Here is a 920,419-nt window from a genome sequence, read left to right as displayed (position 1 = left end):
GCGACTCCTCGAGCGTCAGGTGCTTCGGCGGAGTGAGGTTCTCGAACGTGTCGCTGGACGCGGCACGCATGTTCGTGAGCTTCTTCTCCTTGGTGATGTTCACGTCCATGTCGTCGGCACGAGAGTTCTCGCCGACGATCATGCCCTCGTAGACCTCCTGGGTGGGGTCCACGAAGAAGGAGCCACGCTCCTGCAGGTTGATCATCGCGAACGGCGTCACGACGCCCGCGCGGTCGGCGACGAGCGAACCCTGGACGCGCGTCTCGATCGGGCCGGCCCACGGCTCGTACCCGTCGGCGTACGACGAGGCGATACCGGTGCCGCGCGTGTCCGTCATGAACTGCGTGCGGAAGCCGATCAGCCCGCGAGCCGGGACCAGGAACTCCATGCGGACCCATCCGGTGCCGTGGTTGCTCATCCCCTCCATGCGGCCCTTGCGCTGCGCGAGGAGCTGCGTGACGGCGCCGAGGTACTCCTCAGGGACGTCGATGGTCATGCGCTCCATCGGCTCGTGCACCTTGCCGTCGACCTGCTTGGTGACGACCTGCGGCTTGCCGACGGTGAGCTCGAAGCCCTCACGACGCATCTGCTCGACGAGGATCGCGAGCGCGAGCTCTCCACGGCCCTGAACCTCCCAGGCGTCCGGGCGCTCGGTCGGGAGCACGCGGAGCGAGACGTTGCCGATGAGTTCCTTGTCGAGGCGGTCCTTGACCTGGCGGGCCGTGACCTTGTGACCCTTGCCGCCCTTGCCGGCGAGGGGCGAGGTGTTGATACCGATGGTCATCGAGATCGCGGGGTCGTCGACCGTGATCAGCGGCAGCGGCCGCGGGTCGTCGGGGTCCGTGAGGGTCTCGCCGATCGTGATGTCCTCGATGCCGGCGACGGCGACGATGTCACCGGGGCCCGCCGAGTCCGTCGAGACGCGGTCGAGCGCCTTCGTCTCGAGGAGCTCGGTGATCCGCACGTTCTGCATCGTCCCGTCGGCCCGCGCCCACGCGACGGTCTGGCCCTTGGTGAGGGTGCCGTTGAAGATGCGCAGCAGGGCGAGACGACCCAGGAACGGCGACGCGTCGAGGTTCGTCACGTGCGCCTGCAGCGGCGCACCCTCGTCGTAGCCGGGCGCCGGGATCTTCTCGAGGATGGTCTTGAAGAGCGGCTCGAGGTCCTCGGAGGCCGGAAGCTGACCGTTCTCGGGCTGCTCGAGCGACGCCTTGCCGGCCTTCGCGGAGGCGTAGACGACGGGGACGTCGAGGATCGCGTCGAGGTCCAGGTCGGGGACGTCGTCCGCGAGGTCTCCGGCGAGGCCGAGCAGGAGGTCGGTCGCCTCGGCGACGACCTCGTCGATCCGACCGTCGGGGCGGTCGACCTTGTTCACGACCAGGATGACGGGAAGCTTCGCGACGAGCGCCTTGCGGAGGACGAACCGCGTCTGGGGCAGCGGCCCCTCGGACGCGTCGACGAGGAGGACGACACCGTCCACCATCGACAGGCCGCGCTCCACCTCGCCACCGAAGTCGGCGTGGCCCGGGGTGTCGATCACGTTGATGGTGATGCCCTCGGGCTCCCCCACCTCCGCGGCCGCAGGACCCGCGTACCGGATCGCCGTGTTCTTCGCGAGGATGGTGATGCCCTTCTCGCGCTCCAGCTCCCCGGAGTCCATCGCACGCTCGTCGACGTGCTGGTGGCTCGTGAAGGAGCCAGCCTGGTGGAGCATCGCGTCGACGAGGGTCGTCTTGCCGTGGTCGACGTGGGCGACGATAGCGACGTTGCGCAGGTCAGAGCGCAGCAAGCGCGCGGCGGAGGGCACGGTCATGGAAGGAAATCTCATCTCAGGGTGGGGAGGCGCGCGGTATGGCGCACCGTCATCCTACCTGTTGAGGCAACCCGTCTGTCCCCGGACGCACGACGGCGCCCCTCACCGCGAGGGTGAGGGGCGCCGTCGTGCGCGGACCGGCCGTGATCAGGAAGCCATTCCCCCACCGATGGAGAGAGAAGCCCCGGGGATCGCGGCGAGCAGCTCGCGCGTGTACGCCTGCTTCGGGTTGTCGAACACCTCGTCGGTGGCCGCAGCCTCGACGATCTTCCCGTTCTGCATCACGCAGACGCTGTCTGCGATCTGCCGCACGACCGCAAGGTCATGGGTGATGAACAGGTAGCTGAGGCCGAACTCGGCCTGCAGGTCGTTGAGCAGGGTCAGGATCTGTGCCTGCACGAGCACGTCGAGAGCCGAGACCGCCTCGTCACAGACGATGACCTCGGGCTTGAGCGCGAGCGCACGGGCGATCGCCACGCGCTGGCGCTGACCGCCCGAGAGCTCGTTCGGGAACCGACGCATCATCGACTGCGGGAGCGAGACGAGGTCGAGAAGCTCCCGAACCCGTGCCTCGCGCGACTTGGCGTCGCCGACCTTGTGGACCCGCAGCGGCTCCTCGATGGACCGATAGATCGAGAACATCGGGTCCAACGAGCCGTACGGGTTCTGGAAGATCGGCTGCACACGGCGACGGAACTTGAAGAGCTCCTTCTTGCCGAGCGTGCTGACGTCCACTCCGTCGAACGTGATCGAGCCGGAGGTCGGCTCGAGCAGGTTCAGCGCCATGTTCGCCGCCGTCGACTTCCCCGAGCCCGACTCGCCCACGAGCGCGAGCGTCTTCCCACGCTCGAGCTCGAAGCTGATGCTGTCGACCGCGGTGAAGTTCGTGTGGCTGCCAGGACGCTTCCCCGGCAGGCGGAAGACCTTCGTCAGGTCCTTCGCCACGATGATGTTGTCGGCCGGAGCCGACGACGAGTCGCCCGTCTCCGTGCCCGAGGCGACAGCCGCGGCATGCTCGCTCTGGATCCGTCGCGATGCGAGGGACGGCGCCGAGGAGACGAGACGCTGCGTGTACGGGTGCTTCGGTGCGTCGAGGATCTGCCGGGCAGGGCCCGACTCGACGACGTTGCCCCGGTACATGACGATCAGGTGCTCGGCACGCTCGGCGGCCAGACCTAGGTCGTGCGTGATGAACAGCACGGCGGTGCCGAGCTCGCTCGTCAGCCCGGCCAGGTGGTCCAGGATCGTGCGCTGAACCGTGACGTCGAGCGCCGACGTGGGCTCGTCCGCGATCAGCAGCTGGGGACGAGCCGCCAGACCGATCGCGATCAGTGCACGCTGACGCATGCCGCCGGAGAACTCGTGCGGGTACTGCCGGGCGCGACGTTCCGCGTCCTTGAGTCCCGCCTCGGCGAGCAGACCGGCGACACGGTCGTCGATCGACCCACCGGTGACCAGGGAGTTCACCCTGTTCTCGGCATCGGGCAGCCCGAGCTCGGCCATGATCACGCGCACCTCGGCGCGCGTGCTCGAGCCGACCGCGAGCCGCTCGTCGGCGTCCGCGAGCTTCCCCTCTGCGTCCGGGGACTGCCCCAGAGCCGTCGTCAGCTCGGCGATGAGGGTCTTCTTCGCGTCGCTGCCGAGATAGAGGTCGTCGTCCTTGTGGTCCGTCAGCTCCTCCGACACGAGCGCGCCGGAAAGCTGCTGACGGCCCGCACGGGAGGTCTTGACGTTGTTCGCCTTCAGCGACTCCTTGACCTGGTACCCGATCCGCCAGACCGGGTTCAGGTTGGACATCGGGTCCTGGGGGACCAGGCCGATCTCGGATCCGCGGAGTGCCTCGGCCTCCTTGGGCTTGAGGTGCGTGATGTCGCGGCCGGCGAACTTGATGGTTCCACCGGTGACGCTGCCGTTCTCCGGGAGCAGGCCGATGACGGCATGCGCCGACGTCGACTTCCCCGATCCCGACTCCCCGACGATCGCGACGGTCTGCCCGGGGTAGACCGTGAGGTCCGCCCCCTTGACCGCCTTGACCTCACCGCTCGACGTCGAGAACGACACCTCGAGGTCGCGGACCTCGAGAAGCGGCTGGTCTGCGTCGGACGCCACAAACTGCGAGCTGGACTCTGTACTCATCGCGTCCTCGCCTTCGGGTCGAGCGCGTCGCGCACCACGTCACCCATCATCATGAAGCTCAGCACCGTCAGACCCAGCGCACCGGCCGGGTAGAAGAGGACCTGAGCGTTGGTGCGGATCGCCGCCTGCGCGTTGGAGATGTCGCCACCCCAGGACACGACGGTCGGCGGCAGGCCGATACCGAGGTACGACAGCGTCGCCTCGGCAACGATGAACGTACCGAGCGAGACCGTGGCGATCACGATGATCGGGGCCAGTGCGTTCGGCATGACGTGCTTGGCAAGAATTGCCGGTTTGGACAGCCCGAGCGCCTGCGACGCCGTGACGAACTCGGAGTTCTTCACGGAGAGCACCGCACCTCGGGTGATACGGGCGATCTGCGGCCAGCCGAAGACCGTCAGCACGAGTGCGACCGTCCAGACGTTCCGGTCGATGACCTGCATCGTGACGATCGCCGCGAGCAGCAGCGGGATCGCGAAGAACACGTCGCCGATGCGGGAGAGGATCGAGTCCACCCACTTGCCGTAGAAGCCGGCGATGCCGCCGATGATCGAACCGATCAGCGTGACACCGATCGTCGTGAGCGTGCCGACGATCACGGACGCACGCGCGCCGTAGATCGTCCGCGCGTAGATGTCACAGCCCTGCCGGTCGAAGCCGAACGGGTGCCCGGCCTCGGGACCGCCGTAGCTGTTCGCGAGGTCGCACTGGCGCGGCTCGGTGTTAGTGAACCAGTACGGGAAGATCGCCACCAGGATGACGAGGACGATCATCACCGCCGAGATCCAGAAGAGCGGGCGGACCTTGACCTGGTTCCACGCGTCCTTCCAGAGGCTCGTGGGGGCGCTGGTCTCGTCGGGGACGTCGACCTCGAGGAGGGCGACCCGATCCTCGTCGGCGAAGAAGTGGACTTGGTCGTGACGCGGCTGGTCGCCGTGCGACATGGTCGACGGGCCGGTCGGTGGGGTCTCAGGCATATCGAATCCTCGGGTCGAGTACCGCGTAGAGCAGGTCCACGAGCAGGTTGGCGATCAGGAAGACGATGACGAGCACCGTCACGATCGAGACAACCGCGGGAGAGTCCTGCGCCTTGATCGCGGTGTACAGCGCGTTGCCGATGCCGGGGACGTTGAAGATCCCCTCGGTCACGACCGCGCCACCCATCAGGGCACCGAGGTCGACACCCAGGAACGTCACGACCGGGATCATCGAGTTGCGGAGGACGTGCACCGAGACGACCCGACGACGACTCAGGCCCTTGGCCGTCGCCGTACGGACGTAGTCAGCGCCAAGGTTCTCGGCGACCGTCGTCCGGGTCAGTCGCATGACGTACGCGAACGACACCGAACCCAGGACGATCGCAGGGAGCATCAACGTGTAGAAGCTGACGTCCGACCCCACCGTCGGCGGGAACCAGCCGAGCTGCACTCCGAACAGGAACTGGAACACGAAGCCGATCACGAAGATCGGCACGGCGATCACCAGGAGCGAGACGATCAGGAACGTCGCGTCGAAGATGCCGCCCTTGCGCAGACCCGCGATCAGACCGACGCCGACACCGAGCACGGTCTCGATGACGAGAGCCATGATCGCGAGCTGGAACGTCGTCGGGAACGCGGACGCAATGATCTCGGAGATCTCGCGGCCGGAGAACGACACGCCGAGATCGAAGGAGAAGAGCCCCTGCAGGTACAGCAGGTACTGCACGATGAAGGGCTTATCGAGGTTGTACTGAGCCCTCAGCTGATCAGCGACAGCCGGGGGAACTCCGCGCTCGCCACCGAGCGCTTGGATCGGGTCCCCGGGGAGCAGGAACACCAGCGAATAGATGAGCAGCGTCGCCCCGAGAAAAACGGGGATGAGCTGCATGACCCGTCGGGCCACGTACCACGCCATCAGGTTGCCTTTCGTCCAGTCACCGCCGATGCGAACACACGATCGTGGTGCCGAGGCACCTTATCCCTTGCCGCGATCGACAGCGAACCGCCACGTCGGGGCGGAACCCTCGAAAGAGAGTCCCACCCCGACGTGACGGCTACGCGTGGTCAGTTCTTCGTGACCTCGTACAGGAGCGGCACGCTGTTCCAGCCGAACTCCACGCCCTCGACCGTGTCGGCGGATCCGCCGGTCACGTTCGAGTACCACAGCGGGATCGCGGGGAGGTCCTGGAAGAGGATCTCCTGCGCCTGCTGGTAGAGGGCGTTCGAGTCCTCGACCGACGGAGCCGAGGCGGCCTCGTCGAGGAGAGCGTCGAAGTCGGCGTTCGAGTAGTCACCGTCGTTCGAGCCGGCACCGGTCTTGTAGATCGGGCCGAGGAAGTTACCCAGAGCCGGGTAGTCCGCCTGCCAGCCGGTGCGGAAGGCACCGTCGATCGAGCGGTTGGTGATGTCCTCGCGGAACTCGGCGAACGCCGGGTAGGCGTTGCCCTCGGCCTGGATGCCGAGCACGTTCTTGATCGAGTTCGTGGTCGCGTCGACCCAGGCCTGGTGCCCACCGTCGGCGTTGTAGCCGATCGTGAACGTGCGGTCCTCGGGCCACTCGGCGATCTCGTTGGCCTGTGCCCACAGGTCCTGAGCCTCGGCCTCGTCGTACTGCGTGACCTCGGCGCCCGGAACGGAGTCGCTCCAGCCGTCGATGACCGGCGAGGTGAAGTCGCTGGCCGGGGTACGCGTGCCCGAGAAGATCGCGTCCGTGATCGTGTCGCGGTCGATAGCCTTCGAGATGGCGGCACGACGCAGGTCGCCCTCCTCACCCGTGAAGCCCTCGAGCTCCTCCGGGATGGTGAAGGACTGGAAGATCGCGGCGGGCTGGTTGACAGCACGGTCGCCCAGGTCGCTCTCGTAGGTCTCGAACGCGCTGTCCGGGACCGCCGTGATGATGTCCAGCTGGCCGGCAAGCAGGTCGTTGTAGGCCGCTTCCTGGGTCTGGTAGAACTTCACGTTCACGCCACCGTTCTGGGCGGTGCGCTCGCCGGCGTACTCCTCGTTCGGGGAGAACGTCGCCTCGGCGTCGTGCGTCCACTCGTCGAGGACGTACGGGCCGTTGCCGACCGGTGCCTCGCCGAACGCCTCGGGGTCGTCGAAGAACGACTCCGGCAGCGGGTAGAACGCCGAGTAGCCCAGGCGCAGCGGGAAGTCAGCCTCGGGCTGCTTCAGCTTGACCGTGAAGGTCTGGTCGTCGACGACCTCGAGACCCTGGCCCTTGAGCTCGGACTCCTCGTCGTAGCTGAAGCCCTCGATGGGCTCGAAGAAGTAGCTGGAGAGGGTGGCGTTGCTGAGCAGCGCGCCCCAGTTCCAGGCCTCGACGAAGCTGGACGCGGTGACGGGCGAGCCGTCCGAGAACGTCCACCCCTCCTTGAGCGTGATCGTCCAGTTCTGCTGGTCGTCGGACTCGATCGACTCGGCGACTTCGTTGTGCGCCGCGCCGTCCGCGTCGTAGTAGACGAGACCCGAGAACAGCTGGTCGAGCAGAAGCCCGCCGCCGGTCTCGTTGGTGTTTGCAGGGACGAGAGGGTTCTGGGGCTCCGAGCCGTTCACGGAGACGATGCCGGTGCTCGCACCGGTCGACTCCTCAGTGGTGGCCTCGTCATCCGACGAGCTGGAGCATGCGGTGAGCGTGAGCGCACCGACGGCGATAGCCGCGGTGAGCCCCGTAAATCGCTTGATCTTCACTGTTCCTCCTCCGAGGACGGCGGCAGGTTCTGCCACCGACGACGCCTTGGCCGCGGACGCGCCCCCGGGGTCGGGTGCTGTTGTCATCACACGGTCCATCGTTCGGACCGGGTGAGCGTACGTCGCCCCGGGGACCTTATGTCGCGTTTTCTGTCATTTGCCTGCCCGACGTTATCGGTTCGGTACTGGGGAGTAACCTCCGTTATCGGCTCGTTATCTCCCCGTGACCAGACCGTAATCTGTGACGTCCGGCACGTACGTTCTACCCCCTGCCCCCTTTCATGCCTTGCGTCGGCGGAAGAGTCTGCGAGCAGTCCCCCGCACGGTGACCCGCGGCTGCGAGTCGAAGTAGTCGTCGAGCTGCTCCGAGACGTGCTCGGTCACCTGCTCCGTCACGTGCTCGGTGAGCAGGCGCCTGTTGCGCTTGCGCTCGGCACGGAGGATCGCGTTGTGCTCCTCCCGGAACGCCTTGATCAGGGCGAAGAGCATCCCGATCATGACGAACGAGAACGGGAGCGCGATCAGGATGGCTGCCGTCTGCAGCGCACCGAGACCGCCCGATCCGGCAAGAAGGAGCGACGCCGCGACCAGGCCCTCCGTGATCGCCCAGAAGATCCGGCTCCAGATCGGCGGGTTCGGGTCGCCGCCGGACGCCAGCATGTCGACGACGAACGATCCAGAGTCCGAGGAGGTCACGAAGAACAGCGCGATCAAGATGATCGCGAGGCCCACCCAGACCGGACCGCCCGGAAGATCGCCGATCAGCTGGAACAGGGCCGTGTCGGTGTTGACCGACTCCCCCTCGGCGACGAGCGGGTTGTCGGTGAACATCTGGCGGTACAGCGCGCTCCCACCCATGATCGAGAACCAGAGGAACGTGACCGCCGTCGGCACGAGCAGCGTGCCGCCGACGAACTCGCGGACCGTCCGACCCTTGGAGATCCGCGCGATGAACACGCCGACGAAGGGCGCCCACGAGATCCACCAACCCCAGTAGAACGTCGTCCACGACGCCTGCCACTCCTGCCCGGCCTCACCCTGGTACGCGGTGTTGTCGAACGTCATCTGGAGCACGTTTGCGAGGTAGTAGCCGATCGACTGGACGAAGTCCTGCAGCAGGAACAGCGTCGGCCCGAGGACGAGCACGACGACGAGCAGGAAGGCTGCGGCGACCATGTTGCCGTTGGAGAGCCACTTGATGCCCTTGCCGACGCCCGAGACGACCGAGAGCGTCGCGACCGCCGTGATGCCGGCGATCAGACCGATCTGCAGCGCGGTCCCGGGGGTCGCCAGGCCCACGAAGCCCAGTCCTGCGCTGATCTGGATCACGCCGAACCCGAGCGACGTCGCGACGCCGAACACCGTGCCGATGATGGCGATGACGTCGATCGCGTCGCCGAGCCGTCCCTTGACCCGGTCTCCGAACAACGGCTCGAGAGCCCACCGGATGGACACCGGGCGGCCCTTGCGATGGATCGCGTAGGCGAGAGCGAGGCCGATGATCACGTAGATGGCCCAGGCGTGCACGCCCCAGTGCAGATAGCTCTGTGCCATCGCCTGCTGGGCCAGCTCGGCCTGGCTCCCCTCGACGCCCGGCTTCGGGGAGATGTAGTGGCTGAGCGGCTCGGCGACGCCCCAGTAGACGAGGCCGATGCCCATCCCGGTGGCGAACAGCATCGCGAACCACGCCGGCATGGAGAAGTCGGGCTTCTCGTCCCCGTCCTTGGCGAGCACGATGTCGCCGAAGCGGCTGACCCCCATCCAGATCGCCACGGCGACGAAGACCGCCACGAGAAGGATGTAGTACCAGCCGAACGCCCCGACCACGTCGGCCTGGAGCGTGGCCATCACCGACTCCATCGTGTCGGTGAAGATCATCGTCACCAGGACGAAGACGAGGATCAGGCCCGCAGCAGGGTAGAAGACGCGCGGCGCGACCGAGTGGATCCCCTTGCGGGATCCCACGGGTTCGCCGGGCAGTACCGCGGTGTCAGCCGCGTGGGCCGGGTGCTCGGAGAGATGCTCCGGGTGGACGACGGTGGTGCCCTCGGCATCCGTCGATTCTGCTGCGGCTGCTCCGACGGTTGCCGGCGTTCCGGCCTCCTCGGGCATGGCCTCCTGGGTACTCTCGCCGTCGTCCGGCGTGCTGTTGGGGTCGCTCACGGCCGTCCTCCCGTCTGTGCGATCCGTTGCTCGGACGATTGCCCGAGTTGTCTGGAACCACAGTGACGGAGGGTGCCCGTCTCCACAACCGGAGCACGGGAACTGCACAACTTGTTCGCGGTTCGAGGAACCGTCCCCGGACGACGAGGCAGTCGTACTACGGGTGGCCGACCCGCGCGTAGTGCGTCGCAACGACACCGTTGCTCATGGGCTTCGCCGAGACCAGGTCGAGTCGACGCGCGTCGGGCAGGCCTCGCTCGTAGAGCGTGGGACCGTGCCCGGCGATCACGGGGTGGACGAGAAACCGGTACTCGTCGATCAGACCGAGCCGGTCGAGCTCCGTCGCCAGCCTGCCGCTGCCGAGCAGGACGCCGTCCGGGACGTCGTCCTTGAGCCGCTCGACGGCCGTCGCGAGGTCACCCACCAGACGTCGGGTGTTCGTCCACGGAAAGTCGTCCCGGGTGGACGAGACGACGTACTTGGGCTTGGTCTCGAGCGTGGTCGCCCACTCGACCAGCGCGGCCGGCGCGTCCACGGCGCCGCTCGCCACCGCCGGCCAGTAGGACTCCATCATCTCGTAGGTGGTGCGCCCCCAGAGCATCGCTCCGCTCTCCCGGAGCAGGCGGGTGAAGTAGGCGTGGGTCTCGTCGTCGACGATCCCCTCCTGGTGGTCGACACAGCCGTCGAGGGTGACGTTGATGCTGAAGGTCAAGAGCCCCATAGAAGGAGACTAGGCCGCCCAGTCGAAGTTCGACAGGCAGGGGAAGGCCAGGTTCCCGCGGGGCGACGACGCCCGAGCGGGCCGAAGGCTCGAAATCGCCTCCTCCTGCCGCGACGTCGGGCTGGATCCAGCGGCGCCCCATGCGGGTGTGTCCTCGGCAACCGCCTCGCGACCGGGTCGTGCGTCGGGCAGGGCTTCAGCCCGTCTTCGCGGACGAGATCGGCGCCGCCATCGTCCGGGTGTGCCAGAGCGCTGCGACCACCCCGACCACCAGGATCGTCACTGCGGCCAGCCAGCCGAACTCACCCATGAGCTCGTCGCTGCCGGCGAACGCCGGGATGCTCTCGTCACCCTCGGTGACGGCGAAGCTGGTGGCGACCAGCCCGTTCCACGCCCCGTGCGCGACGACGCTGGGCCACAGCGAGCGCGACCGGTCGGTGATGACGCCGATGAACAGCGTGATCCCGACGATGGCGACGGTGAAGGCTGGGAGGTGGCCCGCATCGCCGTACCAGCCCAAGAGGATCAGGGGCACGTGGTACGCCCACCAGATCACCATCGTGATCAGGCTCGCGACCCAGAAGCCTGATCTGCCGCGAAGCAGCGGCCACAGGAAGCCACGCCAGCCGATCTCCTCACCGACCGCGGTCAGCGCGGCGGAGAAGATCGCGACGGGAGCGGCTGTCAGCGCGGCGCGCAGGAGGCTCGGGTCCTCCACGTCCCATCCGAGGGTCGAGCCGAGCAGGTAGACGCCGAGGACAGCCAGCGTCGGGATCAGCCCGGCGAGAAGCCACAGGTTCGGACGCCCCCACTGGATCCGCGCGCCCGCGCACAACCAGGCCAGGACCGCACCGACGGTCGGCGCGAACATCAGCACCACGAAGATCGCCTCGTTCGGCTGCTCGCCGGAGGGCGGCCAGAAGATGACCAGACCCGCCACGTACGTCGCGAGCAAGCCGCCGAAATACCAGACCAGCTGGCGCACGATCCGAGTTCCGGCCGCCCGCTCGACGCTCGTGCCCATCAGAGTCCTTTCGGTCCAAGCCTGGAGTTCTTGGACTGTAGACCAGGACCACACCGCATCGCTCGGGAAGGCAGAGGCGCGGTCGGTCGCGAAGGCGGACCTTGCGTCGCCCGCATATCTGACGTCGGCTCTCAGGCGCCGGAACTCAAGGCGCCAGGATCGTGCGAGAGTGTCGGACGTGAACGGTGCCTACAGGTTGTCGCGGAACTCCACCGCACCCCGTAGGCGACGAACCTCTGCTGCAAGGTCTGCGCGCAACCGATCGTGGGCCGGGCTCAGTCTGTACCGCTCGTCGGTCCAGCGATCCGGCGAGTACAGCCACACCGGCTTCGTGACGCGCTCGGGCGGCTCCCAGCCGTAGCGCGGCCAGACGTGGGCGTGCAGGAAGGCGTCGGTATTGCCCAGGATCTCGACGTTCACGCGCCGAAACGACTCATCATGTCGAGAGCACACGCTCTCGACGGCGGCTGCGAGGAGATCCACGTCGGCCAGGTAGCGAACGCGTTCCGCGCGCGAGAGATCGGTGAGCCGATCCACCCCGGGAACCTTCGTGAGCGCCAGCGAATAGCCCGGCAACCACTGAACGTCCCCGATGACCGCGAACGAATGGTCAAGCTCCGAAAGCACGGTCGGGTTCTCTCCCGCGAGCGCGGACCTCACGCGATCCGAGCGCCAGTCGCTCACGCGACCGCGAGGGGTGTGATCGCCGCGACCTTCTCGCGCAGAACGCGCCGCTCGAGCCGTAGCTCATAGTTCGACTGCAGGTTCATCCAGAGCTCCTCGGACGTCCCGAAGTACCGTGCCAGGCGGATCGCCGTGTCGGCAGTAATGCCGCGCTTGCCGTGCACGATCTCGTTGATCCGACGCGGCGGCACACCGATCGAGACCGCGAGCTTGTTCTGCGTGATCCCGAACCCCTCGATGAAGTCCTCCATCAGGATCTCTCCGGGGTGGATCGGCTCGATCAGATCGGCCTCAGTGGTAGTCGACGAGTTCAACATCGTCCGCGCCTCCCTCTCTCCAGACGAAGCAGAGACGCCATCGCGCGTTCACTCGGATGCTGTGCTGCCCACGGCGATCCCCGACGAGAAGTTCCAGACGGTTCCCCGGTGGGATCCGCAGGTCCTCGACGTCCTGAGCGGCGTGGATCAGCTCGAGCTTCCGCAAAGTCGCTCTCTGCACGGTCCGATCGACGTGCTTGACGTACTGCTCGTGCCAGATCCGGTCGGTGCTCTTGCTGCCGAAGGATCTGATCACGAGTCCAGGATATAACGAAGCCCGTCATTAACGCTAGACGTTAAATCTGAACTCCACGACGTCGCCGTCCTGCATCACGTAGTCCTTGCCCTCGACACGGGCCTTGCCGGCCGACCGCGCCGACTGCACCGACCCGGCCTCGACGAGGTCGTCGAAAGAGATGACCTCGGCCTTGATGAAGCCTCGTTCGAAGTCGGTGTGGATGACACCAGCGGCCTGCGGTGCCGTCCACCCTCGGTGGATGGTCCAGGCTCGTGACTCCTTGGGTCCCGCGGTCAGGTACGTCTGCAGACCGAGCGTCTCGAACCCCACGCGTGCCAGCTGGTCGAGACCCGCCTCGGTCTGGCCCGTCTCGGCGAGCATCTCGGCGGCCTCGTCGGGCTCGAGCTCGACGAGCTCCGCCTCGAACTTCGCATCGAGGAAGATGGCGTGGGCGGGCGCGACGAGCTCGCGCAGCTTCTCCTGGCGGGCGGTGTCGGCCAGCCCTTCGTCGTCGGTGTTGAACACGTAGATGAACGGCTTCGCGGTCAGGAGCTGGAAGCTGGCGACGTCCTCGAGGTCCAGGCCGGCCGCTGCCGCGCCCTGATAGAGGGTCGTCCCCGTCTCGAGGATCGCCTGAGCCTTGTGCGCGGCGTCGACCAGCGCGGGGTCTCCCCGCTTGATCTTGACCTCCTTCTCGAGACGCGGGAGCGTCTTCTCGAGGGTCTGGAGGTCCGCGAGCACGAGCTCGGTGCTGATGGTCTCGATGTCGCCGGCGGAGTCGACGGATCCGTCGACGCGCACGACGTCGGGGTCGTCGAACGCGCGGGTGACCTGGCAGATCGCCTCGGCCTCACGGATGTTCGCGAGGAACTTGTTGCCGAGCCCCTCCCCCTCGCTGGCGCCCTTGACGATCCCCGCGATGTCGACGAACGACACGGTCGCGGGAAGCGTCCGCTCGCTGCTGAAGATCTCCGCGAGCTTGTCCAGTCGCGGGTCAGGGAGCGGGACGACGCCGACGTTCGGCTCGATCGTGGCGAACGGGTAGTTCGCCGCGAGAACCTGGTTGCGCGTCAGCGCGTTGAAGAGGGTGGACTTGCCGACGTTGGGCAGGCCGACGATGCCGATAGTAAGAGCCACGTGACAAGAGTCTACGACCCTCACCCGACTATCGGTAGGACAGCACCTGCTGGAGCAGCTCCGGAGCCCGACGGTCGTAGACCCGCCCTCCGAACCTCACGCCCACGACGAGAGCGAACGCGCCCAGGACGGCACCGGCGACCGCCGTCACGACACCGAGTGCGGGCAGGTCGAGGAACAGGGTCAGCCCCGCGAGGACGAGGACCGGCAGCGACGCGACACCCGCGGCGGCGATCGCGCCGAACTGACCAACGAGCGGGGCGAGCGACGCGCTCTGCGCGCTCTTGAAGGGACTCTCGCCGGGTTCAGGCACCGGGTAGAGATAGAGCGCCGACGCCACCGAGGACGTGCCGAGCGTCCCGAGGAACGTCATCACGGCGACCCCGAGCGTCACCGCCAGGAGATCCCACCGGCCGCTCGCCGCCGCCGTGGTGACCACGGACAGCACGACGACGGGCAGCCCGACGAGCAGGACGGGCAGCACACGGCCCCAACGGTCGGCACGGCCTGAGACACCCGTGGTCACGTGCAGCGCGAACGCACTGTTGTCGTATGCAATGTCGGACGAGATCCCGAAGCCCAGGAGGAAGGCGATGATCGGCCCGGTGAGCATGAGGGCCGACGTCGTCAGATCGCCGCCACTGATGACGATAATCACGACGGGCACGATCGGGACGAACGCCAGCGAGGTCGAATACCGCGGATCCCGGCGCCAGTAGGTCGCCGCGCGCGCGGCCACGGCACCCGTGGGCGTCGACGCGACGCGTCCGAACCATCCGAGCCCGTCCACGCTGACAGAGCGCTCCTGACGTGCTCCCCCGGTCAGCTCGCGCGCGAGCGCCCAGGACCACCCGCGCCACGCGAGCAGCAGTGTGGCGGCCACGATCGCGACCCGCGCGGCGAGGGCGAGCCAGGCGCCGTCCACGACGTCACCGGCGAGCGCCCACGCTGCACCGAGCGGCGTCCAGGCGAGAACGCTGCCGAGGGACCCCAGGAGCGCGTCGAAGGACTCGGGGCTGATCACGAAGGTCAGATCTTGGCTGGTCCCGACGAACACGAGCCAGGCACCGATGCCGAGGAGGGCTATCACGAGCCCGCTCAGCTCGCGGGCACGACGTGACTCCATCACCGGCGCGAGGATCGCCGACAGTGCGCTGGAGCCGACGACGCACGTCGCGACCCCGCAGACGGCACCGACGAGCGCGACCGGCATCACGGCGACGTGTGCGGACCACGCCGCGACCGTCGCCAGCGCCACGATCACGAGCGCGAGCCCGCCGACACCGATCAGCGTTGCGACCGCGAGCCCGATGACGAGCTGTCGACGTGGGATCCCGAAAGGTGCGAGGCGCCGCGGGTCGAGAGCGTTGTTCATCCCCGACGTCAGCAGCGGGCCGATCCACCACCCGGCGACGAGCAAGGCCCCGAGGAGTACGACCGCGTCGCGCGCGACACCAGGATCGACCACTCCCGTGACGACGACTACACCGGCGACGAACATGGCGAGAGCCAGCGCGTAGAGCGTGCCGAGCACGAATCCGATCGTGAGCCAGATGCTCCGCCGGAACCCATTGACGAGCAGCCGGAGCTTGAGCCGGGCTAGCTCCGCAACCACTGCAGCCCCTCGGACACCTGGCGGCCGCCCACGAGCTCGACGAAACGGTCCTCCAGACTGCTCCCGGCCCGGACGTCGTCGACGGTGCCCTGCGCGAGCACGAGCCCGTTCGCCACGACCGCCACGTGGTCGCACATCCGCTGGACCAGGTCCATGACGTGCGACGAGACGACGACGGTTCCGCCCGAGGCAACGAAGTTCCGCAGGATGTCGCGGATGTTCGCGGCAGAGACCGGGTCGACGGCCTCGAAGGGCTCGTCGAGGACGAGGACACGGGGGGCGTGGATCAGCGCCGACGCGAGCGCGATCTTCTTGGTCATCCCGGCGGAGTAGTCGACGACGAGCTTGCCCGCGTCGCCGGTCAGGTCGAACGCCTCGAGCAGCTCGTCCGTACGCTCGACGACGGTGGCACGGTCCATGCCCCGCAGCAGGCCCGCGTACGTGACGAGCTCTCGCCCCGTGAGCCGGTCGAAGATCCGGACCCCGTCCGGGAGCACACCGAGCCGTCGCTTGACCGCGTCCGGCGCCGCCCAGAGGTCCTCGCCGAGGACGTGCACGGACCCGTGGTCCGGGCGGAGCAGGCCCGTGGCCATGGAAAGAGTGGTCGTCTTGCCGGCGCCGTTGGGGCCCACCAGGCCGTAGAACGATCCGGCCGGTACGTCGAGGCTCGCGCCCTGGACCGCCACCGTGTCGCCGAACCGCTTCCACAACCCGCGCACGGACAGCGCCGCGCCGAGGTCGGGCGGTGCGACCGTCGGTGATCCTTCGGGCGTCGTGCTGACCGCACGCGCGCCGTCGTCCTGTGCCTCGTGCATCTCCACGATCCCCCCACGTCGTCCTCGGTGCCAGCAACCTAACGCATCCGAGGACGTCGGGGCCAAGGCCCTGTGGACGGCCGGGCGGCGACCGGCGCACGCTCGGCCGCTCCGTGTCGGTGGGCCGTGCCAAGGTTCACACATGGAGATTTCGGTCGTTTTCGTCCTGGTCGTCGGCGCCGTCCTGCTCGGTGTGGCCATCGGCTACCTCTGGCGCATCGTCCGCGACGGGCAGGGTCGGCGTGAGGCGGACCACGAGCTCGCGCGACTGCGTGCCGAGCTGCAGAGCACCCGGCGGGAGACCGAGCTGCAGGTCCGCGCGGCACGCGAGGAGCAGGAGGCGGCCGCGCACCGGTTCAGCGTCCTCGCCGGGGACGCGCTCGCCAAGAACAACGAGCAGTTCCTCTCGCTCGCCGAGCAGCGGCTCAGCCGGACCACCGCCCGCAACGACGACGCCCTCGCCCAGCGGGAGCAGGCGTTCCGCACGCTCCTCGACCCCATCGGCAAGAGCCTCGAGCAGGTGCGCGCCGAGGTCGCCGAGCAGGAGAAGCAGCGCATCGAGTTCGACTCCCGTCTCGGCGAGAAGATGCGCGGTCTGGCGGACGCCTCGCGCGAGCTCAGCAAGGGCACGAGCGACCTGGTCACAGCCCTCCGTTCCTCCCAGCAGCGCGGCGCGTGGGGCGAGCTCCAGCTGCAGCGGGTCGTCGAGGCCGCGGGCATGATGGAGCAGGTGGACTTCGACGTCCAGGTGCAGGCGACGACGTCCGACGGAGAGGCACTGCGTCCGGACATGGTCGTCCACCTCGCGGGCGGCAAGACGATCGTCGTCGACTCCAAGGTCGCGTTCCTCGGGTACCTCGAGGCGCAGCAGAGCGACGACCCCGCTCGACGTGAGGAGCGGATGGAGGCGCACGTCCGCCACGTGCGCAAGCACGTCGACGACCTGGCCTCGAAGCGGTACTGGGACCTCTTCGACAACGCCCCCGAGTTCGTCGTGATGTTCGTCCCCGCTGAGGCGTTCCTCTCCGCGGCCCTCGACCGCGACCCCTCGCTGATGGAGGAGGCCGCGCGCAAGAACGTGATCCTCGCGAGCCCGACGACGTTGCTCGCCCTGCTGCGCACCGTCGCCTACTCCTGGCGTCAGCAGGCCCTCGCCGACAACGCCCAGCAGGTGCTCCGCGTGGGCAAGGAGCTGCACTCACGCCTCGTGACGATGACGGGGCACGTGACGAAGATGGGCCGGGCGCTGGAGTCGTCGACCAAGGCCTACAACTCGATGATCGGGTCGCTCGAGCGCAACGTCCTCACCTCGGCACGACGGATGGTCGAGCTGCAGGTCGTCGATCCCAAGGAGGCGATCGAGGAGCTCGAGGGGATCGACGAGACCCCTCGACCGATCACCAAGCCCGAGCTGATCGCGGCGGAGGAGGGCGGCGTGGTCGCGATCGATGACCAGGAGCGCGACGCCGGCGACGCCACCGGCACCCGCTCGGCGGCCAACGACCGATGACGCGCCTCACGCCCGGCGGAGTCGGAGCGCGGCCCCACCGCCGGGCGCGGTCCGCCTAGATCGGGTCGACCGACAGCGAGCGCCGGCCGCCCTGCTGCGGGGCGGTTCCGGCGGCCTTCAGGTCGGTGCGCAGCTCGCGAGGAAGCGAGAACATCAGGTCCTCCGTCGCCGTCCGGACCTCCTCGACCGTGTCGTACCCGCGGTCCGCGAGGTAGCGGAGCACGTCGTCGACGAGGATCTCGGGAACCGACGCCCCCGACGTGACGCCGACCGTCCGCACGCCGTCGAACCAGGCCTCGTCGATCTCGGCAGCACGGTCGATCCGGTAGGACGTCCTGGCGCCGGCCTCGAGGGCCACCTCGACGAGGCGGACGGAGTTCGAGGAGTTGGCCGAGCCCACGACGATCACGAGGTCGCAGTCCGGAGCCAGCTTCTTCACCGCGACCTGCCGGTTCTGCGTGGCGTAGCAGATGTCGTCACTCGGCGGGTCCTGCAGCGTCGGGAACTTCTCGCGCAGGCGACGGACCGTCTCCATGGTCTCGTCGACCGAGAGCGTGGTCTGCGAGATCCAGACGACCTTCTCGGGGTCGCGCACCACGACGTCGTCGACCGCGTCCGGCGAGTTGACGACCTGCACGTGGTCCGGGGCCTCGCCGGCGGTGCCCTCGACCTCCTCGTGGCCCTCGTGCCCGATCAGCAGGATGTCGAAGTCGTCGCGAGCGAACCGGACGGCCTCCTTGTGCACCTTGGTCACGAGCGGGCAGGTCGCGTCGATCGTGTCGAGGTTGCGCTCGGCGGCCGAGGCTTTCACCGCCGGCGAGACCCCGTGGGCGGAGAACACGACCCGTGCACCCTCCGGCACCTGGTCCGTCTCGTCGACGAAGACGGCGCCGCGCTCCGAGAGCGTCGCCACCACGTGCTTGTTGTGCACGATCTCCTTGCGCACGTAGACGGGCGCTCCATAGTGCTCCAGGGCCTTCTCGACGGCCACGACGGCGCGGTCCACGCCGGCGCAGTACCCACGTGGCGCGGCCAGGAGCACACGCTTCGTGTCGGTCACGGTCGGAGACACAGTCGAAGAAGTCACCGCCCCAGTCTAGGAGGTCGCACGCCCACCGTGGGGCACCGCGGCCCGGATGCCCGATGTCGGTGCCATGGGGCAGGGTGGACCCCGTGACCGATGACTCCGCCGCACGCCGGGTGCCCGAGAAGGCCCTGGACACGACCCCCGACTCTCCGTGGCCGGTGCGGCTGATCGCCGAGAAGATCCGTGCGTACATCGACCGCATGCCGCCGGTCTGGGTCGAGGGGCAGGTCGTCCAGCTCAACCGGCGCAGCACCCGCGCCTACCTGACGCTGCGCGACGCCGACCTCGACATCTCCGTCTCCGTCAACGCCTCCACCCGCACGGTCGACGCCACCACCGCCCCGATGTCAGAGGGGTCCACCGTGGTGGCGCACGTCAAGCCGGAGTACTGGCTCAAGCGCGGTTCCCTCCAGATGGCGGCGAAGGAGTTCCGCACGGTCGGCATCGGCGAGCTCCTGGCCCGGATCGAGGAGCTGCGTCGGGTGCTGACCGCCGAGGGCGTCTTCGACCGGGAGCGCAAGAAGCCGCTGCCATTCCTGCCGGCCGTGGTGGGCCTCATCTGCGGGCGTGACTCGAAGGCTGAGCACGACGTCGTCGTGAACGCCCGCGAGCGCTGGCCGCACGTCCGGTTCGAGATCCGTGAGGTCGCGGTCCAGGGCGCCGACGCCGTCCCCCAGGTCAGTGCCGCGCTCGCCGAGCTCGACGGCAGGCCCGAGGTCGAGGTGATCGTGATCGCGCGCGGTGGCGGGGCCGTCGAGGACCTCCTGCCGTTCAGCAACGAAAAGCTGGTCCGTGCCGTCGCGTCCGCAAGCACGCCGGTCGTGAGCGCGATCGGTCACGAGACGGACGCGCCGCTGCTGGACCTCGTGGCCGACTACCGCGCGTCGACTCCCACCGACGCCGCCAAGACGATCGTCCCCGACGTCGCCGCCGAACGTGCCGGGATCGCCCAGAGCCGCGAACGCATGGCGCGTGCGCTGGAGCGCCTCGTCGACCGCGAGCAGCACGGACTCACCGCCACCCGCTCGCGTCCCGTCCTCGCCCGGCCGGCGACGATGGTCGAGGACCGCGAGACGCGCGTGCACGCAGACATCGAGCGGGCACGCCACGCCGTCCGCCGCCGCGTGCTCGGCGCCGAGGCCGAGATCGGCCGTCTCGAGGGGCAGGTGCGAGCGTTGTCCCCGCACCGGGTCCTCTCGCGCGGCTACGCACTGGTGCAGACCTCCGCGGGCTCGCTCGTCCGCTCCGTCGGGGACGTCACCGCGGGTGACAGCCTGCACGTCCGGCTTGCGGACGGTCAGGTGGACGCCACGGCGACTTCGACGACGTCCGGCCCGGCCGTCCCCACGACCCGGGGCGCCCCCGCACACCCCACCGCCTCAACCACTGGACAGGAAATCTCGTGAGCACTGAACCGACCACTCCCGATGCCGGAACCGCCGACGTCGCACAGCTCGGGTACGAGGAGGCGCGCGACGAGCTGGTCAGCATCGTGGCCCGCCTCGAGTCCGGAGGAGAACCGCTCGAGGCGTCGCTCGCGCTGTGGGAGCGCGGCGAGGCGCTGGCGAACCGGTGCCAGACCTGGCTGGACGGGGCGAGGGAACGGATCGACGCCGCCCAGGCGGGCAGTTCCTCGACGGCGAAGGACGGCCCGGAGGCCGACGGCCGATGAGCACCCGCGCGGCCCTGGTCGTCGGTGAGGTTCTGGTCGACATCGTGCGACGCCCGGACGGCACCGTCTCGGAGCACCCGGGCGGGAGTCCGGCGAACGTCGCGATCGCCCTCGGGCGCCTGGGCCGCCCGGTCGACCTGGCGACGTGGATGGGGCACGGGGCGTACGGCGACCTGGTGAGCAGGTGGCTCGCGAAGTGCGGCGTGGGGCTCGTGGACGGTAGCGACGGGGCGCTCGAGACCTCGGTCGCCACGGCGATCCTGGACGACGACGGCGAGGCGACCTACCGGTTCGACGTCGCGTTCTCCGTCCCGCGGGGTGCTCACGAAGCGCTGAGCGCGGCGACGCCGTGCGTCCATGCCGGGTCGATCGCGGCGCTCGACGCCCGCGCGCACGGCGACGTGGTCTCCCTCCTGACCGAAGCCCGGCCGAACTCGACGGTGTCGTTCGACCCGAACGTCCGGCCCGCGCTCATGGGTGACCCGGCCGACGCGGCCCGACGGGCGGACTCGATCGTCGACGTCGCGGACGTCGTCAAGGCCAGCGACAGCGATCTGGCCTGGCTCTTCCCCGGCACGGACCCGATCGACGCGGCGCGCCGCTGGGTGGGCCGCGGCCCGTCGCTGGTCGTCCTGACGCTCGGCGACGAGGGCGCCGTCGCCCTCACGCCCGAGCACACCGTCCGCGTCGCCGGGGTTCCCGTGGACGTCGTCGACACGGTCGGTGCGGGTGACGCGTTCATGGGCGCGCTCATCGACGGACTGTGGGAGCGCGACCTCCTCGGTGCCGGGCACCGGCAGGCGTTGCGCCGTGCAGACGCCGAGGTGATCGAGGGCGTCCTGACGCACTGCACACGGGCCGCGGCCCTCACGGTCACGCGGCGTGGCGCACAGCCGCCGACGCGGGCCGAGCTTGAGAACTGGTAGCAGTCACGCCCGCGGATGAGTGAAAATGCAGGCATGACGATGACACCCCAGCAGGCATGGACGGCACTCCAGGAGGGCAACCAGCGGTTCGTCGCCGGAACGCCCGACCACCCCTCGCAGGACGCGGCGCGGCGCGCCGAGGTCAGCGCGCAGCAGCACCCCTTCGCGGTCATGTTCGGCTGTTCCGACTCGAGGGTCGCCGCCGAGATCATCTTCGACCGCGGGCTCGGCGACCTGTTCGTGGTCCGCACGGCGGGGCACGTCGTCGACACGTCCGTGCTCGGGTCGATCGAGTACGGTGTCGCGCTGCTCGAGACCCCCCTGATCGTCGTGCTCGGCCACGACTCGTGCGGGGCGGTCGCCGCGGCGGCGCACACGCTGGAGACCGGCGAGACGGCTCCCGGGTTCGTGCGCAGCGTGGTGGACAAGGTGATCCCGTCGATCGTCAATCTCACCTCGGCCGGCAAGACGGTCCGGGACAGCGAGAGCGGCGTCGTCGACCCCCAGATGCTGCTCCACGAGCACGTCCGCAGCACGGTCTCGCTCCTGTACGGCACCTCCGCGTCGATCACCAAGGCCGTCGACGAGGGCCGGTGCGCGATCGTCGGGCTCGAGTACGAGCTCACCGAGGGCCGCGTCCGCCTCGTCGAGTCGATCGGCGACATCGGCGAGTAGCCTGCGCACGAGCCGCGGTGCGGAACTCCTCCTCGGAGTGCGGCAACATAGGGGCATGACTGCTTCTCATGACGCCCCCGAGGGCGAGTTCCGCATCGAGCACGACACGATGGGTGAGGTGCGCGTCCCGGCGGACGCCCTCTACCGGGCGCAGACCCAGCGCGCGGTCGAGAACTTCCCGATCTCCGGCACCCCGCTCGAGCGAGGCCACATCGAGGCACTGGCCCGCGTGAAGAAGGCTGCCGCCCGCGCGAACGCCGAGCTCGGGGTCCTGGACCAGAGCATCGCCGACGCGATCGTCGCCGCCGCCGACGAGGTCGCCGCCGGCGGCCTGGACGACCACTTCCCGGTCGACGTCTTCCAGACCGGGTCGGGGACGTCGTCGAACATGAACACCAACGAGGTGCTCGCCACCCTCGCGACGCGATCGCTCGGCGAGGGCGTCCACCCGAACGACCACGTCAACGCCTCGCAGTCGTCCAACGACGTCTTCCCGACGTCCGTGCACGTCGCCGCGACGGCCGGAGTCGTCCGGGATCTCGTGCCCGCGCTGGAGCACCTGGCGACGTCGCTCGAGGCCAAGTCGGCGGAGTTCGCGCACGTCGTGAAGTCCGGCCGCACGCACCTGATGGACGCCACGCCGGTCACGCTGGGCCAGGAGTTCGCCGGGTACGCCGCCGCCGTCCGCTACGGCATCGAGCGGCTCGATGCCGTGCTCCCCCGCGTCGCCGAGGTGCCGCTGGGCGGGACCGCCGTCGGCACCGGCATCAACACCCCGGCAGGGTTCCCCCAGCGCGTCATCGAGCTGCTCCGCGAGGACACCGGGCTGCCCCTGACAGAGGCACGCGACCACTTCGAGGCCCAGAGCGCCCGCGACGGGCTCGTCGAGCTCTCCGGTGCGCTGCGCACGATCGCGGTCTCGCTGACCAAGATCTGCAACGACCTGCGCTGGATGGGCTCCGGCCCGAACACCGGGTTGGGCGAGATCGCCATCCCCGACCTGCAGCCGGGCAGCTCGATCATGCCGGGCAAGGTCAACCCCGTCATCCCCGAGGCCGTGCTCATGGTCGCCGCCCGCGTCGTCGGCAACGACGCCACGGTTGCGTGGGCGGGTGCGAGCGGCGCCTTCGAGCTCAACGTGCAGATCCCGGTGATGGCGCTCGGCACCCTCGAGTCGATCCGACTGCTCTCGAACGCCTCGCGCGTCCTGGCGGACAAGACCGTGGACGGTCTCGTCGCCAACGAGGAGAAGGCTCGGGCGCTCGCCGAGTCCTCGCCGTCGATCGTCACGCCGCTCAACCGCGTGATCGGCTACGAGGCCGCGGCGAAGATCGCGAAGTACTCGGTGGCCGAGAAGGTCACGGTCCGCGAGGCCGTCGTCGCGCTCGGCTACGTCGAGCGCGGTGAGGTCACCGAGGAGCAGCTCGACACCGCACTCGACGTCATGTCGATGACGCGCCCCCCGCAGGCCTGAGCACCGGCCCGCAGCACCGCGGCCGCCCGACCAGAGACTCTGGTCGGGCGGCCGCGGTGCGTGTCATGCGGTGAGGGGTGTCAGCCCCTCGCGATGGATCAGGTCCACTGCGTGAGCTTCAGGCCCTGCTTGTCGCGGAACGAGCCGATGAGCAGCATGATGAAGTCGACCAGCACCCAGACGCCAAGCCCACCGAGGGTGACGATCATCAGCACCCCGGTGCCGATCTTGCCGACGTAGAAGCGGTGGATGCCCAGCGTCCCGAGGAAGAAGCAGAGCAGGACGGCCGGAAGCAGCAGCTTCGGGCTCGACGGCTCGACGGGGGCCTGCGGGGCGTGCGGGGAGGCAGCGGTTGCCATGTTCGATCTCCAGTTTTTAGGGCACCTCGAAATGGTGCGGAGATCAGGCTAGCGACAGTCGGCATGGTGCGAAAGATCCCGTTACCTGAATCTTCGGGTGAAATTTCGGATCTCGTCCGAACCCTCAGATGTCGAGCGACTCCATCATCTCGGTCACGAGCGCGGCGACCGGCGACCGCTCCGACCGCGTCAGCGTGACGTGGGCGAACAACGGGTGCCCCTTCAGCGCCTCGATCACCGCGGCGACACCGTCGTGCCGGCCGACACGCAGGTTGTCCCGCTGCGCGACGTCGTGCGTCAGGACGACCCGCGAGGACTGCCCGATGCGGGACAGCACGGTCAGGAGGACGTTCCGCTCCAACGACTGGGCCTCGTCCACGATCACGAACGAGTCGTGCAACGAGCGCCCCCGGATGTGCGTCAGCGGAAGGACCTCGAGCAGTCCACGGTCGATGACCTCCTCGACCACCTCGGACGAGACCAGCGCGCCGAGCGTGTCGAAGACGGCCTGCGCCCACGGCCCCATCTTCTCGCCCTCGGTCCCCGGCAGGTACCCGAGCTCCTGGCCGCCGACGGCATAGAGGGGCCGGAAGACGACGACCTTGCGGTGCTGGTTGTGCTCGAGCACGGCCTCCAGCCCGGCGCAGAGCGCGAGAGCCGACTTTCCCGTCCCGGCACGGCCGCCGAGCGAGACGATACCGACGGACTCGTCGAGCAGGAGGTCGATGGCCACCCGCTGCTCGGCGGAACGCCCGTGGACCCCGAAGACGTCCTGGTCACCCCGGACGAGCTGGACGTGCTTGTCGGCCGTGACCCGACCGAGCGCAGACCCTCCCGGCGAGTGGACGACGAGGCCGGTGTGGCAGAGCAGTGGTCCGGCGTTCTCGAGCACCATCGGGTCGAGCGAGGCCAGCTCGAGCGACTCGTGCTCCCAGAGCGCGCTCATCTGCTCACCCGCGATGTCGATCTCGCTCATCCCCGTCCAGCCCGAGTCGACCGCGAGCTCGGCCCGGTACTCCTCGGCCGCGAGCCCGACGGCCGAGGCCTTGACCCGCATCGGGAGGTCCTTGGAGACCACCGTGACGTGGGCGCCCTCCGCGGCGAGGTTCGCGGCGACCGCGAGGATGCGCGTGTCGTTGTCACCGAGGCGGAACCCGGCGGGCAGCGTGCTCGGGTCGGTGTGGTTCAGCTCGACCCGCAGGCTTCCTCCCGCGGTCCCGATCGGGAGCGGCGCGTCGAGACCGCCGTGCTGGACCCGCAGGTCGTCGAGCGCACGCAGGGCGCTGCGCGCGAAGTACCCGAGCTCCGCGTGGTGCCGCTTCGCCTCGAGCTCCGTGATCACGACGACCGGCAGCACCACGTGATGCTCGGCGAACCGGAAGATCGCCCGGGGGTCGGAGAGGAGGACGGACGTGTCGATGACGTAGGTGCGTCGTCCCGACGGCGGTGGCCCCGTCGTCTCGGGCGCCGGAGCACCTGTGCCGGTCGAGGTGGGGGACGACGTCGTACGAGACTCTTCGATCTGGTCCACGGCAGGCTCCCTCATGACGCGTCAGCGTCGTCGTACCCGTGCCACGGTCTCCGGCCGGGCGGGTGTTGCACCCGGACCGACCGCGTCGCGCGCCACGGACTCTCGTGTGGGGCGGTCGGCCGGCCCGTGCGTTCGGGCCGGGGTGACCGGCCCTCCTGCGCGCAGATGTTCCTGCATGGGCTTGCCTCCCGAGAGACGACGTGTGTCGTCTGTCACACAAAAACTACGCCCATGTCATTCGGATCGCGCGGCCAACACGACGACAGAACGTGATCGTCATCTGCTGTTCACCGGACCGTGCGAGCGGCGGCAGACTGCGGGCCTGGCCACCCGCCGAGCACGCCCGCCGACACCCGGACGACGAACCCGACGACGACCACCCAGCTCGCCCGCGGAGGCGACGGCGAGAGCCCGGAGCGCTTTGCCAGTTCCGAAGAAGTGTGGCTATGGTCACACACCATCACGGCGGATCCACGCCGTGATCACACGATCCACGCACTCCATCGACCTACGAGGAGCATCATGCAGCAGACCACCATCAGGACCTCGGCGCGTCGCCGGACCCTCGGTGCCGTCATCGCCGTCGCCGCCATCGGTCTCACCGGTGCCTGCGCCAGCGACGACGACTCCGCCGAGGGATCGACGACCGCCGACGGGATCGAGCTGGTCGAGGCAGGGACGCTCACCGCCTGCACCCACCTCCCCTACAAGCCCTTCGAGTACACCGAAAACGGCGAGGTCGTCGGGTTCGACGCCGACCTCGCCCAGCTGGTGGCCGACGACCTCGGGGTCGAGCTCGACGTCGTCTCCACCGGCTGGGAGCAGATCACCGGCGGTGCGGCGTTCGCCGCCGGCCAGTGCGACCTCGGCATGGGCGCGGCGACGATCACGCCCGAGCGCGAGGAGTCCGTGGCGTTCTCCGACCCGTACTTCAACGCGACGCAGGCGCTGCTCGTCGCGGCCGACTCGGGCTACGAGAGCCTCGAGGACCTGGACGGGAAGCAGCTCGGCGTCCAGACCGGGACGACGGGCGAGATCTACGCGAACGACAACGCCGAGGAGTACGGCTACGAGACGGTCGTCTTCGAGGACTCCCTCTCGCAGGCGAACGCCGTCAAGACCGGCAAGGTCGACGCCGCGATCAACGACAACGGCACGGTGCTGTTCTTCGCCTCGGAGAACACGGACACGACCGTCACGGAGGAGTTCGACACCGGCGAGAGCTACGGCTTCATGGCCGCGAAGGACTCCGAGAACGCCGACGCGCTCCTCGAGCGGTTCAACGAGGTGCTCGCCGCCGCCCAGGACGACGGCACCTACGACGAGATCTTCGCCACCTACTTCGGCGCCGTTCCTGGCGAGCTGAACAGCTGACCGTGACATCCACCGACGCGGCGCCGCGGGCTCGGGTGAGCCCGCGCAAGCGCCGTCAAAGGATCCGTGTCCTGCAGTACGGCGTCCTGGTCGCCGCGATCGTCGCGGCCGCGGCGATCGCGGACTGGGGGCAGATCGTCGACGTCTTCTTCAACGTCGACGCCGCCCGGCAGACGGTGGCGGACGGACTGGGCTCGGCACTGCTGCACACGGTCACGTACTCCCTCGGCGGGTTCGTCCTCGCCTTCATCTTCGGCACGATCCTCGGGCTGATGCGACTGTCCGAGGTGGGCCCGTACCGCTGGATCGCGCGGGCCTACGTGGAGTTCTTCCGCGGGCTCCCGACGTTGATCGTGTTCATCGCGCTGTCGCTGATGCCCCTGGCGTTCCCGGGCATGTCGATCCCGTTCGACCCGTACGGCACCGTCTGGCTCGCCCTCGGGATCGTCGGGGCGGCCTACGTGGCCGAGACGGTGCGTGCGGGCGTCCAGGCGGTACCCCGCGGGCAGGTCGAGGCCGCTCGGTCCCTGGGCATGAGCTCGGCCGCAGCCACCCGCAAGGTGGTTCTCCCGCAGGCGTTCCGCATCATGATCCCGCCGCTGACCAACGAGCTGATCATCCTGGTGAAGGACTCGTCGCTGGTCTTCGCCATCGGTCTGGCGCTGAGCGACTTCGAGCTGACGACCTTCGGCAAGAGCGAGGCGAACGCGCTCGCCAACGTCACGCCGCTGGTCGTGGCCGGGCTCGCCTACCTCGTGATCACGCTGCCGCTGTCGATCCTGGTGCAGCGCATGGAAGCTTCGACGGCAAAGGGCCGGTGACTGGTATGACGTCCAACGAACAGACCCCCGAGAGCAGCTCCCCGCTCGTCGACATCCGGAACCTCCACAAGTCGTTCGGCGACAACCACGTGCTGCGGGGCATCGACTTCTCCGTCGCCCCCGGCGAGGTCGTCTGCGTGATCGGGCCCTCGGGCTCGGGCAAGTCGACCCTCCTGCGCTGCATCAACATGCTCGAGGAGCCGCAGGTGGGCGACGTCGTGGTCCGGGGCGAGGACCTGACCGACCCGGACTGCGACATCGACGCGGCCCGACGGCACATCGGCATGGTGTTCCAGCAGTTCAACCTGTTCCCGCACCAGACGGCCCTGAGCAACTGCACCCTCGCTCAGCGGACGGTTCTCGGGCGCCCGGCCGCCGAGGCGACGCGGGTCGCACGCATGAACCTCGAGCGGGTCGGCCTGGCCGACAAGGAGGACGCCCTGCCGGCGCAGCTCTCCGGTGGCCAGCAGCAGCGCGTGGCGATCGCCCGCGCGCTGTCGATGGCGCCGCTCCTGATGCTCTTCGACGAGCCGACCTCGGCTCTCGACCCCGAGCTGGTCGGCGAGGTGCTGACCGTCATGCGCGGTCTCGCCGACGAGGGGATGACGATGATCGTGGTCACCCACGAGATGGCGTTCGCCCGCGAGGTCGCCGACCGCGTCGTCTTCATGGACGGCGGGGTCATCGTGGAGGAGGGGACGCCCGCCGAGGTGATCGGCGACCCCCAGGAGGAACGCACCCAGGAGTTCCTGCGCCGGGTGCTCGACCCGACCAACGCGGGCGCCCTCTGACGGCGCTCGTGGGTGGGCGGCTCTAGGGTCGAGAGATGACGCAGAGCCACCCACCCGCACTCGACGCCGTCGCGCTGGCGGCTGCCCTCCGCGACGGAGAGTTCTCCGCCACCGAGATCCTGCACGCGACGCGCCGGGCGATCGACGACGTCGGCGCACGCGTGGGCGCGTTCGTCACCGGCGCGCAAGATGCCTCCGACGCGATGGCCGCGGAGCAGGCCGCGGAGGCGGACCGTCGTCTGGCGGCCGCACGCCGGGACGGCACGACGGCGGACCTCCCGCCGTTCCTCGGTGTCCCCGTCCCGGTCAAGGACCTGACGATGGTGGCGGGCGTCCCGTTCCGCGCGGGATCCGCCGCTCTGCCCGGCGACCCCGCTCCGGTCGACGCCGGTGTCGTCCGCCTCCTGCGCGAGGCCGGCACCGTGATGGCCGGGAAGACCACGACGCCCGAGCTCGGCCTGCCGCCGTACACCGAGCCGGACACCGGGCCGCCGGCGCGGACGCCGTGGGACCTGTCGCGGTCCGCGGGCGGCTCCAGCGGCGGAGCAGGAGCGGCGGTCGGGTCGCACGTGGTGCCCGTCGCCCAGGGCAGCGACGGCGGGGGCTCGATCCGCATCCCCGCGAGCGCGTGCGGCCTCGTAGGACTCAAGCCGTCGCGCGGGCGGGTCTCCCCCGGCCCGGACGGGGTCGACGGCGCGGGGCTCGCGGTGAACGGGGTGCTGACCCGCACCGTCCGTGACACCGCGGCCTTCCTCGACGTCCTCGCGCGCCCGTGGCCGGGCGAGACGTTCACGTTGCCTCGGCCCGCGGACCTAAGGCCTGGCGCGACGTTCCTCGACGCCTGCGCCACGCGGCCCGGGCGCCTGCGCGTCGGCGTCCTCACGGACCCGGTGATCTCGCCCGACGCGCCTGTCGACCCGCAGGTTCTCGAGGCGACCCGCCAGACCGCGGAGCTCCTCGCCGAGCTCGGGCACGACGTCTCCCCCGCGCCGCTGCCGTTCCCGGCCGAGCGCTGGGACGCCTTCGCCGTCCTCTGGTCGACGATGGCGCTCTCGGCCCCGATCCCCCCGGAGGTCGAGCACCTCCTGACACCGCTGACCCGGGCGCAGCGCGACGCGGGGCGCGGTGTGGACGGCCTGTCGGTCGCGCGCGCGTTCGAGGCCGTCCAGCTCATCACGCGGGAGGTGGCCCGGTCGTGGGAGTCGTTCGACGTCGTCCTCACCCCGACCCTGGCGCAGCCGCCCGCGCCGCTCGGGTCGATCCGCGACGACGCCGACCCCGCGGCGGACTTCGCCGCGCAGATGGCCTACACGCCGTGGACGAGCGTCGCGAACCTCACCGGCCGCCCCTCGGTCAGCCTGCCGCTTCATCGCGCCGCGTACGACGGCGTCGAGCTGCCGCTCGGGAGCATGCTCACCGGCCGTCTCGGCGACGACGCGCTCCTGCTCTCCCTCGCCGCCCAGCTCGAGACCGCGCGGCCCTGGGCGACGCACGTCCCGCCGGTGCACGCATGAGGTGGGTCGTCCTCCTGCGCGCCGTGAACGTCGGCGGGACGAAGAAGGTCCCGTCCGCCGCGCTTCGGGCCGCAGCCGTCGCCCGAGGATTCACCGACCCGACGACGTACCTCGCCTCGGGCAACCTCGTCGTCTCCCCGGGAACGTCGGGAGCGACGACGCCCGAGGAGGTCGGCGTGCTGATCACGGGCGAGCTGGCGACGACGCTCGGGGTCGAGACGGACGCCGTCGTGCTCGACGCCGCCGGGCTCCGTCAGGTGCTCACCGAGAACCCGTTCCCCGACCAGGCCCGCGACGACCCGTCACACCTCCTCGTCGCGTTCCACCCCGGAGCGACGGGGCGCAGCGGACGGATCGACGTCAGCTCGACCGGCCCCGAACAGGTCGTCGCCGCCGGTGCCGTCACCTATCTCTGGTACCCGGACGGCAGCGGCCGCTCGAAGCTCACCGGCCCGCGCCTGGAACGGCTGCTCGGCACGTGGTCGACCACGCGCAACTGGCGGACGGTTCTCCACCTGGCGGAGACCGCGGCCCAGGAGTCGGGCGACTCCACCGGCAGCCGGTCGAAAGACTAGAATGGCCGCCCCGACGGTTGTAGACCGTCGTCAGCATCCCGTCGCCGAAGTATCTGGAGCCTTGTGAGCACTGAGCCCGACAGCAACCCCGAGACGGACCACGACGACCCGTACCCGCTCCCGAGCGGCACCGGGATCGGACCGTCGACGAAACGCGCGCGGAACAAGGCCCGGTCCTGGGTCACTCGCGAGACGACGGGCGGCGCGCTCCTCATCGGAGCGGCGGCGATCGCCCTGATCTGGGCGAACTCCCCCTGGCGTGAGGCGTACTTCTCGCTGGCTGAGACCACCTTCGGCCCCGAGGCCTGGCACCTGAACCTCTCGTTGACGACGTGGGCGGCCGACGGCCTGCTGGCGATCTTCTTCTTCGTCGTCGGGCTCGAGCTCAAGCAGGAGTTCGTCGCCGGGAGTCTGCGGAACCCCAAGGAGGCGGGCGTCCCGATGCTCGCCGCGGTCGGCGGCATGGCCGTGCCCGCGATCATCTTCGCCGTGATCGTCGCGATCTCCGGAGACTCGGCCGCCGCGGACGGGTGGGCGATTCCCACCGCGACCGACATCGCGTTCGCTCTCGCCGTGCTTGCCGTCTTCGGCAAGGGGCTGCCGACGGCGGTCAGGACGTTCCTGCTCACGCTCGCGGTCGTCGACGACCTGCTCGCGATCACCATCATCGCAATCTTCTACACCGACGAGCTGCACTTCGGCATGCTCGGACTCTCGCTGGTCGCGATCGCCGCGTTCGCGTTCTTCGTCCGCCGCAAGAAGATGCACTGGTGGATCCTCGTCCCCCTCGCGTTCGCGGCCTGGACCCTCATGCACGCGTCCGGCATCCACGCGACCATCGCCGGTGTGCTGCTCGGCTTCACCGTCCCCGCGATCGCGAAGTTCGGCGAGCGCCACCCGCGCACGGCGAGCCTGGAGCACACGTGGCGCCCGATCTCGGCAGGCATCGCCCTGCCGATCTTCGCCTTCTTCGCCGCCGGCATCTCGGTGGTCGACGCGGGCGGCCTGGGAGAGCTCCTGGCGGAGCCCGTGGCCATCGCCATCATCACCGGACTGATCCTCGGCAAGATCATCGGTGTGCTCGGCGTGACGTGGATCGTCACCCGGATCACGCCGCTGCGCCTCGCACCGGGCATCGGCGTCAGGGACCTGCTGCCCGTCGGCTTCCTCGCCGGCATCGGGTTCACCGTCTCCCTGCTGATCTCCGAGCTGTCGTTCCCCGGCGACCACGAGCACACCGACGCCGCCAAGGTCGCGATCCTCGTCGCCTCGATCGCCGCCGCGATCATGGCCGCCGTCTCGCTGCGCTGGGACACGCGCAACGCGCGGACCGACGACATGAACCTCGACGGCAAGCCCGACAACGTCGAGCACTACATCGGCGACCCCGAGGTCTGGGAGAAGTAGTCTCTCGACCGCCCACGCGTCAGGCCGGCGCGTGGGCGTCGAGGAACTGGTACACCTCTGTCTGGTCCACCCCGGGGAACGCCCCGGTCGGCATCGCCGCGAGCATGCTGGCGTGCGGCCGTGCGCTGGGCCAGGCCTGGTCCTGCCAGCGTGCGGCGAGGGCCGACGGCGGGCGACGGCAGCAGTCCTCGTCCGGGCAGCGCGAGGTGTCGCGCTCGGTGGTCTCGCGCCCCGCGAACCACTTCACGTGCGCGAACGGCACGCCGACGCTGACGGAGAACTCGCCGTCGGGCGTGTCCTGGACCCGTGAGGTGCACCAGTAGGTCCCCGACGGCGTGTCGGTGTACTGGTAGTAGGGGCTCAGCCGGTCCTCGATCCCGAACACCACGCGCGCCGTCCAGTTGCGGCACACGTACTGACCCTCGATCGCGCCGATCGGGTCCGCGGGGAACCGGACGCCGTCGTTCTCGTACGCCTTGTGGATCACCCCCGACTCGTGGATCTTCATGAAGTGCACGGGGATCCCGAGGTGCCGGGTGGCGAGGTTGGTGAACCGGTGCGCGGCGGTCTCGTAGCCGACCGCGAACTGGTCCCGCAGGTCCTCGATCGAGATCGCGCGGGCGTCCTTCGCCTCCCGCAGGTGCTTGACGGCGTCGCGCTCGGGCAGCAGGAGCGCCGCCGAGAGGTAGTTCGCCTCGACCCGTTGGCGCAGGAACTCCGCGTAGTCCGTGGGCTCGTGGTGCCCCAGCACGTGGCTCGCGAGCGCCTGGAGCAGTGCGGAGCGCGGGTCAGACGTCGAGCGCACCCCGGTGCTGGGCAGGTACACCCGGTGGTGGCGCTGGTCGATCACGGAGCGGGTGGAGTGCGGCAGGTCGCTGACGTAGTGCAGCGTGAACCCGAGATGGGCGGCGAGGTCGGCGGCGACGCGCTGGGACAGCGTCCCGCGGGTGTGCCCCACGCCGTCCAGGAGCTCACGCGCGGCGTCCTCGAGCTCCGGGAAGTAGTTGTCCTGGTCACGCATGAGGCGTCGCAGCTCCGCGTTCGCCCGTCGCGCCTCCTCCGGGGTCGCCGCACGCTCGGTGTGCAGGCGCTCGATCTCCCGCTGGAGGGCGATGATGGTCGACAGGGCGTCGTCCGGAAGGCTCTTGCCGACACGGACGCCGGGGATGTTGAGCGAGGAGAACAGCGGACCCCGCTGGGCGCGCTCGAGCTCGACCTCCAGGGCGTCGCGTCGCGACGGCGCCGCCGGCGCGAGGAGGTCCTCCACGCTCGCGTCGAGGGCGCGGGCGATCTGGTGCAGCTGGCTGAACTTGGGCTCCCGCTTGCCGTTCTCCAGCGTCGAGACCTGTGACGGCGCGCGGTCGATCGCTGCGGCGAGCTCCGCCAGCGTCATGCCCTGCCGCGTCCGCAGGTGCCGGATGCGGCGCCCGATCACGAGGGCGTCGGGCTCGTCGTCGAGCGCGATTTCGGGAACGTTCGGGGTTCTGCGCGGACCCGCACCGGAGATAGCCATGAGCGATGGTGACACACACCACAATGTTCAATCAACAGAAACTGTCGATTTCTTCTACCCGGGTCACAGTTGTTGAGGGGTTGCACGGTTAAGGACTCTCGTTGTGCAGCACTTTCCGCCGCATCGTCGCTCAGGAGGCCCATCGTGAACACCCCGAAGATCGTCACCCGTCGCTCCGACAACGAGTACCGCCGCGTCGCGGCCGCCACCGCGACGACCGCGGACGTCGAGGTCACCGAGCGGATCCCCGAGCCCAGCACGGCCACGCGCCCCGGGGACCAGACGCAGACCGCCGAGGAGCTCGAGCGCGAGTGGATCACCAACCCGCGCTGGTCCGGTGTCCGCCGCGACTACACCGCGCAGGACGTGATCGACATCCGCGGCTCGGTCCGCGAGGAGCGCACGCTCGCCCGTCGCGGCGCCGAGAAGCTCTGGGAGCTCATCAACCGCGGTGCCGACGAGCAGGGCGAGCCGCAGTGGTCGGCCGCGCTCGGGGCGCTCTCGGGCAACCAGGCCGTCCAGCAGGTCCGTGCCGGACTCGAGGCCATCTACCTGTCCGGGTGGCAGGTCGCCGCCGACGCGAACCTCTCCGGCCAGACCTACCCCGACCAGTCGCTCTACCCCGCCAACTCCGTCCCCGCCGTCGTGCGCCGCATCAACAACGCGCTGCTCCGTGCCGGCCAGGTCGAGTTCGAGGAGGCCGGCGCCGAGAGCTCGACCGAACCGCGCGACTGGATGGCTCCCATCGTCGCCGACGCGGAGGCCGGGTTCGGCGGTCCGCTCAACGCCTACGAGCTCATGCAGCAGATGATCGAGGCCGGCGCGGCAGGCGTCCACTGGGAGGACCAGCTCGCCTCGGAGAAGAAGTGCGGTCACCTCGGCGGCAAGGTCCTGGTCCCCACGGCCCAGCACATCCGCACCCTGAACGCGGCCCGTCTGGCCGCCGACGTCTCGGGCGTCCCGTCCATCATCATCGCCCGCACGGACTCCCTCGCCGCCGACCTCATCACGAGCGACGTCGACGAGCGCGACCAGCCGTTCCTCACCGGTGACCGCACGAGCGAGGGCTTCTACCGCACGACGCCGGGCGAGGACGTCGTCGTCGCCCGCGCCCTGGCCTACGCCGAGTACGCGGACATGATCTGGGTCGAGACGTCGGAGCCCGACCTCGAGCTCGCGCGTCGCGTCGCGGAGGCCGTCCACGCGAAGTTCCCGGACAAGAAGCTCGCGTACAACTGCTCGCCGTCCTTCAACTGGAAGAAGCACCTCGATGACGAGACGATCGCCCGCTTCCAGCGCGACCTCGCCTCGTACGGGTACACGTTCCAGTTCATCACCCTCGCGGGCTTCCACGCGCTGAACCACGCGATGTTCGAGCTCGCCCGCGGGTACAACGAGCGCGCCATGAGCGCGTACGTCGAGCTGCAGGAGGCCGAGTTCGCCTCCGAGCAGCACGGCTACACGGCCACCCGCCACCAGCGGGAGGTCGGTACCGGGTACTTCGACCGGGTCTCGACCGCCCTGAACCCGGCGAGCGCCACCCTCGCCCTCGCCGGGTCCACCGAGACCGCACAGTTCTGACCAGGCAGGAGACGATCATGACCACGCTCACCGAGCACCCGACCGACACGTCCCCGACCAGACGCGTGACCATTCCCGGCACGATGCGCGTCAAGGCCCGCTCCGGCACCCGCTACGACGAGATCCTCTCGACCGAGGCGCTGACGTTCCTCGCCGAGCTCCACGAGGAGTTCGGGGGCCGCCGGCACGCCATCCTGCACGCCCGCGAGCGCCGCTGCGAAGAGGTCGCCAACGGGATCGACCCGGACTTCCGGGCGAGCACGCGGCCGGTCCGGGACAACGCGGCCTGGCAGGTCGCCGGTGCCGGCCCGGGTCTGGAGGACCGCCGCGTCGAGATCACGGGTCCCACGGACCCGAAGATGACGGTCAACGCGCTGAACTCGGACGCGAAGGTGTGGCTCGCCGACGCCGAGGACGCGTCGTCCCCGACGTGGCGCAACGTCGTCGAGGGCCAGCTCGCGCTGCACGACGCGATCCGCGGAACGCTCGCGTTCACCGCGGAGAACGGCAAGGAGTACGCGCTGCGCTCGGCGGAACTGACGGACATGCCGACGATCGTCTTCCGCCCCCGCGGGTGGCACCTCGACGAGAAGCACCTGCGGCACACCGACCTGTGCGGGACGACGCACGACGCCTCGGGCAGCCTCGTGGACTTCGGCCTGTACCTGTTCCACAACGCCGAGGAGCTGATCGCCCGGGGCCGTGGACCGTACTTCTACCTCCCGAAGCTCGAGGGGTACCGCGAGGCACGGCTGTGGAACGACGTCTTCTGCTGGGCGCAGACCCGGCTGGGCATCCCCCGCGGGACGATCCGGGCGACCGTCCTGATCGAGACGCTGCCGGCCGCGTTCGAGATGGACGAGATCCTGTTCGAGCTGCGCGAGCACTGCGCGGGGCTGAACGCGGGCCGGTGGGACTACCTGTTCTCGATCATCAAGTCCTTCCGCACCCGGGGGGACGCGTACGTCCTGCCGGACCGCGCCCAGGTCGGGATGACCGTCCCGTTCATGCGCGCCTACACCGAGCTGCTGGTGCAGACCTGCCACAAGCGGGGAGCGCACGCGATCGGCGGGATGAGCGCGTTCATCCCGGACCGCCGTCGTCCGGACGTCACGGAGCGGGCGTTCGCCCAGGTCCGCGCGGACAAGAAGCGCGAGGCCACCGACGGGTTCGACGGCACCTGGGTGGCGCACCCCGACCTCATCCCGTCGGCCCGTGGTGAGTTCGACGCCGTGCTCGGCGACCGCCCGCACCAGATCGACCGCAAGCGTGAGGACGTGCGGGTGGGGCAGCACGAGCTGCTCGACGTCCGCTCGGCACGACGCGGGGGTGCGACGATCACCGACGAGGGCCTGCGCGCCAACATCTCCGTGGGTGTGCGCTACGTCGACTCGTGGCTGCGGGGCGTCGGCGCCGCGGCGATCGACCACCTGATGGAGGATGCCGCCACGGCCGAGATCTCGCGGTCGCAGATCTGGCAGTGGATCGCCTCGGGGACGCGGACGGAGGACGGCCGGCCGATCACGCAGGAGCGGGTCGAGGAGCTGCTCGCCGAGATCGTCGAGGAGCTGCCGCGCACCGAGGAGGACCGGATCGACGAGGCGGCGGAGATCTTCCGCCAGGTCGCTCTCGCCGAGGAGTACCCGGCCTTCCTGACGAACGACGCGTACGCGCGCTACCTCGTCGGATCGAGCGTGGACGAGCGGCGCTGAGCCGCTCTGCCACGTCCCCGCTTCGCTCACAGCGCGGCACTCGTGGTCCGGGCGGGTGGACGGGCGGGCTTCAGGTAGTCCTGACGCCCGCCCGTCCACCCGCCCGCCTGCTGCCCCCAGGTCAGGATGGACCGCCGGCTACGCCGGCGCCGTCCGCGCCAGCCGCTGCGCGATCATCGCGCAGACGATCAGCTGGAGCTGGTGGAACACGATCAGGGGCACCGCCACGGTTCCCGCGACGGCCACGGGGAAGAGGACCGACGCCATCGGCAGGCCGGTGGCGAGGGACTTCTTCGAGCCGCACATGAGCAGCGCGACACGGTCGGCGCGGTCGAGGCCGAGGGCCCGTCCTCCGAACCAGGTGACGGCGAGCATGATCGCGAGCATCGCGGCCGAGACCAGGAGCAGGCCCGCGAGCGCCCAGGCCGAGACGGCGCCGAACGCCCCCTCGGACGCCGCGCCCGAAACGGACGAGAAGACGATCAGCACGATCGCACCCCGGTCGACGTAGACCGAGATCCACCGTCGTGCTCGGATCCAGGCACCGATCAGCGGCTGCACGAGCTGTCCGAGCACGAAGGGCAGCAGCAGGTGCAGCAGGACGTCGCCGATCCCGGACATGCCGAGACCGGCCGTCTCGGCGCCCATGAGCCACAGCACCAGCAGCGGCGTGAGCACCATCCCGAGGAGGTTGGAGACCGTCGCGCCGCACACCGCACCGGCGACGTTGCCGTGGGCCATGGAGGTGAAGGCGACGGAGGCCTGGACGGTGGAGGGCAGGAGCGAGACGTAGAGGATCCCCCCGGCAAGGCCTGCCCCGAGCGCGGGCCCGACGAGCCACGCGGTGACCAGCCCGAGGACGGGAAAGACGAGCCACGTCGAGGCGAGGATCCCGCCCTGCAGGCGCCAGTTGCGGAGCCCGTCCCACACCTCACGGCTCGGGAGTCTCGCGCCGTAGACGAAGAAGAGGAGCGCGACGGCGGCCGTCGACACCCCGTCGACGACACCACGTGCCGTGTCGGGGACGGGGAGCAGCAGCCCGAGGGCGAGCGAGGTCAGGATGGCGGCGACAAAGGGGTCGACCCGTCGCCAGACGTTCTGCACGGGTGCGCGTCACCCCTGCCGGGTCAACGTCGGGAGTCCGTCGCGTCGAGCGCGGCGAGCGCGTCCGCCAGCGGGCGCAGGGCATCGGCGGTGTCGAGGAACCGGGCCGCGGCCGCGTCGTCGTGCATCTCGAAGGCCACCTGGGCACGCAGCAGCAGCGCACGACGTCGCATCGGCTCGGACCCGCGTGCCTCGACGGCGAAGGCGTCGTCCAGAAGGCGCGCGGTCCCGGCCAGGTCGCCGGCACCGCGGAGTATCCGCGCGTGCTCGACGACCTGACCGAGGCTCGGGGGCGTGGGCGGCGTCCGCCGGGGCAGGATCTCCACGGTGGACACCTCCTCGCACTGACCTTCTGTCGACCAGAAGCCTAGCCGGTACGCACCGGGCTCAGCGCTGCACGCGCGCCGAACCGCCACCGGCGAGCTTGGCCACCTCGGCGAGGGTCGCCGTCGAGGTGTCGCCCGGCGTCGTCATGGCGAGAGCACCGTGGGCGGCGCCGTACTCGACCGCCTCGCCGATGGAGACCAGCTCCATCAGGCCGTACGCGAGCCCGGACGCGAAGGAGTCCCCGCCGCCGACCCGGTCGAGGATCTCGAGGCGCGGGCGGTGCGTCGCCTCCGCGAACCCCTGCGTCCGCGACCACGCGATGGCACCCCAGTCGTTGACCGTCGCGGTGTGCACGCCGCGCAGGGTGGTGGCGATCACCTGGAAGTTCGGGAACGCCTCGGCAGCACGACCGATCATCGATCGGAAGGCACCCGTGTCCAGGTCGGTGAGGCTCTCGTCGACACCCTCGACCTCGAACCCGAGGCTCGCCGTGAAGTCCTCCTCGTTGCCGATCATGACGTCGACGTACTGGGCGAGCCGTCGGTTGACGTCCTGGGCACGCTCGACGCCTCCGATCCCCTGCCACAGGGACGGACGGTAGTTGAGGTCGTAGGAGACGATCGTCCCGTGCTTGCGCGCCGCGCTCATCGCGGCCTCGGCGACGTCGGCGGCGTTCTCCGAGAGCGCCGCGAAGATCCCGCCGGTGTGGAACCAGCGCACGCCACGCGCGAACAGCGCGTCCCAGTCGACGTCGTCGGGCCGCATCTGCGCGACGGCGGTGTTGCCCCGGTCCGAGACGCCGACCGCACCGCGGACACCGAACCCGCGCTCGGTGAAGTTGAGGCCGTTGCGGACCTCGCGCCCGATGCCGTCGTACGGCACCCACCGGACGTGGGAGGTGTCGAGCCCGCCGGTGAGCATGAAGTCCTCGACGAGGCGGCCGATCTCGTTGTCCGCGAGGGCCGTGACGACGGCGCCGCGGAGCCCGAAGCATCGTCGCAGCCCGCGGGCGACGTTGTACTCGCCGCCACCCTCCCACGCGGAGAAGGTGCGGGCCGTGCGGATGCGCCGCTCACCGGGGTCGAGACGGAGCATCACCTCGCCGAGCGCGACGACGTCGTAGTCGCACTCCTCGGCGGGACGGACGGTCAGTGCGGGGGACGACGTGCTCAACGCTCTTCTCCTTCGACGGCGGTACCCAGGGAGTCGGCGGGGTGCAGGTCCGCCGGGTGCGGCAACGGCCGGGACGCCACGACCTGCTCGGCCAGCTCGACGGCGTCGCGGCTGAGCTCGGTGACCCGCTCCCAGTCCTCACCCTGGACGAGCGCACGGTCGACCATCCAGGAGCCGCCGACGGCGAGCACCTGCGGCAGCATCAGGTAGTCGCCCATGTTGTGCGCGGAAATCCCCCCGGTGGGGACGAAGCGCAGGCCGGGGAACGGGGCCGCGAAGGCCTTGACGGCGGCGGGGCCGCCGAGGGTGCCCGCGGGGAACAACTTGACGGTGTCGAGACCGAGCTCGACCGCACGCATGATGTCCGACGGCGTCGCGACCCCCGGGATGATCGGGATCTCGTGCTCACGCGCACGCGCGACCACGGCCTCGGAGATGCCGGGCGAGACGAGGAAGCGGGCTCCGGCATCGACGGCGGCGTCGACCTGGTCGGGACGGATGACAGTCCCGGCGCCGACGAGCATCTCCGGGTAGTCCTCCGAGATCGCACGGATGGCCGCGGCAGCGCCGGCGACCCGGAAGGTGATCTCCGCGATGGGCAGGTGGCCGCGGCGCAGGGCGTCGGCGACGTTGAGCCCCTCGGCCTCGCCGTCGGCGACGACGACGGGGACCACACGCGCGGACGCGAGCTCCGACCAGGTTTCCGTGTAGGTAGTCATTGACCTTCCGTTTCGCTATAGTGAACGGTGATTCCGTGCTGATGAACAGGAGCGTACATGACCAACCCGCTCGGAAGCGTCGACAAGGCGCTTCTCGCACTCGAGGTCCTCGCGCCGCTCGGACCCGACGGCCTCTCCCTCGGAGAGATCGCGCGTCGGCTCGACGTCGCCAAGCCGACGGTCCACCGGACGCTCGCCTCGCTCGCGCACCGCGGGTACGTCCAGAACGACGAGGGTCGGTACCGGCTCGGGCCCGCCGCGATCGCGCTCTCGACCGCGTACTACGCCGAGGAGAACCTGCCGACCCTGATGCGCCCTGCGCTCGAGGCCGCCCGCGACGAGCTGCACGAGCTCGTCCACCTCGGAGCCCCGGCAGGAGCCGACGAGGTGATCTACCTCGACAAGGTCGAGCCGTCGCGCCCGCTCCGGGTCTGGTCCGCCGTCGGTCGGCGCATCCCGGCGCAGACCTCGGCGCTCGGGCGTGCGCTCAGGACGGGCCGCAGCGCCGAAGAGGTCGAGGAGAACGAACCGGGCATCGCGTGCGTCGCGCTCCCCCTGCTCCGCAACGGCAACGCCTTCGCCGCCGTGAGCGTGACCGCGCCCAGCGAGCGCCTCGACGTCGACGACCGCCCCCGCGTGCTGAACGTGCTGGCGACGACCCTGCGCGCCCACCTCCCCCCGACGATCACCGTCCCGGATCCGCGTGCCGACGCTCCTCACCATGACCGCCTGTGAGAGAGTGGAATCGGCCCAGATGAACGAGACCGTGAGGAGACGGCCATGACCGTCCTGGTGGCGTACAACGACTCTCCCCAAGGCGAGGCCGCACTACGCCGCGCCCATGCGGAGGCTGCGCGGCGCGAGACGACGCTCGAGATCCTCGTCCTCACACCGCAGGCCCCCGAGGCGACGACGCCCGCTGCGCTGGCACACGTGCTGGACACCCTCGGCGCCGACCCCACGATCACGTACCGGAGCTCCGACGAGGAACCCTCGGACGCGATCCTGGACGCCTCCGAGGACGATCACGTCGACCTCGTCGTCATCGGGTCGCGCAAGCGGTCCGCCGTCTCGAAGTTCCTGCTCGGCAGCACCACCACTCGGGTGCTTCTCGACGCCGCGGCCCCGGTCCTCGTCGTCAAGGGCTCGGCGTAGCCTCGACCCAGCGGCCAGGCCGACCGACCACCGTCCGGGCGATGAGGAGCTGAACCATGCCGGCCGTCTCTCTCGGCACCCCCCACGTCCGCACGGCGGTCTCCCCCGACGGACGCCCGGACACGGACCTGCTGGTCGACCGGTTCGGCCGCGTCGCCCGCGACCTCCGGATCTCCGTCACCGAGAAGTGCTCCCTGCGCTGCACCTACTGCATGCCAGCGGAGGGCCTTCCCGCGATCGCCGCCGACCAGCTGCTCACCCCGGACGAGATCGGCCGCCTGGTCGGCATCGCCACCGCGCGGTTCGGGGTGCACGACATCCGGCTCACCGGGGGCGAACCGCTCGTCCGTCGAGAGATCGTCGAGGTCGTCTCCCGAGTGCGCGCAGCGGCACCCGACGCGTCGGTGTCGATGACGACCAACGCCATCGGTCTGGACAAGCGCGTCCACGCCCTCGTCGAGGCCGGCCTCGACCGCGTGAACATCTCGCTCGACAGCGTCGACCGCCAGCACTTCGCCGAGCTCACGCGCCGCGACCGGCTCCCCGCCGTCCTCGCCGGGATCCGCGGGGCGATCGACGCCGGCCTCTCCCCCGTCAAGCTCAACGCCGTGCTGATGCCCGAGACCCTGCGCGGGGCTCGCGACCTGCTCGCCTTCGCCGTGGAGCACGACTGTCGGCTGCGCTTCATCGAGCAGATGCCGCTCGACGCCGACCACCAGTGGGCGCGCGAGCACATGGTCACCGCCGAGACCCTGCTCGCCGAGCTCGGTCGACAGTTCACGCTCGAGCCCCTCGGACGCGACGACCCGTCCGCCCCCGCCGAGGAGTGGCGCGTCGACGGCGGGAGCGCGACCGTCGGCATCATCGCCTCGGTGACCCGCTCGTTCTGCGGGGACTGCGACCGCACGCGCCTCACCGCCGAGGGCACGGTCCGCTCGTGCCTGTTCGGCGACGCCGAGACCGACCTGCGCGGGCTGCTGCGTGGCGGCGGCTCGGACGACGACGTCGCCGCGGCGTGGCAGGGTGCGATGTGGGCCAAGCCGTGGTCGCACGGCTTCGACACGGGCGCCCCGGACCCGGAGACCTTCGCCCCGACCACGCGCTCGATGGGGGCGATCGGCGGCTGACGCGCACTGCTTGCGCTATTCTTCACAAGTGACGCCTCGAACGGACGGACCACCGAAGATGACGCACTCACCGACGACGCTCGACGAACGACCGACCGGGTTCTTCCACTCACGCCAGTGGCTCTTCGGCGAGATGCTCGTGGGCGCCCTCATCTCGCTCGTCGCCGCATTCGTCCTCTCGATCGACGCCGTCGAGCTCGCCGCGAACCCGGACGCCGTCCTCGCGTGCGACATCAACAGCGTGATCTCCTGCGGAGCGGTCGGCGTCGCGTGGCAGTCGTCGCTCTTCGGCTTCCCCAACTCGTTCCTCGGGCTGATCGCGGAACCCGTCGTCATCACCATCGCGGTCGCCGGCATCGCCGGGGTGAAGTTCCCGCGCTGGTTCATGACGGCCGCGCAGACCGTCTACCTGCTGGGCCTGATCTTCGCGTACTGGCTCTTCTACCAGTCGATGTTCGTCATCGGCGCCCTCTGCCCCTGGTGCCTGACGGTCACGGCCTCGACGACGCTCGTCTTCGTCTCGATGCTCCACTGGAACATCCTCGAGAACAACCTGTACTGGCCCGCGAAGCTCCAGACGTGGGCGATGGGCCTCGTGCGGTCCGGGGCGTTCGGCATCCTCACCGCACTCTGGTTCGTGCTGCTCGCGGCGGCGATCCTGGCGAAGTACGGCACGGCCATCTTCGGCTAGGGGTCTCGACAGGCTCGACCACCGTCCGCACGAGGCGCCGCCCGTCGAGCCCCGTCGAGACGCCGCCCGTCGAGCCCCGTCGAGACGGCGTCCGTCGAGCCCGTCGAGACGCCGCACGTCGAGCCCGTCGAGACGCCGCACGTCGAGCCCGTCGAGAGGCGGCGCTACAGGCCGACCCACTCCGAGCTGCCCTCGGCAAAGTGCTGCCTCTTCCAGATCGGGGTCTGCGCCTTGATCCGTTCGACCAGCAACGTGCAGGCGTCGAAGGCCTCTCGCCGGTGTCCCGCCGAGGCGCTCGCCACCAGCGCGACGTCGCCGACGGCGAGCTCTCCGTACCGGTGCACCGCGGCGACCCGGAGGCCGGTCTCCGCGGCGACGCCCGCGACGCACTCGCGCAGCACGGCCGTCGCGTCCGGGTGCGCCTCGTAGTCCAGGCCAGACACACCGCGTCCGTCGTCGACGTCGCGCACCACGCCGCGGAACGTCACCACCGCACCGCACTCCGGCGCGGAGACCGCGTCCTCGACCTCCTGGACCACACCGGCGTCCAGGACGCCCGTCGTCACCCGGCTCACGTCGCTCACAGCGGCCATACCTCCACCTCGTCACCAGCTTGCAGCTCTGTCACGTCCTCGGGGACGTCGATCAGGACGTCTGCGCGTGCCATCGTGGCCACCAGGTGGGACCCGGGACCGCCAACGACGCGGACGGCGTCCCCGTCGCGGACTCCACGAAGAAACTGGCGCCTCCCGGCCGGTGAGGTCGTCGCGCCCGCGAGCGGCAGGCGGACCGTCCCCCGACCGGGGAGGCCCGCCGTGCGCAGCAGCTCGTCGCGCAGAAGGACCACGAACGACACCTGGGCGCTGACCGGGTTCCCCGGGAACGTGAGGATCGGGGTCCCGCGGTACGTCCCCCATCCCTGCGGCCCACCGGGCTGCATCGCGACGCTCCGGAACTCCACCTCCCCGGCCGACCTGAGCAGGTCCTTGACCACCTCGTACGCGCCCTGGCTCACCCCGCCCGACGTGAGGATCAGGTCGACCCGGGCTGCGACGTCGTCGAGCAGGTCGCCGAGGGCCTGGGGTGCGTCGGCGACCCGGAACGGCCCGACCACCTCGGCACCCGCGGCACGGACCGCTGCCGCCAGGGCCGGTCCGTTCGCGTCGAAGACCTGCCCCGCACCGAGCTCGGCTGCGGGAGAGACCACCTCCGAGCCGGTCGAGATCACGGCGACACGGGGCTGTCGCAAGACCACGGCGCGCGCACCGCACGCTGCGATGGCGGCGACGTGCGCGGGGCCCACGAGAGTTCCGGCCGGCACGATCACCTCTCCTTCCGCGACGTCGCTCCCGGCCTCGCGCACGAACAGCCCCGGGTCGACCGGCTCGCGGAGGCCGACGACGGCGGGGATCTCCCCGGGGCAGAACCGGCGGACGTCAGTGTCCTCGACCGGAACCACCGCATCGGCACCGTCGGGCACGGGCGCACCCGTCATGATCCGCGCCGCGGTGCCGGGAACCAGGGGTTCCGGGGAGGCCCCGGCGGCGATCTCGCCGCTGACCGGCAACCGCACGGGCCGTGTCACGTCGACCGACCGCACGGCGAACCCGTCCATCTGCGAGTTGCGGAAGGCCGGCACGGCCACACGCGCGACCACGTCGGCGGCGAGCACCCGGCCGAAAGCCTCCTCGACGGGGACCGTGACCACCCCCCGGTCTCCGAGGGCGAGGCGCGGGCGCAGCAGCTGCGCGACGTCGGCCCGGTGCTGCTCCACGCTCGTCCGCCCGCCGGCGACGGGTGGGGGGTCCTGGCTGCGGGCGACGTCCACGCACCCACCGTAGTGCCCCGCGACGACCGTCAGCATTCCGTCAGCCGTGCGAACGGGCACAACGACCCGGGGGCGAGGCATGGTGGAGGTATCCCACGCCGGCGATCCACGCCGCACGACCGAAGGAATCACCGTGACCGCCACCCGAGCACGCTCGGCCATCGGGGCAGCCGCAGGCCTCGCCCTCCTCCTGGCCGGATGCGCCAGCAGCACCGAACCCGCCGCCGAGGAGACGGAGAGCTCCGCACCGGCGGCCGAGACCAGCACGGAGGCGTCCGACGACGAGTCGCAGGCCGGCACGACAGAGGACGCCGCCGACGACGCATCAGCCGACGAGGGCACCGACGTCGCCGTGCCCGCGGCGATGGACTTCACCGCACCCACCGTCTCCGGCGGGGAGATCGACGCCGCGGCACTCGCCGGCGAGCCGACCGTGTTCTGGTTCTGGGCCCCGTGGTGCACGGTCTGCCGTGGCGAGGCCCCCTCGGTCGCCCAGGTGGCCGAGGACCTCGACGGTGAGGTGACCTTCGTGGGCGTGGCAGGCCTCGGGGAGACGGACGCGATGGTCGAGTTCGTCGACAGCACCGGCGTGACCGGGTTCGAGCACGTCGTCGACGCCGACGGATCGATCTGGACCGGGTTCGGCGTCGTCTCTCAGCCCTCCTTCGTCTTCGTCGACGCCGACGGCGAGATGGAGACGGTCGTCGGCGCGATGGGCCTCGAGTCGCTTGAGTCCACCTCGCGCGACCTCGTCGACGGCTGATCCGTGGATCCTGTCCTGCTGGGCCTGGCCCTCGTCGCCGGGGCGGTGGCCGCGTTCAACCCCTGCGGCTTCGCTCTGCTCCCGGCCTATCTGACCCTTCTGGTCGCACAACCCCCCGAGGGTGGCGACGAGTCCCAGGCCGGGGCGATCCGCCGGGCTGCGCGCTTCACCGCCGGGATGACCGTCGGGTTCGTCCTCGTCTTCGGCGCGTTCGGCATCCTGCTCGCGTCCGTCACCGGGGCGATCGAGCGGTGGCTCCCGGTGGTGACGATCGTCGTCGGCGTCGCGCTCGTCGGGACCGGGGTCTGGCTGCTGTCGGGCCGCAGCCTCGGCATCGGCGTGCTGTCCCGCTACGGACGCGCCCCGCGACGGTCGTGGTGGTCGCAGGTGGGGTACGGCGCGACCTTCGCCCTCGCGTCCCTCAGCTGCACCATCGCGCCGTTCCTCGCCGTGACGGCCGGCGCTGTCCGGTCCGGCGGCGTCCTCGGCGTCACGCTCACCTACGTCGTCTACGGGGTCGGGATGGGAGCCGTCGTCGGGCTGCTCGCGATCGCCGCGGCCACCGCGTCGACCGGGATCGTGAGCCGGATGCGCCGCGCCGCACCGGTGATCAGCCGCCTCAGCGGTGCGCTGCTGGTCCTCGCCGGCGCCTACGTCGCCTGGTACGGCTGGTACGAGCTGCGGGTGTTCGCCGGGACCGCGACGGGCGACCCGATCGTCGACGCCGCGGTGCAGGTCCAGTCGCAGATCACGAGCTTCGTCGCCGCGACCGGAGTCACGTCCCTGCTGGTGGTCGCCGCGATGGTGCTGCTCGTCGTCGTCGCCGCCCTCGTGGTCCGTCGACGCGGTACCCGCACCTCCGACGGCGCGGAGCCGACACCCTAGGAGGCGTGCCGCCGCACAGCTCGCCGAGGTCGGGCGTGCGGCGGCACGCCCGAGGGAACGACGAAGGCCCGGACCGTATGGTCCGGGCCTTCGTGCTACTTCACAAGTAGCGGGGGCAGGATTTGAACCTGCGACCTCTGGGTTATGAGCCCAGCGAGCTACCGAGCTGCTCCACCCCGCGTCGGTAAACACCACTCTACGTGCCGTGGGTGCCAGAGCCAAATCCGATCAGGCAGATCCGGCTGTGACGCCGGACACGGGGCGAGATCGACCGATCCCGCCCCGCGCCCGGGTCACGCTCCGGTCAGGAACCGCTGAGCTGGCTCTCCGCGTCGATCGCGGTCTGCAGAGCCTCGTCGAGGGCGTCCTGCGCGTCGCCGTAGGCGGCCCAGTCACCGGACGAGAGCGCCTCGTCGGCATCCTGCATCGCCTGCGCCGCCTCGGTCAGCGCCTGGTCGAGCGCCGCCTGCGGGTCGTCGAACGTCCCCGGCGTGGACGGCTCCGGGCTCGGCTCCTCCGTGGCTGTCGACGTCTCGGTCGGCTCCGCGGTCGGCTCCTCCGTCTCGGTCCCGGTGCCCGTCCCGGTGTCCGTGTCGGTGCCGTCGAGCGGTGCGTCGTCGACCTCCGACTCCGTCTCGCCGCCGGCGTCCCCGGCGTCTGCACCGGAGTCGCCGCCGAAGACCTGGTTCAGCGCCTCGTCGAGGGTGTCGGCGAACCCGACCTCGTCACCGAAGGAGACCAGCACCTTGCGCAGCAGCGGGTACTGGGTGCCCTGCGACGACTGGACGTAGACCGGCTGGACGTACAGCAGCCCGCCGCCGACGGGGAGCGTCAGCAGGTTTCCGTGGATGACCTCGGAGTTGCCTCGGCTCAGGATGTTGAGCTCGCTGGCGATCGTCGAGTTCGAGTCGAAGTTGTTCTGCACCTGACCCGGACCCGGGACCGTCGCGTTTCTCGGGAGCTCGAGAAGCCTGAGCTTGCCGTAGTCCTCGGACCGCTTGCCGTCCTCGCTGCCCGCCTCAGCGTCGACCGCCAGGAAGCCCGTGAGGATCTCTCGGTCGGTGTTGCCACCGGGGATGAAGCTCGATGTGAGCGAGAAGGTCGGCTCGGTCTGGTCGGGCATCTGCAGCGTCAGGTAGTACGGAGGCTGCAGAGCGCCCGAGCCGGACGTGTCGGTCGGGTCCTCGGGGTTCTGCCAGAAGTCCTGCCCGGAGAAGAAGTCCGACGCGTCGGTGACGTGGTAGGCCGTCAGGAGCGAGCGCTGCACCTTGAAGAGGTCCTCGGGGTAGCGCAGGTGATCCATCAGGTCGCCGGAGATCTCCGACATCGGCTTGACGGCCTCGGGGAAGACACCCTGCCACGCCTGGAGCATCGGGTCCTCGGGCTCCCAGGCGTACAGGTCGACCGAGCCGTCGTAGGCGTCGACGGTGGCCTTCACCGAGTTGCGGATGTAGTTGATCTCCTCGGGGGCGATCGCCTGGATCGAGGCCGAGCCGGAGGAGGTCAGCGAGTCGGCGACCGCCTCGTCGAGCGCGCGCTGGGCCGAGTACGGGTACTGGTCCGTGGTCGTGTAGCCCTCGACCACGTACTTGATCCGGCCGTCCACGACGGCGGGGTACACCCGCTGGTCGAGCGTCAGGTACGGCGCGATCTTCTGCACGCGGCTGCGAGGATCACGGTCGTAGATGATCTGCGACTCCTCGGTGACACGGTCGGAGAAGAGGATGTCGCCGCTGCCGAACTTCAGCGCGTAGAGCAGCTTGCTGCCGAACGATCCGATGTCGGGGCCGGCGACGGCACCGTCCTCGGCACCGAACGTCGAGTTGACCTGGCCACCGGCCTCGTCGTCCGGGAAGTCGAGCTCCCACGGGTTCGACTCGTCCGGCGCACCGACGATCGAGTACTCCGGCGCCTGCGGGCTGAAGTAGACGCGAGGCTCGTAGCCCTCGCCCATGTCCGTCAGGGCGCCCTCGGCGGGGATGTCTCCCTCGAAGAAGGCCGGGCGGCCGTCGGGGCCGGTCTGGTTGCCGTACGCGGCGACCATCCCGAAGCCGTGCGTGAACACCGTGTGGTCGTTGACCCAGTTGCGCTGGTCGTCGCCGAGTCCGGCGAGGTTGAGCTCACGCACGGCCACGACCGAGTCCTGCTTCTCACCGTCGATCTGGTAGCGGTCGACCGCGAGCGTCTCGTCGAAGTTGTAGTACTGCTTGTTCTGCTGCAGCTGGCGGAACGTCGGGCTGACGATCTGCGGGTCGAGCAGACGGATCTGCGCCGTGGTCTCGGCGTCCTCGCGCAGCGCGCCCGCCTCGGCCTCGGTGGCCGCGTCGTACTGCTGGGTCTCGACCTTGTCGAGACCGAACGCGAGCGTCGTGGAGTCGATGTTGCGCTGGATGTACTCGGACTCGAGCTCCTGCGCGTTCGGGTCCACCTGGAAGCGCTGCACGATGGCCGGGTAGATGCCGCCGATCACGATCGCCGAGACCACCATCAGCCCGACGCCGATCGCCGGGAGGCGCCACGTGCCGCGGACGGCGGCGACGACGAAGAGGACGGCGACGACGAGGGCGACGACGGCGAGGATCGCCTTGGCCGGCATGACGGCGTTGACGTCCGTGTACGAGGCGCCGTCGAACTTGGTCCCCTGCGCGGTGAGCAGCGAGTACCGGTCGAGCCAGTAGTTGAGGGCGATGCCGACGAGGAGCAGCGCGCCGAGGACGGCGAGCTGGACCCGCGCGGCCTTGGTGGTGCGGGGTCCGGCGTCGTTGGAGCCGCCGATGCGCAGGCCCCCGTAGAGGTAGTGGGTCGCCAGCGCGCCGATTCCCGCGACGATCACGATCGCCATGAAGAACCCGACGGAGAACCGCAGGATCGGCAGGGTGAAGACGAAGAAGGACAGGTCCATCCCGAAGATCGGGTCGTTCTGGTCGAACGAGACCTGGTTCACCGCGAGCAGGACGTTCTGCCACTGCCCGGACGCCGCGGTTCCGGCGAAGAAGCCGATGACGACGGGCGCACCCCAGGTCACGACCTTGCGCAGGGGCTCCACCGCCTCGCGGTACTGGTCGAGCGTGGCCTGCTCCGGCGTCGACGGCGCGTAGATGGGCCGCGACCGGTAGGCGATGGAGAGCGAGGCGAAGATCGCCGCCCCCATGATGAGGAAGCCTGCGACGAACAGACCGGCGCGCACCCCCCACTCGGTCCAGAGGACCTCCTGGTACCCGAGCTGGGTGAACCAGAGCACCTCGGTCCAGAACTCGGCGAGAAGAAAGAGCGCGACGACGATCGCTGCCAGCACGATGAGCGTGATGACGAGCGGGCTGCGGCGTCGCTGGGCCGGCGGGCCCTCAGGGGCACGGCGGGGTCCTGCGGCGAATGTCACAGTGAACTACCTCTTCGTTGCAGTACGGGTGAGGCCTCCGTGCCGACTGATCGTCGAAGGGCGACCTACGGTGACATCAAGGTTCCCACATATCACCCTCACCCGTGGGCACGACACCGACACGATCCGGCCACAACGTCCCGAGATCACACCGCGGAGCGGGCCGATCCGTGGCGTCGGCGGTGCCCGTTGTGGGAACCTCGCACCATGGCCACGGAAAACACCCCACCGTCCGACGACGCGGCACCCACCTTCTCGGGGACCCAGCTGGCGCTGGCCGACGCCGTCCGCGAGATCGAGCAGCACGTCTCCGCCGGCGGCTGGGACGGCCCGGTCCGCCTGTTCGCGCTCATCGAGACCGCCGTCGCGCTCGAGGCGGACCCCTCGCTCGCGCGGCGGCTGCCCGCCGAGGTGGTCGAGGCGGCGCGCGTCGACCCGCACCACCTGACGTCCATCGAGCAGGACGGCGTCGGCGAGGCCGACGACCTCGAGGGCCTGCTCGCCCGCGTCGCGTGGCCGCCCACGGTCGCCGGCGCCGCGCTCGTCGTCGAGCGGATCGTGCTCCCGCCCGAGGCCGAGCAGGACGTTCCCGAGGATCCCGAGGCCGCACTGGCCTACCTGCGCGACCACCCGGCCCGGGAGGACGTACGCATCGGCGCCGGGGCGCTGCGTGACGGGTCGACGTGGTGCGCCCTGCGCTCACGGGCGAACGACGACGACGCACAGGTCTCGTTCGGGCCGACCCTCGTCCCGGGCCTCGTCGAGGCCCTGGCGAGCACGCTCGAGAACTAGGCGCCGACGCCGTCGGTCACGACTGCAGGTCCTCGAGGGCGTCGGCGCACGTCGGAAGATCCTCCGTCGTGCCGGACCCGATGGCCGTCACCGCGTCGAGCGCCTGCTCGAGCGTCCCGACCGCCGTGACCTGCAGACCGTCGGGGACGTTGCCGACGACCTCGTCGCAGTTCGTCTCCGGGGCCAGGAACCACGTCGCGCCGTCACGCTGGGCGCCGTAGAGCTTCTGCTGGATGCCGCCGATCGGCCCGACGAGCCCGTCGACGCTCATGGTGCCCGTCCCGGCGATGACCTTCCCGCCGGCCTCGTCCTCGGGCGTGAGCACGTCGATGATCCCCAGCGCGAACATCGTCCCCGCGCTCGGCCCGCCGATGTCGTCGATCTGGATCGACACGTCGACAGGCATGTCGAAGACCGGGTCGAGGTAGACACCGAGGATCGTGCGACCGTCCACGTCCGTCGTGGGCACCGTGACGTCGAGCGGCTCGCCGTCGCGCTCGACACCGAGCACCACCTCCGTCCCGGCCTCGGTCCCCTCGATGCCCTCGATCAGCTCCTGGTACGTCTCGAGCTCGGTCCCCTCGAAGGACACGAGGACGTCGTCCGGCTCCAGGACGCCGTCGGCCCCCGTGCCCGGGATCGCGTCGACGACCGTCATGGTCGCCGGCACGGTGTACCCGACCTCGGTCAGCGCGGCCACCGTCGCGTTCTCCTGCGACGAGACCATGTCGGCCGTGTTCTGCTCCTCGACCTCCTCGGCGGTCTGGTCCTCGGGGAAGATCGCCTCCACGGGGTAGACCGAGCGCTTCGGGTCGATCCAGCCGCCCAGCACCTGCAGCGCGTCCGCGGGGTATCCCGGACCGCCCGACACCGAGACGGTGGTCAGCCGCAGCTCGCCCGACGCCGGGTACCTCTGCGCACCGGAGACCTCGATCAGGGGAACGCCGCCCTCCTCACCCAGGGTGTCCTCCGTCGGCCCCGGGGACCGGACGACGTACGGCGCGGGGATGAAGACGATGCCGACGAGCAGCGCGACGGTGACCAGAAGACTGATCCCGAGGGTCGTCGACCGCGCGGTCGCCTCCTCGACGTACTCCTCGTCGAGCTCGTCGAGATGCCCGTCCGCCGCCCACGGCTCCGGCTTGTCGGTCGGTTGCTGAGGTGTTCTCACGGACCCATCATGACGGAACGTGGCCCCGGCCCGCTGCTGCGCCCTCAGCGAACCGGCCGCGCGGCGCTGCTCCGACCTCGGTGTGCCGGGCCGATTGTGGTTACGGTTGACGCACGCGACCTGAAGGAGAGCGCATGAGCAGCCAGCCGACCGGCGGCGACGACGGAACGTCCGACTCACAGTGGGAGGCGATGTTCCGCTCGATGTTCGGTGCGGACGCCGACGAGGCGCTCCGCCAGATGCGGGAGCAGGGACTCGACCCGCAGGCGCTCGCGCGCAGCGCGGGGCTCGGTGACGACCCGCGCGCGCTCAACGGGATCCTCGCGCAGGTGCAGCGCATGCTCGCGGCGTCCGGCGACGACCCGGTGAACTCCGACGTCGCGCACGACGTCGCCCGGCAGGTCGCGGCCGCCGAGGGCGACCCCACGGTCAGCGGCGCGCAGGCCGCCGCGGTCCGCGACGCCCTGTCCGTCGCCGACCTGTGGCTCGACGCCGCCACGGACATGCCGCCCGCCGGCGGGCCACGGCAGGCGTGGAGCCGGTCGGAGTGGGTGGAGGCCACCCTCTCGAGCTGGGGCGACCTCGCCGAGCCGATCGCCGCGTCGGTCACCGACGCGCTCGCCACGGTCCTGGGCGACCAGATGCCGTCCACCGACGACCTCTCGCTCCCCGGCCTCCCCGTCGGCGCCCTCAACGGCTCGTTCGGGGACCCCCAGCAGATGATGCGACGGATGGGCTCCGCCGTCTTCGGCATGCAGGTGGGGCAGGCGTCCGGGACGCTCTCCCGCGAGGTCTTCGGCGCCACGGACGTCGGTCTCCCGCTCCTCGACCACGCCGCGACGGTGCTGCTGCCCACCAACGTCGAGGCCTTCGCCGAGGGGCTCGACGCACCGCTCGACGAGGTCCGGATGTTCCTCGCGGTGCGCGAGTGCGCGCACGCGCGCCTCTTCACGCACGTTCCGTGGCTCCGCGCGCACCTTCTCGCGCTCGTCGACGAGTACGCACGCGGCATCACGATCGACCTGGGCGCGCTCGAGGAGCGGGTCCGCGACATCGACCTCTCGGACACCGGCGCCCTGCAGAACGCGATGAGCGGTCACATCTTCCGCAGCGACGCCACCGACGCGCAGAAGGCCACGCTGCTCCGCCTCGAGACCACGCTCGCGCTCGTGGAGGGGTGGGTGGACGAGGTCAGTGCGACGGCCACCCTGCCCCACCTGCCGCACGCCGTCCCCCTCCGGGAGATGCTCCGACGTCGTCGGGCCGCCGGAGGACCGGCCGAGCAGACCTTCGCGTCGCTCGTCGGTCTCGAGCTCCGGCCCCGGCGTTCCCGGGACGCCGCCACCCTCTGGCAGCGGATCACGGCCGAGGGCGGCACCGACGCCCGTGACGCGGTCTGGGGACACCCGGACCTGCTCCCGGACACCCAGGACCTGGACGACCCGGCCGGATACCGCGAGCGCCAGGCGGCGACCCGCGCCGAGGAGGCGGACCTCGACGCCGCGCTGGCCGAGATCCTGAACGGGGCGACGTCCGGGGACGACGACGGGGGCACACCGACCCCTTCGGAGGACGACGAGCCGGGTTCGACCCGGTCGTGAGCGTCAGGCGGCGCCGTCGCTGACGGCGCCGCTCCGCGGCGAGAGCTCGTCGAGGAGATCCTCGTCCTGCTCGTCGTCGCCGGGATCGCCGTGGTCGCCGGTGCCCCGCTCGAAAGAGACACCGTCGAGGAACCCTCGTGCGCGCTCGAGCCGGGGGTAGGTCGAGAGCAGGTTCCAGAACGTCGGCCCGTGGTTGGCGTGCAGCAGGTGCGCGAGCTCGTGAAGGACGACGTAGTCCAGGACCCAGCCGGGCATGCCCTGCACGCGGGTCGAGATGCGGATCGACCCGTCGATGAGCGTGCAGGAGCCCCACCGCTTGCCCTGCCGGTCGGACCACCGGACGCTCGAGGGCTGTGCACGGCCGTCCAGGTAACGCTCGGAGAGTCGTCGCGCACGCTCGAGGAGCTCGTCGTCGGAGGGCCGACGACGTTGCTCCTTCGCGGCAAGCCTGTCGAGCATGCGCTGCACCCACTCGCGCTCCTGCGCGCGTGAGAACCGCGCGGGGATGGCGACGATCGTGCGGTCCCCGTCCCGGTACGCGCTCACGGTGCGCTTGCGACGCCGGCTGCGGCGCACCTCCACGGCTGGCGTGTCGTGCGTCACGTCCCGAACGGTACCGTCTCGGCCGTCCGAGCGCACCCATCACACGCCCACGTCGGCCTGTGGACGACGCTCGCACCGCGCCCTCCGCGTGCCACGGTGAGGACATGGCGAAAGAAGCGGAGCCGCAGCGCCTGGCGGTCGACCACACCTCTGCCCGGAGACGACACCTGCGCGGCGGCACGCTCGTCGTGCGCTGCTCCCCCACCGACGTGCAGCTGGGCACCGACGCGCGCTGGGCGGTCAGGCTCTCCGACGTCACGGAGAACGAGATCGCCTGGCTGCGGGCGCTCGCCGCGGGCAGCAGGTACTCCGCGGCGCTGCACCGGACCCACCGGGTCGACGAGCTCCGGGCGCGGCAGCTCTGGCAGGCGCTCGACGCCGCGGGCTACACGGTTCCGGCCCCGCCGGCGGACGGGAGCTGGCCGCTGAACGACGAGTTCGCCCACAGCCATCTCCGCGAGGACGGTCGCGGAGACCTGACGCTCGCGGACCGGCGGCAGCGCTGCGTCGCGATCCACGGCCTCGGACGGCTGGGGCTGGCGACCGGACGCATCCTGCACACGGCGGGCGTGGGGACGTTGCTGCTCGACGACGCCCGCCCGGTCACCCGCCTGGACCTCGCCCCCGACGCGTACTCGCCCGAGCACCTCGGTCGCCCCCGGGACCAGGTGGCCCGTCACCTGCTCGGCCTCGGGGCCGGAAGCCGCCCGTCGGGTCGTTCCGCTCGCGTCCCGGCCCCCGACGTCGTCGTGGTCGTCGAGGCCTGGGCCCACGACGCCCGACGCTTCGCACGGCTGTGCGCCGAGGGTGTCCCGCACCTGGCCGTGCAGGTGCACGAGGCGAGCACGACGATCGGCCCGTTCGTCGTCCCGGGCCGCACCCCCTGCCTCCGCTGCCTCGACCTCGCCCGCCTGGCCGCCGACCCGCGATGGCGCGACGTCGCGGCGCACCTGCACGCTCTGCCGCCGGGTCGCACGGGTGAGGAGACCACGATCACGGCGACGGCCGCTGCGCTCGCGGCGGCCCAGGTGATCAGTGCGCTCGACGGAGGCCGCCCCCGCACCGCGGACACGGTCCTCGAGACCGGGCTGCCCGACGTCGTCCCCCGCGTCCGCCCCACGTCCCCGCACCCGGGCTGCGGTTGCGGGGCCGACGGCGCGACGCCGGGGCTCGACGACGCGAAGGGCGACGTCGCGGTGCCCGGCCCTATGCCGCTTCACGCGGCGTCGTGACGCCCGGGGACTGCTCGGACTTCGGCGGACGCCCACGGCCGCGCTTGCGGGCGACGACGACGCCGTCGACGAAGATCTCACCGCCCCACACGCCCCACGGCTCCCGGCGCTCGCGGGCCCCCGCCAGACAGCCCGCGACGAGCGGGCACGCGCGGCAGAGCTCCTTGGCCCGTTCGACGTCGGCGGCCCGCTCGGCGAACCAGAGCTCGGGGTCGTTCGACCGGCACGGGATGGTCTGTGCGACCAGGCGACGGAAGCCCTCGTCCGTCACCCACGACGGGTCCTGGTCGGTGCTCGCGGCCGCATCGCCGCGAGATGTCGGTGGTGACGGGGTCCACGGTCCCGCGCCACCGCTGGTCATGGTGTCGAGCATCGTGCTCAACCGCACGGTGTCCTCCAGAGGTGCTGTCTCGAATACGTCGATAGGACGACGCGCCCTCGGAGAAAGACGAAGGCCGCGGGTCCTGATGGACTCCGCGGCCTGGTGCGACTGATCTAGGAGATCGGCCTCGACCGGGGGGCGGAGTCGGGCGCTGCAAACGCTGCTGCGTGCGCGCGGAGACGCGCCGCATGGGGCATCGCGATGGCGGATGCCGGTGCGTTCGTGATGATGTCCATCAGACAGCCCTCCTCTCCTCTACGGTCGGTCGCCGTCAGGCGGCCGACGCTCGGTCATGACGTACGAACAGTATGCACCCGTCGCGGGGACCGCAACGTATTTAATCTCGCCTAGTTCTGCACGTGCCGGGGGGTCTCGCCCTGGGCAAGCTTCAACCGGGTCCAGACGTTCATGTTGAGCACCACGGCGGCGATCTCGGCGATCGACTCGGGGCCGAGGTGCTCGGCGAGCGCGTCGTGCGCCGGCGGCAGATCGGTGGCCGACCCGGCGGTCAGTGCCTCGCAGTACGCGAGCGCGGCGCGCTCCGGTGCGGAGTAGAGCTCGCTCTCGCGCCAGCTCAGGAGGCCGTCGACGCGGGGGTCGCTGATGATCTCGCGCGCGGCCCGGGTGTGGAGGATCAGGCAGTACGAGCACGGCACGAGCTGCGCGACCCGGAGCCGGAGGAGCTGGGCGAGCTGCGCGTCGACGCCGAGCGTCGCCGTGTAGCCGAACTCCGCGGCCATGACCTTCGCCGCGGCGAGGAACGACGTGCTCTCGGGGTCGAAGCGCGTGTTGATGAACTCGATGTCAGACATGGTCCGCTCCTCGCGTCGGCGCGGCCTGCCAGGGGGCCTGCCGGGGGTCGCCGCACTTCACGCTATCCGCTCAGCCTCCGGCGCGCTCGACGATCGCGATCACGCTCGCCCCGTACTTCTCGATCTTCGCCGGGCCGATCCCGTTGATCCTCGCGAGCGCCGCGTTCGACGTCGGTCGAGTCTCGGCGATGGCCGCGAGCGCCGCGTCGACGAGGACGGTGAACGCCGGCTTGTCGGTCTCCGCGGCCACGGTCCGCCGCCACTCGCGCAGCTCGTCGAAGAGGGCCTGGTCGTACTCGCCGGTCAGCTGCTCCCGGGCGGCACCCGCCCGTGGCCGACGCCGCTGCACCGGCTCCTCGTGGGGCCAGAGCCCGTCGAGGAACCGGGTCCGACGGCGGGACGCACGCCCTCCGGGATTGCGGGCCCTGGCGTACGAGAGCTGGAGGAACTCGCGCGCACGGGTGATCCCGACGTAGAGAAGACGGCGCTCCTCCTCGACCGACTCGTCGGTCTCCGCGAACGAGATGGGCATGAGCCCTTCACTCACTCCGGCGAGGAAGACCGCGTCCCACTCCAGCCCCTTCGCGGCGTGGAGCGACGCGAGCGTGACTCCCTCGACGGTCGGTGCGTGCTGGGCCGCGGACCGCTCGTCGAGCTCGAGGACGAGGTCCGAGACCGTGGCGTTCTCGGTGCGTGCGGCGACCTCGTCCGCGAGCGTCACGAGGGCCTGCATCGAGTCCCAGCGCTCGCGCGCGGCTCCGCGGGGTCCCGGTGCCTCCTCGGCCCAGCCCGTGGTGACGAGCACGTCCCGGACCGTCTCGGGCATCGGGACCTCGGGGTCGGCCGAGCGGGCCGCCCCGCGCAGGAGGACGAGCGCGTCACGGACCTCCTTGCGCTGGAAGAACCGGTCGCCACCCTTGACGAGGTATCCGATGCCGGCGTCGGCGAGCGCCTGCTCGAACGCCTCGGACTGCGAGTTGGTGCGGTAGAGGATCGCAATCTCGCTCACCGGCGTGCCCGTGGTCGTCAGGTGCCGGATCTCGCGCGCGATCCCCTTCGCCTCCGACTCGTCGTCGTCGTAGGCCTCGAAGCGGACGGGTGGACCGGCCGGGCGCTGCGCGACGAGCTCGAGCGGCGCGGCCGTGCCCCGGGCCCTTCCTCGCTGCGCGAGGAGCTTGTTCGCCAGCGTCACGACCTGGGGCGTCGACCGGTAGTCACGGACGAGCCGGACGACCTGGGCGTCGGGGTAGCGCGTGCGGAACGTCAGCAGGTGGTGCGGGGACGCCCCGGTGAACGAGTAGATGGTCTGGCTGGGGTCGCCGACGACGCACAGCTCGTTGCGACCGCCGAGCCACTGGTCGAGCAGGAACTGCTGCAGTGGAGAGACGTCCTGGTACTCGTCGACGACGAAGTGCCGGTACTGGCTGCGGACCTGGTCGGCGATCTCGGGGTGGGAGGCGAGCATGTCCGCGAGCATCAGCAGGACGTCCTCGAAGTCGATCGTCGACCGCTCGGTCTTGACCTCCTCGTAGGCCGTGATCAGACGCGCGACCGTGCGGTGGTCGTACCCCGCGACCTGTGGCCGTGCGATCGCCGCGCACGCCTTCTCGTAGTCCTCGGCGGTGACGAGGGAGACCTTCGACCACTCGACCTCGGAGGCGAGGTCGCGGACGGCGACCCGGTCCACGGAGATCCCGATGCGGCGCGAGGCCTCGGCGATGACGGGCGCCTTGTGGTCGAGGATCCGGGGCGGTGCACCGCCCACGACCTTCGGCCAGAAGTAGCCCATCTGCCGCAGGGCGGCCGCGTGGAACGTCCGGGCCTGCACTCCGGAGACGCCGAGCTCGCGCAGGCGCGTGCGCATCTCTCCCGCCGCGCGCGCGGTGAACGTCACCGCGAGCACCGTCGTCGGTGAGTACGCACCGGTGCGCACGCCGTAGGCGATGCGGTGCGTGACCGCACGCGTCTTGCCGGTGCCCGCCCCGGCGAGCACGCAGACGGGACCGGTCAGTGCGGTCGCGACGTCGCGCTGGTCCGGGTCGAGAGCGTCGAGGATCAGGTGCGCGGGGCCCTGGGCGAGCGGGGCAGTCTGGGAAGCCATCACAGACATCTTCCCAGCCGCCGCCGACACGGGAACACCTGGGCGCCCCGAGGAGTTAGGACTGGCGAACGTGGCGTGCCCCGCACGCCTCAGCACCTCGACCCGCAGGAGATCGTCATGACCTCGACGCCCACCGCCCCCGCCGCCGGCACCGTCACCATGTTCTCGACCACGTGGTGCGGCTACTGCCGCCGTCTGAAGTCCCAGATGGACCAGGCCGGCATCGGCTACACCGAGGTCAACATCGAGGAGAGCCCGGAGTCCGCCGCCTACGTCGAAGAGGTCAACGGCGGAAACCAGACGGTGCCCACCCTCGTCTTCCCTGACGGCTCCGCGGCGACGAACCCGTCGCTCGCCGACGTCAAGGCGCGACTGGGCCTCTGAGGGCGGCCGGCGCGGTCCTCATCGTCCCGGGAGGGCCGCGCCGAACCACTCCTCGATCAACGCCCTCGCGATCGACGAGCGTGTCGGGAGCGTCACGTCTCCCGACTCGACCGACGCGAGCAGCTCCGGCCTCGTGAACCACCGCGCCTCGGTGATCTCGACCCGGTCGGGTCGCAGTGCGCTCGTCGTCGCGCGGGCGAAGAACCCCAGCATCAGGGACGCCGGGAAGGGCCACGGCTGGCTCCCGCGGTAGACGACGTCTCCGACGACGACGCCCACCTCCTCGAGCACCTCGCGCCGCACAGCGTTCTCCAGGGACTCACCGGGCTCGACGTATCCGGCGAGCGTGGAGAACCTCCCCGGCGGCCACCGGACCGCGTGCCCGAGCAACAACCTGTCCTCGGCGTCGAGCACGGCCATGATCACCGCGGGGTCCGTGCGCGGGTAGTGGTCCGACCCGTCCTGCACGCACCGGCGCACCCATCCGGCGTGGGTCACCGTGGTCGGGGTACCGCACCGGGGGCAGCGCCCGTGCGTCGCGTGCCAGTTGTCCAGCGCGACGGCGGTCAGCACCACCTCCGCGTCACCACCGGCGAGGGAGGGCACGAGACCGCGGACCGTGGCCCAGTTCTCCGCGTCCGCCTCGACGGGTGCGTGCTCCTCGCCGTCGGGATTCGTCCGGTAGGCGAGCAGGGGTGTGCCGTCGTCGACGCGCAGGCCGAGGAAGACCCACCGTTCCGCGTCGTCGGGCAGGTCACGCAGCTCCGATGCGACGTGCAGGACCCCGCCGTCGTCGTCGACCAGCACGGCGCCGGACCGTACGACGACCACTCGCGTCCTACCGTCCTCACGGCAGCGCGCGACGAGACCGGGCTCCTCGCGCCGCTCACCGGCGCGGTCGATCGTGGACGGGAGGTCCCGTGCCGGGGTCGAGGGCAGAGAGGACTCCATCCCCCGCACGCTACGCCCCGCAGCGGCCGCGCACGTCGCCCCGGCCGAGAGACGGACCCGGTCGCGGACCGTTCCGCGTGGCCGCGACGTCCTGCTACGCCGGACCGACTACCGTGGGCACGTGCCCCGCTCTGCTCTGACGCTCGCCGCCCTGGCCACCGCAGCCGTTCCCGGGCTGGTGGCTGTCTCGGCCCGGTCGATCGAGGCCGCGGGCGACGTCGACGCCGCGGCGGTCGTCGACTCGGAGTCGCGCCACTGGGTGGTCCGTGCTCCCACCAACGCCTCCGCGGGCGCCGGGCTCGAGGCCGAGGTCGGGCTGCTGGGCGCGCTCGACCACTACGTCACCTCCGGTGTCCTCCCCTTCGCGGTTCCGCGCGTCTCCGGGTCCGCGACCCTCCCCGAGGGCGGTCGCGCGATCGTGCACCGCGCGCTGTCCGGCGTCCCGCTGGACGTCGACGTCCTCGAACCGGGGCCGGGACTCGCCGCCGATCTCGGCCGTGCCGTCGCCGCCGTGCACGAGCTGCCCCACGCCGTCGTCGACAACGCCGCGCTGCCGATCTACACCAGCGACGAGTACCGCGAGCGTCGGCTCGTCGAGGTCGACCATGCCGCAGCCACCGGCAAGGTTCCACCGACGCTGCTCGCGCGCTGGGAGGCCGCCCTGGAGGACGTGTCGCTCTGGCGGTTCCAGCCCGTCGTCTCCCACGGCGACCTCGGACCCGACCAGGTGCTCGTCCGGGGCAACCGCGTCGCGGCGATCACGGACTGGTCGGACGCACGCGTCGCCGACCCGGCCGACGACCTCGCGTGGCTCCTGGTCTCGGCGCCCGCGTCGGCGGTCGACTCGATCGTCGAGGCGTACCAGCTGCGCCGCACCGAGCTGACGGACCCGCACCTCACCGACCGCGCACTGCTCGTCGGCGAGCTCGCGCTCGCGCGGTGGCTCCTGCACGGGGTCCGCAACCACCTGGACGACGTGGTCGCGGACGCGGTCGACATGCTGATCGACCTCGACGAGCAGACGCGCGACCCGGAGTAGCACGAACCCTCGTCGGCAGGACGTCGGCCGCGGTCAGCCGGTACCGGTGACCAGCGCCTCGAGCTCCGCGGCGTCGAGAAGCCGCTCGGGACGTACCGTCTCCCCCGATCCCACGTAGAAGAAGGCTGCGTCGACCGCATCGAGCGGTACGCCCTTCCACCGGGACCAGGCCAGCCGGTAGACGGCCAGCTGCACCTCGCGGGCGTTCCGCGCCGCGGCGTCCGAGGGGGGCCGACCCGTCTTCCAGTCGACGACGACGACCGCTCCCGGCAGGTCGTGCGCACGGTCCGGGTCGGGGAAGACGGCGTCGATGCGCGAGCGAGACATCACGCCGCCGATCGGGGTCTCGATGTCGACCTCGATCGCCACCGGGGTGCGCCGCGCCCACTCGGACCGGAGAAACGTCTCGCGGAGCGACTCGATGTCGACGGCGGTGTCCTCCGCATCGCCGTCCGACTCGTCGAACGGGTCCAGGAGGGTCGCCGACGTGAAGTACTGCTCCGCCCAGAGGTGGAAGGCTGTCCCGCGCCGGGCGTGCCGCGTCGGCTGCTGCGGGACCGGCCGTCGCAGCTGGGTCGTGAACGCGTCCCGGTCGGCCGCGAGCCGGACCATCGCGGACGCGGACAGGTGCGCGGGCATCGTCACCCGCGGCGTGCGGTACCGGGCGTCGCGCTCGGCGAGGAGCAGGTCGGCGAGCACCCGCAGATCGGTCCCGGCTCCGTCGGTCAGCGTCCGGTCGTCGTCGCCGCCGTCCTCGCCCCGTTCGACGCCGTCGCCGTCACGGTTCCCGGCCGCTCGTCGTTCGACGACCAAGCTCGCCCCGGTTCGCAGCGTGCGCACCGATGCGCTCACGTCCTGCTCGTCGGACGGCCACACGGGAGGCTCGGCGTCGAGCTCGCGCGGGTTGTCACCCTCCGGGGTCTCCGTCCAGCCCGACGCGTCGACCAGGCCGGCCTCGACGAGCTCCACGAGAAAGAGGGACGGAGGTGTCGGCTTCGCGCCGTCGCGCCACCAGCTGCCGGACAGCAGGAGATCTGCGCGTGCGCGGGTGAACGCGACGTACGCGAGGCGCCGCTCCTCGGCCACCTGGTGCTCGCCCGCCGCGTGGGTCAGACCGGTCAGCGCGTCCTTGAGCTGCTTGTCGTCCGACAGCCCGTCGAGGTCGAGCTGCGGGAGGTCGGCCTCGTCCCCCCGCAGCGGGTACGGGAGCGTGCCGAGACCCTTGAGCCACGCCGAATCCGTCGGGCCCTTCGACGTCGTCGTCCTCGTGGTCGGGAACTTTCCGTCGACGAGTCCGGGGACGGCGACGACGTCCCACTCCAGCCCCTTTGCCGCGTGCACCGTGATGACCTGGACGGCCGCGGGGTCAGGGGCTCGCAGCGGAAGGTCGAGCCCCCGCTCCTTGGAGCTCGCGGCACCGAGCCAGGCCAGGAACGCGCCGAGCGTCGGTTCCTCAGACTGCTGCGAGAACGTGCCGGCGACGTCGCGGAACGCGTCCAGGTGGGCCCGTCCCCGGTCCCCCGACCCGATCCGCCGGTCCGAGGCCGCGGTGAGTGCCGCCGCGACGTCCACCTCGATGTCGAGCCCCAGGGCACGCTCCGCCTCGACCACGAGCTCGGGCAGCGAGAGATACGTCGAGGACCGGAGCGCGCGCAGCGTCGAGGCCAGGGCGGAGAGACGCCGGTGCGCCTGGGGCGTCAGCTCACGTCCGTCCCGCATCGGCCGGCCCGGTGCGGGCAGGTCGTCGAGCGCGTCCACGATCGACCGGTGGTCGGCGACGTCCCCTTCGACGACAGCAGGCTCCGCGGCTTCCGTGTCCACGGTCTCGGCGTCCGCCGTCGACGCGCCCGTAGCCGACCGGGGGGCGTCGTCACGCGCCAGGTCTGCCGCGCGGCTTGCGAGCGCGTGCAGGTCGGCGACCCCGAGTCCGATCCGCGGGCCGGTGAGGATGCGCACCAACGAGTCGCCGCGCGACGGGTCGTGCGCGGCCTCGAGCAGCGCGACGACGTCGACCACCTCCGGCGTCGACAGCAGACCGCCGAGACCGACGACCTCGACGGGCAGGCCCCGCGCGCGCAGGGCCGCCTCGACCGGAATGAACTGGGACCGGGCGCGGCAGAGCACGGCCGCGGTGACGGATTCTCCCCGGGCTGCCGCGTCGGCACGTCGCTCGACGACGAAGTCGGCGACCGCCGCCATCTCCTCCTCGACGGTCGCCGGGTACACCGCACGGACGGCGCCCACCCCCGCGCCGGGCCTCGCGTCGAGCGCCGGCACGTCCACGAGCGACTCGGCCCGCAGCGGTGCCGCCGTCGTGTTGGCGACGGCGAGGATCATCTGGTCGTTGCGCCACGACGTCGAGAGTGCGCGCTGCGCGGCGCGCCGTCCGTCAGGACCGGCGAACCGGGTCGGGAACCGCCCCAGACCGGCGGCGCTCGCACCGCGCCAGCCGTAGATCGACTGGTGCGGGTCGCCGACGGCGGTGACGGGATGCCCGTCGCCGTAGAGGGCCGCCAGGAGCTCGGTCTGCGCGTAGGACGTGTCCTGGTACTCGTCGAGCAGCACGACACGGTGACGCTCGCGCTCGGCCGCCCCGACGGCAGGAACCTCCTGGGCGAGCCGGGCCGCGACGGCGATCTGGTCGCCGAAGTCGAGAGCGTCGTTCTTCCGCTTGACCTCCTGGTACTCGGCGACGAGCTCGAGGACGGCCCGACGGTCCTCCAGACTGGCGCACAGGTCACGGACCTCGGCATAGGGGCCGGTGCGACCCTTGATACCGGCAGCCATCGGGATCGCCTGCATCCGCTCGACGAGCTCGCCGATGCGGTCGCGCGCCTCCGCGGTCTGGAGCAGGTGCTCGCTGAGCGCGCCGGAGAGACTGAGAACAGCGTCCACGACGGTCGAGAAGGCAGGATCCGTCCTGAAGTCCCCCGACCAGCCCTCCACGACCTTCGCGGCGTACTGCCACTGGGTCGCCTCGCTCAGGAGGCGCGCGCCCGGCTCGAGCCCGAGCCGCAACGCATGGTCGGCGACCAACGAGCCCGCGTACGCGTTGTAGGTCGCGATCGTCGGACGTTCGAGCATCGCGGCGTCCGACTCCCGGTTCTGCACCCGGTCGAGCTGGGCGAGCCGCAGCCGCACGCGCTCCGAGAGCTCGCCGGCCGCCTTGCGCGTGAACGTCAGGCCGAGCACCTCCTCGGGCAGCACCAAGGCGTTCGCGATCAGCCAGACGACACGAGAGGCCATCGTCTCGGTCTTGCCGGATCCGGCGCCCGCCACCACGAGCACGGGTTCGAGGGGTGCCTCGATCACCTCGACCTGCTCGGGCGTCGGCGGGTGCTGGTGCAGCGCCCGCGCGATGTCGTGCGCGCTCCACTCGTACGTGCTCACTCGATCACCTGCTGTCCGTCGGGTTGCGCCGGGCACGCGCGCCGGACCGGGCACACCCGGCACATGGAGTTCGTCCGGGCCGTGAAGGCGCTGGCGGCCATCGTGTCCGCGACCCCCTCGACGACGGTCCGCGCCCACGACCCGCCGTCGGAGTCCGGCCGCAGGGCCGGTTGAGAGCGCAGGGTGACCTTCCGGCCCGCGGCGAGGTACGCGAGCTGAGCGCCCGCGCTCGTCGTGCCCTCGGGGAGGTCGAACGCCCCCGCCTCGACGGCCAGCTGATAGGTGCCGAGCTGGGGGTTCTCCACGGCCTCGGCCCTGGACTGGATCATCTTCCCGGTCTTCAGGTCCGCGACGAGGACCGCGGACGGGCCGGCGTCGTCGGCGTCTGCGGCCGTGTCGGGGTCGGGACGGCCGACCTTCTCGATACGGTCGGCCACGCCTCGCAGGACTGCCCGCCCGACGTCGACCTGGAACTCTGCCTCGAGCAGGATCGGCTCGCCGGAGGCGGCCACGTAGCCGGCGAGCGACTCGATCATTCCGTCCGCGTGCCGGCGCGCCTGCGTCGCCGGCCAGCCCTCCGGCAGCGCCAGCTCGGGCCACCGGCGGTCGAGCTCCGCCGCGAGCTCGTGGTGCGCTCCCTTCGGCAGGTCGTGCGAGATCGAGTGCACGAGCGTCCCGAGAGACTGTGCCGTCGCGTCTGGAGCGGTGCCGCCGCCGGCCTCGAGGGCCCATCGCAGCGCGCACCGGTTCACGGACTCGACCTTCGACGGCGAGACCCGCACCTTGTCCTCCGGCCCCCAGAGCGGCTCGTCGGACGACGTCGGGTGCACGCCGTACCACTGGTCCGGGTCGGCGTGCCCGACCCCGGCGTCGGCGAGATCGGCGAGCAGACCCGCCGCCTCGTCCCGACGGGGGTCGTCCGAGACGAGCACCGAGCGGGCTCTCGCGACCACCCCGCGCAGGTCCAGCGGCACCGCCGGAGCGACGGACCGCTGGTCGGCGTCTTCCTCGTCGTCGGGCGCAGGGCCGCCGTCGACGAGGTCGCAGAACATCGACGGGGAGTCGTCGGCGTCCTCGACCGCCGTCACGACGAGTCGGCGACGGGCTCGCGAGACGGCGAGGGCGAACGACCGCAGCTCGTCGTCGAGCACCGCACGGCGCGCCTCACGGCCGTGCCCGCGTGCATCCCCGCTCCGGCCCGCCAGTAGGTCGGCCAGCGCCTGCGACCCCAGGAGCGAGTCACGCAGCCGGAGGTCCGGCCACGTGCCGTCCTGCACACCGGTCACGACGACGACGTCCCACTCGCTCCCTGCGGCGCCCGCCGGGGTCAGCGCCGCCACGGCCGAGCCGTCGGCCGCGGACGCCGCGAGCGAGTCTGCGGGAATGTCCTGCGACCGGAGGTACGTGACGAACGCCTCCGGCCGAGAACCCGGCATCCGGTCGACGAACGACTCGGCCGCCCGGAAGACACCGAGGACGGCGTCGAGGTCGCGGTCCGCACGAGCCCCGCCCGGCCCGCCAGCGAGAGCCGTGGCCCGCCAGCGCTCGGCGAGGCCCGCGGCGTCCCACGCCGCCCAGAGGACGGACTGCGCGTCGGCGTCCGGGTCCTCCGCAGCGGCGCGGGTCGCCGCGAGCGCGTGCGCGACGGCCGCGGCCGGGCGGCGTACAGACGACGGCAGGGTCGCCGCGCGGGCCGGGTCGTGCAGCACCTCGACCAGGAGCGCGTCGGACGTCCGCCCGCCGCCGCCGGCGAGCTCCTCGGCGCGCAAGGCCCGCCGGAGCCGACGGAGCGCGACGACGTCACTCCCTCCGAGCGGGGAGACGAGGAGCGACGCCGCCGTCTCGGCGTCGAGCACGGCGTCCTCGGGGTCCGCGGCGAGCGCGCACGCGACGCGGACCAGCTCGAGCAGGGGTGCGACCGCGGGCTCGTCGTGCAGCGGGACGTCGGTCCCGACCGTCGCGACCGGCACGGACGCGGCGATCAGCCCTCGGCGCACGGCGGCGAGCTGTGCGCCCGACGGTGAGACGACGGCCATCCGGTCCCACGGGGTCCCGTGGAGCAGGTGCTCGGCGCGCAGCACCCGCGCGACGTGCGCGATCTCGTCGGCGGCGCTCGGCAGCACCGCCACGCGGGCACCCGACGGCGCCGAACCCGGTGCGGGTGCCGGTGCGGGTGCCGGTGCGGCAGCACGGTGCTGTGCCCCACCCACCACGCCGACCCTCTGGGTGACGGCCCGCGTGACCGCCCGGAGCGGCTCCGGCTGGCGCCAGGCCGTGGACAGCGTCAGGGTGCGTGCACCCAGCTCACCGCCGAACGGCCGGCCGGCCGGCGCAGGTGGCGCACCCGCACGTCCGACGAGCGAGGGCACGGCGCCGCGGAACGTCTGGACCGCGATGTCGGGGTCGGCGAGGAGCAGGAGGCGGGCTCCGTCGTCGTGGAGCTCGCGGAGGAACCGCGCGGTGGCCGCCGTGGACTCCTGGTAGTCGTCGACCACGATCAGCCGCCAGCTCGGCCGGGCCACCCGCAGCGCGTTCTCGTCCCAGTCCTCGAGGGCCTCCGTGGCCTCCTCGACGACGCGCGCCGGGTCGTAGCGCGGCCCCGAGTCCAATGTGAGCGCCCGCAGCGCGCTCACGTCGAGGTACTCCTGGTAGAGCTGCGCCGCGAGCCGCCACTCCTCACGCCCGTGCTCGCGCCCCAGTTCGTCGAGCCGCACCGCGTCGACGCCCCGCTCCGCCGCACGCATCAGGAGGTCACGCAGCTCCTGGCGGAACCCGCGCAGCACCAGCGTCTCGGCCGGAAGCCCACCGGGCAGCTCGTCACGCCGGCCCGCCTGAACGTCCTCGAGGTACCCCGCGAGCAGCTCCGTCAGGAGGAGGTCCTGCTCGGGCCCCGTGATCAGGGTCGGTGCCGGGTCGCCGAGAGCGGCGGCCCGGGTGCCAAGGATCGCGAAGGCCGCGGCGGCCGCGGTCCTGACCATCGGGACGCTCGTCGTGCGCCCGGCACGCGCCCCGATCACGTCGCGCAGCCGTCCCGCGCTGCGGCGCGAGGCCGAGATCACCAGGATGTCCGACGGTTCCGTCCCCGCCTCGATCGCCGCCAGGACCGCGTGGACCGCAACCGTCGTCCGGCCCGAGCCGGGCGCACCGACGGCCATGACGACGGGGTGCTCTCCGAGAGCCTCGATCACCCCGGCCTGGGAGTCGTCCAGGACGACGGCGTCCGGAAGCTCCTCCGGCGGTCGTAGCTCGATCACGCGACGATCGAATCACGGCCCACCGACACCAGGCGCTCAGTCACGGGTCGCCGTGGGCCACCCGTTGACGTCGCACCCCTGGGCACTGATCGTCTGCTGGACCATCACGTCGGCGAGGTCGCCGTCCCCGGTGCACTGCACGTGACCGTGCCCCAGGAGGTGACCCACCTCGTGGTTGACGAGGTAGTGCCGGTACGTGTCGAGGTCGCTGCCGAAGTCCTCGGCGCCGTCGACCCAGCGGTCGAAGTTCAGCGCCGCACGGTTCCCGCTGCCGCACGAGAGCCACCCGTCGGTGTTCAGCGGTGCACAGAGCTCGTCGGTCGTGGCGGGGCTGGCCAGCGTCACGACGTAGTCGGCGTCGTCGTCGACGCGGGCGAACGCGACCCCGTCGAGACTGCTCCACCCGCGGTCGTCGTCCAGCGTCGACATCACCGCCTCGGCGAAGACGTCCACGTCGACCGGTAGACCCTTCTCGACCTCGACCCGCACCGTCCGGAGGCTCCCGTCCCGGGTCGGCGCACGTTCGCCCGACGCGGCGACGAGGGTTCCGTCGAGCCCGTCCGGGACCTTGCTGCCCAGCAGGCCCGAGCCGGCCTCGGGCGTGGGTTCGGGCTCCGGTTCGGGCTCGGGCTCTGGCTCTGGCTCTGGCTCTGGCTCCGGTGTGGGGGTCGGCGTCGGTTCCCGCTGGGCGGCCGATCGCGCGGCGGCGTCCGCGAGCTCCGCGGCGTCGACGGTCCCGGCGTTCTCCTCGACCGGGGTCAGCCACCGCCCGACCGTGATCCCGTGGGCGACGCCCAGGGCGCCGACCACGACGACGACACCGAGGCCTCCGGCGAGGATCGAACGGCGACGACGGGCGGGGCGCGGTGCGTCTCCTCGTCGAAGCTGCCGTTCCTCATCGGTGCGAGCCATGCGACCAATGATCGCATCATGGACCGCCCCTTCCCTCATCCACGCCCGGGCCCTAGCGTGATCGGACATGACGACGCCGCGAAGCCGCCGCCCCGCACGGACCGGGCGCGCCGAGCGACGGGAACAGCTCCTCCGGGCGGCGAGAGACCTCTTCGCGGCCGAGGGGTACCACCACGTCGCGGTCACCGACGTCTGCGGCCGGGTGGGCGTCGCCAAGCCCATCGCCTACCGCCACTTCCGGTCGAAGCTCGACCTCTACCTCGCCGTCGTCGACGCCGAGGGCGTCTCGCTGGTCGACGAGGTCCGGGGCGCGCTGGCACCGCTCGCGGACGGGGCACCCGGGTCCGCGACCCACACGCGCGCGCTCGCCGCGCTGAACGCGGTGGTCGGCGCGTACCACCGATACACGGTGAAGGCCGGACCTGCCGCGTCCCTCCTCTTCGAGTCGGACGTGATGCGGGACTCCGCGGTCCGCGCCCGCGTCCTCGCCCCGAACGAGCGTGCTGCCCAGGAGCTGGCGCACACGCTTGAGGGGATCACCGGGCTTCCCCCGGAGTCGACGCTGGTGATCGCCCGGACTTGCACCGCCCTCGCGCGGTCGGCGGCCGGCGAGAGGCACGCGCCCGGGACCAGCCACGACGACGCGCTGCTCGTCCCCCGGATCGCGTGGGGCGGTCTGCAGTCGATGCTCGTCGGCCCTGCCGCTCCTGCGGCCGCGGCCGCGCTCTGACCGATAGGGTTGACCCAAGGGCTGACCGTCCGGTCAGCGCGTCGTCATCCGTGAGGAGTGTGCCGTGGAAGTCACCATCGGTGTTCAGAACCTGGGCCGCGAGATTGCCATCGAGACAGATCTGGGTGCGGACGAGGTCGCCTCGGCCGTCGAGGCCGCCGTCACCGACGGAACGGTCCTGAGCCTGACGGACTCCAAGGGCCGACGCGTCCTGGTCCCCGCCTCCGTGCTCGGCTACGTCGAGATCGGCACGGAGACGCAGCGCAAGGTCGGCTTCGGCTCGCTGTGACCTGCGGGCTCGGCCCGTCGCTCAGGCGGCGAGGCCGAGCCGGTCCATGCGGCGCGTGTGCTCTGCCGTCAGGCGGGCGATCAGCCACGCCTGCGGGTCCGTGCCCGCGGCCCCGCCCTCACCGTCCTGCTCCGCGCCCGCCACGATCATGCGTGCGAGCCACGGGCGCGTCGACATCAACGTCTGTACCACCCCGAGCGCCTCACCCACCAGCCGGCGGCCCCACAGCGCGAGCCGCGACGCGAGGATCGGGTCCTGCGCCGCAGCGGTCACGATCTCCTCGTCGGCGAGGAGCGCCGCGTCCCCGTCGAGGATGACGGCCTCGAGCGCCGACCGGCTCTCCGGGTCCAGCGCGCGGACCGCCAGGTGGCAGAGGTCGTCCATCACCCCGTCGCCGACGTACCCCTTGAGCAGCCGCTCGTACCACCCGCTCGGCTCCGTACGCCGCCTGTACTCGTCGAAGAGGCCCTCGAACGCCCCGAGCGCCGCCGTCGGGTCCCCGCCCAGGTCAGCGACACGGTCCAGGAGCCACGCGTGCCGGCGCACCGCGTCCGACGCGAACCGTGCGGCCCGCGAGCGCTGCGGCAGGACGGGCGCGTGCGACGAGGTCAGGGCGAGACGGTCGAACGCCATGAGCTCGGTGTAGGCCAGGAGCCCGAGCAGCTCCCGCACGTCGCCGTCCGGCAAGGTCTGGCCGCCGCGCAGCGGCGACGCGGGCTCGACGAGGCTCTCGTAATTCATCACGGTGCAGACTATCGCCCGTCGAACCGGTGCGCCGAGACGGTCGTCCGATACCATGGAGAAGTACAACGGTTGCCCGGTCGTCCTATGAACGCACGACCCGCCGGTCTCGACCGGCCCCGCCCGGCTCGCCGGCGCGGAGAGAAGCACACGATCGGCTGCCGGCCACAGGGCGCGCGCTTGCTCCTGCCGGACGACATCGACCGCACCACGTGGTGCGACTCCGGCCCCTCGCGTGCCCACCGAGACGAACGAGGCACCAGTGACCACCATCCTTCCCGACGAGGACGCTCCGACGTCGTCGTCACTCCAGGCTGCGGACGTGACGTTCGCAGACTTCAACGTCCGCCCCGAGATCGTCGAGGCGCTCGCCGAGTCCGGGATCACGACGCCGTTCCCGATCCAGGCGATGACGCTCCCCGTCGCGCTCTCCGGCCACGACATCATCGGCCAGGCCAAGACCGGTACGGGCAAGACCCTCGGCTTCGGCGTCCCGCTGCTCCACCGGGTCGTCGCGCCGGGCGAGCCCGAGTTCGACGCGCTGCCCGCCCCGGGCAAGCCGCAGGCGCTCGTGATCGCCCCGACCCGCGAGCTCGCGAGCCAGGTCGCACGCGACCTGGAGACGGCGTCGCGCAAGCGTGACGTGCGCATCCTGCAGGTCTACGGCGGCCGCGCGTACGAGCCGCAGATCGAGGCGCTCGAGAAGGGCGTCGAGGTCGTCGTCGGGACCCCGGGCCGCATGCTCGACCTGCTCAACCAGGGCCACCTCAACCTGACGCGCGCCGCCACGGTCGTCCTCGACGAGGCCGACGAGATGCTCGACCTCGGGTTCCTGCCCGACGTCGAGAAGATCCTGTCGAAGACTCCCGCCAAGCGTCACACGATGCTCTTCTCGGCGACCATGCCCGGCGCCGTCGTCTCCATGGCTCGCCGCTACATGAGCCAGCCCACGCACATCCGGGCCAACGACCCGGACGACGCGGGCCAGACGGTCAAGAACATCAAGCAGGTCGTCTACCGCGCGCACGCGCTCGACAAGGTCGAGGTGCTGGCTCGCATCCTGCAGTCGGAGGGTCGTGGCCGCACGATCGTCTTCGCGCGCACCAAGCGCACCGCGGCCAAGGTCTCGGACGAGCTGCGTGACCGCGGCTTCGCCGCCGGCGCCATCCACGGCGACCTCGGGCAGGGCGCCCGTGAGCAGGCCCTGCGCGCCTTCCGCAACAGCAAGATCGACGTCCTCGTGGCCACCGACGTCGCAGCCCGCGGGATCGACGTCGACGACGTCACGCACGTCGTCAACTACCAGTGCCCCGACGACGAGCGCACCTACCTGCACCGCACGGGCCGCACCGGTCGTGCCGGGAACAAGGGCACCGCGGTCACGTTCGTCGACTGGGACGACACGCCCAAGTGGGGCCTGATCGACAAGGCGCTGGACCTCGGGATCCCCGAGCCCCAGGAGACCTACTCCACCTCGCCCCACCTCTACACCGACCTCAACATCCCCGAGGGCACCAAGGGTCGCCTGCCGCGTGGCAAGCGGACCCTCGAGGGCCTGGAGGGCGAGGAGCTGGAGGATCTCGGCGAGACCGGGAAGCGCGGTGGCTCCCCGGCGCCGCGCTCCGGCGAGTCCCGTGGCGGCGGTCGCGGTGGGAGCCGCGGCGGCAACCGCGACGGAGGCCGTTCCGGCCAGGGCGGACGCGGCGGCCAGTCGCGTCCTGGTTCGGACGCCGCACCCGCGGCGGCCGAGGGCGCACCGCGCACCGAGGGTACGCCGCGTCGTCGTCGCCGTCGTCGCACGCACGGCGGGCAGAGCGGCCAGGGCGGGCAGTCGACGTCGTCGCCGTCCCCCGCCACGAACGACTGATCGTTCTCAGCGCACGACCGGCGTGCTCCCGCGTTCCTCGATCGCGGCGAGCGCGCCGGTCGTCGTCGTCCTGGCGCCGAGCCGGTTGACCTTGCCGGTGCCGTGGTAGTCGCTGGCCCCGGTCGCGACGAGCCCGAGGTCGGCCGCGAGCGCCTGCAGGTGTGCCGTCGCCTCGGGCGTGTGGTCGAGGTGCTCGGTCTCCAGTCCCACGAGTCCCGCCTCGGCGAGCTCCGCGACGACGTCGTCACCGATCGTCAGACCGCGGGACGCGGCGCCGGGGTGCGCGAGGACCGGCACCCCGCCCGCCTCGAGCACCAGGCCGATCGCAGCGGTCGTCGCCGGCGCGTAGTGCGGGACGTAGTAGGGACTCCGTGGGGTGAGGATCTCGGCGAAGGCCTCGTCCCTGCTCGCCACGACCCCGGCCGCCACGAGGGCGTCGGCGACGTGGGGTCGCCCGACCGTGGCGCCGTCGCCCGTCTGCCGGACGACGTCGTCCCACGTCAGCGCGTAGTCCGCAGCGATCAGGTCGACCATCCGGCGCGCACGCGTGAGCCGGGCGTCGCGGATCGTGGCAAACTCCTCGACGAGTCCGGGATGCGTCGGGTCCTGGAGATAGCAGAGCAGGTGCACGCTCCGTCCGGCGGCGTGCGTGGAGATCTCGGTCCCCCGGACGAGTTGGACGCCGGTGTGTGTCGCGGCCCGTGCAGCCTCCGCCCATCCGGCGGTGCTGTCGTGGTCGGTGATCGCGACGACGTCGAGTCCCGCCACCCGTGCGGCCTCGACCAGCCCCGCGGGCGTGTCCGTCCCGTCCGAGCAGGTCGAATGGGCGTGGAGGTCGATGCGCACAGCCTCAGCCTACGCAGTGCCCGCCACACCGGCCGGGCACGCGCCCGGAAGATGGTGCGAGACTGGAACCATGACCGATGCAACGACCCCGGGCGAGGACCTCGCCGAGAACCAGGACATCACCGAGCGCGGGAGCAACCGATCCCAGCGCCCTGACTCCGACGCCTTCAAGACCTTCATCATGAGCAACTGGGAGGACCGCAAGGACCTCGGCGTGACGCGTGGAGAGTTCGCAGACTTCACCGCGACCCGGCGCGCCGCCCTGTCCTCCCGCTTCCCCGGCGCACGGCTCGTCGCCCCCGCCGGGACGCTCAAGGTGCGCTCGAACGACTGCGACTACCGGTTCCGGCCGCACTCCGCGTTCGCCCACCTGACGGGCTTCGGCACCGACCAGGAGCCGGACGCCGTGCTCGTCCTCCACCCGGTCGAGGCCGGCACCGGCGACGACGGCAGCGACCACCACGCCGTCCTGTACGTGCGCCCGCTCGCCCCGCGCGACACCGACGAGTTCTACGCAGACGCCCGGTACGGAGAGTTCTGGGTCGGCGCCCGCCCCACGCTCGACGACGTCACCGAGCTCACCGGGATCGAGGCCCGCCACGTCGACGAGTTGCGCGACGCTCTCGCGAAGGACGTCGGCGACGGCGTCCGGCTGCTCGTCGTCGAGGGTTCCGACGACGGCATCGAGGCCCTGGTCGAGGCCATCCGCGCCGAGTCGGGCGCCGCCGAGGCGACGGCCGAGGTCGCGGCCGACGACGAGCTGACGGCTGCGACGTCCGAGCTCCGCCTCGTCAAGGACGCCTACGAGATCAAGCAGATGCGCCAGGCCGTCGACGCCACCATCGACGGGTTCGCCGAGGTCGTCCGCGGTCTCCCGAAGGCCACGGCGCACCGACGCGGCGAGCGCGTCATCGAGACGACGTTCGACGCCCACGCACGGCTCGAGGGCAACGCCGTCGGCTACGAGACGATCGCCGCCGCCGGCGAGCACGCGACGACGTTGCACTACGTCACCAACGACGGCGCCGTCCGCTCGGGCGAGATGGTGCTGCTCGACGCCGGGGTCGAGGTCGACTCGCTCTACACCGCCGACGTGACCCGGACGCTCCCGGTCGACGGCGAGTACACGGAGATCCAGCGCAAGATCTACAAAGCCGTGCTCGACGCCGCCGACGCGAGCTTCGCCGTCGCGAAGCCCGGGTCGAAGTTCCGCGACCTGCACGCGGCGGCGATGGAGGTGCTGGCCGCACGTCTCGAGGAGTGGGGCATCCTGCCCGTCTCCGCCGAGGAGTCCCTCTCCCCCGAGGGCCAGCAGCACCGCCGGTGGATGGTGCACGGCACGAGCCACCACCTCGGCATCGACGTCCACGACTGCGCCCAGGCCCGCCGCGAGCTCTACCTCGACGGCGTGCTCGAGCCCGGCATGGTGTTCACCATCGAGCCCGGCCTGTACTTCAAGGCCGACGACCTCGCCGTCCCCGAGGAGTACCGCGGGATCGGCATCCGGATCGAGGACGACGTGCTCGTGACCGAGGACGGGTGCGAGAACCTCTCGGGCGCGCTCCCCCGCGTCCCCGAGGAGCTCGAGGCCTGGATGGCGTCAGTGCGCGGCTGAGTCGTCCTTGCGAGCGTTCTCGTCGCCCGGCGTCCCCTCGGGGGCGTCGGGCGACGTCGTCTCCGCGGGCGTGGTCTCGACAGGCTCGACCGACGAGGCGGGCGTGGCAGGCGTGGTCTCGACAGGCTCGACCGACGAGGCGGGCGTGGTCTCGACAGGCTCGACCGACGAGGCGGGCGTGGCAGGCGTGGTCTCGACAGGCTCGACCGACGGTTCCGGCGTGGCGGGCGTGGTCTCGACAGGCTCGACCGACGAGGCGGGCTTCGTCGAGTAGTCCGAGAGCATTGCGCCGTAGCGAGGCGCACCCGAGGACGTGACGAACCGCGGGTCGGGCTTGCGCTCGGGGGCCGGGGCGGCCTCTGTCTGCTCCGTGGACGAGGGCGCGGCGTCCGGGCTCGGCCACGACGGCGCCGCGTGGGTCTGAGAAGGCTGAGGCTGGGCCGGCGGCGCCTGCTGTGCGGGCGGCTGCGCATGCGGCGGGGTGTCCGACGGCGGGGCGAACGGCTGGTCGGGGTTGCGGGCCTGCCGCGGCGCGGCCGGCGGCTGCTGGCTGTCGGCGCCGTGCTGCGTACCCTGTCCGGCGCCGTGCCCGCTCCCCTGGCCGTTGGCCGGCGCGCCCTGGTTCATCCGGTGCAGGACGAGGCGGGCCTCGTCCGACCGCTCCGGCGCGCACAGGATGGAGTACTCCGAGGCCACGATCTGGCTCGACGAGCTGAAGTCCCGCTTGCGGCCCGAGAGCGCGAAGGTCAGGACGGAGAAGAGCATGCCGAACCCGGCGCCGAGCGCGACGGCGGTCAGGACGATGCCACCGGCCGCGGCACCGCCGCCCGTGCTGCCGAACAGCATCAGGAGCAGCCCGACGAAGAGACCGAACCAGGCGCCCGACGCCAGACCGGCGAGTGCGACGCGCCCATAGGTGAGGCGTCCGATCACACGCTCGACCATCTTGAGGTCGGATCCGAGGATCGTCACGTACTCGACGGCGAACCGGCTGTCGGAGAGGTAGTCGACGGCCTTCTGCGCCTCGAGGTACGTCGGGTACGTGGCGATGACGTCACCGCGCGGAAGGGTGGGGATGCGGGGGACCGTGTTGGGGCGAGTCATGCTCATAGGGGCATTGTCTCGCACTGTGACGCCGCGCGCGAGACCCTTCCTCCCTGCGGGACCGCGCGCGTTGCGTAGGCTGACGGCGTGAGTGCTGCTACCCGCGTCTATGTGGCGCGCCTCGCCGGCGTCGCAGTCTTCGACCCACTGGGCGACCAGGTCGGCAAGGTGCGCGACGTCGTCGTGCTCGTCCGCCCCAAGGGGCCCCCGCGCGCAGTGGGCCTCGTGGTCGAGGTGCCCGGACGCCGACGGGTGTTCGCGCCGCTGACACGGGTCACGTCGATGGACTCGAGCCAGGTCATCATCACGGGACTGCTGAACCTGCGCCGGTTCGAGCAGCGCGCCCTGGAGACACTGGCGGTGAGCGAGCTCCTGGAGCGCCGCGTGGCCCTGGCGGACGGCTCGGGCGCGGTGACGGTCGTCGACCTCGGGATCTCGCAGCAGCGGTCCGGCGACTGGCTGGTGGACAAGGTCTTCGTCCGCCGCGACTCCTCCTCGAAGGGTCCGCTCGGTTTCCGACGACGCGGGGAGACCCGCACTCTCGACGTCTCCGAGGTCACGGGGCTGGCGACGGTCCCCGGCGACCAGGGCGCCACCCTGCTGCTGGCGGCCTACGAGGACATGAAGGCCGCCGACCTCGCCGACGTGCTCCACGACCTCGGGGACACCCGCCGTCTCGAGGTGGCCGCAGCCCTCGACGACGAGCGACTCGCGGACGTGCTCGAGGAGCTTCCCGGGGACGACCAGGTCGCGATCGTCTCGGGCCTGGACATGGACCGGGCCGCCGACGTCCTCGAGGCGATGCAGCCCGACGACGCCGCCGACCTCCTCAACGAGCTGCCCGACGCCCAGGCCGCGTACCTGCTCGAGCGCATGGAGCCCGAGGACGCGCGCGACGTCCGGCGACTCCTGGCGTACGACGAGCACACCGCGGGCGGCCTGATGACGACAGATCCGGTGATCCTCTCGCCGGAGACGTCGATCGCCATGGCGCTCGCCCACATCCGCCGCAAGGACCTGCCGGCTGCCCTCGCGACGATGGTCTTCGTCGCCCGGCCACCGCTGGAGACCCCGACCGGACGGTTCCTCGGCGTCGTGCACTTCCAGCGACTCCTGCGCGAGCCGCCGCACGAGCCCGTCGGGTCGGTCATCGACACCGACGTCGAGGGCGTGCCCGAGTCGGCCTCGCTGGAACAGGTCACGCGCGAGCTGGCGACCTACGACATGCTCTCGGTGCCGGTGCTCGACGCCGAGCGCAGGCTCGTCGGCGCGATCAGCGTCGACGACGTCCTCGACCACCTGCTCCCCGACGACTGGCGCGAGACGGACCCCGACGAGTCCCCGATGACGACGGGAGGCGCGACGGATGGCTGACCGCATCGACCAGCCCAAGGAGCCCCGGCGCTCGTTCGTCCCCCGTGTGAGCCTCGGCGGCGAGGACGGGTTCGGCAAGATCTCCGAGTCCATCGCCCGCTTCATGGGCACGCCGCGGTTCATCCTCTACCTCACGCTGTTCTGCATCGCGTGGCTCGCGTGGAACATCTGGGCACCGCCGGACCTGCGCTTCGACAGCGCGACGAACGGGTTCACGGCTCTGACCCTGATGCTGTCCCTGCAGGCGTCCTACGCGGCCCCGCTGATCCTGCTCGCGCAGAACCGGCAGACGGACCGCGACCGTGTCCAGGCGGAGCAGGACCGCCAGCGGGCCGAGCGCAACCTGGCGGACACCGAGTACCTGGCCCGCGAGATGGCCTCGTTGCGCATGGCGATGAGCGAGGTCGCGACGCGCGACTTCGTCCGCTCGGAGCTGCGGAACCTCCTCGAGGAGATCCTGGAGCAGGAGGACGAGAAGCGCCGGGCCACCGGCGACGACGGCGAGGCGGGCACCGGGGCGCCGCGCCCCTGACGACGCACGCCTGACGAGGCACGGCGGCTCTCCCCGGTGCCACCGGACGCGGCCGTACGATGGACGCATGCCGATCGACCTTGATGCCCTCACCGCTCAGGTCCGCGACGCGCTGACGCGTGTCATCGACCCGGAGATCCGCCGCCCGATCACCGAGCTCGGCATGGTCCGGGACGTCGGGCTCGAGACGATGGAGTCGGACCCCTCGCTGGCCCGGGCCGTGGTCGGCCTCGACCTGACGGTCGCCGGCTGTCCGATGAAGCAGACGCTGACGCGCGACGTGACCGCGGCGGCCTCCTCCGTCGAGGGCGTCGCCGACGTCCAGGTGGAGCTCGGCGTGATGAGCGCCGAGCAGCGCAGCGAGCTCCGGACGAAGCTGCGCGGCGGCACCGGCGAGCCCGTGATCCCGTTCGCCCAGCCGGACTCGCTGACCAAGGTGTACGCGATCGCGTCGGGCAAGGGCGGCGTCGGCAAGTCGACGGTCACGGCGAACCTCGCGGCGGCGATGGCGTCGGACGGCCTGAAGGTGGGCGTCGTCGACGCCGACATCTACGGCTTCTCGATCCCGCGGATGCTGGGCGTGGACCGCCAGCCGACGCGCGTCGACGACATGCTGCTGCCGCCGATCGCGCACGGCGTGAAGGTCGTCTCGATCGGCATGTTCGTGCCCCCGGGGCAGCCCGTGGTCTGGCGTGGTCCGATGCTGCACCGTGCGCTCCAGCAGTTCCTCGCCGACGTCTTCTGGGGCGACCTCGACGTCCTGCTCCTGGACCTGCCGCCCGGCACCGGCGACATCGCGATCTCGGTGGCCCAGCTGCTGCCGGGCAGCGAGATCCTGGTCGTCACGACGCCGCAGCTCGCGGCCGCCGAGGTCGCGGAGCGAGCGGGGTCGATCGCCACCCAGACCCAGCAGGGCGTCGCCGGGGTCGTCGAGAACATGTCGTGGCTCGAGCAGCCCGACGGTTCCCGGCTCGAGCTGTTCGGCTCGGGCGGCGGGGCCCGAGTGGCCGAGAACCTCGCGAAGCTGACGGGGACGGACGTTCCGCTGGTGGGCCAGCTCCCGCTCGACGTCGCGCTGCGCGAGTCCGGCGACGAGGGCACACCCGTGGTGCTGCGGGACCCCGCCTCGCCCGCGGCCGAGGCGCTGCGCGACGTCGCCCGGTCGCTCGGACAGCGCTCGCGCGGGCTCGCAGGGCGTGCGTTGGGGGTCTCGCCGGTCTAGACCTCACCCCGGTTCGCCGGACATGATGTTGCTTTCTGTTCACTTGTGTTGAACACTGTCTTCATGCTCGCTCCCCAGCGTCACGAACGCCTGCTGACCATGCTTCGCGCCGACGGCGCCGTACGGATCACCGACGCCGCGCTCGCTCTCGACGTCTCCGACATGACGGTGCGCCGAGACCTCGCCGAGATGGCCGAGCAGGGACTCGTGCGCAAGGTCCACGGCGGTGCCGTGCTCCCCCACGCGACGACGCACGAGCCCGGGTTCGAGGCCAAGCGCACCCACTCCGTCGGCGAGAAGGAGGCCATCGCACGCGCGGCGCTCCCCCTCGTCGCACCGGACTCCGCGATCGCGCTCTCGGCCGGGACGACGACGTCGATCCTCGCCGGCCTCGTCGCCGCCGACGCCTCCCTGCGTCCGCTGACCGTCGTCACCAACTCGCTGCCCGTGGCGGAGATCCTGCACGCGACGGGCGACGGGCAGATCGAGACGATCCTGACCGGGGGCACCCGGACGCCGTCGGACGCGCTCGTCGGGCCCGTGGCGGAACGCACGCTCGCCACCCTCCACGTCGACGTCGCGTTCGTCGGTGCCCACGGCGTCGGTGCGGACGCCGGGCTGACCACGCCGAACATCGTGGAAGGAGCGACCAACGCCGCGCTGATCGCGGGCGCAGGCCGCACCGTCGCACTGGCCGACCACACCAAGTGGGAGGAGACAGGGCTGAGCAGGTTCGCCGACCTCCGCGACGTCGACGTGCTGGTCACCGACGACGGCCTCGAGCCCGAGGCGCAGGCCGCCGCGCGCGACCTCGTCGGCGAGCTCGTCGTGGCCGCCGTCGCCCCGTCGACGACCGAGACCGAGACCGAGACCGGAGAGTCCGCATGAGCACCGCACGACGTCGTACCGCCACCCGTCTGGCCGACGGCCGCGAGCTCATCTACTTCGACGACAGCCCGGAGTTCCTCTCCGGCGAGCGCGAGCACCGTCTCGACGACCCGCGCCCCCTCGCCGACCGGTTCTCCCCCGTTCCCGACGCCGACGGCGTCCCGCAGCCGTTCACCGGCCCGCAGATGCGCCGCGACCCGCTGACGGGCGACTGGATCCCGCTCGCCTCGCACCGCATGAACCGCACGTTCCTGCCGGCGGCAGACTCCTGCCCCCTGTGCCCCGCGCGCCCGGACGCCGAGTACGCCGACGGGGAGATCCCCGACACGCACTACGACGTGGCCGTGTTCGAGAACCGGTTCCCCTCGCTCATGCGCGTGCCGGGCCAGGACGCCGACGGCCAGGGGGTCGCCGCGCCGGCCGACACGGTCCCCGACGACCCGCGCGACCTGCTCGAGGTCGCCGCACCGGCTGCCGGGCGCTGCGAGGTGATCTGCTTCTCCTCGGACCACCGCACCTCCGTCGTCGACCTGCCGGTCTCCCGCATCCGCACCATCGTCGACGCCTGGGCCGACCGGACCACCGCGCTCGGCGCAGAGGCAGGCATCCAGCAGGTCTTCTGCTTCGAGAACCGGGGGCGCGACATCGGGGTTACCCTCCCCCACCCGCACGGCCAGATCTACGGCTACCCGTACCTGACCCCGCGCACGGAACGGCTCCTCGACCAGGCCCGCGTCTACCGCGAGCGCACCGGCGGCAACCTCCTGCGCGACATCCTGCACGCCGAGCAGGCGTCGGGCGAGCGCGTCGTGCTCCGCAGCGAGCACTGGACCGCCTACGTCCCGTACGCCGCCCGATGGCCCGTCGAGGTCCACCTCGCCCCGCACCGCGACGTCGGGACGATCCCCGAGCTGACGGACTCCGAGCGTGACGACCTCGCCGTGATCTACCGCGAGCTGCTCCGCCGGGCCGACGCCTTCTTCGTCGAGTCCGACGGAACCCCGATCGAGCTGCCGTACATCGCCGCGTGGCACCAGATGCCGAGCTCTCGTGCCGGACGCACGACGACCGACGACGGCGCCCCGCTGGCCCGGCTCCACCTCGAGCTCTTCTCGATCCTGCGCGCACCGGGGAAGCTGAAGTACCTCGCCGGCTCCGAGTCCGGGATGGGAGCCTGGATCAGCGACACGACGCCCGAGCGGATCGCCGCGCGCTTCCACCAGCTCGGCCCCGTGGATCTGAGCGCGAGCCCGGCGTCCGCCACCACCGCGAACGGAGCACACGCATGAGCGGCGTCCTGCCCGCCTGGACCACGGACGAGGGCACCGCCCGCGCCACGACGCTCTTCGAGCAGACGTTCGGCGCGGCGCCCCTCGGGGTCTGGGCAGCACCCGGTCGGGTGAACCTGATCGGCGAGCACACCGACTACAACGCCGGGCTCTGCCTGCCGATCGCGCTCGAGCACCGGACGTTCGTCGCCGTCAGCCCACGCGCCGACCGGCTCGTTCGGCTCGTCTCCGCCCAGGAGCAGAGCACCGTGCGCGAGGTCCGGCTCGGCGACGTCGCGCCCGGGACGGTGGAGGGGTGGCCCGCGTACGTCGTCGGCGTCGCCTGGGCGCTGGAGCAGGCGGGACACTCCGTCGTCGGCTTCGACGTCGCGGTCGACTCGTGCGTCCCCTACGGCGCCGGACTCTCGTCGTCGGCAGCCCTGGAGAGCGCCGTCGCCGTGGCGCTCGACGACCTCGCGGGGCTCGGCCTCGGTGGCGACGACGCGGGCCGGGCGGCGCTCGCCGCCGCGTGCGTCCGCGCGGAGAACGAGATCGCCGGTGCGCCGACCGGCGGGATGGACCAGTCGACGTCGCTGCGCGCGACCACCGGCAACGCGGTCCTGCTCGACTTCACGCCCGGCCTCGACCCCGTCGACAGCGCGCGGCACGTCCCCTTCGACCTCGCCGACGCCGGCCTGGCGCTGCTCGTCGTCGACACCCGGGCCCCGCACGCCCTCGTGGACGGCCAGTACGCGGCGCGCCGGGACGCGTGCGAGCGAGCCGCGCGGACGCTCGGTGTGACGAGCCTGCGAGAGATCGCCGACATGCTCGGCCGCTCGGAGTCCCCCGCGGACGAGCTGCCCGCCGTCCTGGCCGCGCTCGACGACGACGTCCGGCCCCGAGCCCGCCACGTCGTCACCGAGATCGGGCGGGTCGGGACGTTCGTCGGCCTCCTGGACGCCGGCGACGTCACCGAGGTCGGCCCCGTGATGGACGCCTCCCACGCGTCCCTGCGCGAGGACTACGAGGTCTCGTGCCCCGAGCTCGACCTGGCGGTCACTGCCGCGCGCGAGGCCGGGGCCCTGGGTGCCCGGATGACGGGCGGAGGGTTCGGCGGGTCCGCGATCGCCCTCGTCCGGGCGACGGACATCGCAGCGGTGCAGGACGCCGTGCTCGCTGCGTTCGCCGACGCCGGGTACACGCCACCGGACCTGCTCGTCGCCGTCCCGGCCGCACCGGCCGGCCGGGCCGGCTGACCGCTAGAGGTCGTAGACGGCCACCACGGGGGCGTGGTCGCTGAACCGGGTGTCGTAGGACGTCGCGCGATCGACCTCGACGGAAATCGCGGCCTCGGCCAGCGCCGGGGTCGCGAGCTGGTAGTCGATCCGCCAGCCGGCGTCGTTGTCGAACGCCTGACCGCGGAAGGACCACCAGCTGTACGGCCCCGGGCCGTCCCCGCCGAACCGCCGGCCGAGGTCGGCGTACCCGAGCTCGTCGATCCAGGTGTCGAGGTACGCGCGCTCGGCGGGCAGGAACCCCGCGGAGCTCTTGTTGCCCTTCCAGTTCTTGATGTCGACCTCGTGGTGGGCGATGTTCACGTCGCCACCGACGACGGCGCGGCGGCCGTCCGCGGCGAGCTCGCGCATCCGTGCCGTCACCCGGTCGAGGTGCGCGTACTTCGCGTCCATCGTCTCGGGCTTCGTCGCGGTGCCGGAGTGCAGGTACGCCGAGATCACGGTGACCGTCCCGCCGTCGGGCAGTGCGACGTCGGCCTCGACCCAGCGGCCGGTGTCCACGGGAGGCTCCCCGTCGTCCCCGAACGCCACCAGGTCTCCGAGGTCCCGGCGCGCGGCGGCGATCGGGAGCCGGGAGGCGACGGCCACCCCGGCCCGGCCCTTGATCTCGCACGGCACGTGCACGACGTGCCAGCCGTCGAGGAGGTCCTGCACGATCTCCTCCGGCGCACGGACCTCCTGGAGCAGGACGACGTCGGGGTTGCGGGTGGCGAGCCAGCCGGCCATGTCGCGCTTGAAGGCTGCGCGGATGCCGTTGACGTTGACGGTGGCGATGGTGATCACGGGACTATCCGATCACACGCCGCCGACAGTGGTTGCCGCGGCCGCGGCGCGCTCGGCGGTGTCGACGACGTTGGCCAGCAGCATCGCGCGCGTCATCGGCCCGACACCGCCCGGGTTCGGCGAGATCCAGCTCGCCACGTCGGCGACCGCGGGGTCGACGTCCCCGCGCAGGCGCGCCCTGCCGGTCTCCGGGTCCAGGACCCGCGAGACGCCCACGTCGAGGACCACGGCGCCCGGCTTGACGTGCTCCGGCGTGACGAACCCGGGGACCCCGGCGGCCGCGACGACGACGTCGGCGTTCCGCAGGTGCGCGGCGACGTCGCGGGTACCGGTGTGCGTGAGCGTCACCGTGGCGTTGATGTCCTTGCGGGTCAGGAGCAGCCCGATCGACCGGCCCACCGTGGTGCCGCGGCCGAGCACGACGACGTCCTTGCCGGCGAGGTCGATCCCGTGCCGCTGCACCAGCTCCACGATGCCGGCCGGGGTGCAGGGCAGCGGCGAGGTGATCTCCTCGGAGACCCGCAGGACCAGGCGCCCAAGATTGGTCGGGTGCAGCCCGTCCGCGTCCTTGGCGGGGTCGATGCGCTCGAGGACCGCGTTGGTGTCGATCCCCTTCGGCAGCGGCAGCTGGACGATGTACCCGGTGCAGGCGGGGTCGGCGTTGAGCCGGTCCACGGCCGCCTCGACGTCCGCCTGGGATGCGGTCTCGGGCAGGTCCTCGCGGATCGAGGCGATCCCGACCTCGGCGCAGTCGCGGTGCTTGCCGCCGACGTACGAGACCGAGCCAGGGTCCTGACCGACGAGCACGGTCCCGAGTCCGGGCGTCACGCCCTGGGCGGTGAGTGCGCTCACGCGCTCGGCGAGCTCGGACTTGATCGCGGCGGCGGTCGCCTTGCCGTCGAGGATCTGTGCGGTCATGGGGGCTCCCAGGGTCTGCGGGGTCGGCGTCTGTGCGGGGTGCGTCCGGTCGGGCGGTGCGACGCCGGTCGAGCGCCGTCCGGCCGTGGCCGACCACGGGGTCGCGCGAGCCAGCGCCAGGGCTGGGGTGCGCGACCGCGTGGTCGACGAGGTCGTGCTGCCGGTCAGTACTGCTGCAGACCCGGGTAGAGCGGGAACTGCTCGGTGAGCCGCTCCACGCGGGCACGCAGCGCGTCGACGTCGGCCGCCGCACCGGCCTTGAGGGCCGTCGCGATGATGTCCGCGACCTCGGAGAACTCGGCGTCGCCGAAGCCGCGGGTGGCGAGAGCCGGCGTCCCGATGCGCAGACCCGAGGTGACGCGCGGCGGGCGGGGGTCGAACGGCACGGCGTTGCGGTTCACGGTGATGCCGACGGAGTGCAGGAGATCCTCGGCCTGCTGGCCGTCGAGCTCGCTGTGGCGCAGGTCCACGAGGACGAGGTGCACGTCGGTGCCGCCCGTGAGGACGGAGACCCCCTGCTCGGTCACGTCCGCGGCCGTCAGGCGCTCCGCGATGATGCGGGCGCCGTCGATCGTGCGCTGCTGACGAGCCTTGAAGTCGTCCGAGGAGGCCACCTTGAAGGAGACCGCCTTCGCGGCGATCACGTGCATCAGAGGCCCGCCCTGCTGCCCCGGGAAGACGGCCGAGTCGATCTTCTTGGCGTACTCCTCCTTGGAGAGGATGAAGCCCGACCGGGGGCCGCCGATCGTCTTGTGCACGGTGGAGGAGACGACGTCCGCGAAGGGCACCGGGGAGGGGTGCAGCCCGGCGGCGACGAGGCCTGCGAAGTGAGCCATGTCGACCCAGAGCTTGGCGCCGACCTCGTCGGCGATCGAGCGGAAGGCCGCGAAGTCGAGCTGACGCGGGTAGGCGGACCAGCCACCGATGATGACGTCGGGGCGCTCGGCGAGCGCCGTCTCGCGGACCTTGTCCATGTCCACGAGGTGCGTCTGCGGGTCCACCCCGTACGCCGCGACGTCGTAGAGCTTGCCGGAGAAGTTGATCTTCATCCCGTGCGTCAGGTGGCCGCCGTGCGCGAGCTCGAGCCCGAGGATCTTGTCGCCCTTGTTGATCAGCGCGTGCAGGACGGCGGCGTTGGCGGTGGCGCCCGAGTGGGGCTGGACGTTGGCGTGCTCGGCACCGAAGAGCGCCTTGGCGCGGGCGATCGCGAGGTTCTCCGCGACGTCGACCTGCTCGCAGCCACCGTAGTAGCGGCGACCGGAGTAGCCCTCGGCGTACTTGTTGGTCAGCACGGATCCCTGGGCCTGCAGGACCGCGCGGGGCACGAAGTTCTCGGAGGCGATCATCTCGAGGGTGTCGCGCTGGCGAGCCAGCTCCCCGTCGAGGACTGCCGCGATCTCCGGGTCGAGCTCGGAGATGTTCTGGTTCATGACGTCAGGCTGCTCGCTCATCGTTCTCCTTGGACTGTTGTCAGCAGGCACGGTCTGGTCGATCAGTCCTGGAGCGCACGGGCCCGCCGGTCCACGCCGGGCACGCACCGTCCAGGTGGTGACCGGGGCCCAGGCGAACGACCCGAAGTCTGCACTGCACGCCGCTCCCCGGTGGTTGTTTCCACCCGCCCGGCGCGCTCGGTGAGGAGCATCGTCAGGACCGCCAGTCGCGACGCGATCATCGTAACGGACGACGGACGCGCGTGGGCCGCCCGGATCGTATCCGGACGGCCCACGGGCGGACCAGGCCGCGACGTCGTGGCTCAGGCGAGGCGTGAGCGACGCTTGCCGACCAGGTCGAACGCGACCGCGAGCAGCAGCACGAGGCCCTTGATGGCCTGCTGCCAGGCTGCGTCGACCGCCATGATCGACAGACCCATGTTGAGCACGCCCATGATCAGCGCGCCGATCATGGCGCCGGAGATCCGCCCGACGCCGCCGGTGACCGCGGTGCCGCCGATGAAGCAGGCGGCGATCGCGTCGAGCTCGTAGTTCACCCCGGCCGACGCCACGCCGGCGCCGGCGCGCGACGTGGTGACGATGGCCGCGACGGCCGCCAGGACGCCCATGTTGACGAAGATCCCGAAGTCGACGCGACGCGAGTTGACCCCGGAGAGCACCGCGGCGTGGCGGTTGCCGCCGACGGCGTAGATGTGCCGGCCGAAGACGGTGCGGTTCAGGACGAACGTGTACCCGATGATCAGCGCCCCGACGATGAGCAGGACGATCGGCGTACCGCCGGCGGACAGCGACAGCCAGTAGGTGACGACGGCGATGAGCACCGAGGCGACGACGAGCTTGATCACGAAGGCCGACATCGGCTCTACCGCCAGCTCGTGCCTGCGTGCGGCGGCCCGGGACCGCCACTGGGTGACCGCGAACGCGACGATGCCGACGGCACCGATGCAGAGCGTGACCACGTCGGCGTCACCGATGAAGCCCAGCCAGTTGGGCAGCGACCCGTTGCTGATCGCGTTGAAGCTGCTGGGCAGTCCCGCCACGGTGGTCCCGACCAGGACGATCGCGAGCCCGCGGAAGATCAGCATGCCCGCGAGGGTCACGATGAAGGCAGGAATGCCGACGTAGGCGATCCAGAACCCCTGCCACATCCCGACCAGGGCACCGATGCCGAGAGAGAGGACGACCGCGAGGATCCACGGCAGCTCCCAGTCGGTGAGCATGATCGCGCACAGGCCGCCGACGAACGCGACGACCGACCCGACCGAGAGGTCGATGTGACCGGCGACGATCACCATCACCATGCCGATCGCCAGGATCATCACGTAGGCGTTCTGCTGGATCAGGCTGGCGATGTTGTTGGGGTAGAGCAGGCGCCCGTCCGTCAGCACCTGGAAGAGCAGCACGATGACGATCAGCGCGCCGACGATCCCGTACTGGCGGACGTTGCGGCCGAGGTACTCGCTGACGGCGGTCATCGGACGACCTCTCCCTTGTCCATGGTCATGTAGTGCATGAGGTTCTCCTGGGTGGCGTCGGCACGGGCGACCTCGCCCGTGATCCGACCTTCGTTCATGGCGTAGATGCGGTCGCAGACCCCGATCAGCTCGGGGAGCTCGGAGGAGATCACGATGACGGCCTTGCCCGCGTCGGCGAGTGCGTTGATGATCCCGTAGATCTCGAACTTGGCGCCGACGTCGATCCCGCGGGTGGGCTCGTCGAGGATCAGCACGTCCGGGTCGGAGTAGACCCACTTGCTCAGGACGACCTTCTGCTGGTTTCCCCCGGAGAGCTTGCCGACGACGGACTCGACGCTCGGGGCCTTGATCCGGAAGTCGTGCCGGTACTTCTCCGCGACGACGACCTCCTGCTCGGTCTCGACGACGCCCCACCGCGAAAGCTTGCCCAGCGCCGAGGCGGAGACGTTCTCACGGATGGTCTGGATCAGGTTGAGACCGTAGCGCTTGCGGTCCTCGGTGGCGTAGGCGATCCCGTGCGAGATCGCCTCGGCGACGTTCCGCGTACGGATCTTGGACCCGTTCTTGTACACGCTGCCGCTGATGCCCGTGCCGTAGCTCTGGCCGAACACGCTCATCGCGAGCTCGGTCCGGCCGGCACCCATCAGCCCCGCGAGCCCGACGATCTCGCCGGCACGCACGTGCAGGTTGGCGTGGTCGACCACGACGCGCTCGGGGTTGACCGGGTGGTGCACGGTCCAGTCCTCGATCCGCAGCACCTCCTCGCCAATGGTCGGCTCGTGCGTCGGGAACCTGCTGTCGAGCTCGCGCCCGACCATGCCGCGGATGATCCGGTCCTCCGAGACCGGCTCGTCGCCGTGCAGGTCGAGCGTCTCGATGGTCTGCCCGTCCCGGATGATCGTGACCGAGTCCGCGACGGCCGCGATCTCGTTGAGCTTGTGGCTGATGATGATGCAGGTGATGCCTGCGGCGCGGAACTGGTCGATCAGTCCGAGCAGGTGCGCGCTGTCCTCGTCGTTGAGCGCTGCCGTCGGCTCGTCGAGGATCAACAGCTCGACGTCCTTGGAGAGCGCCTTGGCGATCTCGACGAGCTGCTGCTTGCCGACGCCCAGGTCCGCGGCCTGCGTCGCCGGGTCGTCGTGCAGCCCGACCCGCTCGAGGAGCTCCTTGGCGTCACGCGACGTGCGGTTCCAGTCGACGACGCCGGCCCGCGACTTCTCGTTGCCGAGGAAGATGTTCTCGGCGAGGGAGAGGTAGGGGACGAGTGCGAGCTCCTGGTGGATGATGACCACCCCGCGCGCCTCGCTCTCCTTGATTCCCCGGAACTCGCACGGCGCCCCGCCCAGCAGGATCTCACCGTCGTACGTCCCGTGGGGGTAGACGCCGGACAGGACCTTCATCAGGGTCGACTTGCCCGCGCCGTTCTCGCCGCAGATCGCGTGCACCTCACCGCGGCGCACCTGCAGCGTGACGTCCTGCAGCGCCTTGACGCCAGGGAACTCCTTCGTGATCGACCGCATCTCGAGGTGGCTCTCGCCGGTCATCCGTGACTCCTCACTCGTGCTGGGGTGCCACGCCGCGCCCGGGATCGCTCCCGGGCGCGGCGGACTGTACGGATCAGAGACCGAGCTGGTCTGCCGTGTAGAAGCCGGAGTCCACCAGTGCGGACTCGACCTCGTCGGGGACGACGACCTGCGGCGGCAGCAGGTAGGACGGGACGACCTTCACTCCGTTGTCGTAGGTCTCGGTGTCGTTGACCTCGACCTCCTCGCCGCTGACGATCTCCTCGACCATCGTGGCGACCTGGTCACCGAGGGTGCGGGTGTCCTTCCAGACCGTCATCGCCTGCATGCCCGCGAGCATGTTCTTCACGTTCGCCTCGTCGGCGTCCTGACCGGTCACGAGCGGCCAGTCGCCGTCGGCGGAGTAGCCGGCACCGTCGAGCGCCTGCTCGATGCCGAGCGCGAGCGAGTCGTTCGGCGAGAGGACGACGTCGACCTTCTTGTCCGTGTAGAACGAGTTGAGTCGGTTCTCCATCTCGGACTGCGCCTTGGCGGACTCCCAGCCCTGGATGCCGATGGTGGTCCACTCGTCGACCGTGGCCGGCGCCTTGCCGGACGGCACGACGAGTTGCCCGTTGTCGACGTACTCGGTCAGCACGTCCCACGCGCCCTTGAAGAAGAACTTGGCGTTGTTGTCGTCGGGCGACCCGGCGAACGGCTCGAGGTTGTACGGGCCTTCGCCGTCCGCGAGGCCCAGCTGGTCGACGATGAACTCGCCCTGGAGCGTGCCCACGAGCTCGTTGTCGAACGTGGCGTAGTAGTCCACGTTCTCCGTGTCGTTGATCAGACGGTCGTAGGCGATGACCGGGATCTCCTGGTCGGCGGCGTCCTGGAGGACCGGACCGAGCGCCGTGCCGTCGATCGAGGCGACGACGAGCACGTCCGCGCCGTCGTTGATCATGTTCTGGATCTGCGTGATCTGCTGGTCGACCTTGTTGTCGGCGTACTGCAGCGAGGTCTCGTAGCCGGTCTCCTGGAGGAGCTCCTCCAGGTGGGCACCGTCGTTGTTCCAGCGCTGGAGGCTCTTGGTGGGCATCGCGATACCGACCAGCGTGTCCTCGGCGGAAGCGCTCTCACCGGCATCGGCGGAGTCGCTCGCGCGCTCGGAGCTGCAGGCGGTCAGAGACCCGAACAGGAGTGTGGCGCCGGCGATCACGGCGGCTGTCTTGCGAAGAGACGTCATCGTCTTCCCTCTCGTCGTCGAACCAGGGATGCGCACCGATCGTGCGCAACACGCCCTCGAGCGACGCTCCTTCGAGCAGCCGCACCGCTGGGGCATGTCGAGAAACCTAGGTGTGGCTTCGTTCGAGGGTCAAGCCCAGAATCTACTTCGTTACCATTCTGTGTTCGACTCTCTAATCCAAGACGCGTGTACCGATCCTCTGAGTCTCCGATTCGCCCCTGTAGTCTCGGGGAGTGCTCACCGACCGGCCCACGCCCGGTTCGCAGACCTCGCTGAGGGAGGCGAACCGGACCCGCATCGTGAACGCGGTCAAGCAGTTCGGGGGCCTCACCCAGATCGAGCTCGCCGGGGCGACGGGCCTGTCGACGGCGACGGTCTCGACCATCGTCAAGGAGCTCGCCGCCGCCGGTGTCGTGGACACGCAGACCACCTCACGCTCCGGTCGCCGGGCTCTCAAGGTCACCCTGGCCCGGCGGCTCGGGCTCGTCGCCGGCGTCCAGTTCGGTCACCGCCACCTCACCGTCGCCCTCGGAGACCTCACCCGCGAGATCGTCGCGACGCAGTCCATGCCGCTGCCCCCGGACCACCGCGTCGACACCAGCCTCGACCGCGCCGCCCTGCTCGTCGTGGACCACCTGGAGCGGCTCGGCTCGGGTCTCGAGGAGCTCCTGGGTGTCGGGCTCGCCCTCCCCGCACCGGTGGACGAGGCGACCGGGATGATCGCGGTGCGCGGACTGCTGCGCGGCTGGGACGACCTCCACGTCGGCCAGGTCCTCAGCAAGCGCCTCGCACGCCCCGTCCACGTCGACAACGACGCGAACCTGGGTGCGATCGCCGAGCACGACTTCGGCGCCGCGGCCGACGTGCAGGACTCCATCTTCGTTCGAGCCTCGTACGGTGTCGGCGCGGGGATCATGATCAACGGCCGCCTGCACCGGGGATTCGCCGGCACGGCAGGCGAGATCGGGCACGTCCAGGTCGACGCGGCCGGAGCGATCTGCCGCTGCGGCAACCGCGGCTGCCTCGACACGGTCGTCGGCAGCGCGGCGCTGCTCGAGATGCTCCGCGCCAGCCACGGACCCCTCACCCTGCGCGACGTGATCACCCGCGCCGAGGAGGGCGACCCCGGGTGCCGCCGCGTGATCGCGGACGCGGGCGAGAAGGTCGGGAGCGTCGTCGCGTCGCTCGCGAGCACCGTCAACCCCCAACGGGTGGTCGTGGGCGGCGAGCTCGCCGAGACCGGGGAGACGTTCCTCGCCCCGCTCCGCGACGCCGTCCTGCGCCACGTCGTCCCCAACGCCATCTCCCCCGTCGAGGTCGTGCCCGCGGCACTCGGCGACCGGGCGGAGATCATGGGGGCACTCGCCGTCGCGCTGCGCGGCGTCGACGTCGAGACATCACCGGAACTGACATCATCACCCCGAGCGACGACGCTCGACCCGGAAGAGAGGTGACCTGAGGTGCGACCTTCCCCCACGCTCGCGCTCCGCGGGATCGACAAGCGGTTCGGCCACGTCCAGGCGCTCTCCGAGGTCGACCTCGACCTGTACCCGCGGGAGGTCGTCGCCCTCGTCGGGGACAACGCGGCGGGAAAGTCCACGCTGGCCAAGGTGATCGCCGGGGTTCTCTCCCCCGACGCGGGGCTCATCGAGATGGACGGCGCACCCGTCACGATCTCCTCGCCGTCGGCCGCGCGAGCCCTCGGTATCGCCACCGTCTTCCAGGACCTCGCGCTGTGCGAGAACCTCGACGTCGTCTCGAACCTCTACCTCGGGCAGGAACGTCGGATCGGTCGCCGGCTCGACGAGGAAGGGATGGAGGAGGAGGCGCGCAGCATCCTGCACTCGCTCACGTCCCGGATCCCGTCGGTACGCACACCGGTGGCAGGCCTGTCCGCGGGCCAGCGCCAGTCCGTCGCCATCGCGCGCACCCTGCTCGGATCCCCGCGCGTCGTCATCCTCGACGAGCCGACCGCGTCCCTCTCCGTGTCGCAGACGGCGGAGGTGCTCACGCACATCCAGAGCTTGCGCGACCTCGGCCACGCCGTCGTGCTAATCAGCCACAACATGACCGACGTCCACGCCGTGGCCGACCGGATCGAGGTGCTCCGGCACGGGCGCAACAACGGCTCGTTCGTCGGCGCGGACGCCAGCTACGAGGAGATCATCGCCGCCGTCACCGGTGCCTCACCGCTCGTCCCGCCCGACCACCGGGCACGACGCACGGCATGACGACGGCGCCGGGTGCTGCGTTCAGCACCCGGCGCCGTCGATCAGCGGGTCAGACGCGTGCGAACTCGCGTGCCTCGTCCGTGGTGCTCGACTGAGCCCCGTGGCGTCGCACGACGCGGCTCACGGTCGAGCGCGACGCGTCCACCTCCCGGGCGATGTCCTTGTGCGCGACACCGTCACCCGCGAGCGCCAGGATCCGCTGGTCCCGCGCGGACAGGGTCGACACGTCGGCGGACGACTCGTCGGGCGTGGCGGTACCTGCCGTCGAGCCCTCCGCGGACCCTGCGGCACGCCGTGCCCACTCGGGCCGGTTCACGAGGTCGAAGATCTCGACGCGACGGGTGTGTCCCGTCTCGGGCAGTCGCTCGTCGTAGGGCACGGGAGCCGTCGACTCGTCCGGCGTCACGGGCGTGGGCGCGGGCGCAGCGTGCTGCACGGGGTCCGTCGCCCGCTCCGAGCGCTCGTCCGCCTTTGCGTCGGCCAGCAGCGCCGTGATCGACACGTCGGCATAGCGCTCGGTCGACGTCGTCTCGGTGGAGTCCTCGACGGCGTCACGCTCCGCCCGCGTCTCAGGCTCCTCGTGGGTGGCTGTGGGGCGGGTCAGCTCCGGCTCCGGCTGCGCCTGGGGGCGGGCGACCTCCGCGACGCCGGGCGTCATGCCGCGCTTGACCGAGCTGGCCCCGATCAGGTCGAGGCGACTCCCGTGCCGCTCGGCGGCCTCGAGGCGCTGGACCCACACCTGCATGCGTCGCTCGAAGTCCTCGACGGTGAGCAGCTTGAGCGCGCCGTCGCGTGCCGAGCGCTGCGCCTGGTGCGCCGTCCGGACCTTGCGGGTGCTCTTGCGGTCGCCCGTGCTGTCGAGCCGCGCGTCGCGCCACTTCTCGAGAGCGGTCACGTAGGCGTGGACCCGGCGCTCGCGCCGACGCTCGTCCAGGGTGTCCCCCGTGACCAGATGCCGTTCACCGACGAGCGCGAGGTGCCACATCAGCGCGGCGACGAGCGGGGGGATGAACCGGAAGACGACCATGTACGGCGTCGTCGCGCTGGGGACAGCGACCTCGTGCAGGGCGGCGAAGAGGCCCGAGGTTCCCGACAGGACCCAGGTGAGCGTGAGCAGGACTCCGTACGGGCGTGCCTCGAGAGCGGCGTTGCGAGCCATCAGGGCGACGGCGACGAGGCTGACCTCGAGGAAGCCGGCCAGCGCGTAGGCCTCCATCGGGGCCATGCCCGCGACCTCGAGCCCGAAGAGGACCATGCCGCTGTAGGCCAGGGCGGTGGCGATGAACGCCGCGATGACGACCGCCACCATGGGCAGGTGCCGTCCGCGGTATTTTGCGGGTCGTGCGGTACCCGCCGGTTGCGCGGACGTGTCGTGCTGGGTCACTGCTGCCTCCGAATATTGACGATCCGGGCATATACCAGCATTTGGACAACCGGAAAGTCAATGGTCGACATGAAACTGTGACCCGGCCGACGGCCGGAGAAGAACTGTTAGCGAGCCTCTGCGTCGTTGCGCGCGTCGACCTCGCCGAGGATTCGACGCAGGTAGGTGTAGGTCAGGTCACCCGCGGTCTTGTCGAACTGCTCCTCGTACCCCTGCTGCTGGTACATCGCGAGGTTCTGCGCCGAGTCCTTGCCCGTGAAGACCCAGACCTCCGTGGTCTCCTCCGGCAGGTACGGCAGGACGGCGAACATCAGCTGCGTGCCGATGCCGCGTCCCTGCTGGTCCGGCGCCACCGCCAGTCGCCCGAGCGTCGCCTTGGTCCCCTCGAACTCGATGCGGACGGAGCCGACGAGCCGGTGCCCGTCCCAGGCCCCGATCGTGACGACGTTCTCCTCCTTGAGGTCGTCGCGCAGCTCGTGCAACGTCTGCGTCAACGGCGGGATGTTCGGGTCGTCGTGGATCTGCGCTTCCGTGACGAAGGCCGCGCGACGCAGGGTCAGGAGCTCCCCCGCGCTCTCGTCGGGAACCAGGTCGATCGTCAGGTCGTCCGTCATGGACCCATCGTCCCAGATTCGTCGCGATGTGCCCGCGACCCGCCACGGAGCGGACGCCCGTCCCCGGCTACGCTGGGCCGGTGAGCTCCTCCCCGACCGCGCTGCCGCTGAACACCGACGCCCTGCCGACGCACTGGGTCCTGACCCTCTCGTGCCCCGACCGGCCCGGGATCGTCCACGGCGTCACCGGGACGCTCGCCGAGCACGGCGGGAACATCACCGAGTCCCAGCAGTTCGGGGACCCCGACACGGGACTCTTCTTCATGCGGGTCCAGGTGGTCTCGCGGTCAGACCGCGCGACCCTCGAGGACGCGCTGGCGCCGGTGGCCGCCGCCTTCGACATGACGTGGCACCTCGACGTCGTCGGACGCCGCGTGCGCACCCTGCTGATGGTCTCCAAGGCTCCCCACTGCCTCACCGACCTGCTGTACCGCGAGCGCCACCAGGCGCTGCCCGTCGACGTCGTCGGCGTCGTCGGGAACCACCCCGACCTGGCCGAGATCGCGCAGTTCTACGGCAAGCCGTTCCACCACGTGCCGGTCACCCGGGAGACGAAGGTCGACGCCGAGGCACGCCTGCGCCAGATCGTCGACGAGCTCGACGTCGAGCTCGTCGTCCTCGCGCGGTACATGCAGATCCTGTCCGACGAGCTCTGCCGCGACCTGGCCGGACAGGTGATCAACATCCACCACTCGTTCCTGCCGAGCTTCAAGGGCGCCCGCCCGTACGCGCAGGCGCACGCCCGCGGCGTGAAGCTGATCGGCGCGACGTCGCACTACGTCACCGGCGACCTCGACGAGGGGCCGATCATCGAGCAGGACGTCGAGCGCGTCGACCACTCGCACGCCGAGAAGGACCTCGTCGCGCTGGGCGAGGACGTCGAGCGCCGCACCCTGGCCCGTGCCGTGCGCTGGCACGCCGAGCACCGGGTGCTGCTCGACGGCTCACGCACGGTCGTCTTCCGGTAGCGATTCCGCGCCGGAGGGCTCCCGGGGACGCCGCCCCGGGAGCCCTCCGACCGACGCTCAGCCGAGGAGGTCGCGTGAGCCCAGGCTCGCGCCCCAGCTCCAGCCGCCGTCGCACCACGGCAACCAGGGCAGCCAGGTGCAGAGCCGCTCGTTGAGGTGGTGCCACCACCCGCCACCGGCCCCGCCGGAGGTCGACTGCTCGTCGACGAGCACCGCGACCGTGCGCGCCGGCACGGTCACGGTCCCGGCGTCCTCGTCCCAGGTCGTCCCGCGCACGACCGGGTCGCTCCCGTCGGCCTGGATCTCCGAGAGGCTGTACTCGCGCCCGGCCAGGTCGGCGAGCGGGATCGTCACCTCGTCCGGTGAGGCGTTGAACGCGACGAGCAGCCGGTCGAGGGCGGGATCGACGTCCTCGCCGACGGTGTCGTCCACGCTCATCACGAGCGTTCCGGCGGGCGCGTCGGGCCCGGATCCCGGGAACGTCACCTTCTGCTCGATCCTCTCGGCGCTGCCGAGGCGGAACAGGTCGCTCGAGTACCGCAGACGCAGCAGGTCCTGCGCCTGGGCGGTCGCCGAGCCGATTTCGTCGGCGGTCGGTGCCAGCGTCTCGTCGGCGAGCAGCGGTGCCATGACCGGCCACTTCTCCTCGTTGTCGGCCGCGAGCGGCAGGCCCCGGCCGAACCCGTTGTCCGTGCCGGTCCAGTCGATCGCGTTGAACCAGTCCCCCGAGTCGTAGCTGTTGCGGTCGAGGGACTTCGAGCGCAGCAGATCCGTCCCGGCATGCCAGAACGACGGGGTCTGTGCGAGGGCCGTCGTCGCCAGCGAGAGCGTGTTCATCCGCACCCGGTCGTCCATCGACGTCTCCTGCGGAAGCTTGAGGGCCAGCAGGTCGAACAGGGTCTCGTTGTCGTGGGCGTCGACGTAGGTCACGACCTCGCCGGGCTGCTCCGCGTACCCGGCCGGGGATCCGCGGTAGTCGATCTCGTCGCCACGCTGCTCGGTCCCCGCCGACGTCGTGAACGTGAAGTCGGCGAGGTTCCCCGCCAGGCCGAGCCGCACGAGGTCGGTCTGGTGCGCGAGGTCGGCGAGCTCGTCCGCCGAGCCGTCGTTGACGGTCGAGGAGTCACCCGCCCGTGCCGGCCGGCCGTTCGGGTCCGTGCCGAGCCCTGTGCCGAATCCCTGCGTGAACGTCGACGCGCCGTCGACGGGCGAGCCTCCGTGGACGGCGTCGCGGAGCCGGTCGGAGAACGTCCCGATCCCGGTGCCTCCCAGGTTGCCCTGACGGGCCTGGGTGAACAGCGCGTCGTCGGCGACCTCCCCGAAGTTCCACCCCTCGCCGTACAGGTACACGGCCGACCCGTCGACACCGTCCTTGCGCAGCGTCAGTGCGTCGAGCGCGTCGCGGACGGCCTGCATGTTCTCCACGGAGTGGTGTCCCATGAGGTCGAACCGGAAACCGTCGACGCGGTAGTCCCGGGCCCAGGTCACGACGGAGTCGACCATGAGCTTCTCGGTCATGCGGTGCTCGGTCGCGAGGTTCTGGCAGCAGGTGCTCGTCTCGACGTCTCCCTCCCCGTCCAGACGGTGGTAGTACCCGGGAACGACCTTGTCGAGGACGCTCTTCGCGTCCTGGCCGCTCGCCGCCGTGTGGTTGAAGACCTGGTCGAGCACCACCTGGTAGCCGGCACCGTGCAGCGCGCCGACCATCGTGCGGAACTCGGCGACCCGCGCCCCACCGTCGGGCTCGGTCGCGTACGACCCCTCCGGCGTCGAGAAGTGGTACGGGTCGTAGCCCCAGTTGAACCCGTCTTCCCCTTGGACGGCTGCCACCGCCGCCTGCTGCTCCGCGGAGTCCGGGGCAAACCCGCTCAGGTCCCCCGGGTCGGCCTGGGCCGAGCGGTCCTCCTCGATCGTCGCGATGTCGAACGTCGGCAGCAGGTGGACGGTGTTCATCCCCGCGTCGGCGAGCTCACGCAGGTGCGTCATCCCGTCCGAGCCCGACTCGGCGAAGGCGAGGTACGTACCCCGGCGGTCGGCCGGCACGGTCTCGTCGTCGATCGAGAAGTCGCGCACGTGCAGCTCGTAGATGCTGCGGTCGACCGGGCGCTCGACCACCGGTGCAGCCGTCGTGCGCCAGGCCTTCGGCGCCAGCGACGAGGCCGTCAGGTCCACGGCGACCGACCGTTCCGAGTTGAGCGTGAGGCCCACCGAGTACGGGTCGGTGACGACGTTCGTCTCCACCGCACCCGTGCCCGGCACGTACACCTCGACCTCGTAGAGGTACTGCGCCCCGCTCCATCGGAACTTCTTGTCCACGGCCTTGCCGTCGACGACCCACGTGCCGTCGCCCGACCGGACCGCCTCGACGCGGCGCGCGTCACCGGCGCCGTCGGACCCGCCGGGCCACACGAGCAGCGTGACGGACCGGGCGGTCGGTGCCCAGAGCCGGAACGAGGCCCACTTCCCGTTCGGAGCAAACTCCACACCGAGGTCCTGGTCTCCCGCCGCGTCGGCGTAGAGCGCGTCGAGCACACCAGGGAGCTGCACGCCGGTGAACGCCGTGAGCTCGTCGCCGTGGTGCTGAGCCACCTGGACCTGCCCCCGGAGGACGGACTCCACGGCGGTCCGCGCCGGGGCGTCGCCGTTCTCGTCCCGCAGCCTCAGCGCGACGGCGTCGGTGAGCGCCGGGAACGTCTCCGCCACCTCCGCAGGGATCCCGTCGGGGTCGACGGCGAGGTTCAGGCTCCCCGCGCCGTCAGGTTCGACGACGACGCCGTCCTCGACGCGGATCCCGCCGTCGGGGGCGTGGTGCAGTGTCCACGTCAGGTCCTCCGTGTCGGAGTCGCCGAGCAGGTCACGGGGCCAGGCGAGCAGGTCCGCGTCGAGCCAGTGCGCACGCTCCTCTCCGAGTCCGGCGAGCACCGGGGTCTGCGTCTCGATGCTCAGCTCGTGGCTCGCGACGTCGTAGCTGAACAGGGTCGACTCGCCCTCGGTCGCGGAGAACGAGTAGTTGGCGCCGTCGGGCGCTCCCCCGACCCCGTAGTTCTCGGCCCAGGACAGTCCGTGGGCGACCTTGGCCTCGTACGCCCCGGAGGGCAGCGACGACGTCGAGTACGTGTACACGCCGTCTCCGTCGGTGTCGCGCATCCACGTCGCCAGGCAGTCCGGGGACCAGTCGCCCGCGCAGCCGAGCTCGTCCTGCAGCGATCCAGGCAGGGTCACGATCGGCCCCTGGGCCGTGCTCGAGAACTCGTGGGAGACAGGGTCCCAGTAGAACGTGACGGGTCCGCCCTCGGTGGTGTACTCGGCGTTCGGCCCGTCGAGCGTGCCGTCGGCGCCGTAGTTGATCGCCCACGACCCGTCGACGGCGACCTTGTACTCGTAGGTCCCCGCCGGCAGGTCGAACGTCCCGGCCCAGACGCCGTCGGGACGCAGCGTGAGCTCGGCGGCTCCGCAGTCCGGGGTCCAGTCGCCGACGCACCCCATCTCGTCGTTGTGGCTGCCGGGGACGGTGACCGTCGAGATCTCCTCGCCGGAGCCTCCGTCCCCGTCGCCCGCGTCGCCGTCGACGGCGTTGCCGACGCTGGCGTAGGTCGACGCGGCGGCACGGTCTCCGTCCGCGTCGACGGTCACCGCGCGGTACTCGACGAGCGTGCCCGGGGCGAGGCCGTCGACGTCGTGGAACACCCGGGGCGTGGTGTCCTCGGCGGTTCCGAGCACGGTCCAGTCGTCCGACCCGACGGTGCGCCAGGCGAACGACGTCTCGGACCATGCTGCGGCGTCCACGGTTGCCGAGACCGGGGCGAGCCCGCTGACGCCGGCGCCGGCGTCAGGAACCTGGAGCGTGATCTCGCCGGAGGAGTCCGCACCGACGGTGCGGTCCGCACGGAGGACGACCGCACTCGTGGGCGGCACCGTCACGTCGACGAGTCCGTCATCGTCGGACTCGAGAGCCTCGACGTCGCCGCGGAGGACCTCGAAGGACGCGCCCGGGGTCAGGGTGGGCACCGCCACCGTCCGGGCCCGCGACCCGTTGTTCAGTGCCACGAGGTACTCGACCTTCTCCTCCCGGTCGACACGGCTGAACGCGTAGACGCCCGCGCCGTCGTTGTCGTCCGAGCCGACGAACCGCTCGATCTGCGCGCCCGTCGCGAGCGCGGGGTGCGCGTCACGCAGCGCGGCGAGCGAGGCGACGTGCTCGTACAGCGGCGAGTCGGTGTCGAACCGGTCCTGGGAACCGAGGGTCTCGCCGGTCACGAGCGCCTGGTCCGCGTACTCCTCGACCTGGGTGGCGAAGAGGCTCTGCCGTGCGTCCTTGTCGCCGCCGGTCCCGGCGAAGCCCTGCTCGTCGCCGTAGTAGACGACGGGCTGGCCGCGCGTGAGGTACATCAGGTCGTGGGCAAGCTCGTCGCGCGCCAGCGGGTCGTCCGTCCCGGCGAGCATGTGGCCGACCCTGCCCATGTCGTGGTTCCCGAGGAAGGTGGGCAGGGCTGCGGCCGACGTCTCGTCCGTGGTGTACATGTCGTCGCTGGCGTAGAGACGCTGGAGTCCCCGCGCGTCGTTGCCGCCGGCGTAACTCGTGGCGGCCGCCTGGAAGGAGAAGTCGAGGACCGAGCTCATCTCGGTGTCCCGGACGTAGGGCGAGGTCTTCGCCGCGTCGGCGTCGTAGACCTCGCCGAACATGAAGAAGTCGTCCTTGCCCGCCGCGCGCGCGTAGTCCATGACCTCGGCGCTCCAGGCCTCCCAGAACTCGGGGTTGACGTGCTTGACGGTGTCGATGCGGAAGCCGTCGATGCCGAGGTCGACCCAGTCCTGGTAGACCTCGACGAAGCCGTCGACGACGGTCGGGTGCTCGGTCATGAGGTCGTCGAGACCGACGAAGTCGCCGTACGTCACGGACTCGCCGGACCACGTCGAGTCACCGCGGTTGTGGTACAGCGTCGGGTCGTTGAGCCAGGCCGGAACCTTGAGGTCCTGCTTCTCGGGAGCGATCTGCGGCGTGTAGGGGAACGACGTCGCGGGGTCCAGCTCCGGGAACTCGTCCGTCCCGGCGTAGTCCGCCGGGTCGAAGGGCGTCCCGTCCGCCGTCCGGTACGGCGACGTCGCCTGGTCGACGTAGGAGTACTCGTCCTCGGCGTAGGAGATCGCGTCCGAGGTGTGGTTGGTGATGATGTCGAAGTAGACCTTGATCCCGCGGTCGTGCGCGTCGGCGATCAGCGCCTCGAGCTCCTCGTTCGTGCCCAGGTGCGGGTCGATACGCGTGAAGTCGGTGATCCAGTAGCCGTGGTACCCGGCCGAGGCGTCGGCGCCGGTCCCCTGGACGGGTTCGTTCTTGAACGACGGCGTGAGCCAGATCGCGGTGGTCCCGAGGCCCTCGACGTAGTCGAGGTTCTGCCGGATCCCGGCGATGTCCCCACCCTGGTAGAACCCCTTGTCGGTGGGGTCGAACCCGGAGACGAGGCGGTCGTCACCGAGCCCTGCGGTGTCGTTGGTGGGGTCGCCGTTCGCGAACCGGTCGGTCATGACGAAGTAGAACCGCTCGTCGGACCCGGGCTGCCGCACGGGCGGGTGGACGACGTCCGCGTCGGTCGCGGCGTCGTATCCCCCGGTCAGGTCGACGGGCGAGACGGCGATTCGCTCCGTGGACTCGTCGAACGTGAACCGGAGGGTCGACTCGCCGCCGAGGACGAGCGGAACGTTGTCGGCGCCGCCGTCGAGCCCGAAGGCGACGTCCCAGGCGTCGTCGAGCGCGACCTTGTACTCGTACGTGCCCGCAGGGAGGGTGAAGTCGGCACTCCACGTGCCGTCGCCCGCCGGCGCCAGCTCGGACTCGGCACAGTCCGGCGCCCAGTCTGCGGCACAGCCGATCTCGTCCTGCAGGTCGCCGACGAGCGCCACGCCGCCGGGGGTCGAGACGGCGCTGGCCGTGGGGGCGGCCGTCAACGCCGTGGTCGCGGTCGTCGCGCAGAGCGCGAGCGCGAGGGCGCCGGCCAGTCCGCGGCGCACTGCTGGTGGTCGGGCGTGCTCGATCGTCATGGGGACCCCTTCGTCTCCGTGTCGTTCGCCGACGCCCGGCGGTCGCGGACGTCGTCCCGGCGACAGTGCTCGGGACTCCACGACTGTATGGCTTGCAGCAACGTTGCTGCAAGCGTTTGCAGAGATGTGTGTCACAAAAAGACGGCGCGACCCCCGGTCGGGGCCGCGCCGTCGTCATGCGTCTGTGTACGGTCAGATCAGGCCGAGGGCCCGCACCGCCTCACGCTCGTCGGCGAGCTCGGCCATCGAGGCGTCGATCCGTTCCCGCGACACGTCGTCGATCTCGAGACCCTGGACGACGCTCCACTCCTGACCGTCGGAGATGACCGGGAACGAGGCCATGATCCCCTCGGGCGCCCCGTAGGACCCGTCCGACCAGATCCCGGCACTCGTCCAGTCCCCGTCTGGGGTGCCGAGCACCCAGTCGTGGACGTGGTCGACCGCCGCGTTCGCCGCCGACGCCGCCGAGGACGAACCTCGGGCGTCGATGATGGCGGCACCACGCTTGGCGACGGTCGGGACGAACTCGTCGAGAAGCCACGCCCGGTCCTCGGCGAGCTCCGCACCGGGACGGCCTGCGACGTCGGCGTGGAAGACGTCCGGGTACTGGCTCGCCGAGTGGTTGCCCCAGATCGAGACGCGGCGCACGTCCGCGACGGAGACGCCGGCACGCCGCGCCACCTGCGCGAGCGCCCGGTTGTGGTCCAGCCGCGTCATCGCCGTGAACCGGCTCTTCGGGACGTCGGGCGCGTTCGACGCCGCGATCAGCGCGTTGGTGTTGGCGGGGTTGCCCACCACGAGCACCCGGACGTCGTCCGCCGCACCGGCGTTAATGGCCTCGCCCTGCGGCTTGAAGATCCCACCGTTCGCCTCGAGCAGGTCGGCCCGCTCCATCCCCGGCCCGCGCGGTCGTGCACCGACCAGGAGCGCGACGTTGGCACCGTCGAAGGCGGCGCGCGCGTCGTCGTAGACGTCGATCCCCGTGAGCAGCGGGAACGCGCAGTCGTCGAGCTCCATCGCGGTGCCCTCGGCGGCGGCCACACCCTGCGGGATCTCCAGGAGGTTGAGGCGCACCGGTGTGTCGGCTCCGAGCATCTGCCCCGAAGCGATGCGGAAGAGGAGCGCGTAGCCGATCTGGCCCGCAGCACCCGTGACGGTCACTGTGACTGGAGACTTCCCTGGCGTCCGTGTGGTCATGAATCCACTCTGACACAGGGCACGCATTCCCGACATCGCATCGCGCACGACCCGCCGGACGACGCCGGTCGCGTCATGGTGTCAGAATGGTCCCGCGGGAGATCCCCAGAATCTTCACAGATTCCCCCGCCACACTGTCCGCCAGCACCGGATCGACACGCGTCGGCACGACGTCGTCGGCTCTCGACCTCGAGCGGCCGGCGGTCCGCCGCACGAACCATCAGAACAGGAGCACGATGTCTGCGCAGAGCACCGCCCCCGAGGCGCCACGTGAGGAGGTCGTCGTCGAGGACACGACGGCCACCGTCGAGTCCCCCAGCCTCCTGGCGCGGCTCGGCGCCGAGGCCTTCGGCACCTTCCTCCTCGTTCTCGCGATCTGCGGCGTGGCACTGTACGCCCGCTTCACCAACGCGGGCCTGACGCTGTCGGTCGCCCTCGCCGGCGGGCTCGCGCTCGTCGCGGGCATCGCCGCCGTGGGTCACATCTCCGGCGGCCACTTCAACCCGGCCGTGACGTTCGGCGCCGCGATCGCCGGCCGCACGAGCTGGGCCGACCTCCTGCCGTACTGGGCCGCGCAACTCGTCGGCGGCACTCTCGCCACCCTCGTGCTCTTCGCGACGATCCCGAGCTCCGGGCTCGCCATCCTCCAGCAGGGCGGTGTGATCGCCGAGGAGAGCAAGGCTGCACTCTTCCAGGGAGTCGCCAACGGCTACGGCGTGCACTCTCCGCTCGCGAGCGCCACGCAGGGCGCCTTCTCCTTCGAGCTCCTCGCCGCTCTCCTGATCGAGATCGTCGTCACGGCGATCCTCGTCGGCGTGATCCTCGCGGTCACCCGCCGGAGCGACTCCGCGAGCTTCGCCCCGATGGCCATCGGCTTCACCCTCGCCGTGATGATCCTCATCGCCGCGCCGGTCACCAACGCCTCGGTCAACCCGGCACGCTCGTTCGCCGCGGCCGTCTTCGCCGGCGACTGGGCCTGGACCCAGCTCTGGGTCTTCATCGTCGCTCCGCTCGCCGGTGGTGCGATCGCCGCGCTCTTCTACCGCGCCTTCACCGCCGTGCCGGTCGTCCAGGACGACCTGCTGCGTGAGGACCAGGTCGAGTTCGAGACCGTCACCTCCGAGGGTGCCCGTGCCGACGGTGCCGACGTCACGGTCGCCGAGAGCGACGCCCCCGACTGGACGCCGGACGAGAAGGGCACCGAGGGCAAGCCCCAGGCCTGACTCTCCTGCACCGCACGAAGGCCCTCTCCGGATCGTCCCGGGGAGGGCCTTCGTCGTCGGTCCGGGAGCCTGCCGCTACACGCCCGGTGCGATCACGCCGAACACGGCGAGGACCACGGCGAACAGGGAGTACGTCGCGATGTCGAAGGTCCGCCCACGGATCATGATGCCGACCGGCTCGGCGTAGCGCGCCCGGATCACCGCGCCGAGGCCGGCGGTCGCGGCCAGGACGAACACTCCGAGACGACCGTCGACGACGACCGCCACCAGCGTTGCGACGACGACGCCCGCGACCATCACCCACATCGCCGTGGGGGTCGCACTGCGGGGGGCATGACCAGGACTGCTGTGCACAGGATGAGACTAGCCCCTCGGCCCCTGCGCACGGGGGTACGGTCGGTGCCGTGAGCCCCTCAGCCCCCGAGACCCTGCCCCCGCACCGGCTCGACTCGCTGCTCGTCGTCGGCGCCGGGCTTGCCGGCGCACAGACCGTCGCAGCGCTGCGCGGCCGCGGCTTCACGGGCGAGATCACCCTGATCGGCGCCGAGGAGGTCGAGCCGTACGACCGACCGCCGCTCTCGAAGGAGCTCCTGTCGCGGCCCGAGCCCGCGTGGTTGCAGGACGAGCTCGGGGTGGACGTCCACGGCGGGGCGACGGTCCACCTCGGCGAGACGGTCGAGGCGCTGACGCTCTCGGACGACGACGTGCGCGTGTCCACCTCGGCGGGCAGGTCCGTGGCGGCCGACGCCGTCGTGCTCGCGGTCGGCTCGCGCCCGCTCAGGCCCTCCCACTGGGAGTCCGCCTCGCTCCTCCACACCGCCGACGACGCGGCAGCGCTGCGAGAACGGCTCACGCCAGGTCATCGGCTCGTCGTCGTCGGCGCCGGGTGGATCGGTGCCGAGGTCGCCGGGGTCGCGGCCGGCGCGGGCGTGCAGGTGACGGTCGTCGAGGCTGCCGAGACGCCGCTGTCGCGCCAGCTCGGCGACGTCGGCCGCCGCACCGTGCCGTGGTACGAGGAGGCCGGGGTCACCCTCCTCACGGGGGTCGGGGTCGACGCCGTCTCGGAGCGCGCCGTCCATCTGGTCGACGGGCGGGTCCTCGACGCCGACACCGTGCTGGCTGCGGTCGGGGCACGCCCCGCGACCGGCTGGCTGGTCGGCACCGTCCCGGTCGACGACCGCGGCGCGATCGCGACCGACGACGTCGGACGTGCCCGGTTCCGGGGCCCGGGGGCCGGACGTGTCTGGGCCGTCGGCGACTGCGCGACGCGGCGCGACGACGTCCGCGGCGACGTCGCGGGCGGACACTGGTCGGCCGCGCTCCTGGATCCGGATCGCACGGCCGCCGCGCTGCTGGGCCAGGAGGTGCCCGCGACGGCCGCCCCGTACGTCTTCTCCCGGCAGCTCGGCCACGACGTCGCGGTGTTCGGCGAGCCCGACGCCCACGACGACGTGGTCTTCCGCGAGGGCGAGCACGGGTGGGCGGCTCTGTACCTCGACCCGACCGACGACGGACGCACCGACGACGAGGGAAACCCTGTGCACGCCCTGCGCGCCGTCGTGCTCGCCGACGTGCCCCGGGAGATCAGCGGCGTGCGCAAGATCCTCGGCGCGGCCGCCACGCCCGACGTCGTCGTGTCCCGGGCGACGGACCCTTCCGTGCGATGGCGCGACGCCGTGGCACGCTGACGCTGCGCGCCCGCATCCCCGCGCCGTACGCCGCCAGGAGGTCAGAATCGGCGTCGTGGTGCTACGTCCGCGGGACGTCCCGTCGACGGAAGCCGACAAGGCCCGCCACGAAGAGCACGACGGCGATCGCGGCGAGCCAGGTCTCGGCCCACCCCGACACCGGGTCGCTCGGGACGCGTCCGACGGCGTGGACCGGGGACAGTGCGCGCGCCCAGTCGGGCAGGTCGAGCGTGTCACCGAGCAGATCGACGACCACGACGTAGGCGAGCCCGAGCCAGACGAACCAGGTCAGGCGCGGCGCCACCCCGACGACGCACACCCCGAGGCCCACGAGCACGAGCACGGCCGGGACGTAGGCCCCGGCCGCGGCGAGCAGGTCGCCCGCCGTCGCACCGCCGTCGACCGTCCCCGTCAGCGAGACTCCGACCCCGCCGGCGAGCATCGTCGCCGCGGCTCCGGCGGCGACGACCGCGCCGCGGGTCGCCAACCAGCCGACCCGTGACACGGACCGGGCGAGGACGGGTTCGATCCGTCCGGTCGTCTCCTCGGCCCGGATCTGCCCGACGCCCTGCCCGGCGAGTCCCAACGACATCAGCGCGACGAGCAGCAGGAGCATCGTCGAGTACTGGTCCGCGGCCTCGCCCTCGCCCAGGAACGCGCCGAGCTCCGGGTTCGCCGCGACCATCTCCGTGACGTCGTCGCCGAAGGTCCCGAAGACCGCGCCGACCCCGAAGGCCCCGACCGCCCACGCGACCGCAGCGGGCAGGTGCGCGCGGACCGCCAGCCCGAGGGACGAGCGCCCCCAGCGGGACGCGCGGGCCGGGCCAGGGCGCCCACCGAAGAACGCGGCGCCGAGGTCGCGGTTGCCGACCAGGACGAGGCCGGCCGTCGCGAGCGCCGCGGCGACCCCGAGCGCCAGCAGCAGCGGCCACCAGCGCGGGTCGGTGTCGAAGGGGCGGGTCTCCTGCTGCCACGCGAGCGGCGAGAGCCACTTCCAGGCGTTCTCGTCGACGTTGCCGACGCCGCGGGCGACGAAGGCGATCCCGAGGAACGCCACGCCCACCGACGTGACGCGCGCACCGCGCCGGACGAACTGTCCGACGAAGGTCGCGAGGGCCGCGAAGACCATGCCGAGAGCGGTCAGGGACAGGGCGTACAGACCGACGGCCCCGGCGTCGACGCCACCCGCGAGCGCCGTCGCGACGATCCCGAGCCCTACGACGACGAACGCCGCCGTCGCGACGAGGAACGCGGCGACCCACGGTGCTCGCGCGCCGATCCCGCGCGAGCGCAACAGCTCGAGCAGTCCGGACTCCTCCTGCGCGCGGGTCTGTCCCACGACGAGCGACAGTGCCATCAGCGGCAGGGCGATCGCCGCGATGAAGCCGAACTCGTTGGCGGTGACTCCCCCGAGGTTCGTGGCGCCGTAGGGGATGCCGTTGATCGCGGCGATCGTCGGGTCGCCGTCGAGCGTCGCACCGTAGGTCTCGAGGGCCTCGGCCGTCGGGTAGAGGCCGTCGATCGCGCCGAGGGTCGCGGCATAGACGCCCACGATCCCGACGATCCACAGGACGAGCCGCAACCAGCTCGTCCGGAGCTGAAGGGCGAGGACCGTGCCCAGGCCGCCGCGCCGACCGCTCACGCGTCCGCCTCGCTGTACTCGCTGAGGAACAGCTCGTCGAGGCTCGGGGGCCGCACGGTCAGCGAGACGAGTCCTGCGGCGACGACCGGGGCCATCACGTCGTCGAGGTGTGCGGGGTCGACCGTGAACTCGATCTCGTGCCCGGCGTCGACCGTCTCGCCGCGCCGGTCGGCCGCGCCGGGGAGGTCGGGGACCGCGGACCGGGTGACGGCGTGGACCGTCGTCCGGGCCAGGGTCCTGAGCTCGGTCACGGTGCCGGCGCGGACGGTCGCACCCTTGCGGATGATCGACACGGTCGAGCACAGCGCCTCGACCTCGCTGAGGATGTGGCTGGAGAGCAGGACGCTCGTCCCCTGCGCGGCCCGTTCGGCGACGCACTCGCGGAAGACCTCCTCCATCAGGGGGTCGAGGCCCGAGGTGGGCTCGTCGAGCACGAGAAGGTCGGCCTCGGCGGCGAAGGCCGCGACGAGGGCGACCTTCTGCCGGTTGCCCTTGGAGTAGTCGCGCGACTTCTTGGTCGGGTCGAGGTCGAACCGCTCGATCAGCTCGTCGCGTCGCGCTGTGTCGACCGCGGGACCCGACGCCCCGAGCACGTCGATGCACTGCCCACCGGTCAGGCTCGGCCACACGACGACGTCCCCGGGGACGTAGGCGAGCCGGCGGTGCAGCGCGACGGCGTCCGCCCACGGGTCCTGCCCGAAGAGCCTCGCCGTCCCGCCGGTCGCGCGCATGAGACCGAGGAGGATCCGGATCGTCGTGGACTTGCCGGCCCCGTTCGGCCCGAGGAAGCCCCGCACCTCACCGGGTTCGAGACACAGGTCCAGCCCGTCGAGCGCACGGAAGGACCCGAAGGTCTTCACCAGCCCCTGGATGTCGATGACCGGTGCGTCCGCCACGTCGTCCTCCGTCCGCCCGACGGGCCGTCCGCCGGGTCGGCCTCACCCTAGCGAGGACGGCCGCACCGCACACGGGACGGCGCACGGCACGGTGGACCGTGCGCCGTCCCGTGGCGTCGTGGACCCGCGTCAGTGCGCGAAGTGCCGCGTCCCGGTGAGGTAGAGCGAGACGCCCGCCGCCTCGGCGGCCTCGACCACCTCGGCGTCACGGACGGACCCTCCCGGCTGGACGACGGCCCTCACGCCCGCGTCGAGCAGCACCTGGAGCCCGTCGGCGAACGGGAAGAAGGCGTCCGACGACGCGACCGCACCCCGGGCACGCTCGACGCCGTCGGCCAGGGCGTTGGCGCGCTCCACGGCAAGTCGGCAGGAGTCGACCCGGTTGACCTGGCCCATCCCGACACCGACCGATGCCCCGTCGGCCGCGAGGAGGATCGCGTTCGACTTCGCGGCCCGCACGGCGCGCCAGGCGAACTGCAGGTCGGCGAGCGTCTCGGCGTCGGCCGCCGGGCCGGCGGCGAGCGTCCACGTCTGCGGGTCGTCCCCCGCGGCGTCGACGCGGTCGACGGTCTGCACCAGCAGGCCTCCGCTGACCGGACGCGTCTCGACGGCGGCGTCGGGCCGGCCCTCCACCACGAGCAGGCGGATGTTCTTCTTCGCCGTGAGGATCTCGATCGCCTCGGGCTCGAAGCCGGGGGCGACGACGACCTCGGTGAAGACCCCGGCGATCTGCTCCGCCGCGGCCCGGGTCACCACGTCGTTCGCGGCGATGACCCCGCCGAACGCAGAGACCGGGTCGCAGGCGTGCGCGCGAGCGTGGGCCTGCGCGACGTCAGCGCCGACCGCGATGCCGCACGGGTTCGCGTGCTTGATGATCGCGACGGCCGGGCCCTCGTGGTCGTACGCGGCGCGCCATGCGGCGTCGGCGTCGACGTAGTTGTTGTAGCTCATCGCCTTGCCGTGCAGCTGGGTGGCCTGCGCGAGCCCGGTCGAGCCGTCGGTCGCGCGGTAGAGCGCGGCCTGCTGGTGGGGGTTCTCCCCGTAGCGCAGGACGTCGGCCCGCTCCCAGGTGGCACCGAGCCACGCGGGAGTCTCGGCGGCGGGCGCGGGCTCGTCGGTGGCGGCCTCGGGTGCGACGACGCGTCCCATCCAGGACGCGACCGCGACGTCGTACTCCGCCGTGTGGACGAAGGCCTGGGCCGCGAGCGCCTTGCGCTCGGCGTAGGTGAAGCCCCCGGCCGTGGCGGCACGGGCGACGTCGTCGTACCGGGCCGGGTCCACGACGATCGCGACGCTCGGGTGGTTCTTGGCGGCGGCACGCACCATCGAAGGGCCCCCGATGTCGATCTGCTCGACGCACTCGTCCGGGCCGGCGCCGCTGGCGACCGTCGCGGTGAACGGGTACAGGTTCACGACGACGAGGTCGAAGGGCTCGATGTCGAGCTCGGCGAGCTGGGCGAGGTGGTCGGGCTTGCGCGAGTCCGCGAGGATCCCTGCGTGCACACGCGGGTGCAGGGTCTTGACGCGACCCTCCAGGCACTCGGGGAATCCCGTGAGGTCCTCGACCCGGGTGACGGGGACGCCGGCGTCGGCGATACGGCCGGCGGTCGACCCGGTCGAGACCAGCTCGACGCCCGCGGCGTGCAGGGCGGCGGCGAGCTCGGGCAGCCCGGTCTTGTCGTAGACGGAGAGCAGTGCGCGCCGGACCGGACGCCGGGCGTCGTCGGCGATCTGCTCGGTCGGGAGGCTGGGCGTGGCGGACATGGGAGGGGCTCCTCTGGGTCGCGGTCGGGTCTGTCGACGGTCACGTCGACATGTCGGACCTTGGCGCCCAGGCGGACGACGCACCAGCAGGTCGATCGACCGCTCCCCGGTGGTCGATCCCACCTTCGCCAGTCGCGGTCGGCAGCAGTCTACCCGGCGCGTGGGACGACGACGCGACCGGCGGCGGCCGGACTAGCCGATCCGCGCGCGACCGTCCTCGACCGCCAGCCCCTCACGGGCCGCGCGGCCGACGGTCTCGACGAGGAGGGAGCGCTCCGCCACCTTGATCCGCTCGTGCAGCGTGGACTCGTCGTCGTCGTCGAGGACCGGGACGGCGGCCTGGGCGAGGATCGGCCCCGTGTCGACGCCGGCGTCGACCACGTGGACCGTGCACCCCGTGACCTTCACGCCGTAGGCGAGCGCGTCGCGGACCCCGTGCGCCCCGGGGAACGACGGCAGCAGCGCGGGATGGGTGTTGACGATCGAGAACCTGTCGACGACGACGGGCGAGAGGATTCGCATGAACCCGGCGAGCACCACGAGGTCCGGGCTGAACACGGCGATCGCCTCGGCGACGCCCCGGTTCCACGCAGGACGGTCCTCGAAGTCGCCGGGGACGACGACGGCGGTCGGCACCCCGGCCTCCTGCGCGAGGTCGAGGGCGCCCGCGTCCGGCCGGTCGGTGACGACGCCGACGACGCGCGCCCCGTAGGCAGGGTCGTCGTGCCGTGCCAGCAGTGCGGCGAGGTTGCTGCCGCCCCCGGAGACGAGGACGACGAGTCGGGTCGTGGCTGCGGCGTCGACGGTGTGGCCTGAAGGAGTGTGCACGGGGTCAGGATTCCATATCGGTGCGGCGCTCCCACCAGGCACGGGCCGCGACGGTCAGCGCGGCCCCGATCAGGATCTCGGCGGCGACGAAGCCGGCGACGAGCAGCCCGTCGGCGCCGACCTCCGCCATCGACCCCGGGCCGACGGCCCCGGAGGCGAGGAGGACGAGCACGCCGACGATCAGCCCGCCGGTGACCGCCGTCGAGGCCACCGCGACGACCATCGTGGTGATCGACGGGACGATGCCGTCGAAGAGACGCCGCCAGACGGCCAGGCCTGCCGGCACGCCGCACGCGACCACGAGGAGCGGGGCCCACGCCGCCACCGGCGACGCGGCGAACGAGCCGGGAAGCCCTCCGAGGAGCGGGACGGCCGGCAACGGGCCGAGCTGCTCCGACCCGGGCGCGAACGTCGCCGAGCCGATCGAGAACCCGGGACCCGCGAGCCAGGCCGAGGCGTAGAGGACGAGGTTCGGGACGACGGCGAGCTGGGAGAACGCGAGGATGATGCCGCCGACCGTGCCGGGTGCGAGACCGGCGATGATGTCCGAGCTGTCCGCCCTCCCGGCGACGGCCCAGCCGACGACGAGGATGCCCGAGAGTCCGAGGAGCATCCCGGTGGCGACGACGCCGCCGGTCAGGCCGTGCTGCACACCGCGCGGCAGGCGTCCGAGCCACGGGCGGACGAGCCCGCGGACCCCCGGGGCGTCAGGACGGGCCAGGATCCCGAGCCCCGCCCCGACTCCGCCGACCAGCAGCCCGCCCGCGAGGACGACGAAGACCCCCCATCCGGCCGAGGTCCGGGCCAGCAGGGCGATCGCGAACGTCCCGGCGGTGTAGGTCAGCGTCGCGAACACCCAGGCGGTCACGCTCGTGTGCGCGGAGCGACGGGCCGAGACATAGCAGCAGAACAGGGCGAGCGCGGTCACGCCGAGCGGCACCAGCGTCAGCGTCGCCCCGGCCGTCCCGATCGGCATCCCGTGACCCAGCAGCCATGCGGCGACCCCCACGGTGAACGCCGTGGAGGTCGAACCGACCGCGGTCTCCCCCGCCGCCATGTAGGCCACGACGGCGGGGAGGACGACGACGGTCAGGGAGAGGACGAGCGCCTGGAGCGACGCGACGACCCCGGACACCGCGTAGCGGACGGTCGGACTCCCCGCTGCCGTCGCGTCGCCGCTGACGGTGCGTGTTCCTGCTCTACCTGTGCTCCGTGCCTGACTCACACCCCCATCGTCGCCGACAGGAGACCAGCACCTCGACCGGCGCGCCGAGACCTATCCCTTCACGGCCCCGTTCGTGAGTCCCGCCGCCATCTTGGTCTGCACGGTCATGAACAGGATGATCACCGGCAGCGCGATCAGCAGCGAGCCGGCCATGATCCCGCCCCAGTTGGTCGCCTGGTTGGCGCCGCTGAAGTACTGCAGCCACAGCGGGAGCGTCTGGTTGCCGTCGCTCATGACGACGAGCGCCAGGGTGTACTCGTTCCACGCCGTGATGGTGGCGAAGATCGCGCCCGTCACGAGACCCGGACCGAGCAGGGGCAGGGTGATCCGGAAGAAGGCTGCGAACCGGGTGCAGCCGTCGATCATCGCCGCCTGCTCGAGCTCCTCGGGGACGCCGTCGACGAAACCCTTCAGGATCCAGATGTTGAACGGCACGATGATCCCGATGTAGAGGATCGAGAGTCCGACGACGCTGTTGAGCAGGTTCCAGCCGTCGAGCATCTTGTACTGGGAGATGAACAGGGCCTCGGCGGGGATCATCTGGATCACCAGGATGCAGGCGATGATCGCCTTGCGCCCCCGGAAGCGGAAGCGCGAGATCGCCACCGCGGAGAGGAACGCCAACGACACCGCCACGATCACGGCGATGACCGTGACCTGCATCGACACCGTCATCGCCGACCAGAACCGGTCGTCCTGCAGCACCCCGGTGAAGTGCTCGAACGTCGGGCTCGTGTTGACGAAGGTCGGGGTCGAGGACCGGAACTCCGAGTTCGGCAGCAGTGCCGAGCTGATCATCCAGTAGATCGGGAAGAACCAGAAGAGCCCGACGACGACCGCGAACACGTCGGCCGCGTTGCGCGCGCGGCGGCCGCGCGGGCGCCGGTGTCGTTGATGCGCCCCCGGGGTGATGTGCTCCTGCGCGGTGTCGGACTTCCCGGCGGGCACGTGCGTCGTCGTGGTCATGCCGACATCTCCTTGTCGCTCTTGAACAGCTGGTGCACGTACGGGAGGGTCACGAGCACGGTGAGCACGAGCACGATCATCGCGGTCGCCGACGCCATGCCGAACTCGCCCTGCCCGATCCCGAGCCGGAAGATGTACGTGCCGAGCACGTCCGTCTCGTCCAGCGGTGCGCCGGCGTCCTGCAGGATCTTGATCTGGGTGAACACGCGCAGGTCCCAGATGATCTGCAGCAGGCCGATGAGGAACAGCACCGGGGCGATCATCGGGACGGTGATCCGGAAGAAGCGGGTCCAGATGCCCGCACCGTCGAGCTCGGCGGCCTCCTGCACCTCCTCGGGGACCTGGCTCAGTCCGGAGTACGCCATGAACGCGACGAGGGGCACCGACATCCAGATGATGATGATCGAGGCGATCGTGAGCATGCCGGTCGCCTGACCGAGCCAGTTGTAGTCGTCCGGCCAGGGCGGCAGGATGCGCTCGAGCGTCCAGTTGACGACACCGAACCGGGTGTCGAAGAGCAGCTGCCAGACGGTCAGCGACGAGACGATGGGGATCGACCAGACCAGGAGCAGGATCGTCTGGATGAAGATCCTGGCCCAGGTGGACATCCTCATCATCACGACGGCGAAGAACACCCCGATGACGATCGTGACGCCGGCCGTGACCAGGCAGAACACGATCGACCGCGCGAAGACCTCCCACGTGTAGGGGTCGCTGAGCACGGTCGCGAAGTTCTCGAAGCCGATGAACTCGGCCGGGGCGCCGAACTGCTGCTCGAGCCCGTAGTCCTGGAACGCGAGGACGACCTGGCGGACGAGCGGGTAGCCGAGAGCGAGAAGGACCGCGACCGCTGCACCGAGCAGGAGCAGGTACGGCAACGGTGACGTGGACCGCTGCCGCCGGGGCTCGGGCGGGGCGGACCGCTTCTCGGTGGCGGGGTCGGTGACGGGAGCTGCCACGGGTACCTCCAGTACGAGGCGGCAGGCGGGGGCTCTCGCCCCCGCCTGCCGGTGCGGGACTACTTGTTCAGCAGCTCTTCCATGCGGGCGTCCGTGCTCTCGACGACCTCAGCGGGGTCGTCGCCCCGCGCGATTGCCTTCCAGAAGTCCTTGTCGAGGTTCTCGCCCTCGACCAGGGCCCAGTACTGGGCCGGCGGGGTCAGCTGCGAGTTGGCGGCGACCTCGGCCAGCAGGGCTGCGTTGTCGGCCGTGCCCTGGGCGTCGGCGAACGTCGTGTTGCCCGGGACCCAGCCGTTCTGGGCCATCATGATCTGGAAGTCGTCGGAGTACAGCAGGTCCATGACGCTCGCGGCGAGGTCCTTGTTCTGGCTCTTGGCGGCGATTCCGAGGTTCGACCCGCCGGCGAAGGTCTTGCCGAGCGAGCCGTCCTCGAGGCCCGGGACGGCGAAGACGCCGACCTTGTCGTTCTCACGCAGGTCCTCGGCGATGTTCGGGAACGACCAGGTCAGGCCCGAGAACATCGCGACACGACCCTCGTTGAAGTCGTTCCACGGCTCCTGGGCGGCGTCGACGGAGTCCTCGGCACCGAGCACACCGGCCTCGTAGAGCTCGGCGACCTGGTCGATCGCCTCCATGGACTCGGCGCTCGAGAGGTTGCCGACCCACTGGTCGCCCTCCTGGACCGCGTACTGCCCGCCGTGGGTGTAGAGCCATGCCTCGAGGGTGTGCTGGTCGACACCGGCGATGTACGCGCCCTTGAAGTCCTCGACGTCGTCCGGGTTCGCCTCGGTGAGCGTCGAGACGACCTCGGTGAAGTCGTCGAGCGACGTCGGCGGCTCCACGCCGGCCTTCTCGAACGTCTCCGTGTTGTAGTAGAAGATCCGCGACCCGGCGTAGAACGGGACGGTGTAGACCTTGTCGTCGACGGAGCCGACGTCGATGAAGGACTGGATCAGGTCGTCACCACCCCACGCGTCGACCTTGTCCGTGACGTCGGTGAACGCGCCGACCGCGGTGTAGGTGGGCGACTGCGTGTTGCCGACCTCGACGATGTCCGGGGTCTGCGACTCCGAGGCCATCGCGGTCTGGATCTTCTCCACGATGCCGTCCCACTGCTGGATCTCGATCGTCAGGGTCGAGCCCTCGTTCTGTGCCTCGAACTCGTCGACGAGCCAATCCTGCGCCTCGTCCGGCACCGAGCCGTCCATGAACCAGACCTTGAGGTCTCCGGTCTCGCCACCGCCGTCGGCGGCGGCGTCACCGTCGTCGCTGCTGCTGCATGCGGTGAGGACCAGGGCGGCCGACGCGGCCAGTGCGCCCAGGCGGGCGGTACGGGTGAGCTTCACGTTGTTCCCCTTCAAGCACAGTGGCGTCCGGGCGAGGACCGGACGGCGCGCCTGACGACGCGACCTCGCCGACAGAACGTGGTGCAGATCACTGTCGGCGCGTACCCAGAGTGCCATAGGTAGGACTGTTTGCTAAAGACTCCTGCGAAACGTTACCTGACCGCAACCTCAGTGAAACAGGACACATGCCGACCGGTAGCCTCAGCGCGGGATCCTGGCGCAGACGCACGACGGCGCCCGCCCCCTATACGGGGGACGGGCGCCGTCGTGAGTCCGGCTACGCCGGTCAGTGTTGCGTCAGGAGAGGATCTCGCGCATGAGCTCGGCCGTCGCGGACGGCGTCTTGCCGACCTTGACCCCGGCGGCCTCGAGGGCCTCCTTCTTAGCCTGCGCCGTACCCGAGGAGCCGGAGACGATCGCGCCGGCGTGGCCCATCGTCTTGCCCTCGGGGGCGGTGAACCCGGCGACGTAGCCGACGACCGGCTTCGTCACGTTCTCCTTGATGTAGGCCGCGGCGCGCTCCTCGGCGTCGCCGCCGATCTCGCCGATCATGACGATCGCCTCGGTGTCGGGGTCGGCCTCGAACGCTGCGAGCGCGTCGATGTGCGTCGTCCCGATGACGGGGTCGCCACCGATACCGACGGCGGTCGAGAAGCCGAAGTCCTTCAGCTCGTACATCATCTGGTAGGTCAGCGTCCCGGACTTCGAGACGAGCCCGATCTTCCCGGGGCCGGTGATGTCGGCCGGGATGATGCCGACGTTCGACTTCCCGGGGCTGATGATGCCCGGGCAGTTCGGCCCGACCAGGCGCACGCCCTTGGCCTGGGCCAGGGCGAAGAACTCCGCGGAGTCCGCGACCGGGACACCCTCGGTGATGATGACGACCAGCGGCATGCCGGCCTCGATCGCCTCGACGACCGCGGCCTTGGTGAAGGCCGGCGGCACGAAGATCACGGACACGTTGGCGCCCGTCGTGGCGATGGCGTCGGCCACCGACCCGAACACCGGGACGTCACCCTGCTCGAACGTCACCGACGTGCCGGCCTTGCGCGGGTTCACGCCGCCGACCACGTTCGTGCCCGAGGCCAGCATCCGCGTGGTGTGCTTCTGCCCCTCGGACCCGGTCATGCCCTGAACGATGACCTTGGAGTCCTCGTTGATGAAGATTGCCATGTCTCTTAGTTCTCTCTCGTCTCGGGCCGGTCTCAGGCGTTCGCGGCGGCGGCAGCGGCGTCGGCGCCACCGTCCATGGTCTCGGCGAGCGTGACGAGGGGGTGGTTCGCCTCCGCGAGGATGCGGCGACCCTCCTCGACGTTGTTGCCGTCGAGGCGCACGACGAGCGGCTTGTTGGCCTCGTCGCCGAGGATCTCGAGCGCCTGCACGATGCCGTTCGCCACGGCGTCGCACGCGGTGATCCCGCCGAAGACGTTGACGAACACGCTCTTGACCTGCTCGTCGCCGAGGATGACGTCGAGACCTGCGGCCATCACCGCGGCCGAGGCGCCACCGCCGATGTCGAGGAAGTTCGCCGGCTTCACGCCGCCGTGGGCCTCGCCCGCGTAGGCGACGACGTCGAGGGTGCTCATGACGAGACCCGCGCCGTTGCCGATGATGCCGACCTCACCGTCGAGCTTGACGTAGTTGAGGTCGTTCTCCTTGGCCTTCGCCTCGAGCGGGTCGGTCGCCGAGGCGTCCTCCAGCTCGGCGTGCTCGGCGTGGCGGAAGCCCGCGTTCTCGTCGAGCGTGACCTTGCCGTCGAGCGCGACGATCCGGCCGTCCTCCGTCTTGACCAGCGGGTTGACCTCGACGAGGGTCGCGTCCTCCTCCGAGTACACGGTCCAGAGCTTCTGGATCGTCTCGGCGACCTGGTCCTTGACGTCCGCCGCGAACCCGGCGGCCTCGACGATCTCCGTGGCCTTCGCCGCGTCGATACCGACGATCGGGTCGACGGCGACGCGTGCGAGTGCCTCGGGGCGCTCGACCGCCAGCTGCTCGATCTCGACACCGCCCTCGACGCTCGCCATCGCGAGGTAGGTGCGGTTCGCCCGGTCGAGGAGGACCGAGAAGTAGTACTCCTCGGCGATCTTCGCGCCCTGGGCGATCATCACCCGGTGGACCGTGTGGCCCTTGATGTCCATCCCGAGGATCTCCGACGCCTTCTCCTGCGCCTCGTCCACGGAGTGGGCGAGCTTCACGCCGCCCGCCTTGCCACGCCCGCCGACCTTGACCTGGGCCTTGACGACCACGGTCCCGCCGCCGAGCTTCTCTGCGCCTGCACGAGCTTCCTCGGGGGTGGTCGCAACCACGCCCCCCAGCACGGGCACGCCGTGCTTCTCGAAGATGTCGCGCGCCTGGTATTCGAACAGGTCCACCCTGCTGCGTCCTTCCGGTTGACTAGCCCTTGCCGGCTTCATAATGTCTCTCGACGTCGAGAGACCTTCGTACAGGGTATCCCGCAGACCGGCCCGGCCGAACCCCGGGAGGACGGTTGCCGTGTTCTGTCGGCCACAGTTGGGCGCCACAGAGGGCCCGGGCCGACGCGCCGCCGGTGTACCGACGTGCTTCACTCGTGCCCGTGAGCACCTCTGACGGACGACGCCAAGGCCCTGCAGACCCCTCCGCCCCTCCGGCGGTGCGGGCCCGCGAGACATGGGTGGTCCTCGGCCTGGCGGCGCTCGTCGGAGCCCTCTCGGCGGTCGGCGCGACGGTGTACTCCTCTCTCGTGCACGAGACGGAGGCGCTGCTCTGGGACACGCTCCCCTCGTCCTGGGGCGCCGACGTGGTCCCGGCCTGGTGGGTCTTTCTCGTCCTGGGCACCGGCGCGGTCGCGGTATGGGGCGCCAAGCACCTGCACGGGCACGGCGGGCACCACCCGCTCGGCGGGCTCGCGTTCGACATCACGCCGCGCCAGCTCCCGTCCACGCTCCTCGCCGCCTTCGCGACGCTCGTGTGCGGCGCCGTCGTCGGGCCGGAGGCCCCGCTGCTGGCGATCGGCACGAGCATCGGGTTCGTCGCCGTGGCACGTGCGCGGTCCGACCGCGCGAAGATCCTCGTGATCGCGGGTGCCGCCGCCGCGCTCGGGGTCGTCATGGGCAACCCGCTGGTGACCGTCTTCCTGATCCTCGAGGCCGCCCTGCTGATGCCCGGCAGCAAGTCTCCGCAGCCGCTGACCCAGCTGCTCCCGGTCCTGGTCGCGCTCGGCACCGGATACCTGGTGCACGTGGGGATCGCGGACTGGCCCGGGATGAGCTCGCACCCCCTGGACGCCGGCGACCTCGGCACGTACGGCACCGTCGATCCGACCGACCTGGCCGTCGGCGCCGTGGTCGCGCTGGCCGCAGGCGCACTCGTGATCGTCGCGACGCGCTCGGCAGAGAGCCTCCGCCCGCTGGCCGACCGTCACCCCCTGCCCGTGATCCTGGGCGGCGGCCTCCTGATCGCCGCGATCGCCGTCGTCGCTCGCGCGATCTCGGGCGAGGACGTCGACACCGTCCTGTTCTCGGGTCAGAGCACGATGGCCGCACTGACGGACGCGAGTGCGCTCGCCCTCGTGGTGATCGCGGTCGCCAAGGCCGCGGGCTACGCGATCAGCCTCGGGACGGGGTTCCGGGGCGGGTCGATCTTTCCTGCGGTCTACCTCGGCATGGCCGTCGGCGCCCTCGGGTCCTTCGTCCCCGGCGCGACCCTGCCCGGCCTGGTGGCCTGCGGGATCGCGGCCGGAGCGGCGGCGACGCTCGGCATGCCGCTGACGTCGACGATGCTGGCCGTGCTCCTGACGGCGAGCGCCGGGCCCGCCGTCACCGTGACCGCGATTCTCGGCGCGGTGATCGGGGTGATGCTCAAGGTGTGGCTGGACCGTCGTCGGGCCGGCGTGCGTCCCGACCTCCCGGGCGTCGACGACGACCCGTCGCTCCGACGGACGGGCACGCGCGAGAGCTGAGCGCGCAGGCCTGCCGCAGACCTGGTCAGCCGTCGCTCGCGAGCCCGCGGATCGCGTCGTCGAGCACGTCTGCGTAGACGTCGATCCCCTCCAGGTTCGGGTGCGTCCTGTCTGCGTGCAGCAGCCCTGGCTCGGCACGCACCGCAGCGTTCCAGTCGGCCACCACCACGTTGGGGCGTGACTCGGCCAGGGCGGCGAGCGCGTCGTTGGCCTCGGGGACCCAGTAGCTCACCCCGACGGAGTTGACCAGGACGACCGTCCGGTCCGGTCCGATCGTCGCCAGGGACTCGTCGAGCGCCTCCGTCGACCCGTCGAACTGGAACCCTCCGTTGGTCCCGAAGTTGAGCACGACGACGTCCCGGAGCTCGCCGGCGTCGGCCGCCTCGCGGAGGAGCGCCGGAGCGTCGAGCCACTTGCGGATCGGTTCGGCGTCGATCGCGATCCCGGGGAAGCGCTCGAGGACGGCCGGGGCCGCCCCGGAGAGCACGGAGTCGCCGAACGCGGAGACCTGGGTGCCGTCGACGACACCGTCGACGAGGAGCTCGTCCGACACCGGCGGGTCGGCCTCGACGTCGGCGGCCGCGGCCACGGCCGCCGCACCGCGCTCGACCGCGAGCTGCGCCTCGGAGACGGCCGGCGCCGTCGCGATCACGACGCCCGACGCGACCAGCAACGTGGCGGCGACACCCGCCGTCGTCCGCCGGGCGAGCAGCGCAGGGGTGACGGAGTCGCCGCGACGTCCGAGGCTGCCGCGCAGGCGCAGCCAGGTCGCACGGAACCCGTCGCGACGCACCGGGGTCTCGACCCACCGGTAGGACGCGGCCGCGAGCGCCACCGTGAGTCCCAGCGCGACTGCCGTGCCCCGCCACCAGACGACGGTCCCCGGCTGGGCACCGACGAGGTCGTCCACGAGCAGGATCACGGGCCAGTGCCAGAGGTAGAGCCCGTACGACCGCTCACCCACCCACCGCAGCCCGCGGGCGTCGAGCAGGCGGACGAACGGGGTCTCGCCGGCAGCGGTCGCGTCCGCGCAGGCGGCGACGAGCACCACCGCGCAGAGGGACCCGAGGACGATGCCGCCCCGGTAGGTGAACGTCGCGCCGCTGTGCAGGGTCAGGACGAGGACCGCGAGCCCGAGGGCCGCGACGACGGGCGCCCACGTCCGCAGGTGCCGCCCCACGGTCCCGGGCAGACCGCCGCCGTCGAGGAGTCGCGGGTGCGTGACCCACCAGAACGCCGCCGCGCAGCCGAGGAGCAGGCCGAAGACGTGCGTGTCGGTGCCGTAGTAGACGCGGGTCGGGTCGCCGCCGGGGACCACCAGCGCGGCCATCAGCAGGGCCGAGAGCGCGGCCCCGACGAGGGCGACCGCGGCCCGCGCGCGCATGGTCGGCACGAGCGCCACCAGGGCGGCCAGCACGACGGGCCAGAGGAGATAGAACTGCTCCTCGATCGCGAGCGACCAGAAGGTCTGGAAGAGGACGGGGGCGCTCTGGTCGAAGTAGCTAGACCCCGCGGCGATCTCCACCCAGTTGCTCGTGAACGTCGCCGCGCCGAAGACCTGACGGCGGATCCCGACGAGGAAGTCCGGCTCGACGACGCGGGCCGCGAGCACGGACACGACGACGACGAGCGTGAGGGCCGGCAGCAGGCGGCGGGCGCGGCGACGCCAGAAGCGGAGGAGGTCCAGACGCCCGTCCCGCCGCAGGTCCCGCAGGAGCAGCGCGGTGATGAGGAATCCGCTGACCACGAAGAACATGTCGACGCCGAGGAACCCGCCCGGAAGGGCCGCGGGCGTGACGTGATAGCCGACGACGGCCACGACGGCGAAGGCGCGCAGGCCGTCGAGTCCGCGGATCCGCCCCCGGGCAGGCCCGTCGCGACGCGGGCCGTCGGCGCGCACGCCGGAGGTCGGGCGGGCTTGCGTCGGTGCGGACACTGCACACCTCCGGTGCGCTCGTCGGACCCGGACTCCCGGACTCCCGGACTCCCCAGGTTCAGACCTCACGCTAGGGCGTGGACCGCGGGCACCGGCGACGACACGACGACGCCCGTGCGGCTTTCGTCGAAACCTGACCCCGGCGACGCTAGAGCAGCGTCACCGGCGAGTAGCGCAGCAGGAGCCGCTTGGTGCCGTCGGCGCCGAAGTCGATCTTGGCGACCGCGTTCGCCCCAGACCCCTCGACGCCGACCACCGTGCCGAGCCCGTAGGCGTCGTGCGTGACCCGGTCGCCGATCGAGAGCGACGGGATCGCACCGTCGGCGTGCGGCTCCTTGCGCGGCCCCGCCTGGGCGGCGCGCTGCCGCGCGATCTGGTCGATCTCCGACTGCGAGTACCCGCTCGAGCCCGACGAGCGCTGCCCGGATCCTGCACCCCGCGACCCCGCTCCCCAGCCACCACGTCCGCCACCGACGAACCCCCCGGCACCCCGCAAGGTCTGCGTCGCCGACTCGGCACGCCGCCAGTCCCAGAGCTCGTCGGGGATGTCGTCGAGGAACCGGCTCGGCGGGAACTCGTTGGGGGTGCCCCACGCGGACCGCACGGCCGCGCGGGAGATGTACAGACGCTCGCGGGCCCGGGTGAGGCCGACGTAGGCGAGCCGACGCTCCTCGCTGAGCTCGGCGTCGTCGTGCAACGAGCGCATGTGCGGGAACCCGCCGTCCTCCATGCCGGTGAGGAACACGACCGGGAACTCCAGGCCCTTGGCCGTGTGCAGGGTCATCAGGGTCACGACGCCGGGGTCGACCGTCGGCGTACCCTCGTGCCCCGCGTCGTCCGCGGACGGGATCTGGTCGGCGTCGGCGACGAGCGAGACGCGCTCCAGGAAGTCTGCGAGGTCCCCCTCGGGGTCGGCCTCGGAGAACTCGGTGGCCACGGCGTGCAGCTCGGCGAGGTTCTCCACGCGGCTGCCGTCCTGGGGATCCTCCGACCCCCGCAGCTGGGCGAGGTAGCCCGTCCGGTCGAGCACGTCCCCGAGGATCTCTGCGGGGGTGGCACCGGACTCCGCGAGCCGGGCGAACTCTCGCATCAGGTCGCGGAACTTCCGCAGGGGGTTGAGGGTGCGGGCCGTGATCCCGGGGATCTCCTCGCAGCGCTCGACCGCCGCCCCGAAGGAGATGCGCTCGGCGTCGGCGAACGCCGCGACGGTCGCCTCCGCCCGGTCGCCCAGTCCGCGCTTGGGCACGTTGACGACGCGACGGACGTTCACGTCGTCGTCCGGGTTGGCGATCGCGCGCAGGTACGCGACCGCGTCCTTGATCTCGCGCCGCTCGTAGAACCGGGTGCCACCGACGACCTTGTACGGGAGGCCGACCCGGATCAGGACCTCCTCGAGCGCCCGGGACTGGGCGTTGGTGCGGTAGAAGATCGCGACGTCGCCGGGTCGCACCCCGTGGTCGTCGCCCAGCGTGTCGATCTCCTGGGCGACGAAGCGCGCCTCGTGATGCTCGTCGTCCGCGACGTAGCCCGTGATCTTGGCGCCGTCCCCCGCGTCGGTCCACAGCTTCTTGGGGCGACGGTCGGGGTTGCGCGAGATGACGGCGTTCGCCGCGCTGAGGATCGTCTGCGTGGAGCGGTAGTTCTGCTCCAGCAGGATCGTGCGTGCGTTCGGGTAGTCCTCCTCGAACTCGAGGATGTTGCGGATGGTCGCGCCGCGGAACGCGTAGATCGACTGGTCGGCGTCCCCGACGACGGTGAGCTCGGCCGGCTCGAGCGCGACGGGCTCCCCCGGCGCCGGCGCACGGCCGGTCAGCTCCCGGACCAGGATGTACTGCGCGTGGTTCGTGTCCTGGTACTCGTCGACGAGGATGTGCCGGAACCGGCGCCGGTAGTGCTCGGCGACCGCCGGATGCTCCTGCAGGAGCCGCACGGTCGACATGATGATGTCGTCGAAGTCGACCGCGTGCGCCTGGACCAGACGCTCCTGGTACCGCGTGTAGACGTCGCGCAGCACCGGGTCCGCGTCCTCGCGGCCCGCGTACTCGGCCGGTCCCACGAGCTCGTTCTTGAGGTCCGAGATGCGGTTCGAGAGGGACCGGGCCGGGAACTTCTTGACGTCCAGGTCCTGCTCGCGGGAGACGAGGGTGATGAGCCGCTGGGCGTCTGCGGCGTCGTAGATCGAGAAGCTCGGACGCAGCCCGACCGTCTTCGCCTCCTTGCGCAGGATCCGGACGCACGCGGAGTGGAACGTCGAGACCCACATGTTCTTCGCGGCCGGGCCGACGAGGTCGCCGACCCGCTCGCGCATCTCCGCCGCGGCCTTGTTCGTGAACGTGATCGCGAGGATCTCCCCGACCCGCGCGCGCCGCGTCGCCAGGAGGTACGCGATCCGGTGGGTCAGCACCCGGGTCTTGCCCGACCCGGCGCCCGCGACGATCAGCAACGGGCTCCCGCCGTGCTCGACAGCCTCCCGCTGCTGCGGGTTGAGGCCGTCCACGAGCGCCTCGGGGTCGAGGTGGTCGAAGGGTCCGCGGTACGGGCCGCCCTGGTCGGCACCCGCGTAGGCCTCGTCGTACCCGTCGGGCACCTCCGCGTCCGGGACGTCGTCGCGCTGGAGCGCAGGCAGGCGTGCCAGGTCGTCGAGGCCGGGGAGCGGAAGGTTCTCGAAGAGCGATGTCATAGCCCTCCCAGGGTAGGTGAATCCACCGACGTCGCCGCCCCTCTCCGGGCGCGGCACACCCCGCGACGGTAGATTTCCGAGCACCCGGTCGCCGCACGGACCGGCAGCAACGGCGAGGAGGCACGGTTGAGGACCCACGAACGCGTCGTCGGCCTCGTCGACGGCGTGCGCGAGCGGTTCGACCCGGTCACGATCAAGGGCGCGGCGATGATCGCCGTCGGACTCGTCGTCGTGCTCCTGCCGTCGATCAGCGTCAGCGTCATCTCGGCCCTCGTCGGCGTGGCGATCGCGGCCTCCGGCTGCCTCGACCTCTGGGCGTCCGTCGCCCGCACCAAGGGCCGCAGGATCCGGCGGAGCATTCCGCGCCGGGTCCTGCTCGGACTGCGCGGCGTGGGATCGCTCGTCGTCTCCCTCTTCTTCCTCGTCAGCACCCAGGGCGCGCTGAACCTCGTCGTGACCGGGTTCGGCGTCTACCTGTTCTTCCACGGGGTCATCGGCCTCGTGTCCGGGCTGGGCAGTCCGCGCGAACGAGTGGGCCAGCTCGCCGGCGGGGCGATGTCGACGGCTTTCGGCACCATCTTCGTGGTCAACCCGTCGATCGCGTCCGAGGGCCTGATCCTCGCCGGAGCCACGGCGACCGCCCTGATCGGTGTCGTGGTGCTGGCCTACGGCATCCGCCACCGGGCCGGCTCCGGGTTCGCCCCGCTCGCCAACCCGAGCCCCACCGAGATCCTCTGGGCCTGGGTCAAGGAGGTCGAGGTCGGCGAGGACCGGCGAGCAGAGCTCGTCGAGTCGCTCTACGCCGAACCGCCGGACCGGACGGCCAAGGTCGTGGGCTGGTGGGTGATGCTGATCCTCAGCGTCTGCATCGCGACGTTCGCGGTGCTGCAGGACTCGACCGCCGTCGTGATCGGCGCGATGCTCGTCGCCCCGCTGATGGTGCCGATCCTCGGTCTCGCGGGCGCCCTCGTCAACGGGTGGGCCCGCCGCGCCGTCAGCTCGACGCTCTTCATCGTCGGGGGTGCGGCCGCCGCGATCGCGACGAGCGCGGCGATCTCCGCCTGGGCCCCCGCCGTGGCCGCGTTCGACACGAACTCGCAGATCACCTCACGCGTCAACCCGACCCTGCTCGACCTCCTGATCGCGCTCGCCGCGGGTGCCGCCGGCGCCTACGCGACCCTCGATCGGCGCGTCGGCTCCTCGATCGGCGGGGTCGCGATCGCCGTCGCGCTGGTCCCCCCGCTGGCCGTGGTCGGGATCACGGCCCAGGCCGGGCTGATGGACGAGGCCTGGGGGGCGTTCCTGCTCTTCCTGACCAACTTCGTCGCGATCGTGCTGGCGGCCTCGCTCGTCTTCGCGTTCGGCGGCTTCGCCAGCTTCAGGCCCGATCGCAAGCACGTCCAGAAGATCGCGCTGACCCTCGCACCGTTCGTCACCCTGGCGCTCGTCGTGTTCGTCCCCCTGCTCCTGACCACCGAGGGCCTGATCGCCCAGTCGGCGGACCAGAGCAGGTCGGAGGACGTGGTGGACGACTGGCTCGACGACGCCGACACGGACCTGGCGCTCGTCGACGTCTCTGTCGCGGACGACGTCGTCGAGGTCGACCTCGTCGGGTCCGACGACGCCCCGGACCCCGACGACCTGCAGAGCTCGTTGACCACTTCCCTCGGACGTTCCGTCGGCGTGACGATCTCGGTGACACCGACGGTGGTCACGCACGTCGACGCGGGATAGCGCGGCCGACGCCGGGCGTCACGTCTGGACGAGGCCCACGATCCACGCCGTGGTCGCGATCAGACCGGCGGCGAGCTCGACGAGGATCGAGATCCCGGTCGCCTTGAGCGCGACGACCGTGGCCTCCCAGGCCGCCCGGCCGTCCTTGCGCCGTACCAGCTCGGCCACCCACACCCCGGCGACGAACCCGATGAGCAGACCGACCACGGGGATCACGAAGAATCCCACGACGCCGGCCGCTCCTCCCCACCACATCGTCGAGGACGGGATGTCCTTGCTCACCATGTACTTGCCGGCGACCACGAACTTCACGACGGCGGCGATCAGGACGACGACGGCCGAGATCGCGAAGACCGTCCAGGCGACCTGCCCGCCGGTGACGATCGCCCAGACCAGGACCGCGCCGAGGACCAGGAACGACCCCGGGATGATCTGGATGATCGTGCCGACGAGGCCGGCGAGGATCACGAGGCCGACGAGGACCTCGCCCCACGGGCTCACGCCGCCGACCCCCGCCGGGTGCTCGGCATCAGACGAAGACGGCGACGACGATGTTGACGAGGACCAGCGCGCCGATCGAGTGCTTCAGCGCCGGGGCGATCTTGTCGCCCTGTCGCTTGCCGACGAACGCCAGGACCGCGATCACGAGGGCGATGCCCAGCTTGATGCCGATCTTCGTCATGTTCAGGTCGTACGAGAGGAAGTCGCCCATCTCGGCGAGGCCGACCATGACGATGCCCGCGACCAGAGCCGTCGCCGCACCGTGGAAGACACCCTTGTACAGGCCAGGGGTGCGCAGGCTCGCGACGTAGCCGCCGAGGACGAGCGCCCACCCGACGAAGTGCAGGACGGTGAACACGTTGTAGAGGAATTCCATGGCCCGATCCTAGTTTGCTGACGCCGGTGTCGTCTCCGGGGCGGGGCGAGGGCTATGTCACTCAGCCGCGTCCCGGGCGTCCTTCGCGACAATGTCCCACGATCCGGACCCCCTGTTTCCGCGGCGCCGATCCGTCAGTAGTGTCATGAAACATGACCACGGCCCGGACGATCGACCCCGCAGCGCACCTCGACGCGCGCTCGATGTCGGCGTGCCCGGACAACAGCTGTCGCTGTTGTTGATTCGCGCCTGACTCCGCGAGGCCCGCCCGGGCCCGCATCCCACCGAGCAGGCACGCGACGCCGGCCGCTCGGCCCCAAACTCTGAGCCTTCCTGCGTCCAGCGCGTGCCCCCGAATCTCCTCGAGGAGCCCGATGACGCCGCCCGCAGCACCCAGCACGACCGACGACGCACCCGCGCGCCCGGCACGCCCTGCCCGCGCGCCCAGGCCGAACGGTCAGTGGAAGATCGACGGCACGACGCCGCTCAACCACAACGAAGAGTTCAAGGCCGAAGACCCCGGGTTCGGCGTCCGCCAGAGGATCGTCGACGTCTACTCCAAGGAGGGGTTCGGCTCGATCCCGGACGACGACCTGCACGGCCGGTTCCGCTGGTGGGGCATCTACACCCAGCGCAAGCCCGGTATCGACGGCGGCCGCACCGCCAGCCTGGAGCCGCACGAGCTCGAGGACGAGTTCTTCATGATGCGTGTGCGCATCGACGGCGGGGCCCTGACCACCGACCAGCTCCGGGTGCTCGCCGGCATCTCGGAGGAGTTCGGCCGGGACACCGCCGACATCAGCGACCGGCAGAACATCCAGTTCCACTGGATCGAGGTCGAGAACATCCCCGAGATCTGGGCACGCCTGGAGGCCGTCGGCCTGCAGACCACCGAGGCGTGCGGCGACGTGCCCCGCGTCGTGCTCGGCAGCCCTGTGGCCGGGATCGCCGAGGACGAGCTGATCGACCCCGCACCCGCGATCGCCGAGATCACCCAGAAGTACATCGGCATCCCGGAGCTCGCGAACCTTCCGCGCAAGTTCAAGACCGCGATCACAGGGCACCCGAGCCAGGACGTCGTCCACGAGATCAACGACGTCGCGTTCGTGGCGCACGTCCACCCGGAGCTCGGCATCGGCTACGACCTCTGGGTCGGTGGCGGACTCTCCGCGAACCCGCGCCTGGGTGAGCGCCTGGGTGTCTTCGTGACCGAGGACCGCGTGGGCGACGTCTGGTACGGCGTCGCCCAGATCTTCCGCGACTACGGGTACCGGCGGCTGCGGAACAAGGCACGCCTGAAGTTCCTGCTCAAGGACTGGGGCCCGGCGAAGTTCCGTCAGGTCCTGCAGGACGAGTACCTCGGCTACGAGCTGCCCGACGGTCCGCCCGCACCGCAGCCCGACCAGCCGGGCGACCACATCGGTGTGCACCGCCAGAAGGACGGTCGCTTCTACATCGGCGCCGCGCCGTACGTCGGTCGCGCCTCGGGCCCCACGCTCCGCAAGGTCGCCGACCTCGCCGACTCCGTCGGGTCGTCGCGCGTCCGCCTGACCCCGCACCAGAAGCTGCTCGTCCTCGACGTGCCGGAGGAGCAGGTCGAGCACGTCGTCGGCGAGCTCAAGGGCCTCGGCCTGGACGCCGACCCGAGCCCGTGGCGTCGCTCGACGATCGCGTGCACCGGCATCGAGTTCTGCAAGCTCGCCATCGTGGACACCAAGGACACGGCCACCGCCGCGATCGACGACCTGGAGAAGCGGCTGGGCGACCTCTCCGAGATGAAGCCGCTCTCGCTCAACATCAACGGCTGCCCCAACTCGTGCGCCCGCATCCAGACGGCTGACATCGGACTCAAGGGCCAGCTGGTGATGGGCGACGACGGCGAGCAGGTCCCCGGGTTCCAGGTTCACCTCGGTGGCGGGCTCGCGTCCCAGGACCGGGAGGAGGCCGGGCTGGGGCGCACGGTCCGCGGCCTCAAGGTCACCGCGGACGACCTCAGCGAGTACGTCGAGCGCGTCGTCCGTCGGTACGAGGCCGACCACGAGGGCACCGAGACGTTCGCCGAGTGGAGCCATCGCGCCGACGAGGAGGCCCTCAGATGACGGGCGACCCTCTGTCCGCCCTGCGCTCGGCCGCGGCCGAGCGTGCCGCGCTGCGTGCGCAGGAGCGGGCGGAGCACCACGCCCTGCGAGCCGCCCGCGCCCGCCCGCGGCGCAGCACCGACGAGCTCCGTGAGATCGCCCGACGGGGCCAGGCCGAGCTCGGCGGCTCCGGGATCGGGTCCGACGACGAGGCCTCGGCCGAGGAGGTCGTCGCCTGGGCGGTCCGCGAGTTCGGGGACTCGATCGCCGTCGCGTCCTCGATGTCCGACGCCGTCCTGGCGCACCTGGTCTCGCAACAGTCCCGGTGGGTCGACGTGCTCTTCCTCGACACCGGCTACCACTTCGCCGAGACGATCGGCACCCGCGACGCGGTCGAGCAGACGGTCGACGTGACCATCGTGGACGTCCGGCCGGAGCTGACGGTCGCCGGGCAGGACTCCGCCTACGGCAAGAACCTCTTCGCCCGTGACGCGGAGGCCTGCTGCCGGATGCGCAAGGTCGAGCCGCTGCGCCGCGCGCTCGGCGGGTACGAGGTCTGGGCAGCCGGGGTCCGCCGCGACGACTCGCCGACGCGCGCCGAGACGCCGGTGGTGACCTTCGACGAGAAGAACGGCCTCGTGAAGATCAACCCGATCGCCGCGTGGACGTACGACGACGCCGTGGAGTACGCGGCGCAGCACCAGGTGATCTCGAACCCGCTCCTGGACGACGGCTACCCGTCGATCGGCTGCGCCCCCTGCACCCGCCGGGTCGCGCCCGGGGACGACCCCCGCGCAGGCCGCTGGGCGGGCCAGGACAAGACCGAGTGCGGGCTGCACGTATGAGCGCGGACATCTACCCCCTCGGGCTGCGGATCACCGGACGTCCGGTGGTCGTGGTCGGCGGCGGCCCGGTCGCCGCCCGGCGCGCCGCGGCACTCGTCGAGGCCGGTGCACACGTCACGGTCGTCGCACCGTGGGTCTGTGAGGACGTCGCGGACGCGGTCGACGCAGGCGACGTCCGCTGGGTCCGCCGCGACTACCTCAGTGGCGACCTCGACGGCGCCTGGCTCGTCCACGTCGCCACGGGTGACCCGTCGGTCGACGCCGAGGTGGCGCGCGACGCCGAGCAGGATCGCGTCTTCTGCGTCACCGCGGGCGACGCCGATCTGGCCACGGCGCACGTCCCGGCGGTCGCGAGGACGGCGCTCGACGGTGGTGGGCAGGCCACGATCTCGGTGCACGCGCACCGGGACCCGCGGCGTGCCGTCCGGATCCGGGACGCCGTCGCCGGGGCGCTCCAGTCCGGAGCACTCCCCCTGCGTCGGGTGCGCGCCCGCGACGAGACACGCGCCGGGCGGGTTGCACTCGTGGGCGGAGGCCCCGGAGCGACCGGCCTGATCACCGCACGCGGTCGGACGTTGCTCGCGCAGGCCGACGTCGTCGTGGTCGACCGCCTCGCCCCGCGGGCGCTCCTCGAGGAGCTCGCGGACGACGTCGTCGTGGTCGACGTCGGCAAGACGCCCGGCAACCACCCGGTGCCCCAGGCGGAGATCAACGCGCTGATCGTGCAGCACGCGCTGGCGGGCCACGACGTCGTCCGCCTCAAGGGCGGCGACCCCTACGTGTTCGGGCGGGGTGGCGAGGAGCGGGAGGCGTGCGAGGAGCACGGGCTCGACGTCGAGGTGGTGCCGGGCGTGACCTCCGCCGTCTCGGTCCCGGCCGCCGCCGGAATCCCCGTCACGCACCGCGGCCTGGCCCGCGGCTTCACCGTGCTCACCGGCCACGAGGACATCGCCGTGGTGCCCGCCCGGAGCGACCACACCGTGGTGCTCCTCATGGGCGTCTCCCGCCTGCGCGAGTCGGCCGGCCGTCTCGTCGACGCGGGCCGGGACGCGTCCACCCCGGTGGCGATCGTCGAGGACGGCTACGGTGCGCGCCAGCGGGTCACGGTCGGGACCCTCGCCACGATCGCCGACCGGGCCGCCGCGGTGGGGGTACGGTCGCCGGCGGTCACCGTCGTCGGTGACGTCGTCCGTCTCGCGCCGGCATGGACCATGGCAGGCGACGGCGCAACGGTGTCCGAGCCCGTCGGGTAGAGAAGCGCAGACAGACACGACGACGCCCCGCTCGCTGGAGCGGGGCGTCGTCGTGCTGTGTGCGAGGGTCAGGCGTTGAGCGCCGCCTTGTCGCCCGTGGCAGCGGCCGGCGCGGCGCCGAGCTGCTTCTCGATCTTGCCGAGGGCCAGGCCACCCAGCGTGAAGAGGAGGCCGAGGCCCATCACCAGTGCGGCGACGCCGTAGGCGACGACCGAGGTGAAGAGCGAGGCCCGCAGGAACGAGGCGGTCATCATGGTGGTCCGGACCGGGTCGTCCTGGTCGAGCTCGGCGTAGGTCTTGCCGTCCGACCCGGCCAGTGCGTGCTCGTTGATGATCTCGGCCTGAGCGTAGGCGGAGAACGGACCGTTGACGTCGTCCCCGGGAAGGAAGCTCGCGTCCTCCGAGACGGTGATGTTCTCGTCCGCGAGCTGGGTCGTGACCGCGCCCCAGGTGACGGCGCCGGCGACGATCATGACGATGCCTGCGACGAGCGAGATGATGCCGGTCCAGCGGACGAGCGGCTGGCGGGTGGTGGTGGCGCTCATGGTGTGACTCCCCTTCGAACTTGTGAATGTCTTCACAAGTAAAAGTACTCGGAATTCATGACCAAGGCGATACCTCGACATGGTTTCGATACGGTGCATCTCACCCAGTGGTCGTGATGCCCGTCACGTACCGGGATCGCGACCCATCGACGCAGGTCAGAGGAGTTTTCTCTGCGCGGCCCAGCGCGTCAGCTCGTGGCGCGACGAGAGCTGCAGCTTCCGCAGCACCGCCGAGACGTGGGTCTCGACCGTCTTGACCGAGATGAAGAGCTCTCCCGCAACCTCACGGTAGGCATATCCGCGGGCGATCAGCCGCATCACCTCCTGCTCCCGCGCCGAGAGCCGGTCGAGCTCGTCGTCGCGCTCGGCCACGTCCGCCGGCGCCGTGCCGAAGGCGTCGAGGACGAAGCCCGCAAGCCGTGGGGAGAACGCCGCGTCGCCCTGCGCCACCCGCACGACGGCGTCGCTCAGGTCGGCCCCCGTGATCGCCTTGGTCACATACCCGCGGGCACCCGCACGGATCACCGCCACGACGTCATCAGCCGCATCAGAGACCGACAGGGCGAGAAATCGCGTCCCCGGCGTCAGGTCCGCGCACTCCCGTGCCACCTCCGCACCACCGCCGCCCCTTCCGCCGGGCAAGTGAACGTCAAGAAGCACCACGTCGGGACGATGCTCCCTGATCGCCGCGATCGCGGACCCGACGTCCTCGGCCTCCCCCACGACGTCGATCCGCCCGTCCAGGCTCGCCCTCACCCCGGCGCGGAACATCAGGTGGTCGTCGACCACCACCACCCGGACCTGCTCGGTCGTCATGCATCCTCCTTCAGCGCCGCTGCGCGCGGCATGCTCAGTCGAACCTCGGTCCCCCACTGCGGTCGGCTCACGACCTCGGCGGTGCCACCGCGGCGGCGGACGCGCCCGAGGATGGACTCCCGCACCCCGAACCGGTCGGGCTCGATCTCGCGGACGTCGAACCCGTCGCCGCGGTCGCGGACGAACGCCTGGACCGACTCCTCCCCCACCTCGAGGTACACCGAGACCGGCGGGACTCCGTGCGCGCAGGCGTTGACCAGTGCCTCACGGACGGCCTGCAGGAGCGCCGCCGACTGCTCGTCCGGCACCGCGTCGCCGACCACGACCGTCTCGATGGTCGCCGGCTGTGCCCCGTCCGCGGTCCGCTCGACCTGCGTGTCCTCGACCTGTGCGACGACACGACGCAGCTCCGCGGCCACGGACGTGCCTTCGGCGGGCCGGTCGGCGTACAGCCACTCGCGCAGCTCGCGCTCCTGCGAGCGCGCGGCCCGGGCGACGTACACGGCGTCGTCGGCGTGCAGGCGCACCAGGGCGAGGGTCTGCAGCACGGAGTCGTGCAGGTGGGCGGCGATGTCGGCCCGCTCCGCCTCGCGGGCGCGGGCGGTCCGCTCGTCCCCGAGCTCGCGCACGAGCCGCCACCACCAGGGGGCAAGCACCACGGCGACCCCCGCGAGCACCGCGACGGCAGCCATCGCGGCCCGGACCATCGTGCCGGCGCCGGCCTCCTGGCCGGCGAAGAGCAGGGCACCGACGAGCACCAGGACGAGCCCGGCGGAGACCAGGAGGACGGCGGAGGGACTGCGCCCGTCGGCCCGCCGCGCCCCCGGGCGACGCTGCGTGTCGAGCTGGCTCCACGCGAGCCCGACGCCGACGACAGCGATCACGGCGGGCAGCACCCACCCGCCGGAGAGCGCGACGCCGGTCCGTACCGCGACGAGCACCGCGGCCCCCAGGAGCAGACCGAGCGCGATCAGGACGTTGCGTCGTGCCGCGGACTGCTGCACGCCACGCAGCCGTGGCGCGAGCCGGGAGAGTGCCGCCGGACGTGCCTCGGCGGCGGCGTCACGGGGGTCTCCCGGCGGGATCGTGAGCCACCAGAAGCCGTAGAGCAGGACCCCGGCGCCGCCGGCGGCCCCGAGGAGTACGGCCATCGCCCGCACTCCGGCGACCGGGAAGCCCAGGTGCAGGGCGAGCCCCGTGCACACCCCGGCGACCCACCGACCCTCACGGGGGCGGCGCAACGGCAGTCGCTCGGTCGTCATGGGTCGATCGTGGCACGTCGCCCGGCCCCATGACGCCGGACGGCCGGGAATCAGGGTCGACGCCGTCAGATCTCAGGGTCGGTTCAGGGTGACCCCCGATGGTCAACGGTGCGTGCGCGGTCCGACGATGGATCCATGGAGAACGAGACCGCCCCACCACCCCCGCCCACCCCGACGCCGCCGAGCGCGTCGTCGCCCTTCTTCGACTCGATCCGTCGCCTCGACGTCAGCCGCACGGACGACCGGTGGGTGGGTGGTGTCGCCGCCGGGATCGCCCACCGGTTCGGGATCGACCCGCTGATCGTGCGCGGGCTCCTGGTCGTCAGCGTCCTTCTCTCGGGCGCCGGGCTCGCCCTGTACGGCCTCGCCTGGGCCTTCCTGCCCGAGAAGAGCGACGGACGCATCCACGTCGAGCAGGCGTTCCGGGGCGACTTCGACGTCGCCCTCGTGGGTGCCGGCGCCGTCACGATCGCCGGGTTCGCCCGCGGCGACGGAGCCTGGTGGCTGTTCGGCGCAGACCTCGGGTGGCTCAACGGCCTCCTCTGGCTCGCTGCCGTCGCGCTCGTGGTCTACCTCGCCGTCCGTGCCGGGTCCGAGGCCCGCGGCGCGGGGACGACCACCTGGCAGGGGACCTCCGAGTTCACGGACGGCGCGACGCCGTACGGCCCGCAGACCTCCGCGCAGGCCGCTGCCGCGGCAGACGCCGAGAGCGCCGCCTCCACGGCAGAGGCGCGCGCCCGGGCCCGCGCCGAGGCGGAGCAGGCTCGTGCCGCCGCGCAGGCCCAGCGCGCCCAGCTCGCCGCCGAGCGCACCGCCGCTCGTCGTGCGGCGCGGGAGGCCGCCGAGGCCGGGTACCCGCCACCGGCGGGGCCGACGGTCGTCGGTGCCACCATGGGGGTGATCCTGCTCCTCGGGGCCGCGCTGATCGCCGCGGACCGGGCGGGGGCCGTCGACGTCCCGCTGATGCTGACGTGGGTGGCGACCGGGGCGGCACTCACCGGGCTCGCGACGATCGCCGTCGGGATCGCGGGCCGCCGCAGCGGAGGGCTCATGGGCCTCGCCCTCGTCCTCCTCCTGGCCGTCCCCGTGGCGGCCGTCGCCGACGCCGTCCGCCTGCCGTCCGAGGCGGGCGTCCGCAGCACCATCGCCGAGGGGACGTACACGTTCGACTCGGTCGACGACGCCGAGGCGGGCGCCGCGTTCACGGCCGGCGCCGTCACCATCGACCTCCGTGACCTCGAGACGCGCGGCGAGTCGGTCACGATCCCGCTCGCCCTCGCCCTCGGGGACATCGACGTCCTGCTCCCGGCCGACACCCCGGCCGCGGCCGAGGTCGAGCTCTGGGCCGGACAGGTGAACTGGATCGACGACGACGGACTGGTCACCTCACGCTCCACGGTCGGGCCCGAGCCCGTCCGGTTCGACACCGGCGACCCCGGTACCCCAGAGATCACGCTCGACATCACGGGCCTTGCCGGCACCGTCGACATCGTGGAGGCATCATGACCGAGACCGCACCGACCACTCCCGAGGCACCCCGCCGTCGGCAGGGCATGTCGACCGCGACCGTGGTGTGGGGCGTCGTCGTGACGCTCGTCGCCGTCGGAGCGATCTCTCTCGCGCTCGGAGCGTCGTTCGACCTGGGGCTCGCCCTCATCGTGGCGCTCACCGCGGGTGGCGTAGCGCTCCTCGTCGGCGCCGTCGCCGGCGCGGCCGGGCGCCGTCGCTCCCGCACCAAAACGGACTGAGCCGTCCCGACCCCGGACAGCACGATGCCGGTTCCACCGCGGTGGCACCGGCATCGTGCTGTTGACGGGTAGGGCGCGGGTCAGTGGCGCGGCCCCGCGTCACGGGTCGGGGTGTCGTCTCCCGGGACGTCCTCGGGGCCGGGCGAGGTCACGGGCCGCGGCTCGGCCGCAGGCGCCGCGGGAGCCGTGGATGCAGCAGGAGCAGCCGGAGCAGCAGTCGCAGCGGGGGTGCCCGGCGAGGTCGTCGCGGGACCAGCCGCATGGGCTGCTGCGGGCGCCGTCGCGGCGGGAGCAGGCTCACGCGCCGACGAGGTGTCGACGCTGACCTCGGACCCACCCGCGAGCCGTCGGAGCGCGACGCCGAGCAGGATGAACATGATGCCCAGGCCGATCACCAGTGCGGCGACACCGAACGCGACGACCGACGTGAAGAGCGAGGCGCGCAGGAACGACGCCGTCATCACGGTGGTGCGTGTCGGGTCGTCCTGCTCCAGCTCGGCGTACGTCTTGCCGCCGGAGGACTCGAGCGCGTGGTGGTTGATGATGTCGGCCTGCGCGTAGGCCGAGAACGGGCCGTCGACGTCGTCACCCGGGAGGAAGTCCGCGTCGTCCGACACCGTGATGTTCTCGGCGGCGAGCTGGTCGTGGACGGCGTACCAGGTGACTCCGCCGGCGAGGATCATGATGATCCCCGCGATGATCGTCAGCATGCCGATGGCGCGTACGCCGCCGGTCGGTTTCACGGTGACAGTGCTGGACATGACAACTCCCCTAGTCGATGATGTGCTACACCTCACATGCCACGCTAGACCAGATCGGTGGGTTCGACCGGTTGATCCGCCTGGGACGGCCCCGGCGTGTCCGGTGTCGCGTCAGCCCCTCGCGCGTGTGTACGCAGCCGTCGCGGCGGCCAGAGTCGCGTCCCAGCCGTGCGCAGGCGGGTTCGCCACGTTGTGCTCCACGATCCGATCGCGCAGCGGCCGGTCCCGGACCAGGCGCACCATCGCCTCTGCGAACCCGGCGTCGTCGTCGACCAGGAGCCCGTCCTCCTCGTGCCGGACAAAGCCCTCGATCCCGGTGCCACGTCGGGCCAGCACGCCGAGTCCGGCGGCACGCGCCTCGAGCGCCGCGATGCCGAAGGCCTCGAGATCCGCGGGGGCGCAGAAGAAGTCCGCGTGCCGGTAGAGAACAGGGATCTCCTCACGCGGCAGCCTGCCCGCGAACAGCACGGAGTCGCCGAGGCCCAGCTTCTCGACGCGCGCCCGGAGCGCGGCCTCCTGCGGACCGTCGCCGACCAGGGTCAGGTGCAGGGCGCCGTCGGGGACGACGCGCGTCGCGTCGGCCATCGCGTCGATCAGCGCCCGCCCACGCTTGCGCGGGGCGAGCCGTTGCGTGGCGACCAGCCGCACCGTCGACGACGGCTCGCGCCCCGCCGCCCCTCGAGACCACGCCCCGACGTCGATCGCGTTGGGCACGACCCCGACCTCGTCGGGATCGACCCCCAGCATCCGCGCCACGCGCTTCCCCGCCGCCGGGCTCACCGCCGTGGGCACGAACCGCGCGTCGCGCCAGCCCGAGAGCCTCGCTCCCAGCGCGAGCGCCGTCGTCGCGCCGTCGAGCATGCAGTGCCACGTCACGACCATCGGCAGCCCGCGCTCGCGGGCAATGCGCGCGCCGTCGTACGCGAACGGGGAGATCATCCCGGCATGGACGTGCACGACGTCCGGGCGCAGCTCGTCGAGCGCCGCGCGGATGAGCCGAGGACCGGTCACGGGGTTGATCGGGGCGTCGCCCGGGATCTGGGCGCCCAACCGGTGCACGACGACGTCACCCGCGCTCTCGACGACCCCACCGCGTTCTCCCCCGGCCCCGGGGGTCGCCGTCAGGACGTGGACGTCGTCGCCCGCGGCTGCCTGGGCGGCGGCAAGGTCACCGACCTGCGACTCGATGCCGCCCGTGCGCGGGGCGAGACAGTCGGAGACGTGGACGATGCGCATGGGTCGAGACTATCGGGGCAGACGTCGGACGCCCGCCCGACGCCTCACTCCCACTCGATGGTGCCCGGCGGCTTGCTCGTCACGTCGAGGACCACGCGGTTGACCTCGCTCACCTCGTTGGTGATGCGAGTCGAGATCACGGAGAGGACGTCGTACGGCAGGCGGGTCCAGTCCGCGGTCATCGCATCCTCCGAGGAGACCGGACGCAGCACGATCGGGTGGCCGTAGGTGCGGCCGTCACCCTGGACGCCCACCGAGCGCACGTCGGCGAGCAGCACCACCGGGCACTGCCAGATGTCGCGGTCGAGCCCCGCCCTGGTGAGCTCCTCGCGGGCGATCTTGTCGGCCGCGCGCAGCACCTCCAGGCGCTCGGCGGTGACCTCGCCGATGATCCGGATGCCGAGGCCCGGCCCGGGGAACGGCTGGCGCCAGACGATCTCCTCGGGCACCTCGAGCTCGAGGCCGACGGCGCGGACCTCGTCCTTGAACAGCGTGCGCAGGGGCTCGATCAGGGAGAACTGCAGGTCGTCCGGCAGACCGCCCACGTTGTGGTGGCTCTTGATGTTGGCCGCACCCTCGCCGCCGCCGGACTCGACGACGTCGGGGTAGAGCGTCCCCTGGACGAGGAACTCGACCTCTTCACCGTGCGCACCGGCGTCCGCGACGACGTCGCGTGCGGCATCCTCGAAGACGCGGATGAACTCGCGGCCGATGATCTTGCGCTTGGTCTCCGGGTCGGTCTGGCCGGCGAGCGCGTCGAGGAAGCGCTGCTTGGCGTCGACCACCATGAGCTTGACGCCCGTGGCGGCGACGAAGTCGCGCTCGACCTGCTCGGCCTCGTCGGCGCGCAGCAAACCGTGGTCCACGAAGACGCAGGTGAGCTGGTCGCCCACCGCCTTCTGCACCAGCGCCGCGGCGACGGAGGAGTCGACACCGCCGGAGAGGCCGCAGATCACGCGCTTGGTGCCGACCTGCGCGCGGATCGCCTCGACCTGGTCGGCCACGACGTTGCCGGGCGTCCAGTCGGGAGCCAGCCCTGCGCCGTCGTACAGGAAGTGCTCCAGCACGGTCTGGCCGTGCGCGGAGTGCTTGACCTCGGGGTGCCACTGCACACCGTAGAGACGACGCTCCGTGTCCTCGAACGCCGCGACCGGGGAGCCGGCCGACGTCGCGAGCACCTGGAAACCCTCGGGGGCCGCGTGTACGGAGTCGCCGTGGCTCATCCACGTCGTTTGGTTGGCGGGCGTGTCAGCAAGCAGCGCACCTGCCTCGCACACCTCGACCTCGGTGCCGCCGTACTCACGCTGACCGGTCTGGGCGACGTCACCGCCGAGCGCCGCAGCCATCGCCTGGAACCCGTAGCAGATGCCGAGGACGGGGACGCCTGCCTCGAAGAGCTTCGGGTCCACGAACGGCGCACCGTCGGCGTACACGGACGACGGACCACCCGAGAGGATGATCGCGGCCGGGTCCTTGGCCAGCATCTTCTCGACCGAGAAGGTGTGGGGCACGATCTCCGAGTACACGCTCGCCTCGCGCACGCGACGCGCGATGAGCTGGGCGTACTGCGCGCCGAAGTCGACGACGAGAACGGGCCTCGGGGTGGTCACGGGGACGTCAGGCGTGGCTGTCACGCACCCAGGATAGTTGCAGCACCAGCGTGCCGCGGACACGTCCGGATTCAGGCCGGCAGACGCTCCCGCAGAGCGCGGGCCGCCGCCTCGGGGTCGGCGGCCTCGGTGACGGCGCGTACGACGACGATCCGCTCGGCCCCGGCGTCGAGCACCTCGTCGAGGCGCTCGCCGTCGATCCCGCCGATGGCGAACCAGGGGGTCGACGGCCGGGAAGCCGCGACCTCCCGGAGCAGATCCAGTCCGACGGCGGGGCGACCCGGCTTGGTCGGCGTCGCCCACAGCGGGCCGACGCAGAAGTAGTCGACGTCGGGGTCGGCCTCCGCGGCTGCCGCCTCGGCGGCCGCGTGCGTCGACCGCCCGAGCAGGACGTCCCCGCCGAGCAGGGCGCGCGACCCGGAGACAGGAAGGTCGTCCTGGCCCGAATGGAACACCGGCGCACCGACGAGGCTCGCGACGTCGGCACGGTCGTTCACGCACCACAGCGCACCGTGCTCCGTCGCGACCGCTGCGACGATCTCCTGCAGCTCCAGCTCGCGCCGCACGTCGAGCGTCTTGTCCCGGAGCTGGACGACGTCCACGCCTCCCCGCAGAGCCGCGTGGAGGAACTCCTCGAGGTCGCCGCGCTCCTCGCGTGCGTCGGTGCACAGGTAGAGGCGTGCAGCGGCGAGTCGGGCGCGAGCGTCTTCGGAGGTCATGGCCGCGAGCCTATCGACCAACATTCCCGTGGTCGCGGTGCGAGTCGAGTCACGCCTGCACCGCGCCACCTGGTCCGTCGCTCATCGCGCTACGCTGACCCCTGCACGGGAGCCTCGACCAGAGGCTGAGAGGGCGATCTGCCGACCGTCGAACCTGATCCGGGTCATGCCGGCGATAGGGAGCAACGATGAGCAAGCACAGCGACGTCCTCGTGATCGGGGCCGGGATCATCGGCCTGACCGCTGCCTGGCGGGCGGCACTCCGCGGCCTGAGCGTCACGGTCCTCGACCCCACCCCTCGCGACGGTGCCAGCATGGCGGCGGCAGGGATGCTCGCAGCGGTCTGCGAGGCCGACTTCGGAGAGCCCGAGCTGGCGGCGATGAACGTCGACTCGGCCGCCCGGTGGCCGGGATTCGCGGCCCAGCTCGAGTCGGCCTCGGGGGTGGACGTCGGCCTCCGCCGCACCGGGACCCTGACGCTCGCGTTCGACCCGGACGACCTCGCCGAGACGCGGCGGCTGATCGACCTCCAGCACCGCTGGGGGCTGGTGTCGGAGGAGATCTCGACGGCGCAGGCGCGCCGCATCTCCCCGCTCGTCGGCCGCGTCGCCGGCGGAGCGTGGATGCCGGACGACCACCAGGTCGACCCGCGGGCCACCACCCGCGCGCTCGACGCGGCCGCCCGAGCGGCGGGCGCAGTTGTCGTCGAGCGCCGAGCCGTCCGGCTGACGTCTGCGTCGGGCCGGGTGGTCGGTGCGGTCGACGCGGCGGGCGTCGAGCAAACCGCCGACCTCGTCGTCGTCGCGGCAGGGGTCTCGTCCACGGGCCTGCTGGCGACCGCAGGGATCCACGCGCCGCTGCGCCCCGTCAAGGGCATCACGCTCCGACTGGCCGCGGAGCCCTGGTTCGACGTCGAGCCGGTGGTGCGCGCACGCGTCCAGGGACGGGCGGTGTATGCCGTGACACGGGTCGCCGACGAGTCAGGGTTCCGCGAGGTCGTGATCGGGGCGTCGAGCGACGAGAAGCCCGACGATCGGCGGGTCGAGGCGGGATCGGTCTTCGCCCTGCTCCGCGACGCCCGCGCCGTCCTGCCGGGCATCGACGAGCTCGACCTGCGCGAGGCGAGCCCGCGTGTCCGCCCCAGCGCCCCGGACAACCTTCCCTACCTCGACGCGAGCGTCGACGGCCTGCTCGTCGCCACCGGTCACGGACGCAACGGCATCCTGCTCACCCCGCTGACCGGCGCCGTCGTCGACGCCACGCTCGACGAGACCGACCTGCCCGACGTCGTCGCGCCTGCCATGACGAACCGCCACACCCGCACCCTGACCGAGGAGGTCTCGTGAGCACCGACGTACCGACCGCCGTCGTGAACGGGGAGCCGTACCCGCTGGCGGAACCGACCGACGTCGCGACGCTGGTGCGTGGCATGCTGCCGAACTTCGTCGCCAACGGCGAGCCTCGAGGCGTGGCGGTCGCGATCGACGACGCCGTGCTCCCCCGCTCCGCATGGAGCACCACGCATCTCGCCCCCGGAGACCGGGTCGAGGTCGTCACCGCAGTCCAGGGAGGCTGACATGGATTCACTGACCATCGCCGGGCAGGAGCTCGGCTCACGTCTCGTCATGGGGACGGGCGGCGCCTCCAACCTCCTCGCGCTGGAGGAGGCGCTCGTCGCGTCCGGGACGGAGCTGACGACCGTCGCGATGCGCCGGGTCGCCGCCCCCACGGCCGGCGAGGACGCCGGGATCTGGGGTCTGCTCGAACGCCTCGGCATCCGCGCCCTGCCCAACACCGCAGGCTGCTTCTCGGTCAAGGAGGCCGTGCTCACCGCCCGGCTCGCCCGTGAGGCGTGCGGCACCGACTGGATCAAGCTCGAGGTGATCGCCGACGACATCACGCTGCTCCCCGACCCTCTGGGTCTCGTCGAGGCGGCCGAGACACTGGTCCGTGACGGGTTCACCGTCCTGCCGTACACGAACGACGACCCGATCGTGGCCCGCCACCTGCAGGACGTCGGATGCGCCGCCGTCATGCCGCTCGGCGCACCCATCGGGTCGGGTCTGGGCATCGTCAACCCCCGCAACATCGAGGCGATATGCGCCGAGGCCCGCGTCCCGGTGATCCTCGACGCCGGGATCGGGACCGCGTCCGACGCCGCCCAGGCCATGGAGCTCGGGTGCGACGGCGTCCTCCTCGCCACCGCGGTAACCCGCGCGGAGCACCCCGCGCGGATGGCACGTGCCATGCGGCTCGGCGTCGAGGCCGGGTGGGAGGCCGCGCACGCAGGTCGCATCCCGCGCCGGGAGAGCGCGCTCGCGTCCTCGCCGGTCAGCGGGATGGTCGGCCGCAACAACCTCGACCTCGCGATGTAGCGCGGTGGTGCGGTGCCCCCGACACCGCACCGCCGCGCCACGCAGCCGTCGTCCACAGCCTCGGAACGAGGCGCTTTACGCACTGCTAGGTTCGCGTAGGTGAACCACGTCACTGCTGGCCCTTCGACATCAGGAAGCATCAGCACGCGCCGGGTGCTCTCGACACGTTGGCACCGAGTCCGCGAGCCACTACTTTGGGCAGGACTCGGACTACTCGCGGGCGCCTCTGCCACCGGTGTCGCCGTCGTCTCGATCAACTGGCGCCACGCGGCGCCCATCATCGGAGACCTTGCCCCCGCAGCCACCGCGCTAGCTGGTGTCGCCGCATTCATCATCGGGATGGGCACACTTCTGCATCGCGCGAAGTCCGAGGCTCGCTCGCAGTGGTGGGAACGGATGCAGTGGGCGACTGATCACCGCCTCGACACCACGAGCGGGGAGAAGCACGAGGTCGGCTCCGAGGTGCTGTACGCGCTCATCGACTCACCGCTCGCCGACGAGGACGAACTCAGGGTGATCGACGCCGTACTGGCCGTGGCGCTCGATCGGAGGAGCGAGGATACTGATACAGACGAGACCAGCAGCGCGGACGGAGGTCGAGAAGATGGCTGATCATGCTCGGAACAGCGACTCCACGAAGTCACCGCGAGCAGCGCGGACTTCGGGTCGATACGTCCCGACGAGAGCTCAGATCGTCGACGCACGCACGCGGCTGGTCATTGATCGGCGCCTGGGTCGCACGCCTGACCCGACGATCCAACAGTGGGCGGCAATGCCGAAGAGCTCCGGGCGCTGAACCTCCAGACCCACCGCGAGCCTCAGTACATCTGCTCGTGCGGGGCGACCTCACTGATCCAGGCGAGGATCCCGCCCGGGACGTTGCGGGCGTCGACGCCTGCCTCCCGCGCGGCCTGTGCCACGAGGTCCGAGCGCGCACCCACTTTGCAGAGCACGACGACGGGGCGGTCCGTCGGCAGGTCCGCGAGCGCCGCGTAGGCCCCCGCCGAGGTGCCGAGGAAATGGCCGCTGGGGACGAGGTGCGCGCCGGGGATCGCGACGATGTCGTGCTCCCACTGTTCGCGGACGTCGAGGAGATAGGCGCCGTCGTCGAGGAGGGCGGCGATCTCTGTCGCGGCGACGGTGGTCTCGACAGGCTCGACCGACGAAACCGTGGTCTCGACAGGCTCGACCGACGAGGCCCTGGTCTCGACAGGCTCGACCGACGAAACGGTGGTCTCGACAGGCTCGACCGACGAAACCCCGCAGAAGGCGGCATAGGCGTCGGGTCCCTCGAGCAGCGCGGCGACGGGTTCGCGGGTCGGGTCGGCCCGGACGGTCAGCTCTCGCCAGGTCGCCTTCAGCGCGTCGTGCACGGCGAGGCGCCCGAGCAGGGTCCGACCGGTCCCGGTGACGAGCTTGACGGTCTCGACCGCCATCGCGGTCCCGATCGACCCGCACATCGCGCCGAGCACTCCCCCGGTGGCGCAGTCGGGGACGGTCCCGGGCGGCGGTGGTTCCGGGAAGACGTCGCGGTACGTCACACCGTTCTCGGGGGCAGCCCCCCAGAAGACGCTGACCTGCCCGGAGTGCTGGAAGATCGACCCCCAGACGACGGGGAGGCCGAGCACCTCGGCCGCGTCCGAGACGAGGTAGCGGGTGGCGAAGTTGTCGGCGCCGTCCAGGACGACGTCGTACCTCCCCATCACGTCGACCGCGTTCAGCGGTGTCAGACGCTCGCGGTGGGCGACGAACCGGACGTGCGGGTTGATCTCCGCCACGGAGTCGCGCGCGGACTCGACCTTGGGGCGTCCGACGTCGCCGTCGCCGTGCAGGACCTGCCGCTGCAGGTTGGAGGCGTCCACGTCGTCGTCGTCGACGACACCGATCGTCCCGACCCCGGCAGCCGCGAGGTAGAGGATCGCAGGGCTACCCAGTCCCCCAGCCCCGACCAGAAGGACCCGTGCGGCGGCCAGTCGCCGCTGCCCGTCCACCCCGATGCCCGGCAGCGACAGGTGACGGGCGTAGCGGGCGAGCTCCGGCGGGCTGAGCGCCGGACCGGGTTCGACGAGGGGCGGCAGCGGGGCACCGGTCATGCGACGCGGGCCTCCAGCGCGTCGAGGCGTGCCTGGGTGTCGCGGTGCACGTTCTTCTCGAGGACGAACGACATGACGGGGACGACGCCCGCGAGGACCATCGTGACGAGCCGACCGAACGACCAGCGCATCTTGGCCCACAGGTCCAGCACCGTGACGAGGTAGAGGACGTAGATCCACCCGTGGGCAAACGGGATCCACTCGATGTACGGCAGCGCGGCGTCGGACATGCCGAGGACGCCGATCAACAGGTACTTGTAGATCATCTCGGCGCAGAGGACGAGAAGCATGACTCCGGTGATCAGTGCCATGAACCGGTAGCGGGCGAGCGCGCCGCGCGCCTTGGCGATGGCGGTCTGCACCTCGGCGTCGCTCGGCCCGGCGGTGGTCGTCGCGGCGTCGGCCGCCGGCGTGGTGGTCTGCGCAGCGGCTTCGCGGTCCGGGGTACTCATGGGTGTTCGTTTCCTCACGCCGGTGAAAATGGGTAGGTAGTCAAGCCTGCATGGTTCATGCTAGTTGCCGTGCGAGCCCTCCCCCTCCCCGACCCCGGCACACCGCCGCTGACCGGACCGATCCGGCTGCTGTGGTGGCAGGCCCTGCGCCAGAAGTGGATCCTCCTGACCGCGATCGCCCTCGGGATCGTGGTGTTCGTCTGCCAGGCGGTGCAGCCGTACCTGCTGGGTCGCGCGATCGACGAGGGCCTGGCCGACGGGTTCGGCTCGGCGCTGTGGGGGTGGGCGGCTCTTCTGCTCGCCGTCGGGGCGCTGCTGATAACCGCGTCCGCGATCGGGCACCGGTTCGACGTCCAGTGCTGGATGCGGGGCGCGTTCGGGATGTCGCAGCTCGTGGGCCGCACGGTCTCCGAGTCGGGCGACGCGATCACCGAGGAGCTCCCCACCGGCGAGGTGGTCTCCGCCGTCGCGAACGACTCGCTCCGCCTGGCCGAGATCTACGCGATCGCGGCGCAGTTCATCGGCAGCCTGTCGGCCTATCTCGTCGTGGCCGCGATCATGCTCAACCAGTCGGTCGAGCTCGGGCTGATCGTCGTGCTCGGGCTGCCCGCCGTCGCCCTGGTCCTCAGCTTTCTGATCAAGCCGCTCCAGCAGCGCCAGAGCGCCCAGCGCGAGGCGGCGGGCCGTCTGACGACGCTCGGCGCGGACACCGTCTCGGGTCTGCGGATCCTGCGCGGGATCGGCGGCGAGCAGGTCTTCACCGACCGCTACCGGGTCAAGTCCCAGGAGGTGCGCCAGGCCGGCGTCCGCGTGGCGGGCGTGCAGTCGCTGCTCGACTCGCTGCAGGTGCTGCTGCCCGGCATCTTCGTGGCGTTCGTCGTCTACATCGGTGCGATGAAGGCGATCGCCGGCGAGATCACCCCCGGCGAGCTCGTCGCCTTCTACGGGTACTCGGCGTTCCTCGGCTGGCCGCTGCAGATCGCGACGCAGACGCTGCAGGTGGCGACGCGGGCGCACGTCGCCGCCAAGAAGCTCATCACGGTGCTCCGGGTGGAGCCCGCCGCGGGCGCGACGCCCGGGACGGCACCGCTCCCCCCGGCAGGGGCGCCCCTCGTGGACGAGACCAGCGGGCTCCGGCTCGAGCCGGGCCGCGTGGTCGCGCTCGTGTGCGAGGACCCGGACGCCTCGGCCGCCGTCGCCACCCGTCTGGGCAGGTTCGACGACGCGGCAGAGCTCGCGACGCCCGTCCGCCTCGGCGGGACCCTCCTCGCCGACCTCGACCACGCAGAGCTGCGCGGTCGGGTCGTGGTCGCCGAGGCGACGCCGCAGCTGTTCTCCGGCACGCTCTCGGACGAGCTCGACGTACACGGCACCGCGACACGGGAGGACCTGCTCGCGGCCATCACCGTGGCCGACGCTCACGACGTCCTCTCGTCCGTGCCGGACGGTCTCGACGGTGTGCTCCCGGAGAAGGGTCGCTCGCTCTCGGGCGGGCAGCGACAGCGCGTCGCCCTGGCGCGCGCGATCCTGACCTCCCCCGAGATCCTGGTCCTCGTCGAGCCGACCTCGGCGGTCGACGCCCACACCGAGGCCCGGATCGCCGTCCGGCTCGCCGAGGCACGCGCCGGCAGGACGACCCTGATCGTGACGGCGAGCCCGCTGGTCCTCGGCGAGGTCGACGAGGTCGCCTTCCTGGACGACGGCGTCGTCGCCACCCGCGGCACCCACCGCGAGCTGCTCGACCGCCCCCTGGACGCCCCGGGCGGCGAGTCCGCCGCCCGCTACCGCGCCGTCGTCGGACGCAACCTCGACGCCGACGCGGCGCCCGAGACCAGCGACACCCACCCCGGAGTCACGGAAGGAGCCCGCTGATGAAGCTGCCCGTCGCCGACCTCCGCGAGGTGCGCCGGCACACGTCCGGCCTGATGCGGTCCTATCGCGGCCCGCTCACGACCGTCGCCGTCCTGCACACCCTCGCGGCGCTCGGAGGGCTCGCCGGCCCCCTGATCCTGGGCAACCTCGTCGACGCGGTCGTCGCCGGCACCACCGAGTCGTACGTGATCCGCGTGGTCTCGATCGGTGTCGCCGCGATCGTCGCCCAGGCGGTCCTGATCAAGATCGCCCAGCGCAAGGCGATGGTGCTCGGCGAGAGCGTCTTCGCGGCCCTGCGCGAGCGATTCGTCGAGACCGTCACGTCGCTGCCCCTGTCGACGGTGGAGCAGGCCGGCACCGGTGACCTCGTCGCACGGACCACCAACGACGTCGACCGGATCCAGCACGCCGTGCGCTTCGGCGTGCCGCGGCTGATCGTGGCCGTCGTGACGATCCTGCTCACCGTCGTCGCGTCGTTCATCATCGCCCCGCAGGTCGCGATCGCGATGTTCGTGGGGCTCCCGGTGATGATCGTCGTGACCCGGTGGTACCTGCGCCGCGCCTCGCCCGCCTACCAGCGCGAGGCGGCCGCCTACGCCGCCCTCAACGGCACGATCACCGAGACCGTCGAGGGCGCCCGGACCGTCGACGCGCTGCGGCTGGCGCGACGTCGTCGCGGACGGGTGGACGACGACCTCCGCGAGGCCTTCGACGCCGAGCGGGCCACACTGCGGCTTCGCACCGTGCTCTTCCCGGGCATCGACTTCACGTTCGTCGTCGCACCCGTCGCGATCCTCGTCTGGGGCGGCTACCTGATCTCGACCGGGAACGTCACGCTGGGCGCCGTCACCACGATCACGATGTACACGTTCCAGCTCGCGGGCCCCGTGTGGGAGCTGATCTTCTGGCTCGACGAGATCCAGGTGGCGGCCACGTCGCTCGCCCGGATCATCGGCGTCGAGCTGGTCGAGACCGACCGCACCCCCTCTGGCGAGGAGCCCGACGACGAGCACGTCGTGGCGCGCGACGTGCGGTACGCGTACCGCGAGGGCCAGGACGTGCTGCACGGCATCGACCTCGACCTGGCGGTCGGCGAGCGACTCGCCGTCGTGGGCCCCTCCGGCGCCGGCAAGTCGACCCTCGGGCGGATGCTCGCGGGCGTCCACCCGCCCACGGGCGGTTCGGTCACGGTCGGCGGGGTCAACCTCGTGGACCTGCCGCTGGAGGACTTGCGGGGGCACGTCGCTCTCGTGACCCAGGAGCACCACGTCTTCGTCGGCACCCTGGCCGAGAACCTCCGGCTCGCGGACGTGGACGCCGACGACGAGGCCCTGCGCAGCGCGCTCGGGTCGGTCGACGCCCTCACCTGGGCCGAGGCGCTGCCCGACGGTCTCGCGACGACGGTCGGGTCCGGCGGGCACGTCCTCACGCCGGCGCAGGCGCAGCAGGTCGCGCTCGCGCGCCTGGTGCTCCTCGACCCGCACACGCTCGTGCTGGACGAGGCGACGTCGCTCCTGGACCCGCGCGCCGCCCGGCACCTGGAGTCGTCGCTCGACGCCGTGCTGACCGGGCGGACCGTCGTCGCGATCGCCCACCGCCTGCACACCGCGCACGACGCCGACCGCGTCGCCGTGGTCGACGGCGGGCGCATCGCGGAGATCGGCCCGCACGACGAGCTGGTGGCGGCGGGCGGCGACTACGCCCGCCTGTGGGAGTCCTGGCAGCAGGAGTGACGCGCGCCGTCAGTCCGTCGCCCGCCCCGGCACGGCTCGGGCCGTGGCGGGGCTGTCGGCGAACGTCGCCGCATAGCCGCTGACCGGGTCGGCCTCGCTCGCGGGGAAGTCGGTCGACAGAATGTTCGCGCCCGAGGCCAACGCCGCCGCGAGGTCGTCGCCGCCCACGTCGAGGTCGGCGTCGGTCCGTGTGCGGACGACGATCCCGGCCGCCGCCGCGTCGGCGATCGCGGCGTCGTGGGGGTCGTCGTGCACGGCGAAGACTGCGTCCGACCCACCCGTCCGCGACGACGTGAACATCGCCCGGCCGCGGAGGTTCTCGTGTCCGGCGAGGTACTGCTCGCGCACTTCCTCGTCGTCCCACGCGAACACGAGGATCCGCCCGCGCAGCTCTCCGACGGTCGGCCAGCCGGTCGTCTCGACCGCGTCCCGCGGTGACGGCGCGGAGCCCCGCAGGTCGTCGGGCGTGAAGAGCGCCTCACCGAGCGACTCCTCGAGGAGCGCGTCCCACCGGTCGTAGGAGTCGGCGTCGAACGCCTGCAGGCTCGGGTCGAGGAACGCGTAGTCCTTCTTGAACTCGACCATCAGACTGACCGGCAGGTGGTCCGGGTGCGAGGACGACCAGAGCCCGAGCTCCTCGAGCGCGAGCTCGAGGTCCGGCGAGGTCCCGCGGTTCGCGACCAGTGGGACGTGCGCCATCGAGAACCGGTCACCGTGGTCGCGCACGTCCCACTCGATGCTGCGCACGCCGTCCTCCAGCTGGTCCCAGAGCGGGTCGTGCCCGTAGCGCAGCGTGCTCTTCGACGCGGGCTCGACGAGTCCGATCAGCTGGAGCTGGAGCCACGTCGGCTCCTCCACGTAGGAGTTGTGCGTCCCGATCACCTGGAGGTCGTCGTACGCCAGGTGATCGCTCACGGTGGCGTCCCCCGCCGGGTCGGTCCAGGCGGCGACCTCACCGTCCGCGAGCCCCGCCACCTCGGCCCTCGCGTCGTCGAGGCGCTGCGTCTGGGCGGAGGCGCTCGTCCATCCCTGGGCGAGCAGATAGAGGACGAGGGCACCGGTCAGCATGACCGCCGCGCCGAGGACACCGGCCACAGCGATCAGTACCCGGCGCGACGCACGCGTACGGGTGTCGCGCGGCTTCGCGAGCGAGCTCGGAGCCGTCTCGACGGACGGAGGCTGAGTCATGGGCGCATGTCTAGCGCATCACCGAGGTGCGATCCAAGTCACACCACCGCGCCGGTCCGGCGCGCGTCCGACGGTCAGTCGATCGGGAGTTGCGCGAGCCCGCGCCGACCGGACGCCTCGTCCCGCACGAGCCGCACCCACAGGAGCACGGCGAACCCGCCGAAGACGAACCACTGCAGCGCGTAGAAGGCGTTGCGGAGGTCGAACCCCTCGCCGCCGGAGATCGTCGGACGCGGCAACGGCTCGGGACCGCCGTCGTCCGGGCTGACCTGCTCGGGCTCGGAGGACCGCTCGACGAGGTACCCGCTGTAGATCGGTGACCCCCAGACGTTGGCGAGCTCGGCGGTCGAGACGGCGCCGACCTGCCCCTCGGGGAGGGTCGTGTCATCGGCCGAGGCCTCGCCCGCCTGCAGGTAGCCGGTGAGCCGGACGACGCCGTCGGGCGTCTCGAGCGCAGGATCGTCGATCTCGGTCCCGGCGGGGACCCAGCCCCGCACGACCGCGAGCACGGGCGGACCGGAGAGGTCGGCCCAGGACTCGCCGTCGGTCCCGTCGTCGGTGACCCGGAGCGGGCTGAGGACGAGCATCCCGTCCTCGCCGTCGAGGACGCGGTCCGGGACGAGGAACTGCTCGTCCTCGTACGTCCCCTCGACCCAGGCCGTCCGACCGACGAGGCTGCCGGCGATCGTCGTCTGCGGCGGCAGCAGCACGCCAAGTCCTTCCGGACCCTCTTCCGCCGCCTCGAGGGCGGCCTGCTTCTCGGCGAGCTCGCCCTTGGCCTGGGCCCGGTCGATCTGCCAGATCCCCAGGCGCGCGCACGCGCCGGCTGCGACGAGAAAGACAAGGAGGAGCGCGATCATCCGGGGGCGACGCGCCACCTGCCAGAAGGACACGCGCGGTTCGGTCGAGGACACGCCACTACGGTAACCGCGCGTCGGCCGCACCTCCGCATCGCCCGGAGTGACGTCGGACATCACACTTGCGAAGATGTTCACAAGCGCGCGTGACTCGCCGACCTGAGGTTGGATGGAGGTACCAGCAGTCCCCTGCGAAATGGAGTGCGTGATGAGCCTGACCACCCCCCGCCCCGCCACGGACGCATGGGCCGCCGGGCACGGCGACGTGTCCGCGGAGACGCTCGAGCGGATCGACCGGTGGTGGCGGGCCGCCAACTACCTGTCCGTCGGCCAGATCTACCTCCTCGCGAACCCCCTCCTGACCACGCCGCTCGACGTCGACGACGTCAAGCCACGTCTTCTCGGTCACTGGGGCACCACGCCCGGCCTGAACTTCCTCTACGCGCACCTGAACCGCGCGATCGCCGAGCGGCAGCAGTCCACGATCTTCATCACGGGCCCCGGCCACGGTGGTCCCGGCCTGGTCGCCTCCGCCTACCTCGACGGCACCTACTCCGAGATCTACCCCGCGATCACCGAGGACACGGAGGGCCTGCGTCGGCTCTTCCGCCAGTTCTCGTTCCCGGGCGGGATCCCGTCGCACGTCGCACCCGAGACGCCCGGGTCGATCCACGAGGGCGGCGAGCTCGGCTACGCGCTCTCGCACGCCTACGGTGCCGCGTTCGACAACCCGGACCTGCTGGTCGCCGCGGTCGTGGGCGACGGCGAGGCCGAGACCGGGCCGCTCGCGACCTCCTGGCACTCGAACAAGTTCGTCCACCCGGCCCAGGACGGGGTCGTGCTGCCGATCCTGCACCTGAACGGGTACAAGATCGCCAACCCGACCGTGCTGGCACGCATCGACGACGACGAGCTCGTCGCCCTGATGCGGGGCTACGGCCACGAGCCGCACGTGTTCGTCGCCGGATTCGACGACGAGTCGCACACCGAGGTCCACCGACGCTTCGCCACGATGGTCGACACGGTCCTCGACGAGATCGCCGAGATCAAGGCCCGGGCCGCCTCCGGGGACGTGGACCGCCCGCGCTGGCCGATGATCGTCTTCCGGACCCCGAAGGGCTGGACCGGGCCCGACTACATCGACGGCAAGAAGACGACGGGATCCTGGCGCGCGCACCAGGTCCCGCTGGCCAACGCACGGGACACCCCCGAGCACCTCGAGGTGCTGGACCAGTGGCTGCGCTCGTACCGCCCGGACGAGCTCTTCGACGACGAGGGTCGCGTCGCCGCGGACATCCGCGAGCTCGCACCGACCGGTGAGCTCCGGATGAGCGCGAACCCGCACGCCAACGGCGGCCAGCTCCTCAAGGACCTGCGGCTGCCCGACTTCCGCGAGTACGGCGTCGACGTCCCGGTCCCCGGCAGCGGCATGACCGAAGCACCGAAGGTGCTTGGCCAGTGGCTCACCGACGTGATCCGCCAGAACCCGGACAACTTCCGCATCTTCGGACCGGACGAGACCGCGTCGAACCGCCTGCAGGCCGTCTACGACGCCACGGACAAGCAGTGGAACGCCGAGTTCGAGGGCCCCGAGGTCGACGACCACCTCGCCCGCGCCGGCCGCGTCATGGAGATGCTCTCGGAGCACCAGTGCCAGGGGTGGCTCGAGGGCTACCTCCTCACGGGCCGCCACGGCCTGTTCAACTGCTACGAGGCGTTCATCCACATCGTCGACTCCATGTTCAACCAGCACGCCAAGTGGCTGAAGGTGACGGACGAGATCCCGTGGCGTCGACCGATCGCCAGCCTGAACTACCTGCTCTCCAGCCACGTGTGGCGCCAGGACCACAACGGCTTCAGCCACCAGGACCCGGGCTTCATCGACCACGTCGTGAACAAGAAGGCCGAGATCGTCCGCGTCTACCTGCCGCCGGACACCAACACGCTGCTGTCGACGTACGACCACTGCCTGCGGTCCAAGCAGTACGTGAACGTCGTCGTCGCGGGCAAGCAGCCTGCGCCCGACTTCCTGACCATGGACCAGGCCGTCGCCCACTGCACCCGCGGGCTCGGCATCTGGGACTGGGCCGGCACCGAGACCGAGGGCGAGGAGCCCGACGTCGTCCTCGGGTGCGCCGGGGACGTCCCCACGCTGGAGGTTCTCGCGGCGGCAGACATCCTGCGCCGCGAGATCCCGGAGCTCAAGGTCCGCGTGGTCAACGTCGTCGACCTGATGCGGATGCAGGACGCCAAGGAGCACCCGCACGGACTCAGCGACTCCGACTTCGACACCATCTTCACGCCCGACAAGCCGGTCATCTTCGCCTACCACGGCTACCCGTGGCTGATCCACCGCCTGACCTACCGCCGCACCGGGCACTCGAACATCCACGTGCGCGGGTACAAGGAGGAGGGCACCACCACAACTCCGTTCGACATGGTGATGCTCAACGACCTCGACCGCTACCACCTGGTGATCGACGTGATCGACCGCGTCCCGGGCCTCCGGACCAGCCGGGCGAGCCTGCGTCAGCGGATGGTGGACTCACGGCTCGGCGCGCGGCAGTACACCCGGCTGCACGGGGAGGACATCCCCGAGGTCCGCGACTGGGTCTGGCCCGAGGCCGCGGCCGCCGGGCTCGGCCAGGACGTCGACGCGAATGCCGCCACGGGGGGCGACAACGAATAAACGGTAGCCGGGGTGCGGCGAGCGCATCAGCGCTCCGCCGCACCCCGGCTCGCCCCGCACCAAGAGATCGCCACGCCCAGGCATCGTGTCGGTCAGCGCGGCCTTCACCACCAGAGACCGGCTCCAGCAACTCCGGGGAGCGCACCGCACGACCGTCGAACCGCCCCCAGCCGCGCGTTTCCCGACCGTCCTCGGCGAACTGAGACCGAGACCACGGCTCTCGCGGGCCGGAACCCCGTGCACTCACCGGTGCAATGCGATGGAATGGGTACCACCATCGTCGAGCGAGAGCCGAGCCGTGAACACACGCAGCGTCTACATCACCAGCCCCGAGGGCGATACCGGAAAGTCGACGGTCGCTCTGGGGGTCCTGGACCAGCTCGTCCGGCGCGCGACCCGCGTCGGGGTGTTCCGACCGGTCGCGCGGAACACCGCACGCGGCGACGCCGCCGAGGACCGCGACTACGTCCTCGAGCTCCTCCTCGCGCACGACGGCGTCGACCTGGCCTACGAGGACGCGATCGGCGTGACCTACGAGGACGTCCACGCCGACCCGGACGCCGCGCTGAGCCGGATCCTGTCCCGCTACCACGCGGTGGCGGCCGTGTGCGACGTCGTCGTGGTGATCGGCACGGACTACACCGACATCGCCGGCCCGACCGAGCTCGCCTTCAACGCCCGCGTCGCCGCGAACCTCGGCTCCCCCGTCCTCCTGGTCGTCTCGGGCAGGAACCGCGATGCCGGGGGCATCCGCCAGCTCGCCGAGGTGTCCGTGGGCGAGCTGCAGGCCAACCACGCACAGCCGGTCGGCGTGATCGCCAACCGCTGCACCCCCACGGACCTCGAGACCGTCCGGTCCGAGCTCGACGCCCTCGACCTGCCGTCCTGGGCGATCCCGGACGAGCCGTTCCTGACCGCACCGACCGTCCAGGCGATGATGGAGGCCGTCGACGGCCGGCTCGTCTTCGGCGACCGCGAGCTGCTGGGCCGCGAGGTCCTCGACGTCCTCGTCGGCGCGATGAGCCTCGAGCACCTCCTCGAGCGCATCACGGACGGCGCCCTGATCATCACCCCCGGCGACCGCGCCGAGCTCCTCATCGGCCTGATCGCGGCGCACTCCGCCCCGGGCTTCCCGTCGATCGCCGGCATCGTGCTCAACGGCGGCTTCTACCCGCCGCCCACGAGCGCCGACCTGATCGCCGACCTCGACCCGCGCCTTCCCGTCATCCGCACGGAGATGGGTACGTTCCGGACCGCGAGCGCCGCGTCCCGCGTCCGGGGCCGGGTGACCAAGGACTCGCAGCGCAAGATCGACACGGCCCTGGCCCTGTTCGAGCAGAACGTCGACGGCGCCACGCTCCTGCAGCACCTCGACGTCCCCCGCCCGGACACGGTCACGCCGCTGATGTTCGAGTACGAGCTCTTGTCGCGGGCGCGGGCGGACCGCAAGCGGATCGTGCTCCCCGAGGGTTCTGACGACCGGATCCTGCGGGCGGCCTCGACGCTCCTCGGCCGGCAGGTCGCCGACCTCGTGATCCTCGGCGAGGAGCCGGAGGTCCGCTCGCGCGCGATCGAGCTGGGCCTCAACATCGAGGCGGCGCGCATCCTGTCGCCGCACGACCCGGCGTACGTCGACCGGTTCGCCGCGGAGTACACACGGTTGCGGGCGCACAAGGGCATGACCGTCGAGCGGGCTCGGGAGATCGTCACCGACGTCTCCTACTTCGGCACCATGATGGTGCACATGGGCGACGCGGACGGGATGGTCTCCGGTGCCGCGCACACCACGGCCCACACGATCCGGCCGTCGTTCGAGATCATCAAGACCGTTCCCGGCGTCTCGGTCGTCTCGTCCGTCTTCCTGATGTGCCTGGAGGACCGCGTGCTCGTCTACGGGGACTGCGCCGTGAACCCCGACCCGTCCGCGACCGAGCTCGCAGACATCGCCATCTCGTCGGCCGCGACCGCCGCGCAGTTCGGTGTGAACCCGAAGGTCGCGATGCTGTCCTACTCGACGGGCGCGTCCGGCTCGGGTGCCGACGTCGAGAAGGTCCGGGACGCGACCGCCCTGGTGCGGGAGCGCTCGACGGACCTCTTCGTCGAGGGCCCGATCCAGTACGACGCGGCCGTCGACGCCAGCGTCGCCGCGTCGAAGATGCCCGGGTCCGACGTCGCGGGCAAGGCAACCGTGTTCATCTTCCCGGACCTGAACACGGGCAACAACACCTACAAGGCCGTCCAGCGCTCAGCCGGCGCCGTGGCCGTGGGCCCGGTCCTGCAGGGCCTGAACAAGCCCGTCAACGACCTCTCGCGCGGCGCGCTGGTCCAGGACATCGTCAACACCGTCGCCATCACCGCCATCCAGGCGCAGGCCGGAACTTCTCAGGGAGACCCCGCATGAGCACACTTCCCGCCGGCGACGGCGTCACCACCGCACGAGGCGCCCACGGGTCGGTCCTCGTCCTCAACTCCGGCTCGTCGTCCCTGAAGTACCAGCTCGTCAACCCGGTGGGCGGTGAGGCGATCGCCACGGGCCTGGTCGAGCGGATCGGCGAGGACGGCCCCGGGCTCCTCAAGCACAAGTTCGCCGGCAACGCGACGGTGCGCGAGCAGCCGATCGCCGACCACGGTGACGCCCTGCGGCTCGCGCTCGGCATCTTCGAGGAGGTCGGCCCGTCGATCGAGGACGCTCACGTCCGCGCGGTCGGGCACCGTGTCGTCCACGGCGGGGCGATCTTCTCCGAGCCGACCCTGATCGACGACGACGTGCTCCGGCAGATCCGCGACCTGATCCCGCTCGCCCCGCTGCACAACCCGGCGAACGCGACGGGGATCGAGGTGGCCCGCGAGCTCCTGCCTGACGTCCCGCACGTCGCGGTCTTCGACACCGCCTTCTTCGCGACGTTGCCCGAGGCTGCCGCGACGTACGCCCTGAACAAGGACGTCGCCGAGGAGCACGGCATCCGCCGGTACGGCTTCCACGGCACGTCGCACAACTACGTCTCCGGGAAGGCCGCACGAGTCCTGGGTCGGCGCCTCGAGGACCTGAACCAGATCGTCCTGCACCTCGGCAACGGGGCCTCCGCGTCCGCGGTGCGCGGCGGGGCGGCGGTCGAGACCTCGATGGGCCTGACGCCCCTCGAGGGCCTCGTCATGGGCACCCGGACGGGCGACATCGACCCCGCCGTCGTCTTCCACCTGATGCGCAACGCGGGGATGGACGTCGACGAGGTCGACACGCTGTTCAACAAGCAGTCGGGGCTCAAGGGGCTGAGCGGCGAGAACGACTTCCGTGCGCTGCACGAGCTCATCGCCGAGGGAGACGAGGACGCGGAGCTCGCGCTCGACGTCTACCTGCACCGGCTCCGCAAGTACATCGGCGCCTACGCCGCGGTCCTCGGCCGCGTCGACGTCATCGTCTTCACGGCCGGGGCCGGCGAGAACGACGACGTCGTCCGCTCCCGCGTGATGGAGGGGCTCGAGGGATTCGGCTTTGCCGTCGACCCGGAGCGCAACGCCGGGCGGATCAGCGAGCCGCGCGTGATCTCTCCCGAGTGGGCGCGGACCACCGTCATGGTGATCCCCACCAACGAGGAGCTGGCGATCGCCCGCCAGTGCCTGGAGGCCACCGGCGCCTGACGGGCGAGAGCCCCTACGGCAGGCGGAGCCTGTTCATCAGCCGCAGCGCGCCGGTGAGCAGGCCCGTCGCCCGGGCTGCGCCCGTGTCGTAGAGCGTGTCCAGGCTCAGTCCGCGCATCACGCCGCGCTGGACGACGATGCTCCGCGACTCGGTCATCGCCTCGATCGCCTCCCGGCCGTGGCGCCGCCCGAGGCCCGACGACTTGTGGCCGCCCTGGGGTGCGCCCACCGAGCCCCACGCCGACGTGAACCCGTCGTTGACGCCGACGGTGCCCGCGTCGATCCGGGCCGCGATGCGACGGCCACGGCGCGTGTCGCCGGTCCACACGCTCGCGTTGAGCCCGAACTGCGTCGCGTTCATGCGTTCGACGGCCTCGTCGTCCGAGCCCACGACCGTGATCGCGACCACCGGCCCGAACGTCTCCTCCGTCGTGCACACCGCGTCGTCGGGAACGTCGCTGAGCACGGTGGGCGCATAGCTGTACGGCCCGACGTCGGTGCGGTGCACCCCGCCGGCGAGCACCCGCGCACCGCGGGCGACCGCGTCCTCGACGTGCCCCTGCACGCGGTCGAGCTGGGCCTGCGACGTCAGGGACCCGATGTCGTAGCCGTAGTCGAGCCCCGTCCCGAGGCGCAGGTCGCGCACGAGCGGGACGAACACCTCGAGGAACTCGTCGAGGACGTCCCCGTGGACGTAGAGCCGCTCGATCGAGACGCAGAGCTGGCCGGTGTTCGCGAAGCACGCACGCGCCACCCCGGACGCGGCGAGCACCGGGTCGACGTCGTCGGCCACGTAGAGGGGATTCTTCCCGCCCAGCTCGAGGGTTGCGCCGATGAGGCGCTCCCCGGCCCGGCGACCGACGACCCGGCCCGTCGGGGTGGACCCCGTGAAGGCGATGTGGTCGGCCCGGTCCACGACGGCCGCCCCGATCTCGCCGCCACCGGCGACCACCTGGACCACGCCGTCGGGCAGCCCTGCCTCGGCGAGGAGCTCGACGGCCCAGAGCGCGGTCAGCGTCGTCTGGGGATCCGGCCGCAGCACGGCGGCGTTGCCCGCGACCAGCGCGGGGAGGAGCTCGGACACCGAGAGCGTCAGCGGGTAGTTCCACGGGGACACGACGCCGACGACGCCGACCGGGCGACGGTCGACCGTCACCGAGGTGAGGACCGGGAACATGCCCGGCTCGCGCCGGTCCGCGAGATATCGACCTGCACGCACGGAGAAGTGCCGGGCCGCCACCGAGCAGTACGCGACCTCGTCGAACGCGCTCGTCCTCGACTTGCCGGTCTCCATCTGGACGATGTCCAGCACCTCGGTCTGACGCTCGAGCACCAGGTCGGCGAACCGTCGCAGCACGGCGGTACGCTCCCGCAGTGCCGTGGCCGCCCACGACGGCTGTGCGGCGCGTGCCCGGGAGAACGCCAGCTCGACGTCGTCGTCCGACGAGGTCGGGAACGTCACCAGCGGCGCGCCCGTGAACGGGAGCTCGGAGGTGTGCGTCCCGCTGGTCTGCGAGGTGACGATGCGCGCGATCAGCGGCGTCGCGACGTCGGGCTCCAGGGCGTACGACGACGCGGGGTGCTCCGGGTCCAGCGGGCCGGCGGAGGCGGAGAGCGCGGAAGGGTTGTCCATGCCCCCAGGTTATCCGGCGGGTACGACCCCGACGGTCAGCGCGGCTGGTACGGCGAGACGACGACCTCGACGCGCTGGAACTCCTTGAGGTCCGAGTATCCCGTGGTCGCCATCGCCCGGCGCAGCGCACCGACGATGTTCGTGGTGCCGTCGGCCTGACGTCCGGGACCGAAGAGGATCTCGTCGAGCGGGCCGTGGTTGCCGACCTCGACGCGCTCGCCGCGCGGCAGCTGCGAGTGGTGCGCCTCGGGGCCCCAGTGCCAGCCGCGACCGGGCGCCTCGTCGGCCCGGGCCAGCGCTGCGCCGAGCATGACGGCGTCGGCACCGCAGGCCACGGCCTTGACCATGTCCCCGGAGTGCCCGACCCCGCCGTCGGCGATGACGTGGACGTAGCGTCCGCCCGACTCGTCGAGGTAGTCGCGCCGCGCCGCCGCGACGTCGGCCACCGCGGTCGCCATCGGGGCGTGGATGCCGAGCGAGACGCGCGTGGTGTGCGCGGCGCCGCCGCCGAACCCGACGAGCACGCCCGCGGCACCGGTCCGCATGAGGTGCAGCGCGGCCGTGTAGGTGGAGGCTCCGCCGACGATCACGGGGACGTCGAGCTCGTAGATGAAGCGCTTGAGGTTGAGCGGCTCGGCATTGCCCGAGACGTGCTCCGCCGAGACCGTGGTGCCGCGGATGACGAAGAGATCGACACCGGCGTCGACGACGGTCTGGTAGTGCTCCTGGGTGCGCTGCGGGGAGAGCGCACCGGCGACGGTGACGCCCGCGTCACGGATCTCCTTGAGCCGCTGCGTGATCAGCTCGGCCTTGATCGGCTCCGCGTAGAGCTCCTGCATGCGCCGGGTCGCGTCGGCGGGTGCGAGCGAGGCGATCTCGGCGAGGTACGGCTCCGGGGTCTCGTACCGGGTCCACAGGCCCTCGAGGTCGAGGACGCCGAGGCCACCGAGCTTGCCGAGCTGGACGGCCGTGGCCGGGCTCATCACCGAGTCCATCGGCGCCGCGACGATCGGCAGGTCGAAGTGGTAGGCGTCGATCTGCCACCCGACGGACACGTCCTTCGGGTCGCGCGTGCGCCGCGAGGGCACCACCGCGATGTCGTCGAAGGAGAATGCGCGGCGACCACGCTTTCCACGGCCGATCTCGATCTCGTTGCTCACCCGGACAGCCTACCGGCCAGCCGCGCCCCCGCCCGGCCCGCGTCCGGCGCGTCACAGTCCGAGGATGTCGCAGACGGCGTCCGAGAACTCCTCGAGGTCCTCGGGGCTGCGGGCCGTGACGAGGGTCCAGCCCCGCCGGGTGCAGATCACGGGCGCCCGGTCGTGCCACGTCCCCCCGGCGTTCACGACGTCGGTGCGCAGGCTCGGGAACGAGGTCAGATCCTTGCCCCGGACCAGGTTCGCCTCGACGAGGAGCCACGGCCCGTGGCAGATCGCGGCGACCGGCCGGCCCGCCTCGGCGAACGCCCGGACGAGGGCGACCGCGCCGTCCTCCGTCCGCAGCCGGTCCGCGTTGACCGTCCCGCCGGGCACGAGCAGCAGCTCGTGCTCCGCGACGAGGTCCGGCACGTCGGCGTCGCCCAGCAGCACGTCGGCCGTCCGGGTCCCGGACGCGTCGAGGTCCGCGTCCACGAGCCCGACTTCGCGGCCCGTGGCCACGTGCGTCAACGTCGCCCCGCGGCCCTCGAGCTCTCGCCACGGCTCGGTGAGCTCGACCCGTTCCACGCCGCCGTCCGACGTGAGCACCAACACCCTGGACTCCATCGACCCTCCACTGTCCGTCTGGGTCAACTCTCGTCCGTCCGTGCGGAGATCGCACGCCGGGCCGTGCGGACGACTGTCGGAGGCTCGTGGTTGCCTCGGAGTCGTCGGGGACACCCGGCGACGACGACGAAGGGCGTGGACATGACCTGGAGCACCGGGCCTCTGCTGGGTTTCGACACCGAGACGACAGGGGTGGGCGTCGCGACCGACCGGATCGTCACGGCGGCGCTGGTCCTGCGCGAGGGTGACACCACCTCGGTGCGCACGTGGCTGATCGACCCGGGTGTCGAGATCCCGACCGAGGCGGCGGCCATCCACGGGATCAGCACCGAGCACGCCCGCGAGCACGGCCGGCCGCCGGCCGAGGCGCTCGAGGAGATCGCCCGGGCCATCGCCGCGGAGCTGGATCGTGGCGTCCCGGTCGTCGCCTACAACGCGTCGTTCGACCTCTCGATCCTCGACGCGGAGCTCGGCCGCCACGACCTGCCGACGATCTCCGACCGGATCGGCCGGCCGGTCAGCCCCGTGATCGACCCGCTGGTGCTCGACCGCGGCCTCGACCGCTACCGTCGCGGCAAGCGACGGCTCGGGAACCTCTGCGACGAGTACGGCGTCGTCGCCGGTGCAGCCGGCCTGCACTCGGCCGACGTCGACGTCATCGCCACCCTGGACGTGCTCGCGGCGATCGTCGCCCGGCACCCGGACGTCACCACGAAGGCGCTGCCGGAGCTGCACGAGTTCCAGGTCGCCGCGCACCGCGAGTGGGCGACGAACTTCAACGAGTGGCGTCGACGGCAGGGGTTCGAGGGCGAGGGAGCCTCGGTCGCCTGGCCGTGTAGCGCATAGGCCGCCAACTCACCATTCGAATGCCGGGCTGTGCACATCTCGTGAAGAACCCTCGAAGACGCGGTTCGATGCCCCTCGGCATCTCATCTGTGAGTTAACGTCGCCGCATGACCACTCTTGAGGAGACCCCCGCACACCTGGTCCAGGTCGGCACGCTCATCCGCGGCGCGCGCCAGCACCGTGGATTCACCCAGGCCCAGCTGGCCGAGCGCCTCGGCACCAGCCAGAGCGCCGTCCACCGGGTGGAGCAGGGCGCACAGAACATCAGCCTGGACATGATCACGCGGATCTCCGAGGCGCTCTCGACCGAGCTCGTCACCCTGGGCGGACCCAAGCACTCCCACCTGCGCGTGACCGGCGGTCAGCAGCTCAGCGGCAGCATCCGCGTGAACTCCTCGAAGAACGCCGCGGTCGCGCTGCTGTGCGCCTCGCTCCTCAACCGCGGCCGGACGACGCTGCGCGACGTCGCACGGATCGTGGAGGTCGACCGCATCCTCGACGTCCTGACGAGCGTCGGCGTCCGGGCGACGTGGTCGGCGAACGGTCGCGACCTGGAGCTGGTCCGCCCCGACCACCTCGACCTCACCAACATCGACACCGAGGCGGCACGGCGCACGCGCTCGATCATCATGTTCCTCGGCCCTCTGCTGGGTCTGGAGGACGAGTTCAGGCTCCCGTACGCCGGGGGCTGCGACCTCGGCACCCGCACCGTCGAGCCGCACATGATCGCGCTGCGGCCGTTCGGCCTCGCCGTGACCGCCACGGACGGCTTCTACGAGGCCGCGGTCACGCCCCGGACCGGGGACGTCACCGTGGTGCTGACCGAGCGCGGCGACACCGTCACGGAGAACGCGATCATGGCGGCAGCGTGCCACGACGGCGTGACCACCATCCGCAACGCCTCACCCAACTACATGGTCCAGGACCTCTGCTTCTACCTCGACCTGCTGGGGATCCGGATCGAGGGCATCGGCACGACGACGCTCCGCGTGCACGGCGTCACGGACGTGAACGTCGACGTGGAGTACGCCGTCTCCGAGGACCCGGTCGAGGCAATGAGCCTCCTGACCGCAGGGATCGTCACGCACTCGGAGATCACCGTCCAGCGCGTCCCGATCGAGTTCATGGAGATCGAGCTCGCGATGCTCGCCGAGATGGGACTCCGCTACGAGGAGTCCCCGGAGTACCTCGCCCGCAACGGGCGCACCCGCCTTGTCGACATCACCGTCTACCCGAGCGACCTCGTCGCCTCGCAGGGCACGATCCACCCGATGCCGTTCCCGGGACTCAACATCGACAACCTGCCGTTCTTCGTCGTCATCGCCGCCTGCGCGGACGGCAGCACGCTGGTCCACGACTGGGTCTACGACGGCCGCGCGATCCACCTGACCGACCTCACGCGCCTCGGCGCGAACGTCCGGCTCCTCGACGCCCACCGGCTCGACGTCACGGGCCCCACCCGCTGGTCGGGCGCCGAGGTGAGCTGCCCGCCCGCGCTGCGGCCCGCCGTCGTGATCCTGCTGGCGATGCTCGCGGCCAAGGGCGAGTCGGAGCTGCGCAACGTCGACATCATCGCCCGCGGGTACGAGCAGCTCGCCGACCGGCTGCGCGAGCTCGGGGCGCAGATCGAGACGTTCCGCGACTGAGCCACCCCGCACGCCGTACGACGACGGCCGGTCACCCTGTCGGTGACCGGCCGTCGTCGTACGGTTCCGGGAGGCAGGCCCCGGGCCCTGCCTACCGTCCGGCGTAGTTCGGTGCCTCGACCGTCATCTGGACGTCGTGCGGGTGGCTCTCCTGCAGGGAGGCCGCGGTGATCCGGATGAAGCGCCCCTTCTCCTGCAGCTCGGGGACCGTCCGGGCACCGACGTAGAACATCGTCTGGTGCAGACCGCCGACGAGCTGGTGGGCCACCGCGGTGAGCGTGCCCTTGTAGGGCACCTGCCCCTCGATGCCCTCGGGGACGATCATGTCGTCGCTTGCGACCTCGGCCTGGAAGTAGCGGTCCTTGGAGTACGACTTCTTGCCGCGCGAGGACATGGCACCCATCGAGCCCATGCCGCGGTAGGCCTTGTACTGCTTGCCGTTGACGAGGATCGTGTCGCCGGGCGACTCCTCCGTGCCAGCGAGCATCGACCCGAGCATGACGGCGTTGGCGCCGGCCACGAGGGCCTTGCCGATCTCCCCGGAGTGCCGCATGCCGCCGTCGGCGATGACCGGCACGCCGGCCGGACGTGCGGCCTTCGACGCCTCGTAGACGGCCGTCACCTGAGGCACCCCCACCCCGGTGACGATCCGCGTGGTGCAGATCGAGCCGGGGCCCACGCCGACCTTCACGGCGTCGGCACCCGCGTCGACGAAGGCCTGCGCGCCCTGCTGCGTCGCGACGTTGCCGCCGATCACCTGGACGTGGCGGGTGGCCGGGTCGGTCTTCAGACGGCGCACCATGTCGATGAGCATGCGGACGTTGCCGTGCGCGGTGTCGGCCACGAGCACGTCGGCACCGGCCTCGACGAGCGTCGTCGCACGCTCCCACGCGTCCCCGAAGTAGCCGATCGCCGCACCCACGAGCAGCCGACCCTGGCCGTCCTTGGACGCGTTCGGGAACTGCTCGGACTTCACGAAGTCCTTGACGGTGATGAGCCCCGCGAGCCGTCCCGCGTCGTCGATCAGCGGCAGGCGCTCGAGCTTGTGCCGGCGCAGCAGCATCGTCGCGTCGTCGCGCGAGATCCCGACCGGCCCGGTGATCAGGGGCATGTGCGTCATCACGTCGGCGACCGTGGTGGTCGCCCACTCCGCGACGGGGGTGAACCGCAGGTCGCGGTTGGTGACGATGCCGATCAGGACGTCGTCCTTGCCGACGACGGGGAAGCCGGAGATCCGGTACTCCCCGGCCCGCTGGTCCAGCTGCTCGAGGGTCGCGTCCGCGTTGATCGTGACCGGGTTCGAGATGATCCCGGTCTGCGTCCGCTTCACCAGGTCGACCTGGTACGCCTGGTCCTCGATGGAGAGGTTGCGGTGCAGCACACCGATGCCTCCCTGGCGTGCCATGGCGATGGCCATCCGCGACTCGGTCACGGTGTCCATGGCGGCGGAGATCAGCGGCACGCGGATGGAGATCTCGCGCGTCAGCCGCGTCGTCGTGTCGATGTCCGTCGGCGCCAGGTCTGAGTATCCGGGCTGCAGCAGCACGTCGTCATACGTCAGGCCCGTGAAGCCGAACGGGTCGTGGTCCAGGGGGCGGGAGTCAGCGATCGGGTCCGTCACGCCTCAATCCTACGGCCGACGGCGTGACCGACGGTCACGGGTTCTCACCGGACGAGCGCGAGCACCTCGTGCAGGAGCCCGGTGAACGACCGCACGCGCAGCACCGTGGACGCGAGAGGCAGGTCACGTGCGGCGCTGTCCGCGCTCGCCCCGACGAAGATGGGCAGGTCGGGGTTGGCCTCGTGGACGGCGCTGACGATGTCGAGCTCGGGGCGCGGGAGCGACGTCACGGTCACCATCGCCGCGGGCCGGACCATCGTCACGAGCTCGCACGAGCGGTGCGCGTTGGTCGGGCCGGTGACGATCCGCGTCGCCGCACCCTGCGCGTTGAGCGCCGCGGCGAGCGCGTGGGCCGCCATCGGCAACCGCTCCTCCGGCGCGACGAAGATCAGGACGAGCTTGCGCATCCGGCTGGGGTGGTTGGCCGGGGGCCCGCCGGCGGAGACGATGGCCTCCTCGCGCGCACGGCTGTAGCGCCGCAGGGCGTCGAGCGTCGCGTTGGCGAGCCCGACCACGGGGTCCTCGCCGGCGCCCGCCAGGACGGTGCGCTCGTACAGCCTCCGGAACGCGGGCTCGACCAGCCCGGTCCACCACGTCCCGGGGTCGCCCTCGACGCCGATCTCCAGGAGCGTGGCACAGGCGGCCTCGTCGTAGGCGGTGGCCGCGTCGACGATGTCCGAGACGTCCGCGCGTGCCGTCGTCCCGCCCGCCCCGCTCGCTCCACCGGGCGACTGCCGCGGCGGCCTCGAACCCCCCGGCTCGTCCGACGAGCCGGGCGCGTCGGGAACCGCCCGGAGGAATCCACGAGCGGCAGGCTTCTCGTCACCCTCCGGCCCTGCGCTCTCCCCCGGCTCCGACCCACCGGCGAGAGCGGTGGCCGCGTCGTCGGTCGCCGCGGCGGTGACGCGAGCCAGGTCCTCCGACGGGTCGACGTTGCTGAGGTCCGCCTCGAGCGCCGCCTGCGCCGCGTCGACCGGTGCGACACCCTCGAGCGTGAGTCCACGCATGACGAGCAGTCGCGCGACGTCCTCCGCCGTGTACCGCCGGTGCGAGCCCGCGGTCCGGCCGGAGGGACCCAGGCCGTAGCGCCGGTCCCAGGTCCGCAGGGTCGCCGGCGCGACGCCGAGCCGACGGGCGACGGCGGCGACGGTCAGCGCTGGTCCACGGGTTCCCGATGCACTGGAATCTCCGTCGTCGGACGGGGGCCGGGTTTGCGTCATGCCTCGATTGTGCAGAGCAAAAGTGCCACCGGCTAGCGCGCCTCGCCGGGGAATCGCAGACGGCGCGACTATGGCGCGGTTTGCCCCCGATCGGGGTTGACGAGAAGTTCGTCACCCGCAGCCCCTTGAACAACTTCTGCAACGCTTGTATGTTGATCCGCATGACGGAGATTTCGAGGTTGCCAGGTCCGGTCATGGAACTCTGGGAGTGGCAGTACCAGGGCGCATGCCGAGACGTCGACGACACGCTGTTCTTCCACCCCGAGGGCGAGCGTGGCTCGACCCGCCGGCGCCGTGCCGACGCGGCCAAGGCCATCTGCCACAGCTGCCCCGTGATGATGGAGTGCCGCGAGCAGTCGCTCCGCGTGCGCGAGCCCTACGGCGTCTGGGGCGGGCTCTCGGAGGACGAGCGCAGCGCGATCCTCGCCGAGCGCGCCGGCAAGGCCGTCTGACCGGATTCGGTCCGCGTGCCGACGCACCACCTCGCCACCCGTCGCCAGCTCTCACAGTGACGCGACCCTGAACAACTCACCGAGCATCCTCGACACAGCACATTCTTGACGCAGCACGACGAAGGCCCCGCGACCAATGAGGATCGCGGGGCCTTCGACGTGGTGCGGTGCGTCAGCGGACGACGACCGCCAGCACGTCGCGAGCCGACAGGACGAGGTAGTCGTCGCCGTCGTAGCGCACCTCGGTGCCGCCGTACTTGCTGTAGATGACCTTGTCGCCGACGGCGACGTCGACGGGGACTCGGTTGCCCTTGTCGTCGATGCGGCCCGGGCCGACCGCCAGGACCTCGCCCTCCTGGGGCTTCTCCTTGGCGGTGTCGGGGATGACGAGACCGGAAGCGGTCGTGGTCTCGGCCTCGAGGGCCTTCACGACGATCCGGTCCTCGAGCGGCTTGATGGAGACCGACACGTCGGACCTCCCTTTCGCAGTGAGAACTTCAACGGATGGAAGTGCACTCCTGGACCGGGCGTCGTCGCGGGTGCCGACCGGACTGGTGTGTGCGTGGATCGTCGCGACGCGATCGCCGACGATGATCCACTGACAAATCTATGCCCCGCTTAGCACTCGGTCAACACGAGTGCCAGAACTCGGTCCGGGCGCCCCCGCGCGTGAAAGACTCACGGCATGGATGCCGCCTCGCTGACGCCGCTGCTCACGCCCGAGGGCTGGTCGCTCCTGAACGCCCTGCCGCCGTACGACGAGTCCGAGGCGATGGTCCTCCTCGAGGGCCTGCGGGCCAAGGGCGTGGACCCGGCGCTCGCCGCGGCGGCGATGACGCAGTCCCGTCTCCGTGCCGACGGCCGCGCCAAGTTCGGCGACCTCGCCGAGGGCATGCTGTTCACGCAGGCGGGGCTCGAGCAGGCCACCCGGCTCGTCGTCGCCGCACGCCACGCGCGCCGGTTCCACGACGCCGGTGCGTCGCACGTCGCCGACCTCACCTGCGGGATCGGCGCCGACGCCATGACGTTCGCCGGGGCCGGGCTCCGGGTGCTGGCCACCGACATCGACGAGGCGACGGCGGCGATCGCGACGGTCAACCTCCGCCACTTCCCCACCGCCGTGGTGCGCCACGCCGACGGTCTGGGTCTCGACCTCGCGGCCGAGGGCGTGGACGCCGTCTTCGCCGACCCGGCGCGCCGGACCCGGCGCGGGGCGCGCATCGTCGACCCGAAGGCTTACGCCCCGCCGCTCGACGACGTGTGGGGACTGCGCGACGTCGTCCCTGCCGTCGGGATCAAGGTCGGTCCCGGGATCGCGCACGCCGGCCTGCCCCAGGACGCCGAGACGCAGTGGGTCTCGGTCGACGGCGACGTCGTGGAGGCCGGGATCTGGTTCGGGCCGCTGGCTCCGGACGGGCCCGGTCACAGCGCGCTCGTGCTCGCCACCGTCCACGGGGACGACGGGCCGACGACCGTCGCCGAGACGGTGCGGGGCGACCTCGACCTCGCCCCGGAGGTCGGCGGGCTCGGGGCGCACCTCTACGAGCCGGACGGAGCGGTGATCCGCGCGGGGCTCGTCGCGCACGCCGCGGAGCGCCTCGGCGGACGCCTGGTCGACCGGACGATCGCCTACGTCACCACCGACGAGGTGGTCCCGCCCGCCGCGAACGGGCTCGCCGCGGGCCTCGCGACCGGATACCGCGTGCTCGACACGTTCCCGTTCGGCCTCAAGCGGCTCAAGGCCTACCTCCGCGAGCGGGACGTCGGGCGACTGACCATCAAGAAGCGCGGCACCGCCGTCGTCCCCGAGCAGCTGCGCCGCCAGCTCGATCTGCGAGGATCCGCGGAAGCGACGATCATCCTCACGAGGGTGGCCGGTGCCCAGACGGTGCTGGTCGTCGAGCCCCACGCCCACGCGCACCGGAAGGACGGCCGTCGATGACGCTGGAGTTCACCCCCTCGGAGCGGTCCACGATCGGGATCGAGTGGGAGCTCGCACTCGTGGACGCGGACTCCGGCGACCTCCGGCAGGTGGCAGCGACCGTGCTCGACGCCATGACGGACGAGCAGGGCGACCTCGACGCCAACCTGCGGCAGGAACTGCTGCTCAACACCGTGGAGGTCGTCAGCGAGCCCCGCCGCACGGTCCGCGAGGCGGCCGACGACCTGGAGCGTGCGATCACCCGCATCCGCTCGGTGACCGACCCCCTGCGCGTCGAGCTGATGTGCGCGGGCACGCACCCGTTCGCCCGGTGGGACCACCAGAAGGTCACCGACAAGAAGCGGTACCAGACCCTGATCGACCGCACGCAGTGGTGGGGCCGGCAGATGCTGATCTACGGCGTGCACGTCCACGTCGGCATCGAGGACCGTGACAAGGTCCTGCCGATCCAGCGCGCGATGCACTGCTTCTTCTCGCACCTGCAGTCGCTCTCCGCGTCGTCGCCGTTCTGGGGCGGCAAGGACACCGGCTACGCCTCGAACCGCGCGCTGATGTTCCAGCAGCTCCCGACGGCGGGCCTCGGCTTCCAGTTCAACGACTGGGACGAGCTCGAGCACTACGTCGACGACATGCTGCACACCGGGGTCATCGACTCCTGGGACGAGGTCCGGTGGGACATCCGCCCCGCCCCCCACTTCGGCACCCTGGAGATGCGGGTCTGCGACGGCATCACGAACATCACCGAGCTGCGCGCGATCGCGGCACTCACCCACTGCCTCGTCGAGCACTTCTCCACGATGATCGACGAGGGCAGGGAGCTCCCGTCCCTGCCGCCGTGGTTCCTGCAGGAGAACAAGTGGCGGTCCGCCCGCTACGGCATGGACGCGATCATCATCACCAACGCCGCGGGCGACGAGCGCCTCGTGACCGACGCGATCGACGACCTCGTGACCGACCTGGCGCCCGTCGCCGCGCGCCTGGGGTGCGCCGACGAGCTCGCCGACCTCAAGGTCACGTTGCGCCGCGGTGCGTCGTACCAGCGCCAGCGCGCGGTGGCCCGACGCAACGCCGGGGCGTTCGACGCCGTCGTCGGGTCCCTCGTCAAGGAGATGCGGGCCGGGCGCCCGCTGTAGCTCAGACCGAGACGGTGGTCAGCGGCATCGAGGAGTCCACCCCGATGTCCAGGGACGACGGCGCGACGCCTGCCCGCACGACGGCGGACCCGAGGGCCGCGATCATGGCCCCGTTGTCGGTGCAGAACCTGATCGGCGGGATCCGCACGTCGATGCCCGCCTCGGCGCACCGTGCCCGCGCCATGTCCCGCAGCTGCGAGTTGGCGGAGAACCCGCCGCCGATCACGAGGGTGTCGACACCGTGGCGCTCGCACGCGGCGATCGTCTTGGCCGTCAGGACGTCCGCCACCGACTCCGCGAACGACGCGGCGACGTCCTCGAGCGAGAACGCCTCCCCCGCGTCCTGGCGCGTCTCGACCCAACGGGCCACGGCCGTCTTCAGGCCGGAGAACGAGAAGTCGTACGCGTGCTTCTCCTGGTCCTTGCGCGCCGTGAGCCCTCGCGGGAACCGGATCGCGGTCGGGTCACCCTCCCGCGCGAGACGGTCGATGTGGGGTCCGCCGGGGTACGGCAGGCCCAGCAGGCGACCGACCTTGTCGAACGCCTCCCCCGCCGCGTCGTCGAGCGTGGAACCGAGCTCGGTGACGGACGTCGCGATGTCGTCGACCAGCAGGAGCGAGGAGTGCCCCCCGGAGACGACGAGCGCCATCACGCGGTCGGGGAACGGCCCGTCGACGAGCTGGTCGACGGCGGCGTGCCCGACGACGTGGTTGACCCCGTAGAGCGGCTTGCCGAGGGCCACGGCGAGAGACTTGGCCGCAGCGGCCCCGATCGTCAACGGACCGACCAGGCCCGGACCGGCGGTGACCGCGATCGCGTCGACCTCGCTCAGGTCGACGTCCGCCTGGCCGACCGCACGCTGGATCGTGGGGACCATCGCCTCCAGGTGCGCACGCGACGCGACCTCGGGGATGATGCCGCCGTAGCGGGCGTGCTCGTCCATGGACGACGCCACCGCGTCGACGAGCAGCTCGTCGCCACGGACGAGCGCGACGCCCGTCTCGTCGCAGGACGTCTCGATACCGAGGACCAGGGGGTCACCAGAAGCCATGCTCCGAGGATAGTCGGGTCCGGACGGCCCCCGTGCGATGTCGTGCACGTCACGCCCGATCCGGGACTCTCAGACGCGGCCGCCCGGTTCACCCAGGTATGAGCATCGACACCCTCACCCACGACCTGGCCATCGACGACGCGACCGCGGACCTCCTCTTCCGCGAGGCGCGCACGATCCGCGAGTACTCGGACGCCGAGGTCACGGACGCACAGATCGCCGCCGTCTACGACCTGGTCAAGATGGCCCCCACGGCCATGAACACGCAGCCGCTGCGGCTGCTCTCGGTCCGTAGCCCCGAGGCGCGCGAGCGCCTCGTCCCGCACATGGCCGAGGGGAACCAGGCCCGGGTCTCGGCCGCTCCGCTCTCGCTCGTCGTCGCCTACGACCCCGCGTTCCACCGGCACATGGACACCCTGTTCCCGCAGGTCCCGGGCATGGGCGACAAGTTCGCGGAGATGCCCGAGGTCCGGGAGGAGATGGCACGGACCAACGCGCTGCTCCAGGCGGGCTACCTCATCCTCGCGCTGCGCGCGGCCGGCCTCTCGACGGGCCCGATGAACGGCATGGACTTCGCCGGGGTCGACGCCGAGTTCTTCTCCGAGAACGGCTGGCGCTCGCTGCTCGTGGTCAACGTCGCCGTCGCCGACGGTCCGGGCACGCCGCACCCGCGCACGCCCCGCCTGGACGCCGCCCAGGCGATCAGCACGATCTAGCTACTCGCCCGTGGCCACCGGCCGTGCGTCGTCGTGGGACCACTGCGACCACGAGCCGGGGTACAGGGCCGCGTCGATGCCCACGGCCGCGAGCGCCGCGACCTGGTGCGCGGCGGTGACGCCGGATCCGCAGTACACGCCGACGTCGACCCCCGGGAGCACCCCGACGGCCGCAAACCGCTCCCGGAGCCGCTCGTCGGCCAGGAAGGAGCCCGCGTCGTCGAGGTTCTCGTGGGTCGGCGCGCTCCGTGCCCCGGGGACGTGACCGGCCCGGGGGTCGATCGGCTCGACCTCGCCGCGGAACCGCTCGGCGGCCCGCGCGTCGAGCAGCACCCCGGAGCGGGTCAGGAGCGCCGCGTCGCTCGCGGTGAGGACCGGCATCCCCCCGGGGCGCACGACGACGTCCCCGCGCTCGGCGAGCACCTCGCCGGACTCGGTGGGAAGGTCGGCTCGCACCCAGGCGGGCAGCCCACCGTCGAGGATCCGGACGGCGGTGTGCCCGGCCCATCGCAGGAGCCACCAGGCACGGGAGGCGGCCGTCCCGCCCGTGGCGTCGTAGACGACGACCGGTGCGCCCTCACGCACGCCCCAGCTCCGCGCCGCCTGCTCGAAGACCTCGGGGGCCGGGAGCGGGTGGCGGCCGGCCGCGGGGGACGCGGGGCCGGCGAGCTCGAGCTCCATGTCGACGAAGACCGCCCCGGGCAGGTGCCCCTCGAGGTACCGCTCGTGCCCGTCGTCCTGCCCGAGCGCCCACCGGACGTCGAGGAGGACGGGCGGCTCGACGTCGTCGAACGCCCCGGAGTCGTGCGGGTGCTCACCGAAGCCGAGCTCCCACGCGAGGCGCTCGGGGCTGACCAGGACGTCTTCGCGTGTCATTCGACGGCCTCCGCACCGACGGGTCCGGGAGTCTCGCGCAGCTCGAGGCGCATCGTGTACGCGTCGACGTTCCCGGGTTGGTAGTAGCGCCGACGCAGGCCCATCTGCTCGAAGCCGTGCTTGGCGTACATCGCGAGGGCCGCGTCGTTGGTGACCGCGACCTCCAGCAGCACGGCCGAGGCCCGCAGGACGCGGGAGCGCTCGACGAGGGCGTCGAGCAGGAGCGTCCCGACGCCCTGGTGCTGTGCCGCGGGGTCGACCCCGATCGTCATGATCTGGGTGACGTCGCCGTCGAACCAGAGTCCGGCGTAGCCGACGATCTCCTGCGGCCCTGCGGCGTCGAGCGGCTCGGGCTCGGCCGCCACGTACCAGCGGCCGGGGCCGCCGAGCTCCTCGGCGAGCATGCCGTACGTCCAGGCGCCCCGGCCGAAGAGCCGCTGCTCGAGCACGACGACGCGGCGCAGGTCGGGGGCCTCGAGGGCCCGCAGCCGGATGGTGCCGCCGCGGGGCCCGGCGATGCGTCGCTCGGGCACGGGGTCGAGGACCGTCATGCGTTCTCCACCGGTACGGCCCGCTTGCGCGGTGCGGGCACCTGCACGTCGGGCCGGCGCAGGTACAGCGGCTCGGTCGGCTGCTCGACGCCGGCGGCGCGGCGGGCCAGCGCGATCCGGGCCAGGAGAACGGGGTCGGGAGTCTGCGGGGCGTCCTCGGGTGCGAGGAGGGCGTCGGGGTACAGGGCGGCACCCTGACCGACCACCGTCGCGCCGTCGGTACGGAGGTCCGCGGCAGCGGCGACGTCGAACCCGTCCGTGCGGCGCAGGTCCGGTACGCCGTACGTCGCGGCCGTCGAGAGCACGGAGTAGCGCGCCCAGTACACCTGCCGACGCCGGGCGTCGGTGGCGACCAGGACCTCGGCGTCGGGCAGCAGACCCAGGTCGGCCACCGCCTGCACGGCGACCGCGTCGAGGCTCGGTACGCCCAGCACGGGGATCCCGAGGGCGAGCGCCGTCGTCCGGGCGGTCACGAGGCCGACGCGCAGACCGGTGAACGGCGCCGGGCCGGTCCCGCCGACGACGGCCGTCAGGTCGGCGGGCGTGATCGACGCCTCCAGCAGGAGGTCGGCGACCATCGGTGCGAGCAGCTCCGCGTGCCGGCGCTGCTCGGGGACGACGGCGGACGCGAGGCGCGCGCCGTCCTCGCGGACGACGGCGGCGGCGACCGCGGCGGACGTGTCGATGCTCAGAACTGCCACGGCTCTAGCCTACGGCTGCCGCGAGCGCGGCGAGGTCGGTGTCGGCCCAGCGCGGCCCGACGGCGCGGATCGTCACGCGCCGGACCCCGGCCTCGGGGTCGTGGTCGCCGAGCACGCCGTCGTGCTCCGCCTCGCCCGGGAGGTCGACGAGACCGCCGCGGGGCCGCTCGATGCTGATCTCGAGCCGGTCCTCGGCGAGGGCCTCGGCGAGTCCGCCTCCCCACTCGACGACCGTCACGGACTCCTCGAGCGACGAGTCGAGGTCCAGGGCGTCGAGCTCGTCGAGCCCTCCGAGCCGGTACGCGTCCACGTGCACGAGCGCGGGCCCGTCACCGAGCGACGGATGCTCGCGCGCCACGATGAACGTGGGCGACGCGACCTGCCCGCGGACGCCGAGGCCCGCACCGAGACCCTGCGTGAGCGTCGTCTTGCCCGCGCCCAGGTCACCGGTGAGCACGACGAGGTCACCCGCGCGCACGATCGTGGCGAGCGCCTGACCGAGCGCCCGGGTGCTGGCCGCGTCGGGAAGTTGTAGAACGGTCACGCCTGCTTCTCCTTGCTCTCTGACTCTGCTGCTGCCGCGCCCTGCGCCGACGGCCCGGCGGTCGCCTCGCCGCCGACGTAGACCCGGGGGACGCGGGCGCCGATCCGCGTGACGATCTCGTAGGAGATCGTGCCCGCGGCCTCCGCCCAGTCCTGGGCGGTCGGGAGCCCGTCCGTGTCCGCCCCGGTGCCGGGTCCGAACAGCCGCACGACGTCGCCCGCCTGCTCGGTGGCGTCGGGACCGAGGTCGAGCACGAACTGGTCCATGCACACCCGTCCTGCCACCCGGAGCAGACGCCCTCCGCCGTCCGCCGTGCGGCCGACGAGCAACGGGCCGCCCGGCTGCGCCGGCAGGTCTCCCGACGCGTGCCGCGGGACGCCGTCCGAGTACCCCAGCGGGACGACGCCGAGGACCGTGTCCCGGGTGGTCCGGTACCGGTGGCCGTAGGAGACCCCGTGGCCGGCGGTGACGCGCTTGACGTTGGCGAGCTCCGCCTCGACGGTCATGGCGGGGGTGAGGCCGTGGTCGGCCGCCGGACCGAGCTGCGGGACGGGCGTCAGACCGTAGACCGCCAGTCCGGGACGGACCAGGTCGTAGTGCATGCGCGGGGCCGTGAGCGTCGCGGCGGAGTTCGCCAGGTGCCGCACCTCGAGGTGCGCGCCGGCGGCCTCCACGCGGCCCACGACCTCGTCGAAGACCTCGGCCTGCGCCAGCACGGTCGGGTGGTCGGGCTCGTCGGCGAACGCAAAGTGCGACCAGACGCCCACCAGCTCGACCGCACCCTCGCTCTGGGCCCGCAGTGCGTCGGGGAGCAACGCCTCGAGGTCGGCCGGCGTCAGTCCGTTGCGCCCCAGGCCGGTGTCGACCTTGAGGTGCACACGCGCGACCCGGCCGGTCTGCCGCGCCGCGGCGACGACCTCGGCGAGCGCCCAGCCGGCGTGCACGGCGAGGTCCACGTCCGCCTCGAGCGCTGCGGCCAGCGGCGCACCGGGCGCGTACAGCCACGTCAGGACCCGTGCTGCGGAGGCAGGAACCGCGGCACGCAGCGCGATCGCCTCCGGCACCTGCGCGACGCCGAGCCACCGCGCCCCCCCGGCGATCGCGGCCTGGGCGCTCGGGACGAGCCCGTGGCCGTAGGCGTCCGCCTTCACGACGGCCATCACCTGTGCCGTCGGCGCGTGGTCGGCCAGGGCGCGCACATTCCCCGCGATGGCATCGAGGTCGACGACGGCACGTGCCGGAAAGGTGCTCACCCGGCTGATTCTGCCACCGGCCAGCGCTCGAGGACGCGACGCGAGACGAAACGTCGCTCGACGCCGGTGAACGGGTCGGTGAAGCGCAGCTCCCGGGCGAGCAGCTGCAACGGGTCGCGGAAGTCGTCGGGGGCCCGGTGCCGCAGGTCCGGGTAGAAGTCGTCGCCCACGATCGGCACGCCGATCCGCTGCATGTGCAGCCGCAGCTGGTGCGTCTTGCCCGTGTGCGGCTCGAGCCGGTAGAGCCCCAGACCTCGCTCGTGGTCGGCAGCCGTCAGCGAGATCCGCGACTCGGCGTTGGGTTCACCCTCGACCTCGTACGCACGCGGTACCCCCCGCTCCTTGAGGATCCGGCTGCGCACCGTCACCGGCAGGTCGACGCCCGCGAGCGGGGCGACCGCCTCGTAGGTCTTGGTCACCTCCCGGCGCGCGAAGAGCGTCTGGTACGCGCCGCGCACCTCGGGGTCGACCGTGAGCACGAGGACGCCGGCGGTGGGCCGGTCGAGCCGGTGGGCGGGGACCAGCGTGGGCAGGTCGAGGTCCCGGCGCAGGCGCACGAGCACGGACTGCGTGACCCAGGCGCCCCGCGGGATGGTCGACAAGAAGTGCGGCTTGTCGACGACGAGCAGGGCGTCGTCACGATGGAGCACGTCGATCTCGAACGGCACGTGCGGCTCGTCCGTCGGCGGGTCGCGGTAGACCCAGACGACGGCGCCCGGGGTCGCCGGGGCGTCGGGCGCGACGGGGTGCAGCGCGGCGTCGAGCACCTCTCCCGCCGCGACCTTCTCGACGAGGCGTACCGCGTCGTCGGGAAACCGTCGGGCGAGGTGGGCGGCGACGGTCGGCTCGTCGTCCGACGGCGCGAGCAGCACCCGGGTGGGGTTCAGCCCCTCCTTGAGGGGCGGGACGGCGGCACGACGGCGACCGGTACGGCGGGCCACTAGCCGTCCAGGCGAACGACGAGGCTCGCCCGCTCGCGGGTCGTCTCGACGAGCCGGGCGTTCTGCTCGTCCGGTCCGAGCGCCTTGGCGGCGGCCGCGACGGGAGCCAGTCCGTATGCCGCGTGCCGGGCGACGAGCCGGGCGCGGCGCACGTCGTCGGGGACCTCGACGAACCACGACTCGGTGAGCTGGAGCCGAGCCGTCGACCAGCGTCCGGCCACCTCCCCCGGGCCGTCGTCGGAGTCGAGGAGCAGATAGTTGCCCTCGGTCACGACGACGCGCGTCTCCTCCGTGACGGCGATCGCGCCGGCGACGGGCTCCTCGATCTCGCGCCGGAACTCGGGCGCGTAGACCGGTGCCCCGCCCGGCCCGACGGCGCGCGCACGGAGCAGCAGCATGCCGAAGCCCTCGGCGTCGAAGGTGTCGGGCGCCCCCTTGCGGTCACGCCGTCCGAGCCGTTCGAGCTCGGCGTCGGCGAGGTGGAAACCGTCCATCGGGACGACGACGGCGGGGCACCGCTCGCCGCCGTCCACCCCGGCCTCGAGGTGCTCGACGACCTTCTCGGCGAGGGTCGACTTGCCCGACCCCGGCGCGCCGACGATCCCGATCACGATCCGTACCGGGTCCGTGTCGCCGTCGTCGCGGGCCTGCGCCGACGCGGCCTCCCACAGCATGACGGCCCGGGCCGCGAGCGCCGTCGCGGCGTCCTGCCCGCTCATGCGTCGTTCTCCAGGAGGATCTCGGCGATCACCGAGGAGACGGCGTCGGCCACGTCGAGCGCCGCGACCGGTCCGCCGGGGTTGGCCCGGTCGGCGCAGTGGCCGTGCACGAACGCCCCGGCCGCCGCGAGCCTCGAGGTGAGGCCGGGCGTCGCGACCGCCTCGGCCGATCGCGCTGCGAGCAGGGTCCCCAGGATCCCGGTCAGCACGTCGCCCGCGCCGGCGGTCGCCAGCCACGTCGGTGCCTCGGCCTGGGAGAAGACCGCGTCCGGTCCGACGACGATCGTCACCGAGCCCTTGACGAGCACCGTCGCCCCGGTGAGCTCGTGCGCACGGCGTGCGTGGGCGAGCGGGGCGGCCTCGACGTCCTCGCGGGACGTCCGCTCCCCCAGCGCACGCAGCAGCCGGGCGAGCTCGCCGGCGTGGGGCGTCAGCAGCACGTGCGGGGCGAGCCGGTGCCCGTCCTGCACCACGGTGGCCACGACGTCGAGAGCGCCCGCGTCCGCGACCACCGGCACGGGGTCGGTCTCGGTGCCGTCGGGCCCGATGCCGCGCGACTGCTCGAGCGCCTCGCGCACGCGGGCGTGCTGCGCCGCCCCGTCGGTCCCGGCCGCGGGCGCCCCGCCGCCGTCGGCGCCGATTCCCGGCAGGCCCGGTCCGACCGCCCACGACTGGACGCGGCCGGCGGCCGGCACCACCTCGGGGCGCGCCGAGACCACCGTCGAGGCCACGGCCTCCGGGCCGAGGTACCGCACCATCCCGGCGCCCGAGCGGACGGCGGCCGTCGCCGCGAGCACGGCGGCTCCGGGGAAGTGCGAGGTGCCGGCGACGAGACCGACGACGCCCCGGGTGTACTTGTGGTCCCGCACGCCGGGGACGGGCCAGAGCTCCGCGACGTCGGCGGCCCCCATCCGCATCACCGCAGGCACGAGACCCTGGTCCACGATCGGCTGGCTGAGCCCGATGTCGACGAAGTGCACGTCGCCCACCAGGTGCGCCGCCGGCGGCAGCAGCAGCCCGGGCTTGGTCGCCCCGAAGGTCATGGTCACGTCCGCCGGCATCACGGGACCCGCGACCGTCCCGTCGTCGACGCCGATCCCGCTCGGCAGGTCGACGGCGACCACCCGCGGCCTGCGCCGCCCGGGGCGCGGCCCGAGGATCTGCTCGACCGACGCACCCTGGATCACGAACCCGGGCCCGGAGTTCGGGCGCTGCGCGGTCAGCTCCTGCGTCAGCTCGCCGGCCGCCGACAGGGCGCGGACGAACTCGGCCGCGATCCCCCGCAGCGGCCCGACACCGCCGATACCGACGAGGCCGTCCAGGACGAGGTCCGCGGCGAGCACGTCCGCGACGGCCCCCGACCACGCGGGGTCGGTAGGGCCTCCGCAGACGTCGACGACCCGCCCTCCGGCCTCGCGCAGGGCGGCGAGCCCGGCCTCGTGCACCTGGGGGCTCGTGCACACCGCGACGACCTCCGAGGGCGGGAGGTCGGTCTGGCCGACGATCTCGGCGAGGAACGCGCCGTCGTCGCCCGCACGCCCGGCGAGGATCGCCCCGGCGAACAGCGCGTCACCTCCGTTGGCGCCGGACCCTACGAGCAGCGCGACGCGCGGTGCCGGCTGGTCCGGCTCCTCGTCCCCGGAGAAGAGCACCGGCATCGACGTCGTCGCGAGCGCGATGGCCGCCAGCTCCATCAGGTCGTAGCCCGCGTCGAGCAGGGGCACCTCCGCGGCACGGACGTCGGCGGCGGTCCAGGATTCGATCATGCGGTCCATCCTGCCTGCCCGACGGCCCGACTGCCCAAAGCGCGGTCGCCCCGGGGCGGCGAGGTGCGACGTCGGACGGCCGGAGTAGGTTGGACGCATGCGATTCGGACTCTTCATTCCACAGGGCTGGCGGATGGACCTCGTCGGCATCGAACCGGCCGACCACTGGGAGACGATGCGGTCTCTCGCCCGCTACGCCGACACCGCGCTCGCCGGCAGCGGTCTGCCCGGCGACCTCCCGGCCTTTGAGTCGGTCTGGGTGTACGACCACTTCCACACCGTCCCCGAGCCCTCCGAGGAGGCCACGCACGAGGCCTGGACGCTGATGTCCGCGTTCGCCGCCTCGACGGAGCGCGTGCGCCTCGGGCAGATGTGCACGTGCATGGCCTACCGCAACCCGGCCTACCTCGCGAAGGTCGCCTCCACGGTCGACGCGATCTCCGGCGGTCGCACCGAGATGGGGATCGGCGCCGGGTGGTACGAGCACGAGTGGAAGGCGTACGGCTACGGGTTCCCGAACGCCGGGGACCGGCTCAAGGCGCTCGACGAGGGCGTGCAGATCATGTCGCAGATGTGGTCCGAGGGGTCCGCCACGCTGCACGGCTCCTACTACACGGCCGACGGCGCGCTCTGCCACCCGCAGCCGTTGCAGCGGGACGAGTCCGGCCGGCCGACCATCCCGCTCTGGATCGCGGGGGGCGGCGAGAAGCGCACCCTGCGCACCGCCGCGCAGTACGCGCAGTACACCAACTTCTCCGGCATGCCCGAGGAGTTCGCGCACAAGTCCAAGGTGCTGCGCAGTCACTGCGAGGACCTGGGCACCGACTTCGCCGCCATCACCCGGTCGGCGAACTTCAACGTCGTCATCGGCGAGACCGAGGAGGTCGTCGCCGAGAAGCTGCGATGGATCGAGGACCACTACCGCCGGGTCTCCCCCGACGCGGCCGACGGCCAGATCGAGTCGTGGCGCAACGGCCCTCTCGTGGGCACGCCGGAGCAGGTCGTCACGGCGCTGCGCGAGCTCGAGGAGCTCGGCATGACGTACGCGATCACGTACTTCCTCGACGCCGCCTACGACCGCTCGTCGATCGAGCTCTTCGCCCGCGAGGTCGTGCCCCACTTCCAGCACTGACCCACGACGTACGAGGGCGGGGCATCCGAACGACGTGATGCCCCGCCCTCGGTGCGTCGGGCGACGGTCAGCCCTCGGCGACGACCATGGCGGACGCGATCCCGGCGTCGTGCGAGATCGACAGGTGGAACTTCTGGATCCCGAGCTCCTGCGCCCGCGCGGCGACGGTGCCGGAGATCTCCACCTCGGGGGCCCCGCCCGGCACCCGGTGCACGGTCGCGTCCTGCCAGCTCATCCCGCCGGGGGCACCGAGCGCCTTCGCGATCGCCTCCTTGGCGGCGAAGCGCGCTGCGATCGACGCCGGTGGGAGGTCCCGCTCGGCGGGGGTGAACAGCTTCTCGCGCAGGCGTGGCGTGCGGTCGAGCGTCTCCATGAACCGGTCCACGTCGACGACGTCCACTCCTACCCCGATGATCACGGGCTCAGCCTAGGCGACCCCCGGTCGGACTACTCGACGGTGACCGACTTGGCGAGGTTGCGCGGCTGGTCGACGTCGAGGCCCTTGGCGGTCGCGAGCGCCATCGCGAAGATCTGCAGCGGGACGGTCGCGAGCAGCGGCTGCATCAGGGTGGGCACCTGCGGGATCCAGAAGATCTCGTCGGCGAACGCCTTGACGGAGTCGTCGCCGTCCTCGGCGATCACGAGCGTGCGGGCGCCACGGGCGCGGATCTCCTGGATGTTGGAGACCACCTTCGAGTGCAGCGAGTCCCGCCCCCGGGGCGAGGGCACGACGACGAACACGGGCTGGCCCTCGTCGATCAGCGCGATCGGGCCGTGCTTGAGCTCGCCGGCCGCGAAGCCCTCGGCGTGGATGTACGCGAGCTCCTTGAGCTTGAGCGCGCCCTCCATCGCGACGGGGAAGCCGACGTGGCGACCGAGGAAGAGCACCGAGGAGGCGTCCTTCATCGAACGCGCCGTCGAGCGCACGTACTCGCCGCGCTCGATCACCGTCTGGATCTTGCGCGGCATGTCGCGCAGCTCGTCCATCAGCAGCGCGATCTCGTCCGGGAACTTGTTGCCGCGCAGCTGGGCGAGGTAGAGCCCGAGGACGTAGGCCGCGGTGATCTGCGAGAGGAACGCCTTGGTGGAGGCGACCGCGATCTCGGGGCCCGCGTGCGTGTAGAGCACGGCGTCGGACTCGCGAGGGATCGTCGACCCGTTGGTGTTGACGATCGAGATCACCTTGGCGCCCTGCTCGCGGGCGTGCCGCACGGCCATCAGGGTGTCCATGGTCTCGCCGGACTGGGTGATCGCGACGACCAGCGTCTTCTCGTTGACGACCGGGTCGCGGTAGCGGAACTCGTGCGCGAGCTCGACCTCCACGGGGATCCGGCACCAGTGCTCGATCGCGTACTTGGCGACGTGGCCCGCGTAGGCGGCCGTGCCGCAGGCGATGACGACGATCTTGTCGACCGAGCGCAGCACCGCCTCGTCGATCTTGAGGTCGTCGAGGATGAGACGACCGTCCACGTCCGTGCGGCCGAGCAGCGTGTCGCCGACGGCCTGCGGCTGGTCGTGGATCTCCTTGTCCATGAAGGACTCGAAGCCACCCTTCTCGGCGGCCGCGGCGTCCCAGTCGACGGAGAAGCGCTTCGCCTGGGCGGGCTCGCCGTCGAAGTCCACGACGTCGACCGAGGTCGCCGTGATGGTGACCACCTGGTCCTGGCCGAGCTCCAGGGCCTCGGTGGTGTGCGAGACGAACGCGGCGACGTCGGACCCGAGGAAGTTCTCCCCGTCGCCGAGGCCGACGACCAGCGGCGAGTCGTGGCGGGCGCCGACCACCGTGGCGGGATCGTCGGCGTGCACGGCGAGGAGCGTGAACGTGCCCTCGAGCCGGCGCGCGACGACGGTCATCGCGACGGTCAGGTCACCCACCTCGCGGAAGGTGCGGGCCAGGAGGTGTGCCGCGACCTCGGTGTCCGTCTGCGAGAGGAACGTGACGCCCTCGGCGGCGAGCTCCTCCTTCAGCGCGGCGAAGTTCTCGACGATGCCGTTGTGGATGACGGCGAGACGCCCGCCGTCGACGACGTGCGGGTGCGCGTTGACGTCCGTCGGCCCCCCGTGGGTGGCCCAGCGGGTGTGCCCGATCCCGGCGACGGCCTCGGGCAGCGGGTGTGCTGCGAGCTCGTCGACGAGGTTCACGAGCTTGCCGGACTTCTTGGCCGACGAGACAACCGTCTGGCCGGGCACGGTCAGTGCCACACCCGCGGAGTCGTACCCGCGGTACTCGAGCCGACGGAGGCCTTCAAGGACGACGTCGAGGGGTCGCCCCGACGGCTGGACAGGGCCTGCATACCCCACGATTCCACACATGATTCGAGAGTCTAGCCATCGAAAGCACCTGCTGCGCGCGGCGCAGTTCTGCGGTTTTTTGCGACCTTTCCTGACGAACGCGGGGACGCGGGTGCTCGCAGATCGGGCACAATCGTTGCGTGACCGAAGATCAGCTACCGCGCGTGGACCCGGCACTGACCGGTGAGTCGACGTCGCCGTACGTGGACCTCGACCGCGCCGCATGGAGCCGGCTCTCCTCCTCGACGCCGCTGCCGCTGACGGCCGACGAGGTCGAACGGCTGCGCGGCCTCGGAGATCCCATCGACCTCGCCGAGGCGGACGCCGTCTACCGGCCGCTGTCGCGGCTGCTGAACCTGTACGTGCAGGCGTCGGCGGGACTGCACGACGTGACGTCGACGTTCCTGCACGAGCGCCCCGTGCGTACGCCGTACGTGATCGGTGTCGCCGGCTCCGTCGCCGTGGGCAAGTCCACGACGGCTCGGCTGCTGCGCGAGCTCATGGCCCGCTGGCCCGGGACACCGCGCGTCGAGCTGATCACCACGGACGGGTTCCTCTACCCGAACGCCGAGCTGGAGCGCCGCGGCCTCCTCGGGCGCAAGGGCTTCCCCGAGGCCTACGACCGCCGCGCCCTGATCCGGTTCCTCTCCCGGGTGAAGGCCGGCCAGACCGAGGTGAAGGCACCGGTCTACGATCACCTCACCTACGACATCGTGCCGGGCGAGAGGGCGGTGGTGCACCGCCCCGACGTCCTGATCGTCGAGGGCCTGAACGTCCTGCAGCCGGCGCGCCCGAGCCCGGACGGGACGACCGTGGCGGTCTCGGACTTCTTCGACTTCTCGATCTACGTCGACGCCCGGACCCGGAACATCCGCCAGTGGTACGTCGACCGCTTCCTGTCACTGCGCAAGACCGCCTTCGCCCAGCCGGAGAGCTACTTCCACCGGTACGCCACGCTGAGCGACGCCGAGGCGGAGGAGACGGCGCGCCGGATCTGGGACACGATCAATGCACCCAACCTCGAGCAGAACGTGCTGCCCACCCGCGGGCGGGCGACTCTGCTGCTGACCAAGGGCCACGACCACAAGGTCCAGCGCATCCGCCTGCGAAAGCTCTAGCCCGCGGCGTCGTAGAGGTGCTCGTCCTCCTGCGCCGCGGCGATCTCGGTCGGCAGCGGCTCGAACGGCTCGAGCGCGTGCCCGCGCCCGGACCACCAGACGACGAGACGGTCGACGACGAACCCCATCAGGAGCCCGACACCGACACCGACCACCATCGCGAGCAGGGTGTTGTGCCCGAGCCACTGGCCGGCGAGCGTGCCGATGCCGACGGAGAACGACGCCCAGACGATCGCCGCGATGCCGGAGAACGCCATGAAACGGCGCTGCGGAAAGCCGACGGCACCGGCGGACATGTTCACCGCGACGCGGCCGACGGGCACGTAGCGCGCCGCCAGGATGAAGGAGGCCCCGCGCGTGGCCAGGGCGTTCCGCGCCCAGGTGATCGCCTTGAGGCCGCGACCGCTGCGCAGGAACGGGATTCTCTCGGTACCGATGACCCTGCCGATGAGGTAGGCGATCTGGTCGCCCACCCAAGCCCCGAGCGCCGCGACGACGAAGATGATCCAGAGCACCGGACCCGTACCCGCCGCGGCGGCCACGGAGAGCGTGATGACGACCGACTCGCTCGGCACCGGCGGGAAGAACCCGTCGATCACCGTGAACGTGAAGAGCGTCGGGTAGACCCACAGCGAGGCCGCGATGCCCTGCACCCACACCTCAAGATCCGCCAAGAAGACGTTCAGTGGATCTAGCACGGGCCTCGGCTCCTAGCGCGACGTCAGTGTGCGGACTGCACAAGCCTACGTGCGATCCGCCACAGTGGGCGGTCCGGCGCCTGGTCTTCCTGAGTGGATTCGGTGAAGGTCGAAGCCGAGCATCTTTGCCGCGGGTGCCGGGTCCGGGGACGTGCCCCACCAGCGCCCCATCGCCTCGTCGTCCGCCAGGGAGCGCAACTCTGCACGGTCGATGTACAGCTCCCCGTTGAGGTGGTCGGTCTCGTGCTGGACGATCCGCGCCGACCACCCGGACAGCTCCTCGTCGAGCTTCGTGCCGGTCTCGTCGTGACCGGTCAGCCGGATCGACCGGTGCCGGGCGCGCACCGCACTCCAGCCCCGCACGCTCAGGCAGCCCTCGTAGAACGCGACGTGCTCGTCCGAGATCGGCTCGTACGCAGGGTTCACGAGCACGCGGTACGGCAGCGCCGACCGCTCCCGCGGGTCGGACTCGTCCGCGCCCGCGTCCTCCACGACGGCGAGGGCCAGCGAGATGCCGATCTGCGGAGCGGCGAGCCCCACGCCGGGCGCGGCCCGCATGGTCTCGCGCATGACGACGAGCAGGTCCGGGAGGAGGTCGTCGATCTGTCCGTCGTACGGCATGGCGGGGTGCCGCAGGACCGGGTGGCCCGCCTGGACGATCGGCAGGATCCCGTCGGGCGCTGCCTCCAGCCGGGTCTCGACGTCCTCACGGAGCCGGTCGAGCAGGGTCACAGCGCCAGGCGCGAGCGGACGACGCCCGCGAGCTCGTCGGCGACCGCGTCCGCCTGCTTCTGCGTGGCGGCCTCGACCATCACGCGCACGACGGGTTCGGTCCCCGAGGAGCGCAGAAGCACTCGCCCGGTGTCGCCGAGCTGGTTCTCCGCCTCGGCGACGGCGGCGAGCACGCCGGCGTCCTGGCTGACGGCGTGCTTGTCGACGTCCTTGACGTTGACGAGGGTCTGCGGCAGGTGCCCGATCTGCGCGGCGAGGTCGGCCACCCGCCGCCCCGATGCCTTGACGCGGGCTGCCAGGTGCAGCGCCGTGAGGACGCCGTCACCGGTGGTCCCGTGCTCGGACATGATGATGTGCCCGGACTGCTCGCCGCCGAGCGAGTAGCCCGAGGCGCGCATCTCCTCCAGCACGTACCGATCACCGACACCGGTCTGTACAGTGCCGATTCCGGCGTCCCGCATCGCCAGCACGAGCCCGAGGTTGCTCATCACCGTCACCACGAGCGTGTCGTGGGCCAGGCGCCCCTCGTCCTTCAGCCCCATCGCGAGGATGCCCATGAGCTGGTCCCCGTCGACGAGCACGCCCCCGTGGTCGACCGCGAGGCAGCGGTCCGCGTCGCCGTCGAAGGCCACGCCGAAGTCCGCCTCCGACGCGACGACGACGGCCTGGAGCTGCTCGGGGTGCGTCGAGCCGCACTTCTCGTTGATGTTGAGCCCGTCCGGGCTCGCGTTGATCACGACGACGTCCGCACCGGCTGCTCGCAACGCCGCGGGTCCGATGTCGCTCGCCGCACCGTTCGCGCAGTCGACCGCGATCCGCAGGCCGTGCAGCGGCTTGGTGTACTGGTCGGCGCCGATCGTCGAGATCAGGTGCTCGACGTAGGCCTCGCCGGCGCGCCCGGCGTCGACGGTGATCCGGCCGACCTCCTCGCCCGTCGGGCGCTCCCACTCCTCGTCGAGGCGAGCGGCGATCTGGTCCTCGACGTCGTCGGCGAGCTTGACGCCCCCGCGGGCGAAGAACTTGATGCCGTTGTCGTGCATCGGGTTGTGCGACGCGGAGATCATGACGCCGAGGTCGATACCGGCGTTCGTGGCGCTGACGTATGCGACACCCGGGGTCGGGAGCACGCCGACGTCGATCACGTCGACGCCCGCGCTCGCCAGGCCCGAGCACACCGCCGCGGAGAGCAGCTCGCCCGAGGCCCGGGGGTCGCGGCCGACGACGGCGCGGGGCCGGTGCGTGCCGAACTCACCACGCGCTCCGAGGACGTGCGCGGCGGCCGCCCCGAGGTCGAGGGCGAGCTCCGCGGTCACGTCCTTGTTCGCGAGTCCACGCACCCCGTCGGTGCCGAATAGGCGAGCCATCAGTCATGCCTCCGTCCGCCGGAACTCTTCCCGGCCTGCTGCGAGAGTAACCGCGCGATCAGATGAGGGCGCGTTCCGGCGTCGTGCCGGAAATGTATGCAACGCGTGCAAAAGCACGTCGAAACGCCGACGGCCCCGACGGACAGTGTCCGTCGGGGCCGTCGGGCCGTAGCGCGTGGATCAGCGCTTCGAGTACTGCGGAGCCTTGCGGGCCTTCTTGAGCCCGGCCTTCTTGCGCTCGACGACGCGTGCGTCACGAGTGAGGAAGCCGGCCTTCTTGAGGGCGGCACGGTTCGACTCTTCGTCGACCTCGTTCAGCGCACGGGCGATGGCGAGACGCAGGGCGCCTGCCTGGCCGGAGATGCCGCCGCCGCTGATGCGGGCGACGACGTCAAACCGGTCCTCGACGCCGACCAGCGTGAAGGGGTCGTTGACGAGCTGCTGGTGCAGCTTGTTGGGGAAGTAGTCCTCGAGCGTGCGCCCGTTGATCTTCCACTGGCCCGTGCCGGGGACGATGCGCACACGGGCGATCGCCTCCTTGCGACGTCCGAGGGCCTGCGCCGGAGCGGTGATGCTCTGGCCCTGGCCCGCGGGGGCAGTGGTCTCGGAGGTGTAGTTGCTGGGTGTCTCGTCCAGCGGAGTCTCGACGGTGGTCTCGGCCACGGTTGTGTCCTCGCGTCCTAGGGAGTCTGGGGTGGTCGTTACTGCGCGACCTGGGTGATCTCAAACGGCTTCGGCTGCTGCGCCGCGTGCGGGTGCTCAGTGCCTGCGTAGACCTTGAGCTTTCCGTACTGGGCGTTGCCGAGACGCGTCTTGGGCAGCATTCCCTTGACGGCACGCTCGACAGCGCGCTCCGGGTGCTTCTCGAGCAGCTCTCCGTAAGGAACCGCCTTCAGACCACCGGGGTAGCCCGAGTGGTCGTAGGCAAGCTTCTGCTCGCGCTTGTTGCCGCTGAGGGCGACCTTGTCAGCGTTGATGACGATGACGAAGTCACCACCGTCGACGTGGGGCGCAAACGTCGCCTTGTGCTTGCCGCGCAGGAGCGTGGCAACGTGGCTGGCGAGGCGTCCCAGGACGACGTCGGTCGCGTCGACGATGTACCAGTCTCGCTGGATGTCGCCGGGCTTCGGGGTAAACGTACGCACGGTCGTAGCCTTCGTTTCGTGTCTCGATGTCTTCTTCGGCGCAGAGGACTGCAGCCGACGAGGTCGTTGTCGATGCTCGAACTAACCCGGGCTTCGTCTGCTGGCGAGTGGGGGACGCGCAGTTTGACATCGGTTTCCGAGCGGGAAGCACAACGACTCAACAGAATACCGGGCCGGCGGCCCGGCGGTCAAAAGGTGTTCCGTCACACCGTGGCGTGCAGTGCACCCTCGACCCGCTGCTCCCGGCCTCTCGTCTCGCGGACCGTGCCGCCCGGACGCTCGGTGATGCATGCGTCACACCGTCCCTCACGGTGCGTCGCGGCGCAGTCGTCGCAGCACAGGGTGAGCGTCGAGCAGGACGGGTCGCCGCAGTTCTCGTAGAGCGCCGTGACCGCCTGGCACGCCGCGCAGCGTCCGAGCGGGACCGTCGCCGGCCCGAACTCCACGTGCCGCCGGTCGTCGAAGACGTAGAGCGAGCCGTCCCACAGCCCGTCGTCGCCGAACGCCTCCCCGTACCGGACGATCCCGCCGTCGAGCTGGTAGACCTCGGAGAAGCCACGGTCGACCATCAGCTTGGAGAGCACCTCGCAGCGCACGCCGCCGGTGCAGTACGCGACCACGGGCCTGTCCTTGAGCTCGTCGTAGGCCCCGGAGTCGAGCGCGTCGACGAAGTCGCGCGTCGTCGCCACGTCCGGGACGACGGCGTCGCGGAACCGGCCGATCTCTGCCTCGAACGCGTTGCGCCCGTCGAACATCACGACGTCGTCCCCGCGCCGTGCGACGAGGTCGTTCAGCTCCTGGGGGGACAACCTGGCCCCGCCGCCCTGGACACCGTCGGGGCCTACCTGCAGCGCCTCGGGCGCCCCGAAGGCGACGAGCTCGGGGCGAACCTTCACGGACAGCCGGGGGAAGTCGGCACCCGAGCCGTCGGACCACTTGACGTCGATGTTCTCGAAGCCCGGGTAAGTCCGCGTGGTCTTCACGTACTGCTTGAGGTTCTCGACGGTCCCCTCGAGCGTGGCGTTGATGCCGTGCTCCGCGACGATCACGCGGCCGCGCAGGTCCCAACGCTCCGCCAGGGCTCGCTGCCAGAGCTGGACGGCGCGCGGGTCTGCCAGGGGTGCAAACCCGTAAAAGAGCACGATCTTGTGGACTGCCATGGATCAATCGTAGGCGCACCGAAGCCGGCCCCTCACGGTCGAGAGGCCGGCTCCGGCGGGTGATACGCGCTGCGGGTGCTACGCGCGACGGCGACGCGCGATCAGCACGGCTGCCGTGCCTCCACCGATCAGGCCGAGGGCGACCAGCGCCCACACGAGCGCGTCAGCACCCGTCTCGGCGAGCCCGCCCTCGGGCGGCACCGAGGCACCGAGAACCTCGGTGTCGTCCGCGTCGTCCGTCGGCTCGACGGTCGCCGGGGCGCTCGTCGTCGGCTCGGCGGTCTCCGGCGTAGTGGTCGGCTCGGTGGTCGGTTCAACGACGGTCGGCTCCGCCGCGCACTCCGGGGTGGCCTCCGGGTAGCTGACGTCGACGGTGAGGGACGGGTTGACGTCGATGGTCACGTGCGTGAGGTCACGCGCCCAGGCGTAGTTGCCCGTCGTCTCGGCCCACGTGCCGTCGGCGTCCTGCTCCCAGCCCGGCCAGCCGTTGGCGTTACCGTCGGAGTCCACGCTGGCGCCGGGCCACAGCACGGAGCCCGACGCGGAGAGGTTGTCGTCCAGCTGGATGGTCTCGACGACGTTCTCTTCGCCCTCCGGCGCGACGAACGTGATGGTCCCGGTCCTGTCGCCCGTGTACTGCTTGTCGGGGTCGTCCACGACGACGGTGTACTCGAGCCACGGTGCGTCGGCGACGCAGGTGCCGGTGGCGACGGTCCCAGCGAGTGTCGGCTCGGCCGGGCACACCAGGTCGAGGTTCGGCACACCGTCGACGGTCTGCGTGAGCACACCCTCGATGTCGGTGGCCTCCCAGCCGTTGCCGGCGACCGCCTTGAAGGAGTCCTGGACGGTCGCCGTCGCGACACGGGTGTCGGTGTCGAACGTGTAGACGAAGGCGTCGGTGTCCGGCAGGACGACGCCGGGCATCTCGGCGGCGCAGTCGGCGATCTGCGGGGCCACGGGCGTGGCCTCGGTCCGCGTGTCGCACTCGACCGAGGAGGGCTCCGTGAGCGTCAGCGTGAGGTCGCCCAGGTCGTGGTCGTTCTTGTCGCCCGCACGGTCGTACCAGAGGACCTCCAGCGTCAGCTCTCCGTAGGCCGGAGCCAGGTCGAACTCTGCGAGCGCCTGCTCGTAGTTGAACGTCCCGTCCGGGATGTCCTCCGCGCGGATCCGCAGGTCCCCGAGGACCAGGCGCGTGTCCGTCGCCAGGTCGGTGAACGTCACCTCGTTCGAGAGCGACTCACAGCTCGGAGGCGCGACCGACACGGTCGGCGCCGCCGGCAGCTCCGAGCCGCACTCGGGAACCTCGACGAGCGCCTCAAGGTCCGTGTGCTTGGCCTTGATGATCGGCGGCCACCCGATGTTGTCCGTCGGGAACGTGATGTTGGCGGGGAAACTGAAGTCCTCGTCGTCGGCCTTCCGCAGGTCGACGGTGTCCTGCTGGACACCCCACCCGGCTCCGCAGATCTCTCCGACTCCTTCGACGTCGTCGAGCAGCGCGGCGTCGAGCGTCGTCGCGAAGTCCTTGCCCTCCCACGTCGTCACGAGGTACTGCTTACCCGAGTTCTTCCAGGCGGCCCGCTTGCCCTCGTCGATCTTCTTGTAGAAGTAGAGCGCGGTCTCGAAGTTCTCGGCGGACGCCGTCGTCGCGAGATGTCCGACCGAGACGGTGGCGGCGGGCACGGGCGGGGCGGCAGACTCGACGACGGCGGCGGACGCAGGCCCGCCCAGCGTGAGCGCCGTCGCGACGGCAAGTGCGGTGGGCAGGACGAGTCGGCGCAGGCTGCGCACGGCGGCTCCTTGGTCTGGGTGCCGGGGTCCCCGGCGCGGGTCGCGCACCGGTCCCCCGTGCTAGCCCTCCCTCGGACCCCCGACGCGCACCGCTGACGCTAACAACGCAATCGCCCCAGATGAAGACCTCTCGGGTGAAATCACCCGCCAGTTGCCGATTCGTGACATTCAGCCGATGACATAGCCCTCCGAGACGAGCACCTGATAGTGCGAGACGTCCTTGCCGCTCGAGTGCGTGATCGTGAGCGAGTCGACCCCGTCGTCGAGGTAGCTGACCTCCTGCCCCCCGCCGGACTTACCCTTGCTCGACCCAGCCTTCACGCAGTACCCGACGATCACGAGGCCGTCCGGCGCGTCGACCTGCACGCCCTGGTGGTTGCCGCTGACGTCGACCTTCTCCATCCAACCCTCACCGTCGTACCGACAGATGTCCGGGTTGCCCTTTGCGGTCGCGGCACCCGCGCCCGCGGCGACCAGTGCGAGCGCTGCCACTCCTGCAGAGATGCTTCGTACGATGCGCATGGGAATGCTCCTTCGTCGACAGGCCGGTTCGACGTCGAGCCGGCGCCTCCGTGACGTCTCTCGCCACAGCGCCCCCGCATCACCAGCCTATGCGTCTGTGACCTGCACCACAGTTCGGGAGCGGGTGAAATCATGGCCCGGGGACCTTCACCGACCGATCGCTCCTCCGCGCGCGAGCGCGAGTGCGAGGTGCGACCGTAGTTCCATGAGCAACGACACCCCCGGCACCAGCCCAGGCCCCGAGACAGTCGGCGAGGGCGACGAGAACCAGCTGACCCAGGAGGACACACTCCTGGACCGCGGCGTCGACGACCTTCTCGACGAGGGCTACTCCCCGCCCGAGCGCGACCGTTCCAACCACTACGGCGAGACCGCGTGGGAGGAGGCGACCGGCGAGGGTCTCGACCGTCGTCTCGCCGAAGAGGTGCCCGACGACGTCGACACCCCCGTCGACACCACCCGGTCCGGCCGCCTGGTCGAGCACGACGACGGCGACCGCGGCACGGATCTCTACGCCACCGACGCCGGCATCGACGGTGCGGGCGCCAGCGCCGAGGAGGCGTCCGTCCACATCGTCGACGAGATCTGAGTCGAGCTACCGCTCGACCTCCTCGTCCATCCGGCGCGCGCGCACCCGCTCCGCCCGCGCCGCCAGCTCGTCGTCGGCCGGGTACGACACCGACTCGAGCACGAGCGCGTGGCCCGGGACGACGGCCGCCGCGTTGGTCCGCGAGCGCTCCGCCAGCAGGCGCTCGGGAAACTCCACCGGACGCCGCCCCTCCCCCACCGCGAGCGACGCGCCGACCAGAGCCCTGACCATGTTGTGGCAGAACGCGTCGGCACGGACGTGCGCCACGACGAGCCCTCGGTCAGGCCCGTCGGCCGGACGCTCCCACGCCATCTGCGCGAGCTCACGGATCGTCGTCGCCCCCGGCCGTGGCTTGCAGTACGACGCGAAGTCGTGCAGCCCCCGCAGCGGCTGCATCGCGGCGTGCATCGCCGTGACGTCGAGAGGCTTGCGGTTCCACAGCACCCAGCCGCGACGGAGCGGGTCGCGCAGCGCGGGGTCGTCCGCGATCCGATAGGTGTAGCTGCGGCTCAGTGCGGAGAATCGGGCGTCGAACCCCGCCGGGGCCCGGCCCGCACGGAGGACGACGACGTCGCTCGCCAGGACACCGCCCAGACGCGCCACGAGCGCCGGGCCCGGCGCACGGTCCGAGCGGCCGGGAAGCGCCTCCCACTGCGCGGTCGTGAGGTCGACATGAACGACCTGCCCGCGGGCGTGGACCCCCGCGTCCGTGCGCCCGGCCACGGTCACGCGCACCTCGTCGGCCCGCAGGATCGTCGCGAGCCCACGCTCGAGCTCCCCCTGCACGGTCCGCAGATCGGGCTGCGTGGCCCACCCGGAGAACCCCCCGCCGTCGTACGCCACGTCGAGCCGCACCCGCACCTTGTCGTCGTTCACAGGCCCACGGTAGCCCGCGCCGTCGCGCTCCCGTGGATAGGCTGCCCGCATGGGTGGACCACGCACGCTCTCCGTCGACTGCGGCGGTGGCGGCATCAAGGCCAACGTCCTCGACGCGGCCGGGACGGCCCACGCCCGCGCGGTCCGCGTGCCCACGCCGTACCCGCTCCCGCCGGAGCTCTTCGTCGAGACGATCGCCGAGATCGCCGACGGGCTCCCGCCCGCCGACCGCGCGACGGTGGGCATGCCGGGGATGCTGCGCCACGGCGTCGTCGTCCACACCCCGCACTACGTGACACGCAGCGGGCCGCGGAGCCGCGTCGACCCCGATCTGGTCGCCTCGTGGACGAATCTCAACATGCGTGAGGCGCTGAGCTCGCGCCTGAAGGTGCCGACCGTCGTCGTCAACGACGCCGAGCTGCACGGCGCCGGGGTGGTCGCCGGCAGCGGCGTCGAGCTCGTCCTGACACTCGGCACGGGACTCGGCTCCGCCCTGTTCGACGGCGGCCGGCTCGCCCCGCACCTCGAGTGGTCACGTGCGCCGATCCGCCGCGGGACCACCTATGACGAGTACATCGGCGAGCCCGAGCGACGACGGCTCGGCAACGCGCTGTGGTCGCGGCGCGTGGTATCCGTCGTCGACGGTCTGCGGCCCGTCTTCCACTGGGACCGGCTCTACCTGGGCGGCGGGAACTCGCGTGCCGTCTCGGCGAGCGCGGTGGACCGACTCGGCGACGACGTCGTCGTCGTACCCAACTCCGCGGCCCTGATCGGCGGGGCACGGGTCTGGGACCTGCCCGACGCGGGGTGAGACCATGCTGCCAGCCTCCTACGGAGTGGCGACGGCGTCGCTCCAGGCCTCCAGCAGAACGCGGTTGAACGCGACCGGACGGTCCAGGTTTACCAGGTGCTTCGCCTCGCGCACGTGCACGAGCCGCACATGAGCCCCGGAGGCCCGGGCTGCCCGCAGGTACGCGCGTTCACCTGTGCGGAAGTGGTCCCAGGTCCCGTTCACGATCCAGACGGGAGACGTCGCGGCATCGAGCGAGTCCAGCGGCCGCACCCGGGCCATCTCCTCGACGATCTGACTCATCACGCGCAGCGCGAAGCCGTCCCCCTCGAGATGCGGGAGCCCGTCCGCGGGGACGGTCGCCCGGACCACCGCCGAGTTCAGGGCCGCACCCGAGTCGGGCCAGGACTCGATCCACCGGGCGAGGACCTCCCACCCGGCGCGCAGGGGCGTCCGCGGGTCGGTGCTGCAGCTCACCGCCATGAGTCCGGCCGACTGCTCCGGGTGGCGCGCCCGGTGCTCGATGCCCACGTACCCACCCACCGAGAGGCCGACGACGAGCGCCCGGCCGCCGACGTCGTCCACGGCCGCCCGGACCGTCTCGACCGCGCCGTCGAGGGTGAAGGGCTCGTCCTCACGCACCCCGTGTCCCGGGAGCGTCGGGACGGCCACCCTGGCACCCAGGCGCTCGAGCGCGTCGACCTGCGTGCGCCACATGCTCGGCGACGTTCGCGACGCATGGACGAGAACCACGGGGACGGGTGCGGCGTTCACCCCGTCACCGTATCGCCGGACCGCCCGCGAGGAGAGGCGAGGAGACGCAAACGAGGGCCCGGCCGAGAGGTCGTCTCGGCCAGGCCCTCGTACGATCAACCCCCGGGGGTACCGGGGAGGTGATCAGTCCTCCTTGGCGGAGGAGTCCTTCTCGGCGGGAGCCTCGGCGGCGTCCTCGGCCGGAGCCTCGGTGGTCTCCTCGACAGGAGCCTCCTCAGCCTTCTTCGACTTCTTCTTGGCGTCCTTCTCGGCGGCCTTCTCGGCCTCCTTCACGACTGCCTGCTTCGGGCTCACGGGCTCGGTCACGAGCTCGATGACCGCCATGGGCGCGTTGTCGCCCTTGCGGTTGCCGACCTTCGTGATGCGCGTGTAGCCGCCCTGACGCTCGGCCATCGTCGGCGCGATCTCGGTGAAGAGGGTGTGCACGACACCCTTGTCACGGATGACCGTCATGACGCGACGACGCGCGTGCAGGTCGCCACGCTTCGCGAAGGTGATCAGACGCTCGGCCAGCGGACGGAGGCGCTTGGCCTTCGTCACGGTGGTCGTGATGCGGCCGTGCTCGAACAGCTGCGTGGCCAGGTTCGCGAGGATCAGACGCTCGTGAGCCGGACCGCCGCCGAGCCGGGGACCCTTGGTGGGTGTAGGCATGGTGGTTCTCCTTGAGGTGCGGGGTCACGGGGTCCCGGGAGACCGGACCCCGCAGTTCGTCAGTAGTTCTGCTCGACCGTGCCGTCGTCGTCCGACTCGTAGTAGTCGGCCGTCGAGGGGTCGAAGTCGAGCGGCGAATCCTTGAGAGCAAGGCCAAGCTCCTGGAGCTTCTCCTTGACCTCGGTGATCGACTTCGCACCGAAGTTGCGGATGTCCAGCAGGTCGGCCTCGCTGCGAGCAACAAGCTCGCCGACCTGGTGGATACCCTCACGCTTGAGGCAGTTGTACGAGCGGATTGTGAGGTTGAGCTCCTCGATCGGCAGCGCCAGGTCCGCAGCAAGCGCTGCGTCCGTCGGCGACGGGCCGATCTCGATACCCTCGGCCTCGACGTTCAGCTCGCGGGCCAGCCCGAAGAGCTCGACCAGCGTCTTGCCCGCGGACGCGAGAGCGTCGCGGGGCGAGATCGCCGACTTCGTCTCGACGTCGACGACCAGCTTGTCGAAGTCGGTCCGCTGCTCGACACGCGTGGCCTCGACCTTGTACGTGACCTTCAGGACCGGCGAGTAGATCGAGTCGACCGGAACCCGGCCGATCTCCGCGTCGTACATCTTGTTCTGGTTCGCGGAGACGTAGCCACGGCCACGCTCGACGGTCAGCTCGACCTCAAGCTTGCCCTTGTCGTTCAGCGTGGCGATCTCGAGCTCGGGGTTGTGGACCTCGACGCCTGCCGGCGGGACGATGTCAGCGGCCGTAGCCACACCCGGGCCCTGCTTGCGCAGGTACATCACGACGGGCTCGTCGTTCTCCGAGGAGACGACGAGGTTCTTGATGTTGAGGATGATCTCGGTGACGTCTTCCTTGACACCCTGAACGGTGGTGAACTCGTGGAGAACACCGTCGATCCGGATCGAGGTCACCGCTGCGCCCGGGATGGACGACAGCAGCGTGCGACGCAGCGAGTTGCCAAGCGTGTACCCGAAGCCCGGCTCAAGCGGCTCGATGGAGAAGCGTGAGCGGTCCTCCGAGATGACCTCTTCGGTCAACGTGGGGCGCTGTGCGATCAGCAAGGTTTCGTTCCTCTCAGTGTGCGTCCGCTATTTGACGCATCACGGGTGACGCGGGTCGCCCGGGGGTCTCGGTCCACCCGTCGGGCGTGGGCCGCCGTCGCCCGCCCCGTCAGGGGCGGACGACGGCGAACGCGTCGTCAGACGCGGCGACGCTTGGGCGGACGGCAGCCGTTGTGGGCCTGCGGCGTCACGTCCTGGATCGAACCGACCTCGAGGCCGGCACCCTGCAGGGAGCGGATCGCGGTCTCGCGGCCCGAGCCCGGGCCCTTCACGAAGACGTCGACCTTCTTGACGCCGTGGTCGGCAGCCTTGCGGGCGACGGCCTCGGCGGCCATGCCGGCAGCGTAGGGCGTCGACTTGCGGGAGCCCTTGAAGCCGACGTCGCCGCCGGAAGCCCACGCGATGACCGCGCCGGTCGGGTCCGTGATCGAGATGATCGTGTTGTTGAAGGTGCTCTTGATGTGCGCCTGGCCGAGCGGGACGTTCTTCTTGTCCTTACGACGCGGCTTGCGGCCTGCGGCCGCGCGAGTCTTGGGAGGCATAACTGTAAGTTCTCCTGGTGTGAGGTCGTCGGACCGGGGCGGACCTCAAGGGTCCGCGCCACGGGCTGCTTAGCGGGCCTTCTTCTTACCGGCCACGGTGCGCTTGGGGCCCTTGCGGGTACGCGCGTTGGTCTTGGTGCGCTGACCGCGCACCGGGAGGCCGCGGCGGTGACGCAGACCCTCGTACGACCCGATCTCCACCTTGCGGCGGATGTCGGCAGCGACCTCACGGCGGAGGTCACCCTCGAGCTGGTAGTTGCCCTCGAGGTGGTCGCGGAGCGCGACGAGCTCGGTGTCACCGAGGTCCTTCACGCGGACGTTGGGGTCGATACCCGTGGCTGCCAGCGTCTGCTGGGCGCGGGTACGGCCGACGCCGTAGATGTAGGTGAGCGCGATCTCGAGCCGCTTTTCGCGGGGGAGATCGACGCCGACAAGACGTGCCATGCCTTCCGGCTCCTGTACTTCGTTCGGAGGTCTACCGCATCATCCTCCCGCTGCTTGCGGGCCCCGGCCTCCGAGCCGAGGGTTCCCCGCCGCCCGAGGGCGGTGGTTCGTGACGATGCGCTGATGACGGCCGGAGCCGTCAGATGCCTGGGCCGAGGCCCGACATCACGCGCCGGGACTTCAGCCCTGGCGCTGCTTGTGCCGCAGGTTGTCGCAGATGACCATGACGACACCGTGGCGACGAATCACCTTGCAGTTGTCGCAGATCTTCTTGACGCTCGGCTTGACCTTCATGATGTTCCTCCGCCGCCGTGGTCACCCCGGTCCCCCAGGGTTGAGACGGCGCTCGATCGAGTGGTGGTTACTTGTAGCGGTAGACGATCCGGCCGCGGGACAGGTCGTAGGGAGTCAGCTCCACCACGACCCGGTCCTCGGGAAGGATCCGGATGTAGTGCTGCCGCATCTTCCCCGAGATGTGTGCAAGAACCTTGTGACCGTTGGCCAGCTCCACGCGGAACATCGCGTTCGGCAGGGCCTCGATCACGCTGCCCTCGATCTCGATGACACCGTCCTTCTTTGCCATGTCCTCCGCTAACTCTCGTCTGCTCGGTCCCCACGCCGAGGAACCCGACTCGGCGGGAACGTTGGCGTGGATGTTGTGCGCGTAGTCCGCAAGGCCCGATCGACAGCCTGCAAGAGGTCTCGATAGTGGAACTCAAAGAACGGACTACACCCGACGGACCATCGTACTCTATTCAGCCACGACGCGAAACCGCCGCCCGGAACGGCTCCGGGCGGCGGCCTCACCTCAGGTCGTCTACGTCGGCATCAGCTCCTGCGGTGCCGGCGAGCGCCGACCACGAGAGCCGAGCCGAGAAGCAGGAGAGCGGCCATGGCTGCGAGGATTCCCGCAGCGTCCGAACCGGTCTTCGGCAGCGTCGGCGTGAGCGGCGGCTTCGGCGGAACCGGGGTCGTCGTCCCGCTCACCACGACCGTGACGTCGTCGGTGGTGCAGGACTCTCCGTCGTCGGGCTTGTCGGAGTCGGTCCAGCACACCTGGCCGGTGTTGTGGATGGCGTCCCCGAGCTCGGCGTCCTCCGTGGTGGTCACCTCGAGCACCACCGGCGGAGCGGTCGCCGCACGTCCCAGCAGACCGTTCAGGTGGCATTCGAGCGTACCGCCGTAGCCGTCGGAGTCCGTGCCCGTGACCTCACAGTCGGTCCAGCGCGGGAACGCCTCCGTGTCCGTCACGATCTCGTCCACCCTGAGGTGTCCGGGGATCTCGTCCGTCAACGTGACGTCGTCCGCCGCACCGAGGTCGTTGTTGACGACCTCGAGCGTGTACTCGAACGAGTCACCGGCCTCGATCTCCGAGACGTTCGCGGACTTCTGGATCGAGAGGTCCGGGTCACGGACGACCGCACACTCCGGCGTCGCCGGCGGGTACTTGACCGTGAGGGTCGACGTCGGGTTCACGGAGAACTCGACGGTCAGCTCCTCGCGGTAGTCGCTGTGCGAGAGATCCGGGTCGAAGACCATGTTCTCCCACTCGGGCGTCTCACCCTCGCGCGCCTCACGCCATCCGGGCCAGCCGATCGAGATGCCGTCCTCGTTGACCACGCCGCCGGGCCACAGGAGGCGCCCGGTGAGCTGGTCGAGCGGGATCTCGTCGACCTGGACGACGTCGCCGTCCGCGTCACGCCAGGTGGCCGTGATCGGGCCCTCCGGGTTCTCGACGTTGAACAGCTCGATGTCGTACTCGACGTACGGGATGTCCTGGAGGCAGATCATCTCCGCGTTCGGCACGATCGCGCGGACCGGTGTCTCCACCGTGCTCTCCGCACAACCACCCGCGTCACCGTCGTCGGCACCGACCGGCTCGCGCTCGGGCCAGCACACCTCGCCCGTGTTGACGATGCGATCCGTCGTGAGGTTCTCCATCACCTCGACGTCGAGCGTGACGACCGGAGCCGAGACCGGCTCCCCGTCGTCGGACGCCGCCAGCGGACCGAACAGGTCACAGGTGAAGACCCCTCCGTAGCCGTTCGAGTCGGTCCCCGTGAGCTCACAGTCGAACCAGCGCGGGAACGCCGTCTCGTCGGTGGTCCAGTCGGTCACCTTGAGGTCCTGCGGGATCTCGTCCGTGAGGACCGCGTCCCACACGGCACCGAGGCCGGAGTTCGTGACCTCGAGGTCGTAGGAGAAGGTGTCGCCACCCTCGACGATCTCGACGTCGGTGGTCTTCTCGATCGCCACCTCCGGGTCACGGGCCACTGCACACTCCGGGTCGGCCGGCGGGTAGTAGACCTCGACCGTCGCGGAGGGGTTGACCGAGAACTCGACGGTCAGCGGCTCGTCTCCCGCCGACTCGCTCGGACGCCAATCCGCGCTCTCGAGGCTCGGGTGGAAGATAACGTCCTCCCAGAAGAGAGCATCGGGGTCGGCGATCTGCCCGTTCTCGTCGAGATCGCTCTCGACGATCGGCCGCCAACCGGGCCAACCGATCGACACACCGTCCGAGTTGACCTCACCGGCAGGCCAGATCTTCCGGCCCTCGAGCTCGGTGCCCGGGATCTCGTCGACCCGGATCACCTCGCCCTCGGCATCCCGCCAGGTCATGGTGATCGTCTCGTCCTCGATGTTCGCGACGTTGATCGTCTCGATGTCGTAGGCCAGGTACGGGATGTCCAGCGAGCAGACGACCTCGGCGTTCGGGATGATCCGCTTGACCGTCGTCGTCACGTCGTCACAGTTGTTCGACCCGTCGAGCTCAGTCTCGTCGGACTCCACGCAAGCCGTGTTGACGAAGTCGCCCAGGGGCTCTTCGTCGACCGTCACCGGGAAGACCAGTGTGGCCTCCGCGCCCAGCTCGAAGACACCGTCGTAGGTGAAGGTCACCGTGCTGCCGTCCTCGGCAACCACCGCGGTCCAGCCCTCCGGCAGGCCCTCGATCTGGACTCCGTCGGTCTCGGCGTCCGCGTCGACCACGGTGAGCCCAGCAGGCATCGTGTCAGTCACGACGACGCCCGTTGCATCATTCAGGCTCTTCTCGCCGTGCGACACGGTGAGCGAGTAGTTGAACTCGTCGCCAGCATCGACCGGCTCGCCGGCTTCAGGCAGGTCGCTGACGGACTTCGCGATCGTCAGGTCGACCCCCTTCGGCGTGGAGCACGCCGTGTCCGTCACGGACTCCCCGGCCGCCGTGGCTGTCGCCGAGTTCAAGAACCCGGTCCCGTCCTCGCCCGCGACGAGCTCGCAGTCGCGAGACTCGACGGTGGACTCGGTCGTCACCACCGATGTGATCGTCACGGTCCAAGTCTCCGTCGCACCCGCAGCCAGCTGGCGGTCCGTGGCAAGCACGGCCGTCAGAGGATCACCGGTGAACTCGCCGGAGGACTCGTTCGGGCCCGTCCACGTCGCCGACGTGATGTCGATGCCGTCCCCGTACATCGGGGAGTCGGTGAGCGAGTAGGTCGTGGGAAGCTCGTCGCTGGAGTTTGTGACCTCGACCGTGTACTCCACGGTCCAGTCGTTGTCCTCCGACGGCTCCGTACCGACATCCTCGCCCTCGCCCTGAACGACCGTCTTGACGACGTCGACCTCAGGGAGATCGGGGATCTCGTCACACACCCGGTCGGTGTCCGTCCCGGCAGGTCCGGTGGTCACGGTGCCGGCGTTGCGAAGGTTCAGGTTGTCGAACTCGCAGGCAACGATGCTTCCTGTCGATCCCGACGCCCTGACCTCGGTCACCACGGTGTAGACGTGCGTACCGTCGGCGTCGATCTCGACGTCGGAGGCGATTCGCGTCTCGCCGGTACCGTCGAACGACTCCTCCGCTGTCACGCCGTCCGGCGTACCGGTGACCTCGGCGCTCAGGAGCTCGACGCCGTCGGCCAGCTCGACGGCATCGTCGATGTCGTAGCGCGTCGCCACCGGGTTCGGGTTCGTGACGGTCAGCGTGTACTCGACCGTCCACTCGCCCGGCGTCCCGGTCGACTCGACACCCGCGGAGGTCTTCTCGATCTCCACCGGGTCGACGAGCACGTTCGTGACCCAGCACGTCGTGTCGCCGTCGACGGTCACGGATCCCGGCGTGGTCGGGAGCATCAGCGCGAAGAGTTGCGGCTGCTCCGTTCCCTCCGACTCACAGACCCACTCGCCGTCCTGGTAGTAGTAGCCCTCGAACGTCTCGTCCGTCAGCTCTTCGTCCAGCACGTAGGTCGAACCGTTGACGGCCCGGCCCGACACCTCGCCGGTGTCGGCGTCGGCGACACCGCTCACCGTCGTGGCCCCGTCACCCGTGAGGGTGAAAGCACCCGGACCTGCGACGCCCTCGGTGAGGTCGCCGTTGTCGACCGTCTTAACCAGGGTCAGGGTCGGCAGCTCCGGGATCCCGGTGCAGTCGTCGTCGGAGGTCGTGTAACCGCCCGACGTCACCACACCGTCGTTCCAGAGCCCGGACTCTCCACCGTCGTCGCACGAGACGGGCAGGTCGACGTCGATCGCCGTCCGGACCGTCAGCGTGACGGAGTAGAAGTGGATCTCCTCGCTGCCGAGCGTCTGCGGAGCGTCGCCCGGCACGATGTCGAACGATCCCGTGCCGTCCCAGACGACGTCCTCCGCAAGCGTGGAGCCCGACGCGGTCCCGCCGACGATCTCACCGACGCTCGGGGTGAAGACATCCTCGAGACCGTAGACCAGCTCCTTGTCCCCGGTGTTGCTGACGCGGATCTGGTAGTTCACCTCCCAGAGTCCGTTCCAGACACCCTCCTCGAGCACCGGCGAGGCGTCCGAGAAGGCGATCTTCTGCACGTCGGGCACGGCCGGCGTGTCACAGGCCGTGTCGGACGTCGTCAGCTCGCCCGCGACGGTCACGCGCGCCGAGTTCAGGAACCCGGTGCCGTCCTCGCCCTCGACCAGCTCACAGTCGCGGGACGTCGTCGTCGACTCCGTCGTGACATCGGCGACCACCGTGACGGTGTACTCGTCGACACCACCGGCGACGAGGTCACGACCGTCGGCCAGGTCGGCCGTCCAGGTCGAGCCGTCGAACGCCGTCGGGTCGCCGCCGTCCGGGCCGACCCAGTCGGCCGAGACGATCGTCATGCCCTCACCGAACTGCAGGGTGTCGGCCGCGTCGTAAGTCGTCGGGTACTCGTCCGACGAGTTCGTCGCCGTGACCAGGTACTCGACGGTCCAGGTCCCGTCCTCGTTCTGGACGGTCGAGGAAACGCCCTTCTCGACGTTCACCGCCGGGAGGCTCGGGACCTCGTCGCAGACGTCCGAGCGGTCCTCGCCGGCCGGGCCGGTCGTGACGACCGCCTCGTTGTTGAGGTTCCCGACCTCGCACTGCTCGATCGTGCTCGTGGCACCCGCCGTGGTGAGCGTGGCCACCACCGTGTAGGTGTGCATCCCGTCCGGGTCCCCGACACCGATCTCGACGCCCGAGGCGATGAGGTCGTTGGCGGCGGTCCCGTCAAAGCTCGCGTCCGGGCTGACACCGTCAGGCGTTCCCGTGACCTCGACCCCCGAGAGCGTCACGTACTCGCTCAGCTCCACGACGTCCGTCAGGTCGTAGACCGTCGCCACCGGGTTCGGGTTCGTGACGTCGAGCGTGTACTCGACCGTCCACTCGCCCGGCGTCCCGGTCGACTCGACACCCGCGGAGGTCTTCACGATCTCCACCGGGTCGACGAGCACGTTCGTGACCTCGCAGGTCCAGTCGGCGGTCGAACCGTCGAGGATCGGCAAGAGATAGTCCCCACCGACCACAGAGGCTTCCGCGGCCAGCTCGAGCGGCGGCTCCTGGTCACCCTCCTGCTCGCAGACCCACGCACCGTCCTGGTAGTAGTAGTCCGCGAATGCCGGGTCGGTCAGCGACTCGGAGAGGTTGTACTCGCCCGGCAGGACGTACGAGCTGACGCCCGTTTCCCCGTCGAAGCCGAAGTCCTCGCTCGATGCGCTGAGGTTCCAGTCGTCAGCTCCCGCGACGCCCTCGGTCTGCTCACCGTTCTCGACGTTCTTGAGCAGGGTGAGTGTCGGCAGCTCCGGCACCTCGCCACAGTCGCTCGACGTCGACGTGGTGCTGCCCGACGTGACCGTGGCCGAGTTGACCAGGCCGTCGTCGCCGTCGTCGCTGCACAGGAGCGGCAGCTCGGTGTCGAGCGGCACCGTCACGAGGAGGGTCACCGTGTACGTGTGCTGCGCTCCCGCGGTGATCGTCGCCGGAGCGTCGGCCGGAACGATGTCGACCTCGCCGGCATCCGTCCACGTGACGTCCTCGTCGAGCTGCTCACTCGTGGCCGTGCCGGAGATGAGCGTCGCCCCACCGCTCAGCTGCGGCTCGTCCGTCAGGGAGTAGGTCGCGGTCGGGGCACCATCAGCAGCCGGAGCAGAGACCACGACGTCGTACGTCACGGTCCACTGGCCGTTCCACTGCTCGCCCTCCGGCACGTAGGGAACAGGCTCCGAGGTCACCGACTTCTCGATGGTCGGGACCGTCGGCTCGGCACACGCGGAGTCGGAGTTCGTGAGCTCACCCGTGGTGACCGTGACCCCGTTGTAGAAGCCGGAGCCCGGCTCGCCGGTGCAGACGACCGTCTCGTCGGCCTCGGCCCCGGTGAAGTCGACGATCATCGTCACCGTGTAGGTGTGCGTCGCACCGCCACCGGCGATGAACTTTCCGGACGCCAACGTGGCCTCGGCCGGAACGCCGTCCGTGACCGTGAAGTCGCCCGACGTCTCGCCGGACCAGCTCGCAGACTCCACCGACATCGTGCTCGGAAGCCCCGGCAGGTCGGTGAGGTCGTACCGCGTGAAGGCCTCGCCGTCGTTGCGGACGGTGACGTCGTAGGTGACCGTCCACAGACCGTCGTCGCCCTGGACCGCGGAGGTGACGTCCTTCTGGACGACCGGCACCGAGATCTCGTCCAGCGGCCCGCAGGCGCTCGCCGAGTCGGTGTACCCGCCACTGGCGACGGTGGCCGTGTTGTCGACGGCCCCCTCCCCGACGGTGCACTCGCTCGTCGGCACCTCGGCGTCGTCGTCCGCGGTCACGTTCACCACGACCGTGTAGACGTCCGTGGAGCTCGCCGGAAGCACGCGTGCGTCCTCGATTACGGCAGTCTCACCGTCGCCGTCCCAGAGCGGGTTCACCGTGATGTCGGCTCCCTCGCCGTCGACCCCGCTGATCGTGGCCGAGTTGAGCGTGACGCCGGCGGGGAGCGCCGGGGCGTCGTCGAGCGTGTAGTAGATGTCCGTGAGCGGGTGGGTGTTCGAGACCGCGACCTCGTAGGTCACGTCCCAGCTCCCGTCCCAGGCCCCGTCCACGATGTGCTGGGCGGTCGACGAGAACTGCTTGTCGATCGAGGGCAGCACCGGTGTGGCACACGCGCTGACTGTCGTCGAGTCGCCGGAGGCGGTGACGGTGGCCGAGTTCCAGAACCCGGTCCCGGACTCGCCGTCACCCAGGCTGCAGTCGCGGCTCGTCGCTGTCGAGGAGTCCGTGACCGTTCCCGTCGCCGTGACCGTGTAGGTGTGCGTTCCGCCACCGGCGAGCGGCCGCGGGCCGTCCGGCGTGAGGTCGGCAGAGCCGTCGACGAAGGTTCCGTCGTCAGCAGGGTCGGCCAGCGACCAGGTCGCGTCGCCCACCGTGATGCCGTCGCCGAACCGGAGGTCGTCGGTCAGCGTGTACTCCGTGGCCTGGTCGTCCTCGGAGTTCGTGACGACCACGTCGTACGTGATCGTCCAGCTGCCGTCCTCGTTCTGCACGGGCACGACGTCGGTGGAGACGTCCTTGGTGATCGTGACGCCCGGCAGCTCGCCGGTGGTGTCACAGACCGTCGAGCCGATCGGGTCGAACGGCGCCATCGTGACGGTGCCGGTGTTCTGCACCGTGCCGTCGTTGCCGCAGACCGGTTCGGTCACCGTCCCCGGCACGGTGACCGTCGCGGTCACGGTGTAGACGTGGGTGTTCTCGTCACCCGTGCCGATCGTCACGTCCTCGGCGATCACCGGGTCGGAGACGCCGAAGGAAGATCCGCTGACGTCGACGTCGTCCGAGTCGACCGAGATCGACTCGAGCGTGGCGCCCGGGACGAGCTGCGTCGTGTCGCTGATGTCGTAGGTCGCGTCGACGTCGTTCGGGTTGGTGACGGTGAGCGTGTAGACCAGCGTCCACTCCCCCGGCGTCGTCGCGGACGGCGTCACCGACGCCGTCGCCTTCTGGATCGTGACCGGGTGGATCAGCGTGTTCGTGATCGTGCAGACCACGTCCTCACCGTTCGCGAGCGTCACGGCGTCGGGTGAGGCGAAGCCGCTGAACGGCTGTCCGTCGATCGTGCATGCCCACGCCGAGGCGGTGTACAGACCCGCGAAGGAGTCGTCGATCAATGTCTCGCTGAGCCCGTACGTGCCGGGCAGCACCGTCGACGTGTGCTCCGAGAGACCGCCGGTGTCGAACGGCGTGTCGTCGTCACCGTTGGCGGTGAGGCGCCAGTCCTGGTCGTCCGCGACGCCCTCGGTGAGGTTGCCGTTCTCGACCTCCTTGACCAGCGTCAGGCTGGGCAGGTCCGGGAGCTCGCCACAGGCGTCGTCGGCGACCGTGAAGTCGCCCGAGACCGCGATCGCTGTGTTGACGAGGCCCGAGCCGTCGTCGTCGCAGACCACGGGTAGCTCGGCCGCCAGGGGGATCTGCACGCTCATCGTGATCGTGTAGGTGTCGGACTCACCTGCCGCGAGCGCCGTCGGCGAGTCGGCCGGAACGATGACGAACGGCCCGTCCGTCAACTGCCAGGAGAGCGTCGCGGCACCCGTCACCTCGGCACTGACGGCCGTGCCGACCGACGGGGTCGGCACGTCGGTGAGCGAGTACTGGAGTCCTGTCTCGTCGGACGGGTTGGTGACCGTGACGTCGTAGGTGATCGTCCACAGGCCGGCCCAGGGGTCGACGCTCGTGTCCGGCGTCGCGTCCGACGTGACGGTCTTCGTGACCGTCGGGACGACAGGTGACGAGCAGTCGCTGTCGCTCACCGGGTCCTGGCCGTCGACCGTGATGGTCGCGGTGTTGAGGAAGCCTGTTCCGTCCTCACCGTCACCCAGCTCGCAGTCGCGCGCCTCGGGCGTCGAGTCGCCCGCGACCTCCGCGACGATGGTGATCGTGTAGGTCTCGAACAGACTCGGGGCGAGGGTCCGGTCGGTCGCGAGCTGTGCCGTCAGCGGGTCACCCGTGAAGGAACCCGACGTCGGACCGGTCCAGGACGCCGACGAGATCGAGATCCCGTCGCCGAACTCCGGCGTGTCGACCGCGTCGTACGCGGCGGAGAGCTCGTCGGACGTGTTCGTGGCGACCACGTCGTACGTGATGGTCCAGGAGCCGTCCGGGTTCTGCGTCGTCGACGTCTCGGTCTTGTCGACCGTCACCGCCGGGTCCTCCGGGATCGTGACGCACGCGTCGTCCGACTCCGGCGGGAGGTTGAACGTCGTGACCGTCGCGTCGTTGCCGATCACGTGACCCTCACCCGGGTCGCACTGCCCGGTCGGCTCACCTGCCGCGGCCGTCGTCCGGTAGACGACCCGCACCGTGTACACGTGGTTGACGGGGCTCGGGTCGCCGGCCCCGATCGCCACATCCTCGGCGATGAGCGTGTCACTCTGTCCGTCGAACGCGGGGTTCAGAGTCACGCCCGCCGGAGATCCGACGACAGAGATCTGGTCGACCGACGCTGCCGCCGGGACGTCGATCGAGTCCGTGATCGTGTACTCGACGCCCACCGGGTTCGAGTTGGTCGCGGTCAGCGTGTAGTCGACCGTCCAGAGGTTGGCGTCCGTGGCGTCCTGGGTCGCCGTGCCGGCGTCCTTGACGATGGTGACGGGCTCGACCGGGACGTTCGTGACCGTACAGGTCACGTCCTGGCCGAGAGCGAGGGTGACGGTGCCGTCAGCTCCGTCCTCGTCCGTGCAGGACCACTCACCCTCCTGGTAGTACCCCTGTCCGTCGCCGTCCGGGTCGATCAGCGTCTCGCCCAGGGTGTAGGCAACTCCCGCCTCGACGTCCTCGCTGACTCCGCTGGTGCCGCTCACGACCGTCGAGTCGCCGTCCGTCGCCGTCAGGGTCCACGCGTCGACCAGGGACTGGTCGCCGTCGCCGCCGATCTCCTTGACCAGGGTCAGCGTGGGTGCGATGTCGTCGTTGATGAACGTGCACGAGTACTGCTCCCCCGCGGGGACGGTGATCGTGTCTCCGTCGCCGAGGTCGATCGGCACGTCGCTGTCGTCGACACACGTGAGGGACGAGAGCTCGTACCCGCTCAGGTCCGACTCCGTGAGCGCGTACGGCGTACCGGGTCGCACCAGGAAGGTGTTCGCGTCCGCCGGATCAGCGGCGCCCTCGACCGTCACCGGTGCGAGGCCCGCAGGGACGTCGTCACCCGTCGGCGTCGCGGTCAGGTCGAAGTCCGACGACTCTGCTTCACCGCCGGAGACGTTGGAGACCTCCTTGAGAAGCGTCAGCTCGGCGGTCACGTTCACCGCCGTACACTCGGCCCACTGGCCGCGTGGCACCGTGACCCCGCCGTTCAGACCGTCGTACTGCGAGCCGGGGATCAGTTCGCCGTTCTCGTCCAGCTTGCTGCACTGCCACGACCCGGTCGCGGGAGGCGTGGGAGACGCGTTGGGAGCGATCGTCTGGGCGTACCGCGGGTCGCCGCTCTCCGTCAGGATGTAGCGCGTGGCCGGGCTGACCTCACCGGTCACGCCGGTGGTGCCCGTCGGCCCCTCGATCGCCCCGTCCGGCGTCACCGCGGTGAGCGTCCAGGTGGCAGGGTCGGCCGGTCCGCCCTGTACCTCCTTCACGAGCGTGACGCGCGACTCGCAGTCCTGCGTGTTGCGCAGACCGACGGTGTTGGTGCCGGCCTCCAGGTCGAAGTCGTACGTGGCGTCTCCGGTCAGCGGGATCGGGTTGTCGAGAGCGACCCCGTTGATCGAGACGAGCTCTTCGACGACGGCCTCACAGAGCGGCTGGTCGTTCGGAACAGTGGTCGACTCGCCGACGGTGACGCTGTCGCCCGCCTCGAAACCTGCGCGCTCGCTGCCGATGCCGACGTTCTCGCCGTTGACCGAACCGTTCGCGTTGTACCCGGTCGGACGAGACGAGTGCGCGTACGTCGTGCCGTCGATCTCCCATGTCTTCTCGAAGACGACGGAGGCCGGTTCCGCCGACTGGTTGGTGATCGTACAGCTGGCGGTGGTCTGGGTCGACGGGATCGCGACCGTGAAACTACCGGTCACCGGATTCAGGTCGGCGACAGTCAGCGCGTTGCCCGTGGTGGTGTCGGTGCACTCCACACCCGAGAACTCGAAGTTCGGCTGGCTTGTGAGGTCCTCCGCGACGGTGACCACGCCCGACCCCCCACCGGGGATGGTCAGGTCGAAGTTGACACCACCGGTCTCCGGCGCCGTCTCCTTGGTGACGGACCCGCCGTCGACGATCGGCCCGCTCGCCGTGATGTCCCACCCACCCGCGACGTTCGGGTTCTCCCCGTTGGCGTCGACGGTCTGCTTGATGACCGACAGCCGGTTCTGGCAGGCACCGAGAGCAAGGTTCCGCACGACCTCGGCGGCGTCGTCGTAGCTTTCAGACTGGTAGTACGCACCGTCACCCGAGACTGCGCGGAGGTTGAGCGAGGCGGCGGTGCCGAGACCGTCACCGACACCGAGCGTGATGATGCGTGCGCCCTCCGCCTTGAGTGCGTTCGCAGAGAAGATCGAGTTCTCCACCTCACGGAATCGCGTATAGCTGCCTGGCCCCTCCGCGCTCGGACCGTAGAACGTCGGGTTGCCGTCCGTGATCACGATGACGACGTCGAGGGTGTCGGCGATCCCGACCAGCCCCCAGAGACCCTGGTCCCAGTTGGTGCCCGAGTTGGCGCTCAGCCCGTTGATGTCGTTCTTGATGGCTTGGGCGTCGCCCGAGGTCGAGACGTTCCGCAGCGGCGCGTTCACACCACCCGTGGCCGACGACGGCGACTGGTTGTTGAACGTGTGAAGGGCAAGCTGCGACGGCGTCCCGACGAGCGCGTCCACCATCGAGCTCGCCGCGGTCTTCAGTTGGGGCAGGTCGCCGGAGACCGAGCCGGACACGTCGAGCAGGAGTGCCGCGTCAAGACCGCACTGCTGCGTCGCCGGCGGGTTGTTCACGGACTGCTGCCAGATCCCGGACGAGGCGTCGGCGTTGGTGTTTCCCGTCGCATACATGAAGCCGTCCGACGTCGACGTCGACGTGTAGACGGTGTCCGCCTCGAGCTCGGGGGTCTCGAAGACGTAAGAGGTTGAGCTGCCGGCGCCGGCGCCGCCCGTCCGCAGCGCAGGGTTGGTGAAGTACCCGGTCGGGGCGGAGATCTGCTTGACCCAATAGCTCGGGCCGTCCGCCTGTCCTGGCGGGTTGAACCACGGGACCTCGAACGAACAGTCTCCGTCGACGTCCGCGGTACACACGGCCCACGTGTTGTTGACCGGGCTCGCGGCGCCCGCCGTCGCGTACAGACCGAGCACCACGCCCGGGAGCGCCGCGACGCTCGAGTCGCCCGTCCTGATGCCACCGGTTCGGACCGTCACGACGGCCGTGTCGTCATCCGGGAGCGGGACGGACAGCGGCGCGATGCCCGCCGGTGCCTCGTCGCTCTCGGATTCGTCGGGCTTCCCCGAATCGCCCGTCTCCTCGGAGCCGCTCTCGGCGCCATCGCTCTTCTCAGACGCCGGATCCTCGTCAGGCACCCCGTCAGAAGTCGGGTCGTCGGCCGGCGCCTCGGACGTCGGGTCCTCGGACGGCTCAGACGTCTCCGTCGGCTCAGCCTTCTTCTCGTCCTTCTCCGACTTCGCCTTCGTCTTCGTCTTGGCGGTCGACTTCTCGGTCGGCGCGTCGGTGGCGTCGTCCTCCACGACCTCTTGGACAGACTCCTCCTGCTGGAGGGAGTTCTCGTCGGCAGCGAGTGCCAGCGGAGCAGAAAGGCCGAGAATCAGCGCCGTCGCGGAGGCAACAGCAGCCGTTCGGGTACGGGAAAGAAGGCGACTCACGTGCATGGCGGGATCCAGACGTCGAGAGCGTGAACATGCGTACGCGATCGACTGTAATGAGATTCACACCACACGGCGCGGCGGGAGAGGGTGAAAACCCGCAGTTCGTGATAACGAAACTATTTCGTCATCAACCTTCGCATGGCAAAAACTAGATCGTCACCGGAACGACGCCATAGTTCGCCAACCGTTCGGCGCCGGCGTCGGGCGCGGTGAGCACGCTGATGCCCTGCTCCGTCACGGCCACGCTGTGCTCCCAGTGCGCGGCACGGGAGCCGTCGCCGGTCACGACGGTCCAGTCGTCGGCCAGCGTGACGGTCTCGCCGCTCCCCCGGGTCATCATCGGCTCGATCGCCAGACACATCCCCGGCTTCACCCGTGGTCCTCGGTGGCTGCTGCGGAAGTTGAGCACCTCCGGCGGCTGATGCATCGCGGTTCCGATACCGTGCCCGGTGAACTCGGTCACGATGCCGAGCTCTACGCCGTCACGAGCTGCGGCGGCGATCACGTCGTCGATGGCATCACCGATCTCACCGACCCGGGACGCGGTCGCCAGTGCTGCGATCCCGGCCCACATCGACTCCTCGGTGATGCGGACCAGGTCCGCGTCGGCGGAGTCGCGGATCGCAGGATCGTCGATGTCCAGGGCGCCCGCGGGGCCGAGGATGAACGACAACGCCGAGTCGCCGTGCCAACCGTCGACGACGGCACCGCAGTCGACAGAGACCACGTCGCCGACCTCGAGGACGCGAGACCCAGGGATTCCGTGCACGATCTCCTCGTTCACCGACGCGCAGACCGTCGCCGGGAACCCGTGATATCCGAGGAAGTTGGAGGTGGCACCGGCGTCGTGGATCGTCGCCGCGGCGACCTGGTCCAGGTCCGCCGTCGTCATGCCGGGGCGCGCACTCTTGCGCACCGCCGCGAGGGCCTGCGCGACGACGAGGCCCGCACGACGCATCGTGCGGACCTCGTCGAGCGACTTGTACTCGATCTTCTCGCGACCGAACACGGAGATCGTCAGACCCCGAGTCGCGGGTTCAGCTCGGCCACCAGGCGTCCGGTGATCTCCTCGACCTCGCCGATACCGTCGACCTGGATGAGCAGGTCACGGGCTGCGTAGGCGTCGGCCAGCGGCGCGGTCTGCTCCGCGTAGATGTCCAGACGGCGGGCGATCGCCTCGTCCGTGTCGTCCTCACGCCCCTCGATCTCCGCACGCTTGCGCATGCGCTCCAGGAGCTCGGCACGGTCAGCCGTGAGCTCGAGGACTCCGTCGAGCGCGACACCGAGATCGGCGAGGATCCCGTCGAGCTCGACGACCTGGGCCGCGTTGCGCGGGTAGCCGTCGAGGATGAACCCGGAGGCGACGTCGTCCTGGGCGAGACGGTCACGGACCATCGCGTTGGTGACCTCGTCCGGGACGAGGTCACCCTTGGCGGTGTACTCCTGAACGAGGCGCCCGAGCTCCGTCCCGCCCTTGATGTTGGCGCGGAAGATGTCGCCGGTGGAGATCGCCGGGATGTCGTACGTCTCGGCAAGACGGGCGGCCTGCGTGCCCTTGCCGGCACCCTGCGGGCCCATGATCACGAGACGGGCGGACGGAGTGGAGCTGCTCAACGGAGGAACCCTTCGTAGTGACGCTGCTGCAGCTGCGAGTTGATCTGCTTGACGGTCTCGAGGCCGACACCCACGACGATGATGATCGAGCTACCACCGAACGGGATGTTGGTCTCGACGTCCAGCGCGATCAGCACGAGCGTCGGGATGAGCGCGACGACGGCGAGGTAGATCGAGCCCGCCGTGGTGATGCGCGAGATGACGTAGTCGAGATACTCGGCGGTCGGACGTCCCGCACGGATGCCGGGGATGAACCCGCCGTACTTCTTCATGTTGTCCGCAACCTCGTCGGGGTTGAACGTGATCGCGGTGTAGAAGAAGGCGAAGAAGATGATCATCAGCACGTAGAGCGCGATGTGCAGCCCTGCGTCCTGCGGAGCGAGGTAGCGGGAGACCCACACCACCCATTCGGAGGTCTCGTCGCCGAACTGCGCCAGCAGACCTGGGATCGCCAGGATCGACGACGCGAAGATGACCGGGATGACACCGGACATGTTGATCTTGATCGGGATGTACGTCGACGAGCCGCCGTACATCTTGCGGCCGACCATCCGCTTGGCGTACTGCACGGGGATGCGCCGCTGCGACTGCTCGACGAAGACGACCAGCAGGATCACCAGCAGGATCACGCCGATGACGAGGGCGAACTTCACGAAGCCGTTCTCGCCACCCGCGATCGACCACAGGGCCGTGGGGAAGCTGGCCGCGATCGACGTGAAGATCAGGAGCGACATGCCGTTGCCGATACCGCGCTCGGAGATCAGCTCACCGAGCCACATGATGAGTCCGGTACCCGCGGTCATGGTGATCACCATGATCGAGAGAGTGACGAACGAGTCGTCCGGGATCACGGGGACGGAGCAGCCCTGGAAGAGGAATCCGTTGCGCGCGGTCGTGATGACCGTCGTCGACTGGAGGATGGCGAGGGCGATCGTCAGGTAGCGGGTGTACTGCGTGAGCTTCGCCTGCCCGGACTGCCCCTCCTTGTGGAGAGCCTCGAAGTGAGGGATCACGACGCGGAGCAGCTGCACGATGATGCTCGCGGTGATGTACGGCATGATCCCGAGCGCGAAGATCGAGAGCTGGAGCAACGCCCCGCCGCTGAAGAGGTTGATCAGACCGAGGAGATCGTTCGAACCGGCCGTCTCCGCGATGCACTGCTGGACGTTCGGGTAATCGACGCCCGGTGTCGGGATGAAGGACCCGACACGGTACAGAACGATGATTCCGATCGTGAACAACAGTTTGCGACGCAGGTCGGGCGTCCGGAAAGCCCTGCCGAATGCGCTGAGCACCTATCCTCCTGGCCCGCGGTGCGGGTGTATCGTGCGCCGGTCAACCGGCGTGGACCGACGCCCCCGCGCAGGCGACCATGCGGCGCCTACGCCGTTGCGCCGCTGTCGTACGGCAAGTCGTTCGTGACGACCGGTTCGTGATTCTACGTTGTCTGTGCGCGAACGAGAACCATCATGCCCGGTCAAAGCTCCCCAGGTACAGCAACGGGGCCGACGGCATGTGCCGTCGGCCCCGTTCTGAGGTCAGTTCTCGGAGACCGAGCCACCGGCCGCGAGGATCTTCTCCTTCGCGGAGCCGGAGTACGCGTCGACCGCGACGTCCAGCTTGACCGACAGCTCACCCGAACCGAGCACCTTCACGGGCTGGCCCTTGCGGACCGCACCCTTGGCGACCAGGTCCTCGACGGTGACGGAGCCACCCTCGGGGTAGAGCGAGGAGAGCTTGTCCAGGTTCACGACCTGGAACTCCACGCGGAACGGGTTCGTGAACCCGCGCAGCTTCGGGAGCCGCATGTGGAGGGGCATCTGCCCACCCTCGAAGCGCTCCGGAACCTGGTAACGGGCCTTCGTGCCCTTGGTACCGCGACCGGCGGTCTTACCCTTCGATGCCTCACCACGACCCACACGGGTCTTGGCGGTCTTGGCACCGGGAGCAGGACGCAGGTGGTGCACCTTGAGGGTGCTCACCTCGGTCGTCTCCTTCTTGGCGTTCTCAGCCATTACTCAACCTCCTCGACTGCGACGAGGTGTGCCACCTTGGCAACCATGCCGCGAATCTCCGGGCGGTCCTCCTTCACGGCGATGTCGCCGATCCGCTTGAGGCCCAGAGTCCGCAGCGTGTTGCGCTGAGGCTGGCTCCCGCCGATGGCGGACTTCTTCTGCGTGACCTTCAGACGTGCCATCACGCACCTGCCTTCGCTGCGGCCTTGGCCTGTCCGGCCGCCTGTGCGCGGAGCATCGCCGCCGGGGCGACGTGCTCGAGCGGGAGGCCACGACGTGCGGCGACCGCCTCAGGCTGCTCGAGACCCTGCAGGGCCGCAACAGCAGCGCGGACGATGTTGATCTGGTTCGTCGAACCGAGCGACTTGCTCAGCACGTCGTGGATGCCCGCGCACTCCAGCACGGCGCGCACCGGACCACCGGCGATCACACCGGTACCCGGAGCAGCCGGACGCAGGAAGACGACGCCGGCGGCGTCCTCGCCCTGGATGGGGTGAGGGATCGTGCCCTGGATACGAGGAACCTTGAAGAAGTTCTTCTTGGCCTCCTCGACGCCCTTGGCGATCGCCGCGGGCACCTCCTTGGCCTTCCCGTAGCCGACACCGACGGTGCCGTCGCCGTCGCCCACGACGACGAGCGCCGTGAAGCTGAAGCGGCGGCCGCCCTTGACGACCTTGGAGACGCGGTTGATCGCTACGACTCGCTCGACAAAGGCGTTCTTGTCGGCTGCGTCGCCGCGACGGTTGTCACGACGGTTGTCGCGACCTCCACGGCCTCCCTGCCCGCCCTGGCCGGACTGGCCACCGCGGGTGTTCGACTCGTTGGCGGCACCCTGAGGGGCGCCGGTGTTGCTGCGCTGCCCAGCAGCCATCAGAGAATCCTTTGCTTCCGTGCGGAAATGGTCGTCGTCGTCACAGTGCCAGACCGCCCTCGCGCGCACCTTCGGCCACCGCGGCCACACGGCCGTGGTACTTGTTGCCACCGCGGTCGAAGACGACCGACTCGATGCCGGCCTCCTTCGCACGGGCTGCAACGAGCTCGCCGATCTGGCGCGCCTTGGCCGTCTTGTCGCCGTCCGACGCGCGCAGGTCTGCCTCGAGCGTCGAGGCGGAGACCACGGTGCGTCCGACGGTGTCGTCGACAACCTGAGCGGTGAGGTGACGGGACGAACGGGTCACCACGAGACGCGGACGGACCGCCGTTCCCGTGATCTTCTTCCGCAGGCGGACGTGGCGACGACGGCGCGAAACCGACTTGCCCTTGCCCAAAACCTTGAGAGCCATCACTTACCAGCCTTTCCGACCTTGCGGCGGACCTGCTCGCCGGCGTATCGCACGCCCTTGCCCTTGTAGGGCTCGGGCTTGCGGATCTTGCGGATGTTCGCAGCGACTTCGCCGACCTGCTGCTTGTCGATGCCGCTCACCGAGAACTTGGTCGGGCTCTCCACCGCGAACGTGACGCCCTCGGGGGCGCTGATGATCACCGGGTGGCTGAAGCCGAGGGCGAACTCGAGGTCCGAGCCCTTCGCGGCGACACGGTAACCGGTGCCGACGATCTCGAGCTTCTTCTCGTATCCGTCGGTGACCCCGGTGATGAGGTTCGACAGGAGCGTGCGGGTGAGGCCGTGCAGCGCGCGAGACTCGCGCTCGTCGTTCGGACGCTTCACCGCGAGGGTGCCGTCCTCCTGCTCGACCGTAATAGGGGTGGGCACCGTGTGCTCAAGGGTTCCCTTGGGGCCCTTGACCGTCACGAGTGCACCGCTGACTGTCACGTCCACGCCGGCCGGGACCGGAACGGGGATCTTGCCGATTCGAGACATTGGCTTATCTCTCCTTCCGAGTTCCGTTACCAGACGTAGGCGAGGACTTCGCCGCCCACGCCCTTCTCCGTTGCCTGCTGATCGGTCAGCAGTCCGGAGGACGTGGACAGGATGGCCACGCCGAGGCCGCCACGAACCGTGGGCAGCTTGGTGGACTTCGCGTACACGCGAAGACCGGGCTTCGAGACACGGCGCACACCCACGAGCGCACGCTCGCGGTTGGGGCCGAACTTCAGCTCGAGCGTCAGGCTCTTGCCCACACGGGCGTCCTCGACGTTCCAGCCGGCGATGTATCCCTCCGCCTGGAGGATCTCTGCAATGTGCGACTTCAGCTTCGAGAACGGCATGGTGACCGTGTCGTGGCCCGCTGAATTCGCGTTACGCAGACGCGTCAACATGTCTGCGATCGGGTCGGTCATCGTCATTGGGCTTCAGCCCTTCCTCGCCGGGGTATCCGGTTCGCTTGCGCTCGCCGGACCTGCGACGTAGTTGTTACCAGCTGCTCTTGGTGACGCCGGGGAGCTCACCACGGTGTGCCATCTCGCGAAGGCAGATGCGGCAGAGGCCGAACTTGCGGTACACGGAGTGCGGGCGACCGCACTTCTGGCACCGGGTGTAGGCACGAACCGCGAACTTGGGCTTCGCGGCAGCCTTGTTGATCAGGGCCTTCTTCGCCATGTCAGTTCTCCTTGAAGGGGAAGCCGAGGCGGCGCAGCAGGGAGCGGCCCTCGTCGTCCGTCGTCGCGGTCGTCACAACCGTGATGTCCATACCACGGACACGGTCGATCTTGTCCTGGTCGATCTCGTGGAACATCGACTGCTCGGTGAGACCGAAGGTGTAGTTGCCGTTCCCGTCGAACTGCTTCGGGGACAGTCCGCGGAAGTCGCGGATGCGCGGGAGCGCGGTCGCCGTGAGGCGGTCCAGGAACTCCCACATGCGGTCGCCACGCAGCGTGACGTGCGCACCGATCGGCATGCCCTCACGCAGCTTGAACTGTGCGATGGACTTGCGCGCCTTGGTGACCTGCGGCTTCTGACCCGTGATCGCGGTCAGGTCGCGGATAGCACCCTCGATGAGCTTGGAGTCCTTGGCCGCGTCACCGACACCCATGTTGACGACGACCTTGGTGAGGCCGGCAACCTGGTTGACGTTGGCGTGGCTGAACTCCTCGCGAAGACCATCGATGATCTCGTCGCGGTACTTCTGCTTCAGGCGAGGGGTCGCCGGAGCCTCGAGCGTCTCGCTCATCAGATGTCCTTCCCGGAGCGCTTGGCGACGCGAACACGCGTCGTCCGCGTACGGCCATCGCGCTCGACCTCTTCGGTGCGGTACCCGACGCGGGTGCCCTTCTTGGTCTCCGGGTCAACCACCATCACGTTGCTCAGGTGGATGGGTGCCTCGACCGTCTCGATGCCGCCGGTGCGGGTGCCGCGCTGCGACTGCCCCTCCTTGACGTGCTTCGTGACACGCTGGACGCCCTCGACGACCAGACGGTCGCGGTCCTTCAGGACCTCGAGGACACGCCCCTGCTTGCCGCGGTCCTTGCCAGAGATGACGACGACGAGGTCGCCCTTCTTGATCTTGGCCATAGTCAGAGCACCTCCGGAGCCAGCGAGATGATCTTCATGAACTTCTTGTCACGAAGCTCACGACCGACGGGGCCGAAGATGCGCGTACCGCGCGGCTCCCCCTCGTTCTTGAGGATCACGGCGGCGTTCTCATCGAACTTGATGTAGGAACCGTCGGGACGACGGCGCTCCTTGACGGTACGGACGATGACGGCCTTGACCACGTCGCCCTTCTTGACGTTTCCGCCCGGGATCGCGTCCTTGACGGTTGCGACGATGGTGTCGCCGATTCCGGCGTAGCGACGGCCCGAACCACCGAGAACGCGGATGCAGAGGATTTCCTTCGCACCCGTGTTGTCGGCGACCCGAAGTCGCGACTCCTGCTGGATCATGTAGTGAACTCCTGTCGTCGAGCTGGTTCTCGCACTCAGCGAGCCTTGCCGAACGGATATCTGTCAGTGTCGGCCGCCGCCTGGCGACGGCCGGGTCAGTCACTGTGCAGTCGCGGCGGGCCTCTCGGCCCACCGCGACTAGCGTGCTACTTGGCCTTCTCGTGGATCTCGACCAGGCGCCACCGCTTCGAGGCGGACAGCGGGCGAGTCTCCATGATCTCGACCAGGTCGCCCACGCCGGCAGTGTTCTGCTCGTCGTGCGCCTTGACCTTGGTCGTCCGTCGGATGACCTTGCCGTAGAGCGGGTGCTTGACCCGGTCCTCGACCTCCACCACGACGGTCTTGTCCATCTTGTCGCTCACCACGTATCCGCGCCGCGTCTTCCGGTGCGAACGGGTGGGCGTTGCGGCCTCGGCCGCGTTTGCCTTCTCGCTCATTCCAGCCTCACTCACTCGGCGCTCGGGGCGGTCCGGATGCCGAGCTCGCGCTCGCGGATCACCGTGTAGATACGTGCAATGTCACGACGCACTGCCTTCAGTCGGCCGTGGCTCTCCAGCTGGCCGGTGGCCGCCTGGAAGCGGAGGTTGAACATCTCCTCCTTGGCCTTCTTCAGCTCGGCGACGAGACGCTCGTCGTCAAACGCGTCGAGCTCCGTCGTCGCGAGTTCCTTGGTACCGACAGCCATCAGTTGCCACCACCTTCACGCACCACGAAGCGGCACTTCATCGGGAGCTTGTGCATCGCACGGCGCATGGCCTCACGAGCGAGCTCCTCATCGACGCCGGCCAGCTCAAACATGATCCGGCCCGGCTTGACGTTGGCGACCCACCACTCGGGCGAACCCTTACCGGAACCCATGCGGGTCTCGGCAGGCTTCTTCGTGAGCGGACGGTCCGGGTAGATGTTGATCCAGACCTTACCGCCACGCTTGATGTGGCGAGTCATCGCGATACGAGCCGCCTCGATCTGGCGGTTCGTGACGTAGGCCGGGTCGATCGCCTGGATTCCGTAGTCACCAAAAGCAATCGTCGTCCCGCCCTTGGCCGCACCGGAGCGCGACGGGTGGTGCTGCTTGCGGTGCTTGACCCTGCGAGGGATCAGCATGGTCAGGCCTCCGTTCCGGTCTCGGTCGCCGGCTTCTCCGCAGAAGCTGCGGGTGCCTCAGCGGCAGCCGGAGCCTCGGACTGCGGAGCCCGCTCGGCGGGACGCTCGCCACCACGACGCGGGCCACGTGCGCCACCGCCGCGAGGGCCGCCACGGCCCTGGCGAGGAGCGGCGCTCGCCTGCTGTGCGGCGAACTCCTTCTCGGTCATGTCGCCCTTGTAGACCCAGACCTTCACGCCGATGCGGCCGAAGGTCGTGCGGGCCTCGAAGAAGCCGTAGTCGATGTACGCGCGGAGCGTGTGCAGGGGCACGCGGCCCTCGCGGTAGAACTCCGAACGGCTCATCTCGGCGCCGCCGAGACGGCCGGCGACCTGCACGCGGATACCCTTGGCGCCGGCACGCTGTGCCGACTGCATACCCTTGCGCATCGCGCGTCGGAACGACACGCGGCTCGCGAGCTGCTCGGCGATGCCCTGGGCGACCAGCTGAGCGTCGATCTCGGGGTTCTTGACCTCGAGGATGTTCAGCTGAACCTGCTTGCCCGTGAGCTTCTCGAGCTCGCCGCGGATGCGGTCGGCCTCGGCGCCACGGCGACCGATGACGATGCCCGGACGTGCGGTGTGGATGTCGACACGAACGCGGTCACGCGTGCGCTCGATCTCCACCTTGGAGATACCGGCACGCTCGAGCCCCGTGCCCATGACCTTGCGGATCTCGACGTCCTCGCGGACGTAGTCGCGGTACCGCTGGCCGGGCTTGGTGCTGTCGGCGAACCACCGCGAGCGGTGGTCGGTCGAGATGCCGAGACGGTACCCGTGCGGGTGAACCTTCTGTCCCACTATCGGGCCCTTCCCTTCGTGTCTTCACGCGGAGCGACGACCACGGTGATGTGGCTCGTCCGCTTGAGGATTTGGCTCGCCCGACCCTGTGCCCGTGGCCGGAAACGCTTGAGCGTGGGGCCCTCGTCCACGAACGCCTCGGTGACGACGAGCTCCTGCTCGTCGAACCGCTCGCTCGCGTTGTCGGCCTTCACTCGCGCGTTGGCGATCGCGCTCTCCACGACCTTCCGGATCGGCTCGCTCGCTGACTGCGGTGCGAACTTCAGCACCGCGACTGCCTCAGCGGCCTGCTTGCCACGGATGAGGTCCACGACGCGCCGGGCCTTCTGGGGCGTGACACGGACGAACCGCGCCTGCGCCTTGGCTTCCATTGCTGTCCTGCCTTCTGTCTCTAGTGACCGTCGGAGACGTCACGCTGTCGCTGTGCCCGAGGGCACGGCGTCAGCGGCGACGCCCCTTCTTGTCGTCCTTCACGTGGCCGCGGAAGGTCCGCGTGGGAGCGAACTCGCCGAGCTTGTGCCCGACCATCGACTCGGTGACGAACACGGGAGTGTGCTTGCGACCGTCGTGCACGGCAAAAGTGTGTCCGAGGAAGTCGGGCGTGACGACCGACCGACGGGACCACGTCTTGATGACGTTCTTGGTCCCCTTCTCGTTCTGACCATCCACCTTCTTCTGCAGGTGGTCGTCGACGAAGGGGCCCTTCTTCAGGCTACGAGGCATGTCTCCAGGCTCCTATCAGCGCTTCTTGCCGGTACGGCGACGCCGCACGATCAGCTTGTCACTCGGCTTGTTCGGGTGGCGGGTGCGCCCCTCCGGCTTGCCCCAGGGGCTCACCGGGTGACGTCCACCGGAGGTCTTGCCTTCACCACCACCGTGGGGGTGGTCAACCGGGTTCATGACGACACCACGCACGGTCGGGCGGATGCCCTTCCAGCGGTTACGGCCGGCCTTGCCCCAGTTGATGTTCGACTGCTCGGCGTTGCCCACCTCGCCGACCGTGGCGCGGCAGCGCAGGTCGACGTTGCGGATCTCGCCGGACGGCATACGCAGCTGGGCGTAGGGGCCGTCCTTGGCGACGAGCTGCACGGAGGCACCAGCCGAACGGGCGATCTTCGCACCGCCACCGGGCCGAAGCTCGATCGCGTGGATGACCGTACCGGTCGGGATGTTGCGCAACGGCAGGTTGTTACCAGGCTTGATGTCCGCTCCGGCGCCGTTCTCGATCATGTCGCCCTGCTTCAACTTGTTCGGCGCGATGATGTACCGCTTCTCGCCGTCCAGGTAGTGCAGGAGCGCGATGCGCGCCGTGCGGTTCGGGTCATACTCGATGTGCGCGACCTTCGCCGGCACGCCGTCCTTGTCGTGACGACGGAAGTCGATCACGCGGTAGGCGCGCTTGTGGCCACCGCCCTTGTGCCGGGTCGTGATGCGGCCCGAGTTGTTGCGACCGCCCGTCTTCGACAGGGGACGGACCAGCGACTTCTCCGGCTGCGAGCGCGTGACCTCGACGAAGTCGGCAACGCTCGAGCCGCGGCGGCCAGGCGTCGTCGGCTTGTGCTTACGGATTCCCATGGGGATCTGTCCTCAATCTGCTCTCGTCGGCTCAGCCGAAGATGTCGATCGTGCCCTCACGGAGGGTGACGATCGCACGCTTGGTGTCCTTGCGCTTACCCAGACCGAACCGCGTACGACGGGACTTGCCCTTGCGGTTGATCGTGTTGACCGAGGAGACCTTGACGTCGAAGACCTGCTCGACAGCAATCTTGATCTCAGTCTTGTTCGCGCCCGGGTCCACGATGAAGGTGTACTTACCCTCATCGAGCAGCGCGTAGCTCTTCTCGGAGACGACCGGCGCGATCAGGATCTCGCGCGGGTCCTTCTGAATGGTGCTCACTTGGCGGCCTCCTCGGCGTCAGACGCCTCGGCCGAGGTCGCGACAGCCTTCGCGCCGCGGCCGGTGGCCGGGCCCGCGAGGAACGCGGAGAGCGCACCCTCGGTGAAGACGACGTCGTCCGAGACGAGCACGTCGTAGGTGTTCAGCTGGTCAGCAACCAGAAGGTGCACCTGCTCGACGTTCCGCAGCGACTTGATCGTGATCTCGTCGTTGCGCTCGGTCACCACGAGGACGTGCTTGCGCGGTGACAGCGAGGCGATCGTCGACAGGGCCGTCTTGGTGGACGGCACGCCGTCCACGCCGAAGCCGGAGACGACGTGCACGCGGCCTGCGCGAGCCCGGTCGGAGAGGGCACCGCGGAGGGCGGCGACCTTCATCTTCTTGGGGGTCCGCTGGTCGTAGCTGCGCGGCTGCGGGCCGTGGACGGTGCCACCGCCGGCGAACTGCGGAGCACGCGTCGAGCCCTGGCGTGCGCGGCCAGTGCCCTTCTGCTTGTAAGGCTTGCGTCCACCACCGCGGACCTCGCCGCGGGTCTTGGTCGAGGCCGTGCCCTGACGTGCAGCAGCACGCTGGGCGACGACGACCTGGTGGATCAGGGGGACGTTCGTCTGCACGTCGAAGATGTCGGCAGGAAGCTCGGCCTTGCCGGCCTTCTTGCCCTTCGCGTCCAGGACGTCAACAGTCTGAGCAGCCATGGGTATCAGGCTCCCTTCACTGCGCTACGCACGAGAACGACGCCGCCCTTAGGGCCGGGAACTGCGCCCTTGACGAGCAGCAGACCCTTCTCTGCGTCGACCGCGTGGACGGTCAGGTTCATGGTGGTCTGACGGTCGTGACCCATACGCCCGGCCATCCGCATGCCCTTGAAGACTCGCGACGGGGTCGAGGCCCCACCGATCGAACCGGGCTTGCGGTGGTTGCGGTGCGAACCGTGGGAGGCGCCGACACCGTGGAAGCCGTGACGCTTCATCACACCGGCCGTGCCCTTGCCCTTGGTGGTCCCGACGACGTCGACCTTGGCGCCGGCCGTGAAGGCCTCCGCCGTGATCTCCTGGCCGAGCTCGTACGACGCAGCGTCCGCGGTGCGGACCTCTGCGACGTGACGGCGCGGCGTGACGCCGGCCTTCTCGAAGTGACCCTTCAGCGGGTTCGTGACCTTGCGCGGGTCGATCTGCCCGGCTGCCAGCTGAATCGCGTGGTAGCCGTCCGTCTCGTCCGAGCGGACCTGCGTGACCACGTTGGGAGCGACCGCGACGACGGTCACAGGGACCAGCCGTCCGTTGTCGTCCCACACCTGGGTCATGCCGAGCTTCGTCCCGAGCGCAGCCGTCACGGCGCGTTCGTTCTGCTGGGGGGTAGTCATAATGTCCTCCAGCCTCAGAGCTTGATCTCGATGTTCACGTCCGCGGGGAGGTCGAGTCGCATGAGCGAGTCGACCGCCTTCGGCGTGGGATCGATGATGTCGATCAACCGCTTGTGCGTACGCATCTCGAAGTGCTCACGGCTGTCCTTGTACTTGTGAGGCGATCGGATGACGCAGAACACGTTCTTCTCCGTCGGCAGCGGCACCGGGCCCACGACCGTCGCACCAGCGCGGCTCACCGTGTCGACGATCTTGCGCGCCGAACTGTCGATGACCTCGTGGTCGTAGGACTTGAGCCGGATGCGGATCTTCTGTCCCGCCATGGCGTCGTCTGACTCTCTCTCTCGAACCGCTAGCTGTCCGACCCCCGCGCTCGGGCGTGTCGCTTACTCTGACTCGCCGCGACGCGCACACCGGTTCGGTGTGGGGCCGTTGGATATGCGTTCCGCCGGCGACCTGACCCGAGGGCCAGACCATCAGCGACGAAGCGCAACGTTTTCCCGCCTGCGTCAGAACGTGTGTTCCGCGGGGTGCTCGATCTCATCGACGACAGCAAGCTCAACCCGCGGCATGGCCGCTTGCCCCGAATCCTCGAGGCCGGTTCAACACACTGTTCGAAACTTGAAAGAGCGCGCCCGTAGCAGGCAACTTGACTATCCTCGCACACGAAGGTGCGATCAGCCAAGTCCGTGGGGCAGCCGGGAGCTGTGACGTCGACGACGCCCTCCCGAGAACCCCACCCGCCGGTCGGGCGGGAAGCAGCACGAAGGCTCTGACGCATGAAAGCGCCAGAGCCTTCGTGGGGGCTGCTACCGGCCCGGGAGGGGCCGGCAGCAGCGGTAGATCACTTGATGATCTTCGTCACGCGGCCGGAGCCGACGGTACGGCCACCCTCACGGATGGCGAAGCCGAGGCCCTCTTCCATGGCGATCGGCTGGATGAGCTCGACCGACATCTCGGTGTTGTCGCCGGGCATGACCATCTCGGTGCCCTCGGGCAGCGTGATGACGCCGGTGACGTCCGTGGTGCGGAAGTAGAACTGCGGACGGTAGTTCGAGTAGAACGGGTTGTGACGCCCGCCCTCGTCCTTGCCGAGGATGTAGACCTGGGCCTCGAAGTCCGTGTGCGGGGTGATCGAACCCGGCTTCACGACGACCTGGCCACGCTCGACCTCTTCGCGCTTCAGACCGCGGAGGAGGAGACCGGTGTTGTCGCCGGCCTGCGCCTGGTCCATCTGCTTGTGGAAGGTCTCGATACCGGTGACCGTGGTCTTCTGCGGCTGGCGGATGCCGACGATCTCGACGTCCGAGTTGACGTCCAGGACGCCACGCTCGACCTTGCCGGTGACGACGGTTCCACGACCGGTGATCGTGAAGACGTCCTCGACGGGCATGAGGAACGGCTTGTCCAGCTCACGCTCGGGCTCGGGGACGAACTCGTCGACAGCGTTCATGAGCTCGACGATCTTCTCGGTCCACTCGGGGTCGCCCTCGAGAGCCTTCAGACCGGAGACGCGCACGACGGGAGCGTTGTCGCCGTCGAACTCCTGCGAGGAGAGGAGCTCACGGACCTCCATCTCGACGAGCTCGAGGATCTCCTCGTCGTCGACCATGTCGGACTTGTTGAGCGCCACGAGCAGGTAGGGAACGCCGACCTGACGAGCGAGCAGGACGTGCTCACGCGTCTGGGCCATCGGACCGTCGGTCGCGGCGACCACCAGGATCGCGCCGTCCATCTGGGCGGCACCGGTGATCATGTTTTTGATGTAGTCGGCGTGCCCGGGAGCGTCGACGTGCGCGTAGTGACGCGCAGGGGTCTCGTACTCGATGTGCGCGATGTTGATCGTGATACCGCGCTGCTTCTCCTCGGGAGCCGCATCGATCTCGTCGAAGTTGCGCAGCGTGTTCGCCGGCAGGTCCGGGTACTTCTCTGCGAGCGTCTTCGAGATCGCTGCCGTCAGCGTCGTCTTACCGTGGTCAACGTGACCGATGGTGCCGACGTTGACGTGCGGCTTGTTCCGCTCGAACTTGGCCTTCGCCACTGGGGTCCTCCTGGGACTTGGGTAGTTGTGCCGAACGATGCAGATGCGAGATGCATCTGCGGGGCGTGCGGGTCGCTACAGGTTGATGGGTGGTGCAGGGGTCGACCTGTGGGGACTCACTCGCCCCGGGTCTTCTTGATGATCTCTTCGGCAACTGCTCGAGGAACCTCGGAGTAGCTGTCGAACTGCATCGAGTAAACAGCGCGGCCCTGCGTCTTGGAACGCAGGTCCCCGATGTACCCGAACATCTCTGACAACGGTACCTGGGCGCGTACGACCTTGACACCCGTCGCGTCCTCCATGGACTGGATCATTCCACGACGTGAGTTGATGTCGCCGATCACGTCGCCCATGTACTCCTCGGGCGTACGCACCTCGACCGCCATGACCGGCTCCAGAAGAACCGGGTCTGCTCGCTTGATGCCTTCCTTGAAGACCATCGAGCCAGCAAGCTTGAACGCCATCTCCGAGGAGTCGACGTCGTGGTATGCGCCGTCGAGCAGCGTCGCCTTCACGCCCACCATCGGGAACCCGGCGAGAACGCCGAGCTGCATGGCGGACTGGATTCCGGCGTCGACGCTCGGGATGTACTCGCGCGGGATGCGCCCACCGGTGACGGCGTTCTCGAACTCGTACAGGTCGCCCTCGGCGGTGTCGAGCGGCTCGAAGGTCACCTGGACCTTGGCGAACTGCCCGGAACCACCGGTCTGCTTCTTGTGCGTGTAGTCGATCTTCTCCGCCTTGCGACGGATCGTCTCGCGGTAGGCGACCTGGGGCTTGCCCACGTTCGCCTCGACCTTGAACTCGCGACGCATGCGGTCGACGAGGATGTCGAGGTGGAGCTCACCCATACCGCCGATGACGGTCTGGCCGGTCTCCTCGTCGAGCTTGACGCGGAAGGTCGGGTCCTCCTCGGCCAGCTTCTGGATGGCCGTGGAGAGCTTCTCCTGGTCAGCCTTCGTCTTGGGCTCGATGGCCACGTCGATGACCGGCTCGGGGAACGTCATCGACTCGAGGACGACCTGGTTCTGCGGGTCGCAGAGCGTGTCGCCCGTCGTGACGTCCTTCAGACCGATGAACGCGTAGATGTGACCGGCCTGAGCCTCAGGAACCGGGTTCTCCTTATTGGAGTGCATCTGGAAGAGCTTCCCGACACGCTCCTTCTTGCCCTTGGTCGCGTTGTAGATCTGCGCGCCCTGCTCGACCTTGCCCGAGTAGACCCGGACGTAGGTGAGCTTGCCGAAGAACGGGTGCGAGGCCACCTTGAACGCGAGGGCCGAGAACGGCTCGCTGGCGTCGGGACGACGCTCGATGACCTTCTCCTCGTCCTTGACGTCGTGGCCCTCCATCGGAGGGACGTCGAGGGGCGACGGCAGGTACGCGATCACCGCGTCAAGCATGGGCTGGACGCCCTTGTTCTTGAACGCCGAGCCGCAGAGCACGGGGAACGCCTCGCCGGCGATCGTCAGCTGACGGATCGCGGCGTTGATCTCGTCGTTGCTGATCTCCTCGCCGCCGAGGTACTTCTCGAGAAGCTCCTCGTCGGCCTCGGCGACAGCCTCGATGAGGTCGGCGCGGTACTGCTCCGCCTTCTCGACGAGGTCGGCCGGGATGTCCTCGACCTCGTAGGACTCGCCGAGCTGGGTCTCCCCGTGCCAGACGAGCGCCTTCATCTCGAGCAGGTCGACGACGCCGGTGAAGTCGTTCTCCGCGCCGATCGGCAGCTGGATGACGAGCGGCTTCGCCTTGAGGCGGTTGACGATCGTGTCGACCGTGAAGTAGAAGTCTGCGCCCAGCTTGTCCATCTTGTTGACGAAGCAGATGCGCGGGACGTTGTACTTGTCGGCCTGGCGCCAGACGGTCTCCGACTGGGGCTCGACGCCCTCCTTGCCGTCGAACACGGCGACGGCACCGTCGAGGACGCGGAGCGAACGCTCCACCTCGACCGTGAAGTCCACGTGCCCGGGGGTGTCGATGATGTTGATCTGGTTGTTCTTCCAGTAGCAGGTCGTCGCGGCGGACGTGATCGTGATGCCGCGCTCCTGCTCCTGCTCCATCCAGTCCATCGTCGACGCGCCGTCGTGCGTCTCACCGATCTTGTAGTTGACCCCGGTGTAGAACAGGATCCGCTCGGTGGTCGTCGTCTTGCCGGCGTCGATGTGGGCCATGATGCCGATGTTGCGGACCTTGTTCAGGTCGGTCAGCACGTCAAGTGCCACGGTGTGTTTCCCCTTGGGTCGTGGGTTGGGACGAGGCGGGCCGTACGGCCCCTCGGACGACGACACAGGGTCTGCGTCGTCGTCCGGACCGGATCACCAGCGGTAGTGCGCGAAGGCCTTGTTGGACTCGGCCATCTTGTGCATGTCCTCGCGGCGCTTCACAGCGGCACCGAGGCCGTTGCTCGCGTCCAGGATCTCGTTCATCAGACGCTCGGTCATCGTCTTCTCGCGACGAGCGCGCGAGTAGTCGGTGAGCCAGCGCAGAGCGAGCGTCGTGGAGCGCACGGGGCGAACCTCGACCGGCACCTGGTACGTGGCGCCACCGACACGGCGGCTACGGACCTCGAGTGCGGGACGGATGTTGTCGAGCGCACGCTTGAGAACGACGACGGGGTCACCGTCGACCTTGTCGCGGACACCCTCGAGGGCGCCGTAGACGATGGCCTCTGCCGTGGACTTCTTGCCGTCCATGAGGACCTTGTTCACGAGCTGCGTGACGACGGGCGACCCGTAGACCGGGTCGACTGCGAGCGGCCGCTTCGGGGCCGGACCCTTACGGGGCATTAGCTCTTCTCCTTCTTGGCGCCATAGAGGCTGCGGGCCTGCTTGCGACCCTTGACACCCTGGGTGTCGAGGGCGCCGCGCACGATCTTGTAGCGCACACCGGGGAGGTCCTTCACACGACCACCGCGCACGAGCACGATGGAGTGCTCCTGCAGGTTGTGGCCGACGCCCGGGATGTACGCCGTGACCTCGACGCCGGAGGAGAGCTTGACACGCGCGACCTTGCGGAGCGCGGAGTTCGGCTTCTTCGGGGTGGTCGTGTACACGCGGGTGCACACGCCGCGCCGCTGAGGGGAGCCCTTGAGGGCGGGAGTCTTCGACTTCCCGACCTTCGAGGTCCGCCCCTTGCGGACGAGCTGCTGGATCGTAGGCACTACGTCTCCGTGTCTTCTCGAACTGCTCGAGACCCTGAAGGCCTCGACGGTGGTCTGGCGGCGCCGATCGCACGTGGCGCCGCGCAGCGAAGAACGCTGCGTAGCCACCTACCACCGGCTCGATGGTCCGTCGCCGCCCTCGAGCGGTTCGGGATTACCCGCGCACACTTGCCGGCCCGGCCTGACCGCTGCGCTGCTCACTCCCCCGTCACCGAGGGGCGGTGCGCGTCCGACGTCGGATCGGCGAGGCCGATCCGCATCTCACGAACAGAACAAAGGGCCCGACAACGCGGGCACGGCTCACAACGTTACTCCCACTACCACGTGCGAGTCAACATCGGAAGGACGGCTCCTCGCGCGGCACCGTCCCGGGCGGACCTGAGCACCGCCGTCGTCCGGGGAACGACGACGGCGCGGCACCCACCGGGGTGGGTACCGCGCCGCCTGAGTCCCTCAGGTCCTGTCTACCGACAGGTCAGCGGTAGTCGCCGAAGTCGAGGTCCTCGAGCGGGATCGCCTCGCCGGAGCCCATACCGAGCGCCGGGAAGTCGATCTCGTCGTACCCGAACGTCGGGTAGAGCTCGGTCTTGGCCTCCTCGGTCGGCTCGACGTCCACGTTGCCGTAGCGCGTCAGGCCGGTACCGGCCGGGATGAGCTTACCGATGATGACGTTCTCCTTGAGGCCCAGCAGCGGGTCGCGGCGACCGCTCATGGCGGCCTCCGTGAGCACGCGCGTGGTCTCCTGGAACGACGCGGCCGAGAGCCACGAGTCCGTCGCGAGCGACGCCTTCGTGATACCCATCAGCTCCGGACGGCCGGCAGCCGGACGGCCACCCTCCGCCACGGCCTGCCGGTTCGCGTCCTCGAAGCGCACACGCTCCGCGAGCTCACCGGGCAGCAGCTTGGCGTTGCCCGAGTCGAGCACGGTCACGCGACGCAGCATCTGCCGCACGATGACCTCGATGTGCTTGTCGTGGATGTCCACACCCTGGGAGTTGTAGACCTCCTGGACCTCGTCCACCAGGTGCTTCTGCGTGGCGCGCGGGCCGAGGATGCGCAGGACCTTCTTCGGGTCCACCGCACCCTGCACAAGCTGGGTCCCGACCTCGACGTGGTCGCCGTCGTTGACCAGCAGACGAGCACGCTTGGTGACCGGGTACTCGATCTCCTCCGACCCGTCGTCTGGCGTGAGCACGAGACGGCGCGAACGCTCCGAGTCGTCGATCGCGAGGCGACCGGAGAACTCCGCGATCGGCGCCTCACCCTTCGGGGTACGCGCCTCGAAGAGCTCGGTGACACGCGGCAGACCCTGCGTGATGTCGTCCGCCGAGGCCACACCACCGGTGTGGAACGTACGCATCGTCAGCTGGGTACCGGGCTCACCGATCGACTGGGCCGCGATGATGCCGACCGCCTCGCCGATGTCCACGAGCTTGCCGGTCGCGAGCGAGCGGCCGTAGCACTTGGCGCACGTACCGACGCGCGACTCGCACGTCAGGACCGACCGGACCTTGACCTCGGCGACCCCGGCGGCGAGCACCTTGCGGATGACGTCGTCACCCGCGTCGTCACCCGCGTGGGCGACGACGTTGCCGTCGGCGTCCTCGACGTCGGAGGCCAGGGTCCGCGAGTAGATGCTCGTCTCGACCTTCGGGTGCTCGACGAGCACGCCAGCGACGTCCTCACCCACGGGGAGCTTCAGACCACGCTCGGTGCCGCAGTCCTCCTCACGGATGATGACGTCCTGCGAGACGTCCACGAGACGACGGGTGAGGTACCCGGAGTCCGCGGTACGCAGAGCCGTGTCGGCGAGACCCTTACGGGCACCGTGCGTCGCGATGAAGTACTCGAGGACCGAGAGGCCCTCGCGGTAGTTCGACTTGATCGGACGCGGGATGATCTCACCACGCGGGTTCGCCACGAGACCACGCATACCGGCGATCTGACGGACCTGCATCCAGTTACCACGAGCACCCGAGCCCACCATGCGGAGCACGGTGTTGCGCTCGTCGGCCTCGAGGTTGGCACGCATCGTCTGCGCGACCTTGTCGGTGGCCTGGGTCCAGATCTCGATGAGCTCCTGACGGCGCTCGTCGTCCGTGATCAGACCACGGTCGTACTCCTGCTGGACCTTGAGTGCCTTGGCCTCGTGCTCCTCCAGGATCGCGGCCTTGTCCGACGGCGTGGCGACGTCCGAGATCGCGATGGTGACGCCCGAGCGGGTCGCCCAACGGAAGCCGGCGGCCTTCAGAGCGTCGAGCGACGCAGCCACCTCGACCTTCGGGTACTGCTCGGCGAGCGCGTTCACGATCACCGAGAGGCGCTTCTTGTCGACGATCCCGTTCTCGTACGGGTAGTCGACGGGGAGCGTCTCGTTGAAGAGCGCACGGCCCAGCGTCGTCTCGAAGACGAACGGCTCGCCGGGCACGAAGCCCTCGGGTGCCTTGCCGTCCTCGAAGACGAGCCCGTCGAGACGGATCTCGACCTGCGCGTTGATGTCCAGCGTGCCCTGGTCGAACGCCATGATGGCCTCGGCGACCGAGCCGAACGCACGCCCCTCGCCCTCGGCACCCGCACGGTCGCTCGTGAGGTGGTGCAGACCGATGATCATGTCCTGCGAGGGCATGGTGACCGGACGGCCGTCCGACGGCTTCAGGATGTTGTTGCTCGAGAGCATGAGGATGCGGGCCTCGGCCTGCGCCTCGGCGCTCAGCGGCAGGTGGACCGCCATCTGGTCACCGTCGAAGTCGGCGTTGAACGCGCCGCAGACGAGCGGGTGCAGGTGGATGGCCTTGCCCTCGACGAGCTGCGGCTCGAACGCCTGGATACCCAGACGGTGCAGCGTCGGCGCACGGTTCAGCAGCACCGGGTGCTCGGTGATGACCTCTTCGAGGACGTCCCAGACGACCGGGCGCGCACGCTCGACCATCCGCTTCGCCGACTTGATGTTCTGCGCGTGGTTCAGGTCGACCAGGCGCTTCATCACGAACGGCTTGAACAGCTCGAGAGCCATCTGCTTGGGCAGACCGCACTGGTGGAGCTTCAGCTGCGGGCCGACGACGATGACCGAACGGCCCGAGTAGTCGACGCGCTTTCCGAGCAGGTTCTGACGGAAACGACCCTGCTTGCCCTTGAGCATGTCCGAGATCGACTTGAGCGGACGGTTGCCCGGTCCGGTCACCGGACGGCCACGACGGCCGTTGTCGAACAGCGAGTCGACGGCCTCCTGGAGCATCCGCTTCTCGTTGTTGACGATGATCTCCGGCGCACCGAGGTCGAGCAGACGCTTCAGACGGTTGTTCCGGTTGATCACACGGCGGTACAGGTCGTTGAGGTCCGACGTCGCGAACCGGCCACCGTCGAGCTGCACCATCGGGCGCAGGTCCGGCGGGATCACCGGGACGGCGTCGAGCACCATGCCGGTCGGCGAGTTCGTCGTCGTCAGGAACGCGTTGACGACCTTGAGGCGCTTCAGCGCACGGGTCTTCTTCTGACCCTTGCCCGTCGAGATGATCTCGTGGAGAAGCTCTGCCTCGGCCTCGAGGTCGAAGTTCTGCAGACGCTTCTGGATCGCGTCGGCACCCATCGAACCCTCGAAGTAGGGGCCGTAGCGGTCGAGCAGCTGACGGTAGAGCATCTCGTCGCCCTCGAGGTCCGCGACCTTGAGGTTCTTGAACCGGTCCCAGACCTGCTCGAGGCGATCGAGCTCGGCGTCCGAGCGCTTGCGCAGCTGCGCCATCTCGCGCTCGGCCGAGTCACGCACCTTGCGGCGCGCGTCGGCCTTGGCACCCTCGGCCTCGAGCTCGGCCAGGTCGGCCTCGAGACGCTGGGCGCGCAGGTTGATGTCGTTGTCGCGGCGGTCCGCGATCTCCTTCTTCTCCAGGTCGATCTCGTTCTGGAGGTTCGGGAGGTCCTCCTGACGCCCCTCCTCGTCGACCCACGTGATCATGTAGGCCGCGAAGTAGATGACCTTCTCCAGGTCCTTCGGCGCGAGGTCGAGCAGGTAGCCCAGTCGCGACGGAACACCCTTGAAGAACCAGATGTGCGTGACGGGGGCGGCGAGCTCGATGTGCCCCATGCGCTCACGACGCACCTTCGAACGGGTCACCTCGACGCCGCAGCGCTCACAGATGATGCCCTTGAAACGGACGCGCTTGTACTTGCCGCAGTAGCACTCCCAGTCCCGGGTCGGACCGAAGATCTTCTCGCAGAAGAGTCCGTCCTTCTCAGGCTTCAGGGTGCGGTAGTTGATGGTTTCCGGCTTCTTGACCTCACCGTGGGACCAGCCACGGATGTCGTCGGCCGTGGCCAGGCCGATACGCAGCTCGTCGAAGACATTGACGTCGAGCAATGTGTCCTACTTCCTTCGTCTGCCGGCGGCTGGGAGAGCCGCCCGCACAATGGAGAAATATGTTGAGGTGACGGCGGCGGCGAGAACCAGGGGCGCTCGCCGCCGTCGTGCTCGATCTATCAGATCTCGTCGACGCTCGCTGCGGCGTTCGGACGGCGCGACAGGTCGATGCCGAGCTCCTCCGCCGCGCGGTAGACCTCGTCGTCGGACTCGCGCATCTCGATCTGGACGCCGTCGCTCGAGAGCACCTCGACGTTCAGGCACAGGGACTGCATCTCCTTGAGGAGAACCTTGAACGACTCCGGGATGCCCGAGTCGGGGATGTTCTCGCCCTTGACGATGGCCTCGTAGACCTTCACGCGACCCGGGACGTCGTCCGACTTGATGGTCAGGAGCTCCTGCAGCGTGTAGGCGGCGCCGTACGCCTCGAGGGCCCAGACCTCCATCTCGCCGAACCGCTGGCCACCGAACTGCGCCTTACCACCCAGCGGCTGCTGCGTGATCATCGAGTACGGACCCGTCGAGCGCGCGTGGATCTTGTCGTCGACCAGGTGGTGCAGCTTCAGGATGTACATGTAGCCGACGGACACCGGGTCCGGGAACGGCTCGCCGGAGCGGCCGTCGAACAGACGCGCCTTCCCGTCGCCCTGGACCATGCGCTCGCCGTCGCGGTTCGGAAGCGTCGCGGTGAACAGACCACGCAGCGCATCCTCCTGCAGGCCGTCGAACACCGGGGTCGCCACCGGGCGGCCCGGCTCCGACGTCGCGGCGATCGCGGGGACGTTCTCCTTCCAGGAGAGGTCCTCCCCGTTCTCGCCACCCGCGAGCGAGATGTCCCAGCCCTGCTTGGCGATCCACCCGAGGTGGGTCTCCAGCACCTGACCGACGTTCATTCGACCCGGAACACCCAGCGGGTTCAGGACGATGTCGACCGGGGTGCCGTCCGGCAGGAACGGCATGTCCTCGACCGGCAGGATCTTGGAGATGACGCCCTTGTTGCCGTGGCGTCCGGCGAGCTTGTCGCCGTCCGTGATCTTGCGACGGTTCGCGATGTAGACGCGCACCAGCTGGTTCACACCGGCGGGCAGCTCGTCGCCGTCCTCGCGGTTGAACTCGCGCACGCCGATGACCGTTCCCGACTCACCGTGGGGAACCTTCAGGGACGTGTCGCGGACCTCGCGGGCCTTCTCGCCGAAGATCGCGCGCAGCAGGCGCTCCTCGGGGGTCAGCTCGGTCTCACCCTTGGGGGTGACCTTGCCGACCAGCACGTCGCCGGCGCCGACCTCGGCACCGATGCGGATCACGCCACGCTCGTCGAGGTCTGCGAGGACCTCCTCGGAGACGTTCGGGATGTCCCGCGTGATCTCCTCCGGGCCGAGCTTGGTGTCGCGAGCGTCGACCTCGTGCTCCTCGATGTGGATCGACGAGAGCACGTCGTCCTGCACGAGGCGCTGGCTGAGGATGATCGCGTCCTCGTAGTTGTGGCCCTCCCACGACATGAACGCCACGAGGAGGTTCTTGCCGAGCGCGAGCTCCCCCTCGTCCGTCGCGGGACCGTCGGCCAGCACGGAGCCGACCTCGACACGAGCACCCTCGTCGACCAGGACGCGCTGGTTGTAGCTCGTCCCGTGGTTCGAGCGGACGAACTTCTTGGCCCGGTACGTCGACGTGGTCGCGTCGTCGTTCGCGACGGTGATCAGGTCCGCCGACACCTCGGTGACGACGCCGGCCTTCGAGGCGACGATCACGTCACCGGCGTCGACCGCCGCGTGACGCTCCATGCCGGTGCCCACGAGCGGGGCCTCCGAACGGAGCAGCGGCACGGCCTGTCGCTGCATGTTGGCACCCATGAGTGCACGGTTCGCGTCGTCGTGCTCCAGGAACGGGATCAGCGCGGTCGCGACCGACACCATCTGGCGCGGGGAGACGTCCATGTAGTCCACGGCCTCGCCGGGGATGATGTCGACCTCGCCACCCTTGGTGCGGACGAGCACGCGCTCCTCGACGAACGAACCGTCGTCGTTGAGGATCTGGTTCGCCTGCGCGATGACGAAGGTGTCCTCGTCGTCCGCGGTCAGGTAGACGACCTCGTCGGTCACCTTGCCGGCCGTGACCTTGCGGTACGGCGTCTCGACGAAGCCGAACGGGTTGATCCGTCCGTAGGAGGCGAGCGAGCCGATCAGACCGATGTTCGGGCCCTCAGGCGTCTCGATCGGGCACATGCGCCCGTAGTGCGACGGGTGGACGTCACGGACCTCCATGCCGGCGCGGTCACGGGACAGACCACCCGGGCCCAGCGCGGACAGACGACGCTTGTGCGTCAGACCGGCGAGCGGGTTGTTCTGGTCCATGAACTGCGACAGCTGCGACGTCCCGAAGAACTCCTTGATCGACGCCACGACCGGGCGGATGTTGATCAGGGTCTGCGGGGTGATCGCCTCGACGTCCTGGGTCGTCATCCGCTCGCGGACGACACGCTCCATCCGGGACAGGCCGGTGCGGACCTGGTTCTGGATGAGCTCACCCACGGCGCGGATACGACGGTTGCCGAAGTGGTCGATGTCGTCGGTCTCGACGCGCACGTCGATGTCCTCGCCGTTGCGGCGACCCGACATCGTGGCCTTGTCGGCGTGCAGCGACGCGAGGTACTTGATCGTCGCGACGACGTCGGTCACCGACAGCGTCGAGTCGTTCAGCGCCGCCTCGACGCCGAGCTTCTTGTTCGCCTTGTAGCGACCGACCTTCGCGAGGTCGTAGCGCTTGGGGTTGAAGTAGAAGTTCTCGAGCAGCGAGCGACCGGCCTCGACCGTGGGCGGCTCGCCCGGACGAATCTTGCGGTAGAGGTCGACCAGCGCCTCTTCCTCGGTGTGGACGTGGTCCTTCTCGAGCGTGTCCAGGATGGCCGGGAAGTCTGCGAACTCCTCGCGGATCTCCGACTCGCTCAGCCCGAGAGCCTTCAGCAGGACGGTGACCGGCTGCTTACGCTTGCGGTCGACACGGACGCCCACTGCGTCGCGCTTGTCGATCTCGAACTCGAGCCACGCACCCCGCGACGGGATGATCTTCGCCGAGTAGATGTCCTTGTCGCTCGTCTTGTCGGGCGTGCGCTCGAAGTAGACGCCGGGCGAACGGACGAGCTGCGAGACGACGACACGCTCGGTGCCGTTGATGATGAACGTCCCACGCTCGGTCATCAGCGGGAAGTCGCCCATGAAGACCGTCTGGCTCTTGATCTCGCCGGTCGTGTAGTTGACGAACTCCGCGGTCACGTAGAGCGGTGCGGCGAAGGTGAAGTCCTTCTCCTTGCACTCGTCACCCGTGTACTTGGGAGCCTCGAAGCGGTGGTCCGAGAAGGACAGCGACATCGTCGAGCCGAAGTCCTCGATGGGCGAGATCTCGGAGAAGATCTCCTCGAGACCCGACGTCGTCGGGACGTCCTGACGGCCGTCGGCCGTGGCGGCGGCGACTCGCGCCTGCCACTTTTCGTTTCCGAGCAGCCAGTCGAAGCTGTCGGTCTGGAGCCCGAGGAGGTCCGGGACTCCCAGGGGTTCATGGATCTTGGCGAACGAGAGTCGACGCGACGCGGTCCGGTTCGCGATTGCGTCGGCGGACGGAGCAGAAGGGGTGCGCGAGGCAGCCAAGGGGGGTCCTTCCCTGCAGTTTGAGAACACGCTGCAACCGCCCGGCGGAGCACGATCCCCGTCCTCGTCCCCGTCCTCTCGACGCGCACGTACGTCGGGAGTTCAGAGTGGGATATTTGAAATCGTGGGCACAGGGCAGCGCAAAGCGACAGCCTACCCCACCATGGCACATCCGTCTACCCCCGACGGAGAGAACCTCCGACGGAGTGACCTGGCGCCCTCGCCATCCGTGTCGTCCCCCGGCACGATCCCGGGACCCGAGCGACGCTGCTCGATCTGTGACGACGCGCATATCCTGACACACCCGGTGCCGCGAACGCCACGAGGCCCCCGCCCGCAGAGCGGACGGGGGCCTCGTGGAGGTACTGGCGCGGCTCAGTACGAGCCGCTCAGATCACTTGAGGGTGATCGTGGCGCCAGCGCCCTCGAGAGCAGCCTTGGCCTTCTCGGCAGCGTCCTTGTCGACACCCTCGAGAACCGGCTTCGGGGCACCGTCGACGAGGTCCTTGGCCTCCTTCAGGCCGAGGCTCGTGAGGGCGCGCACCTCCTTGATGACCTGGATCTTCTTGTCGCCGGCCGACTCGAGGACGACGTCGAACTCCGACTGCTCCTCAGCAGCCTCGGCGGGGGCGCCACCGGCAGCAGCCGGGGCAGCAGCGGCCACGGGGGCGGCAGCGGTGACGTCGAAGGTCTCCTCGAAGGCCTTCACGAAGTCGGAGAGCTCGATGAGGGTGAGCTCCTTGAAAGCGTCGAGCAGCTCGTCGTTGCTGAGCTTCGCCATGATGGCGGTCCTTTCGGTTGGTGCTGGTCGTCGACCCGCGTGCGGGCCTGCACGAAGCAGGGGTGATGATGTGGGAAAAGCAGTGAGCGTCGCACGAACCCCGGAGGGTCAGGCTGCAGCGCTCTCCGATTCCTGCTTCTGACGCAGGGCATCGATCGCGCGCGCGGCCTGGGCCGTGGGCGCCGTGAACAGGTAGGCAGCCTGGTAGAGCTTGCCCTTCATCGCGCCGGCCAGCTTGGCCAGCAGCACCTCGCGGGACTCGAGGTCCGCGAGCTTGTTGATCTCCGTGCTGGTCATGACGCGTCCGTCGAGGACACCGCCCTTGACGACCAGTGCGGGATTCGCCTTGGCGAAGTCGCGCAGACCCTTTGCCACCGCGACCGGGTCACCGGTCGAGAAGGCAATGGCGGTCGGGCCCTGAAGGTCGACGTCGATACCCTCGACGCCCACCTCCTTCGCCGCGATCGAGGTCAGCGTGTTCTTCACCACGGCGTAGGTTGCGTTGCCGCTGAGCGACCGACGCAGCTCCTTGAGCTGCGCGACGGTGAGCCCGCGGTACTCGGTCAGCACGGCAGCGTTCGACTCGCGGAACTGGTCCACGATCTCTGCGACTGCGGCTGCCTTCTCCGGCCTCGCCATGGCAATCCTTCCAGTGGTGGTGCCACCGGTCACCAGGGCGGGAGGCTCTGGCGACCCGAGGTCCTGACAATGAAAAAGAGCCCCGCGCAGGCGGAGCTCTCCAGGACTGTCGACAGAGGACGACAACAACGAGATTCTCACCTGCGCTGGCCTCCACCTCATCGGCGGGACTTCGGTTTCCGACCTGCCCTGAGGCAGAAGGGAACGACCGGCGGTCTTCGGTACCGGTCCACCATACGCGACAACCGCCCGGACTCCTAATCCGGATCCATACCAGCGACAGCCGGCCGCCGCGCGTCGAGGAGATACGTACAACCACGTAGATGCTGCGCAGAGAGGCGGGAATCCCCTCATTCCGCGCACCGACCAGGCTCCGTAGCGTCGACAGGTCCCTGCACCTCCGTTCCAAGGAGCACTCGTGCGAACCTCACTCGTCCCCCGACGCGCCGTACGCGCCGTCGCCGTCGCAGCCGCACTGGCTGTCTCGGGCCTCGGCGCGATCACCGCCGCGAACGCTGCGGCCCCTGCTGCGGCACCCGCCGCCACGTCCGCGAACGACGCCCAATGGCTCACGGGCTACTGGCACAACTTCGACAACGGATCCGTCGTGATGCCGCTGAGCGAGATCCCCGAGGCCTACAACCTCGTCGCCGTCGCGTTCGCCGAGAACCACCCGACGCGTTCCGGCGGTATCGACTTCACCCTCGAGACCGAGGAGCTCGGCGGCTACACCGACGCCGAGTTCCGTGCAGACATCGCCGACATCCAGGCCCAGGGCCGCAAGGTGATCCTCTCCGTCGGAGGCGAGAAGGGCAACGTCGTCGTCTCGAACGCCACGCAGGCCAAGAACTTCGCCGACACCGCCTACGACCTCATGCAGGACTACGGCTTCGACGGCGTGGACATCGACCTCGAGCACGGCATCCACGCCGACGCCATGTCCGACGCGCTGCACCAGCTCTCCGCGAAGGCCGGCAGCGACCTCATCATCGCGATGGCACCGCAGACGATCGACTACCAGGCCACCTCGATGGGCTACTACCAGCTGACCCTGGCCATCAAGGACATCCTGACGATCGTCAACACCCAGTACTACAACTCGGGTTCGATGATGGGCTGCAACCAGCAGGTCTACGCGCAGGGCTCCGTCGACTTCCTGACGTCGCTCGCCTGCATCCAGCTCGAGATGGGGCTCACGCCCGACCAGGTCGGAATCGGCGTCCCGGCCGTCCCGTCCGCCGCCGGAGGTGGCTACCAGTCGCTCGCCAACGTCGAGAAGGCCGTCGACTGCCTCGAGACGGGCACGAACTGTGGCACCTTCACGCCCGGTACGCCGTACGGGAAGATCGGCGGCGTCATGACCTGGTCGATCAACTGGGACGCGACGAACAACTACGAGCTCGCGAACCGCTTCGGTCAGCGACTCGGCACCGGGAGCGGTGCTCCGACCACGGACCCCACGACGGACCCGACCACGGACCCGACGCCCGACCCCACGACCGACCCCACGTCCGACCCGACCACGGACCCGACCACGGACCCGACGACCGACCCGACCACGGACCCGACGACGAACCCGACCGACTCGCCCAACCCGTGCGAGGCCTCGGCGTGGAACGCCGGCCAGGTCTACGTCGGGGGCGACCAGGTCGTGCACGACGGCCAGGCGTGGCAGGCCAAGTGGTGGACGCTCAACGACGCCCCGGCGCCGAGCGACTGGGGAGTCTGGAAGAACCTCGGCTCCTGCTGACCCGATAGCCACACCAACTGCCGAGGGGCGGTGACCTCACGGGGACGTGAGGCCACCGCCCCTCGGCCTGTCAGCAGGGCTTTCACACCCGGCGTGTGTGCAGGGCTTTCACACCCGGCGGGCGTCGCCCGCCTGGGGAACGCCGAAGGCCTGGAACCACGGGGGTGGTTCCAGGCCTTCGATCTGCCGTCGACGACGGCGTCAGAACGCGATCAGGCGTCGTCGCCCTCGAGGAGCTTCGTCGTCTTGTTCTGGTCGAGCGGGATGCCCGGGCCCATCGTCGTCGTCATCGTGGCCTTCGTGATGTACCGGCCCTTCGAGGAGGACGGCTTCAGACGAAGGATCTCGTCGAGCGCCGCGGCGTAGTTCTCCACCAGCTGCTCCTCGGAGAAGGAGACCTTGCCGATGATGAAGTGCAGGTTCGAGTGCTTGTCGATGCGGAACTCGATACGGCCGCCCTTGATGTCGTTGACAGCCTTCGTCACGTCCATCGTCACGGTGCCGGTCTTCGGGTTCGGCATCAGGCCGCGGGGGCCGAGGACCTTACCGAGGCGCCCGACCTTGCCCATGAGGTCCGGCGTCGCCACGGCGGCGTCGAAGTCGGTGTACCCGGCGGCGACCTTCGCGATGAGGTCGTCACCGCCGACCTCATCGGCGCCGGCAGCGAGTGCCTGCTCCGCCTTGTCGCCGTTCGCGAAGACGATCACGCGGGCCGTCTTGCCGGTGCCGTGGGGCAGGTTGACCGTGCCACGGACCATCTGGTCGGCCTTGCGGGGGTCGACGCCGAGACGGAACGCGACCTCGACGGTCGCGTCGTACTTGACAGTCGCGGTCTCCTTCGCGAGACGCACGGCGTCCAGCGGGGCGTAGACCTCGTCGCGGTCGATCTTCTCTGCGGCGGCCCGGTAGGCCTTGCTGCGCGTTGCCATCTGCTTCTCCTTTGTCTGAGCAGTCGTGGTGAGCGGGTCCGCGCGGACCCTTCCACTGATCGTCCGACGAGCGTCGGACGATCGATCGGGTGAGGAAATCAGCCCTCGACCGTGATGCCCATCGAACGGGCGGTGCCCGCGATGATCTTCGACGCGGCGTCGAGGTCGTTGGCGTTCAGGTCCTCGAGCTTGGTCGTGGCGATCTCACGCACCTGGTCGGCCGTGATCTTGGCGACCTTGACGGTGTGCGGGGTGGCCGAACCCTTGTCGACGCCGGCTGCCTTCTTGATGAGCTCGGCTGCCGGCGGGGTCTTGGTGATGAACGTGAACGAGCGGTCCTCGTAGACCGTGATCTCGACCGGCACGACGTTTCCGCGCTGCGACTCGGTCGCGGCGTTGTACGCCTTGCAGAACTCCATGATGTTGACGCCGTGCTGACCGAGCGCGGGGCCGATCGGCGGGGCCGGGTTGGCGGCGCCTGCCTGGATCTGGAGCTTGATGAGGCCAGAGACCTTCTTCTTGGGAGGCATGCGAGTTCCCTAACTTTCTGTTGATGGACCGACGCCGTGGGCGATGACCCGGTTGCAGGTGGTGCCGACGAGGATCAGATCTTGGCGACCTGGTCGAACGACAGCTCGACCGGGGTCTCCCGGCCGAAGATTGAGACGAGCACCTTGAGCTTCTGCGTGTCCGCGTTGATCTCGGAGATCGTCGCGTCCAGCGTCTCGAAGGGGCCGTCGGTGACCGTGACGGACTCGCCGACCTCGAAGTCGACCTCCATCGGGGCCTTGCCGGACGTCGCGGGCTGGCCCTCGACCGCGGGAGCCTCCTCGACGAACGTCGGCGCCAGCATCGAGAAGACCTCGTCGATCGTCAGCGGCACGGGCTGGTGCGTGTGGCCCACGAAGCCGGTGACGCCGGGCGTGTGGCGCACCGCACCCCACGACTCGTCGGTGAGGTCCATGCGGACGAGCACGTAGCCGGGGATCCGGACGCGGCGCACGATCTTCTTCTGCGCGTTCTTGAACTCCGCGACCTCTTCCATCGGCACCTCGACCTGGAAGATGTACTCCTCCATGTTGAGGCTCTGGGTGCGGTTCTCCAGGTTGACCTTGACGCGGTTCTCGTAGCCTGCGTACGAGTGGATGACGTACCACTCGCCGAGCTGGCCACGCAGCTCGCGACGGAACTCCTCTGCGGGGTCCACCACGGGTGCATCCTCAGCAGGCTGTTCCTCGCCGTCCACGGGTGCAGCCGTCTCAGCCTCGGCGCGCTCGGCGTCGGGCTCGGTGTTCTCCGGCTTGTCCAGCGAATCCTCGGACACGAAGGAACCTGCTTTCTCGGTCGGTACGTGGGGAAGGACTGATCCTTCGGTGGGCTCTCGGGGTCGGAGCCGAGACGGGGCTGCTAGCCGAAGAGGGCGAGCGTCCCGATGCCGATCAGGTAGTCGATCAGGGTGATGAAGCCCATCATGACGACCAGGAAGACGATCACCACGACGAAGTACGTTCCCAGCTCGGAACGGGTCGGGGTGACCACCTTGCCGAGCTCCGCGATGACCTGGCGGACGAAGATCGCGATGCGCGCGAAGATGTTCGGGCGCTTCCCGTCAGCGCGACGGTCTCCGGCTCCGGCCTCGACCGCACCGGACGGTGATTCACTCACTGTTCTTCCCCACTCGGTGGACGGACAGACCTGGCGGCGGAGTCAACCTGATCGCACTGACCCGCATGGCACCCGCGACGTGTCCAGGACACGGCACAGGAGCCGAGCAGGGTAGACAGGGCTCGAACCTGCAACCTGCGGTTTTGGAGACCGCTGCGCTACCAATTGCGCCACTACCCTTCGGCACCTCAGCCCCTCTGACTCGTCATGCAGGGCATGACTCATCATGGCGAGCGTCAATCACCAAGGGACCACTGTACGCGAACCGACGGCCTGGGTCGAACTCGTCCCAGGAGCCGCTGCGTGATCACGACATACGCACCATACTCAACGCCATGACGACGCACGGCACCGCGCCCACGACACCCCTCGGTGCCGACCGGGACCTCGTCGTCAGCGTCCGCGGGCTGCGCAAGGAGTACGGCGCCACGACGGCGGTCGACGGGCTCGACCTCGACGTCGGCCGAGGTGAGATCTTCGCGATGCTCGGACCGAACGGCGCGGGCAAGACCACGACGACCGAGATCCTCGCCGGCCACCGCCGCGCCACCACCGGCGACGTCTCGGTCCTGGGCCTCGACCCGGCCCGCGCGAGCAGGGCCTGGCGCTCCCGGGTCGGCGTCGTGCTCCAGTCGACCAACGACCTCGCCGAGCTCAGCATCCGCGAGCTCGTGCACCAGTTCGCCCGGTACTACCCGGATCCGCGCGACCCGGACGACGTCGTCGAGATGGTCGGCCTCGGGGAGCAGAGCGGGTCTCGTGCACGATCGCTCTCCGGCGGTCAGCGCCGCCGCCTCGACGTCGCGCTCGGCGTCGTCGGACGGCCAGAGCTGCTGTTCCTGGACGAACCGACGACCGGCTTCGACCCCCAGGCCCGGCGTTCCTTCTGGGAGCTGCTCCGCGAGCTGCGGGCGACCGGGACCACCATCTGGTTGACGACCCACTATCTCGACGAGGCGGACGCCCTCGCCGATCGTGTCGCGGTGATGCGGGCGGGCAGCATCGTCGCGCTCGACTCCCCTGCCGGCCTCCGGGCCCGGACCCACGGCCGCGCCGTCGTGCGCTGGGACGGCGGCGAGGCCACGACCGCGTCCCCGACGACCCTCGTCCAGGACCTCGCCGCGCGGTACCAGGGGGAGGTACCTGCCCTCGAGGTCCGGCGTCCGTCGCTCGAAGACGTCTATCTGGAGCTGATCGGGCAGACGCCCGACGCCGTGCCGGAGAGCACCACGGCGGCACAGGCGTGAGCACACCCCGGACCTCTTCGATCTCGCCGGACGTCCGGCTGCCCGGGACTGCGCGGCTCGGCCTCGCCCGGACCTCCCTGGAGCTGCTCACCTTCGTCCGCGAGCGCGACGCGATGATCTTCATCTTCGCGTACCCGCTGATCATGATGGCGATCTTCGCGACGGTGTTCGACGGCCAGGTGGCGGGCCCGCCGGACTCCGGCGTCTCGTTCGCCCAGTACTTCGTCGCGGGGATCGCGGCGACCGGCATCATGCTGACGAGCTTTCAGACGCTCGCCACGAGCATCGCCGTGGAGCGCGACGACGGAACGCTGCGGCGCCTGCGCACCACTCCGTTGCCGCCGACGGCGTACTTTCTCGGCAAGGTGGGCCAGGTCATGGTCGTGACGGTCGTCCAGATGGCCGCGCTGATCGCCCTGGCGACGACCGCGTTCGACGTCCCGCTGCCGAACGAGCCCGGCGACTGGCTGACGTTCGGGTGGGTGCTGGTTCTCGGCACGGCCACCGGGACGGTCCTCGGGGTGGCGTTCTCGTCGGTCCCGCGGTCGGGCAGGTCCGCGACGGCGGTCGTCGCCCCGCTGGTCCTCGCCCTGCAGTTCATCTCCGGTGTGTTCTTTCCGTTCTACCAGCTGCCGGGATGGATGCAGGACGTCGCCTCGATCTTTCCGCTGAAGTGGATGGCGCAGGGCCTGCGGTCGGTGTTCCTCCCGGACGAGGCCGCCGCCCTGGAGGTGGGCGGCACCTGGGACAACGGGGTGACGGCGGCCGTGCTCGGGGCGTGGCTGGTGGTGGGTCTTCTCGTCGGGGTCCGCACGTTCCGATGGAGGCGACGCGATGACGGGTGACCTGACCACGCTGCCCAAGGCGCACCTGCACCTGCACTTCACGGGTTCGATGCGTCTCTCGACGCTCCAGGAGCTCGCCGCGGGGTACGGCGTACGGCTCCCGGCAGCCCTGATCGACGGAGATCCGCTGCGCCTTCCGGCGACGGAACGCGGCTGGTTCCGGTTCCAGCGCCTGTACGACGCGGCCCGCGCGTGCGTCCGCTCGGAGGCCGACATGCGGCGCATCGTCGACGAGGCCGCGGCGGACGACGCCGCGGAGGGGTCCGGCCGGCTGGAGATCCAGGTGGACCCGACGTCGTACGCCCCGTTCATGGGTGGGATCACGCCTGCGGTCGAGGCGGTCCTCGACGCGGCGAGCACGGCCAGCCGAGACCACGGCCTCGAGGTCGCCGTGATCGTCGCGGCCTCGCGGACACGGCACCCGCTCGACGCACGGACGCTCGCGCGGCTCGCGGCTCAGTACGCGGGCGAGGGTGCCGGCGAGGTGGTCGGGTTCGGTCTGAGCAACGACGAACGTCGGGGCGACACCGCGGAGTTCGCGCACGCCTTCTCGATCGCGCGACGGGCGGGCCTGGCGTCCGTGCCCCACGGCGGAGAGCTGCTCGGCCCCTCGCACCTGCACGACGTCGTGGCGCACCTCTCCCCCGACCGGATCGGGCACGGGGTCCGTGCGGGTGAGGATCCGCGGATGCTCGACCGGCTGGTCACGGCGGGCACGACGCTCGAGGTCTGCCCCGCGTCGAACGTCTCCCTCGGCGTGTACCGCGAGGACGCCGACGTCCCGCTGCGCCGGCTGGTGGACGCGGGGGCCCGGGTCGCCCTCGGTGCCGACGACCCCCTCTTGTTCGGCTCTCGCCTCGTCGCGCAGTACGAGACGGCGCGGTCGGTCCACGGGTTCTCCGACGCCGAGCTCGCCGACCTCGCCCGGGCGTCGGTCCGCGGGAGCCGGGCCGGCCCGACGACGCGCGCACGACTCCTCGCCGAAATCGACGCGTGGGCGCGTCAGGCCGAACATCGCCCGTAGCCAGCCCCTGTAAGGCATCCTGGAGCGAGGGAGGTGGACCCATGCGTGCACGGCGGCGGAGATCGTCCGGCGTCGCCCTCGTGCTGTGCGCCGGTCTCCTGGTCGGCGGGTGCGGTGCGGTGGACGCCGTGTCGGGTCTGGCCGACAACGCCGTCGGGGACACCGGAGCCCCCTCCCCGACGGACGGCGAGGAAGCGGCCGATCCGCCGGCGACACCCACGCAGTCCGCGACAGCGACGTCCACGCCGAGCCCCGCACCGGACGTGGAACCCGCGGAGGCGGCGCCTCCACCAGCGGTCGAGCCCGAGCCGGCACCGAGCACCAGCACACCGACACCGGAGCCGGAGCCGGAGCCGGAGCCGGACGAGGATCCGACGCCGACGGCAGAGCCTGAGCCCGACCCGGAACCGGAAGACCTCGCGATGGGTGCCTCCGGCGCGCGCGTCACGGCGGTGCAGCAACGGCTCGTCGACCTCGGGTACTGGGGGACCGCCGTCGACGGGAGCTTCGGTGCCGGGACCCGCCAGGCCGTCTGGGCTCTGCAGAAGGCCGCCGGTCTGAGCCGCGACGGTGTCGTCGGGCCCCGCACGCAGCAGGCGCTGGACGACGGCGTCCGCCCGGGTGCGCGGTCCTCCTCGGGTCACGTGATCGAGATCGACCTGAACCGCCAGCTCGTGCTCCTGGTCGACGACGGCGTCGTGGGTCGGGTACTCAACGCCTCGTCGGGGAACGGGGAGACCTACGACGCCGGCGGCAGGACCTACCGGGCGACGACGAGCGGCGGGAGCTTCGCCGTCGGACGACAGGTCGACGCGCTCCACGAGTCGAGCCTCGAGCTCGGAGACATGTGGCGACCGAAGTTCTTCAACGGCGCGATCGCCCTGCACGGAGCCGACTCGGTGCCTGCCTGGCCCGCGTCGCACGGTTGCGTCCGGGTGTCGAACGGCGCGATGAACTACGTCTGGGACACCTGGCAGGCCCCTCCGGGCACACCCGTCCTGGTCTACTGAGCGGCGGAGTCGCTAGAGAGCCACGCCCACGAGCACCGGCTCGGGGACGAGCTCGATCCCGTACGCGTCCAGCACGCCGTCGCGGACGGTCCGGGCGAGCGTCAGCAGATCGCTCGCACTCGCGCCGCCGCGGTTCGTCAGTGCGAGAGTGTGCTTGGTGGAGAGCCGCGCGAGGCTCGCGTCGCCGTAGACGCCGTAGCCCTTGGAGAAGCCGGCATGGTCGATCAGCCACGCTGCCGAGGTCTTGACGACCTCGGGGTCGACCTCGCCGAGGGACGGCCCCGTCGTCGCAGCGGGCCGCGACGTCCGGACGGGGAACTGCGGCGCGTCGGCCGGCAGCCGGCTCGCGTCCGAGGCCCGCACGATCGGGTTGGTGAAGAACGACCCGGCACTCCACCGGTCGTGATCGGGCTGGGCAGGGTCGTCGAGCAGCATGCCCTTGCCGCCGCGTAGCGCGAGGACGGCCTCGCGCACGTCGACGGAGGGTGCCCGCTCCCCTACCGTGACCCCGAGCGTCCGAGCGAGCTCGGGGTAGGCGACGGGGGCGGAGAGAGAACCCAGGCGCATCTGCAGGGAGACCTCCAGGACCACGAACCGCGGCGTCGGGTACCAGGGACCGTCGTCGGCGGCGTCGTACATCGAGTCCTTGAGCCGAGAGCTGCGGTACCCGAACCCGAGCTCACCGGCCGCGAGCATGCGGGCCCGCTTCTCGTGGCGGTCCCAGACGCGCACGGACGAGACCACCCCGGCGATCTCCTGGCCGTAGGCGCCGATGTTCTGAACGGGCGCAGCACCGAGCGTGCCGGGGATCCCGGAGAGCGCCTCGATCCCCACCCAGTCGGACTCCACGGCCTGCTGCACCAGCGCGTCCCAGCCGTGGCCAGCCGGTGCCGTGACACTCGCACCGCCGCACGAGTCCTCGGACTCGACCCGGGCCCCGCGACGCGTGTCACGGACGACGACGCCGGCGAAGCCCTCGTCGGCGACCAGGAGGTTCGACCCCCCGCCGACGACGAGGACGGGCTCGCCGACCTCGTCGGCGGAGCGGACCGCGTCGACCAGCTCGGCCTCGGTCGCGGTCTCGACGTACCTGTCGGGGCTCCCGCCCACGCGCAGGGTGGTCAGGTCGGCAAGGCTGGGGGCGTCGAAGGTCACCCGGCCAGCCTAGTTCGTCGCGGCGTCCCCGGGGCGGGACCCCGGCGTGCTCTCGGCGGGCTCGTCGTCGGCTGCCGGGAGCGGGCGCGCGGCCGAGACCACGAACAGCCCGATCACGAGCGGCACCGCGATGACGAGCAGCGCCTCGCGGTACCCCACGAGGTGCGCGAGAAAGCCGATCAGCGGCGGGCCGATGAAGAATGCCGAGTAGCCGATCGTCGCGACCACGCTCACCCGGACGGCGGCGTGCTCGGGGTCGTCCGAGGCCGCACTCATACCGACGGGGAAGCCGAGCGCGGCGCCCGCACCCCACAGGACGATGCCGACCATCGCGACCGCGAGGTTGTCCACCGTGGCGAAGACACCGAGACCGACCAGGGCAAGACCTGCCGACAGTCGCAGGACGGCGACGCGGCCGAACCGGTCGAGCAGACCGGTGCCGAGCAGCCGCATGCCGGTCATCGCGCTGAGGAACAGCGCGAGGCCCAGGGCCCCCATGCCGTCCGCCACGCCGAACCCGTCGACGACGGCGAGCGAGACCCAGTCGTTCGCTGCACCCTCGGTCAGGGCCGCGGCGAGCACCACGATCCCGATCAGGAGGGTGCGACGCTCGGTCCAGGCGGCGAGCTGGTTCCGGCCCGCCGACGGCGCGGCGACGGGGTCGACCTGCAGGTCGTCGGCCGACGGTGCCACGCGTTCCGGGGCCTCGACGGGCAGGAAGTACCGCACGGCGAGGAGGACCGTGACGACCACGACGACCATCGCGGCGACCTCGTGCACGGTGTAGGAGACCTGTAGGAACGCTGCGAGCGCACCGACCCCCGCGCCCGCCACCGTGCCCAGCGAGAACGCCGCGTGCAGCCGGGGCATCAGGGAACGACCGAGCTTGCGCTCGACGGCGGCGCCCTCGATGTTCATCGCCGCGTCCCACACCCCGTTGCCGATCCCGGCGACGACGAGACCTGCACGAACCGCCCAGACGACGCCGAGGTCCACGGCGACGACGGTGACCGCGAACCCGACGGCGGTGACGACGGCGAAGATCACCACCGTCCGCACCGCGCCAAGGCGGTTGACCACCAGCCCGGACAGAGGCAGCGCGCAGATCGACCCGACCGCCGCCGAGAGCAGGAGGAGGCCCATCTGCGCCTCTCCGAAGCCCAGCGCGTCGCGGACGGCCGGTAGGCGTGAGGCCCAGCTCGCGAAGGCGAACCCGGAGGCGAAGAACACGGTGGCGACAGCCCAGGCTGCTCGCTGGGGCGTCAGGGTGGTGGGCATCGCGGCGTACTCCTGGCCGGACGGGTCCGTCAGCAGGAGCGAACGGAGTGCGGATCGGTGCGGGCTCGGATCGAAACGATTCGATCCGCATAGTTTGCTAGTAGGCTGGCTGTCGCGTCAACCGTTGGAGGAGATCCGTTGTCTGCATCCGCACGCCCCACGCTCGCCCTCGTCGCCGAGCGCGCCGGCGTCGCCATCTCCACCGCCTCGTTGGCCTTCACCGCCAACGGGCCGATCAGCGAGGCGAGCCGCAACCGGGTCCTCGCGGCCGCCCGCGAGCTCGACTACGCGGGACCGAACCCCCTCGGTCGACAGCTCCGCTCCGGACGCTCCGGCATCGTCGGCGTGGTCATCGGCGACCAGCTCAAGCGCAGCTTCCGCGACCCGGTCGCCGTGCAGGTGCTCGACGGTCTCGTCTCGACCCTCGGTGCCGCCGGCCTCGGAGTGCTCCTGATCCCGGGCATCCCCGGCGTCGACGCCGACTCCCGCGCCGTCGACCCGCTGATCGAGTCGGCCGCCATGGACGTCGGTGTCCTCGTCTGGGGCGTGCGCACCGACGACCCGACGCTCGCCGCCTTCGAGCGGCGCGGCGTCCCCGTCGTCGTCGGCGAGGGCCGGGAGGTGCCCGGTGCTCCCATCGTCTCGATCGCCGACCGACGTGGGACTGCCGACGTCGTCCGGCACCTCACCTCGCTCGGGCACTCCGCGATCGCCGAGATCGCGCTCCCCCTCGACCACACGCGCCGCTCGGGCCCCGTCGACGCCGCGCGGCTCGCACAGTCGGACCGCACGCCGACGAGCAACCGACTGGCCGGCGTCCGGGACGTCGTCGAACCCGTCATCACCTGGGAACCCGCGGGGCCGCTGGTCGAGCACGGCAAGGAGGCGGCGATCACGATCCTCTCGGGCGACGACCGCCCGACGGCCATCGTCGCCCACTCGGACCTGCTCGCCGCCGGCGCGCTGCTCGCCGCCCAGGAGCTCGGGCTCAAGGTCCCGGAGGACGTCTCGATCGCGGGGTTCGACGGGCTGGACCTGCCCTGGCTCGCACCGGCCGTGCTCACGACCGTCCGGCAGCCGCTCGCCGAGAAGGGCGCGAAGATCGGCGAGGCCGTCGTGAACCTGCTGGCGGGGAACGCCCCGGAGTCGGTCGAGCTCGACGTCGAGCTCGTGGTCGGGACGACGACGGGTCCGCCGCGCGAGGCCGTGTGACTCGTTCTCGCGCCCGAGGCGCAGGGCGACGCTCAGCGCGTCGCTGACCGTGCTGCTGCCGACGACCTCCGGCGAGGCCGTTCAGAGTCGGACGACGGCCTGCGTCTTCATGAGCACGCGTGCGCCCTCGAACGTGACGGCGAGGTCGATGCGTGCGGTGGAGGCATCGGCGTCCAGAGCACCGACGACGCCCACCACCTCGACGACCGCGACGCCCTGGTCGGGGACCGGCACGGGGCGGGAGAAGCGCGTCTGGTAGTCGACGACGGCCGCCGGGTCACCGGCCCACTCCTCGACGAGCGCGACGGCGGCACCCATCGTGAACATGCCGTGCGCGATCACGCCGGGTAGTCCGACCTCGGTCGCGAAGCGCTCGTTCCAGTGGATCGGGTTGAAGTCGCCGCTCGCGCCCGCGTACCGGACGAGTCGAGCCCGGTCGATCTCGACCGTCCGGGTACCGATCTCGTCCCCGACGGACAGGTCGGAGAACTCGGGGCGGGTCATGCGTCGTCTCCACGGACGGCGAGCGTCGACGTGACGGTCGCGACGGGCTGCGGCTCGCCGTCGGCGGTCCGCGCGGCGATCTCGCACCGGGTCGTCACCATCGACAGCCCGCGTCGCTCGACGATCGAGTCGACATGCAGGACGGTCACGAGCTCGTCGCCGGCGACGATCGCGCGATGGTGGGTGAAGCGCTCGTCGGCGTGCACGACGCGGCTGAAGTCGACCCCGGCGTCGGGGTCCTGGATGTACTGGGCCTCGGCCCGCTGCGCGACGACGACCGCGAAGGTCGGGGGCGCGACAAGGTCCGGATAGCCCGCACCCCGCGCGGCCACGAGATCGTGGTGCACGGGGTGGAGGGAACCGACGGCCGACGAGAACTCACGGAGCTTCTCGCGCCCGACGACGTACGCATCCGTCACCGGATAGGTGCGGCCCGCGTAGTCGGCGTTGATCGGCATCGATCGAGAAGTCTTGAATCAGCGGGTTTCGCGGTGCGCGGTGTGCTTTCCACAGCGCGGGCAGAACTTCGCCATCTCGAGGCGGTCCGGGTTGTTCCGGCGGTTCTTCTTCGTGATGTAGTTGCGCTCCTTGCAGTCCACGCACGCGAGCGTGATCTTGGGGCGAACGTCTGAGCTCTTTGCCACGGTAGTGCCACCTCTCGCGCCTCCGGAGGGCGCTACGTCCTATCAGGCCGTGCGACGCCGGCCGTCGCACGGTTGGGGGTGATGAGTGGTAGCGGGAGCGGGACTCGAACCCGCGACACCACGATTATGAGCCGTGTGCTCTAACCACCTGAGCTACCCCGCCACGTGGGGAGATCAAGCGGTTGGGACCGCCCGAAGGCGGTCCCAACCTCTCAATCACCACAGAGCCCCGAAAGGGAATCGAACCCTTGACCTTCTCCTTACCATGGAGACGCTCTGCCGTCTGAGCTATCGGGGCAGCGCAGGAAACTCTACACGGCCTGCGGCGTGTAACGAAATCTGCGACCGCTGTGCCATCCACCACAGGAACGGGCCCTGATGACGGCTGACGAACGGGGCGACACCCAAGGCGTCGCCCCGTTCACGGGTGGCAGGTGAGGGATTCGAACCCACGAAGTCGATGACGGCTGATTTACAGTCAGCTCCCTTTGGCCGCTCGGGCAACCTGCCAGTGTGAAGTTGTGCTCGCCCACGCTCGAAGAGCGCTGCGGGAGCGACGTAAGACTACAACCAGTCCGCGTGTGAATCCAAAACGGTGGGTGCTGCGGCCCCGGGACGCCTACGGTGTGCGGGTGACGTCCACCCCGCAGGATCCGCCGCGCGAACCCGCGGCCCCCACCCTCGCTCCCACCGCGCCCCTCGACCGCACGGGCCTGCTCCTGGGCGTCGGCGCGTACGTGATCTGGGGTGGCATGCCGCTCTTCTTCCCGCTCCTGGCACCCGCCGGCGCGCTCGAGATCATCGCGCACCGGATCGTGTGGAGCCTCGTCTTCTGCGTCGTCCTGCTCGCCGCCACCGGCTCTCTGCGCACCGTGGGCACCGTCGTCCGCGACAGGCGCACGCTCGGGCTCCTCGCCCTCGGCGGCGCCCTGGTCGCCGTCAACTGGACGACCTACGTCTACGGCGTGCTCACCGACCGGGTGCTCGACGCCGCGCTCGGATACTTCATCAACCCGATCCTGACGATCCTGCTCGCGGTGGTCGTCCTGCGCGAGAAGCTTCGCCCGCTGCAGTGGGCTGCGGTCGGGCTCGGGGTGCTCTCCGTCGTCGTGATCTCGACCGGCGTGGGCGGGATCCCCTGGATCGCGCTGACCGTGGCGCTCTCCTTCGCGCTCTACGGCCTGGTGAAGAACCGCACCGGGCGCAGCGTGGGCGCGCTGCCCGGCCTGGCCGTGGAGACCGCCGTGCTCACCCCGGCCGCGCTGGTCTACCTCGGCGTGCTGTTCGCCCAGGGCACCGGGACGTTCAGCACCGAGGGTGCCGGACACGCGCTGCTCCTGATGAGCTGCGGGGTTATCACCGGGCTGCCACTGCTCCTGTTCGGCGCCTCCGCGCGCCGGATCCCTCTCAGCGTCGTCGGCATGCTGCAGTACCTCGGGCCGCTTCTGCAGTTCGTGGTCGGCGCGTTCGTCTTCGACGAGCCCATGCCGGGCGCCCGCTGGGCCGGGTTCGTCCTCGTGTGGTGCGCGCTGATCCTCCTGACCGCCGACGCCCTGCGCGCGGCCCGCGCCACGAGACTCGCCGCGCGCACTACCGTGGGACCAGCTGACCCCGAACCCGCAGAAGGAGAAACCCATGGCTGACTCGTCGTTCGACATCGTGAGCAAGGTCGACCGCCAGGAGGTGGACAACGCCCTGAACCAGGCGGCGAAGGAGATCGCGCAGCGCTACGACTTCAAGGGAGTCGGCGCCTCGATCGCGTGGAGCGGCGACGACGCGATCGTCATCACCGCCAACTCCTCCGAGCGCGTGCTGGCCGCCCTCGACGTCTTCCAGTCCAAGCTCATCAAGCGCGGCGTCTCGCTCAAGGCCTTCGACACCGGCGAGAACGAGCCCCAGGCCTCGGGCAAGGAGTACCGACTGGCAGGGTCCCTGAAGGAAGGACTCGCCGGCGAGAACGCCAAGAAGGTGACGAAGCTCATCCGCGAGGAAGGCCCCAAGGGCGTCAAGACGCAGATCACGGGCGACGAGGTGCGTGCCACCTCCAAGTCCCGCGACGACCTGCAGGCCGTCCAGGCGCTCCTCAAGGGCGCCGACCTCGACGTCGCGCTCCAGTTCGTCAACTACCGCTGACCCGACGTCGCCCCGCCCTCGTCCGCGGGCGGGGCGCCGCCGGCAGCGGTGAGCTCGGCCCGTAGAGAGCGGATCTCGTCCCGGAGCTCGCGCACCTCGGCCCGGGTCGCCGCGCCGTCCTCCTCCCCCATCTCGGCCACCTGGTCGGTCAGCCACGACGCCAACGTCGCCGTCACGACACCGAGCAGCGTGATCCCCATCGCCATCAGGACGACCGCGACGCACCGACCCGTCGCCGTCACCGGGTACTCGTCCCCGTAGCCCACGGTCGTCATCGTGACCACGGCCCACCAGATGCCGTCACCGACGTGCTCGATCGTGGAACCGTCGACGCCTCGCTCGGTGTCGGTGATGGCGAGCCCGCCGACCAGGATCAGCAACGACGTCGCCCCCACGGCATACGTCACCACCCGCCCGCGCAGGCCGTCCGCCGTCGTCCGGTCCAGGACCCGCAGCAGCGTCAGGAGGCGCAGGAGGCGCAACGGCCGGAGCATCGGGAGTACCAGGATCGCCAGGTCGAAGAGGTTGTGGCGAACGAATCCCCGGCGGTCGGCGCTGAGAAGGAGTCGACCCACGTAGTCGACGCCGAAGAGCACCCACGTCGTCGTGATCAGCACCTCGCACAGCACGGCGGTCTGGGGCGAGACGTCCGGCCAGACGATCGGCACGGCGTACGCCACGAGAAACACCACGGCGAGGCCGATCAAGGGCCACTCGGCCTTCTTCTCCCACATCTGCACGCGATCCATGGGCGACCATGGTGCCAGGTCGTCCCCAGCCCACGGACCGCGGACGCCGTCGCGCTCCGGACGAGGCACGATGGAGGCGTGAGCCGAAGCCGTCCGCCCGCCGCCCGAGCCCTGACCGTCGCGGCCCTCGTCGCGTGCCTCCCGACCGCCTGCTCCGCGCCGACGTCCACGGAACCGGACCGGGCGCCGACCGGACCGACCGTGTCGACGGTGGCCTACGGGAACGACTCGCACCAGGTAGCGGACCTCTACGTGCCCGACGAACGCTCGGACCACCCGACCCCCGTCGTGGTCCTGATCCACGGCGGCTACTGGCGCAGCGGCTACGAACGGTCGCTCGAGACCGCGCTCGCCGACGACCTCGTGAGCGACGGGTACGTCGTCTGGAACGTCGAGTACAGGGCCGCAGACGACCCGGGCGGCGGCTGGCCGGGCACGTACGACGACGTCGCGGCCGCGGTCGACATCCTTCCGTCGGCCCTGGAGACCGCGGGCGTCGACGCCGGGCCGGTCGCCGTCGTCGGGCACTCGGCCGGGGGGACGCTCGCGCTGTGGCTCGGGGCACGGGGCGGTCTCGCAGACGGGGCAGTCGGCTCCGACCCGCGACTCGTTCCCGACGCCGTGGTCTCCCAGGCCGGCGTCAACGACCTCGAGCGGGCCAGCGCGACCGGTGCCGGGGGCGGGGCCATCGACGCGCTGCTCGGTGGCCGTCCCGACGAGGTGCCCGAGCGCTACGCGGTCGCCTCGCCGGTCCGGCGGGTGCCGCTGGGGGTCGACACGCTCGTGCTCACCGGAGCGCTCGACGCGACGGTCCCGGTGGAACAGACGACCCTCTACGGCGACGCGGCCGAGGCCGCCGGGGACACCGTGACGACGCTGACGGTCGACGGCGAGGACCACTTCGCACACCTCGATCCCACGTCCGACTCGTGGGCGGCGGTCCGCACGTACCTCGAGTCAACCGTCGGGCCGGCACGGGCGGACGACGTCAGTAGCGGATGATCCCGTCCTGGGTCCCGGCCTGACGCTGCAGGCGTTCGATCCTGTCCTTCATCGGCGGGTGCGTCGCGAACATCTTCGCCATGCCCCCGCCCGAGAACGGGTTCGCGATCATCATGTGCGCGGCGTCGACCGTGTCACGGGTCTGCGGGAGCGGAGCGCGCTGCGTGCCGCTCTCGAGCTTCGCCAGCGCCGACGCCAGCGCCAGCGGGTCGCCGGTCAGCGTCGCGCCGTCCTCGTCCGCGTCGTACTCACGTGTCCGGCTGATGGCCAGCTTGATCAGCATGGCGGCGAACGGCGCGAGGATCGCCATCGCGATCGCCGCGAGCGGGTTGCCGCCGCGGTCCCGGCCCCCGCCGAAGATGAGGAGGAACTGCGCGAGAGAGGTCACCAGGCCGGCGATCGCGCCGGCCACCGAGGACGTGAGGATGTCCCGGTTGTAGACGTGCATCAGCTCGTGGCCCAGCACGCCCCGCAGCTCGCGCTCGTCGAGCAGCGTCAGGATGCCCTCCGTGCAGCACACCGCCGCGTTCTTGGGGTTGCGCCCCGTGGCGAACGCGTTCGGCGCCGCCGTGGACGAGACGTACAGGCGCGGCATCGGCTGGTCGGCCTTCGCCGAGAGCTCGCGGACGATCCGGTACATCGCAGGCTGTTCGGCCTCCGTCACCGGCCGGGCGTGCATCGCCCGGATCGCCAGCTTGTCCGAGTTCCAGTACCCGTACGCCGTACTGCCGACTCCGAGGAGTGCGAAGATCCAGAGCGTCCCCGGGTCCTGCCCGAACAGCGCCCAGATGCCCAGGAGGACCGCCCAGAGCGCCCCGAACAGCGCCGCGGTCTTGAGTCCGTTGAAATGATGGTGACGAGGCACGCGCTTCCCTTCTCGACCGTGAGTGACCAGGATATCTGTGTGCGCTGGGAAGGAACTGGGCGCCCGCTGCATCGTCGGGCCGACGACTCCGGGAACGCCGAAGGCCGCGGGCCCGGGGCACGCTCGCCCCTGGACCCGCGGCCTTCGACCGGAGGACTAGTTCGTCGCGGACTGTCCGCGCACGATGGAGAGCATCTCCTCGCGCGGGACGACCTTGATGCGCTCGCGTCCGTGAGGCTCCCCGAGCGAGCGCTCGTGCGCGTCGAGGAGCTGCCAGCCGGACCACTCCACGTACTCGACGCCGCGCTCGGCGAGGAACTCGAGGATCGCGTCGGGCTCGCCGTGCTCGGCGGTCCGTCCCTCGGCGGGAGCCTCGGTGATGTCCTCCACCAGGTGCCGGATCGTCTCCGACGCGTCCGACTTGGTCGACCCGATCAGACCGATCGGACCACGCTTGATCCATCCGGTCGCGTAGACCCCGGGGACCTGCTCGCCGTCGATGTCGATGACGCGGCCCTCACGGTTGGAGATCACGCCCTTGAGATCGTCGAACGGGATCTCGGGCAGCGGCGATCCGAAGTAGCCCACCGCGCGGTACACCGACTGAACCGGCCAGTCGTGGAACTCGCCCGTTCCCTTGACCGTGCCGTCACCCTGGAGCTCCGTGCGCTCGGTCCGGACGCCGACGACCTTCCCGTCCTCACCGAGGATCTCGTGCGGGGCGTGCAGGAAGTGCAGGTGCAGGCGGCGCGAGGCGGTGAACTCTTCGGGGTCCTTCAGCGTCCAGTCGGTCAGGGTCTTGACGACCTGCTTGGTCTGGTTCGACGACCCGATGGCGGCCATGGAGCCCTCGTCAAACTCGAAGTCCTCCGGGTAGACGATGACGTCGACGTCCGGGACGTGCCCGAGCTCACGGAGCTCGAGCGGAGAGAACTTGACCTGAGCGGGCCCGCGGCGCGCGAACAGGTGCACGTCCGTGACGGTCGACGACTTCAGCGTCTCGTACACGTTGGCGGGGATCTCGGTCGGCAGCAGGTCGTCCGCGTGCTTGGCGAGGACGCGCGCGACGTCGAGCGCCACGTTCCCGGCACCGATCACCGCGACCTGCTCGCCCTGCAGCGGCCACTCGCGCGAGACGTCCGGGTGCCCGTCGTACCAGGACACGAAGTCGGCCGCGCCGTGCGAGCCCTCGAGGTCGATGCCCGGGATCGTCAGGTCCGCGTCGCGGATCGCACCCGTGGAGAAGATCACCGCGTCGTAGTACTGGCGCAGGTCGTCCAGCTTCACGTCGACTCCGTAGTCGACGTTGGCGATGAGGCGCACGTCGCCGCGGTCGAGGACCCGGTGCAGCGCCGTGATGATCTGCTTGATGCGCGGGTGGTCAGGCGCCACGCCGTAACGGACCAGGCCGAACGGCGCCGGGAGGCGCTCGAAGAGGTCGATGCTCACGTCGACGTCGGTCTTCGACAGGATGTCCGAGGCATAGATGCCTGCGGGGCCCGCGCCGACGACGGCGACGCGAAGAGGACGGTTACTACTCACGGTGACGTGCACCTTCCGGATCGAGTACTCACGAGGTGGGGCAGGCGGTGCTCACCGCGCCGGCCCGTCGATGCCCCCGCTCACCGCGCTGGTCGCACGGGCACGGCGGGGCTCGACCTCGATCGTACAACTGACGTTAGCCAAGCCTCACTCTTCCAGCGTACCCGCGCACCGTCGAGGCCTGTTCGTCCGATGGGCGAATGTAACGCGGTGTCCTCAGTCCGCGGCCAGGAGGACCACCGAGTCCTGCATCGCCCGGATCTCCGGGGCGACCAGGGTCGCCTGCGCGGCCGTGCACGACCCCATCAGCTGCACCAGGTCTCGCACACCGGCCCGCTGCTGCACGAGCGCGTAGCGGATCAGCTGCAGGAACGCTCCTCCTCCGGCGGGGTTGCGCACCTGCGCCTCGAGGCGGAAGCCGTCGAATCCCGACACAGGGTCGGCGTCGCGCACCAGCTCGCGGTAGCCCGGCAGCTTTTCGAGAGCTCCCGCGATCTTCATGGCTGCCTCGTCCAAAGTCTCCCAGTCGCGCAGACGCGTGACAACCACTTCGAGCTTGGCGCCCCCGTCGTCCGATCGCTCCATCGTCATGGCCGGACCGAGGCCGTGGCTTGGCTGCCACCCGTCCTCGGCCGTGAGCTCGACGGACGGGGGCCCCGGGAAGTCCGGGCCGGGGTACGTGTAGGTCGTCATCCCTCCATGATGCCTGCCGTCACGGTGTTCTCCCGCACGACCGAGTGCTCGCACGGTGGCGAGAGCAGGGGGACCTGCACGGTGGTCACCCGCCGACGCTCGACCCAGGCCCCCCGACCCGGCGGCAGCGGAGTCCGCGGCCCCCTGGGCAGCGAGGTACGCAGGATCGTGTCCCCGTCGGCAGGATCGGGCTGAAGAAGCAGTCCACGACGTGCGCGCCGGACCTGGGCGATCAGGGGCCAGGACGCCGCCCACGCACTCGTGTCGGCCTCGGCGACCACAAGATGCCGTCCGCGCCGCAGCGCTGCGACGGCCTGCACCAGGGCTGCGTCCGCGGGAGTCTGCAGGTACTCGTCGATCCCCTCGACGACCAGGGCGACAGGCCCCTCGGAGGCGCGTGCGACCAGGTCCCGCACCGCGGGGAGCACCTCGGACGGGTCGGCGACCTCGACGTCCCACCGCGCAGCACCCGCCACGACCGAGCCCGTCGGACCGACGCGCACGGTGTGGACGTCCGCCCCGATCTGCCCTGCGATCCACCCGACCGCGTTGGAGCGACCACCGCCGGGCGGGCCCGCGACCACCACCGTCCCGACGAGCTCGACGGGGACGGGTTCGAGGTCGACCCCGAGCCCCCACCACCCCGACGTGCCGGATGCCGGTGGCACGGTCGACGGTTCGACGACCGCGGGCAGAACCCGCAGAGCCGGTGCCGTGGTCGACGACCCCGCTGCGGCGACGCTCGCGACCTCGGCAGCAGCACCGGCGACGCCGCCAGCCACGGCAACCTGCAGCGTGACGCCCTCGAGCACGCCACGCCCTGCGGGTGCCCCGGCCTCGGGAACGTCCGCGGAGGCCAGCAGCCCTTCCTCGGCCGACCGCAGCCGCAGCACACGAGGAACCAGCGACCGCGCCCACGTGGGGATCGCCGCCAACCGGTCCGCCGACAGCACGACGTGCAGCCCGACCGCGCGTCCCTCCGCGAGCAGGTCGCGCAGCACGTCGAGCCATCGGCTCCTCCCCGACGCCTCAGCCTCCTCGCGGAAGGTCCCGAAGCCGTCGACGAGGACGAGAACCCGGGGGCCGGGCACCGGCCGACCCTCGGCGCGGGCCTCCGACCGGACGGCGAGCTCCCGCGAGAGCGTCCTCCACAGCGCCTCGACCCGGTCGACGTCGTCGTCCGGGACGACAGCCGCGACGTGGTCGAGACGCTCGAGCGGCCGAAGGTCCCCGGCCGCGGCATCGAGCACGTAGACGTGCGTCTCCGGTCCCGAGGCGGCGGACGCCGCCACAGTCCTCAGCACCGTCGACCGACCGGATCCGCCGGTGCCGAGCACCACGAGGTGGCCGTCGACCGCCGGCAGGAAGAGGGCCGGCTCCTGCACCTGCCGGTCCGGGTGGTCGGCCAGGCCCACGACGAGCGCGTCCCGCGACGCGGGCCCCAGGTCCGCGAGCGCCACGACGTCCGGCAGCTCGGCGACCCACGGGCGTCGAGGCACGGCGCGCCCGGTCCGGTCGAACGCCGTCCGGGCGACGGCGACGAGGCGCTGCAGATCGGTGTCGCCGGGGTCCGCGTCGGGGATCGCGACGTGCGGGCGTTCCCAGGGCACGGGTGTGCCCAACCGTCGGGTGGCGACCTCGACACCGTCTCGCTCGGGGGTTCGTCGGGTCCACCCGCCGGCGTAGGCGGCCTGGAAGCCACGGGTGCGGCCGGGGCCGGTCGAGAGCACGGCCCGCCCCGGCGTCGCGGGATCGAGATGGGCCGCGTCGGGGACGCCGACGACGTCGGTGGAGTCTGCCGGATCGGCCATCCGCAGGGCGACGCGCAGTGCCGTGTTCGCACGGAGGTTGTCCCGCACGACACCGGCAGGTCGCTGCGTGGCGAGGATGAGGTGGATGCCGAGGGATCGTCCGCGCTGGGCGATGTCCACCATGCCGTCGACGAACTCGGGGACCTCGCCGACGAGCGCGGCGAACTCGTCGACGACGATGACCAGTGCCGGAGGAGCGGTGCCGTCGCCCCGACGTTCGAGCTCGACGAGATCCTTGGCCCCGGCGCGGTGGAGGAGCTGCTCACGGTGGACGATCTCGGCACGCAGGCTGGTCAGCGCCCGTTGGACGAGCCGCGGGGTGAGGTCGGTGACGAGACCGACGCAGTGCGGCAGCCGGGTGCACTCGGCGAAGGCAGACCCGCCCTTGTAGTCGACGAAGAGGAACGTCACGTCGTCCGGGCCGACCGCGGTCGCGAGCCCGAGGACCCACGCCTGGAGGAACTCGGACTTGCCCGCCCCGGACGTGCCGCCGACGAGTGCGTGCGGCCCGTCCGCGCGCAGGTCCAGCACGGCGGGCTCCCGTCCGGCCGACCCGACGACGGCCGTGAGCCGTCGCGCTCTCCCGAGCCCGGGTCGGTTCTCGTCCCATCGACCGGAGATCACGGTCGGGTCCTCGGCGGTCTCGGGACCCAGGAGGTCGAGAAGGGAGACGGAGCGCGGGAGGTCGGTCGCGTCCTCGACGACGCAGCCGGCGTCCTCCACGGGGGCCATGCGGCGCGCGTACTCGACGGCCTCGGCCGGGCCTGTGCGCTCAGGGACGAGATCGTCCACCCGGACCCCGGAGCGGACGAGTCCCGCCCGCGGTCGGTCACCGCACTCGACGTACGTCCGGCAGGCCGCAGGCAGGGCCTCGACCGTCGGTGCCACCCAGAGCACGAACACCCCGGCGTCGGGCCCCCGCTCGGCGATCTGGACCAGCCGCGCCCGGTCGGTGGGAGCCCCCTCGGTGACGACCAGGACCACAGCAGGGAGGCAGACCTGGTCGCGCCGGCTGCCGGACGACGTCCCGACGTCCCCGCCCCGGTCGAGCGCGGTGTCGTCCACGCCGAGCTCGCCCCGACGACGCGGCCCGCCGCTCGGCATCCGCTGGGCGATGAGCCGCTCGAGGTCGTCGACGAGCGCGTCCGCGCTGCGTGGCTCGTCAGCGAGCTGCGGCACGGTGAGGGGTCCGTGCGGCCCGCCGGTGTGCGGCAGCCACGTCAGCCACTGCAGGTCCGCGGCACGCTCGGGCGCCACGAGTGCGGCCACGGCCACCTCGGCGGGCGAGTGCAGAGCCGTCAGCTGGACCACGAGCGCGTCGAGGGTCGGACCGACCGCACGGTCGTCCCCGGCCACGCCGATCGCACCCGCGTCGGGCAGCGACTCGACGACGGGGACGGCCGTGAGCGTTCGGTGGGGTTCGAGCACCTCGGCGACCGCGTCCGCGAAGACCTTCTCGTCGATCGTGGAGGGCTCGTCCACGGTGCAGCGCGACGGCATGGTTCCCGTGCCGAGGCGCACGAGGAGGAAGTTCCAGTGTTCCGGGCGACGAGACCACAGGCCCGGCCCGCGCTCCAGGGCCTGACCACGGACCTGGTCCGTCGGCGGAGCCTCGAGCCCGCGGACCCGGCGCTCACCCTGCTGCTCCTCGACGAGGCGCGCGGCCAGTCCGTCGAGGCGCTCGGTGAACCGCGCGACGTCGCGAGCCCTGCGGCGGCGACGACGACGGCGTTGCGTGACGTAGTTGCCGACGATCATCACGGGGGTGAGCAGGACGATGAGCAACGACAGCGGCGAACCCGTGATCGAGTACATCGCGCTCCCCATGAGGATCGGCGCGATCAACGCGATCACCGGGAAGTCCGGGGGGTCCTGCTCGACGGGAACCGTCGGGACGTCGAGTGTGATCCCGGCATAGCGGTCCTGGACGCGCGGCGACCGGTTGAAGGGCACCGGCCCGAATCGGCCCGCGCCGTGCTCGGGGTAGGTCGTGCCGTCGGTCGGAACCGGCGTCGGGGCGACGACGGCACCGGACCCGATCCACCCGTCGCCGAGCACGGCCTGCGGGTCGAGGACGGCAGGGTCGGGTACGCCCGGACGATCGACCTTGACGGTCCACCGGCTGCGCGGCGGGAGCGCATCGACGCCCGCAAGCGCCTCGGCCAGCTCTCCCACGGAGGTCGCGGCGTCGGCCGTGACTGTCACGTCCTCGCGCGTCGTGTCGGGACGAACCAGGGTCAGCTTGATCCTCACCGTGCCTCACCCTCGGCGGCACGGTCAGTCCTCGGACGACCGGACGTCGTCATGCGCTTCCCCCTCCACGGCACCCCGTGCGGGTCCGTGCCCTCGACGCTAGCGAGCCGAGCGTGGCCGGCGCGACCGACGGTCGGGAACCTGTGGACAGCCGGCGGACCGCCGCGGACGGAGGCCGTCTGGTCACCAGCAGGGCCGGGGCGCACCGCCCCGGCCCTGCTCGTCGTCGTGCGCTCTCGTCAGTTGCGGAGCCCGCTGGCCAGCTGCGTGTCGACGTCCTCGAGGGTCTGAGCGGCCTGGTCGAGGAACTGGGCCATGCCCTCGATACCGTTCACGGCCTGCTGGGTTCCCGAGGTGAACTCCTCGTAGGAGGTCTGAAAGGCACCCGAGGCCTGGTCGGTCACGAAGCCGCTGGCGACGAGATTGCCCACCTGGGTCTGCAGCGAGGTCAGGGTGTCGAGCAGCTCCTGCTGCCCGGTCCGCAGCTGCGTCGCCTGGGTGCGCATCTCCTCGTACGTCACGTTCATGTTGGCCATGCGGTGCACTCCTCTGCGTCTTGGCCGGCCCCCTCGGCCGAACCCGTTGCTTCCAGAGTAGTGATCAACAGGCACACATCCTGCCCGTTCGGCGGCCCTGTGGACAACGTCGTCCCGACGGCAGCCGGGGCTTCGTGCGGAGTGCGTCGGTGAGACGGCGCTCAGGCGGCGCGGTCCGCGAGCGCGGACGCGAAGGCCTCCATCGCGGCCTTGACGCGGCCGTCGGGCAGCGGGGCGAGCTCGCGCACGGCATCCTGCGCCCAGCCGACGGCCAGGGTGCGCGTCCGGGCGAGAACCTCGTGGGCGCGGAGACGCTCGACCACGTCCGCGAGCGTTTCGTCGCTGCTCAGGTCCCCGTCCAGGGCCGCGAGCAGCGCGACGTCGTCGGGTCCGCCCTGGCCCTCGGCCACCAGGCGACGCAGGAGCAGGACCGGCATCGTGGGGACGTGCTCGCGCAGGTCCGTGCCCTGGGTCTTGCCGGACTCCTCGCCCGAGGAGGTCAGGTCGAGGACGTCGTCGGCGAGCTGGAAGGCGACGCCGAGACGTTCGCCGTAGGCCGCCACGCACTCCACGGTCTCGTCGGCACATCCGGCGAACATCGCGCCCAGACGGGCCGAGGTCGCCAGGAGCGACGCGGTCTTGTCCGCGAGCACCTGGATGTAGTGCTCGACGGCGTCGTCGCCCTCCCCCGGGCCCACCGTCTCGTGGAGCTGTCCGAGGCAGAGTCGCTCGAACGTGGCGGACTGGATGAGCACCGCCTCCGGTCCCAGCCCGGCGATCGTGCGCGAGGCCCGGGCGAAGAGCAGGTCCCCCACGAGGATTGCGACGCTGTTGCCCCAGACCTCGTGCGCCGACGGCGCCCCGCGGCGCACGGGCGCGGAGTCCATCACGTCGTCGTGGTACAGGGTCGCGAGGTGTGTGAGCTCGACGCCGACCGCGGCGTCGAGGACCTCGTCCGGCGAGGAGTCCCCCAGCTCGGCGGCGAGCAGCGCGAGCATCGGCCGGAGCCGCTTGCCCCCGGCGTCGACGAGATGGCGTGAGGCGGTATCGGCGAGCCGGTCGGTCTGCGTGACCGAGTCGCGCAGGCGTTCCTCGACGGACTCCATGCGCGCGCCGATGCGACCGGCGAGCTCGGAGTCGGCGAGCGGGAACGCCCCGGTCGTGGGAGGAGGTACAGACGTCACGGGACGAACTTAGCCGCCTGAGCCACCAGATCGAGAACCGGCGACGGAAACACGCCCAGGAAGATCACGGCCGCAGCACAGACGACGACGGTCACGCCCGCCGGTCCGCCCATCCCGAGCACCTTCACGGGCGCGTGGTCCGTGGACTCCTCGTCCGGCGTCGTGAAGTAGAACAGCACGATGATGCGCACGTAGAAGAAGACGGCGACGACCGAGGTCAGGACACCGATCACGGCGAGCCAGGTGGCCCCCGACGCGATGCCCGCCTGGAAGGACGTGTACTTGGCGATGAAGCCACCCGTGAGCGGGATCCCCGCCAGGGACAGCAGGAACAGCGAGTACGCGGCGGCGAGCCACGGGCTGCGGCGACCGAGGCCGGCCCACTGCGCCATGTGCGTCGCCTCGCCGAGGATCGGCGTGGACTCGCGCACGTCCTCCTTGCGCTCCTCCCCGCCGAGCTCTGCCGTACCGCCCTCGGCGCCCGCGCCGGCGGTCGTCGTGAGCACGGGTGCGGCGGTCGTCTCGCGGACGAGCGTGATCGCCGCGAAGGCACCGAGCGTCGCGACGCCGTAGGCCAGCAGGTAGAAGAGGGTCGAGCGGACCCCGAGACCGGAGAACCCGCGGATGTCCGCGGAGAGGAAGAGCCCGACGACCCCGACGAGGATGAAGCCCGTGTGGGCGATCGCGGAGTACCCCAGCATGCGCTTCATGTCCGTCTGGGGGATGGCCACCAGCGTGCCGACCAGCATGGACAGGATCGCCACGATCCACAGCGCGACCTCGAAGCCCTGCGCCAACGCCGCGGACTGGATGCCGAGCGTGGGGGCGACGACCACGACGATGCGGACGAGCGCTCCGAACGCGGCCGCCTTGGTGCAGGCGGCCATGAAGGCGCTCACCGGCGTCGGTGCACCCTGGTAGACGTCCGGCACCCACACGTGGAACGGGGCCGCGCCGACCTTGAAGAGGATCCCGACGATCACCATGATCAGACCGACCATCAGGAGTCCGCCCACGGCGGTCTCGTCCCCGCGGGCGATCGACATGCGGATCTCCGCCAGGTCGACCGACGCCGTGGCGCCGTACATCAGCGCCACGCCGAACAGGAAGATGGCCGACGCGAACGCGCCGAGCAGGAAGTACTTGAACCCGGCCTCCTGGCTCAGCAGGCGTCGACGACGCGCGAGCGCCGACAGGACGTAGAGCGGGAGCGAGAGCACCTCGAGGGCGACGAACATCATCAGCAGGTTGCTCGTCGACGCGAAGATCATCATCCCGCCGAGGGAGAACAGCAGGAGCGGGAAGGCCTCCGTCTGCCGGACGCCCTGGGCCCGTGCGAGGTCCTCGTAGGCGGAGCCCGGGACGGCGGCCGCGGCCGGGGCGAACGCGTCGTCGCCCGACGAGCGGTCGGCGAAGAGCAGGAGGGAGAAGATCCCGAGAACGAGGAGGATCGCCTGCACGGCCAGGGCGAACGGGTCGACGAGCACCGTGCCGCCCACGATCCGCACCCCGCCCGACTCCTGGACCCCGGGCCACAGCACGACGACGGCGGTGAGCGCGGCCGCGATCCCGAGCGCCGTCACGACGAGCTGGACGACGCGTCGGCTCCGCGCGGGGACGAACGCCTCGACGAGCACGCCCAGGACACCGGCGCCGAGCACCGCGATGATCGGGGCGAGGTGGGCCCAGTCGATCGTCGGCTCGATGAAGTCCGTGGTCATGAGTCGCTCCCCTCGCCGGCCGTAGCCAGATCGTCAGCTGGTGCGGCGTCGACGACGCCGATCGCGGTCATCGTCGTCTGCGCCGGCTCGCGCACCATGTCGAGCGCCGGCGCCGGGTAGACGCCGAGGATGACCAGCCCGGCGAGCAACGGCGCGACCACCCAGCGCTCGCGCCCCGACAGGTCGGGCGTCGCCGCCAGCTCGTCGGGGACCTTGCCGGTGAACACGCGCTGGTAGGTCATCAGGACGTAGAGCGCGGCGAGAACCACCGCGACGACCGCGAACAACGCGGCGGACCTGCTGGTGGCGAAGGTGCCGAGCAGGACCATGATCTCGCTGACGAAGGTCGAGAGGCCGGGCAGCGACAGCGCCGAGAGACCCGCGACGAGGAACGTCCCCGCGAGGACCGGTGCCACCTTCTGCAGTCCGCCGTAGTCCGCGATCCGCTGCGACCGCTCCGGGTGCCGCGCGATCAGGAAGCCCGCGAGCAGGAAGAGCGCACCCGTCGAGATCCCGTGGTTGAGCATGTAGAGGGACGAGCCTGAGATGCTCAGGGACGTGAACGAGAAGATCCCGAGCACGATGAACCCGAAGTGCGAGACCGACGTGTAGGCGATCAGACGCATGAGGTCGGACTGCCCGATCGCGAGCAGCGCGCCGTAGATGATCGAGACGACCGCGAGAACCACGATGACCGGTGCCGCCCAGACGCTCGCCGTCGGGAAGAGCGGCAGGCACAGCGCGAGCATGCCGAACGTGCCGACCTTGTCGAGCACCCCGACCAGGAGGGCCGACGTCCCCGCAGGTGCCGCCTGCGCGGCGTCGGGGAGCCAGGTGTGGACGGGGACGATCGGCGCCTTGATCGCGAAGGCGATGAAGAAGCCGAGGAAGATCAGTCGCTCGGTGCTCGTCCCCATCGGGTTCTGGGCGAGGTAGCCGGTCAGCTCGTCGATGAGGAACCCGCGCTCACCGCCGGGCCCGTTGACGTACAGCGCGATGACCGCGGCCAGCATGATCAGACCGCCGGCGAGGGAGAAGATGAGGAACTTGACCGCGGCGAACCGCCGCTGCGCCCCCGTGCCGAATCCACCGATCATGAAGTAGACGGGGATGAGCATCGCCTCGAAGACGACGTAGAACAGGAAGACGTCGCGGGCGACGAAGACCGTGACCATGAAGGCCTCGAGCAGCAGGATCAGCACCAGGTACGTCCCGGTGTGCCCGAGACCCTTCGAGCCGTCCGTGGGCAGGTTCTCGCGCCAGGCGGCGCCGATGACGAGCGGGACGAGCCCGACGGCGAGCGCGACGAGCAGCATCGAGACACCGTCGGCGCCGAGCGCCCAGCTGGTCCCGAGCTGCGGGATCCACGCGTGGGTCTCTGCGAGCTGGTGCACCTGCGACTGTCCGGTGTCGAACTGGGTCAGTGCGCCGAAGAGCACCCCGACCTCCACCAGGGAGATCGCGAGCGCCATCTCGCGGACGCGCGACCGTGCCGCGGTGCGCCCCAGCGCGAGGACGACGAGGGCGCCCACCGCCGGGACGAGGACAAGGGTTGTCAGCCAGGGAAAGTCGGTCATCACGGTTACCTCAGCTCGCCAGCGCCAGGACGACGGCGACGATCACGATCAGGCCACCGAGGATGGTGGCGGCGTACGAGCGGACGAAACCGTTCTGGGCCTTGCGCCACACACGACCGACGGTGCCGAGCAGTGCGGCACCGCCCATCCACGTGCCGTCGACGACCTCCTTGTCGGAGTAGACGAGCGTGCGGGTGAGGTACTGCCCCGGCCGCATGAAGACCGTCTCGTTGACTGCGTCCTGGTAGAGGTCGACCCGGGCGGCGCGGGTGAGCGCGGAGGCCGGGGGCGCCGTGACGGGCACGTCCGCCACGGCGTACTGGCGCCAGGCGAGAATCACACCACCGACGACGAGCAGCAGGGTGAGGGTGATGAGCGACCAGACCGGCAGCACCGGTTCGGCATGCTCGGCGTGGCCGGTGACGGGCTCCAGCCAGGTGACGAACGAGTCGCCCCAGGCGAGCAACCCGCCGAGGAACACGGAGCCGAAGGCGAGGACGACCATGGGCAGCGTCATGAGCAGCGGCGACTCGTGCGGGTGCTGGACCGGTCCCTGCTGCGGGCCGGTGCCGTCGACGTCCCCCGAGCCGTCGTTCCAGCGCCGCTTGCCACCGAACGTCATGAAGAAGAGGCGGGACATGTAGAAGGCGGTGATGCCGGCGCCGATCAGCGCCGTGAACCCGAAGACCCAGGCCTGCCACTCGGACCCCTCGACGGGAACGAACGCGGCCTCGATGATCTTGTCCTTGCTCCAGAACCCGGAGAACGGCGGGATGCCGAGGATTGCGAGCCACCCGAGACCGAAGGTCACGAACGTGACCTTCATGTACCTCGAGAGTCCGCCGAACCGCCGCATGTCGACCTGATCACCCATGCCGTGCATGACCGAGCCGGCTCCGAGGAAGAGGCCCGCCTTGAAGAAGCCGTGGGTCACGAGGTGGAAGATCGCGAACGCGTAGCCGATCGGCCCGAGGCCCGCCGCGAGGATCATGTAGCCGATCTGCGACATCGTCGACGCCGCCAGCGCCTTCTTGATGTCGTCCTTCGCGCAGCCGATGATCGCACCGAAGACCAGGGTCACGGCACCGATGATCGCGACGACCAGGCGCGCGTCGGGCGACACGTCGAAGATCGGCGCCGACCGGACCACGAGGTAGACCCCCGCGGTGACCATCGTCGCCGCGTGGATCAGCGCCGAGACGGGCGTCGGGCCGGCCATGGCGTCGCCCAACCACGCCTGCAGGGGGAACTGCGCCGACTTGCCGCAGGCCGCCAGGAGAAGCATGAGGCCGATCGCGGTGACGATCCCGAGCGAGGCAGCCGGTGCCTGCTCGTGCACGACGGCGAAGTCGAGGCTGCCGAACGTGGCCAGCATCAGCATCATCGCGACGATCAGACCGATGTCACCGACACGGTTCATGACGAAGGCCTTCTTGGCCGCGACCGCGTTCTTGCGCTCGCGGTACCAGAACCCGATCAGCAGGTACGACGCGAGCCCCACGCCCTCCCAGCCGACGAACAGGAGCAGGTACGAGTTCGCCAGCACCAGGACGAGCATCGCGGCGACGAAGAGGTTCAGGTAGGCGAAGAACCGACGGCGGTCGTCGTCGTGCTCCATGTACGCCACCGAGTAGAGGTGGATGAGCGACCCGACGAAGGTCACGAGCAGGACGAACGTCACCGACAGGGGGTCGATCCGCAGCCCGACGCCGACGTCGAGCGTCCCGCCCGGGAGCCAGTCGTAGAGCGCCATGTCGTAGACACGTTCGCCCGCGTCGAGCCCGAGGAGCCCCACCAGCAGGACCAGACCGACCACGAACGACCCGATCGCCGTCGCGAGGCCGAGCCAGTGTCCCCACCTGTCGCTGCGACGGCCCGCGAGCAGGAGCACTGCGGCACCCACCAGCGGCAGCAGGATGACGTATGGCGCCAGCTCGAGCGACGCCGGCACCTCGTTCGAGACTGCGGACGAGGCCGCGACGGAGGCGGCTACGGATGTCACCGTTGGCATCAGGTTCTGCCCTTCAGCTCTTCAACAGGTCGACGTCGTCGACGGACACGGACCGGCGGGCACGGAAGATCGCGATGATGATGGCGAGGCCGACCACCACCTCGGCGGCGGCGACGACCATGACGAAGAACGCGATGACCTGTCCGCTGAGGTCGCCGTGCATGCGTCCGAACGTGACGAACGCCAGGTTCGTCGCGTTGAGCATGAGCTCGACCCCCATGAACACGATGATCGCGTTGCGCCGCAGGAGCACGGTCGCCGCACCGACGGAGAACAGGATGCAGGAGAGCACCACGTAGTGCGTGAGTTCCATCAGCGTTCCTCCTCGTCAGGTGCGGAGCCCTCGGGCTCCGCGACCGTGGACGTCCGCTCGACGAGGCCGTGCTCCCCGAGCAGGACGTCGGTGGCCTCCCGCTGCTGCCCGCGGATCCGCAGCACCCGTGACACGGACTCGGCGATCGGCCGGCCCTGCGGGTCGAGCGCCGGTGTGTCCATCGCGTTGTTCTGCGCGTAGACGCCCGGCGCCGCCAGCGGCGTGAGCCGACCACCCTGCGGCAGCGCGGCGACCTTGGCGTCCGCGATCTCCTTCTGCCCGCGTGCCGGGGTCAGGCGCCGCTTGTGCGTGAGCACGAGGGCCGAGACCGCCGCGGTGATCAGGACGATGCCGACGACCTCCATCGCGAGCACGTAGTCGGACATCAGGACCCGGGCGAGACCGACAGGGTTCGTGACCGAGTTCGCCTCGGCGAGGCCGACGGCCGGCGGGAAGACTGTCTGGACGACGACGCCGGACAGGATGACGCCGAGGCCGAGCGCGAGGATCACGCCGATCCAACGCTGTCCACGGATCGTCTCGACGAGCGAGCTCGAGGCGTCGACACCGACGAGCATCAGCACGAAGAGGAAGAGCATCATGACGGCGCCGGTGTAGACCACGATCTGGACGACGCCGAGGAACGGTGCCTCGAGGGCGATGTACAGGACGGCGAAGCCGATCATCACGAAGACCATGCAGATGGCCACGTGCACGGCCTTGCGAGCCACCAGCAGGCCGAACGAGACGAGCACCATCAGCGGTGCCAGGACCCAGAACAGCACGTCCTCACCGGGGCTCATGACGCGTCCTCCTTCGGCTCCGTGTGCTCGGCGACCCAGTCCTTCTGCCTCTGTGTCGGCCCGGTGATCTCACCGCGGTAGTACTGGTCGTCCTCCGTGCCCTCCACCATCGGGTGGGGTGCGGGGAGCATCCCCTCGCGCAGCGGGGCGAGGAGGTCCTCCTTCTCCCAGATCATCCCTTCGCGAGTGTGACCGGCGAGCTCGTACTCGTTTGTCATCGTCAGTGCCCGGGTGGGGCACGCCTCGATGCACAGTGCGCAGAAGATGCAGCGCAGATAGTTGATCTGGTAGACGCGGCCGTACCGCTCACCGGGCGACATGTGCCCGCCGTCGGGGAGGTCGGCGTTCGACGCCCCCTCGACGTAGATCGCGTCTGCCGGGCAGGCCCAGGCGCACAGCTCGCACCCGATGCACTTCTCGAGGCCGTCGGCGTACCGGTTGAGCTGGTGGCGGCCGTGGTAGCGGCGCTGCGTGGGCACCTTCTCCTTGGGGTACTGCTCGGTGACGATCGGCTTGAACATCGACGAGAACGTCACGCCGAAACCCGCGACGGGCGCGAACAGCTCCTTGATCCCCTTCGGTTGGGGACGCAGTGGTTGGTACGACCGGTCGTCAGCCACGGTTCTCCTCCTCGGTGTCGACGGCGTGTGCCGCACCGCTCTCTGCGGCGACGACTCGGCGACGACGCGCCGAGGGCGGAAGCTTCTGGCCCGGCAGGGGCGGCACGGGGAACCCGTCCGCGAACGCGTCGAACTCCTCGGGCTCGTCGTCCCCGGTCTCCGGCTCGGGCTTCTTCGAGGCGTCCGGCCAGAACCAGATCACCGCGACCAGGACGATCGCCACGACGCCCGAGACCACGAGGAACGTCTGGGTGTCGACGTCGGCGAACTGGCGCAGCCCCTGGGCGACGGCCACGAGGACGAGCCATCCGAGCGCGACGGGGATGAGGATCTTCCACCCCAGCTTCATGAACTGGTCGTAGCGCATGCGGAGCAGGGTCCCGCGCACCCAGACGAACATGAAGAGGAGCGCCCACATCTTGACGAGGAACCAGAGGATCGGCCACCAGCCCTCGTTGAACATCCCGTCGTTGATCGCGGACAGCGGCCACGGGGCGCGCCAGCCACCGAGGAACAACGTCGTCGCGACCGCTGAGACGTTGATCATGTTGATGTACTCGGCGAGGAAGAACCACGCGAACTTCATGGACGAGTACTCGGTCATGAAGCCCGAGACCAGCTCGCCCTCGGCCTCAGGAAGGTCGAACGGCAGCCGGTTGGTCTCGCCGATCATGGAGATGACGTAGACGACGAACGCGGGCAGCAGCGGGAGGAACCACCACAGGCTCTGCTGCGAGTCGACGATCTGCGACGTGGACATCGAGCCCGCCATGATGAACACCGTCACCAGGGAGAGCCCCATCGCGAGCTCGTAGCTGATCACCTGTGCCGTCGACCGCACGGAGCCGAGCAGCGGGTACGTCGACCCGGAGGACCAGCCGCCGAGCACGATCCCGTACACGCCGAGCGAGGCGCACGCGAGGATGTAGAGCACGGCGACGGGGAAGTCGGTGAGCTGCGCCGGCGTCGAGTAGTCCGTGAAGGGGATCGTCACCTCGGGACCGAACGGGATGACGGCGAACGTCAGGAGCGCGCAGAAGACGGCGATCATCGGCGCGAGCAGGTAGACGAACTTGTCCGCCGCCTTGACGGTGATGTCCTCCTTGAGCAGGAGCTTCATCGCGTCCGCCAGCGACTGCAGCAGGCCGAGCGGCCCGTGCACGTTGGGGCCGGGACGCAGCTGCATGCGGGCGACGACCCGTCGCTCGAACCAGATCGCGATCAGGACGGAGGTCAGCAGGAACACGATGATCAGGACGGCCTTGACGAGGTACGTCCACCCGTTGTCCTGCGAGAAGTCCGCGGCGATCCCGGGCACGCCCGGCGTCTCGGTGAAGATGCTCATCAGGCTTCTCCCTCCCCCGCGGCCGCGGCGACGCGGACCACTGCGCCCGGGGCCACCCCGAGCGTCTCGTGCACCTGACTGCCGGGCGACCGGAGCGGCACCCAGACGACGTGGTCGACCATTGCGGTCACCGCCACGGGGAGGGTGAGCGACCCGCGGTCCGTGGAGACCGTGACCTGCTCGCCGTCGGCGACACCGACCGCGACCGCCGTCACCGGGGAGATTCGCGCGACCGGCCGCTTCGCCGTGCCGGCGAGGAACCGTTCACCGTCCTGGAGCCGGGCGACGTCGAGCTGGAGCCGCCAGGACGCCAGGACCGCAGTTCCGGGCTCGACCGGCTCGGGCTCCGAGGGAGCCACCGTCGGCGCGGCGACGCGCTCACCCGCCCAGGGCGTGAGTCGACCGAGCTCCTCGCGGACGTCGAGAAGGCTCGCCGTCCCCAGCTCGACGTCGAGCTCGTCGGCGAGGGCGTCGAGAACACGGTGGTCGGGCATGGCGTCGGACGGGAGCGAGGCCCCGAAAGTCCGCACCCGGCCCTCCCAGTTCCAGTACGACCCGTCCTTCTCCGCCGGCGGAGCCACCGGGAGCACGACGTCGGCACGTTCCGTGACCTCGGACGAGCGGACGTCGAGCGCGACGACGAAGCCCGCCTGCTCCAACGCCCGGCGGGCGTGGGCGGGGTCCGGGAGGTCCTCCGGCTCGAAGCCGCCGGCGAGAACCCCGCCGAGCTGCCCGACCCAGAGCGCGTCCAGGATCTCGCCGGTCGAGCGGCCCGCGTCCGCCGGGAGCTCGTCGCCGCCCCAGAGGGCCGCGACCTCCGCGCGCGCCGCAGGGTCGACGACCGGGCGCCCTCCGGGCAGGAGGTTCGGCAGGGTGCCCGTCTCGACACCGGCACGCTCGCCGATGCGCCGCGGAATCCAGGCCAGCCGTGCCCCGGTCCGCTCGACGAGCCGGAGCACGGCGCTGTACGCACCGGGGACGGCGGCGAGCCGTTCGCCGACTAGCACGACGGAACCGGCTCCGCGCAGGGCCTCGGACACGTCCGCGAGCTCCGCAGGGTCGGTGCCGCCGGCCGCGATCTGGTCGAGCCACTCGGGCTCGGTCCCCGGAGCGGCCGCGAGCAGCGTGCCGTTCATCCGGTCGAGCCCGCTGCTCCGGTGCGAGGCGATCGAGAAGACCCGGACGTCGTTCTTGGTCGCGCCCTTGCGCAGTCGCAGGAACGTGACGCCGCCCTCCTCCTCGGCCTCGAGGCCGACGAGGAGCACGCTCGGTGCGGCCTCGAGATCGCTGAAGGTGACGTCGATCCCTCGCCCTGCGACGGCGTGGGCCAGGAAGTCGGCCTCCTCGGCGCTGTGGGAGCGGGCCCGGTGGTCGACGTCGTTCGTCCCGAGCGCGACGCGCGCGAACTTGGCGTAGGCGAACGAGTCCTCGATGGTCAGTCGACCGCCGGGGAGCACACCCACCCCGCCGGCCTGGCGGGCACGGGCAAGGCCCTCCGCCGCCGCCTCGAGCGCCTCGCTCCAGCTTGCAGGCCGCAGCTCACCCCGGCTTCCGTCCTCGCCCCGGTCCCGCACGAGCGGGGTCGTGAGCCGGTCCGGCGCCGTCTGCCACGTGAACGCGAAGCGGTCCTTGTCGGTGATCCACTCCTCGTTCACCACGGGGTCGTCGCCGGCGAGCCGGCGCATGACAGTGTCGCGGCGGTGGTCCACGCGGATCGCGGAGCCGCAGGAGTCGTGCTCCGCGACCGCCGGCGTCGAGACGAGGTCGAACGGCCTCGACCGGAACCGGTACGCCGCGCTGGTCAGGGCGCCGACCGGGCAGATCTGCACGGTGTTGCCCGAGTAGTACGACGCGAACGGTGCACCGGAGACGTCCGTGTGCGCTGCACCGACCGGCTGGTCCCCGCTGCTCGTCCCCGGGCGCTCGAAGTCCAGGACGTCCTCGTCGAACCGGCCGATCTGCTGCCGTGCCCCGCGCTTCTGCAGGTCGATGAACGGGTTGCCCGCGATCTCGTCGGAGAACCGCGTACAGCGCTGGCAGAGCACGCAGCGCTCGCGGTCGAGCAGGATCTGCGTCGAGACGGCGATGGGCTTGGGGAAGGTCCGCTTGACGTCGAGGTAGCGGCTCGTGGCGGCACCGTTGGCCATCGACTGGTTCTGCAGGGGGCACTCGCCGCCCTTGTCGCACACCGGGCAGTCGAGGGGGTGGTTGATCAGCAGCAGCTCGAGCATGCCGCGCTGGGCCTTCTCCGCCACCGGCGACGTGCGTTGCGTGCTGACCTGCATGCCGTCGGTGGCGACGAGGGTGCACGAGGGCTGCGGCTTCGGCATCGGCCGTACGGCCCCCGAGCGGTCGGGGGCCGAGACCTCGACGAGGCACTGGCGGCACGCGCCGACGGGCTCGAGGAGCGGGTGGTCGCAGAATCGCGGGATCGCGATCCCGATCTCCTCGGCCGCCCGGATGACGAGGGTGCCCTTCGGCACCGACGTCTCGATGCCGTCGATCTGGAACGTCACCTGGGGGACGACGGCGGCCTCCTCGCCGCCTCCGCCGGTGCCCTTGTTCGTCGTGTCGGTCATCCCTCTACCTCCGAGCCGGCCACTGCCGGTCGCTTGCGCTCGAACAGCTCGGCCGCCGCCCGGTCGAACGGGCAGCCGCCACCGGTGATGTGGGCCTCGTACTCCTCGCGGAAGAGCTGGACGCTGCTGGTGATGGGCGACGTCGCACCGTCGCCGAGCGCGCAGAACGCCCGGCCGAGGATGTTCTCGCAGACGTCGAGGAGCACGTCGAGGTCCTCGGGGACCCCGGTGCCGTTCTCGATGCGGGCGAGCACCTGCTCGAGCCAGAAGGTGCCCTCGCGGCAGGGCGTGCACTTGCCGCAGGACTCGTGCGCGTAGAACTCCGTCCACCGGGCGACCGCGCGGACGACGCAGACCGAGTCGTCGAAGATCTGCAGGGCGCGGGTGCCGAGCATGGACCCGGCGGCGCCCACGGACTCGTAGTCGAGCGGGACGTCGAGGTGCTCGGCGGTGAACAACGGCGTCGAGGACCCGCCCGGTGTCCAGAACTTCAGCTCGTGCCCGGGGCGGACGCCCCCGGCCATGTCGAGCAGCTCGCGCAGCGTGATGCCGAGCGGGGCCTCGTACTGGCCCGGCCGCACCACGTGCCCGGAGAGGGAGAACAGCCCGAACCCGGCGGACTTCTCGGTGCCCATCGAGGTGAACCAGTCGGCCCCGCGCTCGACGATGGCCGGGACGCTCGCGATCGACTCGACGTTGTTGACCACGGTCGGGCGCGCGTAGAGGCCCGCGACCGCGGGAAACGGCGGCTTGAGGCGCGGCTGTCCGCGACGCCCCTCGAGGGAGTCGAGCAACGCCGTCTCCTCGCCGCAGATGTACGCCCCGGCGCCGGCGTGGACCGTGACGTCGAGGTCCACCCCCTCGCCGAGGGCGTTCTTTCCGAGCAGTCCGGCGTCGTAGGCCTCCTGCACGGCGTTCAGCAGACGGCGGTAGACGTGGACGACCTCACCGCGGACGTAGATGAACGCGTGGGTGCAGCCGATCGCGTAGGACGTGATGGCCACGCCCTCGATCAGCGAGTGGGGCGCCGCCATCATGAGCGGGATGTCCTTGCAGGTGCCCGGCTCGGACTCGTCGGCGTTGACGACCAGGTACCGCGGGCCACCGTCGTCCGGCGGCAGGAACCCCCACTTCATGCCGGTGGGGAACCCGGCACCGCCGCGACCGCGGAGGCCGGAGTCCTTGACGGTCTGGATGATTCCGGCCGGCTCCAGGTCGAGCGCTTTGGCCAGCGCGCCGTACCCCCCGTGAGCCCGGTAGGTCTCCAGGGTCCAGCTCTGGTCCGCGTCCCACGTGTCGCTCAGGACCGGGGTCAGTGGTGAGGTCACTTGTCCGACTCCTTGCTCTCGGCGCTCGACTGGGCCCCGCCGGTCCGCGGGGGCACGTCGCCCTCACCGGGCGCCGCGTCGACGTCGGACGGCGCAGCCTCCTCGGGCGCCCGCCAGTCGTTCTCGCGGGCGAGCCTCAGGCCGGCCAGGGTGGCGCCCGATGCGCCGACGCCCTCGTCGGCACGGCCGTCCGGGAAGCCGGCGAGGACGCGGCTGACCTCCTGGAACGTGGCCACGGTCGACGCGCCGCGGGTGGGCGTGACGTCCTCGCCGAGACGCAGCGAGTCGGCGAGCCGCTTGGCCGTCTCCGGGTTCTGGTTGTCGAAGAACTCCCAGTTGACCATGACGACCGGCGCGAAGTCGCAGGCCGCGTTGCACTCGACGCGCTCGAGGGTGATCTTGCCGTCCTCGGTCGTCTGGTCGTGCCCGACGTCGAGGTGCTCGCTGAGCTCGTCGAAGATCGTGTCGCCGCCCATCACCGCGCACAGGGTGTTGGTGCAGACCCCGACGGTGTACCGACCGTTCGGGTGGCGCTTGTACTGCGTGTAGAACGTCGCCACCGCGGAGACCTGGGCCGGGGTCAGCCCGAGCCGCTCGGCGCAGAAGGCGATCCCGTCACGGGACACGTAGCTCTCCTCGGCCTGCACCAGGTGGAGCATCGGCAGGAGCGCGGACCGCGGCTCGGGGTAGCGCGCGACGATCTGTGCCGCGTCGTCGGCGAGCCGGCGGTAGGTCTCGTCGTCGTAGGAGCACGCAGGCCCCCGCGAGTACGCCTCTGTGGTCATCGGTCCACTCCTCCCAGCACCGGGTCGAGCGACGCGACGGCGACGACGACGTCGGCCACCTGCCCGCCCTCGCACATCGCGGCGACCGCCTGCAGGTTGTTGAACGACGGGTCACGGAAGTGTGCCCGGTAGGGCCGCGTCCCGCCGTCGGAGACGAGGTGCACACCGAGCTCGCCGCGCGGGTGCTCGACCGTCTGCCAGGACTGCCCGACCGGGACGCGGAACCCCTCGGTGACGAGCTTGAAGTGGTGGATCAGGGCCTCCATCGAGGTGCCCATGATCTCCTTGATGTGGTCCAGCGAGTTGCCCTGCCCGTCGCTGCCGATGGCGAGCTGGGCCGGCCAGGCGATCTTGCGGTCGGCCACCATCACGGGCTGGCCCACCGTCGACTCGAGGCGGGTGAGGCACTGCTCGACGATCCGCAGCGACTGGTAGCACTCCTCGATGCGCAGGACGACCCGCGAGTAGCAGTCCGCGTCCGTCGACGTCGGCACGTCGAAGTCGTACGTCTCGTAGCCGCAGTACGGGTCAGACTTGCGGACGTCGTACGGGTGGCCCGCGGACCGCAGGACGGGCCCGGTGATCCCGAGCGCCATGCACCCGGCGAGGTTCAGGTTCCCGACCCCGACGAGGCGGGCCTTGAAGATCGGGTTGGCGAGCATCAGGTCGCCGAGCTGCGCGAGATAGCCACGTACCTTCGGCAGGATGCCGCGGATCTGGTCCTCGATCCCCTCGGGGACGTCCTGCGCCACCCCGCCCGGACGGATGTACGCGTGGTTCATCCGCAGCCCCGTGACGGCCTCCAGCACGCGGAGGATCTCCTCACGGGCGGTGAAGCTGAGCGTCATGATGGTCGTCGCGCCCATCTCGTTGCCGCCCGTACCCAGGCAGATCAGGTGCGAGGACACCCGGTTGAGCTCCATCATCAGCACGCGGATGACGGACGCCCGCTCGGGGATGTCGTCCGTGATCCCGAGGATCTTCTCGGTGCCGAGGCAGAACGCCGCCTCCTGGAAGAGCGGCGCGAGGTAGTCCATGCGGGTGCAGAACGTGACCCCCTGGGTCCACGTCCGGAACTCCATGTTCTTCTCGATGCCCGTGTGGAGGTACCCGACGCCGCAGCGCGCCTCCTTCACGGTCTCCCCGTCGATCTCGAGCATCAGTCGGAGCACACCGTGCGTCGAGGGGTGCTGCGGACCCATGTTCACGACGATGCGTTCCTCGCCGATCTCGCTCGCCTCGGCGGCGATCTCGTCCCAGTCGCCGCCCGAGGCCTCGAACGTCGGGATGGAGCCGTCGAAGTCGTCGTAGGGCGCCTTCGTCGCGTGCGGTGCTCCTGCACCTGTCGTGCTGCTCACGAGTACGACCTCCTCTGGTCTGCCGGGGGCACCGTCGCGCCCTTGTACTCGACCGGGATCCCGCCGAGCGGGTAGTCCTTGCGCTGGGGATGCCCGGGCCAGTCGTCGGGCATCTCGATCCGCGCCAGCGCGGGGTGCCCGTCGAAGACGATTCCGAAGAAGTCCCAGGTCTCGCGCTCGTGCCAGTCGTTGGTCGGGTACACCGACGTCGTCGACGGGATGTGCGGGTCGACGTCGGGGACGGAGACCTCGAGGCGCAGGCGACGACCGTGGGTGATCGACGTCAGGTGGTAGACCGCGTGGAGCTCGCGGTTCGTGTCGTGCGGGAAGTGCACGCCGCTGACACCGAGACTGAGCTCGAACCTCAGGTCCTGGTCGTCCCGCAGTGCCTGGCAGACCTGGACGAGGTACTCGCGGCGCACGTGCAGGGTGAGCTCGGCGTGGTCCCCCGGGGGGTCCACGACGACGAACTCGAGCGCGGTGGAGAGCGGGAGCCCCTGCTCCTCGAGCACCTCGGCGAGGAGGTCGACGGCCTCGTCGAACCACGACCCGTAGGGCCGGGTCGCGGCGCCGGGCATCGCGACCGGACGGCGCAGCCCGCCGTACCCCGAGGTGTCCCCCGCACCATGGGCGCCGAACATCCCCTCACGGACCTCGACGACCTCGAGCGTGCTCCGGCCCTCCGAGCCCGAGACCAGCTCGTTCTGCCGGGGACCCTGGGCCTCGTCGACGTGGGGCGCGGCCTGCGGGGGCGGCCCGACCGGCGCCTCGTCCCGGCCCGACGGCTTGTCGTTCTCGCTCACCGCAGCAGCCCCTTCATCTGGTGGGTCGGTGTCGCCTCAAGAGCTGCCGCCTCCGCAGCACGGGCCGCCTCGACGCGGTTGGCGCCGAGCGGCGTCGCCTGGATCTGCTGGTGCAGGGCGAGGATCGCGTTGATGAGCATCTCGGGCCGCGGCGGGCAGCCGGGAAGGTAGACGTCGACGGGGACGATGTGGTCGACGCCCTGCACGATCGCGTAGTTGTTGAACATGCCGCCCGACGAGGCGCAGACCCCCATCGACAGGACCCACTTCGGCTCGGCCATCTGGTCGTAGACCTGCCGCACGACGGGTGCCATCTTCTGGCTGACACGACCGGCGACGATCATGAGGTCGGCCTGGCGGGGCGAGGCGCGGAAGACCTCCATGCCGTACCGGGACAGGTCGAACCTCGACGCGCCCGCGGCCATCATCTCGATGGCGCAGCACGCGAGCCCGAACGTCACCGGCCAGACGGAAGCCTTGCGGAAGTACCCCGCGAGGTCCTCGACGGTCGTGAGCAAGAATCCGGATGGAGCTTCTTCGATCCCCATGGTGACTACCTCCTGGTCCGCGCGAACGGTGCTGTCGGTGCGTGCGAGTGCTGCTCGACTAGTCCCACTCGAAACCGCCGCGACGCCACTCGTAGACGAACGGCACGGTGATCAGGGCGATGAAGGTCAGCATGGCGACGAGCCCGAACCCGGCGAGCGTGGCGAAGTCGACGGCCCACGGGTAGAGGAAGACGACCTCGATGTCGAAGACGATGAACGTCATCGCGACGAGGTAGTACTTGATGGGGAAGCGACCGCCGCCGACCGCGTGGGGCGTGGGCTCGATCCCGCACTCGTACGCGTCGAGCTTCGCCCGGTTGTAGCGCTTCGGGCCGAGGATCGCGCTCGCCCCGACACCGCCGAGCGCGAGGACCGCGCCGATCCCCATGAGGAACAGCAGGGGCACGTAGGGGTTGGTCATGAGATCACTCCTCGGGCGAGGGCTCGAAACGTCGACGCTGACAGGTTCGGGCTGGTCATGAGCTGGGAACCACCTTGGTCAACCCGGTGATGACTCGGTCCACCCAGTCGCCACCGTGCGGGTCGTAGCAATCGGACAACAGCTTCAGGACGAACCGCATCACGACAGGCCGTGGCAGTCCGTACCTGGTGCACGCCTGCATGATGCGCGGCTGCTCGATCAGTCTCACGAAGATCCGGCCGAGCGTGTAGTACCCACCCAGCTCGTCGCTCATCTGCCGCGGGTAGCGCTCGAGCACTCGCTCGCGTGCGGCGTCAGTCCCGCGCGTCCGCGCCTGGGCGATCGCGTCGGCGGCGACGCGACCGGCCTGCAGGGCGTAGGCGATGCCCTCGCCGTTGAACGGGCTGACCATGCCGCCCGAGTCCCCCACGAGGAAGACTCCGCGGGTGTAGAGGGGCTTGCGGTTGAACCCCATCGGGAGCGCCGCCCCGCGCACGGGACCGCGCTGGTTCTCCGGTGTGAACTCCCAGTCGCCCGGGGCGTTCGCCATCCACTTGCCGAAGAGGTCCTTGTAGTCGATGTTCGCCGCCGACTGCCGCGCCGGGGTCGAGCTCACCGAGCCGAGCCCCACGTTCGCCGTGCCGTCACCGAGGGAGAAGATCCAGCCGTAGCCGGGGAGCTGGTTCGAGCGGCCCGGTGCGCCGTCCCACAGCTCCAGGTGCGACTCCATCCACGGGTCGTCGTGCCGCGGAGTCTCGAAGTAGGTCCGGACGGCGACGCCCACCGGGCGGTCGACGCGCTTCTCGAGGCCGAGCCCGAGGGCGAACCGGGACGACACGCCGTCGGCGGCCACGACGATCGGTGCGCGGAACGTGATCTCGTCGCCGACCTTGCGCCCGCGCTCGTCCACGTCGCGCGCCGTGACACCGACGACGCGGTCGGTGCGCTCGTCGACGACGGGCCCGGTCACGGCCGTGCGCTCGCGCAGCTTCGCCCCGGAGGCCTGGGCGTGCTGGACCAGTCGGTGGTCGAGCGAGGTGCGCGCCCGCGCCATCCCGTAGGACGGGTAGGCGTCGATCTCGGGCCAGGCGAGCTCCCAGGAACGGGCTCCCGCGACCACCCGCAGGCCCTCGTTGCGGATCCACCCGTCGTCCTCGGAGGTGTCGACCCCCATCCGGGCCAGCTCGGCCACGGCACGAGGCGTCAGTCCGTCGCCGCAGATCTTGTCGCGGGGGAAGCTCGCCTTCTCCAGGACGAGGACGGTGAGGCCGGCAACAGCGCAGTAGTGCGCGACGGCTGAGCCCGCGGGGCCCGCGCCGACGACGATGACATCCGCATCATCGCTGTTGCTCATGCTCACCTGAATCCCTAGGTCGGACCGACTCGCTCAACCCTCTCCCACTGCGGCCACGAGCGCGCGCCGCAGAGGTTGTGAAGGCAGTCACAACGTTCGATCACACTCTATCCACATCTGTGGCGCGATGTGAACTAAGGCACACCTTGCTCAGAAGGGGCGCACGCCGCGGTGCAGCGCGACGATCCCTCCCGTGAGATTGCGGTAGGCGACCTGCTCCCACCCCGCCCGCAGCATGAGCCGGCCGAGCTCCTCCTGGACCGGCCACTCGCGGATCGACTCGGCCAGGTACTCGTAGGACCCCGGATCCTTCGAGACGACGCCCGCGACCTTCGGCAGCGCGCGCATCAGGTACTCGTTGTAGACGGTGCGGAACGGCGCCCACGTGGGCTCGGAGAACTCGCAGATCACCACGCGACCGCCGGGGCGGACGACGCGGAGCATCTCGGCGAGCGCGGCCGACGTGTCGACGACGTTGCGCAGACCGAACGAGATCGTGACCGCGTCGAAGCTGGCGTCCGCGAACGGGAGGTGCGTGGCGTCACCGGCGACGAACGGGAGGTCGGGACGCCGGGCCTTCCCGGTGCGGAGCATCCCGATCGAGAAGTCGCACGGGACCACGCGCACGTCGTCGGCGTCGAACGGCTCGCTCGAGGTACCGGTCCCGGCCGCGAGGTCGAGAACACGCTCCCCCGGCATCGCGCCGACCGCGTCGACGGTGAGCCGGCGCCATCGCCGGTCCTGCCCCAGCGAGGCGAGGTCGTTGACGAGATCGTAGTGACGGGCGATCCCGTCGAACATCGAGGCGACCTCGGTGGGCTTCTTCTCCAGGCTTGCGCGCGACATGGTCACATCGTTCCACGACCGGGCCGCAAACCGCGGATGCCAGGCTTAGGCTGATCCTCGATGACTGCAGAGATCCCCGCGCCCACGACCGTGTCGGCGCCTTCCGCGCGTCCGCAGCCCACGCTCGTGGTCCGGACGATCGCGATCGACGACCTGCCCGACGGGCCCGCCGCGCTGATCGACCTGCTCCCCGACGCCCGGCCGTTGAGCTGGGTGCGCCGGGGCGAGGGGATCGTCGGCTGGGGCGAGGCGCTCCGGCTCGAGACCTACGGCCCCGGCCGGTTCGCCGACGCCGAGGCCGCCTGGCAGGAGGCCCTCGCCCGCGCCGTCGTCCGCGACGAGGTGCACGTGCCCGGCGCAGGACCGGTCGCCTTCGGCTCGTTCGCGTTCGACGACGTCGTCGGGGCCGACGGCGATGCCCGGCCGTGCGGCGTGCTGATCGTCCCGCGCGTGGTCGTGGGCCGTCGCGGCACGACGACGTGGCTCACCACGATCGACGCGACCGGCTCGCTCTCCCACTCGCCCGGCACCCATCTCCTCGACCCCGACGGCCGCACGCCCGTCTCGTCCCCCGGCGAGGTCGTCGAGCACCCGGGCGCGCTTGGGACCGAGGACTGGGCCGCCGTCGTGCAGGAGGCCACCCGTAGGATCCGCGACGGCGAGGTGGACAAGGTCGTCCTGGCGCGGGACGTGGTCACGACCGCCGAGCGTCCGGTGGACGCCCGGTGGCTGCTCGCCAACCTCGCGCAGAACTATCCGTCGTGCTGGACGTTCAGCGTGGACGGGCTCGCGGGAGCGACCCCCGAGCTGCTCGTGCGCTCGGAGAAGGGGCTGGTCACGTCGCGGGTGCTGGCCGGGACGATCCGTCGCGCAGCACCTCTGCCCGACGACGGGCCGGACCCTGCCGTGTTCCTCGCCAGCTCGTCGAAGGACCTGGAGGAGCACGAGTACGCGGTGCGCTCGGTCGCCGACGCGCTCGAGCCCTTCTGCTCGTCCATGAACGTCCCGGACGCCCCCTTCGTGCTCCACCTGCCGAACGTCCTGCACCTCGCCTCCGACGTCACGGGCGTCCTCGGGCACACGGTGGCCGAGGAGAACAGCGAGGGACGGACGCCGTCCTCCCTCGCCCTGGCCGCCGCCCTCCACCCGTCGGCCGCCGTCTGCGGGACCCCGACCACGGCTGCCCGCGAGATGATCCGCGAGATCGAGGGCATGGACCGTGGCCGGTACGCAGGGCCCGTCGGGTGGCTGGGAGCCGACGGCGACGGCGAGTGGGGAATCGCACTCCGGTGCGCCGAGATCTCCCACGCGGACCCGCGGACGGTCCGGCTCTTCGCCGGCTGCGGAATCGTCGCAGCCTCGGATTCCCGGGCAGAGCTCGTCGAGTCCGAGGCGAAGCTCGAGCCCGTCCGGAGCGCGCTCCGGGGAATCTGGAACCACCCCTAAGTAGCGCCCGTATACCGGCACACCACCCATGACCGGTATGTGCGTCTATACGTTGACGACCATGCCTGAGCAGTCCACGCCCGAGTTCGAGATCCGCCGCGCGACGATCGGCGACCGCGACGCCGTCTGGCCCCTGGTCCAGGAGCTTCCCGGTGAGGCGCCGACCCGGGACGAGTTCAACCAGTCGTTCGGGCGCCTGACCTCGGCGCTCGGTACCTACCTGGTCGTGGCAGAGCACCCGAGCGAGGGCATCGTCGGCCACCTCCTTGCCGGGCACCAGCGCACCCTCGGCGCCGGTGGCGACCTGGTCCGCATCGAGGAGGTCGCCGTTCTTCCGCACCTGCGCCGCCAGGGCGTCGCGACGGCCCTCGTGCGGGCCGGCGAGACCTGGGCCCGGTCCACGGGCGCGAGCCGCCTGGGCCTCGTCGCGCACGACGGCGGCGACCTCTACGGAGCCCTGGGGTACTCGGCGGACGCGACCTACTTCAGCCGGGTGCTCGACTGACCGACCTCCACGCACCACGACGGCGGGCCGCCCCCTCTCGGGGACGGCCCGCCGTCGTAGGTCGCAGGGTCTGCGATCAGCCCCGCTGCTCCAGCAGGTCGCGCAGCCAGTCCGGGATCTCGTCCGGGATCTGCGAACCGTCGCCCTCCTCGTCAGGGTTCGGCGTGTTCGGCGACTCCTCGGCCTCCTCCTCCGCCGCACGTGTTTGGAACGTGACGTCGACGTCCTGCGTCTGCCCGTCACGCACGAGCGTGATCGTCGAGACCTCACCGGCCCGGCGCTCGCGCACGTAGCCGGTCAGTGACGCGGCACCGCTGACAGGGTCACCGTCGATCGCGACGATGACGTCGCCGGCCTGGATACCGCCCTCGTCCGCCGCGGAGCCTGGCGTCACCTCGCCGACCTCGGTCCCGAGGCGGGTCACGCCGTCGGCCGTCACGGTGGTGTCGGCCAGCGTCACGCCGAGGAACGCGTGCTCGGCCGAGCCCGACTCGATGAGCTGCTCGCCGACGTCGAGCGCGAGGTTGACCGGGATCGCGAAGCCGAGGCCGATCGAGCCGGACTGGCTCGTCCCGTCGGAGAGCGTCGCGATCGACGAGGTGATGCCGATGACGCGGCCCTCGGAGTCGAACAACGGCCCGCCCGAGTTGCCGGGGTTGACGGCCGCGTCGATCTGGATGGCGTTGGTAACGACCGTCGTCGAGCCGTCCTCGCCCGAGGCCTGCACCGGGCGGTCGATCGCCGAGACGATGCCGGTGGTCGCGGTGTTGGCCAGCCCGAGCGGGTTGCCGACAGCCATCACGGGCTCGCCGACCTCGATGCCGTCGGAGTCGCCGAAGGTCGCGGGGGTCAGGTCGTCCGGCGGGTCCTGGATCTGGACCACCGCGAGGTCCGTCGCGTCGTCCGTCCCGACGATCTCGGCGGGGTAGAGCGTGCCGTCGCTGAGCGTGACCTGAACCTGGTCGGCCCCGGAGACGACGTGGTTGTTGGTCAGGACGTGGCCCTCGTCGTCCATGACGACACCGGATCCCTCAGCACCCGACTGCCCGGACGAGACCTGGATCGAGACGACGGACGGCGCGACCGCGGCCGAGACGGCCTCCCAGTCCGGGGTCTCCCCGTCGGCCTCGACCGGGCCGTCGACGTCGCTCCGGTCCTCGTCCTCGCCCACCGTCGCCAGCGAGGAGGACGAGTCGTCGTCGAAAGCGTCCAGCGCGGCGGCCGTCCCGAGACCGCCGACCACGAGGGCCGCGACCACGGCCGCGGTGATCGGGATCCACGTCTTCTTCTTCTTCTTCGCAGGCTGCTCCTGGACGGGCGTGTACGGCTGCTGCGCCCAGTGGTCCTCCTGGTACGGAGGATAGGACGGCTGCTGCATCTGCTGGGGGCCCGCGGGCGGGGTCGCCCCGTCGGCGTAGGTCGGGGTCGGCTCCGGCGCCGACGGCTCGGGCGGAACCGGCGGTACGGGCTGGGTCATGTCGGGCTGCGGGTGCTCGTCCGGTCCCCCGGGTTGCTGCTGATCGCTCACATTGTCCTCCTCGGTGTGTCCCTATTCCACCTGCTCATGCTGGGATGCGCCTCCGGGGAACCTGGGAGTTTGCTAGGAGCGGACGGAGGAGCAGGCCCGGACCACGGCCGCCGCGAGCGCCTGGCCGTGGGTCCGCCGGCCGTCGCGCCCGACCCACACGTGGATCATCTGCATGCCGTGGACCGGGCGGGCCAGCGCCGACCGGAGCTCGTCGCGCGCGTCGGGGCCGGTGCCCGCACGTCCGTCGATCTCGACGACCGCGACCCCGTAGCCGGCGGCTATCGTCCCCAGGTCTGCCCCGTGCGGAGTGCCGAAGATCCGCTCGAACCGCGCTGCGGCGCGGTCGCCCTCCGTGGCGAGGCGCCCGTGCTCGAGGGTCGCGAAGATCGAGCCTCCGTCGTCGTCGACCACGACGATCCGGAGGTCGAGCGGCGGCTCTCCCGGCCCGCGCAGCAGCCCGCCCGCGTCGTGGAGGAAGGTCAGGTCTCCGGCCAGGAGCGTGGTGGGCCGACCCGCGGCGACGGCCACGCCGGTCGCCGTCGAGACGGTGCCGTCGATGCCGGCGAGGCCGCGGTTCGCGAGGACGAGCGGGGGCGTGGCGTCGAGAACCAGGTCGAGGTCGCGTACGGGGTTGGACGATCCGACGACGAGCAGTCCCCCGGCCCCGGTCGCGCGCGCCACGGCGCGGGCGACGTGCACGCCGGTCAGGGCCTCGTCGTCGTCGAGCACCCGGGCGACGGCGACGGCGGCAGCCGTCCCCGCGCGGCGCCACTGGTCCAGGTGGCCCGCGGGGCCGGGCTCAGCCTCCCACCATCGCGCGGGGACGGCGGGAAGCACGAGCGCGGCGCTGCGGGCGGCGTCGGGCCACGGCGCTCCGCCCGGGGCGAGGACGACGACGTCGACGTCCTTGCGGCCCAGCAGCGCCTGCACGGGACGGGACAGCGTCGGCCGGCCGGCGACGACGACGCGCCGGACCGTCGACATCAGGCCCTCGACCCCGAGCACGAGCCGGTGGGCGGCGATCCCGTTCGAGCCACCCGATGCCCCGGAGGAGGCCTCGGCGAGCACCGGCCACCCGCGTGCCTCCGCCAGGCGGCGGGCGTGCGGTCCGGCGCCGTCGCCGGCGACGAGGACGGTGGGCGGCTCGTCCGGTCCGACGTCGAGCAGCGGGTGAGCGAGGACGTCGGGGGCGAGGACCGGTTCGACGCGCCCGACGACGGGCACGTCCGTCCCGCTGCCGCTTCCCTCGCCCGCGGCTCGCAGGCGCGACGGGGCGAGCGGGTCACGGAAGGCGAGGTTGAGGTGGACCGGCCCCGGGTAGGCCGTCCGCGCCCCGGTCGCGGCGACCACGGCGCGCGTGACGACGTCACGCAGGTCTCGGTCCTGCCCGTCCCTCCCCTCGGGCGCCGGTACGTCGACTGCGTGGCGCACGGCCGTGCCGAAGAGCCCGACCTGGTCGGTGGTCTGGTTCGCCCCGGTGCCCCGCAGCTCGTGCGGGCGGTCCGCCGTGAGGGCGACGACGGGGACCCCCGCGTGGTGCGCCTCGAGGATCGCGGGGTGCAGGTTCGCCGCAGCGGTGCCGGAGGTCGTCACGACCGCCACCGGCACCGGAGGCCCGTCGAGCCCTGCGCCGCGGGACAGCCCGAGCGCGAGAAACCCTGCCGTGCGCTCGTCGACCCGGACGTGCAGCCGCACCCGGCCCTCGGCCTCGGCGTCGGCGAGCGCGTAGGCCAGCGGGGCCGAGCGCGACCCCGGGCACACGACCGCGTCGCGCATCCCGTGGGCCAGCAGCAGGTCGACGACGGACCGGGCGGCGCGGACGGCCGGAGGGTCGACGGGGTCCGTGGCCGGGGCGTTCTCGTTCACGGCACTCACAGTGCCACGGCCCGCGCGGCGACGCGTCGGACACGCTCGTCCCACCAGGCGACCGTCGACGGGTCCGGCGCCGCCGCGGCCAGGAGATCGGGCCGTGGCTCGACCGGGCGCACGGCGATCTCGCCGTCCACGGGCGCGAGGGGACGGTCGACGACGTCGCGCGTCAACAACTGGGTGGTCGCGAGCCCGCAGGCGTACGGCAGCTCGGGCAGCGCAGCCGCGAGCGCCACACCGGCGGCGATCCCGACGGAGCTCTCGACGGCCGAGGAGACGACGACGGGCAGTCCGAGACGCTCGGCCAGGTCGAGGCAGCGACGGACCCCGCCGAGCGGCTGCACCTTGAGCACGATCACGTCGGCGGCGTCGGCCGCGACGACCGCGAACGGGTCGTCGGCGCGCCGGATCGACTCGTCGGCGGCCACGGGGACGTCGACGCGGCGGCGGACGGCGGCCAGGCCGGCGACGTCGGGGCAGGGCTGCTCGACGTACTCGAGCCCGCCGGCCGCGCGGTCGAGCCGCACGATGCGGCGGACCGCCTCGTCGGGGTCCCAGGCGCCGTTCGCGTCGATGCGCACCCGCCCCTGCGGACCGAGTGCGTCGCGGACCGCCTCGAGGCGCTCGATCTCGGCGCCCAGCTCCTCGACGGTGCCGTCCGCGCCCCGTTGGGCGACCTTGACCTTCGCGGTCGTGCACCCGTCGGACGACCGGACGATCTGCGCGGCCCGGGCACCGTCGACGGCCGGGACGGTCACGTTCACCGGGACCGAGCCCCGCACGGGGTCCGGCCATCCCTGGTCGGCCGCCTCCCGGGCCGCGGCCCACCACGCGGCGGCCTCTGCGTCGTCGTACTCCCGGAACGGCGAGAACTCGCCCCACCCGGCGTCTCCGCGGACCAGGACGCCCTCGCGGACGTCGATCGACCGGAATCGCACCCGGAGCGGCAGACTGTAGACGTGCAGGTCGGCGTCGGACATCCTGCCAGCGTACTGAGGTGAGCCCCGTGCGGGGTCCGCTACGGCGCGAGCACCTGCTGGATGAGCCGGACCGCCAGCTCGCGGGCGTCGCGTCCCTCCGCCAGGGCGCTGACGGCGGCACCGTCGACGATCGCGACGAGCAGGTGCGAGCGGTCCGCGAGCCCGAGGACGGTGAAGAGCTCGGCGAGCGCGTCGTCGAGGACCACCCGACCGTCCGCGTAGGCCTGGGCGAGCTCGGGGACCCGACCCGCGCCCACGAGGTGCTCGTAGAACCCGCGCACCGCGTTGCGGTCGCCCGCCGGGAGGATCGCGTCCGTCAGGATCTCTGCGCGGCGAAGGTCCGCCTCGACCCCGTCGAGCCTGCCCGCGGTCTCCGCGGCCCGCGCCACCTCCACCTGCTCCTCGACGTGCGCCCCCCATCCCTCGACGATCAGCGCGCCCGCCGCGGCGAGCAGGTCCGTGATCCCGCTGAAGTAGTACGTGGTGGCGGCGAGCGGGACGTCGGCGACCGCGGCGACGTGCCGGTGCGTGACGGCGGCCGCCCCCTCGCTCAGCATGATGTCGGCGGCGGCGCGGACGATCGCGTCGTGGCGACGGCGACCCCGGGCCTGCCGACGCGGGGCGTTCTGGGTCGGCACTAGTGACCTCCTCCGGAGATGTTGAGCCCGACGACGCCGGCGACGATCAGGACGAGCGAGACGATCTTGAGCACGCTGACCGGCTCGCCGAACCAGGCGATGCCGAGCACCGCCGTCCCGACGGCCCCGATCCCCACCCAGACGGCGTAGGCCGTACCGACGGGTAGTGTCTTGAGCGCGTACGAGAGACCGGCCATGCTCGCCGCGAGCATGACGACGAACCCGACGGTCGGCCACAGACGGCTGAGCCCGTCCGAGGCCTTGAGGCTGAGCGCCCATCCGGTCTCGAGGAGCCCGGAGAGGACGAGAACGATCCATGCCATAGTGGTACGAGCGTACCACTATCGGATCGCGTGACCGCGGACTAGGGTGACGACGTGAGCGCACTCCCCCGCACCGTGTCCCAGACCTTCGACCCCCAGGCATGGCGCGACGTCGCCGGGTTCGAGGATCTCACCGACCTCACGTACCACCGCGGCGTCGCGCGGACCGCGGACGGGGAGCGCGACCTCCCCGTCGTCCGCGTCGCGTTCGACCGGCCCGAGGTCCGCAACGCCTTCCGCCCCCACACGGTCGACGAGCTCTACCGGGTGCTCGACCACGCCCGCATGACGTCCGACGTCGGGACGGTGCTGATCACCGGCAACGGCCCCTCGCCCAAGGACGGCGGCTGGGCGTTCTGCTCCGGCGGCGACCAACGCATCCGCGGCCGCTCCGGATACCAGTACACGACCGCCGAGGACGGCGGCGGGGAGGTCGCCACCGTCGACGCCGTCGACCCCGCCCGGGCAGGACGCCTGCACATCCTCGAGGTCCAGCGCCTCATCCGCACCATGCCAAAGGTCGTGATCGCCGTCGTCGACGGCTGGGCCGCCGGTGGCGGGCACTCTCTCCACGTCGTCGCCGACCTCTCCATCGGCTGCCGCCAGCACGGACGGTTCAAGCAGACCGACGCCGACGTGGGCTCGTTCGACGGCGGGTACGGGTCCGCCTACCTCGCCAAGCAGGTAGGACAGAAGCGCGCCCGCGAGATCTTCTTCCTCGCCCGCACCTACACCGCCGAGGACGCCGAACGCTGGGGAGCGCTCAACGAGGTCGCCGACCACGACGACCTCGAGGCGCTCGCCGTCGACTACGCGCGCACGATCGCGGGCAAGTCCCCGCAGGCCGTGCGGATGCTGAAGTTCGCCTTCAACCTCGCCGACGACGGGATGATGGGTCAGCAGGTGTTCGCCGGGGAGGCGACGCGCCTCGCATACATGACCGACGAGGCCGTCGAGGGGCGCGACGCGTTCCTCGAGCGCCGAGAGCCCGACTGGTCCGGGTTCCCCTACGCCTTCTGAGCGAACTTCCCCGCCGCCTGAGCTCCCGGCCGCCTGATTTCCCCGCCGAGCGGCACGTTCTGGTCCTCTCCGGGGCGCGGAGACGGCAGCAACGTGCCGCTCGGCGGACGCGATCGGCGCGGCACCGTGCCTAGCATGGGCGGGTGCCCGTCGACCCCGCCGCGAACCCTGCCGACCTGCGTCGCGCCGTCGCGCGCGCCCTCGACGGCGGGCCCGCGGTCGTCGCCGCAGGGCGCACCCCGGACGCGCCGGTCCCGCTCGGCACCGCGATGGTCGTCCCGACGTCGGGGTCGACCGGGGAACCGCGCGCCGTCGCGCTCTCTGCCGCTGCCCTGCGGGCGTCCGCAGACGCGACCCACGCCCGCCTCGGCGGTGCCGGCGACTGGCTGCTCGCCCTGCCCGCCACCCACGTCGCGGGCCTCCAGGTCGTCTCGCGCTCCGTCGTCGGGGGCGGAGCGCTCGTCACGACGGCGTTCGACCGCTTCACCCCGGACGTCGTCGTCAGGCTCGAGGGCGAGGCTCGCGGCGAACGCCGCTATCTCTCGCTCGTGCCCACGCAGCTGCACCGGGTGATGGACGCCGGCGGCCCCGCGGTCGCGGCGCTCGCCCGCCTCGACGCCGTGCTCCTGGGCGGTGCGCCCGCCGCGCCCGCGCTCCTGGACCGTGCCCGCGCGGCCGGCGTCCCCGTCGTCACGGCCTACGGGATGACCGAGACCTGCGGCGGGTGCGTGTACGACGGCGTCCCGCTCGACGGCGTCCGGGTGCGGCTCGGTCACGGGCCGGCGGGGCCCGTCGTCGCGCTCGGCGGACCGGTGCTCGCCGCGGGCTATGTCGGCGACCCGCACGCAACCGACGCCGCGTTCGTCGAGGCCGAGGGCTCGCGCTGGTTCCGGACCAACGACCTCGGTGCCTGGGACGGAGCCACGCTCCGGGTCCTCGGACGCGCGGACGACGTGATCCTCACCGGCGGCGTCAATGTCGCACCCGTCCGGGTGGAGGAGGTCGTCGCCGGGCTCGACGGCGTGGGCGAGGCCTGCGTCGTCGGCGTGCCGGACGCCGAGTGGGGGCAGGCCGTCGTCGCCGTCGTCACGAGCCGGTCGCGGGCCGAGCCCCTCGACGGCGCCACACTCCTGCCCGAGCTCCGGACACGTGTCACGGCACGCCTCGGCGGACCCGCGGCTCCCCGCCGCGTCGTCGTCGTCGACGCCCTCCCGCTGCGCGACTCCGGGAAGGTCGACCGCGCCGCGTGCCGGGCCCTCGCCGAGCGCTCCGGGAAGTAGTCCTCGCCGTCCAGGACGAGAGCACTCGGTCGAAGCCGCCGCCCACGCGTCCGGACCGGTGCGGGCACCGGCGGCCGATACGCTGGGGGCCGCCGTCGACCCGCACAATCGTCCAGGAGGACCCATGGCCACCCGCTCCGAGTGGATCGCAGGCGCGCGCCTGCGCACTCTTCCTGCGGCCGCCGCGCCCGTCCTGGTCGGTTCCGGCGCCGCCGCCGCGATCGACGGGTTCGCCCTGCTCCCGGCGCTCCTGGCGCTCGGCGTCGCGCTCTCGCTGCAGGTGGGGGTCAACTACGCGAACGACTACTCCGACGGGGTCCGGGGCACGGACGTGGACCGGGTGGGGCCGATGCGACTGACCGCCTCGGGCGCGGCACCCGCCCGCCAGGTCAAGTACGCGGCCTTCGGCTCGTTCGCCGTCGCGGCGGTCCTCGGGTTCGCGCTCGTCCCGCCGACCGGTCACTGGTGGCTGCTCGCCGTCGGCGCGGTGTCGATCGCGGCCGGCTGGTACTACACCGGCGGGCGGAGTCCCTACGGCTACCGGGGACTCGGAGAGGTCGGCGTGTTCGTGTTCTTCGGCCTCGTCGCGACCGTCGGGACGACGTACGTGCAGGCCGACCGGGTCCCGTGGTTCGGCTGGGTCGGTGCGGTCGCCGTCGGTTCGATCGCCTGCGCGATCCTCATGGTCAACAACATCCGCGACATCCCGACCGACTATGTGGCGGGCAAGCGGACTCTCGCTGTCCGGCTCGGCGACCGTCGGGCCCGGTGGGCCTACGTCGGTATGATCTGGGTGCCGCTCGCGCTCGGCGTCGTCTGCGCGATCGCCGCGCCGTGGAGCCTGCTCGTGCTACTCCTCCTCGCACCGGCGGTTTTGCTCTGCCTACCGGTCCTGGCCGGTGCGACCGGACCCGGCCTCGTCCGCGTGCTCGCCGGGACCGGGATGTTCGAGCTCGCCTTCGGCATCCTTCTCGGGCTCGGTCTCGCCCTCTAGCTCCGCGCCCCCGCCGCGCCGGTCCAGCCCGCGCGCGGCATCGTCCGCCGCGTCCTCGTAGGCGGCCTCGTCCTCGATCTCCCGGGAGAACTTCTCGCCGGTCGCCCTGCGGTGCTCGGACCGCGCGGCGAGGTACTCGGACGCGCGGGTCCGCGGGCCGTTCAGGGCGAGGTAGGACACGAAGAACGCCGCCAGTGCGGCGACGACGATCAGCAACCAGTCCCGCATCCCCACCGCGTAGAGCGCGACGAGCACCCCGGCGAAGACGGCGAGGCGGAGCAGGGAATACACGACGAAGGGCACGGGACCCAGCCTAGGCCCTTAGGCTGTGCGCATGGCGCGCGTAGCAATTGTCCTGGTCGTCGTCGGCCTCACCGTGTATGCGCTGACCGACTGCATCGGCAGCGAGGAGTCCGAGCGCAACGGAATCCCCCGTGGACTCTGGATCCTCATGATCGTGATCCTTCCGGTGCTCGGCCCCGTCGCGTGGCTGATCACGCGCCGCAACGGCCGGGCACGCCCGGCGGCACGCCGCGGACCTGTCGCCCCCGACGACGACCCCGACTTCCTGTGGCGTCTGCGCCAGGAGGAGCGTCGCCGCAAGCAGGACGGCACCGACGCCTCCGACGACACGGAGTAGACACGCGCACCGCAGGGTCGGGCACGCGGGTCGACCACCCGCGGGGTCACATGCCCGAGTACGAGTGCTTCCCGTTGAAGATCAGGTTCACGCCGGTGAAGTTGAAGATGACGCACGCGTAGCCGACGAGCACGAAGTAGGCGGCACGACGTCCGGACCAGCCCCGGGTGGTGCGGGCGTGCAGGTAGGCCGCGTAGACCACCCAGACGACGAAGCTCCAGACCTCCTTGGGGTCCCAGCCCCAGTACCGGCCCCACGCGTGCTCGGCCCAGATCGCGCCGGCGATCACCGTGAAGGTCCACAGGACGAACCCGACCGCGTTGAGCCGGAAGCTGAGCCCCTCGAGGCGCGTCGGGGTCGGGGTCAGCTCGAGCCAGCCCCAGCCGCGGCGGTTGAGGATCGCGCTGCCCTCGTCCCGCGAGTCACGCAGCAGCTGCAGGACGGACATCAGGAACGCGACGGTGAAGATCCCGGACGCGATGATCGCGACACCCACGTGGATGACGAGCCAGTAGGACTGCAGCGCCGGCTGGAGCCCGTCGGCCGGGACGAAGAAGTTGACCTGCGCGACCGCGATGAACAGGATCGCGATGCCCGTGACGAACGCACCGAGCCAGCGGATGTCGCGGCGTACGTTCACGCCGAGGAAGACCACGAGCGCGACGAACGCGCCGACGAGCGTGAACTCGTACATGTTGGCCCAGGGGGCACGGCCCGCGGCGACACCTCGGGCCGCGATGGCGACGCCGAGCAGGATCGTGCCGAGCCAGGCCGTCGAGACCCCGATCCCCGCGGCACGACGACGCTGCGGGGCCTCGTCGGTCGCGGTCACCGTCGCCGTGGACCCGCCGGAGGGTGTCCCACCCTCGACCGCTGACGAGACCGAGGCGCCGGCGGAGTCGGCCGACTCGGCCGCCGGGGCGGCGTCGGACTGCTCCTCGGCGCGGGAGGCCTCGGCTCGACGGGCGGAGACCTGCGCGAGATCCATCGCGAAGGCGATCAGGGACACCGCCAGCACGGTGGCAGCCCCCCAGACCAGGTCGGTGCTGAACTCGGCGATGCTCATCGGTCGGCCTTCCTTGGTGCGGGGCCGTCGGCCTCGCCGTTCGTGGTGGTGTCGTCGCTGGTGGTGTCGTCGCTGCTCGTGTCGTCGTCGCCGGCCCCGATCCCGGGAAGGTCTGCGAGGAGGTCGTCGACCTGCCCCTGGAGCCCCGCGTCGTCGTGCCGGGCCAGGCCCGCGACCTCTACGACGGTACGCCCGTCCTCGGCCCACGTGCGCAGCCAGACGCGGCGCCGGGGCGTGAAGAGCGACACGGCGAGCCCGCCGAGGGCGAGGAGCGAAAACGTGAGGATGAAGCCCAGCGCGGGGTCGTGGCGCAGGTCGAGGGCCACGTACCGGGGCAGGTCCTCGAAGGTGATGCTCCCGCCGTCGGGCAGGTCGACGGTGTCGCCGACGCCCAGGACGATCGTCGTCGGGGTCCCGTCCTCCTCGGTCGACGGCGTCATGTCGTCGGTGTCAAGGCTGTAGACGTTCTGCGGGACACCCTCGTCGAGGCCGAGGTCCCCCGTGTAGACGTCGAGGACGAGCTGCGGGTTCCCGGGCTGGGGGTAGACCGAGCGTGCACCGCCGTCCTCCATCACCGCGGTGGGCAGGAGGTACCCGACGAACCCGATCTGCTCGAGGCCCGGCGAGACGTCCGGGACCTTGATGACCCCGCGGGAGGTGTAGACCTGGTCCTCGGGGATGAAGGGCACCGGTCCGGCGAACGCGACCTCGCCGTCGGCGTCGCGGACGGTGACGTCGGGCGCGTAACCGTTGCCCTGGAGGTAGATCTTGGCGTCTCCCGCGTCGAGCGGATGGTTGACCTTGATGGTCTCGGAGGTCGGCTCCCCGCCGGGCTCGGTCACGGTCACGTAGGCCGTGAAGTCGCGCGGGGTTCCGACGGCGTCGAACTCCGACTCGAACCGGTCGAGCGTCATCGTGAACGCCTCGAGCGACGTCGGGTCGAACAGCGCGCCGTTCTCGAACGTGTCGTAGTCCACGACGGAGTTCGCGAACCCGCGTTCCTCGACAAGGATCGCCTGTCCGCGGTAGTGCAGCATCTGGCCGGTCGCGACGGAGACGAGCAGCCCGAGCAGCGCCAGGTGGAACAGGAGATTGCCGGACTCGCGCAGGTACCCGCGCTCGGCGGCGACGGTCGCCGTCGCCGGTCGGTTCGCGGTCGCAGGCTCCTCGCCGCGTTCCACCCGGAAGATCGGGAGCACCCGACGACGTCCGCGCAGGTGGAGCACCGCGGCGTCGGCGACGGCCTCGGGTGCGGCCGACGACGTCCCCGTGGCCTGCGCGGGGAAGCGTGCAAACCGTCGGGGGGTCCGTGGTGGCCGACCCCGCAGCGCGCGCCAGTGCGCGGCCGTCCGCGGCAGGATGCAGCCCACGAGGGAGACGAAAAGCAGGAGGTAGATGGCCGAGAACCAGACGGACGAGTACACGTCGAAGAACCCGGCGGCCTCGAGCCAGGGTCCGGTGGTCGGGTGGTCGACGAGGTACGCGGCGACGGCCGCGGCGTCCTGAGAGGTCTGCGGAAGCACCGAGCCGGGAACGGCCGCGACCGCCAGCAGCATCAGCAGGAGGAGCGCGACGCGCATCGACGTCAGCTGACGCCACATCCACCGCAGCATGCCGCGGACGCCGATCGCGGGCGCGGTCGGGCGCGCGGCCGGCGCCGGGGAGGAACCGTCCGGACGGGCGGACGAGGACTCCCCGGTGGAGAACGCGTCGTCGATGCCCTCGGGGCGGTACGGGGTGCGTGCCATCAGATCACCGGCTCGAATCCGCCGATCCACACGGATATCTGCGACATCCACGCGGACCAGACCCCGGTCACCAGCAGGATCCCGAGGGCGACGAGCAGGCCGCCGCCGATCCGCATGATCGCGAGCCGGTGACGGCGCAGGAACCCGACCATGCGCTCCGACGACTCGAGGCCGAGCGCGATGGCGAGGAACGGCAGGCCCAGACCGATCGAGTAGGCGACCCCGAGGATCGCGCCACGACCCGCCGAGCCGGAGTCGAGCGACAGGGCGAGGACGGCAGCGAGCGTCGGGCCGATGCAGGGCGCCCAGCCCAGGCCGAAGACGATGCCGAGCACGGGCGCGCCCCACAGTCCGGCCCGAGGCGCGACGTGGATGCGCCGCTCGCGCTGCAACGCCGGGAACGCGCCGAGGAACACGAGTCCCATGGCGATCACCACGACGCCGAGCACGCGCATGACGGTGTCCTCGACGGCCAGGATCTGCGCACCGATCACGCCGGCGAGCACCGTGAGCGTCACGAAGACGAGCGCGAAGCCGGCGACGAAGAGCGCCACACCGCCGACGACGCGGCCTCGGCCCGGACGTTCCTTCTCGCCCGCGGTCGCGGCGGCCATACCGCCGACGTACCCGACGTAGCCCGGGACGAGCGGAAGGACGCACGGCGACGCGAACGACACGAGGCCCGCGAGAAGCGAGACCGGGACCGCCAGGAGGAGCGAGCCGGAGAACGCGGCGGTCGCGAAGTCTCCGCCCACGGTCAGAGCTCCCCGGCGTCGTCGACGAGATCGTCGAGGGTCGACGGCTCGACCTCGCCGATCACCCGGGCGGCCACGCGCCCCTCGGGATCGAGCAGCACCGTGGTCGGGACCGCCTGGAGCGGCACCGTCCCCTGGAGCGTCGCGACGGCGGAGCCGTCCTTGTCGTCGATTGACGGGTACGGCACCTCGAAGGTGCGCTCGAAGGCCTGGGCCGTCCCGGCGTCGTCGGTCCCGTTGATCCCCACGACCTGGACGTCGTCACGGTTGGTGTCGACGTCGACGAGCGTCGGCGCCTCGGCGCGGCACGGAGCGCACCCCGCGTACCAGGTGTTGAGGAGCACGACCTGGCCGAGGTAGTCGCTCGTGTCGACCGCATTGCCGTCGTAGTCGGTGCCCGTGATCGTCACCGGCTCGCTGCGCTCGTCGGGCTCCCAGGCCCGCACGGACCCGTCCCCCGAGACGTACCCCTGGTCGAGGGCATCCGCGGTCCCGGTCGACCCGGAGTCCTGGGCGCAGCCCGCCAGCACCAGGGCCGGCAGGACGAGCGCGGCCAGGACACGGGCGCGCGCCAGCGGCGAACGTCGAACGAGGGGCATGCCTGGAGTTTCCATGACGATCCTGAACCGAACCTGTGAACGCCTCAGGCGCCGGGGGTGGTGGCCGCGCCCGGGAGGAGGTCGGCGACCGGCTCGGTGTAGTTCAGCCCGACGAACCGGTCGTCCTCGAATCGCAGCGACGTCAGCGAGGCGAGCGAGCACTGCCGCTTGCGCGGGTCGTGCCAGAGCCGACGGCCCTCGAGGCTCAGCCGAGTGATCCACACCGGCAACTGGTGCGACACCAGCACGACCTCGTGGCCGGCGTTGGCGTCCCGTGCGGACCGCACGGCCGCCGCCATCCGGGCCACCTGATCCTTGTACGGCTCGCCCCACGACGGCCGCATCGGGTTCCACAGGTAGCGCCAGTGCTCCGGGTGCTTCAGGGAGCCGTCCCCGACGCCGAACGTCATGCCCTCGAAGTGGTTGCCCGCCTCGATCAGACGCTCGTCGGTGCCGAGCTCGAGCCCGAGCGCCCCGGCGATCGGCGTCGCGGTCTCCTGCGCGCGCTGCAGCGGCGAGGCGATCACCGCGGTGATGTCGCGGCCCGCCTCCGGGTCGGCAAGGTGGGAGGCGACGCGCCGCGCCATCTCATGCCCACGCTCCGAGAGGTGGTAGCCGGGGATACGGCCGTAGAGGATTCCGTCTGGGTTGTGCACCTCGCCGTGACGCATGAGGTGGACCGTCGTGGTGACCATGCGCCCAGTCTCCCAGACGGCGGCCCGCTACTCGTCCTCGCGGCACGCCCGGGCGATGGAGGCCATCGCCCGGCCGAGGCTCTCGAGCTCGGCGTCGTCGAGGGCGTCGACCATGTACCGACGGACCCCCTCGACGTGGATCGGGGCCTCCTGCTCGAGGGTCTCGAACCCGTTGGGTGTCAGCGTGCATTCGATCCCACGACGGTCGCCCTCCGCCTCGGAGCGGGCGACGAATCCCTTCGCCTCGAGCCGCCGCACCGTGTGCGTGACCCGGCTGCGCGAGTACGCGAGCCCGTCGGCCAGGCGCGACATCCGCATCGAGTGTCCCGGGGACTCCGAGAGGCGGACGAGGACCTCGTACTCGCTGAGGGAGACGCTCAGGTGATCGTCGTGCCACCGGGCCAGGGCCTCGCTCAGCCGCGAGGCACCCTCGATGTAGCGGCGCCACTGGACCTGCTGGTCCGCATCGAGCCAGCGCGGCTCACCCGTCGTCTCTTCAGGCATCCCTGCTCCCCCTTGGTCGGAACACATTTTCTATCAGGCTACGAACACTTGCGCCCGGGTCGTCCACAGCCTCGAGGCGATCTGTCTCGCGACCGCGGGAATAGACCGTGACTTCCTCGGGTTCCCACGGTACGCTTTGATTGAACATTCAACTACTTCTCGAAGGAGCACCCCATGACCGCACTGCCCACCGGCCTCACCGCCGGCACCCACGCCATCGACGCCTCGCACTCGCAGGCCGCGTTCGTCGTCCGCCACGCCGGGATCTCCAAGGTCCGCGGAAGCATCGCGATCAGCGCCGGCACCATCACGGTCGGCGAGGACCTGGAGTCGTCGAGCGTGACCGCGACGCTCGACGCCGCGTCGGTCAGCACCGGCGACGAGGGCCGCGACGGGCACCTGCGCTCGGCCGACTTCTGGGACGCCGAGTCGAACCCGACCTGGACGTTCACCTCGACCTCCGTCCGCGCCGACGGGGACGACTACGTCATCGAGGGCGACCTGACGATCAACGGCACGACGCGGCCCGTCACCCTCGAGACCGAGTTCTCCGGTGCCGCGACCGACCCGTTCGGCAACCCCCGTGTGGGCTTCGAGGCCTCGACCAAGATCTCGCGCAAGGACTTCGGGCTGACGTGGAACGCACCGCTCGAGGCCGGCGGCGTGCTCATCGGCGACAAGATCACGATCACGCTCGACGTCTCGGCGATCACCGCCTCCTGAGGACGGTCGCCCGCCCGGGCGACCACCCCGGTCATTGCCTGACGGCCACGGTTCCGCTCTCCTGCGGACCGGCCGTCAGGCCATTCCCATCTCACGGGCCTGCTTGTGGAACGCAAGGATCTGCAGCTCGGAACCCACGTCGACCGCCTGCACGTCGACGTCGTCGGGCACCTGGAGCGAGATGGGGGCGAAGGAGAGGATCCCGCGGACGCCGGCCTGGACGATCGCGTCCACCGCGTCCTGCGCCGACCGCGCCGGGGTCGCCACGATCGCGAACGACACCCGCTCGCGCTCGACCACGGCATCGATGTCGGCCATCGCCTCGACGACGATCCCGCGGACGTCCTTGCCGATCACCCCGTCGTTGTTGTCGAGCAGGGCCACGACCTTGAAGCCGCGCGAGTCGTACCCGCGGTAGTCCGCGAGCGCCTGGCCCAGGTTTCCCATCCCGACGATCATCACTCGGTGCTCGGTGGCGAGACCGAGCACCCGGTTCATCGACTCCGCGAGAGCCTCGACGTTGTACCCCACCCCGCGGGTGCCGAACGAGCCGAGGAAGGACAGGTCCTTGCGCAGCTGTGCCGAGCTCACGCCGGACAGCTCGGCGAGGCCGGAGGACGACGACGTCCCGACCCCGCGCTCGATCAGCAGGTGCAGAGCACGCAGGTAGGTCGGCAGGCGCGCGACGGTCGCCGCGGGAACCTGGTTCCCGGTGGGGTCGGCGTTCTTTCCGGTGGGGCTCACTGCGTCACTCCTCGACGATCATCGGTTCCGCCCGGCTGTCCGCGACGCAGGGCCTTCTCCAGTCGGACGGGGTCCACGGTGTAGACGGCTCGACGAACTCCGTCCACGGTGACCACCGGCACGAACTCCCCGTGCTCGTCGGCGAGCGCAGGGTCCGTGTCCACGTCGGTCTCGACCCACCGGGTGTCGGTCCGCGCGCACACGTCGGCGACGACGTCGCGCGCGACCTCGCAGAGATGACACCCGTCTCGCCCGTAGAGGACGACCCGGGCAGCATTCTCCGTCACCTTCCCAGGATAGTCGCCTGTTCGACGACCGAGTGCTCTACGCCACTAGAGTGGGGACCATGCCGCACGACGTTGGACCGGAGGACCCCGATCCCCTCGACCAGAACCCCACCGCCGACGACGACGGTGCGAACGTCGGCGTCGTGGCCGCGTTCTTCGACATCGACAACACGATCATCCGGGGGGCGTCGGCCGCACACCTCGCGCACGCCCTGTACCGCAGGGAGTTCTTCGGCATCCGCGACCTGCTGCGCCTGGTGGTCCACAACGCGCGGTACCTGACGTTCGGCGAGAACAAGAAGCAGATCGACACGGTCCGCTCGCACGCGCTGTCGATCGTCGCGGGGCACACGGTCTCCGAGATCGTCGCGATCGGCGAGGAGGTCTACGACCAGGTCCTGGAGCTGCGGATCTACCCGGGCACCCAGCGTCTGCTCAACGAGCACATCGAGGCCGGGCACGAGGTCTGGCTGGTCTCGGCGACGCCCGCGGAGATCGGCACGCTGATCAGCCGGCGCCTGGGCGGGACCGGCGCTCTCGGGTCGGTCGCCGAGACGGTCGACGGCGTCTACACGGGCCGCATGGTCGGCGACATGATGCACGGCAAGGCCAAGGCGGCCGGCGTGCGGGCACTGGCCGAGCAACGGGGTATCGACCTCGCGGCCTCGTCCGCCTACGGCGACTCGCTCAACGACGTCTCGATGATGGAGACCGTCGGCAACCCGTGCGCGATCAACCCGGACGCACGCCTGCGCCGGCACGCGGCCCGGGTCGGCTGGCCCGTCCGCGAGTTCCGCGGCCGCCGCAACCGTGCCGCGCGTCGCGGTGCCGCGACGCTGAGCTGGGCCGGTGCCGTCTGGGCGGCGGCGCTCGTGGCCCGGTCGATCAAGCGCACCGTCCAGCGCTGAGGCGCCGACCGGCGGAGAACTCCCGAGACGGCGACGAGCCCGGTCCCTGACGGGGCCGGGCTCGATGCGTGCAGCGAGTGCTACTTCTTGTTGCGGCGCTGGTGGCGCGTCTTACGAAGCAACTTGCGGTGCTTCTTCTTCGCCATGCGCTTACGGCGCTTCTTGATGACGGAGCCCATAGGTTCCTCGCAATACTCGTCGGCGTTCGGTCGGATGTTGACCGGGTTCGTGGATCCCGGTCACGCATGCGCGACCGATTGAAGTCCACCAGCCATCCTACTCTCTGCAGTGGCACCCCGGAAATCCACGTCAGAACGGGTCGTGGATCCCCAGCAGAGGGAACGCGGCCTTGCGGGTCGCCTGGATGGCCCGGTCGATCCCGAGGTCGGGGTCGAACCCGTCGTCCCAGGCCGCGAACTCGACGTCCGCGGCCTCGAAGACCTCGGGCGGTTCGAGCTCGGCGAGGTCGCGGACCCGCTCGCGCCAGGCGTCCGGGACGGGGGTCCCGTCGGGGATCGGCCGGTGCGCCGCGATCCCCAGCACGTGCGCCCACGCGAACGGCACGACCTCGACGACCGCGTATCCGCCGCCGCCCAGCGCGACCCAACGGCCGTCGCAGAGCTCGTGCGTCAGGTCGTGGATCCACCGAGCCGCCTGCGCCTGGGCGCGCACCGAGACGCGCATGTCCGAGAGCGGGTCGAGCGAGTGCGAGTCGCAGCCGTGCTGGCTCACCACCGCCTGCGGCTCGAAGGCGCGCAGCACCTCCGGCACGACGGCGTCGACGGCCCGGAGCCACTCCGCCCCGGTGGTGCGCGACGGCAGCGCGATGTTCACCGCACTGCCGGGCGCCTGCGGCCCGCCCGTGTCCGTGGCGTACCCGGTGCCCGGGAAGAGCGTCGCGGGGCTCTGGTGCACCGAGACGGTCAGGACGCGCGGGTCGTTCCAGAACGCCGTCTCGACCCCGTCGCCGTGATGGGCGTCCAGGTCGACGTACGCCACGCGCTCCGCTCCGTCGTCGAGCAGCCGACGGATCGCGGCGACGGCGTCGTTGTAGACGCAGAACCCGGACGCCGCCCCGGGCATCGCGTGGTGCATGCCTCCGGCGACGTTCACGGCGTGCTGGGTCCGGCCCGACCAGACCGCGCCCGCCGCGTCCCAGGACGCGCCGAAGATCCGGGCCGCGGCGACGTGGATGTCGGGGAAGACCGGGTCGTCGACCGTCCCGAGCCCGACGGAGAGGTCCGGCTCCTCGCCCGCGGCGGCGGCCCTGACGGCCTGGATGTACGCGACGTCGTGCACGCGCGCGATCGTCGCGTCGTCGGCCGAGACCGGCTCGACGACGTCGACGCCGTCCGCCTCGGTGATGCCGAGCGAGCGGACGAGGTCGACGGTCAGGTCGAGACGCGTCGGTGCCATCGGGTGGCCGGGACCGAAGTCGTACTGCAGGAAGTCGGGGCTCCAGAGCACCTGTACCTGGCTGCCGCCCGAGGCGCTGCCCGGTGCTCCAGCCTGGACAGGGGGGTGTGAGGACGTCGACGAAGCCATGCCCTCACGGTAACGCCGATGCACCGCCGTCCACCGTGGTGGTCGCCACGTGGGCGTCCTGACCACCGATCTGCGCCGTTCGTGGCAGAGTTGTGAAGAGTTGGAGCAGGACATCGGATCAGCGGACAGGAGCAGTGATGGCCCACGGCTGGTCCACGCGCCTGTTCGAGTGGCGCGAGTTCGTCGACCGCACCGCGCGCCAGTCCCCCGCCCGGCTCGCGGTGACGGTGTTCGGCGCCGTGATCGCCGTCTTCACCGCGCTGCTGATGGCCCCGTTCGCGACCGAGTCGGGCCGGCACGCCGCGTTCGTCGACGCCCTGTTCACCGCGACGTCGGCCGTCTGCGTCACGGGGCTCGTCGTCGTCCCGACCGGGACGTACTGGTCCACCTACGGTCAGGTCGTGATCCTGGTCGCCATCAAGGTCGGCGGGCTCGGGGTCATGACCCTCGCGTCGATCCTCGGCCTGGCGGTGTCTCGTCGCATCGGCCTGACCCAGCGCATCCTGACGGCGTCGGAGACCAAGACGCAGAAGCTCGGCGAGGTCGGATCGCTCATCCGGGTCGTCATCATCACGTCGACGACGCTCGAGCTCACCATCGCGCTCCTGCTCTTTCCCCGGTTCCTCGTCCTCGAGGAGACGATCGGGGAGGCGGCCTGGCACGGCCTCTTCTACGGCATCTCCGCCTTCAACAACGCGGGGTTCGTGCCGACGGCCGAGGGCCTCGCGCCGTACACCGCCGACTGGATGCTCTGCCTGCCCATCATCATCGGGGTCTTCGTCGGGTCGCTCGGGTTCCCCGTGATCCTGAACATCTTCAGCGCGCGCAAGCGCGGCACCCGCGGGTGGAGCCTGCACACCAAGCTCACCCTGAGCGTCTCGGTGGGCCTCGTCGTCCTCGCCACCTTCCTCTTCGCGGTGTTCGAGTGGAACAACGACGAGACGCTCGGAGCGCACCCGTGGCCGGTCAAGCTCCTCGCCGCCCTGTTCACCGGCGTGATGCCCCGCTCCGGCGGGTTCTCGACGATCGACACCGGCTCCATGCACGAGTCGAGCTGGCTCATCACCGACGCGCTGATGTTCGTCGGCGGCGGCTCCGCCTCGACCGCGGGCGGCATCAAGGTCACGACCCTCGCTGTCATGCTGATCGCCATCGTCGCCGAGGCCCGGGGCGACCGGGACATGGACGCGTTCGGCAAGCGCATCCCGCGCGACACTCTGCGCCTCGCGATCGCCGTGACCTTCATCGGCGCCTCCGCCGTCCTGCTCTCCTCGGTCGCGCTGCTCGAGATCACGGGATGGTCGCTCGACGTCATCCTCTTCGAGACGATCTCCGCGTTCGCGACCGTCGGCCTGTCCACCGGGGTCACCGGCTCGCTGCCCGAGGCGGGCAAGTACATGCTGGTCGCGCTGATGTTCATCGGCCGCATCGGGACGATGACCTTCGCGGCAGCCCTCGCCCTGCGCGACCGACGCCGCGTCATCCGCCGTCCCGAAGAACGTCCCATCATCGGCTGAGCGCCGATCCGTCCCACCACCGAGGAGTTCCCGTGCCCGACAAGAAGCAGAAGGACGCCGGCGTGCTCGTCATCGGGCTCGGCCGGTTCGGCACCGCGCTCGCCGAGACCCTGGAGCGACTCGGCCAGGACGTCCTCGGCGTCGAGCGGAACCCCGACCTGATCGCCCAGTTCTCCGGCCAGCTCGCGCTCGTCGAGGCGGACGCGACTAACCCGACGGCGCTCGAGCAGCTCGGCGCCCGGGACTTCCCCGTGGCCGTCGTCGGCGTGGGGACGTCGCTCGAGGCCTCCGTCCTGATCACCGGCAACCTCGTCGACCTCGGGACGCCGCAGATCTGGGCCAAGGCCGTCTCCAAGGAGCACGGGCGCATCCTGCAGCGCATCGGTGCGCACCACGTGGTCTTCCCCGAGGCCGACGCCGGCAACCGCGTCGCCCACCTCGTCTCCGGCAAGCTGCTCGACTACATCGAGGTCGAGGACGGGTTCACCATCGTCAAGATGCGCCCGCCGCAGGAGACCCAGGGGTTCACGATCGCCGAGTCCAAGGTGCGCGAGAAGTACGGAGTGACGATCATCGGGGTCAAGTCGCCCGGCGTGGAGTTCGTCTACGCCGAGCCGGAGACCCGCATCTCGGCCAACGACATGATCGTCGTCTCCGGTCACGCCGAGCTGCTCGAACGCTTCGCCGCACGCCCGTAGCCCGCACCTCACCACCGCAGGAGGAACCATGTCGTCGATCGCGCTCTGGGGAGCGGTCATCGCGGGCATCGTCGTGCTCACGCCGCTGGCCGACCGCACCCGCGTGCCGCTGCCGGTCCTCCTGACGCTCTTCGGGCTGATGCTCCCGCTGGTCCCGGGCACTCCACACCTGAGCGTCGACCCCGACCTCATCCTCCCGCTCGTCCTGCCCCCGCTCCTCTTCGCGGCGACGCAACGGTCGACGGCGCGCGAGTTCCGCAGCCAGGCGACACCGATCCTGTTCCTGGCCGTCGGTCTGACGATCGCGTCGGCCGGGGTCGTCGCCGTCCTCGCCCACGCCGCCGGGATCCCGTGGGGACCTGCCTGGGTGCTCGGGGCCATCGTGGCACCCCCGGACCCTGTCGCCGCGACCGCCGTCGCGCGACGCCTCCGCCTGCCCGGCCGCATCGTCACCGTCCTCGAGGGCGAGGGGATGTTCAACGACGCGACGGCGCTCGTGCTCTACCACGTGGCCGTCGCCGCGGTCGTGACCGGCGAGGTGAGCGCGGGGACGATCGGGCTCGACCTGGTGCTCGCCGTCGTGGTCGGCATCGGCGTCGGGCTGGTCGGGGGCTGGCTCGGGCACCGCGTGCTCGGGCGGATCCACCAGGCCGCCGCCGAGACGACCGTCACGATCGCGCTGCCGTTCGCCGTCTACCTCGTCGCCGAGGAGATCCACGGCTCGGGGGTGCTCGCCGTGCTGACCCTCGGGCTGCTGCTGCGGTCCGTGAGCCACACCTCCGTCACGTCGGCGGGATGGCTGCTCGGCCGCTCCGTGTGGGAGTACGCGGACTACCTCATCACCGGCGTCGTGTTCGTCCTGATCGGGTTCGAGCTCACCTACGTCATCGAGCACAGCCCCGTGGCGTCGTCGACCTGGGCCTTCGCGCTCGGCGTCGTCGCGGCGCTGGTGGCGCTCCGGTTCCTCTGGATGTTCCCCGCTGTCTGGATCCTGCGGAAGATCTCCCCCGGGAAGGGGGCATCGACGTTCAGCAACGCCGAGACGACGGTCATCTCCTGGGCGGGGATGCGGGGCGTGGTCTCCGTCGCCTCCGCTCTTGCGCTGCCCGTGATCCTCGACGACGGCACAGACTTCCCCTACCGCGACACCGTCGTCTTCGTGGGCCTGATGGTGGTGCTCGTCACGCTCGTCCTGCAGGGTCTGACGCTCGCTCCCCTGGTCAAGCGCCTCGGCGTCGGCGACGAGACGGACGAGGCCGAGGAGATCGCGGCGCTGCGAACCCGTGCCACCCAGGCAGGGCTCGACTCGGCCCGGACGCGCGACGACGTCCCTCCCCTGGTCCGGCGCGCCGTCGTCGAGCAGTACGAGGGCCGTGTGGCCACGCAGAACGCTCGGCGGAGCATCCGCCGGGGCGACGCGGAGGAGCTGGACGAGCCGCACGGCGAGACGCTCGCCGGGCTGCTGCGCGAGACGACCGAGGTCGAGCGCGACGTCGTCATCCACGCCCGCAACCACGGCGAGGTCAGTCCGGAGGTCGCGGACGCCGTGCTCAACGAGATCGAGGCGCGGGCCGTCCGCGACGGAGACTGACACGCCCGCCGGGGCTCACCGGCGCTTGCGCGGCGTCGTCGCCCCCGGTCGGTCGGCGTCGAGCGACGTGACGTCCTCGAACCCCGTCGTCCGTCGGAGCACTCGCCGGTTGTAGAGCCAGGTCGCGAACGAGAGCAGCAGGCCCACCGCCAGCAGTCCCGCGGCGATGACGTACTGCTGCTGCTGCTCGGTGCTGCGCGCCCACGGCCCCACGAGGAACGCGCAGGTCAGCGCTCCGAGGACGGCGACAGGGGTCCAGGTCCGGAAGTGCGCGTGGTCCACCGGGTCACGTCGCAGGACGAGGACGGCGACGTTCACCACCGCAAAGACGCACAGCAGCAGCAGCGACGTCGTCCCCCCGAGCAGGCTGACGGCGTTCGCCCCCTCCTGCGTGGCGCTGGCCCGCACGACGTACACGATGAGGCCGTAGGAGAGCAGCGTGGTCACGACGATCGCGACCCACGGCGTCTGACGGCGGGCGTGGACCCGGCCGAAGACGCGGGGCAACGTGCCCTGGTTGGCCAGGCCGTAGAGCAGCCGCGACGCCATCAGCATGTTGATCAGCGCCGAGTTGGCGACGGCGAACATCCCGATGAAGGGGAAGATGGCGTCGAACGGCACGTTCGGCGCCCCGGCGGCCACGACCTGGGTGAGCGCCGAGGCGTTGTCCGGGTCCGTCAGGTCGCCGACCGGGACGAGCGCGACCGCCGTGATCGCGACGAGGACGTAGATGAGGCCCGTGATCGACAGTCCGGTGATCATCATCCGGGGAAAGTCGCGCACCGGGTCCTGGCACTCCTCCGCCATGTTGACCGAGTCCTCGAAGCCCACCATCGCGAAGAACGCCAGCGTCGTCGCCGCGGTGACCGCCACGAAGATCCCCCGGTCGTCCGCCGACTCGAAGACGACGACGCGCGAGAAGTCCGCGCGCCCCTGCGTCATCCCCCAGAGGCCGACGAAGATGACGAGAAGCAGTCCCGAGAGCTCCACCATCGTGAGCACGACGTTGGCCTTCACGCTCTCCGAGACCCCGCGGAAGTTCACCAGCGCGACCAGCGTCATGAACCCGAGCGCGATCGCGAGCAAGCCGCCCCCGCCGTCCGACAGCTCCAGCCCGAAACCGTCGTTCAGGAAGCCCGCGAACGCGTTCGAGGCCGTCGAGGCCGACGTGATCCCCGAGCTCATCACCATGAACGCGACGACGAAGGTGAGCAGGTGGATGCCGAACGCCTTGTGCGTGTACAGCGCCGCCCCGGCGGCCTGCGGGTACTTGGTGACGAGCTCGAGATACGAGAACGCGGTGAGCGTCGCGACCGCGAAGGCGATCAGGAAGGGCGCCCACGCCGCGCCGCCGACCTCGCCCGCGACCTCACCGGTCAGGGCATAGACCCCGGTGCCGAGGATGTCCCCGACGATGAAGAGCAGAAGGAGCTTGCGCCCCATCACCCGCTTCAGCTCCGGTTGCGCGGCAGCCGTGCCGGCCGGTGCCTCCTGATCGGACGGACGTTCCATCGCGAGCCTCCCCTGCACCGCGCCGACCCACCCTTGGGCCGCTCAGGTTCAGTCAAGACCCACGCGCCGTTGCTCGCACGACGAGGGTCCCGGACGGCTCGTCCGGGACCCTCGCACCGTCACCCGACCGCTCGGGTCAGCCGGTCACCTCCCACGGCCCCCACGGAGCACCCGGAACCTGGTTCCGCGTCCACCACCGCGCCGTGTACCTCACCTGCTCGTGCACCACCACGTCACCCGCGGTGAACACCCGCGACGGCGTCCAGATCGACACACCGTCACCGTCCTGCGCCATCTCCTGCCACGGACCGGTCACCGAACCCGGCTCCTGGTTCGAGGACCACCACATCGCCTCGAACACCGAACCCTCGAACGAGACCCGATCACCAGCCGTGTAGACCGCCGACGCATCCCACACCGCGACATCCGGCACACACACCTCGCCCGAGTCACCCTTGGTCCACGTCCACGACTCCGGGTTCTTCGTCACCGACGGCGCGTCCGAGAGCACGTACCCCTGCACAGGGGTCGCCACCACCTTCACCCCACCGTCCTTCTTCCGGGACTCGACATACTCGACCCCCTCCACCACCGGCAACGGCGCACCCGTGACATTCCCCGGACCACACTCGTCCGTCCACGACGGACGCACCGGCGTCACCTCGGTCCGCTCGTCCTCCGCCTCGGCAAGGCGGAGGAAGGTCACCGACGAGGCGGGAAAGTCGTAGGTGAACTGGTTCGCGCCGCCGTCCCACAGCCGCTCGACGGGGACCACGTTGGTCTTGTCGGCCTTGGTGTTGGTCGACGACGGGTCAGCGACGATCTCCGTGACCGCCACGTCGGTGCCCACCTCGAACGACCCGGTGACGTCAACCGCCGTCCGGGCGACCGACGCCCCGGGGTTGACGACCTTGACGATCAGCTCACCGGTGGCGTCGTCGTGCGTCACGACCTGGTAGAGCGACTTCTCCGTCGGTTCGGTGTACGTCATCTGGAGCTCGCCGTCGAGATAGAGCTCGATGGTGCGCCCGTCGACGACGACCTTGACGTGGTAGTCGCGACCGATCTCCACAGACTCGCCCTCGAGAGCCTTCACCTCGCCGGCGGAACCACCGTCGGCGCGCTGAAGGACAGACCGCGAGTTGTTCCACCCGCCGAGGTTCCACCAGTAGTAGTCGTTGGCTCCTCCGGCGGCGAAGCCCACGAGGAATCCCTCCTTGCCGGAGACCTTCCGGGCCTCGAGCTCGAGCGTGTAGTTCGACCAGTCGACGTTGTAGGCCCCCGTCGGCACGGACCGGGCGTCCTCGACCGACCCCGTCTGGACGTACTCGCCGTCGTTCACGGCCCACGACCCCGCGACGGACTCCCAGCCGGACGCGTCGTCGAAGGAGTCGACGAACAGCTCGTCGCCAGAGGTGTTGTCCGTCACCCTGACGTCGTCGTACGCGGCCTGGGTGGCCCACGTCGACAGGAAGACGCCGCCGTCGAGCGCCGCAGAGTCCGTGGCACCCGTGTGGGTGCTCGGGACGACCTCGTCGCCGACGTTGTTCATGAACAGATGCTGGTTCCAGTAGTTCACCGAGCCCCACGACTCGTCGTTGTCGAACCACATCATGTCCGGGGACCACTGGACGTAGTCCTCGTTGGCGAACATCGGCGCGTACGACGCGAGCTCGACGAGGTCCGAGTTGCGCTCCAGGCCGGTCATGTAGGCCGCTTCCGCGAGGGCGTTGCCCCACGTGTTCCCGCGCGAGGCGTACTCACCGAGGAACACGTGCGGACCCTCGCGGTCGTAGGAGTCGTAGCGCTCGGTGTTCTGCAGGAACCACGAGGGGTCGTTGTAGTAGTGCTCGTCGACCATGTCGACGCCTTGCTCGCGGTTGAACTCCCACAGCTCGTCGAACCGAGCCCCCGTGTCGTCCGGACCCGAGTTGGAGATGATCTCGACGTCCCACCCGTGCTCGGCCGCCGCTGCCTCGATCGCGTCGCGGAACGCCGGGAAGTTTGCCTGGAACGTGTCGGTGTTCTCCTCGTTCCCCAGCCCGATGTACGGCAGCTCGAAGGGCTCCGGGTGGCCCAGGTCTGCGCGGACCGCACCCCACTCGGTGTCTACGTCGCCCTTGGCGAACTCGACGAGGTCGACGGTGTCGGCGACCCAGCGGTCGAAGTTCTCGTCTCCCTCGACCATCTCAGGAATCGACGAGCCACAACCGTTGGCTCCCACGGACACCACGGGCAGCGGGAAGGCACCGAGGTCCTCGGCCCACTCCATGTACTCGAGGTATCCGATGCCGTACGACTGGTTGTAGCCCCAGAAGTTCCAGTTGGTCGGACGCTCCTCGACCGGCCCGAGGGTCTCCTTCCACTGGTAGGTCCGGGTGCGGTCCTGGCCGTCGGAGCCGAGGTAGGTGTCGAACGTCCCGACGTTGGTGACGCAACCGCCGGGGAACCGGAGGAACTCCGGGTTGAGCTCCGCGACCATCTCCGCCAGGTCCTTGCGCAGCGGACTCTTCCCGTTGACAGGGCCGACCCACGTGTCCTCCGGGAACAGCGAGACCATGTCGAGGCGCAGCCTGCCCTCCGCTCCCGAGACGAGCTCGAGACGAGCGTCGTTCGCGGTGCCCGAGACGGTCATGGTGGTCTCGTACTGCCTCCACTCGTCCGATCCGTCGACGGCGACCGACCCTGTCGCGTAGGTGGTCTCCCCGTCGGCAGAGACCACCCGCACGGTCAGCTCCTGCGCGACGGCGGACCGCGCCCAGACCGAGGCGTCGTACGTCGCCCCGTCCTCGACGGCGACACCCTCGTTGTAGGAGGAGTTGGCCACTCCCGTGCTGCCGTCCGAGTCGACGGTGAGATAGAAGCGGTTGGACTCGTTGAGCCACTCGTCCTCGTCCGACTCGACGGCGATGTCACCACCACCGACCTGTGACCACGCGGTCAGACCCGTGAACGAGCGGTTGTCGGAGCTGTTGAACTCGAACGACCGGTTGCGGACGAGCTCGGCGTAGAGCCCGCCGTCCGCGGCGTAGTTGATGTCCTCGTAGAACGCTCCGTAGAGGTTGTCGCTCATCTCCGTGCGTGCGGCATCGGTGTCGACCACGATCTGGTGCTCGGTCATCTCGAGGGGGACGAGCACGAGACGAGCAGCGTCGGACCGGTCCCCCACGACGAGCGCTCCGTCGACGTCCTCGACGAGGGTCTGGTCGCCGACGAGCACGACGATCGTCCCCCCACCGACGTCGGAAAGGCGGACGGCGACAGCCTCGTCACCCTGGACACCGACGGTCAGTCGGTCGTCCGCGAGCACCACCGGTGCGCCGTCGGAGGTTTCGAGCGTCACGGGCGAGCCGTCACCGTCGCCGGGCGTGGCCACGAAGCTCGTGGTCGACAACGGGCGAGTGTCGACGAGCGAAAGCGCGCCGTCGTCGGACAGGTAGCGACCGTCCGCACCCTGCACGGTGAACGGCCCCTCCGGGACGACGTCCGCACCCTTCGACTCGACGAGCGCGAAGTAATCGAAGGTCACGTCGTGGCTCGGCGCGCTGCCGGCAGCAAGCGCGAAGATCCCGATCTGGGTGGTGTCGGCCGCCAACGTCGTGGTGCCTGCCTCGAGCCACTGAAGACCGTCCCAGGTCGAGACCGTGAACGTGTCGCCGGTGCGTGCCAGCCGGAGGGTCTCACCGGTGGATCCCTCGCGGGCCTCGAACGTCGCGGCGTACGCCGCGTCGACCTCTGTCCCGGTCTCGATGCCCACGGGCCCGCCGGCAAAGACGCTCGCGTGGGTCAGTCCGGCCCGCACGTAGTTGTCGTCGTCGTCCCAGGCGATGATGCCTGCACCCTGGAAGTCCGCGCTCGGAGTGGCTGCGAGCGACGTCTGCGCGACGAAGTCACCGGCGGGGACGTCGACGAGGAAGATGTTCTCGTAGTTGTTGTCGCCCTGGTAGGTGTCGCCGGGCTGTGAACGCACCGTGAGGGCGCCGCCGCCGGAGGTCCAGGCCGTGGGCTCCTCGTGGGCGATCGACCACCGCCGGTCGAGGTCGTCGGTGTCGAACTGGTCGACCCAGGCACCGTCCGGCAGGGGTGCCGGTGTCGACGCCGCGACCGTCACGGCGACCGTGGCGCTACCGTGCGGCGAGGTCGCTGTGACGGTGGCCTCACCGTCGGCGACCGCGGTGATCACACCCGACTCCACCGTGGCGACGGACTCGTCGTCGCTCGTCCAGGTGACGGTCCTGTCCCCGGCGGTCACCGGAGTCACGGTGGCTCGCACCACGACGGTGTCCCCGGTCTTCAGAGACACCTCGTTCTGGTCCAGCGCGAGGCCCTCGGCCAGCAGGTCGGGCTGGAGCGCCTGGAGAAGTTCCTCCTGCTCCCCGGCCGTGATCGGGACCACCGTGCCGTGGCGAGGGCTCGTCGGCAGCTCGACGTCGGGGAGCGACGTCCAGTCACCAGAGTCGAGGTCGTCGGTCTGGAAGAGCATGTAGCCCTCACCGCCGTGGTACGACGGCTGGTCGATCATCAGGTACCAGGAGTCGTCCTCGAGCGAGGGGAACATCGTCGGCCCCTCACCGTTGGTGAACTCCCCGCCCCACGGGTTCGGCTCACCGACACCGATCTGCTCGGCAATCAGGTCCCAGCCGTCCCCGGCGGTCACCCCCTGGGTGCGCAGAAGGTCGTCCGAGACCTCCTGGCGGACGGTCATGTCACGCTCGTCCTTGGTCAGCCGGTAGTACGTGCTCCCCCCGTCATCATCCGCGAGCTCGGCGACGGTGGAGTCGATCATGCCGCGACCGTCGCCGCGGTTCATGTCGACCCAGACCGCGGGCTCGGAGAAGCTGCCCTCGGAGAAGTCAGGCGTCGTCGCGTACATCATCCGCTGGTAGGACGTGCTGATGTCGCGATCCTCGGGGGCCACGTCGGACGGGTAGAGGGCCGAGGCCCAGTACACGACGAACTGCTGGCCCTCCGCGTCCCAGTGGGCCTCGGGTGCCCAGAGGTTGCCCGCGGTCGCCGGAGCGAGGGCGATCTCGCGCTGCTCGGACCACGTGATCAGGTCGGCAGACTCCCAGACCATCATCGAGCGACTGCCTGTCTCCTGGGCGTCCCCGAAGTTCCCTCCGCCGGAGATCTTCAGGTCGGTGGCCAGGAGGTAGTACATGCCCGTCTCGGGATGACGGATCAGGAACGGGTCGCGCAGCCCCTCTGTACCGAGACTCGACTCGATCACGGGGCGACCGTCGTTGAGCGTGTGCCACGTCTCGGGGTCGTCCGACTCACTGACGGCGAGGTAGATCTTCTCGCCCTCGGCGCCTTCCCCCTCGAAATAGGGGAAGACGTAGGCGTCGAACGCGGAGTCGTCCACGTCGACCGCGGTCGGGACGATGCTCGGGGTGGCCGCGTCGACGGGCAGGGCAAGGGCGGAGGGCACGCCGAGGGTGGCGACCATCGCTCCGGCGAGCCCGAGCGCCGTCCAGGACCAGCGTAGGCGTCGGCCACGGCCGACAGGGAGATTCGTACTCATGTCACTCGCTCTCTCATCGTTGAGAAGTCGGGATACAGAACGTGAGTGCTCAGTCCATGTGAGCGTTAACATCACCTCGGGAGGTCGGAGACCGGAACGGAGATACCGGACCGTTCATCACGGACGGCGGACCGGCGGCGGGCAGCACCCGCCGCCGGTCCAGGACGCCACCCGGGACAGCTACGTGCGCCGCGCCGCAAGAACGCGCTGCAGGACGACGAAAACGAGGAGCAGTGCCCCGATGAAGATCTTGGTCCACCACGAGCTCAGGGTGCCCTCGAAGGTGATGACGGTCTGGATCAGGCCGAGGACGAGGACACCGAGCACCGAGCCGAGGACGAACCCGGTCCCGCCCGTCAGGATCGTGCCGCCGATGACGACGGCCGCGATCGCGTCCAGCTCCATCGCCACACCCGTGAGCGAGTAGCCCGAGCGCGAGTACATCGCGAACAACAGCCCGCCGAGACCCGCACAGGTACCCGAGATGACGTAGACGAGCACCTTGGTCCGGGCCACGGGCAGCCCCATGAGCCTCGCCGACTGCTCGCCGCCTCCGATGGCGTACACCGTCCTGCCGAACTGCGTGTAGTGCAGCAGGTAGAACGCGAGCGCGACGACCACGAGGGCGACGACCACGCTCGTCGTCATCCGCCACTGGCCTGCGATCCACGTGTCCCAGCTCGCTATCGCGACGAACGTCTCGTCAGAGATGGGGATCGACTCGGGAGCGATCACGAAACACAGGCCGCGGGCAAAGAACATCCCCGCCAGCGTCGCGATGAACGGCTGCACCTCGAAGACGTGCACCATGATCCCGATCAGGAGCCCGATCACGGACCCCACCAGCACCACGAGCGGAAGCACCACGAGCACCGGCACCCCGCTCTGGAGCAGAGATGCCGCGCTGACCGCCGACAGCGCGAGGACCGCGCCGACCGACAGGTCGATGCCACCGGTCAGGATGACAAAGGTCATGCCGACGGCCAGCACGATGAGGAACGAGTTGTTGATGAACAGGTTGGCCAGGACCCCCGGAGAGAGGAAGTTGTCGTAGCGGACGCCGCCGATCACGAGGATCAGGGCGAGCACCACGAAGGTTCCCAGGACCGGCAGGTATCTGCGGTCGACGTGCAGACGACGGACCATCGCGGTCATCCGCGGGCCTTTCTCGTGAGAGCGGGAGGCCGTGCGCTCCCCGGTCGGGGTCTTCTCGGGCGTGACGATCGCCATCAGGCCGCCACCTCCTCGGGTCGGGCGGCACGTCGTCGCGAACGCGCAGCGAGCTTTTCGCGCACCACCGGGGACTGCAGCAGTGTCACGGCGATCACCACCACGGCCTTGAACAGTGGCGTGACCAACGGGGAGACGCCGACGATCGTCACGGTGAGGGTCAGCGTGGTGATGATGAAGACGCCGACCAGCGTCCCCGAGAGCGAGAACTTCCCGCCCTGGAGCGACGTGCCGCCGATGACGACGGCGAGGATCGCGTCGAGCTCGATGAACAGGCCGGCGTTGTTCGCGTCGGCCGCCATCACGTTCGACGCCAGGATCAGACCCGCGAGCCCGGAGAAGAGGCCCGAGAGGGCGAACACGGTCCAGACGATCGTGCGCGCCTTCACGCCCGCGAGTCGCGACGCCGACGGGTTGATGCCCACCGACTCGACCAGCATCCCGAGCGCCGTGCGGCGGGTCAGGGCGGCCACGAGCGCGTACACGCCGAGGGCGACGAGCGCGGCGACCGGCAGACCGAGCCAGAACCCCGATCCGAGCGTCTTGAACGGCGCGCTGGTCACCGTCGTGATCTGCCCCTCGGTGATGAGCATCGCGATACCGCGGCCGGCGGTCATGAGGATGAGTGTCGCGATGATCGGCTGGATGCCCACGACCGAGACCAGGAGCCCGTTCCAGACTCCCAGGAAGAGACACAGCAGGAGGGCGATGCCCATCGCGACGAGCACCGTGGAGACGGCACCGGGGTTCGGCGAGGACGCGATGAAGCTCAGCGAGACCGCCCCCGCGATCGCGACCGTCGCACCGACCGAGAGATCGATACCACGGGTCGCGATGACCAGTGTCATACCGAGCGCCACCAGCAGCAGTGGCGCCGAGTTGCGGAGTATGTCGATCGGGGCGCCGAAGAGGTGCCCGTCGAGAACGCTGATCGCCAGGAAGTCCGGGCTGTAGACGGTGTTCGCCAGAAGAAGCACCGCCAGGGCGACGAGCGGCCAGAAGAGCGGGTGACGGACGACGCGGCTCAGGCCGCCGGAGTAGTCGGTGCGTGAACGCGTACCGGTGGTCGGGGACATCAGCGTCCTCCTCCGCTCGCAATGAGTTCGACGACGTCGTCCACACCGACGTCCTCCGAGTTGGTGATCTCCGCGACCTTCTCGCGGTCGCGCATGACGGCGATCCGGTGGCTGAGCCGCAGGACCTCCTCGAGCTCTGCCGAGATGAAGACCACGGCCATGCCCTTCGCCGCGAGGTCCGCGACGAGCTTCTGGATCTCGGCCTTCGCCCCGACGTCGATTCCACGGGTCGGCTCGTCGAGGATGAAGAGCTCTGGTGCGGTGGCGAGCCAGCGCGCGAGGAGAACCTTCTGCTGGTTGCCGCCGGAGAGGTTGCGCAGCAGGGCGTCCGGGTTGGCCGGCCGGATGTTGAGCGCGGTCATGTAGCGGTCGACGATCTCGTCCACCTGCTTCGCCGGCACCCGGCGCATCCACCCGCGTCCGGCCTGCAGACCGAGCACCATGTTCTCGCGGACCGTCAGATCGCCGACGACGCCCTCGAGCTTTCGGTCCTCCGACGAGAAGGCGATGCCCTCGGCGATCGCCGCACGAGGGTTGCGGAGCCGGGTCGGCGCGTCCTTGACGCGTGTCGTGCCCGTGTCGGCGCGGTCGGCACCGCTGAGCAGTCGTGCGACCTCGGTGCGACCGGACCCGAGCAGGCCTGCCAGCCCGACGACCTCGCCGGGGTAGACCTCGAGGTCGAAGGGTTGGACGCTGCCCTTGCGGCCGAGCCCCACGGTCTGGATGAAGGGCGCGGCTCCGTCCGTCGGGTCGACCGCGTGGTCGGTCCGCACGTGCAGGTCCTCGAGGACCTCCATGGACCGGCCGATCATCGTCGAGACGAGCTCGAGCCGTCCCATCTCGGAGACCAGGTGCTCTCCGACGAGCCGACCGTTGCGCAGCACCGTCATCCGGTCGGAGATCTCGTAGACCTGCTCGATGAAGTGGGACACGAAGAGGATCGCGACCCCGTCGTTCCGCAGCCGGCGGACGACCGCGAACAGCTGCGCGACCTCGTCGGCGTCGAGGCTCGACGTCGGCTCGTCGAGGATCAGCACCTTGGCGTCGACCACCATCGCACGACTGATCGCGACGAGCTGTTGCACGGCGATCGAGTGAGATCCGAGAGAGGACGATGGGTCGATGTCCAAGCCCATCGTCGACAGGTGGCGGGCAGCCTCACGCCGCGTCGCCCGCCAGTTGATGGCACCGAGTCGCCGAGGCTCGTGCCCGAGCATGATGTTTTCGGCGACCGAGAGGTTGTCGCACAGGTTGACCTCCTGATAGACGGTCGCAACACCTGCGTCCTGTGCCTCGCCGGGCCCGGAGAACCGGTGGGGCGTCCCGCTGACGAGGATCTCGCCGGCGTCGATCCCGTAGACGCCCGTGAGGGCCTTGATCAGGGTGGACTTCCCGGCGCCGTTCTCGCCCATCAGCGCGTGCACCTCCCCCGGGAACAGGCGGAAGTCGACCTGGTCGAGAGCCTTGACGCCGGGAAACTCGATCGAGATCCCGGTCATCTCGACGACCGGCCGCGTCGCGGTCTCGTGGTTCGTCATCGTTGACCTTCCATGGATCGCGGCGGTGCGGACGCGCCGCACCGCCGCGGTGCGGGGCCGCCGGGGCGTGGTCGGTGCCACGCCCCGGCGGGTCGGTGTGAATCAGTACTCGCGCGAGGGCAGAGCCTCGACAGCCGCCTCCTGGTCGAACGCCTCGTCCTTGACGACGATGCGCTTCTCGACGGACTCGCCGGCGATGACCTTCTTGGCGACGTCGGCCAGGTCCGGGCCGAGCAGCGGGTTGCACTCGACGATGTAGTTGATCTTTCCGTCGGCGAGCGCCTGCATGCCGTCCTTGACGGCGTCGACCGTGATGATCTTGATGTCCTCGCCGGGGACCATGCCCGCGGCCTCGATGGCCTCGATGGCCCCCAGACCCATGTCGTCGTTGTGCGCGTAGACGAGGTCGATGTCGTCGTACTTCTGGAGGAAGCCCTCCATGACCTGCTTGCCCTCGGTCCGCGTGAAGTTGCCCGTCTGCGAGTCGATGATCTCGAGGTCGCTGCCCTCGATCGCCGTCTCGAAGCCGGCCTTGCGGTCGATCGCCGGTGCGGCACCGGTGGTGCCCTGCAGCTCGACCACCTGGTAGCCCTCGCCGTCGTACTGCTCGACCGCCCATTCGCCTGCCGTCTCTCCCTCGAGGACGAAGTCGGAGCCGATGAACGACTCGTAGAGGCTGTCGTCGTCGGAGTCGACGGCACGGTCCGTCAGGATCACGGGGATGTCGGCCGCCTTGGCCTCCTCGAGGACGGCGTCCCAGCCGGTCTCGACCACGGGCGAGAAGGCCAGGACGTCCACACCCTGCTGGATGTAGGAGCGCAGGGCCTGGATCTGGTTCTCCTGCTTCTGCTGGGCGTCCGAGAAGCTGAGGTCGAACCCGTTCTCCTGGGTGAGCGTGTCCTGGATGGACTTCGTGTTGGCGGCGCGCCATCCGGACTCCGCCCCCACCTGGGAGAAGCCGATGCTGATGGTCTCCTCGGCCGCCGATCCCGTGTCCCCGCTGTCGGAGCCGGCGTCGGTGGAGGCCTGCTCCGAGCTGCAGGCAGCGAGGCCCAGAACGGCGAGGCTGGCAATCATGGCGCCGGCGGTGCGACGTCGGGTGCTGCTGAACATGTTCTCCTCCTTGAGACCCGGGGCGCGTCGGTGCGACCCGGAGGTTGTGCGATGTTGATGCTCTTTGTGAGATCCTGCTGACGATCGTGCGACGTCATGTGTGCCTCGGTCCATACCGAGGCGGTCACGATCACGTCACGGTTCACACCCCCTGAGCCAGGCGGTAGTAGACCTGGTTCCAGCGCAGCTCCTGGCGGAACGACGCCGGGGTCGTGCTCTCGTCGATGACGACGAGCTCGGAGCCCGTCATCTCGGCGAAGTCCTCGAAGACCTCGCGGCTCAGGGCCGTCGTCATCACGGTGTGGTGGGCGGCGCCCGCCATCAACCACGCCTCCGCTGAGACCTCCAGCGACGGCTCCGGCTCCCAGACCGCGTGCGCGACGGGCAGGCTCGGCAGATCGGGATGCTCCACGCACCGCACGACGTTCGCGGTGAGCCGGAACCGGTCGCGCAGGTCGCTCATCGCCACGACCAGGGCGGGCCCCGGGTCGGTGTCGAAGACGAGTCGCACCGGGTCCTCACGGTCGCCGATCCCGAGAGGGTGGATCTCCAGGCGCGGCCGGGTCGTGGTCAGCGACGGGCAGATCTCGAGCATGTGCGCCCCGAGGATCCGCTCCTCACCGGGCGTCAGGTCGTAGGTGTAGTCCTCCATGAGGCTCGCGCCTCCCGGCAGCCCGTGACCCATCACCTTGGCCAACCGGACGAGCACCGCGGTCTTCCAGTCGCCCTCGGCGCCGAACCCGTACCCGTCTGCCATCAGGCGCTGGACCGCGAGGCCCGGTAGCTGGCGGAGTCCGCCCAGGTCCTCGAACGTCGTCGTGAAGGCGGAGAACTTCCCTTCCTCCAGGAAGGACCGCAGCCCGAGCTCCTGCCGGGCGCCGTACCGCAGCGCCTCGTGCCTCGCGGCGCCGGACCGCAGCTCCGGTGCGACGTCGTAGGTCCACTCGTACTCCGCGACCAGCTTGTCCACGGCTTCGTCGGCGACGGCGTCGACCCGCTCGGCGAGCTCGGCGACGCCCCACGTGTTGACGGAGACGCCGAAGTGGATCTCCGCCTCGGTCTTGTCGCCCTCCGTGACCGCGACGTTGCGCATGTTGTCGCCGAACCGGGCGAGCCGCATCGATCGCGCCGCGTCTCGACCGACGGCGGCCCGGACCCACGAGCCGACCCGTTGCTGCACCTGCGGAGAAGAGACGTGACCGACGACCGTCTTACGCGTCATCCCGAGCCGCGTCTGGATGTACCCGAACTCCCGGTCACCGTGCGCGGCCTGGTTCAGGTTCATGAAGTCCATGTCGATCTCGGACCAGGGTAGCTCGACGTTCGCCTGCGTGTGCAGGTGCAGGAGCGGCACCGTCAGCGCCTCGAGGCCACGGATCCACATCTTCGCCGGAGAGAAGGTGTGCATCCAGACGACCACACCGACGCACGCGTCGTCGGACGACGCCGCGGTCAACGTGCGACGGATCTCCTCCGAGCTCTTGAGCACCGGCTTCCAGACGACCGAGACCGGGACGGCGTCCGCGTCGTCCAGCTCCTCCGCGATCGCGAGCGACTGGTCAGCGACCTGGGTGAGGGTCTCCGGGCCATAGAGGTCCTGCGACCCGGTGAGGAACCAGATCTCCTTGTCCTCGAACGGATTCTTCATGCGTCTTCGTCCTCTTTCCTGGTCGAGCCGGCCGAGGCCTGCCCGTAGACGTTCTGATATCGCGCGTGGAGCGCGTCGATCTGGGGCTCGGGGATCCGCGTCGGCTCTCCGAGCTCGCGGCTGACGTGCACCGCGCGGGCGACCTCCTCGCACATCGCCGCCGCCTTCACGGCCGCCCGCGCGTCCTTGCCGACCGTGAACGGCCCGTGGTTGCGCATCAGCACCGCCGGACTGCGCGACCCGCGCAGGGTCTCGACGATGCCGCGACCGATCGAGTCGTCCCCGATCAGGGCGAACGGGCCGACGGGGATGTCCCCGCCGAACTCGTCCGCCATCATCGTCAGGACGCACGGCACGGGCTCTCCGCGGGCGGCCCAGGCGGTCGCGTAGGTCGAGTGCGTGTGGACGACACCGCCGACCTCGGGCATGTGGCGGTAGACGTACGCATGGGCCGCAGTGTCCGACGACGGCGCACGTGTCCCCTCGACGAGGCGTCCGTCGAGGTCGCAGACGACCATCGAGTCGGCCGTGAGGTCTTCATACGTGACTCCCGACGGCTTGATCACCATCAGGTCGGCGCCCGGCACCCGCTCGGAGACGTTGCCCGCCGTCCAGACGACCAGGCCCCACCTCGTCAGCTCCGCGTGCAGTCGCGCCACCCGCTCTCGGGTCGCGTCGACGACCGCGCGGAGATCGTCGTTCACCAGGGCAGTCATCGGACGAGCTCCCCTGCTGCACGCGAGACGCGCGCACGGTCCATGCGGACGGCTGCACGCTCGACGTCGAGACCGGCCTCGTACCGCTGGAGGAACGTCGCGAACCCCGCGAGGTCCTCGGGGTCCGGGGCGACGACCGTCACCGGCGCTCCGGCGAAGACCTGCTCGGCAAGATAGCCCGCCAGGTCGACGCGATGCGCGTGCCCGAGATACGCGGCGAGCAACGCAGCGCCCCACGCACCCCCCTCCCCTGCACCCGCCCCGACCGAGACCGGCACACCGAGGGCAGCGGCGAGCAGACGCTGACCCGCCCCCTCCGTACGGAACAGGCCGCCGTGGGCGCGGATCGCGTCGAGCTCGACACCGTCGCGACGCAGCACCGCCATTCCCAGGCTCAGGGTGCCGAAGATGCCGTAGACCTGGGAGCGGGCGAAGTTTGCCAGCGTCAGCTCGCTCTCCGGCGAGCGCACGACCAACGGGCACCCCGCGTCGGTCCCGACGACGGGCTCTCCGGCGAGGTGGTTGTACACGAGGATCCCTGCTGCGTCGGACGCTCCGAGCAGCGCGGACCGCAGCAACACCTCATACACGTCGTCGGCTGCGACGTCGTTGCCCGTCGCGTGCGCGAACTCACGGAAGACACCCGCCCAGGCGGCGAGCTCTCCGGCGCCGTTGTTGCAGTGCACCATTGCGACGGGGGCACCCGCCGGCGTCGCGACCTGGTCGATCTCGTCGTGGACCGCAGAGAGTCCCTGCTCGAGCACCACCATGGCGAAGACGCTCGTCCCGACGCTGACGTTCCCCGTACGGGCCGCCACCGCGTTCGTCGCCACCATGCCGGTCCCGGCGTCGCCCTCGGGGGGACAGAACGGGATGCCGGGCCGCAGCCGACCCGCCGGGTCGAGCAGCAGGGCGCCCTCGTCGGTCAACCTGCCGGCGGGCTGTCCCGCCGTGAGCACGCGCGGCAGCAACTCGGAGAGGGACGGGTACTCGTGCTGCGTGGCGACGGCCGAGTCGAACAGTCGGAGCCTGTCCACGTCGTACGAGGTGGCCGCCGCGTCGACGGGGAACATCCCGGCGGCGTCGCCGATCCCGAGGACCTTCTGGCCGGTCAGGCGCCAGTGGACGTATCCGGCCAACGTGGTCAGGTGCGCCACCGCAGCCACGTGCGGCTCCTCGTCGAGGATCGCCTGGTAGGCGTGCGCGACCGACCAGCGCAGCGGGATGTTGACGCCGAGCAGCGCGGTCAGCCCGGCCGCGGCCCGGCCGGTACCGGTGTTGCGCCAGGTACGGAAGGGCGTGAGCAGGTTGTCGAACGCGTCGAATGCCAGGTAGCCGTGCATCATCGCCGAGATGCCGATCGCCCCGAAGCGGTCGGGGCGTGCGCCGTACTGGTCGTGCGCAGATTTGAGGAGTGCGCGGACGGCCGCCTGGACGCCGACCCACACCGCGTCCAACGAGTAGGTCCAGACACCGTCGACAAGCTCGTTCTCCCAGGTGTGGCTCCCGGACGCGAGCGGCGTGCCGTCGGAGTCCACGAGGCACGCCTTGATGCGCGTCGAACCGAGCTCGATGCCGAGAGCCGTACGGCCCTCCATGATCGTCGCGGCGATGCTTGCCGTGTTCACCAGGCCTCCTTGCCCGCTCGATCGTTGCCAACCGTCATCGTGTTAACGCTCACATTATGTGAGCGTTAACAATCGGATGTCAACCCCGCGGCACGACCGTGCTCAGCCCACCCGTGCCGTGCTCTCCCTGACGACGAGCTCCGGCGCGATGGCTGCGACCGAAACCGGGGCGGGCTCGGCGAGTGCCGGACCGGCCATCAACAGGTCCAGACAGGCGCGTCCCAACGTCGCGAACGGCTGACGCACGGTCGTGAGCGACGGCGCGAAGTACCGCGAACCCTCGATGTCGTCGAACCCGACGACCGAGATCTGTCCGGGCACGGAGACGCCTTGCTCCCAGAACGCGTGGAGCATCCCCAGCGCAAGCTGGTCGTTCCCGGCGAAGACCGCGGTCGTCGCCTCTCGGCCCGCGAGGTCTTCGGTCAGACGACGTCCCACGTCGTATCCGCATGCCGAGGACCAGTCACCCTGGACGAGAAGACCCTCCGGCGACACCCCGGCCGCGCCGAGCGCGTCTCTCCAGCCCTCCGTCCGTGCCCTCGCGTCGAACCAGTCGGTCGGGCCGGCCACATGGACGATCCGGCGATGACCAAGCTCGAGAAGGTGCTCGGTCGCCAGCCGCGCCCCCGCGTACTGGTCCACACCGATCGTCCGGACGACCCCGGCGCCGACCGCCGACGCGTCCGCGACGAGCACTACCGGGACCGGCGAGACGAACGTCTCGACCGCGGCCGCGACGTCGACCTGCGGCGCGATGACGACGATTCCCTCGACCCCCTGGGAGAGGAAGTGGTCGAGCACGTGGTTCATGGTCTCGGCGTCGTAGCTCGAGAGCGTCGCCACGGAGACGAAGAGCCCGACCTCTCGCGACGCCTGCTCGATCGCGATCAACGTGCTCGTCGGTCCGTAGAGCGCGGAGTCGGGTGTGACGATGCCGATCGTCCCGGAACGTCTGGTCACGAGGGCGCGTGCGGCACTGTTGCGCCGGTATCCGAGCTTCTCGATCGCGGCGAGAACTCGATCGCGGGTCTCCGGGCGAACGCTCGGGTGCTCGTTCAGCACCCGCGAGACCGTCTGGTGCGAGACGCCGGCGACCTTCGCGACGTCGGCCATCGCGGGCGCTCGCCCGGAGCTCGCCACTAGACGTCGGCCTCGAGCTCGGCCGAGAGCTCGCCCGCGCGCGCCTTTGCCGCCGTGAGCGCGTCGACGAAGGCGGCACGCACGCCGCCGCGGTCGAGCTCGCGCAACCCGGCGATCGTCGTCCCGCCGGGGGACGAGACCTTCTCGCGGAGGATCGCGGGGTGCTCGCCGGTCTCCTGGACCATCGTGGCCGCACCGAGCACGGTCTGCGCCGCCAGCTGGGCGGCGGTGGCGCGCGGGATGCCCATGAGCGTGCCCGCCTCGGACAGCGCGTCGAGCACGTAGAAGACGTACGCCGGGCCGGAGCCGGAGAGCGCCGCGACGGCCGCCTGGTCCTTCTCCGCGATGCGGATCACGAGGCCGGTCGAGGCGAGCAGCGTCTCGACGAGCTCGAGGTGCTCGTCGGTCGCGGCGACCCCGGGGCTGATGGCGCTGACACCCACGCCGATCGAGGACGGGGTGTTGGGCATCACGCGGACGAAGGGGGTCCCCTCGGGCAGGCGCTTCTCGTAGAACGCGCAGGAGAGGCCGACGGCGACGGTGAGGACGAGGGTGCCCGGGCGGACCGCCGACGAGATCTCCTCGGTCAGCGCACCGATGTCCTTCGGCTTCACGCCCAGGATCACGACGTCGGCCTCGGCCGCGGCGGCCACGTTGTCGTGCGTGGTCCGCACCCCGTGGGTGCGGGCGAGCTCGTCGGCCCGTTCAGGACGGCGCGCCGTCGCGACGACGCGCTCGGGGTCCCAGCCTGCGGAGAGGATGCCGGTGAGCACCGTCTCGCCCATGACCCCGGTGCCGAGGACCGCGATCCGTGCCTGCTCCTGCGTCTGCGTCATTCGATTCCCATCTCGTCGATCACGCCGTACCGTCAGAACGGGTACGCCGCGTAGAAGTCTTCAATGTCCTCGCTCGGGCCCGTCGCGCTGACGACGACCGTCCCGTTGCGCCACACCACGGTCCCACGACCGTCGCCGGTCGTGCGACGCGTCCACGTGCCGACGGTCTCGTCCTCGACCTCGACGACCCCCGTCGTCGCCTCCGCCTGCCCCGCGGTCTCGTCGATCACCTCGAAGGCCTCCAGCGCCTCGCTCGCCCCCGACCACTGCCCGACGACGACGTCGACGGTGTCCGCGTCCGACCCCTCGCCGTCCGCGTACGTCAGGCTCCACATCTCGACGGGACCCGTCGCGTCGAACTCGGGCTCGTTGCGCTCGTCGACGAGGACGAAGCGCAGGACCTCGTCCGGCAGGGCGGACTGCAGGGCCGTGAGGTCGTCGGCCCGGTCCACGGGGTCGACCGTGGGGGTGGTCGGGTCGGGCTCCTGCGTCTCGGACGCGGCCTCCCCGCTCGTCCCCGCGTCTCCCTCGTCGCCCCCGGTGGCCCATCCCGGCCAGACGAAGAGGAGGACAGGCAGGAGGACGAGGAGCGTCAGGAGCAGGAGGACGACCGCCCGACGACGTCGGTACACCTGCGGGCTGATCCCCGCCCGTCCGTTGCCCATCGAGCATGCCCTCCCTGGTCGCCGTGCCGAGACCGCCTCACGGCGATGCGGGCCCAGCCTAGTGCGCAGATCCGCGCGTCGGCGGCGCCACCCGGCGATGTCAGGGGGTGCGGCTAGCGTCACACGGGTGAAGAGCGCCACGAAGCAGACACGTCCCGGGTACCGGTGCACCGAGTGCGGCTGGACCACCGCCAAGTGGGTGGGCCGGTGCGGCGAGTGCCAGGTGTGGGGCAGCGTCGTCGAGGCGGGGGCGAGCACCTCGGGTCCGCGGACGACGGCGTCCCCCACCCGTGCGCCGGCGCGCCCGATCGCCGACATCGACGTGAACTCGACGCGGGCCGCACCGACCGGTATCAGCGAGCTCGACCGTGTGCTCGGTGGCGGGATCGTCCCGGGCGCGGTGGTTCTCCTGGCGGGCGAACCCGGCGTCGGGAAGTCGACGCTGCTCCTCGCGGCCGCGAGCGAGGTCGCCACCTCGGGGCGCACGGTGCTCTACGTGACGGGCGAGGAGTCCGCCGGGCAGGTACGGCTGCGAGCCGAGCGGATCGACGCGCTCGCCCCGAGGCTCCTGCTCGCCGCCGAGACCGACCTCGGCTCCGTCCTGGGGCACGTGGAGGCGGCGCAGCCCGACCTCCTGGTCGTGGACTCCGTGCAGACCATCGCGTCGGGCGAGGTCGACGGTGCTCCGGGCGGCGTATCACAGGTCCGCGAGGTCGCGGGCGCGCTGATCGCGGCCGCCAAGGAGCGCGACATGCCCGTCATCCTCGTGGGCCACGTCACGAAGGACGGCACTGTCGCCGGCCCGCGGACCCTCGAGCACCTCGTCGACGTCGTGTGCCAGTTCGAGGGCGACCGGCACTCCCGGCTGCGGTTCGTCCGTGCCGTGAAGAACCGCTACGGGCCCACCGACGAGGTGGGCTGCTTCGACCTCACGGAGACCGGGATCGTCGGACTCGCCGACCCCAGCGGCCTGTTCCTGTCGCACACGGGCGAGCCCGCACCGGGGACGTGCCTCACCGTGACGCTCGACGGGCGACGCCCGTTGGCCCTCGAGATCCAGTCCCTCGTCGTGCCGAGCTCCCTCGCCAACCCCCGGCGTACCACCGCGGGGGTGGAGTCGAGCAGGCTCGCGATGATCCTCGCCGTGATGCACCGTCACGCCGGTGTACGGCTGCACGACCACGATGTGTACGTGTCCACGATCGGCGGCGCGAAGGTCGGGGAACCCGCCGCGGATCTCGCGACCGCCATCGCCACCGTCTCCGCCAAGGAGAACCAGGCGCTGCCTCAGGGCACTCTCGCGATCGGGGAGGTCGGCCTCGCCGGGGATATCCGCCCGGTCACCGGCCTCGGACGACGGCTCAACGAGGCTGCGCGGCTCGGGTTCCGGCGCGCGGTCGTCCCGGACCGCTCCGACGTGACAGCCCCCGAGGGGCTCGAGGTGCTCCGGGCCGGCCATCTCGCCGAGGCCGTGGAACTCGCACGGAACGGGCTGCCGGCTCCAAAGCGCTCCCGGAGCGAGCCCGCGCCTTTCTAGACCCCGCCCTGACCTGCGACGTCGTGGTCCATGCGTTCACGATCCCCGCACGTCCTCCACACGATGCCCACACCTCACCCGACGGATACTCCGCGAGACACCTAGGATTCTCTCTGTGCCGATGAACCCCCGCCCTGACGACGAACGACTCCGCGCCACGCTCGCGCGCGTCGCGCCCGGGACGGAGCTCCGCGACGGTCTTGAACGAATCCTCCGCGGACGCACCGGCGCACTGATCGTGCTCGGCCTCGACCCCGTCGTCGAGTCGATCTGCTCCGGCGGGTTCGTCCTCGACGTCGAGTTCTCCGCGACCCGCCTGCGCGAGCTGTCGAAGATGGACGGCGCCGTGGTCGTCAACGACGACGCGACACGCATCCTGCGGGCAGCCGTCCAGCTGCTGCCCGACCACTCGATCGAGACGACCGAGTCCGGCACCCGGCACCGCACCGCCGAGCGCGTCGCCAAGCAAACGGGCCTGCCCGTCGTCTCCGTCAGCCAGTCGATGAACATCGTCGCGGTCTACCTGCAGAACAAGCGCTACGCGCTCGAGGACTCGGACACGATCCTCTCCCGTGCCAACCAGGCGCTCGCCACGTTGGAACGTTACCGGTCACGCCTGGACGAGGTCAGCGGCACGCTCTCCGCCCTCGAGATCGAGGACCTCGTCACCGTCCGAGACGTGTGTGCCGTCGTCCAGCGGCTCGAGATGGTCACCCGCATCTCCGACGAGATCGCGGGCTACGTCACCGAGCTCGGCAGCGACGGACGACTCCTCTCGCTCCAGCTCGACGAGCTCATGGGCGGGATCGGGGCCGACCGGGACTTCGTGATCCGCGACTACGTCGACGCCGACCGCCACGGTCGCAGTGCCGAGAGCGTCCGTGCGTCGCTCGACGCACTCACCTCGGCGCAGTTGCTCGACCTCGGCGAGATCGGACGCGTCCTGGGCATGCCCGGCGGCGGCGACGCGCTCGACGCCCCCGTCGCACCGCACGGCTACCGACTGCTGTCGAAGGTGCCGCGCCTTCCTCCGACGATCCTCGACCGGCTGGTCCGCCATTTCGGGAGCCTCCAGAAGCTCCTGGCCGCCGGCATCGAGGACCTCATGGCCGTCGACGGCGTCGGCGAGCAGCGGGCGCGTGCCGTCCGTGAGGGCCTCTCGCGCCTCGCCGAGTCGTCGATCCTCGAGCGGTACGTCTAGGACTTCTCGGCGGATTCCTCGGCCGCGGGCTCGTCCACACCGGACTTCTCGTCCTGTGCAGGAGTCTCGGCGTCGGCCTCCTTGTCCGCCTTCTCGCCCTCGGCCTCGTCGTCAGCCGGCTCCTCGGTCTTCGCCTCGGCGTTCTCGGCCGGTTCCGTCGTGGGGTCGGGCTCCGGTGCAGGCTCGAGGGTGAACGACACGGGAGGCGTCGTCGCGTCCGGGACGTCCGTCACCTCGACACGCGCGGTGTAGTCCCCCGCCGTGGCGCTCCCCGCGGCCTCGCACGACCCGTCTGTCCGCGTGAGGTCCCAGGTCACGTCGTTGGTGTCGACGTCACCCGGGCTCATCAGCAGCATCCGCTCGTCCACCGGGCAGTCGGCCGAGGACCACACGGCCCCGTCGTCGTCCGCGACCGTCACGGCCACGCCGTTCTGCGAACCGTTCACCAGGCAGGGTTGCCGGCCGACGTGCGTGACGCGCACGGCGAACCGTGGCCGGTCCCCTGCCTCGAAGCTCTCGGCAGCGGGCTGCAGGGCGAGGTCCAGGTCGTCGGCCTCGCAGGCGACGGTCGCGCTCGTCGTCGCGGGCTCCGGGGGCGCGGACTTCTCGGCGGACTCCATCGGTGACGCGTCGGCCGGGTCGGCGATCAGCGCACGGACTCCGAGGACGACGCCCACCACCACCGCGAGCGCGACGGCGAGGACGAGCAGCCGACGCACGAGGAACGTCCCCCTGCCGGGGCCTGTGGTGCTCACGACTACCTCCAAGATCTGCGTGGTGGGGACCACCGTAATCGGTCCCGCATGCCCCACCGCCCCACCGCGCCGGGCACAATGGGCCTGCCATGCCGACCACACACCGCCCCGACGTCACCGCCCGGCTCCGGACCGCCGTCGTGCGGTGGTTCGACGAGTCCGCCCGCGACCTCCCCTGGCGCGCCTCGAGCTGCTCGGCCTGGGGCGTGCTGGTCAGCGAGGTGATGCTGCAGCAGACGCCCGTCGTCCGGGTCGAGCCGCGCTGGCGCGCGTGGATGGAACGGTGGCCGACCCCGGCCGACCTTGCCGGCGCCTCGACGGCCGACGTGCTCCGCGCGTGGGACCGGCTCGGGTACCCGCGGCGCGCGCTCAGGCTCCAGGAGTGCGCGCGGGCGATCGTCGAGCGGCACGGAGGGCAGGTGCCGGCGGACGAGGAGGCCCTCGTCGCCCTGCCGGGGGTCGGCACCTACACCGCCGCGGCGGTCGCTGCCTTCGCGTTCGGGCGTCGCAGCGTGGTGGTCGACACGAACGTCCGGAGGGTGCTCGCGCGCACGATCACCGGCACGGCGCTGCCCCCACCCTCGCCCCGCGCGGAGGAGCGTCGGCTCGCGGCGTCGGTCGTGCCCGACGACGCACGGGACGCCGCACGGTGGGCGGCCGCGTCGATGGAGCTCGGTGCGGTGGTCTGCACCGCGCGGTCACCTCGCTGCGACGAGTGCCCCGTGCGGTCCCTGTGCGCCTGGAATCTCGCGGGTCGTCCCGCGGACGAGCACGCCTCCCGACGCCGCGGACAGGCCTGGGAGGGCACGGACCGCCAGGTCCGCGGTCGCGTGATGAAGATCCTCCGGGACGCCCCCGGCCCGGTCCTGACGTCCGCTCTCACCGACGTCTCGGCCGACCGCGCCCAGGCGTCCCGGTGTCTTGCCGGCCTGGTCGAGGACGGGCTGGTCGAGATCGACGGCGAGGTCGCGAGGCTCCCCGCCTGACCGACGCCGGCCACGGTGCGCCGGTCAGGAGTCGCGGTTGCCGGTTACGGGTCCGGGGTCACAGGTCGCAGGCCCTGGGCTGCCGGCACCCAGGCGTCACAGGTGGGCGAGCATCCGCGTGTTCCCCAGGGTGTTCGGCTTGACCCGCGCGAGATCCAGGAACTCCGCGACCCCGTCGTCGGGCGACCGGAGCAGCTCTGCGTAGACCTCGGGGGTCACCGCCTCGCCGGTGAGCTCGGCGAAGCCGTGCCGGCCGAAGAACTCGACCTCGAACGTCAGGCAGAAGACGCGCTGCAGACCGAGGGTCCGCGCCCGGTCGAGCAGCTCACGGACGAGGAGATGACCGAGTCCGCGACCGCGCCAGCCCGGGTCGACGGCGACCGTGCGCACCTCGGCGAGGTCTTCCCAGAGCACGTGGAGCGCCCCGCATCCCACGACGACGCCGTCGGCCTCGGCGACGAGGAACTCCTGCACGGACTCGAAGTAGACGACGAGGTCCTTGGCGAGCAGGCGTCGATCCACGGCGTACGGCTCGACGAGAGAGGCGATCGCGCGCACGTCCGCGGGCAGGGCCGGGCGGATGCTCACGATCGACTGCATATCCATGCGAGCGACTGTATACCCGAGTGCCACCGAGGGGCACGTTGTGGTCCTCCGAACCCCCGCGTGAGGACCGCAACGTACCGCTCGGCGACGCTAGTCCCCCAGCAGTCGCAGCGCCGTCGCCTCGTCGATCACGAGCGACGTGATCGTGCCGGCCGCGAGCGCCGCCCGCAGAGGGACGACCTTGTTGTCACCGGCGACCGCGCAGACCCGCCGCGGCACCGTCATGAGATCCGCGGGGCTCGGCCCGGTGGCCCGCTCGTTGAGCGCGATGTCCGAGTACGTCCCGTCCTCACGGAGAAAGACGGTGCACACGTCACCGACCACGCCCTCCTCGTCGAGCACGGCGATGTCCTCGGGCTCGAGGTAACCCGCGGAGTAGACGTGGCTCGGGAGCCCGCCCGAGAGCGCCCCGACGGAGAAGAGTGCGATGTCGGCCCGGTGCTGGACGTCGAGGACCCGCTGGATCGAGCGCTCTCTCCACATCGCCCGCTTGGTCTCGGCGTAGTCGAAGAAGGCTGGTACCGGGAAGTGGTGCGGGTGCGCCTCGAAGGCGTCGGCGAACGCGGTGACGAGGTCACCGGCGTAGTGCACCCCGGAGGTGCGGACGTTCGCGGCGCCGTTGAGCTGGACGATCGCGCTGCCGCGCGTGGGCTTGCGCGTGAGGTGCCGGGCGATCGCGACGAGCGTGGTGCCCCACGCGATGCCGACGATGGTGTCGGACTCGACCCAGGTGTCGAGGAGCCGTGCCGCCGTGCGCGCCACCTGGTCCAGCCGCTCGACCTCGGTCGCCGACTCCGGGACGGGCACCACCCAGACGTCGACGCCGAACCGGTCCTCGATCCGCTGGGCGAGCCCGGGCGCACGGCTTCCAGAAGGCCGGAGCGTGATCTCCACGAGCCCCGTCTCCCGTGCACGCTTGACCAGCCGCGACACCGTGCTGCGCGAGGTGTGCAGATGTTTGGCTATCGCCTCCATCTTCATGTCCTGCAGGTAATACATGGATGCCGCCCGCAGGACGTCCTGCTCCCGGTCGATTGATCCCAACCCCTCACCACGGTTCGCACTGCACATGTGTGCACACCGGTTGCGCGCACGTTCCAACCGTGGTCACGTTAACCCGTACCAGGCAGTAACACCTGACGGAGGAGAACCGATGGCGTCCGCACGACTCACCACCCATTCACGCCAGCAGGCCCTCGACGCGCTAGAGGCGAGCTCGGCCCCCAGCGAGGAGCTCGACGTGCTCGTCATCGGTGGCGGAGTCACGGGCGCCGGGATCGCCCTCGACGCGGCGACGCGCGGACTCTCGACCGGGATCGTCGAGTCCCAGGACTGGGCCTCCGGAACCTCGAGCCGCTCCTCCAAGCTCGTGCACGGAGGACTCCGGTACCTCCAGATGCTCGACTTCAACCTCGTCCACGAGGCACTGACCGAGCGCGACCTCCTGCTCAAGACGATCGCGCCGCACCTGGTCAAGCCCGTCGCCTTCCTCTACCCGCTCGAGCACCGTGTCTGGGAGCGCGCCTATGTCGGCACCGGCATCGCGATGTACGACACGCTCGCGAGCCTCGCGTCCGGCAAGCGCGCCCTCCCGCTGCACCGCCACGTCTCCAAGCGCGGCATGGAGCGCAAGTTCCCCGACCTCGCCCACGACGCCGCGATCGGCGCGGTCCAGTACTGGGACGCCACCGTCGACGACGCCCGTCTCGTCACCACCCTCGTCCGCACGGCCGCCTCGTACGGCGCCCACGCGGCGTCGCGCACCCAGGTCGTCGAGCTGACCAAGGGGGCGACCGGGACCGTCAACGGCGCCGTCGTCGTCGACCTCGAGACCGGTCGCGAGATCACCGTCCGCGCCCGCTCCGTGATCAACGCGACCGGCGTCTGGACCGAGGACACCGAGGCACTGTCGGGTGACGAGGGCGGCCTCAAGGTGCTCGCGTCCAAGGGCATCCACATCGTCGTGCCCCGCGAGCGCATCAAGGGTCAGGTCGGCCTGATCCTGCAGACCGAGAAGTCGGTCCTCTTCGTCATCCCGTGGTCGCGCTACTGGGTGATCGGCACCACCGACACCCCGTGGGAGCAGGAGCTCACGCACCCCGTCGCGACGTCGGCCGACATCGACTACGTCATCGAGCACGCGAACGCGGTGCTCGCCAAGCCGCTGACCCGCGAGGACGTGATCGGGACGTGGGCCGGGCTGCGCCCGCTGCTGCAGCCGGGCACCAAGGAGGGCACCAGCTCGTCCAAGGTGTCGCGCGAGCACACGGTGGCAAGCCCCACGCCCGGCCTCACCGTCATCGCGGGCGGCAAGCTGACGACCTACCGCGTCATGGCCGAGGACGCCGTCGACTTCGCGATCGGTCAGCGCGCCTCGGCCCTCCCGTCCATCACGGACCAGATCCCGCTCGCGGGCGCCGTCGGTCTCAAGGCCGTCCAGCGCCAGGCCCGCACGTGGGCACACCGCTACGGCTGGACCACGCAGATGGTCGACCACCTGCTGCACCGGTACGGCTCCAACCTCCGCGAGATCGTCGAGCTGTGCCAGCAGGACCCGTCGCTGGCCAAGACGCTCGAGGCCACCGACGCCTACCTGCGCGCCGAGATCCTCTACGCCGCCACTCACGAGGGCGCCGTCCACCTCGAGGACATCCTCCTCCACCGCACACGCATCAACTACGAGGTGCCCGACCGTGGGGTCTCGGCGCTGCAGGAGATCGCCGACCTCGTCGCCCCGGAGCTCGGGTGGGACGAGGGCCGGAAGACCCAGGAGATCGAGTCCTACACCGCACGAGCCGCGGCAGAAGATGCCGCAGAGAAGGAACCAGATGACGCGAGCGCCGAGCGCACCCGCCTCGACGCCCCTGATATCGCACCGTTCAAGCCACTTCGCACCAACTGACAACCTCACGCCGCACCTGCGCGGCGTGACGCAACTCCGACGACGAAGTCGACACGAAAGAGAGACTGACAATGGACGTCTGGTCCGACCTGATCCTTCCCGAGTTCTTGGGAACGATGATGCTGCTCCTGCTCGGTGCCGGTGTGGTGGCCAATGCCATCCTGCCCAAGACGAAGGGTGAGGGCGGCGGCTGGCTGATGATCAACTTCGGCTGGGGCCTCGGTGTCTTCGCCGGTGTGTACGTCGCGTTCTCGACCGGCGCGCACATCAACCCCGCCGTCACGTTCGGCATCTGGGCCTCGGGCGCCGAGGAGTTCGCCCCCGGCATCCCCGTCACCGCGGCGAACGGGTTCTGGTACGTCACCGCACAGATCGCCGGTGCCGCGGTCGGTGCGACCCTCGCGTTCCTCGCCTACAAGAAGCACTTCGACGAGCAGGCCGACCCCGCCGTCAAGCTCGGTGTCTTCTCCACCGGTCCGGAGCTGCGCTCGTACGGATGGAACTTCGTCACCGAGGTCATCGCGACCTTCACGCTCGTGTTCGTCGTCCTGAGCTTCGGCAACTCGCCCGTCGACCTGGGCCCGCTCGCCGTCGCCCTCCTCGTGGTCGGCATCGGTGCCTCGATCGGTGGACCGACCGGATACGCCATCAACCCGGCACGTGACTTCGGTCCCCGTATCGCGCACGCCCTGCTCCCGATCAAGGGCAAGGGTTCCAGCGACTGGGCCTACTCGTGGGTCCCGATCGCCGGACCGCTCGTCGGCGGTGGCGTCGCAGGTCTTCTCGCCGGCGCCATCTACTGATCCGTCCCCTGACACACGATCCATCAACGCTGAAGGACTGAGGAAAAACCATGGCTGACTACGTTCTCGCCATCGACCAGGGCACGACCAGCTCCCGCGCCATCGTCTTCGACCACTCCGGGTCGATCGTCTCGACCGGCCAGCTCGAGCACGACCAGATCTTCCCCAAGGCGGGATGGGTCGAGCACAACCCCGAGCAGATCTGGAACAACGTCCGCGAAGCCGTCGGCCTCGCGCTGACGCGCGGCGACGTCACCCACCAGGACATCGCCGCCGTCGGCATCACCAACCAGCGCGAGACCGCCGTCGTGTGGGACAAGAACACCGGCAAGCCCGTGTACAACGCGATCGTGTGGCAGGACACGCGGACGCAGAAGATCGTCGACGAGCTCGGCGGCGACGAGGGCGCGGAGAAGTACAAGGCGATCGTCGGCCTGCCGCTGGCCACCTACTTCGCCGGACCCAAGGTCAAGTGGATCCTCGACAACGTCGAGGGCGCCCGGGAGAAGGCCGAGAACGGCGACCTGCTCTTCGGCACCACCGACACCTGGGTGCTGTGGAACATGACCGGCGGTCCCGACGGCGGTGTGCACGTCACCGACGTCACCAACGCCTCGCGCACCATGCTGATGGACCTCGACACGCTCTCCTGGCGTGAGGACATCGCCGCAGACATGGGCATCCCGATGTCGATGCTGCCGGAGATCAAGTCCTCGTCCGAGGTCTACGGCAAGGGCCGCGAGCGCGGCATGGTCCCCGGCGTCCCGATCGCGGGCATCCTCGGCGACCAGCAGGCGGCGACCTTCGGGCAGGCCTGCTTCGAGGTCGGCCAGGCCAAGAACACCTACGGCACCGGCAACTTCATGCTGATCAACACGGGCACAGAGAAGGTCATGAGCGAGAACGGCCTGCTCACCACCCTCTGCTACAAGATCGGCGACAACGACGCGGTCTACGCCCTCGAGGGTTCGATCGCCGTCACCGGCTCGCTGGTGCAGTGGCTGCGCGACAACCTCGGCCTGTTCGAGGACGCGCCCGACGTCGAGTGGCTGGCCGGAAAGGTCGAGGACAACGGCGGGGCGTACTTCGTCCCGGCGTTCTCCGGCCTCTTCGCCCCGTACTGGCGCTCCGACGCCCGCGGTGCGCTCGTCGGACTGACCCGCTTCGTCAACCGCAACCACATCGCCCGCGCAGCTCTCGAGTCGACGGCCTTCCAGACCCGCGAGGTGCTCGACGCGATGAACGCCGACTCGGGCGTGGACCTCAAGGAGCTGCGCGTCGACGGCGGCATGGTCGCCAACGAGTTGCTCATGCAGTTCCAGGCCGACCAGCTCGGTGTCGACGTCGTCCGTCCCAAGGTGGCCGAGACGACGGCGCTCGGTGCCGCGTACGCTGCTGGGATCGCCGTCGGATTCTGGAGCGGTGAGCAGGATGTCATCGACAACTGGGCCGAGGGCAAGCGCTGGTCCCCGTCGATGGACGAGGGGGAGCGCGAGCGTCTCTACCGCAACTGGAAGAAGGCAGTGACGAAGACGATGGACTGGGTCGACGACGACGTCGAGCAGTAGCACCGGAGCCCGCTAGCCAGGGGTCGACACCCCTCCGAAGGCCGTCCGGAATCTGCCGGACGGCCTTCGGCGTGTGAAAGGACAACTCGATGGACCCGCGTTCTGAGCGCACCGTACGACTTCTTCAGGATGCCGTGACGACTCTCGTGTCGGAACGCGACCTCGGCGATATCTCGGTCTCGGCGCTGGCTGCGGCGGCCGAGGTGAACCGCAGCTCGTTCTACCAGCACTACGAGCGCATCGAGGACGTGCTCGCGGACGCCCTCGACCGTGAGCTCGAGGCGGTCGACGCCGACTTCCGGGTCGTCGACCCGCGACCGCACACCCCGCCCCCCGAGACCCTGGTCCGGTACCTGACCGTCGTGGACGAGAACCGCACCCTGTATCGCCGGGCCCTCGGCGCGCACGGGTCCCCCCAGGCGCTGTCGAGACTCCTCCATCGGCTGGAGGGCTCCACCAAGCGTGCGCTCACGGCGCTCAGCGGCAGCCACACCACCGTCGACATCCCGATCGACGTGATCGCGGCGGCGACCGCGGGCAGTGTGCTCGGGATGATCGTCCACTGGGTCGAGTCGGACGATCCCGCGTCCGTCGACCAGGAGGCCCGGTGGATCTGGTCGTACCTGACCGAGGAGCGCCTGACGCACCAGGTGCGCCCCTGACCCGAGTTATCCACAACCCCTCGGCAGGTGGGTGGCGATTCTCGCTACCGTGCGCGGACTGTCGCCTGCTGAGGAGTTCCCATGCGCGTCCGACGTCGCACGCTCGCCCTTGCCCTTCCCGTCGCTGTGATCCTCGGTTTGGGAGGCTGTTCGTCCGACGACGAACCCGAGCCCGGTTCGGGTGTCACCACGAGTGCGGCACCGACCGCGTCGGAGCCCGAGCCGACCGAACCAGCCGAGAGCCCCGAGCCGGAACCGACCGAGACCGGACCGACGCCGCCGCCACGCCCGGCGGCGATGGACGACACTGGCAAGAAGGGCGCACAGGCTGCGGCAAAGCACTTCATCGCGCTGACGGAGTACTCCGCAATATCAGGCGACTCAAGATCACTTCGTGCGATGACGTATTCCTCCACATGCACGACATGCAAAGCATTCATCACCGAGGCAGAAGAGATCAAGTCGAACGGATACATCGTGAGCGGCGGGAAGAACGACCTGACGAACATCACGGTGAGCGACCGCGATCAGTTGACAGGCGGGTACGCCGTACTCGCAGCGTTCAACTCCGAGGAGATGACGATCTCTGAGGCCGGGGGCGAGGCCGTGCACGTCTATGACGGAGATTCGGGAAACGTCCAGATCGACGTTGTACACGACGGCGATGACTGGCGCGTGATGGCGCTGGTCACCGACCAAGGCCGTGCCAAGTGAAGGCGGCGCTCTTCATCCTGATTGCCAGTGCCGTGCTTCCTTTCGACGGCCGCCTCGACGGGTTCTCGACGGACGAATCGGTCGTCGTCAGCGTTGATGAGTCCACCGTCTACCGCACCGTTCCCGCTAGCAATGCGCCCGCAACGAGCCGGTTCCACCGCTTCCCGGTCTTCGCGTGCATCGATCCCGAGGCCCAGCGGTCCGCCGAGATCGCAGCGACCTGCGCCGCAGCACTGACCCTGGGCGACCTACCCGAGTGCACCGACGACGAGATCCTCCTCGACCCGCTCTTCATCTCCACCCGCGACAACCACACCGCCCCCTGGAGCACCTGGACCCTGGCCTCGGGCCCCGAGTGCATCGGCCCCGCCGACCTCGCCGACGAAGCCGCCCGCGCCTTCCACGAGATGCAGATCCACCCCGCAACTCTCAACGTCCAACCACCCAACGGCTGGACCATCGTCCACTTCGACACCATCGTCCACACCGACAACCCCGACGAAGCCGCCCAAGAAACCACCACCGAGCTCCTCGGCATCCCCGTCCAGATCCGCGCCCAACCCGCCGAGTACACCTGGGACTTCGGCGACGGCACCACCCAGACCACCACCGACCCCGGCAAGCCCTACCCCGACCACACCATCACCCACCAATACACGGCCCTGCAGACCTACACCGTCACCCTGACCACCCAATGGACCGGCCAGTACCGCATCGCCGGAGCCACCACCTGGACCGACGTGCCCGGCACCGCCACCACCACCTCCACCAGCAACCCCCTCGACGTCCTCGAACTCACACCACGACTCGTCACCGACCCCCTCGCCCAGTACTGACAACGAACCGAGCGCGCAGCACCGCCGGTGCTACGCCTCGCCGTCCTGGGGTTCGGCCGGCGCATGCCGCTCGAGGAACCGGTACACCTCCGCGTCGTCGACGCCGGGGAACGCCCCGCGCGGCAGGGCGGCGAGCACCTGCTGGTGCATCCGGGCGCTCGGCCAGGCCGCCGGGGCCCATCGTTCCGCGGCGTCGCCCTCGGGGCGTCGGCAGCACGCCTCGTCCGGGCAGGTGGACGAGTGACGCACGGTGGTGTCGCGCCCGCGGAACCACTTGGCCGAGGAGAAGGGGGTGCCGACGGTGATCGAGAACTCTCCGCCGGTCGTCGAGCCGGTCTGGGTCGAGCACCAGAACGTGCCCGCGGGGGTGTCGGTGTACTGGTAGGACTCGGTGGCCCGGTCGCGGTGCCCGAACCCGACCCGGGCCGCCCACCACCGGCAGACCATCTGCCCCTCGATCGCGCCCGTCACGTCGGCGGGCAGCGGGAGGCCGTCGTTCGCGTACCCGCGAAAGAGCGCTCCGTCGTCCCCGACGCGCAGGAAGTGGACGGGGATCTGCAGGTGCCGGGTCGCGAGGTTGGTGAACCGCTGTGCCGCGGCCTCGTGGGTGACGCCGAACGCGTCACGGAAGTCCTCGACAGCGAGGTCGCGAGCCCGTTTGCGGTCTTCGAGGAACTCGACGGCTGCGGTCTCCGGCATCAGGCAGCATGCGGCGAAGTAGGTGATCTCGACGCGCTGTCGCAGGAAGTCCGCGTACGACGTCGGACGCTCGTGGCCGAGCACCCGGTGCGCGATGGCCTGGAGCGCCAGCGACCGGAGTCCGTGACCGCCGGGGATCGACGCCGGCGGGAGGTAGATCCGCCCGTTGGCGAGATCGGTGACCGTCCGGGTGGAGTGCGGCAGGTCGGCGACGTGGATGATCGTGAACCCGAGCTGCTCGGCCATCCGTGCGACGGTGCGGTGCGTGAGCGGACCGTTCAGGTAGCCCGCCTCGCGTGACATCGCCTCGGCGTGCGCCTCGATGTCCGGCAGGTAGTTGTCCCGGGCCTGGCGCTCGAGCCGAAGCTCGGTGTTCGCCCGGCGCGCCTCCTCCGGCGTCGCGATCGCCTCGGTCGCTCGTCGCTGGAGCTCACGGTGCAGGCCCACGAGGTTCTCGAGCACGGCGAGCGGCATCCGTCGGCTGCTCGGCACCGGCGGCAGGCCGAGCGTCGCGTAGAGGGGGCCACGTTGCGCCCGGTCGAGCTCGATCTCCAGGCCGGCACGGTGCGACGGAGCCTCGTCGGTCAGCAGGTCGGGCACGGAGACGTCGACCGCGGTGGCGATCTGGTGGAGGAGAGTCAGCCGCGGCTCACGCCTGCCGTTCTCGATCATCGACAGGAGGCTCGGGGCGACCCCCACCTCGGCACCGAGCGCATCAAGAGTGAGCCCGCGTGCGGTGCGATGGTGCCGGATACGTCGGCCGAGGGTGATCAGATCCGTCTGGTTCGACTTCTCGGGCGTCATGGATTCACTGTAGAGAAAGATCCGCAATTCTTCACAGCGAGATTCGCCAACATGAGCCTCCTTCAGCACGCAGAGTGGTCTGCAAGGCACCGATTCACGACCGGAGGACACCATGAGCATGACCGCGAACCCTCGCCGCACCCGCAGCGTGACGCTGACCGAGGAAGCGCCCACGGCCACCGCCGGGTCCGCCTTCCGTCGATCGACCGGGCTCGCGGACGCGATCGCGTGGGTCGACTCGATCGCGGCGCTCACCAAGCCGGACCGAGTCGTCTGGTGCAACGGCTCCGCGGAGGAGCGGGAGCAGCTGTCGGCGGAGCTCGTCGAGGCGGGCACCTTCATCCCGCTCGACCCCGAGCTGCGCCCGGGTTCCTTCCTCGCCCGGTCCGACCCGTCCGACGTCGCGCGCGTCGAGTCGCGGACGTTCATCTGCTCCGAGGACGAGAAGGACGCCGGCCCGACGAACAACTGGCGCGAGCCCGACGTCATGCGCGCAGAGCTCCGAGGCGTCTTCGACGGCGCGATGCGGGGCCGGACAATGTACGTCGTGCCGTTCTCGATGGGTCCGGTCGGCGGACCGATCTCCCAGGTCGGTATCGAGGTCACGGACTCCCCCTACGTCGTCGTGAGCATGGGGATCATGACGCGCATGGGCCGCGAGGTCCTCGGCCTGATCGAGGACGGCGCGCGGTGGGTGCCCGCCGTCCACTCCGTCGGAGCGCCGCTCGAGGAGGAGCAGGACGACGTCGCGTGGCCGTGCAACGACCTCAAGTACATCGTGCACTTCCCCGAGTCTCGCGAGATCTGGTCGTACGGCTCCGGGTACGGCGGCAACGCGCTGCTGGGCAAGAAGTGCTTCGCGCTCCGGATCGCCTCAGCGATGGCCCGGGACGAGGGATGGCTCGCCGAGCACATGCTCGTCATCCGTGCGACGTCGCCCGAGGGCAACACGTACCACCTCACCGCGGCCTTCCCGTCGGCCTGCGGGAAGACGAACCTCGCGATGCTGCAGCCCACGATCCCCGGCTGGAAGGTCGAGACGATCGGCGACGACATCGCCTGGCTCCGCCCCGGCCCGGAGGGCCGGCTGCGTGCGATCAACCCGGAGGCGGGCTTCTTCGGCGTCGCACCCGGCACCGGCATCGACACCAACCCGACGGCCGTCGGCACGTTCGACCGCGACACGATCTTCACGAACGTCGCGCTGACCGACGACGGCGACGTGTGGTGGGAGGGCCTGACACCCGAGGCCCCGGAGCACCTGACCGACTGGAAGGGCGAGAGCTGGACGCCCGCCGACGGGGAGTCCGGCCGTCCCGCCGCACACCCGAACTCTCGCTTCACCGTCGCCGCCGCCCAGTGCCCCTCGATCGCGGACACGTGGGACGACCCCGCCGGCGTCCCGATCGACGCGATCATCTTCGGTGGACGACGTGCCACCAACGTCCCGCTCGTCACGCAGGCGTTCGACTGGTCGCACGGCGTCTTCATGGGCGCGACGATCTCCTCCGAGCGCACCGCCGCCGCCGAGGGAACACTCGGGGAGCTTCGCCGCGACCCGTTCGCCATGCTGCCGTTCTGCGGGTACAACATGGCCGACCACTGGTCGCACTGGCTCCGGGTGGGCGCGTCACTCGACGCCGACAAGCGCCCCAAGATCTTCAACGTCAACTGGTTCCGCCGAGGCGACGACGGCTCGTTCCTGTGGCCGGGGTTCGGTGAGAACTCCCGCGTCGTCGAGTGGATCGCCCGTCAGGTCGACCGGGCGCGTGGCGACCGGACCGACGTCGGCGCGGTCACCTCGCCCGTCGGCCTCGTGCCCGCCCCGGGAGCACTGAACGTCGACGGCCTGGACCTGACCGAGGAGGCCCTCGACGCCCTCTTCGACGTTCCCGCCGAGCAGTGGTTGGCCGAGGCGGACCTCACCGAGGAGTTCTTCGGCCTCTTCGGTGACCGGACCCCGGCAGCGCTGCAGGACCAGCTCGTGCGGCTGCGGGCTCGCCTGCGCCGCTGACGCCGGATGCCGGACCAGCGGGCGTCGTCGGAGACAATAGGTGCGTGAGTACCGACGACGCCCGCGAGGTCCTGGACCTGACCCAGATGCCCGACGACGCGGCACGCCTCACCGGCGTGCCGCACCTTGCGTTCTACGAACCACGCATCGCCGGCAACACCGGGAACGCCATCCGCCTGTCGGCGCTCACGGGAAGCACACTGCACCTCGTCGAGCCGCTCGGATTCGACCTCGGCGAGTCGAAGCTCAAGCGTGCCGGGCTGGATTACCACGACCTGGCGTCCGTCGTCGTGCACCCGCACTTCGACGCACTGCTGGCCGCACTGCCGAGCTCCCGGGTCTTCGCCTTCACCACCCAGGCCGCGACCCGATACACCGACGTCGAGTACCGCCCCGACGACATCCTGCTTTTCGGCCCCGAACCCACGGGCCTCCCCGACGAGGCGCTCGCGCATCCCCGCATCACCGAGCGGGTCCGCATCCCGATGGTTCCCGGGCGCCGGTCGCTCAATCTCACCAGCAGCGCGTCGATCGTCGCCTACGAGGCCTGGCGGCAGCAGGACTTCGCCGGCGGTCAGTAGCCCCACCGTCATTGGTACCTGATCACCGAGATCGGATCAGCAATACTCCTTGATGCAGCCGGTCGGTTCGCCGGCGGCGCGGCCCCGCCTTGGGCCAAGGATGCGAACGGGGGAAACGTTCCAACGTGGTACATGGCGAAGGGGTCAACCCTCATCCAGCACGTTGACCTCTCCTCAGTACGTTCTTTCCCGGTGGCTGCCGACCCCTGGCTTGGCAGGAATCTCTTCAGGTCACTTACACGAGACACGTATCGTGGACAGTGGAGAATTAATGCGGGAAAGTCATTCTGGGGAAACTCGATGCATCTGCCACATGGCACCGGAAACCGGGTGATGCCCAAGTACGGGTGGCAGGAAATTCTGAACAAATGCCTCAAAACTGCAACCTCGAAGAAAACGCCTTCCTAGCAGTACCAATGTCACGTTGCTGGCGGGGACTTCAATATTGCCGGGGACTGGAACCTGGAACGGTTCAGGCCGACCAGAACGACGCACTGGCCCTTGGGCGCTGCTCGGCATCGCTGCAATTGGTCCGCTTCCGGCGGCATCCGACGCGAAATAGGAACGTGATGATATGAGCCGGATATCTGATGATGCCAGGACTCCGACTCGCGGATCAAATTGGTGGTTCGCAGGAATCCTTGTCTCCATGGGACTTGCGACTCCTTTAGTTCCCGGCCTACTCTTGTTAGGTCCCGTCGTCGCCATATTCACACCGGTGCGTCATTCAGCGTGGCGCATGTGGGTGATCCGGGGAATTGCTGGGGTGTATGCGTTCTTCCTGCTTCTCGCGCTCGCGCCGTCGCTCGGATGGGCAGACTGGCTCGTGCTCGACCAGGAGGACTACACGCCGTAGCGCCCGCTGTGCTGGTGTGTCAATCGATCCTCACCGACACCGAGCAATCCAACTCACTCGTGACCACTGGTCAGCAGTTCCCGGCACTTGCACTCACGACAAGTCGCGGACCTCGGCGTAACGCTGGCGGATCGCGGGGACTGCCTCTGCCTCGTAGGTGCGGGTCGACGACGTCGTCCACGCCGGCGGGTTCTCGTCACCCGTGAGCACCCACGCCGCCTGGCGTGCGGCCCCGTCGGCGACGTACTCGCCGGGCTCCGGGACGACGACCGGCATCCCGAAGACCTCGGGCGCGACCCGACGCACGGCCTCGGACTGCGCACCGCCACCGATCAGCAGCAGTCGCTCGACGGCGACGCCCTGCTCGCGCAGCGCGTCCAGGCCGTCGGCCAGGCCGCAGAGCATTCCCTCGACGTAGGCGCGGGCGAAGTGCTCGGGTGTCGAGCTCTTGAGGGTCAGCCCATGCAGGGTTCCGGTCGCGTCCGGACGGTTCGGGGTCCGCTCCCCCTCGAGATACGGGACGAGGACGAGCCCGTCAGCGCCGCCCGGAGCCTGGAGCGCCAACCGGGACAGTCCGGCGTGGTCGACCCCGATCACGGCGCGCGCGGCGTCGAGCACCCGCGAGGCGTTGAGCGTGCAGGCGAGCGGGAGGTAGGCGCCGGTCGCGTCGGCAAACCCCGTCACCATGCCGGAGACGTCCGACGTCGGAGCCCCGGCGATCGCCGACACGACGCCGGAGGTCCCGATCGAGACCGCGACGTCGCCAGTCACCATCCCGAGGCCCAGCGCGGCTGCGGCATTGTCGCCCGCCCCCGCACCGAGCACAGCGCCGCCGACCGCGTCGCCCACGACCTGTGCGTCACCCGAACCTGCCGACTCGGCGGGCGCCACCACGCGCGGCAGCACGATCGACTCCACGTCGGCGACGTCGCGGCGCAGCGCCAGAGCGAGCAGGTCACGGCGGTACTCCCCCGCGCCGTCCGATCCCGCGGCGTCGAAGTACCCGGTGCCCGACGCGTCGGAGCGATCGGTCGTCAGGGCCGTGAGGTCGGGCTCGAGACCCTGGGAGCGCGGCCCGAACCCGGCGATCCGCCACGTCAGCCAGTCGTGCGGGAGCGCGACGGCCGCGATCCGCCCGGCGTTCTCGGGCTCGGCGTCGGCCAACCACCGGAGCTTCGTGGCCGTGATCGATGCGACCGGGACGGTCCCGACGGCCTCGGCCCACGCCTGCTCCCCGGGCACGCCTGCAACGGCGCCCAGATCCACGATCAGGTCCGCCGCAGCCTGCGCGGAGCGGGTGTCGTTCCACAGCAGGGCAGGACGGATGACCTCGCCCTCGGAGTCGAGGACGACCATGCCGTGCTGCTGCCCACCGACCGCGAGCGCCGAGACGTCCGCCAACCCTCCGGCCGCGATCGCCGCCTCCTGGAACGCGGCCCACCAGGCGCCGGGGTCCACCTCGGTGCCGTCGGGGTGCCTCGCTGACCCCGAGCGGACGAGCGCCCCGGTCGCGGCGTCACGGACGACGATCTTGCAGGACTGCGTGGACGAGTCCACGCCGGCGACGAGGGGCATCGGTGCTCCAGTGGTGTCAGGGATGGGGACGGTGGTCTCGACGAGCTCGACCGACGGTGCTCGCCGGTCGAGCCTGTCGAGACCTGGTTTCGGCAAGCTCAACCAGCCGCGCTCGCCGGTCGAGCCTGTCGAGACCTGGATTCGACCAGCTCAACCAGCCGCGCTCGCCGGTCGAGCCTGTCGAGACCTGGTTTCGACAAGCTCAACCAGCGAGGTTTCGACGAGCTCAACCAGCGCGGTTTCGGCAAGCTCAACCAGCGCGGGTTCGACGGGCTCGACCAGCGGCGGTCGGCGGTCAGCCGATGAGGTGCTTCAGCGCGAGCTGGTGCAGGCGCACCAGGCCGTAGTCGCGCGTGGCGGCACCCTCGACGTCGAAGTCCTCGTACGCCGAGCGGTCGGCGAGGAAGGTGTCGAAGTTCTCGTCGGCACCGAGGGTCGGCTCGCCGAGCTCGATGATGCCGGCGTGCTTGAACGCCTCCTGGACCTCGGCGTCCGCGCGGTACTCGGCGGACTTGGCGGCGAGCATCGAGTAGGTCTCCATGTTGGCCTTGGCGGACTCCCAGACGCCGTCGAGGTACTCGGTGCGCGAGGGCTTGTAGTCGAAGTGACGAGGGCCCTCGTAGCGCGGCCCGCCGTTGGGGAAGCCGTTCTCGAGCATGTCGACCGTGAAGAACGCGGAAAGCAGGTCGCCGTGCCCGAACACGAGGTCCTGGTCGTAGCGGGGCCCGTGCTGGCCGTTGAGGTCGATGTGGAAGAGCTTGCCCAGGTGCAGGGCGAGGGCGAGTCCGTGCGTGTAGTTGAGCCCGGCCATCTGCTCGTGCCCGGTCTCGGGGTTCACGCCGACGATGTCGCCGTTGTCGAGCGAGTCGATCAGCGCGATGGCGTGACCGATGGTGGGCAGGAAGATGTCGCCGCGGGGCTCGTTGGGCTTGGGCTCCAGGGCGATCTTGAGGTCGTAGCCGCGGTCCTTGATGTAGGCGGCGACGGTGTCGATGCCCTCGGCGTAGCGGGCGTGCGCGGCGTTGAGGTCCTTCGAGTTGTCGTACTCCGTGCCCTCGCGCCCGCCCCACATGACGAAGGTGCTGGCGCCCATGTCGGCGGCGAGGTCGACGTTGCGGAGCACCTTGCGCAGGCCGAAGCGGCGGACTCCGCGGTTGTTCGAGGTGAACGCGCCGTCCTTGAAGACGGGGTGGCTGAACGTGTTGGTCGTGACCATCTCGCAGACCATGCCGGTGTCCGAGGCGGCCTTCTTGACCGAGTCGATGCAGCGCTGGCGTTCCGTGTCGTCCGAGCCGAACGCGAACACGTCGTCATCGTGGAACGTGAAGCCCCAGGCGCCGAGGTCGGCGAGCTTGCGGACGGACTCCGCCGGGTCGAGCTCGGGGCGGGTCGAGGGGCCGAAGGGGTCGGTGGCCGACCATCCCACGGTCCAGAGGCCGAACGAGTACTTGATGTCCTGTGTCTGCGCCACGATGTCTCCTCGTCGAGAGCGGCTCGACCGTTCGAGCCCTATTAGTTGTTCCGTTAAACATAAACGGAGAGGCCGATAGGGTCAAGAGGTGCCGACACCCACCGCCGCTCGTCAGCAGTCCCTGCGCGAGCAGAACCTCGCGCTCGTCGCGCGTGCGGTCTTCGACGCGCCCCGGCCGCCGTCGCGCGCGGCCGTCGCCCACCACACCGGCCTGACCCGCGCCACGGTCTCCTCTCTCGTCGACCTGCTCGTCCGCGCCGGGATCGTCGCCGAGCTCGCCCCGCGCGCACCGAAGTCCGCCGGGCGCCCGGCCGTGCCGCTCGTCGCCGCCCCCCGGACGATCGTCGGCCTCGGGCTGGAGCTGAACGTCGACTACGTGGCCGGCCGCGTCGTCGACCTCGCGGGCACCACCGTCGCCGAGGCCGTGCAGCCCGGAGACTTCCACGACACCGACCCCACCGCGGCGCTCGGGCTCGTCGGTCAGCTGGCGCGCGCGCTCGTCACCGACGTCGAGGCGCAGGGCATGCGGGTGGCCGGTGCCCGCCTCGCCCTGCCCGGGCTCGTGGACGTCCGGCACGACCGCCTCCAGGTGGCCCCCAACCTCGGGTGGTCCACCCTCGACCCGCTCCCCCTCCTCGGGCTTCCCGACGACGTCCCTGCCCACGTGGCCAACGAGGCGAACCTCGCCGGGCTCGCCCAGCTCCGTCCGGCCCGCACGGTCGGCACGGTCGACACGGTCGACACGGCGCACGACGACGCCCCCGGCCCCGGGACGTCGTCGTACCTCTACGTCTCCGGCGACGTCGGGATCGGGGCAGCCATCGTCGTCGACGGCGAGCTCTGGCTCGGTCGGCACGGCTGGGGCGGCGAGATCGGCCACGTGGTGGTGGACCCGGCCGGCACCCGCTGCCGGTGCGGCGCCACGGGATGCCTCGAGCAGAGCGCGGGCAAGGCCGCGCTGCTGCGCGCCGCCGGGCTGCCGTCGTCGTCGACGGCCGACGACCTGGCACGGGCCGCGGACGACGGCGATCCCCGCGCGCTCGCAGCCCTCGCCTCCGCGGGCCTCGCCCTGGGCACCGTGCTCGCCGGGACGATCAACCTGCTCGACCTCGACACCGTGCTACTCGGCGGGATCTACGCCGTCCTGGCGGACCACCTCGTGCCCACGGTCCGCGCGGAGCTGGACGCCCGCGTGCTCGCCTCGCCCTGGGCGCCAGTCGGCGTCCGCACCGCACCCGTCTCCGACTACGCCGCGACGACGGGCGGCGCGCAGGACGTCCTGCGCGCCGTCGTCGAGTCCCCCAGCGCGCTCGTGGAGGAGGCGCGGGCCTAGCGCCCCGTGCCGTCGACCGCGAACTCCTCGATCGCAACCAGCTCGTCCGCGCCGAGCGGAGCGGCCTCGAGCGAGGCGACGGTGTTCTCGAGCTGGCGCACGCTCGACGCCCCGACCAGCGTCGACGTGACGCGCTCGTCACGGCGCAGCCAGGTCAGCGCCAGCTGCGCCAGGCTCTGCCCGCGACCCCTGGCGATCTCGTCGAGGCCACGCGCCCGGGCCAGGTACTCCTGGCCGAGGTTCTTGTCGGACAGGAACGGCGACGACGACGCCGCACGCGAGCCCTCGGGGGCCGTCCCGCCCAGGTAGCGGTCGGTCAGCAGACCCTGCTGCAGCGGCGAGAACGCGATCACGCCCACCCCCAGGTCCCCGGCGACGTCGAGCAGGGACTCGGACTGCACGCCGTCGTACCGGTCCTCGTGCGTCGGGTCCTCGACGTGACGGTTGAACATCGAGTAGCTGGGCTGGTGGATCGTCAGCGGCGTGCCGAGATCGGCGAGGATGCGGGCCGCCTCGCGCGTCCGCTCCGGCGAGTAGTTCGAGACGCCGACGTACAGCGCCTTGCCCTGCTGGACGATCGAGTGCAGCGCGCCCATCGTCTCCTCGAGCGGCGTCTCGGGGTCCGGGCGGTGGTGGTAGAAGATGTCGACGTACTCGAGCCCCATGCGCTGCAGCGACTGGTCGAGCGACGCCGTCAGGTACTTGCGGGACCCGAAGTCGCCGTACGGACCCGGCCACATGTCGTAGCCGGCCTTGGACGAGATGATCATCTCGTCGCGGTAGGCGCCGAGCCCCTCGCGCAGGTGCCGGCCGAAGTTCTCCTCGGCGGCGCCTGGCTGCGGACCATAGTTGTTCGCCAGGTCGAAGTGGGTGACGCCCAGGTCGAACGCCCGGCGCAGCGTCGCACGCTGGGTCTCGAACGGCGACAGGTCACCGAAGTTCTGCCAGAGCCCGAGCGACAGCGCGGGCAGGTCGAGCCCGCTGCGTCCGCAGCGGCGGTAGGTCATCGAGTCGTAGCGGTCCTCGGCGGCGAGGTAGCGGGGTGCAGACATGCGGTCCATCCTGCCACCGACGTGTGCAAGCGCTTCCCTACGGACGGACGACGTCGGGGGCGGGCCGGAACTCCCGGAGCCGCGATGATCGTGCGACGACGCGACGCAGCGCCGCCAGGTCACCCTGCAGCGCACCGACCGCACGCGCCTGCACCACCAGGTTGCCGAGCGCCGCGCCCTCGGCGGGACCGGCTACGACACGTCGACCCGTCGCCTCAGCAGTCAGGCGGCAGAGCAGCGCGTTGTTCGACCCACCGCCGACGACGTGCACGACGTCGACCTCACGCCCCGACAGACGCGTCACCTCGTCGAGCACGCGAGCATAGGCCTCGGCGAGCGAGTCGAGGATGCAGCGGACCACCTCCCCCGTGGTGGTGGGCACCGGCTGTCCCGAGGCGCGCGCGGCCGTCGCGATGCGCGCCGGCATGTCTCCGGGAGGCAGGAACTCCGGTGCGTCGACGTCGACGACGGTTCGTCGTGGTCGGGCGGCCTCCGCCGCGGCGAGCGCGTCGGCGAGGGTGACCTCGGTACCGGCCTCCCGCCACGTCCGCAGCGTCTCGGAGAGCACCCAGAGGCCCATGACGTTCTTCAGGTACCGGACCGTGCCGTCGACACCGAGCTCGTTGGTGACGTTCGCGGTGCGCGACTCGTCCGTCAGCACGGGTTCGTCGAGCTCCAGCCCGACGAGCGACCAGGTCCCTGACGAGATGTACGCGAACCGGTCGCCGTCAGCCGGCACCCCGACGACGGCCGAGGCCGTGTCGTGCGAGCCGACCGCGATGACGGGGACCGGACCGAGCGCCGTCGCCTCCTGAACCACACCGGTCAGAGTGCCGACGACGTCGCCCGGCTCCACCAGCGGGGCGAGTCTCTCCGCCAACCCCTCCAGCTCGGGGAAGTGCCGCGCGAGCCCGTCGAGGACGTCCACCGACCACCGCCGGGACCTCGCGTCCACCAGCCCCGTCGTCGAGGCGTTGGTGACCTCGGCGACCACCTCGCCGGTGAGCCAGGCACCGAGCAGGTCCGGGATCAGTCGCATCGAGCGCGCCGACCGCCACGCGTCGTCGTGCCTGCCGGCAACCAGCTGGAACTCGGTGTTGAACGGCAGGGTCTGCAGACCGTTGACGGCGTAGTGGGCCTGCGCCCCCAGCGCCTCCAGCACCTCGTCGCTCACCCCCGCCGTCCGGTCGTCACGGTGATGACGCGGGTTGCCGAGCAGACTCCCGTCGGCACCGACCAGCCCGTAGTCGACGGCCCAGGAGTCGATGCCGATTCCGGACAGCTCGAGGCCCTGCTCGCGCGCCCGGGCCCCGGCGAGTCGCAGGCCGTCGAGGACCCCGCGCCACAGGTGCAGGATGTCCCAGTACAGACCCGTGCCGCTGTCCGTGGGCACGCCGACCGGGCCGTTGGCGAACCGTGCGACCTCCGTCAGGTCGATCCGCTCGTCTCCCGGGCCACCCTCGACGACTCCGAGCATCACGCGCCCGCTCGTGGCACCGAGGTCGACCGCGGCGAAGGCGGCCCGGGGCGTGGTCATCGCAGGAACGCCGCGGCGACGCCCGAGTCCACCGGGATGTGCAGACCGGTGGTGTGCGAGAGGTCCGGTCCCGTCAGCGCCAGCACGGCGGCGGCGACGTTCTCGGGCAGGACCTCGCGCTTGAGGAGGGTCCGCTGGGCGTAGAACGCGCCCAGGTCCTGCTCCTCGACGCCGTAGACCTCGGCACGCTTGGCTCCCCAACCGCCCGCGAAGATGCCCGAACCGCGGACCACGCCGTCGGGGTTGATGCCGTTGACGCGGATCTGGTGCTCGCCCAGCTCGGCGGCAAGCAGACGGACCTGATGGGCCTGGTCCGCCTTGGTCGCCCCGTACGCGACGTTGTTGGGGCCGGCGAAGACGCCGTTCTTGGAGGCGATGTAGATGATGTCGCCGCCCATCTTCTGGGCGATCATCGCGCGCGCCGACTCACGGGCGACGAGGAACGAGCCCTTGGCCATCACGTCGTGCTGCAGGTCCCAGTCCGCCTCGGTGGTGTCGAGGAGCGGCTTGGAGATCGAGAGTCCGGCGTTGTTGACCACCAGGTCCACGCCTCCGAACGCCAGCGCCGCGGCGTCGACCATCGCGGCGACGTCGTGGGCCGACGTGACGTCGCCACCGACGGCCACCGCGACGTCGTCCCCACCGAGCGCCTCGGCCACCTCACGTGCGCCCTCGACGTTGCGGTCGGCGACGACGACGCACGCGCCCTCCGCGGCCAGCCGCTCCGCGATCGCGCGGCCGATTCCCGACCCTGCGCCGGTCACGAGCGCAACGCGCGTCGCGAGGGTCTTGGGCCGTGGCATGCGCTGCAGCTTGGCCTCCTCGAGCGCCCAGTACTCGATCCGGAACTTCTCGGACTCCTCGATCGGGGCGTAGGTGCTGATCGCCTCGGCGCCGCGCATGACGTTGATGGCGTTGACGTAGAACTCGCCGGCGACCCGCGCGGTCTGCTTGTTGCGACCGTAGGAGAACATCCCCACGCCCGGGACCAGGACGATCGCGGGGTCCGCGCCGCGGATCGCCGGGCTGTCCGACGTCGCGTGGCGGTCGTAGTACGCCTGGTACCGGTCGCGGTACTCGGCGTGCAGCTCGGTCAGGCGTGCGACCGTCTCGTCGACCGACGCGTCGGCCGGCAGATCGACGACGAGCGGGCTGACCTTGGTCCGCAGGAAGTGGTCGGGGCAGCTCGTGCCCAACGCACCGAGCTCGGCCAGACGCTCACGAGAGACGAAGTCGAGGACGACGTCGGAGTCGGTGTAGTGCCCGAGCTGCGGCGAGTCCGTCGAGGCCAGACCGCGGATCACGGGCGCGAGCGCCGCAGCCTTGACACGCCGCTCGGCCTCGGGGAGCGCGCCGAAGCCGGGACGCTCGGCCCCGAAGGGGTGCTCGGACCGCTCGGCCGTCCGCGCCGCGATGAACTCCTCGGCCGTGCGGATGATCTGCAGCGAGCGTGCCTCGGCCTCGGCGCTCGTCGCGCCCCAGGACGTGATCCCGTGCCCCCCGAGGATGCAGCCGATCGCCTGCGGGTTGGCCGCCTTGATCGCCGCGATGTCGAGCCCGAGCTGGAACCCGGGGCGACGCCACGGCACCCAGACGACGGCATCGCCGAAGATCTCGGTGGTCAGAGCCTCGCCGTCGGCCGACGTCGCGATCGCGATCCCGGCGTCCGGGTGGAGGTGGTCGACGTGCGGCGCGTCGACGAGCCCGTGCATGGCCGTGTCGATGCTCGGCGCGGCCCCGCCCTTGCCGTGCAGGCAGAAGTCGAACGCCGCGACCATCTCGTCCTCGCGCTCGACCCCGGGGTAGACCCCCGTCAGGGCACGGAGCCGGTCGAGCCTCAGTACTGCGAGGTTCTTCTCGGTCAGCGTCCCCAGGTCTCCGCCCGAACCCTTCACCCAGAGAAGCTCCACGGGCTCGCCCGTGACGGGGTCCGTCGTCGTGCCCTTCGCGGAGGTGTTGCCACCGGCGTAGTTGGTCACCCGCGGGTCGGCCCCGAGCCGGTTGGAACGCGCGACGAGGTCCGCGACCGCCTCCGCGGCGGTCGGCAGGCCAGAACGTGCGCTCTCGGTCGTGGTGGTCATCAGGCTCCCCATCCGGCCTGAGCGCCACCTACGCGCCCGGCCTCGATCGTCTCGGCGTACCCGGACCGCGCATAGGCGGCCATCGGGTCCGGGTCGAGTCCCTGCTCGACCCGAAGGTCCGCGAGCAGTCCGCGGACGTCGGTGTTGTAGGCGTCCATGAGGACACCGTTGGCGGCGAGCACGTCGCCGGCGTTCTGGGCGGCGGCGAGCGCATCCGCATCCACGAGCAGCGCCTTCGCGGTCGCCTCCTGGATGTTCATCACCGAGCGGATCTGCCCGGGGATCTTCGCCTCGATGTTGTGGCACTGGTCGAGCATGAAGTTCACGCCTGAGTCGGGCCGCAGGGCGTCGCCGTCGACGATCTCGTGCATGATCCGGAACAGCTGGAACGGGTCCGCCGCCCCGGCCATCAGGTCGTCGTCGGCGTAGAAGCGCGAGTTGAAGTCGAACGCACCGAGTCGTCCCTGGCGCAGCAGCTGGGCGACGATGAACTCGATGTTCGTCCCCGGTGCGTGGTGACCGGTGTCGAGGACGACCTTCGCCCGCTCACCGAGCGCCATGCAGTGCAGGAGCGACGTACCCCAGTCGGGAATGTCCATGTGGTAGAAAGCCGGCTCGAAGAACTTGTACTCGAGCACGATGTGCTGGTCGTCGTCCATGGCGCCGTAGATCTCCGCCAGCGACTCGGCGAGGCGGTCCTGACGTGCACGCATCGAGTCCTGGCCCGGGTAGTTCGTCCCGTCCGGGAGCCAGATCTTCATCTCGGTCGACCCGGTGGCCCGCATGACGTCGATGCACTGGCGGTGGTGGGCCACCGCCTTCGCGCGGACCGCAGGGTCGGCATGGGTGAGCGAGCCGAACTTGTAGTCGTCGTCCTGGAACAGGTTCGAGTTGATCATCCCGATCGTCACACCCTGGTCACGGGCGTGCCGCGACAGGTCCGAGAAGTCGTCGACCAGGTCCCACGGGACGTGCAGGGACACGCGCGGGGCGATGCCGGTGAATGCATTCACCTGCGCCGCGTCCGCGATCTTCTCGTACGGGTCGCGCGGGGTGCCGGGGGTACCGAACACCTTGAACCGCGTCCCCGAGTTCCCGAACGCCCAGGACGGGAGCTCGATCGTCTGCTGGCGAAGTGCCGCGATGGCATTCGCTTTCCGGTCCGTCATCTCGTTCTCCCTCGTACGCGCCGTCGGCGGTGCCGCGCGTCGTTCGTCGTCTGATTGCTTTCGGTCGTTGCTGCTGGCGGGGAGGCCGACGTCGCTGGCGACGTCCTGCCGGTCCGGAACACCTGGGACACCACCTCGGCGCTAGGCCGTCACGAGTCGGAACGGGATCCCGAGGAGGCTCGCTGCAGCCCGAAGGTCCGCGGCTCGATGGCCTGTCGCGAGAGCCCAGTGGTGGTCGACACCGCTGGCGCTCCACGCGTCCACCCAGTCGCCGGGGTGGCAGCCGAAGCTCACCCGCGACGTCGTGTTCCCGATCTGCAGGAGCGGGCCAGGGACGACGGTTCCCTCAGAGGCGACGAACACGAACGAGCCGTCCCGCTCCTGCCCGACGCCGAACGTCGTGACCGGCCCGGACTCCACGTCGAACTCGACGCTCACACCCCAGCCGCGCTTGCCGTGGTAGACCCCGAGCCCGCGCAGAAGCGGCTTGTTCTCGCTGATCTGGAGGTGCGCCGGGCCGTCGTGCCCCATCTCGACCACGTCGTCGTCGAAGTTCAACGCCTGGATCTCGGTGAAGGAGCCGCCTGCGCCGAGCGTGTCCGCGATCAGCATCGCGAGGCTGTTGCGCAGCTCGTACTCCCCTGCGCACGGGACTCCTCGCGCGGTCAGGAGCGACGCACCGAGAATCATCCCGGCGCCCAGGCGCTCGTGGATCTCGCCGTCGAGCCCCCGGTGGTAGTACGCCAGGCTGTCCAGGTCGAAGTCCTCGACGAGCCGGTCGAGCCCGACCGAGACCTGAGCGCCCCAGGCGAGGTCGACCGGGTCGACGGAGTCGTCGAGGTCGAACACCTGCCTCGCCAGGGCGACCCGGTCCGCGATCTCCGGCTCGGTCACCGCCGCCACGCGGGTCCGGAGATCGTCGAACTCGAGGACCTCCACGTGTGAGCCGAACTGGCTCGAGACCAGCGTGAGATCGGTCGAGACGTCCAGCATGCCCGGGTACAGGTGGCCCATCAGACCGTGTCGCGCTCGGCGCATCCGACCACGGACCTTCGCAGCCGCGACCCAGCGATCGATCCGCTCCCACGCGTGCGGGTCCTTCAGGTGACCCGAGACCGAGCGGAACTCGATCCCGGCGCGCCGGAAGACGTTGCCGAGCTCGGGCACCGAGCACTGCCCGCAGTATGCGAGCCACTCCGCGGTGCCGGTCTCTGCGTGGTTCATCGACGTCGTGGGCTGCAGGTCGATCACGAGCACGGGCGCGCCCGTCCGCTGGGCGATCGGCAGCACCATCGACGCCGTGAGGTAGGTCGTCAGGAAGATGACGACGAGGTCCGGATCCGCCACACGCAGCTTTTCCGCAGCGACGGCGCCCTCGCCCGCGTCAGAGATGAATCCCCCGTCGACGACCTCGGCGTCCATCTGCTCGAACCGTGAGCGCACGTAGCCCACCGACTCCTCGAGCTGCGGCCGTAGCCCCGGGAACTGGGGCCAGTAGGCCCCCAGCCCTCCGGCGACCAGGCCGATCCGCGACTGCCGCACCGCACGACGCGTCAGGAGACCGTCGACATCTGCCGTGTTGCTGGCGTTCATGGGTTTCCCTCCTTCGGGTGACGGATCCGGGACCGGACTAGAAGTCGTAGTCGTCGATGTTGTCCGCGTCGAACGTCGTCGGAGGTCCGACGATCACGACGCCGCCCTCTCCGACCTCGCGGTCACCCAGGTCACCGGCGGCGAACGTGTCACCCTCGGCGCCCGTGATCTCGCCGTCGGCGAGCGCCTTGCCGGCGAACGCGGCGACGTAGCCGAGCTGCGCCGGGTCCCAGAGGGCGAACGCCTCGACGGTCCCGTCCTTGACGAACGGTCGCATCTCGTTCGGGAGCCCGAGTCCGGTCAGCGCGACCTCGCCCTTGTACTCCGACGTCGAGAGGTACCGTGCGGTGGCGGCGATGCCGACGGTCGTGGGCGAGACGATTCCCTTGAGGTCGGGGTACGCCTGCATCAGGCCCTGGGCCTCCTGGAACGACTTCGCGTCGTCGTCGTCGCCGTAGACCTTCGCGACGAGCTCGATGTCCGCGTAGTCGGGGTTCGTGGCGAGCTCTTCCTCCATGAACTCGATCCACTCGTTCTGGTTGGTCGCGTTCGCGGTGGCGGAGAGGATCGCGATCTCGCCGGATCCGCCGATCTGCTCGGCAATGAGCTCGACCTGGATCAGCGCGACGTCCTTGGCGACGACCTGGCTGATGAAGACGTCGCGGCAGTCCGGGTTCGTGTCGGAGTCGAACGCGACGATCTTCGCGCCGGCGTCACGCGCCTCTCCGAGCGCGGGGCAGACGGCGTCAGGGTCGTTGGCGGCGATGACGAGCACGTCGGTGCCCGCCTGCGTCTCGGCGTTGATGAAGGTCACCTGGCTCGAGGCGCTGGCCTCGAGAGGTCCGACGACCTCGCTCGCGCCGAAGCCGGCCGCGTCGGCCCCGTCCTCGCCGCCGCCGAGGACGACGTCGGTGTAGGGGTTGTTGAGCTGCTTGGGGATGAACGTGATCGCCTGATCGCCGTCGGAGCTGCCGTCGTCGGCGGCGCCGTCGTCCGACGCGCAGGCGCTCAGGACCAGTGCGGTCGACGCGACGAGTGCGACGGCCGCGGCAGACTTGCGGCCGACACGTCGGGGCTGGCGGGGGTGAAGATTGGGCAACATCGTTGTTTGTCCTCTCGTTGGTGGAGCTCAGGTGGTGCGGGGGTCGTGCATCAGGACGAGGTCGGGCTCACGCGTGCGCGCAGGCGTCGGCCGCGCCATCGGGTCGCGACTCCTTCGGCGATCCGCGGACCGACGACGGAGATGATCAGCAGGGCACCGGTCACGATGATCAGGACGACGTCGGAGACCCGCTCGAGGCGTAGTCCGTAGTTCACCGTGCCGATCAGGAGGACCGCGGAGACGACGCCGAGGATGGTTCCACGGCCGCCGAAGATCGAGACTCCGCCGAGCAGGACGGCGGCGACCACGGCGAGCTCGAGCCCGGAGGCGTTGTCCGACCGTGCGCTCGAGTACCGCAGCGTCCAGAAGATCCCGGCCAGGGCAGAGACCACGCCCGTGCCGACGAACAGCCAGAACTTCGTCCGGTCCACCTTGACCCCGACGAACTTGGCCGCCTCCGTGCTGAAGCCGAGTGCGAAGAGACCCCGGCCGAACGGCGTCATGTGAAGGACGACGGCGTAGGCCAACACGATCAGCAGGGCACCGATCATCACCACGGGAATGCCCGTCGCACCGATCTTCGACGTGACGAACGAGGTGGCCTCGACCGGGAAGTCCGCCACCGCGTCGTCGCCGATGGTGACGAGGGCCAGCCCTCGGTAGAGCGCGAGCGTCCCGATGGTGACGGCGAGCGACGGAAGCCCGAGGCCCGCGACGAGCAGACCGTTGAGGGCGCCGCAGAGCAGGCCGGCGATCAGGCCGAGGACGACGATCGTGACCATCGACTGCCCGCTCTGCCACAGAACGCCCATGAGCGCGCTCGTCAGCCCGGCGGTGCTCGCGACCGAGAGGTCGATCTCACCGGCGATGATGACCAGAGTCATGGGCATCGCGATCAGCAGCACCGGGATCACGTCGATCAGGAGGAAGCCGACGGTCAGCGGCGACGCGAAGCGCGGGAGCATCGCCGACGCCGTGATGATCGTCGCGATCAGGATCGCTACCATCACCGCGTCGCGGCTCAGCAGCGCGTTCTGCCACCGTGGCCGTGCGGCCTTCTTCTCTGGGGAAACGATGGTGCTCATCGCTGCGCCTCCGCTCGTAGCTTCCGTTCGTTCCGCATCGCGACGAGACGGTCGATGATGATGGCGGCGAGGATCAGGACTCCGACGATCGCCTGCTGCCAGAACTTGTCGACCCGCACGGCCGTCAAGGCGCTGGTGATCGTGGTGAGGAGCACGGCGCCGAACGCGGCGCCCACCACCGACCCGCTGCCGCCGAAGATCGCGACGCCGCCGACGACCGCTGCGGCGACGATGTCCAGCTCGATGCCCGTCCCCGTCGTCGCGCCCACCGAGTTGAAGCGCGACGCGTACAGCACCCCGGCGAGACCGGCCAGCATCCCGTTCACGACGAACGCCGACAGCACACGCTGGGTGGTCGGGATCCCGAAGAGCTTCGCGGCGTCGGGATCGGAGCCGATGGCATAGAGGTCACGTCCTGGGCGGGTCCGCGCCATGACCAGGCCGGCGACGAGAACCACCGCGACCGCGATCAGGGTGATGATCGGTATGCCGAGGACCGTCTGCACACTGAGGTTTCCGAAGGCCTGGGGCCTGTCGTCCGCGAAGTACTGCGTCCCGCCCGCCCAGGCGTTATTCAGCCCGCGGAAGATGTAGAGCGTCCCCAGGGTGATCACGAGAGCCGGGACGCCCGCCAACGTGACAAGGAGTCCGTTGAACATCCCGAGCGCTCCTCCGAGCAGGATTCCCGCGACGAGGACGACGGCGATCGGCAGGTCAGGGTTGCCGGAGAAGAGCGTGCCGGTCAGGAACGCCGTCAGGCCGACGATCGAGCCGATCGACAGGTCGACGTTCCGCGTGATGATCACCATCGCCTGACCGACCGCGAGGATCACCACGATCGTCGAGTTCAGCATCAGGTCCTTCACGCCCTGCGGCGAGAGGAAGAGAGGGTTGACGGCATACGTGACGACGATCAGGACGACGAGAGCGGCGAGCACGGGCAGCTCTCGCATGTGCCGCAGCGACTCGAAGGCGCGTGCGGCCCAGGTGGAGTCCTGCTCGGTCGGCTCCGCGGTCGCGGTCAGGTTGCTCATGCCGGGACCTCCTCTCGTGCTGCCGTCGCGGCGCGCATGACGGCCTCGGGGACGGCGTCGGAACGATCGATGACCTCGGACACTCGTCCCTCCCGCATCACGACGACGCGGTCGGCCATGCCGAGGACCTCGGGCAGCTCGGACGAGATCATCAGGATGGCGATCCCCCGGCCGGCGAGGTCGGAGATCAGGCGGTGGACCTCGGACTTGGTGCCGACGTCGATCCCGCGGGTCGGCTCGTCGATGATCAGCAGGGACGGCTCGGTGGCGAGCCACTTCGCGAGCACGACCTTCTGCTGGTTGCCCCCGGAGAGCGTCGATACCGGTGCGGACTGCGAGCTCGTCTTGACCTGCAGCCTGTCCGTCCACTCCTCGGCGACCTCGCGTTCGTGGCTCGCGCTGATCAGACCCATCCGAGCGAGCTCGCGCCGGACGGCGAGGGTGGCGTTGCGCGCCACGGAAAGATCCATGACGAGCCCCTGCTTGCGACGGTCCTCGGGCACGAAGGCGATGCCCGCGTCGATGGAGGCCTGCGGGTCGTGCGGCGGGATCGGTGTGCCGTTCAGCGTCACCGACCCGTCGTCGTACCGGTCGATGCCGAAGACGGCGCGGGCCACTTCGGTACGCCCGGCGCCGACCAGTCCGGCGAGCCCGACGATCTCGCCCGAGCGCACGACGAGGTTGATGTCGGAGAAGATGCCGCGGCGAGTGAGACCTGTGACCTCGAGCACCGGCTCCCCGATCGGGGCGGGCTCCTTGGGGAAGAGCTGGTCGACCGACCGGCCCACCATCTCGCGGACGACCTCGGCCTCCGTGGTCTCGGCAGTCTGGTGCGTGCTGACGTAGGCGCCGTCACGCATGACGGTGATCCGGTCCGTCAGGGCGAAGATCTCCTCGAACCGGTGAGAGATGAAGAGGATCCCGACGCCCTGGTCCCGCAGCCGTCGCGCAACGGTGAACAACCTGTCGACCTCGGCACCGCTCAGCGCCGCCGTCGGCTCGTCCATCACGAGGACGCGGGCGTCCATCGAGATCGCCTTGGCGATCTCGATGAGCTGCTGGTCTGCGATCGACAGCCCGTCGGCGATGCGGTGGGGGTCGAGGTCGACGCCGAGCTCGGCGAACAGCGCGGCAGCGTCCCGGCGCATGCGCCGGCGGTCGATCAGGCGCAGGCGGTTGACCGGCTGCCGCCCGATGAAGATGTTCTCGGCGACCGTGAGGTCGGGAAAGAGCGTGGGCTCCTGGTAGATCACCGAGATCCCGGCCGCCTTGCTGTCGCCGACGTTCCGGAAGCTCGCGTCCTCACCCGCCACCTGGAACGTCGCGACGTCAGGGCGATGCACACCGGCCAGAATCTTGACCATCGTGGACTTCCCCGCGCCGTTCTCACCGATCAGCGCATGGATCTCGCCCTCACGCAGTTCGATCGTGCCGTCGCTGACCGCGACGACGGCCCCGAAGGACTTCACAGCGTTCCGCAGTTCCAGCACGACCGGCGCCGGTGCGGCCTCGTGATTACTCGTCATCGAGCAACCCTCCCTTCATCGCGAGGTTATGAATCGTTTCATTGCCGTTACCGTAGAACTCATCCGGCGACCGGTCAACAGCAGACCGTCTCGGAAATGTAACGATTCAAAGTCCCCGCTCGCGCCGCCCCGGAATCTCCGCGAGCTGCCCCTCGAGGTGGAACACCTCGTCGAGCACCCGGAACGACTCGTCCGGCCGCCCTGCGGACGAGTCAAAGTACTCCTGCATCGCGGACTGCCACCGCGCGTTGACGTCGCGAGCAGACATCTCACGCTGTGCCCGCTCGAAGTCGTCGGCCTCCAGCACTCCGACGAGCAGGCCGTCCGCCCCGAGAAAGAGCCGATAGTCGCGCCACCCCGACTCGGCCAGCGCCTCGAGCATCTCGGGCCAGACCGCGGCGTGCGCAGCCCGGTACTCCTCGAGCATCTCCTGCTTCACCTGCGACACGAAGCACACGTGTGCCATGACGACCTCCCGTTGTGAATCGGTTCATATAGTGTGGCCGAACGTAACACCCGGCCTGAGGCCCGCCACACCCCTAGGGTGGCAGCGGGCACCGTCGACCGAGCGCGAACGAGGACCACAAGGAGCGTCATGACCACCACCGCGCCGCAACGCCGCGCCTCCATCAGCGACGTCGCCCGGACCGCCGGCGTCTCGGTCGGCACCGTGTCCAACGTGCTGAACCGGCCGGACCGCGTCTCTCCTGCGACGCGCGACCGCGTCCTCGCCGCGATCGACAAGCTCTCGTTCGTCCCGAACGGCTCGGCGCGCCAGCTCCGCGCCGGCACCATCACGACCGCGGGGGCGATCGTGCTCGACGTCGCGAACCCCTTCTTCACGGACGTCGCCCGCGGCATCGAGGACCGGCTGAGCCAGGACGACTTCACCGTCATGCTCGCGAGCTCCGACGAGGACCCGGACCGCGAGGCACGCTATCTGCGACTCTTCGAGGAGCACGGCGTGCAGGGCATCATGGTCGTCCCCGCGACCTCCGACATCGACCACCTCCTCGCCGTGCGGCGGCGCGGGGTCGCCGTCGTGCTGCTCGACCGCCCCTCCCCCGTGTCCGGGCTGTCGTCGGTGGCCGTCGACGACGTCGCCGGCGGAGAGATGGCCGTCCGGCACCTGCTGACGCTGGGTCACGAGCGCATCGCGTTCCTCAACGGCCCGCACTTCATCCGGCAGTGCGCCGACCGGTGGACCGGTGCTCGCCGCGCCGTGGCCGACGCCGGCCTCGACCCGGACGAGGTGCTCGTCGACGTCACCATCTCTTCGCACAACGCGGACGGCGGCGAGGCAGGGATGCGCGAGATCCTGCAGATGCCTGACGTTCCCACGGCGACCTTCTGCATCAACGACCTGGCGGCGCTCGGCGCCCTGCGCGTCCTGCGGCGCGAGGGGATCTCGGTGCCGCACGGGATGGCCGTCGTCGGGTACGACGACGTCGACTTTGCGGCAGAGCTCTCCACGCCGCTCACCTCCGTGCGCCAGCCGACGCACCAGCTCGGCTTCCGCGCAGCAGACCTCCTGCTGGCCGACCCGGCCAGCGCCGCGGAGCAGATCACGTTCCAGCCCGAGCTGGTCGTGCGCGCCTCGAGCACGGGCGTCGCCCAGGCCTGACCCGGGCAGGACGTCTCGCTACCTCGTGACGCCGAGGCCGGCCTCGCGCGAGTACCCCTCGATGTGCGCGCGGACCAGACGGGCAGCCCGGTCGCCGTCGCCGCGCACGGCGGCGTCGAGGATCTCCCGATGCTCGTGCTGGAGGCGGGCGGCCGTGCCGGGCCAGTCGGGAAGTCTCGCCGCCGCGGCGGCCACGTATGCCTCGATCGCTCCGCGCAGGCCGGACATGATCGCCTCGACGAGGCCGTTGCCCGCGAGCCGCACCAGCTCGAGGTGGAAGGCGGCGTCGAGCGCGTGGAAGGCGTTCGGGTCGGACTCGGTCTCCATCGCCGCGACGATCTCCGCCGCGGCCGAGAACTCGTCGGGACCCGCGTCGATCTCGGCGAGGGCCCACGTCTCCAGCAGCACGCGGGTCGCGACGACGTCTGCGACCGGGAGCGTGCCGGAGGCGAGATGCAGACGAACCGCCGCTCCGAGCCCCGCGGCCGGACGGTCGACGACGGTCGCGCCGGCGCTCGGCCCCGAGCCGACGGCGGTGCGGACGATCCCCATGGCCTCGAGGATCCGCATCGCCTCACGGACCGATGCGCGCGAGACCTCGAGCTCCTCGGCGAGCGCCCGCTCGGCCGGGAGTCGTTCGCCGAGTCCCCACCGCCCCGCGGCAAGGTCGGCCTCGACCTGGGCTAGGACCTTCTCGTGGGCGCGCACAGGCACAGCGTAGGTGCGACAGTGAGGTCTGACCACATCAGGTAGAGTCTGTGGTCAGACCACACGACCGGACTCAACGAGGAGCCGCATGCGCATCGCCCTGTTCGCGACCTGCGTCGCCGACGCCATGTTCCCCGGCGCACCCCGCGCCACCGTCCGACTCCTCGAGAGGCTCGGCCACACCGTCGTCTTCCCCGAGAGCCAGGCGTGCTGCGGGCAGATGCACGTCAACACCGGCTACATGGACGAGGCGCTCCCCGTCGTCCGCAACCACGTCCAGACGTTCGACCCGGTGCTGACCGGGGCCTGGGACGCCGTCGTCGTCCCGTCGGGCTCGTGCACCGGCTCGATCCGGCACCAGCAGGCGATGGTGGCCCGCCGTGCGGGGGACGAGGACCTGGCGACGCGCGCCGAGGCCGTCTCTGCCCGGACCTACGAGCTCTCCGAGCTCCTCGTCGACGTCCTCGGCGTCACCGACGTCGGCGCGTACTTTCCCCACCGCGTCACCTACCACCCGACCTGTCACTCGTTGCGGATGCTGCGCGTCGGTGACCGGCCCGAGGCGCTGCTCCGCGCCGTCGAGGGGATCGACCTCGTCGACCTCCCGCAGGCGGACGGCTGCTGCGGGTTCGGGGGGACGTTCGCACTGAAGAACGCCCCGACGTCGTCCGCGATGCTCGACGACAAGTGCGACGCCGTCGACTCGACCGCCGCCGACGTCCTCGTGGCCGGCGACCGCTCGTGCCTCCTGCACATCGGCGGCGGGCTGTCCCGACGAGGCTCGGCCACGACGACGCTGCACCTCGCGGAGGTGCTCGCCTCGACGCGCGAACACCCGACCCCCCTGTCGGACGCCCCCCGGACCCGCACCCGCCCGGTCGGGGGTTCGCGATGAGCACGTTCCTCGGACTCCCCCGCCACCGGTCCAGCACGCCCGAGGAGGGGCCGCTCGGCCCGGTCCCGCACGCCGACGACCCCCTGCGCTGGGGCGACCCCTTCCCCGTCGCCGCCCGGCGCGCGCTCGACGACGCGCAGATGCGCCGCAACCTGGGCCACGCGACGTCGACCATCCGGGACAAGCGCGCGAGCGTCGTCGGCGAGGTCCCCGACTGGGAGGCCCTGCGCGACACCGGGTCGGCCGTCAAGGGCGACGTGATGGCCCGGCTGCCGGAGCTGCTCGCCCAGCTCGAGGAGAACGTCACCGCCCGCGGCGGCACCGTCCACTGGGCCCGGGACGCCGACGAGGCGAACGCGATCGTCACCCGGATCGCCCGCGAGCGGGCCGTCGACGAGATCGTCAAGGTCAAGTCCATGGCCACGCAGGAGATCGGCCTCAACGAGGCGCTCGCCGAGGCGGGGATCGCGGCCGTCGAGACGGACCTCGCCGAGCTGATCGTGCAGCTCTCCGAGGACATGCCCTCGCACATCCTCGTCCCCGCCATCCATCGCAACCGCGAGGAGATCCGCCGGTTGTTCCTGGCCCGCATGGAGGGCGCGCCCGACGACCTCGGCGACGCTCCCCGCGAGCTCGCGGAGGCCGCGCGGGTACATCTGCGACGCAAGTTCCTCTCGGCGCGGATGGCCGTCTCGGGCGCGAACTTCGGGGTCGCCGACTCGGGGACGCTGACCGTCGTCGAGTCCGAGGGCAACGGCCGGATGTGCCTGACGCTGCCCGAGACGCTCGTGACCGTGATGGGGATCGAGAAGGTCGTGCCGACGTTCACGGACCTCGAGGTCTTCGGCCAGCTGCTGCCCCGATCGTCCACGGGCGAGCGGATGAACCCGTACACGTCGCTGTGGACCGGCGTGACGCCGGGCGACGGCCCGCAGGACTTTCACCTGATCCTGCTCGACAACGGGCGCACCCGCGCCCTCGCCGACGACGTGGGCCGCGCGGCGCTGCACTGCATCCGCTGCTCGGCATGCCTGAACGTCTGCCCGGTCTACGAGCGGGTCGGCGGGCACGCCTACGGCTCGGTCTACCCGGGCCCGATCGGCGCGGTGCTGACACCGCTCCTGACCGGCGCCGGGACCGAGGACGCGCCGCACGGCGACGCCAACGCCTCCCTGCCCTACGCCTCGACGCTGTGCGGGGCCTGCTTCGACGCGTGCCCCGTCAAGATCGACATCCCGTCCCTGCTCGTGCACCTGCGGGCCCGCGACGTCGACTCCCGCCGCGAGCGCACGGTGCCGACCGGCTGGGACGGTGCGATGAAGGCCGCGAGCTGGGTGATGTCCGACGGCGCGCGGCTCGGCCGGGCAGAGAAGGGCACCGCGGCGCTGCGCGTGCTGGCAGGCCGCAAGGGGTACGTCGGCACGCTCCCGCCGCCGATGTCGGCGTGGACGGCATCGCGCGACCTTCCCGCGCCACCGCGGCAGAGCTTCCGGGACTGGTGGGCGGACGAGCACGACGGGAACGACGGAGACGGCGCAGCGGAGGAGAACGCATGAGCGACGCACGGACGCAGATCCTCGGGAGGGCCCGCGAGGCGCTGGGGGCCGACGAGCTCGACGTACCCGTCCCCCGCGAGTACCGGGTCACGGGCGACCTCGCGCCGGGGTCCGACGACGTCGTCGACCTGCTCGTCGACCGCCTCGTGGACTACCGCGCGACCGTCCACCACGCGACGACCCCGACCGTCGCCGAGACCGTCGCTGCGTTGATCGCCGACGCGCGGACCGTCGTCGTGCCCACCGGGCTCGACGTCGCCTGGCGGGCCGACTGGGTGCCGGAGGTGCTCGAAGACTCTCGCGAGGAACCCCTCGACGTCGCCACGCTCGACGCGGCGGGCGCCGTCGTGACCGCCGCCCGCGTGGCCTGCGCCGACACCGGGACGATCCTGCTGGACGGAGAGCCCGACCAGGGACGCCGGGCGATCACCCTCGTGCCGGACGTGCACGTCTGCGTGCTGCGGGCCGACCAGGTGGTCCATCTCCTGCCCGAGGCGATCCGGATGCTCGCACCCCACCCTGCACGCCCGATCACCTGGATCTCCGGGCCGAGCGCGACCAGCGACATCGAGCTCAGCCGCGTCGAGGGAGTGCACGGACCCCGGACCCTGCACGTGGTGATCGTCCGCTAGATCCCCCGACGCGCGCGCCGCGCCTCCACCCCGAGGAGCACGACCGCGAGCACGGCACCGACGAGCACGACCAGCGGCCGGTAGGCGTAGACCAGACCGACGCACCCGACGACGGCAAGTGCGACCAGGAGCGAGCCCGACCAGTCCGCGCCGGTACGGTCCCAGGCGAGACGGGAGAGCTCGGCGAAGCGGGGCGACGGTTCGCGCCGCAGGCCCGTCGCGCGCGACCACGCCGCCGCGGAGCGGACCACGACGACGGCGACCCCGAGGGCGAGGACCAGCGTCGCCACCACCACGACGCCCGCGCCCGGCAGGGAGCCCGACCGTGCCATCAGGAGGTTCAGGTTCACGACGACCACCAGAGCCGGCAGCACCAGACCCGCGGGCCACAGCACCCGCAGGCTCCGGCCGAGGTCCCGCCAGTACAGCGCCAGGCGCGTGTCGCGGCCCGTCACGTGCCGGCGGAGGTGTGCGACGCCCGCCGCGAGCGCCGCGGGGAACGTCACCAGCAGGAGGCTGCCGAGGAACGTCAGGAGCGCGACGAGCAGCCACTCGCCGACGAACGACAGACCGGCGCGCCCGGCCCGTTCCTCCTTGGCCGCGGCTGCCTCGCGCGAACGGGACTCGTCGGGTCCGTGGCTGGTGCTCATGCCCGCACGGTACGCGAGCACCGACGTCCGGCGCCGTGCTGCTCACGTCCGCGAGCGACCGGCGACCACCTCTCAGGATTCCTGGGTACCGTTTGACCTACCGCTTGCACCGACCCCGAGGGAAGACGCCGCATGCCCCACCCCCAGACCACGCTCAGCGCCCGCGACCTGTGGGCCGGTGAGTCGTCCGACGTCGTCCGCGGTGTCTCGCTCGACCTCACCCCCGGGCAGTCACCCGTCGGGCTGATCGGGCCGATGGGGTCCGGGAAGTCGAGCCTCCTCTTCGCGATGCTCGGACTCACGAAGCCCCGCGGCGGGACGGTCACGTGGGGCGGATCCACCGTGCACCGCCTGCGCGGGAGCAGGAAGAAGCAGTTCGGCGCCGCGGTCCGCCGCGTCTCCCAGAACGGCATCCCGGTGGCCGACCGGCGCTCCACCGCGTCCCGCGAGCTCACGCGTGCGCTGGCCACGGCGCGGCGGACCGGCCGCTCCAGCTCCGCGACCGTCGAGGACCTCATGGACCTCGTCCTGCTCGGGCCCCAGCACGACTCCCGGCCCATCGCGACGCTCTCCGGCGGCGAGCAGCAACGGCTCGCCCTCGCGCTCGCGCTGGCCACCCGCCCGGAGATCCTCGTGCTCGACGAACCCCTCTCGGCGGTCGACCCGGCGATGCGCGGCGAGATCGCACGTCTGCTCAGCTCCGTGGTCGAGGACGACGGGATCGCCGTGCTCCTCGCGACCCACGACCTCGAGCTCGTCGAGCGTCTCTGCCCCACCGTGCACGTCCTGGCCGACGGGACGTTCGTCGCGTCAGGGTCGATGCGCGACATCCTCGCCGCACCCGAGCACCCGGCCGTGCGAGACCTGGCCGAGGCCGCGCCGCGCGCGGTCCAGCGCTTTCGGTAGGCCGCGCGATGTCGACCACACCGACCGGTCCCGACGAGACGCCCGTCGAGACGCCACGCAAGGTCTCGACAAGCTCGACCAGCGCGCCCGTCGAGCCCGTCGAGACGCCCGTCGAGGCGCCACGCCAGGTCTCGACAAGCTCGACCAGCGCGCCCGTCGAGCCCGTCGAGACGCCCGTCGAGCCCGTCGAGACGCTCTTCGACCTCCCCGAGCACGTCCGCCGTCCTCGTGCACGCGTCGTCCTGATGACGGGCGCCTCCGGGTCGGGCAAGACGTCTCTGACGCGTCGCCTCGGCATCCCCGTCATGGAGCTCGACGAGTTTTACCGGGACCAGGACCATCCGGACATGCCGAAGCGGTTCGGGATCGTCGACTGGGACGACCCGCAGAGCTGGGACGCCGACGCGGCCGTGGCGGCGCTCGTCGAACTGTGCACAACAGGCGAGGCCGACATTCCGATCTACGACATCCCGAGCTCGCGCCGTACCGGGACGACCCGGTTGGACGTCAGCGAGGCGCCGCTCGTGCTCGCAGAGGGGATCTTCGCTGCGCACATCGTCGACCGTCTGCGCTCCGAGGACGTGCTGGCGGATGCGATCTGCCTGGCCCGACCCGCCGTCGTCACCGCCTGGTTCCGCCTCTTGCGGGACCTCGGCGAGCGCCGCAAGCCACCGTTGACGCTGGTGCGCCGCGGCTGGGGCCTGATGCGCGACGAACCGCGTCTCGTGCGCGAGTGGACCGCGCTGGGCTGCCGGCCGTGCACTCCGACGCGGGCCGAGGCTGACCTCCGCGCGCTCCTGTCTGCCTAGCGTCGCCGCTGCCTGCCGAGCGGCACGTTCTGGTCGCTTCAGCGGATCCATCGCGACAACAACGTGCCACTCGGCAGCACTGCGGACCGCGCCGTCCACAGGCCCGGGTCCACGCTGCAAATCGGAGCCCGCCGTCCACAGATCGACTCCATGCCCGTCGGCTGGCGGGGAACCCCGCGACCCTGGTGCGATGGCTCACCCACCGCGCCCGGTCCCGCACGCACTGCGGTTGCATCCCAGAAGTCGACGCGACGCGCTCGACCACGCGACGCCCGGACACCTGCGCGGCCCTGCCTTCACGACGCTGACGCGCGGGATCTACGTCGAGGCCGGCAGTCCGCTCGACCACGGCACGCGGATCCGCGCCGCGCGTGCCGCACTCGGCGAGGACGCGGTCGTCTCCGGGCTCAGCGCGCTCTGGGCACACGGCATCGACCTCGCCGAGGTCTCGTCTCCGGCGCAGATGACCCTGGCGAGACGGGTCCGCCGACGCGCGGAGATCGAGGTCAGCCGGGCGTCGCTCGCGCCGAGGGAGATCGTCCGGACGGCGTTCGGCCGCACGACGTCACCAGCCCGGACGGCCTTCGACGTCGGACGTCTCCTCCCGGTCTCTCGTGCCGTCGCCGCTCTCGACATGTTGGCGCGCGTCGAGCCCGCAGCTGTCTCTGCGACCCGGGCGCTGGCTGCGACCCGTCCCGGCGCGCGAGGAATCCGGATGCTGCGTCAGGCCCTCGACCTCGTCGACCCCGGGTCAGAGTCGCCCCGGGAGTCGCGCCTGCGCGTGCTCCTGGTGCTCGCCGGGCTTCCCCGTCCGCAGACGCAGGTCGCCGTCACCCACCGCGGATCGTTCGTCGCACGTGTCGATCTCGGCTGGCCCGAGCTCCGGGTGGCCGTCGAGTACGACGGGGCGCACCACGACACCCCGGAGCGGATCCGGCGCGACCGCGACCGGCTCAACCGGCTCAGGCTCGCGGGGTGGACCGTGCTCGTCGTCGACCGGCATCAGCTCCGGCACCCCGACCGGGTGGTCGCGATGGTGCGCTCGGCGCTCGCGACGGCCGCACCGCGACCGTGACCGTGACCCGCACCGAGCAGCACGAACCGGCACCGAGCAACGCCCAGCAGCGCCCAGCAGCGCCGAGGGGCACGTTCGGGTCGTCACGACGCTGCCGAGACGACCAGAACGTGCCCCTCGGCAGCAGCAGACGCACGACAGACGCACCGCAGCCGCTCGACACCGGGGAGGCGAAGCGCGGCCGCACCCGGTGGCGGACCGCAGGCCGCTGACGGACGGTGGCCGCACCCCGGTGGCGGACCGCAGCCGCACCCGATGACCGACGGCACCGCGATCTCCCGCGAGCGGCCGACGACTCCGCTCACGGACGACGACGGCCCCGCCCCTCCGTGAGGAGGAACGGGGCCGTCGTCGTGGGCGCCCGAGGGCGCCGGGTCGTGCGGGACCGGTCAGGCGCCGGCTTCCATCTCGCCGGTCGGCGGCAGGTCGCTCGTCGACACGCCCGTGGGGGCATCGAGGGCGGCGGCCGCGCCGACCGAGATCGGGCCGGACTCGTGGTCGGACTTCGGGATGCCGCGGAAGGTGAACTCTCCGAGCAGACCCTCGCCCTCGGCGTCGACGATCACGACCTCGCCGGCCTTGAGCTCCGAGAACAGGATCTTCTCGGACAGCACGTCCTCGATGTCCCGCTGGAGCGCACGACGCAGCGGTCGGGCACCGAGCACCGGGTCATAGCCCTTCTCGGCGAGCAGCGTCTTGGCGGCGGGCGTGAGCTCGATGCCCATGTCCTTGTCCTGCAGACGCTTGTCGAGCTTGGCGACCATCAGGTCGACGATCTCGACGATCTCGGGCTGCGTGAGCTGCGGGAAGACCACCACGTCGTCGACACGGTTGAGGAACTCGGGGCGGAAGTGCTGCTTGAGCTCCTCGTTCACCTTCGACTTCATCCGGTCGTAGGACGTCGAGAGGTCGCCGCCGGCGTTGAAGCCGGTCTGGACGCCCTTGGCGATGTCCCGCGTGCCGAGGTTGGTCGTCATGATGATGACCGTGTTCTTGAAGTCGACGACACGGCCCTGGGAGTCGGTGAGTCGACCGTCCTCGAGGATCTGCAGCAGCGAGTTGAAGATGTCGGCGTGCGCCTTCTCCACCTCGTCGAAGAGGACCACGGAGAACGGACGGCGGCGCACCTTCTCGGTGAGCTGGCCACCCTCGTCGTAGCCGACGTAGCCGGGGGGCGAGCCGAAGAGCCGCGAGACCGTGTGCTTCTCCGAGAACTCGGACATGTCGAGCTGGATGAGAGCGTCCTCGTCGTCGAAGAGGAACTCGGCGAGGGCCTTCGCGAGCTCCGTCTTCCCGACGCCGGTCGGGCCGGCGAAGATGAACGACCCACCCGGACGCTTCGGGTCCTTCAGGCCCGCGCGGGTACGGCGGATCGCCTGCGAGAGCCCCTTGATGGCGGCCTCCTGCCCGACGACGCGCTTGTGCAGCTCGTCCTCCATGTGGAGCAGGCGCGAGGACTCCTCCTCGGTGAGCTTGACGACCGGGATGCCGGTCGACATCGCGAGCACCTCGGCGATGAGCTCTTCGTCGACCTCGGAGATCGTGTCGAGGTCGCCGGCCTTCCAGGCCTTCTCCTTGTCGGCACGCTCCGCGGTCAGCTGCTTCTCGGTGTCGCGGAGGCCCGCGGCACGCTCGAAGTCCTGCTCGTCGATCGCGGACTCCTTGTCACGACGCGCGTCGGCGATGCGGTCGTCGAGCTCCTTGAGCTCCGGCGGCGCCGTCATGCGACGGATGCGCAGACGCGCGCCCGCCTCGTCGACGAGGTCGATCGCCTTGTCGGGCAGGAACCGGTCGTTGATGTACCGGTCGGCGAGCGTCGCGGCGGCCACGAGCGCCGCGTCGGTGATCGAGACACGGTGGTGCGCCTCGTAGCGGTCGCGCAGACCCTTGAGGATCTCAATGGTGTGCGGCAGCGTCGGCTCGTTGACCTGGATCGGCTGGAAGCGGCGCTCGAGCGCGGCGTCCTTCTCGATGTGCTTGCGGTACTCCTCGAGGGTGGTCGCACCGATCGTCTGGAGCTCACCGCGGGCGAGCATCGGCTTGAGGATCGACGCAGCGTCGATCGCGCCCTCGGCGGCCCCTGCTCCGACGAGGGTGTGGATCTCGTCGATGAACAGGATGATGTCGCCGCGGGTGCGGATCTCCTTGAGGACCTTCTTGAGGCGCTCCTCGAAGTCACCGCGGTAGCGGGACCCGGCGACGAGCGAGCCGAGGTCGAGCGTGTAGAGCTGCTTGTCCTTCAGCGTCTCCGGGACGTCGCCGCGGACGATGTCCTGGGCGAGGCCCTCGACGACGGCGGTCTTGCCGACGCCGGGCTCGCCGATGAGGACGGGGTTGTTCTTGGTGCGGCGCGACAGGACCTGCATGACGCGCTCGATCTCGAGCGAGCGACCGACGACGGGGTCGAGCTTCGACTCGCGCGCGGCCTGGGTGAGGTTGCGGCCGAACTGGTCGAGCACCGCGGACCCGGAGGGCTGCCCCTCCTGCGGGCCGCCTGCGGCGACGGCAGGCTCCTTGCCCTGGTAGCCCGAGAGCAGCTGGATGACCTGCTGGCGGACCTTGTTCAGGTCGGCGCCCATCTTGGTCAGCACCTGCGCGGCGACACCCTCGCCCTCACGGATGAGGCCGAGCAGGATGTGCTCGGTGCCGATGTAGTTGTGGCCGAGCTGCAGGGCCTCGCGCAGCGAGAGCTCCAGCACCTTCTTGGCGCGCGGCGTGAACGGGATGTGGCCGCTGGGGGCCTGCTGTCCCTCGCCGATGATCTCGGTGACCTGCGAGCGCACGCCGTCGAGCGAGATGTCGAGGGACTCGAGCGCCTTGGCGGCGACTCCCTCTCCCTCGTGGATCAGGCCGAGCAGAATGTGCTCCGTGCCGATGTAGTTGTGGTTCAGCATCCGCGCCTCTTCTTGGGCGAGGACGACGACCCGACGGGCTCGGTCCGTGAATCTCTCGAACATGGCTGCTCCCTCACGAGCGGCTTACACCTGAGTGCTGATCAGGCCTGACCGCAACGACTGTATAGGGGCACAACGGCCCGCACCCCCTCGGTATGCCGATGTTCGCCAGCGGCATACCGATCCGACGTCGCGGCGGCCGTTCAGAGCATCGGTGCGGCGGGCAGCCAGATCGCGACGACGGTCACGGCCAGGCTCATCGCGAGCTCGCCGACGCCCAGCTGCGGGGGGCTCGCCGTCGTGAACCGGGGGACGACGTCGGCCCGCACCGCGGCGACGAGGAGCACGACGGCGGCCGGCCACACCGCGAGGCCGGCAAGCGCCAGGGCGGTGCAGGCGAGCACGCCGACGCCGACGTGGAAGAGGACCGAGGCGCGGCGGTAGGCAGGCTCCCCGCGCCGTCGGATCATGCTCTTGACGTACGGGACGGTCCCGAGGAAGTAGGCGAGCACGACGGCGAAGATCGCCCAGACCTGCCCGGCGCCGAGGAGGTACGGCGGTTCGGCGACGCGCCCCACGTCCGCGACGACGAACGAGACCGGGATCATGAGGCAGGCCGCGAGGATGGTCACGCCGTCGTTCAGGACCGAGCGGTCCTTGCGGCGGTAGGAGCACCAGAGGCTGACCGCGACGAGCGGGAGGTAGACGGGAACCCACCAGGCGAGTGCGGGCACGAGCGCGACGAGGGCAACACCCAGGGGCAGCACGGCCAGGGTGTAGGCACGCGCGGGATGCAGGAATCGTGTCTTGAGGTGCGACTTGACCCAGCGACCGATCGCGAAGAACGCGAAGTACCCGAGGAACCAGGTCAGCGCGAGGAGCAGGTGCGTCCACGCGAACCCGGAGAGCACGACCCCGACGACCAGGGGTACGGCGAGCATCGCCCAGGCCCCGTGCTGGTCCGGGATCCACCCGGCTGTGCGCCGTCGTGCGGGTTTCGTCGCCACGCCACCCATCATGACACATCAGCCATCTGCGTCAGATAGAGAGAACAGCTTCGGGCGTCGCGGCGCCGACACGCGCGGTTGCCGTTGACCTCGCGAGCGCACGGGGGCAGTCTCGGAGTACCACGGCGACCGGTTGGAGAACGCGATGGACGACGGCGAGACCAACGAGACCGGCGAGCCCTGGGAGCAGGTCGCCGAGCGGTTCGCCCAGATGAGCGGCCTGGTGGGCGAGGTCGCCGACCCGCTCCTGTGGGGGATGGACCTGCGCGAGGAGTCGCTCGCGGTCGTCGACGACTCGACCGACGACGAGATCGACCCTGCCGCGGAACGGTTCTGCCGCGGGTACGAGACCTTCGAGGCGGAGCCGTTCGGCGTCGAGACGCTGCGCCACCCCGTCACCGACGAGGTGCTGCCGGACCTCCTGCGCGCCGCTCTGACGACGGCGATCGCGGCGCCGCTGCACACCGACGTGCGTCCGCCGACAGAGCCCGGCGGCACGGCCGGCTCCGACGACTTCGCGGACGCGTACCAGGACTACCGCAGCGCGATGAGGGCCGTGCTCGACGACGTCGAGCGGGCGGGGATCGACACGTCGCCCGCGGTCGTCGACGGCGTGGGACCCGGTGCGCGGATCACGACGCGCGGCATCACCGCGCAGTACGTGCAGGTCGGCGAACGGGCGCTGCTCGTCACCGGACCGACCGACCTGGTCGAGCGCGTGGACGTCGTGATGCGGCCGCTGCGGAACCTCCTCCACGACGAGGACGGGCCGCGCTTCTAGCCTCCCGGGCGACCTTCTCCGACGTCGGACGGACCTGCTCACGTCAACGCTGACACGAATCGATTCGACCCGCGGCGCAAACCCCGGCAGGATGGATCCGTGGACCCCCTCGACGCCTATGACGGCACGCACCCCCTGCGCACGGTCGCGCACCTGTACCGCCCCCAGCGCGCACGCCTCGTCGGGGCCGCGGTCGTCTTCGCGATCAAGCACTCCCCCGTCTGGCTGATCCCCGCGCTGACGGCCACCGTCATCGACATCGTCGTGCAGCACCGGCCCCTCTCCGAGCTGTGGCTGATCGCGGCCGTGATGGCCGTCGTCGTCCTGCAGAACTACCCGCTCTCGCTGCTGTACATCCGCACGCTCTCGCGGGCGGTGCGCAGCGTCGAGACCACACTGCGCATGGCGCTGACGCGCCGGCTCCAGGAGCTGTCCATCGGCTACCACCGCCGCACGAGCGCCGGGGTGCTGCAGACCAAGATCGTGCGCGACGTCGAGAACGTGGTCGAGGCCTCCCGCACCACGTTCGACTCCGGCATGGCGGCGATCACGACGCTCGCCGGCGCACTCGTCCTCACCGGGCTCAAGGTGCCGGAGTTCCTGCCGATCTTCGCGCTCACCGTGCCGCTCGCGGCCTGGCTCGTCATGGCCATGCGCAAGCGGATGGCGGCACGCAACGCCCAGTTCCGCGGCGAGGTCGAGTCGATGTCCGCGCGCGTGTCCGAGATGGCGCACCTGATCCCGATCACGCGCGCCCACGCCCTCGAGGACCGCGAGATCAACCGCATGGACACGACGCTCGGCCGCGTCCGTGAGGCAGGCCTTCGGCTCGACCTCGTCAACGGCCGGTTCGGGACGATCGCGTGGGTGATCCTGCAGCTCCTCTCCGTCGCGTGCCTCGTCGGTGCCGCCTGGGTGGCGTGGACCGGGACGTTCGACGTCACCGCCGGCGACGTCGTCATGCTCTCGACCTACTTCGTCACCCTCACCGGGTCGGTCACGCAGCTGATGACCCTCGCACCGATCATCGCCAAGGGCCTGGAGTCGATCCGTTCGATGGGCGAGGTGCTCGAGGAGTACGACGTCGAGGAGAACGCCGGCAAGCCCACGCTCGACCACGTGGACGGGACGGTCGAGTTCCACGACGTCACGTTCACCTACGACGACGCAGCCGGCCCCGGCGAGACCGCCGCCCCCGCCGTCGACCACCTCGACCTCGTGGCCCGCCCCGGCGAGACCGTCGCGCTGGTCGGGTCGTCCGGGTCCGGCAAGTCGACCGTGCTGAACATCGTGATCGGATTCCTCCAGCCCCAGCACGGCCGCGTGACCGTCGACGGGCACGACATGTCGGCCATCGACCTGCGCTCGTACCGGAAGTTCCTCGCCGTCGTCCCGCAGGAGTCGGTGCTCTTCGAGGGCTCGATCCGCGACAACGTCACGTACGGCTCCGACGACCTCGACGACGACGCCGTCCGCGCCGCCCTGGTCGACGCGAACGCCTGGGACTTCGTCGAGGAGATGGGCGGGCTCGACGCCGTCATCGGGCAACGGGGCGGACGACTCTCCGGCGGGCAGCGGCAGCGGCTCGCCATCGCACGCGCGCTGGTCCGCGACCCCCGGGTGCTGGTGCTCGACGAGGCGACCTCCGCGCTCGACAACACCTCCGAGCGCCTCGTGCAGCAGGCCCTCGGCCGGCTCATGCACGGTCGCACCACGTTCGTCGTCGCTCACCGGCTCACCACGGTCCAGGGTGCGGACCGCATCGTCGTGATGGAGTACGGGCGTGTCGTCGAGGTGGGCACGCACGCCGACCTCGTCGCGGCCGGCGGGACGTACGCGCGGATGCACGGGGCCTCGCTCTAGCCCTCGGTGCCGGCGCGACCGGCGCTCGGGGTGCCCCGGTGGCACCATGGTGGGCACCCACCACCTCCGGAGGACCGATGACGAACCTTCAGCAGGCCGCACTTGCACACATGGCCTACGCGCAGGCCGAGAAGAACGGACGCAGCTCCGAGATGCTGGTGCACGACGGGCCGCTGCGACAGTCGCTCCTCGCCCTGGTCAAGGGCACCGAGCTGGGTGAGCACAACGCCCCGCCCGCCGCGAGCCTCCTCGTGCTCGAGGGCAGCGTGCGTGTGACGACGCCCGGCGGCGAGGAAGACCTGGCGCGCGGCGAGCTCTCCGTCCTGACGCACGAGCGGCACGCGGTCCTGGCGCTCGAGGACTGCGTCTTCCTGCTCACAACCGTCACGAGCATCCCGAAGCCCTGACGTCGACCGGTCTCGACAGGCTCGACCGGCGTGGATCGATGCTGGTTTCGACAAGCTCAACCAACGTCGGTCGAGCCTGTCGAGACCAAACCACCCACCGTAGGTCGAGCCTGTCGAGACCCGTCCAACCGGCGAAGGTCGAGACCGGTTTCGACAAGCTCAACCAGCGTGCGTCGAGCCTGGTTTCGACAAGCTCAACCACCGTAGGGCGAGCCTGGTTTCGACAACCTCAACCGGCGTAGGTCGAGCCTGTCGAGACCTCAGTCCGCCCGCACGTCCATCCCGAACGCCTCGGCGACGACGACGGCCTGGTCGATCGTGATGCGCGCACCTCGCAGCACGGTGCCCGGGAGGTCGAGTCCGGCCACGCTGCCGAGCACGCTCCCGCGAAGGTCCGCCCCGCTCAGATCGGCACCTGCAAGGTCGGCACCCGACAGGTCGACCTGCGCGAGGACCGCCTCCCGGAGCCAGCTCCTCGTCAGGTCCGCCTCCCGCATCCGGACGCGCTCGAACCGTGTGCCGTCGAGGTCGGCACGAGACAGGGAGACGAACGACCAGTCGCCGCCCGTGGCGCGCATCAGCTCGAACCGGCAGCGGTCGAAGCTCGAGCCGGTGAGCTTGCAGTCGTCGAACACCGTGTCGAAGAAGATCGCGCCGCGGAAGGTGCAGTTGATGAACGCCGTCGTCGTGTGCGCCGAGGCGTTGAACCGGACGTCCTGGAACGTGCAGCCCGTGAAGACGGTGCCCGTCGTCGTGACCTCGCTCAGGTCTGCGCCGACGAAGGTGACGTCCGTGAACTCCCCACCGCCGACGTCGGCCCCCTCCCAGTCGTGGTGGCGGACGGTGGAACCGGGGGCAGCGCGCGGGGGTGAGTTCGGAGGCACGACGACGACGCTACCGCCGGATGCCCGGCCGGTTCGCGGACGTCGGTGTCACCATGGGAGACATTTCCTTCTTGATCGCCAAACTACTTTTGGACGGGCGTTCCGAAGGAGTCCGTACTGACCGTAGACTCCGCACGAAAAGTCCCCGCCAGCGAGGTGCCCATGCGCTCTGCACTGATTGCCGTCGTGAGCGGACTGCTCGCGCTCGCGACGATGCAGCCCGCAGCGGCCGACGACTACGTCGAACCGCCGCCGTTCTCGGTCACGATCGAGGGCGTTCAGCTCGACGGCCCCGTCGGGAACCCGGCCCGCATGTGGTACGGCCTGCGCAGTCTCGACGGGCAGCGCGAGCGCACCTACAGCTCCAAGCTGCCCAAGGACGGCGGCTATGTGACGTTCGGCGGGACCGTCCACTACCCCGACGGCTACTGCGTCACCTGGGTGACGGTGCAGTGGGACTTCGCCGGCTTCTACAAGAACCCCCTGTGCACCAGCTCTGGATCGGCGGCTGCCCCCGAGTCGACCCCCGAGGCCTCCGCCACCGCCGAGCCCGCCCCCGTGCCGAGCGCCGCCGCGCCCACGGAGGACGAGTCGGAAGCCGAGGATCCCGCCGAGACGGATGCGGCCGAGGTGGCCTCGGACGACGGGACCGCCGAGGCGACGCAGACGACCGCGACCGTCGACCCGGAGGAGACCCCCTCCGAGGAGGCGAGCGACGAGCCGAGCGATCCCGCCGAGGACACCGACTCACCCGCCACGGGCGCCGCCGACGACCTGCCCGCCGGCACGACCCTGGTGAGCAGCGGGATGGACCTGGGTGACATCTACGCGGAGCGTTCGGCGCAGGCCTCGGAGAGCGCGACGGACTCGACCCCGGAGCCGTCCGCACCGATGGGCGTGATCCTCGCAGCGAGTCTGGGCCTTCTCGGCGTCAGCGCAGGGGCCGGGATCTTCCTCAGCCGGCTGCTCAAGGACCCGCGCTCAGGACTCTGAGGGTCACCGGACGACCTCGGCACGCCATCGACGCGACGGAGCGGCCTGTCGCCCGGAACGACGAAGGGCCCGACATCCTCGGATGTCGGGCCCTTCGCTGTGGAGCCGCCTACCAGAATCGAACTGGTGACCTATTCATTACGAGTGAATCGCTCTACCGACTGAGCTAAGGCGGCGCACTCGCAGGAGCGAGCGGACCCACTGTACCCAACGGATGGCCCCCGCTCCAAAACGGCCCGGGAGCCCGCCGTCGGACGGCCTCTCAGCAGGTCAGGCCGTCCTCCGGGACGTCTCCGTCGACGAGGTAGCTCTCGACCGCGTCGGACACGCACGAGTTCGAGCTGCCGTACGCGGTGTGCCCCTCGCCGTCGTACGTGACCAGCACGCCGGAGTCGAGCGTGTCCGCCAGCCCCTCGGCCCAGACGTACGGCGTCGCGGGGTCGTTGGTGGTTCCCACGACGACGATCGGCGGTGCACCGGCGGCCGCGAGGTCGAACTCCTGGTCGACGGCGGCGTATGGCCAGTCCCAGCAGGTCAGGCCGTTGTACGTGAAGAACTCGCCCATGGTCGGCGCCGCGGCCTCGATCTCGGCGGCCTGCTCGTCCATGAAGTCCATGTCGGGGTTGCCGGCGTCGTCGAGGCAGTTGATCGCCCGGAACGCCTCGGAGGAGTTGGTCGAGAAGGACCCGTCGGGCTCACGGTCGTTGTAGAAGTCCGCGAGATAGAGGAACGTGCTCCCCGTCCCCTGGGTGACGGCCTCGTCGACGGCCTCGGTCAGCAGGGGCCAGTTGCCCTGGCTGTAGAGCGGGAGCGCGATGCCGTAGAACATCAGCGTCTGCGTCAGGTCGCGGTCGCTGTCCGTGGGCAGCGGGTCGTCGTAGGCGCGCTCCAGCAGGTCGTGGATCTGCTCCATCCCCGCGTCGACGTCGCCGGTCAGCGGGCAGTCGGCGCCGCTCTGGCAGTCCTCGACGTAGGCGCGCAGCGCGTTCTCGAAGCCCACCGCCTGCTCGGCGGAGATCTCGTCGGACGTCAGCGTGGTGTCGATCGCCCCGTCGAGGACGAGCCGGCCCGCGGTCTCCGGGAAGAGGCCCGCATAGGTGGCCCCGAGCTGGGTCCCGTAGGAGAACCCCAGGTAGTTCAGCTCCTCGTCGCCGAGCGCGCTGCGCAGCATGTCCATGTCGCGCGCGGCGCTCTGGGTGTCGACGTGGGCGAGCTGGTCGCCGGTGTTCTCCTCGCAGGCGTCCGCCCACTCCTTCAGGGACTCCTCGAGGGCGTCGATCCCGGCCTGGTCGTCCGAGAAGTCCTCGCTGAGCGCCGCGTCCTTGTCCGCGTCGTCGAGGCAGACCACCGGCGCCGACTCCCCGACGCCGCGCGGGTCGAACCCGACGATGTCGAAAGCCTCCTGCAGCGGCTGCCCGAAGACGCTGCGGGCGTCGGTGACGAAGGTGATGCCCGAGGCGCCGGGGCCACCCGGGTTCACGAGCAGCGACCCCTGCTTGTCTCCGGTGGCCGGCAGGCGCTTGAGGCCGAGCTCGATCGAGCCCGAGTCCGCGTCGGCCCAGTCGACGGGAGCCTCCGCCGTCGCGCACTCGTAGCCCGCACCGCACTGCTCCCAGTCGAGCTCCTGGGTGTAGTAGTCCTCGAAGCCCTCCGGGGCGCTCTGCGCGTCCGGGGTGCCGGACGACGTCGACCCGGACGGCGCCGGGTCGTCACCGTCGGAGGGAGTGCACGAGGCGAGGACGAGGGCAGCGGCGGTGGCCGCGACAAGGACGGGGCGAGTTCTCACGCCGCAACGGTAGTGGGTCACGGCACCTTCGCGACGTTCTGCACCGTTCCGCGAGCCGGTTTCACACGACCTTCACCGGCGACGAGACCTCAGGGACGCAGCTCGACGAGCATCGCCTCGGTCGCCAGGAGCGGCGAGACGTTGGTGCCGAGGCGTTCGCGCGCCGTCGAGATCGCGTTCATCTGCTCGATGGTCCGCACGGACGTCGAGCGCCCGGCAAGCATGCGGACGGTCGCTCCGTGGGCCGTGTTGACGAGCTCGACCTCCGCGCCGAGCTGGGTGACGAGGACGTCCCGGTACAGCGAGAGCAGGTCCAGCATCGCCCGGTCCAGGACGTCGCGCTGGTAGCGGGTGGCGCGTCGCTTCTGGTCCTTCTCGAGCTCGGTGACCTGCGAGCGCAGACGCGGCGGGACCGTCTCGCCCGCCTCCGCGCCCAGCGCGCGGAGCAGCGCACCCTTCTCCTCGGCGTCACGCTCCTCCGTCGCCGACCTCGCCTCCGCCTGCGCGACCTCGACCAGCCGGCCCGCGGCGATCACGGCCTCACCGACGGACGCGACCTCGGCCGGGATCTTCAGCACCTCGTCGCGGCGCTCGCGGGCTCCTGCGTCGCGCGCCAGCCGTCGGGCCAGCCCGATGTGGCTCTGCGCGGCACGAGCGGCCTCGAGCGCCACCTCGGGCTCGGCGCCGTCCCGCGAGACGAGCAGCGCGGCGACGGACTCGACGGGAGGCACCCGGAGCACCACGCCACGGCAACGCGACCGGATCGTCGGCAGGACGTCCTGGGAGCTCGGGGCGCACAGCAGCCACACGGTCTGCGGGGGCGGCTCCTCGATCGACTTCAGCAGCACGTTCGTCGTGCGCTCGAGCATGCGGTCCGCGTCCTCGACGACGATGACCTGCCAGCGCCCCGTCGAGGGCTTGCGCACGGCGCGACCGATGAGGTCGCGGACCTCGTCGATCTTGATCGTCACCTGCTCGGTCGCGACGACGGTGACGTCGGCGTGCGTGCCCGCGAGCGTCGTCGTGCACGCCTGGCAGCGCCCGCACCCGCGCTCGTCGGGGTTCTCGCACTGCAATGCCGCGGCGAAGGCCCGCGCGGCGTTGGAACGGCCCGACCCGGGCGGTCCCGTGAACAGCCACGCGTGCGTCATCGAGCGCGGCTCGGCCACGGCGGCCCGGAGGGTGTCGATGACGTGCTCCTGCCCGACGACGTCGTCCCAGACGCTCACTCGCTCGTCACCTCCTCCGCGTCGAGCCAGGCGGCCTCCTCGACGAGCGGTGCCAGGTCGAGCCGTGCCGCCAGGGCGACACGGATCTGCGCCTGCAGGTCGTCGACCTCCCCGTCGGCGTCGATCACGATCCACCGGTCGGGCTCCGCGGCGGCGCGGCTGAGGAACGCCTCGCGGGTACGCCGGTGGAACTCGTCCCCCGCCCGTTCCAGGCGGTCGGGCGTGCTGGTGCGGCGCCGTGCGGCGACGACCGGGTCGAGGTCGAGCAGCACCGTGGCGTCGGGCATCAGGTCCTGCACGGCCCAGCGGTTGACGACCTCGACGCTGTCGTCGCCGAGCCCGCGCCCGACGGCCTGGTACGCCAGGGAGGAGTCGAGGTAGCGGTCGGTGAGCACGACGGCGCCCCGCTCGAGGGCGGGCCGGATCAGCGAGGCGACGTGGTGGGCCCGGTCGGCCGCGTACAGCAGCGCCTCGGTGCGCGGGTCCATGTCGTCGCCGTGGAGGATCGCCCGGCGCAGCACCGCCCCGAGCTCGGTCCCGCCCGGCTCGCGGGTGAGGACGACGTCGCGCCCGGTGACCTCGGCCAGCCAGTCGCGCAGCAGGCGCAACTGGGTCGACTTGCCGACCCCGTCGCCGCCCTCGAAGGAGATGAAGTACCCGGGTGCGTCCACGGCGTCCACGATAGCCGCGACGTCCACCACCGCCCGGCGTCCGACGTGACGCACCTCTCAGGATTCGCCCGGAAGGGACGGGCCGACGGTGGAATGATCGAGGTATCGGCCGAGCGCCGCTCGGCCCGGAGACCGGAGGCACCCATGACGCACGAGTCCGCCCCTGTCCGTGGCACGGTCGAGAACCTCTCGACGTCGGAGGCCACCGCGCTCCTCGGAGCGAGCCCCGTCGGCCGGCTCGGCGTGGCGATCGCCGGCGAGGTCGACATCTTCCCGGTGAACCACGTCCTCGACGACGGGGACGTGCTGTTCACCACGGCCCCCGGGTCCAAGCTCGCCGAGCTCACCGTCTCCACCCGCGTCGTGTTCGAGGTGGACGGCTGGGACGACGACGTCGCATGGAGCGTGGTCGCGCGCGGCACCGCCCGGGTGCTGGACCACGAGAGCGACGTCCTGCACGCCGAGAGCCTCGGACTGGAGTCCTGGTCCTCGACCCGGAAGTCGGCGTGGGTGCGCGTCAGCCCCGACGCCGTGTCGGGGCGACGGATCTACCGCACGGGCACCGACCCCGAGGCCTGGTAGCCGGACCGGTGCTCAGCCGCCCGCCGCGCGCTGAGCCGCACGGCGGGCCGCCCCGGCGGTGAAGCCCGGGACCCCGCCGCACCGGTGCGCGAGGACGAGCCGGTCGTGGCTGGTCTGCACCCACGCGCCCTGCCGCAGGGTCATCCCGTTGTGCCACGCGACGTCACGCCCCAGTCCGCCGCGCTGCCAGGCGTGCGGCGAGGGCGGGTCCGACTCGGGCGGCGGCGCCAGCGGAGAGCGCTTGCCCCCCACCCCTTTGGCTCCGAGCACGTCCGCGAGCGCCGGCAGCGTCGCCCAGAGGCCCCCGACACCGCAGAACGGACCGGTGGACAGGTCCCAGTCGGCCAGCGGCTTCCCGGAGCGGTCGAGCGCCAGGGTCGCCCCGGCGGGCGGCGTCACGGTGAACGCGTCGGGATCGCCGCCGAGGGGTTCGACCACCCGCTCGCGCAGGGCCGTCAGCCAGGACTCTCCCGTCACCGTCTCCGCCATCCGGGTCAGGAGGGCGTATCCGAGGTTGGAGTAGTTGTCCCTGCCCACGGACCTGGCCGTGACGAGCTCGGCGAGGTGTGGGACGACGTCGCGGTCGAAGGCCTCCGTCGTCCAGGCCACGTAGGGGTCCTTGTCGACCGGTGCCCCGTAGGACCGTGGCAGCACGCGCGGGAGGCCCGACCGGTGCCGCACGAGCGCCTCGACGGTGAGCGACGGTGCGGCAGGCCCGCCGAGGATCTCCGGTGCCGTCGTCGACCACGCCAGCGACCCGTTGACCACGAGGGCGCGGACGAGCCCGGCCGTCAGGACCTTGGTCACCGACCCCCAGCCGACGGCGCGGTCGGGACCGTGCCAGGGGCCCCACGTCGTCTGGTCTCGCGCGCCGCGGGGGCGCACGAGGGTGGCGGTGCTCGTCCGAGGTCGCATGGCGCGATAGTGGCATACCTGGGCAGGCCCGACAACGGGTTGGTGACACCTGCTCCGCCGGGTGCGCCGTCGGTGCAGCGCCGTAGGGTGCTCAGATGGCACTGAACCTTGCTGACCTCACGTTCGACGCCGTCCTGTTCGACCTGGACGGGACGCTCGTGGACTCCGTACCGGCGGTCGAGCGGAGCTGGCGCACCTGGGCGCAGGAGGAGGGTCTGCCCGACGGCGCCGACTTCCGGGTCGCGCACGGGACGCCCGCGAGGGTCGTCGTGTCTCGGCTCGTGGAGCCGGAGCGGGTGGATGCTGCCGTCGCGCGCATCACCGAGCTCGAGCTCGCCGACGAGGACGGCATCGTCGTGCTCCCCGGCGCGGCCGCGGCGCTGACGGCGCTGGCCGGGCGCTGCGCGATCGTCACCTCCTCGACGGACGCGCTCGCCGCGCAGCGGTTCCGTGCCTCCGGGCTCGTTCCGCCCGCCGTCGTCGTCACGGCGGACGACGTCACGCACGGCAAGCCCGACCCGGAGCCCTATCGGCGCGGCGCCGAGCTCCTCGGCGTGGACCCCGCACGCTGCCTCGTCGTCGAGGACGCCCCGGCAGGGCTCCGCGCGGGCCTTGCGGCCGGCTGCGCGACCCTCGCCGTTCTCGGCACCCACGCACGGGACGATCTCGACGCCGACGCGGTGGTCGCCGACCTGTCGTTCGCGCAGTTCACGCTGGCCGACGACGGAGCTCGGGTGTGCCTGGATCGCGCCCCGAACCACTGACGCGACCGTCTCCGTGCGCCTCGCGGAGGCGGAGGGCCCCGGCACCCCGTTCGAGCGCGAGCACCACCGTGCCGGCGACGAAGAAGTCCTCACCACCCGTCTGCCGTTCTGAGCGCACGACGTCGCGCAGCCCGGCCGCGACCGTGTCCACCTCCGCGGAGGACTCCTCGTCCTGGCTCGCACGCAGGACGCGGGCGTAGGTCTCGAGGGCGTCGGCGACCACGGGCCGTACGCGGGGACCGAACGCGACCTCGTGGTCGTCGTCGCGCTCCCAGCGCATGACGAGACGACTGATGTCCTCCACCATCTCGGCGGTCACACGCAGGGTCTCCGACCGCGCGAGCAACAGCTCGACCTCCTGGGACCGCCGTCGAGCCCGGACGTTCGCCCGCACCGACTCCTTGCTCTCCTCGACCGCGGCCGTGGCACGCTCGAGCATCGGCTGGATCTCACGGCGCCGGTCGTCCCACTCCTCCGGCGACGGCGGTTCCTCGCCGTGAAGACCGTCGGCGAGGGCGTCGAGCTGGTCGGCGAGCTGGTCTCGCAGCCGGTCCAGCTCGATCGCCGACGGGACGAGCAGCAGCGGGGGCAGAGCCGTGTTGACGAGCGCGCCGATCGCGGCCCCGAGCGCGACGAGCCCGGCGTAGGCCCCGACGAACCCGAGCGAGTCGCTGCTGCCGATGATCAGCACGATCAGGGCCGACGTGATCACCCAGTCACCGAGGGGGCCGAACCCGCGCCACCCGGCGACGAGGATCGCGACCGCGACGACGACCGCGATGGCGACGAACCCGGGAAGGTCGAGCAGCGCCGTCAGCCTGGCGATCACGGCCCCGACGACCACGGCGCCCGCGGCCTGGGCCGCCGAGCGCGCGGACCGCATGACGGTGCGGCCGGTGGCGACGACGGCGCCGAGCGGCGCGTAGTAGGCATAGTCCGAGAGCGGGGACGGCAGGAGCGTCGCGACGAACCAGGCGACGGAGGCGGCCAGCGCGCCCTTCGCGGCCAGCGACCACCGCGGGTGTCGGGCCCAGATCCGGTCGACGCTGCGTGCTGCGCGCCCGACCCGGGTCTCGCGGAGGCGCTGCGTCAGGCTCGGGGGTGGGGGCATGCCGTCACGCTAGGTGTCACTCAGGCGACTCGCCCGTCGTCACCGTCCGCGGCGAGCGGGAGCCACGCGAGAGCGGCTCGGACCTGCGCGTCCCAGTAGCCCCACTCGTGGTCACCCGGCCCGAGGTCGACCGCGACGTCGACCTCGAGGCGCCGCGCCTCGGCGAGGAAGCGCTCGTTCCCGGCAAACAGCGCGTCCTCGGTCCCGCAGGTCACGCGCAGCGCCGGCAGGTCCGTCCCGGCGGCGACGCGCGTCCGCAGCAGGTGCAGCAGGTCCGAGTCGGTGCCGGCCGTCGGCTGCGATCCGAACACCGTCTCGTACAGATCCGCCCGGGCTTCGAGCAGGCCGGGTTCGGCGACGTCGAGCACGCCGGAGAACGAGGCCGCGGCGGCGAACCGCTCCGGCTCGCTCAGGGCCCAGCGGAGCGCGCCGTACCCGCCCATCGACAGTCCCGCGACGAAGGTGTCCTCCCGGGCCTGCGAGACGCGGAAGAAGGAGGCGACGACGGCGGGCAGCTCCTCGGTCAGGTACGTCCAGAACCGCTGGCCGTGGACCTCGTCGTGATAAAAGCTCCGCTCCACGCGTGGCATCACCACGGCGACCTGGTGCTCCGCTGCGTAGCGCTCGATCGAGGTGTTCCGCGTCCAGGCGGTGTCGTCGTCGGAGAGCCCGTGCAGCAGGTACAGGACCGGGGGTGCGTCCGGCGCCGTGTGCACGGGCGCGGGGCCGCCGATCTGCTCGCGGGGGGCCTGCGGGAGGATCACGGAGACCGACGTCCCCATCTCGAGGACGTCGGAGAAGAAGTCGCAGCGCATGTGAGCCATGCGGCTCACGCTACGCCGGTCACTCGCCCGGGTAGACGACCCCGACCTGGCGTCGGATCTCGTCCATGGTGCGCATGACAGCGAGGGTCTCGTCCCAGGGCATGCGGCTGCTCTCGGTCCGGCCCACCGCGATGCAGCGCGCGACCTCCGCGGCCTGGTACTGCATGCCCTGCTCGGCGACGTTGGTGTAGACCGCCTCGGCGCCGTCGTTCGGGACGACGCGGAACGACGTCGGGGTGTAGAACCACGGGTCGATCTCGATCCGACCCGTCGTCCCGGCGATCACGGCGCCGTTGCGGGTCTTGGCCCAGAGCGTCGTCGACAGCGTCGCCTGCGCCCGCTGCCCGTACCGCAGCGCGATGCTGATCTGACCGTCCACCCCGGTGTCGGTGAGGGTGCCGGTCGCCACCACCTCGTCGGGGACCCCGAGCACGTCCATCGCGAACGAGACCGGGTAGACCCCGAGGTCGAGCAGCGCACCGCCGGCGAGCTCGGGGGCGAACAGCCGGTGCGACGGGTCGGCGTCGAAGTGCTGCCCGTGGTCGGCGTGCACGGCGACGACCTCGCCGATGTCGCCGCGCTCGATCACGGCGCGCATCGCGGCGACGTGCGGCAGGTGCCGGGTCCACATCGCCTCCATGACGAACACCCCAGCCTCGCGCGCGGCGTCGAAGACCTCCTGCGCCTCCGTCGCATTGCGGGTAAACGCCTTCTCCACCAGCAGATGCTTGCCCGCGGCGACGGCGAGGAGCGCGTGGTCGCGGTGGTGCGAGTGCGGCGTCGCGACGTAGATCGCGTCGACCTCCGGGTCCGCGACGAGCTCCTCGTACGACCCGTGCGCGCGGGCACCGTTCGCGTGCTCCGCGGCGAAGGCCTCGGCCCTCGCGAGATCGCGGGAACCGACGGCGGTCACGGTCGAGACGGTGAGCTCGTCGACGGCGCGGGCGAAGGTCTGGGCGATGCCGCCGGCGCCGAGGATCCCCCACCGGATCGCCGGAGCGCTCTTCGGGTCGCGGGCGTGGTCGGCGATCTGTCGCGAGTCGGTCATGGGGTCACGGTAGACACCCGGACCGGTGCGATCGAACCGATCCGACGAGTGGAGATCCGTTCGGAGTCCGAACAGCGCTACTCCCCGGGATACACCACGCCGAGCTGACCGCGCGCGGCGTCGAGGACGGCCATCAGGTCCAGCGTGTCCTGCCACGACATCCGCGCGCTCTCGACCGCCCCGGCGGCGATGCACCGCGCCACCTCGGCGGCCTCGTACTGCTTGCCGTCCTCGACGAACCCGTCGAACTCCTTGCGCCCGCCGTCCGCCCACTCGACGACGAACCCCGTGGGGGCGAACGCGTGGCCGGCGATCTGGATGTTCCCCGCGGTCCCGCCGATCGTGACGGACGTCGGCGACGGTGACTGCACCGACGTCGTCACCGACGCCACCGCCCGCTCGCCGAACCGCAGCGCGATCGCCGATTGCGCGTCGACCCCCGTGCGCGTGAGGAAACCCGTCGCGCGCACCTCGTCCGGCACCCCGAGCAGGTCCATCGCGAACGCGACCGGGTACACGCCGATGTCCAGGAGCGCGCCCCCGGCGAGCGCCGGGTCGAAGATCCTCGACGTCTCGTCATACGGGAACGCGACCTGGTAGTTCCCGGTGACCGAGACGACGTCGCCGATCTCGCCCCGGGCGACGAGCGCGCGGATCGCGGCGACGTGCGGCAGGTGACGGGTCTTCATCGCCTCCATCACGAACACGCCCGCCCGCCGTGCGGCATTGAGCACCTCGACCGCCTCGGCGGCGTTGCGGGTGAACGCCTTCTCGACGAGCACGTGCTTGCCCGCGGCGACCGCGAGGAGCGCGTGGTCGCGGTGGTGCGAGTGCGGCGTCGCGACGTACACCGCGTCCACGGCCGGGTCGGCCACCAGCTCCTCGTACGACCCCACCCGGGCGCCGGGCGCGTGCTTGTCGGCGAACTCTCGACCGCGCCCCGCGTCCCGGGAGCCGACGGCGACGACGCGCGACCGCGTGGACGTGCCGACCGCGTCGGAGAACGAGCCGGCGATCCGTCCCGCGCCAAGAACCCCCCATCCGATCGCGGGAGCAGACATCGGGTCGGGGGCAGCGTCCAGGACGGAGATCATCAGTTCACCGTAGGTCATGGCGAACCGCGGCGTCCGGGGTGAGGATGGAGCCCCGACGACGAGGAGTCCTCCATGAGCAAGGTCTCGGCCCGCGGTCTGGTCAAGGTGTACGGCCAGGGCGACACGCTTGTCCGCGCCCTCGACGGGGTCGACGTCGACCTCGACGGCGCCCATCTGACCGCGGTCATGGGCCCCTCCGGGTCGGGCAAGTCCACGCTGATGCACTGCCTCGCGGGGCTCGACCGTGCGACCGCGGGGACGATCGTCGTCGACGGCACCGAGATCGGGCGCATGAGCCAGCGGCGCCTGACCGCGCTGCGCCGGACCCGGGTGGGGTTCGTCTTCCAGTCCTACAACCTGGTGCCCACGCTCACCGCCGAGGAGAACATCACCCTCCCCCTGGACATCGCCCGGGCGACCGTCGACCGCGCGTGGTTCGACGAGGTCGTGGCCGCCGTCGGGCTGGAGAACCGCCTGCACCACCGACCCGCCGAGCTCTCGGGCGGTCAGCAGCAACGCGTCGCCTGTGCACGGGCGCTGGTCTCCCGCCCGTCGGTGGTCTTCGCGGACGAGCCGACGGGCAACCTGGACTCGCGCTCGTCGGCCGAGGTGCTCGGGTTCCTCCGACGCTCCGTGGACGAGCTCGGCCAGACCGTGGTGATGGTGACGCACGACCCGCGTGCGGCGTCGTACGCCCACCGGGTCCTGTTCCTCGCCGACGGCCGGATCGCCGGTGACCTGATGGACCCCACGCAGCAGACCGTCCTCGACGCGCTCGGTGAGATGGCGTCATGATCCGCGTCGCGCTGCGCGGCGTGCGGGCGCACCTCGTGCGGTTCGTCCTGTCCGTGCTCGCCGTGACGCTCGGTGTTGCGTTCGTCGTCGGGAGCTTCGCGTTCCGGTCCGTCCTCTCCGCGACGTTCGAGGACATCATCGCCACGACCGTCGTCGCCGACACCTACGTGCGCGGCTCCGAGCCGCTTGCGCAGGCCCCGGCCGCCGGCGGCGGATCCGTCACCGGTTTCGGGGACCCGCGCGAGCCGGTGCCGCTCTCGGTGGTCGACGACGTCGCCGCGGTCGACGGGGTGGCTCGCGCGTCGGCCGACGCCTCGGGTCCTGTCGTCCTGGTGGGTGCCGACGGGACACCGGTGGTCACCACCGGCCCGCCCAGCACCGCGCTTCCCGTGTACGACGACGACCCTGCCCTGACGCTCTCGGGCGGCACGTGGCCGCGGGGTCCGGACGAGATCGTCCTCGAGGACTCCGCCGCCGCGACTGCCGGGCTCACCGTCGGGGACGCCACCCAGGTGGTGCTCGGCGACGCACCGCAGGACGTGACCGTCGTCGGGACGTTCTCGATCGAGGCGTCGGCCGCCGGGGCGATCCTCGTCGGCATCGACGAGGAGACCGCGCTCGCGACGTTCGCCCCCGACGGCGTCGTGTCGACGATCAGCGTCTTCGCCGAGGACGGGGTCGGCGAGGAGGAACTGACCGCGCGGGTGGCCGAGGTGCTGCCGTCCGGCGCCGAGGCCGTGACCGGCGACGAGGCCCGCGCCGAGGCGAGCGCCGGCGTCGAGCAGATCCTCGGGTTCGTCGAGACGTTCCTGCTCGTGTTCGCGGCGATCTCCCTGGTGGTGAGCACCTTCATCATCGCGAACACGTTCTCGATGTCCGTGCGCGAGCGCATGCGCGAGCTCGCGCTGCTCCGCGCGCTGGGCGCCTCCCCGCAGCAGGTCTTCCGGTCGATCCTCACGCAGGCGCTGGTGGTCGGCGTGCTCGGCGCAGGGGTCGGCATCGTGGCCGGAGCCGGGCTGGTACGGCTCATCCAGGTGGTGCTCGCCGCGCAGGGTATGGAGTTCGGCGGGACCGTCCGTCTCGGCTCGGACGACATCACCGTGGCCGTCGCCGTGGGCGTCGGGGTCAGTCTCGCCGCGGCCGCGGTGCCGGCACGCCGCGCGGCCACGATCCCGCCCGTGCAGGCGATGCGCGACGAGGTCGCCCCGGAACGTCAGACACGCGTCCTCACCGTCGTCGGCACGCTCGTGCTCGTGGTGGGGGCCGGCCTGCTCGCGCTCGCCTCGGCACTCGGTCGGTCCGTCGACGGCGTCGGCGTCTCGTTCCTCGACGACCTCGATCCCCGGTGGCTGCTCGGCCTCGGCGCCGCCGGGGTCCTGCTCGGCGCGCTGCTCGTCTCGCCCGCGCTCGCCCGCCCTGTCCTGACCACGCTCGCGTGGCCGTTGCTCCCCCTGCGCCCGCTCGGCCGACTCGCCCGCGGCAACGTCACGCGCAACCCCCGACGCACCGCCAGCACCGCGGGGGCCCTGATGATCGGCATGGCACTGGTCAGCGTCACCGGGGTGATCGCGGCCTCCACGCAGGCCTCGGTGCGCTCCATCGTCGAGAACGAGGTGGCCGCCGACTACGTCGTCGACTCCGCGACCCTCACCGTGCCCGAGGACGCCGTCGCCGCGGTCGAGAACGTCGCGGGCGTCGAGCGCACCGATCCCGTGCGGCTCGGCGGTGTCGCGTCCGACGACGGCGACGTCACCCTCGCGGGCGTCGAGCCCGGGTTCTTCTCGACGGCGCTGGACGTCGTCGTCGACGACGGCGACCCCGACGGGGCCCTCGACGCCGGAGAGGCCGTGGTAGGACGGATCGCGGCACGCGAGCGCGGCTGGGCGGTCGGCGACACCCTCACGCTCGGGCGGGAGGCCTCGACGCAGGTCACGGTCGGGGCCGTCGTGGACAGCCAGATCGTGACCACCGACCTCGTGCTGCCCCAGAGCATGGTCGACGACCTCCTGCCGCCCAGCCAGCAGACGGTGCGCGTGGTCTACGTGACGGCGGCAGACGGGACCGATCTCGCGACGCTCCGGACCGATCTGCAGAGCGCCGTCGAGCCGTTCGTGGTGCTCACGGTCCTCGACAGCGAGGAGCTCGCCTCGTCGTTCGCCGACCAGGTGACCCAGGTGCTCGCGATCCTGTACGCGCTGCTCGCGCTCTCGATCGTCATCGCGCTCCTCGGGATCGTGAACACCCTCGCACTGTCGATCATCGAGCGGACCCGGGAGATCGGGCTGCTGCGCGCGGTGGGGCTCGGCCGACTACAGCTTGCGGGCGTGATCGCCATCGAGGCTGTGATGATCTCCCTCTACGGCACCGTCCTCGGCGTGGCCGTGGGCATCGCGATCGGCGCCGCGCTGCCGGGGGTTCTCGCTGACGAAGGCCTCTCGACCCTGGCGATCCCCTGGGACCAGGTGCTGGGCGTGTTCGGCGCCGCGGTGGTGATCGGGCTGATCGCGAGCGTCTGGCCCGCGATCCGGGCGGCACGCCTGCCGGTGCTCGACGCGGTCACCGTGGACTAGAGGCCGCGCCGTCCCGTTCCGTCGAGCTCGCTGAGAACTTCGAGGGCGGCGCGCCGGCCGACAGCAGCAAGCGCAGGGTTTGTCACCTCGTAGTAGTGCCATGCCCCGATTCCGAAGCAGAACGCCCACCCTCGGCCACGCGCCCACGTCCCGTCGTCCACGCCGCTGGCCGCCCGGAACACGGGCCTCGACGCAGCATCGAAGAGCGTCCACCCGGCCATCAGGTCGCAGGCAGGGTCACCGATGCCGCAGCCACCGAAGTCGATCACCGCGCTCAGCCGACCATCGAGCGTCAGGAGGTTCCCCGGCAGCAGGTCGCTGTGCAGCCACACGGGGTCGCCCTGCCACTGCGGACGTCCGAGAACGCCCTCCCAGTACGCCAGAGCCAGTTCACCGTCGATGGCGCCGCGATCCCCGAGCGAGCCGATCTCGTCACGCGTGCTGACATCCCTGGTCGACAGCGGGCCACCCCGGAACGAGGCGGGTCCACCCGTCGCCGGAACCCGCTGAAGCGCGTGAACGAACCGGCCAAGATCCTCGGCGGCCACCGCCAGGTCGTCGGGCGGTGCCACGAGGGCGTCGTCTCCGTCCAGCCACCGGTAGACGGACCAGGGCAGGGGGAACGCCTCGGTCGCGGCCCCAGCTCCTGCGGGCACGGGCAGGTGCAGCGGCACGTGGGGAGCGAGGTACGGCAGCCACCGTTGCTCCTTGGCGACCTGATGCGCTGCACCGGGGACCCGAGGCAGCCTGACGACAAGATCGTCACCGAGCCGGAACATGGCGTTGTCCGTGCCGGCCGAAGCGACACGGACCACCCGGCGCCGTCCCCACGCGGGGAACTGCTCCGCGACGAGAGAGGCGACAAGGACCTCGTCGACATCGAGCTCGTCAGCGTGCATCTTCTCCACGGGACCGCGCTATTCCTTGGCCGCCGCCTTGGTCGTCGCCGTCTTCTTGGCCGCGGGCTTCTTGGCGGTCGTCTTCTTGGCCGGAGCCTTCTTCTTCGCAGCAGGCTTCTTCTTGGGGCCCTGGGCCCGCTTCTCGGCCAGCAGCTCGAACGCACGCTCCGGCGTGATCGACTCGACCGTCAGCTCACGCGGGACGGTCCGGTTGGTCTCGCCGTCGGTGATGTACGCGCCGAACCGGCCGTCCTTGATGACGACGGGCTTCTCGGTCTCCGGGTCGGTGCCGATCTCGCGCAACGGCGGTGCCGCCGTCCGGCCGCGCCCGCGCTTGGGCTGCTTGTACAGCTCCAGGGCCTCCTCGAGCGTGACCGTGAACATCGACTCCTCGTCGGGCAGCGTGCGCGAGTCCGTCCCCTTCTTCAGGTACGGGCCGTAGCGGCCGTTCTGAGCCGTGATCTCGACGTCGGTCTCCGGGTCCTTGCCGACGACGCGGGGCAGGGAGAGGATGCGCAGCGCGTCCTCGAGCGTCACGGACTCGAGCGTCATGTTCTTCAGCAGCGAGCCGGTCCGCGGCTTCGGGGCCGCGGCCTTCGCCTTCTTCTTCGCGGCGGCCGACAGGCTCGGGTCGATCTCGGGCTCCGGGAGCACCTCGGTGACGTACGGCCCGTAGCGGCCGGACTTCGCGACGATCGGGTGACCGCTCTCCGGGTGCGTGCCGAGCTCCTTGCCGTCGTCGGCGCCCGCGGCGAGGAACTCCCGCGCCATGTCGAGCGTGAGCTCGTCGGGCGCGACGTCGTCGGGCACGGAGGCGCGCGGCGGGTTCTCCCCCTCCTTCACCTCGACGGCCAGGTCCTCGACGTACGGACCGTAGCGGCCGACACGGAGCTGGACGCCCTCGCCGAGCGGGATCGAGTTGATCTCGCGCGCGTCGATGTCGCCGAGCTGCTCGATCAAGCCCCGCAGTCCGCCGGAGTCGCGCGAGCCGCTGCCGTCGCCGCGGTAGAACTCCTCGAGCCACGCGACCCGGTCCCGCTCACCCGCGGCGATCGAGTCGAGGCCCGCCTCCATCGTGGCGGTGAAGTCGTAGTCGACGAGCCGGTCGAAGTGCTCCTCGAGCAGACGCACGACGGCGAACGCGACCCAGCTGGGGACCAGCGCCTGGCCGCGGGACAGGACGTAGCCGCGGTCCTGGATCGTGGAGATCGTGGAGGCGTACGTCGAGGGTCGGCCGATGCCGAGCTCCTCGAGAGCCTTGACGATGCTCGCCTCGGTGTACCGGGGCGGGGCCGACGTCGAGTGCCCGTCGGCGGTGAGGTCCTCACAGGTCAGGGCGTCGCCCTCGGACATCTGGGGCAGTCGCGCCTCGCCGGCCTTCTTGCCACCCGTGCCCGAGCCGCTCGTCACGGCCTCGACGGAGTCGTCGGCGTACCGGTCGACGTCGGAGGACTCCTCGTACGCCGCGAGGAACCCGCGGAACGTGATGACGGTCCCTGAGGCCGCGAACACGGCGTCCCCGTGGTCGGGCGTCGCGGCCGCCAGCCGGACGGACGCCGTCGAACCCTTGGCGTCGGCCATCTGCGAGGCGACCGTGCGCTTCCAGATCAACTCGTAGAGCCGGAACTGGTCGCCGCTGATCTCGGAGGCGACCTGCGCGGGCGTCCGGAACGTGTCGCCCGCGGGACGGATCGCCTCGTGGGCCTCCTGCGCACCCTTGGACTTGTTGGCGTACGTGCGCGGCTTCTGCGGCACGAAGTCCGCGCCGTAGAGCTCTGCGGCCTGACCGCGGGCCGCGTTCGTGGCCTCGGTGGACAGCGCCGGCGAGTCCGTACGCATGTAGGTGATGTACCCGTTCTCGTACAGGCCCTGCGCCGTGCGCATCGCCTGGCGCGAGGTCATCCGCAGCTTGCGGCTGGCCTCCTGCTGCAGGGTCGAGGTGGTGAACGGTGCCGCCGGGCGTCGCGTGTACGGCTTGGTCTCCAGGCTGCGGACGGTGAACGAGGACCCGTCGAGCCCGGCCACCACGGCGCGGGCCGTCGCCTCGTCGAGGTGGCTCACACCCTTGGCCGACGACTTGAGCCGGCCTCGGTCGTCGAAGTCGCGACCGGACGCGACCCGGGTGCCGTCGAGCTCGACCAGACGTGCCCCGAAGGCCGTCCCCGCGTCGTCGTGCGTGGTGTCCGCGAGGGAGAACGACCCGGTCACGTCCCAGTACTCCGCGGAGACGAACGCCATGCGCTCGCGCTCGCGCTCGACCACGAGGCGGGTGGCGACGGACTGAACGCGACCCGCACTGAGGCCCTGACGGACCTTGCGCCACAGCACCGGGGAGACCTCGTAGCCGTAGAGCCGGTCGAGGATCCGCCGGGTCTCCTGGGCGTCGACCAGGTCCGTATCCAGCTCACGGGTGTTCTCGAGCGCGCGGGTGATCGCGTCCTTGGTGATCTCGTGGAACACCATGCGCTTGACCGGCACCTTGGGCTTGAGCGCCTCGATCAGGTGCCACGCGATGGCCTCGCCCTCGCGGTCCTCGTCGGTGGCGAGGTAGAGCTCGTCGGCGTCCTTGAGGTAGCGCTTGAGCTCGGCGACCTTCTTCTTCTTGTCGCCGTAGACGGAGTAGTACGGGTCGAAGCCGTTGTCGACGTCGACGGCGAACTTGCCGTACGGGCCCTTCTTCATCTCCGCCGGCATCTCCGACGGCTGCGGAAGGTCACGGATATGGCCGACGCTGGCCTCGACGACGTAGTCGTCCCCGAGATAGCCCTGGATCTTGCGGGCCTTGGCGGGCGACTCGACGATCACGAGCTTGCGTCCTGCGGGCATCCGTTCCTGCTCCCTTGGGTTGTGCGACGGGCGTCGAGCCCGTACGCATGCTGTGGCAGAACCCGACGGTACGCCACCTGGTCCGGCCGTGTTGCCGTTCGTGGACGGCTTGCACACTACTGGTGGCGAGCCACCTGTGCCGCCGCGCCCGGATGTCCGGTCGCCTGGCGCAGCACCAGCATGAGGCCGAACGCGACCGCGGTGCACCCGATGACCCCGAACGCGCCCCCGACGTAGGCCACCGTCTGCGGCTCCTGCCACGGCGCAGCCGCGAGGACCCGCTCGAGCGCGAGACCGGCGCCCGCGAGCGCCGCGCCGCCACCGACCCAGAGCAGCACGGCGGTGGTCCACGACCCGGCGCCGACCGTCGGCTCGGAGGGGCTGACGCGGTCCAGCCCCGAGGCGGGGGTGAAGGCGAGGACGATCCCCGTCCACGCGAGGACGACGAGCACCGCGGCGATCACGTCGCTGGGCCGGTGCCACTGCCCCACCAGCGTCGACACGCCCGTCGCGGCGGTGTAGCCGGCCCCGAGGAGCGCCGTGAGCGGGCGGCCCCTGCGCGGTACGACGAGGAGGAGCGCGACGGCGACCGAGGCCGCGACGGTGGTGTGCCCGCTCGGCAGGGTGTTGCCCGAGTCCCAGGTGCCGAGGAGGTTCGTGCGGTCGAGGACGACGTGCTTGAGGAGCTGCGTCGTCACGTTGGCCCCGGCCACGAGGAAGGCGACCTGGATCGCGAGCGCCCACCGGCGTCGGACGAGCGCGATGCCCATCGCGGCTCCGACGCCGAGGACGACGAACGAGATCGAGACGACGTCGAGGACGGGCTCGGCGACGCGCCAGAGCCTGCCCTGGCCGTACGTCGCGCCCTCGAACGCGGCCCAGTCGGCGCGCTGACCGTCGTAGGTGCCGACGAAATACCTCCACACGACCCACACGAGAACGGCGGCCGCGACCCCCGCCACCCCGGCGAGGACGCGCGCCGCGACGCTTCCGGCGGCGGGCTCGAGGGGTTGCAGCGGGACGCTTCCCGAGGGCGACGCGGCTCGCTGCGGACGCGCGGTCCTGGCCGCGGGCAGCGGAACCGTGGGCGGCAGCTCTCCGGGCATGCCGTTCGACCCGGACGTGCCGGAAGGTGTGGTCATGCGATCACCGTAGGCCACCGTGCTGACCCGTCGCTCGGACACGCGACTACCGTCGTGCGAGCTCCTCGGGGAGAGGTTGCGGGTCGAACCCGGCCTCGACGACGGAGCGCGTGTCGTGCCTCAGGCAGGCCACGCGTCGGAACGGGGCGTCCCCGGGAACGCCGGTCTCCGCCAGTTCCGGGACCACGTGAGCACAGGCGTCGAACGCGAAGGCGCACCGGGCGCGGAACGGGCATCCCGTGGGAAGGCGGGCGAGATCTGGCGGCGACCCGGGGATCCCGCCCAGCTCACGACGAGGCCCCCGCAACGGCGGGAACGAGTGCAGGAGCGCATCGGTGTACGGGTGACGGGGCCGCCGGTAGACGTCCTGGGCGGCTGCCTCCTCGACGACCTCCCCGGCGTACATGATCGCGATCCGGTCGGCGATCTCGATCAGCAGGGAGACGTCGTGGGTGATGAAGATGACGGCGAAGCCGAGACGTTCGCGCAGCTCGGCGATCTGCTCGACGATCTGCCGCTGCATCACCACGTCGAGGGCTGTCGTCGGCTCGTCCATGATCAGGACCTGCGGGTCCAGGGACAGCGCCATGGCGATCATCACGCGCTGACGCATGCCGCCCGACAGCTGGTGCGGAAAGTCCCGACGGCGGTCGGGCGAGATGCCCACCATCTCCAGCATCGCGGCAGCCCGCTCCGTCGCGTCGGCCCGGCTCATGCCCGGCGAGTGGGCGAGGATCCCGTCGGCGATCTGTCGTCCGATCCGGAAGACGGGGTTCAGGGAGTTCATGGCTCCCTGGAAGACGATCGCCATGTCCCGCCATCTCGAGGCACGCAGGGCGGCGTCGTCGAGCGCGAGGATGTCCGACCTCGTGCCGTCCCGGTCCGTGAACCACACCTGCCCGCCCGTCACGAGACCGGGCGGCGGCAGCAGCCGGGTCGCTCCGTAGGCGAGCGTCGACTTGCCGCAGCCGGACTCTCCCGCGAGGCCGAGGACCTCGCCCCGGTGAAGGGTCAGCGAGGCCTGACGCAGCACATGGGTCGGGTCGGAGCCGTACCCGTAGTCGACCGAGAGGTTCCTGATCTCGAGCACCGGTGCGCCGGTGCGGGCGCCCCCCTCGCGAGGGGCTGTGCGTGGGATTGCGGACGTGCTCATGCGCGGTCCTCCTGCGCCTCGTGCACGACCGGCGTGAAGCCGACGCGCGGACGGATCTTTCGACGTCGCAGCGACCGGGCGTGCATTCCGGTGCTCCGAAGGCGGGGGTTGACGAACTCGTCGATGCCGAAGTTGATCAAGGTCAGCGCCATGCCGAGTCCTGCGATGCAGAGGCCGGCCGGGACGAACCACCACCAGGCCCCCCGCTGGAGGGCGAGGTTGTTCTGGGCCCAGAAGAGCACCGTCCCCCAGTTCCAGGTGTCGAGCGGGAGGATCCCGATGAACGAGAGCGTGATCTGCGAGAGCACCGCGAACGTCACGGTCCCGACGAAGCCGGCCGCGATGATCGCCGTCAGGTTCGGCAGGATCTCGGCCAGCACGATCCGCCACGTCCGCTCGCCGTTCGCCCGTGCGGCCTCGATGAAGTCGCGCCGTCGCAGGGAGAGCGTCTGGGCGCGCAGGACCCTCGCTCCCCACGCCCACCCGGTCGCGGCTATCACGAGTGCGACGGTCAGCCCGCCCGCCGTCGGCAGCTGCCCGGCGATGATGATGATGAGGGGCAGCTGCGGGATGACGAGGAAGACGTTCGCGAGCGCCGAGAGCGTCTCGTCGCCGACCCCGCCCACGAATCCGGCCGTGACCCCGACGACGACGCCGATGAAGGTCGCCGCGACACCGGCCACGAACCCGACGACCAGCACGCTCCGGGTCCCCACGACGAGCTGCGACAGCACGTCACGCCCGAGGTGGTCGGTACCCAGCCAGTGGGAGCCCGAGGGCGGTTGCACGAGGTCCGGCGAGATCTGGTTGGGGTCGTACGGGGCGATCCAGGGACCGACGATCGCGAGCACGGCGAAGAAGCCGAGAATCGCCAGTCCGGTGATCGCCTTCGAGTTGCGCAGGAAGAGCAGGTTCTTCTGTCGGGCTCTCTTCGGCCGTCCCGAGGTCTCGAGATCCGGGATCTGCTCGACGAGCGTCGTGTCCGTCGTCATCTCATGCCTCCTGGCGGGTGCGCGGGTCGAGTGCGGCGTAGACGAAGTCGGCGACGATGTTCGCCGCGAGCACGGAGAGCGTGATCACCAGGAAGCAGCCCTGCATCAGCGGGTAGTCCTGCGTGGATACCGCCTGGTAGAGGGTGTAGCCGATCCCCTGGTACGAGAAGACCATCTCCATGATCAGCGTGCCCCCGACGATGAAGCCGAGGGACAGGGCGAAGCTGGAGATCTGCGGGAGGATCGCGTTGCGAGCCGCGTAGCCGAACATGACCTTGCGGCCCGGGAGCCCCTTCGCGTGGGCGACGGTGACGTAGTCCTCCGACGAGACGGTCACCATCATGTTCCGCATCCCGAGGATCCACCCGGCCACGGACGCGAGGACGACGGTCAGCGCGGGGAGGAACCCGTAGTAGATGACGGACCCGACGAACTCCCAGCTCCACCCCGGGATGAGTCCCCGGTCATAGCTCCCGCTCGAGGGAAACCAGCCCAGGGTCACCGAGAACACCGTGATGGCGATGAGCCCGAGCCAGAAGTAGGGCACCGCGGAGAAGAACGTCGTGATGGGGAGCAGCGCGTCCGCCCACGTACCGCGGCGCCAGCCGATCGCCATGCCGAGGCCGGTGCCCAGGACGAACGCGATGATCGTCGCGATACCGACCAGCCCGACCGTCCAGGGCAGCGACTGCCGGACGATGTCGGCGACGGGCGTCGGGAAGAACGTGAACGAGAGCCCCAGGTCGCCCTGGAAGAGCAGTCGCCAGTACTCGACGTACTGCTGCCAGACGTTCGTGTCCTGGTCGAGCCCGAAGAGCACACGGATCGAGTTCTCGGCGCTCGAGTCGATGCGACCCTGCATGCGTCCCATCAGTGCGGTGACCGGGTCCCCCGGCATCATCCGGGGAATCAGGAAGTTGATCGTGACGGCGGCCCACGCCGTGACGACGTAGAAGGCGAGTCGCCGGGTCAGGAACTTCACGACGCCGCCCCCTCTCCCGGCGACGACGTCCGGCTGCCGTAGGCCTCGAGCACGGAGCCGAGGCGGGGCCGGTCCGAGCGGTCGGAGTAGCCCCAGCAGGCCGCTGCCCGGCCGTCACCGACGTCGAGCAGCTCCGGGACCTCCTCGCGGCACAGGTCGGTCGCGAACGGGCATCGGGTGTTGAACCGGCAGCCGGGCGGCGGCGAGACGAGGCTCGGAGCCTCGCCGTGCGCCCCGCGCGCCCGCGTGCTCATGTCGTCGGGGTCCGGGGCCGAGCCCACGAGGAGCTGCGTGTAGGGATGCCTCGGGTCCTGCGTCACGGACTCCGAGTCACCGACCTCGACCACGCGTCCCGCGTACATCACCATCGTGCGGTCGGCGAAGTAGCGCGCCGACGCGATGTCGTGCGTGATGTAGAGGATCGCGATCCCCATCCGGTCACGCAGGTCCCGGAGGAGGTTGAGGATTCCCAGGCGGATCGAGACGTCCAGCATCGAGATCGGCTCGTCGGCGAGCAGCACCTCCGGGTCCGCGGCGAGCGCCCTGGCGATGGCCACGCGCTGCCGCTGACCTCCTGAGAGCTCGTGGGGGTACTTGTCGACGTACCGCTCCACGGGTGCAAGGTGCACCCGCTCGAGCAGCTCGGCGAGGGCCTCCTCGAGCGCCTCGCCCCGGAGCCTGCCTCGATGGATCCGCAGGCTCCGGGTCAGGATGTAGCGCACCGTGTGGACCGGGTTCAGCGAGCCGAACGGGTCCTGAAAGATCATCTGGACCCGGCCGACGTACCGGCGGAACGCGCGACGGCCACCGCCGGTGACGTCGCGGCCGTGCAGCTCGATCGTCCCCCCCGTGGCGGGCATCAGCCGGGCGAGCAGACGCGCGACGGTGGACTTGCCCGAGCCGGACTCCCCCACCAGCGCGACGACGCTTCCCGCGTGCAGCTCCAGGTCGACGTCGTCGACCGCGTGCACGACCTTCTTCGATCGAAGGCCCCGGACGGGGAAGTGCTTCTGCAGGCCGACGACGCGCAGGGCAGGCGGGTCGACGCTGGACGGTGCGGGCATGAACATCACCTTGATCGGGACGGCCGGCAAAGCCGGCGACGGAGCGGCACCACGTGGCGCCCTGGCTGTGGTCGAGAGGTGCGGTGCGACGGCCGGGCCGTCGCACCGCGACACCCCTAGTCGGTCGCGACCTCGAGGTTCATGACGATCTCGGCGGCCTGCGGACCCGTGGGCTGCGCCTGGTTGTACGGGTCGTCCTCCGACGGCCACCCGGTGTAGTTGAGCGACGAGTACTGTGCCGTCGCCGGCCGCGACCAGATGGCGATCGCCGGCACCTCGTCGACGAAGACCTGCTGGACGGTGTCCATCGCCTCGTTGCGGGTCTCGTCGTCGGTGGCGCTGGCGTAGTCGGCGAGCGCCGCCGTCACGTCGTCGTTCTGGAAGCGCCCGAAGTTCCAGTTCGCGGGTTCGCCGAGCGGCACGTACTGGCCGCCGTCCATGATGTCGGCGTACATGTCCCACGGGGTCGCACCTCCGTCGGTCCAGTGCAGGCTCGCGTCGAAGTTGCCCGGCGGGATGATGTCGGCGAACCAGCCGTCCTGGTTCGCCGGCTGGACGGTGGCCTCCGCACCGAGCTCCGCCGCCGCTGTCTTGATCAGGTCGAGCGCCGTCAGGTAGTCGTTCCAGCCGGCCGGGTTCGTCAGCTCGAAGGCGACCGGCTCGCCGTCGGGGTCGACGAGCGACTCACCGACGCCGGTGTAGCCGGCCTCGTCGAGGAGAGCCTTCGCCCCCTCGACGTCGACGGCGTAGTCCTGCCCCTCGAGGTCCGACGCGAGGAAGTCCTCGCCGGCCGGCATCGGCATGCCCGAGACGCTCGTCAGCGCGGGGTTCACCCCGGAGGTCGCGATGTCGACCAGCTGCTGGCGGTCGACCACCATGTTGAGCGCCCTGCGGAAGGCGATGTCGTCGAACGGCTTCTGCTCGTTGTTGAGGAAGAGCGCGTCGATCCCGAGCCCGGCGGCCGCGTACTGGTGGTAGTGCTCCGGGTCCTGGGCGATGTAGACGTTCTCGTAGTCGGCGATGAACGTCCACCCCCACTGCGCCTCGCCCGTCGTGAGCGCGGTCGTCAGCGCGTTGTTGTCGTTGTACGAGGAGTACCGGATCTCCGGGACGGCCGGGGTCCCACCCCAGTAGTCCGGGTTCGCGACGACGGTGGCGGCCTGCGGCGTCCACGACTCCAATGTCATAGGACCTGTTCCGACGGGGTCGGTGTTCTCGAACGTCGTCGGGTCCTCGACGTCCTTCCACAGGTGCTCAGGGACGATCAGGAGGTCGTAGAGCTTGGTCTGGTTGACGAACTGCGGGGCCGAGAAGGTCACGGTCACCGTCGATCCGTCGGTCGAGACGTCCTCGTACGGCAGTGCCGCCGTGTTGAGCCCCTCGAACTCCTTCCGCAGGTTGATCGAGAAGGCGACGTCGTCCGCGGTGAACTCCTCGCCGTCCGACCACGTCACTCCCTCGCGCGGGGTGATCGTCGCCTCGGTGAAGTCCTCGTTCCAGTCGACGGACTCGGCGAGCCAGGGCTTCGGGTCGTCGGACGGGATCGCGTCGTTGACCATCATCAGCGGCTCGTAGATGACGAAGGCGTACCCGAGAGACAGGGCGGACGATCCCGTGGCGAAGGGACTCTGGTTCTCCGTCTGTGTGCCGTTGGGCATGCCGACCGTGAGCACCTCGCCCTGAGAGACGGCGCCGTCGGCGTTCGTCGTGTCGTCGGCCGACTCGTCACCTCCTCCCGAGCATGCGGTCACGGTGAACAGGGTGGTCGCCGCAGCGAGGGCGACGAGCGGCATGAGCTTGCGATTCTTCACGAGTGCCTCCTTGCACTGATGTCGTCCACGGGGTCGTCCCCGCGAGCGGTCCTACGGGTTGTTCGGGGACAGGGGCGGTACACCCACCGTCAGGCGAAGGTCTCGGACCGACCGACCGACACGAAGCGTGTGACGACCGACGGGCGTGACCCAGGTGTCGACGGACCAGACCTGGAACACACGGAGCGGAACGCGGACACGTGCCGTCGCCGACTCTCCCGGATCGACGTCGACGACCGTGAAGCCGCCGAGCCACCGCCGCGGGCGGTCGTCCTGCGACCCCGGCGGGGGCTCGACGTAGACCTGGACGACCTCTCGGCCCGAGCGCTCGCCGTCGTTGCGGATCGTGACGTCCACCGTGACGTCGCCCGGGTGATCCGGATCGACGACGAGCGTGACGCCGTCGTACGACCAGGTGGTCCACCCCAGTCCGTGGCCGAAGCAGGCGGCCGGTGTCAGACCGTCGCGCTCCCAGGCGCGGTAGCCGACGTGGACGCCCTCCATGTACTCGACGATCCCGTCGACGGGTGTCGCGTGGGGCACGGGGACGTCCGACGCTCGCGCGGGCAACGTCCACGGAAGCCGGCCCGACGGTTCGGTTTGTCCGGTCAGCACGTCAGCGAGCGCCGCACCGCCTTCCTGGCCGGGCAGCCAGGCCCACAGCACGGACGGCGCGCCATCGAGCCACGGCAGCAGGACGGGCGCCCCGGCGTTGACCACGACGACGGTGCGCGGATTCGCGGCGACGACCCGCCGGACGAGCTCGTCCTGGTTTCCAGGCAGGTCGAGCGACGTGCGGTCGAACCCCTCGGACTCCACCTCCTCGGTGGTGCCGACGACGACGACCGCCAGGTCGGCGGCCCTCGCGGCCTCGACCGCCTGCGCCATCACCTCGTCGTCGCCCGGCCCTGGCAGCCGGTGGACGAGGGCAGCGCGGACGAACGAGTCGTATCCGACCGGATGGACCACCTGGAGCTCGGCGGCCAGCACCACGTCGGTCGGCTCGTCGACGTCGAACACCACCGTGGTGGCGACCGGGTGGTTGTGACCGCTGCTGAGGATGATCTCCTCGGCGACGACGACGTCTCCGGCACAGACGAGCTGGCCGTCGACGAGGACACGGTGCACCCCGACGGTGCCGGCGCCGAGTTCGTGGCGTCCGGGCTCGGCCAGGTGGACGGAGGTCGTGAGTCGCAGGGTGCGGGCCTCCGGTACGACCTCGGCGAACCACCCGTTCCATTCGTCGTGGACGACGGACGACAGGACGTGCCCGTCGGCGGAGAGCAGCTCGATCCGTACGCCGGGCAGCCCGCTCTCGGGGTCGGTGCATCGAGCGCCGACGTCGAGCGCGGGCGGGTTCTGCCGGGCCCTGGCTCCCGGATGGACGTCGACCCGCGTCGCCGGCAGCGCCGCCTGCAGCTCGGACGGCAGGTGCGTCACGTGGTCCGGTCGGACGAAGGAGGACCCGCCGCCCTGGAGGAAGAGCTCGGCCGCGTTCGGTCCGACCAGGGCGATCCTCCGCGCGTTCCGCACACCCGTCGGGATCAGCCGCGGGTCGTCCTTGAGCACGACGACGGAGCGGGCGGTGACCTCCCTCAGGATGCTCTGCGCCGGTGGCGCGGCGTCGGACGGTCGTTCGCCGACCGCGTCGGGCCAGGCAGTGCCGGCCGGTGCCGCCGCAGCGTCGGCACCGGCCAGCGCGCCGACCCGCTCCGCGAGGAGCAGGATCCTGGAGACCTTCTCGTCGAGCTCGGCCTCGGTGACCTCGCCCGCCGCCACCGCGTCGCGCAACCCGACTCCCCACGGACCGTCCGGGCCCGGCATCTGCAGATCGAGACCGCCGCGGACGGCGGGCAGGACCGACTTGGTCGCGACCCAGTCGCTCACGACCACGCCGTCGAAGCCCCACTCGTCCTTGAGGACGCCGGTCAGCAGCGGGCGGTGCTCGAGCGCGGGTGCAGCGACGCCGCCGACGTCGACGCCGGAGTACGCCCCCATCACGGACCACGCGCCCGCCTCACGGACGAGCCGTTCGAAGGGCGGGAGATACACCTCGCGCAGGGCACGCGCCTCGACCCGCGCGACGTATTTGGTCCGGTCCGTCTCCGAGTCGTTGGCGACGAAGTGCTTCACGCACATGCCCACGCCGCGCTCCTGTGCCGCGCTCACGACGGCGACGGCGATCTCGGCGGTCAGGTGCGGATCCTCCGAGTAGCACTCGAAGTGCCTGCCGCCGACCGGGGTCCGTTGGAGGTTGACCTGGGGTGCCAGGACGACGTCGACCCCGTGACGACGCGCCTCGGACGCGAAGAGCGCGCCGACACGCCACGCGAGCTCTCGGTCCCACGTCGCCGACAGCGCGCTCGGCGCGGGGAGCATCGCGGAGCGTACCGACTCGTCCGGGCTGGTCCCGCGCACGCCGACCGGACCGTCGGAGAGAGCGATCGGCCGGAGCCCGACCCTCGGCAGGCCACGGGTGGTCCACATGTCCCGGCCGACGACCAGGGAGATCTTCTCCTCGAGCGTGAGGGCGCCGAGCACCGATCGCGCAAGCAGGCCGGTCTCGGGCCTCGTCTGGGTCGACACGCATGTACTCCTTGACGTCGTTGTCATCGGCTTCGTCCGGGCATTTGCTGACTACCCAGTAAGTGACTGTGCTCACATAGAACCACACTTACTGACGAGTTAGTAAGTTGATCTAGATCACAGTATGGTTGCGACATGGAATCGACCACAGCCGCCGAGGAGAGGCCCGCCTCAGGCACAGCCCGCGCGCGGCGCCCGCGGGCTGCGACCGCAGAACGCCGGGAGGAGATCCTCAGCGCCGCCATGCGAACCTTCGGGTCTCGCGGCTACCACAACGGCTCTCTCGCCGAGGTCGCCGAACAGGTCGGGATCACCCATGCCGGCGTCCTGCACCACTTCGGGTCCAAGGACCGCCTGCTCATCGCCGTGCTCGAGTTCCGCGACCGCGTCGACGTCGAGCACCTCGAGGGGCAGCACATTCCCGAGGGACTGGAGCTCTTCCGTCACCTCGTGCGCACCGCGCGGATGAACGAGGACCGCCCGGGTATCGTCCAGGCGTACACCGCGATCACCGGCGAGTCCGTGACCGACGGGCATCCGGCGGCCGACTGGGTCACGGAGCGGTTCCGGGTACTTCGAGAGTCGATCGGCACCGCCCTGTCCGAGGTCGCGGCGGAGCGGAGCGTCGAGGTCGACCTCGACCGCGCGACGCTCGACCGCGCCGCGAGCGCCATCATCGGCGTGATGGACGGCCTGCAGAGCCAGTGGCTCCTCGACCCGGAGGCCGTCCGGCTCGCGGACAGCACCGCGTTCGCCATCGAGGCGATCATGAGCGCGACGCTTGCCGGCAGCGCACGGGCGACCCTCCCCCTCGCCCAACCGGAAGAGCACACAGGGGACTCATAGACCCCGCACAGGCGGACCTGATGTCGGGGGGCGACGATGGATCCGTGGCCATCGAAAACCTCACCCGCCCCGACGGCAGCCCCCTGCGCGTCCTCGTCGTCGACGACGAGCCGAACCTCGCCGAGCTCCTCACCTCGGCCCTGCGCTACGAGGGGTGGGACATCTCGACGGCGCTCGACGGCCAGACCGCGGTGCGGCTGGCCCGCGAGGTGGACCCCGACGTCGTCGTGCTCGACGTGACGCTGCCCGACATCGACGGGCTGACGGTGCTGCAGCGGATGCGCGCGCACTCCCCCGACGTCCCCGTGCTCTTCCTCACGGCGCGCGACTCGGTGGAGGACCGGGTAGCGGGCCTGACGGCCGGGGGGGACGACTACGTCACCAAGCCGTTCAGCCTCGAGGAGGTCGTCGCCCGCCTCCGCGCCCTCATGCGACGGGCCGGGGCGAGCGCCGCCCGCTCGGACGCGACCGTCGTCGTCGGCGACCTCGTGATGGACGAGGACTCCCACGAGGTCACCCGCGGGGGTGAGGAGATCCACCTCACGGCCACCGAGTTCGAGCTCCTGCGCTTCCTGATGCGCAACCCACGACGCGCGCTGTCGAAGGCACAGATCCTCGACCGCGTCTGGGCCTACGACTTCGGCGGGCAGGCGAACATCGTCGAGCTCTACATCTCCTACCTGCGGCGCAAGATCGACGCGGGCCGCGAGCCGATGATCCACACGCTGCGAGGGGTCGGCTACGTGCTCAAGCCCGCGGCGACGGACACCCCGTGACCGAGCGCTCCCGTCGTGCGGTGACGTTGCGCCGCCGACTGGTCGGCGTGCTGATCGTCCTGCTGCTCGCGTTCTCCGCAGCGCTGGCGTTCGCCTCCGCGGTCGCCATCCGCGACAACCTCTACAGCCAGCTCGACAGCGAGCTGCACGCGGCGAGCGAGCGCGCCGTACGGTTCCCGCTCGACAACGCCGGGGGCGGCAACGGCGACGGCACGGGCGACGGCGCCGGGACACTCGGACCACCCCCGGGACAGAACGCCGGGACCATCAACATGATCGTCGTCGACGGGACCGCGAACGGCGGCTACGTGAACACGAGCGGAACCTGGGTGGCCCTGACCGACGAGCAGGCCGACGCACTGTCCGAGGTGAGCACCGACGGCGCGGCGCACGACGTCGCGGTCCCCGACCTCGGCGACTACCGCGCCGTCGCCGAGTCCGTCGGCACCCCGGACGGAGCGGGCCCCGGCGAGGACTCGCAGGACGGCATGACGGTGGTCACCGCGATGAGCACGTCGACCGTCAGCAGCGTCGTCTCGCAGTTCGTCCTCGTCGAGGTCCTGCTCGCGGCGATCGGCGTGGTGATCGCCGGCCTCGTCGGGGCATGGCTCGTCCGCCGCAACCTGCGTCCGCTCGAGGCCGTCGCCGGCGCCGCGGCGCGTGTCTCCGAGCTTCCGCTGGACCGTGGCGAGGTGGCCGAGATCCCCCGCGTCGACGAGTCGCTCGCCGACGAACGGACCGAGGTCGGTCAGGTGGGCGCCGCGCTCAACCGGATGCTCGACCACGTCGAGACGTCGCTGACCGCCCGCCACGACTCCGAGACCCAGGTCCGGCAGTTCGTCGCCGACGCCTCCCACGAGCTGCGCACACCGCTCGCCTCGATCCGCGGGTACTCCGAGCTCGTCCGGCGCTCGCCCGACGAGGTGGCCCCGGACACCCAGCGCGCGCTCGACCGCATCGAGTCCGAGGCGGCACGCATGGGTTCCCTGGTCGAAGACCTGCTGCTGCTCGCCCGACTGGACGCAGGGCGCCCTCTCGTCCGCGAGCCCGTCGACCTCTCCATCCTCGCCGTCGACGCCGTCACGGACGCCCACGCGGCCGGGGCGGACCACCAGTGGGAGCTCGACCTGCCCGGCGGCCCCGACGACGCCCCCGACCTCGTCGTCCTCGGCGACGAGATGCGCCTGCGCCAGGTGTTCACCAACCTCGTCGGCAACGCCCGCGTGCACACGCCGGCCGGGACCCGGGTCGTCGTCGGGCTCCGCGCCGCGGGCGACGACGTCGTCGTGACGGTCACGGACGACGGCCCGGGCATCCCCGCCGAGCAGATCCCGCACCTCTTTCAGCGCTTCAGCCGTGGCAACGCCGGCCGCACGGGGGCCACCGTCTCGACGGGCCTCGGCCTCGCGATCGCCGAGGCGGTCGTGCAGGCGCACCACGGCCGGGTCCGTGTGACGTCGGTGGCCGACCCGGGCGCCGAGACCGGCACCGTGTTCGAGGTCCGCCTGCCCGCGCAGACGTAGTCCCGGACGGACGCGCAGGACGCCGGGCTCAGGCCCGGGGATCCGCCGGAAGCGGGGCCAGGAAGCCGTCGCGGACGAGGTTCCGGACGGCGGGCAGCAGCTCCGCGGCGAGCTCGTCGGCGCGGACCTCGAAGAGCGCGGCGAGCGCGGCGACGATCTGCCCGACACCCAGCTCTCCGTCGCACACCCCGACCAGCGCGGCGAGCGGAGACGACGCCTGAATGCCGCGCCCGAGCCCGTCGCCCTGCCGCACGATCACGATGTTCGGGTCCTGGGCGCCCGGGGTCAGGTAGCGCTCCTCCGTGACGTCCCCCGCGACGACGAGGTGCGCGGCCGCCAGCGCGGCGTCGTCGCGCGCGGCGAGCCAGTCGTGCGCGGCCAGCGAGGCCGCCATGTGGTCGCCGAGCGGCTGCCGGATCGAACCCGTGTGCTGCTCCAGTCGCCGCAGCCGCCCTCCGGTCCGACCCTCGGAGGGACGGCGCAGGGTGACGATCCCGAAGCCGACCGACTCGACGTCGCGGGCCGCGAAGTCGTCGAGCCACGCGCCGTAGGCGGCGTCCCACGCGGCAGGGTCGCGCTCCCGCGAGCTGCCGCCGTCGCGGATCCAGGTCTCTGCGTACTCCGCGGGATCGAGCGCCTCGCGCTGGATCACCCAGCCGTCCAGCCCCGACTCCTCGAGCCACGCACCGACCCGCTCGGTCCAGTCCTCGCCGCGTCGCTGCTCCCAGTTGCCGAGCATCTGCGCCACGCCGCCCGGGGCCAGGACCGACCCGACGCCCGTGATCAGGGAGCGGACGACGTCGTCCCCCGCCTGGCCACCGTCGCGGTACTCGTAGTCAGGGACGGCCTGTGCTCCCGACCCGCGGCCGGCGCGGGGCGTGATCACGAAGGGCGGGTTGGACACCACGAGGTCGAACAGCTCGTCGGCGACCGGCTCGAGCATCGACCCCTCGCGGAGCTCGACCACCCCCGGGTCGACGCCGTCGAGCAGCGCGTTGAACCGGGCGAACCCGAGCGCGCGACGCGAGATGTCCGTCCCGACGACGTGGCACGCGTGCCGGGAGGCGTGCAGCGCCTGGATCCCCGAACCGGTCCCGAGGTCCAGGACCCGGTCGACCGGAGTGCGCACCGTGACCTGCGCGAGCGTCGCGGCCGCCCCGCCGGCGCCCAGCACGTGGTCGGCGCGCAGACGGCGCCCCGTCTGGAGCTCGCGCAGGTCAGAGGCGAGCCACCACGACACCGGGCCCTCGGCGTCGGTCGCGGCATACGGGCGCAGCTCGACGCGGGCGCGGACCGCGTCCTCCGGGCCGCCGCCTGCGCGCTCCACCAGACCGAGCCGCACCGCACCGTCGAGCCCCACCGAGGGCAGAGCCGTCTCGACCGTGGCGGCCGCGACGTCGTCGCCGAGGAGGAACAGCGCGGTGAGGGCCGCCTGCCGCTCGGTCCCCGACCCGCGGCCGCCGTCGAGAACGGTGCGCGTGACCCGGCGCGCCGGCAACGGCTGCTCCCGGTCGAGCGCCGCGGCGGCGAGCGGACCCAGCAGGGACTCGACGCCGTCGACCGTGAAGTCGGCCGAGCCGAGGTCGTCGCGCAGCGCCGCGACGAGCGCGGCGTCCGAGCTGACGGGGACGGTGGGATCAGGAACCGGGGTGGCCATGCCTCCATCCTCCCCCGCGACGCCGCGCACCAGAAGTCACCCGAAGCCGAGACCATCTCGTCCTGGTGCGGTGCGCCGACTCTCAGCCCCCAGGGGCTGTGCTGGTGCGCGGCGTGCTGGCGCAGGTGGTCGCGCATGGAGGGCAGGGAGAACGTCACAAGTCCGTACCCGGCAGGCTCGATCACCCCAGCCTCGATGAGGCGGTTGCGGTACACGGTGACGTAGTTCGAGTCCCGGCCCAGGCGTTCGCGCACGTCGCCGACACGGGAGGGGCCGTCGTCTCGGGCCATGGCTATCAGGAACGAGCGGTCGACGTTGGACAGGTCCGCCAGGGCGGCGTCGTGGACGGTCGCGCCCGGGCGTGTGAGCGCGGCGGCGATGCCCGCGCGCGCTGCGTCGGCGTCGATGTGCTCGTCGCGCGCGCGCCGCCAGACCTGGTAGCCCACGAGCTGGATCAGGTAGGGGTAGCCGCCGGTGGCTTCGACGGCGAGTTCGAGGGCGTCGGCGTCGATCGCGCGCCCGGAGGCTTCGATGGGGTCGGCCAGGGCTGCGCGTACGTCGTCCGGCGAGACCGCGCTGAAGGTGATGGGCTCGGCTCGGCGCAGGAAGGTCAGCACGGAGTCGTTGAGCACGTCGGAGACTGCGGAGGGCAGCCCGGCCAGGATCAGTGCGTGGTTGCGACCCTCGCCGGTCAGGTGCTGGAACGTGGCCGCGACCTCGCGTAGTTCGTCGAGGCGACCGCCCTGGACCTCGTCGATGGTCGCGATCAGGCCGGTGTCGTAGCGGTCGAGGGTGTCCAGGAGCCGCACGAGTGCGGTGCGCATCGTCTCGGCGGGTTGCCTGGGCGCCTCGCGATGCAATCCGATGTTCCCGGGCAGGGTGATGCCGGTGATGCGTCCGACGTCAGGATCGTGGGTGGTCGCGGCGTCACGGCGTAGTGCGGTCTCGCGCAGTCGCTCGGTCAGGCCGGGGTGGGCGGTCTCGGTGATGGTGACCCACTGCGCTTTGGTGGCGACGAGGTCGGCAATGGCGGCGAGCATCGCCGTCTTGCCGACACCACGTGCGCCGGTCACGAGCGCGAGGCGCCCGGGCGCGCCGGGGCCGTTGTCCAGGGACTCGTCGATCAGGTCGAGGTCGTCCTGGCGTCCGGCCAGGACAGGCGGGCGTGCGCCTGCGGTGGGCTTGAACGGATTCTTCGGGGCCATGCGCCCGGTCTTTCACAGGTCTTTACATCTTTCACAGGTCTTTACATCTTTCACAGGCCCGGCCGGCCGCCCCGGCACGGCCGCACCATCCCCCGGACGCGACAGCGGGCCTGCCTACCGACCGCAGGCGCCGTGAATCCCCCACCCCGAGACCCGGTCCTGACCAGTGATCCAGGTCACCTACGATATGCCCGTGACCGACGACGCCTCACGCCGCACCCGGCGACGCCCCTGGACCGCCGCGATCGCGGCGGTCGTCCTGCTCGCCCTCGGGCTGGCCACCGCCGTCCAGCTCTCCGGCTTCCTCGGCATCGAGACCACCGAGGTCAGCCCCGCGCCCGAGGACCCGACGGCTGCCCCTGTGACCGCAGCGGTCCCGGCTCCCGCGGTCGAGCGGGTGGAGATCCCCGACGACGAGAACGTCCGTACCGCCGCCGACACGCTCCTCACCGTGCTCGACGCGCGCGGCGTCACCGCGACGACCCGAACCAGCACGCCGTCGGACGACGCCGCGCCCGGCGCCGGGACCCTCCTCGTCAGTACCGAGACACCGATCGAGGACCTGGTCACCGGTACGCCCGACAGCTCGGACCCCACCGAGGCCTACCGCCTGACGACCGTCGGTGACGGCTGGCTCCTCGAGTCCGCCGACGCCACCGGGGCCGCCCGCGGCATCTACGACCTCGCCGACCGCATACGGACCGGAACCGACCCCGTCCCCGCGGACGTCGACGGCACCGTCCAGACCCCCACGCTCGACATGCGCCTCGTCTCCCTCGGGGCCACCGGCGTCGTCCCGGACGCCGAGACGTGGATGGAGGGCGACCCCTACTCGCACAACGCGGGCGGATTCTCCGACGCGGTCCTGGCGGACCCTCCGTACGTCGACACCGAGGCGCTCGCGGTCCACGCCGACGAGCTCGACACCTATCTCAAGCGGCGGCTCGCCCAGGGCTACACCGGGTTCGTCGCGGGCGGGTTCCTCGAGTACCTGACGTTCTCCGGCGTCGAGGACGGGTCGGCCGTCTACGGGCCCGACGACGAGCACGTCGCCCGCGCCGAGGCCATGCAGGCCACCTTCGGGCAGATGTGGCAGGACGCGGACGAGATCGGGATGGACGTCTACCTCGCGACCGACATGCTGGTCCTGACCACCCCGCTCCAGGAGTACCTCGACGAGAACGGGTGGGACACGTCCGACCCCGAGTTCTGGGACGTGTACTCCGCAGGCCTCGACGAGCTCTTCACCTCGATGCCCGCGATCGACGGCGTCATGGTGCGCATCGGCGAGGCCGGCAGCATCTACGACCAGGACGGCTGGGACTACTGGTCCGAGCTCGCCGTCACGGACGAGGAGTCGGTCCGCGCGATGCTCACGGCGTTCACCGACGTCGCCGAGGAGCACGGCAAGGACGTCATCTTCCGCTCGTGGTCCGTGGGCGTCGGGGCCGTCGGGGACATGCACACGAACCCCGAGTCCTACTCGGCGGTGCTCGACGGGCTCGACTCCCCCGCGCTCGTCGTCTCCACCAAGCACGTCGCGGGCGACTTCTACTCGTGGCTGCCCCTGAACCCGACCCTGGAGATCGGCGACCAGCGGCGCATCGTCGAGATGCAGTCCCGGCGGGAGTTCGAGGGCTTCGGTGCGCTGCCGAACGACCTCGGCTCGGCCTACGCGGAGGCGATGCAGCACTACCTCGAGACCAACCCGAACGTCGAGGGGGTCTGGGCCTGGCCGCAGAGCGGCGGCCCCACCAAGGCGGGCCCGATGATCTTCGACGGCAAGACCGGGTTCTGGGAGCTCTACGAGCTCAACACCTACGCGTCCGCGCGTGTCGCCGCCGACCCGACGGTCGACCCCGGCGAGATCACCGCCGCCTGGGCCTACAGCACGTTCTCCGAGGACCCGCAGACGGTCGCCGCGATCGGCGAGGCGATGGCGATGTCGCGCGACGCGATCACGGACGGGCTCTACATCGGGCCGTTCGCCCAGTACCAGACCAAGGCGCTGGGGCTCGAACCACCACCGATGATGTGGATCTTCGAGTGGGACATCCTCTCCGGGGACGCCGCGGCGCTCGACTCGATCTCCTCCGTCGTCGGCGACGACCTCGACGAGGCGCTGGCCGAGGGGCACCAGGCGGTCGCCACGTCCGAGGAGATGCGAGACCTGGTCGCGGGCACCGACCCAGCCACCTGGCGCGACGCCGAGCTCAGGGACGAGTTCCTCGCCGCTCTCGACTACCAGGTGGACCTGTTCACGGTCCTCGCGGACTACCGCGACGTCTTCCTGCAGCACGGCCGGTGGCTCGACACCGCCGACCCCGACGCCCGCGCCGCCTGGGCGCAGGCACGGGACGCGTACGAGGTCTCGCGCGCGCACCACGTCGACACGTACGGGGAGAACGTCTACCTGCCCGCGTACACGTTCGACGCCGCGGACCTCGGGGTCGAGCGGGCCGAGCGGGACCACGCGGTGGCATGGGTCGCCCGCGTCCTGGGCCTCCTTCTCGTGCTCAGCCTCGCACTCGGCACCTCACGTGGACAGCGGCTGCTCGCACGGACGGGGCTGCCGGGCGGCGTCGGCCTGCGCGCCCTGTGGATCGGGACCACGCGCCCGTGGCGGGTGCACGAGCTCGCCGTCGACGCCGGACGCACGGACCGCGTGCTGGTCTGGGCCGTGCCCGCGGCCGCCCTGGTGCTCAGCCGCGTCGCGTACACGTGGGCCCTGTCCTGGGTGCACCTCGCCCTCGTGCTCGGTGCATGGGCGCTGTTCGTCGGTGTCCTGTGGGCGAGCCTGCGTGGGCGGGACGCCTTCGCCCTCGCCGGTGCCGTGGGCGGCGCGGCCGTCCTGCGCACGGTGGTGCTGATGGTCGCCCTCGTCCCGACCGGCCCGGGCGGCTACTGGTACGGCCTGTGGGCGGAGCCCGTCGCGCGCACCGTGTACGTCACTGTCGCGGTCGCGGCGTTCTGCTGGGTGCTATTCGCCGCCGCGTGGGCGATGCGGGGACTGGGTATCGGCCGCGCCGGGGCGGTGGGCCGCGTGCTGCTCGCCGTCGCCGCGCCGCTCGTCGTCGGAGGTGTCGCGGTGGGGCTGGTCGGACTCGAGACGACGCTGACCGCGTGGAACGACCAGATGATGATCCTGCCCTGGGGCCTGTCGCGGATCCTCGGCCTGACCGTGCACCTGGGGATCCCCGTCGACCTCCCCTGGACGGTCGCCACGCTCGGTGGCGTGCTCGCCGGAGCGGGCGCGCTCCTTTGGGCCGCGGGGGTTCTCGTCTCACGGCGACGTCGACGGATCTAGACGGCTCGGGGCTCACACCGACGGCGTGAGCCCCGAGCCGGGACGGTCAGGAGCAGTTCTCGGCGGTGTAGTCCTCGATGCGCTCCGCAGCGGCGTTGAAGTCGTCGGACTGCAGGCCCTCGGACGCCGCGAGTGCCGTCTCGACATAGTCCGGGTCCGCCGGGTCCATGTCGACGAGCGACGCGAACGACTCCGAGGCGCTCTCGAACCCGCCGGCGACGGTCTCCACGTCGGCGGCGATCTCCTCGGGCGCCTCGACGGACCGCAGATCCGTGGCGAGCGCGCCCAGGGCTTCACCCGTGGCACCGATGTCGGACGGGTCGACGTCGCTGAACGCGCTGGCCATCCCTCCGCCCGAGGTGCAGAACGCGGCGAGGTCGATCTGCTCGGAACATCCGCTCACGGCGGTCAGGGCGGCGAGGACGCCGACACTTGCGACAATTCGTTTCATGCCGGGATCCTTCCACTAGCGCTCGGGCCGACCGCACGCGTCTCACGATGCGACGGGAGACACCCGGCCGGTGGGCCGCTCCGCTACCCCATCGTGTTGACGATCAGCCCGATGTGGGTGAAGAAGTTCATCGCACCGAACAGCAGGAAGGCGATCCCGGCCAGCAGCCATGCCCAACCGATGACGACGACGGCGCGGTGACGGGCGGTCTTGCTGCCGCCCCGGCGCACGGCGAGCGGGAAGAGGATCGCCCCGAGGCCGACGAGCGCGATGAGGCCGGACATGAAGATCGCCTCGACGAGGGGGTACTCGGCAAAGGCGCCGGAGATCGGCTCTTCCGGGGGTGCCGCGAAGAGCTGGTAGGTCACTCCCGCGACGGCGATCGCAAGGAGACCGAGGCCCATGCCGAGGACGAAGACGGAGACGGGGCGTGCGGTCTCCCGCAGGTGCTCGACGGCGTCGTCGCGCTCGAGAGCGGCGGCCCCCCGGTGCCAGAGGAAGATCGACGCCGCGAGGAGCAGGACACCGAACGCGAGGCTCGTCTCCCCGAAGATGATGTTGTCGAACGGGAAGCCCCCGGCCGCGAGCGGCCACGTCAGCGTCATGTGCAGGCCCGTGGCGGTGAGGATCGTCCCGAGCACGCCGAACGCAAGCGCCCATCCGGTGGTCACGACCGTCCGCGGGGAGCGCAGCAGGTCGCGGCCGAGCGCGACGAGAAGGATCAGCCCGGCGCCGACGGCCACGGACATGACGGTGTTGTACGTGGGCATCTGCGCCCAGTCGATGACGAGCCCCTGTGCGGGGATGGTCGTGCTCATGAAGAACTCCTTGATCGAGGCGCCTGCGGGTCGGGCGCGCAAGAACCATACGCGCGTATTGGTTCTGATGCACGACCCTGCGGCCGCCTAGACTCGACAGGGTGACGGTGCCGAGCGAGTCCAGCCCTCAGCGCGAGCCGCAGCAGCGACGGAGCCGCGACCGGCAGGGGGCGATGGCCGACGCCGCCGGACGCCTCCTGATCGAGGAGGGCTTCGAGGCGATCACCCACCGCCGGGTTGCCGACGCCGCGGGTGTCCCCCAGGGTTCTGCGTCGTACTACTTCCCCTCCCGCGCGGCGCTGGTCGCAGCCTCCGTCCGCGCCGCCGAGGGTCTCCGCGCCGCGTCGGCCGAGACGTTCGCCCGATCCCTCGAACCTGGACGGCGGTCATCGCCCGAGGCGGCCGAGCTCGTCATCCGGACCCTCTTCGCGCCCCGGGTCGACGACCGCGTCGTCGCCACCCGCCTCGACCCGATGCTCACGGCGCTGCGCGACCCCGCGCTGCGCCCGCTCATGGCCGAGCACCGCCCCCGGCTGCTGCGGTCAGTGCGCCGGACGCTCGAGGCGTCGGGGTACGCGACGGTGACCGACGTCGACCTGGTGGCGCACCTCGTCGACGCCTCGCTCCTGACCGCCGCGGCGACCGGCGAGGAGCAGGTGATCCGGCGCGCCGCCGCCGTGCTCGCGCGCTACCTCGACGCCGTCGGGTAGCCGCAGCCCGGCTCAGGCGACCGACGCCTCCTCGGCCTCCGTCTGCTCCCGGTCCACGCGGGCCGCCCGCAGACGGGAGGCGATCACAGCACCGAAGGCGATGGCTGCGGCGACGAGCGCGATGCCGATCCGGACCGCCGGATTCGCATCGGCCGGAGCGCTCATCGCCACGACCGCCGGTGCGATCAGGACGGCGACGAGGTTCATCACCTTGATCAGCGGGTTGATGGCCGGGCCGGCCGTGTCCTTGAACGGGTCACCGACCGTGTCACCGATGATCGTCGCCTCGTGGGCGGGCGAACCCTTGCCGCCGTGTGCGCCGTCCTCGACGATCTTCTTCGCGTTGTCCCAGGCACCGCCGGAGTTCGCCAGGAACACCGCCATGAGGACGCCGCAGGCGATCGCCCCGGCGAGGAACCCGGCGAGCGGACCGACCCCGAGACCGAAGCCGACGGCGATCGGGGCGAAGGCCGCGAGCAGTCCCGGCGTCGCGAGCTCCCGCAGCGAGTCGCGGGTGCAGATGTCGACGACCCGCCCGTACTCGGGTCGCTCGTCGTAGGTCATGATCCCCGGGTGCTCGCGGAACTGGCGGCGCACCTCGTAGACGATCGCCCCGGCGGCGCGGGTGACCGCGTCGACGGCGAGGCCCGAGAAGAGGAACACGGTGGCGGCACCGAGGATCACGCCGACGAGCGTGATCGGCGAGATGATCTCGTAGGAGAGCATCGACGAGACGAGCCCGCCGCCGATCTCCTCGACGTCTGCGAGCGCCTCCTGGACCGCGCCGGCGTAGGAGCCGAACAGTGCCGTGGCCGCGAGGACCGCCGTCGCGATCGCGATCCCCTTGGTGATGGCCTTGGTGGTGTTGCCGACGGCGTCGAGGTCGGTGAGGATCTGCGCCCCCTCCTCGTCGACGTCCCCGGACATCTCGGCGATTCCCTGCGCGTTGTCGGAGACGGGGCCGAAGGTGTCCATCGCGACGATGACGCCGACCGTGGTGAGCAGCCCGCACCCGGCGAGCGCGATCAGGAACATCGCGAGCCAGACCGAGCCGCCCGAGATCAGGAAGACCGCGCAGATCGCGGCGGCGATGATGCCCGCGGTGTAGACGGCGGACTCGAACCCGACCCCGATGCCGGAGAGCACGACGGTGGCCGCACCCGTCCGGGAGGTCGCGGCGACGTGGAGGGTCGGCTTCGACGTCGTCCCGGTGAAGTACCCGGTGATCCACAGGATCACGCCGGCGAGCACGATCCCGACGAGGACGGCGAGGCTCGCGACGACGCGGGGGTCTGCGGTGATGTCGCCGAGGTCGGCGGTCCCGGACAGCTCGGCGAACGTCGACGGGAGGTAGACGAAGGCGGCGACACCGGCGAGGATCGCACCGACGAGCGCCGAGAGGTAGAAGCCGCGGTAGATGGCCGTCAGCCCGCTCTCGGTGCCGCGGACCTTCGTGATGTAGACGCCGAGCACGGCGACGAGCGCGCCGATCGCCGTGACGATCAGCGGGAAGACCAGCCCCTCCTCGCCCATCACCGCCTTGCCGAGGATCAACGCCGCGACGAGGGTCACGGCGTAGGACTCGAACAGGTCCGCGGCCATGCCGGCGCAGTCGCCGACGTTGTCGCCCACGTTGTCGGCGATCGTGGCCGCGTTGCGCGGGTCGTCCTCCGGGATGCCCTGCTCGACCTTGCCCACCAGGTCGGCGCCGACGTCGGCGGCCTTGGTGAAGATGCCCCCGCCGACGCGCATGAACATCGCCAGCAGCGCGGCACCGAAGCCGAAGCCCTCGAGGACGGCGGGCGCGTCCCCCTCGTAGATCAGGACGACGCCCGCGGCGCCGAGAAGGCCGAGCCCGACCACGGACATGCCGACGACGCCGCCGGTGCGGAACGCGATGCGCGCCCCCTCGAGCTTGCCGTTCGGCCGCGTGGCGGCGGACGCGACGCGCACGTTGGCCCGGACCGCCAGCCACATCCCCAGGTAGCCGATCGCGGCCGAGAAACCGGCGCCGACGACGAAGGCGATCGACCGACCGACCTTCACCCCCGAGTCGCCGGGGAGCAGGAACAGGAGCCCGAAGACGATGACGACGAAGAGGGCGAGCGTCCGGAACTGGCGGCTGAGGTACGCGGACGCGCCCTCCTGCACCGCCTGGCCGATGTCGTTCATCGCGGGCGTGCCCGTGGGCTCGGCCAGCACCTGTCTGCGCAGGACCATCGCGAACACCAGGGAGAGCGCCGCGATCACGGCGATCACTCCCACGACGGTCGTGCTGGTCGACCCGAGCTCAAGCATGCGTCCTCCTCGACGGTGCCGGAACGCCCCGACCCCTGCGTCGACGCGTTGGCCCGAGTGTAGGGGTTGGTGACGTGCGTCACTACCCCATCGTCGAGGTCTGTGGACTCAGGGGTCGAACGGCTCCGGCTCCGGCGGGTGCGGCGTGGACAGCACGCAGAACTCGAGCCCCGCGGGGTCGGCCAGCACCACCCACGAGACCTCCCCCTGCCCGATGTCGACGCGGCGTGCGCCCAGCGCCTCGAGCCGTGCCACCTCCTCGTCGCGCGAGGAGCCGTGCACCGGCGAGAGGTCGAGGTGGATCGGCGTCTTGTCGCGCTTGACGTCGGTCGTGCGCAGCAGCAGGAGCGTCGGGGTGCCCGACGCCCCCTCGAGGACGACGCCCTCGTCGTCCCGCTCGACCTCGCGGTACCCGAGCGCGGCGGACCAGAACCTCGCCGACGCGTCGGGGTCCGGCGAGTCGAGGGCGATCTCTCTCAGTCGCAGTCCCATGGGTCGATCGTGGCCCCGTCCGGGCCGACTCGCACCACGGCCCGGTCCTGCCCGTCGTACGACATCGGCCCCGGGACGCGCCATGATGGGCGGGTGGCTACCGAACCTCCGCCGTCCAGCGGTCCCGTCGCCGACGAGCTCGAGCTCATCCGCCGCTCGGGGGTGGCGCTGCGCACCGGCCGCCTCAGCCTCTCCGCCGGCACCGGCTCGTACCGGGTCAAGGCCTCGATGGCGCGCGTGGCCCGTGCGGTGGGCATCGAGAACCACCAGGCGCACGTGACCCTGACCGAGATCACCGCGACCTCGCACCGCGGCAGCAGCTTCCGCACCGAGGTCACGGAGGTCCGCACGGTCGGCATCAACTCCGACCGGCTCGCCGAGCTGGAACGGTTCGCCCAGCGAGCCGACCGCGCCGAACGGATGAGCGTCGAGCAGGCCACCGCGGAGCTCGACCGGATCGCCGCGAAGCCACCCCTCTACCCCGTGGCGGTCAACGCCCTGTGGGCCGCGATCGCGTGCGCGGCGTTCGCGTTCCTCAACTCGGGCGGTCTCGTCGAGGTGATCGGCGCCTTCGTCGGCGCCGGCCTCGGCCAGGCGCTGCGGCGCGTGCTCGTCCACCGCGGGTGGAACCAGTTCGGTGTCACGATGCTCGCGGCGGCGCTCGCCTGCCTGGCCTACGTGGGCACGCTCGCCCTCCTCGAGACCGCGGGCGTCGAGTCGCTCAGCCACGAGGCCGGCTACGTCTCGGCGGTCCTGTTCCTCGTGCCCGGGTTCCCGCTGCTGACCGGCGCGCTCGACCTCGCCAAGCTCGACTTCTCCGCCGGCATCGCACGACTGACCTATGCGTTGATGATCCTGACGTCGGCCGCGCTGTCCGTCTGGGGCGTCTCCGTGATCGGCGGCCTCGCCCCGGACCCGATCGCCGCTCCCGTGCTCGGGTCGGGCGTCGAGCTGAGCCTGCGGTTCGTGGCCAGCTTCTGCGCGGCCGCCGGGTTCGCGCTCATGTTCAACAGCCCGTGGCGGATGGCGCTGTGCGCCGGCGGCATCGGGATGATCGCGAACGTCGCCCGCCTCGCGCTGGTCGACCTCGACGTCCCCGTCCAGGCAGCGGCCGCCGCGGGGGCGCTGATCATCGGCTTCCTCGCCGCCTGGCTCGCACCCCGGTTGAACATCCCGCGCACGACGGCGTCCGTGCCCGCCGTGGTGATCATGGTCCCCGGGGTCACGGCGTACCGTGCCGTCTTCCACATGTCCGAGGGGGACACGACGACGGCGCTCGCCTACGGTTTCGAGGCCGCTCTGATCGTCATCGCCCTCGCGATCGGGCTGGCCGTCGCACGGATGGTCACCGACCGGACGTGGGGGCTGGAACGCTGAGGTGAGCGCCGATGCCGTCGACGACGCGGGTCAGCCCGAACTCCAGCTCCGCCGTCGCCGACCACCCGGCCGCCTGCGCCTCCCCCACCGCCGCACCGACGCGGGCCGCGCGCGCGTAGGTGCTGCGCTCGCCGACCAGGGCCAGCAGTGCCGCGTTGCGCTCCCACCACGCCTCGTCGGTCTGGCCTCCGAGAGCACGGACCTGCTCGGCCTCGCGCTGGCGCCGCACCGCGTGGGTGGCGGTGGAGACCACGAGCGTGACGGCTGCGTCGAGGGCCACGTCCGAGAGCCCGGCCTCCTCCGCCGCGCCGAGCTCCAGGTCGTACCTGCGCGTCTCCCCCGGGCCCAGCACGGGGCGTGAGAGATCCACGTCGAGCAGCCACGGGTGGCTCGTGAGCAGTCGCCAGTTCTCCCAGCCCACGGCGAGCAGCCGGTCCCGCCAGATGTTGCCCGGCACGACGTCGTCGGGGTACATCTCCGCGTACGCACGGTCGACGACGAGGTCCACGAGGTCGTCCTTGTTCTGCACGTAGGTGTACAACGACATGGTCCCGACGCCCAACGCGGAGGCGAGCCGGCGCATCGACAGCCCGGCCACGCCGTCGGCGTCCGCGAGCGCGACCGCGGCGGCACCGATCTCGTCGACCGTGCGCGACGGCCGCGGCCCGCGCGACGCACCCACCTCGACGCCCCAGAGCATCGCGAGCGTGCGGGCGGGGTCACGGGACGGATTCACGGCCCCATCGTGGCATGTCCCCACGCGGCACCGGTGCGAAGATGGACGGGTGACGAACGCCGAAACGCACATCGCAGACCTCGCCCGCCTCGTCGAAGCAGCACCGTCGTCGTTCCATGCAGCCGCGGAGGTGGCCCGACGCTGCGAGGACGCGGGCTTCACCCGGGTGCACGAGACCGAGGCGTGGCCGCAGGGCCCCGGCCGCTACGTCGTCGTGCGCGACGGCGCCGTGATCGCTTGGGTCGTGCCCACGGGCGCCGGCCCGCTGACGCCGTTCACGGTCCTGGGCGCGCACACGGACTCCCCCGGGTTCAAGCTCAAGCCGCGGCCGACGACCGGCCGCGAGGGCTGGCTCCAGGCCGGCGTCGAGGTCTACGGCGGACCGCTGCTGAACTCGTGGCTGGACCGCGAGCTCGAGCTCGCGGGCCGCGTCGTCACCCGGGACGGCACCGAGCACCTGGTGCGGACCGGCCCGATGCTGCGGATCCCGCAGCTCGCGATCCACCTCGACCGGCAGGTCAACGACGGGCTCAAGCTCGACAAGCAGCGCCACACCCAGCCGGTGTGGGGCCTGGGCGACCTCTCCGAGGCCGACGTCCTCGCCACGCTCGTCGATGGCACCTGCTCCCCCGAGGACGTGGCGGGGTACGACGTGGTCGTGGCCGACACCCAGCAGCCGCGCACATTCGGTGCGGGCGGGGCGCTCTTCGCCTCGGGGCGGCTCGACAACCTGCTCTCGGTCCACGCCGGGCTCTGCGCCCTGCTCGACGTCCCGGACGACGCCGAGCGGGTGGCCGTGCTCGCGGCGTTCGACCACGAGGAGATCGGCTCCGACACGCGGTCCGGGGCCGGCGGCCCGTTCCTCGAGGACGTGCTCGGACGGGTCCAGCGCTCGCTGGGTGCCGACGCCGTGGAGCGCCGTCGTGCCCTCGCGTCGTCGCTCGTCGTCTCCTCGGACGTCGGGCACTCGGTCCACCCGAACTACGGCGAACGTCACGACGCGGCGAACCGGCCGCTCGCCGGGGGCGGCCCGATCCTGAAGATCAACGCCAACCAGCGGTACGTCACCGACGCCGTCGGCGCGGCGCTGTGGAACGGGGCGTGCGAGCGGGCGGGCGTCCCGGTTCAGGAGTTCGTCTCCGACAACACGATGCCCTGCGGCTCGACGATCGGACCGATCACCGCGACCCGCCTCGGCATCCGCACGGTCGACGTGGGCGTGCCGATCCTGTCGATGCACTCGGCGCGCGAGCTCTGCGCCGTGGCGGACCCCTGGTACCTGCGGCAGGCGGTGGCAGCAGCCTTCGCGGGCTGAGCGTCACCCGTCGGGGGTCACCCTGCGGCGAGCGCCAGCCGGTAGCCCCGCTTGACCACGGTCTTGACGAGGGCGCGGTCCCCGGCGGCGTCCCGCACGCGGGCGATCGCGACCTCCGCGGCGTGCGCGTCACGAGACTCACCGGGCAGCGCCGCGAGGACGTCGTCGCGGCGGACCACGTCCCCGCGGGCGACGGCGAGCACGCGGAGCACGGCCAGTCCGCTCGGCGAGAGCGGGAGCACCCGGCCGTCGAGCACCGCGCTGCGCGAGCGGATCAGCAGCCGCCCGGCGACCGTCTCGATCGCGAGGGTCTCCGCGTGCTCGTAGTGCCCGACAAGGGTCCGGACCAGGGCCCCGAGCCGTCCGCGCTCGGGCTGCAGGGTCTCGATTCCTCGTGACTCGAGCGGACGTGCCGTGATGGGACCGACGGCGGCCGCCACCATGCTGCCGTTGCCGAACCTGCCCCGGACGGACGGGAGGACGCCCTCCGACTCGACGGCGCGGAGCCAGGCCTCGGAGCCCGGCGCGGAGGTGAAGACGACGGCGTCGATCTCGCCGTTCGCCGCCGCCTCGACGGAGGCCCGCAGCGCGGCCGGGTCCGGGGGCGGGCCCCAGCGGTAGACGACGAGGCTGAGGACGTCCGCCCCGGCCTCGCCGAAGACGACGTCCAGGCCGTCGGCGCCGGCACCGTGGTGCTGGACGGCGATCCGCAGCCCGTCGACCCCCTCGGAGAGCAGGACGTCGGCGATCTCCCCCGAGGTCTCCGACTCCGCGACCCAGTCGGCGGTCAGGCCCGCGGCCTGGATCGCCCCGCGCGCCTTGGGTCCCCGCGCGACGATCCGGCAGTCGGCGAGGGTGTCGAGCAGGTGGTCGGCCAGGCCGTGGGCGTCCGCGGCCTCGACCCAGGCGCGGAACCCGATCCCGGTGGTGACGACGACGACGTCGGGCGGGGTCGTGATCAGCGAGCGCGTGCCGTCGACCAGGGCGTCGTCGTCGGCGTGCGGGACCATCGTCAGCGCGGGCGCGTGCCGGACCGTCGCCCCGCGGCGCTCGAGGGCGGACGCGAGCTCCGAGGCGCGCCGGTCCGCGGTGACGAGCACGGTGCACCCGGCCATGACCTGCCCGAGCGCGGGGCGCGCCGTCGTCCCCTCGTCGGCGGCCTGCGCATCCTGCGGCCCGTCAGTCACTCGCACCCTCCAAGATCTCCTCGGCGGCGACGTCGCCGACCACCACGACGGCCGGGTTGCCGACGCCCACCGCGGCCGCACGTGCGACCGCGGTGCCGATCGTCGCACGAGTCAGGCGTTGTCGTGGCGTCGACCCGTTCTCGACGACCGCGACGGGCGTCTGCGGGTCCGCCCCCGCGTCGAGGAGCTCGTCGACGATCCGTGGCAGCGCGGCCACCCCCATGAGGACGACGAGCGTGGCCGAGCGGTCCCGCACGGCCGTCGTCGCCGCGGCGCCGAGGGCCGCGTGGCCGGAGACGACGTGGAACGCCGCCACCACCCCGCGGTGCGTGAGCGGGATCCCCGCGAGCGCCGGGACGGAGAGCGCGCTGCTGACCCCGGGGACGACGTCGGCGCTCACGCCCGCCTCCCGGCACGCCACCAGCTCCTCGCCGCCACGTCCGTAGACGAACGGGTCGCCGCCCTTGAGGCGCACGACGGCGCGGCCGCGCCGGGCGTGGTCGACCAGGATGGCGTTGATCTCGTGCTGGGGGACGGGATGGTTGCCGGGCGTCTTGCCGACGTCGATCACCTCGACGCCGGGAGCCAGCTCGTCGAGCACGCCGACGGGTCCGAGCCGGTCGGTCACGACCACGTCGGCCTCGGCGAGCGCGCGCCGGCCACGGATCGTCAGCAGGTCGACCGCACCCGGCCCCCCGCCGACGAGGGTCACGTGCCCGACCCCGGGGCGTCGCCGACGCTGGTCCCGCGCCCCCGACCGCAGGTGCTCGGCGACCGAGTCCCGCACCTCCCGGACACGGCGCGGGTCGGCGGCCACCGACCCGTCCGCCGTGTCGGTCACGACGCCCACCAGCACGTCCCCGCTTCGGGTGGTCGCCGGCGTCCGTGCGGTGCCCGCGTCCGCCTCCCCGGCGTTGACGCACCAGATCCGGCTCTCCGCGGCCCAGCGCGCGACCTCGCGGTTGGCGCGTGCGTCGTCGGTGGCGGCGTGCACGAGCCAGGCCCCGCGCAGGTCGCCCGGGCGGACGTCGCGCGGGACCCACATCACCGACTCCTCGTCCGCCGCACCCGCGAGCAGGTCGGTGACGTCCTCGCAGATCCACGGCGCGACGAACCGCACGTGGGCGCCGTCGGCGAGCAGCGCCCGTCCGCGGCGGGCGGCCACCGGCCCGCCACCCGCGACGACGACCAGCCGGCCCGCGACGTCGAGCCCGACCAGGGTGGTCATCGTGCTGCCCCGACGTGCACGACGCCGCCGCGCACGTCGACCGGGTACGTCACGAGGACGGGCTCGTGCCCGGGCCGCGGCTCGTACCCGACCGGGTCGAGGCAGAGCCCGGAGCGGAGCGAGTAGACCTGCTTGTACATCGGCCCCGCCACCGTCGGCTCGCCGCCGCGGGTGCCCACGATCCCCCGCGACATCACGTTCGCGCCGCTGAACGGGTCGAGCTGTTGAACGGCGTGCACCGTGCCGTCCGCGAGCCGGAAGAGGGCGACCTGCACGTCGCCGAGCAGCGCCGCCGCGCCGCGCTCGACCGCCAGGTCCGCCAGGGGGCACACCGCCACCCAGGTCGTGTCCGCCGTCGTGGTCATACCCGCACCTCCAGGACAGGCCCGGCGATCACCGGGGCATCAGCACGCTCGTCGGCCGTCGCGGGCCGGCGCTGGCCGCGCTCGGCGACGTAGGCCAGGTCGGGGTCGGGCGTGGTCGGCGCGTTGACGAACGAGCCGAACCGCCGCAGCTTCTCGCGGTCCTCGAGGACGGCACGCCACTCGTCCTCGTACTCGCCCACGTGCCGCGCCATGGCGGCGTCGAGGTCCGCGCAGATCCCGAGCGAGTCCTCCATGATCACGGCGCGCACGCCGTCGAGGCCGCCCTCGACGTCCTCCATCCACGCCGCCGTCCGCTGCAGGCGGTCCGCGGTACGGATGTAGTACATGAGGTACCGGTCGATCGTGCGCAGCAGCTCCTCGCTGCTCAGGTCCTCGGCGAGCAGCCGGGCGTGCCGCGGTGTGAACCCGCCGTTGCCCCCGACGTACACGTTCCACCCGTTGTCCGTCGCGATCACGCCGACGTCCTTGCCGCGGGCCTCCGCGCACTCCCGGGCGCAGCCCGAGACGCCGAGCTTGATCTTGTGCGGGCTCCGCAGGCCCCGGTAGCGCAGCTCGAGCTCGACCGCCATGCCGACCGCGTCCTGCACGCCGTACCGGCACCACGTCGACCCCACGCAGGACTTCACGGTCCGCAGCGACTTGCCGTAGGCGTGCCCGGACTCGAAGCCGTGCTCGACGAGCCGCCGCCAGATGTCCGGGAGCTGCTCGATCCGTGCGCCGAACATGTCGATGCGCTGACCGCCCGTGATCTTGGTGTAGAGACCGAAGTCCTTGGCCACCTGACCGATCACGAGCAGACCGTCCGGCGTGATCTCCCCGCCGGGGATCCGCGGGACCACGGAGTACGTGCCGTCCTTCTGCATGTTGGCCATCACGTGGTCGTTCGTGTCCTGGAGCGAGGCCTGCTCGCCGGAGAGGATGTGGCCGTTGCCGAGCGACGCCAGGATCGACGCGATCGTCGGCTTGCAGATGTCGCAGCCCCGCCCGGGACCGACGGGCAGGTCGTCGGCCGCCGCCTCCGGGACCCGACCGAACCGCTCGATGATCTCGCTGAACGTGTGCAGGTCCGCCACCCGCACGGCGTCGAACAGCTGGGCGCGGGAGAGCTCGAAGTGCTCACAGAGCGCGTTCGAGACCTCGATCCCGGCCCGTTCGAGCTCCGCCGTCGTGATCTTCTTGACGAGCGGCAGGCAGGACCCGCAGCTCGTGCCCGCCCGGGTGCACGCCTTGACGGCGGCGAGGTCGGTGCACCCGTGCTCGGTCACGGCCCCGCGGATCGTGCCGGCCGAGACGTTGTTGCACGAGCACACGCCCGCGCCGTCGGGGAGCTCCAGCTGCGGCGCTCCCCCGCCTCCGCCCTCGGGGAGCAGGAACGCCCCGGGGTCGCCGGGGAGCTCGGCCCCCAGCATCGGGCGCAGCGACGCGAACGGGGCCGCGTCGCCGACGAACACACCGCCGAGCAGGGTGCGGGCGTCGTCGGCCAGCACCAGCTTCTTGTACACCCCCGCGACCGGGTCGGCGTGGACGAGCTCCATCGCGCCCTCGGTGCGGGCGAACGCGTCGCCGAAGCTCGCGACGTCGACCCCCTGCAGCTTGAGCTTCGTGGCCGTGTCGGCGCCGGGGAAGGTCGCCGGGCCGCCGAGCAGACGGTCGACGACGACCTCCGCCATCGCGTACCCGGGAGCGACCAGACCGATGCACCGCCCCTCGATGCAGGCGACCTCCCCGACCGCCGAGACGTGAGGGTCCTCGGTCCGGCACGCGAGGTCGACCACGGCGCCGCCCCGCTCGCCGACCGGCAGGTCGGCCGCCCGCGCGAGCTCGTCGCGAGGACGTACCCCCGTCGCCACCACGACGATGTCGACGGGGAGCCTGCCGCCGTCCGCGAAGTCGAGGCGCGAGACGTGCCCCGAGGTCCGGTCCGCGCGCATCCGCTCGGTCGCCGACGAGCAGCGCACCGCGATGCCCTTGTCGTTGATCAGCCGCTTGAGAGCCTCGCCGCCACCGAGGTCGATCTGGACGTCCATCAGGTGCGTGCCGAACTGGACCACCGTGGCCTGGGCGCCCAGCGCCCGCAGCGCCCCGGCGGCCTCGAGGCCCAGGAGCCCGCCGCCGATGACCGCGCCACGGACGGGGCGCTCCACGGTGTCGTCCGCACGCCCCGCCCGCACCTGGTCCACCCAGCCGCGCAGCGCCGCGACGTCGTCGACCGTGCGGTAGACGAACACCCCGGGAAGGTCCGCGCCCGGGATCGGCGGGACGAACGCCGACGACCCCGTCGCCAGGACCAGCTCGTCGTACGCGTGCACCCGACCGAGGCGGTCCGTGACGGTCCTCGCCTCCCGGTCGATCCCCTCGACCTTGCAGTCGCGGTGGAGCGTGACCCGGGGGTCGTCCCACATCGCCGGGTCGCCGAGGACGAGCTCTTCCGGGTCCCGTGCCGAGAAGTACGACGTGAGCGCCACCCGGTCGTACGGGAGCCGCGGCTCCTCGGCGAAGACGGAGACGTGCCAGCCCCCGGTCTCGCGCTCGAGCAGGGCCTCGACCAGTCGCTGCGCAACCATGCCGCCGCCGACGACGACGAGGCGCTGGGTTTCGGTGGCTGCTGTCATGCCCCGAAACTAGGCGGGCCGGATTTCACCCCGGTGCTCCCGCCGTTCCGGGGCCGTAACAGTTTTCTCACGGTCGTCTCGTCCCCGCCGTGAGGTCCGTGGCCGACGGCTGCGTGGCCGCCGCCCACTCGAGGATGCCGCAGACCGCCTCCGTGCAGCCGCCGCAGCCGGTGGTCGCGCGGGTCTGTCGCGCGACGTCCTCGAGCGTGCCCGCGCCGGCCTCGCAGCAGTCGGTGATCTGCCCCTTGGTCACCGTGTTGCACCGGCACACTACCGCGTCGGCCGGCATCTGCGCCGGCGACGACGCCGAGGCCGTCTGCGGTGCCACCGGCGCGAGGAGCAGGTACGCCGGATCCGCGGGCACGGGAGTGCGCCGGGTGTACGCGGCCGTGAGGTCGGCGGCGACCCGCGCGTCGCCCAGGCACGTGGCCCCGACGAGCGTCGTGCCCTCGACCACCACCTCCACGTGGCGTCCGGCGCCGGGGTCGGAGAGCACGACCGTGCGGTGCGCCGGGTTCGGCTCTCGACCGGCGCCGCAGACGCCCATCGTGACGGCCGCCATCCCCTTGACGGTCACGACGTCGGTACCGCGGACCCCGGGTGCGCTCACCTCGCGGGTCGCGAGGGTGGCCCCCACGCGCAGCGCGAGCGAGGGACGTCCCCAGGCACCGGGGAGCCGGGTGGTCCGGGCAGGGGCGTCCTCGGTGAGAGCCGCCAGGTGCTCGGCCACCCGACGGGCGTGGTCCCATCCCTCGGCGACCAGCCCGTGCGCACCCTCGGGGGGTTGTGCACAGTCGCCGATCGCGAAGATCCGCGGGTCCCGGGACGTGGCGAGCTCCGCCCCGACGACGACCCCGTGCCCGGTCTCGAGGCCGGCGCGGGCGGCGAGCCCGGTCTCCGGGACCGCCCCGGCCGCCAGGACGACGAGCTCCGCCGCGAGCACGTCCGCGCCGTCGAGCCGCACGCCGGTCACGCGACCGTCGGCGAGCAGGACCCCGGCGGGGCGGCAGCCGGTCCGGCTCCGGACGCCGGACCGACGCAGGGTGCCGGTGAGCACGCCCGCCGCCGCGGCGTCGAGCTGGCGGTCCATGAGCCCCGGGCCGCCGTGCACGACCGTGACGTCGAGACCGCGCGCGGCGAGGCCCTGGGCCGCCTCGACCCCGAGCACCCCACCGCCGACGACCACCGTCCGTGGCACGTTGGAGGCCGCCGCCAGGATCTCGCGGGCGTCGTCCAGGGTGCGCAGCGCGTGCACCCCGGCGGGGAGCTCCGGGCCCAGGCCGTCGATCTCGGGGACCCGAGCGCGGGCGCCCGTGGCGAGGACGAGGGCGTCGTAGCGATGGCGTCCCCCGGAGCTGTCCAGCACCGTGCGGGTCCGCCGCTCGATCGCGACGGCCTCGACCCCGCGCAGCACGCGGGCACGGTCGCTCGTCGGGGCCGGGAGCGTGAGGGAGCCGATGTCGCTGCGGCCCGCCACCACGTCACTCAGGAGCACTCGGTTGTAGGCCTCGTAGGGCTCCGCGCCGAGCACCGTGACCTGCGCGTCCGTACGGGCGAGCAGGTCGTCCACGAACCGCGAGCCGACCATGCCGTACCCGACCACCACCACGTTCAGCATCATCGGGCTCCGTTCGCCGTCAGGGCGGCGGACGTCTCCGCGTCCACCGGGGAGGTCGGGACCGCCGGTTCGAGCCGCACCGCGCAGACCTTGAACTCCGGCATCTTCGAGGTCGGGTCGACGGCGTCGGTCGTCAGGCGGTTGGCGCTTCCCTCCCCGGCCCAGTGAAAGGGCATGAAGACGGTGTCGGGCCGGATGTCCGTGGTCCAGCGCGCCCGCGCCAGCGCCGTGCCGCGCGACGTGGTCAGGCGCACCGTCTCGCCGTCCTCGAGACCCACGCGCAGGGCCAGCAGCGGGTGGACCTCGACGAACGGCTCGGGCTGGGCGTCCTCGAGCTCGGGGACGCGGTGCGTCTGGGCACCTGTCTGGTAGTGCTGGAGCACCCGACCTGTCACGAGGTACGTCGGTGCGTCCTCGCGCACGTCGTCGCTCGGCCCGCCGTGGTCGACCGCGGTCATGCGTGCGCGACCGTCCGGTGTGGGGAACCCGTCGAGGAACATCCGCGGCGTGCCGGGGTGCGGCGCGCCCTCACCGTCGGGACAGGGCCAGTAGAGACCGTCCCCCCGCGACTCGGCCGCGTCGAGCCGGCCGTGGCTCAGCCCGCTGTAGTCCGCGGGTCCTCCCGCGGAGGCTCGGGCGAGCTCGTCGAAGACCTGCTCGGGATCGGTGGCGAGCTCGACCCCGGAGCCGAGCCGTCGCGCGAGCTCCGCCCACACCCACAGCTCCGAGCGCACCTCGCCGGGAGCGTCGACGGCGCGGCGACGACGGATGACCCGTCCCTCGAGCGAGGTCATGGTCCCCTCCTCCTCGGCCCACTGCGTCACCGGGAGCACGACGTCGGCCATCCGCGCGGTCTCGGACGGCACCACGTCGCAGACCACCAGCAGGTCCAGGGCGCGCAGACGCTCGACGACCCGGTCCGCGTTCGGGGCGGAGACCACGACGTTGCTGCCGTGCACCAGCAGCGCGCGCGGACCGCCGTCGCGTCCCAGCGCGTCGAGGAGCGCGACGGCGGGCAGCCCGGGCCCGGGGATCGTCTCCTCCTCGACGCCCCAGACCGCCGCGACGTGCGCCCGTGCCGACGGGTCGGTGATCATCCGGTACCCCGGGAGCTGGTCCGCCTTCTGCCCGTGCTCGCGACCGCCCTGCCCGTTGCCCTGCCCCGTGACCGCCCCGAACCCGCTGCCCGGGCGCCCCGGAAGCCCGAGGGCGAGGGCGAGGTTGATCGCGGCCGTGACCGTCGCGGTGCCCTGCGTGGACTGCTCCACCCCGCGCCCGGTGAGGATGTAGGCACCGGCACCACCGTGCCGGCCGGACGCCGCCGCGAGCAGCCGCGCCGTCCGACGCAGGTCGTCCGCCGGGACCCCGCACACCGCCGCGGCACGTTCCGGCCACCAGGCCGCGACGGATCGCCGCACCGCCTCGGCCCCCGTCGTCCGGGTCTCCAGGTACTCCGTGTCCGCGAGCCCCTCGGCCAGGACGACGTGCAGGAGCCCGAGCAGCACCACGAGGTCCGTGCCAGGCACGGGCGCGAGGTGGACGCCCTGCCCGCCGTCGGCGAGCTGCGCCGTCGTGCTGCGCCGCGGGTCCACGACCACCAGGCCGCCCGCGGCCCGGGCACCGGCCAGGTGCCGGACCGAGGGGGGCATCGTCTCCGCGAGGTTCGAGCCGAGCAGCAGGACCGCCTGAGCGCCCCCGAGATCCGTCAGAGGGAACGGAAGCCCTCGGTCGACGCCGAACGCCCGGTTCATGCCGGCGGCCGCGCTCGCCATGCAGAACCGGCCGTTGTAGTCGATGTTCGGCGTGCGCAGCACGGTGCGGGCGAACTTCCCGAGCGTGTACGCCTTCTCGTTCGTCAGACCCCCGCCGCCGAACACGGCGACGGCCTCCGGCCCGCTCTCCACCGCGATCCGGGCGAGCCCCCGCGCGACGACGGAGAGCGCCTCGTCCCAGGACGCGGTGCGCAGTTCTCCGTCGGCCCCGCGCAGCAACGGGGTGGTGAGCCGGTCGGGCGCAGCCAGGACGCCGGCCGACGTCCATCCCTTCTGGCAGAGCCCCCCGCGGTTGGTGGGGAACTCCCGGCCACCGACCACCACGGGCACGCCGCCGGGAACGGCGGGCCGTGCGGCGGTCAGCGACATCCCGCACTGCAGGGCGCAGTAGGGGCAGTGGGTCTGGACCGGGGTCGGCGTCGGGCTCATACGCGGGCAGCACCCATCACGGAGCTGCGGCGCTCGTACACCGTCCAGCAGACCGCGGCCATCACCGCGTACACCGCGACGAAGACCCAGAGAGCAGGCACGATGCTGCCGGTGGCGGTGGTCGAGGCGGCGAAGCCGCGCGGGATCAGGAACCCGCCGAACGCCCCCACCGACCCGGCGATGCCGATGCACCCGGCGGCCGCCTTCGTCGCCGCGAGCCGGGCCGACCGCACGACGTCGTCGCCCGCTCCCGCCGTGCTCCGTGCTGCCTCGACCTGGAACACCGCCGGGATCATCCGGTACACCGACCCGTTGCCGATGCCCGTCGCGACGAAGAGGAACATGAAGGACCCGAAGAACAGCGCGAAGCTGTGCGAGCCCAGCGCGACGACGGCCCCGACCGCACCGAGCGCCATCGCGGCGTACGACCAGATCGTGATCCGCGCCCCGCCGACGCGGTCCGCGAGGATGCCGCCCAGCGGCCGGGTGACCGACCCGACGAGCGCTCCCATGAACGCGATCGACAGCCCCACCTCGGGAAACTCGTTCTTCAGCAGCAGGGGGAAGGCCCCGGCGTACCCGATGAACGAGCCGAAGGTGCCGATGTAGAGGAACGAGATGATCCACGTGTGCTTCTGCCGGGTGGCCGCGGCGAACGAGCGCGGGTCGGCCTTCGCCTCGGCGAGGTTGTCCATGAACCGCCAGGCCAGCAGCGCCGCCAGGAGGATGAACGGGATCATCATCAGGCCCGCACGCTCCAGCGCGACACCGGCGCCGACCGTGATCACGATCGGGACGGCGAACTGCACCGCGGCGCTGCCGAGGTTCCCGCCCGCCGCGTTCATCCCCAGCGCACGCCCCTTCTCCCGCTCCGGGTAGAAGAACGAGATGTTCGCCATCGACGACGCGAAGTTCCCGCCGCCGAAGCCCGCGAGCGCCGCGACGACCACCATCACGCCGAACGGCGTCTCCGGGCGTTGGACGGCGACCACGAGCGCGGTGGTGGGGATCAGGAGCAGCAGGGCCGAGACCACCGTCCAGTTGCGGCCGCCGAAGACGGGGACGGCGAACGTGTACGGGATCCGCAGCGTGGCCCCGACGAGGGCCGGTGCGGAGATCAGCCAGAAGAGCTGGTCGTTGGTGTACGTGAAGCCCGCCGCGCCGAGCTGCGGCACGACGATCGACCACATGCCCCACACGGCGAACCCGAGGAACTCGGCGAAGATCGAGATCCACAGGTTACGGTTCGCGATCTTCTTCCCGCCGTCGTTCCAGAAGGTCTCGTCCTCCGGGTCCCAGTGGTCGATCCACCGGCCGCTGCGACGCGCGATCGCGACCTCCGGCCGGGTGGTGGCGGTCCGTGCGGGGGTGGTGCCGTCGTCGTGCGTCGTCGGTGCGGACATCTGGTCCTCCATCGATCGTGCCGGTCAGTAGGCAGGACGCTAGGGAGCCGATGTTTCGCCGCCGCGCGGGGACGGTTAATCGAGCGTAAGGAAGTTCGCACACCCGACCGGCCCGGCGTGTGAGGTTTCCGGTCCCCGGCCCCTCGCACCCCGGATGACTACAGTGACGGCATGTCTCCGGTCGCCAGCAAGCTCGACGAGCATCGTGCCCGCGCCCTGGCGATGGTCAACCCGCTCCCCTCGCTGGACGTGCCGCTCGACGAGGCCGTCGGGTCCGTCCTGGCCGCCGACGTCCGCGCACACCTGGCGGTGCCGCCCTTCGACATGGCCGCCATGGACGGGTACGCCGTCCGGACCCGCGACCTCGACGTGCTGGACGGCGAACCCGTCGCGCTCGCCGTCGTCGGCGAGGCTGCGGCCGGGACGGGGACCGGAACGAAGCTGGGGGCCGGGGAGGCCGTGCGCATCATGACCGGCGCCCCGCTGCCGCCCGGCGCCGACGCGGTCGTCCCGGTGGAGCGCACCTCCACCGGCCGGTTCCGCGCCGGCGTGGCGGGCGTCGAGACCTCCGTCGCCGTACCACGCCTCGACCGCGCCCACGTCCGCCCGCGCGGCGAGGACGTGATGCCCGGCGACCTGGTGTGCGCGGCCGGGACGTCGGTGACGGGCCCCGTCGTCGCCGCCGCGGCCTCGGCGGGCGCGACGTCGCTGCGCGTGCACCGTGTGCCCCGCGTGGGGGTGCTCGCCACGGGCAGCGAGCTCGTGGCCTCCGGGAGGGCCCCTGCCCACGGGCAGATTCCCGACTCGAACTCGCACCTGCTCGCGGCCGGGGTCCGTGCCGCGGGGGCCGTGGCCGTGCGACACCCGTCCGTCGGCGACACGGTCACGGCGCTGGCGAGTGCCCTCGACGAGCTCACCGCGGACGTCGACCTGGTCGTCACGTCCGGTGGTGTCAGCGCCGGTGCGCACGACGTCGTCCGTGCACTCCTCGACTCCGGTGACGGGCGGCTCTCCGACGTGCACGTCGCCGCGGTCGACATGCGGCCCGGACGCCCCCAGGCGCTCGCCCGCTGGCGGGGAGTTCCCTGGATCGCCGTCCCCGGCAGTCCGGTGGCCGCGTTCGTCTCGGTCACCCTGTTCGCCCGGCCGACGATCCGCCGCCTGGCCGGGTGCACGACGTCGGACCTTCCCGCGGTCCCACGCGTCGCCGCGACCAAGTGGTCGAGCCCACCGGGCCGCGTGCAGATCCTGCCGGGCCGACACCGCCCCGACGGCCGCGTCGAACCCGCGGGCCGCGACGGTCACCTGCTCTCCGGGCTCGTCGTCGCCGACTGCCTGGTGATCGTGTCGGCCGAGGTGGACGCGGTCCGCGCTGGGGATCCTGTCCGTGTCGTGGTGCTGTAGATGAGCGGACCGCGGTACGACGCGCTGGTGCTCGCCGGTGGACGGGCCGCCCGGCTCGGCACCCCCAAGCCGGACGTCGTGGTGGTCGGGCGCCCGCTGCTCGACCACGTCCTGACGGCGACGACCGGCGCCGAGCAGACCGTCGTGGTCGGCCCGCCCCACCTCGCCAGACCCGGCCTATCCGTGGTGCGGGAGGAGCCCGCGTTCGGCGGCCCGGTCGCCGGGATCGACGCCGGACTGGCTGCGCTGGCGTCGCTGGCGTCACGGCGTCCGACCGCGGGCCCATCCGCGGCGCCGGCATGGGTGCTCCTGCTCGCGTGCGACGTCCCGCGCGCCGCGGGCGCCGTCCCCGTGCTGCTCGAGGTTGCCGGCGGTCTGGCACCCACCGAGGACGGCGTGCACCTGCGCCGGGAGGGGCGCGACCAGTGGCTCGTCGGCCTGTACCGGCACGCGGCGCTCGCGACGGCGCTCGACGACCTGCGGTCCGGGGCCGGGGCCTTTCACGGCATGCCGGTCAGGCGCGTGATCGAGAGGCTGCGATGCCGCGCGCTCGAGGACCCCGCCGACCTGAGCGACGACGTCGACACGTGGGACGATGTAGAACGTCTGGACCCGGGCGCCACCCGCCCCGTACCCGAGGAGCCGCAATGACAACGCTCGACGAGTGGATCACCGAGGTATCGACACAGCTCGACATCGATCCTGCGTCGGTGGACCTCAAGGCCGTCCTCGACCTCGCGCGGGACGCGGCGCACAACGTCGAACGACCCGCGGCGCCGCTGACCACGTACATGGTGGGGTACGCCGCAGGGCTCGCCGCCGGGCAGACCCTCCCCGCCCACGCGGACCACCGTGGCGTGACCGCTCCCACGGCCTTCGCCCGCGCGACGGCGCTGAGCCTCGCGCAGGGGTCCGACTCCTGAGGTGACGCACCCGCTGCTCGACGTGCTGCTCGCCGGCGGGCGGCGCGCGGACCGGCTCACGCACGCCGCCGAGATCCCCGCTCGCGACGGCGAGTCCGCCCCGTGGCCGCGCTGGGCCGACCCCGCCCTCGTGGCCGGGTACCGGTCTCTGGGCGTCGACCAGCCCTGGCGGCACCAGGTCGAGGCCGCCGAGGCGGCGTGGTCCGGACGACACGTCGCGCTCGCGACGTCGACCGGCTCCGGCAAGTCGCTCGCGTTCTGGCTGCCCGCGCTGACCTCGGTGCGCGCCGACACCGCGGCCACCGTGCTCGACGCGGGCCGGATCGAGTCGACTCTCGGCCGCGGGTCGGTGCTGTACATCTGCCCGACCAAGGCGCTGGCCGCCGACCAGCTCGCGGGGGTCCAGCGCGTGGTCGACGCCTCCGGCGCCCGCGACCTGCGCGTCGCCACGTGCGACGGCGACACCGGGTTCGAGGAACGCTGCTGGGTCCAGGACCACGCCGACGCTGTCCTGACCAACCCGGACTTCCTGCACTTCTCCCTGCTGCCGAACCACCGGCGGTGGGCGCGGCTCCTGCGCTCCCTGCGATACGTGATCGTGGACGAGGGGCACGCCTACCGCGGGGTGTTCGGCGCGCACGTCGCCCTCGTCCTGCGCCGGCTGACCCGGCTGGCGGCGCACTACGCGCCCGCCGGGAGCCGCCCGCCCACGGTCGTGGTCGCCTCGGCGACGACCGCCGAGCCTGCGACGACCGCCGGACGGCTGGCCGGCGTCCCGGCCGAGGAGATCGCCGTCGTCGACGACGACGCCTCCCCCGCGGGCGCACGGACGTTCGCCCTGTGGGAGCCACCCGTGAGGCCCGGCTGGGACGCCGCACCCGTCGAGGGCGACCTCGACCCCGACGACGGCCCCCGACGGTCGGCCACGGCCGAGACCGCCGACCTGCTGGCCGACCTCGTGGTGCACGGGGCGAGAAGTCTCGCGTTCACGCGCTCGCGCCGCGGCGCGGAGACCGTGGCGACCGTGACCCGGGAGCACCTGCGTCAGGTCGACCCGAGCCTGGCGACGCGCGTCGCGGCCTACCGGGGCGGCTATCTGCCCGAGGAACGACGGGCCCTCGAGGAGGCCCTGCGCGGCGGAGAGCTGCGGGCGCTCGCCACGACCAACGCGCTCGAGCTCGGTGTCGACATCTCCGGTCTGGACGCCGTGCTGATCGCGGGCTGGCCCGGCACCCGCATGTCGGTGTGGCAGCAGGCAGGCCGGGCAGGGCGCGCCGGAGCCGACGGCCTCGTGGCGTTCGTCGCCCGGGAGGATCCGCTCGACACGTACCTCGTGCGTCATCCGGAGACACTCCTCGACGCACCGCTCGAGGCCACCGTCTTCGACCCCACCAACCCTTACGTCCTCGCCCCGCACCTGTGTGCGGCCGCCGCCGAGCTGCCGGTCCGCACGGAGGACCTGCCGTCGTTCGGCAGACCGGCGGACGTGCGCTCCGTCCTCGACGTCCTCGTCGCCCGGGGCGCGCTGCGACGTCGGACGAGCGGCTGGTACTGGACGCACGCCCAGGGCGCGGCCGGACTCACGGACCTGCGCGGCACGGGCGGGGTGCCGGTCCGCGTCGTCGAGGCCGAGACCGGCCGGGTGCTGGGCACCGTCGACGCCGGCTCGGCCGACGGCCAGGTTCACGACGGCGCCGTGTACGTGCACCAGGGCGAGACCTACGTCGTCGAGCACCTGGACCTCGACGACCACGTCGCGCTCGTGCAGCGCCGCGGCGTCGACCACGGCACGTGGTCGCGCGACGTCACGAGCATCCTGATCGCCGACCAGCAGGAGCACGTGCCCGGCGGCGGCCCCGCCGAGGAGCTCCCGGCCACGACCCGACGATCCTGGGGACCCGTCGACTGGGGAGTCGGGCCGGTCGAGGTCACCTCCCAGGTGGTGGGTTATCAGCGGCGCCGCCTGCCCGACCTCCAGGTGCTCGGCACCGAGTCCCTGGACCTGCCAGAACGTACGCTCCAGACCACCGCGGTCTGGTGGTCCGTCCCCGCGGAGGTCCTCGACGCCGCCGGCCTGGACGCCGCACGGGTACCCGGCGCTCTGCACGCCGCCGAGCACGCGTCGATCGGGATGCTGCCGCTCCTGGCGACGTGCGACCGCTGGGACCTCGGCGGCGTCTCGACCGACATGCACGTCGACACCGGCCGCGCGACCGTCTTCGTCTACGACGCGTACCCGGGCGGCGCCGGATTCGCCGAGCGCGGGTACGACGTCGGCGCCACCTGGCTGCGGGCGACGCGCGACGCGATCGCCGGCTGCGCCTGTGCGGACGGCTGCCCCGCCTGCGTCCAGTCGCCCAAGTGCGGCAGCTTCAACGAGCCGCTCGACAAGGCCGGGGCGGTCGCGCTGCTCGACGCGCTGCTCGCGCACGCCCCCGGCTGACGGCAGACCGCCGGTCCCGCCCTGGCCGTGGCGCGCGCCGTGCCGACCGGCAGCGCGCCGACGTCCGCCTCGATCACCGCCTCGACCTCGACGACACCGCGCCCGTGCACGGCGCACCCCGTCATGGCCGCCCCGTTCCGCACGACGGTCTCACCGGCGACGGCGCACCCGTCTCCCCCGGCGCGGACGGCCTGCGCACCGGCGATCGCGCCGAGGTCCGCGGAGACCTGCGCGACTCCCCGGGCATGCTGCGCCGCCGCGAGCGCCCCGATCCCGAGCAGCAGGGCGAGAGCCACGGCCATCAGACCGACCACCAGCACCGTGCCGGACCCGCGCTGCCTCACGGCTCGCTGCGCGCGACCGCGCTCCCGCTCGCGCGCAGCGGTGCCCCGGCGAACCATCCGCCGACCACCGGCGCGCTCACCTCGACCGTGATCCAGTCCTCGCCCGGGACGACCGCCAGCTCGGCGCCGTCGCCCGCGGTCGACCGCACCGCCTCCCGGACCGAGGCCTCGTCGTCGCCGAGCGCGATCGCCCGTGCGGCGACCCTCGCCGCGTCCACGCACCGCATCTGGGCCGTGGCGGACGCGGCGAGCGTGAGGACGGCGACGAGCAGCACCACGAGCGCGGGCAGCGCGATCGCGAACTCTGCCGTGACCGAGCCGCACTGCCCCGCCGGTCGGTCCGCCGCCGTCCGTGCCATCAGATCGTCAGCGCTCCCTGGATGATCGACAGCAGCATGCCGCGAACCTCGTCGCTGCTGAGCAGGGCGATCAGCAGGCCGGCGAACCCCACGGCGGCGACCGTCGCCACGGCGTACTCGGCGGTCGCCAGACCGTCCTCCCCGTGCGCCCGCAGGTGGGCGACGCGCTCGGTCAGTGTGCGGTGCAGTCGGATCGTCATCAGGTTCCTCCTCTTCTCGGCCCGCCCGGTGCGTGCCGTACGACGAGACTGGACCGTGCCGGCCGGGGCCCCGGCGGCACGCGCAGATCTGTGGGAACCCCTGGGGCCTCGGCCCGCCTGTGGATCAGCGGAGACACTCCGGTCTCCCTGCCGCGCCTGCGCAGGCTTCGCCTCAGACGAAGGCACGGGCGCCGAACGAGAGCAGGACCGGCACGACGCCGACCAGGACGAACGCGGGCAGGTAGCAGACACCGAGCGGCAGGACGAGGTGCACACCGAGCCGGCCGGCGGCAGCACGTGCCTCGGCGCTCGCCGCACGACGCGCCTCGGCCTGCGCGACCCGCAGGGCGTCCGCGGGCGCGGCGCCGTGATCCCAGGCGGGGCGCAGTGCCTCGGCGACGACCGCGAGCGCCGCGGAGCGCGTGGCGTTCGAGTCCCACGCCTCGGTCCACGAGCCACCGCGCATCAGGACCGCGGCGACGTCCGCGAGATCCTCACCCTCCGGTCCGCCGACCGCCCTGCCGACGGACTCGAAGGCACGGGGCAGGCTCGCCCCCGCACGCAGCGCCGCACCGAGCAGCTCGAGCAGCACGCCGACGTCGGGCCCGGAGCCGGTCGGGCGCGGTGCATCGAGAGAGGCCGCGCGACGGACGACGCCGCGGGTGCGGAGCCACCACGGGCACGTGCCGAGCCACACCAGGCCCGCCACGACCAGCGCACTCATGCGGCGCCGGCCGCACGGGCGCGCCGGACGAGGACGCCCGTCCACCGGTAGCCGACGACGAGCAGGACCCCACCGCCGACGAGCGCGGCGGTTCCCAGGCCTCCTCCGAGCAGGACCCCGAGCGGCTTCGCCCCGAGGGCGGCCCCGAGCACGAGGCCGAGCGCCGGGAGCCACGCGAGCACCCGGGCGGTGGTTCGCGGCCCGGCCAGCGCCGCCTCCCGGTCGTCGTCGGCCTCGGCCGCGGCGGCGAGCGCCTCGCCGACCTGTCCGAGCACCGGGGCGAGCGGCGCCCCGGTGTCGGCTGCGACGAGGCAGCCCGCGCGGACGGCTCGGGCCGTGGAGGCGTCGGGCACCGCGGCGCGGATCGACCCGAGGATCGGGACCCCGAAGGCGTCGGTGTCGACACCGACACGCGCCCAGGCGGACGCGGGCGGCGCCCCCGCACGAAGATGTCCACAGACGCGCGCGAGCGTGAGCGGAGCGTCGGCCACCGGGCGCCGGTCGGTCGTCGACCGCAGCACTGCTCGTCGCCGCGGGCGGGACGTCGCCACCCAGACCGCGGCGCCCAGCAGCACCGCCGCGAGGATCGTCACGGGGTGCCCGCGACCGGGGCCGCGGACGGTGCCCAGCGTTCCCAGAGCGACGACCAGGCGTCGGGGTCGAGCACCGCTCCCGCGACGGGACCGCGTCCGTCCGTGCCGCCCGCGCCGTGGTGGACCGCCGCCGCGGCGATCACGAGACGCCCGTCCGCCCCTCGTCGGGCGGTGGCGATCTCGGCGACGTGGCGGCGGCCACCGGTCCGGCGCAGGTGCATCACGACGTCGATCGCGCCGACGGTCTGCGCCGCGACGGCGTCCCGGTCCATGCCCGCCAGCGCCCCGAGGGCCTCGAGCCGGGCCGGGACGTGCGCCGCCGTGCTGGCGTGCAGCGTGGTGAAGCCGCCGTCGTGACCGGTGTTCATCGCCATCAGGACGTCGCGGACCTCCGCGCCACGGCACTCTCCGAGGACGATCCTGTCGGGCCGCATCCGCAACGCCGCGCGCACGAGCTCGTCCAGGCCGACCGCCCCGGAGCCCTCGACGTTGGGCCGGCGGGCGGTGAGCGGGACGACGTGCGGGTGGTCCGGGTCGAGCTCGCGCGCCTCCTCGACGCAGACGATCCGTTCGTCGTGCGGGACGAGCCCGACGAGCGCGGCCAGAAGGGTCGTCTTGCCGGTGCCGGTGCCGCCCGCGACGAGGATTCCCGCACGACGAGCCACCATCCCCGCGACGAGCGGCGCCCACGCGGCGGGCAGTGTCCCGCCCACGACCAGCTCGTCGAGGGTCATGGTCCGGCGGCGCGGAACACGCAGAGAGATCACGGCACCCTGCGAGCAGACGGGTTCGACGACGGCATGCAGCCGTACGCCGCCCGGCAGACGGGCGTCGACGAGCGGGCTGGCGTCGTCGAGCCGTTGCCCACCGGCGGCGGCGAGCCGGACCGCGAGTGCACGAACGTGCGTGGCGTCGGAGAACCGGACCGGCACGGGCTGGACCCCATGACCGCGGTCCACCCAGACCTCGTCCGGCCCGTTGACGAGCACGTCGGTGACTCCCGGCTCGTCGAGGTAGCGCTGCAGCGGCCCCGCGCTCATGCCCGTGTCCCGCAGAGGGCGGCGAGCGGCCCGGTCGACAGCTCGTTCGCGGTCCAGGCCCCGAGCCGGTCCCGCCGGCCGACGGGTGGCCCGGCCCCGGCGTCGACCGCCTCGGCGAACCCTCGCACGTCGGGCACGGAGCCCCACCCGACCCGGCCGAGCGCGTCGGAGACCTCGGTCCGCCCGAGCGGACCCCCGACGCGGTCGACGACACCGACGCGGCCCCGGTCCTCCACCGCGCGAACGGCAGCGATGGCGCCGGCCACGCCCTGGACGGTGCGCGGCACGACCACGACGATCCCGTCGCACGCGTCGAGGCCGCTGACCGCTCCCGGAGCCGGGGCTCGGCCCGCGTCGACGACCACGAGCTCCGCCGCCGCGGCGAGCGCGTCCAGCACGGCGCGTGCCCGCGCTCCTCCGTCGGCCCCCGGGTCGCACGGTCGCAGCCGGTCGGCGCTGAGCACGTCGACGCCGCGCCACCGCACCAGGTCGTCGACCGCGACGGCCGGGTCGCCCGGGGCCAGGAGGTCGGGCCAGCGCCGGCCCACGCCCTGTTCCACGCCGAGGAAGACGTCGAGCCCGCCACCCGCCGTGCCGAGCTCGGTCAGGACGACGCTGCGCCCACGACCACGGGCGCCCACGGCCAGCGCGGCCGCCAGCCCGCTGGCTCCGGCACCGCCGTGTGCTCCGACCACCCCCACCACTGCCATGTCGCCACTCTGGCGTCGCGGGCCCACCGGCGCCGTCGGCCCTCCCCCGTGGCTGTGGAGAACGCCGCCCGACGAACCTGTGCACAAACGTGCAGGCCCGTGGTGCGGACGTTCGGCGCGGACCTCGATACGCTCGGCCCATGACCGCGACCCCACCTGCCCGGCGCGTCGCGGCCTTCTTCGACCTGGACAAGACGATCATCGCGACGTCGTCCACCGCCGCCTTCTCCCGGTCCTTCCTGCGCGGCGGGCTCCTGACGCGCGGCGACGTGCTGCGCAGCGCCTACGCCCACCTGCTGTACCTGATGGGCAGCGCCGACGCCGCCCAGACCGAGCGGATGCGCGCACACCTGTCCAGCCTCGTCACCGGCTGGGACGTCGCGACGGTCTCGCAGATCGTCGCCGAGACCCTGCACGAGCACATCGACCCCGTCGTGTACTCCGAGGCGGTCGACCTGATCGTCCGGCACCACGAGCAGGGGCACGACGTCGTCATCGTCTCGGCCTCCGGCGAGGAGGTCGTGGAGCCCATCGCGGCGGCGCTCGGGGCCGACCACGCGATCGCGACCCGCATGAGCGTCGACCAGGGCCTCTACACGGGCGACATCGAGTTCTACGCCTACGGCGAGCACAAGGCGACGGCGATCCGCGAGCTCGCCGACCGGCACGGGTACGACCTCGACGCCTCCTACGCCTACTCGGACTCGATCACCGACGCCCCGATGCTCGGCGCCGTGGGGCACGCCGCCGTCGTGAACCCGGACCGCACGCTGCGCCGGCTGGCGGCCGAGAAGGGCTGGGACGCGCTCACGTTCACCCGGCCCGTGCGGCTCGGGATGAACCTGCACCCCGTGCGGACGGGGACGGTCCTGCTCGGGGTGGCCGCGCTCGCCGTCGGGATCGCGTGGGCGGCCCGTCGACGCCGTGCCAATATCGGACGCTGAACCCATACTGGGCACTATGTCTGCCCCGTCCGTCTCCTCGTCCATCACCGCCCGCCTCGACGTCGAGGCCCGGCCCACCGCCGTCAGCGAGCTCACCACCCTGATCGAGAAGCACGGCGGACTCGTGACCGCGCTCGACGTGCGCGAGTCGGGGCAGGCCCGCATGACGGTCGACGTGACCGTCGCGACACGCGGTGACTCCCACGCCGAGGAGATCTCGACCGCGCTGCGCGGGGTGCCCGGCGTCAACGTCGGACGTATCTCGGACCGCACCTTCCTGCTCCATCTCGGGGGCAAGCTCCAGATCGAGTCCAAGGTCCCCATCCGCAACCGTGACGACCTGTCGATGATCTACACGCCCGGCGTCGCGCGGGTGTGCGAGGCGATCGTCGAGCGGCCCGACGACGCCCGCCGCCTGACGATCAAGCGCAACACGGTGGCCGTGGTCACCGACGGGACGGCCGTCCTCGGCCTCGGCGACATCGGCCCGCTGGCCTCGCTGCCCGTGATGGAGGGCAAGGCGGCGCTCTTCAAGCGGTTCGCCGACATCGACGCGTTCCCCATCGCCCTCGACACGACCGACGTCGACGAGGTGGTGCGCACGGTCAAGGCCATCGCGCCCGTGTTCGCGGGGATCAACCTCGAGGACATCGCCGCACCGCGGTGCTTCGAGATCGAGAACCGCCTGCGCGCCGAGCTCGACATCCCCGTGTTCCACGACGACCAGCACGGCACCGCGATCGTCGCGCTGGCCGCCCTGACCAACGCGCTGCGCGTCGTCGGCAAGGACCTCAAGACGGTGCGGATCGTGCTCTCGGGGGCCGGCGCGGCGGGGACGGCGATCCTCAAGCTGCTGATCGCGGCCGGAGCCGGGGACGTCGTCGTCGCGGACGTCGACGGGGTCGTCCACCGCGAGCGCCCCGGCCTGTCCCCGGCGCTCGCCTGGACCGCGGTACACACCAACCCGCGCGACCTCACCGGGACGCTGCGGGACGCGGTCGCGGACGCAGACGTCTTCATCGGGGTCTCGGCCCCCGACGTCCTGACCGGCGACGACGTCGCGACGATGGCGGACGACGCGATCGTCTTCGCGCTCGCCAACCCGCGTCCCGAGGTCGACCCGGCCGAGGCGGCACGGCACGCCGCGATCGTCGGGACCGGGCGGAGCGACTTCCCCAACCAGATCAACAACGTGCTCGCGTTCCCGGGCGTCTTCCGCGGGCTGCTCGACGCACAGTCGCGCACCGTCAACGACACCATGCTGCTCGCCGCGGCGAACGCCCTGGCCGCGACCGTGTCCGACGACGAGCTGAACCCGACCTACATCGTCCCCTCGGTCTTCCACGCCGACGTGACGACGAAGGTGGCCGAGGCCGTCGAGAAGGCCGCCCGGGAGCAGATGGAGCTCGACGAGGCGGCGGCAGGGCCCGCCGCCCCGTAGACCGGGCCAGTCTCAGCGCGCGGCGTACGGCGCCCGCGCGTACTGGGGCTGGGCCAGCAGGTCCCCGCCGAGCTCGGCGGCCACGCGCAGCGGCCACATCGGGTCGCGCAGCGCCTCGCGCCCCACCATGACCGCGTCGGCGGCGCCGTCGACGAGCGTCTGCTCGGCCTGCTGCGCGCTCGTGATCAGCCCGACGGCGCTGACCGGCAGCCCCGACACCTCGCGCACCCGGCGCGCGGCGGGGACCTGGTAGCCCGGGCCCACCGGGATCGTCGCGGGTGCGTTGCCTCCGGACGAGACGTCGACGAGGTCGACCCCGTGGTCCGCGAGCACCCGGCTGACGTGCGCGACGTCGTCGACCGTCAGGCCGCCCTCGGTCCAGTCGGTCGCCGAGAGGCGGACGAGGACCGGCCTGCCCTCGGGCCCGACGGACCGGACGGCGTCGACCGTCTCCACGAGGAGCCGCGAGCGCCCCTCGACCGTCCCGCCGTAGGCGTCGGTGCGGTGGTTGCTCAGCGGCGAGAGGAACTGGTGGAGGAGGTATCCGTGGGCGGCGTGGATCTCGACGAGGTCGAACCCGGCGGCCTCGGCGCGACGCGCTGCGTCCGCGAACTGGCCCGGCACCGCGGCGATCTCGTCCTCGGTCATCTCGACGGGGTCGTCGTACCCGGGGAACGGGACCGGGGAGGGCCCGAGGGTGGCCCACCCGCCGTCCGAGGCCGGGACGCTGCCCCGCGCGTCGGCCCACGGCCGGTACGTGGACGCTTTGCGGCCCGCGTGGGCGAGCTGGATCCCGATCGTCGAGCCCTGGCCGTGCACGAAGTCGGTGATCCGTGCCCAGGCGCGCTCCTGCTCCTCGTTCCAGATCCCGGCGTCCTGCGGGGAGATCCGCCCCTCGGGCACGACGGCGGCCGCCTCGGTCAGGATCAGACCGAACCCGCCGGAGGCGCGCGCCCCGAGGTGGACGAGATGCCAGTCGCCCGGGACGCCGTCGACGGCCGAGTACTGGCACATCGGCGCCAGCCAGAGACGGTTGGGGATCGTCAGGTCACGGAGGACGAGGGGTTGCAGAACGTGGGTCACAGGGTCGGCAACCGAGCGGGCACGACGGCTATTCCGGGGCACGGGCGGCCGGACCGACTCCCGGGCCGGCCCCCTCGGGCAGGGCTGCGGCCGAGACGTGGCCGAGCGGGCGCCACAGCAGCGCGAGGGTGACGCCGGCGCCGACGAACGCGAACCACATCGGTGCCGTCAGCCCCCAGACCTCGGCGAGCACGCCACCGACGAGCGTTCCGCCGACGAGCCCGCCGTAGGTGCAGATGCCGTAGACCGAGGCGACGCGCCCCTGGAAGGCCTCGGGCACAGCACGCTGGCGCAGCGTGCGCGAGAGCGTGCCCCAGACGAAGGTGTAGACGCCGAACACGAAGAGGATCGCGACCGCCTGCCATCCCTCCGTCGCCAGCGCGAGCGCGAGGTGGAAGAGCACCTCCAGCGTGAGGGCGGTCCGCATCAGCCCGGTCGGCGAGAACCGGCGCTCGAGCCGACCGTAGACCAAGACACCGAGGACACCGCCGACCGCAGCCGCCGCGAGGAGCAGGCCGTACCCGACCTCGCCCATCCCCAGGTGGTCGGTCGAGTACTTCACGAGGATGCCCCAGGGTGCCGCCCAGGTCAGGTTGAACACGAGGATGACGATCGCCAGGGTGCGGATGGCCGCGTGGTTCCACGTCCACCGCAACCCCTCGGCGATGTCGCGCAGGACGTGGGTGCGGGCACCGGCACCGGCGGGCAGCGTGCGGGATGGCAGCTGGAGCCGGAAGATCAGGTACACCGCGAGCAGCACGCAGAGGACCTGCACGACGAACGGCCACGCCGCCCCCAGGGCGAAGAGCGAGGCGCCCACCAGCGGTCCGACGAGCTGGTTGGCGGTGAGATAGCCGGCCTGGAGCCGCGCGTTGCCGGTGCCGAGGTCCGCGGGTCGGACGAGCATGGGCAGCAGGGTCTGGGACGTCGTGTCCACGAAGACCTCGGCGATGCCGATGAGCAGCATCGCGACCAGCACGACGGCGATGTTCACGGAACCGGACACGATCGCCGCGCAGAGGACCGCGACCACGACCACACGGGCGAGGTTCGCACCGATGATCACGCGGCGCCGGTCCCAGCGGTCCGCCACGACCCCGGCCCAGAGCCCGAAGACGAGCCACGGCAGACGCTGCAGCACCGCCGCGAGGGCGACGAGGAACGCCGACCCCGTCTGGGAGTTGACCAGCAGCGGCCCGGCGGCGAGCGCGATGCCGTCACCGATGTTGCTGGCCCAGGACGAGCCGAGCAGCCACCGAAACCCCCGGCCCATCCGGGGCGGGACGACGGCGTCGACGATGCGGCTCACGGGCGCCGACGCTACCGGAGCGGCACACGACCGGCGGACCGGTGCGACGTCGCCACGGTTCCGGCACGTTTGTCAGCACCCTGACCGAATCGCGGTCCAGGGTGACCCCGGTCACCGCCAGGGGTCTACACTCACGCTCGTCGGGTGCATGCAGAGCCCCGACGTGTCCGTCGAGCGCGTACGTGCGTGCGTGCCACGGACCGCACCAGCGTCGATGCGCACAGGAGGTCCGCGTGCCCGAGAACGAGTCCACCCCCGCCCAGACAGGTCTGGAGAACCTCCTCCACGAGACCCGGGCGTTCCCTCCCAGCCCCGAGTTCGCCGCGCAGGCGAACGCGAAGCCGGAGATCTACGGCCAGGCTGCCGACGGCCCGGCGTTCTGGGCGACGCAGGCCCGTGACCTGATCAGCTGGAAGAAGGACTTCACCGAGACGCTCGACTGGTCGGGCGCACCCGTCGCCCGTTGGTTCGCCGACGGTCAGCTGAACGCCGCGTACAACGCCGTGGACCGACACGTCGAGGCCGGGAACGGCGACCGTGTCGCCATCCACTTCGAGGGAGAGCCGGGCGACACCCGCACGGTGACATACGCCGAGCTGCAGCGCGAGGTCTCCCGCGCCGCGAACGCCCTGGCCGCTCTCGGGGTCGAGAAGGGCGATCGCGTCGTCATCTACCTGCCGATGATCGTCGAGTCCGTCGTGGCGATGCTCGCCTGCGCGCGCCTGGGTGCACCGCACTCCGTCGTCTTCGGCGGCTTCTCCGCCGACGCGCTGCGCAGCCGGATCTCCGACGCCGGCGCCAAGGTCGTCATCACCGCCGACGGCGGCTACCGCCGTGGCAAGCCGTCTGCACTCAAGCCGGCCGTCGACGACGCGATCGCTCCCAAGGACGGGGCCGAGACCAGCACGGTCGAGCACGTCCTGGTGGTGCGCCGCACCGGCCAGGACACCGCGTGGACGGACCACCGGGACGTGTGGTGGCACGACGCGCTCGAGTCCGCCGACGTCCAGCACACCCCTGCATGGGTCGACGCCGAGCATCCGCTGTTCATCCTCTACACCTCCGGGACCACCGGGAAGCCCAAGGGCATCCTGCACACGACCGGTGGCTACCTGACCCAGGCCGCGTTCACCCACAAGAACGTCTTCGACCTCAAGCCCGAGTCGGACGTCTACTGGTGCACCGCCGACATCGGCTGGATCACCGGTCACTCGTACGTGACCTACGGGCCGCTCGTCAACGGCGCCACCCAGGTCATCTACGAGGGCACGCCCGACAGCCCGCACCAGGGCCGCTGGTGGGAGATCGTCGAGAAGTACAAGGTCTCGATCTTCTACACCGCACCGACCGCGATCCGTGCGTGCATGAAGTGGGGCGAGGAGATCCCGGCGAAGTACGACCTGTCCTCGCTGCGCGTCCTCGGCTCCGTGGGTGAGCCCATCAACCCCGAGGCGTGGATGTGGTACCGCCGCGTCATCGGCGGCGACAAGGCGCCCATCGTGGACACCTGGTGGCAGACCGAGACCGGCGCGATCATGATCTCGCCGCTTCCCGGCGTCACGGCCACCAAGCCCGGCTCGGCACAGGTGCCCCTGCCGGGGATCGCGGCGACCGTCGTCGACGACGAGGCGCACGAGGTCCCGAACGGTGGCGGCGGCTACCTGGTCCTCTCGGAGCCGTGGCCGTCGATGCTCCGCGGCATCTGGGGCGACCTGGAGCGGTTCAAGGACACCTACTGGTCCCGCTTCGAGGGCATCTACTTCGCCGGCGACGGCGCCAAGAAGGACGAGGACGGCGACGTCTGGCTCCTCGGCCGCGTCGACGACGTCATGAACGTCTCGGGGCACCGCCTCTCGACCACGGAGATCGAGTCGGCGCTGGTCTCCAACCCGCTGGTGGCCGAGGCCGCCGTCGTGGGTGCCGCGGACGAGGTGTCGGGACAGGCCGTCGTCGCGTTCGTGATCCTGCGCGGCGAGCACGCCGAGGAGGCGTCGACGCCCGAGGGGTCGGCGACCATCGAGAAGACCCTGCGCGACCACGTCGCGAAGGAGATCGGCCCGATCGCCAAGCCGAAGAAGATCCTCGTCGTCCCCGAGCTCCCGAAGACCCGCTCGGGCAAGATCATGCGTCGCCTCCTGCGCGACGTGGCGGAGAACCGTGAGGTCGGCGACGCCACGACGCTCGCGGACTCGTCGGTGATGAACCTGATCTCGTCCGGCCTGAACACGCCGTCCGAGGACTGACGCTCGGCCCTCTGCGCCAACTGCACCAACTGCGCCGAGGTCGACCTTCAGCGCGCGAGGTAGTGCCTCGCAGGCACTACCTCGCGCGCTGGGGTCGACCTCGGCGTCGTCGTTCCGGGGAGCGGTCGTCGTTCCGGGGACCGGTCGTCGTTCCGGGAAACAGTGGTGTGATGGGGGCATGCGCCCTGACCTGGAGATCGGCCCGCCCGACGACGCCACCGCGACCGCCGTCCGCACCCTCGCCGCCGCAGCAGCCGCGGCCGACGGGGTCCCGCCGCTGTCCGAGCAGCCCCTGCTCAACCTCCGCACGGACAGCGCGGACCTGACCCACGCCGTCGTGCGCGTGAGTGACGACGTCGTGGGATACGCCCAGATCGACCGAGGTACGGACCCCGCGTCGGCCGAGCTCGTGGTCCACCCCGACCACCGACGCCGCGGGCTCGGCACGACGCTCCTGCGCACCGCCGTCCGCGACGCTCGCCTGCCCGCCCGCTCCGGGGCGCCCGGACGACGCAGCGGCCCGCTTCACGTCTGGGCCCACGGCTACGTCCCGGCCGCGCAGGCGTTCGCGGCCACACTCGGGTGGGAGCCGGTCCGTGACCTCCGCATCCTCGAGCGAGCCCTGCCCCCCGCCGACTCAGACCCGCAGCTCCCGGACGGGCTCCGCCTGCGCACCGCACGCCCCGACGACGACGCGGCCTGGCTCGACCTGAACTCCCGGGCGTTCGCCGACCACCCCGAGCAGGGTCGGACGACGCAGGCCGACCTCGACGCCCGTCGGGCCGAGGCGTGGTTCCGGGAGGACGGGCTGCGACTCCTCGCCCCCGACGACGGCGGTGCGCCACTGGGTTTCATCTGGACCAAGGTCGATCCCCAGAACCCGTCGGAGGGTGAGATCTACGTCGTCGGCGTCGACCCGGGGGCCCAGGGATGCGGTCTCGGCAGGGCGCTGACGATCGCCGGTCTCGCACAGCTGGCAGAGCGGGGATGCACGACGGCGGTGCTGTACGTCGACGGCGACAACGCCGCAGCCGTGCACACGTACGCCGCGCTCGGCTTCGACACCCGGGCGACAGACGTCCAGCTGGCTCCGTCGACGACGCGCGAGTGATCTTGTCACCCGCCGTTCACACGATGGTGTCAGGATAAGCAGCATGAGCGACTCGACCGCGCCGCGGACCATGGACCCGGAACTCGCTGCGTACATCGCCGAGCACATCGCCGAGGAGCCGGAGCCCGAGCGCGAGGGCCCCACGCGGGCTCCGCTGCCGGACGACCGCTTTGCGGACCGCGAGATCAGCTGGCTCGCGTTCAACGAGCGCGTGCTCGAGCTCGCGGAGGACGACCGGCAGCCGATGCTGGAGCGCGTGCGCTTCCTGTCGATCTTCGCCTCGAACCTCGACGAGTTCTTCATGGTGCGCGTGGCCGGTCTCAAGCGGCGCATCGCCACCGGGCTCGCGGTGACCGCGGCGTCCGGGCTGAGCCCGCGCGAGGTTCTTGAGGCGATCAGCGTGCGGGCGCAGGACCTGATGGCCCGCCACGCCCAGGTCTTCCGCGACTCGGTCCAGCCGGCCCTCGCGTCCGAGGGGATCACGCTCGTCCACTGGGACGAGCTGGAGGCCAAGGAGCAGGACCGCCTGCACAAGTTCTTCCGCAAGCGGATCTTCCCGGTGCTGACCCCGCTCGCGGTCGACCCGGCGCACCCGTTCCCGTACATCTCGGGACTCTCGCTGAACCTCGCGGTCCTCGTCGCCAACCCGACGACGAACAAGGAGCACTTCGCGCGGGTGAAGGTGCCGCCGCTCCTGCCGCGATTCATCGCCGTCGACGCCAAGGGCCGTCCGAGCGAACCGGCGTCGTCGCCGGTCGCGGCGGGCAAGCCGATGTCGTACGTGCCTCTCGAGGAGGTCATCGCCCAGCACCTGGACCAGCTGTTCCCCGGGATGGAGGTGCGCGAGCACCACACGTTCCGGGTGACCCGCAACGAGGACGTCGAGGTGGAGGAGGACGACGCCGAGAACCTTCTCAAGGCGATGGAGAAGGAGCTGCTGCGCCGCCGTTTCGGACCGCCCGTGCGGCTCGCGCTCGCGACGGGCATCAGCGCCCGCATCCGCTCGCTGCTGGTCCGCGAGCTCGGCGTCGCCGAGCACGAGGTCTACGAGCTCCCGGCGCCGCTGGACCTGACCGGGCTCAACGTCATCGCGGACCTCGACCGTGCCGACCTGCACTTCCCGCCGTTCGTCCCGACGACGCACCGGCTGCTCGCCGAGGTCGAGAGCGCCAGCCCGACCAACGTCTTCGCCGCGATCCGGCAGCAGGACATCCTGCTGCACCACCCGTACGACTCCTTCTCGACGTCGGTCCAGACCTTCCTGGAGCAGGCCGCGGCCGACCCCGCGGTCCTCGCGATCAAGCAGACGCTGTACCGCACGTCCGGGGACTCGCCGATCGTCGACGCGCTGATCGACGCGGCCGAGGCCGGGAAGCAGGTCCTCGCCCTCGTCGAGATCAAGGCCAGGTTCGACGAGCAGGCCAACATCTCCTGGGCCCGCAAGCTCGAGCAGGCAGGTGTGCACGTCGTCTACGGCATCGTCGGCCTCAAGACCCACTGCAAGCTCTCGCTCGTCGTCCGGCAGGAGGAGGACGGGCTGCGGCGGTACTGCCACGTCGGGACGGGCAACTACCACCCGAAGACCGCCCGTCTGTACACGGACCACGGCCTGCTGACGGCGTCGACCGAGGTCGGGCAGGACCTGACCCGGCTGTTCAACCAGCTCAGCGGCTACGCCCCGACGTCGCGCTTCCACCGGCTCCTCGTCGCCCCGCGCACGGTCCGCAGCGGCCTCGTCGAGCGCATCGAGCGCGAGGCCGACGCCGCCCGCCAGGGGCACGAGGCCTGGATCAAGATCAAGGTGAACTCCGCGGTCGACGAGGCCACGATCGACGCGCTCTACCGGGCGTCGCAGGCCGGCGTGCAGGTCGACCTCGTGGTGCGCGGCATCTGCGCGCTGCGTCCCGGGGTGCCGGGCCTGAGCGAGAACATCCGCGTGCGGTCGATCCTCGGGCGGTTCCTCGAGCACTCGAGGATCTACGGCTTCGCCAACTCGGTCGGCCCCGCCATCGGCGACGGACCGGACTCGGGCCCCGAGGTCTTCATCGGCTCCGCCGACCTGATGCACCGCAACCTCGACCGCCGCGTCGAGGCCCTCGTCCGGATCAGCGAGCCGAGCCAGATCAACGAGCTGATCGACCTGGTCGACGTGTCGATGGACGAGAACACCTCGTCCTGGCGCCTCGAGGACGACACCTGGTCGCGGCGCTCGCGGGACGAGCACGGCGAGCCGTTGCGAGACCTGCAGTCGAGCCTCGTCAAGCGTCAGCGGCGGCGCACCACGGCAGGCCGCTAGTGCCCGCCTCCGCCAAGGCCTCGCCGCTGCACGAGCCGATCCGACCGGCCCCGGTGGAGCACGCTCCCGTGGTGGAGACCGCGGGGGCACTGGTCTGGCGCGTGCGCCAGGACGTCCTGCAGGTCCGACTGATCCACCGCCCGCGGTACGACGACTGGTCGTGGCCGAAGGGCAAGCTCGACACCGGAGAGGCGTTCCCGACGGCCGCCGCGCGCGAGGTCGCGGAAGAGACCGGGGCTCCCGTCGCCCTCGGGGTCCCCCTGCCGGGCCTGCAGTACCTGACGAGCGACGGCAGCGTGAAGCGCGTGCACTACTGGGCGGCGCGGCGCGTTCCTCGCCGGTCGGCGCCCGTGACCGCCCGCGCACCTGTCTCCGACGTCGACCCGCAGGAGATCGACGACGTCGTCTGGCTCGACGTCGCGGAGGCGTCGGCGCGCCTGACGCGAGCCGTGGACCGCGGGCCGCTCGAAGCACTCGTCGAGGAGCACGAGAACGGTCGCCTCGACACGCATGCGGTCGTCATCGCCCGTCACGGCCGCGCCGAGGCGCGCTCGCGGTGGGTCGGCGGCGAGCAGGACCGCCCGTTGACGCCGATCGGCCACGCCCAGGCCGTGGCGGCCGTCCCGGTGCTCGCCGCCTACGGCGTCGAGGCGGTGGCGACGAGCATGTGGGAGCGCTGCTCGGCCACGATCTCCCCGTACGCCCAGGCGGCCGACGTCGACACGGCTCGCTACGAGACGTTCACCGAGGCGCACCACGAGCGCAAGCCCGGCCGGGTCGCGGCCGCGGTTCGGGCGATGCTGGAGTCGCGCCGCTCGTCGGTGCTGTGCACGCACCGACCGGTGCTTCCCACCGTCCTGGACGTGCTCGGCCAGCACGCACGTCGCTCCGTGGCGGACATGCTGCCGACGGTCGACCCGTTCCTCGAGCCCGGCGAGATGATCGTCGCGCACGTCGCGCAGATGAAGAGCGGTCCGCGTGTGGTGGCCGCGGAGATCGCCGCACCACCGCTGTACTGAACGCTCCGCTCAGACCATGATCGGCGCGAGCACGAAGTAGACGGCAGCGGCGACGAGTGCAGCCGCGGGAATGGTCAGCACCCAGGCCCCCGCGATGTTCTTGGCGACGCCCCAGCGCACGGCGGACAGACGCTTGGTGGCGCCGACCCCCATGATGGCCGACGTGATGGTGTGCGTCGTCGAGACGGGCGCGTGCAGGATGAACGCGTTGGCGTAGAGCACGAGCGCCGAGACCGACTCCGCGACGAACCCGCGGGCCGGGTCGAGCTCGATGATCCGGCGGCCTAGGGTCCGCATGATGCGCCAGCCGCCCGCGTAGGTCCCCAGGGAGATGGCGGTGGCGGCGGAGATCTTGACCCAGAACGGGATCTCCCCGTTGTCCTCGTGGTAGCCGCCCGCGACGAGCGCGAGGAGGATGACGCCCATCGTCTTCTGGGCGTCCTGCAGCCCGTGGCCGAGGGCCATCGCGGCGGCGGAGGCCGTCTGCGCGATCCGGAAGCGACGGTACGTCTTGTGCGGGTTGGCACGGCGGAAGATCCAGAGCAGCGCGACCATCGCGAGGTAGGCGCCGACGAACCCGATCAGGGGCGAGAAGATCATCGGGAGGACGACCTTGTCGACGATCGCGCTCCAGTAGACCGTGATCCCCGAGGCGATCCCGACGCCGGTGAGCCCGCCGATGATGGCGTGCGTCGAGGACGACGGCAGGCCCAGCCACCAGGTGATGAGGTTCCACGTGATGGCGCCGATCAGCCCGCAGAGCACGATGACGAGGCCCTGGTGGGCCGGCGCGTCGTCGATCGCGATGATCTCCTCGGCGATCGTCGTCGCGACCTCCGTGCCGAGCATCGCGCCGACGAGGTTGAAGAAGGCTGCCATGAGGAGCGCGGCCCGGGGGGTGAGCGCCCGGGTGGAGACGGACGTCGCGATGGCGTTGGCGGCGTCGTGAAACCCGTTCGTGTAGTCGAACGAGAGCGCGACCACCACGACGATGATGACGAGTGCGAGCTCCACGGGCTCAAGACTCCTTGAGCACGATGGTCTCGACGGTGTTGGCGACCTTCTCGAAGGCGTCGGCCGCCTCCTCGAGGATCTCGACGATCTCCTTGAGTTTCATCAGCAGGATCGGGTCGGTGATCTCGTCGAAGAGCTGCGCGATGAGCTTGCGGTGGATCTTGTCGGCCTGGTTCTCGAGTCGGTTGACCTCGATCCAGTAGTCCTCGAGGTCGTCCATCGTGCGCAGCTTCGGCATGGCCTCGCAGGTCAGCTCGGACGCCCGCTCGAGGACCTGGACCTGCTCGGAGACCCGCCGCGGGATCTCGTCGATCTTGTACAGGACGATGAGGTCGGCGGCCTCCTCCATGCAGTCCATGCAGTCGTCGAGCGCCGAGGCGAGGTTGTAGATGTCGTCACGGTCGAACGGCGTCACGAAGGTCTGGTTGAGCATCTTCATGATCGCGTGGGTCGAGTCGTCGGCGGCGTGCTCGGCGTCGTTGAGCTTCTTGGCGATGGCCTTCCGTCCCGGCCGGTCTGCCCCGAGGAGCTCGGAGAGCAGCTTGGAGCCGTCCACCAGGTGCTGGGCCGACTCCGTGAGGAGATCGAAATACGACGTTTCTCGGGGGGTGAGTCGAAATCGCACGGGGCGCTCCGGTCCGACGCAGGAAGTGAGGTCGGGTTCAGCCTAGGGCAGCAGTTCCCTGACGAGGAATTCAGCCCGTGTTCACCGTGCGTTCACCGATCGACGCGCCGACCGAGAGGCGAGGAAGAGGTACGACGCCGGACCGGGAGCGCCTCTCGGCGGGTGGCCACTCGTAGTGGCTCAAGATGGAGCCCGGGGCTACCGCGGCCCGACGTCGTCCGTCCACGGTACGCCTGCCGCGCCGGTGAACGAAAGCGGGGCGGACGCGATCCGTGTCACTCCAGCATCCCGGCCCGCCAGAGCGCCCCGGCGTGCTCGAGCTCCTCGGCCGTGCGAAGCAGCGCGGAGGCTCCGTGGGTCATGCGGGAGGCGGCGAGGTCGTCCGAGGCCTCCCGGGCGTCGGCGTCGTGCGCGGCACCCGCCGCGAGGATCCGGCAGAACGCGCCAGCGCGCTCGAGCGCCACGTCGAGGTCTCCGGTGAAGACGCCGGACAGGACCGCGTCGGCGAGGTCGCAGAGGTCGTCCGGGCCGGGTGGCGTCACTGCGCCGGCGACGACCTCCGAGACCGGGGCGGCCCCGACCCCGAGCCGGTACCTGAGAGTGACCGTCTGCGGGTCGTGCCGTACCCACGCGCGCAGGACGTAGAGCCGCCACAGCGCGCCCGGCAGGGTGTTGGAGGCGGCGTCCGCCCACAGCCCGGCGACGACGTCGAGCCCCTCGTCCTCGACGAGGCGCACGAGCCGGTCGATGACCGCAGGGTCCTCGCTCGCTCTCCCCCGGTGCACGACGACGGCTGCCGTCGTGTGGGCGATCTCCTCGCGGTCTGCGGGTGCGAGGTCGCCGGGAATCTCCTGGGCGGCGTTCTGGTCGAGCATCGCGGGGCGACGTGGTCGGTGTTCCATCCCTCCAGCATGCCCCCGGGACGGGCCATCGGGCGAGACGGGGTTGCTTGCATGCTGCAAGCAATCTATCTATCCTGGGCGACGACCCCGGAGGACGACATGACCACTGAGCCCACCGACGCCGTCGGACCGCACGGCGGACGGACCGTCGACCTGCTGCGCGCCCTCGACGAGTTCGCCCGGACGCAGCGCGACATCGGCAACCGCATGGCCGCCGACCTCGGCCTGCAACGTTCCACGCTCACCGTGCTCCGCATCCTGGAACGCGAGGGCTCCCTGCCCCTCGGCGACCTCGCGGCCGCTCTTCGTGTCGACCTCTCGGTGGCCAGCCGCCACGTCAACGCGCTCGTCGAGCGGGGGTACGTCGACCGCGAGGTCTGCACGACGGACCGACGGGTGCGCCTCCTCACGCTCACCGCGACGGGCCACGCGACCGTGCGACGCATCTCCGAGGTCGGAGCAGAGATCGTCGCCGCCACCTTCACCGCCTGGACCGACACCGAGATCGACGACGCGGTCGCGGTCGTCACCCGGGTCACCGAAGCCCTGCAGAACGCCTGACGAAAGAGAACTGTTGACCACGCCACCCTCAGCCCCCGCCACCACCCCCGGCACGGGCATGACGCACCGCCAGGCCCTGGAGGCACTCTCGGGAATCCTGCTCGGGATGTTCGTCTCCGTGCTCGCGACCACCGTCGTCTCCTCCTCCCTCCCCCGCATCGTCAGCGACCTCGACGGGTCCCAGGAGTCGTTCACCTGGGTCGTCACCGCGACCCTGCTGACGACGACGGTCTCCACCCCGCTGTGGGGCAAGCTCGCCGACCTCGTCGACCGCAAGCTCCTCGTCCAGATCGCCCTGACGATCGCCGTCGTCTCCTCCGCCCTCGCGGGGCTCTCGCAGAACGTCGGGACGCTCATCACGTTCCGCGCGTTCCAGGGCCTGGGCGCCGGCGGCCTGACGGCTCTGTCGACCGTCCTGATCGCCGACATCATCTCCCCGCGGGAGCGCGGCCGGTACATGGGGATCCTCGGCTCGGTGATGGGCATCAGCATGGTGGGCGGCCCGCTGCTCGGCGGCGTGATCACCGACTCGATCGGGTGGCGCTGGAACTTCTTCATCGGCCTGCCCTTCGCCATCGCGGCGATCGTCGTCCTGCAGCGCACCCTCCGGCTCCCTGCCGTCCCGCGCCGTCGCGTCTCGATCGACATCTGGGGCGCGGTCCTGATCGCGACCGGGATCTCCCTCCTGCTGCTGTGGGTCACCTTCGCCGGCCACGACTTCGACTGGGCCTCGTGGCAGACCGCGGCGATGCTCGGTGGGTCCGCGCTGACGCTCGTGTCCGCCGTCTTCGTCGAGAAGCACGCAGCGGAGCCGATCATCCCGCTCGCGCTCTTCCGCAACCGCACCCTCGTCCTCGCGGTGATCGCGTCCGTCGCGGTCGGTCTCGCGATGATCGGCACGTCGGTGTTCCTCAGCCAGTACATGCAGATCGCCCGCGGCAAGACCCCGACCGAGTCCGGGCTGATGACGATCCCGATGGTCTTCGGGCTCTTCGCGGTCTCCACCACCGTCGGCCAGCTGATCTCACGCACCGGCCGGTACAAGGGCTTCATGATCGCCGGAGGCGTCGTCCTGACGACCGGCCTGCTGCTCCTGTCGACGATCGACTACGAGACGAGCTTCGTCGTCGTCGGCGCCTACCTCATGATCCTCGGCGCGGGAGTCGGCGCCCTGATGCAGAACCTCGTCCTGGCCGTCCAGAACACGTTGTCGATCTCGGAGATAGGCTCCGGGACCGCGATGATCGCGTTCTTCCGCACCCTCGGGGGCGCGATCGGCATCTCCGCGCTCGGGGCCGTCCTCTCGCACCAGGTCACGGCGTCGATCACCACCGGGCTTGCCGAGCTCGGGGTCCCCGCGTCCGCGATGGACGGGGGGACCGGCTCGATCCCCGACGTCACGGCGCTGCCCGAGGCCGTCCGGACCGTGGTGGAGAAGGCCTACGGCGACGGGATCGCCGACATCTTCCTCGTCGCGGCCCCGCTCGCGGTGATCGCGACGATCGCGATCATCTTCATGAAGGAGATTCCGCTCGGCACGAGGTCGGGCGTCGAGCAGCTCCTCGAAGAACAGGCCGACGCCGTCGCACCCGGCGCCTGAGACGACCGCTTCGTCTCGGCGCCCCTCGGACCGGCGCGTCAGCGCGCGCCGGTCCGTCGACCGGACTAGCATCCGGCGCATGGTCAAGTTCCTGCTCCGCACCCTCGTCTTCGTCCTCGCTGCCGCGGTCGGCATCGTCCTGACCGACTGGATCTTCGGCATCTTCGACCTGTCGACGTTCGACGTCCACTGGTCCGACCCGGTCGGCTTCATCCTCGCGATCGTCATCTTCGCGCTCGCGCAGGCGATCCTGTCGCCGTTCATCGCCAAGGCTGCCCGCAACAACGCCCCGGCGCTGCTGGGCGGTGTCGGTCTGCTCTCCACCTTCATCGCGCTGCTGATCGCGGCCCTCGTCAGCGACGGGCTCGAGATCGGCGGCTGGGCCGGCTGGATCCTCGGCCCGATCATCGTCTGGCTCGTCTCCATGGTCGCCACGCTCGTCCTCCCGGTCTTCCTCCTCAAGGAGGGGGCGGAGAACCGCAAGGACGGCGACGACTGACAGCACTCACCGCAGGAACGCGACGAGGCCCGGACGGATATCCGTCCGGGCCTCGTGCTGTGCCGACCTACTCGTCGGGGGTGAAGCTCAGGCTCACCGAGTTCATGCAGTAGCGGTCGCCCGTGGGCGTCTGCGGGGCGTCCGGGAACACGTGGCCCAGGTGCGACCCGCACCGGCGGCAGCGCACCTCGGTGCGTCGCATGCCGAGCGTGTTGTCCTCGAGGAGCTCGACGGCGTCGGACTCCCTCGGCGCGTAGAAGCTCGGCCACCCGCAGTGGGAGTCGAACTTCGTCTCGGCGCGGAACAGCTCCTGCCCGCAGCCTCGACAGGTGTAGAGCCCCTCGCGAGACTCGTGGAGCAGCTCACCGGTGCCGGCACGCTCGGTCCCGGCGCGGCGCAGCACCGCGAACTCCTGCTCGCTGAGCTTCTCGCGCCACTGCTGGTCGGTCCATGTCACGTCGTACGTCAATTGCATCGCCTCCACCCTCTCCAACCGGCGAGGGTGGCCGTGCATTCCCTCAGCCCTGGCGCGGTGCGCCGGCAGGGCGACCCGAGCGGCCACCGCGACGACGGCCACCGCCGCCGCCCGAGGTGGACGAGCCCGCAGGTGCTCCCGCGCGCCCCGCGCTCGAGCGACCGGCGCCGGCGTGCCCGGCACCCGACTGGCCACCGCTCGCGCGACCCGACGACGAGCGCGACGCGCCGGAACGACCGCCCGAGCGTCCGCCGCCGGACCGTGCGGGCTGACCGCTCTTGGGCTTGCGAGCCTGCTGCTGCGGGGGCTGGACCGGCGCCGGCTTCACGTACGGCGCGACCTCGCCCACGAGAGCCTTGATCGTGTCGTCGCCCGGCGCCGCAGGCTTCGGCTGCGCCGAGATGCGCGCCTTGCGGGTCAGGTCGCGGACGTCGCCGCGCTGCTCGGGGAGCATGACGGTCACGACGACGCCCTCCTCGCCGGCACGGGCCGTCCGGCCCGAGCGGTGCAGGTACGCCTTGTGCTCGGCGGGCGGGTCGACGTGAACGACGAGCTCGATCTCGTCGACGTGGATGCCGCGTGCCGCGATGTCGGTCGCGACCATCACCTTGACAGACCCGTCGGAGAACGCGGCGAGGTTGCGCTCGCGAGCGCCCTGCCCGAGGTTGCCGTGCAGATCCACGGCGGGCACGCCCTGAGCGGTGAGCTGCTTGGCGAGCTTCTTGGCCTGGTGCTTGGTCCGCATGAACAGGATGCGGCGGCCGGTGCCCGAGGCGAGCTCGCGCACGACCTCCTTCTTGGCGTCCGCGTCGCGCACCGCGAGGATGTGGTGCGTCATCTTGGGCGGAGCCGAGGCGGCGTCGTCCACCGAGTGGCGCACGGGGTTGTTCAGGTACAGCTTGACGAGCTGGTCCACGCCGTTGTCGAGCGTCGCCGAGAACAGCATGCGCTGGCCGACCTTCGGGGTGCGGGCCATGATGCGCTTGACGCCGGGCAGGAACCCGAGGTCGGCCATGTGGTCGGCCTCGTCGAGGACCGTGATCTCGATGCCGTCGAGCGTCAGGACACGCTGGTTCAGCAGGTCCTCCAGACGCCCGGGGCACGCGATGACCACGTCGACGCCCGCGTTGAGCGCGGTGACCTGACGCGACTGGGCGACGCCGCCGAAGATCGTCGTCGTCACGAGCCCGAGCGCCTTGGCGATCGGCTCCATCGTCGCGTTGATCTGGTTGGCGAGCTCACGCGTCGGGCAGAGCACCAGCGCACGGGGACGGCGCGGCTGGCGCGACGTGCCGGCGCCGTCGAGTCGCGAGACGAGCGGCAGGGAGAACGCGAGCGTCTTCCCGGACCCGGTGCGCCCCCGGCCGAGCACGTCGCGGCCCTGGAGCGAGTCCGGGAGCGTGGCGGTCTGGATGGGGAACGGAGCGTCGATGCCCTGGCGCGACAGCTCGCGGACGACAGGGGTGGGTAGGCCGAAATCGGCAAAGGTAGTCACAGAAAGTATCGCCTCTCGAGGCAGCAAAGTGCTGGGTCGGGATCCGCCGCACGACAATCCGGGGGGATCTCTACGACGCGGGGCGCGCAGGTGTGCGCAGCCCTCGTCCTGACATCATGACACGTCCGGCGCCGGATCGGGGACGACTGTGACCCGACGCACCCGTCGCCCGGCAACGTGTGGTTGCATGACGCGCGTGGAAGATGCCCTCAGATCCGTCGGCGACGTCGTCAGCACCATCTGGACGGCAGCGACCTCACCGGTCGCCGTCCCTGACCAGACACTGGCCCTCGCGACCGCCGCGGTCGCCCTCGCCGTCGTCCTGGTCACCCCGGTCTGGAGGGTGGCCCGTCACGTCGTCACGATCGCCCACGAGGGCGGGCACGGGGTCATGGCCCTGCTGACCGGACGCAAGCTCTCCGGCATCCGGCTCCACTCGGACACGTCCGGCCTCACCGTCTCGTCCGGACGCCCCCGTGGCATCGGGATGATCCTGACCGCCGCCGCCGGCTACACCGCCCCGGCCCTGATCGGTCTCGGCGCGGCCGCCCTGCTCGAGGCGGGGTACGCCGTCGGACTGCTGTGGCTGCTCGTGCTGCTCCTCGCGCTCCTCCTGCTCCAGATCCGCAACTGGTTCGGGCTCTGGTCCGTCCTCGTCAGCGGCGCGGCGCTCGTCGGCGTGTCCTGGTTCCTCGACGCCGAGACGCAGACGGCCGTCGCCGCCACCGTCACGTGGTTCCTCCTGCTCGGCTCGGTCCGGCCCGTGCTCGAGATGCAGGCCCAGAGACGCCGGGGTCGCGGGGGCCGGTCGGACGCCGACCTGCTCGCCCGCATCACCCCGCTGCCCGGGCTCGCCTGGGTCGGGATCTTCCTGGTGGTGACCGTCGGGTGCGTCGTCGTCGGCGGCCGGTGGATCCTCGGGTTCTGACGCGTCGGGGCCGTCGGGTCGATAGCCTCGGGGTATGGCTCGACTCCCGGACGTCCTCGCCACCTCGCTCAGCGTCGGCCTCGCCGCCGCGGGGGTGCTGCACCTTGCCCGCCCTCGCGTCTTCGAGTCGCTGATCCCGCCCGCGCTCGGCAGCCCGCGCCCCTGGGTGGTCGGCAGCGGGGTCGCCGAGCTGGCGTGCGCCGCTGCCGTCGCCGTGCCCACCACGCGCCGCGCGGGCGGGTACGCGACGGCCGCACTGTTCGTGGGCGTCTTTCCCGGCAACGTGCAGATGGCCCTGAACTCCCGCGAGAACGCCCGGCACTGGTCCCAGAACCGGGCGATCGCGTGGGGTCGCCTGCCCGGGCAGGTCCCCCTGGTGCTCTGGGCGCTGCGCGTCGCCCGGACCGCCCCCGCCCGCACGACGGCGGTCGGCGCGTGAGGGGGCGGGCGCGCGTCGCGCTCGTCGCCGCGGTCGGCGCCACCGCCGCGACCCTGGCCCTCACGGGATGCTCCGAGGGCATGGGCGGGCCGACGGGGTCGGGCGAGGTGTCGATCTCTGACGACGGCGTGACACAGGCCTACCTGCTCGTCGAGGGCGGGGCCGACCGACTCGAGATCATCGCGGACGCCGACGACGGCACGCTCGTCGACGTGGCCGGGACCGACACGAACAAGCCCCCGTCGAGCGAGTCCATCGACGTCGACGCGGACGTCGACGAGGCGCTCGCCGTGCGGGCGGACGGCGGGACGATCGAGGTCCATGTCTCCCCGACGTCGTCGTGGACGATCGAGATCGAGGCGGGGACCGACACGTTCGTCGCCGACTTCACCGACGCCACGCTCGACCGCCTGGCGATCAAGAACGGCTCCTCCGACGCGACGATCATGCTCGCCGCGCCGGACGCCGTCGTCCCGATCGAGCAGACCGCGGGATTCAGCTCGCTGACGCTGGACGTGGAGTCGGGGACCCCCGTGCGCTGGACGACCTCCGCCGGGGCCGGTGAGGTCGACTTCTTCGGGGACGTGACCGAGGGCGCCGCGGCGGGGATCGAGCTGACGTCGGAGTCGTTCGACGAGTCCCAGCCGTACATCGACCTGCGCAGCTCCGCGGGGCTCGGCAAGCTGACCGTCACCGACGAGTAGGCCCGGGCACACGAACGGCGGGCCACCCGAGAGTGACCCGCCGTCGTCCTCAGTCTGGGACTAGCCCTGAGGGGAAAGCACAAAAGCAGGACCCTCGGCCGCAGGGTCACTGTCGAGCGTGAGGTTCTCCAGGCTCACAGAGGCCTGCTGGTCCACGAACACGCGGGCCTGGCCGTTCTCGACCACCGCGTCCTCCGGCTCAGGGCTGGGCACGAGCGCGAGCTCGAAGCTGCCCTCCTGCGCCTGAGACGCCGCGATCCGCAGGCCTCCGCCCTCGGGAACGCCCGCCTGGGTGGCGAGCTCGGTCACAGCAGTGCTGGCGTTGTCAGTCAGGGTAAGCACGAGAGCTCCTCTCGTCGCCGGACGGACCCACGGAACACCTGTCGGTGCACCCGTCCATGGGCCTCTCGGACACCAACCACCGAATCAACCACAGCTGCTCGTGGCAAGCCCGGACACGAGAATCGGCCGAACCTCTCACCCATCAAGACCCCGCGTGACGCGGGCGCCGCCGCCGGTTACCGTACGCGCGAGGGCTGCACGTAGGGTGGTCTCGGACCACGCGGTCCAGGGCCTCTAGCTCAATGGTAGAGCTGCGGACTTTTAATCCGTAGGTTCCGGGTTCGAGCCCCGGGGGGCCCACCCGCACCATGGTGCCGGACTCACGCCGCGGCCCCGTACCCGTCGTCGAGGCTCGGGCCGCCGGGCCCTGCCGACTCCTGCGGCACGGCGTCCTTGACCGGCTCGCGCGCCGTCTTGGCCCAGCTCGACCGTCCCATCAGCTGCCGGAAGAGCGCGCGCCAGACCACCGGGTACATCACGAACGCGTAGAGCAGGTACGGGACGAACGCGAGGATCGACCGCAGGAAGGCCTTGAAAGATCCTCCCCGCCCGAGAACTCCCAGCGTCACCGGCCCGAGGCCCGCGACGAGGAGGCCGACCATCACGGGCAGCTCCCGCGGAATGATCGCCACTCCCTCGACGGCCCCCAGCCAGAGCGCGAGCAGCATCCCGACGGCCATTAGGGACTGGATGACCGGGATCAGCAGGTAGAACAGCGCGTCCGCCCGTGCCGGGAGCGCGACGTGCTTCATCGAGCCCGGGAGGCTGGACAGCAGATCCAGAACCTGCCAGCCCCCCTGCGCCCACCGGGTGCGCTGCCGGTAGAGGCGGCGCAGGTTCGAGACGCCCTGCTGGTCGACGACGGAGCGCATCGACTGCTCACCGCGCCAGCCCGCCTGGATCATCCGGACACCGAGGTCCTGGTCCTCGGTCAGACGGTCCTTCCACGGTCCGCGTTCGACGCCGCCGGGCATGTGGTCGTCGGAAGCCAGGTCGTCGAGGGTGGACAGGCGGTTGAACTGGCCGTTGCCGCCCATGTTGGCGGTGCCCCAGCGGGAGCGACCCATCTGCATGACGTTGCCGAAGACGGAGAACTCGATCCCCTGGGCCCACGTCAGCGGGTGGTCGTCGTTGTAGATCCGCACGGCCGACTGCACGCCGCCGACCCGCGGGTCCGCGAAGTGGTGTGCGAGGGCCGCGGGTGCGTCGGGGTCGAGCCGACCGTCGGCATCGACGACACCGAAGATGATCCGGTCCGACGGGATGTGCGCGAGCTCGGTCCGCACCATCTCCCAGGCCTGGTCGAGCACGGCGGCCTTGCCGGTCCGTGCCCGAGGGAGCTCACGCCGCACGACGTGCAGCCCGGGCACGTCGAGCCCCGCGAGGATCTGCGGGGTGGCGTCCTCGGACGCGTCGTCGACCACGATGATGTGCCGGTGCGTCGCCCGCACGGCCGCGAGGCGCGAGACGGAGTCCGCGATCGTCACCTCCTCGTCCATGGCGGGGACGACGAAGACCCAGACGAAGTCGGCCTCGGAGGCGGTCGACTCGGTCTCGAAGCGGCGGAGCCTGCGGCGTTCGAGCATCGCGGACCACGCCAGGGTGGCGGTCCAGCCGACCGAGCCGAGAGCCACCACCAGGAAGAAGGTCAAGATGATCTGCAGTCCGGGGGCGAGCCCGGCGTAAAGTTCCAGCCCGCTCATGCAAGCGCTTCCAAACGAATCACAGCGGAGAGATTACGCAGGTGATTTCAAGGAATTGCCGCCGATCAGGTGTGATCTGATGCGGTCGCGGTGAGGGTCGTGTGCGAGCCGGTCAAACGGCTGATTTACTGCTGTGATGCAGGCCTCTCTCGTGCCCCAGATCTTCGCTCACCGCGGCAACTCCTCCGTCGCACCGCAGAACACCCTCGCCTCGTTCGAGGCGGCGTGGCGCACGGGCGTCCACGGCATCGAGACGGACCTGAGGCTCACCGCCGACGGGATCCCCGTCGTCATCCACGACCGCACGGTCGACAGGACGACCGACGGGAACGGCCGGGTCGAGGACCTGACGCTGGAGCAGGTCCGCGCCCTCGACGCCGGGATCGGATTCTCTCCGGCCTACGCCGGGCAGCAGGTCCCGACCTTCGACGAGCTCGTCGCGTTCCTGCTCGCCCGGCCCGACCTCGACGTCCTGCTCGAGCTGAAGGGTCGGTGGACCGCCAGTGAGGTCTCTCCGGTGCTCGACGCGGTCGCCGACGCGGGCATCGCCGACCGCATCGTCGCCCAGGGGTTCGACCCCGTGACAGTCCGCGCGATCGCGACGGTCGCCCCGACGCTCCGGCGCGGCTGGCTCGTGGAAGACCCCGCCGTCGACGTCGTCGCGACGGCCCGCGACCTCGACGTCTGGACGTGCAACCCCCGGCACGACCTCGCCGCCCAGGACCCCGGTCTCGTCGACCGGCTCCACGACCTCGGCTGCAAGGTCATGGTCTGGACCGCGAACACGGAGGAGTTGTGGCGGTGGGCTCTCGACGCCGGTGTCGAGGGCGTCGTCACCGACCACCCGGACCGCCTGCGCGGGTGGCTGGCTGGCGTCTCGGCCCGCCAGGCCCCGAGCGTGTTCTGACGTCCTCAGCCGCCCTCGCCGTCGCCTCCCCCGTCGCCGTCGCCGTCGCCGCGATTGCCCGTCACGTCACCGTCACGCGGTGCACGACGCCGACGCTCTTCCTCGTCGTCCCCGTCCGGGTGCTGCTCGTCGTCGGACTCGTAGCGCTCCGCGATCTCCTCGCGCTGCGCGTACACCTCCTCGCCGGGCCCCCCGAACGCCTTCGACCGTTCGACACCCTCGTCCGTCCCGGAGAACAGCGCGGACTCCGACGCCGAGTTCTCGCCCGTGAGGATCGCTGCCGTGTTCATGGCAGCGGTCCCCGTGGACGCCTCGCTCGTCCGGACCGACGACGTCGAGCCCGAGACACTCGGCTCGACGGGCTCCGCACGCACGTCGTCGGACACGTCGCCGCGCGGCGCGTCTGCGACGCTGTCGGTGCCGTCCGCGGGGTGCGCCGCTCCCTCTGAGCCCTCGGACATCTCCGCGCCGGGCGCGCCGGTCCGGCTCACGGCCTCGTCGTCCGCGCCCGGCCCGGTGCCGGACGACGAGGCCGCCTGGTCGGCACCGAGCACGACGGTCTCCGCGGCGCTGGGGTCCGGCGGCAGGTTGCGCGACAGCACGGCCTTGCGGCGGGGCACGCGACGCGGGCCCCGGCGACGCGCAGCGTGCTCGTCCGGCACCGTGGGCTCCACGGCCTCGCTCGCGGGCGGAGAGTCCGCCGTCGCCGAGCCTCGGCGCTCCGTGCCGGACCCGTCCTCCGCAACCGGAGCGTCGGCGAGATCGCCCTGTCGGGCGAGCGCCACGGGGGCGACGTCGACCGCCTCGTCCTCACCGGGCGGGATGGCGAGCGGTACGTCGGCGCGCTCCAGCGCCTCCCCGACGCGGACGCGGGGCAGCGCCTCGGGCGCGGCGCGCTGGAGCCAGTCGACCATCCCCTCACGGACGTAGCAGCGCAGGTCGTACAGGGTCGGCGCGTCCGCGGCCGAGACCGTGGCGCGCACCTGGACGTATCCCTGGACCGCCTCGGTCACCTGCAGGACGCCGACACGATGGTCCCAGAGCGGCGTCTGGGCCAGGAGATCCTTGAGCGCTCCGCGCATCGCCGCGACGGGAGCCTCCCAGTCGAGGTCGAGCTCGACCGTGCCGAGCAGCTCGGACCGCCGGCGCGTCCAGTTCTCGAACGGGGTGGTGGTGAAGTACGTCGAGGGGAGGATGAGCCGCCGGTCGTCCCAGATGTGCACGACGACGTAGGTCATCGTGATCTCCTCGATCCGGCCCCACTCCCCCTCGAGCACGACGACGTCGTCCTGCCGGATCGCGTCGGTGAAGGCGATCTGCATGCCGGCGAACACGTTGGCCAGGGACGTCTGCGCGGCGAGCCCGGCGACGATCGAGAGCAGACCGGCCGAGGCGAAGACACTGGCTCCCGCCACACGCGCCGCCGGGAAGGTCATCAGGATCCCTGCGATCGCGCAGAGCACGAGGAGCGCGACGGTCAGGCGTCGCACGACCGTCACCTGCGTCCGGATACGCCGGGAGTGCCGGTCGTCGAACCCGTCCCCGGGCGAGTAGCGGCGCAGCATCCGGTCCTCGAAGACGAACGCGAGCGCGCCGACGGCCCACGCGCCGACGGCGATCAGCACGATGGTCAGCAGGTGCAGCAGCGGCCCGCGCCACCAGATCTCCGACTCGCCCTCGGCCAGGTCGGCGGCCGCCGGGACGGAGATCCGCACCGCCACGATGAGGGCGACCACCATGAGGACGGCCCGGATCGGACGCCTCAGGCGCAGCGCCAGGTCCCGCATCAGGCGACTGCGCTTGCCGAGTCGCCTGACCAGGAAGCCCGCGACGGCGACGAACACCATCGCGATCAGCAGGCCGACGGCAGCCGCGACGAGCGTCACGCCGAAACTGTAGGCATCTTGCACCGCTTCAGGGATGTCGGGATCGTCCATGGTCCACACCCTAGAGTCGGGCCGACGTGGCTCGCAGAACGTCGCACTCCGTGACCCGTTCGTGACCAGATCTGTCCGACGTTCACACGATCTGACGGACTCCGCCACGGAACCGTCGATGTACGAGCGCCTGATTTGGATCTGACGCTCAGATTCGTCGCGCAGTATGGGTGGTGCAGCCCGCGCAGCCGTCGATCGTCCCCCCGCGATCCGGCGCGCGGGTTGCACACCGTCTCCGAGGTTTGGATCACCGCATGACCCCCGCACTCCACACTCTGCCGATGCCGCAGCCCGCGACGTCGAGGGCGCAGCACTGATGGGCCGGCACACGGCTCAGCGCCCGCCGCTCTGGATCCGCGCGCGGACCTACCCGATCCTCCTGGCCCGGCGCTCGCCCCTCGGGCTGACCGCCGGAGTCACCGTCCTCGCACTGACGACGTCCGCGGCAAGCGCCGCCTTCGTCGCCACGCCGGCGTCGATCAAGGCCGAGCCCGCCGAGGCTGCGACGACCGACACCGGCACGGCCGCGCCCCTGGACGACTCCGTGACAGAGCTCGTCTCGACCGCGACGTCGGAGATCGCCCGAGCCGACTACGTCACCGAGTCGGCCGAGCTCTCCGACGAGAGCGCGCAGGAGATCGAGGAGGTCCGGACCGAGCTCGACACACTCGTGGCCGAGGCCGAGACGGTCGCGACCGAGGCGTCCGCGCCGGAGGCCACCGAGACGCGGGACACCTCGGAGACCGCGAGCCGCTCCACCGAGCGGAGCGCCGCGCCGTCGTCGACCGACTCCGAGGACGGGACGACGGAGGACGTCGAGTCGGCCGAACCGGTCGCCGACGAGGACGCCGCGGCCGAGACGACGCCTGACGCGACCGAGTCCGCCGACGCGACGACAGGCACCGACGCGTCGTCGGACGACACCGCGGGGTTGGACACCGACGCGGAGACGACCGAGGCGGTCGCGGCCGCGGCCGACGAGATCGAGGCGACCACCGCCCAGCTCGCCGAGCTGCTCGACGCCGCCGAGAGCACCGTGCCGGTCTCCGTCGAGGCGGCGCCGCCCACCGCCGAGGAGATCGCGGCCGAGGAGGCCGAGCAGGCTGCCGAGGAGGCGGACGAGATCGCCGCGATGGCTGCCGCGACCGAGTCGTACTCGAACGGGAACATCCCGTCGAGCGCGCTCTGCTCACCGGACTTCGCCCCGTCGGCGCTGCTGCGCTGCGACGCGGCCCACCAGCTCGAGGCCCTCAACCGCGCCTACGAGGCGCAGTTCGGCCGATCCATCCAGATCTCGGACTCCTACCGCTCGTACAGCTCGCAGGTGTCGGTCAAGGCGAGCAAGGGATACCTCGCGGCCGAGCCCGGCACCTCGAACCACGGGTGGGGCACCGCGATCGACATCGGCGACTCGGTCGGCGGGTACGGCACGGCGGAGTACAACTGGATGCTCGAGAACGCCCCGGCGTTCGGCTGGGACAACCCCGACTGGGCGCGCGCCGGCGGTTCGAAGTCGGAGCCGTGGCACTGGGAGTACGGCACCTCGTCCTGACACCGCAGGGAACTCGTCCGACGGGCCCGGTCGCAACCTTCTGGTTGCGACCGGGCCCGTCGTGCTAGAGGTTCATGGCGATGAGCAGCATCGTCACGAGGAAGCCGGTGACGAGGTTCAGCCAGAGGAAGGTGCGCCACCCCGCGTTGGCACGCGGGGCGTCGTCATCCGTGATCGTCCGGAAGCGCGCGACGTTCAGGGCGTAGGGGATCGGGAGGATCGCCGCCAGGTTGCCCGGCCACGGCAGCAGCGCGAGCACGGCCGCGGCGACGAGGTAGGCGAGGAACGCGAGCACGACGGTGGCACGCGCGCCGACCACGGTCGCCACGGAGCCGAGGCCTGCCTCGCGGTCCGCCGTCACGTCCTGGACCGCGCCGAAGGCCTGCGAGGCGGCGCCCCAGAGCAGGAACGCGACGAGGACGGGCCAGACGCTCGGACCGTTCAGCGGGACGTCGAGCAGCACGAGGGCGTAGAGCAGCGGGCCGAGGAAGTGCATCGCCGACGTGAACGAGTCGACGAACGCCCGCTCCTTGAAGCGCAGCACCGGCGCCGAGTACGCGACGACGAGGAAGACCACGACGCCGAGCGTCAGGTTCGCTGCGAGGTCCCCCTGGAGCAGGAGCCAGGCGAGGAACGGAATGTTCGTCAGCGCCGCCGCCCAGAGGATCCGGCGGTGGGCGATCTTCGCCTGGTCCCGCGGGACCAGGGCACCCTCGATCCCCCCCTTGCGCGGGTTGCGCAGGTCGGACTCGTAGTCGAAGACGTCGTTGATCCCGTACATCAGCAGGTTGTACGGGATCAAGAAGTACAGCGTGCCGACGACGAAGAGCGCGTCGACCCGCCCGCCCGTCGCGAGGAGGTACCCGGCTGCGAAGGGGTAGGCCGTGTTGATCCAGGAGAACGGTCGGGACGCGGCGACGACGTCGCGCAGAGCGCTCACGGGGACGCCTCCTCGGAGTCGGTGCTCGATGCACGACGACGGTCCGCCCGGCTCTCGAGCGCCGTCCAGGTCGCCGGGATCAGCAGCGCGGCGACGAGCGGGTAGAAGAAGTCCTCGAGCGGTGCACCCCACAGGTAGATCCCGAGGATCTTATCGGGGTCGAACTCGTACAGACCGACCGCGATCATCAGCGTGTCGAAGACGAGCGTCAGGGCGCACAGGACGAGGGCGGCGACCAGGATCGGGGTCAGCCACGTCCCGGCGCGGTGGCGGCGCACGACGGGTGCGCAGACGACGATCGCCACCGCGAGCACGATCAGGTTGAGGACGATGTTGGTCATGACGCCTCCGTCCTCCCGCGCGCCCAGCGGTCGGCGGCGCGCCACACCAGCAGGGTCGAGTAGCACATCAGCGTCAGGAACACCGCCTCCTCGACCGGCAGCTCGGGGGCGAGGAGCAGCCCGGTCATGTGCGGCGAGTCGCCTCGCGAGAAGATCCCGAGGAGCAGACCGGCGACGTCCCACAGAAGGAAGACGACGACCCCGAGGGCGAGCACGGCCGTCGTGCGCCGCGCGTCGTGCCAGAACGCGAGGGCGAACCGGCGGTCGAGGATCGCGAGGCCGCCGAGGGAGACGGCGAGCGCCCCGAGGTAGGCGAGCCCGATCGGGTCGAACCCGCTCATGCGCGCCCCGTCCGCTCGGGGCGACGGCTGGCGTCGAGGAATCCACGTCGCAGCGGCGTCGGCAGCGGCCGGGCCGAGGTCTCCCCGAGGAGCCGCTTGACGACGAGCTCGGCGCTGATGATGCACATCGGCAGGCCGACGCCGGGCGCCGCACCGGCACCGACGTGGTAGAGCCCGGAGACCCGGTCGGAGGCCCCCGGTGGTCGGAACATCGCCGACTGCGCAAGCGTGTGCTCCATGCCGAGCGCGGTGCCGCGCCAGGCGTGGTGCGCCTCGTCGAAGTGCGCCGGGCCGAGCACGGTCCGGGTGGTAACACGGCCCGGGAGGTCCTCGACACCCGCCCACGTCCCGATCTGCGCGAGGTAGCGGTCCGCGAGCGCCTCGAGCTCGGCCTGGGACGCGGCATCGGCTCCCATCGACTCGTCCGCGGGGAACGGCACGAGCACGAAGAGGTTCTCGTGCCCGGGCGGAGCGGCGGGCGCAGGGCTGTCGGCCGTGTCGGTGGCCGAGGTGCGCGAGACGTAGATCGAGGCCGGGTCGGGGGCGCGCAGGCGCTCCGCGCTGCTGGCGGTGTCCGTTCCGAGGATGTCGCGGAAGTTCGTGTCCCAGTCCCGGGTGAAGAAGAGACTGTGGTGCGCGAGCTCCGGCAGCTCGCCGCGCACGCCCGCGAGCACGAGCAGCGCGGAGATGCCCGGCCCCCGCCGCTCCCAGTACGACTCCGGGTAGGTGGCGAGCTCGGGCGGCAGCAGCGCGGTCTCGGTGTGGTGGCGGTCCGACCCCGAGACCACGACGTCGGCCGCGATCGTCTCCCCGTCGGTGAGGCGCACCCCGGTGACCCGTCCCGTCGCGTGTCCACGACGACGTCCCGTGCGCTCGGTCTCGATCGCGGCGACCTCGGTGGAGGTGCGGATGGTGACCCCCTCGGCGATCGCGAGCCGTTCCATCGCCTCGACCAGCGTGTACATCCCCCCGCGCGGGTAGCGGACGCCGTCGGCCAGATCGAGGTGGCTCATGAGGCTGTAGAGGGCGGGCACGCGTCCCGGTGCGGAGCCGAGGAAGACCGCGTGATAGCCGAGCACCTGCCGCAGGCGGTGGTCGTCCACCGTCCGGGCGACCTCGCGCTCGAGCGTGCTCGACAGCAGCGTCGCGAGCCGGGGCAGCCGGCGCAGGACGTCGCCGTCGACCAGTCGGTCGGGCCGCTCGAACGTGGTGTAGAGGAAGTGCTCGAGCGCCATGCGATAGGCGTCGCCCGACCGCTTCACGTACTCGCTGACGCGGGCTCCGGCGCCGGGCTCGAGCGTGTCGAACCGGTCGAGGTTCGTCGCGAGGTCGTCGCCGACGTCGAGGACGTGGCCGGGTTCCTCACGGCACGCCGCCCCGTCGGGCGTCTCGAAGAACACCCGGTACGCCGGGTCGAGGGTGACGAGGTCGAGGTGGTCGTGGATGTTCTCGCCGAGCAGCGCGAAGAAGTGCTCGAACACCTCGGGCATCAGGTACCAGGACGGCCCGGTGTCGAACCGGAACCCGTCGACCTCCCACGACCCAGCACGACCTCCGACCTGCTCGTTGCGCTCGAGGAGCGTGACGTCGGCGCCGCCCCGGGCCAGCAGGGCGGCGGTGGCCAGCCCGCCGACGCCTCCCCCGACGACGACGATCTTGCTGCTGCCCATGACTACCCTTCTCGCAACGCGCGCAGTGCCGCCGCACCGGCGACCACGATCTTCTCACCGTCGGGGACACGGACCCGTCGCTCGAGCACCTGCGCGGGCGGCGTGTCGGCGATCCGTCTCAGCAGACGGTCGTACAGGGCGATGGTCGCGGCGACCGCGGCGCGTGGTCGCCGCGGCAGGCCGGGCAGCGCCGTCCGTGCCTGGTCGACGTCCGCCCGGATCTCGGCGAGCAGCCGCGCCATGCACGCGTCGTCGAGGTCGTCGGGCCGGACCCCGGGGAAGTACGACCGACCGCGCTCGACGTGGTCGGCCCGCAGGTCCCGGAGGAAGTTGATCTTCTGGAACGCGGCGCCGAGCGCACGGGCACCGACGACGAGGTCGGGCGGTGACGGCGCGTCGGGGCCGAGCGGAGGCTCCGCGTCCTGCAGGAAGACCCGCAGGCACATCAGGCCGACCACCTCGGCCGAGCCGTAGACGTAGCGCTCGTAGCTCTCCTGCGTGTGCACGTCGACGCTGAGGTCGGCCGCCATCGAGTCGAAGAACGGGTCCACGAGGTCGGCGCCGATCCCCGTGGCCTGCGCGGTTCGCGCGAAGGCGTGGACGACGAGGTCGGCGGACCACCCGCGGCTCGTCGCGGCGTGGGTCTCGGACCGCATCGCCTCGAGAACCCGTCCGGCGCCGTCGCCTCCGTATGTGTCCACGATCTCGTCGGCCACCCGGACCAGGGCGTAGACCGCCTCGATGCGTCGGCGGGTCGTCCGGCCGAGGAGTCGCGACCCGAGGCCGAACGACGTCGAGTAGCGGCGGATCACGAGCGACGCGGCCCGCTGAGCCGTCTCGTCGTACTGGGCGACGTCGCGTGCCACCAGGACGTCGTCGCTCATTCGGCACGCTCCACGAGCTTGTCGAGCATCGCACCGAGCTGCACCCGCAGACCCTGCGGAAGGTCGTCCGTCAGCGACGCGGCCGCCTCGGCGGACAGCGCCCGCACGTCGCCCGCGACCGCGTCGACGGCACCCGTGGCGTGCAGGACGTCGCGCACCGCAGCCGCACCGGACTCTTCGAGGTCGGGATCGCCGAGATGGCGCCGGAGGACAGCGGACTGCTCGGCGTCTGCCCGCCGCCATGCCACCGCGACGAGCTCGGTGCGCTTGCCCTCGCGCAGGTCCGAGAGCGCGGACTTCCCCGTCACCGCCGGGTCCCCGAAGGTACCGAGCATGTCGTCGACGAGCTGGAACGCGACCCCGGCCGCACGGCCGTATCGCTCGAGCTGTTCGCACGTGGTCGCGTCGGCCCCCGCGAGCTGCGCGCCGGTCACCAGCGGAAGCACGGACGAGTACACCGCCGTCTTGAGCAGCGCGACGGTCCGCGCGTCGACCTCGCCGGGCGCTCGGTACTGGCCGAGCACGTCGAGCAGCTCACCGCGGATCGTCGTGTGCACCGACCGCACGAGCAGTCGCAGGACGAACGCCTGGACCGCCGGCGCGAGGTTGGCGTCCAGGACCAGGTCGACCGCGCCCCACATCGCGAGGTCACCGCCGAGGAGAGCCGCGGCGTCGGCCGCGACCGCGGGTGCTCCCTCGACCTCTCCCGCGCGATAGGTTCCCGCGACGTTCGGGCGCCCGCGCCGCACGCTGTCGTGGTCGATCAGGTCGTCGTGGATGAGCATCGCGGTGTGGAGCAGCTCGTGCGCCGCGGCGACCGGGACGATCGCGCTCGTGTCGCGCCCGCCGAGGCCGAGGTAGGCGGTGGCGGCCAGACGCGGCCTGAGGAGCTTGCCGCCGACCTGGTCACCGACAGTCGCCCACAGGCGTGCGGCGTCCCCGGGCGCGTCCGTGCCGGTCCGGTCCGTGGCTGCCTGCCGCTGCACGTAGGCGTCGGCCGCCGCCTGGATACGCGGAAGGACCTCGTCGACGGCGCGGCTGAGCTCCGGGGCGCTGGGCGCTCCCGCGTGGACGAGTCGTAGCGACTCGGCGTGCCGCTCGGGCACCTGGAGGGCCGAGGTCACGGATTCGTATGCCGATTCGGACAACGGGTCCACCCTTCGTCGAGATGCTCAGCATACTGAGGAATCTCCACCTCGCCACCCCTGGTGCACCGCCGCCCGAGGTGTGTCGACCGTCCTTTCGGCCCTACCGCTCGCCGACGTCGATGGCGCGGGGGCCTGCCTGCCAGGCTTCCCAGGCCGAGTCGATGATCTCCTCCAGCCCCTGCTTGGCCACCCATCCGAGCTCGAGCCGGATCCGCTCGGGCGACGCCACGAGCTGGGGCGGGTCGCCGGCGCGCCGAGGCTCGACGTCGGCCGTCACGTCCAGCCCGGAGGCACGCCCGATCTGCTCGATGACCTCACGCACGGAGGCCCCGGTGCCCGTGCCGACGTTGAAGACGTCGTGCTCGCGCTCGTCGAGGTCGAGGTACTCGAGCGAGGCCAGGTGCGCCTCGGCCAGGTCGAGGACGTGGATGTAGTCCCGGATGCAGGTGCCGTCCGGCGTCGGGTAGTCGTCCCCGAAGATCTTGGGGCGCTCGCTGCGCTCGAGGCGGTCCAGCACCATCGGGACGAGGTTCAGGATCGCGGGGTCGCCCAGCTCCGGCCATCCGGCACCGGCGACGTTGAAGTAGCGCAGCGCGACGAACCGCAGGCCCCAGGCCCGGCCGGCCGCACGCCCGAGCCACTCGCCGATCAGCTTGGTCTCGCCGTACGGGTTGATGGGCTCCGCGTGCAGCTTCTCCTCGACGGACGAGACCGACGGCATGCCGTAGGTGGCCGCCGAGGAGGAGAAGACGAGCCGGTCGACGTCCGCGGCCTCCATCGCCGCGATCACGTTGGTGAGACCGCCGACGTTCTGCTGGTAGTACCAGGCGGGCTTCTCGACCGACTCGCCGACCTGCTTGCGGGCCGCGAAGTGGACGACGGCGCGCACGTCGTGCTCCACCATCGCCACCCTCATCGCCTCGACGGCGCCCGGACCCGCGACGTCGCACTCGACGAGCACCGCGTCGCCGATCCGCTCGGGCCGCCCCGTGCTCAGGTCGTCCACGACGACGACCTTCTCCCCCCGCTCCTGCAGGAGTCGCACCACATGAGCCCCGATATATCCGGCCCCGCCGGTCACCAATGTCGTCATGCTCACAGCCTATCGCCCGCCACCACGCGAAGTGAGTTTTTGTCCGGTCCTGTGAACCGTCGGACGGCCCGGCGCGCGGCCCGACATCAGCCCCAGCCGAGAGCGTGCAGGCGCTCGTCGTCGATCCCGAAGTGGTGGGCGATCTCGTGCACCACCGTGATCGCCACCTCCTCGACGACCTCCTCGACCGACTCGCAGATCGCGAGCGTGGGGTTCCGGAAGATGGTGATGCGGTCGGGCAGGCTCCCGGCCGCCCATCCGAGGTCGCGCTCTGTCAACGGCACGCCCTCGTAGAGGCCGAGAAGAGTCGGCTCGTCGGCCGGCGCGTCGTCCTCGACGAGCACCACGACGTTGTCGATCTGTGCCGTCAGCTCCGGCGGGACGAGATCCAGCCCGTCGCTCACCGCGCCCTCGAACTCCTCGCGCGTCATCTCCACCACGGGCCCATCCTCTCGCACGCGCGCGGCCGCGCGCTCGCGTGTGGACAGCGACCGGTGCGCGTCATCTATGATGGTCCGGTTGCTCTCGGGCAACGGGCCCCCATCGTCTAGCGGCCCAGGACCCCGCCCTTTCACGGCGGTAGCACGGGTTCGAATCCCGTTGGGGGTACGGAATCAGTCGCCAGACAGGCCGATTTCAAGTTCAGCCAGGTTCTGGGGTAAGGTTCTCATCGGTTCGCCAAGCGGATCACGCAAGGCCCTGTAGCGCAGTTGGTTAGCGCGCCGCCCTGTCACGGCGGAGGTCGCGGGTTCAAGTCCCGTCAGGGTCGCACTGCACATCCGCCCGGTCTACATAGACCGGGCGTTCGTGTCAGGGCTCTGTAGCTCAGTTGGTAGAGCGTTCGACTGAAAATCGAAAGGTCACCGGATCGACGCCGGTCGGAGCCACAGCCGAAGGCCCCCAGGGAATCCCTGGGGGCCTTCGCCATTCAGTCAGCACCGGGCCGGTGCAGAGTTGCGCCGACCTACCTGTGGCTGTTGAGTGGGAACACTCCGCATCGAGAAGGGCGTGACATGAGCGACTGGGACGACGGGACCGAGCCCCCGAAGCCGACGATCGGCAAGCTCGTCGAGCAGCTCACCGAGCAGACGACACGACTCATCAAGGCCGAGATCGCGCTCGCCAAGCACGAGCTGACCACCAAGGCGACCAACGCCGGGATCGGCATCGCACTCTTCGTGGTCGCTGGCGTGCTGGCGCTCTACGCACTGGGATGGCTGCTGTTCTCGGCCTACGCCGGCCTCGCCGTGGCGATGCCCGAGTGGCTCGCGGCGCTGGTGCTCGGCGTCGTGCTGCTGCTGATCATCGCCGTGCTCGCGCTGGTCGGCAAGACCCGGCTCCAGAAGGGTCTTCCTCCGAAGCCGGAGGCCGCGATGGCCTCGGTGCAGGAGGACATCGCAGCGGTCAAGGGTGGCGACGCGAAGACAGCGCGGCCGACCGACGAGGCCGACACCGAAGATGGCCTGACGGCCACGGCACGGACCGAGAAGAAGGTGGACGACAAGTGAGCGACGACCCGCAGTCCCTCATCGAGGCCGAGATCGCCAAGACCCGGGCCGAGCTCGCCGGCACCGTGGACGAGCTGACCGACCGGCTGGCACCGGCGAACCTTGCCAGGTCGGCGGGAGCGGCCACCAAGCAGGCGGCGCTTGACACGCAGGACTTCATCACGGGCAAGGGTATGCCGACGACCTCGCCGCGACGCCAACGGAACGTGAAGGCGCTCCTCGGGACCGCCGCGGCGGTCGCGGTGGCGGTGACGGTCGTCGTCATCCGCATCGCGCGGAAGTAGCCGCAGGGCCACGACCCGGGCGAATCAGCGCACGTCGAACGCCGCGAACCTCCGGGTTCGCGGCGTCCGCTGTTTCCCGGCCTCAGCTGTCGGCGTGGTCGGCGTCGTCGCTCGCCGCGCCCAGCAGGGCCTGAACCTCGGATTCCTTGTACCGACGGTGACCACCCAACGTACGGATCGACGAGAGCTTGCCGGCCTTCGCCCACCGCGTGACGGTCTTGGGGTCTACCCGGAACATGCTCGCCACCTCGGCGGGCGTCAACAGGACCTCAGAGTCGCCGTGCACAGACATTCGCTGCACCTCCCCAGCGGCGGGCCCGCTCTGACAGGAATGCCAAAGGACTGGGACGGACCACACCCGTCTCTCTATTGTCACAGGATGTGGTTTTTTCACGACTTGAGAGCCGATTCCATCGAGGATGATGTGCTGTATATCCCATCACAGTGCCTCGAATCTGGGCCATCTGGGCACCACTTACGCCCAGGGCGCAGAGGGTCGAGTGGAGAGAACCGCCCTCGGCGCGGTAATGTGACGCCTGAACAGACACTCGTGAACATTCGGGGCCGCGCGTCGTTGACGTCGCCGCCCCGCTCCTAGTTGAGGGGGGTCGGAGCCATGGGCCGCGGCCGTCAGAAGGCAAAGCACACCAAGGTTGCACGGGAGCTGAAGTACTACAGCCCCGAGACCAACTATGCAGAGCTCGAACAGGAGCTCAAGAAGTCAGAATCAGGTGTGGCGATCCAGTCGCGCGCCTCGGACGACGACGACGAGCGCTACGCGAACTGGTCGGACGACCGCTAGATCGTCAGGCTGGACCCGGGCCCGCGGAGCCGTGACGCTCCGGCCCGGGTCTCGTCGTGTTCGGACTTCGTGGACGACCGTCTGAGCGTCGTCGCGCCCCGATCCCGACGCAGGACCCACCGGCAGCAGCTTCTCGCGCCTCGCGCCGGGTGACGAGACCCGGCAGGACTGCACCCCGCCGGGCCTCCTCCATGTCCGGGTCTCCCCGGCGCTGCCTACGCGCGGTACTCGTTGACGAGTCGCACCGCGCCAGCCTGGACACCCTTGGTCCCCGCCACGAGGTCGCCGTCCGACGCCGCGCCGTCGCCCAGGTCCTCGACCTGACCGAGGACCCATGCAGGTAGGCCAAGAGCGGCGCACCGCGCGAGCGCGGCATCCACGCCGTCGGCACCGACGACGGCGACCATGCCGACGCCCAGGTTGAGCGTGTTCTCGAGGTCGGTGCGCGGGACACCGCCGAGCTCCTGCATCACGCGGAACACCGGGGGCACGGACCAGCTGGCCCGGTCGACGACGCCGACGAGCCCGGCCGGCAGCACGCGCGCGAGGTTCGCGGCGAGGCCCCCACCGGTGACGTGCGTGTACGCGTGCACCTCTGCCGCCTCGTCGCGAGCCAGTGCGAGGCAGTCGGAGGCGTAGACGCGAGTCGGCTCCAGCAGCTCTTCGCCCAGCGTCCGTCCGAACTCCTCGACGTGACGGTCGAGGCTCCAGCCCGCACGGTTGATCACGCCGCGCACGAGCGAGTACCCGTTGGAGTGGATGCCCGACGACGCGAGCCCGATCAGGACGTCGCCGGCGCGGACCCGGTCCGGACCGAGCAGCTGATCGGCCTCGACGACACCGGTGGCAGCACCCGCGACGTCGTACTCGTCCTCGCCCAGCAGCCCCGGGTGCTCGGCGGTCTCGCCGCCGACGAGGGCGGTGCCGGCCACCTCGCAGGCCGCCGCGATACCACGCACGACGTCGGCGATGCGCTCCGGGTGCACCTTGCCGCACGCGATGTAGTCGGTCATGAACAGCGGCTCGGCGCCGACCACCACGATGTCGTCGACGACCATGCCGACCAGGTCGAACCCGATCGTGTCGTGGACGTCCATCGCCTGGGCGATCGCAACCTTGGTGCCGACCCCGTCGGTCGACGTCGCGAGCAGCGGCTTGCGGTACCTCGTCAACGCCTGCGCGTCGTAGAGACCTGCGAACCCGCCGACTCCTCCGAGGACCTGGGGGCCGTGGGTGCGCTGGACCGCGTCCTTCATCAGCTCGACGGCGCGGTCGCCCGCCTCCGTGTCGACCCCGGTCGCGGCGTAGGTCAGACCTTCGTTCGTCACGTCAGATTCTCCTGGTAGATCGGGAAGAGCGGGTCGTCGGTCGAGCCTGTCGAGACCCGGCGACCGTCGATCGAGCCTGTCGAGATCGGCCGACCGTCGATCGAGCCTGTCGAGATCGGATCACGGTTGTTGCAACGCCGTGCCGCCACCCGCACTCGCGGTGAGGTGGCGCAGCCCGTCCTCCGGCGCGCCGAGCGGCAGCTCGTTCTGCTCGAGCAGCAGCTTGCCCAGACGGTCCTCCGGGGGAAGCTCGATCGGGTACTCGCCCGTGAAGCAGGCGGTGCACAGCTGGGACTTCGGCTGTTCGGTGGCGGAGATCATGCCCTCGGTGGAGATGTAGCCGAGACTGTCGGCGCCGAGCGACGACCCGATCTCCTCGGGGCTCAGCCCGTTGGCGATCAGCTCGGCCCGCGACGCGAAGTCGATCCCGTAGAAGCACGGCCACTTCACCGGCGGGGAGCTGATCCGCACGTGGACCTCTGCAGCCCCGGCCTCGCGGAGCATCCGGACGAGTGCCCGCTGGGTGTTGCCGCGCACGATCGAGTCGTCCACGACGACGAGCCGCTTGCCACGGATGACCTCGCGCAGCGGGTTGAGCTTCAGGCGGATCCCCAGCTGGCGAAGCGTGTCGGACGGCTGGATGAACGTGCGCCCGACGTAGGCGTTCTTGGTCAGCCCCTGGCCGAACGGGATCCCGGACTCGGCGGCATAGCCGACCGCGGCGGGGGTCCCCGACTCGGGGACCGGGATGACGAGGTCCGCGTCGACGTGGTGCTCGCGCGCGAGCTGGCGACCCATCTCCACGCGCGCGGCGTGCACAGAGCGGCCGTTGATGGTCGCGTCTGGACGCGCGAGGTAGACGTACTCGAAGACGCAGCCGGCCCGCTCGATCGGCGCGAACCGCTGCGAGCGCAGGCCGTTCTCGTCGATGGCGATCAGCTCGCCCGGCTCGACCTCGCGGACGTACGAGGCACCGACGATGTCGAGCGCAGGGCCTTCCGAGGCGACGACCCAGCCGCGCTCGAGACGTCCCAGCACGAGCGGCCGGACGCCCTGCGGGTCGCGGGCGGCGTAGAGGGTGTGCTCGTCCATGAAGACGAGGCTGAACGCCCCCTTGAGGTGGGGCAGCACCTCGAGGGCGGTCGCCTCGAGCGAGTGGTCCGGGTCGCCCGCGAGGAGTGCGGTCACGAGCGCGGTGTCGGTGGTGTTGCCCCGGGCGAGCTCGCCGCGGCGCTGGCTGCCGTAGCGTTCGGCGACGAGGTCGACGAGGTCCGCCGAGTTGGTCAGGTTGCCGTTGTGCCCGAGCGCGACGGTCCCGCCGGCGGTGGCTCCGAGGGTCGGCTGCGCGTTCTCCCAGGTCACGCCCCCGGTCGTCGAGTACCGGCAGTGCCCGACGGCGAGGTGTCCCTTCAGGGCGTCGAGAGCCGTCTCGTCGAAGACCTGGGACACGAGGCCCATGTCCTTGTAGACGAGGATCTGCTCGCCGTTGCTCGTCGCGATGCCTGCGGACTCCTGCCCGCGATGCTGCAGCGAGTAGAGCCCGAAGTAGGCGAGCTTGGCGACCTCCTCACCGGGGGCCCAGACGCCGAAGACGCCACAGGCGTCCTGGGGGCCCTTCTCGCCAGGCATGAGGTCGTGATTGAGTCGGCCATCTCCGCGGGGTGCCACGGCCCTATCATCCCACACCGGCCGCCGCGCGCAGAAAGCCGTCCGAGTTGAGGGCGCGGCCGACGGAGAACTACCTGTCGCGCGAGCGAAGACTCCGTCGATCGGCCATCACCGCGAGGAACCCTGCGAGCAGCACGGTGAACGTCGTCGTTCCGAGGACGACCACCGTGAGATACACGCCGGGCTTCATGAGGCCGCCGGCACCGGGCGTCGAGAGCACGACGGCGCCCAGGACCAGACCGAGGACGATGCCCACGATCGCCCCGGTCCAGAAGAAGGCCTTGTAGCGCGGTGCACGCCGCACCGCGGCCGGGTCGATCACGTCGTCGACCTCGACCTCGTCGGCACGCTCGTCGGACTGATCGTCGAGACGCTCGTCGCCATCCGTACCGACTGGCTCGTCACCAGAGACGGACGGGGGGCCGGAGGCAGGCTGCTCGGTGCTCACACACCGAGGCTACCTGCGCTCCGACCCCCCGTCGTCATCGGGTGATCAGCCGCACGCCGAGATCAGGCGCACTCCCCCAGGTCCTTCCACGGCCCCCACGGGGTCGCGGCGGGCGTCTGGTTGCGGGTCCACCACTGAGCCTCGTACTGCGTGCCCTCGTAGACGACGACGTCGCCGCGCGTGTAGACGGCACTCGCGGTCCACTCCTGGCCGCACGAGGTCTCGGCACCGATCTGCTCCCAGGGGCCCCACGGCGTCGCGCCGGGAACCTGCCCACGGGTCCACCACTGCGCCCGGTAGGTGGCCCCCTCGTACGTGACGACGTCACCTCCGGTGTAGACGACGGAGGCGTCCCAGGCGGGAGCTCCGGCGTCGGCCGTAACCGTGAGCGGCACCCGGACCGTCGTGCCCGACGGCTGGGCGACGGCCCAGAGGTCGTACTCGCCCGCGGCGGCATCGGCCGGGACCGACACGGAGAGGTCGGCCGCTCCCTCGGAGACCGAGGCTGTCCCGACGGGGGTGCCGTCGGCCGGCTCGCCCCCGCGTGCGACGAGCGACGCCTCCACCTCGGTGTTGAGCGGGCTGCCGAGCGACGTGAGGTCGAGGTCGGAGACCGCGACGGTCACGTCGGTGCCGGCCGCCACGGGCTCTGAGGGAGCCTCGACGACGACACCGCGGCGTGCGAACGTCGGCTCGAGGTCCGGGTTCTCGCCCAGGTACTCGACCCACGCGTCACGATCGACGAGACCCGTGTCGCTGACGTCCGTCCCGTCGCGGAAGACCCGGAAGTTGTCACCACCGGAGACGAGGAACGAGAACGTCGCGACCGTGTACTCGGCGGACGGGTCCAGCGCAGCACCGTTGATCGTGATGTCCGTGACGTTGTCGCCGGGCGTCGCGTTCCCGTCGGCCGTCGTCGCCGTGTAGGTGACGTTGTCCGAGAGGCCCAGCGCCAGGTACGGACGCTGCGGACGCTCGCCCGACTCCGTCGTCTGCCACTGCTGCTCGAGGAGGGTGTCGATCTGCTCGCCCGTCAAGGTGACCGTGTAGACGTTGTTGACGAACGGCAGGACCGCGTTGGCCTCCGCGTAGGTGATGACGCCGTCATCGCCGTAGTAGAGCTCGTTGCGGAGACCGCCAGGGTTGACGACGCCGATGTCGGCACCGCCGCGCCCCGCGCTGTTGAGGGTGTCGCGCAGCGAGTTCGCCACGGTCATCCCCAGCGAGGACTCCGACGCGCGGTCGTCCCGGGCACCGCCCTGGTAGCCGTCCGCCGTGTACTCGCCGCCGCTGAACGCGGTCGTGATGTCCGCGGCGACGGAGCCCACGGGCTGGGCGCCGATCACGTCGGCCTCGGCGATCGCCGCGTCGACGATCTGCTTGACCTCGGCGACACGCGGGTAGGTCGAGACGAGCTGGTCCGCCGAGGTCGACGTGCGTGCCACGTTCTCGGCGCTCGAGGCGAGGATCTCGCCGTCCGCGCCCACCGTGAGCGACACGTGACCGATGAACTCGCCGTACGAGCCGGTCTGGATGATCGGCCGTGTGCGGTCGGTGCCCGGGACCGGCGCGTCCCACGCGTACTGCTTGTGCGTGTGACCCGTGTAGATCGCCGCGACGCGGGGATCCGTGTCCTCGACGATGCCGGCGAACGGTCCGCCGGCTGCGACCTCGTCCTCCAGGCTCGCGCCCTCGGGCGTGCCCTCGGACGCGCCCTCGTGGATCATCGCGACGACGACGTCGGCCTCGCCGTTGGCGGGGTCCCCGTCCATCAGGTCGTCGGTGACGCGGTTGACGGCTTCGACCGGGTCGCCGAAGTCGACGTCGGCGATCCCGTCGGGCGTGACGAGGGTCGGCGTCTCTTCGGTGACGGCCCCGATGAAGCCGACGTCCACGCCGTCGACGTCGATCACGGCGTACTCGTCGAGCACGGGGGTGGTCGTGCCCTTCGCGTAGACGTTGGCACCCAGGTAAGGCCAGCCCGCCTCGTCGGTCACGCGCCCGGTCAGGTCGTCGATCCCCTGGTCGAACTCGTGGTTCCCGACGGCCGAGGCGCGCAGCTCGAGGGCGTTGAGCACGTCGATCGTCGGCTGGTCCTGCGCCACCGCGGACGCGAAGAGCGATGCACCGATGTTGTCACCGGCGGACACGAACACGGTCCCGTCGGGGTTCTCGGCACGCAGCTCCTCGACGGTCCCGGCGAACGCGACCGTACTGCTGTTGATCCGCCCGTGGAAGTCGTTGATGCCGAGCAGGTCGATCTCCGTCTCCCCCGCCGTCGCGGCGAGGTCGAGGCCGACGATGATCGGGTCGTGGTCAGAGGACCGGTACGGCGTCTCGTCGTAGAGGTTCGACACGTTGTAGTTGAAACGTGAGTACTCGTTCGCCACCGGCTCGTACGCGTTGATGTTCCAGATGTCGGTGCCGGTGACGTCGGCGAGCGCCGCCTCCGAGGCGAACACGTGGTCGAGGGATCCGACCTGTCCGCCGAACGAGTAGGTGTACTCACCCGTCATCGCGCCGAGGTCGGTGTACCCGGCCTCGTGGAGCACGACGAGCGGGTCCTCCATGTCGTAGGCGTTGAAGTCGCCGACGAGCAGCACACGCTCGGTGCCTGCGTCGGCCGCGACGTCGTCGGCAAAGGCGGCGAGCGCCGTCGCCTGGTTCACGCGCGACTGGTTCGACGCGCCCTGACCGTCGCCCTGGTCGGCGTCCTCGCCGGACCCCGATCCCTTGGACTTGAAGTGGTTCGCGATGACGACGACGTCCTGGTCGGCCGTCCCGCCCACGGGGCGGAACGTCTGCGCCAGCGGCTCCCGGGCGTTCGAGAAGGCCGGGTCGTCGAGCAGGATCGTCGAGGCTCCGACGGTCTCGGCCGCGCCGGCCCGGTAGATGAAGGCCGTGCGGATGACGTCCTCGTCGGCGGGGGTGGCGTCCGGGGACGCGACGGCTGCCCACGTGTCCGCACCGTCGACGGCGTTGAGGGCCGCGACGAGGTCCTCGAGCGCGGCGTCGCGGTCCTTGCCGAAGGCCTCCGAGTTCTCGATCTCCTCGAGGGAGACGACGTCGGCGTCCAGCGCGCTGATCGCGGCGACGATCTTGGTCTGCTGCCGCTCCAGGTCCTCGGAGTCCCAGGCGCCTCGGGCGTCGCAGCCGCTGCGGACCGTGACGGGGTTGCCCTCACGGTCGGTGTAGGCGCTGCAGCCCGAGAGGTCGGCGCCGAGGCTCGTGAAGTAGTTCAGGACGTTGAACGTGGCGACCTGCAGGTCACCGCCGACCTCTTCGGGTGCCTCAGTGCGCGTGTTCTCGAAGGTCGCGGGGGCGGTGTCCTCACCGGTGAGCTGCGTCGTCGGCTGCAGACCCCAGGTGCTGAACCGGTAGTCGAGGACGACCGGCTCCGTGAACGTCACGGCGGCACCGACACGGACGGGCTCGCCACCGGTGAGGTACGGCAGCGGCTCGTCGGCGTAGGAGTTCAGGTAGTCCCAGCTCGCGCCGTCGTCGAGCGTGACCGCACGGGCGGCGTTGTCGGCGACCTGTGCGGCTGCCTCGGCACTGCCGGGGCGTCCGACGGCGGTCGGCTGGACCAGCGGCGACGTCCCCGAGGCCAGGCCGACCGACCCGTAGCGGTTGGTCGAGTAGGTGTCGGTGACCGTGTAGTCACCCTCCGGGGCGAGGAGCATGCCCTCGAGGGCCTCACGGCCGGCGTCGTCGGCGGGCCAGGCCACCGTGGCCGGCTTGATCGCCTCGGCCGGTTCGGTCAGCACCTCCCACGACGTCGCGGCGATCTGCGTGAGTCCGTAGAACTCCGTGGCCTCACCGATCACGGAGACGTGGTCGCCCACCTCCACCTGTGCGGCTCCGGCGGCGGAGTAGACGAAGATTCCGTCCGACGCCGCGTGGTCCGCTGGCAGGTCGCCGCCGGTGCCCGGTGTCTGGAGGTAGAAGCCGTCGAACCCGCCGGTCGGGTAGGCGGCGGTGACGACGCCGGAGGTCTGCACCTGCTGCCCGGCGACGGGTGTCGACTCGCCGGAGCCCTGGATCTCGGCGATCGACAGCGCCGTCGGGTCCGTCGGGTCGGTCGGGTCCGTCGGATCGGTCGGGTCGGTCTCACCCGCGGAGTTCTGCGGGGTCACCGTCGTCGAGAACTCGAAGTCGAGCGAGTTGTCGTCGGCCGTGCCCGTGCGGGTCAGCGAGCCGACCGTGCCGGTGCCCTGCCCTGCGGGCGCCGGCGCGACTTCGAAAGTGTCCGCCGAGCCGTAACCGAGGAGGTCGACGACCGCGGTCCCGGGTGCCGTCGCGCCCTTGGGAATCGTGACGGTCGCGTCGTCCTTGACGAGGCCGATCACGCCGTTGGAACCGCTCGGGCTGAGACCGACCTCCGCGTCCGGCGTCGGGAGCTCCTCGCCGTCGGGGGTCGAACCGCCGTTGGCCGACGCCTGGACGAGAAAGTAGCCGCCCGGCTCGACGGAACCGTTCAGAGCGCCCTTGCTCGTGAACTTGGTTCCCGTCGCCGAGCCGTACTGCAGGCTCCACCCGCTCAGGTCGACGGCCGCGTCGGTCGGGTTGTAGAGCTCGATGAACTTGTGGTCGTAGGCCTGCCCGCTGCTCCCACCCACCAGGTATGCCTCGCTGATGACGAGGTGCTCGCCGTCCGGCCCGTCACCGGCGGGAGCAGCGAACGCCGTCCCCGCCACCGGGACGGTCATGGCGATCGCGAGTGCTCCCGCGGTCACCGCCCGCCGTCCGTGTCGCTGTCTCTGTGTGAACACATCTGCTCCTTCGCGTCGCGCCGGGGTGACCGGCGACGGATCGGCGTCACTGCCCTGTCGTCTGGATCAAACCGTGCACAGGTGAACCCCCGGTTGTGGTGGGGCATCCGCACGACGTCGTGCGGTGCACGGTTAGGCCTCCGCACGTTACCTGTGATGTACGACATAGTCATGTGAGCCACACGTGCCTCGAACTTCACCCACTACGGACGGGGACGTGCCGCCTGCAGCGGAAGAAGACCCGTGAGGTCGGCGCGGTCCCCCGACGCCCGGATCCGGCCCTGCGCCGTCGCGTCGCTCCAGGTCAGGGTTCCGGAGGCAAGCTCAAGCCACGTCTGCGGGTCGGTCTCGACGACGTTCGGCGGCGTTCCGCGCGTGTGGCGCGGACCCTCGACGCACTGCACGGCTCCGGCCGGCGGGATCCGCACCTCGACGGCATGGCCCGGGGCGACGTCCGCGAGCTCTTCGAGCGTGAAGCGGACCGCGGTCGCGACGGTCATGCGGTCGGTCGCACCGTCGCGCCATCCGGCGAGGGCTGCGCGGCCGTCGGTGGGGTCGATACGTCGTCGTGCGGGCACGAGGTCAGGCTACCGGCGGCACGACGAACGGCTCCCGAGAAGCTGAGTTCTCGGGAGCCGTTCGACGTGTTCCGGCGCGGTGACGGTCCGCCGCGTGGCGTCAGTCCTTGGCGGCAGCCGCCGCGAACTCGGCGCGGACCTCGTCGCGCATCTGCCCGATCCGCTCCGGGTTCGGTGCCGCGGCGAGCAGCGTCTTGGTGTACTCGTGCTGCGGGTTCAGGATCACCTCGTCCGACGGCCCCTGCTCGACGACGTCGCCGCGGTACATCACCATGATCTCGTCCGAGAAGTGACGGGCCGTGGCCAGGTCGTGCGTGATGTAGAGGACACCGAGGTTCTCCTGGCGCTGCAGACGGGCCAGCAGGTTGAGCACGCCGAGCCGGATCGAGACGTCCAGCATCGAGACCGGCTCGTCGGCGACGAGGAACCGCGACCCCGGGGCGAGCGCGCGGGCGATCGCGACGCGCTGGCGCTGGCCGCCGGAGAGCTCGTGCGGACGCCGCGGCGCGATGTCGGCTGCCGGGGTCAGGTTCACGCGCTCCAGGAGCTCGTGCACCTTCTCCTCGATCGTCATCCCCTCGGGGACGGCGCGGTGGATCCGCAGCGGGCGCTCGATGTGGTGTCCGACCGGATGGAAGGGGTTCAGCGACCCGAAGGGGTCCTGGAAGACCATCTGCACGTCCTTGCGGTACCGCCGCAGTCCCGCACCGTGCCGGGCGATCGGCTTGCCGTCGAGCAGGATCTGCCCCTCCGACGGCTTGACGAGCTGCATGATCGACTTCGCGATCGTCGACTTGCCCGAGCCCGACTCGCCCACCAGGGCGATCGTCTTGCCCGCCTCGAGGGTGAAGGAGACGTCGTTGATCGCCCGGATCTTCTTGTGCGCGCCACGGACCTTGTAGTCCTTGACGAGGTTGCGGACCTCGAGGACCCCGCCGCTCTCGCGCCGGACCTGCTGAGCGCTGTCGTCCGCCATCACGCCACCTCTTCCTCGCCGCGCACGAACCCGCCGCGCTCCCCGGTGAGGCTGGGGAACGAGCTGAGAAGCCGACGCGTGTACTCGTGCTGTGCGTTGGTGTAGATCTCCTCCGACGTACCGCGCTCGACGATCTCGCCGTCGAGCATGACCGCGACATGGTCGCTGATCTCGAGCAGCATCGGCAGGTCATGGGTGATGAAGACGACCGCGAACCCGAAGATCTCGCGCAGCCGCATGATCTCTCGGATGATCTCGCGCTGAACCACGACGTCGAGCGCCGTGGTCGGCTCGTCCATGATCATCAGCTGCGGCTCGAGGGCGAGGGCCATCGCGATCATCACGCGCTGCCGCATGCCGCCGGAGAGCTCGTGGGCGTAGCTGTCGATCCGGTCCGGGTCCACCCCGACGAGGCCGAGGAGCTCGCGCGACCGCTTCTCCTTCTCCTCGTTCCCCATCTCCGGGCGGTGCGTGGTGAAGACGTCGAACAGCTGCGCACGGATCTTGATGACGGGGTTCAGGGAGTTCATCGCACCCTGGAACACCATCGAGACCTTGTCCCAGCGGAACGCACGCATCTGCTGGTCGTCGAGCGCCCGCACGTCGATGTCCGTGCCGGACTTGTCGTGGAAGACGATCTCGCCGCCGGTCATCAGTGCCGGCGGGCGAAGCAGCCTGTTCAGGCCGTAGGCGAGCGTGGTCTTGCCGCAGCCTGACTCCCCGCAGAGGCCGAGGATCTCGCCGCGGTAGAGCGTCAGCGACACGTCGCGGACGGCCTTGACCACGGGCTCGACCTCGTACTCGATGGAGACGTTGCGGGCGGTGATCACCGGCTCACGCTTCTGGTCGACGCTCATGCGGTGGCCTCCTTCGACTGCTCGTCACGGGCCTCGCGGGCCTTGCGGACGGATCGTGCGGCTGCCGGTGCGGCCCGCAGCTTGGGGTTGATGACCTCGTCGATGCTGAAGTTGATCAGCGCGAGCGAGGTACCGACGAGCGCGATCAGGATGCCCGGCGGGATGAACCACCACCACGCGCCCCGGGTCAGCGCGCCGCCGGCCTGGGCCTCGTTGAGGATGGTCCCCCAGCTGATCGACCCGGTGGGTCCGAGACCGAGGTAGGACAGACCCGCCTCGCCGAGGATCGCGAAGATGACGCCGAAGAGGAACTGGGCCGTCAGGAGGGGCAGCAGGTTGGGGAGGATCTCGACCGCGACGATGCGCAACGGGCGCTCGCCGGCGATGCGGGACGCCGCCACGTAGTCGCGGTTGCGCAGAGACTGCGCCTGCTTGCGCAGGACCACGGCCGAGCCTGCCCATCCCGTGACACCGAGGATCGCGGCGACGAGCAGCGCCGACCTTCCAGGGACGAGCGTCGAGATGACGATCGCGAGCGGAAGGCCCGGGATCACGAGCATCACGCCGATGATCGTGTAGAGCACCTCGTCGGTCCATCCGCCGACGTACCCGGCGACCACGCCGAAGAGGATGGAGAGCGTCACCGCGAGGAGGCCGGCGGTGATGCCGACGAAGAGCGAGGTGCGGGCGCCGACCGCGAGCTGTGCGAAGACGTCGTAGCCGAGCGACGTCGTGCCCATCCAGTACGTCGAGTCCGGCGGGACGAGTGCAGGGTTGCTCGAGTCGCGCGGGTCGAACTGCCCGATCAGCGGCCCGAAGAGCGCGAACAGCACGATCGCGCCGAGGAGCGAGAGCCCCACCACGAGCTTGGCGGACGGCTTGCGGAACCGGATCTTGCGGCGGGCGGCGGGCGTGCCCGCCGGTGCGGGAGCCGTGGTCGTGGCGGTCGGGACGCCACCGCCGGCTGACTCGTCGACGACGGAGCCGGGAGCGCCCGCCGGGGTCTGGGTTGCTGTGGTCTGCTCAGGCATTCTGTCGCGCCCTCGGGTCGATGAGCCCGTACACGATGTCCGTGATGAACATGGTGACGAGAACGGTCAGGGTGATGACGAGGAACACGCCCTGCATCAGGGCGTAGTCGTTGCCCCGCACCGCGGTGATCATGAGCTTGCCGAGGCCCGGGTAGCTGAAGACCTGCTCCATGATCACCGAGCCGCCGACGACGAAGCCGAGGGCGATGCCGACTCCGGCGATGGAGGGCAGGACCGCGTTACGTGCGCCGTACGTGATCATCACGCGGCGGGGGCTGAGGCCCTTGGCCTCGGCGGTGGTCACGTAGTCCTCGCCCATGGTGGAGACCATCATGTTGCGCATGCCGAGCAGCCAGCCACCGACGGCGCTGATGACGATCGTCGCCGCCGGCAGGACCGCGTGGTAGAGCACCGAGCCGACGAAGGCCCAGCTCCACTCGGGGGCGTTGAAGACGAAGAAGTTGTAGCCGCCGACGATCGGGAACCACTGGAGCTGCACCGCGAACACGTAGATGAGAACGAGCGCGACCCAGAAGTAGGGCAGGGACTGCAGGAGGGTCGTCGACGGGACGAGCTGGTCGACCCACGTGCCGCGCTTCCACCCGGCCAGGGCGCCGAGGCCGATGCCGAGGGCGAAGGCGATGAGGGTCGCGGTCCCGATCAGACCGATCGACCAGGGCAGTGCCCCGCCGATCAGGCTGGTGACCTTCTCCGGGAAGAACTGCGAGGAGATCCCGAGGTCGCCCTGGGCGATCTGCTGCCAGTACTGGAGGTACTGCTCCCAGAGCGAGGCCTCGGGGTTGCCGAAGAGGCGCCTGATGTTCATGATCTGTGCTTCGGAGACGTCGCCCGACCTGCTCATCTGCGCGATCATGATGTCTGCCGGGTTGCCCGGCAGGAGTCGCGGGAGAAGGAAGTTCAGGGAGATTGCCGCCCAGAGCGTGATCGCGTAGACGACGATCCGCCGGCCGTAGTAACTCATCGATCGGTCTCGCTTTCCGGCGTACGGAACGCCGTGCACAGGTGGAACATCAGGCGCCTCTTCAGTGGCTCAGCAGCGTCTTACTCGGTGCCGCCGAGCTGGTGCAGCACGACGCCGGAGGCCCCGGAGCCCCAGGACGGCGGGAAGGCGTAGAGGTTGTCCTCCGTGGGCCAGCCCGTGTAGTCCGTCTGGTTGTAGAACGTCTGCGTCGCGTTGATCACGAGCGGGATGTAGGGGAGGTCACGGGTGATCTCCTCCTGGATCGCGGCGTAGGCAGCCTTCTTGGTGTCGACGTCGTTGGTCGAGGCAGCCTCGCTCACGGCGTCGTCGACGACCGGGTTCGAGTAGCGCGCGAAGCCCCAGTAGCCCTCGGGGATCGACTCGCCGACCTCAGAGGTCGCGGGACCGGAGAACCAGTCGCGGTAGATCTGGAACGGGTCCGGCACCGAGGTCCCGACGACACCGCCCATGATCATCTCGAAGTCACCCGTGTCACGGGCTGCGGCGAACTCGTTCCAGGAGATCGTCGAGGCGGTCACCTTCATGCCGGCGGCCGTGGCCTGCTCCTCGATGAGCTTCGCGGCGTTGTTGTAGTCGGTCCAGCCGTCGACCGACGTCAGCGTGAGCTCGATCGGGTCGCCGTCCTTGGCGTAGATGCCGTCGTCGCCCTTGGCGTAGCCGGCCTCATCGAGGATCGCGCCGGCGGCCTCGACGTCCGCGGTCTGCGGGCTCTCCGCCTCGACGTCGGGCGAGATCCAGTCGTCGTCGCGGCCGAGCAGCGCGAACGTCGGGGAGATGTCGCCGGCCAGGCCGACGAACGCCTTGTCGTTGATCTGACCACGGTCGATCGCGAGGTTCAGCGCCTGACGGACGGCGACGTCCGTCTGGTCGCCCTCGCACCCGAGGTCGGCGTTCGAGCAGGTGTAGAGCACGGTCGGGTCCTGCGGCGTGTTGATGTAGCCGAGGTTCGCCGAGGCGACGAGCGAGTCGGCGTCCGGCACGAACATGCCGGCCCAGTCGAGCTGGCCGGTGCGCAGGAGGTCTTCGGCCGACTGGTTGGCGTCGATGCCGATGTAGCGGACGCTCTTGACGTTCGGCTCGCCACCCCAGTAGTCGGGGTTCGCCTTCGCGGTGTAGGCGGCGTCGGAGAACGTGTCGAGCAGGTACGGGCCGGTCCCGACCGGCTCGGCGTTCGGCCAGGTCAGCGGGTCCTCGCCCAGGTCTGCCCAGACGTGCTCGGGGAGCATCCAGGTCGAACCGAGGATCGAGAACTCGTTGGTGAACTGCGCGCCGTCGAAGGTCACCTTGACGGTCGTGTCGTCCACGGCCTCGGCGCCGGTGATATACGCAGGCTTCGAGTTCTCGTTGGTGAGCGAGTAGACGACGTCGTCGACCGTGAAGTCCTCGCCGTCGCTCCACTTGACGCCCTGGCGGACCTGGATCGTCAGCTCCGTGCCGTCCTCGTTGAACTCGAAGGACTCACCGAGCAGCGGCGTGGGCTCACCGGACGACGCCTTGTTGTAGTAGAAGAGCGTCTCGTAGACGCCACCCGTGGCGAGGTGCTGGACCTCGGGCGCGTACGGGTTGAAGTTCTCGGGGATCGGCTGCTGCGCGCCGGCCCAGACCACGAGCTCGCGGTCGGTCGCGGTGCCCTCGGCACTGGCGGTGGTCTCGTTCGAGTCCCCCTCCTCCGAGTCGCTCGAGCCGCAGCCTGCGGCGAGGAGGGACACACCGGCCACCAGGGTGACGGCCGTGTACAGGCGCTTGCGGCCCGTGCTTCGGATCATCATCGGTCCTTTCGGAAGGCGATGGTCGGCGTGTGCACGCCGCACATCGTTGTGCGTGGTCGCCCCCTGCGGGGCGTTGTGTGAGGAACCCTAACCAATGATTCTGGTCACACCGCCAATTGCTCTAGAAAGTTACCTAACCGAGACCCGGGCCTGACGAAAGGCGTGATGACCTGCATCGACACAACAGGCGCCCGTTCGACGGAGGGGCCATGGGTGGCATCGCTCCCACGCGGCACGGGACATTCCCGCGACCTACGCCCACATCGCGAGACGCTAGGCGAGGGCCCGAACAGCCTCGGCGGCGGCCGTCGCGATCTCCGCGCTCGTGACCTCGTAGCCCGCGTCCGCCCCACCGCCGGGGCCGGCGGCCTCCGCACGGAGCGTCTTGGCCGACAGGTGCACGGCGTCGACGCCGACGGCGGCCAGCGCAGCGACGTCCGAGGGGCGCACGCCGCCCCCGGCCATCACCTGAAGCCCCCCGTCCGCCGCACGGACCGTCTCCCCGAGCCGCAGCAGGCCGTCGGCAGCCGCGGCCGCACCGCCCGAGGTCAGCACCCGGGTCACACCCAGCGTCGTCAGCGCGGAGACCGACAGACCGACGTCCGGGACGACGTCGAACGCCCGGTGAAAGGTGACCTCACGCCCGTCCGCCGCCTCGACAAGTCGCGCCACCGCCTCGGCGTCCACGGCGCCGTCCACCGTGAGGACACCGACGACGACACCGGCGGCACCGGCCCGGACGGCCGCGCGCACGTCGCGCACCTGCGTGTCGAGCTCGTCGTCGTCGTAGACGAATCCCCCGGCACGGGGTCGGATCAGCGGGTGAACCCCGACGGTGCCGGCGGCGCCGACGGCCGCCTCCAGCAGGCCGACGCTCGGCGTCAGGCCCCCGGTCGCCCCGAGGGCGGCGCACAGCTCCACCCGGGCTGCACCCACGTCTGCGGCCACCCGCACCCCGGCGACGTCCTGGACAGCGATCTCGAGCACGGGGGCGGGCATGGTTCCTCCAGGGGTGTCGGGCGTGGCGGGGCCAGACTATCCAGCCGCGACCGCGCCCCTGCGCGCCTGCGGTGCGGCCGCGGGCACAGTTTCGACAGCGGGACGACGCGGAAGATATCTTGATATCAAACAATCTCTCCCAGGAGGACCCACCGCATGGTCACCGAGTCACAGCCCGACGCCGCCACGATCATCTACACGCACACCGACGAGGCTCCCCTCCTCGCCACCTACTCGCTCCTCCCGATCGTCGAGGCGTACGCGGCCAAGGCCGGGATTTCCATCGAGACCCGCGACATCTCGCTCGCCGGGCGCATCCTCGCGCAGTTCAACGACCGCCTCCCCGCGGACCAGCAGGTCGACGACGCGCTCGCCGAGCTCGGCGCGATGGCGACCACGCCCGAGGCGAACATCGTCAAGCTCCCGAACATCTCCGCGTCCGTGCCGCAGCTCAAGGCCGCCGTCACCGAGCTCCAGGAGCAGGGCTTCGCGCTGCCGGACTACCCGGAGCACCCGCAGACCGACGAGGAGAAGGACGTCCGCGCCCGCTACGACAGGGTCAAGGGCTCGGCCGTCAACCCGGTGCTGCGCGAGGGCAACTCGGACCGCCGCGCACCCGGCGCCGTGAAGAACTACGCCAAGGCGCACCCGCACCGCATGGGTGCCTGGTCCCCGGAGTCACGCACCAACGTCGCGACGATGGGTGCCGGTGACTTCTTCTCGAACGAGAAGTCCGTCGTCCTGCCCTCCGACGACTCCCTCACGATCCGTCTCACGACGCCGGAGGGCACCACGATCCTCAAGGACGGTATCCCCGTCCTCGCCGGCGAGGTCGTGGACGCCACGTTCATGTCCGTCTCGGCGCTGCACACCTTCATCCGCGAGCAGATCCAGCGGGCGAAGGACGAGGGTGTGCTGTTCTCCGCGCACCTCAAGGCCACGATGATGAAGGTCTCGGACCCGATCATCTTCGGGCACATCGTCGAGGCGTTCTTCCCCGACGTCTTCGCGCAGTACGGCGACCAGATCCGTGCCGCCGGCCTGTCCTCGAACGACGGCCTCGGCGCCCTGCTCTCCGCCACCGACAACCTTCCCGACGGCGAGGCCATCCGCGCCGCCGTCGAGGACGTCCTAGACAACGGCCCCGCCCTGGCGATGGTGGACTCAGACAAGGGAATCACCAACCTCCACGTGCCGTCGGACGTCATCATCGACGCCTCGATGCCCGCGATGATCCGCGGCGGCGGCCACATGTGGGGCATGGACGGCGGCGAGCACGACACGCTCGCCGTGATCCCCGACTCCTCCTACGCCGGCGTCTACCAGACCGTGATCGACGACTGCCGCACGCACGGCGCCCTCGACCCGGCCACGATGGGCACCGTCCCGAACGTCGGGCTCATGGCCAAGAAGGCCGAGGAGTACGGCTCCCACGACAAGACCTTCGAGATCCCCGCGTCGGGCACCGTCGAGGTCGTCGACGGCGCCGGCGAGGTCCTGATCTCCCACGAGGTCGAGACCGGCGACATCTGGCGCGCGTGCCAGACCCAGGACGTCGCGATCCGCGACTGGGTCAAGCTCGCCGTCACCCGCGCCCGCGCCACCGGCGTCCCGACGGTGTTCTGGCTGGACGCGCACCGCGCCCACGACGCCAACCTGATCGCCAAGGTCGAGCAGTACCTCGGCGACCACGACACCGACGGCCTGGACCTGCGCATCATGGCGCCGGCCGAGGCGTGCGCGTTCTCGCTCGAGCGCATCCGCCAGGGCCTCGACACCATCTCGGTGACGGGCAACGTCCTCCGCGACTACAACACGGACCTGTTCCCGATCCTCGAGGTCGGCACCTCGGCCAAGATGCTGTCGATCGTGCCGCTGATGAACGGCGGCGGACTCTTCGAGACGGGCGCCGGCGGCTCGGCCCCCAAGCACGTGCAGCAGCTCCTCGAGCAGAACTACCTGCGCTGGGACTCGCTCGGCGAGTTCTTCGCCCTCGCCGCGTCGCTCGAGCACCTGTCCGGCGTGGCGGGCAACCGTCGCGCGCAGGTCCTCGCGGAGACGCTGGACCGGGCCACCGGCTCGTTCCTCGAGCACGACCGCTCGCCGTCGCGCCGCCTGGGCGGCATCGACAACCGCGGGTCGCACTTCTACCTGGCCCTGTACTGGGCACAGGAGCTCGCGGCCCAGTCGCAGGACGCAGCCCTCGCGGCGGCCTTCGGACCGCTCGCGGAGAAGCTGGTCGCGGCCGAGTCCACGATCGTGGACGAGCTCGCCGCGGTCCAGGGCTCCCCGGCCGATGTCGGGGGCTACTACCGTCCGGACGACGCCAAGGCGTCCGCGGTGATGCGCCCCTCGGCCACGTTCAACGAGGCCCTCGCCTCGCTCTGACGTCCCCCGCGCGACGACGCCCGTCCGACCCTCGTGGTCGGGCGGGCGTTCGTGCGTCGCGGCCCGGCGCCGACGAACTGGGTCGACGGGTCACCAGGACCAGCCGCGCGAGCTCAGCTCGAGCTCCTCACGCAGGCGCTCGTCCGCGCCCTCCTGCTCCCCGGCACGCAGGATCCGCTGCGTCGTCGTCAGTCCCACCAGCTCGCAGGCCTCCTGCAGCAGTGCATCGTACGCGCCCCGGACCGCGAAGTAGTGGTGCGCCCGCCCGTACAGGGCACGGTCGGCCTCGATGCGCCGCAGCTCGGCGGCGAGCTCGCCCAGCCGGACCTGGACGCGCAGCACCCGCATCGGGTCGTGCTCGACGTGCAGGTCACGGCGCTTCGCCCGCACGCGAAGGAGCGCGGAGAGCACCACCATGCCCGCCACCACCGTCGCAACCGCACCCGCGAGCCACACGGCCGTCCTCCTCGTCCTCCTCGACGCCTCCTACGCTAGCGATGCGGAGGCCCGGGGGCCATCGGTGTCCGAGGACGACGACGCCCCTCCCCCTGCGTCGTCGGCAGGGGGGAGGGGCGTCGGGGTCGGTCAGCCGAAGATCGCGGGCAGCGTCCCCCGGTAGGCGGCGTCGGCCTCGGCCAGCGGGATCTCGAAGAGGCCCTCGACGACGAGCGCCTCGCCCTCCTCGTCGGCCGAGAGCGCACCGGTCTCGCCGAGCCTGGCGTAGGGCACGCCGCGGGCGACGCACGAGTCGGCGAGCTTCTGCACCTCGTTGCGCGGCACCGAGACGATCGCCCGCGCGGTCGACTCCGAGAACAGCAGCTCGAACGGGGTGACGCCGTCGCGCTCGCACACCTCGGCGAGCGACACCGAGGCACCGACCCCGAACCGCAGCGCGGACTCGAGCAGCGTCTGGACCAGGCCGCCGTCCGCGACGTCGTGCGCCGAGACGACGAGGTCGTCGCGGCTCGCGTTGACCAGCACACCGGCGAGCGCCTTCTCCGCGGCCAGGTCCAGCCGCGGCGGCAGCCCACCCAGGTGCTGGTGGACGACGTCGGCCCACGCCGAGCCGTCGAGCTCGCCACGCGTGGTGCCGAGCAGGAAGATCACCTCGCCGGCCTCGCGGAACCCGGTCGGCGTGGCGTGCGCGACGTCGTCGAGAACACCGAGGACGCCGACGACGGGCGTCGGGTGGATCGAGGAGTCGATCTGCCCGGGCTCGCCGGTGCCGTTGTAGAGAGAGACGTTGCCGCCCGTGACCGGGACACCGAGCTCCTGGCAGCCGTCCGCGAGACCCTCGATCGCCTCGACGAGCTGCCACATCGAGTCCGGGTCCTCGGGCGAGCCGAAGTTGAGGCAGTCGGTGACCGCGAGCGGGCGGGCACCGGTCGCGGCGACGTTGCGGAAGGCCTCGGCGAGCGCGAGCTGCGCGCCGGTGCGCGGGTCGAGCTTGGCGAAGCGGCCGTTGGCGTCGGTGGCCAGGGCGACCCCGAGCCCCGTCTCCTCGTCCACGCGGACCACGCCGCCGTCGTCGGGCTGGGCGAGGGCCGTGTTGCCCTGGACGAACCGGTCGTACTGGTTGGTCACCCACTCCTTGCTCGCGAGGTTCGGCGACGCGATCAGGCGCAGCGCGGTCTCTCGCAGCTCGATGCCGGTGGCAGGACGGGCGTAGCGAGCCTCGCCCTCCGGCCCGGAGACCGAGTCGGCGTTGAGCCCGTCGAGCCAGGCCGGGCGGGCGTAGGGGCGGTCGTAGACCGGGCCCTCGTGCGCGACGGTCCTGGGATCGACGTCGACGATCCGCTGACCGTGGTGGTCGATGGTGAGACGGCCGGTGCCGTTGACCTCGCCGATGACGGAGGTCTCGACGTCCCACTTGGCGGTGATCGCGAGGAATGCGTCCAGCTTCTCGGGCGTGACGACCGCCATCATGCGCTCCTGCGACTCCGACATGAGGATCTCGCCGGCGTTCAGGGAGGGGTCGCGGAGCAGGACGTCGTCGAGCTCGACGTGCATGCCGCCGTCGCCGTTCGAGGCGAGCTCCGACGTCGCGCAGGAGATCCCGGCCGCGCCGAGGTCCTGGATGCCCTCGACGACCTTGGCCGCGTAGAGCTCGAGGCAGCACTCGATCAGGACCTTCTCCATGAACGGGTCGCCCACCTGGACGCTCGGGCGCTTGGCCGGCACGCCGCCCTCGAAGGTCTCCGACGCGAGGATGGAGGCGCCACCGATGCCGTCGCCGCCGGTGCGCGCACCGAACAGGATCACCTTGTTGCCGGTGCCCGAGGCGTTGGCGAGGTGGATGTCCTCGTGCCGCAGCACGCCGAGGCACAGGGCGTTGACGAGCGGGTTGCCCTGGTAGCAGGAGTCGAAGACGAGCTCCCCGCCGATGTTGGGAAGGCCGAGGGAGTTGCCGTATCCGCCGACTCCGGAGACCACGCCGTGCACGACGCGCGCCGTGTCCGGGTGGTCTACGGCGCCGAACCGCAGCTGGTCCATGACGGCGACGGGACGCGCGCCCATCGAGATGATGTCGCGGACGATCCCGCCGACGCCGGTGGCCGCACCCTGGTAGGGCTCGACGTAGCTCGGGTGGTTGTGCGACTCGACCTTGAACGTCACGGCCCAGCCGTCGCCGATGTCGACGACGCCCGCGTTCTCGCCGATGCCGACCAGGAGGTGGCGCTTCATCTCGTCCGTGACCTTGTCGCCGAACTTGCGCAGGTGATTCTTGGACGACTTGTAGGAGCAGTGCTCGGACCACATCACGGAGTACATCGCGAGCTCGGCGGCCGTGGGGCGGCGGTCGAGGATGTCGACGATGCGCGCGTACTCGTCGGGCTTGAGGCCCAGGGCGGCGTACGGCAGCTGTTCGTCGGGGGTCGCTGCGGCGTTCTCGACGGTGTCCAGCGTGGGACGAGCGTCGGGGCGTGCGGCAGGCGTGGAGGCGGCGGTCATCGGATCCCTCGGGTGGAGTGGTCAGGGTGCGCGACGGCGCGGGCCTGAGTCTACCGGCGTCGCGACGTCGGCCCGGAGCCCGTCCGCCCTTCGGCCTCCAGCGGCGCTCCGGCGCCCTGGAGCGGGCAGCGGATCACCCCGCCTGCGCGATGGCAGCCCCACGCACCGCGGCGACGGCGGGAGACGCCGTCATCGACGCCCGCCAGACCACGTCGACCGGCCTGGTCGGCTCCGGGTCGCGGGCCGGGATCGCCACCACCGACGCGGGCAACGTACCGCGGCCCAGGCGTGGCACGAGCGCGACCGCCAGCCCGTGCGCGACGAGCTCGACCTGGGAGGCGAACTCGAGGCACCGGAACGCGACGGTCGGGGTCCGCCCGGCGTCGCGGAACATGTGGCAGAACCACTCGTGGCAGATCGTGCCCTCGGGCGACGACGCCCACGGACGGTCGAGCAGCTGCGTCGCCGTCACGACCTCCCGGCCCGCCAGCGGGTCGTCGCGGTGCACCAGCACGTCGGCGACGTCGAGAAGCACCCGTTCGCGCCGTAGCGCCGGCGGGATCTGCAGCCCGACACCCTCCCAGTGGTGGACGAGCGCGACGTCGGACCGGCCGGCCGCGACGTCGGCGACGGCGTCCCACGGGTCCAGCTCGCGCACTGCCACGTCGAGATCCGGGGCGTCGCGGCGTACCGCGGCGATCAGGCCCGGCACCAGGCCGCGCATCGCGGTCGAGAACGTGGCGAGCCGGATCAGCCCTGTCGGTTGCCCGGCCTCCGCCTGCACGCCGGAGCGCAGCGCCTCCACGCGGGTCGCGAGGTCCGCTCCCGCGGCAGCCACCTGCCGACCGGCGGCGGTCAGCACGACGCCGCGGCCCGCCCGTTCGACCAGCACGGCGCCCATCTGGGCCTCCAGCCGCTTCACCTGCTGCGAGATCGCCGACGACGTGAAGCCGAGCTCGTCCGCCGCTCCGCCGACCGAGCCGCAGCGGTCGATCGCGACGATGGCCTGAACAGCACCGAGATCGATCATGAAGCAATGCTACGACGTCATGGTCAAGAATCTTCGCTAGACATGAACAATCGACCGCCCGACGATAGGGCCATGCCCTCCCGCCACATCGCACTTGCCCTTCTCGTCGTCGCGATCTGGGGCTCGAACTTCGTCGTCATCGACATCGGCGTGGCCGACGTACCCCCGACCGTCCTGCTCGCCGTCCGATTCGTCGTCGTACTCTTCCCGGCCTTGCTCCTCGTGCCACGCCCGGTCGTCCCGTGGCGCGACGTCGTCGCCGTCGGGGCGTTCATGAGCCTGGGGCAGTTCTCCCTGCTCTACACGGCGCTCGCGCTCGGGATGCCCGCCGGACTCGCGTCGTTGGTGCTTCAGGCCCAGGTGGTGCTCACCGTCGTCGCCGCCGCACTCACGTTGCGGGAGCGACCGAACGGTCGACAGCTGGCCGGGGTCCTCATCGGCGCTGTCGGGCTCGGCGTCGTCGCGCTCGGCCGCACTGAAGCAACTCCGGCGCTCGGGCTGCTCCTCGTCGTGGCTGCCGCGACCTCGTGGGCGATCGGCAACGTCGCGGCCCGGCGTGCGGCAAGCCGCGCGACCTCGACGCCCACGGCCACCGGCGGGCTGTCCATGACGGTCTGGTCCGCGACCGTCGTCCCGGTCCCGCTGTTCGCGCTCGCGATGCTGACCGAGGGGCCGGCCGCCGTCGCCGACGCCGTCATGCACCCCACGGCCGCGGCTGTGCTCTCCACGCTCTACACCGCGTGGCTCGCGACGCTCGTGGGCTACGGCATCTGGAACACCCTGCTCGCGCGCTACCCGGCGTCGGCGGTCGTGCCGTTCGCGATGCTCGTCCCCGTCGTCGGCATCACCGTCGGCTGGCTTGTCCAGGGGGAGGTTCCGGGACTGTGGGAGATCACCGGTGGCGTCGTACTACTGCTCGGGGTGGCGGTGACGACGCTCCGTCGGGGCCGGCCCCGACGAGCGCGACCCGGTGGCCGCACGGCGTTCCCCGCGGGGACCGGCGCGCGACCACCGGGTCGGCAGCAGACTTGAGGCGTCAGCTCGGGTTCGGCGTGGACCCGTCGCGTGCCGCGCTGGAGTCGGTGGCCGGCGCGCCCTTGGGCTTGCCCTTGCCGTCGCGCCCGCGCAGCGACTTCTCGCTGACCGGGGCGTCACCGGAGGCACGCAGCGCACGGAAGTACGCGCGAGCCTCGTCCTGGCGCTCCGCCTCGATGCCCGAGGCGATCGGCGCGCGCAGGTGCTCCTGGCCGAAGCCCCAACCGTCGACGAGGTCCTGGGCGTGCGGGCGCAGACGCGTGAGCAGCCGCTCGATGTAGCTCGTGACGGTCCGGGCGCGCTGCGCCGAGATGCGGCCCTCGATGAGGTACCAGGCGAGGTTGCGCTCGACGAGGGTGAGGCCGAACAGGTCGCGGACCCGCGTCAGGACGGCGCGCGTCCCCTCGTCCTCGATCGTCGACAGCGCCTGGGTGAAGGCCTCCCAGCGCAGCAGGTCGGCGTGCGCCTTGGCGGCCTCGACGAGCTCGTACTGGTGCGCGTCGAAGATCGCCGCAGCCTTCTCCGGGCTCGCCTTCTGGGCCGGACGCAGCGCCATCGCGACGGCCTCGACCATCGCGTCCACGCGGTCGGTCAGCAGCGCGCGCTGCGTCTCCTCCTCGCGCAGGTGGCCCGCGGCACGGCGTGCGGAACCCTGGTCCGTGAAGTTCTGCACCGCACGGCGCAGACCGGTGCGGTGGTAGGCCGCGTCGGCAGCGCGCTCGACCACGAACCGGGCCATCCCGCCCGGCGTGATGCCCTTGAGCTCCTTGGCGTAGTCGGCCAGCAGGCGCTTGCCGACGAGCTGCAGCAGCACCGTGTTGTCGCCCTCGAACGTCGCGTAGACGTCCATGTCGGCGCGCAGCGAGGTGAGCCGGTTCTCCGCGATGAACCCCGCGCCGCCGCAGGCCTCGCGGGCCTCCTGGAGCGTGTCGAGCGCGAACCGCGTCGAGGTCGCCTTGAGTGCGGCGGCGGTCGTCTCGAGGTCCTCGCGGGTCTCCGGCGTGTCCTCCTCGCCCGAGAACACCGAGTGGAAGAGGTCGAGCAGACGATCGTGCGCGAAGTGCGTCGCGTACGTCTCGGCGATCGCCGGGATCAGACGACGACGGTGCGTGCCGTAGTCCATGATCGTGACCTCGTCGATCGGCGAGGCGCCCGTGAACTGGCGGCGCTGGTTGCCGTAGGTCACGGCGATCTGCAGGCCGAGCTTGGAGGCGTTGGAGGCCGCGCCGTCGAGCGAGACACGGCCCTGCACGAGCGAGCCGAGCATCGTGAAGAACCGGCGTCCGGGGCTCTCGATCGGGGAGGTGTAGGTGCCGTCCGGGGCGACCTGGCCGTAGCGCGCGAGCAGGTCCGTGCGCGGGATGCGCACGTGCGTGAAGTGCAGCCGGCCGTTGTCGATGCCGTTGAGGCCACCCTTGAGGCCGTCGTCCTCGCCGCCCACGCCGGGCAGGAAGTCGCCGGCGCTGCCGTCGGGACGGGTCTCGCGGATCGGCACGTAGAAGCAGTGCACGCCGTGGTTCACACCGCGGGTGACGAGCTGGGCGAAGACCGTGGCCGCCGTCGCGTGCAGTCCGGCGTTGCCGAGGTACTCCTTCCACGCCGCGCGGAACGGCGTGTGGATCTCGAACTCCTCCGTCTCCGGGTCGTACGTCGCGGTGGTCGCGATGCTCGCGACGTCGGAACCGTGACCGATCTCCGTCATCGCGAACGCGCCGGGAACGGTCAGGTCCATGGCGTCGGGCAGGTAGCGGTCCTGCTGCGCCTCGTCGCCGAGGTGGAGGACGGCGGAGGCGAAGAGCCCCCACTGGACGCCGGCCTTGATCTGCAGCGACGGGTCGGCCGCGACGAGCTCCTCGAACCCGGCGAGGTTGCCGCCCGGGTTGTTGCCACCGCCGAGGCGCTCGGGGAAGCCGAGGTGGACCTGGCCGATGGCGGCGAGCTGGCGGCACTGGTCGAGCACGCGCTCGCGGTGGTCCTCCTTGCTCAGACCCTCGATCTTGTGGAAGGCGGACCTCCCGGCGGTGGCCCGGGCCTCGCGCCGCAGGTCGGCCCAGCGGCCCAGCAGGTGCTCCTGCAGCGCGGCGACGTCGATGCGCGATTCCGTGTCGTCGGTGGTCTCGACGGCGGTGTCAGACATGGTGGTCATCAGTGCTCCCCAGGGGTACTCGGGTGGTGGTGCGTGGACGCGTCGTCCCCGCGGGTGGGTGAAAAGAGGCCGACGGGGCCGAACCACAGCCAGTCGGCGACCTGCTCGGTGAGCTCCTCGCGGCTCGGTGTCCCGGGCTCGTCGCGGTGGTGCAGCCACCACTCGCCCGTCCCGCGGACGAATCCGACGGCGCCCGCGGCCCAGACGGCGGCGGTCCCCTCGGAGACGTGCGCGGCCTGCGCGAACGGCTGGGCGACGAGCTCGGTCACGGACTCGAGGAAGGCATCGAGGGGCGCCTTGGCGGGCCGGCCCTCGACGTCGGTGCCCGCGACGACTCCGGTGCGCATCACGAAGTGGTAGACGTTCGGCGACTGCTCGACCATCTCGAGGTAGACCCGGACCATGGCGCGCAGCGCCCGCTCCGGGGTTCCGGCGGCTGCCGCCGCGGTCGCCAGGGCGTCGTGCATCGCCTCGCCGACGGAGTTGCCGACCGCGACCTGCAGGCCCACCTTGTCGTCGAAGTACCGGTAGATGATCGACTTGGATGTGCCCGAGGCGGTGGCGATCTCGTCCATCGACACGGCGGGGCCGTTCTTGTGCACGACCTTGCGCGCGGCATGGACGAGCTCGGCGCGGCGTGCGGCGCGGTGGTCGTCCCATCGGGTGGAGCGTCCGTCCACCGTGGCAGGCTGGTTGTTGCCCACGCGTTCCTCCTGCTGCCCGACGTCGGTGTCGTCCCTACGCTGGGCACGCAGGGAGGGAGCCTGTGACTGGGCTCACCTGGAACCGAGAGTATCAGGTACTGTGGGTCTTGGACACCTCGTGAGGCGCCATCCCGCCCCGAGGACGACAACCGACGCAAGGGAGCCCAGGCTGTGGCCACGAGCAAGAACCAAACGACACCCCCGGCAGCAGAGGCCGTCATCGTCGGCGGCAACCGAATCCCCTTCGCCCGCGCGGGAGGCAAGTACTCCTCCGCGAGCAACCAGGAGATGTTCACCGCGGCGCTCGAGGGTCTCGTCGCCCGGTACGGACTGCAGGGCGAGCGCATCGGCGAGGTCGTCGGTGGCGCGGTGCTGAAGCACGCCCGGGACTTCAACCTCGTGCGCGAGTCCGTCCTCGGCTCGTCGCTCTCCTCCCAGACACCCGCGTACGACCTGCAGCAGGCGTGCGCGACCGGCCTCGAGGCCGTCGTCACGATCTCCAACAAGATCAAGCTCGGCCAGGTCGAGTCCGGCATCGCCGGCGGCACCGACACCGTCTCGGACGCCCCCATCGCCGTCAGCGAGGGCCTGCGCCGTGCACTGCTCGCGGCCGGCCACGCCAAGACGCTCGGCGCACGCCTCAAGGCGTTCGCGGCCATCCGTCCCGCCGACATCGCACCGCTGACGCCGAGCACCGACGAGCCGCGCACCGGCATGTCGATGGGTGAGCACCAGGCCGTGACGACCGCGACGTGGGGCATCACCCGCGAGGCGCAGGACGAGATCGCGCTGGCGAGCCACCAGCACCTCGCCGCCGCGTGGGACTCCGGGTTCTTCGACGACCTCGTCACCCCGTTCCGCGGGCTGACGCGGGACCAGAACCTGCGTGGCGACAGCACGATGGAGAAGCTCGCCGGGCTCAAGCCCGTCTTCGGCAAGAACCTCGAGGGCACCGAGCCGACCATGACGGCAGGCAACTCGACCCCGCTGACCGACGGCGCCTCCGCCGTCCTGCTCGCCTCGCGCGAGTGGGCCGCCGAGCGCAACCTGCCCGTCCTCGCCAAGGTCGTCGACGCCGAGACCGCCGCCGTCGACTACGTGCACGGCCACGAGGGCCTGCTGATGGCTCCCGCCCACGCCGTCGCGCGGCTGCTCACCCGGCAGGAGCTCACGCTCCAGGACTTCGACTTCTACGAGATCCACGAGGCCTTCGCGTCGACCGTGCTCACCACGCTCGCCGCGTGGGAGGACGCCGACTACTGCCGCACCGAGCTCGGCCTCGATGCCCCGCTCGGCTCGATCGACCGCGAGCGCCTGAACGTCAACGGCTCGTCGGTCGCCGCGGGACACCCGTTCGCCGCCACCGGCGGGCGGATCGTGGCCACCGCGGCCAAGCTGGTCGCAGAACGAGCCGCCGAGACCGGCAGGCCCGCACGCGCGCTGATCTCGGTCTGCGCCGCCGGCGGCCTCGGGGTCGCGGCGATCATCGAGTCCGCGGCCGACGGCTCGGTCTCGACAGGCTCGACCAGCGCGACAGGCTCGACCAGCGCGACAGGCTCGGTCTCGACAGGCTCGACCAGCGCGACCAGCACCACCGGAACGGAGGCGTGAACCATGGCTGACTCCTACCTCAAGGCCGTCAACTCCGGCGTCACCAAGACGCTCGCCAAGAAGCTCGGCCTGCCGCGTCCGGCCGTGCTGCGCCGCTGGGCGCCGGGCCAGCCGCTGACCACGGGCCCGGTGCTCGTCGTCGGCGGGCGCCCGGGCGTGGAGGACGACGCCGACCGCGTCGCCGCCGCACTGCTCGGCTGGGACCTCGACGTCCGCCAGGTGCCCGCGGGCTCGACGCCCGACCCGGCGCTGCGGTGGGGCGCGATCGTCGCCGTCATGACCGAGGCCCAGAAGCCCACCGACCTCTCCGAGACCGTGCTCGCGATCGGCGCGAACCTGCGCAACCTCGCCGGCAACGGCCGGGTCGTCACGATCTCCCGTGCCACCGTGGCCGGTGACGCCCCGGCGCTCTCCGCGACCCGCAACGGCGTGGACGGGTTCCTGCGGTCGCTCGCCAAGGAGCTGCGCGGCGGGGCCACGGGCAACGGCATCCAGCTCACCGAGGCCGCGCAGGTCGGCGACCCGTCGGTGCTGGCCGCGCTGCACTTCTTCCTCTCCAGCAAGTCGGCGTTCGTCGACGGGCAGCTGCTGAAGGTCGGTGACGGCCCGTCCTGGGACGCCACGGACTTCGACTGGACGCGCCCGCTCGCCGGCCGCGTCGCCGTCGTGACGGGCGCGGCCCGCGGGATCGGGGCGGACGTCGCCCGCACCCTGTCTCGCGACGGCGCGCACGTCGTCGTCGTCGACGTCCCCGCCGCGGGTGACTCGCTCGCCCGGGTGGCCAACGAGGTCGGCGGTACCGCGCTGCAGCTCGACGTCACCGCACCCGACGCCGGCGCGCGGATCCTCGAGCACGCCCGCGCCCGCCACGGCGGCCTGCACGTCCTCGTGCACAACGCCGGGATCCTGCGGGACAAGCTGCTCGCCAACATGAAGCCGGAGAAGTGGGACGCCGTGATCGCGGTGAACCTCGACGCCCAGCTGCGCATCAACGAGTACCTGCTCGGGGCGAACGGCTTCTCCGAGAACCCCCACATCGTCTCGCTCGCCTCGACGTCCGGGATCGCCGGGAACCGCGGGCAGACGAACTACGGGTTCTCGAAGGCCGGTGTCATCGGGCACACGCGTGCGACTGCACCGCTGATCGCCGCGGTCGGCGGCACGGCCAACGCCGTCGCCCCGGGGTTCATCGAGACCGACATGACGGCCTCCATCCCCGCGATCGCACGGCAGGTGGCGCGTCGCGCGTCCTCGCTGCAGCAGGGCGGTCAGCCGATCGACGTCGCGGAGGCCATCGCGTTCCTCGCGTCGCCGGGCTCGACGGGCGTCAACGGCCAGGTGCTCCGCGTGTGCGGGCAGAACCTGGTGGGCCAGTGACCGTCGAGGAGCTCGGGCAGATCCCACCGCTCGGCGGGTCGTTCGTCCGTGGCGCGTCCGGCTCGGGCGTCGCCGCGGCGCGGCGCGTGCTGCCCGGGTCGGACGCGCCGCAGACCACCACGCTGCCGGACACCACGCTGCGGGTGGCAGAGGTCTCCACTTCGGGCGACGACGTCGCGCGCCGCCTGGCCGAGTACGAGCGGCTGGTCGGCGAGCGCCCGAGCGAGACGATGCCTGCCGGGTTCCTTCACGTGCTCGGGTTCCCGCTCGCGACGGCCCTGATGGTGCGGCCCGAATTCCCGCTGCCGCTGCTCGGCATGGTCCACGTCGAGAACCACGTCAGCCTTTTCCGTCCCGTCGAGCTCGGCGAGTCGGTGACGGTGACGGCCCGGGCGGAGGGCCTGCGCGGTCACCGTCGCGGGACCCAGGTCGACCTGGTCACCGACGTGACGGTCGTCGGGGACGACTCCCCCGCGTACACGGGCGTCTCGACGTACCTGGCCAAGGGTGTCCACATCGCCCCGGCTCCCGAGGAGACGGAGCGACCCGAGTTCGTCCCGCCGCTCCCCACGGCACGGTGGCGGCTCGACGCCCGGGTCGGCAAGGCGTACGCGACGGTCTCGGGCGACCGGAACCCCATCCACGTCTCGGTGCTCGGCGCCAAGGCCTTCGGGTTTCCCCGCACCATCGCCCACGGCATGTACACGGCCGCGCGCGCCCTGGCGCAGGTCGGGCCGGCGCGGGGCGACGCCTACGACTGGGACGTGCAGTTCGCCCGTCCGGTCGTGCTGCCCGGCGTCGTGGACGTCTCCGTCCGGCCGGGCACCGACGGCGTGTGGTCCATCACCGGATGGAACGCGCGCAAGCGTCTGCTGCACCTCAACGGGTCGGTGACACCACGCTGACGGTCTCGGCGTGCGAGTTCCGCACGACCTCCTTACGGTCGGTCTCACCGACGAAAGGAGCAGCACATGGGTATCGGCGACAAGATCTCGAACGCAGCAGAAGACGCTCAGGGCAAGATCAAGGAGGGCGCCGGCAAGGCGTCCGACAACGAGCGTCTTGAGGCCGAGGGCAAGGCCGACCAGGCCTCCTCCGACGTCAAGCAGGCAGGCGAGAAGGCCAAGGACGCCTTCAAGCACTGACGCTGACCACGACGGCCCCCACCCGCTGCGGGTGGGGGCCGTCGTGCTGCCAGGTGAGGGTGCGAGACCGGGCGGCGCCGGACCGTCGTTTCGCCGCTCGCAGCTACTCCGGCACCGGGCCGCATCCGGCGGACTCGGCGACGAAGCCGGCCGCTGCCGTGGCGAAGAGACCGGAGAGCCCAGAACCGGCGGGCACCGGACGAGGGTCGTCGACGACGGTCCAGCAGCCCTCCACGACGGTGTACTCCACCTGCGTGCCCTGGGCGACGAACGTCTCGAGGGCACGGATCAGGCGCTCGACCTCCTCACCCGCGGTGCCGACTCCGACCGAGGCGCGGATGGCCCCGCCGGTCAGACCGAGCCGTGAGAGCAGCGGGTGGGCGCAGAACCGTCCGTCACGCACACCGATGCCGTGCTCGGCCGAGAGGTAGGCGGCCACGAAGCCGGGGTCGTGCCCCTCGACGGCGAACGTCACGACACCGACCGGGTCCTCGGCGTCGGGCCAGAGGCTGACGACCTCGACCCCCTCGATCGCAGACAGGCCGTCGACGAGGCGCCGTCGCAGCACGGCCTCGTGCTCGGCGAGCTCGGCCGGGTCGACGGCCGCGAGCGCGTCGCAGGCCGCCGCGAGCGCCACGGCGCCGATGACGTTGGGCGACCCTGCCTCGTGGCGGGCCGGTGCGGACTGCCACCGGGTCTCGTCGAGCCCGACCTGACGCACGGCCCCGCCGCCGGCCAGGTAGGGCGTGCCCGAGTCGAGCCAGTCGCGGCGGCCGACGAGCGCGCCCGCGCCGAACGGCGCATAGGTCTTGTGGCCGGAGAATACGATCCAGTCGGCGCCGCTCCGGGCGAGCGAGACCCTGCGGTGCGGGACCAGCTGGGCGCCGTCGAGGACGACCCGGGCTCCGGCGTCGTGCGCGATCTTGACGACGTCCACGAGGGGCAACGACTCCCCCGTGACGTTCGACGCCGCGGTGACGGCGAGCAGGACGTAGGGCGTCCGCGCGAGCTCGGCCCGCAGGGCCGCGAGGGTGCCGGAGACCGTCGGTGCGGCGGTCAGCACCGTCGCGCTCCCGCGCTGCCACGGCAACAGGTTGGCGTGGTGCTCGAGGTCGAGCACCAGGACCCGACCGGGCAGGCCGTCGGGCCCCGCGGGGACGCAGCCGGCGAGCAGGTTCAACGAGTCGGTGGTGTTGCGCGTGACGACCACGACGTCGTCCGGCCGTGCGCCGACGAAGTCGCCGATGGTGTGCCGGGAGGCCTCGTACAGGGCGGTCGAGACCTGCGAGAGGTACCCGGCACCGCGGTGCACGCTCGCGTACAGCGGCAGCACCTCGGCGACGCGCTCGGCGACGCTCGCCAGGGCGGGGGCCGAGGCGGCGACGTCGAGGTTGGCGTACCGGATCGGGGCGGCACCGACCCGCGGGACGAGGGTCTCGGCGCCGGTGACGGGGAGCACGGGGTCCAGGTGGTCACAGACCGTGGTCCCGAGAGTTGGTGCGCTCACTGCAGTCCTCCAAGATCCGGGACGCCGCGGCGTCCCACGCTTGCCGCGCACCACCTGGTGAACGGCCGGGTCGTCACCCGGGGCACCCCACCGTGGGAGGAGGGTTGCCGGCCAGCAAACCGGGGTTTCGCGCTGGCACTCATGACCTGCCTCCAAGAATGGCGAGCCGGTCCGGGCCTGTCAAAAGGCGATCTCGCATCGTGGGCATCAAATCTGAGACGGCGTGTTGACGCCGGTCCGCGGTGACGTACGATCCCTCCAACCATCCAGAGCGGCTGAGTGACTTGGCACGATGACGCCGCAGCAACCCCCCTGGCCCTCAGGGCGCGGGTGCTACCGCCACGACCGATGGAGGAGCTCATGAGCACCCCGGACATCCGACCCGCCGACGGCTTTGCCGGTCACATCACCCCCCAGGACGCGTGGCAGATCCTCGCCACCGACGAGCGTGCGGTGCTCGTCGACGTCCGCACCGAGGGCGAGTGGCGCACGATCGGCGTCGCCGACGTCTCCTCGCTCGACAAGGAGACCGTGTACACCCCCTGGGTCACCCAGCTCGGCCCGAACCCGCACTTCCTCGACCCCATCCTCGAGGCCGGCGTGACGCCGGGCGACGGGCGCACCCTCGTGTTCCTGTGCCGGTCGGGCAACCGCTCGATCGGTGCCGCCGCCGCCGCGACCGCGGCCGGTCTCGGCCCCGCGTACAACGTGCTCGAGGGCTTCGAGGGCGACGCCGACGCGCTCGGCGTCCGCAACCAGAACGGGTGGCGCGTCGCCGGCCTGCCGAGCACCACGTGGACCTCCGCATGAGCGCGCCCTACGGGTCCGTCGCGGGCCCCTCGGGCCCCGGCGAGGTGCCTGGAGGCCGTGCCCGCGGGCCTCTGCCCGCGAGCGCCCGTCCGGCGACGCTCGCCGTGCGCGGAGGGCACCGCCGCTCCGAGTTCGGCGAGACCAGCGAGGCGCTGTTCCTCACCCAGGGCTACGCCTACGAGTCGGCCGCCGAGGCTGAGGCCGCCTTCACCGGCGACGCCGACCGTTTCATCTACTCCCGGTACGGCAACCCGACGGTGCACACGTTCGAGGAACGGATGCGCCTGATGGAGGGGGCCGAGGCCTGCTTCGCCACGGCGACGGGGATGTCGGCCGTCTTCACGTCGCTCGCGGCGATCGTCGGCCAGGGATCGCGCATCGTCGCGGCCCGCGCCCTCTTCGGCTCGACCCTTGTCATCTTCGACGAGATCTTCGCGCGCTGGGGTGTGCAGACCGACTACGTCGACGGTCACGTCCTCTCCCAGTGGGAGGAGGCGCTGTCCACGCCGGCGGACGTCGTCTTCTTCGAGACCCCGTCCAACCCGATGCAGGACATCGTCGACGTCCGTGCGGTCTGCGACCTCGCGCACCGTGCGGGTGCGCTCGTCGTCCTCGACAACGTGTTCGCGACACCGCTGATGCAGAAGCCGCTCGAGCTCGGTGCCGACGCCGTGGTGTACTCCGCGACGAAGCACATCGACGGCCAGGGGCGGGTTCTCGGCGGCGCGATCCTCGGGTCGTCGGACTACATCGACGGCCCCGTGAAGACGATGATCCGCAACACCGGCCCGTCGCTGTCGCCGTTCAACGCCTGGACGCTGCTCAAGGGCCTCGAGACGCTCGACGTCCGGGTCCGCGCGCAGAACGCCGCGGCCCACCGGCTCGCCGAGCAGCTCGAGTCGCTCCCCGGGATCGCGGCCGTGCGCTACCCGTTCCTCGACTCACACCCGCAGGCCGACCTGGCCCGCGCGCAGCAGACGGGCGGCGGGACCGTCGTCACCTTCGACCTGGACGTCCCCGACGGCACGGACCCCGAGACGGCGAAGAAGCGGTCGTTCCAGTTCCTCGACGCACTCCGCGTCGTCGACATCTCGAACAACCTCGGCGACACGAAGTCCCTGATCACGCACCCGGCGACGACGACGCACCGCAAGCTCGGCCCGGACGGCCGCGCGGCCGTCGGAATCGCCGAGACGACAGTTCGTCTCTCGGTCGGGCTCGAGGACCCCGCGGACCTGATCGAGGACGTCGAGCAGGCGCTCGCCGCGGGCTGACGCGATCACCGCCCGGGGAGCCGCGCGAACGTGACGGACGAGACGGAACATCGGTGCCGAGCCCGGCGTTGTACCCGGCGATGACTACCACGCCGCGCCTCTCCGTCCTCGACCTCGTCCCCGTCCGCACGGGCCAGTCCAGCGCGGAGGCGATCCACGCCTCGCTGTCGCTCGTCCAGCTCGCCGACCGCCTCGGGTTCGAGCGCTACTGGTTCGCCGAGCACCACAACATGCCGGCCGTGGCGGCGTCGACGCCCCCGGTGATGATCGCTGCGGCCGCCTCGCGCACCGAGCGCATCCGCGTCGGCTCGGGCGGCGTCATGCTGCCGAACCACTCCCCCCTGGTGGTCGCCGAACAGTTCGCGGCCCTGGAGGCGATCGCCCCCGGGCGGATCGACCTCGGCATCGGGCGGGCACCAGGCTCCGACCCCGTGGTGACGTACCTGCTGCGGGCCACCGGGCCGACGTCGGACGTCGAGAAGTTCCCCGAGCACGTCGACCAGATCCTCGCCCTCACCTCGCCCGACGGCGCGAGCCTCCGCCTGGGCGACGGCAAGGACTACCACGTGCGCGCGACCCCGGCCGCGACGAGCGCACCGACGGTCTGGCTGCTCGGGTCGAGCGACTACTCGGCTCGTCTGGCCGCCGAGCAGGGGCTGCCCTACGCGTTCGCCTCGCACTTCTCGGGCCAGGGCATCGACGGCGCGCTCCGCCTCTACCGCGAGAACTACCGGCCGAGCGAGGCCTTCCCCCGCCCGACGACGTTCCTCACCTTCAACGTCTCCGTCGCCGACGACCCCGACGAGGCGCACGCACGCGCACTGCCTCAGCTCCGCTCGATGGCCCGCCTGGTGACCGGCAAGCCGATGGGCCCGCAGGAGACCGTCGAGCAGGCGCAGGCCACCCCGCTCGACGCGGCCGGTGAGCAGGCGATCGCGTCGATGCGCGACCGCTGGGTGATCGGCACGCCGGCCGAGGCCGCCGGCCGCCTGCGCGGCCTGGCCGACCGGTACGAGGTCGACGAGCTCATGCTCGTGCCCGTCTCCGGATCGCGCGAGTCCGACCCGATGGACGCCGCCCCGGGCCGGGCCGCGACCCTCGAGCTGTTGGCCGACGCGCTGCGCTGACAGCCCGGCTACCCGGACGCCACGCTCCGCCAGAGTGGCGTCCGGGACCGCTCGACCGACGCGGCTTCAGGCCTCACGCCGACCCGTCCCACAGCGGATCGACCTCGATGTTCTTGCCGTCCGGCCCCACGATCTCGTCGTACTCCAGACTCCCAAGATCAGACTTCTGCGGCGGATCAACGAACTGCGGTATCGACGCCCCGGCAGCAGAACAGTCCTCCACCCCTCCACTGCCGAGATACTCATACCCGTCCTCGGAAGTTCTCAGGCGTGTCTCAACGACTCGGGCAGGCCATGTCTCGACCGAGACGGCACCATCTTCGAGCCGGTAGTAATCACCAGATGACCGGCATGTACGGATCAGCCAGCTCCCTTCCGCCTCCTCGATCGACAGCACCGTCATCGCAGCCGGGCGGGAGAGGAGAAGGTCGTCGCCGATGTGAACCCTGGAAGCACGCTCACGGGCCTGTGACCCGAGTGACGAGTCTCCAAGTAGTTCTCTTGCTCGCGGATCCGCGAAGTTCCCCGAGTTCCACGAGGCAGCACCGTAGAGATTGCGCTCCCAGACAGTCCGGACACGCGGATCGTCCATCCATTCAGGCTCCCCATCAGGCCACTCCACCTCCACCGGCAAGGGCCGCGGCTCCGGACTGCACGCCGTCAGCGTCGCCGCACAAGAAGCCGCGACACCGACGACAAGAGACCAACGAACCCACCGCCGTATCGGACTCACCAGCTCCACGACTCCTCCGGCTCGATGTTCTTGCCGTCGGGGCGGACGATCTCGTCGTACTCCAGACTCCCAAGATCAGACTTCTGCGGCGGATCAACGAACTGCGGTATCGACGCCCCGGCAGCAGAACAGTCCTCCTCCACCCCGCTACCAACGTCTTCGTACGTCTCACCGGAAACCTTCAGACGCGTTTTAACGACGCGGGCGGGCCACGACTCCACCGTGACGACGCCATCCTCGAGCCGGTAGTACTCACCGGAGGACCGACACGTGCGAATGACCCAGTACTCGCCCGACTCCTCGATCGACAACACCGTGATCGCAGCCGGGCGGGAGAAGAGAAGGTCGTCGCCGACGTAAACCTCTGCAGCACGCGCGCGAGCGCGCGACCCGAGAAACGAGCTCCCGAGCAGCTCCGCCGCTCGCGGGTCCGAGAAGTTCCCCGAGTTCCACGACGCAGCGCTGAGAAGATCACGCTCCCACGTCAGGCGAACCCTGTCGTCATCCATCCATTCAGGCTCCCCATCAGGCCACTCCACCTCCACCGGCAAAGGCCGCGGGTCCGGGCTGCACGCCGCGAGGGCCAGTACGGACGCGACGACCAGGCATGCCGACGTGCACCTTCTTCTCATCTGTCCTTTCCTTCCGCATGGAGGTACGCCGAGTCGTACGAGTCGTTGTGATCACTGACGATGTCGTCGATGACGCTCGCCGTCCCCTCGCCGGATGGTCCGAATGCCTCAGGACCGAGGCGTTCGACGTAGGCCTCGAGTGACGAGCGAAGTGCCGCTTCGATCTCGACCTGATCCGCGGCCTCCTGCGCCAGTGCTTCGCCATGCCTCGTCGCAACGAGGTCCGCGAGGCAGTCGCTCGCCGCACCAGCGCTCAGCGACAGCACATACCCCCCCCCGGCGAAACCACCGCGAACGGGCGCCGCCCCGGCAGCCGTTGCTCCCGCACCGAACATCTCACGGACACCGTCGTCGTAACGGACGGCGACCGCCGCGTCGTTCCCCGCTGATGCTCCACTGAGGGCACCACTGAGCGTCGTGATGCGATCAATGGCGGCCCGGGCATCGACGGGATTGGTAGGGTCCAGGCCCGCCTCGATCGCACGCTCCTCGTACTGGAGGATGTAGGGGCGAAGCGCGCCGGAAGGCGCCGTCGGGTCGCCTCCAACGACGGCGAGAAGCCGCTTCACCTCGCTGTCCTCGATCACAGGGATGGCCACGGGATGTTCTGACCCGAGGATCGCGGCTTTCTTCCAGTATCGACTTTCCATCACCTGTCCCGCGAAGTTGCTGGTCAGCGGATACTCCACAAGTGCAGGAAGGTGGACGCCAACCGCGTGGGCGAGCTCCTGCGAACCCGCCGTGGAGACGTTCTCCCCGAAGAGCTCCTGGTTCGCGGCAAGTGCCCGGACGACAGCGCTCGTCACACTCGCGACACGTTCGCTGGCAGCGTCGTCGGTCCACCCGTCGGCAGGCCCGCCGCTCGCACGGCTCGCCCCGCCCCAGAGTGCGGCGGGGCCCTCGAACCCGTCCCCGGTCCGCGACCAGTCGCGGGTCTCGAACCAGTAGGAGATCCGGTCGTCGTGGACGGCATCCCCGTCGCCCGCCCAGAGCCAGTCCAGGGCGGCGTCCGGGTACTGCCCGAGTGTCTGGAGGATCCTGCCCGCCGCGTCGTTGACTCGCGCACCTTGGGCCCTGTCTCCGGTGAGCCCGCCGACCCCGGAGAGCGACATCTCCGACCATCCACCGGACCAGGCTCCAGGCGTCAACCGCTCGATCCTGTCCGCCTCGGTCGCGGCAGCGGTCGCGAGCTCCGCTCCGAGGGGCGCATTCTCGACGTCGGCAAACAGGTACCCGATGGCCGCGACTCCGCCGGTTGCGGCGGTGTACTCGTTCATCAGTGTCCCGGTGAACTTCTGCGCCTCCGCCGTGGACCAGTCGGCGGAGGCCGTGCTCAGAGCGGATCGCACTGCCGCTGCGAGATCGACCTGACCGGCGTTCGCGGCCTCGTCGACGAGCCGGACGGTCGCCGCGCCGCCGAGCTCGGCAAAGACGCGGTCCACGACGTCGTCGTCGGTCTTCCACCTCACGAGCAGCACCTCGAGGTCCGCACGCTGCTGTGCCTCCGCGTCGCCGGATGCCACGGTGGTCGCCAGTTCGAGGATGGCCCGGGAGGCTCGTTCATCCGTGAGCTCGTCGACGGTGTCGATCCCGAGGCGGGTCAACGCACTGCGTGTCGCGGTCCAGGCAGGCGAGATCCCTGCCTCAAGGCCCTCGCAGAGCGCGGTGTCCGCGCAGCGACGATCGTCGAACAGCCCTCGCAGAGCCGTCCATGCGTCGTCCTGGTCTTGTTCGGCGTCCGCCTGCACGCGGGCGCGGACCATGTCTCGGGTCGCCGGTTCGTAGCACTGCAAGGTCCCGGTGTACTCGGGGTCCCCGTAGAGCCGATTCAACGTGAGCTCGGCAGAGTCCAACCGTTCGCGCCACGGCTCCGCCTGGCGGGAGATCTCCTCGACCGCGTCGACGTAGACCGTCACCGCAGATGCTGCTCGGTCGTACCAGCCAGACAGGCGATCGGCTGCGTACCGCTGGGTCGAGACCTCGACGCGCCACGCCTCACCGCTCTCCCCGGCCCAGGCGTCCGTTCCCGTGTCGTCGACGGATCGCCCGAGCGCAGCGCGCAGGTCATCTAGCTCCTCAGCCCGCGCACGAAGAGTTGCGTGCAGATCGAGCAGAGTGGACAGGTCCCCGGCATCGGGACGGCGGTCCGACGCGTACGTCACGACACCACTCGCGCGAGCTGAGCATCAGCATCGTCGATCTCGTCTGCCGCGTCGACGGCCCGGCCGACAAGCTCGACGACTCGGTCCTGGAACTGGCGCAGATCGAGCGTCGCTCGCAGAGCGAGGTCCGCAGCGGCGCGCTCGACCGCCTGACTGCCGCATCCCTCGGCTGAGACGTCAAGACGCGTCGACAGCGCGGTCGCGCCACCTCGAAGCACGGTCGCGGCGTCCAGCACCACGCCGCGATCGAACACCAGATCTGCCCCCATGGCCTGAACCCTTCCCCCGAGCGTCGCGACCGAAGGTACCAACGTCAGTGCCAGTGCAGGATCACTATCCACAGGCCCGGCGACGACAGCGGCGGTCCGCTGTGCACGCCGGTCAGAGAGGCTTGGCGAAGCAGAGCGCCGGCCCGTACATGTCGTACGGCGGCGTGGAGAAGCGGTCGTAGGGCGGGTACGGCTCGACGGGGCGGAACCCGTGCTGACCGTAGGCGGCGATCGCCTCGGGCTGCGACGGCCCCGTGCCCAGGACGAGGGACGTCGCCCCGCGATCTCGTGCCGCGTCGACGAGGTGCGCCAGGAGCATCGAGGCCACCCCACGTCGTCGGGCACCGGCCCGGACGAAGACCCGGGTCACCTCGAGCGCTCCCTCGGGAGCACCGACCTCGGGAGTGCGCAGCGCGGCATGCGCGGCGGGTCGGCCGTCGACGTCCGCGACCAGGGTGAGGAGAACGGCCCGACCGGTCGCGGCGTCGTCGGCGTCCCAGGCGGGCCGACTCGCGAGATGTCCGAACAGGAGCGGGTAGAGGCGGAGATCGCTCTGCTCGGTGAACTCACGACGCAGGCCGACGGCCTCGGGTGCGCCCCACGGGACGGCGCGAATCTCGGTCGTGCCGCCCGGCTTCAGCACGCCGTCCTCGTCACAGCTGCTTGGCGAAGCAGAGTGCGTCGCCGAACGAGTCGTACGGCGGGTACGGCGTGATCGGTGCGTACCCGAGGTTCACGTACGCGGCCGCGGCGTCCAGCTGGAGCGGACCGGTCCCGAGGACGACGGACGCGAACCCCTGCTCGCGGGCAGCGCTCTCGGCGGTCTCGACGAGCCGGGTGGCGACGCCCGCCCGTCGCGCCCGGTCCCGGACGTAGACCTTGGCGAGCTCGACCGACCCGGCGGGTGCGCCGTCGTCCGGGGCCCGGAGCGCCGCGTGCCCGACCGGGACCCCGTCGCGGAGCGCGACCAGCGTCAGCACGACGGCCCGCCCGATCGCCGCGTCGTCGGCGTCCCACACGTCGCGGGGCGCGAGATGGCCGAACCCGTCGGGGTAGAGCCGCAGGTTCGTCCGCTCGAAGAACTCCCGACGCAGCTCCACCGCCAGCGGGTTGGACCACGCGACCTCGCGGATCCGTGTCCCCGGGTCGGTGACCACGTCAGGCGTGGACGAGCGAGCTCAGGATCGAGGTGAAGAAGCCGAGCCCGTCGACCCCGGCGCGCGCGCCGTCGGCGGAGTCCGGGCCGAAGCCCTTCTCGACGGCGTGCTCCGGGTGCGGCATGAGTCCGACGACGTTGCCCGCGGCGTTCGTGACCCCGGCGATGTCGCGGCGCGACCCGTTGGGGTTGCCACCGAGGTAGCGGAACGCCACCCGGCCCTCGGCCTCGAGCTCGTCCAGCGTGCGCTCGTCGGCGACGTACTGGCCGTCCTGGTTCTTCAGAGGCACCGTGATCGTCTGGCCCGCGGTGTAGTCGCGCGTCCATGCGGTCTCGGCGTTCTCGACCCGCAGCTGCTGGTCACGGCACACGAAGTGCAGGTGGTCGTTCTTGATCATCGACCCCGGCAGCAGGTGCGCCTCGGTCAGGACCTGGAAGCCGTTGCAGATGCCGAGGACGGGCAGACCGCCCTTCGCGGCGTCCACGAGGACGTCCATCATGGGTGCGAAGCGACTGATCGCCCCGGCGCGCAGGTAGTCGCCGTACGAGAACCCTCCGGGGAGCACGACGGCGTCCACACCCTGCAGGTCGGCGTCGCCGTGCCAGAGGGAGACCGGCTCGCCGCCGGCCAGGCGCACGGCACGCGCCGCGTCCCGGTCGTCGAGCGTGCCCGGGAACGTGACCACGCCGATGCGGGCGGAGTCGAGAGCCATCAGGCGGTCTCCTCCGAGGCGTCGGCCACCCGGACGACATCCTCGATGATCGGGTTGGAGAGCAGCGTCTCGGCCGCCTCGCGCGCGGCGGCGAGGACCTCGGGCGTCACGGCACCCTCGACCTCGAGCTCGAACCGCTTGCCCTGCCGGGCCCCGGTGAACTGGGTGAATCCGAGGCGCGGCAGCGCCCCGACGACAGCCTTGCCCTGCGGGTCCAGGATCTCGGGCTTCGGCATGACCTCGACGACGACGCGTCCCACGGTGGCTCCTCGAGCGCTCGGGATGGTGGCGCCTGGCCACGGACACCACCACGGGGGCGGGCCGGACCACGACACCGGGATTCCGCGCACATCTTACCGGCCCCGCGTCGTCGTCCCGCTCGCGTCTCACTCACCGTCGACGGCGGTGGGTCAGGACAGACGCGAGCCCGTCAGACGCTCGTAGGCCTCGAGGTAGCGGTCGCGCGTGCGGTCGACGACGTCGTCCGGCAGCGTCGGCGCGGGCTCGTCCGAGGCCTTGTCCCAGCCCGAGGCCGGCGACGTCAGCCAGTCGCGGACGTACTGCTTGTCGAAGCTCGGCTGGGCGCGACCGGGCTCCCACAGGTCCGCCGGCCAGAATCGCGAGGAGTCGGGCGTGAGCACCTCGTCGCCGAGCGTGATGGCCCCGCTCGTGGGGTCGATGCCGAACTCGAGCTTGGTGTCGGCGAGGATCACGCCGCGCTCGCGGGCGATCTGCTCGGCCCGGGCGTAGACGGCGAGGGTGAGCTCGCGCAGCCGGGCCGCGACGTCCTCGCCGACGGTGGCCGCGACCTGCTCGAACGTCACGTTCTCGTCGTGGTCGCCCAGCTCGGCCTTGGTGGCCGGCGTGAAGATCGGCTCCGGCAGCCTCGACCCGTCGACGAGACCCGACGGCAGCGGCACGCCGCAGACGTTCTGCCCCGCGCGGTACTCGACCAGACCCGAACCCGTGAGGTACCCACGGACCACGCACTCGACCGGGAACATGTCGAGGCGGCGGCAGATCATGGCCCGCCCCGCGACGTCGGACGGCACGAGCCCGTCCCCCGGCTCGACCGTGACGTCCGTCGAGACCACGTGGTTGGGCACGACGTCGGCGAGCTGGTCGAACCACCACAGGCTGAGCTGCGTCAGCACGGTCCCCTTGTCCGGGATGCCCGGGCGCAGGACGTGGTCGTAGGCGCTGACCCGGTCGCTCGCGACGACGAGGACGACGTCCCCCAGCGGGTGCACGCCGCCGTAGCTCGGCAGGTCGGGCTCGTAGAGGTCACGGACCTTGCCCGAGTAGACGTGGCGCCAGCCGGGCAGTTCCGCGGATTCGGCGGGCATGTTCAGGGACGCTGCAGAGTTCACGCCCCCAGTTTCCCACCACCGCGGACGTCAGGACTCACGACGACGGTGCCTGAGACGGGCGCGCTCCTGCGACAGGCCCGCGCGCAGCTCGCGGAGCACCTCCTCCGCCGTGGTGTACGGCATCAGCGACGTCACCGACGCGCACTGCGCGTCGTCGCCGAGGAGCTGCTGGAGGGCGGCGGCACGCCGGGCCCTCGACCCGGGCGAGTCTCCGTCCATCAGCACGAGCAGCTCCCGGTCGCGCACGCACAGGCTGTCCCCGGGCTCGAGCACCGAGCGCACGACGGAGCGCGTCACGTCGCTCGCCTCGGTGACGTCGACCGCGACGACGCCGGAGTCGTAGGCGGCAGGACCACGGGCCCGCCCGATGGCCCCGTCGAGCCGGTCGGCGAAGAGCTCGGGGTGCACGGTCCCCGTACGCGGGTCGACGAGAGCCCGGCTCCGGAGCTCCGCCTCGCGACGCTTCGCATCCGAGTTGTCGACGAGGATGCCCACCATCCGGGCCCTCCGGCCGGCGTCGTCGTCGACCGTCCTGGCCCGGCACAGCATCCACCGGTACTCCCCGTCCGCCCCTCGCAGGCGGTGCTCCAGGACCAGCGGGTCGCGGTCCCCGGCCAGCTGGGCCGCGATCGCGATCTGCACCTCGCGCAGGTCCTCCGGATGGACACGCCCGGTCCACTCGTCGATGCGCTGCCCGACCTCGTCGCCCGTGTGGCCCAGCAGGGCCTTCCACCGGGCCGAGTAGAAGACGACGCCGGAGACGACGTCCCAGTCCCACGTCCCCTCCAGCGCCGCGTCCGCGGCCAGCGCGTACCGCTCCGCGGAGGCCCGGACCTCGAGCGCGAGCCGCCGCTCCCGGTCGGCGGCCCTCTCCAGCGCGGCCTGCTGCTCGCGGGACGCCGCGGCCTTCTCCTCGCGGTCCAGCGCGACCGCCAGCATCACCGCCCAGTGGTCGAACTTGTCCCGGGCGCTGGTGGCGCGGGTGTCGACCGCGCCGTCGATCATCAGCACGCCCCAGTTGCTCGACTCGAAGGTCACGGGGATGACGAACGTGATCGGCGCACCTGCGGCCTCGGTCCCCACGAGAGCCGGCGGAGGGAATGCCGACCGCGGGATCCGGCGGCCGATCATCGGCCGCGCCTCCGGCGTCGTGAGGGTGGTCCCGACGACCTCCAGCTCGCGACCACCGCCCGCACCCTGGCGTCCCGCGGTGTCGGCCCACAGCGCCAGGGTCGCCGCGCCACGGTGGCCGCGCGGCATCCAGTCGAGTCCGCGCAGCTCGTCGCGGTCGGCGTGCATGAGGTCGAGGTCGAGCTCGTACTGGTCGGCGATCATCCGTTCGAGCCGGCCGGAGCGGTGAAGACTCACCTGGGAACACCCGGTGGTCACGGCCGTGACGAGGTCCGTCCCGACCGCACGGACGGCCCGGACACGAGCTGCCGAGGCCCGCGTCGGGCGCGGCGCACGGACCCGGTCGGCGACCGCGTCCTCCACCGCGCGGATCGCGGGGATCAACCGCTCCAACGCCTCGGGATGCGGTCGCAGGGCCGCCGTGGCGTCCGCGATCGCCTGGAGTGCCCGCGCCCCGGGTGCCCGGTCGGACGCACCGCGGTCGAGGACCTCGCAGACCGCGTCGTGCCAGGCGTCGACGGTCGGGACCACACGGCCGGATGTGGACTCGCCGTCCCCGGAGACCCCGAAGATCGAGCGGGCGGTCGTGAGCAGGCGCTCGCGGGGGCAGGCTTCGCCCTCCTCGGCCCGGTCGGCGCCGCGTCCGCCACCGAGGCATCCGCAGGACTCTCGGGTGACCAGGGTGGCGGCGCAGTGAAAGTCGCCGCGGACGTCCTCGCCCCCGATCCTCGCGAGCAGGAGTCGCGCCGCCAGCGCGCCGACGCGGTCGTGGTGCGGCTCGACCGTCGCCAGACGCGGTCGGACGCGCGCTCCCGAGTCGGAGTGGTCGAAGCCGACGACGGCCTGGTCCCGCGGAAGACTCAGCCCCTGCGCCCGCAATGCGGCCGAGAACCCGACGGCGTTGCGGTCGGTCGCGGCGACGACCGCCGTCGTAGGGAGGCCTGCCTCCACCGCGAGCCGACCCGCCACGGCCGCGCTGACCTCCTGGTTGTCGGCCGTGCGGTAGAGCCAGGCATCGGTGGGAGCGATCCCATGCGCACGAAGCGTCGAGCGGTAGGACTCGTACCGCTCGACGATGTCCGGCTGGAGCAGGCTTCCGACAAACCCGATCCGTTCGTGACCGTGGCCGATCAGGTGCTCGACGGCCAGCCTCACGCCCCCGGTGTTGTCGGGGGTGACCACCGGGGCCGAGACCCCCTCGGCGCGCTCGCTGAGCAGCACGAGCGGCACGCCCGACGCCTCGACGGCGCGCAACGTCTCGTGGTCGACGGCCGACGTGACGGCGACCACGCCGTCGAAGCGGTCGAGGCCCACGGGGTACCGCGCCGTCGGGCGTTCCGGGAACTCGTCCCGCTCGAGGTCCGAGGGGTAGGTCTGCACCGCCACGACGCGATGCCCGCCCTCGCGGGCGCTCTGCGCGATCCCGCTCAGGAGACAGCCGAAGTAGTACCCGCCGACGACCGGTGAGAGGACACCGAGCGTCCATGGGCCGCCACCCCTCGACCTGCGCGTGCTCGCCATCGCCACGCCCCCGTCCACGTCGTCGTCAACGTCCGTACCGCTATACAAGCCTGCCGATGCGGTGCATGCTTCGTGACCGTGGTCACTTCATCTCGCCCGAATCGTCCGCTTGCTACCGGTCGTCCGACCATAGCCGACGTGGCGCGCGTCGCAGGGGTCTCGACCGCGGTGGTCTCGTACGCCGTCAACGGACGTCCAGGAGTCTCGGGCGCGACCCGCGACAGAGTGCTCCGGGTCGCGGACCAGCTCGGGTGGCGGCCGCACGCCGCGGCCCAGTCGCTGCGCGCCCGGTCCGGGGTCGTGGCGATGCTCGTGACCACACGGCCGCACCCGCCGTCGAGTCACCTGTTCGAGCTCGTGGTCGGTGCGCAGCAGGTGCTCAACCGGGCCGGGGTCGAGCTGGCGCTCCACCTCGAAGCCACGCACGCCGAGGCCGGTGCCGCCGCGACGCGCTGGTGGGCGGAGCGCCGCTTCGACGCCTTCGTCATCCCGGACGTGACCGACGACGACGCCCGGGTCAGCGCGCTCCGCCGGCGGCACGCGCCGGTCGTGCTCGTCGGCGGGGGCAAGCCGTCGCCGTCCGTCGCCGTCGTCGACGGAGGCAACGACGGGTTCGTCGAGGCCGTGGAGCTGCTGCACGCCCTCGGACACCGGCGGATCGGATACGTCGGCGGCAGCGAGGCGTTGCGCTCGACCGCCCGTCGGATCCGGGTCCTGCGCCGCGTGGTCGAGTCCGCCGAGGGCGAGTTCTTCGTCGCGACCGGGGACGGTGACGACGGCACCGCGACCGTGATCCACCGGATGCTCTCCGCCGACGACGCCCCCACGGCCCTGGTGACCGACGACGACCACGGTGCGCTGATCGCGCTCGACACGGCTCGGCGCCTGGGCCTCCGGGTCCCGTGGGACCTCTCGGTGATCGCAGGGTCGGACTCCACGATGTGCCAGCTGGCCGAGCCGCCGATCACCGCACTCCCGTTCCCCGGGGCCGTGCTGGGCGCCGCGATCGGCGCCGCGACACTGGGGCTGCTCGGCGCGGCCCCGGCGACGCCGGACGACGCCGGGCCCGTACTCGACGCACAGGCCCCGGCACCGCCGCAGGTGATCCTGCGGGCGACGACCGCACCACCCCCGAGAAGTACCTAATCGATTAGGTCTATTTCACCCGGGTGAGACTCGTGTCACGTTGCACGGGTCGCTGCGGACGAACCCGCGGCGGTGCGTGCCCCGGGACTCCGGGGTACGGACGCTCGACCCCGGGAGGACCTCGTGTCACGTTCCCCTCAACGACTGCGCAAGGGCGCGTCAGTCGTCGCGACCGCCGCGCTCATCGGCGCCGGCGCGTTCGCAACCCAATCCGCCGCGGCAGCCGAGCCGCGCGTCGACAACCCGTTCGTCGGGGCGACGCAGTACGTCAACCCGTTCTGGTCCGAGGCCGTGGTCGACGCTGCGGCCGAGGTCGACGACAGCGCGCTCGCGAGCGACATGCTCGCCGTCTCGACCCAGCCGACCTCCGTCTGGATGGACCGGATCAGCGCGATCGCCGGCAACGCCGACGGCCCCGGCCTGAAGTTCCACCTCGACGAGGCGCTCGCCCAGAAGGAGCCGGGCGTCCCGATGGTCTTCAACCTGGTCGTCTACGACCTGCCGGGGCGCGACTGCTTCGCGCTCGCGTCGAACGGCGAGCTGCCCGCCACGCCCGCGGGCATGGAGCGGTACAAGACCGAGTACGTCGACGAGATCGTCGACCTGCTCGACCAGCCCGAGTACGAGGACCTGCGGATCGTCGCGACGATCGAGCCGGACTCGCTGCCCAACATGGTCACCAACTCCAACCACCAGCCCTGCCAGGTCGCGGCGCCGTACTACCGGGAGGGGATCGCGTACACGCTCGACGCCCTGCACGACGTCGGCAACGTGTACTCGTACCTCGACGCCGCCCACGCCGGATGGCTCGGGTGGGACAACAACGCGCAGGGGTCGGCCCAGGAGTTCGCCGAGGTCGTCGAGTCCACCGACGCCGGGTGGGACTCGATCGCCGGCTTCGTGACCAACACGGCCAACTCGACACCGCTCGACGAGCCCTTCATCACGTCCGACGTCAGCCTCGGCAACCTGCCGATCCGCTCCGCCGACTTCTACGAGTGGAACCCCGACTTCGACGAGCTCGACTGGACCGCGCACCTCTACGACCTGATGGTCGCGCAGGGCGCGCCGGCCGACATCGGCATGCTGATCGACACCTCCCGCAACGGGTGGGGCGGCCCGGACCGACCCACGGTCGCGAGCTCGTCGACGGACATCTCCACCTACGTCGAGGAGTCCCGCGTCGACCGCCGCACGCACCGCGGCGCCTGGTGCAACCCTGCAGGTGCCGGCCTCGGCGAGCGCCCCACGGTCGCCCCTGAGGGCTACGACGAGTCGCACCTCGACGCGTTCGTCTGGGTCAAGCCTCCGGGCGAGTCGGACGGCTCGTCCGAGGAGATCCCGAACGACGAGGGCAAGTCCCTCGACCGGATGTGCGACCCGACCTACTCGGGCCCGCAGGTCGGCGGCAACCTGACCGGCGCGCTCCCCGGCGCACCGCTGTCCGGCAAGTGGTTCCAGGCACAGTTCGAGATGCTCGTCGCCAACGCCTACCCGGCGATCGGTGACGAGGGCCCCGTCGACCCCGACACCGAGGCCCCGACCGCCCCGACCGGCCTGACGGCCGGTGCCACCACGGCGACGTCCGTCGCCCTGAGCTGGGACGCGTCGTCCGACGACACGGCCGTCACCGGCTACGAGGTGCTCGTCGACGGGACCGTCGCCGCGACCAGCTCGAGCACGTCGACCACGCTGACCGGCCTGTCCGCGGACACCTCGTACGAGGTCGCGGTCCGAGCCCGGGATGCTGCGGGCAACCGCTCCAGCGCCTCGACCGCCGTGACGGTCACGACCGACGAGGCAGCCTCCGGCACCGACACGACGGCACCGACCGTCCCCGGCGGTCTGGGCGCGAGCGACGTCACGGCCTCCGCCGCCACCCTCAGCTGGTCCGCGTCGTCGGACGACACAGGCGTGGCCGGGTACGAGGTCCTGCGCGACGGCGCCGTCGTCGCCACGGTGACGACCACGTCGTACACCGACACGGGCCTCTCGGCGGACACCGCGTACTCCTACGCCGTCCGTGCCTCCGACGCCGCGGGCAACACGTCGGCTGCGTCGGCCGCCGTGTCCGTGACCACCGACGCTGCTCCTCCGGCCGGTGCCTGCACCGTGTCCTACGCCGCGCCCAACGCCTGGAACGACGGTCTGACGGCCAACGTCACGGTGACCAACACCTCCGGGTCCGCGGTCTCCGGCTGGGAGGTCGGGTTCACGCTCCCGGCCGGCCAGACGATCTCCAACGGATGGTCCGGACAGTTCACGACGTCCGGCAGCGACGTGACCGTCGGCGCCATGCCGTGGAACGGCACCTTGCCCGCCGGCGGGTCCGTGTCGTTCGGGTACAACGCGAGCCACGGTGGCTCGCCGACGGCCCCGACGGGCTGGACGCTCAACGGGAACGAGTGCACCACGCTCTGACCCTTCGTCGGTGCGGCGCCGGACACCCGGCGCCGCACCTTCCCGCACACGACGACGTGTGCACGACACCCCAGGAGAACTGACGTGAGAACACCCCACACACTTCGCGGTGCCACCCTCGGGCGCGCCGCTCTCGCCACCGCGGCGACGCTCGCGCTCGCCGCCACGGGCCTGCCGGCCGCCCACGCGACCACCTCGGCCCCGGCCGCCGCGCCGTCGGCCCTGGCCGCCTCGCCCGCCACCGACGGCGACGACTGGTTGACCACCGACGGCAACAAGGTGGTGGACGCCGACGGCGACGACTGGTTGACCACCGACGGCAACAAGGTGGTGGACGCCGACGGCAAGGCGGTCTGGATGACCGGTGCCAACTGGTTCGGCTTCAACGCCACGGAGCGCGTCTTCCACGGCCTGTGGTCCGGCAACATCGAGACGATCACGAAGGAGATGGCGGAGCGCGGCATCAACCTCGTCCGCGTCCCCGTCTCGACGGAGCTGCTCGTCGAGTGGAAGAACGGCGAGACCGTCGTCCCGAACGTCAACACGGCGTCGAACCCCGAGCTGGTCGGGATGAACAACAAGGAGGTCTTCGACTACTGGCTCGAGCTCTGCGAGAAGTACGGGCTGAAGGTCCTCGTCGACGTCCACAGCGCCGAGGCCGACAACTCGGGCCACTTCGCACCCATGTGGTACACCGACTCGGTCAGCACCGAGGACTTCTACGCCGGCTGGGAGTGGCTGGCGCAGGAGTACAAGGACAACGACACGATCGTCGCGGCGGACCTCGAGAACGAGCCGCACGGCACCCAGAAGCAGGACCCGCGCGCCAAGTGGGACGACTCGACCGACCCGGACAACTGGAAGCACGTCGCCGAGACCGCGGCCGAGAAGATCCTCGCGATCAACCCGAACCTGCTGATCCTCGTCGAGGGGATCGAGGCCTACCCGCGTGACGGGGAGAACTGGGAGTCGCAGGACGAGGACGACTACTACTTCAACTGGTGGGGCGGGAACCTGCGGGGCGCCGCGGACCACCCGGTGGAGGTCGCAGGAGACCTGAACGACCAGATCATGTACTCCCCGCACGACTACGGGCCCCTCGTCTTCGAGCAGGAGTGGTTCGAGGGTGACGACTGGGACCGCGACTCGCTCGAGGCGGACGTCTGGGACCCGAACTGGCTCTACCTCCACAAGGAGAACACCTCGCCGCTCCTGATCGGCGAGTGGGGCGGCTTCTTGGACGGCGACAAGAACGAGAAGTGGATGCTCGCGCTCCAGGAGACGATCGTCGACTACGAGCTCCACCACACGTTCTGGTGCATCAACCCGAACTCCGGCGACACCGGCGGCCTGCTCCTGAACGACTGGGCGACCTGGGACGAGGAGAAGTACGCGATCCTCGAGCCGACGCTCTGGCAGGAGGACGGCAAGTTCGTCTCCCTCGACCACCAGGTGCCCCTCGGCGGCGTCGACTCGACGACGGGCATCTCCGTGAGCGACGTCGCGGGCGGGTCGTCCGGCACGCCGGACACCACGGCACCGACCGTCCCGCAGGACCTTGCTGCGAGCGACGTCACGAGCACGACGGCGGAGCTCACCTGGAGCGCCTCGACGGACGACGTCCGTGTCACGCGGTACGAGGTCCTCGACAGCGCCGGGGCCGTGGTCGGGACGCCCTCCGGCACCTCCTTCACGGTCGACGGGCTGACGCCGGAGACCGAGTCGTCGTTCTCGGTCCGGGCACGGGACGCCGCCGGCAACCGGTCTGCACCGTCCGACGCCGTCACCGTCACGACGCTCGCCGGGCCGCCCGAGCCCGAGGGTGGCTGCACCGTGGAGTTCGACGCGAGCAACCGGTGGTCGTCCGGCTACACGGCGAACATCCAGGTGCAGAACGACGGCGACGCGGCCTGGTCGGCGTGGGAGCTCGAGTTCGAGGCTCCGGCCGGCCAGTCGCTGGCCAACGGGTGGTCCGCGACGTGGACGCAGACCGGCTCGACGCTGTCGGCGACCTCGATGCCGTGGAACGGCACCGTGGCTGCGGGCGGGAGCGTGAACCTCGGCGTCCAGATCAACGGTGGTGCGGGCACGCCCGACGCCTTCACCGTCAACGGCGAGGCCTGCAGCGTCGGGTAGCACCGCCACCATCGTGGAGCACCCCTGACACGACGACGGCCACCTCGCGCCTGCGAGGTGGCCGTCGTCGTCCGCGGCAGATCAGAAGGTCAGGACCGTGCGCCCCTCGACGACGAGGTTGCGGATGCTCGCGTGGCCGTTGTTGTCGGTCAGGAGCGGGTAGCCCGCGGCGACGATCGCGTCCTCGGACTTGTGCGCCTTGGCGCAGAAGCCGCAGGCGCCTGCGACCTGGTCGCGCAGGGACTCGAGGAGCCCGTGGAGCTTGTTGTCCTCCGCGGTCATCGCCGCGAGGGAGTCGACGCCGGAGCCGTCGAAGACGATCTTGACGTCGTCACCCGCCTGGACGAACTCCTGGGCGGTGCCCAGCGCGCGGTAGACGGCGGCGCTGTCGTTGGCGATGTCGGTGAAGATCACAATGGCGGCAGAGTGCGTCATGGTCGTCCCTTCCTCTCGGCCGACCCCTGGTGGGTCGGTCACGATCGATGGAACAGACAGACTGGTCTGTCTATTCCCCCACCAAGGCCTCTACGCCGCGGCGGCGGTATCGTCGCCGTCGTGAGCACCCCGCAGACCCTCCCCGCGCCCGGCGTCCGCTCACGACTCCTCGCGGCCGCCGACGAGCTCTTCTACGCCGAGGGCATCCACGCGGTCGGCATCGACCGCGTCATCGCGGAGGCGGGCGCCGCCAAGGCCTCCCTCTACCACCACTTCGGTGGCAAGGACGGGCTCGTGGTGGCGTACCTGGACGCCCGCAGCGAGCGGTTTCACGCCGGGCTCGGCGCACGGCTCTCCGACGCGGGCGGACCCGCTCGCGCCCGCATCGGACGTGTCTTCGACGGACTGTGGGAGAGCGCGTCGGGCACCTCGTTCCACGGCTGCCCGTTCATCAACGCGGCCGCCGAGTACCCGACCGCGGACCACCCGGTCCGCGACGCCGTCCGACGGCACCGCGAGCGCTTCGCCTCCACGCTCGGCGAGCAGCTCCGACTCGGCGGGACGCACCCCGACCCTGCGCTCGTCACCGCCCTCACGCTGGCGTACGACGGTGCGATGGTCACCGCCCAGGTCGAGTCACCGAGGTCGGCCCGCGCAGGCACCGAGGCGATCCTCGACGCGCTGCTCGGCGAGGCGTCGACCACCGCGCGCTGACGAGCCCTACAGGGCGGCGACCTCGCCCGCGGCCGCCTTGGCGGCGATGTCAGTGCGGTGCTGGGAGTCGGCGAGGCCGATCAGCGCCACGCCCGCGTACGCGCGCTCCCGGGCGGCGTCGAGGTCCCGGCCCTGCCCGACGACCGACAGGACCCGGCCGCCCGCACTCACCAGGGGGTGCTCGGGGCTGACCGAGGTGCCGGCATGCAGGACGTGGACGCCCTCGAGCGCCTCCGCCTCCGCGACACCCGTGATCGGGTCGCCCTTGCGCGGGCTCGCCGGATAGCCCTCGGCCGCGACGACGACGGTGACGGCCACGTCGTCGGACCACCGCAGACGCGGCAGGCCGGCCAGCTCGCCCCGCGCGGCCGTCAGCATGACCGCGGAGAGCGGGGTCTGCAGGCGGGAGAGGACGACCTGCGTCTCAGGGTCGCCGAAGCGTGCGTTGAACTCGACCACGCGGGTGCCGCGGCTCGTCAGCGCGAGACCCACGTAGAGGATCCCGGAGAACGGCGTGCCACGCCGGGCCATCTCGTCGACCGTCGGCTGCGCGACACGCTCCACGACCTCGTCCACGAGACCCTCAGGGGCCCAGTCGAGCGGGCTGTAGGCGCCCATGCCCCCGGTGTTGGGACCCTCGTCGCCGTCGAGCGCTCGCTTGAAGTCCTGGGCCGGCGACAGCGGCACCACCGTCTCGCCGTCGCAGACGCAGAAGAGCGAGACCTCGGGTCCGTCGAGGTACTCCTCGATGACGACCCGCCCGCCCGCACCGCGCGCCTCGAAGCACTCTGCGGCATGAGCCAGCGCCTCGTCGCGGTCAGAGGTGACGACGACGCCCTTGCCCGCCGCGAGCCCGTCGTCCTTGACGACGTACGGAGCACCGAAGGCGTCGAGCGCCTCGGCGACCTGGTCGAGGGAGGTGCACACGTGCGCCATCGCGGTAGGGACGGACGCCGCAGCCATCACGTCCTTCGCGAACGCCTTCGAGCCCTCAAGCTGCGCGGCAGCAGCACTCGGCCCGAAGACCGGGACCCCCGCGGCGCGCACGTCGTCCGCGACCCCGGCGACCAGCGGCGCCTCGGGGCCGACGACGACGAGGTCCACCTGCAGCGAGCCTGCGAGGGTCGCCACGGCCGCACCGTCGAGCGGGTCCACCCCGTGGAGCGTCGCGTGCTCCGCGATGCCGGGGTTGCCCGGGGCAGCGTGCAGCTCGTGTGCATCACCCCCGGCCCCGTCCTGCTCGTGCGCGAGGGCGTGGACGATGGCGTGCTCGCGGGCACCGGTTCCGACGACGAGGATCTTCACGGGCGACGAGTCTACCGATCCCCGCGCGCCGGGTTTCGACATGCTCAACCCGCGTCGGTCGAGCCCGTCGAGACCCGCCGGTCGAGCTTGTCGAGACGCGGATTGCTTCGACAAGCTCAACCACCGGTCGTCGGTCGAGCTTGTCGAGACCCCGCACCCGAACGCAGTCGAGACCCCGTTCCAGGGCTGCATGCCACCTGTGGACAGCCTTCGTCGTCCACACCCTCAGCAAGACGCCGGGATCGACCGCGACTCCTGAGCAACGATGCTGAGATGCCCCACACGTACATCCTCGAGTGCGCCGACGGCTCCTTCTACGTCGGCAGCACGGTCGACCTTCCACAACGCCTCGCGCAGCACCAGAGCGGCGACGGCGCGCAGTACACCCGACGCAGACGCCCCGTCCGGCTCGTCTACAGCGCCGAGTTCGACCGCGTCGACGAGGCGTACGCCTGGGAGAAGCAGGTCCAGGGCTGGGGTCGAGCGAAACGGATCGCGCTCATCGAGGGCAGGTTCGCCGACCTCCCGGGGCTGGCGCGGTCTCGACAGGCTCGACCAGCGACCGGTGGTTGAGCCTGTCGAGACCACACTGGTCTCGACAAGCTCGACCAGCGACCGGTGGTTGAGCCCGTCGAAACCACACCGGTCTCGACAAGCTCGACCAGCGACAGGCTCGACCGACGCAGGGGGCGCTACGCGCGCCCGTGGATCAGGTCGTGAATCGGGATGATCTCGTCGCGGCGCGGGCCGACGCCGATGGCGGAGATCCGGCTGCCCGACATCTCCTCCAGGGCGTGCACGTACTTCTGCGCGTTGACGGGAAGCTCCTCGAAAGAGCGGCAGTGCGAGATGTCCTCCCACCAGCCGTCGAACTCCTCGTAGATCGGCTTCGCGTGGTGGAACGCGGTCTGGTCGATCGGCATCTCGTCGTAGCGCACGCCGTCGACGTCGTAGGCGACGCACACCGGGACCTTCTCCATGCCGGTGAGCACGTCGAGCTTGGTCAGCACGATGTCGGTCAGGCCGTTGATCCGCGAGGAGTACCGGGCGATCACGGAGTCGTACCAGCCGCAGCGGCGCGCGCGACCGGTGGTGACACCGAACTCGCCGCCGGCCTTCTGCAGGTAGGCACCCTTGTCGTCGAAGAGCTCGGTGGGGAACGGGCCCTCGCCCACCCTGGTGGTGTACGCCTTGATGACGCCGATCACCGAGTCGACACGGGTCGGGCCGATGCCCGAGCCGGTGACCGCGCCGCCGGCGGTGGCGTTCGACGAGGTGACGAACGGGTACGTGCCGTGGTCGACGTCGAGCATCGTGGCCTGGCCACCCTCGAAGAGGACGGTCTTGCCGGCGTCGAGCGCCTGGTTGAGCACGAGACCGGTGTCGGCGACCATCGGCTTGAGCCGCTCCGCGTGGACGAGCAGCTCGTCGAGCGTCTCCTGGACACCGATCTCACGACGGTTGAAGACCTTCACGAGCATGTGGTTCTTCTGGTCGAGCGCGCCCTCGATCTTCTCGGCGAGGATCTTCTCGTCGAAGAGGTCCGTCATGCGCAGCCCGACACGGTTGATCTTGTCGGCGTACGCGGGGCCGATCCCGCGGCCCGTGGTCCCGATGCGGCGCTTGCCGAGGAACCGCTCGGAGACCTTGTCCATCGTGCGGTGGTAGCCGGCGATGACGTGCGCGCCCTGGGAGACGAGGAGGCGGGAGACGTCGACGCCGCGCTCGATCAGTGCGTCGAGCTCCTCGAAGAGCACCTCGATGTCGACGACGACACCGTTGCCGATGACGGGCGTCACGCCGGGCGAGAGGATGCCCGAGGGCAGGAGGTGCAGGGCGTACTTCTCGTCGCCGATGACGACGGTGTGCCCGGCGTTGTTGCCGCCGTTGAACTTCACGACGTAGTCGACGCGAGAGCCGAGAAGGTCGGTCGCCTTCCCCTTCCCCTCGTCACCCCACTGCGCTCCGACGAGCACGACGGCTGGCATACGATCCCTGCTTTCAGTTCTCCGGTGGTGCGGGGTTGCTCCCGCAAAGAGTCACGACCCGCGCGGGCGGGCCGACGAAAGTCTACTCGTCAGGGCCGCCCGCGGTCGTGGTGAGTTAAACGAGGGTGCGGACCTCGTCCTCAGATGTCCCCGAGTTGGTCAAGAACTCCTGGCACCGTGTCGCCTCCGCGTCCTCACCGATCTCCTCGGCGGCGTCGGCCAGCGCGAGGAGCGCGCGCAGGAATCCCTGGTTCGCGGTGTGGTCGGCCGGGATCGGGCCCTGGCCGCGCCATCCGGCCCCGCGGAGCGCGTCGAGCCCGCGGTGGTACCCGGTCCGGGCGAACGCGTACGCGGTGACGGGGTCCTCAGCGTCGAGCGCACGCTCGGCGAGCACCGCCCACACGTACGACGACGCGGGGTACCGACGCGCGACGTCGTCGAGCGACGCTCCGTCGATCAGAGCGGCACGCGCCGGGACGTCCGGGTGGGAGTCGGGCAGGCGCACGGGGTCGGGGCCGAGCAGGTTGCGGGAGGCGGGGCTGTTTGCAGTGGTCATTGCCCCATCGTCGCAGGCATGTCGGCTGCGCGGCACGGCGCGAGGTTGTCTAGAGTGCTAGTCATGATCGAGATCGCAACGTCACCGGCGACGACCACGCTCGTCATCACGGGGGACCTGGATCTCGTCGAGCGTGACCAGTTCCCGGAGATCGCCGCCCGGGTGGTCGGCCTTCGACGCCAGCTCCTGGTGATCGACATGTGCCGGGTCACGTTCATGGACTCGACCGGCGCAGCCTTCCTGATCTCGCTCGCCGACTCGGGGCGCAAGCGCGGCGGGGCGACGGTGCTGCGCGGGTGCGACGACCGTGACCTGTTCGTGCTCGAGGTGTGCGGCGCCCTGGACCTGTTCCGGATCGACTCCGAGCACCACTGCTCGTCGGCGACGACGACTCCCCCGCGGGACGAGTTCCCTCAGTCGTCCTGAGGCTCAACCGGGGTCGGGCCGCTCGCCGGGTCGCTCGGCGCGGGCTTGCCGGACCCGAAGTCCGGCAGCCCCTCGGTGCGCATCGTCGCCCAGACGATCTTGCCGGCCGACGACGGACGCCAGCCCCACTCGGCCAGGCGCTCCACGATCTGGATCCCGAACCCGCCCACACGGTTGGCGTGGCCGTCGGTGGAGACGGGCGGCGCGGGGTTGGAGTCCTCGATCTCGATCCGTAGCCCGTCCGGGGTGTCGAAGAGCCGGAGCGCGATGTGACCCCACCCGTGCACGACCCCGTTGGCCACGAGCTCCGAGACCACGAGCTCCGCACTGACCGGACTGCCCAGTCCCCAGGCGGCGCACGTGCGCGCGACGGCGTGACGCGCACGACCGATCGAGGCCGGCTCGCTCGGCAGGAGCCACCGACGGCTGCGCGGGCTCGAGGAGTCGCCCGACCGGGTCGTCTCAGAGCCGGGGATGCGGACGACGACGAGCGCGACGTCGTCCTCGGGCGCCTCGGCCAGGCGGGAGAGCAGCTCCTCGCCGATCCCCGCGGCGTCGTGCGCCTCGATCGTGGCCGCCGTCTCGACGAGCGTGTCGAGACCGACCCGCAGAGATCGGTCCCGTCGCTCGATCAGTCCGTCGGTGTAGAAGAGCAGCGTGTCCCCGGGCTGCACGTCGACCGGCGCGGTCTCCCGCGGCGAGGAGCCGAACCCGACCAGGGGGCCACCGCCGTCGTCGAGCATGATGACCTCGCCGTCGCGCACCCGCAGCGGCGGGAGGTGTCCGGCGCGCGAGTACTCGAACGTCCAGCGCTCCGGGATCGCGACGTCGGCCTCCTCGTCGTGCGAGGCGGCGTGCCGCTTGAAGGTGGCGTACACGAGACTCGCGGACCGCGGGATCCTCATGCCCGAGACGAGCGCGTCGACGCGGTCCAGGACCGGTCCCGGGGTCGTGCGCTCGTAGGCGTAGGCGCGCGCGACCGACCGGAGCTGTCCCATGGTGGCCGCTGCCTCGACGTCGTGCCCCACGACGTCGCCGACGACGACCCCGACGACGTCCTGCGTCACCTGCAGGATGTCGTACCAGTCGCCGCCCACCTGGGCGTGGTCGGAGTTCGGTGCGTAGTACGTCCAGACGTCGAGCCCGGAGACGTCCGCCTGCTCCGGGAGCATCGAGCGTTGCAGCGTCTCGGCCAGACGGTGCTCGCGGGCGTAGAGCCGGGCGTTGTCGATCGCGAGGCCGGCGCGGCGGGCCGTCACGCCGAGGACCGTGCGCACGTCTCCGGAGCGCTGGTCCTCGTCGTCGAACGGGATCGCGACGAGAAGACCGAGGACGCGCCGTCGGCCCGGGACGGCGTGCACCGCCACCGACCGGTCGAGCAGGTGATGCCCTGCGTGCTCCTCGAGGTCCTCCGCGAGCCAGCGCGACGCAGATCCTCGCGGGTAGTCGCCGTGCGGGTCGAACGTCAGGACGCCCTCGAACGTGCCGTTCAGAAGTTCTTGGACGGAGTCCTCGACGTCCGCCAGCAGGTTCTGGGCACCGCTGCCCGGCCGCAGTGCATCGCCGAGCGCGTCGGTCTCCCCCGTCTCCGGGTGCGACTGCCGGCCGCCGCGCCGCTTGCTCGTGCGGCGCATGTGCATGTGTCCCCGTCCCGAGGGCGGGGCGGTCACGTCGAGCCGGTCGGCGAGGACGAGCCCGCCGTCGTTCATGTAGATGCCGGCCCAGGCGACGACGCGGCCGGTGAGCTGGTCGGCCAGCTCACGCATCGCGTACGGGCTCTCGACCTCGGAGAGCACCTCGGTCACGCGCGAGATGGTGTGCAGCGCGGTGCGCTCACGGCGCGCGTCCTCGAGCGACACGCGCTGGGCTCGTTCGCGACGGACGTGTGCGGAGACGTCCTGCAGGACCGCCACCCAGTACGCGTCGTCAACGCCGCCGGCAGCGATCGGGTCCAGACTGACCTGCGTCCACACCTGGCGGGACCGGCGGCTCGTGTGCAGCGTGACCTGGACGGACCGGCCCGCCTCCAGGGCAGAGACGACCGTGACGTCCTGGTCGGTCTCGACACGCTCGAGGGCGAAGTCGACCGCCGGGCGGCCGACCACCTCGGACGCCGGAGAGTTCACGTACTCGCAGAAGGCGTCGTTGACCCAGAGGATCCGTGCCTCGTCGAGCCACGGTCCGGCGATGCACATCGCGACGGAGGACGACGCGAGTGCGGCGGCGCGGGCCTCCGCCGGGAGCGAGAGCTCCCCGCCGGGGCTCGGCACGGGACCAGGAAGAAAGGGACGAACGGCAGATTCAGCCGTCGATCTGTCAGACATGACCGCCCTGTCCTCTCTGTTCACCCGCGCGTTGCTGTCGCAAGGTGCCATTCAACCGTAGATTAGTCCCCCAGGAGACCCCGACACCGGGGTCACGTCGAGAGGAGCACCGTGTCCGACGGTCCCAACACCGCACCCGGCGCACTAACGGACGGGGCCGGCACGCAGCCGGGCGACCCCGCGAGCGTCCACGTCATCGTCGGGACGAACCGTGCGCGGATCGTCCTGTCCGGGGAGATCGACGCCGATCTCGGGGCTGACCTCGCCGAGGCCACCTCGCACGCCGAGGCTGCCGGCCTGCCCGTCGAGATCGACGCGCACCACGTCACCTTCATGGATTCCTCCGGTGTCGCCTTCCTCGCGCGCCTCGCGTCCCGGAACCCACACCCCGTCCGCGTCCTGCGGGCACCCCCGACGGTCCGGTTCCTGCTCGAGGTGACCCGCATCGGCGAGCTGCTGGAGATCATCGACGAGGACCCCGGGTTCGAGGTCAACGAAGACCGCTGAGGCGGGCCCGACCGCGGCGCAGCGTCGCGCCCGCACCCCGAAGAACACCTCTCGACCCTGCCGCAGACGACACGAGGGCCCCGCACCGGTCGGTGCGGGGCCCTCGTGCGACTCAGGGAGTCGTCACATCTTGTTGCCGGCCGAGCGCAGCTGCTGCGCGGCCTCGACGATGCGGGCGGCCATGCCGGCCTCTGCCTTCTTGCCCCAGGCGCGCGGGTCGTAGGCCTTCTTGTTCCCGACCTCGCCGTCGACCTTCAGGACGCCGTCGTAGTTCTCGAACATGTGGCTGACGACGGGACGCGTGTAGGCGTACTGCGTGTCGGTGTCGATGTTCATCTTGATGACGCCGTTGTCCACAGCCTCGGAGATCTCCTCGGCCGTCGAGCCGGAGCCACCGTGGAACACGAGGTCGAACGGGTTCTCCTTGCCGATCTTGGCGCCGACGCCGTCCTGGATCTCCTTGAGGAGGGCCGGACGCAGCTTGACGGCACCCGGCTTGTAGACGCCGTGCACGTTGCCGAAGGTCAGCGCGGTCAGGTAGCGACCGTTCTCGCCGGCACCGAGGGCCTCGACCGTGGCGAGGCCGTCCTCGACGGACGTGTAGAGCTTCTCGTTGATCTCGGCCTCGTGGCCGTCCTCCTCGCCACCGACGACGCCGACCTCGATCTCGAGGATCGTGTTGGCGGCGACGGAGAGCTGCAGGAGCTCCTTCGCGATGACCAGGTTCTCGTCCAGCGGGATGTTCGAGCCGTCGAACATGTGCGACTGGAAGGTCGGGAGCTGGCCGTCCTTGACCTGCTGCGCCTCCAGCTCGAGGAGCGGGCGGACCCAGCTGTCGAGGTTCTGCTTGGTGCAGTGGTCGGTGTGCAGCGCGATGTTGACGCCGTAGTGCTTCGCGACCTCGTGGGCGTAGGCGGCGAGCGCCAGCGTGCCGGAGACGCGGTTCTTGATCGTCGAGCCGGAGGCGTACTCGGCGCCACCGACGGAGACCTGGATGATGCCGTCCGACTCCGCCTCGGCGAAGCCCTGGATGGCGGCGGTGATGGTCTGCGACGAGGTGATGTTCACGGCGGGGTAGGCGAACGAGCCTGCCTTCGCCCGGTTGATCATCTCGGCGTAGACCTCGGGGGTTGCGATAGGCATCTGCAGATCTCCAAACGACGGGAGGGGGCGCGGGTGCCAACGGCGGGGCGTGAGCACCCAGGGGTTCGTTCATCATTCTGCCATGCCAGGCCCACGTGTCGGCATCCGTCCGGCGCTCGGACGGATTGCTCCCACCGCGACCGATTCGCGTTGTTTCGGACTCCCGACGACGCGGCTCGCGCTACGGGGAGGGGTGCGGGACGTGCTGCAGCACCCAGCTGTGCATCGCGATCGCCCCGGCCGCGCCGGCGTTGATCGAGCGTGTGGAGCCGTACTGGGTGATGTGCACGACGACGTCGCACGCCTCCTGCATCGGGGGCGTCAGCCCCGTGGACTCCTGGCCGAGCACGAGCACGCAGCGCTCGGGCCAGACGAAGCCCTCCATCGGCACCGAGCCCGGCACGTTGTCGACGCCGACGACCGCGAGGCCCTCCCCTCGAGCCCGCTCCACGAACCCCTCGACGTCCGGGTGGTGCTCGACGTGCAGGTAGCGGTCGGTCACCATCGCCCCGCGCCGGTTCCAACGACGTCGCCCGACGACGTGCACCCCGGCCACGTTGAAGGCGTTCGCCGTCCGCACGACGGAGCCGATGTTGAAGTCGTGCGCCCAGTTCTCGATGGCGACGTGCAGCGGGTGGCGTCGCGTGTCGAGCTCGGCGACGATCGCCTCGACGCTCCAGTACCGGAACTCGTCAGGGACGTTGCGACGGTCGCCCTCGGCCAACAGCTCGGCGTCGTACCGCGGGTCGTCCGGCCACGCCGCCTCCCCGCCGGGCCACGGGCCCACCCCGACCAGGTCTTCACGTGGTGTTGGATCGACGTCGGCCATGCGGACATTGTCCCCGAGTAGGCTGAAGTCATGACAGAGCCGCATCGCGAGATCACCAGCTGGCTGACCGACATGGACGGCGTGCTCGTCCACGAGGGGCACGCCATCCCCGGCGCGCCCGAGTTCGTCCGGGCCCTGCGCGACGCAGAACGGCCCTTCCTGATCCTCACGAACAACTCGATCTTCACGGCGCGCGACCTCAGGGCGCGCCTCGCCTCGTCGGGCATCGACGTTCCCGAGGAGTCCATCTGGACCTCGGCCCTGGCCACCGCGCAGTTCCTCGCCGACCAGAACCCTGGCGGTTCCGCCTACGCGATCGGCGAGGCCGGGCTGACGACGGCGCTGTACGAGGCGGGGTACACGCTGACGGAGTCCGACCCGGACTACGTGGTGCTGGGCGAGACCCGCACCTACTCGTTCGAGGCGATCACCAAGGCGGTCCGCCTGATCAAGGGCGGATCGCGGTTCATCTGCACCAACCCGGACACGACCGGTCCCTCCGTCGAGGGCCCGCTGCCCGCGACCGGCGCCGTGGCCGCGATGATCACCGCGGCCACCCAGCGCGACCCCTACTTCGTCGGCAAGCCCAACCCGATGATGTTCCGCTCGGCCCTGAACCGGATCGACGCCCACTCGGAGCACACCGCGATGGTGGGCGACCGGATGGACACCGACGTCGTCGCGGGGATCGAGGCGGGGCTCTACACCTACCTGGTGCTGACCGGCTCGACGAAGATCGAGGACGTCGACACCTACCCGTTCCGTCCGAGCGAGGTCAAGGACTCCGTCGCCGACCTCGTCGACCTGGTCTGAGTCGACCTGGTCTGAGCCCGGCTCAGGCGAGCCCGAGGTCCTGCAGGTCGAACAGGTAGCGGTACGGCACGCCGAGCGCCTCGATCTTCTCCCCGGCGCCCGTGGCACGGTCGACGATCGTCGCGCAGGCCACCACCTCGGCACCCGCCTCCCGGCACGCCTCGATCGCCGCGATCGGCGAGCCACCCGTCGTCGTGGTGTCCTCGAGGACGACGACGCGGCGTCCCGCGATGTCGGGCCCCTCGACCTGGCGCTGCATGCCGTGCGCCTTGGCGGCCTTGCGGACCACGAACGCGTCGAGGTCCAGGCCGCGCGAGGCGGACGCGTGCAGCAGCGCCGTGGCGATCGGGTCGGCACCGAGGGTCAGACCGCCCGCCGCCTCGACGTCGGCCGGTCCGAATCCCCACTCCTCCAGCGCGTCGAGCATCACGTGCCCGATCAGCGGTGCTGCACGGTGGTGGAGCGTCGTCCGGCGCAGGTCGACGTAGTAGTCGGCCTCCTTGCCGGAGGAGAGCGTCACCTTGCCGTGCACGACGGCGAGGTCGCGGATGAGCTCACGGAGCTGTTCGCGGGGCGTGGGGCCGAAGGAGTCTGCGTTCGTCACGAGGCCAGGGTATCGGTGCCCGGAGGGTCGACGCGGAGGACGACCAGCGCGACGTCGTCGTCCTCGAGCTCCGGCAGGCAGGCGGTGAGGACCGCGTCGGAGAGGCGTCGCGGGGACGCGTCGTCGAGCCGGGCGACGACGTCGCACAGCCGGCCCAGCGAGTCGGTGATCATCTCCCCGCGGCGTTCGATCAACCCGTCGGTGAACACGAGGATGCTGTCACCCGGCCCGAGCCGGAGACGTCCGCTCTCACGCGCCGCCGGCAGGCGGAGACCGAGCAGTGCCCCGACCGGTGCGTCGACGAGGTGCGTGGGACCCGCCGCCCGGTGGACCACCGGGGGCAGCGACCCGGCGCGCGCGCAGAGCACGTCGCGGTGCCCGCCTGCCTCCTCGGGGCTGACCGCGACGACGTTCACGGCGGTGAGGTCGCCCAGATGCAGCCCGGCGGCGATCTCCTCGGCCCGGTCGAGGATCTCGCCGGGTGGCCCCACGGAGTCGTAGGCGACGGTGCGCAGCACTCCGCGCAGCTGTGCCATCGAGACCGCGGCGACCATGTCGTGGCCCATCACGTCGCCGACGACGACGATCGTCCAGCCGTCCGCACGGACGACGACGTCGTACCAGTCGCCGCCGAGGTTCGAGTCGGCCGGCGCGGGCCGGTACCGCACGTCGACGGACAGGCCCGGAGTCGGCGGCGGCTCGGTCAGCACGGAGTCCTGGAGCTGGAGGGTGACCTGGCGCTCCCGCGCGACCTTGCGGCCGATCTCCTCGACCGAGCTCCGGATAGCCAGGGCGCGGGGGACGGAGTCCTCGGCGGGGACCTCCTCGATCTCCGCGGGCCGGAAGATCGACGTGACGTCCTCGAGGCGGAGCACGACGTGCGAGACCTCGTAGGACTTCGTGTGGACCGGCATCGCGGTGGGGAGGATGTATCGCTCCCGGTGCGAGCCGTCCGGCCCGACGACGTCGAGCTTGTGAGGTTCGACGATCTCGTACCGGCCCGACTGGACGACGCGCTTGATGGCGGCGACGACCGTGTCGACGCTCTGTGGTGTCGCCAGTCGCTGAGCAGGGTCGATGTCCAGGAGGTGCCGCCCGATCAGCACCGACCTCGGCAGGCCCCGGCTCTCGACGTACGCGTCGTTGACCTCGAGGACCACGAGGTCCCGCGAGAGGACCATCTTGGGTGCGACGAGGGAGGCGAAGACCGCGTGATAGTCGACCTCGGCAGCCGCTCCGGAGGGCAAGATGCGCGCGTCCTGCACATCACGACCCATGCACCGAAACCTACCAACCGGTTGCTCGAGAGCGGTCTCGACGCCCAGCCGTCGAACACCCCGGTCTTACGGGCTGAGCAATCTATCATCGACGGGCCCGACCCGACGAGATCCCGCGCACCGCACCGCGCGGCAGCAGGCGCAGCAGCCCGGACGCCATCGAGTACCGGATCGAGGGGGTCGAGATCACCGCGCCGCGCCGGACGTCGGCGAGCGCCCGCGCGACGACGGCATCCGGCCGCAACCAGACGACCTCGGGGTAGGCGTCCATCCGCATCTTCGCGCGCCCGTGGAACTCGGTGTGCACGAACCCGGGGCAGAGCACCGTCGCCGACACCCCCGAGCCTGCGAGCTCGACGGCGAGCCCCTCCGTGAACGTCCGCACCCAGGCCTTGTGCGCGGAGTACGTGCCGCTCGTCATCAGCGCCGCCACGGACCCGACGTTCAGGATCGCGCCGCGCCCGTGCTCGACCATCTGCTCGGCAGCGGCCCGCGACAGCACCATCACCGCACGCACCATCACGTCCAGCGCCGCCAGCTCCTCGTCGACGTCACCGGTCACGAACCGCTGGTGCAGCCCGTACCCGGCGTTGTTGACGAGCAGGCCGACGCGGCGCTCCGTCGCCCGCAGCCGGTCCGCGACCCGCTCGACGTCCTCGGCGACCGACAGGTCGGCCGGCAGCACCTCGACGTGCACGCCCGCCGCGGCGTAGAGCTGCGCAGCAAGGCGCTCGAGCCGCTCGACGTCGCGCGCCACCAGCACCAGGTCGTGCCGCGCCGCGGCGAGCTGCCATGCGAACTCCAGGCCGAGGCCGGCGCTCGCGCCGGTGATCAATGCTGTCCCCATGGACCACAGCGTACGGGTGAGACGACGGCGAGCGGAACGTCCGCCGTCGTGCGTCGCCCGGATACGCTGGGCCGATGCGCATCGCCACCTGGAACGTGAACTCCGTCCGCACCCGCGCCGAGCGCGTCGTCGCCTGGCTGGAGCGGACGGGGACGGACGTCCTCGCCATCCAGGAGACCAAGTGCAAGGAGGAGCAGTTCCCGCACGCTGTCTTCGAGGCCGCCGGGTACGAGGTGGCGGTCGTCGGCCTCAACCAGTGGAACGGCGTCGCGATCGCGTCCCGCGTGGGGATCGACGACGTCGAACGCGGCTTCCTCGGCCAGCCGGGCTTCGGCGACCCGGAAGTCGTCGAGCCGCGCGCGATCGGGGCGACCTGCGGCGGTGTGCGCGTCTGGTCGCTCTACGTGCCGAACGGGCGCGAGCTCGACCACCCGCACTACGCCTACAAGCTGCGCTGGCTCGAGGCCCTGCAGCGCGAGGCCACCGAGTGGGTCGCGGCGTCCCCCGACCTGCCGCTCGCCCTCATGGGCGACTGGAACGTCGTCCCCCTCGACACCGATGTCTGGGACGTCGCGGCGTTCGCCGGCAAGACCCACGTCTCCCCCGCCGAGCGGGACGCGTTCGCCGCGTTCGCGGACGCGGGTCTCACCGAGGTCAGCCGTGAGCACCTGCCGGCCGAGAACACCTACACCTACTGGGACTACCAGCAGCTCGCGTTCCCCAAGAACAAGGGCATGCGGATCGACTTCGCCTACGCCTCCCCCGCGCTGCGCGCCCGTGTCGACTCCGTGACGATCGACCGCGACGAGCGCAAGGGCAAGGGGGCCTCCGACCACGTGCCGGTGATCCTCGACCTCGCCGACTGACCCGCCCCAGACTCCAGCGTCGCGCCACCGCGCGATCGCGGGTCTCCGCCACGTCGTGAAACAGCCAAGGACACGGTCGGCGCCCGTGGCTACATTGACGTCATGAGCAACCCGTACGAGCCGCCGCAGCCCGACGACGCCGACCGACGGCCGGACCCGACCGAGCCTCCGCCGTCGCCCGGGTCCACACCGCCCGCGTCGCCCCCGCCCGGGGGTGCCCCGGGCTACGGGACTCCACCGCCGCCGTCGGGAACCCCCGGGCATCAGGCTCCGCCGCCGTACTCACAGCCAGGAACTCCCCCGCCCTACGCCGGGGCGCCCTACGGGAGCGCCCCGTACGCACAGCCCTCCTACGGCACGGCCCCCGCCCCGCAGAAGACCAACGGGATGGCGATCGCCTCGCTCGCGACCTCGGTCGCCGGGTTCGTCATGCTCTGCGGCATCCCCTGCCCGGTGGGACTCGTCCTCGGGATCATCGCCCTGCGACAGGTCAAGGAACGCGGGGAGCAGGGCCGCGGGATGGCACTCGGAGGCGTGATCGTCGGCGCGATCGGCACGGCGTTCCTGGTCTTCGCGGTGATCTTCTTCCTCTCCGTCATCGGCGTCGCGTCGACGGACACCGGATACTCGAGCACCTACTGACACGACTCCACAGCTCGCGCGCTACGGCGCCGCGGATACCTCCGCAGACTTGGCGAGGACCTCGGTGACGTCTGCCCAGAAGACAGCACGACCGGCGTTCGTCGCGGAACGGTTCGGCTCGTCCTCACCGAAGAGCGGTGTATGAGGCGGTAGGGCGATGCCGTGCCCGGCAAGCTCGTTGATCGACGATCGAATCTGCCGGCCCTCGTCCGGCGCAAGACGGCCGAGGATGTCGTCCTGGAACCTGCACGACGGCCAGACCTCGTCAGCAGTGCCACAGGCAAGGACGACCGGGCCCGCGATCGACTCGACGTCGATCTCGGGCCCACCGGTCGGCCGGTCCGAGCATCCCGGGTCCACCGGTTCGCCTCCGTACGTCCATGCGGAACTCCCCCGCGGGAGCGAGCAGTCGAAGAAGCCGGCCGCGACGGGCGCGATCGCACCGCGAACGAGGTCGGGATGCTCCGCGGCGAGCCAGAGAGCGGGCTCAGCGCCTCGAGAGTTGCCGAAGGCAAAGACCCGATCCGTGTCGACGCCCGGCTGCTCGCGGAGCACGTCGAGCGCGTGCTCGAACGTCTCGAGCGGCACCTCGCTGAGCGTGTCGGGGCCGGTCGGCACGTCGAAGTAGCCCAATGCGAGCGCGGGGTACCCGAGACCGGCGACTGCACGCCCGAGGGCCTCGCCACCGACCGTCCCTCCTTCCGACCCGCCGAGGACGAGGACGCCGGGACGGGCCTCGGCATACGGGTCCCAGTCTGCCGGCACGATCCACGACCCCGTCAGGCCGTCGGCATCCAGCGGCTCGACCCTCACGCCCGGCGCGATGCCGGGTATCGCGACCTCGGCCGTCGCGACGGCACCATCGTCGTCCACGACCTCCAGGTCGAGCACCTGCGGCTCGAACCAGTCCTCCGGACTCATCTGCCCGTCCGCCGTCAGCGCCCAGAGCGCTACGCCCGTCCCGGGCGTGGTCCAGTCACCGCTGACAGGTCGGTCTGACGCGAGGTCGAGGAGTCCGTCGTCGGGAACGTCGAACGTCGCCTCGGCTCGATACGTCGAGCCAGAGTCCGTCTCCATCGACGAACGAACGGTCGCCTCGTCGCCCGGCACGAGTCCGGTGACGGAGACCTCCAGCGGAGCGAACGGCCCGTCGCCCTGGGTCGTTCGGATGGTGGGGGCCGATTCTGCCGAACAACTCGCCATCGCGAGGAAGATCGCCAGACTCGCGACAGCTCGACGGCCGGTGCGAGGTTGGGCGACCACAGGAACTCCCCTATTCGGACGAACGACGACGCCGACCCAGGGTCGGGGCAGGGCTCTTCACCAGCCTTGCACGGATCCCGGGTCGGCGTTCGACGGAGGACGGCTGTCAGCCCAGGGTGACGACGACCTTCACCTCGGCGCCCTCGGGCTGCGCGGGGATCGGCTGGTCGGCCGGGTGGTCGACGCCGTCGATCGTCACCGAGGCGACACCCTTCGAGACGTGGTCGGGGTTCTTGACCTCGATCTCGTAGACGGCGCCACGCCACTCACGACGCACCTCGAACCCGTCCCAGTCCTTCGGGATCGCGGGGTCGACGATCAGGCCGTCGAGTGCCAGGCGGATGCCGAGGATGTACTTGGTCGCGGCCGTGTACATCCACCCGGCCGTCCCGGTGAGCCACGGGTTCTGCGCCTTGCCGAAGTCCTCGTGGTCACGGCCGTAGAGGAACTGCACGTAGGCGTACGGCTCGGCTCCACGGACCTCGATGTTGTCGTTCTGGTTGTACGGCAGAATCGAGTCGTAGAAGGCGACGGCCTCGTCGCCACGTCCGAGCATGGCCTCGGCGATGATCGGCCACGCGTTCGGGTGGCTGAAGATCGACGCGTTCTCCTTGATGCCCGGGTAGACGCGCGTCAGGAAGCCGACGGTGTCGTCGATCTCCGTGAACGCCGGCCAGGCGAGGTGGTTGCCGTACTCGGAGCCGAGCAGCTCACGGACGGAGTCCATCGACTGCTCGCCGCGCTCCTGGCTGGTGATCCCGGCGATGACGGGCCATGCCTGGTGCTCGAGGAAGATCTTGCCCTGCTTGTTCTCGTTCGAGCCGACCTTGACGCCGTCGCGCGTGTAGCCGCGGACCCACCACTTGCCGTCCCACAGCTCACGGTCGGCGACGGCGGTGATCCGGGCCAGCTCCGCCTCGTACTTCTCGACGTCCTCGGTCCGGCCCAGCGGGCGCGCGATCTCGAGGAACGCGCGGATGGCCCAGGCGTGCAGGAAGGTCACGAGCGCCGTCTGCCCGCCACCGAGGTTGAGGCAGTCGTTCCAGTCGGCGCGGAGCCCGAGCGCGACGCCGTTCTCACCGACCTGCTCCGTGGAGAAGTCGAGCGCCCGCTTGAGGTGCTCGTACACCGTGGCGGGGGTGCCCTCGGCGAACGGGATCTCCTCGTCGAGGAAGTCGAGCCGCCCGGTCTCCTTGACGTACTCCACGACCGACGGCACGAGCCACAGGTGGTCGTCCGAGCAGGTGTCCTCGAGGCCGTGGATCAGGTCCGCGGTGCTCGGCGTCGGCACGATCGTCGGCGAGGGGACGTCCGGGAGCTTCGGGGCGTCCGGGTCGAAGGCCTTCGGGTCGAACAGGTGCAGCCCGTACCCGGCCTCGGTCTGCGCCCGCAGGAGCTCGACGATGCGCTGGTGCGTCTTGGTCGGGTTGGAGTGGATGACGCTCATGACGTCCTGGGCGGTGTCCCGGTATCCCAGGCCCGCACGGCCGCCGACCTCGACGAACGACGCGAACCGCGACCACACGACGCAGGTCTCCGCCTGGAGCAGCGTCCAGGTGTTGATCATCGTGTTCATGCCCTCGTGGGGCGTGCGGATGCGGAGCTTGTCCTGCTTGTCGGTCCAGTGCTTGCGCAGGCGGGCGCGCTCGGCGTCGACCGTCGCGAGGTCGGCGTACTTGGCCTGCATGGCGCGCCCGGCCTCGTCCCGCGAGCCGTAGCCCAGCAGGTAGACGACGCGCTTGGTCTCCCCCGGCTGCAGCGTGATCTTGTGCTGCAGCGAGCCGCAGTGGTTCTGCGTGGTCCCGGACTTGTTCGACCCCTCGCCGCGCTCGATCGCGATCGGGTTCGACTCCGACCGGTAGGAGCCGATGAAGTTGTCGCGCAGGGAGTCGTAGGACGACGGTGTCTCGCTGGAGGCGAAGTAGTGGTGCGTCCAGGGCTCGTAGTAGAAGTCGTACTCGATGATCCCGTCCTCGTACGAGGAGCCGGACGCGTAGAGCGACATCTGCAGGTTCTGGTTGTCGATCGTGATCGTGTGGAAGCTGAACTCCACGTACGACCCGACGGTCAGCGTCCGCACCTCGTCCGAGGTGTTGGTGACCTTCACGTCCCAGAGCTCGACGTCGTCGTCCAGCGGGATGACGATGGTCTGCTCGGCCTCGATGCCCTTGTACTTCGCCTCGAACGTCGAGTACCCGAGTCCGTGGCGCGTGGTGTACTCGGCCCCGTCCTCGTGACCGTCGGCCTTCAGCGGCTTGCCGACCGGCTGCCAGGAGACGGACCAGAAGTCGCCGTCGGCGTCGTCGCGCAGGTAGACGTAGTGGCCCGGTCGGTCCAGCGGGACCCCGTTGGGACGGAAGCGGGAGATCCGCCCGTACTGGGAGGACTCGTAGTACGAGTACCCGCCGCCGTTGTGAGACAGGACGGTACAGAAGTCCTTCGTCCCCAGGTAGTTCGTCCACGAGACCGGCACGTCCGGTCGGTCGATGACGTACTCGTCGCGGTCGGTGTCGAAATGGCCGTAGCGCATCGGGGGTGGTTCCTGTCTCTCAGTTCGGGGCGTGCTCGGCGAGTACGGGTCAGATGCCGGCGGTGACGAAGGTCTTGAGCCAGTCGAGCAGCTCGGTCGCCTTCTCCGGCGAGTCGGCCTCGACGAACATCCGCAGCACCGGCTCGGTGCCGGAGAAGCGCAGCAGGGCCCAGTTGTCGTTCTCCAGCAGGATCTTGGTGCCGTCGAGGTGCGAGACGCTGACCACCGAGTACTCGCCGATGTGCGTCAGGGGCTCGGCCTCGAGACGGCGCGGCACCGCGATCCGCATCTCGGGCGTGGCGGGGACCCCGGCCTCGAGCGTGTAAAGGCGCCCGGTGATCTCGTAGATCATCTCGCGCAGCTCGGAGATCCGCTTGCCCGTGCGGGCCAGCATCTCGACCACGAGCGCGCACGCGAAGATGCCGTCCTTGCCGAGGATCCAGCCGCGGATCGTCAGACCACCCGACGACTCGCCGCCGAGGACGGCTCCGATCTTGTCCATCCCGGCGGTGACGTGCTTGAAGCCGACGCGGCACTCGAACGACTCCTCGCCGAAGTGCGCGGCGAGCCGGTCGAGCAGGTGCGTGGTCGCGAGGTTGCGGACGACGCCGCCCTTCTCGCCACGGACCTCGTGCAGGTACCAGTAGAGGAGGAGCAGGAGGTCGTTGCTCGAGATGTACTCGCCGGTCTCGTCGACGATGCCGATCCGGTCGGAATCGCCGTCGGTCGCCATGCCGAGGTCGTAGCGACCGCCGCCCGACTCGATCATCGAGATCAGCGTGGACAGTCGCTGCAGGTCCGGGGCCGGCGCGATCCCGCCGAACAGCGGGTTGTGCGCGGCGTGGATGAACTCGGCGCGCACGCGCATGTCGTTGAGGATCGTGCCGAGCGTGCCCTGGCTGGTGCCGTACATCGGGTCGACGATCACGCGCAGGTCCGAGCCCCGCACGGACTCGACGTCGACGATCTTCTCGATCGCGTCCACGTAGGGCTCGGTGAGCACGCGGTCCGTGATCATGCCGGTGCGGCGCGCCAGGTCGATGTCGAGGGTGATGACGTCGTCCACGGACAGAGCGTTGGCCTCGTCCTGATAGCGGTCGGTCTCCTCGTCCAGCGGCAGCGACCCGTCGCGGCGGAACACCTTCATGCCGTTCCACTCCGGCGGGTTGTGCGACGACGTGATGATGATGCCGTAGGCCGCGTCGAGGTACGGGGCGGCGAACGTCACGAGCGGTGTCGGGACGTCGTCGGGCAGGAGCGTGACGGGGATGTTGTTCCCGGCGAACACCTCGGCGGCGGCCTCGGCCGACTCGCGCGAGAGGAAGCGGCGGTCGCCGCCGATGACGACGCCGTTGGTCTCGAGCCCCTGGCGCACGACCTCGTTCGCGACGGCCTGGCACAGGCGACGGACGTTCGCGAGCGTGTAGCCCTCGCCGATGACGGCGCGCCACCCGCCGGTGCCGAAGACGATCTTGGTGTCGGTGTTCTTCTTGGGGATGAAGAGCCGCTTGAGGACGACGTCGGCCGCCTCCGCGAGCTCGTCCTCCGAGTTGACGCCGCGCACCTCGTCGGTGTCGTAGATGCGGTAGCTGGAGATCTTCCGGTCGGCGCCGATCACGCGACGCGCGACCTCAGTGAGGCGGTGCTCGCCCTCGGCCGCCAGCGCCTCGATCTGCGAGAACAGCAGCCCCGGGGCGGCGACGTAGGCGCCGACGTTGACCTCGGTGAGCCGACCCTCGGTCGCGGTGCGGTCCTCCTGCTCGAGGATGGCGCTGATGGCGTGGTCGGTGGTGCGCTCGATGCGGCCGTACCCGGGCTCGGGGTTCTCGACGACGGCGGTCAGGAGAGAGAGGTCGGCGCCGGTCAGCGTGTGACGGGTGAGCAGGCCCCGCAGCGACTGGGCGCGCAGGAGAGGCGTGTCCGCGTAGGTGACCAGCACCGCGGCGTCGCCCGCCTGGTCGCCGAGCGCGTGCCCGATCGCGGTCCGTGCGGCGAGGGCGGCGTCGCCGGTCCCCCGGGGGCTGAGCTGCGTGACGTACGTGAGGTCGTCGCCCAGAAGGCCTGGAATCTCTGTCTCGTCGGGTGAGATGACGACGACGATCCGGTCGGCCGGGATGACCTTGCGGACGTTGACGAGCGCGAGCTCGACGACCGTCGAGTCACCGAGCGGGTGGGTCAGGAGCGCGCGGGACTGCTCGTCGTGGCCCGCGGCGAGCACGACCGCCGCACGCGCGCTCTGCGTTGTTACCTGCTGCGACCGGGTCATGTGCCGTCCTCGGTGTCGGTGACGCGTCCGGCACGACCGGGCAGACCGTGCCTCCTCGGGCCATCGTAACGCTTTAGGCCACCGTCCTTGCAAAGTACGGGCGGTGAACTTTTGCGAACCCTCCTGGCCGATGACGCGACGCAGCGCCCGCGCTTGCCCCGTGGAGGCCTGCACCCTGGTCAGGGTGTCGACGCGGGCTCCTCCGCTACAGGGCCCTGAACCAGTCGTGCCCGCGCGTCTCCCAGGCAGGGGCGACCGCCGCGACGCGGGTCGCGTGGTCGGCGTACGACGACGCCCCGGCGGGCGACCAGGCCCGTTCGGCCAGGCCGGCGAGCCTCGGCAGGAGCAACAGGTCGAGGTCCCGCGCGTCGGTGACCGACTCGCACCAGATCGCCGCCTCGACGCCGGCGACGGCCTCGGCGGGCAGTGCGTGGACGGCCGTCGACGGCTCCCAGGAGTAGAAGTCCTCCACGGTGCCGGGGGCGTAGGCAGGAAGTCCGAGCCGTGCGCGGTCCGCCTCCTGCGCCGGGTCGTCCGAGGGTGCCGAGTACTGGCGGTCGAGATAGGCGTGCGCCGTCGGCGAGACGATCGCCCGGGCGCCCTGGTCCAGCGTGCGCCCGACGTCGGCCGGCGCCTTGGAGAACATCTCGACCAGCACGTCGAGCAGTGCCGGGTCGACGTGGTCGAACTGGCTGCGGTCCACCGTCGTCCCGTCCGTAGGCACGAAGTCGATCCAGTGCTGGGCGAGCGCATCCGGACCCAGAAGCCCGCGGGACGCCTCCTGCCAACCGACCACGCGCCGCCCGCGGGCCACGACCTCGGAGGCGAAGCGGGTCACGAAGGCTGCGTGGACGTCGTCGGGCATCCCGACCGCCTCGTCACCACCGATGTGGACGTACCGGGACGGGAAGACGTCGACGACCGTGTCGAGGACGTCTGAGAGCACGGCCCACGTGGCCTCGAGGTCGGGGTCGAGGGTCGAGGGCCCCGCCTGCCCGTCGGCACGCTCCCCCGCGGTGGCCGCACGATCCCCGAGGAGCTCCGGGTAGGCGGCGAGCATCGCCGCCGAGTGCCCTGGCACGTCGATCTCGGGGACGATCGCGACCCGCCGGGCGGCGGCGTACCGGACGAGGCCCCGCAGGTCCTCGACGGTGTAGTAGCCCCCACGCCGGTCCCCCACCGCGCCGCGGGCACCGACCTGGGTCAGCGCCGGACGCTCCGGGACCTCGATCCGCCAGCCCTGGTCGTCCGTCAGGTGCAGGTGCAGCACGTTCATCCGGTGCATCGCGAGCAGGTCGATCACCCGGCGGACGGTCGCGACGTCGTGGAAGGTCCGCGCGACGTCGAACGAGAGCCCGCGCCAGGCGTAGCGCGGGGAGTCGACGACGCGGACGGCACCCAGGGTGCGCGCACCCGTCTCAGGGTCTACAGGGGCGGCGACCAGCAGCTGGCGCAGCACCGTGAGGCCCCGGAGCACCCCCTCAGCCCCGCGCCCGCGCACTCGCACGCCGTCGTCGGTGACCGCGAGTGCGTAGGACTCGCTCACGGCGGCCCGCCCGTCCGCCCGGACACCCTGCGGGACCCCGAGGGCCGCGAGCTCGGGGTCGTCGACCGCCACCTCGCACACGATCGCGCCGGCGTGCACGGCGCCGGACCCGGACGTCACGTCGAGACGCAGACCGGTCTCGACGGCCAGGTCGTCGGCGAACACGTGCGCCATGGCCGCGGCCAGAGGGTCCGTGACGACGACGGGCGTCGCGTCCGACAGCACGAAGGAACCGTCGGCCTCGGTGACGGACAGCGGGAGCGGGACGACAGGGAACATGACAGCCTCTCGGACGATTTTCGGGACGACCACGGGAGCGGGGTCGTCGTTCAGACCTCGACGCGGCCCAGGAGCCACAGGTGTGCGCGCAACGCCGCGGCCATGTCGACACGCTCGTCGGGGCGGTCCCGGTCCATCAACCACTGCACCTGGAGCCCGTCCATCAGCGCGACGATCGAACGCGCTGTCGCCCCCACGTCGGTCGACGCGGGCAGGCGGTCGTCGTCGACCATCCGGGCGAGCTCCTCGGAGATCCGCTCGATCAGGCTCTGGTACCGCTGCTGGAAGTAGGCGTGCGCCGGGTGATCGGGAACGGTCGCCTCGATCGAGAGCATCGCGTAGAGCTCGATCATCCCCGGCTGCGACTGGTTCCGCTGGACCATCTGGACGAGGGCGGCGAAGAACCCGACCCCCTCCGACCGGTCCTCCGCGAGCCGGACCTCGTCGAGCTCGTCCCGGTGCTCGAGCACCGCCGCGAGCAGCGTCTCCTTGGTCGGGAAGTGGTGCAGGAGCCCCGGGTGCGAGATACCGACGCGCGAGGAGATCTCCCGCAGAGACGCCGCGCGGTAGCCCACCTCACCGAAGAGACCTGTGGCTGCTTCGATGATCTCGAGGCGCTTGCGCCGACCCTTCGCATACCCGCGCACGGGCGCGACCTCCGACATCGAACTCCTTCGCGACACATGACCGGTGCGCGACGAGTTGAGACTGACGCGCCGTTTGTGACGATATCGCGACCAACCTACCCCCGTCGCCACGAGAAAGCGCCCATCCGGTAGGTGCGAGACGATCGCGGGCAGCACCCTAGTAGCCGAACTCCTGCGCCCAGTAGACGCCCGCCTGCCCCACACCGATCGTCCGGAACGAGCAGTTCACGATGTTGGCCCGGTGACCCGCGCTCGCCATCCACTCCTTCATCACCTGGGTCGCGCTCGTCTGGCCGCGTGCCAGGTTCTCGCCACCCGGGGCCGAGTACCCGGCCGCGCGGATCCGCTGGTCGAACGTCCGTCCGTCCAGGCTGGTGTGCGAGAAGTAGCCATTGGCCGCCATGTCGTTCACGTGGCCCTGCGCCGCGGCGCTCAGCGCGCCGTTCGAGCTCACGGGTCCGCACCCGGCCTGGGCCCGGTACCAGTTGGTCTGCTGCACGATCCCGCCCGACGGTGCTGACGGGGCAGCGGGTTCCGCCGCCGGCGCGGACGACGACGTGGACCCGGACGACGAGGAGCCGCCCGAGCTCGACGAACCGCCCGACGAGCCCCCCGACGAACCCGTCGATGCACGGGCACGAGGTGCCTGGTTCAGCGCTGCCATCGTGGCGGAACCGGCGACCCCGTCGGCAGACAACCCGTACGCGGCCTGAAACTGGCGCAGCGCGGCGTCCGTGCCCGCCCCGAAGTCCCCGTCCGCGTAGAGGTTCCAGCCGTGGGCCTGGAGCCGCTGCTGGACCGCGACGACCGCCGCGCCCGTCGAACCCCGACGGGGAGGGCCGGCGCTCAGGTCATCCTTCGGCCCAGACCCCTGCTCCGACGCCGACTCCTTGCCAGAGTTGCCGTTCGACGGTCCGTCGTCGCTCTCCTGCGCGGCAGCCGCCTTCTCGGCGGCAGCGTCCGCCTGAGCCTTCTTCTTCGCCGCCGCCTTCTCCTTCGCCTTCGTCTCTGCCGCAGCCTTCGCTTCTGCCTCGGATTCCGCCTTCTCGGCAGCGGCGCGCCGGATCTCCTCCAGCTCTTCCTGGCGCTCGATCTCGGCAGCGACCCCCCGACCGTGCTCGCGGCGCTCGGCCGCCGACGCGAAGACCGCCTCCGCCTCGGGCGTGGAGTGCGCGGCCGGAACCCCCGGGATCTCGACGACGGGCGCGCCGGCACCCGCATCGACGGCCGCAGTGCCGCTCACGAGGAGCGCGACGACCCCGATGGAGAGCCACGCGCGGTGACGCGTGTGCTGCACAGGCAGGTGCTCAAAACTCATCCTCGACCCCCGGATTGCCGCTATGACCCGGTGTGATCACCGGACCGCCACGACTCACGCTATGGAGGGTCCGAACGTTTCGCCTGTTGAAATGTTGACTTTTCTCCCGGTTGCGTGCTAACGGACAATGACGTACTGCGCCGGTGCCGGAGACACGCCGAGCACGCGGTGATGTCTCCCGACCCGCGAGGGAGGAGACACATCACCGCGTGCTCGACGGCGGAGCGTGACCGGCCGGTGCTGACCACGCCCGAGATCAGACGACGCTGAGCGCCAGACCGGGCTCGTCACCGTCGGACGGACGGTCGACACGGACCGTCGACCCGTCCGGGACCTGGCCGGCGAGCAGGAGCCGTGCGAGCCGGTCGCCGATCTCGCGCTGCACCAGGCGACGCAGCGGCCGCGCACCGTAGGCGGGGTCGAACCCCTCGAGCGCGAGCCATTCCCGCGCGTCGTCGGTGACGTCGAGCGTGATCCGGCGGTCGGCCAGCCGTGCCGCGAGCGCCGACACCTGGATCTCGACGATCCGACCGAGCTCGGTGATGTTCAGCGGGTCGAAGATCACGACGTCGTCGAGCCGGTTGAGGAACTCCGGCTTGAACGAGGCACGGACCGCGGTCATGACGGACTCCCGCTTGACGCTCTCGTCCAGGGTCGGGTCCACGAGGAACTGCGACCCGAGGTTCGAGGTCAGCACGAGGATGACGTTGCGGAAGTCCACCGTGCGGCCCTGACCGTCGGTCAGACGGCCGTCGTCGAGCACCTGGAGCAGGATGTCGAACACCTCGGGGTGGGCCTTCTCGACTTCGTCGAGGAGCACCACGGAGTACGGACGACGCCGCACGGCCTCGGTGAGCTGGCCACCCTCCTCGTACCCGACGTACCCCGGGGGCGCGCCGACGAGCCGTGCCACGGAGTGCTTCTCCGCGTACTCGGACATGTCGATGCGCACCATGGCGCGCTCGTCGTCGAACAGGAAGTCGGCGAGCGACTTGGCGAGCTCGGTCTTGCCGACCCCGGTGGGCCCGAGGAACAGGAACGATCCCGTGGGGCGGTCAGGGTCGGCCACGCCGGCCCGCGAGCGCCGCACCGCGTCCGAGACGGAGGCGACGGCGGCCCGCTGACCGATCAGCCGGTCGGCGATCACGTCCTCCATGTGCAGGAGCTTCTCGGACTCGCCCTGGAGCATGCGCCCGGCGGGGATGCCCGTCCAGGACGAGACGACCTCCGCGATCTCGTCGGCGCCGACCTTCTCGGCGACCATCGGGTCCTGGTCCTCGCTCGCGTCCTTGATGGCCTCCTCGTGCTCAGCCTCGGCGAGCTGACGCTCGACCTGGGGGATCTCGCCGTACAGCAGGCGTGCGGCGCTCTCCAGGTCGTTCTCGCGCTGGAACCGCTCGGCCTCGGTGCGGAGCTCGTCGATCCGCGCACGCAGCTCACCGATGCGGTTGTGCCCTGCCTTCTCCTGCTCCCACCGGGCCGTCAGCCCGGCGAGCTCCTCGCGACGGTCCGCGAGGTCGGCGCGCAGCTTCTCGAGACGGTCGACCGAGGCGTCGTCGTCGGACTCCTTGAGGACGACCTCCTCCATCTCCAGGCGCGTGACGGCACGCTGGAGCTCGTCGATCTCGATCGGCGAGGAGTCCATCTCCATCCGCAGGCGCGACGCGGCCTCGTCGACGAGGTCGATGGCCTTGTCGGGCAGCTGGCGGCTGGTGATGTAGCGGTCGGAGAGTGCCGCGGCGGCCACGAGCGCGGAGTCGGCGATCGTCACCTTGTGGTGCGCCTCGTACCGCTCCTTGAGGCCGCGCAGGATCGCGACGGTGTCCTCGACGGTCGGCTCGCCGACGTAGACCTGCTGGAAACGGCGCTCCAGCGCGGGGTCCTTCTCCACGTGCTCGCGGTACTCGTCGAGGGTGGTCGCACCGACGAGGCGCAGCTCGCCGCGCGCGAGCATGGGCTTGAGCATGTTGCCCGCGTCCATCGCGCCCTCACCACCGGCGCCTGCCCCGACGACGGTGTGGAGCTCGTCGATAAAGGTGACCACCTCGCCGTCGGACGCCGTGATCTCCTCCAGCACCGCCTTCAGACGCTCCTCGAACTCACCGCGGTACTTGGCACCGGCGACCATCGCCGCCAGGTCGAGCGAGATCAGCCTCTTGCCCTGGAGCGACGTCGGGACGTCGCCCGCGACGATGCGCTGGGCCAGCCCCTCGACGACGGCGGTCTTGCCGACGCCCGGGTCACCGATCAGGACGGGGTTGTTCTTGGTCCGGCGGCTGAGCACCTGGACGACGCGGCGGATCTCGGCGTCGCGGCCGATCACCGGGTCGAGACGGCCCTCCCGCGCACGGGCGGTCAGGTCGAGCCCGTACTGCTCCAGCGCCTTGTACGTCCCCTCGGGGTTGGGGCTGGTCACCCGGCCGTTGCCGCGGACCGACGGCAGCGCGGAGCGCAGCGAGTCCGCCGACGCGCCGGCGTCCGCCAGGATCTGCGCCGCCGGGGACGAACCGGCCGCCAGGCCGATCAGGAGGTGCTCGGTGGAGACGTACTCGTCACCGAGGGCCTCGGCCTCCTTCTGCGCGAGGTCCAGTGCGGCAGAGGTGCCGCGGGACGCCGTCGGCTGCGCGACCGCCGACCCGCTCGCGGCCGGGAGCGCGACGAGCTGGGCGCGCACCTTCTGGCCGATCGCCTGCGTGTCCGCGCCGACGGCGTCGAGCAGTCCACGGGCCACACCGGTGTCCTGCGCGAGCAACGACCCCAAGAGATGGACGGGCTCGAGCTGGGGGTTCTGGGCGGCCGACGCACTCTGGATCGCGTCGCCGATCGCCTGCTGGGACATGGTGGTGAACTTTGCGTCCATGAGTACTCGCTTTCGTCGCAGGGAGTCTCGGCTGGATGCGCGAGACCGTCTGTAGGAGTCAACCTCGACAAAGTTGAGTCTATTCCGCTCAACCCTGGATCGGCCACTCGCTCACCGGCCTCGCGCACCCCACAGTCGCCCGCCGATCGCAGCATCTGCGCCCTTCAACCCTGCGAACGTGTCAGAGGCAGTCCGGCGCTTCGATCCCCGCCTCACGCAGCTGCGCCGTCATCTCCTCGAGCGACCCCGCCGGCTCGATGCCGTTCTCCAGCAGGCACTCACGCGCCATCTGCTCATCACCGCGACTGCTCTGCACCTCGTCGGTGGCCTGCCAGAGCATGTCGACGAACCTGAACTCGGACTCGTAGCACTCCGCGTCCGCGCCGCCCTCGACAACGGCGTCCGGGACCGCGAACTCGTACATGTTCCCCGCGGATCGCACGCTCCCCAGGTCGAACCCGGCCGCGGACAGGCACTCCTCGTAGCGCCGGAAGGCCGTCTCGTACTCCTCGGCGGACGCGCTGCGATCACCGATCTCGGCAGCCTGGACCGTCGATGCGCCCGAGAGGTCAAGACCGGCGAGCACGTCCTCCGCCCTCCGCTGGGACGGCGTGTCCGAGGAGTCGTCAGGACTCTCTGGCACCGTCGGGGACGCGCAGCCTCCCAGCAGCGCCGCCGCGAGCCCCAGGGCGCCTGCTCGTCGTGCCAGTCTCCCAAAGATGATGGTCGTCTCCTGCTTCATGCCGCTCCCCCGTCGTCAGTCTTCGTCGTCTGATCTGCACAAAGTACTTGTTTCACCTGTAAACGGTCAAGAGATCGCAAGAGTGCCGCCCGCGCCGCCGCGTCCGATTTCCGCTAGCGCCGTGCGGGCCGGAGAGCGCACGATGAACGCATGACTACCCCGAGCACCGGCGCACCGACGTCGTTCGACGAGCGCTACCGCGCCATCGACGCCCGCGACCGCCGGTTCGACGGACAATTCATCACCGCCGTGCGGACCACCGGCATCTACTGCCGCCCCTCCTGCCCGGCGCGGACACCGAAGCCGGAGAACGTCACCTTCTACCGCACCTCCGCCGCCGCGCACGAGGCGGGCTACCGCGCCTGCAAGCGATGCCTGCCGGAGGCCGTCCCCGGCACGCCCGACTGGAACATCACCCACGACGTCGCCGCCCGTTCGATGCGGCTGATCACCGACGGCGTCGTCGACCGGGACGGCGTCGGCGGCCTCGCCGCACGCCTCGGATACTCCGAACGGCACCTGGGCCGGCTCCTGCACGCCGAGCTCGGCGCCGGACCCCTCGCACTCGCGCGTGCCGCCCGCGCGCAGACCGCCCGCGCCCTTGTCACTGGCACTGACCTCCCTCTCGCCGACGTCGCGTTCGCCGCCGGATTCGGCAGCATTCGACAGTTCAACGACACCGTCGCCGAGGTGTACGGGCTCACGCCGACGGCGCTGCGTGCGACGCGCCGTCGTGCGGAATCACCCGGGCGGCACGACGGCGGGACGAACCTCACCCTGAACCTCCCCGTCCGCGAGCCCTACGACGACGGGGTGTTCGGCTTCTTGGCGGCGCGCGCCGTCGACGGCGTCGAGACGGTCGTCGGCGAGCCCGGCGCGCCGTGGGAGTACAGCCGGGCCCTCGCCCTGCCCCACGGCGACGGGCTCGCGACGGCGCGCTGGGACGGTCGGTTCAGCGTGCGGCTCGCGCTCGCCTCGCTGGCCGACCTCCCGGTCGCCGTCGCCCGCCTGCGCCGACTCTTCGACCTGGACGCCGACCCCGCGGCGGTCGACGCCGTGCTCGCCGCCGACCCCGCCCTCGCACCGCGCGTGGCCGCCGTGCCCGGGATCCGCGTACCCGGCGCGGTCGACCCGCACGAGATCGTGATCCGCGCGATGGTCGGCCAGCAGATCAGCGTCGCCGCTGCGCGCACGCACCTCGGCCGCCTCGCCGAGCTGGGTGCGCCGCTCGACCCACCCGCAGCACGCGACGCACCCGACACCGCGCCGAGGCCGGCCCGGCAGTTCCCGACGGCCGCCGCGATCGCCGAGCACGGCCGCGACCACCTCCGGGGCCCACGGCGACGGATCGAGTCCGTCGTCACCGTCGCGGGCGCACTGGCCGACGGATCACTCGTCGTCGGACCCGCCGAGGACCCCACCGAGCTGCGTGCCGCCCTACTCGCCCAGCCCGGGATCGGGCCGTGGACGGCCGACTACGTCGCGATGCGCGTCCTCGGCGACCCCGACGTCCTGCTCCCCCGCGACGTCGCCCTGGCCGCAGGCGCCAGTGCGCTCGGGCTGCCGCCGCTCACCCCCGAATCCACCGCGCACTGGTCGCCGTGGCGCTCCTACGCCGCGCTCCACCTCTGGCGCACCCCCACCCGGAAGGCCCTCTGATGACCACCGCCGCCGCCACCGCCTGCACCCTCGACACCCCGGACGGACCGTTCAGCGTCGTCACGCGCGCCGACGGCGCCGTCCTCGCCTCCGGATGGACCGACGACGTCGGCTCCCTCGTCGCGCTGATCCACCCGACCCTGCGCCCGGCCGAGGTCCGGCCAGCGCGGGAGGACGACCCCGCCGTCGGGCATGCCGTCGCCGCCGTCCGCGCGTACTACGCGGGCGACATCGCCGCACCGGGCCGGGTCGCCGTCGTGCAGGTCTCGGGTCCCTTCCGCGAGGCCGCCTGGGAGACGCTGCGCGACGTCGAGCCCGGTGCACCCGTGACGTACACCGAGTACGCCGAGCGGTCGGGGCGCCCGGCCGCGGTCCGCGCGGCCGCCGGGGCGTGCGCGATGAACGCCGCCGCGCTGTTCGTCCCCTGCCACCGCGTCCTGCGCAACGACGGCTCGCTCGGAGGGTTCCGGTACGGACTCGCGATCAAGGAGTCGCTGCTCGCCCGCGAGGCCGCCGATCGCCCGGCGTGACCGACCGCACCGCCGGGCACGGGGCGTCCGCCGCGGCCGTGCCCGGCGTCGTCGTGCGTGTCAGGTGGTCGGGAGCGACGGGTCGTCGGGCAACGAGAGCGTCAGCACGCACCCGGCGACGAGCGGCCGACCCACGATCTGCCGTTCCAGCTCCGCGAGCCGCCGCGCGACGTCCGACTCGGCGTCGTCCCCGGTCAGGTCCACGGCCGCGACCAGGTAGACCGACCGCGGCCCCACGTACTCGACCCGCAGGTACGTGACGCGCAGGACGCCCGGCAGCTGTGTCAACGACTCGGTGACGTCCGTCCGCACCCGCGGATCGACTCCCTCACCGACCAGGAAGCGTCGATTGCGGTCGATCAGCACCACCGAGACGACCGCCAGCAGCACACCGACGGCGATCGACCCGATCGCGTCCGGGATCGGCGAGCCCGTGATCTGATGGGCGAGGATCCCGGCGAACGCGATCAAGAGACCCGCGAGCGCTGCCGCATCCTCCGCGAAGACCGCCCGGACGGTCGGGTCCGAGGTCCTCAGGACGTGCGCGGCGACCGACCTGTCCGCGGACTTCGCCTCCCGACGCACCTGGCGGAACGCCTGCAGGAACGAGATGCCCTCGAGGACGAACGCGACCGCGAGCACGGCGTAGGCGATGCCGTAGTCGCCCGCCGGCTCCGGGTGCACGAGCTCCTGGATGCCGTGCGTGATGGAGACGCCCGCACCGACCGCGAACAGCCCGATCGCCGCGAACATCGACCAGACGTAGGCCTCGCGGCCGTAACCGAGCGGGTGCTCGCGGTCGGCAGGGCGGCGTGCGCGCTTGTCCGCGACGAGGAGGAACACCTCGTTGCCCGTGTCCGCCCACGAGTGGACCGCCTCGGCCACCATCGAGGCCGACCCCGTGACGACGGCGGCGGCCGACTTGGCGATCGCGATCAGCAGGTTCGCGCCGAACGCGATGAGCACGGTGAGCGTGCTCTCCGACGACTCGCCGGCCTCCACGACCCGGGGACTCGGGACGGCAGTGGCGGGCGGGCCGCCTGCGGTCGATCCGGCCGCGGTCGATCCGGGGAGGGCCGAGCCGTGCTCGGTGTCGTCGCTCATCCGTCTGGTCTACCACGCCACCCACGCCGAGGTAGGTCGGTGCGCGCGAGGTCGACCCTGGCAGGGTCGACCTCGCGTGGGGAGCCCTACCTCGCGGAGTCGGGGGCGTCCGAGTCGGACGTCGCGGCGTCGGGCGCTGAACCGTCGGCTCCGCTGTCCTCCACGACCACCGCCTCGCGTGCCGCGGCCTCGTCCGTCGAGAGATCGTCGATCTCGAGCTTCGACGTGTCGACCTTGCCGGTGCGGAAGCCCGCGCGGCCGACCATGTGGGCCGCCACCGGCGCGGTGAACAGCTGGAAGATCACCACCAGCAGGAGCATCCCCGCCGTCGGCCAGGAGCCGAGCCGCAGACCGACACCCGCGAGCAGCAGGATCAGTCCCAGCACCTGGGGCTTCGTCGCCGCGTGCATCCGACCGAGCAGCGTGTCGAACCGCGCGACGCCTAGACCGGCGACGAACACGAGGAACGCACCGAGAAGCAGGAGCACCGCCGCGACGACGTCGCGCACCACCTCGGCCGTCATCGGACCACCCCGTCCGGTCGGCCGCCGTCCTGGTCGGAGTCACGGAGCATCTCGCGCTCTCGCTCCTGCTCGGCCATCCGCTCGGCGTCCTCGGCGGCGATCTCCTCGGCGGTCCGCACCCGGCCCTCTCCCTGCGGCTCGACCGCGGCGAACCGCGAGATCGTGACGGAGCTGACGAACCCGACGAGGGAGAGCACGACCAGCAGCGGGACGGTCTCCACACGCTGCGAGTACGCCGCCTCGATGGCGATCGCTCCGACGAGGGCTGCCGTGAAGACGTCGAGCCCGACGGTGCGGTCGAGCATCGACGGGCCGCGCTCGACGCGGACGAGGGCGAGGACCGCGCCGACGGCGATCAGCGTGACGCAGACGATCGCGACGATGGTCATCGGCTCTCCTCCGGTGGGTTCTCGGTCTCGACAGGCTCGACCGGCGTTCCTGGCTCGGCCCTGGTCTCGACAGGCTCGACCGGCGCTCCTGGCTCGGCCCTGGTCTCGACAGGCTCGACCGGCGTTCCTGGCTCGGCCCTGGTCTCGACAGGCTCCACCGGCGTTCGCGGCTCGGTCTCGACAGGCTCGACCGACGTTCCAGGCTCGACCGGCGAGGGCCCGAGCCCCGCCGCCTCGAGCTCGTCCGTCGAGGCGAGCGCCCGAAGCACACGCTCCTCGATCTCGGCGACGTGCGCCCGGACGGCGTCCGCACCGCCCGAGGACCTGAGGTCGAGGACGTGCACGTAGAGGGTCCCGGTGAGCCGGTGCGCCTCGACGATGACGGTTCCGGGGACGAGGGAGACGAGGAGGCTCGCGATGGTCAGGTACAGGTCTCCGGCGTTCCGCATGGGCACGCGCACGACGGCGCCCCGCGGCTGCCAGTTGAGTCGCAGCGCCTGGAAGGCGACCTGGGCGGAGGCGGTGACGAGGTCGCGGGCGAAGAAGCCGAGCAGTCGGAGCAGGGCCAGGGGCCGGACGCGTCCGCGGTACTCGATCGACGGGAGCGGGAGGGCGACGACCACGAAGATCCCGAGCGCGGCACCGGCGAGCACGTTGGCCCAGGAGAGGTCGCCCCAGAGCAGCACCCAGACGAGCGTGAGCCACAGGACGGCGGGCCACTGCCGCGCGGCGGTGCCCAGCCGGATCTTGCGTGCGTGCGCGATCATCCCTCGCCTCCGATCTCGACGGTGTCGTCGGCGTCGGTGTCGTCTGACACCCCGTCACCGCGGGTCGCACCGTCGGGGAAGACCGCCTCGACGTAGGTGTACCCGTCGGTGAGGGTGTCGGCTGCCCGGTCGGTGTACCCGTAGAGCGGACCGGCGACGAGCGTCAGGCCGACGCCGAGCGTGACGATCCCGGCCGTGGGTCCGACCATGCCCCGCGGGAGACGGACGGGCTGGACGTCCTCGGGCGGCGTCTGCCAGAACGCCTTGTTCCACGCCTTGACGATCGCGTACAGGGTCAGGAGCGACGTCAGCACGCTGCCTGCGACGAGGATCCAGGTCAGGACGGTGCCCTGCCGGACTCCCTCCTCGATCAGACCGACCTTGCCGAGGAAGCCAGAGAGCGGCGGGATCCCGGCGAGGTTCATGGCCGGGATGAAGAAGAGGATCGCGAGGCCGGGGGCGATCCGGGCGAGCCCTCCGAGCCGGTCGAGCGACGTCGTGCCGCCCACCCGCTCCACGAGCCCGACGACGAGGAACAGCGTGGTCTGCACGGTGATGTGGTGGACGACGTAGAAGATCGCCGCCGAGTACCCCGCGGTGGTGCCCATCGCGATGCCGAACACCATGAAGCCGATGTGGCTGACGAGCGTGAAGGAGAGCAGTCGCTTGATGTCGTCCTGCGCGACGGCACCGAGGATCCCGACGAGCATCGTCGCGAGCCCGAGCACCATCAGCACGTCGTCGGCACGTCCGTCGGGGAAGAGCAGCGTCTGCGTGCGGATGATCGCGTAGATGCCGACCTTGGTGAGCAGGCCGGCGAACACGGCCGTGACCGGGGCGGGCGCGGTCGGGTACGAGTCGGGCAGCCACGCCGAGAGCGGGAAGATCGCGGCCTTGATGCCGAACGCGAGCAGCAGCAGGATGTGGATGACGAGCTGGACGCCGGGGTCGACGTCGGGAAGCCGGATCGCGAGCTGGGCAAGGTTCACCGTGCCGGTCGCGGCGTACGTGAGGGCCACGGCCACGAGGAAGATGATCGAGGAGAGCAGGGCGACGACGACGTAGACGGCGCCGGCGCGGATCCGTTCCGCGGTCCCGCCGAGGGTCAGGAGCACGTAGCTCGCGACGAGCAGGATCTCGAACCCGACGTAGAGGTTGAAGAGGTCTCCCGCGAGGAACGCGTTGGACACCCCCGCGGCGAGCACGAGGTACGTCGGGTGGTAGATCGCCACGGGCGTCGCCTCGTCCCCGTCGGCCACACCCTGGCCGAGCGAGTACAGGAGGACGACGAGCATGACGACGCTCGAGACGAGGAGCATCAGGGCGCTGAGCCGGTCGGCCACGAGGTCGATCCCGACGGGCGCGGCCCAGCCACCGACGTTCACGACGACGGGCCCGGAGTCCGCGGCGACGACCAGCCCGACGGCGGCGGCCACCATCAGGGAGAGCGTCGTGACGGAGATGATGCGCTGGGCGCGCGGGTAGCGCCAGAGCGCGAGGGTCAGGCCTGCCGCGAAGAGCGGAAGGACGACGGGCAGCGGGACGAGGGTCTGTGCGGAGTAGTCGATCATCGGTCGCCCTCCCGTCCGAGCCGGCTGGTCTCGTCGCGCACCTCGGGAGCCTCGTCGTCGAGCGTGTCGGTGGCCTCGGCGTCCTCGTCGGCGTACGACGGCGCGTTCTCGGCCGCGCGGCGTGCGATCCGTCGGTCCTCGAGGTCGTCCTGGACCTCGTCGTGACCGTTGAGCTGCCAGGACCGGTACGCCATCGCCAAGACGAAGGCGGTCAGGCCGAGCGTGATGACGACGGCGGTGAGGATCATCGCCTGGACGAGCGGGTCGCTCATCTCGTCCTCAGGGGTGATACCGACGATCGGCGCGCCGCCTGCGCGCCCGCCGGCGACGAGCAGCATCAGGTTCACGCCGTTGCCGACGAGGATGAACCCGATGAGGATCCGCGTGAGGCTGCGCTCCAGCAGGAGGTAGATCCCGCCGGTGAAGAGCACCCCGATCGCGAGCACGAGCGCGAGGCTGGGGACGGTGGAGAGCCCCTCGGTCGGGGAGACGTCGGCGAGGTTCATCGCTCTCCTCCTGCCTCGACGCTGTCGGGCTCGAGCGCCACGAGCGGGTTGGACGAGTCGTCGTCGATCCCCTCGGCCTGGCGGTCGACCTCCGCGCCGAGGGACCGAAGGATGTCGAGGACGAGGCCGATGACCAGGAGGAACACTCCGATGTCGAAGAAGAGCGACGTGACCAGGTGGACGTCGCCGATCACGGGGACGTGGATGTCGATGATCACCGACTGCAGGACCTCGCCCCCGAGGAGCAGGGCCAGGAGCCCCACGCCGGCCGAGAGGAAGAGGCCCGTGCCCAGCAGGAGGCCGGGATGCACGGGGGCGGCCTCGCCGAGCTCGTAGCGTCCGCCGGCGAGGTACCGCACGAGCAGCGCGATGCCGACGAGCAGACCCGCGGCGAACCCTCCGCCGGGGCTGTTGTGCCCCGAGAAGAGCAGGAAGAGGGCGAAGACGATCATCGAGTGGAAGACGAGGCGGGTGACGACCTCGAAGATGACGGAGCGCCGTTGCGGCGCGAGCGTCCCCTCGGCCATCAGCCAGGAGCGCATCTCCGGCTCCGCGGACGTGGCACCGCCGACCGAGCTCGGCTCCTGCGGGGCGCTGAGGCGACCGAGCCGCAGCTCGCGGCCCGTGTCGGGGGCGTCGGCCCAGACGCGGGGGCGGCCCGGGTCGGGCGGCGCGCTGCGCATCCGGGGGATCTCGCCGCTGCGCCGGCGCAGGAACACCAGGGACGCGACACCTGTGGCCGCCACGAGGAGGACGGAGATCTCGCCCACGGTGTCCCAGGCGCGGATGTCGACGAGCGTCACGTTGACGATGTTCTTCCCGCCGCCGAAGTTCTCGGCCTCGGACGGGAAGTCCACCGAGACGGGGACTGCGGTGCGCGCGAGCGGGGCGATCACGGCGAAGATCATCATGACCACCCCGACCCCGAGGCCGATCGCGAGCCGCACCCACCGGCTTCCCGCGAGCGGACGGTCGGAGAAGTACGGCGGCAGGCGGCGCATCACCAGCACCATGACGGCGAGGGTCACGGTCTCGACGAGGACCTGCGTCATCGCGAGGTCCGGGGCGCCGTGCAGGAGGAAGAGGGCGGCCATCGCGTACCCGACGCCCCCGGCGAGGAGCACCGCCTTCAGACGACGACGGGCGCGGACGGTCAGGATCGTCGCGACGGTGATGATGCCGACGACGACGAGCTGGGCGGGCCGGTCCCACGCCCGCAGCTCGAGCGGGTCTGGCCACGCGAAGAACGCCGCGACGCCCGGCACGAGGATGAGGACGACGAGGATCGCGCCGAGGTAGAACGGCAACGACCCGCGCTGGGTCATGGCGGTGACGTCGGCGGCGAGGTCGTCGAGCCGCCGCATCGTGCGCCGGTAGACCTGGTCGGCCTCGGGGACGTTCCAGGTCGCGGCCTGCAGCCGCTCGAACGTGCCGCGCCACCAGAACAGCAGCGCCCCGCCGCCGAGGATGATCGCGCTGAGGACCACGGGCGCCCCGAACCCCGCCCACAGCACGAGGTGGCCCTCTTCTCCGGCCGGGTACGTCGCCGCGTAGGGCGCGAGCAGCTCGTCGCCGACCTGAGGCATCAGCCCGAGCACGAGCCCGAGCACGGCCAGCACCACGGGCGAGACGGCGAGCAGGGCGGGGGGACGGTTCACCGTCGCGGGGTCCACCGGGGCCAGGTCCTCCGCGCCGGAGTGCGCGCGCCGCGGGTCGCTCTCACGCAGCGCCGCGGCCCCGATGTGCTCGTTGGCCCGCGCCACGGCCCGGGCGGTCGCGCCCTTGGTGCCGAACGCGCCCCACACCCACCGCAGCCCGTAGGCGACGGTCAGCACGGACCCGACGACGATCGCGAACAGGGCGATCGCGTCGCGCCAGACGGGTCCCGTCCCGTGCACGAGGGACTCGAGCGCCGCCTCTTTTGCGACGAACCCCATCAGCGGCGGGATCCCGATCATGGAGGCCGTGGCGAGGACTCCCGCGGCAGCCGTCAGCGGAAGCCGACGTCCGATCCCGGTCAGGCGTCGGATGTCGCGCGTCCCGGTGGCGGCATCGACGATTCCCGTCAGGAGGAAGAGCGACGACTTGAAGAGCGCGTGCGCGCCCAGCAGCGCGAGGCCCGCCAGCGCGGCGCCGCGCGTCCCCAGCCCGAGCAGCAGGATGATCAGGCCGAGCTGGCTGACGGTGCCGAAGGCGAGGATGAGCTTGAGGTCGTGCTGCCGCAGCGCGCGGTACCCGCCGACGAGGACCGTCCCGCCGGCGACGGCGACGATCACGACCTGCCAGGCGAGCAGGTCCGAGAACCCGGGGGCGAACCGGGCGACGAGGTAGACGCCGGCCTTCACCATCGCGGCGGCGTGCAGGTAGGCGCTCACGGGCGTCGGGGCCGCCATCGCCGCGGGAAGCCAGAAGTGGAACGGGATCAGGGCGGACTTGGTCGCGGCGCCGATCAGGAGGAGCACGACGGCGACGGTCACCGCGGTGCCACCGGGCGGGTCCGCCACGACCTCGGAGATCCGCCACGAACCGGCGGAGACCCCGAGCGTCACGAGGCCGACGAGCATGGCGAGCCCGCCCGCCGTCGTGATCACGATGGCCTGCATGGCGGCGCGACGGCTCGCCTTGCGGTCGGCGTGGTGGCCGATCAGCAGGTACGAGAAGACGGTCGTGAGCTCCCAGAAGACGAAGAGCAGGAGCAGGTTGTCGGCGGTGACGAGGCCGACCATCGTGCCCGCGAACGCGGTGAGGATCGCGGCGAACCGCCCGAGACCGTGGGCCTCCCGCGAGAAGTACGCGGTGCAGTAGACGAGCACCGCCGCACCGACCCCACCGACGACGAGCAGCATCAGCCACGAGAGCGTGTCGAGCCGGAACGTCAGGTCGAGGCCGAGGCTCGGGACCCAGGACAGGGTCTGCTCGGGCAGGTTCCCGTCGAGGACGTCACGGGTGTGCGCGAGCGCGTACCCGAACGCGGACGCCGGAGCGAGCGCGAGGACGAGGAACGCCCGCCTGCCCAGCCAGGACACCAGTGCGGGCGCGACGAGCGCCGCGATGAGGTGCACGGCAAGCAGTATGAGCACGTCCGGTCCGTCCTGTGGGCGGTGGGGCGATCGTCAGGAGGAGAATATCAAGACGCTCAGGCAGAGCGGTCAGAGGTCGGCGGGCTCCACAAGAAAGCCCGCCTCGTCGGCGATCTCGCCTCCCACGACGCCGTGCAGCGTCCGGGCCAGGTCGGCGACGAGCTCGCCGGCCCGCTTGCGGGCGACGCGGTAGTCGATGGTCGGCACCTCGTCCTGTGCCGCGATCAGGTCGACGGGCTCCCACCGGATCCGGTAGGCGACCGCGCCGTCGACCGTCCACGGAAGTCCGCGCAGCAGCAGAGGGATCGCGTCCTCGCCGCCGATCTCGACGGCGACGATCCCGTCCACGCCGAGGTCGAGCATCAGCCCGTAGCCGTCGAGGGGCGGCGGGTTCTCGAGCGACTCGATGTCGCGCTTCTCCGCCGCCGCGTGCAGGCGACGCCGGAACTCAGGGTCCATCTTCTCGCCGGGGTAGAGCGGCTTGTCGGCGATCCCGTCCGGCGGGCCCGGCCACGGGTCGGCGTCCATCGCGAGCCGCACGCGCCGGTCGACGCGTTGCAGGACGGAGAGCGCGGCGTCGGGCTCGAGCCACACGTCGGTGTACAGCGTCATGTCGACGGTCACCGACTGGTCGGGGGTCAGCACGACGGCGGCACGTCCGGTCTCGTCGGCGTCCATCGCCACCGACCCGCCCAGGCGCCGCGCCGCGTCGACGAGCCAGCGCGTCGCACGGCCCTCCTCCTTCTCGGGCAGGCCCTGGGGGAAGGCCCGACCGAGCCCGTCGCGGTCGGCACCGCCGGGGAACGGCGGCTCGCCCCGCTCTCGCGGGCAGACGACCTCGAAGACCTGCGTGGTCCCGGGCGGCAGGCCCGGACCGGGCACGTACGGTCCGGTCAGCGTCGTATGCCGGGACGTACGCAGCACGCCCGGCTCGCCCGCTCCGGCGGTCCGCGGTGCCGGGGTGAGGGGCTCCGCCCCCCGGGGCGCGACGTCCCACCGAGCTCCGGCGAACCGGGAGACGGCGAGCGTCTCGACCTCGTCCACCAGGACGTCGTCGGGCAGCGCGAGGACGTGGCGCGCCTGGTGACGGGCGATCGCCGTGCGCGGCAGGGCGGGGTACGTGTTCACGAGCGAGGACATCAGGGGCTCCCGGGATCAGACGGAGGACCGGTGGAAGTTCTGCCAGGACCGCGACGCCGTCGGACCCCGCTGACCCTGGTAGCGAGAACCATAGACGCTGGAGCCGTACGGGTGCTCCGACGGCGACGACAGGCGGAAGAAGCACATCTGGCCGATCTTCATGCCGGGCCAGAGGGTGATCGGCAGCGTCGCGACGTTCGAGAGCTCGAGGGTCACGTGACCCGAGAACCCCGGGTCGATGAAGCCTGCCGTCGAGTGCGTCAGCAGGCCCAGCCGCCCGAGCGACGACTTCCCCTCCAGGCGTGCCGCGACGTCGTCGGGCAGCGTGACCGACTCGTACGTCGACCCCAGGACGAACTCCCCCGGGTGCAGGATGAACGGCTCCTGAGGATCGACCTCGACGAGGCGGGTGAGCTCCGGCTGGTCCTCGCGCGGGTCGATGAAGGGGTACTTGTGGTTGTCGAACAACCGGAAGAACTTGTCGAGGCGGACGTCGATGCTCGACGGCTGCAGCATCGCCGGCTCATAGGGGTCCAACTGGACACGCCCGGCGTCGAGCTCGGCACGGATGTCGCGATCAGAGAGCAGCACGACGCCACGGTAGCCGACACCGTGGGTCGCACGACGGCGCTTCCCACGGTGTCGGACGACGTGTCACCGGACTACGCGCGCAGCGGGCGACCCTGGGCGTCGCGGGAGAAGCTCCCCGTCTTGTCCGTCAGGTAGAGGATGCCCTCGACGATGCCCCAGATGGCGACCAGCGGCGACAGAAGCCCGAACGAGAGCACGGAGATCAGCAGCATCGTCAGGCCGATCCCGGTGTACCCCAGGTAGAAGCGATGGATGCCGAGCGACCCAATCAGGATGCCGAGCAGACCCGCCGCGATGCGGGACTTCGCGTTGGGGTCCTCGTACGGCTGGCCGGGGTACGGCTGCTGGCCGTACGGCTGCTGCCCCGGGTAGGGCTGCCCCGCGGGAGGCGGCTGCTGCCCCGGGTACGGCTGCTGACCATAGGGCTGGCCCGCAGGAGCCGGAGGCTCCTGACCGTAGGCCTGACCCGGGTACGGCTGCTGCGGTGCCGTGGGCTGCTCCGAGGAGTACGACGGCGCCGCCGGACCCGCGTAGGGGTCGTACGGGACCTCGTCGGAGTTCTTGCCGTACGGCGTCTGGTCGCTCACGCTTGCTCCTCAATTCGTCGGCCGCGGTTTCGGTCTCACCGCCGGTGCCGCTATGATCTTCCCGTACGCTCGTCGTCGGCGTCACGGTCCAGCCCTCGGGCAGGAGTGCGATACCGCGGCTGACGTCATGCGGATGTAGTTCAATGGTAGAACTTCAGCTTCCCAAGCTGATAGCGCGGGTTCGATTCCCGTCATCCGCTCCGGCACGACGGCCCCGACCAGATCTGGTCGGGGCCTTCGTCGTTCTCGGAGCGGTCGCGGACAGGGGCGCTGCCGACCCGGCCGGATCAGGCGTCGCGGCGACGGCGCACGAGGAGCACCCCGACGCCCACGAGCACGAGCGTGCTCAGCGCCAAGGCGCCCACGGTCGCGCCGGTGGAGGCCAGCGACGTCCCGGACGGGCCGCTCGGCACCTCACCGCTGCCACCGGCTGCCACGGTCGCGTCGACGGGGTCGGTCGTGGCGGCGGCCGTGGGGTCCGTCCACGGGACCGCGCCCGGGTCCACCGACGCGTCGATCGTGGGCTCGGTCGAGGGGTCCGTCGTCGGCTCAGTCGTCGGCTCAGTCGTCGGTTCCGTCGTCGGATCCGTCGGCGGGTCGGTCGGGTCGACGACGTCCGCCGTCTGCTCCAGCACGCACGACGCCGACTCCCCCGGGACGAGCGTGAGCGTCGACCCGGCGAGGCTGCCTCCGTCGCAGACCCACTCCCCCGCGGTGTACCCGTCGACGTCGCCGGCGCTCAGCGTGTACACGCCGTCGGTCACGGGCTCGTCGACCACCGCGTCGGCCGGGCCGCTGACGGAGGTCGGCCCGTCGGCGGAGACGGTCCAGTCGCCGGGCTCCGCGTCTCCGCCGGTGACGTCGACCCCGAGCGTGAGTGCTGCGGGCAGTGCGACGACGCTCGCGGAGCACTGCACGGCCTGGCCGAGGACCGTGGTGAGGGTCGTGCCGTCCAGGGTGCCGCCGTCGCACGTCCATGCGTCGAGCGCGTAGCCCGTCGGCGGCTCGGTGATCAGCTCGTAGGTTCCCGTGGGCAACCGCGCCGACGTCACATCGGCGGTTCCGGGCGCCCCGGAGATCGTGCCACCGTCGCCGGTGGCACCGACGACGACGTCCGACGGCGCCGCGGTGCCGCCTTCGACCGTCGCGTCCAGGGTGAGCGCCGGCTCCCCTGCGAGCGTGACGCGCAGGGTGGCCTCGGCCGTGGCGTCCATCGTCTCGGGCTGCGTCGGGTCGTAGTCGGGCGGGTTGCTGAGGTTCGAGGGGCTGCACGCGCCCACGGTCTGGTCCAGCACCTCGAGGCCGAAGCCGCCGGAGGCCGCGGCCCAGGTCGCCACCGGGTCGGCCTCCTCCGTCGACGGGTTGCGCGCCGTCTTGAGGTCGGCCTGATAGTTCCAGTACTGGTTGGAGGCCCCGTCCGGGACCACCGGGTCGTAGTACGTCAGGGCCGTCGACTCGACGGACGGCTGCGTGCGCAGCACCCGGACGCCCGTCCCGAGCCGGTAGTAGTTGCTCCAGAGCGCGCACTCGTCCCAGCCCGCGCCGCCGCGGTACTCAACGAAGTACGGCTCCCCCGTCAGACCGTCGGTGACGCGCAGGGACCGCAGGCCGGTCGGGGTGCCGCTGCCCTGCAAGGTGACCTCCTGCTCGACGATTCCGTCCCCGTCGGGGTCGGCCGCGACGTCGAACGCGAGCTCCTGCTGCTCTCCGTCGTCCAGGATCCCGAGACGGTAGCGCTGGTTCGCGTTGGGGGTCGAGGGACGCGCACTGGTGCGGTACCCGTCGGTCGCGGTGCTGGACGAGATCGAGATCGACTCGCCCATGACGTCGTAGTGGTCCTTGTACTCGTCGTCCACGCACGGCCCGTATCGCGTGTCGCCGGCGTCGGGCCCCTCGGTGATCTCGACCGGGTCGTCGAAGGACTCGACGGCGCTGGTGTCGTCGCGGCACTCGTGCTTGTTCGCGTGGTCGAGTCCGAGGGTGTGGCCCATCTCGTGCGCGAGCGTGGAGTCGACGCTCCGGGGGTTCACGGCCACGTAGATCGTGCCCCCGTTGACCGGGCCCGGCGTGTCCCGGTTGAAGGTCGCGAGGCCGACGTTGTTGCACCCCCGCGGACCGAGCACCACGAGGTAGTCGTTCGCCTCCCCGTACGAGAGCCGGTCCCCTGCGCCCGTCTCGTCGACGGGACCGAAGTGTTCGGCGGCCTCGTCCCAGAGCGGCCGGATCGGGGCGGTCGCGCCGGACGGCCCGCACTCGGTCGTGGTCGTCGTGACCCAGACGTCCGCCTCGTCCGGGAGCTCGACGTCGCCCGTCGCGCCGTCGGTCATCTCCGACCAGTACGCGAGCATCTGTTCGACGTCGGCGAGCGCCTCCGGCGCACCGTAGGCGTCGAACGTGTCGTCCGTGGCGCCCGCGGGTGTCATCACGGCGATGTCCACGTGGCGCGGACCGACCGCACGCGGGGCGATCCGCGAGCGCGGCGAGGGCGGGGCGAGCTCGGTGTCGTCGCCGTAGTCCACCACGGTGACGCCCGGTTCGTCGGTCGTCACAGGGTCGACCGGGTCGGCCGCGGCCGTCGTCGGGAGCACGGCGAGCCCTGCCAGCAGGAGAAGTGCGGCGGACCCCGCAACCGTGCGCAGACGCATACCGCTCAGGTTCAGTCACGGAACGGGATTCGGCAACCGGGGCGCCGCCCTGCGGTTCAAGCATCAGCAGGGCCCCGTGCAACTCGTGGTCCCGGGGCCCCGCTGCCGATCCCGTGCTCCGTCAGGCGCCTCGCGGGGAGGCTGCGGAGCACCGCGGTGACGTCGCGGCTCGGTGAGAGCGGGTTGTCGCGCGGCTCTGACGCCGTGTTCCCCGCATCCTGCACCTCTCGTGATCGCGCTTCCGGGTCCGGCAAGACCTGCGTCGTCACACGCAGTCCACAGTCCCCCGTGGGCGTCGGGCCGTTCTCCGGTCGTTCGACGACGCGGCCGTGGTGCAGCCCTGCGTCGTCGCTATCGTCGTTTCTAGTCCTGTCGTGTGTGCTGCGCAACACCTCAGGGACCCCAGAAGTCCACCTGACAGAAACCACAGGTTCATCCACAGCGGGAGCCGCACTCTCACGTCATCGCCCACAGCCCTGTGGACAAAATCTGTGGACGGTGAGATCCGCATCGCGCATCGGGCGCACGACGACGAAGCACCCTTTTGTCCGTTTCGCCCATCATTCCGCGGGTTCTGGTGGCACCACGACCCGCCCGACGGGCAGTCGAGGGCTGTCCACACGGAATCGTGCCGATGGTGGACCTTCCACACAGCCCTGTGCACACAGCCTGTGGATAACTTGGCGTCACAGCCACATCCGGCCGGACGGCACCTCGACGCCACGGACCCGCAGAGCCCGGGAGTCGACGACGAACCCGTCCTCGTCGACCACGACGCCCCCGACACGCCGCTCCAGCGACTCGGTCAGGCGCGCGACGACCGAGCGCATCCGGGTCCGGGCGATCACATGAGTTCCGGAGGGCGAGTCCACCCCGAGCTCGGCCTCGTCCACGGGCACCCACCGCACCCGGTAGGAGTACGGGCCGTAGTCGCGCCACGGCACCGCGTCGAGAGCACGGGGAACCTCGGCGACCTTCGAGAGATCGAGCTGGATCGCGCCGTCGTACTGCGACTCACCCACCAGCTGTGCGGACGGCGTCCCCTCGGCCGAGGTCCACTCACCGACCACCCGCGCACCCGGCACCACCTTGCGCAGGAGCGGGAGCAGCTCGGCCGTACGCAGCGGGTGTGCACTGAAGAGGGTGAGGTCGACCACCGACGAGGGGTCGGGGCGCAGCACCTGGCCCGCCGACGTGACGAGCGCGCCGTGCAGCGCACGAGCCACCGCGACGCCCCAGCGCAGCATGCCGAGCTCTCGCCCGACGGGAAGCCCCTCGGGGAAGACCCGGCCGAGCCCGTCCGCGTCGGCGGTGGTCGCGGGAAGGCCACGCTCGACCGGCGTCCGCAGCGCATACCCGACCAGGTCGACGCCCCGCAGGCCCAGCGCGCTCGCCTGGGCGGCGGTCACCTCGAACGGTCCGACCGCCCGAGCGTCCCCCAGCGCCAGGATCCCGGGCTCGGGCTGCGTCTCGTCGCGCGGCACGCCGCGGAACCGCGCTCCGACGAGCGCCGCACCGGTCTGGCGTGCCTTCGCCTCGCGCACCCACCGGACGCCGCTGAACCACGCCGCGGCACGTGCCGGGACGTCGTCGGCGGCACGCGGCACCACCAGCACGTGGTCGTCGGTGTACTCCTGCGGGACCAGCCCCTGTGCGTTCATAGACGGAACGTAGGCCCGCCGCAATGCCGGAATGCTGCGGGCACGTATCCGCTACGTAACCGAACCTGCAGGAACCCGCTCAGTCGGCCCCGACGTCGTGGAGGTGATGGACGACGTCGTGCACGAAGTACTGGCCGAGCGTGTGGACCGTGAAGGCCGAACCGTTGGACCGCAGGCCGGCACGCTCCCACTGGCCGGGCTCGACGGCGTCGAACGCCGCGGCGACCCGCACTCCCGCCCCCGTCAGCTCGGCCCCGACCTGCTGCGGGTCCTCGGCGTCGTACCGCCCGGCGACGGCCGTCGCGTCCTGGTCCCAGTTCGGGAAGTGCGGGTTCTCCTCGCCCAGCATCAGCGCCAGCCGTTCCTCGAAGATCCCGAAGACGTCACGGACGTGCGCGGCGTACTCCAGCACGGACCAGGTGGCCGGGTCCGGCCGCTCCGCGACGTCGTCGGACGCCAGCGCGGCGACGTACCGCGGCACGCTCGCACGCACGGCGGGACCGACGGCCTCGGGCGTGATCTCGCGGGCGTCCAGCCCGCAGTCGGGGCACGGGCGTTCGAGGACCCACGTCCAGTCCTTGGTGTCAGGCACGATCTCGCTCATGCCGACAGCGTAGGGGGTCAGGGCGTCGCCGTGCGGTCGAGCTGCTCCCACTCCGCGTCCGTGAACAGCCGGGACCGGATGATGAAGCGCACGCCCTCCGGCGCCTCCAGGCTGAAGCCCGCACCACGGCCGGGGACGACGTCGATCGTCAGGTGCGTGTGGCTCCAGTACTCGAACTGGTTGCGGCTCATCCACACGGGCACGACGAAGCGGTCGGGCTCCGCGCGACCGTCGGCCGCCTCCCCCGGCTCGACGACGAGGTCGCCGAGGTGGACGTCCGCGTCCCCCGTGAGGAAGTCGCCCAGCGGGTAGCACATCGGCGAGCTGCCGTCGCAGCATCCACCGGACTGGTGGAACATCAGGTCACCGTGCAGCGCGCGCAGCTGCCGGAGCATCGCGGCGGTGGAGTCGGTCAGGGTGACCCGCTCGGGTGTCGTCCCGGCTGAGCCGGGTGCGGGTGCGACGTCGGACATCGTGCTCCTCTCGATCGATCCTGAGCAGTGCGGTCGTCCCCGCCGCGCGGCCACCGGCGGCCGCGCGGCGGGGACGGGACGGTCTAGAAGAATCCGAGCTTGTTCGGCGAGTACGAGACCAGCAGGTTCTTGGTCTGCTGGTAGTGGTCGAGCATCATCTTGTGGTTCTCGCGCCCGACGCCGGAGCCCTTGTACCCGCCGAACGCCGCCGCGGCGGGGTAGGCGTGGTAGCAGTTTGTCCACACACGGCCGGCCTGGATCTCGCGACCCGCCCGGTAGGCGGTGTTGGCCTCCCGGGACCAGACGCCGGCCCCGAGCCCGTAGAGGGTGTCGTTGGCGATCGACATCGCGTCGTCGAAGTCCGAGAACCGGGTCACCGCGACCACGGGCCCGAAGATCTCCTCCTGGAACACCCGCATCGAGTTCTTGCCCTCGAAGATCGTCGGCTGCACGTAGTACCCGCCCGCAAGGTCTCCGCCGAGGTCCGCGCGCGCACCGCCCGTGAGGACCTTGGCGCCCTCCTCCTTGCCGATGTCGAAGTACGACAGGATCTTCTCGAGCTGGTCGTTCGAGGCCTGCGCGCCGATCATCGTGTCCGTGTCGAGCGGGTTGCCCTGCACCACCGCCTCGGTGCGCTCGATCGCGTCGCCGAGGAACTTGTCGTAGATCGAGTCCTGGATCAGCGCACGCGACGGGCAGGTGCAGACCTCTCCCTGGTTGAGCGCGAACATCGTGAAGCCCTCGAGCGTCTTGTCGTAGAACGCGTCGTCGGCCTGCGCGATGTCCTCGAAGAAGATGTTCGGCGACTTGCCGCCGAGCTCGAGCGTCACCGGGATGATGTTCTGGCTCGCGTACTGCATGATCAGCCGGCCGGTGGTGGTCTCGCCCGTGAACGCGATCTTCGAGATCCGCTTGTTGGACGCGAGCGGCTTGCCCGCCTCGACACCGAAGCCGTTGACGATGTTGAGCACGCCCGGAGGCAGCAGGTCGCCGATGATGTCGATCAGGAACAGGATCGACGCCGGCGTCTGCTCGGCCGGCTTGAGCACCACGCAGTTGCCCGCCGCGAGCGCCGGCGCCAGCTTCCACGTCGCCATGAGGATCGGGAAGTTCCAGGGGATGATCTGCCCGACGACGCCGAGCGGCTCCTGGAAGTGGTAGGCGACGGTGTCCCCGTCGATCTCGGAGATCGAGCCCTCCTGCGCGCGGATCGCCCCGGCGAAGTAGCGGAAGTGGTCGATCGCGAGCGGGATGTCGGCGGCGAGCGTCTCGCGGACGGGCTTGCCGTTCTCCCACGACTCCGCGACCGCGATCATCTCGAGGTTCTCTTCCATGCGGTCGGCGATCTTGTTGAGGATGATCGCGCGTTCGGTCGCGGAGGTCTTGCCCCACGCCCCCTTGGCGGCGTGCGCCGCGTCGAGCGCCTTCTCGATGTCGGCGGCGGTGCCGCGGGCGATCTCGGTGAAGGTCTGCCCGGTCACGGGGCTCGGGTTGTCGAAGTAGCGGCCGGAGTCGGGGGCGACGTACTCACCGCCGATCCAGTGGTCGTAGCGGCTCTTGTACTCGACGATGCTGCCGGTGGTACCCGGCGCGGCGTAGACGGTCATGCGGCCTGCCTCCTTGCAGTCGTGTCACCGCGACGTCCGACGACGGCGCGGGGCGGGGTGCGTCGTTGCACCCGCCTACGGCGAGGCTAGGAGGTGAAGGGTTGCAACTGCGTTGCAGCCGGGTGGCGCCGTCTACGCCCGGAACGCCGAGAGGAAGATCGCCGGGAACTTCGCCCAGGACGGGTTCCCGGCGAAGTCCGCGAGCAGCCGACCCGTCGTCCGGGCGCTGCGCGCCGTGACGAACCACGGCGGCTTCGGGAAGAGTGCGAGCTCGCCGTTCATCACCGAGCGGGGGAAGGGACGGAACGGCCCCGTGACCACCGTCCGCTCGGCCCGGTCGATCAGGAGCGCGTTGTGCACGACCCCGATCCCGGACTGCACGTCCTGGAGCGTGTGGCCGGGGAACGCCCCCCAGCTGGCCCGCGCCGTCAGGAACCCCAGACCCGTCCAGGCGTTGATCCCGATCGTCCCGTAGCGCAGGCGCGCGACCGACTCGTCGAAGGCCGGTCCCATCGCCCGACGCTGCTTCGGCTCCACGATGATGTTGGCTCCGAGCGTGCCGAGCAGGTCCCGGTTGGCGCGGGTCACGGCCTCGTCCAGGAACCGCTGTCCCGTCCCCGGGACGGAGAGCACGCCGAGGATCGGGGCGAAGTACTCGGTGGTCTCGATCACTGCCGCGTCCGGGCTGTCCGCGTCGACCTCCACCAGCACGCGCGTCCCGTCCGCGAACCGCTCAAGGTCCGGGTAGGTCTTCGCCGCGGCGGTGAACCGCTCCTCGCTCCTCGGGTACCAGGCGGGCCGCCGCGGGGCGCGCTCGAGCGCCGCCCGCAGCTCGCGCAGGAACGCCTCGCGCTGGTCCCACTCCTCGCTGAGCAGCACCACCTGGCCCGCGATGCAGTTGTGCCCGCTGTTGTGCAGCCGCTGGGTGGCGACGTGCTCCGCCTGGTAGCGCAGGTCCTCCTCGCTCCACTCCCCCGGCACCACGATGATCGGCGAGACGCCGCCGAGCTCGCTCGTGATCGGCACCGACAGCAGCGGTTCGTTCGCCTCCTTGCGCCGCTCGCGCTCGTCGCCCGTCCCCCACACGATGGCGTCGTGCGTGGCCACGCTGCCGGTGATGTGCACGTGCTCGACCCCCGGGTGCTGCACCAGGTACGACCCCTCGGCCGCGCCACCCTGCACGATGCGGAGCATCCCGGCGCGGATCAACGGTTCCAGTGCGGCCTCGAACACCGGCTGCATCCCGCCCATGATCGGGTTGAGCTTGAGCACCACGGACCGGTTGAACGCCACGATCTCGTAGAGCACGTCCAACGGCGGGATCGCCGTGATGTTCCCGGCGCCGAGCACGACGCCCACGCCGCCGCCCTGGCCCGGAGTCCTCTGCCCCAGACCCGCCTCCGCGATCGCCTCCTCGGCGCTCACCCCCGGCTGCAGCCACACCTCGGCGCTGAAGCCGGGCAGCAGAAGCGCCTCCTTGGCACCGTGCGGCATCACGGGCACGGTCACACGGTTGCCCGGCGCACGGCCGAACCTCGCCCCGGAAAGCGGGGAGCGACCCGCGACGATCCCGGCCATCGACTCCGCCGTCGCGGCGAAGCCCGAGAGGGTGGCGTACGGGCCCGACGTCCACTCCTCGCCGACCAGCGGCGACAGGAGGTCGAGCTGCTTGATCTCGCTCGCCGTCGTCGCCCACTCCTCGGCATGGTCACGCATCACGCGATGCGTGTCCTCGATCAGCCGGGTCCGCTCGCTCAGCGGCATCCGCGCCCAGGCCTCCGCCCCCGCCGCGGCGTCGGCGACCGCCCTGTCGAGGCGGTCGCGGGCGGCCTGCTCGAGGCCGGACGTGCTGGTGGACGAGGTGCTGTCTGCAGCGTTCATGGTTCTCCCGTGGGCTCGGTGGAACGGCGAAGGGGTGGGTCAGTTGAGCGAGCCGAGCTCGCGGTCCAGCAGCGCGAGGCGGGCCCGCGCGCGGACGCCGAGGGGCGACGTCGCGCTCGTGAGGTCGACGGTGCGCTGCCAGCCGGCGTAGTCGTCGCCTCCCTCGCTGGTGGCGAGCCACCGCAGCACGACGTCCGGGTCCGAGCAGGCGTGCACGGCGGCCCGCAGCTCCGCGGCCAGCTCGTCCCGGATGGCGACGACACCCGGGGCGACCGAGCGCGGCAGGACGGGGCCCGGGTAGGCGGCCAGCGCCGCCGCGACGTCCCCGGACGCGAGAGCAGCACGCACGTCCGCGACGTCGGTGTGCAGCGGCGCGGCGGCCCGGTAGGGACGTGACCCTGCCAGCAGGGGGCCGACGACGCGGCGGAGCCGGGAGACCTCGGCCCGCACCGCCACCTCGGAGAGGCTTCCCGGATGCAGGAGGACGGCCAGCTCGTCGGCGCCCAGGCCAGCCGGTCGCTCGGCGAGGAGCAGCAGGATCTCGGTGTGCCGGGGGCCGAGCCGGGTGGTCCCGTGGCGGGTGCGCAGCCGGCCGCCGTCGCCGAGCACCTCCAGGCGGGCGCGCGACGGGTAGGCGCCGACGCCGGACGGATCGGCGGCGAGCTCGCGCTCCACCGCCTCGGCCGTCGCCCGGACCAGGGACATCACGACGCTCGACCCGGCCGGTTCGCCGCCCGTCACGTCCAGGATGCCCACCACGCGCCCGTCGGGGCTGTGGATCGGGGCGGCCGCACAGTTGAACGCCTGGACGGGCCGCGTGAAGTGCTCCGCGCCGAGCACCTGGACGGGCCTGCGGGTGGCGAGCGCGGTCCCGGGCGCGTTGGTGCCGACGTACTCCTCACGCCAGATCGCCCCCTCGACGAACCCCACGTCGGCGACGGCGTCGCGCACGCCGCGGTGACCGTCGACCCACAGCAGCTGTCCGCCGTCGTCCATCAGCGCCACGACCATGCCGTCGCTGCGCGCCGCCTCGACGAGCATGCTCCGCACCACCGGCAGCGCCCGGGACAGCGGGTGCGGGCCGCCGCTGTCGCGCGTGTCAGATCCCGGGACCAGCCCGACCGCCGGAGACTCGGGGTTCACGCCGCTGCGCAGGCTCCGCTTCCAGGACGCGACCACCCCGGGTCGCAGCCTGCCGGGGACACGCCCGCCGCTGAGAAAGGCCTCGTACGCCGCACGGATGCCCGCCGGGTCGAGTGGCTCGCCCGCGCTCCGCTGCGTCGGATCCCCAGTGATGAGTGTCATCTTCGTCACATCATAGGCCGACTGTGAGTTTCGTCGCGCGGATCAATGCCGCGTATCTGACGTGCCGCTCCTATGCTGTCAGTATGCCGAAGATCATCGGAGGGTCCCTCCAGGAGCACCGGGAGCAGACCCGCAACAAGCTTTTCGCGGCACTCTCCACCCTGATGGCCGACCGCGGGTTCGACGCCGTCTCACTCGCCGACATCGCGTCGGCGGCCAACGTCGGCCGCACGGCCGTATACAACCACTTCGCCGACAAGGAAGCGCTCCTCATCGGGTTCATCACCCACGAGACCGAGCAGTACGTCGCCACGCTCGAGCGTGCGCTGTCCGAGGTCACCGACCCGGTCGAGCAGCTCCGCACCTACGTGCGCCAGCAGGCCAACCTCAGCACCGTCTTCCACGTCGCCCCCGGGCCGGACCTGCGCACGGTGCTGTCCAAGAGCACCCGCATGCAGCTCCGCGAGCACGCGATCGTCGTCGAGACCATCCTGCGCCGGATCCTGCGCGCCGGGATCATCACGCGGCAGTTCCCCGACCAGAACGTCGACGTCACCGTGCGCCTGATCAACGCGTGCCTCTCCGGCAGCCACCTGCCGAGCGACCCCGCCGAGCGCGCCCGGGCGATCGACGCGACCGAGGCGTTCGTCCTGCGGGCCGTCGGCGTACCGCCCCGCGTCGCCCGGTTCGGCGTCACGCGGTAGGCGACGACCCCGGGGCGTGCGCGTCACGGCGAACACCCCGGGGCCCACGGACTCAGACCCGGCGCTGCGCCCAGACGGCCAACGCGTCCCGCACGAACGTCGCGCCCTCGACCCCGCCGTAGTTCTTCGCGAACCGCGGGTCCGCGACGTACATCTCCCCCAGGCCCGTGACGTACTCCGGCACCGGCTCTCCTCCGGCGCCCGGCGTGCCCGGCACCGAGCCCAGCCACGCGACGTGCCGCTCCGCGACCGCCTGGGCCTCCCCGCCCGACGGGTCGAAGCCGCCCTCGGCCAGGGAGATCCAGTCCGCCATCAGCCGACGCGACTCGTCCGTGAAGGCGGCCCGCTCGTCGTCCGACTTCGCCGTCCACCAGTCGTTCGAGCGCGCGTACGCGTCCCTGCCCCAGCGCTCCTCGACCTCGTCCTTGTGCTGCGTGTGGTCGAACCCGTCCAGCATGTCCTCCGCCACGAGCTCACCACCTCCTTCCCTCTCCTCGATCGTGTGCGCGACCGACGCGATCTGCCGCGCCAACCGGTCCTGCTCCGCCCGCAGCCAGCCCAGGTGCGCACGCAGTGCGCGCACCTCGTCGGCCTCACCCGCGAGCGCCTCCGCCACGGCCGGAAGGCCGAGCCCGAGGTCACGGAGAAGAAGGATGCGCTGCAACCGGACCAGCGCATCGGCGTCGTAGTACCGGTGGCCGTTGCTCGCGACGCGCGACGGCGGCAGCAGCCCCACGTCGTCGTAGTGCCGCAGGGTGCGGCTCGTCGTACCCGCCAGGCGCGCGACCTCCTGGATCGACCAGGCGGCGTGTGCGCCCGACGGTGGCTGTGGCGTGATCATCTCGGTCCCCTCTCCGTGTGCTCACCACGGTAGAAGTTGACGCTGCGTCAACGTCAAGAGTGCAGGTCGAGCTCAACCACCGCAGAACGAGCTCGACCACCGCAGATCGAGCCTGTCGAGATCGTGGTTTCGACAGGCTCAACCACCGCAGAACGAGCTCGACCACCGCGGATCGAGCCTGTCGAGATCGTGGTTTCGACAGGCTCAACCACCGCAGAACGAGCTCGTCGAGCTCACGTCTCGGCAGGCTCGACGAGCAGGAGGTCCACGAGCTCGGCCGGGCTCTGCACGACGGCGACCGCACCTGCCTCCTCGACCTCGCCCGGGTCCGCGTACCCCCACGCGACGGCGACGGTCGGGATGCCGTGGGTCTTGGCCCCGTTCACGTCGTGCTCCCGGTCGCCGACCATGACGATCTCCGTGACGTCGGGGGCGAGGCCACGCTCGGCGAGCGAGGCGAGCGCGTGCGCGATCACGTCGGCCTTGGCGCTGCGGGGCCCGCCGTCGTCGTCGGCCCCGAACACCCCGTCCACGCCGCCGACGAAGTGGCGTGCGAGGCCGAAGTGCTCCGCGATCTCCCGGGCGAAGCGCTGCGGCTTGGACGTCGCGACGGCCATCGGGATCCCCGCCGCGCCCAGCCGGTCGAGCGCATCGTCGATCCCGTCGAACACGGAGTTCCCGCCGAGCATCCCGTGCTCGCGGAAGTGGCGGCGGTAGGCCGTGATCACCTCGTCCGCGCGGTCGTCGGGCACACCCTGCTCGGCGAGGCTCACCAGCAGGGGCGGACCGACCATCGCACGCAGCCCGGCGTCGTCGGGCGACGGGAGGCCGACCTCCTCGAACGCCGCACGCATCGAGCCGGTGATGCCCGGGGCGGAGTCGGTCAGGGTGCCGTCGAGGTCGAGGAGCACGAGGGCCGGACGCTGGTCTGGAAGGTTCACCCGATCGATTATCCATCCGGGCCCGGGCGTCCCGACCGATCCCGCGCGCACACGGGGCGCGCTCGCGCTAGGTTGCGACCGTCGGCATCCTGCGGAAAGGCACCACCATGAGCACCGAATCCCTCAGCGCGCACAGCTTCGACGTCGCGCGACGCGTCTGGGCCACGGCCCTCGTGCGCGGCGTGCTGTTCCTCGTCGTGGGTCTCGTCATGTACTTCTGGCCGTCCGTGGGCAACTCGCTCGTCCAGTGGCTCCTGGTCGCGCTCTTCGCCCTGCAGGCCGTGATCCTGTTCATCGAGGCCGCACGGATGCGCCCCTCCGACACCGACGGGTCGAACTGGCGGTACGTGCTCGGTGGCGTCGCCGCCGCCGTGGCCCTCGCGACGGCGATCTGGCCCGAGTCGACGTTCACGATCGTCCTGCGCCTCGTGGCGATCTGGGCGCTCGTCGCCGGTGTGATCGGGGTCGTCTCCGCCGCCCGCGGCGCCCGGGCCGGGCGCCCGCAGTGGGACATGGAGCTGACGGTCGGCCTGATGTGGTCGCTGTTCGGCATCATGGTGCTGGTCAAGCCGCTCGACGACATCCAGACCGTCACGCTGGCGCTCTCCGTCTTCCTGTCGTTCTCCGGCCTGCTGCTGACCGTCTCCGGCTTCGCGCTCGCGCGGCAGAGCAAGTCTGCGCCGGCTGCCGCGACGGCTGGCGGCCACGAGCCGATTGGCGACGGCTCGACGCTTGAGCAGGCGCCGGAGCACGACGCCTGAGATCGCTCACGTGCGGGGCCGACGCGGGGCCCGGAGATCAGCCCAGGTCTGATCGAGCGAGAATCTCCTGAGCACGGTCCAGTGCCTCGTCGATCGCCGCTCGGTGCGCCGTCAGCTCGTCCTCGTAGCGTTCGACGACCGGTAGCTGTGCTCTCGACACCTCGACGACGGCTCGGTGAACAAAGTCCACCTCGTCCTTGCAGTGGACCACCCGCAGGGCGAGCTCGATCTGCTCGGCGGAGATTTGGCTCGGGTCCGCGCCCTCGACCGAGAGACCGTCCGGCTCCAGCCCCTCGTCTCGCAGACAACGATGCAGGTCGTCGACCGCGTCGTCGTAGGGCGCCGACTGCTCCACCGCCAGCGACGCGTCGGCGATGGGCACCGTCCATGCCTCGCCTCGGTAGAACTGGGCCGAGTCCACCGCCCGGAACTCGGCGGAGTCCCGACATTCCGCGAGAACGTTCTCAGCGTCCGGGGACGGGTCGATCAGACCCCAGTCTCGGGCCTGACCTGTCGCACCGGTGTCCGCCACGTCCACGGGGCTCTCCGTCGTCACTCCGTTCGCCCGAAGATCCGCGTCCGACATCGGCGCGACGAATCCGAACCTCTCCACCAGCGACGACGTCCAGACGCCGTACAGGGTCGACCCCTCGTACTCGGGCACGTACCGCGACTCCCAGGCGAGAAACTCGACGCCTCGTTCGCGGGCGCAGGTCTCGAGGACGACGGAGCCCGCCGAGCCGAGCACTGCCTCTTCCTGGGCCGTGACGCCGAACCGGTCCACCGGGAAGGTGATCGAACCGGTCTCACGATCAAGCGTGTACGTCCCTCGGACGTCCTCGACCGGAGCGAGTTTCGGATCTTCGGCGGCCGCCGAACAGCCGCCGCAGGCGGCCGACACGACGACGAGCCAGGCCATCGGCCTGATCCAGCGCGAGCGATCTGGCATCGGCATTTCTCACCCATCAAAGAATGCGTCGTTCGTCAGGTTCGTGTCGACGCTGACAACGGGGTGTCTGCGCGCGCCGCCCGGAGCGGACTGACGACCGAAGATCCTGCCGCGCCGCGTCCGTCACGCTAGTCGCGTCGGACGACGTCGACATCCCCCGGGCGGGGGAAGTGTCGGGGACCGCCGTGTTCGTCCCACGGGCAGGCCGACGCCGGCATGGAGTGACTAGGCGTCGCGCTCCGCGACACCGGCGGCCAGGTGCTCGCGGGTGAACGCCAGCGACTCGGCGACGTCGGCGATGCGCGCCTCGTCCGTCTTGCACTTGCGCGTCGCGATCTCGATCACGACGTCGCCCGTCCAGCTCTCGCGCGCCAGGCGTCGCAGCACGTCAGCACAGGGCTGGGTGCCACGCCCGGGCACGAGGTGCTCGTCCATCACCGCGCCCGTCCCGTCCGCCATGTGCACGTGCCGCAGTCGGTCACCGAACTCGTCGACCAGGTCCATGGCGTTCTGGTGCGCGACGGCGCTGTGCGAGAGGTCCAGGGTGACGGCGTCGTACCCGTGCTCGGAGGGGTCCCACCCCGGCAGGTACGCGACGAGCTCGCGCTTGCCGCCACGCCAGGGGTACATGTTCTCGACGGCGAGCGTCACGTCGGTCAACTGGTTGAGCTCGGCCACCTGCTCCTCGAACCCCCGCGCGTACTTGCGCTGCCACCGGAACGGCGGGTGCACCACGACGACGCCGGCGCCGAGCTCGACGGCCATGTCGACGGTCCGGGTCAGCTTGGGTGCCGGGGACCCGCCCCAGACCCGTTGGCTGACGAGCAGCGTCGGCGCGTGGATCGAGCGGATCGGCATGTCGTGCTTCTCGGAGAGTCGTTCGAGCTTGAGCGCGTCCTGCGTCGTCTCGTCGCCCCAGACCATCACCTCGACCCCGTCGTACCCGAGGTCTGCTGCGACCTCGAAGGCCCGGGTGGTGCGCCACGGGTACACCGATGTCGTCGACAGCGTCACATGCGGTCGGTCGGTGTCTTGGTCCATACCAATCACCCTAGTCGGGTCGGCGACCACTCACCGCCGTGTCGGGCTCGTGACCCATGGAAGTGCCGTGAAGGTTGGCGGTCAGTCCGCACGGACGGCGATGGCGGGGCTGATCCTGCCCGCGCGCACCGCGGGGTAGGTGGCCGACACGACACCGATCGCACCGCCCAGGGCGGGCCCGACGGCGACCATCCAGACGGGCGTCAACGCGGACCACCCGTTGATGGCGGCAGCTCCGACCACCAGGACGAGTGCCAGGGCGCCGCCCGCGAGTCCGCCCAGCACCCCGACGACGGCACCTTCGCCGAGAAACACCAGTGCGACGTCGCGCCTGGAGGCTCCGAGCGCGCGGCGCAGCCCGATCTCGCCCGTCCGCGCCACGACGGACGCGACCATCGAGGACGCGATGAGCAGGGCGGTGAGGACGGCCAGGAACGCACCGATACCGGCCGCGAGCCGGCCGAGCTGGGTCGAGACGCCGTCTCGAAGGGAGTCGAGCGACTGCACCTGGGAGGCCTCGAGGCGTTCGGGGGCATCGGGTCGGATCGCCTCGCGGAGCACGTGCCCGACGGCGACCCCTGCGCCGGGAGCCGTCCGGACGAGCATGGTGGCGTCCGCGTCCGAGCCGCGCATCGACAGCGCACGCTGGTACGGGATGACGACGATCGCCGCCCCCGGAGCCATGACCGCATCCTCGCCGAGGGTCGCCCCGCGGCTCGCGGGCCCCGCGGCTGCCCCGCTGCCGGCGAGGAACCCGACGACGGCGTAGCGCTGCCCGTCGATCCACACCTGGTAGCCCGTCGGGTCCTCCGTCATGGGCACACCGAGCTGATCAGCGGCCGCGCTCCCCAGGAACACCACGGGCTCGTCGCCCCGGAGCAACCATGCCCGCTCGTCCGGAACGTCCAGACGTGCTGCGTCCAGGTATCCGGGCATCGCGCCACGGATGACGAGACCAGATCGCTCGTCGGGTACGTCGTCCGTCCGCGTCACGTCGACTCCCGGCAGTCCGGTGACCGTGAGCTGACGACCGGCGGCATCGACAAGATCTATTGCCATCGCTCGAGCCTCGGCGTCGTCGGGGAACACGGTGGTCGGCGCGGTTCCGACGGCAGGACGATCGGGTCCGTCGATGAAGCCCTCGACCGGCTCGCCGTCCTCACCGGTGGGCACCGGTGCCGGCTCGGCCGGGGCGTCCTCCTGATCGGCCCCGCCTGGCCGCACGCCGACCGAGATCTCGTCCAGGGTGGTCGCTGCGATGTCAGCACCGATCTGCTGCGCCGCGGTCTGGGACACGCCGACCGAGGCGATGAGCGCACCCGTACTGAGCGCGACAGCAGCCAGGACGAGCATTGTCCGCCCACGCCGGACCGACAGCTCGATCAGCACGTCGGAGATCAGGTCGCGCAGCACCTCAGCACGCGCCAGGCCCTGCTCCGGGTTTCGTCCGCGGCGCGGCACCTTGGGCATCCGCCTCACTGTGGCATCGCCTCCGTGAACTGTCCGTCCTGGAGGATCACCGACCGGTCGGCCCACGCGGCGACGCGGTCATCGTGCGTAATGACGACGACGGCGACGCCGTCTCTCGCCTGCTCATCGAAGAGGTCGCGCACCACCTGTGAGTTCACGCCGTCGAGATTTCCGGTCGGCTCGTCCGCGAGGATCACCGCGGGGCTCGTCAGGATGGCGCGGGCGATCGCGAGGCGCTGCTTCTCTCCACCCGACAGCAACCGGCCTGCGGCGTCTCGACGGTGGCTGAGGCCGACTCGCGCGAGGCTATCGGCGATCCGGGGCGGTCGTTCTGCCCTCGGCACCCGCGACGTCGCGAGCTTCACAGTGAGGTTCTCCGCCACAGTGCGTTGACCGAGGACGTGGGCGTCCTGAAAGACAAATCCGAGCGCCCGACGTCGCAGGTGGTCCCGACGTCGCTCGTCCAGCCCGACCGTCTCCTCGCCCAGCAGACGGTAGGAGCCCGACGTCGGCTCATCGAGTAGTCCCAGCGCGTTCAGCAGCGTGGACTTGCCAGCCCCGGAGCGGCCGACTATCGCGACTCGCTCCCCCGGCTCCACGTCCAGGTCGACACCGCGCAGTGCCTCGACCCCGCCCGGGTAGGTGCGGGTCAGCGCCCGCGCCCGGAGTGCCGTCACGAAACCCCGCCCAGCAGCAGCCGGTCGCCGACGGCGACCTCGTCGTCGACGAGCACATACCCGTCGGCAATCAACCGCGCGGTGATGTCAACGCGCTCCGACCCCTCGGGCCCGCCGTCCACGAGGACGCACTGCCCCACGGAGTCCTCACGGACCGCGACGAGCGGGACGGCGGTGCCCTCCTGCCCGGAGTCCGGAATCGGGACGCGAGCGATCACCTGATCACCATCCCCGAAAGGCACGTCATCTGGGTCGTTGAACTCAAGGGTGACGTCATATCCCGGCAGGTCATGCTCGTCGTCGGCACCCGCGAAGTCACCCACGGAGACCACCGTGGCTGGCCGGAGGAGGTCCTGTGCTGTCGTCGCCACCACGTCGAGCACCTCACCCTCGACGAACGCGTCTGCGTCTGCGACACCGACCCGGACGACGGCGCTCGCCGAGCCGGTGCGCAGGGTCGCCACCGACGGTTGGGTCTCACCGATCCGTGTTCCCACCGACTGCACCGCGACGATCAGCGCACCATCGGCCGGAATCCGCACGGTCTCAGCACGCGGCAGCGGTGTGTCGGCGTCGAACCGTGCTTCCCCCAGCGCCGTCCGCAGATCGGTCGTGTCCGCCTGCGACTCGCCAGCGTCCGCACCGCCCGCATCCTCCGGCATGCCCTCAACCGGAGCCGGATTCTGGGCTGTCGCGGACTGGGCAGACTCCAGTGCGCGTTCGGCTTCCTCGACAGCGGCTTGGGCTTCCTCCGACGCGGCGGGTGCTTCAACCCCAGCCTGCTCGTAAAGAGCACGCACTGCCGCTGATGTCTTGCCCCCGTAGTTCCCATCGACGCGCCCCGTGTACACCCCGAGTCGCTTGAGCGTGGTCTGCAACGCCTCAACGTCGGTCCCCGTGTCGCCAGGTGCGAGATCCCGATACAGGTCGAACGGGAGGTCGAGTGCCACGAGTGGCCTGCCAGAGACCTCGGCTAGCGGTTCGCCTGGTTCGACGGTGTCGCCCGCTGAGGCGAGCTCCCGCGTCACGACGACGACGTCGCTACCTCCCGTCGTCGGGACGACCTCTCGCGCATCCCCCACCGACGCTGTCCCCGCAGCCTCAACCGGCTCTGCGGCGAACGTCCGGTGCTCGACCTCAACAGTCGCCGTCGCTGTCGCGTCAGCATTGCCCAGTGCCGTGTCCCACGGAGAACGCACCAACAGTCCCGCCCCAAAGGAACACGCCGCGACGACGACGGCGACGACCACCCATACCGCGAGCCAGCGATGGCGGCCCGCGGTATCGGTGGAATCCAGTTCAGTGTCGGTCACTGTTGCGCCTCATACTCCGCGAGGACCTGGTCTGCCTCCGCCAGCGGCACTTCAGCTTCAGCGGATCGTAAGAGACCCGCACTGATGTCACCGAGCTCGGAACTCCACGGCCCGCCAGAGTAGAACTGCGCGCTGTCGAGCGCCATCACCTCGGGGGAAGCCTGGCAGTCATCAACAACCTCGCGATCAGCATCAGTCCACGCCGCACGAACCGAACCCTCCGGGCTCGACGACGACGGGGGTTCGACCGGTTCGCCATCGACCATGACGCCATTCGCGGCCAGGTCCGGCGCAGGCGACGGGGGAGCGAAAGCGAATCGCTCGGCGGCATCCTTGGTCCACACACCGAACACCGTCGAGTACAGGTACTCGTCAGCATCTGTCATAGAGACGGCATACGGCACTCCCGCGGACTCTGCGCACGTAGCGATGAGTGCATCCTTGGCATCGTCGAGCCGATACATCTCGACTTCGGAGAGGCGATAGCGGTCTTCAGGGACGACGATTGCCCCTGTCTCACGATCCAGTTCTGCTGAGACATCGACTGAAGGCGACTCAACGTCCGGAGCATCACCAGCACCGCTTGAGCAACCTGCGACTCCAGCCAGAAAGACGCTCGTGCACGCGATGACGAACCTGGTCGGTATCGTGAAAGAACCAGGGTTCATCGGCTGCACGCAGTGAAGCGCCAGGAACTCACCCGGTCTCGCCATGGCTCACCAGGTCGGTCACCCGCCCCGTTCGCCAAGTTCGCGTCACGGTTCATGTCGTTGTGAAAGTTCGCGCTCTTGAGTACGAAGTACGAACCGAAGCTGTCCGTTTGATCGTAGAATCTGGTGTACTCACAGGATCCTCCATTTGCAGCCGCCGAGTCCGCTCTATTCGACATCCCGCTGAAGTACCCGTAGTTCGCATAGCCGACATCACGGGACCCGTTGTAACTTGTCCCTGTCCAAAGGCATGCGTACCCCGATGGGCAGGGCGACCAGTACGCCTGAGCACCGACAACCCCAACGGTCAGCCCGGAGAGTGCCAGACTCAACGTCAGAACACTGCGTAGCAGTATCTTCATCATGTCTCCCTTGAGTTCTTTCGCGGACCGCGAGAGGACCACTGCGGTAAACCATCTCAATGTGACACAAAGAGCACATCCCCCTCAGGGGGGATGGCGCATATTGCTGAAGTGTCGAGAGCCTGACTACCGCACACCCCATCCCGTCGGGCTTCACTGACGCGCACCGTCCGTCACGTACCCGAATACCCGACACACCAATCCGGACCGATCGGAGACGTTGAACTTCCGCAACAGTGCCCCCGCATGGGTCTTCACGGTTTCAGGTGAGACGACGAGCCGTTGCGCGACAACACTGGGCGGGAAACCACGAAGGAGCAGGTCGAGAACGTCCGCTTCTCGGAGCGCGATCCTCGGAAGACCGTCGGGCCCGGGCCTGACCAGCAAGTTCCCCGTAGGGGGCCACAGTTGCAAGCCGCCGCGGACACCCTCGAGCACCTCGTCGAGTGACCAGGGATGTGCGTCGACAGACACCACGGAGAATCCGGCGCCAGCGGCACGCACCTCCTGACCGGTGCGGTCCACAATGACGAGGATCGCAGGCAGCCGACAGATCCGCGCACACCGCCGCACCATGTCCAGATTCGCGACAAGTGCAGGTGCAATGAGGGCGTCGCCCGCATCCGTCGTCAATCCACAAACCTCGTCGGGATGGATTCGCACCTGAGCCATCGCTGTCACGGCCATATCCTGAAAACAGCACTCCACCCAGGCATTCAGGCTCCGGAGGGTTGGTAGTCGTTCACCCCCGCAGCGGCAGACTGACCTCAGCGTCCCCGCCGTCGACGACCCGCACCGGCACACCCCAGTCCTGCTGGGCCAGGTGGCAGGCAGGGAACTCGACGGCGGGGTCGTCGTCGCAGGAGGCCGCCTGGGCGGTCACGTGCAGCACGCCCTCGCCGACGGCGGGGTCCAGCCGCAGGTCGCGCGACAGGTCGGCGTCGTCGCCGCCGCCGTCGAGCAGCAGCTCGGCCGGGCTCGCGGAGACCCGCAGCCGGGTGGACGGCCCGAACCTGTCGTCGAGCTTCTGCCCCGGCGCAGGGACGAACGGCACGTCGATCCGAACGCTCGCGGCCACCTCGGTGACCGGGCGCTGGGTGCGGTGCGCCCCCGCGTCCAGCACCTCGCCGGCCGTCGCGGCGGGCAGCGGGATCCGGGTCAGCCGGTGGGCCGCAGACTCGACGACGAGCAGCTCGACACGCGCGTCGTCCGCGAGCACCGCCGTGTCCGGCGCCCCGGCGGCCCACACCTCGCCGTCGACCAGCACGACGACGTCGCTCGGCTCGGCCAGGTCGGTGGCGAGGGTCGTGACCTCGCCCGGGCCGCCGTCGGACGGCGTAAACCGGCGCAACGCGCCGTTGTAGGTGTCGGCGACGACGACCGACCCGTCCGGCAGGACCGTCAGCCCCAGGGGGTGCTGCAGGAGTGCCTGGCCGGCGGCGCCGTCACGGTGGCCGAAGTCGAACAGCCCCTGCCCGACGGCGGTGCTCACCGTCCCCTCCGGGGTTCCCTCGACGGCCTCGACCCGCCGCAGTGCGGAGGTCTCGGCGTCCGCGACCCAGAGCGCCGCGTCGGTGCCGACGGCGAGCCCCGACGGCTGGGCGAACCAGGCGTCGGCGAGGCGCCCGTCGAGCAGGCCCTCGTTCATGGTCCCGCCGACGTGGGCGAGGCGGTCGCGCCCGAACGCCCACAGGGTGTGGTTGCCTGCATCGGCCACAAGGAACGCCCCCATCGCCGGGAACCACTCGACGTCCCACGGTGAGGAGAGGCGGATCGACCGCGCTCCGTAGGCGTCGTCGAGGTCCACCACCTCGCTGCGGCCGGTGACGTTGTCGCTCGCACCGACCATGAACTGCTCGCCGGTCCCGGCCACGGTGGTGACCGTGCCGGTCGTGAGGTTCACCCCACGCAACGCGTGGTTCACGGTGTCGGCCACGACCACGTCGTAGCCCGTCCGAGCACGCAGGTCGGCCGGAACCAGGCAGAGCCCGTTCGGCTCGCTGAACCGGGCGACGTCGGACGCCCCGTCGACGAGGCCGCGATCGCCGGAACCGATCCGCCGGACCAGCGTCTCGCCGTCGGGCGCCATCTCCGCGAGGCTGTGGTGCCCGGCGTCGGCCACCAGGAGATTGCCGTTGGGGAGACCGAGCACCTTGGCGGGGAACCGCAGCGTGCCCGACGTCGGAGCGGGGGCGACGTACGGGCCGTCGCCACGGTGGAGAGTCCCCTTTTCCTCGTGCTCCGCGACCAGCTCGGCGACCAGCGCCTCGAGCGCGCTCGCGTGCCCCTCGCCCGCCATCTGCCAGACGATGTACCCCTCGGGGTCGACGACGACGAGGGTCGGCCAGGCCTTCGCGGCGTAGGCCGACCAGGTGGTGAGCTCCGGGTCGTCCAGCACCGGGTGGTGGACCTCGTACCGCTCGACCGCGGCCGCGAGCGCCTCCGGGTCCGCCTCGTGGACGAACTTCGGGGAGTGCACGCCGATGATGACGAGCTCGTCCGCGAACCGCGCCTCGAGGTCCCGCAGCTCGTCGAGGACGTGCAGGCAGTTAATGCAGCAGAACGTCCAGAAGTCGAGGACGACGATCTTTCCGCGCAGGTCCGCGAGTGTGACGTCCTGACCACCGGTGTTCAACCAGCCGCGGCCGACGAGTTCAGAGGCACGGACACGAGGGAGTCGAGATGCGGTAGCCACCTAGACATTCTGCGGCATCGCGTGGAGGAAATCGACGCACGAGACCCCGCGACGCTGCAACGTCCGGGGCATGGCCGGGAGGTACCCCGCCATGCACGATCCCAAGTTTCACCACCACAACGGTCGAGTGGCCGACGACTGCGACCACGCCCTGTTCGGGATCAACGACGACCTGCGCTTCTTGTGCCTCGTCTTCAACGCCACGGCGCCGATCCCCGAGTGCGAGATGCCCCGCGTCGGCAGCCTCGGCGTGATGTCCAGGGAGGTTGTTGAGCCTGCTGCTGGGTGTGCCGCCGGTTGCGGAGTGGGTTCGGTGGTGATTGTAGAAGTGGAGCCAGTGGGGTAGGGCGTTGTCGCGTTGGTCGTTGGAGTCTTAGAAGCGGGCGTAGGCCCAGGTGTCGGCCAGGGTGCGGTGAAGGCGTTCGATCTTGCGGGCGATGGGTGCCCGCAACCTGGTGATCGAGCTCGACGGCGCCCACGCGACCGCGGCGGCGCAGGGTCGGCGCAACGCCCCCGAGCTGGAGGCCGCCCTGAATGAGGCGCGGGACGAGTCCAAGGTGCTGGGTGCGGCGTGGCTCGCCCTGGCGGCCAAGGATGGAACACGACGAGCGTTCAGCCGCGTAAGCCTGCTGGCACGGCGACCGGGGGCCGGTTCGACACCGGTGCCGGTGGTGCGACTTTCACGCACCTGGGGCCCACGACCGTGCAGGCGCGCGAGGTCCGCGAGGCGGTGGAGGCCGCCGACCATGCCCGGGCCGTGGAGGTTGCGGCCGCGCGGCCGCGTCGTCCTCCTGCCCTCCCGGGGCCGTTCGACGGTGCGTGGGGGAACGTGGAGTCGATGCCCGGATCTCGCACCCCGTCGGGTCCGGCGACCAGTGTCGCGGAGCTGGCGCCGGGGATCGAGCGCGTCCATGCCGGCCAGGCGGAGTTCGTGCACCTGTCCGTGGAGCGGAACTCTCAGGTGGGTGCGGCCCATCGCAGCACGGACGGCTGGTATCCAGCCGGGCCGGGGGTGGGTGCGGTGAAGGTCGCGTTCCCGTTCGAGTTCGCTGCTGATCGGCGGGCCTCGAGCATGGCGGGAGTGCCCGGTGGTCGTGACGTGTTCGCGACGTCGGACGCCGAGGTGGCGGCGATACGCAGTGAGTGTGTCGAGCAGATGGGCGGGGCCCGCGACTGAGCGCCCGGGTGCGGGTTCGGCCCGTTCGACGAGGAGCGCGCGGGGGATATGACGAGGGCGGCAGGGCTGGCCGTTGCCAACCCCGCCGCCCGTGATCGTGCTGGCCCTACCGTGACGAGTTGACCGTCTGCGAGCTCATACTCGAACTGCGTGCGATCAATGCCCACACGGTCCCGAACAGCGAACCGCCTGCGTATCCTGCGAACGCCCAGGCTGCTGCCAGCCCGTCGCTGCCCCAGAACATCGCCACCAAGAGCGCGATGCCCAGCACGGACTGCGTCACGATGACCAGCGCGTTGCCGCGTTCGCCACGACCGTACGGCCCAACGGGTGCCACCCGAGTCAGCGTGAACCCGGTCAGGGAGAGCGCTGCGGCGACTGCGATCGTGGCTATCACCGGCAGTACTCTCCAGCTTCCTTACCCGAGTAGGGCTGAGGGACGAAGTTCGCGACATGCGCGTAGGTCACGAGCTTCCCGCATTTGCCCGAGGCGTAGTAGACACCGAACGTGCCCGCATAGACCTGGAGCAGTCGACCAACGACCTGGGTGGGGATCGTCGGGAACCACGCCGTGACGGTCCCGGTGAACGCTGCACCGGCCGCGAAGAGCTTGGTTTCCGTGCGGTTGAAGTAGAGCGTGGTGTTCCACCACGTCCTGGTGCCCTTCGGGTCGGCCGTGATCGGGTAGGCGGACCCTTCGCCGTGGACGACGTGCTGGACGAGCGAGTTCCCCTCGGCGGTGTACCAGGTCTCGACGTCGCTGCCGTTGGCGTCCTTGGCCCAGGGGGCGTCGAACTGTCCGACGCTCATCCGTGCGCCTTCGGCGACCCCGGCGACAAGCTCGACCGAGCCGTCCTCGAGCACGATCGGGAAGACGTCCGATGCGAAGTCGTAGGTGTACGTCTGGGGTGCGTCGGGTCCTTCGAGGACGGTCTGGAGTCGCACCCCGCCGTCGTCGAGTGCTTGGACGGCTGCGTGCGCGTCGGCACCGTTGTCCTCGTAGACGATCGACCCGTCGTCGGCAACAGTTCCCGTGTCGACTGTGACTTCGTCGGGCAGCGAGACTTCGATGCCTCGGGCACCTTCTTGGCCGAAGACGACCGGGTCGCTGGGGTCGAGCGACACCGAGACCTCGTTGGCGGCTTCGTCGCCTACGGTGGTGAACGACACTGCTTCACCGAAGGACGATGTTGGTGCGATGACGGTGTCGTTTCCGGGTGTTGCCTCGTCGATCACCTGAGCGATCTGGTCGGCCGTGTGGTCGCTCCCGGGTGCTGCGACTGAGGCAGCTGGCAGTAGCACCAGCAGTGGCACGCTCAACGTGGCGGTCCACGCCACGATTCCTTTTCGGGTCACTGATGTTCTCCACTGCATCTGTATGTGGTTGGCACTCACCAACCGAGAGCAGAGTAATAAGAGGGTTCGTTACCGTAAGGTTGACGCGCCGTTCTTCAAACGAGTATTTCGGAAGGCACCGGCGCCTGTTCGGCTGGCGGCCGTGACGTCAGGCTGCGGCGCGTATTGGGCGTCCGGCCGCGACCTCTCCCACGAGGTCGACGTACTGCGCGAGCGTCCGCGCCCGCAAGCGGTCACGAGGTGAACGCCATGCCCGGCAGCGGGTCACCGGCGCTGTGCAGCACCCCGGCCTCGGAGCATTCGATGGCGTGCTCCCACATGGTGGCGTGGTCGCCCAGCCCCCACTCGCCCGAGAAGTCGTACCGGGTCGGGTCGGGCATGGATTCCAGGGGCAGGCCGCGGTCGGTGTACAGCCACGTGCGCAGCGTCGCGAGCCAGGGGTACATCACTTCGTCGACGTCGAGGCCCACGCGCAGTCGTCTCGTCGATCCGATGCTGCCAGAGGCCCCCGACACGGCTCAGAGCAGGTCATGATGCACCCGCGAGATGTAGGCGCCCATGTGCGGGACCGTGAAGGCCAGCTCAGCGCGAGCGGGCGCGTAGATCAGACCCTTGGCGATCAGCGCTTTGCGGCGGACGCTGAGGTCGCTGGGGCGGCTCTTGCCGAGCCGTTCGACGACGTCGGTGATTGTGGAGCGCCCGTCGCCGTCCTGGGCCATCGCGGCCATCATCGTCTGCTCGGCGCGGGTGGCCCGCTCCCAGCGGGCACGGAAGAAGCCGCGGTCCAGAGCGTCGGTACCGTGGCTGGCGGCGAGGTCTGCGTCGTCTGAGGTGATCGTGTCCCCCGACGCCAGCTCCCAGGCGTGGTGCCCGAACTCCTGGATGAAGTAGGGGTAGCGGCCCGAAGCGGTCACGAGCGAGTCCACCGCACCGGGTGCGAACTCGACGTCGCGGTCCTGGACCGGGTCGGTGAACGCCAACCGTGCGTCGCTGTCCTTGAGGCGGTCGATCTCGCGGTAGTCGAACTGGCGCTCGGCGTATGAGCGCGCCTCAGAGAGGGTCGCCGGCACGTTCGGCAGGCCCGCGCCGAAGACGTAGAAGTGCCGACCGTCCTGGGATGCGGCGTGCTGGGCGCTGAGCAAGGACGCGAGGGTCGTGGGGTCCAGGTCCTGGATCTCGTCGACGAACACGACGAACCCGACGTGCTCCTCGGCCAGGGCGGTCGTGGCGTCTTCGACGAGCTCGAGCAGGTCGATGTCGAGATCGTTGCTGTCAGCCCGGCCCCTCGACGGCTTGAGGTCCACCCCGAAGCTCACGCCGGCGACCCCGGCCGTCAGCGAGAAGGCGGTGATCGTCTCCAGCATCCGGGTGAACGCCGAGCCGACCTTGTCGCGGCGTGAGCGCAGTTTGCGGGCGCTGACGATCAGGTCGCGGGCCAGTGCCCGCCGTGCCATCTGGGCCGCGTTCTCGTCGCGCTGGGCTTCGAGGGAGACGGTCAGCCACCCTGCGGCGACGAAGCTGTCCCGGATCTCCTTGAGCAGCACGGTCTTGCCCACCCCGCGCAGGCCCCACAGCATCTGCGACCGGGCTGGCTTGTTGTTCGCTGCTGCGCGGCGGATGAGTGCCGTGGCAGCGGCGATCTCGCTGTCGCGACCGACCAGGGCGGCAGGCCGAGCACCGGAGCCGGGGGTGAAGGGGTTCAGCGCGGAGTCCATGAATAAGAACCTATCAGCCCGTGTAAAGAATCTTTTATCGGCGCTGATCGTTCCTTATCGTGCCACCAGCAGGGGTGCTCGGCGCATGCTCGAGGGCGGGCCCTGACCATCGGCCAGCTCAAGCACATGTACGTGAACCTGCTCCTGCCAGTCGACAAGACCGCCGTCGCGAAGAGCCTCAACCTGACCGCCCCGGTCCTCAAGTCCTGGATGGCCACTTACGTGCGAGTCCGGAACATCTGCGCGCATCACGGTCGGCTGTGGAACGTCGGACTTGGGGTCTATCCAAGAATCCCAAGCTCTTCCACCATTCCCTGGTCGGACCCATCGACAGCTCTGCCGCACGAGTCACGAAAACGGCTCTACCCAGCTCTCGTCTCCTTGCAGTCTGTGCTCACCACCGTCTCGGCACGAAGCAGTTGGGCTGAGCGGCTCCGAGAACTCGTGGATACCCGCCCACCAATGAACCTCCGAGGAATGGGATTCCCCGATAGGTGGTCGGATGACCCGCTCTGGGCAAAGCGCAGCCGGTAGCAGTACTCCGATTACCGGCCCGGCGCGAGCACCTGGAACATCGCGTGGTCCTGCCAGCGGCCGGCGATGTGCAGGTACTCGGGCGCGACGCCGTACTGGCGGAACCCGTTGGCCTTCAGCACTCGTTGTGAGCGCTCGTTGTGCAGCAGTGTCTCGGCCTGGACGCGGTGGAGGCCGAGCTCGCCGAACGCGAGGGCGAGCAGATCCCCGACCGCAGCCTTCGCGAGGCCGCGGCCGCCACTCTCGTGCCGCACCCAGTACCCGATCCCGCCCGAGAGGAAGGGCCCACGGACGATCCCGGCGAGGGTGATCCGCCCCGCGATCGAGCCGTCGTCGTCGACGATGGCGAGCGGGAGGGATTCGCCCCGCGCATGCGACTCGAGGAGAGGGAGGAGGGCCGCGACCTGCCCGGCCGGGGTGTAGAACGACTCGTCCCGGATCGGGTCCCACGGCGCCAGGTGCTCACGGTTGGCGGCGAGGACGTCGGCGAGCTCGCCCGCGTCGTCGACGGTGAGCAGGCGGGTGACGCTCACGTCGAGGCTCCTGGGGTGGTGGGGTCGAGGGTGAACGGTCGCGTGACGGTGAGTGTCTGGAACCCGAGCCGTTCGAGGATCGGCCGGCTCGTCGGCGCCGCGTCGACCTGAAGGCAGCAGAACCCGGCCCCGGCGGCGATCCGCGCCCGGTGTGCGACGAGGGCGCGGAAGACGCCGCGACTCCGCCACTGCGGCACGGTTCCGCCACCCCAGAGGCTCGCGAACTCGGTCCCGTGGTGCAGCTCGACGCGTCCCGCCGCGACGGGACGCCCGTCGGCGCGCGCGACCACACCGACGACCGTCGGGGGCTCCTGATCGAGCGCGCGCCCGACGACCTGCCCGATCGCTGTGTGGTCCCCGCCGAACGCGAGGTCGTGGACGGCGACCAGGTCGTCGACCTCCGCGGGCGTCCGCACGTCCTGGAGCTCGACGCCGTCCGGGGCGCAGTCGGCTAGGTCGAGGTCCGCGATCTCGGCGACCATCACCGCCTCGTCCGGCTCCCGCGTCAGGCCGGCCGCGACGAGACGCACGGCCAGATCGACGGGAACGTCTCCGTCGTGGTGCTTCCACTCCCACGCCCGGCCGTTCTGCCCGAACCGCGCGACCTGCGCCGCGATCACCTCGTCCACCTGGGCGCCGGACATCCCGGCCAGACCCGACCAGGTCACCGTGTTCCACCCGGGCCCGTCGCAGACCACGCGCACGACCGCACCGTCGCTCTCGACGGAAGCGGCGGGGTCGTCGGGTCGCGGGGCGCGGCGGATCTGCGCGTCGTACGCCGCGAGCGCCAGGTCGGTGTCCATCACGCCAGTCGACCAGAGCGGGGGCGCGGTGTCACGGGCATTGCGATGCGCTGGCGAGTTCTGCCCAGCCGTCTCATCGTGAGGATCACCCGTCGGAACCCCTGAGAGCAGGAGGCATCATGACCGAGAACACCCCCCTCGACGCACGGTTCAGCCCGACCGGCGCCCCGCAGGAGCCCAGGGACGCGGCGACGCAGCAGGGCCGCAGGCTCACCACGGCACACGGGCTTCGGGTGGACGAGACCGAGCACTCCCTGAAGGCAGGGCCTCGGGGCCCGTCGTTGCTCGAGGACCACCACCTGCGCGAGAAGATCACGCACTTCGACCACGAGCGGATCCCCGAGCGGGTCGTCCACGCGCGCGGTGCGGGTGCGTACGGGACCTTCCGCTCGTACGGGACGGCCGCGTCGGTGACCGCGGCCCGGTTCCTCGCCGAGGAGGGCAAGGAGACGCGGGTGTTCACCCGGTTCTCCACCGTGCTCGGCTCGCGTGGGTCGGCGGACACCGCCCGCGACGTCCGTGGGTTCGCGACCAAGTTCTACACCGACGAGGGCACGTTCGATCTCGTCGGCAACAACATGCCCGTGTTCTTCATCCAGGACGCGATCAAGTTCCCCGACCTCATCCATGCCGGCAAGCCCGAGCCGGACCGGGAGATCCCTCAGGCGCAGAGCGCGCACGACACCTTCTGGGACTTCGTCTCGCTGCACACCGAGGCCACGCACATGCTGATGTGGGCGATGTCTGACCGCGGTATCCCCCGCAGCTACCGCACGATGGAGGGGTTCGGCGTCCACACCTTCCGGCTCGAGGCGGCGGACGGCTCGACGTCGCTGGTGAAGTTCCACTGGAAGCCCGTGCTCGGGGTCCACTCCCTCGTGTGGGAGGAGGCCCAGCTGACCGGCGGCGCCGACCCGGACTTCCACCGGCGTGACCTTGCCGACGCGATCGCCGCCGGGGCGTACCCGGAGTGGGAGCTGGGGCTGCAGGTGATGCCCGACACCCCGGACGAGACGTTCGAGGGCATCGACCTGCTCGACCCGACCAAGATCGTGCCCGAGGAGCTCTGCCCGGTGCAGCCCGTCGGCCGCCTGACGCTGCACACCGAGCCGACGAACTACTTCGCCGAGACCGAGCAGGTCGCGTTCCACGTGGCCAACCTCGTGCCCGGCATCCAGGTCACGAACGACCCGTTGATGCAGGGCCGCCTCTTCTCCTACCTCGACACGCAGATCACCCGGCTCGGGGGGCCCAACTTCGCACAGATCCCGGTCAACCGGCCGCACGCACCGGTCGACGACATGCAGCGCGACGGAATGCACCAGACCGCCGTCCACGAGGGCAGGGCGCCGTACCGGCCGAACAGCCTGGGCGGCGGCTGCCCGGTCGCGTCGGGCGCCGCCGGGTACGTGCACGTCCCGACCCCGGTCGAGGGCCGCAAGGTGCGCGAGGCGCCGGCGTCGTTCGCCGACCACTACTCGCAGGCCACCCTGTTCTGGGCGTCCATGACACCTGTCGAGCAGGCGCACCTGGTCGGCGGCTTCACGTTCGAGCTCGGCAAGGTCGGCGAGGCCGCGGTCCGGGAACGGATGGTCGCCAACCTCGTCCGGGTGGACCGGGCGCTGGCCGAACGGGTGGCGGCGGGTCTGGGCATCGACATCGCGGAAGTCCCCGAGGTCACCGACGACGGGTCGGGATCGAGCGCCGACGTCGCGACCTCACCGGCGCTGTCCCAGGTGCCGCAGGAGCCCGACAGGATCGACGCACGCGTGGTCGGTGTCCTCGCCGACGACGGCGCGGACCTCGCCGGGATCGACACGCTGCGGCAGGCGCTCGCGGACCAGGGGGCGACGGCGGTGGTCATCGCCCCGCACGGAGGGGAGATCAGCACGGGTGACGGGAGCACCGCGGTCGACAAGGCGTTGGTGACTACCCGCTCCGTCGAGTACGACGCCGTGGTCGTCGCCGGCGGGACGGCCGGGAGCGCCGTCGCAACCGACCCGGCGACGACGGTGCTCCTCGCGGAGGCCTTCCGGCACGGCAAGGCGATCGCCGCCTGGGGCGACGGTGCCGAGGTGCTGCGGTCGGCCGTCGACGCGGACGCACCGGGGGTGATCGCCGGCAGCGGGGCCGACGACGTCACGCACGGCCTGGTCACCGCTCTGGGCATGCACCGCTCCTGGGAGCGCCTCGCCACGATCGCCGGGGTCTGACCCGGCAGGACCACGACGACGGGGCGCCCGGCTACGACGGCTGGGCGCCCCCGTCGCGCATCCACCGGTCGCGCCACCGGATCCAGGGTGGCGCGACCGCCCAGTTCACGCGCAGGGTGCGCCACGCCCTGTTCATCCGACGGCGCCGCTGGCTGCGGCCGCGCAACGACCGCACCGACACGCCAACGCGCCACGACGGGACGAGCGCGACCCGGCGCGAGGGGCCGAGCCGGAACGCCAGGTCGAGGTCGTCGTGCACCTCCGGGTCCCGGCGGACGACGTCGTGCCGGACGGCGGACCACGCCTCGCGCCGAAAGGCCATGCACGAGCCCCACAGGGCGGTGTGCCCGAGCGCGAGATGCCCGAGCACGTAGTAGGTGCCGAGGTAGCCGAATGCGACGGCCGTCCGGGTGCCGCGCGGGGCGTCGTGAAACACCCCTGACCCCGTGACCGCCTCCAGGCCCGGGTCGGCGGCGAGGCGCCGGGCTGCCGTCGACACCCAGTCACGCCCGGGCCGTGAGTCCGCGTCGAGCCGGGCGATGACGTCCCCCCGGGCCGCGTCGTACCCGGCCGCCGCGGCAGCAGGGATCCCGACGGTCGTCTCGCGCACGACCTCGGCACCCCACCGGCGTGCGACGTCGGCCGTGCCGTCGGACGAGGCGTTGTCGACGACGATCACCTCCACGGGCGCGAGGTCCTGCTGCGCCAACAGGGCGAGGCACCGGTCGAGGGCCTCGGCGTCGTCACGGGCCGGAACGACCACCGAGATCGTCGGCAGCGCGACGTCGGCCGTCGGCTCCGCACGCGCGCCGGGCGCGCGCACCGCCAGGACGACACCCGCGACCATCGACCCGAGCAGCCCGACGGCCAGGTCGCCGAGCGTGTCGGTGTAACCGACGCCGATCTCGTCGTCGAGGAGCAGGTGCCCGGCGCCCTCCCCCAGCTCCCAGAGGACCGCAGCCAGGGCACCGAGCGCCGTCGTCACGACGAGCGCGCCCACCCCGCTTCGCGGCCCGTCGGCCCGAGCGAGCAGGCGGTACGCCATCGCCGCGACCAGCCCGGTGCACACCAGGTGCACCGCCAGGTCCAGCCACGGGACCGCCCGGTACCACTCGAGCTGCGCCGCCCAGCCCGCGAACAGAAGAGACGTGCACCACGCGACGTCGAACGCCGTCCCCGCGCCGACGGCTCGCGGGACCATCACCGCACCGAGGACGAGCGCGAACAGTGCGACCGCGATCCCGTCCCACCGCACCGCCGCGACCACGACGCTGATCAGCGCGAGGAGGCGCACCGCGTCGCCGAGAACCAGGTGCTGCCACCATCCGCCGGCGGTGGTCGTCGACCTCATGAGGTCACGCTCCCCAGGTCCTCACGCAGGTACCGCGCATACCCGCCCGGGGTCCTCCCGACGAGACGGGCCGACGTCAGCACCGGTGCGTCGGCGGTCGCCACCACGCGCGCACCCGCCGCCCGAGCGGCGGCCACCAGGTCCACGTCCTCGTGCTCCACCATCGGCGCGTACCCACCGGCCGACCGGTAGACGTCGGCGCGGATCCCCAGGTTGGCGCCGTGGACGTGTCCCGTCGCCAGCCCCGGGACGAAGCGCCCGAGCCAGGCCCGGGCACGCTCGGGAGACAGGTCGTCCAACGGCGGACGCACGGGCCCGACGACGACGTCCGCGCCGCCGTCGGCCAGCGCCAGGTGGTGCGCCACCCACTCCCGGGGCACCACCGAGTCCGCGTCCGTCGACGCGATCCAGATCTCGTCGGACGCCGTGCCCGCGAACCCGGCCAGGGCACGCTCCACGCCGACGGCACGAGCGAGGCCGACGGTGCGGGCCGCGAGGTCGACCCGGACGACGCCCGGCGGGAGAAGGCGGGCGCTCGCGTCCGTGCACGCGTCGAGTGCCACGACGACACTCGTCCGCAGACCGGTCCTCGCCTCCCGCGCGTGCTGCAGGGAGGCCTCGACGGCGGTCAGACAGTCCGCGAGCGTCTCCTCCTCGTCGTGCACCGGCACGACGACGGCCACCGCCGAGATCACAGCAGGCCCTCCTGACGAGCGACCGAGTCCCCCGGCGGCGGCACGAGCACGTCGAGCACGAAGTCCTCCTCCTCGTGGCGCGCGATCGTCACCAGCCCCGAGACGGTGAGCAGGGCGGCGTGCACCTCATCGCCCGTCGTCGGGTACTCCGGGACCGGGTGCCGCCAGTGACAGGCCACCAGGACGCCGTCGTCCGTCAGACTGTCCACCGCACGCCGGATGCCGAGCTCCAGGTCCCGAGCACCCCAGTAGTAGCCGACCTCGGAGAGCACCACGAGGTCGAACCGCCCCGTCGGCCACTCGTGCGGGGTCTGGAACGTACCGAGCTCGACGGCTGGGCCGAGCCGCCGTCGCGCCACCTCGAGGGGCGCCCGGGCGATGTCGATCCCGAGCACGCGGTCGCTGCGCCCGGCGAGCTCCGCGGTCAGCACGCCGGTCGAGCAGCCGACCTCCAGCGTGCTCGCGAACCGCCTACGGGGCAGTGCGGCGAGCGTCAGTGCGCGCTTGCGCTCCTCGTACCACCGCGTCTCGAAGCCCCACGGGTCCGCACGGCCGGAGTAGAAGTCGTCGAAGAACTCCGCCGGAAGGCTCGACGCACCGTCCCTGGCCGTGGTGCGGATCTCGCCGTCGACGAAGATCTCGACGTCCCGCTCGAAGTGCGCGAGCATTCGCGCGTGCAGGACGGGCTCGTCCCCCGGCCGGTCCGACAACGGCTCGACCTGGGAGCGGTGCGACCGCAGCGCCCGCTGCTTGGCCGCCGTCTCCTGCGCCGTCAGGTGCAGGGCGACGACCCGGTCCCACGGCAACGGGTCGTCCTCACGCGGGTCGGCCCAGTGCCACGCCCAGACGGGATACTCGAGCAGCCGCAGACGTGGGTCGTCGTCGACCAGGGCCGCCGCGACCTCCCCGAGGATCCGGTGGTCGCGGTGCCCGTCGCCGCGCCACGGGGCGCAGACGACGGTCGGACCGCGCATCCCCGCGAGGATCGACGCGACGGAGGAGACGAGCTCGTCCCGCTGCTCCCGCAGCTGCCCGTCGCCGAGACCGAGGAGGTGGACGGCGGCCGACGGCGCGGCGTGCGCGGTGGCCTCGACCAGCTCGAGCCGTCGCGCCGCGGCCAGCTCGGCTCGTGTGCGCACGGACGAGTCCGGGTGCGACCCCTCCCCCGCGGTCGCGACGACGACGCTCGTCCGGATGCCCTGCGCCTCGGCCCGGGCGAGCAGACCCGCCGCGCCGAGGGTCTCGTCGTCCGGGTGTGCCGCGAGCACGACCAGGTGCCGGATCTCGGGGCCGGGCTCCCACGAGGCGCCCCGCTCCCGGACGCCGGCCGCCTCCCAGACCGACTCGTCTGTCCCCGGGTCCCGGTGGTCGAAGCTCACCACGGCGCGGGTCCTGCGGCGAGGAGGTGTCGGCCGTGGCTCGCGTCGTCGCGCTCCGCGTGGTGCTGACGCAGATAGAGACGCAGGTCTGCGCACCGCCGCGCGTACCGTTCGTCGGTGGTCATCGGCCCGGGCCCCAGGGCACGTTCGGTCCGGTCGAGGACGTTCTGCGCGGCCCGGGCGACGACCGCTCGCGCACGGCGCGCGGTCACGGCCGCCTCCGCCGGGTCCGACGCGTCGACCGACACCGCTGCATCCGCGAGCACGACCCGCGCCGCGTGGAGCTCCGCGTCGACGACGCCGACGTGGGCCAGGGCGATCTGGTCCGGTTCTCGGGCAGACAGCACCTGAGCCATCGACCGGGCGACGCCCACGGCACCGCCCCACCAGCAGGCGGCGACCCCGATGCCGCCCCAGGCGAACCCGGGTCGTTCCAGATACCAGCCCGGCGCCCCGACGGGAGCTGCCGGGACGGCGTCCATGTGCACCGGGGCGCTCACCACCTGGCTCAGCCCGCGCGGGACCCACGGCCCCGGCTCGGCCCGGACGCGTGCGTCTCGCAGGTCGACGGCGAACAGTCGTCTCCCGTCGTCGGTCCAGGCGGTGACGAGCGCGTGCGAGAGGTCGGCCGCGAGCGAGCACCACGGCTTGAGGCCCGTGAGGGTCCACGCGCCGGCGTCGTCCGTCGCGGCCGAGAGCCGTGCCCCGGGCCCGTCCGCCGCGAACACGCCCCACGTGCTGTCCGCGTCGGCGTCCACCGCGGACAGGTCGACCGCGATCCCCGCCTCCGACGCCTGGGCGAGGACGGCGAGCGCGTCCAGGTGGGGCTCGACCATTCGCGCGACTCCGACGTCGTCGGCGGCCAGGCTCGCCAGCGTGCTCCACAGCTCGGCAGTCCGGCCTGCGCCCGGCAGCGGCGCCTCACGGCCCAGCTCCCGCGCCAGCCGGAGCCCCGCCGCGGGCTCGGCGTCGGCGACCGCCTCCGACCACTGCGGGGAGACGGGTCGGACCCCGGCCTCACCCGCGACCGTCACCCGCCGCGGGCCTGACGCAGCATCCGGCTCGCGCGGCGATTCCTGCCTCGTCGCACTCATCGCGTCCTCGTTCCTTGTTCCTCGGTGCAGGGGCGACCGCCCAGAGAGCGCTGAGTGTGACACCGGACGACGGCACTCGCACGGGACGGGCGGCCTGCGGTGACCGGCTGGCGAGTGGGCGGCGTCGTGCGCACTCTCGGTACATCGAGCGGGAACACCCACCCCACGGAGGAACCATGTACGCACTGACCTGGCAGGGCCACGAAGACGTTCGGGTCGAGGAGGTCCCGGACCCTACGCTGGTGGCGCCCACCGACGCGATCGTCCGCGTCACCTCGACCGCCGTCTGCGGGTCGGACCTGCACCTGTACAGCGTGCTCGGTGCGTTCATCGACCCCGGTGACGTCCTCGGTCACGAGCCGATGGGCATCGTCGAGGAGGTCGGGTCCGAGGTGACGGGGCTGCGTCCCGGCGACCGCGTCGTCGTCCCGTTCAACATCTCCTGCGGGACGTGCTGGATGTGCACCCGCGGCCTTCAGAGCCAGTGCGAGACCACGCAGACCCTGTCCCAGGGCACGGGGGCCGCGCTGCTCGGGTACACCAAGCTCTACGGGCAGGTCGCCGGCGGCCAGGCGGAGTACCTGCGCGTCCCGCAGGCGCAGTACGGCCCCGTGGTCGTCCCGGACGACGACGAACCGGACGAGCGCTATCTCTATCTCTCGGACGTCGTCCCGACGGCGTGGCAGGCGGTGGAGTACGCCGGCATCCCTGCAGACGGCAGCGTGCTCGTCCTCGGTCTGGGACCGATCGGCCAGATGGCCGCCCGGATCGCCCGCCACCGTGGTGCGTCACGTGTGATCGCCGCAGACCGGGTGCCGGAACGTCTCGAGATGGCTCGTCGCCACGGGATCGAGACGCTCGACCTGCGCGACGTCGACGACGTGGCCGGTGCCGTCAGGGACCTGACGTCGGGCCGCGGCCCGGACGCCGTCATCGACGCCGTCGGGATGGAGGCGCACGGCGCACCCGTCGCCGGAGTTATACAGCGCGGCGCCGCACTGCTCCCCGACGTCCTGGCTCGCCCCGCGATCGAGAAGGCGGGCATCGACCGGCTCGCTGCTCTGCGCACGGCGATCAGCTCGGTGCGGCGCGGCGGGACCGTCTCCGTGTCGGGTGTCTACGGCGGTGCGGTCGACCCGCTGCCGATGATGGAGATGTTCGACAAGCAGCTCACCGTGCGGATGGGCCAGGCCAACGTCCGGCGGTGGATCGACGACGTGCTTCCCCTCGTCTCGGACCCGGCGGACCCGCTCGGAGTTCTCGACCTGCGGACGCATCGCATGTCTCTGCACGACGCTCCGCGGGCCTACGAGATGTTCCAGAAGAAGCAGGACGGCTGCGTCAAGGTCGTCCTCGACCCTTCGCTCGCCCCCGGGGACGGGGACTGATCGCGTCGACGAACGGGAGTCCCCGTGCCAGGTCCGCCGACGAGGCCTCCGCCCCTACTGGGCCTCGATCGTCCCCGTCAGCACGACCCGCACGTGGACGCCGTGCACCTCGTCGGGCACCCTCGCGGCGGCGGACTCGTCGGTCACGAGCACGCGGACGACGTAGGCGGTCGGTGGCGACTCCGCTGAGTCCGGCGCGATCCCGATCCCGCCGACGCCGTCGCAGCCGTCGAGCTCGCGGCGCAGCGCGGCCTTGGCCTCGCGTGCCTCGTCGAGCCCTGCCATCGGTGCCTCCGGCCTCGGGTTCACCGCGCCTCGCCGCTCGGCGGTCGCCTCGGGGTCACAGGGAGACGTCGAGCGCCTGGAGCACGGTGTCGATCGGGTTGACGTAGGTCAGCCCGGTCCCATTCTCTCCCCCGGTCTCGGACCCGGCAAAGAGCAGTCCGAGCGCGACGCCGTCCGACCGGTACACCAGCGATCCCGAGTCTCCTCCGCGGGAGAACGGCCCGGAACCCGTGGACTCGACCTCGATCTGGTCGTCGAACCGGAGGGCGCCGAGCCCCGGACCGTAGCCGACGACGATGTCGTCGAGCTCGATCGCGGTGACGCGTCCGGCCGTCACGCCGGTGGTCCGACCGCTCTTGCCCACGGTCTCGCCGCCGAGGGCGACCGCGGTCGAGGTGATCGTCCCGACCGGGTAGGTCGCGTCGACGCCGGCCTCGTCCAGGCGTGCGATCGCGGCGTCGACGGTGGCGGTCGTCCCGGGCGCCAGGGGCGCGAAGTCGGCGAGCTCCCCCACGCGGTCCTCCGGTGCACCGCCGCCGTCGGCCGGGCCGGGCTGCACGACGACGTCCCCGACCTGTGCGGTGGGGTCGCCGACGAGCACGTGATAGTTGGACAGCGCGTAGACCGCTGGGTCGTCGACGCGCCGGACGAACGCTCCGAGCGTTCCGGCGGTCACGCGGACGTGAGCGATCGAGACGCCGGGGCGCAGCGGGCGGACGCGCCCCGTCTCCCCGGCGGCCTGGGCAGTCACCACGGGCGGGCGCGGGCCGGTGCGCAGCGCCGTCACGCGCCCGGTCCGCCGCACGTCGGTCCCCGGGCCGATCTCGGCGGCCAGTCGCCGGGCGATGCTGCGGACCTGCGGATATCCGAGCGGGTAGCGGACGGCGATGGCGTAGCGACCGTCCCCGCGCGGCGCCAGCCCCAGCGCCAGGGACGGGACGGACCCGGGCCCGGGTGCGTCGTCGGACGGCGAGCCGCCGGACCGTGCCGTCACGGGAGCGGCGCGATCGACGAGGTCGCGGGCGTGGTCGACGAGCTGGAGCTTGGTGCGACGGGCTTCTTCGTGGTCCATGCCGCCAGTGTGACGGTCGCCACCGACGCTCGCCGCCGGTCGCCCACAGGTGTGGATCAGCAGTCCCGGGAAAATTAGTTGAACCCGAGTGCATCCGATCGCCCCCCTCCGTCTGAACATCCCTGTGCAAGCACGTCACATGCAGTTCTCGTCCCTTCACGGACGAGGCCGGACACCTGGAGGACTTCATGCGCACGAACCGCACGGTCGCCGCCATCGGCACCGCCACCCTCGCCCTCGGAGCCAGCACCGCGCTCGCTCTGCCCGCCAACGCCGCCGACGGGGACGCGATGCTCTCCGTCCTGCACGGCGTCCCCGACCTCACGGTCGACGTCTACGTCAACGGAGACCTCACCCTCGACGACTTCGAGCCCGGCGACCTCGCCGGACCGCTCGAGCTCGCCCCCGGCACCTACACCGTGGCGATCACGGCCTCGGACGCCGAGGACGACAGCGACCCGGCCATCGGGCCCGTCGACCTGCCGCTCGAGGCCGACATGAACTACACGGCCGTCGCACACCTCGACGCGGAGGGAACCCCGACGGCGTCGCTGTTCACCAACGACACCTCGGACATCGCCGCCGGCGAGGGCCGACTGACGGTCCGCCACGTCGCCGCAGCGCCCGCCGTCGACGTCCTCGCGGGCGACAGCCCCGTGATCGAGGGTCTCGAGAACCCCGACGAGCAGGTCCTGGACCTGCCGGCCGGCACCGTCTCCGCGTCGGTCGCCGCGGCCGGGACCACGGACCCGGTCATCGGCCCGGCAGACGTCGACGTCGCCGAGGGCGTCAACACGATCGCGTACGCCTGGGGCTCGCTCGACGACGACAACCTCGCGCTCGCCACGCAGACCGTCGAGGGCATGGACTCCGCGCCCTCGGGCGTCGACGCCGGCGAGACCGGTGCAGCGGCCGAGCAGGGCACGTTCGGCCCCGCAGCCGTCGGGATCCTCGGAGGATTCGTCCTCCTGCTGATCGGCGCCTCGTCCGTCATGCTGGTCCGCGCGGCCCGCGAGCACAACAACAGCTGAGAGAGGCATCCGGCTTCACATGCGTCACTCGACACCCGCGAAGGGCTCGGCCCGGCGTGCGACTCACCTCGCCGCCGTGGCCGGGCTCCTCGCCCTCCTCGCCCTTCTCGGGGTCATCGCCCTCGGGGAGGCGTACGCCGAAGGCCCGGGCTCCGGTGCGGGACCGGAGCCCGGGCCGACGGCTCGAGCGGAACCCGCGCCGTCGGACGGGACGACTCCTCCACCGTCCGACGACGCGGCCGCGACCACCACGGCAGTCCCGGACGTCCCCGTCCGGGCAGCCACCCCCGAACCGGACGCCCCCGACCCGACGCGACTCGTCGTCGAAGGCCTCGACATCGACGTCCCCGTCGAGCCCGAGGGCGTCGACCCCGACGGCACGATGAGCCTGCCGGAGTCGGGCACCGTCGCCGGCTGGTACCAATACGCTGCAGCTCCGGGCGACGACACCGGCACCGTCGTCCTCGCCTCGCACGTCGACACCTACGACGACGGGCTGGGTGAGTTCGCCCGCCTCACCGACGCCGCCCCGGGCGACAGCGTCACCCTGACCGACACGGAGGGGAACACCTACAACTACACAGTGGAGACCGTGGAACAGACCGCGAAGGTGGACGTCCCCCTCGACGAGCTCTTCGACCGCACCGGAGATCGTCGACTCGTGATGGTCACCTGCGGCGGACGGTGGGACGCGGACGTCGGGCACTACGAGGACAACGTCATCGTGACCGCCGTCCCGCAGAGCTAGCCCGATTACGGTACTTTTCCTATCAGCAAGGACAGCCGACCCGGAGGATCGCCCGTGACCGCAGCCGACGACGGTGCAGCCGTCGCGACCGCGGACGCCGACGCCCGCATCGCACGGGCCTTCGCCAGCGGTTCCGAGACCGGCCTCGCCGACGCCTACCGGCGCTGGTCAGCCCTCGTCCACACCGTCGCGCTCCGGTCGCTCGGCGACCGGACCGACGCGGAGGACGTCACGCAGCAGGTCTTCGTCGCCGCATGGCGGTCGCGCGACCGGTACGACGTCGACCGCGCCAAGCTCTCGACCTGGCTGCTCGGCATCGCACGGCACAAGATCGCCGACGTCCATGCCGCCCGGAGCAGGGTGATCAAGCAGGAGCACGCCGCCGAGGCCACCGCTCCGAACCCCGTAGGAGAGAGCGACCCGGTCGGCGGCCCCGCCGTGGACCGGATCCTGGTGGCGGACGAGCTGGAGAACCTCGGTGACCCGGGGCGGACGATCCTCCGACTCGCGTTCTACCGCGACCTCACGCACACGCAGATCGCCGAGGAGCTGTCGTTGCCCCTCGGCACCGTCAAGAGCCACGTCAGGCGTAGCCTCGCTCGCCTGCGCACACGATTGGAGGTGGATGGTGCAGCACGTTGACCCGGAGACCCTCGCGCTCCTGGCGCTGGGCGAGAACGACGCCGCGGCGCCCGACGAGCACGACCACCTCCGCTCGTGCCACGAGTGTCAGGCGGAGCTCGCCGCCCTCGGCGACGCAGCCGCCGTCGGCCGCAGCCTGACCGACGAGGACCGCCTCGTCGCGCCGTCCGCGAGCGTCTGGGAGGGCGTGTGTGCCGAGCTTGGACTCGGCGAGGAGGACGACGCTGAGGCTGAGGCTGGGGCTGGGACCGAAGCCGGGGTCGAGGACGAGGCAGACGACTCCGAGGAGTCCGCCGCGACGGTCACCGACCTCGGCGAGCGCCGACGACGCCGCTACTCCGCGGGATGGATCGCCGCAGCGGCCAGCGTCGCGCTCGTCGTCGGCGTGGGCGGCGGCGTGCTCTGGGAGCGGCGCGATCTCGAGGAGCCGGCAGGGACGACGACGGTCGCCAGCGCCACCCTCGACGCACTGCCCGACTGGGACGGCGCCACCGGGGCCGCGCAGCTCGAGGAGTCCGAGGACGGGCGCCGACAGGTGGTCGTCAGCATGGACGCCCCGGCGAGCGACGACGGCTACCACGAGGTCTGGCTCATCGCCGACGACCTCAGCGGGCTCGTCAGCCTCGGCGTGCTCGAGGGCGACGAGGGGACGTTCGACATCCCCGAGGGGCTGGACGTGGGCGACTACCCGCTCGTCGACGTCTCCGAGGAGCACTTCGACGGCGACCCCTCGCACTCGGGCGACTCGATCGTCCGCGGCGGTCTGCAGATCTGACGACGACGCCGGTCGAGCCTGACGAGACCAGCGCACGACGACGCCGGTCGAGCTTGTCGAGACCACGAGGGGTCTCAACAAGCTCGACCGGCGTTCCGGCTCGACCGGCGGACTGGTCTCGACAAGCTCGACCTGCGGACTCGCTCGACCGGCGGACTGGCTCGACCGGCGGACTGGTCTCGACAAGCTCGACCGACGTTTGAGCTCGACCAGCGAGTGGGCTCGAGCGGCAGGTCAGACCTGCGGCATCTCGCCACCCGGCGCACCGCCACCGGGCATCTCGCCGGGGCCACCCGCGCCGCCGGTCGCCTCGCCCTCCTCGTAGTCGCCGGCGGTCGCGGTCGCGACCTCGGTGCCGTCGACCACCAGGGTCACGTGGTCGCCCTCGGTGAGGTCGTCGCCCGACCAGACGACGGACTGGAAGTCCCGCGTCGCGTCGAAGGTGGCGAGCACCGTGCCGTCCGAGGAGACGAGCTCCGCCGTGGACCCGGAGGCCTGCGCCGCGTCCAGGAGGAAGAAGACGGAGACCTGCTCCGAGTCGAGGTCGGGCGCGCTCGCCATGCCGGAGCTGCCGTAGGCGAGCAGGTCACCGCCGGAGATCGTGAACGTGCCGTTGGCGTCCATGGGGGCCTCGCCGTCCGTCGTCGGCCCGGCGACGACGATCTCGCCACCCTGGATGTCGATCGACCCGTTCGAGTCGAGCCCGTCGCCCTCGGCGTCCACGAGGATCGTGCCCCCGGTGACGATGAAGCTGAAGTCACCGACCTCCTCGGTGCCGTACCCGCCACCGCTGCCGTCGGCACGGGCCTGCTGCTCGACGGCGTCGTCGGCCGTGAGGGCCGCGTTGATCGCGTCGTCGGTCGACGTCAGGTCGATGTCCCCGTCGGCGATCAGGATGTCCGAGCCCTCGAGCCCCTCGTAGGAGGCCGTCACGGTGACGTTGCCGCCCTCGAGGTTGAGGTTGCCGTCGGCGTGGACACCGTCGTCGCCGGAGGCGACGGTCACGTCTCCACCCGGCACGGCCACGAGGCCGTCCGAGTGCAGCGCGTCGTCGGCGGCGTCGACGGTCACGGTCCCGGACCCGATGACCAGGGCGATCCCGGCCTTCACGCCCTTGGCGGAGGCGTCGTCGGCCACGCTCTCCTCGTGCCCGCCTCCGGCGACGACGGTGACCGTCGCCCCGTCGATAAGGGCGTCCTGCGCGGCGTCGATCCCGTCGGCGCCCGCGGTCACGTCCACGGTGCCGCCCGCGAGGTACACGTAGCCACGGTCGGCGTCGTCCTCGTTGTCGGCCTTGAGCCCGTCGCCGCCCGCGGTGACCGTCAGCGTGCCGTCGAGGACGACCAGCTGGTCCTTGCCGCGCACGCCGTCGTCGACGGCGGTCACGGTGATGTCGCCGGAGTCGATGACGAGGCCGTCCTTGCTGGTGATGCCGTCGTTCGCGTTGCCCTCGACCGTCAGCGCACCGGTGCCGGTGATCCCGAGGTCCGCCGTCGAGTAGATCGCGGCGTTCGGCGCGTCCTCGCCGGTGTCGGCGTAGCTCTCCGCGTCGGCCACGTGGTTGTCCGACCCGTCCGCGAGCTCGATCACGACGTCGTCGGCCTCCTCGACCGAGATTGCCGAGCCCGTCGACGAGGTGATGTCGGCGTCGTCCAGGATCAGACGGACCTGGGCGTCCTCGGGCGCCGCCACGACGATCTGTCCGTCGTCGAGCGTGCCGGAGATCCGGTAGGCGCCCTCCTGCGTGATGGTGACGGTCGAGCCGTCGACCTCGACGCCCTCGGCGTCCGAGGACGCGGTGCCGCCGTCGAGCGTGATGTCGACGACCTCCGCGTCGGCCGCGGCGTCGGTGTCACCGACGTCCTCGTTGTCGGCCATGATCTCCTCGACGGTGGCGTCGCCGTCGTACGAGGCGCTGTCGTCAGAGTCCGAGGAGACCTCGTCCCCCGAGGCGGTCGACCCCGTCGAGACGTCGTCGGTCGCCGACTCGTCGGTCGCTGCGCAGCCGGTCAGGACCAGGCCGAGCGTCGCCGTCGAGGCGATCAGGAAGAGGGGTGTGCGTCGCATGGTGTCTCCTTCAGTCGTTCCACGTCAGGTCAAGCTGGTGATCGAGTGCGCGACGCCACCGCGTCGCAGGCAGCTCGGGACGGAGGGCCGCGAGGCCTGCTCCGAACTTCGAGATCCGTGCCGGCCGGATGCCGCGCGCCCAGAGCACACGGTCGAGGGTTCCGGCCTGGGACCCGCTCTTGGTCTCGACGACCGCCACGTCGCCCACCGCGAGGTGAGCTCCGCCGTCGTACCACTCGAGGTGGGTGTCGATGGTGGCGCGGGACGCCGTCTGGGGGAGGAGGAGCGTCATGCGCCGGTACTCCGTGCGCAGGGTCGGCTCGAGGGTTCGCGGGTCGACGGGCAGCGCCCGTGTCATCCGCAGCACCTCGCCGACGAACTCGACACCGGTCCCGAGACTGTCGGGTGCGTGGTCGTGGTCCGTGCGGTGCTTGACCGTGGTCCCCCGCGACCCGCGGGTCTTGACCTCCAGCCGGCACAGGCCCGAGTCGAGGTAGGTCCGCGTGCGGACCTTGAAGCGACGACGACGGCGGTGCGCCGCCGAGCGGAAGCTCGCCAGGTCCGGGGTGTCGAAGTACTGCGAGGCGTACCCGAAGTCGCGCTGTCCGTCGATCTCCAGCACCCGGACACCGGGCTCTGCGGAGAGGAGTCCCCGCAGGATCCCGTCCAGGGCCGGCGTCGGCACGAGGTACTTGCGGTCCACCCGCGTCTGCAGCGCGGCGTGAAGGTCCAGTTCCTCGAGCCCGATCGGGTTCAGCCGGTCCGTCGTCATGGTCGACCTCTGCTCCACCGTCGGCGCGCTCATCGTGCGTTCACCCGTGCGGCAGAACGGCTCTCGGTCCCCGTCTCGGTGCGGCCGGAGGTGCGGCCTGCGCCGACCTCGTACCGGACGTTGACGGTGGTGGTGTCGTTCACCAGGTCGAGGCGCTGGACGGTGATCGAGCGGACGCGACCGCCGAGCAGGTTCTCGAGGTAGGCCGTCTGACCGGTCTCGTCGGGGATCGCCCGGTCGATGACGACGTACTCGTTGCGATACCGACCGAGCAGGGCCGGGCTGTCCGCGAACGCCATCGCCACGACGATCAGGGCCATGAGCGAGACGCTCAGGACCAGACCCGTGCCGGAGGCGCCCAGGCCACCGAGGAGTCCGAGCGCGAGCGCCGCGAAGTAGTAGGCGACCTCGTGCTGCGCGATCTCGGAGGAGCGCAGGCGGATGATCGACAGGACGCCGAAGAGGCCCAGACCGAGACCCGCGCCGACGGTGCTGGATGCCAGCGCGCCGGCCACCGCCAGGACGCCGACGTTCAGGCCGACGTAGGCCGTGACCAGGTCACGGCGACGGTGCCGCGGGAAGTAGAGGCCGAACGTCAGGATAGCGATTGCCACGATGTCGGCCGTGAAAAGAATGATCTGGTCCATCTTTGCCCTCCGGGGATCAGGTGATGTCTCCATTACGAACCCCGGTGCTATGAGACGGCTGTGAGACGCCTGGGCGCGGTGTACGAGTTCGTCCCGCCGGGCCCGGTCGCCCCTGGGCCGCACCTGATGCGGGGGCGCATACTGGACAGATGGCACACGGTCGTTCACTCGGAACCTGCGGCGCGCTCCTCGCCGCCCTCGTCCTGGCGGGCTGCGGGTCGACGCCCGCGGTGAGCCTGCAGTCAGAGTTTCTCGACGCCGTGGACGCCGCCGGGGAGGGCAGCGGCACCCTGGACCTCGTACCGGTGCTGCACGACGACTGGCAGCGCGTCGTCGTCGCGTGCCCGGGCACCGACGAGGAGGCGATCGCCGCCGCCCTCGAGGTGGAGTCGGTCGACGGTGACCTGCCGGACCTCGGCGACGAGGACACCGGGTGGCTGCTGCTCGTCAACGGGAGCACCGTGACGGACGTGGTCGACGTGCCGCGGGACGAGGCCGACCTGTGCGCGGGCGACGGCGGGCCGGACGTGCTGACGCCGGGCAGTCCAACCATGACGGTCGCGCCCGGGGAGACCGACGGCGCCTGGGTCGTCTCGGCCGACTGACCGACGGCGGCAGCGCGCCCGACCGCGGGGCAGATCAGGACATGCGGTCGTCGCGGTCCTTCAGCTGGGCGAGCATGGCGTTGTACTCGTCCATCTCGATGTCGCCCTCGCGCGCCACCTTGCGGTCGCGTCGTGCGGCCTCGCGCTCGTCGGACCGGTGCCACGAGACCGCGACGGCGACGGCGAGCGCGAGCGTCGGGATCTCACCGATCCCCCACGCGATCCCGCCGCCGCGCTGCTGGTCCTCGATGGCGCTCAGTCCCCACGGACGCCCCATGAGGCCGAACCAGTCGGCCGCGAGGAGGGACTCGCTCATCATCAGGGTGACGCCGAAGAAGGCGTGGAACGCCATGGTAGCGATCAGGAGCAGCAACCGCTGGGGGTACGCGAGCCGCTGGGGGCCGGGGTCGATGCCGATCAGGGCGTTGACGAACAGGTACCCGGCGAGGGTGAAGTGCACGACCATCAGCAGGTGGCCGATGTAGTTCTCCATCGCGAACCCGAACAGCGGCGTGAAGTAGAAGACGATCATCGAGCCGCCGAAGTTCACGGCGGCGACGAGCGGGTTGGCCATGAAGTGCCCGAACCGGGAGTTCACGAGGCCGAGCACCCACTCCCGCGGGCCCTTCGTGCCGTCGTCCCGGCCGGGGACCGCCCGCAGCAGGAGCGTGACGGGCGCGGCCAGCACCAGGAAGATCGGCACGATCATCGCCAGCGTCATGTGCTGGATCATGTGCGAGCTGAACATGATGTGGCCGTACTGGGCGGCACCGCCGTTGGTGCTCCAGAGGAACACCACCATACCGAGGCACCACGAGACGGTGCGGGTCGCCGGCCAGCTGTCGCCGCGGCGTCGGAGGCGCCACACCCACCGCAGGTAGACGCTCAGGCCGGCGCCGACGACGAACAACCAGATCAGGTCCGGCTCGAACCCGAAGACCCACTGCCCGAGCGTCGGCTCGGGCGGCAGCTCGTGGCCCGTCAGGAGCCACGCGGGCGACGGGTCCTCGACGACTTCCTCCGGCACGGGAGGCGCGGAGGAGCCGAGCGCGACCGCGACGCCGGAGACCGCCCCCATGATGAGCAGCTCGACGGACGCCATCCGCCAGAAGAGCCGCGTGACGGCACGCTCGGCCTCCCGGGACGGGCGGGCGGCGCCGCCCTCGGCCACGCCCTTGCCCGTGGCACGACGGCGGCGCGGTGCCACCTCGGCCAGGGCCCGCAGCTTGCGGACGACGACCTCGCGGTGGGCGTACCCGATGGCGCCCAGCGCGACGGCGAGGAGCACCTTGACGATGAGAAGCTGCCCGTACGGGGTCGCCAGGTCACCGAGGCTCTGCACGCGGATCAGCGCGGCGACGACCCCCGAGACCACGACGGCGGTGTAGCACCAGAGCGCGATCGAGGAGTAGCGGTCGACCGCCGTCGCGAAGTCCGACCGGCCGACCGACCCACGGATCCGTCCGGCGACGAGGCCCGCGAGCCCCCCGATCCAGATCGCGGCACCGACGAGGTGCAGGAAGAACGCGGAGATGGCGATCTCGTGGTTCGCGGCGCCGGCGGCGTGGCCGGTGCTCGACTGGACCGCGAGCGCCACGAGGGCGACGAGCCCGACGACGAGGGCGCCGTTCGCGGTGCGCACGGCGAGCGCCAGCGCGGACGTGAGGGCCGCGACCGCGATGATCGTCAGGTAGACCCGGCCGAGCGCGATGTCGGTGAGGAAGAGCCCGAACTCGGGCCCGAACTCGTCGGAGCCGATCTGGGTGCCGGAGACCGCGGCGTAGCGCAGCACGGTCTGGACGACGGCGAGCACCGCCCAGACGCCGGCTGCGGCCCCGGCGAGGTTGAGCCCGCGCCGCAGGGGCGCCCCGGGGCGCAGGACGAACGCACCGAGGGTGAGCGACCCGATGGCGACGGACGCGGACAGCTCGGTGAGGACGACGCTCACGGGCAGCAGGTACCGGGTGACGGTGCCCGGGTCGACGATCACGGCGTCGTACGCACTGGTCCAGATCCCCGCGAGCAGGGTGGCGGCGACGGCGACGACGACGGCGGCAGGGCCGGCGGCGACCAGCCACCACGGGGTGCCGGGGGTGATCAGCGGGTCCGCGGTGCGCGGGCCGGTGGGCGCGGCGCCGCGCGGTTCGCTGCGGGTGGCGGTCGGGGTCACCGCACCAGCGTAGGCGGCACCGGGGCCTCGGTGGCACCGTCGGGTCGCCCCGGAGTGAGGGACGTGTCACGTCCGGCGGCGTCGATCGCGTCGATCGCGTCGACGACGGCGCGCGGGCCCGGCCCTTCGGCTGCCCGTGCGTCGTCGGGGTTGACGAGCGCGCAGCGACTCACGGAGAGGCAGCCGCAGCCGATGCAGCCGTCGAGGTCGTCGCGGAGCTCGTGCAGGACGGCGATCCGCGCGTCGAGCTCGGCGCGCCACGCGGCCGAGAGTCGCCGCCAGTCGGCGGTCGAGGGTGTGCGGTCGGCGGGCAGTGTCGCGAGGGCCTCGCGGATCCGGGCGAGCGGGAGGCCGACGCGCTGCGACATGCGGATGAACGCGACCCGCCGGAGCTGGTCGCGCGCGTACCGGCGCTGGTTGCCCGGGGTGCGCGCGGCCCGGATCAGGCCCTCTCGCTCGTAGAAGTGCAGGGTGGAGACGGTCACGCCGCTGCGGGCGGACATCTCCGAGACGCTCAGCCCCTCGCTCATTCTTTCCGCTCCTCCCGACGACGGTTGACCTCAACCACACTTGAGGTTACAGACTTCTCGGCATGCCCTCCCTGACCTCCCGCGGCCGCGCGACGACGCTCGTCGGCCTCGTCACGATCGTCGCCCTGGGCGCGTTCGAGACGCTCGCCGTCGCCACGGCGATGCCCGCCGTCGCCGCCGACCTGGACGGGCTGCGCTTCTACGGCCTGACCTTCGCCGCGACGATCGCGGCGAGCGTCGTCAGCATGGTCGCCGCCGGTCCGCTGACCGACCGCAGGGGGCCGGCCGTGGTGCTCCTCGGCGGTGTCGGTCTCTTCGCCGCCGGGCTCCTCGTCGCCGGCTCCGCACCGACCATCGGCGCCTTCCTCGCCGGGCGCGTTCTGCAGGGGCTGGGCAGCGGGGCGTACATCGTGGCCGTCTACGTGGTCGTCGCCCGGACCTACGACCACGCCGAACGCCCCCGGGTCTTCGCCTGGTTCTCCGCGGCCTGGGTGGTCCCTGCGCTCGTCGGGCCGGCCGTCGCGGGCCTGATCGTGGAGCACGCCGGATGGCGGTGGGTCTACTGGGGCGTCGCGGTCGTCCTCGTCCCGGCCGTCCTCATGGTCGCGCCGTCCCTGCGCCGGGACGGCGGCCCCACGGGCACGCCCGGCCCGGTGGACCCTGAGGACCGGCGCCGCGTGGTGCTCGCGGTCGTGGCGGCCTGCGGGGTCGGGGCGCTGCACCTCGCCGCGGGGTCGAGCGGTGCCGGCGCCGTGGTGCTCGGCGTCGTCGGCGCGGCCGCCGTGCTCCTGACGGTCGCCGCGATCCTGCCCGCCGGGACGTTCCGCGCCGCACGCGGGATCCCGACCGCCGTCGGGATCAACGCGCTGACCAGCACCGCGTTCCTGACCGCCGAGTCCGTCCTGCCCCTGCTCCTGGTCACCCACCACGGCCTCAGCGCCGCCACGGCCGGGCTCGCCCTGACGTTCGCCGCCGTCGGCTGGTCGTCGGCCTCCTGGTTCCGCGGCCACAACCCGTTCGACGTGGGCGCGGTCGGGTTCCTGCGCGCGGGGGCCCTGGCCCTCGTGATCGGGATCGGCGGGGCGGCGACCCTGACGATCCCGGCCGTGCCGTCGGCCGTCGGGATGGCTGCCTGGGCCGTCACGGGCATCGGCATGGGGCTGACGAGCCCGACCCTCTCGGTGCTCGTGCTCGATCTCGCGGAGCCGGGGAGGCAGGGGGCGGCCGCGTCCGCGCTCCAGACCGGCAACGCGGTCGTGGCAGCGCCGGCGCTCGCCGTCGTCGGCGCCGCCGTGTGGATGCTCCGCGACGCCGGGACCTGGGGGTTCGTCGTCGTCTTCGCCCTCGCGACCGCCTGTGCGGCGGCGGCGTTCGTGCTGGCGCCGCGGGCCGCCGCCGGGCCGGGACCGGACCTCGACGGAGGGCCGGGAGACGGACCGCCCGGAGACTACGCGCCGAGCGCAGCCACGCCGTCGGCGTAGCGGTCCAGCACGATGTCGGTCAGCAGCGGGTCCGGGGCAAGGGCGTCCGTGACCACGTCCGCCCCGGCGTCGGCGAGCTTGTCCAGGAACACCCCGGGAGCGAGCAGGTAGGCGGCGATCACGACGCGTGTCGCCCCGGCCTCGCGAGCGGCGGCGACCGCCTCCGGGACGGTCGGTGTCGCCTTGGAACCGTACCCGATCGTCACGGGCACCTCGAGCCGTGCGCGCAGACCCTCCGCCACCTCCTCGACCGCCTCGACGGCGCGCGCGTCGGACGACCCGGCCGCGCCGAGCACCACGGCGTCGCCGGGCAGCAGGCCGACCGACGCCAGGCGCGCCCGAAGGATCTCGACGAGCCGGGGGTCGGGGCCCAGCGCGCCCGTGCGCACCGCGTCCGCCGTCGCCGCGTCGTGATCCGCGACGGCCTCGGTGACGTCGACGTAGACGTGAAAGCCCGCGGAGAGCAGCAGCGGGACGACGACGGCGTCCTGCGGCTCCGCCGTCGGGTCCCCCACCGCGCCGGGTGCGCCGGGTTCGACGACCCCGGCGAGGACGTCGGGCAGCTGCGGGTGCTGGACGTCGACGTACGTCTCGCGCACGTCCAGGTCCGGGCGGCGGGCGCGCACGTCGTCGAGCAGGGCGGTGACGGCCGCCTGCCCGTCCGGACTGTCCGTGCCGTGGGAGCAGCCGACGAGGACGGCGGGGTTGCGCGGGCTGGTCGTCATGCCCACGAACCTACCGCGTACGCCAGTCGTCGACGGCGACGTGCATCGCGTGGAGGTAACGGTGGATCTCGGCGGGCTCGGCCCCGGCGCGCATCACCACGTGCAGACCGAGCAGGTAGGTGGTGAGCAGGTCCGTGCGGGCCGTGACGACGTCACCCTCGGCCTCCGGGCAGCCCTGGCGGACCAGGGCCTCGATCTGCTCGCGCATCTGCTCGCGGTAGTCGACCGAGAAGTCGTATCCCGGCAGCCTCCCGCGCAATTCGTTGGAGGCCATCACCATCAGGCAGCCGTCGCGACCCTGCTCGGAGACGGCGTCGACCTCGAACAGGTCGAGGAAGCGATGGACCCCCTCGATCCCGGGGCCCGCCTCGGCGACGAGCGTCCCGAACATCGCCATCCGCTCGGCGAGGTACCGCCGCAGCACCGTGGCGAAGAGCTCTTCCTTGCTCCCGAACGTGCGGTAGAGGCTGGGCTTGTGGACACCGCTCGCCTCGACGATGTCGGAGATCGAGGTCTGCGAGTAGCCCTGGCGCCAGAAGAGCGCGGTCAGCGACGCGAGGACGGTCTCCTCGTCGAAGAGTCTCGGGCGCCCGATCGGAGCCTTCGCTGACGTGCTCATCCCCCGATCCTACGCGGACAAGCGCTGTTTGTAACTCATCGGTAGCAAACTCCGCCTGAGTTTAGTAACGTTCGGTATAGAACGAACGCACGACGGGTCCGCCCCGCGGGCCCGACACCGAGAGGAGCACCGATGACCGACTTCACGATGCACGACGAGTCCACCGCCCCCGAGGAGTCCAAGCCCCTGCTCGCCAGGTCCAAGAAGCAGATGGGGATGATCCCCGGCCTGCACGCGACGATGGCAGAGGCCCCCGGCCTCCTCGAGGCCTACCAGGACGCTCACCGGCTCTTCCTCGACACCAGCTTCGACAAGGACGAGCTCACCGTCGTTTGGCAGACGGTCAACGTCGAGCACTCGTGCCACTACTGCGTCCCGGCACACACCGGCATCGCCAAGTCGATGAAGGTCGACGACGCGATCAGCGACGCCCTGCGTGACGGAACCCCGCTGCCCACCGACCACCTCGAGGCACTGCGCACCTTCACGCTCGCGATGGTGCGCGAGCGGGGCGAGGTCGACGACGCCACCGTCCAGACCTTCCTGGACGCCGGCTACACCCGCCGCCAGGTGCTCGAGGTGGTCCTCGGCATCGCGCAGAAGGTGATGTCGAACTACACCAACCACCTCGCGCAGACGCCGATCGACCCCGCGTCGGAGAAGTACGCCTGGAGCGGCACGCTCTGACCCGCGCGTAGCAGCACGACCCGACCGGAGGACCCGGTGCGGACGCTCAGCTCCAGACGAGCGCCTGCGCCGGGTCCTCCAGCACGCGCGCGACGTCGGCCAGCACGCGGGAGCCCAGCTCCCCGTCGACGAGCCGGTGGTCCATGCTCAGTGCGAGCTGGGTGACCCAGCGCTTCTTGATCTTCCCCTTGTGCACCCACGGCTGCTCGCGGATCGCGCCGAACGCGAGGATCGCCGCCTCGCCCGGGTTGAGGATCGGCGTCCCCGTGTCGATGCCGAAGACCCCGACGTTCGTGATCGTGATGGTCCCGTCCTGCATCGCCGCGGGCGTCGTCCGGCCGGACCGCGCCGTCGCGGTGAGCTCCCCGAGCCCGGTCGCGAGCTCCTTGAGATCCATCGCGTGCGCGTCCTTGATGTTCGGCACCACGAGGCCGCGCGGCGTCGCCGCCGCGATCCCCAGGTTCACGTAGTGCTTGTAGACGATCTCCTGCGCGTCCTCGTCCCAGCTCGCGTTCACCTCGGGGTGCCGGTCGACCGAGATCAGCAGCGCCTTGGCGGCAAGCAGCAGCGGGGTGATCCGCACGTCCGCGAACTCACGGTCCTCACGCAGTCGCCGCACCAGCTTCATCGTCTTGGTGACGTCGACGGTGGCGAACACGGTCACGTGCGGCGCCGTGAACGCGCTGTGCACCATCGCCTCCGCCGTCCGCTTGCGCACCGACCGCACCGGCACGCGCGTCTGCCGACCGTCCTGGGTGACGCCCGCGGCGTCGGCCCACGGCTCGTCGTCGTAGGCCGCGAGGTGCTGCGCCTCGGTGCGCTCGTGGTGCACCACCAGGTCCTCGCGGGTGACGATCCCGCCCGGACCGGTCGGGTGCACCGTGGTCAGGTCGATCCCGAGATCCTTGGCGAGCTTGCGCACGGGGGGCTTTGCGAGGGTGCGCGGGTGCGAGGACGAGGCCGTCGCGCTCGCGGGCTCGGCCGACGGCGCGGGCTCAGACTTCTGCTGGACGGTCTGGGCCGCGGAGCCCGCGCCACGCCGGGTGCGACGACCTGAGACGGCTGCCGTGCCGTACCCGACGAGCACGGCGCCACTCCCGGACGACTCTTGCCCACCCGACGCCGCGACGTCGGCCGACGGTGCTGAAGAGGCCCCCGACACCGGCTCTGCAGCCGCAGGGGCGGACGGTTCTGCCGGGGCCTCGCCGTCCGGGTCGGTGTCGATCACGATGATCGGGGCGCCGACGTCGACGGTGGTGCCCTCGGCGACCAGCACCTCGTGCACACGCCCCGTCCAGGGTGTCGGCAGGTCGACCAGCGACTTGGCGGTCTCGATCTCGAGGATGATGTCGTTGACCGTGACGTCGTCGCCCACGGCGACGTGCCACTGCACGATCTCGGCCTCGGTCAGGCCCTCGCCGGCGTCGGGCAGGAGAAAGGTCTCGTAGGTGGGCACGGGCTGCTCCTGGTCGTCGCCGCGTCAGAACGCGAGGGTTCGCTCGACAGCATCCAGGATGCGGTCGACGCTCGGAAGGTGGTCGTGCTCGATCTTCGCGACCGGATAGGGCGTGTGGAAGCCCGCCACGCGGAGAACGGGCGCCTCGAGGTGGTAGAAGCACTGCTCGCTCACCTGGGCGGCGACCTCGGCCCCCGCGCCGAAGTACGACGACGCCTCGTGCACGACGACGCAGCGACCGGTCCGGCGGACGCTCTCGACCACCGTCCGGACGTCGAGCGGCGAGACCGTCCGCAGGTCCACGACCTCCAGGTTGCGCCCCTCCGCCGCGGCGGCCTCGGCCGCCTTGAGCGTGACGTGCGTGGCCGGTCCGTACGTCACGAGCGTGGCGTCGGTGCCCGACCGGGCGACCCGCGCGGAGTCCAGCATGGCGGCGTCCGTCAGCGACAGGTCGACCTCGCCCTTGTCCCAGTACCGCGCCTTCGGCTCGAAGAACAGCACCGGGTCGGGCGACGCGATGGCCTCCCGCATCATCGTGTACGCGTCCTGCGGCGTGGACGGCGAGACGACGCGCAGCCCGGCGGTGTGGGCGAACAACGCCTCGGGGCTCTCCGAGTGGTGCTCGATCGCTCCGATGCCGCCACCGAACGGGATCCGGATGACGACGGGCATGGTGATGCGCCCGGCGGACCGGTTATGGATCTTCGCCAGCTGCGTCGTGATCTGGTCGTACGCCGGGAAGACGAACCCGTCGAACTGGATCTCGCAGACCGGGCGGTACCCGCGCATCGCGAGCCCGATCGCCGTGCCGACGATCCCCGACTCCGCGAGCGGCGAGTCCACCACGCGCGTCTCGCCGAAGTCCTTCTGCAGGCCGTCGGTCACGCGGAACACCCCGCCAAGCGCACCGATGTCCTCACCCATCAGCATCACCTGCGGGTCGGTCTCCAACGAGGCCCGCAGCGCCTCGTTGACCGCCTTGCCGAGCGTCATCCTCGTCGTGCTCATCGGGCTGCCTCCTCGAACGACGCCTCGTACTGCGCGTGCCACTCCCGCTCGGCCGTCACGACCGCGTTCTCGCTGGCGTACGCGTGGTCGAACATCGACTCCGGCGCCGGGGCCTCCATCGCCCGCACGTCCGCCCGCAGGGTCTCGCCGAGCTCGTCGCCGGCAGCGGTGACGGCCGCGGCGAACGCGTCGTCCCAGCCACCCTCACGCTCCAGCAGCAGCCTGACACGGTCGATCGGGTCCCGCTCGCGCCAGTAGTCCTCCTGCGCCCGGGAGCGGTACCGGGTGGGGTCGTCCGACGTCGTGTGCGCACCCATCCGGTACGTGTAGGCCTCGACGAAAGTCGGCCCCCCTCCGGACCGGGCACGCTCGAGCGCCTCCGACATCACCGCGTGGCTGGCGAGGGCGTCGTTGCCGTCCACCCGCACGCTCGGGATCCCGAAGCCGAGACCGCGCTGGTAGAGCGGCACGCGGGTCTGGCGGGCGGTGGGCTCCGAGATCGCCCACTGGTTGTTCTGGCAGAGGAACACGACCGGCGCGTTGTTCACTGCCGCAAAGACGAGCGCCTCGTTGATGTCTCCCTGCGACGTCGCGCCGTCCCCGAAGCACGCGACGACCGCCGTGTCGCGGGTGCTGTCGCCGGTCCCGACGAGCCCGTCGCGCTGCACGCCCATCGCGTAGCCGGTCGCGTGCAGCGCGTGCGAGCCGATCACCAGCGTGTACAGGTGGAAGTTGTGCTCCTGTACGTCCCATCCGCCGTGATCGATACCGCGGAACTGCCGCAGGAGGTTCGACATCCGCACGCCGCGGACGTGCGCGATGCCGTGCTCGCGGTACGAGGGGAAGACGTAGTCCTGCGTCGCGAGCGCGTGCGCGGCGCCGATCTGCACGCCCTCCTGGCCGAGCGACTGGGGGTAGAGCCCGAGCTCGCCCTGGCGCTGGAGCGAGGTCGCCTCCACGTCGAACCGCCGGACCAGCGACATGTCCTTGTACATGTCGCGCAACGCATCGGTGTCGAGATGCGCCACGCGTGCCGCGTACTCCGGGTGCGTGTCGGTGCGAGCCCCGTCCCGCGTCACGAGACGGACGAGGTCGTCCTCCTCGGCCGCGTCGGGCTCGAATGCCGAATGCTGGTCCACGTCGGTCTCCCTCGTGCTCCTGCGCGTGCGACGGCCCCTCGGTCGGCGCACCTACGGTTCCGTAGGCTACGCCAGCGTAGGCTACGGGTTCGCGAGCGTGACAGGTCTGTCGGTGCCCAACATCACCCGGAGGTCGTTGGAGGTTTCCTCCAAGTCTGTCGTGAGTCGCGCCGATCCGCTCACCCGAGCGGCAGACCCTCCCGCCAGCGTGCCGCGACGGCCACGAGCAGGTCGTTCGCCTCGGGCTCGCCGACGCTGACGCGGATGCCCTCGCCCGCGAACGGACGGACGAGCACACCCGCGGAGGTCGCCTCCGCGGCGTACTCGACCGTGCGCTCGCCGAACTCGAACCAGACGAAGTTGCCCTGGGCGTCCGGCAGCTCCCAGCCCTGGTCCCGCAGCGCCTCGACCATCCGCGTGCGCTCGGAGACGACCGCCTCGACACGCTCGAGCAGCTCGTCCTGGGCGTTGAGCGAGGCCACCGCGGCGTGCTGCGCCAGGTGGTTCACGCCGAACGGCGTCGACGCCGAGCGGATCGCCCGCGCCAGCCGCGGACGCGCGACGGCGTAGCCGACCCGCAGCCCCGCGAGCCCGTACGCCTTGGAGAACGTCCGGACGAGGACCACGTTCGCGTGCGCCGCGTAGGCCGCCGGACCGTCGGCGACCTCGGGGTCGCGGACGAACTCCACGTACGCCTCGTCGAGCACGACGAGGACGTCGGACGGGACCTGGGCCATGAACGCGTCGAACTCGGCCTGGCGGACCACCGGGCCGGTCGGGTTGTTGGGGCTGCACACCAGGACGGCGCGCGTGCGCGGGGTGATCGCCGCAGCCATCGCCGGCAGGTCGAGCCGTCCGGTGGCCGTCACCGGCACCTGGACGGAGACGCCGCCCACGACGGGCACCACGATCGGGTACGCCTCGAACGACCGCCACGGCATCACCACCTCGTCCCCCTCGGCGACGACGGCGGCCAGCACGTGCTGCAGAACCGCGACCGACCCGTTGCCGACGACGACGTTCTCCGCCGTGACCCCGCCGCCGACGTGCTCGGCGACCGCGTCCAGCAGGTCCAGCGCGAACATGTCCGGGTACCGGTTGACGTCCGCCGCCGCGTCGCTGATCGCCATCAGCACGGACGGCAGCGGCGGGTACGGGTTCTCGTTGGAGGTCAGCTTGAACGCCGCCGCCCCGGCGGGGACACGCGCCCCGGGGACGTAGGCGGGCAGGGCGTCGATGGCGGGGCGCACGGGCACACGGGGTGAACTCACCCGATCAGGATGCCACGCACGGGCCGGATCCCGACCACGCGCACAGACCGCTCTGGTTTGATGGGCGCATGAACTTCATCGTCCGCGTCCTCGTCACGGCGCTCGCGCTGTGGCTGACGAGCCTGGTCCTCGACGACCACCTCTTCATCGTCGGCGGCGACTCGGCAGGCGCCACCATCGTGATCCTGCTCGCCGTCTCCCTGCTGTTCACCCTGGTCAACTCGATCGTCAAGCCGATCCTGCAGTTCATCTCGATCCCGCTGTACATCCTCACGCTCGGGCTCTTCCACCTCGTGATCAACGCCCTGATGCTGATGCTGACAGCGTGGATCACCGAGGCGACGGAGTGGGGAATCCGGCTCGAGGGCGGGTTCTGGTGGGCCGTGTGGATCGCGCTGATCCTCGCCGTCGTCAACGCGGTCATCAACGCCGTGGTCCCGGGCGACCAGAGCCGCTGACCCCGTTCCTCCCGCGACCCGTCACGGAGCCGTCCCCGGCTCCCGTGGCGGGTCGCGTGGTTCGTCCGTGGGCTCAGCGGGGTGCTCCTCCTGGACGAGTCGGCTCTCGATCACGGTCTGGCCCACGAGGTCGGCGTCGAGGAAGTCCTCGATCTCGGCGTCGACCGTCCTGAGCGCGACGCTCGTCTCGTCGTCCCGCCGCCCGTCGGCCAGGGCCGCCTCGAGCGCTGCCGCGTGATACCCGACGCCGTGGGGAATGACGTCCGACGCCGCACCCACCGTCAGGTCGGCGGTGCCACCCACCGTCACCCGCCCCGGGGTCGCCGGGTTCCGCCGCCCGTCGAGCGCGGTGACGATCTCGCCCGGCACCTCGACGTGGAGGGACCGCACCCGCTCCGGGAGCCGGTGCCCGGCCACCGGCGACCCCGCGGTCACCAGCCGCGTCACGCGCGGGTCGGACGCCGCGACGACGGCGGCTGCGAGCCCTCCCTGGGAGTGCCCGACGAGCATCACGTCGTCCTGCGGGCCGACCCCGGCGCGATCCATCGCCTCACGGATCACGACCACGCTGTCCGCCGACTCTCGCTCCGCCGCGTCGGCGGACATGAGCTCGAAGTTCTGGTGCCACCCGAAGGTGGACGCGGAGTACGTGTTGGTGCCGGGCACCGAGACGAGCCACCGCGACGACCCGCCGGCCGCGCGCAGCTCCTGGACCACGACCAGGGACGCACCGCGCTGCTCCTCCGAGACCCCCTGGACACCGTGCAGCGCCTCCACGGCCGTGCGGGGCGCCGGCAGCACGTCACGCTCGACGACCTCGACCCGAGGGTCGTCCGCATAGGCGCGGCGGCGGCGCCCGGTCACGCGTGCGAGCGAGTCCGCGACCGAGCCGACGGCGCCGCCGACCGAGCCGCCCGCACCGAAGATCGCGGCGAGTCCTCCCGGCAGCCCCGGGACGTGCGGACCGGCGACGGTGAGCGCCAGGCTGCCGACGAACGGCTCGTGCACGGGCGCCGTCCAGACCATCGCCGAGCGCAGGTCGACCGCGAGCCCGGCGTCGGCGGCCTCGAACTCGCCGGCAGCCGCGTCGGCGTCACCCGCCAACGCGGCGAGGTCGTCCGCGAGGAGTCGCACCAGGCCGGTCGCGGCCTCGACGTCACCGGCAACCTGGGCGGCGCGGACGGCGAGGAAGGGTTCGTCCCAGGCGCCCAGCCCGCCCCACGGCGTCGACCGGAGGCTCACGGCGGCGGTGACGAGCGGCGCGACCATGCCGTCGACCGTCGCAGCCAGGTCTCGCACACGGTCGGCGTCGGAACGGATCCGGCACGTGTCGACGAGCAGGTCGCTCACCCGACCTCCAGGCCCCGTGCCCGGGCGGCCAGCGCGTCGACGGCGGCGGCGAGCGCTCGCGCCCGGGCCGCGAGCGCCGTCGTCTCGTCACGGCACGCCGTACCCGACCGCCCCTCCCAGCCGCCGGCGCCACCGACGCCGTCGAGACTCGATGCGACGTCGGCGAGGCCGAGCGCGACGGCGGCCAGTGCCGCGGAGGGGACCGCGGCCCCCGAGAAGTCGTCCATGCCCGCCGACGCTAGGACCTCCGTCGTGCGCCCGACGCCCCGGCGTCACGGGTCGGTGGACACGTCCCGCGGCGGGGTGGCTGTGGACGGAGGGAGCGCCCGAGGATCCCGACGAGCGCCGGTCAGGTGCGCGTCGGTCGACGCGCGGCGAGGTACGGCCCGGTGACGCTGCGGGGATCGGCGGCGACCTGCGCGGGCGTCCCTGTCGCGACCACCGAGCCCCCGCGGTCGCCGCCCCCGGGACCGAGGTCGATCACGCGGTCGGCCGAGGCGATCGCGTCGAGGTCGTGCTCGACCACCACGACGGTGTTGCCGGCGTCGACGAGCGCGTGGAGCTGGCGCATCAGGAGGGCGACGTCGGCCGGGTGCAGCCCGGAGGTCGGCTCGTCGAGGAGGTAGAGCGTGTGGCCGCGCCGGGCGCGCTGCAGCTCGGTGGCGATCTTGATGCGCTGTGCCTCCCCGCCGCTGAGCTCCGTGGCGGGCTGTCCCAGCCGCAGGTATCCGAGACCCACGTCCCGGAGGGTCTGGAGGCTGCGCGCGGCTCCGGGAACGCCGGCGAAGAACTCCGCGGCGTCGTCCACCGAGAGGGCGAGGACCTCGGCGACGTTCTTGCCGTTCCAGGACACCTCCAGCGTCTGGGGGTTGTAGCGGGCGCCGTCGCAGGTGGGGCACGGGCCGTAGGTGCCGGGCAGGAAGAGCAGCTCGACCTCGACGAACCCCTCGCCCTGGCACGTGGGGCACCGCCCGGCCTCGACGTTGAAGGAGAACCGGCCGGGCGCCCAGCCGCGCGCCCTGGCCTCGTCCGTGTCCGCGAAGAGGCGGCGGACGACGTCGAACATCCCCGTGTACGTGGCGAGGGTCGAGCGCGGGGTACGCCCGATGGGACGCTGGTCGACGCGGACCAGGCGGCTGAACGCCTCCAGCCCGCCGACGTCCGCGACCTGCACCTCAAGCGGATCCTCGTCGTCCTGCGGGCTCGCACCGAGGGCACGACGCACGACCTCGGCGAGCACCTGGCTGACCAGCGTCGACTTCCCGGAGCCGGAGACGCCCGTGACCGCGGTCAGGACGCCGAGCGGTACGTCGACCGACAGGTCGTGCAGGTTGTGCCGCGAGACACCGGTGAGCCGGAGCCAGTCGTCGGGCCTCCGCGGCTCACGCGCGGGCGCCTCCGCACGCCCGAACAGGTGCCGGCCGGTGAGCGACTCCTCGACCTGCTCCAGACCCGCCACCGGGCCGCTGTAGAGGACGCGCCCGCCACCGGCCCCCGCGCCCGGACCGATGTCGACGACCCAGTCGGCCCGGCGCACCACGTCCATGTCGTGCTCGACGACGAAGAGGGAGTTGCCGGACGCCTTGAGCCGGTCCAGGACGTCGAGGAGCGGCGCGGCGTCGGCGGGGTGCAGGCCGGCGGACGGCTCGTCGAGGACGTAGACGACGCCGAAGAGACCGGACCTCAGCTGCGTGGCGATCCTGAGTCGCTGCGCCTCCCCCGGCGAGAGGGTGGTCGAGCGCCGCCCGAGGCTCAGGTACCCGAGCCCGAGGCCGAGCAGCACGTCGATCCGCGCGAGCAGGTCGGCCGAGATCCGGACGGCCACCTCGGTCGTCTCGCCGGACGACGCCGCGGAGACACCCGAGGTGACGGCGGTCTGCTCGGCAAGCGGGCGCAGGAGGTCGGCGACCTCGGAGAGGGCCATCGCGTTGACGGCGGCGATCGTCCGACCCGCGACCGTCACGTCCAGCGCGTCGGCCCGCAGACCGCTCCCCTCGCAGGCGGTGCACGCCGCGCTCTCGGTGAACCGGAGCGCCTTGTCCCGCATCGTCTGGCTCTTCGAGTCCGTCAGCACGTGCATGACGTGCCTGCGAGCGCTCGTGAACCTCCCCTTGTACCCGCGGTCGAGCCGGTCGTTCTTCGACTCGACGAAGACCGTCGGCTGCTCCTCGGTGAACAGGATCCACTCACGGTCCTCGGGGCTCAGGGTGTGCCACGGCACGTCGACGTCGACGCCCAGGCCCGTCAGGACGCGTCGCAGGTTCGACCCCTGCCAGGCTCCGGGCCACGCCGCGACGGCCCCCTCACGGATGCTCAGGGTCGGGTCCGGGACCATCAGGTCGACCGTGACGTCGTGCACCGTGCCCAGCCCGTCGCACCGGGGACAGGCCCCGACGGCGGTGTTGGGCGAGAACGCCTCGGCGCCCAGGCGTACCGCTCCCGCGGGGTACGTGCCGGCACGGGAGTAGAGCATCCGCACGAGGTTCGAGAGCGTCGTGATGGTGCCGACGGTCGAGCGCGAGCTCGGCGCCCCGCGCCGCTGCTGGAGAGCGACCGCGGGCGGCAGCCCCGTGATCTCGGTGACGTGCGGGGCACCGACCTGCTGCAGCAGACGGCGGGCGTACGGCGCGACCGACTCGAAGTACCGACGCTGCGCCTCCGCGTACAGCGTGCCGAACGCCAGCGACGACTTGCCGGAGCCCGAGACCCCCGTGAACGCGACGAGCGCGTCACGCGGGACGTCCACGTCCACGCCGCGCAGGTTGTTCTCCGTCGCGCCTCGTACCTGAACGAACCCTGGTCTTCCGGCGTCTACCACCGCTCCAACGTATCCGACGCCGTCCTCGGCCCACCCCGGCACCACGTCCGGCAGACGGACTGCCGAAGGACCGCGCCGTCGTGGGAGAATCGGCGCCGTGGCCGACAACACTGCGCAGACACCGACCGCCCGCACGTCCCTCGCCGACGTCTCCCCCGCGATCGCCCTGGGGCCGCTCGACGGCCGCTACCGCGGCGCCGTCGCGCCTCTCGTGGACCACCTCAGCGAGGCCGCGCTCAACCGCGAGCGCCTGCACGTCGAGGTCGAGTGGCTGATCACGCTGTGCGACGGCGTCGAGGGCGTCACGGACGGGCCCGTCGTTCCCGGCGCTCCCGGGCTGAGCGACGCCGAGCGCGCGTACCTGCGTGCGATCGTCACGGACTTCGACGCCGACGGGATCGCCGAGCTCAAGGAGATCGAGCGCACGACGGTGCACGACGTCAAGGCCGTCGAGTACTTCATCAAGCGCCGCCTGGTCGCCGCGCCCGACGCCCTCGGCGAGACGGTGCTGCCTGGGGTGGGCGAGCTCGTCCACTTCGCGTGCACGAGCGAGGACGTCAACAACCTCAGCTATGCGCTGATGGTCCAGGGCGCCGTCGTGAACGTCTGGCTGCCCGCCGCCACGGCGCTCGCCGACCAGGTCGCGGACATGGGGCGCGAGCACGCCGCCGTCCCGCTGCTCAGCCGCACGCACGGCCAGCCCGCGACGCCGTCGACCATCGGCAAGGAGCTGGCCGTCCTCGCGCACCGCCTGCGCCGCCAGCTGCGCCGGATCGCCGGCGCCGAGTACCTGGGCAAGCTCAACGGCGCGACCGGGACGTACGGCGCCCACGTCGTCGCCGTCCCGGGCGTGGACTGGCCCGCGGTCTCGCGGGCGTTCGTCGAGGGCCTGGGCCTGACGTGGAACCCGCTGACCACGCAGATCGAGTCCCACGACTGGCAGGCAGAGGTCTACTCCGACGTCGCGCGCTTCAACCGGATCCTGCACAACCTCGCCACCGACGTGTGGACCTACATCTCCCTCGGGTTCTTCACGCAGATCCCCGTCGCGGGCGCCACCGGTTCGTCGACCATGCCGCACAAGGTCAACCCGATCCGGTTCGAGAACGCCGAGGCCAACCTCGAGATCAGCTGCTCGCTGCTCGACACCCTCGCCGCGACGCTCGTCACCAGCCGCCTGCAGCGCGACCTCACCGACTCGACCACGCAGCGCAACATCGGCCCCGCGTTCGGGCACTCCCAGCTCGCGATCGACAACGTCTCGCGCGGCCTGACGGCGCTCGCGGTCAACGAGGCCCTGCTCGCCGAGGACCTCGACGCCAACTGGGAGGTGCTCGGCGAGCCGATCCAGTCGGCGATGCGCGCGGCCTCCGTCGCGGGCGTCCCGGGCATGGAGAACCCGTACGAGCGCCTCAAGGACCTCACCCGCGGGCACCGTCTGACCGGCGCCGAGATGCGGGAGTTCGTCGGGGGCCTCGGGCTGCCCGACGACGTCACCGCGCGCCTGCAGGCGCTCACCCCCGGTGCGTACACCGGGATCGCGGCCCGGCTCGTCGAGGAGTACCTCGACTGACCTGCTTCGTGATGCCGGGTGTGCCTGCGCCCTCTAGCGTCGTCCTCACCCCAGCCGAAGGTGCGCCATGATCGAGTCCTACCCCGTCCTGACGCTGCTGCCCCCCGTGGTGGCGATCGTCCTGGTCGTGCTCACCAAGAAGGTCCTCGTCAGCCTCGGCGCAGGCGTGGTCACGGCGGCGTTCCTCGTCGCCGACGGGAACGTCCCGGAGACGCTGCGGCTGATCTGGGAGTCGTTCGCCGCGATCTTCTGGGCCGACGGCGCCGTCAACACCTGGTACGTGTACATCCTCGCGTTCGTCCTGATGCTCGGCGTCATCGCCGCGTTCATCATGATGTCGGGCGGCACGACGGCGTTCGCGGACTGGGCCGTCAAGCGCATCCACACCCGGCGCGGGGCACAGTTCCTGCCCGCGATCATGGGCATCGTCATCTTCATCGACGACTACTTCAACGCGCTCGCCGTCGGACAGGTCTCCAAACCGGTGACGGACCGGCACAACGTCTCGCGGGCCAAGCTCGCCTACATCATCGACTCGACGTCGGCCCCCGTCGCCGTGCTCGCACCGTTCTCCAGCTGGGGTGCGTACATCATGGGGCTCCTCGCCCCGATCATCGCCGCCTCGACCCTGACCATGTCGAGCGTCCAGGCGTTCCTCGGCGCCGCGGCGTCGAACTACTACGCGATCGCGGCGGCCCTGACGGTCTGGATCGTCATCGTGTTCCGCATCGACCTGCCGCCCATGCGGCGCGAGGAGGAGCGGGCCGTCACCGAGGGACGGCCGTTCGCCGAGTCCGCCGAGATCCCCGGCGAGCTCTCCGAGGACCTGCCGGTCCACCGGCCCGGGGCCAAGCGTGCGCTCGTCGTGCCGTTCCTGCTGCTGGTGGTCGGCGTGATCGGCGGCATCGTCTGGACGGGCCACACGGCCTCTGGCTCCTGGTCGGCGGTCGACATCCTGGCCGAGACCGACACCACCGCCGCCCTGATGGCCGGCGGGATCCTCGGGCTCGGAGCCTCGATCTTCTACTTCGTGCGGTACACCCGACCCAACCCGTCGTTCTCCGGCGGAGAGTTCGGGCGGGGCTGGGCCGAGGGCATCCGGTCCATGGCCCCCGCCGTCGGCATCCTCGTCTCCGCCTGGATGCTCACCGGCCTGATCGAACAGCTCGGCACCGGCGAGTACCTCGGCGGGCTCGTCGAGGACTCCTCGGTCGGCGCCGGCTGGCTCGTCCCCCTCACGTTCGTGATCGCCGCCGTCATGGCCTTCGCCACCGGGACGTCCTGGGGCTCGTTCGCCCTGCTCCTGCCCTTGGTCGGCGGGATCATGAACACCGTCGGCGAGCCCGACCTGCTCATCCCCGCCCTCGGCGCCGTCCTCGCCGGCGCGGTGCTCGGCGACCACGCCTCCCCGATCTCGGACACCACGATCCTGTCGTCCACCGGGGCGAGCTGTCACGTGATCACGCACGTCCTGACGCAGATCCCCTACGCCGTCGGGGCGGCGCTCGCGGCGCTGTCCGGATACGTCGCGATCGCGCTCGGGGCGAACGTCGGCGTCGGGCTCGTCGTGGTGCTCGTCGTCCTGGCGGCGCTCACGGTGGTCGCCCGGCTCGTCAGCCCGCCGATCGACGAGGCGGTCGGCGCGGCAGCCGAATGACCTGGCGTTCGCGCACGACGTCGCTACGGCCGTGACGACGACAGGTACTTGGTGTAGAGATACCCCGCCTTCCCCGAGGCCTCGGCCCTGATCCAGCCGTTCGACGCCGTGCCGATCGGCCGCACCGCCTTCGCGTACGGCAGGGTGATCACCGGTGAGTACCGGGTCGACGGGCCCGAGCGCATCGGCATCTGGTCGAGGGTGACGTACGCGTACTCAGGGCTTCGTCGGAGGTAGTTCCGGTAGAGGTAGCCGGTCTTCCCACCGGCGGTCACCTTGACCCACGAGCCGCTCCCCGGCGCCTCGACGAGCCGGACGGTCGTGTTCTCGGCGAGCCGCGCGAGCACCGCCGTCGACGTGGACGGACCCGCTCGGAAGTTGAGGTTGTCGACGGCGACGAAGCGGTACGGCGACCCCGTGATCGACGTCGACGTCGACAGGTAGGTGGCATACACGTAGCCGGTCTTTCCTGCGGCTCGTACCTTGACCCAGCCGTCGCTCACCGTGCCGAGCAGGGCGACCGACGTGTTCTTGCTCAACGACCCGATGATCGCCGAGGACGTGCTCGGCCCCGCCCGAAAGTTCAACGACGAGATCCGCACGTACCGCGTCCCGATCGGCGTCTCGGAGGGAGACACGTAGTCCTTGTGCATCCACCCGGTCCGACCGTTCGCCGTGACCTTGCGCCAGGACCCGGATCCGTCGCCCGGCTTCGCGGTCAGCCGGGTGTTCGTCCCCAGCGTCGCGATGACGGCGTACGCGGTGCTCGGTCCGGTCCGGAAGTTCACCTTCGTCGTCGTGTAGTACGTGCACGACGACGGAACCGTCCGCGCGTAGTTGCGCGACGACAGGGTCGTCAGGTCGATCCCGCGCGCCTTGAGGAACGGCAGCGGGTCGGTGACCGTACCGCCGCTCCCGTACCGCCCCTTCCAGATCTCGAGGTGCAGGTGCGGTGCGGTCGACGTCCCCGAGCTACCGACGTCCGCGATGTGCTGGCCCTTGGAGACCTTCTGGCCCACGCGGACCCGGGAGTCGCCGTCGATCACGTGACCGTAGACCGAGGCGAACTTCACGCCGTCGACCGTGTGGTCGATCACCACCCACTGCCCGAACCCGGCGATCGCGCCTGCGCGTGTCACCGTCCCTGCGGCCACCGCCCGCACGTCCGTCCCCGACGCAGCACCCATGTCCTGGCCGGCGTGGGACGTCGAGGCACCCTTGACCGGCATGCACCGCGGCCCGTAGTAGGACGAGAGCACGTAGGTCTTGTTCGGGAGGGGAGCCGCGACGGTGGTCGCCGCCGCAGCGGGGCCTGCCAGCGCCACGCCCACCACGTTGGGGACGAGCGCCAGGGCCACAGCCAGCAAGAGAGCGACGAGTCGGCGACGGGGAACACTCATGACGGAAACCTCAAGACGTGGATGCGGAGCGACACTGCTCCCTCGGCAGGCTAAGCCGCGACCGCGTCCGTCGCGCGTCAGAGCCGGTCGATGCGGCGCAGGATCGCGCCCTCCCGGAGCGCCCACGGGCAGATCTCGACCTCGTCGACGCCGAGCGCCTTCATCGTCTCGACCGCGACGACGGCGCCCCCGACGATCTGATACGTGCGCTCGGGGGTGATCCCGGGGAGCATCGCGCGGCCGTCCGGGTCGAGCCGTGCCAGCCGCGGCACCCAGTCGGCGAGCTGCGAGCGCCGCATCCGCCACCTCTCGTCGGGCCCGACCGCGTCGACGAGCATGCCCGAGAGCCGCGCGAGGGAGCGGAACGTCTTTGACGTCGCCACGACGTGGTCCGGGGGCGGGCAGGCCGCGAACTCCGCGACGACCGGGGCCAGCACGTCGCGGACGTGCTGCTTGAGGCCTTTGAGCTGGTCGCCCGTCGGTGGGTCGTCGTGCAGGAAGTCCATCGTCGTCCGGCCGGCGCCCAGCTGGACGGAGTGCACAAGGTCTGGCTCCTCGTCGACGCCGCAGGCGATCTCCAGCGACCCGCCGCCGATGTCGAGCACGAGGATGCGTCCCGCGCCCCAGCCGTGCCACCGGCGCGCGGCCAGGAACGTCAGGCGCGCCTCCTCGGTGCCGGCCAGCACCTGGACGGGCACCCCGGTGAGGTTCCCGACGGCGGCCAGCACCTCGGGGCCGTTCGCCGCCTCGCGCAGCGCCGAGGTCGCCATCGGCATCAGCTCGTCGACGCCTGCGGCCCGGGCCTGTGCGACCGAGTGCTCGACCGCGGAGAGCAGCGCGTCCACCCCCGCGTCGGAGATCGACCCGTCGGGCTGGAGATAGCGCATCAGGCGCACGACGGTGCGCTCCCCGCCGAACGGCACGGGGCGGGCACCCGGCGCGACGTCCATGACCGCCAGGTGCACGGTGTTGGAGCCGATGTCGAGGACGCCGAGGCGGAGGTGGTCTGCACTGATCACGCCGTCACCGTACGCGACGCGCAGTGCCGCCGCGGTAGCGTCGTGCATGTGCTGAGCATGCTACTTTCATGTGATGAGCATGCTCCAGGTGCGGAACCTCCCTCCGGACCTCCACGAGGCCCTGGCCGAACGGGCGCGCGCCGAGGGCGTCTCGATGTCCGAGTACGTGACACGCCTGCTGCGGCGGGACCTCGCGCGCCCGACGATGCGCGAGTGGGCCGCGCGCGTGGCAGCGGCTCCCGCGACGGTGCCGGCGTTCGACCTGCACCGCACGCTGGACGACGTCCGGGTCGAGTACAGCCCGGCCGCGGCACCGGACCAGGCACCGGCCGACACGGCTCCGTCGGCATGAGGCGTGCCGTCGTCGACGCAAGCGTCGCCGTGGACGCGCTCCTCCCCTCACCGCACCAGGCCGGGGCTCTGGCGCACCTCACGGAGACGGACCCGCTCGCCCCGGCGCTGATCGACACCGAGGTGCTCTCCGCGGTCGCCCGGCTCGAACGCGCGGGGGTGCTGCACGGCTCACAGGCGGATGCCGCGGTCGCGGCCTGGACCGACGCGCCCGTCGAGCGGGTCCCGACGGAACAGCTCACCGGGCGAATCTGGGCGCTGCGTCACGCCGTCCGGGTCGCCGACGCCCACTACGTGGCGCTCGCACTCGCACTCGACGTCCCGCTCCTCACCAGCGACGGCCGGCTCGCGCGGGCCCCTGTCCCGGGACTGGCGGTGCTGTACGTGCCGCGGGCCTGACCTCCGCACCCTACGGTCAGCGCGCGAGGTCCTCGAGCACCCGCTCGACGGTGATCTGCTCGGGCGGCACTCCGTCGCGCACCGACATCCGCACGCGGACGATCGCCCGGTGCAGGAGAGTCGCGGCGAACCGCCGCAGGGAGCGCTCGTGCGCGGCGCGGTCGGCGTCCGAGCTGAAGGTCGCGGCGCTGCGCCGGATCTCCGCCTCGAGGTCGGCGTCGATCCGCTCACGCAGGCGGACGATCACGCCATCGGCACCGCGGACGGCCTCCCGCGCGGCGAAGTCCTCCACGGCGGCACCGACGATCCGGTGCGCGGACCGCACCCGCGCGCTCGCCTCGCTCGGCGCGTGCGCGCGGACCGCGGCGAGGTCGAGCAGGAGCACGTCGGCCTCGTCGGCGATCGCCGGGTCGACGTCGCGGTGCAACGCCAGGTCCAGGACCACGAGCCCGCGGGCGTCGGCGTCGTCACCGGCGACGGCTGCCGCCCGGGTCCGGGCCTGCACGACTGCGGCCGCGTGGACGAGGTAGCTGACCGACGCGCCGGTGTCGCCCGGGCCGGGGCCGCGGCGCGAGGTCCCGGAGCAGGAGATCACCACGTCGGCGTCCGCGAGCGCCGAGACGAGGTCGGTGGCGGCCTCGACACCGCGTGCGGCCGCGAACTCGGGGGCGCGTCCGGAGGCCGACCAGACCCGCACGTCCGCGCACCCGCGCGCCCGGAGCGCCGCGACGGATGCCCCGGCATACGCACCGGTGCCGACGATCACGGCACGGGCCACGCGCCACGGCGGCACGGACGGCTCGGCGAGGTCGAGCGCCACGGAAACGACAGAACGCCCGTCGGCGCCGAGGTGGGTCTGGGCGGCGACGTCCTTCGACGCGCGGCTGGCCGACTGGAAGAGGCGTTCGAGCGGGCCCGAGGTGGTTCCGGCGTCGTGCGCGACGGCGAGGGCTCGGCGCACCTGCCCGGCGATCTCGCGCTCGCCCAGGACCATCGAGTCGAGGCCGGAGGCCACGTCGAACAGGTGGGTGACGACGTCGTGCCCGGTCCGCACGGTGAACGCGCCGACGGTCTCGTCGAGCGTCACGCCGGACGCCTGGGCCACGAGCTGCGCGACCTCGCGGGCAGCATGTTCTGCGGCGAGGTCGGTGATCCGCCCGCCACCGGCCAGGTGCTGGCCGGTCAGGTCCAGGTACACCTCGAACCGGTTGCAGGTCGAGATCACGACCGCACCGGAGATCGCTTCGCACGAGCGGACCGCCGACCCTGCCACGCAATGCCCTCCGGACGAGAGGAGTTCGAGGGCGTCGAGATCGAGGTCGTGGTGGCTCGCCGTCATCGACATCAGCACCACAGTGCTTCGATTACACCATTCGCCACGATCAACGGCAGAATCGCTTGTGTGAGTCTTCCCGAGCGCCACCCCCTGATGTCCGGCACGACGACGCGTTCCCCACTGGTCCGTGCGATCCACGGCGACAGGCCTGGAACGACGCCGATCTGGTTCATGCGACAGGCCGGACGGTCCCTGCCCGAGTACCGCGAGCTGCGCTCCGGGACCAAGATGCTCGACGCCTGCCTGGACCCGGAGATGGCGTCGGAGATCACACTGCAGCCGGTCCGCCGGCACGGTGTGGACGCGGGCATCTTCTTCTCGGACATCGTCGTGCCGCTGCGACTGGCCGGGGTCGAGGTCGAGATCGAGCCGGGCGTCGGCCCGGTCATGGGCCAGGCGTGGCGCACGGCCGACGACGTCGCGCGCCTCGTGGACCGCGAGCTCACCCCGGAGTCGCTCGCCCCGATCACGGAGGCCGTCGAGCGGACGGTCGACGCGCTCGGCGAGACTCCCCTGATCGGCTTCGCCGGTGCGCCGTTCACGCTGGCCGCCTACCTCGTCGAGGGACGCCCCTCACGCGACCACCTCGCGGCACGCGCGCTGATGCACGCCGACCCCGAGACCTGGGAGCGACTGACGACGTGGGCCGCCGACGTCACCGGCGCCTTCCTGCGCGCCCAGGTGCGGGCCGGCGCCAGCGCCGCGCAGCTCTTCGACTCCTGGGCCGGCTCCCTCTCGCGCGCCGACTACGAGGCGGGCGCAGCGCCGTCGTCGGCCCGTGCGCTCGAGCACGTGCACGACCAGGGCGTGCAGGTCATCCACTTCGGCACCGGCACCGAGCACCTGCTGCGGTCGATGCACGCGGTCGGCGCCGACGTCATGGGCGTCGACCACCGCACGCCGCTCGACGAGGCCGAGGAGATCCTCGGCGGCGGCGTCCCGCTGCAGGGGAACATCAACCCCGCACTGCTGACCGCCCCGTGGCCCGTGCTCGAGGCCCACGTCCGCGACGTCGTCGAACGCGGCCGGGCCGCGCCCGCACACGTGGTGAACCTCGGGCACGGCGTCCCCCCGACGACCGACCCGACCGTCCTGACGCGCGTCGTCGAGCTCGTCCACTCGCTGTGAACCACGTCCCCTCGCCGCGCCCGCCCGCCGAGACCGTGTGGGACGCCGTCGTGGTGGGCGCGGGGGTCGCGGGGCTCACGACCGCGTTGCGACTGACGCAGCGCGGGCTGCGGGTGCTCGTCGTCGAGGCGGAGAGCCGGTGCGGCGGCCCGGTGGCGGGTGGGACGCTGACGAGGCCGGCCGCACGACGGCGCCCGGAGGCCGGCACCGAGATCGACGTGGGCGCGGAGTCGTTCGCCGTGCGGGGACGGGCGATCGGCGCACTGGTGTCCGAGCTCGGGCTCGAGGTCGTCGAACCCGCCGGCGGGACGGCCTGGATCCACACGCCCGAGACCGACTTCCCCCTCCCGGCCGCCGGGATCCTCGGCATCCCCGCCAACCCGGGGGCCGACGACGTACGGCGCGCCATCGGCTGGCGGGGCACCGTCCGGGCGGCTCGCGACCGCACCATGCCGGCCGAGGTCGTCGACACCCGGAGTCTCGACGCGTTCGTCCGCTCGCGCTACGGCGACCGCGTGACCGACCGGCTCGTGGCCCCGGTCGCCACCGGCGTGCACTCCGCACCGTTGTCCGCTCTCGACGTCGACGCGGTCGCACCAGGGTTGCTCGAGGCCTACTGGCGCGAGGAGTCGCTCGGCAAGGCCGTGGCGTCGCTGCGGGCCGCCGCCCCGGCAGGGTCCGCAGTCCGCGGCGTCGTCGGTGGGATGCACCTGCTCGTCAGGGCGCTCGTCGACGCGATCACCGCCGCCGGGGGCACCATCCAGACCGACGCCGACGTCATCGACGTCTCCCGGGACCACCACGAGCGGTGGGTGCTGAGCCTCGCCGGTGCGGGAAGGATCCGCACCCTGCGGCTCGTCGTGACGACCCCGGGTGTCGCCGAGCGTGTGCTCGGAGCGGGCCCGCAACGGCCGAAGGGCACCGACATCCGGCTGGTCAGCCTGCTCGTCAACGCTCCGGCCCTCGACGACGCACCGCGCGGCACCGGCGTGCTCGTCGCCCCACCCGCAGGAGGCCTGCCGGACACGGCCAGCACCGCGGCACTCGGCTCCGGCGAGCCCCGTGCGAAGGCGCTCACGCACGCGACCGCGAAGTGGCCGTGGCTCGCCGAGCGGGTCCGCGAGACGTTCGGCGAAGGCCGCCACGTCGTCCGACTCTCCTACGGCCGGTTGGGCACCCGCACGCCCAAGGTGACCGTCGAGGAGGCAGCCTCCGACGCCTCGATCCTGCTCGGCACCGACCTGACCAAGCACGACGTCGTCGAGGGACGGCTCAAGACCCGGTGGAAGGGCACCCTGCCGCCGCCCACCCCGGGGTACCGGGAGGCCGTCTCTGCGTACGCGGGCCGCGTCGACGCGATCAGCGGGCTCGTCGCCACCGGGTCGTGGCTCGCGGGCACCGGGCTGGCGAACGTCGTGGCGCACGCGGACGAGGCGGCGGACCGGCTGCTCGCCGAGTGACGGCCCGGGGGCTGCGCGGTCGGTACGCAGATCGGCACGTTCTGGCCCTCGCGGCGCCCCGAGTGGCACGTTCTGGTCGCCAACCGGAGTCATTGACGGCCACAACGTGCCGCTCGGCAGCGGGACCCCGGCACAACGTGACGCTCGGCAGCGGGACCCCGGCACAACGTGCCGCTCGGCAGCGGGACCGCGGCAGAACGTGACGCTCGGCACCGGCCAGCGGGTCGACGCGGCCCGGACCGCGCGAGATACTGACACCGTGACTCTGCGCGTCGGAACCCGAGGCTCGACCCTCGCCATCACCCAGTCCGGGCACGTCGCCGAGCGACTCCGCGAGCTCACCGGCCGCGAGGTCTCGCTGGAGCGGATCCGCACCGACGGTGACGTGCTGACCGGCCCCCTGGCGCAGATGGGCGGCACCGGCGTGTTCGTCACGGCGATCCGTGCCGCGCTGCTCGACGGCCGCGTCGAGGTCGCGGTGCACTCCCTGAAGGACCTGCCCACCCAGGGCGTCGACGGGCTGCACGTCGTCACTCCGCCGCGCGAGGACCATCGCGATGCCCTCTGCGCCCGGGACGGGCTCGACCTCGCCGCGCTCCCCGACGGCGCCCGGGTCGGCACCGGCTCACCCCGTCGCGCCGCGCAGCTGCTCGCGCTGCGGCCCGACCTCACGATCGTCGACATCCGCGGCAACATCGAGACGCGGCTCGCCCGTGCGCAGGGCCCGGACGCCGACCTCGACGCCGTGGTGCTCGCCGCCGCGGGGCTGCGCCGCACGGGACGCGCGGACGTCGTCACCGAGTTCCTCGACACCCCGGACGTCCTGCCCGCCCCGGGCCAGGGGGCGCTCGCGGTCGAGGTCCGCACCGACGTGCTGGCCGACGCCGGGCTCGCCACCGCGCTCGAGGCTCTCGACGACCGCGCCACGAAGCTCGCGGTGACCGCCGAGCGTGCCCTGCTCGGCACGCTGGAGGCAGGCTGCGCCGCGCCGGTCGGCGCGCTCGGCACTCTCGAGGGCGACACCCTGCACCTCGCCTCGGCCGTGGTGCGCACGGACGGCACGCAGCGCCTCGCGCGCTCCGCCTCCGTGACCCTGCCCACGGACACCACCGCGCATCACACCGCCGCGCACGACGCCGCAGCCCGCCTCGGGGCCGACCTCGCCCGGGAGCTCCTCGACGCGGGAGCGGCGGAGCTCGCCGAGCTCGGTCCCCGAGGCTGACGTGCACGCGTCCCGACGTCGCGAGACGACGCGCCCACGGTGTGGGCGCGCGCGACGCCGCCACCGGGCGCACGGAAGAGTGGCCGCGTGACCGAGCTGAGCCCCGACCGTCTCGACGGCGTGACCGTACTGATCCCGCGCTCGCCCTCCCGGGCCGCGGCGCTGAAGGACCGGCTGGAGGCCCGCGGGGCCCGCGTGATCGTCAGTGCCGTGATCTCCCGGGCTCCGATCGAGGACACCGCGCCGGTCGACGACGCCGTCACGCGTCTCCGCGAAGGCGGTTTCCGGTGGGTGGCGGTGACGTCGGTCAACGCGATCGACGAGCTCGTGGCGGCCGCCGCGCGGCAGGCGACGACCCTGGCGGAGATGCCCGTCCGGTGGGCGGCGGTGGGCCGCGCGACCGCCCGCGCGCTGGAGGCGACCGGGGTCGAGGTGGCGTTCCGGCCGACGGAGGCGTCGGGAGCGGCGCTCGCGGCCGAGCTGCCCGGCGAGCCGGGCGACCACGCGGACCAGGCAGAGGCGACGGTGGCGCCGAGCGTCCTTCTCCCGCTCGGAGACCTCGCGACGCCGACGGCCGCCGTCGGGCTGCGCGAGAGGGGCTTCGACCCGCACGTCGTCACGGTCTACCGCACCGTCGCGCACCCGGTCTCGCGGGAGGCCGCCGAGGCCTGGCAGGCCGGGGACGTCGACGTCGTGGTGCTGACGTCGGGCTCGGTCGCCCGCGAGGTGGCCTCCCAGCTGGGACCCCACGCCTGCGTGGCCGGGGTGACAATAGGAGAGCCGACGGCACGCGCCGCCCGCGACGTCCACGTCCGTGTGGACGAGGTGGCGGCGAGCGCCGACGACGACGGGCTGGAGGCCGCCGTGCTCGACGTGATCGCGGCACGGCTCGCGGCCGACACCCCGGAGCACGGCGACACCGCCCTTGCGCCGGAGGACGAGGTCCTTCCGGTCCGCACGCCGCACCTGACACCGCAGGAGGAACAGTGATCGATCGCCCGCGCCGTCTGCGCACCACCCCCGCGATGCGCCGGATGGTGGCCGAGACCCGGCTGCACCCGGCCGACCTCGTGCTGCCGCTCTTCGTCCGCGAGGACCTCGACGCGCCGCAGCCGATCACGTCGATGCCCGGCCAGGTGCAGCACACCGAGGCGACGTTGGTCGACGCCGTCCGCGCCGCGTGCGCCGCGGGCCTCGCGGGGGTCATGCTCTTCGGCATCCCGGCCGACAAGGACGCGACGGGCAGTGCAGGCGACGACCCGGAGGGCATCCTCAACCGCGGTGTCCGCATCGCGCGCCGCGTCTCCGACGAGGCCGTCGCCGCCGGCGGGACGGGCGTCGTCGTCATGGCCGACACCTGCCTGGACGAGTTCACCGACCACGGCCACTGTGGCGTGCTCGACGACGCGGGCCGAGTCGACAACGACGCCACCCTCGACCGGTACGCCGCACTGGCCGTCGCCCAGGCGCGGGCCGGTGCCGACGTCGTCGCGCCGTCGGGAATGATGGACGGCCAGGTCGCCGTGATCCGCGAGGCGCTCGACGCCGCCGGGTTCACGGACGTCAGCATCCTCGCCTACTCCGCGAAGTACGCCAGCGCCTTCTACGGCCCGTTCCGCGAGGCGGTCGACTCGTCGCTGACGGGTGACCGGCGCACGTACCAGATGGACGCCGGCAACGGCCGGGAAGGGCTGCGCGAGGCGGATCTCGACCTGGCCGAGGGCGCGGACCTCGTCATGGTCAAGCCGGCGGGCTCGTACCTGGACGTGCTCGCCGACGTCGCGGCACGCTCGGACGTCCCCGTCGCGGCGTATCAGGTCTCGGGCGAGTACGCGATGATCGAGGCGGCGGCGGCGCACGGGTGGATCGACCGTCGGAGCGCCGTCCTGGAGTCGTTGGTGGGCATTCGCCGCGCGGGCGCGTCGATCGTGCTGACCTACTGGGCTCTCGAGGCCGCGGACTGGATCCGCGCGTAGGCGACGGCTGCGGGACGTCGCCGGACCGGCCCGGAGTCACCACTTCGACAACGACGCCCCACCGGACGGACAATGGCCCCATGACCGAACCCACCGCCGCACTGGCTGCCGCGACCGCGGCGGCGATGTCCTCCTCCGACAACCACTCGGCGTTCACGCGCGCGCAGGCGGTGCTCCCGGGCGGGGTGAACTCCCCGGTCCGCGCCTACGGCTCCGTCGGCGGCGACCCCCGGTTCCTCGTCTCGGCGAGCGGTCCCTGGGTGACGGACGTGGAGGGGCGCGACTACGCGGACCTGGTGTGCTCGTGGGGCCCCGCGCTGCTGGGGCACGCGCACCCCGAGGTCGTCGCTGCCGTCCAGGAGGCGGCGGCGCGCGGGCTCTCGTTCGGTGCACCGACGGTGGCCGAGGCCGAGCTCGGGGAGGAGATCCGTCGCCGGGTCCCCGCCGCCGAGCGCGTGCGCCTCGTCTCGACGGGCACCGAGGCGACCATGACGGCGGTGCGTCTTGCCCGCGGCTACACGGGCCGCGCGCTGATCATCAAGTTCGCCGGCTGCTACCACGGGCACGTGGACTCGCTGCTCGCCGAGGCCGGTTCGGGCGTCGCGACCCTCGCGCTCCCCGGGTCGGCGGGCGTCACCGCGGCCAGCGCGGCCGAGACGCTCGTGCTGCCGTACAACGATCTGGCGGCCGTCGAGGAGGCCTTCGCCGCGCGCGGTCACGAGATCGCCGCGGTCATCACCGAGGCGAGCCCCGCGAACATGGGGGTCGTCCCACCCGAGCCGGGCTTCAACGAGGGACTCCGCCGGATCACGTCCGAGCATGGTGCCCTGATGATCATGGACGAGGTGCTCACGGGGTTCCGCGTGGGGCCGTCGGGCTGGTGGGGCTACGAGAACTCGATCGCCCCGTCACTGGCGGGCGGACCGGCGTACACCCCGGACATCTTCACGTTCGGCAAGGTCGTCGGTGGCGGCATGCCGATCGCCGCCCTCGGCGGCTCCGCCGCGGTGATGGACCACCTGGCCCCGACGGGGCCGGTGTACCAGGCGGGCACGCTCTCCGGGAACCCGGTGGCCGTCGCCGCGGGCCTGGCGACCCTCCGGCTCGCCGACGACGCCGTCTACGCCCGCGTCGAGGAGGTGTCCTCGATCCTCGCCCGCGCCCTCGGCGAGGCGCTGGCCGCCGAGGGCGTCCCGCACGTGATCCAGCGGGCAGGCTCGCTCTTCTCCGCGTTCTACGGCCCGACCGTCGTCGACGGTGTCCGCGACTACGCCACCGCCCAGTCGCAGGAGACGTTCCGCTACCGCGCCCTGTTCCACGCGATGCTGGACGCCGGGGTGAACCTCCCGCCGTCGGTCTTCGAGGCCTGGTTCGTCAGCGCGGCGCACGACGACGCGGCGATCGACCGGATCCTGGCGGCACTGCCGGGTGCCGCCCGTGCCGCCGCGGAGGCCAAAGCCTGAAGTTGTCTCACAGTGCTGACAGGGGGCTGACACGCACCCTGCCTGCGTGGCATTCTGATCGGCGTGACAGCGTCGACGCCGCACGACCTCGCCAGGACGATCCTCGCCCAGCCGCCCTACGGCCGCCCCACGTACCGGGCGCTGACGGCCGAGGACGGGCCTCCTGCGCCCGGGTTCATGATCACGGCCGCGACGCCGACGACGTCGGACCCCCAGCTGGTCGCGGCCGTTCCGGGCATCCGGTGGCTCGTCGCGTTCATGAACTACACGGCACGTGACATCTCCGGGCTGACAGGGGACCTCACCGGCTCGGAGGTCGCGGTGCTTCCGGGTGCGGTGTTCGGCGCCGTGGGCTCGTTCCGCCCCGAGGGCGCGCCGTTCGACGTCCTCGTCGCCGCCGAGATGGTGCGCGAGCCGATGCCCGACCCCGTCTGGCCCGCGGACAACGCCGGGATGGAGCGGATGGTGCTCGAGGCGCTGTTCGCACCGAGCCTTCCCAGCACGGAGGACCCGGCCAAGTACACCGGGCCCTTCGCGTGGGAGACGCCGCAGGGCTGACTCAGCCCTCGATGATCTCGCCCTCGATCACTTCACCCGGGCCGGACTTCGCCGCGGGCCCCTGAGGGCCGTCGTCCCCGAGCTTCCGCATCCGGAAGCCGAGCGCGATCATCGCGACACCGATGACCACGGCGAAGGCGCCGATGATCAGCGCCATCACGGAGAGGGTCGTCTCGGGGTTCACCACGCACACGATCGCGAGCGCGATGAGCAGGATGCCGCTGATCGTCCCCCAGACCCAGGACGCCCCGGCGCGGCGGCGCATCCCCAGGCTGGCGATCAGCTGGAAGACGCCGATGATGAAGGCCCAGAGGGCGATGAGGACCAGGACGAGGCCGAGCGTGATCTCGGGGAGGAACAGCAGCACGAGGCCGAACCCGATCGCGACGACGCCGAGGCCGGTGTTCATGCTTCCCACGCCGGTGCCGCGGCGCCGCACGCCGTCGATCAGGCTCGCGATCCCGTCGATCATGACGAAGACGCCGAAGACCTGCACGAGCGCGGTGGCCGTGTCGAGGGGCGCGAAGAGCGCGACGAGACCGAAGAGCACCATGATGACGCCACGAATGACCGGCCAGTACCAGATCTGCCGTGCGAGACCCGCGAAGTTGGTCCCGCCTGCCGCCATGTACGTCATGCCTTCTCCTTCAGCTCCGTGCGGCCGACCCGGCCGCCGTCCCATCATGGCGGATCGTGCCGGTCCCGCGCCTGCGCGGCGCGCGCCGAGCGTCGGACGGGGTGGAGTAATACGGTGGTTCGGTGCGGCAGGTCCCGCCGCACGGCACTGAGGAAGGGTGTGGGGTCGATGTCCACCGTGACGGAGCTGCGGGTCGAGGGAATCACCGGTGTCGACGAGGTGGCGCGCGTCCAGGCGGCACTGCGCGAGCACCCCGAGGTGAGAGACGTCATGGTCGAGCTCGTCCCTGACGCTCCCGCCCGGGTCAGCGTCGTCACCCTGGAGATGCTCAACGTGGCCAAGCTGCGGCACGCCGCGCGCGACGCCGGGTTCACCGTGGTCGAGGCGTCCGTGACGCGGGACGCCGAGGCCGCCGCCTTCGCCGCACAGGCCCACGCCCGGCAGACCGCGCACTCCCGGGCGGCGCACGTCGCCGACTAGCGGCGCGCCTGGTTCCCGGATTCCGCACGTTCTCAACAGATCGTCGACACAGCGCGATACCCCTCATGGGTATCTTTTTCGGGGCGTGAGCGGTATCGTGGGAGGCGCACAGCACCCCTGCCCACGAAGGACATCGTGACCACGCCCGAGACCTCTCAGCCGACCGCTCCCGAGCCGCCGCACGGGTACACGTCCGACAAGGACGCGTACCTGCGTCGCATGCGCCGCATCGAGGGCCAGGTGCGCGGCATCGCCCGGATGATCGAGGACGACACCTACTGCATCGACATCCTCACCCAGGTCTCGGCGGTGACCAAGGCGCTTCAGGCGGTGAGCATCGGTCTCGTCGGCGACCACCTCGGCCACTGCGTCGTCGAGGCTGCCCGGTCGTCCGACGACGAGGGCGCCGCCAAGGTCGCCGAGGCCTCCGAGGCCATCGCGCGCCTCGTCCGCAGCTGACACACCCACCGAAGGAGCCCTCATGACCACTGTCACCACGCTCGGCATCAACGGCATGACCTGCGGATCCTGCGTCGAAGGCATCACCTCCGACATCACCCAGGTCCGCGGCGTCGAGAACGTCCTCGTCCAGCTCCGCTCCGGGGCGACGTCGAGCGTGACCGTGACCTCGGACGACCCGCTCGACGAGGCCGAGCTGCGCGGCGCAATCAACGAGTCGGGCTACCAGCTCGCGTCGTTCGCCGTCCAGGAGAACGCCGAGGCCGCCCAGTCGGCGGAGCACGCGGCGAGCCGCGAGGCCCAGCGCCTCTTCGGCGGCGGCGCCGCCACCGCCACCCTCCCGCTCGTCGCGGCCGACGCCGCAGCGAGCGCCGACGGTGGTTGCTGCGGCGGCGGCTGCTGCAGCTGACGCCCCCTCAGCGGCAAAGTTCCAGGGCCCTGGCGTCGTCGGAGGGACCCGCGGGAACCTATCCTGGGTCCATGACACGTTGGCTCCACGACGTCGCCGCAGGCAGCGACACGGGTGACCTCGCCTGCGCGACCGACTGGGCCGCCACTCCGCTCGGCCCGCCGGACACCTGGCCGGCCGGGCTGCGCGCCGCCGTCGAGATCTGCTTCACCACCCGCTTCGCGGTCCTCGTCACGTGGGGCCCCGAGCTGACGATGATCTACAACGACGGCTACCGGCCCATGCTCGGCTCGGACCTGCACCCGCGCGCGATGGGCGCTCCTGCCGCCGAGCTCTGGGGCGGGGTCTGGAACGAGATCGGGCCGCTCTTCGAGACGGTGATGCGCTCCGGGCAGCCCACCTGGGACGAGGACTTCCCCCTGCTGATGAACCGGTCCGGGTACCCGGAGGAGACGACCTTCACGTTCTCCTACAGCCCGCTCCGTGACGAGACGGGCACCGTCCGCGGGGTGCTGGACATCGCGACCGAGACGACGGAGCACGTCGTCGACAGTCGGCGGCTCCAGACGCTGCACGCCCTGTCGACGACGATGCACCAGCACGGGACGGAGGCGCTCGAGTCGCTCGCCAAGGCCGCCGTCGACGTCCTCGCCGGGTCGGCCGACGTCGGGGGTGTCAGCATCCACGTCGGCGAGCTACTGATCGCCGGGATCCCCGGGCACGACGAGGAGGCGACGTCCGCCGCACGCGACTTCGTCCGCCGCTTCGCCGCCCCGCAGCGCGTGGGCTACACGGCCGTGCACCCGCTCTCGACGACCGGTGACAACCGCCTGGTCGGCAGCGTGACGATCACCGGGAACGAGCGACGCCCGTTCGACGCCGGGCAGTGGGAGTTCCTCGCGCTCCTCGCCCGCACCACGGGCACGGCGCTCGTCCGTGCCGACGCCCTGCAGCGCGAGCTGACCCGCGCGCTCTCCGTCGGCAACGCCCTCCAGGACGCGATGGCCCCGACCCCGCTGGCGTCGCCGCGCTGGCAGACCCGCTACCGTCCGGCCGACCGCCGGCTGTCGGTCGGCGGCGACTGGTTCGACGTCGTCGAGCGTGAGGACGGCACCTCGGCGCTCGTCGTGGGCGACTGCGTGGGGCAGGGCCTGGACGCCGCCACCCGGATGGGCCGGCTCTCCAGCGCCGGGAGCGCCGCGCTCCACAACGCCACGACCCCGGCCCGAACGCTCACGATCCTCGACCGCTACGCCGCGTCGCTCGCCGGCGCCGAGTACGCCACGGTGTTCTGCGGCGTTGTGGACCCGGCGGCGCGCACGCTCGTCTACTCGAGCGCGGGCCACCCGCCCGCGCTTCTCGTCCGTCCCGACGGCACCTTCCGCTGGCTCGACGAGGCCCGCGGCATGCCGCTGACGCTCGGCGGCGAGCGCGCCGAGGCCCAGATCGGGCTGGGCCCGGGTGACACGGTGATCCTCTACACGGACGGACTCGTCGAACGCCGGGACGAGTCGCTGGTCGCGGGACTCGAACGCCTCGCCGCCGCCGCCGTGCCGATCTGCTCGGGACCCGTCGAGACGATCCCCGACCGCCTTCTCGCGGTCCTGCTCCCCGACGGCGCACACGACGACGTCGCGATCGTCGCCTACCGCGCGTAGCCGGCCGCACCGGGGGTCCCGGTGCGGCCGGCCGCGTCGGACGCGCCGGTCGGGTCAGCCGACCTGGTCGAGCCAGCGACCGTACATCGCGAGGTCACGCTCGACGTCGTCGACGAAGACCGCCGCGCCTGGCTCTGACACGTCGGCCCGGCCGATCCGGTCCGCCGCCTTGTCGAGCGCTCGCTGCGCGTGCGAGACCTTGCCGGAGCCGAGGAACTTCGCCGCGTTCTTCAGCTGGGCGTCGACCGACGACGACGTTCCCTTGTCGACGCAGGCGTCCCGCGCGCCCGCGACTCGCTCCCGCAGCGCGTCGAGGCCGACGACCGTGGCACCGACCCGGTCGGCGTGCGGCACGACGGCGTCGTTGCGGAACGGCCCGTCGGCCAGCGCCGCCGCCTGCTCGTCGGTGAGCTGGTTGTAGGCGAACAGCGCCGCCCCGTCCGAGCCGGCGTCGACCACCGATGCGACCTGGTCCAGCATCGTCTGCGGCGTCGAGCCCCGGAACGGGCCGTACGTCGCGGTGTAGAGCAGGTTCTCGTTGGTGACCCGCTCCCGCATGGCGAGGGTGTCCGCGCCGACGGAGTCCGCCGACGTCCCGAACGTCATCCCGGTGAGGAAGTCGACGAGCCCCTCGTCGGCCCACGCACCCCAGTTCTGGAACTTCTTCTCCAGCCCGTCCGAGGGGTTCGCGAAGACGGCGGCCGAGAGCTGGACGTCCGGGGCCTCGGACTGCTGCAGCTCACGCACGCCGCGCACGAACGACGTGACGTTCTCCTCGCGCCAGGCGTTCCAGTCCGCCCACGCGGCGTCGTCGGGCGAGAGCTCGTACGGGTCGACGCCGAACTCGGCCTCGAACGCCGAGCGCGAGTAGTCGCTGTACGAGAATCCGGCCGTCTCCCACGGGAGGGAGACCGGGTAGCGGATGTAGTCGAGGTGCACTCCGTCGACGTCGTAGGTCCCCATCAGCTCGGCCAGGAGGTCCGTGACGTACTGCCGGGCCTCGGGGATCGCAGCGTCGAGGAAGTAGTAGCCCGGCTCCCGGGACGACGGCATCGGGCTCGTGGCACCCACGTCCTCGCGTTCGACCGCAGCCCACTCGGGGTGGACGCTGAGCACCGGTCCGGGCCCGTCGGTGGCCGCGTCGGACCCGACGTAGAAGCTGTGGACCCACGGGTGCAGCTCGATCCCGCGGGCGTGCGCCTCCTCGATCCACACCTGCAGCGGGTCGAACCCGACCATCGAGGGCCGCTGCGCGGCGACCCCCGCCTCGGCGGCGACGGCGGACGGGTAGATCGTGGTCCCCTGGAAGATCGACTCGAGGAACACGACGTTGAAGCCCGAGGCGTCGATCCGGTCGAGCGTCGTCCGGATCTGCGCGGGCGTCGTCTCCTCCGGTCGCACCCAGACCCCGCGGCCCTCGGCCGTGCGGGACTCCGCGGTGCGGTACCGGGCGGTCGCGGCGCTGGACGACGCACGGTCGGCGAGCTCGGTGGCGGCTGCGGCGTCCGATGCCGCCGCGGCCTCCCGGGCGTCCGCGAGCAGCGTCTCGGCGTCGGCAAGATCCGCTGCGGCCTCCGCCTCGGAGAACATGACGCAGGACGCGTTCGCGTCGTCGATCGCCGTGCCTGCGGCGAGAACCGCCTGCTCGGCACCGTAGATCGCGGCACGCTCGTCCACGGTGACCGTCAGCTCGTCCCCGTCGAGGACGACCGCCGCACCGACCGGAGCGTTCGCCTGGAGCCAGGTGCCGCGTGACCCGTGGCCGGAGAGGACCGTCCCGTCGGCCGGGATCTCGCTGTCGTTGCCCCCGGCACCGACGACGATCCCGTCGACGACGCGCACCTCGAAGCCGTAGTCGTTGGTCCCGGTCTGCGTCCGACCCGAGCCGCCCGTGTAGACGACGAGCTGCTCGGCACCGCGGCAGCCCGGGTAGCACTCACCGCTGGCCGGGTCGACCCCGGGTGGGTTGTTCTCCGCGCTGGGGTCGACGACGTCGACCGTCGTCGTGGCGCGGCGGCTGACCACCTCCTCGAAGCGGACGACGTCGCCCGCGCTCACCTCGTCGCGCAGGATCGCCCGGACGTCGGGCGACCCGCCCGGCGACACGGACAGGACGAGACCGTCGGCCGGGATCTCGTTGCCCCCCGCGCGCCAGGACGGGTCCGCGCAGGTCGAGAGTGCCGTGCACACGCTGCTCACCTCCCACGCCCCGACCTCGTCCGTGGGCACGAGGACGGCCTCTGCGCCCCACGGGTTCGTGTTGGTCGCGGTCCCGAACGCCGGGGTGTACACCGCGACGGCGCCCGAGGTCCTGCTCGGCGGGTCGACGGCGCTCACGGCGAGCTCGGTCCCGCCGGCCGTGACGGCGACATCGCCGACCTCCGGCGTGCCGTCAGCGGTCACCGCGCCCGCAGGGAGCGCCACCACGCCCGCGGCGAGGAGGCTGCCCAGGAGGGCAGAGACCACCCCCGTGCGGGCGCGCCACAGTCGTCGACTCTCGGTCATCGTTGATCCTCTCGTCATCGAGGGCCTCTCCCCCGGAAGGTGACCGCGGCGGACACCGTCGTCCGCCGCGGCGTCAGTGCCCGAGGTGCCAGGAGCGGACCTCGGAGGGACGCAGGACGACCGCGATGCGGCCGTCCTCGACCTGGACCGGGTCGGCGAGCGCCGACTCGTCCAGGCGGACGTCGCGGGTCGTGCGGACCCAGGACGGAAGGTCGATCCGCACGTCGGCGTCGACGTCGAGCGGGTTGGCGACACGCAGGACCGCGCCGTCGCCGGACTCCGCGCGCTTGAAGGCGGAGACGAGCGCCCCGGCGACCCTCGGCATCGCGCCCTCCGGGGTGCGCCGCCAGGCGACCGCCGTCCGCACCTGCTCGGCGCGGAACGGGACGTGGTGCCGGGCGGCGTGGACGGCGAGGTCCACCGCCGCGTCGTCGCCCAGGCGGAGGGCGAGTCGGACCTCACGCGGCCCGTGGCTCTGCGCCTCGGCGACCTCGAACGCGGGGCCGGCCCCGGTCGTGCGGGACCGGAGGTCGAACCGGGAGAGCCAGCCGACCGACCGCAGCAGGGTCACCGCGAGCGAGGACCCGCCCTCGACGACCCCTTGGACCTCGGGCAGCGCGTCGAGGAGCACGGCGACGCGTCCGGGGCCGTCCCCTGCTGTGGCGAACGTGTGCGCGGGCGAGGTCCCGCACGCTGCCTCCAGACCGGGCTCCGACGGGAGCTCGCCGAGGACCGGCGTGAAGGGACGGGTCTGGACCGACCAGTGCGTGTCCGCGGACCAGGACGTCGGGCTCCCGGCCACCGGGACGTGCCACCGCAGCCGGTGGTCGTCCGCCCGGTTGTCCAGGCGGACCGTCCACCGCAGGGTCTGCTCGTGCGCCCACGCCTCGATCCGGACGCGCAGGGGGGTCTCGACGACGGTCGCCGAGCGGGCGTCCCGGTCCGGCGTGAGGCCCTGGGGCGTCGCCAGGGCGGCGCCGATCTCCAGGACGGTGCGCACGGCCGACTCGTGGACCCGGACGTCGATGACGCGCGGCACGACCTCAAGGTCTTCGAGCGGCGGGTCGTAGTTGTACGAGTCGCCGCGGTCGCCGCCGTCCCGCAGGAGGCCGAGCCCGGACACGGTATGCCCGTCGGCGTCGGTCAGCGTCAGGGACGCGTCGTCCGCGACGGTGAGCACACGCCCACCGACCGTGACCGTCCGCCCCGACGACGTCGACGGCGCGCACGTGGCGCGGTCGCCGAGGACGACGGTGTACACGGCCGACCCGAGGGCCGGCACCGCCTGCGCGACGAAGGCGAGGCGGTGGCGGGCACCGCGCAACGTGTCGGGCATCAGGTCGAGGTCCGCCTCGAACCACTGGTCGGGACCGAGCTCGACGGCTTCGACGGCGACCGGTCGGCCGTCGGGGTCCAGCAGGCCGGTCACGACCCGTTCCGGGGCGGTCGTGACGTCGACCTCCACGATCCCGTCGGCGTCGTCGCCGTCGCCCGACGTGACAAGGACGTCCACGGTGTCGTGCGCGAGCTTTCCTCGGCCACGAAGGTCCGCGCCGTCGTGCAGCCCGACCCTCCGCACCAGCTGGTCGCCGATCTCCAGCACCCGCTCGGCGCGCACCGTCGTCTCCCGGTGCACCTCGTCCACGGAGCAGCCGCAGATGGAGTCGTGCGGCGCGTTCTTCACCAGGAGGTCCCACGCGTGGGCGAGCAGGTCGTGGTGCGCAGCCTCCGAGGACCGCACCAGGGCGGGTTCGACGAAGCGCTCGAGCAGCACCTGCGCGCGGTCGTTGAGCGCCTTGACGTAGCCTCGCGCGGACAGGGTGCCAGGCAGCAGGAAGGTCAGGCGGTCGCCGAGGTGACGCAGCTCGCCGTCAACCACCGGCAGATCGGCGGCTGCCCGGCGCGCCTCGCTGAAGAAGTCGGACAGGGTCGACTCCACCACGGCTGTTCCTGTCGCCGACTCGGCGGCCGCGAGCGCGTCGGACCGACGGCTCGGGGGCACCGGCGCGAGGTGGTCCCCGCCGTTGAGCAGCAGCCACGGCCCGTCGGGCAGTCGGCGTCGCTCGTTCTCGACGAACGTGCCCACCGCCTGCGCCGCGGTCTCGGCGTCCCAGAGCACCTCGGCCTGGTGGTACGCCTGGTTGACGGTGAAGACCTCGGCGCCGTCCGGGCCGGTCCATCGGAACCGTGCGTGCTCCGGCGGGGCGCCGCGCCACACGAGGGCGGTGTCGATGCCGAAGCCGTTGAGGATCCGCGGCAGGTCGGCGGGGTGGCCGAACGCGTCCGGCGAGTAGCCGATCGAGCTCGTGCGGCCGCACGCCCGGCGCGCGAGAAGCAGGTTGCGGACGAGGTTCTCCGCCGAGACCAGCTGGTTGTCCGCCAGCACGTGCCACGGACCGATCGTCACGCGGCCGTCCTCGACCAGGGAGCGGAGCCGGTCCGCCACGTCCGGTCGGACGGCGGCGACGTCGTCGAGCGTCACGGTCTGCCCGTCGAGGTGGAACGACGCGAGCGTCCCCGACCCGACGTCGTCGCAGATGCGCTCGGCAAGCTCGACGAGCCTGGACCGGTAGCCCTCGAAGGGTCGGTACCACTCCCGGTCCCAGTGCACGTGGGTCACGACGTGGGTGCGGGGGGTCATCGGGCTACCTCCGAGGTGTCGGTCGTGGCGGGACGGGCGTCGAGCGCGGCGACGAACCGTTCGGTGATGGCGGCGGGGCGGGTGATGGCTCCCCCGACGACGACGGTCGTCGCACCGAGGGCGAGCGCCTCCCGGGCGTGCTCCGGGGTGGAGATCCGCCCCTCGGCGACCACGGGGACCGAGAGCGCGGACGCCAGTGCGCCCACGAGCGGGAGGTCCGGGCCGACCGGGGGCGCGTCGTCGCCGACGTACCCGGAGAGCGTCGACCCGACGAGGTCGGCCCCGGCCTCCTGCGCCGCGACACCCTGCTCGACCGAGGCGACGTCTGCCATCACGAGGACCCCGATCTGGTGCATCTCGCGGACGACGTCCGCGAGGGTGCTGCCGTCGGGCCGGGCCCGGCCGGTCCCGTCCACCGCGACCACGTCGGCACCGGCCGAGGCGACCGCGCGCACGGACTCCATCGTGGGGGTGATGTACGCCCCCTCGCTGCCGATCTTCCACAGTCCGATCACGGGCACCGTGGTCACGGCACGGACGGCTGCGACGTCGTCCGGCCCCTCGAGCCGCAGGCCGGACGCGCCGCCGGCCAGCGCCGAGAGCGCCATCGCGCGCATGTGCAGCGGGCCGTGCAGCGGCTCGCCGTCCCGTGCCTGGCAGGAGACGACGAGGCGGCCCCGGAGCGCGTCGAGCACGCGCAGGCGCCGCTCGTCGAGGGCTGGGCGGTTCATCGGGTCTCCTGGGGCATGGTCGGGACCGCTGCGTCGGCAGCGAGGACGGACTCGGCCCACGTGCGGCCGAGGGGAAGGTCGTCGAGCCCGAACGCGTGCGCGATCGCGGCGCGCTCCTCGTCGTCGACGGGTTCGTCGGGGCGGACGGCGAGCGTCGACGCCCGGTCGCCGCGCAGGGCACCGCCGAGGATCGCGCGCTGGCCCGCCCGGAACGCCGGGTGGTCGACGGGCAGGTCCTCGGCCCAGGCCAGGGCCGTCCCCCGGTCGAGCAGGGTCGACTGGACCGTACGAATCCCGGCGCTCCTCCCCAGAAGGGCGCCGGGACTCGTCCCGGTCCGCACCGCGTGCGCAGCGATCACGCCGGCCGCCTCTCCGACGGACCACTCCCCGGGGTGGACCCGGTACGCGGCAGCGGCGACCTGGGTCGCCGCCAGGTTCTTGGCGCCCGCCAGGAGGTTCACCGGCCCGCGCCCTGGTTCGGGCACGAGCGCGCGTGCGGGCACCTGGAAGGGTGCGGTCGGCGCGTAGACGGGCTCCGGGTGGCCGACGCGCGGGTGGAGGTCGGCGTGGTACCAGGCCGTGCCGACCGAGTCCTCGTACCGCGTCGAGCGCGCGGCGCCGTCCCGCGGTGCGATCTCGTTCTCCGTCACCGGGCGGCTCGAGGCGAGCCGTCGGGACTCGCGCACGTACGGCGCCGTCGCCAGACCGTCGTCGGTCCCCGTGACGTCGGGCGCGAGGACGAGCTCGGGATAGCCGTGCCCCCCGCCGTCCCGCGGCGCGGCGGTCTGCAGCCAGTGCACGAACGCCAGGGTCAGCTCGCGCGCCTCGCGGGCGGCCGTCTCGGGGTCAGCGACGACGCCCGCCCCGGCGTAGTCGTTGGAGGCCCAGTTCAGGACGATCGCGTCGTCGCCACCGAGCACCGACGCGTCGTGGACGCGGCGGTAGGTCCAGAACGGCGGGTTCCCCGTCGGGCCGTCCTCGAACATGCGGTAGCGGTGCGTGGTCCCGTCCCACCCGGGGATGTCGAGCCCGAACGCACCGCGCGCCTCCAGCTCGGCGTACGACGCCGGCGCCGCCACGGGTTCCGCCGGCGTGTCCGTCAGCCGCAGACCGGCCACCCACGTGACCGACTGCTCCGCGCGCGGGTCACCCGCCCCGGGCAGGGCGTGCGGCTCGCCGAAGGCGTCCTGCCCCTCCGACCCGACGACGACGTCGGCCCCGGCGAGGGCGAGCACGTCGCCCAGCTCGGTCGCGTCGACCACCACGTCCGCCCGGACCTCCAGGTCCTCGCCGGCGACGTCGAGGCAGACGGCGACGACCCGCTCCGCGCCGTCGTCCCCCGTCCGGGTGCGCACGGCGACGGGCCGCGCGCCGAGGTGGATCCGGATCCGCCCGGCGTCGACGTGCGGCGCGAGCATCCCCTCGAGGACCTCGCGGCCGACCTGCGGCGGGAAGCAGAGCCGAGAGACCCAGCCTCCGCCCGGATTCGCGCGGCCGTCGTACCGTGCCCGGACACGACGTCGGAACTCCAGGTACGCACCCGGCGCACCCGTGGTCTCGATCAGCGGGTGCTCGTCGAGCGGGCTCGTGGCCTGCGCGGTCACCTGGCCGCCGACGACGGGTTCTTCTGCCGTCAGGACGACGGTCGCGCCGGTCTCGGCGGCGGCGAGCGCGGCGGCGACGCCACCCAGCCCGCCGCCGACGACCGCCACGTCAGCGGTGTGGATCATGCCGGGTCTCCGTCCGGTCGGTCGCGGGTCGTGAGGTCGATCTCGAACGTCCTGCCCCACGGCAGGTGCAGGCTCCCCGGGACGATCTCGACGTCGTCGAGCCCCCCGCAGGCCTGCACGGCGGCGGTCAGACGCCCCTCCCACCGGGCGCGTGTCGCGTCGTCGAGATCGACGGCGTCGTGCCGGGTGGGGTCGGACCCGAGCTCGGCCCGGACCTGGGCACGCACCACGCTCATCCAGCCGAGGTCCTCGACGACGCGACGGGTGATCGCCCGACGGTGGGCCCGTGCGTCGAACGCACCGACCGCGCGCGCCGCGGCCGTGACCACGACCTGCGCGGCGACGGTCCCCAGGGTGTTGCCCGCGGTGTTCCACGCGGCGTAGCCGTCGAGGCGGGCCCAGTCGTCGGCCGTCCCGATCGCGGCCGCGAGGGCCGGGTCGGCGCCGTTCGGCTGTGCGACGTCCGCGAGGGCGACGCGTCGGCCGTCGGCGAGGTGCCGTCGGACGAGTCCGGCGGTCGCCGAGGCGGCGGCGTGGTCCAGGCGCGCGGGCGGGGCGACCGCCCAGTCGCCGCGGAACGCGGGGTCGCCGGGCGGGTGCACCACGACGACGACGTCGGCGGCGTCGGGGTCCGGGACGACGCGCGCGCCGGCAGCCTCGAGCTGACGTCGTGCGGTCAGGTGCACCGGGCCCGTCTCGTAGGCGGCAGTGCGCTCGAGGCCGTCCGGGACGGCACAGTCGATCGCGACGCGCGGCGCCGGGGCCCCGAGGGCGTCGACCGCGCACCTCGCGACGAGGACCGCGCCGGTCTCGTCGGCGCCGGGGTGCACGAGCACGTCGTCACGCAGGCCGACGACGTCGACCCAGCGGTCGAGGTCCGCCTGGGCCCGCGCGGAGAGCGACGTCCCGGTCGCGTCGTCCACGCCGATGACGAGGCCGGTCAGGAGGTCGCGGCGGCGCAGGTCGAGCGCGGCGAGGGCGAGGGCGTGCTGACGCAGCCGTCGACCGGCCCAGTCCGCCGCGACGCCCCGCGGGACCTGCGGGGCGACGCGCTCGCGCGCGCCGTCGAGGTCGTCGACGCCCTCGGCGAGCGCGCCCGAGAGCCGGTGCAGGGAGGGCCCGGCGGTGCTCCAGTACTCGGGCTCCTCCATCGCGTCGTCGCTGTCCGGCGTCCGGGGCACGACGACCGCCGCGTAGGCGGGCGGCCCCGGACGTTCGAGGGGCGCCCAGGCCTCGAGCGCCTCGCGGACGGTCTGCGACCCGATTCGCGAGCGGATGAGCGAGCCGAACGAGAGCGCGTCGAGCGAGAGGACCGAGGCGTCGGTGCGGGGCCGGACGTCGGCATACCAGCGCGCGACGGCCGCGGCGTCGGGGATCTCGCGGACCGACGGGGTCGCGTCCGCGGGCGGCACGGCCACCTCGATGCCGGCGATCGCCGCGATCTCGCCGGGCAGCGAGCGGCTGACGGGTCGGTCGTCGAGCGGGACCAGCGCGATCCGGGTCATGCGGGCACTCCGAGCAGAGCCGCGCCGACGGCCGCGGAGGCGTCGAGCTCGGCACGGCGCAGCGGCACGGTGGCCAGCGACGGCATCGCGGTCTCGCGCAGGGACTCCTCGGCCGCCTCACGCAGACCCGGGATGGCGGCGGCACCGCCCCCGAGGACGACGACCTCGGGGTCGAGCACGTTGACGAGCGAGCCCAGGGCGGTGCCCAGGGCGCGACCCGCGCGACGGACCGCGTCCGCAGCACGCCGGTCACCGGTGACGAGGGCGCGTGCGACGCCGCGGGCGTCGTCCGCGACCCCGCCCAGCGCCCGGTAGGTCTGGAGGATCCCCGGCCCCGAAGCCACGGCCTCGAGGTGTCCGAGCCGTCCGCAGGGGCACGGGACGCCGTCGGCGCCGGGCACGGTCATGTGCCCGAGGTGGCCGGCGACGTCGTGCGCGCCGTGGACGAGCCGCCCGTCGACGACGACGGCTCCGCCCACGCCCGTCCCGACGGTCACGGCGAGATAGTTCCGGGCGGACCGCGCGGCCCCGGCACGCCCCTCGCCGAGGGCGAAGGCGTGCACGTCGTTCACGACGGCGACGTCGGCGTCGTCCAGGAGAGCGGAAAGTCCCCCGACGACGTCGGTGCCCGCCCATCCTGGCAGCGCGTCGGTCGCCGACAGGATGCGACCGCTGACGTGGTCGACGACCCCGGCCGTCCCGACGCCGACCCGCTCGACCGGACGAGACCCGCACGCGGCGCGCACGAGGTCGGCCGCCCGGGCGAGGATCGCGTCGGGTCCCTGGGTGGCGGGGGTCGGCGACTGCCAGGACTCGACGACACGTCCGTCGGCGGTCACCGTCGCGACGCAGGTCTTGGTACCCCCGATGTCGATCCCGAGGTACGTGGTGCCTGAGGGGCTCACGGGCGGCGCCTCCGCTGGACCGACAGGCGGAAGTCGTAGCGGTCCGCCCGGTAGATGCTTCGCCCGCGCTCGATCGCACGGGCGTCCGCGGTGTAGGTCACGCGGGACACGACGAAGGCCGGCGAGTGCGGGGGGACGTCGAGCAGCGCCGCCTGGGCGGCGTCGACGACGGTCGCACGGATGGTCTGCTCGGCGACGTCGGGCTCGATGCCGAGCGCCTCGAAGGTCTGGTAGATCGAGGTGACGCTCTGCGTCCCGAAGTCGGCGGGGACGAGCTCGGCCGGCAGCCAGACGTTCTCGATGCACATCGGCGAGCCGTCGGCGGTCCGCACGCGCTCGACGTGGATCACCTCGACTCCTGGCGAGATGCCGAGGTCCTGGGCGACCTCCGCCTCGGCCTCGACCCGCTCGATCTGCTGCGAGCTCGAGCCCGGCTCCATCCCGCGGGCACGGATGTCCTCGCTGAAGGACGTCAGCGACAGCGACTTGCTGATCATCGTCGGGTCGGCGACGAAGGTGCCCGACCCCTGCACCCGGTAGACGAGGCCGTCCTCGGCGAGCAGTCCGATCGCCTGCCGGACGGTCATCCGCGAGACCCCGTACGTCGACATGAGCCGACGCTCCGAGGGCAGCGGGTCGTGCGGGGCGAGCCCGGCACGGATGTCGCTCTCGAGCTGGGCGCGGAGCGCCGCGTACTTGGGTTCCTGAACGTCGGTGGTCATCCCTTGACCCCTCCTTCTCCGACACCCATGAAGAACCATCGTTGGAGGGAGAAGAACAGGGCGAGCAACGGGATGACCGCGATCATCGTGCCGGCCGCGATCACCCGTTGGTTGGCGCTGAACGTTCCCGACAGGTACTGGATGCCGACCGTGAGCGTGTAATTATCAGGATTCTTCAGGATAACGAGCGGCCAGAGGAAGTCGTCCCACGCGAAGACGAACGCGAAGATCGCGACGACGGAGATCGAGCCCTTCACCGACGGCAGGGCGATGGTGCGGAAACGTTGCCAGGAGTTCGCGCCGTCGAGCATCGCGGCCTCCTCGATCTCCCGCGGCAGCCCGAGGAACGCGGTCCGCATCAGGATGATCGAGAGCCCGGTGGCCGCGGTCGGCAGGATCACCCCGGCCAGCGAGTCGACGAGTCCGATCGAGCGCATGGTGAGGAAGACGGAGACCATGATGACCTCGAACGGGATGATGATCGTCGCCAGGAACATGACGTCGGCGACGGTGCGGCCGCGAAACCTCAACCGGGCGAGGGCGTAGCCCGCCATCGAGCCGAAGATCACGTTCAGCAGGGCCGACGACGTCGCGACGATCAGCGAGTTCCCGATGTATCGGAACACGGGGATCGTCTCCGCGACGGTGCGGTAGTTCTCCATCGTCGGGTTCTGCGGGATCGGGTTCGGCGTGTAGATCGACTCCGAGCTGTCCTTGAGCGAGGTCAGGAACTGCCACAGGAACGGGCCGACCAGGAGCGCGAAGACGAGCGCGAGCAGCGTGTACCGCAGGACGAGCCCGCCCCGGGTGTGGCGGGCGCGGTCGGGCCGGAGCTGCTGCGGCTCCTGGGGGGCGACGTGCGCGGCGGGCGCGCTGAGCGACGTGGTCATGGGGTCTCCGCCTTCTGTGCTCGCAGGTATCCGACCGAGAACCCGATCGTGAGGACGAAGAGCGCGAGGCTCATCGCGGAGGCGTACCCGACCTCGCCGCCGAGCCCGAGCCCGACCTCGCGGATCGTGTAGACGAGGGTCCGCGCCTGTCCGCCGGGGCCGGCAGTGCCGTAGCTCATGACGAAGACCTCGGCGAAGACCTTCATCGCGGCGATCGCGCCCAGGAGACCGACCAGGAACATCGTCGGGCGGACACCGGGGACGGTGACGGACCAGAAGCGGCGGACGGGCCCCGCGCCGTCGACCTGGGCGGCCTCGTGGCAGTCCTTCGAGACGTTCCCCAGGGCGGCGAGGTACACCACCATGTAGTAGCCGAGACCCTTCCAGACGGTCACCAGCATGCAGCAGAACAGCAGGAGCGAGGCGTCCGTGAGGAACGGCAGCGGCTCCTGGACGATGCGCAGCGCCTGCAGGAGCTGGTTGACCATGCCGTCGCTGGCGAGCAGCCACGTCCAGATCAGGCCGACGACCACCATCGAGGCGACGACCGGCGAGTAGTAGACGGAACGGAAGAACCCGATCGCGGGGAGCTTCGGCTGCACCAGCACCGCGAGCAGGAGCGGGAGGACCACCAGGAGCGGCACGACGACCACCATGTAGAGCACGGTGTTACGCGTGGCGAGCCAGAAGTTCGGGTCCTCCAGCAGACGCCCGTAGTTCTCGAGGCCGACGAACGACCCGCCCCCGAGCGCACGTGCGTCGGTGAACGACAGGACGAGGGTGTTGATGAATGGCCACAGGTGGAAGAGCACCGCGATGATGAGCGCGGGTGCGAGGAACATCCACGGCGAAAGGCGTTGCGGAAGTCTCACGGGAGGTCCGTCCGTCGGGGCGGGGGCAGGCCGGGGCCCGCCCCCGCCGGGGGGTGTGACTAGTTGCCGCTGACCGCGTTGGCCTCCTCGACCGCCTGGTCGAGCGCCTCCTGCGCGGAGAGGTCACCGGTCATCGCGAGCTGGACCTTGCCGACCACGATCGCCTTGACCCGGTCGTCGTACTGCACGGGCAGCAGGTTCTGCGCCCCGTCGAGCTGCTCGGCCGAGACGCGACGAGCCTTGGACTCGACGGTTCCGTCCGAGTCGTCCGTGAAGTACGGGTCGGCCAGGGCGTCCTTGACGGACGGGAAGATGGTCACGATCTTCGAGAACGCCAGCTGGTTCTCGGCGTTGGTCATGAACTCGGCGAACTTCAGCGCGGTCGCCTGGTTCTCGCTCGACGTCGGCACCATCAGGCCCATGACGGACATGTTGGCCGCGTCGGACGCACCGGTGATCTGCGGGCCGACGCCCGTCGCCTCGGCGATCTCCGGCGCGTTCTCCTCGATGATGGTGAGGAAGTTCGGGCCCGAGGGGAAGAGTGCGACCTGGCCGGCCTGGTACGCCTCGGTCTCCTTGGCGTGGTCCTCGGTCAGCGAGTCGGGCGGGAACACGCCGTCCTGGTAGAGCTCGGCGAGCTTCTCGACGTGCTCGACGGCCTCGGGCGTGTTGAACGTCCAGGTCGTCCCGTCGTCGGCGAGGACGGGCACGCCCTCCTTCGCGAGGTCGAGCATGAAGCGGTTCTCGAGCGCGGGGTGCATGCCGTACACCTCGCCGTCGGAGCTCTCGCTGATCGTCGTCGCCGAGGCGTAGAGCTCGTCGAACGTCGCCGGAGGCGTCTCGGGGTCGAGGCCCGCGGCCTCGAACTCGTCCGTGTTGTACATCGTGACCTCGGAGGTGAGGTACCAGGGGAAGCCGAACGACCCCTCCTGGCTGGGCACCTGGAACGCGTCCCACGCACCGGCGACGTAGTCCTCGCGGAGCTCGGGGACGGCGGTGTCGAGGTCGACGAACAGGCCCTCGGACTCGAGAGGCTGGGCGAAGTTCGGGTTGAGGTTGATGACGTCGGGGAGGGTCCCGGCCGAGGCGTCGGTGGCGATCTTCTCCTGCGCACCCTGGAACGGGATGTCGATCCACTCGACCTCGGTCCCCGGGTACTCGGCCTCGAAGTCGTCGATGACTCCGTCGATGTACTCCGTGAACGTCGGCTTGAGCTGCAGGGTCGAGAACGTGATCTTCCCCGTGATCTCCTCCGCGGCGGCGGACTCCGCGGGTTCCGCAGTGTCGTCCGACTCCCCCGAGTCGAGACCGCAGGCGGTCAGTGTGAGCGTGGTGACGGCAAGCAGGGCGAGCCCGCTGCGCCAGGAACGAGTAGTCATGTCACTCCATCGTTGACGTGGCGCCTCAACTTCGAGGCGAAAGTGGTCCGTACCAGTGATGAGGACACTAGGGAAAGCCGCGGTTGAGGTCAACAGGTCGGAGAATATTGGTCCGTACCAGTTTGGTAACGACTCCAGAGTCCCGTGCGCGACGACCCGCGCCCGGGAAGAATTCGGCCCCGCGGCTAGACTCACCAAGGTGGCAGACTGGTTCGAACGCGCTATCGCCGAGAGCGAGTCGAACGAGGCCGCGCGCGATCTCGACTGGGCCCGCACGCCGATCGGCGATCCCTCGACCTGGCCGCCCGCCCTGCGTAGCGCGGTGCAGATGTGCTTCGGCACGCAGTTTCCCGTCCTCGTGGCCTGGGGCGACGAGCTCACGATGATCTACAACGACGCGTTCCGAATGATGCTCGGGCGTGACCTGCACCCCCGTGCGATGGGTGCCCGGCTCGCCGACATCTGGGGCGGAATCTGGCCGACGATGGGCCCGCGGGTCCGCGACGTCCTCGAGACGGGACGCGCGAGCTGGGACGTCGACCTGCCCCTGCGCATCCGCCGGTCCGGATTCGTCGAGGAGACCCGGTTCACGTTCTCGCTCAGCCCGCTGCGCGACGCGGACGGCTCGGTCAGCGGGATCATCGACATCGCCTGGGAGACGACCGACGTCGTGGTGGACCGGCGCCGGCTGCGGACGCTGCGCACCCTGTCGACGGCGCTCGGCAGCATCGGGGACGACACGCGGTCGATCCCGGCCGTGACCAGCGAGGTCCTGACGGCCAGCAGCGACCTCGAGGGCGCACAGGTCTACCTGCGCGAGCCCGACGGGACGTTCCCCGCCGCGCACCCGCGCTACACGGGCCTCGTCGCCGACGCCGTCCGCGAGGTCGCCGAGGTGGCCCTGCCACGCTGGGTCGGCACCACCCTGGTCGCACCGCTGTCCAGCACCCCCGACCCGGCGGGCGTGATCGTGCTCGACGGGAGCTCGAGCTATCCATTCAACGACACCCAGCGGTCGTTCCTGGCGCTGATCGCCCACTCCGTCGACTCCGCGCTGAGCCACAGCCTCACGCACCAGCGCGAGGTGGCGACCGTCCAGGGCGTCTCGGACGCTCTCCAGGAGGCGATCGCGCCGGGGACCCCGGACTCGCCCCGGTGGGCCGTGCGCTACCGACCGGCCGACCACCATCTGTCGATCGGGGGCGACTGGTACGACGTCGTCACGCTCGACAACGCGACCTACGGCGTCGTGGTCGGCGACTGCGTCGGGCACGGGCTCGAGGCGGCGGTGCTGATGGGCCAGCTCCGCAGCGCCGGACGCGCCCTGTTCCTCGCCGACCTCGGGCCCGCGCACACCCTCACGGACCTCGACGCGTTCGCGAGCACGGTTCCCGGCGCCGAGTGCACGAGCGTGTTCTGCGGGATCGTGGACACGGACGCGGGCACGGTGACGTACTCGTCGGCCGGTCACCCTCCGGGCCTCGTGGTCGGTGCTGACGGCACGGCACGCTGGCTCGAGGACGCGCGCGGGGCACCGCTGACGATCGCCACCCGCCGGCGCACGGAGGCCGTCGCCGCGCTGTCCCCCGGCGACACCGTCATCCTCTACAGCGACGGCCTGGTCGAACGCCGGGGCGAGTCGCTGCGGGAGGGGTTCGCGCGGCTCGAGCGGTACGCGCTCGAGCTCGTTCCGCAGCACGACCTCGCGTCGCTGCCGGACGCGCTCCTGGCCGCCCTCGTCCCGGGGGTGGCCAAGGACGACGTCGCGATCGTCGTGTACCGCGCCGGTCCCTGAGCCTGACCGGCGCCCTCCGCGTCGGCCGCGCGAGGTCGGCGGGCTCGGTCTACGGTCGAGTCCCGACGATCGGAGGCTCTCATGGCGCAGTCTGTCCCACACTTGATCGTGCTCGACGTGAACGAGACGCTGAGCGACCTCTCCGGGATGCCGGACCGCTTCGAGGAGGTCGGCGCCCCGCGACACCTCGCCCCGCTGTGGTTCGCCTCCGTCCTGCGCGACGGGTTCGCGCTCGCCACGGCCGAGACGCGTGCGACGTTCGCCGAACTGGCCGAGCAGAACCTCCGCGGCCTGCTCGCACCTCTTGGCCTGGAGGATCCCGCCGAGGCCGTCGACACGGTCATGGCTGGTTTCGGCGAGATGGACGTCCACCCGGACGTCGGCCCGGGGCTGGAGGCCCTGCGCGCGCTGCGGATCCAGCTGGTGACGCTGAGCAACGGGTCGGCCGCCGTCGCCCACGGCCTGCTGGACCGCGCGGGCCTCGCGGACGCGGTCGACGACGTCCTGAGCGTCGAGGGTCAGAGCTGGTGGAAGCCCGCCCGCGAGGCCTACTCCCAGCCTCTCGCGGTGCGCGACGTCGCGGCCGAGGACGCCATGCTCGTGGCGGTCCACCCGTGGGACGTCGACGGGGCGGCACGCGCCGGGCTGCGCACGGCGTGGATCGACCGCGCCGGGGGCACGCCGTGGCCCGACGCGTTCACGCCGCCGGAGATCACGGCGTCGTCGCTGGTGGACCTGGCCGAGCAGCTCGAGTCGCCCTGACCCCCGAGCGGCCTGTGACCCGCTACCGCCAGGTAGCCCGGTCCGCGAACCGCTCCGCCGAGTCGGCGAACGCCGCGACCTCCTCCGGCGTCCAGCCGTCGAGGATCCCTTCGAGGCGGGCGAGCCGGAACTCGACGGCGCGCTGCAGCATCGCGAGTCCGCGCGCGGTCGGCTCGACGAGCATCGTGCGCCGGTCGGCCTGCGAGGGTGTCCGCACGACGGCGCCGGCGTCCACGGCGGTGCCGACGAGCCGGCTCGCAGTCGAGTGCGTGACGACGAGGGCCTCGGCGACGTCCTTGACGCTCGCGGGCGCGGCGCGGACGGCCGCGTCGACCACGAGGAGGGTCGAGAGCTCGACCCGGTCGTCGCCGTCGGGCAGCACCGGGGGCGCGGTGAGGAACCGTCGGAGCCGCAGGAGGGCGCGGTCGAGGCGCTCGACGTCCTTCTCAGAACTGCTCATAGATGTATACTACATACAAGTTTCCACCCCGAGGAAGAAGGCGGACCACGCCATGACCATTCTTGTGACCGGTGCCAGCGGCAACGTCGGCGGAGCGGTGACGCGCGCGCTCGACGCCGCGGGTGTCGCCTACGCCGTCGCCGAGCGGCCCGGCTTCGACTTCACGGACCCCTCCACGTGGGCCTCCACGTTCGACGGCGTCGAGTCGATGTTCCTGGTCCGCCCGCCCGCGATCGGCAACGTCAAGCGCGACCTGCTGCCTTCGCTCGCCGCCGCCCGCGACGCCGGCGTGAAGCACGTCGTGTTCCTCTCGCTCCAGGGCGCAGAGAAGAACAAGGTGGTCCCGCACGCCGCGGTGGAGGCCTGGCTCCGCGAGTCGGGGCTCTCGTGGACGTTCGTCCGCGCCTCCTTCTTCCACCAGAACCTCACGACGACGCACGTCACCGACGTCCGCGACCGTGACGACATCTTCGTCCCCGCCGGCAAGGGCGCGACGGCGTTCGTCGACGCCGAAGACGTCGGCGCGGTCGCGGCCGCGGCCCTGATCGACCCGGCGGCGCACCGCGACAAGGCGTGGACGGTCACCGGCCCCCGCGCGCTGACGTACACCGAGATCGCCGAGATCCTGACGCAGGAGCTCGGCCGCCCGATCACGTACGACCGCCCCGGCATCTGGCGGTACGTCCGGCACGCGCGCAAGGTCCTCGGCATGCCGCGCGGCATGGTCGCCGTGACCACCGCGATCTACACGACGGCGCGCCTCGGCATGGCCGCGGGGCTCACCACCGAGGTCCGCGAGGTCCTCGGCCGCGAGCCGATCGACTTCGTCGAGTTCGCGCACCGGGAGCGCGACGCCTGGATCCCGGAGGGTGACCGATGAGGATCGCACTGATCGGCGCCACCGGCCGGACCGGGCGGCTCGTCCTCGAGGACGCGCTGCGTCGGGGGCACGACGTCAGCGTGCTGGTCCGCGACAGTGCACGCCTGGCCCCGACCTCGCGGGAGGTCCGGGTCGTCGAGGGTTCCGTCACCGACGCGGAGTCCGTCGCGCGCCTCCTCGAGGGCTCCGACGCCGTCGTCTCCGCCCTGGGACCGACCGCCAAGGAGAGCGACCTGCACGCCGTGGCCGCACGGAACCTGGTCGCGGCGATGTCCGAGCACGGACCGCGCCGGTTCGTCGGCGTCTCCGGGGCGGGGATCGACGTCCCGGGCGACCAGAAGTCGGCGTCCGCCACGGCGATCAGCTGGCTGATCCAGCGTCTCGGTGGCGACGTCGTCAAGGACAAGCCCGCCGAGTACGCCGTGTGGGCGGCCAGCGGCCTGGACTGGACGCTCGTGCGACCACCGCGGCTCGTGGACGGGACCGCCGGGACCGGAGAGCTGGAGCACGACGCGCACCGGTCCACCCGGTCCACCAAGGTGGTGCGGGCCGACCTCGCGCGGTTCGTCCTCGACGTCGTCGAGCAGGGCCTCTACCTCGGCACCGCACCGTTCGTCGCCACGCCGAAGGGCTGAGCCGTCCTGCGCGAGCCGGTCTAGGCTCGACGCATGAGTGACGACCGAACGATGAAGGAGCGGATGCTCGCCGGCGACCTCTACCGGGTCGACGAGGAGCTCGCCGAAGAGCTCGCGCACGGCGCGCGCACCGTCCAGGCCTACAACGCGACGGACCCGACCGACGCCGTCGCGCGGCGCGAGATCCTCGTGGGGTTCCTGGGCGCCGTCGGGGAGGACACGGAGCTCCGGTCCCCCTTCTACTGCGAGTACGGCTACAACACGACGGTCGGGGCGCGCACGTTCTCGAACTTCGGCCTGATGTGCCTCGACGTCGCGCCCGTCACGATCGGCGACGACGTCAACATCGGCCCGAACGTCCAGCTCCTGACACCCACGCACCCGACCGATCCGGGCCCGCGCCGGGACAAGTGGGAGGGCGGCCGGCCCATCACGATCGGCGACAACGTGTGGCTCGGGGGCGGCGTCGTCGTCTGCCCCGGCGTGACGATCGGCGAGAACACCGTCGTCGGTGCGGGCTCCGTCGTCGTGCAGGACCTCCCGGCCGACGTCGTGGCCGTCGGGAACCCGGCGCGGATCGTCCGCCACCTCGGTGAGTAGCGACCCCACCCCGGCCGTGCCGCAGTCCCGGCGGCGCGTGACGGCCGAGATCTGGATCGTCCTGGGGCTGAGCCTCGGCCAGTCGGCGGTCTACGCCGTCGTGAACATCGTCGCGCGGCTGACCGCCGACACGGCTCTCGCCGACCAGACGACCCAGCTCAACCCGACACGCTCCGTGCGGCCGTACCTCGACCTGACGTACCAGCTGCTCGGGATCGCGTTCGCCCTCGTTCCCGTCGCGCTGGCGCTCTACCTGCTCTCGGCGCGTGGTCGCTCGGTGCGCGACGCGCTCGGGATCGACGGCAGCCGTCCCGGCCGCGACGTCGGCTGGGGGTTCGCCCTCGCCGCGGCCGTCGGCATCCCCGGGCTCGCGTTCTACGTCCTCGGACGTGCGATCGGCATCACCGTGGAGGTGCAGGCCTCTGGGCTCGACGCCTACTGGTGGACCGTGCCGGTGCTGATCCTCGCAGCGCTCAAGAACGCGATCCTCGAGGAGGTGATCGTCGTTGGGTACCTGCGCGAGCGGCTCACCGACCTCGGGTGGGGGCGCTGGCAGTTCATCGCCACCAGCTCACTGCTGCGCGGCAGCTATCACCTGTACCAGGGCATCGGACCGGCGATCGGGAACGTCGCGATGGGAGTCCTGTTCTCCTGGTTCTACACCTCACGGTGGGGACGACACCGCGTCGGCCCGCTGATCGTCGCCCACACCCTGCTCGACGTCGTCGCGTTCGTCGGGTACGCGGCGCTGCCCGCGGAGTGGCGGGACGCGCTCGGGATCTAGCCGTGCCCGGCAGGCCCGCCGTCGGTCAGACGTCTCGCCGCGGCTCCTCGGGGGGATCCTCGAGCGTCGAGTGCTCGTCGTCGTGGCGGTGGATCCGCGCGCTGTCCGGGTCGGGCCGGGTCGAGGCCGGCTCCTGTCCGGTCGCGGACGGGTCCTCTCCGGTCGCGGACGGGTCGCCGGAGAGCTCGCCCTCGGGGAGCGTCGCCGGGGCCTGCGTACTGGCCTCGCGCGCGTCGATTCCGACGGGCCGCGTGTCGGGCCGGTCGTCCACCACCGCGACCGGCTCGTCCTCCTCGACGACGACGGCGTCGACCTCGGGCCGCAGCTCGGCCTGCGAGACCGTGGAGACCGCACCCGACGCGCCGAGGACAAATCCTCCGGTCAGCTCGATACCGAGATTTTCTGCCTGTTTGCGAAGATTGTCGATCTCCCGCGCGACGGCGCGCGTCGCAAAACCGGAGACCATCAGGATCGCGCCGGAGACGAACGCGAAGAGCCCGAGCACCACGCACGTAAACGAGACGACCTGGAGATCGCCCAGGTCCTGCGTGATCAGCGTGATTCCGAAAAGCGCCGAGACGATGCCGAAGACCGCCATCCACGAGCTGCCGAGATCACGGTTTCGCGACAGATACATCGCACCCACGATCGACGCGATGCCGAGCACCAGCACCCAGACGACGAGCAGCCAGTACTGGCCGACGGCAGTGATGTCCCAGAACTGCCCCCAGAGCAGGATCGCCGCACCGAAGGCCACGTTGACCACGGCCTGGACCAGCCACCACTGGGCCCCGAGCTGCCGACGGTGCGAGAACCACTGCAGGATCAGCACCACACCGTCGACCGCGAGGAAGATCCCGAACAACCACGGCGTCGTCGAAATGTCCTGCAGCGGAGGAATCAGCAGAAGGACACCGAGAACGATGTACAGGAGACCGCGCAGCACGGGAATCCACCAGACACGCCGAAATTGGCGAGGCTGCTTCTGCGCGGACTTTTCCTTCGAGCGTGCCATTCGATGCCTCGATACCTGGGTGGAGTTCTTTGTCGCATCGTCGCAGAACGGACGGGTCGGCGCGCGGCGGCGACGACCCGGCGTCTAGAATCGCCCGTATGCCCACGCATGACTACGCCTCCGGGGCACCCGGGTCACAGGTCGTCGGGGCAGCGAATTCCTCCGCAGAGGACGAGACGGTCCGGATCGTCGACACCACCACGCACCGGGTCAGGAACCCGCGCGACCTGCTGTCGATGATCGTCTCGGCCGTCGCCGTCGTCCTCGTCCTCTTCATGGCGGTCTACGCGCACGGCACGACCTCGGGCGTCACCGAGGACGTGCGCGGGTTCAGCGACCTGCTCGCCACCCTCCTCGACATCCCCGTCGCCGTCCTCGAGCTGATCGTGACCCTGCTCGCCCCCGCCGCCGTGCTCGTCGAGCTCGCGGTCCGGCGCCTCGGACGTCAGGTGGTCGAGTCGATCGTCGCCGCGTTGTCCGGGTACGTCCTCGGCGCGCTCCTCATCGCCGGCCTGTCCGCGTGGGCGACGCCGTCGCTGCTGCAGGGGCTCTCGGTCGGGTACGTCGTCTCCGACACCCCCGCCATCCCCATCTACGCCGTCTCCCTCGGCGCGATGCTCACCGTCGCGGGCCCCCGGACCCGGCGCCGCACCGTCGCCTGGGCGTGGAACCTGCTCTTCTTCACGCTCGCCATCCTCGTGATCACCAACCTGGTGTCCCTGCCGGGCGTGCTCGTCGCCCTCGCGCTCGGCCGTCTCGTCGGCTTCGCGGTCCGGTACGCCTCGGGGGTGCGCAGCGAGCGCGCGTACGACGGCGAGCTCGCGACCGCCGTACGCCGCGCCGGGTTCACGCCCGCCGCACTCGTCCGCGTGCACGACGTCACGACGCCCGCGGGCCGGCTCGAGGCGTCGACCGACCCGATGACGACGGTCACCGACGACGGCGAGAGCCAGGAGCCCGTCCACATCGGGCCCGTCGTGCGTCCCGACGTCGAGCACCCGGTCACGCTGACCGAGGACGCGACCCTCGCCCCGGACCTGCTGCCGGCCGAGCAGACCGTCGACCCCGCGTCGTCGGACCCCGCCGCCATCGCCCTGAGCCGGATCGGCGATCACCGCGTCTACGCCCTGTTCACCCCGCTCGGGTCCCGCCGCGACGTCGTCGTCCTCGACGGCGACCGACAGGTCGTCGGGTTCCTCACCCGCCTGTGGCGGATGCTGCGCCTGCGCGGGGTCGAGGGGCGCGCCGCGATCTCCCTGCGCGCCGTCGCCGAGCGCTATGCCCTGCTCAGCTATGCCGCGACCGCCGCCGGGGTGCGGACACCCAGGCTCGTCGGGATCGGCGAGGCCGCCGACTCGATCGTCCTCGTGCAGCAGCACCCCGCCGGCGCTGTCTCGCTGCGGGACGTCAGCGACGCCCAGCTCACCGACGACGTCCTGACGGAGACCTGGCGCCAGCTGCGGACCGCGCACTCCGCCGGGCTCGCCCACCGCGCCCTCAACGCCGACGGCATCCTGCTCGGTCACGGGACGGACGCCCGGCCCGAGGTCTGGCTGACGGGCTGGGAACAGGGAGACGTCGCCTCCACCGAGCTCGCCCGCCGGATGGACCTGACGCAGATGATCGCGCTCCTCGCCCTCCGCGTCGGGGCCGAGCGCGCCGTCGCGTCCGCGGCCCGCGTGCTGCCCGAGGACGACATCACCGCGATCGGGCCGCTGCTGCAGCCCGTCGCACTCCCCCGCTCCACCCGTGAGGACCTGCGCCGCAACAAGGACCTGCTCAAGCAGCTGCGCGCCGCACTGGTGGAGCGACTGCCGAAGACCGACGTCGAGCCGATCCAGCTGACCCGGTTCGGCACGCGCACGATCGTCACGCTGACCCTGACGATCGTGGTGGCGACCGTCGTCATCACCCAGATCAACATCGAGCAGATCTCGAGCGCCGTCGCCGACGCCAACCCCTGGTGGGCCGTCGCGTCGTTCCTGCTCGGCCTGCTGACATGGATCGGCTCCGCCCTCGCGTTCGTCGCCTTCTCCCCCGTCAAGCTCTCGATGCTGCGGGCGACGGCGGTGCAGGCCGCGGGCTCGTTCGTCGCACTCGCGGCCCCCGCGGGCGTCGGCGCCGCAGCGCTGAACCTGCGCATGATCACGCGGCGCGGGGTCGAGACCCCGTTGGCCGTGGCGACCGTCGCCGTCGTGCAGGTCTCCCAGTTCGTGGTCACGATCGCGCTGCTGCTCGTCCTGAGCGTCTTCACCGGCGAGGGCGGCCTGGTCCAGACCCCGTCGACGACGGTGCTGATCGCGATCGGCGGGGTGGCCGTCGCGATCATCGCCGTGCTCCTGGTCCCTGCCGTGCGCACCTGGCTGTGGAAGAAGATCCGGCCCACCCTGCAGCAGGTCTGGCCCCGGCTCAGCGACATCCTCGGTCAGCCCTGGCGCCTGACGATGGGCATCATCGGCAACCTGACGCTGACCATGAGCTACGTGCTCGCGTTCGACGCCGCGCTGGCCGCCTTCGGCCAGGACCTCAGCCTGATCGACGCCGCGATCATCTACCTCGTCGGCAACGCGGCCGGGGCGGCCGTCCCGACGCCCGGCGGCCTGGGGACCATCGAGCTCGCCCTGACCGCCGGCCTCACGGCGGCCGGCATCCCGCCGGCCATCGCGGCCTCCGTGACCGTGCTGTTCCGGCTCGCGACGTACTGGGCCCGGATCCCCTTCGGCTGGGTCGCGATGCGGGTGCTGCAGCGGACCGGGGACCTGTAAGCGTTCTCGGCCCTGCGCGAAATCACTCCCCCTCCGCACCCGGAAGAGGCCCCCGGGTGCGACGGTGGAAGCATGAGCACACCCACGAGCACCCAGATCACCCTCGCGTCCCGCCCGACCGGCTGGCCGACGCACGAGAACTTCGCGGTCGCCACCATCGAGCTGCCCGAGCTCGTCGCGGGCGAGGTCCGCGTCGCCAACGAGTTCCTCTCCGTCGACCCGTACATGCGCGGGCGGATGAACGACGTGAAGTCCTACGTCCCGCCCTTCGCGATCGGAGCGCCGCTCGACGGCGGAGCGGTCGGCCGCGTCGTCGAGTCCGCCTCCGACGACCTCGCCGTCGGCGACGTCGTCCTGCACCAGCGCGGCTGGCGCGACGTCGCCCAGGGCGACGCGTCCGAGTTCCGGCGCGTCGACGAGATCCCCGGCGTCCCGCTCTCCGCCTACCTCGGCGTCCTCGGCCTGACCGGCCTGACCGCCTACGTCGGCCTGACGGTGATCGCGCCGGTCCAGGAGGGTGACACGGTCTTCATCTCCGGCGCCGCCGGAGCCGTCGGGAGCGCCGCGGGGCAGATCGCCCGCCTCAAGGGCGCGAGCCGCGTCGTCGGGAGCGCGGGCTCGGCCGAGAAGGTCGACCTCCTGACGAGCCGCTACGGGTTCGACGCCGCGCTGAACTACAAGGACGCACCGGTGCGCGAGCAGCTCCCCGCGCTCGTCCCCGACGGTGTCGACGTCTACTTCGACAACGTCGGCGGCGATCACCTCGAGGCCGCGCTCGACGTGATGAGCACCAACGGCCGCGTCGCGCTGTGCGGGGCGATCTCGCAGTACAACTCCACGGAGCGGGCCGCCGGCCCCGACAACATGTCCAACGTCGTCACACGGAGCCTGAGGCTGCAGGGATTCACCCTGGCCGCCTACTTCCACCACATGCCCGAGTTCGTGGCGGAGATGGGCCCGTGGCTGGCCAACGGCGACGTCGTCTTCGACGAGACCGTCGTGGACGCCCGCGACGACGTGTCGGGCACCATCGACGCGTTCCTCGGTCTCCTGCGCGGCGAGAACACCGGCAAGATGGTCGTTCGCACCGCCTGAGGGCGCCGGCGCGGTCACACGCCGCCCGAGACGGCACAGGGCTCGGCTCCCCGGTGGGGAGCCGAGCCCTGACGCGTGTACCGGGCTGCGCCCGGTGGTGCGGCGCGCCTCAGCGCGCCGCGGACGTCACTTCTGGACGGCCTTCTTCAGCACGGAGCCCGCGCTGACCTTCACGCCGTAACCGGCCGGGATCGAGATCTCCTCGCCCGTGCGGGGGTTGCGGCCGGTGCGAGCGGCACGCTCGACACGCTCGACCGACAGCAGGCCGGTGACCTTGACCGCCTCGCCGGCTTCGAGCGACTCGACCAGGACAGCCTGGAGGGCGTCGACGGCCGCGCCGGCGTCGGCCTTCGTCAGGTTGGCCTTCTCGGCAATGGCAGAAACCAGATCAGACTTGTTGAGCGCCATGGGGTTCCTCTCTCGGATGACTCTGGGCTGACACGATCCCGGGTGATCCCGTGATGCGTCGCGCCCTACTGTGCCACCGATTCCGCCGACTTTCCGCACGGAACCGCGAATTTCCGCGTGTCGGAGGGCGATAAACGTCACGTATCGCCCCGCAGCGACGTCGCGGAGGCGTCGTATCGGTGCAGGTCAGTGCTGTCCGGCAGGCCCGTTGGGGTCGCGCGCCCGACGCACGGCGAGCACCACGACGGCGACGATCAGCGCCACGAGTCCCGCCGCACCGGCGATCAGACCCCACGGCGTGCCGTCGTCCGAGCCGTCCTCGCGGTCGACGGCCGTGATCGACGCGCTCGCCGTGTCGGTCTCCGTGGCCTCGGCCTCCGACGTCGCGGCGTCCTCGGCCTCCGTCGTCGCCTCGGCAGACTCGTCCGTCGTCCCCTCCACCTCCGGGACGTCGAGGTCGAACGAGAAGGACCCGTCGATCGGGTGGCCGTCGCTCGAGACGACCCGCCACGCGACGTCGTACGTCCCGCTCGTCAGGTCCTCCGGCAGCGGCTGCAGCACGTCGAACCCGTCGACCGTCGGGGTCGTGTCGGTCACGACCGCTCCCGACTCGTCCGTCACGACGACCTCCGGAGAGACCTCGAGTGGCTCTGAGCTGAATGTCAGGGCGATCTCGCTCGGCACCTCGGTCAGCGTGGCGCCGTCCTCGGGGCTCGTCCCGGTGATCGTGTCGTGCGCGGCGGCCGGTGCTGCGAGCAGCACCGCGGCGGCGAGCGCCGTGGCGATCGCAGCGAAGGGGCGGAGGGCGCGACGAGAACGCGCGGAACGTGAAGCAGACATGCGCCCAGACTAGCGTTCGGCTGTCGCCGCCCGGCCCACGGTGCAAGAGTGGCCGGATGAGCACCGTGATCACGTTCGACACCTTCGGCGGACCCGAGGTCCTGCAGGTGTCCGAGACCGAGATCCCCGAGCCGGGCCCGGGGCAGCTGGTCGTCGCGAACCGCGTGGTGGGGATCAACCCCGCTGACGCAAAGATGCTCGCCGGGCTCTTCGGCCCGCAACGATTTCCCGCGACTCCGGGATTCGAGGCCGCGGGCACGGTGCACGCCGTCGGTCCCGACGTCACGGGCTTCTCGGTCGGCGACGAGGTTCTCTGGCACGGCAGCGGCGCACAGCGCGAGCACGCGCTCGTGCAGGCCGCCCACGCGCTCGTGCTCCCCGAGTCCGTGAGCCACGAGCAGGGGGCCGTCCTCCCGGTCGCCGCGGCCACGGCCTTCTCCGCCCTCGCGCAGATAGACCTCCGGCCCGAGCAGACGGTGCTGATCCACGGCGCCTCGGGCGGGGTCGGCACCGCGGCCGTCCAGATCGCGCTCGCCCTCGGGGCGCGCGTCGTCGGCACCGCCTCACCCCGCAACCACGACTACCTCCGCGAGCTCGGGGCCGAGCCCGTCACGTACGGGGACGGTCTCGTGGACGCGGTCCGCAACCTGGGTGGCGTCGACGCCGTCGTCGACCTCGCCGGGACACCTGACGCCGTGGCCGCCACGGTCGAGCTCCTCGACGACCTCCAGCGCTCCGTGACGACCGTGGGCGGACCGAAGGCTGACGCCGCCGGGATCCCGATGAAGGTCGACGCCAAGGGGGCGCTCGCCGAGGTGCTGGCGCTCGCCGAGAGCGGTCGCCTGCGGACCGAGATCGAGGCACGCTACCCGCTGACCGACGCCGCCGAGGCGCTGCGCGCGGTGATGGACGGACACGTGCGCGGCAAGGTCGTGCTCACCGTCTGACCGCGTGATAGCGAAGACGGGGTTTCGACGAGCTCAACCCCCGCCGGTCGAGCTCAACGACCGTCGGTCGAGCTCACCCACCGTCGGTCGAGCCTGTCGAGACCCCGCTCCGACGAGCTCAACGACCGTCGGTCGAGCCTGTCGAGACCACTCCGTCTCGACAGGCTCGACGAGCGACGGGCCCGACGAGCGACAGGCTCGACGAGCGACGGGTCAGCCGAACATCCCCTGGGCCGCCGCGGCGTCGTACACCGTCTGCGCGATGAGCCCCTGCCCGCTCACCGACGGGTGGAACCCGTCGAGGGTGGAGAGGTTCCCGAGCGAGAACGACGTCGCATGGACGGCGCCGCGGTCGCTCCAGACCTGCGGGTCCGCGGCAGCGATGGCCTCGAGCTCTGCGTTAAGCCCGTCGATGCTCTCGCCGACGGCCGCGAGCCGATCCTGCGTGGCCGCCGAGCTGCTGCGCGGGTCGCCGAGGACGATCGAGCAGTGGTCCCACGCGGCCCAGCGGACACGCGTGCGCCAGTCGCCCTTGCCCACGTCGCGCAGTCGCTCGAGGTCGGGGACGGAGACGAGGAGGACGTCGACGTCGGGAGCGGTGGACCGCACGACGTCGATCGCGTCCTGGACGTCGGCCGCGTACTCCGCGGGGTCCGGCAGGTCGTCGACCCCGGAGGCGCCGCAGACGTCGTTGGCACCGATCATGACGGTCGCGACGTCAGGGCGGACCCACCGGGCGCGGGCCGCCTGGTCGTGCAGGTCGCCGGCGGTCGCGCCGAGCTCCGCGAACGTCAGCGCGTAGACGTCACCGCCGTCCGTCCGGAGGCGCTCGGCGAGCGGGTTCACCGACGCACTGGTCCCGGTGGCCCACGAGTACGTGGACCGCAGGCGGAGCGAACCGTCGGCGCCGAACCCGCGGGAGATCGAGTCGCCGAGGGAGACGACGACGTCGGGCGGGTCGGACGCCTCGGCGGCGTTTGCCGGAACGGCGGCGACGGTGAGCGTCGCCGCGGCGGCGGCGATCAGCGCGATGCTTCGACGGACGGGGTTCATGGCACTCCTCGACGGTGAGTTGTGACGCGGGTCACTTCGAGGATGGCACCGGTGCCGACTCGTCGCCCGTCCGGCGCGGCACACGGATCCCGACGAGGGCGAGCGCGCCCAGGCACAGCGCGGCAGCTGCGACCGCGAACCCCCAGGCGAGCGACGTCGCACCGGCCAACGCGCCGATCGCGAGGCTCGCCACCACTCCCCCGCTCTGCAGCGCCATCGAACTGACCGACAGGATCGTCGCCCGCTCCGCGGAGCTCACCGACCGGTGCGTCAGGTTCTCGATGAGCGGACCACCGATGCCGAGGAATACGTAGAAGACGACGAACGCCGTCGCCGCCACCCCGAGCACCGGCACCGCCACGGCCGCGAGCGCCACCGAGCCGAGCACCGCCGCGACCACCACGCCGCGCGAGTCGGACCGCGTCACCCGGCGCACGGCCGGCGCGAGCGCGGACCCGAGGGCCGACCCTCCGAACCCGAGCGTCACCAGCACCGCGTACGGCGCCGCGGCCGCTGCCTCGCCGCCGAGGAGCTCGGCGAACGCGTTCGGTGCCAGCAGCTCGATGCCGGCCAGGGCGACCCCGAGGCCCACCGTGAACGTCATGATGCGCCGCAACGTCCGGTGGTGCACCGCCAGCCGCAGACCCCGCGCGACCGTCGCCGGGACGTCCGCGACGACGTCTCGCAACGTCGCACGCCGCTCCCGGGGCACGTCCCGGACCCAGACCGCCACCATCACCAGATGCACGAGGCCCAGGGCCGCAGCCAGCAGGAAGGGGGTCGAGAGCGCGATCAGCACGGCGTCGTCGGTCGGGAACGGCGAGACGGCGACGACGCCACCACCCACGAGCGCACCGACGCCCAGGCCGAGAGACTCCGCCACCCCGGCGCGAGAGAGCCCCGGCGTCAGGTCCGCGTCCCGGTCGACGGCGTGAACGGCGTCGACGTACCAGGCCTGCAGCGGGCCCGAGTCGAGCGCCCGCGCCGCACCGAAGACGGCGTAGGCGACACCGAGGGCCAGGGCGGAGGTCCCGGTCGCGAGCAGGAGCAACGCGACGAACGTCATCGCGGACGAGATCACCAGCACCGGTCGGCGTCCGACCACGTCTGCGAGACCACCTGTCGGGAGCTCGAGAACGAGGGTCACGACGCTGTATACGGCACCGAGCAGCCCGATGGTCGCCAGGTCGAGGCCGCGCTCGCGCATCAGGAGCACGAGCACCGGGATGACGACGCCGGTCGGGAACCACCGCAGTGCGGTGAGCAGGACGAAGCGCCGCCGGGCGCGCAGGAGGCCACTGTCGGTTGAGCCTGTCGCCCCGCCGGTTGAGCCTGTCGAAACCGAGGGCTCGCCAGGCTCGCCGCGACGCTCGGGCCGACTCACTCGGCACGCTCCTCGGCCCGACGTCCGGCGAACCCCGCATAGGCGTAGGCGAAGAACCGGACGAGCCGCGCGGCATCGGGACGGGCGGTCGCGTCGTCCTCGCGGTGCTCGTACTCCCCGAAGATGTCGTAGATCCGCTGCGTGACGTCGCGGAGCTCGTCCGGGGTGAGCCACGCGAGCATGTCTGTCGACAGGGCGGCGTCGCGCCACTCGGCGGGCTCGGCGGCGTCGTTCTCGCGGTAGCGGCGCCAGGAGTCGAAACGGAACTCGTCGACGGTCTGCGCCAGCAGTCGCCCGGCCGAGCGACCGGCGGCCGTCGACTCGTCCCACCGGATCCCGCCGTCACGGGACTTCCACGGGCGCTCGCGGCCGTGGCCGCCGTCCGCGGGCTCGACGTGTCCGTACCGGGCGAGCTGGCGCAGGTGGTACGAGCAGGACGCCGGGGACTCGCCCAACTTCTCGGCGCACTGGCTCGCGGTCAGCGGCCCTTCGGCAAGCAGGTCGATGAGGGCGAACCGCAGCGGGTGCGCGAGGGCGCGGAGCTCGCGGGGGTCGGTGATGTCGCGGACGGGCCATGCCGGCGTCGGCCGTGCCGCCTCCCCGCCGGGGGTCGGCTCGCCGTCGTGCGGGGCATGGTCGGGAGTCTGCGCTGCGGTCATGCATTGAAAGTACTCTTTCGAAAGAACTCTTTCAACACCGGTGGGAAAACTGCCGACCACGTGGTTGCGGCCACCAACAGAGTCAGATGGGGTCGACAACCACGTGGTCGGCAGAGTTGAGGTAGGGCTGGCGTCTCGACAGGCTCGACGGACGGAACGACAGACCCGCGTCTCGACAGGCTCGACGAACGGAACGACAGGCCCGCGTCTCGACAGGCTCGACGGACGGGCCTGTCGAGACCGAGGTCAGCGCGCCGGCTCGAGCTCCCGGTCCTCGGACGTCCCGGCGATGCCGTCCGCACCGTCCGACTCGCCCTCGACCTCGGGCTCGTCGTCGGCGAACAGGTCCTCGGTGTTGACCGAGTCGTACTGCTCGAGGTCGAGGATGCCCTCGCGCTTCGCGACGACGGTCGGCACGAGCGCCTGGCCCGCGACGTTGACCGCGGTGCGGCCCATGTCGAGGATCGGGTCGATCGCGATCAGGAGGCCGACGCCCGCGAGGGGCAGGCCCAGGGTGGAGAGCGTCAGCGTGAGCATCACGAGCGCGCCGGTGAGCCCCGCGGTCGCGGCGGACCCGACGACGGAGACGAACGCGATGAGGATGTAGTCCGTGATCGAGAGGTCGATCCCGAAGATCTGCGCGACGAAGATCGCCGAGATCGCCGGGTAGATCGAGGCGCAACCGTCCATCTTGGTGGTCGCGGCGAGCGGCACGGCGAACGACGCGTACTCACGCGGCACACCGAGGTTCCGCTCGACGACGCGCTCGGTGACGGGCAGCGTCCCGATCGAGGAGCGTGAGACGAACGCGAGCTGGATCGCGGGCCACGCACCCTTGAAGTACGACGAGATCTTCAGACCGTTGGACCGCAGCACGATCGGGTAGACGACGAACAGGACGATCGCCAGGCCGACGTAGATCGCGACGGCGAACGTGGCGAGCGGCTGCAGCAGGTCCCAGCCGTAGGTCGCGATGGCACGGCCGATCAGGCCGAGGGTGCCGAGCGGTGCGAGGCGGATGACCCACCACAGCACCTTCTGGATCACGGCGAGCGCCGAGCGGTTGAACTCGACGAACGGCTCGGCCGCCTTGCCGGACTTCAGTGCGGCGATCCCGACGACGAGCGCGATCACGACGATCTGGAGGACGTTGAAGGAGATCGACGTCTCGGCACCGGTGACGACGCCGTCGGCGCCGGTCTCGAGCGAGGTCCCGGCGTCGAGTCCGAGGTAGTTGCCCGGGATCAGGCCGTTGAGGAAGTCGAGCCACGACCCCTGGCTGCTGGGCTCGGCGGCCGCGTCGGTGGACAGCGAGGAGTCGTTGCCCGGCTGGAACAGCAGGCCCAGGCCGATGCCGACGGCGACGGAGATCAGCGCGGTGATCGCGAACCAGAGCAGCGTCTGGCCGGCCAGGCGTGCGGCGTTGGTGACCTTCCGCAGGTTGGCGATCGAGGCGACGATCGCGGTGAAGACCAGCGGCGGGACGATCGCCTTCAGCAGCGTGATGAACGAGCCGCCGATGGTGGAGAGCGTCACGGTCAGCCAGTTCTCCTCGCCGTCCGCGGCGGGGCCCATGGAGAGCGCGAGCCACCCGAGGAGCACGCCGAAGACCAGCCCGAGCACGATCTGGGTGGAGAACGAGGGGAGCCTCAGCCGGCGTCGAGGCTTCTCGACGGCGGACTCGGCCGGTGGTGCGGTGGTGGATGAAGACACAGAGGTACCTCTCGACGGACACGCAGCGGACGGCGGCCGCAGGGGTGAGCGGCAGCCACGGGTGCGTGGGGATACGGGGGGAAGTGCCGTGGTGGACGGCGGCCGGTCGCGGTCTCGGAGGGCCGCGACGGCGGGCGCTGGCTCGGGAGGCCCCGGAGCGTCAGGCGCGAGGGGTCAGCAACAGAGCGCGCTGGCGACCCGGCGAAGGTCGACGGCGCGTCGTTCGATCAAGTTCCACGTGGTCACGTGGTGTGCTCCCTCAGTCTGTCGACGACCGGAGTGGCCCGGTCGACGGACACAACATCTACACGCTGCCGATCTATTCCACCAACTCACGAACCGGTGCTGAGACTTTGTGACAACGTGGTCAGTCGGCCGCTCCACCCGGTGTCGGTTCGCCGCGTGGTGCAGTCTGGTGCCATGAAGAACCCGCCGCACGACGCCGAATTCTGGGACGAGCGCTATCGTTCCGCGCCCGCCGTCTGGAGCGGGCGTCCCAACCCGCGCCTCGTCGAGCACGCGGGCGACCTGGCCCCGGGCCGCGCCCTCGACGTCGGCTGTGGGGAGGGCGCGGACGTGCTCTGGCTCGCCGAGCGAGGCTGGCAGGTCACCGGCGTCGACCTCTCGCAGGTCGCGCTGGACCGGGCCGCGGGGCACGTCGCCCAGGCGGGTCCCGACGTCGCGGCTCGTGCGACGTGGGAGCGGGTGGACCTGCTGGAGTGGTCGCCGTCCGAGACCTACGACCTCGTCAACGTCCAGTTCATGCACCTGCCGACTCCGACGCTCCGGTCCGTGCACCGTCGACTCGCTGCGGCCGTGCGACCGGGCGGGACGTTGCTGATCGTGGGCCACCACCCCTCCGACCGCGAGGTCGGGTTCGAGCGGCCACGGATCGCGGAGATGCTCTTCATGCCCGCGGCGGTCGCGGAGTCCCTGGGCACCGGGTGGGAGATCATGACGGCGGCCGCCGCGCCGCGAGAGGCGACCAACCCCGACGGCGAGGTCGTCACCATCCACGACACCGTGGTCCGCGCCGTCCGACGGTAGCGTCACACCCCGCCACCGTCCCCGCACCCCTGCAGACAGGAGTACCGATGTCGCCCCGCTTCGGCCCCCACCGTTTCGGCTCCGGCCGGGTCCGCACGTCACGTGCGATCCCGCCCCGTCCGACGTCGGAGGGCATGGTCACGCTGTACCGGCGCGGCGTCGCGGACGAGCCGAGCGACGACATCCCGGCCGCGGTCACGCGCGCCCGTGCCGACGAGCAGGGCGACCTGATCGCGACGATCACCTACGACCGTCCGACACCCGCCGACGTCGCGCGGGTCGCCTCGCTCCTGGACCTGCCGCCGCTGCTCGCGGAGGACCTGGAGCACGCCCGCCAGCGCCCCAAGGTCGAGCGCCACGGCGACGCGCTGTTCGTGGTGATGAAGGCCGCCGACTACGTCGAGTCCGCGGAGGACGTCGTCCTGACCGAGCTGCACGTCGTCGTGCTCGGGAACGTGGTGCTCGTCGCCCGGCACGGCGGTGTCCACAGCCCCATGAAGCTGGACCGGGAGATCCCTCAGGAGATTCTGGCGCTCGGCCCCGAAGCCACGCTCTACGCGGTGCTCGACCAGATCGTCGACGGGTACTTCCCGGTGCTGCAGGAGATCGAGACCGACGTCGACGAGATCGAGCGGCAGGTGTTCACCGGCGACGACGCCGCTCCCGAGCGCATCTACCGGCTCAGCGGCGAGGTGATCGACCTCAAGCACGCCGTCATCCCGCTGCGCGAGGTCGTCGCCCGACTGCGCCGCGGCGCCCCCGACCACGACGTGCCGCCCGCCCTGGAGGCCTACCTGCAGGACGTCGAGGACCACCTGCGCCGCGCGACGGACCGCGTCGTCGAGATCAGCAGCAGCCTCGACCGCATCATGACGGTCAACGCGACGCTCGTCGGGCAGCGGCAGAACGAGGACATGAAGCGGATCTCGTCCTGGGCCGCCATCCTGTTCACCCCGACGCTCGTCGCCGCGATCTACGGCATGAACTTCGCGTTCATGCCCGAGCTCCAGTGGCGGTGGGGGTACCCGGCATCGGTGGTCCTGATGCTCGGGCTCGGGCTCGGGCTCTACTGGGCGTTCAAGCGCCGCGGCTGGCTCTGACGGCTCTGACCCTCAGAGGGCTCGGACCGCGCGCCCCATCCGCTCGACCGCCTCGGTGAGGACGGCAGGTGACGTCGCGAGGTTGACGCGCACGTGCCCGGCCCCGCCGGTCGCAAAGCTGGGGCCAGGGTTCACGGCCACACGGGCGTGGTCGAGGAAGAACCTCGACGGGTCCGTCCCGGCCTGCCCCGGCAGCGTGCGCGCGTCGAGCCACGCGAAGTACGTCGCCTCCGTGGGTGTGTACCCGAGCTCGGGCAGGTGCTCGCCGAGCAGGTCGCCGAACAGGCGCTTGTTGCGGTCGATGCCGGCGAGCACGGAGTCGAGCCAGTCCACACCGTCGGTCAGCGCCGCGGAGTGCGCGATCACCGCGAGGTGCGAGACGGCGTGGTTGGCGACCTCGGGGATGCGCCGCAGGTCGTCGGCCGCAGCCGGCCCGCCGACGGCGATCGCGGCCTTGAGACCGGCCAGGTTCCAGGCCTTCGACGCCGAGAGCACGGCGACGGCGTCGTCGGAGCCCGGGACGGACAGCAGCGGGGTGTACGTCGGACCGGACGCACCGACAGGCCGGGTGATCGGCGCGTGGATCTCGTCCGCGACGACGCGGACCCCGTGCTCGGCCGCGAGCGCCAGCAGCGCCTCCAGCTCGGCCGGGGTGTGGGCGACCCCCGTGGGGTTGTGCGGGTTGCACAGCAGGTAGACGGCGCGCTGGCCGCTGCCGGGGCCGGTGCCGAACGCCGCACGGCCCGTCGCCTCCGCGAACGCCGCGTCGAGTGCGGCGAGGTCGAGGCGGTTGTCCGCACCGAGCGGCGCCTCGACGATCCGTCGCCCTTCGGCGCGCGGGAACGTGTAGAACGGCGGGTAGACGGGCGGGCTGACGACGACGGCGTCCCCCGGCCCCGTGAGGACCTTGATCACCTCGGTCAGCCCGACCATGACGTCGGCCAGGGTGCGCGTGCGCGCGACGTCGAGGTCCCACCCCCAGCGGTCGTGCGCGAACGCGGCGAACGCCTCGGCGTAGACGGGACCGAAGTCGTACCCCGTGTCGCCGGTCTGCAGGGCACGGCCCACGGCGTCCGACACCGCCGGCGCGATGCTGACGTCCATCTCCGCCACCCAGAGCGGCAGGACGTCGGGCGCGTACGCCCTCCACTTCACGGAGGTCCGACGGCGCAGCTCGTCGAGGGTGTACGTGTCCAGCGGGGTGGTGGGGTCGTCGGCAGTCACACGGGGAACGCTACCCGGCGAGGTGGTCCGGGTCTCGACAGGCTCGACCCACGGCGGCAGACCACGGCGGTTGAGCCCGTCGAAACCCGGCGAGGTGGTCCGGGTCTCGACAGGCTCGACCCACGGCGGCAGACCACGGTGGTTGAGCCCGTCGAAACCCGGCGAGCCGCCGAACGACGACAGGTCTACGATCGTGCGTCGTGGCCCTGACTCGGGTAGGACGCCGGTTCCGCCGGTTGCACCCTGCACAGATGATCGTGCTCGGATTCTTCAGCGCGCTCGTGCTCGGCACGCTCGCCCTGATGCTGCCCGTCGCGACGGCGGGCGACGAGCCCGCCGACTTCATGGTCTCCCTGTTCACCGCGGCCTCCGCGGTCTGCGTGACGGGCCTGACCGTCGTCGACACCCCGACGCACTGGAGCGGGTTCGGGCAGCTGGTGATCCTGCTGCTGATCCAGGTCGGCGGGCTCGGGATCATGACGTTCGCGACCACGCTGGGGCTGCTCGTGACGCGGCGGATGCGGATGCGCTCGCGCCTCTCGGCGGCCGCCGAGACCAAGACCGGCTCGATCGGCGGGGTGCGGGGGCTCCTGATCGGCGTGGTGCGGACGGCCCTGCTGATCGAGCTCGCGGTGGCGTTCGTGCTCTGGCTGCGGTGGTGGATCGGGTACGGCGAGCACCCGCTGCAGGCTGCGTGGCTGGCTGTCTTCCACTCGGTCTCGGCGTTCAACAACGCCGGGTTCGCGCTGTGGTCGGACAGTCTGAGCCGGTACGTCGCGGATCCGTGGATCTGCCTGCCGATCATCGGCGCCGTGGTGCTCGGCGGGCTCGGGTTCCCCGTCCTGCACCAGCTGCGGCGGTACCACGGTCGCGTGCTGCACTGGTCGATGAACACCCGGATCGTCCTGCTGATGACGGGCGTGCTGCTCGCGCTCGGCAGCGTGCTGTTCCTCGCGACGGAGTGGGCGAACCCGGCGACGCTGGGTCGCCTCGACGTCGGTGGCAAGGTGCTGGCGGCGTTCACGCACTCGGCGATGACGCGTACCGCGGGGTTCAACACGATCGACACGTCGGCGATGACGTCGACGAGCTGGTTCGGCACGGACATCCTCATGTTCATCGGCGCCGGCCCGGCCGGGACGGCCGGAGGCATCAAGGTCACGACGTTCGCGGTGCTGTTCTTCATCATCCTGACCGAGGTGCGTGGCGAGGCGGCGGTCAACGTCCTCGGCAAGCGCCTGCCCCGCACCACCCACCGCCAGGCGATCAGCGTCGCGCTCCTGGCGATGGCTGCCGTCGTGGGGTCGACGATGATCCTGCTGGCGATGGAGGACTTCGGGCTCGACCGCACGCTGTTCGAGGTCATCTCCGCGTTTGCGACCGTCGGGCTGTCGACGGGCATCACGCCCGACCTCCCGACGGCGGCCCAGCTCATCCTGGTCGCCCTGATGTTCATGGGACGGCTCGGGCCCATCACGCTCGCCACCGCCCTGGTGCTGCGCCGCCGGCGCCGCATGTACGAGCTCCCCAAGGAAAGGCCGATCATTGGCTAGGTCATCGAAGTCGTCATGGCTCCCGCAGCGCGTGCCGCAGAGCCTCGCGGACGCCGACTCGGTCGTCGTCATCGGGCTCGGCCGGTTCGGCCGCTCCCTCGCGCTCGAGCTGATGAAGTCCGGCATCGAGGTGCTGGGGATCGACGCCCGCGAGGAGGTGGTCCAGGCGCTCGACGGGCACCTGACGCACGTCGTGCGCGCCGACTCGACCAAGGACGAGGCGCTGCGTCAGCTCGGCGTGCCCGAGTACGACCGCGCGGTGGTCGGCATCGGCTCCCACCTGGAGTCGTCGATCCTGACCACGTCGCTCCTGCTGCGCTACGGCGGGATCGAGGTGTGGGCCAAGGCGATCAGCGACGAGCACGGCCAGATCCTCGACCAGCTGGGCGTGCCGCACGTGGTCTACCCGGAGCACGACATGGGCAAGCGGGTCGCACACCTGGTGCGCGGATCGGTGCAGGACTACGTCGAGTTCGAGGACGGGTTCGCGATGGTCAAGACGACGCCGCCCGCACGGTACGTCGGGACGCCGATCGCGCAGACCGACATCCGTTCCCGACACCGCGTGACCGTGGTCGCGCGGCGCCCGCAGGGAAGGTCGTGGAGCTACGCCAGCAACGACACGTGCCTCGAGGCCGACGACACGATCATCGTCGCCGGACAGGTCAAGGACGCAGAGGCGTTCAGCCGGATGCGGTGACGGCACCGGGCCCATCCGCGGGCCGGCCTGCACCAAACCTACGCAACCGTAGGTTACGGTAGCGTAGTGACCACTTCACCGGACCGCCCCTGGCTCGCGCACTACCCCGCCGGAGTCCCCGCCGAGGTCGAGGTGCCGGACGAGGACGTCCACGCGGGCCTGCGCGACGCCGCGGCTCGCTGGCCCGAGCACGTCGCCCTCGACTTCTTCGGGAGGGCGACGACCTACGCCGAGCTCGACGCCGCCGTCGACCGCGCCGCGAGCGCCCTCCTGGAGCTCGGTGTGCGGCCCGGGGACCGTGTCTCCCTCGTCCTGCCGAACTGCACGGCGCACGTCGTCGCGTTCTACGCCACGCTCCGCGTCGGAGCGGTCGCGGTCGAGCACAACCCGACGCACACGGCCGAGCAGCTCGGCGACCAGATGGTCACGACCGGCTCCACCGTGGCGCTCGTGTGGACCGTCGCGCTCGACGCGGTCCTGGGGGTCCGGCATCGGACGGACGTCGCGCACGTCGTGGCCGTCGACATGGCGCGGGACCTTCCGCTCGCCAAGCGCCTCGCGCTACGCCTGCCCGTCGCCCGTGCGCGCAGGCTCCGTGCCGCGATGCAGGCCACCGTGCCGGCCGGGACGCCGCGGTGGGAGACGCTGACCCGCGCGGCCGCCCCGCTCCCGGCCGACCACCCCCGGCCCGCGGCGTCGGACACCGCCCTCCTGCTCTTCACGGGTGGCACCACCGGCACGCCGAAGGCCGCCGAGCTGACGCACCGCAACCTGGTCGCCAACTCGACACAGGGCATCGCCTGGGCGGGCTTCGCCCCGGGTGCCGAGGTCGTCTACGGCGCACTCCCGTTCTTCCACGCGTTCGGCCTGACCCTGTGCCTGACCCTCGCGGCCCGGATCGGCGCGACGCTCGTCATCTTCCCGACCTTCGACGTCGACGCGGTCGTCGACGCGCAGCGACGCCGTCCCGCGACGTTCGTCCCTGGCGTCGCGACGATGTTCGACCGCCTCGCGACGGCCGCCGAGCAGCAGCCGCCCCGCGCCGACGGAACGCCGTTCTTCTCCACCGCCCGCATCTCGATCGGTGGCGCGATGCCGATCTCCCCCACGACGGCGGCCCGCTGGGAGTCGGCCACCGGCGGGCTGCTGATCGAGGGGTACGGGATGACGGAGACCTCCCCGATCAGCATCGGCAACCCCTGCTCCGCCGAGCGCCGGCCCGGCACGCTCGGGCTGCCCTTCCCGTCGACCGAGATCCGGATCGTCCCGCAGGGTGCCGCCGGCACGGACGACGAGGCTGCACCGGACGACGCCGGCGTCCGACGCGGCGAGCTGCTCGTCCGCGGGCCCCAGGTCTTCGCGGGCTACTGGGAGAACCCGGAGGAGACCGCGCAGGTGCTGACCTCCGACGGCTGGATCCGCACGGGCGACGTGGTGACCATGAGTCCCGAGGGGGTCGTGACGCTCGTCGACCGGGTCAAGGAGATGATCGTGACCAACGGCTTCAAGGTCTTCCCGTCCCAGGTCGAGGACGTGCTCCGTGCGTTCCCCGGCGTGCGGGAGGCCGCCGTCGTCGGCCTGCCCGATCAGCGGTCCGGCGAGCACGTCGCCGCAGCGCTCGTCGTCGACGGCGGCACGCTGCCCACGCTCGAGGCCGTCCGGGCGCACTGCGAGGCGGTGCTCGCCCGCTACGCCCTGCCGCGGGAGATCGTGATCGTGCCCGAGCTGCCTCGCTCGCAGATCGGCAAGGTGCTGCGCCGCGTGCTGCGGGACGACCTGATGGCCCGCGCGAACTAGGCCGCGCTGGTCGGGCCTGCCGGACGGACGCGCTCGACCCAGTCCTCGGGGACCAGGCTCGGCACGGGCAGATCTGCCGACCCGTCCCACACCCGGCACTCGTCGATCGTGTCGGAGAGCAGGTCGTGCATCACCTGGTCGGCGTCGAACGTCGCCGACTCGGCGATCGCCTGGACGGAGACCGCCACGATGCTGGGGGCGGCGTCACGCAAGAACCGTGCCCTGCGGATCCGTGCGTCGCCGGCGAACTCCCGGGCCCACGCCGCCGTGCGGGGTGCGGCGTCGAGCGCCTCGACGGACCGCGGGGTGAGCGTCCCGGCCGGGCGCCCTTCCAGGTCGTCGAGCATCCGCTCTGCGCCGACGATGGCCACGGCCAAGGTCTGCTGACGGTCGTCGGCGGCGATGGGCATCGCCGTCGTCGCCGCGCGGAGCGCGATCCGGACGGTCCACGACGGGTCGGTGCTGTTGAGACCGATCACCGACGGGACCAGGACGGCGAGTCGGGGCCGGGCGGCGTTGGTCGTGAGGTCGTTGATCGCGCGGGCCATCAGCGCGAGCGTCGGGTGCGTGCAGGCGGGGTGGTCGGACCACTTCTCCCCCGCCAGGTAGGACGCGAGCTCCATGAAGCACGCGCCCCGGCGCGGGTTTCGATGGCGCCCACGGCCGAGCAGTGGGAGCGAGTCGTAGGTTCCAGCAGTGTTCACAGGGAACACCCCCTCGATGGGCAGTCAGGTCCCTCTCAGTGTGCGACTGTGACCCACGCCACGCAACGGGGGGTGAAATTACAACGCGCCATATCCCGATCGGCGGGAATACCGGCATTCGTGCCGGATCGTGGCGATACTGGGTCGATGGGCACGACGGAATCGGTGCGCGAGCTCGTCGAGGCAGGACTCGGCGACGCCACACCCGACCCGTCGTTCGACCGGCTCGCGTCGCTCGTCCGCCGCGAGCTCGACGTCACGGGTGCCGCGGTCAGCATCCTCCTGCCGGACCACCAGGTGCTGCCCGGTGCCGACGGGCTGCCCGAGCCCGCCCAGACCGCTCGCAGGATCCCGCTGGACAGGTCCATGTGCCACGTCGTCGTCGAGACGGACACCCCGTACGTCGTCGCGGACCTCAGGACGGCCGTGCCCGCGGACGACGCCGAGGTGCTCGCCGGGTACGGCATCGTCGCCTTCGCGGGGTTCCCGGTCCGCGACATGCGCGACCGCGCGGTCGGCGCGCTCTGCGCGTACTCGTCGGTCCCCCGAGAATGGTCCGAGACGGATCTCGCCGTCCTGGCCGACGTCGCGGCGGCCTGCTCCGCGGAGGTTCGGCTTCGCGCCGAGCGGGAGCGCGCCCGTCGGATCCAGCACGTCGCGGTCCGCGCCAACCGGCACAGCCGGGCTCTGCTGATGCTGAGCGAGGCATTCTCGGACGCCCAGTCCGTCGCCGACGTCGAGGAGACCCTGGCGCGGGTCGCGAGCGCCGGACTCGGTGCCCGGTGGACCCGCCTCGCGCTGGCGGACCACGACGGGCGCAGTCTCACGCGGGTCTCCAACCGGTTCGTGCCGCCCGACGAGGCCGGCGCCGGCACCGTCACACCGCTCGACAGCGACACCCCCTGCGCCGCGGTCTGCCGCACCCGCATCCGCAGGTTCTTCGCGAGCCCGGCCGAGGTGATGGCCGAGTTCCCCGACGAGGCCGTCGACCTGGCGACGGGGGCTCGGGTGCTGATCCCGCTCGTCACCCGGCGCCGCCTCGCGGGGGTGATCACGCTCGTGTGGGACGGGCCGCACGCGCCGGACCACCACGAGGAGGAGATCACCGAGGCGCTCGGTCGGTACACCTCCCAGGCGCTCGAACGCGTGCGGATCGTCGAGGACCGGCGGGAGGTCGCCAAGACCCTCCAGAGCGCGATGCTCACGGACCTGCCGGCGGTGCGCGGGCTCGAGCTGGCGTCGACGTACGCCCCGGCCAAGCAGTTCGACCAGGTCGGGGGCGACTGGTACGACGCCGTCGTGCTCGACGAGAACACCGTCGTGCTGATGATCGGCGACGTCACCGGCCACGACATGCACGCCGCCGCACTGATGGGCCAGCTGCGCTCGATGCTCCGGACGTTCGCGTGGAGCCAGGACGAGTCGCCCGCGATCCTTCTCGGTCTCCTGGACCGGGCGAACGCCGGCCTGGGCCTCGGCGCGACGGGCACCGCGATCGTCGCCCGGCTCGAGCGGCGCCCGGGGCAGGAGGGGTACGAGCTCACGTGGTCGAGCGCCGGCCACCTCCCGCCGCTCGTGCGCCGCGGGGAGGATGCCGCGGAGCTCCTGTCCGGGCAGTCGGACATGATGCTGGGCATCCGGCCGGAGTCACGGCGGGTCGACCACACGGCGCACCTCGACCCGGGCGACACCCTCCTGCTCTACACCGACGGACTCGTCGAGCAGCGGACCGCGACCACCGGCATGGACTTCGGTTCGGTGCTCGACGCGCTCCACGCCTACGGCGACGGGCCGACCGGCGGGCTGCCGTCGTCGCTCGTGCGCCAGGTCCTGTCCCACCAGCAGGACGACGTCGCGGTCCTCGCCGTGCGCGTGCGGCACGGCATCGCCTCGCCCTCGGCGACGGACGCACGCCCCCTCCGCGCCGAGCGGGACCTGCCCGACCGTCTCGACTCCGCCGGGCGTGCGCGCCGATGGGTGGACGACCTGCTCGACAGCTGCGAGGTCCCGCACAGCCGACGCCGCGACGTCATGCTCCTGACCAGCGAGGTCGTGACCAACGCCCTGCAGCACGGGTCGCCCCCCGTGCACCTGCGCATCCGGATCGACGACCACATGATCCGCCTCGAGGTCGAGGACAGCTCGACCGACAACCCCGTGATCCGCGAACCCGGGCTGTACGACGCCGGGGGGCGCGGCATGCAGCTCGTCGACCGGTTCGCGACGTCGTGGGGCGTGGACCTCCACGAGAACGGCAAGCAGGTGTGGTTCGAGATCCCCCGCGAGGCCGAGCGCCGCGGGCGGCTGTCCAGCAACGCGCAGGTCGGTACGCGGCGATAGCGTGACGTCATGACGACCACCCCCGCACCCGGCAGTCCTGGCGACGGCCCCGTCGTCGTGGGCGTGCATCCCGGTCTGAGCGAGGACGTCGCCCGCCGGGCCGGGCAGCTCGCCGCACGGCTGGGCGTCGACCTGGTGGCCGTCTGGGTGGACCCGGCGCAGGCGCTGGTCCACGAGGGCGGCAGGACCGAGGTCGTGCCGATCGACCCCGACGGTGCCGCCGACGCGGCGAGCGCCGTCGCGTCCCTCCGACTCGAGCTGTCCGACGAGCTCACCCCTCTCGCCGTGCCGTGGACGCTGGAGACGACGGCCGGGGACATCGCGGACCGTCTTGCGGCCGTCGCGGAGCGGCTCGATGCCACGCTGATCGTCGTCGGCACGCACCGGGCCGGCCTCGGCCGATGGGCCGAGACCGTCGTCGGGCACGCCCTGGGCGGGCGGCTGTCGCACTCGCAGCACCGCCCCGTCGTCGTGCTCCCGAACCTCCACCACGACAAGCGCGCCGAGAGCCCGTGAGCACGGCGTCCTCCCCCCGCCCCCCGTACGCCACCGGCTCGTTGATCGCGCTCGTCGCGCTCGGCGGTGCCGTCGGGACCGCCGGACGGTACGGCCTGGCGCTCGCCCTCCCCGTCGTGGGTGGCTGGCCGGTCGCGACCCTGACGGCGAACCTCCTCGGCGCGTTCCTGCTCGGACTGCTGACCGAGGCTCTCGTGCGCCGCGGTCCGGAGACGACCGGTCTGCTGCGGCTGCGGCTCGGGCTCGGCACGGGCGTGCTCGGTGGGTTCACCACGTTCTCGAGCCTCGCGTTCGAGATCGAGCGCCTCGTCTCCGGCGGCACGGCCGGAGTCGCCACGGCGTACGCCGCGGTCACGCTCCTCGGCGGGTTCCTCGCCTGCTTCGCCGGGATCTGGTGGGCGGCACGACGGCAGGCCGCGGCATGAGCTTCGTCCTCGTCTGCCTCGCGGGCGGCCTCGGGGCGGCGGCCCGGTTCGTCACCGACGGCGCGATCCGCGCCCGGCGACGCACCGCCTTCCCCTGGGCGACGTTCGCCGTCAACGTCGCCGGCTCCTTCCTGATCGGGATCTTCATGGGGATCGTGCTCTTCCACGACGGCGCCGACGCCTGGCACCTGTACGCCGCCACCGGGTTCTGCGGAGGATTCACCACCTTCTCGACGGCGATGGTCGAGACGGTGCGACTCGTCCAGTCCGACCGCGCCCCGCTGGCCGTCGCCAACGCCGCCGGGACGCTCGTCGCCGCGGTGGCGGCCTCCGCCGTCGGGCTCGCGATCGTCGGAGCACTCTGATGCCCTCCTACCGCGTGGTGCTCGCCGTCGGCGTCCTGGAGCGCGGCGTCGACCCGGCGCGCGTGCTCCCCACGGCGGCCGACGCCGTCGCCGAGCTCGCGACCGTCGAGGCGAACGAGATCGGCGTGGTCCGCGGCCAGGCACGCATCACGGTCCGCTTCATGGCCGACACCGACGTCGACGCCGCCCGGGTCGGCCAGCACGTCTACCACCGCATCGACGGCCTGGCCGAGACCTCCCCGCCGCGCATCACACGCCGCTGGGGAAATCGGTGGCATCCGCTCCGCTGACCGCGTCGGCCTCAGCCGGAGTCCCTACCCCCGTCAACCCGTGTTGACGACGCCCAACGCTTGTGGGCGGCCTGCCGGCTCAGGCCGAACGCACGTCCGACGACCTCCCAGGAATGCCCCGCGGCCCGCGCCGTCGCGACCGCCTGGGCGACGACGGACTCCGAGAGCGCAGCGGCTCGCACCGCGTCGTCGAGCGCCGAGAGAGAGGCGTCCCGCGTCGAGACCTCGCTGCTCCAACGGCGACGGACGGCGCGGCGCTCGGCGTCGACGCGCGCCCGTTCGTGCGGCAGGAGACCGCCCCAGACCCCGTGCACCTCACTCATCCCGACCGTCCGGCACTCCTCGATGACCGGACAGACGACGCAGATCGCCAGCGCCTGAACACGGCTCGCCTGCGCGTCGCGGAAGAACAGCCCGACGTCGACTCCGGCGCATGCCGCCCGGCCCCACCATTCGCGCGCGCCGAGCGCGGATCCAGCCTCTATCGCCCCCATGCCGCCAGTATCGACCCGGGTGCGGGTCCGTGACCTGCTGTTTTGCTCCAAGGTTCCGTGCGGATGGGCTGCGACTCGGCACAAACGCTCCCGGTGGACCCTCGGAGGACCCATGCTCGTCGCAGAACAGGTGCACCGTGCCTATGGCGCGCGATCGGTGCTGAACGACGTCTCGATCACGATCAACACCGGAGTGACAGCGCTCCTCGGCGTGAACGGCGCCGGCAAGACAACTCTTCTGTCGATTCTTGCCGGCGCCCTGCGCCCCGACAGCGGGTCCGTCCGGATTGACGACGAGGAGGTCTTCGGGAGTTCCGCGAGCAGGCGTCGGGCGCTGGGGAAGGTGGCGCTCATGCCGCAGAGCGCCACCTTCCCTCCACACATGACTGCGCTCGAGGTCGTGGAGTACCTGACATGGATGCGCGGTGCGAGCGCGCGCCACGCCCGGATCGTCGCGAAGGACGCCCTGCGACGGGTGCTGCTCGACGATCGTGCGTCGTCCAAGATCAAGACACTCTCGGGCGGAATGGTCCGACGGGTGTGTCTCGCACAGGCGATCGCCTCGGGGGCCGAGCATCTCTGCCTCGACGAACCCAGCACAGGGCTGGATCCTCAACAACGACGCGCGATGGTGGGCCTTCTCGCGGAGCTGGAAGGAACGGTGCTGCTCAGCAGCCACGTCATGGAGGACGTCGCCGACCTTGCTCAGAACGTCCTCGTGCTCGACGCCGGTGCGATCGCCTTCGCCGGCGGACTTGCCGACCTGGCGGATCTCGCACCCGACGGCGTCGACGAGCGCCGGGCCGAGGCGGGCTTCCTGTCGGTCCTGACATCCTCCGTCGACACGACTCCCCGACAGTGACCGCGATCCGCGCCTGGGCGCTGAGGTCTTCGGCGGGATGGCTGTTCGGCGGCCTCTGCGTCATCGTCGCCGCGGTGATCGTCTCCCGGAGCGGTTGGCAGTGGCAGGGCCAGTGGGCCGTCAGCTGGGGAGCCGGGACGTCGATCGTCCTCTCGCCGCTCCTGGCGGGCGTGGTCGCGTTCGACGTCCATCGCTTCCTGACGCCTGGTCTTCGGCTCCTCACCGCCAGCGCGCAACGCGGTGCCCGAAGTGTCGTCGCGCTCGTCGTCGTCCTGACCGTGGCCGCGGCGGTCCCGTGGTTCGCGGGAATGTCGACGACCTCCGTTCGCGCGGCAGCGACGGGTGCTCCACCGCTCATGACCACATGGCTCGTCTACGTGGCACTGGGTGTCGCGGTCCTCGGGGCGGCGGCATCCGTCGGTCTTCTTGTCGGCACCCTCGTTCCTCATCTGCTGGCGGGGCCCGCTGCTGCGGCACTCGTGTACGTCGGGCCGATTCTCGTGCTCCCGCTCGGGCTCCAGGGGATCCTGAGCGTCGGGGGCGCGACCGGCCCGACTTACGGCATGGTCCCCAACCCGACCGTCGTCGCTGCCACTCTCGCCGTCAACCTCTCGCTCATGGCGCTCTGCAGCGTTGCGGCGCTGGGTCGGCTCGGACTTCGACCGAGCTTCGGCAAGGCGCTGCCGATCGCGCTGGTCATCGTCCTGGCCGTGTCGCTCGTGGCGCTCGTCAGTTCCGACCCGCGCACACGATCCCTGACGGGGACGACTGACGTCGTGTGCACCGGCACGTCCCCCGAGACCTGCGGGCCGACGGATGCCTCGGCCGTCCTGGAGGTCGCGTCGCGAGACCTCGAGGACGCGAGCTCGAGGCTGACCGCGGCCGGGTTCACGTTTCCCGACGAATACGCGCTGGACGCTCCGACGATGCCGGCTGACGAGACCCGTGGGCTCCTCTTCGTCGACCCGACGACCCTGCAGGGCGACCACATGAGCGAGTGGGATCGTGGGCTCACTCTCGCGACGCCCGCTGCATGCCCCGAGTTCTACGGCGACGCCGTGCCTGTCGAGCTGCTGGACGCTCAGGCAGCCCTGAGCCTGTGGTTCGTGGCGGCTCTCTCGACGTCGGAAGACATCGCCCCGACAGATCCCGACACCGTGGCCGCGGTCTCGACCCTCGACGCGTTGCGTGCATGCGACTCGAGCGCGCTGCCGGACTGGGACTACGCGACTCGATGATCGCACTACGCCCGGGACGATGGCTGACGACGTCGGCCGTTCTTGCGCTGCTCGCGGTCACCGGATGGCTGAGCCGCACGACGTTCGTCACTGTCCCGCTCCTCCAGGAGCGACTACCCGCTCCGCTGCTGATCGCGATCGCCGTGGCGGCGGTCGCGACGACCCCGCTCCACGAGACGTTCCCCGATCTCGTTCGCACGCTCCCCCGCGCGCGGACGGTGCACGCCCTCGGCGTCGGCGCGGTGCTCGTTCTCGCGTGCGCCAGCATGTATCCGGCGCTGGCCACGTCGACGCGAGGCACGGTGGACCAACAGGTCGCGCTCCCACTGTTCCTGCTCCTCCTCGGTGTGGCTCTCGTCGGTGTCGCGCTCTTCGGGCGAGCCACCCCCTTGATCGTGCTTGCCCTCGGGCTGACGACACTTCCCGTGATGACCGCCCCGGGAAACCCGGTCACTGCGACGCTCGCTGCGCTGCCCGACGTCGTCGCGGCGACCATGATGCTCGGCGCGGCGGCCCTCCTCCTCGCCCGTGGACCACGTCGCGAGCACGCCCGGTAGGTACACCTGGACGCTCACGACGCCCCGATTACCACACTGCTATCAGCACCTCTGGTGAGGTGATCCCCGTGCACCACTGTCCTGGATCTATCGCGCCGTCGGACGGGCGAGGCGAGCCGGTCCGAGCCAATACCCCTCACGCGTGCGGTCGAGCCGCACTCCGGGGGCGTACGACTGGAACGCGTGGACGGTCACCGCGTGCAGGACCAGCACTTCGAGCCTGGGATCGTCGAGCCGCCACCCGCTACCGTGGGCAGATGAGCCGCCTGCTGCTTCTGGACACCGCAAGCCTGTACTTCCGCGCGTTCTACGGCGTGCCCGATTCCCTGCGCTCGCCGCAGGGCGAGCCGGTGAACGCGGTGCGCGGGCTGCTGGACATGATCGCGACGCTCGTCACGGACCACGAGCCGACGCGCCTCGTGGCGTGCTGGGACGACGAGTGGCGGCCGGCGTTCCGGGTCGCCGCCATCGGCTCGTACAAGGAGCACCGCGTGGCCGAGGGCGGCGTCGGCGCGCGGGCGGACGGCGGCGACGTCGAGGAGGTCCCCGACGCCCTGACACCGCAAATCCCGGTGATCGCCGAGGTGCTTGCCGCCCTCGGGATTCCGCGGGTCGGCAGCCCGGGCTTCGAGGCCGACGACATCATCGGCACGCTCGTCGCCCGGGAAGTCGCCGCAGGCTCCGACCGCACGACGGCGGAGCGGACTCCGGTCGACGTCGTCACCGGGGACCGGGACCTGTTCCAGCTGGTCGACGACGACGCAGCCGTCCGCATCCTGTACCCGGCGCGTGGCATCAAGAACCTCGAGGTGGTCGACCAGGCCCGGTTGGCCGAGAAGTACGGCGTGCCGACCGGCCAGGCGTACGCGGAGATGGCGACCCTGCGCGGGGACCCGTCGGACGGTCTGCCCGGCGTGCGCGGCATCGGCGAGAAGACGGCGGCGACGCTGCTCGACCGGTTCGGTGACCTCGACGGGATCCTGCGCGCCCGGGACGACGCCGAGGAGCGGGGCCTGACGGCCACGCAGCGCACCCGTCTCACGGAAGCCGCCGACTATCTCGACGCGGCACCGACCGTCGTCCAGGTCGTCCGGGACGTTCCCGTCGGTGACCTCGACGACACGCTGCCCGCGACACCCGCCGACCCCGCGGCGCTGGAGCGCCTGAGCGACCGCTGGGGGCTCGGCACGAGCGTCCGACGGGTGCTTGCCGCGCTGGAGTCCGCTGACCGATGATCCGCTACCCGCGCCCGCTCGCACCGGGTGACACCGTCGGCGTCACCTCACCGTCGGCGGGCGTGCCGGACGAGCTCTCAGCCCGGCTCGCGGTGGCCGTCACCGCCGTGGAGGACCGAGGCTTCACGGTCCGCGTCGGCGACCTGATGGATGGGTCGGGCCTGACGAGCGGCGCTGCGGACGCGCGCGGCGGGGAGCTCACCGCGCTCATGACGAACGGTGACGTCCGCGCCGTCGTCCCGCCGTGGGGCGGCGCGACGGCCATCGACCTCCTGCCCCGACTCGACTGGGACGCGCTCGCCGCCGACCCGACGTGGCTGGTCGGGTACTCCGACGTCTCGACGATCCTCCTCCCGCTCACGCTGCGCACCGGGGTGGCGTCGCTCTACGGCCAGAACCTCATGGACACCCCCTACCGGGTGCCGAGCCCGCTCCTCTCGTGGCTCGACGTCGCGACCGCCCCGGCCGGCTCGGTGCTGACCCAGGGGTCGGCGCCGTTCCACCGCCGCTCCGGGTTCGACGACTACGCGACCCACCCGGACGTCGCCGAGTACACGCTCGAGACACCGGGCGGCTGGCGGCGGCTGGACGGGTCCGGCGAGGTCGACGTCGAAGGTCGCCTGGTCGGCGGATGCCTGGAGACCGTCTCGCCCCTGACGGGAACACCGTTCGGGGACGTCTCTGCCTTTGCCGAGCAGCATGCGCCGGAGGGGCTCGTCGTCTACCTCGAGTCGTCCCGGTCGGACGCGTCCGACGTCTCCCGGATGCTCCTCGGCCTGCGGTACGCCGGGTGGTTCGACCACGCGAACGCCGTGCTCCTGGGCACGACGCGGGGCGAGGAGCTCCCTGACCTCACGCACGACGACGCAGCACGGCACGCGCTCGGAGACCTCGGCATCCCGCTGATCGGCGGGGTCGACTGCGGCCACGTCCCGCCGCACCTGGCCCTGGTCAACGGTAGTCTCGCCCGCGTCGTGCACTCGTCGGAGCGCTCGACGATCGAGCAGCGCCTGGTCTGACGCGCCTCGTTCCGCGCGCGGTCGTGCGGGGCGGGTGCGATCCTGACGAGATGGAGCACGTCCTCGGCGTCGGCGGGTACTTCCTTCGTGCTGCGGACCCCGATGCGCTGATCGCCTGGTACCGCGACGTGCTCGGGGTCGACGTCGACGGCCACGGGCTCTGGCAGCAGGAGGCGGGGCCCACGGTGCTCGCGACGTTCGCGGCCGACACCGACTATTTCGGCGGCCCCGCGCAGCAGACGATGGTCAACTTCCGGGTCCGCGACCTGGACGCGATGCTCGCCCAGCTCCGTCGGCACGGCGCCGCGGTGGACGAGGACGTGCAGGATCTCGACGGGGTGGGGCGGTTCGGCTGGGTGTCCGACCCCGAGGGCAATCGCATCGAGCTCTGGCAGCCCCCGGCCGGTTGAGACGAGGACGACGATGCAGACCATCACCCCCAGCCTGTGGTTCGACGACGACTTCGAGGAGGCGGCGGCCTTCTACGCCTCGATCTTCCCCGACAGCGAGCTGGGCTCCGTCGTCCGCAACCCCGACGGTTCGGTGCTCGCCGGGGACTTCACGCTCATGGGGCGCCCGTTCAACGGCATCAACGGCGGTCCGCACTTCCGGTTCACCGAGGCGGTGTCGTTCATCCTTCCGTGCGACTCGCAGGATGAGGCCGACCACTACTGGGAGATCCTCACCGCCGACGGCGGACAGGAGAGTCAGTGTGGGTGGCTTAAGGACCGGTTCGGACTGTCCTGGCAGGTGGTCCCGACGGAGCTCTACTCGCTGATGTCGAGCCCCGACCCCGCCGCGAACGCGCGGGTCACCGAGGCGATGATGCAGATGAACCGCATCGACCTCGCCGTCCTGCGCGCAGCACGCGACGGCGGCGACACCCCCTGAGGGATGCCGCCGCCGACGTGACGAGGATCAGCTGATCTTGATCTTCATCGTCGATCCGTTCTCGTTCTGCACCTTGATCTTCACCCCGACGCCGGGGAGCTTGACGCCGTGGTTCGGCAGCTCCTCGTAGAAGTACTTGTCGGTGTCGTCGAAGACCGGGTTGCCGGCCTGACCGCGGATGTAGTTCGCCTCACCGTTCTGGTGCAGGGTGAACGAGTCCGCCTTCGTCTTGCTGAACGGAGCGTCGTAGACCTGCACGCGGGCCCGCCACGGCTGACCCGTGGTGAGCTGGTAGATCGGGCGCGGGTGCGCGTCGATGATGAGGTTTCGGCCCTGGCCCGGGTGGGCGAAGGTGTCGTTGTCGGCGAACGACGTGTCCCAGTAGGAGATCAGCAGACCCTCCTGGTACGCGTAGTGGTCGACGAAGTCGGGCTTGTCGGTCCCGGTGTAGCCGAAGTAGTACGGCCCGGTCTCGAGGTACTGGTCGTACGAGGTGTACGACCGCTGCCCGGCGATGTAGTAGTGCGAGAAGTCCTCGGTGGACTCTGCACCGACGGCGAGGAAGCCGTCGGAGTCCCAGCCGGCGAGGCCGTCCTCCGCACCGTCGCTGAGGTCGCCCAGCGTGATGTCGTCGACGAACAGGCCGGACGGCACGTCGCCGCCGTTGCCCGCGACGGCCCCGTCGGTCACGTACCGGAAGCGGAGCGTGACCGTCTGGCCGGCGTATTCGGAGAGGTCGGCCGTCGCGTCGGTCCACGCCTGGCTCGTCCCGTCGATGCCGTTGGTGGTGGCGTCGGTGGAGATGCTGGTGTCGACCGCCGCGAAGCCGGAGCCGTCGTTCACCTCGACGAACGCGTAGTCGTACCCGACCTCGATGTCGTAGCGCGCCTTGAACGACAGGGTGGCGTCGTCGGCGGGCACGGTGACCTCGCGACTCATCGAGTTGTCGAGGTCGTCGCCGGTGTCGCTGTAGAACTGCTGCTCACCGGAGGCCGGGGCGCCGAGCTCGGCGGTGATCTCCTTCTTCGGAAGGACGACGACGGCCGCCTGTGCGTCCTTCGAGTTGTACTCCTGCGGCCCGAGGACGAGGTTGCGCTTCTGCCCGGCGGGGACGACCTCGTAGTCGAGCCATCCGAGCTGGAGCTTGTTCCAGGCCCCGAGGTCGCCGCCACGCTCGCCGAGGGCCTCACCCTCGTCGTTGAGGCGGCTCTGAGCCATCAGGGTCCAGTGCTCGTTGTTGTTGTCGCCGCCGGAGAGGACGTTGTAGTCGTCCGGCAGGCCGAGGTCGTGCCCGTACTCGTGGTAGAACACGGACCGTCCGCCGTTCTCCGGCTGGATCGTGTAGTCACCGATGTAGATCCCGGTCTTGCCGACCTGGAACCCGCCGAGCGGGTTCGTCTCCGGGCCGACCGTCCCGTTGAACACCTGGTTGGCGTACCAGCGGTGGCTCCAGATCGCGTCCTCACCCTGCTGCGGGTCACCGTCAGCCTGGTCGCCGCCGGCGTGCACGATCTGGAAGTGGTCGATGTAGCCGTCCGGCTCGTTGAAGTCGCCGTCACCGTCGAAGTCGTAGCGGTCCCACTGGTCGAAGGACTGCATCTCCTCCTTGATCTGCCGGTTGGTCATCCCGGCGGCCTTCTGGTCGGCCACCCACTGCTGCGCGGCGTCGTCGACCAGGGCCCAGACGTTGGAGCACGTGGTGGAGGCGCACGGGAAGCCGTTCGAGCGCCCGTAGCGTGCCTCGTTGTACTGGACCTTCACCCAGTCCGTCACGGTGCCCTCGACGCTGTAGCGCCCGGAGGACTGGGTCTCGTAGTAGGTCCGCAGCGACTCGTCGTCGCCGAAGTACAGGTCGTCGAAGTGCTCCTGGCTGAAGTCCTCCTGCCAGATCGTCGAGTTGTCCTTCGAGCGGTCCGGCTCGGGGATCTGGTTGACCTGGGGTCCGTCGAAGACCAGGGGTCCGGGCGTCGTCGGGTCCGTGTCCTGGTCGGGGTAGTCGGGGTGACGCTCGTCGCCGAACTCGGCCAGGATCACGAAGATCCGGTCGGTCGCCTCGCGCTCGAGCTCGACGTACTGCGACTGCTTCTTCTGCTTGTCGGAGGCCTTGGCCTCTCCCTTGGCGGAGCCGACGGCCTGCGGGCTGATCTTCGGCCCGTCCTTGCCGAGCGAGTCGTCACCCTCGACGGACTCACCGACCTTGACCACCTTGCTGCCGTTGACCACCTCGGGAGTGAGCTCGCCGTCGAGCACCCCCGTGATGGCGGTCTCCCGCAGCTCGTTCCGCTTCTCTGCCAACGGGTTGGGCAGGTCGTCCGACGGCGGCGCGGTGTCCGGCGAGGAGACGCCGGGCTGTTCGGCGGCCGGAGCGCCGAACGCGGCACCTGCGGCAAGCGCAGACGTGCCCACGAGGGAGAGCCCGATCAGGCCTCCGATGAATCTTCTCTGCACAGCAGTACCTCCATGTTGAGGAATCCGGCAGCCCTCCTGGTAGGGAGCAGCCGGCCTGGCAGCCCCGTGCGGGGCACCTCACGGTAGGCACGTGCGACCTGGATCACATAGCGATCTACACAGGTTTTACACATTTTTTACTGATAGCAATAGTTTGAGCGATATGTCGGATCACACCAAGGATCCGACGGGCCCCCTGCTCACGTCGGCCGAGGCATCGACCGATGCCCCTCAGAGAGGATGCCGACCGTTCGCGGTCCTCGCCACTCGAGATTCACCCGCTCGGCCGGACGCCACGCCGCGCGGCGGGTCGCGATCTACGCCGACTCGACGTAGTGGAGCCGTGCGGCTCCCGCATCGACCGCGGCGTCCCCGGCGACCCGCCGCACCAGGGCGTCGACCGACGCCGCCATCTCGCGGTGCCCGCTCACGTAGACCCAGCCGTCCGTGACGCACGCGCGGACCTCGTCGGCACATGTTCCAAGGACGTCCGTCACGCGTCGGCGGTCTGCCCCCCCTGCCGCCGACGACGTCGAGACGTCCGAGCACCCCGGTGTCGACATACCCGCGCAGCTCGTCCAGCAGCCATTGCGCCGGAGCCGCCCGGGAGCCCCAGACGAGCCGGCCGACCGCCGGCTCGGCGCACGAACCGAGGAGCGCGTGCTCGCGCAGGGTGGCGAGGACACCCGCCAGGCCCGAGCCGGTCGCCACCGCGAGTCCCGGCCCGGTCGCACCGCGCAGCACAGGCGTGCGGTGCGGATGCGGCAGTGCCCACGCGCGGACGACGTCGCCGGTGCCCAGGCCCGTCAGGTGCGCGGCCGACCGCGCCGGCCAGTGAGCACGGCGGGTGACGAGCAGCCGGACCTCGCTCTCACCGTCCTCCAGGTCACGGACCCCGGCGACGGTGTAGAGCCGGGGCTCGATCCGGGGCCGCACGGCCAGCAGGCCGGCCGCGCCGCCGTGCACGGCGTCGTCGTCGGCCCGTGTCCCGGCAAGGTCCACCACCGAGGTGAGGACGTGCTCGGCACTCGCGCGACGTCGTCGTGCCGGCCGACCGGGCACGGGTGTCGACCAGTACGCGACGTCGGCCGCCGGGCCTGCGTGGCACCCACGGACGGCGTCGGCCGAGTTGGACCACCACGCGTAGAGCATGTCCCCCGTCCGGGCGTCCGACGGGCCGCGCAACGCGATCTCCACGATGGAACCGACGGCGTCCTCGGCGACGACCCGGCTTCCGACGACGCGCAGACTCGTGGGTGCTGACGCCGTCCGACGACGCACCTCGCGCGCATAGGCGTGGAAGGCACGGTCACGGGGCGGACCACCGCGCGGAGCGACCAGCAGCGCCCGCCGCGCCGCGTGGCGCAGGTGCGAGGCGACGGCGGCTCCGAGTCCGACGGCCCCGGACGGGACGTCGCTCACGCCTCCGCCAGCCGGATCTCACGCGGCCGGTCCGCCCACTGCCCGCGCATCCACCGCAGGCCCAGAGCACCGGCCTTGCAGGCCTCCGCGGCGATCAACGCCCACCAGGCCCCCGCCAGGCCGAGACCGAGGCCGTCGATCAGCAGCCACGACAGGGGAAGGAGGACGACGAACGTCGCGGCGAGCGAGTACGCCATCGGCGCCACGACGTCCCCGGTCGACCGCAGTGCCGAGAACAGCACGATGGACGTCGCGGAGAGGGGCAGCAGCACGATGCTCAGGGCCAGCAGGCCCGTCGCCTCGGTCACCACGACGTCGTTCGCACCGAAGATCGAGAGGACCGGGCCGGCCACCGACCACAACGCGGCGGCGAGCAGTGCGGCCACGAGCGCGGCGGTGACCACCGATCGCAGGGTCGTCCGCCGCGCGTGCTCGATCGACCGGTCGCCCTTGTCCCAGCCGACGATCGTCTCGTTGCCCTGGGCGAGCGCACCGACCACGCCGGTGACCAGTGCGGTCAGGGTCAGCACGTACGAGCGGGCGTTGATCGCGTCGGAGCCCAGGGTGTTGATCAGGGCGACGACGCCGAGCACGGCGACGTTGAAGAGCCCGTTCTCGAGGACCGTCGGGACCGACAGCCGCAGCATCCGGAGCACGCCGCCCGTGGTGCTGTCCCGCGGGACCGAGCTCGCCAGGTGGATCCCGGTCCGACGGCGCACGAGCCAGGCGATGACGAGCACGCCGACGCCGCGGACGAGAAGGGTCGACAGCGCAGCCCCGGCGGCGCCCATGTCGAGGACGAGGACGAACAGCACCTGCAGCGCGAGATACGCGACGTTGACGAGCAGCCCCAGCACGAGGATCGAGACCGTCCGGCCGTACGCCCGCAGCACCGCGGTGGCGACGACGATGAACGCGTTGAACGCGAGCGCCCCGGCGACCGTCCACAGATAGGCGAGGGTCTCGTCCACGAGCTCGGGCGGGGTGTTGATCGCCGTGACCACGACGGGCCCGAGGAGCGCGACAGCGGCCGCGATCGCGATGCCGAGAACCGTCGTCGCGCGGAGAGCGACGACGGTGGCGCGCCGGGCGGCGCCGTACCGTCCGGCGCCGAGCATCTGTGAGATCACGACGAGCGCACCGATGCTGAAGAGCACGGTGAGGTCGTACGGGATCCCCAGGATCTGGTTCGCGGTGGCCACCGCGGCGTTGAGCTCAGGGGAGGCCAGGCTGAGGATCACCGTGTCGGCGACCCCGCTGAGAAGCGTCAGAAGACTGACGAGCAGCAGGGGCCAGCTCAGTCGGAACAGCCCGCTGCGACGGAACTGCTCGCCACCTGCGGGCGCCGCCGGGTCCTCCTGAGCGACGTCGACGCCGGAGACGGGGTGGGAGAGGTCGCTCAACGAAGACTCCAGACGAGAGGTTAGGTTCGCCCAACCTTACCTTCCGCCGAACGGTGGCTACGCACCCGTCGCGAGCGCCACGTACTTCGTCTCGAGGTACTCCTCGATCCCCTCCGCGCCGCCCTCGCGGCCGAACCCGCTCGCCTTGATCCCCCCGAAGGGCGCGGCCGGGTTGGAGACGATGCCCTGGTTCAGGCCGACCATGCCCGTCTCCAGGCGTTCCGCGACCCGGATCGCGCGGTCCAGGTCGCGGGTGAAGACGTAGGCGGTAAGCCCGAGCTCGGTGTCGTTGGCGGCACGCACAGCCTCGTCGTCCTCGTCGAACGTCACGATCGGCGCGACCGGGCCGAAGACCTCCTCCCGGAGGATCCGTGCGTCATCGGGCACGTCGGCGATCACGGTCGGGCGGTAGAAGTACCCCGGCCCGTCGACCGGCTCGCCGCCCGTCCGGACGACTCCCCCGCGCTCGGCGGCGTCCCCGACCAGGTCGGCCACCTTGTCCCGGGTGGAGGCGTCGACCAGCGGTCCGACGTCGGCCCCGGACGTCCCGTGGCCCAGCTGCAGCTCCTCGAAGCGCTCCGTGAGCCGCGTCGTGAACTCCTCCACGACGTCGCGGTGCACGTAGAAGCGGTTCGCGGCCGTGCACGCCTCCCCGACGTTGCGCATCTTGGCGAGCATGGCGCCGTCGACGGCCTTCTCGACGTCCGCGTCCGCGAAGACGAGGAACGGGGCGTTGCCGCCGAGTTCCATCGAGACGCGCAGCAAATTGGCCGCCGACTGCTCGACGAGCGAGCGCCCGACCTCGGTCGAACCCGTGAAGGAGAGCTTCCGCAGGCGCGAGTCCTGGAGCAGGGTGCCGACGACCTCGCCCGTCGACCGCGTCGTGACGACGTTCAGCACGCCGTCGGGCAGTCCGGCCTCGGCCAGGATCTCGGCGAGCAGGAGCATGCTCAGCGGTGTCGCCGACGCGGGCTTGACCACCATCGTGCACCCGGCCGCGATCGCCGGGCCGATCTTGCGCGTGCCCATCGCGAGCGGAAAGTTCCACGGGGTGACGAACAGGCACGGCCCCACCGGCTGCTTCATGGTGAGCATCCGGCCCGCACCGTTCGGCGTCACGCCGTACGAGCCGGTGACCCGGACAGCCTCCTCGGAGAACCAGCGGAAGAACTCGGCGGCATACGTGATCTCGGCACGCGACTCGTCGAGCGACTTGCCCATCTCGAGCGTCATCACGGTCGCGAGGTCGTCGGTCCGGTCGGTGATGAGCTCGAAGCCGCGTCGCAGGATCTCGCCGCGGTCGCGGGGCGGGGTCGCGGCCCACGCCGCCTGCGCGTCCACGGCGGCGTCCAGTGCGGCGACGGCATCCTCCGACGTCGCGTCGGCCACGCGAGCGAGCTCGCTCCCGTTGGCCGGGTCGTCGACGCCGAACGTGCCGCCGCCGGACGCCGTGCGCCATGCGCCGCCGATCCACAGGCGGTCGGGTACGGGGGGAAGGGGACGGTGCGAGATCCTGTCGAAGCTCATGCCCCCACTCTGGAACGAGATCGCCCGACTCGCAGGCGGTGCCCACGATTCCGCGCGACGAGATTCACCCGGCGGAGTAGCGTCAGAATCCCGGCACGAGGAGAAGCCATGCCCGCCACACCAGACCTGCCCGTCGGTGCGCCCTGCTGGAACGACCTGGGAACGCCCGACCTCGACACGACCGTCGCCTTCTACACCGACCTGTTCGGCTGGGGGCACCTCGACTACGGCGAGGAGTACGGCCACTACGGAGCCTTCACGCTCGACGACGTCCCGATCGCGGGTGTCGGACCCAACGCCGCGGACGACCCCGTCAGCGCCTGGAACGTCTACCTCAAGGTCGCCGACGTCAAGGACGCCGTCGAGCGGTCGGCCCAGGCCGGCGCGACGGTCCTCGTCCCCCCGATGGAGGTCCCTGCGTTCGGTGCCAACGCGTTCGTCACAGACCCCTCCGGTGCGGTCGTCGGGCTCTGGGAGGCCCGGGGCCACAACGGGTTCGGGCGTCTCGCCGAGGTCGGCGCCCCGGCGTGGCACGAGCTGCTCACCCGCGACTACGCCGCCGCGATCGACTTCTATCGCGACGTCCTGGGTTGGACGATCAACGTCCAGGGCGACACCGACGAGTTCCGGTACAGCGTCTTCCAGCCCGAGGGCGGGGACCAGCACGCGGGCATCATGGACGCCTCCGGGTGGCTCGACGAGAAGGTCGGCGCGCACTGGAGCGTGTACTTCCTGATCGACGACGCCGACGAGACCTGCAACCGGGCGGTCGAGCTCGGGGGCGGCATCTCGATGGCGCCCGAGGACTCCCCCTACGGGCGGATGGCGGTGCTCACCGACCCGCTGGGCGCCCAGTTCAAGGTCATCACCGCCGCGAACCCGCCCGCCTGACCCGGCACGCGGGTGGACGACGCAGAACGGCCCCGCCGGTCCGAGGACCGGCGGGGCCGTTCGTGGGACGGGCATCGGCCCGCCGGGGTCAGCCCGTGTTCTGCAGACCGGCCGAGACGCCGTTGACGGTGAGCAGCAGCAGGTGCCGCAGCTGGTCCGTCGTCGCCTCGCTCAGGCCCTGGTCCTCGCCACCGCGCAGGGCGGAGAGCGCACGGACCTGGATCAGCGAGAGCGCGTCGACGTACGGCGACCGGAGCTGGACGGCACGGCCCAGCACCCGACGACCCGACAGGGGCCAGTCGTTGCCCGTGATCTTCAGGACCCACTCGCGGGTCAGGCGCAGCTCGTCGAGCACCATCTGTGCGAGGTCGTCGCGGTCGCCGAGCGCGAGGTACAGCGCAGCGATCCGCTCGTCCGTCTTCGCCAGGGACATCTCGATGTTGTCCAGCAGCGTGCTGAACAGCGGCCACTCCTCGTACGCCTGGCGCAGCTCGTCGAGGTTTCCGTACTCGGCCAGCGCCGTGCCCAGGCCGTACCAGCCGGCGAGGTTGATCCGCGCCTGGCTCCAGGAGAAGACCCACGGGATGGCGCGGAGGTCGTCCAGCGAGTTGACCGAGAGCCCACGCTTGGCCGGCCGCGAGCCGATCGGCAGCAGGCCGACCTCCTCGAGAGGCGTGACCTGGGCGAACCACTGGGGGAACCCCTCAGCCTTGACCAGCTCGTGGAACCGCCCGCGGGACGTCGCGTCCAGTCGGCTCGCCAGCTCGGTGAACCGCTCGGTCGCGTCGGTGTTGTGCTTCTCGACCGACGGCGCGGACTGCAGCAGCGTGGCCGCGGCCACCTGCTCGATGTGACGCTCGCCGATGACCTGGTCGCCGTAGCGGGCCAGGATCACCTCGCCCTGCTCGGTGAGCTTGAAGCGACCGTCGACCGATCCGGCCGGCTGCGCGAGGACCGCGCGGTTGGCCGGACCGCCGCCGCGCCCGAGGGCGCCGCCACGGCCGTGGAACAGCGTCAGCGTGATGTTGTTGCGCTCGGCCCACGCGGCGATGCGCGCCTGGGCGGCGTGCAGGGAGAGCGTCGCCGAGACCGGCCCGACGTCCTTGGAGGAGTCGGAGTAGCCGAGCATGACCTCCATGCGGCGGCCGTTCTCGCCGAGGCGGCGCTGCACGACGGGCAGCGTCAGCATCGACTCGAGGATCGGCACGGAGTTCTCGAGGTCGTCGAACGTCTCGAACAGCGGGACCGCGTCGATGACGGGTGCGTCCGCGGGGTCCGGGAACGCGAACTCGGCGAGCTCGTACACCGCGGCCATGTGCTCGGGGGCCTGGGTGAACGACACGATGTAGCGGCGAGCGGCGCGGATGCCGTAGCGCTGCTGGACCGAGCCGATCGCACGGAAGGTGTCGAGCACCTCGCGCGTACGGTCCTCGAGCTCGCCGTGGACGCCGTTGGTGCGCAGGTCCTCGAGCGCGGCGGCGTGCACCTGCGAGTGCTGGCGGACCTCGAGCTCGGCGAGGTGGAACCCGAAGGTCTCGACCTGCCAGATCAGCTTCTGCAGGTCGCCGTAGGCCGCGCGCTGTGCACCGGCGGCGACGAGCGACGCCTGGATCACGGCGAGGTCTGCCTCGAGGTCGTCCGGGGTGGCGTACTGCAGGTCCGCGTTGCGCGCGAGGGTCGCGGCGAGGCGGTCTGCGACGAACAGCAGGGCAGCCCGGTGCGGCTCGCTGGGCGACTCGCTCGCGACGTGGTCGCTGCGCGAGCCGTCGAGGGAGCGCTGGCGCTGGCGCAGCGCGAGCAGCTCCTCGGACGGCGGGGTCCCGGCCTCCTCGAGCGTGAGCTTGCGGGCGACCTGCCGGGCCGAGCCCTCCAGCGCGCGCAGGGCGTGCTCGGAGGCGAGCGCCGCGGCGGACCGCGTGATCTCGGCGGTCACGTTCGGGTTCCCGTCGCGGTCGCCGCCGATCCACGAGCCAAGGCTCACGAACGGCCGCGCCAGGGGTTCCTCGCGGCCGGCCTGCTCGCGCAGCAGCCAGTCGTCGAGCCGGCGGTAGACCGCCGGGAAGGTGTCGAACATCGTGGCGTCGAAGACACCGAGCGCGGTCTTGACCTCGTCGAGAACCGTCGGCTTGGCCGCGCGGATCGGCGACGTGCGCCAGAGCGTGTCGATCTCGGAGAGCAGGGTGCGGTCGTTCTCCGCGAGTGAGGTTCCTCCGAGGTGGAGGTTCTCCCGCTCGGCGAGGAGGACGGAGATCCGGCGGATCGTCCCAGAGACCGCACGACGGCGGGCCTCGGTCGGGTGCGCCGTCAGCACCGGGCGGAACTCGAGCGCGCGGACGCGGCGCAGGGCCTCGTCGCGGCCGACCTCCTCGGCCAGCTGCTCGAACGCCGCGGAGAGCGTGTCGTCGGGGACGGACGTGTCCGCGCTCGACTCCCGCAGGCGCAGCATGCGCACGCGGTGGTACTCCTCGGCGAGGTTGGCGAGGTGGAAGTAGCACGTGAAGGCGCGGGCGACCTGCTCGCCGCGCTCCAGCGTGAACCCCTCCACGACCTTCTCTGCCTCGGCGAGGGAGTCGCTGCTGGATCCCCGCTCGTCGAAGGCGTTGATCGTCAGTTCGCGGAGACGCTCGACGTCGTCGAGGAGGTCCTGACCGCCGGACTCTGCCAGCACGGTGCCGAGAAGTCCGCCGAGCAGGCGGACGTCGTCGCGCAGCGGATCCGGCACGTCGTGCCGGGCGAGCACACGCCCTGCCTCCGCCGTGTCCTGGATTGCGTTGTTGTCAGTCACGGTCAAGAGGGTAAATCAATCCTTGACCGACAGGTGACCTCGTCCGCAGGCTGACCGAGTGTCACACGGTGGGCTTCCCCGGTATCGCCCGGTTTCTGACGAGATGACGTGTGAGATGACCGACCATCGCGGCGACGGCGACGAACCAGGCGGCGTCAACCTGCCCGCGCGGTGGCCGTGGCCCCGGACGGCATAGTCTCGACCCATGCGCATCGGAGCCCATGTCGAACAGCAGCACGCGATCACCCAGGCCGCCGACCTCGGGGCCGACGTCGCCCAGGTCTTCCTCAGCGACCCCCAGTCCTGGACGGGCCCGGAGTGGACCTACGACGGCGGACCGGAGGCGCTCGCCGAGGCGGCCCGCGCCGCGGACCTCACGCTCGTCGTCCACGCCCCGTACGTGATCAACGTCGCGTCCCCCAACAACCGGATCCGGATCCCGAGCCGCAAGCTGCTGCAGAAGATCATGGACGGGGCGGCGCAGATCGGGGCCGCGGGCGTCGTCGTGCACGGCGGGCACGTCACGGCCAAGGACGACCCGGCCAAGGGCTTCGACAACTGGCGCAAGGCGATCGAGTCGCTGACGACCGACGTGCCCGTGCTGATCGAGAACACCGCCGGGGGCGAGCACTCGATGGCCCGTCGTCTGGACCGGATCGAACAGCTGTGGGCGGCCGTGCAGTCCGCGGGCAACGACGTCGAGGTCGGCTTCACGCTCGACACCTGCCACGCGCACGCCGGCGGACTCGTCCTGCCGGACGCGGTGGAGCAGGTCCGGGCGATCACGGGCCGGATCGACCTCGTGCACGCCAACGGCAGCCACGGTGCGTTCGACTCGGGCCAGGACCGGCACACCTCGCTCGTGGAGGGCACGATCCCGCCCGCTGATCTCGCCGCAGCGGTCGAGGCGGCCGGCGCCCCGGTGATCTGCGAGACCGCGACCGCCGCCGACGACATCGCGTGGCTGCGGTCGCAGGTGGGCTCGAACTAGGCCGTACGGCCCGAGGCGGTGCCGTCCGTGATCGCCATCTCGTTGGCGGTCCCGGACGCGACCTTCTCGATGTCGGCGAGGTCCGACCGCAGCATCGACCGGGTCATCCGCTCGCCGAGTCGGCCGAAGACCGCCGTCGTCGCGCGCTGGACGGCGCTCGGGCTCACCGGCCCCGCACTGCTGAACCGCACGACGATGCGCGTCTTGTCGCCGATGGGGGTGAGGTCGAACCGGGTGGAGTAGTGCACTCCCCCGTTGTCGGCGTCGACGCGCGTGGAGCTCTGGGGGTCGACGCTCGCGACCCACATCTCCTCCGTCGCGCGCATGCCGAACACCTTGCGGGTCTCGCGCCACCGGAGCCCGACCTCGTACTCGTCTCCGTCGACGAGCTCGATGTTCTCGACGCCCCGGAGCGTCGTCGCCGCGTTGCGGATGTCGGTCAGCACGTCCCACACGGCCTCGTGCGGGGCGTCGACCACTCGTGTCTCGATGATCTCCTGAAGGGCCATACCTGACCGTAGCGCCGCCTCCCCGGGGCGCGCCAGAGGTGGAAGCCCATACCTACGCGAGCCGGGCGGCGGCGTCGAGACGGTAGGTGCGCTGCACGAGGACGACGAGGATCATCACGACCGCGGGGACCAGCCCCATCCCGAGGCGGACCGCGTCGACCGCGGCCCCGGGCTGGATCACGGCCTCACCGCCCGTCGTCGCGACGAACCCGCCGAGCGCGAGGCAGGTCGCGAAGAGGTACGGCCCGAGCGCCGCACCGAACGCCTCGGTGGCCGTCCAGACGCCGGTGTACGTCCCGGCCTTGCGCGCTCCGAGCTCCCCGTGCGACCGGACGACGTCCGGCACCATCGAGAACGGGAAGAGCTGCATGGCGGCGAAGCAGGTGCCGAGCACGGCGACGGTCGCCACCAGCACGGGGACGCCGGCGCCGGCGCCGATCGTCAGGACGAGCGACCCGACGACGAAGGTGCTCTGGGCGGCCAGGAGGCACCGCTGCTTGCCCCAGCGGCGCGAGGCCGCCAGCCACACCGGCGTCGTGACGAGCGCGGGTGCGACGAAGGCGGCGACCAGGACGGTGGCCAGCCCTGCGGCGTCGAGCTCGTACTTCGCGTAGTACGGCACGGCCGCGAGGGTCAGGTGCGACGTCGTCGACATCCCCAGGTAGGCCAGGACGAGGGGGCGGAAGTGCGGGTCCGCGAGCGCCTCCCGCATCCGGTCAAGCAGCGGCCGGGTGTCGTGCCCGCCCTCGGTCTCGTCGATGTGGGGCGGGGCGGCGGCGGTGAGCATCCGGACCCCGCGGATCCCGACGACCATCGTGACGAACATGGCGACGGCGAGCACGAGCGCCATCAGGAAGTAGGTGGTGTGCGTGCCGTCGGCGCTGCGCGAGATCATCGGGGCGAGGAGGCCGGAGACGAGGATCCCGACGGTCAGGACGACCATCCGGAACGACATGAGGCGGGTGCGCTCGTGGTAGCCGACGCTGAGGTCCGAGGGCGTGGCGAGGTAGGGCACCTGGTAGGCGGCGAACGCCAGGTTGGCGACGACGAAGGCGATCGCGACCCACACGGCGGCGGCGGCACCGGTGACGCCCGAGGGCACGGCGAAGAGCAGCACCATCCCGACGGCGAGGAGGAGGCCGAGGCGGAGGAGCCGGCGACGGTGCCCGTCGCGTCGCAGCTGCACGTCGGAGACGTGGCCCACCCAGGGGTGCAGGACGACGTCGAGAACCTTGGGCAGGAGGACGACGAGGCCCGCGAGCCAGGGGGTGACGGCAAGGACGTCCGTGAGGTAGACGAGCAGGAGGAGGCCGGGGACGGTCACCCAGATCCCCATCCCGACAGAACCGCTGGCGAAGGCGGTCAGCGCGGGCGTCGGCAGACGCGTGCCGGTGGGTCGGTCGACGGTGACCATGTCTCTCCTGATTCAAACAGCTGATCGAATACGGCATGCTAGCCGGATGATCGACGAGAACGGTACCGCCGGCCCACCACGCGGCCCGGGCCGCCCCCGACGCGCGGACCAGCGCGACACGCGCGAGATCGTGCTGGCCTGCGCGACCGAGCTCTTCGCGGCGCGCGGGTTCGACGCGGTCGGGATGCGCGACGTCGCCCGGGCGGCGGGTGTCAACGTGGCCACCGTGCACCACCACACGGGACGCAAGGTCGACCTCTACGACGCATGCTTCGCCCGGATCTTCGACGCCGAGACCGCCGCGCTCCTCACGGCGTTCGACCCCGCCGTCGCGGCCCTCGACGAGGGCGGGCCCGCCCTGCGCCGGGCGATGCACGACATCGCCGACACGTTCACCGACTTCCTCGAGGAGCACCCCGAGACCACGTCGCTGTGGCTGCGGCGCTGGCTCGCCCCGCGCGAGCTGAGCAACCTCAGCCACGCCTACGCCCACCCGTTGTACTCGCGGGTGGAGGACCTGCTCGCACGCGCCGACGCCGCAGGCCTGCTCGTGGAGCCGACGCCGCACGTGGCGGTCCGGTCGCTCGTGTGGGCGGTCCACGGGCACGTCGTCGAGCTCGAGACCGCGGCCGACGCGGCACGGGCCCGCGGTGATCTGCGCGCCTACCTGCACCGGTGGCTGGACTCGATGTACCCGCCTGTTGCAGACTGACGCTAATTAGATCGTTCGTTCAATAAATGGAGCCCGCATGCACCCCGGCAACGATGCCGCAGCCCGCGTCGCCGTCATCGGCGCCGGCCCGTCGGGCCTGACGACGCTCAAGTCCCTGCGGGAACGCGGGATCGACGCCGTCGGCTACGACGCCGGGTCTCTGCCCGGCGGGCTCTGGAACCTCGGCGCCCCGAACTCCTCGGCGTACGAGACCCTGCACCTGAACACCTCCCGCACCCGCACCGAGTTCGCCGACCACCCGATGCCGACCGACTGGCCGCACTTCCCGCGCCACGACGTCGTCGCCGGGTACCTGAAGGACTACGCCGACACGTACGGCATCACGGAGCTCGTCCGGTTCGAGCACGAGGTCCGGGACGTCCGCCGCGACGACACCGGCTGGCACGTCACCGCCGTCGGGCCCCGGGGCGAGACGACCGAACGCTACGACGCGGTCGTCGTCGCCAACGGGCACAACGCCCACCCGCGCCTGCCCGACCCCGGGTACCCCGGACGGTTCGACGGCGACCAGATGCACGCCCACCACTACCGGTCGCCCGCACAGCTGCGAGGGCGACGCGTCCTCGTCGTCGGCGCCGGCAACTCCGCCATGGACATCGCCGTCGACGCCTCCTACGCCGCCGAGCAGACCGTCCTCTCGATCCGGCGCGGCGTCTGGGTGGTGCCCAAGCAGATCTTCGGCAGGCCGGCCGACACCCTCAACGGGGCGCTCGCGACCAAGCTGCCGTGGCGTGCGCGCCAGCGGATCAGCGAGCGCATGATCGCGCTCGCCGCAGGCCGGCCCGAGAGCCACGGCCTGCCCGCCCCCGAGCACGGGTTCCTGCAGGACCACCCGACACTCTCCGACGCGCTGTACCCCCGCATCGCCCACGGCGAGATCGCCGTCCGCCCCGCGATCGAACGCTTCGACGGCGACGAGGTGGTGTTCACCGACGGCCGCCGCGAGCGGATCGACCTGATCGTCTGGGCCACCGGGTACCGCGTCGACATCCCGTTCCTCGACCCGGCGCTCCTCGCCCCGGGCGCGGACCGGATGCCGCTCTACCGGCGCGTGTTCCACCTGACCGCGCCTGGCCTCTACTTCGTCGGGCTGATGCAGTCCACGGGGGCCGCGCTGCCCGTGGTCGAGGCGCAGGGTCGGCTGATCGCGGCCCACGTCGCCGGGGAGTACGCACTGCCCGAGGAGGGCGTCCAGCGTGCGTCCTGCGGTGCGGACCTGCGCGCCGCCCGCGCGCGCTGGGGCGAGCGCCGCCCCGCGATGCGCGTCGACTTCGACGCGTACGTCGCCCTCATGGACCGCGAGCTCGCGGACGGCGCCCGCCGGGCCGCCACCGGCGACGGAGTCGCGTTCACGTCCCCCGTCGCCGCCTCCGGGCCGACGCACACCACCGAGCCGATCGAGGTCCCCTGATGCCCCGCCCCGCCCACCGCGAGCTTCGCGGCATGCGTGTGATCGTCACCGGGGGTGCCGGCACGTTCGGCACCCGGCTCCGCGAGGACCTGCTCGCCGCCGGGGCACGCGTCGTCGGCCTCGACCTCCGCGGTGTCGACGCGGCCGACGCCCCCGTCCTGGCGTGCGACCTCACCGACGACGAGAGCACCGTCGCCGGCGTCGAGGCCGCCGTCGAGAGGCTGGGCGGCCTCGACCTCCTGATCAACAACGCCGGCGTGGGTGGCCCCGCCCCGGCCGAGCTCCCGCCGTCGGACGAGGTCCGCCGCCAGATCGAGGTCAACCTCCTCGCGTCGTGGCGAGCGAGCGCCGCAGCCGTCCCCCACCTCGTGGCGGCGCGAGGGCGGGTCGTCTTCGTCTCCTCCCGGATGGCCGTCATGCCTCTGCCCCTCGCGGCGGCGTACGGCGTCTCCAAGCGGGCCGTCGTCGCATACGCCGACACGCTCCGTCTCGAGATCGGCAGCCACGTCGGAGTGAGCGTCGTCTACCCGTCGATGGTCGCCTCGCCGATCCACTCCACGACGAAGGACGCGGGCCTGTCCCTGCAGGGGGTCTCGCGGTTCGAGCCGGTCGAGGGCGTCGTCGCCGCGATCCTGCGCGCCGCCACCGCACGCAGGGCGCCCCGCGACGTACCCACGACGACGCGAGGGCGCCTCGAGATCGCCCTCGCCCGCCACCTCCCGGGCCTGACCGACCGGATCGTGCGCCGCACGATCGTCGAGCGGGTCCGAGCCGGCGACCTTGATTCTGCAGATCTTGCGAAGGGTCTCGTGGAACGCGCGGGTCGACCTGCGGGGTAGGTGGACGTGATGCATGATGATGAAGCCGCAACAACCAGGGGCGGCACAGCACCCCCTCTCGTCCCCACCCCGGACCCCAGGTCGTGCTGTCCGCGGAGATGACAGCTCGTGGAGGTGGCAGCGTGGGCGAAGCGATTCACACAGGGCCGGCACCCGACGGCTTCCGGACCGAACGCTCGTGGACGATCAGCCGGGTCGAGGACCTCGGTCGTCTACGACGAGGACTCCACCGCGCGCTGGCGGGCTGCTGCACCTCCGAGTCGATCGACCACCTCGTCCTCGTCGCCAACGAGCTGGCCACGAACGCGCTGCGTCACGGCTCGACCCCGGCGATCGTCCGGCTGATGTCGAACGAGAACGAATACCTGCTCGAGGTCATCGACCGCGCGGTCGACGCGCACCCCGTCGTCGCCGGACCACGGCCCGCCGGACAGGGCGGCTTCGGGCTGCTCCTCGCCCGTCGGCTCGCCGAGGACGTGGGCTTCTACACCACACCGTTCGCGAAGCACGTCTGGGCCCGATTTCCGGTGACGAGCGCCGCGCGATCGGTCGCCGCGGCCGGATAGATCCCGCGCGCCCCACACGAATGTGGAGGTTCTGCGAGGGTGCTGACATCTAACCTACGGTCCCGTAGGGTGCATTTATCCGGATGATCGAGCACCTGCTCACCACCACGGCTGGGAAGTCGGCACCGACCAGAGGACCCCATGCCCTCGACCTCAGCCCCGGCGGCGGCGCCGTCGCACATCTCGACCTACACCGAGCTCTCCAAGAAGGTCCGTGACGCAGGGCTTCTCGCCCGCACCCCCGTGTACTACGCGGTGCTCCTCACGGTCCTCGGCATCGCCCTGGCCGGGTGCATCGCCGGATTCGTCCTCCTCGGCGCCTCGTGGTTCCAGCTGCTGATCGCGGGAGCCCTCGGCATCGTGCTGACCCAGTTCTCGTTCGTCGCCCACGAGGCCGCGCACCGTCAGGTCTACACCTCAGGGCCGCGCAACGACCTGCTCGGACGGATCCTCGCCAACGGCGTCGCCGGGATCAGCTACACGTGGTGGATGAACAAGCACAGCCGCCACCACGCCAACCCCAACAAGGTCGGCAAGGACCCAGACATCGACATGGACGCGATCGTCTTCACCACCGAGTCCGCCCAGAAGTACGAGAAGTCGTGGCTCCGCCACCTGCACCGACGCCAGGGCTGGCTGTTCTTCCCGCTCCTGACGCTCGAGGGCATCAACCTGCACATCACGTCCATCCGCAGCGCGATCACGATGCCCAAGGGCGGGCGCAAGAACCACCGCGCCAGCGAGCTGTGGACCATCGGGCTGCGGCTGTCGATCTACGTCGCGCTCGTCGTCTGGCTCCTCCCCCTCGGGATCGCCGCCGCGTTCCTCGGCGTGCAGCTCGCCGTCTACGGCGTCTACATGGGCGCGTCCTTCGCCCCGAACCACAAGGGCATGGAGATCATCGGCCGCGAGACGACGCTCGACTTCTTCCGCCGCCAGGTCGTCACCTCCCGCAACATTCGCGGAGGCAAGGTCATGGACGTCCTGATGGGCGGCCTCAACCTCCAGATCGAGCACCACCTCTTCCCCTCGATGCCCCGACCCCACCTCGCCGCGGCACGCCGGCTCGTCCGCCAGCACAGCCTCGAGAACGGTGTCCCCTACACCGAGACGTCGCTCGTGCAGTCGTACGTGATCGTCATCCGCTACCTCAACCGCGTCGGGCTCGGCGCACGCGACCCGTTCGACTGCGCGCCCGCGCGGGCTCTGCGCGGTCCGCTCGGCTGACGCCGGTCTCGACAGGCTCGACCCCCGTCGGTCGAGTTCGTCGAGACCCCGTCTCGACAGGCTCGACCCCCGCCGGTCGAGCTCGTCGAGACCCCGTCTCGACAGGCTCGACCGGCATGCGAGAGCGGGTCGGTGGGCTGACTCCTGCCCACCGACCCGCTGGTCTCGTCACGCTCGTGCAGTCACCAGTCGTGGACGGTGCCGTCCAGGAGTCGGTTGTACGGCAGGTAGGCCCGCTCGTAGGGGAACTTCGCCGCGGCCTCCTCGTCGATCTCGACGCCGAGGCCGGGCTTCTCCCCCGGGTGCAGGTAGCCGTCGGTGAAGGTGTACGACTGCTGGAAGACCTCGTCCGTCAGGGCGCCGTGCTGCATGTACTCCTGGATCCCGAAGTTGTGGATCGCGAGGTCCAGGTGCATGGCGGCGGCCATGCCGACGGGCGAGATGTCCGTGGGCCCGTGGATCCCCGACTTGATCTGGTACTGCGCGGCGAAGTCCAGTAGCTTCTTCATCGGCGTGATGCCGCCGGTGTGCGTGACGGCGGAGCGCACGTAGTCGATCAGCTGCTCGGTGATCAGCGTCTGGTAGTCCCAGACGGTGTTGAAGATCTCGCCGATCGCGAGCGGCGTGGTGGTCTGGGACCGGACGCGGCGCAGCGCCTGCTGGTTCTCGGCGGGCGTGCAGTCCTCGAGCCAGAACAGGTCGTAGGGCTCGAGCGACTTGCCGAGCTGTGCCGCCTGGTTGGGGGTCATCCGGTGGTGGCCGTCGTGCAGCAGGGTGAGCTCGGGCCCGAACTCGTTGCGCACGGCCTCGAAGACGCCGGGCAGGTGCCGCAGGTACGACGGGGTGTCCCAGTCCTCCTCGGTCGGCAGCGCCCCGCGGCGGGCCGGCTCGTAGTCGTACCGCGCGCCCTCGGTGGCCTGGGCCGCGACGCCGTAGACCGCCCGGAGCCCCGGGATCGCGGTCTGCACGCGGATGGCCGTGTACCCCTTCTCCTGGTGCTCGCGGATCGAGTCGAACAGCGACGGCAGGTCCATGCCGGAGGCGTGCCCGTAGGTGCGGATTCCGCTGCGAGAGGCTCCGCCGAGCAGCTGGTAGAGCGGCATCCCGGCAGCCTTGGCCTTGATGTCCCACAGCGCCATGTCGACGGCGGCGATCGCGGTCATGGTGATCGGTCCGCGGCGCCAGTAGGCGGCGCGGTAGAGGAACTGCCAGGTGTCCTCGATCGTCATCGGGTCGCGGTCGAGGAGCAGCGGCACGACGTGCTCGGTGAGGTAGGCGGCGACGGCGAGCTCTCGCCCGTTCAGGGTGCCGTCGCCGAGGCCCGTGATGCCCTCGTCGGTCGTGATCTTCAGGGTGACGAAGTTGCGGTCCGGGCTGGTGACGATGACGTCGGCTGCGGTGATCTTCATGGCGTTCTCCGGGACGTTCTGCGGGATGGGGCGGGGCGCGAGGTGCTCGCGCCCCGCCAGGTCAGGATTCGGTGGTCTCGGCCGCGTCGGCAGCCTTGGCCTCGCGGCGCTCGGCGATGTCGGCCGTGATCTCGGCGAAGCGCTTGTCGGTGATCGGGTACTTGATCATCACGAGCACGCCGAGTCCGACGAAGATCGCCGGGGCGAGGCCGGCGACGAGCTGGATGCCGTGGACGGTCTCCGCGGTCTGCTCGACGCCGCCCGAGACGTAGCCCACCAGCGCGAGCCCGTAGGCGGCGACCGCGCCACCGACGGCCTGGCCGACCTTGCGGGTGAACGAGAAGACGGCGTAGGTGGTGCCTTCGGTGCGCACCCCGTTCTTCCACTCGCCGTACTCGACGGTGTCGGCCTCCATCGCCCACATGATGGTGTTGACGGTCATCAGGCCGGCGCCGTAGACGGCGAAGCCGATGAACATGGCGGGGACGTTGGTCCCGGGCAGGAACGCGATCATCAGGCCGCCGACCACGGACAGCGTGCCGCCGGTGATGTAGGTGGCCTTCTTGCCGATCATCGAGACGATCTTGGGGACGAGCGGGGCGATGACGAACATCATGCCGACCGACATCAGCGACAGCGGGATGTAGTACGAGGCGCTGCCCATGACGTCGCGGGCGAAGTAGGCCTGCACGCCCTGCATCGCGATCATGCCGGTGAGGAAGCAGAGCGCCGAGATGCACAGCATGTACAGCGGGCGGTTGCCCTTGAGGTTGCGCACGGAGTCACGGAACGGGACGTGGTCGACGTCGCGGACGACGTCCTCCTTCGACGTCCGGAAGAGGAACATGTAGAGCGCGAACCCGATGACGGCGAAGGCGAGGGTCGTCGTCGTGAGCGAGCTCTGCAGGTCGTCCGAGTTCTCGATCTGCGGGGCGACGATGATCGACAGCATGAGGATCGTGATGCCGCTGCCGAGGGTGCGGGCGGTCGCGAGCTTGGCCCGCTCCTTGGGCTCCTGCGTCATCGCGGAGGCGAGCGAGCCGTAGGGGATGTTGACGAACGTGTACGCCAGGCCGAGCAGACCGTAGGAGACGTAGGCGTAGACGAGCGAGCCGGTGTCACCGAGTCCGCCGGGGACCGTGAAGGTCGCGACGCTCATCAGCAGCAGAGGCAGGGCGCCCCAGAGGAAGAAGGGCCGGAACTTGCCCCAGCGGGTCATGGTCCGGTCGACCACCGAGCCCGCCCACACGTCGGTGAAGGCGTCGAAGACCCGCATGACCAGGAACATCGTGCCGACCGCCGCCGCACTGATCCCCACGACGTCCGTGTAGTAGAGCAGCAGGAACATCGACGTCATGGAGAACGCGAGGTTGTTCGCGGCGTCTCCGGACGCGTAGCCCATCAGCTGCTTCTTGGACAGCTTCTTCGAGGTCGCTGACGTGGTGTCCGAGACAGCGGCGTTGCTTGTCATCGTCGTGGTCCTTCCGCGGCGGTACGGGGGTCGTACGAGGGGTTGGCCGCGGTACGTCCACGGCGACGGGTGGCTGGCGGGGCCGGGGCGGGTGCGCACGCACGGTGCGCACCCGCCCTGGACGGGTCAGTCGCGGTCGGAACCGGCCCAGCTCGGGTCGGACTTCCCGGTCCAGCGCTTGCGCAGCAGGTGCGCGGCAGCCTTCGGGCGGCGGTCACGGGTGAACGCGCCCTTCTTGTTGCCGTCGACGCGGAAGACCATCTGCGACGTCTGGAAGTCGGCGAAGTTCCAGACCTGCTCGCCGACGACGGCGTCGATGGAGTCGAACACCCGGTGGTTCATGTCCAGGTAGGCGGACTGGAACTCCTCGGTCCACGGGTCCGCCGTGGTCGAGTGCAGGCCCGCGACGGTGTCGGCGCCGTACTCGGTGATGATGATCGGCTTGTCCAGCGACGCCCAGCCCTGGAGCTCGGCGCGCCAGTGCTCCTCCGCGACCTCGAGGTCGCCGGTGTCGACGTACCAGCCGTAGTAGCGGTTGAGCATGATGACGTCGGAGAACTCGGCGAGCTTGCAGGTGCCGAACGGCGACAGCATGACGTTGACGAACCCGACGGGGCGCGTGGTGTCGAGCTCCTTGGCGAGCGCGAAGAGCGGCTCGAAGTACTCGCGGGACGCGTCGGACGCCGACTCGGGCTCGTTCGCGATCGACCACAGCACGATCGACGGGTGGTTCTTGTCGCGGGCGATCAGCTCGCGGATCGCCTGGGCGTGCACCTCGCGGCTGTCGTCGTTGATCGTCTCGGGCGAGAAGGTCTCCATGGCGGGCATGCCCATCATGCCGCTCATCACGCCCATGTTCTGCCCGACGGCGGAGGTCTCGTCGATCACGACGATGCCCTGGCGGTCGGCGTAGTCATAGACCTCGTCGGCGTACGGGTAGTGCGACGTGCGGAAGGAGTTGGCCCCGATCCAGTCGAGCAGCTCGAAGTCGTGGACGAGCATCGCGTCGTCGTGCGCCTTGCCGCGGACCGCCTGGTCCTCGTGCTTGCCGAAGCCCGTGAAGTAGAACGGCTCGCCGTTGATGAGGAACTGGGTGCCGCGCACCTCGACGGTCCGGATGCCGACGGTCTGGAGGTACGAGTCGACGAGCGCGTCGCCGTCGACGACCTGCGCCTCGAGCTCGTAGAGGTATCCGTCGCCCGGCGCCCACAGGTGTGCGTCCTGGACGGTCAGCTCGCCGGAGGCGCCGTCGCCCGTGGCGACGACCTCGCCGTCGGCGTCGCGCAGGAGGACGCGGACGTCCTGGGAGCCGTCGCCGGAGACGACGACGTCGTAGGAGACCTTGCCGGTCCGCGCGCCCGCGGCCCCGTCGAAGTCCGTGACGACGGTGATGTCGCTGACGTATGTCGTCGGCGTCGCGTACAGGTACACCGGGCGGTGGATGCCCGCGTAGTTGAAGAAGTCGTGGAAGTAGGTCTGCTTGCGGCCGCGCGGCCCCTCCTGGACGACGCCCGGGGGCAGCGACTGGAAGTTCAGCTCGTTGTTCACCACCGCGGTGATGCGCACCTCGTCACCCGGTGTCACCAGGTCGGTCACGTCTGCCTCGAAGGGGGTGTACCCGCCCTCGTGGCGCATGACCTCGGTGTCGTTGATCCACACGACGGCGCGGTGCGTCGCCGAGTCGAAGCGCAGGACGATCCGCTCGCCGGCCCAGCCACGCGGAACGCGGGCGCTGGTCTGGTACCAGGCGTCACCGACGTGGTTCTTCACCTCGACGTCGGGGACGATGTCGTTGAACGACGCCGGCACGGGCATCGGGCGGGCGTCGGCGAGGGGGCCTGCGAACCAGCGGGCGTCGTGGCCTGCGCCGGTGCCGTCGAGGCGGAAGTCCCAGATCCCGGTCAGCGACCTGCGCTCGCGGGTGGCGGTGTCCTGAGGACGAAGCATCGTTGATCTCCTTCTCGTGGTGCGGTCGTCTGCGTCGACGTCCGGATCCCATTCACCCCCGCCGGGGCCCTCCACGACAAACGGTTGCCATCGGTTGCCACGTACCCGTGGGCGGGCCGTGCAGACCGCGAAGACGGGGCGTGCGCGCCGTGACCGACCTGTGCCCTGCACGCACGACGGCGGACGTACCGGGGAGGAGTGCCGGTACGTCCGCCGTCGGGTCCTGGTCGGCTCAGGCGGGTGTCGTGGCGCCACCCTCGGCCACGTCACCGCCGCCGTCCGGCTGGGCCGCGTCGGTGCGCGCGGCACGACGCTCCGCGATCTCGGCCACGATCCTCGCGTGGACCGCGTCCGTGAGCGGGTAGGCCATCATGATCAGCGCGGCGGCGAGGGCGAAGATCCCCGGGACGAGGGCCGCAGCGGCCCGGATGCCCCACTCCGCCGCCGCCGTCTGCACCTGCTCGCTGCCGACATAGCCGCCGATCGCGAGCGCGTACGCCGCCATCGCGCCGCCCACGGCCTGCCCGGCCTTCCGGGTGAAGGAGAACGCCCCGTAGGTGACGCCCTCGGTCCGCACGCCGGTCTTCCACTCGCCGTACTCGACCGTGTCGGCCTCCAGGGCCCAGATCAGCATGTTGATCAGGAGCAGGCCGGGCATCGAGACCAGCAGGGCGGCGAAGGCGACCCAGACGTTCGGTGCCACGAACGCGACGAAGCTCCCGCCAGCTGCCACGAACCCCGCGCCGATGTACGCGTTGCGCTTGCCCCAGCGGCGCACGATCTTGGGGACGAACGGGGCGATCGCGAAGATGCCGAAGAGCTGGGCTATCGAGAGCGGTGCCACGAGCTCCAGAGCGTCGAAGACGTCGCGCATCAGGTAGATCTGCGCCGTCGACTTGGCGAACATCCCCGTCAGGAGCAGGAACGAGCTCAGGCAGAGGAGCGCGAGCGCGCGGTTGCCCCGGAGCGTCTCGACGGTCTGCCGCATGGTCACGACCGTGACGTCGCGTGCGACGCGCTCCTTCGTGGTCAGGAACGTGAACATGTACAGCGCCCCGCCGACGACGACGAACGCGAGGGTCGCGTTGGTGAACACGGCCTGCATGTCGTTGTCCTTCGACAGCATCGGTGTCAGGACGGCGGCGAGCAGGGACCCGACGATCGCCGCGCCGAGGGTTCGGGCGCTCGCCAGCTTGGCGCGGTCGCTCGCGTCCTGCGTCATCGCCGAGGCGAGCGAGCCGTAGGGGATGTTGACGATCGTGTAGGCGATGCCGAGCAGCGTATACGTGAGGTAGGCGTACAGCAGGGTGCCGGTCTCTCCCAGCTCCGGGACGTTGAACGTCGCGACGGAGAGAAGCAGAAGCGGCAGCGCTCCGAAGAGGAGGTACGGGCGGAACTTGCCGAACCGGGTGTTCGTCCGGTCGACGATCCTGCCGGCGACCACGTCGGTGAACGCGTCGAAGATCCGGACGACGAGGAAGAGCGTCCCGGCCGCCGCTGCGCCGATCCCGACGACGTCGGTGTAGTACACGAGCAGGAACGAGGTGGCGAGCATGAAGGCGAGGTTGTTCGCCGCGTCCCCGGCGCCGTAGCCGAGGATGTTGACGGCGGTCAGACGTGGGAGGGCGGGAGACGTTCCTGCGGTGCGGGACGTGGCGTCGTCGACGGTGGTCACGAATGGCTCCTTTGCCAGGCGATCAGGGCGGTCACATCGGCGTGACCTGCGTCACCTTCACCTCGGTCCTTTGGTTCGGCCAACTTGTTGCCGTCAGTTGCCACGTCACGATTCAGATACGGGAAACGGCTTCGTCCTGCGGCAACAACCGGTTGCCGCTCGACGTCCAGTGGCGCAGCAGCACGTTCGGCGAGCACGTACTCTGACCGCATGAGCGACGAGCCGCGTCAGCCGACGATCTACGACGTCGCCCGCGCCGCCGGCGTCGCCCCCTCCACGGTCTCGCGCACGTTCTCCCGCCCGGGCCGGGTCAACGCCGACACCGCCGCACGGGTCCGCGCGGCCGCCGAGGAGCTCGGCTACCGCGCCAACGCGATCGCCCGCGCCCTGCACTCGGGGAAGACCCAGCTTCTCGCGATTGCCGTCGCAGACGTCACCAACCCGTTCTTCTTCGACGTGATCCGCGGCGCCGAGACTGCCGCGTCGGAGGAGGGCTACACGATGCTCGTCGCCGACGTCCAGGAGTCACCGGTCTCCGAACGCCGGGCGCTCGACCGGATCCTCCCCCTCGTCGACGGCCTGATCCTCGCCACGTCCCGACTCTCCGACTCCGCGATCCGCGTGGCCGCCAAGCAGCGCCCGACCGTCGTCCTCAACCGGGTGATGAGCGACGTCGCGAGCGTGGCTACCGACAACTCGGGCGGGACGCGGCATGCCGTCGAGCACCTCGCGAGCCTGGGGCACCGGCAGATCACGTACCTGGCGGGACCCGAGGCGTCCTGGGCGGACGGCATGCGCTGGCGGGCGCTGCGCGAGGCGTGCCACCGGCTCGAGATCACGGTGCGCCGGACCTCGCCGAGCGCCCCCACCCGCGAGGAGGGCCGGCGCGCGGCGGCCCGGTTCCTCGAGAACCCGACGACGGCGGTGATCGCCTACAACGACCTGCTCGCCATCGGGTTCGGCCAAGAGCTCGTGGAACGCGGCATCGAGATTCCCGGGGCGGTCAGCGTCGTCGGGTTCGACGACATCTTCGGGGCCGACTTCTGCAACCCGCCGCTGACGACGGTCGCGTCCCCGCTCCGGGCGCTGGGCGCGCACGCGGTCAGGACCCTGCTGAAGCAGGTCACCACGCACACGCCCCGACTGCCGCCGCCGGCCAAGCTTCCGATGAAGCTGGTCGTGCGCGGCTCGACGACGACGGCTCCGGCGCGGCCTACAGACCCAGTTCTTCCACCCGCCGCACCACCGAGGTGACGAGCGGGCCGTCGTCGAGAAGCGCCGGGTCGAGGATCGTGAGCAGGTCACGCACCGGGTTCTTGCCGGCGGCGGCGTCCCGGATCTCGTCGGCGCGCGCGTCCCGGCAGGCGACGCCTCCCCGCACGCAGCTCGCGACCCACGCGGCCCCCGCGGTCACGGCGCCGTGCGGCATGTTCCCGGCCGCCCGCTCGCGGCGCAGCGTCGGCAGCACGCGCACGGGCAGCTTCTGGCTGCCGTCCGTGCCGATCTGCGCGAGCCGGTGGTCGATCGCGGTGTTCGCGAACCGCTCCACGAGCGCGGCGCAGTACTCGTCGACCACCTCGGCAGCGACGTCCAGTCCCTGCCGGGCCTCGGACCACCAGGCGTCGACGGCGTCCCTCACCTGCGGGTCCGCGATCGCCTCCGCGACGTTGCCGTGACCGCGGAGCGAGCCCACGTACGCGATGGTCGAGTGGGCCCCGTTGAGCATCCACAGCTTGCGGGTCTCGTGCGGCGCGACGTCGTCGACGAAGAGCGCGCCCGCCGCCGCCCAGTCCGGCCGCCCGGCGGGGAACTCCCCCGCGAGCACCCACTCGCTGAACGGCTCGGTGACCACGGGAGCGACGTCCGCGACCCCGGTCCCCGCGAGCACGCCGTCGACGTCCGACTCCGTGGTCTCGGGCGTGATCCGGTCGACCATCGTCGAGACGAACGAGACCTCTGCCTCGATCCACGCGGCGAGCGGCGGGTCCACCGCGTCCGCGAGCCCCAGCAGCACCCCGCGCAGGACCGGGCCGTTCTCCGGCAGGTTGTCGCAGGGCACGACGGCGATCGGGCCGGCTCCGGCGTCGCGTCGGTGGGCCAGCCCCGCCACCAGGCGGCCCGGCGCGGTGGTGGGCCGCCCGTCCCCGGAGCGCAGTGCCATGAGGTCCGCGGCGACGTCGTCCCGCTCGGTGTCGATGCCGCCGTCGGCGCCACGGCAGTAGCCCGCTTCGGTGACGGTCGTGGTGACGACCCCGACGCCCGGGTCCGCGAAGTACGCGAGCCAGGCCTCGACGTCGGACGCCGCATGCGCCCTCGCGAGCGAGCCGACGACGTCGTAGGTGTTCCCCTCCGGACGCTGTGTGACCAGCGTGTAGAGACCGTCCTGCGTGGTCAGCCGCTCGGCGAGCGCGGCCGAGCGACCGCTGAAGGCCGCGATCGGCCACTCGGCCCCGTCCGGGGCGTTGTCCGTGTACCAGGCCTGGTGCGCGCGGAAGAAGCTGCCGAGGCCCAGGTGGACGTGCCGGACCGGGCCCACGGGACGGTTGCGCTCCAGGGCATGGCCCTGCGCCGTCGTGCTCACAGCCCGAACACCCGCCGCGGCAGGCCGGCGACCGTGTCGACGGCGATCTCGGTCGCCTCGTCGAGGTCGAGCCGGTGGTCGGCGACGAGCCCCGCGAGGTGCCCGGCGTCCAGGCGCCGGGACATGTCGTGCCGGGCCGGGATGGAGCAGAAGGCCCGGGTGTCGTCGATGAAGCCCGACGTGCGGGAGAAGCCCACGGTGTCGGTGATCGCGGAGCGCCAGCGGCGGATCGCGTCCGGCGCGTCGAGGAACCACCACGGCTGGCCGACGTACACGCTCGGGTAGTACCCGGCCAGCGGCGCCAGCTCGCGCGAGAAGCTCGTCTCGTCGAGCGTGAACAGCACCAGCGTGAGGTTCGGGTGGTTGCCGTAGCGCTCGAGCAGCGGTCGCAGCGGGTCCGTGTAGTCCACGCGGACCGGGATGTCATGGCCCTGGTCGGCACCGAACCGCTCGAACGTCGGGCGGTCGTGGTTGCGGCGCGAGGCCGGGTGCACGGTCATGGTCAGCCCGTCCTCGGTGGCCATCCTGGCCATCTCCGTGAACATGTGCCGGCGCAGCGCCACGCCCTGCGCGGCGTCGACGGTGCCCGCCCGTGCCGCGGCGTAGATCCGCTCGGCGTCGGCGGGGTCGAGGACGTCGCTGCCGACGTCGATGTGCGAGTGATCGGTCGAGACACCACCGTGCGCGGCGAAGTGGGCGCGACGGTTCTCCATCGCGGCCACCCATCCGGCGTACGTGTCGGTCGAGCACCCTGAGGCGTCGGCGAGCGCGTCGGCCGCGGCCCGCCACCCCGGTGCGGCGACCTCGAGGTGCCGGTCGGGGCGGAACGTCGGCAGCACCCGGCCGCGGAACGACTCGTCGGCGGCAATCTTCGCGTGCGCGGCGAGGTCGTCCACCGGGTCGTCGGTGGTGGCGAGCACCTCGATGCCGAACCGGTCGAACAGTGCGCGCGGCCGGAACTGCGGCTGCGCGAGGCGGGCCGCCACCCGGTCGTAGACGTCGTCGGCGGTGTCGGCCGAGGGCTGGACATCGACGTCGAAGATCTCGGCGAGCTCCTGCTCGAGCCAGTAGCGCACCGGGGTGCCGGCGAAGACCTGCCAGTGCGAGCACAGGTGCCGCCACGCGACCCTCGCTGCGGACTCGTCCAGAGCCCCCTGCCCGACGCCCAGCTCCTCGAGCGGCACGCCCGAGGCGTGCAGCAGGCGCGTCACGTAGTGGTCGGGCGTGATCAGCAGCGCCGTCGGGTCGCCGAACGGCTCGTCGTCCAGCAGCATCCGCGGATGCACGTGGCCGTGCGGGGAGATGATCGGGAGCTCGCGGACGGCCTCGTAGATCGTGCGCGCGACGGCGCGGACCTGGGGGTCCGGCGGGAGCAGGCGATCCGGGTGCGGGGCGAGGGTTCGTGTCGGCGATGACATGTTCATGAGCATGCGCGGAGGCCCGGCACAGATGCAATCGGTTGCCGGGAGTTGCCACTCGCCCTGCCAGTCGAGCCCGTCGAGACCGCGGGTCGAGCCCGTCGAGACCGCGGGTCGAGCCCGTCGAGACCGCGGGTCGAGCCCGTCGAGACGCGGTTTCGACAAGCTCAACCACCGAAACCACCGCGGGTCAAGCCTGACGAGAGGTGGTTTCGACAGGCTCAACCACCGAAACCACCGCGGGTCAAGCCTGACGAGAGGTGGTTTCGACAGGCTCAACCACCGCGGGTCGAGCCCGTCGAGACCGCGGGTCAGCCGATCGTCGCGGTGACCGCCACGTCGACGTTGCCGCGCGTGGCGTTCGAGTACGGGCAGACCTCGTGGGCTGCCGCGACGAGCGCGTCGGCCTGCTCCTGGTCGACGCCGCCCATCTCGACGTCGAGGGCGACCGCGAGCTGGAAGCCGCCGCCGTCGACGGGATGCAAGGACACGTCCGCCGTGACGGCCGAGTCCTCGACCGCGACGCCGTCGCGGCGGGCGACGAGCTTGAGCGCGGAGTGGAAGCAGGCCGCGTACCCGGCGGCGAAGAGCTGCTCGGGGTTGGTGGCGCCGCCGGCGCCACCCATCTCGGTGGGGACGGCGAGGTCGACGTCGAGGACGCCGTCGCTCGAGCGAGTTCGCCCGTCGCGGCCCTCGCCGGTGGCGGTGGCGGTGGCGGTGTAGATCGCAGGCATGATGCTCCCCTTTTGGTAGAGTTACTAGTTCGTCTACTTAAGCACGCGTGGATCACCCGCGCAAGAGGACATCGACCGTGGCACGGTAGGAGGCACCATGACGACCGCAACGCCCGTGAGCAACCGCCCGGCCTCCCCCGTGCGTGAGCGCATCCTCGAGGCCGCGACCGAGCAGTTCTACCGCGAGGGCATCCGCGCCGTGAGCGCGGACAAGATCATCGCCGCGGCCGAGATCTCGAAGGTCACGTTCTACCGGCACTTCCGCACCAAGGACGATCTCGTCGTCGCCTACCTCGAGGCGAGCGCGGCCCGCGAACGCCACCTCATCACCGAGGCACGCACCGAGAACGCGGGCCGACCGCTCGACACCCTCCGGTTCCTGGCGACGGTCGCGGGCGAGGTCGCCTGCCGTCCCGGGTTCCGTGGCTGCGCGTTCGTCAACGCGGGCGCCGAGTACCCCGACGTCGACCATCCTGTGCGCGACACCATCGCCACGCACCGCCGGTGGTACCTGGCGACGTTCCGCGAGCTCGCCGAGGAGGCGGGTGCCGGTGAGCCGGCAGAGGTCGCAGAGGAGCTGATGATGCTGCGCGACGGCGCGATGGTCGCCGGGCACGTCGGCGACGCGACCCTTCTCGCGGACCGTCTGACCTCCGTCGGACGCGCCGTGCTCCTCGCGCACACGCGCCCACGGCCGACGCACGCGATACTTGATCCATGACGGCCCCGGGTGCTATGCCCCATCTCCCCCCGCACGTTCGCGCGCGGGCTGCTTCTGGATCCCTCCCCCGCCAGGGGTGCCGGCGATGAGGCTGATGGGCGCCGGAGCTCCGGAGGGCGTCACCCGGACGGTCAAGGACGACATCCTGACGTGGGCCAACCTCGTCACGCTGATCCGTCTGATGGGGCTGCCGCTCTTCGCCTGGCTGGCGATCGGACCGGGCGAGACGGCGGCCGCGCTCTGGGTCCTCGTCGCGATCGCGGCGACCGACTGGGTGGACGGTTATCTCGCCCGCCGCCTGGACCAGGTGAGCGTGATCGGGACGGCGATGGACCCCGTGGCCGACCGACTGATGATCTTCACGGTCGCGCTCGTCCTGGCGATCAACGGGATCGCCCCGTGGTGGGTGCTCGTCGGGATCGTCGTCCCCGACCTGATCCTCGGCACGTTCGCGCTGGTGAAGTTCCACGGCAATCCGCGCATCGCGGCCACGCGACTCGGCAAGATCCGGACCGCCCTGCTCATGATCGGCCTGCCCGTGATGATGCTGACGCGGGCCTTCGACGCGATCGGCTCGTGGGTCGACACCGTCGCGCTCGTCATCGTCGTGGTGGGACTGATCGGCCACTGGGTGGTCGGTTCCCACTACCTGCGCGTCATGATCCGGATGCCGGCCCCGTCGCCGGCACCCGGACCTACCGCGCCGTAGCTACTCCGAAGCCCGCTCGACCCGCTCGCCGACCGTGTGCAGGACGACGACCTCGGGCGACCACGGGATCAGCTCGTCCACCGTGTCCTGGAGATCGTCGACGTCGGGCAGCGCACCCGGGCTCCGCACCTCCACCATCAGGTCGCGCGACTGCCACGAGACGTTCTCGACAGTCGCACCCGGGGTGTCGGCGACCCACTCCTCCGTCGCGGTCCGCACCTGCCCGGCCCAGACAGAGGCGAGCGTGGCGGTCACCGTGTTCCCGACCATCGGGATCGCGACGATGACGAAGGCCACCGCGATGACCGTGAACGCGCGGCGACGACGCGGGCGCTCGACCTCGAGCTCGCGGCGCACCTGCACGGCCTCGCGCCCGTAGCCGGCGATGAAGAACACCACGGTGGAGGCGATCACGAGCGCGACGACGTTGGAGCCGAAGAGCAGCAGGGCGCCGGCCGCCAGCGACGGCTCCCCCGCGCCGAGGCACACGCCCACGACCCCGAGCGGCGGCACGAGCGAGATCGCGATCGCGATCCCGGGGAGCACGTCCCCCAGGTCCTTGCGCGCCAGCGCGATCGACCCGGCGAAGCCCGTCGCGAAGGCGGCGATCAGGTCCATCACGCCCGGCGACGTCCGACCCGTGACCTGGGAGTTCTGCAGAACGCTCGCCGTGTTGGGGAGGATCAGCGCGGTCACGGTCCCGAGTGCGACCACCAGCAGAAGGCCGACGACGACGTAGGACAGCGACCGCCCGACCAGCCGCGGACGCGCGGTGACGATGCCGACACCGATGCCGAGGATGGGCGTCGAGAGCGGCGCGATGATCATGGCGCCGATGACGGTGGCCGTCGAGTCCGTGACGATGCCGGCCGTCGCGATCACGCCCGACAGGATCAGCATCGCCCAGAACGCCGAGCGCTTGGCACGGACGTCGCCGGAGTCGAGGTCGAGCCGGTCGCTCAGCTCCGCCAGGCCGCGTCGCTGCTCGGGCGGGACGAGGGACCCGAGCCGGTACCCCGGCTTCTTCTTCGGGTCGTACGGGGTGGCGGGGGCGCTGGTGGCAGCGGTCATCGTGCGGTCCTTCGGCGGGTAGTACGGGCCGCGCTCGTGGCGCAGGCTCGGCCGGGTGGCGGGAGGCGCACTGCTCGGCAGCGTAAGTATGCACGGCAGACTTGCATCGTGACGCGCGAATGCGTCGAATTGATCCATGGACCCCTGGTGGAGCTTGGCCCTCGTTCTTCTCTTCGTGCTGATCGGCGGGGTGTTCTCCGGCACGGAGATCGCCCTGGTCTCCCTGCGGGAGAGCCAGGTGCGGGCGATCGAGCAGACCGGCTCCCGCGGGCGACGCGTGGCGTCGGTCGCCCGGAACCCCAACCGGTTCCTCGCGGCTGTCCAGATCGGCGTGACGGTCGCCGGCTTCTTCTCGGCGGCCTACGGCGCCTCGGCGCTCGCCCCGACCGTCGCCCCGTGGTTCGAGTCGCTCGGGCTGTCCGCGTCCGCCGCGGACACGACGGCGCTGATCGTCCTGACCCTCGTCGTCGCCTACCTGTCGCTCGTCTTCGGCGAGCTAGTGCCCAAGCGCATCGCGCTGCAGCGCTCGGCCAAGGTCTCGCTCGTCGTCGCCCCGCCGCTCGACCGGTTCGCAACCCTCATGACGCCGGTCATCTGGCTGCTCTCCCGCTCGACCGACGCCGTCGTGAAGCTCCTCGGCGGCGACCCGCAGGCCACGGAGGAGCGCATGACCTCCGAGGAGGTGCGCGACGTCGTCATGGCCCACGAGGGTCTGCCGGCCGACGAGCGGCGCATCCTCGGCGACGTGTTCGAGGCCCGGGACCGCAGCGTCACCGAGGTGATGCGCCCGCGCGGCGAGGTGGAGTTCGTCTCCGGCGACCTGACCCTGACCGAGGCGGTCGAGGCCGTACGCGGGCAGTCGTTCTCGCGGTACCCGGTCACGGGCGAGGACTTCGACGACATCCTCGGGTTCCTGCACGTCCGCGACCTGCTCGAGGCCGTCGGCGAGGGCACGCTCGACGGCGGCGCCCGTGTCCGCGACATCGCCCGCGAGATCGTGTTCGTGCCCGGCACCAACGGCGTCCTGCCGTCGATGTCGGAGCTGCGCCGCGCCCGCGTGCACATCGCCGTCGTGGTCGACGAGTACGGAGGCACCGACGGCATCGTCACCCTCGAGGACCTGGTCGAGGAGCTCGTCGGCGAGATCGAGGACGAGTACGACGCCGACGACGTCGCCCCCGCCCGTGCGGGTGTCGGCGAGTTCGTGGTGGACGCCCGCCTGACGATCGAGGAGTGCGCGGAGCGCTCCGGCCTGGTGCTGCCCGACGGACCCTACGAGACAGTCGCCGGGTACGTCGTCGCACGGCTGGGCCACCTGGGCGCCGAGGGCGACTTCGTCGAGGGGCCCGAGGGCGAGCGCATCGTCGTCAGCGGCGTCAACGGACGCCGGGTCACCGAGGTCACCGTCATCCGCTGACCTGCCGCGCTCACTCCAGGGCGCCCGGTCGGGTCAGTCGTCCGCGAGCCGGGTCGGCACGTCGATCTGGTTGTGCAGCGTGCGGTGCACGGGGCAGCGGTCAGCGATCTGCAGCAGCTTGGTGCGCTGCGCGTCGTCGAGATCGCCGGTCAGGTGGACGACGCGCTCGATGCGGTCGACCTGGCCCGACTGGTCCTCGCAGGCCGCGCAGTCGTCGGCGTGGACGCGCGAGTGCTGGAGCTCCACGCGGACGGACTCGAGCGGCCAGCCCTTGCGCCGGGCGAACTCCTGGAGCGTCATCGACGTGCACGTCCCGAGGGCCGTCAGGAGGAAGTCGTACGGGTTCGGACCCGTGTCGAGCCCGACGTCGCGGGGCTCGTCGGCCACGAACCGGTGGGACCCGGCGTGGACGACCTGGCCGAACCGGCCGGCGCCGGTCTCGACGACGACCGCGCCGTCCGGGTGCTCGGGCACCTTCTCCTGCGGCGTGCCCTGCGTCTGCGCCTTGAGCTCCGGGACGTGCCGCGAGGCCCACGCCCCGATCAGGTCGGCGGCGAACTGCGAGTCCCGCCGGTTCTGCAGCAGGTGGTCGGCGCCGTCGAGCGCGACGAACGACTTGGGGTGCCGGGCCGCGTCGTAGATCGTGCGGGCGTTCTCGACCCCGACCGTCTGGTCGACGGGCGAGTGCAGGATCAGCAGCGCCGCGTCGAGCGCCGCGATCCGCTCCGTCTGCTTCTGCTCCGCCAGGTCCTCGAGGAACTCCTTGCGGACGCAGAACTCGCGCCCCACCAGCGTCACGCGGGCCGAGCCGTCCTCCTCGATCCGGGGGACGTCGTCCGCGAAGAGCGCCGTCACGTGGCTCGGGTCGGCAGGAGCGCCGATCGTGGCGACCGCGTCGACGTCCGGCAGGCGGGAGGCGGCCGCGAGCACGGCTGCACCGCCGAGCGAGTGCCCGATCAGCAACGACGGCCGCGCCAACGACTCGCCGAGGTGCTCGGCCGCGGCGACGACGTCGTCGACGTTCGAGCTGAAGTCCGTGCTGGCGAAGTCCCCGTCCGACCCGCCGAGGCCCGTGAAGTCGAACCGCAGCACCGCGATTCCCTCGTCCGTCAGCGCCCGCGAGACCCGCGATGCCGCGGCGGACTCCTTGCTGCACGTGAAGCAGTGTGCGAAGAGGGCGGTCGCACGCGGCTCGCCGACCGGCATCTCGAGCCGACCGGCCAGCTCGGTGCCGTGCGCGCCAGGGAATGTCAGGGGAACCGTTGCCATCGTCCGACCCTACGTTCCGGGCAACAAGGGTGCTGCTCAGGAGCCGGATCCGCAGCGCCGGCGTCGACCCTGGCGCTACGAGGTCGATCGCGGGAGCTCGGCGTCGAGGATCTGTCGCTCGCGTGCCGGGTCGAGGCCGACGCCGGACGGGATGCCCCAGCCGTCAGGCCCGGTCCGCATCATCCAGTCCCACGTCTCCGCCACCGTTGACTCGATCGGGCGCAGCGTCATGCCCTCGTCGAGGGCGGTCGAGACGTCGGAGCGGTGCAGCGCGTCGTGGTCGGTGCCCGGTGGGAGCCAGATCGGCAGCTCGGTCCAGGGGGCGACGCCGGCGCGAAGAATCGGCTCGGGGTCGACCCAGTCGAGCCGTGCGGCCGGGTTGCCGGCCTTGTGCCGCTGCTCGGCGGTCACCGAGATCGTCGCCTGGAGGAGTCGTTCCGTCGTCACCGGCCCGGACGGCCCGACGACGTCGACCACGCCGGGCCTGTCACGCTCGGCCTGGTCGAGGGCGAACCGTGCGAGGTCCCGGGCGTCGACGTGCTGGATCGGCGAGTCGGCGGGGCCGGGCGAGAGGATCCGGCCGCCGCGCACGGCACGCGCGAGCCACCAGAGCAGGCGCCCCATGTTCTCGTCGGGACCGAGGACGAGCCCGGGCCGGAGCACGCTCGCCCGCTCGCCGAACTCGGCGGCGACGGCGAGCTCGGCACCGCGCTTGCGCTGGGCGAAGGAGACCTCCTCCCCGGCCTGCGGGTCCGCGTCGACGACGGCATGGTCCTCGCGCGCTCCTGCGGGCGGGTGGTCGTACACCGAGCGGCTCGAGATGTAGAGGTACCGGCCCGTCCGCCCGCTCAAGGCGCGCGCCGAGGCGTGCACCACGCGCGGGGCGTGCTCCCAGGTGTCGACGACGACGTCCCAGGACCCGGCGTCGTCGAGCACGCCGAGACCGTCGGCCCGGGTGCGGTCGCCCGCGAGGTGCGTGACGCCGTCGGGAAGCGGCTGGGTCCCCCGGTTGAGGACGGACACGTCCCAGCCCCGCGCGACGGCGTCCGCCGCGATCGCGCGGCCCACGTACCGGGTTCCGCCGAGCACCAACAACCTCATGGGGCCAGTCTCACCCGGCGGCGCGGTTCTGTGGGGTAGGACGTGGCCGAATGCGCGGGTCAGGCGTGCCGGCCCTCCTCGTGGTGGGCGTGGCTGGGCGGTTCGAGCTGGAACGTCGTGTGCTCGACGGCGATCGCGAACCGCGCGGACGCGCACGTCTGCAGCTGGTCGAGGATCTGCGGGGCGTGCCCGTCCCGGAAGCACCCCTCCTCGACCACCACGTGGGCGGAGAGCACGGGGAGGCCGGACGCGATCAACGAGGCATGGACGTCGTGCACCGACTCGACGTGCTCGACCTCGGTCAGCACCTCGCGGACCTGGTCGAGGTCGAGCCCGCGGGGGGTCGACTCGAGCAGCACCCCGGCGCTCTCCCCCAGGATCTTGAGTGCGCGGGGAAGGATCAGTGCCCCGATCAGCAAGCCGGCGACGGCGTCGGCCTGCTGCCAGCCGGTCGTCGAGATGATGATCGCCGCGGCGATCACACCGACCGACCCGAGCGCGTCGTTGAGCACCTCGAGGAACGCCGCGCGCAGGTTCAGGTTGGCGTCGCGTCCGGAGGAGAGCACGAGGAGCGAGGCGATGTTGCCCACCAGGCCGACGACGCCGAAGACGAGCAGCTCGGCGGACGGCACCTCTGGCGGGGTGAAGAGCCGCTGGACGCCCTCGACGAGCACGTAGAGCCCGACCACGAGCAGCAGCGCCGACTGGGCGAGCGCTGCGAGCACCTCGGCACGACGGAAGCCCCAGGTGCGCCGGTTCGACGGCGGGCGCAGTGTCAGGTTGGCGGCGACCAGCGCGAGCAGCAGACCGCCGGCGTCGGTGAGCATGTGGGCGGTGTCGACGAGGAGCGCGAGCGACCCGGTGAGGACCGCCCCGACGGCCTGCGCGACGAACAGGGTCGCGGTGATGCCGAACGCGATCGCCAGGCGGCGGCGATGGTCGGGCGTCGCATCCGCCGCGTGGCCGTGCGAGTGTCCGGCACTCATGGCGCGCTCTGCGGCTCGGGCACGGAGGGGCAGCGCGCGACGGCGGCCCCCGTCGTGGCGAGGGCATCTTCTGCCGCGGCGAGCAGCCCCCGCAGCCCCGCAGGGTCGGCGAGCCGGTAGAGCGACGCCCGGCCCTCGGCCCGCACGACGACGAGCCCGCACTCGCGCAGGCAGCTCAGGTGGGCGCTCACGGTCGACTGGGCGAGACCGAGGTGGTCGGTCAGGTCGCGGACCCTGTGCTCGCCCGTGAAGAGGTGGCGCATGATCGTCAGCCGAGCGGGCTCGCCGAGCGCGCGGAACAGCGCGGCGACAGTACCGGGCTCGGCATCGGCGACGACCGCCGCATTCATCGTCATCCAACGATGATAGCGCCGACGGACGGACCGGGGCGGCGGGTCTAGACGGATCGGGCAGCGAGGACCTCGCCCACGCCGCGCTCGAACGCCTCGACGGACCCGTCGAGCGCCTCGAGGGCCGCCCTGTCCAGCAGGGTCTCGACCCCGCCGTCGGCACGCCGCGCCACGACGCACGGCAACCCGGCCTCGCGGACGCACGCCGCGACGTCGGACGGGATCTCGTTGCGGTGCACGAGCTCGACGGGGATGCCGAGGCGGACGACCATCGCGTCCCACGCCCGCTTGCGCCGCAGGGGCGAGTGGGTCACATCGCAGAGCGCGCACTCCGTCCGGCCCAGCAGGTGGCCGACGACGTACCGCAGCTCACCCCGGAGTCCGCCGTCGGCGTCGTAGACACCGACGAGGCAGGTGACGCGCGAGAGGTTCTCCATGCGTTCGACGGTACGAGGCGCCCGGGCACATCGGGGCGCGCAGAGCCGAACGATCACCTGACAGAACCTCTTGCGCGGACCCGAGTGCCGACGTATATTCAACGAACTAGTTGTTCAACAGATTGGTTGATGATGCCGAACGGCACGTCGGAGGACCGGCTCGACCAGGCGTTCCTCGCCCTGGCCGACCCGGTCCGCCGCGCGATCGTCGCCCGGCTGTCTCGCGGCCCCGCCACGGTCAACGAGCTCGCAGAGCCGTTCCCGATCACGGTGCAGGCCGTCTCCCGGCACGTGCAGGTGCTCGAGCGCGCGGGTCTGATCACCCGCACCCGCGAGGGCCAGACCCGCCCGTGCCACCTGGACCCTGCCGCGCTCGAGGCGCTGACGGGATGGATCGACGGGTACCGACTGGCCGCAGAACGCCGGTTCCGCAGCCTCGACACGGTGCTCGAGTCACTCACCACGGAGGAATCATGAGCAGCAACCCCACGCAGGTCACCGCCCCCGAGGGGCAGCCGTACATCGACATCGTGCGGGAGTTCGACGCCCCGCCCGCACTCGTCCACCGCGCGCACACCGACGCGAGCCTGGTCGAGCGGTGGCTCGGGCCCGACGGGCTGGCGATCGAGTTCGACCACTACGACGCCCGCACCGGCGGCTCGTACGCGTACACCAACATCGACCCCGGAGGCGGTCGGTACGGGTTCCGCGGCTCGTTCCACCTCGTCGAGGACGAGCTGATCGTCCAGACCTTCGAGTTCGACGGGTGGTCCGGGCACGTCAGCCTCGAGTCGATGCGCCTGATCGCCCTCCCCGGCGGGCGCACGCGGATCGAGAACCACGCCGTCTACCAATCGGTCCAGGACCGGGACGGGATGGTCGACTCCGGCATGGAGTCCGGCCTCACCGAGGGGTACGCCAAGCTCGACGGCGTACTGGCCGAGCTCTCCGACTGAGGGCTCCTGCTCCCGGAACACTCGATGCCGACCACGCGGTTGTGGCTGCTTCCGGTCGCCGGTGGTATCCACAACCGCGTGCTCGGCACCCGGCGGCGGCTGGGGGGTCAGCCCGCGAGCGCGCTCACGATCAGGCTGACCGCCGAGATCAGGCACATCGCGAGGGCGGCCGGTCGGATCGATCGCGGCGGGATCAGGCGGACGAGGAAGTGCGCGACGAGCGCCCCGAGCACAACCGCCGGCAGAAGCCATGCCGCGGCGGTGACGTCCGTCGAGTCGAGCTCGCCCGAGACGATCAGGGTGCTGAGCGAGACGACCGACGTCGCGACGAAGAACAGCGAGAGGTTGGCCCGGTAGCGCGAGACGTCGGCCGTCCGGTACACGACGACGACGGGCGGCCCGGGCGTGGCGGCGATCGTCGAGAGCGCCCCGCCGAGCACTCCGGCGACGACCAGTGCGGGCCGCGTCTGGCGGACCTTCCACCCCGCGAGCCCGGCGATCACCCCGACCGCGATCGCGACCCCGACGACGATCTCGGTGACGCGCTCGTCCATCAGCCGGACGAGCCACAGCGCCCCGATCCCCGCAGGAACGGCACCCAGGGCGGCCCACCCGAGGTCGACGTGGCGCAGGCCGCGACGCTCGGTCCAGACGACGGCGAGCATCACGACGACGGTGAGCAGGAGCAGCGGACCCGGGACGAGCCCCGGGTCGATCATGAGCAGCAGGGGGCCGCCGAGGATCCCGAACCCGGACCCGGTGGCGAACTGGATGAAGGTCGAGAGGGTGACGGCCGCCAGGGCGAGCGCGACGGTGCTTGCGGCGAGGTCCACGGTGCCGCTCAGGCCTGGCGGTGGACGACCTTGGCGGACGACTGGTCCCGCGCGAGCATCAGGATCTGGTCGATGTTGACGTGGGCCGGACGGGTCGCCACCCAGCGCACGGTCTCGGCGACGTCCTCGGCCGACAGCGGCGTGACGCCGTCGTAGACCGCCGCGGCCTTCTGGGCGTCGCCCTTGAACCGGACGAGGGAGAACTCGGTCTCGACCATCCCGGGGTCGATCTCGCAGACACGCACCGGCTGGCCGAGCAGCTCGATCCGCAGCACGCGGGACAGCGCGGCGACCCCGAACTTCGCCGCGTTGTACCCGGCACCTCCCTCGTAGGCCTCGCGGGCGGCGACCGAGCCGATGGTGATGACCTGCCCGTCCCCGGAGCCGATCAGGAGCGGCAGCAGGGCCTGGGTGACCCGGACCGTCCCGAGCACGTTGACGTCGTACATCCACTGCCAGTCGTCCAGGTTCGCCTCGGCCACCGAGTCGGCGCCGAGCGCCCCGCCGGCGTTGTTGACGAGCACGTCGCAGCGGCCGAGATCCTCGCGGACGCGGGCGACGAAGGCGTCCACCGAGGCCTGGTCGGTCACGTCGAGTGCGACCGCCGTCCCGCCCACGGCGGAGGCGACCTCGGCCAGCTTGTCCGCCCGACGCGCGCCGAGCACCACGTGGTACCCCGCGTCCGAGAGCGCCCGGGCGCTGGCCGCACCGATCCCGCTGCTCGCTCCGGTGACGACGGCGACGGGGTGCGGGTGCATCGGTTTCTCCAGGGGTTGCGGGCGGGTGCGGCGGTGGCCGTCGTCGAGCATACGACCCTGGACAGGGTGGACGGGCGATGGAAGTATCGCAGTCCATGACACAGACGATCCCGCGGGGCAGCGGGATGGCAGGGGGGCCTGTCGACATGGAGAACGACCTCGACCCGCCGTTCACGCCCGAGAGGCAGCGCGCGAGCTGGGGAGCACGCGTGATCGCGGTGCTGCTCGACTCCGCGATCGTCTCGTCGGTGGCGTTCCTCGCGACGGGCGCGTCCGTCCCTCTCGCCGCGATCCCCAGCCTCGACGTGACGCTCTTCGTCGACGGCGAGCTCCGACCTTCGCTCGACACCTCCGGTGGCACGTCCGGCGGCGCGCAGGCCTGGACGGGCGGGACGCTCCTCGTCCTCGGCCTCTTCCAGGCGTACACCGGCCGGAGCGTCGGCAAGCGGGTCTGCGGCATCGCGGTGGTCGACGACCGCACGGGGCGGCCCGTCGGTCTGCTGCGGACGGTGCTGCGGTTCGTCGCCCACGTCCTCGACTCGATCCTGCTCGTGGGCTACGTCCGTGCTGCGTTCAACGCCGAGGGCAGGACCTTCGCCGACTCCCTGCTCAGCACGGTGGCCGTCCGCACGACGGCGCCCGTCCCGCACCCGTGGGTGGCGCGCCTCGCGACGGCACGCGACGACCTCGCGCCGTCGCTGCGCTGGCCGACGGCGGTCACGGGCGGGGTCGCGCTGGTGGTCTGCGCGGGCGCCGCCGCGATGAGCCTCGTCCAGGGCGCCGCGGAGGACGAACGGCACCATGCCGTCCCGTGCCCCGTGGACGTCCACGTCGACGGGCCCGGCGACGTCGTCGAGATCAACGCCGTGGAGACCAGGACGATCGAGTCCCGGCTGGGCATCGACCGTGTCACCGACACGTCGTGGCATCTCGAGGGCCGATGGGAGCCGGCACTGGACAGGGCGCTGCCGGCGGGGAGCACGACGGAGATCGACGTGCGGTCGCCGACCGGGACCTATGCGTCGGCCTCGGCCACCGCGGACGGCGCGGGCGGGTACTCCGAGACCTACTCGGCGGTGATCGGCGGCGAGACCGACGACGACTACGTCGGCGTCGACCTGTGGATCGAGTCGAATGAGCCGCTGGCCGGGTGGATCGTGACCTCGCAGGTCACCGCGCCGGACGGCGTGGTCCAGGCGACGTGCACCGGCCGGGTGCCGGGCGCGTCAGAGCGCTGAGCCGCCGAGCTCGACCCAGTAGCGGCGCAGTCGGCCGCTCGGAAAGTGCTCGACCAGAGGCACCTCCACGACCTCCTCGAGAACTCCGCCGCCTCGCTCGATCGTCGCGGCCGAGGCGACGTTCGCGTCGTCGCAGGTGACGAGTGCACGGTCGACGTCGCGCCCGCGCAGGTCCTCGAGCGCGAACCGCAGCAACGCCGACGCGACACCCTGCCGCCGGAACCCGGACCGCACGCCGTAGCCGACGTGCCCGCCGTAGCGGGACAGGAACTCCGAGCCCTCGATCGTGTGGCGGGCGGAGACCCGTCCGACGAGCACGCCGTCGACCTCCGCCACGCGGAACGTCTCCGGCACCCAGCCGTCCGGCAGACCCTCGCCGACCTCGTGGGCGGAGAGATCGGCGACAAAGCGGATCCAGGCATCGTCGGAGATCTCCGCGAGCGGCGCGGGGAGCCCGAGCAGGAAGTCGAACCGGTCGCGCGCGAGGTCGTCCTGCACGGCGCGCGCCTGGGACAGGTCGTCCACGGCCAGGGGGCGGATGCGTACGGAGGTCATCGCGGAAGGATATCCACGAGAGGACCTGCGCGGACCGGAGACCGGCCCGCGCAGGCAAGCCGTCATGTGTACGCATGTTCGGCTCTCGCCAGGCCCATCCCGGGGCCCGACGCTCCCGATCCTCTCCGCTCGGCGCTCTACTCGCAGCATGGGCCGCGGACTGGGATGATTTGTCCACCAGGCGACCGAAGGAGGACGAGTGCCCGAGAAGCGGATCTTCGACGACTCAGGCCCCTTCGTCGACCGGTTCGGGATCCTCCTCGTCATGACCGCCGGGACGACGGCGCTGCTCGCGCTCGTCGACGTCGGCGGCCCTCTCGGTGGCCGCGGTACCGAGCTCGCCACCACCGCGACCGCGGTGGTCGTCGGGGCAACGCTGCTGGTCGCACTCCGCTCCGCGGGCCTGTCACGACGGTGGCAGCGGGCCACCGACCTCGCGGTCGCGACGGTCGTCGCCCTCGTCGTCGGTGGATCACTCGTCGACCTCCCGGGCAACGTCAGCGCGGACGCCACCTCCCCGATCCTCGCGCTGCTCGGGATGCTGGCCCCGATCGTCGTCGTGCGGCGGCTGCTGCGGCACCGCTCGGTCGGCATGCCGACGCTGACGGGCGCCGTGGCGGCGTACCTGCTGATCCCGCTGGCGTTCTACTACGCGTTCCTGACCGTCGAGCAGCTCTCCGGGACGCCCTTCTTCGGCAGCGACCAGCCGACCACGGTCTTCATGTACTTCAGCCTCACGACGATCACGACCATCGGGTACGGCGACTTCGCGGCGGTCACCCCGCTCGGGCGCCTGCTCGCGGTCGGCGAGGGCGTCGTCGGCCAGCTCTACCTCGTGACGTTCGTGGCGTTCATCGTCGGCCTCGCCTCGGCGCGGGTGAGCGACCAGTAGCCTCGCCGCCCGTCAGTGGTAGAAGATCACGACGAGGACGAACCCCGCGGCCGCGATCGGCGTCAAGATGCGGCCGAGCAGCTCGACGAACGCGAGCTGCAGCCCGACCGAACCGAGCCGCTGCACAGCCTCCGCCTGCACGGCCCACGACCACCGCACGGCCCGGTAGCCGGAGGAGAGGTAGCCGAGGTCGTACATCCGCTTGCCCCAGGTGCGCGCCTCGTGACCGGGGACCCAGGCGGAGCGGGCGAGCGGGGTCGCCAGGAGCAGAGCGAGGAAGTTGACGACGATCCGCAGCGCGATCGCGACGGCGAGGGTGACGAGCGGGGACAGGATGGCGCCGAGGAACTCCGCCGGGCTGGTCAGTCGCTCGAGCGACTGCGCGGTGAACTCGCCGCTCACCCACGCGATCGCGGCCCCGATGAACAGCAGCGGCCAGACGGCGCGCCGGAACACGCGCAGAAAGAGCAGCGCGGCCGGGTCGAAGCGGCCGGGTCGGATGTACAGCCCGGGCAGGACCTGCTCGTCGGGGCTGATGGCGGGATGCTGCACGCCGCCATCCTCCCATCACGCCCGTCTACGTGATGCGACCGCGCAGCGCGCCCACCGGGACGGGACCGTCCGCGATCACGGCGCGCGCCGCGTCCCGGGCCTCCTCGACGTTCCAGAGCAGCACCCCGGTGACGTCGAGGGTGTCGCCGTCGCGCGTGCCGTAATACACGACGCCGCGGTCCAGCGGGTCGCCCTCGCCTTGCCAGTCCTCGACGAGGCCACCGTCCGGGTCGAGGGCGCCGACCGCCTCGAAGAAGTCGTCGAAGAGCACCGAGTAGAAGTAGGGCGTGTGCGTGTACGACTCGTCGGCACCGGCCATCGAGCGTCCGGCGGCCTTCCCGGACTCCTGGGCGTGGTCGACGTGCTCGATCCGCGTCCGGCCCAGGATCTGGTCGGGGTAGACGGCGACGTCACCCGCGGCCCACACCGCCGGGTCGCTGGTGCGCAGCCGCTCGTCGACGACGATCCCGCCGTCGTCGACGACCTTGAGCCCCGCGTCCGCGAGCGGGCCGGTCGCCGGGTCGACGCCGAGCCCGGTCACGACGAGGTCGTAGCGCGCCTCGCGGCCGTCCGCCATGTCCAGCCGGACCGGCCCCTCCGACCCCTCGACCTCGCCGGCACGGACCTCGGCGTCCGTGACCACACGGACGCCGTGGCGCTCCATCGCCTCCGTGAGACGACCCGTGACCCGGGGCGGGAGGATCGACGCCATCGGTGCCGGGCCCCGGCAGATCAGGTGCGCCTCGACGTCCTGCTGGGCCAGTGCCGCCGCGATCTCGGCGGCGATAAAGCTCCCGCCGACCACGGCCACCCGCGCACCGGCCGCGGCATACTCGCGCAGGCGCCAGTAGTCGTGGATGGTCCGGAACGCGATCACGCGACCGGAGTCGTACCAGTCGTCGACCTCGAGGGTCCGCGGGTCACCGCCCGTCGTGACGAGCAGCCGCTCGTACCCGACCTCGCGCCCACCCTCGGTGGTGACGACCCGCGCGGCCAGGTCGACGTCGTCCGCGGCCTCCCCGAGGACCAGCTCGGCGCCCGTCGCCTCGGCCGTGCCGAGCCACACCTGGTCGAGCGTGAACTCCGGGTCCGTCCACAGCTTCTTGGACAACGCCGGGCGGGCCACCGGCTCGGTGGTCTCCCGCCCGAGGATGCCGATGGTGCCGTCGGGGTCGACCTCGCGGATCCCGCGGGCCGCGGCGTCGGCCGCCATCCCGGCACCCAGGATCAGATAGTCGTACCGCTTCTCGCTCACGTGTTCTCCCCTGCCGTCAGATGGTGATGACCGAGCCGGCGTCGACCCGGTAGTCCGACCCGTTGACGAACGACGCCCGCTCCGAGCACAGGAGCGCGACGACGGCCGCGACCTCCTCGACGCGGCCCCGGCGTCCCAGGGCGATCCCCGGACGCATCTCGTCCAGGAACGACTCGACCGCCTCGTCCCGGTCGGTCCCCCGCTCCTCGGCCCGCGCGTCCATCATCGCGTCGGTCATCGGCGTCTCGACGAAGGCCGGCGAGACGGTGTTGACGAGAACGCCGTCCGGACCGTAGGCCTTCGACAGCCCCTTGGCCAGGACGCGGATACCGGCCTTCGCCACGCAGTACGGCAGCTCGTCGACGTAGGGCTGCACGGCGTCCTCCGAGGCGACGAGCACCACACGACCGCGCCCGGCGGCGCGCATGGCCGGGACGAGCTCCCGGGTCACCCGGACCGCGGCCATCAGGTCGACGTCCAGCGTCGTCGACCACGCGTCGTCGTCGAGCTCGTGGAACGGACCCTGCGGTCCGGTGATCCCCGCCGCGTGGACCAGGATCTCCGGGTCCCCCACGGTTTCGCGGGCCGTCCTGGCCAGCCGCGCGACGTCGTCGGGAACCGTGAGGTCGGCGACCACCGCGGTCACGTCCCCGTCCAGGCGGGACACCGCGTCGTCGAGCGCGTCCTGATCCCTGTCCGTCAGGACGACGCGGGCGCCCTCCGCCAGCAACTCCTGCGCCGACGCGAGACCGATCCCGGAGTCGCCCCCGGTCACAAGCGCGATCCGTCCTGCAATGCCGAGATCCATGGGTCCTCCCCCGAAGAGTCGATGACGGACCGACGCTACGGAGCGGGTGGGGTACTCGCACGTCGGCGCTGGGCGAGGTGTTCCATATGGACCACTCCGTGGCGGTGCCCCACGGTCTCGTAACCGACGACGCTCACCCACGGCGCCAGCGCCACGACGGCGAGCGCCACTCCCAGGGAGGCGCCGGCTGCACCGAGCAGGACACCCGCGGCGAGGCAGGCGACCGTCCCGACCACGAGGACGAGGTGGAGGCGGTCGACCGTGCCGACGAGCAGCGCGTAGAGGCCGAACGTCAGCAGGACGAAGAGCAGGACCGGGATCGCGACTGCGAGAAGGGTCGGGACCACGCCCAGGACCGACTCGCCCTCGACCGAGAGAGCAGCCACGTGCAGCCCCGCCCCGACCGCCGCGATCGACCCGTACACGAGGATGTGACCGTACCCCCAGACGAACGCCCGCTCCGCCCTCCGCTCGAGGACGACGCCCTGGTCCGGCATGAAGTACACCCACCACATCCCGAAGATGAGCGCGACCCCTGCGAAGCCGACTGTGAGCGCCTCGACCGACCACCCCTGCTCCTGGACGACCGCCGAGATCGACGCCGTCGTCCCGAGAATCCCTTCTCCGAACGCGATGATGGCGAGCAGGCCGTACCGCTCGGCGACGTGGTGGGGGTGCCACGGTGTCTGCGGGCCCTGACGCTCGGCGACGACGGGCGTCGCCATCTCGGCGACGATCAGCAGTCCGGCGAGCACCAGCCCGGCGACGAGCGGCGGGTGGAAGACCGCGACCGCCACCCAACCGACCTGGGCGAGAGCGATCAGGCCAGCATAGGTGAGGCACACCCGACGACGTCGCGGGTCGCCCCGGGCGGCTCGGATCCAGAGCACGACCATCGAGACTCGCATGACCACGTACCCGGCCACCATCACCCGGAGGTCGGGGCTCTCGCCCGCCTCGAGCGACTCGAAGAACTGCGGCAGCCCGAGCGAGAGCAGCAGGACGCCGAACATCTGCACCATCGTCGCGACGCGGAAGAACCAGTCGTCGTTGTCGTAGGCGGAGGCGAACCACGTGTAGTTGATCCACGCCCAGCACGTCGCGAAGATCGCGACCGTGAACCCGGTCAGCGCGGCGGCGACGTGGCCCTGCGCGAGAAGGTGGGCGAGCTCGTCGCTGGCGGCGCCGAACGCGACGACGAGCGTGAGGTCGAACAGCAGCTCGAGCGGGGTCGCGGCGCGATGCGTCTCGCTCGCGTCGCGCGCACGCATCGGACGAAGCCGGTGGGGTGCATGGGGTCGGTCCAGCTCGGTGCGTTCGTCCATCCGTCGATCGTGCCCCGACGAGCGGCACAGCGCGCGTTACCGGACGACGGAGGGTGCGGCAAAGACGAGCAGAACCACACAGACCACCGCAACCGCCATGCTGAGCGGGAACGGGAGGCGGCTCGTCGGCCGCACGAGCGCGATCACGCCCGCCCCCGCCGCGAGCGCCACGGAGGCAACCGCGCCCCCGACGGCGATCTCGGTGGGCAGCGAGCCGTTGGCGATGATCACGAAGGTCGCGACGACGAGCAGTGCCGGCGAGAGGACGCTGGACGCGAGCGGGCCGATACGGTGCGGCAGTCCGCGGATCCCGGTGCGGTGGTCGTCCTCGAAGTCCGGGAGGGCGTTCGCGATGTGTGCCCCGACGCCAAGGAGGGCGGCAGCCAGGACCGTCCACGGGGCCACGGTGCGGCCGTCGCCGCCGGCCGCGACGACGAAGGCCGGCAGAAGACCGAACGAGACCGCGTACGGCAGCCACGACCACACGGTCCGCTTGGCCCACAGGTTGTACGCCCACGCGCTCAGGACGGCCGACACGTGCAACGCGCCGGCCCACCAGCCCGCCGCGAACGACAGCAGGACGCAGACGCCGAGAGCCCCGAGCGCCGCACGCCGGAGCACCGGGACCGTGACCGCGCCGACCACCGCCGGCTTGTCGGTGCGGTGGTTGAGTCGGTCGCGGTTCGCGTCGAGCCAGTCGTTCGACCACCCCACGGAGAGCTGGCCGGCAAGCACCGCGGCCCCCACGAGGGCCACCCGTGCCATCGACTCCCCGACGCCCGCCGCGAGGGACAGGGCGAGCAGGGTGACGACGGTGGTCGGGCCCGCGTGGCTCGCCACGACGAGACCCTGCAGCTGTGCGCGGCGACTCATAGCCGGTGACGCTATCGGGTTTGCCTGGCAAGAACCTGTCGATCGGTCCTGCGAGTGTCCCGCCCTGATGCGACGATTCCCACATGTCGCGCGTCGTCTCCGTCGCCCCCACGGCCCCTGGTCCGCCCCACCCGCAGCAGCGGATCGCCGAGACCATCGGGCCGCTCGTCGCCTCGCCCGGACCACGCCGCGCACTGCTGGACAGGCTGCACGCCGGGTCGGGCGTCCGCACCCGCCATCTCGCCCTCCCGCTCGAGGAGTACGCGAGCCTGCGGTCGTTCGCCGCGGCGAACGCCGCGTTCGTCGAGCAGGGATTGCCCCTCGCGGCGGAGGCGTGCGCGCGGGCGCTCGCCGACGCGGGACTGCGGCCCGACGACGTCGACCTGCTCGTCTTCACGACCGTGACCGGCGTGGGGGCCCCGTCCCTCGACGCCGCTCTCGCCGAACGGCTGGGCCTGCGGTCCGACGTCGTCCGGTTCCCCTCGTTCGGGCTCGGATGCGCCGGGGGTGCAGCAGGCCTGGCCCGCACGCACGACCTGCTCGCAGGACGCCCGACGGGCGTCGCGCTCCTGGTCTCCGTCGAGCTCTGCTCCCTCACGATCCAGCACAGCGACTCCTCGACCGCCAACCTGGTGAGCTCGGGGCTGTTCGGCGACGGCGCGGCGGCCGTGGTCATGGTCGGTGACGACCATCCCGCCACGGGCCCCGCCGTCGTCGGCACCCGCAGCCGCCTCTACCCCGACACCGCGCACCAGCTCGGGTGGGACGTGCGCGACTCCGGGTTCGGGATCGTCCTCTCCCCCGGGCTGCCTGACCTCCTGCGGGCGAACCTGGCCGAGGACGTCAAGATCCTCCTCACCGAGCACGGCGTCGACGTGCCGGACGTCGGGACCTGGGTGGTGCACGCCGGCGGCCCCAAGATCCTCGACGCGGTCCGGGACTCGCTCGGCCTCGAGGAGTCCGCTCTCGCGCGCAGCCGGGCGAGCCTGGCCGCCACCGGCAACCTGTCGTCGTCGTCCGTCCTGCACGTCCTGGCCGCGACGATGGCCGACGGCGCGCCCGAGCCGGGCGGCCACGCCGTCGTCATGGCCTTCGGCCCCGGCGTGACCGCCGAGCTCGTCCTCCTGGAGGCAGGGTGCTGACGCTCTACGTGGTGCTCGTCGCCCTGACCGCGGTCGAGCGGCTGGTCGAGCTCGTCGTCTCGAGCCGCAACGCCGCCTGGTCGTTCGCGCGCGGTGGCGTCGAGTCCGGGCGCGGACACTTCCCCGCGATGGTGCTGCTGCACACCGGGCTGCTGGTGGCGTGCGTCGTCGAGGTCGTCGTGGCCGACCGGCCGTTCATCCCCTGGCTGGGCTGGCCCATGCTCGCCCTCGTCCTCGCGAGCCAGGCGCTGCGGTGGTGGTGCATCGCCACCCTGGGGCCGCGGTGGAACACCCGCGTGATCGTGGTCGCGGACCTGCCCCTGGTGGCCCGCGGCCCGTACCGGTGGATCCCGCACCCCAACTACGTGGCGGTCGTCGTCGAGGGCTTCGCCCTGCCGCTCGTGCACACCGCCTGGGTGACGGCGCTCGTGTTCACGGTGCTCAACGCGTGGCTCCTGCTCGGGTTCCGCATCCCGGCCGAGGAGCGTGCGCTCGGGATCGCCACGGCGAAGCAGTGACCACGGACGTCCTGGTCGTCGGCGGCGGCCCCGTCGGGCTGGCCGCGGCCGTCGAGGCGCGGCTCGCCGGGCTGAGCGTCGTCGTCGTCGAACCGCGGGAGGGAGAGATCGACAAGGCCTGCGGCGAGGGCCTGATGCCCGGCGCGCTCGACGCCGTCCACCGGCTCGGCGTCGACCCCGCCGGGCACCCGTTGCTCGGGGTCTCCTACCGCTCCGGCCGACGGCACGCCGACCACCTCTTCTCGGCGGGCCCCGGCCGCGGGGTTCGCCGCACCACGCTGCACGCCGCCCTGCGCGAGCGTGCGGCGGCGCTCGGCGTCGAGCACGTGACCGAGCGCGTGACAGCCGTGGAAGAGACCGCGGACACCGTCGCGGCGGCCGGCGTCGAGGCCCGCTGGCTGCTCGCCTGCGACGGTCTGCACTCCTCCGTACGCCGGATCGTCGGGCTGGACGTCCCGACGCCGCCGTCGGCCCTGCCGTGGCGCAGGGACGCGGACCGGCGCCGGTTCGGTCTGCGCCGGCACTTTCGCGTGCGACCGTGGAACGACCTCATCGAGGTCCACTGGGGCGACGGGGTCGAGGCGTACGTGACACCCGTGGCCGACGACGTCGTCGGCGTCGCACTGCTGGGCCCGCCCCGGAACGACTTCGCCGCGTCTCTCGCCGGGTTCCACGAGATCTCGGAGCACCTGCGTGGCGCCGAGCCGCTCGGCGCCGTCCGCGGGGCGGGGCCGTTGCGGCAGGCCTCACGACGGCGCACGGCCGGCCGGGTGCGCCTGGTCGGGGACGCTTCCGGGTACGTCGACGCGCTGACCGGCGAGGGCCTGCGCGTCGGGCTCGCGCAGGCGCGGGCCGCGGTCGCGTGTCTCGAGGACCCCGCCGGGTACGAGCGCGCCTGGTCCGCCGCGACCCGCGACTACCGGCTGCTCACCAGCGGTCTCGTCGCGTGGGCGCAGAGCCCGGCGCGACGCGGGATCGTTCCCGTCGCCGGCGCCGCACCGGGGCTCTACGGCTGGGTCGTCGACCGCCTCGCGCGCTAGCCGACCGTCTCCGGGTCCTCCGCTCGCGCACGGTCCGCAGCACGGTGTCGACGTCGCTCGAGAAGTCCCAGCAGCACGTCGATCACCAGGAAGGCTGCGAGCGAGATCCCGAAGAGCGGCACGTACCAGGCGGACACCACGGCCCCCGCGAAGAGCAGGCCCGTGATCCACAGCGGGGCTGCGCGCAGTCCACCGCGCGACGGGGCGGGGCCGGGCCGGGCCGAGGTCGACCGGCGAGGACGACGCTGCCACCACATCACGTACCCGAGCACGATCAGCGACAGCAGCGCCGTCGCGGTCAGGGCCAGGAACACGAGGTTGGCCACCCCGAAGAGGTTTCCGAGGTGGAAGTGGACGCCCCACCCCGTGAGCTTCGTCAGGAAGGGCTTCTCCGAGAAGTCGACCCGGTCGACCACCGCGCCCGAGTGCCCGTCCACCGCGATCGAGTCGTTGGCCGCCGGCCACCTCGTCGACGCCTCCGCGACGGTCCAGGCCTGACCGTCGGCCGGCGGCGGCGAGACCTTGTACGGCGCCTCCAGTCCTTCGGCCTCGGCCGCGGCCGTCATGCCGTCCCAGGACGCGCCGTGCGCGAGGTCTGCGTCCGTGAGCCCTGTCGCGGGTCCGGCGTCGTGGTCGTGCTCTCCCCCGCCCGCAGAACCCTCGCCGAGTGTGGTGTCGAGCTCGGGGGCGACAGGGCTGACGGCGGCGCGGAGATCGCCGATCTGCGCCCCGGAGCTCTCCGACCAGGTCAGGCCGGTGATCGACAGGATGATCAGCCCGGCGGCGGCGACGAGCCCGACGACACCGTGCCAGGACAGGGTGCGACGCAGGCCCTTCTTGGAGGTCTCGGGGACGATCAGCCGTCGGGCCTTGCGCGCCCGCACGGCCTTGGCGATCCACATCGCGACGCCACCGAGGACGACGATCCCGAGCCAGGACGCGGCGAGCTCCGAGTAGTAGAGCCCGACGGTACCGAGGTGGAGCGAGGAGTGCAGCGTCTCGATCCACTCGCGTTCCGGCAACCACAGCCCGTAGGTCAAGGACTCCCCGAGCACCTCGCCCGTGTACGGGTCGACGAAGACCGTCGTCGCGGCCCCCTCCGGAAGCCCCTCCTGCGCGAGCACCACACGGGTGGTGCCGTCCGGGTCGCCGGAGACCTGGACGGTGCTCACGGTGCCGTCCGGGTCGGTGGACCGGGCCGACGCCACCTGCTCGGAGAGCGGGACCGTCGTCGTGCCGACCTCGTCGACGACGAGGAGGTCGCGGTGCTGGACCTGCTCGATGGCCGGCGCGAGCGTATAGAGAAGTCCGGTCGTCGCCGCGACGACGAGGAAGGGCCCGACGAGGATCCCGGCGTAGAAGTGCAGGCGGACGAGGATCGGCTGCAGCGTGGCCCAGATCGCCGAACGCGGGCGTCGGGGGCGAGGGGTCGACGGCGGGGGTGTGGGCGCGGTGCCGTCACCCGGCGGGGCCGCCGGGGTGGTCGAGGTCGTGGTGGTCATGGCAGTGCCTTTCACGGATCTTCATGAGGGCGCGCTCGATCTCCGGGCGCGGGGCGTCCGGGGAGCACGTGGTGGGGTGGGCGAGAGCGCACCGCAGCGACCGGCGTCGAGGACGACGGGTCTGAGACGGGTCAGGCGGTGCGGACCGCGACGGGTGGGCCACGACGAGGCCGGCGCACCAGGAGGACGGTGAGGTCGAACGGACGGCCCGGGCCGTCGACGTCGCGCGGCCGCCGGGCACGACCGCGGCCGTCGACCACCGTCGTGCCGGCGAGGATCCGGACCAGGCCCGAGAGGCGCGCGGCGATCCTCAGCAGCGCGCGGTCGCTCCCGACGGCCAGCACCGTGGTGACGACCACGGCAAGCAGGTGCGCACCGAGCATCGTGGGGTGGGTGTGCGCGCCGCCGTGCGCCCCGGCCTCGGCCGCCGACGCGAGGCCCGAGACCAGTTCGACCGCGAGCGCCGGGTCGTGCGCGGCGTGGCCGCCTGCGTCGGGCGTGCCGCCGGTCGAGGCGCCGTGGCCGGAGAGGGTCATGAAGCCCAGGTGCAGCACGGCCTGGAGGGTGACGAGGACGGGGACGAGCGTGACGGGGGCGAGAGGCCGCCGTCCGACGGCGGCGGCGACCATGAGCGCGATCGACGCCAGCGTGGCGGTACCGAGCCCGGACGGGAGCGTTCCGCCCGCCGTCGTGTGAGCCGCGGCCGCGAAGGCGAAGGTCGTCGAGGCGACGACGACCGCGCGCGCGACACGGACTGCCTGGTCGGCACTCCTTCGTGCGGCGGGCGAATTCACCCCCAAACTATAGCGATGCTGACAGTTTGACCGAAAGGGTCTGCGCAGGAATTCTTCGCGCGGGGGGCGGGCCCCGGAAACCGTGATTGATTTGTGTCCGACGATCGGTCAGGATCGCGCACGACGGCGCCCGCCGTCCCGTCCCCCCAGCACCAGGAGCTCCCGTGACCATCGCCGCCGTCGTCCTCTCCGTCCTCCTCGGGCTCGCCTCGATCGCGTCCGCCGCCGGCAAGCTGTCCGGCAAGGAGCAGCCCACCGCGCCACTGCGCGACGTCGGCGTCCCCGAGCGGATGTTCTCCGTCCTGGCCCTCTTGCTCCTCGCGGGCGGCGTCGGCCTGCTGGTCGGCATCTGGTGGACCCCGATCGGGATCGCCGCCGCGGCCGGACTGACCCTCTACTTCCTCGGCGCCGTGATCGCGCACCTGCGCGTCGGGGACAAGAAGATCCAGCCCGCCGTGCTGCTGACGCTCGTCGCCGCCGCCACGCTCGTCCTCCTGGTGCTCGCCGCCTGACCTGCCTGACGCAGCGTCGCGGTTCACGAGGCCGCGCGGCGACCGCGCCTGGCGGTGTGCGGCGCTACTTGCCGCGGAACGTGCTCCACAGGTCGATCCCCGCGTCTTGGGCGTGCTCGTCGATCGCGGCGAGCTCGCCGTCGGAGAACTCCAGGTTCTCGAGGGCGCCGACGTTCTGCTCGAGCTGGTGCACCGAGCTCGCCCCGGCGAGCACCGAGGTGACACGGGGGTCGCGCAGCACCCACGCGAGCGCCATCTGCGCGAGCGACTGCCCGCGGTCGGCGGCGATGTCGTTCAGCGCCCGGACGCGGCGGATCGCCTCGTCGCTGAGCATGGCAGGGTCGAGCGACTTGCCCTGGGCCGCGCGGGAGCCCTCCGGGACGCCGTCGAGGTACTTGTCCGTCAGCATGCCCTGCGCCAGCGGGGAGAACGCGATGCACCCGGCGCCGACGTCCTCGAGGGTGTCGAGCAGCCCCTCCTCCTCGACCCACCGGTTGAGCATCGAGTAGCTCGGCTGGTGGATCAGCAGGGGCGTACCCAGGTCTGCGAGGAGCGCCGCGGCGCGCTGCGTCTGCTCGGGGTCGTAGGACGAGATCCCCACGTACAGCGCCTTGCCCTGCTGGACGGCGGTGTGCAGCGCACCCATCGTCTCCTCGAGCGGGGTGCTCGGGTCGTAGCGGTGGGAGTAGAAGACGTCGACGTAGTCGAGGCCCATCCGCTCGAGCGACTGGTCGAGGCTGGCGAGCACGTACTTGCGCGACCCGCCGCCCTGTCCGTACGGGCCCGGCCACATGTCGTACCCGGCCTTCGACGAGATGACCAGCTCGTCACGGTAGGGCCGGAGGTCACGGGCGAGATGCCGCCCGAAGTTCTCCTCCGCCGAGCCGTAGGGCGGGCCGTAGTTGTTGGCGAGGTCGAAGTGCGTGACGCCCAGGTCGAACGCCCGCCGCAGGACGTCGCGCTGGCGGTCGAACGGGACGTCGTCCCCGAAGTTGTGCCACAGCCCGAGCGAGAGGGCGGGAAGGTCGAGGCCGCTCGCGCCGGTGCGGCGGTAGGTCATCGAGTCGTAGCGTGCGTCGTCGGCGAGGTACGTCATGGCTCGATTCTCCGGCGTCGGCGGACGGGACGCGACCCGTCCGCGGCGCGAGCGGCCCGGCTACGGGCGAGCGGCGTCGTCGTGCACGAACGAGACAGACACCGGGTCGCTGCCCTCCGCCGACTGCTCGACCGGCCAGAGCCCGGCGACGACCGCGCACAGACCCATCACTGTCACCACGGACACCAGGACCACGCCCATCGGTCCGGCGTGGCGCTCTTCCGCGATTTCCCCGTGCACGACCTGCCCCGTCCGTAAAAGTTGCGGTTGACCGGGGTTCAATGTACCGATTTGTGCCTAACGTGTGAAATCAGCGCAACACGCTCAGGCGAGGTGCCGCACCACCCGCGCCGGATTGCCGACCACGACGACGTCGGCGGGCACGTCGTGGACGACCACCGACCCGGCACCGACCACCGAGTTCCGCCCGATGCTCACGCCCGGGCAGACCGTCACCCCACCGCCCAGCCAGACGTTGTCGCCGATCGTGATGGGCTCGCTGCCCTCCCACCCCGCGCGACGGGACTCCGGGTCCACGGGGTGCGTCGGCGTCAGGAGGTTCACCGACGGGCCGATCAGCACGTCCTCCCCGATCCGGATCTCGCCGACGTCCGCGCACTGCAAGCCGTAGTTGACGAACGACCGCGCCCCGAGATGCAGGTTGTAGCCGAGGTCGCAGTAGAAGGGCGGCCGGACGTCGGCGCCCTCGCCCAGCGTCCCGAGGAGCTCCGACAGCAGGGCACGACGCTCGTCGGTCTGCGCCGGGTGCAGGTGGTTGAGGCGGTGCTGGAGGTCGCCCGCACGGGCGACGTCCGCGGTGATCTGCGGGTCGTCGGCGTGGTAGGTCTCCCCCGCGAGCATCCGCGCGTGCATGGTCCTCGTGTCGTCGCTCATGCGGTCAGCCTAGGGACGACGGCGTACCGGACGCAGGTGTCGCCACGGGGCGCCGGCGCCGGGCGAGCCCGACCAGCACGTCGACCACGACGAAGACCGCGAGCGGGTAGCCGAAGAGCGGCACGTACCACCCGGCGACGAGCGCTCCCGCGACGATCAACGCCGTCGCCCACCACGGCACCGCACGGAGTGCACCGCGCTGCGGGAGGGGACCGGGCCGGTGACCGATCACCCGCGGAGGCCGTCGCTGCCACCACATCCGGTATCCGAGCAGCGTCAGCACCACGAGCCCCGCCGCAGTCACGGCGAGGAACACGACGTTCGCCGGACCGAACAGCATCCCGAGATGGAAGTAGATGCCCCAGTCCGTGATCTTGGCCAGGAGCGGCTTGTCCTCGAAGTCCAGCCGGTCGTCGACGAACCCGGTCGCGGGGTCGACGGCGATCGCGTCGTTCGCCATCGGCCACGTCGTCGTCGTCTGCGTCACCGTCCACGCCTGCCCGGGGGCGAACGGGGGCGAGGCGACGTACGGCGGGTCGATCCCGGCGTCGACCGCGGCCCCCTCGGCCCGGTTCCACTCCACGAGGAGCGGGTCGCCCGCCGCCCCTCCCGACCCACCGTGGTGGTGGGCGACGTACCCGCCGCTCCCTCCGTCGTCGGCCCCCAGGGACCGGTCGAGGGACGGGGACTCCGGCGTCACGGCCATCCGCAGCTCGCCCAGCTTTGCCCCCGCCATGGTCGACCACGTCAGCCCGGTCACGGACAGGATCAGCAGCCCGGCGACGACGAGGGTGCCGACCGAGCCGTGCCAGGACAGCGTGCGACGCAGGCCGGGTCGACCCCTCTCGGGAACGACCAGGCGTCGCAGCCGCCGCCGACGCACGGTCCGCGTGACCCACATCGCGAGCCCGCCGAGCGCCACCACCCACAGCCACGACGCCGCGAGCTCGGAGTAGTACAGGCCGAACGTGCCGAGGTGGAGACTCGAGTGGAAGGTCTCGATCCACTCGCGCTCGGGGAGCCAGTCGTCGTACGTGACCGAGTCGCCGACGACGGTCGCGGTGTACGGGTCGACGAACACCGTCCGGGTCGCGCCGACCGGGACGTCGTCGGGCGCCGTCACCACACGGGTCGTCAGCTCCGGGTCACCGGCCACCGCGACGCTGACCACCGGGTCCGTGAACCCGGCGTCGCGCAGCGAGGCGACCTGGTCGGCCAACGAGGTGCGGTCCGTCCCCACCTGCTCGACGGTCAGGATGTCCGCGTGCAGCACCCGCTCGATGGTCGGGGCGAGCGTGTAGAGCAGGCCCGTCGACGCCGCGACGACCAGGAACGGACCGATCAGGATCCCGGCGTAGAAGTGCAGGCGGGCGAGCACCGGCTGCACGGCCTGCCAGGCACCGGGACGGCGTGGCGGGCTCGGCGGCGAGGCCTGCGGCGGTGCGGCGACGTCGGTGGAGCCCATCGGGTGTCCTCTCGCTGAGCCTCGGTGGTCGGAGTCCCGCGTCCCGGGGCACCCGCGGCGTCGCGCGCCACGGCGTGGACCGTAACCATCCGCCGGGGCGCACGGAATCCGTGGAAACACGTAGAAGCCCTGCGTATCCGGGATCGCGACGCGCCGGCATGCACCTACGCTGGAGGCATGACTCCCCTGCTCGTCGCGTGCCACGCCTGCGCCGACACCACCGCGCCGCTGTGACGGAACCTCGTCGCGCGTACCACCGCCCCGGTGACGTCCGGGCAGCCTTCGCGGGGCTCGTCGCGCTCAGCCTCTCGACCTTCGTCGCCATCACGACCGAGCTCCTCCCCGTGGGGCTGCTGCCGCAGATCGCCTCCGGAGTCTCGGTCTCGGAGTCGACGGCCGGCCTGCTGGTGTCCGTCTACGCCCTCCTCGTCGCGGCGCTCGCCTTCCCGCTGACCGCGTGGACGAGGTCACTGCCGCGCAAACCGCTGATCGTCGCGACCCTGGTCGGGTACGCGGCGTCGAACGTGATCGTCGCCGTCGCACCGAACTTCGCGATGATCGCCGCAGGACGCGCACTGGGCGGGATCGCGCACGCCCTCTTCTTCTCCGTCGCGATCGGGTACGCGTCCCGGCTGGTGCGCCCCGAGTTCACCGGCCGGGCGCTCACGATCGCCACGCTCGGCGGCTCCGCCGGGTTCGTGGTCGGGGTGCCCCTGACGACGTCGCTCGGCACGGCGCTGGGCTGGCGCGCGGCGTTCTGGGTCCTCGCGCTCCTGTGCGCCCTGATGGCCCTGGTGGTGGTCTGGCTCCTGCCGCCCGTAGAGATGCTCGCCGCCTCGCCCGACGACGCACCTCGGCCCACCGGGTCGGTCGGCGCCCTGGCGACCGTCGGGGCGGTCAACACCCTCGCGTTCCTCGGCCACTACGCGGTCTACACTTTCATCTCGGTGATGCTGCTCGGTGCGGGCCTGGCCGAGTCCTCCGTCGGGCCCGTGCTGCTCGCGTTCGGTGCCGTGGGGCTGCTCGGCGTCTGGTTCGCCGGGACGTTCGTGGACCGGCGGCCACGCTGGGCGACGCTGATGGCCCTCGGGACCGTCGCCGTCGGACTCCTCGGGGCCGGGCTCGCCTACCCGCACCTGTGGCCCCTGCTCGCCGTCGGTCTGGTCTGGCTCGCGGCCTTCGGGTCCCTGCCCGCGATCATCCAGGCCGCCGCGATCCGCGCGCACCAGGGCTCCCCCGACACCGCCGGGGCGCTCGTGAACTCCACCGCCAACGCGGGGATCGGGCTCGGGGCCGCGCTCGGGGGTGGCGTGCTCGCGGTCAGCGGGATCGCCGTCCTGCCGTTCGTGGGTGCGGCGATCGTGCTCGTCGCCGTGCTCGTCGTGGTCTTCGCCCGCCGGGCGTTCCCGGCCGACCCGCCCCGCTCCTGACCGAGGGCTCTGCTACTCCGCGGCGTCGGCCGACGCGCGGACGACACCGGCCGTGCCCGTGACGATCGCGGTCTCCGGCAGGACGAAGCAGCGGCGGCACAGCGCCTCGTAGGTGAACGTGCCGTCGTCGGGCAGCGGCTCCGAGGCGCCGAGCCGGTCGAGGAACGGCAGCCCGCCGCTGAGGACCTGGGTGAACGCGGCGTGCAGGTCCTGACAGCGGTCGCAGACCGCGCGACGGTAGCGGACCTCGGTGGGACCGAGCTCGAGCAGGGCACGGACGGTGGCGAAGAGCTCGCCGCGATGGTCGAGGTCGATCCCGCACGCCAGCACACGGGTGCCGCGCAGCACCAGCTCCTCGACGACGCGCACGTCGGCGGGCGCGAACATGTGGACCTCGTCGATCGCGACGACGTCCTCGTCCGTGTCGAGCAGCGGGCGCAGGGAGTCGAGCTTGACCGTGGGCACCGAGGCGCCGGTCCGCGAGACGATCCGGGCGTCGCGCACGTGCCGGGCCGACTGCACGACGGCGCAGCTCAGCCGCGAGTACGCGAGCGGCGCCATCTGCGCGATCAGGTCCAGGGACTTGCCCGACTTCATCGGTCCGAGCACCAGGGACAGCTCCACCCGGACCTCCGCACGTCGTGCGGCGAGCCGTGCGCCCACCGCCACGAAAGCCTAACCCTGACCGGACGAGGGTCAGGGGGTGGACGGTCTCCGTCGGGGCCGCAGACGGACGTCCGGGATCGGCGGCGCGGGCAGGGCGGGGGCCGGGAATCCCTCGACGTGCCCGAATCGCCCGTCGGGGCCGCCCCGCTCCCAGTCCGCGCGCGCCCGGGCGACGTCCTCGTGCGAGCGGCCGACAAAGTTCCACCACATGACGATCTCCTCGTCGAACGGCTCTCCGCCGATCAGCACGGCGCGTACCGGCGCGTCGGGGCCGGCCGTCACCCGCAGCGTGGGATGCCCGGGCGCCACGTACCCGAGTGCACCGACGGGCACGGCGGTCCCGGCCACGCCGGCGTCGCCTGCGTCGACGAGGAGTCCGTGCTCGTGGTCGCCGTCGACCTCGAGGTCCACCGTCGCGCCGGGTGCGAGGTCGATCTGCGCACCGACGAGCGGGGTGAACGCGGTCGCCGCGGAGGTGAGGCGCTGCCCGCGGACGCCGAGGCTGCCGATCATGACCTGGACGCGAGCGCCGTCGACCTCGGCGGCCGGGAGATCTGCGTGGTGCTCGAACGACGGGCCGACGTCGAGCGCGTGCCCGGGCAGCGCCGTCCACAGCTGGACACCGTGCAGGGTGTCCGGCCGGGTGGCGGGCGAGGCCTCGGAGTGCGAGATCCCGAATCCGGCCGTCATGAGGTTGAGCTCGCCGGGCCGGACGCGCTGGAGCGAGCCGAGGGAGTCCCGGTGCTCGATCTCGCCCTCGAAGAGCCAGGTGACCGTCTGCAGCCCCGTGTGCGGGTGCGGGGGAACCTGCATCCCGGCGGAGCGGGAGACGTCGTCGGGCCCGTAGTGGTCGGCGAAGCACCAGGCACCGACGAGCGAGCGTCGGCGCTGCGGGATGGTTCGCCGGACGGTCATCGCGCGAGGGCCTCCGAGGGGAACCTCCCGGGCGGCCAGGATCTCGACCCCGAGCGGGTGCGAGCCGGCCGCGCAGGTCTCGGTGTCCGGGCGCGCCTCGAGGTTCGTCATGGGACGAGGCTAGGACGTTCTCGCACAGGTGGCCCGCTCGCTTGACCCTTGAATCGAGATCCGTCAATATAGAAGTATGTCAATACAGCAGGCGCAGCGCCCCCATCTCTCGACCCTCGACCGCTGGCTCCCGCTCTGGATCGGCCTCGCGATGGTCGGCGGCATCCTGATCGGCCGCTTCATCCCGGGCCTCTCGGACGCGCTCGCGGCCATGGAGGTCGGCGGGATCTCGATCCCCATCGCGCTCGGCCTGCTGATCATGATGTACCCCGTCCTCGCGAAGGTGCGGTACGACAAGGTCGCCTCGGTCACCGGGGACAAGAAGCTCTTGACCAGCTCGCTCGTCCTCAACTGGGTGGTCGGCCCCGCGCTGATGTTCACGCTCGCCTGGCTGTTCCTGCCCGACCTGCCGGAGTACCGCACCGGCCTGATCATCGTGGGCCTGGCACGGTGCATCGCGATGGTCGTGATCTGGAACGACCTCGCCTGCGGCGACCGCGAGGCCGCCGCCATCCTCGTCGCCATCAACTCGGTCTTCCAGGTCTTCGCCTTCTCGGTCCTGGGATACTTCTACCTCACCGTGCTGCCCGGCTGGCTGGGCCTCGACACGGCCGGGCTCGACATCTCCATGGGTGAGATCGCGCTCAACGTCCTCGTGTTCCTCGGGATACCGCTGATCGCGGGATTCCTCTCGCGCCGGATCGGCGAGCGCGCCAAGGGTCGCGAGTGGTACGAGGAGACGTTCCTGCCGAAGATCGGCCCGTGGGCCCTGTACGGGCTGCTGTTCACGATCGTCCTGCTCTTCGCCCTCCAGGGCGAGGCCGTGACCTCGAACCCGACGGACGTCGCCCGGATCGCGCTGCCCCTGCTGTGCTACTTCGCGATCATGTGGGGCATCGGCATGGTCACCGGGAAGATCCTCGGCCTCGGGTACGCCCGGACCACGACGCTCGCGTTCACCGCCGCCGGCAACAACTTCGAGCTCGCGATCGCCGTGGCGATCGGGACCTTCGGCGCCACGTCCGGCGAGGCGCTCGCCGGCGTCGTCGGACCGCTGATCGAGGTCCCGGTGCTCGTCGGCCTCGTCTACGTGAGCCTCTGGCTCGCACCGCGCTGGTTCGGCGTCGACCCGTACGCACAGCCCGTCGTCGAACCGGACAGCAGCACGTCACCAGCAGCCTCCATCCCGACGAAGGACCGGTCATGACCACCGAAACCACCGAGCCCGCCGAGGCCTGCACGCCGCAGACCGACTCCCACGCCATCGGCACCGACGTCGCCGCCGTGGTCGCCACCACGCTCAAGGCGCTCGCCGACCCCCTCCGACTGCGGATCCTGTCGTTCATCGCGACCACCCCGTCGGGCGAGGCGTGCGTCTGCGACCTCAGCGCCCTGACCGACGTCTCCCAGCCCACGGTGTCCCACCACCTCAAGGTGATGCGCGACGTCGGTGTGCTGACCTCGGAGCGACGCGGGACCTGGGTCTGGTACCGGATCAACAGCGAGTACCGCGGCGCCGTCAGCACGCTCCTCGACTCGTTCGCACCGGCCGCGCTCGCCGGCCAGGCCCCGGCACGCACCATGACGGGGCTCACGGACACCGACACCGCGCTCACCGCGCTGGCCGACCAGCTCGCAGAGACGTACGAGCACGTCGACGCCGACACCGCGCGCCGGATCGTCCGCGAGTCCTACACGGCGCTCGCGCGCACCGCCCGCATCTCGGTGCACCTGCTGACGCTGACCGAGCGGTTCGCCCGGCAGCGCGTCGCCGACGTGGAGCGCACCGAGGCCGCGACGGACACCCGCCCGCAGGTCCTGTTCCTGTGCGTCGCCAACGCGGGACGCTCGCAGCTCGCCGCGGCGCTCGTCCGGCACTACGTCGGCGACCGGGTCGTCGTGCGGTCCGCGGGCTCCACCCCCGCGAGCGACGTCCACACGGGCGTCCGACCCCCGCTGGAGGCGCTCGACGCCGACGCACCCTTCCCGAAGCCGCTGACCGACGACGCCGTCCGCGCGTCCGACGTCGTCGTCACCATGGGCTGCGGCGACGTCTGCCCCGTCCTGCCGGGCAAGCGGTACGAGGACTGGGCCGTCGGCGACCCCGCACTGGCGTCACCCGCGGGCGTCGAGGCCATCCGCGACGAGATCGACGGTCACGTCCGCGCGCTGCTGGCCGACCTCCTGCCCGACTTCACCGCCTGACCACGCACTCCCGACCCTGTTGGAACCGACCCCACGGAGAACACACATGACCGCGAACGCCCAGAACCGACCGTCCGCACTCTTCGTCTGCGTCCACAACGCCGGCCGCTCCCAGATGGCCGCGGGCTTCCTCCGCGCGCTCTCCGGCGGCGCCGTCGAGGTACGCTCCGCAGGCTCCATGCCCGCCGACCAGATCAACCCGACCGCCGTCGAGGCGATGCTGGAGGTCGGCATCGACATTCGTGACGAGCAGCCGAAGGTGCTGACCACCGACGCCGTCCAGGCGTCCGACGCCGTCATCACCATGGGCTGCGGCGACGTCTGCCCCGTCTTCCCCGGCAAGCGCTACGAGGACTGGGCGCTCGAGGACCCGGCCGGTCAGGGGATCGAGGCCGTCCGCCCGATCCGCGACGAGATCCGCGGCCGCGTCCTCGCCCTGATCGAGCAGCTGGGCGTGACGCCCGTCACCGCGCAGGCGAACTGACGCGGTGTCGTCATCGCGTACGGTGAAGTCATGACGTCTTCACCGGCACGCGGTGGCGACCGACGGCGGTGGCTCGCCCTCGCCGTGGTGTCCGTCGCGGTCTCCCTCATCATCGTCGACGCGACCATCGTCAACGTCGCGATCCCCTCGATCGTCGCCGACCTCGGCATCGACTCGACCCAGGTCCAGTGGGTCCAGGAGTCGTACACGCTCGTCTTCGCGTCGCTCCTGCTCGTGTTCGGCGTCGCCGCCGACCGGTGGGGCCGACGTCGCACGATGCTGATCGGGATCGTCACCTTCGCCGCCGCCTCGCTGCTCGCGGCGCTCGCGCCCAGCGGTGCGGCGCTGATCGGCGCCCGACTCCTGCAGGGACTCGGCGGCGCGATGATCCTGCCGACGACGCTGTCGATCATCAACGCGACGTTCCGCGGCCGCGAGCGCGGCATCGCCTTTGCCGTCTGGGGATCGACGATCGGCGGGATGGCGGCCCTCGGCCCGCTGCTCGGCGGTTGGCTCACGGACTCCTTCTCCTGGCGCTGGGCGTTCGGCATCAACCCCCCGATCGCAGTGCTCATGGTCGTCGGTGCGCTCCTGTGGGTCGACGAGTCCCGGTCCGAGGGCGCGCGACGCACCGACCTGGTCTCGGCCGCGCTGTCCGTCGTGACGTTCGGCACGCTGGTCTTCGGCCTCATCGAGGGGCGCTCCCTCGGCTGGTGGACGACTCTCGACGGAGCCGCCGACTGGTGGCCGTTCGCCCTCTCCCCCGTGCCGGTCTCGCTGGCCGTCTCGGTACTCTCGGCCGCGGCGTTCGTGCGTCGTGGACGACGGCGCGAGGCCCGCGGCCTGCCGACCCTGATCCCGTTCGAGCTCTTCACCATCACGTCGTTCCGCAACGGCAACGTGGCGGCGCTCGTGGTCTCGCTCGGCGAGTTCGGCCTCCTGCTCTCGCTGCCGATCTGGCTGCAGAACGTGCTCGGCTACGACGCGCTGCAGACCGGCTGGGTGCTCGTCGCGCTCGCGGGCGGGTCGTTCGTGGCGAGCGGCGCGGCCCAGGCTCTGACGCAGCGGATCGGCGCGGTGGCGACCGTCCGGGTCGGCATCGCGGCAGAGATCGTCGGTGTCGGCGGGCTGGGGTTCGCGATCACGCCCGAGTCCACGTGGACGACCGTGGTGCCGTTCCTCTTCGTGTACGGGTTCGGCGTCGGTCTCGCGACGGCGCAGCTGACCGGTGTCGTCCTGCAGGACGTCCCGGTGGAGGAGTCCGGCGCCGCCTCGGGGACCCAGTCGACGTCGCGACAGATCGGCTCGGCGCTCGGAATCGCGATCCTCGGGACGGTGCTGTTCGCCGGGACGTCCGCGGACCTCGACGCACGCCTCGCCGACCAGGGCGTGCCGGCGGCTCAACGGGACGAGGTGGTCAGCGCCGTCGTCGACAGCTCCGGCGGGGCGATCGCCGGACTCGCGGCCGACCCCGCGACGGCCGACGTCGCCGACGACGCCCGCGAGTCCCTGACGCGGGGCACCCAGTACTCGGCGTGGGCCGCGTCAGGGTTCCTCGTCCTCGGCCTGCTCGCGACCCTCTCGCTGGGGCGTCGCGAGGAGGACGGGGAGACGGACCCTGGCCAGGGCTCCGCGGGGGACCGGACGACGGTCGAGGGCGGAGAGGCGCCGCCGACGTCGCCGCACTAGCGTCGCGGCATGGTGCACTTCACGTTTGCGTCCGCGGTCTTCCGGTGGAAGCCGGACCAGGCCTGGTACTTCGCCACCGTTCCCGAGGACGTGACGGACGCGATCCGCTCGCTCCCGCTGCCGCCGAAGGGGTTCGGGTCCGTCCGGGTCCGCGTCGAGGTCGGAGCCTCCCGCTGGGAGACGTCGCTCTTCCCGGACAGCGCCAGCGGTTGCTACCTCCTGCCCCTGAAGAAGGCCGTCCGGACCGCCGAGGAGCTCGACGAGGGGGCGACGGCGCACGTCACCCTGACGATCCGGGACGTCTGACCGCCCCGGACCGCCACCGTCGTCGTCAGCGCAGGTCGATCATGCCGTCCCTGACGGCGCGGACGAGGTGCGGCGGGACGAGCACCCGCTCCCCGTCAACGCTCACCGGGACGAGCGCGGGGACGTCTGCCCTCCACTGCGCCCGTCGGCTCCGGGTCCGCGACCGGGACTTCTTGCGCTTGGGAACTGCCATGGTGTCGGCCTCCTCAGCCCTGCCGCGCCTTCCAGCGCGGGTTCTGCCTGTTGATGACGTAGGTCTTGCCCCGGCGCCGCACGACCTTCGCGCCGGGCTTGTTCTTCAGAGAGCGCAGGGACGCGCGGACCTTCACCGGGCCGCGCCCGACGTCGCGGGGCCGGTCCCGTACCGGCGGTGGAACTTCTCGACCCGGCCGGCGGTGTCGACGACACGGTTCGCGCCGGTCCAGAAGGGGTGGCTGGCGCTGGACACGTCGACGTCGACGACGGGGTAGGTGCGCCCGTCCTCCCACTCGACCGTGGCGAGCGGACGGTCCGGACCGGACGCCGTTCGCCCGGCGAGCGTCGACCGCGTCAGGAACGCGACGCCGGCGCTCGCGTCGCGGAAGACGACGGGTCCGTACTCGGGGTGGATGCTCTTCTTCATACGGTTCTCCTCAGGTCTACCAACTGGACTTGGTCACGCCGGGCAGCTCGCCGCGGTGGGCCATCTCCAGCAGACGGATGCGCGAGAGGCCGAACGCGCCGACGTACCCGCGCGGGCGACCGTCGACGACGTCGCGGTTGCGGACGCGCGTCCGGCTCGCGTCGCGGGGCTGGCGCTGCAGCTCGACGACGGCGGCGTGCCGCTCCTCCGGCGTGCTCGTCGGGGCGGAGACGACGCGCTTGAGCTCTGCGCGACGCTCGGCGTAGCGAGCGACGAGCTGGCGGCGGCGCTCGTCGGCGGTGATCTTGGAGGTCTTGGCCATCAGCGGGACTCCTTGAAGTCGACGTGCCGGCGTACGACGGGGTCGTACTTGCGCAGCACCATGCGGTCGGGGGTGGTGCGCCGGTTCTTGCGCGTGACGTAGGTGAAGCCCGTCCCGGCGGTGGAGACGAGCCGGATGATCGGGCGGAGCTCGGTCCGGGAGGCCATCAGACCTTCTCCCCTCGGGCACGGATCCGGGCGACGACGACGTCGATCCCGTCCCGGTCGATCGTCTTGATCCCGCGGGTGCTGACCCGCAGCGTCACCGTGCGGCCGAGCGTGGGCACCCAGTACCTCTTCTTCTGGATGTTCGGGTTGAAGCGCCGCTTGGTCCGCACGTGGGAGTGCGAGATCGAGTGGCCGAACCCGGGGGCGGTGCCGAGTACCTGGCAACGGGCGGACATGACCTTCCTTTCCGCCCGCGACGGGCGATGATTGAGAAGCGTTCTCATTTCGGGGTAGAGTGTTACAGAAACGAGAATCATTATCAACCAGGAGGCCCTGTGCACCCCCACCCGTCTGCCGTCGAGCTCAGCGTGCTCGTGACCGTCGATCCCGTGCTCCGCGACACCGCGACCGTCGCGCTGACGCTCGGCTCGCCCGACGTCGCGGTCCTCCGCCACGACCTGGCGGCGGACGGGCACACCATGCGCCGCGTCGTCCTCGACGCCTCCGGGGTCGTCGAGGACGCCACCGCCGAGCTCGAGCACGCGTGTGTCTCGTGCAGCGTGCGCGAGGACGCCGTCCCTGCGCTCGCTCGACTCGCCGCGACCGGCCGGTGGAGTGCCCTCGTCCTCGCACTCCCCGTCAGCGCCGAGCCCCTCCCCGCCTCCCGGGCCCTGGCCACGCACGTCCGCGCCGGAGAGGCGCTCGAGGGACTGCGCCTCACGGCCACGGTGGCCCTCGTCGACCTCGACACGCTCGAGGCGGACCTGCTGGGCGACGACCTGGTCGACGAGCGGGGCGTCGCCCTCACCCCGGACGACGAGCGCCCGCTCGGCGAGGCCCTCGCCGCCCAGCTCGAGCAGGTCGACGTGGTGGTGACGGTCGGCGAGGACGCTACGGGTGCCGGCCTGGTGGACAGGCTCCGGGCACGCGACAGCCGACGGCTGCACGGACTGCACGAGCTCGGGGTCGAGGACCTCTCGGCGTGCCGGCACGACACGGTCGCGGCCGAACGGCGGGCGCACCCGCTCGGCGCCCGCAACCCGCACCGCAGCGGAACTGACCCGAATGATCGAAGCTGGAGCCTGCTGCTCAGCTCCGAGCGACCGTTCCACCCCGGGCGGCTGCTCGAGCACATCGAGCACCTGGGCACGGGCCCCGTCCGCAGCCGCGGGGTGTTCCACGTCCCCGACCGACCCGACTCGCTCTGCCTGTGGGACGGTGCCGGCGGGGCGCTCTGCGTCGCCGACCTCGGGTCCTGGGCCGAGGTCGCGGGAAGCCACAGCCCCGTGACCCGCATCCTCGTCGTCGGGGCCGGTGAACGGGCGGAGTCACGGCACACGCGGGACCGGATTCTCGACGCGTTCGGCGAGGCTCTGACCACCGGCATCGAGATGGCCGACGGCGGCGCTGCCTGGCTGGGCGAGCGCGACCTCCTGGAGCCGTGGCTCGGGTCGCGCAACCTCTGAACCGCCCGCGGCAACACCCGGTCGCGCTGCCGCACCCCTCCTGACGCAGGGAGCGCCTCGCACCCGTATCCTGGCACCTGCACGACGGGACGAACCAGGCAGGAGGGACGCGTGACCGAGCAGGGATTCCTTGCCCCCGACGAGATCGTCGACCTCGACAACTGCGCCCGCGAGCCGATCCACATCCCGGGCCGCGTCCAGCCGCGTGGTGCCCTCCTGGCCCTGCGCACGGACGACGGCGTCGTCACGCAGGCCTCCGAGAGCACCGCCGAGGTACTCGGTGTCGACGTCCGCGACGTCGTCGGCGGCACGCTCGCCAGTGCGATCGGCACGGACGCTGCCACCACGATCCTCGACCACGTCGCCCGCGTCGAGAACCCCCGGCTGCGCAACCCCGTCGACGTCGACATCGTCGTCCGGGGTAGCTCACGGAGGTTCGAGGTGGTCCTGCACCACGCACCGGACACCGAGACCGACGGACGACCACCGGTCCTCGTCGTCGAGGTCGAACCGTTCTCCAGCCCTCCCGAGCTGACCTATCGCTCCACGTTCGAGCCGGTGCGCGACGCGCTCGCCGAGCTCGACCGGGCGACGTCCCTGGCGGAGCTCTACGACGTCGCGGTGCGGCGGGTGCGCGAGCTGACCGGGTTCGACCGAGTGATGCTCTACCACTTCGACGCCGACTACAACGGCGAGGTCGTGGCCGAGGCCAGACGGGACGACCTCAACCCGTTCCTCGGACTGCACTACCCGGCGTCGGACATCCCGCCGCAGGCACGCGCGCTGTACGAGAAGAACTGGATCCGGCTGATCTCGGACATCGACTACGTCCCCTCGGAGATCGTCCCGACGGACGACCCGGTCACGGGCCGGCCGCTCGATCTGACCTACGGCAACCTTCGCAGCGTCTCGCCCATCCACGTCGAGTACCTGCAGAACATGGGTGTCGGCGCCTCGATGTCGATCTCGCTCCTGCGGGACGGTCGGCTCTGGGGCCTGATCGCGTGCCATCACTACTCCGGGACGCACGCACCGCCGTACGCGGCACGTGCCGCCGCGGAGTTCCTGGGATCGACCCTCTCCGCCCGGCTCGTCAGGCAGGCCGAGGACGACCGCGCGTCGGCGGCCCGACGGTCCGCGGGTGTGCTCGCGGACCTCGTCTCGGCCACACGCGACGACGACCTCCCCCTCACCGCGGCCCTCACCGGAGCCCCCGGCCTCCTCGACCTGATCCCCGCCGACGGGGCCTTCGTCATCGCCGAAGGTCGCCTGGCCAGCGTGGGCACCACGCCCGACGACGCGACGTGCACGGCCCTCGGTCGACGCATCGCCGATCTCGGCGTCGAGGTCCTGGTCACGCACCACCTGAAGCAGGACCACCCCGAGCTCGCCGAGCTCGTCCCCGGGTCCGCAGGACTCCTGGCCCTCCTGGTCCCGGGCGACGCGGTCGCGGTCTGGCTGCGCGAGGAGGTCGTGCAGAGCGTGGACTGGGGCGGCGACCCGCGGAACAAGGCCATCGCGCGCAGCGAGGGCGACTCCGTCCGCCTCTCGCCCCGCAAGTCGTTCGCCCGCTGGCGCGAGGTGGTCCGGGACAAGAGCGAGCCGTGGACCGACGACCAGGTCGACGTCGCGACGTCGCTGCGCTCCTACGTGGCCGAGGGCCTGCTGATGCGCGGTCGGCGCGACATCCGGGCCGCGTCGACACTGCAGCAGAGCCTGCTCCCCACGTCGCTGCCCGACGTCGAGGGGTGGTCACTGGAGGCGGTCTACGAACCGTCCGGCGGCGGGCATGCCGGCGGCGACTGGTACGACGCCCTGCCGCTCGGCGACGGCCGCCTGGCCGCCGTCGTCGGAGACGTGACGGGTCACGGCCTGCCCGCGGCGGCCACGATGGGCCAGCTCCGCAACGCCTTGCGCGCGCTGCTCGTCACCGGCAGCTCCGCCGTCCAGGCCGTCTCGCAGGTCGACCACCTGCTGCGCACCACCCTGCCCGGCCAGGTCGCGACCCTCGTGGTCGCCGTCCTCGACCCGTCCACGGGCGAGGTCGAGTACGTCACGGCCGGGCACCCGCCGCCCGTGATGGTCGGCACCGACGGCGCGTTCGTCGGCGAGATCCTCGGCGCTCCGCCGCTCGGTGTCGGCCTCCGGGTCGAGGCGGTCGGCACCGCGCAGGTGCCGACCGGTGGCTCCCTCGTCCTCTTCAGCGACGGACTCGTCGAGCATCGCGACGAGTCGATCGTCGAGGCGCTCGAGCGTCTCCGCAGCGCGGCCGAGCACTCCGTCGACCCCCAACGTCTCGTGGCGACCGTGCGCGACCCCGAGTCCGACGACGACGCCACGGTGCTGGTGCTGCGGCGGCACTGACCGCCCGGCCGCCCCGCCGCTCGCCCGCCGACTGCGGCACCGGCGCGAGCCACCTATCGTGGGCGGACGGCCCCGCGATCAGGAGGACGCATGCGGACGAAGACCCGACGACGGACGTCGGCGCGGATCGGCCTCGCGGCGTTCCTCGTACTCGGCCCGCTCACGGCGTGCACCACGACGACGTCGGACGAGACCGCCACGCCGGACGGGACGGCCACGGGTGCGGCGACCGGCCTGCAGGCTCCGTGGTCCGTCGCGTTCGTCGACGACGTCGCCCTCGTCAGCGAGCGGGACAGCGGGCGCATCCTCGAGGTGACGGAGGGCGGAGCCCGGACCGTCGCGACGGTCGACGGCGTCGTGCACGGCGGCGAGGGAGGCCTGCTCGGGCTGGCGGTGGACGCGGAGCGGAACCTCTACGTCTACTCGACGGCCGCGGACGGCAACCGCATCCAGCGCTACCCCCTGACCGGGGATCCCGGCGCACTGGCCCTGGGTGAACGGACCACGGTCGTCGCCGAGATCCCCGCGGCGTCGAACCACAACGGCGGGCGCCTCGCGGTCGGTCCCGACGGGATGCTCTACGCCACCACGGGCGACGCCGGCGAGCCGGAGCGCGCCCAGGACCCGGCGTCCCTGGCGGGCAAGATCCTGCGCATGACACCCGACGGCGACGCCCCGGAGGACAACCCCGTCCCCGGCTCGTTGGTGTACAGCCTGGGGCACCGCAACGTCCAGGGGCTGGCCTGGTCCGACGACGGCACGATGTTCGCCACGGAGTTCGGCCAGAACACGTGGGACGAGCTCAACGTCGTCACGGCGGGTGCGAACTACGGCTGGCCCGACGTCGAGGGCATCGCCGACGTCGACGGCTTCGTCGACCCGGTCCAGCAGTGGGAGCCCGGGGAGGCCAGCCCGTCCGGGATGGCGCACCTCGACGGGACCCTCTACGTCGCGAACCTCGGCGGCGAGGTGCTCCGTGCCGTCCCGGTGGACGACCCCGCGACCTCGAGCGTGGTCGTCGACGACGAGGGTCGGCTCCGCGACGCCGTCGTGACGCCCACCGGCGAGCTCTGGGCGCTGACGAACAACACGGACGGACGCGGGACCCCACGACCGGAGGACGACCAGATCATCGAGGTCGACGTCGACGGGTCGTAGGCCCACGTGCTCCGACGGGTGAGGGAGCTAGGCGGAAAGACTCGGCATCTTGGAGGACACGCTGAACTGTGCCCAGACGTGCTTGCCGGTGTCCGTCGCGTACCAGCCGAGCTGGTCGGCGAGCCGCGCGGCGAGCCGGAGACCGAACCCGCCACCACCGACGGGTCGCCCGTCGACGAACTGCGGCGCGACGTCGGGCGCACGGTCGACGACGTCGACGAGCACCTCACCGCTCCGCTCGGACAGATGGACGGAGACCGGGCCCCCGCCGTGCCGCAGCGCGTTGGTCGCGAGCTCGCTGACCACGAGCACCACGGACTCCGGTACCTCTTCCAGACTGGCTCCGGGACTCTGCGGCAGCGTCGACGCCAGATCCTGGCGGACGACGGCAAGGTCGTCGACGCTCAGGAGCGGCCACGAGCGCAACTCGCGGAAGCCCGCAGGAGTCGGGCCGAGTGTCATCGTCTGATCCACGCCTACCCCTCCTCAGTCGTTCAGGATGAACAGCGTATCGACTCCGCTCAGTCGCAGCAGGTCGACGACTCGCGCGGGTGCTCCGACGAGCACCGGCGGCGTCGGCTTGTGCTCCGCAGCGGTGTACAGCAGCCGCAGGCCGCCGGAGTCGATGAAGGTCACGCCGCTCAGGTCCACGGTCAGTGGCTCGTCGGCGGTCTCGAGGAGGTGGTCGGTCAGCACGTGGGCGACCTCGCTCTGCACGGCGGCGTCCACCTCGCCCCACATCTCCCAGTGGGCGCGGGTCGGGTCGACCCGGACGCCGCCAAAAGTCTTGTTGTCGTTCATCGTCACCTTTTTTGCACGATTCTGAGGCTGCGCTGTCTTCACAGCCGCACCAATAGTGCCTGATCCCGGGGGCCGGTGGTGAATCCGCTGGCCGGAGCCCCGCCCGACGAGCCATGGGCCGAACCATGGGACGACGGCCCCGCACACCGAGCGTGCGGGGCCGTCGGGCGGTCGGGCCGTCAGTAGGTGAACGACGTCAGGAAGTCGAAGCTGTCCTGCGCGAACTCGGCATCGGCGGGAGCTCCGTCCCGCTCGACGACGTACAGCTTCACCTTGCCGTGCGCGGCCTCCAGGATCGGGGCCCAGTCCATGTCCCCCTCACCGACGTCGCCCGGGATCCCGCGCGCATCGCCGTTGAGGTCGCCGTCCTTGATGTGCAGGAGCTCGACGCGGTCGCCGTGCTCCTCCAGCAGGGCCGCCACGTCGACGCCGGCGTCGGCGGCCCAGAAGGTGTCGAGCTCGAAGGTCACCCAGCGGGGGTCGGTGTTCTCGACGAGGATCTCCCAGGCGCTCTTCATCTCGCCCGTCACCGGGTCGGCGTACTGCGTGGTGAACTCCGACTGGTGGTTGTGCCCGAAGAACTTGCCGGTGCCGTTCTTTTTCGACCGCTCCCCGAGCCGGTTCATCGTCTCCGCGGTGGCGAGGACGTTCTCGTAGCCGCCACCGATGCCCGGAGCCGCGAACCCTCCGGACCCGACGTACTTCTGCCCGAGGTCCTTGGCGTCGTCGAGCGTCGCCTCGAAGGTCGCCTCCGACGTCCCGCCGTGGGACGACGGAGCCTTGAGGCCGTACCCCTTCAGCACGTCCCGGAACTCGGCCGCGGAGTAGTCCTCGTACGACCCGAACCCGCCCGGGGCCCCGAACGGCTCGACGTTGCGGTACCCGATCTCGTCGAGCTCGGCGAGCACGCCGTCGATGCCGACCTGCCCCTGCCAGCTCAGGTAGCTGTAGAGCTGGATCGAGATCTTGCTGGCCGGCACGCTCCGCCCCTCGTCGGACTTCCCGGGCGGGGCAGCGGCTGCACCGGCCCCTGCGAGCACGGTGCCGGCCAGGACGGCCGCGGCGGCGGTCGCGCCGAGGGTGCGACGGAACTTCGTGTTGCTCTGCATCATTCCTCCACGTCGTTGTGCGGTGTGGTGCGGGTGCCCCCCTGCGGGGGTCCCTTCCTGGTGGAGCGCACCAGGAGTCTGTGGGCTCGTCACTCCGACGCCAGTCGGACGAGCAGGTCCCGGACGTCCGGGAGCGCGGAGCAGTGCGCGTGCGCCGATCGTGACTGCGGTGCCGACGGCCCCACGGGCGCCGGTCAACCAAACGCCGGCGCGGGACGTCGGCCTGTTGACGCTGTCGTCATTGACCATGGCTGCACGCTACGCCACTTTTACTTTCTGTCAATCAAATGTATGCACCCTTTTGCTGCATTGCGCTTATCTTTTGCTCCTCGACATTCGCTACCGCAGCCTGGCGACGATGCTGAATCACGCATCACCGTGACGCTGATCCAGCCCGCGGAACGTTCCGCATCTGCGGTCGGCGAGGTCCAGGCCCTTTTCGTCGGCAGCGCCGCACCCGAACAGCCCGCGGAGATGTCAGGCTAGGCAGGTTCGGCGGGCCGATCCCCGTGGCCCGACCCCGGTCTCCACCCGAGACCGCACGACAGAGACGAGAGATCCTTGCGAGCAACAGTCATGTACGGCGCCGGCGACGTCCGCGTCGAGGAACGACCCGATGCCACCGTCCAGGAGCCGACCGACGCCGTCGTGCGCGTGACCCTGGCCTGCGTCTGCGGCTCGGACCTGCACCCGTACCGGTCGAAGCCCGCCTCGCAGAAGGGCAGCCCGATGGGCCACGAGGCGATCGGCGTCGTCGAGCAGATCGGCTCGGCGGTGACCGGCGTGGACGTCGGCGACCACGTCGTCGTCCCGTTCGGGTTCTCGGACAACACCTGCGACATCTGCGCGGACGGGTTCCACACCGCCTGCCCCCACGGCGGCTTCATCTCCGGTGCGCAGGCCGAGCTGCTGCGCGTCCCGCAGGCCTCGGGCACGCTCGTGCCGTTCCCGGCCGACGCGGACCCGGCTCTCCTGCCCGCTCTGCTGACGCTCTCGGACGTGTACCTCACCGGGTACCACGCAGCGGTCGTCGGCCAGGTCGGCCCCGGCAAGACCGTCACCGTGATCGGCGACGGCGCGGTCGGCCTCTCCGCCGTGCTGGCGGCGAAGCAGATGGGTGCCGAGCGGATCATCCTCATGGGCCGTCACGAGGTCCGCACCGACCTGGGCCGGCGTTTCGGCGCCTCCGACGTCGTCGCGGAGCGCGGCGAGGCCGGGGTGGCCCGGGTCCGCGAGCTGACGGGTGGCGCGGGGACGCACGTCGTCCTCGAGGCCGTCGGCCACATGCCTGCGTACGAGCAGGCGTACGGCGTGGTCCGCTCGGGCGGCGTCATCTCACGCGTCGGCGTCCCGCAGTACACCGACGCACCCGTCGGCTCCGCGTCCCTCTGGGGCCGGAACATCACCCTCAACGGTGGTCCGGCGCCGGTGCGCGCCTACCTGGAGGAGGCGATCCGGCTCGTGCTCGACGGGACGATCGACCCGGGCGTCGTCTTCGACGCCGAGGTCTCGCTCGACGACGCGGCCGAGGGCTACCGCCTCATGGACTCGCGCGAGGCGCTCAAGGTGCTCGTGCGGCCGTGACGCACGCCTGCCGGGCCGGGAGTCCCGGCCCGGCAGGCGCGTCGTCGAGCATCTGGTCAGCCGTCGACGACGTTCTTGGCCACGGCGACGACGCGCCCGACGTTCACGGTCCACCCGACGCCGAACACGTGCGGGCTGAGGATGTGGGCGTTGTCCGGGTCCCAGACCCGGCTCTTGACCCGCTCGACGGTCGGCATCCGGAACTCGTACGGCACGAACCCGGCGACCGTCCCGTGCCAGGTGCGGTCCTGCGGGTCCTTCTGCAGCTCCTTGGTGACGGCTGCGACGACCAGTGCGAACGCGACGGTCTTGTACAGGCGGGCGACGCCGCTCTTCTTGCGGGTCTTCTCAGCACTCATCAGGTCCTCCAGGGTCGGGTGCCGACCATCCTGCCGTGCGTGCGGGGGCAGGTCCACACAGGCCGCCGGGAACGGTGGGATCAGAGCTCGGTGCCGCTCCGTCGCGAGCGCGCGACGCCGGCCGCGAAGAGCACGAGGCCGATGACGATCCACCCGCACAGGACCAGGATCGGCCCCAGGCTCGCGGCGCCGTCGAAGTAGGCGACGTTCCGCAGCAGCGTGTCCATGGCACCCGGTGGCAGGAGCTGGCCGACCGCACCCCAGGGCTCGGGGAGGTACTCAGGAGCGGTCATGATCCCGGAGAGCGGGTTGCCGAGCAGCACGACGATCACGGCACCGACGGCGATCCCCGGGGCTCCGAGCAGTCGCTCCAGGCCGAGCACGAGCATGCTCGTGGCGCCGATCCCGAGGCTGGCCGCGAGCGCCGTGAGCGCGTACGGACCGTCGAAGGTCCCGAAGCCGTACTGGAGCACGGCGGTCAGCGCGAATCCACCGACGAGGGCAAAGCCAGCCGCACCCGCGATGCGACGGGTGGGCCCGTGCAGGAGCGCGATGCAGGCAGCGGCCGCGAGGAGCCCGCCGATCGCGAGCGGGAGCGAGCCGGCCGTCAGGCCGACGCCCCGCGGGTCGTCCTCCGGCAGCGGGACGACGTCCTCGACCGTGACCTGCACACCGGCGGAGGCACCCAGCTGCTGGCTCGCCTGCGTCAGCATCGAGGCCACGCTGTAGCTCGCCGCGGAGGCGGTCTGGACGGTGACTCCGTCCTGCCCGAGCACGAACGCCCCGTACACCTCTCGATCCAGGATCATCTGCTCGGCGGCGTCGGCGTCGGCGGCCGTGACGAGGTCGAGCGCACCCGGGGCGGCCTGGTCGATCGAGTCCTCGATCGTCGCGACCTGCTGGTCGGGACCCACGATCGCGACGGGGACGTCCTGCGGCGAGGACTTCACCGAGGGGAGGGCGAACGCCGTGAGCATCACGAGGAGGACGGCGCAGAGCCCGCCCACCACGAGGGCGACGCGGGACCAGCGGGACGGCGCGGGGCGGCCAGCCGGGTCGGGGACGGGGGTGGCGGTGGTTTCAGCCGTTGACATCGAGCCTCCATGAAGAATTATAGATACGCCCCGTATCTTACACGCCCGGTACGGTACACAAGGAGTACGAGGCAGAGGAGACCAGGTGGTCGAGCAGAAGCGCCGACGGGACGAGGTCCTGACGGCGGCCATCCGCGAGGCGACGCGCGCCGAGCTCGACGACCACGGGTACGCCGGAGTCACGTTCGAGGGGGTCGCGCGCCGGGCGCGGACCAGCAAGCCCGTCCTCTACCGCCGCTACCGCTCCCGGGCACACCTCGTCTCCGACGCCCTCGGCTCAGCCCTGCGGTCGTCGTTCACGACCGAGACGTCGGGCGACCTGCGGGCCGACCTCCGCCGGACGCTCGGCCCGCTGCTGACACAGGTCAGTGCGGTCGGGTCCGCGACGCTGCGCGCGCTGCTCGGCGAGGCCGACCAGGAGCTGCTCTCCGAGGTCGCCGAGCTGAACGGGGAGGTGGCGCGCTCCTCGATCCGGTCGGCGCTCGCGGCGGCGGCGGAACGCGGCGAGATCGGCCCCACCCCGGTCCCGGACACCGCGCTGCTCACGCCGGTCGCCCTCCTGAGGTTCGCCATCATCAAGGGCGGGCCGATCCCCGACAGCTACCTGGACGACGTGCTCGACGACGTCCTCCTGCCGCTCTTCACGACCCTGGCCGCCCGCGCGAACCCCGTGACCTCGGACGACGCGGCCGACCCCTCGGTGCCGTGACCCACCCGACCGTGTAGGGGTCCTGTGAAGACCGGCGCCCCGGGGCGAGTCCGGCCCCGCGGCGACGGACAATGGTCCGGTGCGCGACACCGAGACCCCTATCTTCGACGCCCTCGCCCACGAGTTCGAGGCACAGCGTCCCCTGCTCCACGTCGCCCGTGCACTCGGGGGCGACGCGCTCGGCGACCCCTTGTCCACGACGCAGGTCAGCGCCGTGAGCTACTCGACGGCGGTCGAGCGAGCGCACCTGCCACGCCGGAGCCGACGCAGCCAGCGACCCGGGCACGGTGCCGGCGACCGCTACGCCGGCTGACGCCGCGCTCAGCCCCCCCGCGGCCACGGCGACCCCGCGGTTCAGCGACCGCCGAACGACTGCAGCAGGAGCGCCTTCTCCTCCTCGGTGAGGTTGGCGTCCACGAGGGTCGCCCCGACCCCGTGCAGCCGCTCGGCGAACCGGTCGACGTCGCCCTGCTCGGTCACGAGGAACAGCGCGGACGTGCCGGGCTTCACTCCCTCACGGATCCGCTCGATGTCCTCGGAGCGCAGCCCGATGCCGCTGAAGAGCCTGCTCAGCCCTCCCACCGCTGCGCCTGCCGCGGCTCCGACGAGCGGGACGAAGAACAGGCCGCCGAGAAGGAGGCCCCAGAAGGCACCCCACCCGGTGCCGCGCTTCGCGTCGTCGTGCCGGACGTCCGTCTCCGGCTTGTCGGCGCCCTCGGGCCAGCGCACGACGGCGTGGTCGATGACGGTCACCAGCTTCTCGCTCGCGGCGTCGCGGACGATGGCGTTGGCGTCGTCCGCGCCGTCGACCGTCTCGAACGTCCAGGCAGTGAATCGGGCCACGATCTCCTCCTTCTGGCGGGCGCTCGGCCGCCCGCTCCCGAGCAGCACTGTGCCCCGGACCGCGCGGGGGCGCGACCCGGGGCACGGCCAGGGTCGGGTTCAGCAGCAGCTCGAGGACGCCGCTCCTGCGGGGACCGGGACGTCCTTGTCGTCGTCGACCGGGCCGTCGGCGGAGCAGACCCCGGTCGACGGCAGGTTGAGCTCGACGGCGTCGGCCGCCTGCCGGTCCCCGGCGAGCGCGGCGACGACGGACCGCACCTGCTCGTACCCGGTGGCGAGCAGGAAGGTCGGCGCACGGCCGTACGACTTGGAGCCGACGACGTAGAAGCCCTCGTCGGGGTGGCGCAGGAGCGCCTCCCCGTGCGGCCGGACGGTGCCGCACGAGTGCTCGTTCGGGTCGATGAGCGTCGCCAGGCCACGTGGCGCCTCGACCACGGGGTCCAGGTCGAGGCGGACCTCCCGGAGCATGGCGAGGTCGGGCCGGAACCCGGTCGCGTTCACGATCGCGTCAACCTCGACGGAGGTCTCCTCGTCGCGGCGGCGCCCGCGCACGAGCACCCCGTCACCTGCGGGGACGAGCTCGTCGATCGTCACGTGGGTGGCCAGGGTGATCGCGCCGGACTCGACCGCGGCGCGCAGCCGCTCCCCGAGGTGGCCGCGGGCCGGCAGCTCGTCCGCACCGCCACCACCGTAGAGGCGTCGGGCGGACCCGCCACGGATCGCCCAGGTGATCTCGGTGTCGGGCTCGGACTCCGCGAGCTCGACGAGACTGAGCAGGGTGTTCGCCGCCGAGTGCCCGCGTCCGACGACGAGGGTGCGCCGTCCGGCGAAGCGCTCACGGTCGCGCCCGAGGACGTCGGGCAGCGGTCCGGTGACGAACGCGGAGGCCTCCTGCTCGCCGACGGCGGGGATCCCGCTCGCGCCCAACGGGTTGGACTGCCCCCAGGTGCCGGTCGCGTCGACGACGGCGCGGGCGAGCAGGTCGCGCTCGCCGTCGGCGTCGCGGACACGCAGACGGAAGGGCCGGCGCTCGCGCCCGAGGGAACGGGACCGGTCGGCGCCGTCGCGGGTCACGGCGAGGACGCGGACGCCCGTGCGGACGTGCGGGGCGATCGCCGGGGTCTGCGCCAGGGGCCGCAGATACCGATCCACGAGCTCGGCGCCGGTCGGCAGCACGTCGGCCTCGGGCTCGACCCACCCCGTCGGGGCGAGGAGCCGACGGGCGGCGGCGTCGACGTCGTACTGCCAGGGCGAGAAGAGCCGGACGTGACCCCAGGCGGCGACCGCCGCGCCGACGTCGGGCCCGCTCTCGAGGACGAGGGGTTCGATCCCTCGCTCGACGAGGTGGGCGGCCGCGGCGAGACCGACCGGGCCACCACCGATCACGACGACGGGAAGGTCCTGGGGCGTGCTCATCTGAGCTCCTCGTATTGAAAACCGTCAATCTGACATGGCCAACGTATCCATAGATGTCGATGCGTGGCAAGATGAAGGGATGACCGCTGCTCCGCCCCGCACGCCCCGCGTGTGCCGCGGCGTCGTGGGGGCCGTCGACCCGGCGGCCGCCCAGGACCTCGCCCAGGGCTTCAAGGCGCTCGCCGACCCCGCGCGCGTCCAGCTCCTCGCCCTGGTCGCCACGGCCGACGAGGGCGAGATCTGCGCGTGCGACCTCACCGGCCCGCTCGGGCTCGCCCAACCGACCGTGAGCCACCACCTCAAGATCCTGGTCGGCGCCGGGCTCCTGGAGCGCGAGCAGCGCGGACGCTGGGCGTACTACTCGCTCGCCCCCGCGGGCCTCGAACGGCTCTCCGCCGCCCTGAGAGGTACCGTCGAGGCGACCTGAGGAGTCGCATGACGCCACCGCACGACCCGGAAGCCACCGCCCGGCCCGACCACCGCTGGCGCGCCCTGCTGGTCCTCGCGACCGCCTTGTCGATGATCGTGATCGACGGGACCATCGTCAGCGTCGCGCTGCCGGTCATCATCGACGACCTCGGGCTCGACCTGATCGACGCGCAGTGGGTCAACGCCTCCTACGCCGTCGTGTTCGCGGCACTCCTGCTGACCACCGGACGGCTCGGCGACCGCCTCGGCCGCCGCAAGATGCTCGTGATCGGCGTGCTGCTCTTCACGGTCGGCTCGCTCCTGGCCGCCGTCGCGGGCGGAGCAGAGGCGCTGATCGGCGCCCGCGTCGTCCAGGGTCTCGGCGGTGCGCTCGTCCTGCCCGCCACCCTCTCGACCGTCAACGCGACGTTCCGCGGCAAGGACCGCGTCACCGCGTTCGCCATCTGGGGCGCCGTCATCTCCGGCATGGCCGCCGTCGGGCCGCTCCTCGGCGGGTGGCTCACGACGTCGTTCACCTGGCCGTGGATCTTCCTGGTCAACCTCCCGATCGGCGCGCTCGTGCTCGTCGGGACCTTCCTGTGGGTCCCCGAGACCCGTGCTCACATCTCCGAGCCGGGGCTCGACGTCGTCGGCCTCCTGCTCTCCGCAGGTGGCTTCGGCGCTCTCGTCTTCGGGCTGATCGAGGGCCAGACCCTCGGCTGGTGGACGCCGGACACCGCGCTGAGCATCTTCGGCCTGACCTGGTCCGCCGACGCACCGGTCTCGGTCGTCCCGGTGGTTCTCGCGCTGGCCGTGATCATGCTGGTGGGCTTCGTGGCCTGGGAGCGGCACCGTGCCCGCGTCGGGCGGTCCGCGCTCCTGGACCTCTCCCTGTTCTCGATCCCGACGTTCCGGTGGGGCAACCTGACCGCGATGACGGTTGCCGTCGGCGAGTTCGGCATCATCTTCGTCCTCCCGCTCTTCCTCGTGAACGTGCTGGGCCTGTCCACGATGGGGGCAGGACTCGTGCTCGCCGCGATGGCGCTCGGCGCCTTCTTCTCCGGCGCCATGGCGCGGCACCTGGCCGCGGCGGTCGGCGCGCCGATGGTCGTCGTGATCGGGCTGCTGCTCGAGGTCGTCGGCGTGATCGCCGTGGCCTTCACGGTCACGCCCACGACGTCCGCGTGGCTGCTGGCCGCGCTCCTCGCCGTCTACGGCCTCGGCCTGGGCCTGGCGTCCGCGCAGCTCACCGGGACCACCCTCTCGGAGGTCCCGGCCGAGCTCTCCGGCCAGGGGTCGGCCACCCAGTCCACGGCACGCCAGGTCGGGTCCGCGCTGGGGACGGCGTTCGTCGGGGCCGCCCTCGCCGTCGGGCTCGCGACGGCGGTCCCGGCCGCGATCGACGAGGTCGCCGACGTCCCCGCCGGCGTCAGCGAGCAGCTCACGACGGCGACGACGGACTCCGCGGGCAGCGTCATCAGCGAGCTGCGCTCCGAGGGGACCGACAGCCCTGCCGGGGACGCCACTCCCCAGGTGGTCGACGCGCTCTCCGAGGGCTTCGCCGACGCGACCCGGGCGTCCTTGCTGGTGGCCGCCGCGTTCCTGTTCCTGGGCCTCGCGGGCTCGGGGCTCGTGGTCCGCGCGTCCCGGCGAGAAGTCGTTACCAAACCGTGATGTAAAGTCGCGTGCGAATCGTGCTGCCCGAACGTCCTAGTTCATAGAGGCCGCAGCAGCTCGGTCCTGAACAAGGAGGACGGCATGAACACCGCACCGACCCACGACGAGGTTCGCGAAGCTCTGATGTGGGCGATCGACAACGACCACCGCGCGCTCGTACGCCACCGCACCGCCCACCACCTCGCCCGGACCGACTCCGCACGCCTCGCCGCCGACGAGGACCTCGTCGAGCGCTGGCCCGGCCACCGCCTCTGCTCCGCCTGACCTCGTCACCCCCGGCATCGGGGGTAGCCTCACCGCATGGCACGAGGCAGACGACCCGGCGACGCCGACACCCGGGAGCAGATCGCCGAGGCCGCTCGGCTCCGCTTCGCCGAGCTCGGGTTCGACCGCACCACCCTGCGCTCCGTCGCCACCGACGCCGGGGTGGACCCGGCACTGATCAGCCACTACTTCGGATCGAAGGCCGAGCTCTTCGCGACCGTCGTCGACCTCCCCGTCGACCCGTCGGTCGTCATCCCGCGGATCGTCGCCGGCGACCCGGGCACCGCAGGAGAACGACTGGCCGTCTTTGCCCTCGACCTGCTGACCGACGAGGCCAAGAGGACCCGCATCGTCTCGATCGTCCGCTCCGTGACCTCGGCACCCGAGTCGGCCGCGATCATCCGCGAGCGCCTCACCGCCGAGCTCCTCGCCCCCCTCGCCCGCGCGATCGGGGCGGACCATCCCGAGTACCGCGGCTCGCTCCTGATGTCGCAGATCGTCGGGCTGACGCTCGCGCGCGCCATCGTCCGGATCGAGCCGCTCGCGTCGGCCGACCCGCGGTCGGTCGCCGCGTCCGTCGCCCCCGCGCTGCAGCACTACCTGACGGGGCCGGTCCGTCCGCCCGACGACGCGGGGGCTCCGGGGAGTCAGGACGGCTCGCCGCCCTGACTCCCCGGGTTCAGGCGTCCCGTCGGACCAGACCGACCGCCGCCCACACGAGCGCCGCGACGACCCATGCGACGAAGACCGCGACCCCGCCGGCGGCCGACAGCATCCCGTCCGGCGGCACGACCGCGGTGAACGAGCTCGCGGCGTTGGACGGAAGGTATGCGAGCACGCCGTCCCACTCCTCCGGGATGATCATCGACGCGAGCTGCGGGAGCACGATCACGACGCCGACGAGCGTGCCGATCGAGGCGGCGACACTGCGGAACGCGACACCCAGGCACAGGCCCAGCACCCCGACGCCCACGAGATAGCCGGCCGTCCCGAGCACCGCACCGAGCACGCCGTCGTCGGTGATGGCGACGGTCTCCTTGCCGGCGGCGTCCAGCACCGGCATCCCGGCGGTGAACGCCATGGCGCAGGAGAGCAGCACCGTCGGTGTCAGGACGGCGACGAAGCACAGGACCTTCGCGCCGAGCGTCCACAGCCGTCGTGGAACCACGGTCAACGTCGTCCGGACCATGCCGGACCCGTACTCGCGCGCGCCGATCATCGCGCCGAGCACGCCGATGATCAGCAGCGCCAGCCCGGACCCGCCGAGCACGACGGACAGCGGGTCGGAGAGGTTCGGAGCTCCTGGCGGGAGGGTCTCCGGGATCTCCTCTGCGCCCGCGACGACGGACGAGGCGACGACGCCGAAGACGACCATCGACCCGACGGTCGCCACGAGGAACCACCAGATCGACCGGATCGACGTGAGCTTGATCCACTCGTGGCGCACCACATGGCCGAACGTCAGGCGTAGGGACGCGTGGTCGACGGCGCGGGGGGAGGTCGTGGCGGCGCTCATCGGGGTGTGTCCTCTCGTCCTCCGCGGTACGTCACTGCTCCCGCGGTCATGTCCATGAATGCCTGTTCGAGCGACGGCTCCACGGTGTGGAGCTGGTGCAGGCGCACGCCGTTCTCCGCGGCCACGTCACCGATCCGCTCCGCCGCGACGCCCGTGACCTGCAGGACTCCTGGCTCCGCCGACGTCACGACCACGCCGTCGTCGGCGAGCAGCTCCGCGAGCCGCCCGCCGTCGGGCGAGACGACGTCGACGCGCTCGCCCGCGGCCCGGTCGATCATGGCGTGCAGCGGTTCGTCGGCCAGGATGCGCCCCTGCCCGATCACGATCAGGTGCTCGGCGGTCATCTGCATCTCGCTCATCAGGTGCGAGGAGAGGAACACCGTCCGTCCTTCGGCGGCAAGCTGCTTGAGCAGCCCGCGGATCCAGAGGATCCCGTCCGGGTCAAGGCCGTTCACAGGCTCGTCGAGCATCACGACGTCGGGGTCCGCGAGCAGTGCCGAGGCGATACCCAGGCGCTGACCCATGCCGAGCGAGAATCCGCCCGCGGGCTTGCGGGCGACGTCCGTCAGTCCGACGAGCTCGAGCACCTGGTCGACGCGGCCGTCACCGATGCCGACGGTCGCGGCGATCGCGCGCAGGTGGTTGCGTGCCGACCGCCGCCCGTCGACGGCCCGCGCCTCGACGAGTGCGCCGACCTCGGCGATGGGCGCCACGGCGTCCTGGTACGGACGGCCGTTGACGGCGACCGTCCCGGACGTCGGGCGGTCGAGTCCCAGGATCATGCGCATCGTCGTGGACTTCCCCGCCCCGTTGGGGCCGAGGAACCCGGTGACGACACCGGGGCGGACGGTGAACGTGACGTCGTCGACCGCGACGACGTCCCCGTAGGTCTTGGTGAGGTTCTGGACCTCGATCATGGCTGCTCCGGTCGGTGGGAAGTGGTGCTGCGAACAGCATCTCGCCACGCCCGCGCCGTGTCGTCACCCCCGGGGAGCAACTGTGGACGTACTACGGCTGCGGTACGTCTCCGCCGAGCCCGCCCCGGAACGCGACGACGACGAGCTGGGCACGGTCCCGCGCCCCCACTTTCACCATCGCGCGGTTGACGTGCGTCTTGGCGGTGTGCGGGGAGACCACGAGCCGCTCCGCGATCTGCTCGTTGCTCAGCCCCTCGGCGACGAGTGCGACGACCTCACGTTCGCGCGGCGTCAGCGCGTCCAGCGCCGCGGTGTCGGGCCGCGGCTCGTCCGCACGTCGGCGGTAGTTGGCGACCAGGGCGCGTGTCGCCGTCGGCGACAGCAGGGACTCCCCCGCGGCGACCGTCCGGATGCCGTCGAGCAGCGTCTGGGGCCGCACCCCCTTGCCCAGGAACCCGCTCGCCCCGACGCGGAGCGCGTGCAGGACCTGTTCGTCCGCCTCGACGGTCGTGAGCACGACGACGCGGGTGCCGGCCAGCTCCGGCAGGGTGCAGATCTGCTCGGTCGCCTCGAGGCCGTCGGTCCCGGGCATCCGGATGTCCATCAGGACCACGTCGGGCCGGGCGGCACGCGCCAGACGAACCGCCTCGGCGCCGTCGGACGCCTGCCCGACGACCTGCAGGTCGTCCGTGCTGTCGACGAGCGCGGCGAAGCCCGCCCGGATCAGCTCCTGGTCGTCCACGATCAGGACCGTCGTCATCCAGACCCCCTCCGTATCGGCAGGTACGCCTCGAGGACGAACGTCCCCGCGACGGACTCCGCGCGCATCGTGCCGCCCACCGCGGTCACGCGCTCACGGATCCCGACCAGACCGTACCCGGACCCGCCCGTACGACCAGCACCGGTCGGGTCCGGGTTCTCCACGCGCACCCGGAGCTCGACGGGCGACTGCTCGACGAGGAGCTCGGCGCGCCCCGTGCCGTGCTTGTGCGCGTTGGTCAGCCCTTCCTGGACGATCCGGTAGGCGGCGTGGTCGGCGAGCGCCGGGAGCTGTTCACGCGCACCGCCCCGATGCAGGTTCACGAGCAGCCCGGTCGCCCGGCTCCGGTCCACGAGCTCGTCGAGGTTCGCCAGTCCCGGCGCAGGGCGCGTCGCCGCGTCGTCGTCCGCGGCGTCCCGCAGGACCTCGAGCAGGTCTCCCAGCTCGGCGAGCGCGGTCTCGGTGGCCGACTGCACGTGGCCGAGCGCGGTGCGCGCCGCGTCCGGACGTGACTCCATCAGGACCTCGGCGACCCCTGCCTGGACCCCGACGACGGCGACGTGGTGCGCGAGCACGTCGTGGAGCTCGCGCGCGATCCGCAGTCGTTCCTCGCCGACCCGGCGCGCCGCCTCCTCCTCGCGAGTGTGCTCGGCGCGAGCAGCCCGCTCCTCCGCGGACTCCACGACCGCCCGCTGGGCCCGGACGGCGATCCCGACGGCCGTCACCATCCCGCACCACCCGAACAGGCCGACCACCTGGACATCTCCCCAGGGTTCCAGGCCCGCCGTCGCGAGCGCGAGCGTGAGGACGCCGACCTGCGCCAGCGCGGCGGCGACCGCCCGTCCCCAGGTCACACGGCTCGCGACGGTGAACAGCGCGACGAAGGCCGGGCCCACGGGGGTCGCGATCCCGCCGCCGACGACGACCGACGCGGCCGCGATCAGGGTCGTCACGACCAGGACGGCCACGGGTGCCGTCCGACGCAGCACCAGCGCGGCACAGCCGATCGCGAGGGCGGTCAGCTCAGCCGCCGTCACCGGGTCGACGAATGGCGGAGCGAGCGCGCGGGGAAGGCCGACCACGAGGAGGACGGCGACCGCGAGCACGGCGTCCGCGGCCACCACGTGGGTCCGCCAGACGTGCCGGAGGCGCGTGAACGTGTTCACGGCTGCACGCTACGTGCGCCGGGCCCGACGCGCCTCCGGCACGACGCGCGGGCACCCCCGCGGGCGTCGGACGTCAGGCGACGAGCTCGACCTGCGCCTCGAGCTCGCGTCCGGTCCCCCGGGTGCCCGCCGCGTCGCAGCCGGCAGCGATGAGCGCACAGACACCGGAGACGACGAGGGCCAGCACCGCGGTCGCTGCCGCGGCGACGGCGACTCCCCCGAGCCCGGCGTCGGCGAAGACGCTCCCGATCTCGGACCCGCCGGAGACGGACATCCCCAGGACGGCTCCCACCGTCACGAGTGCGGCTCCGAAGACGACGGACAGGGTCGAGAGTGCGTTGGGCACGTGGCTCCTCAGGCTCGGCCCACGAGAGGCTGCACGGACCAGGGCGGCCGGACGCCGGGGCGACGAGCGAAGGTGCTGTCAGCACGGACCGGGAACCCTGGATCAACGGGCAGCACACCAGCGGGCGACAACAGATCCTGGCCAGCGTATCGATCAGGGCGGCGCGTGAACAGGGCGACGTCGGTCACTCCGGGCCGTCGGGCCCCGCGGTGAGCCGCGCGCTGATCTCGTTCGCGTCGAGCACCGCGAGGGCCGCCGAGAGCCCGGAGGAGTCGAAGGTGCCGAGCGACCGTGCCTCGAGCAGAGCCTCGCGCTGCGCCTGGATGACGCGGATCTGCAGCTCGAAGATCTGTGCGGAGATCTCCCGCGGGACGATCTCCGCACCCTCGGCCGTGCGGCGCGCGACGCGGGCGCGGATCTTGCCGAGCACCGCAGGGTTGAACTCGCTTCCGTCCGCCCGACGAAGGTTCTCGTCCTCGAGCACGTCGGCCACCGCCCGGTTCATGACCTGCATGAGCGCGTCGCGCTCGTCGCCGTCACCGTCTGCAGCGCCACCGAGCCCGAGCCGGTGGACCACCCAGGGCAGGGTCCCGCCCTGGACGAACAGCGTGCTGATCGCCACGGCGAACGCGATCAGCAGGAGCAGGGGCCGCTGAACGGTGTCGGAGGGCAGCGTCTGGGCGGCGGCCACGGTCACGGCACCGCGCATCCCTGCCCACACCAGGACGGTGCCCTCCCGCCAGCCGAGCGGGGCCGCGGTGACGTAGTCGATGTCGGCGAGCCGGCGGCTGAGCCGACGTCGGCCGTGGTCGATGCGCCGCCCCGTGCGCTCGTCGTCGAACCGCTCGTCCGCCCGCATCTGCTCGACCCTGCGCTCCAGCTCGACCCCGAACTCCTCGACCCGGGGTCGTTCGGCACGGCTCTTGCGCGCCCGTCGCGACGCCCCCAGCAGCAGCGGCGCGACGTACGCGGCCCGGACGAGGACGATGACGAGCGCCGCGAGCGCGGCGAGGCCGATCGCGCTCGCGATGCTCCCGTGCGTCTGCCGGACGTCCTCGACCGTCTCCAGCAGCTCGAGCCCCAGGATCAGGAAGACGGCGCCCTCGAGCAGAATCTCGACGGTCTGCCAGTTGGTGCGCTCCGAGAGACGGTCCGTGGGCGTCAGGAACCTTGGAGCCCCCTGCCCCACGACGAGTCCGGCCGTGACCGCCGCGACAAGACCCGAGGCCTCGAGCGCCTCGGACGGGAAGTAGGCGACGAACGGCGTCGCGAAGGAGATGACGGTGCTCGACGCCGGCTCTGTCAGGCGGCTGCGGATGCGCAGGCTGACGTTGCCCACGAGGTAGCCGACCACCCCGGCGATCCCGACGGCGAGGACGAAGTCGCCCAGCACCTCCCAGAACGAGACGGAGATGGCGGTGGCCGCGATCGCGGTGCGCAGCAGGACGAGGGCCGAGGCGTCGTTGAGCAACCCCTCTCCCTCCAGGATCGTGACGATCCGGGGCGAGACCCCCAGGCGACGGACGATGGACGTCGCGACGGCGTCGGTGGGGCTGACGACCGCGCCGAGCGCGACGCCCGTCGCGAGGTCGACCCCGGGGATCAGCCAGCTGAAGATCGCCCCGAGGACGAACGACGTGAGCACGACCAGCACCACGGACAGACCCGCGATGGAGCGGAAGTCGCGGCGGAAGTCCATCGTCGGCATGGAGACGGCCGAGGAGTAGAGCAGCGGGGGCAGCACACCGGCGAGCACGATCTCCGGCTCGACCTCGACCGGCGGCACGCCGGGCACGAGGCTGAGCCCGACGCCGAAGAGCACGAGGAGGAGCGGGGGCGCCACGCCGACCCGGGGGCCGAGGACCGAGACGCCGACGATCGCGAGCACCCCGACCACCGCCACGAGCGCGTAGTCCATCAACCGTCTCCCTCTGCCGACCGCACGGATCTAGACCTTGACTACCACGCCGCCTCGACGACGGCGCGACGGAGGACGGCGGGGTGTCCGGGGAATCCCCGGGCCGCGCGCGGGGTTCTCTCCAGACCACCGAGCGAAGGAGCACCGTGATGCAAGCGATCTGGAACGACGTCGTCGTCGCCGAGAGCGAGGCCACCGTCGTCGTCGAGGGAAACCACTACTTTCCGCCCGAGGCCGTGCGCTGGGACCTGCTGGAGTCGTCGAGGACCCGGACGACGTGCCCGTGGAAGGGCGAGGCGCACTACTGGAGCCTCGCAGGAGCGGGCCCCGACGGCGTCGACAGCGTCTGGGCGTACCCGGAGCCGATGGAGGCCGCGGCGGAGATCTCCGGCCACGCCGCCTTCGGGAGCGGATTTCGCGTCATGGCATAGCACAGCGCCTGCTGGCATCTTGCGTATATAACGCAAGAACAAGACGCGATGATGCATAAACTTGCCTTTTACTCTTGTGGCGGCTCGCGAAGCGGCCTACGGTCAGTGAGGCGCAGGGCAACGACGCCGTGCGCCTTACTCCCGGAAGGACGACGAGTCGACGATGAGACGCACCGACAGCCCAAGGCCCGCGCCGACGAGCGCGCCGCAGTACCGCGTCACCCCACTGGTCCGAGCAGCCGCAGCGCTCGGCGCCTGCACGCTCCTCCTCACCGCGGGGGCAGCCAGTTCTGCGGCGCACCGCGACAGTGACAGTGACAGCGTCGCCCCGGTTCTGACCCGCGCAGGGCTCGACCCCGCACTTGTCGAGGGCCGAGGAGCCGATGTCGCGTTTCTCGAGCAGGAGGCAGAGAACTCGACGACGGACGGGACCGTCATCTCGTCCCGCCAGGCCTACGATCTCGCCGCGGAGGCCTCGGGCCGATCGGCGGTCCAGCTCGAGCCGGGTCAGTTCGTGGAGTTCACACTCCCTGCCGAGACCAACGCCATCACCGTCCGGTACTCCGTTCCTGATGCGCCCGAGGGTGGGGGTATCACGTCCCGGCTGAACGTTCGGGTCGACGGCGGCCACCTGCAGAAGATGGACCTCACGTCCGAGTACTCGTGGCTCTACAACCAGTATCAGTTCACCAACGACCCGAACGCCCAGCTTCTGCACCCGGAATGGTGGACGGTCGAGTGCGACGGCCCGCTGGGAGCCGAAGGATGTGACCGGGAGTCCCGGGAGATCACGACTCCGTTCCGCCCCATGCACTTTTACAACGAGCAGCGCATGCTCCTGGGACGTACCTACGAGGCAGGGGCAGTCGTCCGGCTCGAGGTCCCGAAGAACGCGACGGCCGACCTCACGACGATCGATCTGCTCGACACCGAGCTGGTCGCTCCGCCCCATGTCGAGGCCCGTGGCGTGAACGTCCTCCACTTCGGCGCCGACCCCCGTGGCAAGAAGGACTCGGCGCCCGCGATGGACGCCGCGATCGCCAGGGCAAAGTCGCACGGCCGCCCGGTCTACGTCCCGCCGGGGCACTACCGCGTCGACCGGCACATCCTCGTCGATGACGTGACGATCGTCGGAGCGGGGAACTGGTACACGAGCTTTGAGGGCTCAGAGGTCGAGCTCGACGAGCCGACCGAGGACGGCTCGGTCCACACCGGGGTCGGGTTCTACGGCAGGTGGGCCGAAGACGGTGGCAGCTCGAACGTCCATCTCTCCGGATTCGCGATCCGTGGCGACGTCCGAGAGCGCATCGACACCGATCAGGTGAACGGAATCGGCGGGGCCTTCTCTGACTCATCCTTCGAAGACCTGTACATCCAGCACACCAAGGTCGGGCTGTGGCTTGACGGGCCGATGGACGGCGTCACGATCCGCGACAACATCATCGTCGACCAGATCGCAGACGGCATAAACTTCCACCTCGGCGTCACGAACTCGGAGGCCAGCAACAACTTCTTCCGGAACACGGGCGACGACGCGATGGCCATGTGGTCGGACGCCGGCGGCGACCTCGACGACCCGGGTCCGCAGAACGAGGGCAACACGTTCCGGAACAACACCGTCCAGACGCCGACGCTCGCCAACGGGATCGCGATCTACGGCGGGAAGGACATCACGGTCGAGAGGAACCTCGTCGCCGATCCCTTGCGCGAGGGCAGCGCCCTCCATGCCGGTGCACGGTTCGGCGCGACAGCGTTCGACGGAACGATCGCGTTCACGGACAACACGACCGTCCGTGGCGGGGTCGAGGACCTGAACTGGCAGTTCGGACTCGGCTCGCTCTGGATCTATGCACTCGACCAGAGCATCGACGCCGACATCCAGGTAACGGGCGACCACTATCTCGACAGTGCCTACAACGCGATCCTGCTGATCACGGACTGGGAGCACAAGGACGCCAACGTGATCGAAGGCGTCTCGTTCCGGGACGTGCGGGTGGACGGCACCGGGACGTCAGTGGTCAGCGCACGGGTCCGCGGGTCAGCGTCGTTCGAGAACGTCGACGCGCGCAACGTGGGCTGGGCAGGGGTCAACAACTGCGGAGCATTCGGCTTCCCTGCAGCCGGCTCGGAGTTCTCCCTCGAGGACCTCGGCGGGAACGACGGCGCGACGATCACCCCGTGGGGCGACGGGCCGGCGAACTGGCTCGGCCGCTACACCCCCAACGTGATCAGCTGCAACGACCGGCCCGAGGTCGTCCCACCCCCTGCCCCGTCTGCCTGGTGACGTCACCGTGGTGTGCGGCCGCGCGCCGCACACCACGGCTGGTCAGCGCGCGATCGTCCGCCCGTCCCCGGCGGTGTCACGCCGCAGATACCCCCAGGCCAGCACCATGCAGACGACGCCGTTGACCATGCCGAAGACGACGTCCGTCAGCGAGTGCAGCCCGCGGTACAGGCGGGCGACGCCCACCAGCACGGGCACCAGGAGGCACAGCACGGAGACGGTGGTCCGCAGCGCCGGGTTGCCGATCCGCTGCGCGAACATCATCAGGGTCAGGTAGAAGGCGAACGAGGCGCCCGTGTGGCCGCTCGGGAAGCTCGACGTCGGCGGCACGTCGTCGAGCTTCTCGACCTCGGGGCGCTCACGCCCGACCACGAGTGACGAGGACAGGAAGATCGCGGCCTGGATCGCGACGGCGAGCGCCGGCACGACGGCGAGCCACCACTGCCGCGTCCTCCACAGGATGAGGACGACGGCGACCGTCGTGCCGCCGATGATGAACTCCGTCGTGCCGATCTGCGAGAAGACGGACGTGAACGTGTCCAGCCACGGCACGCGGTGGTCGACGAACCAGTCGTTGACGCCCTGCTCCCCCGGCAGGTCGTCGAGCGGGCCGGTGATCAGGAACCCTGCCCCCACGATGACGAGCCACAGCCCGGCGGCGGGCAGGAGCGCACGTACGGCGAGGTCGCGAGCGGCCTCCCGCACGGTGGGCGCGCTCTGGTCGATCTCGTACCTGTGGACAAAAGACGTCACGGACATCCCGGGAGATTAGACCGGACGGGCAGAACTCGCCCGTCGCAGGCGTCAACCGCCCAGGGTCTCGATCTCCGGCGAGTCCAACCCGGGACCCCGCCGCTGCACGCGACGCCACACGAAGAAGCCCACCAGCGTGAACGCGCCGTAGAAGACGTACATGAAAGCGGACGCGTAGTACCCGGCGGAGACGAGGAGAGGAACCCCGACGAGGTCGACCGCGACCCAGATCAGCCAGAACTCCGTCCACCCGCGCGCCATGCCGTAGGTCGCGAGCATCGAGCCGACGAAGATCCAGGCGTCGGCCCAGACGGGCTCGAACGAGCCGAGCGCACGGAAGATCGGCGTGAGCAGCACCGTCCCGGCGACCAGCGCGACGATCAGCCCGGTGCGCTGCCGGGCGGACGCCCAGCGCGGGGTCACGGCGGGAGCGTCCCCGCGGGTGCGCCACTGCCTCCACCCGTAGACCGAGACGGCGATGAACATGACCTGCCGCCCGGCCTGCCCCAGCAGGTTCACCGGGTTCGGGGTGTCGAAGACGGCGCCCATGAAGACGGTGAAGAGCAGCAGGTTGCCGGCGATCCCGACGGGCCAGGCCCAGACCTTGCGACGCATTCCGCCGAGGGCCGAGGCAAGACCGAAGACGTTGCCGACGATCTCGCGCCAGAGGATCGTCTGGTCACCGATGACGAGCTGGGCGTCGAACAACCAACGAATGGCGTCCACGGATGCGGTCTCCTCGTTCCCTCACTGCCGCGGGGTGCGGCCGCACGCGTAACGCGGCGGAGGCCAAGATACTTCCTCAGCCCACGAGCGCCGGGGTGAGATCCGTGTGCGAGAAGTCGTCGCCGACGAACAGCAGCGGTTCACCACGGTCCGACGCGAGCGCGTACGCGTAGCAGTCCCCGAGGTTGAGCCGTGCAGCGTGTCCGCTCCCCCGCCCGAAGTCGCGGTAGGCCGCGCGCGCGATCTCGGCCTGGACCGCGTCGCACGGGACGATCTCGATCTCCCAGAGCTCCATCAACGCGTCAAGACGGCGACGTTGCTGCGGCGGGAGGCGACCCCCGACGACGGCACCGAGCTCGACGAGCGTGGCCGCGGACATCGCCGATGTCTCCGTGAGGAGCAGCTCGGCGATCGCCGGTGCCGCAGGTTCGTCGAGCAGCACCGCGACGATCGCGGAGGTGTCGACGATCATGCCGGCAGGCCCGACTCGTCGAACAGATCACCGTCGGCGACGCGCAACGCCGCACGGTCCGCATCCGTCAGGTCGGCCCGAAGGCTCGCAATAAGGGCGCCTGCCCGGCGTCGTCGCGCGTCGGCGGCCTCGTCCGACCGCTCTCGCTCTGCGAGCACGGCCTCCAGCTGCCGCCGCACCGCGCCCTCCACGGCGCTCGTCTGGGACGTGCCGGTGAGCTCTGCGAGCTGTCGGACGAGCGCGTGCGTCCGTTCGTTCTTGATGTTCAGGCTCATACCCGCTCACGATACTCGGCTTCTACCGTGGACATCAGACCGTCTACCCCGGGTAGACATGACGCTCTTCCCCTCGCGTCCCGACGATGCGAGTCTCCGGTCTGCATCCGATCGCCCCCTTCGCTCCGAACTACCGGTAACCGAAGGAGGCACCATGTTCATCGACGAGAAGCGGGACGTCGACCTCGCCGACCTGATCGACGCCATCGACGCCACGGAGGGCAGCGGCGACCGGATCCCCTGCCGGAGCGGGTCGGTCGCGGCGACGGCGATCTGGACCTCCGACGACGCCGACGAGCAGCTCGAGGCGGCGTCACGGTGCGAGTCGTGCCCCGTCCTCGCCGAGTGCCGGGCCTACGGCCTCGCCCACGTCCGGGAGAAGGGCGTCTGGGGCGGCATGACGGCGAGTCAGCGCAAGCGGGCGAACCGCCGGCGTCCGCGGTTCGCGGCATAGGGGGTCTCGACGGGCTCGACCGACGTGCGGGCAGGCTCGACCGACGTGGGGGTCAGCGGGCGTGCCGGTCGGGCCCCACCCACCGGCGCACGGCGGCGAGCTGGCGCGGGAACCGGTGCTGCTGGCCGCCCTCGTGCCCGTTGTAGGGGTAGACGTCGATCTCCTTGGGTCCTGCGTACCGGTTGTACGCCGTGTACACCGTCGACGGCGGGCAGACGTTGTCCATCAGCGCGACGGACATCAGCGCCGGGGCGTCCGCGCGGGTACCGAGGTTGGCCGCGTCCACGTAGGCGAGCGTCGCGAGCGCCTGGGCTGCGCCGTCGCGGTGGACGGACAGCCACTGCCGGAGCTCGCCGTACGGGCGTTCGTCCGTGATCGCGACGGCGCGCTCGAACGCGGCCAGGAACGGCACGTCGGCGAGGACCCCGCAGAGTCCACGAGCCAGCCCGGCGACCCCGAGCGCCAGCCCGCCGCCCTGGCTGATGCCCTTGACCACGACGCGCGAGGCGTCGAGGCCCTCGATCTGTGCGACGGCGTCGACGGCGCGCACCCCGTCGGTGACGACCCGGCGGTAGTAGTGCTGCTCGGGCGACTCGAGCCCGCGGGTGAGGTACCCCGGGGTCGCGGGTCCGGAGCCGTGGGGGTCGGGGGTCGCACCCCCGTTGCCCCACGCGCTGCCCTGCCCGCGGGTGTCCATCACGAGGTGCGCGAACCCGGCGGTGGCCCAGAGCGTGTGCTCGTGCGGCATCCCGCGACCACCGCCGTACCCCACGAGCTCGACGATGACGGGCAGGGCGCCCGTGGCACCGGCCGGTCGGGTGAGCCAGGCCCGGACCGGGTCTCCTGCGAACCCGGGGAAGATGACGTCGTCGACCGTCACCGCAGTCAGTCCGGTATCGACGGGACTGACCTGCACGGCCCCGCCCGCCGCCCGAGAGTCCGCCAGCGTGCGCCGCCAGAAGGCGTCCAGGTCGTCGGGTTCGCGGGTGTCGGCGACGTACGACTCGAGGTCGGCGAGCGGCAGGTCGAGGAACGGCATCAGTCCTCCGGGGTGGCGAGTGCCCTGTACCGCTCGGCGATGACGGCGGCGGCAGGCTTGGCGTACGGACAATAGTCGTCGTCCTGCGCCGCGTCCTGCGAGGAGTACAGCGTGGCGGGCCAGTCCCACAGCACCCAGCCCTGCACCCAGGGGCGTGCGGCCGTTGCGGCGAGCATGTCGGCGTACCACCGCTCCTGCTCGCCGACGTCGGGCTCCCCCACCAGGGTCCAGTCGTTGGGGACCCGTGCCGAGCCGGTGCGGCTCGGGCACCCGGTCTCCATGAAGAAGAACGGCTTGCCCTCGCGCTCCACGACGGCCTCGACCCGGTCGAGCTGCGCCTCCCAGCCGCCCTCCGGGTAGTAGCCGGACGCGCTCATCACGTCGACGGCGTCCCACCAGGTGACGCGGTCCTCCTGGTACTTGTCGCAGTTGTACGTGACCAGGCCGGTGTACACCTCGCGCACGGCGGCGACGGTACGGCGCCACTCGTCGTCGTACTTGTCGGAGCGGACCATCTCGCAGCCGACGCAGAACATTTCCGCACCCTCCTCCTCCGCGATCCGTGCGTGGTGCACGATGAACGCGCGGTAGGAGTCGAACCACTGGCCCCAGGTCGGCTCGTTGGGCACGTCCGGCTCGAGGAATCCGATGTAGGCGCGCCAGGTTCCGTCGGCGACGTTGACGACCGGCTTGAGGCAGACTTTCTGGCCGCGTTCCTTGGCGGCCCGGATCCCCCACCGGACCTCGTCGTCGGTGAGTGTCGGCGCCTCGGTGAACGGGATCTGCGTCGAGTACACCGTCTGCTGCTCGGTGGCGTACGTGACGGCGGTCCAGGTCGTAGCCAGGTCGTCCACCATCGCGGTCATCGACGCCTCGGCGGCCTCGGTCGCCCACGTCCCCCGGACGCCGGGCCATCCCCAGGTCATCCCCAGCACCGGTCCGCCCGGCAGGGGCACGACGGCGGTCACGCGGCACCGCCCACGAGCTGACCGACGTGGCGGAGCACCGTCGGCGCACAGAACGCCTCGGGTGCCGCGTCGCCGGCCCCCGAGACGCGGAACTCCGCAGTCTCGCCGGGCAGGAGCGTCACGAGCGCGCGGTCGACCTCCGCCGACGGCACCACCTTGTCCACGAGCAGCGTGACGTCACGGACGAGGCCGTGGGCGGTCACGCGCACGACGACGTCGCGCCCGTCGCGCTCGGCCGTCGCCTCGAGCGTCCCCGCGGTCGCGTCGCGTGGTTCCACGTGGAACCAGACGTCGCGCGCTCCGTCGAGCGTGGCGACGACGACCTCGGTCGCGGCGTCACCGGCCTCGACGACCTCGGCCGGGACCTCGACCTGCACGACCCCGCGCGGGCCGACGTCGACCGCGACCGTCTTCTCCGCGAGGACGTCACCGGCACCGGCGGCCACGCCACGGACGCGACGCAGGAGGAGCTCGCCGCCCCACGCCTCGTCGGTGTCGTTGTGCAGCACCACGGCGAGCGAGCCGGTGCCGTGGCCGCCGTCCGCGGAGCGCGGCTGGACGGTCACCAGCCGGTCGGCATAGGCCTGACGCAGCGCGTGCAGCAGGGGCTTGGCGTGCCCGTCGCCGTCGACCGCCGCCCAGGAGACGACTGGCCAGCAGTCGTTGAGCTGCCAGACGACGGAGCCCGTGCAGCGCTCGCCGAACGAGCGCAGGTGCGTGATCGCCGTGCGGATCGCGACCGCCTGGTTCCAGGACATCGCCCAGTGCCAGTCGTCCATGTCGTCCGGCATCGGGACGTGCGCGACGAGCCCGTCGGTGAGCTTGTCGTTGCCGGTCATCGCCTTCTGGTGCACCTGCATGCCCGGGGACTCGGGGGTGAGCGGGTGGTCCGAGATCGACCGCGTCAGGGTCGACCACGTGGGCGGCCCCTGCCACCCGAACTCCGCCATGAACCGCGGGACGAGATCGCGGTAGTGCGGCCAGTCGAGCCGGTTCCACAGCTCCCACGAGTGCATCGAGCCGTGGTCGACGTCGTTGGGGTGCACGTCGAGCGAGCCGGACCACGGGGACGACGGGGTGTACGGGCGGTGCGGGTCCAGCTCGCCGAGGATCGCGGGGATCAGGTCGGTGTAGTACCCGAGGCCCCAGGTCCGGCCGTCCAGGCGCGCGGGCCAGCCCCAGTCGTGCCAGCCCCAGATGTTTTCGTTGCTGCCGTTCCAGAGCACGAGGGAGGCGTGGTGCGCCAGGCGCGTCACGTTCTCGCGGACCTCGGCCTCGACCTCCGAGCGCAGCGGGTCCTCCTCGGCGTACGCCGCGCAGGCGAAGAGGAAGTCCTGCCACGTGAGCATGCCGCGCTCGTCGCAGAGCTCGTAGAAGTCGTCAGCCTCGTAGATGCCGCCGCCCCAGACCCGGAGCAGGTTCATGTTGGCGGACTCCGCCTGGGCGATCCGCGCGGCGTAGCGCTCGCGGGTGACGCGGTGTGGGAAGGCGTCGTCCGGGATCCAGTTGGCGCCCTTGACCCAGATCGTGCGCCCGTTGACGACGACGTCGAAGCTCGTCCCCTCGGCGTCCGGCTCCATCCGCAGGCCGACGTCGCGGAAGCCCAGCCGCCCGGCCCACTCGTCCCGATCAGCCTCTGTACGGATCGACACCACGGCGTCGTACAACGGCTGCTCGCCGTATCCGCGCGGCCACCACAGCTCGGCCTGCGGCACCTCGACGCGCACGACGGCGCACGACTCCCCGGCCGGGACGGTCACCGTGGTCGCGGCCTCACCCACCCGGGCGACGACGTCGAGCGCCTCGGTGGACGACGGCGCACGCTCGATTTCGACGTGGACCTCGACGACGCCGTCACCCCGGGCGCCCGCACGGGCACCGTCGGGGACGTCGACCGTGACCACCGGGCGCACCGAGGCGAGACGGGCCGTCGACCAGGACTCGATCGCGACGGGCTTCCACAGGCCGCTCGTCGCCGTGTCGATCCCCCAGTCCCACCCGAAGCTGCACGCCATCTTGCGGATCGCGTTGAACGGGTGGTGGTTGACCTGCGGGCGGTAGCCGAGCGCCAGCGACTGGGCGTCTGCGTAGCGGACGGCCGAGGCGAACGTGACGACCAGCCGGTTCTCGCCGTCGTGCAGGTGCTCGCCCACGTCCACCCGGTAGCTGCGGTGCATGTTGCGCGGCTCGACGACGACGACCCCGTTGACCTCGACCGTCGCGACGGTGTCGACCCCCTCGAGCACCAGGTCGTGACGGTCGTGACCGCCGGCCGTCCACTCGAAGGTCGTCTCGTAGCGCCAGTCGCTGTGCGCGATCCACTTCTGGGCCGACTCGTTGTCGTCCAGGTACGGGTCGGCGATCACGCCGGCCGCGAGCAGGTCGGTGTGCACGCTGCCGGGGACCGTCGCGGGGACCGGGTCGGTGACCCGGCCCAGGGCGGGCCCGGCGACCGGGGTGACGGTCCACCCCGTGACCAGGTCGTGACGCAGGACGCCGGTCGGACGGGTGGTCGTGTGCGCCGCCGTCGGCGCCGTCGTGCTCGTCACTTGGTAGCTCCTGAGGTCATGCCGTTGTAGATGTGCCGCTGAAGTACGAGGAACGCGATGAGCGTCGGGATGATGACGATCATGGCACCGGCCGCGATGACTTCCCACTGCGCACCGAACGGGCCCTTGAACCGGAACAGGGACGTCGAGATGACGCCGAGGTCGCGGGAGGGCATGTAGAGGAAGGGAATGTAGAACTCGTTGTAGATGGCCAGGCCCTTGATGATCACGACCGTGGCGATCGCCGGCTTCAGCAGTGGGAAGACGATGCGTGCGTAGATCGAGAAGCGGTTGGCGCCGTCGAGCATCGCCGCCTCGTCCAACGACCGCGGGATCGACCGCATGAACTGCAGGAAGATGTAGATCGAGACGATGTCCGTGCCCATGAACAGGACGATCGCGGCGCCACGCGTGTTGAAGAGCCCGAGGGCGTTGATCACCTGGAAGGTCGCGACCTGCGTCGTCACGGCCGGCACCAGGGTGGCGAGCAGGAAGCCGAGCAGCACGAGCTTGCGGCCTCGGAAGTCGAACCGGTCGAGCGCGTAGGCGGTCATCGACCCGATGACGACCGTGCCCGTGACGGCGACGACCAGGATGATCGAGGTGTTGACGAACCCGGTCAGCATCCCGCCCTTGACGAAGGCCGTGACGAAGTTGTCGAAGTTCAGCCAGTTCGACGGCGCGTCCAGCGGCGAGGTGGTGGCGAACTCCTCGGGCGTCTTGAACGCTGCCATGAGAACGGTGACGAGGGGGATCAGGGCGACCGCGACGGCGACGAAGAGACTCGCGTACTTGGCCGCGGCCCCGATCGGTCCCAGCAGGGGTGAGGCGGCGCGGATCTGGCGTCGCGCACCGATCCGGGCGGACTCCCAGCGGCTCGGGGCAGCCACGGGACGTGGCCTCGTGTGCAGGGCGGTCATGATGTCAGGTCCACCTTGTCGTCGGGGAAGATCGTGCGCTGCAGCCACGTGAACGCCAGCACGATGAAGAGGAGGACGACAGCCATCGCGGAGGCGAGCCCGACCTTGGAGAAGGTGAAGGCTGTCGTGACGGTCTTGATCACGAAGGTCTCGGTGCCGTTGGCGCCGCCGGTCATGATGTAGGGGATCTCGAAGACGCTCAGTGCGCCCGAGATCGCCAGGATCACGGAGAGCCCGACGATCTGGCGGATGCCCGGCAGGATGATGCTGCGGAACTTGTCCCAGCTGCCGGCACCGTCGAGCTCTGCGGCCTCGTAGAGCTCCTCGGGGATCGACTGGATCGCGCCGAGGAACAGCACGAAGTTCAGGCCCATGTAGCGCCAGACCGACGTCGAGGCGAGCGAGACGTTCACGATGTCGGGGTTGCCGAGCCACTGCGGCGGCTCGTTCACGCCGACGAGCGAGAGCAGTGCGTCGAGCGTGCCGTCCGGCCGGAAGAAGTACAGGAAGACGAGCCCGATCGCGACGCCGTTGAGCAGGTACGGGAAGAAGAGGATGCCCTTGAAGAAGTTCTTGAACCACGTCGAGAAGCTGAGGATCGTGGCGAAGTAGAGCGCGAGGGCGAGCTGGACGAACGCGCCGAGCACGTAGTAGAGGCTGACGAAGAAGACCTGGAAGATCTCCGGCCGCGTGAAGATCTCGACGTAGTTCGTCCACCCGACAGGCTCTTTGACGGGGTCCAGGCCGTCCCAGTTCGTGAAGCTGTACCAGACCATGTTGGTCACCGGCACGTAGGTGAACAGCACGAGCAGGACGACCGGCGCGACGAGGAACAGCCACGGGGTCAAGACCTGACGCGGCTTGCGGGCGCCACGCCTGCGGGGCTGGAGCCCTCGGCGGTTGGTTCCCTGCCGCATCCGCACGTCGGCACCGGTCGACACTGACATCAGTGGTCCTTTCACGAAGGGTGGGTGGCCCCCGGATGCTGCGGGGGCCACCCGTGGTCGGAGCGGAAGGTCAGCCGACCTCGGCGCGTGCTGCCGACCAGCGCTCGTTGAGGCTGTCGAAGTACGAGGCCTTGTCGCCGTCGGCGGCACCGCGGGCGGTGTCGATCATCTTCTGGCGGTAGACGTTGCCCCACAGGTCGATCTCGGCCGTGTCGTAGATGTCCGAGAGCGCGGTCTCCTCGCCGGCCGGGGCCGGGTCGATCTCGACGAACTCGACACCGAGCGACTCGAACTCGGAGAGCGTCGACGGAAGCTCGCCCTCGACGGTCGGCGCGAGGCCGCCCTGCGACTCGGCGTAGCCGGACTCCTGGGCGAACCAGTCGACCCAGGCGCGCGCAGCCTCGGGGTTCTCCGAGTACTTGCTGACGGCGTTCTTGTAGTCGCCGCCGATCGTGGAGTGGAACGACCCGTCGACCTGGAACGGCATCGGCCAGTAGGCGATGTCGTCGGGGCTGCCGCCGGCGGCCTCGGCCGCGTCCTGGACCTGGGTCACGGCCCAGGATCCGAGCACCATCGTGGCGACCTCGCCGGAGCCCAGCAGGGTCTTCGACTCCTCCCAGTTGGTGGTGGTCGGGTCGTCCTCGCTCAGGCCGGCGTCCACGACGTCGTAGAGCAGCGAGTCGATCGCGTACTGCTCCTCACCCTCCGTCCAGGGTTCGTCCGTGTCGGCGAGGATCTGCTCGGTCTCGGGGCCCGCCATCACGCCGCGGTTGCCCTGCCACTGGCTGAGCGGCCAGCCGTCCGCGTAGTTGGTGTAGTACGGGGTCGCGTCGGTGGAGTCGGCGATCGCCTGGAGCGCGTCGACGAACTCCTCGGGCGTGGTCGGGGCCTCGGTGATCCCGGCCTCCTCCCACACCTTCTTGTTGATGACGTAGCCCTGGGCGTTGCCGGTGATGGCGACGCCGTAGGCCTGGTCCTCATAAGCCTGCTCGGAGACGAACCGGTAGGTCTCGGAGACCTCGTCCACGCTGCCGAGGGGCGCGAAGAAGTTCGGGAGCTGGTCCTTGCTGACCGTGTTCGGGATCAGCAGGACGTCACCGAAGTCCTGCGTGTTGAGGCGGATCGAGACGTCACCCTCGTAGTCCGTGATGCCCTCGAACTCGACGTTGACGTCCGGGTACTCGGACTCGAACGTGTTCTTGTAGTCCTGGAACGTCGTGTCGATCAGGTCGGTGCGGTTGGTCAGGACCGTGATGTCGCCGCTGATCGCGCCGTCGCCGCTCTCCGCCGCGTCGTCACCGCTGTCGCTGCCGCTGCTGCAGGCCGTGAGCGCCATCGCGAGCACGCCTGCGGCTGCGAAGCCGGCACTGTGCTTGAGCTTCATTTCCATGTCTCCTGTCGTCATTGACTGAACGAAGCGGTTAAGTGATCCACAACGCATCGCTGCGACCGTAGATTTGCCCTCGGCACGGAAGATTCCCGGCCTGCCCGCCGAGCCTGACCACGATCGCCAGGCTGTGTTGCTGATCATCAGTTAACCGCTTAAGTGAACGTGTGTCAACGTTGTCAGGTCACGATCCAGCATCGGTGCCTGCCATGGAGAGCAGCACGGGAGCGCCGGTGGTGAAAACCGGAAGGGCCGGGTGGCCGTCGGCCTCCGCCCGCCCCCTCGACCGCTAGGCGCGGACCGGGCTCGTGGTGCCCCGAGGGCGCAGCGTCGGCGTGGAGTCCAGGAAGCTGCCGCCCCGGACGCCGTCGATCCGGTCGAAGAGCCGCCGGGCGACGTGCGCCCCGAAACTGGTCACGTCGTGGCTGAGCGCGGACAGCGGCGGGTAGGTGGCCTGGCACAACGGCGAGTCGTCCCACGCGATGATCGAGAGGTCCTCCGGGACCCGCACGCCGAGCTCGGCCGCGACCCCCATCGCGGCCAGCGCCATCACGTCGTTGTCGTAGACGACGGCGGTCGGCCGGTCGACCGACGTCAGCAGACGGCGTGTCGCGTCGGCACCGGACCCCGTGGTGTAGTCGGTCCGCTCGAGCGGCCCCTCGATGCCCAACGACTCGACCTCCTCGCGGAACGCGACGTCGCGGATGTGGGTGTGGCCCAGCTCCTGGAGGCCTCCGACGCGGGCGATCCGACGGTGACCGGCCGCATACAGGTACCGCACCGACTCACGGACCGCCGCCGCGTCGTCCGTCCACACGTTCGGCAGGTCGCCAGCGAGGGACGAGTCGCCGACGACGACGGCCGGCAGCGCGTCCGGCCGGCTCAGCACCTCGATGCGCGGGTCGTCCTGGCGCGGGTCCACGAGGACGACTCCGTCGACGCGCCGGGCAGCGCGCCAGCGGCGGTACGTCTCGAGCTCGGCGTCGAGATCGGGGACCACCTGCAGGAGCAGCGCGTACGAGCGCGGCGCGAACTCAGACTCGATCCCGGCGATGAACTGCATGTAGAACGACTCGACGCCGAGCGTGCTGGGATGCCGCGCCAGCACCAGCCCGACCGTCTGCGTCGGCGCCCCGGACAGCGAGCGCGCCGCCGAGCTCGGCTCCCAGCCGAGCTGGTTCGCGACGGCGACGACGCGGGCCCGGGTCTCCTCCGAGACGCCCGGACGCCCGTTCAGCGCGTACGACACCGCACCCGTGGAGACTCCTGCCTCCCGGGCGATGTCCGCGATGGTGATGCGCCGCACGTGAACTCCCTCGTCGACCCGGCGTGGCCCCGGTAGACCGAGGGTACTGGCACCGATTCGCTCGGCGCTTCTCACGGTCCGGCGTCAGCGCACGACGCGGCCGAGCTCGGCGCGCCGCGGCGGGTTCGCCCCGGCGCGCGAGACGGTCACGGCCGCAGCTGCCGCCGCATGCGTGCAGACCGCGACGATCTCGGCGTCGGGGGCGGCCCGTAGCGCGTCGACGGTGGTGAGGTCGAGCTCGACCAGGCCGTCGAGGAGTGCGCCCGTGTACGTGTCGCCGGCCCCGACCGTGTCCACGACGTCGACCCGCGGGACGGGGACGCGGGCGGTCTCGGTCCCGGCACGGAAGATCACCGAGCCGTCGCCGCCGGCGGTCATGACGACCACCGCCGGGCCGATCGTCGACCAGCGGGCCGCGACGTCGGCGGGCTCCTCGTCGGGGCGCAGCCAGGCAAGGTCCTCGTCGCTGACCTTGACGATCCCGGAGAGCGCGACGATCTCCTCGACCCGCGCGCAGGCCGCCGCCCGGTCGGGGGTGATCGTCGGACGTGCGTTCGGGTCGTACGAGACGAGACCGGGCGCGGATCGCACGGCGTCCAGGACCGCCGACGCCCCCGGCTCGAGCAGGGCCGCGATCGACCCGACGTGCAGCACGTCGCCCGCGGGCACGACGCCCGCCCCGAGGTCCCAGGCGAGGTCGAAGTCGTAGGTCGCCGCGCCGTCGGCGTCGAGGTGGGCGCGGGCGGTGGAGGTGCGCCCGACCGGCGTCGCCAAAACCTCCACGTCGGACTCCCCCAGCCATGCGCGGACGGTCCGGCCCCGCTCGTCGTCGCCCAGGCAGGTCGCCAGGCGCGGAGACCGGCCGAGGCGACCGAGGGTGATCGCGACGTTGGCAGGGCTGCCGCCCGGCAGCTCCTCGACGGAACCGTCGGTGCGGTGGACGACGTCGACCAGCGCCTCGCCGACCACGACGACGCGGGTCATCGGCCCGCCTCCGCGGTACGCGCACCGATCAGGCCGTCGCGCGCAGCGACCGCGAGCCCGGGGCTGAGCGGGGCCACGGGCAGCAGCGTCGACTGGACCGCGTGGTACAGGTCGGGCTTGCCGGGCCACACGGTGGCGACAGGCGAGTTCGCGGGGTCGAGCTGGTGGTGCCACGAGCCGTTCTCGCGGTCGACGAGCGTGTCGGCGATGTTGTCCCACCAGGTCGCGTACGCCTGGACGTAGTGCTCCTCACCGGTGCGCGTGTGCAGCGTGGCCGCTGCCGCGGCGGCCTCGGCCGCGACCCAGTGCATCCGGTCGCGGACCACCGGCGCGCCCTCCCAGTCGGTGGTGTAGACGAAGCCCTCGGCGCCGTCGACGGACCAGCCGTCGTGCTGCGCGCGGTCGAAGAGGTTGCGGGCAGCGGGCAACAGCTCGTCCGTCCCCAGGCTCGCGTCGATGTGGAGGAAGAGCCGCGACCACTCGAACCCGTGGCCGACCGTGGCGCCGAAGGGCTTGAACGGGTCGTCCGGGCGCTCGCGGTTGAGGTCGAGCTCCGGGGTCCACGCGGCGTCGTAGTGCTCGGGGATCCGCCACTCGTGCGCGGCGGCGTTCTCCGCCACCCGCCGGGCGATGCGCCGGGCGCGGGCGTACCAGGCGCGGTCGCCGGTGACGTCGCCCGCGGCGAGCATCGCCTCGACCGCGTGCATGTTGCCGTTGACGCCGCGGTACCCGTCGAGCTCGGTGAAGGTGCGGTCCCACGCGTCGACGCACATCCCTGCGTCCTCGTCCCAGAACCGCTCGAGGAAGACGGCGGCCGCCTCGTCGAGCAGCGCCTGCCCGCCGGGCAGCCCGGCGGCCGTCGCGGTGGACGCCGCGAGCACGACGAACGCGTGCTGGTAGCACTGCTTGGAGTCGTCGACCGGCGTGCCGTCGACGTCGACGTGGGCGAACCACCCGCCGTGCTCCCCGTCGCGCAGGAGGCCGGTCAGGCCCGCGAGCGCCCCGCGGGCGATCCGCGCGCTGCCGGGCACTCCGAGCATCGCGCCCAGTCCGAACGTGTGGACGGTCCGCGCCGTGATCCAGGTCTGGACGCCGCGGTCGAGGTCGGGGACGCCGTGCTCGTCGAGCCACGCGGCCCCGCCCGCCGGGGCGACGACGTCGCGGCCGAACTCCAGCAGACGCAGGCGCTCGCGGGTCAGCCAGCTGCGGTGGTCGGCCTGGTCGGTCCAAGGGGTCATGCGCGCTCAGGTCCTCACGTGTGTCGACGTCGATGTCGGGCACCACCGGGGCGCCGTCGTCGACCATCGTACATGTCAGCGTTGACATTAAGCGTTTAATGCACTCAGATGAAGAACGCGCCGCAACGAGGCGGCGCCCACGAGGGGAGAACCATGTATCGACCACGGGCCCGAGCACGGGCACTGGCCGCCGGTGCCGTCGCGTCAGCGCTGCTGCTGACCGCCACGGCCACCACGGCGACGGCCTCCGCAACGTCCGCCGCGCCGACCTCGACGACACCCACCGTCACGAGCTCGGCCGCCAAGAAATCCGGGGACTCCGACGGCTTCGTCGAGACGAAGGGGGCACGCCTCGTCCTCGACGGCAAGACCTTCGAGTTCGCCGGCACCAACAACTACTACCTCGGGTACAAGTCGCCCGAGATGGCCGACGCGGTCCTCGACGACGCCGCCGAGGCCGGGTTCGACGTCGTCCGGACCTGGGGGTTCCAGGACTTCCAGAACCCCGACGGCTCCGGCTCCGTGCACCAGAACTTCGAGGGCGTCTGGTACCAGGCCTGGGACGAGGACGAGGGCCGCCCCGTCGTCAACGAGGGGGCCGACGGGCTCGAACGCCTCGACCACGTCGTCGCGGCCGCCGGGGAACGGGGGCTACGCCTCGTCATTCCGTTCACCAACAACTGGAACGCGTTCGGCGGCATGGACCAGTACGTGCGCTGGGCCGGAGGCGACTCCCACGCGGACTTCTACACCGACCCGCAGATCCGCGGCTGGTACAAGGACTGGGTCTCCACCCTGCTGAACCGCGTCAACACCGTGACGGGGGTCGCCTACAAGGACGATCCGACGATCATGGCCTGGGAGCTCGCCAACGAGCCGCGCTGCACCAGCGCCGGGGCATACCCGGACGGCGACTGCGACGCCGACACCATCACGACGTGGGCGGCCGAGATGAGCGCCCACGTGAAGTCGGTCGACGCCCGACACCTGCTCACCGCGGGCGACGAAGGCTTCTTCTGCCGCGACGAGAACGAGCGCGTGATGGACGACCGGTACGGCGAGTCCGGCTACGGGCCCGACTTCGGCGAGGACTGCGCCGACGGTGTCGACACCGTCGCGCTCGCCGCGCTCCCGGACATCGACATGATGTCGATGCACCTCTACCCCGACCACTGGAAGACCACGACCGAGTGGGGCAGCGGCTGGATCCGGCAGCACGCGCTCGAGGCCGCCAAGCTCCGCAAGCCGGTGTACCTCGGGGAGTTCGGGGTGCTCGACAAGGCCACCCGCATGCCGGTCTACGCCGACTGGCTCGCCGACGTCCGGCGCTGGGGCGTGGACGGCGCCCTCTACTGGACGCTGACCGCCGAGCAGGACGACGGCACGCTCTATGCCGACTACGACGGATTCACGGTCTACTGCCCGAGCCCGGTCTGCGAGCTCGTCTCCACCCACGCCTCGCTCGTGCCGTGGCCCGACCAGCACCGCATTCCCGGCCCGATCGCGGACCACGACACCGTCGTCGTCGAGACCGGTCAGGTCGCGTCCGTCGACGTGCTCGCCAACGACGTCGCCTTCGTCTCGACGGTCTCGGACCGCACGCTCGACCTCTCGGACGCGCCCGGGCGTCAGACCGAGGTCGACCTCGAGGGCGGGTCCGCCCGCATCTCCGCGGCCGGCGTCGTCGACGTGCAGCCCGACGAGGGGTTCACCGGAACGCTGACGGTCCCGTACACCGTCAAGGACAGGCTCCGCCGCAGCACGTCGGCGGTCCTGACGGTGACGGTCAAGCCCGTCCCGGGCGCTCCCGTGGTCCTCGGCTCGTGGGAGTCGGGCACCGAGGGCTGGGTCCCGGCCACCTGGCAGTCCGACCCCGGCTCGCTGACGACGTCCGGAGACTGGGCCACCGACGGTGACTCCTCGCTCGCGATCAGCTCGAACGGCGCCTGGTTCGGGTCGCCCGAGTTCGACGAGCCGCTCGACCTCAGCGACCGGGCGGCGCTCGAGCTCGACGTCCGTACGGCCGACGTCGGCACCTCCGTCGCGCTCGCGGTGCGCTCCGGCGACGACTGGGCCTGGTGCCAGTCGCCGTACGTCTGGGTCGAGCCCGGCAGCGAGGACACCGTCTCCGTCGACATCGCCGACCTCGGCTGCGACACGTCGACGCTCACCGACGTCCACGACCTCCTGATCTTCGTCAACGCCGGAGTGTTCGCCGTCGACCGCCTCACCCTGCTGTAGACCCTGCCCGCGCGGTGGCCGCCTGGCCGGCCACCGCGCGGGCGGTGCGGTCGCGCCACTCGGCCGGCACGCCCGTACCCCGCCGCACTGAGGGCGCGGACCGGGCCACGGCGCCGATCCCGGTACGCTCACGGGATGCCGAGCGCCGACCCCGTGACCGCGAGCGCCGACCGCCGTGGCCCCCGCGCGACCCTCGCGGACGTGGCGCGCGCGGCCGGCGTCAGCGCCAAGACGGTCTCACGCGTCGTCTCGGGCGAGCCGAACGTCGCGCCGGCCACCCGGACGGCGGTGCTCGACGCCGCGCAGCGCCTGCAGTTCCGTCCCAACCGGCTCGCCCGGTCGCTTCGCGCGGGTGGGGTCTCGACCACCGTCGGGTTCGTGGTGGGCGATCTCGGCAATCCCTTCTACGCGGCTGTCGCCGGCGGGGTCGAGCGGGTGCTCGCCGCGCACGGGCTAACGCTCGTGATCGCCGCGGCGGAGGATGATCCCGAGGTCGAGCGCACGGTGGTCGACGCGCTCCTGGCGGAGCGGGTACGCGGGCTCCTGCTGGTGCCGGCCGCGGCGGACCAGTCGTACCTCGAGGCGGAGCAGCGTCTCGGCACTCCCGTCGTCGCCGTCGACCGGCAGGCGCACGGCCTGGTCGCGGACTCTGTCGTGCTGGACAACGAGCACGGGGCGTACGACGCCGTACGCGCCCTCGCGTCCGCGGGTCACCGGCGGATCGGCTTCCTCGGGACCAACGGGTCGCTCGCGACGCAGCAGGAACGCCTCGCCGGCTACCGCCGGGGGCTCACCGGGGCGGGACTCGACCCGGACCCGGCTCTGGAGCACGTCGGCCCGCACGCCGAAGATCTCGACGCCGCCGCGCTGCACCTCCTGTCCGCGGAGCCCCGACCGACGGCTGTCCTGGCCGGTGACAACCGGGCGAGCGCCGCCGTCGTGCGGGCCGCGGGCATCCCGCTCGACGTGACCCTGGTCGGGTTCGACGACTTCGAGCTGGCCGACGCCCTCGGCGTGAGCGTCGTCGCGTACGACGCCGCCGAGATGGGCCGCCGGGCCGCGGACCAGCTGCTCGCACGGCTCGCGGACCCGTCCGGCCCGTCGCGGTCCGTCGTGGTCCCCACGCACCTGGTGCGACGCGGCCGCCTCCCGCAGTAGCCGCTCGGCGCCTCCGCGCGACCTGCGGTTCACTCGAACCGTGCACGGGACGGAACCTTTTCACCGTCCTCGTGCGTGTAGTGGGTATGAGACCGACGACGGGGGCGAGATGACCACGAACGACGCAGCGCTCGGCGCACCCCCCACCTCCATCCCTGTGCGATCCCACGTCGCGAGCCGCGGTGAGGAGTTCGTGTCCTTCGTCCGTGGCTCGCAGGACCGCCTCACCGGGATCGCCTACCTGCTCACGGGCGACCACCACCGCGCGGAAGAGCTCGTGCAGCAGACCTACGAGCGGATGTGGCGGCACTGGGGCCGCGCGTCCGACGGCGACCCGTTCGCGTACGCCCGGCGCACGCTCGCCAACCTCCGCATCGACACCTGGCGCCGGACACGGCGCGAGATCCTGACCGACCAGAGCACCGAGTCGCACGTGCCGGACCACCGGTACACGGGGACGGACCACGGCCCGCGGGTCCACGACCGGGATGCCGTCGTGCGTGCCCTCCTGACGTTGCCCGTGAAGCAGCGCCGCGTCATCGTGCTCCGCCACCTGCTCGACCTCCCTGCCAACCAGGTCGCCGCCGAGCTCGGCATGCCGGTCGGCACCGTCAAGTCCACCGCCGCCCGTGCCCTCGGCCGGCTCCGCACCGTTCTCGAAGGAGAGCTCTCATGACCGACGACTTCGCAGCGCGGCTCCGCGCGAGCGTGCAGTCCCAGCCCGTCCGCTCGACCCTCGACCCCGACGACGTCCTGCACGCCAGCCTCAGGACGCAGACGCGGCGCACGTTCGGCACCGCCGGTGTCGCGGTGGCCGCCTGTGCCGTGATGGGTGCGGCGATCGCCGTCCCCGGCGGGCTGTTCGACCAGACGACGGAGAGCGCACCGGCCGCGGCGACGCTGGGCGGAGACGTGCTCCGGGCCGGCGAGCAGCCCGTGCTCGTCGACGTCGACGGCGTCGTCGCCACCGACAAGGCCGTCGGGTCCGAGCTCTCGGACGGCACGGTCGTCCTCGACCTGGGCCTGGACTCGTGGGTCGGGACGGACGAGCGGTTCGTCGTCACGTTCCCCGCCGACGACCAGCAGTTCCCGAACCTCGAGGTCTGGTCGACCGACGCGGCGGGGCTCGAACAGCTCTACGAGCGCGGACGTGCCGACTCGGCAGGTCTGGGCGGGATGACGCGCATCTCGGACAACCAGGGCGCCTTCGTCATGCTGGTCAGTCCGGACGGTGCCGAGAGCGTCATCGTCGGCGGCATCGGACCGGCCGACGAGGTGGGTCTGCGGATCTGGGACGGTGTCGGGACGCCAGAGTGGGACACCACGCGTGACTTTGAGGAGTTCGAGGCGTTCCAGCAGCAGCTCTACGCCGAGTCGCTCCCGATCCCGACGGTGCGCGACCCGTACGGCTTCTACGACATCTCGGTGTTCGCCGCCGCACTCGGCGAGGCGCAGGTCGACGACGTGGTCGCGATCCGGAAGGGAACGGGCCACGGGATCTGGGGCTGTGACGGACCCTGCGACGCTCTGACGCTCGGCACCGACGGCACGGTCACCTCCGACCAGCCGGACCTCGACGTCTTGCTCGCCTCCGCCGTCCTGACGCCGGACCTCGAGGAGCAGGCCCTCCGGGCCGACGTCGCGGCCACCCGCGGGGCGACGCTGCACGCCGAGTGTGCCGCGCCGTTCGGGACCCAGCTCGAGGCCGTCGTCTCGGTCGACGGCGTCGAGTCGTCACGGACCGAGGTGCCGTGCACGGGCGCGCCGGTCCGGGTCCTGCTCGCGGACCTCGTCGGCGACGTCACCGTCACCCTCGACGGCGAGCTCGACGCCGTCCGCGAGGCGTCCGCGCGACTCGTCGGCTAGCTCGTCGGCCGGCGCGCGAGGTCACCCGCTACCGGGTGACCTCGCGCCCGTCCTCGACGGCGAACTCCCGCGGAGCCTCCAGCGGGACCGGGCGCAGCACGTGATAGGTCGCGACGTCGTCGACGACCGCCGTCTCGACCACCTGGAACCCGCTCGGGGCCGATCCGGTGTCGAAAAGGCGCTTGCCCTGGCCCAGCACCACCGGGAACGTCAGGAGCCGGTACTCGTCGACGAGCCCGGCGTCGTGCAGGGTGCGGGCCAGCCGGTGGCTGCCGTGCACCTGGAGCTCGTCGTCCGGGCCGCCGGCGTCGAGGATCCGCCGCACCTGCTCGACGGCGCCGCCGTCGGCGGGGCGGACCACCCGGGTCCCGGTCCAGTCCTGCTCGGGCAGGGTCGTCGAGACGACGTGCTTGGGCATGGCGTTGATGGCCACGGCCACGGTGTTCTCCGGGTCGGTGACCTGGGGCCAGAACCCGGCGAACGCCTGGTACGTCGTGCGGCCCAGCAGCAGGGCCGCCGTCCGGGTGAACCACGAGTCGACGACCGCGCCGAAGTCGGGGCCGCCGAACGCCGTCATCCAGCCGCCCGCGGTGAATCCCCCGCTCGTGTCCTCCTCGGGTCCGCCCGGACCCTGCATCACCCCGTCGAGGGTCAGGAACGTGTGCACGGTCAGTCGCATGTCAGGCTCCGCATCGGGTCGGTGGTCGAGCGCTGGTGATCCGTGTCGCCCATCGTGCACCGGCCCACCGACGGCCGCACTCCCGTCAGGCACGCGAACGGCCGGGCACCCGCGGGTGCCCGGCCGTTCGCGTGCGTGTGAAGAGAGGAACCGTCGACCCTAGGCCGTCTGGGCCCCCGCGCCCTTCGGTGACGGGCCGTACTGGTTCGAGCCGGGCTCGCTGTCCTGGACGAAGAAGACGATCAAGATGATGGTCCCGATGACAGGGATGAGGCCGATCAGGATCCACCATCCGGTGCGACCCGTGTCGTGCAACCGGCGGACACCCACGGCGAGCGTCGGCACAAGGATCACCAGGCTGAAGACGAAGGTGAGGATGTCGTTGCCGATCCCGCCCACGATCGCGGACAGGATGAAGATCACGAGGGAGTACCACCAGTACTCGGAGCGGCGCGCACGCCCGGAGAAGGTCGCGTACTTGGAGAAGACCGACTTGACCGACTCGACGAGCGACATGACTGCCCCCTTGTTGATTCCTTTTCACTGCGGACAGTTGTCAGCGTAGAGAAGTCATGTCGAACCGCTACCCGTGGCACATCTTTCACCCCTGGAGTCCATTTCCTTCAGGCGAATGACCAAAGGGGGGCCGTCACGCCTCGGGGGAGGCACGCCTCCGCCGCCTGCCCGACGCACCCCTGCCCGCCGCACCCCTCCGGGACGACACGCCGTCGGGCGGGTTCGACGCCTCGCGGCAGAGCCGCTACCTTAGATTCAACGACCGATGAATTAGTCCACGGGAGCGACCATGCGCGCAACGATCATCAAGGAGTTCCGCGAGCTGAGGCGCGACAAGCGCACGCTCGCCATGCTGATCGGGCTGCCGCTGATGCTGCTGATCATCTTCGGGTTCGCCGCCAACTTCACGATCGACACGCTCACGGTCTCCGTCGTCGGCTCCGACGCGAGCCAGGCGGAACAGCTCGTCTCCCAGTCGCCGGACGCCTCCGACCAGCTCGACCTCACCACCGTCGACGAGGACGGGACCGAGGCGCAGGTGCGCGACCAGCTCGCGGACGACGAGGTCGACATGGCGATCCTGACCGGCGACGCCTCGCCGTCGGACAGGCCGACCGTCCTCATCGACGGCTCGAACCTCTTCGCGGCCCAGACGGCCAACGTGATCGTCGCGGGCCTGGGCGACGCGGTGGACTCCGAGATCCTCTACAACCCGGACCTCGAGACCTCGTGGGTGATGGTCCCCGCCCTGATCGGCCTGATCCTGACGTTCATCGGCACCATCATCACGAGCATCGGGCTGGTCCGGGAGCGCGAGCAGGGGACGCTCGAGCAGCTCGCGGTCATGCCGTTCTCGTCCGCCTCGGTGATCATCGGCAAGATCACGCCCTACTTCATCCTCGCCTGCGTCGACATGGTGATCATCACCGTGCTCGGCATGTGGGTGTTCGACGTCCCGTTCAACGGCAGCGTCACCGCGTTCGTCCTGGGCGCCGCGATCTTCCTCTTCGTCGTCCTCGGCATCGGCGTGCTGATCTCCACCGTCTCGCAGACCACCGGGCAGGCCGTGCAGGTCGCGATGATGACCCTGCTCCCCCAGGTGCTGCTCTCCGGCATGATCTTCCCGCTCGAGGCGATGGCGGCCGGGGTCCGGTGGATCGGGTACCTGCTGCCGCTGACGTACTTCACCAAGATCTCGCAGGGGATCATGCTGCGGGACTCCTCGTGGAGCTACCTCTGGCCGTCGCTCGCCGTCCTCGTCCTGATGGCCGTGGTCATCTTCGGCACCGCCGTCGTCCGCCTGCGCCGCGACCTCGCCCCCGCGAAGGCCCGCTGATGTGGGGCGCACGGCACGTCACGGTCCGGTTCGGCAGCACGACGGCGCTCGACGAAGTCGGCCTGGACCTGCCCGAGGGGCGCGTCACCTCGATCGTCGGGGGTGACGGCGCCGGGAAGACCACGCTCGTGCGCGCCCTGCTGCGCCGGGTCGCGCTCGACGGCGGCGCCGTGGACGTCCCGGACCTCACCGAGGTCGGCTACCAGCCTTCGACGTCGGGCGTCTGGCCGGCGCTCAGCGTCCGCCAGAACCTGGAGTTCGCCGGGGTCGCCTACGGGATGTCCGCGGCAACGATCCGCGAGCGCGGCGACGAGCTCCTCGAGACCGCCGCCCTGACGCACGCCACGTCCCGTCTCGGGAGCGAGCTCTCCGGCGGGATGCGGCAGAAGCTCGGCTTCTGCATGGCGATGCTGCACCGCCCCCGCATGCTCCTGCTCGACGAGCCGAGCACCGGCGTCGACCCGGTCAGCCGCGTCGAGCTGTGGCGCCTGGTCACCCAGGCCGCGGCGCGAGGCACCGCCGTGGGGATGACGACGACGTACCTGGACGAGGCCGAGCGTGCCTCCACCGTGGTCGCCCTCGACGCGGGCACCGTGCTGACCGCCGGAGACCCGACCGCCGTCGTGCACGAGGTCCCGGGAACGGTCTCGGCCACCGACCACCGGCCCGCGGGCCGCCGGACGTGGCGCCGCGGCACGGCGTTCCACACCTGGACACCTCCGGGCGAGACCGCCCCGGGGAGCGAGATCACCCCCGACCTCGAGGACGCGTTGATCGCACTGAGCCTCGCCCGGACGCAGGAGGACCACCGATGAGCGCCGTCGTCGTCGCCGAGAACATCACCAAGAAGTTCGGGGACTTCACCGCCGTCGACGACGTCTCGCTCCGGCTGGAGCCGGGCGAGATCGTCGGGCTGCTCGGGGCCAACGGCGCGGGCAAGACGACACTGCTCCGCGTCCTCCTCGGGCTCGAGGTGGCCACCGACGGCCGCGCCGAGGTGTTCGGGTCGGCACCCGCGTCGTCCGACCGGCACGCGCTGGGGTACGTCCCGCAGGGCCTGGGGCTCTACCTGGAGCTCACCGTGGAGCAGAACGTCGCGTTCGTCGCCGAGGCGTTCGGCGTCGACGACCTACCCCCGCTCCCGCCCGCGCTCGCCGAGGTCCGCGACCGGCAGGCAGCCTCGATCGGACTCGGCCGACAACGCCAGCTCGCGTTCCACTGCGCGCTGCTGCACCGGCCGACCCTGCTGATCCTGGACGAGCCCACGTCCGGCGTCGACCCGCTCGCCCGGGCCCGGCTCTGGGACACGATCCACGAGCAGGCGGAGAACGGCGTCGCCGTGCTCGTGACCACGCACTACATGCAGGAAGCGGAGCAGTGCAGCCGGCTCGTGATGATGTCGCGCGGCAAGAAGGTCGCGGCAGGCACGACGGCGGAGATCACCTCGGGCACGCGCGCCGTCGTCGTCCACGCCGACGACTGGGCGGGGGCGTTCGCCGCGCTCGGCGACGCAGATCTTCCGGTCGTCCTCTCGGGACGCACCAGCCGCGTGGCGGGCACCGCTCCCGACGAGGTGTCGGCGGCGCTGCGCGACGCAGGCGTCGAGGCCCGCCTCGAGGAGGTCCCCGCCACGCTGGAGGAGACGATGGTGCTGGTCGAGCGCGCCGCGCGCGACGAGGCGTAGCCGCTACTCGACCTGCTCGTCCGGGAGCACCATCACGTTCATGACGACCTCGGCGGCCTCGTCGTCGGTGATCGAGCTGACTGTCACCGCGTACGGGCCCGAGGCCGAGTAGGTCGCGCTCGTCATCCCGCCCAGGTCGATCTCGTCGCCGCTGACGAACCCGCTGCTCTCCAGCTCGGCGAGGTACGCCTCGACGCCGGCCGTGTCGGTCGAGATGGAGGCCGTCCACGAGCCGTCGATCTTGGTGGACATGACCACGTTGCCGGCGGGCGTCGGGATCTCCGCGGGCCAGTCGTCGGGCAGGTCGGCGCTCCCGCCGATGCCGAGGTCGACGTCGCTGTCGCCCTCGCCGTCTGCGGAGTTCAGCCCCTCCTCGACGATCTTCTCGACGCCGGACTCACTGAGCTCGTCGAGCGGGTTGGCGCACCCGCCGAGGCCGGCGATCACCGCCGCCACACCGCATGCTGCTGCTGTCGTTCGCACTCCTCGCACGTATCTCACTGCCGCTCCCCTCGTCGCGGTGCACGCGGTCACGCGCGGCGCCCTGTCTTTTCAGTGTGATGCAGATCACACACAAGACAACCCTCGGCGAGGGTGAACTGTCACGGCGCCCACCGCGCGCCGTCCGAGATCCGGGGCGAGACTGGCAGGACCCAGCCTGAGGAGGCCCCATGGCCATCACCACCCGCGGGTTCGGCGGCCGCCGCGCACCCGCCGAGAAGCCCCTGCCGCCCGGACAGTTCCTCACCGAGGACTTCCCCGTGCTCTCCGCCGGCCCCACACCGAACGTGGACGAGGCGCACTGGCAGTTCTCCGTCCACACCGAGTCCGGCGAGGTGCGCCGGTGGGACTGGGCCGCCCTCATGGCGATGCCCGTCGAGGACGTCACCACCGACATCCACTGCGTCACACGGTGGTCGCGGTTCGACACCCAGTGGCGCGGCGTCAGCGTCGACGCGTTCTTCGAGGACGTCGAGTCCGAGGCGGAGTTCGTCATGGTGCACTCCTACGGCGGGTACACCACCAACCTGCCGCTCGAGGACCTGCTCGACGGCAAGGCGTGGATCACCTTCGAGCACGGCGGAGAGCCGCTCGCCCCGCTGCACGGCGGCCCCGTCCGGCTGATCGTCCCGCACCTCTACTTCTGGAAGTCCGCCAAGTGGGTGCGCGGCTTCGTGATGCAGGAGCACGAGGAGCCCGGCTTCTGGGAGCAGAACGGGTACCACCTCTACGGGGACCCCTGGCTTGAGCAGAGGTACGCATGACCTGGCTCGTCGCCGAGGTGACCGAGATCGTCGAGGTGACCGCGAGCGCCCGCGCGATCACGCTCCGCGTCCCGGGGTTCCGCGGGGCGCTCGCCGGGCAGCACGTCGACCTGAGGCTGACGGCCGACGACGGGTACCAGGCCGTGCGGTCGTACTCGCTCGCGGACACGGCGCTCGACGACGTCGTCGAGCTCGCGGTGGACCGGGTGGACGACGGCGAGGTCTCGCCCTACCTCGTGGACGTCCTCGAGGTGGGCGACCAGATGGAGGTCCGCGGCCCGCTCGGCGGGTTCTTCGTCTGGCGGCCCGAGAACGTCGAGCCGGTGCAGCTGATCGCGGGCGGCTCGGGGATCGTCCCGCTCGCCGCGATGGTCCGGGCCCGACGACGTGCCGCGTCGACGGCCCCGTTCCGTCTGACGTACTCCGTGCGATCGGTGGCCGACGCGTTCTTCGCGGAGGAGCTGTCGGCCTCCGCCGGCGTCGACACGACGTGGGTGTACACCCGCGAGCCGCCGCCCGGCCACGCACGACCGGCGGGAAGGCTCGCCCCGGCCGACCTCGCGTCCACGTTCGGGCCGTCGCAGGACCCGGCCGTGTTCGTCTGCGGCCCCACGGGGTTCGTCGAGGCGGCGGCCGCGCTGCTTCTCGACGCCGGGCACGACGCCGCACGCATCCGCACCGAACGCTTTGGAGGTGCCTGATGGCACTGGACGGCAACGCACTGGCCGGCCCGCTGGCCGGGATCTACGCCTTCGACGTCACCACCGCACGGGCACGCTGCGCCCACTGCGGTGTCGTGGCACGGCTCGCCCGCGCCCTGGTCTTCGCGTCCGCGATGGGGATCGTGGCGCGCTGCCGCGCGTGCGAGGAGGTTCTGCTCACCGTCGTCGAACGGCCCGACGGGACGAGCGTCTCAGCACGCGGGCTGGCCTGGCTGCGCCCCTGATCAGGCGGGGTCCTTCGCCGGGGCCGGCTCGGCGTCGTAGTCCGAGGTCGGGAGCGCGAGGTCCTGCTCGCCCTCACGCTCGGGGTCCGGCTCGTCCGGGGCGGGCAGGACGGGGTCGTCCCCGTCGTCCTCGCCGTCCGGCCTCGGGTCGCGCGCCTCGTAGTCGCCGGAGAGCCAGCGCAACCACGCCGACCCGGGGTCCGGCTCGAGGAAGAGGGTCCGGAAGAGCAGCGTGAGGGGGATGGCGAGGATCGCGCCGAGCGGGCCGATGATGAACGTCCAGAACACCACGGAGACGAAGCTCAGGGTCAGGGACAGGCTCACCGAGTCCGCGACGAACTTGGGCTGCACCAGCACCTGCAGGACGACGTTGACGACGCAGTAGAGCGCCACGACGGCCAGCGCCAGCGGCCATCCGCCGACCACGAGCGCCATGATCATCGGCGGGACCAGCCCGAGGATGAACCCGATGTTCGGGATGAAGTTGGTGACGAACGCGAGGATCGCCCACACCACCGGGGCCGGGACGCCCAGCGCCCACAGCGCGAACCCGTCGACGACCGCGACGATCAGGCCGAACGTCGCGTTGACGACGAAGTACTTGCGCACGCCGGTGTTGTACGCCGTCGCACGGTCGATCACCGCGCTGCGGGTAGCGCCGAAGGCCGAGCGTGCCGTGCCGTACTGGGCCGCGTCCGCCGACATGAAGATCGCGTAGGCGAGCACGAAGAAGAAGGCCGTCAGCGCCGTCGTGAGCACACCGCTGACCGTGCCCGCGACCGAGAAGAGGAACGTCGGGTCGAAGAACTCGGTCACGCGGCTCACGATGTCGTCGGGCAGCCCGAGCGCGATGAGGCTGTCCGCCACGGAATTCAGCGACGCCACGAGGTCGTCGAAGTAGTCGGCGACGAGGTTGCCGAACCGGACGCCCGCGAACACCAGCATCGCGAGCAGGACGGCGAGGATCAGGTAGGCGACGACGATCACCATCGTCGTGGCGAGCCAGCTCGGCCAGCCGCGGCGCACCAGCGGCGCACGCACAGGCATCACGATGATGACGATGACCGCCGCCAGGGCCATCGGCCCGATGATCCCCTCCGCGGCGTGCATGCCCGCGAGCACGACGATCGCGGCCGCGATCGACAGCATGATTCGGGTGGAGGGCGCGAGGCCCAGGCGTTCTGTCATCAGTGGTGCTCCAACGTGGCACGAACTACGGACCGCACCATCATCCCGGATCGGCGGCTATGCGCCAGACCATTGCCCGTGCGCCGGGGTGTCGGGGGCGCCGCCCGCGTCCTCCGTGCGACGCAGCAGGGTCAGCACCTCGGCGTGCGCGGTGTGCGGGAACATGTCGAACACCTGCGCGCGGACCGGCCGCAGCGACGGCATCGCGTCCAGGTCCCGGGCGAGCGACGTCGGGTTGCAGCTCGAGTACAGCACGTACGGGACGTCGGAGTGCTCGAGCGCCGGCGCCAGCTCCCCGATGCCCCGGCGTGGCGGGTTCACGACGACGAGGTCGGGCCTCGTCGTCGACCCGCCCTCCGCGGCGGCGAGCCGGGTCGTCGCCCACGCCCCGGCGTCGGATGCCTCGAAGTCGACGCCCGCCAGGGCGGCGTCCTGGGCGCTGCGCCGCGCGCTCTCGATCGCGTCGGCGCTGATCTCGACGCCCGTGACCTCGCGGCCCGCGCCGGCCAGGTGGAGCGCGAACCCGCCGACGCCGCAGTACAGGTCCCAGACCCGGGCCGGGGCGACGTCGTCGGTCCACTCGCGCGCCGCCCGGTACAGCGCCTGCGCCACGTCCGTGTTGGTCTGGAAGAACGAGCGGACCCGCAGGTGCAGGTCGACGTCGAGGCGCATCCGCAGCGTCTCGGCCTCGGTGAGCAGGATCTCGCGCTCGCCCTCGGTCACCGCCTTGTGCTCGGGCAGCAGGTTGACGCTCGCCACGTGCAGCCCCGGCAGGGCCGCCTGCAGCCACGGCAGGTGCTTGCGGATGCGCGCGACCGGCTCCTGGGACCGCAGGACGAACCGCAGCATCAGCTGCCCGTCCGGCGAGGCCGTCACCAGCACGAACTTCAGCTCGCCCCGGCGTGCGGGCACGTCGTACGGGTCCAGCCGCGCCCGCGTCACGAACTCGGCGAGCACGGGGAGCGCGTCGTGGATCGCCGGGACGTAGAGCCCGCAGTCTTGCAGGTCCACGCCGTGGCCGTCCGCGTCCAGGATGCCCAGGGTCGGCTCTTGCACGGACCCGCCGACGACGATCTTTCCCTTGTTGCGGAAGCCCGCCTCGGCACTGGCGCGGGGTGGCTCCCACCGCAGGCCGGGCCGCGCTCCGAGGGTCTCGGCGGTCCGGCGCTGGGTGTCGTCGAGCTGACCGGCGTACGGCTGCTCGATCAGGGTGCAGGAGCGGCACCGCCCTGCCACGTAGTAGGCGCAGTGCATCGTCCGAGTCTACGTCCGGGCGATCTCCGCACGCCCCGACGTCGAGGCGAACCCGAGCCACGTGTGCCGGTTGCGCGCCCAGCACCACCCGACCTTGGGCGCCCCGCGGTTCTCCCGGCCGTCCCGCCCCGTCCCGCCGGAGATCCAGAGCGCGGGCGTGCGGGCGTCGAGTCCCCCACGCTCCTTGCGCAGCCGGGATCCGATGGTCATGAAGCAGTGGTTCTTCTCGACGACGCCCGGGAGCTGCAGCGCCCAGGAGATCCCCTCGGAGAGGGTCAGAGGTGTGCGGCCGACGCCCGTGATCTCTGCGAGCGCCTCCTCCGGCGACCAGTTCGCCATCTCGTCGCCCCGCGTCGGGGCACCGACGGTGTAGAGCGGCTGCTCCGGCAGCTCGATGCCGTCGATCGGGCCGAAGTCGTCGACGTCGGTCATGTCCACGACGACGAACCCGCGCTTCTCGCCCAGGCTCAGCAGCGGAGCCAGCCGGGACGGGGGGACGACGGCGGGGTGGACCACGAGGAGCGGGTTCGTCCCGTCCTGGTCGGCGGTCGTGCCGGCGGCGGCGCGGTCGGACGTCCGCACGGCGTCGAGCGCTGCGCCGGGCAGGCCCCGCTCGACGAGGCCGAGCGCGGCGAGGCGTTCGGCCTGGGCGGCGAGGGACGGGAGCTCGAACGGGGACATGGGCCTCCTTGGAGGGGACGAGACGAGGGACAACCACAACGCTCGGGCCACCCGAACCATTCCCGGTGCGCAGGGCGGTCAGCTATTCGACGACCGAGACCGTCGCCCCGTCCGTGACCACCATCCGGCCGTCCGCGACCTGCACGCTCGTCCCCGCGGCGGGGCCGTCCGGCACCGGCTGCTGCCACCGGACCTCGCCGTCGCGCAGCCCGTAGGCCGTCAGGGTCTGGGTGAGACCCTCCTCCGGGTTCGACTGGTCCGTGGCGAGCAGGATCAGCCGCTCCTCGTCGACGAACGCGCTGCTCAGCCACGCGGACGCCGTCACGTCCTGCTCCCAGAGCATCTGCCCGGTCTCCCGGTCCAGGCCCTGGATCGCGTAGCTCGTCGCCGCGACGACCACCTGGCCGGTCACCGCCAGCACCTGCTCGGCCCCGACGGGCGCCGACCACAGCTCCTGGGTGCCGTCGAACGCCCGGAGCGACCCGTTGGCGACGAACGTCGGAGACCCCGTCCCGTCGGTAGCGCTCGGCGACAGGATCGTCCCCGGGACCTCGTGCAGGACCTCCCCCTGCCGGTCGAGCACCTCGGACGGCCCGGGTTCCACCGCGATCATGAGGTCGGGGTTGCGGGCCAGGAGTGCGCCCGGCAGCGGCACCACCGTCTCGCCGGACCCAGGCTCGGCCAGCACGGTGCCGTCGGCCGACAGGGTGGCGCTCACCCCGCACCCGAGGACCTGGACCAGCCCCGCCCCGCTGAGGACCGACGCCTCTCCGGCACCGGCGAACCGATAGCTGTCGTCACCCTCCCCGAGCTCGACGCAACGCCAGCCGTTGTCGACGACGTGCGGTTCCAGGTGCCGGGTCCACAGGGGCTCGCCCGAGACCGCGTCCTGGGCCGCGACGTCGACGCCCTCGACGAGCGGGACGAGGTCTGGGTCTGGCGCGAGGCCCTCGATGCTCGCGAGCTCGTCGAGCAACACCGTCGCGTCGACGGGGTCCCCGTCACCCTGCGCGACGACGAGGCTGCCGCCGGGCCCCGGCGCCACGCTCGCCCCGGCGGGCAGGTCGAGCACCCGCTGCGCCGTGAGCTCCCCGTCGTCGACGACCGCGACCTCGTAGGGTATGGCCCGCGAGAGGCAGACGAGCGGGTCTCCCGTGCTCAGCTCGTCGCCGCGGAACCCGAACTCGACGCCGCAGCTCGGGTTCTCCCCGAGCCCGAGGTCGTAGGACCACAGCTCCGCCCCCGTCGCCGGGTCGTGCCCGCGCGCGACGGACCCGTCGACGGCGACCACGACGTCGTCGCGGAGCACGCCGTAGCGAGCCGGGGTGGACCACACGGTGTCGGGCGCCTCCGGCACGCTCCGGAGCCCGTGCCCGTCCGCGAGGCGCGCCGCGGTCGCCCGCTGCTCCTGGACGCCGGTGCCCACGTACAGCCCGCCGCCCACGACCGTCACGATCCCCACGACGATCGCGACGCCGCGCCACCGGCGGCGGCGCGTCGGCTGCGGGGACTCGTCGTCCTCGGCCGGAGCGTCGCCCCCCGCCTCCGTGGCGGCAGAGATGTCCAGCTCCACGAAGTCCCCGCGATCGACCATGTCGACGAGCCTAGCGACGACCACGTCACTCCGGGTCGGCCAGCCAAAACCGGTCGCTCCTGCGAGGATGAGAAGGGCGTCGTCGTACGCCCTACACCAAGGAGGACACGTGAGGTCACCCACCGACGGACGCCCACTCCTTCGTACCGGGCGGGCGGCCTGGGCGATCGTGGGCATCATCGTCGTCGCGTTCATCACCTGGACGGCGCTCGCCGCAGTCTCAGGGTTGGTGATTCCCCTGGTCATCGCCGCGGTGCTCGGTGTGCTCCTCCACCCGGCGGTCGACCGGCTCAAGCGACTGGGCCTGCCCCGCTCCCTGGGCGCCGTGACCGTGCTCCTCGCACTCGGCGCGATCCTGTTCGCCGCGATCTGGTTCACCGTGGTCGGGGTGGTCGCACAGGGTTCGGAGATCGCCGCGAAGCTCACGTCCGGCCTCGAGCTCGTCGACGAGCACCTCACCGGGTTCGACCTCACCTCGGTCGACCTCGCAGGCCTCGACGTCGGCGAGGGCGCGACCGACATGCTCACCGGGCTCGCGGGGTTCTTCGGCAGCGCGTTCTCGAGCGCTGCCTCGTTCCTCGCCGGAACGCTCGTCGCCGTCTTCTTCCTCTACTTCCTGCTCTCCGACTGGGACTCGTTCGAGCAGTGGGTGGCCCGCCACGTCGCGGTCGGCGACACCCCGGGCGACGTCGTCGTGAAGGAGGCGAGCGTGACCCTGCGCCGCTACTTCGGCGCGCTGACCTCCACGAGCGCCATCACCGCCGTCCTCATCGGGCTCGGTGCGCTCGTCCTCGACGTCCCGCTCGTCGGGGCGATCGCCCTCGTGACGTTCGTGACCTCGTACATCCCGTACCTCGGTGCGATCTTCTCCGGCGCGTTCGCCGTCCTGATCGCGCTGGGCTCCCAGGGCCCCACGGCGGCCCTGATCCTGCTGATCGTCATCCTCGTCGCACAGAACCTCGTGCAGACCCTGATGCTCACCAAGCTCACCAGCGACAAGCTGCGGCTGCACCCGATCGTCACCCTCGGGTCCACGATCGTCGGTGCCGCGCTCGCCGGCGTGCTCGGGGCGACGCTCTCCGCCCCGGTGACCGTGATCATCCTCGACGTCGTCCGTCACCACCGTGAGGCGCTGGCGGCTCGGCGGGTTCCCGCCGAGGCGACCGGCACGCCCGAGGCCACGACCACGGGCGGCACTGCGACCGACATCGCCGATGGCTAGGAGGATCCGCTCGGTCGTCCCCGGTCTCGCCGAGGCACGCGACTACGACCGCGCCTGGCTCCGCGGCGACGTCGTCGCAGGGTTCACCCTCTGGGCGATGCTCGTCCCTCAGTCGCTCGGCTTCGCCGTCCTCGCCGGGCTGCCGCCCGTCGTCGGGCTCTATGCCGCGATCGGCGCGAGCTTCCTCTACTGGCTCTGGGGCTCGTCCAAGCAGCTCAACGTCGGCGCGGAGTCGACCGTCGCGATCATGGTGGCGTCGATCGTGGGCGGCATGGCGTCGCCCGGCAGCGACGAGTACGTCGAGCTGGTCGCGATGCTCGCGCTCCTCGTCGGCGTGGTCCTCCTTCTCGGCGGCATCTTTCGGCTCGGCCGGATCGCCGACTTCCTCTCACGGCCCGTGCTCGCCGGCTACGTGTTCGGCTCCGGCATCCTCATCGTCACCAGCCAGCTCCAGGGGTTCGTCGGCGTCGAGGTCGACTCCGGCGACTACCTCACCGAGATCGGGGCCGTCGCCCGCAACCTGGACCTCGCCGACGCCGCCAGCCTCGCCTTCGGCGTGGCGACCGTCGCCGTCGTCCTCGTCCTGCGCCGCGTCGCGCCCCAGATCCCCGGGGCGCTGGTCGCGATCGTCGGGAGCATGGTCGTCGTCGGCGTCAGCGGCGTCGAGGTCGCCGTCGTCGGGGCGTTCGACGGCGGGCTCCCCGCCCCCGGGATCCCGGACGTCAGCGGGTCCGACCTGCTCGCCCTGATCGGCCCGGCCTTCGCGGTCGCGATGCTCGTGTACCCCGACAGCGTGCTGACCGCCCGGTCGATCGCCGCGACCCAGGGCGACCGGATCGACGCCAACCGCGAGTTCTTCGGCGTCGGCGCCGCCAACATCGGTGCCGGTCTCCTCGGGGCGCTGCCGGTCAACGGCAGCCAGTCACGCAGCTTCGTCGCCGCCGACGCGGGGGCCAGGAGCCAGCTCGCCAACATCGTGGCCGCCGCGCTCGCCGTCCTCACGCTGCTGTTCCTCGCCCCCGTCTTCGAGTACCTCCCGACGGCGACGCTGGCCGCGATCGTCATCATCGCCGGGTTCGGCCTCTTCGACGTCCAGGAGTTCCGCACGCTGTGGCGCTACCGCCGCTCGGAGTTCTGGATGGCCGTCGTCACCGTCGTCGGAGTCCTTGCCCTCGGGATGCTCGTCGGCATCCTGATCGCGATCGGCCTCTCGCTCCTGATCGTCGTCCTCAAGGCCGCGAGCCCGCACACCGCTGTCCTCGGCCGCCTGCCCGGAACCGACACCTACCGCGACATCGCCGACCACGACGACGCGACCCCCACCCCGGGCCTGCTCGTCTACCGCTTCGACGCCTCGATCTTCTTCGCCAACGCCTCGAAGCTGCGCGACGACGTCCTGAACCTGCTCGACGACGACACCCACACCGTCGTGATCGACATGGAGTCCGTCGACGACATCGACTCCTCCGGTGCACAGGTCGTGCTGGAGCTCCTCGACGAGCTCGACCGCCGCGACGTCGGCCTGTGCCTCGCCCGCGTGCGCAGCGAGCTGCGGGACGAGCTCGAGGTGTCCGGGATCGAGGCGCGCCTGACGGGTCCGGGCATCCATCTCGAGGTGGACGACGCCGTCACGCACCACGGTACGACGCCCGAGCAGGACTAGTTCGGCTCGTCCAGAGCTCCGCCACCATGGCCCCGGCGTCGCTCCGGGAGACGTCGAACGGGCCACGAGGTCGCTGCCACCGGCTCGGGCGAGGATGATGGGTCGGGTGACGACCACCAGCGAGACTCCCCGCCCCATCGAGCCCGGCCGCATCCTGCGCGCGGCGATGTTCGTCGACTTCGACAACGTGTACATCGGTCTGCGCCGCCTCGACCCCGTGGCGGCCGAGGCGTTCGCCACCGATCCCGCCCACTGGCTCTCCGAGCTCGAGTCCGGAAGCGACGACGACGGCGAGTTCACCCGCCGCTTCCTGGTCCGCTCCTGCTACCTCAACCCGTCGGTCTTCTCCCAGTTCCGGCCCAACTTCACCCGCGCCGGCTTCCAGGTGGTCGACTGCCCGTCGCTGACGCAGCAGGGCAAGTCGAGCGCCGACATCAACCTCGTCCTCGACGCCGTCGACGCGCTCGCCGCCGCCACCCGGTACGAGGAGATCGTGATCGTCTCGGCCGACGCCGACTTCACGCCACTGGCGCTGCGCTGCCGCGCCGACGACCGCCGCGTCACCATCATCACCGCGAGCCCGGCCGCGAGCGCCTACCGCGCCGTCGCCGACACCGTCATCACGGCCGACGACCTGGCCGAGCTGGTCACGTCCACGACGTCGGTGCTCCCCGAGCTGCCTCCGGCCCCCAAGGACGAGCAGAGCAAGGGCCGCGGCCGCTCGGGCAGGGGCCGCGGCTCCGGGTCGTCCACCGCCTCCGGCTCCTCCTCCACGTCTGCGTCAGAGTCCGGGTCGGGATCCTCCGCGCACGCCCGCAACAACCGGACGGCACGCGCCAAGGACGTCACGAAGACGCCGAAGCCCGAGGCCGAGGCTCCCGCGGACGCGCCCGTGCCCGAGGAGGCACCCGAGCCGCTGCTGCTGCCCTTCTCGCCGGCACGCTCCGCCGTCCTGAAGCGGGTCCGTGCCGCAGACCGCCCCCTCACACTCGGTGCCGTCGCGCAGGTGGCGCAGAAGGCCGACCCCGGCCTGCCCGACTCCAACTGGGGCGGGACTGGCGGGTTCACCGCGTGGCTGGCGCAGGACGTTCCCGAGGTGGGCGTGTCCTCACGGCCCCCGGGCCACGTCTGGGACCCGGCCCGCTTCGACGAGGCCGACCTGCCGGGCGCGGCCGACGACATCGACCCCAGTGCGCTCCAGCGCCAGGTCGTCGCCGTCACGGACGTTCCCGGGCTTTCTCGCGAGAACTACCGCGCACTCCTGACGACGCTGGCGGACGACATCGCCGAGCACCCCTTCGAGCGCCCGACGACGGCGCGACGCGTGCGGGACGCCTGCCAGGAGGCCGGGGCGCCGGTCGGCCGGTCCACCGTGAACTTCGTGATCTCGGCGATCCTCTACGCGGGCGCGGAGCTCAGCAAGGCGCCGTCGGCCGCAGACCTGGCCGACGCGTACGCCCAGAACGTCGTCGGGCTCTGCCAGGGCGCACGGATGGAGCTCGGCAAGTCCGACATCGCGGCCCTGCGAGCCTGGGTCGGCGGCGGCCTCCTCGAGGCGTGAGGCACGGTTCGACGCCGCAGACGCGGCGCCGGCAGCGCGAGGCCGAGCGCGCGCGTAGTGGTGCGGCACCCGCCCTGCACGGTCACGGCCACGGACCGATGCCGCCGACCACGACCCGGGTCCGCGTCGTCCTGACGGTGCTCCTGCTGCCCGTCCTCGTCGCGACCGTGATCGGGCTGGTGGTGCTCTGGCCGTCGGAGGGGGACCTGCCCGAACGCGCTACCGCGATGGCCGACGGCACCAGCGTCGTGTCCGGCGAGATCACCGGCCCGGCCGATCCCGAGACCGGGACGGTCCCGGTCGAGCTCGACGACGGGCGAACCGGCGCGATGACGGCGCCGCCCGAGTACATCGACCTCGGCTTCGAGACCGGCGAACGGGTGCGCGTCCTCGACGTCAGCCAGCAGGGTGCCGTCGACGCCGGGTTCGTCTTCCTCGACTTCGAGCGCGGGTTCCCCCTCGCCCTGCTCGCCGTGCTCTTCGTCGTCCTCGTGGCGCTGGTCGCACGCTGGCGAGGACTTGCCGCCATCGTCGGGCTCGGCATCGCGCTCGCCGTCGTCGGGGTCTTCACCCTGCCGGCGCTGCTCGCCGGCAAGAACTCGCTCGCGGTCGCGCTGGTCTCTGCCTTCGTCGTGATGTTCGTGGTGCTCTACGTCGCGCACGGGTTCACCGCCCGGACGTCGACGGCGCTGCTCGGGACGGTGCTCGGGCTGCTGCTGACCGCGGGTCTCGCGACCTGGGGCACGTACGCCGCGCACCTGTCCGGGCTCAGCCACGAGGAGACGCTGTACCTCCCGTCGTACGCCCCCGCGGTCGACCTGCACGGCATCATGATCTGCGGGATCGTCCTCGCCGGCCTCGGTGTGCTCAACGACGTGACGATCACGCAGGCGTCCACGGTCTGGGAGCTGCGCGCCGTCGCTCCGACCGCGAGGCGGCGCGAGCTGTTCTCCCGCGCGATGCGGATCGGCCAGGACCACATCGCCTCCGCGGTGTACACGATCGCGTTCGCCTACGTCGGTGCAGCACTGCCGATGCTGATGTTCGTGTGGCTGACCCAGCAGAGCATCGGCTCGACGCTGACCAACGGCGTGATCGCCGAGGAGGTGGCGCGCACCCTGATCGGGTCGATCGGCCTCGTGCTCGCGATCCCGCTGACGACGGCTATCGCCGCGATGACCGTGCCGGACGCCGCCCCGGAGCACGCCGATCCCGTCGAGACGACACCGCACGTCGAGCCCGTCGAGACGGTCGAGCCCGTCGAGACGACACCGCACGTCGAGCCTGTCGAGACGGTCGAGCCCGTCGAGCCCGTCGAGACGGTCGACGACCGCGCTCGGGATCAGCAGATGCCCCTTCCCCCTGCCCCCCGCAGCTGGGGCGCGTTCGACGACGTCGAGTGGGACAGTCGGATATGACGTACTCGTACCCGATCGAGGTCCTGCACCTCCTCGTGTCGCCCGAGCACGCCTACTTCGGGCGCCCGAAGGAGGGCGCGGCCGACGTGCCCACCACCGATGCCGACCGGGTCGAGGTCGTCGCGCACAAGGGGGTCGTCGGTGACCGATTCTTCGGCCGCGCCGCCCACATGGACGCGGCGGTGACGCTGTTTGCCGCGGAGTCGCTGGAGTCGATCGCCGACGAGCTCGGCCTCGGCACGCTCGACCCTCTGCTCACCCGACGCAACGTGATCCTCCGGGGCGCCGAGCTGATGCCGTTGATCGGCTCCGAGATCACCATTCGCTCCGGGCCTGATCTCGCCGACGCGATCACGCTGCGCCCCGGGCGGCACGCGGCACCGTGCGCCTGGATGGACCGGATGCTCGGACCGGGCGTCCATCACGCGATGCGGGGCCGGGGCGGTCTGCGCTGCATGCCGCTGACCAGCGGGTTCCTCCACCGCGGCCCTGCCGTGCTGGAGAGCCCTGTCGAGCTCGACCCCGCCCGGGCGGGCCTGCCGAACCTCCCGAAGAGACTTCCGTAGCGGGCGGGACCCCCGGGACTGAAGAACCACGATCGGAAGGTATCCACAGCCCCGCCCTGAGTGCATCACCATCCGACTAGGGTCGTGCCACCACGACGACGGGACACGGGTGGAATCTGAGACGCACGAGTCGAACGCTGCTCAGGGGCGCGCCCTCGCCCTGGCACAACTGATCTTCGAGGCTCACGCATGGAAGCATCGTCAGGTCGACAGCATTCGACTCGATGCGGGAGACCGGGGCCGACGGCGAACCTCGATCGACTGCACGCTTCCGGCCGACGAGCGGCTCTCCTGGCCAGGCCCGGGGCGCGGAGGTCAGATCATCGTGCCACTAGGCCTGTTCTCCACGGGACCGCTTCGCGACTTCGACATCGTGGACGGCGACGGGCGCGCGCTCAGCATCCTTGGCCGCGACGAGAGCGCGACCCTCGCGTGTGAGATCGTGTGCGCGCTTCTGGAAAGCGTCGACGTTATCCAGATCACGCCCGCTCTGGAGCGGACGATCTTCGCACTCGTCGTTTCTTTGCCGATCCGAACTGCAGAGACGACCGACGCCGTTGACTTCTTGGCCACGGGGATGCACGCCGGCGATCGTGTGCTGACCGACGACGAGCTCGGACGCCTGAGCACGACGACGAGGGCGATCCTCCACGACCTCTGCTACGGGTACATCCTCTTCGGGATCGTGTCCCGTCCCGACACCGCCCGCCGCTCGATCCTCAAGTTCAGCTCCTACTGGACGACCACGCTCCACCCGGACGAGACACCCCGTGCGTCAGGTCTGCCACCGACGTACCAGCGGTGGCGCGACGTTCTCCGGTGGCGGGCCGACGTCGGGCTGGCGAGTCTCGGTATCCGGCCCGCACAGCTGGAGCTGCCGATTCGCGGTGCCGGTGACGCACGGTCGTACCACCTCGAGCTGCACCTGCCGGCCGAGATCGAGTGCCATTCGCTCGCACTGATGGCGACTCCGCTGCAGCCGTCCGGCGAGATCGACCGGCGGGCAGGCCCTGTCTCACACGCACACGGGAGGTTCAGCGTGCGGTGGGAGGACGGAGAGGATCGGATCGCGCTCGCGGCTCTGACGACGACGGGCCGTGGAACGGCACGTGTCGCGATGTTGACGTCCATCGCGACGTTCGCGTTCGTCCTCCTTTCGCTGGCACTCCCCGGCGCTATGCCGACCCTTGAGCGCGCAGGTGATCCGAGCGCCGTGCTGCTGACACTTCCGGCCGTCGCCCTCTCGATCTTCCTCGGCGTGCGGGAGCACGAGATCGCATCGGTACTCCTGGGCCCGGCGCGCGTCACGATCGCTCTCTGCGCAGGCCTGTTGGCAGTCGCAGCGACAGCACTCGCCTGGGATCTACGTGAACCGTGGCTGAGCACATACTGGTGGATCGCGCTGTGCGCGGCGGGGCTGTGCGCACTCCTCCATGCACTCGGCGCAGTTCAACGGCGTCGACGCGCAGGGGCCTGGCATGAGTGACTCGACTACGATGGCGGGACAGGCTCGAAGGAGGCCCCATGAGTACCGCTGAGACTCCACGCCGCAATGCCGTCTACGGTCGCGCGACGACGGTCGACTCCCGCCGTTCCACGATCAAGGCGAGCGATCGGGAAGCGTATGGGCGCGACGTCGCGCGCATTCGAGAAGCAGCCTCGAAGGGCCGCTGACCGACCGACCCACGGCCTGCCAGCGGCACCATGTGACTAGTAGCCCGCGTAGCGTCCCGGCCGGTGGTTCATCGCGAGCACGAGGTTGAGCACCACGGCACCCAGCGCGGAGATAAGCACGGTCCCGGGCGCGACGACGGTGAACGACAGCAGGATCACGGTGGTGTCGAGGCCCATCTGGACGTATCCGGCCCGCCACCCCAGGCGGTCCTGCGCGACGATGGCGACGATGTTGAACCCGCCGATGCTGGACCCGTGGCGGAAGACGATCAGCAGGCCGACGCCGGCGAGCAGGTTGCCCGCGAGCACGCCGTAGACGACGGGCAGGTCGATTTCCCCGAACATCACGGGGTGCAGCTCGGAGAGCAGCGAGACGATCCCGATCGAGATGCCCGTGCGGACGGTGAAGTTCCAGCCCTTCTTCCAGATCGCGAGGAGGAAGAAGGGGAGGTTCACGAGTGCGAACAGCCAGCTGAACGGGAGGTCGACGGCGTAGCTGACGAGCAGCGCGAGCCCGGCCGTCCCGCCCGTGACGGCTCCGACGGAGCTGAGCAGGAACAGCCCGAGGGAGACGACGAACGTCCCCGTGAGGATGCCGACGACGTCCTCGAGCGCAGAGTGCTTGACATCGTCGGGCGAAAGATTTGACTGCGGGCGCGCGTCGGCCATCGGTGTCCCTCCAGGGGTGGGGTGGGTGTGCCGACGACCGGGGGTGGTGGTCGGTCGGCACTCCTATGGTCACACGACGACGCGGGTGCTCCTTCGCGCTCAGCGTCCGGGTCGCTCGGCCCTGCGGGGGACGACGAGCGGCGTGCCGGTCTCGGGGTCGGGGATGACGAGGCAGCGAAGACCGAAGACCTCCTCGACGAGCTCGGCCGTCACGATGTCCGACGGCGGCCCCTCCGCGACGACCTTGCCGTCCTTCATGGCGATGAGGTGGGTGGCGTAGCGAGCCGCGTGGTTGAGGTCGTGCAGGACGGCGACGAGGGTGCTGCCCTGGTCGTGCAGGGTGGAGAAGAGGTCGAGCAGCTCGATCTGGTGGGCGATGTCGAGGTAGGTGGTCGGCTCGTCGAGGAGCAGGATCGGTGTCTCCTGCGCGAGCGCCATCGCGACCCAGACGCGCTGCCGCTGTCCACCCGAGAGCTCGTCGACGTGGACCTCCGCCAGCTCGTCGACCGCGGTGGCGAGCATCGCGGCCTCGACGGCGCGTTCGTCGTCGTGCCCCCGTCCGCGGAAGAGCGTCTGGTGCGGGTACCGGCCCCGGGCGACGAGGTCGGCGACCGTGATGCCGTCTGGCGCGATGGCGGACTGCGGGAGGAGCCCGATGCGGCGGGCTGCCTCCTTGGTGTGCAGGTCGGCGATCGAGCGGCCGTCGAGCACCACCTGGCCGGCCTGGGGACGCAGGAGCCGAGAGAGGGCGCGCAGCAGGGTGGACTTGCCGCACGCGTTGGGGCCGACGATCACCGTGAACGAGCCGTCGGGGATGTCGACCGTCAGTCCCTCCGAGACGGTGCGCCGCTCGTACCCGAGCGTGAGGTCCTGCGCGCTGAGGCGGGGTTCCATCCGGTCCTTTCTGGATGCGAGGTTCTCGGTGCTCATGCCGCCCGCCGTGCCTCGCGGACGAGCAGGTTCAGCAGGTAGATGCCGCCGAGGACGACGGTGACGACACCGACCGGCAGCGCGGTCGGCAGCAGGTGCTGGGCCACGACGTCGGCGGCGAGGAGCAGCATCGCACCCACGAGGGCGGCGTGCCCGAGCGGGAGCCCTGCGCTGCGCGCGATCCGTCGGGCCACCTGGGGCGCGGCGAGGGCGACGAACGCGATCGGGCCGGTGGTGGCCGTGACGATCGCCGTCAGCGAGACGCCCACCACGAGAATGACGAGCCGGGCGGGCTCGACCCGGACGCCGTGGGCCGCTGCGGCGTCGTCCCCGAGCTCGAGCTGTCGGAGCGGCCCGGCGACCCCGAGGACCACGGGCACGAGGACCGCGAGCATCACCGCGGCGGGCAGCAGCCGCTCCCAACCGACCAGGCTGAGCGTGCCCGCGGCCCAGATCGACGCCGACATCGCGACCTCGGTCTGCACCTGGAGCAGCAGCCAGACGTTGAAGGAGTGCAGCATCGCCGTGACCGCGATGCCGACGACGATCAGCCGGAAGCCCTGGATCCCGCGCCGGTAGGCCAGCAGGTAGACGACGAGCGCCGTGGCGAGGCCGCCGACGATCGCCCCGCCCGTGGTCCCGAGCGTGGAGCCGCCGAAGATGATGGTGAAGACCAGGACGCCGGTGAAGGAGCCGGTCGAGAAGCCGATGACGTCCGGCGAGCCGAGCGGGTTGCGCGTCAGGGACTGGAACAGTGCGCCGGAGACGCCGAGCGCCGCGCCGAAGACGAGGGCCGCGAGGACGCGGGGCAGGCGCCACTCCGTGACGACGACGGTGTCGAAGCCCTGGTCGCTCACGAGCGCGCGGAGGACCTCGACGGGTCCGAGCGGGTAGTCACCGAGCCCCATCGCGACGAGCGCGAGAAGGGCCAGCAGCAGTCCGAGCACGACGGCGGTCACGGTTCCGCGCGAGGGCCCGCGCCGGGTCACGAGGCCGGTCGACGGCCGCAGCGCCGTCACAGTCCGATCACCCGCGAGCGCCGCACGAGCCAGATGAGGACGGGGGCACCGACGAACGCGGTGATGACGCCCACGGGGATCTCGCCGGGGCGGGCGACGACGCGGCCGAGGACGTCGGCGACGAGGACGAGGACCGGCCCGAGGAGCATCGAGTAGGTGATGATCCACCGCTGGTCCGGGCCGGCGATCCAGCGCGCGACGTGCGGGACCATCAGGCCGACGAAGATGATGGGGCCGCCCATCGCCGTCGCACCGCCGGCCAGCAGGGTGACGGCGACGACGGCGAGCACCCGGGTCCGCAGGACCGAGGAGCCGAGCGCGGAGGCGAGGTCGTCGCCGAGCGCGAGCGCGTTGAGGGAGCCGGCGAGGGCCAGGGCGAGGAGCAGGCCCGCGAGGACGAACGGCAGGACGGGCACGATCACGTCCCACCCGCGGTCCTGGAACGAGCCGGACTCCCAGGTCTGGATGGCGGCGAAGCTCTGCGGGTCGGTGAGGCGGATCGCAGAGACGAGTCCGGAGAGCACCGCGCTGAGCGCCACGCCGGCGAGCGTGAGCTGGGCGGGCCCGGCGGACCGACCGCCCGCGGAGCCGATGAGGTAGACGACGACGGAGGCGAGCAGTGCACCGGCGAGGGCGAACCAGACGTACCCGGACGGCGTCGTGATCCCGAGGAACCCGACGGCGACGGCCACCATGAAGGCTGAGCCGCTCGTCACACCCAGGATCCCGGGATCGGCCAGCGGGTTGCGCGTCACGGCCTGGATGATGGCTCCCGCGACGGCCAGCCCGGCCCCGACGAGGATGCCCAGGACGGTGCGTGGCAGGCGGAGGTCGACGACGGCGGCGCGGTCGGCGGCGGCGGCGCGGTCGGCGGCGGGGACGTCGCCGCTGGTCAGCGCACCCCAGACCACGTCGAGAGACATCGGGCGCGACCCGACGGCAAGGCTGAGGAAGACCGCGACGACGAGGAGCGCGAGCAGGACGAGCAGAGCGATCGCCCGGCCTCCGGGCGACTGCCGCCCAGGGGCCCGGGACTCTCGCTGGGGCTTCACGGCGGTCCGGGTATCGTGCACGATAGAAGTTATCTTAGGCTCACCTACCCCATGCGGACCGCATCGAGACGGGAACCCCCGCCCGGCCGCCGCACCGCACAGATCCCAGAGAGGGACGACCACCATGCGCCGTACCCGCGCCCTAGTCGCCGCAGCCTCCGCCGCTGCACTCCTGACGCTCGCCGGTTGCTCCTCGGACGCCGAGACCGAGTCGGAAGCCACCGAGACGGCCTCCGACGACGCAGCGTTCCCCGCCGTCGTCGAGACGACCTTCGGCGAGGTCACCGTCGAGGAGGAGCCGGAGCGTGTGGTCGCCCTCGGCTGGGGCGACGCCGAGACAGCGCTCGCCCTGGGCGTGCAGCCCGTCGGCGCGACCGACTGGCTCGGGTTCGGCGGCGACGGTGTCGGCCCCTGGGCCGACGGGATGTACGACGAGTCCCCCGAGCTGATCGACGCCCTCCAGCCCTCGTACGAGGCGATCGCGGCGCTCGAGCCCGACCTCATCCTCGACGTCCGCGGCTCCGGCGAGCAGGAGCGGTACGACCGTCTCTCCTCGATCGCCCCCACGATCGGCGTCCCCGAGGGCGGCGAGAACTACCTCACGACGTCGGACGACCAGATGACGATGATCGCCACCGCGCTCGGGATGACGGAGAAGGGCGACGAGCTCCTCGCCGAGGTCGACACGGCCTTCACTGACGCCGCCGAGGCGCACCCCGACTGGGCCGGGCAGACCGTCACGGCCGCGACCCGCACCGGGGACGGCTGGGGCGCGTACGTCGAGTCCGAGGCTCGGACCCAGTTCCTGCTCAACCTCGGGTTCGAGCAGAACCCCGAGATCGACGCGCTCACCGAGGCCGACTCGAACTTCTTCGTCAGCATCTCCGAGGAGCAGCTGGACCTGATCGACGCCGACCTCGTCGTCGCGTTCCCGATCGGTGTCGAGACGGCCGACATCACGGACGACTCCCAGTGGCAGGCCCTCCCGGCCGTGGCCGACGGTCGCTCGCTCGTGATCGACGGCGACCTCTCGAACGCCTACTCGCTCGGCACGACGATGGCGACCCTCTACGCGATCGACCAGATGGTCCCGCTGATCGAGGACACCCTGGGCTGACGCCGCGGCGGGGTGCTGGGTACGGTCGGGGCGTGACCCGCCTCGACCCCAGCACCCTGCGGCTGCGCACCCGCCTGGTCCTCGACACCGGCGACACCGGAGGTAGTGGGGACACCGGCGGCCAGGGCCTGCGCGGGTGGCGCTCGACCCTGCGCGCCGTCGACGCACACGGCACCGCCGTCGAGCTCGGGGACGCCCACGGCCTGCTGGTGAACCTCGCCTACCCCGCGGCGGGAGAGGTTCTGGCCGCCCTCGCCGCGGTGGACGACGACGCCGCGGCCCTGGGCGCGACGCTGTTCGGTCTGCGGGCCAACGCCCGCGGGTTGAAGGGCACCCGTCTCGGCATCGCGGTCCGCCGGGCCTCGGTCCCCGCGCCGCACCGAGGCCTGGGACTCGGCGCGGTGCTGCTGGCGCAGTCGTGCGACCTGCTCGGGTTCGGCCACCCGACCCTGCCCGTCGTCCTGGTCCCCTTCCCCGACGGCGGAGCGGACCTGCCCTCGACCGTCCTGGCCGACGTCCGCGACAAGGTCGAGACGGCGGCGACGGAGGCGGGCTTCAGCCCCGCCGCCGCGGCGGCCGGCGGACCGCTCGACGTCGAGCCCCGTCACGGCAGCCCCTGGTGGCGGCTGACGACACGGACCGGCGGACGCGACCTCTCCGTCCCCACGGACGACGTCGTCGACCACCTCGTGGCGCACGGCCGGGAGCCCTGAGCCCCGGCAATTCCCGTGCGCACACCGTCTCGCGGCGGCACACTGACCAGATGCAGACCACCAAGGACATGCTGCGCGGCTACCTCGCCACCCCGCGCGAGGCGCTGCTCTGGAAGCTCGACGGCCTCTCCGAGCGCGAGATCCGCTCCCCGCGCACCCCGACGGGAACCAGCCTGCTCGGACTGGTCAAGCACTGTGCCTCGCTCGAGGCGGGGTACTTCGGCGTCGTGTTCGGACGCGAGTGGAACGGCCCGGACTACCAGGCGGGCGACGACCCGAACGGTGACATGTTCGCGACGGCGGACGAGTCCCCCGCGCAGATCGTCGCCGTCTACCGCGACGCCCAGGCGTTCGCGGACCGGACCATCGACGAGCTCGACCTCGACGCCCGCGGCTCCGTGCCCTGGTGGCCCGCGGACCGTCGCGAGGTGACGCTGGAGCAGATCATCGTGCACGTCGCGATCGACTGCGCCCGCCATGCCGGGCACGCGGACATCCTCCGCGAGCAGATCGACGGCGCCGTCGGCCTGCGGGACGGCAACCCGAACATCCCCCCGCTCGACGAGACCGGGTGGGCCGAGCACCACGCGCGCCTCGTGGTGATCGCGGAGAGCGCGGAGAGCGCGGAGAGCGCACCCCGCGGCTGAACTTCGCGCCAGGGCCAGCACTCCCCCGCGCCCCGTCGTACGCTCCCCGCATGGATACACGCTTCTGGCTCGAGGTGATCGGGTGGACCGGCTCCGTGCTGGTCGTGCTCTCGCTGATGCAGGCGCGGGTGCTGCGCTTCCGCTGGATGAACTTCGCGGGCGCCTTCATCGCCACCATCTACAACGGGGTGATCGAGGTCTGGCCGTTCGCGGCGATGAACGGTGCCATCACCCTGATCGACATCTACTGGCTGCGCCGGCTCTACCGGGAGCGTCACGACGAGAACACGTACGCCGTCGTGCCCGTCGCGGACGACGACGCCTATCTCGCGCACGTCCTCGAGGTCCACGCCGCCGACGTCGCGACGGAGCGGCCCGACTTCGAGCCCGGCCGTCGGGACGACCGGGCGGCGTTCCTCGTGGTGCGCGGCGACGAGACCGTCGGGGTCGTGATCGTGCGCGACGGCGACCCGGGCGAGGGCGTGATCGACCTCGACTGGGTCTCTCCGCGGTTCCGCGACTTCACCCCCGGCGAGTTCGTGCACCGGACCTCCGGGATCTTCGCCGACCGCGGGTACACGCGCGTCGTCGTGCCCCGGACCCCGACCGAGGACCCCGCCTACCTCGAGCGAGTCGGCTTCACGCACGACGGCGACCGGTGGGTCCGGGAGGTCGCGGTCGGCTGAGCCGTTCGAGCACGCCCGGACGGCGCTCGGGCCGCGGGCGCGCTACGGCTGGAGCCTGGTCATCACCCAGGCCGCGGCGTCGTCGAGGTCGGAACCCGCGACGTCGTGGGTGTCGGCGAGGTCGAACCGGAGGCGGTCGTGCAGCCGGTTGCGCCGGCCGGACCAGAGCTCGAGGCTCGTGCACCGGATGCGCCAGCCTCCCCAGCGGTCCGGGACGGGGACGTCGTCCTCGGCGCCCGTGTCGGGGTACTCCGCCGCCCAACGGGCGAACTCCTCCTCCAGGGCCGCACGATCCGCGACCGGCGCCGACTGGTGCGAGGCCCACGCACCGACCCGCGACCCCCACGGGCGGGAGTCGAAGTACGCGGTGACCTCGTCGCGGCCGAGCGGTTCCGCGACGCCGCGGAAGCGAATGCTCCGGAACATCGAGGGCCAGGTCAGCGAGGCAGCCACCCGGGCGTCGGCGGCGATCTGGTGCCCCTTGGTCGAGTCGAGGTTGGTGACGAAGCCCGGCCCGCGGCCGTCGAGGAACCGCATCAGGACCGTGCGCACGTCCGGCCCGTCGGCATCGGCCGTGGCGAGCGCGAGCGCCGTGGGCTCGGGGACGTCCCGCTGGCTGATCTGGCGCGCGCGGGCCTCGTCCACCCAGCGGCGCACCTGCGCCAACGGGGTCGGTTCCAGGTCCGCCTCGGACAGTCCGTCACCGGTGTAGTCGGTGCGCTGATCGCTCATTCGTCCAGACTAGGCGCGCCGCGGCCTCAGCACGACGCGTTGACCGTGTCCTGGTACGGCAGCGCCCAGCAGAGGGTCGAGACGTCCTGCTGCATCCCGCCCAGCGCGCTGCGCAGTGAGCTCACCTCGCTGCGCAGACTCTCGACGTCCGAGCTCGACACGGTCTGCGGCGGCGTGGTCGGCTCCTCGCGGGCGCTCTCCTCCAGACGCTGGACGTCCCGCGACACGTCCTGGAAACGGGTCTGCAGGCTCTCGGACCCTGCGTCGGCGGGCGGCTCACCGACACGATCCTCGAGCACGTCGAGCCGGTCGATCAGCGCGGCGAGCGCCTCGGGGTCCGGGACCTCGATCAGCACAGACTCCATCGCGTCGGCCTGGCTCTGCGCCTCCGCGGTCTGCGCGACGGCCGCCTCGACCTCGGCCGCCAGCGAGCGGTTGGCCGCCCAGAGCACGCCGACGCCGACCGTCGCCACCAGGGCCAGGACGGTGGCCGCCGCGAGAACCACGACCTGGATCCCGTGCCCCCGCTCGGCGCTCGCGGGGGCGTAACCGGGCTGCGGCTGGTCGTCGACGGGTGGCAACAACGTCGTCACACCGACCGACTCCTGCCGTGAAGGCTGGGAGGTGAACTCGTCCTCTTGCGTCATTGCGCCACACTTTCCGCGGCCGTGGGGGTCAGGTGACATCGTCGCGCTCCCCACGACGGACCACAACCGGTGGCGGGGGTGAGAGTTCGTGCGGGCTACGCGCGCAGGAACTCGCGGAGGTACGGGATCGCGAGGTCGACGCGGCCGCCCGAGACCGGTTCGATCACCCGCGCCGCGGTCAGCCGACGACGATGGACGCCGACGCCCTGGGCACTCTCCCCCAGGCGGGCGGCGAGAGACGCGATCTCGGACGGGCCGTCGTCGCGTGCCATCGCGCGGAGGAAGACCGTGTCCTCGTCGGTGAGTTCGGCCAGCACCGGCGCGTGCAGGGCCGGACCCAGGGCCGCGCGCACGGCCGGGAGTGCCGACTCGACGTCCGCCGTCGTGATCCGGTCACCCTGCGCGACGTTCCACACCTGCTCGCCGAGCACCTGCATCACCACGGGATACCCGGCGCCGACGGCGACGGCGCGCTCCAGGGCGTCGTCGTCGACCGTGCGCCCGTGGGCGTCGACCACCTCGCGCAGGGCGAGGGCGGCCTCGTCCGCCGGCACCCTCCCCACGTCCAGGACGTCGGTACGACGGCGCAGCGTCCCCTCCTCCTGCCCCAGCACCGTCATGAGGTGGGCGGGCCGTCCCGCGACGACGAGCGCGACGTCGCGTCCCGTGAGCTCGAGATGCTCGACGTCGGTGACGACGGACGCGAGCTCGTCCGTCCGGGACGCGTCGAGGGCGTCGACCGTGATCAGCAGCCCGACCGCAGGCGCGTCACCGCCGTCGAGGACGTTCGTCGCGAGCGCCCGCGTCACGCGGTCGCCCAGACCTTCGGTGCACTGCTCGGCGAGGACGGCCCACCCTCGCGCCCGAGCGCGCTCGGCGTAGGCGGCGAGCAGCGCAGATTTGCCGATCCCTGCCGGTCCGCCGACCGCCGCCCACCGGCCCGGAGCCGCGGGCCCGTCGTCGAGCGCCTCGGTGAAGAGCTCGACCTCCTGGTCCCGCCCGACGAGCACGGGCGGCACGGGCGGCACGGCTCCGGGTGTCGTCGAGAAGGGGTTGTCCACAGCCATCGGTCACTCCTCTGGGTCAGCTCGCAGGTCAGTCGATCACGGAAGTCAGCAGCAGGCTCGTCTCGCTGTTGACCACGCCCTCGGTCCGGCGGATCGAGGCGAGCACGGCGTCGAACCCCGCGAGCGAGTCCGTGCGGATCTCGACCACCAGGTCCCAGCCACCGTTGGTCGTGTGCATGGACCGGATGCCCGGCAGGCCGCGCAGGGTCCGGATGACGTTGTCGGTGTCGCGGCCGCGCACCTCGACGAACGAGACGGCGCGCACCGTGTCAGGGTCCTGTCCCTCACGGACCCGCACCGAGAAGCCGGCGATCACGCCGAGCGCGACCATGCGGTCCATGCGCGCGGTGACGGTCGCCCGGGTCACGTCGAGCTGACGCGCCAGGCTGGCGACGGGCTCGCGCGCGTTGGCGCGCAGGGCGCTGAGCAGTCGCCGGTCGAGCAGGTCGAGATCCGCCATGCACACAGCGTATTCCGGGCATGCGCAGAGTGCTCAGGCAACTGCCCGAAACGCCGCGACCTGCTCATTGTCCGCGCACATCGCCCAGTCCTAGCCTCGAGGAACAGGGCAGTCCGCGGGTGCGGGTCTCTCGCGGCGTCAACGCTGAGCACGGAGGTGACGACGATGGTGGCGTTTCTCGATGTTGCAGGTATGTCCCGGTGGGTGGCGGAGACGGGCGTGGAGCGGGTGCTCACCGAGCTCGTCAGCCGCATGCGCTCCGACTTCCGGCGCTGGCCCGAGTTCGAGCGCGCGCCGCGCGTGGCCAGCCACAGCCCGATCGGGGTGATCGAGCTGATGCCGACCTCGGACGGGACCACGTACGGCTTCAAGTACGTCAACGGACATCCGTCGAACCCGGCGCACGGGCTCCAGACCGTCACGGCGTTCGGCGTGCTCGCCGACGTCGCGTCGGGCTACCCGGTCTTCCTCGCCGAGATGACCCTGCTGACGGCCCTGCGCACCGCCGCGACGTCGGCGATGGTCGCGAAGGCACTCGCGCGTCCGGGCTCCCGCACCATGGGAATGATCGGCAGCGGCTCGCAGTCCGAGTTCCAGGCGTTGGCGTTCCGCGGCGCCCTCGGCATCGACACGCTCCGCGTCTGGGACACCGACCCCGCCGCGATGGAGAAGTTCCGCCGCAACATCGAGCCCTACGGGTTCGACGTGACGATCTGCGGCAGCGCCGAGGAGGCCACGGACGGCGCCGACGTGATCACCACGTGCACGGCCGACAAGGCGAACGCCGACGTCCTGACGGACGACATGGTCGGCCCCGGCGTGCACATCAACGCCATCGGCGGCGACTGCCCGGGCAAGACCGAGCTCGACCTTGCGATCCTGCGCCGGTCGACCGTGTTCGTCGAGCACGAGCCGCAGACCCGGATCGAGGGCGAGATCCAGCAGATGCCCGCCGACTTCCCCGTCACCGAGGTCTGGCAGGTGCTGACCGGAGCGACGCCGGGGCGGCGGTCCGCGACCGAGGTCACGCTCTTCGACTCGGTCGGGTTCGCGATCGAGGACTTCACCGCGCTGCGGCACGCGAACGCGGCCACGCGCGGCACGTCCTACGTGCGCGACCTCGACCTGATCGCCGACCCGGCCGACCCCAAGGACCTCTTCCAGCTCCTCGCCCCGGCCGTGGCGCAGCGCGCCACGGCCTGAGGCAGGGCCTAGAAGACCGGCTTGCCGCCGGTGACGCCGAGGACCGTCGCGGAGACGTAGGACGCCTCGTGCGGCGAGGCGAGGAAGACGAACGCGCTCGCGCACTCGGCCGGCTGCCCCGCGCGACCGAGCGGGGTGTCCTCGCCGAACTTCTCGAGCTTCTCGGGAGGCTGCGTCGCCGGCTGCAGCGGCGTCCAGATCGGGCCCGGGGCGACGGCGTTGACGCGAATGCCCCGGGGTCCGAGCTCCGCGGCGAGGTTCACGGTCATGTTGTTGATCGCCGCCTTGGTCGCGGCATAGTCCATCAGGCTCGTCGACGGCTGGTAGGCCTGGATGGAGGAGACGTTGATGATGCTGGCCCCGGACGAGAGGTGCTCCAGGGCAGCCTGCGTGACCCAGACGAGCGCGTAGAGGTTCGTCTTCATCACGCGGTCGAGGTCGTCCGTGGTCACGTCCTCGAACGACTCACGGCGCGCCATCTGGAACCCGGCGTTGTTGACGAGCACGTCGAGCCCGCCGAGGCCGGACGCCGCGTCGGCGACGACCGACCGGCAGGTCTCCTCGTCCCTCAGGTCCCCGGGAAGGAGCACCACCCGGCACCCCTCCGCCTCGACCAGCTCCGCGACCTCGCGCGCGTCCGGCTCCTCGCTCGGCAGGTAGCTGATGGCGACGTCGGCGCCCTCGCGCGCGTACGCGATCGCGACGGCCCGGCCGATGCCGGAGTCGCCGCCCGTGATCAGCGCACGCTGCCCCTCGAGACGGCCCGAGCCCCGGTAGCTCTTCTCGCCGTGGTCTGGCCGGGGCTTCATCTCACCGGTCAGGCCCGGCGGATCTTGCTGCTGCGGATCGAAACCCATGAGGTACCTCCTGGTGGGAAGTGCCGCGCCCTTCGCGGCTCGTCGATACCGTCACCCGACCACCGGACCCTCGCAATCGGTGTCACATCTACCGCGAACGGGGCGAAAACATACTCCGCGGCGAGCTCTCTGGGGCGTGCGGTGTGAACGACCTCATTGCGGAATGTTTCACAACCGTGTGTCGTTACGTCAGACAGTGAACCCGAGGCACCGGTGTGCCCCGATCTGACCCGAGGAGGCCCGTCATGCCACGCAAGCCCCGCCGCATCGAGGTGGAGAACGACCGAGGCGAGACCATCTTCTACGTCCGGCACCAGCCCGGCGGCGGCCTGGTCTCCCCCCAGGCCCGCGTCCACGAGACGGCGGTCGTCGCCGACGGCGCCTACGTCGAGGCCGGCGCGGTGCTCTGCCCGGGCTCGACCGTCGGCCGAGGCTCCTGGGTCGACCACGGCGTCGTCGTGGGTGCCGGTGCCAAGGTCGGCGAGTTCGTCCACCTCGGCGAGGACGCCGCCGTCGGCGCGCACGCCACGATCGGCCACCGTGTCCGGACCGGCCCGCGCGTCTGGGTCGAGGCCGAGGCCGCGGTCGAGGAGGACACGATGCTGCCCGAGCGCGCCGTCGTCGAGCGCTCCCGTGGCACGGCGACCCGGGCGACGTCCGCCGCGTAGCACGACGCCTGCCGCCGGGCGCGTCCCCTACCTCTAACCCAACGCCTGTACTATTTCGCCGGTGATCCAGCACCGGTCGCGAGCGACGACGCTCGCCAGCCTCCTTGTCCTGCTCGTGCTCGCCGTCCTCAGCGTGCTGGCGGTGCTGCCGCCGACGCCGGTCGCGGCCGACGCCCCGGCCGACGAGTTCAGCGCCGATCGGGCGTTCGAGCACGTCGAGGTGATCGGCGCCGAGGTCCACCCCCACGGCACCCCGGCGGCGGACCGCGTCCGCGAGTACATCGTCGACGAGCTCGACGCGATGGGCCTCGACCCCGAGGTCACCGAGGGGACAGGCCTCACGGGGCGACTCGGCGGGCGCGCGCAGGCGGCGGGTGTGCAGAACGTCGTCGCCACCGTCGAGGGCACGGACTCCACCGGCCCGATCTTCCTCATGGCGCACTACGACTCGGCCGAGGTCTCGCACGGCGCGAACGACGACGGCGCCGGGGTCTCCACCCTGCTCGAGTCGGCCCGCGCGATCCTCGCCGCGGACGCTCCCCGCAACGACCTCGTGCTGGTCTTCACCGACGCCGAGGAGGCCTGCCTGTGCGGTGCCGAGGCATTCGCCGACAGCGACCCGCGTGCCGCCGACGGCGGCATCGTCCTGAACTTCGAGGCCCGCGGGTCGTCCGGCCCGGCCGTGATGTTCGAGACCTCGCCCGGCAACGCCGACCTCGTCGCCCAGTACGCCACCGTTCCGTACCCGGTCGGCAGCTCGCTCGCCGTCGAGGTCTACCGGATCCTGCCGAACGACACCGACTTCTCCCCGTTCCTCGACGCCGGCGGCTTCACGGGCCTCAACGCCGCGTACATCGACGGCTCCGCGGCCTACCACGCCCCGCAGGACCAGCCGGAGACGATGAACCTCGCGAGCCTGCAGCACCACGGCTCCAACACGCTCGCACTCGCGCGGGCCCTCGGTGACGCCGACGCCGCCGCCCTCGCCACGCCGTCGGCCCACGACTCGACGTACTTCCCCCTGCCGGGCGGCGTCCTCGCCCAGTACCCCGGCTGGCTCGTCTGGCCCCTGGCCGTCCTGGCCCTCGTCGCCGTCGGCGCCCTCGGCTTCACGACGGCGCGGCGCACCGAGACCGGTCCGGGTCGCCTGGCGCTCGGGTTCGGTGCCGCGCTGCTGCCGATCGTGCTGACCGCCGTCGGCGCCCAGCTGTTCTGGATGCTGCTGGTCGCGATCCGTCCCGGGTACGGCGAGATGCTCGACCCCTGGCACCCGTGGGGATTCCGGATCGCGCTGCTCGGGCTCGTCGCGGTGATCGTGACCGGCTGGTTCGTCCTGCTGCGCCGGCGCCTCGGCGCTCCCGCGCTGACGTTCGGGGCGCTCGGCTGGCTGGCCGTGCTCGGCGTCGTCCTCGCCGCGTTCACCCCGGGTGGCTCGTACCTCGCCGCCCTCCCGGCGCTCGCCGGGGCCGTCGCCGGTGTCGTCGCGCTGCTGCTGACCGACTCCCGGGGCCGCACGGCCGCCGTCGCGGTGGGGGCCGCCGTCGCGATCGTCGTCCTCGTGCCCGTCGTGGTGCTGTTCTTCCCGGCGCTCGGCCTCGCCACCGGCGCCGCGCCCGCACTCTTCGCGGCTCTGCTCGGGCTCGCCCTGGTCCCGGTGCTCGCGGACGCACTCCCCCTCGCCCGTCGTGCCGGGGGCGTCCTCGTCGGTGCGTGCGGAGCCGTGGCCGTCGTCGCGCTCGGCGCCGGGTTCGCCCTCGACGGGTTCACGGCCGAGAAGCCGGAACCGACCCAGCTCATGTACGCGATGGATGCCGACACCGGCGAGGCGATGTGGGTCTCGGGCGAGGGCTCGCCCAGCCCCTGGACGTCGCAGTTCGTCGACGAGCAGACCGAGATCTCCGAGGACTTCCCGGCAGTGCACGGCGAGGTGTGGACCGGGCCGGCCGAGGCCGCCGACCTGCCCGCGCCGACGGCCGAGATCGTCGCCGACGAGACCTCCGGCGACGAGCGCACCCTCACCCTCACGGTGTTCCCCGAGCGGACGGTGCGCTACGTCGAGGCCGTCGCGGAGAACGTCACCGCCGCGACGATCGAGGGGCGCGAGGTCGCGGTCGCCGACGGCCACCTGGACATCTCGTACGCAGCACCGGGTGACGAGGGCTTCGAGCTGGTCGTCACCGTCCCCGCTGGCGAGGCGTTCGACGTCCGCCTGCTCGGCGGCGGCGAGGGCCTGGAGTCTCTCCCCGGGTTCGAGCCGCGGCCCGAGACCGTCGGCGTCAAGGGATCGCACACCTCGGAGCTCGTGCTCGTCGCGACGTCGCAGACGTTCTAGCTGCGACGTCCGGTCAGGTCTGCGTGGTTCCCGCGCCAGAGCTGCTCACCCTCGACCATCACGCCGGTGGCGACCAGCCCCAGGCGCCGGGCGACCCCGGCGGAGGCGTGATGGTCGGGGTGGACGGCGGCACACACCTGCTCGACACCACGCCCTGCCAGCCAGTCGACCACCGCGGACGCCGCCTCCGTCGCCACCCCGCCACCCTGGGCGTCCGGAGAGACGAGCCAGGCGAGCTCGGCGGTCGTGACAGGGGCGGCGCCATCGGTGCCGTCGGTGCCGTCGGGGCGCGTGAGGGTGGCCTGCACGTACCCGACCGCCGACTCGCGGGAGCGCACGACCCAGTTCAGCCACCCGGCGTCGCCCGCGGGCGAGCAGCCCACCACCTGCCGGGTGTACCTCTCACGGAGCACCTCCCGGCCCGGCGGCCCACCGCCGGTGAACGTGTAGAGGTCCGGGGAGGCGAGAACCGCCACCATCTCGTCGGCGTGCTCGACGGTGAGGGGCTCGAGCACGCACCGCGCCGTCGCCAACCGCTCGGCCCGCGGCCAGGCCGGAGATCCGCTCGCCCGACCCGACCCGGCCGCGTCCCGTGTCATCGGGTGCTCAGGATCTCCTGGACGAACCGGGTCGAGCGTTCGCGCAGCCCGGCGATCCGCGACTCGACGAGGTGCTCGCGCATCGACTCGTCGTTCCCGGCCTCGGCGTACGTCGGGTTCCGACGGACGTTGGCCGAGCAGACGAACTGGGTGCAGATCAAGGTCCCGACGGTGTTCCCTCGGCGGCCCGACGCACCGCCGCGGCGAGCCACGTAGAGGCTGACGTCGTCCGTGACGACGATGTCCTCGCACCAGGCGCACAGGGCCTTGCGGCCGGTCCGCCCGGCGTCCGCGGCACGCAGGCGGATGCCCACGGGTCGCCCGTCGATCTCGAGCACGACGTAGGAGTCGAGCGGGGCCTTGCGGTCGTGCCAGCCGAAGTAGTCGAAGTCGGCCCAGCGGACCTCGTCGAGCTCGGGGACGGTGGCACGGTTCGCCTCGCCGCGGGAGGCGTTGACGATGCTGGCGCGGATCTGCTTCTCGGTCAGGGGGTTCATGGCGTTCTCACTTCTGCTGCGTCGCGGGTGCTGTCCGGGCGTGCTGCCCGACGCCGCGCCCCTGCGCGCACGACCGCCACCGCGGTGAGGTGGTGCGGGTGATCAGGAGAGCGCGGCACGGGCCAGGGCCGGAGCGAAGCAGGCCGCTGCGGCCACCTCGCGTCCTGCGGTGCTGCCCATCCGCCTGCTCCTCGTCGTGATCGCCGTCTCCGGGCCGTCCAGCGGCCACGATTCCGAGGCTATACCCGCGGCGTCGCGCGGAGCCAACCGATTCTTGGGGCCACCCGCAGCCCCTACCCTGGAGCCGTGCCTGTGGACAACACGCCCCGCGTGGGCGACACGACCGCCGCCCACCTCGACCGGCTCCTCGCCCTCGCCCAGCGGGACGGCCGCCTGCCGTCGGTGACGGCCGCCGTCGTGCGCGGGGGCGAGACCGTCTGGACCGGTGCGGCGGGGACGCTGGACGGCCGTGCCGACGGGCCGCCGTCGGACGACGACGTGCAGTACCGGATGGGCTCGCTCACCAAGCCCTTCGTCGCCGTCGCCGTGATGCAGCTGCGGGACGCCGGCCGCCTGGACCTCGCCGACCGCTTCGAGGACCACGTGCCCGGGAGCCGACTCGGCGCGGCGACGGTCGAACAGCTCCTCACCCACGCGGCCGGCGTCCAGGCGGAGTCGAACGGATCGTGGTGGGAGCGCACGCCCGGCGGTGACTGGACGGCGCTCGCCTCCGGGGACGACGGCGTCGCCCAGCGATTCCGGGGCGGACGGCGGTTCCACTACTCGAACACCGGGTTCGCCGCGCTCGGCCGACTCGTCGAGGTGCTGCACGGCCGACCGTGGGACGACGTCGTGCGGACCGAGATCCTCGAACCGCTCGCGATGACGCGCACGACGACGCGGCCCACCGGCCGTTCGGCGCCGGGATGGGCGGTTCATCCGTTCGCCGACGTCCTGCTCCCTGAGCCCGAGCACGACGGCGGGGCGATGGCACCGGCCGGGCAGCTCTGGTCGACGGCCCGCGACCTCGCCCGCTGGACCGCCTTCCTCGGCGGAGACACCCACGGAGTGCTCGACACAGCGACGCTCGCGGAGATGTGCGAGCCGCACCACGTCGCCGACGACGCCGGTGCGCCCTGGACGATGGCGATGGGGCTCGGCTTCCAGCAGTGGAACGTCGACGGCGCGCGCCTCGCCGGGCACGGTGGCTCGATGCCGGGATTCCTCGCCGGGATGCGCGTCCGTCTCGACGCGGGGCCCGGCCGCACCGCCGCGCCGGGCGACGGCGCCGTCGTCCTGACGAACACGACGTCGTCCCCCGCCATGCGGAACCTGCCCACGGACCTGCTGGCGGCGCTCGCCGAGCACGAGCCCGCACCGGTGGCCCCGTGGTCAGCCGCCGGGGATCCCGGTCTGCTCGAGCTCCTCGGCACCTGGCACTGGGGCCCGACGACGACCACCGCGTCCGCCCGCGACGGTCACCTCCTCCTCGGAGAACCAGGGACCGGACGAGGCTCCCGGTTCGCGCCCGACGGCGACGACCGCTGGGTGGGCCTCGACGGCTACCACCAGGGCGAACCGCTCCAGGTGATCCGGCGCGCGGACGGAACGGTGGCGCACCTCGACCTGCAGACGTTCCGCTTCACGCGCACGCCCTACGCCGCGGACGGGGACGTGCCGGGCGGGGTCGACGTCGCGGGCTGGCAGTAGCAGCGGCGACTACGCGGGCAGCGCGTAGATTGCGAGGCAGAGCAGGCTCGTCAGGGGGAACATCCCCTGGATGATCGCGGGCCGGATCTTGCTCCGGTCGCTGAGGAGGAGCACCGTCGCCGCCGCGAGCATCGACCCTGTCCCGACGACGATCAGCGTGAAGCCGACCTCGTGACTCGCCGGCGTGACCGCGATACCGACGAACGTGGCGATCGCGAGGAAGAGGTTGTAGAAGCCCTGGTTGTACGCGAGCGACCTCGTCGTGGCCGCCTCCTCGGCGGTCGTCCCGAACGTCGCGCGCGTCCGCTCGTCCTCCCACCGGAACGTCTCCAGCACGAAGATGTACACGTGCACCAGGGCGGCAAGGGCCGCCAGAATCAACGCTGCGACCAGCATGAATACCCGCTCTCTGCACCCTTGGGTGCGTGCTTGTCGTTCGATCATCACACCTTCACAGGCCCACCGCAGGGTGCGCACCGATTCCTCAGTGGATCCTGGGAAGCGTTGCCTATGGTCGGCCCGTGACCACACTCCAGGACCCCGCGGCGCGCACCCCCGTGCGCGCTCCCGAGCCTGCCCCGGAGCAGCCAGAACCGCCCCGCATCTCGTTCGTCCAGATCCTCGCAAGTGCGCTAGCCGCCGTGACGTCGACCATCGCGCTGTCGTACTTCGGGGTGGCCGGGACGATCATCGGCGCTGCCGTCGCGAGCGTGGTCACCGTCGTCGGCAACGTCGTCTACACGCGGTCGATCTTGCGCGCCCAGCGTCTGGCCCTCCGGCCCACGGCGCGGAAGGGTGGGACCACGCCGGTCGAGACCACGCCGGTCGAGCCGGACGGGACCACGTCGGTCGAGCTTGTCGAGACCAGTTCCGTGGTCTCGACAAGCTCGACCGACGAACCAAGCTCGACCGACGAGACCGCCGAGCACGTCGCGGACACGCTGACGCCACGCCGGTGGGGCCGCAAGCGCCTCGTCGTCGCGAGCCTCTCTCTGTTCGCCGTCGTCCTGGCGGGCATCACCGCGATCGAGCTGTTCCTCGGCAAGCCGATCAGCGACGCTCTGAACGACGAGGACGGCTCGGGGTCGAGCATCTCCCAGGTCTTCTCCGGCTCGAGCGGGTCGAAGGACGACCCGACGACCGACGACCGCGGTACCTCGGGGTCGGGCACCGGCGGCGGCACCACGACGGACGACGGCGGCACGGCCGACGACACTGGCGGCTCCGCGACGACCGAGGACGAGTCGGACGCCGGGACGGAGGAGACCGACCCGGAGACGTCGGAGCCCGAGGTGGACCCGGACACGGGCGGAACCACGGACGGTACGACCGACGGCGGAACGGACGGTTCCACCGACGGGACCACCGACGGAGAGACGGGCACGGACTCGGGAACCACGGACCCGACCCAGCCGGACGGCTCGACGGAGCCCGACGGCGACGCGTCGACGACCACGCCAGACTCTGAGACAGAGTCCACGACGCCCGCGCCGGCCACGGCCGTGGACACTGTGACACACACGCAGGCCAGTTAGGACTCCTTCCAGTTTCACTCCCGCGAAATCCCGCGGATCCTGGCAGGCGTTACTTCCCCGACATGTCCAGATAACAGACTGTTTGTCGTGAGTTAGTAAAGGGTGGTTACTCTCGGCAGTGCCCCACCCAGAGACGGGCTGGTCGAGTCGACACCGCGTGTTCGACGACCGGGATCCCGACTCTGGATTCCGGTCCTCGGCGACCCCGCAGAACGCGACTCCCCAGCCCTCCCTGAGCCACTCTCGGAACGACTGGAGTCCTCATGAGCAGCGTCAAGATCAGCGTCGTCATCCCGACCTACAACCGCTCGGAGCTGTTGCGCCACACGCTCGTCGCGCTGCAGCACCAGACCCTCGACCCCGCGCTCTTCGAGGTCGTCGTCGTGGACGACGGGGGCAGCGACGACAGCGAGGCCGTGCTCCGCTCCTTCGCCGACTCCCTGAACGTGAAGTACTTCTGGCAGGAAGACGAGGGGTTCCGTGCCGGCAAGGCACGCAACATCGGTACCGCCATCGCGTCCGGCGACTACGTCGTCTACATCGACACCGGCGTCCTGCTCGGGTCCACCACCCTGCAGACCCACCTCGAGACGCACGAGGCGTCGGCGTACCCGACGGTGATGATCGGGTACGTCTACGGCTTCGAGGTCGACGACGCCACGATCGAGGGGCTGATGACGAGCGTCGACCACGAGGACACCGACGCGACCATCGAGTACCTGCACGCCGCCGACGCCCTGGACATCCGCGAGTCGCAGTACGCCGACCTCGGCGAGAACATCACGAGCTGGCCGGCGCCGTTCGACATCTTCTGGACCTGCCACGTCTCCGCCGAGCGCGACGAGCTCCTCAAGGCCGGTCTCTTCGACGAGTCGTTCACCAGCTGGGGCGGCGAGGACGTCGACCTCGGCGTCCGCCTGTTCCAGCGCAACAACCTGTTCCTCATGGACCGGGCGGCACGGTCGTTCCACTGGCCGCACGCCAAGGAGGTCTCGGACCTCAAGGAGTCGTCCGCGAGCGCCGCCGACCGCATCCACAGCAAGTACAACCTGTGGACGACGAGCTTCTACGGCCGGGACCTGCAGAACGAGAAGTACTCGCTGAACAAGGTCATCAAGATCTCGCGGGAGCACGCCGCCAGGGCGAGCCGCCCGGCCCACGCGCCCGCTCCGTCGTTCGACGAGGCCGTCTGATGCCGGCGCTCTTCAGCAACCTCTACCCGTGCCGCGCGGATCAGCCGCTGACGGGGTCCGACGTCGCGGGCACCCTTGCCGAGCACGGCGTGCGGGTGGGCGAGGGAACGGTCTTCGTCGACACCCCACGGGTGGCGTACACCCAGGTCTCGGACGCCGAGCACGGCCGCATCGAGGCCGACCCCGCCGAGTTCGACGGGTCGATCCGCATCGGCGAGGGCTGCTATGTCGAGTCCGGCCTGAACCCCGCCTTCCACAGCGGGCCGGTCCGGCTCTCCTCGATCCGCGTCAACGAGCGCCCCGCGGGGCAGATCCGGATCGGTGACCGGGTGGTCCTCCAGGGCGTGGCCGTCGTGGCGTACGAGCGCGTCGAGATCGGCGACGACGTCATGTTCGGCCCGAACGTCACGATCATGGACTCCTCCGGGCACCCGCTCCGGGGCCGTGGCCAGGCGGGCGAGGCCGAGCGCACGACGTCGTCCCCCGTCACGATCGGCGACCGCGCCTGGATCGGGGCCGGGGCGATGATCCTCAAGGGCGTCACCCTGGGGGAGGACGCCGTCGTCGGCGCACAGTCCGTCGTCTACGAGGACGTCCCCGCCGGGTGCGTCGCCCTCGGCAACCCGGCGCGCGTCGTCAAGCAGCTGTGAGGGTGCCGCCGGGGGTCCGGCACGCCGCTCCCCCGCGGCCGTCGGCCCCCGCCCGGGCGCTCGCCCCGATCCGCGGCGAGTTCGCCCGCCAGCTGATGCGGATCGCGGTCCCCATCACGCTCCAGAACCTGGTCTTCAGCTCCAAGAGCATCGTCGACGCCGTGATGCTGGGCTCGCAGGACCCGCTCGACGTCGCGGCGGTGGGTATCGCGACCAAGGCCAGCTTCGTCGTCACCATCTTCCTGATCGGGCTCTCCACCGGAGCCGCGCAGATCGGCGCTCAGGTATGGGGCACCGCGTCGTCGTCGCGCGGCCCGCGGCTGCAGCAGACGGTCTGGCTGGCATGGGCGGCGACCGCCGTGTTCGCCACCGTCGCCTTCGTCGCTTTCTCCTTCTTCCCCGAGGCCGTGATGTCGACCGGGACCTCCTCGCCGGACGTGGTCGAGCGAGGTGCAGAGTTCCTCCGGATCACGAGCTTCACGTACCTGCTGTTCGCCTACACCTCCGCGGTCGCGGTCGGGCTCCGCGTGATGCACCAGCCCTCGATCAGCATGGTCTACGCGCTGATCGGGGTGGCGCTGAACGTCGCCGCCAACGCCGTCCTGATCTTCGGCCTCTTCGGCGCCCCTGCCCTCGGCGTCGCCGGCGCCGCGTACGGCACGCTCATCAGCGCCGTCGTCGAGACCGCCCTGCTCGCCCTGCACCTGCGCGCCACCGGGCACCTGCTCGCCCGCTTCCCGCGCGAGGTGCTGCGCCGGATCGCCCGCACCGACGTCGTCCTGCTCCTGCGGCTGTCCCTGCCGGCCGCGCTGAACTCCACGCTCTGGGCGCTCGGGGTGTTCGTCTTCTACGCGCTCGTCAGCGGGGTCGGCGTCGACGCGGCCACCGCGATGGCGGTCCTCTCCCCCGTCGACTCGTTCGCGCTCGCCTTCGCGATCGGGCTCGCCAACGCCGTCGCGGTGCTGGTCGGCGGCACCCTCGGCGGGTCCCGGATGGAAGAGGCGTACCAGCAGGCCCGGGCACTGATCGCCGTCGGGCTCGCCGTCGGCGTGCTGACGTGCCTCGTCGCGCTCGCCCTGCGCAGCCCCGTGATGGCGCTCTTCCCCACCCTGAGCCCGGACGCCGCCGACCTGACCACCACGCTCTACGTGCTGATGAGCCTCGGGTTCGTCCTCAAGTCCGTCGGCATGGTGATGGTGATGGGCGTGCTGCGCGCCGGCGGCGAGGCGCGGTTCTGCCTGCTGCTCGACGTCTTCGCGCAGTGGGTGCTGCTGATCCCGCTCGCGCTGCTCCTCCGGATCGGGTTCGGCGTCGACCCGGTCTACCTCTACGCGCTGATGCTCGTCGAGGAGGCCGTGCGGATCACCATCGCGGCCCGCCGGATCCGGTCACGGCGGTGGCTCCGGAACCTCGTCGGGGCTGAGCCTGCGACGTCGCCCGTCGAGCCTGCGTCGTCGCCCGTCGAGCCTGTCGAGACGAGGTGACCGGGTCTCGACAAGCTCGACCAACACACGTCGCACCGTCCGTCGAGCCTGCGTCGCCGCCCAGCCACCCGCCGGGATTCAGATCGCCGGGTCGACCGTGCCGCGCTAGCGTGCGATCACGCTCACCCCTCGGAGGACACCGTGGCACTGCCCCCACCGCCGCCAGGCTGGAACCGCTACATCGTCAAGAGCAAGTTCGGCATGGGCCGCGACTTCGCGGTCCTCGACCCGGTGACTGAGGAGCAGCGCTACTTCGTCGACGGGAAGATCGGCATCCGCCCCAAGGCCGAGGTGCAGGACCCCGGCGGGCAGACGATCTACACCGTCAAGGGCCGCATGCTCGCGTTCCCCAAGCACATGACGATCCACCGCCCCGACGGCTCCGAGGTCGCGTCGTTGCGCGCCAAGGCGTTCTCCGTCATCAAGGACAAGATGACGATGGAGGTCCCCACCGGCGAGCCGTGGAAGCTCGAGGGGTCCTTCATCGAGAAGAACTACTCGGTGAGCGTCGGCGGCCGCCACGTCGTCCAGATCACCCAGAAGTGGGTGACGATCCGTGACGCCTACACCCTCGACGTCGCGGACGGCATCGACGTCGGGCTGGCGCTCGCCGTCGTGTGGGCGATCGACCGCTGGGTCGAGCGGGACTGATCCCGACGATGACAGACCTCGCCCGTCGGCTGCCGTTCACCCTCGGCACCGCGGCCGTGATGGTCCTCCTCGGGCTCGCCACGGGTGCGTTCTGGCGCCCGTTCGAGGACTCCTCGTTGTTCGAGGACGTCGCGTTCGGCGTGCCCGCGTTCGCCGACGGGCGGTGGTGGACGCCGGTCACGGGGTCATTCTTCGCGTTGGAGCCGTGGCAGTACGTCCCGGTGCTGGGCGGGTTCCTCCTCCTCGTCGGGTTCGCGGAGCTGCGGCTCGGCACCCGCCGCGCGGCGCTGGTGACGATCGTGTGCCAGATCGCCGGCGTCGTCGGGACGGCGTTGCTCGTCGGGCTCCTCGCCCGGACGACGTGGGAGTGGGCGAACGAGACCGCGCAAGTCCTCGACGTCGGGTTCTCGGCCGGGTTCACCGGCGCGGCCACCGTCGCGGTGCTCACCCTGCCCCGCCCCTGGCGCGGCCGGCTCAGCGCCCTGATCGCGGTCTACGTGCTCGTGGCGGTCCTCTTCATCGGCGGCATCGCCGACGTCGAGCATCTGGTCGGGTGGGTGACCGCCCTCGTGCTCGGGCGAGCCGTCGTCCGCCCGCCGCTCGGTGCACGGACCCGCACGGGACGCACCCGCCGCGCCCGCACCCACGCCGCAGGCTACTTCGCGATCTCGGCCCTGCTGACCGTGCTCGCGGGGTTCGCCGTGCACGTCGACGGGCCGGTCGGAGAGATCGACGGCAGCAGCTGGCCGACGGGGCTGGTCAGCATCGCCGTGGACCTCGCCCTCGCTGTCGGGCTCCTGCGCGGGCGCCGCGCCTGGTGGCGCGCGGCACTGATTCTGACGATCCTCAGCACCCTGCTCGCCGCCCTGCTCGTGACCGCGGCCCTCCTCGTCGACACCAGCGAGATCGTCCTGCTCGTGCTGATGCTCGCGCTCGACGTCGGCGCCCTCCTGCTGCTCGTCGCACGGCGCGACGCGTTCCGCAACCGCCGCGGCACCACCCTCTCGACCACCGGGGAGATGCTGACCGCCGACGACGCGCGTACGGAGATCCAGCGCCTCGGCGCCGGCCAGCGCCTCGCGTGGATGACGACGTGGGAAGGATCCGAGCGCTGGTCCCCCGCCGACCTCGACGGGTTCGTCGCCTATCAGGTCCACGCCGGGGTGGCCGTCGCGCTCACCGACCCGGTCGGGGACGGCGCCACCGGGCGCGCAGACCTCGTCGACGCCTTCGTGGACGCCGCCGGCGCGGGCGGCGTGACGACGTGCTTCTTCTCCAGCAGCGCCGAGCTCGCCGCGCTCGGCCGGGCCCGGGGGTGGACGACGGTCGAGGTCGCCGAGGAGGCGGTCGTCGACCTGCCGGGGCTCGAGTTCCGCGGCAAGAAGTGGCAGGACGTGCGCACCGCGATCAACCAGGCGCGCAAGAACGACATCGAGCACCGGCTCACCACCCTCGCGGACGAGCCGCCGGACGTCGTCGCGCAGGTCCGGGCCATCTCCGAGGCATGGCTCGGGGACAGCGACCTGCCCGAGATGGCGTTCACGCTCGGGGGGATCCGCGAGGCCCTCGACCCGGCCGTCCGGGTCGGGCTGGCCGTCGACGCCGAGGGGCGCGTCCACGGCGTGACCAGCTGGCTGCCGGTGCACGCCCCGGGCGGCGACGTCGTCGGCTGGACCCTCGACGTGATGCGCCGTGCACCCGACTCGTTCCGGTACACGATGGAGCTGCTCATCGCCTCGGCCATCAACGAGTTCCGGGACGAGGGCGCTCTCGAGCTGTCGCTCTCCGGGAGCCCGCTCGCGCGGACCGGTGACGTCGAGCCCACGGGCATCGATGCCGTCCTCGACCGGCTCGCCTCGACGCTGGAACCCCTCTACGGGTTCACGTCCCTGCACCGGTTCAAGATGAAGTTCCAGCCACGGTCGGAGCCGCTCTACCTCGTCGTCCCCGACGTCGCGGCGCTCCCCCTGGTGGGCCTGGCGCTGGTGCGCTGCTACCTGCCGGACGCGACGGCGTCGGACTTCGTATCTGCGGCGCGGTCGTCGATGGTGTCGTCCGAGTAGGAGCGCCCGCTCCGGTCAGCCGATCTCCTCCGCGAGCGCCACCACGATGCCCGCCGGCCCGCGCAGGTAGCAGAGGCGGTACGCCGACTCGAACTGCGCGACGCCGCCGAGCACCTGGCCACCGAGGGGACGCAAGCGGTCGAGCGTCGCGTCGACGTCGTCGACCGTGAACATCACCCGGTGCAGCCCGAGCGTGTTGGGCGGCAGTGCCGCGGGGTCTGTCGGGGCCGCGACCGGAGCGGCATAGCGCGTCAGCTCGAGCCGACCGTGCCCGTCCGGCGTCCGCATCATCGCGATCTCGCTGCGGACGCCGTCGAGACCGACGGTGCGGTCCACCCAGTCCCCCTCGACCTCTGCACGCCCCTCGAGCTGCAGCCCGAGCACGGTGAAGAACTCGACGGCGGCGTCCAGGTCCTCGACGACGATGCCCACGTTGTCCATGCGTTCGACGGTCATACCTCTGAGCGTAGGCAGAGGGTTCGATAGCGTCGAGGGATGGAGAACCCCGGGTACACCGTCACCGTCGTCCTCGCGCTGATCATGGTCGTCGCGGCCGCCGTGACCGCGATCGTCGCCGTGCGGACCGCGGACGGACGGATCGGGCGGAACGAGTTCGCCGGCATCCGGACGACGTCGACACTCGCCTCCGACGAGGCGTGGCTCGCTGCGCACCAGGCGGCACGCCGTCCCACCCTGCAGGGCTGCGCGATCTCCGCGGTGCTCGCCCTCGCGTGCGCCCCGCTCGGCGAGAACCCCGTCGGGTTCGTCGTGCTGCTCGCGCTCTCGGTGCTCGCCCTGAGCACGGGCGTCGGGTACGGGGCCTGGGTCGCCATCCGCGCGGCCCGGGAGGTCGCGCGCGCGTCCTGACGGTCGGGTCTCAGGAGCCGGTGAGCGTCATCTCGTCGAGCTCGTCGAGCGAGCCGCGGAAGACGTTCATGTCGATGTACTCCTCCTCGCCGGAGTACCCGTCGAGCTTGTCGTGGTCGGAGTACTGCCAGAACGTCCACGGCGTGCCGAGCGGCAGGTCCGGGGTCTCGTACACCGACCGGATCCACAGCGGCGTGTCCTCGTACCCCTCGGACAGGTACGACCCCCAGATCGACTCCGTCGTGTAGAGGATCGCGGGCTGACCGTAGTGCTCCTCGATGCCGTCGAGCAGCGGGTCGAGGATCGCGCGCAGCTCCTCGACCGACGGCGGGGTGTCGACGAACTCGCCGTAGTACTCGAGGTCGACGACCGGCGCGAGGGTCCCCGGCTCGGCGGGGACGTTCTCGATGATGTTCTCGAGCTGCGTCTCGCCGGGGCTCTCGAAGCTCATGAAGTGGTAGGCGCCGACCACCAGGTCGGTCTCGAGCGCGTCGGCCCAGTTCCCCTCGAACTCGGGGTCCGTGTGGCTGGAGCCCTCCGTCGACTTGATGAACGCGAAGTCGAGGTCCTGGCCCGCCAGCACGTCCCAGTCGATGTCGCCCTGGTAGCTCGAGACGTCGACCCCGCGCACGTCGTAGTGGGACGCCGACGTGCGCGTCGGCCACAGCACCCCGTTCCAGACGAGCGCCGCGAGCGTCGCGACGACCAGGATCACCGCGACGACGATCCCGCCCAGCACCCACCAGAGGCGCCGGCGAGGACTGCGGTGGCGTGCGACGTCGGACATTCCCTCATCCTTGCACTGCCACCGTGGTGCCGGGGTCCGGGAACAGGATCGGCCGCAGGGCGTTCTCAATATCAAGACACGCGCACGCCGACACGGAGGGATCTGACGCGATGAACTTCAACGAGACGATCATCAACGAGTTCCGCAGCAACGACGGGACGGTCACGACGGCGGGGTTCGGGCGGTCGCTCGTCCTCGTCCACCACGTCGGTGCGAAGTCCGGCGCCGAGCGCGTCACCCCGCTGGTGGCGATCCCCACCGACGCCGACACGTGGCTGATCGCGGCCTCTGCCGCGGGGTCCGACCACCACCCGGCGTGGTTCCACAACCTCCTCGCACACCCCGAGACGGTCATCGAGACCCCCGACGACGGGACGGTCGCCGTGCGCGCCGAACGGCTCGACGGCGACTCCCGCGACGAGGCGTGGGCACGCTTCACCGCCCAGTCCGACGGGTTCAAGGGGTACGAGGAGAAGACCGACCGGGTGATCCCTGTCGTCGCCCTCACGCGCCGCTGACCCGGCCCGGCCCGCGCGTCCGGTCAGATTCTCGCGAGGACCGCTCGCTGCACCTCGAGCAGGACGCGCTTGAACTCGTGACCGACGAACGCCGGTGAGTCGATCGCGTCGGCGCTGACCTCGACGCCTCGGGTGAACGGCGGGCAGGGGTTGAGGAGCACCCCGGGCGCGCAGCCGCGCAGCGCCGCCGCGGAGACCCGGAACGGCTCGAACACCTCGCCGAGATGCCCCGTGCCGTCGGTGAGGACGACGTCCGCTCCGTCGAGCCCCTCGGCCAGGGTGTGGACGGCCGGGACGCCGTCGAGCTCGAAGCCCGGCGGGCACGCCTGGACAAGATCGAGGCCCAGGAGCGCGCGTGCCTCCGCCCACGCCCGCCCGACGTTCTCGTCGGCTCCGACGAACACGTAACGAAGCCTGCGCCAGTCCGGGCGACGCAGCGAGATTCCGTAGAGATCCGCGAGAACCTCGCACGGGTGGTTGACGTCGGTCATCGCGTTCACGACGGGGATTGCGCCCGCGAGGCGGTCGAGCACCTCGATCCGCGGGTGACGCACGACGACGCCGTCCGCCCAGTTGCTCAGGTACCGCCCGACGTCGTGCAGGTCCTCGGCCTTGTCCAGCGTCTCGGGCGGGAACAGGAGTGGCTGGCCACCGCCGAGATGCACCGCCCGCTCGAACGTCACCCGGGTCCGCAGGCTGGTCGGCGGGAAGAAGAGCGCGACGGCGCGCCCGGCCAGCTCCTGTCCCGGCGTCTCGCCCAGGGAACGCGCACGGTCGAAGATCTCCACGACGTCGTCGGGCGTCAGGTCGGTCAGGCGCACGAGGCTCGGCATGGACGGATCCTGCCACGACGCAGCCTGCCCCTGGCTGCCCGTAGGGCAGCACCATGGCCCGGATCGAGTGCGCGCGGCACAGCTTCTCCGCGAACGCCGTCACCGCAGGCTCTGCCGAGTCGCTCCGCCGCGCCGAAGCCGGTGGTTGAGCCCGTCGAAACCGGTGGTTGAGCCCGTCGAAACCGGTGGTTGAGCCCGTCGAAACCGGTGGTTGAGCCTGTCGAAACCACGCCCGGGTCTCGACAGGCTCGACCGACAGGCTCGACCGACAGGCTCAGCGGATCCGGCGGAGGAACTCCTGCGTCTCGGGCCGCTGCGGGTGGTCGAGCACCTCGGCCGGCGTCCCGCGCTCGTGGATCCTGCCCTCGTGGAGAAAGACGACCTCGTGCGCGACGTCGCGGGCGAACCCCATCTCGTGGGTCGCGATCAGCATCGTCGTGCCCTCGTCGCGCAGCGCCGTGAGCAGGTCGAGGACCTCTCCGACGAGTGCGGGGTCCAGGGCCGACGTGACCTCGTCGAGGAGGAGCAGGTCGGGGTTGCCGACCAGGGCGCGGGCGATGGCGGCGCGCTGCTGCTCGCCGCCGGAGAGCTGGTCCGGGTAGGCGCGCGCCTTGTGCTCGAGCCCGACCTTCTCGAGCATCGCGAGGGCGTCGGCCTCGGCGTCGGCGCGGCGTCGTCCGTGGACGTGGCGCGGCGCGAGCGTCAGGTTGTCGAGCACCCGCAGGTGCGGGAAGAGGTTGTACTGCTGGAAGACGAGCGCGAGCCGCGCCCGGACCTCGTCGGCGTCGACCCAGGGGTCCGCGATGTCGAGTCCGCCGAGAACGATCTGGCCGTCGTCCACGTCGTCGAGAAGGTCGACCGCGCGCAGGAGCGTCGACTTCCCCGACCCGGAGGCCCCGATCAGCACGACGCACTGGTGCTCCGCGACGTCGAGGTCGATCCCGTCAAGGACGACCTGGGTCGTGCCGTGCGTCCGGAAGGTCTTGCGGACGTCGCGCAGCGACAGGAGCGGGTCGCTCACCGGAGCACCCCCGCTCCGGGTAGGCGGCGCAGCTCGCCGCGCCAGCCCTGACGTGCCGACCACGCGTCGACGAGCCGGGTCAGCGGGATGGAGATCAGCAGGAAGAGCACGCCCGCGACGACGTACGGCGTGAAGTTGTAGTCGCCGGTCGTGGCGATCTGTGCCGCGCGGATCGCGTCCACGGCGCCGAGGATCGAGATGAGGCCCGAGTCCTTCTGCAGCGACACGAGCATGCTCGCCGCCGGGGCCGTGACGTTTCGTACGGCCTGCGGCAGCACGACGAGGCGCGTCGCCTGACCGCGGTTCAGGCCCAGCGACCGCGCGGCGGACACCTGCGAGGGGTGAACGGACTCGATCCCGGCCCGGAAGATCTCGGCAAAGTACGCGGTGTACGTGAGGACGATCGCGAGCCCGCCGAGGAACGCGGCGCTGACCGGCAGCCACGAGAGTCGCAGCGCCGGGAGCCCGAACCCGACGAGCAGGAGGACGAGCAGCAGCGGCACGCCGCGGAAGACGTCGACGTACGCGACGGTCAGCATCCGCAGCGGGAACAGCGCGGGAATCCGGGAGGTCCGCACGACGGCGAGCAGCAGACCGACCACGAGGCCGACGACGCTCGCCACCACCCAGACGCGGAAGTTCAGCCACAGGCCCGCGGCCACCTCGGGCAGCACCTCGACGGCCCGCTGCGGGGAGAAGAACGCCTCGCGCGCGCGGTCCCAGCCGGGCGCCGTCGTGACCACGAGGACGACGACCGCCACCACCAGCAGTGTCGCGACGAGCGCGACGAGCAGCGCACGCCGGTGCTGGGCGCGGCGGAACTCCGTCCGGGCGCGTGCGCGCGCGGACGGCGTCCAGTCGTCGACGGGGCCGCTCATCTCGCCCATTGTGACCCGTCCTCCGGTGGGGTGTCCGCGGGCCCGGTCGCATCCGGGCCCGCGGGGACGTCAGGAGAGCTCGGGGATCTCGTCCGAGTCGAGCCACTCGTCGCGCAGGGCGTCGAGCGTGCCGTTCTCGTCGAGGGTGTCGACGGCCTCGGAGACGCAGGCCGTCAGCTCGGAGTCCTTGTCGAGCACGAGGCCGAGCTGCTCCGGCTCTCCGACGTCGGGCAGCGTCCCGACGATCGACGTGTCCGGGAAGTAGACGGTCGAGGCGGCGACGCCCTGGTCGACGTCCATCACCATCGCGTCGATCGTGCCCGACGTCAGGGCGGTCATGCCGTCACCGGCGGCGCTGAACGGCACCACCTCGACGGCGTCGCCCCAGGCGGACTCCGCGGCGTCGAGAGACGTCTGGGAGGCCGTCACGCCGACCCGAGCACCCTCGAGGTCCGCGAGCGCCGTTGCCGAGGCGAAGTCGCCGTCGTCGGCCACGATCACGCCTTGGTGCGTGGTCAGGTACGGGCTCGAGAAGTCGACCGCCGAGCGACGCTCCTCGGTGATGGTGGTCTGGTACGCCGCGACGTCGAACGGCTTGATGGCCGGGCTGACGATCTGCTCGAAGGTCACCGACTCCCACACGACATCGTCGGCCGCGTACCCGAGCTCGTCCGCGACGGCGTAGATCAGCGCGGACTCGAAGCCCTCGCCCGACGTCGGCTCGCCGACGTACCAGGGCTCGAACGGGTCGCTCGCACCGACGGTCAGCGTGCCGTCGGTGAGGGTCGGCAGGTCCTCCGCGGTGCAGGCGGCGGCGGACGTCGACTCGCCGGTGTCGTCCGAGGCGGTGTCGGAAGAGCATGCCGTGAGCGCGAGGGCGACGGCGGGGACGAGTGCGGCGAGAGCCACGGGGCGGGAGGTGCGCACGGCAGGGCCTTCCGAAGACGGGACGGGATGGCGTCGAGCCTAACCGGAATCGGCGGACCGCCGGTGCGGTGTCAGCCCAGGGCGGAGCGTGCCGCGTCGGCGTCGCGTCGCCAGAACTGCCGTGGCGAGAATCCGTCGCGACGCAGCCAGTGCTCGGTGTAGACGATCCTCTCGGGCGTGACGACCGTCAGCGGGTCCGCGGGGGGATCGGCGACGTCGCGCCCGCGTTCGACGTGGTCGGACTGCCACCGGAAGGCCTCCCAGTAGGCCTCGGCCTCGGGCTCGTCGCGGGCGATCACCCGAGCCGTGCCGAAGAGCTGCGCTCCGCGGCTGGACGCCTGGCCGACGAGCGGGGCGAAGACCCCGACGGAGATCCGCGGGTCTGCCGCGAGGTTGCGCATCTTGGGAGAGCGCGGTGCGGCCGTGAACATCAGCTCGAAGCCCAGGTGGTAGTACCGCACGGGGGTGGCCGCGGGTGCCCCCTCGGCGTCGACCGTCGCGATCACGGCCATGTTCTGGGTGGAGAGGAGGTTGGCGATCCGCTCCTCGAGGCGCTCGCGCGGCAGCCGTCCGGTCGGCGTCGGGCCGTCGAGCCACGGGTTCGTCAGGGGCACGTGCCGATCCTGGCACACACCCTCTCAGTCCGTGACCGGCAGGACGACGGGGCCCGCGCCGCGGACAACGCGCACCCGGGGTTCCGCGTCCGTCGGCACCTCGAACTCGTCGACGTGCGCTGCGGCCCGCTCCTCGGTGAGCACGGCCTCGTCCGGACCCCGTCCGACGCGCGCCCGCACCCGCGCGAGGGATACCTCACGCGGCGTGGCGACGTACCAGGTCTCGGCCTCGGCGCCCGCCGCCGCAGCGAGCGCGCGGTACTCCTCCCGGACCGCACGGGTCGCGAACGCGTAGTCGAGCACGACGTCGCGCCCCGCCTCGACGAGGTCGTGCAGTCGGGCGCGGTGCACGGCGTCCACGGACCGGGCGACCTCGACGGGTACGGGCCAGTGCCGGTACCCGCGCGCCCAGGCGCTCACGTCGATCGAGAGCCGTGTCCATCCCGCGCGTTCCAGTGCCCGCGCGTAGGTCGACTTGCCTGCTCCCGACGGTCCGCACATCAGGACGACGCGGCCCGACCGCGACCCCCGCGCGTCGTGGGTCCGGGGCGGCGGGGGCGACGTCGTCGACATGCAGGCAGGCTACGTACCTTCCTCCCGACCTGCCTGAGTGCACGCCTACACCTTGTTGTGCTATGTATAGAACCCCGAGGTGTCCACCGACCTACCAGGAGCCACCGTGCACGTCGACAAAGACCTCGTCGCCGCCTCCGCGACCCCGCTCGTCCTCGCGATCCTCGCCGAGGGCGAGTCCTACGGGTACGCCATCCTCCGCCGCGTCGACGAGCTCTCCGGCGGCCGCATGGCATGGACCGACGGCATGCTCTACCCGCTCCTGCACCGGCTCGACCGACTCGGCCTCGTGACGTCGTCGTGGGGCATCTCGCCGCAGGGACGCCGCCGCCGCCACTACGCGATCACCCCCGCGGGGCTCGAGGCGCTCGCGGACCGACGCCAGCAGTGGGAGATGGTGACCGCCGCGCTCGGGCGGGTCTGGGACGACGCGGCGCGCCTCGCCACACCGCCTGCCCAGGGCCCGGCCGCACCTGCAGCAGGGATCGCCTGATGGCCGCCGTCGAGCATCTCGACCTGGACGAGCAGATCGCCCGCTGGCGCGCCCACGCGGAGCGCCGCCAGGCCATCGGCACGGACGTCGACGAGCTCGAGGATCATCTGCGCGGCCTGGTCGAGGAGCTCGAGGCCTCCGGGCTCTCCCCCGACGAGGCGTTCCTCGTCGCCGTCCGGCGCATGGGTGCGCTCGACGACGTCTCCCGCGAGTTCGCCCGCGAGCACGCCGAGCGCCTGTGGAAGCAGCTCGTGGTGATGCAGGACGACGGCCCGCCCGGGCGAGGCCGACGCGGCCTCGGCCTGGTGCTGGCGCTCGCCGTCGGGGCCGGGCTGGCCGTGAAGATCCCCTCGCTGTTCGACGTCGACGGCGACACCCTCGCGCTCTTCTACCTTCCGAACCTCTCGCTCCTGGTGTTCCCGTTCCTCGCCGCCTGGTTCGCGTGGAGCCGGTCGATGCCGGCGCGTCGGGTCTGGGTCCAGCTGGTGCTCCCGTTCGCGGTCGCCGCCCTCGCCGCGAACCTCTTCCCCCTGACCCAGGACAGCGCCTCGTTGGTGCTGATGACCATCCACCTGCCGATCGCGCTCTGGTTCGTCGTCGGGCTCGCGTACACCGGAGGCGAGTGGCGCTCCGGCGCCCGCCGGATGGACTTCATCCGCTTCACGGGCGAGTGGTTCGTCTACTACGTGCTGATCGCGCTCGGCGGGGCAGCGCTCGTCGGGCTGACGGGGCTCGGCTTCACCGCGATCGGCGTCGACCCGTTCCCGGTGCTCGGAGCCTGGGTCGTGCCGTGCGGCGCGGCGGGCGCCGTGCTGGTCGCCGCCTGGCTGGTCGAGGCGAAGCAGAACGTCATCGAGAACATCGCGCCGGTCCTGACCCGCGTGTTCACCCCGCTGACGACGATCGCCCTCCTCGTCTTCCTCGTGACCGTCGCCGTCGCCCGGCCCGGCGTCGACGTCGAGCGCGAGCTGCTGATCCTCGGCGACCTCATGCTAGTGCTCGTCCTCGGGCTGATCCTCTACGCCCTCTCGGCGCGCAGCCCGGACACCCCGCCCGGCCTCTTCGACAGGCTGCAGCTGCTGCTCGTGGCGCTCGCCCTGGTCGTCGACGCGCTGATGCTCGTGGCGATGGCGGGCCGGATCGCAGAGTTCGGGGCGAGCCCCAACAAGGTCGCGGCCCTCGGCCTGAACATCGTGCTGCTGGTCAACCTCGCCCGCGCCGGCTGGCTGGGCCTCGGGTTCGTCCGCGGACGACGGCCGTTCGGGGCGGTGGAACGGTGGCAGACGGACTACCTGCCCGTCATCGCCGTCTGGGTGACGCTCGTGGCGCTCGTCCTGCCGCCGGTCTTCGGCTGGGCGTAGCCCGCCCGACGTCGCTCAGACGAGCGGGAGGATCAGACGCGTGACGTTCTTGTCCGGGTCCCCGTCCGGGGTGGGCTCCGTGACGTAGTGCTCGGCGAAGTCGCCGCGCGGCGTCTCCCCCTGTGCCGCCGCCCACTCCGCAAGCGCCTGCCACGACTCGCCCAGCTTCTCGTACGGACCGACCGCCGTCGCGACGGCCGAGCGTCCGCCCGGGATCTCGACGACGTCGACGTCGTCCGCCAGCGGCCCCACCTCGAGGCCGGCGACGGGGAAGCCCGCGGTGACGTCCGCCGTCTCGGCCGGCATCCGCGAGTACCACGCGATCGCCGGGCCGCTGATCGTGCCGCCACCGGCACCGGCGGCGCTCGCGACCGCGGTGTACGCGGTGTCGAAGAAGGGACGCATCTCGCTCATCGCGATCTCGGCGCGGCGGGCTGCGGCGACGATGGCCGGCTGGTCGACGATCTCCATGTCCATGCCGTCCAACGTAGGACCACTTCGGCGAGACCGCCCGACGTCGTGGGTCGACGAGCCGTGCGCCGTCAGAGCGTGGTCGGTCCCGTCCCGTGCAGGTGCCCCGGCTCGTCCTCGTCGAAGATCGTCAGGATCTCGACGGGCCCCTCGTGCGCCGAGACGACGTGCGGCTCCATCGTGGAGAACTCGGCAGCCTGCCCGGGGCCGACCAGCAGCTCACGCTCACCGAGGCGTAGCCGGACGGTGCCGGAAAGCACCCAGAACCAGCCGTGGCCGGGGTGCACCCCCGGCTTCTCCCGCTCGACGCGCTCGGGCGTGATCCGCATCTTCGCGACGCGGACGCCGGTCTGCGGGTGGTCGCGGGACAGCAGCCACGTGGTCACCCCGGGGCGGTGCTCGGGCTCGGGCCGGATGACGACGTCGGCGTCGCCGACCGGCTCGACGAGCTGGTCGAGCGTGGTGCCGAGCGCCTTCGCGATGGGCACCAGCTGGTCGAGGGCGATCCGGCGCCCGCCGGTCTCGATCCGGCTCAGGTTGGACGGGCTGAGGAAGCAGCGCGCGGCGAGGGCGTCGAGGGACCAGCCCCGCGCGAGCCGCAGCGCGCGGATCCGCTGGCGGACGACGGCGTCGAGGTCTTCTTCTTGCTCCATAGGCAAGAGTGTATGCCCCCGTGGCAATCTCGGTCTAGCGTTGAGCACATGAACCACCACCACGACCACCCCGAGTCCCCCGTCGACGACGCACACATGATCGCGATGCTCGACGCCGACGCCCTCGTCGCCGGGACGCTCCTCGACGACCTCGCAGACCTCGTGGCCGAGCACGCCCCGCACCCCGTGCGCAGCGTGGTCGACCTCGGCGCCGGCACCGGGACGGGAACGCGGGCGCTCGCCGCGCGCTTCCCCGACGCCCACGTCACCGCCGTCGACTCCTCGCCCGCCATGCTCGACCGCATCCGTGCGGCCTCGCCCGGGCTCGACGGGCGACTGACCCTCTGCGCGGCGGACCTCGACGCGGGCTGGCCCGACGGCGTCGGGCCCGGCGACGTCGTCTGGTCGGCCCTGGCGCTGCACCACGTCAGCGAGCCGGCCGCGTTCCTCGGGACGCTCAAGGACCACCTCACGCCCGACGGCGTCGTGGCCCTCGTCGAGATGGACGCCCACCCCTGCTACCTGCCGCACGACCTCGGACTCGGCGAGCCGGGCCTCGAGGAGCGCCTGCACGCCGCGATCGACACCGGCGACATGGACCCGCACCCCGACTGGACCGCCACCCTCGCCGACCACGGGTACGACGTCGTCGCCCGGCAGCAGGTCACGATCACCCCGAGCGACACGGACGCGACGCGTCACCTCGCGCACCTCTTCCTCGCCCACGTCGCCGACCGCGTGGCCACCCCGCTGAGCCCGTCCGACGCCGCCGTCCTCGCCGAGCTCCTCGGCGACGGCCCCGCGTCGGTGCGGCACCGCGACGACCTCGACTACCGCGCCACCCGCTCCGTCTGGATCGCGCGCCGCTGATCGAGCCCCACCCGCCGATCGACAACCCCCCGCCGATCGAGCCCGTCGAGATCAAGACCCCGCCGATCGAGCCCGTCGAGATCAAGACCCGCCGATCGAGCCCGTCGAGATCAAGACCCCGCCGATCGAGCCCGTCGAGATCAAGACCCCGCCGATCGAGCCTGTCGAGATCGCCGACTCGGTCTCGACACGCTCGACCAGCGACCCCTCACCACCCCCAGGAGCCTCCATGTCCGAGAAGTACCCGTTCGACGTCGCCGTCATCGGCGGCGGGCCCGCCGGACTCTCCGCCGCCGTCACGCTGGGCCGCTCGCTCCGGTCGGTCGTCGTCATCGACGCCGGGCAGCCGCGGAACGCCCCCGCGGCCGGTGCCCACAACCTGCTGGGCCACGAGGGCCGGCCGCCGCGGGAGATCCTCGCCGACGGGCGCGCGGAGGCCGAGAGCTACGGCGTCCGGCTCGTCGACGGGGCCGTGACGTCGGCGCGCCGCGTCGGGCACGAGTTCGAGGTGGACGTCGACGGCGGCGAGACCGTCCGAGCCCGCCGGATCCTCCTCGCCACCGGCCTCGTCGACGAGCTTCCCGACGTCCCCGGGCTCGCGGAGCACTGGGGAACCACCGTCCTGCACTGCCCGTTCTGCCACGGGTACGAGATCCGTGACCAGCACGTCGGCATCCTCGCCACCAACGAGAACGTCGCGCACCAGGCGCTGCTCTTCCGTGAACTCACGCGCCGCGTGACCGTCTTCCTGCACACCGCGCCCGAGCCCGACGACGACACGTGGGACCAGTGGGCCGCCCTGGGGATCGAGGTGGTCGACGGGCGCGTGCACGACGTCGCGGGCCAAGACGGCGGACTGTCCCTCGGTCTCGACGGGTTCCGCCGGCACGTCGACGCGCTCGTCGTCGCCCCACGGTTCGTCGCGCGCCCCGAGCTCTACACGGCACTCGGCGGCACGATGCGCGAGGAACCCTTCGGCACCACGATCCCGACGCAGCCCGGAGGACAGACGGAGGTCGACGGCGTCTGGGCCGCCGGGAACTCCGGCAACGCGATGGCGATGGTCTCGACCGCGAGCGCCGAGGGCGTCCTCGCCGGGGTGCGTCTGCACGCCGACCTGATGCTCGCCGAGGCGCGGCGTGCCGTCCTGGCGCGGAGGTTGCCGGTCCGATAGCGGCCACCCATCCGGGACCGTGTCGGCGTCGAACCATAGATGTCGAGTCTGAGGCAGACTGGGCCCGTGCCACGCGTGAGGACGAGCGATCCGGACGCGGTGGACGTCGCGATCGCGGCGTGCGCCGCGGGTGATCGCGATGCCTTCGGCCCGGTGTACGACGCGCTGTCCCCGACCGTGTTCGGTGCCGCCCTCGCGGTGCTGAAGGACCGGGACCACGCGGCCGAGGTGATGCAGGAGGTGATGGTCGAGATGTGGCAGCAGGCAGCACGCTTCGACGCGAGCCGTGCCTCCGCGCGGACGTGGGCCGTCACGATGACGCGCCGCCGAGCGATCGACCGCGTGCGCTCCGAGCAGTCCCGACGAAACCGGGACCAGCGCGACCTCGACCTCACCGCGGCGACCGCCGAGCGCGACGTCGTCGCCGACGAGGTGGAGACGAGCCTCGAGCAGTCCGCGGTCCGTGACTGCCTGGACACGCTGACCGAGACGCAGCGCGAGTCCGTGGTGCGGGCCTACTACGGCGACCGCAGCTACCGCGAGGTCGCCGACGAGCTCGGTGCCGCACTGCCCACCGTGAAGTCCCGCATCCGCGACGGACTCACCCGACTGCGCGACTGCCTGGGGGTGAACCGTGGCTGACACCGACGCCTGGGACCTGCTGCCTGCCTACGCCCTCGACGCCGTCGACGACCTCGAGCGCCGCCAGGTCGAACGCCTGCTCGACTCCGACCCGGAGGCCCGACGCGCCCTCGACGAGTATCGCGAGACCGTCGCGGCATTCGTCGTCGACACCGCTCCCCCGGCCGCGCTGCGCGACAGCGTCATCGAGCGCGCGACGACGTCGCTCGTGCCGGACGTCGAGCCCGTCGAGACGCCGGACGTGGTCTCGACAAGCTCGACCACCGAAACGCCGGTCGAGCCCACCGAGACGCCGGTCGAGCCGGTCGAGACGCCGGTCGAGCCCGTCGAGACGCCGGTCGAGCCTGTCGAGACCCAGGACGACCCGAACGTCGTCCCCCTCGACCGCGCCCGCCGTCGCCGGTTCCCCGCCTGGGCCGCAGCTGCCGCTGCGGTCGTCGCGATCGCGATCCCGAGCTACGTCGCCGTCGACCAGTCCGAGCAGCGGCAGGTGCTCGAGGCCCAGACGGAGCGGATCGCCGACATGCTCGCCGACCCCGACGCCGAGCTCGTGACAAGCCCTGTCACGGGCGGCGGCGAGGCGAGCGCCCTGGTTGCGGGTGACGACGTGCTCTTCACGGCATCCGGTCTGCCTGAGGCGGGCGAGGACAGCGACTACCAGCTGTGGATCGTCGCGGGCGAGGACATCAGCTCGGCGGGCCTGCTCGAGGACCCCTCGGGCGACACCTCCGCCGCGTTCGTCGAGGCCGCGGCCGGGCAGGTCGTCGCGATGACGCTCGAGCCCGCCGGCGGCTCCGACCAGCCGACGAGCGACCCGATCGTCGTGCTCGCCACGTAGGTCCTCGACCCGTCGCCGGGATACCGTCGACCCGTGATCTCCGTGCAGAACGCGACCTACCTCGTGCACGACCAGGACGAGGCCCTGAAGTTCTTCACCGACGCCCTCGGGTTCGTCGTCGTCCAGGACGAGACCTCGCCCGACGGCGCGTGGCGGCGCCTCGTCGTCGGGCCACCCGGCGGCGGGACGGGCTTCGTCCTCGCGCTCGCGCCCGACGGGTCGCCCTGCGGCTGGCAGGCCGGTGAGGACGTCGCCTTCTTCCTCACCACCGACGACTTCGCCGCCGAGCACGCCCGGATGGTGGCGGCCGGAGTGCACTTCCGTGAGGAACCGCGACACGAGCCCTACGGCACGGTCGCGATCTTCGAGGACCTCTACGGCGCGCCGTGGGACCTGATCGAGCCGCCGCGCCCGGAGAGCGCGCCGCAGGTCTAGCGAGCGCGGCTGCCGAGATTCGCGAGCGGCGGGAGATTCTCCGGCGTTCGCCGGTCCTCGCACGGACGGAATGTCACTCATCGCTGACAACCTGCGGATTGTCACTTGGCGTTGACAATCTGAACAATGTCAACGATCGCTGACATGGAAGTCCTACTGATCGTCCGCAACGCCGTTGACGTGGGCGCACTCCTCCGCGAGGCGCGCCGATCACGACAGATGACCCAGTCCGAGCTCGCTGACGCCACGGGTGTCTCGCGCCAGTGGCTCATCTCCACCGAGCAGGGCGCACCGACCGCGAGGATCGATCTCGTCCTCGCGGCACTGAACAACGTCGGGCTTCTCGTCGACCTCAGTCCGGACGAGCAGGGCGACACCATCGAGACGATCATGGCTCGGGCTCGTGCGTAACTGGTTCGAGGTGTATCTCGGCCCGCTCCTTTCGGCGACGCCGCGTTCGACCTGGTCACGAGCCGTCACCTGGTGAGTCCGTGGTGGGACGCGATCGCCGCGGTCCTCCGTCCCGGCAGGACCTACCTGGCGCAGCACGTCGGGCCGGCGAGCGTTTTCGAGCTCGTCGAGTACTTCTTGGGCCCGCAGCCGGAGGCCCGCCGCCCGTAGGTCCCCGCGCACGAAAGAGCCCGGCCACCGCACCCTGGAGGGAATGCGGCGGCCGGGCCGTCTGTCGGACGACGTGTCACATGGTCGGCATCAGCACCGAGTCCACGAGGTACACGGTCGCGTTCTGGGTCATGACGCCGCCGCAGATGACGTTGGCGTCGTCGACCATGAGCTCGTCGCCGGAGCCGGTGACCTCGACGGTGTCACCCTCGACGGTCTCGTGCTCGCCGGCGATGTCGTCAGGGAGGATCTGGCCCGGGACGACGTGGTAGGTCAGCACGGACGTCAGCAGGTCGGCGTCGGTCGAGAGGGTGTCGATCGTCTCGGCGTCGACGGCGGCGAACGCGTCGTCGACCGGCGCGAACACGGTGAACTCGCCACCGTTGAGCGTGTCGACGAGGTTGACGTCGGGGTTGAGCTCACCGCTCACGGCGGAGACGAGCGTGGTCAGCAGCGGGTTGTTCGACGCGGCGACGGCGACCGGGTCGGTCGACATGCCGGTGATCGACCCCTCGCCGTCGGGAACCTGCTCGGCGTAGGCCTCGCAGCCGGCGCCGACCAGGTTGGCGGCCGGGTCCATGGTGCCGGAGTCCTCGTCCATCGAGTCGTCCATGTCCTCGGTCATCTCGTCGGACGGCGAGGCCTCCTCGGTCATCGAGGTCTCCTCGGACGCGGTGCTGTCGCTGTCGGAGGAACAGGCGGCCAGGCCCAGCAGCGCGAAGGTGGCAAAGCCGGCGGCGGCGGTACGGGTGCGAACGTTCATCGGTCTCTCCTGTCGTCGTCGCCCCGGTCTTCGGGGCGTTTCACCGATGGTTCGGAGGCCGACGAGGGCCGGATGGGTCGGATCGAAGATTTCTTTCCCGAGCTGGTGCAGACTCGGACTCATGACGACGGAGCACCGGTTTGTCGGCCAGATCGCCGGCTTCGGGACGGCCTCGGGCACCCGCGTGGTGCTCGGGCACTGGTGGGAGTCGCCGTTCGGCGCGTTCGCCGACGCCATGGTGGAGCAGGGCGACGGACACCGGACCTTGCTCGCACCCGTGCACGTCGCGGAGTTCGTCTCGTCCACGTACACGTTCGACGAGGTGGTTCACACGCCGGTGACCGTCCGGTCCGACGCCGCAGCATCCGACGATCACGACGGTCACCTGGTCGTCGCGGGCGGGCCGCTGGCCGCGACCCTGACCATCGGGGGCCGCACCGGACTGGGGCACCTGCTCCGGCTGGTGCCCGCACCGCTCGCCACCTCCCCCGCCTTCTCCCGCGTCACCGACCCCGTCGCGCGGGTGCTGCTCCGCGGCGTCCGGACGCGAGGCAGTGCCGGTGGCGGACGCACGGAGATCTACGGTGCGACAGACGTCCGCGTGCTCCGGTCGATCACCGCGAGCTGGGACGGCGCGGACCTGGGCGAGATGCGCGACGTCGTGCCCCCGGTCCGCTTCGGGTTCGGCTCGAGCCCGCCGCGGCCGTGCATCACGCGGCTCGTCACGACCGTCACGACCGCTACGGACTGACCGGACCCATCCGCGGGGCCCGCCGTGCCGAACACCAGGCATGGAAACCCTCATCGTCATCGGCCTGCTGGGCGGCCTCATCACCGGGATCTCGCCGTGCATCCTGCCGATGCTGCCCGTGATCTTCTTCGCGGGAGGCGTCCAGGGGGCGCGACCCGACGGCGACGCCCCCGCCGAGAAGAACCCCTTCACCGGGGCACCCACCGCCGTGCGGATCGGAGCCGGCGGCAAGGTCGTGACCGGGCGCGTCTCGACAGGCTCGACGACCACGCTGGTCGAGCCTGTCGAGACCACCGGACGGGTCTCGACGAGCTCGACCGCCAGCTCGATGGTCGAGCCTGTCGAGACCACTGACCGGGTCTCGACGAGCTCGACCGCCGAGACCACGCGCCGTTCCTGGCGCCCCTACCTCGTGATCCTCGGCCTGGTGCTGAGCTTCAGCGTCTTCACGCTGCTCGGCTCGCTGCTCCTGACGGCGCTCGGGCTACCGCAGGACCTGCTGCGGTGGATCGGCATCGCGCTGCTGACGGCCATCGGTGTCGGCATGATCGTGCCGCGCTTCGAGGAGATCCTTGAGAAGCCGTTCCAGAAGATCGCGGCCCTCGGTTCACGTCGGGCGAGCGGCCGCTCGAACCCGGACCGCGGGGCGTTCCTGCTCGGCCTCGGGCTCGGGGTGCTCTACGTGCCGTGCGCCGGCCCGGTGCTGGCGGCGATCACGGTGGCGGGCGCGACGGGCAACATCGGCCCCGGCACCGTCGCCCTCACGCTCAGCTTCGCCGTCGGCGCCGCGATCCCGCTGCTGATCTTCGCGCTCGCCGGCCGCCGCGTCGCCGAGCGGGTCAAGAGCTTCCGTCGCCACCAGCGCGGCATCCGGATCACGGGTGGTGTCGTGATGATCGCCCTCGCGGGCGCCCTGGCGCTCGACCTCCCGGCACAGCTCCAGCGGGCACTGCCCGACTACACCGGCGCGCTCCAGCAGCAGGTGGACGACAACGAGCAGGTCCGCGAGGCCCTGGACCTCGGCGGCATCGTCACGGACGAGAACCGCGAGCTCGCCAACTGCACCAACGGGGCGACGGAGCTCGAGGACTGCGGGACCGCACCGGAGCTCTCGGGCATCACCCAGTGGCTCAACACCCCGGACAACTCTCCCGTCGCGCTCGAGGACCTGCGGGGCGACGTCGTGCTCCTCGACTTCTGGACGTACTCCTGCATCAACTGCCAGCGCGCCATCCCCAACGTCGCCGCCTGGTACGACAGGTACGAGGACTACGGGCTCCAGGTGATCGGCGTCCACACGCCGGAGTTCGCGTTCGAGCGCGAGACCCGCAACGTCATCGAGGGCGCCAAGGACCTCGGGGTCGACTACCCGATCGCGCAGGACAACGCGTACTCGACCTGGACGACGTACCGGAACCGCTACTGGCCGGCCGAGTACCTGATCGACGCCGACGGCACCGTCCGCCACATCAAGTTCGGCGAGGGCGGGTACGAGACCACCGAGCAGCACATCCGCACGCTGCTGCAGGACGCGAACCCCGGCGTCGAGCTCCCGCCCGCCACGGACGTCGTCGACGCCACCCCCGTCGACGAGACCACGCCCGAGACGTACTTCGCGCTCAACAAGGTGTTCAACTACTCGGGCCGCCCCGACTACGACAACGGCGAGGTGGACTACGAGCTCACGGCCGACCAGCCGCAGGACACGTTCTCCCTCGGCGGGACGTGGGACGTCGACTTCCAGGGCGCGACGGCGGTGTCCGACGACGCCCGCGTGCGCCTGGCCTACCGGTCCACGAACGTGTTCGCCGTCCTGGGCGGGGAGGGCACCGTCACGGCGCAGGTCACGTCCGACGGCGAGACGACCACGCGCGAGATCGACGTCTCGGGCAATCCGACCCTCTACGACGTCCTGCGCGGCGACGGAGCGAGCGAGGGAGTCGTCGAGCTCGAGGTCCCGGCCGGCGCGACGGTCTACACGTTCACCTTCGGGTAGACCGTCGCGGGTGGGTCCGTGCCCCGGGACCCGGTCCCACCTAGTGGCTCTCCAGGATCTCCTTCGACTTCGCGATGGCGAACCCCCACCCCTGAGAGAGGGTCGGCTTCGGGGGGACGGAGATCTCGTCGGGGTTCGTGACGATGTCGAGCAGGACCGGCACGTCCTGGTCGAACGCCCACGCGACGTCGTCGGTCAGCGTGGCCGGGTCCGTCACCCGGCGCGCCGTGAGACCGAGGGCCGAGGCGACGGCGGCGAGATCAGGGTTGTCCAGGCCTGTCCCGAACCGTGGCAGCCCACCCTGCTCCTGCTCGAGCCTCACCATCCCCAGGCTCGAGTTGTCGAAGACCACGACGACGACCGGGAGCCGGTAGGTGACGGCGGTCCGCAGATCCCCGAGGAGCATCATCAGGCCACCGTCGCCGGCGAACGCGACGACCGTCCGGTCCCGGTCCAGAGCCTGGGCACCGAGCGCCATCGGCATCGCGTTCGCCATCGACCCCAGGTTGTACGAGCCGACCAGACGTCGCGTGCCGCGCATCTCGACGTACCGGGCGAGCCACGTCGTCGACATACCGGTGTCGCTGGTGAAGATCGCGTCCGCCGGCGCCGCAAGGTCCACCGCCGCAGCGACGGCCTCCGGGCGAATGCGGTCGTCGGGGTTGTCGAAGACGGCGCGGACCTTGCCGAGAAGCGTCTGGTCGTGGTGCGGATCGAGGAGTCTTTGCTGGCGGTTCATCCAGGACGCGTACTCGTCGACCGCATGCTCCAGGTGCCCGCGGTCCTCGTGGCGATGAAGTCGCGGTAGGAGCGCGTCGAGGGTCCGGCCGGCATCCCCGACGAGGGCGTGGTCGACCTGGGTGCGGCGCCCGACGTGCTCGGCGCGGACGTCGAGCTGGACCACGGTCTTGCCCGTCGGGTACCAGTCGCGGTACGGGAAGTCGGTCCCGACCATGACGCGGACGTCGCAAGAGTCCATCGCGTGGGCGGCAGCCGGATTGCCGATCAGTCCCGACTGTCCGACGGCGTACGGGTTGTCCGCCTCCAGGCCCTCCTTGGCCTTGAGCGTGACGACGGCCGGCGACGCGAGGGTGTCGGCGAGCGCGACGACCTGGTCGCGGGCGTCGCGGGCCCCGCAGCCGACGAGGAGGGTGATCTTCTCGGCCTCGTTCAACACGTCGGCGGCACGGCTGATCTGCTCCTCCGGCGCGGCCGCGAGCGCCGACGGCGGTGCGAACCGCGTCGCTGTTGCATCTGTCGTCAGCCCGCCGACGTCACCCGGGACGGTCAGCACGGCGACCCCGCGGCCGCTGTACGCGGCATTCACAGCCTGCTCCAGCAGGTGCGGGAGCTGCTCGGGCGAGGTCATCGTCCCGGACCAGACCGCGACGTCGGAGAACAGCGCGTCGTTGTCGACCTCCTGGAAGAAGTCGGTCCCGATCTCCTGACTGGGCACCTGCCCACAGATCGCGAGGACTGGGGCGTGCGACTTCTTCGCGTCGTAGAGACCGTTCAGCAGGTGGATCGACCCGGGGCCGACCGTGCCCATGCAGACACCGATCGTCCCGGTGAGCTGCGACTGCGCGCTGACCGCGAACGCGGCCGCCTCCTCGTGCCGCACCCCGATCCACTCGACGCGCTCGTCCTCACGGATCGCATCGGTGAAGGGGTTCAGCGCGTCGCCCACGACTCCCCAGATCTGCCGCACCCCATGGTCGGCGAGCGCCGTCACCACGTGCGTCGCGACTGTCGTCATCGGGCTCCTCCAAAGTGGTCGGGTGACGCGAGCGCCCAGTCTCGTGCCCACGTCGACGGTGGTTGGTCGAGCAGCTCGCCGGGCGCGAGCCACTCGTAGATCTCGGCGTACGAGCGGGTCTCGGTGGTCGACTCGTTGCGTCGCAGGTGCGCGGGGGTGAGCTCCGCGGGGTCACGCACCCCCATCGCCGCCATCAGCCGCATCGCCTCGTCGACCGTGGCGCGCTGGTACCGGTGCACACGCTCGCTCTTGTCCTCGACGTCGAGGGCCCGGGCACGGCGAGCGTTCTGGGTCGCGACGCCGCTCGGGCACTTGTCGGTGTGGCACCGCTGGGCCTGTATGCAGCCCGCCGCCATCATCATGGCGCGGGCGGCGTTGGTGTAGTCGGCGCCCTGGGTCAGCCGCTTCACCAGGTCGCCGGCGCCCGCGACCTTTCCACTCGCCCCGATGCGGATCGTGTCCCGCAGCCCCGCACCGACCAGGGCGTTGTGGACAGTCATCAGGCCCTCGGTCAGAGACATGCCGACGTGGTCCTCGAACTCGAGAGGCGCGGCACCCGTCCCCCCTTCGGAGCCGTCCACGATGATGAAGTCAGGGGCCGTGCCCACCTCGGTGATCGCCTTGCAGATCGCGAGCACGTCGACGCGGGAGCCGACGCAGAGCTTGAACCCGGCAGGCTTGCCGCCGGCGAGCTCTCGCATACGGGCGACGAACTCGATCAGCTCGGTCGGGGTGGAGAAGACCTTGTGGCTCGGCGGGCTCACACACTTGACCCCGACCGGGACGCGGCGTGTGTCGGCGATCTCCTGCGTCACCTTGGCGCCGGGAAGCACGCCTCCGACACCGGGCTTGGCCCCCTGGCTGAGCTTGAGCGAGACCGTCTTGACCTGGTCCTTCGACGCGGTCTCGCGGAACATCTCCGGGTCGAAGTCGCCGTCGTCGGTCCGTGCACCGAAGTACCCGGTGCCGATCTCCCAGACGATGTCTCCCCCGTGCTCCAGGTGGTACGGCGAGAGCCCGCCCTCGCCGGTGTCATGCGCGAACCCGCCGAGCGCCGCACCTTTGTTGAGTGCGCGGATCGCGTTCGCGGAGAGAGCGCCGAAGCTCATCGCCGAGACGTTCAGGAGTGCCATCGAGTAGGGCCGGCTGCAGTCGGGGCCGCCGACCATGACGCGCGACGGCTCGTCCGGCGCCTCGAGCGGCGCCTCGAGCGGCGTCGTCGAGTGCACGAGGTGCTCGTGCCCGATCCGGTTGACGTCCAGCTCGGTGCCGTAGGGCTTCTCCTCGTCGACGCCTTTGGCCCGCTCGTAGATCAGCGCGCGAGTATCCCGGCTGTACGGGCGCCCGTCCCAGTCCCGCTCGATGAAGTACTGCTGGAGCTCCGGCCGGATGTCCTCCATGAGGTAGCGGAGGTGGCCCACCACCGGATATCGGCGCAGGATCGTGTGCTTCTTCTGCAGAAGGTCCCACGTCGCGAGCGCCGCGACCCCAGCCCCTACGGCTCCGACTCCCCAGCGTCCTGCGTTCCGCAGTGCCATCCGTGCGTCATCTCCTCGTCGTCCGACGGCGGCGCCCGGCCGTGCTCCCGGGCATCGCTGCGATTGTGCGCCTGGAACGCACCGTTCGCAGGTGCAGCGGGAACGTCGTGGGTGAAGAGCCGAGCCGCACTCCGTCACGAGCACGCCCGGGCCGGGTATCGTCACGACGATGCCCGGCAGTGATGGCACGACGACGGAGCGGAGGTGGGCGGCGATGGTCGGCTCGGCAGGGCTGCGGGTCAACGGCTCGCTGACCATCCCCGACGCCGAGCTGTCGTGGCGATTCTCGCGCTCCTCCGGCCCCGGCGGTCAGGGCGTGAACACCACGGACTCGCGCGCCGAGCTGTCGTGGGACGTCGGGGCCTCGGCAGTCCTGACCGCGGGCCAGCGCGAACGGATCCTGGAGCGTCTTGCGGGTCGGCTCGTCGGCACGACCCTCACGGTCGCAGCGCAGGAGCACCGCGAACAGCTGCGCAACCGGGCGGCCGCCCGGGACCGGATGGCCGCGACCGTCGCGGGCGCCCTCGCGCCTCCGCCCCGCACCCGACGCGCGACGAAACCGACGCGCGGGTCGAAGGAGCGCCGCCTGACCGCCAAGAAGCAGCGCTCGGCGACCAAGAGCCTGCGGTCGAAGAAGCCACGGCGCGACGACTAGGCGACGCACAGGCCGAGACCGGTTTCGACAAGCTCAACCAGCGGCGGTCGAGCCTGTCGAGACCGGTTTCGACAAGCTCAACCAGCGTCCGTCGAGCCTGTCGAGACCCTGCTGGCGGTCGTCAACTCCTCGTCGCCCGCCAGCACGATTTCTACGACGCGTAGAGAACACCCTGACATCAACGCCAGGACCGTCTCGAAGATATCGGCTGCTATCGTCTGCGCAGAATTCCAGAGGCTCATTTGTTCACGCAATGCGAACCTGGCTGTGGTCGAGGCGCCTGCTCGACAACGAGGCGAATCTACAATTCAACACACGAACCATGTCCAACCTCAGTTCTGCGCAGAAAGAGCTAATCGCTATCCATGAACTCGGTCACGCCTATGGGCTCGACCACATGCCCGGAACCTGTCGGACCCGAGCCGCAATGATGCAAGGTTCAACCAAGTTTGGCTGCAGCGGGTCAGCGCCCTGGGCTGACGATGTTCGCGGCGTCCGAGCGAAGTGCTAGAAATCGAGAGGCGATTCTTATGCGAACTAGCTGGAGTGCGACAGTTGCCGCCAGTTCAATTCTGATGGTGAGCGGGTGTACCCAGTCACCCGAGCCGGTCACCATGGAGTTTGACTACGCAACCTACGACACAGTTCTGGAACTCGATCAGGCCTCCGACGCCACGGTTGTGGTGACGATCGGCAAGTCCGTCGGCACCGATCTTGACGACGGGGGAGAACCTGAGGTCGACGATGGAGGGAGCGCCGTCGGAACCCCGATGCGGTTCTACGACGCACGAGTCGACGAAGTGATTCGCGGAGAAATTCCCCCGGAGATCGTCGTCGCTTGGCTCGACACTGATCGAATCGAGAGCAGCGAACCGTTGTCGGCGATCGAGCCCGGGCAGCAACTCGTCCGGTGGCTCGACCATCTCGAGCCTGGAGATGCGCCCGGAATCGAGATCGTCAGCGACTTCTGGGTACCGGTGAGCGGCGACAACGGAGTGATGGACTACTCGGGTTCCAAGGCCACCGCCCGGAGTTCCGAACTGACGGGATTGACCGACAGTGATGTAGGTGGTGACGCCCTCGAGGCCACGCTCGACGAACTGGTGAGCGCGGACCAGTAGCAGTCCGGTTTCGACCAGCTCAACCAGCGTCGGTCGAGCCTGTCGAGACCGGCTTCGACAGGCTCAACCAGCGTCTCGACAGGCTCGACGGACAGCGGGGCCGACCGCGCTACTTCGGCTCGTCCGCCTCGACAGACTCGTCCGTCTCGACCGGCTCGACGGGCGTCGTGTCGGTCGAGCCCGTCGAGACCCCGTCGGCCGGGTCGACGTGCGGGTGCTTGCGCTCCAGCGCAGCCCCCTCGACGTCGACGTCGGGCAGGATCTTGTCGAGCCACTTCGGCAGCCACCACGCGGCGTCGCCGAGCAGCGTCATGAGAGCCGGGATGATCCACATCCGCACGACGAACGCGTCGACGAGCACACCGAACGCGAGCGCGAACCCGATCGGCCGGATCATGGCGTCCTCGGCGAAGATGAACCCGCCGAACACCGAGATCATGATGATCGCGGCGGCCGTGACCACGGACCGTCCGGCGCGGAAGCCCTGGGCCACGGCGACCTTGGCGGGCGCTCCGTGGGCGTAGGCCTCGCGCATGCCGGAGCCGAGGAACAGCTGGTAGTCCATGGCGAGGCCGAACAGCACGCCGACGAGGATCGTCGGCAGGAAGTTCAGCACCGGCCCGGGGTTGTCGACGTTGAAGACGCCGCCGAGCCAGCCCCACTGGTAGATCGCGACGACGCCACCGAGCGCGGCGTAGTACGAGAGCACGAACCCACCGGTGGCGATCAGCGGCACCAGGATCGAGCGGAACACCAGGATCAGGATGATCAGGGAGAGTCCGACGACGACGCCCAGGTAGAGCGGGAGGGCGTCCGACAGCTTCTCGGAGATGTCGATGTTGCCGCTGGCGGAGCCGGCGACGCCGATCTCGGTGCCGTCGTCGAGCGGTGAGAGCCCGCGCAGCTCGTGCACGAGCGCCTCGGTCGACTCGTCGGTCGGGCCGCCCGTCGGGATCACCTGGAACGCGATGACGGTCCCGTCGTCGGAGAGGCCGACCGGGGCGAGGGCCTCGACGTCGTCGACGGCGGCGATCGTCTCGCCGATCTCGACCTCGGTGGCGACGGCCTCGTCCTCGGAGATCGCCTCGGGCAGCTCGGCGACGACGAGCAGCGGCCCGTTGACGCCGGGGCCGAACTCCTCGGAGATGGTCTGGTACGACTTGTAGCTCGTGGTGCCCGGCTCCGCGGACGCGCCGTCGGGGAGGTTGATCCGCAGGTCGAGCGACGGGATCGCGACGACGAGCAGCACGGCGACACCGATGAGGACACGTCCGACGGCGGCCCACGTCCCGATCGGCTTGATCGGCTTCTCCCGCTTGGGTGCGATGTGCGATGTCGCGTGGTCGCCCTCGGCCCCCGCCTGCGGGTGCTCGGCCTCGAGGACGGCGCGCTCCTTGCGGGAGAGGATCCGCATGCCGACGAGGGAGAGCAGCGCCGGGGTGAGCGTGATCGCGACGAGCACGGCGATCAGCACGGCACCTGCGGCGACCGTTCCCATGAGGCCCAGGAACGGGATTCCGGTGACGTTGAGCGCGAGGAGCGCGATCATCACGGTGCTGCCCGCGAAGACGACGGCGTTGCCGGAGGTGCCGTTGGCGAGCGCGACCGACTCGTCGACGGCGTAGCCCTCCTTGAGCTGCCGTCGGTGCCGGTTGATGATGAACAGCGCGTAGTCGATCCCCACCGCGAGCCCCAGCATCAGGCCGAGCACGGGGGTCACGGACGACATCTGCACGATGCTCGAGAACGACAGCGCGCCGAGCGTCGCGATCCCGACGCCGATCAGGGCGGTCAGCAGCGGCAGTCCGGCGCCGATGAAGGTTCCGAGCATCACGACGAGGACGATCGCGGCGACGATCAGACCGGCGATCTCACCGGGGCCGATGATCTGGGGCGTCTCCGTGGCGATGTCGGCGCCGAAGTCGACCTCCACGCCGTCGATCGCGCCGACCTCCTCGGTGAGGGTGTCGATGACGCCGTCCTTGGTCTCCTGGGAGACGTCAAGAAGGTCCTCGGTGAACGAGACCGTCGCGACGGCGGTGGCGCCGTCGTCGGAGACGACCTGGATCCCGGAGGCGAGGTCGAGGAGAGCGGCACCGTCCTCGGCCTGCGCGGCCTGCTCCTCGAGCTCCTCGGCACCCGCCTCGAGCTCGGCCGACTGCTCGTCGAGCGCGGCCTGCTGCGTCTCGAGCTCGGCGAGTCCTGCGTCGATCTGCTCCTGCTGAGCATTCAGCTGCGGGGCCGACGCCTCGGCGAGGCCTGCTGCCTCGGCCTGCTCACGTGCAGCGTCGAGCTGTTCCTGCCCCGCCTCGAGCTCGGCCCGGGCCTCGTCGATCTGCTGCTGGCCGGCCTCGATCTGGGCACGACCGTCCTCGATCTGGGCGCGACCGTCCTCGATCTGCTGCTGCCCGTCCTCGAGCTCGGCGGTCTGCGCGTCGCGCTCCGCCTCCGTCGTGAACGGGTCGACCACGGCCTCCACGCCGTCGACGTCCGTCACCTCGGTGAACGCCTCGGAGAGGTCGGCGATCTGCTCGTCCGTGAACGGCTCGTCGTCCGACGTCGTGAGGACGACGGTCCCGGTGCCGCCCGCGAGGTCGGGCATGACCTCGGCGAGCTGGTCGGTGACCTCCTGGGTGGGGGTCCCGGGAATGCTGAAGCTGTCGGACAGCGTGCCCGCGCCGACGCTGTAGCCGACGCCGGCGACCGCGAGGATCGCGACCCAGGCCGCGATCACCACGCGCACGTGGTGGGCCGCGTAGCGGCCGAGGCGGTAGAGGAGCTCTGCCATGAGAGACCTTTCAGTCAGTGGTCGCCGAGGCGACGGTCGGGGTGTCGAGGCGGGAAAGGAGGTCTGACCAGGTCTCGGCGGAGGCCTGGTCGTCAGCGGCACCGGTCGCGGCGAGCCAGTACTTGTGGAGGACGACGAGCTCGGAGACCTGGCGGGACACGGAGAGCTCGACCGCGATCGCGTCGCTGCCGGGATGCCGCTCCGAGAGCTCGGCGACGAGCAGCTCGCTGACCTCGGCGAGGGAGCGGAGCAGGAGCATCGCCGGACGGTGCGGGATGTCCGGGTGGACGGCGTCGAGCATGCAGGCCCGGTCGACGCCCGTGTCGACGGCCCGGAGCAGACCGAACCCTCGGCTGAGGCTGACCAGCGGGTCGATGAGGTCGGTCCGGCGGATAGCGCCAGCGAGGTCGGCGGCGACGTCCTCGCCGGACACGACAGGCTTGTCGCGCAACGCGTCGAGGATGCCGGAGAACCCTGCGCTCCCGACGGCGGCGACGACGTCGTCGAGGGAGTCGAAGTGGTTGAAGACGGTCCGTCTGGCGACGTCCGCCTCGGCCGCGAGCTCGTCGACGGAGAAGTCGACGCCCTGGGTCCGATCCATCAGCGTGGAGGCCGCGTCGACGATGGCACGCCGGGTGCGCGCCTTGGCGGCTGCACGACGGTCGATGCTGGGCACGGTCACCTCGATGACACTAGGTGCACGTATGCACTGAGTGCAACCAGGTCGGGGTGTGACGTGCACCCCGACGGCGGTACGTGCTCGCGATCAGGAAGCGCGAGAGGATCTCTACTCGATCCGAGCGATTCGGTACGACGGATCCGGCCCACCGCCCTCAGGGCGACGGAACGTGATCTCCAGGACCACGTCGCCCGAGTCCGGCGGAATCGCGACGTAGAACGACGTCCGCCCCAGCGCGATCAACGACGCGTCGACCGAGGCCGCCACTCCGGCGATCTCCCACCCGTCGTCGGCGTAGACGTAGAGCTTGGTCCGGAGGTCGTCGGTGGAGATCGACTCGGTCGCGACGATCGCGTCGGGCACGCCCGGCTCCGGGTCCACCGGGAGAGGCTCCACCGGTTCGGGCGCAGGCTCGACAGGTTCGGGTTCAGGCTCGGGCAAAGGCGCGGCCGGTTCAGGTTCGACGGGCGGGTCGACGGCCGGCGCCGGGGTCTCGACAAGCTCGACCCCCGTAGGCGGAGTCTCGACAAGCTCGACCCCCGTAGGCAGAGTCTCGACAAGCTCGACCCCCGTAGGCAGAGTCTCGACAAGCTCGACCCCCGTAGGCAGAGTCTCGACAGACTCGACCCCCGTAGGCGGGGTCTCGACCGGCTCGACCACCGTAGGCGGGGTCTCGACAGGCTCGACCTGCAAGCCCACAGGCTCGACCGCCGCGGGCGGGGTCTCGACAGGCTCGACCGCCGGCGGGGACGGCTCGTCGGCCGGGCCGTTCCGCCCGGTGCCCTCGACCACGTCCACCGGTACCGACCCAGCTGTCGGCTGGTCCTGGTCGGGAGAGATCGCGAGCGCCCCGACGGCGAGCGCCGCAACGGCAGCCACGGAACCGACGATCCCCGCCCTGTGCGGCGCTCGACGAGCACGCGCGCCGGCACCGTCGGACGCCGAGACCAGGTCCGCACCACCCGGCGCACCGAGCCCCGCCCCGCCCGCGACGAACAGGGCGAAGACAAGCGGTCCCGAGGCACGGAGCGACCTCACGGCGTCGCGGATGTCCAGGTACGCCAGGGAGCACGAGGCGCACTCGTCCAGGTGCTTCTCGACGCGCGCCGCGGTCGACGGTGTCAACGTCCCGCGGACGTAGCGCCGGATCTTCTTCCGCACCGCCCGGCATGTCTCGTCGTCCGCGTTGGCGGCGTGCGCGGCGGCAAAGGCGTCCGCCAGCGCGTCCTCCGCACGACCCAGCCGAACGGTCACGGTATGGCGCGCGACGTCGTCGGCCGTGGCGATCTCCTCGATCGAGCGGTCCTCGACGTGGCGGGCGAGCAGGAGCTCCCGGTCCTGGTCTCGGAGACTGCCGATCGCCTCCCGCATGATCTCGATGTTCGCCGTGCGGTCGAGCTCTTGCTGGGGATCAAACCCTTCGCGTGCGGCCACCACCGGGGTGGGCGGTTGCTCGGGCAGGTCGCCGTGCTCCCTGAGGTCCATCCTCACGTCGGCGCGCGACATCGAGACGGCCTCGTTGATCGCCGCGCGGGTCCAGTAGGACCGCGGCGAGATGATCTCGACGCCCGACCGGAGGCGCGCGATCATCTTCTCCATCGCTCTCGACGTCGCGTCGTCGGTGTACCGACCGCCGACCCGCGTCATCACGGAGCGCCGGACGGACGAAGCGTGCTCCACCCACCACCGTGCGGTGAGGGCTTCCCATCCGTGATCAGTCAGCTCGCTCATGGTCTCCGCGTCTCTGCCGTCCGTCGCACCCTGATACTTAGGACCACAGTAACGATGGAAAGTGCGACCGAATCTCGTCGTCAGCGCAGCCTCGGCCGCTCACCTCCGACCTCCACACGGTGTTCACCTCAGAACCGCCGCACAGTCGACACAACACACAATCCAGGGGTGACCGATCTCACCAGACGTACTCGAAGTGCCAGGGCTCCGGCTTCGAGCCGTACTTCTGCGCCCAGGCCGGATTCACCCAGCCGTACTTCGGCCCGTTCTTCTTGAGCCACTCGTAGCGCGTCGCGCCAAAGGTGTACCGAGCGCCCGTGGCCCCGTGGAACCGATAGTCCGGCAGGTCGATCGCAGCGCCCCAGCCGTGGTTCGACGTCCCGGGGACGGCGGCCCAGTAGCCGTACTCCTCACGGACGTCGACCTGCTGGGCATACGTGCGGTACCCGTCGTCGACCGGGATGTTCGAGCCGAAGCGGTCCCTGAAGGCACTGTTGAGCCGCGTCAGGTCCTTGTTCGCCTTGCACGAGATCTTCTCCGTCGACCGCCACCGCCACCCGACGGTGCACAACGCACTTGCCGGGAGCCTGCCGTTCGAGAACCACTGCCGCGTGCGCGACGTCGAGATGTAGCGCTTCGTCGCCAGGTACTTCGCGTATACCCACCGCTTCTTCCCGTACACCTGGACGTAGACCCAGCCACCGTAGGACTTCCCGAGCAGCTTGACGGCCTTTCCCTGCGGCGCTCGAGTCACCACCGAGTACCCGGTCGAGGGCCCCGAACGGAAGTTGAGGGACGATGCGTTGACGAACCGCATTCCGGTGGACGACGCGACGTACCGCTTGTGCGAGAGGTACGTCGAGTACACCCACCGCTTCTTGTTGTAGACCTGCACGTAGACCCACCTGCCGGAAGACTTTCCGAGCAGCTTGACGGCCTTCCCCTGCGGCGCCCGCGCGACCACGGGGTACCGCGTCGACGGCCCGGAGCGAAACACCAGACTCGCGGCGTTGACGTAGCGCATCCCGGTCGACGAGCTCGCACGCGCCACGTCGCCGGCCGCTGCCGTGCGCGAGACCGTCGGCGCCGCGGGTGCAGCAGGTGCCGCGCCCGCTGCAGGCACGGCAAACCCACCAACCACGAGTCCGACGCCGATCCACGCGGCGACACCTCGTGCCAAGGACCGCCGGGACGTGGTCGAGCTGCGGGGCCAGAGCGGCATCGCGTCCTCCTCGAGACAGGCGGCCGGAGATGGCCGCTGTTCGTAGACGCGTCTACCGCCCCGAAGTCACACGTTTCTCCGAGGGAATCGCCCCGCGCACCACCCAGGGCGGACACGACACCGCCCCGCACACCCGGTCGTCGCCGGGCGTGCGGGGCGGCAGGTAGGCCGTGCCGTCGATCAGCCCATGAGGCCCTTCTCCGTCAGCCAGTCGGTCGCCGCCTGCGCGGCGGTCGCCTTCTCGTCACCCTCGACCCGGTCGCGCAGCGCGATCAGGTCGTCGGTGGTGAGCTCCGCGGAGATCGCGTTCAGCGCCTCGGCCAGCTCGTCCGAGTAGATGTCGTCGGAGAGCAGCGGGATGATGTTCTGGGCCGAGATCAGGTTCTCGGGGTCCTCGAGGACCACGAGGTTCTCGGAACTGATCGCCGGGGAGGTCGTATAGATGTCGGCCACCTGCACGGTCCCGTCGACGAGGGCGGCGACGGTGTCCGGGCCGCCGAAGTCCTCGATCGGGAGGAAGGTGACGTCACCCTCCTCCGTGCCGACGCCGTAGGTGTCCTTCAGGCCCGGCACGCCGTACCCGAGCTCGACGAACTGCGGGTTCGCGCCGAGCGTGAACGGGACGATGTTGGCGAGGTCGCCGATCGACGTCAGGTCGTTCTCGTCAGCCGTCTCCTGCGTGACGACGTAGGCGTCCTTGTCCTCGGCCTCGGCCGAGTCGAGGACCTGCAGGCTGTCGGCCGCGACGGCGTCGACCAGCGCGCCGTCGACCTCCTCGGTGGTCCGCTCCTCGTACTCCGTGTCGTAGTACGCGAGCAGGTTGCCGTTGTACTCGGGGATCAGGTTGATCGACCCGTCCTGGAGGGCCGGGATCGTCTGCTGGCGCGGCCCGATGTTGAACTTGGTCTCGACGTCGAGGCCCGCGTCGGTCAGGGCCTGCGCGTAGATCTCGCCGAGGATCTGGCTCTCGGGGAACGCGAACGACCCGACGACGACGGTGTCGCCCGAGGCCGCGGCAGAGCTGTCGTCCGCGGAGCCCGTGGGGTCCTCGTTGGTGCAGCCGGCGAGGGCGATGAGGCTGGCGGCGCCGATCGTCGCGGCGGCGACGCGGCCCTTCTTCAATGCGGTGAACATGTCGTGGTCTCCGTTCAGGAACTTCGTCGAGGTCAGGCGAGGCGGTGCACGGTCGGTACGACGACGGCCGGGGCCATCAGGGACGAGAAGCCCGATTCGCCCCAGACTATTCCGAGCCCCGCCCGCTCGCAGCAGCACCGGCGGCGGCAGAAGCCTCCTCGGCGACCGGGGTGTCGTCCGCCTCGAGCCTGACGGCCGTCACCTTCTGGATCAGGGCGAACACGGCGTCGAGGAGCAACGCCAGAGCGGTGACCAGGAGAGCGCCGGCCAGGAGCACCGTGAAGTCGTTGAGACCGATCCCGGAGGCGATGACCCGGCCGAGCCCACCCAGTCCCGCGAACGACGCGATCGTGGCGGTCGCCACCACCTGCAGGACCGCCGCGCGGATGCCGCCGATGATCAGCGGGAGCGACAGCGGGATCTCGACCCGGAGGAGAATCTGCATCTCCGTCATCCCGTTGGCGCGGGCCGCGTCGATCGTCTGCCGGTCCACGGACTCGAGCCCCGAGTACGCACCGGCTAGGACGGACGGGATCGCGAGGAGCGTGAGCGCGATCAACGACCCGACGGTCGCGGCGACGAGGAACGGCAGCTGATAGCCGGCCACCATGGTGACGAAGTAGAGGACGCCGAGCGCGGGCAGGGCACGCATCGCGCCCGTCACCCCGATGACGGCCTGCCGCCCCTTGCCGGTGTGCCCGATGTAGAAGCCCAGCGGCAGGGCGATCAGCGTCGCCGCCCCCGCGGCGATCGCCGTGTACTCCAGGTGCTCGAGGATCCGGTCGCCGAGGGGCGCCGGGCTCGTCGCGTTCGCCGCCCAGTTCGCCGGGTCGAAGATGTACGCCAGCGCGTCGAGGAGAAAGTTCACCGTGCCACCTCCCCGGCCGGCGCGACGATCGGATCCTCACGCGGGCGGTCGTCGTCCGACCGGTTCCATGGCAGCGTCAGCCGGCCGATCAGGACGATGATGATGTCGAAGACGAGCGCGATCAGCAGGCTCGCGACGATCCCTGTGCCGACCTCGGCGAGGATCCCGCGCTGCTTCCCGTCCTGGAAGAGGTACCCGAGGTTGCGCGACCCGATGAGTACGCCGACGGACACCAGCGCGATCGTGCTCACCGAGACGACACGGATCCCGGCGAGCAGCACCGGGCCGGCCAGCGGGAGGTCCACGCGCCAGAACCGCGCGAACGCGGAGAACCCCATCGCGTCGGCGGCCTGCAGGGTCAGGGGGTCGACCGAGGCGAACGCGTCGGTGGCCGACCGCATCATCAGGGCGAGGCCGTAGATGATCAGTGCCACGACGAGGTTGGTCTCGTCCAGCACCCGGGTGCCGATGATCAGCGGGAGGATCACGAACAGCGGCAGAGACGGGATCGTGTAGAGCAGGCTCCCTGCACCGACGATGATCGCGCGGGCCGTGCGGTTGCGGTTGGCCCAGAACCCCAGCGGGATCGCCAGCACGAAGCTCAGGACGATCGGCAGGACGGACAACCGGACGTGATCGAGCGTGAGCTCCCAGACGAGGTCGAGGTTGTCCAGCGCCCAGCTCACGAGACCGCGTCCCCCCGCGTCGACCGCGCGTCGTCGTCCAGGACGCCGGCCACGCGCCCGTCGCCGTCCACGACGATCGTGCCGCCCTCCGCCGCCTGCTCGAGCCGCAACCGCCGTCGCGCCTTGTCAGCGCCGATGAACGTCTCGACGAACTCGTCGGCGGGGTTGGCCAGGATCTCGGCCGGCGTGCCCTTCTGGGCGATCTTTCCGCCCTTGCGGAAGATGACGACGGTGTCGGCGAGCGCGAACGCCTCCTCGATGTCGTGGGTGACGAAGACGATCGTCTTGCCGAGCTCCGACTGCAGGCGACCCAGCTCGGCCTGCAGGTCAGCACGCACGATCGGGTCGACGGCGCCGAACGGCTCGTCCATCAGCAGGATGTTGGGGTCGCTCGCGAGCGCCCGGGCCACGCCCACGCGCTGCTGCTGCCCGCCCGAGAGCTGGCGGGGGTAGCGGTGCGCGAGGGAACGGTCGAGGCCGACCTTGTCGAGGAGCTCGAGCGCGTCCTCGCGAGCCTGGGCCTTGGGTGTGCCGTTGAGGATCGGGACGGTGGCGACGTTGTCGACGACGTGGCGGTGCGGGAGGAGCCCCGCCGCCTGCAGGACGTACCCGATGCTCCGGCGGAGCTGGACCTTGTCGCGGTTCGCGACGTCCTCGCCGTCGATCAGCACCTGGCCCGCGGTCGCGTCGACCATGCGGTTGATCATCCGGAGGATGGTGGTCTTGCCGCAGCCCGACGAACCGACGAGGACCGTGGTCTCGTGCGACGGCATCGTCAGGCTGAAGTCGTCGACGGCGACGGTCCCGTCCGGGAACTTCTTGGTCACCGAGCGGAACTCGATCATGGCGGTTGGCTCATCCTTCGACTTGTCGAGTGCGATCCAGGACGCCAGCGGCGGCGCCATGTGAGGAATGAGCCTAGTTGTCACCCCGGCCGCACGCGACAGCATCGCCCGGGTCTCACAGCCGACTCATGGGATCGCCTCAGCGCCGGCCTGGTTCGCGGGGCTCTGATGGACCCATGACGACACCACGGCACTCTCGCTCCACCCGCATCGTCGCTGCGACGACCATCGGTCTGGGACTCGTCGGCCTCACCGCCTGCTCCGTCGACGTCGCCTCCGGCACCGGGTCCTCGTCCGACGACACCTCCACCGACTCCGGGACGGGGGCCGACACCTCCGACATCTGGGACGAGTCGGAGGTCCACGACATCGACCTCGACGTCGCCGAGGACGACCTCGAGTTCGCGATCAGCACCTACGAGGAGACCGGCGAGAAGGAGTGGGTGAGCGCCGACGTCACCATCGACGGCACCACCGTCGAGAACGTCGGGCTCAAGCTCAAGGGCAACTCCAGCCTGCGGGGAACGACCACAGAGAGCGACCCCGAGACCCTCCCCTGGATCATCCGGACCGACAAGTTCGTCGACGACCAGACGTACGACGGCGAGACCGAGATCGTCGTCCGCAGCAACACCTCCGAGACCTCGCTCAACGAGGCCGTCGCGCTCGACCTGCTCGGACAGACCGGGCTCGCGACGGAGGAGGCGTCGTCCACCAGCTTCAGCGTGAACGGCTCCGACGACGAGCTGCGCCTGCTCGTCCAGAACCCGAGCGACACCTGGGACGCCGAGCAGTTCGGCACCGAAGGGATGCTCTACAAGGCCGAGAGCACCGGCGATTACTCCTACCGGGGCGACGACCCCGACTCCTACGACGACGTGTTCGACCAGGAGGCCGGCGAGGACGACCTCGAGCCGCTGACCGACTTCCTGCAGTTCATCAACGAGTCCGACGACGAGACGTTTGCGGCCGAGCTCGACCAGCATCTCGACGTCGACGCCTTCGCGACGTACCTGGCGTTCCAGGACCTCGTCTCCAACGCGGACGACATCAGCGGGCGAGGCAACAACTCGTACCTGCGCTACGACGTCGCGGACGACCAGATGACGGTGGTCAACTGGGACCTGAACCTGGCGTTCGGCGTCGGCGGTCCCGGCGGGCAACCGGGTGGCGAGGTCGGTCAGGCTGGCGGTCAGGCCGGCGGGCCGCGCGCCGGTGCGCTCGCCGAGGGTGAGCTGCCGGAGGGAGAGGTCCCCGCCGACGGAGAGCTGCCGGAGATCCCGGAGGGAGCCCCGACGGACCTTCCCGAGGGCGAGATTCCGGAGGGTGCCCTCCCGCCGGGTGGCGGCGCAGCGGGTGACGGCGCAGCAGCCGGTGGCGGAGGCGACACGTCGAACATCCTGGTGGACCGGTTCCTCGCGAACGACGACTTTGCAGCCCTCTACGCCGACGCCCAGGCCGAGCTGCAGGAGACCCTCGTCGACAGCGGCGCGGCGACCGCGACGATCGACTCGTGGACCGCGGTGCTCGAGGACCAGGCGACCGAGATGGTCGACGCCGACACCATCGAGCAGGAGTCCGAGCAGATCGCCGACGCAATCTCCTAGTGCCTTCGTTCTTCGTCGGACCTCCGGGGACGTGCGCGTTGTACGTCCCCGGAGGTCCGACGAGCGCGTTCTCGGGGAGACACGCGTCGCCGCTCCGTCCGCGGCCGCGGCCTATCGGGTTGTGACCGCGAGGCAGTCGTTCACGACCGTCGAGGTGCTGCTCGCCGTCTCGGCGACGTTCCCGGTCGCGTCGTAGTACACCGTCGGCTGCCCGGCCCCGCCGCCCAGGGACACCCCCGGCGCGGAGCACCCGGCGTACAACCATGCGCCCTCGTCCTCGACCCAGATGCACGGGCCGGCGTCGTCGTCGGACCCCTCGACGAGAAAGACGTCGAACCCGTCCTGCTCGTGGATCAGGCGACTCGCACGGATCTCGCCCGCAGCATCGGCCGACTGGTCAACGGCGTCCTCGGGTGCCTCCGCGGTCGCAAAGACCGCCTCGGGCCCGCAATCCGGACCGGCCACGGCATCGGCGCTGCAGCCGGTCAGGGCGGTCGCACCCGCAAGCGCCAGGGTGAAGGACAGGAGGACGGGCCGACGGGATGTCATGCTGCACGGTCTCAACGCCGCCTCTGCGCTGTCCACAACCTTGGCCAGGTCGTTCACCGCCCGGGCGAGATCGGTGCGAGTCGCCTGACACCACAGTGGCCTTGCATGACACCACTTGTGGTGTCATAGTGGAGTCATGGACCTCTCGCGCTACGTCTCCGACCTCCAGGACCGTCTGGACACCGCTGCCGAGGCCACGGGTTCGGACGCACAGGAGCTCGCCCGACGCCTGACGGCACCTCTCGACGCCGCCGTGCGACTCGTCCTGCTCGACGCGCTCTCCGAGGCCGCCTCCGAGATCTCGGCCGAGCTCGCCCCGGGGTCGGTCGACCTTCGCCTGCGGGCCGGCGACCCCGAGTTCGTGGTGACGACGCCCGACGCCTCACCCCCGGTACAGCCGACCCTTTCTCACGACCTCGACCCCGCCCCGGTCACCGACGCCCCCGATCTCGAGCCGGGCACCACGAGTCGCACCACTCTGCGCCTGCCCGACCACCTGAAGTCGCGCGCCGAGTCGGCGGCGGCTCGCGACGGCGTGTCAGTCAACACCTGGCTGGTCCGCGCCGTGGGTGCCGCGCTCGAGCAGCCCTCCCCCGTGCCGGCCGCCACGGACCGTCGGGGCGCCAACCGCCTCACCGGCTGGGTGCGCTGACCACCCGGCCCCCGCCACCCCTCCCCACCCCGACACCCACCCTGGAGTCGTCATGCCCACCTTCCCTGTCGCGGGCCCCGTGCCCGTCGAGCTGGACCTCCCGTTCGGAGACCTCCACGTCATCGCCGGCGACCGCACCGACGTGGTGGTCACCGTCGAACCGGCCGACCCGACGAGGTCGGGATCGGTCCGCGCGGCCGAGGACACCCGTGTCGAACGCCGCGGTGACACCATCGAGATCGTCTACCCGCACAGCTGGAAGCAGTACGTGCTCCCGTTCGCCGCCGGGGGTGCCCGGGTGACGATCGAGCTGCCCGCGGGCTCTCGCGTCTCCGGGAAGGCCGGGGCGATGTTCGCGGAGGGGCGGCTCGGCGTCGTCGACATCTCCCTCAGCGCCGGCGACGCCCGGATCGACGAGGCCGCCCGGGTCGTGGTGAAGGCGGCAGCGGGCGCCGTCGTCGTCGGTCGCGTCACCGAGTCGCTGTCCGTCCGTGCCAGCGCAGGATCGGTGCGGGTCGCCGAGCTGACGGGCGACGGCTCCGTCCGCACCTCCGCGGGGACGACACACGTCGGCTCGGTCGACGGGAGCCTGGCGGTCACGGGGTCGCACGGTGACATCACCGTCGGCGTCCTCCGCGGGACGGTCACCGCCAAGGCGGCCTCGTCGGGTATCCGCGTCGAGCGGATCGAGTCCGGCGTCACGCACCTCACCACCTCCTACGGCAGCATCGAGGTCGGCGTGCCCGAGGGCACGGCGGCGTGGCTCGACGTCGGCGCCCAGCACGGCACCGTGCGCAACCAGCTCGACGCCGCGCAGGGCCCCGTGGAGGGCGACCGGACCGCGGAGGTGCACGCCAGCACCGGCTACGGCGACGTCGTCATCCGACGCCCGTGACCACGCCCCTCCCCCACGCCGGGTTCCGGGCGGACGACGGCGCGGAGACTGATCCCTGGTGTACTGGGATCGTCCTGCCACGCCCACCCCGGAGCCGTCGATGACCCTCACCATCACCCTGACCGATGGCGCCTCGCCGTCCGAGGAGATCGAGCATCAGATCCGCGAGGAGATCACGTCCGGGCGTCTCGGCGTCGGGACGCGACTCCCCTCCGTCCGGCAGCTCGCCGCCGACGTCGGCGTGGCTGCCGGCACCGTCGCCAAGGCGTACAAGCGACTGGAGGCGGACGGCACCGTCGTCACAAGTGGCAGGGGTGGCACGCGCGTCGGCGAACGCCACGGTGCCGCGGCACAGACCGTGGTCGCGCGAGCCCGGGAGCTCGTGCGCGCCGCCCGGACGGAGGGTGCGGACCTCGACGAGGCGGTCCGTGTGCTCCGCGCCGTCTGGGACGACTGAACCCGGTCGGCTCCCCTAGTCCGCGAGCGCCGCGAGCGCCACCTCGAGCGCGTCCTGGAAGCTCCGCGCCCGGTCGTCTGACGTCAGCTCCTCACGGGTGAGCAGGTGGTCAGAGACGGTCACGACGGTCAGGGCCTCGGCGTCCTCGGCCGCCGCCACCGCGTAGAGGGCGGCGGACTCCATCTCGATCGCGAGAGTCCCGTGCGCGGCGAGGGCCGTATTGAGGTCCGGCCGGTCGAGGTAGAAGTGGTCCGACGTAAAGACGGCACCCGCGTGGACCCGTCCGTCGCGGGCTGCGGCCGTGTCAGCGGCCACCGCGCGGGCCGCCATCGCAAAGGACGGTGTGTGGCTGAAGTGCACACCCGGGATCCGGGAGGCGGTCATCGCCGAGTCGGTGTGGGCGGCGGTCGCGACCACGACGTCGCGCAGCCCGACGCGGGACGTGATCCCGCCGGCGGTTCCGACGCGCACGATCCGTCGCACACCGAACTCCCGGACCAGCTCGGTCGCGTAGATCGTCGCCGATGGCGACCCCATGCCGGACGCCATCACGGAGAGCGGCCGACCCGCGTGCGTCCCGGTGTACGCCTGGATGCCACGGACGTCGCTGACGACCCGGGCGTCGTCGAGCAGCTGGGCGGCCATGTTCCGTGCCCGGTACGGGTCGCCGGGCATGAGAACGTCGGGGGCGAAGTCGCCGGCGTCGGCCGAGATGTGTGCGGTGCTCATGCGGTGGCTCCTCTGCGCGTGGTGTCCGGCGGGCAGGGCGTGCCGTCCGGGACCACCAACGTATCCGGGCGTGCGGGATCGGCCTCGCGGGAGCGTCCCCACGGCCCCGCGACGAGGCCGTAGGCTCTCTCGATGAGCTCCAACCCCCTGATCCACGTCAGCGCGGTCGTCCTGCGCGACACCCGCGGCCACGTCCTGACGGTCCGCAAGCGGGGCACGTCCCGCTTCATGCTCCCGGGCGGCAAGCCGGAGGAGGGCGAGACCGCGGCGGACACCGCCGTGCGGGAGTGCGTCGAGGAGACGGGCGTGATGCTGGAGGCCGGCGACGTCGTGCCCCTCGGGACCTTCCGCGCGCCCGCCGCGAACGAGGCCGACCACGAGGTCGAGGGCGCCGTCTTCACCCACCCCGACCCCGTCGTCGTCCAGGCCCCGTCCGCCGAGATCGAGGAGCTTCGGTGGCTCGACCTGAGCGAGCCGTTGCCCGACGACCTCGCGCCTCTCCTCGCCGACCACGTGCTGCCGGCCCTCGTCGAGGCGCGCTGACCAACCCCACGGAACTTCTGCTCGTCTCGCTCTCTCGGGCGGGTGACCTCACCGGACTACGCCCGCGTCGTGGCCGTCGCGTCGAGCGGCACGAGGCGGGGTACGACGTCAGCCCGGGAGATCTCGGGGACTACCTGACTGACGGAACACGGTCACGAGGTCACGTGGGGCGCTCCGGACGGGACCTCGCCGATGACCACGTCCGCGGCGACCTCGAGGACATGCCGGTACGTACGACCTGTCGCGCGAGACATCGCGATCTCGCACGCCCTGTTGCACGAGGCATGCTCGGCCGAGCCGATCCGCGCGACCTCGGCCGCCTCGGCTGCCGTCGCCGAGGCGGTGAGCTCCGGATGCAGCATTCCGCGGTCGCCGGCGAACCCGCAGCACCCCCAGTCCACAGGGACGTGCACCTCGCGGGCGATCGCTGATGCGACCGTGCGTAGATCCGTGTCGAGCCCGCCCTTGACCGAGGAGCACGTCGGGTGAAGGGTGATCGAGGCGACGCGACGGTCGTCGTCAATATCGAGCACGGGGAGCACGTGCTCGGCGACGAAGGCCACTGCGTCCACGACGTCCGTCGCACGGGGATCACCGGCTCGGAGCGCGTCCTCCATGACCTTGGCCACGCCTTCCGTGCAGGAGGTGGCATCGAGAACCACGGGGACGTCCCGGCCCGTCAGCCGCCGAGCCTCGTCGCGCGCGGCGCCGACAGCACTCAGCACCTTTTCCGTCATGACCCGATGCCCCTCGTCGTACCCCTTCGAGGACCAAGGGGTTCCGCAGCACAAGGAGTCGAGGCCGTCGGGGACGAGGAGCCCGGCTCCCGCGGCTGTGCACAGATGAGCGACCGCCTCCTGGACCCCACCCGTCCGGGAGCCGGCCGGAGCAAACATCGCTCCTTGACAGCTCGGCAGGAAGATCCCGGCCACGGGGCCTCCGACGCCCTCTCCCCCGGCAGCTCGGGTTCTCGTCGTCCCGCCCGTGGGGAGGTCGGACGACCAGAGCGGAACGGTGTCCGCACCGAGCGCGCGCCGTGCCACCGAGTTCGGCGCCGTGACCAATCGTTCCGGCACCCGGCCTGCGACGTCGAGCAGTGCCCCCGCGGTCCGAGTCGTCGCTCCCCAGTGCTCGGCCGTCGTGCGCCAGACGGTCTTGTCGAGCCGTCCTCGCCCCTCCTGCCGCAGCCGCTTGACGAGGTCCCCGGTGTCGATCTTGACGGGGCAGGCCGTCGCGCACATCCCGTCGGCCGCACAGGTGTCGATCCCGTCGTACTGATACTGCTCGTCGAGTTCCGCCACAAGGGCGTGGTCGCCCTCGACGACCGCGCGGGTGCGGGCACGCCGGACGGCGATCCGCTGACGGGGAGTGATCGTCAGGTCCCGGCTCGGGCACACCGGTTCGCAGTAGCCGCACTCCACGCACCGGTCGACCTCCGCGTCCACGGTGTCGACGGGCTTCAGGTCACGCAGGTGCGCCTTGGAGTCGTCGGTGAGCACGACACCGGGATTGAGCACGCCGGACGGGTCCAGCGCCTGCTTGATCTCGCGCATCACGTTCACGACGCCGGGTGAGTACTGGCGTTCGACGAACGGTGCCATCGCGCGGCCGGTCCCGTGCTCGGCCTTGAGATTGCCACCGTGGGAGAGCACGAGGTCGACCAGGTCCTCGGTAAAGGCGGCAAGCCGTGCGACGGCCGCCGGGCTCTCCGTGTTCTCGGTCACCATGAAGTGCAGATTGCCGTCCTTCGCATGACCAAAAATGACGGGGTCGACGTATCCGTGCGCCTCGAGAAGGGCAGCCAGATCGCGGCAGGCATCGGCCAGGTTCTCGACGGGGACGACGACGTCTTCCAGGAGCGCCGTCGTCCCTGCCGGCCGGGCGCCAGCGACCGTCGCATACAGTCCCTTGCGCACCTTCCAGAGCGCTGCCCGCGCCGACCCGTCGCTCGTGAGCACGGTCGGGACGACGGAGGGCAGGGCGTCGAGAACGGCCCCACCCGTCGCGAGGAGATCGCTCAAGACAGTCTCGTCGTCCGCCCGGTACTCGATGAGGATGGCGGCATGCCGGTCGATCTCGAACCCGTGGATCACCGCGGGGGCATCGGGGTCGCGCCGGGCCACACGAAGAGAGGTCGCGTCCATCAGTTCCAGCGCTGCCGCACCCGTCGCCACGAGCGCCGGCAGCGCCGCGGCCGCAGTCTCGACGGAGTCGAGGACGAGAAGTCCCGTCGCTGCGTGCGGTTGCACCGGAACGGTGGTGAAGACGGCCTCGGCGACGAACCCCAGCGTTCCCTCGGAGCCGACGAGCAGGTGCTCCAGGATCTCGACGGGGTCGTCGAAGTCGCAGAGTGCCTCGACCTCATATCCCATCGTGTTCTTCATCGAGAACCGCGCGCGGATCTCCGCGACCGTCGACGGGTCGTTCCTCACCCTGTCGCGCAACGACTCCAGGACGGAGACGAGACGTGGTTCGTCCTCGCGCAGCCGCGCGAGCGACTCGGGGTGGGCGGTGTCGACCACCGTGCCGGAGGCAAGGACGATGACGAGCGACTCGAGCGTGTGGTAGCTGTTGAACCGCGTTCCGGCTGCCATGCCCGACGAGTTGTTGGCGATCACGCCGCCGACGGTGCAGGCGGCCTCGCTCGCCGGGTCCGGGCCAAGTGCTCGGCCGAACCGGGCGAGGTGGGCGTTGACCGTCCGAACGGTCGCTCCTGGCTGCACTCGCACCCGGGCGCCGTCGTCGAGCACTTCGACGCGCCGAAACCCCTGTCGTGTGTCGAGAAGAATGCCCGTACCGCTGGCCTGGCCCGACAGGCTCGTCCCGCCGGCACGGAACGTCACGGGGCGGCGGTGCGCCGTCGCGACCGCGAGCGCGCGTCCGACGGCGGCAGCGTCCTCCGCCGTCGCGGTCACCTCGGGGATCAAGAGGTAGTGCGAGGCGTCCCGCGCCCGCGCGTGAAGATCCAGTGCGCGCGCCGAGACGGCCCGTTCACCGAGTGCCGCTCGGAGGTCGTCGATCAGTTCCACACGAATCCCTCCTGCGCCACGACGGTCCCGTCGGCGCACCTGGAACCGAGTTGCACGGCGCCGTCGAGTGCGTCACCCCACGGATCGACGACGACGGCGCCCGGTCGCAGGTGCGCGACGTGGCCCGCGAAGGCGTCGAGCAGCAGGCCACCCGCCTGGCGCAGCCCACCGGTCAGAGCGACCTGGCCCGTGCCGTCTCCGAGCGCGGCGACCACGCTGCGAGCGGCCTCCCGTCCGGCCTCTGTCACGAGCTCGACGGCGACGGCATCGCCGTCCACGGCGAGCTCGACGACGTCGCGCGCGAAGCCCGCCAGCAGACCGGCCCGGTCTGGTCGGGTGTAGATCTGCCCGGGCCACCGTCGCGGGTCCCCGAAGTGGTCCGAGGCCGCGGCAAGCAGTCGACTCCCGCCGAGGTCGACGCCGTCGTACGCCAGCAGGGCTTCCTCGAGTCCACGCCGACCGAGCCACGCACCGGACCCTCGGTCGCCAAGAAGGTGCCCCCACCCGTCGACCCGACGCCACCGTCCGTCGACCGTGCCGTCGTGCCCGATCGCGATCGCCCCGGTCCCGAGCGCGACGCACGCGCCACCCTGCCCGCCAAGCGCACCAAGGTGCGCAGTCACCGCATCAACGGCGACGGCGGCCGGCGCACTCACGGTCCGAGCGACCAGTTCCGCAAGGGCCGCCGGGCGTTCGACCAGCGAGGCGAGGCCCGTCGCGCCGACACCGACACCGCTGATGCCTGCGATGTCGTCGGGCCACCGACGCGTGGCGGCGTCGAGAAGATTCCGCACGACGTCGGCGGCGTTGCTGCCGTCGTCGTCCACAGCCACGCGGTCACCGTCGAGTCGGCAGCGGGTGCCGTCCTCGCGGAGGAGCACGAGGCGGCTCCCCGACCCTCCGACGTCGATACCGAGTGTGTTCACGAACGCCCGTCCCGCTCCACGCCCGTGGCGGCCTCGAGGGCGTGCCGCACCGACCCGTCGTGCTCGTCGAGCAGCAACCCTGCGCGTGCGACGTCGGTGCCCGCGAGGTGCGCGACGATGGCCACCTTGAGGTCCCCCTGAGTCCGATCCAGCAGTTCACGGGCCGGCATCTCGGCGAGGCCCGTGGCCTCGCAGAGAATCCGTACGGTTCGCTCCCGGAGCTTTGCGTTGGTCGCCACGACGGAGACCATGAGGTTCCCCCACGTCCGCCCGATCGCGATCATCAGTGCCGTCGAAAAGCCGTTGAGCACGAGCTTCTGGGCCGTCCCCGCCTTGAGGCGTGTCGAACCCGTCACCGCCTCGGCACCCGTGTTCAGGACGATCGACGTGTCTGCCAGCGGCGCCAGCGGCGCGTCTGGGTTGCTGGAGATGAGGACCGTGTAAGCCCCCGCCGCGCCCGCAGCCTCCAGGGCACCACCGACGTAGGGAGTCGAACCGCTGGCGGCCAGCCCGATCGCGACGTCGTGCGGGCCCAGGCCCGCCGCGTCGAGGCGACCGTTCGCGGACGAGTCCTCGGCATTCTCGACGGCCTCGACCAGTGCCGCGCTCCCCCCGGCAATGTGCCCGACCACCCGGCCGGGCTCGAGGTTGAACGTCGGCATGAGCTCGCTCGCGTCGAGCACCCCGAGGCGGCCCGAGGTGCCGGCACCGAAATAGTGCACGGCACCTCCGTCGCGGAGCCGGCGCGCAGCGAGCTCGACGACGGGTGCCAGCTCCTCGACCACCGCGCCCGCTGCGTCGACCGCGACCCGGTCCTCGGCGTGGAGCAGGCGCAGCACGTCGACCGTCTCGAGTCCGTCAAGTTCTGTCGTCCGGGGGTTGCGCCCCTCCGTCGGCGACAGCGTCTGGAACTTCTCGGTCATGTCATCCACCTGTTCTCCGTGCGAGGTCCATGGCAAGGTCTACGCCGTCGTCAGCGAGTCCGCTCGAGCTCCGGCTGCTCCACGGCCGGAGCACCGTGTCGCAAGGACAAGAGGCCACCGACGGCGAACGTCACGATGACTCCGAGCAGCGGGTACCACTGCCACGCGACCCAGACCTCCCCGGTGATGTACTTCTCCTGGACGAAGAAGAAGGCATTGACCGCGACGGCCGCGGTAAAGGCGATGTTCGCGTCCACCGCGTTCGCCCGCTTGTTCACCATGCCGAAAAGGAACGCTCCGAGCAGGCCACCGTAGGTGATGCCCGCGACGCCGAGCGCGAGGATGACGATGTTTCCCTCGTCGGACTGGAAGACGGTGGCGGGGGCGATGAAGGCCAAGCCCCAGCCGATGGTGGCCCAACGACCGACCCGCAAGCCCTCGGCGTCCGTCATGGGCGTCTTGCGGAATCGCGCGTAGACGTCGGTCACCGTGGACGACGAGAGTGCGGAGAGCGACGACGAGAGCGTCGACATCGCCGCCGCAAGAATCCCTGCGAGCAGCAGTCCGGAGATTCCTTGGGGCAGGCCTTCGATGATGAACAACGGGAAGATCTCGTCATTGCGGGTGAGCCCGAGCTCGTCGGGCGTCGCGCGGTCGTAGTAGCCCCAGAGCGCCAGACCGACCGTCAGGAAGACGGCGAACTGGAAGAACACGATGATGCCCGACCAGATGAGGGCCTTCTGCGCCTCGACCTTGGAGCGGCAGGTCAGCAACCGCTGGACGACGAGCTGGTCGGAACCGTGGGAGGCCATGGCGAACACGGCGCCACCGATGAAGGACGGGATGAACGCCGACGAGTCGGAGATCGGGTTGCCGGAGAAGACGAACATGTTGAGCTTCCCCGCGTCCGCGGCGTCTGCCAGCCAGCCACCGCCGGTCTGCACGGAGATGACGACGATCGCGAGGATTCCACCGAAGACGTAGAGGCACATCTGGGCGACGTCCACCCACACGACCGCCTTGATCCCACCGATGAACGTGTAGAGGATCGTCACCACGGCGAGCACCACGATGATCGTGAAGTAGTTGGTGCTGATCCCCATGCCGTCGAGAATCAGCTTGAGCGGGATGGCTGCCGCAAGAACTCGGATTCCGTCCGCCAGAAGACGCGTGAACATGAACGTGATCCCGGCCGTGGTCTGCGTGCTCTGGCCGAACCGCTTGCCGAGGTAGGCGTAGGCCGTGACCATCTCGCCCTCGTAGTAGCGCGGCAGCATGAAGAACGCGACGATCACACGCCCGACGATGTAACCGAGGGCGAGCTGAAGGTACGAGATGTCGCCGAGGAAGCTGATGACGGGGATGCCGATGACCGTGAGCGCACTCGTCTCGGTCGCGACGACCGAGAGGCAGACCGCCCACCACGGCAGGTCGCGCCCCCCGAGGAAGTAGTCCTTGACTCCTGTCTGCTTCCCGCTGAGTTTCAGCCCGAGCCAGGCGGTCGCGGCGAGATAGGCAATGATGACCACGAGGTCAACTGTGTGAAGCATTCCGTGTCTCCTTTGTCAGGATGCTTGGGTCGTGGAAAACGGTGGAGCGTATTCAGGCGTCGATGCGCAACGACGTCGGCATCGCGCGGTGCGGTTCCGGAAGCACCAAGGGGGTCCTCCCGGGGGTGATCCGTCCAGCGATGGTGGCGCGCGATGCACCCGTGACGCTGGGCAGGGTGGCCGGCAGTCCGTGCCATGACAGCCAGCCAACGAGTGCCATCAGGCAGGCCTCCTTGGCTCCTCCGGGGAGGTTGAAGGCCTCGTCCGTCGTCCGGAGCTCTACCGCATCCCCGAGCTCGCGACGGAGCTCGGCCATGAGGGTGGGGTTGAGGGTCCCTCCGCCAGAGGCCACGACGGCGTGCACTCCGTGTGCCCGGCACGCCTCGGCCACTGTTCGCGCAGTCAACGTTGTCATCGTGGCGATGACAACGTAGGGATCGAGGTTCGGGAAGGCTGCCAGGTACCCGTCGAGGTACTCGCCGTGGAAGAGTTCCTTGCCCGTGGACTTCGGCGACGGCGCACGGTAGTACGGTTCGCCCAGCATGGCAGTGAGCAGGTCAGCATCGGTCTCGCCCTGCGCGGCCAGCGCACCGTCGCGGTCGAACGCACGAGGGTCGCCGGTGATTCGGCGTGCCATCACGTCGATCAGCGCGTTCGCGGGCCCGGTGTCGAAGGCAAGGGTCTCCCGTCCGGGTGAGACGACGGTGATGTTTGCGATGCCACCGAGATTCAGAGCAGCCGTCGGGCTTCCGGATCGGGCCAGGAGAAGGTGGTCGAGGACGCTCACGAGCGGCGCCCCCTGACCGCCCGCCGCGACGTCGTTCGAGCGAACGTCCGACAGCACGGGGACACCGATCGACTCGGCGATCCACGCCGGCTGACCGATCTGGAGCGTGCCCGCCACGATCCCGTCCTCGACGTCGTGCCGAATCGTCTGACCGTGCGTCACGACAAGCTCGCACTCGACGCCTGCCTCGCTGCACAGCGTGGCAACCGCCTCCGCACACGTGCGCCCGAAGCGGGTATCGACACTGCTCACCAGCGAGAGCGGCACATCCACCGGGTCGAGAAGTCTGAGGATGTCGAGCGCGAGGCGCTTGTCGAACTCGAACTCGCGGAACGCGACGACTCGCATGCTCAGCGCGTCGTTCTCGTCCCGGCGGATATCCACGAGTGCCACATCCAGGGCATCGGCAGACGTTCCTGCCATCAGGCCGGCGATGATCATGCCTGCTCCTCCTTCGCGGCACCAGGAATCGAAAGCTCGGTGCGAATCTTGTAGCGGTCGCCGCGGTAGACGGACCGGACGAACTCGACGACCTCTCCGCCCGGCCCCCACGAGATGCGCTCGAACTGCAGCGCCGGGGAGTGCACGGGTACGTCGAGGTCCTTCGCCTCCTGGGCGTCGACGACGGTCGGCTCGATGGTCTGGACTGCCCTGGCGGGTGCGATGCCGTACCTCTCGCCGAGGAGCTGGTAGAACGACTTGTCCTCGAGGTCCTCCGCCGTGAGTCCCGGCACGAGGGCGCTGGGTACGTGGAGCTCCTCTACCGCCATCGGTTCACCGTCAGCGGTACGGAGTCGTGCGATCTGGACGATGTCGCCTGTGGGGTCGACCTCGAGACGTCGCCCGACCCGAGCGCTCACGGGACCGATCTCGAACGTCAGCGTGCGAGCACCCGGTCGGAGCCCTCGCTCCCGCATGTCCGCGGAGAAGGACGTCGCGACGAGACCCTGGGCGAACTTCGAGCCCAGAGCGAATACTCCCGCACCGTGCCGACGCCGCACGGCCCCGCGTGCCACGAGCTCGTCGATCGCACGCCGCAGGGTCATGCGCGAGACGCCGAGGCTCTGCGCCAGCTCTCGCTCAGGGGGGAGCTGCTCGCCCGCCGCCATCGTGTCGAGGCGATCGAGGAGCTGCTCGCGTACGGAGTGGTACTTCGTCACGCCGCTATTCAGACACACACCGTGCATCAAATCAAGACCAGTGGACTACTTTTTCGCGTCGCATTGCGCCGCATCTGCCCACAATCGGACATATCACACAAGATCGGCCTCTCGCGCGCCGCCGGACGCGATCTGAGGACGCGCCCCGTCTCAAAAATCATTGCTCGGCACGAAATGTCGTCTCGGTTGGGTATTTTGGGTGACCCACACCACCCAAGGAGCATTGTGAGCTTTCAACAGAACGGCCTGAACGGCGGCAGCCCGTCCGCATCGGGCGGGAAGTCCCGCCCATGGCTCTGGCTGGTCGTACCGATCGCCGTCGCGGTGCTCCTCCTCGTGACCAGCTTCGTCCCGCTGATCGGGCTCGCGACGTTCGGCGTCGTCCTGTTCGTCGGCCCGGTGTTCACGGTGCTGTGGCTCGTCGCGAAGAAGCGTGGCATCGCAGGGTGGTCGCGGAACCTCGGCCTCGGGACGGCCGGCCTCGCAATTGCCGGCGTCGTTCTCATCAGCGGACTCGGCGCGCAGGTTCCGGCGTACGACGCGGCGGAGCAGGAGGCGCAGGCCGTCGCCGAGGCCGCCGAGCAGAAGGCGGCCGACGAGGCTGCCGCCCTGGCGGAGGAGGAGGCTGCGGCCGAGAAGGCCGCGGAGGAGGCTCGGGCCGCAGAGGAGAAGGCCGCCCAGGAGGCCGCCGAGGCCGAGGCCGTCTCGCAGGCCATCGCCGACGCCAAGACCGACACCGCCCTCGCGGCGGTGGCCGACCTCACCGTCAAGGGTCGCGCCCCGCAGACCGGATACGACCGGGACCTCTTCAACCATTGGACCGACCCGGACGACAACGGCTGCGACACCCGCAACGACATCCTGCGCCGCGACCTCACGGGCATCACGGTCGACTCAGACGACTGCACCGTCCTCACGGGCACCCTCCTGGACCCCTACACGGACACCACCATCGACTTCACGCGCGGTGTCGGCACGTCCAACGACGTCCAGATCGACCACGTCGTCGCGCTGTCGGACGCCTGGCAGAAGGGCGCCCAGCAGATGACCGACGCGCAGCGCGAGGCGTTTGCCAATGACCCGCTGAACCTCCTCGCGGTCGACGGCCCCACCAATGCGTCGAAGGGGGCCGGAGACGCCGCCACCTGGCTGCCGCCGAACAAGGCGTTCCGGTGCGAGTACGTCGCTCTGCAGGTCGCAGTGAAGCTCGAGTACGAGCTCTGGGTGACGGAGGCGGAGAAGGACGCGATCGCGCGCGTGCTCTCGGCGTGCGCGGACGAGCCGCTGCCCGAGGCCGAGGTCGCCGTCGCGGCCTCCGAGGACGACGAGAAGACCGTCATCGAGGCGCCGAAGCCGACGACGAAGCCCTCCCCCGCCCCCGAGCCGGCACCAGCGCCGGAGCCCGAGCCGGAGCCGGAACCCAAGCCGGCTCCCGAGCCCGAACCCGCCCCGGTCGCCGTCTACTACGAGAACTGCTCGGCCGTCCGCGCTGCGGGTGCGGACCCCATCCGCGTCGGCGAGCCGGGCTACTCCCGCAAGCTCGACCGTGACGGAGACGGCGTCGGCTGCGAGTAGCACCACCGGGAACGACATCGCCGCCGCACGGATCTGTGCGGCGGCGGTGTTGTTCTGTACGGCGGTGTCGTTCTGTACGGGGGTGACCTACGGGCGCGGGACGAGGACCGGCGTCGTGCGCTTGTACTCCTCGTACTCGGGCTCGCCGCCCCAGCGCTTGTCGGCCTTCTTCTCCAGCATCGGGATGCCGCTGACCCGGACGAGGAGCAGCGTGACGAACACCGGGGAGATGATGGCGACCCACTGCCAGCCGACGAACGCGGGTGCCGCGACGACGGCGACGCCGACCCAGAGGACGATCTCACCGAAGTAGTTGGGGTGCCTCGAGCGTGACCAGAGGCCGGTGCGGATGAACCGGCCCTCGTTCGCGGGGTCGGCCTTGAAGCTGCTCTTCTGGTTGTCGGCCACGACCTCGATCGTCAGACCGACCACCCACAGGGCGATGCCGACCCAGGCGAGCCAGTCGAGGGCCGGCCGCGACTCGGCGGCGATCGCCACCCATGCCGCCGCGGCGGTCAGCATCACCCAGAGCCCCTGCAGGGTCCACGTCACGAGGAACCGCGGCCACGACGTCTTCAGGTCGTCAAAACGATCGTCGCTGCCCGCCCGGGAGACCCGGCGGAAGAGGAACGACCCGAGCCGGACCGCCCAGACGACGACCATCGCGGCGAGGATCCACGCGCGGGCGTCCGTCGCCCCGCTGAGGACCAGCACGCCGATCGTGACGACGATGTACGTCAGGCTCCCCGTGAGGTCGAAGAACCGCTCCGTACGGTTGAGGTACGACGGGATGTACACGATCCACTGGATGACGAACGCGGCCGAAGCCGCCAGTGCGAACACCGGGATCCCACCGACCTCCGCCCCGTTCTGGCTGCCCGCGAGCGCCACCAGGGCTCCGACTGCCACGACCAGCGCGACCACGACCAACGACTTGCGCTCTCGGCTCGTCACCTCGATGCCTTCCTTCAGGGGATGCGTCCGGTCGCGGCAACCGTGACAATCGGTGTCTGATTCCCGCTTCGTCCGGACTGGCCCCTTATCGTGGGTTCTCCGCACGCGGCACGCCACCCGAGGAGCCGACATGCGCGAAGAGTCCCGCCCCGCCCGGGCCTCGTACGACGACCACCGCAACGCGACCGATCTCCTGATGCAGCGGGTCCGGGTCGCACCGGAGCAGGTCGCGTTCGAGGTTCGCCGAACCGCCGACGACGGCGCGTGGCACGAGGTGACGGCCCACGAGTTCCACGACGAGGTCGTCGCTCTCGCCAAGGGTCTGGTCGCCGCGGGCGTCGAGCCGGGCAACTCCGTGGCCATCATGGCGCCGACCCGGTACGAGTGGGCACTGGCGGACATGGCGGCGTGGTTCGCGGGTGCGGTGGTCGTCCCCGTCTACGAGACGTCGGCGCCCGCCCAGGTGGCCGCGATCGTCAGCGACGCCCGGGTGCGGCTCGGCATCGGGGGCAGCGCCGAGCACGTCGACCTGCTGACCGAGGCCCTCGACGCGAGCGATCACCCGACCCTCGGGGTGTGGTCGATGGACGTACCGACCGGCCGGAGCGGGCCGCCGGACCTCACCGCGCTGGTCCGCGACGGCACGCGCATCTCCGACGACGTGCTCGAGGAGCGCCGTCTGCACGCCGACCTGGACGCGGTCGCGACCATCGTCTACACGTCCGGCACCACCGGTGCTCCGCGTGGGGCCGAGCTCACGCACCGCAACCTCGTCGGCAAGGTGCTCAACGTCGCGGCCGGGTACCAGGAGGTCGTCTACGAGGGCGGGAGCACCATCATCTTCCTGCCGCTCGCCCACGTCCTCGCTCGCGGGCTCCAGCTCGTCTGCCTGGCCAACGGCATGCGGATCGCGCACCTGTCCGACCCGCGCGACGTCGTCCCGACCCTGGCCGTGCTGCGCCCCACCTTCCTGGTGGTGGTCCCGCGCGTGCTGCAGAAGATCCGCGGCGCGGCCGCCGGCGCCGCCGAGGCCAAGCACCTGGGCGCGGTGTGGTCCGCGGCGCAGCGCACCGCCGTCGAGCGCGGCCGGGCCGAGGAGCGCGGAGAGAAGCCGTCAGCGTGGCTCGCCGCACGGCACCGCGTCTTCGACGCCGTCTTCTTCCGCCGCCTCCGCGCCCTGATGGGTGGGCGGATCGACTACCTGCTCTCCGGCGCGGCGCCGCTCGACGCCGACCTCGCGCTGTTCTACCGTGGCATCGGCGTCCCGGTGCTCGAGGGGTACGGGCTCACGGAGACGACTGCGCCGCTGACCGGCAACCTGCCCTCCGACTCGCGCGCCGGGTCGGTCGGCGTCCCGCTGCCCGGGTCCACCGTCCGGATCTCCGACGAGGGCGAGGTCCTCGCGCGCGGCACCGGTGTCTTCGCGGGGTACCGCAACCCCGCGGACAACGCCGACGCGTTCGTCGACGGGTTCTTCCGCACGGGGGACCTCGGGTCTCTCGACGACGACGGCCGCCTCACGCTGCACGGCCGCCTCAAGGACGTCATCGTCACCTCCGGCGGAAAGTCGGTCGTTCCCGCCGCCTGGGAGGCCAGCATCGAGAACCATCCCCTCGTGGCGCACGCCGTCGCCGTCGGTGAGGGAAAGCCGTTCCTCGCGGGCGTCGTCGTGCTCGACCCCGAGGCGCTCGAGACCTGGGGCGACCGGGACGGCGTCGGCCCCGCGCCGGAGGTTCCCGCACCGGGCGAGGTGGTCGAGGTGCACGACGACGGTCTCCGCGCCACGGTCCAGAGGGCGGTGGACGCGGCGAACGCGCAGGTCTCGCGCTCGGAGCAGATCCGCAGGTTCGCCGTCGTGGTCACGGACCTCTCGATTCCCGGCGGCATGGTCACGCCGACCATGAAGCTCAAGCGGTCCGCGTTCGCCACGGCCGCCGCACCGGTGGTCGACGGGCTCTTCGCCGGATCGGCGACGACGTCCTGATGCACCCCGTGGCACGCTGGTTCACCGCCTACCTCGTCGCGGCCGTGGTCTTCGGGGTGCTCGACGCCCTGTGGATCACGCTCGTGGCGCTGCCCACCTACGAGGCCGAGATCCCGACGCTCCTCGGCGAGACGATCAACGCGCCTGCCGGTGCGGCGTTCTACCTGTTGTTCCTGGTCGGCCTCGTGCACTTCGGCGTCAGGCCGCAGGACCGGGACGCCGGTCTGGGCTCGCGGGTACGCGACGGCGCACTGCTCGGCGCGGTCGCCTACGGCACCTGGGGACTGACCGCTCTCGCCGTCATCGGTGGGTTCTCGACGCTCGTGGCGGTGACGGACCTGCTCTGGGGCGCTGCGGCGTCGGCCGTCGTGACGCTGGTGACGGCCCTCGTGCTCCGGCCGCGCTGACCCGCCCGGGCACAGCACGAGGGCGCGGCGCCGACGCGCCCCGCCCTCGGCTCGTCACCGTGTGACGAGGCTGGTTGTCACGGTGTGACGATGTTGAACCAGAACTCGAACTCGTCGAGCATGCCCGCGAGCCGCTCCACCGCGCCGCTGTCCCCGTCGACCGTGACGCGTCCGTCGTCGACCATCTGGGCGATGGTCGACGTCCCGGTCATCAGGTCGCTCAGCGCGGGACGGTCGAGCGTGACGGTCGCGTCGGCGTCGGGCAGGTTGCCCGGCTCGTAGTCCAGCGTCGCGTGCTCGACGACGACGGCGTACTCCACCTCGGGATCGGTGACCTTGAGGTTCACCGTCAGGTCGTTGCCGTCGGCCTTCTCGGCGTTGAGCCGGATCGCGAGGTAGTCGAGGAACATGTCGACCGGCATCGCGTTGATCGTGTCCGCGCTCTGCAGGTCCACGGTGGGCAGGTCCTGGACGCCCTCGCGCAGCTCCTTGGCCCCGGAGACGAACCACCCGCGCCACGTGCCGGCCTCCGCCTGGTAGCCGAGCTGCTCGTACGTGTCCGCGAGCAGGGCCTTGGCGCGCTCGTTGGTCGGGTCGTCGAAGACGACGTGGTTGACCACCTGCGCCGTCCAGCGGTAGTCGCCCTCGTCGAACGTCCGCTGCGCCTTCTCCAGGACGGCGTCCGCGCCGCCCATGAACTCGACGTAGCGGGAGGCCGCGGGCTCCGGCGGCAGCTCCCAGAGCTGCGCCGGGTTGCCGCTGTACCAGCCGAGGTAGAAGGCCCAGATGGACTTCACGTTGTGGCTCGTCGTGCCGTAGTAGCCGCGCGTGGTCCACTCGTGCGCGAGGGACGTGGGCAGCTGGATCTGCTCCGCGGCCTCGAGCATCGTGTACCCGGCGTTGGCCGCGTGCATCGTCTGGTCGTGCAGGTGCTTGTACATCGCCTGGGTCAGCTTGAGCTGCTTGACCACGGCCTCCTTGCCCCAGACCGGCCAGTGGTGGGGCGCGAACATCACGTCGGTCTTGTCCGCGTAGCGCAGGCGCGCGTCCTTGATGTGCTTCGACCACGCGAGCGCGTCACGGATCTTCGCGCCGCGGAGCGTGTAGAGGTTGTGCTGGGTGTGCGTCGCGTCCTCGGCCGGGCAGAAGGCGCGGTACTGCTCGATGTAGAAGAACATCTCGCTCGGGGCCTCGGAGTCAGGCGCCAGCTGGAACTCGAACTCCAGCCCGCCGATGTTCAGCTTCTGTCCCGTCTCGGTGATGTCGACCGTCGGCTGGATCAGGGTGGTCCACCCGGTCGAAGTCCCAAGGCCGAGCCCCGCCGTCATCGTCCCGGTCGGGCCGCCCTTGACGAGCGAGCCGTACTGGAGGCTCGTGCGCCGGCTGCAGGCGTTGCCGCCGATCACGAACTCGTCGAGCGTCGCCTTGACGAAGCCCTCGGGAGCGACGATCTGGACCTTGCCCGCGACGACGTCGGCCTCGTCCACGATCCCGCGCACGCCGCCGTAGTGGTCGGTGTGGCTGTGGGTGTAGATCACGCCGACGACGGGCCGGTCGCCGCGGTGCTCGCGGTAGAGGTCGAGCCCGAACCGGGCCGGTTCCGCCGAGAGGCACGGGTCCATGACGACGACACCGTCCGGCACCTCGATGAAGGTGATGTTCGACAGGTCGGCACCGCGCACCTGGTAGATGCCCTCGGTGACCTCGAAGAGGCCGCCGATGCCAAGCAGCTGGACCATCCGCCAGAGGCTCGGGTTCACCGTGTCCGGGGCGTCGGTGCCCTCCTGCGCCTGCGCCTTGTCGTTGAAGTCCCAGACGACGTTGCCGTCGTCGTCCTTGATGACGCCGCCGTTCGGCAGCGAGGCGATGAAGCCGCGGTGCGAGTCCTCGAAGTCCTGGGTGTCGTCGAACGGGAGCTCACGGCCCAGTGCGGCGTTGACCTCGGCAGTGTGGCGTGACGCCGGCTTGTGATCTGACATGTGGGGGTCTCCTTCATCGGAATGCACCGTCGGAGCCTCCAGACAATCAGCGGTGGGAGCACCCTGCAACGGGAACGCTTTATGGCGGGCGAAGGATGTGGAAATGTCGGGGAACGCCCCGCCTACCGCCCGCCGCGATCGTCGAGCCACGCCAGCATGCCCCGGGCCGCCACCACGCCGGTGCTGTAGGACGCCTGCAAGAGGTAGCCGCCCGTCGGGGCCTCCCAGTCGAGCATCTCCCCCGCGACGAACGTGCCGGGGATCCGCCGCAGCATCAGTGCCTCGTCGACCTCCGGCCACGCGATGCCGCCAGCGGTGGAGATCGCACGCTCGATCGGCATGGTCGCGTCCACCGGGACCGGCGCTGCCTTGACCAGCGCGGCCATCGCCCCGGGGTCTCCGGGCAGCGGCCCCGCCTCGCGGAGCAGAGCGATGGCCACGGGGTCGAGGCCGAGCGTGCGCCGCAGCCAGTTGGACGTCGAGTCCTTGGGGCGCCGGCGGCGCAGCCGAGTCTCGAGCTGCTCCGCGCTCAGGTCCGGCCGGAGGTCGACCTCGAGCACGCACTCGCCGTCGTCCAGCGCGCGGTGGATCGCGGCGCCGATCGCGTAGACCGGGCCGCCCTCGATCCCGGTCCGCGTCACCATCGCATCGCCCCGCACCGTCGTCGACGTCCCGCGGACGGTCAGGGCCACGTTCTTCAGCGGCACGCCGGCAAACCGCTCGGAGAAGATCTCGCTCCAGTCGACCCGAAGGCCCACGTTCGCCGGGCGCATCGGCGTGACACGCACACCCCGGTCGACGAACGCACCGACCCACCCGCCGTCCGACCCGAGCTGTGGCCAGGATGCTCCCCCGAGGGCGAACAGGACGACGTCGGACGTCACAGTGCTCACCGAACCGTCCGCGGCCTCGAGGACCAGACCTCCGTCGTCGTCCCAACCGACCCACCGGGTACGCCGCTCGAGCCGCACGCCCAGGTCCCGGAGCCGGGTCAGCCACGCGCGGACCAGCGGGTTCGCGGAGAACGACTGCGGAAAGACGCGCCCGCTGCTCCCGACGAACGTCGTCTCCCCGAGGTCGGCGCACCACGCGCGCAGGTCGTCGGGACCGAAGACGTCGAGCATCGGAGCGAGGGCGTCGGCCGCGGTTCCGTACCGCTCCAGGAACGCGGAGCGGTCCTCGCTGTGCGTGATGTTCAGCCCGCCGTGGCCGGCCATGAGGAACTTGCGCGGGACCGACGGCATCCGGTCGTAGACCGTCACCGTCACCCCTGCGCGCGCCAGCTCCTCGGCGGCGATCAGGCCCGCGGGGCCGCCGCCGATCACGGTGGCGGTGGTCATCGGGCGCGATCCCGGCACGCGGTGGCCCTCAGCATCAGGCGAACATAGCAGTCGGCCGGCTCAGACCGTCTCGGCCCTCTTCTGCCGTGCGAACTTCGCCGGAAGGTCGGGGCCGTCCCACACCTGGATGGCCCGCCAGATCGACGCGGCGATCGGGACGGCGAGCACCGCACCGGTGATGCCGACCAGCACGGTGCCGGCCGTCAGCGCGATCAGGATCACCAGGGGGTGCAGGCTCAGGGTCCGCCCCATGACGACCGGCTGCAAGAAGTTGCCCTCGAGCTGGTTCACCCCGACGACGATCGCGACGACGATGAGCGCCTCGACCGGCCCCAGCGCCACCAGTGCGACCAGAGCGGCCAGGATGCCGGCCAACGTGGCTCCGACGAGCGGGATGAAGGCCAGGAGGAAGACCAGGACCGAGAGCGGGATGGCGAGCGGGACGCCGACGATCGCGAGGCCGATCCCGATCCCGACCGCGTCGGCGACGGCGATGATCGCCGTCCCGCGGACGTAGTTCCCGAGGGTCTGGATGGTCGCCGAACCGACGCGCCGGCCGCGGTCGTACGCCTCGCCGCTGAAGGGGCGCAGCAGGAACTCCCAGATGGCCGGGCCGTCCTTGAGGAAGAAGAACAGGACGACGACCATGATGAAGAAGCCCGTGACGAAGTTTGCCGTCTGCGAGACCCCCGCGATCGCGCCCGATCCCACGGCGCTGGACTGCAGCAGTCCGGTCGCGGACTCCCGGACCGAGGAAATCTGCTCGCTGGAGATCTGGAACGGCAGGTCCTGCACGTAGGACTGCAACGAGTCGATGCCGTCGAGCGCCTGGCTCTGCAGCTCGTCCCACTGATTGACGACGGCGAGCACCACGAGCCACATGACGCCGACGAGAATCGCGACGAGGGCGAGGAGAGCGATCCACGTCGCCAGGATCGAGGCCACACCCCGACGTCGTAGCCACGACACGAGCGGGGAGATCGCCGCCGCGAAGACCAGTGCGATGAGAACCGGGATGACGACGAGAGTGAGTCGCGCACCGATGAAGATCAGGACCGCGGCGACGGCGATGACGGCGAGAACCTGGAGGGAGCGGGTCGCGACGTGGCCGAACCCGGTGGACCACAGCTTCGAGGCACCGCGCGGCTCCGGGTCCGCCGGAGCCTTCGTCTCGACGGCGCGCTCCTCTTCCGGAGGTCGCTCCGGCCGTCGCTCCGAGCGCCGCGCACGACGCCGACCGACCCCACCCATGACCGTCCTCCCTCGCTGGTCCGCGACCTGCGGCCCGATCAGACCGTAGTGCGGCGCGACCGGGATCTGACGGCGACGCGCGGGCTGCCGGGCCCTGTGCCGACGGTGACGCTCTTGATCATCGGCTGCGATTGGCTATTATCGATCTATGTCGATCATCTCGCACGAGTGCGCCTCCACCGACGGCATCGAACCGGGTGTGGCGCTGTTCCGGTCCTTGGGCGACCCGGCCCGCCTGGCGATCGTGCGCCGGCTCGCGGCCGGTGAGGCACGGGTCGCAGACCTGACGGCCGACCTCGGCCTCGCGCAGTCGACGATCTCCTCGCACGTCGCCTGCCTGAAGGACTGCGGCCTCGTGGACGGACGGATGGACGGACGGCGCGTCTACTACTCGCTCGCCCGCCCGGAGCTGATGGAGATGCTCGCCGCCGCCGAGGTGCTGCTCGCGGCGACCGGGAACGCCGTCGTGCTGTGCCCCAACTACGGCGCGGACGCGCCGGTCGCGGAGGCCGCACGATGACCGACGCCTGCTGCGCCTCCGACGAGGTGGCCGCCCCCGAGGCCGACGACGAGTCCGGACGCCTGTGGCAGGTCGGCGAGATCCGAGCTGCGCTGGTGGCCGCCGTCGTCCTGCTGGCTGGGTGGCTGCTGTCGTGGACCACCACCATGCCCGACTGGATCGTCGTCGGGCTCGAGGCGGTGGCGCTCGTGATCGCGGCCAGCACGTTCGTCCCCGGGGCGGTGCGCCGCCTGCTCCGGGGCAAGATCGGCGTCGGCACGCTGATGACGATCGCCGCTGTCGGCGCAGTGGTCCTGGGGCAGATCGAGGAAGCCGCGATGCTCGCGATCCTCTACTCGATCTCCGAAGGGCTCGAGGAGTACTCGCTGGCGCGGACCCGTCGCGGACTGCGAGCCCTGCTCGACCTGGTGCCCACCGAGGCCACGGTCGTCCGCGGGCGCGAGCACGTGCAGATCGACCCCGCCGCCCTGAGCATCGGCGACGTCATGCTCGTCCGGCCCGGCGAACGCGTCGCGACCGACGGCCAGATCCTGACCGGCACGACCGCCCTCGACGTCTCGGCACTGACCGGCGAGTCGGTCCCGGTCGAGGCCGGCCCGGGCGAACGCGTGCTGGCCGGTTCGATCAACGGCACCGGAGCCCTCGAGGTCACGGTCACCGCGACGTCCGAGGACAACTCCCTGGCGCGCATCGTGCACATCGTCGAGACCGAGCAAGCCCGCAAGGGTGGGGGGCAACGCCTCGCCGACTCCATCGCCTCCCGGCTCGTGCCCGCGATCCTGGTCGCAGCGGCGCTGATCGCGGTGATCGGGTCCCTGGCCGGCGACCCCGCCCTGTGGGTCGAGCGCGCCCTCGTGGTCCTCGTCGCCGCCTCCCCGTGCGCGCTGGCGATCTCGGTCCCCGTGACCGTCGTCGCCGCCGTCGGGGCCGCGTCGAAGGGCGGCGTCCTCATCAAGGGTGGTGCCGCGCTCGAACAGCTCGGCACCATCCGCTCGCTCGCCCTGGACAAGACCGGCACGCTGACGGAGAACAACCCGGCCGTCGTCGAGGTCGTCCCCGCCGCAGGCCAGACGACCGACCGCGTGCTGGCCGTCGCCGCAGGGCTCGAGGCCCGGAGCGAGCACCCGCTCGCCCGCGCGATCCTCGCCGCGACCACCGAGCGACCCGAGACGTCCGACGTCGCAGCGGTCACCGGGGCCGGCATCACCGGCACCCTGGACGGCCGTCAGGTACGGCTCGGACGGTCCGGGTGGATCGACGCCGGGCCGCTGGCAGCCGACGTCGCACGGATGCAGGAGCGCGGCGCCACCGCGGTGCTCGTCGAGGACGCCGGGGTGCTGCTCGGGGCGGTCGCGGTGCGCGACGAGCTGCGCCCCGAGGCCGCCGACGTCGTCCGCGACCTCACCCGCGACGGCTACACCGTGGCGATGCTGACCGGCGACAACGAGCGCACCGCCCACGCCCTGGCCGCCGAGGCCGGGATCACCGACGTCCACGCCGACCTGCGCCCCGAGGACAAGGCCGACATCGTCCGCGACCTGTCCGCACGCCGGCCGGTCGCGATGGTCGGCGACGGCGTCAACGACGCCCCCGCCCTGGCCACCGCGAACGTCGGGATCGCGATGGGTGCCATGGGCACCGACGTCGCGATCGAGACTGCCGACGTCGCGCTCATGGGCAACGACCTCCACCACCTCCCCCAGGTGCTGAGCCACGCCCGGCGCGCCCGCGCCATCATGTGGCAGAACGTCGCGTTCTCGCTGCTCCTGATCGGGGTGCTCATCCCCCTGGCACTCTTCGGAGTGCTCGGCCTCGCGGCCGTCGTCCTCGTCCACGAGGTCGCCGAGGTCTTCGTCATCGCCAACGGGGTCCGGGCGGGGCGCGGCGCGAACCGGGGCGTTCGAGGGGCCTCGCTAGGTAGACGGAAACGTCATACACCCGTACACGAGCGTCATGCCGGCAGCAGATCGCCGCGATAGAGCCCTCCGTCGTCAGTGACACCGGAGGAGAGCGCTGCCTCCGAAAGCTGACGAGCCTCAAGACTCTCCACGAGCGTGACGGTTCCGAGATACCAGAAGACGTAGTCTGAGAGCTACCTGGCAACCCTGAGAGTGCCTTTGAACACGTTTGTGAGGACACCCCGTTGAGTACGAAAGCCGAACTTGGCCGGTTGACTCCGGTAGCCCCGCGAGAGGTCTGGCCAAACGAAGCCCGCGACTTCACGCCATGGCTACTGCAGAACGTCGACGTTCTCTCTGACCTTCTTGGAATGGACTTGGTTCTTGAAGTCGCCGAGCACCCAGTCGGCGGCTTCAGCCTAGACCTGTTCGGCTACGACGTTGCAACTGGCGCACCGGTAATCGTCGAGAATCAGCTTGAACCGTCCGACCACACGCACCTCGGCCAGATCATCACCTACGCGGCCGGCACTGACCCGCGCACCGTGGTTTGGATCGCGACGCGTTTTCGATCCGAACACCGTGCAGCAATCGACTGGCTCAACGAACGCACGGACGAGTACACGCGCTTCTTCGGTGTCGAAATCCACGTCGTGCAAATCAACGATTCGATACCCGCCCCGAGCTTCGAACTCGTCGCCGAGCCGAACGACTGGGAGAAAGAGGTCAAGAGCGCGGTTCGCTTCAAGGGCTCTGATTCTCCCCGCGCAGGGACGTATCGTGCATTTTGGGAGCAGGCTCTGGAAGCCATTCGCATCGAAGACCCATCGTGGACGCGGGCCCGCACTACCGCGCAGGCATGGTGCAACACCCCCATAGGCACGAGCGGGGTGGTGATCTCGATGGCCTGGGTCGGGGGCGAACTGGTCACCCAAGTCTACTTCGAATCGACCGACGCAGACTTAAATGCCAACCGTTTCGGCGCCCTTCTCGTTCGCAAGGATGAGTTCGAAGAAGCACTTGGCGCACAATGCGAGTGGGATGCAATGCCGGGACGAAAGGGCGCACGGATTGTCACACGGTCGGGCCTCACAGATGTCGATGATCGAGCGCAATGGCCGCAGGCGATTGAGTGGTTGATCCAGTGCCAGCGCAGGATGCGCGCTGCGATTTTCGCGGCAGGTGGCGTTAACTAGCGGTTGGATCCCTCGACAGCACGGGCCAATTTGGGGTCAGGCTATCGGCGCGAGGGAACGCCCTCCCCATCGCTTCGCTGCGAGCGAGGCCCACCGTTGCATGAGCACGCGGTATTTCCTATCGATGCCTCACGCAACAAGCGGGTCAACGAAAAGGAAACTTTGCACCCGAATCGCGAAGGGCTGTCCAGTGCAGGACTGTCATCCTGCCCGTCAGGACAGCCGCGCGGTTATCCGAACCGAAGCGAGCAAACTTTGGAACGCTCTTAGATTCGCTACTGAATTTATTAACTCAGCCAATTATGCGGATTTCTCGATGAAGACGGTGTTGCATCAACACAATGCCGTCCACGAGAAGGTCAATCCGGGGCGGACACTAACACCTGACCCCAATAGAACTATTCTCGAAATACCTCGACTGGCTCCGACTCGCAAAAATGGCTGCTATCATCCACGTACCTAGGGTCTTCCCACCAGGTAGCAAAGATGGTCCCAGACAACTTCATAATTACCGGATCCTCCCGTTTCCATGATCCGTCGACGAACAGATCCAGAGAAACGCTCTCGCCTGGATTCAGGTCTCCCCTAGTCCCGCCTCCTGGGTAGCCGATCCTCCTACCATTCACTTCAGCACTTACGTCGAGACCAATTGAATCGAATGATACGATCCGATTGCTGTCGTTTCGAATTAGCCCCCCCGACCAGGTAGCCCTATTCAATGTCACCTGTTCTGGGGTGATGGTGTCCTCCGCGCCCATGCGAACCGCAATTCGCTCTGTCACATCATCGACGTTGACCGAAAGGCTAGTCGGAGCTTGGACTACGACCACCCCGCTCGAACACTCGTATGGTTCTTCTTTGATCCGTACGGACTCCGCGTTCGGCGTACCGGACGCGGTGGGCGCGTTCGCTGACCGTGGCGGAGAAGGCGTCTGTTCGCTCGCTTCGCTCGATCTCCGCGTTGGAAGCGACTCAACAGGTTCTGTGCCTGGACTCTTCAGAGATGGCTCGGTTGGAGCGGTCGCTTCGCTCGGTAATGGGACCTCGGTGCCGCCACTGCCATCCACATCGGATGACCGCGTGGTTACAGGGATGCTGCCCGCCACAACTGGATTCGGCGCAGGACTGCAACCACTTACGAATAGGAGAACGGTTGCCCCCACAGCAAGACCAATCCGCAGGCATCGGGCTCGACGTCGGAGGTGCATATGCTCAGGGTACCGACGCTGGGCAAGGCGACCGCGCCTGCACCGTGCAAAGGCCCACTTGAGACAATCCGACCGGGCAACCTACGCACGACGCGTTGAGCCGGATCCTAGTGGAACGGGATCGGTTCAGCGTCGAACGCGACGGCCTGCCTCACATCTGGAGCGGCCCGGTGATCAGGGCACTGCGTCGCAGACCCCGTCGATCTGCGAAGCAAGTTTCAGGAACAGCTATGGCGATGGACGCGCATATTGCCTATCTGCGCTGCCTACCGGATCGGTGATACCGAAACCCCTTGGCACGAGCGGGAGGCAATCGCTAGGTACCCATCGTCTCGAACAGTGTCGACGTGCAGCGCAGACTGCTAGGACACGCCTGCCTACCTTGCTCGATCTCGGGCGTGGCGCGTCGGTCGCGCAAAGTAGTCTGCACGGTCCGCGGCGGAGTCTGACTCAAGGTCCGTGGTTGACCGTGAGCCGCTGACAAGGATCCTGCAGTCTGCTAACCGGAGAGCGGATGCCCAGCGAAGAGCGCCCGCTCATACTCGTCGGCAGCGATGGGCTTCCCTGTCGTGTTGCTGGCTGCTTCCGCCCAGCGAGCCAGCAGCTCGCAGTAGGCGACGTATGTCTCGGTGTACCAGTTGTAGGAGCCGGAGGGGATCGTGGACCACCCTGCGGTGTGGAGTGACTTCGCCACCCTGGCGTCGAGGATCAGACAGGCGTGGGCGGCGTTCCCGCTTCCGACGAAGTAGAGGAACTTCGTGAAGAACGCTGGGCCCAGCCCGGGAATCTTGCCGCCTCCCCGCCGGATCAGCGTGCCGTAGGCGATTGCCGCATCCCCCTGTCGAGCCGCGACCGTTGCTGAGCGGAGGAGCGCCACGCGCTCCTGGCGGAGCTCGGGGTCGGTGAAGGCCGCGATCCGTTGAAGGTTGTTGCGGCGGGACCTTCCAGAACCCCAGGCGAGAACGTGCCACAGCAGCCGGAGATAGTCGTCGTCGGGCGAGCCTTCGTCAAGGTCGGATGCCATGACGAAGAGGTCCCTACGCGTGAGCCGGGGCGCTCCGCCCCCATGGGACGGGATGTCGATCGAGTGCCCCGCAAGGCCAGCCGATTCCAGCTTCTCGTCCCACCAGCTCGGCAAGAGCTGATCCGCCGTGAACCCGTGGTCAAGGATCACCTCGTTCCGGCGGCCGAGCCACGAACCAGTCCAAGCAGGCGGCTCGAAGCCGGGCGGACGTTCGAGGTTGCGCTGGACCATGGGACAACAGTGCCAGCCATCCAGCCTGCCCGACACGAACGACACGTCCCGAAGTCCGCGATCCCGGACTTCGGGACCGCGTATCGCGGAAGTTCGCCCGTGGGATCACCCGGCACGGCCTCGTCGGTGCTGGCCCGTTCTTCGCGAATCCCTGACGACGCCACGAAGCAGAACCTAGTCGCCAAGCCGAGCCCCCCCGGGTAGCCTGGCGCGTCCGACCTACCGATCTTCCCCTTCGAGAACGCCACACCACTCGCCGCCGAGAATCCATGCATCACCGCGGGGCAGGTCGCATGCGGCTGCAGCAGGGGTCGCGTCCACGGCTCGAGCATTGATTCAGCGCTAGTTACACCCCCGTCCAGCACGACTCATGCAGCATGCCTGCGCCGTTGTGCAATCTAGGCTGCACGTCGACAAAAATGTGGACGTGCAGCGCAGATTGCGCGGACGCGCCGCCGTGTTTTGCGTGATCTCGGGCGTGTCGCAGATGTGCGCAAAGTAGCGGGCCACAGGCCATGCTATCGAAGAGCGGCGCACTGGGAATGCCGTCGGCAGAGTCGTGTGCGTAGCGACCGGCTCCTCGTCCAACGCCGCCCGCAAGCCGCGGCATGGTCAGGCCGGTCAGTACCCTGGTCGGACCGGTAGCAGACTCAGATGACGATCGCGCTGGTGAGCCTCTCGGTATTGGTGGTGTCCGCAATACTCGTTCTATGAGCTCTGGCGAGGTAGCTCTCGATCCGAAAGCGGTCGAGAAGTAGTGGGCTGAGGTGGCACCCCTGATCGACGCCATGATGAGGCGGGTCGGTACACGGGGCGGGTTCCCGCTAGAGGCCGGTTCGTCGCTTGTCGGCGACGACCGAGCCTCGGGTCCGTACCCTGTCTCCTACGTTGTAGAGCAAGGCCTGTTGGCCGGCGTGGACCACATTCACGCCGTGAATATGCTGGTCATCGACCAGCAGGTGCGACATCTCGCCGCACCCTCATCACTGTCGGGTGGAGCCCTGGAGAATCTCGCCACCGCCTACTGGGTGCTATCGCCCATCGGGCGGCGGGACCGGGTCGAGCGGGCGCTTCGTTGGCACTACAAGAACTACGCCGACCAGCACAAGGCGCTCGACGTGCGCGGGTTGGCCATCGCAACGCCCGAGGAGCACCTCGCCAAGTTCGACCGCGTTGCACTTCAGAACGAACTCGACCCGAAAAGTCTTCGCCAGGGCTACCTGAGCACGGCAGTCGTGGAGTACTGCGAGGAGCAACTCCCTGGCGAGGTGCCCGAGGGGGTCCTGTCCCCGTGGCAGTTGTCCTCCGGCTTCGCTCACGGACGGCCGTGGGCCTACCTGGACGCCAGCAAGCGTGAGGTCGTTAGCGACGCAGGCAATGCGTGCCACCAACGTTCGGCTCACAAGCGACCTCAGTATCGCCCTCTTCCCGCTACTCGCGGCGATGCGCTTGCTCGAGGCGCTCCTGCGGCTAGACCGCCAGCGCTGCCGCCGACCCTAGAGACCAGCGCGTCGCCTGTCAGGCGGCACACCGTCGATGAAGTTCATCGGCAAGATCAGTGCGTCCGACTTCTTGTTGAGAACTGCGATGAGGCCATCGTCGTTAGTAAGGTCCGCAAGGATCCAGCGCACCAACATGCAGGCGACGGCCACTGCGTACGTGACCTGATACGAGTAGGGGTAGTCCTGCTCGTACTTAAGGTGCACCTGATCGTCATCGCCACCGAGGAAGGCCGTGACGGCCGAATGGGTAACGTGCACCTGCTGAGAAAGCACGTGGTAAGTCGTCTCGAGGAACTTGCCTTCGTCGAGGTCCCTAAGCATGTTCATGAATGGAGGGAGTCGCTTACCCTCTGGCGTCCGCTCGAGCCGCTCGACTTCGGCAAGCAACTCGGTATCGTTAAGCCAGTCCGTGAGCCTTGCGAAGTGGTCACGCCGGTCCTGAATGACCGCCCGGTGATATCGCCCGACACCGCCCTTCATGATGTACACCCACTGGACCGTGACAGCATGCTCCAGCGCAGCCCTCGCCAACGGGACGCCCTCGCTCATGGACCCGAGCTCGCACAACTTGAGGTATCCATCCGCAAAACGAACCGTCCGTCCGATGACACCGAAGAGCAGCAGAAGCTCATCCTTGTGGGTCGCAAGCACCTTGAACTCTCCCCGGTCGCGGAAGTCAGAAATGCACTCCTCGATCCATGCGAGCAGCTCCGCTTCAGCAGGTCGGGCATGCGCCCCCGCAGTGGCGGCTCCACCATCGGTATCTCTCTCGCTTGGGACAGGAGTCGCTGTATCGAACACGAACTCAGACGTGAACATAGCGCGATCCTGTTCGCAACTGCACAGCAAGTCAAAGGCTCGCGGGACTGACCTAGAGAGGTCTTCTGCAATTGGGGGCATTCGGTTGCCAGATCGGGTGGCGACACGTATGCCACAGGGCTCTCGAGGATCGTTCAACAGCAAAGTACCTTGGTGCCAGTCGTGCTCTAGGGCCGATCGAGGAGGATTCACCCGTCGACCTTCGTCCAGTGGACCAAGACGGGCGCGAACGGCGCGAAGAGCCACAGGTCGGACAAGGGCCAGGCGTTGAGGTTCGACACAGGGCTGATCCCTGTAGCCCGCATGAGGATCACGAGAAGACTCTCGCGAACGGCGACGTGGTGGAGCGAGAAACCGAGGTGTAACACGTCGAAGCCCGACCGAACCAACTTCTCGACGTTCGAGGCGAACCACGACTCGGCCACCTGCGTGCACATCCACGCATCGAGAGTTCGCAATCCCTGGTCGGAAGTCCCGCCACTGCTCAGGGAGAAGGAGATTTGCGGTCGTTCGGACACCCGGCGTGTGGCTCTGCATGAGGAGGCCGTGGCTCCGCGCGGCGACGCACCAACCCACCACGTTCGGGCCTCCGGCTCCGAGGTAACAATTCTGGACCGCGAGCAAGGCATCGGGCGTGTGAACCCTCGCGGCGTCACGCTCTTTGATTCGCTCTGGGAAGAACGTCTCCAGGATCGTCGACGTGAACTCTCGATCGGCCGGGACCATCGCGGTCCAGTCGCACTCTCCAGGAGTGGCCCGGGGCTGCGAGCAGTGCGCCTCAAGCCAGAACGCTGTGTGTTCGCCTGCACGGCTGATCTCAAGCACGGCTGGGGTGCCGTCCGCGCGGGCGAGCGCGACGTCGTGCATCGCCGGCTGCCTGTTGTCGTCGAGCTGAGTGCAGGTCACTCCCATGGTCGTCGCGACGGACTCGGTGGTTTACCGCTCGTGTGGATCCAACCCCTTGAGGTTCATAGTTTTCAGGGCCTACAGGCACCCTCGAACTCAGGCCCAAGTCTCACGCTTGCAGGCCTACGCCCCACAACCACCCCGGAACGCACTTCTGATGCGTCAGCGTTCGGCCTTGTGCAAGTTGACGCGGATGCGGTCAGGCCTTCGCTTGTCGGTGTCGTAGGAAGAGACCGTTGCGCCCTTCAGGGACTCAAGGATTTTTCGCAAGTTTGGATCATTGGGCAAGAAAACAGGTCGCTCTCCGACATCGGCTAGTCGCGCGTAATCCCCGCCCATCCTTCGCAGTAGGTCGCGCCGCGTGTCGAGGTCCAGGCCATCGTTGCTCGCGATCAGGGCGGTCACGTCTAGCGGACTGGCCTCTCTTTCGATGAGAGCATCGATATGCGCGGCCTGGACACTCCAGCCGTTCGCGTTGAGGGCTCGAGCGATGTCCTGGGCATCCACACGCGTGGCCAAGGAGAGAAGACCTTCCAGGTTGTCCACGGTCATCTCTTTGATGTCCTGGCTGAGGGGGCTGGTAAGCAGCTTTGAGATTTCGGCAACTGGCAGAGTCCGGACGTTGATGAAGTGTGAGTAGTTCGTGGAGACCTTGATTGCCGATTCGCGGGTCTCCCAGTCAGTCATGAGACTGCTGGCGAAGGTCTCAGCGTCGTCGGCGAGGAGCCCTGCCTCGATCAGTCGGGCAGGTAGCGCACCTGACTCGGGCTCGAGCGCGTCCACGTGCAGCTCGCCTGGCTGGAGGTGCTTCGCGATCTTGATCCGTGCGGGTACGTCGGGGATTACGTCACGTGCGTTGATTATCTGAACCGCGACCTCTACGCGCTCAGGACCAGGCGCAGTGACTTCTTCCCACTCGAGCTGAGGGTGCAGGTCAAGGAAGACTGCCAGGGCCTCGTCGACACCGTACTCGGCGATGTAAGAGTTGACGTTCGAAAAGGTGGGATCGACCCTATTCCCTTGCATGATGTGGTGCCAGGACACATTTGCGATCTTGGTTAGGTCACCCACCCGACAGGGGCACGCGTGGTGGATCAGAGCCTCGAGGTCAGCGTCGGTTACCTGGCTAGCGGCGTCATTGACCACTCCCACGAACTGAGGTCCGGCCTTAATCGTGTGCGTTGTGGCCGGTGAATCATTGAATGCTGCGAGGTAGTCGTTGAGGTGGCGGAGAGCGTGGGTGTAGATGCGAGCGTCGGCGGTCTTGAGCTCGTCGAGCGCTATCGAGGCGCTGCCTGAAAGCTCTCGTAGGTTTTCCTCCGTGACTAGGTACTGACCTTGCGCTGTGGCTACCTCCCGCGCGTGGTCGTTGAACGTGCCGACTGATCCAAGTATGGCACCGCTGGTTGCGATGACTTTGAAGACGATCTTGGCGCGCTGGTCGTCGGACGGGAGCGTGACAGCAGCCAGCCTTCGGTATGTGGCTTCGACGACGTCGCCGACCCGCTCGTCTGCGAGGTAGCCAGCCGCGGTCGGTAACGCGGAGAGCACGGCGTTGAGGGCCCTTTCGCGAGAGTTCTCTGAGGAATGCGGGGCACTCACAGCGGTGTACTGCACGGCTGCCTTCCAGTGCGGGGCCATCGCTGACAGAAGTAGGTCCGGTCGGGCGCCTTCGGCGCAGTAGATCTCGACGAACTCGGACTCGGCTTCTCCCCATGCAGCCAACCGCTCTGCGACCTTCACCGCGGCCCCTGGTCGCTCCGTCAGGAGGTAGTCGACGATAGAGACATTGAAGATGCTGGGGTCCTCGAAGATGTCCGCCAGGTCGTCCTCGGCGCCACCTTGATCGAGCAGGATCTGTCGGACCGATTTGACCGAGAGCTTGTGGGTGGCGTCAGGCTCTCCCGGCCGGATGCAGCGATGCACGTATTCGCGTGCGTCTGGGCCGAGGTGGATGCCGTAGTAGCTCGAGGTGTAGAGCGCGAAATGGTCGGTGATGAAGCCCTTGCGGACCAACTCCTTGGCAAGTGGCGTCAGGAGATGTCGGTCGATGAGCTGGTCGAAGGTCGCGGTCCTCGTCGTCTGGCTAGAACCCTCAGCAGGAGGTGGGGTAGGTGAACCACTGCTTGGCGACCCTTTGGCTGTCTCGGGGTCGTCGAGCACCTTAGCGGAGGGCTCGCTGTCGACTGCAATTGCAAACTCTGTCCTGGTGCACAACTCTTCCCAGGTGTGGTGGCGAAGCGTCTTGATCCGTTCCTCGCATGCCGCCACCCGCTTGTCGACCTCAATGCGGTCGAGTTCCGCCCATTCGTCGGCATTGATCGAGGTCCCGAGCAGTGCTCCGAGTGCAGTGGCATCGAAGACCAGTTTCGTAGGCTGTCCTCTGCCGGTTTCAAGCACGAAGTGCAGCGCGGTGCCTGCAGCGATCTGGGTCCATATCGCCCGATCTTCGATGGTTTCCTCCGTGGCGGCGCCATCCAAGGTCGCCCGACTTTGATTTCCGTAGACCGATTGCAGAGCCGCTCGTAGGGCACGCTGGCGGGAGAGTACGAGGCCACCCAGGTGACGGGCCCTGGTGTCTGCCATCTCGTCGAGGGTAGTCCTCGCGCGTAGTGTGGCTAGTTTCTTGAGTTCGGCCTTGAGGTTCTCGTTGACCAGTCTGCGCCAGTCCACATAAAGGTTGTCGAGACTGGAGGCCTTGTGTCTGATCTTCTCGAAGTCGCCCAGGTGTGTGTTCTTGTACAGCACCATGGTAAAGACCAGGTCGTCGTCGATGCCGTACAGGTGATCGTCGGGTGCAACGAGCTGATTGTGGTAGACCTCGAACTCATTGCGGATGTTGTGGATCAGCCGCATGTCAGCGGTATGGCGGGCTGCTGTCCGGATGAGGCTGGGCGAGATGGTGAATTTGGGGCTCGTCATCACGCGGGACATTAGATCGCGGGCGTTGTCGGCGTTGAGGAACGGCACGACGGGGATGATGACATCAAAGAACTTCGTTCTGCTCTCTAGCTCGATGGCCCTCTCGGCAGGATCAGAGCTCTCCCTTTTATTTGAGACGTCTCCGATGCGTTCGAACACGCTGTCTCGGATCGCGTAGACGAATACGATCCGTGACAGGCCTCCTGCGCTGTTCAGCAGGCCGTTCAATGCACGCAACGTGTCAAAGACTTGGACGTCCTTGAACCTGTCGATGTCCTCGATGACGACGATCTGGACGCCGCTCGCCTGGAAGAAATAGACGATCTCGTCAAGGTACTCATCGAAGTACGTGTCGGACTTCTCGGAGAGATTCACGGTCGTCAGGCCCGTCTCTAGGGACGCACTCATCGCGACGCGCCCGGTGACTAGCCGCCGTATCGCCCATACCACTGCCGCCGCGAGTGCAACTAGTAGTGCGTATGTGGCCCACCAGCGCACGGCGGGGCCTGGAACTACACGCTCCACGACCGGCTGGACCAGACCTAGCAGGAAGGGGACGCCAATGACGACGGCACCCACTACACCGGCGACGAGCCAGTCGAGGCCGTGTCTTGCCTTGCTGGCACGTCGGAACCGTGAGCGAGGGGTCTTGTTTGGCGGTAGCCGGTAGAGCAGTTGCTTGACGACCTCCTTCTGGATCAGGTTGGTTGCATCCGCTGGGTGTTCCCCGCGTGCAGCATCAGCGTCGCGATCGGGTGTGGCGATGGTTGAGAGCGAGAGTTGGACGATGTTTCCTCCTCGCTTCTCCTGAAGCTTCGCGAGGATGCTGCTCTTACCTGTTCCGTAGGCACCAGTGATCGCCACGTTCTTGACGCCGTCGGCGTCGATAGCCCGGACCAGAAGGTCGTAGTAGACCTGATGGTTGTCCTTGAACGCTGCTGACAGGCTCGTGAAATCCATCTGATCACCCGGTGACTGAGTGCTGCCCTTGGCTATCGGATTGTCCTCGCCTACGACGGCGGTCTCCTGTGGGGAAGGCATGGCGACAGCCTCCGTATGCTCGGGCTGTTCACGCGGCACGGTGGGCATGACCGAATGCTACGGATACGGTCCAGAACCCGAGCAGTTCTGTGTGCTCGGCGTGTCCCCGACCGTGCTGGTCAGGGCCGAAGCCCCGCACTGCGCGAATCGACTACTGGCTCCAGGCGCCACCCAGCAGGCAACGGCAGCAGCAGCGACATCATCTGCGCGCGCCTCGCGAAGCGCTAGGGCCTGTCCTGCGAATGTTCTTGGTATGTGTCCGGTAATGTCCGGGTTGTGGGTGTGGGGCGTGGTGAGCTGACAGACGCGGCGTGGGCGCGGATCGAGCCGTTGTTGCCGGTCGCGACCGGTCGTGGTGGGCGGTGGCGTGATCATCGGCAGGTGATCAACGCGATCTTGTGGCGGTTGCGGACCGGGGCGCCGTGGCGTGAGGTGCCGGTGAAGTACGGACCGTGGAAGACGGCGCACGAGCGGCTACGACTCTGGACCGCGGACGGCACGTGGGACAAGATCCTTAGCCATGTGATCGTCAAGGACGACGCGGTCGGAGTTGTGGAGTGGACCTTCTCGGTCGACTCCACCCACGTTCGGGCTCACCAGCACGCGGCTGGTGGGCGGAAAAAGGGGGCTGCAAGACCGCGTGGGTCGCGGACCTCGCCCTCGACGGTGAGGCACTCGGCCGCTCGCGCGGCGGACTGACGTCCAAGATCCATCTCGCGACCGACGGCCGCGGGCTGCCGATGAGCGTGATCTTGACCCCTGGGCAGTCCGGCGACAACCCGCAACTGCTGCCCCTGCTCGAGCAGGTCAACGTCCACCGAGACGGGCCGGGGCGGCCCCGCAAACGCCCGGACCGAGTGCTGGCCGACAAGGCCTACTCCAGCCCCGCCACCCGACGAGCACTACGCGCCCGGGGCATCGCGTTCACCAGTCCCGAGAAGGCCGACCACGCCGCCCACCGACTCCGCCGCGGCACCCGAGGCGGACGCCCGCCCGCCTTCGACGCCCAAACATACAAGGGCCGCAACGTCGTCGAACGCTGCTTCAACCGCCTCAAACAGTTCCGCGCCCTGGCCACCCGCTACACCAAACGCGCCGCCTACTACCGCTCCGAACTCACCATCGCCGCCATCATCCTCTGGCTCCGCGATTCACCGGACACGCCC

Annotated in this window: 838 protein-coding genes, 11 tRNA genes, 4 pseudogenes and 5 riboswitches (1 of these 858 cut by a window edge); of the genes and pseudogenes, 319 read left to right on the top strand and 534 right to left on the bottom strand. The window is 71.1% G+C overall.

What is annotated here, in order from left to right; all coding sequences use genetic code 11:
- From typA to Q343_RS0104260, 14 genes are all read right to left on the bottom strand, one after another.
- Positions 1-1,813, bottom strand: partial view of a translational GTPase TypA gene (typA, locus tag Q343_RS0104325; protein WP_029252362.1) — the 5' portion only. Its footprint begins 119 nt before the window's first position; the window shows 1,813 of its 1,932 coding nt (coding positions 1-1,813); the start codon lies at positions 1,811-1,813; its stop codon lies beyond the left edge, outside the window.
- A 147-nt stretch (positions 1,814-1,960) separates the two neighbouring features.
- Entirely contained in the window at positions 1,961-3,949 is a 1,989-nt protein-coding gene (locus Q343_RS0104320; RefSeq protein WP_029252361.1) for a dipeptide ABC transporter ATP-binding protein, read from the bottom strand.
- Positions 3,946-4,926, bottom strand: a complete 981-nt coding sequence (locus Q343_RS0104315) for an ABC transporter permease (protein ID WP_081829600.1) — start codon at positions 4,924-4,926, stop codon at positions 3,946-3,948. The genes Q343_RS0104320 and Q343_RS0104315 overlap by 4 nt, the downstream gene beginning before the upstream one ends.
- A complete protein-coding gene (locus Q343_RS0104310) occupies positions 4,919-5,845 on the bottom strand; it encodes an ABC transporter permease (RefSeq protein WP_029252359.1) in 927 nt (308 codons plus the stop codon). The genes Q343_RS0104315 and Q343_RS0104310 overlap by 8 nt, the downstream gene beginning before the upstream one ends.
- A gap of 149 nt (positions 5,846-5,994) precedes the next feature.
- On the bottom strand, positions 5,995-7,707 hold the full coding sequence (locus Q343_RS0104305; protein WP_172829069.1) for a peptide ABC transporter substrate-binding protein: 1,713 nt from the start codon (positions 7,705-7,707) through the stop codon (positions 5,995-5,997).
- A gap of 192 nt (positions 7,708-7,899) precedes the next feature.
- Positions 7,900-9,783, bottom strand: coding sequence for a BCCT family transporter (locus tag Q343_RS0104300; RefSeq protein WP_231959204.1), 1,884 nt, complete (start codon positions 9,781-9,783; stop codon positions 7,900-7,902).
- 157 nt (positions 9,784-9,940) lie between these two features.
- Positions 9,941-10,504, bottom strand: coding sequence for a dihydrofolate reductase family protein (locus Q343_RS0104295; RefSeq protein ID WP_029252356.1), 564 nt, complete (start codon positions 10,502-10,504; stop codon positions 9,941-9,943).
- A gap of 196 nt (positions 10,505-10,700) precedes the next feature.
- Complete coding sequence (locus Q343_RS14450) at positions 10,701-11,528, bottom strand: CPBP family intramembrane glutamic endopeptidase (protein WP_029252355.1); 828 nt, start codon at positions 11,526-11,528, stop codon at positions 10,701-10,703.
- Between the two features lie 189 nt (positions 11,529-11,717).
- Entirely contained in the window at positions 11,718-12,212 is a 495-nt protein-coding gene (locus Q343_RS0104285; protein ID WP_029252354.1) for an HIT family protein, read from the bottom strand.
- Positions 12,209-12,529: a HigA family addiction module antitoxin gene (locus Q343_RS0104280; RefSeq protein ID WP_029252353.1), complete on the bottom strand. Its 321-nt coding sequence runs from the start codon at positions 12,527-12,529 to the stop codon at positions 12,209-12,211. Before Q343_RS0104280 ends, Q343_RS0104285 begins: the two co-directional genes overlap by 4 nt.
- Complete coding sequence (locus Q343_RS0104275) at positions 12,504-12,785, bottom strand: type II toxin-antitoxin system RelE/ParE family toxin (RefSeq protein WP_029252702.1); 282 nt, start codon at positions 12,783-12,785, stop codon at positions 12,504-12,506. The genes Q343_RS0104280 and Q343_RS0104275 overlap by 26 nt, the downstream gene beginning before the upstream one ends.
- A gap of 33 nt (positions 12,786-12,818) precedes the next feature.
- The gene (gene ychF, locus Q343_RS0104270) at positions 12,819-13,904 is read right to left on the bottom strand and encodes a redox-regulated ATPase YchF (protein WP_029252352.1); all 1,086 of its coding nucleotides are present in this window, start codon (positions 13,902-13,904) and stop codon (positions 12,819-12,821) included.
- Between the two features lie 28 nt (positions 13,905-13,932).
- Positions 13,933-15,519, bottom strand: a complete 1,587-nt coding sequence (locus Q343_RS0104265) for a hypothetical protein (protein WP_029252351.1) — start codon at positions 15,517-15,519, stop codon at positions 13,933-13,935.
- Entirely contained in the window at positions 15,504-16,334 is an 831-nt protein-coding gene (locus tag Q343_RS0104260) for an ABC transporter ATP-binding protein (protein ID WP_052366923.1), read from the bottom strand. The genes Q343_RS0104265 and Q343_RS0104260 overlap by 16 nt, the downstream gene beginning before the upstream one ends.
- A gap of 142 nt (positions 16,335-16,476) precedes the next feature.
- Here Q343_RS0104260 and Q343_RS0104255 point away from each other — a divergent pair, with 142 nt between their 5' ends.
- Positions 16,477-17,844, top strand: a complete 1,368-nt coding sequence (locus Q343_RS0104255) for a DNA recombination protein RmuC (protein ID WP_052366845.1) — start codon at positions 16,477-16,479, stop codon at positions 17,842-17,844.
- Positions 17,845-17,899: 55 nt separating this feature from the next.
- On the opposite strand, the gene Q343_RS0104250 is transcribed toward Q343_RS0104255, so the two are convergent.
- The gene (locus Q343_RS0104250) at positions 17,900-18,931 is read right to left on the bottom strand and encodes a 4-hydroxy-3-methylbut-2-enyl diphosphate reductase (protein WP_029252348.1); all 1,032 of its coding nucleotides are present in this window, start codon (positions 18,929-18,931) and stop codon (positions 17,900-17,902) included.
- Between the two features lie 86 nt (positions 18,932-19,017).
- Between Q343_RS0104250 and xseA the strand changes: the two genes are divergently transcribed.
- From xseA to Q343_RS0104225, 5 genes are read left to right on the top strand one after another with little or no spacing between them, the layout of a single operon-like run.
- The gene (gene xseA, locus Q343_RS0104245; RefSeq protein WP_248616731.1) at positions 19,018-20,337 is read left to right on the top strand and encodes an exodeoxyribonuclease VII large subunit; all 1,320 of its coding nucleotides are present in this window, start codon (positions 19,018-19,020) and stop codon (positions 20,335-20,337) included.
- The gene (locus Q343_RS0104240; RefSeq protein ID WP_029252346.1) at positions 20,334-20,603 is read left to right on the top strand and encodes an exodeoxyribonuclease VII small subunit; all 270 of its coding nucleotides are present in this window, start codon (positions 20,334-20,336) and stop codon (positions 20,601-20,603) included. The genes xseA and Q343_RS0104240 overlap by 4 nt, the downstream gene beginning before the upstream one ends.
- Complete coding sequence (locus Q343_RS0104235; RefSeq protein WP_029252345.1) at positions 20,600-21,529, top strand: carbohydrate kinase family protein; 930 nt, start codon at positions 20,600-20,602, stop codon at positions 21,527-21,529. The genes Q343_RS0104240 and Q343_RS0104235 overlap by 4 nt, the downstream gene beginning before the upstream one ends.
- Positions 21,530-21,568: 39 nt before the next feature.
- Positions 21,569-22,204, top strand: coding sequence for a carbonic anhydrase (locus Q343_RS0104230; RefSeq protein ID WP_081829655.1), 636 nt, complete (start codon positions 21,569-21,571; stop codon positions 22,202-22,204).
- Between the two features lie 55 nt (positions 22,205-22,259).
- Positions 22,260-23,678: a class II fumarate hydratase gene (locus Q343_RS0104225; protein ID WP_029252343.1), complete on the top strand. Its 1,419-nt coding sequence runs from the start codon at positions 22,260-22,262 to the stop codon at positions 23,676-23,678.
- 98 nt (positions 23,679-23,776) lie between these two features.
- Here the strand turns inward: Q343_RS0104225 and Q343_RS13825 are convergent, their stop codons facing one another.
- Together Q343_RS13825 and phoH2 are read right to left on the bottom strand one after the other, a co-directional pair.
- Positions 23,777-24,037 carry a TM2 domain-containing protein gene (locus tag Q343_RS13825; protein ID WP_052366843.1) on the bottom strand — a complete coding sequence of 87 codons (261 nt, stop codon included), beginning with the start codon at positions 24,035-24,037 and terminating at the stop codon, positions 23,777-23,779.
- 124 nt (positions 24,038-24,161) lie between these two features.
- A complete protein-coding gene (gene phoH2 / locus Q343_RS0104215) occupies positions 24,162-25,457 on the bottom strand; it encodes an RNA 5'-3' helicase PhoH2 (protein WP_231959376.1) in 1,296 nt (431 codons plus the stop codon).
- 633 nt (positions 25,458-26,090) lie between these two features.
- On the opposite strand from phoH2, the gene Q343_RS0104210 reads away from it, so the two are divergent.
- The 6 genes from Q343_RS0104210 (at position 26,091) to nhaA (ending at position 32,050) form a co-directional block, all read left to right on the top strand.
- Positions 26,091-26,942, top strand: coding sequence for a transporter substrate-binding domain-containing protein (locus tag Q343_RS0104210; protein ID WP_029252340.1), 852 nt, complete (start codon positions 26,091-26,093; stop codon positions 26,940-26,942).
- Between the two features lie 2 nt (positions 26,943-26,944).
- The gene (locus Q343_RS0104205) at positions 26,945-27,763 is read left to right on the top strand and encodes an ABC transporter permease subunit (protein WP_029252339.1); all 819 of its coding nucleotides are present in this window, start codon (positions 26,945-26,947) and stop codon (positions 27,761-27,763) included.
- 5 nt (positions 27,764-27,768) lie between these two features.
- On the top strand, positions 27,769-28,554 hold the full coding sequence (locus Q343_RS0104200) for an amino acid ABC transporter ATP-binding protein (RefSeq protein ID WP_029252338.1): 786 nt from the start codon (positions 27,769-27,771) through the stop codon (positions 28,552-28,554).
- Between the two features lie 35 nt (positions 28,555-28,589).
- Entirely contained in the window at positions 28,590-30,068 is a 1,479-nt protein-coding gene (locus Q343_RS0104195; RefSeq protein ID WP_043109224.1) for an amidase, read from the top strand.
- A complete protein-coding gene (locus Q343_RS0104190) occupies positions 30,065-30,643 on the top strand; it encodes a DUF1697 domain-containing protein (RefSeq protein WP_029252336.1) in 579 nt (192 codons plus the stop codon). The genes Q343_RS0104195 and Q343_RS0104190 overlap by 4 nt, the downstream gene beginning before the upstream one ends.
- Before the next feature lie 63 nt (positions 30,644-30,706).
- Positions 30,707-32,050 carry a Na+/H+ antiporter NhaA gene (nhaA, locus tag Q343_RS0104185; RefSeq protein WP_248616730.1) on the top strand — a complete coding sequence of 448 codons (1,344 nt, stop codon included), beginning with the start codon at positions 30,707-30,709 and terminating at the stop codon, positions 32,048-32,050.
- A gap of 19 nt (positions 32,051-32,069) precedes the next feature.
- On the opposite strand, the gene Q343_RS0104180 is transcribed toward nhaA, so the two are convergent.
- Positions 32,070-33,563 carry a helix-turn-helix transcriptional regulator gene (locus tag Q343_RS0104180; protein ID WP_029252334.1) on the bottom strand — a complete coding sequence of 498 codons (1,494 nt, stop codon included), beginning with the start codon at positions 33,561-33,563 and terminating at the stop codon, positions 32,070-32,072.
- A 243-nt stretch (positions 33,564-33,806) separates the two neighbouring features.
- Between Q343_RS0104180 and aceA the strand changes: the two genes are divergently transcribed.
- A complete protein-coding gene (aceA, locus tag Q343_RS0104175; RefSeq protein ID WP_029252333.1) occupies positions 33,807-35,144 on the top strand; it encodes an isocitrate lyase in 1,338 nt (445 codons plus the stop codon).
- A 17-nt stretch (positions 35,145-35,161) separates the two neighbouring features.
- Complete coding sequence (gene aceB, locus Q343_RS0104170; protein ID WP_029252332.1) at positions 35,162-36,856, top strand: malate synthase A; 1,695 nt, start codon at positions 35,162-35,164, stop codon at positions 36,854-36,856.
- 138 nt (positions 36,857-36,994) lie between these two features.
- Here aceB and Q343_RS0104165 read toward each other — a convergent pair whose 3' ends face one another.
- The 4 genes from Q343_RS0104165 to eda all read right to left on the bottom strand — a co-directional run bounded on the left by Q343_RS0104165 (position 36,995) and on the right by eda (position 40,179).
- Positions 36,995-37,960, bottom strand: a complete 966-nt coding sequence (locus Q343_RS0104165; RefSeq protein ID WP_029252331.1) for a bile acid:sodium symporter family protein — start codon at positions 37,958-37,960, stop codon at positions 36,995-36,997.
- A gap of 23 nt (positions 37,961-37,983) precedes the next feature.
- Positions 37,984-38,286, bottom strand: a complete 303-nt coding sequence (locus Q343_RS0104160; RefSeq protein ID WP_083372576.1) for a hypothetical protein — start codon at positions 38,284-38,286, stop codon at positions 37,984-37,986.
- Positions 38,287-38,347: 61 nt separating this feature from the next.
- A complete protein-coding gene (locus Q343_RS0104155) occupies positions 38,348-39,460 on the bottom strand; it encodes a sugar kinase (RefSeq protein WP_029252329.1) in 1,113 nt (370 codons plus the stop codon).
- Positions 39,457-40,179, bottom strand: a complete 723-nt coding sequence (eda, locus tag Q343_RS0104150) for a bifunctional 4-hydroxy-2-oxoglutarate aldolase/2-dehydro-3-deoxy-phosphogluconate aldolase (RefSeq protein WP_081829597.1) — start codon at positions 40,177-40,179, stop codon at positions 39,457-39,459. The genes Q343_RS0104155 and eda overlap by 4 nt, the downstream gene beginning before the upstream one ends.
- Before the next feature lie 57 nt (positions 40,180-40,236).
- On the opposite strand from eda, the gene Q343_RS0104145 reads away from it, so the two are divergent.
- From Q343_RS0104145 to Q343_RS0104130, 4 genes are read left to right on the top strand one after another with little or no spacing between them, the layout of a single operon-like run.
- Positions 40,237-40,914: an IclR family transcriptional regulator gene (locus Q343_RS0104145; protein WP_029252327.1), complete on the top strand. Its 678-nt coding sequence runs from the start codon at positions 40,237-40,239 to the stop codon at positions 40,912-40,914.
- A 45-nt stretch (positions 40,915-40,959) separates the two neighbouring features.
- On the top strand, positions 40,960-41,334 hold the full coding sequence (locus tag Q343_RS0104140; RefSeq protein WP_029252326.1) for a universal stress protein: 375 nt from the start codon (positions 40,960-40,962) through the stop codon (positions 41,332-41,334).
- A 56-nt stretch (positions 41,335-41,390) separates the two neighbouring features.
- Positions 41,391-42,461: a GTP 3',8-cyclase MoaA gene (moaA, locus tag Q343_RS0104135; protein WP_029252325.1), complete on the top strand. Its 1,071-nt coding sequence runs from the start codon at positions 41,391-41,393 to the stop codon at positions 42,459-42,461.
- Between the two features lie 28 nt (positions 42,462-42,489).
- Positions 42,490-43,152: a vitamin K epoxide reductase family protein gene (locus tag Q343_RS0104130; RefSeq protein WP_248616729.1), complete on the top strand. Its 663-nt coding sequence runs from the start codon at positions 42,490-42,492 to the stop codon at positions 43,150-43,152.
- Between the two features lie 164 nt (positions 43,153-43,316).
- Here Q343_RS0104130 and Q343_RS0104125 read toward each other — a convergent pair whose 3' ends face one another.
- Both Q343_RS0104125 and Q343_RS0104120 read right to left on the bottom strand, forming a co-directional pair.
- Positions 43,317-43,745, bottom strand: a complete 429-nt coding sequence (locus Q343_RS0104125) for a molybdenum cofactor biosynthesis protein MoaE (RefSeq protein ID WP_211248961.1) — start codon at positions 43,743-43,745, stop codon at positions 43,317-43,319.
- Positions 43,733-44,980 carry a molybdopterin molybdotransferase MoeA gene (locus tag Q343_RS0104120; RefSeq protein WP_248616728.1) on the bottom strand — a complete coding sequence of 416 codons (1,248 nt, stop codon included), beginning with the start codon at positions 44,978-44,980 and terminating at the stop codon, positions 43,733-43,735. The genes Q343_RS0104125 and Q343_RS0104120 overlap by 13 nt, the downstream gene beginning before the upstream one ends.
- 133 nt (positions 44,981-45,113) lie before the next feature.
- Between Q343_RS0104120 and Q343_RS15415 the strand changes: the two genes are divergently transcribed.
- Positions 45,114-45,743 (top strand): redoxin domain-containing protein, encoded by a 630-nt coding sequence (locus Q343_RS15415; RefSeq protein ID WP_029252321.1) that lies wholly within the window; start codon positions 45,114-45,116, stop codon positions 45,741-45,743.
- Between the two features lie 3 nt (positions 45,744-45,746).
- Complete coding sequence (locus Q343_RS0104110) at positions 45,747-46,628, top strand: cytochrome c biogenesis CcdA family protein (RefSeq protein ID WP_029252320.1); 882 nt, start codon at positions 45,747-45,749, stop codon at positions 46,626-46,628.
- Between the two features lie 107 nt (positions 46,629-46,735).
- Here the strand turns inward: Q343_RS0104110 and Q343_RS0104105 are convergent.
- Both Q343_RS0104105 and Q343_RS0104100 read right to left on the bottom strand, forming a co-directional pair.
- A tRNA-Met gene (locus tag Q343_RS0104105) sits at positions 46,736-46,809 on the bottom strand.
- A gap of 123 nt (positions 46,810-46,932) precedes the next feature.
- Positions 46,933-50,007, bottom strand: coding sequence for a UPF0182 family membrane protein (locus tag Q343_RS0104100; RefSeq protein ID WP_029252319.1), 3,075 nt, complete (start codon positions 50,005-50,007; stop codon positions 46,933-46,935).
- Between the two features lie 207 nt (positions 50,008-50,214).
- On the opposite strand from Q343_RS0104100, the gene Q343_RS0104095 reads away from it, so the two are divergent.
- On the top strand, positions 50,215-50,799 hold the full coding sequence (locus tag Q343_RS0104095) for a PPA1309 family protein (RefSeq protein ID WP_029252318.1): 585 nt from the start codon (positions 50,215-50,217) through the stop codon (positions 50,797-50,799).
- A 16-nt stretch (positions 50,800-50,815) separates the two neighbouring features.
- Here Q343_RS0104095 and Q343_RS0104090 read toward each other — a convergent pair whose 3' ends face one another.
- Positions 50,816-51,970 (bottom strand): YlbL family protein, encoded by a 1,155-nt coding sequence (locus Q343_RS0104090; protein ID WP_081829595.1) that lies wholly within the window; start codon positions 51,968-51,970, stop codon positions 50,816-50,818.
- Positions 51,971-52,104: 134 nt separating this feature from the next.
- Between Q343_RS0104090 and Q343_RS0104085 the strand changes: the two genes are divergently transcribed.
- Entirely contained in the window at positions 52,105-53,571 is a 1,467-nt protein-coding gene (locus tag Q343_RS0104085) for a zinc-dependent metalloprotease (RefSeq protein WP_052366840.1), read from the top strand.
- A 3-nt stretch (positions 53,572-53,574) separates the two neighbouring features.
- On the opposite strand, the gene Q343_RS0104080 is transcribed toward Q343_RS0104085, so the two are convergent.
- Positions 53,575-54,174 carry a M48 metallopeptidase family protein gene (locus Q343_RS0104080; RefSeq protein WP_052366922.1) on the bottom strand — a complete coding sequence of 200 codons (600 nt, stop codon included), beginning with the start codon at positions 54,172-54,174 and terminating at the stop codon, positions 53,575-53,577.
- Between the two features lie 104 nt (positions 54,175-54,278).
- On the opposite strand from Q343_RS0104080, the gene Q343_RS0104075 reads away from it, so the two are divergent.
- Positions 54,279-55,406, top strand: coding sequence for a TOMM precursor leader peptide-binding protein (locus Q343_RS0104075; RefSeq protein WP_155990623.1), 1,128 nt, complete (start codon positions 54,279-54,281; stop codon positions 55,404-55,406).
- Here Q343_RS0104075 and Q343_RS0104070 read toward each other — a convergent pair.
- The 3 genes from Q343_RS0104070 to Q343_RS0104060 form a co-directional block, all read right to left on the bottom strand.
- A complete protein-coding gene (locus Q343_RS0104070) occupies positions 55,381-55,767 on the bottom strand; it encodes a WhiB family transcriptional regulator (protein WP_155990622.1) in 387 nt (128 codons plus the stop codon). The two genes, Q343_RS0104075 and Q343_RS0104070, sit on opposite strands and share 26 nt — an antisense overlap.
- Positions 55,768-56,135: 368 nt before the next feature.
- A complete protein-coding gene (locus Q343_RS0104065; protein ID WP_029252312.1) occupies positions 56,136-56,600 on the bottom strand; it encodes a carboxymuconolactone decarboxylase family protein in 465 nt (154 codons plus the stop codon).
- Between the two features lie 70 nt (positions 56,601-56,670).
- Positions 56,671-58,710, bottom strand: a complete 2,040-nt coding sequence (locus tag Q343_RS0104060; protein WP_029252311.1) for an ATP-dependent helicase — start codon at positions 58,708-58,710, stop codon at positions 56,671-56,673.
- 108 nt (positions 58,711-58,818) lie between these two features.
- Between Q343_RS0104060 and Q343_RS0104055 the strand changes: the two genes are divergently transcribed.
- The gene (locus tag Q343_RS0104055; RefSeq protein ID WP_029252310.1) at positions 58,819-59,085 is read left to right on the top strand and encodes a mycoredoxin; all 267 of its coding nucleotides are present in this window, start codon (positions 58,819-58,821) and stop codon (positions 59,083-59,085) included.
- 18 nt (positions 59,086-59,103) lie between these two features.
- Here the strand turns inward: Q343_RS0104055 and nudC are convergent, their stop codons facing one another.
- A complete protein-coding gene (gene nudC, locus Q343_RS0104050; RefSeq protein WP_029252309.1) occupies positions 59,104-60,036 on the bottom strand; it encodes an NAD(+) diphosphatase in 933 nt (310 codons plus the stop codon).
- A 121-nt stretch (positions 60,037-60,157) separates the two neighbouring features.
- Here nudC and Q343_RS0104045 point away from each other — a divergent pair, with 121 nt between their 5' ends.
- A complete protein-coding gene (locus Q343_RS0104045; protein WP_029252308.1) occupies positions 60,158-61,075 on the top strand; it encodes a phosphotransferase in 918 nt (305 codons plus the stop codon).
- 33 nt (positions 61,076-61,108) lie between these two features.
- Here the strand turns inward: Q343_RS0104045 and Q343_RS0104040 are convergent, their stop codons facing one another.
- From Q343_RS0104040 to Q343_RS15410, 3 genes are read right to left on the bottom strand one after another with little or no spacing between them, the layout of a single operon-like run.
- Positions 61,109-64,465 carry an ATP-dependent helicase gene (locus Q343_RS0104040; RefSeq protein ID WP_029252307.1) on the bottom strand — a complete coding sequence of 1,119 codons (3,357 nt, stop codon included), beginning with the start codon at positions 64,463-64,465 and terminating at the stop codon, positions 61,109-61,111.
- Positions 64,462-67,719 carry a PD-(D/E)XK nuclease family protein gene (locus Q343_RS0104035; RefSeq protein WP_029252306.1) on the bottom strand — a complete coding sequence of 1,086 codons (3,258 nt, stop codon included), beginning with the start codon at positions 67,717-67,719 and terminating at the stop codon, positions 64,462-64,464. Before Q343_RS0104035 ends, Q343_RS0104040 begins: the two co-directional genes overlap by 4 nt.
- Before the next feature lie 36 nt (positions 67,720-67,755).
- Complete coding sequence (locus Q343_RS15410; protein ID WP_052366838.1) at positions 67,756-68,631, bottom strand: DUF3152 domain-containing protein; 876 nt, start codon at positions 68,629-68,631, stop codon at positions 67,756-67,758.
- A 67-nt stretch (positions 68,632-68,698) separates the two neighbouring features.
- On the opposite strand from Q343_RS15410, the gene Q343_RS0104025 reads away from it, so the two are divergent.
- Together Q343_RS0104025 and Q343_RS0104020 are read left to right on the top strand one after the other, a co-directional pair.
- On the top strand, positions 68,699-69,361 hold the full coding sequence (locus Q343_RS0104025; protein ID WP_029252304.1) for a TetR/AcrR family transcriptional regulator: 663 nt from the start codon (positions 68,699-68,701) through the stop codon (positions 69,359-69,361).
- A 64-nt stretch (positions 69,362-69,425) separates the two neighbouring features.
- Positions 69,426-69,650 carry a DUF3107 domain-containing protein gene (locus Q343_RS0104020; protein ID WP_029252303.1) on the top strand — a complete coding sequence of 75 codons (225 nt, stop codon included), beginning with the start codon at positions 69,426-69,428 and terminating at the stop codon, positions 69,648-69,650.
- Between the two features lie 21 nt (positions 69,651-69,671).
- Here Q343_RS0104020 and Q343_RS0104015 read toward each other — a convergent pair whose 3' ends face one another.
- Positions 69,672-70,391: a ferritin-like fold-containing protein gene (locus Q343_RS0104015; protein ID WP_052366837.1), complete on the bottom strand. Its 720-nt coding sequence runs from the start codon at positions 70,389-70,391 to the stop codon at positions 69,672-69,674.
- Positions 70,392-70,653: 262 nt separating this feature from the next.
- Between Q343_RS0104015 and Q343_RS0104010 the strand changes: the two genes are divergently transcribed.
- Complete coding sequence (locus tag Q343_RS0104010) at positions 70,654-72,258, top strand: DEAD/DEAH box helicase (RefSeq protein WP_428829334.1); 1,605 nt, start codon at positions 70,654-70,656, stop codon at positions 72,256-72,258.
- A 6-nt stretch (positions 72,259-72,264) separates the two neighbouring features.
- Here Q343_RS0104010 and Q343_RS0104005 read toward each other — a convergent pair whose 3' ends face one another.
- Positions 72,265-73,104 carry a PHP domain-containing protein gene (locus Q343_RS0104005; protein ID WP_029252300.1) on the bottom strand — a complete coding sequence of 280 codons (840 nt, stop codon included), beginning with the start codon at positions 73,102-73,104 and terminating at the stop codon, positions 72,265-72,267.
- A 70-nt stretch (positions 73,105-73,174) separates the two neighbouring features.
- Between Q343_RS0104005 and Q343_RS0104000 the strand changes: the two genes are divergently transcribed.
- The gene (locus tag Q343_RS0104000) at positions 73,175-74,719 is read left to right on the top strand and encodes an aminopeptidase P family protein (RefSeq protein ID WP_029252299.1); all 1,545 of its coding nucleotides are present in this window, start codon (positions 73,175-73,177) and stop codon (positions 74,717-74,719) included.
- Here Q343_RS0104000 and Q343_RS13815 read toward each other — a convergent pair.
- The gene (locus Q343_RS13815; RefSeq protein ID WP_211248960.1) at positions 74,705-75,829 is read right to left on the bottom strand and encodes a general stress protein; all 1,125 of its coding nucleotides are present in this window, start codon (positions 75,827-75,829) and stop codon (positions 74,705-74,707) included. The genes Q343_RS0104000 and Q343_RS13815 overlap by 15 nt on opposite strands.
- Before the next feature lie 81 nt (positions 75,830-75,910).
- Here Q343_RS13815 and Q343_RS0103990 point away from each other — a divergent pair, with 81 nt between their 5' ends.
- The 6 genes from Q343_RS0103990 (at position 75,911) to galK (ending at position 82,363) form a co-directional block, all read left to right on the top strand.
- Positions 75,911-77,197 (top strand): magnesium transporter MgtE N-terminal domain-containing protein, encoded by a 1,287-nt coding sequence (locus Q343_RS0103990; RefSeq protein ID WP_029252297.1) that lies wholly within the window; start codon positions 75,911-75,913, stop codon positions 77,195-77,197.
- Positions 77,190-77,729 (top strand): DUF1003 domain-containing protein, encoded by a 540-nt coding sequence (locus Q343_RS0103985; protein WP_029252296.1) that lies wholly within the window; start codon positions 77,190-77,192, stop codon positions 77,727-77,729. The genes Q343_RS0103990 and Q343_RS0103985 overlap by 8 nt, the downstream gene beginning before the upstream one ends.
- A 67-nt stretch (positions 77,730-77,796) precedes the next feature.
- The gene (locus Q343_RS0103980; protein ID WP_029252295.1) at positions 77,797-78,951 is read left to right on the top strand and encodes an Mrp/NBP35 family ATP-binding protein; all 1,155 of its coding nucleotides are present in this window, start codon (positions 77,797-77,799) and stop codon (positions 78,949-78,951) included.
- A 63-nt stretch (positions 78,952-79,014) separates the two neighbouring features.
- Positions 79,015-79,839, top strand: coding sequence for a DeoR/GlpR family DNA-binding transcription regulator (locus Q343_RS0103975; RefSeq protein WP_052366836.1), 825 nt, complete (start codon positions 79,015-79,017; stop codon positions 79,837-79,839).
- On the top strand, positions 79,836-81,128 hold the full coding sequence (gene galT, locus Q343_RS0103970; RefSeq protein WP_052366835.1) for a galactose-1-phosphate uridylyltransferase: 1,293 nt from the start codon (positions 79,836-79,838) through the stop codon (positions 81,126-81,128). Before Q343_RS0103975 ends, galT begins: the two co-directional genes overlap by 4 nt.
- Complete coding sequence (gene galK / locus Q343_RS0103965; protein WP_029252292.1) at positions 81,125-82,363, top strand: galactokinase; 1,239 nt, start codon at positions 81,125-81,127, stop codon at positions 82,361-82,363. The genes galT and galK overlap by 4 nt, the downstream gene beginning before the upstream one ends.
- A 3-nt stretch (positions 82,364-82,366) precedes the next feature.
- On the opposite strand, the gene Q343_RS0103960 is transcribed toward galK, so the two are convergent.
- The 6 genes from Q343_RS0103960 to chvE all read right to left on the bottom strand — a co-directional run bounded on the left by Q343_RS0103960 (position 82,367) and on the right by chvE (position 89,774).
- Complete coding sequence (locus tag Q343_RS0103960) at positions 82,367-83,185, bottom strand: exodeoxyribonuclease III (RefSeq protein ID WP_029252291.1); 819 nt, start codon at positions 83,183-83,185, stop codon at positions 82,367-82,369.
- Between the two features lie 12 nt (positions 83,186-83,197).
- The gene (locus tag Q343_RS0103955; protein WP_029252290.1) at positions 83,198-84,103 is read right to left on the bottom strand and encodes a bifunctional methylenetetrahydrofolate dehydrogenase/methenyltetrahydrofolate cyclohydrolase; all 906 of its coding nucleotides are present in this window, start codon (positions 84,101-84,103) and stop codon (positions 83,198-83,200) included.
- Positions 84,104-84,267: 164 nt separating this feature from the next.
- Complete coding sequence (gene glyA / locus Q343_RS0103950) at positions 84,268-85,554, bottom strand: serine hydroxymethyltransferase (protein WP_029252289.1); 1,287 nt, start codon at positions 85,552-85,554, stop codon at positions 84,268-84,270.
- A gap of 99 nt (positions 85,555-85,653) precedes the next feature.
- Positions 85,654-85,774: riboswitch (ZMP/ZTP riboswitch) on the bottom strand.
- Positions 85,775-85,856: 82 nt separating this feature from the next.
- A complete protein-coding gene (gene mmsB / locus Q343_RS0103945; protein WP_029252288.1) occupies positions 85,857-87,029 on the bottom strand; it encodes a multiple monosaccharide ABC transporter permease in 1,173 nt (390 codons plus the stop codon).
- Entirely contained in the window at positions 87,026-88,573 is a 1,548-nt protein-coding gene (gene mmsA / locus Q343_RS0103940; protein ID WP_029252287.1) for a multiple monosaccharide ABC transporter ATP-binding protein, read from the bottom strand. The genes mmsB and mmsA overlap by 4 nt, the downstream gene beginning before the upstream one ends.
- Before the next feature lie 73 nt (positions 88,574-88,646).
- On the bottom strand, positions 88,647-89,774 hold the full coding sequence (gene chvE / locus Q343_RS0103935) for a multiple monosaccharide ABC transporter substrate-binding protein (RefSeq protein ID WP_029252286.1): 1,128 nt from the start codon (positions 89,772-89,774) through the stop codon (positions 88,647-88,649).
- 233 nt (positions 89,775-90,007) lie between these two features.
- On the opposite strand from chvE, the gene Q343_RS0103930 reads away from it, so the two are divergent.
- Together Q343_RS0103930 and Q343_RS0103925 are read left to right on the top strand one after the other, a co-directional pair.
- Positions 90,008-91,228, top strand: a complete 1,221-nt coding sequence (locus Q343_RS0103930; protein ID WP_052366834.1) for an ROK family transcriptional regulator — start codon at positions 90,008-90,010, stop codon at positions 91,226-91,228.
- A 6-nt stretch (positions 91,229-91,234) separates the two neighbouring features.
- On the top strand, positions 91,235-92,005 hold the full coding sequence (locus Q343_RS0103925) for an ATP-binding cassette domain-containing protein (RefSeq protein ID WP_029252284.1): 771 nt from the start codon (positions 91,235-91,237) through the stop codon (positions 92,003-92,005).
- A gap of 49 nt (positions 92,006-92,054) precedes the next feature.
- Here Q343_RS0103925 and Q343_RS13810 read toward each other — a convergent pair whose 3' ends face one another.
- Positions 92,055-93,389 (bottom strand): DMT family transporter, encoded by a 1,335-nt coding sequence (locus Q343_RS13810; protein ID WP_155990620.1) that lies wholly within the window; start codon positions 93,387-93,389, stop codon positions 92,055-92,057.
- Positions 93,390-93,496: 107 nt separating this feature from the next.
- A complete protein-coding gene (locus Q343_RS0103915) occupies positions 93,497-94,003 on the bottom strand; it encodes a GNAT family N-acetyltransferase (RefSeq protein WP_029252283.1) in 507 nt (168 codons plus the stop codon).
- Positions 94,004-94,029: 26 nt separating this feature from the next.
- Between Q343_RS0103915 and purU the strand changes: the two genes are divergently transcribed.
- Complete coding sequence (gene purU, locus Q343_RS0103910) at positions 94,030-94,971, top strand: formyltetrahydrofolate deformylase (protein WP_081829593.1); 942 nt, start codon at positions 94,030-94,032, stop codon at positions 94,969-94,971.
- 57 nt (positions 94,972-95,028) lie between these two features.
- On the opposite strand, the gene pulA is transcribed toward purU, so the two are convergent.
- Positions 95,029-101,007, bottom strand: a complete 5,979-nt coding sequence (pulA, locus tag Q343_RS0103905; RefSeq protein WP_081829592.1) for a pullulanase-type alpha-1,6-glucosidase — start codon at positions 101,005-101,007, stop codon at positions 95,029-95,031.
- A gap of 192 nt (positions 101,008-101,199) precedes the next feature.
- The gene (locus Q343_RS0103900) at positions 101,200-102,204 is read right to left on the bottom strand and encodes a malate dehydrogenase (RefSeq protein WP_029252280.1); all 1,005 of its coding nucleotides are present in this window, start codon (positions 102,202-102,204) and stop codon (positions 101,200-101,202) included.
- Positions 102,205-102,440: 236 nt separating this feature from the next.
- Here Q343_RS0103900 and Q343_RS0103895 point away from each other — a divergent pair, with 236 nt between their 5' ends.
- Positions 102,441-103,427 carry an MIP/aquaporin family protein gene (locus Q343_RS0103895; RefSeq protein WP_081829651.1) on the top strand — a complete coding sequence of 329 codons (987 nt, stop codon included), beginning with the start codon at positions 102,441-102,443 and terminating at the stop codon, positions 103,425-103,427.
- A gap of 75 nt (positions 103,428-103,502) precedes the next feature.
- Here Q343_RS0103895 and Q343_RS0103890 read toward each other — a convergent pair whose 3' ends face one another.
- Positions 103,503-103,781, bottom strand: coding sequence for a DUF3017 domain-containing protein (locus tag Q343_RS0103890; protein ID WP_155990619.1), 279 nt, complete (start codon positions 103,779-103,781; stop codon positions 103,503-103,505).
- A gap of 50 nt (positions 103,782-103,831) precedes the next feature.
- On the opposite strand from Q343_RS0103890, the gene Q343_RS0103885 reads away from it, so the two are divergent.
- Complete coding sequence (locus Q343_RS0103885) at positions 103,832-105,115, top strand: NAD(P)/FAD-dependent oxidoreductase (RefSeq protein WP_248616727.1); 1,284 nt, start codon at positions 103,832-103,834, stop codon at positions 105,113-105,115.
- A gap of 61 nt (positions 105,116-105,176) precedes the next feature.
- On the opposite strand, the gene Q343_RS0103880 is transcribed toward Q343_RS0103885, so the two are convergent.
- The 10 genes from Q343_RS0103880 to sucC all read right to left on the bottom strand — a co-directional run bounded on the left by Q343_RS0103880 (position 105,177) and on the right by sucC (position 117,113).
- A complete protein-coding gene (locus Q343_RS0103880) occupies positions 105,177-106,757 on the bottom strand; it encodes an ABC transporter permease (protein WP_029252276.1) in 1,581 nt (526 codons plus the stop codon).
- Positions 106,754-107,653 carry an ABC transporter ATP-binding protein gene (locus Q343_RS0103875; RefSeq protein WP_029252275.1) on the bottom strand — a complete coding sequence of 300 codons (900 nt, stop codon included), beginning with the start codon at positions 107,651-107,653 and terminating at the stop codon, positions 106,754-106,756. The genes Q343_RS0103880 and Q343_RS0103875 overlap by 4 nt, the downstream gene beginning before the upstream one ends.
- A 129-nt stretch (positions 107,654-107,782) precedes the next feature.
- Positions 107,783-109,417, bottom strand: a complete 1,635-nt coding sequence (gene purH, locus Q343_RS0103870) for a bifunctional phosphoribosylaminoimidazolecarboxamide formyltransferase/IMP cyclohydrolase (protein ID WP_029252274.1) — start codon at positions 109,415-109,417, stop codon at positions 107,783-107,785.
- 58 nt (positions 109,418-109,475) lie between these two features.
- A riboswitch (ZMP/ZTP riboswitch) is annotated at positions 109,476-109,563 on the bottom strand.
- Between the two features lie 46 nt (positions 109,564-109,609).
- Positions 109,610-110,245 carry a phosphoribosylglycinamide formyltransferase gene (gene purN, locus Q343_RS0103865; protein WP_029252273.1) on the bottom strand — a complete coding sequence of 212 codons (636 nt, stop codon included), beginning with the start codon at positions 110,243-110,245 and terminating at the stop codon, positions 109,610-109,612.
- A 4-nt stretch (positions 110,246-110,249) separates the two neighbouring features.
- Entirely contained in the window at positions 110,250-111,470 is a 1,221-nt protein-coding gene (locus Q343_RS0103860; protein ID WP_155990618.1) for a cell division protein PerM, read from the bottom strand.
- A gap of 51 nt (positions 111,471-111,521) precedes the next feature.
- A complete protein-coding gene (locus tag Q343_RS0103855) occupies positions 111,522-112,436 on the bottom strand; it encodes a carbohydrate ABC transporter permease (protein WP_081829590.1) in 915 nt (304 codons plus the stop codon).
- Entirely contained in the window at positions 112,433-113,395 is a 963-nt protein-coding gene (locus tag Q343_RS0103850; RefSeq protein WP_029252270.1) for a carbohydrate ABC transporter permease, read from the bottom strand. The genes Q343_RS0103855 and Q343_RS0103850 overlap by 4 nt, the downstream gene beginning before the upstream one ends.
- Before the next feature lie 59 nt (positions 113,396-113,454).
- Positions 113,455-114,741, bottom strand: coding sequence for an extracellular solute-binding protein (locus tag Q343_RS0103845; RefSeq protein WP_029252269.1), 1,287 nt, complete (start codon positions 114,739-114,741; stop codon positions 113,455-113,457).
- A gap of 297 nt (positions 114,742-115,038) precedes the next feature.
- Positions 115,039-115,914 (bottom strand): succinate--CoA ligase subunit alpha, encoded by an 876-nt coding sequence (gene sucD / locus Q343_RS0103840; protein ID WP_029252268.1) that lies wholly within the window; start codon positions 115,912-115,914, stop codon positions 115,039-115,041.
- A 32-nt stretch (positions 115,915-115,946) separates the two neighbouring features.
- The gene (gene sucC, locus Q343_RS0103835) at positions 115,947-117,113 is read right to left on the bottom strand and encodes an ADP-forming succinate--CoA ligase subunit beta (protein WP_029252267.1); all 1,167 of its coding nucleotides are present in this window, start codon (positions 117,111-117,113) and stop codon (positions 115,947-115,949) included.
- A gap of 203 nt (positions 117,114-117,316) precedes the next feature.
- Here sucC and Q343_RS0103830 point away from each other — a divergent pair, with 203 nt between their 5' ends.
- Positions 117,317-118,681, top strand: coding sequence for a chloride channel protein (locus Q343_RS0103830; protein ID WP_162175459.1), 1,365 nt, complete (start codon positions 117,317-117,319; stop codon positions 118,679-118,681).
- Positions 118,682-118,706: 25 nt separating this feature from the next.
- Here Q343_RS0103830 and Q343_RS0103825 read toward each other — a convergent pair whose 3' ends face one another.
- Both Q343_RS0103825 and pcrA read right to left on the bottom strand, forming a co-directional pair.
- Complete coding sequence (locus tag Q343_RS0103825; protein WP_052366830.1) at positions 118,707-120,617, bottom strand: acyltransferase family protein; 1,911 nt, start codon at positions 120,615-120,617, stop codon at positions 118,707-118,709.
- 148 nt (positions 120,618-120,765) lie between these two features.
- Positions 120,766-123,297 carry a DNA helicase PcrA gene (gene pcrA / locus Q343_RS0103820; RefSeq protein WP_029252264.1) on the bottom strand — a complete coding sequence of 844 codons (2,532 nt, stop codon included), beginning with the start codon at positions 123,295-123,297 and terminating at the stop codon, positions 120,766-120,768.
- 126 nt (positions 123,298-123,423) lie between these two features.
- Here pcrA and Q343_RS14440 point away from each other — a divergent pair, with 126 nt between their 5' ends.
- Complete coding sequence (locus Q343_RS14440) at positions 123,424-125,031, top strand: DUF389 domain-containing protein (RefSeq protein WP_052366829.1); 1,608 nt, start codon at positions 123,424-123,426, stop codon at positions 125,029-125,031.
- 18 nt (positions 125,032-125,049) lie between these two features.
- On the opposite strand, the gene Q343_RS0103810 is transcribed toward Q343_RS14440, so the two are convergent.
- Both Q343_RS0103810 and Q343_RS0103805 read right to left on the bottom strand, forming a co-directional pair.
- Positions 125,050-125,532 (bottom strand): DUF456 domain-containing protein, encoded by a 483-nt coding sequence (locus tag Q343_RS0103810; RefSeq protein ID WP_029252262.1) that lies wholly within the window; start codon positions 125,530-125,532, stop codon positions 125,050-125,052.
- Positions 125,533-125,560: 28 nt separating this feature from the next.
- Complete coding sequence (locus Q343_RS0103805) at positions 125,561-125,908, bottom strand: hypothetical protein (RefSeq protein ID WP_029252261.1); 348 nt, start codon at positions 125,906-125,908, stop codon at positions 125,561-125,563.
- A 374-nt stretch (positions 125,909-126,282) separates the two neighbouring features.
- Between Q343_RS0103805 and Q343_RS0103800 the strand changes: the two genes are divergently transcribed.
- From Q343_RS0103800 to cobA (Q343_RS0103790), 3 genes are read left to right on the top strand one after another with little or no spacing between them, the layout of a single operon-like run.
- Positions 126,283-128,007, top strand: a complete 1,725-nt coding sequence (locus tag Q343_RS0103800; protein WP_029252260.1) for a nitrite/sulfite reductase — start codon at positions 126,283-126,285, stop codon at positions 128,005-128,007.
- The gene (locus tag Q343_RS0103795) at positions 128,004-128,831 is read left to right on the top strand and encodes a phosphoadenylyl-sulfate reductase (RefSeq protein WP_081829588.1); all 828 of its coding nucleotides are present in this window, start codon (positions 128,004-128,006) and stop codon (positions 128,829-128,831) included. The genes Q343_RS0103800 and Q343_RS0103795 overlap by 4 nt, the downstream gene beginning before the upstream one ends.
- Positions 128,828-130,084 (top strand): uroporphyrinogen-III C-methyltransferase, encoded by a 1,257-nt coding sequence (gene cobA, locus Q343_RS0103790; protein WP_029252258.1) that lies wholly within the window; start codon positions 128,828-128,830, stop codon positions 130,082-130,084. Before Q343_RS0103795 ends, cobA (Q343_RS0103790) begins: the two co-directional genes overlap by 4 nt.
- A 68-nt stretch (positions 130,085-130,152) precedes the next feature.
- Here the strand turns inward: cobA (Q343_RS0103790) and Q343_RS0103785 are convergent, their stop codons facing one another.
- From Q343_RS0103785 to Q343_RS0103775, 3 genes are all read right to left on the bottom strand, one after another.
- Positions 130,153-130,629 carry a hypothetical protein gene (locus Q343_RS0103785; RefSeq protein WP_029252257.1) on the bottom strand — a complete coding sequence of 159 codons (477 nt, stop codon included), beginning with the start codon at positions 130,627-130,629 and terminating at the stop codon, positions 130,153-130,155.
- Positions 130,630-130,785: 156 nt separating this feature from the next.
- Positions 130,786-131,445 carry a response regulator gene (locus Q343_RS0103780; protein ID WP_029252256.1) on the bottom strand — a complete coding sequence of 220 codons (660 nt, stop codon included), beginning with the start codon at positions 131,443-131,445 and terminating at the stop codon, positions 130,786-130,788.
- A complete protein-coding gene (locus Q343_RS0103775; RefSeq protein ID WP_043109214.1) occupies positions 131,442-132,707 on the bottom strand; it encodes an ATP-binding protein in 1,266 nt (421 codons plus the stop codon). Before Q343_RS0103775 ends, Q343_RS0103780 begins: the two co-directional genes overlap by 4 nt.
- A gap of 135 nt (positions 132,708-132,842) precedes the next feature.
- Between Q343_RS0103775 and Q343_RS0103770 the strand changes: the two genes are divergently transcribed.
- Positions 132,843-134,213, top strand: a complete 1,371-nt coding sequence (locus tag Q343_RS0103770) for a PspC domain-containing protein (protein WP_029252254.1) — start codon at positions 132,843-132,845, stop codon at positions 134,211-134,213.
- Positions 134,210-134,455 carry a hypothetical protein gene (locus tag Q343_RS0103765; RefSeq protein ID WP_029252253.1) on the top strand — a complete coding sequence of 82 codons (246 nt, stop codon included), beginning with the start codon at positions 134,210-134,212 and terminating at the stop codon, positions 134,453-134,455. Before Q343_RS0103770 ends, Q343_RS0103765 begins: the two co-directional genes overlap by 4 nt.
- 80 nt (positions 134,456-134,535) lie before the next feature.
- Here Q343_RS0103765 and Q343_RS15710 read toward each other — a convergent pair whose 3' ends face one another.
- From Q343_RS15710 to thiE, 4 genes are all read right to left on the bottom strand, one after another.
- On the bottom strand, positions 134,536-135,216 hold the full coding sequence (locus Q343_RS15710; protein WP_345940086.1) for an aromatic ring-opening dioxygenase LigA: 681 nt from the start codon (positions 135,214-135,216) through the stop codon (positions 134,536-134,538).
- Between the two features lie 111 nt (positions 135,217-135,327).
- Positions 135,328-136,452, bottom strand: coding sequence for a glycosyltransferase family 4 protein (locus Q343_RS0103755; RefSeq protein ID WP_029252251.1), 1,125 nt, complete (start codon positions 136,450-136,452; stop codon positions 135,328-135,330).
- A 44-nt stretch (positions 136,453-136,496) separates the two neighbouring features.
- A complete protein-coding gene (guaA, locus tag Q343_RS0103750) occupies positions 136,497-138,086 on the bottom strand; it encodes a glutamine-hydrolyzing GMP synthase (protein WP_029252250.1) in 1,590 nt (529 codons plus the stop codon).
- 47 nt (positions 138,087-138,133) lie between these two features.
- Positions 138,134-138,781 carry a thiamine phosphate synthase gene (gene thiE / locus Q343_RS0103745; RefSeq protein ID WP_029252249.1) on the bottom strand — a complete coding sequence of 216 codons (648 nt, stop codon included), beginning with the start codon at positions 138,779-138,781 and terminating at the stop codon, positions 138,134-138,136.
- 95 nt (positions 138,782-138,876) lie between these two features.
- Positions 138,877-138,980: riboswitch (TPP riboswitch) on the top strand.
- On the opposite strand from thiE, the gene thiO reads away from it, so the two are divergent.
- The 4 genes from thiO to Q343_RS15090 all read left to right on the top strand — a co-directional run bounded on the left by thiO (position 138,970) and on the right by Q343_RS15090 (position 141,768).
- Positions 138,970-140,127: a glycine oxidase ThiO gene (thiO, locus tag Q343_RS0103740; protein ID WP_052366827.1), complete on the top strand. Its 1,158-nt coding sequence runs from the start codon at positions 138,970-138,972 to the stop codon at positions 140,125-140,127. (Overlaps the previous riboswitch by 11 nt.)
- On the top strand, positions 140,124-140,357 hold the full coding sequence (gene thiS / locus Q343_RS0103735; protein WP_029252247.1) for a sulfur carrier protein ThiS: 234 nt from the start codon (positions 140,124-140,126) through the stop codon (positions 140,355-140,357). Before thiO ends, thiS begins: the two co-directional genes overlap by 4 nt.
- A gap of 1 nt (position 140,358) precedes the next feature.
- Positions 140,359-141,156, top strand: a complete 798-nt coding sequence (locus Q343_RS0103730) for a thiazole synthase (protein WP_029252246.1) — start codon at positions 140,359-140,361, stop codon at positions 141,154-141,156.
- Between the two features lie 153 nt (positions 141,157-141,309).
- A complete protein-coding gene (locus tag Q343_RS15090) occupies positions 141,310-141,768 on the top strand; it encodes a hypothetical protein (protein WP_155990617.1) in 459 nt (152 codons plus the stop codon).
- 206 nt (positions 141,769-141,974) lie between these two features.
- On the opposite strand, the gene Q343_RS0103720 is transcribed toward Q343_RS15090, so the two are convergent.
- The gene (locus tag Q343_RS0103720; RefSeq protein WP_029252244.1) at positions 141,975-143,249 is read right to left on the bottom strand and encodes a ThiF family adenylyltransferase; all 1,275 of its coding nucleotides are present in this window, start codon (positions 143,247-143,249) and stop codon (positions 141,975-141,977) included.
- Entirely contained in the window at positions 143,246-143,701 is a 456-nt protein-coding gene (locus Q343_RS13805) for a DUF3817 domain-containing protein (protein WP_029252243.1), read from the bottom strand. Before Q343_RS13805 ends, Q343_RS0103720 begins: the two co-directional genes overlap by 4 nt.
- Positions 143,702-143,758: 57 nt before the next feature.
- On the opposite strand from Q343_RS13805, the gene Q343_RS0103710 reads away from it, so the two are divergent.
- Both Q343_RS0103710 and Q343_RS0103705 read left to right on the top strand, forming a co-directional pair.
- Positions 143,759-145,573, top strand: coding sequence for an ABC transporter ATP-binding protein (locus tag Q343_RS0103710; RefSeq protein ID WP_081829587.1), 1,815 nt, complete (start codon positions 143,759-143,761; stop codon positions 145,571-145,573).
- Positions 145,573-147,306 carry an ABC transporter ATP-binding protein gene (locus tag Q343_RS0103705; protein WP_029252241.1) on the top strand — a complete coding sequence of 578 codons (1,734 nt, stop codon included), beginning with the start codon at positions 145,573-145,575 and terminating at the stop codon, positions 147,304-147,306. Before Q343_RS0103710 ends, Q343_RS0103705 begins: the two co-directional genes overlap by 1 nt.
- A gap of 9 nt (positions 147,307-147,315) precedes the next feature.
- On the opposite strand, the gene Q343_RS0103700 is transcribed toward Q343_RS0103705, so the two are convergent.
- Positions 147,316-148,494: a Ca2+-dependent phosphoinositide-specific phospholipase C gene (locus tag Q343_RS0103700; RefSeq protein ID WP_029252240.1), complete on the bottom strand. Its 1,179-nt coding sequence runs from the start codon at positions 148,492-148,494 to the stop codon at positions 147,316-147,318.
- 74 nt (positions 148,495-148,568) lie between these two features.
- Entirely contained in the window at positions 148,569-149,408 is an 840-nt protein-coding gene (locus Q343_RS0103695; protein WP_043109209.1) for an SURF1 family protein, read from the bottom strand.
- 151 nt (positions 149,409-149,559) lie between these two features.
- Here Q343_RS0103695 and Q343_RS0103690 point away from each other — a divergent pair, with 151 nt between their 5' ends.
- The 3 genes from Q343_RS0103690 (at position 149,560) to Q343_RS0103680 (ending at position 155,679) form a co-directional block, all read left to right on the top strand.
- Positions 149,560-152,040 (top strand): phosphoketolase family protein, encoded by a 2,481-nt coding sequence (locus Q343_RS0103690; RefSeq protein WP_029252238.1) that lies wholly within the window; start codon positions 149,560-149,562, stop codon positions 152,038-152,040.
- A gap of 298 nt (positions 152,041-152,338) precedes the next feature.
- On the top strand, positions 152,339-154,441 hold the full coding sequence (gene pta, locus Q343_RS0103685) for a phosphate acetyltransferase (protein ID WP_029252237.1): 2,103 nt from the start codon (positions 152,339-152,341) through the stop codon (positions 154,439-154,441).
- Complete coding sequence (locus tag Q343_RS0103680; RefSeq protein WP_043109207.1) at positions 154,438-155,679, top strand: acetate/propionate family kinase; 1,242 nt, start codon at positions 154,438-154,440, stop codon at positions 155,677-155,679. Before pta ends, Q343_RS0103680 begins: the two co-directional genes overlap by 4 nt.
- A gap of 13 nt (positions 155,680-155,692) precedes the next feature.
- On the opposite strand, the gene Q343_RS0103675 is transcribed toward Q343_RS0103680, so the two are convergent.
- Genes Q343_RS0103675 through Q343_RS0103665 form a run of 3 tightly spaced genes read right to left on the bottom strand, consistent with a single transcriptional unit; the run spans position 155,693 to position 159,075 of the window.
- Positions 155,693-157,312, bottom strand: coding sequence for a succinic semialdehyde dehydrogenase (locus Q343_RS0103675; protein ID WP_029252235.1), 1,620 nt, complete (start codon positions 157,310-157,312; stop codon positions 155,693-155,695).
- Positions 157,313-157,347: 35 nt separating this feature from the next.
- Positions 157,348-158,472: a GuaB3 family IMP dehydrogenase-related protein gene (locus Q343_RS0103670; RefSeq protein WP_029252234.1), complete on the bottom strand. Its 1,125-nt coding sequence runs from the start codon at positions 158,470-158,472 to the stop codon at positions 157,348-157,350.
- 51 nt (positions 158,473-158,523) lie between these two features.
- Positions 158,524-159,075, bottom strand: a complete 552-nt coding sequence (locus Q343_RS0103665; protein WP_029252233.1) for a DJ-1/PfpI family protein — start codon at positions 159,073-159,075, stop codon at positions 158,524-158,526.
- A gap of 141 nt (positions 159,076-159,216) precedes the next feature.
- On the opposite strand from Q343_RS0103665, the gene Q343_RS0103660 reads away from it, so the two are divergent.
- Positions 159,217-159,921 (top strand): exonuclease domain-containing protein, encoded by a 705-nt coding sequence (locus Q343_RS0103660; protein ID WP_029252232.1) that lies wholly within the window; start codon positions 159,217-159,219, stop codon positions 159,919-159,921.
- Between the two features lie 107 nt (positions 159,922-160,028).
- Positions 160,029-161,567 carry a helix-turn-helix domain-containing protein gene (locus Q343_RS0103655; protein ID WP_029252231.1) on the top strand — a complete coding sequence of 513 codons (1,539 nt, stop codon included), beginning with the start codon at positions 160,029-160,031 and terminating at the stop codon, positions 161,565-161,567.
- Between the two features lie 91 nt (positions 161,568-161,658).
- Here Q343_RS0103655 and guaB read toward each other — a convergent pair whose 3' ends face one another.
- Entirely contained in the window at positions 161,659-163,188 is a 1,530-nt protein-coding gene (gene guaB, locus Q343_RS0103650) for an IMP dehydrogenase (protein ID WP_231959214.1), read from the bottom strand.
- 44 nt (positions 163,189-163,232) lie between these two features.
- Positions 163,233-164,408, bottom strand: a complete 1,176-nt coding sequence (locus Q343_RS0103645) for a MerR family transcriptional regulator (protein WP_029252229.1) — start codon at positions 164,406-164,408, stop codon at positions 163,233-163,235.
- Positions 164,409-164,569: 161 nt separating this feature from the next.
- Here Q343_RS0103645 and Q343_RS0103640 point away from each other — a divergent pair, with 161 nt between their 5' ends.
- Positions 164,570-164,860 carry a WhiB family transcriptional regulator gene (locus Q343_RS0103640; protein ID WP_029252228.1) on the top strand — a complete coding sequence of 97 codons (291 nt, stop codon included), beginning with the start codon at positions 164,570-164,572 and terminating at the stop codon, positions 164,858-164,860.
- Positions 164,861-165,032: 172 nt separating this feature from the next.
- Here the strand turns inward: Q343_RS0103640 and groES are convergent, their stop codons facing one another.
- Positions 165,033-165,329, bottom strand: a complete 297-nt coding sequence (groES, locus tag Q343_RS0103635; protein ID WP_029252227.1) for a co-chaperone GroES — start codon at positions 165,327-165,329, stop codon at positions 165,033-165,035.
- Positions 165,330-165,545: 216 nt separating this feature from the next.
- Between groES and Q343_RS0103630 the strand changes: the two genes are divergently transcribed.
- Both Q343_RS0103630 and Q343_RS0103625 read left to right on the top strand, forming a co-directional pair.
- Entirely contained in the window at positions 165,546-166,802 is a 1,257-nt protein-coding gene (locus tag Q343_RS0103630) for a THUMP-like domain-containing protein (RefSeq protein ID WP_029252226.1), read from the top strand.
- Complete coding sequence (locus tag Q343_RS0103625) at positions 166,799-167,935, top strand: glutamate--cysteine ligase (protein WP_029252225.1); 1,137 nt, start codon at positions 166,799-166,801, stop codon at positions 167,933-167,935. The genes Q343_RS0103630 and Q343_RS0103625 overlap by 4 nt, the downstream gene beginning before the upstream one ends.
- A 1-nt stretch (position 167,936) precedes the next feature.
- On the opposite strand, the gene tsaD is transcribed toward Q343_RS0103625, so the two are convergent.
- Positions 167,937-168,986 (bottom strand): tRNA (adenosine(37)-N6)-threonylcarbamoyltransferase complex transferase subunit TsaD, encoded by a 1,050-nt coding sequence (gene tsaD / locus Q343_RS0103620; RefSeq protein ID WP_029252224.1) that lies wholly within the window; start codon positions 168,984-168,986, stop codon positions 167,937-167,939.
- 98 nt (positions 168,987-169,084) lie between these two features.
- Here tsaD and Q343_RS0103615 point away from each other — a divergent pair, with 98 nt between their 5' ends.
- Positions 169,085-169,702, top strand: coding sequence for a malonic semialdehyde reductase (locus tag Q343_RS0103615; protein WP_029252223.1), 618 nt, complete (start codon positions 169,085-169,087; stop codon positions 169,700-169,702).
- On the opposite strand, the gene Q343_RS0103610 is transcribed toward Q343_RS0103615, so the two are convergent.
- The 8 genes from Q343_RS0103610 to Q343_RS0103575 are packed head-to-tail and all read right to left on the bottom strand — an operon-like array spanning position 169,703 to position 177,053.
- Positions 169,703-170,578, bottom strand: a complete 876-nt coding sequence (locus Q343_RS0103610; protein WP_029252222.1) for a sulfurtransferase — start codon at positions 170,576-170,578, stop codon at positions 169,703-169,705. It abuts the gene before it with no gap.
- Positions 170,575-171,129 (bottom strand): ribosomal protein S18-alanine N-acetyltransferase, encoded by a 555-nt coding sequence (gene rimI, locus Q343_RS0103605; protein WP_029252221.1) that lies wholly within the window; start codon positions 171,127-171,129, stop codon positions 170,575-170,577. The genes Q343_RS0103610 and rimI overlap by 4 nt, the downstream gene beginning before the upstream one ends.
- Entirely contained in the window at positions 171,126-171,830 is a 705-nt protein-coding gene (tsaB, locus tag Q343_RS0103600) for a tRNA (adenosine(37)-N6)-threonylcarbamoyltransferase complex dimerization subunit type 1 TsaB (RefSeq protein ID WP_029252220.1), read from the bottom strand. The genes rimI and tsaB overlap by 4 nt, the downstream gene beginning before the upstream one ends.
- A gap of 4 nt (positions 171,831-171,834) precedes the next feature.
- A complete protein-coding gene (gene tsaE / locus Q343_RS0103595; protein ID WP_043109204.1) occupies positions 171,835-172,374 on the bottom strand; it encodes a tRNA (adenosine(37)-N6)-threonylcarbamoyltransferase complex ATPase subunit type 1 TsaE in 540 nt (179 codons plus the stop codon).
- Positions 172,371-173,627: an alanine racemase gene (gene alr / locus Q343_RS0103590; RefSeq protein ID WP_043109202.1), complete on the bottom strand. Its 1,257-nt coding sequence runs from the start codon at positions 173,625-173,627 to the stop codon at positions 172,371-172,373. The genes tsaE and alr overlap by 4 nt, the downstream gene beginning before the upstream one ends.
- Positions 173,624-174,568 (bottom strand): pseudouridine synthase, encoded by a 945-nt coding sequence (locus Q343_RS0103585; RefSeq protein WP_029252217.1) that lies wholly within the window; start codon positions 174,566-174,568, stop codon positions 173,624-173,626. The genes alr and Q343_RS0103585 overlap by 4 nt, the downstream gene beginning before the upstream one ends.
- Entirely contained in the window at positions 174,568-175,287 is a 720-nt protein-coding gene (locus Q343_RS0103580) for a nucleoside/nucleotide kinase family protein (RefSeq protein ID WP_029252216.1), read from the bottom strand. Before Q343_RS0103580 ends, Q343_RS0103585 begins: the two co-directional genes overlap by 1 nt.
- Positions 175,284-177,053 (bottom strand): bifunctional ADP-dependent NAD(P)H-hydrate dehydratase/NAD(P)H-hydrate epimerase, encoded by a 1,770-nt coding sequence (locus Q343_RS0103575; protein WP_029252215.1) that lies wholly within the window; start codon positions 177,051-177,053, stop codon positions 175,284-175,286. Before Q343_RS0103575 ends, Q343_RS0103580 begins: the two co-directional genes overlap by 4 nt.
- A gap of 97 nt (positions 177,054-177,150) precedes the next feature.
- Between Q343_RS0103575 and Q343_RS0103570 the strand changes: the two genes are divergently transcribed.
- On the top strand, positions 177,151-178,185 hold the full coding sequence (locus tag Q343_RS0103570; RefSeq protein ID WP_029252214.1) for an LLM class F420-dependent oxidoreductase: 1,035 nt from the start codon (positions 177,151-177,153) through the stop codon (positions 178,183-178,185).
- 67 nt (positions 178,186-178,252) lie between these two features.
- On the opposite strand, the gene Q343_RS0103565 is transcribed toward Q343_RS0103570, so the two are convergent.
- Complete coding sequence (locus tag Q343_RS0103565; protein WP_029252213.1) at positions 178,253-178,603, bottom strand: holo-ACP synthase; 351 nt, start codon at positions 178,601-178,603, stop codon at positions 178,253-178,255.
- Positions 178,604-178,632: 29 nt separating this feature from the next.
- Positions 178,633-180,498 (bottom strand): glutamine--fructose-6-phosphate transaminase (isomerizing), encoded by a 1,866-nt coding sequence (gene glmS / locus Q343_RS0103560; RefSeq protein ID WP_029252212.1) that lies wholly within the window; start codon positions 180,496-180,498, stop codon positions 178,633-178,635.
- A 119-nt stretch (positions 180,499-180,617) separates the two neighbouring features.
- Here glmS and coaA point away from each other — a divergent pair, with 119 nt between their 5' ends.
- Positions 180,618-181,595 carry a type I pantothenate kinase gene (gene coaA, locus Q343_RS0103555; protein WP_052366824.1) on the top strand — a complete coding sequence of 326 codons (978 nt, stop codon included), beginning with the start codon at positions 180,618-180,620 and terminating at the stop codon, positions 181,593-181,595.
- On the opposite strand, the gene Q343_RS0103550 is transcribed toward coaA, so the two are convergent.
- The 8 genes from Q343_RS0103550 to Q343_RS15085 all read right to left on the bottom strand — a co-directional run bounded on the left by Q343_RS0103550 (position 181,592) and on the right by Q343_RS15085 (position 189,004).
- Complete coding sequence (locus tag Q343_RS0103550) at positions 181,592-182,293, bottom strand: DedA family protein (RefSeq protein ID WP_081829586.1); 702 nt, start codon at positions 182,291-182,293, stop codon at positions 181,592-181,594. The two genes, coaA and Q343_RS0103550, sit on opposite strands and share 4 nt — an antisense overlap.
- Before the next feature lie 45 nt (positions 182,294-182,338).
- A complete protein-coding gene (locus Q343_RS0103545; protein ID WP_043109197.1) occupies positions 182,339-183,025 on the bottom strand; it encodes a peptide deformylase in 687 nt (228 codons plus the stop codon).
- On the bottom strand, positions 183,022-184,389 hold the full coding sequence (gene glmM, locus Q343_RS0103540) for a phosphoglucosamine mutase (protein WP_029252208.1): 1,368 nt from the start codon (positions 184,387-184,389) through the stop codon (positions 183,022-183,024). Before glmM ends, Q343_RS0103545 begins: the two co-directional genes overlap by 4 nt.
- Before the next feature lie 180 nt (positions 184,390-184,569).
- Positions 184,570-185,052: a 30S ribosomal protein S9 gene (gene rpsI / locus Q343_RS0103535; RefSeq protein ID WP_029252207.1), complete on the bottom strand. Its 483-nt coding sequence runs from the start codon at positions 185,050-185,052 to the stop codon at positions 184,570-184,572.
- A 38-nt stretch (positions 185,053-185,090) separates the two neighbouring features.
- Positions 185,091-185,534, bottom strand: coding sequence for a 50S ribosomal protein L13 (gene rplM, locus Q343_RS0103530; RefSeq protein ID WP_029252206.1), 444 nt, complete (start codon positions 185,532-185,534; stop codon positions 185,091-185,093).
- Between the two features lie 203 nt (positions 185,535-185,737).
- Positions 185,738-186,694 carry an oxygen-dependent tRNA uridine(34) hydroxylase TrhO gene (trhO, locus tag Q343_RS0103525; RefSeq protein WP_081829585.1) on the bottom strand — a complete coding sequence of 319 codons (957 nt, stop codon included), beginning with the start codon at positions 186,692-186,694 and terminating at the stop codon, positions 185,738-185,740.
- 78 nt (positions 186,695-186,772) lie between these two features.
- A complete protein-coding gene (locus Q343_RS14435; protein WP_052366822.1) occupies positions 186,773-188,482 on the bottom strand; it encodes a hypothetical protein in 1,710 nt (569 codons plus the stop codon).
- A gap of 168 nt (positions 188,483-188,650) precedes the next feature.
- Entirely contained in the window at positions 188,651-189,004 is a 354-nt protein-coding gene (locus Q343_RS15085) for a hypothetical protein (RefSeq protein ID WP_155990616.1), read from the bottom strand.
- 205 nt (positions 189,005-189,209) lie between these two features.
- On the opposite strand from Q343_RS15085, the gene Q343_RS0103510 reads away from it, so the two are divergent.
- Entirely contained in the window at positions 189,210-189,593 is a 384-nt protein-coding gene (locus Q343_RS0103510; RefSeq protein WP_029252202.1) for a DUF5709 domain-containing protein, read from the top strand.
- 6 nt (positions 189,594-189,599) lie between these two features.
- Here the strand turns inward: Q343_RS0103510 and truA are convergent, their stop codons facing one another.
- Positions 189,600-190,469, bottom strand: a complete 870-nt coding sequence (gene truA / locus Q343_RS0103505; RefSeq protein WP_029252201.1) for a tRNA pseudouridine(38-40) synthase TruA — start codon at positions 190,467-190,469, stop codon at positions 189,600-189,602.
- 49 nt (positions 190,470-190,518) lie between these two features.
- Here truA and Q343_RS0103500 point away from each other — a divergent pair, with 49 nt between their 5' ends.
- On the top strand, positions 190,519-191,280 hold the full coding sequence (locus tag Q343_RS0103500) for an ROK family protein (RefSeq protein ID WP_029252200.1): 762 nt from the start codon (positions 190,519-190,521) through the stop codon (positions 191,278-191,280).
- Positions 191,281-191,298: 18 nt separating this feature from the next.
- Here the strand turns inward: Q343_RS0103500 and Q343_RS0103495 are convergent, their stop codons facing one another.
- From Q343_RS0103495 to rplJ, 40 genes are all read right to left on the bottom strand, one after another.
- Positions 191,299-192,033 (bottom strand): alpha/beta fold hydrolase, encoded by a 735-nt coding sequence (locus Q343_RS0103495; RefSeq protein ID WP_029252199.1) that lies wholly within the window; start codon positions 192,031-192,033, stop codon positions 191,299-191,301.
- A gap of 123 nt (positions 192,034-192,156) precedes the next feature.
- Entirely contained in the window at positions 192,157-192,684 is a 528-nt protein-coding gene (rplQ, locus tag Q343_RS0103490) for a 50S ribosomal protein L17 (RefSeq protein WP_029252198.1), read from the bottom strand.
- A gap of 59 nt (positions 192,685-192,743) precedes the next feature.
- On the bottom strand, positions 192,744-193,751 hold the full coding sequence (locus Q343_RS0103485; RefSeq protein WP_029252197.1) for a DNA-directed RNA polymerase subunit alpha: 1,008 nt from the start codon (positions 193,749-193,751) through the stop codon (positions 192,744-192,746).
- Between the two features lie 137 nt (positions 193,752-193,888).
- Positions 193,889-194,293 carry a 30S ribosomal protein S11 gene (rpsK, locus tag Q343_RS0103480; RefSeq protein ID WP_029252196.1) on the bottom strand — a complete coding sequence of 135 codons (405 nt, stop codon included), beginning with the start codon at positions 194,291-194,293 and terminating at the stop codon, positions 193,889-193,891.
- A 69-nt stretch (positions 194,294-194,362) separates the two neighbouring features.
- Positions 194,363-194,737 carry a 30S ribosomal protein S13 gene (rpsM, locus tag Q343_RS0103475; RefSeq protein WP_029252195.1) on the bottom strand — a complete coding sequence of 125 codons (375 nt, stop codon included), beginning with the start codon at positions 194,735-194,737 and terminating at the stop codon, positions 194,363-194,365.
- A gap of 180 nt (positions 194,738-194,917) precedes the next feature.
- Entirely contained in the window at positions 194,918-195,031 is a 114-nt protein-coding gene (gene rpmJ, locus Q343_RS0103470) for a 50S ribosomal protein L36 (RefSeq protein WP_029252194.1), read from the bottom strand.
- A gap of 67 nt (positions 195,032-195,098) precedes the next feature.
- The gene (gene infA / locus Q343_RS0103465) at positions 195,099-195,320 is read right to left on the bottom strand and encodes a translation initiation factor IF-1 (protein WP_029252193.1); all 222 of its coding nucleotides are present in this window, start codon (positions 195,318-195,320) and stop codon (positions 195,099-195,101) included.
- A 245-nt stretch (positions 195,321-195,565) separates the two neighbouring features.
- Positions 195,566-207,814, bottom strand: coding sequence for a prealbumin-like fold domain-containing protein (locus Q343_RS13800; protein WP_155990614.1), 12,249 nt, complete (start codon positions 207,812-207,814; stop codon positions 195,566-195,568).
- Positions 207,815-207,959: 145 nt separating this feature from the next.
- On the bottom strand, positions 207,960-208,820 hold the full coding sequence (gene map / locus Q343_RS0103450; RefSeq protein ID WP_029252192.1) for a type I methionyl aminopeptidase: 861 nt from the start codon (positions 208,818-208,820) through the stop codon (positions 207,960-207,962).
- 8 nt (positions 208,821-208,828) lie between these two features.
- Positions 208,829-209,389 (bottom strand): adenylate kinase, encoded by a 561-nt coding sequence (locus Q343_RS0103445; protein WP_029252191.1) that lies wholly within the window; start codon positions 209,387-209,389, stop codon positions 208,829-208,831.
- A gap of 32 nt (positions 209,390-209,421) precedes the next feature.
- Complete coding sequence (secY, locus tag Q343_RS0103440; protein ID WP_029252190.1) at positions 209,422-210,720, bottom strand: preprotein translocase subunit SecY; 1,299 nt, start codon at positions 210,718-210,720, stop codon at positions 209,422-209,424.
- 243 nt (positions 210,721-210,963) lie between these two features.
- Positions 210,964-211,440: a 50S ribosomal protein L15 gene (gene rplO / locus Q343_RS0103435; protein ID WP_043109194.1), complete on the bottom strand. Its 477-nt coding sequence runs from the start codon at positions 211,438-211,440 to the stop codon at positions 210,964-210,966.
- Positions 211,440-211,622: a 50S ribosomal protein L30 gene (gene rpmD / locus Q343_RS0103430; protein ID WP_029252188.1), complete on the bottom strand. Its 183-nt coding sequence runs from the start codon at positions 211,620-211,622 to the stop codon at positions 211,440-211,442. The genes rplO and rpmD overlap by 1 nt, the downstream gene beginning before the upstream one ends.
- Positions 211,622-212,311 carry a 30S ribosomal protein S5 gene (rpsE, locus tag Q343_RS0103425; RefSeq protein ID WP_029252187.1) on the bottom strand — a complete coding sequence of 230 codons (690 nt, stop codon included), beginning with the start codon at positions 212,309-212,311 and terminating at the stop codon, positions 211,622-211,624. Before rpsE ends, rpmD begins: the two co-directional genes overlap by 1 nt.
- A 40-nt stretch (positions 212,312-212,351) precedes the next feature.
- Positions 212,352-212,723 carry a 50S ribosomal protein L18 gene (gene rplR, locus Q343_RS0103420; protein WP_029252186.1) on the bottom strand — a complete coding sequence of 124 codons (372 nt, stop codon included), beginning with the start codon at positions 212,721-212,723 and terminating at the stop codon, positions 212,352-212,354.
- On the bottom strand, positions 212,723-213,259 hold the full coding sequence (rplF, locus tag Q343_RS0103415; RefSeq protein ID WP_029252185.1) for a 50S ribosomal protein L6: 537 nt from the start codon (positions 213,257-213,259) through the stop codon (positions 212,723-212,725). Before rplF ends, rplR begins: the two co-directional genes overlap by 1 nt.
- Before the next feature lie 26 nt (positions 213,260-213,285).
- A complete protein-coding gene (rpsH, locus tag Q343_RS0103410) occupies positions 213,286-213,684 on the bottom strand; it encodes a 30S ribosomal protein S8 (protein ID WP_029252184.1) in 399 nt (132 codons plus the stop codon).
- A 67-nt stretch (positions 213,685-213,751) separates the two neighbouring features.
- Positions 213,752-213,937 carry a type Z 30S ribosomal protein S14 gene (locus Q343_RS0103405; RefSeq protein ID WP_029252183.1) on the bottom strand — a complete coding sequence of 62 codons (186 nt, stop codon included), beginning with the start codon at positions 213,935-213,937 and terminating at the stop codon, positions 213,752-213,754.
- Position 213,938: 1 nt separating this feature from the next.
- Positions 213,939-214,508, bottom strand: coding sequence for a 50S ribosomal protein L5 (gene rplE, locus Q343_RS0103400; RefSeq protein WP_029252182.1), 570 nt, complete (start codon positions 214,506-214,508; stop codon positions 213,939-213,941).
- Positions 214,508-214,849 carry a 50S ribosomal protein L24 gene (gene rplX, locus Q343_RS0103395; RefSeq protein ID WP_029252181.1) on the bottom strand — a complete coding sequence of 114 codons (342 nt, stop codon included), beginning with the start codon at positions 214,847-214,849 and terminating at the stop codon, positions 214,508-214,510. The genes rplE and rplX overlap by 1 nt, the downstream gene beginning before the upstream one ends.
- A gap of 2 nt (positions 214,850-214,851) precedes the next feature.
- On the bottom strand, positions 214,852-215,220 hold the full coding sequence (gene rplN / locus Q343_RS0103390; protein WP_029252180.1) for a 50S ribosomal protein L14: 369 nt from the start codon (positions 215,218-215,220) through the stop codon (positions 214,852-214,854).
- Positions 215,221-215,366: 146 nt separating this feature from the next.
- Positions 215,367-215,657, bottom strand: a complete 291-nt coding sequence (gene rpsQ, locus Q343_RS0103385) for a 30S ribosomal protein S17 (protein ID WP_029252179.1) — start codon at positions 215,655-215,657, stop codon at positions 215,367-215,369.
- Between the two features lie 11 nt (positions 215,658-215,668).
- Positions 215,669-215,905: a 50S ribosomal protein L29 gene (rpmC, locus tag Q343_RS0103380; protein ID WP_029252178.1), complete on the bottom strand. Its 237-nt coding sequence runs from the start codon at positions 215,903-215,905 to the stop codon at positions 215,669-215,671.
- Positions 215,905-216,324 (bottom strand): 50S ribosomal protein L16, encoded by a 420-nt coding sequence (gene rplP, locus Q343_RS0103375; protein ID WP_029252177.1) that lies wholly within the window; start codon positions 216,322-216,324, stop codon positions 215,905-215,907. Before rplP ends, rpmC begins: the two co-directional genes overlap by 1 nt.
- Before the next feature lie 2 nt (positions 216,325-216,326).
- Complete coding sequence (gene rpsC / locus Q343_RS0103370; RefSeq protein ID WP_029252176.1) at positions 216,327-217,163, bottom strand: 30S ribosomal protein S3; 837 nt, start codon at positions 217,161-217,163, stop codon at positions 216,327-216,329.
- Positions 217,163-217,534, bottom strand: coding sequence for a 50S ribosomal protein L22 (gene rplV, locus Q343_RS0103365; protein ID WP_029252175.1), 372 nt, complete (start codon positions 217,532-217,534; stop codon positions 217,163-217,165). The genes rpsC and rplV overlap by 1 nt, the downstream gene beginning before the upstream one ends.
- A gap of 70 nt (positions 217,535-217,604) precedes the next feature.
- A complete protein-coding gene (gene rpsS / locus Q343_RS0103360; protein WP_029252174.1) occupies positions 217,605-217,886 on the bottom strand; it encodes a 30S ribosomal protein S19 in 282 nt (93 codons plus the stop codon).
- Positions 217,887-217,901: 15 nt separating this feature from the next.
- Entirely contained in the window at positions 217,902-218,738 is an 837-nt protein-coding gene (gene rplB / locus Q343_RS0103355; protein ID WP_029252173.1) for a 50S ribosomal protein L2, read from the bottom strand.
- 31 nt (positions 218,739-218,769) lie between these two features.
- The gene (gene rplW / locus Q343_RS0103350) at positions 218,770-219,060 is read right to left on the bottom strand and encodes a 50S ribosomal protein L23 (RefSeq protein WP_029252172.1); all 291 of its coding nucleotides are present in this window, start codon (positions 219,058-219,060) and stop codon (positions 218,770-218,772) included.
- A complete protein-coding gene (rplD, locus tag Q343_RS0103345) occupies positions 219,057-219,755 on the bottom strand; it encodes a 50S ribosomal protein L4 (RefSeq protein ID WP_029252171.1) in 699 nt (232 codons plus the stop codon). The genes rplW and rplD overlap by 4 nt, the downstream gene beginning before the upstream one ends.
- Before the next feature lie 5 nt (positions 219,756-219,760).
- Entirely contained in the window at positions 219,761-220,423 is a 663-nt protein-coding gene (rplC, locus tag Q343_RS0103340) for a 50S ribosomal protein L3 (RefSeq protein WP_043109191.1), read from the bottom strand.
- A 14-nt stretch (positions 220,424-220,437) separates the two neighbouring features.
- Positions 220,438-220,746 carry a 30S ribosomal protein S10 gene (rpsJ, locus tag Q343_RS0103335; protein WP_029252169.1) on the bottom strand — a complete coding sequence of 103 codons (309 nt, stop codon included), beginning with the start codon at positions 220,744-220,746 and terminating at the stop codon, positions 220,438-220,440.
- Between the two features lie 521 nt (positions 220,747-221,267).
- A complete protein-coding gene (tuf, locus tag Q343_RS0103330; RefSeq protein WP_029252168.1) occupies positions 221,268-222,464 on the bottom strand; it encodes an elongation factor Tu in 1,197 nt (398 codons plus the stop codon).
- Between the two features lie 116 nt (positions 222,465-222,580).
- A complete protein-coding gene (gene fusA / locus Q343_RS0103325; protein ID WP_029252167.1) occupies positions 222,581-224,683 on the bottom strand; it encodes an elongation factor G in 2,103 nt (700 codons plus the stop codon).
- A 93-nt stretch (positions 224,684-224,776) separates the two neighbouring features.
- Positions 224,777-225,247 (bottom strand): 30S ribosomal protein S7, encoded by a 471-nt coding sequence (gene rpsG / locus Q343_RS0103320; protein ID WP_029252166.1) that lies wholly within the window; start codon positions 225,245-225,247, stop codon positions 224,777-224,779.
- Positions 225,247-225,621: a 30S ribosomal protein S12 gene (gene rpsL / locus Q343_RS0103315; RefSeq protein WP_029252165.1), complete on the bottom strand. Its 375-nt coding sequence runs from the start codon at positions 225,619-225,621 to the stop codon at positions 225,247-225,249. Before rpsL ends, rpsG begins: the two co-directional genes overlap by 1 nt.
- Positions 225,622-226,096: 475 nt before the next feature.
- Positions 226,097-229,972, bottom strand: a complete 3,876-nt coding sequence (locus tag Q343_RS0103310; protein ID WP_029252164.1) for a DNA-directed RNA polymerase subunit beta' — start codon at positions 229,970-229,972, stop codon at positions 226,097-226,099.
- A gap of 119 nt (positions 229,973-230,091) precedes the next feature.
- Positions 230,092-233,613 carry a DNA-directed RNA polymerase subunit beta gene (rpoB, locus tag Q343_RS0103305; protein ID WP_029252163.1) on the bottom strand — a complete coding sequence of 1,174 codons (3,522 nt, stop codon included), beginning with the start codon at positions 233,611-233,613 and terminating at the stop codon, positions 230,092-230,094.
- A gap of 394 nt (positions 233,614-234,007) precedes the next feature.
- Positions 234,008-234,394, bottom strand: coding sequence for a 50S ribosomal protein L7/L12 (rplL, locus tag Q343_RS0103300; RefSeq protein ID WP_029252162.1), 387 nt, complete (start codon positions 234,392-234,394; stop codon positions 234,008-234,010).
- A 108-nt stretch (positions 234,395-234,502) separates the two neighbouring features.
- Positions 234,503-235,033, bottom strand: coding sequence for a 50S ribosomal protein L10 (rplJ, locus tag Q343_RS0103295; protein ID WP_029252161.1), 531 nt, complete (start codon positions 235,031-235,033; stop codon positions 234,503-234,505).
- A 418-nt stretch (positions 235,034-235,451) separates the two neighbouring features.
- Here rplJ and Q343_RS0103290 point away from each other — a divergent pair, with 418 nt between their 5' ends.
- A complete protein-coding gene (locus Q343_RS0103290; RefSeq protein WP_029252160.1) occupies positions 235,452-236,783 on the top strand; it encodes a glycosyl hydrolase family 18 protein in 1,332 nt (443 codons plus the stop codon).
- A 212-nt stretch (positions 236,784-236,995) separates the two neighbouring features.
- Here the strand turns inward: Q343_RS0103290 and rplA are convergent, their stop codons facing one another.
- From rplA to Q343_RS0103265, 5 genes are all read right to left on the bottom strand, one after another.
- Positions 236,996-237,712: a 50S ribosomal protein L1 gene (gene rplA, locus Q343_RS0103285; protein WP_029252159.1), complete on the bottom strand. Its 717-nt coding sequence runs from the start codon at positions 237,710-237,712 to the stop codon at positions 236,996-236,998.
- Positions 237,713-237,810: 98 nt separating this feature from the next.
- Positions 237,811-238,242: a 50S ribosomal protein L11 gene (gene rplK / locus Q343_RS0103280; RefSeq protein ID WP_029252158.1), complete on the bottom strand. Its 432-nt coding sequence runs from the start codon at positions 238,240-238,242 to the stop codon at positions 237,811-237,813.
- Positions 238,243-238,316: 74 nt separating this feature from the next.
- Entirely contained in the window at positions 238,317-239,036 is a 720-nt protein-coding gene (gene nusG, locus Q343_RS0103275) for a transcription termination/antitermination protein NusG (RefSeq protein WP_029252157.1), read from the bottom strand.
- Positions 239,037-239,119: 83 nt separating this feature from the next.
- Entirely contained in the window at positions 239,120-239,377 is a 258-nt protein-coding gene (secE, locus tag Q343_RS0103270; RefSeq protein WP_029252156.1) for a preprotein translocase subunit SecE, read from the bottom strand.
- Positions 239,378-239,484: 107 nt separating this feature from the next.
- Positions 239,485-239,557 (bottom strand) — tRNA-Trp (locus Q343_RS0103265).
- Between the two features lie 155 nt (positions 239,558-239,712).
- On the opposite strand from Q343_RS0103265, the gene Q343_RS0103260 reads away from it, so the two are divergent.
- The 4 genes from Q343_RS0103260 to Q343_RS15560 are packed head-to-tail and all read left to right on the top strand — an operon-like array spanning position 239,713 to position 243,503.
- The gene (locus Q343_RS0103260; RefSeq protein ID WP_052366818.1) at positions 239,713-240,624 is read left to right on the top strand and encodes an ABC transporter ATP-binding protein; all 912 of its coding nucleotides are present in this window, start codon (positions 239,713-239,715) and stop codon (positions 240,622-240,624) included.
- The gene (locus Q343_RS0103255) at positions 240,621-241,469 is read left to right on the top strand and encodes an ABC transporter permease (protein ID WP_052366817.1); all 849 of its coding nucleotides are present in this window, start codon (positions 240,621-240,623) and stop codon (positions 241,467-241,469) included. The genes Q343_RS0103260 and Q343_RS0103255 overlap by 4 nt, the downstream gene beginning before the upstream one ends.
- Entirely contained in the window at positions 241,459-242,493 is a 1,035-nt protein-coding gene (locus tag Q343_RS0103250) for an adenosine deaminase (RefSeq protein WP_043109188.1), read from the top strand. Before Q343_RS0103255 ends, Q343_RS0103250 begins: the two co-directional genes overlap by 11 nt.
- 41 nt (positions 242,494-242,534) lie before the next feature.
- On the top strand, positions 242,535-243,503 hold the full coding sequence (locus Q343_RS15560; protein ID WP_052366816.1) for a L,D-transpeptidase family protein: 969 nt from the start codon (positions 242,535-242,537) through the stop codon (positions 243,501-243,503).
- A gap of 12 nt (positions 243,504-243,515) precedes the next feature.
- Here the strand turns inward: Q343_RS15560 and Q343_RS0103240 are convergent, their stop codons facing one another.
- Positions 243,516-244,658, bottom strand: coding sequence for a UDP-N-acetylmuramate dehydrogenase (locus tag Q343_RS0103240; protein ID WP_029252151.1), 1,143 nt, complete (start codon positions 244,656-244,658; stop codon positions 243,516-243,518).
- A 9-nt stretch (positions 244,659-244,667) separates the two neighbouring features.
- Entirely contained in the window at positions 244,668-245,936 is a 1,269-nt protein-coding gene (locus Q343_RS0103235) for an MFS transporter (RefSeq protein ID WP_052366815.1), read from the bottom strand.
- 138 nt (positions 245,937-246,074) lie between these two features.
- Between Q343_RS0103235 and Q343_RS0103230 the strand changes: the two genes are divergently transcribed.
- Positions 246,075-247,148, top strand: coding sequence for a LacI family DNA-binding transcriptional regulator (locus Q343_RS0103230; protein WP_029252149.1), 1,074 nt, complete (start codon positions 246,075-246,077; stop codon positions 247,146-247,148).
- A gap of 81 nt (positions 247,149-247,229) precedes the next feature.
- On the opposite strand, the gene Q343_RS0103225 is transcribed toward Q343_RS0103230, so the two are convergent.
- From Q343_RS0103225 to Q343_RS0103200, 6 genes are all read right to left on the bottom strand, one after another.
- The gene (locus tag Q343_RS0103225) at positions 247,230-247,652 is read right to left on the bottom strand and encodes a MaoC family dehydratase (RefSeq protein ID WP_029252148.1); all 423 of its coding nucleotides are present in this window, start codon (positions 247,650-247,652) and stop codon (positions 247,230-247,232) included.
- Positions 247,649-248,110, bottom strand: coding sequence for an FAS1-like dehydratase domain-containing protein (locus Q343_RS0103220; protein ID WP_029252147.1), 462 nt, complete (start codon positions 248,108-248,110; stop codon positions 247,649-247,651). Before Q343_RS0103220 ends, Q343_RS0103225 begins: the two co-directional genes overlap by 4 nt.
- A gap of 18 nt (positions 248,111-248,128) precedes the next feature.
- A complete protein-coding gene (gene rpmG, locus Q343_RS0103215) occupies positions 248,129-248,296 on the bottom strand; it encodes a 50S ribosomal protein L33 (RefSeq protein ID WP_029252146.1) in 168 nt (55 codons plus the stop codon).
- A gap of 86 nt (positions 248,297-248,382) precedes the next feature.
- Positions 248,383-248,459, bottom strand: a tRNA-Met gene (locus tag Q343_RS0103210).
- A gap of 62 nt (positions 248,460-248,521) precedes the next feature.
- Positions 248,522-248,594, bottom strand: a tRNA-Thr gene (locus tag Q343_RS0103205).
- 130 nt (positions 248,595-248,724) lie between these two features.
- Positions 248,725-248,806, bottom strand: a tRNA-Tyr gene (locus Q343_RS0103200).
- Between the two features lie 122 nt (positions 248,807-248,928).
- Between Q343_RS0103200 and rarD the strand changes: the two genes are divergently transcribed.
- Positions 248,929-249,939 carry an EamA family transporter RarD gene (gene rarD, locus Q343_RS0103195; RefSeq protein ID WP_248616726.1) on the top strand — a complete coding sequence of 337 codons (1,011 nt, stop codon included), beginning with the start codon at positions 248,929-248,931 and terminating at the stop codon, positions 249,937-249,939.
- The gene (locus Q343_RS0103190) at positions 249,932-250,429 is read left to right on the top strand and encodes a YajQ family cyclic di-GMP-binding protein (RefSeq protein ID WP_029252144.1); all 498 of its coding nucleotides are present in this window, start codon (positions 249,932-249,934) and stop codon (positions 250,427-250,429) included. The genes rarD and Q343_RS0103190 overlap by 8 nt, the downstream gene beginning before the upstream one ends.
- Here the strand turns inward: Q343_RS0103190 and Q343_RS0103185 are convergent.
- Positions 250,420-251,178 carry a potassium channel family protein gene (locus tag Q343_RS0103185; protein WP_155990612.1) on the bottom strand — a complete coding sequence of 253 codons (759 nt, stop codon included), beginning with the start codon at positions 251,176-251,178 and terminating at the stop codon, positions 250,420-250,422. The genes Q343_RS0103190 and Q343_RS0103185 overlap by 10 nt on opposite strands.
- 78 nt (positions 251,179-251,256) lie before the next feature.
- Between Q343_RS0103185 and Q343_RS0103180 the strand changes: the two genes are divergently transcribed.
- The gene (locus Q343_RS0103180; protein ID WP_052366814.1) at positions 251,257-252,180 is read left to right on the top strand and encodes an alpha/beta hydrolase family protein; all 924 of its coding nucleotides are present in this window, start codon (positions 251,257-251,259) and stop codon (positions 252,178-252,180) included.
- Here the strand turns inward: Q343_RS0103180 and htpX are convergent.
- The 22 genes and pseudogenes from htpX to Q343_RS0103065 form a co-directional block, all read right to left on the bottom strand.
- Positions 252,167-253,045, bottom strand: coding sequence for a zinc metalloprotease HtpX (gene htpX / locus Q343_RS0103175; protein ID WP_029252141.1), 879 nt, complete (start codon positions 253,043-253,045; stop codon positions 252,167-252,169). The two genes, Q343_RS0103180 and htpX, sit on opposite strands and share 14 nt — an antisense overlap.
- Positions 253,046-253,201: 156 nt before the next feature.
- On the bottom strand, positions 253,202-254,587 hold the full coding sequence (locus Q343_RS0103170) for an FAD-dependent oxidoreductase (protein ID WP_043109518.1): 1,386 nt from the start codon (positions 254,585-254,587) through the stop codon (positions 253,202-253,204).
- Between the two features lie 216 nt (positions 254,588-254,803).
- Positions 254,804-255,280 (bottom strand): hypothetical protein, encoded by a 477-nt coding sequence (locus Q343_RS0103160; RefSeq protein ID WP_029252139.1) that lies wholly within the window; start codon positions 255,278-255,280, stop codon positions 254,804-254,806.
- Positions 255,277-259,344 (bottom strand): FtsK/SpoIIIE domain-containing protein, encoded by a 4,068-nt coding sequence (locus tag Q343_RS0103155; RefSeq protein ID WP_052366813.1) that lies wholly within the window; start codon positions 259,342-259,344, stop codon positions 255,277-255,279. The genes Q343_RS0103160 and Q343_RS0103155 overlap by 4 nt, the downstream gene beginning before the upstream one ends.
- Before the next feature lie 239 nt (positions 259,345-259,583).
- Complete coding sequence (locus Q343_RS0103150; protein WP_029252137.1) at positions 259,584-259,880, bottom strand: WXG100 family type VII secretion target; 297 nt, start codon at positions 259,878-259,880, stop codon at positions 259,584-259,586.
- A 428-nt stretch (positions 259,881-260,308) separates the two neighbouring features.
- Positions 260,309-260,986, bottom strand: a pseudogene (locus Q343_RS0103145) (polyprenyl synthetase family protein); the annotation flags it as partial.
- A gap of 74 nt (positions 260,987-261,060) precedes the next feature.
- On the bottom strand, positions 261,061-262,785 hold the full coding sequence (gene nuoN / locus Q343_RS0103140) for an NADH-quinone oxidoreductase subunit NuoN (protein ID WP_029252135.1): 1,725 nt from the start codon (positions 262,783-262,785) through the stop codon (positions 261,061-261,063).
- Complete coding sequence (locus Q343_RS0103135) at positions 262,782-264,362, bottom strand: NADH-quinone oxidoreductase subunit M (RefSeq protein WP_029252134.1); 1,581 nt, start codon at positions 264,360-264,362, stop codon at positions 262,782-262,784. Before Q343_RS0103135 ends, nuoN begins: the two co-directional genes overlap by 4 nt.
- Positions 264,363-264,372: 10 nt before the next feature.
- Positions 264,373-266,373, bottom strand: a complete 2,001-nt coding sequence (gene nuoL / locus Q343_RS0103130; protein WP_029252133.1) for an NADH-quinone oxidoreductase subunit L — start codon at positions 266,371-266,373, stop codon at positions 264,373-264,375.
- Positions 266,374-266,386: 13 nt separating this feature from the next.
- Positions 266,387-266,686, bottom strand: a complete 300-nt coding sequence (gene nuoK / locus Q343_RS0103125; RefSeq protein ID WP_029252132.1) for an NADH-quinone oxidoreductase subunit NuoK — start codon at positions 266,684-266,686, stop codon at positions 266,387-266,389.
- Positions 266,686-267,489, bottom strand: a complete 804-nt coding sequence (locus Q343_RS0103120) for an NADH-quinone oxidoreductase subunit J (RefSeq protein WP_052366812.1) — start codon at positions 267,487-267,489, stop codon at positions 266,686-266,688. The genes nuoK and Q343_RS0103120 overlap by 1 nt, the downstream gene beginning before the upstream one ends.
- A complete protein-coding gene (gene nuoI / locus Q343_RS0103115; protein WP_081829582.1) occupies positions 267,486-268,109 on the bottom strand; it encodes an NADH-quinone oxidoreductase subunit NuoI in 624 nt (207 codons plus the stop codon). Before nuoI ends, Q343_RS0103120 begins: the two co-directional genes overlap by 4 nt.
- Positions 268,102-269,454 (bottom strand): NADH-quinone oxidoreductase subunit NuoH, encoded by a 1,353-nt coding sequence (gene nuoH / locus Q343_RS0103110; RefSeq protein ID WP_029252129.1) that lies wholly within the window; start codon positions 269,452-269,454, stop codon positions 268,102-268,104. Before nuoH ends, nuoI begins: the two co-directional genes overlap by 8 nt.
- The gene (locus Q343_RS0103105; protein ID WP_029252128.1) at positions 269,454-272,033 is read right to left on the bottom strand and encodes an NADH-quinone oxidoreductase subunit G; all 2,580 of its coding nucleotides are present in this window, start codon (positions 272,031-272,033) and stop codon (positions 269,454-269,456) included. The genes nuoH and Q343_RS0103105 overlap by 1 nt, the downstream gene beginning before the upstream one ends.
- Positions 272,030-273,361, bottom strand: coding sequence for an NADH-quinone oxidoreductase subunit NuoF (nuoF, locus tag Q343_RS0103100; protein ID WP_043109185.1), 1,332 nt, complete (start codon positions 273,359-273,361; stop codon positions 272,030-272,032). Before nuoF ends, Q343_RS0103105 begins: the two co-directional genes overlap by 4 nt.
- Positions 273,358-274,146 (bottom strand): NADH-quinone oxidoreductase subunit NuoE, encoded by a 789-nt coding sequence (gene nuoE, locus Q343_RS0103095; protein WP_081829581.1) that lies wholly within the window; start codon positions 274,144-274,146, stop codon positions 273,358-273,360. The genes nuoF and nuoE overlap by 4 nt, the downstream gene beginning before the upstream one ends.
- Positions 274,143-275,504, bottom strand: coding sequence for an NADH-quinone oxidoreductase subunit D (locus Q343_RS0103090; protein WP_029252125.1), 1,362 nt, complete (start codon positions 275,502-275,504; stop codon positions 274,143-274,145). The genes nuoE and Q343_RS0103090 overlap by 4 nt, the downstream gene beginning before the upstream one ends.
- Positions 275,501-276,202: an NADH-quinone oxidoreductase subunit C gene (locus tag Q343_RS0103085; RefSeq protein WP_029252124.1), complete on the bottom strand. Its 702-nt coding sequence runs from the start codon at positions 276,200-276,202 to the stop codon at positions 275,501-275,503. The genes Q343_RS0103090 and Q343_RS0103085 overlap by 4 nt, the downstream gene beginning before the upstream one ends.
- Before the next feature lie 101 nt (positions 276,203-276,303).
- Positions 276,304-276,855, bottom strand: a complete 552-nt coding sequence (locus tag Q343_RS0103080) for an NADH-quinone oxidoreductase subunit B (protein ID WP_029252123.1) — start codon at positions 276,853-276,855, stop codon at positions 276,304-276,306.
- 58 nt (positions 276,856-276,913) lie between these two features.
- Positions 276,914-277,276, bottom strand: a complete 363-nt coding sequence (locus tag Q343_RS0103075) for an NADH-quinone oxidoreductase subunit A (protein WP_029252122.1) — start codon at positions 277,274-277,276, stop codon at positions 276,914-276,916.
- A gap of 55 nt (positions 277,277-277,331) precedes the next feature.
- Entirely contained in the window at positions 277,332-278,630 is a 1,299-nt protein-coding gene (locus tag Q343_RS0103070) for a geranylgeranyl reductase family protein (RefSeq protein ID WP_029252121.1), read from the bottom strand.
- Between the two features lie 150 nt (positions 278,631-278,780).
- Positions 278,781-279,476, bottom strand: coding sequence for a demethylmenaquinone methyltransferase (locus Q343_RS0103065; RefSeq protein ID WP_029252120.1), 696 nt, complete (start codon positions 279,474-279,476; stop codon positions 278,781-278,783).
- 60 nt (positions 279,477-279,536) lie between these two features.
- Between Q343_RS0103065 and Q343_RS0103060 the strand changes: the two genes are divergently transcribed.
- Positions 279,537-280,922: an isochorismate synthase gene (locus tag Q343_RS0103060; RefSeq protein ID WP_029252119.1), complete on the top strand. Its 1,386-nt coding sequence runs from the start codon at positions 279,537-279,539 to the stop codon at positions 280,920-280,922.
- A gap of 61 nt (positions 280,923-280,983) precedes the next feature.
- Positions 280,984-281,427 (top strand): GNAT family N-acetyltransferase, encoded by a 444-nt coding sequence (locus Q343_RS14425; protein WP_052366810.1) that lies wholly within the window; start codon positions 280,984-280,986, stop codon positions 281,425-281,427.
- A gap of 76 nt (positions 281,428-281,503) precedes the next feature.
- Here the strand turns inward: Q343_RS14425 and Q343_RS0103050 are convergent, their stop codons facing one another.
- The 5 genes from Q343_RS0103050 to Q343_RS0103030 form a co-directional block, all read right to left on the bottom strand.
- A complete protein-coding gene (locus Q343_RS0103050) occupies positions 281,504-282,955 on the bottom strand; it encodes a S1C family serine protease (RefSeq protein WP_248616725.1) in 1,452 nt (483 codons plus the stop codon).
- A 72-nt stretch (positions 282,956-283,027) separates the two neighbouring features.
- Entirely contained in the window at positions 283,028-284,821 is a 1,794-nt protein-coding gene (gene menD / locus Q343_RS0103045) for a 2-succinyl-5-enolpyruvyl-6-hydroxy-3-cyclohexene-1-carboxylic-acid synthase (protein ID WP_029252116.1), read from the bottom strand.
- 5 nt (positions 284,822-284,826) lie between these two features.
- Positions 284,827-285,804, bottom strand: coding sequence for an o-succinylbenzoate synthase (locus Q343_RS0103040; protein WP_043109182.1), 978 nt, complete (start codon positions 285,802-285,804; stop codon positions 284,827-284,829).
- Positions 285,805-285,842: 38 nt separating this feature from the next.
- Positions 285,843-286,442: a TetR/AcrR family transcriptional regulator gene (locus Q343_RS0103035; protein ID WP_052366808.1), complete on the bottom strand. Its 600-nt coding sequence runs from the start codon at positions 286,440-286,442 to the stop codon at positions 285,843-285,845.
- Entirely contained in the window at positions 286,442-286,765 is a 324-nt protein-coding gene (locus tag Q343_RS0103030) for a DMT family transporter (RefSeq protein ID WP_029252113.1), read from the bottom strand. The genes Q343_RS0103035 and Q343_RS0103030 overlap by 1 nt, the downstream gene beginning before the upstream one ends.
- 54 nt (positions 286,766-286,819) lie before the next feature.
- On the opposite strand from Q343_RS0103030, the gene Q343_RS0103025 reads away from it, so the two are divergent.
- From Q343_RS0103025 to Q343_RS0103015, 3 genes are all read left to right on the top strand, one after another.
- Entirely contained in the window at positions 286,820-287,785 is a 966-nt protein-coding gene (locus Q343_RS0103025; protein ID WP_029252112.1) for a 1,4-dihydroxy-2-naphthoyl-CoA synthase, read from the top strand.
- 143 nt (positions 287,786-287,928) lie between these two features.
- The gene (locus tag Q343_RS0103020; protein ID WP_029252111.1) at positions 287,929-289,065 is read left to right on the top strand and encodes an AMP-binding protein; all 1,137 of its coding nucleotides are present in this window, start codon (positions 287,929-287,931) and stop codon (positions 289,063-289,065) included.
- A gap of 124 nt (positions 289,066-289,189) precedes the next feature.
- The gene (locus Q343_RS0103015; RefSeq protein WP_029252110.1) at positions 289,190-290,059 is read left to right on the top strand and encodes a 1,4-dihydroxy-2-naphthoate polyprenyltransferase; all 870 of its coding nucleotides are present in this window, start codon (positions 289,190-289,192) and stop codon (positions 290,057-290,059) included.
- On the opposite strand, the gene Q343_RS0103010 is transcribed toward Q343_RS0103015, so the two are convergent.
- The gene (locus Q343_RS0103010) at positions 289,949-290,362 is read right to left on the bottom strand and encodes a DUF4229 domain-containing protein (protein WP_029252109.1); all 414 of its coding nucleotides are present in this window, start codon (positions 290,360-290,362) and stop codon (positions 289,949-289,951) included. The genes Q343_RS0103015 and Q343_RS0103010 overlap by 111 nt on opposite strands.
- 31 nt (positions 290,363-290,393) lie before the next feature.
- Between Q343_RS0103010 and Q343_RS0103005 the strand changes: the two genes are divergently transcribed.
- Entirely contained in the window at positions 290,394-290,699 is a 306-nt protein-coding gene (locus Q343_RS0103005) for a PLD nuclease N-terminal domain-containing protein (protein WP_029252108.1), read from the top strand.
- 46 nt (positions 290,700-290,745) lie between these two features.
- On the opposite strand, the gene ccsB is transcribed toward Q343_RS0103005, so the two are convergent.
- The 6 genes from ccsB to Q343_RS0102975 are packed head-to-tail and all read right to left on the bottom strand — an operon-like array spanning position 290,746 to position 296,066.
- Positions 290,746-291,765 carry a c-type cytochrome biogenesis protein CcsB gene (ccsB, locus tag Q343_RS0103000; RefSeq protein WP_029252107.1) on the bottom strand — a complete coding sequence of 340 codons (1,020 nt, stop codon included), beginning with the start codon at positions 291,763-291,765 and terminating at the stop codon, positions 290,746-290,748.
- Complete coding sequence (gene resB / locus Q343_RS0102995) at positions 291,762-293,513, bottom strand: cytochrome c biogenesis protein ResB (RefSeq protein ID WP_081829576.1); 1,752 nt, start codon at positions 293,511-293,513, stop codon at positions 291,762-291,764. Before resB ends, ccsB begins: the two co-directional genes overlap by 4 nt.
- Positions 293,513-294,268 (bottom strand): cytochrome c biogenesis CcdA family protein, encoded by a 756-nt coding sequence (locus Q343_RS0102990; protein WP_029252105.1) that lies wholly within the window; start codon positions 294,266-294,268, stop codon positions 293,513-293,515. The genes resB and Q343_RS0102990 overlap by 1 nt, the downstream gene beginning before the upstream one ends.
- A 2-nt stretch (positions 294,269-294,270) precedes the next feature.
- Positions 294,271-294,867 (bottom strand): TlpA family protein disulfide reductase, encoded by a 597-nt coding sequence (locus Q343_RS0102985; RefSeq protein ID WP_043109179.1) that lies wholly within the window; start codon positions 294,865-294,867, stop codon positions 294,271-294,273.
- A gap of 44 nt (positions 294,868-294,911) precedes the next feature.
- Positions 294,912-295,562: a histidine phosphatase family protein gene (locus Q343_RS0102980; RefSeq protein ID WP_029252103.1), complete on the bottom strand. Its 651-nt coding sequence runs from the start codon at positions 295,560-295,562 to the stop codon at positions 294,912-294,914.
- A gap of 27 nt (positions 295,563-295,589) precedes the next feature.
- Positions 295,590-296,066, bottom strand: a complete 477-nt coding sequence (locus Q343_RS0102975) for a MarR family winged helix-turn-helix transcriptional regulator (protein WP_029252102.1) — start codon at positions 296,064-296,066, stop codon at positions 295,590-295,592.
- A 174-nt stretch (positions 296,067-296,240) separates the two neighbouring features.
- On the opposite strand from Q343_RS0102975, the gene Q343_RS0102970 reads away from it, so the two are divergent.
- Positions 296,241-296,789, top strand: a complete 549-nt coding sequence (locus Q343_RS0102970) for a YceI family protein (RefSeq protein WP_029252101.1) — start codon at positions 296,241-296,243, stop codon at positions 296,787-296,789.
- A 75-nt stretch (positions 296,790-296,864) separates the two neighbouring features.
- Here the strand turns inward: Q343_RS0102970 and Q343_RS0102965 are convergent, their stop codons facing one another.
- Both Q343_RS0102965 and Q343_RS0102960 read right to left on the bottom strand, forming a co-directional pair.
- Positions 296,865-297,533 (bottom strand): redox-sensing transcriptional repressor Rex, encoded by a 669-nt coding sequence (locus tag Q343_RS0102965; RefSeq protein WP_029252100.1) that lies wholly within the window; start codon positions 297,531-297,533, stop codon positions 296,865-296,867.
- The gene (locus tag Q343_RS0102960) at positions 297,530-297,820 is read right to left on the bottom strand and encodes a glutaredoxin family protein (RefSeq protein ID WP_052366807.1); all 291 of its coding nucleotides are present in this window, start codon (positions 297,818-297,820) and stop codon (positions 297,530-297,532) included. Before Q343_RS0102960 ends, Q343_RS0102965 begins: the two co-directional genes overlap by 4 nt.
- A gap of 59 nt (positions 297,821-297,879) precedes the next feature.
- On the opposite strand from Q343_RS0102960, the gene Q343_RS0102955 reads away from it, so the two are divergent.
- Positions 297,880-298,728 (top strand): HAD family hydrolase, encoded by an 849-nt coding sequence (locus Q343_RS0102955; RefSeq protein ID WP_081829575.1) that lies wholly within the window; start codon positions 297,880-297,882, stop codon positions 298,726-298,728.
- Between the two features lie 80 nt (positions 298,729-298,808).
- Here Q343_RS0102955 and Q343_RS14810 read toward each other — a convergent pair whose 3' ends face one another.
- Both Q343_RS14810 and Q343_RS0102945 read right to left on the bottom strand, forming a co-directional pair.
- Positions 298,809-298,907 carry a 30S ribosomal protein bS22 gene (locus Q343_RS14810; RefSeq protein ID WP_003792170.1) on the bottom strand — a complete coding sequence of 33 codons (99 nt, stop codon included), beginning with the start codon at positions 298,905-298,907 and terminating at the stop codon, positions 298,809-298,811.
- Between the two features lie 130 nt (positions 298,908-299,037).
- Positions 299,038-300,273: an acetoin utilization protein AcuC gene (locus Q343_RS0102945; protein WP_081829574.1), complete on the bottom strand. Its 1,236-nt coding sequence runs from the start codon at positions 300,271-300,273 to the stop codon at positions 299,038-299,040.
- Between the two features lie 137 nt (positions 300,274-300,410).
- On the opposite strand from Q343_RS0102945, the gene Q343_RS0102940 reads away from it, so the two are divergent.
- Genes Q343_RS0102940 through Q343_RS0102930 form a run of 3 tightly spaced genes read left to right on the top strand, consistent with a single transcriptional unit; the run spans position 300,411 to position 304,079 of the window.
- On the top strand, positions 300,411-301,790 hold the full coding sequence (locus Q343_RS0102940) for a TrkH family potassium uptake protein (protein ID WP_029252096.1): 1,380 nt from the start codon (positions 300,411-300,413) through the stop codon (positions 301,788-301,790).
- Positions 301,791-301,822: 32 nt separating this feature from the next.
- The gene (locus Q343_RS0102935) at positions 301,823-302,488 is read left to right on the top strand and encodes a potassium channel family protein (protein ID WP_029252095.1); all 666 of its coding nucleotides are present in this window, start codon (positions 301,823-301,825) and stop codon (positions 302,486-302,488) included.
- A 28-nt stretch (positions 302,489-302,516) separates the two neighbouring features.
- A complete protein-coding gene (locus tag Q343_RS0102930; RefSeq protein WP_029252094.1) occupies positions 302,517-304,079 on the top strand; it encodes a Na+/H+ antiporter in 1,563 nt (520 codons plus the stop codon).
- Between the two features lie 15 nt (positions 304,080-304,094).
- On the opposite strand, the gene Q343_RS0102925 is transcribed toward Q343_RS0102930, so the two are convergent.
- From Q343_RS0102925 to Q343_RS0102865, 12 genes are all read right to left on the bottom strand, one after another.
- The gene (locus Q343_RS0102925; RefSeq protein ID WP_052366806.1) at positions 304,095-305,591 is read right to left on the bottom strand and encodes an APC family permease; all 1,497 of its coding nucleotides are present in this window, start codon (positions 305,589-305,591) and stop codon (positions 304,095-304,097) included.
- 136 nt (positions 305,592-305,727) lie between these two features.
- Positions 305,728-311,115 carry an alpha-L-arabinofuranosidase C-terminal domain-containing protein gene (locus tag Q343_RS15080; RefSeq protein WP_162175457.1) on the bottom strand — a complete coding sequence of 1,796 codons (5,388 nt, stop codon included), beginning with the start codon at positions 311,113-311,115 and terminating at the stop codon, positions 305,728-305,730.
- A 180-nt stretch (positions 311,116-311,295) separates the two neighbouring features.
- Positions 311,296-312,270, bottom strand: a complete 975-nt coding sequence (yjfF, locus tag Q343_RS0102910) for a galactofuranose ABC transporter, permease protein YjfF (RefSeq protein WP_029252091.1) — start codon at positions 312,268-312,270, stop codon at positions 311,296-311,298.
- 74 nt (positions 312,271-312,344) lie between these two features.
- Entirely contained in the window at positions 312,345-313,421 is a 1,077-nt protein-coding gene (locus Q343_RS0102905; protein ID WP_081829573.1) for an ABC transporter permease, read from the bottom strand.
- Positions 313,421-314,959, bottom strand: coding sequence for a sugar ABC transporter ATP-binding protein (locus Q343_RS0102900; protein ID WP_029252089.1), 1,539 nt, complete (start codon positions 314,957-314,959; stop codon positions 313,421-313,423). Before Q343_RS0102900 ends, Q343_RS0102905 begins: the two co-directional genes overlap by 1 nt.
- A gap of 102 nt (positions 314,960-315,061) precedes the next feature.
- Positions 315,062-316,072: an ABC transporter substrate-binding protein gene (locus Q343_RS0102895; protein ID WP_029252088.1), complete on the bottom strand. Its 1,011-nt coding sequence runs from the start codon at positions 316,070-316,072 to the stop codon at positions 315,062-315,064.
- A 142-nt stretch (positions 316,073-316,214) separates the two neighbouring features.
- Positions 316,215-317,720 carry an L-arabinose isomerase gene (gene araA, locus Q343_RS0102890; protein ID WP_029252087.1) on the bottom strand — a complete coding sequence of 502 codons (1,506 nt, stop codon included), beginning with the start codon at positions 317,718-317,720 and terminating at the stop codon, positions 316,215-316,217.
- Positions 317,717-318,436, bottom strand: coding sequence for an L-ribulose-5-phosphate 4-epimerase (locus Q343_RS0102885; RefSeq protein WP_029252086.1), 720 nt, complete (start codon positions 318,434-318,436; stop codon positions 317,717-317,719). Before Q343_RS0102885 ends, araA begins: the two co-directional genes overlap by 4 nt.
- Positions 318,433-320,034 carry a xylulokinase gene (locus Q343_RS0102880; protein WP_052366918.1) on the bottom strand — a complete coding sequence of 534 codons (1,602 nt, stop codon included), beginning with the start codon at positions 320,032-320,034 and terminating at the stop codon, positions 318,433-318,435. The genes Q343_RS0102885 and Q343_RS0102880 overlap by 4 nt, the downstream gene beginning before the upstream one ends.
- A 132-nt stretch (positions 320,035-320,166) precedes the next feature.
- Positions 320,167-321,177, bottom strand: coding sequence for a LacI family DNA-binding transcriptional regulator (locus Q343_RS0102875; protein WP_029252084.1), 1,011 nt, complete (start codon positions 321,175-321,177; stop codon positions 320,167-320,169).
- Between the two features lie 26 nt (positions 321,178-321,203).
- Positions 321,204-322,040, bottom strand: coding sequence for a pyrroline-5-carboxylate reductase (proC, locus tag Q343_RS0102870; RefSeq protein ID WP_029252083.1), 837 nt, complete (start codon positions 322,038-322,040; stop codon positions 321,204-321,206).
- A gap of 32 nt (positions 322,041-322,072) precedes the next feature.
- Complete coding sequence (locus Q343_RS0102865) at positions 322,073-322,705, bottom strand: hypothetical protein (RefSeq protein ID WP_029252082.1); 633 nt, start codon at positions 322,703-322,705, stop codon at positions 322,073-322,075.
- 97 nt (positions 322,706-322,802) lie between these two features.
- Between Q343_RS0102865 and radA the strand changes: the two genes are divergently transcribed.
- Both radA and disA read left to right on the top strand, forming a co-directional pair.
- Positions 322,803-324,242: a DNA repair protein RadA gene (radA, locus tag Q343_RS0102860; RefSeq protein WP_029252081.1), complete on the top strand. Its 1,440-nt coding sequence runs from the start codon at positions 322,803-322,805 to the stop codon at positions 324,240-324,242.
- 121 nt (positions 324,243-324,363) lie between these two features.
- Positions 324,364-325,443 carry a DNA integrity scanning diadenylate cyclase DisA gene (gene disA, locus Q343_RS0102855; RefSeq protein WP_029252080.1) on the top strand — a complete coding sequence of 360 codons (1,080 nt, stop codon included), beginning with the start codon at positions 324,364-324,366 and terminating at the stop codon, positions 325,441-325,443.
- Here disA and Q343_RS0102850 read toward each other — a convergent pair.
- Positions 325,440-326,198, bottom strand: a complete 759-nt coding sequence (locus Q343_RS0102850; protein ID WP_155990610.1) for a hypothetical protein — start codon at positions 326,196-326,198, stop codon at positions 325,440-325,442. The two genes, disA and Q343_RS0102850, sit on opposite strands and share 4 nt — an antisense overlap.
- 89 nt (positions 326,199-326,287) lie before the next feature.
- Here Q343_RS0102850 and Q343_RS0102845 point away from each other — a divergent pair, with 89 nt between their 5' ends.
- A complete protein-coding gene (locus Q343_RS0102845) occupies positions 326,288-327,184 on the top strand; it encodes an HhH-GPD family protein (RefSeq protein WP_043109176.1) in 897 nt (298 codons plus the stop codon).
- Positions 327,185-327,280: 96 nt separating this feature from the next.
- Here Q343_RS0102845 and Q343_RS0102840 read toward each other — a convergent pair whose 3' ends face one another.
- Both Q343_RS0102840 and Q343_RS0102835 read right to left on the bottom strand, forming a co-directional pair.
- A complete protein-coding gene (locus tag Q343_RS0102840; protein WP_081829572.1) occupies positions 327,281-327,784 on the bottom strand; it encodes an amino-acid N-acetyltransferase in 504 nt (167 codons plus the stop codon).
- Between the two features lie 96 nt (positions 327,785-327,880).
- On the bottom strand, positions 327,881-328,825 hold the full coding sequence (locus tag Q343_RS0102835) for a sugar-binding transcriptional regulator (RefSeq protein WP_029252076.1): 945 nt from the start codon (positions 328,823-328,825) through the stop codon (positions 327,881-327,883).
- 118 nt (positions 328,826-328,943) lie between these two features.
- Here Q343_RS0102835 and Q343_RS0102830 point away from each other — a divergent pair, with 118 nt between their 5' ends.
- From Q343_RS0102830 to Q343_RS14415, 6 genes are all read left to right on the top strand, one after another.
- Positions 328,944-330,692 (top strand): glycerol-3-phosphate dehydrogenase/oxidase, encoded by a 1,749-nt coding sequence (locus Q343_RS0102830; protein WP_029252075.1) that lies wholly within the window; start codon positions 328,944-328,946, stop codon positions 330,690-330,692.
- A gap of 71 nt (positions 330,693-330,763) precedes the next feature.
- Positions 330,764-331,495, top strand: coding sequence for an MIP/aquaporin family protein (locus Q343_RS0102825; protein ID WP_029252074.1), 732 nt, complete (start codon positions 330,764-330,766; stop codon positions 331,493-331,495).
- A gap of 50 nt (positions 331,496-331,545) precedes the next feature.
- Positions 331,546-333,063, top strand: a complete 1,518-nt coding sequence (gene glpK, locus Q343_RS0102820; RefSeq protein ID WP_029252073.1) for a glycerol kinase GlpK — start codon at positions 331,546-331,548, stop codon at positions 333,061-333,063.
- Between the two features lie 134 nt (positions 333,064-333,197).
- Positions 333,198-333,725: a TetR-like C-terminal domain-containing protein gene (locus tag Q343_RS0102815; protein ID WP_155990609.1), complete on the top strand. Its 528-nt coding sequence runs from the start codon at positions 333,198-333,200 to the stop codon at positions 333,723-333,725.
- A gap of 81 nt (positions 333,726-333,806) precedes the next feature.
- Positions 333,807-334,439 carry a DUF6318 family protein gene (locus Q343_RS15075; protein WP_043109173.1) on the top strand — a complete coding sequence of 211 codons (633 nt, stop codon included), beginning with the start codon at positions 333,807-333,809 and terminating at the stop codon, positions 334,437-334,439.
- A 32-nt stretch (positions 334,440-334,471) separates the two neighbouring features.
- Positions 334,472-335,275: a PKD domain-containing protein gene (locus Q343_RS14415; protein WP_155990608.1), complete on the top strand. Its 804-nt coding sequence runs from the start codon at positions 334,472-334,474 to the stop codon at positions 335,273-335,275.
- Positions 335,276-335,305: 30 nt separating this feature from the next.
- Here the strand turns inward: Q343_RS14415 and Q343_RS0102800 are convergent, their stop codons facing one another.
- A complete protein-coding gene (locus tag Q343_RS0102800; RefSeq protein WP_029252070.1) occupies positions 335,306-336,778 on the bottom strand; it encodes an XRE family transcriptional regulator in 1,473 nt (490 codons plus the stop codon).
- 112 nt (positions 336,779-336,890) lie between these two features.
- Between Q343_RS0102800 and Q343_RS0102795 the strand changes: the two genes are divergently transcribed.
- On the top strand, positions 336,891-338,792 hold the full coding sequence (locus Q343_RS0102795) for a phosphoenolpyruvate carboxykinase (GTP) (RefSeq protein WP_029252069.1): 1,902 nt from the start codon (positions 336,891-336,893) through the stop codon (positions 338,790-338,792).
- A gap of 86 nt (positions 338,793-338,878) precedes the next feature.
- On the top strand, positions 338,879-339,373 hold the full coding sequence (locus tag Q343_RS0102790) for a tRNA (cytidine(34)-2'-O)-methyltransferase (protein WP_029252068.1): 495 nt from the start codon (positions 338,879-338,881) through the stop codon (positions 339,371-339,373).
- A 949-nt stretch (positions 339,374-340,322) separates the two neighbouring features.
- Here the strand turns inward: Q343_RS0102790 and Q343_RS0102780 are convergent.
- Both Q343_RS0102780 and xylA read right to left on the bottom strand, forming a co-directional pair.
- Positions 340,323-341,804 carry a xylulokinase gene (locus Q343_RS0102780; RefSeq protein ID WP_029252067.1) on the bottom strand — a complete coding sequence of 494 codons (1,482 nt, stop codon included), beginning with the start codon at positions 341,802-341,804 and terminating at the stop codon, positions 340,323-340,325.
- A 295-nt stretch (positions 341,805-342,099) separates the two neighbouring features.
- Positions 342,100-343,275 carry a xylose isomerase gene (xylA, locus tag Q343_RS0102775; RefSeq protein WP_052366802.1) on the bottom strand — a complete coding sequence of 392 codons (1,176 nt, stop codon included), beginning with the start codon at positions 343,273-343,275 and terminating at the stop codon, positions 342,100-342,102.
- Positions 343,276-343,363: 88 nt separating this feature from the next.
- On the opposite strand from xylA, the gene Q343_RS0102770 reads away from it, so the two are divergent.
- Positions 343,364-344,608 (top strand): ROK family protein, encoded by a 1,245-nt coding sequence (locus Q343_RS0102770; protein WP_029252065.1) that lies wholly within the window; start codon positions 343,364-343,366, stop codon positions 344,606-344,608.
- On the opposite strand, the gene Q343_RS0102765 is transcribed toward Q343_RS0102770, so the two are convergent.
- From Q343_RS0102765 to Q343_RS0102720, 10 genes are all read right to left on the bottom strand, one after another.
- Positions 344,605-345,660, bottom strand: a complete 1,056-nt coding sequence (locus Q343_RS0102765; protein ID WP_248616724.1) for an aldo/keto reductase — start codon at positions 345,658-345,660, stop codon at positions 344,605-344,607. The two genes, Q343_RS0102770 and Q343_RS0102765, sit on opposite strands and share 4 nt — an antisense overlap.
- A 37-nt stretch (positions 345,661-345,697) precedes the next feature.
- Positions 345,698-347,197, bottom strand: a complete 1,500-nt coding sequence (locus tag Q343_RS0102760) for a rhamnulokinase (RefSeq protein WP_029252063.1) — start codon at positions 347,195-347,197, stop codon at positions 345,698-345,700.
- Positions 347,194-349,278 carry a bifunctional rhamnulose-1-phosphate aldolase/short-chain dehydrogenase gene (locus Q343_RS0102755; RefSeq protein ID WP_052366916.1) on the bottom strand — a complete coding sequence of 695 codons (2,085 nt, stop codon included), beginning with the start codon at positions 349,276-349,278 and terminating at the stop codon, positions 347,194-347,196. The genes Q343_RS0102760 and Q343_RS0102755 overlap by 4 nt, the downstream gene beginning before the upstream one ends.
- Positions 349,278-350,447: an L-rhamnose isomerase gene (rhaI, locus tag Q343_RS0102750; protein WP_029252061.1), complete on the bottom strand. Its 1,170-nt coding sequence runs from the start codon at positions 350,445-350,447 to the stop codon at positions 349,278-349,280. The genes Q343_RS0102755 and rhaI overlap by 1 nt, the downstream gene beginning before the upstream one ends.
- 141 nt (positions 350,448-350,588) lie before the next feature.
- Positions 350,589-352,040: an L-fucose/L-arabinose isomerase family protein gene (locus tag Q343_RS0102745; RefSeq protein WP_029252060.1), complete on the bottom strand. Its 1,452-nt coding sequence runs from the start codon at positions 352,038-352,040 to the stop codon at positions 350,589-350,591.
- A gap of 37 nt (positions 352,041-352,077) precedes the next feature.
- Positions 352,078-353,142, bottom strand: coding sequence for a rhamnose ABC transporter substrate-binding protein (rhaS, locus tag Q343_RS0102740; RefSeq protein ID WP_029252059.1), 1,065 nt, complete (start codon positions 353,140-353,142; stop codon positions 352,078-352,080).
- A 50-nt stretch (positions 353,143-353,192) separates the two neighbouring features.
- A complete protein-coding gene (locus Q343_RS0102735; protein ID WP_029252058.1) occupies positions 353,193-354,227 on the bottom strand; it encodes an ABC transporter permease in 1,035 nt (344 codons plus the stop codon).
- A complete protein-coding gene (locus Q343_RS0102730; RefSeq protein WP_029252057.1) occupies positions 354,224-355,261 on the bottom strand; it encodes an ABC transporter permease in 1,038 nt (345 codons plus the stop codon). Before Q343_RS0102730 ends, Q343_RS0102735 begins: the two co-directional genes overlap by 4 nt.
- Positions 355,258-356,787, bottom strand: a complete 1,530-nt coding sequence (locus tag Q343_RS0102725) for a sugar ABC transporter ATP-binding protein (protein ID WP_029252056.1) — start codon at positions 356,785-356,787, stop codon at positions 355,258-355,260. The genes Q343_RS0102730 and Q343_RS0102725 overlap by 4 nt, the downstream gene beginning before the upstream one ends.
- A gap of 106 nt (positions 356,788-356,893) precedes the next feature.
- A complete protein-coding gene (locus Q343_RS0102720) occupies positions 356,894-357,253 on the bottom strand; it encodes an L-rhamnose mutarotase (protein ID WP_029252055.1) in 360 nt (119 codons plus the stop codon).
- Between the two features lie 129 nt (positions 357,254-357,382).
- Here Q343_RS0102720 and Q343_RS0102715 point away from each other — a divergent pair, with 129 nt between their 5' ends.
- Positions 357,383-358,411, top strand: coding sequence for a LacI family DNA-binding transcriptional regulator (locus Q343_RS0102715; protein ID WP_029252054.1), 1,029 nt, complete (start codon positions 357,383-357,385; stop codon positions 358,409-358,411).
- Between the two features lie 18 nt (positions 358,412-358,429).
- Here Q343_RS0102715 and Q343_RS0102710 read toward each other — a convergent pair whose 3' ends face one another.
- The gene (locus Q343_RS0102710; protein WP_043109170.1) at positions 358,430-359,119 is read right to left on the bottom strand and encodes a FadR/GntR family transcriptional regulator; all 690 of its coding nucleotides are present in this window, start codon (positions 359,117-359,119) and stop codon (positions 358,430-358,432) included.
- Positions 359,120-359,207: 88 nt separating this feature from the next.
- Here Q343_RS0102710 and Q343_RS0102705 point away from each other — a divergent pair, with 88 nt between their 5' ends.
- Genes Q343_RS0102705 through Q343_RS0102695 form a run of 3 tightly spaced genes read left to right on the top strand, consistent with a single transcriptional unit; the run spans position 359,208 to position 362,202 of the window.
- Positions 359,208-360,014, top strand: coding sequence for a (Fe-S)-binding protein (locus Q343_RS0102705; RefSeq protein ID WP_029252052.1), 807 nt, complete (start codon positions 359,208-359,210; stop codon positions 360,012-360,014).
- Complete coding sequence (locus Q343_RS0102700) at positions 360,011-361,570, top strand: lactate utilization protein B (RefSeq protein WP_081829571.1); 1,560 nt, start codon at positions 360,011-360,013, stop codon at positions 361,568-361,570. Before Q343_RS0102705 ends, Q343_RS0102700 begins: the two co-directional genes overlap by 4 nt.
- Positions 361,567-362,202, top strand: a complete 636-nt coding sequence (locus Q343_RS0102695) for a LutC/YkgG family protein (protein ID WP_029252050.1) — start codon at positions 361,567-361,569, stop codon at positions 362,200-362,202. The genes Q343_RS0102700 and Q343_RS0102695 overlap by 4 nt, the downstream gene beginning before the upstream one ends.
- Here Q343_RS0102695 and Q343_RS0102690 read toward each other — a convergent pair.
- Complete coding sequence (locus tag Q343_RS0102690) at positions 362,199-362,852, bottom strand: Poxvirus protein I5 (protein ID WP_155990607.1); 654 nt, start codon at positions 362,850-362,852, stop codon at positions 362,199-362,201. The two genes, Q343_RS0102695 and Q343_RS0102690, sit on opposite strands and share 4 nt — an antisense overlap.
- A 132-nt stretch (positions 362,853-362,984) precedes the next feature.
- Here Q343_RS0102690 and Q343_RS0102685 point away from each other — a divergent pair, with 132 nt between their 5' ends.
- The 3 genes from Q343_RS0102685 to Q343_RS0102675 all read left to right on the top strand — a co-directional run bounded on the left by Q343_RS0102685 (position 362,985) and on the right by Q343_RS0102675 (position 365,642).
- Positions 362,985-363,758, top strand: a complete 774-nt coding sequence (locus Q343_RS0102685; protein WP_029252048.1) for an ABC transporter ATP-binding protein — start codon at positions 362,985-362,987, stop codon at positions 363,756-363,758.
- Between the two features lie 8 nt (positions 363,759-363,766).
- On the top strand, positions 363,767-364,567 hold the full coding sequence (locus Q343_RS0102680) for a uridine kinase family protein (RefSeq protein WP_248616723.1): 801 nt from the start codon (positions 363,767-363,769) through the stop codon (positions 364,565-364,567).
- A gap of 190 nt (positions 364,568-364,757) precedes the next feature.
- A complete protein-coding gene (locus tag Q343_RS0102675; protein ID WP_052366800.1) occupies positions 364,758-365,642 on the top strand; it encodes a DUF559 domain-containing protein in 885 nt (294 codons plus the stop codon).
- 389 nt (positions 365,643-366,031) lie between these two features.
- On the opposite strand, the gene Q343_RS0102670 is transcribed toward Q343_RS0102675, so the two are convergent.
- Together Q343_RS0102670 and Q343_RS0102665 are read right to left on the bottom strand one after the other, a co-directional pair.
- Positions 366,032-368,599 (bottom strand): ATP-dependent Clp protease ATP-binding subunit, encoded by a 2,568-nt coding sequence (locus tag Q343_RS0102670; RefSeq protein WP_029252045.1) that lies wholly within the window; start codon positions 368,597-368,599, stop codon positions 366,032-366,034.
- Between the two features lie 140 nt (positions 368,600-368,739).
- The gene (locus Q343_RS0102665) at positions 368,740-369,543 is read right to left on the bottom strand and encodes a YwiC-like family protein (RefSeq protein WP_162175456.1); all 804 of its coding nucleotides are present in this window, start codon (positions 369,541-369,543) and stop codon (positions 368,740-368,742) included.
- A gap of 145 nt (positions 369,544-369,688) precedes the next feature.
- Between Q343_RS0102665 and Q343_RS0102660 the strand changes: the two genes are divergently transcribed.
- The 3 genes from Q343_RS0102660 (at position 369,689) to Q343_RS0102650 (ending at position 372,594) form a co-directional block, all read left to right on the top strand.
- Entirely contained in the window at positions 369,689-370,324 is a 636-nt protein-coding gene (locus Q343_RS0102660) for a hypothetical protein (RefSeq protein ID WP_029252043.1), read from the top strand.
- A 99-nt stretch (positions 370,325-370,423) separates the two neighbouring features.
- On the top strand, positions 370,424-372,187 hold the full coding sequence (locus Q343_RS0102655) for an ABC transporter ATP-binding protein (protein WP_043109167.1): 1,764 nt from the start codon (positions 370,424-370,426) through the stop codon (positions 372,185-372,187).
- Positions 372,188-372,264: 77 nt separating this feature from the next.
- On the top strand, positions 372,265-372,594 hold the full coding sequence (locus tag Q343_RS0102650) for a cupin domain-containing protein (protein WP_029252041.1): 330 nt from the start codon (positions 372,265-372,267) through the stop codon (positions 372,592-372,594).
- A gap of 260 nt (positions 372,595-372,854) precedes the next feature.
- Here the strand turns inward: Q343_RS0102650 and Q343_RS0102645 are convergent, their stop codons facing one another.
- The gene (locus tag Q343_RS0102645; protein ID WP_029252040.1) at positions 372,855-373,478 is read right to left on the bottom strand and encodes a pentapeptide repeat-containing protein; all 624 of its coding nucleotides are present in this window, start codon (positions 373,476-373,478) and stop codon (positions 372,855-372,857) included.
- Positions 373,479-373,640: 162 nt separating this feature from the next.
- On the opposite strand from Q343_RS0102645, the gene Q343_RS0102640 reads away from it, so the two are divergent.
- Complete coding sequence (locus tag Q343_RS0102640) at positions 373,641-374,471, top strand: hypothetical protein (protein WP_029252039.1); 831 nt, start codon at positions 373,641-373,643, stop codon at positions 374,469-374,471.
- Between the two features lie 100 nt (positions 374,472-374,571).
- Here the strand turns inward: Q343_RS0102640 and Q343_RS0102635 are convergent.
- The 4 genes from Q343_RS0102635 to tmk form a co-directional block, all read right to left on the bottom strand.
- Positions 374,572-374,647 (bottom strand) — tRNA-Thr (locus Q343_RS0102635).
- 86 nt (positions 374,648-374,733) lie between these two features.
- The gene (locus Q343_RS0102630; protein ID WP_029252038.1) at positions 374,734-376,257 is read right to left on the bottom strand and encodes an alpha/beta hydrolase; all 1,524 of its coding nucleotides are present in this window, start codon (positions 376,255-376,257) and stop codon (positions 374,734-374,736) included.
- 89 nt (positions 376,258-376,346) lie between these two features.
- A complete protein-coding gene (locus tag Q343_RS0102625) occupies positions 376,347-377,486 on the bottom strand; it encodes a DNA polymerase III subunit delta' (RefSeq protein WP_029252037.1) in 1,140 nt (379 codons plus the stop codon).
- Positions 377,483-378,157 carry a dTMP kinase gene (gene tmk, locus Q343_RS0102620; protein ID WP_043109491.1) on the bottom strand — a complete coding sequence of 225 codons (675 nt, stop codon included), beginning with the start codon at positions 378,155-378,157 and terminating at the stop codon, positions 377,483-377,485. Before tmk ends, Q343_RS0102625 begins: the two co-directional genes overlap by 4 nt.
- Positions 378,158-378,301: 144 nt before the next feature.
- Between tmk and Q343_RS0102615 the strand changes: the two genes are divergently transcribed.
- Positions 378,302-378,739 (top strand): pyridoxamine 5'-phosphate oxidase family protein, encoded by a 438-nt coding sequence (locus tag Q343_RS0102615; protein ID WP_029252035.1) that lies wholly within the window; start codon positions 378,302-378,304, stop codon positions 378,737-378,739.
- Positions 378,740-378,751: 12 nt separating this feature from the next.
- Here the strand turns inward: Q343_RS0102615 and Q343_RS0102610 are convergent, their stop codons facing one another.
- Complete coding sequence (locus Q343_RS0102610) at positions 378,752-379,654, bottom strand: serine hydrolase domain-containing protein (protein WP_029252034.1); 903 nt, start codon at positions 379,652-379,654, stop codon at positions 378,752-378,754.
- Positions 379,655-379,749: 95 nt separating this feature from the next.
- On the opposite strand from Q343_RS0102610, the gene Q343_RS0102605 reads away from it, so the two are divergent.
- Positions 379,750-380,418, top strand: coding sequence for an HAD-IA family hydrolase (locus Q343_RS0102605; protein ID WP_029252033.1), 669 nt, complete (start codon positions 379,750-379,752; stop codon positions 380,416-380,418).
- Here Q343_RS0102605 and Q343_RS14410 read toward each other — a convergent pair.
- The 4 genes from Q343_RS14410 to Q343_RS0102585 form a co-directional block, all read right to left on the bottom strand.
- A complete protein-coding gene (locus Q343_RS14410; protein ID WP_052366799.1) occupies positions 380,363-381,529 on the bottom strand; it encodes an aromatic acid exporter family protein in 1,167 nt (388 codons plus the stop codon). The two genes, Q343_RS0102605 and Q343_RS14410, sit on opposite strands and share 56 nt — an antisense overlap.
- Positions 381,530-381,549: 20 nt before the next feature.
- Positions 381,550-382,353, bottom strand: a complete 804-nt coding sequence (locus Q343_RS0102595) for an alpha/beta hydrolase (protein ID WP_029252031.1) — start codon at positions 382,351-382,353, stop codon at positions 381,550-381,552.
- A gap of 19 nt (positions 382,354-382,372) precedes the next feature.
- Positions 382,373-383,401 carry a Gfo/Idh/MocA family protein gene (locus tag Q343_RS0102590; RefSeq protein WP_052366798.1) on the bottom strand — a complete coding sequence of 343 codons (1,029 nt, stop codon included), beginning with the start codon at positions 383,399-383,401 and terminating at the stop codon, positions 382,373-382,375.
- Positions 383,402-383,478: 77 nt separating this feature from the next.
- Entirely contained in the window at positions 383,479-384,495 is a 1,017-nt protein-coding gene (locus tag Q343_RS0102585; RefSeq protein WP_029252029.1) for a Gfo/Idh/MocA family protein, read from the bottom strand.
- Positions 384,496-384,567: 72 nt separating this feature from the next.
- Here Q343_RS0102585 and Q343_RS0102580 point away from each other — a divergent pair, with 72 nt between their 5' ends.
- Together Q343_RS0102580 and Q343_RS0102575 are read left to right on the top strand one after the other, a co-directional pair.
- Entirely contained in the window at positions 384,568-385,290 is a 723-nt protein-coding gene (locus Q343_RS0102580) for an ABC transporter ATP-binding protein (protein WP_029252028.1), read from the top strand.
- Positions 385,287-387,860 carry an ABC transporter permease gene (locus Q343_RS0102575; RefSeq protein ID WP_029252027.1) on the top strand — a complete coding sequence of 858 codons (2,574 nt, stop codon included), beginning with the start codon at positions 385,287-385,289 and terminating at the stop codon, positions 387,858-387,860. Before Q343_RS0102580 ends, Q343_RS0102575 begins: the two co-directional genes overlap by 4 nt.
- On the opposite strand, the gene Q343_RS0102570 is transcribed toward Q343_RS0102575, so the two are convergent.
- From Q343_RS0102570 to Q343_RS0102530, 9 genes are all read right to left on the bottom strand, one after another.
- Complete coding sequence (locus Q343_RS0102570) at positions 387,857-388,759, bottom strand: aminoglycoside phosphotransferase family protein (RefSeq protein ID WP_029252026.1); 903 nt, start codon at positions 388,757-388,759, stop codon at positions 387,857-387,859. The two genes, Q343_RS0102575 and Q343_RS0102570, sit on opposite strands and share 4 nt — an antisense overlap.
- Positions 388,760-388,777: 18 nt before the next feature.
- Positions 388,778-391,585 (bottom strand): type I DNA topoisomerase, encoded by a 2,808-nt coding sequence (topA, locus tag Q343_RS0102565; protein ID WP_029252025.1) that lies wholly within the window; start codon positions 391,583-391,585, stop codon positions 388,778-388,780.
- 116 nt (positions 391,586-391,701) lie between these two features.
- A complete protein-coding gene (locus Q343_RS13780; protein WP_248616722.1) occupies positions 391,702-392,727 on the bottom strand; it encodes a phosphatase PAP2 family protein in 1,026 nt (341 codons plus the stop codon).
- Between the two features lie 46 nt (positions 392,728-392,773).
- The gene (locus Q343_RS0102555; RefSeq protein WP_029252023.1) at positions 392,774-393,880 is read right to left on the bottom strand and encodes an ABC transporter ATP-binding protein; all 1,107 of its coding nucleotides are present in this window, start codon (positions 393,878-393,880) and stop codon (positions 392,774-392,776) included.
- Positions 393,877-394,872, bottom strand: a complete 996-nt coding sequence (locus tag Q343_RS0102550; protein ID WP_029252022.1) for an ABC transporter permease — start codon at positions 394,870-394,872, stop codon at positions 393,877-393,879. Before Q343_RS0102550 ends, Q343_RS0102555 begins: the two co-directional genes overlap by 4 nt.
- A gap of 1 nt (position 394,873) precedes the next feature.
- Complete coding sequence (locus Q343_RS0102545) at positions 394,874-395,854, bottom strand: ABC transporter permease (RefSeq protein WP_029252021.1); 981 nt, start codon at positions 395,852-395,854, stop codon at positions 394,874-394,876.
- Positions 395,851-396,918 (bottom strand): ABC transporter ATP-binding protein, encoded by a 1,068-nt coding sequence (locus Q343_RS0102540; RefSeq protein ID WP_043109485.1) that lies wholly within the window; start codon positions 396,916-396,918, stop codon positions 395,851-395,853. Before Q343_RS0102540 ends, Q343_RS0102545 begins: the two co-directional genes overlap by 4 nt.
- Positions 396,919-397,034: 116 nt before the next feature.
- Positions 397,035-398,729, bottom strand: coding sequence for an ABC transporter substrate-binding protein (locus tag Q343_RS0102535; protein ID WP_052366797.1), 1,695 nt, complete (start codon positions 398,727-398,729; stop codon positions 397,035-397,037).
- Positions 398,730-398,780: 51 nt separating this feature from the next.
- Positions 398,781-401,315 carry a beta-d-glucosidase gene (locus Q343_RS0102530; RefSeq protein WP_029252018.1) on the bottom strand — a complete coding sequence of 845 codons (2,535 nt, stop codon included), beginning with the start codon at positions 401,313-401,315 and terminating at the stop codon, positions 398,781-398,783.
- Positions 401,316-401,450: 135 nt separating this feature from the next.
- Between Q343_RS0102530 and Q343_RS0102525 the strand changes: the two genes are divergently transcribed.
- Genes Q343_RS0102525 through Q343_RS0102515 form a run of 3 tightly spaced genes read left to right on the top strand, consistent with a single transcriptional unit; the run spans position 401,451 to position 404,460 of the window.
- Positions 401,451-402,161 (top strand): TetR/AcrR family transcriptional regulator, encoded by a 711-nt coding sequence (locus Q343_RS0102525; RefSeq protein ID WP_052366796.1) that lies wholly within the window; start codon positions 401,451-401,453, stop codon positions 402,159-402,161.
- A gap of 20 nt (positions 402,162-402,181) precedes the next feature.
- Positions 402,182-402,937, top strand: a complete 756-nt coding sequence (locus tag Q343_RS0102520; RefSeq protein WP_029252016.1) for a response regulator transcription factor — start codon at positions 402,182-402,184, stop codon at positions 402,935-402,937.
- The gene (locus tag Q343_RS0102515) at positions 402,934-404,460 is read left to right on the top strand and encodes a sensor histidine kinase (RefSeq protein WP_052366795.1); all 1,527 of its coding nucleotides are present in this window, start codon (positions 402,934-402,936) and stop codon (positions 404,458-404,460) included. The genes Q343_RS0102520 and Q343_RS0102515 overlap by 4 nt, the downstream gene beginning before the upstream one ends.
- A 28-nt stretch (positions 404,461-404,488) precedes the next feature.
- On the opposite strand, the gene Q343_RS0102510 is transcribed toward Q343_RS0102515, so the two are convergent.
- Positions 404,489-406,117, bottom strand: coding sequence for a DUF7059 domain-containing protein (locus tag Q343_RS0102510; RefSeq protein WP_029252014.1), 1,629 nt, complete (start codon positions 406,115-406,117; stop codon positions 404,489-404,491).
- 104 nt (positions 406,118-406,221) lie between these two features.
- On the opposite strand from Q343_RS0102510, the gene Q343_RS0102505 reads away from it, so the two are divergent.
- Positions 406,222-406,842 (top strand): hypothetical protein, encoded by a 621-nt coding sequence (locus tag Q343_RS0102505; protein WP_155990605.1) that lies wholly within the window; start codon positions 406,222-406,224, stop codon positions 406,840-406,842.
- A 27-nt stretch (positions 406,843-406,869) separates the two neighbouring features.
- On the opposite strand, the pseudogene Q343_RS15740 reads toward Q343_RS0102505, so the two are convergent.
- Positions 406,870-407,322: pseudogene (locus Q343_RS15740) on the bottom strand (ATP-binding protein); the annotation flags it as partial.
- Positions 407,323-407,515: 193 nt separating this feature from the next.
- On the opposite strand from Q343_RS15740, the gene Q343_RS0102500 reads away from it, so the two are divergent.
- Positions 407,516-410,629 (top strand): hypothetical protein, encoded by a 3,114-nt coding sequence (locus Q343_RS0102500; protein ID WP_155990604.1) that lies wholly within the window; start codon positions 407,516-407,518, stop codon positions 410,627-410,629.
- Positions 410,630-410,675: 46 nt separating this feature from the next.
- Here the strand turns inward: Q343_RS0102500 and Q343_RS0102495 are convergent, their stop codons facing one another.
- Both Q343_RS0102495 and Q343_RS0102490 read right to left on the bottom strand, forming a co-directional pair.
- Positions 410,676-411,080, bottom strand: coding sequence for a hypothetical protein (locus tag Q343_RS0102495; protein ID WP_029252011.1), 405 nt, complete (start codon positions 411,078-411,080; stop codon positions 410,676-410,678).
- Positions 411,081-411,163: 83 nt separating this feature from the next.
- Entirely contained in the window at positions 411,164-411,898 is a 735-nt protein-coding gene (locus Q343_RS0102490) for a DUF981 domain-containing protein (RefSeq protein WP_029252010.1), read from the bottom strand.
- A 101-nt stretch (positions 411,899-411,999) separates the two neighbouring features.
- Between Q343_RS0102490 and Q343_RS14405 the strand changes: the two genes are divergently transcribed.
- The gene (locus Q343_RS14405) at positions 412,000-412,608 is read left to right on the top strand and encodes a TetR/AcrR family transcriptional regulator (protein ID WP_029252009.1); all 609 of its coding nucleotides are present in this window, start codon (positions 412,000-412,002) and stop codon (positions 412,606-412,608) included.
- A 12-nt stretch (positions 412,609-412,620) separates the two neighbouring features.
- Here the strand turns inward: Q343_RS14405 and Q343_RS0102480 are convergent, their stop codons facing one another.
- Both Q343_RS0102480 and Q343_RS0102475 read right to left on the bottom strand, forming a co-directional pair.
- Positions 412,621-414,906: a sodium-translocating pyrophosphatase gene (locus tag Q343_RS0102480; RefSeq protein WP_029252008.1), complete on the bottom strand. Its 2,286-nt coding sequence runs from the start codon at positions 414,904-414,906 to the stop codon at positions 412,621-412,623.
- Positions 414,907-415,014: 108 nt separating this feature from the next.
- Positions 415,015-415,398, bottom strand: coding sequence for a VOC family protein (locus Q343_RS0102475; protein WP_052366793.1), 384 nt, complete (start codon positions 415,396-415,398; stop codon positions 415,015-415,017).
- A gap of 93 nt (positions 415,399-415,491) precedes the next feature.
- Between Q343_RS0102475 and Q343_RS0102470 the strand changes: the two genes are divergently transcribed.
- Positions 415,492-416,775 (top strand): threonine/serine exporter family protein, encoded by a 1,284-nt coding sequence (locus Q343_RS0102470; protein ID WP_029252006.1) that lies wholly within the window; start codon positions 415,492-415,494, stop codon positions 416,773-416,775.
- Here Q343_RS0102470 and Q343_RS0102465 read toward each other — a convergent pair.
- Positions 416,744-417,511 carry a TetR/AcrR family transcriptional regulator gene (locus Q343_RS0102465; protein WP_043109162.1) on the bottom strand — a complete coding sequence of 256 codons (768 nt, stop codon included), beginning with the start codon at positions 417,509-417,511 and terminating at the stop codon, positions 416,744-416,746. The two genes, Q343_RS0102470 and Q343_RS0102465, sit on opposite strands and share 32 nt — an antisense overlap.
- A 49-nt stretch (positions 417,512-417,560) precedes the next feature.
- Between Q343_RS0102465 and Q343_RS0102460 the strand changes: the two genes are divergently transcribed.
- Entirely contained in the window at positions 417,561-418,826 is a 1,266-nt protein-coding gene (locus tag Q343_RS0102460; protein WP_029252004.1) for a M18 family aminopeptidase, read from the top strand.
- A gap of 17 nt (positions 418,827-418,843) precedes the next feature.
- Here Q343_RS0102460 and Q343_RS0102455 read toward each other — a convergent pair whose 3' ends face one another.
- The 7 genes from Q343_RS0102455 to Q343_RS0102425 form a co-directional block, all read right to left on the bottom strand.
- Complete coding sequence (locus Q343_RS0102455; RefSeq protein ID WP_043109476.1) at positions 418,844-419,941, bottom strand: uroporphyrinogen-III synthase; 1,098 nt, start codon at positions 419,939-419,941, stop codon at positions 418,844-418,846.
- Positions 419,942-420,005: 64 nt separating this feature from the next.
- Positions 420,006-421,241 carry a uroporphyrinogen-III C-methyltransferase gene (cobA, locus tag Q343_RS0102450; protein WP_029252003.1) on the bottom strand — a complete coding sequence of 412 codons (1,236 nt, stop codon included), beginning with the start codon at positions 421,239-421,241 and terminating at the stop codon, positions 420,006-420,008.
- Complete coding sequence (gene nirD, locus Q343_RS0102445; RefSeq protein ID WP_029252002.1) at positions 421,238-421,606, bottom strand: nitrite reductase small subunit NirD; 369 nt, start codon at positions 421,604-421,606, stop codon at positions 421,238-421,240. The genes cobA (Q343_RS0102450) and nirD overlap by 4 nt, the downstream gene beginning before the upstream one ends.
- Positions 421,603-424,239, bottom strand: a complete 2,637-nt coding sequence (nirB, locus tag Q343_RS0102440) for a nitrite reductase large subunit NirB (RefSeq protein ID WP_029252001.1) — start codon at positions 424,237-424,239, stop codon at positions 421,603-421,605. Before nirB ends, nirD begins: the two co-directional genes overlap by 4 nt.
- Before the next feature lie 67 nt (positions 424,240-424,306).
- Entirely contained in the window at positions 424,307-425,860 is a 1,554-nt protein-coding gene (locus Q343_RS0102435; protein ID WP_029252000.1) for an FAD-dependent oxidoreductase, read from the bottom strand.
- The gene (locus Q343_RS0102430) at positions 425,857-428,058 is read right to left on the bottom strand and encodes a molybdopterin oxidoreductase family protein (RefSeq protein ID WP_052366792.1); all 2,202 of its coding nucleotides are present in this window, start codon (positions 428,056-428,058) and stop codon (positions 425,857-425,859) included. The genes Q343_RS0102435 and Q343_RS0102430 overlap by 4 nt, the downstream gene beginning before the upstream one ends.
- On the bottom strand, positions 428,055-429,461 hold the full coding sequence (locus tag Q343_RS0102425; RefSeq protein ID WP_043109472.1) for an MFS transporter: 1,407 nt from the start codon (positions 429,459-429,461) through the stop codon (positions 428,055-428,057). Before Q343_RS0102425 ends, Q343_RS0102430 begins: the two co-directional genes overlap by 4 nt.
- A 171-nt stretch (positions 429,462-429,632) precedes the next feature.
- Here Q343_RS0102425 and Q343_RS0102420 point away from each other — a divergent pair, with 171 nt between their 5' ends.
- Genes Q343_RS0102420 through Q343_RS0102405 form a run of 4 tightly spaced genes read left to right on the top strand, consistent with a single transcriptional unit; the run spans position 429,633 to position 434,231 of the window.
- On the top strand, positions 429,633-430,865 hold the full coding sequence (locus Q343_RS0102420) for a molybdopterin molybdotransferase MoeA (protein WP_029251997.1): 1,233 nt from the start codon (positions 429,633-429,635) through the stop codon (positions 430,863-430,865).
- The gene (mobA, locus tag Q343_RS0102415; RefSeq protein WP_029251996.1) at positions 430,866-431,516 is read left to right on the top strand and encodes a molybdenum cofactor guanylyltransferase; all 651 of its coding nucleotides are present in this window, start codon (positions 430,866-430,868) and stop codon (positions 431,514-431,516) included.
- Entirely contained in the window at positions 431,513-431,788 is a 276-nt protein-coding gene (locus tag Q343_RS14400; RefSeq protein WP_052366791.1) for a DUF6457 domain-containing protein, read from the top strand. The genes mobA and Q343_RS14400 overlap by 4 nt, the downstream gene beginning before the upstream one ends.
- Position 431,789: 1 nt before the next feature.
- A complete protein-coding gene (locus Q343_RS0102405; RefSeq protein WP_029251994.1) occupies positions 431,790-434,231 on the top strand; it encodes a DEAD/DEAH box helicase in 2,442 nt (813 codons plus the stop codon).
- A gap of 23 nt (positions 434,232-434,254) precedes the next feature.
- Here Q343_RS0102405 and Q343_RS15670 read toward each other — a convergent pair.
- From Q343_RS15670 to Q343_RS15545, 7 genes and pseudogenes are all read right to left on the bottom strand, one after another.
- A pseudogene (locus tag Q343_RS15670) lies at positions 434,255-434,632 on the bottom strand (Rv3654c family TadE-like protein); the annotation flags it as partial.
- Positions 434,572-434,934, bottom strand: a complete 363-nt coding sequence (locus Q343_RS0102395; RefSeq protein WP_029251992.1) for a TadE family type IV pilus minor pilin — start codon at positions 434,932-434,934, stop codon at positions 434,572-434,574. The gene Q343_RS0102395 and the pseudogene Q343_RS15670, both read right to left, overlap by 61 nt.
- Positions 434,934-435,134, bottom strand: a complete 201-nt coding sequence (locus tag Q343_RS0102390) for a DUF4244 domain-containing protein (protein ID WP_029251991.1) — start codon at positions 435,132-435,134, stop codon at positions 434,934-434,936. Before Q343_RS0102390 ends, Q343_RS0102395 begins: the two co-directional genes overlap by 1 nt.
- Before the next feature lie 172 nt (positions 435,135-435,306).
- Entirely contained in the window at positions 435,307-435,858 is a 552-nt protein-coding gene (locus Q343_RS0102385) for a type II secretion system F family protein (protein ID WP_029251990.1), read from the bottom strand.
- Positions 435,855-436,451, bottom strand: coding sequence for a hypothetical protein (locus Q343_RS0102380; RefSeq protein ID WP_052366790.1), 597 nt, complete (start codon positions 436,449-436,451; stop codon positions 435,855-435,857). The genes Q343_RS0102385 and Q343_RS0102380 overlap by 4 nt, the downstream gene beginning before the upstream one ends.
- Positions 436,448-437,491, bottom strand: coding sequence for a TadA family conjugal transfer-associated ATPase (locus Q343_RS15550; RefSeq protein ID WP_052366789.1), 1,044 nt, complete (start codon positions 437,489-437,491; stop codon positions 436,448-436,450). The genes Q343_RS0102380 and Q343_RS15550 overlap by 4 nt, the downstream gene beginning before the upstream one ends.
- The gene (locus Q343_RS15545; RefSeq protein WP_155990603.1) at positions 437,488-438,201 is read right to left on the bottom strand and encodes a CpaE-like family protein; all 714 of its coding nucleotides are present in this window, start codon (positions 438,199-438,201) and stop codon (positions 437,488-437,490) included. Before Q343_RS15545 ends, Q343_RS15550 begins: the two co-directional genes overlap by 4 nt.
- Positions 438,202-438,341: 140 nt before the next feature.
- Here Q343_RS15545 and Q343_RS0102365 point away from each other — a divergent pair, with 140 nt between their 5' ends.
- Together Q343_RS0102365 and Q343_RS0102360 are read left to right on the top strand one after the other, a co-directional pair.
- Positions 438,342-439,145, top strand: coding sequence for an HAD family hydrolase (locus Q343_RS0102365; protein ID WP_029251986.1), 804 nt, complete (start codon positions 438,342-438,344; stop codon positions 439,143-439,145).
- Positions 439,146-439,161: 16 nt separating this feature from the next.
- On the top strand, positions 439,162-440,586 hold the full coding sequence (locus Q343_RS0102360) for an NAD-dependent malic enzyme (RefSeq protein ID WP_029251985.1): 1,425 nt from the start codon (positions 439,162-439,164) through the stop codon (positions 440,584-440,586).
- A gap of 12 nt (positions 440,587-440,598) precedes the next feature.
- Here the strand turns inward: Q343_RS0102360 and Q343_RS0102355 are convergent, their stop codons facing one another.
- On the bottom strand, positions 440,599-441,669 hold the full coding sequence (locus tag Q343_RS0102355) for an NADH:flavin oxidoreductase/NADH oxidase (RefSeq protein ID WP_029251984.1): 1,071 nt from the start codon (positions 441,667-441,669) through the stop codon (positions 440,599-440,601).
- 28 nt (positions 441,670-441,697) lie between these two features.
- A complete protein-coding gene (locus tag Q343_RS0102350) occupies positions 441,698-442,978 on the bottom strand; it encodes an MFS transporter (protein WP_043109157.1) in 1,281 nt (426 codons plus the stop codon).
- A gap of 233 nt (positions 442,979-443,211) precedes the next feature.
- Here Q343_RS0102350 and acs point away from each other — a divergent pair, with 233 nt between their 5' ends.
- The 4 genes from acs (at position 443,212) to Q343_RS0102330 (ending at position 449,647) form a co-directional block, all read left to right on the top strand.
- The gene (gene acs / locus Q343_RS0102345) at positions 443,212-445,221 is read left to right on the top strand and encodes an acetate--CoA ligase (protein WP_029251982.1); all 2,010 of its coding nucleotides are present in this window, start codon (positions 443,212-443,214) and stop codon (positions 445,219-445,221) included.
- A gap of 178 nt (positions 445,222-445,399) precedes the next feature.
- Positions 445,400-446,332, top strand: coding sequence for a mycothiol synthase (mshD, locus tag Q343_RS0102340; RefSeq protein ID WP_029251981.1), 933 nt, complete (start codon positions 445,400-445,402; stop codon positions 446,330-446,332).
- A 43-nt stretch (positions 446,333-446,375) separates the two neighbouring features.
- Positions 446,376-448,628: an RNA degradosome polyphosphate kinase gene (locus tag Q343_RS0102335; RefSeq protein ID WP_029251980.1), complete on the top strand. Its 2,253-nt coding sequence runs from the start codon at positions 446,376-446,378 to the stop codon at positions 448,626-448,628.
- The gene (locus Q343_RS0102330) at positions 448,628-449,647 is read left to right on the top strand and encodes an NUDIX hydrolase (RefSeq protein ID WP_248616721.1); all 1,020 of its coding nucleotides are present in this window, start codon (positions 448,628-448,630) and stop codon (positions 449,645-449,647) included. The genes Q343_RS0102335 and Q343_RS0102330 overlap by 1 nt, the downstream gene beginning before the upstream one ends.
- A 9-nt stretch (positions 449,648-449,656) precedes the next feature.
- On the opposite strand, the gene Q343_RS0102325 is transcribed toward Q343_RS0102330, so the two are convergent.
- From Q343_RS0102325 to Q343_RS0102315, 3 genes are all read right to left on the bottom strand, one after another.
- Entirely contained in the window at positions 449,657-450,661 is a 1,005-nt protein-coding gene (locus Q343_RS0102325) for an inorganic phosphate transporter (RefSeq protein WP_029251978.1), read from the bottom strand.
- 4 nt (positions 450,662-450,665) lie between these two features.
- Entirely contained in the window at positions 450,666-451,286 is a 621-nt protein-coding gene (locus tag Q343_RS0102320) for a DUF47 domain-containing protein (protein WP_029251977.1), read from the bottom strand.
- A 275-nt stretch (positions 451,287-451,561) separates the two neighbouring features.
- Positions 451,562-452,161, bottom strand: coding sequence for a hypothetical protein (locus tag Q343_RS0102315; protein ID WP_029251976.1), 600 nt, complete (start codon positions 452,159-452,161; stop codon positions 451,562-451,564).
- 126 nt (positions 452,162-452,287) lie between these two features.
- Between Q343_RS0102315 and Q343_RS0102310 the strand changes: the two genes are divergently transcribed.
- The 3 genes from Q343_RS0102310 (at position 452,288) to Q343_RS0102300 (ending at position 454,848) form a co-directional block, all read left to right on the top strand.
- Positions 452,288-452,749 (top strand): MarR family winged helix-turn-helix transcriptional regulator, encoded by a 462-nt coding sequence (locus tag Q343_RS0102310; RefSeq protein ID WP_029251975.1) that lies wholly within the window; start codon positions 452,288-452,290, stop codon positions 452,747-452,749.
- Positions 452,750-452,762: 13 nt separating this feature from the next.
- Entirely contained in the window at positions 452,763-454,349 is a 1,587-nt protein-coding gene (locus Q343_RS0102305) for an MFS transporter (RefSeq protein WP_345940084.1), read from the top strand.
- Between the two features lie 79 nt (positions 454,350-454,428).
- Positions 454,429-454,848, top strand: coding sequence for a phage holin family protein (locus Q343_RS0102300; RefSeq protein ID WP_029251973.1), 420 nt, complete (start codon positions 454,429-454,431; stop codon positions 454,846-454,848).
- Positions 454,849-454,915: 67 nt separating this feature from the next.
- Here Q343_RS0102300 and msrB read toward each other — a convergent pair whose 3' ends face one another.
- Complete coding sequence (msrB, locus tag Q343_RS0102295) at positions 454,916-455,323, bottom strand: peptide-methionine (R)-S-oxide reductase MsrB (protein WP_428829331.1); 408 nt, start codon at positions 455,321-455,323, stop codon at positions 454,916-454,918.
- 43 nt (positions 455,324-455,366) lie between these two features.
- Positions 455,367-456,818 carry a DEAD/DEAH box helicase gene (locus Q343_RS0102290; RefSeq protein ID WP_043109155.1) on the bottom strand — a complete coding sequence of 484 codons (1,452 nt, stop codon included), beginning with the start codon at positions 456,816-456,818 and terminating at the stop codon, positions 455,367-455,369.
- A 187-nt stretch (positions 456,819-457,005) separates the two neighbouring features.
- Between Q343_RS0102290 and Q343_RS0102285 the strand changes: the two genes are divergently transcribed.
- From Q343_RS0102285 to Q343_RS0102275, 3 genes are read left to right on the top strand one after another with little or no spacing between them, the layout of a single operon-like run.
- On the top strand, positions 457,006-457,746 hold the full coding sequence (locus Q343_RS0102285; protein ID WP_029251970.1) for a M50 family metallopeptidase: 741 nt from the start codon (positions 457,006-457,008) through the stop codon (positions 457,744-457,746).
- A gap of 34 nt (positions 457,747-457,780) precedes the next feature.
- The gene (locus tag Q343_RS0102280) at positions 457,781-458,185 is read left to right on the top strand and encodes a DoxX family protein (protein ID WP_029251969.1); all 405 of its coding nucleotides are present in this window, start codon (positions 457,781-457,783) and stop codon (positions 458,183-458,185) included.
- Positions 458,182-458,889 carry a hypothetical protein gene (locus tag Q343_RS0102275; protein WP_029251968.1) on the top strand — a complete coding sequence of 236 codons (708 nt, stop codon included), beginning with the start codon at positions 458,182-458,184 and terminating at the stop codon, positions 458,887-458,889. Before Q343_RS0102280 ends, Q343_RS0102275 begins: the two co-directional genes overlap by 4 nt.
- 60 nt (positions 458,890-458,949) lie before the next feature.
- Here Q343_RS0102275 and Q343_RS0102270 read toward each other — a convergent pair whose 3' ends face one another.
- A complete protein-coding gene (locus tag Q343_RS0102270) occupies positions 458,950-459,231 on the bottom strand; it encodes an iron-sulfur cluster biosynthesis family protein (RefSeq protein ID WP_029251967.1) in 282 nt (93 codons plus the stop codon).
- Positions 459,232-459,459: 228 nt separating this feature from the next.
- Between Q343_RS0102270 and Q343_RS0102265 the strand changes: the two genes are divergently transcribed.
- Positions 459,460-459,531 (top strand) — tRNA-Lys (locus Q343_RS0102265).
- Between the two features lie 20 nt (positions 459,532-459,551).
- Here the strand turns inward: Q343_RS0102265 and Q343_RS0102260 are convergent.
- Complete coding sequence (locus Q343_RS0102260; protein WP_052366787.1) at positions 459,552-460,934, bottom strand: glycosyltransferase family 2 protein; 1,383 nt, start codon at positions 460,932-460,934, stop codon at positions 459,552-459,554.
- Positions 460,935-461,070: 136 nt separating this feature from the next.
- On the opposite strand from Q343_RS0102260, the gene Q343_RS0102255 reads away from it, so the two are divergent.
- Entirely contained in the window at positions 461,071-461,841 is a 771-nt protein-coding gene (locus Q343_RS0102255; protein ID WP_029251965.1) for a glycerophosphodiester phosphodiesterase, read from the top strand.
- A gap of 5 nt (positions 461,842-461,846) precedes the next feature.
- Here the strand turns inward: Q343_RS0102255 and Q343_RS15395 are convergent, their stop codons facing one another.
- A complete protein-coding gene (locus Q343_RS15395; protein WP_081829567.1) occupies positions 461,847-463,778 on the bottom strand; it encodes a mechanosensitive ion channel family protein in 1,932 nt (643 codons plus the stop codon).
- A gap of 316 nt (positions 463,779-464,094) precedes the next feature.
- Between Q343_RS15395 and Q343_RS15540 the strand changes: the two genes are divergently transcribed.
- Positions 464,095-465,330, top strand: coding sequence for a D-alanyl-D-alanine carboxypeptidase family protein (locus Q343_RS15540; RefSeq protein WP_052366785.1), 1,236 nt, complete (start codon positions 464,095-464,097; stop codon positions 465,328-465,330).
- A 64-nt stretch (positions 465,331-465,394) separates the two neighbouring features.
- Here Q343_RS15540 and Q343_RS0102240 read toward each other — a convergent pair whose 3' ends face one another.
- The 8 genes from Q343_RS0102240 to Q343_RS0102205 form a co-directional block, all read right to left on the bottom strand.
- Complete coding sequence (locus Q343_RS0102240; protein WP_043109458.1) at positions 465,395-466,261, bottom strand: prenyltransferase; 867 nt, start codon at positions 466,259-466,261, stop codon at positions 465,395-465,397.
- A gap of 5 nt (positions 466,262-466,266) precedes the next feature.
- On the bottom strand, positions 466,267-466,611 hold the full coding sequence (locus Q343_RS0102235; RefSeq protein WP_029251961.1) for a lycopene cyclase domain-containing protein: 345 nt from the start codon (positions 466,609-466,611) through the stop codon (positions 466,267-466,269).
- Entirely contained in the window at positions 466,608-466,952 is a 345-nt protein-coding gene (locus Q343_RS0102230; protein ID WP_029251960.1) for a lycopene cyclase domain-containing protein, read from the bottom strand. The genes Q343_RS0102235 and Q343_RS0102230 overlap by 4 nt, the downstream gene beginning before the upstream one ends.
- Positions 466,949-468,622, bottom strand: a complete 1,674-nt coding sequence (gene crtI / locus Q343_RS0102225; RefSeq protein ID WP_043109152.1) for a phytoene desaturase family protein — start codon at positions 468,620-468,622, stop codon at positions 466,949-466,951. The genes Q343_RS0102230 and crtI overlap by 4 nt, the downstream gene beginning before the upstream one ends.
- Before the next feature lie 2 nt (positions 468,623-468,624).
- Entirely contained in the window at positions 468,625-469,506 is an 882-nt protein-coding gene (locus Q343_RS0102220) for a phytoene/squalene synthase family protein (RefSeq protein ID WP_052366784.1), read from the bottom strand.
- Positions 469,503-470,630, bottom strand: coding sequence for a polyprenyl synthetase family protein (locus tag Q343_RS13765; protein ID WP_052366783.1), 1,128 nt, complete (start codon positions 470,628-470,630; stop codon positions 469,503-469,505). The genes Q343_RS0102220 and Q343_RS13765 overlap by 4 nt, the downstream gene beginning before the upstream one ends.
- Positions 470,631-470,754: 124 nt before the next feature.
- Positions 470,755-471,747 (bottom strand): UDP-glucose 4-epimerase GalE, encoded by a 993-nt coding sequence (gene galE / locus Q343_RS0102210; RefSeq protein ID WP_029251956.1) that lies wholly within the window; start codon positions 471,745-471,747, stop codon positions 470,755-470,757.
- Positions 471,748-471,833: 86 nt separating this feature from the next.
- Positions 471,834-472,178 (bottom strand): metallopeptidase family protein, encoded by a 345-nt coding sequence (locus Q343_RS0102205; protein WP_052366909.1) that lies wholly within the window; start codon positions 472,176-472,178, stop codon positions 471,834-471,836.
- Between the two features lie 105 nt (positions 472,179-472,283).
- Between Q343_RS0102205 and Q343_RS0102200 the strand changes: the two genes are divergently transcribed.
- The 5 genes from Q343_RS0102200 to Q343_RS0102180 all read left to right on the top strand — a co-directional run bounded on the left by Q343_RS0102200 (position 472,284) and on the right by Q343_RS0102180 (position 473,539).
- Positions 472,284-472,356 (top strand) — tRNA-Glu (locus tag Q343_RS0102200).
- Between the two features lie 86 nt (positions 472,357-472,442).
- Positions 472,443-472,516, top strand: a tRNA-Asp gene (locus Q343_RS0102195).
- Positions 472,517-472,561: 45 nt separating this feature from the next.
- Positions 472,562-472,634 (top strand) — tRNA-Phe (locus Q343_RS0102190).
- Positions 472,635-472,760: 126 nt separating this feature from the next.
- Entirely contained in the window at positions 472,761-473,255 is a 495-nt protein-coding gene (locus Q343_RS0102185) for a phage holin family protein (protein WP_052366782.1), read from the top strand.
- Positions 473,252-473,539 carry a DUF3618 domain-containing protein gene (locus Q343_RS0102180; RefSeq protein WP_029251953.1) on the top strand — a complete coding sequence of 96 codons (288 nt, stop codon included), beginning with the start codon at positions 473,252-473,254 and terminating at the stop codon, positions 473,537-473,539. Before Q343_RS0102185 ends, Q343_RS0102180 begins: the two co-directional genes overlap by 4 nt.
- 82 nt (positions 473,540-473,621) lie before the next feature.
- Here the strand turns inward: Q343_RS0102180 and Q343_RS0102175 are convergent, their stop codons facing one another.
- The gene (locus tag Q343_RS0102175; protein ID WP_029251952.1) at positions 473,622-473,831 is read right to left on the bottom strand and encodes a BldC family transcriptional regulator; all 210 of its coding nucleotides are present in this window, start codon (positions 473,829-473,831) and stop codon (positions 473,622-473,624) included.
- A gap of 324 nt (positions 473,832-474,155) precedes the next feature.
- Here Q343_RS0102175 and Q343_RS0102170 point away from each other — a divergent pair, with 324 nt between their 5' ends.
- On the top strand, positions 474,156-474,341 hold the full coding sequence (locus tag Q343_RS0102170) for a DUF3073 domain-containing protein (RefSeq protein ID WP_029251951.1): 186 nt from the start codon (positions 474,156-474,158) through the stop codon (positions 474,339-474,341).
- Positions 474,342-474,556: 215 nt separating this feature from the next.
- Here the strand turns inward: Q343_RS0102170 and purM are convergent, their stop codons facing one another.
- From purM to Q343_RS0102110, 11 genes are all read right to left on the bottom strand, one after another.
- Positions 474,557-475,669, bottom strand: coding sequence for a phosphoribosylformylglycinamidine cyclo-ligase (gene purM, locus Q343_RS0102165; protein ID WP_029251950.1), 1,113 nt, complete (start codon positions 475,667-475,669; stop codon positions 474,557-474,559).
- Between the two features lie 120 nt (positions 475,670-475,789).
- Positions 475,790-477,337, bottom strand: a complete 1,548-nt coding sequence (gene purF, locus Q343_RS0102155; RefSeq protein ID WP_029251949.1) for an amidophosphoribosyltransferase — start codon at positions 477,335-477,337, stop codon at positions 475,790-475,792.
- 70 nt (positions 477,338-477,407) lie between these two features.
- Complete coding sequence (locus Q343_RS0102150; protein WP_029251948.1) at positions 477,408-477,785, bottom strand: hypothetical protein; 378 nt, start codon at positions 477,783-477,785, stop codon at positions 477,408-477,410.
- Between the two features lie 62 nt (positions 477,786-477,847).
- On the bottom strand, positions 477,848-482,557 hold the full coding sequence (locus tag Q343_RS0102145) for an ExeM/NucH family extracellular endonuclease (RefSeq protein ID WP_029251947.1): 4,710 nt from the start codon (positions 482,555-482,557) through the stop codon (positions 477,848-477,850).
- Between the two features lie 203 nt (positions 482,558-482,760).
- Positions 482,761-483,135 (bottom strand): sterol carrier family protein, encoded by a 375-nt coding sequence (locus Q343_RS0102140; protein ID WP_029251946.1) that lies wholly within the window; start codon positions 483,133-483,135, stop codon positions 482,761-482,763.
- A 100-nt stretch (positions 483,136-483,235) separates the two neighbouring features.
- Positions 483,236-484,111 (bottom strand): ABC transporter ATP-binding protein, encoded by an 876-nt coding sequence (locus tag Q343_RS0102135; protein WP_052366781.1) that lies wholly within the window; start codon positions 484,109-484,111, stop codon positions 483,236-483,238.
- A complete protein-coding gene (locus Q343_RS0102130) occupies positions 484,111-484,968 on the bottom strand; it encodes an ABC transporter ATP-binding protein (protein ID WP_029251944.1) in 858 nt (285 codons plus the stop codon). The genes Q343_RS0102135 and Q343_RS0102130 overlap by 1 nt, the downstream gene beginning before the upstream one ends.
- Positions 484,965-485,999, bottom strand: coding sequence for an ABC transporter permease (locus Q343_RS0102125; RefSeq protein ID WP_029251943.1), 1,035 nt, complete (start codon positions 485,997-485,999; stop codon positions 484,965-484,967). The genes Q343_RS0102130 and Q343_RS0102125 overlap by 4 nt, the downstream gene beginning before the upstream one ends.
- A complete protein-coding gene (locus Q343_RS0102120; protein ID WP_029251942.1) occupies positions 485,992-486,981 on the bottom strand; it encodes an ABC transporter permease in 990 nt (329 codons plus the stop codon). The genes Q343_RS0102125 and Q343_RS0102120 overlap by 8 nt, the downstream gene beginning before the upstream one ends.
- 80 nt (positions 486,982-487,061) lie before the next feature.
- Positions 487,062-488,771: an ABC transporter substrate-binding protein gene (locus tag Q343_RS0102115; RefSeq protein ID WP_029251941.1), complete on the bottom strand. Its 1,710-nt coding sequence runs from the start codon at positions 488,769-488,771 to the stop codon at positions 487,062-487,064.
- A 273-nt stretch (positions 488,772-489,044) separates the two neighbouring features.
- Complete coding sequence (locus tag Q343_RS0102110; protein WP_029251940.1) at positions 489,045-489,770, bottom strand: copper homeostasis protein CutC; 726 nt, start codon at positions 489,768-489,770, stop codon at positions 489,045-489,047.
- A 156-nt stretch (positions 489,771-489,926) separates the two neighbouring features.
- On the opposite strand from Q343_RS0102110, the gene Q343_RS0102105 reads away from it, so the two are divergent.
- On the top strand, positions 489,927-492,158 hold the full coding sequence (locus Q343_RS0102105) for an NADP-dependent isocitrate dehydrogenase (RefSeq protein WP_029251939.1): 2,232 nt from the start codon (positions 489,927-489,929) through the stop codon (positions 492,156-492,158).
- Between the two features lie 90 nt (positions 492,159-492,248).
- On the opposite strand, the gene Q343_RS0102100 is transcribed toward Q343_RS0102105, so the two are convergent.
- The 3 genes from Q343_RS0102100 to Q343_RS0102090 form a co-directional block, all read right to left on the bottom strand.
- Positions 492,249-492,614, bottom strand: coding sequence for a hypothetical protein (locus Q343_RS0102100; protein WP_248616719.1), 366 nt, complete (start codon positions 492,612-492,614; stop codon positions 492,249-492,251).
- A gap of 129 nt (positions 492,615-492,743) precedes the next feature.
- Positions 492,744-495,110, bottom strand: a complete 2,367-nt coding sequence (purL, locus tag Q343_RS0102095) for a phosphoribosylformylglycinamidine synthase subunit PurL (protein WP_029251937.1) — start codon at positions 495,108-495,110, stop codon at positions 492,744-492,746.
- A gap of 133 nt (positions 495,111-495,243) precedes the next feature.
- Complete coding sequence (locus Q343_RS0102090; RefSeq protein WP_029251936.1) at positions 495,244-496,140, bottom strand: LysR family transcriptional regulator; 897 nt, start codon at positions 496,138-496,140, stop codon at positions 495,244-495,246.
- 72 nt (positions 496,141-496,212) lie between these two features.
- On the opposite strand from Q343_RS0102090, the gene Q343_RS0102085 reads away from it, so the two are divergent.
- The gene (locus Q343_RS0102085) at positions 496,213-497,172 is read left to right on the top strand and encodes an EamA family transporter (RefSeq protein WP_052366780.1); all 960 of its coding nucleotides are present in this window, start codon (positions 496,213-496,215) and stop codon (positions 497,170-497,172) included.
- A 4-nt stretch (positions 497,173-497,176) separates the two neighbouring features.
- On the opposite strand, the gene Q343_RS0102080 is transcribed toward Q343_RS0102085, so the two are convergent.
- On the bottom strand, positions 497,177-499,321 hold the full coding sequence (locus Q343_RS0102080; protein ID WP_081829564.1) for an acyl-CoA dehydrogenase family protein: 2,145 nt from the start codon (positions 499,319-499,321) through the stop codon (positions 497,177-497,179).
- Positions 499,321-500,025 carry a TetR/AcrR family transcriptional regulator gene (locus tag Q343_RS0102075; protein WP_043109149.1) on the bottom strand — a complete coding sequence of 235 codons (705 nt, stop codon included), beginning with the start codon at positions 500,023-500,025 and terminating at the stop codon, positions 499,321-499,323. The genes Q343_RS0102080 and Q343_RS0102075 overlap by 1 nt, the downstream gene beginning before the upstream one ends.
- Before the next feature lie 171 nt (positions 500,026-500,196).
- Here Q343_RS0102075 and Q343_RS0102070 point away from each other — a divergent pair, with 171 nt between their 5' ends.
- From Q343_RS0102070 to Q343_RS14780, 4 genes are all read left to right on the top strand, one after another.
- Positions 500,197-501,636 (top strand): acetyl-CoA C-acetyltransferase, encoded by a 1,440-nt coding sequence (locus Q343_RS0102070; RefSeq protein WP_081829563.1) that lies wholly within the window; start codon positions 500,197-500,199, stop codon positions 501,634-501,636.
- 3 nt (positions 501,637-501,639) lie between these two features.
- Positions 501,640-503,013 carry a 3-oxoacyl-ACP reductase gene (locus Q343_RS0102065; protein ID WP_029251931.1) on the top strand — a complete coding sequence of 458 codons (1,374 nt, stop codon included), beginning with the start codon at positions 501,640-501,642 and terminating at the stop codon, positions 503,011-503,013.
- Positions 503,010-503,918, top strand: a complete 909-nt coding sequence (locus Q343_RS0102060) for a MaoC family dehydratase (RefSeq protein WP_029251930.1) — start codon at positions 503,010-503,012, stop codon at positions 503,916-503,918. Before Q343_RS0102065 ends, Q343_RS0102060 begins: the two co-directional genes overlap by 4 nt.
- Positions 503,919-503,984: 66 nt before the next feature.
- Entirely contained in the window at positions 503,985-504,158 is a 174-nt protein-coding gene (locus tag Q343_RS14780) for a CsbD family protein (RefSeq protein ID WP_081829562.1), read from the top strand.
- A gap of 103 nt (positions 504,159-504,261) precedes the next feature.
- Here the strand turns inward: Q343_RS14780 and Q343_RS0102050 are convergent, their stop codons facing one another.
- Positions 504,262-505,665 (bottom strand): aminotransferase class V-fold PLP-dependent enzyme, encoded by a 1,404-nt coding sequence (locus Q343_RS0102050; RefSeq protein ID WP_029251929.1) that lies wholly within the window; start codon positions 505,663-505,665, stop codon positions 504,262-504,264.
- 31 nt (positions 505,666-505,696) lie between these two features.
- Positions 505,697-505,812: riboswitch (SAM riboswitch) on the bottom strand.
- A 112-nt stretch (positions 505,813-505,924) separates the two neighbouring features.
- Positions 505,925-506,020: riboswitch (SAM riboswitch) on the top strand.
- 5 nt (positions 506,021-506,025) lie between these two features.
- On the opposite strand from Q343_RS0102050, the gene Q343_RS0102045 reads away from it, so the two are divergent.
- The 3 genes from Q343_RS0102045 to Q343_RS0102035 all read left to right on the top strand — a co-directional run bounded on the left by Q343_RS0102045 (position 506,026) and on the right by Q343_RS0102035 (position 508,876).
- Entirely contained in the window at positions 506,026-506,475 is a 450-nt protein-coding gene (locus Q343_RS0102045; RefSeq protein WP_029251928.1) for a rhodanese-like domain-containing protein, read from the top strand.
- Positions 506,472-507,749 (top strand): O-succinylhomoserine sulfhydrylase, encoded by a 1,278-nt coding sequence (locus Q343_RS0102040; RefSeq protein ID WP_029251927.1) that lies wholly within the window; start codon positions 506,472-506,474, stop codon positions 507,747-507,749. Before Q343_RS0102045 ends, Q343_RS0102040 begins: the two co-directional genes overlap by 4 nt.
- An 80-nt stretch (positions 507,750-507,829) precedes the next feature.
- Positions 507,830-508,876, top strand: a complete 1,047-nt coding sequence (locus Q343_RS0102035; RefSeq protein ID WP_029251926.1) for an LLM class flavin-dependent oxidoreductase — start codon at positions 507,830-507,832, stop codon at positions 508,874-508,876.
- Positions 508,877-508,949: 73 nt separating this feature from the next.
- On the opposite strand, the gene Q343_RS15055 is transcribed toward Q343_RS0102035, so the two are convergent.
- The 10 genes from Q343_RS15055 to Q343_RS0101985 form a co-directional block, all read right to left on the bottom strand.
- Positions 508,950-509,468 carry a hypothetical protein gene (locus Q343_RS15055; protein WP_155990602.1) on the bottom strand — a complete coding sequence of 173 codons (519 nt, stop codon included), beginning with the start codon at positions 509,466-509,468 and terminating at the stop codon, positions 508,950-508,952.
- 137 nt (positions 509,469-509,605) lie between these two features.
- Positions 509,606-510,118 (bottom strand): hypothetical protein, encoded by a 513-nt coding sequence (locus Q343_RS0102025; protein WP_155990601.1) that lies wholly within the window; start codon positions 510,116-510,118, stop codon positions 509,606-509,608.
- A 119-nt stretch (positions 510,119-510,237) separates the two neighbouring features.
- Entirely contained in the window at positions 510,238-512,403 is a 2,166-nt protein-coding gene (locus Q343_RS0102020) for a hypothetical protein (RefSeq protein WP_029251923.1), read from the bottom strand.
- Positions 512,400-512,672, bottom strand: a complete 273-nt coding sequence (locus Q343_RS14385) for a hypothetical protein (RefSeq protein WP_155990600.1) — start codon at positions 512,670-512,672, stop codon at positions 512,400-512,402. Before Q343_RS14385 ends, Q343_RS0102020 begins: the two co-directional genes overlap by 4 nt.
- 112 nt (positions 512,673-512,784) lie before the next feature.
- Positions 512,785-513,315 (bottom strand): GNAT family N-acetyltransferase, encoded by a 531-nt coding sequence (locus tag Q343_RS14380; protein ID WP_052366778.1) that lies wholly within the window; start codon positions 513,313-513,315, stop codon positions 512,785-512,787.
- A gap of 10 nt (positions 513,316-513,325) precedes the next feature.
- Positions 513,326-513,829, bottom strand: a complete 504-nt coding sequence (locus Q343_RS14375; RefSeq protein ID WP_052366777.1) for a GNAT family N-acetyltransferase — start codon at positions 513,827-513,829, stop codon at positions 513,326-513,328.
- A gap of 1 nt (position 513,830) precedes the next feature.
- Positions 513,831-514,541, bottom strand: coding sequence for a phosphoribosylformylglycinamidine synthase subunit PurQ (gene purQ, locus Q343_RS0102000; protein ID WP_029251919.1), 711 nt, complete (start codon positions 514,539-514,541; stop codon positions 513,831-513,833).
- On the bottom strand, positions 514,541-514,801 hold the full coding sequence (gene purS, locus Q343_RS0101995) for a phosphoribosylformylglycinamidine synthase subunit PurS (protein ID WP_029251918.1): 261 nt from the start codon (positions 514,799-514,801) through the stop codon (positions 514,541-514,543). The genes purQ and purS overlap by 1 nt, the downstream gene beginning before the upstream one ends.
- Before the next feature lie 150 nt (positions 514,802-514,951).
- Complete coding sequence (locus Q343_RS0101990) at positions 514,952-515,887, bottom strand: phosphoribosylaminoimidazolesuccinocarboxamide synthase (protein WP_029251917.1); 936 nt, start codon at positions 515,885-515,887, stop codon at positions 514,952-514,954.
- A 51-nt stretch (positions 515,888-515,938) separates the two neighbouring features.
- The gene (locus Q343_RS0101985; protein ID WP_155990599.1) at positions 515,939-518,563 is read right to left on the bottom strand and encodes a substrate-binding domain-containing protein; all 2,625 of its coding nucleotides are present in this window, start codon (positions 518,561-518,563) and stop codon (positions 515,939-515,941) included.
- A 138-nt stretch (positions 518,564-518,701) separates the two neighbouring features.
- Here Q343_RS0101985 and Q343_RS0101980 point away from each other — a divergent pair, with 138 nt between their 5' ends.
- The 3 genes from Q343_RS0101980 (at position 518,702) to Q343_RS0101970 (ending at position 524,266) form a co-directional block, all read left to right on the top strand.
- Positions 518,702-519,709 (top strand): LacI family DNA-binding transcriptional regulator, encoded by a 1,008-nt coding sequence (locus tag Q343_RS0101980; RefSeq protein WP_052366775.1) that lies wholly within the window; start codon positions 518,702-518,704, stop codon positions 519,707-519,709.
- A gap of 123 nt (positions 519,710-519,832) precedes the next feature.
- Positions 519,833-522,130, top strand: coding sequence for a glycoside hydrolase family 6 protein (locus Q343_RS0101975; RefSeq protein ID WP_029251914.1), 2,298 nt, complete (start codon positions 519,833-519,835; stop codon positions 522,128-522,130).
- Between the two features lie 84 nt (positions 522,131-522,214).
- Entirely contained in the window at positions 522,215-524,266 is a 2,052-nt protein-coding gene (locus Q343_RS0101970) for a cellulase family glycosylhydrolase (RefSeq protein WP_052366774.1), read from the top strand.
- Positions 524,267-524,347: 81 nt separating this feature from the next.
- On the opposite strand, the gene Q343_RS0101965 is transcribed toward Q343_RS0101970, so the two are convergent.
- Positions 524,348-524,701 (bottom strand): DsrE family protein, encoded by a 354-nt coding sequence (locus Q343_RS0101965; protein ID WP_029251912.1) that lies wholly within the window; start codon positions 524,699-524,701, stop codon positions 524,348-524,350.
- A 120-nt stretch (positions 524,702-524,821) separates the two neighbouring features.
- Between Q343_RS0101965 and Q343_RS0101960 the strand changes: the two genes are divergently transcribed.
- Positions 524,822-525,415: a TetR/AcrR family transcriptional regulator gene (locus Q343_RS0101960; RefSeq protein WP_029251911.1), complete on the top strand. Its 594-nt coding sequence runs from the start codon at positions 524,822-524,824 to the stop codon at positions 525,413-525,415.
- Positions 525,416-525,421: 6 nt separating this feature from the next.
- Here the strand turns inward: Q343_RS0101960 and purD are convergent, their stop codons facing one another.
- On the bottom strand, positions 525,422-526,720 hold the full coding sequence (gene purD / locus Q343_RS0101955) for a phosphoribosylamine--glycine ligase (protein ID WP_029251910.1): 1,299 nt from the start codon (positions 526,718-526,720) through the stop codon (positions 525,422-525,424).
- A gap of 273 nt (positions 526,721-526,993) precedes the next feature.
- On the opposite strand from purD, the gene Q343_RS0101950 reads away from it, so the two are divergent.
- The gene (locus Q343_RS0101950) at positions 526,994-527,293 is read left to right on the top strand and encodes a GIY-YIG nuclease family protein (RefSeq protein ID WP_029251909.1); all 300 of its coding nucleotides are present in this window, start codon (positions 526,994-526,996) and stop codon (positions 527,291-527,293) included.
- A gap of 119 nt (positions 527,294-527,412) precedes the next feature.
- On the opposite strand, the gene Q343_RS0101945 is transcribed toward Q343_RS0101950, so the two are convergent.
- Together Q343_RS0101945 and Q343_RS0101940 are read right to left on the bottom strand one after the other, a co-directional pair.
- The gene (locus Q343_RS0101945) at positions 527,413-528,708 is read right to left on the bottom strand and encodes an adenylosuccinate synthase (protein ID WP_029251908.1); all 1,296 of its coding nucleotides are present in this window, start codon (positions 528,706-528,708) and stop codon (positions 527,413-527,415) included.
- A 115-nt stretch (positions 528,709-528,823) separates the two neighbouring features.
- Entirely contained in the window at positions 528,824-529,264 is a 441-nt protein-coding gene (locus Q343_RS0101940) for a DUF3151 domain-containing protein (RefSeq protein WP_029251907.1), read from the bottom strand.
- 63 nt (positions 529,265-529,327) lie between these two features.
- Here Q343_RS0101940 and Q343_RS0101935 point away from each other — a divergent pair, with 63 nt between their 5' ends.
- The gene (locus Q343_RS0101935) at positions 529,328-529,690 is read left to right on the top strand and encodes an STAS domain-containing protein (RefSeq protein WP_029251906.1); all 363 of its coding nucleotides are present in this window, start codon (positions 529,328-529,330) and stop codon (positions 529,688-529,690) included.
- Here Q343_RS0101935 and Q343_RS0101930 read toward each other — a convergent pair.
- Complete coding sequence (locus Q343_RS0101930; protein WP_052366773.1) at positions 529,678-531,960, bottom strand: SpoIIE family protein phosphatase; 2,283 nt, start codon at positions 531,958-531,960, stop codon at positions 529,678-529,680. The genes Q343_RS0101935 and Q343_RS0101930 overlap by 13 nt on opposite strands.
- 165 nt (positions 531,961-532,125) lie before the next feature.
- Here Q343_RS0101930 and Q343_RS13750 point away from each other — a divergent pair, with 165 nt between their 5' ends.
- Positions 532,126-532,521, top strand: a complete 396-nt coding sequence (locus tag Q343_RS13750; protein ID WP_043109142.1) for an STAS domain-containing protein — start codon at positions 532,126-532,128, stop codon at positions 532,519-532,521.
- Positions 532,522-532,644: 123 nt separating this feature from the next.
- On the opposite strand, the gene fbaA is transcribed toward Q343_RS13750, so the two are convergent.
- Both fbaA and Q343_RS0101915 read right to left on the bottom strand, forming a co-directional pair.
- On the bottom strand, positions 532,645-533,664 hold the full coding sequence (gene fbaA, locus Q343_RS0101920; protein ID WP_029251903.1) for a class II fructose-bisphosphate aldolase: 1,020 nt from the start codon (positions 533,662-533,664) through the stop codon (positions 532,645-532,647).
- Between the two features lie 181 nt (positions 533,665-533,845).
- Positions 533,846-534,493, bottom strand: coding sequence for a TrmH family RNA methyltransferase (locus tag Q343_RS0101915; protein WP_029251902.1), 648 nt, complete (start codon positions 534,491-534,493; stop codon positions 533,846-533,848).
- A gap of 30 nt (positions 534,494-534,523) precedes the next feature.
- Here Q343_RS0101915 and Q343_RS0101910 point away from each other — a divergent pair, with 30 nt between their 5' ends.
- The gene (locus Q343_RS0101910; RefSeq protein ID WP_029251901.1) at positions 534,524-535,306 is read left to right on the top strand and encodes an HAD-IIA family hydrolase; all 783 of its coding nucleotides are present in this window, start codon (positions 534,524-534,526) and stop codon (positions 535,304-535,306) included.
- Positions 535,307-535,328: 22 nt separating this feature from the next.
- Here Q343_RS0101910 and pyrE read toward each other — a convergent pair whose 3' ends face one another.
- The 3 genes from pyrE to Q343_RS0101895 all read right to left on the bottom strand — a co-directional run bounded on the left by pyrE (position 535,329) and on the right by Q343_RS0101895 (position 538,034).
- Positions 535,329-535,910, bottom strand: coding sequence for an orotate phosphoribosyltransferase (gene pyrE / locus Q343_RS0101905; protein ID WP_029251900.1), 582 nt, complete (start codon positions 535,908-535,910; stop codon positions 535,329-535,331).
- Positions 535,907-537,187, bottom strand: a complete 1,281-nt coding sequence (locus tag Q343_RS0101900; RefSeq protein ID WP_081829559.1) for a PP2C family protein-serine/threonine phosphatase — start codon at positions 537,185-537,187, stop codon at positions 535,907-535,909. Before Q343_RS0101900 ends, pyrE begins: the two co-directional genes overlap by 4 nt.
- An 85-nt stretch (positions 537,188-537,272) precedes the next feature.
- Positions 537,273-538,034 (bottom strand): SDR family NAD(P)-dependent oxidoreductase, encoded by a 762-nt coding sequence (locus Q343_RS0101895; protein ID WP_029251898.1) that lies wholly within the window; start codon positions 538,032-538,034, stop codon positions 537,273-537,275.
- Positions 538,035-538,108: 74 nt separating this feature from the next.
- Between Q343_RS0101895 and Q343_RS0101890 the strand changes: the two genes are divergently transcribed.
- Both Q343_RS0101890 and Q343_RS15665 read left to right on the top strand, forming a co-directional pair.
- A complete protein-coding gene (locus tag Q343_RS0101890; RefSeq protein ID WP_029251897.1) occupies positions 538,109-538,900 on the top strand; it encodes an exodeoxyribonuclease III in 792 nt (263 codons plus the stop codon).
- Positions 538,901-539,002: 102 nt separating this feature from the next.
- Positions 539,003-539,542, top strand: a complete 540-nt coding sequence (locus Q343_RS15665) for a DUF4190 domain-containing protein (protein WP_043109140.1) — start codon at positions 539,003-539,005, stop codon at positions 539,540-539,542.
- A gap of 21 nt (positions 539,543-539,563) precedes the next feature.
- Here Q343_RS15665 and Q343_RS0101880 read toward each other — a convergent pair whose 3' ends face one another.
- From Q343_RS0101880 to Q343_RS13740, 8 genes are all read right to left on the bottom strand, one after another.
- Positions 539,564-540,745: an acyl-CoA thioesterase/bile acid-CoA:amino acid N-acyltransferase family protein gene (locus Q343_RS0101880; protein WP_029251895.1), complete on the bottom strand. Its 1,182-nt coding sequence runs from the start codon at positions 540,743-540,745 to the stop codon at positions 539,564-539,566.
- Between the two features lie 166 nt (positions 540,746-540,911).
- Positions 540,912-543,335 carry a glycoside hydrolase family 94 protein gene (locus Q343_RS0101875; RefSeq protein ID WP_029251894.1) on the bottom strand — a complete coding sequence of 808 codons (2,424 nt, stop codon included), beginning with the start codon at positions 543,333-543,335 and terminating at the stop codon, positions 540,912-540,914.
- Positions 543,336-543,384: 49 nt separating this feature from the next.
- On the bottom strand, positions 543,385-545,601 hold the full coding sequence (locus Q343_RS14365; RefSeq protein WP_052366771.1) for an NTP transferase domain-containing protein: 2,217 nt from the start codon (positions 545,599-545,601) through the stop codon (positions 543,385-543,387).
- Positions 545,602-545,806: 205 nt separating this feature from the next.
- Entirely contained in the window at positions 545,807-547,426 is a 1,620-nt protein-coding gene (locus tag Q343_RS0101865) for a beta-N-acetylhexosaminidase (RefSeq protein WP_155990598.1), read from the bottom strand.
- A 50-nt stretch (positions 547,427-547,476) separates the two neighbouring features.
- Complete coding sequence (locus tag Q343_RS0101860) at positions 547,477-548,091, bottom strand: TetR/AcrR family transcriptional regulator (protein ID WP_029251891.1); 615 nt, start codon at positions 548,089-548,091, stop codon at positions 547,477-547,479.
- A gap of 139 nt (positions 548,092-548,230) precedes the next feature.
- Positions 548,231-549,391 carry a CAP domain-containing protein gene (locus Q343_RS14360; protein WP_155990597.1) on the bottom strand — a complete coding sequence of 387 codons (1,161 nt, stop codon included), beginning with the start codon at positions 549,389-549,391 and terminating at the stop codon, positions 548,231-548,233.
- Between the two features lie 256 nt (positions 549,392-549,647).
- Positions 549,648-552,251 carry an ATP-dependent chaperone ClpB gene (gene clpB, locus Q343_RS0101850; protein ID WP_029251889.1) on the bottom strand — a complete coding sequence of 868 codons (2,604 nt, stop codon included), beginning with the start codon at positions 552,249-552,251 and terminating at the stop codon, positions 549,648-549,650.
- Positions 552,252-552,432: 181 nt separating this feature from the next.
- A complete protein-coding gene (locus Q343_RS13740) occupies positions 552,433-552,993 on the bottom strand; it encodes a hypothetical protein (protein WP_043109138.1) in 561 nt (186 codons plus the stop codon).
- Between the two features lie 150 nt (positions 552,994-553,143).
- Between Q343_RS13740 and Q343_RS0101840 the strand changes: the two genes are divergently transcribed.
- Together Q343_RS0101840 and Q343_RS0101835 are read left to right on the top strand one after the other, a co-directional pair.
- Positions 553,144-554,652 carry an AlkA N-terminal domain-containing protein gene (locus Q343_RS0101840; protein WP_029251888.1) on the top strand — a complete coding sequence of 503 codons (1,509 nt, stop codon included), beginning with the start codon at positions 553,144-553,146 and terminating at the stop codon, positions 554,650-554,652.
- A complete protein-coding gene (locus Q343_RS0101835) occupies positions 554,652-555,182 on the top strand; it encodes a methylated-DNA--[protein]-cysteine S-methyltransferase (RefSeq protein ID WP_029251887.1) in 531 nt (176 codons plus the stop codon). Before Q343_RS0101840 ends, Q343_RS0101835 begins: the two co-directional genes overlap by 1 nt.
- A 60-nt stretch (positions 555,183-555,242) precedes the next feature.
- Here the strand turns inward: Q343_RS0101835 and Q343_RS0101830 are convergent, their stop codons facing one another.
- From Q343_RS0101830 to Q343_RS15530, 10 genes are all read right to left on the bottom strand, one after another.
- Positions 555,243-556,286 carry a cation diffusion facilitator family transporter gene (locus tag Q343_RS0101830; protein WP_081829558.1) on the bottom strand — a complete coding sequence of 348 codons (1,044 nt, stop codon included), beginning with the start codon at positions 556,284-556,286 and terminating at the stop codon, positions 555,243-555,245.
- Between the two features lie 86 nt (positions 556,287-556,372).
- Positions 556,373-556,810 (bottom strand): monovalent cation/H(+) antiporter subunit G, encoded by a 438-nt coding sequence (mnhG, locus tag Q343_RS0101825; RefSeq protein WP_029251885.1) that lies wholly within the window; start codon positions 556,808-556,810, stop codon positions 556,373-556,375.
- Positions 556,807-557,199: an MrpF/PhaF family protein gene (locus Q343_RS0101820; protein ID WP_029251884.1), complete on the bottom strand. Its 393-nt coding sequence runs from the start codon at positions 557,197-557,199 to the stop codon at positions 556,807-556,809. Before Q343_RS0101820 ends, mnhG begins: the two co-directional genes overlap by 4 nt.
- Complete coding sequence (locus Q343_RS0101815) at positions 557,196-557,966, bottom strand: Na+/H+ antiporter subunit E (RefSeq protein WP_155990596.1); 771 nt, start codon at positions 557,964-557,966, stop codon at positions 557,196-557,198. The genes Q343_RS0101820 and Q343_RS0101815 overlap by 4 nt, the downstream gene beginning before the upstream one ends.
- Positions 557,963-559,537 carry a Na+/H+ antiporter subunit D gene (locus Q343_RS0101810; protein WP_029251882.1) on the bottom strand — a complete coding sequence of 525 codons (1,575 nt, stop codon included), beginning with the start codon at positions 559,535-559,537 and terminating at the stop codon, positions 557,963-557,965. Before Q343_RS0101810 ends, Q343_RS0101815 begins: the two co-directional genes overlap by 4 nt.
- Entirely contained in the window at positions 559,534-560,043 is a 510-nt protein-coding gene (locus Q343_RS0101805; protein WP_029251881.1) for a Na(+)/H(+) antiporter subunit C, read from the bottom strand. Before Q343_RS0101805 ends, Q343_RS0101810 begins: the two co-directional genes overlap by 4 nt.
- Entirely contained in the window at positions 560,040-563,123 is a 3,084-nt protein-coding gene (locus Q343_RS0101800) for a Na+/H+ antiporter subunit A (protein ID WP_052366768.1), read from the bottom strand. Before Q343_RS0101800 ends, Q343_RS0101805 begins: the two co-directional genes overlap by 4 nt.
- A gap of 69 nt (positions 563,124-563,192) precedes the next feature.
- Positions 563,193-564,263, bottom strand: coding sequence for a hypothetical protein (locus Q343_RS0101795; RefSeq protein WP_029251879.1), 1,071 nt, complete (start codon positions 564,261-564,263; stop codon positions 563,193-563,195).
- A gap of 15 nt (positions 564,264-564,278) precedes the next feature.
- A complete protein-coding gene (dcd, locus tag Q343_RS0101790) occupies positions 564,279-564,854 on the bottom strand; it encodes a dCTP deaminase (RefSeq protein WP_029251878.1) in 576 nt (191 codons plus the stop codon).
- Positions 564,855-564,925: 71 nt separating this feature from the next.
- Entirely contained in the window at positions 564,926-565,441 is a 516-nt protein-coding gene (locus tag Q343_RS15530) for a TM2 domain-containing protein (protein ID WP_029251877.1), read from the bottom strand.
- 129 nt (positions 565,442-565,570) lie between these two features.
- Here Q343_RS15530 and Q343_RS0101780 point away from each other — a divergent pair.
- Positions 565,571-565,641: transfer RNA gene (locus tag Q343_RS0101780), tRNA-Gly, on the top strand.
- A gap of 87 nt (positions 565,642-565,728) precedes the next feature.
- On the opposite strand, the gene Q343_RS0101775 is transcribed toward Q343_RS0101780, so the two are convergent.
- The 7 genes from Q343_RS0101775 to Q343_RS0101745 form a co-directional block, all read right to left on the bottom strand.
- The gene (locus Q343_RS0101775) at positions 565,729-568,086 is read right to left on the bottom strand and encodes a hypothetical protein (protein WP_029251876.1); all 2,358 of its coding nucleotides are present in this window, start codon (positions 568,084-568,086) and stop codon (positions 565,729-565,731) included.
- Between the two features lie 686 nt (positions 568,087-568,772).
- The gene (locus tag Q343_RS0101770) at positions 568,773-569,747 is read right to left on the bottom strand and encodes a hypothetical protein (RefSeq protein WP_043109135.1); all 975 of its coding nucleotides are present in this window, start codon (positions 569,745-569,747) and stop codon (positions 568,773-568,775) included.
- Positions 569,748-569,826: 79 nt separating this feature from the next.
- A complete protein-coding gene (locus Q343_RS0101765) occupies positions 569,827-570,351 on the bottom strand; it encodes a DinB family protein (protein WP_029251874.1) in 525 nt (174 codons plus the stop codon).
- Between the two features lie 17 nt (positions 570,352-570,368).
- Positions 570,369-570,824 carry a DUF779 domain-containing protein gene (locus tag Q343_RS0101760; RefSeq protein ID WP_029251873.1) on the bottom strand — a complete coding sequence of 152 codons (456 nt, stop codon included), beginning with the start codon at positions 570,822-570,824 and terminating at the stop codon, positions 570,369-570,371.
- Positions 570,825-570,907: 83 nt separating this feature from the next.
- A complete protein-coding gene (gene adh / locus Q343_RS0101755) occupies positions 570,908-572,431 on the bottom strand; it encodes an aldehyde dehydrogenase (RefSeq protein WP_029251872.1) in 1,524 nt (507 codons plus the stop codon).
- A gap of 132 nt (positions 572,432-572,563) precedes the next feature.
- Positions 572,564-574,312: an aldehyde dehydrogenase family protein gene (locus Q343_RS0101750; protein WP_029251871.1), complete on the bottom strand. Its 1,749-nt coding sequence runs from the start codon at positions 574,310-574,312 to the stop codon at positions 572,564-572,566.
- 39 nt (positions 574,313-574,351) lie between these two features.
- Positions 574,352-575,617, bottom strand: coding sequence for a GAF domain-containing protein (locus Q343_RS0101745; protein ID WP_081829639.1), 1,266 nt, complete (start codon positions 575,615-575,617; stop codon positions 574,352-574,354).
- A gap of 83 nt (positions 575,618-575,700) precedes the next feature.
- Here Q343_RS0101745 and Q343_RS0101740 point away from each other — a divergent pair, with 83 nt between their 5' ends.
- Positions 575,701-576,321: a TetR/AcrR family transcriptional regulator gene (locus Q343_RS0101740; protein ID WP_029251869.1), complete on the top strand. Its 621-nt coding sequence runs from the start codon at positions 575,701-575,703 to the stop codon at positions 576,319-576,321.
- A 52-nt stretch (positions 576,322-576,373) separates the two neighbouring features.
- On the opposite strand, the gene Q343_RS0101735 is transcribed toward Q343_RS0101740, so the two are convergent.
- Positions 576,374-577,162, bottom strand: a complete 789-nt coding sequence (locus Q343_RS0101735; protein WP_052366767.1) for a MerR family transcriptional regulator — start codon at positions 577,160-577,162, stop codon at positions 576,374-576,376.
- Between the two features lie 233 nt (positions 577,163-577,395).
- On the bottom strand, positions 577,396-578,103 hold the full coding sequence (locus Q343_RS0101730) for an HAD hydrolase-like protein (RefSeq protein WP_029251867.1): 708 nt from the start codon (positions 578,101-578,103) through the stop codon (positions 577,396-577,398).
- Positions 578,104-578,210: 107 nt separating this feature from the next.
- On the opposite strand from Q343_RS0101730, the gene Q343_RS0101725 reads away from it, so the two are divergent.
- Complete coding sequence (locus tag Q343_RS0101725; RefSeq protein WP_029251866.1) at positions 578,211-578,864, top strand: HdeD family acid-resistance protein; 654 nt, start codon at positions 578,211-578,213, stop codon at positions 578,862-578,864.
- Positions 578,865-578,901: 37 nt separating this feature from the next.
- On the opposite strand, the gene Q343_RS0101720 is transcribed toward Q343_RS0101725, so the two are convergent.
- The 10 genes and pseudogenes from Q343_RS0101720 to Q343_RS15730 form a co-directional block, all read right to left on the bottom strand.
- The gene (locus tag Q343_RS0101720; protein WP_155990595.1) at positions 578,902-579,813 is read right to left on the bottom strand and encodes a hypothetical protein; all 912 of its coding nucleotides are present in this window, start codon (positions 579,811-579,813) and stop codon (positions 578,902-578,904) included.
- A gap of 225 nt (positions 579,814-580,038) precedes the next feature.
- A complete protein-coding gene (locus Q343_RS0101715; protein ID WP_029251864.1) occupies positions 580,039-580,854 on the bottom strand; it encodes a sugar phosphate isomerase/epimerase family protein in 816 nt (271 codons plus the stop codon).
- Between the two features lie 81 nt (positions 580,855-580,935).
- Entirely contained in the window at positions 580,936-582,324 is a 1,389-nt protein-coding gene (locus tag Q343_RS0101710; RefSeq protein WP_052366766.1) for an ABC transporter permease, read from the bottom strand.
- A gap of 5 nt (positions 582,325-582,329) precedes the next feature.
- Positions 582,330-583,001: an ABC transporter ATP-binding protein gene (locus Q343_RS0101705; protein ID WP_029251862.1), complete on the bottom strand. Its 672-nt coding sequence runs from the start codon at positions 582,999-583,001 to the stop codon at positions 582,330-582,332.
- Entirely contained in the window at positions 582,998-584,314 is a 1,317-nt protein-coding gene (locus tag Q343_RS14770) for a peptidoglycan-binding domain-containing protein (protein WP_081829557.1), read from the bottom strand. Before Q343_RS14770 ends, Q343_RS0101705 begins: the two co-directional genes overlap by 4 nt.
- Entirely contained in the window at positions 584,311-584,991 is a 681-nt protein-coding gene (locus tag Q343_RS15260) for a hypothetical protein (RefSeq protein ID WP_162175454.1), read from the bottom strand. The genes Q343_RS14770 and Q343_RS15260 overlap by 4 nt, the downstream gene beginning before the upstream one ends.
- The gene (locus Q343_RS15735) at positions 584,979-585,386 is read right to left on the bottom strand and encodes a peptidase inhibitor family I36 protein (RefSeq protein WP_428829340.1); all 408 of its coding nucleotides are present in this window, start codon (positions 585,384-585,386) and stop codon (positions 584,979-584,981) included. The genes Q343_RS15260 and Q343_RS15735 overlap by 13 nt, the downstream gene beginning before the upstream one ends.
- Positions 585,387-585,539: 153 nt before the next feature.
- Positions 585,540-586,058 (bottom strand): helix-turn-helix transcriptional regulator, encoded by a 519-nt coding sequence (locus Q343_RS14355; RefSeq protein ID WP_248616749.1) that lies wholly within the window; start codon positions 586,056-586,058, stop codon positions 585,540-585,542.
- A gap of 70 nt (positions 586,059-586,128) precedes the next feature.
- Positions 586,129-588,081, bottom strand: coding sequence for a thioredoxin-like domain-containing protein (locus Q343_RS0101685; RefSeq protein WP_029251858.1), 1,953 nt, complete (start codon positions 588,079-588,081; stop codon positions 586,129-586,131).
- A gap of 250 nt (positions 588,082-588,331) precedes the next feature.
- Positions 588,332-588,511: pseudogene (locus tag Q343_RS15730) on the bottom strand (integrase core domain-containing protein); the annotation flags it as partial.
- A gap of 141 nt (positions 588,512-588,652) precedes the next feature.
- On the opposite strand from Q343_RS15730, the gene Q343_RS0101670 reads away from it, so the two are divergent.
- A complete protein-coding gene (locus tag Q343_RS0101670) occupies positions 588,653-589,258 on the top strand; it encodes a DUF7007 domain-containing protein (protein WP_155990592.1) in 606 nt (201 codons plus the stop codon).
- 106 nt (positions 589,259-589,364) lie between these two features.
- On the opposite strand, the gene Q343_RS0101665 is transcribed toward Q343_RS0101670, so the two are convergent.
- The 4 genes from Q343_RS0101665 to Q343_RS0101650 form a co-directional block, all read right to left on the bottom strand.
- Positions 589,365-589,655: a hypothetical protein gene (locus tag Q343_RS0101665; RefSeq protein ID WP_029251856.1), complete on the bottom strand. Its 291-nt coding sequence runs from the start codon at positions 589,653-589,655 to the stop codon at positions 589,365-589,367.
- On the bottom strand, positions 589,652-590,383 hold the full coding sequence (locus Q343_RS14345) for a hypothetical protein (protein WP_155990591.1): 732 nt from the start codon (positions 590,381-590,383) through the stop codon (positions 589,652-589,654). Before Q343_RS14345 ends, Q343_RS0101665 begins: the two co-directional genes overlap by 4 nt.
- A gap of 464 nt (positions 590,384-590,847) precedes the next feature.
- Positions 590,848-591,084 (bottom strand): hypothetical protein, encoded by a 237-nt coding sequence (locus Q343_RS0101655; RefSeq protein ID WP_029251854.1) that lies wholly within the window; start codon positions 591,082-591,084, stop codon positions 590,848-590,850.
- A 48-nt stretch (positions 591,085-591,132) separates the two neighbouring features.
- Positions 591,133-592,329, bottom strand: a complete 1,197-nt coding sequence (locus tag Q343_RS0101650; protein WP_029251853.1) for an ATP-binding protein — start codon at positions 592,327-592,329, stop codon at positions 591,133-591,135.
- Between the two features lie 12 nt (positions 592,330-592,341).
- Between Q343_RS0101650 and Q343_RS15725 the strand changes: the two genes are divergently transcribed.
- Entirely contained in the window at positions 592,342-592,863 is a 522-nt protein-coding gene (locus tag Q343_RS15725; protein ID WP_428829339.1) for an Abi family protein, read from the top strand.
- An 11-nt stretch (positions 592,864-592,874) separates the two neighbouring features.
- Here Q343_RS15725 and Q343_RS0101645 read toward each other — a convergent pair whose 3' ends face one another.
- On the bottom strand, positions 592,875-593,396 hold the full coding sequence (locus tag Q343_RS0101645; protein WP_029251852.1) for a GNAT family N-acetyltransferase: 522 nt from the start codon (positions 593,394-593,396) through the stop codon (positions 592,875-592,877).
- Positions 593,393-594,199 (bottom strand): GNAT family N-acetyltransferase, encoded by an 807-nt coding sequence (locus Q343_RS0101640; protein WP_029252700.1) that lies wholly within the window; start codon positions 594,197-594,199, stop codon positions 593,393-593,395. The genes Q343_RS0101645 and Q343_RS0101640 overlap by 4 nt, the downstream gene beginning before the upstream one ends.
- Before the next feature lie 119 nt (positions 594,200-594,318).
- Here Q343_RS0101640 and Q343_RS0101635 point away from each other — a divergent pair, with 119 nt between their 5' ends.
- Positions 594,319-596,412, top strand: a complete 2,094-nt coding sequence (locus tag Q343_RS0101635; RefSeq protein WP_052366763.1) for a catalase — start codon at positions 594,319-594,321, stop codon at positions 596,410-596,412.
- A gap of 31 nt (positions 596,413-596,443) precedes the next feature.
- Here the strand turns inward: Q343_RS0101635 and Q343_RS15520 are convergent, their stop codons facing one another.
- The 4 genes from Q343_RS15520 to Q343_RS0101615 are packed head-to-tail and all read right to left on the bottom strand — an operon-like array spanning position 596,444 to position 600,931.
- The gene (locus tag Q343_RS15520) at positions 596,444-597,763 is read right to left on the bottom strand and encodes a glycosyltransferase family A protein (protein WP_081829554.1); all 1,320 of its coding nucleotides are present in this window, start codon (positions 597,761-597,763) and stop codon (positions 596,444-596,446) included.
- Complete coding sequence (locus Q343_RS0101625) at positions 597,760-598,458, bottom strand: glycosyltransferase family 2 protein (protein ID WP_248616718.1); 699 nt, start codon at positions 598,456-598,458, stop codon at positions 597,760-597,762. Before Q343_RS0101625 ends, Q343_RS15520 begins: the two co-directional genes overlap by 4 nt.
- On the bottom strand, positions 598,455-599,840 hold the full coding sequence (locus Q343_RS13720; protein WP_029251848.1) for a PIG-L family deacetylase: 1,386 nt from the start codon (positions 599,838-599,840) through the stop codon (positions 598,455-598,457). Before Q343_RS13720 ends, Q343_RS0101625 begins: the two co-directional genes overlap by 4 nt.
- Positions 599,834-600,931, bottom strand: coding sequence for an acyl-CoA dehydrogenase family protein (locus Q343_RS0101615; protein ID WP_029251847.1), 1,098 nt, complete (start codon positions 600,929-600,931; stop codon positions 599,834-599,836). Before Q343_RS0101615 ends, Q343_RS13720 begins: the two co-directional genes overlap by 7 nt.
- 176 nt (positions 600,932-601,107) lie before the next feature.
- On the opposite strand from Q343_RS0101615, the gene Q343_RS0101610 reads away from it, so the two are divergent.
- Positions 601,108-602,319: a zinc-dependent alcohol dehydrogenase gene (locus tag Q343_RS0101610; protein WP_029251846.1), complete on the top strand. Its 1,212-nt coding sequence runs from the start codon at positions 601,108-601,110 to the stop codon at positions 602,317-602,319.
- A 54-nt stretch (positions 602,320-602,373) separates the two neighbouring features.
- On the opposite strand, the gene Q343_RS0101605 is transcribed toward Q343_RS0101610, so the two are convergent.
- Together Q343_RS0101605 and Q343_RS0101600 are read right to left on the bottom strand one after the other, a co-directional pair.
- Positions 602,374-602,604, bottom strand: coding sequence for a hypothetical protein (locus Q343_RS0101605; protein WP_029251845.1), 231 nt, complete (start codon positions 602,602-602,604; stop codon positions 602,374-602,376).
- 55 nt (positions 602,605-602,659) lie between these two features.
- Positions 602,660-603,676 (bottom strand): chymotrypsin family serine protease, encoded by a 1,017-nt coding sequence (locus Q343_RS0101600; protein ID WP_029251844.1) that lies wholly within the window; start codon positions 603,674-603,676, stop codon positions 602,660-602,662.
- Between the two features lie 188 nt (positions 603,677-603,864).
- On the opposite strand from Q343_RS0101600, the gene Q343_RS0101595 reads away from it, so the two are divergent.
- From Q343_RS0101595 to Q343_RS0101580, 4 genes are read left to right on the top strand one after another with little or no spacing between them, the layout of a single operon-like run.
- Complete coding sequence (locus Q343_RS0101595) at positions 603,865-604,707, top strand: DUF4397 domain-containing protein (protein ID WP_029251843.1); 843 nt, start codon at positions 603,865-603,867, stop codon at positions 604,705-604,707.
- A 19-nt stretch (positions 604,708-604,726) separates the two neighbouring features.
- On the top strand, positions 604,727-605,455 hold the full coding sequence (locus Q343_RS13715; protein ID WP_043109128.1) for a class F sortase: 729 nt from the start codon (positions 604,727-604,729) through the stop codon (positions 605,453-605,455).
- Between the two features lie 54 nt (positions 605,456-605,509).
- Positions 605,510-606,097 (top strand): RNA polymerase sigma factor, encoded by a 588-nt coding sequence (locus tag Q343_RS0101585; protein WP_029251841.1) that lies wholly within the window; start codon positions 605,510-605,512, stop codon positions 606,095-606,097.
- Positions 606,081-606,872 carry an anti-sigma factor gene (locus Q343_RS0101580; RefSeq protein ID WP_052366762.1) on the top strand — a complete coding sequence of 264 codons (792 nt, stop codon included), beginning with the start codon at positions 606,081-606,083 and terminating at the stop codon, positions 606,870-606,872. The genes Q343_RS0101585 and Q343_RS0101580 overlap by 17 nt, the downstream gene beginning before the upstream one ends.
- 234 nt (positions 606,873-607,106) lie before the next feature.
- On the opposite strand, the gene Q343_RS0101575 is transcribed toward Q343_RS0101580, so the two are convergent.
- The 3 genes from Q343_RS0101575 to Q343_RS0101565 are packed head-to-tail and all read right to left on the bottom strand — an operon-like array spanning position 607,107 to position 610,358.
- Positions 607,107-608,939 carry a carbohydrate-binding domain-containing protein gene (locus Q343_RS0101575; RefSeq protein WP_029251839.1) on the bottom strand — a complete coding sequence of 611 codons (1,833 nt, stop codon included), beginning with the start codon at positions 608,937-608,939 and terminating at the stop codon, positions 607,107-607,109.
- A 10-nt stretch (positions 608,940-608,949) separates the two neighbouring features.
- Positions 608,950-609,744 carry a polyphosphate polymerase domain-containing protein gene (locus Q343_RS0101570; RefSeq protein ID WP_248616717.1) on the bottom strand — a complete coding sequence of 265 codons (795 nt, stop codon included), beginning with the start codon at positions 609,742-609,744 and terminating at the stop codon, positions 608,950-608,952.
- Entirely contained in the window at positions 609,741-610,358 is a 618-nt protein-coding gene (locus Q343_RS0101565; protein WP_029251837.1) for a DUF4956 domain-containing protein, read from the bottom strand. The genes Q343_RS0101570 and Q343_RS0101565 overlap by 4 nt, the downstream gene beginning before the upstream one ends.
- Positions 610,359-610,507: 149 nt before the next feature.
- On the opposite strand from Q343_RS0101565, the gene Q343_RS0101560 reads away from it, so the two are divergent.
- The gene (locus tag Q343_RS0101560; RefSeq protein WP_029251836.1) at positions 610,508-610,963 is read left to right on the top strand and encodes a hypothetical protein; all 456 of its coding nucleotides are present in this window, start codon (positions 610,508-610,510) and stop codon (positions 610,961-610,963) included.
- A 34-nt stretch (positions 610,964-610,997) separates the two neighbouring features.
- Here Q343_RS0101560 and Q343_RS0101555 read toward each other — a convergent pair whose 3' ends face one another.
- Positions 610,998-613,133, bottom strand: a complete 2,136-nt coding sequence (locus tag Q343_RS0101555; RefSeq protein ID WP_029251835.1) for a bifunctional copper resistance protein CopD/cytochrome c oxidase assembly protein — start codon at positions 613,131-613,133, stop codon at positions 610,998-611,000.
- On the bottom strand, positions 613,130-613,663 hold the full coding sequence (soxR, locus tag Q343_RS0101550) for a redox-sensitive transcriptional activator SoxR (RefSeq protein WP_081829552.1): 534 nt from the start codon (positions 613,661-613,663) through the stop codon (positions 613,130-613,132). The genes Q343_RS0101555 and soxR overlap by 4 nt, the downstream gene beginning before the upstream one ends.
- 62 nt (positions 613,664-613,725) lie before the next feature.
- Between soxR and Q343_RS0101545 the strand changes: the two genes are divergently transcribed.
- A complete protein-coding gene (locus Q343_RS0101545) occupies positions 613,726-615,144 on the top strand; it encodes an MFS transporter (RefSeq protein ID WP_052366761.1) in 1,419 nt (472 codons plus the stop codon).
- Here Q343_RS0101545 and Q343_RS0101540 read toward each other — a convergent pair.
- Together Q343_RS0101540 and Q343_RS0101535 are read right to left on the bottom strand one after the other, a co-directional pair.
- Positions 615,111-615,869, bottom strand: coding sequence for a sirohydrochlorin chelatase (locus Q343_RS0101540; RefSeq protein ID WP_029251832.1), 759 nt, complete (start codon positions 615,867-615,869; stop codon positions 615,111-615,113). The two genes, Q343_RS0101545 and Q343_RS0101540, sit on opposite strands and share 34 nt — an antisense overlap.
- 10 nt (positions 615,870-615,879) lie before the next feature.
- The gene (locus tag Q343_RS0101535; protein ID WP_029251831.1) at positions 615,880-616,488 is read right to left on the bottom strand and encodes a TetR/AcrR family transcriptional regulator; all 609 of its coding nucleotides are present in this window, start codon (positions 616,486-616,488) and stop codon (positions 615,880-615,882) included.
- A gap of 132 nt (positions 616,489-616,620) precedes the next feature.
- Here Q343_RS0101535 and Q343_RS0101530 point away from each other — a divergent pair, with 132 nt between their 5' ends.
- Positions 616,621-617,175: a carboxymuconolactone decarboxylase family protein gene (locus tag Q343_RS0101530; protein WP_029251830.1), complete on the top strand. Its 555-nt coding sequence runs from the start codon at positions 616,621-616,623 to the stop codon at positions 617,173-617,175.
- 46 nt (positions 617,176-617,221) lie between these two features.
- Here Q343_RS0101530 and Q343_RS0101525 read toward each other — a convergent pair whose 3' ends face one another.
- The 4 genes from Q343_RS0101525 to hisC form a co-directional block, all read right to left on the bottom strand.
- Entirely contained in the window at positions 617,222-618,631 is a 1,410-nt protein-coding gene (locus Q343_RS0101525; protein WP_029251829.1) for a dihydrolipoamide acetyltransferase family protein, read from the bottom strand.
- 24 nt (positions 618,632-618,655) lie between these two features.
- Entirely contained in the window at positions 618,656-619,639 is a 984-nt protein-coding gene (locus Q343_RS0101520; RefSeq protein WP_029251828.1) for an alpha-ketoacid dehydrogenase subunit beta, read from the bottom strand.
- Positions 619,636-620,778: a pyruvate dehydrogenase (acetyl-transferring) E1 component subunit alpha gene (gene pdhA / locus Q343_RS0101515; protein WP_043109124.1), complete on the bottom strand. Its 1,143-nt coding sequence runs from the start codon at positions 620,776-620,778 to the stop codon at positions 619,636-619,638. Before pdhA ends, Q343_RS0101520 begins: the two co-directional genes overlap by 4 nt.
- A gap of 179 nt (positions 620,779-620,957) precedes the next feature.
- Complete coding sequence (gene hisC, locus Q343_RS0101510) at positions 620,958-622,049, bottom strand: histidinol-phosphate transaminase (protein WP_029251826.1); 1,092 nt, start codon at positions 622,047-622,049, stop codon at positions 620,958-620,960.
- Positions 622,050-622,117: 68 nt separating this feature from the next.
- On the opposite strand from hisC, the gene Q343_RS0101505 reads away from it, so the two are divergent.
- The gene (locus tag Q343_RS0101505; protein WP_029251825.1) at positions 622,118-622,507 is read left to right on the top strand and encodes a phage holin family protein; all 390 of its coding nucleotides are present in this window, start codon (positions 622,118-622,120) and stop codon (positions 622,505-622,507) included.
- 21 nt (positions 622,508-622,528) lie between these two features.
- Here Q343_RS0101505 and Q343_RS14340 read toward each other — a convergent pair whose 3' ends face one another.
- The 3 genes from Q343_RS14340 to uvrA all read right to left on the bottom strand — a co-directional run bounded on the left by Q343_RS14340 (position 622,529) and on the right by uvrA (position 626,675).
- Positions 622,529-623,857 carry a hypothetical protein gene (locus Q343_RS14340; protein WP_029251824.1) on the bottom strand — a complete coding sequence of 443 codons (1,329 nt, stop codon included), beginning with the start codon at positions 623,855-623,857 and terminating at the stop codon, positions 622,529-622,531.
- Positions 623,854-624,084, bottom strand: coding sequence for a hypothetical protein (locus Q343_RS0101495; RefSeq protein ID WP_029251823.1), 231 nt, complete (start codon positions 624,082-624,084; stop codon positions 623,854-623,856). The genes Q343_RS14340 and Q343_RS0101495 overlap by 4 nt, the downstream gene beginning before the upstream one ends.
- 122 nt (positions 624,085-624,206) lie before the next feature.
- A complete protein-coding gene (gene uvrA / locus Q343_RS0101490) occupies positions 624,207-626,675 on the bottom strand; it encodes an excinuclease ABC subunit UvrA (protein WP_029251822.1) in 2,469 nt (822 codons plus the stop codon).
- A 97-nt stretch (positions 626,676-626,772) separates the two neighbouring features.
- On the opposite strand from uvrA, the gene purB reads away from it, so the two are divergent.
- Together purB and Q343_RS0101480 are read left to right on the top strand one after the other, a co-directional pair.
- Positions 626,773-628,248 (top strand): adenylosuccinate lyase, encoded by a 1,476-nt coding sequence (purB, locus tag Q343_RS0101485; protein ID WP_029251821.1) that lies wholly within the window; start codon positions 626,773-626,775, stop codon positions 628,246-628,248.
- 67 nt (positions 628,249-628,315) lie between these two features.
- Positions 628,316-629,905, top strand: coding sequence for a Na+/H+ antiporter NhaC family protein (locus Q343_RS0101480; RefSeq protein ID WP_029251820.1), 1,590 nt, complete (start codon positions 628,316-628,318; stop codon positions 629,903-629,905).
- A gap of 23 nt (positions 629,906-629,928) precedes the next feature.
- Here the strand turns inward: Q343_RS0101480 and Q343_RS14335 are convergent, their stop codons facing one another.
- Together Q343_RS14335 and Q343_RS0101465 are read right to left on the bottom strand one after the other, a co-directional pair.
- Positions 629,929-631,305 (bottom strand): SH3 domain-containing protein, encoded by a 1,377-nt coding sequence (locus Q343_RS14335; protein WP_081829550.1) that lies wholly within the window; start codon positions 631,303-631,305, stop codon positions 629,929-629,931.
- Positions 631,306-631,382: 77 nt separating this feature from the next.
- Positions 631,383-632,372 carry a Ppx/GppA phosphatase family protein gene (locus Q343_RS0101465; RefSeq protein ID WP_081829549.1) on the bottom strand — a complete coding sequence of 330 codons (990 nt, stop codon included), beginning with the start codon at positions 632,370-632,372 and terminating at the stop codon, positions 631,383-631,385.
- A gap of 25 nt (positions 632,373-632,397) precedes the next feature.
- On the opposite strand from Q343_RS0101465, the gene Q343_RS0101460 reads away from it, so the two are divergent.
- Positions 632,398-632,676: a FitA-like ribbon-helix-helix domain-containing protein gene (locus Q343_RS0101460; RefSeq protein WP_052366759.1), complete on the top strand. Its 279-nt coding sequence runs from the start codon at positions 632,398-632,400 to the stop codon at positions 632,674-632,676.
- The gene (locus Q343_RS0101455) at positions 632,673-633,074 is read left to right on the top strand and encodes a type II toxin-antitoxin system VapC family toxin (protein WP_029251817.1); all 402 of its coding nucleotides are present in this window, start codon (positions 632,673-632,675) and stop codon (positions 633,072-633,074) included. Before Q343_RS0101460 ends, Q343_RS0101455 begins: the two co-directional genes overlap by 4 nt.
- Before the next feature lie 16 nt (positions 633,075-633,090).
- On the opposite strand, the gene Q343_RS0101450 is transcribed toward Q343_RS0101455, so the two are convergent.
- Positions 633,091-634,419: a glutamyl-tRNA reductase gene (locus Q343_RS0101450; RefSeq protein ID WP_155990590.1), complete on the bottom strand. Its 1,329-nt coding sequence runs from the start codon at positions 634,417-634,419 to the stop codon at positions 633,091-633,093.
- An 84-nt stretch (positions 634,420-634,503) separates the two neighbouring features.
- Here Q343_RS0101450 and hemE point away from each other — a divergent pair, with 84 nt between their 5' ends.
- The 7 genes from hemE (at position 634,504) to Q343_RS14330 (ending at position 642,217) form a co-directional block, all read left to right on the top strand.
- Entirely contained in the window at positions 634,504-635,538 is a 1,035-nt protein-coding gene (hemE, locus tag Q343_RS0101445) for a uroporphyrinogen decarboxylase (protein WP_043109122.1), read from the top strand.
- The gene (locus tag Q343_RS0101440) at positions 635,535-636,998 is read left to right on the top strand and encodes a protoporphyrinogen/coproporphyrinogen oxidase (RefSeq protein ID WP_043109120.1); all 1,464 of its coding nucleotides are present in this window, start codon (positions 635,535-635,537) and stop codon (positions 636,996-636,998) included. The genes hemE and Q343_RS0101440 overlap by 4 nt, the downstream gene beginning before the upstream one ends.
- Before the next feature lie 259 nt (positions 636,999-637,257).
- A complete protein-coding gene (gene hemC, locus Q343_RS0101435) occupies positions 637,258-638,220 on the top strand; it encodes a hydroxymethylbilane synthase (protein WP_029251813.1) in 963 nt (320 codons plus the stop codon).
- An 87-nt stretch (positions 638,221-638,307) separates the two neighbouring features.
- Positions 638,308-639,210, top strand: a complete 903-nt coding sequence (locus Q343_RS0101430) for a uroporphyrinogen-III synthase (protein WP_029251812.1) — start codon at positions 638,308-638,310, stop codon at positions 639,208-639,210.
- Positions 639,207-640,196 (top strand): porphobilinogen synthase, encoded by a 990-nt coding sequence (gene hemB, locus Q343_RS0101425; protein WP_029251811.1) that lies wholly within the window; start codon positions 639,207-639,209, stop codon positions 640,194-640,196. Before Q343_RS0101430 ends, hemB begins: the two co-directional genes overlap by 4 nt.
- 80 nt (positions 640,197-640,276) lie before the next feature.
- Positions 640,277-641,659 carry a glutamate-1-semialdehyde 2,1-aminomutase gene (hemL, locus tag Q343_RS0101420; protein WP_081829547.1) on the top strand — a complete coding sequence of 461 codons (1,383 nt, stop codon included), beginning with the start codon at positions 640,277-640,279 and terminating at the stop codon, positions 641,657-641,659.
- 63 nt (positions 641,660-641,722) lie between these two features.
- Positions 641,723-642,217 carry a hypothetical protein gene (locus tag Q343_RS14330; RefSeq protein WP_029251809.1) on the top strand — a complete coding sequence of 165 codons (495 nt, stop codon included), beginning with the start codon at positions 641,723-641,725 and terminating at the stop codon, positions 642,215-642,217.
- A gap of 1 nt (position 642,218) precedes the next feature.
- Here the strand turns inward: Q343_RS14330 and Q343_RS0101410 are convergent, their stop codons facing one another.
- A complete protein-coding gene (locus Q343_RS0101410) occupies positions 642,219-642,854 on the bottom strand; it encodes an HdeD family acid-resistance protein (RefSeq protein ID WP_052366757.1) in 636 nt (211 codons plus the stop codon).
- A 168-nt stretch (positions 642,855-643,022) separates the two neighbouring features.
- On the opposite strand from Q343_RS0101410, the gene Q343_RS0101405 reads away from it, so the two are divergent.
- From Q343_RS0101405 to Q343_RS0101390, 4 genes are all read left to right on the top strand, one after another.
- A complete protein-coding gene (locus Q343_RS0101405; RefSeq protein WP_052366756.1) occupies positions 643,023-643,334 on the top strand; it encodes a heavy-metal-associated domain-containing protein in 312 nt (103 codons plus the stop codon).
- 135 nt (positions 643,335-643,469) lie between these two features.
- Positions 643,470-643,793, top strand: coding sequence for a metal-sensitive transcriptional regulator (locus Q343_RS15515; RefSeq protein WP_269457207.1), 324 nt, complete (start codon positions 643,470-643,472; stop codon positions 643,791-643,793).
- 22 nt (positions 643,794-643,815) lie between these two features.
- Positions 643,816-644,202 carry a heavy-metal-associated domain-containing protein gene (locus Q343_RS15380; protein WP_081829545.1) on the top strand — a complete coding sequence of 129 codons (387 nt, stop codon included), beginning with the start codon at positions 643,816-643,818 and terminating at the stop codon, positions 644,200-644,202.
- 71 nt (positions 644,203-644,273) lie between these two features.
- Complete coding sequence (locus Q343_RS0101390; RefSeq protein ID WP_029251804.1) at positions 644,274-645,860, top strand: SpoIIE family protein phosphatase; 1,587 nt, start codon at positions 644,274-644,276, stop codon at positions 645,858-645,860.
- A 54-nt stretch (positions 645,861-645,914) separates the two neighbouring features.
- Here Q343_RS0101390 and Q343_RS14325 read toward each other — a convergent pair whose 3' ends face one another.
- The 10 genes from Q343_RS14325 to Q343_RS0101340 all read right to left on the bottom strand — a co-directional run bounded on the left by Q343_RS14325 (position 645,915) and on the right by Q343_RS0101340 (position 659,740).
- Positions 645,915-648,365: a glycoside hydrolase family 10-like protein gene (locus tag Q343_RS14325; protein WP_155990588.1), complete on the bottom strand. Its 2,451-nt coding sequence runs from the start codon at positions 648,363-648,365 to the stop codon at positions 645,915-645,917.
- A gap of 73 nt (positions 648,366-648,438) precedes the next feature.
- Positions 648,439-651,006: a glycoside hydrolase family 38 N-terminal domain-containing protein gene (locus tag Q343_RS0101380; RefSeq protein WP_029251802.1), complete on the bottom strand. Its 2,568-nt coding sequence runs from the start codon at positions 651,004-651,006 to the stop codon at positions 648,439-648,441.
- The gene (locus Q343_RS0101375) at positions 651,003-651,737 is read right to left on the bottom strand and encodes an N-acetylmannosamine-6-phosphate 2-epimerase (protein ID WP_052366755.1); all 735 of its coding nucleotides are present in this window, start codon (positions 651,735-651,737) and stop codon (positions 651,003-651,005) included. Before Q343_RS0101375 ends, Q343_RS0101380 begins: the two co-directional genes overlap by 4 nt.
- Positions 651,734-653,467, bottom strand: a complete 1,734-nt coding sequence (locus Q343_RS0101370; RefSeq protein WP_052366754.1) for an FAD-dependent oxidoreductase — start codon at positions 653,465-653,467, stop codon at positions 651,734-651,736. Before Q343_RS0101370 ends, Q343_RS0101375 begins: the two co-directional genes overlap by 4 nt.
- Positions 653,464-654,972: a DUF4127 family protein gene (locus tag Q343_RS0101365; RefSeq protein ID WP_052366753.1), complete on the bottom strand. Its 1,509-nt coding sequence runs from the start codon at positions 654,970-654,972 to the stop codon at positions 653,464-653,466. Before Q343_RS0101365 ends, Q343_RS0101370 begins: the two co-directional genes overlap by 4 nt.
- The gene (locus Q343_RS0101360) at positions 654,969-655,877 is read right to left on the bottom strand and encodes an ROK family protein (RefSeq protein ID WP_029251798.1); all 909 of its coding nucleotides are present in this window, start codon (positions 655,875-655,877) and stop codon (positions 654,969-654,971) included. The genes Q343_RS0101365 and Q343_RS0101360 overlap by 4 nt, the downstream gene beginning before the upstream one ends.
- A complete protein-coding gene (locus Q343_RS0101355; protein ID WP_043109116.1) occupies positions 655,874-656,599 on the bottom strand; it encodes a GntR family transcriptional regulator in 726 nt (241 codons plus the stop codon). The genes Q343_RS0101360 and Q343_RS0101355 overlap by 4 nt, the downstream gene beginning before the upstream one ends.
- Positions 656,596-657,489, bottom strand: a complete 894-nt coding sequence (locus tag Q343_RS0101350; protein ID WP_043109114.1) for a carbohydrate ABC transporter permease — start codon at positions 657,487-657,489, stop codon at positions 656,596-656,598. Before Q343_RS0101350 ends, Q343_RS0101355 begins: the two co-directional genes overlap by 4 nt.
- Positions 657,486-658,361 carry a carbohydrate ABC transporter permease gene (locus tag Q343_RS0101345; protein ID WP_248616716.1) on the bottom strand — a complete coding sequence of 292 codons (876 nt, stop codon included), beginning with the start codon at positions 658,359-658,361 and terminating at the stop codon, positions 657,486-657,488. Before Q343_RS0101345 ends, Q343_RS0101350 begins: the two co-directional genes overlap by 4 nt.
- A 59-nt stretch (positions 658,362-658,420) precedes the next feature.
- Positions 658,421-659,740 carry an ABC transporter substrate-binding protein gene (locus tag Q343_RS0101340; RefSeq protein ID WP_029251794.1) on the bottom strand — a complete coding sequence of 440 codons (1,320 nt, stop codon included), beginning with the start codon at positions 659,738-659,740 and terminating at the stop codon, positions 658,421-658,423.
- A gap of 199 nt (positions 659,741-659,939) precedes the next feature.
- On the opposite strand from Q343_RS0101340, the gene Q343_RS0101335 reads away from it, so the two are divergent.
- Together Q343_RS0101335 and Q343_RS0101330 are read left to right on the top strand one after the other, a co-directional pair.
- Entirely contained in the window at positions 659,940-661,535 is a 1,596-nt protein-coding gene (locus tag Q343_RS0101335) for a SpoIIE family protein phosphatase (protein WP_029251793.1), read from the top strand.
- A gap of 108 nt (positions 661,536-661,643) precedes the next feature.
- Positions 661,644-662,297 carry a haloacid dehalogenase type II gene (locus Q343_RS0101330; protein WP_248616715.1) on the top strand — a complete coding sequence of 218 codons (654 nt, stop codon included), beginning with the start codon at positions 661,644-661,646 and terminating at the stop codon, positions 662,295-662,297.
- Positions 662,298-662,319: 22 nt separating this feature from the next.
- On the opposite strand, the gene Q343_RS0101325 is transcribed toward Q343_RS0101330, so the two are convergent.
- A complete protein-coding gene (locus Q343_RS0101325; protein WP_052366752.1) occupies positions 662,320-662,757 on the bottom strand; it encodes a MarR family winged helix-turn-helix transcriptional regulator in 438 nt (145 codons plus the stop codon).
- A 52-nt stretch (positions 662,758-662,809) separates the two neighbouring features.
- Between Q343_RS0101325 and Q343_RS0101320 the strand changes: the two genes are divergently transcribed.
- Genes Q343_RS0101320 through Q343_RS0101305 form a run of 4 tightly spaced genes read left to right on the top strand, consistent with a single transcriptional unit; the run spans position 662,810 to position 665,656 of the window.
- Positions 662,810-663,637, top strand: coding sequence for an NmrA family NAD(P)-binding protein (locus tag Q343_RS0101320; RefSeq protein ID WP_043109110.1), 828 nt, complete (start codon positions 662,810-662,812; stop codon positions 663,635-663,637).
- Positions 663,634-664,272, top strand: coding sequence for an NAD(P)-dependent oxidoreductase (locus Q343_RS0101315; protein ID WP_052366750.1), 639 nt, complete (start codon positions 663,634-663,636; stop codon positions 664,270-664,272). Before Q343_RS0101320 ends, Q343_RS0101315 begins: the two co-directional genes overlap by 4 nt.
- A 33-nt stretch (positions 664,273-664,305) precedes the next feature.
- A complete protein-coding gene (locus Q343_RS0101310; RefSeq protein ID WP_029251788.1) occupies positions 664,306-664,872 on the top strand; it encodes a sugar O-acetyltransferase in 567 nt (188 codons plus the stop codon).
- Positions 664,865-665,656, top strand: a complete 792-nt coding sequence (locus Q343_RS0101305; protein WP_029251787.1) for a CPBP family intramembrane glutamic endopeptidase — start codon at positions 664,865-664,867, stop codon at positions 665,654-665,656. The genes Q343_RS0101310 and Q343_RS0101305 overlap by 8 nt, the downstream gene beginning before the upstream one ends.
- 25 nt (positions 665,657-665,681) lie before the next feature.
- Here the strand turns inward: Q343_RS0101305 and Q343_RS14320 are convergent, their stop codons facing one another.
- Positions 665,682-666,671, bottom strand: coding sequence for an HdeD family acid-resistance protein (locus tag Q343_RS14320; protein ID WP_081829542.1), 990 nt, complete (start codon positions 666,669-666,671; stop codon positions 665,682-665,684).
- 98 nt (positions 666,672-666,769) lie between these two features.
- On the opposite strand from Q343_RS14320, the gene Q343_RS0101295 reads away from it, so the two are divergent.
- Both Q343_RS0101295 and Q343_RS0101290 read left to right on the top strand, forming a co-directional pair.
- Positions 666,770-669,436 (top strand): lysylphosphatidylglycerol synthase transmembrane domain-containing protein, encoded by a 2,667-nt coding sequence (locus Q343_RS0101295; protein WP_029251785.1) that lies wholly within the window; start codon positions 666,770-666,772, stop codon positions 669,434-669,436.
- 72 nt (positions 669,437-669,508) lie between these two features.
- Positions 669,509-670,531 (top strand): NADP-dependent oxidoreductase, encoded by a 1,023-nt coding sequence (locus Q343_RS0101290; protein ID WP_029251784.1) that lies wholly within the window; start codon positions 669,509-669,511, stop codon positions 670,529-670,531.
- A gap of 126 nt (positions 670,532-670,657) precedes the next feature.
- On the opposite strand, the gene Q343_RS0101285 is transcribed toward Q343_RS0101290, so the two are convergent.
- Positions 670,658-670,939: an HU family DNA-binding protein gene (locus Q343_RS0101285; protein WP_029251783.1), complete on the bottom strand. Its 282-nt coding sequence runs from the start codon at positions 670,937-670,939 to the stop codon at positions 670,658-670,660.
- Between the two features lie 186 nt (positions 670,940-671,125).
- The gene (locus Q343_RS0101280) at positions 671,126-671,779 is read right to left on the bottom strand and encodes a copper resistance CopC family protein (RefSeq protein WP_043109108.1); all 654 of its coding nucleotides are present in this window, start codon (positions 671,777-671,779) and stop codon (positions 671,126-671,128) included.
- 56 nt (positions 671,780-671,835) lie between these two features.
- Between Q343_RS0101280 and Q343_RS0101275 the strand changes: the two genes are divergently transcribed.
- On the top strand, positions 671,836-672,726 hold the full coding sequence (locus Q343_RS0101275; RefSeq protein ID WP_029251781.1) for an NADP-dependent oxidoreductase: 891 nt from the start codon (positions 671,836-671,838) through the stop codon (positions 672,724-672,726).
- A 213-nt stretch (positions 672,727-672,939) separates the two neighbouring features.
- Here Q343_RS0101275 and Q343_RS0101270 read toward each other — a convergent pair whose 3' ends face one another.
- From Q343_RS0101270 to Q343_RS0101255, 4 genes are all read right to left on the bottom strand, one after another.
- Positions 672,940-673,779, bottom strand: a complete 840-nt coding sequence (locus tag Q343_RS0101270) for an SGNH/GDSL hydrolase family protein (RefSeq protein WP_052366747.1) — start codon at positions 673,777-673,779, stop codon at positions 672,940-672,942.
- 31 nt (positions 673,780-673,810) lie between these two features.
- On the bottom strand, positions 673,811-675,163 hold the full coding sequence (locus tag Q343_RS0101265) for an MFS transporter (protein WP_162175452.1): 1,353 nt from the start codon (positions 675,161-675,163) through the stop codon (positions 673,811-673,813).
- Positions 675,160-675,822 carry an ArsR/SmtB family transcription factor gene (locus Q343_RS0101260; RefSeq protein ID WP_052366745.1) on the bottom strand — a complete coding sequence of 221 codons (663 nt, stop codon included), beginning with the start codon at positions 675,820-675,822 and terminating at the stop codon, positions 675,160-675,162. The genes Q343_RS0101265 and Q343_RS0101260 overlap by 4 nt, the downstream gene beginning before the upstream one ends.
- 246 nt (positions 675,823-676,068) lie before the next feature.
- A complete protein-coding gene (locus Q343_RS0101255) occupies positions 676,069-677,535 on the bottom strand; it encodes a dicarboxylate/amino acid:cation symporter (protein WP_052366744.1) in 1,467 nt (488 codons plus the stop codon).
- Positions 677,536-677,955: 420 nt separating this feature from the next.
- Between Q343_RS0101255 and Q343_RS0101250 the strand changes: the two genes are divergently transcribed.
- Together Q343_RS0101250 and Q343_RS0101245 are read left to right on the top strand one after the other, a co-directional pair.
- Positions 677,956-678,582: an SAM-dependent methyltransferase gene (locus Q343_RS0101250; protein ID WP_029251776.1), complete on the top strand. Its 627-nt coding sequence runs from the start codon at positions 677,956-677,958 to the stop codon at positions 678,580-678,582.
- A gap of 47 nt (positions 678,583-678,629) precedes the next feature.
- Complete coding sequence (locus Q343_RS0101245; RefSeq protein ID WP_052366743.1) at positions 678,630-679,682, top strand: magnesium and cobalt transport protein CorA; 1,053 nt, start codon at positions 678,630-678,632, stop codon at positions 679,680-679,682.
- Positions 679,683-679,694: 12 nt separating this feature from the next.
- Here the strand turns inward: Q343_RS0101245 and Q343_RS0101240 are convergent, their stop codons facing one another.
- A complete protein-coding gene (locus Q343_RS0101240) occupies positions 679,695-680,906 on the bottom strand; it encodes a MalY/PatB family protein (RefSeq protein WP_029251774.1) in 1,212 nt (403 codons plus the stop codon).
- A 251-nt stretch (positions 680,907-681,157) separates the two neighbouring features.
- Between Q343_RS0101240 and Q343_RS0101235 the strand changes: the two genes are divergently transcribed.
- From Q343_RS0101235 to Q343_RS0101225, 3 genes are all read left to right on the top strand, one after another.
- Positions 681,158-682,459: a TrkH family potassium uptake protein gene (locus tag Q343_RS0101235; RefSeq protein ID WP_029251773.1), complete on the top strand. Its 1,302-nt coding sequence runs from the start codon at positions 681,158-681,160 to the stop codon at positions 682,457-682,459.
- Positions 682,460-682,490: 31 nt separating this feature from the next.
- Complete coding sequence (locus tag Q343_RS0101230; protein ID WP_029251772.1) at positions 682,491-683,159, top strand: potassium channel family protein; 669 nt, start codon at positions 682,491-682,493, stop codon at positions 683,157-683,159.
- 66 nt (positions 683,160-683,225) lie between these two features.
- Positions 683,226-684,956 (top strand): AMP-binding protein, encoded by a 1,731-nt coding sequence (locus Q343_RS0101225; RefSeq protein ID WP_029251771.1) that lies wholly within the window; start codon positions 683,226-683,228, stop codon positions 684,954-684,956.
- Here the strand turns inward: Q343_RS0101225 and Q343_RS0101220 are convergent.
- Entirely contained in the window at positions 684,953-685,660 is a 708-nt protein-coding gene (locus Q343_RS0101220; protein ID WP_231959247.1) for a hypothetical protein, read from the bottom strand. The genes Q343_RS0101225 and Q343_RS0101220 overlap by 4 nt on opposite strands.
- Before the next feature lie 147 nt (positions 685,661-685,807).
- On the opposite strand from Q343_RS0101220, the gene Q343_RS0101215 reads away from it, so the two are divergent.
- The 5 genes from Q343_RS0101215 to Q343_RS0101195 are packed head-to-tail and all read left to right on the top strand — an operon-like array spanning position 685,808 to position 689,596.
- Positions 685,808-688,000: a SpoIIE family protein phosphatase gene (locus tag Q343_RS0101215; RefSeq protein WP_052366742.1), complete on the top strand. Its 2,193-nt coding sequence runs from the start codon at positions 685,808-685,810 to the stop codon at positions 687,998-688,000.
- A 9-nt stretch (positions 688,001-688,009) separates the two neighbouring features.
- Positions 688,010-688,516: a universal stress protein gene (locus tag Q343_RS0101210; RefSeq protein ID WP_052366741.1), complete on the top strand. Its 507-nt coding sequence runs from the start codon at positions 688,010-688,012 to the stop codon at positions 688,514-688,516.
- Entirely contained in the window at positions 688,513-688,941 is a 429-nt protein-coding gene (locus tag Q343_RS0101205; RefSeq protein ID WP_029251767.1) for a fluoride efflux transporter FluC, read from the top strand. Before Q343_RS0101210 ends, Q343_RS0101205 begins: the two co-directional genes overlap by 4 nt.
- Positions 688,938-689,306: a fluoride efflux transporter CrcB gene (gene crcB, locus Q343_RS0101200; protein ID WP_029251766.1), complete on the top strand. Its 369-nt coding sequence runs from the start codon at positions 688,938-688,940 to the stop codon at positions 689,304-689,306. Before Q343_RS0101205 ends, crcB begins: the two co-directional genes overlap by 4 nt.
- Positions 689,306-689,596: a hypothetical protein gene (locus tag Q343_RS0101195; RefSeq protein WP_029251765.1), complete on the top strand. Its 291-nt coding sequence runs from the start codon at positions 689,306-689,308 to the stop codon at positions 689,594-689,596. The genes crcB and Q343_RS0101195 overlap by 1 nt, the downstream gene beginning before the upstream one ends.
- A gap of 11 nt (positions 689,597-689,607) precedes the next feature.
- On the opposite strand, the gene Q343_RS13690 is transcribed toward Q343_RS0101195, so the two are convergent.
- Positions 689,608-690,090, bottom strand: coding sequence for a WhiB family transcriptional regulator (locus tag Q343_RS13690; protein ID WP_043109105.1), 483 nt, complete (start codon positions 690,088-690,090; stop codon positions 689,608-689,610).
- A 112-nt stretch (positions 690,091-690,202) separates the two neighbouring features.
- On the opposite strand from Q343_RS13690, the gene Q343_RS0101180 reads away from it, so the two are divergent.
- The 7 genes from Q343_RS0101180 to Q343_RS0101145 all read left to right on the top strand — a co-directional run bounded on the left by Q343_RS0101180 (position 690,203) and on the right by Q343_RS0101145 (position 695,892).
- Positions 690,203-690,952, top strand: coding sequence for an ABC transporter ATP-binding protein (locus Q343_RS0101180; RefSeq protein WP_029251763.1), 750 nt, complete (start codon positions 690,203-690,205; stop codon positions 690,950-690,952).
- A complete protein-coding gene (locus tag Q343_RS0101175) occupies positions 690,949-692,190 on the top strand; it encodes a hypothetical protein (protein ID WP_029251762.1) in 1,242 nt (413 codons plus the stop codon). The genes Q343_RS0101180 and Q343_RS0101175 overlap by 4 nt, the downstream gene beginning before the upstream one ends.
- Positions 692,187-692,747 carry a hypothetical protein gene (locus Q343_RS0101170; RefSeq protein ID WP_029251761.1) on the top strand — a complete coding sequence of 187 codons (561 nt, stop codon included), beginning with the start codon at positions 692,187-692,189 and terminating at the stop codon, positions 692,745-692,747. Before Q343_RS0101175 ends, Q343_RS0101170 begins: the two co-directional genes overlap by 4 nt.
- 257 nt (positions 692,748-693,004) lie before the next feature.
- Positions 693,005-693,982: a 5'-3' exonuclease gene (locus Q343_RS0101160; RefSeq protein WP_029251760.1), complete on the top strand. Its 978-nt coding sequence runs from the start codon at positions 693,005-693,007 to the stop codon at positions 693,980-693,982.
- A complete protein-coding gene (locus Q343_RS0101155) occupies positions 693,979-695,001 on the top strand; it encodes a S66 family peptidase (protein ID WP_029251759.1) in 1,023 nt (340 codons plus the stop codon). Before Q343_RS0101160 ends, Q343_RS0101155 begins: the two co-directional genes overlap by 4 nt.
- Positions 695,002-695,051: 50 nt before the next feature.
- Positions 695,052-695,411 carry a VOC family protein gene (locus tag Q343_RS0101150; protein WP_029251758.1) on the top strand — a complete coding sequence of 120 codons (360 nt, stop codon included), beginning with the start codon at positions 695,052-695,054 and terminating at the stop codon, positions 695,409-695,411.
- A 13-nt stretch (positions 695,412-695,424) separates the two neighbouring features.
- A complete protein-coding gene (locus Q343_RS0101145; RefSeq protein WP_029251757.1) occupies positions 695,425-695,892 on the top strand; it encodes a VOC family protein in 468 nt (155 codons plus the stop codon).
- Between the two features lie 27 nt (positions 695,893-695,919).
- Here the strand turns inward: Q343_RS0101145 and Q343_RS0101140 are convergent, their stop codons facing one another.
- From Q343_RS0101140 to Q343_RS0101125, 4 genes are all read right to left on the bottom strand, one after another.
- On the bottom strand, positions 695,920-698,340 hold the full coding sequence (locus tag Q343_RS0101140; protein WP_043109103.1) for an immune inhibitor A domain-containing protein: 2,421 nt from the start codon (positions 698,338-698,340) through the stop codon (positions 695,920-695,922).
- Positions 698,341-698,571: 231 nt separating this feature from the next.
- Positions 698,572-699,762 (bottom strand): ferredoxin reductase domain-containing protein, encoded by a 1,191-nt coding sequence (locus Q343_RS0101135; RefSeq protein ID WP_029251755.1) that lies wholly within the window; start codon positions 699,760-699,762, stop codon positions 698,572-698,574.
- The gene (locus Q343_RS0101130) at positions 699,759-701,165 is read right to left on the bottom strand and encodes an MATE family efflux transporter (protein WP_029251754.1); all 1,407 of its coding nucleotides are present in this window, start codon (positions 701,163-701,165) and stop codon (positions 699,759-699,761) included. The genes Q343_RS0101135 and Q343_RS0101130 overlap by 4 nt, the downstream gene beginning before the upstream one ends.
- 57 nt (positions 701,166-701,222) lie before the next feature.
- The gene (locus Q343_RS0101125; protein WP_052366740.1) at positions 701,223-702,692 is read right to left on the bottom strand and encodes an NAD-dependent succinate-semialdehyde dehydrogenase; all 1,470 of its coding nucleotides are present in this window, start codon (positions 702,690-702,692) and stop codon (positions 701,223-701,225) included.
- A 108-nt stretch (positions 702,693-702,800) separates the two neighbouring features.
- Between Q343_RS0101125 and Q343_RS0101120 the strand changes: the two genes are divergently transcribed.
- Positions 702,801-703,583, top strand: a complete 783-nt coding sequence (locus tag Q343_RS0101120; protein ID WP_029251752.1) for a VOC family protein — start codon at positions 702,801-702,803, stop codon at positions 703,581-703,583.
- 88 nt (positions 703,584-703,671) lie between these two features.
- Here Q343_RS0101120 and Q343_RS0101115 read toward each other — a convergent pair whose 3' ends face one another.
- Complete coding sequence (locus Q343_RS0101115; RefSeq protein WP_052366902.1) at positions 703,672-706,368, bottom strand: phosphoenolpyruvate carboxylase; 2,697 nt, start codon at positions 706,366-706,368, stop codon at positions 703,672-703,674.
- A gap of 205 nt (positions 706,369-706,573) precedes the next feature.
- Here Q343_RS0101115 and Q343_RS0101110 point away from each other — a divergent pair, with 205 nt between their 5' ends.
- On the top strand, positions 706,574-707,359 hold the full coding sequence (locus Q343_RS0101110) for a deoxyribonuclease IV (RefSeq protein ID WP_029251750.1): 786 nt from the start codon (positions 706,574-706,576) through the stop codon (positions 707,357-707,359).
- Here the strand turns inward: Q343_RS0101110 and Q343_RS0101105 are convergent.
- A complete protein-coding gene (locus tag Q343_RS0101105) occupies positions 707,356-707,868 on the bottom strand; it encodes an SRPBCC family protein (RefSeq protein ID WP_081829536.1) in 513 nt (170 codons plus the stop codon). The genes Q343_RS0101110 and Q343_RS0101105 overlap by 4 nt on opposite strands.
- A gap of 52 nt (positions 707,869-707,920) precedes the next feature.
- The gene (locus tag Q343_RS0101100) at positions 707,921-709,282 is read right to left on the bottom strand and encodes an MFS transporter (RefSeq protein WP_029251748.1); all 1,362 of its coding nucleotides are present in this window, start codon (positions 709,280-709,282) and stop codon (positions 707,921-707,923) included.
- Between the two features lie 46 nt (positions 709,283-709,328).
- On the opposite strand from Q343_RS0101100, the gene Q343_RS0101095 reads away from it, so the two are divergent.
- The 5 genes from Q343_RS0101095 to Q343_RS0101075 all read left to right on the top strand — a co-directional run bounded on the left by Q343_RS0101095 (position 709,329) and on the right by Q343_RS0101075 (position 714,058).
- On the top strand, positions 709,329-709,994 hold the full coding sequence (locus Q343_RS0101095; protein ID WP_029251747.1) for a TetR/AcrR family transcriptional regulator: 666 nt from the start codon (positions 709,329-709,331) through the stop codon (positions 709,992-709,994).
- Positions 709,995-710,031: 37 nt separating this feature from the next.
- The gene (locus Q343_RS0101090) at positions 710,032-711,426 is read left to right on the top strand and encodes a flavin-containing monooxygenase (protein WP_052366739.1); all 1,395 of its coding nucleotides are present in this window, start codon (positions 710,032-710,034) and stop codon (positions 711,424-711,426) included.
- Positions 711,426-712,265: an SDR family NAD(P)-dependent oxidoreductase gene (locus Q343_RS0101085; RefSeq protein WP_029251745.1), complete on the top strand. Its 840-nt coding sequence runs from the start codon at positions 711,426-711,428 to the stop codon at positions 712,263-712,265. The genes Q343_RS0101090 and Q343_RS0101085 overlap by 1 nt, the downstream gene beginning before the upstream one ends.
- A gap of 122 nt (positions 712,266-712,387) precedes the next feature.
- Complete coding sequence (locus Q343_RS13685; RefSeq protein ID WP_052366738.1) at positions 712,388-712,831, top strand: ATP-binding protein; 444 nt, start codon at positions 712,388-712,390, stop codon at positions 712,829-712,831.
- Between the two features lie 141 nt (positions 712,832-712,972).
- Entirely contained in the window at positions 712,973-714,058 is a 1,086-nt protein-coding gene (locus Q343_RS0101075; protein WP_029251743.1) for a fatty acid desaturase family protein, read from the top strand.
- Positions 714,059-714,240: 182 nt separating this feature from the next.
- On the opposite strand, the gene manD is transcribed toward Q343_RS0101075, so the two are convergent.
- The 4 genes from manD to uidB (Q343_RS0101055) all read right to left on the bottom strand — a co-directional run bounded on the left by manD (position 714,241) and on the right by uidB (Q343_RS0101055) (position 720,560).
- Positions 714,241-715,467: a D-mannonate dehydratase ManD gene (gene manD, locus Q343_RS0101070; protein ID WP_029251742.1), complete on the bottom strand. Its 1,227-nt coding sequence runs from the start codon at positions 715,465-715,467 to the stop codon at positions 714,241-714,243.
- A 61-nt stretch (positions 715,468-715,528) separates the two neighbouring features.
- The gene (uidB, locus tag Q343_RS0101065; RefSeq protein WP_052366737.1) at positions 715,529-716,938 is read right to left on the bottom strand and encodes a glucuronide transporter; all 1,410 of its coding nucleotides are present in this window, start codon (positions 716,936-716,938) and stop codon (positions 715,529-715,531) included.
- Between the two features lie 126 nt (positions 716,939-717,064).
- Complete coding sequence (gene uidA / locus Q343_RS0101060) at positions 717,065-718,885, bottom strand: beta-glucuronidase (RefSeq protein ID WP_029251740.1); 1,821 nt, start codon at positions 718,883-718,885, stop codon at positions 717,065-717,067.
- Between the two features lie 232 nt (positions 718,886-719,117).
- Complete coding sequence (gene uidB, locus Q343_RS0101055; RefSeq protein ID WP_081829534.1) at positions 719,118-720,560, bottom strand: glucuronide transporter; 1,443 nt, start codon at positions 720,558-720,560, stop codon at positions 719,118-719,120.
- A gap of 210 nt (positions 720,561-720,770) precedes the next feature.
- Between uidB (Q343_RS0101055) and Q343_RS0101045 the strand changes: the two genes are divergently transcribed.
- Positions 720,771-721,814, top strand: a complete 1,044-nt coding sequence (locus Q343_RS0101045) for a LacI family DNA-binding transcriptional regulator (RefSeq protein ID WP_052366736.1) — start codon at positions 720,771-720,773, stop codon at positions 721,812-721,814.
- On the opposite strand, the gene Q343_RS0101040 is transcribed toward Q343_RS0101045, so the two are convergent.
- The 3 genes from Q343_RS0101040 to Q343_RS0101030 form a co-directional block, all read right to left on the bottom strand.
- Positions 721,774-723,141, bottom strand: a complete 1,368-nt coding sequence (locus Q343_RS0101040) for a mannitol dehydrogenase family protein (RefSeq protein WP_052366735.1) — start codon at positions 723,139-723,141, stop codon at positions 721,774-721,776. The two genes, Q343_RS0101045 and Q343_RS0101040, sit on opposite strands and share 41 nt — an antisense overlap.
- Positions 723,138-724,559: a glucuronate isomerase gene (gene uxaC, locus Q343_RS0101035; RefSeq protein ID WP_029251735.1), complete on the bottom strand. Its 1,422-nt coding sequence runs from the start codon at positions 724,557-724,559 to the stop codon at positions 723,138-723,140. Before uxaC ends, Q343_RS0101040 begins: the two co-directional genes overlap by 4 nt.
- A gap of 311 nt (positions 724,560-724,870) precedes the next feature.
- A complete protein-coding gene (locus tag Q343_RS0101030; RefSeq protein ID WP_029251734.1) occupies positions 724,871-725,293 on the bottom strand; it encodes an organic hydroperoxide resistance protein in 423 nt (140 codons plus the stop codon).
- 97 nt (positions 725,294-725,390) lie between these two features.
- Between Q343_RS0101030 and Q343_RS0101025 the strand changes: the two genes are divergently transcribed.
- Both Q343_RS0101025 and Q343_RS0101020 read left to right on the top strand, forming a co-directional pair.
- Positions 725,391-726,014: a TetR/AcrR family transcriptional regulator gene (locus tag Q343_RS0101025; protein ID WP_052366734.1), complete on the top strand. Its 624-nt coding sequence runs from the start codon at positions 725,391-725,393 to the stop codon at positions 726,012-726,014.
- Between the two features lie 85 nt (positions 726,015-726,099).
- A complete protein-coding gene (locus tag Q343_RS0101020) occupies positions 726,100-726,723 on the top strand; it encodes a CDP-alcohol phosphatidyltransferase family protein (protein WP_081829533.1) in 624 nt (207 codons plus the stop codon).
- On the opposite strand, the gene Q343_RS0101015 is transcribed toward Q343_RS0101020, so the two are convergent.
- On the bottom strand, positions 726,724-727,794 hold the full coding sequence (locus tag Q343_RS0101015; RefSeq protein WP_081829532.1) for a TIGR00341 family protein: 1,071 nt from the start codon (positions 727,792-727,794) through the stop codon (positions 726,724-726,726).
- 136 nt (positions 727,795-727,930) lie between these two features.
- On the opposite strand from Q343_RS0101015, the gene Q343_RS0101010 reads away from it, so the two are divergent.
- Positions 727,931-729,211, top strand: coding sequence for a hemolysin family protein (locus Q343_RS0101010; protein WP_029251730.1), 1,281 nt, complete (start codon positions 727,931-727,933; stop codon positions 729,209-729,211).
- A gap of 33 nt (positions 729,212-729,244) precedes the next feature.
- On the opposite strand, the gene Q343_RS0101005 is transcribed toward Q343_RS0101010, so the two are convergent.
- The 5 genes from Q343_RS0101005 to Q343_RS0100985 all read right to left on the bottom strand — a co-directional run bounded on the left by Q343_RS0101005 (position 729,245) and on the right by Q343_RS0100985 (position 733,354).
- On the bottom strand, positions 729,245-730,480 hold the full coding sequence (locus tag Q343_RS0101005; RefSeq protein ID WP_029251729.1) for a bifunctional alpha/beta hydrolase/OsmC family protein: 1,236 nt from the start codon (positions 730,478-730,480) through the stop codon (positions 729,245-729,247).
- A 75-nt stretch (positions 730,481-730,555) separates the two neighbouring features.
- A complete protein-coding gene (locus tag Q343_RS0101000) occupies positions 730,556-731,581 on the bottom strand; it encodes an NAD-dependent epimerase/dehydratase family protein (RefSeq protein ID WP_029251728.1) in 1,026 nt (341 codons plus the stop codon).
- Between the two features lie 59 nt (positions 731,582-731,640).
- Positions 731,641-732,567, bottom strand: a complete 927-nt coding sequence (locus Q343_RS0100995; protein ID WP_029251727.1) for a cation diffusion facilitator family transporter — start codon at positions 732,565-732,567, stop codon at positions 731,641-731,643.
- Positions 732,564-732,923: an ArsR/SmtB family transcription factor gene (locus Q343_RS0100990; protein WP_043109100.1), complete on the bottom strand. Its 360-nt coding sequence runs from the start codon at positions 732,921-732,923 to the stop codon at positions 732,564-732,566. Before Q343_RS0100990 ends, Q343_RS0100995 begins: the two co-directional genes overlap by 4 nt.
- Positions 732,924-732,964: 41 nt before the next feature.
- Positions 732,965-733,354, bottom strand: coding sequence for a hypothetical protein (locus tag Q343_RS0100985; protein WP_029251725.1), 390 nt, complete (start codon positions 733,352-733,354; stop codon positions 732,965-732,967).
- Between the two features lie 129 nt (positions 733,355-733,483).
- On the opposite strand from Q343_RS0100985, the gene Q343_RS0100980 reads away from it, so the two are divergent.
- Together Q343_RS0100980 and Q343_RS0100975 are read left to right on the top strand one after the other, a co-directional pair.
- Positions 733,484-733,831, top strand: coding sequence for an ArsR/SmtB family transcription factor (locus tag Q343_RS0100980; protein WP_029251724.1), 348 nt, complete (start codon positions 733,484-733,486; stop codon positions 733,829-733,831).
- A complete protein-coding gene (locus Q343_RS0100975) occupies positions 733,828-734,310 on the top strand; it encodes an SRPBCC family protein (RefSeq protein ID WP_029251723.1) in 483 nt (160 codons plus the stop codon). The genes Q343_RS0100980 and Q343_RS0100975 overlap by 4 nt, the downstream gene beginning before the upstream one ends.
- A gap of 107 nt (positions 734,311-734,417) precedes the next feature.
- Here Q343_RS0100975 and Q343_RS15255 read toward each other — a convergent pair whose 3' ends face one another.
- Positions 734,418-735,143: a sulfite exporter TauE/SafE family protein gene (locus tag Q343_RS15255; protein ID WP_029251722.1), complete on the bottom strand. Its 726-nt coding sequence runs from the start codon at positions 735,141-735,143 to the stop codon at positions 734,418-734,420.
- Positions 735,144-735,151: 8 nt separating this feature from the next.
- Positions 735,152-735,901: an SDR family NAD(P)-dependent oxidoreductase gene (locus Q343_RS0100965; RefSeq protein ID WP_029251721.1), complete on the bottom strand. Its 750-nt coding sequence runs from the start codon at positions 735,899-735,901 to the stop codon at positions 735,152-735,154.
- A gap of 95 nt (positions 735,902-735,996) precedes the next feature.
- Between Q343_RS0100965 and Q343_RS0100960 the strand changes: the two genes are divergently transcribed.
- Complete coding sequence (locus tag Q343_RS0100960; RefSeq protein ID WP_162175451.1) at positions 735,997-737,139, top strand: RDD family protein; 1,143 nt, start codon at positions 735,997-735,999, stop codon at positions 737,137-737,139.
- On the opposite strand, the gene Q343_RS0100955 is transcribed toward Q343_RS0100960, so the two are convergent.
- Positions 737,128-737,694 carry a GNAT family N-acetyltransferase gene (locus tag Q343_RS0100955; protein ID WP_029251719.1) on the bottom strand — a complete coding sequence of 189 codons (567 nt, stop codon included), beginning with the start codon at positions 737,692-737,694 and terminating at the stop codon, positions 737,128-737,130. The two genes, Q343_RS0100960 and Q343_RS0100955, sit on opposite strands and share 12 nt — an antisense overlap.
- A 199-nt stretch (positions 737,695-737,893) precedes the next feature.
- Here Q343_RS0100955 and Q343_RS14315 point away from each other — a divergent pair, with 199 nt between their 5' ends.
- Positions 737,894-738,586, top strand: a complete 693-nt coding sequence (locus Q343_RS14315) for a potassium channel family protein (protein WP_052366732.1) — start codon at positions 737,894-737,896, stop codon at positions 738,584-738,586.
- Positions 738,587-738,598: 12 nt separating this feature from the next.
- Here the strand turns inward: Q343_RS14315 and Q343_RS0100945 are convergent, their stop codons facing one another.
- The 5 genes from Q343_RS0100945 to Q343_RS0100925 are packed head-to-tail and all read right to left on the bottom strand — an operon-like array spanning position 738,599 to position 743,399.
- A complete protein-coding gene (locus tag Q343_RS0100945; protein ID WP_029251717.1) occupies positions 738,599-739,138 on the bottom strand; it encodes a hypothetical protein in 540 nt (179 codons plus the stop codon).
- A gap of 25 nt (positions 739,139-739,163) precedes the next feature.
- On the bottom strand, positions 739,164-740,393 hold the full coding sequence (locus Q343_RS0100940) for an NAD(P)/FAD-dependent oxidoreductase (protein WP_043109097.1): 1,230 nt from the start codon (positions 740,391-740,393) through the stop codon (positions 739,164-739,166).
- Positions 740,394-740,409: 16 nt separating this feature from the next.
- Complete coding sequence (locus Q343_RS0100935; protein ID WP_029251715.1) at positions 740,410-741,201, bottom strand: SDR family NAD(P)-dependent oxidoreductase; 792 nt, start codon at positions 741,199-741,201, stop codon at positions 740,410-740,412.
- 35 nt (positions 741,202-741,236) lie between these two features.
- Positions 741,237-742,526, bottom strand: a complete 1,290-nt coding sequence (locus tag Q343_RS0100930; RefSeq protein WP_052366731.1) for a low temperature requirement protein A — start codon at positions 742,524-742,526, stop codon at positions 741,237-741,239.
- Positions 742,527-742,562: 36 nt separating this feature from the next.
- On the bottom strand, positions 742,563-743,399 hold the full coding sequence (locus Q343_RS0100925; protein WP_029251713.1) for a UbiA family prenyltransferase: 837 nt from the start codon (positions 743,397-743,399) through the stop codon (positions 742,563-742,565).
- An 83-nt stretch (positions 743,400-743,482) separates the two neighbouring features.
- On the opposite strand from Q343_RS0100925, the gene Q343_RS0100920 reads away from it, so the two are divergent.
- The 3 genes from Q343_RS0100920 to Q343_RS0100910 are packed head-to-tail and all read left to right on the top strand — an operon-like array spanning position 743,483 to position 746,099.
- Positions 743,483-744,541 carry a type III polyketide synthase gene (locus Q343_RS0100920; RefSeq protein ID WP_029251712.1) on the top strand — a complete coding sequence of 353 codons (1,059 nt, stop codon included), beginning with the start codon at positions 743,483-743,485 and terminating at the stop codon, positions 744,539-744,541.
- Positions 744,538-745,059, top strand: a complete 522-nt coding sequence (locus Q343_RS0100915; RefSeq protein WP_043109358.1) for an isoprenylcysteine carboxyl methyltransferase family protein — start codon at positions 744,538-744,540, stop codon at positions 745,057-745,059. Before Q343_RS0100920 ends, Q343_RS0100915 begins: the two co-directional genes overlap by 4 nt.
- Entirely contained in the window at positions 745,056-746,099 is a 1,044-nt protein-coding gene (locus Q343_RS0100910; RefSeq protein ID WP_029251710.1) for an NAD(P)/FAD-dependent oxidoreductase, read from the top strand. Before Q343_RS0100915 ends, Q343_RS0100910 begins: the two co-directional genes overlap by 4 nt.
- Here Q343_RS0100910 and Q343_RS0100905 read toward each other — a convergent pair.
- Both Q343_RS0100905 and Q343_RS14310 read right to left on the bottom strand, forming a co-directional pair.
- Positions 746,096-747,601, bottom strand: coding sequence for a PepSY-associated TM helix domain-containing protein (locus Q343_RS0100905; protein ID WP_043109094.1), 1,506 nt, complete (start codon positions 747,599-747,601; stop codon positions 746,096-746,098). The two genes, Q343_RS0100910 and Q343_RS0100905, sit on opposite strands and share 4 nt — an antisense overlap.
- A 131-nt stretch (positions 747,602-747,732) precedes the next feature.
- Positions 747,733-748,395, bottom strand: a complete 663-nt coding sequence (locus Q343_RS14310) for a hypothetical protein (protein ID WP_052366730.1) — start codon at positions 748,393-748,395, stop codon at positions 747,733-747,735.
- A gap of 164 nt (positions 748,396-748,559) precedes the next feature.
- On the opposite strand from Q343_RS14310, the gene Q343_RS0100895 reads away from it, so the two are divergent.
- Positions 748,560-748,907: a DoxX family protein gene (locus tag Q343_RS0100895; RefSeq protein ID WP_029251707.1), complete on the top strand. Its 348-nt coding sequence runs from the start codon at positions 748,560-748,562 to the stop codon at positions 748,905-748,907.
- A 64-nt stretch (positions 748,908-748,971) separates the two neighbouring features.
- On the opposite strand, the gene mgrA is transcribed toward Q343_RS0100895, so the two are convergent.
- The 4 genes from mgrA to Q343_RS0100875 all read right to left on the bottom strand — a co-directional run bounded on the left by mgrA (position 748,972) and on the right by Q343_RS0100875 (position 752,362).
- Entirely contained in the window at positions 748,972-750,003 is a 1,032-nt protein-coding gene (gene mgrA / locus Q343_RS0100890; RefSeq protein WP_029251706.1) for an L-glyceraldehyde 3-phosphate reductase, read from the bottom strand.
- Between the two features lie 60 nt (positions 750,004-750,063).
- Positions 750,064-750,243, bottom strand: coding sequence for a hypothetical protein (locus Q343_RS15040; RefSeq protein ID WP_155990582.1), 180 nt, complete (start codon positions 750,241-750,243; stop codon positions 750,064-750,066).
- Positions 750,244-750,327: 84 nt separating this feature from the next.
- A complete protein-coding gene (locus Q343_RS0100880) occupies positions 750,328-750,897 on the bottom strand; it encodes a sugar O-acetyltransferase (RefSeq protein ID WP_029251705.1) in 570 nt (189 codons plus the stop codon).
- 4 nt (positions 750,898-750,901) lie between these two features.
- Entirely contained in the window at positions 750,902-752,362 is a 1,461-nt protein-coding gene (locus Q343_RS0100875) for a PepSY-associated TM helix domain-containing protein (protein ID WP_052366729.1), read from the bottom strand.
- A 230-nt stretch (positions 752,363-752,592) separates the two neighbouring features.
- Between Q343_RS0100875 and Q343_RS0100870 the strand changes: the two genes are divergently transcribed.
- The gene (locus Q343_RS0100870) at positions 752,593-753,792 is read left to right on the top strand and encodes an MFS transporter (RefSeq protein ID WP_029251703.1); all 1,200 of its coding nucleotides are present in this window, start codon (positions 752,593-752,595) and stop codon (positions 753,790-753,792) included.
- A 12-nt stretch (positions 753,793-753,804) separates the two neighbouring features.
- On the opposite strand, the gene Q343_RS0100865 is transcribed toward Q343_RS0100870, so the two are convergent.
- Together Q343_RS0100865 and Q343_RS0100860 are read right to left on the bottom strand one after the other, a co-directional pair.
- A complete protein-coding gene (locus tag Q343_RS0100865; RefSeq protein WP_231959250.1) occupies positions 753,805-754,455 on the bottom strand; it encodes a thymidine kinase in 651 nt (216 codons plus the stop codon).
- Between the two features lie 33 nt (positions 754,456-754,488).
- The gene (locus tag Q343_RS0100860) at positions 754,489-755,484 is read right to left on the bottom strand and encodes a pirin family protein (RefSeq protein WP_029251701.1); all 996 of its coding nucleotides are present in this window, start codon (positions 755,482-755,484) and stop codon (positions 754,489-754,491) included.
- 76 nt (positions 755,485-755,560) lie between these two features.
- On the opposite strand from Q343_RS0100860, the gene arsB reads away from it, so the two are divergent.
- From arsB to Q343_RS0100835, 5 genes are read left to right on the top strand one after another with little or no spacing between them, the layout of a single operon-like run.
- Positions 755,561-756,691, top strand: coding sequence for an ACR3 family arsenite efflux transporter (gene arsB, locus Q343_RS0100855; RefSeq protein ID WP_052366728.1), 1,131 nt, complete (start codon positions 755,561-755,563; stop codon positions 756,689-756,691).
- The gene (locus Q343_RS0100850; RefSeq protein ID WP_029251699.1) at positions 756,688-757,689 is read left to right on the top strand and encodes a metalloregulator ArsR/SmtB family transcription factor; all 1,002 of its coding nucleotides are present in this window, start codon (positions 756,688-756,690) and stop codon (positions 757,687-757,689) included. Before arsB ends, Q343_RS0100850 begins: the two co-directional genes overlap by 4 nt.
- Before the next feature lie 46 nt (positions 757,690-757,735).
- Positions 757,736-758,173, top strand: coding sequence for an arsenate reductase ArsC (locus Q343_RS0100845; protein ID WP_029251698.1), 438 nt, complete (start codon positions 757,736-757,738; stop codon positions 758,171-758,173).
- 30 nt (positions 758,174-758,203) lie between these two features.
- Complete coding sequence (locus Q343_RS0100840) at positions 758,204-759,862, top strand: MFS transporter (protein ID WP_052366727.1); 1,659 nt, start codon at positions 758,204-758,206, stop codon at positions 759,860-759,862.
- Positions 759,863-759,871: 9 nt separating this feature from the next.
- On the top strand, positions 759,872-760,168 hold the full coding sequence (locus Q343_RS0100835; protein WP_029251696.1) for a DUF1905 domain-containing protein: 297 nt from the start codon (positions 759,872-759,874) through the stop codon (positions 760,166-760,168).
- A gap of 25 nt (positions 760,169-760,193) precedes the next feature.
- Here Q343_RS0100835 and rpmF read toward each other — a convergent pair whose 3' ends face one another.
- Genes rpmF through rpmB form a run of 6 tightly spaced genes read right to left on the bottom strand, consistent with a single transcriptional unit; the run spans position 760,194 to position 761,515 of the window.
- Positions 760,194-760,361, bottom strand: coding sequence for a 50S ribosomal protein L32 (gene rpmF / locus Q343_RS14735; RefSeq protein ID WP_081829528.1), 168 nt, complete (start codon positions 760,359-760,361; stop codon positions 760,194-760,196).
- A gap of 13 nt (positions 760,362-760,374) precedes the next feature.
- Positions 760,375-760,497 carry a type B 50S ribosomal protein L36 gene (gene ykgO, locus Q343_RS0100825; RefSeq protein WP_029251695.1) on the bottom strand — a complete coding sequence of 41 codons (123 nt, stop codon included), beginning with the start codon at positions 760,495-760,497 and terminating at the stop codon, positions 760,375-760,377.
- Positions 760,494-760,790, bottom strand: a complete 297-nt coding sequence (locus tag Q343_RS0100820) for a type B 50S ribosomal protein L31 (protein ID WP_029251694.1) — start codon at positions 760,788-760,790, stop codon at positions 760,494-760,496. The genes ykgO and Q343_RS0100820 overlap by 4 nt, the downstream gene beginning before the upstream one ends.
- Before the next feature lie 16 nt (positions 760,791-760,806).
- Positions 760,807-761,112, bottom strand: a complete 306-nt coding sequence (rpsN, locus tag Q343_RS0100815; RefSeq protein ID WP_029251693.1) for a 30S ribosomal protein S14 — start codon at positions 761,110-761,112, stop codon at positions 760,807-760,809.
- Positions 761,112-761,279: a 50S ribosomal protein L33 gene (rpmG, locus tag Q343_RS0100810; RefSeq protein WP_029251692.1), complete on the bottom strand. Its 168-nt coding sequence runs from the start codon at positions 761,277-761,279 to the stop codon at positions 761,112-761,114. Before rpmG (Q343_RS0100810) ends, rpsN begins: the two co-directional genes overlap by 1 nt.
- Positions 761,279-761,515, bottom strand: coding sequence for a 50S ribosomal protein L28 (gene rpmB, locus Q343_RS0100805; RefSeq protein ID WP_029251691.1), 237 nt, complete (start codon positions 761,513-761,515; stop codon positions 761,279-761,281). Before rpmB ends, rpmG (Q343_RS0100810) begins: the two co-directional genes overlap by 1 nt.
- Positions 761,516-761,614: 99 nt before the next feature.
- On the opposite strand from rpmB, the gene Q343_RS0100800 reads away from it, so the two are divergent.
- The 3 genes from Q343_RS0100800 to Q343_RS0100790 all read left to right on the top strand — a co-directional run bounded on the left by Q343_RS0100800 (position 761,615) and on the right by Q343_RS0100790 (position 766,267).
- Entirely contained in the window at positions 761,615-762,745 is a 1,131-nt protein-coding gene (locus Q343_RS0100800) for a GTP-binding protein (protein WP_029251690.1), read from the top strand.
- Between the two features lie 111 nt (positions 762,746-762,856).
- Entirely contained in the window at positions 762,857-765,109 is a 2,253-nt protein-coding gene (locus Q343_RS0100795; protein WP_029251689.1) for a SpoIIE family protein phosphatase, read from the top strand.
- 90 nt (positions 765,110-765,199) lie between these two features.
- Positions 765,200-766,267: a PQQ-dependent sugar dehydrogenase gene (locus Q343_RS0100790; protein WP_029251688.1), complete on the top strand. Its 1,068-nt coding sequence runs from the start codon at positions 765,200-765,202 to the stop codon at positions 766,265-766,267.
- A gap of 27 nt (positions 766,268-766,294) precedes the next feature.
- Here the strand turns inward: Q343_RS0100790 and Q343_RS0100785 are convergent, their stop codons facing one another.
- The 3 genes from Q343_RS0100785 to Q343_RS0100775 form a co-directional block, all read right to left on the bottom strand.
- Positions 766,295-766,729: an ATP-binding protein gene (locus tag Q343_RS0100785; protein WP_029251687.1), complete on the bottom strand. Its 435-nt coding sequence runs from the start codon at positions 766,727-766,729 to the stop codon at positions 766,295-766,297.
- Between the two features lie 24 nt (positions 766,730-766,753).
- Complete coding sequence (locus tag Q343_RS0100780; protein WP_029251686.1) at positions 766,754-767,068, bottom strand: STAS domain-containing protein; 315 nt, start codon at positions 767,066-767,068, stop codon at positions 766,754-766,756.
- Positions 767,069-767,247: 179 nt separating this feature from the next.
- Positions 767,248-768,177, bottom strand: coding sequence for a sugar phosphate isomerase/epimerase family protein (locus Q343_RS0100775; RefSeq protein ID WP_162175450.1), 930 nt, complete (start codon positions 768,175-768,177; stop codon positions 767,248-767,250).
- Between the two features lie 561 nt (positions 768,178-768,738).
- Here Q343_RS0100775 and Q343_RS0100770 point away from each other — a divergent pair.
- Positions 768,739-769,761: a zinc-binding dehydrogenase gene (locus Q343_RS0100770; RefSeq protein ID WP_029251684.1), complete on the top strand. Its 1,023-nt coding sequence runs from the start codon at positions 768,739-768,741 to the stop codon at positions 769,759-769,761.
- Between the two features lie 56 nt (positions 769,762-769,817).
- On the opposite strand, the gene Q343_RS0100765 is transcribed toward Q343_RS0100770, so the two are convergent.
- Both Q343_RS0100765 and Q343_RS0100760 read right to left on the bottom strand, forming a co-directional pair.
- On the bottom strand, positions 769,818-770,120 hold the full coding sequence (locus tag Q343_RS0100765; protein ID WP_029251683.1) for a DUF5808 domain-containing protein: 303 nt from the start codon (positions 770,118-770,120) through the stop codon (positions 769,818-769,820).
- 80 nt (positions 770,121-770,200) lie between these two features.
- Positions 770,201-771,214, bottom strand: a complete 1,014-nt coding sequence (locus Q343_RS0100760; RefSeq protein WP_211248955.1) for an ABC transporter permease — start codon at positions 771,212-771,214, stop codon at positions 770,201-770,203.
- Between the two features lie 85 nt (positions 771,215-771,299).
- Here Q343_RS0100760 and Q343_RS15375 point away from each other — a divergent pair, with 85 nt between their 5' ends.
- Both Q343_RS15375 and Q343_RS0100750 read left to right on the top strand, forming a co-directional pair.
- Complete coding sequence (locus Q343_RS15375) at positions 771,300-771,923, top strand: TetR/AcrR family transcriptional regulator (RefSeq protein ID WP_052366725.1); 624 nt, start codon at positions 771,300-771,302, stop codon at positions 771,921-771,923.
- Between the two features lie 79 nt (positions 771,924-772,002).
- Positions 772,003-772,236: a hypothetical protein gene (locus Q343_RS0100750; RefSeq protein WP_029251680.1), complete on the top strand. Its 234-nt coding sequence runs from the start codon at positions 772,003-772,005 to the stop codon at positions 772,234-772,236.
- Between the two features lie 41 nt (positions 772,237-772,277).
- On the opposite strand, the gene Q343_RS0100745 is transcribed toward Q343_RS0100750, so the two are convergent.
- Together Q343_RS0100745 and Q343_RS0100740 are read right to left on the bottom strand one after the other, a co-directional pair.
- Positions 772,278-772,766, bottom strand: a complete 489-nt coding sequence (locus Q343_RS0100745; RefSeq protein ID WP_029251679.1) for a DUF1269 domain-containing protein — start codon at positions 772,764-772,766, stop codon at positions 772,278-772,280.
- Between the two features lie 99 nt (positions 772,767-772,865).
- The gene (locus Q343_RS0100740; protein ID WP_081829525.1) at positions 772,866-774,182 is read right to left on the bottom strand and encodes an FAD-dependent oxidoreductase; all 1,317 of its coding nucleotides are present in this window, start codon (positions 774,180-774,182) and stop codon (positions 772,866-772,868) included.
- Between the two features lie 79 nt (positions 774,183-774,261).
- On the opposite strand from Q343_RS0100740, the gene Q343_RS0100735 reads away from it, so the two are divergent.
- From Q343_RS0100735 to Q343_RS0100720, 4 genes are all read left to right on the top strand, one after another.
- Positions 774,262-774,609 carry an ArsR/SmtB family transcription factor gene (locus Q343_RS0100735; protein ID WP_052366724.1) on the top strand — a complete coding sequence of 116 codons (348 nt, stop codon included), beginning with the start codon at positions 774,262-774,264 and terminating at the stop codon, positions 774,607-774,609.
- Between the two features lie 8 nt (positions 774,610-774,617).
- A complete protein-coding gene (locus Q343_RS0100730; RefSeq protein ID WP_029251676.1) occupies positions 774,618-776,264 on the top strand; it encodes a DHA2 family efflux MFS transporter permease subunit in 1,647 nt (548 codons plus the stop codon).
- An 84-nt stretch (positions 776,265-776,348) separates the two neighbouring features.
- Positions 776,349-776,531, top strand: a complete 183-nt coding sequence (locus Q343_RS15035; protein WP_029251675.1) for a hypothetical protein — start codon at positions 776,349-776,351, stop codon at positions 776,529-776,531.
- A 36-nt stretch (positions 776,532-776,567) separates the two neighbouring features.
- Positions 776,568-777,200: a TetR/AcrR family transcriptional regulator gene (locus Q343_RS0100720; protein ID WP_029251674.1), complete on the top strand. Its 633-nt coding sequence runs from the start codon at positions 776,568-776,570 to the stop codon at positions 777,198-777,200.
- A gap of 10 nt (positions 777,201-777,210) precedes the next feature.
- On the opposite strand, the gene Q343_RS0100715 is transcribed toward Q343_RS0100720, so the two are convergent.
- The 6 genes from Q343_RS0100715 to Q343_RS0100690 form a co-directional block, all read right to left on the bottom strand.
- Entirely contained in the window at positions 777,211-778,047 is an 837-nt protein-coding gene (locus Q343_RS0100715; protein WP_029251673.1) for an ABC transporter permease, read from the bottom strand.
- Positions 778,044-778,964: an ABC transporter ATP-binding protein gene (locus tag Q343_RS0100710; protein WP_029251672.1), complete on the bottom strand. Its 921-nt coding sequence runs from the start codon at positions 778,962-778,964 to the stop codon at positions 778,044-778,046. The genes Q343_RS0100715 and Q343_RS0100710 overlap by 4 nt, the downstream gene beginning before the upstream one ends.
- 91 nt (positions 778,965-779,055) lie before the next feature.
- Entirely contained in the window at positions 779,056-779,724 is a 669-nt protein-coding gene (locus Q343_RS0100705; protein ID WP_029251671.1) for a response regulator, read from the bottom strand.
- On the bottom strand, positions 779,721-780,890 hold the full coding sequence (locus tag Q343_RS0100700) for a sensor histidine kinase (protein WP_029251670.1): 1,170 nt from the start codon (positions 780,888-780,890) through the stop codon (positions 779,721-779,723). Before Q343_RS0100700 ends, Q343_RS0100705 begins: the two co-directional genes overlap by 4 nt.
- A 73-nt stretch (positions 780,891-780,963) precedes the next feature.
- The gene (locus tag Q343_RS0100695) at positions 780,964-781,236 is read right to left on the bottom strand and encodes a hypothetical protein (protein WP_029251669.1); all 273 of its coding nucleotides are present in this window, start codon (positions 781,234-781,236) and stop codon (positions 780,964-780,966) included.
- A 184-nt stretch (positions 781,237-781,420) separates the two neighbouring features.
- Positions 781,421-783,154 (bottom strand): cation:proton antiporter, encoded by a 1,734-nt coding sequence (locus Q343_RS0100690; protein WP_029251668.1) that lies wholly within the window; start codon positions 783,152-783,154, stop codon positions 781,421-781,423.
- Between the two features lie 149 nt (positions 783,155-783,303).
- Here Q343_RS0100690 and Q343_RS0100685 point away from each other — a divergent pair, with 149 nt between their 5' ends.
- Positions 783,304-783,585: a DUF427 domain-containing protein gene (locus Q343_RS0100685; protein WP_029251667.1), complete on the top strand. Its 282-nt coding sequence runs from the start codon at positions 783,304-783,306 to the stop codon at positions 783,583-783,585.
- A gap of 163 nt (positions 783,586-783,748) precedes the next feature.
- Positions 783,749-785,869 carry a glycosyl hydrolase family 28-related protein gene (locus tag Q343_RS0100680; RefSeq protein WP_081829523.1) on the top strand — a complete coding sequence of 707 codons (2,121 nt, stop codon included), beginning with the start codon at positions 783,749-783,751 and terminating at the stop codon, positions 785,867-785,869.
- Positions 785,870-785,911: 42 nt separating this feature from the next.
- Here the strand turns inward: Q343_RS0100680 and Q343_RS0100675 are convergent, their stop codons facing one another.
- The 4 genes from Q343_RS0100675 to Q343_RS0100660 all read right to left on the bottom strand — a co-directional run bounded on the left by Q343_RS0100675 (position 785,912) and on the right by Q343_RS0100660 (position 788,095).
- The gene (locus Q343_RS0100675) at positions 785,912-786,628 is read right to left on the bottom strand and encodes a phosphatase PAP2 family protein (protein ID WP_029251665.1); all 717 of its coding nucleotides are present in this window, start codon (positions 786,626-786,628) and stop codon (positions 785,912-785,914) included.
- Between the two features lie 45 nt (positions 786,629-786,673).
- The gene (gene pnuC, locus Q343_RS0100670) at positions 786,674-787,348 is read right to left on the bottom strand and encodes a nicotinamide riboside transporter PnuC (RefSeq protein WP_029251664.1); all 675 of its coding nucleotides are present in this window, start codon (positions 787,346-787,348) and stop codon (positions 786,674-786,676) included.
- A gap of 76 nt (positions 787,349-787,424) precedes the next feature.
- A complete protein-coding gene (locus tag Q343_RS0100665) occupies positions 787,425-787,820 on the bottom strand; it encodes a type II toxin-antitoxin system VapC family toxin (protein ID WP_029251663.1) in 396 nt (131 codons plus the stop codon).
- Positions 787,817-788,095, bottom strand: a complete 279-nt coding sequence (locus tag Q343_RS0100660) for a type II toxin-antitoxin system VapB family antitoxin (protein WP_029251662.1) — start codon at positions 788,093-788,095, stop codon at positions 787,817-787,819. The genes Q343_RS0100665 and Q343_RS0100660 overlap by 4 nt, the downstream gene beginning before the upstream one ends.
- A 154-nt stretch (positions 788,096-788,249) precedes the next feature.
- Between Q343_RS0100660 and Q343_RS15030 the strand changes: the two genes are divergently transcribed.
- Positions 788,250-788,549 carry a WhiB family transcriptional regulator gene (locus tag Q343_RS15030; protein WP_043109085.1) on the top strand — a complete coding sequence of 100 codons (300 nt, stop codon included), beginning with the start codon at positions 788,250-788,252 and terminating at the stop codon, positions 788,547-788,549.
- A 52-nt stretch (positions 788,550-788,601) separates the two neighbouring features.
- Here the strand turns inward: Q343_RS15030 and Q343_RS0100650 are convergent, their stop codons facing one another.
- The 9 genes from Q343_RS0100650 to Q343_RS0100610 form a co-directional block, all read right to left on the bottom strand.
- The gene (locus tag Q343_RS0100650) at positions 788,602-789,588 is read right to left on the bottom strand and encodes an acetylxylan esterase (RefSeq protein ID WP_029251661.1); all 987 of its coding nucleotides are present in this window, start codon (positions 789,586-789,588) and stop codon (positions 788,602-788,604) included.
- Positions 789,588-790,556: a glycoside hydrolase family 113 gene (locus Q343_RS0100645; RefSeq protein WP_029251660.1), complete on the bottom strand. Its 969-nt coding sequence runs from the start codon at positions 790,554-790,556 to the stop codon at positions 789,588-789,590. The genes Q343_RS0100650 and Q343_RS0100645 overlap by 1 nt, the downstream gene beginning before the upstream one ends.
- Positions 790,553-793,105 carry a glycoside hydrolase family 2 protein gene (locus Q343_RS0100640; RefSeq protein WP_052366723.1) on the bottom strand — a complete coding sequence of 851 codons (2,553 nt, stop codon included), beginning with the start codon at positions 793,103-793,105 and terminating at the stop codon, positions 790,553-790,555. Before Q343_RS0100640 ends, Q343_RS0100645 begins: the two co-directional genes overlap by 4 nt.
- Positions 793,102-793,995 (bottom strand): carbohydrate ABC transporter permease, encoded by an 894-nt coding sequence (locus tag Q343_RS0100635; RefSeq protein ID WP_428829330.1) that lies wholly within the window; start codon positions 793,993-793,995, stop codon positions 793,102-793,104. The genes Q343_RS0100640 and Q343_RS0100635 overlap by 4 nt, the downstream gene beginning before the upstream one ends.
- Positions 793,996-794,021: 26 nt before the next feature.
- Positions 794,022-794,972, bottom strand: a complete 951-nt coding sequence (locus tag Q343_RS0100630; RefSeq protein ID WP_155990580.1) for a carbohydrate ABC transporter permease — start codon at positions 794,970-794,972, stop codon at positions 794,022-794,024.
- A gap of 70 nt (positions 794,973-795,042) precedes the next feature.
- Positions 795,043-796,356: an ABC transporter substrate-binding protein gene (locus Q343_RS0100625; protein ID WP_029251656.1), complete on the bottom strand. Its 1,314-nt coding sequence runs from the start codon at positions 796,354-796,356 to the stop codon at positions 795,043-795,045.
- Between the two features lie 292 nt (positions 796,357-796,648).
- Positions 796,649-797,665, bottom strand: a complete 1,017-nt coding sequence (locus Q343_RS0100620; protein WP_029251655.1) for a LacI family DNA-binding transcriptional regulator — start codon at positions 797,663-797,665, stop codon at positions 796,649-796,651.
- Positions 797,666-797,749: 84 nt separating this feature from the next.
- Positions 797,750-798,649, bottom strand: a complete 900-nt coding sequence (locus Q343_RS0100615) for a PfkB family carbohydrate kinase (RefSeq protein WP_029251654.1) — start codon at positions 798,647-798,649, stop codon at positions 797,750-797,752.
- Complete coding sequence (locus Q343_RS0100610; RefSeq protein WP_029251653.1) at positions 798,646-799,887, bottom strand: AGE family epimerase/isomerase; 1,242 nt, start codon at positions 799,885-799,887, stop codon at positions 798,646-798,648. Before Q343_RS0100610 ends, Q343_RS0100615 begins: the two co-directional genes overlap by 4 nt.
- Positions 799,888-800,040: 153 nt before the next feature.
- Here Q343_RS0100610 and Q343_RS14305 point away from each other — a divergent pair, with 153 nt between their 5' ends.
- The 4 genes from Q343_RS14305 to Q343_RS0100590 all read left to right on the top strand — a co-directional run bounded on the left by Q343_RS14305 (position 800,041) and on the right by Q343_RS0100590 (position 805,152).
- The gene (locus Q343_RS14305) at positions 800,041-802,128 is read left to right on the top strand and encodes a cellulase family glycosylhydrolase (RefSeq protein WP_052366722.1); all 2,088 of its coding nucleotides are present in this window, start codon (positions 800,041-800,043) and stop codon (positions 802,126-802,128) included.
- Positions 802,129-802,263: 135 nt separating this feature from the next.
- Positions 802,264-803,286: a LacI family DNA-binding transcriptional regulator gene (locus tag Q343_RS0100600; RefSeq protein WP_029251651.1), complete on the top strand. Its 1,023-nt coding sequence runs from the start codon at positions 802,264-802,266 to the stop codon at positions 803,284-803,286.
- Between the two features lie 109 nt (positions 803,287-803,395).
- Positions 803,396-803,962, top strand: coding sequence for a SigE family RNA polymerase sigma factor (locus Q343_RS13675; RefSeq protein ID WP_043109084.1), 567 nt, complete (start codon positions 803,396-803,398; stop codon positions 803,960-803,962).
- A complete protein-coding gene (locus Q343_RS0100590; protein ID WP_029251649.1) occupies positions 803,959-805,152 on the top strand; it encodes a hypothetical protein in 1,194 nt (397 codons plus the stop codon). Before Q343_RS13675 ends, Q343_RS0100590 begins: the two co-directional genes overlap by 4 nt.
- A 28-nt stretch (positions 805,153-805,180) precedes the next feature.
- On the opposite strand, the gene Q343_RS0100585 is transcribed toward Q343_RS0100590, so the two are convergent.
- Both Q343_RS0100585 and Q343_RS0100580 read right to left on the bottom strand, forming a co-directional pair.
- The gene (locus Q343_RS0100585) at positions 805,181-805,831 is read right to left on the bottom strand and encodes a dihydrofolate reductase family protein (protein WP_029251648.1); all 651 of its coding nucleotides are present in this window, start codon (positions 805,829-805,831) and stop codon (positions 805,181-805,183) included.
- Between the two features lie 159 nt (positions 805,832-805,990).
- The gene (locus Q343_RS0100580; RefSeq protein WP_029251647.1) at positions 805,991-806,347 is read right to left on the bottom strand and encodes a DUF805 domain-containing protein; all 357 of its coding nucleotides are present in this window, start codon (positions 806,345-806,347) and stop codon (positions 805,991-805,993) included.
- A 289-nt stretch (positions 806,348-806,636) separates the two neighbouring features.
- On the opposite strand from Q343_RS0100580, the gene Q343_RS0100575 reads away from it, so the two are divergent.
- Genes Q343_RS0100575 through Q343_RS0100565 form a run of 3 tightly spaced genes read left to right on the top strand, consistent with a single transcriptional unit; the run spans position 806,637 to position 809,367 of the window.
- The gene (locus Q343_RS0100575) at positions 806,637-807,683 is read left to right on the top strand and encodes an ABC transporter permease (RefSeq protein ID WP_029251646.1); all 1,047 of its coding nucleotides are present in this window, start codon (positions 806,637-806,639) and stop codon (positions 807,681-807,683) included.
- Entirely contained in the window at positions 807,683-808,498 is an 816-nt protein-coding gene (locus Q343_RS0100570; RefSeq protein ID WP_052366721.1) for an ABC transporter ATP-binding protein, read from the top strand. Before Q343_RS0100575 ends, Q343_RS0100570 begins: the two co-directional genes overlap by 1 nt.
- On the top strand, positions 808,495-809,367 hold the full coding sequence (locus Q343_RS0100565) for an ABC transporter ATP-binding protein (RefSeq protein WP_029251644.1): 873 nt from the start codon (positions 808,495-808,497) through the stop codon (positions 809,365-809,367). The genes Q343_RS0100570 and Q343_RS0100565 overlap by 4 nt, the downstream gene beginning before the upstream one ends.
- 3 nt (positions 809,368-809,370) lie before the next feature.
- Here Q343_RS0100565 and Q343_RS0100560 read toward each other — a convergent pair whose 3' ends face one another.
- Positions 809,371-809,850, bottom strand: a complete 480-nt coding sequence (locus Q343_RS0100560) for a hypothetical protein (RefSeq protein WP_155990579.1) — start codon at positions 809,848-809,850, stop codon at positions 809,371-809,373.
- Positions 809,851-810,038: 188 nt separating this feature from the next.
- Here Q343_RS0100560 and Q343_RS0100555 point away from each other — a divergent pair, with 188 nt between their 5' ends.
- The 3 genes from Q343_RS0100555 to Q343_RS0100545 are packed head-to-tail and all read left to right on the top strand — an operon-like array spanning position 810,039 to position 811,578.
- On the top strand, positions 810,039-810,632 hold the full coding sequence (locus Q343_RS0100555; RefSeq protein WP_029251642.1) for a sulfite oxidase-like oxidoreductase: 594 nt from the start codon (positions 810,039-810,041) through the stop codon (positions 810,630-810,632).
- Complete coding sequence (locus Q343_RS0100550) at positions 810,629-811,333, top strand: FAD-binding oxidoreductase (RefSeq protein ID WP_029251641.1); 705 nt, start codon at positions 810,629-810,631, stop codon at positions 811,331-811,333. Before Q343_RS0100555 ends, Q343_RS0100550 begins: the two co-directional genes overlap by 4 nt.
- On the top strand, positions 811,333-811,578 hold the full coding sequence (locus Q343_RS0100545; RefSeq protein WP_029251640.1) for a DUF6510 family protein: 246 nt from the start codon (positions 811,333-811,335) through the stop codon (positions 811,576-811,578). The genes Q343_RS0100550 and Q343_RS0100545 overlap by 1 nt, the downstream gene beginning before the upstream one ends.
- On the opposite strand, the gene Q343_RS0100540 is transcribed toward Q343_RS0100545, so the two are convergent.
- The 4 genes from Q343_RS0100540 to Q343_RS13670 all read right to left on the bottom strand — a co-directional run bounded on the left by Q343_RS0100540 (position 811,579) and on the right by Q343_RS13670 (position 816,295).
- Positions 811,579-812,766, bottom strand: a complete 1,188-nt coding sequence (locus tag Q343_RS0100540) for an AI-2E family transporter (RefSeq protein WP_081829521.1) — start codon at positions 812,764-812,766, stop codon at positions 811,579-811,581.
- 57 nt (positions 812,767-812,823) lie between these two features.
- Positions 812,824-814,020 carry a 23S rRNA (uracil(747)-C(5))-methyltransferase RlmC gene (gene rlmC / locus Q343_RS0100535; RefSeq protein WP_052366720.1) on the bottom strand — a complete coding sequence of 399 codons (1,197 nt, stop codon included), beginning with the start codon at positions 814,018-814,020 and terminating at the stop codon, positions 812,824-812,826.
- Between the two features lie 9 nt (positions 814,021-814,029).
- Positions 814,030-814,701, bottom strand: coding sequence for a DUF5701 family protein (locus Q343_RS0100530; RefSeq protein WP_029251637.1), 672 nt, complete (start codon positions 814,699-814,701; stop codon positions 814,030-814,032).
- Positions 814,702-814,783: 82 nt separating this feature from the next.
- On the bottom strand, positions 814,784-816,295 hold the full coding sequence (locus Q343_RS13670) for an outer membrane protein assembly factor BamB family protein (protein WP_043109083.1): 1,512 nt from the start codon (positions 816,293-816,295) through the stop codon (positions 814,784-814,786).
- A gap of 109 nt (positions 816,296-816,404) precedes the next feature.
- On the opposite strand from Q343_RS13670, the gene Q343_RS0100520 reads away from it, so the two are divergent.
- From Q343_RS0100520 to Q343_RS15020, 7 genes are all read left to right on the top strand, one after another.
- Positions 816,405-817,517, top strand: coding sequence for an AI-2E family transporter (locus tag Q343_RS0100520; protein ID WP_029251636.1), 1,113 nt, complete (start codon positions 816,405-816,407; stop codon positions 817,515-817,517).
- Positions 817,510-819,180, top strand: a complete 1,671-nt coding sequence (locus Q343_RS0100515; RefSeq protein ID WP_052366719.1) for a SulP family inorganic anion transporter — start codon at positions 817,510-817,512, stop codon at positions 819,178-819,180. Before Q343_RS0100520 ends, Q343_RS0100515 begins: the two co-directional genes overlap by 8 nt.
- A gap of 106 nt (positions 819,181-819,286) precedes the next feature.
- A complete protein-coding gene (locus Q343_RS15370) occupies positions 819,287-820,741 on the top strand; it encodes an NYN domain-containing protein (RefSeq protein ID WP_248616714.1) in 1,455 nt (484 codons plus the stop codon).
- Positions 820,738-822,159, top strand: a complete 1,422-nt coding sequence (locus Q343_RS0100500) for a YibE/F family protein (RefSeq protein ID WP_248616713.1) — start codon at positions 820,738-820,740, stop codon at positions 822,157-822,159. Before Q343_RS15370 ends, Q343_RS0100500 begins: the two co-directional genes overlap by 4 nt.
- Positions 822,156-822,725 carry an MOSC domain-containing protein gene (locus Q343_RS0100495; RefSeq protein WP_029251633.1) on the top strand — a complete coding sequence of 190 codons (570 nt, stop codon included), beginning with the start codon at positions 822,156-822,158 and terminating at the stop codon, positions 822,723-822,725. Before Q343_RS0100500 ends, Q343_RS0100495 begins: the two co-directional genes overlap by 4 nt.
- Positions 822,726-822,834: 109 nt before the next feature.
- Positions 822,835-824,211: a hypothetical protein gene (locus Q343_RS0100490; RefSeq protein WP_029251632.1), complete on the top strand. Its 1,377-nt coding sequence runs from the start codon at positions 822,835-822,837 to the stop codon at positions 824,209-824,211.
- A 38-nt stretch (positions 824,212-824,249) separates the two neighbouring features.
- A complete protein-coding gene (locus Q343_RS15020) occupies positions 824,250-824,399 on the top strand; it encodes a hypothetical protein (RefSeq protein ID WP_155990578.1) in 150 nt (49 codons plus the stop codon).
- A 36-nt stretch (positions 824,400-824,435) separates the two neighbouring features.
- On the opposite strand, the gene Q343_RS0100485 is transcribed toward Q343_RS15020, so the two are convergent.
- The 4 genes from Q343_RS0100485 to Q343_RS0100470 form a co-directional block, all read right to left on the bottom strand.
- On the bottom strand, positions 824,436-825,068 hold the full coding sequence (locus tag Q343_RS0100485) for a YitT family protein (protein ID WP_029251631.1): 633 nt from the start codon (positions 825,066-825,068) through the stop codon (positions 824,436-824,438).
- Between the two features lie 99 nt (positions 825,069-825,167).
- Entirely contained in the window at positions 825,168-825,998 is an 831-nt protein-coding gene (locus tag Q343_RS0100480; protein WP_052366717.1) for an ABC transporter ATP-binding protein, read from the bottom strand.
- Complete coding sequence (locus tag Q343_RS0100475) at positions 825,995-827,008, bottom strand: FecCD family ABC transporter permease (RefSeq protein ID WP_428829338.1); 1,014 nt, start codon at positions 827,006-827,008, stop codon at positions 825,995-825,997. Before Q343_RS0100475 ends, Q343_RS0100480 begins: the two co-directional genes overlap by 4 nt.
- Positions 827,009-827,013: 5 nt before the next feature.
- Entirely contained in the window at positions 827,014-828,069 is a 1,056-nt protein-coding gene (locus Q343_RS0100470; protein WP_248616712.1) for a FecCD family ABC transporter permease, read from the bottom strand.
- 124 nt (positions 828,070-828,193) lie between these two features.
- Between Q343_RS0100470 and Q343_RS0100465 the strand changes: the two genes are divergently transcribed.
- From Q343_RS0100465 to Q343_RS0100450, 4 genes are read left to right on the top strand one after another with little or no spacing between them, the layout of a single operon-like run.
- Positions 828,194-829,186 (top strand): iron-siderophore ABC transporter substrate-binding protein, encoded by a 993-nt coding sequence (locus Q343_RS0100465; RefSeq protein WP_029251627.1) that lies wholly within the window; start codon positions 828,194-828,196, stop codon positions 829,184-829,186.
- Between the two features lie 32 nt (positions 829,187-829,218).
- Positions 829,219-829,899: a hypothetical protein gene (locus tag Q343_RS0100460; protein ID WP_029251626.1), complete on the top strand. Its 681-nt coding sequence runs from the start codon at positions 829,219-829,221 to the stop codon at positions 829,897-829,899.
- A 50-nt stretch (positions 829,900-829,949) separates the two neighbouring features.
- A complete protein-coding gene (locus Q343_RS0100455; RefSeq protein WP_029251625.1) occupies positions 829,950-830,546 on the top strand; it encodes a DinB family protein in 597 nt (198 codons plus the stop codon).
- 50 nt (positions 830,547-830,596) lie between these two features.
- The gene (locus Q343_RS0100450) at positions 830,597-831,232 is read left to right on the top strand and encodes a hypothetical protein (RefSeq protein WP_029251624.1); all 636 of its coding nucleotides are present in this window, start codon (positions 830,597-830,599) and stop codon (positions 831,230-831,232) included.
- A gap of 42 nt (positions 831,233-831,274) precedes the next feature.
- Here Q343_RS0100450 and pdxH read toward each other — a convergent pair whose 3' ends face one another.
- The 4 genes from pdxH to Q343_RS0100430 all read right to left on the bottom strand — a co-directional run bounded on the left by pdxH (position 831,275) and on the right by Q343_RS0100430 (position 834,138).
- Positions 831,275-831,964, bottom strand: a complete 690-nt coding sequence (gene pdxH, locus Q343_RS0100445) for a pyridoxamine 5'-phosphate oxidase (RefSeq protein ID WP_029251623.1) — start codon at positions 831,962-831,964, stop codon at positions 831,275-831,277.
- A gap of 26 nt (positions 831,965-831,990) precedes the next feature.
- Positions 831,991-832,611 (bottom strand): hypothetical protein, encoded by a 621-nt coding sequence (locus Q343_RS0100440; RefSeq protein WP_029251622.1) that lies wholly within the window; start codon positions 832,609-832,611, stop codon positions 831,991-831,993.
- 95 nt (positions 832,612-832,706) lie between these two features.
- Positions 832,707-833,678, bottom strand: coding sequence for an AAA family ATPase (locus Q343_RS0100435; RefSeq protein WP_029251621.1), 972 nt, complete (start codon positions 833,676-833,678; stop codon positions 832,707-832,709).
- 28 nt (positions 833,679-833,706) lie between these two features.
- Positions 833,707-834,138: an Lrp/AsnC family transcriptional regulator gene (locus Q343_RS0100430; protein WP_029251620.1), complete on the bottom strand. Its 432-nt coding sequence runs from the start codon at positions 834,136-834,138 to the stop codon at positions 833,707-833,709.
- A 165-nt stretch (positions 834,139-834,303) separates the two neighbouring features.
- Between Q343_RS0100430 and Q343_RS0100425 the strand changes: the two genes are divergently transcribed.
- Positions 834,304-835,341, top strand: a complete 1,038-nt coding sequence (locus tag Q343_RS0100425; protein ID WP_029251619.1) for an ornithine cyclodeaminase — start codon at positions 834,304-834,306, stop codon at positions 835,339-835,341.
- Positions 835,342-835,349: 8 nt separating this feature from the next.
- Here the strand turns inward: Q343_RS0100425 and Q343_RS0100420 are convergent, their stop codons facing one another.
- Positions 835,350-836,198, bottom strand: coding sequence for an SDR family oxidoreductase (locus tag Q343_RS0100420; protein ID WP_029251618.1), 849 nt, complete (start codon positions 836,196-836,198; stop codon positions 835,350-835,352).
- A 245-nt stretch (positions 836,199-836,443) separates the two neighbouring features.
- On the opposite strand from Q343_RS0100420, the gene Q343_RS0100415 reads away from it, so the two are divergent.
- Both Q343_RS0100415 and Q343_RS0100410 read left to right on the top strand, forming a co-directional pair.
- Positions 836,444-836,866: a hypothetical protein gene (locus tag Q343_RS0100415; protein WP_029251617.1), complete on the top strand. Its 423-nt coding sequence runs from the start codon at positions 836,444-836,446 to the stop codon at positions 836,864-836,866.
- 61 nt (positions 836,867-836,927) lie between these two features.
- Positions 836,928-839,198: a M28 family peptidase gene (locus Q343_RS0100410; RefSeq protein WP_211248954.1), complete on the top strand. Its 2,271-nt coding sequence runs from the start codon at positions 836,928-836,930 to the stop codon at positions 839,196-839,198.
- Here the strand turns inward: Q343_RS0100410 and Q343_RS0100405 are convergent.
- Together Q343_RS0100405 and Q343_RS0100400 are read right to left on the bottom strand one after the other, a co-directional pair.
- A complete protein-coding gene (locus Q343_RS0100405; RefSeq protein WP_081829515.1) occupies positions 839,195-839,797 on the bottom strand; it encodes a GNAT family N-acetyltransferase in 603 nt (200 codons plus the stop codon). The genes Q343_RS0100410 and Q343_RS0100405 overlap by 4 nt on opposite strands.
- Positions 839,794-840,294: an FBP domain-containing protein gene (locus tag Q343_RS0100400; protein ID WP_029251614.1), complete on the bottom strand. Its 501-nt coding sequence runs from the start codon at positions 840,292-840,294 to the stop codon at positions 839,794-839,796. Before Q343_RS0100400 ends, Q343_RS0100405 begins: the two co-directional genes overlap by 4 nt.
- 306 nt (positions 840,295-840,600) lie before the next feature.
- On the opposite strand from Q343_RS0100400, the gene Q343_RS0100395 reads away from it, so the two are divergent.
- On the top strand, positions 840,601-842,004 hold the full coding sequence (locus tag Q343_RS0100395) for a serine hydrolase domain-containing protein (RefSeq protein WP_248616711.1): 1,404 nt from the start codon (positions 840,601-840,603) through the stop codon (positions 842,002-842,004).
- Positions 842,005-842,013: 9 nt separating this feature from the next.
- On the opposite strand, the gene Q343_RS0100390 is transcribed toward Q343_RS0100395, so the two are convergent.
- Complete coding sequence (locus tag Q343_RS0100390; protein WP_029251612.1) at positions 842,014-842,400, bottom strand: DUF1304 domain-containing protein; 387 nt, start codon at positions 842,398-842,400, stop codon at positions 842,014-842,016.
- 125 nt (positions 842,401-842,525) lie between these two features.
- Between Q343_RS0100390 and Q343_RS14300 the strand changes: the two genes are divergently transcribed.
- The 6 genes from Q343_RS14300 to Q343_RS0100360 all read left to right on the top strand — a co-directional run bounded on the left by Q343_RS14300 (position 842,526) and on the right by Q343_RS0100360 (position 849,580).
- Positions 842,526-843,539 (top strand): hypothetical protein, encoded by a 1,014-nt coding sequence (locus Q343_RS14300; RefSeq protein ID WP_029251611.1) that lies wholly within the window; start codon positions 842,526-842,528, stop codon positions 843,537-843,539.
- Positions 843,540-843,802: 263 nt separating this feature from the next.
- A complete protein-coding gene (locus Q343_RS0100380) occupies positions 843,803-844,732 on the top strand; it encodes a glycosyltransferase (protein WP_081829514.1) in 930 nt (309 codons plus the stop codon).
- Entirely contained in the window at positions 844,732-845,382 is a 651-nt protein-coding gene (locus Q343_RS15660) for an acyltransferase (protein ID WP_029251609.1), read from the top strand. Before Q343_RS0100380 ends, Q343_RS15660 begins: the two co-directional genes overlap by 1 nt.
- Positions 845,379-846,866: an MATE family efflux transporter gene (locus Q343_RS0100370; protein WP_155990577.1), complete on the top strand. Its 1,488-nt coding sequence runs from the start codon at positions 845,379-845,381 to the stop codon at positions 846,864-846,866. Before Q343_RS15660 ends, Q343_RS0100370 begins: the two co-directional genes overlap by 4 nt.
- A 141-nt stretch (positions 846,867-847,007) precedes the next feature.
- Entirely contained in the window at positions 847,008-847,517 is a 510-nt protein-coding gene (locus tag Q343_RS0100365; RefSeq protein WP_029251607.1) for an LURP-one-related/scramblase family protein, read from the top strand.
- A gap of 8 nt (positions 847,518-847,525) precedes the next feature.
- On the top strand, positions 847,526-849,580 hold the full coding sequence (locus Q343_RS0100360) for a bifunctional lysylphosphatidylglycerol flippase/synthetase MprF (RefSeq protein ID WP_155990576.1): 2,055 nt from the start codon (positions 847,526-847,528) through the stop codon (positions 849,578-849,580).
- A 15-nt stretch (positions 849,581-849,595) separates the two neighbouring features.
- On the opposite strand, the gene Q343_RS0100355 is transcribed toward Q343_RS0100360, so the two are convergent.
- Positions 849,596-850,036: a VOC family protein gene (locus Q343_RS0100355; protein WP_029251605.1), complete on the bottom strand. Its 441-nt coding sequence runs from the start codon at positions 850,034-850,036 to the stop codon at positions 849,596-849,598.
- Between the two features lie 39 nt (positions 850,037-850,075).
- Between Q343_RS0100355 and Q343_RS14295 the strand changes: the two genes are divergently transcribed.
- Entirely contained in the window at positions 850,076-850,447 is a 372-nt protein-coding gene (locus Q343_RS14295; protein ID WP_052366714.1) for an SdpI family protein, read from the top strand.
- Between the two features lie 10 nt (positions 850,448-850,457).
- Here the strand turns inward: Q343_RS14295 and Q343_RS0100345 are convergent, their stop codons facing one another.
- Positions 850,458-851,234: a glycoside hydrolase family 25 protein gene (locus Q343_RS0100345; RefSeq protein WP_029251603.1), complete on the bottom strand. Its 777-nt coding sequence runs from the start codon at positions 851,232-851,234 to the stop codon at positions 850,458-850,460.
- 110 nt (positions 851,235-851,344) lie between these two features.
- Here Q343_RS0100345 and Q343_RS0100340 point away from each other — a divergent pair, with 110 nt between their 5' ends.
- Positions 851,345-851,752: a nitroreductase family deazaflavin-dependent oxidoreductase gene (locus Q343_RS0100340; protein ID WP_029251602.1), complete on the top strand. Its 408-nt coding sequence runs from the start codon at positions 851,345-851,347 to the stop codon at positions 851,750-851,752.
- Positions 851,753-851,775: 23 nt separating this feature from the next.
- On the opposite strand, the gene Q343_RS0100335 is transcribed toward Q343_RS0100340, so the two are convergent.
- The 6 genes from Q343_RS0100335 to Q343_RS0100305 form a co-directional block, all read right to left on the bottom strand.
- On the bottom strand, positions 851,776-852,585 hold the full coding sequence (locus Q343_RS0100335) for an ornithine carbamoyltransferase (RefSeq protein WP_029251601.1): 810 nt from the start codon (positions 852,583-852,585) through the stop codon (positions 851,776-851,778).
- A 274-nt stretch (positions 852,586-852,859) separates the two neighbouring features.
- A complete protein-coding gene (locus Q343_RS0100325) occupies positions 852,860-853,606 on the bottom strand; it encodes an amino acid ABC transporter ATP-binding protein (RefSeq protein ID WP_029251600.1) in 747 nt (248 codons plus the stop codon).
- On the bottom strand, positions 853,603-854,484 hold the full coding sequence (locus Q343_RS0100320; RefSeq protein WP_052366896.1) for an ABC transporter permease subunit: 882 nt from the start codon (positions 854,482-854,484) through the stop codon (positions 853,603-853,605). The genes Q343_RS0100325 and Q343_RS0100320 overlap by 4 nt, the downstream gene beginning before the upstream one ends.
- Before the next feature lie 69 nt (positions 854,485-854,553).
- Positions 854,554-855,411 (bottom strand): ABC transporter substrate-binding protein, encoded by an 858-nt coding sequence (locus tag Q343_RS0100315; RefSeq protein ID WP_029251598.1) that lies wholly within the window; start codon positions 855,409-855,411, stop codon positions 854,554-854,556.
- Between the two features lie 71 nt (positions 855,412-855,482).
- Positions 855,483-856,025, bottom strand: coding sequence for a pyridoxamine 5'-phosphate oxidase family protein (locus tag Q343_RS0100310; protein ID WP_029251597.1), 543 nt, complete (start codon positions 856,023-856,025; stop codon positions 855,483-855,485).
- Between the two features lie 24 nt (positions 856,026-856,049).
- On the bottom strand, positions 856,050-856,598 hold the full coding sequence (locus Q343_RS0100305; RefSeq protein WP_211248953.1) for a P-loop nucleotide/nucleoside kinase family protein: 549 nt from the start codon (positions 856,596-856,598) through the stop codon (positions 856,050-856,052).
- 106 nt (positions 856,599-856,704) lie between these two features.
- Here Q343_RS0100305 and Q343_RS0100300 point away from each other — a divergent pair, with 106 nt between their 5' ends.
- Together Q343_RS0100300 and Q343_RS0100295 are read left to right on the top strand one after the other, a co-directional pair.
- Entirely contained in the window at positions 856,705-857,091 is a 387-nt protein-coding gene (locus tag Q343_RS0100300) for a PadR family transcriptional regulator (RefSeq protein WP_029251595.1), read from the top strand.
- The gene (locus Q343_RS0100295; protein ID WP_029251594.1) at positions 857,091-858,452 is read left to right on the top strand and encodes a permease prefix domain 1-containing protein; all 1,362 of its coding nucleotides are present in this window, start codon (positions 857,091-857,093) and stop codon (positions 858,450-858,452) included. Before Q343_RS0100300 ends, Q343_RS0100295 begins: the two co-directional genes overlap by 1 nt.
- A 15-nt stretch (positions 858,453-858,467) precedes the next feature.
- Here Q343_RS0100295 and Q343_RS0100290 read toward each other — a convergent pair whose 3' ends face one another.
- Both Q343_RS0100290 and Q343_RS0100285 read right to left on the bottom strand, forming a co-directional pair.
- Entirely contained in the window at positions 858,468-858,929 is a 462-nt protein-coding gene (locus tag Q343_RS0100290) for a GyrI-like domain-containing protein (RefSeq protein WP_029251593.1), read from the bottom strand.
- A 65-nt stretch (positions 858,930-858,994) separates the two neighbouring features.
- Positions 858,995-859,576, bottom strand: a complete 582-nt coding sequence (locus tag Q343_RS0100285) for a helix-turn-helix domain-containing protein (RefSeq protein ID WP_029251592.1) — start codon at positions 859,574-859,576, stop codon at positions 858,995-858,997.
- 48 nt (positions 859,577-859,624) lie between these two features.
- Here Q343_RS0100285 and Q343_RS0100280 point away from each other — a divergent pair, with 48 nt between their 5' ends.
- A complete protein-coding gene (locus tag Q343_RS0100280) occupies positions 859,625-860,446 on the top strand; it encodes a class I SAM-dependent methyltransferase (protein ID WP_029251591.1) in 822 nt (273 codons plus the stop codon).
- Positions 860,447-860,527: 81 nt separating this feature from the next.
- On the opposite strand, the gene Q343_RS15010 is transcribed toward Q343_RS0100280, so the two are convergent.
- Positions 860,528-860,677: a hypothetical protein gene (locus Q343_RS15010; RefSeq protein WP_155990575.1), complete on the bottom strand. Its 150-nt coding sequence runs from the start codon at positions 860,675-860,677 to the stop codon at positions 860,528-860,530.
- Between Q343_RS15010 and Q343_RS0100270 the strand changes: the two genes are divergently transcribed.
- From Q343_RS0100270 to Q343_RS14720, 6 genes are all read left to right on the top strand, one after another.
- Complete coding sequence (locus tag Q343_RS0100270; protein ID WP_029251590.1) at positions 860,676-861,620, top strand: NAD(P)/FAD-dependent oxidoreductase; 945 nt, start codon at positions 860,676-860,678, stop codon at positions 861,618-861,620. The genes Q343_RS15010 and Q343_RS0100270 overlap by 2 nt on opposite strands.
- Before the next feature lie 66 nt (positions 861,621-861,686).
- A complete protein-coding gene (locus tag Q343_RS0100265; protein WP_029251589.1) occupies positions 861,687-862,262 on the top strand; it encodes a sigma-70 family RNA polymerase sigma factor in 576 nt (191 codons plus the stop codon).
- A complete protein-coding gene (locus Q343_RS0100260) occupies positions 862,255-863,100 on the top strand; it encodes an anti-sigma factor (RefSeq protein WP_029251588.1) in 846 nt (281 codons plus the stop codon). The genes Q343_RS0100265 and Q343_RS0100260 overlap by 8 nt, the downstream gene beginning before the upstream one ends.
- Positions 863,101-863,133: 33 nt before the next feature.
- On the top strand, positions 863,134-863,535 hold the full coding sequence (locus Q343_RS0100255; protein WP_029251587.1) for a VOC family protein: 402 nt from the start codon (positions 863,134-863,136) through the stop codon (positions 863,533-863,535).
- Between the two features lie 144 nt (positions 863,536-863,679).
- On the top strand, positions 863,680-863,946 hold the full coding sequence (locus Q343_RS0100250) for a helix-turn-helix domain-containing protein (protein ID WP_248616710.1): 267 nt from the start codon (positions 863,680-863,682) through the stop codon (positions 863,944-863,946).
- A gap of 72 nt (positions 863,947-864,018) precedes the next feature.
- Complete coding sequence (locus Q343_RS14720; RefSeq protein ID WP_428829329.1) at positions 864,019-864,156, top strand: hypothetical protein; 138 nt, start codon at positions 864,019-864,021, stop codon at positions 864,154-864,156.
- A 76-nt stretch (positions 864,157-864,232) separates the two neighbouring features.
- Here Q343_RS14720 and Q343_RS0100240 read toward each other — a convergent pair whose 3' ends face one another.
- The gene (locus Q343_RS0100240; protein WP_029251585.1) at positions 864,233-864,919 is read right to left on the bottom strand and encodes a fasciclin domain-containing protein; all 687 of its coding nucleotides are present in this window, start codon (positions 864,917-864,919) and stop codon (positions 864,233-864,235) included.
- A gap of 121 nt (positions 864,920-865,040) precedes the next feature.
- Between Q343_RS0100240 and Q343_RS0100235 the strand changes: the two genes are divergently transcribed.
- Positions 865,041-865,670 carry a hypothetical protein gene (locus tag Q343_RS0100235; RefSeq protein WP_029251584.1) on the top strand — a complete coding sequence of 210 codons (630 nt, stop codon included), beginning with the start codon at positions 865,041-865,043 and terminating at the stop codon, positions 865,668-865,670.
- A 40-nt stretch (positions 865,671-865,710) separates the two neighbouring features.
- Positions 865,711-867,666, top strand: a complete 1,956-nt coding sequence (locus Q343_RS0100230; RefSeq protein ID WP_029251583.1) for a cytochrome c biogenesis protein DipZ — start codon at positions 865,711-865,713, stop codon at positions 867,664-867,666.
- Between the two features lie 40 nt (positions 867,667-867,706).
- Here the strand turns inward: Q343_RS0100230 and Q343_RS0100225 are convergent, their stop codons facing one another.
- Together Q343_RS0100225 and Q343_RS0100220 are read right to left on the bottom strand one after the other, a co-directional pair.
- Complete coding sequence (locus Q343_RS0100225) at positions 867,707-869,422, bottom strand: thiamine pyrophosphate-dependent enzyme (protein WP_029251582.1); 1,716 nt, start codon at positions 869,420-869,422, stop codon at positions 867,707-867,709.
- On the bottom strand, positions 869,419-870,960 hold the full coding sequence (locus tag Q343_RS0100220) for an FMN-binding glutamate synthase family protein (RefSeq protein WP_043109078.1): 1,542 nt from the start codon (positions 870,958-870,960) through the stop codon (positions 869,419-869,421). The genes Q343_RS0100225 and Q343_RS0100220 overlap by 4 nt, the downstream gene beginning before the upstream one ends.
- Before the next feature lie 169 nt (positions 870,961-871,129).
- Between Q343_RS0100220 and arfB the strand changes: the two genes are divergently transcribed.
- Entirely contained in the window at positions 871,130-871,615 is a 486-nt protein-coding gene (arfB, locus tag Q343_RS0100215) for an alternative ribosome rescue aminoacyl-tRNA hydrolase ArfB (RefSeq protein ID WP_248616709.1), read from the top strand.
- 77 nt (positions 871,616-871,692) lie between these two features.
- Here the strand turns inward: arfB and Q343_RS15005 are convergent, their stop codons facing one another.
- Complete coding sequence (locus Q343_RS15005; protein ID WP_155990574.1) at positions 871,693-871,857, bottom strand: hypothetical protein; 165 nt, start codon at positions 871,855-871,857, stop codon at positions 871,693-871,695.
- Positions 871,858-872,229: 372 nt separating this feature from the next.
- Here Q343_RS15005 and Q343_RS0100205 point away from each other — a divergent pair, with 372 nt between their 5' ends.
- The gene (locus Q343_RS0100205) at positions 872,230-872,736 is read left to right on the top strand and encodes a hypothetical protein (protein ID WP_155990573.1); all 507 of its coding nucleotides are present in this window, start codon (positions 872,230-872,232) and stop codon (positions 872,734-872,736) included.
- Between the two features lie 109 nt (positions 872,737-872,845).
- Here Q343_RS0100205 and Q343_RS0100200 read toward each other — a convergent pair whose 3' ends face one another.
- From Q343_RS0100200 to Q343_RS0100165, 8 genes are all read right to left on the bottom strand, one after another.
- Positions 872,846-875,524, bottom strand: a complete 2,679-nt coding sequence (locus Q343_RS0100200) for an MMPL family transporter (protein WP_081829511.1) — start codon at positions 875,522-875,524, stop codon at positions 872,846-872,848.
- A 10-nt stretch (positions 875,525-875,534) separates the two neighbouring features.
- Positions 875,535-876,206, bottom strand: a complete 672-nt coding sequence (locus Q343_RS13650; RefSeq protein WP_052366713.1) for a TetR/AcrR family transcriptional regulator — start codon at positions 876,204-876,206, stop codon at positions 875,535-875,537.
- A 105-nt stretch (positions 876,207-876,311) separates the two neighbouring features.
- Complete coding sequence (locus Q343_RS0100190) at positions 876,312-877,934, bottom strand: sigma-70 family RNA polymerase sigma factor (protein ID WP_155990572.1); 1,623 nt, start codon at positions 877,932-877,934, stop codon at positions 876,312-876,314.
- 178 nt (positions 877,935-878,112) lie between these two features.
- Positions 878,113-879,156: an SH3 domain-containing protein gene (locus Q343_RS14290; protein ID WP_052366712.1), complete on the bottom strand. Its 1,044-nt coding sequence runs from the start codon at positions 879,154-879,156 to the stop codon at positions 878,113-878,115.
- Positions 879,157-879,336: 180 nt separating this feature from the next.
- Positions 879,337-880,290, bottom strand: coding sequence for an ABC transporter substrate-binding protein (locus Q343_RS0100180; RefSeq protein WP_029251574.1), 954 nt, complete (start codon positions 880,288-880,290; stop codon positions 879,337-879,339).
- 106 nt (positions 880,291-880,396) lie between these two features.
- Positions 880,397-881,158, bottom strand: coding sequence for an ABC transporter permease (locus Q343_RS0100175; RefSeq protein ID WP_155990571.1), 762 nt, complete (start codon positions 881,156-881,158; stop codon positions 880,397-880,399).
- On the bottom strand, positions 881,155-881,844 hold the full coding sequence (locus tag Q343_RS0100170) for an ABC transporter permease (RefSeq protein WP_052366711.1): 690 nt from the start codon (positions 881,842-881,844) through the stop codon (positions 881,155-881,157). The genes Q343_RS0100175 and Q343_RS0100170 overlap by 4 nt, the downstream gene beginning before the upstream one ends.
- Positions 881,841-882,689 carry an ABC transporter ATP-binding protein gene (locus tag Q343_RS0100165; RefSeq protein WP_029251571.1) on the bottom strand — a complete coding sequence of 283 codons (849 nt, stop codon included), beginning with the start codon at positions 882,687-882,689 and terminating at the stop codon, positions 881,841-881,843. The genes Q343_RS0100170 and Q343_RS0100165 overlap by 4 nt, the downstream gene beginning before the upstream one ends.
- 176 nt (positions 882,690-882,865) lie before the next feature.
- Between Q343_RS0100165 and Q343_RS0100160 the strand changes: the two genes are divergently transcribed.
- Positions 882,866-884,296 (top strand): CotH kinase family protein, encoded by a 1,431-nt coding sequence (locus tag Q343_RS0100160; RefSeq protein WP_029251570.1) that lies wholly within the window; start codon positions 882,866-882,868, stop codon positions 884,294-884,296.
- Between the two features lie 111 nt (positions 884,297-884,407).
- Here the strand turns inward: Q343_RS0100160 and Q343_RS0100155 are convergent, their stop codons facing one another.
- Positions 884,408-884,845 (bottom strand): hypothetical protein, encoded by a 438-nt coding sequence (locus Q343_RS0100155; RefSeq protein ID WP_029251569.1) that lies wholly within the window; start codon positions 884,843-884,845, stop codon positions 884,408-884,410.
- Between the two features lie 136 nt (positions 884,846-884,981).
- On the opposite strand from Q343_RS0100155, the gene Q343_RS0100150 reads away from it, so the two are divergent.
- The 3 genes from Q343_RS0100150 to Q343_RS0100140 all read left to right on the top strand — a co-directional run bounded on the left by Q343_RS0100150 (position 884,982) and on the right by Q343_RS0100140 (position 886,849).
- Positions 884,982-885,497 carry a hypothetical protein gene (locus Q343_RS0100150; protein WP_029251568.1) on the top strand — a complete coding sequence of 172 codons (516 nt, stop codon included), beginning with the start codon at positions 884,982-884,984 and terminating at the stop codon, positions 885,495-885,497.
- Positions 885,498-885,549: 52 nt separating this feature from the next.
- On the top strand, positions 885,550-886,392 hold the full coding sequence (locus Q343_RS0100145) for a DUF4097 family beta strand repeat-containing protein (RefSeq protein WP_029251567.1): 843 nt from the start codon (positions 885,550-885,552) through the stop codon (positions 886,390-886,392).
- A gap of 100 nt (positions 886,393-886,492) precedes the next feature.
- Positions 886,493-886,849 (top strand): GntR family transcriptional regulator, encoded by a 357-nt coding sequence (locus tag Q343_RS0100140; RefSeq protein ID WP_029251566.1) that lies wholly within the window; start codon positions 886,493-886,495, stop codon positions 886,847-886,849.
- Positions 886,850-886,864: 15 nt separating this feature from the next.
- On the opposite strand, the gene deoD is transcribed toward Q343_RS0100140, so the two are convergent.
- Positions 886,865-887,578: a purine-nucleoside phosphorylase gene (gene deoD, locus Q343_RS0100135; protein WP_029251565.1), complete on the bottom strand. Its 714-nt coding sequence runs from the start codon at positions 887,576-887,578 to the stop codon at positions 886,865-886,867.
- A gap of 132 nt (positions 887,579-887,710) precedes the next feature.
- On the opposite strand from deoD, the gene Q343_RS0100130 reads away from it, so the two are divergent.
- Complete coding sequence (locus Q343_RS0100130; protein WP_029251564.1) at positions 887,711-888,121, top strand: NUDIX hydrolase; 411 nt, start codon at positions 887,711-887,713, stop codon at positions 888,119-888,121.
- Between the two features lie 152 nt (positions 888,122-888,273).
- Here the strand turns inward: Q343_RS0100130 and Q343_RS0100125 are convergent, their stop codons facing one another.
- Genes Q343_RS0100125 through Q343_RS0100100 form a run of 6 tightly spaced genes read right to left on the bottom strand, consistent with a single transcriptional unit; the run spans position 888,274 to position 896,496 of the window.
- The gene (locus Q343_RS0100125; protein ID WP_248616708.1) at positions 888,274-891,150 is read right to left on the bottom strand and encodes an FAD-binding and (Fe-S)-binding domain-containing protein; all 2,877 of its coding nucleotides are present in this window, start codon (positions 891,148-891,150) and stop codon (positions 888,274-888,276) included.
- Positions 891,141-892,076 carry an N-acetylglucosamine kinase gene (locus Q343_RS0100120; protein ID WP_029251562.1) on the bottom strand — a complete coding sequence of 312 codons (936 nt, stop codon included), beginning with the start codon at positions 892,074-892,076 and terminating at the stop codon, positions 891,141-891,143. Before Q343_RS0100120 ends, Q343_RS0100125 begins: the two co-directional genes overlap by 10 nt.
- Entirely contained in the window at positions 892,073-892,999 is a 927-nt protein-coding gene (locus Q343_RS0100115) for an N-acetylmuramic acid 6-phosphate etherase (RefSeq protein WP_043109075.1), read from the bottom strand. Before Q343_RS0100115 ends, Q343_RS0100120 begins: the two co-directional genes overlap by 4 nt.
- A 50-nt stretch (positions 893,000-893,049) precedes the next feature.
- Complete coding sequence (locus Q343_RS0100110; RefSeq protein ID WP_029251560.1) at positions 893,050-894,549, bottom strand: sodium:solute symporter; 1,500 nt, start codon at positions 894,547-894,549, stop codon at positions 893,050-893,052.
- A gap of 52 nt (positions 894,550-894,601) precedes the next feature.
- On the bottom strand, positions 894,602-895,777 hold the full coding sequence (locus tag Q343_RS0100105) for an anhydro-N-acetylmuramic acid kinase (protein WP_029251559.1): 1,176 nt from the start codon (positions 895,775-895,777) through the stop codon (positions 894,602-894,604).
- Entirely contained in the window at positions 895,774-896,496 is a 723-nt protein-coding gene (locus tag Q343_RS0100100; RefSeq protein WP_043109072.1) for a GntR family transcriptional regulator, read from the bottom strand. Before Q343_RS0100100 ends, Q343_RS0100105 begins: the two co-directional genes overlap by 4 nt.
- Positions 896,497-896,721: 225 nt before the next feature.
- Between Q343_RS0100100 and Q343_RS13645 the strand changes: the two genes are divergently transcribed.
- Positions 896,722-898,071, top strand: a complete 1,350-nt coding sequence (locus tag Q343_RS13645) for a GmrSD restriction endonuclease domain-containing protein (protein WP_248616707.1) — start codon at positions 896,722-896,724, stop codon at positions 898,069-898,071.
- Positions 898,072-898,158: 87 nt separating this feature from the next.
- Here Q343_RS13645 and Q343_RS0100090 read toward each other — a convergent pair whose 3' ends face one another.
- Positions 898,159-899,025 carry a DUF1295 domain-containing protein gene (locus Q343_RS0100090; RefSeq protein ID WP_029251556.1) on the bottom strand — a complete coding sequence of 289 codons (867 nt, stop codon included), beginning with the start codon at positions 899,023-899,025 and terminating at the stop codon, positions 898,159-898,161.
- A 130-nt stretch (positions 899,026-899,155) separates the two neighbouring features.
- Here Q343_RS0100090 and Q343_RS0100085 point away from each other — a divergent pair, with 130 nt between their 5' ends.
- A complete protein-coding gene (locus tag Q343_RS0100085) occupies positions 899,156-901,009 on the top strand; it encodes an AMP-dependent synthetase/ligase (protein ID WP_043109070.1) in 1,854 nt (617 codons plus the stop codon).
- Positions 901,009-901,416, top strand: a complete 408-nt coding sequence (locus Q343_RS0100080) for a DUF2177 family protein (RefSeq protein WP_029251554.1) — start codon at positions 901,009-901,011, stop codon at positions 901,414-901,416. The genes Q343_RS0100085 and Q343_RS0100080 overlap by 1 nt, the downstream gene beginning before the upstream one ends.
- Positions 901,417-901,493: 77 nt before the next feature.
- On the opposite strand, the gene Q343_RS0100075 is transcribed toward Q343_RS0100080, so the two are convergent.
- From Q343_RS0100075 to Q343_RS0100065, 3 genes are all read right to left on the bottom strand, one after another.
- Complete coding sequence (locus Q343_RS0100075; protein WP_029251553.1) at positions 901,494-903,395, bottom strand: alkyl/aryl-sulfatase; 1,902 nt, start codon at positions 903,393-903,395, stop codon at positions 901,494-901,496.
- Positions 903,396-903,517: 122 nt separating this feature from the next.
- Positions 903,518-904,735 carry a BaiN/RdsA family NAD(P)/FAD-dependent oxidoreductase gene (locus tag Q343_RS0100070; protein ID WP_029251552.1) on the bottom strand — a complete coding sequence of 406 codons (1,218 nt, stop codon included), beginning with the start codon at positions 904,733-904,735 and terminating at the stop codon, positions 903,518-903,520.
- Positions 904,736-904,795: 60 nt separating this feature from the next.
- On the bottom strand, positions 904,796-905,986 hold the full coding sequence (locus Q343_RS0100065; RefSeq protein WP_029251551.1) for an AI-2E family transporter: 1,191 nt from the start codon (positions 905,984-905,986) through the stop codon (positions 904,796-904,798).
- Between the two features lie 148 nt (positions 905,987-906,134).
- Between Q343_RS0100065 and Q343_RS0100060 the strand changes: the two genes are divergently transcribed.
- From Q343_RS0100060 to Q343_RS0100050, 3 genes are all read left to right on the top strand, one after another.
- A complete protein-coding gene (locus Q343_RS0100060; protein WP_029251550.1) occupies positions 906,135-906,506 on the top strand; it encodes an ArsR/SmtB family transcription factor in 372 nt (123 codons plus the stop codon).
- Positions 906,503-908,485 (top strand): heavy metal translocating P-type ATPase, encoded by a 1,983-nt coding sequence (locus Q343_RS0100055; RefSeq protein WP_081829507.1) that lies wholly within the window; start codon positions 906,503-906,505, stop codon positions 908,483-908,485. Before Q343_RS0100060 ends, Q343_RS0100055 begins: the two co-directional genes overlap by 4 nt.
- Before the next feature lie 164 nt (positions 908,486-908,649).
- Positions 908,650-909,600 (top strand): DUF4268 domain-containing protein, encoded by a 951-nt coding sequence (locus tag Q343_RS0100050; protein WP_029251548.1) that lies wholly within the window; start codon positions 908,650-908,652, stop codon positions 909,598-909,600.
- A 1,707-nt stretch (positions 909,601-911,307) separates the two neighbouring features.
- On the opposite strand, the gene Q343_RS0100045 is transcribed toward Q343_RS0100050, so the two are convergent.
- The 4 genes from Q343_RS0100045 to Q343_RS0100025 form a co-directional block, all read right to left on the bottom strand.
- Positions 911,308-912,063, bottom strand: a complete 756-nt coding sequence (locus Q343_RS0100045; RefSeq protein ID WP_155990570.1) for an 8-oxoguanine DNA glycosylase OGG fold protein — start codon at positions 912,061-912,063, stop codon at positions 911,308-911,310.
- Positions 912,064-913,559: 1,496 nt separating this feature from the next.
- Positions 913,560-914,384 carry a DUF5677 domain-containing protein gene (locus Q343_RS0100035; RefSeq protein ID WP_029251546.1) on the bottom strand — a complete coding sequence of 275 codons (825 nt, stop codon included), beginning with the start codon at positions 914,382-914,384 and terminating at the stop codon, positions 913,560-913,562.
- A 188-nt stretch (positions 914,385-914,572) separates the two neighbouring features.
- Complete coding sequence (locus tag Q343_RS0100030; protein WP_155990569.1) at positions 914,573-914,809, bottom strand: hypothetical protein; 237 nt, start codon at positions 914,807-914,809, stop codon at positions 914,573-914,575.
- A gap of 643 nt (positions 914,810-915,452) precedes the next feature.
- On the bottom strand, positions 915,453-919,301 hold the full coding sequence (locus tag Q343_RS0100025; protein WP_029251544.1) for a YobI family P-loop NTPase: 3,849 nt from the start codon (positions 919,299-919,301) through the stop codon (positions 915,453-915,455).
- A 234-nt stretch (positions 919,302-919,535) separates the two neighbouring features.
- Here Q343_RS0100025 and Q343_RS14285 point away from each other — a divergent pair.
- A protein-coding gene (locus Q343_RS14285; protein WP_428829337.1) for an IS5 family transposase occupies positions 919,536-920,419 on the top strand; the annotation gives its coding sequence in 2 pieces (ribosomal slippage) (positions 919,536-919,883 and positions 919,886-920,419; 882 coding nt annotated over the 2 pieces). This gene is flagged as partial in the annotation.

The organism is Paraoerskovia marina DSM 21750 (assembly GCF_000701465.1).
GTDB classification, from domain to species: domain Bacteria; phylum Actinomycetota; class Actinomycetes; order Actinomycetales; family Cellulomonadaceae; genus Paraoerskovia; species Paraoerskovia marina.
This window is presented reverse-complemented; position numbering and strand designations above follow the sequence as displayed.

Coding starts and splice junctions, on each gene's coding strand:
- Q343_RS14780 (WP_081829562.1), top strand. CDS start 503,985: ATGGGTATCGGCGACAAGATCTCGAACGCAGCAGAAGACGCTCAGGGC.
- Q343_RS15410 (WP_052366838.1), bottom strand. CDS start 68,631: ATGGCTCGCACCGATGAGGAACGGCAGCTTCGACGAGGAGACGCACCG.
- purH (WP_029252274.1), bottom strand. CDS start 109,417: ATGTCCGCCACGCCCAGCCTCCCGACCGAGCAGATCGCCGACGACGCC.
- Q343_RS0101215 (WP_052366742.1), top strand. CDS start 685,808: ATGGGCACGACGGAATCGGTGCGCGAGCTCGTCGAGGCAGGACTCGGC.
- Q343_RS0101340 (WP_029251794.1), bottom strand. CDS start 659,740: ATGACTACTCGTTCCTGGCGCAGCGGGCTCGCCCTGCTTGCCGTCACC.
- Q343_RS0100735 (WP_052366724.1), top strand. CDS start 774,262: ATGACCGCTGCTCCGCCCCGCACGCCCCGCGTGTGCCGCGGCGTCGTG.
- Q343_RS0104125 (WP_211248961.1), bottom strand. CDS start 43,745: ATGGCCGCTGTGAGCGACGTGAGCCGGGTGACGACGGGCGTCCTGGAC.
- Q343_RS0103075 (WP_029252122.1), bottom strand. CDS start 277,276: ATGACCAACCCCTACGTGCCCCTGCTGTTCCTCATGGGGATCGGCGCG.
- Q343_RS14410 (WP_052366799.1), bottom strand. CDS start 381,529: ATGCCCCCACCCCCGAGCCTGACGCAGCGCCTCCGCGAGACCCGGGTC.
- Q343_RS0100610 (WP_029251653.1), bottom strand. CDS start 799,887: ATGACCCCTTGGACCGACCAGGCCGACCACCGCAGCTGGCTGACCCGC.
- Q343_RS14320 (WP_081829542.1), bottom strand. CDS start 666,671: ATGGCACGCTCGAAGGAAAAGTCCGCGCAGAAGCAGCCTCGCCAATTT.
- Q343_RS0103720 (WP_029252244.1), bottom strand. CDS start 143,249: ATGACCGGTGCCCCGCTGCCGCCCCTCGTCGAACCCGGTCCGGCGCTC.
- Q343_RS0101615 (WP_029251847.1), bottom strand. CDS start 600,931: ATGAGTGCGACGAGGCAGGAATCGCCGCGCGAGCCGGATGCTGCGTCA.
- Q343_RS0103080 (WP_029252123.1), bottom strand. CDS start 276,855: ATGGGGATCGAAGAAGCTCCATCCGGATTCTTGCTCACGACCGTCGAG.
- Q343_RS0102640 (WP_029252039.1), top strand. CDS start 373,641: ATGCGCTCTGCACTGATTGCCGTCGTGAGCGGACTGCTCGCGCTCGCG.
- Q343_RS0101150 (WP_029251758.1), top strand. CDS start 695,052: ATGGAGCACGTCCTCGGCGTCGGCGGGTACTTCCTTCGTGCTGCGGAC.
- Q343_RS0100345 (WP_029251603.1), bottom strand. CDS start 851,234: ATGTCCGACGTCGCACGCCACCGCAGTCCTCGCCGGCGCCTCTGGTGG.
- Q343_RS0100845 (WP_029251698.1), top strand. CDS start 757,736: ATGACCGCGAACGCCCAGAACCGACCGTCCGCACTCTTCGTCTGCGTC.
- rplR (WP_029252186.1), bottom strand. CDS start 212,723: ATGGCTCTCAAGGTTTTGGGCAAGGGCAAGTCGGTTTCGCGCCGTCGT.
- Q343_RS0101465 (WP_081829549.1), bottom strand. CDS start 632,372: ATGCACGACGCTACCGCGGCGGCACTGCGCGTCGCGTACGGTGACGGC.
- Q343_RS0100225 (WP_029251582.1), bottom strand. CDS start 869,422: ATGACGACAGTCGCGACGCACGTGGTGACGGCGCTCGCCGACCATGGG.
- Q343_RS0100860 (WP_029251701.1), bottom strand. CDS start 755,484: ATGACGAACCTCGAGGCGCGCCCGGACACCGAGACCTGCGCGGCCGGC.
- Q343_RS0104065 (WP_029252312.1), bottom strand. CDS start 56,600: ATGTCTGACATCGAGTTCATCAACACGCGCTTCGACCCCGAGAGCACG.
- pulA (WP_081829592.1), bottom strand. CDS start 101,007: ATGACGATCGAGCACGCCCGACCACCAGCAGTGCGCCGCGGACTGGCC.
- Q343_RS0101775 (WP_029251876.1), bottom strand. CDS start 568,086: ATGCGTCTGCGCACGGTTGCGGGGTCCGCCGCACTTCTCCTGCTGGCA.
- Q343_RS0100650 (WP_029251661.1), bottom strand. CDS start 789,588: ATGCCGTTCCTCGACCTGCCGCTCGCCGACCTCGAGTCGTACGTCGCC.
- Q343_RS0100990 (WP_043109100.1), bottom strand. CDS start 732,923: ATGACGATGAATGCGGCGGTCGTCGCCGATGCCGAGCCCGGTACTGTC.
- uxaC (WP_029251735.1), bottom strand. CDS start 724,559: ATGTCATCGCCGACACGAACCCTCGCCCCGCACCCGGATCGCCTGCTC.
- Q343_RS0100045 (WP_155990570.1), bottom strand. CDS start 912,063: ATGGTCCAGCGCAACCTCGAACGTCCGCCCGGCTTCGAGCCGCCTGCT.
- Q343_RS0100545 (WP_029251640.1), top strand. CDS start 811,333: ATGGCACTGGACGGCAACGCACTGGCCGGCCCGCTGGCCGGGATCTAC.
- Q343_RS0102610 (WP_029252034.1), bottom strand. CDS start 379,654: ATGCGACCTCGGACGAGCACCGCCACCCTCGTGCGCCCCCGCGGCGCG.
- Q343_RS0100080 (WP_029251554.1), top strand. CDS start 901,009: ATGCACCCCGTGGCACGCTGGTTCACCGCCTACCTCGTCGCGGCCGTG.
- Q343_RS14290 (WP_052366712.1), bottom strand. CDS start 879,156: ATGCCGCTCTGGCCCCGCAGCTCGACCACGTCCCGGCGGTCCTTGGCA.
- Q343_RS0100665 (WP_029251663.1), bottom strand. CDS start 787,820: ATGATCGTCGACACCTCCGCGATCGTCGCGGTGCTGCTCGACGAACCT.
- Q343_RS0100720 (WP_029251674.1), top strand. CDS start 776,568: ATGGCACGAGGCAGACGACCCGGCGACGCCGACACCCGGGAGCAGATC.
- Q343_RS0102715 (WP_029252054.1), top strand. CDS start 357,383: ATGACCACCACCGCGCCGCAACGCCGCGCCTCCATCAGCGACGTCGCC.
- msrB (WP_428829331.1), bottom strand. CDS start 455,323: ATGCAATTGACGTACGACGTGACATGGACCGACCAGCAGTGGCGCGAG.
- Q343_RS0102480 (WP_029252008.1), bottom strand. CDS start 414,906: ATGCTTGAGCTCGGGTCGACCAGCACGACCGTCGTGGGAGTGATCGCC.
- Q343_RS0102930 (WP_029252094.1), top strand. CDS start 302,517: ATGTCGTCGATCGCGCTCTGGGGAGCGGTCATCGCGGGCATCGTCGTG.
- Q343_RS0102585 (WP_029252029.1), bottom strand. CDS start 384,495: ATGATCTCCGTCCTGGACGCTGCCCCCGACCCGATGTCTGCTCCCGCG.
- Q343_RS0103625 (WP_029252225.1), top strand. CDS start 166,799: ATGACGCTGGAGTTCACCCCCTCGGAGCGGTCCACGATCGGGATCGAG.
- Q343_RS0102365 (WP_029251986.1), top strand. CDS start 438,342: ATGACCGCGACCCCACCTGCCCGGCGCGTCGCGGCCTTCTTCGACCTG.
- Q343_RS0102875 (WP_029252084.1), bottom strand. CDS start 321,177: ATGGCCGACGTCGCGAAGGTCGCCGGCGTCTCGCACCAGACGGTCTCG.
- Q343_RS15020 (WP_155990578.1), top strand. CDS start 824,250: ATGAGTACCGCTGAGACTCCACGCCGCAATGCCGTCTACGGTCGCGCG.
- Q343_RS0101025 (WP_052366734.1), top strand. CDS start 725,391: ATGACGACCGCAACGCCCGTGAGCAACCGCCCGGCCTCCCCCGTGCGT.
- Q343_RS0100205 (WP_155990573.1), top strand. CDS start 872,230: ATGGAGTTTGACTACGCAACCTACGACACAGTTCTGGAACTCGATCAG.
- Q343_RS0103065 (WP_029252120.1), bottom strand. CDS start 279,476: ATGTCGCGCGCAAGCCTGGAGAAGAAGCCCACCGAGGTCGCCTCGATG.
- Q343_RS0101610 (WP_029251846.1), top strand. CDS start 601,108: ATGTACGCACTGACCTGGCAGGGCCACGAAGACGTTCGGGTCGAGGAG.
- Q343_RS0102285 (WP_029251970.1), top strand. CDS start 457,006: ATGACGCGCGTGGAAGATGCCCTCAGATCCGTCGGCGACGTCGTCAGC.
- Q343_RS0100240 (WP_029251585.1), bottom strand. CDS start 864,919: ATGAACGTTCGCACCCGTACCGCCGCCGCCGGCTTTGCCACCTTCGCG.
- Q343_RS0101010 (WP_029251730.1), top strand. CDS start 727,931: ATGGACCCCTGGTGGAGCTTGGCCCTCGTTCTTCTCTTCGTGCTGATC.
- Q343_RS0100035 (WP_029251546.1), bottom strand. CDS start 914,384: ATGTTCACGTCTGAGTTCGTGTTCGATACAGCGACTCCTGTCCCAAGC.
- Q343_RS0101725 (WP_029251866.1), top strand. CDS start 578,211: ATGAGCACCGAATCCCTCAGCGCGCACAGCTTCGACGTCGCGCGACGC.
- Q343_RS0103570 (WP_029252214.1), top strand. CDS start 177,151: ATGCGATTCGGACTCTTCATTCCACAGGGCTGGCGGATGGACCTCGTC.
- Q343_RS0102790 (WP_029252068.1), top strand. CDS start 338,879: ATGCCCGACGACGCGGCACGCCTCACCGGCGTGCCGCACCTTGCGTTC.
- Q343_RS0103900 (WP_029252280.1), bottom strand. CDS start 102,204: ATGACCACACGGACGCCAGGGAAGTCTCCAGTCACAGTGACCGTCACG.
- Q343_RS0101005 (WP_029251729.1), bottom strand. CDS start 730,480: ATGGCAACGGTTCCCCTGACATTCCCTGGCGCGCACGGCACCGAGCTG.
- glmM (WP_029252208.1), bottom strand. CDS start 184,389: ATGGCTCGCCTATTCGGCACCGACGGGGTGCGTGGACTCGCGAACAAG.
- rpsQ (WP_029252179.1), bottom strand. CDS start 215,657: ATGAGCGAGAAGGCAAACGCGGCCGAGGCCGCAACGCCCACCCGTTCG.
- Q343_RS0102985 (WP_043109179.1), bottom strand. CDS start 294,867: ATGCCCCTCGTTCGACGTTCGCCGCTGGCGCGCGCCCGTGTCCTGGCC.
- Q343_RS0101880 (WP_029251895.1), bottom strand. CDS start 540,745: ATGGCGAGTTGTTCGGCAGAATCGGCCCCCACCATCCGAACGACCCAG.
- Q343_RS13800 (WP_155990614.1), bottom strand. CDS start 207,814: ATGCACGTGAGTCGCCTTCTTTCCCGTACCCGAACGGCTGCTGTTGCC.
- Q343_RS15735 (WP_428829340.1), bottom strand. CDS start 585,386: ATGAAGATACTGCTACGCAGTGTTCTGACGTTGAGTCTGGCACTCTCC.
- Q343_RS0100685 (WP_029251667.1), top strand. CDS start 783,304: ATGCAAGCGATCTGGAACGACGTCGTCGTCGCCGAGAGCGAGGCCACC.
- Q343_RS0101875 (WP_029251894.1), bottom strand. CDS start 543,335: ATGCGCTACGGCCATTTCGACACCGACCGCGACGAGTACGTCATCGAC.
- Q343_RS0100575 (WP_029251646.1), top strand. CDS start 806,637: ATGCGCGCAACGATCATCAAGGAGTTCCGCGAGCTGAGGCGCGACAAG.
- Q343_RS0102725 (WP_029252056.1), bottom strand. CDS start 356,787: ATGACGAGTAATCACGAGGCCGCACCGGCGCCGGTCGTGCTGGAACTG.
- Q343_RS0101085 (WP_029251745.1), top strand. CDS start 711,426: ATGCCCCGCCCCGCCCACCGCGAGCTTCGCGGCATGCGTGTGATCGTC.
- topA (WP_029252025.1), bottom strand. CDS start 391,585: ATGCCCGCAGGACGCAAGCTCGTGATCGTCGAGTCGCCCGCCAAGGCC.
- Q343_RS0100840 (WP_052366727.1), top strand. CDS start 758,204: ATGACGTCTTCACCGGCACGCGGTGGCGACCGACGGCGGTGGCTCGCC.
- Q343_RS0100925 (WP_029251713.1), bottom strand. CDS start 743,399: ATGAGTCGCCGCGCACAGCTGCAGGGTCTCGTCGTGGCGAGCCACGCG.
- Q343_RS15545 (WP_155990603.1), bottom strand. CDS start 438,201: ATGGCAGTGGTGGGGGTGGTCGGAGCACACGGCGGTGCCGGAGCCAGC.
- Q343_RS0102795 (WP_029252069.1), top strand. CDS start 336,891: ATGAGCATGACCGCGAACCCTCGCCGCACCCGCAGCGTGACGCTGACC.
- Q343_RS0102700 (WP_081829571.1), top strand. CDS start 360,011: ATGAGCACGTTCCTCGGACTCCCCCGCCACCGGTCCAGCACGCCCGAG.
- Q343_RS0100495 (WP_029251633.1), top strand. CDS start 822,156: ATGACGTACTCGTACCCGATCGAGGTCCTGCACCTCCTCGTGTCGCCC.
- Q343_RS0101560 (WP_029251836.1), top strand. CDS start 610,508: ATGGCACACGGTCGTTCACTCGGAACCTGCGGCGCGCTCCTCGCCGCC.
- Q343_RS0102970 (WP_029252101.1), top strand. CDS start 296,241: ATGACCGCACTGCCCACCGGCCTCACCGCCGGCACCCACGCCATCGAC.
- purL (WP_029251937.1), bottom strand. CDS start 495,110: ATGACCGCCGCCTCCACGCCTGCCGCACGCCCCGACGCTCGTCCCACG.
- Q343_RS15030 (WP_043109085.1), top strand. CDS start 788,250: ATGTTCATCGACGAGAAGCGGGACGTCGACCTCGCCGACCTGATCGAC.
- Q343_RS0101900 (WP_081829559.1), bottom strand. CDS start 537,187: ATGGGTCGTGATGTGCAGGACGCGCGCATCTTGCCCTCCGGAGCGGCT.
- Q343_RS0102120 (WP_029251942.1), bottom strand. CDS start 486,981: ATGAGTTACTACGGCCGGCGGATCGTCGTCTACGCGATCACGCTCTGG.
- Q343_RS0102690 (WP_155990607.1), bottom strand. CDS start 362,852: ATGAGCACCAGCCACGGACCCGACGAGTCCCGTTCGCGCGAGGCAGCC.
- Q343_RS0100765 (WP_029251683.1), bottom strand. CDS start 770,120: ATGAGTGCTGAGAAGACCCGCAAGAAGAGCGGCGTCGCCCGCCTGTAC.
- Q343_RS0102650 (WP_029252041.1), top strand. CDS start 372,265: ATGACGAACCTTCAGCAGGCCGCACTTGCACACATGGCCTACGCGCAG.
- Q343_RS0101530 (WP_029251830.1), top strand. CDS start 616,621: ATGACCGACTTCACGATGCACGACGAGTCCACCGCCCCCGAGGAGTCC.
- pdxH (WP_029251623.1), bottom strand. CDS start 831,964: ATGAGCGATCAGCGCACCGACTACACCGGTGACGGACTGTCCGAGGCG.
- Q343_RS0103445 (WP_029252191.1), bottom strand. CDS start 209,389: ATGGGCCCGCAGGGTGCCGGCAAGGGCACGCAGGCCGCCCGTCTTGCC.
- Q343_RS0102895 (WP_029252088.1), bottom strand. CDS start 316,072: ATGTTCAGCAGCACCCGACGTCGCACCGCCGGCGCCATGATTGCCAGC.
- Q343_RS0101915 (WP_029251902.1), bottom strand. CDS start 534,493: ATGGCCGACGTCGATCCAACACCACGTGAAGACCTGGTCGGGGTGGGC.
- Q343_RS0102135 (WP_052366781.1), bottom strand. CDS start 484,111: ATGGCGGACGACAGCGCTCAGCAGGTCCGGCGCGAGAGCGGCGGGGTC.
- Q343_RS0103220 (WP_029252147.1), bottom strand. CDS start 248,110: ATGCCGATCAACGCCGACTACGCGGGCCGCACCTATCCGGTGACGGAT.
- Q343_RS0100390 (WP_029251612.1), bottom strand. CDS start 842,400: ATGCTGGTCGCAGCGTTGATTCTGGCGGCCCTTGCCGCCCTGGTGCAC.
- fbaA (WP_029251903.1), bottom strand. CDS start 533,664: ATGCCTATCGCAACCCCCGAGGTCTACGCCGAGATGATCAACCGGGCG.
- Q343_RS0102425 (WP_043109472.1), bottom strand. CDS start 429,461: ATGTCCGCACCGACGACGCACGACGACGGCACCACCCCCGCACGGACC.
- Q343_RS0100660 (WP_029251662.1), bottom strand. CDS start 788,095: ATGAGCCTGAACATCAAGAACGAACGGACGCACGCGCTCGTCCGACAG.
- Q343_RS0104235 (WP_029252345.1), top strand. CDS start 20,600: ATGAGCACCCGCGCGGCCCTGGTCGTCGGTGAGGTTCTGGTCGACATC.
- Q343_RS0102765 (WP_248616724.1), bottom strand. CDS start 345,660: ATGTCTGCACCCCGCTACCTCGCCGCCGAGGACCGCTACGACTCGATG.
- Q343_RS0103730 (WP_029252246.1), top strand. CDS start 140,359: ATGGATTCACTGACCATCGCCGGGCAGGAGCTCGGCTCACGTCTCGTC.
- Q343_RS15520 (WP_081829554.1), bottom strand. CDS start 597,763: ATGAGGTCGACGACCACCGCCGGCGGATGGTGGCAGCACCTGGTTCTC.
- Q343_RS0104260 (WP_052366923.1), bottom strand. CDS start 16,334: ATGCACGAGGCACAGGACGACGGCGCGCGTGCGGTCAGCACGACGCCC.
- Q343_RS0100550 (WP_029251641.1), top strand. CDS start 810,629: ATGACCTGGCTCGTCGCCGAGGTGACCGAGATCGTCGAGGTGACCGCG.
- Q343_RS0101110 (WP_029251750.1), top strand. CDS start 706,574: ATGCGCATCGGAGCCCATGTCGAACAGCAGCACGCGATCACCCAGGCC.
- rpsE (WP_029252187.1), bottom strand. CDS start 212,311: ATGGCTGCTGGGCAGCGCAGCAACACCGGCGCCCCTCAGGGTGCCGCC.
- Q343_RS0102115 (WP_029251941.1), bottom strand. CDS start 488,771: ATGATGATCCGAAGCACGGGCCGCAAGCGCCTGTACACGGCCGTCACC.
- Q343_RS0104230 (WP_081829655.1), top strand. CDS start 21,569: ATGACACCCCAGCAGGCATGGACGGCACTCCAGGAGGGCAACCAGCGG.
- Q343_RS0102035 (WP_029251926.1), top strand. CDS start 507,830: ATGACTACCACGCCGCGCCTCTCCGTCCTCGACCTCGTCCCCGTCCGC.
- Q343_RS0101750 (WP_029251871.1), bottom strand. CDS start 574,312: ATGAACGCTGCAGACAGCACCTCGTCCACCAGCACGTCCGGCCTCGAG.
- Q343_RS0102670 (WP_029252045.1), bottom strand. CDS start 368,599: ATGTTCGAGAGATTCACGGACCGAGCCCGTCGGGTCGTCGTCCTCGCC.
- Q343_RS0103765 (WP_029252253.1), top strand. CDS start 134,210: ATGACCGAGACCGCACCGACCACTCCCGAGGCACCCCGCCGTCGGCAG.
- Q343_RS0103645 (WP_029252229.1), bottom strand. CDS start 164,408: ATGACGCAAACCCGGCCCCCGTCCGACGACGGAGATTCCAGTGCATCG.
- Q343_RS0102080 (WP_081829564.1), bottom strand. CDS start 499,321: ATGACCACCATGTCTGACACCGCCGTCGAGACCACCGACGACACGGAA.
- infA (WP_029252193.1), bottom strand. CDS start 195,320: ATGGCAAAGAAGGACGGTGTCATCGAGATCGAGGGCAGCGTGATCGAG.
- Q343_RS0100465 (WP_029251627.1), top strand. CDS start 828,194: ATGCGCCGTACCCGCGCCCTAGTCGCCGCAGCCTCCGCCGCTGCACTC.
- rplV (WP_029252175.1), bottom strand. CDS start 217,534: ATGGAAGCCAAGGCGCAGGCGCGGTTCGTCCGTGTCACGCCCCAGAAG.
- rplA (WP_029252159.1), bottom strand. CDS start 237,712: ATGGCAACGCGCAGCAAGGCCTACCGGGCCGCCGCAGAGAAGATCGAC.
- Q343_RS0103015 (WP_029252110.1), top strand. CDS start 289,190: ATGGCCACCCGCTCCGAGTGGATCGCAGGCGCGCGCCTGCGCACTCTT.
- rplC (WP_043109191.1), bottom strand. CDS start 220,423: ATGACTACCCCCCAGCAGAACGAACGCGCCGTGACGGCTGCGCTCGGG.
- Q343_RS0100320 (WP_052366896.1), bottom strand. CDS start 854,484: ATGAGCGGCCCCGTCGACGACTGGACGCCGTCCGCGCGCGCACGCGCC.
- crcB (WP_029251766.1), top strand. CDS start 688,938: ATGAGCTTCGTCCTCGTCTGCCTCGCGGGCGGCCTCGGGGCGGCGGCC.
- Q343_RS15055 (WP_155990602.1), bottom strand. CDS start 509,468: ATGGACGATCCGCGTGTCCGGACTGTCTGGGAGCGCAATCTCTACGGT.
- Q343_RS0103580 (WP_029252216.1), bottom strand. CDS start 175,287: ATGAGCGGGCAGGACGCCGCGACGGCGCTCGCGGCCCGGGCCGTCATG.
- Q343_RS0101145 (WP_029251757.1), top strand. CDS start 695,425: ATGCAGACCATCACCCCCAGCCTGTGGTTCGACGACGACTTCGAGGAG.
- Q343_RS0100630 (WP_155990580.1), bottom strand. CDS start 794,972: ATGTCAGTGTCGACCGGTGCCGACGTGCGGATGCGGCAGGGAACCAAC.
- Q343_RS0101015 (WP_081829532.1), bottom strand. CDS start 727,794: ATGACCGCTGCCACCAGCGCCCCCGCCACCCCGTACGACCCGAAGAAG.
- rpsM (WP_029252195.1), bottom strand. CDS start 194,737: ATGGCACGTCTTGTCGGCGTCGATCTCCCCCGCGAAAAGCGGCTCGAG.
- purQ (WP_029251919.1), bottom strand. CDS start 514,541: ATGGCTCTCGACTCCGCCCGCATCGGCGTGGTCACGTTCCCGGGCACG.
- Q343_RS0102110 (WP_029251940.1), bottom strand. CDS start 489,770: ATGCCCGCCCCCGTGCTCGAGATCGCTGTCCAGGACGTCGCCGGGGTG.
- Q343_RS0102730 (WP_029252057.1), bottom strand. CDS start 355,261: ATGAGCAACCTGACCGCGACCGCGGAGCCGACCGAGCAGGACTCCACC.
- Q343_RS0104140 (WP_029252326.1), top strand. CDS start 40,960: ATGACCGTCCTGGTGGCGTACAACGACTCTCCCCAAGGCGAGGCCGCA.
- Q343_RS0103700 (WP_029252240.1), bottom strand. CDS start 148,494: ATGACTCAGCCTCCGTCCGTCGAGACGGCTCCGAGCTCGCTCGCGAAG.
- Q343_RS0102720 (WP_029252055.1), bottom strand. CDS start 357,253: ATGGCACACGTGTGCTTCGTGTCGCAGGTGAAGCAGGAGATGCTCGAG.
- Q343_RS0100530 (WP_029251637.1), bottom strand. CDS start 814,701: ATGTCCCCGTTCGAGCTCCCGTCCCTCGCCGCCCAGGCCGAACGCCTC.
- Q343_RS0101760 (WP_029251873.1), bottom strand. CDS start 570,824: ATGTCCGACGTCGCACCCGCACCCGGCTCAGCCGGGACGACACCCGAG.
- Q343_RS0102490 (WP_029252010.1), bottom strand. CDS start 411,898: ATGAGCACGACCATCCCCGCACAGGGGCTCGTCATCGACTGGGCGCAG.
- Q343_RS0101745 (WP_081829639.1), bottom strand. CDS start 575,617: ATGACACTCATCACTGGGGATCCGACGCAGCGGAGCGCGGGCGAGCCA.
- Q343_RS0100340 (WP_029251602.1), top strand. CDS start 851,345: ATGAACTTCAACGAGACGATCATCAACGAGTTCCGCAGCAACGACGGG.
- Q343_RS0103915 (WP_029252283.1), bottom strand. CDS start 94,003: ATGACGGACGACCTGACGATCGACCTGGTTCCCGACGAGAGCGCGGGG.
- nudC (WP_029252309.1), bottom strand. CDS start 60,036: ATGGAGTCCTCTCTGCCCTCGACCCCGGCACGGGACCTCCCGTCCACG.
- rpmB (WP_029251691.1), bottom strand. CDS start 761,515: ATGTCCGCCCGTTGCCAGGTACTCGGCACCGCCCCCGGGTTCGGCCAC.
- Q343_RS0102170 (WP_029251951.1), top strand. CDS start 474,156: ATGGGCCGCGGCCGTCAGAAGGCAAAGCACACCAAGGTTGCACGGGAG.
- Q343_RS0103500 (WP_029252200.1), top strand. CDS start 190,519: ATGGGTGGACCACGCACGCTCTCCGTCGACTGCGGCGGTGGCGGCATC.
- Q343_RS0101285 (WP_029251783.1), bottom strand. CDS start 670,939: ATGGCGCTCAACAAGTCTGATCTGGTTTCTGCCATTGCCGAGAAGGCC.
- Q343_RS0101325 (WP_052366752.1), bottom strand. CDS start 662,757: ATGAGCAGTTCTGAGAAGGACGTCGAGCGCCTCGACCGCGCCCTCCTG.
- glpK (WP_029252073.1), top strand. CDS start 331,546: ATGGCTGACTACGTTCTCGCCATCGACCAGGGCACGACCAGCTCCCGC.
- Q343_RS0103805 (WP_029252261.1), bottom strand. CDS start 125,908: ATGGAATTCCTCTACAACGTGTTCACCGTCCTGCACTTCGTCGGGTGG.
- Q343_RS0102335 (WP_029251980.1), top strand. CDS start 446,376: ATGAGCGACTCGACCGCGCCGCGGACCATGGACCCGGAACTCGCTGCG.
- Q343_RS0100935 (WP_029251715.1), bottom strand. CDS start 741,201: ATGGATCTCGGCATTGCAGGACGGATCGCGCTTGTGACCGGGGGCGAC.
- Q343_RS0100975 (WP_029251723.1), top strand. CDS start 733,828: ATGAGCAGCAACCCCACGCAGGTCACCGCCCCCGAGGGGCAGCCGTAC.
- Q343_RS0101180 (WP_029251763.1), top strand. CDS start 690,203: ATGCTCGTCGCAGAACAGGTGCACCGTGCCTATGGCGCGCGATCGGTG.
- Q343_RS0102105 (WP_029251939.1), top strand. CDS start 489,927: ATGGTCACCGAGTCACAGCCCGACGCCGCCACGATCATCTACACGCAC.
- Q343_RS0101990 (WP_029251917.1), bottom strand. CDS start 515,887: ATGCCCGCCGAATCCGCGGAACTGCCCGGCTGGCGCCACGTCTACTCG.
- Q343_RS0103615 (WP_029252223.1), top strand. CDS start 169,085: ATGAGCATCGACACCCTCACCCACGACCTGGCCATCGACGACGCGACC.
- Q343_RS0102745 (WP_029252060.1), bottom strand. CDS start 352,040: ATGAACGCCAGCAACACGGCAGATGTCGACGGTCTCCTGACGCGTCGT.
- Q343_RS0104195 (WP_043109224.1), top strand. CDS start 28,590: ATGACGCAGAGCCACCCACCCGCACTCGACGCCGTCGCGCTGGCGGCT.
- Q343_RS0101635 (WP_052366763.1), top strand. CDS start 594,319: ATGACCGAGAACACCCCCCTCGACGCACGGTTCAGCCCGACCGGCGCC.
- Q343_RS0101565 (WP_029251837.1), bottom strand. CDS start 610,358: ATGGACCAGATCATTCTTTTCACGGCCGACATCGTGGCAATCGCTATC.
- rplO (WP_043109194.1), bottom strand. CDS start 211,440: ATGGCTGAGAACGCCAAGAAGGAGACGACCGAGGTGAGCACCCTCAAG.
- Q343_RS0103975 (WP_052366836.1), top strand. CDS start 79,015: ATGCTCGCTCCCCAGCGTCACGAACGCCTGCTGACCATGCTTCGCGCC.
- Q343_RS0103060 (WP_029252119.1), top strand. CDS start 279,537: ATGACTGCAGAGATCCCCGCGCCCACGACCGTGTCGGCGCCTTCCGCG.
- hemL (WP_081829547.1), top strand. CDS start 640,277: ATGACCGAACCCACCGCCGCACTGGCTGCCGCGACCGCGGCGGCGATG.
- Q343_RS0104060 (WP_029252311.1), bottom strand. CDS start 58,710: ATGTCTGTGATGGCTTCCCAGACTGCCCCGCTCGCCCAGGGCCCCGCG.
- Q343_RS0101710 (WP_052366766.1), bottom strand. CDS start 582,324: ATGCCCAAGGTGCCGCGCCGCGGACGAAACCCGGAGCAGGGCCTGGCG.
- Q343_RS0102045 (WP_029251928.1), top strand. CDS start 506,026: ATGAGCACCCCGGACATCCGACCCGCCGACGGCTTTGCCGGTCACATC.
- Q343_RS0102360 (WP_029251985.1), top strand. CDS start 439,162: ATGTCTGCCCCGTCCGTCTCCTCGTCCATCACCGCCCGCCTCGACGTC.
- Q343_RS0102975 (WP_029252102.1), bottom strand. CDS start 296,066: ATGCCTGAAGAGACGACGGGTGAGCCGCGCTGGCTCGATGCGGACCAG.
- Q343_RS0100905 (WP_043109094.1), bottom strand. CDS start 747,601: ATGACCACCACGACCTCGACCACCCCGGCGGCCCCGCCGGGTGACGGC.
- Q343_RS0102525 (WP_052366796.1), top strand. CDS start 401,451: ATGGAATCGACCACAGCCGCCGAGGAGAGGCCCGCCTCAGGCACAGCC.
- Q343_RS0101320 (WP_043109110.1), top strand. CDS start 662,810: ATGACCATTCTTGTGACCGGTGCCAGCGGCAACGTCGGCGGAGCGGTG.
- Q343_RS0104225 (WP_029252343.1), top strand. CDS start 22,260: ATGACTGCTTCTCATGACGCCCCCGAGGGCGAGTTCCGCATCGAGCAC.
- Q343_RS15035 (WP_029251675.1), top strand. CDS start 776,349: ATGAACACCGCACCGACCCACGACGAGGTTCGCGAAGCTCTGATGTGG.
- Q343_RS0100140 (WP_029251566.1), top strand. CDS start 886,493: ATGACCCTCACCATCACCCTGACCGATGGCGCCTCGCCGTCCGAGGAG.
- Q343_RS0103630 (WP_029252226.1), top strand. CDS start 165,546: ATGGATGCCGCCTCGCTGACGCCGCTGCTCACGCCCGAGGGCTGGTCG.
- Q343_RS0100230 (WP_029251583.1), top strand. CDS start 865,711: ATGGAAACCCTCATCGTCATCGGCCTGCTGGGCGGCCTCATCACCGGG.
- Q343_RS0101985 (WP_155990599.1), bottom strand. CDS start 518,563: ATGGCGAGCACGCGCAGGTCGAGGGGTGGCGGCCCATGGACGCTCGGT.
- Q343_RS0102760 (WP_029252063.1), bottom strand. CDS start 347,197: ATGACCACGCCCCGGGCCGCCTTCGCCGCGGTCGACCTCGGTGCCACG.
- Q343_RS0101575 (WP_029251839.1), bottom strand. CDS start 608,939: ATGCGACGCACACCCCTCTTCCTGATCGCCTCGACGGCGACGCTCGGC.
- Q343_RS15380 (WP_081829545.1), top strand. CDS start 643,816: ATGACCACTGTCACCACGCTCGGCATCAACGGCATGACCTGCGGATCC.
- Q343_RS0101105 (WP_081829536.1), bottom strand. CDS start 707,868: ATGGCCCTTCAGGAGATCATCGAGACACGAGTGGTCGACGCCCCGCAC.
- Q343_RS0101270 (WP_052366747.1), bottom strand. CDS start 673,779: ATGAACCCCGTCCGTCGAAGCATCGCGCTGATCGCCGCCGCCGCGGCG.
- Q343_RS0101355 (WP_043109116.1), bottom strand. CDS start 656,599: ATGACCACCGACGTTCAGGAACCCAAGTACGCGGCGCTCCGCGCCCAG.
- Q343_RS14810 (WP_003792170.1), bottom strand. CDS start 298,907: ATGGGCTCCGTCATCAAGAAGCGCCGTAAGCGCATGGCGAAGAAGAAG.
- Q343_RS0103030 (WP_029252113.1), bottom strand. CDS start 286,765: ATGGCATGGATCGTTCTCGTCCTCTCCGGGCTCCTCGAGACCGGATGG.
- Q343_RS0101375 (WP_052366755.1), bottom strand. CDS start 651,737: ATGAACCGCCCAGCCCTCGACGAGCGGCGCCTGCGCGTGCTCGACGCG.
- Q343_RS0102435 (WP_029252000.1), bottom strand. CDS start 425,860: ATGATGCTGAACGTGGTGGTGGTCGGGTACGGCATGGTCGGCTCGCGG.
- Q343_RS0101125 (WP_052366740.1), bottom strand. CDS start 702,692: ATGAGCTTCGACAGGATCTCGCACCGTCCCCTTCCCCCCGTACCCGAC.
- Q343_RS0102735 (WP_029252058.1), bottom strand. CDS start 354,227: ATGAGCACCATCGTTTCCCCAGAGAAGAAGGCCGCACGGCCACGGTGG.
- Q343_RS0100625 (WP_029251656.1), bottom strand. CDS start 796,356: ATGAAGCTCAAGCACAGTGCCGGCTTCGCAGCCGCAGGCGTGCTCGCG.
- Q343_RS0101895 (WP_029251898.1), bottom strand. CDS start 538,034: ATGGGGACAGCATTGATCACCGGCGCGAGCGCCGGCCTCGGCCTGGAG.
- Q343_RS0102825 (WP_029252074.1), top strand. CDS start 330,764: ATGGACGTCTGGTCCGACCTGATCCTTCCCGAGTTCTTGGGAACGATG.
- Q343_RS0101520 (WP_029251828.1), bottom strand. CDS start 619,639: ATGAGCACGACGAGGATGACGCTCGGCAAGGCGGTCAACGAGGCGCTG.
- Q343_RS0102555 (WP_029252023.1), bottom strand. CDS start 393,880: ATGAGCACGTCCGCAATCCCACGCACAGCCCCTCGCGAGGGGGGCGCC.
- rpsG (WP_029252166.1), bottom strand. CDS start 225,247: ATGCCCCGTAAGGGTCCGGCCCCGAAGCGGCCGCTCGCAGTCGACCCG.
- Q343_RS0101815 (WP_155990596.1), bottom strand. CDS start 557,966: ATGATCGCGCACGCACGCAAGATCCGGCTGGGCACCGCCGCGCGGCAG.
- galE (WP_029251956.1), bottom strand. CDS start 471,747: ATGACGACATTGGTGACCGGCGGGGCCGGATATATCGGGGCTCATGTG.
- Q343_RS0100705 (WP_029251671.1), bottom strand. CDS start 779,724: ATGACGACGGTCCTGATCGTGGACGACCAGGAGCTGATCCGGGCGGGC.
- Q343_RS0101950 (WP_029251909.1), top strand. CDS start 526,994: ATGCCCCACACGTACATCCTCGAGTGCGCCGACGGCTCCTTCTACGTC.
- Q343_RS0100425 (WP_029251619.1), top strand. CDS start 834,304: ATGGTGGCGTTTCTCGATGTTGCAGGTATGTCCCGGTGGGTGGCGGAG.
- Q343_RS0102085 (WP_052366780.1), top strand. CDS start 496,213: ATGCCCTCCCGCCACATCGCACTTGCCCTTCTCGTCGTCGCGATCTGG.
- Q343_RS0101045 (WP_052366736.1), top strand. CDS start 720,771: ATGAGCGACGAGCCGCGTCAGCCGACGATCTACGACGTCGCCCGCGCC.
- Q343_RS0102175 (WP_029251952.1), bottom strand. CDS start 473,831: ATGTCTGTGCACGGCGACTCTGAGGTCCTGTTGACGCCCGCCGAGGTG.
- Q343_RS0102185 (WP_052366782.1), top strand. CDS start 472,761: ATGAGCGACTGGGACGACGGGACCGAGCCCCCGAAGCCGACGATCGGC.
- Q343_RS0104295 (WP_029252356.1), bottom strand. CDS start 10,504: ATGGGGCTCTTGACCTTCAGCATCAACGTCACCCTCGACGGCTGTGTC.
- Q343_RS0102065 (WP_029251931.1), top strand. CDS start 501,640: ATGGCTGACTCCTACCTCAAGGCCGTCAACTCCGGCGTCACCAAGACG.
- eda (WP_081829597.1), bottom strand. CDS start 40,179: ATGACTACCTACACGGAAACCTGGTCGGAGCTCGCGTCCGCGCGTGTG.
- Q343_RS0101250 (WP_029251776.1), top strand. CDS start 677,956: ATGAAGAACCCGCCGCACGACGCCGAATTCTGGGACGAGCGCTATCGT.
- Q343_RS0100880 (WP_029251705.1), bottom strand. CDS start 750,897: ATGAGCGACGACACGAGGACCATGCACGCGCGGATGCTCGCGGGGGAG.
- Q343_RS0100055 (WP_081829507.1), top strand. CDS start 906,503: ATGACCGACGCCTGCTGCGCCTCCGACGAGGTGGCCGCCCCCGAGGCC.
- Q343_RS0101935 (WP_029251906.1), top strand. CDS start 529,328: ATGATCGAGATCGCAACGTCACCGGCGACGACCACGCTCGTCATCACG.
- Q343_RS0103660 (WP_029252232.1), top strand. CDS start 159,217: ATGACCTGGAGCACCGGGCCTCTGCTGGGTTTCGACACCGAGACGACA.
- Q343_RS0101605 (WP_029251845.1), bottom strand. CDS start 602,604: ATGGCAGGGCTCGACGAGGCACGCGAGGCCAAGGCCGCGCTGCGCCGC.
- arsB (WP_052366728.1), top strand. CDS start 755,561: ATGTCAATACAGCAGGCGCAGCGCCCCCATCTCTCGACCCTCGACCGC.
- Q343_RS0103070 (WP_029252121.1), bottom strand. CDS start 278,630: ATGAGCAACAGCGATGATGCGGATGTCATCGTCGTCGGCGCGGGCCCC.
- Q343_RS0103040 (WP_043109182.1), bottom strand. CDS start 285,804: ATGTCCGACGCCGACCTGCACGTCTACAGTCTGCCGCTCCGGGTGCGA.
- Q343_RS0104070 (WP_155990622.1), bottom strand. CDS start 55,767: ATGACCAGCGGTGGCGCGGGACCGTGGACCCCGTCACCACCGACATCT.
- Q343_RS0102675 (WP_052366800.1), top strand. CDS start 364,758: ATGGCTCACCCACCGCGCCCGGTCCCGCACGCACTGCGGTTGCATCCC.
- Q343_RS15005 (WP_155990574.1), bottom strand. CDS start 871,857: ATGAGCCTCTGGAATTCTGCGCAGACGATAGCAGCCGATATCTTCGAG.
- Q343_RS0100985 (WP_029251725.1), bottom strand. CDS start 733,354: ATGGAGAACCTCTCGCGCGTCACCTGCCTCGTCGGTGTCTACGACGCC.
- Q343_RS0104305 (WP_172829069.1), bottom strand. CDS start 7,707: ATGACAACAGCACCCGACCCCGGGGGCGCGTCCGCGGCCAAGGCGTCG.
- Q343_RS0101740 (WP_029251869.1), top strand. CDS start 575,701: ATGCCGAAGATCATCGGAGGGTCCCTCCAGGAGCACCGGGAGCAGACC.
- rplX (WP_029252181.1), bottom strand. CDS start 214,849: ATGGCCAAGATCAAGAAGGGCGACCTCGTCGTCGTCATCTCTGGCAAG.
- Q343_RS0101280 (WP_043109108.1), bottom strand. CDS start 671,779: ATGTCTGCTTCACGTTCCGCGCGTTCTCGTCGCGCCCTCCGCCCCTTC.
- rplL (WP_029252162.1), bottom strand. CDS start 234,394: ATGGCGAAGCTCAGCAACGACGAGCTGCTCGACGCTTTCAAGGAGCTC.
- rlmC (WP_052366720.1), bottom strand. CDS start 814,020: ATGCACTGCGCCTACTACGTGGCAGGGCGGTGCCGCTCCTGCACCCTG.
- Q343_RS0100600 (WP_029251651.1), top strand. CDS start 802,264: ATGCCGAGCGCCGACCCCGTGACCGCGAGCGCCGACCGCCGTGGCCCC.
- Q343_RS0104075 (WP_155990623.1), top strand. CDS start 54,279: ATGGCGAAAGAAGCGGAGCCGCAGCGCCTGGCGGTCGACCACACCTCT.
- rpmG (WP_029251692.1), bottom strand. CDS start 761,279: ATGGCCTCCCGGACCGAGCTCCGCCCGATCATCCGGCTCGTCTCCACC.
- Q343_RS0101290 (WP_029251784.1), top strand. CDS start 669,509: ATGAGCACACCCACGAGCACCCAGATCACCCTCGCGTCCCGCCCGACC.
- Q343_RS0103225 (WP_029252148.1), bottom strand. CDS start 247,652: ATGACCCGCCCCGAGTTCTCCGACCTGTCCGTCGGGGACGAGATCGGT.
- Q343_RS0100060 (WP_029251550.1), top strand. CDS start 906,135: ATGTCGATCATCTCGCACGAGTGCGCCTCCACCGACGGCATCGAACCG.
- Q343_RS0102260 (WP_052366787.1), bottom strand. CDS start 460,934: ATGAGCGGGCTGGAACTTTACGCCGGGCTCGCCCCCGGACTGCAGATC.
- Q343_RS0100435 (WP_029251621.1), bottom strand. CDS start 833,678: ATGGCTGTGGACAACCCCTTCTCGACGACACCCGGAGCCGTGCCGCCC.
- mmsB (WP_029252288.1), bottom strand. CDS start 87,029: ATGACCGCCGTCAGCGAGTACCTCGGCCGCAACGTCCGCCAGTACGGG.
- Q343_RS0101535 (WP_029251831.1), bottom strand. CDS start 616,488: ATGAGCACGTCAGCGAAGGCTCCGATCGGGCGCCCGAGACTCTTCGAC.
- Q343_RS0101965 (WP_029251912.1), bottom strand. CDS start 524,701: ATGACGCACTCTGCCGCCATTGTGATCTTCACCGACATCGCCAACGAC.
- Q343_RS0100405 (WP_081829515.1), bottom strand. CDS start 839,797: ATGACACGGGACGCGGCCGGGTCGGGTCGGGCGAGCGGATCTCCGGCC.
- Q343_RS0102220 (WP_052366784.1), bottom strand. CDS start 469,506: ATGAGCGACGACGTCCTGGTGGCACGCGACGTCGCCCAGTACGACGAG.
- hemE (WP_043109122.1), top strand. CDS start 634,504: ATGTCCGGCACGACGACGCGTTCCCCACTGGTCCGTGCGATCCACGGC.
- Q343_RS0100250 (WP_248616710.1), top strand. CDS start 863,680: ATGGAAGTCCTACTGATCGTCCGCAACGCCGTTGACGTGGGCGCACTC.
- Q343_RS0103680 (WP_043109207.1), top strand. CDS start 154,438: ATGAGCACACTTCCCGCCGGCGACGGCGTCACCACCGCACGAGGCGCC.
- Q343_RS0102130 (WP_029251944.1), bottom strand. CDS start 484,968: ATGAGCGTCGACCAGAAGCGTGAGCCGGTGATCACCGCCCGCAACGTC.
- Q343_RS0100065 (WP_029251551.1), bottom strand. CDS start 905,986: ATGGGTGGGGTCGGTCGGCGTCGTGCGCGGCGCTCGGAGCGACGGCCG.
- Q343_RS0100180 (WP_029251574.1), bottom strand. CDS start 880,290: ATGTTCACCGCATTGAAGAAGGGCCGCGTCGCCGCCGCGACGATCGGC.
- Q343_RS0100160 (WP_029251570.1), top strand. CDS start 882,866: ATGACGACACCACGGCACTCTCGCTCCACCCGCATCGTCGCTGCGACG.
- Q343_RS0104320 (WP_029252361.1), bottom strand. CDS start 3,949: ATGAGTACAGAGTCCAGCTCGCAGTTTGTGGCGTCCGACGCAGACCAG.
- chvE (WP_029252286.1), bottom strand. CDS start 89,774: ATGACGTCTCTTCGCAAGACAGCCGCCGTGATCGCCGGCGCCACACTC.
- soxR (WP_081829552.1), bottom strand. CDS start 613,663: ATGAGCGAGGGGCTGAGCGTCTCGGAGATGTCCGCCCGCAGCGGCGTG.
- nuoN (WP_029252135.1), bottom strand. CDS start 262,785: ATGACCACGGACTTCATCGAGCCGACGATCGACTGGGCCCACCTCGCC.
- resB (WP_081829576.1), bottom strand. CDS start 293,513: ATGGCACGCACCCCGTACCGCCCCGAGGGCATCGACGACGCGTTCTCC.
- Q343_RS15540 (WP_052366785.1), top strand. CDS start 464,095: ATGGGCCGGCACACGGCTCAGCGCCCGCCGCTCTGGATCCGCGCGCGG.
- Q343_RS13780 (WP_248616722.1), bottom strand. CDS start 392,727: ATGACCACACCTTCCGGCACGTCCGGGTCGAACGGCATGCCCGGAGAG.
- Q343_RS0100485 (WP_029251631.1), bottom strand. CDS start 825,068: ATGGCCGACGCGCGCCCGCAGTCAAATCTTTCGCCCGACGATGTCAAG.
- Q343_RS0102550 (WP_029252022.1), bottom strand. CDS start 394,872: ATGACGACGGACACGACGCTCGTCGAGCAGATCCCGGATCTCGAGACC.
- Q343_RS0101945 (WP_029251908.1), bottom strand. CDS start 528,708: ATGCCAGCCGTCGTGCTCGTCGGAGCGCAGTGGGGTGACGAGGGGAAG.
- Q343_RS0104200 (WP_029252338.1), top strand. CDS start 27,769: ATGACGTCCAACGAACAGACCCCCGAGAGCAGCTCCCCGCTCGTCGAC.
- Q343_RS0100570 (WP_052366721.1), top strand. CDS start 807,683: ATGTGGGGCGCACGGCACGTCACGGTCCGGTTCGGCAGCACGACGGCG.
- Q343_RS0102615 (WP_029252035.1), top strand. CDS start 378,302: ATGACGCACGAGTCCGCCCCTGTCCGTGGCACGGTCGAGAACCTCTCG.
- rpsK (WP_029252196.1), bottom strand. CDS start 194,293: ATGCCTCCCAAGACTCGCGCGGCCGCAGGCCGCAAGCCGCGTCGTAAG.
- Q343_RS0102680 (WP_248616723.1), top strand. CDS start 363,767: ATGTCGACCACACCGACCGGTCCCGACGAGACGCCCGTCGAGACGCCA.
- Q343_RS0102575 (WP_029252027.1), top strand. CDS start 385,287: ATGATCCGCGTCGCGCTGCGCGGCGTGCGGGCGCACCTCGTGCGGTTC.
- Q343_RS13815 (WP_211248960.1), bottom strand. CDS start 75,829: ATGAGCATGACTCGCCCCAACACGGTCCCCCGCATCCCCACCCTTCCG.
- Q343_RS0103640 (WP_029252228.1), top strand. CDS start 164,570: ATGACGGAGATTTCGAGGTTGCCAGGTCCGGTCATGGAACTCTGGGAG.
- Q343_RS0102390 (WP_029251991.1), bottom strand. CDS start 435,134: ATGACGATCCGACTGCACCGCACACTGACCGAGCGCGTCGCCCACCTG.
- rplF (WP_029252185.1), bottom strand. CDS start 213,259: ATGTCTCGAATCGGCAAGATCCCCGTTCCGGTCCCGGCCGGCGTGGAC.
- rplP (WP_029252177.1), bottom strand. CDS start 216,324: ATGCTGATCCCTCGCAGGGTCAAGCACCGCAAGCAGCACCACCCGTCG.
- Q343_RS0103260 (WP_052366818.1), top strand. CDS start 239,713: ATGACGACGCACGGCACCGCGCCCACGACACCCCTCGGTGCCGACCGG.
- rimI (WP_029252221.1), bottom strand. CDS start 171,129: ATGACGGTCCTCGACCCCGTGCCCGAGCGACGCATCGCCGGGCCCCGC.
- Q343_RS0100920 (WP_029251712.1), top strand. CDS start 743,483: ATGTCGCGCGTCGTCTCCGTCGCCCCCACGGCCCCTGGTCCGCCCCAC.
- rpsS (WP_029252174.1), bottom strand. CDS start 217,886: ATGCCTCGTAGCCTGAAGAAGGGCCCCTTCGTCGACGACCACCTGCAG.
- Q343_RS0102840 (WP_081829572.1), bottom strand. CDS start 327,784: ATGCAGTCGATCGTGAGCATCCGCCCGGCCCTGCCCGCGGACGTGCGC.
- Q343_RS0100835 (WP_029251696.1), top strand. CDS start 759,872: ATGGTGCACTTCACGTTTGCGTCCGCGGTCTTCCGGTGGAAGCCGGAC.
- Q343_RS0103785 (WP_029252257.1), bottom strand. CDS start 130,629: ATGAGCGCCACCACCACCCGCCAGCCGCTCGTCCGCTGGACCGGCATC.
- Q343_RS13690 (WP_043109105.1), bottom strand. CDS start 690,090: ATGGGGGCGATAGAGGCTGGATCCGCGCTCGGCGCGCGCGAATGGTGG.
- Q343_RS0101370 (WP_052366754.1), bottom strand. CDS start 653,467: ATGATCCACACCGCTGACGTGGCGGTCGTCGGCGGCGGGCTGGGTGGC.
- arfB (WP_248616709.1), top strand. CDS start 871,130: ATGCCCGGCAGTGATGGCACGACGACGGAGCGGAGGTGGGCGGCGATG.
- Q343_RS0101365 (WP_052366753.1), bottom strand. CDS start 654,972: ATGACCCGGATCGCGCTGGTCCCGCTCGACGACCGACCCGTCAGCCGC.
- clpB (WP_029251889.1), bottom strand. CDS start 552,251: ATGGACGCAAAGTTCACCACCATGTCCCAGCAGGCGATCGGCGACGCG.
- Q343_RS0104015 (WP_052366837.1), bottom strand. CDS start 70,391: ATGAATTACGAGAGCCTCGTCGAGCCCGCGTCGCCGCTGCGCGGCGGC.
- Q343_RS0102880 (WP_052366918.1), bottom strand. CDS start 320,034: ATGGAGGGCCGTACGGCTCTCGGCATCGAGCTCGGTTCGACGCGCATC.
- Q343_RS0103780 (WP_029252256.1), bottom strand. CDS start 131,445: ATGACGACCGAGCAGGTCCGGGTGGTGGTGGTCGACGACCACCTGATG.
- Q343_RS0100760 (WP_211248955.1), bottom strand. CDS start 771,214: ATGTCAACGGCTGAAACCACCGCCACCCCCGTCCCCGACCCGGCTGGC.
- Q343_RS0101495 (WP_029251823.1), bottom strand. CDS start 624,084: ATGGACGACTTCTCGGGGGCCGCGGTCCCCTCCGCGGCACTGGCCGCC.
- glmS (WP_029252212.1), bottom strand. CDS start 180,498: ATGTGTGGAATCGTGGGGTATGCAGGCCCTGTCCAGCCGTCGGGGCGA.
- Q343_RS0100585 (WP_029251648.1), bottom strand. CDS start 805,831: ATGCGACTGACCGTGCACACGTTCCTGACCCTCGACGGGGTGATGCAG.
- Q343_RS0102955 (WP_081829575.1), top strand. CDS start 297,880: ATGCCGCACGACGTTGGACCGGAGGACCCCGATCCCCTCGACCAGAAC.
- thiO (WP_052366827.1), top strand. CDS start 138,970: ATGAGCAAGCACAGCGACGTCCTCGTGATCGGGGCCGGGATCATCGGC.
- Q343_RS0100155 (WP_029251569.1), bottom strand. CDS start 884,845: ATGACATCCCGTCGGCCCGTCCTCCTGTCCTTCACCCTGGCGCTTGCG.
- Q343_RS0100715 (WP_029251673.1), bottom strand. CDS start 778,047: ATGAGCGCCGCCACGACCTCCCCCCGCGCCGTCGACCACGCGTCCCTA.
- Q343_RS0103510 (WP_029252202.1), top strand. CDS start 189,210: ATGAGCAACGACACCCCCGGCACCAGCCCAGGCCCCGAGACAGTCGGC.
- Q343_RS0103135 (WP_029252134.1), bottom strand. CDS start 264,362: ATGACCGACTTTCCCTGGCTGACAACCCTTGTCCTCGTCCCGGCGGTG.
- Q343_RS0102230 (WP_029251960.1), bottom strand. CDS start 466,952: ATGAGCGGGTTCGACCCGATCGGGCTCGCCTACCTCGGGGCGCTCGCC.
- Q343_RS0103710 (WP_081829587.1), top strand. CDS start 143,759: ATGCTAGTTGCCGTGCGAGCCCTCCCCCTCCCCGACCCCGGCACACCG.
- Q343_RS0103800 (WP_029252260.1), top strand. CDS start 126,283: ATGACGCCGCCCGCAGCACCCAGCACGACCGACGACGCACCCGCGCGC.
- rpmF (WP_081829528.1), bottom strand. CDS start 760,361: ATGGCAGTTCCCAAGCGCAAGAAGTCCCGGTCGCGGACCCGGAGCCGA.
- Q343_RS0102510 (WP_029252014.1), bottom strand. CDS start 406,117: ATGGCCACCCCGGTTCCTGATCCCACCGTCCCCGTCAGCTCGGACGCC.
- Q343_RS0104310 (WP_029252359.1), bottom strand. CDS start 5,845: ATGGCGTGGTACGTGGCCCGACGGGTCATGCAGCTCATCCCCGTTTTT.
- Q343_RS0102495 (WP_029252011.1), bottom strand. CDS start 411,080: ATGAAACGAATTGTCGCAAGTGTCGGCGTCCTCGCCGCCCTGACCGCC.
- rpsH (WP_029252184.1), bottom strand. CDS start 213,684: ATGACGATGACCGACCCGATCGCAGACATGTTGACGCGTCTGCGTAAC.
- Q343_RS0100420 (WP_029251618.1), bottom strand. CDS start 836,198: ATGGGTTTCGATCCGCAGCAGCAAGATCCGCCGGGCCTGACCGGTGAG.
- Q343_RS0101260 (WP_052366745.1), bottom strand. CDS start 675,822: ATGACCGCAGCGCAGACTCCCGACCATGCCCCGCACGACGGCGAGCCG.
- Q343_RS14305 (WP_052366722.1), top strand. CDS start 800,041: ATGTATCGACCACGGGCCCGAGCACGGGCACTGGCCGCCGGTGCCGTC.
- Q343_RS0100105 (WP_029251559.1), bottom strand. CDS start 895,777: ATGATCATCGCCGGCCTGATGGCAGGAACGTCTGCCGATGCCCTGGAT.
- Q343_RS13675 (WP_043109084.1), top strand. CDS start 803,396: ATGACCACGAACGACGCAGCGCTCGGCGCACCCCCCACCTCCATCCCT.
- mgrA (WP_029251706.1), bottom strand. CDS start 750,003: ATGACGTACCTCGCCGACGACGCACGCTACGACTCGATGACCTACCGC.
- Q343_RS0100415 (WP_029251617.1), top strand. CDS start 836,444: ATGCCACGCAAGCCCCGCCGCATCGAGGTGGAGAACGACCGAGGCGAG.
- Q343_RS14360 (WP_155990597.1), bottom strand. CDS start 549,391: ATGAGTTTTGAGCACCTGCCTGTGCAGCACACGCGTCACCGCGCGTGG.
- Q343_RS0103005 (WP_029252108.1), top strand. CDS start 290,394: ATGGCGCGCGTAGCAATTGTCCTGGTCGTCGTCGGCCTCACCGTGTAT.
- Q343_RS15010 (WP_155990575.1), bottom strand. CDS start 860,677: ATGGAGGCTCCTGGGGGTGGTGAGGGGTCGCTGGTCGAGCGTGTCGAG.
- Q343_RS0101715 (WP_029251864.1), bottom strand. CDS start 580,854: ATGGACCAAGACACCGACCGACCGCATGTGACGCTGTCGACGACATCG.
- Q343_RS0103895 (WP_081829651.1), top strand. CDS start 102,441: ATGTCTGCGCAGAGCACCGCCCCCGAGGCGCCACGTGAGGAGGTCGTC.
- Q343_RS0100290 (WP_029251593.1), bottom strand. CDS start 858,929: ATGGACATGGAGATCGTCGACCAGCCGGCCATCGTCGCCGCAGCCCGC.
- Q343_RS0100995 (WP_029251727.1), bottom strand. CDS start 732,567: ATGAGTGCCGGACACTCGCACGGCCACGCGGCGGATGCGACGCCCGAC.
- Q343_RS0100615 (WP_029251654.1), bottom strand. CDS start 798,649: ATGACCCGCGTCGTCGTGGTCGGCGAGGCGCTGGTCGACGTCGTCCAC.
- Q343_RS0101890 (WP_029251897.1), top strand. CDS start 538,109: ATGCGCATCGCCACCTGGAACGTGAACTCCGTCCGCACCCGCGCCGAG.
- Q343_RS0104085 (WP_052366840.1), top strand. CDS start 52,105: ATGAGCAGCCAGCCGACCGGCGGCGACGACGGAACGTCCGACTCACAG.
- Q343_RS0103185 (WP_155990612.1), bottom strand. CDS start 251,178: ATGGATCGCGTGCAGATGTGGGAGAAGAAGGCCGAGTGGCCCTTGATC.
- rplD (WP_029252171.1), bottom strand. CDS start 219,755: ATGGCTGCTCAGACTGTTGACGTCCTGGACGCGAAGGGCAAGAAGGCC.
- Q343_RS0101765 (WP_029251874.1), bottom strand. CDS start 570,351: ATGAGCGAGATCGTGCCTGACACCAAGGACTGGACGTGGGTCCTCGAA.
- Q343_RS0102310 (WP_029251975.1), top strand. CDS start 452,288: ATGACCACTGAGCCCACCGACGCCGTCGGACCGCACGGCGGACGGACC.
- Q343_RS0101860 (WP_029251891.1), bottom strand. CDS start 548,091: ATGTCGGAGGTCGCGCCCGTGCGCGGGTATGCGAAGGGTCGGCGCAAG.
- Q343_RS0101160 (WP_029251760.1), top strand. CDS start 693,005: ATGAGCCGCCTGCTGCTTCTGGACACCGCAAGCCTGTACTTCCGCGCG.
- Q343_RS0100675 (WP_029251665.1), bottom strand. CDS start 786,628: ATGTCCGTGACGTCTTTTGTCCACAGGTACGAGATCGACCAGAGCGCG.
- nirD (WP_029252002.1), bottom strand. CDS start 421,606: ATGACCACGACGGCGGACACGACCTGGGTGGCGGTGTGCCCCCTGGCG.
- Q343_RS0101380 (WP_029251802.1), bottom strand. CDS start 651,006: ATGACCCCCCGCACCCACGTCGTGACCCACGTGCACTGGGACCGGGAG.
- radA (WP_029252081.1), top strand. CDS start 322,803: ATGTCAGGGGGTGCGGCTAGCGTCACACGGGTGAAGAGCGCCACGAAG.
- uidB (WP_052366737.1), bottom strand. CDS start 716,938: ATGACAAGCAACGCCGCTGTCTCGGACACCACGTCAGCGACCTCGAAG.
- mshD (WP_029251981.1), top strand. CDS start 445,400: ATGCGCCCTGACCTGGAGATCGGCCCGCCCGACGACGCCACCGCGACC.
- Q343_RS0103665 (WP_029252233.1), bottom strand. CDS start 159,075: ATGGAGTCCAGGGTGTTGGTGCTCACGTCGGACGGCGGCGTGGAACGG.
- Q343_RS0100960 (WP_162175451.1), top strand. CDS start 735,997: ATGACACAGACGATCCCGCGGGGCAGCGGGATGGCAGGGGGGCCTGTC.
- Q343_RS15550 (WP_052366789.1), bottom strand. CDS start 437,491: ATGAGCGCGGGGCCGCTGCAGCGCTACCTCGACGAGCCGGGAGTCACC.
- Q343_RS15710 (WP_345940086.1), bottom strand. CDS start 135,216: ATGTCCAGCACTGTCACCGTGAAACCGACCGGCGGCGTACGCGCCATC.
- Q343_RS0100150 (WP_029251568.1), top strand. CDS start 884,982: ATGGACCTCTCGCGCTACGTCTCCGACCTCCAGGACCGTCTGGACACC.
- cobA (WP_029252258.1), top strand. CDS start 128,828: ATGAGCGCGGACATCTACCCCCTCGGGCTGCGGATCACCGGACGTCCG.
- Q343_RS0101455 (WP_029251817.1), top strand. CDS start 632,673: ATGAGGCGTGCCGTCGTCGACGCAAGCGTCGCCGTGGACGCGCTCCTC.
- Q343_RS0102685 (WP_029252048.1), top strand. CDS start 362,985: ATGCCCCACCCCCAGACCACGCTCAGCGCCCGCGACCTGTGGGCCGGT.
- Q343_RS0101460 (WP_052366759.1), top strand. CDS start 632,398: ATGAGCATGCTCCAGGTGCGGAACCTCCCTCCGGACCTCCACGAGGCC.
- Q343_RS0101030 (WP_029251734.1), bottom strand. CDS start 725,293: ATGCCTGCGATCTACACCGCCACCGCCACCGCCACCGGCGAGGGCCGC.
- Q343_RS0104180 (WP_029252334.1), bottom strand. CDS start 33,563: ATGGCTATCTCCGGTGCGGGTCCGCGCAGAACCCCGAACGTTCCCGAA.
- Q343_RS0100380 (WP_081829514.1), top strand. CDS start 843,803: ATGAGCAGCGTCAAGATCAGCGTCGTCATCCCGACCTACAACCGCTCG.
- Q343_RS0101505 (WP_029251825.1), top strand. CDS start 622,118: ATGAACTTCATCGTCCGCGTCCTCGTCACGGCGCTCGCGCTGTGGCTG.
- Q343_RS0102755 (WP_052366916.1), bottom strand. CDS start 349,278: ATGACCACCACGACCGAGAGCGCACGTTCTGGCCTGCCGACCGCCGCG.
- sucD (WP_029252268.1), bottom strand. CDS start 115,914: ATGGCAATCTTCATCAACGAGGACTCCAAGGTCATCGTTCAGGGCATG.
- Q343_RS0101275 (WP_029251781.1), top strand. CDS start 671,836: ATGAGCACCGTGATCACGTTCGACACCTTCGGCGGACCCGAGGTCCTG.
- Q343_RS0102605 (WP_029252033.1), top strand. CDS start 379,750: ATGGCACTGAACCTTGCTGACCTCACGTTCGACGCCGTCCTGTTCGAC.
- Q343_RS0103655 (WP_029252231.1), top strand. CDS start 160,029: ATGACCACTCTTGAGGAGACCCCCGCACACCTGGTCCAGGTCGGCACG.
- Q343_RS0101840 (WP_029251888.1), top strand. CDS start 553,144: ATGACTACCCCGAGCACCGGCGCACCGACGTCGTTCGACGAGCGCTAC.
- Q343_RS0100110 (WP_029251560.1), bottom strand. CDS start 894,549: ATGCTTCACACAGTTGACCTCGTGGTCATCATTGCCTATCTCGCCGCG.
- deoD (WP_029251565.1), bottom strand. CDS start 887,578: ATGAGCACCGCACACATCTCGGCCGACGCCGGCGACTTCGCCCCCGAC.
- Q343_RS0104210 (WP_029252340.1), top strand. CDS start 26,091: ATGCAGCAGACCACCATCAGGACCTCGGCGCGTCGCCGGACCCTCGGT.
- Q343_RS0100295 (WP_029251594.1), top strand. CDS start 857,091: ATGGCCGCCGTCGAGCATCTCGACCTGGACGAGCAGATCGCCCGCTGG.
- Q343_RS0100690 (WP_029251668.1), bottom strand. CDS start 783,154: ATGGACTACGCGCTCGTGGCGGTGGTCGGGGTGCTCGCGATCGTCGGC.
- Q343_RS0102830 (WP_029252075.1), top strand. CDS start 328,944: ATGGCGTCCGCACGACTCACCACCCATTCACGCCAGCAGGCCCTCGAC.
- Q343_RS0102255 (WP_029251965.1), top strand. CDS start 461,071: ATGCAGGCCTCTCTCGTGCCCCAGATCTTCGCTCACCGCGGCAACTCC.
- Q343_RS0102590 (WP_052366798.1), bottom strand. CDS start 383,401: ATGACCGACTCGCGACAGATCGCCGACCACGCCCGCGACCCGAAGAGC.
- Q343_RS0103610 (WP_029252222.1), bottom strand. CDS start 170,578: ATGACACGCGAAGACGTCCTGGTCAGCCCCGAGCGCCTCGCGTGGGAG.
- Q343_RS0102780 (WP_029252067.1), bottom strand. CDS start 341,804: ATGCCCCTCGTCGCCGGCGTGGACTCGTCCACGCAGTCCTGCAAGATC.
- Q343_RS0100775 (WP_162175450.1), bottom strand. CDS start 768,177: ATGCAGAGCAACACGAAGTTCCGTCGCACCCTCGGCGCGACCGCCGCC.
- Q343_RS14295 (WP_052366714.1), top strand. CDS start 850,076: ATGGAGAACCCCGGGTACACCGTCACCGTCGTCCTCGCGCTGATCATG.
- Q343_RS0100455 (WP_029251625.1), top strand. CDS start 829,950: ATGCAGACCACCAAGGACATGCTGCGCGGCTACCTCGCCACCCCGCGC.
- Q343_RS0101350 (WP_043109114.1), bottom strand. CDS start 657,489: ATGACCACGTCGCTCAGCGCGCCCGCCGCGCACGTCGCCCCCCAGGAG.
- Q343_RS0104055 (WP_029252310.1), top strand. CDS start 58,819: ATGACCTCGACGCCCACCGCCCCCGCCGCCGGCACCGTCACCATGTTC.
- Q343_RS0102580 (WP_029252028.1), top strand. CDS start 384,568: ATGAGCAAGGTCTCGGCCCGCGGTCTGGTCAAGGTGTACGGCCAGGGC.
- Q343_RS0100130 (WP_029251564.1), top strand. CDS start 887,711: ATGAGCTCCAACCCCCTGATCCACGTCAGCGCGGTCGTCCTGCGCGAC.
- Q343_RS0100190 (WP_155990572.1), bottom strand. CDS start 877,934: ATGAGCGAGCTGACTGATCACGGATGGGAAGCCCTCACCGCACGGTGG.
- Q343_RS0101650 (WP_029251853.1), bottom strand. CDS start 592,329: ATGGACTCCGCGCTGAACCCCTTCACCCCCGGCTCCGGTGCTCGGCCT.
- rplE (WP_029252182.1), bottom strand. CDS start 214,508: ATGAGCGAGACGCTCGAGGCTCCGGCGACCCCTCGCCTGAAGCAGAAG.
- Q343_RS0101600 (WP_029251844.1), bottom strand. CDS start 603,676: ATGGACCACGAAGAAGCCCGTCGCACCAAGCTCCAGCTCGTCGACCAC.
- moaA (WP_029252325.1), top strand. CDS start 41,391: ATGCCGGCCGTCTCTCTCGGCACCCCCCACGTCCGCACGGCGGTCTCC.
- Q343_RS0101315 (WP_052366750.1), top strand. CDS start 663,634: ATGAGGATCGCACTGATCGGCGCCACCGGCCGGACCGGGCGGCTCGTC.
- rhaI (WP_029252061.1), bottom strand. CDS start 350,447: ATGACGGACCGGAAAGCGAATGCCATCGCGGCACTTCGCCAGCAGACG.
- Q343_RS0100440 (WP_029251622.1), bottom strand. CDS start 832,611: ATGACGCAAGAGGACGAGTTCACCTCCCAGCCTTCACGGCAGGAGTCG.
- Q343_RS0101210 (WP_052366741.1), top strand. CDS start 688,010: ATGACGACCACCCCCGCACCCGGCAGTCCTGGCGACGGCCCCGTCGTC.
- Q343_RS0104095 (WP_029252318.1), top strand. CDS start 50,215: ATGGCCACGGAAAACACCCCACCGTCCGACGACGCGGCACCCACCTTC.
- Q343_RS0101770 (WP_043109135.1), bottom strand. CDS start 569,747: ATGAACGCACAGGGGCTGGTCCCGCAGGAGTACACCGACGACCACGTG.
- Q343_RS0103775 (WP_043109214.1), bottom strand. CDS start 132,707: ATGACGACCGAGCGACTGCCGTTGCGCCGCCCCCGTGAGGGTCGGTGG.
- Q343_RS0102385 (WP_029251990.1), bottom strand. CDS start 435,858: ATGAGTGCGCTGGTCGTGGCGGGCCTGGTGTGGCTCGGCACGTGCCCG.
- Q343_RS0104255 (WP_052366845.1), top strand. CDS start 16,477: ATGGAGATTTCGGTCGTTTTCGTCCTGGTCGTCGGCGCCGTCCTGCTC.
- mmsA (WP_029252287.1), bottom strand. CDS start 88,573: ATGACCGGCGAGAGCCACCTCGAGATGCGGTCGATCACGAAGGAGTTC.
- Q343_RS0101450 (WP_155990590.1), bottom strand. CDS start 634,419: ATGTCGATGACGGCGAGCCACCACGACCTCGATCTCGACGCCCTCGAA.
- manD (WP_029251742.1), bottom strand. CDS start 715,467: ATGAAGATCACCGCAGCCGACGTCATCGTCACCAGCCCGGACCGCAAC.
- Q343_RS0101000 (WP_029251728.1), bottom strand. CDS start 731,581: ATGAGGTTGTTGGTGCTCGGCGGAACCCGGTACGTGGGCCGCGCGATC.
- Q343_RS0100710 (WP_029251672.1), bottom strand. CDS start 778,964: ATGATCGAGGTCCAGAACCTCACCAAGACCTACGGGGACGTCGTCGCG.
- galT (WP_052366835.1), top strand. CDS start 79,836: ATGAGCACCGCACGACGTCGTACCGCCACCCGTCTGGCCGACGGCCGC.
- Q343_RS0101245 (WP_052366743.1), top strand. CDS start 678,630: ATGTCGCCCCGCTTCGGCCCCCACCGTTTCGGCTCCGGCCGGGTCCGC.
- Q343_RS0101075 (WP_029251743.1), top strand. CDS start 712,973: ATGCCCTCGACCTCAGCCCCGGCGGCGGCGCCGTCGCACATCTCGACC.
- cobA (WP_029252003.1), bottom strand. CDS start 421,241: ATGACCACCCTGGTCGGGCTCGACGTCGCGGGCCGGCTGGTCGTCGTC.
- Q343_RS0100790 (WP_029251688.1), top strand. CDS start 765,200: ATGCGGACGAAGACCCGACGACGGACGTCGGCGCGGATCGGCCTCGCG.
- Q343_RS0102905 (WP_081829573.1), bottom strand. CDS start 313,421: ATGTCCCCGACCACCGGTACGCGTTCACGCACCGACTACTCCGGCGGC.
- Q343_RS0102540 (WP_043109485.1), bottom strand. CDS start 396,918: ATGCCCGCACCGTCCAGCGTCGACCCGCCTGCCCTGCGCGTCGTCGGC.
- Q343_RS0100430 (WP_029251620.1), bottom strand. CDS start 834,138: ATGGCGGATCTCGACCTGCTCGACCGGCGACTGCTCAGCGCCCTGCGC.
- Q343_RS0103150 (WP_029252137.1), bottom strand. CDS start 259,880: ATGGCCAACATGAACGTGACGTACGAGGAGATGCGCACCCAGGCGACG.
- Q343_RS0100515 (WP_052366719.1), top strand. CDS start 817,510: ATGGCTAGGAGGATCCGCTCGGTCGTCCCCGGTCTCGCCGAGGCACGC.
- nuoE (WP_081829581.1), bottom strand. CDS start 274,146: ATGACCACAGAGGCGTACTCGCGGGGGCCTGCGTGCTCCTACGACGAC.
- Q343_RS13740 (WP_043109138.1), bottom strand. CDS start 552,993: ATGAAGCAGGAGACGACCATCATCTTTGGGAGACTGGCACGACGAGCA.
- Q343_RS0100355 (WP_029251605.1), bottom strand. CDS start 850,036: ATGACCGTCGAACGCATGGACAACGTGGGCATCGTCGTCGAGGACCTG.
- Q343_RS0102945 (WP_081829574.1), bottom strand. CDS start 300,273: ATGGCTTCGTCGACGTCCTCACACCCCCCTGTCCAGGCTGGAGCACCG.
- Q343_RS0100335 (WP_029251601.1), bottom strand. CDS start 852,585: ATGCCGAGCCTCGTGCGCCTGACCGACCTGACGCCCGACGACGTCGTG.
- Q343_RS0103755 (WP_029252251.1), bottom strand. CDS start 136,452: ATGCGCATCGTCCACGTCTCCGACTGTCTCGCCCCGCGCACGGGCGGC.
- Q343_RS0102430 (WP_052366792.1), bottom strand. CDS start 428,058: ATGAGCCCGACGCCGACCCCGGTCCAGACCCACTGCCCCTACTGCGCC.
- Q343_RS0102235 (WP_029251961.1), bottom strand. CDS start 466,611: ATGACCAACATCGTCCTCAACCTGATCGTGCTCGCGGTGGCGATCGTC.
- Q343_RS0100820 (WP_029251694.1), bottom strand. CDS start 760,790: ATGAAGAAGAGCATCCACCCCGAGTACGGACCCGTCGTCTTCCGCGAC.
- Q343_RS0100980 (WP_029251724.1), top strand. CDS start 733,484: ATGATGCCGAACGGCACGTCGGAGGACCGGCTCGACCAGGCGTTCCTC.
- mobA (WP_029251996.1), top strand. CDS start 430,866: ATGAGCGGACCGCGGTACGACGCGCTGGTGCTCGCCGGTGGACGGGCC.
- Q343_RS0103675 (WP_029252235.1), bottom strand. CDS start 157,312: ATGGACAACCCTTCCGCGCTCTCCGCCTCCGCCGGCCCGCTGGACCCG.
- rpmJ (WP_029252194.1), bottom strand. CDS start 195,031: ATGAAGGTCAAGCCGAGCGTCAAGAAGATCTGCGACAACTGCAAGGTG.
- Q343_RS0100360 (WP_155990576.1), top strand. CDS start 847,526: ATGACAGACCTCGCCCGTCGGCTGCCGTTCACCCTCGGCACCGCGGCC.
- Q343_RS0100580 (WP_029251647.1), bottom strand. CDS start 806,347: ATGTCGCTCGTCGAGTCGGTCAAGTCGGTCTTCTCCAAGTACGCGACC.
- Q343_RS15080 (WP_162175457.1), bottom strand. CDS start 311,115: ATGAGTACGAATCTCCCTGTCGGCCGTGGCCGACGCCTACGCTGGTCC.
- nuoH (WP_029252129.1), bottom strand. CDS start 269,454: ATGAGCATCTTCACCGAGACGCCGGGCGTGCCCGGGATCGCCGCGGAC.
- Q343_RS0103705 (WP_029252241.1), top strand. CDS start 145,573: ATGAAGCTGCCCGTCGCCGACCTCCGCGAGGTGCGCCGGCACACGTCC.
- Q343_RS0102025 (WP_155990601.1), bottom strand. CDS start 510,118: ATGGATGACGACAGGGTTCGCCTGACGTGGGAGCGTGATCTTCTCAGC.
- rpmC (WP_029252178.1), bottom strand. CDS start 215,905: ATGGCTGTCGGTACCAAGGAACTCGCGACGACGGAGCTCGACGCGTTT.
- Q343_RS0102900 (WP_029252089.1), bottom strand. CDS start 314,959: ATGACGAACCACGAGACCGCGACGCGGCCGGTCGTCGAGATGACCGGG.
- Q343_RS0101640 (WP_029252700.1), bottom strand. CDS start 594,199: ATGGACACCGACCTGGCGCTCGCGGCGTACGACGCGCAGATCCGCCGC.
- crtI (WP_043109152.1), bottom strand. CDS start 468,622: ATGGGCAGCAGCAAGATCGTCGTCGTCGGGGGAGGCGTCGGCGGGCTG.
- Q343_RS14365 (WP_052366771.1), bottom strand. CDS start 545,601: ATGACCCGGTCGCAGCAGGTAACAACGCAGAGCGCGCGTGCGGCGGTC.
- Q343_RS0102455 (WP_043109476.1), bottom strand. CDS start 419,941: ATGGCCGGGTGCACCGTGCTCGTCACCGCGGACCGGCGCGCCTCGGAG.
- Q343_RS0100590 (WP_029251649.1), top strand. CDS start 803,959: ATGACCGACGACTTCGCAGCGCGGCTCCGCGCGAGCGTGCAGTCCCAG.
- ccsB (WP_029252107.1), bottom strand. CDS start 291,765: ATGAGCATCGCCGAGTTCAGCACCGACCTGGTCTGGGGGGCTGCCACC.
- Q343_RS0100235 (WP_029251584.1), top strand. CDS start 865,041: ATGACGACGGAGCACCGGTTTGTCGGCCAGATCGCCGGCTTCGGGACG.
- Q343_RS0102280 (WP_029251969.1), top strand. CDS start 457,781: ATGGCTCGACTCCCGGACGTCCTCGCCACCTCGCTCAGCGTCGGCCTC.
- Q343_RS0103235 (WP_052366815.1), bottom strand. CDS start 245,936: ATGCCCACCACCCTGACGCCCCAGCGAGCAGCCTGGGCTGTCGCCACC.
- Q343_RS0100740 (WP_081829525.1), bottom strand. CDS start 774,182: ATGAGCACGCCCCAGGACCTTCCCGTCGTCGTGATCGGTGGTGGCCCG.
- Q343_RS0102595 (WP_029252031.1), bottom strand. CDS start 382,353: ATGGCTCACATGCGCTGCGACTTCTTCTCCGACGTCCTCGAGATGGGG.
- Q343_RS0100280 (WP_029251591.1), top strand. CDS start 859,625: ATGAACCACCACCACGACCACCCCGAGTCCCCCGTCGACGACGCACAC.
- Q343_RS0101295 (WP_029251785.1), top strand. CDS start 666,770: ATGCCCACGCATGACTACGCCTCCGGGGCACCCGGGTCACAGGTCGTC.
- Q343_RS0100165 (WP_029251571.1), bottom strand. CDS start 882,689: ATGATCGAGTTCCGCTCGGTGACCAAGAAGTTCCCGGACGGGACCGTC.
- proC (WP_029252083.1), bottom strand. CDS start 322,040: ATGACGCAGACGCAGGAGCAGGCACGGATCGCGGTCCTCGGCACCGGG.
- Q343_RS14325 (WP_155990588.1), bottom strand. CDS start 648,365: ATGACCGAGAGTCGACGACTGTGGCGCGCCCGCACGGGGGTGGTCTCT.
- Q343_RS0100075 (WP_029251553.1), bottom strand. CDS start 903,395: ATGTCAGATCACAAGCCGGCGTCACGCCACACTGCCGAGGTCAACGCC.
- Q343_RS0100955 (WP_029251719.1), bottom strand. CDS start 737,694: ATGACCTCCGTACGCATCCGCCCCCTGGCCGTGGACGACCTGTCCCAG.
- galK (WP_029252292.1), top strand. CDS start 81,125: ATGAGCGGCGTCCTGCCCGCCTGGACCACGGACGAGGGCACCGCCCGC.
- Q343_RS0102865 (WP_029252082.1), bottom strand. CDS start 322,705: ATGGGCAACGGACGGGCGGGGATCAGCCCGCAGGTGTACCGACGTCGT.
- Q343_RS0102660 (WP_029252043.1), top strand. CDS start 369,689: ATGGACGACGGCGAGACCAACGAGACCGGCGAGCCCTGGGAGCAGGTC.
- Q343_RS15085 (WP_155990616.1), bottom strand. CDS start 189,004: ATGCGCATCGTACGAAGCATCTCTGCAGGAGTGGCAGCGCTCGCACTG.
- Q343_RS0102475 (WP_052366793.1), bottom strand. CDS start 415,398: ATGGGACTGCGACTGAGAGAGATCGCCCTCGACTCGCCGGACCCCGAC.
- Q343_RS0102845 (WP_043109176.1), top strand. CDS start 326,288: ATGCCGACCACACACCGCCCCGACGTCACCGCCCGGCTCCGGACCGCC.
- Q343_RS0100270 (WP_029251590.1), top strand. CDS start 860,676: ATGTCCGAGAAGTACCCGTTCGACGTCGCCGTCATCGGCGGCGGGCCC.
- Q343_RS15075 (WP_043109173.1), top strand. CDS start 333,807: ATGCGCGTCCGACGTCGCACGCTCGCCCTTGCCCTTCCCGTCGCTGTG.
- Q343_RS0101835 (WP_029251887.1), top strand. CDS start 554,652: ATGACCACCGCCGCCGCCACCGCCTGCACCCTCGACACCCCGGACGGA.
- Q343_RS14385 (WP_155990600.1), bottom strand. CDS start 512,672: ATGGGGGCAGATCTGGTGTTCGATCGCGGCGTGGTGCTGGACGCCGCG.
- mnhG (WP_029251885.1), bottom strand. CDS start 556,810: ATGACGGCCGAGGTGGTGCGCGACGTCGTCGCGGCGGTGCTCCTGCTT.
- Q343_RS0101545 (WP_052366761.1), top strand. CDS start 613,726: ATGCCCTCCCTGACCTCCCGCGGCCGCGCGACGACGCTCGTCGGCCTC.
- Q343_RS0100070 (WP_029251552.1), bottom strand. CDS start 904,735: ATGACCACCGCCACCGTGATCGGCGGCGGCCCCGCGGGCCTGATCGCC.
- Q343_RS0103405 (WP_029252183.1), bottom strand. CDS start 213,937: ATGGCGAAGAAGGCCCTGATCAACAAGGCTGCCGCGAAGCCCAAGTTC.
- rpsN (WP_029251693.1), bottom strand. CDS start 761,112: ATGGCCAAGACCTCCAAGATCACCGCCGACGAGCGCCGCCGCCAGCTC.
- rplN (WP_029252180.1), bottom strand. CDS start 215,220: ATGATCCAGCAGGAGTCGCGACTTCGGGTCGCCGACAACACGGGTGCG.
- Q343_RS0100450 (WP_029251624.1), top strand. CDS start 830,597: ATGGATACACGCTTCTGGCTCGAGGTGATCGGGTGGACCGGCTCCGTG.
- Q343_RS14335 (WP_081829550.1), bottom strand. CDS start 631,305: ATGAGTGTTCCCCGTCGCCGACTCGTCGCTCTCTTGCTGGCTGTGGCC.
- Q343_RS0100930 (WP_052366731.1), bottom strand. CDS start 742,526: ATGGACGAACGCACCGAGCTGGACCGACCCCATGCACCCCACCGGCTT.
- thiE (WP_029252249.1), bottom strand. CDS start 138,781: ATGACCTCCGAAGACGCTCGCGCCCGACTCGCCGCTGCACGCCTCTAC.
- Q343_RS0101795 (WP_029251879.1), bottom strand. CDS start 564,263: ATGTCCTCGCTCGTGAACACGTACCCCGCCCTGCCGCGCACGGCGATC.
- Q343_RS15660 (WP_029251609.1), top strand. CDS start 844,732: ATGCCGGCGCTCTTCAGCAACCTCTACCCGTGCCGCGCGGATCAGCCG.
- Q343_RS13715 (WP_043109128.1), top strand. CDS start 604,727: ATGCGTCACTCGACACCCGCGAAGGGCTCGGCCCGGCGTGCGACTCAC.
- Q343_RS0101570 (WP_248616717.1), bottom strand. CDS start 609,744: ATGAGCGCGCCGACGGTGGAGCAGAGGTCGACCATGACGACGGACCGG.
- Q343_RS0100680 (WP_081829523.1), top strand. CDS start 783,749: ATGAGACGCACCGACAGCCCAAGGCCCGCGCCGACGAGCGCGCCGCAG.
- Q343_RS0102125 (WP_029251943.1), bottom strand. CDS start 485,999: ATGCCTGAGCAGACCACAGCAACCCAGACCCCGGCGGGCGCTCCCGGC.
- Q343_RS0100965 (WP_029251721.1), bottom strand. CDS start 735,901: ATGCACCCGCACCCCGTCGCCGTCGTCACCGGAGCGAGCAGCGGGATC.
- trhO (WP_081829585.1), bottom strand. CDS start 186,694: ATGGCAGTCCACAAGATCGTGCTCTTTTACGGGTTTGCACCCCTGGCA.
- Q343_RS0103855 (WP_081829590.1), bottom strand. CDS start 112,436: ATGACCACGACGACGCACGTGCCCGCCGGGAAGTCCGACACCGCGCAG.
- Q343_RS0100285 (WP_029251592.1), bottom strand. CDS start 859,576: ATGGAGCAAGAAGAAGACCTCGACGCCGTCGTCCGCCAGCGGATCCGC.
- Q343_RS0102300 (WP_029251973.1), top strand. CDS start 454,429: ATGGTCAAGTTCCTGCTCCGCACCCTCGTCTTCGTCCTCGCTGCCGCG.
- Q343_RS0103985 (WP_029252296.1), top strand. CDS start 77,190: ATGGCTGACCGCATCGACCAGCCCAAGGAGCCCCGGCGCTCGTTCGTC.
- Q343_RS0102940 (WP_029252096.1), top strand. CDS start 300,411: ATGGCCCACGGCTGGTCCACGCGCCTGTTCGAGTGGCGCGAGTTCGTC.
- Q343_RS0102570 (WP_029252026.1), bottom strand. CDS start 388,759: ATGCACGCTGACGAGCTCGATGTCGACGAGGTCCTTGTCGCCTCTCTC.
- Q343_RS0102705 (WP_029252052.1), top strand. CDS start 359,208: ATGCGCATCGCCCTGTTCGCGACCTGCGTCGCCGACGCCATGTTCCCC.
- nirB (WP_029252001.1), bottom strand. CDS start 424,239: ATGACAGCAGCCACCGAAACCCAGCGCCTCGTCGTCGTCGGCGGCGGC.
- Q343_RS0100220 (WP_043109078.1), bottom strand. CDS start 870,960: ATGGCACTGCGGAACGCAGGACGCTGGGGAGTCGGAGCCGTAGGGGCT.
- Q343_RS0102040 (WP_029251927.1), top strand. CDS start 506,472: ATGAGCGCGCCCTACGGGTCCGTCGCGGGCCCCTCGGGCCCCGGCGAG.
- Q343_RS0101155 (WP_029251759.1), top strand. CDS start 693,979: ATGATCCGCTACCCGCGCCCGCTCGCACCGGGTGACACCGTCGGCGTC.
- Q343_RS14400 (WP_052366791.1), top strand. CDS start 431,513: ATGACAACGCTCGACGAGTGGATCACCGAGGTATCGACACAGCTCGAC.
- Q343_RS0102885 (WP_029252086.1), bottom strand. CDS start 318,436: ATGACTGCCCTGGTGAACGACGATCTCCGCGCGGTCGTCGACGCGACC.
- Q343_RS0101720 (WP_155990595.1), bottom strand. CDS start 579,813: ATGCCAGATCGCTCGCGCTGGATCAGGCCGATGGCCTGGCTCGTCGTC.
- Q343_RS15560 (WP_052366816.1), top strand. CDS start 242,535: ATGCGTGCACGGCGGCGGAGATCGTCCGGCGTCGCCCTCGTGCTGTGC.
- Q343_RS0101310 (WP_029251788.1), top strand. CDS start 664,306: ATGAGTGACGACCGAACGATGAAGGAGCGGATGCTCGCCGGCGACCTC.
- Q343_RS0100555 (WP_029251642.1), top strand. CDS start 810,039: ATGGCCATCACCACCCGCGGGTTCGGCGGCCGCCGCGCACCCGCCGAG.
- Q343_RS0102695 (WP_029252050.1), top strand. CDS start 361,567: ATGAGCGACGCACGGACGCAGATCCTCGGGAGGGCCCGCGAGGCGCTG.
- Q343_RS0102090 (WP_029251936.1), bottom strand. CDS start 496,140: ATGATCGATCTCGGTGCTGTTCAGGCCATCGTCGCGATCGACCGCTGC.
- Q343_RS13825 (WP_052366843.1), bottom strand. CDS start 24,037: ATGGCAACCGCTGCCTCCCCGCACGCCCCGCAGGCCCCCGTCGAGCCG.
- yjfF (WP_029252091.1), bottom strand. CDS start 312,270: ATGACCGCGATGGTCCGTCGTCTGCACGTCGACCGCAGATACCTGCCG.
- rpmD (WP_029252188.1), bottom strand. CDS start 211,622: ATGGCACGTCTGAAGGTCACGCAGAAGAAGTCCGCCATCGGCGGGAGC.
- Q343_RS0101090 (WP_052366739.1), top strand. CDS start 710,032: ATGCACCCCGGCAACGATGCCGCAGCCCGCGTCGCCGTCATCGGCGCC.
- Q343_RS14450 (WP_029252355.1), bottom strand. CDS start 11,528: ATGGGCACGAGCGTCGAGCGGGCGGCCGGAACTCGGATCGTGCGCCAG.
- Q343_RS0100565 (WP_029251644.1), top strand. CDS start 808,495: ATGAGCGCCGTCGTCGTCGCCGAGAACATCACCAAGAAGTTCGGGGAC.
- pcrA (WP_029252264.1), bottom strand. CDS start 123,297: ATGACATCGCTCTTCGAGAACCTTCCGCTCCCCGGCCTCGACGACCTG.
- Q343_RS0101120 (WP_029251752.1), top strand. CDS start 702,801: ATGCCCGCCACACCAGACCTGCCCGTCGGTGCGCCCTGCTGGAACGAC.
- Q343_RS13805 (WP_029252243.1), bottom strand. CDS start 143,701: ATGAGTACCCCGGACCGCGAAGCCGCTGCGCAGACCACCACGCCGGCG.
- Q343_RS0103575 (WP_029252215.1), bottom strand. CDS start 177,053: ATGATCGAATCCTGGACCGCCGCCGACGTCCGTGCCGCGGAGGTGCCC.
- Q343_RS0101810 (WP_029251882.1), bottom strand. CDS start 559,537: ATGATCGACTACTCCGCACAGACCCTCGTCCCGCTGCCCGTCGTCCTT.
- Q343_RS0101100 (WP_029251748.1), bottom strand. CDS start 709,282: ATGGTCACCGTCGACCGACCCACCGGCACGCGTCTGCCGACGCCCGCG.
- Q343_RS0103690 (WP_029252238.1), top strand. CDS start 149,560: ATGAGCCTGACCACCCCCCGCCCCGCCACGGACGCATGGGCCGCCGGG.
- rpsJ (WP_029252169.1), bottom strand. CDS start 220,746: ATGGCGGGACAGAAGATCCGCATCCGGCTCAAGTCCTACGACCACGAG.
- Q343_RS0104025 (WP_029252304.1), top strand. CDS start 68,699: ATGACGACGCCGCGAAGCCGCCGCCCCGCACGGACCGGGCGCGCCGAG.
- Q343_RS0100780 (WP_029251686.1), bottom strand. CDS start 767,068: ATGAACGACAACAAGACTTTTGGCGGCGTCCGGGTCGACCCGACCCGC.
- disA (WP_029252080.1), top strand. CDS start 324,364: ATGAACCCCCGCCCTGACGACGAACGACTCCGCGCCACGCTCGCGCGC.
- aceB (WP_029252332.1), top strand. CDS start 35,162: ATGACCACGCTCACCGAGCACCCGACCGACACGTCCCCGACCAGACGC.
- uidA (WP_029251740.1), bottom strand. CDS start 718,885: ATGCTTCGTCCTCAGGACACCGCCACCCGCGAGCGCAGGTCGCTGACC.
- Q343_RS0103120 (WP_052366812.1), bottom strand. CDS start 267,489: ATGAGCCCCGGTGAGGACGTGCTGTTCTGGGTCCTGGCACCGCTGATG.
- Q343_RS0101020 (WP_081829533.1), top strand. CDS start 726,100: ATGAGGCTGATGGGCGCCGGAGCTCCGGAGGGCGTCACCCGGACGGTC.
- Q343_RS0100400 (WP_029251614.1), bottom strand. CDS start 840,294: ATGAACCCCCTGACCGAGAAGCAGATCCGCGCCAGCATCGTCAACGCC.
- Q343_RS0103190 (WP_029252144.1), top strand. CDS start 249,932: ATGGCTGACTCGTCGTTCGACATCGTGAGCAAGGTCGACCGCCAGGAG.
- tsaD (WP_029252224.1), bottom strand. CDS start 168,986: ATGGCTTCTGGTGACCCCCTGGTCCTCGGTATCGAGACGTCCTGCGAC.
- adh (WP_029251872.1), bottom strand. CDS start 572,431: ATGACCGTCTACGCCGCGCCGGGTACCACCGGCAGCATCGTCGAGTAC.
- Q343_RS0103980 (WP_029252295.1), top strand. CDS start 77,797: ATGCCGATCGACCTTGATGCCCTCACCGCTCAGGTCCGCGACGCGCTG.
- Q343_RS0101410 (WP_052366757.1), bottom strand. CDS start 642,854: ATGACGTACATGGCGGCAGGCGGGACCAACTTCGCGGGTCTCGCACGG.
- Q343_RS0100875 (WP_052366729.1), bottom strand. CDS start 752,362: ATGGGCTCCACCGACGTCGCCGCACCGCCGCAGGCCTCGCCGCCGAGC.
- Q343_RS0100200 (WP_081829511.1), bottom strand. CDS start 875,524: ATGGCAGAGCTCCTCTACCGCCTCGGCCGCTACGCGGCCCACCACGTG.
- Q343_RS0101195 (WP_029251765.1), top strand. CDS start 689,306: ATGCCCTCCTACCGCGTGGTGCTCGCCGTCGGCGTCCTGGAGCGCGGC.
- Q343_RS0101820 (WP_029251884.1), bottom strand. CDS start 557,199: ATGACCATCGTCGCGATCGTCTGCGTCACGCTGATCGCCGTCGGCGCG.
- Q343_RS0102980 (WP_029252103.1), bottom strand. CDS start 295,562: ATGGTCACCACGACGGTCCACCTCATGCGTCACGGCGAGGTGCACAAC.
- rplK (WP_029252158.1), bottom strand. CDS start 238,242: ATGCCTCCCAAGAAGAAGGTCTCTGGCCTCATCAAGCTCCAGATCCAG.
- Q343_RS0100540 (WP_081829521.1), bottom strand. CDS start 812,766: ATGACAGAACGCCTGGGCCTCGCGCCCTCCACCCGAATCATGCTGTCG.
- rplB (WP_029252173.1), bottom strand. CDS start 218,738: ATGGGAATCCGTAAGCACAAGCCGACGACGCCTGGCCGCCGCGGCTCG.
- Q343_RS0104145 (WP_029252327.1), top strand. CDS start 40,237: ATGACCAACCCGCTCGGAAGCGTCGACAAGGCGCTTCTCGCACTCGAG.
- rhaS (WP_029252059.1), bottom strand. CDS start 353,142: ATGTTGCCCAATCTTCACCCCCGCCAGCCCCGACGTGTCGGCCGCAAG.
- Q343_RS0101170 (WP_029251761.1), top strand. CDS start 692,187: ATGATCGCACTACGCCCGGGACGATGGCTGACGACGTCGGCCGTTCTT.
- Q343_RS0101865 (WP_155990598.1), bottom strand. CDS start 547,426: ATGTTCCCTGTCGTCCCGCTCCCGCTGTCCGTCACCGAGGCCGACGGT.
- Q343_RS0101830 (WP_081829558.1), bottom strand. CDS start 556,286: ATGAGCGACGACACCGAGCACGGCTCGGCCCTCCCCGGATCGACCGCG.
- Q343_RS0101235 (WP_029251773.1), top strand. CDS start 681,158: ATGATCGTGCTCGGATTCTTCAGCGCGCTCGTGCTCGGCACGCTCGCC.
- Q343_RS0100305 (WP_211248953.1), bottom strand. CDS start 856,598: ATGTCGACGACGTCGCCCCCGCCGCCCCGGACCCACGACGCGCGGGGG.
- Q343_RS0101805 (WP_029251881.1), bottom strand. CDS start 560,043: ATGAACCTCGCCGACGTCTCCCCGACCGAGGGGCTCTCCACCGTCCCC.
- Q343_RS0100145 (WP_029251567.1), top strand. CDS start 885,550: ATGCCCACCTTCCCTGTCGCGGGCCCCGTGCCCGTCGAGCTGGACCTC.
- Q343_RS0104190 (WP_029252336.1), top strand. CDS start 30,065: ATGAGGTGGGTCGTCCTCCTGCGCGCCGTGAACGTCGGCGGGACGAAG.
- Q343_RS0104000 (WP_029252299.1), top strand. CDS start 73,175: ATGACCGATGCAACGACCCCGGGCGAGGACCTCGCCGAGAACCAGGAC.
- Q343_RS0101540 (WP_029251832.1), bottom strand. CDS start 615,869: ATGACGACCAGCCCGCGCAACCCCGCCGTCCTCGTCGGCTGCTCCCAC.
- Q343_RS0101405 (WP_052366756.1), top strand. CDS start 643,023: ATGTCCACCGTGACGGAGCTGCGGGTCGAGGGAATCACCGGTGTCGAC.
- Q343_RS0102420 (WP_029251997.1), top strand. CDS start 429,633: ATGTCTCCGGTCGCCAGCAAGCTCGACGAGCATCGTGCCCGCGCCCTG.
- Q343_RS0102925 (WP_052366806.1), bottom strand. CDS start 305,591: ATGGAACGTCCGTCCGATCAGGAGGCACCGGCCGGCACGGCTGCCGCG.
- Q343_RS0101580 (WP_052366762.1), top strand. CDS start 606,081: ATGGTGCAGCACGTTGACCCGGAGACCCTCGCGCTCCTGGCGCTGGGC.
- Q343_RS0102315 (WP_029251976.1), bottom strand. CDS start 452,161: ATGCTCGACCAGAACGCCGCCCAGGAGATTCCCGGCGACCTCGCACCC.
- Q343_RS0103955 (WP_029252290.1), bottom strand. CDS start 84,103: ATGACCGCACAGATCCTCGACGGCAAGGCGACCGCCGCCGCGATCAAG.
- Q343_RS0101735 (WP_052366767.1), bottom strand. CDS start 577,162: ATGATCACGCCACAGCCACCGTCGGGCGCACACGCCGCCTGGTCGATC.
- Q343_RS0102800 (WP_029252070.1), bottom strand. CDS start 336,778: ATGACGCCCGAGAAGTCGAACCAGACGGATCTGATCACCCTCGGCCGA.
- Q343_RS0101480 (WP_029251820.1), top strand. CDS start 628,316: ATGATCGAGTCCTACCCCGTCCTGACGCTGCTGCCCCCCGTGGTGGCG.
- nuoK (WP_029252132.1), bottom strand. CDS start 266,686: ATGGAACTCACGCACTACGTGGTGCTCTCCTGCATCCTGTTCTCCGTC.
- Q343_RS0101595 (WP_029251843.1), top strand. CDS start 603,865: ATGCGCACGAACCGCACGGTCGCCGCCATCGGCACCGCCACCCTCGCC.
- Q343_RS15395 (WP_081829567.1), bottom strand. CDS start 463,778: ATGGACGATCCCGACATCCCTGAAGCGGTGCAAGATGCCTACAGTTTC.
- Q343_RS0101095 (WP_029251747.1), top strand. CDS start 709,329: ATGATCGACGAGAACGGTACCGCCGGCCCACCACGCGGCCCGGGCCGC.
- Q343_RS15665 (WP_043109140.1), top strand. CDS start 539,003: ATGAGCAACCCGTACGAGCCGCCGCAGCCCGACGACGCCGACCGACGG.
- Q343_RS14425 (WP_052366810.1), top strand. CDS start 280,984: ATGCCTGAGCAGTCCACGCCCGAGTTCGAGATCCGCCGCGCGACGATC.
- Q343_RS0102520 (WP_029252016.1), top strand. CDS start 402,182: ATGTCGGGGGGCGACGATGGATCCGTGGCCATCGAAAACCTCACCCGC.
- Q343_RS0100480 (WP_052366717.1), bottom strand. CDS start 825,998: ATGAGCACCGAGAACCTCGCATCCAGAAAGGACCGGATGGAACCCCGC.
- Q343_RS0102395 (WP_029251992.1), bottom strand. CDS start 434,934: ATGGCACGGACGGCGGCGGACCGACCGGCGGGGCAGTGCGGCTCGGTC.
- araA (WP_029252087.1), bottom strand. CDS start 317,720: ATGAAGAATCCGTTCGAGGACAAGGAGATCTGGTTCCTCACCGGGTCG.
- Q343_RS0100785 (WP_029251687.1), bottom strand. CDS start 766,729: ATGACACTCGGCCCGACTCCTGCGGGCTTCCGCGAGTTGCGCTCGTGG.
- Q343_RS0104315 (WP_081829600.1), bottom strand. CDS start 4,926: ATGCCTGAGACCCCACCGACCGGCCCGTCGACCATGTCGCACGGCGAC.
- Q343_RS0102205 (WP_052366909.1), bottom strand. CDS start 472,178: ATGACGCGCGAGGAGTTCGAGGGCGCGGTGAGCGACGGGCTGGATCTC.
- Q343_RS0103770 (WP_029252254.1), top strand. CDS start 132,843: ATGGAGAACGAGACCGCCCCACCACCCCCGCCCACCCCGACGCCGCCG.
- Q343_RS0100730 (WP_029251676.1), top strand. CDS start 774,618: ATGACGCCACCGCACGACCCGGAAGCCACCGCCCGGCCCGACCACCGC.
- Q343_RS0100115 (WP_043109075.1), bottom strand. CDS start 892,999: ATGACCGAGAAGTTCCAGACGCTGTCGCCGACGGAGGGGCGCAACCCC.
- Q343_RS0103250 (WP_043109188.1), top strand. CDS start 241,459: ATGACGGGTGACCTGACCACGCTGCCCAAGGCGCACCTGCACCTGCAC.
- Q343_RS13670 (WP_043109083.1), bottom strand. CDS start 816,295: ATGGTCGATCGCGGGGACTTCGTGGAGCTGGACATCTCTGCCGCCACG.
- glyA (WP_029252289.1), bottom strand. CDS start 85,554: ATGAGCGAGCAGCCTGACGTCATGAACCAGAACATCTCCGAGCTCGAC.
- Q343_RS0103105 (WP_029252128.1), bottom strand. CDS start 272,033: ATGACCGACACGACGAACAAGGGCACCGGCGGAGGCGGCGAGGAGGCC.
- Q343_RS0101390 (WP_029251804.1), top strand. CDS start 644,274: ATGACACGTTGGCTCCACGACGTCGCCGCAGGCAGCGACACGGGTGAC.
- Q343_RS0103795 (WP_081829588.1), top strand. CDS start 128,004: ATGACGGGCGACCCTCTGTCCGCCCTGCGCTCGGCCGCGGCCGAGCGT.
- Q343_RS0101940 (WP_029251907.1), bottom strand. CDS start 529,264: ATGACCACTGCAAACAGCCCCGCCTCCCGCAACCTGCTCGGCCCCGAC.
- Q343_RS0104280 (WP_029252353.1), bottom strand. CDS start 12,529: ATGTTGAACTCGTCGACTACCACTGAGGCCGATCTGATCGAGCCGATC.
- Q343_RS0101910 (WP_029251901.1), top strand. CDS start 534,524: ATGACAGAGCCGCATCGCGAGATCACCAGCTGGCTGACCGACATGGAC.
- nuoL (WP_029252133.1), bottom strand. CDS start 266,373: ATGCCAACGGTGACATCCGTAGCCGCCTCCGTCGCGGCCTCGTCCGCA.
- rplJ (WP_029252161.1), bottom strand. CDS start 235,033: ATGGCGAGGCCGGAGAAGGCAGCCGCAGTCGCAGAGATCGTGGACCAG.
- Q343_RS0103160 (WP_029252139.1), bottom strand. CDS start 255,280: ATGACGACCTACACGTACCCCGGCCCGGACTTCCCGGGGCCCCCGTCC.
- Q343_RS0100025 (WP_029251544.1), bottom strand. CDS start 919,301: ATGCCCACCGTGCCGCGTGAACAGCCCGAGCATACGGAGGCTGTCGCC.
- Q343_RS14355 (WP_248616749.1), bottom strand. CDS start 586,058: ATGGCTCAGGTGCGAATCCATCCCGACGAGGTTTGTGGATTGACGACG.
- rplQ (WP_029252198.1), bottom strand. CDS start 192,684: ATGCCTACACCCACCAAGGGTCCCCGGCTCGGCGGCGGTCCGGCTCAC.
- Q343_RS0100085 (WP_043109070.1), top strand. CDS start 899,156: ATGCGCGAAGAGTCCCGCCCCGCCCGGGCCTCGTACGACGACCACCGC.
- purU (WP_081829593.1), top strand. CDS start 94,030: ATGTGCCCGCGACCCGCCACGGAGCGGACGCCCGTCCCCGGCTACGCT.
- Q343_RS0100850 (WP_029251699.1), top strand. CDS start 756,688: ATGACCACCGAAACCACCGAGCCCGCCGAGGCCTGCACGCCGCAGACC.